General features: G+C 59.5%; 799 protein-coding genes, 2 tRNA genes, 58 pseudogenes and 2 riboswitches (2 of these 861 only partly in view). Of the genes and pseudogenes, 420 read left to right on the top strand and 439 right to left on the bottom strand.

Annotated elements, in window-relative coordinates; genetic code table 11:
- The 8 genes from ACA067_RS17630 to ACA067_RS17665 form a co-directional block, all read right to left on the bottom strand.
- Positions 1-194: the beginning of a GlxA family transcriptional regulator gene (locus ACA067_RS17630; RefSeq protein WP_497457758.1), read on the bottom strand. It extends 802 nt beyond the left edge of the window; only the first 194 of its 996 coding nucleotides appear in the window; the start codon lies at positions 192-194; its stop codon lies beyond the left edge, outside the window.
- Between the two features lie 260 nt (positions 195-454).
- Positions 455-1,429, bottom strand: a complete 975-nt coding sequence (locus ACA067_RS17635; protein ID WP_497457759.1) for an alpha/beta hydrolase family protein — start codon at positions 1,427-1,429, stop codon at positions 455-457.
- A gap of 35 nt (positions 1,430-1,464) precedes the next feature.
- Positions 1,465-2,358, bottom strand: coding sequence for an amidohydrolase family protein (locus ACA067_RS17640; protein ID WP_497457760.1), 894 nt, complete (start codon positions 2,356-2,358; stop codon positions 1,465-1,467).
- A 367-nt stretch (positions 2,359-2,725) separates the two neighbouring features.
- Entirely contained in the window at positions 2,726-3,814 is a 1,089-nt protein-coding gene (locus ACA067_RS17645) for a quaternary amine ABC transporter ATP-binding protein (RefSeq protein ID WP_497457761.1), read from the bottom strand.
- A complete protein-coding gene (locus ACA067_RS17650) occupies positions 3,804-4,667 on the bottom strand; it encodes an ABC transporter permease (protein ID WP_497462795.1) in 864 nt (287 codons plus the stop codon). Before ACA067_RS17650 ends, ACA067_RS17645 begins: the two co-directional genes overlap by 11 nt.
- Before the next feature lie 154 nt (positions 4,668-4,821).
- On the bottom strand, positions 4,822-5,823 hold the full coding sequence (locus tag ACA067_RS17655) for an ABC transporter substrate-binding protein (protein WP_497457762.1): 1,002 nt from the start codon (positions 5,821-5,823) through the stop codon (positions 4,822-4,824).
- A gap of 41 nt (positions 5,824-5,864) precedes the next feature.
- Positions 5,865-6,701, bottom strand: a complete 837-nt coding sequence (locus ACA067_RS17660) for a pyrroline-5-carboxylate reductase family protein (RefSeq protein ID WP_497457763.1) — start codon at positions 6,699-6,701, stop codon at positions 5,865-5,867.
- Between the two features lie 32 nt (positions 6,702-6,733).
- Positions 6,734-7,393 carry a TetR/AcrR family transcriptional regulator gene (locus tag ACA067_RS17665; RefSeq protein WP_497457764.1) on the bottom strand — a complete coding sequence of 220 codons (660 nt, stop codon included), beginning with the start codon at positions 7,391-7,393 and terminating at the stop codon, positions 6,734-6,736.
- 136 nt (positions 7,394-7,529) lie between these two features.
- Here ACA067_RS17665 and ACA067_RS17670 point away from each other — a divergent pair, with 136 nt between their 5' ends.
- Together ACA067_RS17670 and ACA067_RS17675 are read left to right on the top strand one after the other, a co-directional pair.
- The gene (locus ACA067_RS17670) at positions 7,530-9,566 is read left to right on the top strand and encodes an oxidoreductase (protein WP_497457765.1); all 2,037 of its coding nucleotides are present in this window, start codon (positions 7,530-7,532) and stop codon (positions 9,564-9,566) included.
- A 24-nt stretch (positions 9,567-9,590) separates the two neighbouring features.
- Entirely contained in the window at positions 9,591-9,968 is a 378-nt protein-coding gene (locus ACA067_RS17675; protein ID WP_497457766.1) for a cupin domain-containing protein, read from the top strand.
- A gap of 37 nt (positions 9,969-10,005) precedes the next feature.
- Here the strand turns inward: ACA067_RS17675 and ACA067_RS17680 are convergent, their stop codons facing one another.
- Positions 10,006-10,245: a hypothetical protein gene (locus tag ACA067_RS17680; RefSeq protein WP_497457767.1), complete on the bottom strand. Its 240-nt coding sequence runs from the start codon at positions 10,243-10,245 to the stop codon at positions 10,006-10,008.
- 144 nt (positions 10,246-10,389) lie between these two features.
- Complete coding sequence (proA, locus tag ACA067_RS17685; RefSeq protein WP_497457768.1) at positions 10,390-16,233, bottom strand: anti-phage protein ProA; 5,844 nt, start codon at positions 16,231-16,233, stop codon at positions 10,390-10,392.
- A gap of 480 nt (positions 16,234-16,713) precedes the next feature.
- Here proA and ACA067_RS17690 point away from each other — a divergent pair.
- The 3 genes and pseudogenes from ACA067_RS17690 to ACA067_RS17700 form a co-directional block, all read left to right on the top strand.
- A pseudogene (locus tag ACA067_RS17690) lies at positions 16,714-16,938 on the top strand (transposase); the annotation flags it as partial.
- Between the two features lie 581 nt (positions 16,939-17,519).
- Entirely contained in the window at positions 17,520-18,884 is a 1,365-nt protein-coding gene (gene cls / locus ACA067_RS17695; protein ID WP_497457769.1) for a cardiolipin synthase, read from the top strand.
- A 503-nt stretch (positions 18,885-19,387) separates the two neighbouring features.
- The gene (locus ACA067_RS17700; protein ID WP_415769294.1) at positions 19,388-19,549 is read left to right on the top strand and encodes a hypothetical protein; all 162 of its coding nucleotides are present in this window, start codon (positions 19,388-19,390) and stop codon (positions 19,547-19,549) included.
- 689 nt (positions 19,550-20,238) lie between these two features.
- Here the strand turns inward: ACA067_RS17700 and ACA067_RS17705 are convergent.
- From ACA067_RS17705 to ACA067_RS17725, 5 genes are all read right to left on the bottom strand, one after another.
- Positions 20,239-21,270: a sensor histidine kinase gene (locus ACA067_RS17705; protein ID WP_497457770.1), complete on the bottom strand. Its 1,032-nt coding sequence runs from the start codon at positions 21,268-21,270 to the stop codon at positions 20,239-20,241.
- Positions 21,267-22,754, bottom strand: a complete 1,488-nt coding sequence (locus ACA067_RS17710; RefSeq protein ID WP_497457771.1) for an ATPase domain-containing protein — start codon at positions 22,752-22,754, stop codon at positions 21,267-21,269. The genes ACA067_RS17705 and ACA067_RS17710 overlap by 4 nt, the downstream gene beginning before the upstream one ends.
- On the bottom strand, positions 22,751-23,185 hold the full coding sequence (locus ACA067_RS17715) for a hypothetical protein (RefSeq protein WP_497457772.1): 435 nt from the start codon (positions 23,183-23,185) through the stop codon (positions 22,751-22,753). Before ACA067_RS17715 ends, ACA067_RS17710 begins: the two co-directional genes overlap by 4 nt.
- Positions 23,186-23,441: 256 nt before the next feature.
- Positions 23,442-23,978 carry a hypothetical protein gene (locus tag ACA067_RS17720; protein WP_497462796.1) on the bottom strand — a complete coding sequence of 179 codons (537 nt, stop codon included), beginning with the start codon at positions 23,976-23,978 and terminating at the stop codon, positions 23,442-23,444.
- A gap of 132 nt (positions 23,979-24,110) precedes the next feature.
- Entirely contained in the window at positions 24,111-24,371 is a 261-nt protein-coding gene (locus ACA067_RS17725) for a hypothetical protein (protein WP_497457773.1), read from the bottom strand.
- Here ACA067_RS17725 and ACA067_RS17730 point away from each other — a divergent pair.
- The 4 genes and pseudogenes from ACA067_RS17730 to copD form a co-directional block, all read left to right on the top strand.
- A pseudogene (locus tag ACA067_RS17730) lies at positions 24,337-24,654 on the top strand (hypothetical protein); the annotation flags it as partial. The gene ACA067_RS17725 and the pseudogene ACA067_RS17730 sit on opposite strands and share 35 nt — an antisense overlap.
- A gap of 76 nt (positions 24,655-24,730) precedes the next feature.
- Positions 24,731-25,198, top strand: a pseudogene (locus ACA067_RS17735) (copper resistance protein B); the annotation flags it as partial.
- A gap of 59 nt (positions 25,199-25,257) precedes the next feature.
- Positions 25,258-25,641, top strand: a complete 384-nt coding sequence (copC, locus tag ACA067_RS17740) for a copper homeostasis periplasmic binding protein CopC (protein WP_497457774.1) — start codon at positions 25,258-25,260, stop codon at positions 25,639-25,641.
- 3 nt (positions 25,642-25,644) lie between these two features.
- Positions 25,645-26,580 (top strand): copper homeostasis membrane protein CopD, encoded by a 936-nt coding sequence (gene copD, locus ACA067_RS17745; RefSeq protein ID WP_497457775.1) that lies wholly within the window; start codon positions 25,645-25,647, stop codon positions 26,578-26,580.
- A gap of 53 nt (positions 26,581-26,633) precedes the next feature.
- Here the strand turns inward: copD and arsJ are convergent, their stop codons facing one another.
- The 9 genes from arsJ to ACA067_RS17790 form a co-directional block, all read right to left on the bottom strand.
- Positions 26,634-27,851, bottom strand: coding sequence for an organoarsenical effux MFS transporter ArsJ (gene arsJ, locus ACA067_RS17750; protein WP_497457776.1), 1,218 nt, complete (start codon positions 27,849-27,851; stop codon positions 26,634-26,636).
- Between the two features lie 9 nt (positions 27,852-27,860).
- A complete protein-coding gene (locus ACA067_RS17755; RefSeq protein WP_497457777.1) occupies positions 27,861-28,865 on the bottom strand; it encodes an ArsJ-associated glyceraldehyde-3-phosphate dehydrogenase in 1,005 nt (334 codons plus the stop codon).
- Positions 28,866-28,888: 23 nt separating this feature from the next.
- On the bottom strand, positions 28,889-29,401 hold the full coding sequence (locus ACA067_RS17760) for a cyclin-dependent kinase inhibitor 3 family protein (RefSeq protein ID WP_497457778.1): 513 nt from the start codon (positions 29,399-29,401) through the stop codon (positions 28,889-28,891).
- Positions 29,402-29,413: 12 nt separating this feature from the next.
- On the bottom strand, positions 29,414-30,130 hold the full coding sequence (arsH, locus tag ACA067_RS17765) for an arsenical resistance protein ArsH (RefSeq protein WP_497457779.1): 717 nt from the start codon (positions 30,128-30,130) through the stop codon (positions 29,414-29,416).
- On the bottom strand, positions 30,123-31,196 hold the full coding sequence (arsB, locus tag ACA067_RS17770) for an ACR3 family arsenite efflux transporter (protein WP_497457780.1): 1,074 nt from the start codon (positions 31,194-31,196) through the stop codon (positions 30,123-30,125). The genes arsH and arsB overlap by 8 nt, the downstream gene beginning before the upstream one ends.
- Before the next feature lie 17 nt (positions 31,197-31,213).
- Positions 31,214-31,684 carry an arsenate reductase ArsC gene (locus tag ACA067_RS17775; RefSeq protein WP_497457781.1) on the bottom strand — a complete coding sequence of 157 codons (471 nt, stop codon included), beginning with the start codon at positions 31,682-31,684 and terminating at the stop codon, positions 31,214-31,216.
- A 27-nt stretch (positions 31,685-31,711) separates the two neighbouring features.
- Positions 31,712-32,083 carry a metalloregulator ArsR/SmtB family transcription factor gene (locus tag ACA067_RS17780; RefSeq protein WP_497457782.1) on the bottom strand — a complete coding sequence of 124 codons (372 nt, stop codon included), beginning with the start codon at positions 32,081-32,083 and terminating at the stop codon, positions 31,712-31,714.
- A gap of 8 nt (positions 32,084-32,091) precedes the next feature.
- Entirely contained in the window at positions 32,092-32,505 is a 414-nt protein-coding gene (locus ACA067_RS17785) for an arsenate reductase ArsC (protein ID WP_497457783.1), read from the bottom strand.
- Between the two features lie 673 nt (positions 32,506-33,178).
- A complete protein-coding gene (locus ACA067_RS17790; RefSeq protein WP_497457784.1) occupies positions 33,179-33,499 on the bottom strand; it encodes a hypothetical protein in 321 nt (106 codons plus the stop codon).
- A 118-nt stretch (positions 33,500-33,617) separates the two neighbouring features.
- On the opposite strand from ACA067_RS17790, the pseudogene ACA067_RS17795 reads away from it, so the two are divergent.
- From ACA067_RS17795 to ACA067_RS17805, 3 genes and pseudogenes are all read left to right on the top strand, one after another.
- Positions 33,618-33,824, top strand: a pseudogene (locus ACA067_RS17795) (hypothetical protein); the annotation flags it as partial.
- A gap of 216 nt (positions 33,825-34,040) precedes the next feature.
- On the top strand, positions 34,041-34,331 hold the full coding sequence (locus ACA067_RS17800; RefSeq protein ID WP_497457785.1) for a type II toxin-antitoxin system ParD family antitoxin: 291 nt from the start codon (positions 34,041-34,043) through the stop codon (positions 34,329-34,331).
- Between the two features lie 2 nt (positions 34,332-34,333).
- Positions 34,334-34,690: a type II toxin-antitoxin system RelE/ParE family toxin gene (locus ACA067_RS17805; RefSeq protein ID WP_497457786.1), complete on the top strand. Its 357-nt coding sequence runs from the start codon at positions 34,334-34,336 to the stop codon at positions 34,688-34,690.
- Between the two features lie 206 nt (positions 34,691-34,896).
- Here ACA067_RS17805 and ACA067_RS17810 read toward each other — a convergent pair whose 3' ends face one another.
- The 6 genes from ACA067_RS17810 to ACA067_RS17835 form a co-directional block, all read right to left on the bottom strand.
- Positions 34,897-35,196 carry an Arm DNA-binding domain-containing protein gene (locus tag ACA067_RS17810; RefSeq protein ID WP_497457787.1) on the bottom strand — a complete coding sequence of 100 codons (300 nt, stop codon included), beginning with the start codon at positions 35,194-35,196 and terminating at the stop codon, positions 34,897-34,899.
- A 225-nt stretch (positions 35,197-35,421) separates the two neighbouring features.
- Positions 35,422-35,497, bottom strand: a tRNA-Gly gene (locus ACA067_RS17815).
- A gap of 63 nt (positions 35,498-35,560) precedes the next feature.
- Positions 35,561-36,121: a CDP-diacylglycerol--glycerol-3-phosphate 3-phosphatidyltransferase gene (gene pgsA / locus ACA067_RS17820; RefSeq protein WP_128872701.1), complete on the bottom strand. Its 561-nt coding sequence runs from the start codon at positions 36,119-36,121 to the stop codon at positions 35,561-35,563.
- Between the two features lie 32 nt (positions 36,122-36,153).
- On the bottom strand, positions 36,154-37,977 hold the full coding sequence (gene uvrC, locus ACA067_RS17825) for an excinuclease ABC subunit UvrC (RefSeq protein WP_497457788.1): 1,824 nt from the start codon (positions 37,975-37,977) through the stop codon (positions 36,154-36,156).
- A 2-nt stretch (positions 37,978-37,979) separates the two neighbouring features.
- Positions 37,980-38,621, bottom strand: coding sequence for a response regulator transcription factor GacA (gene gacA / locus ACA067_RS17830; protein ID WP_008015884.1), 642 nt, complete (start codon positions 38,619-38,621; stop codon positions 37,980-37,982).
- A gap of 127 nt (positions 38,622-38,748) precedes the next feature.
- A complete protein-coding gene (locus tag ACA067_RS17835; RefSeq protein WP_497457789.1) occupies positions 38,749-39,192 on the bottom strand; it encodes a GNAT family N-acetyltransferase in 444 nt (147 codons plus the stop codon).
- Positions 39,193-39,444: 252 nt separating this feature from the next.
- Here ACA067_RS17835 and ACA067_RS17840 point away from each other — a divergent pair, with 252 nt between their 5' ends.
- The 12 genes and pseudogenes from ACA067_RS17840 to ACA067_RS17895 all read left to right on the top strand — a co-directional run bounded on the left by ACA067_RS17840 (position 39,445) and on the right by ACA067_RS17895 (position 54,342).
- Positions 39,445-39,573, top strand: coding sequence for a hypothetical protein (locus ACA067_RS17840; protein ID WP_497457790.1), 129 nt, complete (start codon positions 39,445-39,447; stop codon positions 39,571-39,573).
- 337 nt (positions 39,574-39,910) lie between these two features.
- Positions 39,911-40,984: a 3-deoxy-7-phosphoheptulonate synthase gene (locus tag ACA067_RS17845; RefSeq protein WP_497457791.1), complete on the top strand. Its 1,074-nt coding sequence runs from the start codon at positions 39,911-39,913 to the stop codon at positions 40,982-40,984.
- 226 nt (positions 40,985-41,210) lie between these two features.
- The gene (locus tag ACA067_RS17850) at positions 41,211-42,092 is read left to right on the top strand and encodes a lipase family alpha/beta hydrolase (RefSeq protein ID WP_497457792.1); all 882 of its coding nucleotides are present in this window, start codon (positions 41,211-41,213) and stop codon (positions 42,090-42,092) included.
- Between the two features lie 103 nt (positions 42,093-42,195).
- Positions 42,196-42,480: pseudogene (locus tag ACA067_RS17855) on the top strand (peptidylprolyl isomerase); the annotation flags it as partial.
- A 136-nt stretch (positions 42,481-42,616) separates the two neighbouring features.
- The gene (locus ACA067_RS17860; RefSeq protein ID WP_497457793.1) at positions 42,617-44,485 is read left to right on the top strand and encodes an extracellular solute-binding protein; all 1,869 of its coding nucleotides are present in this window, start codon (positions 42,617-42,619) and stop codon (positions 44,483-44,485) included.
- A complete protein-coding gene (locus tag ACA067_RS17865; RefSeq protein WP_497457794.1) occupies positions 44,485-45,549 on the top strand; it encodes a microcin C ABC transporter permease YejB in 1,065 nt (354 codons plus the stop codon). The genes ACA067_RS17860 and ACA067_RS17865 overlap by 1 nt, the downstream gene beginning before the upstream one ends.
- Entirely contained in the window at positions 45,549-46,571 is a 1,023-nt protein-coding gene (locus tag ACA067_RS17870; protein WP_497457795.1) for an ABC transporter permease, read from the top strand. Before ACA067_RS17865 ends, ACA067_RS17870 begins: the two co-directional genes overlap by 1 nt.
- Before the next feature lie 26 nt (positions 46,572-46,597).
- On the top strand, positions 46,598-48,178 hold the full coding sequence (locus tag ACA067_RS17875) for an ABC transporter ATP-binding protein (protein WP_497457796.1): 1,581 nt from the start codon (positions 46,598-46,600) through the stop codon (positions 48,176-48,178).
- A gap of 174 nt (positions 48,179-48,352) precedes the next feature.
- Entirely contained in the window at positions 48,353-49,792 is a 1,440-nt protein-coding gene (locus ACA067_RS17880; protein WP_497457797.1) for a sigma-54 interaction domain-containing protein, read from the top strand.
- Between the two features lie 260 nt (positions 49,793-50,052).
- Complete coding sequence (locus tag ACA067_RS17885; RefSeq protein ID WP_497457798.1) at positions 50,053-51,444, top strand: GntP family permease; 1,392 nt, start codon at positions 50,053-50,055, stop codon at positions 51,442-51,444.
- A gap of 7 nt (positions 51,445-51,451) precedes the next feature.
- Positions 51,452-52,237 carry a 3-hydroxybutyrate dehydrogenase gene (locus tag ACA067_RS17890; RefSeq protein WP_497457799.1) on the top strand — a complete coding sequence of 262 codons (786 nt, stop codon included), beginning with the start codon at positions 51,452-51,454 and terminating at the stop codon, positions 52,235-52,237.
- A 149-nt stretch (positions 52,238-52,386) separates the two neighbouring features.
- Positions 52,387-54,342 (top strand): acetoacetate--CoA ligase, encoded by a 1,956-nt coding sequence (locus ACA067_RS17895; protein ID WP_497457800.1) that lies wholly within the window; start codon positions 52,387-52,389, stop codon positions 54,340-54,342.
- A gap of 119 nt (positions 54,343-54,461) precedes the next feature.
- Here the strand turns inward: ACA067_RS17895 and ACA067_RS17900 are convergent, their stop codons facing one another.
- Positions 54,462-55,571: a PilT/PilU family type 4a pilus ATPase gene (locus ACA067_RS17900; RefSeq protein WP_497457801.1), complete on the bottom strand. Its 1,110-nt coding sequence runs from the start codon at positions 55,569-55,571 to the stop codon at positions 54,462-54,464.
- Positions 55,572-55,690: 119 nt separating this feature from the next.
- Here ACA067_RS17900 and ACA067_RS17905 point away from each other — a divergent pair, with 119 nt between their 5' ends.
- Positions 55,691-58,228: a PAS domain-containing hybrid sensor histidine kinase/response regulator gene (locus ACA067_RS17905; protein WP_497457802.1), complete on the top strand. Its 2,538-nt coding sequence runs from the start codon at positions 55,691-55,693 to the stop codon at positions 58,226-58,228.
- Between the two features lie 94 nt (positions 58,229-58,322).
- Positions 58,323-58,598, top strand: a complete 276-nt coding sequence (locus ACA067_RS17910) for a peptidylprolyl isomerase (RefSeq protein WP_007898282.1) — start codon at positions 58,323-58,325, stop codon at positions 58,596-58,598.
- 155 nt (positions 58,599-58,753) lie between these two features.
- On the opposite strand, the gene ACA067_RS17915 is transcribed toward ACA067_RS17910, so the two are convergent.
- The 12 genes from ACA067_RS17915 to ACA067_RS17970 form a co-directional block, all read right to left on the bottom strand.
- Positions 58,754-59,686, bottom strand: a complete 933-nt coding sequence (locus ACA067_RS17915; protein WP_497457803.1) for a sugar kinase — start codon at positions 59,684-59,686, stop codon at positions 58,754-58,756.
- 155 nt (positions 59,687-59,841) lie between these two features.
- Positions 59,842-61,059, bottom strand: coding sequence for an amino acid deaminase (locus tag ACA067_RS17920; RefSeq protein ID WP_497457804.1), 1,218 nt, complete (start codon positions 61,057-61,059; stop codon positions 59,842-59,844).
- A gap of 39 nt (positions 61,060-61,098) precedes the next feature.
- Positions 61,099-61,863, bottom strand: a complete 765-nt coding sequence (locus tag ACA067_RS17925; protein ID WP_497462797.1) for an IclR family transcriptional regulator — start codon at positions 61,861-61,863, stop codon at positions 61,099-61,101.
- Positions 61,864-61,996: 133 nt separating this feature from the next.
- A complete protein-coding gene (locus ACA067_RS17930; protein ID WP_497457805.1) occupies positions 61,997-62,386 on the bottom strand; it encodes a RidA family protein in 390 nt (129 codons plus the stop codon).
- 43 nt (positions 62,387-62,429) lie between these two features.
- On the bottom strand, positions 62,430-63,221 hold the full coding sequence (locus ACA067_RS17935) for an amino acid ABC transporter ATP-binding protein (protein ID WP_497457806.1): 792 nt from the start codon (positions 63,219-63,221) through the stop codon (positions 62,430-62,432).
- The gene (locus ACA067_RS17940; protein WP_497457807.1) at positions 63,218-63,880 is read right to left on the bottom strand and encodes an amino acid ABC transporter permease; all 663 of its coding nucleotides are present in this window, start codon (positions 63,878-63,880) and stop codon (positions 63,218-63,220) included. Before ACA067_RS17940 ends, ACA067_RS17935 begins: the two co-directional genes overlap by 4 nt.
- 8 nt (positions 63,881-63,888) lie before the next feature.
- Complete coding sequence (locus ACA067_RS17945) at positions 63,889-64,551, bottom strand: amino acid ABC transporter permease (RefSeq protein ID WP_497457808.1); 663 nt, start codon at positions 64,549-64,551, stop codon at positions 63,889-63,891.
- A 52-nt stretch (positions 64,552-64,603) separates the two neighbouring features.
- On the bottom strand, positions 64,604-65,452 hold the full coding sequence (locus ACA067_RS17950) for a transporter substrate-binding protein (protein ID WP_497457809.1): 849 nt from the start codon (positions 65,450-65,452) through the stop codon (positions 64,604-64,606).
- Between the two features lie 396 nt (positions 65,453-65,848).
- Positions 65,849-66,130, bottom strand: coding sequence for a type II toxin-antitoxin system RelE family toxin (locus tag ACA067_RS17955; RefSeq protein ID WP_497457810.1), 282 nt, complete (start codon positions 66,128-66,130; stop codon positions 65,849-65,851).
- Entirely contained in the window at positions 66,120-66,368 is a 249-nt protein-coding gene (locus tag ACA067_RS17960; protein ID WP_497457811.1) for a type II toxin-antitoxin system Phd/YefM family antitoxin, read from the bottom strand. The genes ACA067_RS17955 and ACA067_RS17960 overlap by 11 nt, the downstream gene beginning before the upstream one ends.
- Before the next feature lie 264 nt (positions 66,369-66,632).
- Entirely contained in the window at positions 66,633-68,192 is a 1,560-nt protein-coding gene (locus ACA067_RS17965) for a TerC family protein (protein ID WP_497457812.1), read from the bottom strand.
- A gap of 426 nt (positions 68,193-68,618) precedes the next feature.
- The gene (locus tag ACA067_RS17970; protein ID WP_497457813.1) at positions 68,619-69,485 is read right to left on the bottom strand and encodes a LysR family transcriptional regulator; all 867 of its coding nucleotides are present in this window, start codon (positions 69,483-69,485) and stop codon (positions 68,619-68,621) included.
- A gap of 164 nt (positions 69,486-69,649) precedes the next feature.
- Between ACA067_RS17970 and ACA067_RS17975 the strand changes: the two genes are divergently transcribed.
- Positions 69,650-71,188 carry an MFS transporter gene (locus ACA067_RS17975; protein ID WP_497457814.1) on the top strand — a complete coding sequence of 513 codons (1,539 nt, stop codon included), beginning with the start codon at positions 69,650-69,652 and terminating at the stop codon, positions 71,186-71,188.
- 7 nt (positions 71,189-71,195) lie between these two features.
- On the opposite strand, the gene ACA067_RS17980 is transcribed toward ACA067_RS17975, so the two are convergent.
- The 5 genes from ACA067_RS17980 to cobW form a co-directional block, all read right to left on the bottom strand.
- Entirely contained in the window at positions 71,196-72,842 is a 1,647-nt protein-coding gene (locus tag ACA067_RS17980) for a phospholipase D-like domain-containing protein (protein ID WP_497457815.1), read from the bottom strand.
- Positions 72,843-73,088: 246 nt separating this feature from the next.
- On the bottom strand, positions 73,089-73,700 hold the full coding sequence (locus ACA067_RS17985; protein ID WP_497462798.1) for a vWA domain-containing protein: 612 nt from the start codon (positions 73,698-73,700) through the stop codon (positions 73,089-73,091).
- A gap of 53 nt (positions 73,701-73,753) precedes the next feature.
- A complete protein-coding gene (locus tag ACA067_RS17990) occupies positions 73,754-74,752 on the bottom strand; it encodes a magnesium chelatase ATPase subunit I (RefSeq protein WP_497457816.1) in 999 nt (332 codons plus the stop codon).
- Between the two features lie 88 nt (positions 74,753-74,840).
- Positions 74,841-78,749, bottom strand: a complete 3,909-nt coding sequence (gene cobN, locus ACA067_RS17995; protein ID WP_497457817.1) for a cobaltochelatase subunit CobN — start codon at positions 78,747-78,749, stop codon at positions 74,841-74,843.
- A gap of 3 nt (positions 78,750-78,752) precedes the next feature.
- A complete protein-coding gene (gene cobW / locus ACA067_RS18000) occupies positions 78,753-79,814 on the bottom strand; it encodes a cobalamin biosynthesis protein CobW (RefSeq protein WP_497457818.1) in 1,062 nt (353 codons plus the stop codon).
- Positions 79,815-79,911: 97 nt separating this feature from the next.
- Positions 79,912-80,125: riboswitch (cobalamin riboswitch) on the bottom strand.
- A gap of 181 nt (positions 80,126-80,306) precedes the next feature.
- Positions 80,307-80,534: riboswitch (cobalamin riboswitch) on the top strand.
- A 119-nt stretch (positions 80,535-80,653) separates the two neighbouring features.
- On the opposite strand from cobW, the gene ACA067_RS18005 reads away from it, so the two are divergent.
- The 4 genes from ACA067_RS18005 to cobM all read left to right on the top strand — a co-directional run bounded on the left by ACA067_RS18005 (position 80,654) and on the right by cobM (position 82,814).
- On the top strand, positions 80,654-80,857 hold the full coding sequence (locus ACA067_RS18005) for a CbtB domain-containing protein (protein ID WP_150744995.1): 204 nt from the start codon (positions 80,654-80,656) through the stop codon (positions 80,855-80,857).
- Between the two features lie 11 nt (positions 80,858-80,868).
- Positions 80,869-81,576, top strand: coding sequence for a CbtA family protein (locus tag ACA067_RS18010; protein ID WP_497457819.1), 708 nt, complete (start codon positions 80,869-80,871; stop codon positions 81,574-81,576).
- Positions 81,573-81,986 carry a cobalamin biosynthesis protein gene (locus ACA067_RS18015; RefSeq protein ID WP_497457820.1) on the top strand — a complete coding sequence of 138 codons (414 nt, stop codon included), beginning with the start codon at positions 81,573-81,575 and terminating at the stop codon, positions 81,984-81,986. The genes ACA067_RS18010 and ACA067_RS18015 overlap by 4 nt, the downstream gene beginning before the upstream one ends.
- Before the next feature lie 81 nt (positions 81,987-82,067).
- Positions 82,068-82,814 (top strand): precorrin-4 C(11)-methyltransferase, encoded by a 747-nt coding sequence (gene cobM / locus ACA067_RS18020; RefSeq protein ID WP_497457821.1) that lies wholly within the window; start codon positions 82,068-82,070, stop codon positions 82,812-82,814.
- Positions 82,815-82,955: 141 nt separating this feature from the next.
- Here the strand turns inward: cobM and nfuA are convergent, their stop codons facing one another.
- Positions 82,956-83,540, bottom strand: a complete 585-nt coding sequence (gene nfuA, locus ACA067_RS18025) for a Fe-S biogenesis protein NfuA (RefSeq protein WP_046048486.1) — start codon at positions 83,538-83,540, stop codon at positions 82,956-82,958.
- A 196-nt stretch (positions 83,541-83,736) separates the two neighbouring features.
- Between nfuA and metH the strand changes: the two genes are divergently transcribed.
- Both metH and ACA067_RS18035 read left to right on the top strand, forming a co-directional pair.
- Complete coding sequence (gene metH, locus ACA067_RS18030) at positions 83,737-87,447, top strand: methionine synthase (protein WP_497457822.1); 3,711 nt, start codon at positions 83,737-83,739, stop codon at positions 87,445-87,447.
- A gap of 305 nt (positions 87,448-87,752) precedes the next feature.
- Positions 87,753-87,974 (top strand): DUF2970 domain-containing protein, encoded by a 222-nt coding sequence (locus ACA067_RS18035; protein ID WP_138967253.1) that lies wholly within the window; start codon positions 87,753-87,755, stop codon positions 87,972-87,974.
- Between the two features lie 22 nt (positions 87,975-87,996).
- Here the strand turns inward: ACA067_RS18035 and ACA067_RS18040 are convergent, their stop codons facing one another.
- Positions 87,997-89,082, bottom strand: a complete 1,086-nt coding sequence (locus tag ACA067_RS18040; protein WP_497457823.1) for an ABC transporter substrate-binding protein — start codon at positions 89,080-89,082, stop codon at positions 87,997-87,999.
- A gap of 521 nt (positions 89,083-89,603) precedes the next feature.
- Between ACA067_RS18040 and ACA067_RS18045 the strand changes: the two genes are divergently transcribed.
- Together ACA067_RS18045 and ACA067_RS18050 are read left to right on the top strand one after the other, a co-directional pair.
- Complete coding sequence (locus ACA067_RS18045) at positions 89,604-91,262, top strand: nitrite/sulfite reductase (protein ID WP_497457824.1); 1,659 nt, start codon at positions 89,604-89,606, stop codon at positions 91,260-91,262.
- Entirely contained in the window at positions 91,246-91,740 is a 495-nt protein-coding gene (locus tag ACA067_RS18050) for a DUF934 domain-containing protein (protein ID WP_128872728.1), read from the top strand. Before ACA067_RS18045 ends, ACA067_RS18050 begins: the two co-directional genes overlap by 17 nt.
- Before the next feature lie 43 nt (positions 91,741-91,783).
- Here the strand turns inward: ACA067_RS18050 and ACA067_RS18055 are convergent, their stop codons facing one another.
- From ACA067_RS18055 to sohB, 3 genes are all read right to left on the bottom strand, one after another.
- Positions 91,784-95,641 (bottom strand): dermonecrotic toxin domain-containing protein, encoded by a 3,858-nt coding sequence (locus ACA067_RS18055; protein WP_497457825.1) that lies wholly within the window; start codon positions 95,639-95,641, stop codon positions 91,784-91,786.
- Complete coding sequence (locus ACA067_RS18060) at positions 95,634-100,325, bottom strand: NEL-type E3 ubiquitin ligase domain-containing protein (RefSeq protein WP_497457826.1); 4,692 nt, start codon at positions 100,323-100,325, stop codon at positions 95,634-95,636. The genes ACA067_RS18055 and ACA067_RS18060 overlap by 8 nt, the downstream gene beginning before the upstream one ends.
- A gap of 344 nt (positions 100,326-100,669) precedes the next feature.
- The gene (sohB, locus tag ACA067_RS18065) at positions 100,670-101,692 is read right to left on the bottom strand and encodes a protease SohB (protein WP_497457827.1); all 1,023 of its coding nucleotides are present in this window, start codon (positions 101,690-101,692) and stop codon (positions 100,670-100,672) included.
- Positions 101,693-101,895: 203 nt separating this feature from the next.
- Between sohB and ACA067_RS18070 the strand changes: the two genes are divergently transcribed.
- From ACA067_RS18070 to ACA067_RS18095, 6 genes are all read left to right on the top strand, one after another.
- The gene (locus tag ACA067_RS18070) at positions 101,896-102,606 is read left to right on the top strand and encodes a histidine phosphatase family protein (protein ID WP_497457828.1); all 711 of its coding nucleotides are present in this window, start codon (positions 101,896-101,898) and stop codon (positions 102,604-102,606) included.
- 64 nt (positions 102,607-102,670) lie between these two features.
- Positions 102,671-102,985 carry an SCP2 sterol-binding domain-containing protein gene (locus tag ACA067_RS18075; RefSeq protein WP_462023807.1) on the top strand — a complete coding sequence of 105 codons (315 nt, stop codon included), beginning with the start codon at positions 102,671-102,673 and terminating at the stop codon, positions 102,983-102,985.
- 334 nt (positions 102,986-103,319) lie between these two features.
- Positions 103,320-105,167, top strand: a complete 1,848-nt coding sequence (locus ACA067_RS18080; RefSeq protein ID WP_497462799.1) for an amidohydrolase — start codon at positions 103,320-103,322, stop codon at positions 105,165-105,167.
- A gap of 174 nt (positions 105,168-105,341) precedes the next feature.
- A complete protein-coding gene (locus tag ACA067_RS18085) occupies positions 105,342-106,205 on the top strand; it encodes a LysR family transcriptional regulator (protein WP_497457829.1) in 864 nt (287 codons plus the stop codon).
- Positions 106,206-106,315: 110 nt separating this feature from the next.
- Positions 106,316-107,461, top strand: coding sequence for a sterol desaturase/SRPBCC family protein (locus ACA067_RS18090; RefSeq protein ID WP_497457830.1), 1,146 nt, complete (start codon positions 106,316-106,318; stop codon positions 107,459-107,461).
- Positions 107,458-108,549 carry an SMP-30/gluconolactonase/LRE family protein gene (locus ACA067_RS18095; protein ID WP_497457831.1) on the top strand — a complete coding sequence of 364 codons (1,092 nt, stop codon included), beginning with the start codon at positions 107,458-107,460 and terminating at the stop codon, positions 108,547-108,549. The genes ACA067_RS18090 and ACA067_RS18095 overlap by 4 nt, the downstream gene beginning before the upstream one ends.
- Positions 108,550-108,651: 102 nt before the next feature.
- Here the strand turns inward: ACA067_RS18095 and ACA067_RS18100 are convergent, their stop codons facing one another.
- Complete coding sequence (locus ACA067_RS18100) at positions 108,652-108,912, bottom strand: hypothetical protein (protein WP_497457832.1); 261 nt, start codon at positions 108,910-108,912, stop codon at positions 108,652-108,654.
- A gap of 110 nt (positions 108,913-109,022) precedes the next feature.
- On the bottom strand, positions 109,023-109,265 hold the full coding sequence (locus ACA067_RS18105; RefSeq protein WP_307335492.1) for a hypothetical protein: 243 nt from the start codon (positions 109,263-109,265) through the stop codon (positions 109,023-109,025).
- 217 nt (positions 109,266-109,482) lie between these two features.
- On the opposite strand from ACA067_RS18105, the gene ACA067_RS18110 reads away from it, so the two are divergent.
- Positions 109,483-110,004 (top strand): DUF4142 domain-containing protein, encoded by a 522-nt coding sequence (locus ACA067_RS18110; protein WP_497457833.1) that lies wholly within the window; start codon positions 109,483-109,485, stop codon positions 110,002-110,004.
- Between the two features lie 56 nt (positions 110,005-110,060).
- Here ACA067_RS18110 and ACA067_RS18115 read toward each other — a convergent pair whose 3' ends face one another.
- Positions 110,061-110,330 (bottom strand): hypothetical protein, encoded by a 270-nt coding sequence (locus ACA067_RS18115; protein ID WP_497457834.1) that lies wholly within the window; start codon positions 110,328-110,330, stop codon positions 110,061-110,063.
- 338 nt (positions 110,331-110,668) lie between these two features.
- On the opposite strand from ACA067_RS18115, the gene ACA067_RS18120 reads away from it, so the two are divergent.
- The 6 genes from ACA067_RS18120 to ACA067_RS18145 are packed head-to-tail and all read left to right on the top strand — an operon-like array spanning position 110,669 to position 116,096.
- Positions 110,669-111,520: an STAS domain-containing protein gene (locus ACA067_RS18120; RefSeq protein WP_497457835.1), complete on the top strand. Its 852-nt coding sequence runs from the start codon at positions 110,669-110,671 to the stop codon at positions 111,518-111,520.
- A gap of 4 nt (positions 111,521-111,524) precedes the next feature.
- Complete coding sequence (locus ACA067_RS18125) at positions 111,525-111,887, top strand: STAS domain-containing protein (RefSeq protein ID WP_059405963.1); 363 nt, start codon at positions 111,525-111,527, stop codon at positions 111,885-111,887.
- Entirely contained in the window at positions 111,884-112,288 is a 405-nt protein-coding gene (locus ACA067_RS18130; RefSeq protein WP_497457836.1) for an anti-sigma regulatory factor, read from the top strand. Before ACA067_RS18125 ends, ACA067_RS18130 begins: the two co-directional genes overlap by 4 nt.
- Positions 112,279-113,295: an ATP-binding protein gene (locus ACA067_RS18135; RefSeq protein ID WP_497457837.1), complete on the top strand. Its 1,017-nt coding sequence runs from the start codon at positions 112,279-112,281 to the stop codon at positions 113,293-113,295. The genes ACA067_RS18130 and ACA067_RS18135 overlap by 10 nt, the downstream gene beginning before the upstream one ends.
- On the top strand, positions 113,288-114,163 hold the full coding sequence (locus ACA067_RS18140) for a sensor histidine kinase (RefSeq protein ID WP_497457838.1): 876 nt from the start codon (positions 113,288-113,290) through the stop codon (positions 114,161-114,163). The genes ACA067_RS18135 and ACA067_RS18140 overlap by 8 nt, the downstream gene beginning before the upstream one ends.
- Positions 114,153-116,096, top strand: a complete 1,944-nt coding sequence (locus ACA067_RS18145; protein WP_497457839.1) for a PAS domain-containing hybrid sensor histidine kinase/response regulator — start codon at positions 114,153-114,155, stop codon at positions 116,094-116,096. Before ACA067_RS18140 ends, ACA067_RS18145 begins: the two co-directional genes overlap by 11 nt.
- A gap of 123 nt (positions 116,097-116,219) precedes the next feature.
- Here ACA067_RS18145 and ACA067_RS18150 read toward each other — a convergent pair whose 3' ends face one another.
- The 3 genes from ACA067_RS18150 to ACA067_RS18160 form a co-directional block, all read right to left on the bottom strand.
- The gene (locus ACA067_RS18150; RefSeq protein ID WP_497457840.1) at positions 116,220-118,856 is read right to left on the bottom strand and encodes an excinuclease ABC subunit UvrA; all 2,637 of its coding nucleotides are present in this window, start codon (positions 118,854-118,856) and stop codon (positions 116,220-116,222) included.
- Positions 118,857-119,132: 276 nt separating this feature from the next.
- Entirely contained in the window at positions 119,133-121,244 is a 2,112-nt protein-coding gene (locus tag ACA067_RS18155) for a hybrid sensor histidine kinase/response regulator (protein WP_497457841.1), read from the bottom strand.
- Positions 121,245-121,380: 136 nt separating this feature from the next.
- A complete protein-coding gene (locus ACA067_RS18160) occupies positions 121,381-122,070 on the bottom strand; it encodes a GntR family transcriptional regulator (protein WP_497457842.1) in 690 nt (229 codons plus the stop codon).
- A gap of 140 nt (positions 122,071-122,210) precedes the next feature.
- Here ACA067_RS18160 and ACA067_RS18165 point away from each other — a divergent pair, with 140 nt between their 5' ends.
- From ACA067_RS18165 to ACA067_RS18195, 7 genes are all read left to right on the top strand, one after another.
- Positions 122,211-123,296, top strand: a complete 1,086-nt coding sequence (locus ACA067_RS18165) for an ABC transporter ATP-binding protein (RefSeq protein WP_497457843.1) — start codon at positions 122,211-122,213, stop codon at positions 123,294-123,296.
- A gap of 1 nt (position 123,297) precedes the next feature.
- A complete protein-coding gene (locus ACA067_RS18170) occupies positions 123,298-124,215 on the top strand; it encodes an ABC transporter permease (protein ID WP_497457844.1) in 918 nt (305 codons plus the stop codon).
- A complete protein-coding gene (locus ACA067_RS18175) occupies positions 124,212-125,000 on the top strand; it encodes an ABC transporter permease (protein WP_497457845.1) in 789 nt (262 codons plus the stop codon). The genes ACA067_RS18170 and ACA067_RS18175 overlap by 4 nt, the downstream gene beginning before the upstream one ends.
- Before the next feature lie 41 nt (positions 125,001-125,041).
- Positions 125,042-126,094, top strand: a complete 1,053-nt coding sequence (locus tag ACA067_RS18180) for an extracellular solute-binding protein (RefSeq protein ID WP_497462800.1) — start codon at positions 125,042-125,044, stop codon at positions 126,092-126,094.
- Between the two features lie 271 nt (positions 126,095-126,365).
- Positions 126,366-127,562, top strand: a complete 1,197-nt coding sequence (locus tag ACA067_RS18185; protein WP_497457846.1) for an amidohydrolase family protein — start codon at positions 126,366-126,368, stop codon at positions 127,560-127,562.
- Positions 127,559-129,046 (top strand): amidohydrolase family protein, encoded by a 1,488-nt coding sequence (locus tag ACA067_RS18190; RefSeq protein WP_497457847.1) that lies wholly within the window; start codon positions 127,559-127,561, stop codon positions 129,044-129,046. Before ACA067_RS18185 ends, ACA067_RS18190 begins: the two co-directional genes overlap by 4 nt.
- 12 nt (positions 129,047-129,058) lie before the next feature.
- On the top strand, positions 129,059-129,721 hold the full coding sequence (locus ACA067_RS18195) for a flavin reductase family protein (RefSeq protein WP_497457848.1): 663 nt from the start codon (positions 129,059-129,061) through the stop codon (positions 129,719-129,721).
- 176 nt (positions 129,722-129,897) lie between these two features.
- On the opposite strand, the gene ACA067_RS18200 is transcribed toward ACA067_RS18195, so the two are convergent.
- From ACA067_RS18200 to ACA067_RS18265, 14 genes are all read right to left on the bottom strand, one after another.
- On the bottom strand, positions 129,898-132,996 hold the full coding sequence (locus tag ACA067_RS18200) for an error-prone DNA polymerase (protein WP_497457849.1): 3,099 nt from the start codon (positions 132,994-132,996) through the stop codon (positions 129,898-129,900).
- Positions 132,972-134,387 (bottom strand): Y-family DNA polymerase, encoded by a 1,416-nt coding sequence (locus ACA067_RS18205; protein ID WP_497457850.1) that lies wholly within the window; start codon positions 134,385-134,387, stop codon positions 132,972-132,974. The genes ACA067_RS18200 and ACA067_RS18205 overlap by 25 nt, the downstream gene beginning before the upstream one ends.
- Positions 134,388-134,394: 7 nt before the next feature.
- Positions 134,395-135,012, bottom strand: coding sequence for a translesion DNA synthesis-associated protein ImuA (imuA, locus tag ACA067_RS18210; protein ID WP_497457851.1), 618 nt, complete (start codon positions 135,010-135,012; stop codon positions 134,395-134,397).
- Positions 135,012-135,629: a transcriptional repressor LexA gene (gene lexA, locus ACA067_RS18215; protein ID WP_497457852.1), complete on the bottom strand. Its 618-nt coding sequence runs from the start codon at positions 135,627-135,629 to the stop codon at positions 135,012-135,014. Before lexA ends, imuA begins: the two co-directional genes overlap by 1 nt.
- A 185-nt stretch (positions 135,630-135,814) precedes the next feature.
- Positions 135,815-136,102: a DUF971 domain-containing protein gene (locus ACA067_RS18220; protein WP_497457853.1), complete on the bottom strand. Its 288-nt coding sequence runs from the start codon at positions 136,100-136,102 to the stop codon at positions 135,815-135,817.
- Positions 136,099-137,061 carry a HEAT repeat domain-containing protein gene (locus ACA067_RS18225; protein WP_497457854.1) on the bottom strand — a complete coding sequence of 321 codons (963 nt, stop codon included), beginning with the start codon at positions 137,059-137,061 and terminating at the stop codon, positions 136,099-136,101. The genes ACA067_RS18220 and ACA067_RS18225 overlap by 4 nt, the downstream gene beginning before the upstream one ends.
- Positions 137,058-137,906 (bottom strand): ABC transporter ATP-binding protein, encoded by an 849-nt coding sequence (locus ACA067_RS18230; RefSeq protein ID WP_497457855.1) that lies wholly within the window; start codon positions 137,904-137,906, stop codon positions 137,058-137,060. Before ACA067_RS18230 ends, ACA067_RS18225 begins: the two co-directional genes overlap by 4 nt.
- Positions 137,906-138,688 carry an ABC transporter permease gene (locus ACA067_RS18235; RefSeq protein WP_497457856.1) on the bottom strand — a complete coding sequence of 261 codons (783 nt, stop codon included), beginning with the start codon at positions 138,686-138,688 and terminating at the stop codon, positions 137,906-137,908. Before ACA067_RS18235 ends, ACA067_RS18230 begins: the two co-directional genes overlap by 1 nt.
- 136 nt (positions 138,689-138,824) lie before the next feature.
- Complete coding sequence (locus ACA067_RS18240; RefSeq protein WP_497462801.1) at positions 138,825-140,231, bottom strand: ABC transporter substrate-binding protein; 1,407 nt, start codon at positions 140,229-140,231, stop codon at positions 138,825-138,827.
- A gap of 323 nt (positions 140,232-140,554) precedes the next feature.
- A complete protein-coding gene (locus ACA067_RS18245) occupies positions 140,555-140,800 on the bottom strand; it encodes a 4Fe-4S dicluster domain-containing protein (RefSeq protein WP_007946457.1) in 246 nt (81 codons plus the stop codon).
- Positions 140,801-140,825: 25 nt separating this feature from the next.
- Entirely contained in the window at positions 140,826-142,571 is a 1,746-nt protein-coding gene (locus ACA067_RS18250) for a fumarate reductase/succinate dehydrogenase flavoprotein subunit (RefSeq protein WP_497457857.1), read from the bottom strand.
- Positions 142,568-143,320 carry a GntR family transcriptional regulator gene (locus ACA067_RS18255; protein ID WP_497457858.1) on the bottom strand — a complete coding sequence of 251 codons (753 nt, stop codon included), beginning with the start codon at positions 143,318-143,320 and terminating at the stop codon, positions 142,568-142,570. The genes ACA067_RS18250 and ACA067_RS18255 overlap by 4 nt, the downstream gene beginning before the upstream one ends.
- Positions 143,321-143,431: 111 nt before the next feature.
- A complete protein-coding gene (locus ACA067_RS18260) occupies positions 143,432-144,400 on the bottom strand; it encodes a Gfo/Idh/MocA family protein (RefSeq protein WP_497462802.1) in 969 nt (322 codons plus the stop codon).
- A 173-nt stretch (positions 144,401-144,573) separates the two neighbouring features.
- Entirely contained in the window at positions 144,574-145,461 is an 888-nt protein-coding gene (locus ACA067_RS18265) for a Dyp-type peroxidase (protein WP_497457859.1), read from the bottom strand.
- Between the two features lie 341 nt (positions 145,462-145,802).
- On the opposite strand from ACA067_RS18265, the gene ACA067_RS18270 reads away from it, so the two are divergent.
- Positions 145,803-147,428 carry an NADP-dependent glyceraldehyde-3-phosphate dehydrogenase gene (locus ACA067_RS18270; protein WP_497457860.1) on the top strand — a complete coding sequence of 542 codons (1,626 nt, stop codon included), beginning with the start codon at positions 145,803-145,805 and terminating at the stop codon, positions 147,426-147,428.
- Between the two features lie 57 nt (positions 147,429-147,485).
- Positions 147,486-148,517 carry an FUSC family protein gene (locus tag ACA067_RS18275; protein ID WP_497457861.1) on the top strand — a complete coding sequence of 344 codons (1,032 nt, stop codon included), beginning with the start codon at positions 147,486-147,488 and terminating at the stop codon, positions 148,515-148,517.
- A 7-nt stretch (positions 148,518-148,524) separates the two neighbouring features.
- Here the strand turns inward: ACA067_RS18275 and ACA067_RS18280 are convergent, their stop codons facing one another.
- A complete protein-coding gene (locus ACA067_RS18280) occupies positions 148,525-149,418 on the bottom strand; it encodes a DMT family transporter (RefSeq protein ID WP_497457862.1) in 894 nt (297 codons plus the stop codon).
- A 135-nt stretch (positions 149,419-149,553) separates the two neighbouring features.
- On the opposite strand from ACA067_RS18280, the gene ACA067_RS18285 reads away from it, so the two are divergent.
- Positions 149,554-149,991 carry an Lrp/AsnC family transcriptional regulator gene (locus ACA067_RS18285; RefSeq protein ID WP_150785673.1) on the top strand — a complete coding sequence of 146 codons (438 nt, stop codon included), beginning with the start codon at positions 149,554-149,556 and terminating at the stop codon, positions 149,989-149,991.
- A 661-nt stretch (positions 149,992-150,652) separates the two neighbouring features.
- On the opposite strand, the gene ACA067_RS18290 is transcribed toward ACA067_RS18285, so the two are convergent.
- Positions 150,653-151,324, bottom strand: a complete 672-nt coding sequence (locus tag ACA067_RS18290; protein WP_497457863.1) for a Bax inhibitor-1/YccA family protein — start codon at positions 151,322-151,324, stop codon at positions 150,653-150,655.
- Between the two features lie 123 nt (positions 151,325-151,447).
- Here ACA067_RS18290 and ACA067_RS18295 point away from each other — a divergent pair.
- Positions 151,448-151,535 (top strand) — tRNA-Ser (locus ACA067_RS18295).
- Positions 151,536-151,678: 143 nt separating this feature from the next.
- Here ACA067_RS18295 and ACA067_RS18300 read toward each other — a convergent pair.
- Positions 151,679-152,065, bottom strand: a complete 387-nt coding sequence (locus ACA067_RS18300) for a hypothetical protein (protein ID WP_497457864.1) — start codon at positions 152,063-152,065, stop codon at positions 151,679-151,681.
- A 418-nt stretch (positions 152,066-152,483) separates the two neighbouring features.
- Between ACA067_RS18300 and ACA067_RS18305 the strand changes: the two genes are divergently transcribed.
- Entirely contained in the window at positions 152,484-152,927 is a 444-nt protein-coding gene (locus tag ACA067_RS18305) for a hypothetical protein (protein WP_497457865.1), read from the top strand.
- A gap of 69 nt (positions 152,928-152,996) precedes the next feature.
- Here the strand turns inward: ACA067_RS18305 and cysQ are convergent, their stop codons facing one another.
- Complete coding sequence (cysQ, locus tag ACA067_RS18310; protein ID WP_497457866.1) at positions 152,997-153,764, bottom strand: 3'(2'),5'-bisphosphate nucleotidase CysQ; 768 nt, start codon at positions 153,762-153,764, stop codon at positions 152,997-152,999.
- 1,049 nt (positions 153,765-154,813) lie between these two features.
- Here cysQ and cysD point away from each other — a divergent pair.
- From cysD to ACA067_RS18345, 7 genes are all read left to right on the top strand, one after another.
- A complete protein-coding gene (gene cysD, locus ACA067_RS18315; RefSeq protein WP_497462803.1) occupies positions 154,814-155,800 on the top strand; it encodes a sulfate adenylyltransferase subunit CysD in 987 nt (328 codons plus the stop codon).
- Entirely contained in the window at positions 155,800-157,713 is a 1,914-nt protein-coding gene (cysN, locus tag ACA067_RS18320; RefSeq protein ID WP_497457867.1) for a sulfate adenylyltransferase subunit CysN, read from the top strand. The genes cysD and cysN overlap by 1 nt, the downstream gene beginning before the upstream one ends.
- Before the next feature lie 165 nt (positions 157,714-157,878).
- Positions 157,879-158,991 carry a DUF1214 domain-containing protein gene (locus ACA067_RS18325; protein ID WP_497457868.1) on the top strand — a complete coding sequence of 371 codons (1,113 nt, stop codon included), beginning with the start codon at positions 157,879-157,881 and terminating at the stop codon, positions 158,989-158,991.
- The gene (locus ACA067_RS18330) at positions 158,988-160,175 is read left to right on the top strand and encodes a sulfotransferase family protein (protein WP_497457869.1); all 1,188 of its coding nucleotides are present in this window, start codon (positions 158,988-158,990) and stop codon (positions 160,173-160,175) included. Before ACA067_RS18325 ends, ACA067_RS18330 begins: the two co-directional genes overlap by 4 nt.
- Before the next feature lie 23 nt (positions 160,176-160,198).
- Positions 160,199-160,654 (top strand): nuclear transport factor 2 family protein, encoded by a 456-nt coding sequence (locus tag ACA067_RS18335; protein WP_497457870.1) that lies wholly within the window; start codon positions 160,199-160,201, stop codon positions 160,652-160,654.
- 20 nt (positions 160,655-160,674) lie between these two features.
- Positions 160,675-161,142, top strand: a complete 468-nt coding sequence (locus ACA067_RS18340; RefSeq protein WP_497457871.1) for an SRPBCC domain-containing protein — start codon at positions 160,675-160,677, stop codon at positions 161,140-161,142.
- 39 nt (positions 161,143-161,181) lie between these two features.
- Positions 161,182-161,973, top strand: coding sequence for an SDR family oxidoreductase (locus ACA067_RS18345; protein WP_497457872.1), 792 nt, complete (start codon positions 161,182-161,184; stop codon positions 161,971-161,973).
- 346 nt (positions 161,974-162,319) lie between these two features.
- On the opposite strand, the gene ACA067_RS18350 is transcribed toward ACA067_RS18345, so the two are convergent.
- The 16 genes from ACA067_RS18350 to ACA067_RS18425 form a co-directional block, all read right to left on the bottom strand.
- On the bottom strand, positions 162,320-163,360 hold the full coding sequence (locus ACA067_RS18350; RefSeq protein ID WP_497457873.1) for a 3-ketosteroid-9-alpha-monooxygenase, oxygenase component: 1,041 nt from the start codon (positions 163,358-163,360) through the stop codon (positions 162,320-162,322).
- A 182-nt stretch (positions 163,361-163,542) separates the two neighbouring features.
- The gene (locus tag ACA067_RS18355; RefSeq protein WP_497457874.1) at positions 163,543-164,955 is read right to left on the bottom strand and encodes a DUF1329 domain-containing protein; all 1,413 of its coding nucleotides are present in this window, start codon (positions 164,953-164,955) and stop codon (positions 163,543-163,545) included.
- Between the two features lie 112 nt (positions 164,956-165,067).
- Positions 165,068-166,276, bottom strand: coding sequence for a helix-turn-helix transcriptional regulator (locus ACA067_RS18360; RefSeq protein ID WP_497457875.1), 1,209 nt, complete (start codon positions 166,274-166,276; stop codon positions 165,068-165,070).
- Positions 166,277-166,367: 91 nt separating this feature from the next.
- Positions 166,368-167,576 (bottom strand): acetyl-CoA C-acyltransferase, encoded by a 1,209-nt coding sequence (locus ACA067_RS18365; RefSeq protein ID WP_497457876.1) that lies wholly within the window; start codon positions 167,574-167,576, stop codon positions 166,368-166,370.
- A gap of 7 nt (positions 167,577-167,583) precedes the next feature.
- The gene (locus ACA067_RS18370) at positions 167,584-168,054 is read right to left on the bottom strand and encodes a MaoC family dehydratase (protein WP_497457877.1); all 471 of its coding nucleotides are present in this window, start codon (positions 168,052-168,054) and stop codon (positions 167,584-167,586) included.
- 10 nt (positions 168,055-168,064) lie between these two features.
- Positions 168,065-168,850 (bottom strand): SDR family oxidoreductase, encoded by a 786-nt coding sequence (locus tag ACA067_RS18375; protein WP_497457878.1) that lies wholly within the window; start codon positions 168,848-168,850, stop codon positions 168,065-168,067.
- A 108-nt stretch (positions 168,851-168,958) separates the two neighbouring features.
- Positions 168,959-169,837: an SDR family oxidoreductase gene (locus ACA067_RS18380; protein ID WP_128872408.1), complete on the bottom strand. Its 879-nt coding sequence runs from the start codon at positions 169,835-169,837 to the stop codon at positions 168,959-168,961.
- 62 nt (positions 169,838-169,899) lie between these two features.
- Entirely contained in the window at positions 169,900-171,051 is a 1,152-nt protein-coding gene (locus ACA067_RS18385) for an acetyl-CoA C-acetyltransferase (protein WP_497457879.1), read from the bottom strand.
- A 3-nt stretch (positions 171,052-171,054) separates the two neighbouring features.
- Positions 171,055-172,113, bottom strand: coding sequence for an acyl-CoA dehydrogenase family protein (locus ACA067_RS18390; protein ID WP_497457880.1), 1,059 nt, complete (start codon positions 172,111-172,113; stop codon positions 171,055-171,057).
- Positions 172,114-172,123: 10 nt separating this feature from the next.
- Entirely contained in the window at positions 172,124-173,299 is a 1,176-nt protein-coding gene (locus ACA067_RS18395; RefSeq protein WP_497457881.1) for an acyl-CoA dehydrogenase family protein, read from the bottom strand.
- Positions 173,300-173,308: 9 nt separating this feature from the next.
- Positions 173,309-174,061 (bottom strand): enoyl-CoA hydratase family protein, encoded by a 753-nt coding sequence (locus tag ACA067_RS18400; RefSeq protein ID WP_497457882.1) that lies wholly within the window; start codon positions 174,059-174,061, stop codon positions 173,309-173,311.
- Positions 174,058-175,170, bottom strand: coding sequence for an NAD(P)H-dependent flavin oxidoreductase (locus ACA067_RS18405; RefSeq protein WP_497457883.1), 1,113 nt, complete (start codon positions 175,168-175,170; stop codon positions 174,058-174,060). The genes ACA067_RS18400 and ACA067_RS18405 overlap by 4 nt, the downstream gene beginning before the upstream one ends.
- Positions 175,167-176,075: an enoyl-CoA hydratase gene (locus ACA067_RS18410; RefSeq protein WP_497457884.1), complete on the bottom strand. Its 909-nt coding sequence runs from the start codon at positions 176,073-176,075 to the stop codon at positions 175,167-175,169. The genes ACA067_RS18405 and ACA067_RS18410 overlap by 4 nt, the downstream gene beginning before the upstream one ends.
- Before the next feature lie 16 nt (positions 176,076-176,091).
- The gene (locus ACA067_RS18415; RefSeq protein ID WP_150784245.1) at positions 176,092-176,889 is read right to left on the bottom strand and encodes a CoA-transferase subunit beta; all 798 of its coding nucleotides are present in this window, start codon (positions 176,887-176,889) and stop codon (positions 176,092-176,094) included.
- Between the two features lie 12 nt (positions 176,890-176,901).
- Positions 176,902-177,777 carry a CoA transferase subunit A gene (locus ACA067_RS18420; protein ID WP_497462804.1) on the bottom strand — a complete coding sequence of 292 codons (876 nt, stop codon included), beginning with the start codon at positions 177,775-177,777 and terminating at the stop codon, positions 176,902-176,904.
- A gap of 12 nt (positions 177,778-177,789) precedes the next feature.
- Complete coding sequence (locus ACA067_RS18425) at positions 177,790-178,680, bottom strand: VOC family protein (RefSeq protein WP_497457885.1); 891 nt, start codon at positions 178,678-178,680, stop codon at positions 177,790-177,792.
- A 200-nt stretch (positions 178,681-178,880) separates the two neighbouring features.
- Between ACA067_RS18425 and ACA067_RS18430 the strand changes: the two genes are divergently transcribed.
- Together ACA067_RS18430 and ACA067_RS18435 are read left to right on the top strand one after the other, a co-directional pair.
- Positions 178,881-180,053: an acyl-CoA dehydrogenase family protein gene (locus ACA067_RS18430; protein WP_497457886.1), complete on the top strand. Its 1,173-nt coding sequence runs from the start codon at positions 178,881-178,883 to the stop codon at positions 180,051-180,053.
- Positions 180,050-181,243, top strand: coding sequence for an acyl-CoA dehydrogenase family protein (locus ACA067_RS18435; protein ID WP_497457887.1), 1,194 nt, complete (start codon positions 180,050-180,052; stop codon positions 181,241-181,243). Before ACA067_RS18430 ends, ACA067_RS18435 begins: the two co-directional genes overlap by 4 nt.
- A gap of 242 nt (positions 181,244-181,485) precedes the next feature.
- Here ACA067_RS18435 and ACA067_RS18440 read toward each other — a convergent pair whose 3' ends face one another.
- Genes ACA067_RS18440 through ACA067_RS18450 form a run of 3 tightly spaced genes read right to left on the bottom strand, consistent with a single transcriptional unit; the run spans position 181,486 to position 183,643 of the window.
- A complete protein-coding gene (locus ACA067_RS18440; protein ID WP_497462805.1) occupies positions 181,486-182,115 on the bottom strand; it encodes a nuclear transport factor 2 family protein in 630 nt (209 codons plus the stop codon).
- A gap of 5 nt (positions 182,116-182,120) precedes the next feature.
- Entirely contained in the window at positions 182,121-182,894 is a 774-nt protein-coding gene (locus ACA067_RS18445) for an SDR family NAD(P)-dependent oxidoreductase (RefSeq protein ID WP_150804862.1), read from the bottom strand.
- 14 nt (positions 182,895-182,908) lie between these two features.
- Positions 182,909-183,643, bottom strand: coding sequence for an SDR family NAD(P)-dependent oxidoreductase (locus tag ACA067_RS18450; RefSeq protein WP_497457888.1), 735 nt, complete (start codon positions 183,641-183,643; stop codon positions 182,909-182,911).
- Positions 183,644-183,903: 260 nt separating this feature from the next.
- On the opposite strand from ACA067_RS18450, the gene ACA067_RS18455 reads away from it, so the two are divergent.
- Positions 183,904-184,740, top strand: coding sequence for an alpha/beta fold hydrolase (locus tag ACA067_RS18455; RefSeq protein ID WP_497457889.1), 837 nt, complete (start codon positions 183,904-183,906; stop codon positions 184,738-184,740).
- A 132-nt stretch (positions 184,741-184,872) separates the two neighbouring features.
- On the opposite strand, the gene ACA067_RS18460 is transcribed toward ACA067_RS18455, so the two are convergent.
- From ACA067_RS18460 to ACA067_RS18480, 5 genes are all read right to left on the bottom strand, one after another.
- Entirely contained in the window at positions 184,873-186,105 is a 1,233-nt protein-coding gene (locus ACA067_RS18460; RefSeq protein ID WP_497457890.1) for an NADH:flavin oxidoreductase, read from the bottom strand.
- Between the two features lie 76 nt (positions 186,106-186,181).
- Entirely contained in the window at positions 186,182-187,828 is a 1,647-nt protein-coding gene (locus ACA067_RS18465) for a DUF1302 domain-containing protein (RefSeq protein ID WP_497457891.1), read from the bottom strand.
- Between the two features lie 87 nt (positions 187,829-187,915).
- A complete protein-coding gene (locus ACA067_RS18470) occupies positions 187,916-189,532 on the bottom strand; it encodes a FadD3 family acyl-CoA ligase (RefSeq protein WP_497457892.1) in 1,617 nt (538 codons plus the stop codon).
- A 20-nt stretch (positions 189,533-189,552) separates the two neighbouring features.
- Positions 189,553-190,575 (bottom strand): 2Fe-2S iron-sulfur cluster-binding protein, encoded by a 1,023-nt coding sequence (locus ACA067_RS18475; RefSeq protein WP_497457893.1) that lies wholly within the window; start codon positions 190,573-190,575, stop codon positions 189,553-189,555.
- 79 nt (positions 190,576-190,654) lie between these two features.
- Complete coding sequence (locus ACA067_RS18480) at positions 190,655-191,842, bottom strand: acyl-CoA dehydrogenase family protein (RefSeq protein ID WP_497457894.1); 1,188 nt, start codon at positions 191,840-191,842, stop codon at positions 190,655-190,657.
- A 376-nt stretch (positions 191,843-192,218) separates the two neighbouring features.
- Here ACA067_RS18480 and ACA067_RS18485 point away from each other — a divergent pair, with 376 nt between their 5' ends.
- From ACA067_RS18485 to dmpG (ACA067_RS18500), 4 genes are all read left to right on the top strand, one after another.
- Complete coding sequence (locus tag ACA067_RS18485; RefSeq protein WP_497457895.1) at positions 192,219-192,992, top strand: glucose 1-dehydrogenase; 774 nt, start codon at positions 192,219-192,221, stop codon at positions 192,990-192,992.
- 74 nt (positions 192,993-193,066) lie between these two features.
- Positions 193,067-193,858: a fumarylacetoacetate hydrolase family protein gene (locus tag ACA067_RS18490; RefSeq protein WP_497457896.1), complete on the top strand. Its 792-nt coding sequence runs from the start codon at positions 193,067-193,069 to the stop codon at positions 193,856-193,858.
- Positions 193,859-193,901: 43 nt separating this feature from the next.
- The gene (locus ACA067_RS18495; RefSeq protein WP_138967409.1) at positions 193,902-194,828 is read left to right on the top strand and encodes an acetaldehyde dehydrogenase (acetylating); all 927 of its coding nucleotides are present in this window, start codon (positions 193,902-193,904) and stop codon (positions 194,826-194,828) included.
- A gap of 10 nt (positions 194,829-194,838) precedes the next feature.
- Positions 194,839-195,867: a 4-hydroxy-2-oxovalerate aldolase gene (dmpG, locus tag ACA067_RS18500; RefSeq protein WP_497457897.1), complete on the top strand. Its 1,029-nt coding sequence runs from the start codon at positions 194,839-194,841 to the stop codon at positions 195,865-195,867.
- A gap of 291 nt (positions 195,868-196,158) precedes the next feature.
- Here dmpG (ACA067_RS18500) and ACA067_RS18505 read toward each other — a convergent pair.
- The 11 genes and pseudogenes from ACA067_RS18505 to ACA067_RS18555 all read right to left on the bottom strand — a co-directional run.
- A pseudogene (locus ACA067_RS18505) lies at positions 196,159-196,887 on the bottom strand (SDR family NAD(P)-dependent oxidoreductase); the annotation flags it as partial.
- 11 nt (positions 196,888-196,898) lie between these two features.
- Positions 196,899-197,666 (bottom strand): SDR family oxidoreductase, encoded by a 768-nt coding sequence (locus ACA067_RS18510; RefSeq protein ID WP_497457898.1) that lies wholly within the window; start codon positions 197,664-197,666, stop codon positions 196,899-196,901.
- 419 nt (positions 197,667-198,085) lie between these two features.
- Entirely contained in the window at positions 198,086-199,321 is a 1,236-nt protein-coding gene (locus tag ACA067_RS18515; protein WP_497457899.1) for a helix-turn-helix transcriptional regulator, read from the bottom strand.
- A 156-nt stretch (positions 199,322-199,477) separates the two neighbouring features.
- Entirely contained in the window at positions 199,478-201,901 is a 2,424-nt protein-coding gene (locus tag ACA067_RS18520; protein WP_497457900.1) for an efflux RND transporter permease subunit, read from the bottom strand.
- A 14-nt stretch (positions 201,902-201,915) separates the two neighbouring features.
- Positions 201,916-202,902, bottom strand: a complete 987-nt coding sequence (locus tag ACA067_RS18525; RefSeq protein ID WP_497457901.1) for a WD40/YVTN/BNR-like repeat-containing protein — start codon at positions 202,900-202,902, stop codon at positions 201,916-201,918.
- 313 nt (positions 202,903-203,215) lie between these two features.
- Positions 203,216-204,166 (bottom strand): bifunctional OB-fold nucleic acid binding domain-containing protein/MaoC family dehydratase, encoded by a 951-nt coding sequence (locus ACA067_RS18530; protein WP_497457902.1) that lies wholly within the window; start codon positions 204,164-204,166, stop codon positions 203,216-203,218.
- 4 nt (positions 204,167-204,170) lie between these two features.
- Entirely contained in the window at positions 204,171-205,382 is a 1,212-nt protein-coding gene (locus tag ACA067_RS18535) for a thiolase family protein (protein WP_307343984.1), read from the bottom strand.
- 92 nt (positions 205,383-205,474) lie between these two features.
- Positions 205,475-207,142 carry a DUF1302 domain-containing protein gene (locus ACA067_RS18540; protein ID WP_497457903.1) on the bottom strand — a complete coding sequence of 556 codons (1,668 nt, stop codon included), beginning with the start codon at positions 207,140-207,142 and terminating at the stop codon, positions 205,475-205,477.
- Positions 207,143-207,209: 67 nt separating this feature from the next.
- On the bottom strand, positions 207,210-208,295 hold the full coding sequence (locus ACA067_RS18545) for an MBL fold metallo-hydrolase (RefSeq protein ID WP_497457904.1): 1,086 nt from the start codon (positions 208,293-208,295) through the stop codon (positions 207,210-207,212).
- Positions 208,288-210,141: a long-chain-acyl-CoA synthetase gene (locus tag ACA067_RS18550; protein ID WP_497457905.1), complete on the bottom strand. Its 1,854-nt coding sequence runs from the start codon at positions 210,139-210,141 to the stop codon at positions 208,288-208,290. The genes ACA067_RS18545 and ACA067_RS18550 overlap by 8 nt, the downstream gene beginning before the upstream one ends.
- Positions 210,138-211,223 (bottom strand): alkene reductase, encoded by a 1,086-nt coding sequence (locus tag ACA067_RS18555; RefSeq protein WP_497457906.1) that lies wholly within the window; start codon positions 211,221-211,223, stop codon positions 210,138-210,140. The genes ACA067_RS18550 and ACA067_RS18555 overlap by 4 nt, the downstream gene beginning before the upstream one ends.
- A gap of 386 nt (positions 211,224-211,609) precedes the next feature.
- Here ACA067_RS18555 and ACA067_RS18560 point away from each other — a divergent pair, with 386 nt between their 5' ends.
- The gene (locus tag ACA067_RS18560; RefSeq protein WP_497457907.1) at positions 211,610-212,935 is read left to right on the top strand and encodes a spinster family MFS transporter; all 1,326 of its coding nucleotides are present in this window, start codon (positions 211,610-211,612) and stop codon (positions 212,933-212,935) included.
- 68 nt (positions 212,936-213,003) lie between these two features.
- Positions 213,004-213,438, top strand: coding sequence for a nuclear transport factor 2 family protein (locus ACA067_RS18565; RefSeq protein ID WP_497457908.1), 435 nt, complete (start codon positions 213,004-213,006; stop codon positions 213,436-213,438).
- Positions 213,439-214,520: 1,082 nt separating this feature from the next.
- On the opposite strand, the gene ACA067_RS18570 is transcribed toward ACA067_RS18565, so the two are convergent.
- The 11 genes from ACA067_RS18570 to ACA067_RS18620 all read right to left on the bottom strand — a co-directional run bounded on the left by ACA067_RS18570 (position 214,521) and on the right by ACA067_RS18620 (position 227,443).
- A complete protein-coding gene (locus tag ACA067_RS18570; RefSeq protein ID WP_497457909.1) occupies positions 214,521-214,979 on the bottom strand; it encodes an REP-associated tyrosine transposase in 459 nt (152 codons plus the stop codon).
- 996 nt (positions 214,980-215,975) lie between these two features.
- Positions 215,976-217,358, bottom strand: a complete 1,383-nt coding sequence (locus tag ACA067_RS18575; RefSeq protein ID WP_497457910.1) for a DUF1329 domain-containing protein — start codon at positions 217,356-217,358, stop codon at positions 215,976-215,978.
- 92 nt (positions 217,359-217,450) lie between these two features.
- The gene (locus ACA067_RS18580) at positions 217,451-219,133 is read right to left on the bottom strand and encodes a class I adenylate-forming enzyme family protein (RefSeq protein WP_497457911.1); all 1,683 of its coding nucleotides are present in this window, start codon (positions 219,131-219,133) and stop codon (positions 217,451-217,453) included.
- Positions 219,134-219,279: 146 nt separating this feature from the next.
- Positions 219,280-220,422, bottom strand: a complete 1,143-nt coding sequence (locus ACA067_RS18585; RefSeq protein ID WP_497457912.1) for an acyl-CoA dehydrogenase family protein — start codon at positions 220,420-220,422, stop codon at positions 219,280-219,282.
- Positions 220,419-221,639: an acyl-CoA dehydrogenase family protein gene (locus tag ACA067_RS18590; protein ID WP_497457913.1), complete on the bottom strand. Its 1,221-nt coding sequence runs from the start codon at positions 221,637-221,639 to the stop codon at positions 220,419-220,421. Before ACA067_RS18590 ends, ACA067_RS18585 begins: the two co-directional genes overlap by 4 nt.
- Before the next feature lie 65 nt (positions 221,640-221,704).
- Positions 221,705-222,874 (bottom strand): acyl-CoA dehydrogenase family protein, encoded by a 1,170-nt coding sequence (locus ACA067_RS18595; protein WP_497457914.1) that lies wholly within the window; start codon positions 222,872-222,874, stop codon positions 221,705-221,707.
- A gap of 10 nt (positions 222,875-222,884) precedes the next feature.
- Positions 222,885-224,063, bottom strand: coding sequence for a lipid-transfer protein (locus tag ACA067_RS18600; RefSeq protein ID WP_497457915.1), 1,179 nt, complete (start codon positions 224,061-224,063; stop codon positions 222,885-222,887).
- 17 nt (positions 224,064-224,080) lie between these two features.
- Entirely contained in the window at positions 224,081-224,500 is a 420-nt protein-coding gene (locus tag ACA067_RS18605; protein WP_064677290.1) for a MaoC family dehydratase, read from the bottom strand.
- Positions 224,472-225,605, bottom strand: coding sequence for an acyl-CoA dehydrogenase family protein (locus ACA067_RS18610; protein WP_497457916.1), 1,134 nt, complete (start codon positions 225,603-225,605; stop codon positions 224,472-224,474). The genes ACA067_RS18605 and ACA067_RS18610 overlap by 29 nt, the downstream gene beginning before the upstream one ends.
- 12 nt (positions 225,606-225,617) lie before the next feature.
- Positions 225,618-226,601, bottom strand: a complete 984-nt coding sequence (locus ACA067_RS18615; RefSeq protein WP_497457917.1) for a bifunctional MaoC family dehydratase N-terminal/OB-fold nucleic acid binding domain-containing protein — start codon at positions 226,599-226,601, stop codon at positions 225,618-225,620.
- Positions 226,602-226,657: 56 nt separating this feature from the next.
- Entirely contained in the window at positions 226,658-227,443 is a 786-nt protein-coding gene (locus ACA067_RS18620) for an SDR family oxidoreductase (RefSeq protein ID WP_497457918.1), read from the bottom strand.
- Between the two features lie 141 nt (positions 227,444-227,584).
- Between ACA067_RS18620 and ACA067_RS18625 the strand changes: the two genes are divergently transcribed.
- Positions 227,585-228,370, top strand: a complete 786-nt coding sequence (locus ACA067_RS18625) for an enoyl-CoA hydratase (RefSeq protein WP_497457919.1) — start codon at positions 227,585-227,587, stop codon at positions 228,368-228,370.
- A 579-nt stretch (positions 228,371-228,949) separates the two neighbouring features.
- Here the strand turns inward: ACA067_RS18625 and ACA067_RS18630 are convergent.
- From ACA067_RS18630 to ACA067_RS18655, 6 genes are all read right to left on the bottom strand, one after another.
- Positions 228,950-229,297 (bottom strand): DUF6124 family protein, encoded by a 348-nt coding sequence (locus ACA067_RS18630; RefSeq protein WP_497457920.1) that lies wholly within the window; start codon positions 229,295-229,297, stop codon positions 228,950-228,952.
- A 653-nt stretch (positions 229,298-229,950) separates the two neighbouring features.
- Positions 229,951-230,733, bottom strand: coding sequence for an SDR family oxidoreductase (locus ACA067_RS18635; protein WP_497457921.1), 783 nt, complete (start codon positions 230,731-230,733; stop codon positions 229,951-229,953).
- Positions 230,730-232,427 carry an FAD-binding protein gene (locus tag ACA067_RS18640; RefSeq protein ID WP_497457922.1) on the bottom strand — a complete coding sequence of 566 codons (1,698 nt, stop codon included), beginning with the start codon at positions 232,425-232,427 and terminating at the stop codon, positions 230,730-230,732. Before ACA067_RS18640 ends, ACA067_RS18635 begins: the two co-directional genes overlap by 4 nt.
- A gap of 8 nt (positions 232,428-232,435) precedes the next feature.
- Positions 232,436-234,145 carry an FAD-binding protein gene (locus ACA067_RS18645; RefSeq protein ID WP_497457923.1) on the bottom strand — a complete coding sequence of 570 codons (1,710 nt, stop codon included), beginning with the start codon at positions 234,143-234,145 and terminating at the stop codon, positions 232,436-232,438.
- 188 nt (positions 234,146-234,333) lie between these two features.
- Positions 234,334-235,929: an amidase gene (locus ACA067_RS18650; RefSeq protein ID WP_497457924.1), complete on the bottom strand. Its 1,596-nt coding sequence runs from the start codon at positions 235,927-235,929 to the stop codon at positions 234,334-234,336.
- A gap of 28 nt (positions 235,930-235,957) precedes the next feature.
- Positions 235,958-237,391: a coniferyl aldehyde dehydrogenase gene (locus tag ACA067_RS18655; protein ID WP_497457925.1), complete on the bottom strand. Its 1,434-nt coding sequence runs from the start codon at positions 237,389-237,391 to the stop codon at positions 235,958-235,960.
- Positions 237,392-237,589: 198 nt separating this feature from the next.
- On the opposite strand from ACA067_RS18655, the gene ACA067_RS18660 reads away from it, so the two are divergent.
- The 5 genes from ACA067_RS18660 (at position 237,590) to ACA067_RS18680 (ending at position 242,987) form a co-directional block, all read left to right on the top strand.
- Positions 237,590-238,573, top strand: a complete 984-nt coding sequence (locus ACA067_RS18660) for a flavin reductase family protein (protein ID WP_150796330.1) — start codon at positions 237,590-237,592, stop codon at positions 238,571-238,573.
- On the top strand, positions 238,570-239,907 hold the full coding sequence (locus ACA067_RS18665; protein WP_497457926.1) for a spinster family MFS transporter: 1,338 nt from the start codon (positions 238,570-238,572) through the stop codon (positions 239,905-239,907). Before ACA067_RS18660 ends, ACA067_RS18665 begins: the two co-directional genes overlap by 4 nt.
- Before the next feature lie 175 nt (positions 239,908-240,082).
- A complete protein-coding gene (locus ACA067_RS18670; RefSeq protein WP_497457927.1) occupies positions 240,083-241,414 on the top strand; it encodes an MFS transporter in 1,332 nt (443 codons plus the stop codon).
- Between the two features lie 123 nt (positions 241,415-241,537).
- The gene (locus ACA067_RS18675; protein ID WP_497457928.1) at positions 241,538-242,266 is read left to right on the top strand and encodes a hypothetical protein; all 729 of its coding nucleotides are present in this window, start codon (positions 241,538-241,540) and stop codon (positions 242,264-242,266) included.
- Positions 242,267-242,288: 22 nt separating this feature from the next.
- On the top strand, positions 242,289-242,987 hold the full coding sequence (locus ACA067_RS18680) for an SOS response-associated peptidase family protein (protein WP_497457929.1): 699 nt from the start codon (positions 242,289-242,291) through the stop codon (positions 242,985-242,987).
- Between the two features lie 77 nt (positions 242,988-243,064).
- Here the strand turns inward: ACA067_RS18680 and ACA067_RS18685 are convergent, their stop codons facing one another.
- The 5 genes from ACA067_RS18685 to ACA067_RS18705 form a co-directional block, all read right to left on the bottom strand.
- Positions 243,065-243,847: an ABC transporter substrate-binding protein gene (locus tag ACA067_RS18685; RefSeq protein WP_497457930.1), complete on the bottom strand. Its 783-nt coding sequence runs from the start codon at positions 243,845-243,847 to the stop codon at positions 243,065-243,067.
- A 147-nt stretch (positions 243,848-243,994) separates the two neighbouring features.
- Entirely contained in the window at positions 243,995-244,360 is a 366-nt protein-coding gene (locus tag ACA067_RS18690) for a RidA family protein (RefSeq protein WP_497457931.1), read from the bottom strand.
- Positions 244,357-245,757: an FAD-dependent oxidoreductase gene (locus tag ACA067_RS18695; protein WP_497457932.1), complete on the bottom strand. Its 1,401-nt coding sequence runs from the start codon at positions 245,755-245,757 to the stop codon at positions 244,357-244,359. The genes ACA067_RS18690 and ACA067_RS18695 overlap by 4 nt, the downstream gene beginning before the upstream one ends.
- A complete protein-coding gene (locus ACA067_RS18700) occupies positions 245,750-246,088 on the bottom strand; it encodes a (2Fe-2S)-binding protein (protein ID WP_497457933.1) in 339 nt (112 codons plus the stop codon). The genes ACA067_RS18695 and ACA067_RS18700 overlap by 8 nt, the downstream gene beginning before the upstream one ends.
- Positions 246,078-247,202, bottom strand: coding sequence for an NAD(P)/FAD-dependent oxidoreductase (locus ACA067_RS18705; RefSeq protein ID WP_497457934.1), 1,125 nt, complete (start codon positions 247,200-247,202; stop codon positions 246,078-246,080). The genes ACA067_RS18700 and ACA067_RS18705 overlap by 11 nt, the downstream gene beginning before the upstream one ends.
- A gap of 169 nt (positions 247,203-247,371) precedes the next feature.
- Between ACA067_RS18705 and ACA067_RS18710 the strand changes: the two genes are divergently transcribed.
- The 3 genes from ACA067_RS18710 (at position 247,372) to ACA067_RS18720 (ending at position 249,647) form a co-directional block, all read left to right on the top strand.
- Positions 247,372-248,277, top strand: a complete 906-nt coding sequence (locus tag ACA067_RS18710) for a LysR substrate-binding domain-containing protein (RefSeq protein ID WP_497457935.1) — start codon at positions 247,372-247,374, stop codon at positions 248,275-248,277.
- Positions 248,278-248,562: 285 nt separating this feature from the next.
- A complete protein-coding gene (locus ACA067_RS18715; RefSeq protein WP_497457936.1) occupies positions 248,563-248,763 on the top strand; it encodes a hypothetical protein in 201 nt (66 codons plus the stop codon).
- Positions 248,764-248,906: 143 nt separating this feature from the next.
- The gene (locus ACA067_RS18720; RefSeq protein WP_497457937.1) at positions 248,907-249,647 is read left to right on the top strand and encodes a metallophosphoesterase; all 741 of its coding nucleotides are present in this window, start codon (positions 248,907-248,909) and stop codon (positions 249,645-249,647) included.
- A gap of 89 nt (positions 249,648-249,736) precedes the next feature.
- Here ACA067_RS18720 and ACA067_RS18725 read toward each other — a convergent pair whose 3' ends face one another.
- The 3 genes from ACA067_RS18725 to ACA067_RS18735 all read right to left on the bottom strand — a co-directional run bounded on the left by ACA067_RS18725 (position 249,737) and on the right by ACA067_RS18735 (position 253,030).
- Positions 249,737-250,393 carry a S1 family serine peptidase gene (locus ACA067_RS18725; RefSeq protein ID WP_497457938.1) on the bottom strand — a complete coding sequence of 219 codons (657 nt, stop codon included), beginning with the start codon at positions 250,391-250,393 and terminating at the stop codon, positions 249,737-249,739.
- Between the two features lie 367 nt (positions 250,394-250,760).
- Complete coding sequence (locus ACA067_RS18730) at positions 250,761-250,958, bottom strand: YbdD/YjiX family protein (protein WP_150787983.1); 198 nt, start codon at positions 250,956-250,958, stop codon at positions 250,761-250,763.
- 14 nt (positions 250,959-250,972) lie between these two features.
- A complete protein-coding gene (locus tag ACA067_RS18735) occupies positions 250,973-253,030 on the bottom strand; it encodes a carbon starvation CstA family protein (RefSeq protein ID WP_497457939.1) in 2,058 nt (685 codons plus the stop codon).
- Positions 253,031-253,423: 393 nt separating this feature from the next.
- On the opposite strand from ACA067_RS18735, the gene ACA067_RS18740 reads away from it, so the two are divergent.
- Both ACA067_RS18740 and ACA067_RS18745 read left to right on the top strand, forming a co-directional pair.
- Positions 253,424-254,791 (top strand): cache domain-containing protein, encoded by a 1,368-nt coding sequence (locus tag ACA067_RS18740; RefSeq protein ID WP_497457940.1) that lies wholly within the window; start codon positions 253,424-253,426, stop codon positions 254,789-254,791.
- 31 nt (positions 254,792-254,822) lie between these two features.
- Positions 254,823-255,470, top strand: coding sequence for a response regulator (locus tag ACA067_RS18745; RefSeq protein ID WP_497457941.1), 648 nt, complete (start codon positions 254,823-254,825; stop codon positions 255,468-255,470).
- Between the two features lie 96 nt (positions 255,471-255,566).
- On the opposite strand, the pseudogene ACA067_RS18750 reads toward ACA067_RS18745, so the two are convergent.
- The 11 genes and pseudogenes from ACA067_RS18750 to ACA067_RS18800 all read right to left on the bottom strand — a co-directional run.
- Positions 255,567-256,537: pseudogene (locus ACA067_RS18750) on the bottom strand (type IV secretion protein Rhs); the annotation flags it as partial.
- A gap of 213 nt (positions 256,538-256,750) precedes the next feature.
- On the bottom strand, positions 256,751-257,059 hold the full coding sequence (locus ACA067_RS18755; RefSeq protein ID WP_497457942.1) for a hypothetical protein: 309 nt from the start codon (positions 257,057-257,059) through the stop codon (positions 256,751-256,753).
- Positions 257,060-257,080: 21 nt separating this feature from the next.
- Positions 257,081-257,620: a DUF8309 domain-containing protein gene (locus ACA067_RS18760; protein WP_497457943.1), complete on the bottom strand. Its 540-nt coding sequence runs from the start codon at positions 257,618-257,620 to the stop codon at positions 257,081-257,083.
- A gap of 409 nt (positions 257,621-258,029) precedes the next feature.
- Complete coding sequence (locus ACA067_RS18765) at positions 258,030-258,344, bottom strand: DUF7716 domain-containing protein (RefSeq protein ID WP_169374135.1); 315 nt, start codon at positions 258,342-258,344, stop codon at positions 258,030-258,032.
- A gap of 7 nt (positions 258,345-258,351) precedes the next feature.
- Positions 258,352-262,560: an RHS repeat-associated core domain-containing protein gene (locus ACA067_RS18770; protein ID WP_497457944.1), complete on the bottom strand. Its 4,209-nt coding sequence runs from the start codon at positions 262,558-262,560 to the stop codon at positions 258,352-258,354.
- 5 nt (positions 262,561-262,565) lie between these two features.
- Positions 262,566-263,033: a DcrB-related protein gene (locus ACA067_RS18775; protein WP_497457945.1), complete on the bottom strand. Its 468-nt coding sequence runs from the start codon at positions 263,031-263,033 to the stop codon at positions 262,566-262,568.
- A 33-nt stretch (positions 263,034-263,066) separates the two neighbouring features.
- Positions 263,067-263,648: a hypothetical protein gene (locus ACA067_RS18780; protein ID WP_497457946.1), complete on the bottom strand. Its 582-nt coding sequence runs from the start codon at positions 263,646-263,648 to the stop codon at positions 263,067-263,069.
- A 12-nt stretch (positions 263,649-263,660) separates the two neighbouring features.
- Positions 263,661-265,514, bottom strand: coding sequence for a type VI secretion system tip protein TssI/VgrG (tssI, locus tag ACA067_RS18785; RefSeq protein WP_497457947.1), 1,854 nt, complete (start codon positions 265,512-265,514; stop codon positions 263,661-263,663).
- Between the two features lie 63 nt (positions 265,515-265,577).
- Complete coding sequence (locus tag ACA067_RS18790; RefSeq protein ID WP_497457948.1) at positions 265,578-266,300, bottom strand: hypothetical protein; 723 nt, start codon at positions 266,298-266,300, stop codon at positions 265,578-265,580.
- Positions 266,301-266,309: 9 nt separating this feature from the next.
- Positions 266,310-267,338, bottom strand: a complete 1,029-nt coding sequence (locus tag ACA067_RS18795) for a hypothetical protein (protein WP_497457949.1) — start codon at positions 267,336-267,338, stop codon at positions 266,310-266,312.
- A gap of 477 nt (positions 267,339-267,815) precedes the next feature.
- On the bottom strand, positions 267,816-269,978 hold the full coding sequence (locus ACA067_RS18800) for a M48 family metallopeptidase (RefSeq protein ID WP_497457950.1): 2,163 nt from the start codon (positions 269,976-269,978) through the stop codon (positions 267,816-267,818).
- A gap of 701 nt (positions 269,979-270,679) precedes the next feature.
- Between ACA067_RS18800 and ACA067_RS18805 the strand changes: the two genes are divergently transcribed.
- The 22 genes from ACA067_RS18805 (at position 270,680) to ACA067_RS18910 (ending at position 297,347) form a co-directional block, all read left to right on the top strand.
- Entirely contained in the window at positions 270,680-271,429 is a 750-nt protein-coding gene (locus tag ACA067_RS18805; protein ID WP_497457951.1) for a hypothetical protein, read from the top strand.
- 70 nt (positions 271,430-271,499) lie between these two features.
- On the top strand, positions 271,500-272,033 hold the full coding sequence (tssB, locus tag ACA067_RS18810; protein ID WP_497457952.1) for a type VI secretion system contractile sheath small subunit: 534 nt from the start codon (positions 271,500-271,502) through the stop codon (positions 272,031-272,033).
- A 10-nt stretch (positions 272,034-272,043) separates the two neighbouring features.
- Positions 272,044-273,546 (top strand): type VI secretion system contractile sheath large subunit, encoded by a 1,503-nt coding sequence (tssC, locus tag ACA067_RS18815; protein WP_064677236.1) that lies wholly within the window; start codon positions 272,044-272,046, stop codon positions 273,544-273,546.
- Between the two features lie 25 nt (positions 273,547-273,571).
- On the top strand, positions 273,572-274,054 hold the full coding sequence (tssE, locus tag ACA067_RS18820; protein ID WP_150796305.1) for a type VI secretion system baseplate subunit TssE: 483 nt from the start codon (positions 273,572-273,574) through the stop codon (positions 274,052-274,054).
- Positions 274,054-275,886: a type VI secretion system baseplate subunit TssF gene (gene tssF / locus ACA067_RS18825; protein WP_497457953.1), complete on the top strand. Its 1,833-nt coding sequence runs from the start codon at positions 274,054-274,056 to the stop codon at positions 275,884-275,886. The genes tssE and tssF overlap by 1 nt, the downstream gene beginning before the upstream one ends.
- On the top strand, positions 275,850-276,920 hold the full coding sequence (gene tssG / locus ACA067_RS18830; RefSeq protein WP_497457954.1) for a type VI secretion system baseplate subunit TssG: 1,071 nt from the start codon (positions 275,850-275,852) through the stop codon (positions 276,918-276,920). Before tssF ends, tssG begins: the two co-directional genes overlap by 37 nt.
- Positions 276,917-279,520, top strand: coding sequence for a type VI secretion system ATPase TssH (gene tssH, locus ACA067_RS18835; protein ID WP_497457955.1), 2,604 nt, complete (start codon positions 276,917-276,919; stop codon positions 279,518-279,520). The genes tssG and tssH overlap by 4 nt, the downstream gene beginning before the upstream one ends.
- Positions 279,521-279,544: 24 nt before the next feature.
- Positions 279,545-280,315: a type VI secretion system lipoprotein TssJ gene (gene tssJ, locus ACA067_RS18840; RefSeq protein ID WP_497457956.1), complete on the top strand. Its 771-nt coding sequence runs from the start codon at positions 279,545-279,547 to the stop codon at positions 280,313-280,315.
- On the top strand, positions 280,308-281,651 hold the full coding sequence (gene tssK / locus ACA067_RS18845; RefSeq protein ID WP_497457957.1) for a type VI secretion system baseplate subunit TssK: 1,344 nt from the start codon (positions 280,308-280,310) through the stop codon (positions 281,649-281,651). The genes tssJ and tssK overlap by 8 nt, the downstream gene beginning before the upstream one ends.
- Positions 281,648-282,361: a type IVB secretion system protein IcmH/DotU gene (icmH, locus tag ACA067_RS18850; protein WP_497457958.1), complete on the top strand. Its 714-nt coding sequence runs from the start codon at positions 281,648-281,650 to the stop codon at positions 282,359-282,361. The genes tssK and icmH overlap by 4 nt, the downstream gene beginning before the upstream one ends.
- 30 nt (positions 282,362-282,391) lie before the next feature.
- Positions 282,392-286,276: a type VI secretion protein IcmF/TssM N-terminal domain-containing protein gene (locus ACA067_RS18855; RefSeq protein ID WP_497457959.1), complete on the top strand. Its 3,885-nt coding sequence runs from the start codon at positions 282,392-282,394 to the stop codon at positions 286,274-286,276.
- A 31-nt stretch (positions 286,277-286,307) separates the two neighbouring features.
- A complete protein-coding gene (tagF, locus tag ACA067_RS18860) occupies positions 286,308-287,234 on the top strand; it encodes a type VI secretion system-associated protein TagF (protein WP_497457960.1) in 927 nt (308 codons plus the stop codon).
- Entirely contained in the window at positions 287,231-289,726 is a 2,496-nt protein-coding gene (tssM, locus tag ACA067_RS18865; protein ID WP_497457961.1) for a type VI secretion system membrane subunit TssM, read from the top strand. Before tagF ends, tssM begins: the two co-directional genes overlap by 4 nt.
- A 161-nt stretch (positions 289,727-289,887) precedes the next feature.
- A complete protein-coding gene (locus tag ACA067_RS18870; protein ID WP_064677225.1) occupies positions 289,888-290,406 on the top strand; it encodes an Hcp family type VI secretion system effector in 519 nt (172 codons plus the stop codon).
- A gap of 94 nt (positions 290,407-290,500) precedes the next feature.
- Complete coding sequence (gene tssA / locus ACA067_RS18875) at positions 290,501-291,598, top strand: type VI secretion system protein TssA (protein WP_497457962.1); 1,098 nt, start codon at positions 290,501-290,503, stop codon at positions 291,596-291,598.
- A gap of 375 nt (positions 291,599-291,973) precedes the next feature.
- Positions 291,974-292,564: an amino acid synthesis family protein gene (locus tag ACA067_RS18880; protein WP_138967511.1), complete on the top strand. Its 591-nt coding sequence runs from the start codon at positions 291,974-291,976 to the stop codon at positions 292,562-292,564.
- 45 nt (positions 292,565-292,609) lie between these two features.
- On the top strand, positions 292,610-293,443 hold the full coding sequence (locus ACA067_RS18885) for an alpha/beta fold hydrolase (protein ID WP_307333430.1): 834 nt from the start codon (positions 292,610-292,612) through the stop codon (positions 293,441-293,443).
- Positions 293,440-294,921 carry an aldehyde dehydrogenase gene (locus ACA067_RS18890; protein ID WP_497457963.1) on the top strand — a complete coding sequence of 494 codons (1,482 nt, stop codon included), beginning with the start codon at positions 293,440-293,442 and terminating at the stop codon, positions 294,919-294,921. Before ACA067_RS18885 ends, ACA067_RS18890 begins: the two co-directional genes overlap by 4 nt.
- Before the next feature lie 12 nt (positions 294,922-294,933).
- Entirely contained in the window at positions 294,934-295,419 is a 486-nt protein-coding gene (locus ACA067_RS18895) for a flavin reductase family protein (RefSeq protein WP_497457964.1), read from the top strand.
- Between the two features lie 129 nt (positions 295,420-295,548).
- Entirely contained in the window at positions 295,549-295,944 is a 396-nt protein-coding gene (locus ACA067_RS18900; protein ID WP_497457965.1) for a carboxymuconolactone decarboxylase family protein, read from the top strand.
- An 84-nt stretch (positions 295,945-296,028) separates the two neighbouring features.
- On the top strand, positions 296,029-296,781 hold the full coding sequence (locus ACA067_RS18905; protein WP_497457966.1) for a GntR family transcriptional regulator: 753 nt from the start codon (positions 296,029-296,031) through the stop codon (positions 296,779-296,781).
- A 2-nt stretch (positions 296,782-296,783) separates the two neighbouring features.
- Positions 296,784-297,347, top strand: coding sequence for an NUDIX hydrolase (locus ACA067_RS18910; protein WP_497457967.1), 564 nt, complete (start codon positions 296,784-296,786; stop codon positions 297,345-297,347).
- A 172-nt stretch (positions 297,348-297,519) separates the two neighbouring features.
- Here ACA067_RS18910 and ACA067_RS18915 read toward each other — a convergent pair whose 3' ends face one another.
- Positions 297,520-297,816: a DUF1330 domain-containing protein gene (locus ACA067_RS18915; protein WP_497457968.1), complete on the bottom strand. Its 297-nt coding sequence runs from the start codon at positions 297,814-297,816 to the stop codon at positions 297,520-297,522.
- Between the two features lie 71 nt (positions 297,817-297,887).
- Here ACA067_RS18915 and ribBA point away from each other — a divergent pair, with 71 nt between their 5' ends.
- From ribBA to srmL, 6 genes are all read left to right on the top strand, one after another.
- Entirely contained in the window at positions 297,888-298,997 is a 1,110-nt protein-coding gene (gene ribBA, locus ACA067_RS18920; protein ID WP_497457969.1) for a bifunctional 3,4-dihydroxy-2-butanone-4-phosphate synthase/GTP cyclohydrolase II, read from the top strand.
- Between the two features lie 393 nt (positions 298,998-299,390).
- Positions 299,391-300,416 carry an ABC transporter substrate-binding protein gene (locus tag ACA067_RS18925; RefSeq protein ID WP_497457970.1) on the top strand — a complete coding sequence of 342 codons (1,026 nt, stop codon included), beginning with the start codon at positions 299,391-299,393 and terminating at the stop codon, positions 300,414-300,416.
- Entirely contained in the window at positions 300,413-301,357 is a 945-nt protein-coding gene (locus tag ACA067_RS18930; RefSeq protein ID WP_497462806.1) for an ABC transporter permease, read from the top strand. Before ACA067_RS18925 ends, ACA067_RS18930 begins: the two co-directional genes overlap by 4 nt.
- A gap of 6 nt (positions 301,358-301,363) precedes the next feature.
- Entirely contained in the window at positions 301,364-302,173 is an 810-nt protein-coding gene (locus tag ACA067_RS18935) for an ABC transporter permease (protein ID WP_497457971.1), read from the top strand.
- A 16-nt stretch (positions 302,174-302,189) separates the two neighbouring features.
- The gene (locus ACA067_RS18940; RefSeq protein WP_497457972.1) at positions 302,190-303,344 is read left to right on the top strand and encodes an ABC transporter ATP-binding protein; all 1,155 of its coding nucleotides are present in this window, start codon (positions 302,190-302,192) and stop codon (positions 303,342-303,344) included.
- A gap of 341 nt (positions 303,345-303,685) precedes the next feature.
- Positions 303,686-304,834, top strand: coding sequence for a PheS-related mystery ligase SrmL (gene srmL / locus ACA067_RS18945; protein WP_497457973.1), 1,149 nt, complete (start codon positions 303,686-303,688; stop codon positions 304,832-304,834).
- A gap of 128 nt (positions 304,835-304,962) precedes the next feature.
- Here the strand turns inward: srmL and ACA067_RS18950 are convergent.
- Positions 304,963-305,109: pseudogene (locus tag ACA067_RS18950) on the bottom strand (IS110 family transposase); the annotation flags it as partial.
- Positions 305,110-305,172: 63 nt separating this feature from the next.
- Complete coding sequence (locus tag ACA067_RS18955; protein WP_497457974.1) at positions 305,173-306,579, bottom strand: purine-cytosine permease family protein; 1,407 nt, start codon at positions 306,577-306,579, stop codon at positions 305,173-305,175.
- 325 nt (positions 306,580-306,904) lie between these two features.
- On the opposite strand from ACA067_RS18955, the gene ACA067_RS18960 reads away from it, so the two are divergent.
- Positions 306,905-307,390 carry a flavin reductase family protein gene (locus ACA067_RS18960; RefSeq protein ID WP_497457975.1) on the top strand — a complete coding sequence of 162 codons (486 nt, stop codon included), beginning with the start codon at positions 306,905-306,907 and terminating at the stop codon, positions 307,388-307,390.
- Positions 307,391-307,565: 175 nt separating this feature from the next.
- Positions 307,566-308,609 carry an LLM class flavin-dependent oxidoreductase gene (locus ACA067_RS18965; protein WP_497457976.1) on the top strand — a complete coding sequence of 348 codons (1,044 nt, stop codon included), beginning with the start codon at positions 307,566-307,568 and terminating at the stop codon, positions 308,607-308,609.
- A 92-nt stretch (positions 308,610-308,701) separates the two neighbouring features.
- On the opposite strand, the gene ACA067_RS18970 is transcribed toward ACA067_RS18965, so the two are convergent.
- The 3 genes from ACA067_RS18970 to ACA067_RS18980 are packed head-to-tail and all read right to left on the bottom strand — an operon-like array spanning position 308,702 to position 311,240.
- Positions 308,702-309,454 carry a PAS domain-containing protein gene (locus ACA067_RS18970; RefSeq protein WP_497457977.1) on the bottom strand — a complete coding sequence of 251 codons (753 nt, stop codon included), beginning with the start codon at positions 309,452-309,454 and terminating at the stop codon, positions 308,702-308,704.
- Positions 309,455-310,126, bottom strand: a complete 672-nt coding sequence (locus ACA067_RS18975; protein WP_497457978.1) for a response regulator — start codon at positions 310,124-310,126, stop codon at positions 309,455-309,457. It lies immediately after the preceding gene.
- Positions 310,095-311,240, bottom strand: a complete 1,146-nt coding sequence (locus ACA067_RS18980) for an ATP-binding protein (RefSeq protein WP_497457979.1) — start codon at positions 311,238-311,240, stop codon at positions 310,095-310,097. Before ACA067_RS18980 ends, ACA067_RS18975 begins: the two co-directional genes overlap by 32 nt.
- Before the next feature lie 224 nt (positions 311,241-311,464).
- Between ACA067_RS18980 and ACA067_RS18985 the strand changes: the two genes are divergently transcribed.
- From ACA067_RS18985 to ACA067_RS19025, 9 genes are all read left to right on the top strand, one after another.
- Entirely contained in the window at positions 311,465-311,977 is a 513-nt protein-coding gene (locus ACA067_RS18985) for a dimethylamine monooxygenase subunit DmmA family protein (RefSeq protein WP_497457980.1), read from the top strand.
- Entirely contained in the window at positions 311,974-312,903 is a 930-nt protein-coding gene (locus ACA067_RS18990; protein ID WP_497457981.1) for a PDR/VanB family oxidoreductase, read from the top strand. The genes ACA067_RS18985 and ACA067_RS18990 overlap by 4 nt, the downstream gene beginning before the upstream one ends.
- A 9-nt stretch (positions 312,904-312,912) precedes the next feature.
- Positions 312,913-313,926 carry a heme-dependent oxidative N-demethylase family protein gene (locus tag ACA067_RS18995; protein ID WP_497457982.1) on the top strand — a complete coding sequence of 338 codons (1,014 nt, stop codon included), beginning with the start codon at positions 312,913-312,915 and terminating at the stop codon, positions 313,924-313,926.
- 34 nt (positions 313,927-313,960) lie between these two features.
- On the top strand, positions 313,961-315,091 hold the full coding sequence (locus ACA067_RS19000) for an aminomethyl transferase family protein (protein WP_497457983.1): 1,131 nt from the start codon (positions 313,961-313,963) through the stop codon (positions 315,089-315,091).
- 33 nt (positions 315,092-315,124) lie between these two features.
- The gene (purU, locus tag ACA067_RS19005) at positions 315,125-315,991 is read left to right on the top strand and encodes a formyltetrahydrofolate deformylase (protein WP_497457984.1); all 867 of its coding nucleotides are present in this window, start codon (positions 315,125-315,127) and stop codon (positions 315,989-315,991) included.
- Positions 315,992-316,034: 43 nt separating this feature from the next.
- Positions 316,035-317,402 (top strand): trimethylamine monooxygenase, encoded by a 1,368-nt coding sequence (locus ACA067_RS19010; RefSeq protein ID WP_497457985.1) that lies wholly within the window; start codon positions 316,035-316,037, stop codon positions 317,400-317,402.
- Between the two features lie 15 nt (positions 317,403-317,417).
- Positions 317,418-319,760: a trimethylamine N-oxide demethylase gene (locus tag ACA067_RS19015; protein WP_497457986.1), complete on the top strand. Its 2,343-nt coding sequence runs from the start codon at positions 317,418-317,420 to the stop codon at positions 319,758-319,760.
- 156 nt (positions 319,761-319,916) lie between these two features.
- On the top strand, positions 319,917-321,596 hold the full coding sequence (locus ACA067_RS19020; protein WP_497457987.1) for an APC family permease: 1,680 nt from the start codon (positions 319,917-319,919) through the stop codon (positions 321,594-321,596).
- Between the two features lie 87 nt (positions 321,597-321,683).
- Positions 321,684-322,616, top strand: a complete 933-nt coding sequence (locus ACA067_RS19025; protein WP_497457988.1) for a bifunctional 5,10-methylenetetrahydrofolate dehydrogenase/5,10-methenyltetrahydrofolate cyclohydrolase — start codon at positions 321,684-321,686, stop codon at positions 322,614-322,616.
- 87 nt (positions 322,617-322,703) lie between these two features.
- On the opposite strand, the gene ACA067_RS19030 is transcribed toward ACA067_RS19025, so the two are convergent.
- The 5 genes from ACA067_RS19030 to glnT form a co-directional block, all read right to left on the bottom strand.
- Entirely contained in the window at positions 322,704-324,029 is a 1,326-nt protein-coding gene (locus tag ACA067_RS19030) for an ammonium transporter (protein WP_497457989.1), read from the bottom strand.
- A gap of 208 nt (positions 324,030-324,237) precedes the next feature.
- Positions 324,238-325,572 (bottom strand): FMN-binding glutamate synthase family protein, encoded by a 1,335-nt coding sequence (locus ACA067_RS19035; protein WP_497457990.1) that lies wholly within the window; start codon positions 325,570-325,572, stop codon positions 324,238-324,240.
- A 20-nt stretch (positions 325,573-325,592) separates the two neighbouring features.
- On the bottom strand, positions 325,593-326,276 hold the full coding sequence (locus ACA067_RS19040; protein WP_154976719.1) for a GltB/FmdC/FwdC-like GXGXG domain-containing protein: 684 nt from the start codon (positions 326,274-326,276) through the stop codon (positions 325,593-325,595).
- Between the two features lie 11 nt (positions 326,277-326,287).
- The gene (locus ACA067_RS19045; protein ID WP_497457991.1) at positions 326,288-327,193 is read right to left on the bottom strand and encodes a class II glutamine amidotransferase; all 906 of its coding nucleotides are present in this window, start codon (positions 327,191-327,193) and stop codon (positions 326,288-326,290) included.
- Positions 327,194-327,263: 70 nt separating this feature from the next.
- Complete coding sequence (gene glnT / locus ACA067_RS19050; RefSeq protein ID WP_497457992.1) at positions 327,264-328,598, bottom strand: type III glutamate--ammonia ligase; 1,335 nt, start codon at positions 328,596-328,598, stop codon at positions 327,264-327,266.
- Between the two features lie 275 nt (positions 328,599-328,873).
- On the opposite strand from glnT, the gene ACA067_RS19055 reads away from it, so the two are divergent.
- From ACA067_RS19055 to ACA067_RS19085, 7 genes are all read left to right on the top strand, one after another.
- Complete coding sequence (locus ACA067_RS19055; protein WP_064677187.1) at positions 328,874-329,479, top strand: helix-turn-helix domain-containing protein; 606 nt, start codon at positions 328,874-328,876, stop codon at positions 329,477-329,479.
- 372 nt (positions 329,480-329,851) lie between these two features.
- Positions 329,852-330,718, top strand: coding sequence for a formyltetrahydrofolate deformylase (gene purU / locus ACA067_RS19060; protein WP_497457993.1), 867 nt, complete (start codon positions 329,852-329,854; stop codon positions 330,716-330,718).
- Positions 330,715-331,620 carry a bifunctional methylenetetrahydrofolate dehydrogenase/methenyltetrahydrofolate cyclohydrolase FolD gene (gene folD / locus ACA067_RS19065; RefSeq protein WP_497457994.1) on the top strand — a complete coding sequence of 302 codons (906 nt, stop codon included), beginning with the start codon at positions 330,715-330,717 and terminating at the stop codon, positions 331,618-331,620. The genes purU (ACA067_RS19060) and folD overlap by 4 nt, the downstream gene beginning before the upstream one ends.
- Positions 331,602-332,843, top strand: coding sequence for an FAD-dependent oxidoreductase (locus ACA067_RS19070; protein WP_064677184.1), 1,242 nt, complete (start codon positions 331,602-331,604; stop codon positions 332,841-332,843). Before folD ends, ACA067_RS19070 begins: the two co-directional genes overlap by 19 nt.
- 13 nt (positions 332,844-332,856) lie before the next feature.
- Positions 332,857-333,156: a sarcosine oxidase subunit delta gene (locus tag ACA067_RS19075; protein WP_064677183.1), complete on the top strand. Its 300-nt coding sequence runs from the start codon at positions 332,857-332,859 to the stop codon at positions 333,154-333,156.
- Positions 333,153-336,050 carry a 2Fe-2S iron-sulfur cluster-binding protein gene (locus ACA067_RS19080; protein ID WP_497457995.1) on the top strand — a complete coding sequence of 966 codons (2,898 nt, stop codon included), beginning with the start codon at positions 333,153-333,155 and terminating at the stop codon, positions 336,048-336,050. The genes ACA067_RS19075 and ACA067_RS19080 overlap by 4 nt, the downstream gene beginning before the upstream one ends.
- A gap of 3 nt (positions 336,051-336,053) precedes the next feature.
- On the top strand, positions 336,054-336,632 hold the full coding sequence (locus tag ACA067_RS19085; RefSeq protein ID WP_497457996.1) for a sarcosine oxidase subunit gamma: 579 nt from the start codon (positions 336,054-336,056) through the stop codon (positions 336,630-336,632).
- Positions 336,633-336,814: 182 nt separating this feature from the next.
- Here ACA067_RS19085 and ACA067_RS19090 read toward each other — a convergent pair whose 3' ends face one another.
- The 4 genes from ACA067_RS19090 to ACA067_RS19105 form a co-directional block, all read right to left on the bottom strand.
- Positions 336,815-338,161 carry a glutamine synthetase family protein gene (locus tag ACA067_RS19090; protein ID WP_497457997.1) on the bottom strand — a complete coding sequence of 449 codons (1,347 nt, stop codon included), beginning with the start codon at positions 338,159-338,161 and terminating at the stop codon, positions 336,815-336,817.
- A 22-nt stretch (positions 338,162-338,183) separates the two neighbouring features.
- Complete coding sequence (locus ACA067_RS19095; protein ID WP_497457998.1) at positions 338,184-338,738, bottom strand: helix-turn-helix domain-containing protein; 555 nt, start codon at positions 338,736-338,738, stop codon at positions 338,184-338,186.
- Between the two features lie 26 nt (positions 338,739-338,764).
- On the bottom strand, positions 338,765-340,054 hold the full coding sequence (locus ACA067_RS19100) for an NAD(P)/FAD-dependent oxidoreductase (protein ID WP_497457999.1): 1,290 nt from the start codon (positions 340,052-340,054) through the stop codon (positions 338,765-338,767).
- Positions 340,055-340,411: 357 nt separating this feature from the next.
- Positions 340,412-341,614: an NAD(P)/FAD-dependent oxidoreductase gene (locus ACA067_RS19105; RefSeq protein WP_497458000.1), complete on the bottom strand. Its 1,203-nt coding sequence runs from the start codon at positions 341,612-341,614 to the stop codon at positions 340,412-340,414.
- 253 nt (positions 341,615-341,867) lie between these two features.
- Between ACA067_RS19105 and ACA067_RS19110 the strand changes: the two genes are divergently transcribed.
- A complete protein-coding gene (locus tag ACA067_RS19110; protein WP_497458001.1) occupies positions 341,868-342,437 on the top strand; it encodes an RrF2 family transcriptional regulator in 570 nt (189 codons plus the stop codon).
- Positions 342,438-342,440: 3 nt separating this feature from the next.
- Here the strand turns inward: ACA067_RS19110 and ACA067_RS19115 are convergent, their stop codons facing one another.
- From ACA067_RS19115 to ACA067_RS19125, 3 genes and pseudogenes are all read right to left on the bottom strand, one after another.
- A complete protein-coding gene (locus tag ACA067_RS19115) occupies positions 342,441-342,776 on the bottom strand; it encodes a hypothetical protein (protein ID WP_497458002.1) in 336 nt (111 codons plus the stop codon).
- 71 nt (positions 342,777-342,847) lie between these two features.
- Positions 342,848-343,066, bottom strand: coding sequence for a hypothetical protein (locus tag ACA067_RS19120; RefSeq protein ID WP_497458003.1), 219 nt, complete (start codon positions 343,064-343,066; stop codon positions 342,848-342,850).
- 99 nt (positions 343,067-343,165) lie between these two features.
- Positions 343,166-343,261, bottom strand: a pseudogene (locus ACA067_RS19125) (RtcB family protein); the annotation flags it as partial.
- A 110-nt stretch (positions 343,262-343,371) separates the two neighbouring features.
- On the opposite strand from ACA067_RS19125, the gene ACA067_RS19130 reads away from it, so the two are divergent.
- The 5 genes from ACA067_RS19130 (at position 343,372) to ACA067_RS19150 (ending at position 349,954) form a co-directional block, all read left to right on the top strand.
- Positions 343,372-344,856, top strand: a complete 1,485-nt coding sequence (locus ACA067_RS19130; RefSeq protein ID WP_497458004.1) for a site-specific integrase — start codon at positions 343,372-343,374, stop codon at positions 344,854-344,856.
- Positions 344,849-346,780: a hypothetical protein gene (locus ACA067_RS19135; protein ID WP_497458005.1), complete on the top strand. Its 1,932-nt coding sequence runs from the start codon at positions 344,849-344,851 to the stop codon at positions 346,778-346,780. The genes ACA067_RS19130 and ACA067_RS19135 overlap by 8 nt, the downstream gene beginning before the upstream one ends.
- Positions 346,777-348,825 carry an integrase gene (locus ACA067_RS19140; RefSeq protein ID WP_497458006.1) on the top strand — a complete coding sequence of 683 codons (2,049 nt, stop codon included), beginning with the start codon at positions 346,777-346,779 and terminating at the stop codon, positions 348,823-348,825. Before ACA067_RS19135 ends, ACA067_RS19140 begins: the two co-directional genes overlap by 4 nt.
- Before the next feature lies 1 nt (position 348,826).
- Positions 348,827-349,246, top strand: coding sequence for a hypothetical protein (locus tag ACA067_RS19145; RefSeq protein ID WP_497458007.1), 420 nt, complete (start codon positions 348,827-348,829; stop codon positions 349,244-349,246).
- A 480-nt stretch (positions 349,247-349,726) separates the two neighbouring features.
- Positions 349,727-349,954, top strand: coding sequence for an AbrB/MazE/SpoVT family DNA-binding domain-containing protein (locus ACA067_RS19150; protein ID WP_497458008.1), 228 nt, complete (start codon positions 349,727-349,729; stop codon positions 349,952-349,954).
- Positions 349,955-350,112: 158 nt separating this feature from the next.
- On the opposite strand, the gene ACA067_RS19155 is transcribed toward ACA067_RS19150, so the two are convergent.
- From ACA067_RS19155 to ACA067_RS19165, 3 genes are all read right to left on the bottom strand, one after another.
- The gene (locus ACA067_RS19155) at positions 350,113-350,307 is read right to left on the bottom strand and encodes an antitoxin Xre/MbcA/ParS toxin-binding domain-containing protein (RefSeq protein WP_497458009.1); all 195 of its coding nucleotides are present in this window, start codon (positions 350,305-350,307) and stop codon (positions 350,113-350,115) included.
- Between the two features lie 266 nt (positions 350,308-350,573).
- A complete protein-coding gene (locus ACA067_RS19160) occupies positions 350,574-352,673 on the bottom strand; it encodes a hypothetical protein (protein WP_497458010.1) in 2,100 nt (699 codons plus the stop codon).
- On the bottom strand, positions 352,670-356,578 hold the full coding sequence (locus tag ACA067_RS19165) for a hypothetical protein (RefSeq protein ID WP_497458011.1): 3,909 nt from the start codon (positions 356,576-356,578) through the stop codon (positions 352,670-352,672). The genes ACA067_RS19160 and ACA067_RS19165 overlap by 4 nt, the downstream gene beginning before the upstream one ends.
- Positions 356,579-357,077: 499 nt before the next feature.
- Here ACA067_RS19165 and ACA067_RS19170 point away from each other — a divergent pair, with 499 nt between their 5' ends.
- Together ACA067_RS19170 and ACA067_RS19175 are read left to right on the top strand one after the other, a co-directional pair.
- Positions 357,078-357,230, top strand: coding sequence for a hypothetical protein (locus ACA067_RS19170; protein WP_497458012.1), 153 nt, complete (start codon positions 357,078-357,080; stop codon positions 357,228-357,230).
- Between the two features lie 637 nt (positions 357,231-357,867).
- Positions 357,868-358,746 (top strand): Fic family protein, encoded by an 879-nt coding sequence (locus ACA067_RS19175; protein ID WP_497458013.1) that lies wholly within the window; start codon positions 357,868-357,870, stop codon positions 358,744-358,746.
- A 144-nt stretch (positions 358,747-358,890) separates the two neighbouring features.
- On the opposite strand, the gene ACA067_RS19180 is transcribed toward ACA067_RS19175, so the two are convergent.
- A complete protein-coding gene (locus ACA067_RS19180) occupies positions 358,891-361,071 on the bottom strand; it encodes a DEAD/DEAH box helicase (RefSeq protein ID WP_497458014.1) in 2,181 nt (726 codons plus the stop codon).
- Positions 361,068-362,684: a HamA C-terminal domain-containing protein gene (locus ACA067_RS19185; protein ID WP_497458015.1), complete on the bottom strand. Its 1,617-nt coding sequence runs from the start codon at positions 362,682-362,684 to the stop codon at positions 361,068-361,070. The genes ACA067_RS19180 and ACA067_RS19185 overlap by 4 nt, the downstream gene beginning before the upstream one ends.
- 380 nt (positions 362,685-363,064) lie before the next feature.
- On the opposite strand from ACA067_RS19185, the gene ACA067_RS19190 reads away from it, so the two are divergent.
- A complete protein-coding gene (locus ACA067_RS19190; RefSeq protein ID WP_497458016.1) occupies positions 363,065-363,532 on the top strand; it encodes a 3'-5' exonuclease in 468 nt (155 codons plus the stop codon).
- A 277-nt stretch (positions 363,533-363,809) separates the two neighbouring features.
- A complete protein-coding gene (locus ACA067_RS19195) occupies positions 363,810-364,994 on the top strand; it encodes a DUF3800 domain-containing protein (protein WP_497458017.1) in 1,185 nt (394 codons plus the stop codon).
- Between the two features lie 367 nt (positions 364,995-365,361).
- Here ACA067_RS19195 and ACA067_RS19200 read toward each other — a convergent pair whose 3' ends face one another.
- From ACA067_RS19200 to ACA067_RS19230, 7 genes are all read right to left on the bottom strand, one after another.
- Positions 365,362-365,976: a LysE family translocator gene (locus ACA067_RS19200; protein WP_461984405.1), complete on the bottom strand. Its 615-nt coding sequence runs from the start codon at positions 365,974-365,976 to the stop codon at positions 365,362-365,364.
- 98 nt (positions 365,977-366,074) lie between these two features.
- The gene (gene tnpC / locus ACA067_RS19205) at positions 366,075-367,637 is read right to left on the bottom strand and encodes an IS66 family transposase (protein WP_497458018.1); all 1,563 of its coding nucleotides are present in this window, start codon (positions 367,635-367,637) and stop codon (positions 366,075-366,077) included.
- A 61-nt stretch (positions 367,638-367,698) separates the two neighbouring features.
- Positions 367,699-368,034 (bottom strand): IS66 family insertion sequence element accessory protein TnpB, encoded by a 336-nt coding sequence (gene tnpB / locus ACA067_RS19210; RefSeq protein ID WP_074758581.1) that lies wholly within the window; start codon positions 368,032-368,034, stop codon positions 367,699-367,701.
- Positions 368,031-368,363: an IS66-like element accessory protein TnpA gene (tnpA, locus tag ACA067_RS19215; protein WP_074758583.1), complete on the bottom strand. Its 333-nt coding sequence runs from the start codon at positions 368,361-368,363 to the stop codon at positions 368,031-368,033. The genes tnpB and tnpA overlap by 4 nt, the downstream gene beginning before the upstream one ends.
- A gap of 169 nt (positions 368,364-368,532) precedes the next feature.
- Positions 368,533-369,216, bottom strand: a complete 684-nt coding sequence (locus tag ACA067_RS19220; protein ID WP_497458019.1) for a hypothetical protein — start codon at positions 369,214-369,216, stop codon at positions 368,533-368,535.
- Positions 369,217-369,730: 514 nt separating this feature from the next.
- The gene (locus ACA067_RS19225; protein WP_497458020.1) at positions 369,731-370,570 is read right to left on the bottom strand and encodes an HNH endonuclease; all 840 of its coding nucleotides are present in this window, start codon (positions 370,568-370,570) and stop codon (positions 369,731-369,733) included.
- Positions 370,571-370,890: 320 nt separating this feature from the next.
- On the bottom strand, positions 370,891-371,238 hold the full coding sequence (locus tag ACA067_RS19230) for a hypothetical protein (protein WP_150787996.1): 348 nt from the start codon (positions 371,236-371,238) through the stop codon (positions 370,891-370,893).
- A 116-nt stretch (positions 371,239-371,354) separates the two neighbouring features.
- Here ACA067_RS19230 and ACA067_RS19235 point away from each other — a divergent pair, with 116 nt between their 5' ends.
- The 7 genes and pseudogenes from ACA067_RS19235 (at position 371,355) to ACA067_RS19265 (ending at position 376,733) form a co-directional block, all read left to right on the top strand.
- Positions 371,355-372,920 carry a recombinase family protein gene (locus tag ACA067_RS19235; RefSeq protein WP_497458021.1) on the top strand — a complete coding sequence of 522 codons (1,566 nt, stop codon included), beginning with the start codon at positions 371,355-371,357 and terminating at the stop codon, positions 372,918-372,920.
- Between the two features lie 29 nt (positions 372,921-372,949).
- Positions 372,950-373,828, top strand: coding sequence for a ParB/RepB/Spo0J family partition protein (locus ACA067_RS19240; RefSeq protein WP_150787884.1), 879 nt, complete (start codon positions 372,950-372,952; stop codon positions 373,826-373,828).
- Positions 373,828-374,729: pseudogene (locus tag ACA067_RS19245) on the top strand (plasmid partitioning protein RepB C-terminal domain-containing protein). The gene ACA067_RS19240 and the pseudogene ACA067_RS19245 overlap by 1 nt, the downstream one beginning before the upstream one ends.
- Positions 374,730-374,771: 42 nt before the next feature.
- The gene (locus tag ACA067_RS19250; protein WP_497458022.1) at positions 374,772-374,957 is read left to right on the top strand and encodes a hypothetical protein; all 186 of its coding nucleotides are present in this window, start codon (positions 374,772-374,774) and stop codon (positions 374,955-374,957) included.
- Positions 374,958-375,200: 243 nt separating this feature from the next.
- Positions 375,201-375,674 (top strand): hypothetical protein, encoded by a 474-nt coding sequence (locus tag ACA067_RS19255; RefSeq protein WP_497462888.1) that lies wholly within the window; start codon positions 375,201-375,203, stop codon positions 375,672-375,674.
- Positions 375,661-376,026 (top strand): hypothetical protein, encoded by a 366-nt coding sequence (locus ACA067_RS19260; RefSeq protein WP_497458023.1) that lies wholly within the window; start codon positions 375,661-375,663, stop codon positions 376,024-376,026. The genes ACA067_RS19255 and ACA067_RS19260 overlap by 14 nt, the downstream gene beginning before the upstream one ends.
- Before the next feature lie 413 nt (positions 376,027-376,439).
- Positions 376,440-376,733, top strand: coding sequence for a hypothetical protein (locus ACA067_RS19265; protein ID WP_497458024.1), 294 nt, complete (start codon positions 376,440-376,442; stop codon positions 376,731-376,733).
- A gap of 49 nt (positions 376,734-376,782) precedes the next feature.
- On the opposite strand, the gene ACA067_RS19270 is transcribed toward ACA067_RS19265, so the two are convergent.
- Entirely contained in the window at positions 376,783-377,055 is a 273-nt protein-coding gene (locus tag ACA067_RS19270) for a hypothetical protein (protein ID WP_497458025.1), read from the bottom strand.
- Positions 377,030-377,179, bottom strand: coding sequence for a hypothetical protein (locus ACA067_RS19275; protein ID WP_497458026.1), 150 nt, complete (start codon positions 377,177-377,179; stop codon positions 377,030-377,032). The genes ACA067_RS19270 and ACA067_RS19275 overlap by 26 nt, the downstream gene beginning before the upstream one ends.
- A gap of 104 nt (positions 377,180-377,283) precedes the next feature.
- On the opposite strand from ACA067_RS19275, the gene ACA067_RS19280 reads away from it, so the two are divergent.
- Positions 377,284-378,099 (top strand): DUF1206 domain-containing protein, encoded by an 816-nt coding sequence (locus tag ACA067_RS19280; protein WP_497458027.1) that lies wholly within the window; start codon positions 377,284-377,286, stop codon positions 378,097-378,099.
- A gap of 587 nt (positions 378,100-378,686) precedes the next feature.
- Here ACA067_RS19280 and ACA067_RS19285 read toward each other — a convergent pair.
- The 3 genes from ACA067_RS19285 to ACA067_RS19295 all read right to left on the bottom strand — a co-directional run bounded on the left by ACA067_RS19285 (position 378,687) and on the right by ACA067_RS19295 (position 380,685).
- On the bottom strand, positions 378,687-378,899 hold the full coding sequence (locus ACA067_RS19285) for a hypothetical protein (protein WP_497458028.1): 213 nt from the start codon (positions 378,897-378,899) through the stop codon (positions 378,687-378,689).
- 350 nt (positions 378,900-379,249) lie between these two features.
- Entirely contained in the window at positions 379,250-379,510 is a 261-nt protein-coding gene (locus tag ACA067_RS19290) for a hypothetical protein (RefSeq protein ID WP_497458029.1), read from the bottom strand.
- A gap of 578 nt (positions 379,511-380,088) precedes the next feature.
- Complete coding sequence (locus ACA067_RS19295) at positions 380,089-380,685, bottom strand: hypothetical protein (RefSeq protein WP_497458030.1); 597 nt, start codon at positions 380,683-380,685, stop codon at positions 380,089-380,091.
- Here ACA067_RS19295 and ACA067_RS19300 point away from each other — a divergent pair.
- Entirely contained in the window at positions 380,684-381,739 is a 1,056-nt protein-coding gene (locus ACA067_RS19300) for an AraC family transcriptional regulator (protein ID WP_497458031.1), read from the top strand. The genes ACA067_RS19295 and ACA067_RS19300 overlap by 2 nt on opposite strands.
- A gap of 237 nt (positions 381,740-381,976) precedes the next feature.
- On the opposite strand, the gene ACA067_RS19305 is transcribed toward ACA067_RS19300, so the two are convergent.
- Positions 381,977-382,288, bottom strand: coding sequence for a hypothetical protein (locus ACA067_RS19305; RefSeq protein WP_497458032.1), 312 nt, complete (start codon positions 382,286-382,288; stop codon positions 381,977-381,979).
- A gap of 1,225 nt (positions 382,289-383,513) precedes the next feature.
- On the opposite strand from ACA067_RS19305, the gene ACA067_RS19310 reads away from it, so the two are divergent.
- Together ACA067_RS19310 and ACA067_RS19315 are read left to right on the top strand one after the other, a co-directional pair.
- Positions 383,514-383,696 carry a DUF2934 domain-containing protein gene (locus tag ACA067_RS19310; RefSeq protein ID WP_497458033.1) on the top strand — a complete coding sequence of 61 codons (183 nt, stop codon included), beginning with the start codon at positions 383,514-383,516 and terminating at the stop codon, positions 383,694-383,696.
- Positions 383,697-384,028: 332 nt separating this feature from the next.
- Complete coding sequence (locus ACA067_RS19315; RefSeq protein ID WP_497458034.1) at positions 384,029-384,439, top strand: response regulator; 411 nt, start codon at positions 384,029-384,031, stop codon at positions 384,437-384,439.
- On the opposite strand, the gene ACA067_RS19320 is transcribed toward ACA067_RS19315, so the two are convergent.
- A complete protein-coding gene (locus ACA067_RS19320; protein ID WP_497458035.1) occupies positions 384,404-384,730 on the bottom strand; it encodes a DUF1652 domain-containing protein in 327 nt (108 codons plus the stop codon). The two genes, ACA067_RS19315 and ACA067_RS19320, sit on opposite strands and share 36 nt — an antisense overlap.
- Positions 384,731-384,905: 175 nt before the next feature.
- On the opposite strand from ACA067_RS19320, the gene ACA067_RS19325 reads away from it, so the two are divergent.
- Both ACA067_RS19325 and ACA067_RS19330 read left to right on the top strand, forming a co-directional pair.
- Positions 384,906-385,115 carry a hypothetical protein gene (locus ACA067_RS19325; protein WP_497458036.1) on the top strand — a complete coding sequence of 70 codons (210 nt, stop codon included), beginning with the start codon at positions 384,906-384,908 and terminating at the stop codon, positions 385,113-385,115.
- A gap of 187 nt (positions 385,116-385,302) precedes the next feature.
- Complete coding sequence (locus ACA067_RS19330; RefSeq protein ID WP_497458037.1) at positions 385,303-385,563, top strand: hypothetical protein; 261 nt, start codon at positions 385,303-385,305, stop codon at positions 385,561-385,563.
- Between the two features lie 200 nt (positions 385,564-385,763).
- Here the strand turns inward: ACA067_RS19330 and ACA067_RS19335 are convergent, their stop codons facing one another.
- Positions 385,764-386,387: a hypothetical protein gene (locus tag ACA067_RS19335; RefSeq protein ID WP_497458038.1), complete on the bottom strand. Its 624-nt coding sequence runs from the start codon at positions 386,385-386,387 to the stop codon at positions 385,764-385,766.
- Positions 386,388-386,951: 564 nt separating this feature from the next.
- Between ACA067_RS19335 and ACA067_RS19340 the strand changes: the two genes are divergently transcribed.
- The gene (locus ACA067_RS19340; protein ID WP_497458039.1) at positions 386,952-387,398 is read left to right on the top strand and encodes a GNAT family N-acetyltransferase; all 447 of its coding nucleotides are present in this window, start codon (positions 386,952-386,954) and stop codon (positions 387,396-387,398) included.
- A 300-nt stretch (positions 387,399-387,698) separates the two neighbouring features.
- Positions 387,699-388,115 carry a hypothetical protein gene (locus ACA067_RS19345; RefSeq protein WP_497458040.1) on the top strand — a complete coding sequence of 139 codons (417 nt, stop codon included), beginning with the start codon at positions 387,699-387,701 and terminating at the stop codon, positions 388,113-388,115.
- A gap of 433 nt (positions 388,116-388,548) precedes the next feature.
- Here the strand turns inward: ACA067_RS19345 and ACA067_RS19350 are convergent, their stop codons facing one another.
- Complete coding sequence (locus ACA067_RS19350) at positions 388,549-388,962, bottom strand: response regulator (RefSeq protein ID WP_497458041.1); 414 nt, start codon at positions 388,960-388,962, stop codon at positions 388,549-388,551.
- An 868-nt stretch (positions 388,963-389,830) separates the two neighbouring features.
- On the opposite strand from ACA067_RS19350, the gene ACA067_RS19355 reads away from it, so the two are divergent.
- From ACA067_RS19355 to ACA067_RS19370, 4 genes and pseudogenes are all read left to right on the top strand, one after another.
- Positions 389,831-390,082 carry a DUF6555 family protein gene (locus tag ACA067_RS19355; protein WP_497458042.1) on the top strand — a complete coding sequence of 84 codons (252 nt, stop codon included), beginning with the start codon at positions 389,831-389,833 and terminating at the stop codon, positions 390,080-390,082.
- Between the two features lie 8 nt (positions 390,083-390,090).
- A pseudogene (locus ACA067_RS19360) lies at positions 390,091-390,497 on the top strand (GFA family protein).
- A 134-nt stretch (positions 390,498-390,631) separates the two neighbouring features.
- Positions 390,632-391,027 carry a low affinity iron permease family protein gene (locus tag ACA067_RS19365; protein ID WP_497458043.1) on the top strand — a complete coding sequence of 132 codons (396 nt, stop codon included), beginning with the start codon at positions 390,632-390,634 and terminating at the stop codon, positions 391,025-391,027.
- A 147-nt stretch (positions 391,028-391,174) separates the two neighbouring features.
- A complete protein-coding gene (locus ACA067_RS19370) occupies positions 391,175-391,951 on the top strand; it encodes an OBAP family protein (protein WP_497458044.1) in 777 nt (258 codons plus the stop codon).
- Positions 391,952-391,968: 17 nt separating this feature from the next.
- On the opposite strand, the gene ACA067_RS19375 is transcribed toward ACA067_RS19370, so the two are convergent.
- Positions 391,969-392,193: a DUF2188 domain-containing protein gene (locus ACA067_RS19375; RefSeq protein ID WP_497458045.1), complete on the bottom strand. Its 225-nt coding sequence runs from the start codon at positions 392,191-392,193 to the stop codon at positions 391,969-391,971.
- 186 nt (positions 392,194-392,379) lie between these two features.
- Between ACA067_RS19375 and ACA067_RS19380 the strand changes: the two are divergent.
- Positions 392,380-393,706, top strand: a pseudogene (locus ACA067_RS19380) (SDR family oxidoreductase).
- A 356-nt stretch (positions 393,707-394,062) separates the two neighbouring features.
- Here ACA067_RS19380 and ACA067_RS19385 read toward each other — a convergent pair.
- The 7 genes from ACA067_RS19385 to galB all read right to left on the bottom strand — a co-directional run bounded on the left by ACA067_RS19385 (position 394,063) and on the right by galB (position 401,662).
- Positions 394,063-395,394, bottom strand: a complete 1,332-nt coding sequence (locus ACA067_RS19385; RefSeq protein WP_497458046.1) for an MFS transporter — start codon at positions 395,392-395,394, stop codon at positions 394,063-394,065.
- Between the two features lie 337 nt (positions 395,395-395,731).
- A complete protein-coding gene (locus tag ACA067_RS19390) occupies positions 395,732-396,577 on the bottom strand; it encodes an amidohydrolase family protein (RefSeq protein WP_497458047.1) in 846 nt (281 codons plus the stop codon).
- 28 nt (positions 396,578-396,605) lie between these two features.
- Positions 396,606-397,898, bottom strand: coding sequence for an MFS transporter (locus tag ACA067_RS19395; protein WP_497458048.1), 1,293 nt, complete (start codon positions 397,896-397,898; stop codon positions 396,606-396,608).
- Between the two features lie 136 nt (positions 397,899-398,034).
- Entirely contained in the window at positions 398,035-398,766 is a 732-nt protein-coding gene (locus ACA067_RS19400; RefSeq protein WP_497458049.1) for a GntR family transcriptional regulator, read from the bottom strand.
- A gap of 357 nt (positions 398,767-399,123) precedes the next feature.
- On the bottom strand, positions 399,124-400,212 hold the full coding sequence (locus ACA067_RS19405) for a 4-oxalomesaconate tautomerase (RefSeq protein WP_497458050.1): 1,089 nt from the start codon (positions 400,210-400,212) through the stop codon (positions 399,124-399,126).
- 2 nt (positions 400,213-400,214) lie between these two features.
- The gene (locus ACA067_RS19410; RefSeq protein ID WP_497458051.1) at positions 400,215-400,931 is read right to left on the bottom strand and encodes a 4-carboxy-4-hydroxy-2-oxoadipate aldolase/oxaloacetate decarboxylase; all 717 of its coding nucleotides are present in this window, start codon (positions 400,929-400,931) and stop codon (positions 400,215-400,217) included.
- Positions 400,928-401,662 carry a 4-oxalmesaconate hydratase gene (gene galB / locus ACA067_RS19415; RefSeq protein ID WP_497458052.1) on the bottom strand — a complete coding sequence of 245 codons (735 nt, stop codon included), beginning with the start codon at positions 401,660-401,662 and terminating at the stop codon, positions 400,928-400,930. Before galB ends, ACA067_RS19410 begins: the two co-directional genes overlap by 4 nt.
- Before the next feature lie 158 nt (positions 401,663-401,820).
- Between galB and ACA067_RS19420 the strand changes: the two genes are divergently transcribed.
- A complete protein-coding gene (locus tag ACA067_RS19420; protein WP_497458053.1) occupies positions 401,821-403,044 on the top strand; it encodes a LysR family transcriptional regulator in 1,224 nt (407 codons plus the stop codon).
- Here ACA067_RS19420 and ACA067_RS19425 read toward each other — a convergent pair.
- The 12 genes from ACA067_RS19425 to ACA067_RS19480 all read right to left on the bottom strand — a co-directional run bounded on the left by ACA067_RS19425 (position 403,031) and on the right by ACA067_RS19480 (position 417,150).
- On the bottom strand, positions 403,031-404,278 hold the full coding sequence (locus ACA067_RS19425) for an OprD family porin (protein ID WP_497458054.1): 1,248 nt from the start codon (positions 404,276-404,278) through the stop codon (positions 403,031-403,033). The genes ACA067_RS19420 and ACA067_RS19425 overlap by 14 nt on opposite strands.
- A 138-nt stretch (positions 404,279-404,416) precedes the next feature.
- The gene (locus tag ACA067_RS19430) at positions 404,417-405,679 is read right to left on the bottom strand and encodes a gallate dioxygenase (protein WP_497458055.1); all 1,263 of its coding nucleotides are present in this window, start codon (positions 405,677-405,679) and stop codon (positions 404,417-404,419) included.
- Positions 405,680-405,703: 24 nt separating this feature from the next.
- A complete protein-coding gene (locus ACA067_RS19435) occupies positions 405,704-407,041 on the bottom strand; it encodes an MFS transporter (RefSeq protein WP_497458056.1) in 1,338 nt (445 codons plus the stop codon).
- Positions 407,042-407,424: 383 nt separating this feature from the next.
- Complete coding sequence (locus ACA067_RS19440) at positions 407,425-407,946, bottom strand: ABC transporter ATP-binding protein (protein ID WP_497458057.1); 522 nt, start codon at positions 407,944-407,946, stop codon at positions 407,425-407,427.
- 409 nt (positions 407,947-408,355) lie between these two features.
- The gene (locus tag ACA067_RS19445) at positions 408,356-408,721 is read right to left on the bottom strand and encodes a histone-like nucleoid-structuring protein, MvaT/MvaU family (RefSeq protein ID WP_497458058.1); all 366 of its coding nucleotides are present in this window, start codon (positions 408,719-408,721) and stop codon (positions 408,356-408,358) included.
- 216 nt (positions 408,722-408,937) lie between these two features.
- Entirely contained in the window at positions 408,938-410,356 is a 1,419-nt protein-coding gene (locus ACA067_RS19450; protein WP_497458059.1) for an aldehyde dehydrogenase family protein, read from the bottom strand.
- Between the two features lie 12 nt (positions 410,357-410,368).
- Positions 410,369-411,409: a homoserine dehydrogenase gene (locus tag ACA067_RS19455; protein WP_497458060.1), complete on the bottom strand. Its 1,041-nt coding sequence runs from the start codon at positions 411,407-411,409 to the stop codon at positions 410,369-410,371.
- 115 nt (positions 411,410-411,524) lie between these two features.
- Positions 411,525-411,962 carry an Lrp/AsnC family transcriptional regulator gene (locus ACA067_RS19460; RefSeq protein ID WP_030130664.1) on the bottom strand — a complete coding sequence of 146 codons (438 nt, stop codon included), beginning with the start codon at positions 411,960-411,962 and terminating at the stop codon, positions 411,525-411,527.
- Entirely contained in the window at positions 411,959-413,347 is a 1,389-nt protein-coding gene (thrC, locus tag ACA067_RS19465; RefSeq protein WP_497458061.1) for a threonine synthase, read from the bottom strand. The genes ACA067_RS19460 and thrC overlap by 4 nt, the downstream gene beginning before the upstream one ends.
- 19 nt (positions 413,348-413,366) lie before the next feature.
- Positions 413,367-414,257 carry a LysR substrate-binding domain-containing protein gene (locus tag ACA067_RS19470; RefSeq protein ID WP_150744170.1) on the bottom strand — a complete coding sequence of 297 codons (891 nt, stop codon included), beginning with the start codon at positions 414,255-414,257 and terminating at the stop codon, positions 413,367-413,369.
- 51 nt (positions 414,258-414,308) lie between these two features.
- Complete coding sequence (locus ACA067_RS19475; RefSeq protein WP_497458062.1) at positions 414,309-415,745, bottom strand: amino acid permease; 1,437 nt, start codon at positions 415,743-415,745, stop codon at positions 414,309-414,311.
- Positions 415,746-415,881: 136 nt separating this feature from the next.
- The gene (locus ACA067_RS19480; RefSeq protein ID WP_497458063.1) at positions 415,882-417,150 is read right to left on the bottom strand and encodes a cystathionine gamma-synthase family protein; all 1,269 of its coding nucleotides are present in this window, start codon (positions 417,148-417,150) and stop codon (positions 415,882-415,884) included.
- A 251-nt stretch (positions 417,151-417,401) separates the two neighbouring features.
- On the opposite strand from ACA067_RS19480, the gene ACA067_RS19485 reads away from it, so the two are divergent.
- The gene (locus ACA067_RS19485) at positions 417,402-417,722 is read left to right on the top strand and encodes a hypothetical protein (protein ID WP_497462807.1); all 321 of its coding nucleotides are present in this window, start codon (positions 417,402-417,404) and stop codon (positions 417,720-417,722) included.
- Positions 417,723-417,928: 206 nt separating this feature from the next.
- On the opposite strand, the gene ACA067_RS19490 is transcribed toward ACA067_RS19485, so the two are convergent.
- The 6 genes from ACA067_RS19490 to ACA067_RS19515 all read right to left on the bottom strand — a co-directional run bounded on the left by ACA067_RS19490 (position 417,929) and on the right by ACA067_RS19515 (position 422,392).
- A complete protein-coding gene (locus ACA067_RS19490; protein ID WP_497458064.1) occupies positions 417,929-418,333 on the bottom strand; it encodes a DUF3597 domain-containing protein in 405 nt (134 codons plus the stop codon).
- Between the two features lie 158 nt (positions 418,334-418,491).
- Positions 418,492-418,884, bottom strand: a complete 393-nt coding sequence (locus tag ACA067_RS19495; protein ID WP_150788413.1) for a VOC family protein — start codon at positions 418,882-418,884, stop codon at positions 418,492-418,494.
- Positions 418,885-419,513: 629 nt separating this feature from the next.
- The gene (locus tag ACA067_RS19500) at positions 419,514-420,110 is read right to left on the bottom strand and encodes a hypothetical protein (protein ID WP_497458065.1); all 597 of its coding nucleotides are present in this window, start codon (positions 420,108-420,110) and stop codon (positions 419,514-419,516) included.
- Between the two features lie 287 nt (positions 420,111-420,397).
- Entirely contained in the window at positions 420,398-420,754 is a 357-nt protein-coding gene (locus ACA067_RS19505) for a hypothetical protein (protein WP_497458066.1), read from the bottom strand.
- Between the two features lie 49 nt (positions 420,755-420,803).
- A complete protein-coding gene (locus ACA067_RS19510; RefSeq protein ID WP_497458067.1) occupies positions 420,804-421,208 on the bottom strand; it encodes a DUF6957 family protein in 405 nt (134 codons plus the stop codon).
- 446 nt (positions 421,209-421,654) lie between these two features.
- A complete protein-coding gene (locus ACA067_RS19515) occupies positions 421,655-422,392 on the bottom strand; it encodes a metallophosphoesterase (protein WP_497458068.1) in 738 nt (245 codons plus the stop codon).
- A gap of 194 nt (positions 422,393-422,586) precedes the next feature.
- Here ACA067_RS19515 and ACA067_RS19520 point away from each other — a divergent pair, with 194 nt between their 5' ends.
- Positions 422,587-423,069 carry a helix-turn-helix domain-containing protein gene (locus tag ACA067_RS19520; RefSeq protein WP_497462808.1) on the top strand — a complete coding sequence of 161 codons (483 nt, stop codon included), beginning with the start codon at positions 422,587-422,589 and terminating at the stop codon, positions 423,067-423,069.
- A 218-nt stretch (positions 423,070-423,287) separates the two neighbouring features.
- Here the strand turns inward: ACA067_RS19520 and ACA067_RS19525 are convergent.
- Positions 423,288-424,424 (bottom strand): annotated as a pseudogene (locus ACA067_RS19525) (RtcB family protein); the annotation flags it as partial.
- A 91-nt stretch (positions 424,425-424,515) separates the two neighbouring features.
- On the opposite strand from ACA067_RS19525, the gene ACA067_RS19530 reads away from it, so the two are divergent.
- Entirely contained in the window at positions 424,516-424,791 is a 276-nt protein-coding gene (locus ACA067_RS19530) for a hypothetical protein (protein ID WP_497458069.1), read from the top strand.
- A gap of 5 nt (positions 424,792-424,796) precedes the next feature.
- On the opposite strand, the gene ACA067_RS19535 is transcribed toward ACA067_RS19530, so the two are convergent.
- Positions 424,797-425,000: an SPOR domain-containing protein gene (locus tag ACA067_RS19535; RefSeq protein WP_497458070.1), complete on the bottom strand. Its 204-nt coding sequence runs from the start codon at positions 424,998-425,000 to the stop codon at positions 424,797-424,799.
- Between the two features lie 219 nt (positions 425,001-425,219).
- Between ACA067_RS19535 and ACA067_RS19540 the strand changes: the two genes are divergently transcribed.
- Positions 425,220-425,582, top strand: a complete 363-nt coding sequence (locus ACA067_RS19540; RefSeq protein ID WP_497458071.1) for an NUDIX hydrolase — start codon at positions 425,220-425,222, stop codon at positions 425,580-425,582.
- A gap of 13 nt (positions 425,583-425,595) precedes the next feature.
- On the opposite strand, the gene ACA067_RS19545 is transcribed toward ACA067_RS19540, so the two are convergent.
- The 8 genes from ACA067_RS19545 to ACA067_RS19580 form a co-directional block, all read right to left on the bottom strand.
- A complete protein-coding gene (locus ACA067_RS19545) occupies positions 425,596-426,369 on the bottom strand; it encodes a 1,6-dihydroxycyclohexa-2,4-diene-1-carboxylate dehydrogenase (RefSeq protein ID WP_497458072.1) in 774 nt (257 codons plus the stop codon).
- 72 nt (positions 426,370-426,441) lie between these two features.
- Positions 426,442-427,455, bottom strand: coding sequence for a benzoate 1,2-dioxygenase electron transfer component BenC (benC, locus tag ACA067_RS19550; RefSeq protein ID WP_497458073.1), 1,014 nt, complete (start codon positions 427,453-427,455; stop codon positions 426,442-426,444).
- A gap of 10 nt (positions 427,456-427,465) precedes the next feature.
- The gene (gene benB, locus ACA067_RS19555) at positions 427,466-427,954 is read right to left on the bottom strand and encodes a benzoate 1,2-dioxygenase small subunit (RefSeq protein ID WP_497458074.1); all 489 of its coding nucleotides are present in this window, start codon (positions 427,952-427,954) and stop codon (positions 427,466-427,468) included.
- Entirely contained in the window at positions 427,951-429,315 is a 1,365-nt protein-coding gene (gene benA / locus ACA067_RS19560; RefSeq protein WP_064677166.1) for a benzoate 1,2-dioxygenase large subunit, read from the bottom strand. The genes benB and benA overlap by 4 nt, the downstream gene beginning before the upstream one ends.
- Before the next feature lie 247 nt (positions 429,316-429,562).
- On the bottom strand, positions 429,563-430,522 hold the full coding sequence (locus ACA067_RS19565; RefSeq protein ID WP_497458075.1) for an AraC family transcriptional regulator: 960 nt from the start codon (positions 430,520-430,522) through the stop codon (positions 429,563-429,565).
- Positions 430,523-430,766: 244 nt separating this feature from the next.
- Positions 430,767-431,696: a catechol 1,2-dioxygenase gene (catA, locus tag ACA067_RS19570; protein ID WP_497458076.1), complete on the bottom strand. Its 930-nt coding sequence runs from the start codon at positions 431,694-431,696 to the stop codon at positions 430,767-430,769.
- Positions 431,697-431,747: 51 nt separating this feature from the next.
- On the bottom strand, positions 431,748-432,038 hold the full coding sequence (gene catC / locus ACA067_RS19575; RefSeq protein ID WP_150744386.1) for a muconolactone Delta-isomerase: 291 nt from the start codon (positions 432,036-432,038) through the stop codon (positions 431,748-431,750).
- Between the two features lie 10 nt (positions 432,039-432,048).
- Positions 432,049-433,197 (bottom strand): muconate cycloisomerase family protein, encoded by a 1,149-nt coding sequence (locus ACA067_RS19580; protein ID WP_497462809.1) that lies wholly within the window; start codon positions 433,195-433,197, stop codon positions 432,049-432,051.
- Between the two features lie 127 nt (positions 433,198-433,324).
- On the opposite strand from ACA067_RS19580, the gene ACA067_RS19585 reads away from it, so the two are divergent.
- Entirely contained in the window at positions 433,325-434,209 is an 885-nt protein-coding gene (locus ACA067_RS19585; RefSeq protein ID WP_128872107.1) for a LysR family transcriptional regulator, read from the top strand.
- A gap of 127 nt (positions 434,210-434,336) precedes the next feature.
- Here the strand turns inward: ACA067_RS19585 and ACA067_RS19590 are convergent, their stop codons facing one another.
- The 4 genes from ACA067_RS19590 to ACA067_RS19605 form a co-directional block, all read right to left on the bottom strand.
- A complete protein-coding gene (locus tag ACA067_RS19590) occupies positions 434,337-435,242 on the bottom strand; it encodes a polysaccharide deacetylase family protein (RefSeq protein WP_497458077.1) in 906 nt (301 codons plus the stop codon).
- 98 nt (positions 435,243-435,340) lie between these two features.
- Positions 435,341-435,502 (bottom strand): hypothetical protein, encoded by a 162-nt coding sequence (locus ACA067_RS19595; RefSeq protein WP_497458078.1) that lies wholly within the window; start codon positions 435,500-435,502, stop codon positions 435,341-435,343.
- Between the two features lie 66 nt (positions 435,503-435,568).
- Positions 435,569-435,880: an AzlD domain-containing protein gene (locus ACA067_RS19600; RefSeq protein ID WP_497462810.1), complete on the bottom strand. Its 312-nt coding sequence runs from the start codon at positions 435,878-435,880 to the stop codon at positions 435,569-435,571.
- Positions 435,880-436,578, bottom strand: coding sequence for an AzlC family ABC transporter permease (locus ACA067_RS19605; protein WP_497458079.1), 699 nt, complete (start codon positions 436,576-436,578; stop codon positions 435,880-435,882). The genes ACA067_RS19600 and ACA067_RS19605 overlap by 1 nt, the downstream gene beginning before the upstream one ends.
- 159 nt (positions 436,579-436,737) lie before the next feature.
- On the opposite strand from ACA067_RS19605, the gene ACA067_RS19610 reads away from it, so the two are divergent.
- Complete coding sequence (locus tag ACA067_RS19610) at positions 436,738-437,109, top strand: DUF2784 domain-containing protein (RefSeq protein WP_497458080.1); 372 nt, start codon at positions 436,738-436,740, stop codon at positions 437,107-437,109.
- A gap of 32 nt (positions 437,110-437,141) precedes the next feature.
- On the opposite strand, the gene ACA067_RS19615 is transcribed toward ACA067_RS19610, so the two are convergent.
- A complete protein-coding gene (locus ACA067_RS19615; protein ID WP_497458081.1) occupies positions 437,142-438,719 on the bottom strand; it encodes a sensor domain-containing diguanylate cyclase in 1,578 nt (525 codons plus the stop codon).
- Between the two features lie 150 nt (positions 438,720-438,869).
- On the bottom strand, positions 438,870-439,397 hold the full coding sequence (locus ACA067_RS19620) for a DUF3087 domain-containing protein (RefSeq protein ID WP_497458082.1): 528 nt from the start codon (positions 439,395-439,397) through the stop codon (positions 438,870-438,872).
- Between the two features lie 216 nt (positions 439,398-439,613).
- On the opposite strand from ACA067_RS19620, the gene ppnN reads away from it, so the two are divergent.
- From ppnN to ACA067_RS19635, 3 genes are all read left to right on the top strand, one after another.
- Complete coding sequence (ppnN, locus tag ACA067_RS19625) at positions 439,614-440,987, top strand: nucleotide 5'-monophosphate nucleosidase PpnN (RefSeq protein ID WP_497458083.1); 1,374 nt, start codon at positions 439,614-439,616, stop codon at positions 440,985-440,987.
- Between the two features lie 385 nt (positions 440,988-441,372).
- A complete protein-coding gene (locus ACA067_RS19630; protein WP_497458084.1) occupies positions 441,373-442,113 on the top strand; it encodes a response regulator in 741 nt (246 codons plus the stop codon).
- A gap of 118 nt (positions 442,114-442,231) precedes the next feature.
- On the top strand, positions 442,232-442,456 hold the full coding sequence (locus tag ACA067_RS19635; protein WP_497458085.1) for a hypothetical protein: 225 nt from the start codon (positions 442,232-442,234) through the stop codon (positions 442,454-442,456).
- A gap of 248 nt (positions 442,457-442,704) precedes the next feature.
- Here ACA067_RS19635 and ACA067_RS19640 read toward each other — a convergent pair whose 3' ends face one another.
- A complete protein-coding gene (locus ACA067_RS19640) occupies positions 442,705-444,138 on the bottom strand; it encodes an FAD/NAD(P)-binding protein (protein WP_497458086.1) in 1,434 nt (477 codons plus the stop codon).
- On the opposite strand from ACA067_RS19640, the gene ACA067_RS19645 reads away from it, so the two are divergent.
- On the top strand, positions 444,137-444,373 hold the full coding sequence (locus tag ACA067_RS19645; RefSeq protein ID WP_497458087.1) for a hypothetical protein: 237 nt from the start codon (positions 444,137-444,139) through the stop codon (positions 444,371-444,373). The genes ACA067_RS19640 and ACA067_RS19645 overlap by 2 nt on opposite strands.
- Positions 444,374-444,461: 88 nt before the next feature.
- Here the strand turns inward: ACA067_RS19645 and ACA067_RS19650 are convergent, their stop codons facing one another.
- Positions 444,462-445,025, bottom strand: coding sequence for a helix-turn-helix domain-containing protein (locus tag ACA067_RS19650; RefSeq protein WP_497458088.1), 564 nt, complete (start codon positions 445,023-445,025; stop codon positions 444,462-444,464).
- On the opposite strand from ACA067_RS19650, the gene ACA067_RS19655 reads away from it, so the two are divergent.
- From ACA067_RS19655 to ACA067_RS19685, 7 genes are all read left to right on the top strand, one after another.
- A complete protein-coding gene (locus tag ACA067_RS19655) occupies positions 445,020-446,045 on the top strand; it encodes a DMT family transporter (protein WP_497458089.1) in 1,026 nt (341 codons plus the stop codon). The two genes, ACA067_RS19650 and ACA067_RS19655, sit on opposite strands and share 6 nt — an antisense overlap.
- A 271-nt stretch (positions 446,046-446,316) precedes the next feature.
- On the top strand, positions 446,317-449,235 hold the full coding sequence (locus ACA067_RS19660; protein ID WP_497458090.1) for a monovalent cation/H+ antiporter subunit A: 2,919 nt from the start codon (positions 446,317-446,319) through the stop codon (positions 449,233-449,235).
- On the top strand, positions 449,235-449,579 hold the full coding sequence (locus ACA067_RS19665; protein ID WP_007986256.1) for a Na+/H+ antiporter subunit C: 345 nt from the start codon (positions 449,235-449,237) through the stop codon (positions 449,577-449,579). The genes ACA067_RS19660 and ACA067_RS19665 overlap by 1 nt, the downstream gene beginning before the upstream one ends.
- A complete protein-coding gene (locus ACA067_RS19670) occupies positions 449,576-451,261 on the top strand; it encodes a monovalent cation/H+ antiporter subunit D (protein ID WP_497458091.1) in 1,686 nt (561 codons plus the stop codon). The genes ACA067_RS19665 and ACA067_RS19670 overlap by 4 nt, the downstream gene beginning before the upstream one ends.
- Entirely contained in the window at positions 451,258-451,746 is a 489-nt protein-coding gene (locus ACA067_RS19675) for a Na+/H+ antiporter subunit E (RefSeq protein WP_497458092.1), read from the top strand. Before ACA067_RS19670 ends, ACA067_RS19675 begins: the two co-directional genes overlap by 4 nt.
- Positions 451,743-452,021, top strand: coding sequence for a K+/H+ antiporter subunit F (locus ACA067_RS19680; RefSeq protein WP_497458093.1), 279 nt, complete (start codon positions 451,743-451,745; stop codon positions 452,019-452,021). The genes ACA067_RS19675 and ACA067_RS19680 overlap by 4 nt, the downstream gene beginning before the upstream one ends.
- The gene (locus tag ACA067_RS19685) at positions 452,018-452,380 is read left to right on the top strand and encodes a Na+/H+ antiporter subunit G (protein WP_497458094.1); all 363 of its coding nucleotides are present in this window, start codon (positions 452,018-452,020) and stop codon (positions 452,378-452,380) included. The genes ACA067_RS19680 and ACA067_RS19685 overlap by 4 nt, the downstream gene beginning before the upstream one ends.
- A gap of 138 nt (positions 452,381-452,518) precedes the next feature.
- On the opposite strand, the gene ACA067_RS19690 is transcribed toward ACA067_RS19685, so the two are convergent.
- The gene (locus ACA067_RS19690; protein ID WP_497458095.1) at positions 452,519-452,956 is read right to left on the bottom strand and encodes a DUF3995 domain-containing protein; all 438 of its coding nucleotides are present in this window, start codon (positions 452,954-452,956) and stop codon (positions 452,519-452,521) included.
- 93 nt (positions 452,957-453,049) lie between these two features.
- Here ACA067_RS19690 and ACA067_RS19695 point away from each other — a divergent pair, with 93 nt between their 5' ends.
- Positions 453,050-453,436: a DUF2946 domain-containing protein gene (locus tag ACA067_RS19695; RefSeq protein ID WP_497458096.1), complete on the top strand. Its 387-nt coding sequence runs from the start codon at positions 453,050-453,052 to the stop codon at positions 453,434-453,436.
- An 89-nt stretch (positions 453,437-453,525) separates the two neighbouring features.
- Positions 453,526-455,658: a TonB-dependent receptor gene (locus ACA067_RS19700; RefSeq protein ID WP_497458097.1), complete on the top strand. Its 2,133-nt coding sequence runs from the start codon at positions 453,526-453,528 to the stop codon at positions 455,656-455,658.
- A gap of 135 nt (positions 455,659-455,793) precedes the next feature.
- Here the strand turns inward: ACA067_RS19700 and ACA067_RS19705 are convergent, their stop codons facing one another.
- Both ACA067_RS19705 and ACA067_RS19710 read right to left on the bottom strand, forming a co-directional pair.
- On the bottom strand, positions 455,794-456,810 hold the full coding sequence (locus ACA067_RS19705) for an ABC transporter substrate-binding protein (protein ID WP_497458098.1): 1,017 nt from the start codon (positions 456,808-456,810) through the stop codon (positions 455,794-455,796).
- 113 nt (positions 456,811-456,923) lie between these two features.
- Entirely contained in the window at positions 456,924-457,394 is a 471-nt protein-coding gene (locus ACA067_RS19710) for a hypothetical protein (RefSeq protein WP_497452608.1), read from the bottom strand.
- A gap of 411 nt (positions 457,395-457,805) precedes the next feature.
- Here ACA067_RS19710 and ACA067_RS19715 point away from each other — a divergent pair, with 411 nt between their 5' ends.
- The 3 genes from ACA067_RS19715 (at position 457,806) to ACA067_RS19725 (ending at position 458,814) form a co-directional block, all read left to right on the top strand.
- A complete protein-coding gene (locus ACA067_RS19715) occupies positions 457,806-458,054 on the top strand; it encodes a hypothetical protein (RefSeq protein ID WP_497458099.1) in 249 nt (82 codons plus the stop codon).
- 159 nt (positions 458,055-458,213) lie between these two features.
- The gene (locus ACA067_RS19720; protein ID WP_064677143.1) at positions 458,214-458,444 is read left to right on the top strand and encodes a hypothetical protein; all 231 of its coding nucleotides are present in this window, start codon (positions 458,214-458,216) and stop codon (positions 458,442-458,444) included.
- 130 nt (positions 458,445-458,574) lie between these two features.
- Entirely contained in the window at positions 458,575-458,814 is a 240-nt protein-coding gene (locus tag ACA067_RS19725; RefSeq protein WP_497458100.1) for a DUF2789 domain-containing protein, read from the top strand.
- 8 nt (positions 458,815-458,822) lie between these two features.
- On the opposite strand, the gene ACA067_RS19730 is transcribed toward ACA067_RS19725, so the two are convergent.
- From ACA067_RS19730 to ACA067_RS19795, 14 genes are all read right to left on the bottom strand, one after another.
- Positions 458,823-459,026, bottom strand: coding sequence for a hypothetical protein (locus ACA067_RS19730; protein WP_497458101.1), 204 nt, complete (start codon positions 459,024-459,026; stop codon positions 458,823-458,825).
- 244 nt (positions 459,027-459,270) lie between these two features.
- Positions 459,271-459,675 carry a TraR/DksA family transcriptional regulator gene (locus ACA067_RS19735; protein ID WP_007907888.1) on the bottom strand — a complete coding sequence of 135 codons (405 nt, stop codon included), beginning with the start codon at positions 459,673-459,675 and terminating at the stop codon, positions 459,271-459,273.
- A 327-nt stretch (positions 459,676-460,002) separates the two neighbouring features.
- Complete coding sequence (locus ACA067_RS19740) at positions 460,003-461,025, bottom strand: ABC transporter permease (protein ID WP_497458102.1); 1,023 nt, start codon at positions 461,023-461,025, stop codon at positions 460,003-460,005.
- A gap of 56 nt (positions 461,026-461,081) precedes the next feature.
- Entirely contained in the window at positions 461,082-462,647 is a 1,566-nt protein-coding gene (locus tag ACA067_RS19745; RefSeq protein WP_497458103.1) for a sugar ABC transporter ATP-binding protein, read from the bottom strand.
- Between the two features lie 70 nt (positions 462,648-462,717).
- Positions 462,718-463,644, bottom strand: coding sequence for a sugar ABC transporter substrate-binding protein (locus tag ACA067_RS19750; protein WP_497458104.1), 927 nt, complete (start codon positions 463,642-463,644; stop codon positions 462,718-462,720).
- Positions 463,645-464,013: 369 nt separating this feature from the next.
- The gene (locus tag ACA067_RS19755) at positions 464,014-465,063 is read right to left on the bottom strand and encodes a Gfo/Idh/MocA family protein (RefSeq protein WP_497458105.1); all 1,050 of its coding nucleotides are present in this window, start codon (positions 465,061-465,063) and stop codon (positions 464,014-464,016) included.
- A 136-nt stretch (positions 465,064-465,199) separates the two neighbouring features.
- The gene (locus ACA067_RS19760; RefSeq protein WP_497458106.1) at positions 465,200-466,060 is read right to left on the bottom strand and encodes a sugar phosphate isomerase/epimerase family protein; all 861 of its coding nucleotides are present in this window, start codon (positions 466,058-466,060) and stop codon (positions 465,200-465,202) included.
- 144 nt (positions 466,061-466,204) lie between these two features.
- Positions 466,205-467,230 carry a bifunctional inositol 2-dehydrogenase/D-chiro-inositol 1-dehydrogenase gene (gene iolG / locus ACA067_RS19765; protein WP_497458107.1) on the bottom strand — a complete coding sequence of 342 codons (1,026 nt, stop codon included), beginning with the start codon at positions 467,228-467,230 and terminating at the stop codon, positions 466,205-466,207.
- A 42-nt stretch (positions 467,231-467,272) separates the two neighbouring features.
- Positions 467,273-469,204, bottom strand: coding sequence for a 3D-(3,5/4)-trihydroxycyclohexane-1,2-dione acylhydrolase (decyclizing) (gene iolD, locus ACA067_RS19770; RefSeq protein ID WP_497458108.1), 1,932 nt, complete (start codon positions 469,202-469,204; stop codon positions 467,273-467,275).
- Between the two features lie 132 nt (positions 469,205-469,336).
- Positions 469,337-470,158, bottom strand: a complete 822-nt coding sequence (locus ACA067_RS19775) for a TIM barrel protein (protein ID WP_497458109.1) — start codon at positions 470,156-470,158, stop codon at positions 469,337-469,339.
- Between the two features lie 25 nt (positions 470,159-470,183).
- Positions 470,184-471,686, bottom strand: coding sequence for a CoA-acylating methylmalonate-semialdehyde dehydrogenase (locus ACA067_RS19780; protein ID WP_497458110.1), 1,503 nt, complete (start codon positions 471,684-471,686; stop codon positions 470,184-470,186).
- Positions 471,687-471,730: 44 nt separating this feature from the next.
- Entirely contained in the window at positions 471,731-472,540 is an 810-nt protein-coding gene (gene iolB / locus ACA067_RS19785) for a 5-deoxy-glucuronate isomerase (RefSeq protein ID WP_497458111.1), read from the bottom strand.
- On the bottom strand, positions 472,537-473,430 hold the full coding sequence (gene iolE / locus ACA067_RS19790; RefSeq protein WP_497458112.1) for a myo-inosose-2 dehydratase: 894 nt from the start codon (positions 473,428-473,430) through the stop codon (positions 472,537-472,539). The genes iolB and iolE overlap by 4 nt, the downstream gene beginning before the upstream one ends.
- A gap of 181 nt (positions 473,431-473,611) precedes the next feature.
- The gene (locus ACA067_RS19795; RefSeq protein WP_497458113.1) at positions 473,612-475,549 is read right to left on the bottom strand and encodes a bifunctional 5-dehydro-2-deoxygluconokinase/5-dehydro-2-deoxyphosphogluconate aldolase; all 1,938 of its coding nucleotides are present in this window, start codon (positions 475,547-475,549) and stop codon (positions 473,612-473,614) included.
- A 309-nt stretch (positions 475,550-475,858) separates the two neighbouring features.
- Between ACA067_RS19795 and ACA067_RS19800 the strand changes: the two genes are divergently transcribed.
- Positions 475,859-476,776, top strand: a complete 918-nt coding sequence (locus tag ACA067_RS19800) for a MurR/RpiR family transcriptional regulator (RefSeq protein WP_497458114.1) — start codon at positions 475,859-475,861, stop codon at positions 476,774-476,776.
- Between the two features lie 75 nt (positions 476,777-476,851).
- A pseudogene (locus ACA067_RS19805) lies at positions 476,852-476,992 on the top strand (glutathione S-transferase N-terminal domain-containing protein); the annotation flags it as partial.
- 363 nt (positions 476,993-477,355) lie between these two features.
- Here the strand turns inward: ACA067_RS19805 and ACA067_RS19810 are convergent.
- Complete coding sequence (locus tag ACA067_RS19810) at positions 477,356-478,291, bottom strand: hypothetical protein (protein ID WP_497458115.1); 936 nt, start codon at positions 478,289-478,291, stop codon at positions 477,356-477,358.
- Between the two features lie 416 nt (positions 478,292-478,707).
- Between ACA067_RS19810 and ACA067_RS19815 the strand changes: the two genes are divergently transcribed.
- Positions 478,708-479,391 carry a response regulator transcription factor gene (locus ACA067_RS19815; protein ID WP_497458116.1) on the top strand — a complete coding sequence of 228 codons (684 nt, stop codon included), beginning with the start codon at positions 478,708-478,710 and terminating at the stop codon, positions 479,389-479,391.
- Complete coding sequence (locus tag ACA067_RS19820) at positions 479,369-480,763, top strand: sensor histidine kinase (RefSeq protein ID WP_497458117.1); 1,395 nt, start codon at positions 479,369-479,371, stop codon at positions 480,761-480,763. The genes ACA067_RS19815 and ACA067_RS19820 overlap by 23 nt, the downstream gene beginning before the upstream one ends.
- A 133-nt stretch (positions 480,764-480,896) precedes the next feature.
- Here ACA067_RS19820 and ACA067_RS19825 read toward each other — a convergent pair whose 3' ends face one another.
- Genes ACA067_RS19825 through ACA067_RS19835 form a run of 3 tightly spaced genes read right to left on the bottom strand, consistent with a single transcriptional unit; the run spans position 480,897 to position 483,152 of the window.
- The gene (locus ACA067_RS19825; protein ID WP_497458118.1) at positions 480,897-481,307 is read right to left on the bottom strand and encodes an SRPBCC family protein; all 411 of its coding nucleotides are present in this window, start codon (positions 481,305-481,307) and stop codon (positions 480,897-480,899) included.
- Positions 481,308-481,335: 28 nt separating this feature from the next.
- A complete protein-coding gene (locus tag ACA067_RS19830) occupies positions 481,336-482,133 on the bottom strand; it encodes an SDR family NAD(P)-dependent oxidoreductase (RefSeq protein ID WP_497458119.1) in 798 nt (265 codons plus the stop codon).
- Positions 482,134-482,135: 2 nt separating this feature from the next.
- The gene (locus tag ACA067_RS19835; RefSeq protein WP_497458120.1) at positions 482,136-483,152 is read right to left on the bottom strand and encodes an aldo/keto reductase; all 1,017 of its coding nucleotides are present in this window, start codon (positions 483,150-483,152) and stop codon (positions 482,136-482,138) included.
- 120 nt (positions 483,153-483,272) lie between these two features.
- Between ACA067_RS19835 and ACA067_RS19840 the strand changes: the two genes are divergently transcribed.
- The gene (locus ACA067_RS19840) at positions 483,273-484,178 is read left to right on the top strand and encodes a LysR substrate-binding domain-containing protein (RefSeq protein ID WP_497458121.1); all 906 of its coding nucleotides are present in this window, start codon (positions 483,273-483,275) and stop codon (positions 484,176-484,178) included.
- A 190-nt stretch (positions 484,179-484,368) separates the two neighbouring features.
- Complete coding sequence (locus tag ACA067_RS19845) at positions 484,369-485,289, top strand: LysR substrate-binding domain-containing protein (protein ID WP_497458122.1); 921 nt, start codon at positions 484,369-484,371, stop codon at positions 485,287-485,289.
- On the opposite strand, the gene ACA067_RS19850 is transcribed toward ACA067_RS19845, so the two are convergent.
- The 4 genes from ACA067_RS19850 to ACA067_RS19865 form a co-directional block, all read right to left on the bottom strand.
- Positions 485,210-485,806 (bottom strand): DinB family protein, encoded by a 597-nt coding sequence (locus tag ACA067_RS19850; RefSeq protein ID WP_497458123.1) that lies wholly within the window; start codon positions 485,804-485,806, stop codon positions 485,210-485,212. The genes ACA067_RS19845 and ACA067_RS19850 overlap by 80 nt on opposite strands.
- Before the next feature lie 72 nt (positions 485,807-485,878).
- On the bottom strand, positions 485,879-487,000 hold the full coding sequence (locus ACA067_RS19855) for an NAD(P)/FAD-dependent oxidoreductase (RefSeq protein ID WP_497462811.1): 1,122 nt from the start codon (positions 486,998-487,000) through the stop codon (positions 485,879-485,881).
- Positions 487,001-487,016: 16 nt separating this feature from the next.
- A complete protein-coding gene (locus ACA067_RS19860) occupies positions 487,017-488,330 on the bottom strand; it encodes an MFS transporter (protein ID WP_497458124.1) in 1,314 nt (437 codons plus the stop codon).
- Positions 488,331-488,610: 280 nt separating this feature from the next.
- Entirely contained in the window at positions 488,611-489,399 is a 789-nt protein-coding gene (locus ACA067_RS19865) for an SDR family oxidoreductase (protein ID WP_497458125.1), read from the bottom strand.
- 154 nt (positions 489,400-489,553) lie between these two features.
- Between ACA067_RS19865 and ACA067_RS19870 the strand changes: the two genes are divergently transcribed.
- Positions 489,554-490,720, top strand: coding sequence for an iron-containing alcohol dehydrogenase (locus ACA067_RS19870; protein ID WP_497458126.1), 1,167 nt, complete (start codon positions 489,554-489,556; stop codon positions 490,718-490,720).
- Positions 490,721-490,733: 13 nt separating this feature from the next.
- Positions 490,734-491,048 (top strand): NIPSNAP family protein, encoded by a 315-nt coding sequence (locus ACA067_RS19875; protein ID WP_497458127.1) that lies wholly within the window; start codon positions 490,734-490,736, stop codon positions 491,046-491,048.
- Between the two features lie 231 nt (positions 491,049-491,279).
- Here ACA067_RS19875 and ACA067_RS19880 read toward each other — a convergent pair whose 3' ends face one another.
- Together ACA067_RS19880 and ACA067_RS19885 are read right to left on the bottom strand one after the other, a co-directional pair.
- Complete coding sequence (locus ACA067_RS19880; protein WP_497458128.1) at positions 491,280-492,230, bottom strand: LysR family transcriptional regulator; 951 nt, start codon at positions 492,228-492,230, stop codon at positions 491,280-491,282.
- Between the two features lie 76 nt (positions 492,231-492,306).
- A complete protein-coding gene (locus ACA067_RS19885; protein ID WP_497458129.1) occupies positions 492,307-493,245 on the bottom strand; it encodes a cyclase family protein in 939 nt (312 codons plus the stop codon).
- 139 nt (positions 493,246-493,384) lie between these two features.
- Here ACA067_RS19885 and ACA067_RS19890 point away from each other — a divergent pair.
- Positions 493,385-493,990: pseudogene (locus ACA067_RS19890) on the top strand (GlxA family transcriptional regulator); the annotation flags it as partial.
- A gap of 243 nt (positions 493,991-494,233) precedes the next feature.
- Positions 494,234-494,551 (top strand): DUF2388 domain-containing protein, encoded by a 318-nt coding sequence (locus tag ACA067_RS19895; protein ID WP_497458130.1) that lies wholly within the window; start codon positions 494,234-494,236, stop codon positions 494,549-494,551.
- Between the two features lie 69 nt (positions 494,552-494,620).
- Here ACA067_RS19895 and ACA067_RS19900 read toward each other — a convergent pair whose 3' ends face one another.
- Together ACA067_RS19900 and ACA067_RS19905 are read right to left on the bottom strand one after the other, a co-directional pair.
- The gene (locus ACA067_RS19900) at positions 494,621-495,550 is read right to left on the bottom strand and encodes a pyridoxal-phosphate dependent enzyme (RefSeq protein ID WP_497458131.1); all 930 of its coding nucleotides are present in this window, start codon (positions 495,548-495,550) and stop codon (positions 494,621-494,623) included.
- 96 nt (positions 495,551-495,646) lie between these two features.
- Positions 495,647-496,438 (bottom strand): SDR family NAD(P)-dependent oxidoreductase, encoded by a 792-nt coding sequence (locus ACA067_RS19905; RefSeq protein ID WP_497458132.1) that lies wholly within the window; start codon positions 496,436-496,438, stop codon positions 495,647-495,649.
- Between the two features lie 125 nt (positions 496,439-496,563).
- Here ACA067_RS19905 and ACA067_RS19910 point away from each other — a divergent pair, with 125 nt between their 5' ends.
- Together ACA067_RS19910 and ACA067_RS19915 are read left to right on the top strand one after the other, a co-directional pair.
- Positions 496,564-497,511, top strand: a complete 948-nt coding sequence (locus ACA067_RS19910; protein WP_497458133.1) for a GlxA family transcriptional regulator — start codon at positions 496,564-496,566, stop codon at positions 497,509-497,511.
- A 108-nt stretch (positions 497,512-497,619) separates the two neighbouring features.
- Positions 497,620-498,279, top strand: coding sequence for a methyltransferase family protein (locus ACA067_RS19915; RefSeq protein WP_497458134.1), 660 nt, complete (start codon positions 497,620-497,622; stop codon positions 498,277-498,279).
- A 126-nt stretch (positions 498,280-498,405) separates the two neighbouring features.
- On the opposite strand, the gene ACA067_RS19920 is transcribed toward ACA067_RS19915, so the two are convergent.
- The 5 genes from ACA067_RS19920 to ACA067_RS19940 form a co-directional block, all read right to left on the bottom strand.
- Positions 498,406-499,074 carry an HAD-IA family hydrolase gene (locus ACA067_RS19920; protein WP_497458135.1) on the bottom strand — a complete coding sequence of 223 codons (669 nt, stop codon included), beginning with the start codon at positions 499,072-499,074 and terminating at the stop codon, positions 498,406-498,408.
- Between the two features lie 144 nt (positions 499,075-499,218).
- Positions 499,219-499,626 carry a response regulator gene (locus ACA067_RS19925; RefSeq protein ID WP_497458136.1) on the bottom strand — a complete coding sequence of 136 codons (408 nt, stop codon included), beginning with the start codon at positions 499,624-499,626 and terminating at the stop codon, positions 499,219-499,221.
- Positions 499,627-499,782: 156 nt separating this feature from the next.
- Complete coding sequence (locus ACA067_RS19930; RefSeq protein WP_497458137.1) at positions 499,783-500,079, bottom strand: pentapeptide MXKDX repeat protein; 297 nt, start codon at positions 500,077-500,079, stop codon at positions 499,783-499,785.
- 72 nt (positions 500,080-500,151) lie between these two features.
- The gene (locus tag ACA067_RS19935; RefSeq protein ID WP_497458138.1) at positions 500,152-500,937 is read right to left on the bottom strand and encodes a molybdopterin-dependent oxidoreductase; all 786 of its coding nucleotides are present in this window, start codon (positions 500,935-500,937) and stop codon (positions 500,152-500,154) included.
- On the bottom strand, positions 500,934-501,542 hold the full coding sequence (locus ACA067_RS19940; protein WP_497458139.1) for a cytochrome b/b6 domain-containing protein: 609 nt from the start codon (positions 501,540-501,542) through the stop codon (positions 500,934-500,936). The genes ACA067_RS19935 and ACA067_RS19940 overlap by 4 nt, the downstream gene beginning before the upstream one ends.
- 254 nt (positions 501,543-501,796) lie before the next feature.
- On the opposite strand from ACA067_RS19940, the gene ACA067_RS19945 reads away from it, so the two are divergent.
- A complete protein-coding gene (locus ACA067_RS19945; protein ID WP_497458140.1) occupies positions 501,797-502,735 on the top strand; it encodes a class I SAM-dependent methyltransferase in 939 nt (312 codons plus the stop codon).
- Positions 502,736-503,041: 306 nt separating this feature from the next.
- On the opposite strand, the gene ACA067_RS19950 is transcribed toward ACA067_RS19945, so the two are convergent.
- Positions 503,042-503,734 carry a GNAT family N-acetyltransferase gene (locus ACA067_RS19950; RefSeq protein WP_497458141.1) on the bottom strand — a complete coding sequence of 231 codons (693 nt, stop codon included), beginning with the start codon at positions 503,732-503,734 and terminating at the stop codon, positions 503,042-503,044.
- 701 nt (positions 503,735-504,435) lie between these two features.
- Here ACA067_RS19950 and ACA067_RS19955 point away from each other — a divergent pair.
- The 3 genes and pseudogenes from ACA067_RS19955 to ACA067_RS19965 form a co-directional block, all read left to right on the top strand.
- Positions 504,436-504,549: pseudogene (locus ACA067_RS19955) on the top strand (LysR substrate-binding domain-containing protein); the annotation flags it as partial.
- A 191-nt stretch (positions 504,550-504,740) separates the two neighbouring features.
- Complete coding sequence (locus tag ACA067_RS19960) at positions 504,741-505,787, top strand: transposase (protein WP_497458142.1); 1,047 nt, start codon at positions 504,741-504,743, stop codon at positions 505,785-505,787.
- Positions 505,769-506,041: a hypothetical protein gene (locus tag ACA067_RS19965; protein WP_497458143.1), complete on the top strand. Its 273-nt coding sequence runs from the start codon at positions 505,769-505,771 to the stop codon at positions 506,039-506,041. The genes ACA067_RS19960 and ACA067_RS19965 overlap by 19 nt, the downstream gene beginning before the upstream one ends.
- A gap of 94 nt (positions 506,042-506,135) precedes the next feature.
- On the opposite strand, the gene ACA067_RS19970 is transcribed toward ACA067_RS19965, so the two are convergent.
- A complete protein-coding gene (locus ACA067_RS19970; protein ID WP_497458144.1) occupies positions 506,136-507,704 on the bottom strand; it encodes an esterase/lipase family protein in 1,569 nt (522 codons plus the stop codon).
- Between the two features lie 341 nt (positions 507,705-508,045).
- Between ACA067_RS19970 and ACA067_RS19975 the strand changes: the two genes are divergently transcribed.
- Positions 508,046-508,651 (top strand): M15 family metallopeptidase, encoded by a 606-nt coding sequence (locus tag ACA067_RS19975; RefSeq protein WP_497458145.1) that lies wholly within the window; start codon positions 508,046-508,048, stop codon positions 508,649-508,651.
- A gap of 75 nt (positions 508,652-508,726) precedes the next feature.
- Here ACA067_RS19975 and ACA067_RS19980 read toward each other — a convergent pair whose 3' ends face one another.
- Positions 508,727-509,296 carry a YceI family protein gene (locus tag ACA067_RS19980; protein ID WP_497458146.1) on the bottom strand — a complete coding sequence of 190 codons (570 nt, stop codon included), beginning with the start codon at positions 509,294-509,296 and terminating at the stop codon, positions 508,727-508,729.
- 204 nt (positions 509,297-509,500) lie between these two features.
- Between ACA067_RS19980 and ACA067_RS19985 the strand changes: the two genes are divergently transcribed.
- The 3 genes from ACA067_RS19985 to leuD all read left to right on the top strand — a co-directional run bounded on the left by ACA067_RS19985 (position 509,501) and on the right by leuD (position 512,423).
- Complete coding sequence (locus ACA067_RS19985; protein WP_497458147.1) at positions 509,501-510,256, top strand: SDR family oxidoreductase; 756 nt, start codon at positions 509,501-509,503, stop codon at positions 510,254-510,256.
- Between the two features lie 133 nt (positions 510,257-510,389).
- Positions 510,390-511,811, top strand: coding sequence for a 3-isopropylmalate dehydratase large subunit (gene leuC / locus ACA067_RS19990; protein ID WP_497458148.1), 1,422 nt, complete (start codon positions 510,390-510,392; stop codon positions 511,809-511,811).
- Between the two features lie 3 nt (positions 511,812-511,814).
- Positions 511,815-512,423, top strand: coding sequence for a 3-isopropylmalate dehydratase small subunit (gene leuD, locus ACA067_RS19995; protein WP_497458149.1), 609 nt, complete (start codon positions 511,815-511,817; stop codon positions 512,421-512,423).
- A gap of 322 nt (positions 512,424-512,745) precedes the next feature.
- Here the strand turns inward: leuD and ACA067_RS20000 are convergent, their stop codons facing one another.
- Positions 512,746-513,663: a LysR substrate-binding domain-containing protein gene (locus ACA067_RS20000; RefSeq protein WP_497458150.1), complete on the bottom strand. Its 918-nt coding sequence runs from the start codon at positions 513,661-513,663 to the stop codon at positions 512,746-512,748.
- A gap of 132 nt (positions 513,664-513,795) precedes the next feature.
- On the opposite strand from ACA067_RS20000, the gene ACA067_RS20005 reads away from it, so the two are divergent.
- The 3 genes from ACA067_RS20005 to ACA067_RS20015 all read left to right on the top strand — a co-directional run bounded on the left by ACA067_RS20005 (position 513,796) and on the right by ACA067_RS20015 (position 517,571).
- Positions 513,796-515,142: a 2-hydroxycarboxylate transporter family protein gene (locus ACA067_RS20005; protein WP_497458151.1), complete on the top strand. Its 1,347-nt coding sequence runs from the start codon at positions 513,796-513,798 to the stop codon at positions 515,140-515,142.
- Positions 515,143-515,356: 214 nt separating this feature from the next.
- Positions 515,357-516,541, top strand: coding sequence for a methyl acetate hydrolase AcmB (gene acmB / locus ACA067_RS20010; protein ID WP_497458152.1), 1,185 nt, complete (start codon positions 515,357-515,359; stop codon positions 516,539-516,541).
- Positions 516,542-516,647: 106 nt separating this feature from the next.
- The gene (locus ACA067_RS20015) at positions 516,648-517,571 is read left to right on the top strand and encodes a transporter (RefSeq protein WP_497458153.1); all 924 of its coding nucleotides are present in this window, start codon (positions 516,648-516,650) and stop codon (positions 517,569-517,571) included.
- An 86-nt stretch (positions 517,572-517,657) separates the two neighbouring features.
- Here ACA067_RS20015 and ACA067_RS20020 read toward each other — a convergent pair whose 3' ends face one another.
- The 3 genes and pseudogenes from ACA067_RS20020 to ACA067_RS20030 all read right to left on the bottom strand — a co-directional run bounded on the left by ACA067_RS20020 (position 517,658) and on the right by ACA067_RS20030 (position 520,484).
- On the bottom strand, positions 517,658-518,686 hold the full coding sequence (locus tag ACA067_RS20020; RefSeq protein WP_497458154.1) for an AraC family transcriptional regulator: 1,029 nt from the start codon (positions 518,684-518,686) through the stop codon (positions 517,658-517,660).
- Positions 518,687-518,817: 131 nt separating this feature from the next.
- Positions 518,818-519,015 (bottom strand): annotated as a pseudogene (locus ACA067_RS20025) (hypothetical protein); the annotation flags it as partial.
- A 65-nt stretch (positions 519,016-519,080) separates the two neighbouring features.
- Positions 519,081-520,484, bottom strand: coding sequence for an MFS transporter (locus ACA067_RS20030; RefSeq protein ID WP_497458155.1), 1,404 nt, complete (start codon positions 520,482-520,484; stop codon positions 519,081-519,083).
- Between the two features lie 564 nt (positions 520,485-521,048).
- Here ACA067_RS20030 and ACA067_RS20035 point away from each other — a divergent pair.
- Positions 521,049-521,606 carry a YdcF family protein gene (locus ACA067_RS20035; protein ID WP_497458156.1) on the top strand — a complete coding sequence of 186 codons (558 nt, stop codon included), beginning with the start codon at positions 521,049-521,051 and terminating at the stop codon, positions 521,604-521,606.
- Here ACA067_RS20035 and ACA067_RS20040 read toward each other — a convergent pair.
- Positions 521,597-522,292, bottom strand: a complete 696-nt coding sequence (locus ACA067_RS20040) for a phosphoribosyltransferase (RefSeq protein WP_497458157.1) — start codon at positions 522,290-522,292, stop codon at positions 521,597-521,599. The genes ACA067_RS20035 and ACA067_RS20040 overlap by 10 nt on opposite strands.
- Positions 522,293-522,388: 96 nt before the next feature.
- Positions 522,389-523,747, bottom strand: a complete 1,359-nt coding sequence (locus ACA067_RS20045) for an MATE family efflux transporter (RefSeq protein WP_497458158.1) — start codon at positions 523,745-523,747, stop codon at positions 522,389-522,391.
- Between the two features lie 442 nt (positions 523,748-524,189).
- Between ACA067_RS20045 and ACA067_RS20050 the strand changes: the two genes are divergently transcribed.
- The 6 genes and pseudogenes from ACA067_RS20050 to ACA067_RS20075 all read left to right on the top strand — a co-directional run bounded on the left by ACA067_RS20050 (position 524,190) and on the right by ACA067_RS20075 (position 529,121).
- Complete coding sequence (locus tag ACA067_RS20050) at positions 524,190-524,462, top strand: hypothetical protein (protein WP_497452662.1); 273 nt, start codon at positions 524,190-524,192, stop codon at positions 524,460-524,462.
- A gap of 245 nt (positions 524,463-524,707) precedes the next feature.
- A complete protein-coding gene (locus tag ACA067_RS20055; protein WP_497458159.1) occupies positions 524,708-525,901 on the top strand; it encodes a Fic family protein in 1,194 nt (397 codons plus the stop codon).
- Between the two features lie 489 nt (positions 525,902-526,390).
- Complete coding sequence (locus ACA067_RS20060) at positions 526,391-526,828, top strand: HIT family protein (RefSeq protein WP_497458160.1); 438 nt, start codon at positions 526,391-526,393, stop codon at positions 526,826-526,828.
- 25 nt (positions 526,829-526,853) lie between these two features.
- Positions 526,854-527,300 (top strand): hypothetical protein, encoded by a 447-nt coding sequence (locus ACA067_RS20065; protein ID WP_497458161.1) that lies wholly within the window; start codon positions 526,854-526,856, stop codon positions 527,298-527,300.
- A gap of 261 nt (positions 527,301-527,561) precedes the next feature.
- Positions 527,562-527,861, top strand: a pseudogene (locus ACA067_RS20070) (methyl-accepting chemotaxis protein); the annotation flags it as partial.
- Between the two features lie 483 nt (positions 527,862-528,344).
- On the top strand, positions 528,345-529,121 hold the full coding sequence (locus ACA067_RS20075) for a nucleotidyltransferase domain-containing protein (protein WP_497458162.1): 777 nt from the start codon (positions 528,345-528,347) through the stop codon (positions 529,119-529,121).
- A gap of 172 nt (positions 529,122-529,293) precedes the next feature.
- On the opposite strand, the pseudogene ACA067_RS20080 reads toward ACA067_RS20075, so the two are convergent.
- The 6 genes and pseudogenes from ACA067_RS20080 to ACA067_RS20105 all read right to left on the bottom strand — a co-directional run.
- Positions 529,294-529,698, bottom strand: a pseudogene (locus tag ACA067_RS20080) (type 1 glutamine amidotransferase family protein); the annotation flags it as partial.
- Complete coding sequence (locus tag ACA067_RS20085) at positions 529,695-531,014, bottom strand: OmpP1/FadL family transporter (RefSeq protein ID WP_497458163.1); 1,320 nt, start codon at positions 531,012-531,014, stop codon at positions 529,695-529,697. The gene ACA067_RS20085 and the pseudogene ACA067_RS20080, both read right to left, overlap by 4 nt.
- 162 nt (positions 531,015-531,176) lie before the next feature.
- Positions 531,177-533,078 carry an acyl-CoA synthetase gene (locus ACA067_RS20090; protein WP_497458164.1) on the bottom strand — a complete coding sequence of 634 codons (1,902 nt, stop codon included), beginning with the start codon at positions 533,076-533,078 and terminating at the stop codon, positions 531,177-531,179.
- Positions 533,078-534,034, bottom strand: a complete 957-nt coding sequence (locus tag ACA067_RS20095) for a fumarylacetoacetate hydrolase family protein (protein WP_497458165.1) — start codon at positions 534,032-534,034, stop codon at positions 533,078-533,080. Before ACA067_RS20095 ends, ACA067_RS20090 begins: the two co-directional genes overlap by 1 nt.
- Positions 534,035-534,209: 175 nt before the next feature.
- Positions 534,210-535,301 carry a VOC family protein gene (locus ACA067_RS20100; RefSeq protein WP_497462812.1) on the bottom strand — a complete coding sequence of 364 codons (1,092 nt, stop codon included), beginning with the start codon at positions 535,299-535,301 and terminating at the stop codon, positions 534,210-534,212.
- Between the two features lie 84 nt (positions 535,302-535,385).
- Positions 535,386-536,000: a TetR/AcrR family transcriptional regulator gene (locus tag ACA067_RS20105; RefSeq protein WP_497458166.1), complete on the bottom strand. Its 615-nt coding sequence runs from the start codon at positions 535,998-536,000 to the stop codon at positions 535,386-535,388.
- A 310-nt stretch (positions 536,001-536,310) separates the two neighbouring features.
- On the opposite strand from ACA067_RS20105, the gene ACA067_RS20110 reads away from it, so the two are divergent.
- Complete coding sequence (locus tag ACA067_RS20110) at positions 536,311-537,579, top strand: NADH:flavin oxidoreductase/NADH oxidase family protein (RefSeq protein WP_497458167.1); 1,269 nt, start codon at positions 536,311-536,313, stop codon at positions 537,577-537,579.
- Here the strand turns inward: ACA067_RS20110 and ACA067_RS20115 are convergent.
- The 5 genes from ACA067_RS20115 to ACA067_RS20135 all read right to left on the bottom strand — a co-directional run bounded on the left by ACA067_RS20115 (position 537,568) and on the right by ACA067_RS20135 (position 541,987).
- Positions 537,568-538,215 (bottom strand): TetR/AcrR family transcriptional regulator, encoded by a 648-nt coding sequence (locus ACA067_RS20115; RefSeq protein WP_497458168.1) that lies wholly within the window; start codon positions 538,213-538,215, stop codon positions 537,568-537,570. The two genes, ACA067_RS20110 and ACA067_RS20115, sit on opposite strands and share 12 nt — an antisense overlap.
- Positions 538,216-538,217: 2 nt before the next feature.
- Positions 538,218-539,876: a bifunctional 3-(3-hydroxy-phenyl)propionate/3-hydroxycinnamic acid hydroxylase MhpA gene (mhpA, locus tag ACA067_RS20120; protein ID WP_497458169.1), complete on the bottom strand. Its 1,659-nt coding sequence runs from the start codon at positions 539,874-539,876 to the stop codon at positions 538,218-538,220.
- Between the two features lie 164 nt (positions 539,877-540,040).
- On the bottom strand, positions 540,041-540,367 hold the full coding sequence (locus tag ACA067_RS20125; protein WP_497458170.1) for an AzlD domain-containing protein: 327 nt from the start codon (positions 540,365-540,367) through the stop codon (positions 540,041-540,043).
- Entirely contained in the window at positions 540,364-541,104 is a 741-nt protein-coding gene (locus ACA067_RS20130) for an AzlC family ABC transporter permease (protein WP_497458171.1), read from the bottom strand. The genes ACA067_RS20125 and ACA067_RS20130 overlap by 4 nt, the downstream gene beginning before the upstream one ends.
- Positions 541,105-541,201: 97 nt before the next feature.
- Positions 541,202-541,987, bottom strand: a complete 786-nt coding sequence (locus ACA067_RS20135; RefSeq protein WP_497458172.1) for a FadR/GntR family transcriptional regulator — start codon at positions 541,985-541,987, stop codon at positions 541,202-541,204.
- A gap of 161 nt (positions 541,988-542,148) precedes the next feature.
- Between ACA067_RS20135 and ACA067_RS20140 the strand changes: the two genes are divergently transcribed.
- The 3 genes from ACA067_RS20140 (at position 542,149) to otnI (ending at position 545,354) form a co-directional block, all read left to right on the top strand.
- Complete coding sequence (locus ACA067_RS20140) at positions 542,149-543,459, top strand: MFS transporter (protein WP_497458173.1); 1,311 nt, start codon at positions 542,149-542,151, stop codon at positions 543,457-543,459.
- A 14-nt stretch (positions 543,460-543,473) separates the two neighbouring features.
- Positions 543,474-544,448 carry a D-erythronate dehydrogenase gene (denD, locus tag ACA067_RS20145; RefSeq protein WP_497458174.1) on the top strand — a complete coding sequence of 325 codons (975 nt, stop codon included), beginning with the start codon at positions 543,474-543,476 and terminating at the stop codon, positions 544,446-544,448.
- Positions 544,449-544,556: 108 nt separating this feature from the next.
- A complete protein-coding gene (otnI, locus tag ACA067_RS20150) occupies positions 544,557-545,354 on the top strand; it encodes a 2-oxo-tetronate isomerase (RefSeq protein ID WP_497458175.1) in 798 nt (265 codons plus the stop codon).
- Between the two features lie 110 nt (positions 545,355-545,464).
- Here otnI and ACA067_RS20155 read toward each other — a convergent pair whose 3' ends face one another.
- From ACA067_RS20155 to ACA067_RS20165, 3 genes are all read right to left on the bottom strand, one after another.
- Positions 545,465-546,061 carry an eCIS core domain-containing protein gene (locus tag ACA067_RS20155; RefSeq protein WP_497458176.1) on the bottom strand — a complete coding sequence of 199 codons (597 nt, stop codon included), beginning with the start codon at positions 546,059-546,061 and terminating at the stop codon, positions 545,465-545,467.
- A gap of 332 nt (positions 546,062-546,393) precedes the next feature.
- Positions 546,394-546,936: a DinB family protein gene (locus ACA067_RS20160; RefSeq protein WP_497458177.1), complete on the bottom strand. Its 543-nt coding sequence runs from the start codon at positions 546,934-546,936 to the stop codon at positions 546,394-546,396.
- Positions 546,937-547,232: 296 nt separating this feature from the next.
- Positions 547,233-548,669, bottom strand: coding sequence for an IS1182 family transposase (locus tag ACA067_RS20165; protein WP_497458178.1), 1,437 nt, complete (start codon positions 548,667-548,669; stop codon positions 547,233-547,235).
- A 588-nt stretch (positions 548,670-549,257) separates the two neighbouring features.
- On the opposite strand from ACA067_RS20165, the pseudogene ACA067_RS20170 reads away from it, so the two are divergent.
- Positions 549,258-549,617, top strand: a pseudogene (locus ACA067_RS20170) (DUF6124 family protein).
- Here ACA067_RS20170 and ACA067_RS20175 read toward each other — a convergent pair.
- Positions 549,574-549,900, bottom strand: coding sequence for a DUF3616 domain-containing protein (locus ACA067_RS20175; RefSeq protein WP_497462813.1), 327 nt, complete (start codon positions 549,898-549,900; stop codon positions 549,574-549,576). The pseudogene ACA067_RS20170 and the gene ACA067_RS20175 sit on opposite strands and share 44 nt — an antisense overlap.
- Before the next feature lie 374 nt (positions 549,901-550,274).
- Between ACA067_RS20175 and ACA067_RS20180 the strand changes: the two genes are divergently transcribed.
- Complete coding sequence (locus tag ACA067_RS20180) at positions 550,275-550,952, top strand: polysaccharide lyase family 7 protein (RefSeq protein WP_497436275.1); 678 nt, start codon at positions 550,275-550,277, stop codon at positions 550,950-550,952.
- A gap of 174 nt (positions 550,953-551,126) precedes the next feature.
- Positions 551,127-551,705, top strand: a complete 579-nt coding sequence (locus ACA067_RS20185) for a hypothetical protein (protein WP_497458179.1) — start codon at positions 551,127-551,129, stop codon at positions 551,703-551,705.
- Positions 551,706-551,841: 136 nt separating this feature from the next.
- Here the strand turns inward: ACA067_RS20185 and ACA067_RS20190 are convergent, their stop codons facing one another.
- From ACA067_RS20190 to ACA067_RS20200, 3 genes are all read right to left on the bottom strand, one after another.
- On the bottom strand, positions 551,842-552,801 hold the full coding sequence (locus tag ACA067_RS20190) for a HEPN domain-containing protein (protein ID WP_497458180.1): 960 nt from the start codon (positions 552,799-552,801) through the stop codon (positions 551,842-551,844).
- A 347-nt stretch (positions 552,802-553,148) separates the two neighbouring features.
- Positions 553,149-553,235, bottom strand: coding sequence for a hypothetical protein (locus ACA067_RS20195; RefSeq protein ID WP_497462814.1), 87 nt, complete (start codon positions 553,233-553,235; stop codon positions 553,149-553,151).
- A 2-nt stretch (positions 553,236-553,237) separates the two neighbouring features.
- Positions 553,238-553,987 (bottom strand): IS110 family RNA-guided transposase, encoded by a 750-nt coding sequence (locus ACA067_RS20200; RefSeq protein WP_497458181.1) that lies wholly within the window; start codon positions 553,985-553,987, stop codon positions 553,238-553,240.
- Between the two features lie 408 nt (positions 553,988-554,395).
- On the opposite strand from ACA067_RS20200, the gene ACA067_RS20205 reads away from it, so the two are divergent.
- Positions 554,396-554,878, top strand: coding sequence for a cupin domain-containing protein (locus tag ACA067_RS20205; protein ID WP_497458182.1), 483 nt, complete (start codon positions 554,396-554,398; stop codon positions 554,876-554,878).
- A 389-nt stretch (positions 554,879-555,267) separates the two neighbouring features.
- On the opposite strand, the pseudogene ACA067_RS20210 reads toward ACA067_RS20205, so the two are convergent.
- Positions 555,268-556,212: pseudogene (locus tag ACA067_RS20210) on the bottom strand (transposase); the annotation flags it as partial.
- Positions 556,213-556,667: 455 nt separating this feature from the next.
- Here ACA067_RS20210 and ACA067_RS20215 point away from each other — a divergent pair.
- The 10 genes from ACA067_RS20215 to ACA067_RS20260 all read left to right on the top strand — a co-directional run bounded on the left by ACA067_RS20215 (position 556,668) and on the right by ACA067_RS20260 (position 567,381).
- Positions 556,668-557,519, top strand: a complete 852-nt coding sequence (locus ACA067_RS20215; protein ID WP_497458183.1) for a sugar phosphate isomerase/epimerase family protein — start codon at positions 556,668-556,670, stop codon at positions 557,517-557,519.
- A gap of 14 nt (positions 557,520-557,533) precedes the next feature.
- Positions 557,534-558,604, top strand: a complete 1,071-nt coding sequence (locus tag ACA067_RS20220; RefSeq protein WP_497458184.1) for an isopenicillin N synthase family dioxygenase — start codon at positions 557,534-557,536, stop codon at positions 558,602-558,604.
- A 45-nt stretch (positions 558,605-558,649) separates the two neighbouring features.
- On the top strand, positions 558,650-559,444 hold the full coding sequence (locus tag ACA067_RS20225) for an ABC transporter substrate-binding protein (RefSeq protein ID WP_497458185.1): 795 nt from the start codon (positions 558,650-558,652) through the stop codon (positions 559,442-559,444).
- Between the two features lie 63 nt (positions 559,445-559,507).
- Positions 559,508-561,055 (top strand): amino acid ABC transporter permease/ATP-binding protein, encoded by a 1,548-nt coding sequence (locus ACA067_RS20230; protein ID WP_497458186.1) that lies wholly within the window; start codon positions 559,508-559,510, stop codon positions 561,053-561,055.
- 56 nt (positions 561,056-561,111) lie between these two features.
- Positions 561,112-561,900 (top strand): SDR family oxidoreductase, encoded by a 789-nt coding sequence (locus ACA067_RS20235; RefSeq protein WP_497458187.1) that lies wholly within the window; start codon positions 561,112-561,114, stop codon positions 561,898-561,900.
- 386 nt (positions 561,901-562,286) lie between these two features.
- A complete protein-coding gene (locus ACA067_RS20240; protein ID WP_497458188.1) occupies positions 562,287-562,976 on the top strand; it encodes a GntR family transcriptional regulator in 690 nt (229 codons plus the stop codon).
- Positions 562,977-562,998: 22 nt separating this feature from the next.
- On the top strand, positions 562,999-563,676 hold the full coding sequence (locus tag ACA067_RS20245) for a DUF2848 domain-containing protein (protein WP_497458189.1): 678 nt from the start codon (positions 562,999-563,001) through the stop codon (positions 563,674-563,676).
- A 7-nt stretch (positions 563,677-563,683) separates the two neighbouring features.
- On the top strand, positions 563,684-565,024 hold the full coding sequence (locus ACA067_RS20250) for an amidase (RefSeq protein ID WP_497458190.1): 1,341 nt from the start codon (positions 563,684-563,686) through the stop codon (positions 565,022-565,024).
- A gap of 151 nt (positions 565,025-565,175) precedes the next feature.
- Positions 565,176-566,504 (top strand): MFS transporter, encoded by a 1,329-nt coding sequence (locus tag ACA067_RS20255; RefSeq protein WP_497458191.1) that lies wholly within the window; start codon positions 565,176-565,178, stop codon positions 566,502-566,504.
- Between the two features lie 316 nt (positions 566,505-566,820).
- Positions 566,821-567,381, top strand: coding sequence for a lipid-binding SYLF domain-containing protein (locus tag ACA067_RS20260; protein WP_497452694.1), 561 nt, complete (start codon positions 566,821-566,823; stop codon positions 567,379-567,381).
- 74 nt (positions 567,382-567,455) lie between these two features.
- Here ACA067_RS20260 and ACA067_RS20265 read toward each other — a convergent pair whose 3' ends face one another.
- Complete coding sequence (locus tag ACA067_RS20265) at positions 567,456-567,827, bottom strand: type II toxin-antitoxin system VapC family toxin (RefSeq protein ID WP_497458192.1); 372 nt, start codon at positions 567,825-567,827, stop codon at positions 567,456-567,458.
- A 108-nt stretch (positions 567,828-567,935) separates the two neighbouring features.
- Here ACA067_RS20265 and ACA067_RS20270 point away from each other — a divergent pair, with 108 nt between their 5' ends.
- Together ACA067_RS20270 and ACA067_RS20275 are read left to right on the top strand one after the other, a co-directional pair.
- On the top strand, positions 567,936-568,340 hold the full coding sequence (locus ACA067_RS20270) for a hypothetical protein (protein WP_497458193.1): 405 nt from the start codon (positions 567,936-567,938) through the stop codon (positions 568,338-568,340).
- Positions 568,334-569,026, top strand: a complete 693-nt coding sequence (locus ACA067_RS20275; RefSeq protein ID WP_497458194.1) for an RES family NAD+ phosphorylase — start codon at positions 568,334-568,336, stop codon at positions 569,024-569,026. Before ACA067_RS20270 ends, ACA067_RS20275 begins: the two co-directional genes overlap by 7 nt.
- Positions 569,027-569,184: 158 nt before the next feature.
- On the opposite strand, the gene ACA067_RS20280 is transcribed toward ACA067_RS20275, so the two are convergent.
- The gene (locus ACA067_RS20280) at positions 569,185-570,858 is read right to left on the bottom strand and encodes a tetratricopeptide repeat protein (protein ID WP_497458195.1); all 1,674 of its coding nucleotides are present in this window, start codon (positions 570,856-570,858) and stop codon (positions 569,185-569,187) included.
- Positions 570,859-571,339: 481 nt separating this feature from the next.
- Here ACA067_RS20280 and ACA067_RS20285 point away from each other — a divergent pair, with 481 nt between their 5' ends.
- Complete coding sequence (locus ACA067_RS20285) at positions 571,340-571,876, top strand: cupin (protein ID WP_497458196.1); 537 nt, start codon at positions 571,340-571,342, stop codon at positions 571,874-571,876.
- Between the two features lie 9 nt (positions 571,877-571,885).
- On the opposite strand, the pseudogene ACA067_RS20290 reads toward ACA067_RS20285, so the two are convergent.
- Both ACA067_RS20290 and ACA067_RS20295 read right to left on the bottom strand, forming a co-directional pair.
- Positions 571,886-573,021, bottom strand: a pseudogene (locus ACA067_RS20290) (GABA permease).
- 292 nt (positions 573,022-573,313) lie between these two features.
- A complete protein-coding gene (locus tag ACA067_RS20295; protein WP_497458197.1) occupies positions 573,314-574,270 on the bottom strand; it encodes a GlxA family transcriptional regulator in 957 nt (318 codons plus the stop codon).
- 192 nt (positions 574,271-574,462) lie between these two features.
- Here ACA067_RS20295 and ACA067_RS20300 point away from each other — a divergent pair, with 192 nt between their 5' ends.
- From ACA067_RS20300 to ACA067_RS20320, 5 genes are read left to right on the top strand one after another with little or no spacing between them, the layout of a single operon-like run.
- On the top strand, positions 574,463-575,515 hold the full coding sequence (locus ACA067_RS20300; protein WP_497458198.1) for an ABC transporter substrate-binding protein: 1,053 nt from the start codon (positions 574,463-574,465) through the stop codon (positions 575,513-575,515).
- Between the two features lie 15 nt (positions 575,516-575,530).
- Entirely contained in the window at positions 575,531-576,598 is a 1,068-nt protein-coding gene (locus ACA067_RS20305; RefSeq protein WP_497458199.1) for an ABC transporter ATP-binding protein, read from the top strand.
- On the top strand, positions 576,595-577,437 hold the full coding sequence (locus tag ACA067_RS20310; protein ID WP_497458200.1) for an ABC transporter permease: 843 nt from the start codon (positions 576,595-576,597) through the stop codon (positions 577,435-577,437). The genes ACA067_RS20305 and ACA067_RS20310 overlap by 4 nt, the downstream gene beginning before the upstream one ends.
- Positions 577,434-578,222, top strand: a complete 789-nt coding sequence (locus ACA067_RS20315; RefSeq protein ID WP_497458201.1) for an ABC transporter permease — start codon at positions 577,434-577,436, stop codon at positions 578,220-578,222. Before ACA067_RS20310 ends, ACA067_RS20315 begins: the two co-directional genes overlap by 4 nt.
- 37 nt (positions 578,223-578,259) lie before the next feature.
- Positions 578,260-579,273 (top strand): proline racemase family protein, encoded by a 1,014-nt coding sequence (locus tag ACA067_RS20320; protein ID WP_497458202.1) that lies wholly within the window; start codon positions 578,260-578,262, stop codon positions 579,271-579,273.
- 167 nt (positions 579,274-579,440) lie between these two features.
- Here ACA067_RS20320 and ACA067_RS20325 read toward each other — a convergent pair whose 3' ends face one another.
- The 9 genes from ACA067_RS20325 to ACA067_RS20365 all read right to left on the bottom strand — a co-directional run bounded on the left by ACA067_RS20325 (position 579,441) and on the right by ACA067_RS20365 (position 587,713).
- Positions 579,441-579,791: a RidA family protein gene (locus tag ACA067_RS20325; protein ID WP_497462815.1), complete on the bottom strand. Its 351-nt coding sequence runs from the start codon at positions 579,789-579,791 to the stop codon at positions 579,441-579,443.
- 12 nt (positions 579,792-579,803) lie between these two features.
- Complete coding sequence (locus ACA067_RS20330; RefSeq protein WP_497458203.1) at positions 579,804-580,982, bottom strand: NAD(P)/FAD-dependent oxidoreductase; 1,179 nt, start codon at positions 580,980-580,982, stop codon at positions 579,804-579,806.
- A complete protein-coding gene (locus ACA067_RS20335) occupies positions 580,975-582,351 on the bottom strand; it encodes an FAD/NAD(P)-dependent oxidoreductase (RefSeq protein ID WP_497458204.1) in 1,377 nt (458 codons plus the stop codon). Before ACA067_RS20335 ends, ACA067_RS20330 begins: the two co-directional genes overlap by 8 nt.
- Positions 582,348-582,701, bottom strand: a complete 354-nt coding sequence (locus ACA067_RS20340) for a (2Fe-2S)-binding protein (RefSeq protein ID WP_497458205.1) — start codon at positions 582,699-582,701, stop codon at positions 582,348-582,350. Before ACA067_RS20340 ends, ACA067_RS20335 begins: the two co-directional genes overlap by 4 nt.
- Entirely contained in the window at positions 582,691-583,833 is a 1,143-nt protein-coding gene (locus ACA067_RS20345; RefSeq protein WP_497458206.1) for an NAD(P)/FAD-dependent oxidoreductase, read from the bottom strand. Before ACA067_RS20345 ends, ACA067_RS20340 begins: the two co-directional genes overlap by 11 nt.
- On the bottom strand, positions 583,830-584,627 hold the full coding sequence (locus ACA067_RS20350; RefSeq protein WP_307333209.1) for an ABC transporter permease: 798 nt from the start codon (positions 584,625-584,627) through the stop codon (positions 583,830-583,832). The genes ACA067_RS20345 and ACA067_RS20350 overlap by 4 nt, the downstream gene beginning before the upstream one ends.
- Before the next feature lie 6 nt (positions 584,628-584,633).
- Positions 584,634-585,506: an ABC transporter permease gene (locus ACA067_RS20355; RefSeq protein ID WP_497458207.1), complete on the bottom strand. Its 873-nt coding sequence runs from the start codon at positions 585,504-585,506 to the stop codon at positions 584,634-584,636.
- Positions 585,493-586,566 carry an ABC transporter ATP-binding protein gene (locus ACA067_RS20360; RefSeq protein WP_497458208.1) on the bottom strand — a complete coding sequence of 358 codons (1,074 nt, stop codon included), beginning with the start codon at positions 586,564-586,566 and terminating at the stop codon, positions 585,493-585,495. The genes ACA067_RS20355 and ACA067_RS20360 overlap by 14 nt, the downstream gene beginning before the upstream one ends.
- Before the next feature lie 70 nt (positions 586,567-586,636).
- Positions 586,637-587,713 (bottom strand): ABC transporter substrate-binding protein, encoded by a 1,077-nt coding sequence (locus ACA067_RS20365; protein ID WP_497458209.1) that lies wholly within the window; start codon positions 587,711-587,713, stop codon positions 586,637-586,639.
- A gap of 222 nt (positions 587,714-587,935) precedes the next feature.
- On the opposite strand from ACA067_RS20365, the gene ACA067_RS20370 reads away from it, so the two are divergent.
- The gene (locus ACA067_RS20370) at positions 587,936-588,826 is read left to right on the top strand and encodes a LysR substrate-binding domain-containing protein (protein ID WP_497458210.1); all 891 of its coding nucleotides are present in this window, start codon (positions 587,936-587,938) and stop codon (positions 588,824-588,826) included.
- 125 nt (positions 588,827-588,951) lie between these two features.
- Here the strand turns inward: ACA067_RS20370 and ACA067_RS20375 are convergent, their stop codons facing one another.
- The gene (locus tag ACA067_RS20375; protein ID WP_497458211.1) at positions 588,952-590,094 is read right to left on the bottom strand and encodes an AraC family transcriptional regulator; all 1,143 of its coding nucleotides are present in this window, start codon (positions 590,092-590,094) and stop codon (positions 588,952-588,954) included.
- Positions 590,095-590,368: 274 nt separating this feature from the next.
- Here ACA067_RS20375 and ACA067_RS20380 point away from each other — a divergent pair, with 274 nt between their 5' ends.
- Together ACA067_RS20380 and ACA067_RS20385 are read left to right on the top strand one after the other, a co-directional pair.
- Entirely contained in the window at positions 590,369-590,821 is a 453-nt protein-coding gene (locus tag ACA067_RS20380; protein WP_497458212.1) for a thiol-disulfide oxidoreductase DCC family protein, read from the top strand.
- Positions 590,818-591,186: a DoxX-like family protein gene (locus tag ACA067_RS20385; protein WP_497458213.1), complete on the top strand. Its 369-nt coding sequence runs from the start codon at positions 590,818-590,820 to the stop codon at positions 591,184-591,186. The genes ACA067_RS20380 and ACA067_RS20385 overlap by 4 nt, the downstream gene beginning before the upstream one ends.
- 97 nt (positions 591,187-591,283) lie before the next feature.
- Here ACA067_RS20385 and ACA067_RS20390 read toward each other — a convergent pair whose 3' ends face one another.
- Positions 591,284-591,967: a winged helix-turn-helix transcriptional regulator gene (locus tag ACA067_RS20390; RefSeq protein ID WP_497458214.1), complete on the bottom strand. Its 684-nt coding sequence runs from the start codon at positions 591,965-591,967 to the stop codon at positions 591,284-591,286.
- A gap of 103 nt (positions 591,968-592,070) precedes the next feature.
- On the opposite strand from ACA067_RS20390, the gene ACA067_RS20395 reads away from it, so the two are divergent.
- The 4 genes from ACA067_RS20395 (at position 592,071) to ACA067_RS20410 (ending at position 596,110) form a co-directional block, all read left to right on the top strand.
- Positions 592,071-593,012 carry a carbon-nitrogen hydrolase family protein gene (locus ACA067_RS20395; RefSeq protein WP_497458215.1) on the top strand — a complete coding sequence of 314 codons (942 nt, stop codon included), beginning with the start codon at positions 592,071-592,073 and terminating at the stop codon, positions 593,010-593,012.
- 72 nt (positions 593,013-593,084) lie between these two features.
- Positions 593,085-593,519, top strand: a complete 435-nt coding sequence (locus ACA067_RS20400; RefSeq protein ID WP_497462816.1) for a GFA family protein — start codon at positions 593,085-593,087, stop codon at positions 593,517-593,519.
- A gap of 169 nt (positions 593,520-593,688) precedes the next feature.
- Complete coding sequence (locus ACA067_RS20405; protein ID WP_497458216.1) at positions 593,689-595,206, top strand: DUF3300 domain-containing protein; 1,518 nt, start codon at positions 593,689-593,691, stop codon at positions 595,204-595,206.
- A gap of 13 nt (positions 595,207-595,219) precedes the next feature.
- Complete coding sequence (locus tag ACA067_RS20410; protein WP_497458217.1) at positions 595,220-596,110, top strand: DUF2950 domain-containing protein; 891 nt, start codon at positions 595,220-595,222, stop codon at positions 596,108-596,110.
- 5 nt (positions 596,111-596,115) lie between these two features.
- On the opposite strand, the gene ACA067_RS20415 is transcribed toward ACA067_RS20410, so the two are convergent.
- From ACA067_RS20415 to ACA067_RS20435, 5 genes and pseudogenes are all read right to left on the bottom strand, one after another.
- A complete protein-coding gene (locus tag ACA067_RS20415) occupies positions 596,116-596,421 on the bottom strand; it encodes a panthothenate synthetase (RefSeq protein WP_497462817.1) in 306 nt (101 codons plus the stop codon).
- 538 nt (positions 596,422-596,959) lie between these two features.
- Complete coding sequence (locus tag ACA067_RS20420; protein WP_497458218.1) at positions 596,960-597,175, bottom strand: hypothetical protein; 216 nt, start codon at positions 597,173-597,175, stop codon at positions 596,960-596,962.
- Between the two features lie 186 nt (positions 597,176-597,361).
- Positions 597,362-597,562: pseudogene (locus ACA067_RS20425) on the bottom strand (GFA family protein); the annotation flags it as partial.
- Complete coding sequence (locus ACA067_RS20430) at positions 597,505-598,011, bottom strand: VOC family protein (RefSeq protein ID WP_497458219.1); 507 nt, start codon at positions 598,009-598,011, stop codon at positions 597,505-597,507. The pseudogene ACA067_RS20425 and the gene ACA067_RS20430, both read right to left, overlap by 58 nt.
- Before the next feature lie 114 nt (positions 598,012-598,125).
- Positions 598,126-598,902 carry a DNA-binding transcriptional regulator gene (locus ACA067_RS20435; protein WP_497458220.1) on the bottom strand — a complete coding sequence of 259 codons (777 nt, stop codon included), beginning with the start codon at positions 598,900-598,902 and terminating at the stop codon, positions 598,126-598,128.
- A gap of 134 nt (positions 598,903-599,036) precedes the next feature.
- Here ACA067_RS20435 and ACA067_RS20440 point away from each other — a divergent pair, with 134 nt between their 5' ends.
- From ACA067_RS20440 to ACA067_RS20485, 10 genes are all read left to right on the top strand, one after another.
- On the top strand, positions 599,037-600,695 hold the full coding sequence (locus tag ACA067_RS20440; RefSeq protein WP_497458221.1) for a bifunctional 3-(3-hydroxy-phenyl)propionate/3-hydroxycinnamic acid hydroxylase: 1,659 nt from the start codon (positions 599,037-599,039) through the stop codon (positions 600,693-600,695).
- A gap of 1 nt (position 600,696) precedes the next feature.
- The gene (mhpB, locus tag ACA067_RS20445) at positions 600,697-601,650 is read left to right on the top strand and encodes a 3-carboxyethylcatechol 2,3-dioxygenase (RefSeq protein ID WP_497458222.1); all 954 of its coding nucleotides are present in this window, start codon (positions 600,697-600,699) and stop codon (positions 601,648-601,650) included.
- Between the two features lie 17 nt (positions 601,651-601,667).
- Positions 601,668-602,531, top strand: coding sequence for an alpha/beta fold hydrolase (locus ACA067_RS20450; protein WP_497458223.1), 864 nt, complete (start codon positions 601,668-601,670; stop codon positions 602,529-602,531).
- Between the two features lie 14 nt (positions 602,532-602,545).
- Positions 602,546-603,340 carry a 2-keto-4-pentenoate hydratase gene (gene mhpD, locus ACA067_RS20455; RefSeq protein ID WP_497458224.1) on the top strand — a complete coding sequence of 265 codons (795 nt, stop codon included), beginning with the start codon at positions 602,546-602,548 and terminating at the stop codon, positions 603,338-603,340.
- 33 nt (positions 603,341-603,373) lie between these two features.
- Positions 603,374-604,309 carry an acetaldehyde dehydrogenase (acetylating) gene (locus ACA067_RS20460; RefSeq protein WP_497458225.1) on the top strand — a complete coding sequence of 312 codons (936 nt, stop codon included), beginning with the start codon at positions 603,374-603,376 and terminating at the stop codon, positions 604,307-604,309.
- Between the two features lie 10 nt (positions 604,310-604,319).
- Entirely contained in the window at positions 604,320-605,342 is a 1,023-nt protein-coding gene (gene dmpG, locus ACA067_RS20465) for a 4-hydroxy-2-oxovalerate aldolase (protein ID WP_497458226.1), read from the top strand.
- 164 nt (positions 605,343-605,506) lie between these two features.
- Positions 605,507-606,712, top strand: a complete 1,206-nt coding sequence (mhpT, locus tag ACA067_RS20470) for a 3-(3-hydroxy-phenyl)propionate transporter MhpT (RefSeq protein ID WP_497458227.1) — start codon at positions 605,507-605,509, stop codon at positions 606,710-606,712.
- A 72-nt stretch (positions 606,713-606,784) separates the two neighbouring features.
- Positions 606,785-608,056: an OprD family porin gene (locus ACA067_RS20475; protein WP_497458228.1), complete on the top strand. Its 1,272-nt coding sequence runs from the start codon at positions 606,785-606,787 to the stop codon at positions 608,054-608,056.
- A 111-nt stretch (positions 608,057-608,167) separates the two neighbouring features.
- Positions 608,168-608,839: a class I SAM-dependent methyltransferase gene (locus ACA067_RS20480; protein WP_497458229.1), complete on the top strand. Its 672-nt coding sequence runs from the start codon at positions 608,168-608,170 to the stop codon at positions 608,837-608,839.
- A 163-nt stretch (positions 608,840-609,002) separates the two neighbouring features.
- Complete coding sequence (locus ACA067_RS20485; protein ID WP_497458230.1) at positions 609,003-609,467, top strand: hypothetical protein; 465 nt, start codon at positions 609,003-609,005, stop codon at positions 609,465-609,467.
- A 123-nt stretch (positions 609,468-609,590) separates the two neighbouring features.
- Here ACA067_RS20485 and ACA067_RS20490 read toward each other — a convergent pair whose 3' ends face one another.
- Positions 609,591-609,953, bottom strand: coding sequence for a histone-like nucleoid-structuring protein, MvaT/MvaU family (locus tag ACA067_RS20490; protein WP_497458231.1), 363 nt, complete (start codon positions 609,951-609,953; stop codon positions 609,591-609,593).
- Between the two features lie 550 nt (positions 609,954-610,503).
- Here ACA067_RS20490 and ACA067_RS20495 point away from each other — a divergent pair.
- Together ACA067_RS20495 and proP are read left to right on the top strand one after the other, a co-directional pair.
- Positions 610,504-611,277, top strand: a complete 774-nt coding sequence (locus ACA067_RS20495) for a ParA family protein (protein ID WP_497458232.1) — start codon at positions 610,504-610,506, stop codon at positions 611,275-611,277.
- Between the two features lie 190 nt (positions 611,278-611,467).
- Positions 611,468-612,970: a glycine betaine/L-proline transporter ProP gene (gene proP, locus ACA067_RS20500; RefSeq protein ID WP_497458233.1), complete on the top strand. Its 1,503-nt coding sequence runs from the start codon at positions 611,468-611,470 to the stop codon at positions 612,968-612,970.
- A 127-nt stretch (positions 612,971-613,097) separates the two neighbouring features.
- Here the strand turns inward: proP and ACA067_RS20505 are convergent, their stop codons facing one another.
- Complete coding sequence (locus tag ACA067_RS20505; protein ID WP_497458234.1) at positions 613,098-613,436, bottom strand: hypothetical protein; 339 nt, start codon at positions 613,434-613,436, stop codon at positions 613,098-613,100.
- Positions 613,437-613,746: 310 nt separating this feature from the next.
- On the opposite strand from ACA067_RS20505, the gene ACA067_RS20510 reads away from it, so the two are divergent.
- A complete protein-coding gene (locus tag ACA067_RS20510) occupies positions 613,747-614,418 on the top strand; it encodes an NADPH-dependent F420 reductase (RefSeq protein WP_497458235.1) in 672 nt (223 codons plus the stop codon).
- 68 nt (positions 614,419-614,486) lie between these two features.
- On the opposite strand, the gene ACA067_RS20515 is transcribed toward ACA067_RS20510, so the two are convergent.
- The gene (locus ACA067_RS20515; RefSeq protein WP_497458236.1) at positions 614,487-615,443 is read right to left on the bottom strand and encodes a threonine dehydratase; all 957 of its coding nucleotides are present in this window, start codon (positions 615,441-615,443) and stop codon (positions 614,487-614,489) included.
- Positions 615,444-615,548: 105 nt separating this feature from the next.
- Between ACA067_RS20515 and ACA067_RS20520 the strand changes: the two genes are divergently transcribed.
- Both ACA067_RS20520 and ACA067_RS20525 read left to right on the top strand, forming a co-directional pair.
- Complete coding sequence (locus ACA067_RS20520) at positions 615,549-616,466, top strand: helix-turn-helix transcriptional regulator (RefSeq protein WP_497458237.1); 918 nt, start codon at positions 615,549-615,551, stop codon at positions 616,464-616,466.
- Entirely contained in the window at positions 616,463-616,873 is a 411-nt protein-coding gene (locus ACA067_RS20525) for a hypothetical protein (RefSeq protein ID WP_497458238.1), read from the top strand. Before ACA067_RS20520 ends, ACA067_RS20525 begins: the two co-directional genes overlap by 4 nt.
- 299 nt (positions 616,874-617,172) lie before the next feature.
- Here the strand turns inward: ACA067_RS20525 and ACA067_RS20530 are convergent, their stop codons facing one another.
- Positions 617,173-617,946: an IclR family transcriptional regulator domain-containing protein gene (locus tag ACA067_RS20530; protein WP_497458239.1), complete on the bottom strand. Its 774-nt coding sequence runs from the start codon at positions 617,944-617,946 to the stop codon at positions 617,173-617,175.
- Between the two features lie 145 nt (positions 617,947-618,091).
- Between ACA067_RS20530 and ACA067_RS20535 the strand changes: the two genes are divergently transcribed.
- The 4 genes from ACA067_RS20535 (at position 618,092) to ACA067_RS20550 (ending at position 622,842) form a co-directional block, all read left to right on the top strand.
- Complete coding sequence (locus tag ACA067_RS20535; protein ID WP_497458240.1) at positions 618,092-618,910, top strand: shikimate dehydrogenase family protein; 819 nt, start codon at positions 618,092-618,094, stop codon at positions 618,908-618,910.
- A 32-nt stretch (positions 618,911-618,942) separates the two neighbouring features.
- Positions 618,943-620,721, top strand: a complete 1,779-nt coding sequence (locus ACA067_RS20540) for an FAD-dependent oxidoreductase (RefSeq protein ID WP_497458241.1) — start codon at positions 618,943-618,945, stop codon at positions 620,719-620,721.
- Entirely contained in the window at positions 620,690-621,010 is a 321-nt protein-coding gene (locus tag ACA067_RS20545; protein ID WP_497458242.1) for an NIPSNAP family protein, read from the top strand. Before ACA067_RS20540 ends, ACA067_RS20545 begins: the two co-directional genes overlap by 32 nt.
- Before the next feature lie 86 nt (positions 621,011-621,096).
- A complete protein-coding gene (locus ACA067_RS20550) occupies positions 621,097-622,842 on the top strand; it encodes an FAD-dependent oxidoreductase (RefSeq protein ID WP_497458243.1) in 1,746 nt (581 codons plus the stop codon).
- A gap of 73 nt (positions 622,843-622,915) precedes the next feature.
- Here the strand turns inward: ACA067_RS20550 and ACA067_RS20555 are convergent, their stop codons facing one another.
- The 3 genes from ACA067_RS20555 to ACA067_RS20565 all read right to left on the bottom strand — a co-directional run bounded on the left by ACA067_RS20555 (position 622,916) and on the right by ACA067_RS20565 (position 626,522).
- A complete protein-coding gene (locus tag ACA067_RS20555) occupies positions 622,916-624,232 on the bottom strand; it encodes an MFS transporter (protein WP_497458244.1) in 1,317 nt (438 codons plus the stop codon).
- 130 nt (positions 624,233-624,362) lie between these two features.
- Entirely contained in the window at positions 624,363-625,421 is a 1,059-nt protein-coding gene (locus tag ACA067_RS20560; RefSeq protein WP_497462818.1) for an Ldh family oxidoreductase, read from the bottom strand.
- Positions 625,422-625,574: 153 nt separating this feature from the next.
- Positions 625,575-626,522 (bottom strand): LysR family transcriptional regulator, encoded by a 948-nt coding sequence (locus ACA067_RS20565; protein WP_497458245.1) that lies wholly within the window; start codon positions 626,520-626,522, stop codon positions 625,575-625,577.
- A 101-nt stretch (positions 626,523-626,623) separates the two neighbouring features.
- Here ACA067_RS20565 and ACA067_RS20570 point away from each other — a divergent pair, with 101 nt between their 5' ends.
- Positions 626,624-627,940, top strand: coding sequence for an L-fuconate dehydratase (locus ACA067_RS20570; RefSeq protein ID WP_497458246.1), 1,317 nt, complete (start codon positions 626,624-626,626; stop codon positions 627,938-627,940).
- A 113-nt stretch (positions 627,941-628,053) separates the two neighbouring features.
- On the opposite strand, the gene ACA067_RS20575 is transcribed toward ACA067_RS20570, so the two are convergent.
- The gene (locus tag ACA067_RS20575) at positions 628,054-628,749 is read right to left on the bottom strand and encodes a tRNA (adenine(22)-N(1))-methyltransferase (protein WP_497458247.1); all 696 of its coding nucleotides are present in this window, start codon (positions 628,747-628,749) and stop codon (positions 628,054-628,056) included.
- A gap of 251 nt (positions 628,750-629,000) precedes the next feature.
- Here ACA067_RS20575 and ACA067_RS20580 point away from each other — a divergent pair, with 251 nt between their 5' ends.
- On the top strand, positions 629,001-629,300 hold the full coding sequence (locus ACA067_RS20580) for a hypothetical protein (RefSeq protein ID WP_497458248.1): 300 nt from the start codon (positions 629,001-629,003) through the stop codon (positions 629,298-629,300).
- A 119-nt stretch (positions 629,301-629,419) separates the two neighbouring features.
- Positions 629,420-631,546, top strand: coding sequence for a TonB-dependent receptor family protein (locus tag ACA067_RS20585; protein ID WP_497458249.1), 2,127 nt, complete (start codon positions 629,420-629,422; stop codon positions 631,544-631,546).
- A 136-nt stretch (positions 631,547-631,682) separates the two neighbouring features.
- Here the strand turns inward: ACA067_RS20585 and ACA067_RS20590 are convergent, their stop codons facing one another.
- Complete coding sequence (locus ACA067_RS20590) at positions 631,683-631,919, bottom strand: hypothetical protein (protein ID WP_497458250.1); 237 nt, start codon at positions 631,917-631,919, stop codon at positions 631,683-631,685.
- Positions 631,920-631,993: 74 nt separating this feature from the next.
- Between ACA067_RS20590 and ACA067_RS20595 the strand changes: the two genes are divergently transcribed.
- Positions 631,994-632,404 (top strand): hypothetical protein, encoded by a 411-nt coding sequence (locus ACA067_RS20595; RefSeq protein ID WP_497458251.1) that lies wholly within the window; start codon positions 631,994-631,996, stop codon positions 632,402-632,404.
- 92 nt (positions 632,405-632,496) lie between these two features.
- On the opposite strand, the pseudogene ACA067_RS20600 reads toward ACA067_RS20595, so the two are convergent.
- Positions 632,497-632,727: pseudogene (locus ACA067_RS20600) on the bottom strand (phosphotransferase); the annotation flags it as partial.
- Positions 632,728-632,823: 96 nt separating this feature from the next.
- A complete protein-coding gene (locus ACA067_RS20605) occupies positions 632,824-633,318 on the bottom strand; it encodes a DUF2938 domain-containing protein (protein ID WP_497458252.1) in 495 nt (164 codons plus the stop codon).
- Positions 633,319-633,399: 81 nt separating this feature from the next.
- On the opposite strand from ACA067_RS20605, the gene ACA067_RS20610 reads away from it, so the two are divergent.
- The 7 genes and pseudogenes from ACA067_RS20610 to ACA067_RS20640 all read left to right on the top strand — a co-directional run.
- Positions 633,400-633,834, top strand: coding sequence for a helix-turn-helix domain-containing protein (locus tag ACA067_RS20610; RefSeq protein ID WP_497458253.1), 435 nt, complete (start codon positions 633,400-633,402; stop codon positions 633,832-633,834).
- Positions 633,835-633,883: 49 nt separating this feature from the next.
- Complete coding sequence (locus ACA067_RS20615; RefSeq protein ID WP_497458254.1) at positions 633,884-634,309, top strand: GNAT family N-acetyltransferase; 426 nt, start codon at positions 633,884-633,886, stop codon at positions 634,307-634,309.
- A 334-nt stretch (positions 634,310-634,643) separates the two neighbouring features.
- Positions 634,644-635,708: an alpha/beta fold hydrolase gene (locus tag ACA067_RS20620; RefSeq protein WP_497458255.1), complete on the top strand. Its 1,065-nt coding sequence runs from the start codon at positions 634,644-634,646 to the stop codon at positions 635,706-635,708.
- A 357-nt stretch (positions 635,709-636,065) separates the two neighbouring features.
- Positions 636,066-638,237, top strand: coding sequence for an ATP-binding protein (locus ACA067_RS20625; protein ID WP_497458256.1), 2,172 nt, complete (start codon positions 636,066-636,068; stop codon positions 638,235-638,237).
- A 145-nt stretch (positions 638,238-638,382) separates the two neighbouring features.
- The gene (locus tag ACA067_RS20630) at positions 638,383-639,522 is read left to right on the top strand and encodes an ATP-binding protein (RefSeq protein WP_497458257.1); all 1,140 of its coding nucleotides are present in this window, start codon (positions 638,383-638,385) and stop codon (positions 639,520-639,522) included.
- 12 nt (positions 639,523-639,534) lie between these two features.
- The gene (locus ACA067_RS20635) at positions 639,535-641,082 is read left to right on the top strand and encodes a sensor domain-containing diguanylate cyclase (protein ID WP_497458258.1); all 1,548 of its coding nucleotides are present in this window, start codon (positions 639,535-639,537) and stop codon (positions 641,080-641,082) included.
- A pseudogene (locus tag ACA067_RS20640) lies at positions 641,083-641,229 on the top strand (alpha/beta hydrolase); the annotation flags it as partial. It lies immediately after the preceding gene.
- 24 nt (positions 641,230-641,253) lie between these two features.
- Here the strand turns inward: ACA067_RS20640 and ACA067_RS20645 are convergent.
- From ACA067_RS20645 to ACA067_RS20655, 3 genes and pseudogenes are all read right to left on the bottom strand, one after another.
- Positions 641,254-641,508 (bottom strand): annotated as a pseudogene (locus ACA067_RS20645) (DUF2628 domain-containing protein); the annotation flags it as partial.
- A 121-nt stretch (positions 641,509-641,629) separates the two neighbouring features.
- On the bottom strand, positions 641,630-642,532 hold the full coding sequence (locus ACA067_RS20650; RefSeq protein WP_497458259.1) for a universal stress protein: 903 nt from the start codon (positions 642,530-642,532) through the stop codon (positions 641,630-641,632).
- A gap of 334 nt (positions 642,533-642,866) precedes the next feature.
- Positions 642,867-643,580: a FadR/GntR family transcriptional regulator gene (locus ACA067_RS20655; protein ID WP_497458260.1), complete on the bottom strand. Its 714-nt coding sequence runs from the start codon at positions 643,578-643,580 to the stop codon at positions 642,867-642,869.
- A 97-nt stretch (positions 643,581-643,677) separates the two neighbouring features.
- Here ACA067_RS20655 and ACA067_RS20660 point away from each other — a divergent pair, with 97 nt between their 5' ends.
- Positions 643,678-644,421 (top strand): FadR/GntR family transcriptional regulator, encoded by a 744-nt coding sequence (locus ACA067_RS20660; protein WP_497458261.1) that lies wholly within the window; start codon positions 643,678-643,680, stop codon positions 644,419-644,421.
- Positions 644,422-644,431: 10 nt separating this feature from the next.
- Here the strand turns inward: ACA067_RS20660 and ACA067_RS20665 are convergent, their stop codons facing one another.
- The 9 genes from ACA067_RS20665 to ACA067_RS20705 form a co-directional block, all read right to left on the bottom strand.
- A complete protein-coding gene (locus ACA067_RS20665; protein WP_497458262.1) occupies positions 644,432-646,255 on the bottom strand; it encodes a glycosyl hydrolase family 28 protein in 1,824 nt (607 codons plus the stop codon).
- Between the two features lie 37 nt (positions 646,256-646,292).
- Positions 646,293-646,661, bottom strand: coding sequence for a 5-carboxymethyl-2-hydroxymuconate Delta-isomerase (locus tag ACA067_RS20670; protein WP_497458263.1), 369 nt, complete (start codon positions 646,659-646,661; stop codon positions 646,293-646,295).
- Positions 646,662-646,690: 29 nt separating this feature from the next.
- Positions 646,691-647,467, bottom strand: coding sequence for an ABC transporter ATP-binding protein (locus ACA067_RS20675; RefSeq protein WP_497458264.1), 777 nt, complete (start codon positions 647,465-647,467; stop codon positions 646,691-646,693).
- Between the two features lie 10 nt (positions 647,468-647,477).
- On the bottom strand, positions 647,478-648,317 hold the full coding sequence (locus ACA067_RS20680; protein ID WP_497458265.1) for an ABC transporter ATP-binding protein: 840 nt from the start codon (positions 648,315-648,317) through the stop codon (positions 647,478-647,480).
- A gap of 11 nt (positions 648,318-648,328) precedes the next feature.
- Positions 648,329-649,246: an ABC transporter permease gene (locus tag ACA067_RS20685; protein ID WP_497458266.1), complete on the bottom strand. Its 918-nt coding sequence runs from the start codon at positions 649,244-649,246 to the stop codon at positions 648,329-648,331.
- 62 nt (positions 649,247-649,308) lie between these two features.
- Complete coding sequence (locus ACA067_RS20690; protein ID WP_497458267.1) at positions 649,309-650,919, bottom strand: ABC transporter substrate-binding protein; 1,611 nt, start codon at positions 650,917-650,919, stop codon at positions 649,309-649,311.
- Positions 650,920-650,973: 54 nt separating this feature from the next.
- Entirely contained in the window at positions 650,974-652,011 is a 1,038-nt protein-coding gene (locus ACA067_RS20695) for an ABC transporter permease (protein ID WP_497458268.1), read from the bottom strand.
- A gap of 66 nt (positions 652,012-652,077) precedes the next feature.
- Complete coding sequence (locus ACA067_RS20700; RefSeq protein ID WP_497458269.1) at positions 652,078-653,688, bottom strand: ABC transporter substrate-binding protein; 1,611 nt, start codon at positions 653,686-653,688, stop codon at positions 652,078-652,080.
- Positions 653,689-653,757: 69 nt separating this feature from the next.
- The gene (locus tag ACA067_RS20705) at positions 653,758-654,912 is read right to left on the bottom strand and encodes a mandelate racemase family protein (protein ID WP_497458270.1); all 1,155 of its coding nucleotides are present in this window, start codon (positions 654,910-654,912) and stop codon (positions 653,758-653,760) included.
- 363 nt (positions 654,913-655,275) lie between these two features.
- Between ACA067_RS20705 and ACA067_RS20710 the strand changes: the two genes are divergently transcribed.
- The 5 genes and pseudogenes from ACA067_RS20710 to ACA067_RS20730 all read left to right on the top strand — a co-directional run.
- Positions 655,276-656,001 carry an oligogalacturonate-specific porin KdgM family protein gene (locus ACA067_RS20710; protein WP_497458271.1) on the top strand — a complete coding sequence of 242 codons (726 nt, stop codon included), beginning with the start codon at positions 655,276-655,278 and terminating at the stop codon, positions 655,999-656,001.
- A 73-nt stretch (positions 656,002-656,074) separates the two neighbouring features.
- Positions 656,075-656,902, top strand: a complete 828-nt coding sequence (locus ACA067_RS20715) for an NAD-dependent epimerase/dehydratase family protein (protein ID WP_497458272.1) — start codon at positions 656,075-656,077, stop codon at positions 656,900-656,902.
- A gap of 63 nt (positions 656,903-656,965) precedes the next feature.
- A complete protein-coding gene (locus ACA067_RS20720) occupies positions 656,966-657,859 on the top strand; it encodes an SMP-30/gluconolactonase/LRE family protein (RefSeq protein WP_497458273.1) in 894 nt (297 codons plus the stop codon).
- 119 nt (positions 657,860-657,978) lie between these two features.
- Positions 657,979-659,838 (top strand): ABC transporter ATP-binding protein, encoded by a 1,860-nt coding sequence (locus ACA067_RS20725; RefSeq protein ID WP_497458274.1) that lies wholly within the window; start codon positions 657,979-657,981, stop codon positions 659,836-659,838.
- Between the two features lie 39 nt (positions 659,839-659,877).
- Positions 659,878-660,181, top strand: a pseudogene (locus ACA067_RS20730) (hypothetical protein); the annotation flags it as partial.
- Positions 660,182-660,274: 93 nt separating this feature from the next.
- Here ACA067_RS20730 and ACA067_RS20735 read toward each other — a convergent pair.
- Positions 660,275-660,727: a MarR family winged helix-turn-helix transcriptional regulator gene (locus tag ACA067_RS20735; RefSeq protein ID WP_497458275.1), complete on the bottom strand. Its 453-nt coding sequence runs from the start codon at positions 660,725-660,727 to the stop codon at positions 660,275-660,277.
- Positions 660,728-660,898: 171 nt separating this feature from the next.
- Here ACA067_RS20735 and aceE point away from each other — a divergent pair, with 171 nt between their 5' ends.
- The gene (gene aceE, locus ACA067_RS20740; protein WP_497458276.1) at positions 660,899-663,568 is read left to right on the top strand and encodes a pyruvate dehydrogenase (acetyl-transferring), homodimeric type; all 2,670 of its coding nucleotides are present in this window, start codon (positions 660,899-660,901) and stop codon (positions 663,566-663,568) included.
- A gap of 67 nt (positions 663,569-663,635) precedes the next feature.
- Here the strand turns inward: aceE and ACA067_RS20745 are convergent.
- Positions 663,636-663,695: pseudogene (locus ACA067_RS20745) on the bottom strand (MerR family transcriptional regulator); the annotation flags it as partial.
- A gap of 104 nt (positions 663,696-663,799) precedes the next feature.
- Between ACA067_RS20745 and ACA067_RS20750 the strand changes: the two are divergent.
- Positions 663,800-664,385 (top strand): annotated as a pseudogene (locus tag ACA067_RS20750) (alpha/beta fold hydrolase).
- 183 nt (positions 664,386-664,568) lie between these two features.
- Here ACA067_RS20750 and ACA067_RS20755 read toward each other — a convergent pair.
- Positions 664,569-665,786 (bottom strand): MFS transporter, encoded by a 1,218-nt coding sequence (locus tag ACA067_RS20755; protein ID WP_497458277.1) that lies wholly within the window; start codon positions 665,784-665,786, stop codon positions 664,569-664,571.
- 130 nt (positions 665,787-665,916) lie between these two features.
- Here ACA067_RS20755 and ACA067_RS20760 point away from each other — a divergent pair, with 130 nt between their 5' ends.
- From ACA067_RS20760 to ACA067_RS20775, 4 genes are all read left to right on the top strand, one after another.
- The gene (locus ACA067_RS20760; RefSeq protein WP_497458278.1) at positions 665,917-666,522 is read left to right on the top strand and encodes a TetR/AcrR family transcriptional regulator; all 606 of its coding nucleotides are present in this window, start codon (positions 665,917-665,919) and stop codon (positions 666,520-666,522) included.
- 61 nt (positions 666,523-666,583) lie between these two features.
- Positions 666,584-666,850, top strand: a complete 267-nt coding sequence (locus tag ACA067_RS20765) for a hypothetical protein (RefSeq protein ID WP_497458279.1) — start codon at positions 666,584-666,586, stop codon at positions 666,848-666,850.
- A gap of 47 nt (positions 666,851-666,897) precedes the next feature.
- The gene (locus tag ACA067_RS20770) at positions 666,898-667,572 is read left to right on the top strand and encodes a DUF3313 domain-containing protein (RefSeq protein ID WP_497458280.1); all 675 of its coding nucleotides are present in this window, start codon (positions 666,898-666,900) and stop codon (positions 667,570-667,572) included.
- 384 nt (positions 667,573-667,956) lie between these two features.
- Positions 667,957-668,289, top strand: coding sequence for a hypothetical protein (locus ACA067_RS20775; RefSeq protein ID WP_497458281.1), 333 nt, complete (start codon positions 667,957-667,959; stop codon positions 668,287-668,289).
- Between the two features lie 26 nt (positions 668,290-668,315).
- On the opposite strand, the gene ampC is transcribed toward ACA067_RS20775, so the two are convergent.
- Positions 668,316-669,476, bottom strand: coding sequence for a class C beta-lactamase (gene ampC, locus ACA067_RS20780; protein ID WP_497462819.1), 1,161 nt, complete (start codon positions 669,474-669,476; stop codon positions 668,316-668,318).
- Positions 669,477-670,023: 547 nt separating this feature from the next.
- Between ampC and ACA067_RS20785 the strand changes: the two genes are divergently transcribed.
- From ACA067_RS20785 to ACA067_RS20800, 4 genes and pseudogenes are all read left to right on the top strand, one after another.
- On the top strand, positions 670,024-672,105 hold the full coding sequence (locus ACA067_RS20785; protein ID WP_497458282.1) for a TonB-dependent siderophore receptor: 2,082 nt from the start codon (positions 670,024-670,026) through the stop codon (positions 672,103-672,105).
- 357 nt (positions 672,106-672,462) lie between these two features.
- On the top strand, positions 672,463-673,635 hold the full coding sequence (locus ACA067_RS20790; RefSeq protein ID WP_497458283.1) for an acetyltransferase domain-containing protein: 1,173 nt from the start codon (positions 672,463-672,465) through the stop codon (positions 673,633-673,635).
- A gap of 229 nt (positions 673,636-673,864) precedes the next feature.
- Positions 673,865-674,884: pseudogene (locus ACA067_RS20795) on the top strand (TonB-dependent siderophore receptor); the annotation flags it as partial.
- A 26-nt stretch (positions 674,885-674,910) separates the two neighbouring features.
- Positions 674,911-675,339: pseudogene (locus ACA067_RS20800) on the top strand (P-loop NTPase family protein); the annotation flags it as partial.
- A gap of 229 nt (positions 675,340-675,568) precedes the next feature.
- Here ACA067_RS20800 and ACA067_RS20805 read toward each other — a convergent pair.
- From ACA067_RS20805 to ACA067_RS20895, 19 genes are all read right to left on the bottom strand, one after another.
- Entirely contained in the window at positions 675,569-675,769 is a 201-nt protein-coding gene (locus ACA067_RS20805; RefSeq protein ID WP_497458284.1) for an OprD family outer membrane porin, read from the bottom strand.
- Between the two features lie 203 nt (positions 675,770-675,972).
- Positions 675,973-677,109 (bottom strand): ABC transporter substrate-binding protein, encoded by a 1,137-nt coding sequence (locus ACA067_RS20810; RefSeq protein WP_497458285.1) that lies wholly within the window; start codon positions 677,107-677,109, stop codon positions 675,973-675,975.
- Positions 677,110-677,174: 65 nt separating this feature from the next.
- Positions 677,175-677,939 (bottom strand): ABC transporter ATP-binding protein, encoded by a 765-nt coding sequence (locus ACA067_RS20815; RefSeq protein WP_497458286.1) that lies wholly within the window; start codon positions 677,937-677,939, stop codon positions 677,175-677,177.
- Entirely contained in the window at positions 677,936-679,702 is a 1,767-nt protein-coding gene (locus tag ACA067_RS20820) for a branched-chain amino acid ABC transporter ATP-binding protein/permease (protein ID WP_497458287.1), read from the bottom strand. The genes ACA067_RS20815 and ACA067_RS20820 overlap by 4 nt, the downstream gene beginning before the upstream one ends.
- Positions 679,702-680,739 (bottom strand): branched-chain amino acid ABC transporter permease, encoded by a 1,038-nt coding sequence (locus ACA067_RS20825; RefSeq protein WP_497284664.1) that lies wholly within the window; start codon positions 680,737-680,739, stop codon positions 679,702-679,704. Before ACA067_RS20825 ends, ACA067_RS20820 begins: the two co-directional genes overlap by 1 nt.
- Before the next feature lie 236 nt (positions 680,740-680,975).
- Positions 680,976-682,259, bottom strand: a complete 1,284-nt coding sequence (locus ACA067_RS20830; protein WP_497458288.1) for an OprD family porin — start codon at positions 682,257-682,259, stop codon at positions 680,976-680,978.
- Positions 682,260-682,401: 142 nt separating this feature from the next.
- Positions 682,402-683,406, bottom strand: coding sequence for a CDP-6-deoxy-delta-3,4-glucoseen reductase (locus ACA067_RS20835; protein ID WP_497458289.1), 1,005 nt, complete (start codon positions 683,404-683,406; stop codon positions 682,402-682,404).
- Between the two features lie 31 nt (positions 683,407-683,437).
- Positions 683,438-684,466 carry a 4-hydroxy-2-oxovalerate aldolase gene (gene dmpG, locus ACA067_RS20840; RefSeq protein ID WP_128607777.1) on the bottom strand — a complete coding sequence of 343 codons (1,029 nt, stop codon included), beginning with the start codon at positions 684,464-684,466 and terminating at the stop codon, positions 683,438-683,440.
- Between the two features lie 10 nt (positions 684,467-684,476).
- Entirely contained in the window at positions 684,477-685,418 is a 942-nt protein-coding gene (locus tag ACA067_RS20845) for an acetaldehyde dehydrogenase (acetylating) (protein ID WP_497458290.1), read from the bottom strand.
- Positions 685,415-687,274, bottom strand: a complete 1,860-nt coding sequence (locus tag ACA067_RS20850) for a feruloyl-CoA synthase (protein WP_497458291.1) — start codon at positions 687,272-687,274, stop codon at positions 685,415-685,417. The genes ACA067_RS20845 and ACA067_RS20850 overlap by 4 nt, the downstream gene beginning before the upstream one ends.
- Positions 687,275-687,398: 124 nt before the next feature.
- Positions 687,399-688,130 (bottom strand): 2-keto-4-pentenoate hydratase, encoded by a 732-nt coding sequence (locus ACA067_RS20855; protein WP_497462820.1) that lies wholly within the window; start codon positions 688,128-688,130, stop codon positions 687,399-687,401.
- A gap of 83 nt (positions 688,131-688,213) precedes the next feature.
- Entirely contained in the window at positions 688,214-689,191 is a 978-nt protein-coding gene (locus tag ACA067_RS20860; protein WP_497458292.1) for an NAD(P)H-dependent flavin oxidoreductase, read from the bottom strand.
- A gap of 41 nt (positions 689,192-689,232) precedes the next feature.
- Positions 689,233-690,045, bottom strand: coding sequence for a 3-(cis-5,6-dihydroxycyclohexa-1,3-dien-1-yl)propanoate dehydrogenase (gene hcaB / locus ACA067_RS20865; RefSeq protein WP_497458293.1), 813 nt, complete (start codon positions 690,043-690,045; stop codon positions 689,233-689,235).
- A 10-nt stretch (positions 690,046-690,055) separates the two neighbouring features.
- Positions 690,056-690,586 carry a 3-phenylpropionate/cinnamic acid dioxygenase subunit beta gene (locus ACA067_RS20870; protein WP_497458294.1) on the bottom strand — a complete coding sequence of 177 codons (531 nt, stop codon included), beginning with the start codon at positions 690,584-690,586 and terminating at the stop codon, positions 690,056-690,058.
- 11 nt (positions 690,587-690,597) lie between these two features.
- Positions 690,598-691,947, bottom strand: a complete 1,350-nt coding sequence (locus ACA067_RS20875; RefSeq protein WP_497458295.1) for an aromatic ring-hydroxylating oxygenase subunit alpha — start codon at positions 691,945-691,947, stop codon at positions 690,598-690,600.
- A gap of 52 nt (positions 691,948-691,999) precedes the next feature.
- Entirely contained in the window at positions 692,000-692,341 is a 342-nt protein-coding gene (locus ACA067_RS20880) for a non-heme iron oxygenase ferredoxin subunit (RefSeq protein ID WP_497458296.1), read from the bottom strand.
- On the bottom strand, positions 692,338-693,192 hold the full coding sequence (locus ACA067_RS20885) for a DODA-type extradiol aromatic ring-opening family dioxygenase (protein ID WP_497458297.1): 855 nt from the start codon (positions 693,190-693,192) through the stop codon (positions 692,338-692,340). The genes ACA067_RS20880 and ACA067_RS20885 overlap by 4 nt, the downstream gene beginning before the upstream one ends.
- Before the next feature lie 4 nt (positions 693,193-693,196).
- On the bottom strand, positions 693,197-693,493 hold the full coding sequence (locus ACA067_RS20890) for an extradiol ring-cleavage dioxygenase (protein WP_497458298.1): 297 nt from the start codon (positions 693,491-693,493) through the stop codon (positions 693,197-693,199).
- A gap of 6 nt (positions 693,494-693,499) precedes the next feature.
- Positions 693,500-694,315 carry an alpha/beta fold hydrolase gene (locus tag ACA067_RS20895; RefSeq protein ID WP_497458299.1) on the bottom strand — a complete coding sequence of 272 codons (816 nt, stop codon included), beginning with the start codon at positions 694,313-694,315 and terminating at the stop codon, positions 693,500-693,502.
- Between the two features lie 332 nt (positions 694,316-694,647).
- On the opposite strand from ACA067_RS20895, the gene ACA067_RS20900 reads away from it, so the two are divergent.
- On the top strand, positions 694,648-695,223 hold the full coding sequence (locus tag ACA067_RS20900; protein WP_497458300.1) for a TetR/AcrR family transcriptional regulator: 576 nt from the start codon (positions 694,648-694,650) through the stop codon (positions 695,221-695,223).
- Positions 695,224-695,814: 591 nt separating this feature from the next.
- Here ACA067_RS20900 and ACA067_RS20905 read toward each other — a convergent pair.
- Positions 695,815-696,786, bottom strand: a complete 972-nt coding sequence (locus tag ACA067_RS20905; protein ID WP_497458301.1) for a GlxA family transcriptional regulator — start codon at positions 696,784-696,786, stop codon at positions 695,815-695,817.
- Between the two features lie 236 nt (positions 696,787-697,022).
- On the opposite strand from ACA067_RS20905, the gene ACA067_RS20910 reads away from it, so the two are divergent.
- A complete protein-coding gene (locus ACA067_RS20910) occupies positions 697,023-697,904 on the top strand; it encodes an MBL fold metallo-hydrolase (protein ID WP_497458302.1) in 882 nt (293 codons plus the stop codon).
- 161 nt (positions 697,905-698,065) lie between these two features.
- The gene (locus ACA067_RS20915) at positions 698,066-698,611 is read left to right on the top strand and encodes a cysteine hydrolase family protein (protein ID WP_497458303.1); all 546 of its coding nucleotides are present in this window, start codon (positions 698,066-698,068) and stop codon (positions 698,609-698,611) included.
- Between the two features lie 436 nt (positions 698,612-699,047).
- Here the strand turns inward: ACA067_RS20915 and ACA067_RS20920 are convergent, their stop codons facing one another.
- From ACA067_RS20920 to ACA067_RS20940, 5 genes are all read right to left on the bottom strand, one after another.
- Positions 699,048-699,809 carry a carboxymuconolactone decarboxylase family protein gene (locus tag ACA067_RS20920; protein ID WP_497458304.1) on the bottom strand — a complete coding sequence of 254 codons (762 nt, stop codon included), beginning with the start codon at positions 699,807-699,809 and terminating at the stop codon, positions 699,048-699,050.
- Positions 699,787-700,284, bottom strand: coding sequence for a (R)-mandelonitrile lyase (locus ACA067_RS20925; protein WP_497458305.1), 498 nt, complete (start codon positions 700,282-700,284; stop codon positions 699,787-699,789). The genes ACA067_RS20920 and ACA067_RS20925 overlap by 23 nt, the downstream gene beginning before the upstream one ends.
- A 79-nt stretch (positions 700,285-700,363) precedes the next feature.
- Complete coding sequence (locus ACA067_RS20930) at positions 700,364-700,852, bottom strand: cyclophilin-like fold protein (protein WP_497458306.1); 489 nt, start codon at positions 700,850-700,852, stop codon at positions 700,364-700,366.
- A gap of 24 nt (positions 700,853-700,876) precedes the next feature.
- Positions 700,877-702,097, bottom strand: a complete 1,221-nt coding sequence (locus ACA067_RS20935) for an MFS transporter (protein ID WP_497458307.1) — start codon at positions 702,095-702,097, stop codon at positions 700,877-700,879.
- Positions 702,098-702,136: 39 nt separating this feature from the next.
- Positions 702,137-703,165, bottom strand: coding sequence for an alpha/beta hydrolase (locus ACA067_RS20940; RefSeq protein WP_497458308.1), 1,029 nt, complete (start codon positions 703,163-703,165; stop codon positions 702,137-702,139).
- A gap of 182 nt (positions 703,166-703,347) precedes the next feature.
- On the opposite strand from ACA067_RS20940, the gene ACA067_RS20945 reads away from it, so the two are divergent.
- The 8 genes from ACA067_RS20945 to ACA067_RS20980 all read left to right on the top strand — a co-directional run bounded on the left by ACA067_RS20945 (position 703,348) and on the right by ACA067_RS20980 (position 713,349).
- Positions 703,348-704,277 carry a LysR family transcriptional regulator gene (locus tag ACA067_RS20945; RefSeq protein ID WP_497458309.1) on the top strand — a complete coding sequence of 310 codons (930 nt, stop codon included), beginning with the start codon at positions 703,348-703,350 and terminating at the stop codon, positions 704,275-704,277.
- Between the two features lie 543 nt (positions 704,278-704,820).
- Positions 704,821-705,951, top strand: coding sequence for a PAS domain-containing protein (locus tag ACA067_RS20950; protein WP_497458310.1), 1,131 nt, complete (start codon positions 704,821-704,823; stop codon positions 705,949-705,951).
- A complete protein-coding gene (locus ACA067_RS20955; protein WP_497458311.1) occupies positions 705,948-707,384 on the top strand; it encodes a sigma-54 interaction domain-containing protein in 1,437 nt (478 codons plus the stop codon). Before ACA067_RS20950 ends, ACA067_RS20955 begins: the two co-directional genes overlap by 4 nt.
- A 243-nt stretch (positions 707,385-707,627) precedes the next feature.
- On the top strand, positions 707,628-708,230 hold the full coding sequence (locus ACA067_RS20960; RefSeq protein WP_497458312.1) for a dimethylamine monooxygenase subunit DmmA family protein: 603 nt from the start codon (positions 707,628-707,630) through the stop codon (positions 708,228-708,230).
- Entirely contained in the window at positions 708,227-709,195 is a 969-nt protein-coding gene (locus ACA067_RS20965; protein ID WP_497458313.1) for a PDR/VanB family oxidoreductase, read from the top strand. Before ACA067_RS20960 ends, ACA067_RS20965 begins: the two co-directional genes overlap by 4 nt.
- Positions 709,196-709,212: 17 nt before the next feature.
- Positions 709,213-710,253: a heme-dependent oxidative N-demethylase family protein gene (locus tag ACA067_RS20970; protein WP_497458314.1), complete on the top strand. Its 1,041-nt coding sequence runs from the start codon at positions 709,213-709,215 to the stop codon at positions 710,251-710,253.
- Positions 710,254-710,341: 88 nt separating this feature from the next.
- The gene (locus tag ACA067_RS20975; RefSeq protein WP_497458315.1) at positions 710,342-711,871 is read left to right on the top strand and encodes an APC family permease; all 1,530 of its coding nucleotides are present in this window, start codon (positions 710,342-710,344) and stop codon (positions 711,869-711,871) included.
- A gap of 53 nt (positions 711,872-711,924) precedes the next feature.
- Positions 711,925-713,349: a gamma-aminobutyraldehyde dehydrogenase gene (locus ACA067_RS20980; RefSeq protein ID WP_497458316.1), complete on the top strand. Its 1,425-nt coding sequence runs from the start codon at positions 711,925-711,927 to the stop codon at positions 713,347-713,349.
- Between the two features lie 109 nt (positions 713,350-713,458).
- On the opposite strand, the gene umuC is transcribed toward ACA067_RS20980, so the two are convergent.
- From umuC to ACA067_RS21000, 4 genes are all read right to left on the bottom strand, one after another.
- Entirely contained in the window at positions 713,459-714,739 is a 1,281-nt protein-coding gene (gene umuC, locus ACA067_RS20985) for a translesion error-prone DNA polymerase V subunit UmuC (RefSeq protein WP_497458317.1), read from the bottom strand.
- Positions 714,732-715,157 (bottom strand): LexA family protein, encoded by a 426-nt coding sequence (locus ACA067_RS20990; protein WP_154980233.1) that lies wholly within the window; start codon positions 715,155-715,157, stop codon positions 714,732-714,734. The genes umuC and ACA067_RS20990 overlap by 8 nt, the downstream gene beginning before the upstream one ends.
- 185 nt (positions 715,158-715,342) lie before the next feature.
- Positions 715,343-716,662 (bottom strand): LLM class flavin-dependent oxidoreductase, encoded by a 1,320-nt coding sequence (locus tag ACA067_RS20995; protein ID WP_497458318.1) that lies wholly within the window; start codon positions 716,660-716,662, stop codon positions 715,343-715,345.
- 18 nt (positions 716,663-716,680) lie between these two features.
- Positions 716,681-717,604, bottom strand: coding sequence for an ABC transporter substrate-binding protein (locus ACA067_RS21000; protein ID WP_497458319.1), 924 nt, complete (start codon positions 717,602-717,604; stop codon positions 716,681-716,683).
- A gap of 307 nt (positions 717,605-717,911) precedes the next feature.
- Here ACA067_RS21000 and ACA067_RS21005 point away from each other — a divergent pair, with 307 nt between their 5' ends.
- From ACA067_RS21005 to ACA067_RS21015, 3 genes and pseudogenes are all read left to right on the top strand, one after another.
- Positions 717,912-719,150: an acyl-CoA dehydrogenase family protein gene (locus tag ACA067_RS21005; protein ID WP_497458320.1), complete on the top strand. Its 1,239-nt coding sequence runs from the start codon at positions 717,912-717,914 to the stop codon at positions 719,148-719,150.
- Positions 719,151-719,519: 369 nt separating this feature from the next.
- Positions 719,520-720,957: pseudogene (locus ACA067_RS21010) on the top strand (IS1182 family transposase).
- An 806-nt stretch (positions 720,958-721,763) separates the two neighbouring features.
- Positions 721,764-722,126: a DUF6124 family protein gene (locus ACA067_RS21015; RefSeq protein WP_497458321.1), complete on the top strand. Its 363-nt coding sequence runs from the start codon at positions 721,764-721,766 to the stop codon at positions 722,124-722,126.
- Between the two features lie 39 nt (positions 722,127-722,165).
- Here the strand turns inward: ACA067_RS21015 and ACA067_RS21020 are convergent.
- Positions 722,166-722,279, bottom strand: a pseudogene (locus tag ACA067_RS21020) (FAD-dependent monooxygenase); the annotation flags it as partial.
- A 68-nt stretch (positions 722,280-722,347) separates the two neighbouring features.
- Between ACA067_RS21020 and ACA067_RS21025 the strand changes: the two are divergent.
- The gene (locus tag ACA067_RS21025) at positions 722,348-723,091 is read left to right on the top strand and encodes a protein-L-isoaspartate(D-aspartate) O-methyltransferase (protein ID WP_497458322.1); all 744 of its coding nucleotides are present in this window, start codon (positions 722,348-722,350) and stop codon (positions 723,089-723,091) included.
- A gap of 2 nt (positions 723,092-723,093) precedes the next feature.
- Complete coding sequence (locus ACA067_RS21030) at positions 723,094-725,526, top strand: spermine/spermidine synthase domain-containing protein (protein ID WP_497458323.1); 2,433 nt, start codon at positions 723,094-723,096, stop codon at positions 725,524-725,526.
- On the opposite strand, the pseudogene ACA067_RS21035 reads toward ACA067_RS21030, so the two are convergent.
- Positions 725,525-725,632: pseudogene (locus ACA067_RS21035) on the bottom strand (hypothetical protein); the annotation flags it as partial. The gene ACA067_RS21030 and the pseudogene ACA067_RS21035 overlap by 2 nt on opposite strands.
- 191 nt (positions 725,633-725,823) lie before the next feature.
- Here ACA067_RS21035 and ACA067_RS21040 point away from each other — a divergent pair.
- On the top strand, positions 725,824-726,876 hold the full coding sequence (locus tag ACA067_RS21040; RefSeq protein WP_497458324.1) for an alpha/beta hydrolase family protein: 1,053 nt from the start codon (positions 725,824-725,826) through the stop codon (positions 726,874-726,876).
- Positions 726,877-727,066: 190 nt separating this feature from the next.
- Here ACA067_RS21040 and ACA067_RS21045 read toward each other — a convergent pair whose 3' ends face one another.
- Both ACA067_RS21045 and ACA067_RS21050 read right to left on the bottom strand, forming a co-directional pair.
- Positions 727,067-727,501 (bottom strand): GNAT family N-acetyltransferase, encoded by a 435-nt coding sequence (locus ACA067_RS21045; RefSeq protein ID WP_497458325.1) that lies wholly within the window; start codon positions 727,499-727,501, stop codon positions 727,067-727,069.
- Positions 727,502-727,632: 131 nt separating this feature from the next.
- Positions 727,633-728,583: an MFS transporter gene (locus ACA067_RS21050; protein ID WP_497458326.1), complete on the bottom strand. Its 951-nt coding sequence runs from the start codon at positions 728,581-728,583 to the stop codon at positions 727,633-727,635.
- Between the two features lie 2 nt (positions 728,584-728,585).
- Here ACA067_RS21050 and ACA067_RS21055 point away from each other — a divergent pair, with 2 nt between their 5' ends.
- The 3 genes from ACA067_RS21055 to ACA067_RS21065 all read left to right on the top strand — a co-directional run bounded on the left by ACA067_RS21055 (position 728,586) and on the right by ACA067_RS21065 (position 731,877).
- A complete protein-coding gene (locus ACA067_RS21055; protein ID WP_497458327.1) occupies positions 728,586-729,530 on the top strand; it encodes a LacI family DNA-binding transcriptional regulator in 945 nt (314 codons plus the stop codon).
- A 1,074-nt stretch (positions 729,531-730,604) separates the two neighbouring features.
- Positions 730,605-731,048, top strand: a complete 444-nt coding sequence (locus tag ACA067_RS21060) for a PRC-barrel domain-containing protein (RefSeq protein ID WP_497458328.1) — start codon at positions 730,605-730,607, stop codon at positions 731,046-731,048.
- 580 nt (positions 731,049-731,628) lie between these two features.
- On the top strand, positions 731,629-731,877 hold the full coding sequence (locus ACA067_RS21065) for a DUF1254 domain-containing protein (RefSeq protein ID WP_497458329.1): 249 nt from the start codon (positions 731,629-731,631) through the stop codon (positions 731,875-731,877).
- Between the two features lie 403 nt (positions 731,878-732,280).
- Here the strand turns inward: ACA067_RS21065 and ACA067_RS21070 are convergent, their stop codons facing one another.
- On the bottom strand, positions 732,281-732,730 hold the full coding sequence (locus ACA067_RS21070; RefSeq protein WP_497458330.1) for a HEAT repeat domain-containing protein: 450 nt from the start codon (positions 732,728-732,730) through the stop codon (positions 732,281-732,283).
- 16 nt (positions 732,731-732,746) lie between these two features.
- The gene (locus ACA067_RS21075; RefSeq protein ID WP_497458331.1) at positions 732,747-733,673 is read right to left on the bottom strand and encodes a hypothetical protein; all 927 of its coding nucleotides are present in this window, start codon (positions 733,671-733,673) and stop codon (positions 732,747-732,749) included.
- Positions 733,674-734,983: 1,310 nt separating this feature from the next.
- On the opposite strand from ACA067_RS21075, the gene ACA067_RS21080 reads away from it, so the two are divergent.
- Entirely contained in the window at positions 734,984-735,346 is a 363-nt protein-coding gene (locus ACA067_RS21080) for a DUF6124 family protein (protein ID WP_497458332.1), read from the top strand.
- 136 nt (positions 735,347-735,482) lie between these two features.
- On the opposite strand, the pseudogene ACA067_RS21085 reads toward ACA067_RS21080, so the two are convergent.
- The 5 genes and pseudogenes from ACA067_RS21085 to ACA067_RS21105 all read right to left on the bottom strand — a co-directional run.
- A pseudogene (locus ACA067_RS21085) lies at positions 735,483-735,734 on the bottom strand (4-hydroxybenzoate 3-monooxygenase); the annotation flags it as partial.
- 72 nt (positions 735,735-735,806) lie between these two features.
- Positions 735,807-737,147 (bottom strand): putative bifunctional diguanylate cyclase/phosphodiesterase, encoded by a 1,341-nt coding sequence (locus tag ACA067_RS21090; protein ID WP_497462821.1) that lies wholly within the window; start codon positions 737,145-737,147, stop codon positions 735,807-735,809.
- The gene (locus tag ACA067_RS21095) at positions 737,080-737,814 is read right to left on the bottom strand and encodes a hypothetical protein (protein ID WP_497458333.1); all 735 of its coding nucleotides are present in this window, start codon (positions 737,812-737,814) and stop codon (positions 737,080-737,082) included. Before ACA067_RS21095 ends, ACA067_RS21090 begins: the two co-directional genes overlap by 68 nt.
- Positions 737,815-738,524: 710 nt before the next feature.
- Entirely contained in the window at positions 738,525-738,764 is a 240-nt protein-coding gene (locus ACA067_RS21100) for a hypothetical protein (RefSeq protein ID WP_497458334.1), read from the bottom strand.
- A 177-nt stretch (positions 738,765-738,941) separates the two neighbouring features.
- Positions 738,942-740,327 (bottom strand): FAD-binding oxidoreductase, encoded by a 1,386-nt coding sequence (locus tag ACA067_RS21105; protein WP_497458335.1) that lies wholly within the window; start codon positions 740,325-740,327, stop codon positions 738,942-738,944.
- Between the two features lie 757 nt (positions 740,328-741,084).
- Here ACA067_RS21105 and ACA067_RS21110 point away from each other — a divergent pair.
- From ACA067_RS21110 to ACA067_RS21125, 4 genes are all read left to right on the top strand, one after another.
- On the top strand, positions 741,085-741,993 hold the full coding sequence (locus ACA067_RS21110) for a peptidyl-prolyl cis-trans isomerase (protein WP_497458336.1): 909 nt from the start codon (positions 741,085-741,087) through the stop codon (positions 741,991-741,993).
- Complete coding sequence (locus tag ACA067_RS21115) at positions 741,993-742,991, top strand: HupE/UreJ family protein (RefSeq protein WP_497458337.1); 999 nt, start codon at positions 741,993-741,995, stop codon at positions 742,989-742,991. Before ACA067_RS21110 ends, ACA067_RS21115 begins: the two co-directional genes overlap by 1 nt.
- A 42-nt stretch (positions 742,992-743,033) precedes the next feature.
- On the top strand, positions 743,034-745,256 hold the full coding sequence (locus ACA067_RS21120) for a DUF3604 domain-containing protein (RefSeq protein WP_497458338.1): 2,223 nt from the start codon (positions 743,034-743,036) through the stop codon (positions 745,254-745,256).
- A 1,164-nt stretch (positions 745,257-746,420) separates the two neighbouring features.
- The gene (locus ACA067_RS21125) at positions 746,421-747,857 is read left to right on the top strand and encodes an IS1182 family transposase (protein WP_497458339.1); all 1,437 of its coding nucleotides are present in this window, start codon (positions 746,421-746,423) and stop codon (positions 747,855-747,857) included.
- 255 nt (positions 747,858-748,112) lie between these two features.
- Here ACA067_RS21125 and ACA067_RS21130 read toward each other — a convergent pair whose 3' ends face one another.
- The gene (locus tag ACA067_RS21130; protein ID WP_497458340.1) at positions 748,113-748,361 is read right to left on the bottom strand and encodes a hypothetical protein; all 249 of its coding nucleotides are present in this window, start codon (positions 748,359-748,361) and stop codon (positions 748,113-748,115) included.
- 432 nt (positions 748,362-748,793) lie between these two features.
- Between ACA067_RS21130 and ACA067_RS21135 the strand changes: the two are divergent.
- Positions 748,794-749,901: pseudogene (locus tag ACA067_RS21135) on the top strand (ABC transporter transmembrane domain-containing protein); the annotation flags it as partial.
- A gap of 179 nt (positions 749,902-750,080) precedes the next feature.
- Here the strand turns inward: ACA067_RS21135 and ACA067_RS21140 are convergent.
- Positions 750,081-751,166: a DUF3616 domain-containing protein gene (locus tag ACA067_RS21140; RefSeq protein ID WP_497458341.1), complete on the bottom strand. Its 1,086-nt coding sequence runs from the start codon at positions 751,164-751,166 to the stop codon at positions 750,081-750,083.
- Positions 751,167-751,226: 60 nt separating this feature from the next.
- The gene (gene pobA, locus ACA067_RS21145; RefSeq protein WP_497458342.1) at positions 751,227-752,414 is read right to left on the bottom strand and encodes a 4-hydroxybenzoate 3-monooxygenase; all 1,188 of its coding nucleotides are present in this window, start codon (positions 752,412-752,414) and stop codon (positions 751,227-751,229) included.
- A 152-nt stretch (positions 752,415-752,566) separates the two neighbouring features.
- Between pobA and ACA067_RS21150 the strand changes: the two genes are divergently transcribed.
- Complete coding sequence (locus ACA067_RS21150) at positions 752,567-753,442, top strand: helix-turn-helix domain-containing protein (RefSeq protein WP_497458343.1); 876 nt, start codon at positions 752,567-752,569, stop codon at positions 753,440-753,442.
- A 43-nt stretch (positions 753,443-753,485) separates the two neighbouring features.
- Positions 753,486-753,647, top strand: coding sequence for a DUF2986 domain-containing protein (locus ACA067_RS21155; protein ID WP_497458344.1), 162 nt, complete (start codon positions 753,486-753,488; stop codon positions 753,645-753,647).
- Positions 753,648-753,769: 122 nt separating this feature from the next.
- Here ACA067_RS21155 and ACA067_RS21160 read toward each other — a convergent pair whose 3' ends face one another.
- From ACA067_RS21160 to ACA067_RS21175, 4 genes are all read right to left on the bottom strand, one after another.
- Entirely contained in the window at positions 753,770-754,783 is a 1,014-nt protein-coding gene (locus ACA067_RS21160) for an amino acid permease (RefSeq protein WP_497462822.1), read from the bottom strand.
- Positions 754,784-755,220: 437 nt separating this feature from the next.
- Positions 755,221-755,835: a LysE family translocator gene (locus ACA067_RS21165; RefSeq protein WP_497458345.1), complete on the bottom strand. Its 615-nt coding sequence runs from the start codon at positions 755,833-755,835 to the stop codon at positions 755,221-755,223.
- Positions 755,836-755,911: 76 nt separating this feature from the next.
- Positions 755,912-757,021, bottom strand: coding sequence for a formylglycine-generating enzyme family protein (locus tag ACA067_RS21170; protein ID WP_497458346.1), 1,110 nt, complete (start codon positions 757,019-757,021; stop codon positions 755,912-755,914).
- A gap of 109 nt (positions 757,022-757,130) precedes the next feature.
- Positions 757,131-759,647 carry an arylsulfatase gene (locus ACA067_RS21175; RefSeq protein WP_497458347.1) on the bottom strand — a complete coding sequence of 839 codons (2,517 nt, stop codon included), beginning with the start codon at positions 759,645-759,647 and terminating at the stop codon, positions 757,131-757,133.
- 305 nt (positions 759,648-759,952) lie between these two features.
- Here ACA067_RS21175 and ACA067_RS21180 point away from each other — a divergent pair.
- The 19 genes and pseudogenes from ACA067_RS21180 to ACA067_RS21270 form a co-directional block, all read left to right on the top strand.
- Positions 759,953-760,457: pseudogene (locus ACA067_RS21180) on the top strand (hypothetical protein); the annotation flags it as partial.
- Positions 760,451-760,882: pseudogene (locus ACA067_RS21185) on the top strand (HlyD family secretion protein); the annotation flags it as partial. The pseudogenes ACA067_RS21180 and ACA067_RS21185, both read left to right, overlap by 7 nt.
- Positions 760,883-761,305: 423 nt before the next feature.
- Positions 761,306-762,142: an ABC transporter ATP-binding protein gene (locus ACA067_RS21190; protein ID WP_497462823.1), complete on the top strand. Its 837-nt coding sequence runs from the start codon at positions 761,306-761,308 to the stop codon at positions 762,140-762,142.
- Positions 762,143-762,182: 40 nt separating this feature from the next.
- On the top strand, positions 762,183-763,184 hold the full coding sequence (locus ACA067_RS21195) for an ABC transporter substrate-binding protein (protein WP_497458348.1): 1,002 nt from the start codon (positions 762,183-762,185) through the stop codon (positions 763,182-763,184).
- 28 nt (positions 763,185-763,212) lie between these two features.
- Positions 763,213-763,989: an ABC transporter permease gene (locus tag ACA067_RS21200; RefSeq protein WP_497458349.1), complete on the top strand. Its 777-nt coding sequence runs from the start codon at positions 763,213-763,215 to the stop codon at positions 763,987-763,989.
- Complete coding sequence (locus tag ACA067_RS21205; protein ID WP_497458350.1) at positions 763,986-764,753, top strand: SDR family oxidoreductase; 768 nt, start codon at positions 763,986-763,988, stop codon at positions 764,751-764,753. Before ACA067_RS21200 ends, ACA067_RS21205 begins: the two co-directional genes overlap by 4 nt.
- 16 nt (positions 764,754-764,769) lie before the next feature.
- The gene (locus ACA067_RS21210; protein ID WP_497458351.1) at positions 764,770-765,321 is read left to right on the top strand and encodes a cupin domain-containing protein; all 552 of its coding nucleotides are present in this window, start codon (positions 764,770-764,772) and stop codon (positions 765,319-765,321) included.
- 4 nt (positions 765,322-765,325) lie between these two features.
- Positions 765,326-766,210, top strand: a complete 885-nt coding sequence (locus ACA067_RS21215; RefSeq protein WP_497458352.1) for an alpha/beta fold hydrolase — start codon at positions 765,326-765,328, stop codon at positions 766,208-766,210.
- Positions 766,207-767,043 (top strand): IclR family transcriptional regulator, encoded by an 837-nt coding sequence (locus tag ACA067_RS21220; RefSeq protein WP_082930373.1) that lies wholly within the window; start codon positions 766,207-766,209, stop codon positions 767,041-767,043. The genes ACA067_RS21215 and ACA067_RS21220 overlap by 4 nt, the downstream gene beginning before the upstream one ends.
- 1 nt (position 767,044) lies before the next feature.
- A complete protein-coding gene (locus ACA067_RS21225) occupies positions 767,045-767,842 on the top strand; it encodes an SDR family oxidoreductase (protein ID WP_497458353.1) in 798 nt (265 codons plus the stop codon).
- The gene (locus ACA067_RS21230; protein WP_497458354.1) at positions 767,835-769,517 is read left to right on the top strand and encodes a thiamine pyrophosphate-binding protein; all 1,683 of its coding nucleotides are present in this window, start codon (positions 767,835-767,837) and stop codon (positions 769,515-769,517) included. The genes ACA067_RS21225 and ACA067_RS21230 overlap by 8 nt, the downstream gene beginning before the upstream one ends.
- Before the next feature lie 10 nt (positions 769,518-769,527).
- Positions 769,528-770,331, top strand: coding sequence for an aspartate dehydrogenase (locus ACA067_RS21235; RefSeq protein ID WP_064678602.1), 804 nt, complete (start codon positions 769,528-769,530; stop codon positions 770,329-770,331).
- A gap of 10 nt (positions 770,332-770,341) precedes the next feature.
- Positions 770,342-771,838 (top strand): aldehyde dehydrogenase, encoded by a 1,497-nt coding sequence (locus ACA067_RS21240; protein WP_497458355.1) that lies wholly within the window; start codon positions 770,342-770,344, stop codon positions 771,836-771,838.
- Entirely contained in the window at positions 771,835-772,800 is a 966-nt protein-coding gene (locus ACA067_RS21245; protein ID WP_497458356.1) for a VOC family protein, read from the top strand. The genes ACA067_RS21240 and ACA067_RS21245 overlap by 4 nt, the downstream gene beginning before the upstream one ends.
- 73 nt (positions 772,801-772,873) lie before the next feature.
- Positions 772,874-773,101, top strand: a complete 228-nt coding sequence (locus ACA067_RS21250; protein ID WP_497458357.1) for a recombinase-like helix-turn-helix domain-containing protein — start codon at positions 772,874-772,876, stop codon at positions 773,099-773,101.
- Positions 773,102-773,122: 21 nt separating this feature from the next.
- On the top strand, positions 773,123-774,157 hold the full coding sequence (locus ACA067_RS21255) for a Rieske 2Fe-2S domain-containing protein (protein ID WP_497458358.1): 1,035 nt from the start codon (positions 773,123-773,125) through the stop codon (positions 774,155-774,157).
- Between the two features lie 2 nt (positions 774,158-774,159).
- Positions 774,160-774,288 (top strand): annotated as a pseudogene (locus tag ACA067_RS21260) (RidA family protein); the annotation flags it as partial.
- 3 nt (positions 774,289-774,291) lie between these two features.
- The gene (locus ACA067_RS21265; RefSeq protein ID WP_497458359.1) at positions 774,292-775,251 is read left to right on the top strand and encodes a PDR/VanB family oxidoreductase; all 960 of its coding nucleotides are present in this window, start codon (positions 774,292-774,294) and stop codon (positions 775,249-775,251) included.
- Between the two features lie 583 nt (positions 775,252-775,834).
- A complete protein-coding gene (locus ACA067_RS21270) occupies positions 775,835-777,064 on the top strand; it encodes a putative porin (protein WP_497458360.1) in 1,230 nt (409 codons plus the stop codon).
- Positions 777,065-777,107: 43 nt separating this feature from the next.
- Here the strand turns inward: ACA067_RS21270 and ACA067_RS21275 are convergent, their stop codons facing one another.
- The gene (locus ACA067_RS21275) at positions 777,108-778,784 is read right to left on the bottom strand and encodes an MFS transporter (protein WP_497458361.1); all 1,677 of its coding nucleotides are present in this window, start codon (positions 778,782-778,784) and stop codon (positions 777,108-777,110) included.
- 435 nt (positions 778,785-779,219) lie between these two features.
- Between ACA067_RS21275 and ACA067_RS21280 the strand changes: the two genes are divergently transcribed.
- Positions 779,220-780,935 (top strand): amidase, encoded by a 1,716-nt coding sequence (locus tag ACA067_RS21280; protein WP_497458362.1) that lies wholly within the window; start codon positions 779,220-779,222, stop codon positions 780,933-780,935.
- 146 nt (positions 780,936-781,081) lie between these two features.
- Here ACA067_RS21280 and ACA067_RS21285 read toward each other — a convergent pair whose 3' ends face one another.
- The 3 genes from ACA067_RS21285 to ACA067_RS21295 all read right to left on the bottom strand — a co-directional run bounded on the left by ACA067_RS21285 (position 781,082) and on the right by ACA067_RS21295 (position 785,707).
- The gene (locus ACA067_RS21285; protein WP_497458363.1) at positions 781,082-783,247 is read right to left on the bottom strand and encodes a methyl-accepting chemotaxis protein; all 2,166 of its coding nucleotides are present in this window, start codon (positions 783,245-783,247) and stop codon (positions 781,082-781,084) included.
- 282 nt (positions 783,248-783,529) lie between these two features.
- Positions 783,530-784,933: a DHA2 family efflux MFS transporter permease subunit gene (locus ACA067_RS21290; RefSeq protein ID WP_497458364.1), complete on the bottom strand. Its 1,404-nt coding sequence runs from the start codon at positions 784,931-784,933 to the stop codon at positions 783,530-783,532.
- Positions 784,934-784,981: 48 nt separating this feature from the next.
- A complete protein-coding gene (locus ACA067_RS21295) occupies positions 784,982-785,707 on the bottom strand; it encodes a GntR family transcriptional regulator (protein ID WP_497458365.1) in 726 nt (241 codons plus the stop codon).
- Between the two features lie 150 nt (positions 785,708-785,857).
- On the opposite strand from ACA067_RS21295, the gene ACA067_RS21300 reads away from it, so the two are divergent.
- The 3 genes from ACA067_RS21300 (at position 785,858) to ACA067_RS21310 (ending at position 789,286) form a co-directional block, all read left to right on the top strand.
- The gene (locus ACA067_RS21300) at positions 785,858-787,069 is read left to right on the top strand and encodes a pyridoxal-phosphate-dependent aminotransferase family protein (protein ID WP_497458366.1); all 1,212 of its coding nucleotides are present in this window, start codon (positions 785,858-785,860) and stop codon (positions 787,067-787,069) included.
- Between the two features lie 100 nt (positions 787,070-787,169).
- On the top strand, positions 787,170-788,468 hold the full coding sequence (locus tag ACA067_RS21305) for an MFS transporter (protein ID WP_497458367.1): 1,299 nt from the start codon (positions 787,170-787,172) through the stop codon (positions 788,466-788,468).
- 53 nt (positions 788,469-788,521) lie between these two features.
- Positions 788,522-789,286 (top strand): 2-keto-4-pentenoate hydratase, encoded by a 765-nt coding sequence (locus ACA067_RS21310; RefSeq protein WP_497458368.1) that lies wholly within the window; start codon positions 788,522-788,524, stop codon positions 789,284-789,286.
- Here the strand turns inward: ACA067_RS21310 and ACA067_RS21315 are convergent.
- Entirely contained in the window at positions 789,283-790,191 is a 909-nt protein-coding gene (locus ACA067_RS21315; protein ID WP_497458369.1) for a LysR family transcriptional regulator, read from the bottom strand. The genes ACA067_RS21310 and ACA067_RS21315 overlap by 4 nt on opposite strands.
- A 107-nt stretch (positions 790,192-790,298) precedes the next feature.
- On the opposite strand from ACA067_RS21315, the gene gcl reads away from it, so the two are divergent.
- The 3 genes from gcl (at position 790,299) to ACA067_RS21330 (ending at position 794,079) form a co-directional block, all read left to right on the top strand.
- The gene (gene gcl, locus ACA067_RS21320) at positions 790,299-792,080 is read left to right on the top strand and encodes a glyoxylate carboligase (RefSeq protein WP_497458370.1); all 1,782 of its coding nucleotides are present in this window, start codon (positions 790,299-790,301) and stop codon (positions 792,078-792,080) included.
- Positions 792,081-792,209: 129 nt separating this feature from the next.
- Positions 792,210-792,992 carry a hydroxypyruvate isomerase gene (gene hyi / locus ACA067_RS21325; protein WP_497458371.1) on the top strand — a complete coding sequence of 261 codons (783 nt, stop codon included), beginning with the start codon at positions 792,210-792,212 and terminating at the stop codon, positions 792,990-792,992.
- 190 nt (positions 792,993-793,182) lie between these two features.
- Complete coding sequence (locus ACA067_RS21330; protein ID WP_497458372.1) at positions 793,183-794,079, top strand: 2-hydroxy-3-oxopropionate reductase; 897 nt, start codon at positions 793,183-793,185, stop codon at positions 794,077-794,079.
- A gap of 56 nt (positions 794,080-794,135) precedes the next feature.
- Here the strand turns inward: ACA067_RS21330 and ACA067_RS21335 are convergent, their stop codons facing one another.
- Positions 794,136-795,812 (bottom strand): NAD-dependent malic enzyme, encoded by a 1,677-nt coding sequence (locus ACA067_RS21335; protein WP_497458373.1) that lies wholly within the window; start codon positions 795,810-795,812, stop codon positions 794,136-794,138.
- Between the two features lie 230 nt (positions 795,813-796,042).
- Here ACA067_RS21335 and ACA067_RS21340 point away from each other — a divergent pair.
- Positions 796,043-796,228: pseudogene (locus ACA067_RS21340) on the top strand (iron-containing alcohol dehydrogenase PsrA); the annotation flags it as partial.
- A gap of 172 nt (positions 796,229-796,400) precedes the next feature.
- Here the strand turns inward: ACA067_RS21340 and ACA067_RS21345 are convergent.
- Both ACA067_RS21345 and ACA067_RS21350 read right to left on the bottom strand, forming a co-directional pair.
- On the bottom strand, positions 796,401-796,754 hold the full coding sequence (locus ACA067_RS21345; RefSeq protein WP_497458374.1) for a hypothetical protein: 354 nt from the start codon (positions 796,752-796,754) through the stop codon (positions 796,401-796,403).
- A gap of 9 nt (positions 796,755-796,763) precedes the next feature.
- Entirely contained in the window at positions 796,764-797,675 is a 912-nt protein-coding gene (locus ACA067_RS21350) for a hypothetical protein (RefSeq protein WP_497458375.1), read from the bottom strand.
- A 270-nt stretch (positions 797,676-797,945) separates the two neighbouring features.
- Between ACA067_RS21350 and ACA067_RS21355 the strand changes: the two genes are divergently transcribed.
- A complete protein-coding gene (locus tag ACA067_RS21355; RefSeq protein ID WP_497458376.1) occupies positions 797,946-798,707 on the top strand; it encodes an alpha/beta fold hydrolase in 762 nt (253 codons plus the stop codon).
- Between the two features lie 286 nt (positions 798,708-798,993).
- On the opposite strand, the gene ACA067_RS21360 is transcribed toward ACA067_RS21355, so the two are convergent.
- Both ACA067_RS21360 and ACA067_RS21365 read right to left on the bottom strand, forming a co-directional pair.
- A complete protein-coding gene (locus ACA067_RS21360; protein ID WP_497458377.1) occupies positions 798,994-799,455 on the bottom strand; it encodes a PRC-barrel domain-containing protein in 462 nt (153 codons plus the stop codon).
- A 686-nt stretch (positions 799,456-800,141) separates the two neighbouring features.
- Positions 800,142-800,954 carry a crotonase/enoyl-CoA hydratase family protein gene (locus ACA067_RS21365; protein ID WP_497458378.1) on the bottom strand — a complete coding sequence of 271 codons (813 nt, stop codon included), beginning with the start codon at positions 800,952-800,954 and terminating at the stop codon, positions 800,142-800,144.
- Between the two features lie 605 nt (positions 800,955-801,559).
- On the opposite strand from ACA067_RS21365, the gene ACA067_RS21370 reads away from it, so the two are divergent.
- From ACA067_RS21370 to ACA067_RS21395, 6 genes are all read left to right on the top strand, one after another.
- Positions 801,560-804,445 carry an AAA family ATPase gene (locus tag ACA067_RS21370; RefSeq protein ID WP_497458379.1) on the top strand — a complete coding sequence of 962 codons (2,886 nt, stop codon included), beginning with the start codon at positions 801,560-801,562 and terminating at the stop codon, positions 804,443-804,445.
- A 140-nt stretch (positions 804,446-804,585) separates the two neighbouring features.
- On the top strand, positions 804,586-804,801 hold the full coding sequence (locus tag ACA067_RS21375; RefSeq protein ID WP_497458380.1) for a hypothetical protein: 216 nt from the start codon (positions 804,586-804,588) through the stop codon (positions 804,799-804,801).
- Between the two features lie 116 nt (positions 804,802-804,917).
- Positions 804,918-806,435 (top strand): efflux transporter outer membrane subunit, encoded by a 1,518-nt coding sequence (locus tag ACA067_RS21380; RefSeq protein WP_497458381.1) that lies wholly within the window; start codon positions 804,918-804,920, stop codon positions 806,433-806,435.
- A 30-nt stretch (positions 806,436-806,465) separates the two neighbouring features.
- On the top strand, positions 806,466-807,578 hold the full coding sequence (locus ACA067_RS21385) for an efflux RND transporter periplasmic adaptor subunit (RefSeq protein ID WP_497458382.1): 1,113 nt from the start codon (positions 806,466-806,468) through the stop codon (positions 807,576-807,578).
- Entirely contained in the window at positions 807,575-810,670 is a 3,096-nt protein-coding gene (locus ACA067_RS21390) for an efflux RND transporter permease subunit (RefSeq protein ID WP_497458383.1), read from the top strand. Before ACA067_RS21385 ends, ACA067_RS21390 begins: the two co-directional genes overlap by 4 nt.
- A 259-nt stretch (positions 810,671-810,929) precedes the next feature.
- On the top strand, positions 810,930-811,691 hold the full coding sequence (locus tag ACA067_RS21395; protein WP_497458376.1) for an alpha/beta fold hydrolase: 762 nt from the start codon (positions 810,930-810,932) through the stop codon (positions 811,689-811,691).
- A 125-nt stretch (positions 811,692-811,816) separates the two neighbouring features.
- On the opposite strand, the pseudogene ACA067_RS21400 reads toward ACA067_RS21395, so the two are convergent.
- Positions 811,817-812,099 (bottom strand): annotated as a pseudogene (locus tag ACA067_RS21400) (metallophosphoesterase family protein); the annotation flags it as partial.
- Between the two features lie 102 nt (positions 812,100-812,201).
- Here ACA067_RS21400 and ACA067_RS21405 point away from each other — a divergent pair.
- Positions 812,202-812,783: a DcrB/PsbP domain-containing protein gene (locus tag ACA067_RS21405; RefSeq protein ID WP_497458384.1), complete on the top strand. Its 582-nt coding sequence runs from the start codon at positions 812,202-812,204 to the stop codon at positions 812,781-812,783.
- Between the two features lie 271 nt (positions 812,784-813,054).
- Positions 813,055-813,549, top strand: a complete 495-nt coding sequence (locus ACA067_RS21410; RefSeq protein WP_497458385.1) for a PaaI family thioesterase — start codon at positions 813,055-813,057, stop codon at positions 813,547-813,549.
- Positions 813,550-813,712: 163 nt separating this feature from the next.
- Here the strand turns inward: ACA067_RS21410 and ACA067_RS21415 are convergent, their stop codons facing one another.
- Complete coding sequence (locus ACA067_RS21415; protein ID WP_497458386.1) at positions 813,713-814,630, bottom strand: hypothetical protein; 918 nt, start codon at positions 814,628-814,630, stop codon at positions 813,713-813,715.
- A 282-nt stretch (positions 814,631-814,912) separates the two neighbouring features.
- The gene (locus ACA067_RS21420) at positions 814,913-815,359 is read right to left on the bottom strand and encodes a MarR family winged helix-turn-helix transcriptional regulator (protein ID WP_497458387.1); all 447 of its coding nucleotides are present in this window, start codon (positions 815,357-815,359) and stop codon (positions 814,913-814,915) included.
- An 81-nt stretch (positions 815,360-815,440) separates the two neighbouring features.
- Between ACA067_RS21420 and ACA067_RS21425 the strand changes: the two genes are divergently transcribed.
- Entirely contained in the window at positions 815,441-816,607 is a 1,167-nt protein-coding gene (locus ACA067_RS21425) for an aminotransferase-like domain-containing protein (protein WP_497458388.1), read from the top strand.
- A 55-nt stretch (positions 816,608-816,662) separates the two neighbouring features.
- Here ACA067_RS21425 and ACA067_RS21430 read toward each other — a convergent pair.
- Positions 816,663-816,759 (bottom strand): annotated as a pseudogene (locus ACA067_RS21430) (integrase); the annotation flags it as partial.
- Between the two features lie 147 nt (positions 816,760-816,906).
- Here ACA067_RS21430 and ACA067_RS21435 point away from each other — a divergent pair.
- The 12 genes from ACA067_RS21435 (at position 816,907) to ACA067_RS21490 (ending at position 830,227) form a co-directional block, all read left to right on the top strand.
- The gene (locus ACA067_RS21435) at positions 816,907-817,449 is read left to right on the top strand and encodes a 3-demethoxyubiquinol 3-hydroxylase (RefSeq protein ID WP_497458389.1); all 543 of its coding nucleotides are present in this window, start codon (positions 816,907-816,909) and stop codon (positions 817,447-817,449) included.
- Positions 817,450-817,763: 314 nt separating this feature from the next.
- Positions 817,764-818,636 (top strand): GNAT family N-acetyltransferase, encoded by an 873-nt coding sequence (locus ACA067_RS21440; protein WP_497458390.1) that lies wholly within the window; start codon positions 817,764-817,766, stop codon positions 818,634-818,636.
- Positions 818,636-819,529 carry a polysaccharide deacetylase family protein gene (locus ACA067_RS21445; RefSeq protein ID WP_497458391.1) on the top strand — a complete coding sequence of 298 codons (894 nt, stop codon included), beginning with the start codon at positions 818,636-818,638 and terminating at the stop codon, positions 819,527-819,529. Before ACA067_RS21440 ends, ACA067_RS21445 begins: the two co-directional genes overlap by 1 nt.
- 463 nt (positions 819,530-819,992) lie before the next feature.
- A complete protein-coding gene (locus tag ACA067_RS21450; RefSeq protein ID WP_201181170.1) occupies positions 819,993-821,609 on the top strand; it encodes a DUF1254 domain-containing protein in 1,617 nt (538 codons plus the stop codon).
- Positions 821,610-821,645: 36 nt separating this feature from the next.
- Complete coding sequence (locus ACA067_RS21455) at positions 821,646-823,313, top strand: DUF1254 domain-containing protein (RefSeq protein WP_497458392.1); 1,668 nt, start codon at positions 821,646-821,648, stop codon at positions 823,311-823,313.
- 629 nt (positions 823,314-823,942) lie between these two features.
- Entirely contained in the window at positions 823,943-824,719 is a 777-nt protein-coding gene (locus ACA067_RS21460) for an ABC transporter substrate-binding protein (RefSeq protein ID WP_497458393.1), read from the top strand.
- Positions 824,720-824,824: 105 nt separating this feature from the next.
- Positions 824,825-825,514, top strand: coding sequence for an ABC transporter permease (locus tag ACA067_RS21465; RefSeq protein WP_497458394.1), 690 nt, complete (start codon positions 824,825-824,827; stop codon positions 825,512-825,514).
- Positions 825,515-825,527: 13 nt separating this feature from the next.
- Positions 825,528-826,226 (top strand): ABC transporter permease, encoded by a 699-nt coding sequence (locus tag ACA067_RS21470; protein ID WP_497458395.1) that lies wholly within the window; start codon positions 825,528-825,530, stop codon positions 826,224-826,226.
- 9 nt (positions 826,227-826,235) lie between these two features.
- Entirely contained in the window at positions 826,236-827,348 is a 1,113-nt protein-coding gene (locus tag ACA067_RS21475) for a succinylglutamate desuccinylase/aspartoacylase family protein (RefSeq protein ID WP_497458396.1), read from the top strand.
- 18 nt (positions 827,349-827,366) lie between these two features.
- Positions 827,367-828,131 (top strand): ABC transporter ATP-binding protein, encoded by a 765-nt coding sequence (locus ACA067_RS21480; RefSeq protein ID WP_497458397.1) that lies wholly within the window; start codon positions 827,367-827,369, stop codon positions 828,129-828,131.
- A gap of 127 nt (positions 828,132-828,258) precedes the next feature.
- Positions 828,259-829,167, top strand: coding sequence for a MurR/RpiR family transcriptional regulator (locus ACA067_RS21485; protein ID WP_497458398.1), 909 nt, complete (start codon positions 828,259-828,261; stop codon positions 829,165-829,167).
- 133 nt (positions 829,168-829,300) lie between these two features.
- Complete coding sequence (locus ACA067_RS21490; RefSeq protein WP_497458399.1) at positions 829,301-830,227, top strand: transporter; 927 nt, start codon at positions 829,301-829,303, stop codon at positions 830,225-830,227.
- Positions 830,228-830,351: 124 nt separating this feature from the next.
- On the opposite strand, the gene ACA067_RS21495 is transcribed toward ACA067_RS21490, so the two are convergent.
- The 3 genes from ACA067_RS21495 to ACA067_RS21505 form a co-directional block, all read right to left on the bottom strand.
- Entirely contained in the window at positions 830,352-831,473 is a 1,122-nt protein-coding gene (locus ACA067_RS21495; RefSeq protein WP_497462824.1) for a DmpA family aminopeptidase, read from the bottom strand.
- Between the two features lie 82 nt (positions 831,474-831,555).
- Positions 831,556-832,665: a polyamine ABC transporter substrate-binding protein gene (locus ACA067_RS21500; RefSeq protein WP_497462825.1), complete on the bottom strand. Its 1,110-nt coding sequence runs from the start codon at positions 832,663-832,665 to the stop codon at positions 831,556-831,558.
- Between the two features lie 126 nt (positions 832,666-832,791).
- Entirely contained in the window at positions 832,792-833,607 is an 816-nt protein-coding gene (locus ACA067_RS21505; protein ID WP_497458400.1) for a carbon-nitrogen hydrolase family protein, read from the bottom strand.
- Positions 833,608-833,738: 131 nt separating this feature from the next.
- On the opposite strand from ACA067_RS21505, the gene ACA067_RS21510 reads away from it, so the two are divergent.
- Both ACA067_RS21510 and ACA067_RS21515 read left to right on the top strand, forming a co-directional pair.
- Positions 833,739-834,524 carry a LuxR C-terminal-related transcriptional regulator gene (locus ACA067_RS21510; protein ID WP_497462826.1) on the top strand — a complete coding sequence of 262 codons (786 nt, stop codon included), beginning with the start codon at positions 833,739-833,741 and terminating at the stop codon, positions 834,522-834,524.
- A 202-nt stretch (positions 834,525-834,726) separates the two neighbouring features.
- Positions 834,727-835,608: a phage antirepressor N-terminal domain-containing protein gene (locus tag ACA067_RS21515; RefSeq protein WP_497458401.1), complete on the top strand. Its 882-nt coding sequence runs from the start codon at positions 834,727-834,729 to the stop codon at positions 835,606-835,608.
- A gap of 172 nt (positions 835,609-835,780) precedes the next feature.
- Here ACA067_RS21515 and ACA067_RS21520 read toward each other — a convergent pair whose 3' ends face one another.
- The 6 genes from ACA067_RS21520 to ACA067_RS21545 form a co-directional block, all read right to left on the bottom strand.
- Positions 835,781-837,103, bottom strand: coding sequence for a purine-cytosine permease family protein (locus ACA067_RS21520; protein WP_497458402.1), 1,323 nt, complete (start codon positions 837,101-837,103; stop codon positions 835,781-835,783).
- A 111-nt stretch (positions 837,104-837,214) separates the two neighbouring features.
- The gene (locus tag ACA067_RS21525; RefSeq protein ID WP_497458403.1) at positions 837,215-838,189 is read right to left on the bottom strand and encodes a 5-oxoprolinase subunit C family protein; all 975 of its coding nucleotides are present in this window, start codon (positions 838,187-838,189) and stop codon (positions 837,215-837,217) included.
- Complete coding sequence (locus tag ACA067_RS21530; protein WP_497458404.1) at positions 838,186-839,058, bottom strand: 5-oxoprolinase subunit B family protein; 873 nt, start codon at positions 839,056-839,058, stop codon at positions 838,186-838,188. Before ACA067_RS21530 ends, ACA067_RS21525 begins: the two co-directional genes overlap by 4 nt.
- Positions 839,055-840,428 (bottom strand): acetyl-CoA carboxylase biotin carboxylase subunit, encoded by a 1,374-nt coding sequence (locus ACA067_RS21535; RefSeq protein WP_497458405.1) that lies wholly within the window; start codon positions 840,426-840,428, stop codon positions 839,055-839,057. Before ACA067_RS21535 ends, ACA067_RS21530 begins: the two co-directional genes overlap by 4 nt.
- Positions 840,429-840,438: 10 nt before the next feature.
- Entirely contained in the window at positions 840,439-840,684 is a 246-nt protein-coding gene (locus ACA067_RS21540) for an acetyl-CoA carboxylase (RefSeq protein WP_497458406.1), read from the bottom strand.
- Positions 840,685-840,776: 92 nt separating this feature from the next.
- A complete protein-coding gene (locus ACA067_RS21545; protein ID WP_497458407.1) occupies positions 840,777-841,535 on the bottom strand; it encodes a 5-oxoprolinase subunit PxpA in 759 nt (252 codons plus the stop codon).
- A gap of 143 nt (positions 841,536-841,678) precedes the next feature.
- On the opposite strand from ACA067_RS21545, the gene ACA067_RS21550 reads away from it, so the two are divergent.
- From ACA067_RS21550 to sorB, 3 genes are all read left to right on the top strand, one after another.
- Positions 841,679-842,596 carry a LysR family transcriptional regulator gene (locus ACA067_RS21550; protein ID WP_497458408.1) on the top strand — a complete coding sequence of 306 codons (918 nt, stop codon included), beginning with the start codon at positions 841,679-841,681 and terminating at the stop codon, positions 842,594-842,596.
- Between the two features lie 317 nt (positions 842,597-842,913).
- A complete protein-coding gene (gene sorA, locus ACA067_RS21555) occupies positions 842,914-844,170 on the top strand; it encodes a SorA family sulfite dehydrogenase catalytic subunit (protein WP_497458409.1) in 1,257 nt (418 codons plus the stop codon).
- Between the two features lie 9 nt (positions 844,171-844,179).
- Entirely contained in the window at positions 844,180-844,818 is a 639-nt protein-coding gene (gene sorB / locus ACA067_RS21560; RefSeq protein ID WP_497458410.1) for a SorB family sulfite dehydrogenase c-type cytochrome subunit, read from the top strand.
- A 184-nt stretch (positions 844,819-845,002) separates the two neighbouring features.
- On the opposite strand, the gene ACA067_RS21565 is transcribed toward sorB, so the two are convergent.
- The 7 genes from ACA067_RS21565 to ACA067_RS21595 form a co-directional block, all read right to left on the bottom strand.
- A complete protein-coding gene (locus ACA067_RS21565) occupies positions 845,003-845,776 on the bottom strand; it encodes a TSUP family transporter (RefSeq protein WP_497458411.1) in 774 nt (257 codons plus the stop codon).
- A 107-nt stretch (positions 845,777-845,883) separates the two neighbouring features.
- Positions 845,884-846,954 carry a YeiH family protein gene (locus ACA067_RS21570; RefSeq protein WP_497458412.1) on the bottom strand — a complete coding sequence of 357 codons (1,071 nt, stop codon included), beginning with the start codon at positions 846,952-846,954 and terminating at the stop codon, positions 845,884-845,886.
- A gap of 373 nt (positions 846,955-847,327) precedes the next feature.
- Positions 847,328-847,627 (bottom strand): DUF6506 family protein, encoded by a 300-nt coding sequence (locus ACA067_RS21575; RefSeq protein ID WP_497458413.1) that lies wholly within the window; start codon positions 847,625-847,627, stop codon positions 847,328-847,330.
- A gap of 28 nt (positions 847,628-847,655) precedes the next feature.
- On the bottom strand, positions 847,656-848,609 hold the full coding sequence (locus ACA067_RS21580) for a bifunctional enoyl-CoA hydratase/phosphate acetyltransferase (RefSeq protein ID WP_497458414.1): 954 nt from the start codon (positions 848,607-848,609) through the stop codon (positions 847,656-847,658).
- A gap of 147 nt (positions 848,610-848,756) precedes the next feature.
- Entirely contained in the window at positions 848,757-850,517 is a 1,761-nt protein-coding gene (gene xsc, locus ACA067_RS21585) for a sulfoacetaldehyde acetyltransferase (protein WP_497458415.1), read from the bottom strand.
- A gap of 233 nt (positions 850,518-850,750) precedes the next feature.
- The gene (gene pdxR, locus ACA067_RS21590) at positions 850,751-852,217 is read right to left on the bottom strand and encodes a MocR-like pyridoxine biosynthesis transcription factor PdxR (RefSeq protein ID WP_497458416.1); all 1,467 of its coding nucleotides are present in this window, start codon (positions 852,215-852,217) and stop codon (positions 850,751-850,753) included.
- A 316-nt stretch (positions 852,218-852,533) separates the two neighbouring features.
- Positions 852,534-853,922 (bottom strand): aminotransferase family protein, encoded by a 1,389-nt coding sequence (locus ACA067_RS21595; protein ID WP_497458417.1) that lies wholly within the window; start codon positions 853,920-853,922, stop codon positions 852,534-852,536.
- A 295-nt stretch (positions 853,923-854,217) separates the two neighbouring features.
- Between ACA067_RS21595 and ACA067_RS21600 the strand changes: the two are divergent.
- From ACA067_RS21600 to ACA067_RS21610, 3 genes and pseudogenes are all read left to right on the top strand, one after another.
- Positions 854,218-854,343 (top strand): annotated as a pseudogene (locus tag ACA067_RS21600) (thiazole synthase); the annotation flags it as partial.
- 35 nt (positions 854,344-854,378) lie between these two features.
- Positions 854,379-856,043, top strand: coding sequence for a GMC family oxidoreductase (locus ACA067_RS21605; RefSeq protein WP_497458418.1), 1,665 nt, complete (start codon positions 854,379-854,381; stop codon positions 856,041-856,043).
- Positions 856,044-856,204: 161 nt separating this feature from the next.
- Positions 856,205-857,338 carry a pyridoxal-phosphate-dependent aminotransferase family protein gene (locus tag ACA067_RS21610; RefSeq protein WP_497458419.1) on the top strand — a complete coding sequence of 378 codons (1,134 nt, stop codon included), beginning with the start codon at positions 856,205-856,207 and terminating at the stop codon, positions 857,336-857,338.
- A gap of 130 nt (positions 857,339-857,468) precedes the next feature.
- Here the strand turns inward: ACA067_RS21610 and ACA067_RS21615 are convergent, their stop codons facing one another.
- A complete protein-coding gene (locus tag ACA067_RS21615) occupies positions 857,469-857,717 on the bottom strand; it encodes a hypothetical protein (protein WP_497458420.1) in 249 nt (82 codons plus the stop codon).
- A 220-nt stretch (positions 857,718-857,937) separates the two neighbouring features.
- Between ACA067_RS21615 and ACA067_RS21620 the strand changes: the two genes are divergently transcribed.
- Both ACA067_RS21620 and ACA067_RS21625 read left to right on the top strand, forming a co-directional pair.
- Positions 857,938-858,918, top strand: a complete 981-nt coding sequence (locus ACA067_RS21620; RefSeq protein WP_497458421.1) for an AAA family ATPase — start codon at positions 857,938-857,940, stop codon at positions 858,916-858,918.
- A gap of 20 nt (positions 858,919-858,938) precedes the next feature.
- The gene (locus ACA067_RS21625; RefSeq protein ID WP_497458422.1) at positions 858,939-860,666 is read left to right on the top strand and encodes a cobaltochelatase CobT-related protein; all 1,728 of its coding nucleotides are present in this window, start codon (positions 858,939-858,941) and stop codon (positions 860,664-860,666) included.
- A gap of 173 nt (positions 860,667-860,839) precedes the next feature.
- Here ACA067_RS21625 and ACA067_RS21630 read toward each other — a convergent pair whose 3' ends face one another.
- Positions 860,840-862,270 carry an amino acid permease gene (locus ACA067_RS21630; RefSeq protein WP_497458423.1) on the bottom strand — a complete coding sequence of 477 codons (1,431 nt, stop codon included), beginning with the start codon at positions 862,268-862,270 and terminating at the stop codon, positions 860,840-860,842.
- A 360-nt stretch (positions 862,271-862,630) separates the two neighbouring features.
- On the opposite strand from ACA067_RS21630, the gene ACA067_RS21635 reads away from it, so the two are divergent.
- From ACA067_RS21635 to ACA067_RS21645, 3 genes and pseudogenes are all read left to right on the top strand, one after another.
- Entirely contained in the window at positions 862,631-863,206 is a 576-nt protein-coding gene (locus tag ACA067_RS21635; protein WP_497462827.1) for an SMI1/KNR4 family protein, read from the top strand.
- 159 nt (positions 863,207-863,365) lie between these two features.
- Positions 863,366-863,890 (top strand): annotated as a pseudogene (locus ACA067_RS21640) (DUF4303 domain-containing protein).
- 290 nt (positions 863,891-864,180) lie between these two features.
- Entirely contained in the window at positions 864,181-864,921 is a 741-nt protein-coding gene (locus ACA067_RS21645) for a Mut7-C RNAse domain-containing protein (RefSeq protein ID WP_497458424.1), read from the top strand.
- A 137-nt stretch (positions 864,922-865,058) separates the two neighbouring features.
- Here the strand turns inward: ACA067_RS21645 and ACA067_RS21650 are convergent, their stop codons facing one another.
- Positions 865,059-866,270: an MFS transporter gene (locus ACA067_RS21650; RefSeq protein WP_497458425.1), complete on the bottom strand. Its 1,212-nt coding sequence runs from the start codon at positions 866,268-866,270 to the stop codon at positions 865,059-865,061.
- Positions 866,271-866,315: 45 nt separating this feature from the next.
- Positions 866,316-867,461, bottom strand: a complete 1,146-nt coding sequence (locus ACA067_RS21655) for an alpha/beta hydrolase (RefSeq protein ID WP_497458426.1) — start codon at positions 867,459-867,461, stop codon at positions 866,316-866,318.
- Positions 867,462-867,557: 96 nt separating this feature from the next.
- On the opposite strand from ACA067_RS21655, the gene ACA067_RS21660 reads away from it, so the two are divergent.
- The 8 genes and pseudogenes from ACA067_RS21660 to ACA067_RS21695 all read left to right on the top strand — a co-directional run.
- Positions 867,558-868,451 carry a LysR family transcriptional regulator gene (locus ACA067_RS21660; protein ID WP_497458427.1) on the top strand — a complete coding sequence of 298 codons (894 nt, stop codon included), beginning with the start codon at positions 867,558-867,560 and terminating at the stop codon, positions 868,449-868,451.
- A gap of 184 nt (positions 868,452-868,635) precedes the next feature.
- Positions 868,636-868,926 carry a hypothetical protein gene (locus tag ACA067_RS21665; RefSeq protein ID WP_489256653.1) on the top strand — a complete coding sequence of 97 codons (291 nt, stop codon included), beginning with the start codon at positions 868,636-868,638 and terminating at the stop codon, positions 868,924-868,926.
- A 267-nt stretch (positions 868,927-869,193) separates the two neighbouring features.
- Positions 869,194-869,415, top strand: a pseudogene (locus ACA067_RS21670) (metal/formaldehyde-sensitive transcriptional repressor); the annotation flags it as partial.
- Positions 869,411-870,109 (top strand): annotated as a pseudogene (gene dmeF, locus ACA067_RS21675) (CDF family Co(II)/Ni(II) efflux transporter DmeF); the annotation flags it as partial. The pseudogenes ACA067_RS21670 and dmeF, both read left to right, overlap by 5 nt.
- Complete coding sequence (locus ACA067_RS21680; RefSeq protein ID WP_497462828.1) at positions 870,049-870,225, top strand: DUF1289 domain-containing protein; 177 nt, start codon at positions 870,049-870,051, stop codon at positions 870,223-870,225. The pseudogene dmeF and the gene ACA067_RS21680, both read left to right, overlap by 61 nt.
- Before the next feature lie 638 nt (positions 870,226-870,863).
- Positions 870,864-871,697: a glycosyltransferase gene (locus ACA067_RS21685; RefSeq protein WP_497458428.1), complete on the top strand. Its 834-nt coding sequence runs from the start codon at positions 870,864-870,866 to the stop codon at positions 871,695-871,697.
- Positions 871,698-871,757: 60 nt separating this feature from the next.
- Positions 871,758-872,561, top strand: coding sequence for a 2OG-Fe(II) oxygenase (locus tag ACA067_RS21690; protein WP_497458429.1), 804 nt, complete (start codon positions 871,758-871,760; stop codon positions 872,559-872,561).
- 202 nt (positions 872,562-872,763) lie between these two features.
- Positions 872,764-872,880, top strand: a pseudogene (locus ACA067_RS21695) (IclR family transcriptional regulator domain-containing protein); the annotation flags it as partial.
- Positions 872,881-872,887: 7 nt separating this feature from the next.
- Here the strand turns inward: ACA067_RS21695 and ACA067_RS21700 are convergent.
- A complete protein-coding gene (locus ACA067_RS21700; protein ID WP_497462829.1) occupies positions 872,888-873,856 on the bottom strand; it encodes a glycine betaine ABC transporter substrate-binding protein in 969 nt (322 codons plus the stop codon).
- Between the two features lie 148 nt (positions 873,857-874,004).
- Positions 874,005-874,850, bottom strand: coding sequence for a HalD/BesD family halogenase (locus ACA067_RS21705; protein WP_497458430.1), 846 nt, complete (start codon positions 874,848-874,850; stop codon positions 874,005-874,007).
- Between the two features lie 111 nt (positions 874,851-874,961).
- On the opposite strand from ACA067_RS21705, the gene ACA067_RS21710 reads away from it, so the two are divergent.
- A complete protein-coding gene (locus ACA067_RS21710) occupies positions 874,962-875,873 on the top strand; it encodes a LysR family transcriptional regulator (protein ID WP_497458431.1) in 912 nt (303 codons plus the stop codon).
- Between the two features lie 124 nt (positions 875,874-875,997).
- On the opposite strand, the gene ACA067_RS21715 is transcribed toward ACA067_RS21710, so the two are convergent.
- The 3 genes and pseudogenes from ACA067_RS21715 to ACA067_RS21725 form a co-directional block, all read right to left on the bottom strand.
- Positions 875,998-876,174, bottom strand: a complete 177-nt coding sequence (locus ACA067_RS21715; protein WP_497458432.1) for a DUF2474 domain-containing protein — start codon at positions 876,172-876,174, stop codon at positions 875,998-876,000.
- Positions 876,161-876,289: pseudogene (locus ACA067_RS21720) on the bottom strand (ubiquinol oxidase subunit II); the annotation flags it as partial. The gene ACA067_RS21715 and the pseudogene ACA067_RS21720, both read right to left, overlap by 14 nt.
- An 80-nt stretch (positions 876,290-876,369) precedes the next feature.
- Positions 876,370-876,621, bottom strand: a pseudogene (locus tag ACA067_RS21725) (OprD family outer membrane porin); the annotation flags it as partial.
- 33 nt (positions 876,622-876,654) lie between these two features.
- On the opposite strand from ACA067_RS21725, the pseudogene ACA067_RS21730 reads away from it, so the two are divergent.
- A pseudogene (locus ACA067_RS21730) lies at positions 876,655-876,861 on the top strand (LysR substrate-binding domain-containing protein); the annotation flags it as partial.
- A 199-nt stretch (positions 876,862-877,060) separates the two neighbouring features.
- On the opposite strand, the pseudogene yiaY (ACA067_RS21735) reads toward ACA067_RS21730, so the two are convergent.
- A pseudogene (gene yiaY, locus ACA067_RS21735) lies at positions 877,061-878,116 on the bottom strand (L-threonine dehydrogenase); the annotation flags it as partial.
- A gap of 23 nt (positions 878,117-878,139) precedes the next feature.
- On the opposite strand from yiaY (ACA067_RS21735), the gene ACA067_RS21740 reads away from it, so the two are divergent.
- The 4 genes and pseudogenes from ACA067_RS21740 to ACA067_RS21755 form a co-directional block, all read left to right on the top strand.
- The gene (locus ACA067_RS21740; RefSeq protein WP_497458433.1) at positions 878,140-878,424 is read left to right on the top strand and encodes a type 2 periplasmic-binding domain-containing protein; all 285 of its coding nucleotides are present in this window, start codon (positions 878,140-878,142) and stop codon (positions 878,422-878,424) included.
- Positions 878,406-878,546: pseudogene (locus tag ACA067_RS21745) on the top strand (transposase domain-containing protein); the annotation flags it as partial. The gene ACA067_RS21740 and the pseudogene ACA067_RS21745, both read left to right, overlap by 19 nt.
- Positions 878,547-878,549: 3 nt before the next feature.
- The gene (locus ACA067_RS21750) at positions 878,550-879,128 is read left to right on the top strand and encodes a plasmid pRiA4b ORF-3 family protein (RefSeq protein WP_497458434.1); all 579 of its coding nucleotides are present in this window, start codon (positions 878,550-878,552) and stop codon (positions 879,126-879,128) included.
- A gap of 86 nt (positions 879,129-879,214) precedes the next feature.
- Positions 879,215-879,379: pseudogene (locus ACA067_RS21755) on the top strand (site-specific integrase); the annotation flags it as partial.
- Positions 879,380-879,401: 22 nt separating this feature from the next.
- On the opposite strand, the gene ACA067_RS21760 reads toward ACA067_RS21755, so the two are convergent.
- From ACA067_RS21760 to ACA067_RS21770, 3 genes are read right to left on the bottom strand one after another with little or no spacing between them, the layout of a single operon-like run.
- The gene (locus ACA067_RS21760) at positions 879,402-879,647 is read right to left on the bottom strand and encodes a hypothetical protein (RefSeq protein ID WP_497458435.1); all 246 of its coding nucleotides are present in this window, start codon (positions 879,645-879,647) and stop codon (positions 879,402-879,404) included.
- A 25-nt stretch (positions 879,648-879,672) separates the two neighbouring features.
- Positions 879,673-881,211 carry an FAD-dependent monooxygenase gene (locus ACA067_RS21765; RefSeq protein ID WP_497462830.1) on the bottom strand — a complete coding sequence of 513 codons (1,539 nt, stop codon included), beginning with the start codon at positions 881,209-881,211 and terminating at the stop codon, positions 879,673-879,675.
- On the bottom strand, positions 881,201-881,815 hold the full coding sequence (locus ACA067_RS21770; protein ID WP_497458436.1) for a class I SAM-dependent methyltransferase: 615 nt from the start codon (positions 881,813-881,815) through the stop codon (positions 881,201-881,203). The genes ACA067_RS21765 and ACA067_RS21770 overlap by 11 nt, the downstream gene beginning before the upstream one ends.
- Before the next feature lie 620 nt (positions 881,816-882,435).
- Here ACA067_RS21770 and ACA067_RS21775 point away from each other — a divergent pair.
- From ACA067_RS21775 to ACA067_RS21815, 9 genes are all read left to right on the top strand, one after another.
- Complete coding sequence (locus ACA067_RS21775; protein WP_497458437.1) at positions 882,436-885,516, top strand: amino acid adenylation domain-containing protein; 3,081 nt, start codon at positions 882,436-882,438, stop codon at positions 885,514-885,516.
- A 13-nt stretch (positions 885,517-885,529) separates the two neighbouring features.
- A complete protein-coding gene (locus ACA067_RS21780) occupies positions 885,530-888,709 on the top strand; it encodes a non-ribosomal peptide synthetase (protein WP_497458438.1) in 3,180 nt (1,059 codons plus the stop codon).
- A gap of 3 nt (positions 888,710-888,712) precedes the next feature.
- Positions 888,713-893,011 carry an amino acid adenylation domain-containing protein gene (locus ACA067_RS21785; protein WP_497458439.1) on the top strand — a complete coding sequence of 1,433 codons (4,299 nt, stop codon included), beginning with the start codon at positions 888,713-888,715 and terminating at the stop codon, positions 893,009-893,011.
- Positions 893,012-893,039: 28 nt separating this feature from the next.
- Positions 893,040-894,092 (top strand): 3-methyl-L-tyrosine peroxygenase-related protein, encoded by a 1,053-nt coding sequence (locus ACA067_RS21790; RefSeq protein WP_497458440.1) that lies wholly within the window; start codon positions 893,040-893,042, stop codon positions 894,090-894,092.
- Between the two features lie 66 nt (positions 894,093-894,158).
- Entirely contained in the window at positions 894,159-894,344 is a 186-nt protein-coding gene (locus ACA067_RS21795; protein ID WP_497458441.1) for an MbtH family protein, read from the top strand.
- A 60-nt stretch (positions 894,345-894,404) separates the two neighbouring features.
- Positions 894,405-895,472: a methyltransferase gene (locus tag ACA067_RS21800; RefSeq protein ID WP_497458442.1), complete on the top strand. Its 1,068-nt coding sequence runs from the start codon at positions 894,405-894,407 to the stop codon at positions 895,470-895,472.
- 84 nt (positions 895,473-895,556) lie between these two features.
- A complete protein-coding gene (locus ACA067_RS21805) occupies positions 895,557-896,600 on the top strand; it encodes a methyltransferase (RefSeq protein WP_497458443.1) in 1,044 nt (347 codons plus the stop codon).
- Positions 896,601-896,686: 86 nt separating this feature from the next.
- Positions 896,687-897,226, top strand: a complete 540-nt coding sequence (locus ACA067_RS21810) for a dihydrofolate reductase family protein (protein ID WP_497458444.1) — start codon at positions 896,687-896,689, stop codon at positions 897,224-897,226.
- A 57-nt stretch (positions 897,227-897,283) separates the two neighbouring features.
- Positions 897,284-898,807, top strand: coding sequence for a M28 family metallopeptidase (locus tag ACA067_RS21815; RefSeq protein ID WP_497458445.1), 1,524 nt, complete (start codon positions 897,284-897,286; stop codon positions 898,805-898,807).
- Here ACA067_RS21815 and ACA067_RS21820 read toward each other — a convergent pair.
- A pseudogene (locus ACA067_RS21820) lies at positions 898,804-899,119 on the bottom strand (Tn3 family transposase); the annotation flags it as partial. The gene ACA067_RS21815 and the pseudogene ACA067_RS21820 overlap by 4 nt on opposite strands.
- A gap of 79 nt (positions 899,120-899,198) precedes the next feature.
- Here ACA067_RS21820 and ACA067_RS21825 point away from each other — a divergent pair.
- Positions 899,199-899,411: pseudogene (locus ACA067_RS21825) on the top strand (transposase); the annotation flags it as partial.
- 836 nt (positions 899,412-900,247) lie between these two features.
- Here ACA067_RS21825 and ACA067_RS21830 read toward each other — a convergent pair.
- A pseudogene (locus ACA067_RS21830) lies at positions 900,248-900,499 on the bottom strand (IS110 family transposase); the annotation flags it as partial.
- Here ACA067_RS21830 and ACA067_RS21835 point away from each other — a divergent pair.
- Positions 900,484-900,576 (top strand): annotated as a pseudogene (locus tag ACA067_RS21835) (DUF6124 family protein); the annotation flags it as partial. The pseudogenes ACA067_RS21830 and ACA067_RS21835 sit on opposite strands and share 16 nt — an antisense overlap.
- 66 nt (positions 900,577-900,642) lie before the next feature.
- Positions 900,643-900,804 (top strand): DUF2986 domain-containing protein, encoded by a 162-nt coding sequence (locus ACA067_RS21840; RefSeq protein WP_497458446.1) that lies wholly within the window; start codon positions 900,643-900,645, stop codon positions 900,802-900,804.
- Positions 900,805-900,870: 66 nt separating this feature from the next.
- Here ACA067_RS21840 and yiaY (ACA067_RS21845) read toward each other — a convergent pair whose 3' ends face one another.
- Positions 900,871-902,019, bottom strand: coding sequence for an L-threonine dehydrogenase (gene yiaY / locus ACA067_RS21845; protein ID WP_497458447.1), 1,149 nt, complete (start codon positions 902,017-902,019; stop codon positions 900,871-900,873).
- A gap of 557 nt (positions 902,020-902,576) precedes the next feature.
- Here yiaY (ACA067_RS21845) and ACA067_RS21850 point away from each other — a divergent pair.
- From ACA067_RS21850 to ACA067_RS21890, 9 genes are all read left to right on the top strand, one after another.
- The gene (locus ACA067_RS21850) at positions 902,577-904,403 is read left to right on the top strand and encodes a caspase family protein (RefSeq protein WP_497458448.1); all 1,827 of its coding nucleotides are present in this window, start codon (positions 902,577-902,579) and stop codon (positions 904,401-904,403) included.
- Positions 904,404-904,419: 16 nt separating this feature from the next.
- Positions 904,420-905,376 (top strand): hypothetical protein, encoded by a 957-nt coding sequence (locus ACA067_RS21855; protein ID WP_497458449.1) that lies wholly within the window; start codon positions 904,420-904,422, stop codon positions 905,374-905,376.
- A gap of 423 nt (positions 905,377-905,799) precedes the next feature.
- Positions 905,800-907,803, top strand: a complete 2,004-nt coding sequence (locus ACA067_RS21860) for a PLL family lectin (protein ID WP_497458450.1) — start codon at positions 905,800-905,802, stop codon at positions 907,801-907,803.
- 351 nt (positions 907,804-908,154) lie between these two features.
- Positions 908,155-910,689 (top strand): hypothetical protein, encoded by a 2,535-nt coding sequence (locus ACA067_RS21865; protein WP_497458451.1) that lies wholly within the window; start codon positions 908,155-908,157, stop codon positions 910,687-910,689.
- A 17-nt stretch (positions 910,690-910,706) separates the two neighbouring features.
- The gene (locus ACA067_RS21870) at positions 910,707-911,600 is read left to right on the top strand and encodes a hypothetical protein (RefSeq protein ID WP_497458452.1); all 894 of its coding nucleotides are present in this window, start codon (positions 910,707-910,709) and stop codon (positions 911,598-911,600) included.
- Positions 911,601-911,609: 9 nt separating this feature from the next.
- A complete protein-coding gene (locus ACA067_RS21875; protein ID WP_497458453.1) occupies positions 911,610-913,766 on the top strand; it encodes a hypothetical protein in 2,157 nt (718 codons plus the stop codon).
- Entirely contained in the window at positions 913,763-915,286 is a 1,524-nt protein-coding gene (locus ACA067_RS21880) for a c-type cytochrome (RefSeq protein ID WP_497458454.1), read from the top strand. The genes ACA067_RS21875 and ACA067_RS21880 overlap by 4 nt, the downstream gene beginning before the upstream one ends.
- A gap of 19 nt (positions 915,287-915,305) precedes the next feature.
- On the top strand, positions 915,306-916,814 hold the full coding sequence (locus tag ACA067_RS21885) for a c-type cytochrome (RefSeq protein WP_497458455.1): 1,509 nt from the start codon (positions 915,306-915,308) through the stop codon (positions 916,812-916,814).
- Positions 916,815-916,833: 19 nt separating this feature from the next.
- Positions 916,834-916,956: a hypothetical protein gene (locus ACA067_RS21890; RefSeq protein WP_497458456.1), complete on the top strand. Its 123-nt coding sequence runs from the start codon at positions 916,834-916,836 to the stop codon at positions 916,954-916,956.
- A gap of 37 nt (positions 916,957-916,993) precedes the next feature.
- On the opposite strand, the pseudogene ACA067_RS21895 reads toward ACA067_RS21890, so the two are convergent.
- From ACA067_RS21895 to ACA067_RS21920, 6 genes and pseudogenes are all read right to left on the bottom strand, one after another.
- A pseudogene (locus ACA067_RS21895) lies at positions 916,994-917,347 on the bottom strand (helix-turn-helix domain-containing protein); the annotation flags it as partial.
- Positions 917,348-917,529: 182 nt separating this feature from the next.
- The gene (locus ACA067_RS21900; RefSeq protein ID WP_497458457.1) at positions 917,530-918,027 is read right to left on the bottom strand and encodes a hypothetical protein; all 498 of its coding nucleotides are present in this window, start codon (positions 918,025-918,027) and stop codon (positions 917,530-917,532) included.
- Positions 918,028-918,197: 170 nt separating this feature from the next.
- Positions 918,198-918,671 (bottom strand): hypothetical protein, encoded by a 474-nt coding sequence (locus ACA067_RS21905; RefSeq protein ID WP_497458458.1) that lies wholly within the window; start codon positions 918,669-918,671, stop codon positions 918,198-918,200.
- 121 nt (positions 918,672-918,792) lie between these two features.
- Positions 918,793-920,628: a patatin-like phospholipase family protein gene (locus ACA067_RS21910; RefSeq protein ID WP_497458459.1), complete on the bottom strand. Its 1,836-nt coding sequence runs from the start codon at positions 920,626-920,628 to the stop codon at positions 918,793-918,795.
- A gap of 15 nt (positions 920,629-920,643) precedes the next feature.
- Positions 920,644-921,420 carry a hypothetical protein gene (locus ACA067_RS21915; protein ID WP_497458460.1) on the bottom strand — a complete coding sequence of 259 codons (777 nt, stop codon included), beginning with the start codon at positions 921,418-921,420 and terminating at the stop codon, positions 920,644-920,646.
- A gap of 18 nt (positions 921,421-921,438) precedes the next feature.
- Positions 921,439-922,746, bottom strand: the 3' portion of a protein-coding gene (locus ACA067_RS21920; RefSeq protein ID WP_497458461.1) for a ComEC/Rec2 family competence protein. It continues 276 nt past the right edge of the window; 1,308 of the gene's 1,584 nt are visible here — the last part of the coding sequence; the start codon falls outside the window, past its right edge; the stop codon is at positions 921,439-921,441.

The following is a 922,746-nucleotide window of genomic DNA, read 5'->3' on the forward strand; positions in this document are numbered from 1 at the left end:
GAGCTGACCGGCCCACCGGATTCCGTGAGCAGGGTCCACTCATACAGTGTTTTGCCGGACAGTCGGTTCGCCGCCCGCAAAGGCTCGCTGGCTCCGGCCAGGGCCATCATGGAGAACTGAGGGAGAATGAGCAGCCCGATTCGCTTGGTTGTGTAGCTATTCACAGACGTCGCTGATTCACTGGGGGCCGTCATCGCCAGATCCTTGTCATGGGTGGTTCCAGCCGTTCAAGTGAACAGCTTAGGCCAGCCCGAGGGAGTGGCTTTGGACACGCTATGTTAGGGCCTGGGCACGCATTCAGCCAGATTGATCTTTGGGACAGCGAAGGGCAAACCCGGCGCATTGCGACGGATCGGAGTGGACCGGGAAACGTCGCTCGGGGAATGCACCGCGACGCTGAATAATCGCTGTGAAACCTCGGCGCACGAGGTCTCACAGGCTATTGCCCGGACGATCAGCCGCGCGCGCGGATGGCCTCATCGATGCTCTGGATCATCGACTTGAACACAGGGCTGTCGACCTGATTCTGCTGGCCATGTTGCATGTGCGAAATGATCAGTGCGCTCGGGCCGGCATCGCCCGGGTAGTTCTGGTGCAGGCGCACAGATTCCGAGGGCATGTGCAGGGTGTTGTCGGCGCCGTGGATGATCAGTGCAGGCGGGAAGCCTTTTGCACCTTCAATGGACTGCTCCGGGTCATACGCCACGTAGGACTTGTAGGACTTCGCCGTCACGTGGGTGCAGCCCGGCCAACGGTCCGCGCCGCCCGCTTCGGTGTAGCCGCCCAGTTGCTGATCAACATAAGCCTGGGTTTCAGGGTCCAGCGGATAGTAGCCGAGGCGGGTCGCGTCAGTCCCGGTGTCGAACGGAGGGATTGGCGCGTCATCCGCAAGTTGCTGGATGGCGGCGTCAGCAGCACCCTGATCAGCGCGCAAGGCTTGCAGCTTACGAATGTTGGTGTAGCTCATCGGCACCCAGAAGCGGATCTGTTCACCGCCAGCCGCGGCCAGCTCAGCCACTGCACCGAGACTCGCGACCGAACCCATTGCCCACGATGCGACCACCGGCATCTCACCGAAGTTCTCGCGCGCCCATTCAACGGCACCGAGGACTTCATCTTTCTGGTCTTCGAGGATGACGTTGGTGATCTCAATGTCTCCGGCCTGGATCGTATTGCGGACGTGCTTGTTGGAAAAGAAACCCGCCACGTCGTAGGTCATGACGCGATAACCGCGGGCTGCCAGAGCGCGACCGAACAGCTGGCCGTACATCGTGACCCCGCCGGTGAAGCCGGAGTTGAAGATGACGGGGGGCAGTTTTTTCGACTCAGCGTCTGGTTGTTCTGGCTGGAATACCGTGCCTTTGAGGCTCAGGGTTTCATCGCCGTACTTAACGGTAAAGTTGATTTCTTTTGTTGTAATGTTCGTCATCGCTAGAGATCTCGAAGTGGGAGCGTGGGCGTAGATCAACGTACCAATTGGCCAGATGCTCCTCGGAGAAGTTGGCCAACAGGAATTCGGGTGTCTTTGGAAACATGATGTGCAACGGCATCAACAAAGTTAAAAGCTTTGCTCAAATCAAACCGTCCGGAATACGGCGCACCCTGGTTGTCGGTGCCGACATGAGGGGCATCGGTGGCTTCCAGCAGGATCTTGTCAGCGCCGACTGCGCAAACAATCTGCATCACGAATCGAGCGGTTTCCTCGGGGTGAACAGAGGTGCGATAGCCGGGGCCTTTGAACCACACGTTGCCCCGCTCTCTCGCTTCGGTGAGTAGCGCGATGTAAGCCGGCTCAGTGATGTCCCGCTCGTGGTGACAGGTGCCCAGGTGATCGATGATGACCCGCACATCGCGTGGAATCTGGCGCAACACGCGCAGATTGGTCTCGGCTTCTTTCGCGTAAATGTGCAGGTGCTGATGCGGCAGCAGGCGGGCATAAAGCGCCGACCAATGCCCATCGCTGTACTGCGTATCAGAAACCGTTTCCGGCCTTGCATCGTGCAGGACGATTCGGGCGCCAATAACCTGGGGATGTGCGAGACGTTGCGAGGTCGCGTAAGCAGGCTCTGCTTTGATCGTGCCCACCAGTTTGACGTCCCCATAGCGCAGCGGGTCTGTTGCCTGGAGGTTCTTGAGCTCCTCGAAGGAAGCGAACACGTTTTCCGAATCCGGCAAGATACTGAGATGGACGTTATTGATGAGCGTCGGGGTAATTCCGGCATCGATCAACGTATCCAGATAAGCCGTCAGCGGGTGCGGCTCAGGTAACGTATAGGGCAGCGAACCGGCCACCCGACGAAGATCTTGTGAAGTATAAAAATGAACGTGACTGTCTATTCTTTTGGTCGACGGCAGCATGATTTTTGTTTCCTGCTTTTGTGCGAAAACAATAATCGTCGTCAGTGCTTCGTCGCTCCCGCCAACTCGACGTGTAGTATCAAAATTTCGCCATGTGCGATTTTTGGGCAGGGAGGATCAGGGATCACGGCTCGGATTTGAATGGCCGGAATAGCCCATGGGCCGCTCTGTTGAGCGGCCTGCAGGATTCTACTGTCGCAAAAATGAAACATCGGTCCGTCGGTCAAATTTGGGTAATGGCGAAATTTTGTTGTCGTCACAATGGAGAAAACTGTAGGAGCGAGCGTGCTCGCGATGGACCCGAGAACGCCGCGGGTTGTCAGGTTTGCAGCGTTATCGTTAAACACCATCGCGAGCAAGCTCGCTCCTACAGAGCCGTCGTGCTTAACCGAACCACCTGCGACTCTTCGCTCACCGTCGAAGTGACCATCGTCGCAATGATCGACTTTAGCGCCACCTGCCCCACAGGCAGCCCCTGACTGTCAGTCACCACCAATTCATCGAGTCCCGCTTCAACCAGTCGTTTGACTGCCGACTCGAGTGAAGTCCCCATGGGCACTGTCAGCGTTGCTCCGGCCTTCACCCGGACAAACGGCCGCATGATTGCCTCGACACTGATCACCCGCCCCCGGTTCACTTCCTTGACGAAGTTGGCAATGTAATCGTCAGCAGGACTCATGACGATCTCCTGTCGGGTGCCTTGTTGCACCACTTCACCGTCACGCAAGATCGCGATGCGATCACCAATGCGCAGTGCCTCATCTAGATCATGGGTAATGAACACGATGGTCTTCTTGATCTCTTTTTGCAGGTCCAGGAGCACCGATTGCATGTCCATGCGGATCAGAGGATCAAGTGCCGAGAAGGCCTCATCCATCAACAGAATCGGCGCATCACTGGCCAGCGCCCGGGCCAGGCCGACGCGCTGCTGCATGCCGCCGGAAAGCTGATTGGGGTAGTGACTCTCGTAACCTTTGAGCCCTACCCGGTCCAACCAGCCCATGGCTATCTCTACTTGCCTGTCACGGGGCAAGCCCTGGATCTCCAGGCCATAGACAGCATTGTCCAACACGGTCCGGTTCGGCAGCAGCGCGAACTTCTGAAACACCATGGAAATTCTATGGCGGCGAAACTCTCGTAGATCGCTCTGGCTCATCTTGAGCACATCCACGCCGCCCACGATGACTTCGCCGGCCGTAGGGTCGATCAATCGGTTGATATGACGGATCAAGGTCGATTTACCGGAACCGGAGAGCCCCATGATGACTTGGATGCCCCCGGACGGCATGCTGATATTGATGTCCTTCAAACCCAATACATGACTGTGATTTCTCAACAGCTCGGCCTTGCTCATGCCGCTTTTAACCCGTTCGATACTGGCGTGCGCCTGGTAACCGAAGATCTTGAAGAGATGCTTGATTTCGATGCCGAAATCGTTGGTCAGGTTAGTGGCCATGGACCCTCTCCAAATGCTTTTGCAATCTTCTGCCGTACGCCTGACTGACCCGATCGAAGATTACCGCGATACCGACAATGGCCAGGCCGTTGAACATGCCCAGGGTGAAGTACTGATTGGAAATGGCTTTGAGCACAGGTTGCCCCAATCCTTGAACCCCGATCATCGAGGCAATGACCACCATGGCCAGCGCCATCATGATGGTCTGGTTGATGCCGGCCATGATCGATGGCAACGCCAGGGGTAGCTGAACGTTTTTCAGTTTCTGCCAACTGGACGAGCCGAAGGCGTCGGCACATTCCAGCATCTCGGCGTCGACGTGGCGGATGCCGAGGTTGGTCAGGCGGATCATCGGCGGCAAGGCGTAGACCACGACCGCAATCAGCCCCGCTACCTTGCCAATCCCCAGCAACATCACCACCGGAATCAAGTAGACAAAACTCGGCAGGGTTTGCATCACGTCCAGTACTGGGCTGACCACATTCCGCAGACGATTGGAGCGCGCCATGGCAATGCCGGTCGGCAAGCCGATGACGATGGAGATCACCGTGCAGACAAAGATCATCGACAGGGTTTTCATCGTGTCGGACCACATGTCCAGATAACCGATCGCCATCAACGTGAACACGCAACCCAGGACAATTTTCCAGCTGCGACTGGCGAACCAGGCAATCAAGGCGACCAGCACAATGATGATCGGCCATGGCGTCGTGGTCATGAACCGTTCGGACTGGTTGAGGAACACCTGCAACGGCTGGAAAAAAGCCTCGAAGCTGTCGCCATAGCTGCTGGTGAAGTTGCGAAAGGCACCGTCGATGGTCTTTTTCAAGGCCCGGAGTCTTTCGTCCTCCATATGTGGAAAGCTCAGTAACCACTCCATGACATTCCCCTTTTGTAGAAGACCGTGAGAACACTGGCAGGTCATTTCAATACTTGGGTGTTTTTATTGTTGTCTGCGCGCCAGGGTCAATGCGGCCTGTCGCAACGGGCGGCATTGACCCTACGGATTAAAGCGCAGCCTTGATCTTGCTGCTCGCTTCGGGGGTGACCCACTGACTCCAGAGCGCTTCGTTGTTTTTCAGGAAGTACTTGGCGCCCTCCTCACCGGTGGCCTGATTGTCGGTCATCCAGGCAATCAGTTTGTTCACCGTCTCGTTGGACCAGGCGCGCTTGTTCAGGTAGGCCATGACCATTGGCGAGCGCGCCGCGAAGGACTTGGTGGTCAGGGTGTAGACCCGATCGATCGGCCAGCCATTGGGTTTGGGATCAGGACAGTCGGCGACGGTATTGCAACGTTTCCACTCCGCCGCATCGACAGGCAAGCCATTTTCCAGTTTGACCATCGGGTACTTGCCCAACAACGCGGTCGGCTCCCAATAGAAACCCAACCAGGGCGCCTTGCGCTCGTAAGCCTTGGCGATGGAGCCATCCAGCGCAGCTGCCGAACCCGTATCCACCAGCACAAAACCAGCCTTCTCGAAACCGTAAGCCTTATAGAACTGGCTGGTGACCACGGTGCCGCCCCAACCTTGCGGGCCGTTGTAGATCGCGCCTTTTTTCTTGTCGTCAGGGGCTGGGAACAGTTCGGGATGCTTTTTCACATCATCGAAGCTTTTGATGTCCGGATGGGCATCGGCGATGTATTTCGGAATCCACCAGCCTTGAGAGCCGCCGTCAGATAGTGAGTTTGCTGCCTGAATCAGGTTACCGCTTTGAATACCCGTCTTGGCGACCTCCGGAACCAGGTCGATCCAGCCTTCGGGGGCGATATCGGGCCGACCTTTTTCAGCCATGGAGGTGATGGTGGGAACCGTGTCGCCAGACACCAGGTCGGCATTACAACCGTAGCCTGCGTTGAGGATCAGCTTGTCGACGTTGGCCATCACTTCAGCGGATTGCCAGTTCATGTTGGCGATCGTCACATCACCACACTCAGACGCTGATACCCAACCACTGAAGGCGACGATCCCCAGTGCAAGTCCCGTCTTCGAGAAAGACTTTATATTCATAAACACTAACCTCGATTGCGGCCAGAGTTAAGAAGGGCCAACTACCGCGTCATTGGGCCTTCTTTGGTGTCAGCAGAATGGGCAAATGGACTCATGGAACTGGCGACCGCGGTCGCCGCATCCAGACCTGCTTTTATGGTTGTATCGAAGCCACCGGCGATCATGGCTTCCAGACCTGCTGCCGTGACGCCGCGATAGTTGATGAGTGTCTGCAAGAGTTCGTCGACGCTGTGCCCATTCCCTATCAACTGGCTGGCATCCACCACCACTGCATTCGCTGCGCGCAGGGCAATGGCGGGAGGCAAGCCACTGTTCACGGCATGTTCGAACAGGCTGCGAGCCAGCAACGCCGGGTAAGCAGGCCCTGTTCCGACCAGCGCCGTCAGGTAGTTCAAATGGCTTTCGCTGAAGACCTGATCGGCACTGCCGAAGGTTTCGAACAGCCGCTGGGCGAAGGCTTTCTGCTCCTCGGTGACCTCATGAGTGACCAACCATGGCGTATACGACTTGCCGATTTCTGCCGCGGCATTGGCCATGGCGCGAATCACCTGCCGACTGCCGGTACGCTGCACCACATCGTCCATGGGCACACCGGCCATCAGTGAAATCACCAGCCGGTTTTCAGCGAAAATCTTTACCTCGGCAAATTGCTCAGGGCGCACTGACACGATGACTACATCACAACGCTCCACCAGTGCCTGGTTGTCGCGCGTTACCATCACGTGCGACCACTTTGCGTCTAACGGGTTACTTGCGGAGCGGTTCGAAAGCACCAACTTATCGGGTTGAACAAAAGTCTTGTCGAGCATCGCCAGGGCAATCGAACGGCCAAGCCATCCCGATCCACCGATAATGCCTATCGTGGGTTCTTCGAACATGTGAACCTGCCTTCGTCAGTCAGAAGTCGCGGTCAGTCAGGGGTACTCGATGAAACCTCATCCATCACATACCCGTGGCGGGAGTAGAAGCGTTTCAATTCGCGCTCCAAAGGTTCCTGGCCGGTGAATATCTTCACGTACTCGGGAATCCGCCGCATTCGCTCCCCGACATCCTCTCGGGTGTTGGTGCTGATGTAACCAATCTGAGTCAGGTAAATCGTTCGAGCCCGCACATCGGCCGCATCGAATGGATAATCGAAGCGCACGAACATCCGGATCAAAGCTTCACGCCGGGCAATGTCTGCAACCCGGATATGTTCGGACACTTCAGCAGACTGCAAGGCCCAGCTACGCATGGCGAATTCGAACTGTGAATCAAATAAAGCCGGATTCAGCCAGCAGTCGAAAACATTGAGCATCGCCTCGGCAATGCTCTCGGCATAACACTCGGTCTGAGCGATCAGATTGCCGGTATTCTTCACTCGCCAACGTTCGATCAGTGCGGCGAGCAACTCTTCACGATCCTTGAAAAACCAATAAAAACTGGTTCGCGACAACCCCAGTTTCTTGGCCAGCGGCATCACCCGTACCGTGTCGACGCCGCACTCGGTCAGGCTTTCATACGCTGCATCGAGCCACCCTTCCAGGGACCCTCTCCAGCCGGTTTCTACTGCTTTGGTTGGTTCGTTCATGGCTCGATCCTAGTCGCTCATCCGACGTCGCGCAAGAAAAATGTACACCTGTGTCCAGCTTGTTGACACAGGTGTACATTTCGCCCTAACGTAAATTCAACTTAGGTCCGACGCCCTCTTCCGGAGAGTCTTGACGATGCTGAATGATCCGCTCCTCCAGCCCTATCAGTTGAAGCACCTGACGCTCAGAAATCGCATCATGACCACCGCCCACGAACCGGCCTATCCCGTGGACGGCATGCCCAAGGAGCTCTATCGCGCCTACCACGTGGAACGGGCGAAAGCGGGCGTGGCGTTGACCATGACTGCAGGTTCCGCTGCGGTTTCCAGAGACAGCCCGCCGGTGTTCAACAACATCCTCGCCTACAAGGATGAGGTGGTCGGCTGGATGCGAGACCTGACCGACGCCTGCCACGAACACGGCGCTGCGGTCATGATCCAGTTGACCCATCTTGGCCGACGGACACGGTGGGACAAGGGCGACTGGTTGCCCGTGGTGTCGCCGTCTTTCGAGCGCGAAGCCTCCCATCGCTCCTTCCCGAAGAAGATGGAAGACTGGGATGTGGAGCGCATCATCAAGGACTATGCAGATGCCGCCGAGAGGATGAAGTTTGCCGGTCTGGACGGCATCGAACTGCAAGCCTACGGACATCTGATGGATCAATTCTGGTCGCCGCTGACCAATGATCTCGATGCGCCCTATGGCGGCACCATCGACAACCGGCTGCGCTTCACTTTCGAAATTCTCAGCGCCATTCGCCAGCGCGTCGGCCATGAATTCATTGTCGGCGTGCGCTATACCGGCGACGAGCAAATGCCCGGAGGGTTGACCCAGGCCGATGGCCTGGACATCTCCAGGCGCTTGAAAGACAGCGGCATGGTGGATTTTCTCAACGTTGTCCGCGGACACATCGACACCGACGCAGGCTTGACCGACCTGATTCCGATCCAGGGCATGCGCAACTCGCCGCACCTGGACTTTGCTGGAGAGATTCGCGCCGCCACCGACTTCCCCACTTTTCACGCGGCGAAAATCCCGGACGTGGCCACCGCCCGCTATGCCATCGCCTCGGGCAAGATCGACATGGTCGGCATGACCCGCGCGCACATGACCGATCCGCATATCGTGCGCAAGATCATCGAGGGCCGTGAAGAGGATATTCGCCCCTGCGTCGGCGCCAACTATTGCCTGGACCGGATCTACCAGGGCGGTGCGGCCTATTGCATTCACAACCCGGCTACTGGCCGTGAAACCAGCATGCCCCATGACATCCCCAAGGCTGCGAGCAAACGCAAGATCGTGATTGTCGGTGCCGGTGTCGCCGGGCTGGAAGCGGCGCGAGTGGCGGCCGAACGAGGTCATGAGGTGGTGGTTTTCGAAGCCGCCAACCAGGCTGGCGGGCAGGTTCGCCTCACCGCGCAATCGGAGCGGCGGCGGGAAATGATCAGCATCGTCGAGTGGCGCATGGCCCAATGCATGGCGCGAGGCGTCACCTTTCACTTCAACACCTGGGCTGAGCCGAGCACCGTCCACGACGAAAACCCGGACGTGGTGATCATTGCCACCGGCGGCCTGCCCCACACCGAGATTCTCTCGGCTGGGAATGAGCTGGTGGTGTCGGCCTGGGACATTATTTCCGGGGATGTTAAACCGGGGCGCAATGTCCTGCTGTTCGACGACGCGGGTGATCATGCGGCCCTGCAAGCCGCCGAGTTCATCGCCAAGAGTGGTGCAAAAGTTGAAATCATGACCCCGGACCGGACCTTTGCACCGGAAGTCATGGCCATGAACCTGGTGCCCTACATGCGCTCGCTGCAAGCACTGGACACCACCTTCACCGTCACCTTCCGGCTGCTCGCCGTCGAACGCGAGGGCCAGGATCTACTGGCGACCATCGACAGTGACTACGGCAGTGCGCGCAAAGTACGACGGGTCGATCAAGTGGTGGTCAATCACGGCACCCGACCGCTGGACGACCTGTATTTCGAGTTGAAACCCGCTTCCAGCAATGGCGGTGTGGTTGAACATCAGGACCTGATCATCGGCAATTCACAAAAGGTAGTGATCAACCCTGATGGCAGATTCCAGCTGTTTCGCATTGGCGATGCGGTAGCTGCGCGTAACACCCACGCCGCGATCTACGATGCCTTGAGACTGGTCAAAGACTTGTAAACGAACCCACTCAGGCGGAAAAACATGCAAAACAATGAAACACCCTCCTGGAAGATAGCTGGAAAAAACGGCATCCAGGGACCGATCAAAGGCTCTCTCTATCACTCGTCTTCGGCTGATGACTGGTTGCCAACAACGGCTGAAGGCTTCTGGATCAAACCGCTGTTCGAGGATACCGAGCGCGGTGAAAAGACCCTATTGATGAAAGTCGATCCTGGCGCCCATGTCGACAGCCATACCCACGAAGGCGAACTTGAGCAACTGTTCGTACTGCAAGGTTCATTCTTTGATCAGGATCGAACGCTCGACGTCGGCGACTATTGTTGCCGTGCCCCGGATGCGGCACACAGTGCGGGTTCGGTGCACGGGGCTATTCTGATGGTCATCTACACACGCCGATGAAGAATTTCGCCCACTCGCAATCTATCAGATTGAGTGCCTATCGATCGAGCTGCGCCTCCCCTTCTGAATGGACGATTTGAAGCCGTTCCATGTTGCGCCGCTGGCACACATACTCCGCCTCTGCTCGGGTTTCATAGGTGGTCTGCAGCCGCAGCTTTTTCTCGTTGTCGTAGAGGTTAAAACCTACGGTCGCGGTTTTACAGTAAGAGCGCACTCCGTTGCGCATGGAGTCCGTATCCGTGGGTAATGCAGGAACAACACCGAATCTCAAGGCCATCTTCACGTCCTCTTCGAGTTCACCGTCGAGCCACTCTAACTACTAACTATTAGCGGCTACGGACAACTAGAGCAAGGAATGTTCCTGCGGATCCGATGAATAGCTCAAACTTGCGCCAATGGCCCTCGACGGCACCCCTCCCCTTTATCCAAATCGTTCCTGCAGCACTCGTTCGATCCTCTCCCGGGCAAGACCGGTCAGGCGCTTCACGCCCAACAAACGAGCAATCTCCAACGCTGGGTCCCCCGCATTGACGAGGGTGGCCGCCACTCGCAGCTCTTCGACCGCAATTTCCTCCACGGACCTTGCGTCATTAGCCGAGAACGGCACCCGGTAAGATGACCACGTCTGCACATCTCCCTGGGAGTGCCAGACAAACTGCTCATCCGGGCCAGAATTCTGCAGGTGATGATGACGCTCGGCCAGCTCCAGAACCCGATCACGAATCAACCGCCCCGAGCGCTGAAACCCGTGGGCTCTGGCAACACGCTGGACTAACAGTGAGTCGAGTATGGGGGCTTCCTGCTGTAGTACGTGGTGGATTACTTCCATCAATACCGGGGTGTATTCCGGGGAATGGAACAGGTCAGCATTGATGCGCTCGGCAACTGGTGCCAGGTCAGCAACCCGATACTCACCCCGTACAGGCTTGACCGTCGTAACCGTAGAAACCGCTTGGGCAACTCGCAGCTCCGACTCTTCGATACTGGTTGCCGGCGACTTCTCGACTGCTTCGGCCTGAAGCAACGTCAGGTCTTCTTCCCTCTCGCCCTTGGTGAAAGTCAGCATAGGCAATACCTCCGGCAACGCCGGTTCTATAGGCGGTGCCTCGGCACGCGAGTGCGCGAGCAACGCGTCGAGGGCTTCATGCAGGCGCTGGAGTGCGCCGGCTTTGTCCACCCACCACTCGGTGGACCAGAGTCGAACCAGTTTCCAACCGAGACCTTGCAAAACAGCACTGCGGACCTTGTCCCGATCGCGGGCCGTAGCCGCGCTATGGTAAGTCGCACCATCGCATTCGACGCCAGCCAGGTAATCGCCGGGCCGGTCCGGATGGACAATACCGAGGTCGATACGAAAACGGGATACGCCAATCTGTGGAACGACTTGCCAACCTTTTCGCCTCAATCCTTGCGCCACGGCCTCTTCGAACGGTGAGTCATAGCCGCCCACCGAACCTTGGATCGCTTCAGCCAGAGCCCGTGGCCCGCGTTGAGCGAACTCCAGAAAGTGCTTGAGGTCACGAACAGCCCGGGCATTGGTTCGGTTGAGATCGATCATCGACGTATCGAATGAAGAAAACACCAGCATTTCCCTGCGAGCCCGGGTGATCGCTACGTTCAATCGACGCCATCCGCCCTCTTTGTTGAGCGGCCCGAAATTCATGGACATGACCTGCGCACCGGGTTCTGTCGGGCCATACCCCACACCTAGCATGATCAGATCACGCTCGTCACCCTGGACAGTCTCAAGGTTCTTGACCACAACCGGCTCGGCCAGATTGTCCTGGAAAAATGGCTCGATCTGCGGGTATTGCTGCCGAGCACTGTCGAGCAAGTCACTGATCAGCTTTTGTTGGTCCGAGTTAAGGGTGATGATTCCGATCGAATGCCCGGTCGCAACAAAGGCCGGATCGGTCAGGCGCCTTACCGTTTCAGCCACGATCGCCTCGGCTTCAGCCTGGTTGTGCCGGCCCTTGCCTTTGGCATACATACCGTTGACTCGACGCCATTCCACAGCGCTCGATCGGGTTTGCGCCGCCGGGAACGTAATGAGTTGGCTGTCGTAATAGCGGTGGTTCGAGAATGCGATCAGACTTTCATGACGGCTCCGGTAATGCCAGCTCAGGCTGTGGCTCGCAATCCCTGCCCCCAGGCATTCGTCGAGAATGCTTTCCATGTCTTCGGCCGTGTCATCATCGTCAGCATTGGCTGCGCGATTGAAGAAGTTGGTCGGAGGCATCTGCCGTGGATCACCGGCAATGACCACCTGCTTACCGCGAGCGATGGAGCCGATGGCGTCCCAGGGAGCGATTTGCGAGGCCTCATCGAAAATCACCAGGTCAAACTGCGCCTGATCGGCCGGCAGAAATTGCGCAATGGACAATGGGCTCATTAGCATGCATGGCGCCAGCTTGGACATGGCGTCGCCCATTTCCAGTGCAAGCTGGCGCACGGGTTTGTGCCGCCGCGATTTTTGCAGTTCATGCTTGAGTATGGCGAAGCCGCTGTTTTTTGCGATCTCGTTCTTGGACGGGATCAAGCCACACAACCTGGCACGAATGTAACGTACCGTGAGGCGGGACAGTTCATCATCCAACCGGCCGAACGAAGCAATATCGCTCATATGCTCCGCCGCCACGAAATTGCGCAGCAAGGGTTCATTGTCGATAACCTTCGCTGCAAACCACCGCGCATAAGCCGTTTCAAATAGCTTGCTGGTTTCCCCTTCAGCCAAGGCATTGGCCGCCAATGCATCGGCCAGGGGCCCCAGGCCGAGCGCCAGCGCTTCGTCCCTGACACGGCACCAGTCACACCACGACTTGAGTTGCGCCTCTTGGCGAACAATGGAATGTGTGACACTGCGCAATGCCTGAATACCCATTGCAGGCACATCTGCGACTTCGGCCAATTCTGCGAAACGCCCCGATACCTGAATGTAACGAGCCAATGCCTCCTTCAACCGACGCAGTGATAGATCAATAACACGCTCCGGGCCCAGCATTTCATTCGCTTCAATCACGAGCCTGGAAACCGACCCACGCAAGGCAATCAAGTGCTCCGGTGAACGGGCAAGCGAACTCATCTTCGCGCGAAGTCTCTCTGCCAGTTCAACCCCCTCAAGGATCCGTCCTGTATCGCTCGACAAGCCACTCCACCCTGGTGTCGAGTTGACCTCAGACGATAGGCCATCAAGCTCCAGCATCAATACCTGCATGCGCTGCAACTTCGACAGGTCATTGACCGTATCGGGCATGCCTGCGGCGCCTCCCAGGCTGGCGAGGTTTTGGGCGACTTTCTTCTTCGCCAATGTGGCCAGGAACCAGAACTTTCCTTCGGCCTCACGCCAATCGGCCGCGATCTGTTCGAAAGGAACTCGCCGACAGGCCTCTGCTGCATAGGCCACTGACAACGACGGCTCAATCTCGCGATACGCCGTGATCAATTGCATTGCTCGCCGGGTGGCTTCAATCCTGGCGACGGCATCGGGGGCGAATGCAAAGGTCAGATTGAGCCCGTGAGTGCGAGTCATCAGGGTAGCCAGCTCAATGAGCGACTGGATCTGTGCAACCTGATCGCTCGGCAAGTCGATATGCGTTGCTGCAAGCAGGCGCTCACAGGCACTTTGCAATTCATCGAGCGCATCCGGAAGCTCTCGCGCGCTGCTGGTGATCGCTGCCTGCCAGCCATTGGACCAGTCGGAACGCGACAACAGGGAAAACTCGGAGGACAGTTCGCGCGCGGCCTTGCCATTAAGGTCAAGCCTGCGGGCCACGTCTTGGAGTTGCGTGTATTGGGCAAGGTCATGGTCGGTGCCGGCCGGCCAGGTCAAACGCGGAGTCGACAGGGTTTCATCACGTACCACGCGCCCAATGGCCTGGTGCACGGACAAGCCGTTTGGCCAGCGCCGATGGAGCACTTCCACCACGTTGTTCAGGCGTGAGCGCAATGCATGCATCTTGGCGGCCTCACGCTCCCACTCCTGCGCCGTCAAGGCATCGCGCACATCCCAGGCCCGCTCGAGTTGTTTGAGCACTTCGACCTTGGACGTTTTGCTGGAGTGCAGCTCGAGACAGAATTCTCCCAAGCCTTTTTCTTCCAGGCGGCGGTAAACCACGTCCAGGGCCGCCATTTTTTCTGCCACGAAAAGCACCCGGCGTCCCAGCGCCAGGTTATGCGCAATCATGTTCGCGATAGTCTGCGACTTGCCTGTTCCGGGTGGCCCGTCCAGCACAAAGCTTTTGCCTCCCGCCGAGGCCACCACAGCGGCCAATTGGGAAGAGTCCGCCGGCAATGGGGTAAAGAGGTCCGCCGGCGCGACGGTTTCATCCAGGTTCTCTGGCTTGGGGAACTCTCCGGGCGAAACGAAACCTTCGCCACCGCCGGACCGTTCCAGGAGGTGCTTGACCATCGGGCTTTGCAACAGCTGGACCGAATGCGCCGAGAGGTCTTGCCACATCAGGTATTTGGCAAATGAGAAGGTCCCCAACACCAGTTCGGTGGTGACTTCAAACCCCGGAACATCCCTGACCGCCCGGCGTACCGTGTTCCAGATACCGATCACGTCGATACCGCTTTCATCTGTCGGCAGTTCGCCTTCCAGGCCAGGTATCGCCAGCTCAAAGTCATGGCGCAGCAACTCGAGCAGCGTCAGATTGAAACGCGGCTCGTCCTCGAGCATGCTCATCGTCACACCAGACAATGCACTTTTGCGCTCCAGCTTGACGGGAAGCAGGATCAGCGGCGCAGAGTAAGACTTCGGGTCATCTGCTGTCTTCTTCCACTTAAGGAACCCGATCGCCAAAAACAGTGTATTGGCGCCACCTTCGTCAAGGTCGCTGCGCGACTTGCGAAACAGCTCGATCAGCGCGGCTTCCAGCTTGGACTTTTCCAGTGTGGCCAGTACTTCACCGCGCGCCATGGCACCGCGCGCATACTCATCACGCAGGCTCTCACGGTTCTGCTGCTCATAGAGGGCAGCATCGCGGCCACCACTTTCAAGGTCTGGCACCGACACGATGCGGATGCGCTTGCCGCTGGCAAGCAGATCTTCCAGCTCAGCGGGCTCAGGGCAAAGCAGCCGAACGCCTTTGGCGCTGTCCGGCAGATGAAGCAAGCGGTTGCGCGTCGTCAGGTCCAGCAACTTGCGCTGCCACAACGTCAGCTTACCGGCAGGCCCGTCGTTTTCCGGAACGATTTCCACATCGAAGCCCGGCAGCACTGGCGCGTCCTCAAACGCCCCAGTACTGTTCTCAACTTCGGCAGCGGGTTGAATGGTTGTCGCTGCGGACATCGCCAATGGGCGAATACGCTGCATGCGAGCCCGGTGGATATCGATGGCCATGATGAACTGTTCATCTTCGACCTGGCGTTCGGCAGAGGCTATTGCCTGGCTGAAGCTTGGCACCGGCGCCTGGGTGGACAATGTGGTCTCGAACACCACCATTTCCTTGAGGTCGAGGCGTTTGCGCACCGCCGACGCCTCGTCGGTCAATAATTGCGAGAACTCCTGCGGCTGTAACCACACCCCTGCAAATGCATGCCCTTTGGTCATGATCAACAAAGGGTTGAGCCCCGCTTGCTCGAGCGCCGCGGCGAACAGCAAAGCAGTATCGAGACAGGTCGCCACGCCATTTTCCAGGATCAAACCTGGGGTCCGGACTTTCTGTCCCTGATGTTCAAAGCTGGCGGGAGGTAATGCATAACTCAGTTTGAAGCTGCACACTGCCGACCATATAGCGGACGTCAACTCCCAGGTTCGCGACCTGGATTGACTTTCATAGCCATCGATCCCGTCTTTCTTTCCGGCCCGACGCAACACGACAGAGGCGGCCTTGAGAATGCGGTCGACAGCGGGGTCGTTCGGCATGCAAAAAGCAGCGAGCAACTCCGGCATGGCACTCATGCCACCCCACTCGGTTTTTGCCAGTAATTCGACTGGAAAACATTCCTCAGCAACTACGTTCCCGGCACAGGTCAAACGCAGCGTGACTTCTGCCCTCAGGCTCTCTGACAGGTCGGCCAGGAAACCGGCGTTGAGCTTAATATCTCGATCGGCAACACGCAGGCTTTCCCCAGGACTCAAACGCTCCAGGCGCCAGGTCTTCGCTTCCAGGAAAGGAGGATCTGCCTTGAGTTCGAGCACAAGATCCTGATAGGCAATATCACCGGGATGCCACAAGGCGAGCTCACGCACAACTGGCACAGCATTCTGGTGAGAAGCGAAGCCAATCTTGCTGGCAATCACTCCCTCGATCTTGATACTCATAAACTTTGCTCCTTGAGCTCGCTCACGCTCGCCCCGCACGCAGTGTTGCGGGTAAAAGGTGCGTATAGTCTATGAGGTGTACTGGTTTTGGAATTGATTTCTTGAATGAGCACTTGGCTGAGGCGCTGGATCTCAGCGGTTCCCGCCGGAACGAAAAAAGGACCCGAAGGTCCTGATTTCAATCACTACAGAATCCAATGGAACTCTGAAGCGCTATATTTGGAGCGGGAAACGAGACTCGCATCTGGCGTCCGACCCATTGAAATCTAAGGGGTTTCTTTTCTTGCCGAAGCAGGAAAAGACTCAATTCTGGACTTGTTATTGAGGTGTTTCAAGAGCAAAAAAAGAGCAATTCCAAGGCAAGCTATTGGCTTCTGGTCCTAGCCAGTTGAAAATTGCTATCAACCTGAACACATCAGTTACGCAGCTTCAGCCTAGGAAGCGTCCGTACCATCGAGTCCTCCCTACCGTCACACTCACCGCTTAATCATCTACGGCTATCTCAATCGTATTCAATCGAGTCGGCGGCGGGAACGAGAAGCCCAACGCAACGTCGAACTGATGGGGTTGACCGGGCGTTTGGTGCCGGACTTCAAGACCATCGCCAACTTCCGAAAAGACAACAGCAAGGTCATCCGAAGCGTCTGCCATCAGTTCGTTGTGCTGCGTCAACAGTTGGGACTGTTCGGAGAAAATCTGGTCGCGGCGCTGATCTGGCACTACTCCTACGTTGAAAAAGGCCTGAAGTTGGGTGCTCACGGTTTGATGAAGGCGTTGTCGGCATAAAAGGCTGATTTTGGCCCATCCCAGAGGCTGTAAAAACAGCGCTGACATGTTCCAGGTCGCGACCGATGCGGCCCGCAGCATTGACCGTGTGATCGCTCAGCTAACGAACGTCGATGCTCCAAGACGATGAGGTCATGAGCGTTTTTACACACTCTGGGCCAAAAGCAGCCTCTGACGACGAACCCGGCCCTTACACAGTGGTCAAAACAAGTAATGGCGTCGCGACTGCTCAAAGGCCTTGGGCTTGCTTCATGGTCGGGCATCGAGCCAGTGATGGCAGCTTGATCTATACCAACGCGGTTTTAGTTGCCCAGTTGAGTTAGCGACTACTTGGCCCAGAAGTACGGTCGTATCCACTGTCACAGTGTGTATCCCGGCTCGCCCCCCTTTAGACAGGATGCACGGCGAAACTTTTAGATTGTTGAGGGCTATCACCGTCCTCGCCAAGAGGGGGCCTAATGAATCTACTATCCACATGCAAGGGTGTATGTATTCCTCTGTTGCTGTGCGTCGCCGTGCTCCTGGCATTTGTGATTTCCTACAGTACATTGCCGAGGATCGTGCCCGACATGGCTCACGCGCCCTCTGCGCCAGTGCAACTCGACGGGATACACGGACCTCTGTCAGCCGAGCGCAGCAAAGCCATTCTCGACCGACTTAAATCCACCGGCGCAGAAACCAACATCTTCGATGTGCACCTCGCAATCGAAGAATCCATCGTCGGCAGCCCGCTAACGGAAGGAAACAAGGTCGACTTGCTGCAGGACGGCCCCACCACCTACCAGTCGATGATCAAAGCCGTGGAAGCTGCGCGCGACCACATCAACATGGAGACCTATATCCTCGACGATGATGAAGTCGGCCAGCGCTTCGCCGCCGCACTGATCGCTCGGCAACAGAAAGGCGTACAGGTCAATCTGATCCGTGACAGCGTCGGAACCCTTGGAACACCATCAGCGTTTTTCTCTCGATTGACCGAAGCGGGCATTAAGGTGCTGGAGTACAACCCAGTCAATCCGATGACGGCCAAAGCGGGCTGGGACGTGAACCAGCGCGACCACCGAAAGCTGCTGATAGTGGACGGCCGTATTGCCTTTCTCGGCGGGATCAACATCAGCAGCGTTTATTCCGGGGGCTCGTTCAGCGCTCACTCGAAGACTCGCCCAACGGGTGATCTGCCCTGGCGCGATACCGACTTGCGCATCGAGGGGCCCGTGGTTGCGGAACTGCAGAAGCTGTTCATCGGAACCTGGACGACCCAGAAAGGTGAACCACTCGCAGCTCGCCATTACTTTCCGCCACCTGAGCGCAAAGGCGCCGAGGTGGTGCGCGCCATCGGCAGCTCGCCAGATGAGCCGTTCAGCCTGATCTATGCCACGCTGATTTCGGCGCTGCGTAGCGCGCAGACCGAGATATGGCTGACTAACGCCTACTTTGTGCCCGATCCGCAGTTGCTGGCGGCACTCAAGGAGGCGGCAGCTCGTGGAGTCGACGTCAAGCTGGTGCTGCCCAGCAGCACCGATTCGTGGCTGGTGTTCCATGCTGGACGCACCTACTACAGCGAGCTGCTGGAGGCCAACGTCAAGCTTTACGAACGCCATGACGCGCTACTCCACGTCAAGACCGCTGTAATCGATGGCGTGTGGTCGAGTGTCGGCTCCACCAACCTCGACTGGCGCAGCTTCCTGCACAACGATGAAGTCAACGTCGTTGTGTTGGGCACCGAGTTCGGAAAGAAGATGCAGGCGGCATTCATGGCTGATCTGGCCAAGTCGAACGAAATCAAGCTGGAAAAGTGGCAGCACCGCTCGCTCGTGGTGAGAGCGAAGGAGCAGATGGCGCGACTCTGGGAATACTGGCTATAGCAAATTGCGAATGAGGAAAGGAGCCATATTTGTTGCCGAATGGAATTGCGAGCAAAGGTGCAGTACCTTGGGTGAGCTAAATTTCACAGCGTTCTACGAAGCCTGACCCGCCCTCACCTACTGTTCTGAGCGTCCTGCGCCTCAACAGCCTCAAGCTGATACCCCAGAAGCACCCTCATCAGGCGGAAGGAATAGAAGCTAGCCTCTGCGTCTGACCTCGTCTCAAAGACTTCGGCCTGCTCGGCGGTCCTACGGCGATACCGAAAGCATTTGAACGATCCACTGATCCCGCTGGTCAACATCACCTGTTGGCCAGGCGGATCCCTAACGCTGAATTGCACGTCATCTACGACGAGCACCTGTTCCCGCCCAGGCCGAAACCATCGCCCATCATGTCGTTTCTGTCCGGCGTCGCGCACGTCGAAGAGCCGCTTTCTGAGCTCACTGACTCGAACGACCTTTGCGCTATCTAACCATCCGGCTCCAACCCTGAGGATCCCATCATGAAATTCCAGGTTGTCGATCGCTCTATCAACGGCACCGCGAAGTTCTCGGTCGATACCGAGTGCGGAAAGAACGTGGATTCATTCTCGACCATCGAGGAGGCTCGGGACCGCGCGGCCTGGCTGGAATCCGAATATGAGCGGATCAGCGAGACTCTCTAGCCGCGTCCTACCCGAAGGAATAACTCCGCTTCAACGAATCCACAGCCCGGGCATGACCCGGCATGGGACGTCCCGTGCCTACAGAAACCGCAAGATGAAGGATCACGTAATAACCGCAATGTGAATGAAGGGGAAAATTTTGACGTATCTGGATTGGATTCAATGGCCAGCGATGGTGGTGACGGATGGTCAGAGTGTGGTTCCCCAGGAGAATCACGACTTGGGGTGTCATCCGTATATTTCAAGGCTTGGCCCGGTTGGTCGCATGACCACTCTCATTCCGCTCAGTGATCCAGATGTGAATTCTCCAAATTAAAGGATTGAGGGTGCGATAGCGATGACTCGTTGAGATGTGAACGCCAAGCTGCATACGCGTCCGAATGTCGCGTTACAGCCGTACACCACCTTTCACCGGAAAGATCGCGAGTTGCGACCAACATCATCATTTTGCTAATAGCTGCATCCAGATCTAAAAGCAGCTCATGAGATTTAAATCTAAAGTCGTCCGTTGCGTTCATGTCGGATCCTGTGCTCAGCGGGTCTGACTCGAAGTTAGAAGTCGCAGTACCCACCAAGAATCTTGATTGTGGTTTTTAATGGATCAGCCCGAGCGATGGACGGTAATCATTTTGTCTGCTGGAACAGGGGCGTGCCCCCTGGAATCAAATGAATCATTCTTCACGCGTTTCTTATCCGCTTGAATGGATCACCAACGGTAACGTGACCACGAACTCGCTACCCTTGCCATCACCCTCGCTCATGCCGGTAACCTCGCCGCCGTGCGCCTCAACCAGCTCGCGGACTACTGTTAGTCCGATGCCTAAGCCTGTCCCATTGAAGCCGACGGCATGCACGTCCTGAACATAGGGGTCGAAAATAAACGGGAGTGCTTTAGCGGAAATGCCGATTCCATTGTCGGAAATGGTTATTTTCAAAACGTCGGACGCTACCGTTACAGACAGTTTGATCCTACCGTGGGTCGGGGTGTATTTAGCCGCATTCGCCAGAAGGTTGTGGAGAATCTGCGCGAGGCGCCCGGGGTCACCATTTACCATCAAGATCCCATCGGGAAGATGGGCGTCGAAACGCTGCTCTTGTGCGCTCATTAAAGGGCGACAAGCATCAATGGCTTCACCTAGAACTTGAATCATGTCGACATCGCGGCGATTGAGTCGCAACTTACCAGTGCTGGCACGGGAGACGTCCAGCAGATCGTCGACCAACTGTGACATATGTTGGACTTGGCCTTCGATCAACTCCCGCATCCTCGGCAGCTGATCGCTTGGCAGTCGCACCATACGTTCTGCAATCATGCTGATGGGGGTCAATGGGTTACGTAGCTCATGAGCCACCGTCGCCAGTATGCTTTTTTGCTGACTCAGTGCGCGCTCGGCTACAGCCTGAAGGTCTTGAGCGCTGAGTGCGGCTATGACCAGCTGGGCATTAGCCTCACGCAGTTCCTGGTACAAACGTTGCTCTTCCAAGTGTGGGGCAACTAAAGCGTCTGACTGCACCATGAGTTTCGCCGGTACTGGCTGCTGATTGGTCTCAATCACTTGCTCGACCTGCTGGCTATCCACCAGCCGGCTGCTGGTGTCGCTCAACTCTTTTTGAAGTGCTGCCAGCACGGCGCGTGCTTCCACGGTTTTCTGGCCAAGCAGGAAGAATTCGTGAGCGGCATTAGCGATCTCACGCTCATTCGTGCCATCGACATTACTCATGAGTCGGGCTCAAGCATTTTTATCTCCTGGGTGTGACAAACCTGAACTCTGTTTGTCGGTCGACCACCGAGCAGACCTTCCTGGTCCGGCAGCATTTCGCCAATCTGCAAGCCGTTTTCGTCGATGCGGTAAAGCCGTAACTCATCGGAGTGGGCGCTAGCCCGAAGCTTGACCACGGCCATGATGCGCAGCAAGCGGCTCTGCACTTCAATGTAGCGCTGAACGATGATCGCGTCGGTGAGAAACGCCGTGCCGTAGGGGCTGAAACGCAGGTCGGTGTAGCGGTCTTCCAGCTCCGAAGTCATCAATACACTGACCCCAACACTGGTCAGCGCAGTGACCATGCGTGACAGCGATTCACGGAAGTCTTCGCGGAAAGTCGGCGCGAGCGCCAGTTCGAAGCCCGACAACGAGTCGATCACCACACGAGTGGCTTTCAGTCGACGGATCTCGCTGAGCATCAACTGCACGATTTCGGCGATAGACAGATCCGGTGCGCGGCTGTCCACCAGACCGATCTGACCGCTTTGGATCAACTGAGTGAGGGTGACATTCTGAAAATGATTGGGCCGTTGTTCGAACACCGCGATCACGCCGGTTTCGCCATTGCGTGCGCCTTCGGCGAGGAAGGTTGCCGCCAGAATGCTTTTGCCCGAACCCGAAGGCCCGGCCACCAGCAGCGAATAACCCCGAGGTAGGCCGCCGCCGAGCATCTCGTCGAGCTGCGGCACGCCCATTTTCAGGCGTTTGATCGGGAGCTCAAGAGGCGCTTCAGCCGCCTTGAGCACTGCCGGCGCAAACACCTTGATCCCCGAAGTGGCAATGCGGAAGGTATGCAGCCCCGGCAATGTCGGTTGGCCACGCATCTTCATGATCTCCATCTTGCGCACCATCGAGTTGCGCTGGACGCTCTGGCGCAGCCAGATCAGGCCATCGGCCACGGTGAAAATCGGGTTGGTGTCGGTTTCGGTGAAATATTCGCCAATCAGGAAGGTCGTCGCTTGCCAGGTGGTCATCAACATGCCCAGTTGCTGAACGAACTGCGGCAGGTTGTTGTTGGGATTGTCCTGGGTCTGGCTGGCCAGTACCACGGAGCGGAACGAGTCGACGAACACCAGCGATGGGGAGTGAGCCTCGACCTCGCTGACGATGCGCCGCAGCACCTCGTCCAGATTTCCGGCCAAGGTATCGTCGGCCAGGTTGACGTAGCGGATCGACTGGTTGATCGTTTCGCTGTCGAAAAAGTCGAACTGTTGCTGATAACGCAGCATCTTCAGCGGCGGCTCGCCGAGCACGGTAAAGAACAGTGCCGGGCGTTCAGGCGTTGCCAGGGCAAACATCATTTGATGCGCCAGGGTGGTTTTGCCGCAGCCAGGCGGGCCGGCGATCAGGTTGAACGAAAACTCCGGCAGTCCTCCGCCCAGCACCTCGTCTAGCCCTGGCACGCCGGTGGCCAGGCGGTTGATAGTCACTTTGGTGCTCATGGCGAATTTTCCTGCGAAGGGGTGTCGCTCAAAGAAGGTTCCCACACGCCACGAAACAAACGTGCGGTGAGCGAGGGCCCGATGAGCGTGATCAGTAACTCGTAGAAGGTGGTCAGCAGCACCTCGCCGAAGAACAGCGCATCGACTTCGCTTTGCTCAACGAGTACGGATTTGAGGGCATTCAGATCCATACCTGTCTGCACTTTGTCATAGGTGCCGGCCAGTCGCGGATGAGTGGAAACGCACAGATTGAGGCTGCGGCGATAAAGCGCAGCAACCCCTTGCTGGCCGATGATGGGTCTGAGGGCTGCGTCCATATCCTGCAAGGTTGAAATAATTGCGTGGGTGGTCTTTGCAAGATCAGCAATGTCACCGACCCGGCGCGCCAGAAAAGCTACGATCTGGCGGCCCTCTTCGCTTTCCCTGGACATGGCTCACTAATTTTTGATGGGCACCTGTCGATGGTACACCCTATAACCTGTGATCGAGTTTTCATTTGGACGCAGAGCTACTGATCTTCGGATACCTGCTAGATGGCTGAAGGAAATCCGAGGCGCGAGGTTGATTCCTTCGTCGACGAACTCGACTTGGGTGCGCTCGGTTTTGAGGGCATTGCCTCTGCCAAAGCTGGTCGCCCGGCCTGTCATCAGCGACCAAACAGCAAAGATTTTCCTCTCTGTTTACGTCTCAAGCACCTGGATTTGTGATTTGAATATAAACCGACCAAATGCCAAGCAATATCCAAAACGTCGCAAAAATCCAAGGTGTGCGAACCGAAAACAGCAACGCCTTTCGGTACCCCTTGTGCGTGGACTCTCGCTCACAAAATAAAGGCGAGTCGTCATACGCCAACCCTATTACAGGCTCGCTATGCAATAGCTCGCTCTGCTTGAAATGCCAGTGGTCAATAATGTCGTATGCCGCGCGAATACCTGGCCAAGCATTCAGCAAACTTAGCACGCCAAGCAACGCAAGAAACGGTGGCACTACCAGCGTGAACAACTTGCCCCACTCTGGGTTGAGATTGCCCATACAAGAGGCAAATGCGATGACCAAAAAGGACTGGGATGCCAGATAGGCGTCAGTTCGATTGGCCAAGATGCTAGTTTCGTAGTGAATCTCTCTACGATAAAAATCCAAGCGCTCCTTCGGCGACCCGAACATCTTCGCATTGCGCTCGTTGAGTGCGGTGTCACTTATCTGGGAAGTCAAAATTCTCGGCAAGGTGGGCTCATCCTGATCAAGTATGTGAAGCTCTGGCTTACCACCCATCCCAATCCGCGAATTGAACTGGATATCTCCCACGTCAGCGTTGGTCACTCACTAACGCCTGCCGAAGGGTATTTATTTCCAATTTCACCCTTGCGCTAAATGCTCCGCCATCATCCGCGCTCCGAGCTCCCGCTCAGCAACCTGCACCAGCCCATGGTTATGGTCAGCCGCTACAAGCGGAATCACCACCTCATCAACACGCTTCACCTTGACGTTGATCCGCCAGACTTCCTGGCCTTCAATGTCCTCCCTGCAGGTCACGTAATTCCAGGGCCAAAAGCCTTCGCGCTCGTCATAAGTACTCTGCTTGGTCACTCGCTGCAATGATGGCCGTATGCTCTTCACAGAAAAGGAAAAGGTGTGGTTCATCCGTTGACCGAAGGCCGCAACGATCCGTTCCCGTGTCGGCAAATTTAAACCAGCCTACGTTCTTAATGTGCGATGAGCGTGGATTGTGTTGTGGATCAGGGGACGCCACGCACCGCACCCGGGTGTTGCTGGTTGACTCGCAAGGGCGCCAACAAACAATCCTTTCGTTCTTGAAAGCTCCGCAGTCGATAGTTCGCACAGCCAAGGGTGAATGCTTATTGACGGAGGGTGGCCCAACCGAGTGCTGGAACTGGAGCCATCCACAGTCCTGGAAGTTCACGAGGAGGATGAATTGCTCGATCAGCACGACGTGCAGGGCGAGGGTTTAGAGGACGGAAGTCCAGGCACTGTGGGGCCACGCCATCTCCCCGTGGTGGGACTTGGTAACCGGCGCTCGGCAGGACTTCAAACCCGGCGACCCGCAAACCTGGGCGGCGTTCGGCGTGCAAGGCATGGTGCTGTACAACTTTGAAACCGAAGCCACGGCGTTTATCGGTGAAGGTGGCCAAACCGCCGCGCGACTGGAAGGCGACTACGACATCCTGCTGACCAACCGACTCATTTTGCAGCCAACCGCCGAACTTAATTTTCACAGCAAAAACGACCCGCAACGAGGCATCGGTTCTGGCTTGTCTAACACTGAAGCGGGCCTACGCCTGCGTTATGAAATCCGCAGGGAGTTTGCGCCTTACATCGGCGTGACCTGGAACCGCACATACGGCAAAACAGCCGATTATGCCAAGGACGACGGCGAGGATCGCAGTGAAGCACGTCTCGTCCTTGGTGTTCGGCTGTGGTTCTAGTACGACGCGTCAACTTAACAATCAAAAAAGTTACCGCTCAACGCGGCGAGAGGCCTTGTATGCGCTTGATCAAAACCATCGCTGGTGTCATCGCACTTTCCACCGGGTTGCTCATGAGCACATTCGCTCAGGCGCACCCGAAATTGCTCTCATCTACCCCGGAGGAAGGCGCAGACGTTGCGGCCCCCGGCAAGATCGAACTGCACTTCTCCGAAAACCTCATGACCCAGTTCTCTGGCGCGAAACTGGTCATGACCGAAATGCCTGGTATGGCCCACCCCCCGATGCCCATGAAGGCCAAAGTCTCCGGCGGCAGCGACCCGAAAACCATGATTATCACGCCGCTCTCTCCTTTGCCCGCTGGTAGCTATAAAGTTGAATGGCGCGCGGTGTCATCGGACACTCATCCGATCACCGGCAACGTTTCGTTCAAAGTGAAGTAACTGATGAGCGATTGGGCCAGCATTGCCCTGCGCTTCGGCTTGTACATAGATTTGATGCTGCTCTTTGGCGTGGCGCTTTTTGGCTTGTACAGCCTTAAAGGGCGAGAGCGAGTGTCGGGTGCCGTGTTGCCGTTTCAGTCTATGTTGGCGGGGACCACGGCGCTCGGTGTGTTGGTGTCTGTCGCTAGCATGGTGCTGATGGCGAGCACCATGAGCGGGGAGTTGGACTACGCTGAGCTGCGTCCGCATATTGAGATGATGGTCTTGGAGACGGACGTAGGGCTAGCCTGCGTCGTGCGAATTATCGCGTTGGTTGTTGGTGGTTTAGCGGTGATATTCAACCAACGTGCGCCTCGCGTTAGCTTGTTGGTTGCAGCTATTGCCGGCGGGATCGCCCTTGCAAGTCTTGCGTGGAACGGTCATGGAGCGATGGATGAAGGCAGTCGTCGTTTTTGGCATTTTTCAACGGACATACTGCACTTAATGGCGGCTGGAGCCTGGCTCGGCGCGTTAGTCGCATTTGCCTGGATGGCAAGGCTTGACACGCTGCAAACCGAAGAGCGTATCAGATTGCTGGCCCGGGCCGTCACCCGATTCGAATCGGTGGGCGCTTTAATCGTAGTCGTCATCACGGTCACAGGAGTCGTGAACTACCTGTTCATCGTGGGCCCAAAGTTTGATGACGTAGTCCTTAGCGCCTATAGGACTTTGTTGTTCATCAAGGTAGTGCTTTTTGCCGGAATGCTGGTGCTGGCCGCCTTGAACCGGTTTCACCTTAGCCCGCTTTTGGAGAGGTCATTACGGAATGGCCAGTATAGGGCGGCAGGTATTTCGTTAAGGCGCAGCGTGTTGGTTGAATTATCGACGGCGGTTTTGATAGTGGGGCTAGTGGCTTGGTTGGGAACCTTGAGTCCCGAAATGGAGATAGCATCCCATTAGAGTTGCCGAATTTGTAAAAGCTCGTGCCAGCCGTGATAGACCAAGAGGTTATTTCAGTGACCTGCGTGCCGAGGCAGGGCTGTAGAAATCAAAGCTGCAAACAGTACGAATGCGCTAGATATCCAAAAGCATGCCCCCAGCCCATACACCTGATAAACCCAGCCGGAGAGCACCGTGCCTATCAAGCGTCCCATGGCGTTAGACATGTAATAAAAACCCACATCCAGCGACACGCCATCTTCCTTGGCATAGGCCAGGATCAGATAGCTGTGCAGCGAGGAATTCACCGCGAACAGCACGCCAAAAACCATCAATCCGCCGAGCAGAACAACCTGCTGTGACAGGCCGGTGTTCAGCCCGAGAGCGATTGCCGCAGGCAGACCCGCCAGTGCAAGTGCCCACAGAAACGCCGCTCGACCATCCGGTACGTGCCCTCGTTTCTTTCCGGTGATGTTGGGTGCGAAGGACTGCACGATGCCGTAGCCAATCACCCAGGCCGCCAGGAAGCCGCCAACCTTCCAGAAGTCCCAACCGAACACGCTGTTCAGGTACACCGGCAAGGCCACCACAAACCAGACGTCGCGGGCGCCGAACAGAAACATCCGCGCCGCTGAGAGGATGTTGATTGCCCGGCTCTTGGACAGGATGTCGCGAAACTTTGGCTTGGCTTTGGCTTTGCCCAAGTCCTTTTTCAACAGGATCAAGCTGCTGATCCAGATCAGCGCCAGGACACCGGCCATGGCCAGCAAGGCACCTTTGAAGCCGATCAATGCCAACAAGGCTCCGCCGAGAAAGAAGCCGACACCCTTGAGTGCGTTCTTCGAGCCGGTGAGAATCGCTACCCACTGGTAGAGCTTGCCCTGCTGCCCATCAGGAACCAGAAGTTTGATGGAGCTTTTCGCGCTCATCTTGTTCAGGTCTTTGGCAATTCCCGACAATGCCTGCGCCCCCATCACCCAAGGGATGGTCAGCCAGGCCACAGGAACCGTCAGCATCAGCAGCGCCGCGACCTGGAGGCCCAGCCCGATGTTCATGGTTCGGTTCAGCCCCAGCCGGGCGCCGAGGTAGCCACCCACCAGGTTGGTGATCACGCCAAAGAGTTCGTAGAACAGAAACAACGCCGCGATTTGCAGTGGGCTGTAGCCCAACGCGTGAAAGTGCAGCACCACCAACATGCGCAAGGCGCCGTCGGTGAGGGTGAAGGCCCAGTAGTTACCCGTCACGAGCAGGTACTGCCGCACTTGCGGAGCGAGGGCTGACAACGTTTTCATGACCGCTCCTCAGACTGCCAGACCGACCATTCTGGCCAGTTCGACGGTGCGGTTGGCATAGCCCCATTCGTTGTCGTACCAGGCATAGAGTTTAACCTGGGTGCCGTTGATGACCATGGTCGACAGCGCGTCGATGATTGATGAGCGTGGATCTGTGCGGTAGTCGATGGACACCAGTGGACGTTCCTCGAAGCCGAGGATGTCTTTCAGCTCGTTCTCGGAGGCGTCCTTGAGGAACTGATTCACCTCTTCGACAGTGGTGGCTCGCTCAACCTCGAAGACACAGTCAGTCAGCGACGCGTTGGCCAGCGGCACCCGTACCGCGTGACCATTCAGGCGCCCACGCAGCTCTGGGAAGATTTCCGCGATCGCGGTGGCCGAGCCGGTACTGGTTGGAATCAGGCTCATGCCTGAAGCACGCGCACGGCGCAGATCCTTGTGCGGCTGATCGAGGATGCTTTGGGTGTTGGTCAGGTCGTGAATGGTGGTGATCGAACCGTGGCGAATGCCCAGCTTTTCGTGGATCACTTTCACCACTGGAGCGAGGCAATTGGTGGTGCATGACGCCGCCGTGACGATGCGATGTTCCGCCGCATTGAACAGCTGATGATTGACGCCCATGACGATGTTGAGCGCGCCTTTTTCCTTCACCGGGGCGCTGACCACTACGCGCTTCACGCCTTGGTCGAGGTAAGCCTGAAGCGCAGCGACGGTCTTCATCTTGCCGCTGGCTTCAATCACCAGATCGCAGCCCGACCAATCAGTGTCGGCAATCGCCTTGTTGGCGGATACCTTGATTCGTTTGCCGTCGATGACGATGCTGTCGCCCTCAGAGTCGGCCTGGTAATTCCAACGACCATGCACCGAATCGAAGTTCAGCAGGTGTGCATGAGTCGCCGCATCACCTGCCGGATCGTTGATCTGCACAAATTCAAACTCTGGCCAGCTCCAGGCTGCTCGCAGAGCGAGGCGACCGATCCGACCGAAACCATTGATGCCAACTTTGATAGTCATGTTGTTGTGCTCTGTATCTGTAGTCAGTGGGAGTTCGACTGGGTGTCGAATTGGCCGATGTATTCGATATGGGCGGGATGCTGAATGGCACGCGGACGCAACGACTGAACATCGCGGATGGCATCGCTGAATGGCACACCGCTCTCGATCAACAGCTGAGCGGCGACCAAACCGGTACGGCCCGAGCCGCCCTTGCAATGGATGGCGATGGTTTTCCCTTCGGTCAGTAACTGCTTGAGTCGTGGATGGTGCTGCTCCCATGCGGCTTTAAATGCTTCGCCAGGCGCTTGATCATCTTCTACTGGCAGGTGAAACCACTCGATGCCGAGCATTTGGCACTCTTCGGGCAGCAGGTCGATCTCGTTCTGAAACAACTCTTCTGTCGGCATCAGCGTCAGCAACGCCGATGCACCTGCATCCCTAAGTGTTTGCAACGCCTCGAAAGGTCGGGTGCCCTTCGTGCCTGGGCACGGGGTGAAGATCAATTGGCCATTGAACTGTGTCAGGGGCAGTACGGAATATGGGTGTTGTTGCACAGTGAAAAATCCTCAGATGGAGCGCTGATTGACACGTTTCATGAGTTCTTCCGCCGACTCCTTGCGCTCGGAATAACGATCGACCAGATAGTCCTGACGGTCGCGAAGCAGCAGCGTGAATTTCACCAACTCTTCCATCACATCAACGACGCGGTCGTAGAACGGAGAAGGTTTCATCCGGCCGTTATCGTCGAATTCCATATAGGCCTTCGGCACGGAGGATTGGTTGGGGATGGTGAACATGCGCATCCAACGTCCCAGCACTCGCAGCTGATTGACCACATTGAACGACTGCGAGCCGCCGCATACCTGCATCACGGCAAGGGTTTTGCCCTGGGTCGGGCGTACCGCGCCCATCGCCAGTGGCACCCAGTCGATCTGCGCTTTGAAGACCGCGCTCATGGAACCGTGACGTTCTGGAGAACACCAGACCTGCCCCTCGGACCACAGCATCAGCTCGCGCAGTTCCTTCACCCGTGGGTGATCATCGGGAGCGTCATCTGGCAGCGGCAAACCTGACGGATTGAAAATCCGCGCCTCGGCCCCTAAGTGCTCCAGCAGTCGAGCGGCCTCCTCCACCATCAGGCGACTGAAAGAGCGCTCACGGGTCGATCCATACAGCAGCAAAATGCGTGGCTTATGGATAGAGGTCTTCTCGATGCCCAGCTTGTCAGTCGATGGGAGATCAACCAGTTCGGTATCGAGTTGGGGGATGTGGTCATCAAACATAGTCTTTGTCCTGCGCAATGGCGCTCTTGGATTCATCGAACCAGCGGCGTTTCAACCAGAGGGCCACACCGACCAGGGAAATCAGTACCGGCACTTCCACCAATGGGCCAATCACCGTGGCAAAGGCGACCGGGGAAGCCAGGCCGAAGGTGGCGACGGCCACGGCAATCGCCAGTTCGAAGTTGTTGCTTGCGGCTGTGAAAACCAGTGCGGTGGTGCGCGGATAGTCAGCCTTGAGCAGCTTGCCCATCCAGAAGCTAATGAAAAACATCACCACGAAGTAGATCGTCAGCGGGATCACGATGCGCAATACGTCGAATGGCAATTGCAGCACCACATCGCCCTTGAGGCTGAACATGGCCACGATGGTCAACAGTAGTGCCACCAGTGTCAGCGGGCTGATCTTTGGAATGAAGCGCTCCTGGAACCAAGCTTCGCCTTTACGGGCGATGAGAATCTTGCGGGTCAGGAAGCCTGCCAGGAATGGCACACCCAGGTAGATCAGTACCGACTCGGCAATGCTGACAAAGCTGGTCTCAATCACACTGCTTTCCAGCCCAAACAGCGGCGGCAACAGCCCAAGGAAGACCCAGGCATAAAGGCTGAAAAACAAAATCTGGAAGATGCTGTTGAACGCCACCAATCCGGCGACGTACTGATTGTTGCCACCCGCGATCTGATTCCAGACCAGCACCATCGCGATGCAACGAGCCAAGCCGATCAGGATCAGGCCCGTCATGTACTCCGGCTGGTCCCGCAGGAAGATGATCGCCAACGCAAACATTAATACCGGTCCGATGACCCAGTTTTGCACCAAAGACAAAACAAGGATGCGCTTGTCCTTGAAGACTTCCGGCAGTTCCTCATAACGAACCTTGGCCAGAGGCGGATACATCATCACGATCAAGCCGATAGCGAGGGGGACGTTGGTTGTGCCCACAGAAAGACTGTTGAGCCACTGCGGCCAGCCTTCGAACAGGCTCCCCAAACCGATACCCAGGGCCATGGCGAGAAAAATCCACAGCGTCAGGTAACGGTCTAGAAAGGAGAGGCGGCTTTTACTCATGATCATTGCTCCTATGGTTACAGCGTGCCAATCAGGGCCAGCTCTGCCTTGAGCTGTACGGCACTCAGTCGGGCAAGCGGTAAAGCCAAGAAAGCTTCAATACGGGTTTTGATCTGCTCCAAGGTGGCTTCAAAAGCCGCCTCGATCTCTTCTTGAGTCCCGTGGTATTCCGAAGGGTCAGCCAGACCCCAGTGGGCTTTGGTGGCGGGTCCAAAAAATACCGGGCAGGCCTCACCCGCAGCCTTGTCGCACACCGTAATGACGAAATCAGTTGCCAGCTTCACATGGACATCGCTGGACTTACTGAACAATCCGGCTGTCGAAATACCAGCCTTCTTCAACGTTTTGAGACTCAGCGGATGCACTTCCCCTTTGGGTTGACTGCCAGCGCTGTAGGCTTTCATGCCTCCCTGTGCCAAGTGGTTGAAGACCGCTTCACAAAGGATGCTGCGGCAGCTATTGGCAGTGCAGAGAAACAGGATTTTCATCGAGCGGTCTCGTAGTCGAAGGCGGAATCAGGCGATTTTGCTTTCACAGCAGGCCAGCGCCCTTTCAGGACGGTCGCCCATTTCATCGAGGCGTTTGGATTCAGGGCTCAACCAATGCTTGTTGCTTTCGAGAGTAGTGGTCAGCACTTGATGGACCCAATCTGGGAGGTTTGGGTGCAGCCGGTAATACACCCATTGGCCTTGCCGACGATCCGACAACAGGCCGCAGCTGCGCAGCTGCGCGAGGTGTCTGGATACTTTTGGCTGACTCTCGTTCAACGCGCAGGTCAGCTCGCAAACACAAAGCTCTCCTTCACGGGTGATGAGCATCATCGTGCGGACCCGAGTGTCGTCAGCCAGGCATTTGAAAACAGTGGTCGGTGTCAGATGGTCAGCCATATCGTTTCTCAGTGTTTGTTTTTGACCAAGACGAACATCTTGATGCGCTCATGAATTTCGTGAAGGGTGTGGCGGAAGGCATCGGGTTTGGTGCTGGTGACCGGGTCCTCAAAACTCCAGGCCAATGCTTCACCTGATCCAGGTAAAGACAGGCATTCCGCTGCGGCTTTATCACACAAGGTGATGACGTAATCGAAACGCTCACCACGGAACTCGTCTACCGACTTACTACGTAATCCTTCAGTGCTCACACCGATGTGTGAAAGCGCCTCGAAGGTGCGCGGATCTACCTGAGTCGGAGTTGTGCCGGCGCTGAACGCCTCGAAATGCTCCGAGTCGGTATGCCTCAGCAGCGCTTGGGCCAACTGTGAGCGGGCAGCGTTGGCGGTACAAACGAACAGGACACGGGCTTTGCTGGTCATTGTGAAATCTCAGCTCATATACGGTTTAACAAATATATGTTTTCCCGCATATAAGGTAAAGAGCCAACGACATATTAATCCATCAAAACGATTGAATTCCGCCGGCCACCCTCAATGAAAGCTCTGTATTACGGCGTTAGGCAGGTAAATCGTCTTCCGGGCCTCTTCAAATATCTGCAGCGGTGCATATATGGTTTTTGTAATGAAACTGTCACTCACGCAAAGATAGGTCGATCCTTGGTTCAAGGACTACCTGGACATGTAGAAGAAAATAAGAAGGTCGCCCCTAACCCGCCCCGGTCATCGAGGGCGGGCTCGGTTGCTGCGCACTAAGCCTTGCAACAACCCGGCGAGGTACGAGGTGCGACCTCAGGAATTGTCCCTCCAGTGCCGCAACAAGACGCCTGACTTGCCGAAGCCTTCAAGCAATCATCGACTTCATCGAAATCCGAGTTGCAAATGCCAGTCTCCGGGAGGTCCAGCTCAACCCTTTTGGCCGCATCCCAGTCGCCCGCCAATGCCGCGACAACAGACCGTACCTGCTCATACCCCGTCATCAACAAGAACGTTGGCGCGCGGCCATAGCTCTTCATCCCCATAATGAGCAAGCCTTCCTCAGGCCAGCTCTACCGCACCATGGGGCCTGACCGTACCGCAGCTGTGTTCGTTGGGATCAATCATCGGAGCAAGCAACACTGCGCTTTGTTGCGGGATCAAGTGCGATACGCAACTCGGCGAGCAGGCTCAGGTCAGGGCGGAATCCAGTCGCCACAATGATCTCGTCCACAGGTGGAAGTATCTGCTCTCTCGCCGTCACGACCAACCCTTGGCGCTTGCCTATAACCTGATCGATAGCGACGTTTTTGAACAGCTCGATCACGCCGTCATTCAGCAACTGGCGAATCTTCAGGCCGAGCTTTCCGCTCTCCTCCAATAGGTCATTCGCACCACCACCTAGAATGCGCTCAAGAGAGTTTGGGTCGAATGCGGTCACTCGCGCCACAATCCCATCAAAATGCCCCAGCCAAATCGACGACCCACCGCCCGCGGGCCTTTGGTTGTCTGACCTCCCCCGCTGCTACGCTTTCGATTCCTCGATCGGAGTCGAAACGATGCCCACTGAATACTCTCTCCCCGATGTTCTTGAACGCCTGCATCACAACCAACTCGCCCTGGAGGCTGCGCTGATGGAGCTGACCTTATTGATTGAGAGCCAAGGCCATGCCGAGGCTGGCGACAATGTCCGCGGCGCGCTTCACACGATCGGTGAGAACGCCGGACACATCAAACAGGGCTTGGCCAAGCTGACGGCCCAAGGCCCACACCAATCAAGCTGCCCCCAACGTCCGCCTGCAACAGCCTTTTTGGACTTTGTGCGCATGCAGTCCGGGTCAGCACGCGCTGTTCGGCGCGAAGGATGACCCCCGTACTACACATTTCGTCAGATACAAATCCCAAACTATGTGCTCGCGGGTAAAATGGCATAATATGCCAATGATCGAAAGAAACCTGTTTGCTCAGAGCTGGAGCTAATTATGGCGACGCGAAACGTTGTGCTCACCCCTCACCAGGAACAGGTTATCCATGACCTGGTTCAGTCCGGCCGTTATCAAAATGCCAGCGAAGTGATGCGAGAAGGTTTGCGTCTATTGGAACAGCGCGTCGCCGAAGACACCGCCAAAATTGAGGCCCTGCGTCAGGCGACCTCGATCGGCATAATGGATCTTGAGCACCGGCGCTTTACTCAGTTGAACGAAGGGGATCTGGAGCACTACCTCGAGGGCTTGAGCCTGGAGGCAACCATCCCCGCGAGAGAGAAACACTGAGCATGCCGCAGTATCGGATTTCCAACGCGGCGCGCGCCGACATTGTCGACATCCTCAGGCTCTCCCAGACGCAGTTCGGCGATCAAGCACGCCAGCGGTATCAGGCGCTGATCCTCGCGGCGCTGCAAGCTATTGCCGGCCCGCCTTATCGCATCGGCAGCCACGAACGCGATGAGCTTGCACCGGGCCTTCGCAGCTATCACCTCATCTATTCACGCCAGCAGGCCAATCACCCCCATGGGACAGTCAAAAGCCCACGCCATATCGTGTTCTATCGTGTGGCAAACGACGACGTGATCGAGGTCGTCCGACTCTTTCATGACGCCATGGAAGTGCAACTGCACCTGCCCAACGACTGATCACCGACCTGGCCCAAAGGCTTAACTGGCCATGAGCAGCGAAGGTAAGGCGCCCCCCCTCTACATCTCAACCTGAGCGCCCTCGCTGTCAGCCGAACCGGCGGCCAGTTGAAGCGGGAGGTTCTGGGTCCAAGACTATCGAGTCCCACGACCAGTACCACGATGTTCAACTTTGCACACCACTTTCAATGCTGAAAGACCGTTTCTTAGACGTTTTCCGTGGCCAGGCGCCTAGCATTCCGCTCCAGCCGTCGATGGACGCGCGGATCGATGCCCCCGGCGACCAACGTCCTCGCAACATCACGCAGAGCGCGAGCATCTCGTAGGCTAACTTCAGGATCGGTGCCGAGCGAAATACGGTGTTGCTTATCCACCCAGGAAAAGCGGAAGTGCCAGCGCTTGGCGCCTTTCGTACTCACGAAAAGGGCGAGGCCGTTGTAGTCGGGGAAGGTGTAGTCCTTGGCACGGGGCTTGGCGTGCCGGACCGCGGTATCGGTGAGGGCCATCGTACAATCTCCGTCTCGTTTGGATGGGAGATTTGTACGGTTTCCAGGGGGGCGAGTCTCACGAAAAAGTGATCTACCAGGCGCCGGATTAATGTACTAAAAAATGTACTAAAAAAACGTGGCTTCTAGTGATCTCAAGGGGAACTTACTGGAACAAAAAAAAGAGGCCGAAGCCTCTTTTTTTCAGTCTCTACAGATTTCAATAGAAGCCTGTAGAACAATAATTGGAGCGGGAAACGAGACTCGAACTCGCGACCCCGACCTTGGCAAGGTCGTGCTCTACCAACTGAGCTATTCCCGCGTCTTGGTGTGGCGCATTCTATAGAATCCAGAAGCGCCGTCAAGCCTTTGATTCAAAAAAGTTTTATTTCTTTTCTGCATCGGTCTTCAGATGCGGCCAGGCAGCCCGCAGGTACTGGATCATGGACCACAACGTCAGGCCGGCGGAGACCAGCAGCAAAGCGTAACCGAACAGGACCCAGAACGTGAAGTCCGACGGGTTGGCCAGCAGGATCACCAGCGCCAGCATTTGCGCGGCGGTTTTCCATTTGCCCAGGTTCGACACTGCGACGTGGGCCCGGGCGCCGAGTTCGGCCATCCACTCGCGCAGCGCCGAGACCACGATCTCGCGACCGATGATGACGGCGGCCGGCAGCGTGAGCCACAGGTTGCCGTGTTCCTGCACCAACAGTACCAGCGCCACGGCGACCATCAGCTTGTCGGCCACCGGATCGAGGAACGCCCCGAATGGCGTGCTTTGCTCCAGACGGCGGGCCAGGTACCCGTCCAGCCAGTCTGTGGCGGCAGCAAAGGCGAACACCGAGGCGGATGCCAGGTAGCTCCAGTGGTAAGGCAGGTAGAACAGCAAAATAAAGATCGGAATGAGCAGGACGCGTAGAACGGTAATCAGATTAGGGATATTCATCGGCACAACTGGCTACGAGGTGAGGTGGCATTCTACTCGCTGTGCAGATTTGCATAAATCAACTCTGCGAGCTTTTTACTGATCCCGGGTGCTTTGGCGATCTCTTCGATGCTGGCACGAGACAGCTCCTGCAATCCACCAAAATGTTTCAACAAATCGCGCCGACGTGTCGGGCCGACGCCCGCGACGCCCTCAAGCGTAGACGTACGGCGGGTTTTGCCACGACGGGCACGGTGCCCGGTAATCGCGAAACGGTGGGCTTCGTCGCGTATCTGCTGGATCAAATGCAGCGCGGGGGAATCGCCGCGCAAGGTGAATTCGTGGGCGGCATCATTCAGGTACAAAGTTTCGAAACCGGCCTTGCGTGTGGCGCCCTTGGCCACGCCCAGCAGGATCAGGTCGGGCACCGCCAGTTCATTGAGCACGTCCCGGGCCATGGACAGCTGGCCCTTGCCGCCGTCCACCAGCAGAATGTCCGGCAGCTTGCCCTCCCCGTCCTTCAGTTTGCTGAAGCGTCGGGTCAGGGCCTGGTGCATCGCGGCGTAGTCGTCGCCGGGGGTGACGCCTTCGATGTTGTAGCGTCGGTAGTCGGACTTGATCGGGCCTTCCGGGCCGAACACCACGCAGGAGGCCACGGTCGCTTCGCCGCTGGAGTGACTGATGTCGTAACACTCCAGACGCTGTGGTGGCTCGTCGAGGTTCAGCACTTCTGCCAAGGCATCGAAACGTGCTGCAACATGTTGCCGGTTGGCCAGCCGAGCGCCCAGGGCCTGCTCGGCATTGGTGACCGCCAATTGCTGCCAGCGTGCCCGGGTGCCACGAACCCTGTGGCTGATGGTCAGTTCGCGACCGCGCAGCTTGTCGATGGCCGCGATCAGGGTCGGGAAGTCTTCGTGAACCACATTAACGATCAGCTCGCTCGGCAAGTCGCGTTCGGGGCTGCTGACGTAGTATTGGCCGAGAAACGCCGCCATGACTTCGGACACGTCTTCTTCGATACCCACCTGCGGGAAGAAGTTCTTGCTCCCCAGCACCCGCCCGCCGCGCACGCTGATCAAGTGCACGCAGGCACCGCCCGGATTGACGAACGCCGCGATCACGTCGACATCCCCCGTGCCGCCTTCCATGCTCTGCTGATCCTGGACCCGGCGCAGCAACGAGATCTGGTCGCGCAACTCGGCGGCCCGCTCGAATTCGAGGTTGATTGCCGCCTCTTCCATGGCCGCGGACAATTCGTCCGTCAGCGCATTGCTGCGTCCCTCGAGGAACATCACCGAGTGCCGTACGTCTTCGGCGTAGACCTCGGGCTCCACCAGGCCGACGCAGGGTGCCTTGCAGCGTTTGATCTGGTATTGCAGGCACGGCCGCGTGCGGTTCTTGTAATAGCTGTCCTCGCACTGGCGCACGAAAAAGGTCTTCTGCAGCAGGCTCAGGCTTTCACGAATCGCCCCGGCGCTGGGATAAGGACCAAAGTACTTACCCTTGGCCTTCTTCGCACCGCGATGGATGCTCAGGCGCGGGAACGGGCCATCCGAGAGAAAGACGTAGGGGTAGGATTTGTCGTCGCGCAGCAGAATGTTGTAGGGCGGCCGCCACTCCTTGATCAGCGTCTGCTCAAGCAACAGGGCTTCGGTTTCATTGGCCGTGATCGTCGTTTCGACCTGGGCGATACGCGCCACCAGGGCCGCGGTCTTGGGGGCGAGCCCGGACTTGCGGAAGTAGCTCGACAGACGACTCTTGAGGTTCTTGGCCTTGCCGACGTAGAGCAGGCGCGCATCGCTGTCGAACATGCGATACACACCGGGGCGCCCACTGACTGTCGACAGAAAGGCACCTGGATCAAAGGCTTCAGTCATTTTCAGAGGCTGGCATCGACCATGCCGTGACGAACCGCCAACAGCGTCAACTCGACATCACTGCTGATCGAAAGCTTTTCGAAAATGCGGTAACGGTAGGTATTCACGGTTTTTGGCGACAGGCACAGCTTGTCGGAAATGATCTGGACTTTCTGACAGCCGACAATCATCAGCGCGATCTGGATCTCCCGTTCCGACAGCGCATCGAAGGGTGAATCGTTGGTCGGCTGGAACGACTTGATCGCCAGTTGCTGGGCAATCTGCGGGCTGATGTAGCGTTGCCCGGCAAACACCAGGCGAATCGCCTGGACCATTTCCGGCAACCCGGCACCCTTGGTCAGGTAACCCGCGGCACCGGCCTGCAACAACCTTGTAGGAAACGGATCTTCTTCGCACACGGTGACCGCGACGACCTTGATGTCCGGATGACTGCGCAATAATTTGCGCGTGGCTTCAAGACCGCCGATTCCCGGCATCTTGACGTCCATCAGTACCACATCGGGTTTCAACTCACGCGCCTTGAGCAGGGATTCTTCACCTGATTCAGCCTGGCCGACCACTTGCAGGCCATCGATGTCAGCCAGCATTCGTGTAATGCCTGTACGAACGAGATCATGGTCATCGACTACTAGCACCCTAATCAAGCAGACACCTCGCGATATGGTCTTATTGGGTTGCTCGACACCTTAGCAAAAAGCGACTGGCAGACCTAGCGGCACGCGCTATATAAAAAGTATCAATAGTTCTTGAAAGGCTTGCCGTATACGTGTCTTAGCCATGCACCCCATCGATCTCGCGCTGCATTCTCAGGAAACACCCGTCCGTGCCAACGACTGCCAGTCCCTTTCTCTCATATAAAGCTCGCGCGGGATTGTTTTGAAAAACCGTCAGACGCAACGCCCGGCGTCGTTCCCGGCACGCCATGGCCAACACTCGATCGATCACCCAGGAGCCGGCGCCCTGCCCTTGAAACGCTTTGATGACGTGCAATTCGCGGATGTACAGGTCCCTGGCGTCCCGACTCAGGCTGACGTAACCGAGCAAGGTCTCGCCCTCCACGATCAACCAGTTCTCGCGCCCGGCCCAGCCGATATCGAAACCTTCGTCCAGCCACAACAGATTATGCTGAATGTAATAGCGCAGCATGTTGTCGCAGGTCAGCTTTCGAGCGAAGTCGAGGTCCCGGAGCGTCGCCGGGCGTAATTCCAATGCCATCAAGCCTCCGCGACCGCCACTGTTTTCTGCTGCTGGCCATTGCATTGCACTGGGCAATGACCACGCGGTCCGACGCCAGGATTGCACGGCATCCTGCCGACTCGATGACGTGGGGTTTGTCCAAGTGTCAAGTGTGTCACAACCTCCGGCGCACTCAAGCGATAGAAAACACCCTCGGCGTCCGATAGCATTTTCTGATTGAAACTGCCTACCGGCCTCTAGTAAGCTCGGTGCATTCATCGGAGACAGACCATGATCAACACCCTCTCACCGCTTCAGACCGCCAGCGCCCTGCGCTCGGTCGCGGCTGCCCGGGTGAATGACGTCTGTGCTTCGGTCAGCTTTTATTTTGGGTATTGGTTTAGCCACTGGCGCGCCTGATACCCACACGGCGCCCACTTTGAACGGGTCGCCACCAGAGAATTCTCAACCCCCGGTCGGCCTCCCGACCGGGGGTTTTGTTTTTTTCAGCCCTGCACATTTTTAGTGACACACCCGACAACTAGAGGATTTAGAAATGAACTACGCCACTTATTACCGTTACGACAGTTTTACCGCCTGGCGATTTAGCAGCCTCCGCTCGGGACAGCCTGCCGCCTCCGATCGGTCACCCACAGGTGGCAAGCACACACACGCAGCCAATCCGGCCAATTGTCGAACACCCCAGTAGGGCCGAGTGCGCGGGACCGAACCCGCCACCTGCCCAGGAAGCCTGAACATGAACTCGTCCGTCTCCGCTCTACCGCTGTCCACCCTGAGCCCTGCCAATGAAGCGCTGACCCTGCGCCTGCCCAGCTCATTGCAACTCAAGCAGCAACTGCCGCTCACCAACGCCCTGACCCAACAAGTCGCTGCCCACCGCCAGGCGGTTCGCGCGATCCTCAATGGCGAAGACGCCCGCCTGCTGGTCATCGTCGGCCCTTGTTCGATTCACGACCCCCGGTCTGCCCTCGAATACGCCACTAACCTTGCTCGCCTGGCCACCGAAGTCAGCGATGACATGCTCCTGGTGATGCGCGCCTATGTCGAAAAACCGCGCACCACAATCGGCTGGAAAGGCCTGGCCTACGATCCGCACCTGGATGGCAGCGACGACATGGCGGGCGGCCTGACCCTGTCTCGCGAGCTGATGCGTGACATGCTCCAGCTGGGCTTGCCGATTGCCACCGAACTGCTGCAACCGATGGCTGCCGGTTACTTCGACGACCTGCTCAGCTGGGTGGCGATCGGCGCCCGCACCACCGAATCGCAGATCCACAGGGAAATGGCCAGCGGCCTGGGCATGCCGGTCGGTTTCAAGAACGGCACCGATGGTGGCGTGACCGTTGCCAGCGACGCCATGCGCTCGGCCGCCCATCCCCATCGTCATTTCGGTGTCGACAGTCAGGGGCATCCTGCAATCATCCAGACCCCTGGCAATCAGGACACTCACCTGGTTCTGCGCGGCGGCCATCGCGGACCGAACTACGACCGCGAGAGCGTCGCCCAGGTGCACAGCGATTTGACCAGGCTGAAAATTCCGGCGCGAATCATGGTCGACTGTAGCCATGCCAACAGTGGCAAAGACCCGTTGCGGCAGCCGGCGGTGTTCAACGACGTGCTTGAGCAACGCCTGCAAGGTGATCGATCGCTGATCGGCATGATGATCGAGAGCCATTTGTTCGAAGGCTGCCAAGCGTTGAGCCCGGCGCTGCGGTACGGGGTATCGGTCACCGACGGCTGCCTCGGCTGGACCGGGACCGAAGACTTGTTGCGCCAGGCGGCGAGCCGGTTGCGGGCTCAGCGCGACTGACAGACAAATGACACTCCGGAGGCGGGCCATCGCACACCTGTGCACTGCCTCCGGCGAAAGGCTGTCCAGACCTTCCGACAAAGAACTCATACCCTTCGAGCTTTCGTACTTTTCCTATTCCGTTTTCATCAGGCTACCGCGGCCTTTTCATACATCGCACCCGCGCTGGAGTGCTTTAGAGTGAGGCTCAAGCCTCCCACAACCTCCTGTGAAAAAGGTATGAACAATGCAACGGAATGCAACGACTCGCTACCCGATTCTGCTGGTCCATGGGCTTTTCGGTTTCGATCGCATCGGCCGGTTCGAGCTCTTCCATGACATCAAGCAAGCCCTCAGAAACGCCGGCGTCCGAGTGTTTGTCCCACACCTGTCGGCCAGCCATAGCAACGAAGTACGCGGTGACCAGCTTCTGGCGCAGATCGAGCGGGTGCTGGAAGGTACCGGTGCGAACAAGGTCAACCTCATTGGTCACAGCCAGGGCGCGCTGGCCGCGCGTTATGCGGCAGCGATTGCACCCAGGGCCGTCGCGTCGGTGACCTCCGTCAGCGGACCGAATCACGGTTCGGAGCTGGCCGACGTCCTGCGCAAGGCCCTGACGCCCGGACGCCTGTCAGAGCAGGTCGCCGAGGCAGTCGCCACCTTGTTCACAGACTTTCTATCGTTACTCAGTGGCAACCGCCAGCTGCCGAAAAACGCCATTGCCGCGCTGAATGCGCTGACCACCGAGGGCGTGGGCATATTCAATCAAAAATACCCCCAAGGGCTGCCGCACACATGGGGTGGCAAGGGCCGTGAACTGGTCAACGGTGTTCGCTACTACTCCTGGAGCGGCACGCTGCAAGGGAGCCTCCTCGATAAAGGGCGCAATGCATTCGACCCGCTGCACGGATTTTGCCGGGCCTTCTCCCGTTATTTCACCACCGAGGCCAGGCAGAACGACGGCCTGGTCGGGCGCTACAGCTCTCATCTGGGCACCGTGATCCGCTCCGACTATCCGCTGGATCACTTCGACAGCATCAGTCAGATGGCCGGTCAGATCCGCAAAGGCATCGACCCGGTCGACCTTTATATAGAGCATGCCGAACGCTTGAAAAAGGTCGGCTTGTGAGGAATGCCCCGTTACCGGGCAGCCACGAAGGGAACTTTGAGAAGAAATAGAGCACTGAATCCGGTAGGCTCAGCACTTTACTGAACATTGAAAGGAGGAATTTCCCATGCCTAAAGCCACTGCACGTCACATCCTGGTTGCCAGCGAAGCCAAGTGCAATGAACTCAAAGCCCAAATCGAGGGTGGCGCTGATTTCGCCGAAGTCGCCAAGGCCAACTCCACTTGCCCTTCGAGCCGCCAGGGCGGTGACCTGGGTTCGTTCGGTCCGGGTCAAATGGTCAAGGAATTCGACACCGTGGTCTTCAGCGCACCGATCAACGTGGTGCAGGGTCCGGTCAAGACTCAGTTCGGTTACCACTTGCTGGAAGTGACCAGTCGTCAGGACTGATCGATTCGCGAAGTTACCTGTGCAGCGGCCCGCCTTTTGGCGGGCCGTTGTGTTTCGGTTATGTGATACGGCTGGCGAGGGGCGCGCCGCTAGCGTACAAATTGCGGTTATCGACCACCCGGCTCAAAGGCTGACAATGCGACTGGCTTTCCCAACTTTGTTGTTCCTTGCCGTGGCCCTGTTATCAGGTGCTGCCGGGGTGAATGCAACACCGCAACATGCGCTGACCGTGTATGGCGAACCGGCGAAGTATCCCGCCGACTTCAGTCATTTTGCCTACACCAACCTGCAAGCACCCAAGGGCGGCACCCTGCGTCGTTCGGCGATCGAAATCGGCCATTTCGACCATATACTGCCGTACATCGACAAGGGCATCGGCGTCACTCAGATCGACGGCTTGATCTATTCGCCCCTGGCCCAGCGCTCGCTGGACGAGCCTTACACCGTATACGGCCTGGTGGCGCAGACGATGGAGCGCGCCGATGACGGCCTGTCCCTGCGCTTCAATCTCAACCCCAAGGCCCGGTTTGCCGATGGCCAGCCGATCACCGCCGAAGACGTGCGCTACACCTTCGAGCTGCTGATGACCCAGGGCAGCCTGCGTTATCGCACGCAATTCGCCGACGTCAAGGGCGTCGAAGTGGAGTCGCCACGCACCGTGCGTTTCGACTTCAAGAACAACGAAAACCGCACCCTGCCCCTGGACATCGCGACCTTGCCGGTGTTTCCCGAGCACTGGTGGAAAACCCGCGACTTCGCCGGTGGCGGCGGATACGAGCCGCCGCTGGGCAGCGGTCCGTACGAGGTCGCTAAGGTCGACTCCGGGCGCAGCATTACCTTCAAGCGCAACCCCGACTGGTGGGGCAAGGACCTGCCGGTCAGCCGCGGCCTGTACAATTTCGACCATTTCAGCATCGAGTACTTTGGCGACACCGACGTGGCGCGCCAGGTGCTGCGCGGCGGTGCCTACGACTACAACCGCGAATTTTCCGCCACCGGTTACTCCATCGGCTACGACAGCCCGGCGCTGAGTGACGGACGCCTGCAAAAGGCCCATCTGGCCCAAAACGCCCCACAATCGGCGCAAGGCTTCGTGTTCAATCTGCAAAACCCGATGTTCCAGGACCGCCGTGTGCGCCAGGCCCTGGCCATGCTCTGGGATTTCGAATGGAGCAACCGGCAGATGATGCGCGACCTCTATATTCGTCAGCAGAGTTTCTTCTCCAACACCGACCTCGCCGCGCGCAACCTGCCCGATGCCGCCGAGCTGGCGATCCTCGAGCCCCTGCGCGGGCAGATCCCGGACGAGGTGTTCACCCAGGTCTTCGAAGCGCCGAAAACCGACGGCAGCGGCTTGATCCGCGACAAGCAATTGCAGGCACTGGACTTGCTTGAGCAGGCTGGCTGGAAGCCGGAAGGCGATCAACTGGTAAATGCCGAAGGCAAACCGCTGAGTTTTACCTTCCTGGTCAGCCAGAACGGCATGGACCGATTGCTCCTGCCGTACAAACGCACGCTGAAACAGATCGGCATCGACCTGAACATCCGCCGCATCGACTCGTCGCAGTACGTCAATCGCCTGATGTCCCGGGACTACGACATGATCGTGACCGGCTACCCGGTCACCACCTCGCCGGGCAATGAGCTATACAACTACTTCGGCTCGGTGGCGGCCAACGATCCGGGCTCCAACAACTACATGGTGCTGAAGAACCCGGCGGTCGATACGCTGGTCAGCGGCCTGGTTCGCGCCAACACCCAGGCCGACATGTTGCGCCATGCCCATGCCCTGGACCGGGTGCTGCAATGGAACTATTACTGGATTCCCAACTATTACCCGCCAGGCAGTTCGACCGTATGGTGGAACCGCTTCGGCATTCCCAGCGTGCAAGCCAGCAATGACGAAGCCATCGAGAGTTGGTGGGAAGTGAGCTCCACGCCCCTGACCAACCAGCAGATGACAGCCGAACTCATCAAACGCGGCAAACCCGGAGGGCCGCACTGATGTGGGCTTATATCCTGCGGCGCCTGCTGCTGATCATTCCGACGCTGGTGATCATCCTCCTGGTCAACTTCGTCATTGTCCAGGCCGCGCCGGGCGGTCCGGTGGAACAGGCGATCGCGCACCTGCAAGGCATCGGCGGCGCGAGTGTCGGTGGCGGCTCCAGCGACGCCATCAGTCATGGCGGTTCCCGGGCCAGCCGCGGGCTGGACCCGCAGCTGATCAAGGAGATCGAAAAGCAGTACGGCTTCGACAAACCGGCCCCGGAACGTCTGTGGCTTATGCTCAAGAGCTATGCGCAACTAGACTTCGGCAAGAGCTTCTTCCGCGGCGCCACGGTCACCGACCTGATCCTGGAAAAAATGCCGGTGACCATTTCCCTCGGGCTCTGGGCCACGCTGATCACCTACCTGGTGTCGATCCCGCTGGGGATTCGCAAAGCGGTGCATCACGGCAGCCATTTCGATATCTGGAGCAGCACCGCGATCGTCATCGGCTACGCCATGCCAGCGTTCCTGTTCGCGATGTTCCTGATCGTGATGTTCGCCGGGGGCACTTCGTTGAACTGGTTTCCGGTGCGCGGCCTGGTCTCGGACAACTTCGAGTCGCTGTCGACCCTGGGCAAGATCGCCGACTACTTCTGGCACCTGGTGTTGCCGGTCACGTCACTGGTGATCGGCGGCTTCGCCACCCTGACCATCCTCACCAAGAACTCCTTCCTCAATGAAATCACCCGTCAATACGTGGTCACCGCCCGCGCCAAGGGCATGAGCGAGCGACGGGTGCTGTACGGCCATGTGTTTCGCAACGCCATGTTGCTGGTGGTGTCGGGGATACCCCAGGCCTTTATCAGCGTATTTTTCGCCGGCTCCTTGCTGATCGAAGTGATCTTCTCCCTCGATGGCCTGGGCCGCATGAGTTACGAAGCCGCGGTGTCTCGGGACTATCCGGTGGTGTTCGGCTCGCTGTTCATCTTCACCCTGTTCGGCCTCCTGATAAAAATCGTTGGTGATCTGTGCTACACCCTGGTCGACCCGCGTATCGACTTCGCCGCGAGGAATGCCTGATGCTCAAGCTCTCGCCGCTGGGCCGTCGCCGCTTCGAACGGTTCAAGAAAAACCGTCGTGGCTGGTGGTCGCTGTGGCTGTTTATCGGCCTGTTCCTGCTGACCCTCGGCGGCGAACTGATCGCCAACGACAGACCGCTGGTGGTCGGTTACCAGGGTTCGCTGTACTTCCCCGCCTTCAAACGCCACACCGAGCAGGAATTCGGCGGACAACTGCCGTTCCAGGCGGATTATCGCAGCGACTACGTGCAGAACCTGATCAAGAAGGACGGCGGCTGGCTGCTGTTTCCGCCGATCCCGTTCAGTGACGATACGCCCAACTATGACCTGGACAAACCGGCACCGAGCCCGCCGTCGAAGGTCAACTGGCTGGGCACCGACGACCAGGCCCGGGACGTGATGGCACGGGTGATTTTCGGCGCACGGGTGTCGATCCTGTTCGCCTTGATGCTGACCCTGGTCAGTGCCCTGATCGGTATCGCGGCCGGCGCACTGCAAGGCTATTACGGCGGCTGGGTCGACCTCTTGGGTCAGCGGCTGCTGGAGGTCTGGTCCGGGTTGCCGGTGCTGTATCTGCTGATCATTCTCTCCGGGTTCGTCGAGCCGAATTTCTGGTGGCTGCTGGGGATCATGGCGCTGTTTTCCTGGCTGGCCCTGGTCGACGTGGTGCGCGCCGAATTCCTGCGCGGGCGCAACCTGGAATACGTCAAGGCCGCCCGAGCCCTGGGCCTGAGCGACCGCAAGGTCATCGTGCGGCACATCCTGCCGAACGCGATGAACGCGACCCTGAGTTATCTGCCATTCATTCTGACCGGGGCAATCTCGACCCTCACGGCCCTGGACTTCCTCGGTTTCGGCATGCCGGCCGGCAGTGCGTCCCTGGGCGAGTTGATCGGTCAGGGCAAGCAGAACCTGCAGGCGCCGTGGCTGGGACTGACCGCGTTTTTCACCCTGGCACTGATTCTTTCTCTACTGGTGTTTATCGGCGAGGCGTTGCGCGACGCCTTTGATCCGCGATCTTGATCCCCGGTCTTAATTAGGGCGTTGATATGAGTAATAACCTGATCGAAATCCGTGACCTCAGCGTGGCCTTCAGCGGCCAGACCGTGGTGCGCAACCTGTGCCTGGACATCCGCCCCGGCGAGTGCCTGGCCCTGGTAGGCGAGTCGGGCTGCGGCAAGTCGGTGACCGCGCACTCGATCCTGCAATTGCTGCCCGAGACCGGCACCGAAACCACCGGCAGCATTCGCTATCGCGGCAAGCAACTGCTCGGCGCTTCCTCCACGGTACTGCGAGAGTTGCGCGGCAACCGGATCGCGATGATCTTTCAGGAACCGATGTCATCCCTCAACCCGCTGCACAGCGTCGAAAAACAGATCGGTGAAACCCTGCTGTTGCACAAGGGGCTGACCGGCAAGGCGGCGCAGGCACGGATTCTCGAGTTGCTGCAACTGGTGGGCATCCAGAAACCCAAGGAGCGGCTCAAGGCTTATCCCCATCAATTGTCCGGCGGCCAGCGCCAACGGGTGATGATCGCGATGGCCCTGGCCTGCGAGCCGGAGTTGCTGATCGCCGACGAACCCACCACCGCGCTGGACGTGACGGTGCAGCGCAAGATCCTGCTGCTGCTCAAATCCCTGCAGAAGCGCCTCGGCATGTCGCTGCTGTTGATCAGTCATGACCTCAATCTGGTGCGCAGCATCGCCCAGCGCGTGTGCGTGATGAAAGCCGGGGAAATCGTCGAGCAAGCGCCCTGCGAGACGCTGTTCACCGAGCCAAAACATCCTTACAGCTGCGTCCTGCTGAACGCCGAGCCGGAAGGTGAAGCCCTGCCCCGGGACGAGCGCGAGAATGTGCTGGAGGTGGACAATCTGTGCGTGCGGTTCGCCCTCGGCGGCGGACTGTTTCAGCGCAAGACGTATTTGCACGCGGTGGACGGCATCAGCCTGAATGTCCAGCGCGGCAAGACCCTGGGCATCGTCGGTGAATCCGGCTCCGGCAAGTCGACGCTGGGTCAGGCGATCCTGCGCCTGCTCGATTCCGACGGCAGCATTCGCTTCCAGGGTGAAGCGCTGGACGGTTTGTCGCAAAAACAGCTGCGGCCATGGCGCAAGAAAATGCAGGTGGTGTTCCAGGACCCCTTCGGCAGCCTCAGTCCTCGGATGTCGGTGGCGCAGATCATCAGCGAGGGCCTTGAAGTGCATAGCCGGTTGACGGCAGACGAATGCAAGGCCGAGGTGATTCGGGCGCTGGAAGAAGTCGGCCTCGACCCGCAAAGCCGCCATCGTTACCCCCACGAATTCTCCGGTGGGCAACGCCAGCGTATCGCCATCGCTCGCGCGCTGGTGTTGAAACCGGCGCTGATCCTGCTGGACGAACCGACCTCGGCGCTGGATCGCACCGTGCAAAAACAAGTGGTCGCCCTGCTCCGTCAGCTTCAGGAAAAGCACGGGCTGACGTACCTGTTTATCAGTCACGACCTGGCGGTCGTGCGCGCCCTGGCCCACGACATGATCGTGATCAAAGACGGCAAAGTGGTGGAAAGCGGTGCCAGCCATGACGTGTTCGAGTCGCCGCAGCATCCCTACACCAAAGAGCTGTTGGCGGCGGCGCATTTGGGGTGGGCATAATCCGCGTCAAGCAGTAAGACCGAGTCGCTCCTATCGTCGGAACGCCGCCCGGAGCAAGCTCGCTCCCACAGGATATGTGATTGCCGCCGGACTCGGGGTCGACACAAAACCTGTGGGAGCGAGCTTGCTCGCGATAGGGCCGGCACAGGCAATAAATAATCAGGATCAGCACCCATGAACACCACCGAAAGCCTCAAGGATTACCAACAGGTCCGCCTGCTGGCGATCCGTTCATTGTTCGAAATCATCGAGCAGTCGAGTGAAGGCACGGTGATCGTCGATCGCGACGCCAATATCGTCTGGATGAACGAGCGCTACGCCCGGCGTTTTGGCCTGGAGTCGGCGCAAGTGGCCATCGGCAAAGCCTGCGAAAGCGTGATCCCCGGCAGCCTGCTGCGTGAGGTGGTGCGCAGCGGCCGGCCGATTCTGCTCGACATGCAGGACACCCCCAAGGAACCGCTGGTGGTGATGCGCCTGCCGATTCACGACGATACGGGCGTGGTGATCGGCGCCATCGGCTTTGCCCTGTTCGACGAATTGCGCAGCCTGTCGCCGATGCTCAAACGCTACATGAGCATGCAGGAAGAGCTTGCTTCCACGCGCTCGCTGCTGCGGGCGCGGCAGACCAAATACAACTTCGCCCACTTCATCGGCACCAGCGCCGCCAGCCTGGAAGTCAAGCGTCGCGCCCGGCGCAGCGCCAGCGCCGATTCGCCGGTGCTACTGCTTGGTGAAACCGGCACCGGCAAGGAATTACTGGCCCAGGCGATTCACGGTGCTTCGCCCCGCGCGCACAAAGCCTTCGTCAGCATTAACAGCGCGGCGATTCCCGAGTCGCTGCTGGAGGCCGAATTCTTCGGCACCGCGCCCGGCGCGTTTACCGGCGCCGACCGCAAGGGTCGCGCCGGCAAATTGCAGATCGCCCAGGGCGGTACGCTGTTTCTCGATGAAATCGGCGACATGCCGCTGCCCCTGCAAAGCAAGCTGCTGCGGGTGTTGCAGGAAAAGGAATTCGAGCCGGTGGGCTCCAACGAAGTGATCCAGAGCGATGTGCGGGTGATCGCCGCCACTTCGACTGATCTGGAAGCGGCGATCAGGCGCGGCGAGTTTCGGGCCGATTTGTATTATCGCCTCAATGTGCTGCCGATTCAGGTCCCGCCCTTGCGCGATCGCCTTGACGATCTGCCGGCGCTCAGCGAAGCGATCCTGGAAGAACTGCGCAGTCAGCATGAACTGAACCGCGAGGCGCTTGAGTTATTGGGTCAGCATGCCTGGCCGGGAAACATTCGCGAACTGCGCAATGTGCTGGAGCGGGCGGCCTTGCTCAGTGATGACCTGATGTTGAATGCCACGGATATCCGTGCGGCGATTGGTACGCTCATGCCGGTGGAACGTGTCGCGCCCTTGAATATCGCGGCGGTTGCCCATGAGACGTTCAACGAGGCTCGGGAACGGTTTGACCGGCAGTTGATTGAATCGGCCCTGGCGCAGTGCGGAGGCAAGGTCATTGAAGCGGCGGCACGGTTGGGGCTGGGGCGGTCGACGTTGTATAAGAAGATGGTGGCGTTGGGGATTGCAGAGTCTCTGCAAAGAGACATGGATCTCCATTTATAGACAAAGCTTCGCGAGCAGGCTCGCTCCCACAGTTGAGCGAATTCCTCTGGGATAATCGCTGTACCTGTGGGAGCGAGCCTGCTCGCGAAGAGGCCAGCACTGCCAATACATGTCTCATATTAGAGACTATCAAACACTCACCTCATCACAAATCTTATAAATTCCTTTATATTTCAACATGTTGCACTCATGGCACGAATCTCGCTAAAGCTCTCCCCCACAGTTTCAACCTAAAAAAATAACAATCCAGGAGACACACCATGAGTGTGATCATTGCCTTGGCAGCCCTCGCGCTGCTGATGCTCGCGGCCTACCGTGGCTACAGCGTTATCCTCTTTGCCCCGATTGCCGCCCTCGGCGCTGTCCTGTTCACCGACCCTTCCGCCGTCGCCCCTGCCTTCACCGGGGTGTTCATGGAAAAAATGGTCGGTTTCATCAAACTGTACTTCCCGGTATTCCTGCTCGGCGCGGTGTTCGGCAAGCTGATCGAACTGTCGGGTTTCTCGCGCTCTATCGTTGCGGCAGCGATTCGTCTGCTCGGCACCCGCCAGGCGATGCTGGTGATCGTGCTGGTCTGCGCGTTGCTCACGTACGGCGGCGTGTCGCTGTTTGTGGTGGTGTTTGCGGTCTATCCGTTTGCCGCCGAGATGTTCCGCCAAAGCAATATTCCCAAACGCCTGATCCCGGCAACCATTGCCCTCGGCGCGTTCTCGTTCACCATGGACGCCCTGCCCGGCACGCCGCAGATCCAGAACATCATCCCCAGTACCTTTTTCAACACCACCGCCTGGGCCGCGCCCTGGCTGGGCCTGATCGGCTCGATCTTCGTGGTCTGCGCCGGCATGCTGTTCCTCCAGCTTCAGCGCAACAAGGCGCAACATGCCGGTGAAGGCTATGGCACCGAACTGCGCAACGAGCCGGAAACCGCTGCCGATATCAAGCTGCCAAACCCATGGATCGCCCTGTCGCCATTGCTGGCCGTGGGCATCATGAACCTGTTGTTTACCCAGTGGATTCCGCAGTGGTACGGCAAGACCCACAGCCTCGCGCTGCCGGGCATGGCGGCGCCCGTGACCACCGAAATCGCCAAACTCACCGCGATCTGGGCGGTTCAGGCAGCCTTGCTGGTCGGCATCATCATGGTGTTGGTCTTCGGCTTCCAGGCGATTCGCGGCAAGTTGGCCGAAGGCAGTCGAAGTGCGGTCGGCGGTTCGTTGCTGGCGGCGATGAACACCGCGTCGGAGTACGGCTTTGGTGCGGTGATCGCCTCCTTGCCAGGCTTCCTGGTGCTGGCCGACTGGCTCAAGAGCATTCCCAACCCGCTGGTCAATGAAGCGATCACCGTGACCCTGCTGGCCGGCATCACCGGTTCTGCCTCGGGCGGCATGAGCATTGCCCTGGCGGCCATGGCCAATGACTTCATCGCGGCGGCCCATGCGGCCAACATTCCACTGGAAGTGCTGCACCGGGTCGCTGCGATGGCCAGCGGCGGCATGGACACCCTGCCGCACAATGGCGCGGTGATTACCTTGCTGGCAGTCACCGGCCTGACCCACCGCGAAGCTTACAAAGACATTTTCTGTATTACGCTGATCAAGACCCTGGCGGTCTTTGTAGTGATCGGTACTTTCTACGCCACTGGCATTGTGTGAGGTATTCATGACAACTCTTTCGGGCAAGACTGCACTGGTCACCGGTTCCACCAGCGGCATCGGCCTGGGCATCGCCCTGAGCCTGGCCAAGGCCGGCGCCAACCTGATCCTCAACGGTTTCGGCGATGCATCCAAGGTGATTGCCGAGGTGGAGCAGATCAGTAACAAAAGCGGGGGCAAGGTCGGCCATCACCCGGCCGATGTCAGCGATCCGGCACAGATTGCCGACATGATTGCCTACGCCGAGCGCGAGTTCGGCGGCGTGGACATTCTGGTCAACAACGCTGGCATCCAGCATGTGGCGCCGGTGGAGGATTTTCCGCTGGAGCGCTGGGATTCGATCATTGCGATCAACCTGTCGTCGGTGTTCCACGGCACCCGTTTGAGCCTGCCGGGCATGCGTGCCAAGGGCTGGGGGCGGATCATCAACATCGCCTCGGTGCACGGTCAGGTCGGCTCAGTGGGCAAGGCGGCGTATGTGGCGGCCAAGCATGGGGTGATCGGTTTGACCAAGGTGGTCGGCCTGGAAACGGCCCGGTCGAATGTGACTTGCAACGCCATCTGCCCCGGCTGGGTGTTGACGCCGCTGGTGCAGAAACAGATCGACGACCGCATCGCGACCGGGATCGAGCCGCAACAGGCGCAGCATGATTTGCTGGCCGAGAAGCAGCCGTCCGGAGAGTTCGTGACACCGCCGCAGCTGGGTGAACTGGTACTGTTTCTGTGCAGCGAAGCCGGTGGCCAGGTCAGGGGCGCGGCGTGGAATATTGATGGTGGGTGGTTGGCGCAGTAACCACTAACCCTTGTAATGATCGTTCCCACGCTCTGCGTGGGAATGCCTCAATGGACGCTCCGCGTCCGCTTTTGGGACGCGGAGCGTCCCGGGCTGCATTCCCACGCAGAGCGTGGGAATGATCGGTACACAACAAGAAGAGGCAAACCATGTCCGACATCCTCTGGCAACCCGGCGCCGAGCGCATCGGCAAGACCCGCATGGACGCCTTCCGGCGTTTCATCAATCAACGACATAACCTCGACGTCGCCGACTACCACGCCTTGCATCAATGGTCCATCGAGCAACGGGTCGACTTCTGGCAGGCCATCGTCGATTTCTTCGACATCCGCTTTCACGACCAACCCGACGCGGTGCTGGTCGAAGGCGCGCAAATGCCCAGCGCCCAGTGGTTTCCCGGCGCCACCCTGAACTTCGCCGAACACCTGCTACGGCGTCGTGACGATGCCGTAGCGGTGGTCGCCATTGGTGAAAACGGTCAGCGTGAACAGTTGACCTGGGCCGAACTGGCGGAGCATGTCGCCGGATTTCAGAACAGTTTGATCGCCTGCGGCGTCGGCCTCGGCGACCGCGTGGCCGCCTGCATGCCGAACACCTGGCAAACCCTGGTGGCCATGCTCGCCACCACCAGCCTCGGGGCGATCTGGTCCTGTTCATCGCCGGACTTCGGTACCCAAGGGGTGGTCGATCGCTTCGGCCAGATCGAGCCCAAAGTGCTGATCACCTGCGCCGGCTACCGCTACGCCGGCAAAGAGATCGACCAGACTGCCAAGATCAACGAAGTACTCGCTCAACTGCCGTCCCTGCAGCAGCTGGTCGTCGTGCCTTACGCACGGCCACAGGCGCGCATCGAAGCATTCCATACCCAGGCCAACGTCACGCTCTGGGATGATTTCTACGAGCCTGGCGGCGAGCCGGATTTCGTGCCAGTGCCCTTCGCTCATCCGCTGTACATCCTCTATTCCAGCGGCACCACCGGCATCCCCAAATGCATCATCCACAGCACCGGCGGCGTACTGCTGCAACACGTCAAGGAGCATGGGCTGCATTGCGATCTGGGGCCCGGCGACCGGTTGTTCTACTACACCACCTGCGGCTGGATGATGTGGAACTGGCTGGTCTCGGCCCTGGCCGTGGACAGCGCCGTGGTGCTGTATGACGGCTCACCCTTTCATCCCGGGCCCGAGCGTCTGGTCGAGCTGATCGACGACGAACGCATCAGCGTGTTCGGCACCAGCCCCAAGTACCTGGCGACCCTGGAAAGCAACGGCGTGAAGCCCCGGCAAAGCCACGATCTGGGTAGCCTGAAAACCCTGCTGTGCACCGGTTCCGCGCTGTCGCCCCAGAGCTACGACTACGTTTACCGCGACTTCAAGCGCGACCTGTGCCTGGCGTCAATGTCCGGTGGCACCGACGTAGTGTCGTGCTTTGTGAACGGCAATCCGCTGCTGCCGGTTCGTCGCGGGGAAATCCAGGGCAAGAGCCTGGGCATGGCCGTCGAGGTCTGGAACGATGCCGGTACTCCCGTCGTTGGCGAAAAAGGCGAACTGGTCTGCACCCGGCACTTCCCGGCAATGCCCATCGGTTTGTGGAATGACCCCACCGGGGAAAAGCTGCGCGCGTCGTACTTCAGTCTGTTCCCCGGGGTCTGGGCCCAGGGCGATTACGCCGAACAGCTGCCGCACGGCGGGATGCTGATCCACGGGCGTTCGGACGCGGTGCTCAACCCGGGCGGCGTGCGCATTGGCACGGCGGAAATCTACCGTCAGGTAGAGAAAGTCCCGCAGGTGCTCGACAGCGTAGCCATTGGCCAACAGTGGCAGGATGATGTGCGGGTGGTGCTGTTCGTGCGTTTGCGCGACGACGTCGAACTGGACGATGCATTGCAACAGCAGATTCGCCAGGTCATCCGCGCCAACACCACGCCACGGCATGTGCCGGCGAAGATTGTGGCGGTGACGGACATTCCACGGACGATCAGCGGCAAGGTGGTCGAGCTGGCCGTGCGCAATGTGGTGCATGGGCAACCGGTGAAAAACACCGATGCGCTGGCCAATCCCGAGGCGCTGGAGCAATTCCGCAGTCGCCCCGAACTCAAGGATTGAAACGCGATCGGCGTAGGAGCTGCCGCAGGCTGCGATCTTTTGATCTTGCTTCTCGGCAATCTCGAGCAGATCAAGATCAAAAGATCGCAGCCTGCGGCAGCTCCTACAGGGGTTATGCGTCAGTCCATGAGGCCCCATTCGCCGGGGGGTGTATGGGGACCCGGGGACGCTTCGGCGTGCAACTTCAAGCGCAAGCGCAAGTTGTTCACCGAATCCGCATGCTTGAGCGCCTCTTCCTCATCAATCGCCCCCTCGACGACCAATGCATAAAGCGCACCGTCGAACGTCTGCATCCCCGCCTCCTGCGACTTTTCCATAATCCCCTTGAGCTCGGAAAACTCGTTGCGCCGGATCAGATCGCCGATCGTTGGCGAGCCCAGCATCACCTCCACCGCAGCCCGGCGGTGACCGTCGCGGGTGGGCACCAGGCGTTGGGAAACGAAGGCCTTGAGGTTATTCCCCAGATCATTGAGCAGTTGCGCGCGACGTTCTTCGGGGAAGAAATTGATGATACGGTCCAGTGCCTGATTGGCGTTGTGCGCATGCAGCGTCGAGATCACCAGATGGCCGGTATCGGCAAACGCCAGCGCATGCTCCATGGTTTCGCGGTCGCGGATTTCGCCGATCAGCACCACGTCCGGCGCCTGGCGCAGGGTATTTTTCAGCGCGGCATGAAAACTGCGGGTATCGACGCCGACCTCACGCTGGTTGATGATCGACTTCTTGTGCCGATGGATGTACTCGACCGGGTCTTCGATGGTGATGATATGGCCGCTGCTGTGGCGGTTGCGATAGTCGATCAATGCCGCCAGCGAGGTTGACTTGCCCGAGCCGGTGGCACCGACGAAGAGCATCAGGCCTTGCTTGAGCATGACCGCCTCGAGCAACACCGAGGGCAACTTGAGGTCTTCGAAGCGCGGAATGTCGAGTTTGACGTTGCGCGCCACGATCGACACTTCGTTGCGTTGCTTGAAAATATTGACCCGAAAGCGCCCGACACCCGCCAACGAGATCGCCAGGTTCATCTCCAGTTCCCGATCGAACTCCAGGCGTTGTTCGGCGTCCATGAGGGATGCTGCAATGGCGGCAATTTCCCCGGGCTTGAATGGCCGCTCGGCCAAGGGTTTGAGCACGCCATCGAAGCGCGCGCCAGGTGGTGCGCCCGTGGACAGGTATAGATCGGAGCCATTCTGGTGGGCCAGAACTTTCAACAGCGCATCGATTTCCATGGCAAAAAGCATCCGCGAAGCATTCAATGAATAAAAATAACCCGAAACAGGTCATCCAGCGCCTACCGCCATGCAAGGATAGTAGACGCCGCCACACCGATTTAGTGCAGGACAATTTGATGAACGCATCACCGACCGGCAGCGATGCCCAGGCCTTGATCGCCAGGCTGGACTGGACATGCACTCCGCTGGGCACCGCCACTGCCTGGCCGCAGAGCTTGCGCACCGCCGTGGACATCGTGATTCATTCGCCGATGCCCATGCTGTTGCTGTGGGGGTCGCAGCTCACGCAGATCTACAACGATGGCTTCGCCCTGCTGGCCGGCAGCAAGCATCCACACGCTTTCGGACAACCCACACACCAGATCTGGCCGGAACTCAAAGACTTTACCGACCCGATTTACAGCGCTGTCCTACAAGGGCAGGTGCGAACCTACAGCGAGCAGCGCTTCACCTTACAACGCGATGGCCATGATTCCGACTTCTGGCTGGACCTGACCTACAGCCCCATCCGCGATGAAAGCGCCCAGGTGGCCGGTATCCTGGTCACCGCCATCGAAACCAACGAGCGCCGCCGCATCGCCCTCGAGCTGGAACAGCGCTCGGCAGCCAGCCTCAAGGCCCAGCATGAAACCGAGGAGCGCCTGCAACTGGCCCTGGCCGCCACTGATGCCGTCGGCACTTGGGATTGGGACATCAGCGAAGACCGTTTCATTGCCGACACCCATTTCGCCCAGCTGCATGGCGTCGACCCATTGCTCGCCAGCCAGTTGCCCATCAGTGACTACCTCCATGCCGTGCACCCGGAAGACCGCGCCATGGTCACCCGCAGCATCAAGCACTCCATTACCCACGGCAGCGAATACGCCGAGGAATATCGCCTGCTGCAGCCCGACGGCCAGTTGCGCTGGGTATTTGCCCGGGGTCGTTGCTACAAGGACCACCATGGCCGGCCCATCCGTTTCCTGGGTGCCGCCCTGGACCTGACCGAACGCAAACTCACCGAGCAGGCCTTGCGCCAGAGCCAGACCGAGCTGCAACTGATCATCAACGCCATGCCGATCCTGATCAGTTACGTGGACCGCGAGGAGCGCTTTCGTCTCAACAACGCCGCCTACCTCGACTGGTATGGTCTGACGCCCCAGGAACTCTACGGTCGGACGGTTCGCGACGTACTCGGCGAAGATGCCTACGCCTTGCGCGCCGAATACATCGCCGAAGCACTGGCGGGAAAGGCCTGCTGTTTCAGCATCAGCGCCTCGCATCGAGATGGCAGCATCCGTCAGGCATTGATGAATTATCTGCCGCGTCACGGCCCGGATGGCGCGGTGAATGGCTTCTACATCTTCGTGATCGACGAAACCGAGCGCAAACAGACCGAGGAAGCCCTGCGCAATCTCAACGAAACCCTCGAAGAGCGCGTCAGTGCCCGCACCCGCCAATTGGCCGAAGCCAATGAAAAACTGCTCAACGAGATGTTCGAACGCGAACGCGCCGAAGAAGCGTTGCGCCATGCGCAGAAAATGGAAGCGGTCGGCCAGCTCACCGGCGGCATCGCCCATGACTTCAATAATATGCTCACCGGGATCATCGGCAGCCTCGACTTGATGCAGCGTTACATCGCCGACGGTCGATCCGCGGAAATAGGCCGTTTCACCGAGGCGGCGGTATCCTCGGCCAAACGCGCCGCCGCCCTGACCCATCGCCTGTTGGCATTCTCCCGGCGCCAGTCACTGGATCGCAAACCGCTCGATGCCAATGAGTTGATCCGTTCCCTGGAAGATCTGCTCAGTCGCACCAAGGGCGACCACATCGAACTCAAACTGCAACTGGCCGAGGAAATCTGGCCGGTCAGCACCGACGTCAGTCAATTGGAAAACGCCCTGCTCAACCTCGTGATCAACGCCCGGGACGCGATGCCCGATGGCGGCCAATTGCTGATCGAAACCGCCAACGTCTATCTCGACGGCAGCGACATCACCACCCTGGAGCCGGTCAAGGCCGGGGATTACCTGATGATCGCCGTCAGCGACAACGGTACCGGCATGTCCCCATCGGTACTGGCCAAGGCTTTCGACCCGTTCTTCACCACCAAGCCCATCGGCCAGGGCACCGGTCTCGGGTTGTCGATGATCTACGGTTTTGCCCAGCAATCAGGTGGCCACGTCAGCCTGTTCAGCCTGCCGGGCCAGGGCACCAGTGTTCGTCTGTACTTGCCGCGGTTGTACGTCGCAGTGCCGAACCCGGCATTGTCGCCGGTCACCAGCGAGGCGCCAGCGGCGATTGCCGGTGAAACCGTGGTGCTGGTGGAGGACGATCCGGCGGTGCGCATGCTGGTGCTCGACCTGCTCAACGAGCTGGGTTATCACGCCCATGAAGCCGAAGACGCGAAGACCGCCCTGCCCTTGCTCGAATCCGACCTGCGGGTCGATCTGCTGGTGACCGATGTCGGGCTACCGGGCATGAATGGACGGCAACTGGCGGAAATCGCCCGTCAGCACCGGCCCGACCTCAAAGTACTGTTCATGACCGGTTATGCGGAGAAAGCCGCCGAACGCCAGGGCTTCCTCGAAGAAGGCATGGACATGGTGGCCAAGCCCTTTTCCATCGACCTGCTGGCCAACAAGATTCGCACGATGATCGGCCAACCCGAGTGAGTTGAGGCATAATCGCGCGCGCCCCCCCGCTGGCACCATCATAGCCACCAACATAGCCACCAACAGCCACCACCGTTGCAAGGTACCTGTCCCAATGAAAGCTCAAGCCCGCCATATTCTGGTGAAAACCTCGGAAGAAGCCGAGCAGCTCAAACAACGCATCGCCAAGGGTGAAGCGTTCGATGTGCTGGCCAAGAAGTACTCCACCTGCCCGTCCGGCAAGCGCGGCGGCGACCTGGGTGAAGTGCGGCCCGGGCAGATGGTTGGCGTGATCGATGCGGTGATCTTCAAAAAACCGTTGCGGGTGGTGCATGGGCCGATCAAGAGCAAGTTCGGGTATCACCTGGTGCAGGTGTTTTATCGGGATTGATCGGTTGGCTTGAGGGCCCCTTCGCTGCGGTGCGGCGACCCGACAAGCCAGCTCCTACAGGGGTTGTGTGTTGCCACAGATCGCAACCACACCAAGAAACCTGTGGGAGCTGGCTTGCCAGCGAACCGACTGCACAGCAGGCGGCCATCTTCCACTTACTTGGGAATCAACGCCCCCGCCACCTGAATCACCCGACTCGCCAACCGATGCCCGGCCTCTGCCGCATCAACCGGACTGCCGCCCTTGAGCCGACTGGCCAAATACGCCGCACTGAACGAATCCCCCGCCGCCGTGGTATCCACCACCCGCTCAACCTTCTGCGCCGGCACTTCGAACGACTCGCCATCACAGCGAATCAGACACGCCTCGGCACCGCGCTTGAGCACCACTTCCGGCGTGCCGATCTGCTCGTAAGCGGCAAACACCGCCGCGCAATCGGAAAAATGAAACAGTGCCTGCTCGTCATCCACGGTCAGCAATGCCAGGTCGACATACGGCAGAACACTGCGATAAGCCGCGCGCGCGTCCTCGATTGAGGCCCACAAGCGTGGCCGGTAGTTGTTGTCGAACACGATCCGCGCGTCTCGCTGCCGGGCCTCGATCAGGGTTTCCAGCAACTTCTCCCGCCCCTGCACACCGAGTACCGCCAGGGTGATGCCGCTCAAATACAGCACGTCGTAATCCGGTAGCGCCGCCAGGATCGGTGCGGCGGCCGGGGTAGTGAAGCAATCGCGAACGGCCGCCTCGTTGCGCCAGTAGAGAAATCGTCGCTCGCCGGCAGCATCGGTCTGGATGCAATACAGACCGGGCAAGCGCCCGGGCAAGCGCTGGACCATGCCCAGGCCGATGTGTTCGGCGGCCCAGCTCTGGCACATGGCATCGCTGAAACTGTCGTCGCCCAGGGCCGTGACGTAATCCACCGTGCCGCCCTCACCCAACTCCCGGGCCAGGTAGACCGCCGTGTTCAAGGTGTCGCCGCCGAAACTCTGTTGCAGGCTGCCGTCGGCGCGTTGCTGCAACTCGATCATGCATTCGCCGATCAGGGCGATGCGCGGGGTGTGGGGGCCCAGGGTGTTGATGGTGTTCATTGTTGTGGGGTCTCTGGTGTTGCGATGTTGTCTGGTCGGCCGCCATCGCGGGCAAGCCCGCTCCCACAGGATTTGGAAGTGCCGCCGAGTTTGGGCCCGACATAAAACCTGTGGGAGCGGGCTTGCCCGCGATGGCCGCGCCGCAGTCTCAAGCCTTAGAAACAGGTTTCCATGGTCTCGATGACATTCAGCTGCTCATCCACCAGACACCCGATACGCCATTTGTCGAACGTCAGGCACGGATGGGAAGTACCAAAGGAAATGATGTCCCCCACTCGCAACTCGACCCCCGGCGCCACGGTCATGAAGGCATGCTGATCCATCACCGCCGTCACCTTGCAGGCACTGACATCTTCACCCGTCGCCGGCAACGCACCCGCCTTGTAACGCAGCAGCGGCACCGGCAAACCGGCGTCGTAGGCCACATCGCGCTTGCCCAGGGCGATCACCGCAAACCCCGGCTCCGGCAACGACTGCACATGCGCCCAGACTTCCATCGCCGGGAGCAGACCTTCGTGCAGGTCGCTGCGACGGTCGAGCACGCAGCACTGCGCTTCTTTATAGATGCCGTGGTCGTGAGCCACATAGCTGCCGGGACGCAGCACGCTGAGGAAACGTCCGCCGGCATTCTGGGCTTCGAAGGATTCGGCGATCAGGTCGTACCAGGCCGAACCCGAGGCGGTGATGATCGGCTTGGCGATGGCGAAGGCGCCGCTGTCCTGCAGCTGCACCGCCAGACGTACCAGGGAGGCGGCAAACTCGCGGATGCCAGTCACTGCATGATCCCCGTGAATCACCCCTTCGTAACCTTCGATCCCGGTCAGCGCCAGGGCCGGTTGTGTTGCAATGGCCTTGGCCAGCGCGAGTACTTGCTCTTCGCTGCGGCAACCACAACGACCACCGACCACGCCGTACTCGATCATCACATTCAGTCGCACGCCGCGAGAGGCGAAATACGCGCCGAGATCAGCGACGTTGTCCGGGTGATCGACCATGCAATAAAAGTCGAACGTCGGGTCCGCCAGCAGATCGGCGATCAGCGCCATGTTCGGCGTGCCGACCAACTGGTTGGCCATCAACACCCGATGCACGCCATGGGCATAAGCCGCACGGGTCTGGGTGGCGCTGGCCAGGGTGATGCCCCAGGCGCCGGCGTCGAGTTGGCGGCGGAACAGCGCCGGGGTCATGCTGGTTTTACCGTGGGGCGCCAGTTCCGCGCCGCTGTTGCTGACAAACGCCTGCATCCAGCGAATGTTGTGTTCCAGCGCTTCGCGATGCAGCACCAGCGCGGGCAGGCTGACGTCGCGCACCAGGTTGGCACCCGTGTGGGCAAAGCCCTTTTCCACGGCGGCAGTATTTTTGGCAGAATACATGGTCGAACTCCTCACATTCGCGGCCGCGAGCAGCCACGGTTATTCGTTGATGCGACGGGCCAGGCTGTTGGCGCTGTCGATCAGCACCCGGCGGTAGTCGTTGTAGTTGTTCCTGGCATCGGCCCGGGGGGCGACGATGCACAGGGTCGCGATGGCCACGCCGCTGGGGTCTTTGACCGGGGCGGCGAAGCAATGGGTGAAGGTGTCGGCGACGCTGTCGAAGGAGAAGAATCCATCGATGCCGGCCTGACGGATCTCCTTGAGAAACTGTTCCAGCGGCAAACGCTCGCCGTTGGGCAGGATGAAGTCGTCATGGTCGATCAGGTCGAGGATTTCCTGGTCACTCAGGTGCGCCAGCAGCAAGCGCCCGGAAGCGGTCCAGGGGATCGGTGCGTTTTCGCCAATGTCCGAGGAAATGCGAAAATGCCGCTCGCCCTCCTTCATCAATGCCACGGTGTATTTGCGCCCGTTGAGCAGGCACATCTGCGCGGTTTCATGGGTCTGGCTGACGATCTCCTGCAAAGCGTGATCAGCCTCGCGGGTCAGGTCGAAATGACGCAAATGCGCCTGACCGAGGAAGTACAGCTGACGGCCGAGGTAGACGTGCCCGTCCTTGCCCACGGGCTCGAGAATGCGCCGTTCGAGCAGTGAGGCGACCAGTTCGTAGACCGTGGATTTCGGGCTGCCGATGCCACTGGCGATTTCATTCGGGCGCAGGGGCTGGCCGATCTCCTTGAGGAAATCGAGGATATCGAACGCCCGGTCCAGACCGCGCGCCCGGCGCTTGATGGTGTCTTCGGTCATGTCAGTGATTCCCATGCAAATTCGCCCTGTAGGAGCTGCCGCAGGCTGCGATCTTTTGATCTTGCTCTTGCGACTGGTCCAAAAGCGCCAAAAGATCGCAGCCTTCGGCAGCTCCTACAAGAGCGATCGCGGTTCAGGCCTTTTTCTTGTAGGCAACGCAGTCGATCTCAACCTTGCAATCCACCATCATGCTCGCCTGCACACAGGCCCGCGCCGGTGCGTGCTCGCTTGTGAAGTACTCGGAAAACACCTTGTTGAAACTCCAGAAATCCCGCGGGTCTTCCAACCAGACACCGGTGCGCACCACGTCTTCCAGGCCATAACCGGCCTCTTCGAGAATCGCGATCAGGTTTTTCATGGTCTGGTGGGTCTGTTCGACGATGCCGCCCGCAATGATCTCGCCATCCACCGCCGGCACCTGGCCGGACACGTGCAGCCAGCCATCGGCTTCAACGGCACGGGCAAAAGGACGGGGCTGGCCACCACCGGCGGTGCTGCCGGTGCCGTAACGAGTAATGCTCATGGGTGTTTCTCCTGATTGAAATATGAAAATTCTTTGGTAAAAGTCAGAAACGCGTGTTCTTGAGAAATTCCGCCAGTCGTGGCGATTGAGGGCGCTCGAACAGTTCCTTGGGCGGCCCCTGTTCCTCGATCCGGCCCTGATTCATGAACACGATCTTGTCCGACACCTCGAAGGCGAAGCGCATTTCGTGGGTTACCAGCAACATGGTCATGCCGTCTTCGGCCAGGCCCTTGATCACGTTCAACACTTCGCCCACCAGTTCAGGGTCGAGGGCCGAGGTCACTTCGTCGAACAGCATCAGGCTCGGGTTCATCGCAATCGCCCGGGCAATCGCCACGCGCTGTTGCTGACCGCCGGACAACTGACCGGGGTAATGGTCACGCCGTTCCAGCAGCCCTACCCGCTCCAGCCATTTTTCCGCCAGGGCCACTGCTTCATCCTTGTGCAGCTTCTTGACCTTGAGCAGACCGAGGGTGACGTTCTGCAACGCCGTGAGGTGTGGGAACAGGTTGAACTGCTGGAATGCCATGCCGGTCATGGCCCGATGGCGGGCGATGACTTTTTCCGGGTGGCGCACGCGCTTGCCGTTGACCTCGTCATAACCGATGGATTCGCCATCGAGCAGGATCTGCCCGCCCTGGAACTCTTCGAGCATGTTCACGCAGCGCAGCAGCGTGGTCTTGCCCGAGCCGCTGGAGCCGATCAGCGTGACCACGTTGCCGCGTTGCATGGTCAAGTCGACGCCCTTGAGCACTTCGAGCTGGCCGTATTGTTTGTGCAGGCCGCGGATGTCCAGCAGCGCTTGATTCTGTGTCGAAGCTTGAGCTTGTGTCATGGCAAGGCCACCCGCTTTTCAATGTGCCGGCCGAGTAATTCGATGGCGTAGTTGATGACGAAAAACAGAAATCCGGCGAACAGGTAAAACTCCAGGGTCATGAACGTCCGGGCGATGATCTGCTGGGTGCTAAGCAGCAATTCGGCAACGCCAATCACCGACAACAGCGTCGACGCCTTGACGATCTCGGTGGACGAGTTGACCCAGGTCGGCAAGATCTGCCGCAATGCCTGAGGCAACAGTACGTAACCGAGGGATTGAAAGAACGTCAGGCCGATGGCCTTGCTCGCTTCCATCTGGCCACTGGGCAACGCTTGCAAGGCACCCCGCACGATCTCGGCGACGTGTGAGCCGCAAAACAGCGTCAACCCCAACGCACCCGCCTGGAATGCACTGATCTGCCAGCCCAGCGCTGGCGCCATGTAGAAGCAGGCCAGCACCAGAACAAATACCGGCGTGCCGCGAATGACGTCGACGTAAAACCGAAACGGTGCGCGCATCCAGAACTTGCCGTAGGTCAGCACCAGACCGGCAACGATGCCGACCATCGTGCCCAGCAGAATAGCCAGGGCCGACACCTGCACACTGGTCAAAAAGCCCTGCCACAGCACTTCCCGCGCCACCCACAACTCATGCAACCAACTGGGGGATTCGTACATGGGGCCTCCTATCGGCGAATCGCCAGACGTTGCTCGAGGTAACGCAGCATCATGGCAATGAGGTAACAGGCCGCCACATAGAGCGCTGTGGTCACCAGCCAGGTCTCAATCACCCGGTAGCTCTCGACATTGATCTTGCGCGCGTAATAGGTCAGCTCCGGCACGGCAATCGCCGCCGCCAGCGAGGTGTCCTTGAACAGCGAAATGAAATTGTTCGACAGCGCCGGCAACACATTGCGCAACATCACCGGCACGGTGACGTAGGCCTTGACCTGCCACTCCCCGAGTCCGATGGCGAGGCCGGCTTCGCGCTGGCCCTTGGGGATGCTCAACAGTCCGCCGCGGAACACTTCGGTCAAGTACGCCCCGGCATACAGCGACAGGGTGATAATGAACGACGGGATCTTGTCCAGACGAATGCCCAGGCTCGGCAAAGCGAAGTAGATCAACAGAATCAACACCAGGATCGGCGTATTGCGGATCACCGTCACATACACCGACGCCAACACCCGCAACGCGCGATGCCTTGACAGCAAGGCAAACGCCATCAGCAGGCCGATCACGCAGCCGATGGCAATCGACACCAGCGCCAGCTGAAGACCCAGGCCGAGCCCCGCCAGCAACGTGTCGAAATCGCGCCACACGGCGGCAAAATTCAACTGATAGTTCATGGTCAGCAGCACCTTGAGCGGGGCGCGTCATGGGCGCCCCGCTCTCACGGGATCATTTATATTCGACGGGAAAACCAATGGCCGGGGTAGGCAGATCGACACCGAACCACTGCTTGAACGAGGCCGCATAGGTCGGGAACTCAACGCCGGTCATGGCTTCATGCAGGGCGGTGTTGACGAAGTTCAGCCAGTCCTGATCGCCGCGTTTGACCGCGCAGGCGTAGGTCTGCGGGCTCCAGGCGAAAGCCGGGCTGCGATAGCGACCCTGGTTTTGCACCATCAGGTACTTGACCGACGACTGATCGGTAGCCGCCGCGTCGGCACGGCCGGAGTTCACCGCCTGATACATCAAGTCCACGCTGTCGTACTGATCGACCTTGGCCTTGGGCAGCGCCTGGTGCACCAGTTCTTCGGCGTACACGTTCTGCAGCACCGCAACGGTCACGCCATCGCCGGCGGTCCTGAGGTCTTCGATCTCCTTGTACTTGCTGTTGGCGGGTAACAGCAGGCCGACACCTTCGCGGTAGTACGGCAGGGTAAACGCCACTTGCTGCGCCCGGCTGGCGGTCACGGTGATGAACTGGCAACTCATGTCGACCTTGTCCGTCAGCAGGTTGGGAATCCGGGCATCGGACGACTGCACCACGAACTCGACCTTGCTCGGGTCGTTGAACAAGCCCTTGGCGACCATCCGCGCGATATCGATATCGAACCCCTGCAACTTGCCGTCCGCGCCCTGGAAGTGCCATGGCGCGTTGGTACTCCCCGTACCGACAATCAACTTCCCGCGGGCCAGCACACTGTCGAGCTTGCTGTCTGCGGCCTGGGCAACCCCCACGACAGCAGCCGAAGCGGCGAAGAGAAAAACACATGCTTTGAACAAGGAAGGTCGGCGATGCATGGCAAGCACTCCAGGTGATGTGTATTCCGCTATACCGGAACATGGTATGTAACAACGGAATAGACAGCAGAAAGTGTGCCACAGGTTGTGGAGGGGATGTTGGGGAGATTGAAAAGTGTGTTGAATCAGAGGGATGCGTGGAAGCGCGAATAAAGGACTGGCGAAATACACAACTGGCGATGCGCTACCGTTGGCCACACAGCGCGGGTATTTGCACCACATATGAGGGATGGAGGTTCAAAAATGAAGCGAAGCGCCCATTGGGGCTTAGTGTTGGCGTCTGGGCAACGTATCCCGCAAGTTTCTGGTTGGCTGCCAGACTGTCTTTGGTTAGTAGTACGGTGACGGCCTGACTCTGCGAGTACTTGCGATTACAAAAATTCATCTCGAAGAAATCTAGCGTTTTCCTGCGTCCTTATAAACTTCTCCGCGCTCCCTCTTTCCTACCGCTATCACCGTCACTACCAGTACCTCATCGACGACGCGGTATACCAGCCGATACCCGGCATTACGGAGCTTAATCTTGTATGCATTCCCCAGCCCGTTTAGCCGGTCAGCCGGAACGTGCGGATTTGAGAGTCGCTCCTGCAACTTCTTCTTGAACTGCTCCCTCAATGTTGCGCCAAGCTTTTCCCACTCTTTCCAGGCTTTATCGGAAAATTCCAACTCATAGGTCATCGATAGAAACCTTGATCGTCGGATCGTTTTCTCGTTCGCGGCAGAGGGCAATCAGCTCCATGTCTTCCAGTCGATCCATCATCGCTTCATATTCTTTGGCAGGGACGCAGTAGAAAGCCGGCTCGTTGCGGTTAAGAATCGCGACGGACAAGCCACCACCGGCCGCGACTGTTCCCATCGGGTTTTTCTTGAGTTCAGAAATGCTGGCGACGACTTGCGAAAGCACGATATGCGTCATGACTCTGTTCCTAGAGTGCCTTTAATGGCATTAAAAATAGCACTTTAAGCCGCACGTTACACATTCCTTTTTCTTATAAACTCCACGGCCAAAGCCACATATCCTTGCATCCTGGTGTGCGGATTCCGGGCTGAAATACTCTTCGTTTGAACGATTGCATTCGCGAGCGGGCTCGCTCCCACACTTGACCGAGTCGAATTGGCGAACACAGTCTGATGTGGGAGCGGGCCTGCTCGCGACGGGGCCTTCAGCGGCAGCGCAAAGCTACCCGCCGACAGGTGCCAGCAACACCCGCGTCACCCGCCGCTCTTCAACCGCCATCACCGTCATCCGCCAGCCTTCCCATTCATGGCTGTCACCGATCATCGGCAGCCGATCCAGCACGCTCACCACCAGTCCCGCGAGGGTCTGGTAGTCGTCGGTCGGTTCTGCCGCAAAGCCGGTGTGCTGGCGCACCCGGGCCAGGTTCAACGCGCCGCTGACCATGAACCCGCCCTGCTCTTCAACCACGTCCGGGCCTTCGATTTCGCTGGCATCGGGCAGTTCGCCGGCAATCGATTCGAGAATGTCGGTCATGGTCAGCACGCCGACGAAGTCGCCGAATTCATTGACCACGAAGGCAATGTGGGTCGAGGCCTTGCGCATCTGTTCCAAGGCATTGAGGATCGAGTAGCTGTCCAGCAAGTTGATGGTCTTGCGCGCCAGCTCCTCAAGGCCCGGTTCGTTACCGGCCAGGTATTCCTTGAGCAATTCCTTTTTGTGCACGAAGCCCAACGGTTCATCCACCGCACCGTCGCGAATCAGCGGCAGGCGCGAGTAGGACGAATGCATCAGCCGCGTGCGAATGGTCTCGGCATCGTCGGCCAGGTCGATGTGATCGACGTCGGCGCGCACGGTCATCAAGCTGCGGATCGGCCGCTCGGCCAGTTGCAATACGCCACTGATCATCACCCGTTCACGACGGTCGAACAGTTCCCCGCTGGGCACCTCACCGTTGTCCAGCATGTCGGCGATTTCTTCGCCGACTTCCTCTACCGCCAGCTTGCGCCCACCGAGCAACCGCATCACCGCATGGGCCGTGCGTTCACGCATTGGCCGCAGGCCCTGCATGGACCGCTTGCGGCGAGCCCGGGCGATCTGGTTGAAGATCTCGATCAGGATCGAGAAACCGATGGCGGCATACAGATAGCCCTTCGGAATGTGGAAGCCCAGGCCTTCGGCGGTCAGGGCGAAGCCAATCATCATCAGGAAGCCCAGACAGAGCATGATCACCGTCGGGTGCGCGTTGACGAATCGGGTCAGCGGTTTGCTGGCGACGATCATCAGGCCGATGGAAATGATCACCGCGATCATCATCACCGCCAACTCATCGACCATGCCCACGGCGGTAATCACCGCGTCCAGGGAGAACACGGCATCGAGGACCACGATCTGCGCCACGATCGGCCAGAACATCGCATACGCCGCATTGGACGAGCGCTGGCCGACGTGACCTTCCAGTCGTTCATGCAATTCCATGGTGGCCTTGAACAACAGGAACACGCCACCGAACAGCATGATCAGGTCACGACCGGAGAAGCTTTTGTCGAACACCTCGAACAGCGGCTGAGTCAGGGTGACCAGCCAGGAAATACTCGCCAGCAGGCCCAGGCGCATCAACAAGGCCAGGGACAGACCGATGATTCGCGCACGGTCGCGCTGTTCGGGCGGCAGTTTGTCGGCGAGGATGGCGATAAACACCAGGTTATCGATGCCCAGCACCAGCTCCAGCACGATCAGGGTCAACAAGCCCAGCCAGGCGGTGGGGTCAGCTATCCATTCCATGAAAATGTCTCGATCTCTTCGGTGATTGTCAGAATGCCGGGCATGGCAAGGCGCGGCTCAGAGGCCGTGGGACTGCAATGTCGAAGCTGTTCGGAAGTCGAAAGACCGGGTGTTTCGCGTGCATCAAGAGCGCGAGGTAGCGCGAAGAGGAAGGATAACCGGGAGGCTCCAAGAGGGTGTTCATGCAAGTCCTGAAAGGAAAAAGGCCTTGGAGCATATAGGCGAATGGGACTTTTTCTACAGTCGGAAATCATTACAAAATCTGTAAATCTCTGGATTCCCGTTGTTCCGACGGCCGCCTTCGCGAGCAGGCTCGCTCCCACAATGGATCTTCGGTGTTCATGGAATTATGGCAAAAGGTAAATCCCTGTGGGAGCGAGCCTGCTCGCGAAGCTCTTGCTCTTGCTCTTGCTCTTGCTCTTGCTCTTAACTGTTTCTGACTTGCGCGATATACCTCGCCACCGCCGCCGATTTCTCGAACCGCCGATGAATCAACGACAACCACGAACTCGCCTCACACCCCTTGATCGGCCGGTACAACACCCCCGGCAAACCGACATGCCCGACCACCGACTCGGGTACCACCGCCACGCCCTGCCCCAGGGACACCAGGGCAATCACCGCCACCAACCCGCCCGGCTGCGCCCCCAGTTTCGGCGCAAAGCCACCCTCGGCAGCCACTTGCAAGGTGCCGCTGATCTGTTCCGGCAGGATGAACGTCTCGCCTTGCAAATGCTCCGGGGTAATTTCCGGCAATCGACACAACCAGGAGTCGGTCGACAGCGCCAGCACAAAGCCTTCGGCGACCAGGCGAATGGCCTCGATGCCTTCGGGGAAGGTCATGGGCGAGCGGACGTAGCCAATGTCGAAGCGGCCTTCGACCACCATCGCGGGCAATGACGCCATAGGGCTTTCCCGTACGTTCAGGCTGACGTCCGGACATTCGCGGCTGAAGGCCTGTACCTGTTTTTGCAGCAAGCCCGAGTACACCGCCGACGCCACGTAACCCAGTTCGATATGGCCAATATCCCCGCGCCCGGCACGCTGGGCATTGTGCTGGGCGTATTCGAATTGCCGCACCGTCGCCTCGGCCTCGATCACCAGCGCGGCGCCGGCCTCGGTCAGGCTGACTTCACGTGTTTGACGCACGAACAATCGCGTGCCGAGTTCGTTCTCCATGTCCTGGATCTGTCGGGTCAAGGTCGGCGGGGCGATACCGAGTTGTTCGGCGGCGCGGGTGAAGTTGCCTTGCCGGGCAACAGCCAGGAAGTAGCGGAAATGCCGTATGTCCATCGCTGTATTAGCTCAAAGGTAATGAAATTCCGTTATCCGGCTAACGAAGCCTGCAATCGCCCGCGATAAGCTCACTTCGCACTCACAGTAGGAGCCCTCGCCATGCACGTCAAACCCCTTATTGCGCTCGCGGATATTTGCCTTGCCCAAAAGGCAATCACACCATGAGCCGGGTTAGCCCTCGCCTGACGCTGCTGACGGCCTCTGGCGTCTGTTCGCTGATCGTCCTCGACACCAACATCGTCGCCGTGACATTGCCGACCATCGCCCGGGACCTGGGCGCGAATTTCGCCGACATCGAATGGGTGGTGAGTGCGTACATGCTGGCCTTCGCCGCCCTGCTGTTACCGGCCGGCAGCATCGCCGACCGCTTCGGCCGGCAGAAAATCCTGCTCTGTGGCCTGGGCATTTTCATCCTCGCGTCCATCGGTTGCGGCGCGGCGCCCAACGCGTTGTTCCTCGACATCGCCCGGGCGATCAAGGGTGTCGGTGCCGCCTTGCTGCTGACCTCGGCCCTGGCCTCCATCGGCCATACCTTCCACGATGAAGTGGAACGAGCCAAGGCCTGGGCATTCTGGGGCGCGTGCATGGGCGTGGCGATGACCGCCGCGCCGACCGTCGGCGGGCTGATCACCGAATACATGGGCTGGCGCTGGATCTTCTACCTTAATTTGCCGGTGGGCTTGTTCCTGATGGTGATGGTCTGGCGCGCCGTGCCGGAATCTCGCGACACCCAGTCCGCACGTCTGGACCCTTGGGGCAGCCTGGCCTTCAGTGCGAGTTTGCTGTGCCTGATCTGGGGCCTGATCGAAGCCAACCGGATTGGCTGGAACAACCCGCTGACCTACGCCCGACTGATCGGCGGCGCATTGTTGCTGGGGCTGTTCGTGGTAATTGAACGGCTGCAGCGCCGGCCGATGGTCGACCTGCAACTGTTGAGGCACCCGCGCTTCATCGGCGCGCTGCTGGGCATGTTTGCCTACGCCGGATGCGCCCAGGTAATGATGACCCTGTTGCCGTTCTACCTGCAAAACGGCCTGGGATTCTCCGCCATTGCCTCCGGACTGGGGATGTTGCCGTTCGCCCTGACCATGCTGATTTGCCCGCGCATCGGCGTACGCCTGGCGAGCCGATTTGCCCCAGCCACAATGATGGCGGCCGGTTTGGTCCTGGTCGGCAGCGGTAACTTGCTTAGCGCCTGGGCCGTCAGCAGCGGCGGCTACCTGCCCTTCGCCCTGGCGATTGCCGTGACCGGTGCCGGTGCGGGGTTGCTCAATGGCGACACGCAAAAGAACATCATGGCCTGCGTGCCACGGGAGCGCACCGGCATGGCTTCGGGCATGAGCACCACCATGCGCTTCAGCGCGATTGTGCTGGCCATTGGCGTGTTCGGCGCGTTGCTGTCCAGCCATACCGAACTGTTGTTGCGCACCAGCCTGGCGACACAGGGCGCGCAATGGCTCGACCAGACCCAGGGCATCGCCTCGCGGGTGGTGGCCGGCGACATGACGGCAGCAATGAGCCTGTTGCCGGAAACTGCTCGGCCGCTGGTTGAACCACTGGCTCGACAGGCTTTCGTCGGTGGTTTCAGCCTGCTGTTGTGGGTCGCAGGTTTGTTGGCGTTGCTCGGGGCGCTGGTGGTAGGCACGCTGATGCGCAATCCGATCCCGGCGCCAAAGGCTTTTTCCCTGAGCCTGGAGTAACGGCGATTTATCGTCCGGAGAAGCGCAACCGCGACAACCTGCGCAAATCTCCCGCGAGGTAGTAATCATCGGTCCAGCTGTCATCCGCCGCCAACGGCTGGACCTGCTTGAGCGCCAGTTTTTTCGCGAAGTAGCGAAAGCGATAATGCTCGTAGAACCGCAGCAACTCCAGGCCATAACGGTCTGCCAGGTCGGTATCGCCGCGAATGATCAGGTAATTCTCGTCATTGCCATTGCTGGCCGCCGCGCTGAGGTTGTGGCTGCCGCTGATGATCGTCGGCGCGTCGCTGGTGAAGTCGGTGACCACGGCTTTGGTGTGCACCAGCAGGTTACCCTTCTGGCCTTTCATGTTCTCTCTGAGCCAGCCTTCCAGCCCGGTATTGAGCAATGCGGTGGCGGCGAACTCGGCAGTGCGGTCGGCGTGGAAACCAGTGATGCGGCTGGTGGTGTTTTGCAGGCCGTACCGCAAGATGTCGTCCTCGGGCTGGCCCAGCAAGGCGTTGAGGATATCGTCGGGCAAGGCAAACGCGGTCACGAACAGCACATCCTTTTTCGCGGCGTTGATGATCTCGACAAACGCTTGCAGATCGCCCCGACCCGAGCGCGGAGAGAACCCGCTGAACAAGGGTTGCAGCGAGTCCATCGGGTTATGTTGCGTCAGCCATTTTCGGGTGGCGCCGACACTTTCCGGGTTGGCCCAGACCTGCTCGAAGGTCTCCAGATAGCTGGCGCTGACTCGCGCGTCGTCCAGCACATGCACCACGTTGGCCTGGCGGTACACGCCATTGGCGGTGAAGTTGGTGCTGCCGCAAAGCACCGCTTCGGGCTGATGCTGCCCTGCGGCGTCGAGCCGGCTCAGGACCATGAACTTGTTGTGGAATAGCTTGTGGGTGACTCGCCCGCGTTTACTCGCTTGCGGGATTTTTTCCAGACTTTCCTCGTTCCTGGCGGTGCCTTTATCAGCGGATTTTGCGTGATACAGCACCCGCACCTTCACCCCGCGTTCGAAGGCCGCGTTGATGGCGTCGACAATCACCCGCAACTCGTATTCGTAGATGGCGATGTCCAGTGCCCACTGGCTATCCATGGCACGCTCGATAAACTCCAGCAAGCGCCCGAGCAGACCGTTTTCCAGCCATTGCCGTGGGGCATCGGGCCATGCTTCGATGGGCAGGTTCTTGTTGGCGCTGATCAGCGCGTCGAGGTCGGGGAACTTGCGCTGGAATGCCTGACTGGCGGCCACTGCGCGGTTGAAAATCACACTCTGGTTTTGCGGCAGTCCATTGTCGGAGGTGACCGTCACTTCCAGGTACTCACCCAGCTGCGGCGCATCGGCGCTACCGTAGGCCAGGTGGACTCGATAGTGGATGGTCATCCCCGGATTGACCGCGTAATCGGCCCAGCGAAATTTCTGCAACGGCGCGATATTGCTGGGGGTGGCGCGAAACCGGGGAAACGTATGGACCTTGCCGGGGAAGGTCAGGCTGTTGAACAGAAACAGCCAGGGCTTGCTGCCTTGCTGCTTTTCAATGGCGAAACCCAGCAGACCTTGGCGCCGGGGCTCGGCCAGGTCCATGGCCAACAACACGCCATTGGCGCCGGCATAGGCTTTGACGCGGAAATCATCCTGATGGTTGGCGGCTAGTACACGCACGGTTCACTCCTGTGATGGGTTTGCTTATCGGGCATTGGGCTGCGATACAGGTTGACCGGGATGATCCGATACCGAGGTGATGCCTTCGCGAGCAGGCTCGCTCCCACAGAGGACTTGTGAATGCCACGGATCAACTGTTGGAGCATGCTCGCGAGGGGGCCGCTCCCACAGGGGACTTGTGAACGCCATGGATCAATTGTGGGAGCGAGCCTGCTCGCGAAGAGGCCAGCTCAGGCAACAACGAAATCAGCCAGGAACCAGCTCGTCGATATGTCGATAATCTGCACCCAACCCGCTCGCCAACACCTTCGCCCGCCCAAGACGAATCGGCCCTCGCTCAATGTCAATCAACAGTCCCGGACAATCAAGCGTCGGCAACATCGTGAAGTCTTTCAATCGGCCATCGGTCACCAGCAACAGTCGCTGTCGCTCCGCCGGAAAACGCTTCTGACGGGCGGCCAGCCAGCGTCCCGCCTCACCCAGCGCTGCCAGTAAGGGCGTGCCGCCGCCCGCTCCGAGGCCATCCAGCCAGGTACGCAAACCGGTGGACGCCTTCAACCCTTGCACTTGCCATTCCGGTACCTGACCGCTGGCGGTCAGCAAGGCCAGGCGCGCGCGCTGGCGGTAGGCGTCGTCGAGCAGTTGTGCCAGCAGGCCCTTGGCATCGCTTAACGCCTGATGACGGCGGGTCGAGGCCGAGGCGTCGACGATTACCAGCCACAGTTCATGGGGGGAACGGGTACGCAGGTGGAACAGCACATCGTCGCGCTGACGCGGGCGGCCATTGAGCAAGGTACCCGGCCAATTGATCGAGCCGTTGCGCGCGGCGTGGCGCTTGCCTTGCTTGCCGTGGTCCAGCCGTCCGGCCCGGGGTCTGGCATTCGCCCCCGCGTCAGATCGGGGGCGAATGCCTAGGGCTTTTTTGGCCAGCTCGGCACTTCACGGCGGGCGCCGACCGGCAATGCCTGGGCGGGCATTTCGCCCCATTGGCCCTGGCCTTCCCCAGGGTTGGAATGCGGGCCAGCCTGCGGTTGATTGTGTTGTGGCGCAGGCGGCGCCTGTTCGCGACGGCGGTGGCGCAGGGCGAACTCGGCGACGGCGTCGATATCTTCCTCGGCAATGGCGTTCGCACCTCGCCAGGCAGCATGGGCACGCGCCGCACGCAACCAGACCAGATCGGCGCGCAGGCCATCGACACCCGCGGCAAAACAGCGCTCGGTAATCTGCGCCAGTGCCTGATCGTCGAGGGGGATGCTCGCCAGTGTGCTGCGCGCTCTCTGGCACCGCTCACGCAGCGACTGCTGCCGGCTTTCCCACTCGGCGCAGAAATTGTGGGGATCGCTGTCGAAATCCAGTCGCCGGCGAATGATCTGACCACGTTCGGCCGGCACTGTGTGACCGCTGAGGGCGACGTTCAAACCAAAGCGGTCGAGCAATTGCGGACGCAGTTCGCCCTCCTCCGGGTTCATGGTGCCGATCAGCACGAACTTCGCCGAATGCCGATGGGAAATGCCATCGCGTTCGATCAGGTTGATGCCGCTGGCGGCCACGTCGAGCAACAGGTCCACCAGGTGATCGGGCAGCAGGTTGACCTCATCGACGTACAGCACACCGCCGTCCGCCTTGGCCAGCACGCCCGGGGAGAATTGCGCGCGACCTTCGCTCAGTGCGGCGTCGAGGTCGAGGGTGCCGACCAGGCGTTCTTCGGTAGCGCCCAGGGGCAAGGTGACGAATTGACCGCTGGCGAGCAGGTCCGCCAAGCCTCTGGCCAGGGTTGATTTGGCCATGCCGCGCGGGCCTTCGATCAGCACGCCGCCGATTTTCGGGTCGATGGCGGTGAGGTAGAGGGCGAGTTTCAAGTCGTCGGCGCCGACCACGGCGGAGAGGGGGAAATGCGGGGTGTCGGTCATCTTTAATACTCGGTCATGGTCGGTGATCCATCAGCAGCACCTTAATCCCTGTGGGAGCGAGCTCGCTCCCACAGGGTTTTGCGGCGCATTAGCTGTCTTCTTCTATATCAAGCAACAAATTCTCCAGCGCCTCGCGGTACTCCCCCGGTTCCTGCCACATGCCCCGCTGCTGCGCTTCGAGCATGCGCTCGGTCATGTCGCGCAGTGCATGGGGGTTGTGCTCGCGAACAAAATCCCGGGTCGCCGGGTCCAGCAGATAAGCGTCCGCCAGCAGTGCGTACTGGTGATCGTCAATCAACTGCGTCGTAGCGTCGAAGGCAAACAGGTTGTCGACCGTGGCCGCCAGTTCGAACGCGCCTTTATAGCCGTGGCGCTTCACGCCGTCGATCCACTTCGGGTTGGCCGCCCGGGAACGGATCACCCGGTTCAGCTCTTCCTTCAAGGTGCGGATCTTCGGCAGGTCAGGCTGGCTGTGATCGCCATGGTAACTGGCCGCCGCTTCGCCGCTGAGGCTTTCCACGGCGGCGAGCATACCGCCCTGGAATTGGTAATAGTCGTTGGAATCGAGCAAGTCGTGCTCGCGGTTGTCCTGGTTTTGCAGCACTGCTTGCACTTGGCTCAAGCGCTGGGCGAACTGTTCACGGGCGGCGGTGCCTTCGTCGGAACCGCCATAGGCGTAACCGCCCCAGTTCAGGTAAACCTCGGCCAGGTCCTGCCGGCTTTGCCACAGCCGACCGTCGATCGCGCCTTGCACGCCCGCACCGTATGCACCGGGTTTGGCACCAAAGATGCGCCAACCGGCCTGGCGGCGCGCGGTCTCTTCATCCAGCCCCGATTGCAGCAGCGTTTCACGCTCGGCGCGGACCTTGGCCGCCAACGGGTTGAGGTCGTCCGGCTCGTCGAGGGCGGCGACCGCTTGCACGGCCGCGTCAAACAGGCGGATCAGGTTGGCAAAGGCATCGCGGAAGAAGCCGGACACGCGCAAGGTCACGTCCACCCGCGGACGGTCGAGCACGCTCAGCGGCAGGATCTCGAAATCGTCGACCCGCTGACTGCCAGTGGCCCAGACCGGCCGCACGCCCATCAGCGCCATGGCCTGGGCGATGTCGTCACCGCCGGTGCGCATGGTCGCGGTGCCCCAGACTGACAGGCCGAGCTGGCGCAGGTGATCACCGTGGTCTTGCAGGTGCCGTTCAAGCATCAGGTTCGCCGACTGGAAACCGATGCGCCACGCGGTGGTGGTCGGCAGGTTGCGCACGTCCACCGAATAGAAGTTGCGTCCGGTCGGCAGCACGTCCAGGCGCCCGCGGCTGGGTGCACCACTGGGGCCGGCCATGACGAAACGACCGCTCAAGGCATCGAGCAGACCGCGCATTTCCGCCGGGCCGCAGGCATCCAGACGGGGGGCGACGACCTCGCGCAGGTTGTCGATGATGGCGCTCACGTCAGACCAACTTACCTCCTGTGGGAGCAAGCCTGCTTCCTGTGGGAGCGAGCTTGCTCGCGATAGCGGAGTGTCAGTCGACATTGATTTACCTGACACACCGCTATCGCGAGCAAGCTCGCTCCCACAGGGGCCGGGGTTGGCTTGAATAGGGTTGGGTAGCTCGAACTCGGTACCCACTGTCTGCGAAATCAGTTGAGCGGCGAACAGTTCCAGGCGTTCGCGGGTATCGCCGGCCGTGCGCCAGACTTCATTGCTGAGCACTTTTAGCTGTTCGGGTTGCGGCCCGGCCCAAGGTTCTGCCAGCGCACAATCCAGCGGATCGAACCCCAGCTCGAATGCCTTCGCCAAGGCCCGCAGCACACTCGATTGCGCCCCTCGCCCGTCGCCACGGGGAATCCGCAGCAGGGCCAGCAAGGTATCAATGCGCAAACGCCCGATCGGCGACTCGCCAAACACGTGCAGGCCATCGCGGATCTGCGACTCTTTCAAGTCACACAGGTAGGTGTCCAGACGCGGCAGCCAGATCGCCGCATCGGCATCACTGTCCAGTTGTTCATCCAGCTGCAGTTCGCGGTCGATGTGGCTGTCGCGCACCAGTTGCAGAATGTCCCGTTGCAACTCCCGGGCGCGGCGCGGATCGAGCAATTGCGCTTCGTAATATTCGTCGGCCAGCAACTCGAGGTTGCGCAGCGGCCCGTAGGTTTCGGCGCGGGTCAGCGGCGGCATCAGGTGATCGATGATCACCGCCTGGGTACGGCGCTTGGCCTGGGCGCCCTCGCCCGGGTCGTTGACGATAAACGGATAGATGTTCGGCAGCGGCCCGAGCAGCGCATCCGGCCAGCAATTTTCCGACAGGCCGACGCCCTTGCCCGGCAGCCATTCGAGGTTGCCGTGCTTGCCGACATGAATCACGCCGTGGGCGCCATAGGTGTTGCGCAGCCAGAAATAGAAGGCGAGATAGCCGTGAGGCGGCACCAGGTCCGGGTCATGGTATACCGCGCTCGGATCGACCTGATAACCCCGGGCCGGTTGAATGCCGACGAAGGTCAGGCCGAAACGCAACCCGGCAATCATCATCCGCCCGCCGCGGAACATCGGATCGCTGTCGGGGCCGCCCCAGCGGTCCAGCACGGCCTGGCGGTTGGCGGCGGGGAGCGCGTCGAACATCAGCTGATAGTCGTCCAGCGCCAGGCTTTGCTGGCATGGACGCTGGTCGAGGGTGTCGAGGTCGTTGCTGACGCCGCCGAGCAATTGCTGGATCAACGCGGTGCCGCTGTCGGGCAATTCGGCCGGTAACGGATAACCTTCGTTGTGCAGCGCACGCAGGATGTTCAGCGCGGCGGCAGGCGTGTCGAGGCCGACACCATTGCCGATGCGACCATCGCGGGTCGGGTAGTTGGCCAGGATCAGCGCAATGCGTTTCTCGCCATTGGGCACCCGGGCCAGATCAATCCAGCGCCGTGCCAATTCGGCGACGAAATCCATGCGCTCCGGTTGTGGTCGATAACACACCACGTCCGACTGACTGCGCTCACTGCGCCAGGCCAGGTCCTTGAAACTGATCGGCCGGCTGATGATCCGCCCGTCCAGCTCCGGCAGCGCGATGTGCATCGCCAGATCCCGCGGTCCGAGGCCCTGCTCGCTGGCGCGCCAACCGGGCTCGTTGTCTTGCGCGCAAATGGCTTGAATCACCGGAATGTTGCGGCGAAACGGCCGCAACTGCGGCGCTTCGGGGCTGGACTGGGCGAAACCGGTGGTGTTGAGAATCACGCTGGCAGCGACTTCATCCAGCAGATCCTCGACCACGGTCAGGCAGCCGGGCTCTTTCAAACTGGCCACGGCAATCGGCAGCGGGTTAAGCCCCGCCGCCTGCAAACGCTGGCAGAAAACATCGATGAAAGCGGTATTCGCCGCCTGCAGATGCGAGCGGTAAAACAGCACGGCCGCTACCGGTTGATCGGCCTGCCAGTCGGCTTGCCAATCCTTCAGTGCGGCGGGGCTTTTTTGTGGGTGGTAAATCGCGGTGCGCGGCAGGGTCTGCGGCTCGGCCCAGGCGTAGTCGCGATCCAGCCAACGATCGGCGAGGCAGCGAAACAGGTCGAGTGCGTTGGCCATGCCGCCCTGACGCAGGTAATGCCAGAGTCGGTCGCGGTCTTGCGCAACCACGGTGCTCAGGTCGCTGAGCTCCGGGTCCGGACGATCATCGCCCGGCACCAGAATCAGCTGCGCACCGCGCCCGGACAACTCCACCAGCCGCTCCACGCCGTAGCGCCAATAGGCGATGCCACCGTGCAGCGAAATCAGAATGACCTTGGCGTGACGCAATACTTCGTCGACATACAGGTCGACCGAGGCGTGATTCTGCACCTGCATCGGGTTGGCCAGGCGCACGCTCGGGTAATCGTCCGGTAACTGCTGCGCCGCTTCGGCGAGCAGCGCCAGGCTGGAGTCGCCGCTGCACAGGATCACCAGCTCGGCGGGGGTCTGTCCAAGGTCGGCAATATTGTCATCCGACACGAAACCGCCGGGCTGGGTCCTGAGCAGGTGCATGGCTTAAACGCTGAGTGCGGCGCGCAATTGCGCTTCGAGCAGCGCGGCATCCAGCTCCTGGCCGATCAACACCAGACGCGTGGTGCGGGCTTCTTCGGCGCCCCACTGACGGTCGAAATGCTTGTCGAAGCGTGTGCCCACGCCCTGGATCAACAGGCGCATCGGCTTGCCCGGGATCGCGGCGAAACCTTTGACGCGCAGGATGCCGTGCTGGACCACCAGTTGGGTCAGGGCATCCAGCAGCAGGCTTTCGTCAGCTGGCGGCAGTTCGATGGAGATCGAATCGAAGGCGTCGTGGTCGTGATCGTCCTCGCCTTCATGGTGATGGTCGTGATGGCTGTGACGGCTGTCGATGTGCTCTTCGGAACCGGCACCGAGGCCGATCAGTACGTCCAGTGGCAGGCGGCCGCTGCTGGCTTCGATGACTTTCACCGCTGGCGGCAGTTCTTCGGCGACTTCCAGGCGCACCCGGGCCAGGTCTTCAGGGCTGATCAGGTCGGCCTTGTTGAGGATCACCAGGTCGGCGCTGGCCAGTTGGTCGGCGAACAGTTCGTGCAGCGGCGATTCGTGGTCCAGGTTCGGGTCGAGTTTGCGCTGGGCGTCGACCTGGTCCGGAAATGCGGCGAAGGTGCCGGCGGCGACCGCCGGGCTGTCGACCACGGTGATGACCGCGTCAACGGTGCAGGCGCTGCGGATTTCCGGCCACTGGAAGGCTTGCACCAGCGGTTTTGGCAGGGCCAGGCCCGAGGTTTCGATGAGGATGTGGTCGAGGTCGCCGCGACGGGCCACCAATTCGCGCATCACCGGGAAGAATTCTTCCTGGACGGTGCAGCACAGGCAGCCGTTGGCCAGTTCGTAGACACGGCCGTTGGCTTCTTCTTCAGTGCAGCCGATGGAGCACTGTTTGAGGATTTCGCCGTCGATGCCCAACTCGCCGAACTCGTTGACGATCACCGCAATACGGCGACCCTGAGCGTTGTCGAGCATGTGCCGCAGCAAGGTGGTCTTGCCCGAGCCGAGGAAGCCGGTAACGATGGTGACGGGGAGTTTGGCCAGTGTTTTCATCGGATGCCCTTTGGCAAGGTGGCGGGCATACGGGACGACAATCGCTGCGACAGGCGCGCGCAAGAGTTCCGCCACCGGATCACCCCGCCCGGTTGTAGTGAGAATCTGTGTCGAGGCAGGTCTCCTGGCTGACGGTGTGCCAGTCGTTCGACTGGCGTTTGCTGCGCCTTCCCGCGAACCCGTTGCACAGGGTTTGCAGTGGCGTGGCAGCGAAACATCACCGTTCACAGTTGCGGGGGCAGCCGCGGCATCGACCGCGTTCCCTTCTTAGCTTCGGCAGACGCCGAAGAACCTCGAAAGCGCAAGGCTACGCATGGTATGGGGGCGGGTCAATGTCTTGTGGCGTCCGCACCGGCCCCTTCGCCGGCAAGCCGGTCTCGCTCCCACAGGTGACCGCATTCCCATGTGGGAGCGAGCTTGCTCGCGAAGGGAGCGATTCGGCATCCAAGTGAGAACCCATGCCAATTGACGCCCAACCCCCGCCCATGCTCTCCTACACGCCTTGTTACGGGTGCCCTTCACAGGGTGAAACGGGAAACCGGTGAATCATGTGCTTTACTCAAGGCCATGTCAGTCCGGTGCTGCCCCCGCAACGGTAAGCGAGCGAAGCGTCAGATCCACTGTGCCAGCAGTCCGGCATGGGAAGGTGACGCTTGCAGGTTCAGGCGACAGCCTGCGCCCCTCGTGAGCCCGGAGACCGGCCCGCAACATCAGGTGAACGTCATGTTCACTGAATAACAAACCCGCGGTGGGCGGGCGCTGTTGAGCCTCTGCGCGCCTGATGCGCAGGGATCTTCCATGCGCTCTATTCACCCGCTGACAGACCAGAGGGAAGCGCCATGTCGATCATCAGCAGCACCGGCAGCAACACAGACAAGAGCACCGCCAGCAGCACCACGACCCTGACTCAACGCCTGACCGCCGCCGCCTGTGCGTCGATCCTTGGCGCAAGCCTTGTGTATTTCGCCGGTTTCTCGCACATCGAGGCGGTGCACAATGCCGCCCACGATACCCGTCATAGCTCCGCTTTCCCGTGCCATTGAGACCTGCCGACATGATCAAGCGTATCGCGCAAACCGCGGGTTTCACCGGGCTGCTGGCCGCCCTGTTGCTGACCCTGCTGCAAAGCTTCTGGGTTTCGCCGCTGATTCTGCAGGCGGAAACCTACGAAAAATCCGAGCCGGCCGCTGTTGAAGTGCATGAGCACGCCGCGGGTGCTGTCGCCGCCCATTCCCACGATGCCGAAACCTGGGAGCCGGAAGACGGCTGGCAGCGCGTGTTGTCGACCACCGGCGGCAACCTGGTGGTAGCGGTCGGTTTCGCCTTGATGCTTGCCGGTCTCTACACCTTGCGCGCCCCGACCAAAACCTCTCAAGGCCTGCTCTGGGGCTTGGCCGGCTATGCGACCTTCGTGCTCGCGCCGACCCTCGGCCTGCCGCCTGAACTGCCGGGGACTGCCGCGGCCGATCTGGCGCAACGGCAGATCTGGTGGATCGGCACTGCCGCCTCCACCGCGGCCGGCATCGCCTTGATCGTGTTCAGCCGTCACTGGCTGATGAAGATCCTCGGCGTGGCCATTCTCGCCGTTCCACACGTGATTGGCGCGCCGCAACCAGAAGTGCATTCGATGCTCGCTCCGGAAGCGCTCGAGTCGCAGTTCAAAATCGCTTCGCAGCTGACCAACGTCGCGTTCTGGCTGGCCCTGGGCCTGATCAGCGCCTGGTTGTTCCGCCGCAAGAACGATGGCCAGTACCACGCATGACTGATACCCGCACAGCGCCGACCCTGGTGGTCGGCCTGGGCTGCCAGCGCGGCTGCCCGGCCAGCACGTTGCGGGCGCTGCTCGACCAGGCGTTACAGGCGCATCAAATCGGACTTCACCAGATCAAGGCCCTGGCCAGTATCGACCTGAAGCGCGAAGAACCTGGCCTGATCGAACTCGCCGAACAACTCGCGCTGCCGCTGATGTATTTCAGCAGCGCACAATTGGCCAGCTATCAAACGCAACTCAGCCACCATTCGGACATCGCGTTCGAACGCACCGGCTGCTACGGCGTAGCGGAAAGTGCTGCCCTGGCCCTGGCCGAACAACTGGCCCAGGCGCCAGTAAAACTGCTGATCTCGCGACAGAAATATGCCCAGGCGACCCTCGCATTGGCCGGCGCTGCATAAAATCCCCGATAATCCCCTCCTCGATCATGAGCAATCTTCATCTGAAGCCTTGCCCAGCCCATTTTTTCACAGGAACCGACGATGACTGTCTATTTCATTGGCGCCGGTCCCGGCGACCCGGAACTGATCACCGTCAAAGGCCAGCGGCTGATCCGCAGCTGCCCGGTGATCATCTATGCCGGCTCCCTGGTGCCCGCCGCCGTGCTCGAAGGTCATCAGGCCGAACAGCTGGTGAACAGCGCCGAACTGCACCTGGAACAGATCATCGAACTGATCAAGAGTGCCCATGCCAAGGGCCAGGATGTGGCGCGGGTGCATTCCGGCGACCCGAGCCTGTATGGCGCCATCGGCGAGCAGATTCGCTACCTGCGTGAACTCGGCATTGCCTTTGAAATCATTCCCGGTGTGACCGCGACAGCGGCCTGTGCGGCACTGCTGGGTGCGGAGTTGACCTTGCCGGATGTATCACAGAGCGTGATTCTGACCCGTTACGCCGACAAGACGACGATGCCGGCCGGTGAAGAGTTGGGCAGCCTGGCGCAACACGGGGCGACCATGGCGATCCATCTGGGGGTCAATCATCTGCAGAAGATCCTGGTCGAATTGCTGCCGCATTACGGTGCGGATTGCCCGATCGCGGTGATTCACCGGGCGACCTGGCCGGATCAGGATTGGGTGGTGGGGACGCTTGAGGATATTGCCGGGAAGGTTGAGGCGAAGGGGTTTCGGAGGACGGCGTTGATTCTGGTGGGCCGGGTGTTGGGTAGCGATCACTTCAGTGAGTCGTCGCTGTATCGCGCCGGGCATGCGCATTTGTATCGGCCATAGGGCCCCTTCGCGAGCAGGCTCGCTCCCACAGTTGATCGCATTTCAATGTGGGAGCGAGCCTGCTCGCGAAGGCGTCAGTGAATTTCACCCATAAAAAAACGGCACTCACGGGTGCCGTTTTTTCATGTCGCAGCGAACACCTTAGTAGTAGGCGTTTTCTTTCTGCGTGTGGTCAGTCACATCACGAACACCCTTGAGCTCGGGAATACGCTCGAGCAGCGTGCGCTCGATGCCCTCACGCAGCGTGACGTCTGCCTGGCCGCAGCCCTGGCAGCCGCCGCCGAACTTCAGCACGGCGATGCCGTCCTCGACCACATCGATCAGGCTGACCTGACCGCCGTGGCTCGCGAGCCCCGGGTTGATCTCGGTCTGCAGGTAGTAGTTGATACGCTCGTTGATCGGGCTGTCGGCGTTGACCATCGGTACTTTGGCGTTTGGCGCCTTGATGGTCAGCTGGCCGCCCATGCGGTCGGTGGCGTAGTCGACTACCGCGTCGTCCAGGAAAGCTTCGCTGAACGAATCGATGTAGGCGGTGAAGCTTTTCAGCCCCAGCGCCGTGTCTTCAGGTTTTTCTTCGCCCGGCTTGCAGTAGGCAATGCAGGTTTCGGCGTACTGGGTGCCAGGCTGGGTGATAAAGACGCGGATGCCGATACCCGGCGTGTTCTGCTTGGAGAGCAGATCGGCCAGATAGTCGTGGGCGGCGTCGGTAATGGTAATAGCGGTCATGGAAACTCCTCGCAGGCTTGGGCGCAGTTTACGCCAATCAACGCGCCGGACAAAGTCCTAGTATTTTTGTCGGGAAAGTGCGGGTCTGGCGGCGCGCCAACATGAGCGAGATTCATGCAAAACCGCGACATGCTCCAAAACCGCACAGGTTTGCTATCATCCCGGCCCTTCGTCATGGTCTTTCCGAGTAGTCCCAATGTCCGATCGCAGTGTTCGCCTTCAAGCTCTCAAGCACGCCCTCAAAGAGCGCATCCTGATACTCGATGGCGGCATGGGCACGATGATCCAGAGCTACAAGCTCGAGGAGCAGGATTACCGCGGCAAACGTTTCGCCGACTGGCCGAGCGACGTCAAGGGCAACAACGACCTGTTGATACTGACCCGCCCGGACGTGATCGGCTCGATCGAGAAGGCCTATCTGGATGCCGGCGCCGACATTCTGGAAACCAACACCTTCAACGCCACCCAGGTGTCCCAGGCCGACTACGGCATGCAGGACCTGGCGTACGAGTTAAACGTGGAAGGTGCCCGCCTGGCACGCCAGGTGGCGGACGCCAAGACCCTGGAAACACCTGACCGGCCGCGCTTCGTCGCCGGTGTTCTCGGTCCTACCAGTCGTACCTGCTCGCTGTCGCCGGATGTGAACAACCCCGGCTATCGCAATGTGACCTTCGATGAACTGGTGGAAAACTACACCGAGGCCACCAAGGGCCTGATCGAAGGTGGCGCCGACCTGATCCTGATCGAAACCATCTTCGACACCCTGAACGCCAAGGCCGCGATCTTTGCCGTACAAGGGGTTTACGAAGAACTGGGCGTCGAGTTGCCGATCATGATTTCCGGCACCATCACCGACGCTTCGGGCCGCACCTTGTCGGGTCAGACCACCGAAGCCTTCTGGAACTCCGTGGCCCACGCCAAGCCGATCTCGGTCGGGCTGAACTGCGCCCTCGGTGCCAGCGAATTGCGCCCGTACCTGGAAGAGCTGTCGAACAAGGCCGGCACCTACGTCTCCGCGCACCCGAACGCCGGCCTGCCGAACGAATTCGGCGAGTACGACGAGCTGCCGGCGGAAACCGCCAAGGTTATCGAAGAATTCGCCCAAAGCGGCTTCCTCAACATTGTCGGCGGTTGCTGCGGCACTACGCCTGGCCACATCGAAGCCATTGCCAAGGCCGTGGCCGGTTACGCACCGCGCGAGATCCCGGAGATCCCCAAGGCCTGCCGCCTGTCGGGCCTGGAACCCTTCACCATCGATCGCAGCTCGCTGTTCGTCAACGTCGGCGAACGCACGAACATCACCGGCTCCGCCAGGTTCGCCCGGCTGATTCGTGACGACAACTACACCGAAGCCCTGGAAGTCGCCCTGCAGCAGGTCGAAGCCGGCGCCCAGGTGATCGACATCAACATGGACGAAGGCATGCTCGATTCGAAGAAGGCCATGGTGACCTTCCTCAATCTGATTGCCGGCGAGCCGGACATCTCCCGCGTGCCGATCATGATCGACTCCTCCAAGTGGGAAGTGATCGAAGCCGGCCTCAAATGCATCCAGGGCAAGGGCATCGTCAACTCGATCAGCATGAAGGAAGGCGTCGAGCAGTTCATTCATCACGCCAAACTGTGCAAGCGCTACGGCGCCGCCGTCGTCGTGATGGCCTTCGACGAAGCCGGCCAGGCCGACACCGAAGCGCGCAAGAAAGAAATCTGCAAACGCTCCTACGACATCCTGGTCAACGAAGTCGGCTTCCCGCCGGAAGACATCATCTTTGACCCGAACATCTTCGCCGTGGCCACCGGCATCGAAGAACACAACAACTACGCTGTGGACTTCATCAACGCCTGCGCCTACATCCGTGACGAACTGCCGTACGCACTGACCTCGGGCGGCGTGTCCAACGTATCCTTCTCGTTCCGTGGCAACAACCCGGTGCGCGAGGCAATCCACTCGGTGTTCCTGCTGTATGCGATCCGCAACGGCCTGACCATGGGTATCGTCAACGCCGGTCAGCTGGAGATCTATGACCAGATCCCGGCCGAACTGCGTGACGCCGTTGAAGACGTAGTGCTCAACCGCACCCCGGAAGGCACCGACGCCCTCCTCGCCATTGCCGACAAGTACAAGGGCGACGGCAGCGTCAAGGAAGCCGAGACCGAAGAATGGCGCGGCTGGGACGTCAATAAACGTCTGGAGCATGCGCTGGTCAAAGGCATCACTACCCACATTGTTGAAGACACCGAAGAATCCCGTCAGTCGTTCGCCCGGCCGATCGAGGTCATTGAAGGCCCGTTGATGTCCGGCATGAACATCGTCGGCGACCTGTTCGGCGCCGGCAAAATGTTCCTGCCGCAGGTGGTGAAATCCGCCCGGGTAATGAAGCAGGCCGTGGCGCACCTGATCCCGTTCATCGAACTGGAGAAAGGCGACAAGCCGGAAGCCAAGGGCAAGATCCTGATGGCCACGGTCAAAGGCGACGTGCACGACATCGGCAAGAACATCGTCGGCGTCGTACTGGGCTGCAACGGCTACGACATCGTCGACCTCGGCGTGATGGTGCCGGCCGAGAAGATCCTGCAAGTGGCCAAGGAACAGAAGTGCGACATCATCGGCCTGTCCGGCCTGATCACCCCTTCGCTGGATGAAATGGTCCACGTGGCCCGCGAGATGCAGCGCCAGGACTTCCACCTGCCGTTGATGATCGGTGGCGCGACCACCTCCAAGGCGCACACGGCGGTGAAGATCGAACCGAAGTACAGCAACGATGCGGTGATCTACGTCACCGATGCCTCGCGCGCCGTGGGCGTGGCGACGCAGTTGCTGTCCAAGGAGTTGAAGCCGGCATTCGTCGAGAAGACCCGCCTGGAATACATCGAGGTCCGCGAGCGCACCGCCAACCGCAGCGCCCGAACCGAACGCCTGAGCTACCCGGCGGCCATCGCCAAGAAGCCGCAGTTCGACTGGAGCACTTACACGCCGGTCAAACCGACGTTTACCGGTGCCAAGGTGCTGGACAACATCGACCTGAAAGTCCTGGCCGAATACATCGACTGGACGCCGTTCTTCATCTCCTGGGACCTGGCCGGCAAGTTCCCGCGCATCCTTAACGATGAAGTGGTCGGTGAAGCTGCCACCGCGCTGTACGCCGATGCCAGGGAAATGCTCGCCAAGCTGATCGACGAAAAACTCATCAGCGCGCGTGCGGTGTTCGGCTTCTGGCCAGCCAATCAGGTGCGCGACGATGACATCGAGCTCTACGGCGACGACGGCAAGCCACTGGCCAAGCTGCATCACCTGCGCCAGCAGATCATCAAGACCGATGGCAAGCCGAACTTCTCCCTGGCCGACTTCGTGGCACCGAAGGACAGCGAAGTCACCGACTACGTAGGTGGTTTCATTACCACCGCCGGGATCGGCGCCGAAGAAGTGGCCAAGGCTTACCAGGATGCCGGCGACGATTACAACTCGATCATGGTCAAGGCCCTGGCCGACCGTCTGGCCGAGGCCTGCGCCGAATGGCTGCACCAGCAGGTCCGTAAGGATTACTGGGGTTACGCCAAGGACGAGACGCTCGACAACGAGGCGCTGATCAAGGAGCAGTACACCGGCATCCGCCCTGCTCCGGGCTACCCGGCCTGCCCGGATCACACCGAGAAAGGCACGTTGTTCGCACTGCTCGACCCGCAAGCCAGCGAAATGCAGGCAGGCCGCAGCGGGGTGTTCCTTACCGAGCACTACGCGATGTTCCCGGCGGCAGCGGTCAGCGGCTGGTACTTCGCTCATCCGCAGGCGCAATACTTCGCCGTGGGCAAGATCGACAAGGATCAGGTACAGAGTTACACGTCGCGCAAAGGCCAGGAGCTGAGTGTGACCGAGCGCTGGCTGGCGCCGAACCTGGGCTACGACAACTAAGATCAAAAGATCGCAGCCTGCGGCAGCTTTTACACGGGTGTACACATAACCCTGTAGGAGCTGCGGTGCGGCGATCCGACTTGCCAGCGAAGGCGCCCTCGAATACGACGAAAGGCTCGAAAGCCAAACCCTGTGGCCAGCAGAGATCCCCTGTGGGAGCGAGCCTGCTCGCGAAGGCGGTGTATCAGTCCACGAAAGTGTTCAATGTTACGGCCCCTTTCGCGAGCAGGCTCGCTCCCACATTTGCTTTGTGCATGCCGTGGATTGTCTATGCTTAGCTCTCACACATTGCTGACGAGGGGTTTATGGACGATCCAGTCGACAACAACAAGCCGCCCACCTTCTGGCAGATGCTGCACAGCGTCATGGCCGCGGCGTTCGGGGTGCAGAGCGGGAAGAACCGGGCCCGGGACTTCACTCACGGCAAACCCAGCCATTTCGTGATCCTGGGGATTGTGTTCACGGCGGTGTTCGCCCTGACCCTGTTCGGCATCGTCAAACTGGTGCTGCATCTGGCGGGGATTTGATGCCTGATTCAAGGCAAATGACTCAGTGCAGCAGGGTTTGCAGGCTGAACGGGTAGCGATACGACGCCGGTTGCCCCTTGGCCGAGAGCTTGTGAAAATCCACGCCGTAATCCTGCCTTGCGCCCAGCGCCAACAGTCGCCTGGCCTGTGCCCGATCGATCAGTTGCAGTAACGGAATCTGCTGGTCGCGGCCGCCGTACTGACCGAAATCCACACCCTGATCGTAGTCATGCAACTGCACGAGGGCCCAGCCGCCCAGACTGAAATGCCCACCCAGCAGCACGCTCAGCCGACCGTCCAACAGCGCTTGCAAGGCAGCGGGTGAATGGTTGATGGTACCGAACAGTGCGTCTTTTCCAGGTTCGCCACCGGCGTCGGCGTAGGCTTGCATGGCCCCCAAGGCCATTTCGTCATTGGCCGTCCAGACCAGCGAAGCTTGCGGATAGCGCTTGAACAGCAATCCGGCCTGCTGGTAGGCGCGCTCCCGGGTCCAGCCGCCATACACCAACTGGCGCAATCGCACTTCAGGGTGCTCGGCCAGGGCGCGCATCATGCCCTTCTCACGCAACTGTGCCGCCGGCGTGACCTTCAGACCGGAGAAAGCCAGTAGCTCGATGACCTGACCGGGGGCGACCGGGCGATGCTGGCGAATCAGCTCCTTGAGCATCAGGTAGCCGCCCTCCTCGTCGTTGGGCACCAGGCTGCCCAGCCAATCGGGGTATTTTTCAGGTTGCGAGCCGAGCAGGTTCATCTGGTCCGGGGTCAGCGCGTTATTGACCATGAACAGCTTCACGCCACTGCCCTGCGCCAGACGCAGGATTTCGAAGGCGACGTACTGCTCGTTGACGAACACCAGATAGTCCGGCCGGTCTGGCCCTTGCAGGGCTTCACGAGCCTGCTTGAGGGTGTTTTCAGGTATCCGCTCGGCGTACTGAATGCGCAAGTCCATCGCCAGGTCCCTCGCCGCGGCCTGCATGAACTGCGAGTAACTGACCCAAAAAGCTTCCCGGGTGGTTCCCGGATTCAGGAACAGCACCGAGGCTGCCTGGACACAAGGTGCCATGACCGTACCCAGCGCCAGTAATACGCTACAGAAAAACTTCAACATTGATCGTCCGGGCCCCGAAAATTCGCCGCACATTTTAGCCAGCGACCTCCCGCACATCGGCGTTTATTCCACTTGTCGTCCGACAACCGTCGGAGCGAGCCCGGAGGAGGCCTTTATTGATGACTGACCCAGAATACCGCGGTGCCCACGACCAGGATGATCAGGAACAGAATCGCCCAGGCATCGACCGTGCTATCGGGTTTTGTGACTTTGGTAGGGTTGCTCATTGCATCGCCTCTTGTCGGTTTTATCGGTGATTGCATAAAGACTCGACCACAGTTAAGACGATGATTGCCCTCACCACAACCAGGGGCTTTGCAACAACGATTCTCATTAGTCCTTTTGGTTCTTTGCATATACTCAAACATCACTTTTGCGCATAACTACAAACTGGTATCTTGCCCCGGCTCCGTTGGGAGTGCGCGGCCGTGCGCGCAGAATTGCCGAGGCAGTATCGGAGACTTCAGCAGGCGAACAACGCAGCTGGATCCGACCGGCCCAAGCCTGAGAACAGGACTTATATGTACGTATACGACGAGTACGATCAGCGGATCATCGAGGACCGCGTCAAGCAGTTCCGTGATCAGACCCGACGCTATCTGGCAGGCGAGCTGAGCGAAGAAGAATTCCGCCCGCTGCGCCTGCAAAACGGGCTTTATATCCAGCGTTTCGCGCCGATGTTGCGGGTGGCGGTGCCTTACGGCCAGCTGACTTCGCGCCAGACGCGAATGATGGCCAAGATTGCCCGCGACTATGACAAGGGCTATGCCCACATCAGTACCCGGCAGAACGTGCAGTTCAACTGGCCGGCCCTGGAAGACATTCCGGACATTCTTGCTGAACTGGCGACCGTGCAGATGCACGCGATCCAGACCAGCGGCAACTGCCTGCGCAATGTCACCACCGACCAGTTTGCCGGTGTCGCCGCCGATGAGCTGATCGATCCGCGCCCATGGTGCGAGATCGTCCGCCAGTGGACGACATTCCACCCGGAATTCGCTTACTTGCCGCGCAAGTTCAAGATCGCCATCAACGGTTCTACCTCCGACCGTGCCGCCATCGAAGTCCATGACATCGGCCTGGAGGCGGTGCACAACGCCGCTGGCGAAATCGGCTTCCGCGTGCTGGTCGGTGGCGGCCTGGGCCGTACTCCGGTGGTGGGTGCATTCATCAATGAATTCCTGCCGTGGCAGGACCTGTTGAGCTACCTCGACGCCATCCTGCGGGTCTACAACCGCTATGGCCGTCGTGACAACAAGTACAAGGCGCGGATCAAGATTCTGGTCAAGGCCTTGACGCCTGAAGTCTTTGCGCAAAAAGTCGAAGCGGAAATGGAGCACCTGCGCGGTGGCCAGACCACGTTGACCGAGGCCGAAGTGCATCGCGTCGCCAAACACTTCGTCGATCCCGAGTACAAGGCGCTGGACAACCAGACAGCCGAACTCGCCGAGCTCGACAAGCAGCACCCGGGCTTTGCGCGCTGGCGCACCCGCAATACCCTGGCCCACAAGAAGCCGGGCTATGTGGCGGTGACCCTGTCCCTGAAGCCGACCGGCGTTGCCCCGGGCGACATCACCGACAAACAGCTCGACGCCGTGGCCGACCTGGCCGAGCGTTACAGCTACGGTCAGCTGCGCACCTCCCACGAGCAGAACATCATTCTGGCCGACGTGGAACAGGGCCGGTTGTTCGAGATGTGGGGCGAACTGCGCGAGCAAGGCTTCGCCACGCCGAACATCGGCTTGCTGACCGACATCATCTGCTGCCCGGGCGGCGATTTCTGCTCCCTGGCCAACGCCAAGTCGATCCCGATCGCCGAATCGATCCAGCGCCGTTTCGACGACCTGGACTATCTGTTCGACATCGGCGAACTGGACCTGAACATCTCCGGTTGCATGAACGCCTGTGGTCACCACCACGTCGGCCACATCGGCATCCTCGGGGTGGACAAGAAAGGCGAAGAGTTCTACCAGGTGTCCCTGGGTGGCAGCGGCACTCGCGATGCGAGCCTGGGCAAGATCCTCGGCCCGTCCTTCGCCCAGGACGCCATGCCTGATGTGATCGAGAAGCTGATCGACGTGTACATCGAACAACGTACCGAAGACGAGCGCTTCATCGACACCTATCAGCGTATCGGTATCGACCTCTTCAAGGAGCGCGTCTATGCAGCGAATAATTAAGAACAACGAGGTCGTCGACGAAACCTGGCACTTGTTGCCCAAGGACTTCAACATCGACGAGATCAGCAACTGCGACGACTACATCGTCCCGCTGCAGCTGTGGCGCGAACACAGCCGTATGCTCAAGGCCCGCGATGGCGGCCTGGGCGTGTGGCTGGATGCCGATGAAGAAGCCGAAGAAATCGGTGACGACGTGGATCAGTTCCAGGTCATCGCCCTGAACTTCCCGGCCTTCACCGATGGCCGCAACTACTCCAACGCCCGCCTGTTGCGTGACCGTTATGGTTTCAAGGGCGAACTGCGGGCGATCGGCGATGTGCTGCGCGACCAGTTGTTCTACCTGCGTCGCTGCGGGTTCGATGCGTTTGCCTTGCGCGCCGACAAAGACCCGTACGAAGCGCTGGAAAGCCTCAAGGACTTTTCGGTGACCTATCAGGCCGCCACCGACGAACCGCTGCCGTTGTTCCGTCGCCGCTGACCGTCAAGCCTTGAACCCCTTTTCGGGGTTCAAGGCACTCGCCCTACTCATTCACCGGAAACGGTCGCCCCATCGCCACCCAATCCCGGTAAACCCTCGCCCGACCCTCCAGCGCCGTAAAGATCGCAAACGGATTATCAGCATCGATCTCGGCCACTTCGACCTCCTGGACCAGCCGCGTCCACAACGTCTCTGAAGCATCCGCTTCGCCCAGCAGTCGCCAGACGCGTGCTTGCAGCGTCAGATAATCCACCCGGAAATCCGCCGTCAGACTCAGGCCGTCCATGATTCTCAAAAAGCGCGTGCCCAGCGGTTTGGCTGCCACCCGCTGCCAGATCAATCGCCTGGCTTGCCGTTGCGTGTCGTTGCCTTCACGCAACCATTGGATGACGTCGCCGTCAGGTCCAGGCTCGCTCAACCACAGGTTGATGCCTGTGCTGCGGCGATGGTCCACAAGGCGCAACAGCGTGTCTTCATCGATCAATGGATTACCCTGCAGCAGTACGCGGTCACGACTGATGGCCTGGTTCACCACGGCCGGCGGCACCCGGGTGATCTGGTTATTGCGCAAATCCAGCCGGTCCAGGTACGGCTGATCCATGATCCCGATGGGGCATGAAGTGATCCGGGTGTTCCTCAGGTCGAGCCAGCGCAACTCGTTCATTCCCAGCACCAATGGAGGGACGACCAGCGGGTTTTCGCTCAAATCCAGATGTTGCAGCTGGGTCAGCTCACTGAGTCGCGAGGCCATCGCCTCCGTGAATGCCGTTTCGGTGGCACTGAGATTCAACCAGGTGAGATGGCGCATTCGGGAAATCTGCCGGGGCACAGCGCTTACCAGATTCGCGCCGTTATCGGAAAGTCGAAGATCGGTACCTTCCAGATTCAAGGTGCGCAGGTTGGGAAACGATTCGAGAAAATCGTTCAGGGTTTCACGCTCGAACAAATGAAAATATCGCATCGACAACCCGGTCACGTCGTCGAGACGAACATTGAGCGCGGGTAATCGGTGGAAATCCTCGAAATTCATGTTCATTGTGAAGCCGTTCAAGTAACTGCCTGAGTAATGACTGTCTTCCTGCGGGGCACGTTTTTGCCAGATGGCGATCATTTCATCGGCCAATTCGGCCCTGGTATCGCGTTCGACCTGAATCGTGTCATGCAGCAATGCCAGGTTATGCGCCTCGATTTGCGCATCATCGAGACCCTGCGCTTCAATGTCACCGGCGGCGAGAAAAGGCAAGTCCATGTCTTCGACGTCGTCAGTTGCCTGATCGATCCAACCATTCAAATCGGTGTTGAGTTGTTGAAGCTGCTGCTGCAAACCGTCGAGGTGTGCCTGGGCGCTCGCTCCCGCCCGTTGCAGCATTTCATCGGCCTCGGCATCGGAGTATTCAGGGTAAAGGTCCCTGACCTGCAGTCTCATCATTTGGTGCCTCAACGCCCCGGCCGGCGGTGGGTCCGGAAACCAGCCGCCGCTGAGACCCTGGCGCTCGAAGGGTAATCCGCTGTCCATCCTTCCTGATCCGAGCATGAATTCAGACCGTGACAACGCCCGGTCGCCGATTTTCAGCCGCAATTCACTGGCGGGATCAAGCGACGTCAGGTGCAACGCTGAACGCTCATCGTCTGATAGCACCCCAAGGACTGCGCCGTAGAAGTCCGTTTGCAGAGCCTGGTGCAGATAGTGATCGCCCGTCTTGATCAGGCGCCGGACGTGCGGTGCATCGAGTGGCCCGCTACGGTCCAGCACACGCCCGATGGCCGACTGATCGAGCACATCGATCCGCAGGTTTTCAGGCCAGCCGGGCAGGTTTTTCAGCGAGTGCAAGGCCAGTGTGTCTGACTGCGGATTGCGCACCGAGCGAAGGTACAATCCCTCATACGCTCGATTGAGCCATGCATGTTGCTGATATTGGCGGGCCTTGCTGTCCAGACGCTTGATCACTTGCAAGGCCTCGGTAGCGTCGGGCGCTCCCTGGATATCCACGCCATAGCGGTCGAGCATTTGTTCGATAGCGCTTTTGGGCAGGCCCGGGTACTCGCGTTGCAACAACCGGACCCATGCATTCCCGGAATGCTGAAGCGCTTCATAGCGGCTGTTGAACACATCAGGGTCCCCGGCGGGCCCAAGATCCCGATCGATCCTGAAGCGGCTGATCGTATCGGCCAGCAACGGCGTCGGTGGGCGTCCGGTTTGCATCAGGCGCAGCATGTCGTCATCAACCGCGCTGACCCTGCCGATCTGTGCGAGCATTTCATCGCTGAAGGTGGCGACCGACGGGCCGACGCCCCGCAGCAGGGCCAGGCGGGTCGGTACCGGAGGAATCGGTTCAGCGCTGGTATGCGGTTCAGGTGGAGCGACTGACGGTTCGCCGGCGCGGTGATCGGTTTTCGCCAGCGCTTCGATATCAACCCCATCGCCCTCGGTCAAGGCCGCGACCCCGGCGATCGGCAGCGCATTGAGCAAGCCGAACACTGTGCGCGTCACACCTTCGGAACGCTGGCTTGCGGTTTCTCCATTGATGGCCTGATCCAGGCCATAACCGGCATCGATAAGTCCCGCTAACGCCAGCAGGCCTTCGCCTCCCGGAACGAACAAGGCCAGCGGACCAAAGCGGTTGATCCATTGCACGATCGGTTCGACCACAGCGCTCAAATTGTCGCGATTGACCTGGGCATCGTCACGAATGGTTTTGACGCTGGCCAATGCCGCCTGTTTCATTGTCAGCACCAGCTGCGCAAACGGGTCGGTGTCTGCGCTAGCGTCATCAAAGCCGATGTACTGGGCGGGATCCCAGTAGCCATCATTGTTAAAGAAACCGGCCTCTTTGGTCAGCCGGTGTTCTTTCGGATACATCGCCATACCCTCCAGCGCTGTCAGGACACCGGCGTGGAAGGTACCGTCGATACGATCTTCATCGGCAAAGTGCGCCGCCAGTGCCTGTTTCGTTTCGCCGGTGCGCCCCTGCGCCACCACCCATTGGCGCAGTTGCGCGGCATCGTTGAAGTCATGCAGCGGCGACGAGTTGCCGGGGATGTACAGCATGATCCTGGCGCTGGACGGGCTATGGAAAACCCAGATATCGCTCGCGGTATAACGATAGAGTTTCAAGCGGCGTGCCGTGACCGCGCCGGGGATCGGAGTCGGTGCCCGCAGCTGGCTGATGGTCAATGTTTCCCAAGGTTGATCAGGCGATAACCCTGCCGCCTGCAATGTCAGCTCCAGACCCTTTTGAGTCAAGCGTCGTTCATGGCGCTGCAGCCAGGCGCTCATGACAAAAGCCGCCTTGACCGAGGTTCTCAGGGCATAAGGCGCGGGCGCCAGCAGCACCTCGTCCGAAGGCCATGCTCGATCAAGGTAAGCGCCGTACAGGTCCTGCAACTCCAGTTCCCAGACCCACTGCTTGAAATCGGCCGGTCTCAGGGCCAGCTGCGTGTCTGGTCCGTAGGTTTGCGGAACGGTTTGCCGATAGATGCCTTCATAGGTCTGGTGGTTGCCGCTGCCGTGATCGGCGAACTCATCGACTTTTTCCACGATGCGAACCTCCGGACCGATGTCAGGCGGGGTATACAGACCGAAGGCCGTCTCGCCGAATCGCCCGTCACCGACGGTCTGGTCGTTGAACAGCAACGCTTGCAGCAAGGATTGAGAATGGGCGACTTGCCCCTGATGGATCCCGGCCTGTGCAGGATGCCCTTTGTAATCGTAATCGAGCGTCACCAGCAGGGTGGTCTGCGGGTCGATGTCCTGCCCCCATTTTTGCTTGATCTGGTGTTCGCCAAACTGGCCGGGGGTTTGTGGCAGCGCGATGTCCACGATGCCTTTCAGATCGTTGCGCATTTGCCAGGTCGGTGTCGGATGGGGGGCGGCTACTTGATCATGAGGGCGCTCATTCATCAGACACCTCCTCGGCGGGCAGCGGCAGTCCCGGATGTCTCGCCAAGGCGGCAGCGGTCAAGCGATCGAAAAATTGTACGGTGTCGTTTTTATAGTTTTCGATGATCGCGTTCAGGCGCTGGGTAGCGGTTGCACGGGGCAAGGCGATTTGCGCTTCCAGTTGTGCAAAGGCATGAGCGCTGCGCTGGCTCATGGTGTCGAACTCTTCCTGATGAGCCGGTAGGAGGTATTCGTACCAGAACCTTCGGGCATTGATCGAGGCCAACAGCGCGTCGGAGTTTTCGGCTTTGGCGACCTCTTGATAGGCGCTCTCGATCTCCTCGGGGGATACGTCGACATTCCGGACGAAATTCATTTCTCTGGGCTGGGCAGGCAGATCCAGGCGCTCCGCCAGCCTCACGCGGTAAATCAGCTCGAGCTCCCGTGCCTGGGCGCGACTGAACGGTCCGGACAGCGTGCGACGATCGATCTCGATCATGGCCTGCCGTTCCACCTGTTGCAGTCGAAACAGGCCTCTCAACAGACGCACCAGCTCCCCCTCCAGGGTACGATTTCCAGTGCGAGCCGAAACCACGGCTCGATAACACAGGACCCGCACCACCATATCGCTGAACAACCCCGCAGCGTCCTGGGCGCTGACCCTGCCGATGCGAGCCGCTTGAAACAAGGCGCGTCGCAACGCGTCATCTTCGCCGGCCGCTTCCAGCACGTCCCATACCCGCTGAGTCAAATCGATTTGCATCAGGTCGTAATCCGCGGTGTCGTGTAGCCGGGCAAGCAAATGGAAAAAATCCCTGGACCTTGGGTACAACGACAATGAGCTCCAAAGTGCTTCTTTACGGGCCAATTCAGCACCGACCTGTCCGCTCAACCAGATCGAGCCGTGTCTGGCGACATCCGGTTGCACGGCCGCGACCTGAAGGTAATCGGCGACCAGGATCCCCAGGCTGATGCGGTTGGATTGTTGATAGGCGGCGAGCGCCGCCAGGCTCGACGCTGAAAGTGGGTTGCCATCGACGTTGGTACCGAGGTTCAAGGCGGGCCGCGCCTTGAACACCGTTTCCGGGATGTGTGCGATGAGGTTGTCGCGCAGATCCAGTGTCTGCAGTTCGGAAAGATCATTGACCCCGACCGGCCAATCGGCAATCTTCGTACCACGCAAGGCAAGGTGCCGCAGTTGCTTGAGGGCCGTGACCGTCGGGGTTTGCCCGAGCGCCGGGTTGAAGCTCAAGTTGAGTGTCTGCAGAGACTCCAGGCCATTGAGCAACCGGATCGATTCGGGCGTCAGATGAATCCGGTTATCGCTCAAGTCCAGGTGCTCAAGCTTGGGCATGGTCGCGATAGCCTGGGGGATTCGGCTCAACTCATTGCCGGTCAGGCTCAATGTGCGCAGGTTGGGGAAGTTGCGCAGAAATGCATTCAATCCGGCGCTGGCCCCTACCCTGTCCATCTCCAGGGCGCCGATGTGGCTGAAGTTACCGACCAGCACCGGTATATCCCCCAGTGGCTGCGCATCAAGACTCAGCTTGTAAAGCATTTCCGGAGTGCCAAGCATGAAACTGCCTTCTTTGCGCCAGGCGCGCAAAATCGCCTGAGCGGCTCGCCCCTTGCTGTGTTGAGGCACCCTGAGTCGCGGTCCATCGCCTTCCTGATAGTGGGTGTCGCGATTGACCCAGCGCTCCAGCGCATCGCGGATGGCCTGATGTTCCTGGCGCAGTGCCTCAAGTGCCCGGATGGCCACCACTTCGTCGGTGCCCAGTGTCGTCAGCAAATGTTCGATCTGCGCTGGCGAGTGAGCGGGATAGAGCTCCTGGGCCCGCTGCAGCAGGGCCGGCGAGCGCTCACCCGAAGGCGGTAGCCCCAATAAAATCGCTTTTGCGACCAACCGGTCAGCCAGACCCATTGGCGAGCTGTAACCGGCGCGTATCGGCTTGATACCGATGACCCCTGCGATGGCATCACGTCGCTGCAATGCCAGTGCCGTGATTTTTTTCCTTAACGCCACGCCGGCGTCTTGCGCTTCGACCCCCAGCGCTTTGCGCGTATTGACGGGCAAGCCTTGCCAAAGCGTTTGAAAAAAATGCGCGCGGGTGCGCTTCAGGTGCGTGAACAGCTTTTTTCCACTGGCATCGGACGCTTCAAAACGGTCAGGGTAAGCTTCGATAACGAGCTTTTGCGCGGCGTCTTTTGATCCAATGCTGGCCCTTGCCTCAACGGGCCCCGCCCGTTCCGCGATCTCGACAAACACATCGTTTGGCCAGCCCGGCAAATGCTTGAGGGTGTTGAGCACCAATCGGACCGTGTCCAGCCCGCTGGCCGCGTCCAGATACAGCCCTTCATAAGCCCGGTTCAGGCGCACTATCTGCGCATACCGCCGGGCTTCTTCGGCCAGCCGTAGCGGCACTTTTGCCTCTTCGAGCTGCTGCCATTCAGTGGTGTCGGCATTCTGTACCAGCTCGTCGGCGACACTGGCCGGCAGTTCGGCAAACTTCTCCAGGACAGGCGCGGCCTTCGTCTCTGCGATCACATTGGTGCGCTGATAGAAGCGGTCAAACAGCGACAACCTCTGGCCCTCTGCGAGCTCGGCGATCATGTTAGCCAACGATTGGGCCTGAAGCGTTTCGTCAGTCGTCGTCAAGCCAATCAGGGTCGTACGCTGCGCCGTGTCCAGCCCCTTCAGCAACGCTGGATAAAACTGCCCTTTGTTAAACAGATCCTCTGAGATCCTGATTTGCCGGGACGCCGAAGCCCGCCCGTATTGCTTGATTTCCCCACCGGTAATATCGGTAATGCTCACCCTTGTTTCCCGAGGCCATTTATTCCCGGATGTCAGCAGATACAACTGCTGGTCGGCGTCAGCCTGCGGCGCGGAGGTCGATAGACGCATGTGCTCCATGAAACGGTTGACGGACTTGTCCGCGCGAAAGCGTCGCACGGTGTCGACCAGCGTAGCCATCGGCTTGCTGCGGCCCGGATACAGCTGGCGCAACAGCGATTCGTCGAGGCCACTCATGGCAAGGATCTGTAATCCCTCGGTGTCCGGGATGTCCTCCTCGCGATAGCCCAGGCGTCGAAACAATGTGAGCAGATTCCATTTCTGCGGCAGCTCGGAATCGTGGAGCCACGCACCTGCGCCGTTGGTCTCCATCACCGGTGAATAGCGTCCGGATGCCCCCGGATGCTCGATTTCCCACAGGTCGGTGCCTTGAACGGGACGCAACGCATAAGTATCCGTCCCTGTTCGCAAGTACTGGCGCTCACGCCACTTCACGAGCCCTTGCTCATCGGGAGGGAGTTTGCCCGGCACGGCTGAGTGCTGGCGATAAGCTTTTAAATCGGGTTTCCATAACCGGATGGAACCGGAACCCACCGGGACTGCTCTCAATCGACTGATAAAGTCCGAAGATTTGACGGCCTTGTACCCTTTGCCCACCCACTTGCCGGCGGCAGCCGTTGCCGTCATCAGAATCAGGTTTTCGATGACATCGAATAGATAGTCGGTAGCTTCTTCCTGCTCCCCCCGGGACCAGCTGTCGATACCTTCGTAAACCTCTGCCAGCAATTGAAGCCCGGCGACGGCAAACATGACTTCGCCCACCACCGGCACGAAGGAGCTGAAGAACAGCAGCGTGTTGACGCCGATGGTCTTATACGTCTCGATCCGGGCCAGACGGGTTTTTTCATCCTCGTCATCCGTTGGCACCACCAGCAAACGCGCATCGGCGATCACATGAGCCGAGCGCTGGTGAAACAGGGTCAGGAACACATCATCCTTCAGATCAAACCCGTCGACCGATATGTAGATGCTGCTCGTAGGCAGTGGCAGCGTTGTTCGAGACAACAGCCGCGTATCCAGCGCCGTGTGAAAACCAGGTCGGTCGCTCAACAAAATGAAACGCATGAAGAACTGGCGAAAATCGGCACTTCTAAGGCGTCTACTCAGTTCCGTCTCAAAATCCTTGAACGACGCATATTCCTTCAGAGGGTGCAACGGGTCACCCGGCAGGTAAACCACGCATCGGTAATCATCGTCTGCATGTTCACTGACAGGGCCAACAAAGAACGCGCCATGCAGTTTTACACCGCGCATTTCCAAACCTTGATAACCTGGCGTATTGTCACCCAGCTTGATCGATGAAGCGGCGTTCTTGACCAACTTCAACATGCTATAAACATCGACACCGATATGCTTCTTCATGAAAGCGATATGCATATCGACTTCAAACCGGTCCTTTGCGTATGCTGTATGTTTATCGAGCAACTGCTCCGCACCCAACACGGTCTTGACATGGGTCTGGTATTGTTTACCCAAGTCCAGTGTTCGACAAAGTTGCGCAAACTCATGGGGTTTGATTGACAGGATCTTATTGGACCGCCCATTGATACGCTCGGGGACATATAGCAACGAGGTGTCGTCATAATTCCCCTGAGCCGTCTCGCTGGATTCGAAATTTTCGCAGGCCGCCATCAACAGGTCGCGGTCAATCGGCGTGACGAGCTTTTTCCTCAACCCGAGCAAGCTTGACGTCGAGCGCACATGCTGGAATACCACGCCTTCTATATCAAACGGCTCGCCCGACTTGTCTGACATGGCCTTGGCCAACAAGGGTGCACAAAAACTTTCAGGGGATTTCAATTCGCCCAAGGCATCCGCCATCGCCTGGTGGGTGCAGTAACTTGCCATCAGACTCTTGCGCAGGGCGGCGCGAACATCGGAGGGCGACTCAAGTAACCAGGAGGGGGCCTGTTGTTTAATAAGCGAGAAGAATGCGCCCTGTTGTTCTGGCGTCATGCTATCCAACGCTGTGTTATTCGTTTCTACCGTCATGTTGAACAACCTTGAATCTGATTTGGACAACCAGATTAATGCTGAACATTTTCTGATAAAAGTTCGAATAACTGATCAACAATCAGAACGAACAAACAACATTCCAATGCTTTAAAATATATATATACCGCACCGGATTCTATTCATGGGTGCAAAGCGCCTTGCTGCCGAAAACCGGCAACAAGGTGCTCATGAGATTTTTACCAGAAGCGTTGCTGAGTCAGCCGGCTCCACCAGGACAGCAAGACACGGTCCACAGAACCGCTGGCCGCCATGCCAATGCGCTCCTGCAAACTTTTACGTTCAGCGTAATGCAGGTGATACAGCTCGGATTTCTTCGCCCGCTCGGCGAGGTACTCATCGCTGGTCTTGAGTTCGTCGACCAGTTGCTTGTCCATCGCGGCGACGCCCAGCCAGATTTCACCGGTGGCGACCTTATCGATATCCAGTTGCGGGCGGTAGCGCGAGACAAAGTTCTTGAACAGCTGATGAGTGATGTCCAGGTCTTCCTGAAACTTCTCCCGGCCCTTCTCGGTATTTTCGCCAAACACGGTCAGGGTGCGTTTGTATTCGCCGGCGGTCAGGACTTCGAAGTCGATGTCGTGTTTTTTCAGCAGGCGGTTGACGTTGGGCAACTGCGCCACCACGCCGATCGAGCCGAGGATCGCGAACGGCGCACTGATGATCTTCTCGCCGATGCACGCCATCATGTAACCGCCGCTGGCCGCCACCTTGTCGATGCACACCGTCAACGGCACACCCGCGTCACGAATGCGCGCCAGTTGCGAGGATGCCAGGCCATAGCTGTGCACCATGCCGCCGCCGCTTTCCAGACGCAGCACCACTTCATCCTTGGGAGTGGCAAGCGTCAGCAGCGCAGTGATTTCGTGGCGCAGGCTTTCAGTGGCCGAGGCCCTGATATCGCCATCGAAATCGAGCACGAACACCCGGGGTCTGGCCTCGGGCTTTTTCTTTTGTTTTTTCTCGGATTTGGCTTCGACCTTGCGCAGCGCCTTGAGCTGGTCCTTGTCGAGCAGGGTTTGCTCCAGGCGCTCGCGCAGCCCTTTGTAAAAATCATTGAGTTTACTGACCTGCAACTGGCCGGCGGCTTTGCGTCGACCTTTGCTGCGCAATGCCGCAAAACTGGCCAGGACCACCAGGATGGCGATCACCAGTGTCACGGTTTTAGCCAGAAAAATGGCGAACTCGGCAAAAAACTCCACAATGACTCCTTCAAGACGATGCGCTGCATAAACGCGCGCGCGATACCACCAGCATACCCATGCCTGGTCGCGGCGACCAGCCGTGAAACCTCTGGCAACAAGCCTGTAACGAGCATTTCAAACAAGCGTATGTTTTTTCATTGACAGCTCAGCGCCATCCTCATAACCTCGCCGGACCTTCAACGTACCGGGATGACGCGGACGTGGGCAGTATCTATTTGATTCGACATGGCCAGGCCTCCTTTGGTGCAGACGACTATGACGTCCTGTCGCCGACCGGTATACGCCAGGCAGAAGTCCTCGGCCAACACCTGGCCGGGTTGGGCATCCGCTTCGATCGCTGTCTCTCGGGCGACCTGCGTCGGCAGCAACACACGGCCAACAGCGCACTGGAACAGTTCGCCGCCGTGGGCCTGCCGGTGCCGATTGTGGAAACCGATTGCGCCTTCAACGAATTCGACGCCGACGCGGTGATCCGTGCGCTGCTGCCAGCCATGCTGGAAGACGAACCCGAAGCGCTGGACATCCTGCGCAATGCCGCGCAAAACCGCGCCGAGTTCCAGCGCATCTTCGCGCTGATCATCGAGCGCTGGCTCGCGGGGACCTATGACACGCCCGGGCTGGAAAGCTGGCTGGGGTTTGTCGAACGGGTCCATGCCGGTCTGCACCGCATCCTCGAACAGGCCGACAACACCCAGAAAATCGCCGTGTTCACCTCGGGCGGCACCATCACCGCCCTGCTCCACCTCATTACGCAAATGCCGGCACGGCAGGCATTCGAACTGAACTGGCAAATCGTCAACACCTCGCTCAACCTGCTGAAGTTTCGTGGACGCGAGGTGGCACTGTCTTCTTTCAACAGTCAGGCGCACCTGCAACTGTTGAAAGCCCCGGAACTCATCACGTTTCGCTGAGTCCGGACTATTGTGACCCTGGCTGTAACCACCCAGCTCTAATTACCCAAGAAAGGATCGAACCATGACCTCCGTAGCTGATGCCGTACAAGCAATGAAAGCCAAGTTCAACCCAGCCGCTGCTGCCGGTCTGGACCTGGTATTCGGTTTCCGCATCGACGACACCAAGAACTTCTCGCTGATCGTCAAGGACAGCACCTGCGAGCTCAAGGAAGGCGAGAACCCGGACGCCCAGGTGACCCTGGTGATGGACGGCGAAACCCTGGAAGGCATCGTCAGCGGCGAAACCGACGGCATGCAAGCCTTCATGGGCGGCAAACTGCGCGCCGAAGGCGACATGATGCTGGCCATGAAATTGTCCGAGCTGTTCCCGGCCTAAGCACGTCGCCCCCGTCCTTCGGGGGCACGCCTGGCTGCAAACGAATCCCGCCCCTCGTGGCGGGATTCGTCGTTTTGCGCCATTGAAAACGGCTACCTGCGGATTTGCGGTCTATATTCCTTCTGGCCGCTTGCGTCGCCATCGGCTGTTTGCCCTCGCTTTTTCATGAAGAGTCTTTTCATGAAGAGCCTGTTCATGAAAAGCCTTTGCGCGGAGCATTGCCATGAGCCCACCTGACGACCACGACGGCTTCAATCGCCGACGTGTACTGCAAGGCCTTTCGGCAGGCGCCGTCGGTGCCTGGATCAGCCCACTGCTAGCAGGGAGTAAAACCATGCCCGATGCCCCGGCCGACCTCATTCTGTACAACGGACGCCTGCACACGGTTGACCGCAAGAAGCCCCAGGCCAGTGCCGTCGCGATCAAGGACGGCCGCTTCGTGGTGGTCGGCAGCGATGCCCAGGCCATGGCCCTGCAAGGACCCGGCACGCAAATCGTCGACCTGCACGGTCGCACGGTGATTCCCGGCCTCAACGACTCGCACCTGCACCTGATCCGCGGCGGCTTGAACTACAACCTCGAACTGCGCTGGGAAGGTGTGCCGTCGCTGGTCGATGCCTTGCGCATGCTCAAGGACCAGGCCGACCGCACGCCCACGCCCCAATGGGTGCGCGTGGTGGGTGGCTGGAACGAGTTCCAGTTCGCCGAAAAGCGCCTGCCAACCATCGATGAACTGAACAAGGCCGCGCCGGATACCCCGGTGTTCGTGCTGCACCTCTACGACCGCGCCCTGCTCAACCGCGCCGCATTGAAGGTGGTCGGCTACAGCCGCGACACGCCGAATCCGCCGGGCGGCGAAATCCAGCGCGACGCCAATGGCGATCCGACCGGCCTGTTGATCGCACGCCCCAACGCGATGATTCTCTACTCGACCCTGGCCAAGGGGCCGAAGCTGCCGCTGGAATACCAGGTCAACTCGACCCGCCAGTTCATGCGCGAGCTCAATCGCCTCGGCGTCACCAGCGCCATCGATGCCGGCGGCGGGTATCAGAATTACCCGGACGACTATCAGGTCATCCAGCAACTGGCCAAAGACCAGCAACTCACGGTGCGCATCGCCTACAACCTGTTCACCCAGAAACCCAAGGAAGAGCTGACCGACTTCAAGAACTGGACCGGCACCTCCCGCTACGGGCAGGGCGATGACTTCCTGCGCCACAACGGCGCCGGGGAGATGCTGGTGTTCTCGGCGGCGGACTTCGAAGACTTCCTCGAACCACGCCCCGACCTGCCACAGACCATGGAGCAGGAACTGGAACCGGTGGTGCGGCACCTGGTGGAACAGCGCTGGCCGTTCCGCCTGCACGCCACCTACAACGAATCCATCAGCCGCATGCTCGACGTGTTCGAGAGGGTCAATCGCGACATCCCGTTCGATGGCTTGCCGTGGTTCTTCGATCACGCTGAAACCATTACCCCGCAGAACATCGAACGCGTCAAAGCGCTGGGCGGCGGCATTGCCATCCAGGATCGCATGGCATTTCAGGGCGAATACTTCGTCGACCGTTACGGCGCCAAGGCCGCCGAGCACACGCCACCTATTGCGCGCATGCTCGCCGAAGGCATCCCGGTTGGCGCGGGGACGGACGCTACGCGGGTGTCCAGCTACAACCCCTGGACTTCACTCTACTGGCTGGTCAGCGGCCGCACCGTCGGCGGGCTCGAGCTCTACCCGCAAGGCTTGAGCCGCGACACCGCGCTGGACCTCTTCACCCACGGCAGCGCCTGGTTCTCCTCCGAGCAGGGCAAGAAAGGGCAGATCAAGGTCGGGCAACTGGCGGACCTGATTGCACTGTCGGCAGACTATTTCCACATCGAAGACGAAGCCGTGAAGTGGATCGAGTCGGTGCTGACCATTGTCGACGGCAAGATTGTCTACGGCAGCGTCGAGTTCGAAAAACTCGGGCCGCCTGCGGTGCCTGTGGTGCCCGAGTGGTCACCGGTGGTTAACGTGCCGGGCCACTGGAAACCATTGGCGCCGCTGACGGCGCAGGTTCATCAATGCGTGGGGGCTTGTGCGGTGCATGCCCATCGTCATGAACGGGCGCGGTTGTCGTCGGCACCGGTCAGCGATTTCGCCGGGTTCTGGGGGGCGTTTGGTTGTTCGTGTTTTGCGTTTTGAAATGAACCGCTAAAAGATCGCAGCCTTCGGCAGCTCCTACAGGGTGAATGCAATATCTCGTGTAGGAGCTGCCGCAGGCTGCGATCTTTTGATCTTTGCTTACCCAACTGGCAGTGAGGTATCCGTTGCCGGCATACGCTCTTACAATGGCGCACCTCCCCCACCGGCCTGCCCATGGACATCGATCTCGCCCGCACCTTTCTGGAAATCGTCCGCCACGGCAGCCTCGCCGCGGCGGCCGAAAAACTCCACGTCACCCAGACCGCAATCACCGCGCGCGTGCAGAAGCTCGAGAGCCAGTTGGGCAGCACGCTGTTCGTGCGCAACCGCGCCGGCGCTCGCCTGACCGCGAACGGCGAGGCCTTTGTGGTCTACGCCAATCAGTTGGTGGAAACCTGGGAGGCCGCACGCCGGGACCTGCCGTTGCCCGAGGGTTACCACGACGTGCTGCACATCGGTGGCGAAGTCAGTCTGTGCAACCCGCTGATGCTCAGCTGGGCCGGCGAACTGCGGGAGAAGATTCCCGGCCATGCCTTGCGCATGGAAATCCGCGACGGCGAAAACCTGCTGCGCCAACTGGAACTGGGGGTTCTGGATGCAGCGCTGGTTTACCAGCCCGAGTATTGGCCCCGCCTGCAAGTCGAGCAGGTGCTGGAAGAAAAACTGGTCCTGGTACGACTCGCCGCAAGCCCCGATCCCTATGTGTACATCGACTGGGGCCCGGACTTCCGTCGCCAGCACGATGCCGCGCTGCCGGAAAAGGCCCGGGCCGCCTTGAGCTTCAACCTCGGCCCACTGGGCTTGCAGTACATTCTGGAAAACGGCGGCAGCGGCTATTTCCGTACCCGGGTAGTCCAGAGTTACCTGGAAAGCGGCGTACTGGAAAAAGTGCCAAAAGCCCCGGAGTTCAGCTACCCGACCTATCTGGTCTACTCCCGCGACCGCGACTCGGCGACCCTGCAGCGGGCCTTCGATCTGTTGCGCGAGGTCATCCAGTCCGACGATGACTGGTCGCAACGCTGGAACCCGCTGGCCTGAGTCCCGTTTGCACCGGAGCATGGCGCTTGTGGCCTCAAGGTTCGCCCGGCCGAAACCGCGGGATCGGCTAATCTGCTGGTTATTTATAATAATAACCACAGGTGAACGCAGTGAGGCAAACCACCGCAGCATTCCGCAGCCGTTATCGTGCCGGGATTCATCCGCTCTATAACCCGTGGCTGCATGGCGCCTTTGTGCTGCTGTTCGGATTATTGGCCATCGCCGGGTTCTGGAGCACCGTGCATCAGGTACAGCCGTTGCAATGGCTGGCGGTGCCGCTGACCCTGTTGCTCTTCAGCTTTGGCGTGTACGGGGTACATCGCCACCTTGGCCACCACAAAAAAAGCTTCGCACGGATGTTTTATGCCCGACATGCCGGCGACCATCACAGTTTCTTTACCCCCGGCCATATGACCTACGACAGAGCCTGCGACTGGCGCGTGATTCTGTTTCCGGCCTGGCTGATCGTGGTGCACACCGTCGTCATCACCTTGCCCCTCTGGTGGCTGCTCACACAAGTCGATGCCAACGTCGGCGGGTTGTCCGCTGGCTGCCTGGTCCTTGGTTACCTGGCCTATGAAGTGTTCCATGCCTGCGAACACCTGCCCCCGGGCAATCCGGTCACCCGCCTGCCGTGGATCCGCCAGATGCGCCGCCTGCATGAACTGCATCACCGCCGCGAGCTGATGCAGGAATGCAATTTCAACATCGTTTTGCCACTGATGGACTACCTGTTCGGTACCCTCTATTGGGAACCGGAGCCGATACCCCTGCACTCGACGAGAATCCCCATGACCCGCATGCAGCATCAGATCGACATTGCCGCCAATCCGATTGCCGTGCTCGCCTATGCCAGCACCGTGACCCGTTGGCCGCAATGGCACCCCTCCTCCCTCAAGATCGACGGCCAGGACGGGCCGTTGCATGCCGGGTCGCGGTTCGAGGAAGACATTCGAGCGGGCGGACGCGAGGGGCATTTGCGCTGGGCCGTGGACGAGTATTTGCCGGGACGCCGCTGGAGCGCCCGGGCGCGGGGCGATAACGGTCTGTCGCTGGTCGTGACGTACGAGTGCGAGGCCGAGGGTGATGGCACGCGGTTCGTCCGCACCCTGGAATATCAATTCAGCGGCCTGGGGATGCGCATTGCCAATCGCCTGCTGCTCAAGCGACGCATCGATCGTGAGTCGGCAGCGTCGTTGCAGGCCTTGCGGGAAATGGCGCTGAAACACCTGGCCTCGACAGGAGTCGCCGCGTGAGTGGAACCTTCAAGTTTCGCCATGTCGTGTTGCTGGTGATCCTTGCCATCGGCGCTTTTCTGCTCCTGATGCCGACCCAGGTTGAACCCGTGGGCTGGACACCGCCGCCGGCGCCTTCGCTGACCAGCGGACTGTACGCCGACAATCAGCGCCTCAAAGGCGCGGAGCCGGTCGGTGTCGCCGACATCGACGGGCCGGAAGCCTTGCTGCTGGAGGATGACGTGCTCATCACCGGGCTGCATGACGGTCGCTTGATTCGCACCAGCCTCGACGGCAAAGTCACCAGGGTCCTGGCCGACACCGGCGGCCGGCCGTTGGGTCTGGCCCGCCACCCCAACGGTTTGCTGGTGATCGCCGACGGCGTCAAGGGCTTGCTGTCCCTGGACGCCCAGGGACGCTTGATTGCTTTGACCACCGCGGCCAACGGCGTGCCTTTTGGCTTCACCGACGACGTGGCCATCGACAAGTCCGGGCACTACGCCTACTTCAGTGATGCATCCAGCCGCTTCGGCTATGGCCGTGACGGCGAGGCGATCATTGAGCACGGCGGCGACGGTCGTTTGCTGCGTTATGACTTCCAGACCGGCAACACCGTTGTGTTGATGGACAAGCTGGAATTTGCCAACGGCGTGACCCTGGGACCGGACGAAAGTTATGTGCTGGTCAACGAAACCGGCGCCTATCGCATCAGCCGTTACTGGCTGAGCGGGCCGAAAGCCGGCACCCGTGACCTGTTCATCGACAACTTGCCGGGCTTTCCGGACAACCTGGCGTTCAATGGCCGGGATCGCTTCTGGGTGGCACTGTACGCGCCGCGCAATGCCCTGCTCGATGCCATGGCAGCGCATCCTTTCGCCCGCAAGATGATCGTGCGGGCGATGACCCTGTTGCCCAACCCGGTGGAGAAACGTGCGTTTGCGCTGGGCCTGGATGTGGAGGGCAAGGTGATTGCCAATCTGCAGGATGGGAGCAGCGGCAATTACTCGCCGATCACGACGGTTCGCGAGTATGGGGACTGGTTGTATTTCGGGTCGTTGAAGGCGAAGCACATGGCGCGGTTGCCGCTGAGCAAAGCCCTTCAGAAGTAACGCAAATCAAATAATGTGGGAACACTGCTGTCTATCAAAAAGCCTTCAAAAAAAGGTCATCAAGACAGTTGCTCCCACATTTGCTCCGTGGTGTTTGTAGAGCTATCGGGGATCCATCTCGTCATCACGCACTGCATTGTCGGTTTCTTCACGCACCCGCTCCGGGTCGAGGACAGTGCCATCGTCCTGGTCCATCGGGATCGCGCCTTCATTGTTCGGCAGTTCATCGATGCCCGGTTCATCTTCGGGATTGAGGGTAGTGCGCCCTGGGCTCAAGGGCTCGGGATGGGTCGGGATGGGATCGTAGCCACCCTGCTCTTCGCTGGGGTACTTTTCTTTACTGGAAACAAGGGGATCAGTCATTGGGGCACCTCGCATGAGCCGTCGATTCGGACTCTGATCATTCGAGGTGCCGGTATTTATCACCGTTCCAAATTTTCACTCACCGGTCGTCGGTGGTGGGATTCGGCGTGTCAGGACGGTGTCTGAAGTCGGTCAACGATCTGGTTCTTGACCAGCACGCGCTTCTCCTTGAGCTTCTTCAGTGCGTCATCGCTGGGTGCGTCCGATTGGGCGGACTCGGCCTTCACTACCTCGGCGTCCGCCTGCGAATACTTGTTGATCAGTGAATCCAGTAATGGATCCTTGGTGCGTTTTTGCTGGATCTCTTCCTTTGTAAGTTTCAGGTCCTGATAAAGGTCATGGGTCACCGGCATGGAACACCTCCGTTTGTTGATCGGTGGCAAACGCGATTGATTGCGTTCACCAACTATCAGAATGGCCTTGGTTGGCGGGTTCTGTCGACCGCCTATCAGACCAGCGGTGTCCGTTCGTCGTCCTGTCGAAAAAGCGATAAAACCATTGTCCGTCCGTCGCCCTCCACTGTTTAACGATCATTCGATCGCCCATGAACACCTGTGTGGAGAATAACCAATGGACGGATTTACCCTGCGCCACCTCACTCTGGCCGTTGCCTTGAGCACCAGCATGGGCATGGCCTGCGCTGCCACTTCCAATGACTTCGTCGACAGCGCGGCCGCGGGCGGCATCGCCGAGATCGAAACCAGCCGGCTGGCCCTGGAAAAAAGCTCATCGGCTGACATCAAGGAGTTTGCCAACATGATGATCACCGATCATGCCAAGGCGAACGATGAGTTGGCGGCGTTGGCCAAGGCGAATGACATCGAGGTGCCCGACAGCACCACCCTGGTGAAACAGGCCAAGGAAAAAATCCTCGACATGCGCGATGAATCCTTCGATGCAGCCTATGCCAACAATCAGGTAAAGGCGCACGAAGACACCATTGAGCTGTTCAAGAAACAAGCCAACACAGTCACGGACGACAGAGTCAAAGGGGCCACGGAACTTAAAGGTTTCGCGCAAAAAATGCTGCCGGCGCTGGAGAAGCATCTGGACATGGCGAAAAAACTGCAGGCGGCTCATCCAAGCAAGTAATGCTCACAAACAAAGAGGCCGCATCCAGGGATGCGGCCTCTTTGTTTGAACCCAACCTAACCGCCGTCGGTGTCAATGTCGGCATCGGTGTCATCACTGGGTTTTGGCCGGTCCGGATTCGGTTTGAAACCGGGGCTGAATTCATTGTCGTTATCGGTATGGCGGTTCTTCTGGTCGACCGATTGGTCGGCACTTTCCGGCTCCGCAGTCTGTCCCTGGTGTTGCCCGCCCGGTTCGGTCGGCGTCTGCGGGTCAATCGCCGGATCATTACGTTTGACCGGTGCCCCCGTCTGATCCTGCTCCTGTGTCATCGATTGGTCTTTCATAAGTACCTCGTTCATCACTGCAAGTGCGGTTTAAACAGTCGGTCCTGTAGTTTCGAGGCTTTCCAGCCAGCAACGTTCCATCGGATGGATCACCCGACCTGTAGGTGCCGGCTTGCCGGCGAAGGCGTCTTCATGGGCGCTGCAAGGCTCGGGGCCGCCTTCGCTGCGGTGCGGCGATCCGACAAGCCAGCTCCTACGAAAGCCAGCTCCTGCGCAAAGGTGCAGCGAATCGCAAAAACCTGTCAGAAACGAACAACTATTATGTACGGCAAATGTCACTGATTTGTGCCGATCAATATTTGGAGAATCGGCCACACTTTCCAAGGAGTCAAAGTCCCATGGCGGCACTGCAAACCAGCACGCTCGATGCAATGAAAATGAACCGGACGCAACTGCTTGCCGAATGGTCGAAAAACCTCGAAGCCACCGGCGCCACACGCAACCTCAAAGAGCAGGACCTGAAACAGGAAACGTCGGACTTCCTGCACCTGGTCATTGCCGGCCTCGAACGCGGCAACGACCAGAACGTCACCTCCTCCGGCTGGGACGAGATTCGCCAATTCCTCGAAAAACTCTCCCATAGCCGCGCTCTGCTCGGCCAGGATTCGCACCAGACCGCCAGTTTCATCTTCGCCCTCAAAGGACCGATGTTTGCGCTTCTGCAAAATCATTACCAGGACAGTCCCGCACTGCTGGCCGAGCAACTCTGGTCGGTTTCCGAACTGCTGGACGCCCTGGGCATGCACACCATCCGCACGTTCCAGAAGTCCCGCGAAGCGGTGATCAAGCGCCAGCAGGAAGAGCTGCTGGAATTGTCGACACCGGTGGTCAAGCTCTGGGATGGCGTGCTGGCGCTGCCGATGATCGGCACCCTCGACTCACAACGGACCCAGGTGGTGATGGAATCGCTGTTGCAGCGGATCGTCGATACCGGTTCGGAAATCGCCATCATCGACATCACCGGCGTGCCGACCGTCGACACCCTGGTGGCGCAACACCTGCTCAAGACCGTCACCGCGATTCGCCTGATGGGCGCCGATTGCATCATCAGCGGTGTGCGACCGCAGATCGCCCAGACCATCGTGCACCTGGGGCTGGACCTGCAAGGCGTAGTCACCAAGGCCAACCTGGCCGATGCGCTGAAACTGGCCCTGACCCGCTTGGGAATCTCAGTCAGCAAGGCGGTCTGAGCCGATGGAGCGCATTCCGATCTTGCAAATGGGCGACTTCCTGCTGGTGACCATTCAGGTCGACATGCATGACCAGCTGGCCCTGACCCTTCAGGACGACCTGTCCGAGCGTATCAGCCGGACCTCGGCCCGCGGCGTGCTGATCGATATCTCGGCGCTGGACATGGTTGACTCGTTCATCGGCCGAATGATCGGCACCATCTCCGGGCTGTCGAAAATCATGGATGCCCAGACCGTGCTGGTCGGCATGCAGCCGGCTGTGGCCATCACCCTGGTCGAGCTCGGCCTGACCCTGCCCGGCGTCAGTACGGCGCTGAACGTCGAGCGCGGGATGAAACTGCTGCAGGCACGAGTACGCGAGCAATGACCGTACGCCGCAGCGGCACTCATCCGATTCACATCGAGCAGGACGTGGTGCTGGCCCGGCAACTGGCGCGCAAGCTCGCCCAGGAGTGCGGCATGCGCCTGATCGACCTGACCAAGCTGGTGACCGCCGTCAGCGAGCTGGCGCGCAACACCATGGTCTATGGCGGCGGTGGCGACATGGACTGGCAGATTCTCGACGAGAATTCACGCACCGGCTTGCGCCTGGTCTTCCGCGACGAAGGCCCGGGCATCCCCGACATCAAACTGGCCATGACCGACGGCTGGACCTCCGGCAGCGGCCTGGGATTGGGCCTGACCGGCGCCAAGCGCCTGGTGGAAGAATTCGAACTGCAAACCACGCCCGGCAAAGGCACTCGCATAACGATCACGCAATGGACGTGAACATGGGCGGGACGATGACTCAGGTGCTGCCCATCGAAGACAGCAGCCAGATCGGTCATGCACGACGCACCGCGCAGCAACTGGCGGAAAAACACGGCTTCGACGCCACCGATGCCGGACGTGTGGCACTGGTAGCGACCGAGCTTGCCAGCAACATTCTCAAGCATGCCACCCGGGGCGAATTGCACCTGAGAACCCTGCCGCGGGCTTCAGGCGCCGGGATCGAGATGCTCGCCGTCGACCGCGCCCAGGGCTTCGATGTGCAAGCGTGCCTGACCGACGGGTTTTCCACCGGCGGCACCCAGGGCATCGGTCTTGGGGCGGTGTCGCGCCAGACCGAAGTGTTCGATGTCTATGCCGACTCCCGAGGCGCCGTGCTGCTGACGCGGTTGTATCCGCGCAGCGACAAGGCGCCGGACCGACGAATCGGCATCAGCCAGCATGCGCTGCACCACGACCCCGCCTGTGGCGATGTCTGGCACCTGGCGTTTGACGGCCCCCGCATCAGCGCCCTGGTGATCGACGGCCTCGGTCACGGTGAAGAAGCCGAACGCGCCGCCCGCGCCGGCGAGCGCGTTTTTGCCCTGTCGCCGTTCACCTCGCCGGTGTTGTTGCTCGAAGACATCCACCACGCCATGACCGGCACCCGCGGCGGAGCACTGGCTATTGCCCAGTTCGACGGCAACAGCCATGCACTGCGATTCGTCGGTATCGGCAACATCGGTGGCAGCCTGATCGCACCGGACAAATCCCGCGGCCTGGCCTCCCTCCCCGGCATCGTCGGTGGCCAGTATCGAAAGGCCCAACCCTTTGACTATGCTCAGGTGAGCGGTCAACTATTGATCCTGTACAGCGACGGCCTGCAGTCCCGATGGAACCTGCAGGATTACCCCGGCCTGGTGCACCGCCATCCCGCCGTGATTGCAGCGATTCTGCACCGCGACTTCTGCCGTGGACGGGACGATGTGACGGTGTTGGTCATTGCTCTGGAGGCAACCCATGGCTGAGATACCCATGAGTCAGGTTGACGAACAAGCCGCGCTGATCGCGCAATTACAGGGTGAAGCCAACGCCTTGCGCGAGGAACTGGATGAAACCAACCAGGGTGTGCTGGCGTTGTATGCCGAACTTGACACCCAGGCCGAACAGTTGCGTCAGGCCTCGGACCTCAAGAGCCGTTTCCTGTCGTACATGAGCCATGAGTTCCGCACGCCACTGGGTTCGATCCTGAGCATCACCGGTCTGCTGACCGATGAACTCGACGGTCCCCTGAGCCCCGAGCAGCATAAGCAAGTGGCCTTCGTCAGCGTCGCTGCCCGCGAGCTGAGCGACATGGTCGACGACCTGCTGGACCTGGCAAAGATCGAAGCCGGGCGCATCACCATTTCCCCGGCCTGGTTCGACATGTTCGACCTGTTCGCCGCCCTGCGCGGGATGTTCCGGCCGATTGTCGACGCCAGTGCCGTGGACCTGATTTTCGAAGAGCCGGTGGGCTTGCCAAGGCTCTACACCGATGACAAGAAGCTCGCGCAAATCCTGCGCAACTTCATTGCCAATTCATTGAAGTTCACCACCCGCGGCGAAGTCCGCGTCTCGACCCGGCTGGAGGGCAGCGACCGCGTGCGCTTTGCCGTCAGCGACACCGGAATAGGTATCGCCCCGGCGCTACATGGCGCATTGTTCGAAGACTTCTCTCAGGTCGACTCACCCTTGCAAAAACGCCTTCGCGGAACCGGGCTCGGACTGTCCTTGTGCAAACGCTTCGCGGCGTTGCTGGGTGGCGAAGTCGGGGTTCAGAGTACGCCGGGCAAGGGCTCGACCTTTTTCGTGATCATCCCGCTGGCCATCGCCATGGAGCCCGCCGATGAAACGTGACATCCGCTTGCTGATCGTCGACGACAATGTCGCGACCCGCTACGCCCTGCGTCGGCGCCTGGAACGCCACGGCTATGAAGTGCTGGAGGCCGGCACCGGCGGCGAAGGCCTGGAGCTGATCGACAGCGTCAACATCGACGCGTTGATCCTCGACGTCAATCTGCCGGACATGAGCGGTTTCGACATCGTGCGCAAACTGCGCGCCGAGGCGGTTACCGCCCTGCTGCCGGTGATTCACGTGTCGGCGGCCTCGATCCAGACCGGGGACATCATCACCGGCCTGAACGCCGGTGCCGATGCCTACCTGATTCACCCGGTGGATCCGGATGTGTTGCTGGCAACCCTGCGCACCTTGCTGCGAGTGCGGGAAACCGAAAACGCCCTGCGTGACAGCGAGGCGCGGTTCAGGGAAATCTTTGTCAACGTGTCGGCGCCTATCGCCGTGCTGGACGCCGAGCTGAAAATTCACGAATGCAACCATGCCTTCGCGCAGATGATCCAGGACAATCGCAATCCGGACGCCCTGCGCGAGTGCTTTGCCGAAGACCAGGACGCGATCATCGACGAACTGCGCCTGCGCCTGGCCTATGGCGAGCGCTGGAAAGGCACCCTGAGCATGCGGGTCCAGGGCGCGGTCCGCGACACCGAATGGCAGATATCGCCCTACCGCACACCGGAATTGAGCCTGGTGTTCGTCGAAGATGTCACCGAACACCGGCACCGCGAACGCTCGCACCTGGCCCGGCTGGACGACGCCACCACCCAATTGGCCAAGGAAGTCGCCGAACGCGCACGCACCGAAGCCCAGCTGCTGCAAGTGCAAAAGATGGATGCGTTGGGCAAGCTGACTGGCGGCATCGCCCATGACTTCAACAATTTGCTCACCGGCATCATCACCAGCCTGGAGTTGATCCAGAAACGGGTCGCCGCCTCGCGCACCGACAAGGTTCAGTTCTACGCCGAAGCGGCCTTGAATTCGGCCATGAGTGCCGCCTCCCTGACGCATCGCCTGCTTGCCTTCGCGCGCCAGCAACCCCTCGACACACGGCCCGTGGACATCAACGAGCATGTGCGTTCTCTCGAGGAACTGTTGGTGCGTACCATTGGCGAGCGCATCGCCCTGAAACTGGAATTGACCTCTAAACCCGCGATCGCCCTGGTCGATCCGATCCAGCTCGAAAGCGCTGTGCTCAACCTGGTGATCAACGCCCGCGATGCGTTGCCCCAAGGCGGCAATGTATGGGTCAGCACCTATGCGGCCTATTCTCACGGCGATCCCAACCTGGCCGATGGGGCCTACGTTGCGCTGTCGGTACGCGATGACGGCACCGGTATCGACCACAGTGTGATCGGCAAGGTGTTCGATCCGTTCTTCACCACCAAGCCGCTGGGTCAAGGCACCGGGCTGGGGTTGTCGACCATCTACGGTTTCGCCCGGCAATCGGGCGGCGATGCGCACATCCGCAGCGTGGCCCGGCGCGGCACCGAAGTCACCATCATGTTGCCCGCCAGTGCCGACCTCATGGCCAGCGAAAACCAGTCGTCCAGCGTTGATCCACAGGGTTGCGGTGAACATGTGCTGATTGTCGAGGACATGCCATCGGTGCGGATGTTTGTCGCCGAAGTGCTGGTGGATGCCGGTTACCGCTGCACGCAAGTGGGCGATATTGAAGGCGCACTCGAGCGGTTGCAGAACGACGAGTCCATCGATCTGCTGCTGACCGACGTCGGCCTGCCGCGCATGAGCGGTCGCGAACTGGCCGATGTGGCGCGGGGCTGGCGGGAAAAATTGCCGATCCTGTTCATGACCGGTTATGCCGAAACCGCGATCAACCGCCAGGTGTTTCTGGGGGATGGCATGGAGATGCTGGTCAAGCCGTTTCAGATCAATGAGCTGCTGGACAAGGTTCGGCGTACTTTAGACAGCGCCTGATAGATTGCCATCGCGAGCAAGCTCGCTCCCACAGGGAACCGGTTGTTCACATTATTTGTGCACGACACAAGTCCCTGTGGGAGCGAGCTTGCTCGCGAAGGCGTCAGCCAAAACACCACCGACTCAAGCCATACCAAGGGTTCTGGCCAGAAACGGTGCTGTTTTGCTCTTCTTGCTTTTAGCCACTTTCTGCGGCGTCCCCGCCACCACGATTTTCCCGCCCTGATCCCCCGCCCCCGGTCCGATATCGATCACCCAGTCGCTCTGCGCCACCACACGCATTTCGTGTTCGACCACGATCACCGTATGCCCCGCCGCCACCAGCGTATTCAACTGTTCGAGCAAGCGATCGACATCCCGTGGATGCAAGCCGGTAGTCGGCTCATCGAGTACATACAAGGTCGCCCCACGCTGGTTGCGTTGCAGTTCGGTGGCCAGTTTGATCCGCTGGGCCTCGCCACCCGACAATTCAGTCGCCGGCTGGCCGAGGCGCAAATAGCCCAGACCGATATCGCGCAGGACCTCCAGCGAGCGGCGGATCCCCGGTTGCCCGGCGAACACCTCGACTGCGTCATCCACCGTCAGCTGCAACACCTGGGCGATGTTCAGACCTTGCCAGAGGATCGACAGGGTCTCGGGGTTGTAGCGCGCACCGTGGCAAGTCGGGCACGGCGCATAGACACTGGGCATGAACAGCAACTCGACGCTGACAAACCCTTCGCCTTCGCACGTCGCACACCGTCCCTTGGCGACGTTGAAAGAGAACTGGCCGGCGTCATAGCCTTCGGCCTGGGCTTGGGGGGTGGCGGCGTAGAGCTTGCGCACGTTGTCGAACAGCCCGGTGTAGGTCGCCAGGTTCGAGCGGGGTGTGCGGCCGATGGGTTTCTGATCGACCTGCACCAGACGCTTGATCGACGCCAGTCCAGCGGTGACCTGGCCGCCGCTGACCTGTGGTGCGTCGTCCTCCAGGCTCAACGCTTCAGCCTCGCTGTCACTGGCCGCGCGTCCGAGATGCCCGCCCACCAGCTCCAGCAACGCCTGGCTGACCAGGCTCGATTTACCGGAACCCGACACACCGGTCACCGCCGTGAAACAGCCCAGCGGAAACTCCGCGCCGAGGTTGTTCAGGTTATTGCGGGTGATGCCTTCCAGCCGCAGCCAGTCGGTGGCCTGGCGGCTGACCCGGGGCTGGGTGACCTGTTCGGCGAACAGGTAGGCGCGCGTCTGGGAGTTTGTTACTTCGGCCAGTCCCGGCGGCGGTCCGCTGTAGAGGATTCGCCCGCCATGCTCGCCCGCCGCAGGTCCGACGTCGATCAGCCAATCGGCGCGGCGCATGGTTTCCAGGTCATGCTCGACCACGAACAAGGTATTGCCGGCGGCTTTGAGCCGTTGCAGGGCTTCGAACAGTGCCTCGCCATCCGCCGGGTGCAGACCGGCCGATGGCTCGTCCAGCACGTAGATCACGCCGAACAATTGCGAACCCAATTGCGTCGCCAGGCGCAGACGCTGCAACTCCCCAGATGACAAGGTCGGCGTGCTGCGTTCAAGGGCGAGGTAACCGAGGCCCAGGTCGGTCAAGGTGCTGACCCGCTCGAGCAGATCCTGGGCGATCCGTTGCGCGGCCAGGCGTTTTTCCACCGACAGATTGGGCGTGTGACGCACGTCCGGCGCGTTGGCGTGGCCGCTGGCGCCCTGGGCCACTCGCTGCTCACGGGCCTCGCGGGTCTGCAGATGCGTCAACACCTCACCCGCTTCATCGGCCTGTTCGAGGTAACTGTGAGCCGCCACCGGCTTCAAGACTGCGGCCACTTGCAGCAACGGCATCTGCGACAGCTCGCCGATGTCGTAACCGGCAAAGGTCACCGACAACGCTGCTTGCTTGAGCCGTTTGCCGTCACACACCGGGCAGGGGCTGCCGAGCATGTAGCGCGAAACGCGCTTCTTCATCAGCGCACTCTGGGAATGGGTAAAGGTGTGCAGGATGTAGCGCCGCGCGCCGGTAAACGTGCCCTGGTAACTGGGTTCCATGTTGCGCTTGAGCGCGACTCTGGTTTCTTCTGGAGTGAGCCCGGCGTACACCGGAACCGTCGGCGTTTCTTCGGTGAACAGAATCCAGTCGCGCTGTTTTTTCGGTAGCTCGCGCCAGGGTTTATCGACGTCGTAACCCAGGGTCACCAGGATGTCCCGCAGGTTCTGTCCCTGCCAGGCCATGGGCCAGGAGGCGACGGCGCGCTGGCGGATGGTCAGGCTCGGGTCCGGGACCATCAAGGCTTCGGTGACTTCGTACACCCGGCCCAAACCATGACATTGCGTGCACGCCCCCTGTGGTGTGTTGGGCGAGAAGTCTTCGGCATACAGCATCGGCTGTCCTGGAGGATAACTGCCGGCCCGGGAATACAGCATGCGGATCAGGCTCGACAACGTGGTCACGCTGCCCACCGAAGACCGCGTGCTCGGCGTGCCCCGCTGTTGCTGCAAGGCCACGGCGGGCGGCAAGCCTTCGATCGAGTCGACGTCCGGCACCCCGACCTGATCGATCAGACGCCGCGCATAAGGCGCCACGGATTCGAAATAGCGGCGTTGCGCTTCGGCGTAGAGGGTCGAGAACGCCAGTGAGGACTTCCCCGAACCGGACACACCGGTGAACACCACTAGGGCATCGCGGGGAATATCGACGTCGACGTTCTTGAGGTTGTGTTCCCGGGCGCCGCGCACCCTGACCATGCCGGAGGGAGGGTTGGAGGTGCGCTTGTCAGTCATGGGCAGCCTTGAAGAAATGGTATGGATGTACGCGGTCAAAATGTAGGAGCTGCCGCAGGCTGCGATCTTTTGATCTTGATCTTTTGGCGGGCCTTGAAATTACCAGGATCAAGATCAAAAGATCGCAGCCTGCGGCAGCTCCTACAGGGGTTTTGTGTTCGGCCGTTACGTTTCGTGTTCATCCGCCGGGTGTTGCGTTCAGCTGTTACGTCAGGCGACCTCTGTATCGACTGAAAGACCGCTTTCGCGAGCAGGCTCGCTCCCACAGTGATTGCGTCAGCCATTGAGCACGGCGCGGACCATTTGGCTGAGCGCCTCGGGACCATAGGGTTTGCTCAGCAGGTGAGTGTCGGGGCTGAGTTGGTGGTTGCGCGAGATGATGTCACGGGTGTGGCCGGAGGTGAACAGGATCGGCACCGGCGGCGTCTGCACCTTGCCCCAGGCAGCCAGGTCCGAACTCTTGATCAGGCCGGGCATGACCACATCGGTGAAAATCAGGTCCACCGCCACGCCTTCCAGCAACATCTGCATGGCCGTGTCGCCGTTCCCGGCGGTCAGGACTTGATAGCCTTCTTCGCGCAGCAACTCGACCGCCGCGCTGCGCACCGCCTCGTTATCCTCGACCACCAGCACGGTTTCGTTGCCGCCTGGCTGTTGTGGATCATGCAGGGTCAATTCACTGGGCAGCGGCCGCAGGCTGCGGGGGAAATACAGCTGCACCCGGGTGCCCTGCCCCGGGACACTGGACATGTCGATATGCCCGCCGCTTTGCTTGACGAACCCGAACACCATGCTCAGGCCCAGCCCCGTGCCCTGGCCATCGGCCTTGGTGGTAAAAAACGGTTCGAACGCGTGCCCGAGCACGTCGGGTGACATGCCGACACCGCTGTCCGCCACCGCAACGCAGACGAAATCGCCGGGCACAATACCCTTGCCCACACAGAACCGGGCGTCGAGTGCAATATTGTTGGCACTGAGCTCGATCATTCCTTCGCCCTGCATGGCGTCACGGGCATTGATTGCCAGGTTGAGGATGGCGTTTTCCAGTTGATTGCGATCCACATGCAGATGCCAGGCGTCTTCAGGAGCAGTCACACTGATCTGGATGGTTTCCCCCAGGGCCCGCTGCAACAGCTCAGCCAGGCCGTCGAAAATTTGTCGCGGATCGCAGACGGCCGGGGACAAGGGCTGGCGGCGGGCAAACGCCAGCAGTTGCGAGGACAGCTTGGCGCCGCGCTCGACCGCGGCAATCGAGGCGCTGACCCGGCGCTGCACGTTGGCATTGTCCGGTTCATGCCGCGCCAGCAAATGGAGGTTGCCGGCGATCACCTGCAACAGGTTGTTGAAATCATGGGCCACGCCGCCGGTAAGGCCGCCGATGGCTTCGAGTTTCTGTGATTGACGCAATTGCTCTTCAGCCGTCAGCCGCGCTTCCACTTCATCGGCGACGCGCTGCTCCAGGTTTCGGGTGAACCTGAGCAAGGATTCTTCGGCGGTCTTGCGTTCGTGGATGTCGATCAACACCCCGGGGAAGCGGAAGGGATCGCCCTGCTCGTTGAACTCGCAGCCGCCGCTTGCCTGCACCCACAGATAACTGCCATCCGCGCGCATGACCCGGTATTCGGCGTTGAAGGGGTCGCCGGTTTCCACCGCTTGACTGACCTGTTCCTGAACCCAACTGCGATCATCGGGATGGATCTGTGCCTGGGCGATGTCCGCTGGCAGGTCGGCCAGGTTTTGCTCGGCCGGGTAGGAAAAGGTGCGGGCGAAGCGTTCGTCGCCGGACAGCACATTGCCCTTGATGTCCCAGACGAACGAGCCGAGCAAGGCGCCGGCATTGAGCGCCAGGCGCACCCGCTCATTGTCGGCGCGATAGGCGTCTTCGGCGGCCCGGCGGCGACGTTCGGAAATCACATGCTCAGTGGTCTCGACCACCATCGCCATGACCCCGGCCGGTTTGCCGTCATCATCGGCCACCGGGCTGTAATACAGGTCCAGCCAGACGTCTTCGGGAATCCCGTCCCGCAGCAGCACCAGCTCTTTATTGCGATAGGACAACGTGCCGCCCGCCAGGCAGGTATCAACCACGTGTCGATTGAACTCGGCCACTTCCGGCCAGCCCAGTTCCACCGGGGAACCCAACAGGTAAGGATGGCGGCCACCGGCGAACTTCGAATACCCATCGTTATAGATCATGTAACCGGGGCGGCCCCAGAGCATCACCATCGGCAGCGGCGAAGCGAGCATCAACTGCACCGCGCTGCACAGGCTTGCGGGCCAGGCGTCCATCTTCCCCAGCTCGGTCGGGCTCCAGTCGAACGCACGAATACGCCCGGCCATTTCACCGCTCCAGCCGGCACATCCGTGGCTATCGTCTAGAAACTGCATCGGCTGGTTTTGAGTCCTGTGATTGGCGCCCGTATGTTTCGAGCATCGTGGCTGCCAATGGTTTCATAGAAGTTAGCTTATTCTTGCAGCAATCCATGGCGCCCACAGGGTGCAACTTCAGATTCAGGTTTGGTGGCTAAACCTCGATCAGGTGCTTGAGCGGGTGGTAACCGGTTTTCAAGGTGGCGGCGACGTCGAGAATCGCCTTCTCGATGCCGTTCAAATGCATGCAGGTCAATTCGATGGCTGCGCTCTGATTGCCGGCCTCGATGTACTCGATCAGGCGCAGGTGTTCGTCATCGCGGCAGGCCTGGTGGCTGTCGTCATCCAGCGCGGCGGCGTAGAGCGACGCACGGGAAATCAGTTTGCGGAACCAGTCCAGCAGCACCGGGTTGTTCAGGCTTTGCGCGAGCTTGATGTGGAACTCGCCGAGCAGATGAATCAGCCGTTCATGATCGCCGCTCTGGTGCGCTTCGTCCTCAAGCAACAAATGATCGCGCAGGTCCTGGGCCACCGCGGTGTCGCGCCGACGGCAGAGCTCGCTGACGATGCCGATCTCGATCAGGCGCCGGGTTTCGAACAACGACCGGATCTCCTCATCACTGGGCAATGACACCGACGCCCCCTTGTTGGGCTCGGTGGTGACCAGTCCATCGGCCTCCAGTTGCTTGAGCGCGGCACGAACCGACGTCCGGCTGACATTGAAAAGTTCGGCCAGCGACGCCTCGCCCAGCTTCATGCCAGGACGCAACGAACGTTTGCTGATCGCCTCGTAAACCCCTTGGTAGACGCGGTCGACCGTGGTCTCCAGTTTTTTCTCGGTCATCTGAACCCTCCTTTTGCGCTAAACAACCGGCCCCTGGCGATGAGCAGCCATTGAAAAAGGGGGTTGCACAAGCAGATTAATCCGGTTATTTGTAGATTGCATCCAGATATTGCATACAATAATTAGAGGAATGCACCATTATGGGTCATCCAGTAGCGATTGAAGTGCGTAACGTCTCCAAGCGGTATTCCGACGATCCAGGGCTGGCTCCAGCTCTCGACAACGTGTCGGTGGACATCGCCGACAACGAATTTTTCACCCTGCTCGGCCCATCCGGCTGTGGCAAGACCACCCTGCTGCGCACCATCGCCGGCTTCGAGCACGTCAGCGCAGGTGAGATCCGCCTGGCCGGCGAACCGGTCAACGACCTGCCGCCGTTCAAGCGCCGGGTCAACACGGTGTTCCAGAGCTACGCGCTGTTTCCGCACATGAGTGTCGCGCAGAATATCGCCTTCGGCCTCGAGATGCAGGGCCTTGATCGCGAGCAGATAACGCAACGTGTCGATGAGATGCTGGCGCTGGTGCAAATGCAACACCTGGCCAAGCGCAAACCGGCCGAGTTGTCCGGTGGTCAGCAACAGCGCGTGGCGCTGGCCCGGGCCCTGGCGCCGAAGCCAAAAGTATTGTTGCTGGACGAACCGCTGTCAGCCCTGGACCTCAAGCTGCGTAAAGAGATGCAGGTCGAACTCAAGCGCGTGCAGAAGGAAGCCGGGATCACCTTCATTTTCGTGACCCACGATCAGGAAGAAGCCCTGACCCTGTCCGACCGCATTGCCGTGATGTCCGCCGGCAAGATCCTGCAGATCGGCACCCCCAACGCTATCTACGAACGGCCAAAGCATCAGTTCGTTGCCCAGTTCATTGGCGATATCAACTTCCTTCCTGGTCATGTCAAGCGCGGCCAGCACAACGAAAACCTGTTCGTGCCCAGTGGCATGCCGGTGGAAATCCCCTGCCCGGCCCCAGGCTTCGACGGCGCCAGGGTGCAACTGGCGTTCCGTCCTGAACGTTCGCAACTGGTCGACCCGGCGCAACCGCACCACCTGCGCGGGGTGATCGAGGCGGTGCTGTATGTCGGCACCGCCACCCTGTATCAATGCCGCTTGAACAACGACATCAAGGTCATGCTGCGCGAAAACAACGAAGGCCTGAACCGCGGCCGGGTGGTCGGTGATCGCGTCGCGGTCAACCTGCCGCCCCACGCCTGCCTGTTGATGGAGGCCTGAGATGAGCGTCAGCAGCACTTCTCCCGCCCTCAACCGCGTGCTGTTGCTCAGCCCGGTGGTTCTGACCCTGCTGGCCCTGATTGCCATTCCGCTGGGCATCATGGGCTACATCAGCCTGCTGCCGCGCAACGTCTATGGCGGTGTCGACTGGCAGGCCGACTGGCAATTGCACAGTTACGTGCAACTGTTTTTCCAGGAAGGTTTCGACGGTGAACTGGAGCTGAACTGGGTGTATGCCCAGGCGCTGTTGCGCTCGGTGTTCCAGGCCGGCGGCACCACGTTGCTGTGCTTCCTGTTCGGCTTCCCGGTAGCCCTGTGGATGTCGAGCCTGACCCCGCGGCGACGCAACCTCATGGTGTTGCTGATCACCATTCCGTTCTGGACCAACCTGCTGATCCGCAACTACGCCTGGCTGATCATCCTGCGCGAGCATGGCTGGGTCGCCCAGAGCCTCAACGCGCTGTTCCCTCAAGCCGGTGGCATCACCCTGCTCTACAACGACTTCGCGGTCAGCGTCGGGCTGGTCTACAGCTTCCTGCCGTTCATGATCCTGCCGATCTACTCGACCCTGGAAAAACTCGACTGGCGCCTGGTGGAAGCCGCCTACGACCTCGGTGCCAATCGCTGGCACGCACTGAAGCGGATCATCCTGCCGCTGTCGATGCCGGGGGTGATTGCCGGCGCGCTGCTGGTGTTCGTGCCGAGTCTTGGTGCGTTCATTACCCCGGCGATTCTTGGCGGCGGCAAGACGCTGATGATCGGCAACCTGATCCAGCAGCAGTTCGGCACCGCACGCAACTGGCCGCTGGGCAGTTCGCTGTCGTTCCTGCTGCTGGGCATTCTGCTGCTGTCCCTGGTGCTGTACGCCCTCTATAGCCGCAGCGCCGCCAAAACACTTCGCCGGGGAGCCACCGCATGATTGCCCTGCACCTGAAAAAACTGCCCCTAACCCGGGAAGTCAGCCTGCTGATCCTGGCCTATCTGTACTTGCCGATCCTGGTGTTGATTGCTTATAGCTTCAACGCCAACCGTTCGGCGACGGTGTGGACCGAGTTCTCGTTCGCCTGGTACGGACGGATTCTGGCGAACCCGTCGATCCAGACCGCGGCGCTGAACTCGATCATCGTTGCCAGCATCGCCACGGTCTGCGCCACGGCCATTGCCTTGCTGGCGGCGTTGGCCACCTACCGGCCGTTCTACGGACAGAAAATGGTCGAGGGCGGGATCAACCTGCCGCTGATCCTGCCGGAGATCGTCACCGCCGTGGCGACCCTGCTGCTGTTCATGGCGCTGGGGATCAAGCTGGGTTTGCTGACAGTAATTGTCGCGCACATCGGCTTCTGCATTCCCTTCGCCTACCTGCCCATCCGTGCGCGGCTCAACGACCTGGACAAGAGCCTGCTGGAAGCGGCGAACGATCTGTACGCCAACCCCTGGCAGGTGTTTCGCCGGGTGACCTTGCCGCTGCTGTGGCCGGCGGTGTTGTCGGGTTCGGTGCTGGCGTTCGTGGTCAGTCTCGATGATTTCATCATGACCTTCTTCGTCGCAGGCCCGGGTTCCACGACCTTGCCGGTGTACATCTTCTCGGCGATCAAGGCCGGTGTGACCCCGGAGATCAACGCGATCTCGACCCTGATGCTGCTGATTTCCATCGTGCTGGTGGTACTGGCCTTCTGGCTGGGACAGCGCGGCAAACAACAATGAGTCTTTCCCCTTCTGGAGCGTTCTCTATGAAAAGCACAAGCATGATCTTGAACAGCATGCGTTACGGCGTCGCCGGTCTGGCCCTCAGCTGCTTCACCGCGTTCAGCGCACAGGCCGCCGAGCCCAAGGAACTGTTCTTCTACAACTGGACCGACTACTACCCGGTCGAACTGCTGGCCAAGTTCGAAAAGGAGACCGGGATCAAGGTCACCATGGATGGCTACGACAGCAACGAAACCCTGCTGGCCAAGTTGCAGGCCGGCGGCGCGGCGTATGACGTGATCGTGCCATCGCAATCGATCATGCAAACCCTGATCAAGCAGGATTTGCTGCTGGCATTCGACGCATCGAGCCTGCCCAATTTCCAGTACGTCAAACCGCCGTTCCGCAACCCGAGTTTCGACCCCGGCCGCAAGTTCTCGGCGCCGTACCTGTGGGGCACCACCGGGTTTTCCTATGACAGCGCCCGGGTGCCTGGTGGCAAGCTGGACGACTCGTGGAAAGAGTTCTTCGAACCGCGCAAGGAACTGCAAGGCCAACTCGCCGCCCTCGACACCTCGAGCAGCGTGATCAACGCCGCCAGCCATTACCTGAACGTCGATGAATGCAGCGAAAACCCGCAGGACGCCAAGCGCATCCTGGAACTGCTGCAAAAACAGAAACCCTTCCTGAAGATGTACAGCTCCGACAACACCGTCGACCGCATGGCTTCCGGTGAAGTGATCATGATGCAGAACTGGAACGGCTCCACCGCTCGGGCAACGCTGCAGAAGAGCACGATCAAGTACGTGTATCCCCGTGAAGGCCTGGCGATGTTCCAGGACAACTTCGCCGTGCCGAAAAGCGCGCCGCACCCTGGCAACGCGAAGGTCTTCATCGACTGGATGATGAAACCGGAAAACGCCGCCGCCGTGTCCAATGCCATCGCCTACGCCAATGGCATCCAGAGCGACACATTGATCGACGCCAAATGGCGGGTAATGGACGCCATCAACATGCCGGATGAATTCGCCTCGCGCCTGCGCCCGGAGAAAGAGTGCAGCAACAAGGCGCGGGAGCTGCAGGACCGGATTTGGGCGAAGCTCAAGGGTTGATTGCCTGGCTTGAGACCGAGTCGCGGCCATCGCGGGCAAGTCGGATCGCCGCACCGCCGCTCCCACAGGATATGCGTTTGGCACACTATTTTTGTTCCAACACAAAACCCTGTGGGAGCCCAGGTTTGAGACCGAGTCGCGGCCTTCGCGAGCAAGCCCGCTCCCACAGGGTTCTCGGTTGGCACACTATTTTGTTCCAACACAAAACCCTGTGGGAGCGAGCTTGCTCGCGATGAGGCCCGCACAAACACCACACCATTCGAGGTTTGCCATGACCCAACCCCGCTGGCTGCGCAATGTGCGGCCCTACGGTTCATCCGCCGAAGACCTGCTTCTGGAAAACGGCCTGTTCAAAGCTCGGCGCCCGGCCACCAGCGCACCGCTGACCGCCACCGACATCGACGGCCAACACCAGCTCCTCACCCCGGCCCTGGTGGAAAGCCACGTCCACCTCGATAAAACCCTCTGGGGCCAACCCTGGCGCCCCAACAGCGCCGGTCCGACCCTCAAGGACTACATCGCCAACGAACGCCAGGTACTGCGTGAAATCGACGCCCCGATTGCCCAACGGGCCGGCGCCCTGCTGGAAAACTGCATCGCCCGTGGCTCGCTGACCCTGCGCTGTCACGTCGATATCGACCCCGACTTCGGCCTGCGCCATGTCGACACCATGCAGCAGCTGCGCGAAAACTACCGCGACCTGATCGACCTGCAACTGGTGGTGTTCCCGCAAACAGGCCTGATCAGCCGCCCCGGCACCGCCGAGCTGATGCGCGAAGCCATGGCCCTGGGCGTGGAGAACGTCGGTGGCCTCGACCCCTGCGGCATCGACAACGACCCGATCGCCCAACTCGACTTCGTCTTCAAACTGGCCAGCGAGTTCGATCGCGGCGTCGACATACACCTGCATGACAAAGGTGAACTGGGCCTGTGGCAGATCGCGCTGATCGCCGACTACACCGAGCGTTTCGCGCGTCAGGGTCGGGTGATGATCAGTCATGCGTATTGCCTGGGGATGTTGCCGTGGCGTCAGGTCAAACCGCTGGCGGAACGGTTGGCGGTGCTGGGCATTTCGCTGATGAGTTCGGCACCCGCCGACTGCGCGGTGCCACCGTTCCTTGCCCTGCGCGAGACCGGGGTCAATGTCTGCCTGGGTTCGGATGGCATTCGCGACGCCTGGTCGCCCATGGGCAACGGCGACATGCTGGAACGGGCGATGCTGCTGGCGTTCCGTTTCGACTTGAACAAGGACGATGAGCTGGCGGCGGCATTCGAGGCGGCGACGGTCAATGGCGCTCGGGCGTTGGGCTGCAACGGTTATGGGCTGGAGATCGGCCAGCCGGCGGACTTCCTGCTGATGCCGGTGCAGACCCTGGGTGAGGCCGTGGTCTCGCGACCGGTGCGCCAGGTGTATCGGGCAGGCAGACTGATCGCCGCCAATGGGTCTTTATTGGACAGTCGCCTGTGAAGCGCATCGGCCTGAAATCGAGCTGTGTCGTTGGCTTCGATGGCCAGCAACATGTGCTGTGGCGCGACGGCGAAGTGGTGTTCGAAGGCTCGCGCATCCTGTTTGTCGGGCGTGATTATCCGGGGCCGGTGGATCAGTGGATCGATTACGGCAACGCGCTGGTCGGCCCTGGCTTCATCGATCTGGATGCGCTCGGGGATCTGGATTCCACGGTGCTGACACTCGACAACGGCGATGAGCGGGACATGGGCCGGATGTGGTCCGAGGACTATCTGGTGGCCGGCCCGCGGGAGAGTTACACCGCGCAGGAAGAGGTCTTCAAATACCGCTACGCCTTCACGCAGTTGATTCGCAACGGTATCACCACCGCCATGCCCATCACCTCGATGTACTACCGCGAGTGGGCCGAGACCTACGACGAATTTGCCGCGGTAGCCGGTATCGCCGGTGAGCTGGGGCTGCGCACTTACCTCGGCCCCTGCTACATGAGCGGCATGAGTTACTGGCGCGCCGATGCCAGTCTCGGGCATCACTGGGACGAGGCTCGGGGGATGGCCGGACTGGCGGCCGCCGCGCGGTTTTTCCATGACTTCGACGGCGCACAGGGGGGGCTGATTCGCGGCGCACTGCTGCCGGATCGCATCCAGACCTGCACCCCGGCGCTGCTGCAACGCACTGCCGCGTTGAGCCGGGAACTGAATGCGCCGATGCGTCTGCACTGCTGCCAGGGACTTGGCGAGGTGGCGATGGTCGAGCAACTGCGCGGCGTCTCGCCCCTGGCGTGGCTGGAGCAACTGGACCTGCTGACCCCGCGCAGCCTGCTGCCCCACGGTATCTATACCCACGGCGATGACGACCTGCGGCGTGTAGTCGATGGCGGCGCCAGCCTGGTGCATTGCCCGGTGGTGTTTGCCCGGGATGGCGAAGCGCTGAATTCCTTCGGCCGCTATCGGGCCAAGGGCATCAACGTCGCCCTGGGCACCGACACCTGGCCGGCGGACTTGCTGGAGAACATGCGCCAGGGCCTGAACATCGCTCGTGTGCTGGAGGGCGGCAACTCGCTGACCAGCACGCTGGACCTGTACAACGCCGCCACCCTCGGCGGCGCCAGGGCCTTGGGCCGCGACGATCTCGGTCGCCTGGCACCGGGCGCCAAGGCCGACATCACGGTGTTCAGCCTGCGCGGCCTGCACCTGGGGCCGCTGTTCGATCCACTGAAGAACCTGGTGCTGGCGGGTCGCGGTGACGACTGCATCGCTAGCTACATCGACGGCCGCTGTGTGATGCAGGATGGCCAGGTTCAAGGGGTCGACTACCCTGCCCTGCAACGCCAGGCGCAACGCCAATTCGAAAAACTGATGCGCAGCCACAGTGACCGGGCTTTTGGCCAACCGGACTGGAAAAGCCTGTTCCAACCGGCCATCCCGTTCGCTGACGCCTATAGCGCACAGGTGCCATTGAGCACCATTGATCCACTTCTCTAGAGATTTCTGCCTATGCAACGCTTCGACTTCAGCACATTGAGTGCGCGAGACAAATACAAGATCCTGATCGGCAGCGTGGTGCCACGGCCAATTGCCCTGGTCACCACCATCGACGGCGAAGGCCGGATCAACGCCGCGCCGTTCAGCTTCTTCAATGCCCTCTCCGCCGATCCGCCGATCCTCGCCCTGGGCGTGGAAAACTACGGCGACCAGAGCCCCAAGGACACCACCCGCAACATCCAGCTCAACCAGGAATTCACCGTAAACATCGTCAGCGATGCCCTGGTGGAAGCCATGAACGTCTGCGCCGTGCCCTTCGCCCCGGGCTTCGACGAACTGACGGCCGCGGGCCTCACCGCTATTCCCGGCACGACCGTCAAATGCCCCAGGATCGGCGAAGCACCCGTGGCGCTGGAGTGCCGCCGGATGATGGCGCTGTCCATCGGGCAGTCGCGGGAGATCATCTTTGGCGAAGTGCTGATGGCCCATGTGCGGGATGAATTGATCGACCCGAAAACCCTGTATATCGACCAACTGGGGCTCGATGCGATTGGCCGGATGGGTGGCCATGGGTATGCGCGCACCCGGGATTATTTCGATCTGCCGACCCGGTCGCTGCAGGCATGGACGGATGCGCCGGGGGGTGGGCAGCGGTTTTGGCCGGAAATAAAATAACCAACGTTTGCACAAAACCTGTGGGAGCGGGCTTGCCCGCGAAGAGGCCGGTACAGCTGGTATCTGCGGTGACTGGCACTCCGCCTTCGCGGGCAAGTCGGGACGCCGCACCGCCGCTCCCACAAGGATTTTGATCGTTCCCACCCGGAGCGAAACGTTCAACGATCAGATCGGGTTCAGCGGAAATCCCGGCTGCGCACGCTGATGCCGTCGAGCAACGGACTCAGGTCGCTCAAGCGTCCGGCGATCAAATGACGCACCTCGCCTTCCTTTTCCCAGCGCCCGTCGACCTTGAGCAACTGCGAGCCGACCAGCACCTGTCGCTGCCGGTCGGCCAGGTCGCGCCAGACCACCACGTTGACGTTGCCGAACTCGTCTTCAAGGGTGACGAAGGTCACCCCACTGGCGGTGCCCGGGCGTTGCCGGCCGGTCACCAACCCGGCGACGCTGACCGGTCGCCCATGTTCGACCTCTAGCAACTCCCTGGAACTGCGGCAACGCCGGGCTTTCAATTCACCCCGCAGCAGGGCCAGCGGATGCGGCCCGAGGGTGGTGCCGACACTGTTGTAATCGGCCAGCAGGTCCTCGCCCACGGTGGGTTTGGGCAATGCCACAGCAGCTTCCTCCTGGCTCGGCAGTCCGGCAAACAAACCGAGCTGTTTCTGCACCCCCGCCACCTCCCAGCGTGCCCGATGCCGATCGCCGGCCAGCCCGCGCAGGGCCCCGGCATCGGCCAGTTGTTCCTGGGCGCGGGCATCGAGTTGCGCCCGTTCACCGAGGTCGGCAATGTCGATGAGCACCCCCTTCGAACGTGCCGCTTCGATACGCCGGGCATCGTCCTCGCGAAACCCCTTGATCATCCGCAAGCCCATGCGAATCGCCGGCTGCGCACCGCTGATCGGTTCCAGGCTGCAATCCCAGTCGCTGGCCCGCACGTCCACCGGGCGAATCTGCAAGTGGTGCCGGCGCGCGTCCTGCAGAATCTGGTCCGGGCTGTAGAACCCCATGGGCCAGCTGTTGATCAGCGCACAGGCGAAGGCCGCCGGTTCGTGGCATTTCAACCAGCAACTGGCATAGGTCAGCAAGGCAAAACTGGCGGCGTGGGACTCGGGGAAACCGTAACTGCCAAAGCCTTTGATCTGTTCGAAGATCAGCGCGGCGAACTCGGGCGTATAGCCATTTTTCTTCATTCCGGCGGCCAGGCGATCCTTGTGTGGCTCCAACCCGCCGTGGCGTTTCCAGGCGGCCATGGAACGGCGCAATTGATCGGCTTCGCCGGGGCTGTAGTCGGCGGCGACGATGGCGATCTGCATCACCTGTTCCTGGAACAGTGGCACGCCCAGGGTGCGTTTGAGCACTGCCTCCAGTTCCGGGGAGGGATAGGTCTCGGGCTCTTCCTTGTTTCGCCGCCGCAGATAAGGGTGAACCATACCGCCCTGAATCGGCCCCGGCCGCACGATCGCGACCTCGATCACCAGGTCGTAAAACTTCCTGGGTTTGAGCCTGGGCAGCATCGACATCTGCGCCCGGGACTCGATCTGGAACACGCCGATGGTGTCCGCATGGCCGATCATGTCGTAGGTTTGCGGATCCTCGGCCGGGATCGTCGCCAGGCTCAGGTCAAGGTTTCGGTGACGCCGCAAAAGGTCAAAACAGCGGCGAATCGCGCTGAGCATGCCGAGGGCCAGAATATCGACCTTGAGCAGCCCGACCGCGTCCAGGTCGTCCTTGTCCCACTGGATGATGGTGCGATCGGCCATGGCGGCGTTTTCCACCGGCACCAGGCTGTCCAGAGGCTGCTCGGAAATCACGAAACCGCCGGGGTGCTGGGACAGGTGCCGGGGGAAGCCGATCAACTGCCCGGTCAAACTCAGCACCCGGCGCAACACCGGGCTGTCGGGGTCGAAACCGCCTTCGCGCAGGCGCTCCACGGGGGGTGTTTCGTCGTTCCAGTGGCCGCAGCAATCGGCCAGGGCATTGACCTGGTCCGGCGGCAACCCCAAGGCCTTGGCCACATCGCGCACCGCGCCGGCCGAGTGATAGGTGCTGACCACCGCGGTCAGCGCCGCGCGGGTTCGACCATAACGGCGGAACACGTACTGCAGGACTTCTTCACGCCGCTCGTGTTCGAAATCGACGTCGATGTCCGGCGGTTCGTTGCGCTCCTTGGAGAGAAAGCGTTCGAACAACAGCGTGGTGCGATCCGGATCGATTTCCGTGATCCCCAGGGCAAAGCACACCGCCGAGTTGGCGGCCGAACCACGACCCTGACAAAGAATCTGTTGCTCGCGGGCGTAACGCACAATGTCGTGAACCGTGAGGAAATAGCTTTCGTAGCCCAGCTCGGCGATCAGCTCCAGTTCCTTGTCGATCTGCAGCAACACCTTGGCTTGCGGGCCTTGTGGCCAGCGCCACGCAATGCCCTGCTCAGTCAGCACCCGCAGCCAGGAGGTGGCCGTGTGCCCCTCAGGCACCAGCTCCCGAGGGTACTGATAACGCAACTGGCCGAGGTCGAACGTGCAGCGCCGGGCGATGTTCAGTGTTTCGTCGAGCAGGGCTTGCGGATAGAGATCGCCCAAGGCGTCGAGGCTGCGCAAATGCCGCTCGCCATTGGGGTACAGGCGCAACCCGGCCTCGGCCACCGGCAAGTGATGACGAATCGCGGTCATGGTGTCCTGCAGGGCGCGCCGCCCGCGCGCGTGCATGTGCACATCGCCGCTGGCCACCGCCGGGATGCGCAATTCCCTTGCCAGCATCAGCAGCTCATTCAGCCGTCGGCTATCGTCCTGGCCGCGATGCAGCTGGACCGCCAGCCACAGGCGTTCGGCGAAGGTCTGCTGCAGCCAGCGACCCTGTTCAACGTCATCCACCGCGTCCGGCACCCACAACGCCAACAGCCCCGGCAACGGCTCGTCGAAATCCTCTCGCAGCACCTGATACTGACCTTTCTGCGTGCGGCGCCGGGCCTGGGTAATCAGTCGACACAGGCCCTGGTAACCCTCAAGGTTTTCTACCAGCAGCACCAGTTTCGGACCGTTCTCGATGCGCACTTCGCTGCCGATGATCAGCGGCAGCTCCACGGATCTGGCCGCTTGCCAGGCGCGGACGATGCCCGACAGGGTGCACTCGTCGGTGATTGCCAGCGCTTGATAGTCCTGCTTTTTCGCCCGCTGGAAGAGTTCGAGGGCACTGGAAGCACCGCGCTGGAAACTGAAGTTCGACAGGCAGTGCAGCTCGGCATAATCGACCTTCATGCGAACCAGCCCTGCAGCCACAACGGGCCGCCCTCACCCACCGCCCGCCAGGCCCAGCCCTGCTGGCCGGAGCGGGTTTCGATCAGGTAGTAATCGCGGCGCACGTCGGCGCCGTCCCACCAGCCGGACTCGATACGTTCCGGCCCCATCAGGATGCGCGTCGAGCTTTCGTGGACCGCCAAGGGCTCGCTCAGCAACCAGCCCGGACGCTGCACGGCCGACAGCCCTGAACAGGGCTGACTGTCGACACCGGTCTGCCACGCGCACTCCGGCCGGTGATCGGCCTGGAACCGCAAGCCCTGCACCGCGTCATCCCCCAGCCGCGCGCGCAGGCGTTCGCGCAGTTGCTCCCAAGGCAAGGACTGCTGCGCACGGTCGTCGAACAGCTCCTGGTACTGGGGCACGAAGGCCGGCAAGTCTTCGGCGCGCAGACGAAAACCGTGTACCGGGGCCTCGACCTGGACCTGTTCCAGCCGCCCCCTGGCCAGTTCGAAGAGCATCGCCGGATCGCGCTCGGCGCTGAGCAGGCCGACCTTGATCACGCTGTCCGGCAACCCGGCGTGTTCCAGGTGCAGGTCAAAGCGCTGCACGCCGCTGTCCCGGCCACAAAGGAAGGCAGAAAGATCGCCGGTCAGGCGGCGTAACGGAAACAGCAGCGCCTGGTGGGATTGCACATCGAAATTGAGTTCGATGCGCACATCGAACCGGTCCGGCGGCAAGTAGAACGCCAGCGCCAGCCGACGGGTGCCCAGCAAGGCATCCAGGTGCTTGAGCACCTGGGCCTCGAAACGCCGGGCCAGACTCTGCCGGGGCAACGCCTGCACCTGACTCAGCGTGCGCAGCCCCATGCGCGACAACGCCGTGGCGACGCTCGCCTCCAACCCGATGCGGTCAATGGGCAACTGCCCCAAGTGATACTGCAAGGCTTGATCATCGGGCACCACCAGACCGTCATAGGCATTGGCCAAGACCCGCGCCGCCACCGGGTTGGGCGCAGCAACGATGCGGTGGCGAAACCCCAGCTCGCCGAGTTCGGCGCGCAAGCGTGCTTCGAAGTGCGGCCAGGGCCCGAACAACCCCAGGCTGGATTCGATTTCAAACACCACCGCCCGCGGGTAATGCACGCTGACCTGGGAGCTGAACCGATAGGCCCAGGCGGCGAGAAACTGCTGCCAGTGTTCGATCTCGGCAGCGTCATATTCAGCCGTGACAAATCCCTTGCTCAGGGCCTGCGCAGCGGTCATCGACTGGCCCGGACGCAAGCCCAGCGCCCGTGCGGAAGCGTTGACCGCCTGCAACACCCGACGCTGCGCCGGGCCGGTCAGCAGCGCCAGCGGCTCATCGGGATCGGAACGCTGACGCAGGACCGCGTCCAGCGCCAATTGCGGGAAGAGAATGCACACCCAGCGCATGGCAACCTCAATGCCCCACCGGGAAGGCAATCGGCGCCGAACGCGCCAGCCCACCCCGACACTTGAGCACCCGCAATTGCGCAGGCCTGGCGTCGATGGCGATGCGCAGGGCGGCGGGCGAAGGGTTGATGGCTTCATGGATCGAGCGGTAGGCAAATGCCAGGGTCGAGCCGGTTTCCGCCGCCACCTGCAAGCGGCGCAAGGCGCGGTCATCGGCCTTGTGCGGCCAGCACAACACCGCGCCGCAACTGCCCGAACGCAAACATTGTTCCGCCGCCCACAGCGCATCGCGCTCGCTGGCCTGGATGATCGACAACTGGCGCAGATCGACCCCGGCGTTCTGCCACGCCTGGGGATACGGCACGTAGGGCGGCGCCACCAGCACGATGCGTTCACCCGCTGCCGACAATCGTGCAAGCGTCGGCCACACCAGTTGCAACTCGCCAACGCCCTGCCCGGCCAGGAGGATTTCCGTCAACGCCGCTTCCGGCCAGCCGCCCGTGGGCAAGGCCGCATCCAGCGCGGCATGCCCGGTGGGTTGCGGGCTGGCGGCCGGTGGCGCAGGTCGCCCCCGCCAGACCTGGCCGCCATTGAACAGCGTATCCAACGCAACGACGGCACCCATCACCCTTGCCTCACCAGGCCGCAGAACACCCCTTCGATGGCCAGGTCCTGTCCGGCGCGAACGATGATCGGCTGATACGCCGGGTTGCGCGGCAACAGGCGCACGGCATCGCCGACCCGCTCGAAACGCTTGATGGTGACCTCCCCGTCCAGTCGAGCCACCACGATCTGGCCGTTGACGGCCTCCGGATTGCGATGCACCCCCACCAGGTCACCGTCGAGAATACCGTCCTCGATCATCGAGTCGCCCCGGACCCGCAGCATGTAATCCGGCACCCGGGAGAAAATCGACGGGTCGAGCAGCAAGCGGCTGTGCACCTCGGCATCGGCCCCGATCGGCGCCCCCGCCGCCACCCGACCGAGCACCGGAATGTCCAGCAGCTCGGGCCGCGCCGGTTGCCCGAGCAAACGAATGCCCCGGGCCTGATGCGCATTGACCTCGATGAAACCGGCTTCGGTCAGCGCCAGCACATGCTTGCGCGCCACGCTGCGGGAGGCGAAACCGAACGCCTCGCTGATTTCAGCGAGGCTCGGGGATTGACCGTGCTCGGCGATTCGATCGCGGATAAAGGTCAGGATGGCGGTACGGCGGGGAGTCAGAGTCGTCATGGAGTACATTTGTACTCTTTCGGCGTTTTCCTGGCAAGCACCGTCAATCCGCTGGCGGGAGGGTTGACCACAAAACTCGCGCAAAACACCGGTCAAATGTGGGAGCGAGCTTGCTCGCGATAGCGGACTGACATTCAACATTGATGTTGACTGTTATGACCCCATCGCGAGCAAGCTCGCTCCCACAGGGGATTTCAGGTGGTTTCGGGAGTGAGGTTTGCCAGGTAGGGCCATGGGTAGATGCCGCGTTCGTGACCGTCGCTGAACACCAATTGCAAGCCGTAGCCCTGGGCGTTCAGTTCGGTCACTCGAATGCGCGGATCGACCTTCACCGTCAAGCCTTGCAGCCGAAACGCCCGACATTGCGAACACGGGCATTGACGACGCAACTCGGCGTGGTCGAGCAATTGCTCACGACCATTCGGCCAGTTCAGGCGCAATTGCTGTTTGCTCCGGCAATTGCCAATCGCAACCGGGTTCATTGCAGTTGACTCAACGCGATGCGCACGGCTTTGCGTACTTCCGGATCACCGTCGTCCTGTGCCGCCTGCAATGGCGCGATGGCGCCTTTATCGTTCAACTCCCCAAGCGCCAGCGCGGCTTCCTTGCGCAGGTTGCTGATGCGGTGGCCGAGGGTTTCAATCAGTGCGTCGAGGGCCGGTACGTATCGCAAGCGGCCGAGGCTGCGGGTGGCGCGCAGGCGCACTTGCCAGTAATCGTCGCCCAGGGCTTCGACCAGGACCGGCCCGCCGTCGGCATGCCCGACCTTGCCCAGGGTGGTGGCAGCCTCTTCGCGCACTTGCCAGGCCTGGTCCTGCAGGGCCTGGCGCAGGGCCGGCAGCACCTGTACATCGGACGCCAGGCCCAAGGCCCCGGTGGCGGCGCGGCGGACTTCGGTGTCCGGATCGTCACTGGCCAGTCGGGCAAGCGCCGGCAAGGCATCGAGCTGCTTGAGCCAGCCGAGTACGCCGACGGCTTCGCGGCGAACGCTGGCGTCTTCATCATTCAGCGCAACCGCAGCAGCTTGAGCAGCATCGGGAAACCGCAACTCGCGCAAGGCCCTGAACGCGGCGATGCGCACGCTGATGTCGGCATGCCCGGTCCACGGCAGAATCACCCGGCCCGCCGCTTCGCTCTTGAGCAGGCTGAGGCTTTGCGCGGCAGCGGCCTGCACCGCCTCAGAGGGATCGGTCAAGGCCTGGCACAGTGCCTGGACCACGGGCTCTTCCTCCCAGGCTTCCAGTAGCCGTGCCGCTTCGGCGCGGACCTCTTCGGTCGGGTCTTGCGTCAGCCGGTTGACCAGCCACAGCAAGCCATCCGGTTCCTCGAGATCGGCCAGTTCGATCAGGGCAATCCGGCGCACCCCGGGATCTTCATCGGTCAGGCGCGGTTGCAGGGCGAGAATGTCATCGTTATCGGTTACATCGAATAGAGAGGTCATAGGGCAAATCGCGGCAGTTTGTTTTCAGGGGGAAGTCCGAGGGGGTTCAGGCGCGGTAACTGCCGACCGCCTTCGTGACGCAGCAACTCGAGGCAATGACGCTTCAAGCGGGAGAACGCGTGGCTTGTCACCAGTTCGGTGGTGCGAGGCCGGGGAAAATCGAGGCGCAGGTCTTCGATGATCCGGCCCGGGCGCGAACTCATCACCAGCAGGCGATCGGCGAGGAACAGCGCTTCGTCGATGTCATGAGTGACGAACACCACGGTGGTGCGGATGCGCGTCCAGATATCCAGCAGCAGTTCCTGCATGTTCAACCGGGTCAGGGCATCGAGGGCGCCGAAAGGCTCGTCCATCAGCAACAGCCGTGGGCGATTGATCAGCACCCGGGCGATTTCCACCCGCTGCTGCATGCCGCCGGACAGCTGATCCGGCCAGCGCTCGGCAAAACCTTCGAGGCCGACCAACGCCAGGATTTCGTCGGCGGCCCGGTGCCGTTCGGCTTTGCCGATGCCACGCATTTTCAGGCCGAAGGCGACGTTGTCGCGCACCGTGCGCCAGGGGAACAGCGTGTGATGCTGAAAGACCATGCCGCGCTGGGGCGATGGGCCCGAGACTTGCGCGCCGTCGACGTTCAGGGTGCCGGTCCAGGTTTGCAGATGTCCGGCCAACGCGCCGAGCAAGGTCGATTTGCCGCAACCGGACGGCCCGAGAATACACACGAACTGCCCCGGCTCGATCTGGCAGTCCAGGCCTTGCACGGCTTCGAAGGCTTGCCGGTCTTCGCCGAGGACAATGGACAACTGGCGGATGTCGATCCGCCCGTCAGGGGTTTGCATCACGCTCATCAGGCTTTTCCTCGTGGTCGGTGCCAGGGCGTGAATAATCCGCCCAGCCGTTTGATCAGCAGGCTGCTGCCCATCCCGAGTACGCCGATCAGCAACATGCCGACCACGATGTCGGCGTAGTTCTGGATGGTGTAGGACTCCCAGGTGTAATAGCCGATGCCGTACTGGCCGGAGATCATTTCCGCGGTCACCAGGCAGAACCAGGAAGTGCCCATGCCAATGGCCAGGCCGGTGATGATGCTCGGTGCGGCGCCCGGCAGGATCACTTCCAGCAGAATCGCCCGTCGCCCTGCCCCGAGGCTTTTCGCCGAGGCGATCAGCCGTGGGTCGACGCCTTCGACGCCGTGCACGGTGTTGAGCAGGATCGGGAACAGCGCGCCGGTGAAGGTGATGAACACCATCGACAGCTCTGACGATGGGAACATCAGGATCGCCAGCGGAATCCAGGCCACCGCCGGGATCGGGCGCAGGACTTCCAGGGGTGGCAGCAACACGTCTTCAGCCCATTTCGAGCGACCGATGGCCAGACCGAGGGCGACACCGATGATCAGCGCCGCGAGATAACCGGCAAACACCCGGCCGAGACTGCTGCTCAGGTGCTGGACGAGCTTGCCGGAATCGCCGAGGCCGAGGGCGGCTTCAACGACCGCCAGCGGTGTCGGAACGTTGGCGAAAGTGACCAGGCCGAGGTTCCAGTGGCCACTGGCGGCGAATTGCCAGAACAGCAGGCAGAGCAGCAGCGAGGCGGCTCTGGGGATCCAGCGTGCATATGATCGGTACACAATTCTTCCTCTCAACCGAGATCCTGTGGGAGCGGGCTTGCCCGCGATTACGGTGTGTCAGTCGACACTGATGCCGACTGATCTGGCCCCATCGCGGGCAAGCCCGCTCCCACAGGGGATTGCGATGTTCTGGTGGTTAGCGAACGGCAATAGCCTGGGTCGTGGCATCCGTGAAGTCGAAGACTTTGCCACCCTGGGCCGTGGCGAACTGCTGGGCCTGGCCTTTGAGCAGAAACGCGCTCAAGCGCCCTTGCGCATCACTGGCAAACCACGCCTGATCCGCCAGCAACTTGATCCCGCTGTCGCTCGCCTGGGCATACACCGCGCGGATGCTCTTGCCTTCCTGCTTCAGGCTGGCCAGCGCGGTGAACGCCGACTCCGCCGAGGCGTATTGACGAACCTTGGGCTCGCCACGCACCCAGACCTCGGCCACATGGCTGAAATCGGTAATCGGCTTGCCGCTCAGCGCATCCACCGCGTTCAGCGGCGTTGGTGCGTAGTTGGCCAGTTGCGCGGTGTAGTCCAGGTTCGAGGCCTTGAACGCGGTGCGGATGTACTGATCGTCAATAAAGGTGTTCAAGTCGAGACCGCGGTCAGCCTTCTTCAGCAACTTGAGGGTGTCGATGGCGGTCCCCACGGCCTGTCGGTATTCCGGCTTCCAGCTCAGGTCGCGGGTCTGCACCCCGAGCGGACCGTAGAACAGGTAATTGACCTCGGCATCGACCCCGGTGACCTTGGCGATCAACTCGCTGTATTTCTCGGGCTCGGCCGTCAGTAACTGGTTGGCTTCGATACTGGCGCGAAGGTAGGCGACGACAATTTCCGGGTACTTTTTCGCGTACGCCTGATCGACCAATGCGCCATGGAAAGTCGGGGCATTCGCCTGGGAACCGTCATAGATCTTGCGAGCAAAACCTCGGCTCGGGAACAGTTCGGCGAAGGGTACGAAGTCGGCGTGGGCGTCGATCTTCCCGGCCTGCAATGCCGAGCCTGCGACCTCCGGCGGCTGGGCGATGATGTTCACGTCCTTGAGCGGGTCCCAGCCCTGGGCGGCCACGGCGCGCAGCAACATGCCATGGGCCGTTGAGGCAAACGGCACGGAAATGGTCTTGCCCTTGAGCTCGGCCAATGACTGCACCGCCGAAGCGCTAGGCACCACGATGCCGTTGCCGCTGCCCTTGATGCTGCCCGACAACACACTGATGAACAGGCTGTGCTTGCCTGCGGTTTCGAACGCCACACCGTTGAACGAACCGGGGAAATCGGCCATGGCGCCGAAGTCGAGTTTGCCGGCAACCATCTCGTTGGTCAGGGGCGCGCCGCTGGTGAAGTTCTTCCACTGCACTTCGTATCTGGCGTCCTTGTAGGGGCCATCGTGGGGCAGGTATTTGTCCAGCAGACCCAACTCGCGAATCAACAGACCGCCGGCAGCGCAGTTGATCGTGGTGTCCTGGGTGCCGATGGCGATGCGGATGGTTTCGGCTTGCGCCGACAAGGTGAATGTAGCCAGTACCAGACCGGCAAATGCTGCACGCAGCAATATTGGCAAAGACATGGTGAATCCCCTCGAATCATTTATAGGATGTTCGTCTCCGCCACGATCAGGGCGCGGTGGGAAACGAGGGGTGTTTTGAAGCAAGCGTCCGGTGTTGCCGGGTAGCTATTTTGTTGTCTGTGGCGGCCTCATCGCGGGCAAGCCCGGCTCCCACAGGTTTCCCTGGTGTCTGCAAAACTTGATTCAGCACACATCCCTGTAGGAGCCGGCTTGCCGGCGAAGACGTCAGCACATTCAACATCTCGGTAGCTGACACACCGCTTTCGCTGCGGTGCGGCGATCCGACAAGCCAGCTCCTACAGGTCGGTGTTTCAGCGCAACAGATACGGGATCTCGACTTTCACCGCCCCGGTCGGGCAGTCCTTTTCACACGGCATGCAATACCAGCATTCGTCGAAGGCCATGTAGGCCTTTTGCGTGGCGGGGTTGATCGCCAGCAGGTCCATCGGGCAGACGTCGACGCACACGGTGCAGCCTTTGTGAGCGATGCACAGGTCCTCATCGACCGTGACCGGCGCGTTGGAACGAAAGAAGATTTCCTGGGGTTGATAGGCCATTTCGCGGTCTCTCTTTTGGTGAGGCTCAGGCAGCAAAGGCACCGACTCGCAGCCGGTCGTAGGCCTGCATTTCCTCGGCATCCAGCGGGATGATGTAAGGCTCGACGGCTTTCTTGAAACTGCTCATCACACCGTTTTCATCCTTCTTCAGGTGGCAATGGCAGAACCAGTCGCTGTCGTTGCGTTGCGGGTGATCGACCCGATAGTGGTAAAGCCCCCAGCGACTCTCGGCGCGGAACAGCGAAGCGCGGGCGGCCATTTCGGCACAGTCGCGGATCATGCTGACTTCCATGGCGCGCATCAGCTCGTGGGCGTTGTGGGCCTTGATCTGATCGAGGTCGCGCTGGATGTCACTGAAGCGTTGCAGGCCGATCTGCATCTTCTTGGTCACTTTCGGCGGTTGCAGGTAGTCGTTCACAAAACGCCGCAGCTTGTACTCGACTTGCGCCGGCGGCAGACCGTGTTTACGATCCAGTGGCGCATAGACCCGCGCCTTTTCCGTTTCGATCTGCTGCGCATCGACCGCTGAAAATTCGCGTCCGGCGACAAAATCCGCCGCGTTGGTGCCGGCGAACCAGCCGTAGGTGAACGCGCCGAGCATGTAGTTGTGCGGCACTGCGGCCATGTCGCCCGCCGAGTACAAACCCTTGACCGACGTCTCGGCCTTCTCGTTGACCCACACCCCCGACGCCGAGTGACCGCTGCAAAAACCGATTTCCGAAATGTGCATCTCGACCATCTGCGTGCGGTAGTCCGTGCCGCGGTTGGCGTGGAACTGGCCGCGACTGGGGCGTTCGTTGCTGTGCAGGATCTCTTCGATGTTCTGGATGGTTTCCTCGGCCAGGTGATCGAGCTTGAGAAACACCGGGCCGTTGCCGCTTTCGAGCTCCTGGTGGAACTCCCACATCATCTGCCCGCTCCAGTAGTCGCACTCGATGAAGCGTTCACCCTTGTTGTTGGCGGTGTAGCCGCCCAGTGGTCCGGTGACGTAGGCGCAGGCCGGGCCGTTGTAATCCTTGATCAACGGGTTGATCTGGAAGCATTCAAGGTTGGCCAGTTCCGCGCCGGCGTGATAGGCCATGGCGTAACCGTCGCCGGCATTGGTCGGGTTTTCATAAGTGCCCATCAGGTAACCCGAGGACGGCAGCCCCAGGCGCCCGGCCGCGCCGCAGCACAGAATCACGGCTTTGGCCTTGATCACGTGGAAGTCGGCGGTGCGGCAATCGAAGCCCATCACACCATTGACCGCGCCCTCTTCGTCCTTCAGCAAGCGGGTGCAAACGAGGCGATTGGTGATGCTGATCCGTGCCCGTTTCAACTGGCGATACAGGACTTTCTTGATGTCATGCCCTTCCGGCATCGGCAGCACGTAGGCGCCCATGTGGTGGACCTTCTTCACCGCGTAGTCGCCGGTTTCATCCTTCTCGAATTTCACGCCCCAGCGGTCCAGTTGCTCGATGGTTTCAAAGCTGTGAGTCGCGTAGGCATACACTGCCGCCTGATTGACGATGCCGTCGTTGGCGATGGTGATTTCCTTGGTGTACTGCTCCGGCGTCGAGTGGCCGGGAATGATCGCGTTGTTCAGGCCGTCCATGCCCATGCTGATGGCGCCGCTGCGTTTGACGTTGGCCTTGTCGATCAGCAGCACCCGCAGATCGCGGTTGCGTTCCTTGGCCTTGATCGCAGCCATGGGCCCGGCCGTGCCGCCGCCGATCACGACGATGTCGTATTCCTGCTCAAGCGTGCTTCTGGTTATAGAGCTGCGGGTCATGCCTGATCCCCTTTGTGCCGGTCGATCCGCAGGCGGTACTGGAAGGCATCGCCGCGGTAGTAAAGGTGTTCGAAGTCCAGGGGCTGGCCGCTGGCGTCGTGGGTCAAACGCTCGATGCGCATGATCGGCGAGCCGGCTTCGACGTTCAGCGCCTGGGTCAGGTCGCTGTCGGCGAGTACGGCGTCTATGGCCAGGTCGGCGTGACCGAGGGCCAGGCCGCAGTCGTTCTCGAGGATCAGGAAAATGTCGCGGGTGACCAGATCGGCCTTCTCCAGCCGCTCGCCGATGGCCTTGGGCAGGTAGGTGATTTCCAGCGAGATTGGTTCGCGATTGATCAGCCGCACCCGTTTGATCTGCGCCACGACTTCACCTTCGGCGACCTGCAACCGCTCGGCGACAAGTTTGTCGGCCGGTATGAATTTGAAGCTGCGCAGGCGGTTGATCACCTCGTAGCCGCGACCGGTCATGGACTCGGCCAGGCCTTGCAAGGTGCTGACATTCTGAAAGGTTTTCGGTTTGGCGACGAAGGTGCCCTTGCCGTGGATCTTGAAGATCAGGCCTTCTTTCTGCAGGTCCCCCAGCGCCTGGCGCACGGTGATGCGGCTGACCTTGAACAACGCGCCGAGCTCGCTTTCAGACGGCATCTGGCTGTCTTGCGGGTATTCGCCGTCGAGGATGCGGGCGCGCAGTACATCTCGCAGTTGGGTGTGTAGCGGAACACTGCTCAGGGATAGAACGTTATCGGTCATGGCAGATCACTTGTTATAACGAGTTATGACGTGATCTTAAAGTTCTAATAGCGGGCTTGAGAAATACTGTTTGGGAATAAGGTTAGATGCGCAGCGCTAACCCCCACAGGTTCAAGTGCGTTTGAGGATTTGATCCATGATCCAATCGGTTTTCAACGCTTGCTCGGCCACCGCCGGATGCTGCGCCTCACCACGAATGTGCGCGTTCATGCCCAATACGTGATGCCACTGGATGTGCTCGTGATGGTCGATGTGCAGGCTAAGGTTTTCATCCGCTTCAAGCTGAACCGGATGTTCATCGAACACGGAAAAGCTGATCCGCCCTTTGCTGCCGATCACCTCGACCCGATCCTCGCGTCGATCCGCGACAAAGTTCCAGCAGCCCATGCCCATCGCCCCGCTGGCAAAGCGCCAACTGGCACTGACCGCATCTTCGGCGGCATACAACCCGGCCTGTCGCCCGGTGAAACCGGCAACGTCGACGATGTCGCCGAGCAGGTACTGAAACAGGTCCAAGCCATGACTGGCCAGGTCTGCGAAATAGCCGCCGCCGGCAATCGCCGGATCGGTACGCCAGTTGCCGGCACCGCTGCGATCCTCTGCCGACGGCGCCTTGGTCAGGGTCCAGGTCAGGTGCCGGACCTCGCCGATCCGCCCCGTGTCCAGCCATTGCCGCACTTGCTGGAAGCGCGGCAACGAACGTCGATAATAGGACACGAACAGGTGCAGCCCGGCATCGGCAAAGACCTGTTGCATCTCCCGGCTTTGCCCGGCATTCAGCGACATCGGTTTTTCGACACAGCAATGTTTACCGGCGGCGGCCACCCTCAAGGCGTAAGCGTGATGACTGTCGGGCGGCGTGGCGATGTACACCGCGTCCACTTCGGGATCATTGATCAACGCTTCAACGTCGGTGCAGGTCCTGGCGATGCCGTGGCGTGCGGCATAATCGGCAACCGCCTCCAGCCGTCGCCCCATCACCGCCACCAGCGCCGAGCCGGGAGCCTTGTAGAAAGCCGGTCCGCTCTTGCGCTCAGCGACGCTGCCACACCCGATCATGCCCCAGCGCACCACCTTCATCGTCATGCCTTGATCCTTAGTCGATGCGCAATGCGCGCAGGTCCAGATGACCGTCCTTGAGCGGCGGGCACCTGTAGGAGCTGGCTTGTCGGATCGCCGCACCGCAGCGAAGACGGCCTCAAGCCTTGCGCCGCCAATGAAAACGCCTTCGCCAGCAAGCCGGCTCCTACCGTTCAGCCGACGCGCAACGCACGCAGGTCCAGATGACCGTCCCTGAGCGGCGGGCACCAGTAGTAGCCGCCAGTGATCGGCCGACTCATGCGGTAGAGACCATCGGTGATGCCGTCTTCCAGACCGCTCATGCGCCGCAGCTGTGCTTCGAACGCATCGAGGGAGAAACCGAAGGCGAGGAACATCAGGCCGGCGCGGTCACCTTCGATCCACGGCATCGAACGGCGCACCACGAACGCCTCGGGGGCGAAGCTTTCCTGGGCGGTGCGTTTGACGTGGGCGGAGATCGGCGCGTCGTCGAGCTCTTCGTTGTCGCTCAGGCGCCGGCCCATGATGTTGTCCTTTTCATGGGACGGCAGCGCGTTGAAGCCTTTCAGGTCGTGCTGCCACTGCTGGATCGCGGCGAAGCTGCCACCCACCTGGCCTTCAGTGCCCTCACCCACCAGCGCGGCGGCCACGGCGGCTTCGTCGTGAGGGTTTTCAGTGCCGTCTTCGTAACCGGTCAGGTCATGCCCGGTGAGGTGGCGGAAGGTTTCGTTCATCTGCACCAGGCGCAAGGCCGGTGCCACGGCCGATTCGATGGCGCTGCTGCGATTGAGCAATTCGCCACGGTCGACTCCGTGTAACCAGCACCACAGCGCGTGTTGGGTCGACGGGTTGTCGACGCCGACCCCGGTCAGCGCCGGAAAGGGACGCAGGCCCTCGATTTGGCCATGAAGCGCCTTGACCAGGGACTCGCCGAAACCGACCACTGCCGACTTACCGTCCACCAGCTGCATCAAGTTGTCGAGCGCGGCTGGGAGTGCAGCGGCGGATTCCAGCGCGAAGAACATATGACGGGCTTGAGGTGGGACTGGGGTGGCGAGAATGCCCGGCTGGTAGTGACTCATATGAACTCCTTTGGAAAGAGCGCGAAGTTTACCCGCAGCGTTGGCCGTTGTGTGTTCTCGGGGCAAAAGATCACAGACTCGATGCGCCGGGCAGGAACTTTAAACAATCAAGACAGCTAGCATGCTGTGGGACATGACAATCCATGCAGCGATCTGCTAAAACGATTCAGCCATACCGATCAAGCGCGCAGCCTGCAAAGGGATCAAACCACTGCGCGACTGAGTTTATGGCCTAACCACCACTTTTCGACAACCGCATCGTGATCAAGCCTTGACCTGATCCCGGTGCATAGCGATAACAGACCTTATCCGCATCACCCAAATCCAGACGGGGTAGCGACATGACCACAGCACAGATCCTTGGCAACCTGTTTCCCTCTGCCGGCGACATCCCGGAAAAATACCGCCTCGACGGCCAGATCGAGCAGCGTGAATACCTGGTCGACGGTGAGCTGAAAACTTGGCCAGGCCCTCTCGCCCAGGTTCGCAGCCCGGTGTACCTGGCCGGTGCGAACGGCGACGAACAAGTCATCCTCGGCAGCACGCCATTGCTCGATGCGGACACCGCATTGACGGCCCTCGACGCCGCCGTCCGCGCCTATGACCGGGGTCAGGGGTTATGGCCGACCATGCGCGTGGCCGAGCGCATCCAGCACGTCGAAACCTTCCTCGGCCGCATGCGCGAACAGCGTGAAGCGGTGGTCAAGTTGTTGATGTGGGAGATCGGCAAGAACCTCAAGGACTCGGAAAAAGAGTTCGACCGCACCTGCGACTACATCGTCGACACCATCAATGCCCTGAAGGAACTCGACCGCCGCTCCAGCCGCTTCGAGCTGGAACAGGACACCCTCGGCCAGATCCGCCGCGTGCCCATGGGTGTGGCGTTGTGCATGGGGCCTTACAACTACCCGTTGAACGAGACCTTCACCACGCTGATTCCGGCGCTGATCATGGGCAACACCGTGGTGTTCAAACCGGCCAAACTCGGCGTGCTGCTGATCCGTCCATTGCTGGAAGCCTTCCGCGACAGCTTCCCAGCCGGAGTGATCAACGTGATCTACGGCAGCGGCCGCGAGACCGTCAGCGCGCTGATGGCCAGCGGCAAGATCGACATCTTTGCGTTTATCGGCACCAACAAGGCTGCCAGTGACCTGAAAAAACTGCACCCAAGACCGCACCGTCTGCGCGCGGCGCTGGGTCTGGATGCAAAGAACCCCGGCATCGTCCTGCCTGAAGTGGATCTGGACAACGCGGTCAGTGAAGCGCTGACCGGTTCCCTGTCCTTCAACGGCCAGCGCTGCACCGCGCTGAAAATTCTCTTCGTCCACGAAGATGTGGTCGACGCCTTCATCGAAAAATTCAACGCCAAACTCGCCACGCTCAAACCCGGCATGCCGTGGGACAGCGGTGTGGCGCTGACGCCGTTGCCGGAGGCGAGCAAGGTCGATTACCTGCACTCACTGGTCGCGGATGCAGTCAGCAAAGGCGCTGCTATGGTCAACCCCAACGGCGGTGAAGCCCGCGCTTCGTTCTTCTACCCTGCCGTGTTGTACCCGGTGACGCCGCAGATGCGCGTCTACCAGGAAGAACAGTTCGGCCCGGTGGTGCCGATCGTGCCTTACCGGCATCTGGACACGGTGATCGACTACGTCCTGGAATCGGACTTCGGCCAGCAGCTGAGTATCTTCGGCACCAACCCGGTAGCAGTCGGTCGGCTGGTGGACACCTTCGCCAACCAGGTCGGGCGGATCAACCTCAATGCCCAGTGCCAACGCGGTCCGGACACCTACCCGTTCAACGGCCGCAAGAACTCCGCCGAAGGTACGCTGTCGGTACATGATGCGCTGCGGGTGTTTTCGATTCGGACCCTGGTGGCGACCAAATTCCAGGAAACCAACAAGGAACTCATCAGCGAAATCATCAGCGGACGCAGTTCGAGTTTCCTGACCACCGATTACATCTTCTGAGGAGATCCAAGCCTGAGCACATTCAGAGCCCACCGACTGCCACCGCTGCTGCGCCGAATGCTGCGTCCATTGCTGGACCCCTATCGGCGCTATCGCCACGCCAGACTGATCCACGCGGTGCGCGTGTCGCTTGGGTTGCTGGCCACGATCCTGCTCACCACCGGCATCAACCTGCCCCACGGTGAGTGGGCGTCGGTGACGATGCTGGTGGTGATCGGCGGCTTGCAGCATCACGGCAATATCGGCAAAAAAGCCGCCGAACGCGCCATCGGCACCTTGATCGGGGCCGGTGTCGGTCTGGCGCTGGTGGCGCAAGAAGCATGGCTGGGAATGCCATGGCTGACCTATTTCGCGATGGCCGTGGTGTGTGGCTTCTTCTCGTACCACGCCATCGGCAAGGGCGGTTACACCGCGCTGCTGTCGGCGATCACCGTATTCATCGTCGCCGGGCATGGCGACAATCCGGTCACCGACGGGTTGTGGCGCGGGGTCGACATCCTGATCGGCATTGCCCTGGCCCTGGCGTTTTCCTTCGCCCTGCCGCTGTACGCGGTTTACTCCTGGCGCTACAACCTGGCCGATGCCCTGCGCGACTGCGCGGCGATCCACGGCCGCATCATCAATGGCCAGTCGGTCAGCGATGACGAATACCACACAATCATGGGCCGCCTGAACACGGTGATGCTGCAACTGCGCTCGCTGATGCCATCGGTGTCCAAGGAAGTGAAGATTTCCATGACCGAACTCGATGCCATCCAGCGCCATCTGCGCCTGTGTATCAGCACCCTGGAAATCCTCGGCAACACCCGGCCGGATGCCAACGACCCCGTTGCCATGGCCAATCTGCAATCGACGCTGAAAGCCGAGCATCGGTTGATTCGAGTGCAGTTGATCGGCATGGCCCGGGCGTTGAAATCCGGTGCCACCCAGCGCCTCAGTCGGCCCGCCGAACTGCCGACTGATGCCAGCCTGGATGCCCCGGTCTATAACGCCCTGGATGGCTACCGGTTGCTGAATCGCCAGCTGGCCGCCAACATCGGCCAGATGCGCCAGCGCCTGGCCAAGACCGCGCCGCGCTGGAACATCTGACGCCGGTTCAGGGCGTGACCGTGCGCCGAAATTTCAGGGTCCAGCCCTGCTGCATGCCGGCAGCCGCCAGCAGAATCGCGGCGACACCCAGCCATTGCAGGGGCTCCAGGCGGTGGCCGAAGGCAAACCAGTCGACGAAGATCGCCGCAATCGGGTAGATGAACGACAACGCACCGGTCAATGCCGTCGGCAGCTTTTGAATGGCGCCGTACAGCAGCACATACATCACGCCGGTGTGGACGATGCCCAGGGTCACCAGGCTGGCCCAGCCGCTCGGTGCTTGCGGCAGCGCCGAGAAGTGCGCGAACGGCGCGAGCAGCAGCACGCCGGTGCTGACCTGGACCAGCGCGATCAGGTGCGGCGGCGTACCGGTCAGGCGCTTGATGATCAGCGCCGCAATCGCGTAAAGGAACGCAGCGCCCAGCGCCAGGGCGATGCCCATCAGGTAATCGTTGCCGCTTGCGCCCTGTTCGCCATGGGCGCTGACAATCGCCAGCATCCCCAAAAACGAGATGCCCAGCCAGAACAGTTTCTGCAGGGTGATTTTTTCGTTGAGGAATAACGCCGCCAACCCCACCAGCATGAACGGCTGAACGTTGTACACCGCGGTACCGATGGCAATCGAGGCGCGAGAATAAGATGCGAACAGCAACACCCAGTTGCCGACAATCGCCACGCCGCTGAGCACGGCCAGCAAGAAGGTGGTGCGGGTCAGGATGCCGGGGCGCAGGAAGCCGAATGCCGCGCAAATCAGCAACAAGGTGCCGGCGCCGAATACGCAGCGCCAGAACACCACGTCCAGCACCGGTTGCCCGGACACCAGCACGAACCAGCCGATGGTCCCGGAAATCAGCATGGCGGCGGTCATTTCGAATGAGCCGCGACGTATAGTCTTGTCCATCATCAGACTCCTGTGTGTGAGCCCAAAGTATGCCAATCCGCCTGGGGTCTTCTCCAGCGCAAAAATCAGGCTAAACTCGGTTTCTGCCTTTATTACGAAGGCGGTTCCGATTAATTGCCTAATCGAGGTTGCGCCATGACCGACGACATCGACCAAGTGCTGATCACGGCCTTGATGGAGGACTCGCGGCGCTCGCTCAAGGCTTTGGCTAATATCAGCGGGCTGTCCTCGCCCAGCGTTGCCGAACGTCTGCGCCGCCTAGAGGAACGGGGTGTTCTCAAGGGCTATACCGTCGAGATCGATCCCCGATGCTTCGGTTACCAGCTGCAGGCCATCGTCCGCATCCGCCCGCTGCCGGGGCAGTTGCAGGAGGTGGAGCGGCAGATCCAGGCGATCCCCGAGTTCACCGAGTGCGACAAAGTCACTGGGGACGATTGCTTCATTGCCCGTCTGCATGTGCGTTCGATGGAGCAGTTGGACACCTTGCTTGACCGGCTTAATACCCATGCTGAAACCAACACTGCGATCGTCAAGAAGACGCCGGTCAAGCGGCGGTTGCCGCCGATGGCATGAGTGCGCAGCCAAATAGCCGGGGCTGCTGTCCCGGCTTTTTTGATCGTGTACATATCCGTTGCTGCGGTAACGGCGGCTAATGGTTTCGCCCTTACGGCGAGTCACTTGGAAAAGCCCCAAGTAACCAAGGGCTCTTGCCCCTGTCGTTCGGTGCCTCGCCTAGGCTCGGCATGCCCTCGCTCCGGTCCTGCTCCGTGGGCCCGCCGCGATCGGCCATCCATGGCCGTGCGCGGCTAACCCGGCATCCATGCCGGGTTGCCCACTGCGCAGAACCTCCACTCGGCCTCACGAGGGGGCGTACACCGCAACAGCAAAATCAAGAGCCAAACCGAGGCGGCCTACCGGCCGACCTGGCTCTCCGATCCGCACGCAATCCAACTGTAGGAGCTGGCTTGCCAGCGAAGGCGCCCTGACAGCCGCCCCATCCACTCCGACCGTACTCAATTCCCCCTGTAGGAGCTGCCGCAGGCTGCGATCTTTTGATCTTGCCGTTGCCGTTGCCGTTCCTCAGTAACGAGCTATCCGGACGCTTTGTTCATGAACACCAAAAAACGACAAATCGACGATAACGCTGCAAGCCCTGCCCCCTGCCCCCCCACGTCACTCTATAAAAAGCCAATAAAAAACCCGCCGAAGCGGGTTTTTTACTCAACGCCAGCGATCAATCATCGCGGCTCATGATGCCGAAGATCTGCAACAAGCTGATGAACAGGTTGTAGATCGATACATACAGGCTGATGGTCGCCATGATGTAGTTACGCTCGCCGCCGTGGATGATGGCGCTGGTCTGGAACAGAATGCAGACCGAGGAGAACAGCACAAAACCTGCGCTGATCGCCAGTTGCAGGCCGCTGATCTGGAAGAAGAAGCTGGCAACCACCGCACCCAGCAACACGAAGAAACCCGCCGTGATGAAGCCACTGAGGAAACTCATGTCCTTGCGGGAGATCAGCACATAGGCCGACAGGCCGCCGAACACCAGCGCAGTCATCGCGAAAGCCGAGCTGACGACTTCAGCCCCGCCCTGCATGCCCAGATAACGGTTGAGGATCGGGCCGAGCAGGAACCCCATGAAACCGGTCAGGGCAAACGCCGACACCAGGCCCCACGCCGAATCACGGAGTTTGTTGGTCAGGAAGAAAAGGCCGTAGAAACCGATCAGCACCACGAAAATGTTCGGGTAGCCGACACGCATCTGCTGGGCGACATACGCCATCACGCCGCTGAATGCGAGGGTGAGAGCGAGTAGGCCGTAAGTGTTGCGCAGGACGCGGCTAACCTCTAGCTGCTCAGCCTGCACGCTGGTATTAACTGCGTAATCCTGTTCGCGCATGGCGACACTCCTGTTGGTTTGAAACGTTCAGTCGCAAAGATCATAACAGACGCTCTGTAACAAGCTACGAAGAGAGTTTGACAGTGTGTTTCATTCAGGTATTATGGCGCCCGCAACGCAAACGGAGGTGTGGCCGAGTGGTTTAAGGCAACGGTCTTGAAAACCGTCGACTGTAACAGGTCCATGAGTTCGAATCCCATCGCCTCCGCCATCTTTATACGACAAAGCCCTGATTATTCGGGGCTTTGTCGTTTCTGGGTTTGGTCGAACTGGCGATTACTGGCCAGCTCACTGATGACACCCACCCTGGCTCAGCACCGGGCTTCCCATCTCCAGCTAACCGTAACTCCGGCATCACTGGGGAGTCAGGATGTACTGGGACTTCACCTCTCCACTGCCAGGATCGATGAACCAGACGTCCTTGTTGTCAGCTTTCACCCGCTGACACTCGGTAGGGTAGCCTTTTGCAGCGATGCAAAGAACGCCGTTCTTGACTGTCCAGTGTTCTGTCGCAGAGTACGCATCAGCGCCACTGAAGAACTCTGTTCCGTCCTCGTTGAAGCTCATTGAGGCTGGTTTTTTTATGTTGGTCAGTTTGTTGCCAACCAAAGTGCTTCTTATCTGAGCGTCATCCAGGGAAGCGGCTGAAGGCGGGACCGGCTTCACGGGTGTGCCACCCGAAGAAGCGCAGCCCGCCAGCGCGAGCACTATCAGCGTGTGGCTCAACGTCTTCAAGTTCATGCGACGCCTCTTCTTATGGTTACTGTGGGATATTTGAGCCTAGGCATATTGACTGAACATCACCAGGAACCTGCATCACGACTTTCGGCAACCTGTCACGCCATCGTCACACCTGCCAAGCACAATGTGATCAGCCAAAGGGATTTGGCCACGTGTACAGAGAGCCCGGCCAATGAGCCGGGCTTTTTGTTTCTCCCCCTCTACTTTCTGTACAGACCCTACCACTCGCCTCGACGGTGATGGGTGACCCAACGGTACATGACCATGCTGTCCGAATGACTGGGGGCGACCCGGATTTGAAAGGATGATTTGAAATGACCGGGTGCAACCACCCATCAGCTCGATCCCGCGCCCGCGGCAGGCAACTAGACTTCACACGGGGGATGAAATCAACGTACCTCAAATCAGGAGATCTGTGATGAACAGAACATCTTGGCTGGCGTTGGTAGTGGCAGCAGGGGCAATTTCAAGTTGCGCGAGCAGAACCGAGATTGTCGATGTCCCCCTTGATGCGACCCCGCAAAACGCAGAGCATATCGCTCGAGCCACCCTCAGCCTGGTGGGCAACCAAACCAGCATCTGGCTCACCGTCGGTGGTGTCACCCACGACATGGCCGTATCCAGCCGCCTCGACACCGCTATCTACGCAGGCTCCTGCCAGCAGCTGAGCGCACAGCCTGCGTACAGGACCCATCAGGCCAACGGCGTCGACTATCCATCGCTCGCCCCGCGAACCCGGCATTGGGCTCAGGCACCGGTGGCGCTGAGCGAACTGACCCAGGGTGACTATGCCTTGCTCGTTCGCACCAGCCCGGCAGACGGCAGCCGCCCTCTTTTCTGCGGCAACATCAGCGCTGGCTAGGGGCGAATCGAGCAAGCTGTTCGGTACCGTGGCCTGCGCAACTTCAGCCAGGGCACGGTGACGCCTCAATCACTGCAGTCCACGAGCGTAGAAATGCGGGTTGTCCAGGCCGGGCTTGCCATAACGCAACGCATCGCCGGCCAGGGTGCAGACCTGTCCGCCGGCGGCGACCAGCACTGCATGCCCCGCGGCGATATCCCACTCCATGGTGCGCCCCAGGCGCGGATATAGGTCCGCCTCGCCGGCAGCCACCAGGCAAATCTTCAGCGATGATCCGGCACTTTTCAGTGAGCGCACCTTGCGTCCGTCGAGAAATTTATCCAGCGCCTCGGCATCGCCGTGGGAGCGGCTGGCAACCACGTCCATTCCCTCCTCCGTCACCGCCCGACAATGGATGGGCTGGCGCTGTCCGGCCTGTTCGATAAAGGCTCCGCAATCACGGGCACCGGCGAACAGACGCTCCAGCGCGGGCGCCAGAACCACCCCCAGCACCGGTTCGCCGTTATCGATCAGGGCGATATTGACGGTGAACTCGCCGTTGCGATTGATGAACTCCTTGGTGCCATCCAGCGGGTCCACCAGCCAGAAACGCTGGCCCACCTCGGGCACCTGGCCAGCGGCGGCAGCCTCTTCGGAAATCACCGGAATCTGCGGTGTGCGCGCCGCCAGGGCCGGCAGAATCAGGGTCTCGGCGCGCTCGTCAGCTTCGGTCACCGGGGAGGTATCGACTTTCCCGCGCACCTCGAAATCCGAGCGGTACACCTCCAATACCAATTCGCCCGCTGCGCGGGCAATACCGATGACGTCTTCGAGCAGAACAGCCATTGACTCGTTCATGGGGTTTCTCCTGTTTTTGTTCTTCGTATGGTCCATACGGCCTATGCGCCGTTTTCCGGATCGGGGAACAGTACAGACATCCGCAACACCGCCAATCAGCAAATGGATGTTTAACAGGAGTTCCTGTGCCCCACGGCAATCAGTTATCCGTTCCTCAGATCAACAGGCTCCGCCTGCGCGCCGTGCAGTTGCGCATCGCCGGAAGCACGCTCAAAGCCATCAGCCAGGACACAGGGCTCTCTTCGCCGACCATCATCGCCGCCTACAAGGCCTGGCAAGTCGGCGGCTGGATTGCCGTGCCCGTGCGCGAGCGCGGGCGCAAGCAAGGCGAAGGCCGCAGCCTCTCTGTTCAGCAGGAACAGAACATCTACCAACTGCTGGTCAGCACACTGCCGGAACGGCACCAGTTACCGTTCCTGCTCTGGCAGCTGGAGGCCATGCAGGCACTGGTCAAGCGCCTGCATGGTATCGACTTGCCAGAACGCACCGCCGCCCATTATTTGCAACGCTGGCAGCTCAATGCCGAGCGCCCGGCCAAACATATCGCCAAGGCTTCGCTGGCCGTGCAGCGCTGGTACCGCAGCACCTACGGACACATCCTTGACCAGGCTCGCGCGCAGAACGGCGAGATCCTCTGGATCGACGACTACGGTGCACCCAACGACCAGGGCAAACTCAGTTATGGCGTACTGCGCGCTGTCAGCAATCGCGGCAAGGTCCTCTGGCTGCCTTACGAAGACGGGCTGCGCGCGCCCCATCTGGTCGAATTCTTCGACCGCCTGCATCGCTCCGCCGAACGCAAGGTGTTCGCCCTGCTCTCGGGCATGCACTGGCAACGCGCGGCCGCCTTCATCACCTGGGCCGGCGAGCGCGCCGACCGGCTGCTTCTGTTTCACCTGCCGCAAGCCAGCGAAATGCTCAGCGGTGCCCGCGAGCTGGCGACCCACATCGGCCAGGCTGCGCGCATCAGCCATGACGATGCGCTCGACAACGTGACAGGCGTCGCGTCCACCCTGCCCCACAACCCCATGCTGCAGATGTTGCGCCTGATGTTAAAACATCAAGTCGCGCATAAGTCCGAACCGCGGCAGTTGTACGTTGATAAGCGACAACAACAAAAAGCGAAAGGAAAATCTATGACGCTTACCCACCTGCAACGACTGGAAGCCGAAAGCATCCAGGCCATGCGCGAGGTTGTCGCCGAATCCGACAACCCGGTCATGCTCTACTCCATCGGCAAGGACAGCGCGGTCATGCTGCACCTGGCCATGAAGGCCTTCTACCCGGCCAAGCCGCCCTTCCCTTTGCTGCATGTCGACACCACCTGGAAGTTCCAGGAGATGTATCGCTTCCGCGATCAGATGGTGGCCAAACTGAACGTGGAGCTGTTGACCCACACCAACCCCGAAGGCATTGAAATGGGGATCAGCCCGTTCAAGCACGGATCGCAAATCCACACCGACATCATGAAGACCGAAGGTCTGAAGCAGGCGCTGGATCACTACGGCTTCGACGCGGCTTTCGGCGGCGCACGCCGCGACGAGGAAAAATCGCGGGCCAAGGAACGGATTTTTTCCTTCCGCTCCGACCAGCATCGCTGGGACCCGAAGAACCAGCGGCCGGAGCTCTGGCACCTGTACAACACCCGTAAACACAAGGGTGAGTCGATCCGCGTGTTCCCCCTGTCCAACTGGACCGAGCTGGACATCTGGCAGTACATCCACCTGGAAAACATCCCGATCGTACCGCTGTACTTCGCCGCGCCGCGCCCGGTTGTCGAGCGCGACGGGATGCTGATCATGGTCGATGACGAGCGCATGCCACTCAACCCGGGTGAAGTGCCGATGGTTCGCAACGTGCGCTTTCGCACCCTCGGTTGCTACCCGCTCACCGGTGCCGTCGAGTCCGAAGCCGACACCCTGCCCAAGATCATTCAGGAAATGCTGCTGACCCGCACATCCGAGCGCCAGGGACGAATGATCGACCACGACTCGGCCGCATCGATGGAGAAGAAAAAACAAGAGGGGTATTTCTAATGGCACACGTATCTGACCTGATTGCCGAGGATATCGAGCAATACCTCAAGGCCCACGAGCACAAAAGCCTGCTGCGCTTCCTGACCTGCGGCAGTGTGGACGATGGCAAGAGCACCCTGATCGGGCGCCTGCTCTACGATTCGAAAATGCTCTTCGAAGACCAGATGGAAGCGCTGGAGGCCGACTCGAAAAAAGACGGCACCCAGGGTGGCGAACTGGACTTCGCCCTGTTGGTGGATGGCCTGGCCGCCGAGCGCGAACAAGGCATCACCATCGACGTGGCCTACCGTTTTTTCTCCACTGACCGGCGCAAGTTCATCGTTGCCGACACCCCAGGGCATGAGCAGTACACCCGCAACATGGTGACCGGTGCCTCCACGGCCGACGTGGCCGTGGTGATGATCGATGCACGACGCGGCGTCCTGACTCAATCCAGGCGTCACAGCTATCTGGCCTCGCTGCTCGGCATTCGCAAGGTGGTATTGGCGGTCAACAAGATGGACCTGATGGACTATTCGGAGAAAGTGTATAACGCCATCGTCGATGACTACCGCGCCTTCGCCAAGCAGATCGGTCTACAGGATTTCACCGCCATCCCGATGTCCGCGCTACGGGGTGAGAACATCACCGAGCAAAGCGAACACATGCCTTGGTACCGCGGTACCACGCTGATGGGTTACCTGGAAACCGTCGAGATCGACGAGGCGCACCAGCAGAAACTGTCGTTCCGGATGCCGGTGCAGTGGGTCAACCGCCCTAACCTGGATTTCCGTGGCTTCACCGGCACCATCGCCAGCGGCGTGATTCGTCCCGGTGACCGTGTTCGCGTGTTGCCGGGCGGACAAGAGAGCCGTATCTCGCGCATCGTCACCCTCGACGGTGACTTGCAACAAGCCGTGGCCGGACAGTCCATCACCCTGACCCTGACCGAAGAAGTCGATTGCAGTCGCGGCGATGTGCTGTCCACCGCAGAAGACCCGACCAGCGTGGCCGACCAGTTCCAGGTCAGCCTGATCTGGATGCACGAGCAGGCCATGCTCGCCGGTCGCCCCTACCTGATGAAAATCGGCGGCAAAACCCTGCCGGTGACCTTGTCGGTGCCCAAGTACAAGGTCAACGTCAACACCATGGAGCACTTGGCGGCCAAAGAGCTGGCGCTGAACGAGATCGGCGTGTGCAACCTCTTTACCAGTCAGCCGATCGCCTTCGATGCCTACAAGGACAACCGTGAAACCGGCAGCTTCATCCTCATCGACCGTCTGACGAACGCCACCGTTGGCGCGGGCCTGGTCGAGTTTTCCCTGCGCCGTTCGCAGAACATTCATATGCAGCACGTGGATGTGAACAAAAAAGCGCGCGCCGAACAAATGGGCCAGCAGCCCGTGCTGCTGTGGTTCACCGGTTTGTCGGGCGCCGGCAAGTCGGCCATCGCCAACCTGCTGGAAACCCGGCTGTACGCCCGCGGCCGGCACACCTACTTGCTCGACGGCGACAACGTGCGCCACGGCCTGAACCGCGACCTGGGCTTCACCGATGCCGACCGGGTGGAAAACATCCGCCGGGTGGCCGAGGTGTCCAAGTTGTTCGTGGATGCCGGGATGATTGTGTTGACGGCCTTCATCTCGCCGTTCCGTTCCGAGCGTGAGATGGCGCGCGAGCTGCTGCAAGAAGGCGAGTTCATCGAGATATTCGTCGACACGTCGCTGGCCGTCGCTGAAGAGCGCGATCCGAAGGGCCTGTACAAGAAAGTTCGCCGCGGCGAGTTGAAGAACTTCACAGGCATCGACTCGCCTTACGAGGTGCCGACCAAGCCGGATATCCATATCGAGACCAGCAAGCTGACACCGGAGGGCGCAGTGGATCGCATCATCGCGGTGCTGACCGAGCGCGGCATCATCGGTAAAGAGTTCTAGCCCCATCGCCCGGTTCGCCGGGCGTTTAACGATCGCCTCGAGTAGTGCGAAAGGACGACACGAGGCGAATAAAACAGTGGCCCTGTTGTGGGCCGATGAATCCGGTTCGGGCGCCTCTGCGCAGACGTTCACGATCCGGGTTCGACTAATCAAGAGAGTCTAACAATGACAATCAGCTCGATTGACGAACAACAGCTATTAAGTGGCCAGACCTGGGCCACGTTTTGCGATCACCTCAAGCGCTGCGGCGAGCAGATTCTGCGCCCCGAAGCACCGGCCGATGCGGCCACCCGCGCCGAAGGTTTCCGCTACCTCACGCGCCTGCTGCGCATTGGCCTGGAAATGCACATCGAGTTTGCCGATCCGGCCTTTCCCAGCTTCTTCAAAACCTCCCACGAGACCGCGAAGATCGGTGCCGACAACCCGGACAACCTCTACGAGTACTCGCGCCTGGACGGCACGCTGGAATATCGCATCAAGGGTCAGCGCGGCAGCGTCGCCTACCTGAGTTTCGGCACCCAGAAAGGCGGTTATGAAACCGACGGTACGCTGATCCAGACCGGCTTCATCGATGCCAGCCAGTTAGAAGTCGATGCCCAGGGCAACTTCGAAATCATCCTCAGCCGCGAGCCGAAACCGGGCAACTGGTTGAAAATGGAAGATGCCACCAACGCCCTGATCGTGCGCCAGACGTTTCTCGACCGTCGGATTGAAGTGCCGGCCAAACTGAGCATTGAGCGCATTGGTTCCGATTCCAAGCCACAGGCCCTTGATCCGGCAACCTTCCAGCAAGGCCTGGCGCGGGTCTCCAGTTTCGTGGAGAACACCGCCAGGCTGTTCGCCGACTGGAGCCAAAGCTACCTGCCTCACAGCAATCAACTGCCACCGGCCAACCAGGCCCTGTGCCAGTCAGTGGGCGGCGACCCGAACATTTTCTACTACCACTCGCACTGGGCGCTGGCTGAAGACGAAGCCTTGGTCATCCACATCGACAAAGTGCCGGCGTGCGACTTCTGGAACTTGCAGATCAACAACTACTGGATGGAGTCGCTGGACTACCGCTACCACCAGATCTGCTTCAACAAACACCAGGCCCAATACGACGACAACGGCGGCGTGACCCTGGTCCTCAGCGAGCGGGATCCCGGGCTGAGTAACTGGCTGCAAACCGCCGGCGTACGCCAAGGCACGATGTGCCTGCGCTGGGTCGGTGCCCAGGAGCAATGCCACCCCACCACCCAAGTCGTAAAAATGTCTGCCATCGCGGAGGCCCTATGAACGCGCATACCCTGATTGAAGAGTTGACCGTCGACAGCCTGTTGGCCAGCGCCATCGCGCGCACCGACGGCCTGAGCAATTTTGGCGATGACAACTATCGCGAGTCTCTGGAGGCACTGCTGGTTGCCCTGGCCGCCGAGGCCGGGTTGTCGCAGACCGGCCAGTACTTGCTGCAGGAAAGGCTGGTGGGCCAACTGGTCAATCGCCTGGTGATCGAGGACTACCTTGTCCGCTATCCGCAAATCACCCAGATACAGATCGACGATCCGCTGGTCATCGTCGGCCTGCCACGCACCGGCACCACCATGCTGCAACGCACGCTGGCGGTTGACCCGCGCTTCCACTCGGCGGCCTGGTGGGAGACCCGCTTCCCGGCACCGCTGGCAGACGAAACCCTGGCCGTGCCGGCCAAACGCATCGCCCAGGCCAAGGCCGAGGTCGAGCTGATGGCCCAGGTCATCCCGCAGATCCTCGCCATCCACCCGCTCGATGCCATGCTCTGCGACGAAGAGTTCATGCTCATGGAACACTCGTTCATGTGCGCCATGGACGCCTACGTCAACGTGCCCAGCTATACCCGCTGGCTGGATCAGCAAGATCAGCGGCCGGTCTACACCCAGCTGAAAAAAATGCTGCAGTTCCTGCAATGGCAGAAAGGCCAACGGGGTGAACCCGCAGGCCAACGCTGGCTGCTCAAAGCCCCCCAACACCTGCACACCCTGCATCTACTGCTGGATGTTTTCCCGAAGGCGCAGGTGATTTTGACCCACCGCGAACCGGCCCAGACCATCCCGTCAATGGCGAGCATGGCCCACACCCTGTGGCAGATGTACAGCGACAACCCTGATCCGAAAGCCGCCGGCGAACAGTGGAACCACCGCATGGCGCGTGGCATCCGTCACACCATGCAGGTCCGCGACCAGCACGCTGCCGAGCGCTTTCTCGACATCCACTTCGCCGACACCGTGACCCAGCCGATGGACGTGCTGGAAAGGGTCTACGCCTTTGCCAATCTGCCGTTCACCGAAAATGCCCGCGCCGACGCGCAGGGATGGCTGTCGCAAAACAGCCGGGAAAAACGTGCCAGCCACGACTACAGCCTGGAGCGCTTCGGTTTGAACGAGGCGCAGATGACTGAGGACTACAAGGAATATCGCGCCCGTCATTTGAGCGTCAACCACTAAACCCAGGCTGGAGGAAACTTCATATGTTGGATCTAGAAGCAATCGAGCTGATCAAACAGCTCAAGGCGCGCTATTTCCGCGCCATCGACACCTGCAACATCGAGATGCTGCAGGGCATGCTCACCGAAGACGTCGCCCTGTCGTTCAAGAGCCCTGCCTACGAGTTCCACGTCAACGGCCTGGGCGATGCGCTGGACTTCTACCGCACCTCGTTCACCAAGACCCGCCTGGCCACCCACAACGGTCACACCCCGGAAATCGAAGTCGATGGCGACAAGGCTTCGGCCCTCTGGTACCTGAGCTACGTGTTCATCAACCTCGAGGACAACACCCACATGCACGGCAGCGCGATCTACCAGGATCGCTACATCAAGCGCGGCGAGCGCTGGATGATCGCCGAGACGGGCTACGAAACCTTGCTCGAGACTATCCAACCCTTGAGCGAACAGCTGCAGATCACCTCCAGACCCATCAACTGAATGCACAACAGGAGACAGTCATGGCCAGAGCCGAAAACATAGTGACCTCCCACACGGTGGAAATTAACGCCCCCGCGCGGGTGGTCTGGGAAGTGCTCATTGATCTGGACAATTACCACCAGTGGAACAGCTTCTGTCCGAGCATTCAGTGCGGCCTGCAGATCGGCGACGAGGTGCATATGCAGGTACTTGCCCCCGATACCGGCGAAACCGTTCCGGTCTTCGAATACCTCGTGGCCTGCGACCCGGAGCAGCTGTTGTCCTGGGAGCAGCGCCCCGTCCCGGAAAACATGGACGCCGCCCGCCGCGATCAATACATCAAGGCCATCGATGCCAACCGCTGCAGCTATTTCACCACTGATATTTTCCTGGGCCTGAACCAGGACACGATCATGCGTGAACACGGTTCCTGGGTAAAAATCGGTTTCGACCAGATGGCCCTGGATCTGAAACGACGTGCCGAAGAACTGCACGCCAACCGCACCTGAAGCCCCATTCCCGACCAAAACAATAAGAAGGTAATTGCCATGTTGCTGAAAGATAAAGTCGTCATCATTTCCGGTATCGGCCCTGGCCTGGGCATCAAGCTGGCCGTGCGAGCCGCGGAGTATCAGGCGAAGGCAGTGGTGTTGGCCACCCGCACCCCCGCCAAACTGGACCAGGCTGAAAAGGCCATCCGCGACGCCGGCTACAGCACACAGGTCCTGAAAGTCCCCACCGACATCGCCCATGCCGAACAGTGCCAGACGCTCGCCGACCTGACGATCGAGCACTTCGGCCAGATCGACGTATTGATCAACTCTGCCTACGCCCATGGCGCCTGGGGCAGTTCCTCCGAGTCGTCAATGGACGACTGGCGCAAGGCGATGGACGTCAACCTGTTTGGCACCATGCACATGACCCAGGCTGTGCTGCCGCGGATGAAGAAACAGAAGTCGGGCAGCATCGTCATGATCAACACCATGGCCACCCGCACCCCCAACCAACTGGAATCCGGCTATGCCGTCTCCAAGGGCGCATTGAAAACCGCCGTGCAGTACCTGGCCCAGGATCTCGGCCCGTTCGGCATCCGCGTCAACTCCGCCTTCATGGGCTGGATGTGGGGCGCACCGGTGATCGGCTACTTCGAGAGCGAAGCCAAGCGCCTGGGCGTCCCGATGGAGTCGCTGGTCGACCAGGTCGCCCAGCAGATTGCGTTGCGCAAAATCCCCGAAGACAACGACTGCGCCATGGCCGCCCTGTACCTGGCCAGCGATTACGCCAAGGTCATTACCGGCGCGCAACTGGATGTCAACGGCGGCCACTTTCTGCCCTGTTAAACACTTCAAGGCGACAGGGATGTCGCCTTTTTTTGTGGGTGTTGATTGAACGTCACCCAGCCAGCTCTTCAGCCTGGGCGGGTGACGTGCCCGGCACGCGCCGCCCCTAGCGGAAATTCAGCCAGTTCGGAACGCTCTGGCTGATGGCGACACAGCCTGCGTATTGCTTGCAGGCTTTAAAACTGGGCGATTGCGCTGGCGGGGAGACCAGCACGGTCCCCCCCAGGAGGAACAGGAGCAACAAGCAAACGTGATAGGCAAGAAGACTTTTTGTTTTCATTGTCAGTGCTCTCGTGACCGTTAAGTCGGACCTATGTCATTGCAATAACTCAGGGGGCGTTACCGTTCAACGCTCGTCGACCGTGATGAATTCACGGCGTTCAGCCATGCTCGCGGGCACTTTGTCTTCATCGGTAAAGAACTGTTGGTACCACTCGCGCAGCTGGTAGACCGGGCCGTCGTTTTCCGCCAGCACCGGGTTGTCGATACGGATTTTATGCTTCCAGATATCCACGTCCTGATAGAACGAGGTGCGATTACCCATGATGTACGCTTTGGCCACTTCAATGTTCTGCTCTTCGCTCCAGCCGGGCACACGCTTGACCATGCAGCCGAAACGCAGGTCGAAGCTGTTGGCCGTCACAGGCACATGGCTGTTGAGCAAAATGGCATGTATCCGCACATCGCCGAACATCGAGCTGATGTGAGTGAAGTGGGTCGCCGGGCCGTAGTAGGCCGACGGTGCGATCAGATCGCCACCCAGGCGCTCGGAATCACCGTGGAAGATCTGGTGGCCGATGTGCCCTTCGAAGACATTGGCGAAGTACTTGGTCGGCGTGCCGTGCACGGGGCCGAAATGCATGGCGTCCACCAGGTTATCGACCAACTCCCGTGGGTTGGTTTCGATCAGCATGGTGTCGATGTTCCAGTCGTGAATCCAGTCCGCGTCGTCCATCTCGGCCAGGTGCGGGATGATCACGCCCTCTTTCGGCGGACGGCCTTCAGGGTTGTTCCAGACGAACAGCAGGTTGTTTTCCACACAGGTCAACCAGCTGCGGGTCTTGGCCTTCGGTGGAATGCGCTTGCAGTAGGGAATCTCGACGCATTTACCGCTGGTATCATATTTCCAGTGGTGGAACGGGCATACCACCGTGTCGTTTTCGATGGTGCCCTTGGACAGGTCGGCCCCCATGTGCGGGCAATGGGCATCGAGGATGCTGATAGCACCCTTGCTGTCGGCAAACGCCACCAGGCGCGTGCCAAAGATATTCAATGTGTGCAACTGGCCATCGCGGTAATCCTCCGCCACGCCCAGACAGTGCCAGCCACGGGCGTAACGGTGAGTACGCTGGGCGTTTTCGATGCTGATTTCAGCGAGTTTCGTCATTGTTATTGTTCCTCGATTGGAAACTTTGGGGAGCAATACCCCCAAAAAAAACAGGGTTGAACCCATAGCGGATATCATTGAGCGTCCCGGCAAGGGATTCATCCCTCACTTGGACTAGATCAAACGAGATCCGCTCTCAAAGGGTTCACCTGTCAGCCTCTGCCATCGCGAATCTGCGTTGGCTATTGGCCAAACCGACGGGCAGCTTCCGGACCGAAATCCCGCGGGCTGAAGCCCGGCTTGTTCAACTGGTAGCCGTCGCGCTGTTCGTTGATCAGGTTGAACGCCAGGTAACTGCCGGCATTGAGGTCGTAGTACAGCCCCACGCCCGCTTGTGGCCGCTGGCTTTCATAGGCGTAGAAAAAGTTCAGCATCGAGGTCCGCCACAGCTCGCCACGGTTGTCGTAGTTATCGGCGAGCATCGGGAACCAGGTGTCTTCGTCGATGTACAACTTGCGTTTGCCGTACAGGTGGCGGTAACCCGGTTTGAGGGTGCCTTCCAGTTCCCAGACCCGATGGCGCTCGTAGCGCATGGCATCCGGGTTGATATGGCCAGGGGTCAGCAGGTTGGCGTACTTGAGGTTGGCCGCATGCAGGCGATAGGTGTTGTAGGGAATGAACATCTCGCGCTTGCCGACAATCTTCCAGTCATAGCGCTGGCCCGAGCCGTTGAACAGACGCACCTCGTCCACGGTGATCGAACCGCCGCTGCCGGGGAACGACATGTCGAAGCCATAACCCGGCGATTGCCGCACACGGCGAGTGCCCGGATCGTAACGCCAGGCCTGGCGAGGCTCGGTCTTGTCGTTCCAGAACTCGGTGCCGGTATTGATCTCGCCCTTGTCCCGTTGTGGCAGCAGGGTTTCGTTGAGGTAGAAGGCCGAGTTACCAACGGTCTCGCCTTTCTTGCCCGGCTCCAGCGACGGCGCCAGGTTGCGCGAATGCACGCGGCCCCAGTTGATGTTGCCGTCCTTGAGCACGTAGGCGTTGTCAGAGGTGTATTCCTCGGTCCAGGCGCGCAAGGTAAAGGAAGAGGCGTTCTTCAACAGTTCCAGACCGCTACGTGGTACCGGAAAGGCTGTGCCGCCGGTTTTGCCCACCACCCCTTCACCGTCATCCACCAGTCGCGCGGTGCTGGCGTTCTCGCGGGTGGCCTGGCAAACCGCGTCGTCGAAACGGAAATCCCGGTGCGAGGGGTAGATCGGCATCTTGTACGTAGCCGGGTACAGCTTGAACAAGGCTTTCTGCCCGTCGGACAGGTAGTCACTGTATTGCGCCAGGTTGGTCGCGGTAATCACGAACAGCGGTTTTTCTTGCGGGTAAGGATCAACCGGATGGTTGCCAGTCCCTTTGAAATCCACGTGCGGTGGCACGCCCAGCCACTTGCCGCTGAACGCCGGGATGCTGCCATCGGCATTGGCGCTCTTGTCGGCACCGATGCAAGTCAAATCCTTGCCCAGGCGCTCCACATCTTCCGGTGCGGCGTTCGCCGTACCGATTGCATTGCATCCCAATAACAACCCCAGCACCCAGGTGGGAGTGGCGTTGGCAGCCCGCGAGACAAGACAATTGGAGGCCAGGTTACTGCCGGTCATTTTTATTCTCCTTGGTTACCGATAGCGGTCACCCAGTATCGGCAGCCCAAGGAACCGGCAGCATCGTCCGCACGGACTAACGCGTTTTGCCACGGCGCCTGTGAACGACAGACTAAAGCGCATCCTTCGCTGATCCTGACAGCTGCGGCCCGGCCAATGCCACGACACTGTTGAGCATGATCCGCACAAGCTCGGTCTGGCGCCGCACACCCGTCTTGGAAAAGATCGAACGCAGGTGCGCACGGGCGGTATTACGGCGGATGTTCAGCGCCTCCGACGCCTCCTCCAGCGACAGGCCGTTAGCCAGTTCCAGCGCCAGCAAGGTTTCCGCGGGTGTCAGGTTGTACAGCTGCGACGTCACCACATTGCTCACCAGCGACTTGCTGACAGCGTCGCGGACATAGACCACCACGGTCGGTTTTCCCTTGCCCTCGACCAGCTCCTGCGTCGGAATCAACTCCACCACCACCCCCAGGCTGACTTTTCCGGAAGGGCGGGAAATCGACGTGGCCTCGGCTATCTGTAATCCGACGCGGCCCTGCTTCACCCGTTGAAAGGCGTTGCGCACCAGCCGCGACAGTTCACGATTGTCACTCGGGTAAGTCGCCTCCAACCGCCCGCCGACGACTTTAAGGCCGTCCTGACTGGCGAGAATCTCCCGGGCCACCGGGTTCAGTTGCACCACAGTGCCGTTTTCATCGAGCACGATAGTCGCCACCGCCATACGGCTGATCGTTTGCGAGTACAAACTGCCCAACGACTCACTGCGATCCAGTAGCGAATGCATGTGCAGGGCGCGGCGCAAATGCGGCAAGAGCATGGCGCACATGGCCCGCTCGACCTGGGAAAAACGGGCCTGGCCCCGTGGCCGGTTGATCCGCAAGCGCACCGTGCTGCCGTCCGGCATGCGGATGTCGGCGCCGAGCATCTGGTAGCAGTCATGGGGCTGGCAAAACAACAGGTAAAAAGAAGAACTGACCCATTCATCATCAGTCATCAACTCATCGATGGTGAACACCGTGTCGGTGGGCAGACCGTCGAACAGCGTGGACTTGGCGTAGTAGGCGTAATGGTTGATGCCGCCCTCCCCCAGTTCGATGTCCCCGGCGACCATCATCGGCGACAGCAGCGGCTCATCCTGCACACGCAGAATCAAGGTCACGAAATTGGCCTTGAACAGCTTCCGGAGCTGGCGCAACGAATCACCCATGCAGCGAATATCCATGGCCGAGTCGTACATGTTGCCGATGAGGCCTTCGTACTCGGCCAACTCCAGCCCCATGTGCGCGAGGACCTGCGCATTCGGCACGCGACTTTGCATAACCACTCCCCAGCAGCGGGCCAGGACTGCATGGCCCGCATCAATTTAATCGTAATGGGTGTTATCGGCGCTCAACGCACCTTGGTCAACCCTACGGCAATTCGAACAAACCGGCCGCACCCATGCCGCCGCCAATGCACATGGCGACCACCACATAACGGACGCCGCGACGGCGACCCTCCAGCAGTGCGTGACCGACCATGCGTGCGCCGGACATGCCGAACGGGTGGCCGATGGCAATCGCGCCGCCGTTGACGTTCAGACGTTCCGCCGGGATTTGCAGTGCATCGCGGCAATGCAGGACCTGGCAGGCAAAGGCTTCGTTGATTTCCCACAGGCCGATATCCGACACGCTCAGGCCAAAGCGCTTGAGCAATTTCGGCACTGCCACCACCGGGCCAATGCCCATTTCCTCCGGCGCGCAGCCACCCACGGCAATGCCTCGGTAGATGCCCAACGGTGTCAGCCCCCGACGCTTGGCTTCAGCGCGGCTCATCAGCAGGCTGGCCGAGGCGCCATCGGAGAACTGCGAAGCATTGCCGGCGGTAATGAATTCACCCTGCTCGATCCATTTACCGTCCTTCCACACCGGTTTCAGCGAAGCCAGGTCTTCCAGGCGCGTGTTCGGTCGATTGCATTCGTCACGCTCGACCAGCACACGCTGATGGCCGCTGGGCTGGCCACCTGCATCGAAGCACAACTTATCAACGCTCAAGCCGACGATTTCATCGTCGAACAAGCCATCACGTTGGGCGGCGGCGGTGCGCAGTTGGCTCTGCAGGGAATACTCGTCCTGGGCCGCGCGGCTGATGCCATAACGGCGCGAGACCATTTCGGCGGTTTCCAGCATCGGGATATAGGCGCTGGGCATGATTTCCAGCACGGCTTCGGACTGGGCGCGATAGCTGTTTTTGTGCTTGGTCTGGGTCAGTGACAGCGACTCCACGCCACCGCCAATGGCGATGTTCATCTCGCCGGTCATGATGCCTTTGGCGGCTACGCCGATGCTCATCAGGCCCGAGGCGCACATGCGGTCCAGGGCCATGCCCGGCACGGTGTCCGGCAAGCCGCCGGTATAAGCGCAGAGGCGGCCGATGTTGTAGGCCTGGGTGCCCTGCTGCACCGCCGCGCCCATGATCACATCGTCTACTTCACCCGGCTCGATGCCGGCGCGCTCGACCACCGCACGCACCACATGTCCGCCCAGTACCGGGGCTTCGGTATCGTTGAACGAACCGCGAAACGATTTGGCGAGCGCGGTCCGCGCAGTGGCAACGATGACAACTTCATTCAGGTCCATGACAGGCTCACTCGGTAATAGGGTTGAAGGTGTAACGGCTAATGGTGTCGATCACACAGCCGGGCCGCGCCTGGCCCTCGACTTCCACGGTCACGCGTACCACCAGTTGCACGGCGTCCGCCAGTTGTTCGGCACGCACGATGCTGGCGCTGCCGCGCACCCGCGACTCCACCTTGACCGGCGCCGGGAAGCGCACGCGGTCGCTGCCGTAATTGACGCCCATGGCCATGTTGTCAATGGTGAGCAATTGCGGCAGGAACAGGTTGACGAGTGACTGGGTCAGGTAGCCGTGGGCGATACAGACGCCAAACGGCCCGCTGGCGGCGCGCACCGGGTCGACATGAATCCACTGGTGATCACCGGTGGCTTCGGCAAACAGATCAATGCGCTGCTGGCTGATGGTCAGCCACTCGGTGCAACCCAGGTCCAGGCCCTCGGCCTCGAGCAACGCCTGGGCACTGCTGAAAACATGACTCATGGCCCACTCCTCAGGCTTGTTGGGAACTGACGGACAATACTTCGCCAACCATGTAGGAGGCGTAGTCGCTGGCCAGGAACATCATCACGTTGGCGACTTCCCAGACTTCGGCGGCACGGCCGAATGCCTCGCGCCCGGCGAGGCTGGCGAGCAGCTCTTCACTGGAGGCCTTCTTGAGAAAATCATGCAGGGCAATCGACGGTGAAACCGCGTTGATGCGCACGCCGAACTCGGCAGCTTCCAGCGCACTGCAACGGGTCAGGGCCATCACCCCGGCCTTGGCCGCGGCGTAATGGGCCTGTTCCTTCTGTGCGCGCCAACCCAGGACGGAGGCATTGTTGACGATGGCGCCGGCGCCACGGCGCTGCATGTGTGGCAGCATCGCGCGGGTCATGCGAAATGTGCCGGTCAGAGTCACATCCAGCACTCGCAGCCATTCTTCGTCACTCATCTCGACCACGAGTTTCTGGCCACCGAGGCCGGCGTTGTTGATCAACACATCGACACCGCCCAGCAACTCTTCCGCACTCGCCACCAGGGCCTGGACTTCGTCTTCGATTGTGACATTGCACAGCTGGCCGTAAATGGCATGCAGGCCGGTTTCGGCCTTGAGGCGCTCCACGGCTTCTTCGAGGCGGCGCGGGTGCACGTCGGAAATCATCAGTGCCCGGCAGCCCTCCTCGGCGCTGCGCCGGGCGGCCGAGTAACCGATACCGGCCCCTGCGGCAGCGGTAATCAGCACGGATTTTCCAGCCAGTAATTGATGGCCCGGGACATAAGGGGGAGCTTGTTTCACAGCGTTTACCTCCGAAGGTATCAGTTCGCTGTCAGGTATAAAGCCACGCCCGAGCCGGCACATCGTCAAAACGGGGTATGACCGCATCCGGCGGCCGGCTTTGCGCGGTCAGCTGCCCCAGACACGCTGCGCCGCAGGCGCTTCGGCGAGAATCTCAGCCACGGCGGCGCCGATTTCCTCGACACGCCACAACGCGCCTTTATCGCGGGTGACCCCGGTGCGCCAGCCGTCCCCAAGGGAAATGCGGCCACCCTGGCTCTCGAAAATCTGGCCGCTGACGTGGGCCGATTCGGCGCTGCCCAACCACACCACCAGCGGTGCGACGTTGTCCGGCGCCCAGGCGTCGAAACTGCCGTCCTCAGGTTTCTTGACCACGTCGGGCATGGCGCTTTCGGTCATCGAGGTCCGTGCCGCCGGGGCCAACGCGTTGGCGGTGATGCCGTAGCGCGCCAGCTCAGCGGCCTGCACCAGGGTCAGCGCGGCAATCCCGCCCTTGGCCGCCGAATAGTTGGACTGCCCCACCGAACCTTGCAGGCCCGCGCCGGAACTGGTGTTGATGATACGTGCGTCGACCGGAGTGCCGGCCTTGGCCAGATCGCGCCAACGCCGCCCCAACAGGTTCGCCAGGCAATAATGGCCCTTGAGGTGCACGCGCATGACCATGTCCCAATCCTCTTCGCTGAGGCTGATGAACATGCGGTCGCGCAGGACGCCAGCATTGTTGACCAGCACGTGCACCTCACCGAACGCCGCCACTGCGGCTTCGACGATGCGCTCGGCGGTGGCCAGGGTGGTGATGTCGTCACTGTTGGCGATGGCCTGGCCACCGTTGGCGCGGATCTCGCCCGCTACATCCTGCGCCGCGTCGGCGCGAATATCGTTGATCACCACGTTGGCGCCCGCCGCCGCGAACGCCAGCGCGTAGGCGCGACCGAGTCCGCCGCCGGCCCCGGTGATGATCACGGTGCGGCCTGAACAAATAGCCATGCTTGACTCCTTATGACTGCGTGACCGCACGCCCAGCGGACGGCGGCACGGATGGGAAAAACCTAGAGGCGTTCGATGATCGTGACGTTGGCCTGGCCGCCGCCTTCGCACATCGTTTGCAGGCCATAACGGCCACCGCTGCATTCCAGCTCGTTCAACAGCGTGGTCATCAGCCGGGCTCCCGTGGCGCCGAGCGGGTGACCCAGGGCAATGGCGCCACCGTTGACGTTGGTGCGCGCCGGGTCGTAGTCCAGCTCCCTGGTCCAGGCCATGACCACGGAGGCAAAGGCTTCGTTGATCTCTACCCGGTCGATATCGCTCATGCGCAGGCCGGTTTTTGCCAGGGCCCGGCGTGTCGCGGCGATGGGCGCGGTCAGGTGCCAGATCGGATCATCGCCCAGCACCGTCAGGTGATGGATGCGCGCCCGTGGCGTCAAGTCGTAACGCTTGAGCGCCGCCTCGGACACCACCAGCAACGCCGCCGAGGCGTCGCAGGTCTGGCTCGAAACGGCCGCGGTGATCGAGGGGAATTGCGGGTCCACCGGCTGCAGCTCGGCCATTTTTGCCAGGCTGGTCAGGCGCGGGGTTTCATCCGCAAACAGGCCGTTGCACGCGACGATTTCCCGCGCGAAACGCCCGCTCTCGATGGCGGCCAAGGCGCGGCTATGGCTTTGCAGGGCAAACGCTTCCATCTGCTCACGAGTGATGCCCCAATGATCGGCGATGCGCTGGGCGGCGTAGAACTGGTTGACCGGCTGATTACCGAAACGTGCGCGCCAACCTTCGCTACCGGAAAACGGATCGGCAAAACCCAAGGGTTGCCCGGCGAGCATGGCCGAGGAAATCGGAATCCGGGTCATGGTTTGCACCCCGCCCACGGCGATCACATCCTGGGTGCCGCTCATCACCGCCTGCGCCGCAAAATGCAGCGCCTGTTGCGACGACCCGCACTGGCGATCGATCGTGGTGCCGGGCACATTCAGCGGCAACCCGGCGGCGAGCCAACTGGTACGGGCAATATCACCGGCCTGGGAGCCGATGGTGTCGACGCAACCGAATATCACGTCGTCATAGTCTTCGCCTGGAATGGCGTTGCGTTCCACCAATGCCCTGAGCACATGAGCCCCCAGGTCTATGGCGTGGACCTCGCTCAAGGCACCCTTGCGCTTGCCGGTCGGGCTGCGCAGTGCATCAACAATATAGGCCTCTGGCATGACTCACTCCTCGAAGGTATGGCCCGGGCCCAGGCGGGCACCGTCGGCGAACAGGTAGTCGCTGACTCGGGTTTTGTGGAAGCCGCGATCACCCCAGGACGCATCGAGCGCCCAGGCACGTTTCATGAACATCTGCAGATCGACTTCCCAGGTGTAACCCATTGCGCCGTGCACCTGAATGCCCTTGCGCGCGGCGATCCCGCTTGCCTCGCAGCAGGCCAGGCGGGCCTGGGAAACCCAGACGCTGGCGTTGCTGTCGCCTTGGGCCAGACCGTGGGCGGCGCGGTACAGCACGGGTTTGGCCTGTTCGATCTGCCGGGCGACATCGGCCAAATGATGCTTGACCGCCTGGAAACTGCCGATGGGCTTGCCGAACTGCTTGCGCTGAGCGACGTAGTCCACCGACAAATCGAGCATGCGTTGCGCCAGCCCGAGCAATTGCCCGGCCACCGACAAGGCGCCACGGTCGAGCAGTCGCGCTTGCAAGGCACGGCCCGCAGCGCCGCTGGCCACACAGGTGGCCGGTGTCGGGTTCCAGGTCACCCGACCCAGGCGCCGCGACGCATCGATGCTCGTCCGGGGCTGCACATCCACCTGCGAACGCGGCACCACGTGAATGTCATCGCCATCGATGAGGATCAACACTTCTGCCAGTTGCGCATCGCTGACCAGCAAGTTGACGGGGTGGCTGATGGCAAGGCGCAATGTGCCTTCGGCGATCCGTGGCAACAAGCTGCTGCGTGCCGGGTGATCGGTCGCCAGGCTGGCGAGCAAGCCGGTGGCGACATACGCGGTGTCGGCCAGGGAATCGGGAATCGCGTAATACCCCAGCTCCTGGGTCATCAGCGCCCAGGCCACATCGTCCATGCCCAGGCCACCCTCGGCTTCGGGGACCGACAAGGCGGTCAGGCCCTGAGCGGCGATCTTGTGACGCAGGTCCGGTGAGCGACCGACATCGGTTTCCCAGATTTCCCGGAGCATCTCCGGGGCGGCTTCAGTCATCAGGAAACGACTGATGGCTTCGCGAAACGTCAGCTGGTCATCGGTAAAAGTGAAGTCCATGGCCCGTTCCTTATTTCGGCAAGCCGAGCATCCGCTCGGCAATGATATTGCGCTGGATTTCGTTGGTCCCGGCGTAGATCGGCCCGGCCTGGGCGAACAGGAAACCCTCCAGCCAGCCTGCAGCATCGGCATCGGCATCGGCATCGGCATCGGCAGCCGGCAGCAGCTCGGCGCGGGCTCCCAGAATGCGCATGGCGGTTTCGTGCATTTTCAGGTCGAGCTCCGACCAGATGATCTTGTTGATGCTCGACTCGGCACCGATCTGTTCACCCCGGCTGAGGCGCCCGACCGTGTGGTAGGCCGACAGGGCGTAGGCCTCGGCACCCATCCAGGTGTCCAGCACCGCGTCACGCAGGCCCGGATCGCGGTCGGCGCTGGCGCGGTTGGCCTTGTACAGTTCCACCAACTTGCGTGCGGTGTACTGGAAACGCGCCGGTGAACGCAGCAGCAACCCGCGTTCAAAACCGGCGGTGGCCATTGCCACATGCCAGCCCTGCCCTTCGGCACCGATGCGGTTGGCCACCGGCACGCGCACGTCGTCGAAAAACACTTCGGCAAAGGCGTCCTTGCCATTGAGTGCCTTGATCGGACGAATGCTCACGCCCGGCGCATTCAGTGGCACCATCACGAACGACAGGCCGTGGTGGCGCGAGGAGCCCGGTTCGCTGCGGAACAGGCCGAATAGCCAGTCGGCGAAGGTCGCTCGGGTCGACCAGGTTTTCTGGCCGTTGATCACGTAATGATCGCCGTCGAGCGTGGCCTTGCTGGTGATCGCTGCCATGTCCGAACCGGCATTCGGTTCCGACCAGCCTTGTGCCCACATGTCGAGGCTGGCGGCCATGCGCGGGAGAAAACGCTGTTTCTGTTCAGGGGTGCCAAACTCCATCAGGGTCGGCCCCAGCAACAACTGGCCGTTCTGGTTGACGCGCATCGGCGCCCCGGCACCGTAATACTCCTCTTCGAAGATCAGCCACTCGATCAAATCGCAACCGCGACCGCCCAGTTCGGCGGGCCACATCACCATCGACCAGCGGCTGTCGAACAGCTTCGCTTCCCAGGCGCGGTGCTGCTCAAAGCCTTCCCGGGTGTCGTAGCTGGCCAGCGGTTCGCGCGGAAGGTTGGCCGCCAACCAGGCGCGTACTTCGGCGCGGAAGGCGGTTTGCTTGGGGGTATAAGTCAGTTCCATGGCGTTCTCTCAGAACTTGGCGTCGCGTTTTTCGACGAAGGCCCGGCGCGTTTCCGCGGAGTCCGGGCTGCTGTAGGCCTGCATGGTGAAGCCCTGCTCCCAGCGGTATTTGTCTTCCAGGTTGCCGTCTTCGATGCCGTTCAAGGCTTCCTTGGCGATGCGGATCATGCCCGGGCTCTTTTCGGCGATTTTCGCCGCGATGCCCAGAGCGGTTTCGCGCAGTTGGTCCTTGCTGACGATCCGCTCGATAAAGCCGTATTGCAGGGCTTCGGGGGCGCCGATACTGTCGCCGGTAAAGAACAGGTAACGGACTTTTTGCACCGGGAACAGCCGTTGCAAATGCGCACCGCCGCCCATGGCGCCACGGTCGACTTCCGGCAAGGCGAAGGTCGCGCAGTCAGAAGCCACGACAATGTCTGCCGCCCCGGTGATGCCGATGCCGCCGCCCAGGACAAAACCGTGCACTGCGACAATCACCGGCACCGGGTTGCGGTGCACGGCCTTGAATGTGGCGTAGTTACCGGCGTTGACCTCGACGATCCGCTCTGGATACTTGTCCAGCTCCTTGATGTCGACACCGGCGCAAAAGCCGCGGCCTTCGGCGCGGATCACGATCACCCGCACATCGGGATTGGCCCCGAGGGCTTCGATCTGTCGCGCCAGAGCGTGCCATTCCTGGCTGTCGAGGGCGTTGACCGGAGGTTTGGCGATCACCAGTTCAGCGATCCCCTGATTGAGTTGTGTCGTAAATGCCTGGTTCACAGGGGTTCTCCAATACTGGCGGGATGGTTCGAAAGGTGGGTCTGGCTGCGGGTCAGGAGTGCGTCCAGACATTGCTGGGCCTCGCTGGCGATGCCTTCAATGACTTCACGACAACTGAGCAATTCACCGATGGCCGCCGCCACCTGGCCGCTGGGCAAGATGCCCTCGTCCGGGGCGCCATCGACCATCGAGCGCTGCAACAGCACCGGCTGGTTGGCGGCCATCACCACTTGCGACAGCTGCGACGGGTCTTCACGCAACGCACGGATAAACACCGAGGCCATGTGCCCCAGGCTCATGCCGGTCTGCTGCTTCCACTGCCAGGCACTGCCCAGGGCAATGCGCAGGCGACCGAACGGACCGGCCTTTTCCAGATGATTGATAAAACGGTTTTCGATCATGCGGTGGCGCATGCCATCCACCGCGGTGGTCACGCGCACCTGTTGCGGGTCGCTGACTTTCAGGTAGCGCTCCAGGGTCGCGACCGGTGTCGGCGATTCGCGGGTCATCAGGAACCGCGTGCCCATGGCGATGCCGGCGCCCCCGGCAGCCAGCACCGAAGCCAGGCCACGACCGGTGGCATAACCGCCGGCGGCGATCACCGGCACCTTGACCGCGGCCAGTACCTGAGGCAACAGAATGGAACTGGGTACGCCGCCGGTATGACCGCCGCCCTCGCCGCCCTGAATGGTGATCAGGTCGGCGCCCAGTTCCACAGCCTTCAATGCATGTTTGAGTGCGCCCACGGTGGGAATGCACAACACCTTGGCCGCCTTGAACCGCGCGATGGTCTTTTTGTCCGGGCCGCGTCCGTAGCTCACGGCGCGCAGGCGGTACTGGATCGCCAGGTCGACGCACTGCGCGGCGTTGTCCTGGAACATATGAAAATTGAGCCCGAAGTTGCTGCCACCGGTGGCGTCGATCACCTTGCGGATTTCGCCTTCCAGCTCATCGGCCGCGATGGTCGCCCCGGCCAGGAAACCGAAGCCCCCGGCCTGGGTGGTGGCGATCACCAAGTTGGCATCGGCAACCCAACCCATGGCGGTTTGCACAATCGGGTAGCGGCAACCGAGGGCCTCGGTCAGTGGCGTATCCAGCCAGCGATTCATTGGCTGTTGTCCTCTGCCTGCTTGTTGGCCCGGGCCATGCCCTTGGCGTCGAAGCCGCCCAGTTTGTCGCCAGACAACAGCTCGTTATGGGCATGCGCGAACTGGTGCCAGGCGAACACCGCATCCATCGCCGTGCGCTTGCCTTGCAGGTCCTCGACGTGGTTGATCGCCTGTTTGGTCAGGGCCAGGCCCATGCGCGGCTGACGGGCGATGCCGGCGGCCAGGGCATAGGTGGCCTGCTCCAGCTCTTCGCGGGGCACCATGCGGTTGACCATGCCCACTTGCCAGGCCCGGGTGGCGCTCATGCGGTCACCGGTGAAGAGGAATTCCTTGGCGATACGCGGGTTCATTTCATAGGGATGGGCAAAATACTCCACCCCCGGAATGCCCATGCGCACCACCGGATCCTGGAAGAACGCGTCATCGCTGGCGACGATCAAATCGCAGACCCAGGCCAGCATCAGCCCGCCCGCCACGCACGCGCCCTGGACCATGGCGATGGTCGGCTTGGGCAGTTCACGCCAGCGCCGGCACATGCCCAGGTACACCTCCTGCTCGCGGGCATACAGCTGCTCGCCACCGGGCTTGTTGGTGTGGTCCCACCACAGGTGTGCACGCTCGAACGGCTTGTCGATATCGCGTCCCGGCGTGCCGATATCGTGGCCTGCCGAGAAATGTTTGCCATTGCCGCGCAGGACGATGACCTTGACGTTGTCGTCGTTCACCGCCTCGCGAAAGGCGGCGTCCAGCGCGTAGGTCATTTGCGAGTTTTGCGCGTTGTTGAAGGTCGGCCGGTTCAGCGTCAGCGTGGCGATCCCCTCGGCCACGCCGTACAGCACCGGTGTGTCTGTTTCGTAGACGGCTTTGTCCTCGCGGACGACGAATTCACTCTCGCTGCTGTGCATGTTCACTGTCCTCGCCTCAGGCCGTACGGATGCCGGGCGGGTTGCCCTTGATCGCCGTGGCGCGGTAATCGTGGGGGTCGAGTCGGCGGATCAGGGCCAACTGCTCTTGGGTCGGGTGTACCGTCTCGTGCAACTGCGCCGACTTGAGCAACGGGAAGCCGGTGTTGTCCTGGACCTGCTCGAAACTCACGCCGGGGTGCAACGAGCGCACCTGCACCGCACGCTCCGGGCCATTGAAATCGAGGACGCACAGGTCGCTGACCACGCAATGGATGTCCATCAAGTCGCGACGCGCACCTTCGGGCCAGCGCTCGGCCTTGAAGCCGACACCGGAGACCATGTCCACTTCGCCGCTGACGAACACCCGGTTGTTATGGCTGGGTACGAAGAACGAGTTGAGGTGGTTGATGCTGTTGCCTGGCAAGCCGCGCACGCCAAGAATCGCGGTCCTGGGCTTTTGATAGTCGCCGACGCAAGACAGGTTGGTCTGGCCCCAGCGGTCGATCTGGGTCGGTCCGATCATCGCGTGGCGGCGTCCGCCCCACACGCATTCGAACACCCGCTCAAATGACATGTAACCCGAGTACCGCGGCACGTAGTCGCCACGCGGGCCCAACGGAATCGGCTCTTCGACCAGGAACGCTTCGCTGTCGGTCATCAACAGTTCAGGGCTGTGGGTCAGTTTGGCCAGGCTGGCACCCAGGCGCGGGATCACGCCCAGGCCCGAGGCAATCACTTCTCCATTGCCGCGCCAGGCTTCGGATGCGGCGACGATCATCAGTTCCGCGAGGGTAAAATCACAGGTTGCAGACATAGTGGCTAATCCTCAGAACACGGGAAGGGGCAAGGCGCCCATGGAGTCGGCACCGCCGTTCTGTGCCTGATAGGCCTGCTCGCCACCGGCGATGTAGGTCTGCACATAGTCCTGCCAGCCGTTTTCCGCCTGGCTGCTGGCGACATAACCCTTGAGGTGCTTCATGTCCCAGCCGTAGTCGGGGGCGCAGAGCGTCGGGTGCGCACCGAGGGGCGCATGCACCACGCCTTTCACCAGGTAACGCTCGAAGGTGTTGAAACGGGCCATCTCGGCGCTCAGTTCCAGTCGTTCTTCCAGGCGCTCGCACGAGACAAAGCACTGCTCGGCGGCACGGGCGAACAGGTGATCGAAATACGGGTCCGGCCCGGTCACCAGGCAGTTGCCCAGGCGGTCGGCGACGTTGACATGCACAAACGCAACGTCGAGGTTCAGCGCCGGCATGGCCAGCAGCACCTCGCCATCGGCATACGGCGACGCGATGGTCTTGAGCTCCGGGTTCAGGCGCGTCACATCGGTGGCCAGGCCGCAACGGGTCGGCAGGAACGGCAAGCGCATGCCAGCGGCGCGCAGGCCCCACTGGAACATGCCTTCGTCCAGTTCCATCAACTCCAGTTCGCCCGCTTCGCGAGCCTTGCGGTAGTAGGGTTCCAGCGGAATGGCGTCGAGGGTGGCGAAACCGAACACCAGCTTCTTGACCTTGCCGGCGGCGCACAGCATGCCCACTTCCGGACCGCCGTAGGCGACCACGGTCAGGTCCTTGACCTTTGATCGCAGGATCTCGCGCACAATCGCCATCGGCTTGCGCCGTGGTCCCCAGCCGCCGAAACCGATGGTCATGCCATCGCGCAATTGAGCGACCGCATCGGCCGCTGTCAGTTGTTTATTCATCATGACAATTCCTTACTGTTGGCCGACCGAAAAGTCGTGCCCCCAAATGCTCACGCGGGTGAACTCGAATGCCGAATGTTCGGCCCAGTCGACTTGCAATCCGCCAAAGCCGTATTCCAGATCGAAACCGGATGGCGTCTTCATGTAGAAGCTGGTCATGCGATCGTTGAGGTGCTGGCCGAGGGTTGCCGACAGGCTCACGTCATGCGCCAGCAAACGGTCATGGGCGCGCCCCACCTCGGTCATCGAATCCACCTCGACCATCACGTGCACGCAACCTGACGGCACCGGGTATTCGGCCAATGCCAGGCTGTGATGGCGGGCGTTGTGGCAATGCAGGAAGTGAATGCGGATCGCCGGGGCCGACGGGTCGGGCCGGAAGTTGTAAATGTCCGAGAGCTCGAAACCCAGCACATCCTTGGCGAACGCCAGCGTGGCATCGAAGTTCGGCGCCGGCAGCACGGTGTGGCCCAGGCCCATGTCACCGGTGATAAACCGCGGCACGCCCTGAGGCGAAACAAATGGCAGGCAATCGGAGCGATGGCCCCAGCTCAATTCATGGTTGTTGCCCGACGGGTCGCTGAGTTTGACCAGCGCCTGTACGCCACGCTGCTCGATCTCGGCGCCAGAGCCCGGCTGCCATTCGATACCGGCGGCGGTCAGATGCTCAAGTGCGGCCTGGAACGCCGATTCGCCGGCCAGCTCCCAGCCGGAAGCCAGGTACCGCGCCTCGCTGCCTTCGACGACCAGCATGCGGAACGGACGTTCGTCCATTTTTACGTACAGGCCACCGCCCGGCGCCGGACGTACCTGCATGCCCAGCACGTCCTCGGCGTAACGTTGCCAATGACTGAGGTTTTCGATCTGGGAGACGAAATAGCTCAAACCGCGAATGTCGATCATGCCTGGGTTCCTCGTTGGCTGATTCGGTGCATGGCGAGCATTGTGCAAAGCGCCGAGGCCTGCTTCATCGTCCATTGAGACTAAGCAAGACAACGGTTTCAGGGGCGGCGGCAGTAGGGTTCTAGTCCGTTTCGATGATTCGGGGCAAACCGGCGCCGCCCTAGACTCGCTCATCTATTCGCCTAGCAGAGACAACCCCCATGGAGTTCGCCTTTACCCAGGAACATTTGATGATTCGCGACAGCGCCGAGCGCTTTCTCGCCACGGCCAGTGATTCCCAGGCCGTGCGCGCAACCATGATTCGCGCCGACGGCTACGATCCCGACGTCTGGCAACGCATCGGCCTGGAGCTGTGCTGGCCGGCCCTGATGGTCCCCGAGCGTTTCGGTGGCATGGGCCTGGGGTTTGTCGAGCTGGCGATCCTGCTGGAACAGAGCGGTCGTTTTCTGCTGGGCTCGCCGCTCTTCGCCACCACCTGCCTGGCCACCCCGGCCCTACTGTCGGGACACAACCCGGCGCTGCAAGAGCGCTGGCTCAGCGCGATTGCCGGTGGCGAAACACGCGCGACCCTAGCGTTCGCCAGTGGCCCCGGATGGGATGCGCACAGCGTGCAAACCGTCGCCCGGGCCTGTACGGGAGGGTTTAACCTCAGCGGTTGTTACACCCAGGTCATCGACGGGGCGCAAGCGGACCTGGTGATCGTCGCCGCGCGTACGCCTGGCAGCGAGGGGGAATCGGGTATCAGCCTGTTCGCCCTTGACGCCAATACACCGGGCTTGGAGCGCACTGCCCTGCCCACCCTGGATCAGACCCGGCGCCTGGCACGGATCGAACTGCAGAATGTATTCGTCAGCGATGCACAATTGCTCTGCGCGCCCGACCAGGGCTGGCCGGTACTGCGCGAGAGCTTGCAGATCGCCGCTGTAGGCCTGGCTGCCGAACAGGCCGGGGGCGCACAACAAGTCCTCGACCTGACCCTGGCGTACATCGCCGAACGCCGGCAGTTCAGCCGCACCATCGCCAGCTTCCAGGCGATCAAGCACCGCTGCGCCGACATGATGTTGCAGGTCGAGTGCGCCCGCTCCGCGGTCTATTACGCCGCCTGCGTGGCTCAGGAGCACCTCGACCCCGCCGGTGACAAAGCAGTGGCCAGCGAATTGCTGATGGCCACCGCCACGGCGAAGATCCACGCCAGTGAAGCGTTTTTCAACTGCGCCGCCGAATCGATCCAGATGCATGGCGGCGTGGGTTTTACCTGGGAATACGACCCGCACCTGTACTTCAAGCGCGCCCGCGCCAGCGAGCAAATGCTGGGCAGCCCCGCACTGCATCGCGAACGCCTGGCGGCACACCTGTTCGGAGAAGACGCATGAAAATCGGTTTCAGCAATGCCGACGAGGCTTTCCGTCGCGAGGTCGCCCACTGGTTGACAGAACACCTGAGTGGCGAGTTTGCGCCGTTGCGCTTTCGCGGCGGTCCCGGGGACGAGCACAGCTTTCCCGAAGAACGCAAAGCCTGGGAGCGTGAACTCGCCGCGGGTGCCTGGATTGGCCTGGGTTGGTCGAAGGCGCATGGCGGACGCGGCCTGAGCCTCGGCCAGCAGGTGATATTCCATGAGGAATATGCTCGCGCCGGCGGGCCAGGACGCATGGGCCACATCGGCGAAGGGCTGGTCGGCCCGACCCTCGCCACCTTCGGCACGGCGGCCCAGCAACAGCGCCTGTTGCCTGGCATCCTCGGTGGCCGCGAGTTCTGGTGCCAGGGCTACTCTGAACCCGGCGCCGGATCCGACCTGGCGAATGTACAAACCCGGGCCAGGCTCGACGCCACGGGCGAACACTGGCTGATCAGCGGCCAGAAGGTCTGGACCTCGCTGGCCCACGAAGCCGACTGGTGTTTTGCTTTGGCGCGCACCGAACCTGGCAGTCAAGGGCATCACGGTTTGTCGTTCCTGCTGGTGCCGATGGCCCAGACGCAGATCCGTGTGCATCCCATCCAGCAACTGACCGGCACCAGCGAGTTCAACGAAGTGTTTTTCGATCAGGCGGTGACCCACGCCGATAACCTGATCGGCCAACCGGGCGACGGCTGGAAAATCGCCATGGCCCTGCTCGGCTTCGAGCGCGGCGCCTCGACGCTGGGCCAGCAAATGCAGTTTCACAATGAACTCGACGAGATCATTCGCATTGCCCGTGCCAATGGCGCTTCACGCGACCCACTGCTGCGCCAGCGCATCGCCCAGGCATGGGCCGGGCTCAAGGTTTTGCGCTACAACTCCTTGCGCATGCTCTCGGGTCCACAAGATGGCAGCCTCCGCCGCGAAGCCATGATCTACAAACTGGCCTGGTCAACCTGGCACTCAGACCTCGGGAAGCTGGCGATGGATGTGTTGGGCGACGATGCCGAAGTCCTCGATGGCCAGTCTTATCAGCTGAGTCGTCTTCAATCGCTGTTTCTGTTTACCCGCTCCGATACGATTTATGGCGGCAGTAATGAGATCCAGCGCAATATCATTGCCGAGCGTGCCTTGGGGATGCCACGTGAGGCGCGGGTGCGGGAATGAAGCGGCAACGGTATTTCTAGTGAACCCGGTACCTCGCAGTCACACCGATCAACTGTAGGAGCTGGCTTGCCAGCGAAGGCGGCGTGTCAGTAAATACATGTGTCGACTGACACACCGCCTTCGCCGGCAAGCCGGCTCCTACAGGTGATTGGGCCGTACACAAATACTGTGGCCGGCAACGAATCCAATGTGGGAGCGAGACCGGCTTGCCGGCGAAGGCGGTCTGATAAAAGAATCGCCCTTCAGCGAACGCGAATCTTGGGATCCCCCGCCCCGCGCCGCAAGGTTGCAAGAAAGCCCTCCAGCGGTGCCGGTTCGGCAATTTCCGGTAACGCGTCCTTGTCCGGCCGTTGCGCCCAGAACGCATCCCAGGAAGGGAACAGCTCGTGGAACGTACCGGCATAGGGTTCGCGCCCCGGCCAGCGAATTTTCAGGCCGCCAATCGGTGGTTTGTTAAGGTCGGTGGCGTACCAATAGCACGGCAAGCGACGACGGAAGCACCAACGTCCGTCAATCCGCTCGTAGTCGTCCCAATACAGCATCTGCATGATCACCCACTCCGGACCGGTCTCATGCTCGTTCTTGGAGTAGACCACGCCCGTGGCGTGATCCGGATCGCTGAACTCGATGATGTGCTGCCCCAAGTGATGGGAAGTGCCGTGAAACTGCTTGCGCATGGTTTCGTCCAGCCATGCCTTGAGGTGTGCACGGCCCGTCTTGTCGCGCCCCACACGCACATCCGGGGCGAAACAGTTAGCCATGGCATCCATGTCACGCATGTCCAGGGCCAACGCGTACTTGCCGGCCAGTTGACGGATCGCGTCCAGCGATTCAAGGCGGTCGATGCGCTCAAGCAGCGCGGCGGATTCCAGGCCCATCAGTCGAACACCGTGTACAGGTCGGAACCGCGTCCGCCGTCTACCGCCAGGCTGGCACCGGTCACGTAGGAGGCTTCGTCGCTGGCCAGGAACAGAATGGCGTTGGCCAGTTCCACCGGCAGGCCGACCCGTTTCATCGGGATGACTTTCTCGGTGTTGGTGCGGGCCTTGGCGTCGCCGAGCATGCCGGCGGTGGCCGGGGTATCGACCACGCCAGGGATGATCACGTTGCAACGAATGTTGTTTGGCGCGCCTTCACTGGCCGCCGCCCGACTGAAGTTGATCACCGCGGCCTTGGCCGCCGAGTAACCGGCCATCCACGCGGTGCCGAACAGACCGCAGATCGAGGCAATGTTGACGATCGAACCGCCGCCCTGCTCTTTCATCAGACGCATCGCGGTGCGAGTGCCAAAGAAGGTGCCGTCGACGGTAGTGGCGAAGTTGGCGTGCCAGTCGGCGGTGGACATTGTGTCGATGCTGCCCCAGGTGTAGGCCATCGCATTGTTGACCAGAATGTCCAGGCGACCGTGACGTTGCGCGGTGGCTTCCAATGCGCTGACGTAGGCCTGCTCATCGCTGACGTCGGCCACGGCAATTTCAGCGTGCCCTCCGAATCCAATGATTTTTTCCTGCACACCTTGCAACGGCTCCACGCGTCGCCCGCAGAGCACGACGGTGGCGCCCTCCTCGGCGAACCGCAGCGCGGTGGCTTCACCGATGCCCGAACCGGCGCCGGTCACAAAGGCAATTTTTCCCTGTAAACGCTTGCTCATCAGTGACTCTCCAATCAGATAAAGGCCATGCCGCCGTTAACCGCGATGTTCTGGCCAGTCATGAAGCTGGCGTCTTCGCTGGCAAGGAAGACCGCAACACGCGCGATCTCGTCGGTCTCGCACAGGCGGCCCAACGGTACGTTTTTCAGCAGCGCTTGCATGTAGTCGTCAGGGATGCCAGCCATCATCGGCGTGTTGGTCGGTCCCGGCACCAGGGTGTTGACGCGTATGCCGCTGGCCGCCAGTTCACGGGCGATCGAGCGGGTCAGGCCCATCACCCCGGCTTTCGAAGCGCAGTAATGGCTAGGACCGTCGCCGGTCAGTGCGGCAGTGCTGGACAGGTTGATGATCGCCCCTTTGCGCCCGCCCTTGACCATCAGCTTGGCGCCTTCGCGGCAGCACAGGAAGGTGCCACCCAGGTTCACACCGATCACCCGCGCCCAACTCTCGTCCGGGGTTTCGAGGAAGCTGTCCAGCGCGCCCACGCCAGCGTTGTTGACCAGGATGTCGAGGCCGCCGAAGTGTTGCTCGGCCTGGCCCATGGCATCGGCCACGGAGGCGCCGTCACCGACGTTGCAGGCCAGGGCCAGTACCTTGTCGCCCAAGTCCGCCAGGCTCTCGGCGAGTGCGGCCTGATTCAGGTCGACAGCCACCACCTTGGCGCCTTCGGCGATAAAACCACGGACGATGGCCTGGCCCATGCCTTGCCCTGCGCCGGTCACAAAGGCCACTTTATTGAGTAACTTCATCAGTAATCTCCGATTGTGCAAATACGCTGCAGCCCGCTGCCCTTGCAGTGGAGCTGTCACCGGCATGATTAGCGGCAAGTGCCTTGGCCCACATCGTCCGATGGGACTATCGCCGCGTGGTCTGAACGGACGATGCCGGCAATCCCCCACGGCCCCAGCATTCATGGGTGCACACCACGTCAGGTGCAGCGTTCCCCTTCAATTCGCTGTCGCGCCTGACGCGGCTGTGCTTTATGAATCCGCAGAAAATGGAGAACCCCATGAACCAACCCGTAGACCTGCCTCTGCCCGTCGGCCATTACGCAACGCTGTCCAACAACGGTTTGCGCCTGCACTATCTGGATGAAGGCGCGGGCCCCGTGGTGCTGTGGCTGCACGGCAGCGGACCGGGCGCCAGCGGTTTCAGCAACTTCAAGGGCAACTACCCGCAATTCGTCGCCGCCGGCTACCGCAACATTGTGCTCGACCTGCCGGGTTTCGGCCGTTCGGACAAACCCGAGGACGCCCAGTACAACCTGGATTTCTTCGTCGACTGCGTAGCGGCGTTTCTGCAAGCCGTCGGCGTACAGCGCTGCACCCTGCTGGGTAACTCGCTGGGTGGCGCGATTGCCCTGGGCCTGGCCCTGCGTCTGCCGCAAATGCCTCAGGGCCTGATCCTGCTGGCACCGGGCGGTGTCGAGGAGCGGGAGACCTACTTCAAGATGGAAGGCATCGTGCGCATGGTCAGCCTTTTCAACGCCGGCCCCATCGGCATGGATGAGATGCGCAGCATGATGCGCCTGCAGTTGTTCGATGATTCGATCCTGCCGGAAAGCCTGTTGCAAGAACGCGTGGCGGTGGCGGTGACACAGCCCAAGAACCTGTTCAGCACGATGATGGTGCCGAACATGGAAGCGCGTCTGGGTGAGATCCAGTGTCCGATCCTCGGATTCTGGGGCACCAATGATCGCTTCAACCCGATCAGCGGCGCGCAGCGCATCATCGACGGCGCGCCCAACGCCCGGTTCATCGTGCTCAACCGTTGCGGACATTGGGTCCAGGTGGAACACCGCGAACTGTTCAACCGCAGCTGCATCGACTTCCTGCAGAACGGTTGATCCCCCAGCACCGCTCCTCCTCTGCAGGAGCGAGCTTGCTCGCGAAGGACCCAAAGACAACGCGTTCATCCAGCAGACACGCGTTATCGTTAACGACCATCGCGAGCAAGCTCGCTCCTACAGGGGGGTGGTTTAGCGATCTGCCGCCTTCTGGCTGTTCAACACGGCGTCGCCGGGCTGGCCCAGTACGCAGGAGGTGCCGCCAGGGGTGTACATCATCGCCACGCAGCGGTTGCAGGCGGTGCAGATCGAGTCGCGGCTGGCACCGCTTTCGAGCTTGTTGACGTAGTCATTCTCGGCCAGCAACACCCGGCCCATGGCGACCAGGTCGAAACCCTCGGTCATGATCTTTTCGATGCTCGCCAGGCTCTTGGCACCGCCCAGATAAGCCAGTGGCATTTTCACCGCGGCACGCACCTTGCGCGCATGTTCCAGCAAATACAGCTCACGGAATTCCACGGTTGGCTCTTTACGGCGCTGAATGGCCATCGCCAAGGCAATCACCTTGTTCTTCTGCTGCACCCGGTTTTCCTTGGGGAAGGAAGAGCCGAACATGGTGGTGATCGACTCGGCGTTCATCCCGGCGCTGAGCACCAGCAGGTGCGCACCCTCCTCTTCCAGCATGCGGGCGATCTGCGCCCCGTCTTCGGCACTGTTACCGGCGCGCACGCCTTCAGTGACGCTGTATTTGCAGATCACCGCCATGTCCTTGCCGACCGCATCCAGTACCGCACGCAGCACCCGGCGCGGAAAGCGCAGGCGGTTTTCCAGGCTGCCGCCGTACTGGTCGCGGCGCTTGTTGTACATTGGCGAAATGAACTGGCTGAGCAGGTAACCGTGACCCATGTGGATTTCCACGGCATCGAAACCCGCCTGGCGTGCCAGGCGTGCTCCTTGCGCGAAGTCGCGCACCACTTGCTGCATGTCGTCTTCGTTCATCGCCTGTTTGAGGAACATGCCACTCATCAAGCCGATCTTGTTGAAGCCGCCGCTGGCAGACAGCGGACGTTTGGTCGAGCGTTCGCGGATGAAGGTAAAGCAGCCGCCGTGGGTGATCTGCGCGCTGGCCAGGCCACCGGACTGGTGCACACCGTCAGTCAGGGCCTTGAAGTGCGGCACGCTGGATGGGGTGAGGGTCAACTGGTTGGGCAAGGTGCGGCCATCATCGCTTACCGCGCAATAGGCCACGGTGGTCATGGCGGTGCCCCCGGCGACCAGGGCCGAGTGCAACTTAACCAATTGTTTGGAAGGCACGCCCTGGGCACTCATGCCCTCGTTGGTGGCGGACTTGATAAACCGGTTTTTCAGGGTCAGTGGGCCAATCGCAATAGGGCTGAACGGTGATGGGGTCGGACGAGGGTTCATGACAGGCCTCTCTTTGTTGTTATCAGGCTACAAAAAACGAAGGCTGCGTCGCCATCTCGCGACGCAGCCATGATCATCAGAAGGTGTACTTGGCGTTGAGCGACAGGTAATCGCGGTCAGCCAGCAGTCGGCCTTGGGCGACATCCGGCGAGCTCAGGTAAGCGACATAGGTCATGCCGATCTGGAAGTTACCCAGGTACTTGAAATCGCCACCCACGGTCAGGCGCTTCTCGTCACGGCCCAGGCCCTGATAGGCACTGCCGTCGACGTTCTGCGTCCAGACCACTTTGGTGCTCAGGTCCAGGCCCGTGGCGATGGACGGGTAATCCATGTAGGCACCAATGCCCAGCAGGGTCGAACCGCGGGTCTGGGTCTTCGACTCGAACGTGTCGAACGTGCCGTCCACGCCAGCCCCGCCGCCAGTGATCGTCAGGCTGTCTACCCCGTCGATGCGTTGATGCACCACTTCGCCCATGAAGGTAGTCTGATGGGCGAGCAGGCTTGGGCCCAGGATGTACATGGCGTTGAGGTTGCCTTGCCAGATCTGTCCGGTGGTGGGCGCGCCGTTGTTCAGGTAGACCGACGCGCCATCGCGGTAGCTCAGGTCACCGGCGTACTGCACCGAGTCGCCAACCTTGGAGGTGAAACTGATGCCCGTCAGCTTGACGTCTTCGAAGTAGCCCAGGCGATAGGACGGCGCGGTGCCGTCATGGCCGATGCTCTTGAGCGAGGAGTATTGGGTGGTGCCGGTGAAGTCGAAGAACATCGAGCCGATGCGTTCGTTATAGCGGTAATGGAACAGCCCCACTTCGGTGTTTTCGGTGATCCGGTAGCGCACGCCCAGGCCCCATTGGCCGCTGTCGCTGGCGTCTTTTTCACCGGCATAACCGACCGCCAGACCGTTGGGCAGACGGTCGACCGCACCGCTGCCCAGGCGATAGAACTCGGCGCCGGGACCAAACGTATCGCTGCCGAAGTAGTCGCCCACGGGGTTGAGCTGGGTCTTTTCCCACTCGTACTGGTAGTACCCCACTAGCGCCAGGTTTTCATTCAGCGACCACGATCCGGACACCTGCCCTACCGGCAGGTACGAGTCCTTGGCCTCGGTACCCGGCACGTTGAACTTGGTGGCGTCCACCGGGGCCTGGCCCTGGCTGATGTTAGGCCAGAACAGGCTCTCGCCCCAGGCCACCAGGTGCCGCCCGGCCTTGAGCGACAGGTACTGAGTCTCGCCGACATCGAAGTTGCCGTACACATAAGCATCGAGCAGTCGCGCCATGCTGCCACTGAGCCTGCGGGTTTCGTCGCTGAAGCCATCGTTGTGGCCGGTCTTATTCACCGTCAGCGGCGAGTCATTGGCATTTTTCTGGTTGTAGACATCGTCGTAGAACTGACTGCCGCGCAACACCGCTCCGAGGTTGTCGTGCTTGAGCTGCAATTCGCCGAACAGGCTCAGGCGGTTGTTGATCAACGAGCCACGCTTGAAGTTGCGCGTGCCATCGTCGTTGTTCGGGTCGTTGAGGTACTGGCTGGCCTGCTTGGCGGTACGCATGGAAGCGGTGTAGTTGACCGTCAGCGACGAATCCAGGGTGGTGTTTTCCCCCAGTTCGATCGTGGGTGCGGCGCCGGCTGTGGCACTGGCGATGGTGATGGCCGTTGCCAACAGGCAGCGGCTACCGGTCAGGTTCCCCGACTGGCGCGCAACAGTGATTCGCGTAAACATGCTCCTCTCCTTTTGTTGTTGTTTTTTCTTGTGTCGCCACAGCATGAAAAAAGCCCGTGCCGCGCGGTTTGGTGAGACGGGTGCGCCTTATGCCTGAGCGTTGCTGGCCACCACCGCCCGCAATTCGTTTTTCGCCACCTTGCTCGACGGATTGAGTGGCAACGCACTGAAGAAGCGCACCTGGCGCGGCACCTTGTAATTGGCCATCTGCTCACGGCTCCAGGCGATCAATTGCGCCTCGTCAAGTGCTTCACCTTCGCGCAGCACCACGCAGGCACATCCGACCTCGCCCATGCGTTCATCGGCGATGCCGATCACCGCCACCTGGGCAATTGCCGGATGCCTGATCAGCGCCGCTTCGATTTCCGCCGGGTAACAGTTGAAACCGCCGACGATGAACATGTCTTTCAGGCGGTCGGTGATGATCAGGTTGCCCGCCTCGTCCAGGCGCCCGACATCGCCGGTGTGCAGCCAGCCTTCGGCGTCGATCGCTTCGCGGGTCGCTTCGGGGTTCTGGAAATAGCCCTGCATGATGTGGAAGCCACGCAGGCAGATTTCACCGGTAAGCCCGGCGTTCAGTGCCTGGTTGTCCGGATCGCGAATGCTCACTTCGGTCCCGGCAATCGGCCGTCCGCTGGTGCCGGCGATCACCTGCGCCGAGTCCTGGGGATCGCAGATCGTCGCCAGCCCGCCGCACTCGGTCAGGCCGTAAGCAGTGGTGACCACGGCAAATCCCAACTCGTTGCGCATGCGCTCGATCAGGCTCGGTGGAATGCTGGCTGAACCTGTGACCGCAATGCGCAGGCTCGACAGGTCGGTCTGCTTGAGTCGCGGGTGGGCCAGCAGCGACAGGTACAGGGTCGGCGCGCCGGGCAAGACGCTGATGCGCTCCCGGGCAATGCGCTGGAAGACTTGTTCTGCGTCAAACACCGCGTGGGGCAGGATGGTCGCCCCACCGATCAGGCACGTCAGCCAACCGGCCTTGTAGCCAAAGGCGTGGAAGAATGGATTGACGATCAGGTAGCGGTCGCCCGGCACCAGGCCGATGACCTTGACGTATTCGCTGAAGGCCCGCAGGTTCTGCCCATGGCCGCTCATCACGCCCTTGGGTTTGCCGGTGGTGCCGGAGGTGAACAACAGGTCGCACATGGCCTCGGGGCCGACTGCCAATGCGCGGCGTCTGGCACCCTCGGCATCGACGGTGGCGGCACCGCGCAGGAACTGTTCAAGGGTCAGGTCCGAAGACCGCTCGGGAGTATCGCCATCGATAATCACCAGGTGTTCCAGGTTGACCGGCCGATGGGGCGCGAGCAGCGCCGGGTAGTCGACGTCGAGAAAGCGCTGCTGGACAAACAACAGCCGGCAGCCGCTGCGTTCCAGCACATCGGCGGCCTCAAGGCCCTTCATGCGCGTGTTGATCGGCACCAGCACTGCGCCGGCGCATTGAATGCCCAGTGCCGCGAGGATCCAGTCACCGCTGTTCGGCGCCCAGACACCGATCCGGTCGCCGGCCTGAATGCCCAGCGCCATCAAGCCCCGGGCAAAGCCCATGACCCGTTCCGGCAGCTCGGCGTAGTCGATGCACTGCCCGTTGTCTTCGATGGCCGTGCGACCGGCAAAACGTTCGGCACTCTGGAACACCAACCGGGCAATGGTGGTGGGCACTTCGCTCAGCGGCAGGGATAGCTTCAGGCTCTGGTTCATCGTAGGCTCGGTGATCTGCATCATTCGGGAAAACGGATACGCAAGTGGGCGCTGGTCGGCACGGCCTGGCAGGCCAGGATCCAGCCTTCGGCCAGTTCATCGCTGTCCAGCGCATCGTTGTGCAGCAGCTCGATCTCGCCACTGTCCAGCGTGCACATGCACGAGGCGCAGCCTCCCACCCGGCAGGCGCTGGGAGGTTTAAGGCCGGCACGCTCCATCGCGGCCAGCACGGTTTCGCCGCTGTCGCATGCCAGGCTGTGGTCCTCGCCATCCAGGCGCACCGACAACTGCGCCGCCATCGCCGCGTCACTGCTGACCACCAGGGGCAGTTCGCCTTCGCCGGGCAGCGAGACAAAGCGTTCGACATGGACCCGGCCGCCGGGCAGGCCCAGGCTTTTCAGTGCACTGACCGCGGCATCCATGAACGGCCCCGGGCCACAGATAAAGGCCTGGGCGTCTGTGAACGGACGCGCCAGCTCCGCCAATTGCTCGACGGTCGGAATGCCCTGCACCGAATCGAGCCAATGGACAATCTGCAGGCGTTGCGGATGCGCGCTGGCCAGGGCCTTGAGTTCGTCGCGAAAGATCACCGAGGCTTCATCGCGGTTGGCGTAGATCAACAGAATCCTGCCGTGGCCGGCCAATAACGCCGAGCGCAGGATTGAAAGCACCGGCGTCACGCCACTGCCCCCGCCGAACAGCAGCAGGTCGTCGTCCAGGCTACGGGGCACAAAAACCCCGGCGGGCGGCAGCACCTCCAGGGTTTGACCGGCCTGAAGCTCGCCGCAGAGCCAGTTCGAGGCCCGGCCGTCACGCACGCGCTTGACCGTCACTCGCAGCGGTTCTCCGAGCAACGGCGTGCTCGACAACGAATAGCAGCGCGGCAACCAGCCGTCCTCGAAAGGCACTCGCAAGGTCAGGAACTGGCCGGGTTGATAACGAAAGTGTTCGCTCAAATGCTCCGGCACGTCGAATACCAGGGAACGCGCATCGGCGGTTTCCTCGATCACTCGCGCCACGCGCAGGGCAAGATAATTGTTCATAGGTCAGGTACTCATGACCACCTGCCCGAGCATCACGAGCAGGTGTAAACCCAGGGGTATCGAAACGGGCACCATGGCCTCAGACGTACGGGTCCGGATTGGGCAGGCCCAGCATCACCGCGCCGAAACTGCGCCCGTAGGCCATGTAGTTGTTGGCGATGTGCCCACGCGCCTGATGCAGGTCGCGGAACAATCGCGCCACCGGGTTGGTGGTGTACAAACCCGAGGCGGCCATGCTGCGCAGCAAGTCGTTCACCCGATCGGCGCAGATGTTGGTCACATAGGCCGATTGGTAGCGATACAGCAGGCGGGTCTCGGTGTCCGGGTATTCGCCGGCACGTGCCAGGCTCATCAGGTGCTCGTAGTTGCGCTCCAGCACCAGGCGCAGGCTGTCGACAGTGATCATCGCTTCGGCAACCGCGGTTTGCGCCACTGGATCGTCGGCGGTGCGGGCGCCGTGCTTGCCGATGTGTCTGGCGGCGTTGTCGCGAAACTCGTTGATCGCGCCTTGCAATGCGCCGATGGCCGAGGTCGAGACAGCGCGCGAAAACACCTGGGCGAAGGGGATGGCGTAGATCGGGTTGGTGTTGACCAGACGGCCGGGCGTCGCTTCCAGGGTCCAGTTATTGGTGCGTTGCACGCGATGGGCCGGGACGAACACATCCTCGACCACGATGTCATGGCTGCCGGTGCCGCGCAGGCCCATCACGTCCCAATTGCGCTCGATCAGATAGTCGCGTTGTGGCAGCAGGAAGGTGCCGTGCTCGGCAGCCAGTTCGCCATCGGGCGGCAGGATGCCGCCCAACAACACCCATTGGCAGTGCTCGCTGCCGCTGGAGAAACCCCAGCGCCCGCTGATCCGGTAACCGCCCTCCACGACCGTGACCCTGGCCGCCGGCATATAAGTCGAGCAGACCAACGTGCTGTGGTCATCGGCCCAGACTTCACGCTGTGCTTCGATCGGATAACGTGCCAGCTGCCAGGGGTGAACCCCCATCACGCCATAGATCCAGGCCGTGGACATGCAACCCTCGGCGAGGATGGTCTGGATTTCGAAGAAGGTCCGCGGATCCACTTCATAGCCACCAAACGCCCGCGGCTGCAAGGCCCGCAGCAAGCCGGCGGACTGCAACTCGGCGATGGTCTCCTGCGGCACCTTCAAGTCTTTCTCGGCCTGCGCCGTGCGCGCCTTGAGTGCCGGCACCAGGCGTCGCGCACGTTCCAGCAGATCACGTTCGTCCTGGGTCTTTTCTCGCTTGCTGTGCATCACTCGATTCTCCCGATCTCACTGCGCCACTGCGCGAGTTGTGATGGATCATCGGATCGGGCGAGAAATCATTCATCGTCAAAGCGGACTAGGGGGGTGCCCGGCTCCTGTAGGAGCCAGGCTTGCCGGCGAAGAACGATAACGCGGTGCGACAGATACACCGCGGCGTCCGTTTCGCCCGTAGGAGCGAGGCTTGCCCGCGAAGAACGATAACGCGGTGCAACAGATAAACCGCGGTGCCCGGTTCGCCGGCAAGCCTGGCTCCTACAGGCGAAGAACGCGGCACCCGCGGCGCTAGTCCGTTGAGACGATGCTGTCACCGGCCGTTGCAGCGATATTCAATCCATCAACCATCGACCCCACGGAGCAAGGGCCCATGAGTATTTTGCAGCGTTTCCAAATGGACGGCAGCGTCGCCATTGTCACCGGCAGCGGCCGGGGTATCGGTCGGGCGATTGCCCTGGCGTATGCCGAAGCCGGCGCCGATGTAGTGTGCTCGGCGCGCTCGCTGGACGAGGTACAGGCCGTGGCCGAAGAAGTGCGTGGCCTGGGCCGACGCGCCCTGGCGTTCGCTTGCGACGTCAACGATGCCGAGCAACGTCAGGCGCTGGTGCGCCATGGCGTTGAGAACATGGGTCGCATCACTCACCTGGTGAACAACGTCGGCGGGGGCGGGCCCAACGATCCGCTGGCCCTGACCCCTGAGCAATTCGCCGAGGTGCTGAACTTCAACGTCGCCACCAGCTACGCCTTCTGCCAGCTGTGCGTGCCGCTGATGCGCGAGGCCGGTGGCGGCAACATCATCAATATCAGCTCGGTGGCGGCGCGTTATGCCCAGCGCCATTTCAGCGCCTACGGTACGGCCAAGGCCGCGCTCAGCCATCTGACCCGCTTGCTGGCCCAGGACTTCGCGCCGCAGATCCGGGTCAACGCCGTCGCCCCCGGCCCCACCCTGACCGAGGCGCTGAACGGCGTGATGCCGGCCGCCATGCGCCAGGTCATGGAAACCAACACCCCGCTCAAATGCCTGGGCACCCCGCAAGACATCGCCGCCGCCGCGCTGTACCTGGCCAGCCCCGCTTCGGCCTGGGTGACCGGCAAGATCATTGATGTCGATGGCGGTGCCGACTCGTCGGTCTGGCCCGGCTGAACCCACTCCTTTGGGTCCGTCTCTGTTGATGTCGGGGCGGGCTTTTTTTCTTCCCACCCATCTGGAGCCCTCCCATGGACGCCCATTTGATCAAAGCGCTCGGTGATGAGCTGTTCAACGCCCTGCGCAGCCGCCAGACACTGGCGCCCCTGACCCGACGCTATCCCCAAATCACCCTGGAGGAGGCGTACCGGATTTCCCTGCACTTCCTGCAACGCCGCGAAGCCCTCGGCGAGCGGGTGATCGGAAAGAAAATCGGGGTCACCAGCCGCGTTGTGCAGGAAATGCTCGATGTCCACCAACCGGACTTCGGGTTCCTCACCAATGCCATGCAGGTCGAGGATGACAGCGATGTCAGCCTGGCCCGCTACAACTTGATCCAGCCCCGGGCCGAAGGCGAAATCGCTTTTATCCTCGGCGAAGACTTGCAAGGCCCGGGCATCAGCGCCGAGGACGTGCTGGCCGCCACTCAATCGGTGGCGCCATGCTTCGAGATCGTCGATTCGCGGATCGACGACTGGCAGATCCGCATCCAGGACACCGTGGCCGATAACGCGTCCTGCGGGGTGTTCGCCCTCGGTACTCAGCGCATCGACCCGCGCTCGCTGGACCTCGCCGCGGTGCACATGCAACTGCTGAAAAACGGCCAGCCGGCAGGCTCGGGCCTGGGCTCGGCGGTGCAAGGTCACCCTTGCGCGGCCGTGGCCTGGCTGGCCAATACCCTGGGCGAGCTGGGCATTCCTTTCCGCCGGGGCGAAATCATTCTCTCCGGTGCCCTGGCGCCGCTGGTCCCGGTGGTGGCCGGTGACCGTATCAGCCTGTCAATGACCGGTCTCGGTGAAGCCAGCCTGCGCTTCGCCCCTTGATCACCCCTTGATGACCCCTTTCCCTCCCCTGGAGCCAAAGACCATGAGCAAAAAGATCAAATGCGCGCTGATCGGGCCGGGCAACATCGGCACCGACCTGCTGTACAAACTGATGCGCAGCGAGGTGCTGGAACCGGTGTGGATGGTGGGCATCGACGCCACCTCCGAAGGGCTGGCACGGGCTCGCGAGCTGGGCCTGAAAACCACCGCCGATGGCGTTGACGGCCTGCTGCCCCATGTCCTCGAAGACCAGATCCAGATCGCCTTCGACGCCACCTCGGCCTACGTGCACGCGCAGAACTCGCGCAAGCTCAATGCCCTGGGCGTGTTGATGATCGACCTGACCCCGGCGGCCATCGGCCCGTACTGCGTGCCGCCCGTCAACCTCAAGGCCCAACTGGGACTGGGCGTGATGAACGTCAACATGGTCACCTGCGGTGGCCAGGCCACCATTCCGCTGGTGGCGGCGGTGTCCAGCGTGCAACCGGTGGAGTACGCCGAAATCATTGCCACCGCCGCCTCCAAATCGGTCGGTCCCGGCACCCGGAAAAACATCGACGAGTTCACCCGCACCACCGCCAGCGCAGTGGAAAAGGTCGGCGGCGCGAAGAAAGGCAAGGCGATCATCATCATCAACCCTGCCGAGCCACCGCTGATGATGCGCGACACCGTGCACTGCCTGACCGCCAGCGAACCCGACCAGCCGGCGATCACCGCCGCCATCGAGGCCATGATCAAGCAAGTGCAACGCTATGTGCCCGGCTACAGGCTGGTCAACGGCCCGGTATTCGACGGCAATCGGGTGTCGATCTTCATGGAAGTCGAAGGCCTGGGCGACTACTTGCCGAAGTACGCCGGCAACCTCGACATCATGACCGCCGCCGCAGCGCGCACCGCCGAAATGTTCGCCGAGGAAATCCTCAAGGGCGAACTCGTGCTGACCGCCACCGCCCAAACCGCCCACGCATAAGGAGCCGACCATGGATCTTCGCGGCAAGAGCATTACCGTTCACGACATGTGCCTGCGCGATGGCATGCACCCCAAACGCCACCAGATCAGCCTGCAGCAGATGAAAGACATCGCCTGCGGCCTCGACGCGGCCGGCGTGCCGCTGATCGAAGTCACCCATGGCGACGGCCTGGGTGGCAGCTCGGTGAACTACGGCTTCCCGGCCCACACCGACGAGGAGTATCTGTCGGCAGTGATCCCGTTGATGAAAAAGGCCAAGGTGTCGGCGCTGCTGTTGCCGGGCATCGGCACTGTCGATCACCTGAAAATGGCCCATGAACTGGGGGTCAACACCATTCGCGTGGCCACCCATTGCACCGAGGCCGATGTCAGCGAACAGCACATTTCCCACGCCCGCGGCCTGGGCATGGACACCGTCGGTTTCCTGATGATGGCCCACATGAACAGCCCCGAAGGCCTGGTCAAGCAAGGCTTGCTGATGGAAAGCTACGGCGCCAACTGCATCTACCTGACCGACTCGGCGGGCTACCTGCTGCCGCACGACGTGAGCGCCCGTGTGGCGGCGATGCGCGCAGCCCTCAAGCCGGAAACCGAGATCGGCTTTCATGGCCACCACAATCTGTCGATGGGCGTGTCCAACTCAATCGCCGCGATTGCCGCCGGGGCTAACCGTATAGACGCCGCCTGCGCGGGCCTCGGTGCCGGTGCCGGCAACACGCCGATGGAGGTACTGGTGGCGGTCTGCGAACGCATGGGCATCGACACCGGCGTCAGCGTGTTCGGTATCCAGGACGTCGCCGAAGATTTAGTTGTGCCGATCATGGACTTCCCGATCCGCAGCGACCGCGATGCCCTGACCATGGGCTACGCCGGGGTCTACGGTTCGTTCCTGCTGTTCGCCAAGCGCGCCGAGAAGAAATACGGCGTGTCGGCCCGGGAAATCCTCGTTGAAATGGGCCGTCGCGGTATGGTCGGTGGCCAGGAAGACATGATCGAAGACACCGCCATGACCCTCGCCCGCCAGCGGCGGCAGACGTAAAGATCCCGCCGCTGGTTCCGACGCATTCGCGGGCAAGCCCGCTCCCACAGGTTCCGTGTCGTACACAGATTTTGTTTACGATACGGAACCTGTGGGAGCGGGCTTGCCCGCGAAGAGGACATGTCAGTCACTATATATGGAGACTGGCTCACCCGCTTTCGCGAGCAAGCCCCGCCCCACAAAATGTCAACGCCAATCGGCGACGATGCCGTGTTCCAACGCAAACGGCTGCGCGGCGATGGTCCGGCGTTGAAACCCTGGCGCCTGTTCGGCGGTGGCCAGCCACAGCATCACGGCCGCCGGAACGTGAGGTGGGGCACTGCCGGCGCGCAGGGCGATCAGGCCTTTGTCGCCGATGGTGGCCTTGAGGGCTTCGGTGGTGACTACGCCCGGATTGAGGGTATAGGCGCGAACGCCGGCCTCACCCAGTTCCGTAGTCAGCACCCCGGACAGTCGCGACACCGCGGCCTTGCCCGCGCCGTAGGCATAACCCCAACCGCCCTTGCCCGCCGCCACCGGTGGGTCGCTTTCGCCGGCGCCGGAGGTGACGTTGATCACCACCCCGCCGCCGCGCGCCACCATGTGTTCGGCCACCGCCCGAGTCAATAGAAAGGGGGTAAGGATGTAGCCCTGGAACATCCGCTCCAAGGTCTGGGCTTGCAGGTCCATGAACCCGGCGTTGAGGTCACTGCCTTGGTAGATCGCGTTGTTGATCAGCACGTCGATGCGCCCGTACTCGACCAGCACCGCCTCGCAGGCGGCCAGGGCCGAAGCGCTGTCGAGCAGGTCCATCGGCACCACGAGTACCCGGCAACCGAGTTCGCGTAACGCTTGGGCGGTTCCGTTGAGGCTGCCGGCCAGCGGCGCTCCGTGGGCGTCGCGCAGGGCATGTTCATGTTGTTCGCCCTCGTTGAGAGTGCGGGCGCTGATCGCCAGGTCGAAACCGGCACGGGCGAACGCCAGCGCCGCCTCGCGGCCAATTCCACGGCTGGCGCCAGTGATGAATGCCACCTTGTTCATGAGGATTCCTTTTAGAAGCGCGAGGCGCGGACCATGGCGTCCATACCGCCATCGACGAACACCACGCTGCCATGGACAAACGACGCTTGTGGCGATTGCAGGAAGGCCACCACTGCGGCGAGCTCATCCGGGCGCCCTGAGCGGCCCAGGGGCGCGACGAAATCGCGGGTTGCCTGGCCAAACCGTGCATCTTCCAGCGAAGCCCGGTGCAACGGGGTTTCTACCGCGCCCGGCGCCACCACATTCAAGCGCATGCCCTGCTTGCCCCAGCTCACAGCCAGGTTACGGGCATGATGACTGATGGCGTACTTGGAGGCGGCATAGGCAACGTGAGGCTGGCCGAGGGTGTTGGCCAATGCCATCGCCTGGTCTTCATCGCCTGCGAGCATCGCGTCAATCATCGGCTGGCCGTCGGCCCCCGAATGCGTCGCCGCCACTGAGCCGATCACCAGCGCAGCCGGTTGCTGGCTCCGGGCCAACGCCCCTTGCAGGCCGTCGAGTAATTGGCTGACGCCAAAGTAGTTGACCGCCGGGATCAGGCTGCAGGTCGGCGCCGTGACACCGACCCCGGCGCAGCAGATCAGCCCGTCGAGCACCCCGCCGCTGAGTTCAAGCACTTGCGCGATGGCCGCGTCACGCCCCTGTGGGGTGGACAGGTCCGCGACCACTTCGGCGTTGCTGCGATCGATACCGATGACCTGGTGCCCGGCGGCGCGAATGGCGGCGGATACGGCGGCCCCAATTCCCGACGCACTCCCGGTAATGGCTGTAATAGGCATAGTTGTTCTCCGTGATAGGTCCCCCAGTATCGACAGAGCAATCAAACGACGGCATCGTCTGTGCGGACTAAGTGTGCCTGTAACACCGCGTCACCGCTCTTCGCCTGTAGGAGCGAGGCTTGCCCGCGAACCAGGCACTGCGGTGTGCCTGTAACACCGCGTCACCGTTCTTCGCCTGTAGGAGCGAGGCTTGCCCGCGAACCAGGCACTGCGGTGTGCCTGTAACACCGCGTCACCGTTCTTCGCCTGTAGGAGCGAGGCTTGCCCGCGAACCAGGCACTGCGGTGTGCCTGTAACACCGCGTCACCGTTCTTCGCCTGTAGGAGCGAGGCTTGCCCGCGAACCAGGCACTGCGGTGTGCCTGTAACACCGCGTCACCGTTCTTCGCCGGCAAGCCTGGCTCCTACAGCAAAACGGGTTCAGGCCTGGCGATAGATGGGCACGGCCAGTTTCAGTGGCGGGATCTTGATTTTCTCACCCACTTTCAACACCAGCTTGGGCTTACCCAAGGCCACCACGCTGTTGAGCATGATGCGCACCAGCTCGGTCTGGCGTCGCACCCCGGTCTTGGAGAAGATCGAGCGCAAGTGCGCCCGCGCGGTGTTACGCCGGATATTCAGGGCCTCGGCCGCTTCTTCCAGGGACAGGCCGTTGGCCAGTTCCATGGCCAGGGCGGTTTCGGCCTTGGTCAGGTTGAACAGCTGCTTGGTCACCACTTCGCTGGCCAGGGATTTGCTCGACGCATCGCGGATGTACACCAACGCCGTCGGTTGGCCCTTCTCCTCGGCCCAGTCCAGGGACGGAATGGATTCGACCACCACACCGAGGTTGACCAGACCTGAAGGCCGCGTCACCGACATGGCCTCGGCACTTTTCGGGGCATCCGGGGAGAACGCGCCGCGAATCAGGCGTTGCAGTTCACGGTTGTCACTTGGATAAGTCGCCTCCAGGCGCCCGCCCACCAGTTTCAGGCCATCGGAACGGGCGAGGATTTCCTGGGCCACCGGATTGATCTGCAACACGCTGCCGCTCTCGTCGAGCACCAGGGTCGCCACCGATAACCGGCTGATGGCCTGGGAGTACAGATCGCTCAGCGATTCGCTGCGGTCCAGCAAGTTATGCAATTGCGAGGCGCGACGCAGGTGTGGCAGGAAACTGGCGCACAGCACCCGCTCGTTGGCGCAGAAGTTGGGGGCGTGTTTCGGGCGGGTGGCGCGAAAGCGCAGTTTGCCGCCGTCCGGGGTGGAGATGTCCGCACACATCACGTGATACACATCGTTGGGACCGCAGAACGCCTTGAAGTAGGCGCTGTGTTCCCATTCCGTGGAGCTCATGATGTCATCGACGGTGAACACCTTGTCCAGTGGCTGGTTGGCGAACGGCGTATTGGTCTGCGGGTAGGTCATGTAGCAGACGTCACCAGCACCTTCGATGTCGCCGACAATGATCATCACACCCGTATCGGGTTGGTCCGGCACCCGCAGGATCAGCGTGACGTAGTTGGCTTCGTAGAGCTTGAGAAAGCTTCTGAGGGCGTGGGCCATCAGTTTCGGATCGAGGGCGCCGTCGTAGATTTCGCCCACCAACTCGTTGTAGCGCGTGAGATCCAGGCCAAGGCTCGCCAGGACTTCCGGGGTCAGGACACCATCTTGCATAGTCTTTTCCTCGCTCGGGTAAGGACGGTGCCCTTCCCTTGTTATTTTTATAGTTTCGGCTAGTGGCCTGCGGGGGGCCCTGAAAACAGGGCCCCGCGCATCAGTTTCCCTGTCGCCTGCCTACTCCACAATAGGCCCGACAGGTTTATTTTTTCGCTATTGAGAATCACGCGCAGCCGGGCTTTTTTTCAGCTCGAACCTGCCTTGTGGTGCCGGGTGCTGGCGTGCCCGTTCGCTGACCAACGGTCGCCCGCGATTGAACCAGGCCGCCAGCGCCGGCAAGAGGAAAATCGCCCCCAGCACGTTGACCAGGAACATGAACGACAGCAACACACCCATGTCAGCCTGGAACTTCAGCGGCGCGAAGGCCCAGGTGCAGACGCCAATGGACATGGTCACGGCCGTGAATACCGCCGCCGTGCCGCGTTGGCACATGGCCTCGTAGAACGCCTCGCGCAGGTTGGCTCCGCGCAGCATTTCATGCTGGATGCGCTCGTACAGATAAATGCCGTAGTCGACGCCCACGCCCACCCCCAACGCCATCACCGGCAAGGTGGCGACCTTCAGGCCGATCCCGAGCATGGTCATCAGGGCGTTGCACAGGATCGCGACAATTGCCAGCGGCACCAGAATGCACAGCACCGCGCGGATCGACAGGAAGGTCATCCAGCAAAACAGCGCGACTGAACCGAACAGCGCCCCCAGCATGATGATTTCGGCGCGCTTGACCGCCTCGTTGGAGGCCGCCATCACCCCGACGTTGCCACCGGCCAGAAGGAACTCGACTTGCGGCGAGCTGATCTCGGCAATGATCCGCTTGGCTTCATTGATCGTATGACTGACCGTGCTGCCTTCGTGGTCGGCAAGGAACACCAGGATCTGCATCTGTTGGCAGCCGTCGGTGACCAGCCCGTCATCGGGCACATAGGCCCGCGCGCCCTGACTCAGGCCACGGGGCGATCCTGGAATCGCCGCCCAGCGCGGATTGCCTTCGTTATTGCCGGCAATCACCCGCTTGCCCATGTCCGCCACACTCTGGATCGACTGCACGCCTGAGACAGTGCGCATGCGGAAATCGAAGGCTTCCACCGCACGCATCACGGTGGGCGACAGGCAGCCTTCTTCGACGCCCTTGACCTGGACGAACACCGACATCACATCGAGTCCGATGGAATAGCTGCTGATGATCTTGCCGTTGTCCAGGTTATAGCGCGAATCGGCCCGCAGCTCCGGCGCGCCCGCACCGATATCGCCCACCGCCAGGTCGCGAGCCTTGTAGGCCCCGCCCGCCAGCAGCAACAGACTGATGGCGAACACCCCAAGGGCCGGCCCCGGTTCGGCCAGCGCCGACAGGCGCCACCACAGGCGGTGCCTGCCCGCAGGACGTGATTGCGCCCGGCGCAATAGCGCAGGCTCCAGGCGCAGGTAGGAAATGATGATGGGCAGCATCAGTTTGTTGGTGATGATCATCAACATCACGCCGATGCAGGCCGTCACCCCCAGTTCGTGGACGATGGGAATGTCGATCAACATGATCACCGCAAATCCCAGGGCGTTCATCAACAAGGCCAGGGAACCGGGAATGAAAATCTTGCAGAACGCCGAACGCGCCGCGTCCCTGGAAGTGCTACCGGCCAGCACATCCTGCTTCCAGGCGTTGGTCATCTGCACCGCATGGGACACGCCGATGGAGAAGATCAGGAACGGCACCAGGATCGACATCGGATCAATGCCCAACCCCAGCAACGGCAACAGGCCCAGCAGCCAGACCACCGGCAGCAACGCCACCACCAGCGCCACCACGGTCAGGCGCAGGGAACGGGAATACAGCCACAGCAGCAACCCGGTGATCACGAAGGCCACGACAAAAAAGCCGATCACCGTGTTCAGCCCTTCGACCACATCGCCCACCAGTTTGGCGAAGCCGACGATGTTGATCTCGATATCGGGACTGTTGTACTTGGCGCGGATTTCTTCCAGGCGCTTGGCGATGTCGACATAGGACACCGGCTGGCCGGTCTTGGGGTCGGTGTCCTGCAGATCGGCGCGGACCATGGCTGACTTCAGGTCATTGGCCACCAGCCGGCCTACCTGTCCGGAGGCCGCCGTGTTGCTGCGTACCTGCGCCAGGTCCGCGAGGGTGCCGCTAAAGCGCGGAGGCACCACCACGTCGCCAAAAAAACCTTCCTCGGTAATTTCGATGTAGCGCACATTGGCGGTAAACAGCGACGTCACGCTGGGGCGACTGACCCCTGAAATGAAAAACACGTCGTCGGTGACTTTGCGCAGGGTCTCGAGGTACTCGGCGTTGTAGATGTCGCCCTCGCCCTTCCAGCGTACGCTGACCAGGAGGCGGTTGGCGCCGGTGAAGTAGCGGCTGAATTTGAGAAAGTTGACCATGTAGGGATGCGTCACCGGGATCTGTTTGTTGAACCCCGGATCCAGCTGCGTGTGGGTGGCGCTGTAGCCCAGGCCTAGCGTCACCAGCACGAACAGCAACAGCAGCCCCTTGCGCCAGGCCATCAGATGGTCGGCGCACGTTTCAACGCCACGCGTCACCCAGTGTTTACCTTGATTCATTGCCTGCCTCTCATTTACCGGGTGGCCTGTTTGGCCACTAGGGCAGCAACGCTGCCACCTGAACCCTGCAATACTCCGCGCTCGCCACCCACCAGCAGCCGCGAGCCGACCATCGTCGCCGAGGTCAACGTACCGAGCCCTGCCAGGCGTTCGACACCCACCAGCGCGCCCTGTGCATCCAGGCGCACCACCGAGCTGCCAGCGCCTACGATCACCAGCCCCGAGTGATCGGGCAGCAGTACATGGCCGTACAACGGCAGTTGGTTGCCCACGTTGATCTGGGTCCAGCTGTCGCCGAAGTCGTGGCTGACGAACACATGCCCGCGCATACCGTAGGTCACCCAGTTATCCGCGCTCAGGCGCACGATGCCGAACAGCGAGCCGCTGTAGAACGCCGGCAAGGTCTGCCAGTGCTGACCGGCATCGGCCGTGCGCAGCATCAGGCCCTGCTCCCCCACCAGCATGCGCCGGCCATCGTCGCCACCGGCCATGCTGTTGAGGTGCGCGCTGTCGATGTCCAGGGACTGCGGCGTCCAAGTCCGCCCGGCATCAACGGATTGATAGAACTTGCCGAAGCTGCCGAACGCCATGACGTTGTCGCCACCGCCGGTCCAGATGCCGAGCAGCGGTTCGCCCAGATCGGCGTCGTAGCGTATTTCCTGCCAACTGCTGCCGGCGTCCATCGAACGCAGGATCCAGCTGTCATGCCCGACGGCGAGCAAACGCTTGGCGTCCAGTGCCACGACGGCAGTCAGGGTGGCATTGCGCTGCGTGGCGACGCTGGCTGGTTGCCAGCTGACGCCCTGATCGTCGCTGAGCAGAATGCTGCCGCGCTCACCCACGGCTACCACGCGCGTGCCCAGATTGAGCAGGCCGTTGATCTGCACCCGGTCCGGGCGTGTGGCCAACAGTTCCGCTTGCGGTGGGGATTTCGGGGAAAAGGTGTAGCCGATGGTCAAGGCGACCACCAGGCAGACCGCGTAGCCGATCACAGAGCGCATGAGTAATGCTCCTGTCTAAGGCACGTGTGCATGGGGCAAGTCATAGGGCCGATCCTCTTGTTCTTGTCAGGCGCCAGGGCATGCGAGGCAATCGAGATGGCTTGCCTCTGAGGGGATAGTCGGCGCAAGGCGTGGGGTGACACATCGTCCAAATGGCTTATGCATTGGCGCAAATGGCGTAGGGCGGGGATGTGTGTGCGACGCAGAGATTTGTAGGAGCGAGGCTTGCCCGCGAACCAGACGCCGCGGTTTAAATATAAAACCGCGTCATCGTTCTTCGCCGGCAAGCCTGGCTCCTACAGGGGCGGGGCGATCAGGCGATGTAGAGGATCACCAGTTCGTTGATCACCGACGGCCGGTCCTGGCCCACGACATGGATATTGAGTTCCAGGGTCAGTTGGGTGCCGCGCACCGATACCTCGACTTTTTTCACCCGGGCCCGCGAATAGATCCGCGAGCCGGCCGGCACTGGCGCCGGGAAGCGCAAGCGATCGGAGCCGTAGTTGATCTGGGTGGTGTAGCCGCTGATCTCGAAGCCCAGCGCCAGTTTCATCCGCGACTGCAGCACCTGGACCAGCGCGCCATGGGCAATGGTGCCGCCGAACGGGCTTTGCAGGCGCGCCCGCTCCGGATCGGTATGGATCCAGTAATCATCGCCCGACAACTGGGCAAAGGCGTCGATCAGGGCCTGATCGACCAGCACCACGTTGCTCCAGTCGCTGAACTGCTCGCTGACCAGGGCCTGCAAGGCCGGCCCATCGTTGAGGTCGATCTGCCGGACGGGCGATTGCTGCGACGCGACAGGCGCCGGCTCGCTGTCCAGCGCGGGCAGCGATTCAAGGCTCGCCGCATTCTTGTCCACCCCGGTAAAACGCAGCAGGCGGTTACCCTTGGCGTCGACTTCGGCGAACACCGGCTGCAATGGCATGCCGATGCGGATTTCGGCTTCATCAAGGCCCACCAGGTTGGTATTGATGCGCACCCCTTGGGCCAACTCGACCACCGCCAGTTTCTGCGGCATTTCATCGATAAAATCGGGCAAGGTGGCAATGCGCGTCACGGTGTAGCTGTACAGCGTCGCGGTGCCGTCGACTTCGCGCCAGGCCAGGTCATGTTCCAGGCACACCGTGCAATGTCGGCGCGGGTAGAAGTTCCAGTGCGCACAGGCGTTGCATTGCTGGATCAACAGGCGGCGAGCCTTCAGGCCCTCCCAGAACGGTGCGGAAATCTGCGTCGCGACCGGCATCGGTTTGTTGTTGGACATGTGCTTATGCTCCCTGAAGTATCAATGCGCCCTGCTCGCTCATCACGCCGCCGGTGCCGGAGACGTAGACGCTGTCACAGCGCCCCAGTTGACGCTCACCGGCAGTGCCGGCGATCTGCGTCACCGCCTCGATCACCTGGCTCATGCCACCGGCCGAGGCCGACTGACCGAAACTGAGTTGCCCGCCATGGGTGTTCATCGGGAAATCGCCACGCCAGGTCAGGTCGTGTTCGCGCACGAACGCCATGCCCTCGCCCTTGCCACAGAAACCGGCATCTTCCAGGGTCAGCAAGGTGGTGATGGTGTAGCAGTCGTAGATCTGCGCGGCATCGACGTCCTTGGGCTTGAGCCCCGCCATGGCAAAGGCCCGCTGGGAAGCCGGACCAATCGGCGTGTTCAGCATGTCTTCGGCATAGGACGGCGACTTGAACGCCAGGTGTTCGCCAAACCCGGTAATGAAGGCCGGACGCTTGCGGGACCGTGCCGCCACTTCCTTGTTGGTGATGATCATCGCGGCGCCACCGGCCACCGGCATGACGATTTCCAGGACGTGCAACGGGTCGGCGACCATTTTGCTGGCCAGGACCTGTTCGATGGTCAACGGCTGGCCGTAGAACATCGCTTGCGGATTGGCCAGGGCGTTGGTGCGCTGATCGACGGCGATCTTGGCCATCGCCCGTTGGTCGTAGTCGTATTGTGCGGCGTAACGCTGGGCGATCATCGCGTAGCCGGTGTTCTGGCCCATGTGCCCGTAAGGCAGGTCAAACTCGGCTTCGGGCGCGCCGAACGCGGTGCTGTGTCCACCGAAACGCATGGACCGGGCCATCCAGCCGGGGTCCTCGTCAGGGCCCAACGGCGCCATGCGTGCCGGGATGACGCACAGCACAGCCTGGCACAGCCCCAGTTCGATGGCCGCGGCCGCGCGCCAGACCATGCCCACCGACGTGCAGCCGCCCAGGTCGACCACTTCGGCGAAGTTCAGGCGCAGGCCCAGGTACTCGGCGGCCATCGCCGGTACGAACACCGAGGCTTCATGAAAATGCGGGCCGTTGATCACCAGCCCATCGAGGTCCGAGGCCTTGAGCCCGGCATCGCGCAGGGCCTGGGCCGCCAGGTCGGCGACTTGCTCAAGGTGGAACATCTTGGGCGCGGTCGCGTATTTTTCCGGTTTGTATTGTGCGGTGCCAACAATGGCCGCATGCCCTTTGAGCCCCATAGTGCCTCCATGCCGAAGCGTTACGCTGCGGCGATTTCCAGGTTGTGTTGAAGGTCCGGGCACGTCAGACGCCCCGGAGCTTGCGAAGTCGATCAGAAGGTGTATTTCATCGAGAACGTGGCGTAGTCGCGGTCGGCGAACGGACGGTTGACCGGGTCCGCGTCACCCAGGTAGCTGATGTACTTCAAGCCGAGTTCCAGGTTGCCCAGGTACTTGAAGGTCGTGCCCGCGCTCAGGCGTCGATCGCCGGCGACGCCGGAGATGCTGCCGGCCATGGGCGTGGAGCCGCTGAAGACGTTGGAGAAACTGAAGGGGACTTCCAGATCCCAGCCCTGGAAAACTCCCGGATAACTGAACGATGCGCCCACGGTGTAGGCGCTGGAAGACTTGGTGCGAAAGCCCGCGGCTGTGCTGTAGGTATAGTCATCGGAAGACGCCACTAGAGGTGCCAGGGAAGGCAACAGGTTCACGCCTTGCAGGTTGGGCGCCGCCGAAGCGGAGTCGACGCTGTCGACCTGCACGCGAATGATTTCGGCAGTCAGGCTCGTCTGGCTGGCCCAGGGACGGTTGCCCAGGATACGGATCGCCGACAACTGCATTTGCTGGCCCTTGCCTTTGGCCGGCACCGCGCCAAGGCCGGTATTGACCATCACCGGCGCACCGTCGCGGTACGACCATTCGGCGCCGACCTGGGTGTCGCCGATCTTGGTCGAGGCGCTGATGCCGGTCAGCTTGATGTCTTCGAAGTACTTGATCCGGTAACCATTGCTGACGAAGGCGTTGAGGCCACCGCCCACTGGCAGCGGGTTGTAGCCGACCAGGGCGGTGGCCGGGTTCTTGTCGTGGTAGTTGACGTGGAACAGCGACAGCTCGATGGCCGGTACCGGGCGGTAGCGCATCTGCACGCCCCACTGGCCGCTATCGCGCGGTTCGTCGGTACCACGGTAAGCGATCTTCTGGCCGTTGGCGTAGATGAACTCGCGACCGGGTCCAACCACGTCGCTGCTCGACAGGTAGCTACCCACCGGCGGCAGTTCGGTGCCCTTCCATTCGTATTGCACGTATGCACCGAAGGTCAGCTGGGGGTTCAGTCGGAACGAGCCGGAGAACTGGCCCACCGGCAAGAGTATTTCCTTGACCTCGACACCCGGCTGGGACGCTTTTACCGCGTCAGACGGGTTTTGTACGCCGTTCACACCCGGGTAGAACAGACTCTCGCCCCAGGATTCGATGTGCCGCCCGGCCTTGACGTCCAGCATGGTGTCGTTGTCAAAGCGCCAGCCGCTGAACACATAGGCATCGAGCAGTTTGCTGCGACCGCCGCTGTAGTAGCGGGTGTCACTGGTGAACTCGTCGTTGCTGCCGCTTTTGTTCACGGTGGCGGGCGAATCGTTATCGTTTCCGCTGTGGTAGACGTCGTCGTAGAAGGTACTGCCGCGCACCACGGCGCCGTAGTTGTCCTTACGCAGGATCATTTCCGCCAGCGCGCCCACGCGGTTGGTGGTGAGGCTGCCACTATCGAAGTTGCGGTTGGCATCGTCGGCGTTGACCGTCAGCAAGCGATCGCTCTGACTGCCAGTGCGCACACCAATGCCGTAACTGGTAGTCACCGACCAGTCGATGGTCGCGCCGTTGTCGAACTCGAAGGTTTCACCGGCCCATACCGGCGTGGACACCAGCGCAATCGCCGCCGCCAGGCCGCTGACCTGAAATGCGCTCGAAACCATGACCTTAGAGTTATTGTTGTTTTTGTTGATCACACTGATTCTCCTCAAGGGCAACCGGTTGGCTGCCTGGAATGTTCAACACTGCTGCCGTGCCATCCGCTCAAAACACGTTGAGCGGTGTAACCGCGCACGCTCCCCTTACAGCACGCCGGTAGCGATACAGCCCCCGGTCCTCTTCCCGCTCCAGCGACCCTTCGGCCACCAGGTAGTTGGCATGGGCCAACGTTTCGCCCAGCGCCATCAGTTCGTCGAAACGACCCGACAACTTGGGAAACAACACGGCCATCAGCTCGAGCACGGTGCGCGGCTCGTCACAGTTGGCCAGCATCTGCGCCAGATGCCCCCGGTGATGGGCGTCCAGCTGATCCAGGCGCTGATGCAAATTGAAGAACGGCCGCTCGTGCGCCGGCAGCACCAGCACGCTGTCGGGCAAGCTGCGCAAATGCTCGATGGAATCGAGCCAGTCGCGCAGCGGGTTGGCCAACGGCTCCGTGGCATGCACGCCGACGGTGGAGGTGATGCGCGGCAGCACCTGGTCGCCGGAGATCAGCAAGCCGTCATCGGCGGCGTACAGACAGGCATGTTCCGGCGAGTGGCCGCGGCCGATGACCACCTGCCAGGTGCGGCCACCGATACTCAGGAGGCTGCCCTCGCGCAAACGGCGGTAATGGTTCAGCGGCGCGGGCAGAAAATGGGCATTGCTCATCACCGCGAACATCTCGGTGCTTTGCTCGTCAACCACGCCTGCCTTGCGGTAGAAGTCGAGGAAGTCCCAGCCCGGTGGTTGACCGGCGGGAAACTTGAGGTGCAGCGACTGGAACTCGCTGGCGGTCATGTGCACCGGGCATTGAAAGCGCTCCGAAAGCCATGCGGCCACCCCGGCATGATCGGAGTGAAAGTGGGTGCAGACCACTGCCAGCAGCGGCAGGCCGGCACACACTTCATTCAGTACCCGGTCCCAGACTTCGCGGGTCTGCTCGGTGTTCATGCCGGTGTCCACCACCACCCAACCGTCGGTGTGGCGCAGCAGATAGAGGTTGATGTGGTCCAGGCGAAACGGCAGCGGCATACGCAACCACCAGACACCTGGCGCCACTTCGCGCACCTGCCCGGAATCAGGCGCCTGGGGCCATGGATACCGCAGGCCGCCGCGCAGTTCGTGACCGTTGTCGTCGAGATCAGTCATGGTGGGGCACCGCGAAAGGCGTCAGTCCGGCCCGCGTCAGCGCCTCTACCGAATAGGGCACATAAGTGCGGGCGTGGTCATCGCGGATAAACAGCGGATCGCTGCAACGCATCGGGCCGTAGCCTTGGCGTTGCAGATCGAACTTGCGCAGCTTGAAGCTGGCTGTCAGGTCTGCCGATTGCGTAACCCGCACAAACACCGGGGCTGCATAGCGCGGCAGACGTGCTTCAGTCAGAGCGAACAGCGCGCGTGGATCGAACGCCTGGCCCTCCTGCATCAGCACCGCGGCCATGCCGGCGCGTCCTTCATGGCCCGGTACCTGGACGCCATAGATGTTGATCAGCTCCAGGCCCGACAGATCGCTCAGCGCGTCCGCCACTTCCTGGGTCGACACGTTCTCGCTCTTCCAGCGGTAGGTATCGCCGATGCGGTCGACGAAGTAGCAGTAACCGTCGGCGTCCTCGCGCAGCAAGTCGCCGGAGCTCCAGTAGGCATCACCCTCGCGAAACACATTGCGGCGGATTTTGCTCTCGGTGGCCTCGCTTGAGGTGTAGCCCTCGAAACGGCCGCCACCGATCTCAGGGTGATCGACGATAAAGCCCATGGCCTCACCGATCTCGCCCACTTTGCAGACTTGGTAGTAACCGTTTTCGTCCCGTGGGTGACAGTCGTTTTCGATGTCGTACCGCACCAGCCGCAGGTTGGTTTTGTTCCAGTCCGGCACGCGGCCGCAAGAGCCGAAATAGTTGTCGACGTTGATCACCGTGGTATTGGCCTCGGTGGCGCCCCAACCCTCGAACACCTGGATCGGACCGAAGCGCTCCAGCCAGCGCTGCCAGGAGTCCGGTGACAACCCGGCGCCGAGCATGCAGCGCAGACTGTGCTCGCGCTCACCCGCGTGCAGCGGCTGATTGAGCAGGTAGCGGCAGATCTCACCGATATACTGGAAGATGCTGATCTGATGACGCGCGACGTCCTTCCAGAACTCTCGCACGCTGAACTTGCGGCGCACCACGATGGCAGCACCCACCCGCAGCGCGGTGGAGGTCACCGACGTGGCAGCGGCGCCGTGGTACAGCGGCAGGCAGCAATAGAACACATCCTCGCAAGTGGCTTGCAGGGTGGTTTCCATCACATCGCCCGAGGACATCCAGCGCATGTGGCTGTAGCGCGCCGCCTTGGGCAAGCCGGTGGTGCCCGAGGTAAAAATCAGCAGGGTTGGGGTCTGGGCATCGATGTGTGCGCGGATATCGCGGGGAAACGGCGTGCGCGGAGCTTTCTCCAGGCGCGCATCGAAATGCCCGTCGATGCCCTTGGGCAGCGGTCCGGTCCAGGGATTTTCCGCGTCGCGTATCAGCCAGCATGGCAGGTCCGGAAAGCCTTCGGTGGCCTGCACATTGGCCAGGCATTCTTCGCCGATCACCAACGCCTTGGCATCGGTGGTTTGCAACGCATGCAGCAGCGGGCGGCCGCTGACCTGAGTGTTGATGAACGCCACCACGACCCCGAGCTTGACCAGGCCGAACCAGGTGCAGAAAAACGCCGGGCGGTTTTCCATGGACAGGGCACAGACATCGCCGGCGCGCAGGCCGTTGGCATAAAACGTGTGAGCCATCTGATTGGCCCGCGCATCGACCTCAAAGTAGCTCAGGGTCTGTTCGCCGTAGATCAGGAACGGGCGCTCACCCTGTTCATGTGCCTGATGTTCCAGGCGGTCGGCCAGGGTGTAGAGATCGCCCGGCTTGATCTTCCCGGCAGCGGCAGCGCGCTGGTCAAGCAGCGCCTGTGTCTGCTCCCGCGGAACCGGGTGGGTCGGCGGGACGTTGGGCAAGTCGTTCAGGTTCATTGCGCCACCTCCTGGGCATTGGCTTGATAGGCGGGGTAATCCGAGTAGCCAGCCGAGCCCGGCGTGTAGAGGGTCTTGCGGTCGAAGCGGCTCAGTGGGAGGCCACGCTTCAAGCGATCCACCAGATCGGGGTTGGCAATAAAGTGACGAGCAAACGACACGGCAGCCCCCTCGCCCGACGCGAGAGCGGCACTGGCCGAAGGACCGTCGAAACCATCGTTGAGAATCAACGCATGAGGACTGTATTGACGCGCCAGGGCGAAGGCATTGAGGTCTGCCAATGGCGAGCGCATGATGTGCAGGTAAGCCAGGTCCAACGGCGCTACGGCTTCACACAAGGCGGCCGCCGTGGCAGCCGGATCCTGGTCGTCGATGTCGTTGTAGGGATTGCCGGGGCACAGGCGAAAGCCGACGCGTCCGGCGCCGATCGCGCTGGCCATGGCCTCGATCACTTCCTTGGCAAAACGCACCCGCCCCGCCACATCACCGCCGTAGGCATCGTTGCGCTGATTGCTGCCAGAGGCCATGAATTGCATCGGCAGATAACCGCTGGTGCAGTGCAGCTCGACACCGTCGAAGCCTGCCAGGCGCGCATTCAATGCGGCCTGGCGATAGTCTTCGATGGCCTCGTCAATACCCTGAAGGCTCAGCGCCTGTGGCTCGTCGGTATCGACCAGGCCCGCGGCGTCACTGAACACCTGGGTTCGCGCACGCAGCGCCGAAGGTGCCACCGTCGCAGCGCCTGCCGGTTTGTTGTGTTGGCTGGCGGCGCGGCCGACGTGCATCAGTTGCAGGACGATGCACCCGCCCTCGGCATGCACGGCGTCGGTGACCCGCTGCCAGCCGGCGATCTGCTCGCTGCTGTAGATCGCCGGAGTGCGGCAATAGCCCAGGCCGCTGGCGGACGGCGCGGTGCCCTCGGCCACGATCAACCCGGCACTGGCACGCTGACGGTAGTACTCGACCATCTCGCTACCGGGTACTGCATCGGCAAGGGCGCGGCTGCGGGTCATGGGCGCCATGACAATGCGGTTGGCCAGTTGCAGCTCGCCCAGGGTGACCGGCTCGAACAAGACGCTCATTTCAATTCCTCAGCTTTTTTGTTTTCAGGCTGTCGGATCGCTTGCCGCAGCTTGGGCAGGCACTGACACGCCAGCGAATATGGGCTGAATGATTGACGTTGAACGCGAGCGAAACATCGTCCGACAAGACTAGGTTCGCTATCGACAAGGCGATCCCGATACCGCATCGTTTGTACGCACGTAGGAGCCAGGCTTGCCGGCGAACGGGACGACGCGGTGCATCTGAAACACCGCTTGTGGGAGCCAGGCTTGCCGGCGAACAGGACGACGCGGTGCATCTGAAACACCGCTTGCGGGAACGGCAAAGATGGTCTGAACGGACGATGAAAAAAAACCGCGACAAGCCGAACATCGCGGCAACTAGAACAAAACCGGGAGCACCCGCAGTGAACCAATCCCCCGTGACATGGCGAACGCACTACGCGCTGTTCGTGCTCGCCAGCATCTATGTGTTCAACTACATCGACCGCCAGTTGATGGCGATCCTGATCGAGCCGGTGAAGCTCGAATTCGGCATTTCCGATACCGGCATCGGCCTGCTGTCGGGGGTGACCTTCGCCGTGTTCTACACCGTGTTCGGCTTCCCGTTGGGGCGCCTGTCGGACCGCATCGGGCGCAAGCCGGTGATCGCCTTCAGCTGCATTGCCTGGAGCCTGATGACCATGCTCTGCGGCATGGCCGGCAGCTTTTTGACCCTGGTTCTGGCGCGGATCGGCGTGGCCGTTGGCGAGGCCGGCGGTACGGCGCCGTCGGTGGCCATGGTCTCGGATTTGTACCCGGCGAACCGCCGTTCCACTGCCCTGTCGGTGCTGATGCTCGGTTCCAGCCTGGGGGCGATCGTTGGCCTGGGCCTGGGCGGCTGGATCGCCCAGCACCACGGTTGGCGCTACGCCTTCTTGCTGATCGGCGCGCCCGGCATCTTCCTTGGCCTGCTTCTGCTGCTGACCGTGCGGGCGCCCAAGCGCGCAGTGCCGCTGAGCAACGTCGCGGCGCAACAGGATGGCTGGCTCAAGACCCTCGTCGAGCTGTTTCGCATGCCCTCGTTCCTGTGGCTGGTACTCACCGGCGGTGCGGCGGCGATTGCCGGCTACGCCATCGGCACCTGGAGCCCGAGCTTCCTGATCCGTTCCCACGGCCTCAACCTGCAAGAAGCCGGATTCCTGGTGGGCGTGGTGGGCGGTACCGGTGCGACCGTCGGCACCCTGATGTGCGGCATGCTCACCGACCGCATGGCGCGGCGCGATGTCGGCTGGCAAATCGGCGTGCCACTACTGGGCACGTTGATCAGCATCCCCTTCGCCCTGGCGTACTTCCTCTGGCCCCAGGGCTTGGCGTTCCATATCGGCAGCATCGCGGTGCCACAGGCGTTCCTGTTCTACAGCGCCTTCGCCTTCTTCGGTGTGTGGTGGGCAACACCGTGCCTGAGCGCCATTACCCACCTGTTCCCGGCCACGCGACTGGCCCAGGCCACGGCGATTTTCGTCATGTCCATGACCCTGCTGGGCGTCGGTGTCGGGCCGCTGTTTGTAGGCATGCTCAGCGACTTCTTCGTGCCGACCCTGGGCAGTGAATCCCTGCGCTATGCCCTGGCTTCGTCGGTGTCAATGCTGGTGCTGGCCAGCGTGTTCCTGACCCTGGCGCTGCCGCGTTACCGCCACCACATGAAGAGCCCCGCCCCGCTGCTCGCACCGAACCAGGCCGTGACTGCCTGACCCTCTCCCCCACACCACTGCGCCGCTGGAACCTTGTCAGGTTCCAGCGGTTTTTTTTGAGGATCACCATGACTACCAGCGCCGTACAGATCAGCAACCTGCTCTACCGTTACGCCGAATGCCTGGACAGCGGCCAACTGGTCGAGGCCGCCGAGCTGTTTCGTCATGCCCGCATCAAGGTGCAAAGCCAGGGCGACTTCCTTGATCACACAGCCCTGCTGGGCATCTGGCAACAGCGAATCAAGCTCTACCCCTGCGGCACGCCCCGCACCAGACACGTCATCAGCAACCCCATCATCGACATCGACGAAGCCGCGGGAACCGCGACGGTTCGCTCCTGCTACACCGTGCTTCAGGCCACCGACACCCTGCCCCTGCAACCCATCGCCGCCGGGCGCTACTTTGATAAATTCGAGCGTGTCGGCGGGATTTGGCGGTTCAGCTTTCGTGATTATTCGCACCTGGAGATGATCGGGGACTTGACGGGGCATTTGTTGATGTAGGAGGGAGTGGGCGGCGTTCCGACTTGCCCGCGAAGAATGATAACGCGGTGCAACAGATACACCGCAGCGCCCGGTTCGCCTGTAGGAGCGAGGCTTGCCCGCGAAGAACGATAACGCGGTGCGACAGATACACCCCAGTGCCCGGTTCGCCTGTAGGAGCGAGGCTTGCCCGCGAAGAACGATAACGCGGAGCAACAGATACACCGAAGTGCCCGGTTCGCTGTAGGAGCGAGGCTTGCCCGCGAAGAACGATAACGCGGAGCAACAGATACACCGCAGCGCTCGGTTCGCCTGTAGGAGCGAGGCTTGCCCGCGAAGAACGATAACGCGGAGCGACAGATACACCGCAGTGCCCGGTTCGCCTGTAGGAGCGAGGCTTGCCCGCGAAGAACGATAACGCGGTGCGACAGATACACCGAAGTGCCCGGTTCGCCGGCAAGCCTGGCTCCTACAGCGAAGAACGATAACGCGGAGCGACAGATACACCGCAGTGCCCGGTTCGCCTGTAGGAGCGAGGCTTGCCCGCGAAGAACGATAACGCGGAGCAACAGATACACCGAAGTGCCCGGTTCGCCGGCAAGCCTGGCTCCTACAGCGAAGAACGATAACGCGGAGCGACAGATACACCGCAGTGCCCGGTTCGCCTGTAGGAGCGAGGCTTGCCCGCGAAGAACGATAACGCGGTGCGACAGATACACCGCAGTGCCCGGTTCGCCTGTAGGAGCGAGGCTTGCCCGCGAAGAACGATAACGCGGAGCAACAGATACACCGCAGTGCCCGGTTCGCCGGCAAGCCTGGCTCCTACAGCGAAGAACGATAACGCGGAGCAACAGATACACCGCAGTGCCCGGTTCGCCTGTAGGAGCGAGGCTTGCCCGCGAAGAACGATAACGCGGAGCAACAGATACACCGCAGTGCCCGGTTCGCCGGCAAGCCTGGCTCCTACAGCGAAGAACGATAACGCGGTGCGACAGATACACCGCAGTGCCCGGTTCGCCGGCAAGCCTGGCTCCTACAGCGAAGAACGATAACGCGGTGTGACAGATACACCGCAGCGCCCGGTTCGCCGGCAAGCCTGGCTCCTACAGCCACACGGCATCCCACAACGGATAATCTCCGATTCTCTCGACCAACCCTGCCCTCAACGGATTGGCGACGATATAGCGCGCCACGGCCTGCAGGTCTTCCTCCCTGCGGATGGCCCGGTCATGAAAGCCATGCTGCCAGAGTGGTCCATCACGCCCGATCGAGCGATTCAACGCGAACGTAATGCGAGATTTTGTCCTCGCCATCACGAAAGTGAGCGTGCTGTCCTTGAGCTCGATCAGCCAATGAAGATGATCCGGCATGACAACCCAGGCCAGCGAAAGGGCTAGCTCTTCTTGCTGAGCTTTTCTCAACGCATCAACCACGAGGCGACCCAGTTCAAAGTCTGTGAATACGGGGTCCCGGTTCTGAACAATGGATGTAACCAGGTAGACCTGACCCGGCACTGAATAGCGACCGGTGCGCAGTCGGTGTGCATGGCGAATGGTTGGCATGGGTAATCCTCCTTGATCATGAGCCTGTCAGTTCAGGCTAGATCCTAGGAGGAAGAAAGTGGGTGAATTGTGGTTCCCGATGTGTCTGCCGAGACCACTGGAGCGAGCGGTGCGGCGACCCGACTTGCCCGCGAAGAACGATAACGCGGTGCGACAGATACACCGCAGTGCCCGGTTCGCCTGTAGGAGCGAGGCTTGCCCGCGAAGAACGATGACACGGTGCAACAGATGCACCGCAGCGCTCGGTTCGCCTGTAGGAGCGAGGCTTGCCCGCGAAGAACGATAACGCGGTGCGACAGATGCACCGCAGTGCCCGGTTCGCCTGTAGGAGCGAGGCTTGCCCGCGAAGAACGATGACACGGTGCAACAGATGCACCGCAGCGCTCGGTTCGCCGGCAAGCCTGGCTCCTACAGCGAAGAACGATGACACGGTGCAACAGATGCACCGCAGTGCCCGGTTCGCCTGTAGGAGCGAGGCTTGCCCGCGAAGAACGATGACGCGGTGCAACAGATGCACCGCAGTGCCCGGTTCGCCTGTAGGAGCGAGGCTTGCCCGCGAAGAACGATGACGCGGTGCAACAGATACACCGCAGCGCCCGGTTCGCCGGCAAGCCTGGCTCCTACAGCGAAGAACGATAACGCGGTGCAACAGATACACCGCAGCGCCCGGTTCGCCGGCAAGCCTGGCTCCTACAGCGAAGAACGATAACGCGGTGCGACAGATGCACCGCAGTGCCCGGTTCGCCGGCAAGCCTGGCTCCTACAGCGAAGAACGATAACGCGGTGCGACAGATACACCGCAGTGCCCGGTTCGCCGGCAAGCCTGGCTCCTACAGCGAAGAACGATAACGCGGTGTGACAGATACACCGCAGCGCCCGGTTCGCCGGCAAGCCTGGCTCCTGCAGGTCCATGGCGGGTACAAATGTCAGCCCCTTCACGATAAAAAGCCCCACCGGATACCGATGGGGCTTTTTGTTATTGCAATTACCCTGGTCTTAGCGTCCGATAGCCCGCGCCGCATCGGCGGTGTACTGGTCGGGGGTGAATTTTCCTTCGTTGAGGATCGGCCCTTTCTTCGCTTCGTTGGTCATGCCGTAGCCGGTGTACTGGCCAGAGTTCAGGTCCATGAAGAACTGCGAACCGGCCTGCCAGCTGCTCATGTCGGGGTGGTAGTAGTAGTTGATCATGGCGTGTTTCCACAGCTGCCCACGGGCATCGTAGTTGTCGGCCATGACCGAGTGCCAGGTGTCCTCGTCGATGAACAGCACGCGTTTGCCATAGACATGGCGATAGCCTTCCTTCAAGTCGGCCTCCAGGACCCACACCCGACGCAACTCATAACGCATGAAGTCCGGGTTGGGATGGTTGGGCGTCAGGATGTCGGCGTACTTGACGGTCCCGGTGTTGGGCTTGAACGCGTTGGCCGGGCTGTAGATTTCGCGCTTGCCGATCAGTTTCCAGGTGAAGCGCTCCGGTGAGCCGTTGTACAAGCGGTCTTCGTCGACGGTCATGGTGCCGTTGGTACCGATCATCGGCTGATCGAAACCGTAGCCTGGCAGCTGCCTGACGCGGCGCGTCGACGGGCTGTAGGACCAGGCCTGACGCGTACCGGTGCCGAAGTTGTAGGGTTCATGGGCAATGCTGAGGGTACCGTTGTCGCGAGCCGGTTTCAGGGTCATGTTGTTGCTGAAGGACGAAATCAGATCGCCGTCCGTCGAGTCAACGGTCGGTGAGTTGGTCGGCGACAGGTTACGCGCGTAGGCACGCCCCCAGCCAATGCTGCCGTTGGGCAGGACCGACGCCAGGTCGGAGGTTTTTTCCTCGGTGAAGGCACGTGCCGGCAATTGGTGATTCCACAGCAATTCCATGCCGTTTTTGGGGATCGGGAACGGTATCTGGCCGATCCCGTTGAAACCCGCGCCGTCGTTGACCAGCTTGGCATGCAGCGCATTGTCCATCGCGCGGCGGCAAACGTAATCGGGGTAGCGGAAATCCCGGTGGCCGGGGTAGATGTTCATCTTGTAGGTGGTCGGGTACTTCTTCAGCAGGGTCTTCTGCCCTTCGGTCAGGTGCGACTCGTACTGGCTCATGTTCTGCGCAGTGATCACCAGGATCGGCTTCTCCGCCGCATAGGGATCAACCGGTTGGTCGCCAGAGAACTTCACATGATTCCAGCCTGGCACTTCACCCAGGTATTTGCCGGTGTACGGCGGAATGGTGCCCTCGGCGTTGCCTGCTTGCTCGGCGCCGACACAGGTCAGCTCCTTGCCCAGTTTGGCGGCTTCCTGAGGTGTCACTGCGGCGTGCGCAGCACCCATCAGCCCGCTATTGGCTGTGACTGCGACCGCGAGCATGAGACCTGTTCTTGTTATTTTCATGTAATGCCTCCTACGCTGATAAGGCTTTGTGGTATGGGCCTATTGTTCGTGTTCTGCCGGCCCCGACATCGTCCGGAAAGACTAAGGCGGCGTTATGCGCCCAACTTTTCTTGCAGTTGTGCCTTGAGCACCTTGCCGGTGGCATTGCGTGGCAAGGGCTCGAGTGCCCGATAGACCTGCGTTGGCACCTTGTAGGCGGCCAGGCGCTCGGCGATGAATGCGCAGACTTGCGCCGCCTGGGGCAGCGTCGATGCCTGGCCATGCACGGCCAGCCCCACCGTCTCACCCAGCAACGGGTCGGCGATGGCGAATGCCGCTGCCTCCAGAACGCCGGGCATATCGAGGATGCAGGTTTCGATTTCAGCCGCGGAAATCTTCTCGCCACCGCGGTTGATCAACTCCTTGACCCGCCCGGTGATGCTGAGGAAGCCCTCGTCGTCCAGGTAGCCGATATCGCCAGTGTCGAGCCAACCGTCGCGCAGGCTTTGCGCAGTGGCCTCGGGCAGATTCCAATAGGCGCTCATCAGGGTCGGCGAACGCAGCCAGATCACCCCGCGGGTGTTCGCCAACTGTGGCTGGTCAGGGCTGTCACCGATGCGAATATCGACGATCGGCAGCGCCCAGCCCGCCGTTGCCGGCTTGTACACAAACTGATCGCCACCAATCGCCGCGCCGATGCCGTTGCTTTCGGTCAGGCCGTAGCCGGCGCCACCAATGGCGTCAGGCTTGAGCTTGAGCATGTTGTCGAGCACCCCGGCGGACGAAGCTCCACCGCCCAACCCCAAGCCAAACAGGCTGGCGGTATGCTCACTGCCAAAGCGCGGCGAAGCGAGCAGTTGCTGCATCATTACCGGTGCCCCGTTGAACTGCGTGCAGCGCTCATCGCGAATCAGGTCGATGGCCCGTTCGACATCCCACTTGTACATCAGCATCAAGCGCCGACCGCCGCGCAATGCCGACAGGAACTGCGCATGCAAGCCGCTGACATGGAACAGCGGAACAGCCGCCAGCGTGGTTGGCGCGAAGCCACTGTTGATCACCACGCCGATGCGTTCCGGTGAACTCATGGCGCAAAACGCGCCCTGGAAATCCAGTGCGAACAGCGCCTGGCAGATGGCCCGGTGAGTGGACACTGCGCCCTTGGCGCGACTGGTGGTGCCGGAGGTGTAGAGGATCATTGCCGGCGCGCCGGGATCGATGTCCAGCACAGGCAACGGTAATGCCGGGGCGCTGATCAAGTCTTCGAAACGCAGGCAGTACTCGGGCAACGTTCCTTCCTGGCTCCCGACGACAATCGTGGCGTGCTGCTCACGGGCCAGATCTGCGCGCAGGGTATCGAGGCGCGCTTCGTCGCACAGCAGCAGGCGCGAACCGCTGTCCTGCAGCGCGTACTGCAACTCGTCGCGCAGGCCCCAACTGTTGAGCGGTACACACACCGCGCCACAGCGCAAGATCGCGGCGAAGGCCACCAGCCACGCCGGTTGGTTGCGCATGGCAATCGCCACCCGCTCGCCCGGTTGCAGGCCAAAACGAGCGACCATCTGCTCGGCGAGGCGGTCAACCTGGTCATAGTACTGATTGAAGGTGAGGCGCTGCGACTGCCAGACCAGGAACTCACGGTCGCCGTGGACACGACCGGCGTCGAGCACCTGCAGCAGGTCGTGCGCAGCGTGACGGAAATAGCGTGGCGCGCCGTCATCGGGCGTCACCACTTCAAACGGCGCACCCGGGGCGATCAATTGTCGCCACGCGGTTTGCCAGCGTTCAATGCTCATCTGTGTTTTCTCCAGAACAGCGAAAAACCTGTGGGAGCGGGCTCGCCCGCCTGTAGGAGCGAGGCTTGCCCGCGAACGAACGATGACGCGGTTCAACAGTTACACTGCGGCGTCCCGTTCGCCGGCAAGCCTGGCTCCTACACGTTCTACGCGTGGGCCAAATAGCGTTCGCAATGGAAATCCCGGTCGCCCAGGCAGCCCTGTGCAACGCGAACACGCTTGAGGTACAGGCCGACATCCAGCTCGTCGGTGACGCCAATGCCGCCGTGCATCTGCACCGCTTCGTTGGCGACCTTGATCGCCGTGTCGCCGGTCTTCCATTTCGCCAGGCTGACCAAGCGAGCGCGTGCTTTGGCATCAAAGCTGGCGTCATCCAGAGTCGCCAGCGCGGCCATCAGGGCGCTGCGGCTCAGCGCCAGGTCGATGTACATCTGCGCGGCGCGATGTTGCAGGACCTGGAAGGTGCCAATCGGCGTGTCGAACTGCACACGGGTCTTGAGGTACTCCAGGGTGGTCTCGAACAGTTGCTCGGCCATCCCCAACAGCTCCGCGGCCAGGCAGGTGCGACCCCGGTCCAGCGCGGTTTCCAGCGCCGTCCAGCCCTCGCCCAGGGTGCCCAGCAGCGCGTCGCTGCCCAATAGCACCTGATCCAGTTGCAGGCGTGCGCTGTTGCGCGAATCGATCAGCGACAAGGCGCTGACGGTCAAACCCCGGGTATCGGCCGGCACCAGGAACAGGCTGATGCCTTGCGTGTCGCCCGGCTGCCCGGAGGTGCGCGCCGCCACCACATAGGCATCGGCACCGAGGCCGTCGACCACCCAGAATTTGTCACCGTGCAAGCGATAGCCCTGCCCCTCAGCCTTCGCCTCAAGGGCAATGCGACTCGGATCGTGGCGCGAGCGTTCGTCCACGGCCAGGGCCAGGCGCTGTTCACCCCCGATCACCGCTTGCAACCAGTGCGTCTGTTGCGCCGGATTGCCTGCCAGGTGCAGCAGCGAACCGCCGAGCACTACACTCGATAGCAGCGGCGAGGCCGACAGGTTGCGGCCCATGGATTCAAAGATCGGCCCCAGGCCCTTGCAGCCGAAATCCAGGCCGCCGAAGTCTTCGGGAAACGGAATTGCGCTCCAGCCCAGCTCGACCGCGTCGTGCCACAGCGGCGCATCGAAGCCCAGGTCCACCGCGTCATCGCGTAGTCGACGCTGGGCGCTGACCGGGCTGCGGGCGGCGAGAAAGTCCCGCGCGCTGTCGGCCAGCAAACGCTGTTCATCGCTATAACGCAGGCTCATGGCTGTACTCCTGTTTTCACGGCAACCTTCTTCACTTCAGGCAAACCAAGCACGCGCTTGGCGATGACATTGAGCTGGATCTCCGAAGCCCCACCCGAGATGGTCAGCGCATAGCTGTTGAGCCAGGCACGGGTCACCGCCAGTTGCTGCTCGCTGAATGCCGTGCTCTCCCAGCCGAAGGCATGCCCGGCCATGGCGTCGAGCAGTACTTCGAACTTGTCGCGCTCCTGTTCGGTGTGCACCAGCTTCATGATCGACATCAGGCCGCCGATGTCATCACCGGCCCGCGCCTCTTCCCCCATGCGCTGCACGGTCAGGTTGTAGGCATGCTCGTTCATCGCACAGGCCGTGGCCCGCGCCTGCAATGCGTGTTCACTCATGGTCTGTGGCGCCGGCACGTATTCACGCATCAAGGCCAGAAGATCGAAGTGCGACGGCAGGCTGAACTCGCCGAATTTCGACATCGCCTTGCGTTCGTGCTGCAACAAGTATTTGGCCAGGTTCCAGCCACCGTTCAACGGTCCGATCAACTGGCTCTTGGGCACCTTCACACCATCGAAGAACACCTGGCAGAACGCCGATTTGCCGCTGATCAAATCGATCGGCTGTGGCGTGACGCCAGGGCTGCGCATGTCCAGCACGATCAGGCTGATGCCTTCGTGTTTAGGCGCGCTGAAGTCGGTGCGCACCAAGGCATACATCCAGTCGGATTTGTCGCCGTAGGAGGTCCAGATCTTGCTGCCATCGACCACGAAGTGATCGCCGGCATCACGCGCGGCCATCTTCAGGCTGGCCAGGTCCGAACCGGCGTTCGGCTCGGAAAAGCCCTGGCACCAGCGCACTTCACCGCGGGCGATCGGCGGCAACAGATCGCGTTTCTGCTCATCGCTGCCGAACGCCAGCAACACCGGCCCGAGCATCCAGATGCCCAGGTTGATTTGCGGTGGGCGGCACTTGATGCGACGCATCTCGCTTTCCAGCACCGACAGTTGTTCGTCACTCAGGCCCGCGCCGCCATATTCCTCAGGCCACTCGGGACAGAACCAGCGCTTGTCGCGCATGCGTTCGAACCACAGGCGTGCGTCTTCACAGGGAAATTGCGGGTTCTGACTGCCCCACACCACATCGCCTTCAGCCATGCCGGTGCGCATCGACAGCGGGCAATTGGCCTCCAGCCAGGCACGAGTGTCCTGCCGAAATTGCTCGATAGTGCTCATGAAAGTCCCCTTCGACTCGCCCCGGATTCGGGGCGAGTACGGTTTTTGTTTTTGATGGACGAGCTTCAGCGTTGGGTACGCGGCATGCCGAGGCCAAATTGGGCGATCAGCTCGCGCTGGATTTCATTGGTGCCGCCGCCAAAGGTCAGGGTCACCGAACTGCGCAACTCGTATTCCAGATCACCTTGCAACAGGGCGGCCGCCGAGCCGCTGCGCATCGAGCCATTGGCCCCGACGATCGCCGCCAGCTTGCGCAGGATCTCGATCGCCGACTCCGAGCCGAACACTTTGGTGGTCGAACTCAGCGCGACGTTCATGCGCTCGTGCTCCAGGTCGGCGGCGATACGCATGTTGATCAGGCGCATCGCTTCCAGACGTGCATAACACTCGGCCAGCGAACTGCGCACCCAGGCCTTGTCCATCGCCCGACGGCCCTGCTCATCGCGGGCCCGCGCCCACAGGTAAACCCGGCGAAACAGCGCCACCACCTTGTCCGACCAGGTGCCCAGGCCGAGGCGTTCGTGGTTCAGTTGCGAGGTAATCAGCCTCCAGCCACCGTGCAACTCACCCACCAGCATCTCGCTGGGCACCCGCACGTTGTCGTAGTAGGTGGCCGTGGTGGGAATGCTGGTGGTAGGAATCAGGGTGTGGGAGAAACCCGGCGTCGTGGTATCGACGATCAACAGCGAAATGCCTTTATGCCGCGCCTGGGTCGGATCCGTGCGGGCCGCCAGCCAGACGAAGTCGGCCGATTCGGCACCCGACGTCCACAACTTGTTGCCATTGACCACGAAGCCTTCATCGTCCTGGCGGGCACTGGTTTTCAGCACGGCCAGATCGCTACCGGCGTCGGGTTCGGAATAACCGATGGCGAACATGATTTCGCCCGCGGCGATCCCTGGCAGAAAACGCTCTTTCTGCAGCTCGCTGCCATGGGCCATCAAGGCCGGGCCGACAGTGCTGATGGTCACGAACGGCAGCGGCGCCCCGGCGATGTTGGCTTCTTCGAAGAAGATCAACTGTTCGGTGGCGGCGTAGCCTTGACCGCCATGGGCCTTCGGCCAGCCGACCGCCAGCCAGCCGTCGCGCCCCATCTGGCGGATGGTCTGGCGAAACAGCTCGCCGCCTTCCTTGCCGCGCAACTGCTCGCGCATGTCCGGGGTCATCAGGGCCTGGAAATAGTCCCGCACCTTGTGGCGCAGGGCATGTTGTTCGGGAGTGAGGTCGACGAACATGTGCTGCTCCTTAGGCTGCGCCGAGAATCAGGCCGCTGGTGGGTACGCCGGTGCCGGCGGTGACCAGCACGTTCTGCACATCCGCCACCTGGTTGACCGCCGTGCCACGCACCTGACGAACCGCTTCGGCTATGCCGTTCATGCCGTGGATGTAGGCTTCGCCCAATTGCCCGCCATGGGTGTTGATCGGCAGTTTGCCGCCACGGGCGTGGTGCCCGGCGCGGATGAATTCCTTGGCTTCGCCGCGCTTGGCAAAACCGAACTCTTCAAGCTGCGGCAATACGAAGGGGGTGAAGTGGTCGTAGATCACGGCGGTCTGGAAAGACTCCGGGCCCAGGCCTGACTGGCGATACAGCTCGCGCGCGACCACGCCCATTTCCGGCAGCCCGGTGATGTCATCACGGTAGAACGAGGTCATGCTCTGCTGGCCGTGGCTGATGCCTTGGGAACCGGCCTTGATGATCACCGGTTTCTGCCGCAGGTCACGGGCGCGCTCGGCCGAGGTGATGACCATCGCCACGGCGCCATCGGATTCCTGGCAGCAATCGAGCAGGTGCAGCGGTTCGCAGATCCAGCGCGAGGCCTGGTGTTCTTCCAGGGTGATCGGCTTGCCGTGGAAAAACGCCTGGGGGTTGGTGGCGGCAAAATCCCGCGCCGCCACTGCGATCCGGCCGAAGTCTTCGCTGGTGGCGCCATAGGTGTGCATGTAGCGCTGGGCAAACATGCCGACCCAGGCTGCCGGCGTATGGAAGCCGTGGGGCATGTACCAGCCGTAGTTGACGTTGTCGAAGGTCGGCGCCGAAGCGAAGCCGTAGTTACCGGTACCGAAGCGATACCAGGAGCGTTCGTTCATGGCGCGATACACCACCACCACTTTCGCCATCCCGGTCGCCACTGCCATGGCCGCGTGCATCACCGGCCCGCAAGCCGCGCCGCCACCGTGGGGTACTTGCGAGAAAAACTTCACGTCCTTGCAACCGAGCAAACGGGCAATTTCGTATTCCGGGACCTTGTCCACGGAATAGGAACTGAAACCCTCGACCTCGCTCGGGTCGATGCCGGCGTCCTTGAGGGCACTCAAGGTGGCCTCCAGGGCCAGGCGCAATTCGGTGCGTCCGGAGTTCTTGGAAAATTCGGTTGCGCCTAGACCAACGATCGCGGCACGCCCGGAAATCGATGAATCAGTCATCTGTGTCTCTCCGGCTGTCAGGGCAGGACCAGCGCGACCGTGCCGGTCACGTGGTTGCCCATGGAATTTTTGCCGCTCAAGGTGATTTCCACCGAGCGGGTGTGCGCATCGACACCGGTGACGCTGCCGCTGAAGGTCATGCAGTCGCCGGGGTAGTTCGGTGCGCCGAGCTTGATTTTCAGCGCGGTGAATTGCGCCAGCGGCCCGGCCCACTGCTCGATGAACCGCTGCACCAACCCATTGGTGGTGAGGATGTTCATGAACACGTGGGGCGAACCCAAGGCACGGGCCGCCTCTGCGTCGTGGTGGCCGGGGAAGTAATCACGGGTGGCAATCGCCCCGCCGTTGATCAGGGTCACCGTGATTGGCACGGCAAGCTCCGGCAGTACTTCGCCGGGGCGCACGTCTTCAAAGCGCTTGGTGTTCTTCGAGGTCATATTTCCATCCCAGCTTGTCGTTATCGTTGAGCCAGTCGCCCAGGCGTTCCAGGCTTGCTGCCGAACCCCCCAGGGCAAGACACAGGCCGCGGCTCCAGTAGAGAAAACGGTGGATCGGGTACGTCAGGTCGACGCCGATCCCGCCATGCACGTGTTGTGCGACATGGCCGATGCGGTGCCCCGCTTCACAGGCCATCCACGCGGTGGCCAGGGCTTCGGAGGGCGCCAGCAAGCCGGCATCGATGCGGTAGGCCAGTTGCCACAGCACCGTGCGCAAGGCTTCGACGGCGATATGGGTGTCGGCCATGCTCATCTGCACGGCCTGAAAGCTGCCGATGCTGCGCTCGAACTGCCGGCGCTCGCTGACATAGGCCACGGTGCGGCGGATTTGTTCTTCGCTGACCCCCAGTTGCAGGGCAGCCAGCGCCGCCACGCTGCGCAGTTCCAGCCAGGCAACGGCCTCGGCGGGCAACAGCGCTGCGCCGCTCACGGTCAAGCCCTCGATGTGCAGGTCGGCCACCGCTTCGCCGTGGGTCAACACCGCCGACACCCGTTGGATTTCAGGCGCTGACAGGTCCAACAGCAGCAGGCGCGGTTGGCCGTCGACCTGCACCAGTACCAGTGCAGCCTGGGCTTGATCACCCAGGGACAGGGCCGCGACCCGGCCGTTGATCAACCAGCCCCCATCAGTCGCCTGTGCCTGCAGCTCAATGCCCAGCGCACTGCTCAACGCATCGACTGACAGGCTCAACAGCACCTCGCCGGACGCCGCCTTGGCGACCCAACCCGCACTGTCGCTGGCGTCAAAACGGGCCAGGGTCGCGGCCGCCAGTTGATGGCGCCACAACGGCACCTGGGCCAGGGCCTTGCCTTGAGCCTGCAACACCAGCATCAGCTCGGTCATGCCCAGGCCGCTGCCGCCATATGCTTCGGGAATGGCCAGGGCCTGCAGCCCGGTCTCGATGCAGAGCTTCCACAGCGGCGCCATCATCGGTTCGGCGCTGGTGTCCCATTGGCGCATGTAGTCGTCATGGCAATGGTCGACAAACAGGCCGTCGGCCATTTGCGCAATGGCGCGCTGGTCTTCACTTAATTCGAAATCCATGGTGAATGGCTCCTACGCGTCTACCGGCCGGAACAAAGGCAGCGTCAACTGGTCATCGAAGGTCTGGAACTCGACCTGCAAGCGCTGGCCGATCTGTAGTTGCTCGCGCTCGATACCGACCAGGCCGGCAATCAGGCGCACGCCCTCCTCCAGCTCGATCAGGCCGATCGGGTTGGGGTAATCGAACGGCGCGACTTCGGGGTAGTGCATCACCACAAACGAGTACAGGCTGGCGCGGCCGCTGGCCTGCAAGGTGTCCCAGTCGAAGCTGTGGCACTGGATGCACACCGGAGCCGGTGGATGGCGCAGGGTTTGGCACGCGGTGCAGCGCTGGATCAGCAACTGGCCCTTCTCGCAGCCTTCCCAGAAAAATCGCGTGTCGTCGCTGATGCCCGGCAGCGGACGCTTGGGCTTGGCCGGTGCCGCCTCAACCTTGGCAGGTGCCTGGGCATTGGCCGCGCGGAACTTGAACACGCGGAACAACAACTGGCCCACCGGCTCATCGCCGCCGGGCTCTTTTCCTCCAGGCTTTTCAACGAAGTGGCTCATGACCAGGGTGACGAAGAAACCGGTGCCCAGGGCAGTGGTTTTTTCATCGCCAACCGAATCCAGGCGCGTGGTGTAGTAGAGCTTTTCGCCCAGGCGCACCGGGCGGGTGAAGCTCAGCTCGGAGTTCACCGCCACGGTGGAGGCATAGCCGTAGGCTTCCATTTCCTTGAGTACCTCGTAAGGGTTCTCGTCGGTGGAGCCAGGTGGATAGTTGTTGGCGTGCAGGCCTTCCATGGTCCACACCTGCAACATCGCAGGCGGAGCGATCAGGCCCTCATGGACGGTGCCCAAGGCAAAACCCGCGTCGGTGTATAGCGGGTTGTCCACGCCCATGACTTCGCACCACTGGCGAATCATCGGGGCATTGACCTCGTCCCAGGCATACACGCGGCCGTACTGGCGCCCCACCAGGGCGCGCACATTGGATAGCAATTGTGGATCAGCCAAAGTCGTCTCCTTCACATTGAAGGCGGCCACCGAACCCGGTCGCCGCAATAGGTCGATCAGGTGGGCAGAACCTGCGCGGCACCGAGAAATGCCGGGCGTTCACCACCGCCATGCAGCAACAGGTTGCAACCGCTGGCGTAACTGGCCAGCGGCGATGCGATGTAGAGACAGGCGTTGGCGATGTCTTCGGCCACCGCCATGCGTGCGGCCGGAATGCCGGCCGCGACGGCGGCGATACCGGCCTCGGAGCCGTAGTGCAGATGCGACTGCTCGGTCTGTACCAGCCCCGGGCTGACCGTGACCACCCGCACCTTGGGCCCCCACTCCACCGCCAGCGATTGCACCAGCGCCAGCACCCCGGCCTTGGCCGCGCCGTAGGCGGCGGTGCCTGGCGAGGAACGCAGCGCACTGATGCTGCCGATAAACACGATGCAACCGCCCTGCGCCTGTGCCTGCATCAGCCGGTTGGCGTGCTGGGCGACGTTGAGCGGCGCGATCAGGTTCAGACCGATGATGCTTTCATGAAACCTGGGCGAAGCCGTGGCTGCGTCGGCGGAAGGGCTGCCGCCGGCGTTGTTGACCACCACGTCGAGGCGCCCGAAGTCGCGCTCGATGGTGGCGAACAGGCGTTGCAGGGAATCGTGGTCACGCACATCGGCGGCGATGAAGGTCGCGCGCTTGCCACCCTGCGTCGGCACCTGTTCAGGTTCGCGCCGGGCACAGACGATCACCCGTGCGTTCGCGACCAGGAACCCCTGCGCGATACCGGCGCCGATGCCCTTGGTGCCACCGGTGACCAGCACCACCTTGCCGCTGTAATCAAGACCCGAATGCAGCTCCATCATGTGCTCCTTTTCTACTGACAAGGGTCACTCTAGGGACGAACCCAGGGCCAAACTACGTCTGAACGGACGATGAAAATTTAACCTTGCGAACAGGACACTGGCGGTCACTCACACATTGTCTGGTCTTTGAGAATGCCCATGTCCGAACCCTACGCTGCACCGGTTCTGCTCGAACGCCCATTGCCCGGCGTGGCCCTGCTGCGGCTCAACCGCCCCCAGGCGACCAACGCCCTGAGCCTGGAATTGCAGGCGCTGCTGTCGCGCTATTTCAGTGAGTTGGCGATTGATCCCGAGGTGCGTTGCATCGTGCTGACGGGCGGTGACAAGGTGTTCGCTGCCGGTGGCGACATCAACAGCATGGCCGGGGTCGGCGCCATCGATATCTACAAGCGTCACACCGAGCGGGTCTGGGGGCCGATCCAGCACTGCCCGAAACCGGTGATTGCGGCAATCTGCGGTTATGCCTACGGCGGTGGTTGCGAACTGGCGATGCATGCCGACCTGATTGTCGCCGGCCGCAGCGCGCGCTTCTGCCAACCGGAAATCCGCATCGGCATCATGCCCGGTATCGGCGGCACCCAACGGCTGGTGCGGGCGGTGGGCAAGGTCAAGGCGATGCGCATGGCGCTCACCGGCCAACCGATCAGCGCCGAGGAAGCCTGGGTCGCCGGACTGATCAGTGACCTGGTCGACGATGACCAGGTGCAGGCCCACGCCCTGGAGCTGGCGCGCGTCATCGCCGCCATGCCAGCCCTGGCCGCCGAGCAGATCAAGGAAGTGATTCTGGCGGGCATGGACGCGCCACTGGAAGCCGGCCTGGCGCTGGAGCGCAAGGCCAATGCATTGTTGTTCGCCTCACGGGATCAGAAGGAAGGCATGCAGGCGTTTATCGACAAGCGTCCGGCGCAGTTTGAAGGTTATTAACAATAGAGATCCCGTAGGAGCCAGGCTTGCCGGCGAAGAACGATTACGCGGTGCGGCAGATGCACCGCAGCGCCCGGTTCGCCTGTAGGAGCGAGGCTTGCCCGCGAAGAACGATAACGCGGTGCGACAGATGCACCGCAGCGCCCGGTTCGCCTGTAGGAGCGAGGCTTGCCCGCGAAGAACGATAACGCGGTGCGACAGATGCACCGCAGCGCCCGGTTCGCCTGTAGGAGCGAGGCTTGCCCGCGAAGAACGATAACGCGGTGCGACAGATGCACCGCAGCGCCCGGTTCGCCTGTAGGAGCGAGGCTTGCCCGCGAAGAACGATAACGCGGTGCGACAGATGCACCGCAGCGCCCGGTTCGCCTGTAGGAGCGAGGCTTGCCCGCGAAGAACGATAACGCGGTGCGACAGATGCACCGCAGCGCCCGGTTCGCCTGTAGGAGCGAGGCTTGCCCGCGAAGAACGATAACGCGGTGCGACAGATGCACCGCAGCGCCCGGTTCGCCGGCAAGCCTGGCTCCTACAGGTTTGGCACTCCCCTGCAGGAGCTGCCGCAGGCTGCGATCTTTGGATCTTTTATTCAGCCCGATCAATCCGATCCAGCGCCCGGTTCACCGCCAGTTCGCCCAGCATGATGACCTGGGCAATCCCCAACAGGGCGTTGCGACTGGTCCCTTCCATATGATCCGCCAGATCCAGCGCCATGACATTGGCCGAAGCCAGCGACTCACAGGCGTGGGCCAGCAGGGTTTCGGTATCGAGTTCCGGGTTGACGATGAACATGGTGCAAAGCTTGCGCGGGGTGGCCTGGATGTCGGCGGCAGAGGGAATGCGTTCGGATGGTGGGTGGGAATTGTTTGAATCGATGGTTTCTGAGGGCGTTGCCGGATCGGAGTCCGGCGGGTTTGGTGTTGGCTTGAACATAGTTGCTTTTCTCATAGTTGAGCGGCAACCATCTCGCTACTAAACGAAAGGGTGGCGGCTGTGCGCAAGTTAGTAGACCGGGAAAGCAACAAACCGGCGCGTCCGAAGACGCCAAGCGCACAGCCACCATCAAGTGCAGGTGAACACCTGACAAATGACGCTTGTGCAACCGATATTACTTTCCAGGCTACTAAACCCGATCACTGACCATCAGTGACGCGAATCAAGTTACCGAACAGCCCCAAGGCGCACAAGCCGGCGGATTCTGGCGTAACCGTAGGCAATGACGCAAGGTGCTGTGGCCTTCGGGAAGTGACGTGAGGGCTTTCTTACAAACACTCGGAAGCGTCCTACACATCCATCAGAAACGCCCTATTCCCACCTCGACCGACTTCGTAAAAGCTTGCGAGCCTGCACGCTGCGGTCTGTCTGTGTGACCGCGTTATCGTTCTTCGCGGGCAAGCCTCGCTCCTACAGAAGCGTCCTACACATCCATCAGAAACGCCCTATTTCCACCTCGACCGACTTCGTAAAAGCTTGCGAGCCTTCACGCTGCGGTCTGTCTGTGTGACCGCGTTATCGTTCTTCGCGGGCAAGCCTCGCTCCTACGGGCGTGTGTGGGTGTACGTGAAAGAGAGGGGTGGCAACGGCCGCTAGATACTCATCACCATCTGCCCGCTATCAATGCGCAACTCGACTCCATTGATCGCCCGGGACTCATCACTGGCCAGGAACAGCACGCTGGCCGCCACGTCCTCGGGCCGGCACATGCGGTTCATCGGGTCGCTGTCGATGGTCATGCGGTCCGGGTCGACGCCTTCGGGGAGGCTGCCACGGGTCATGTCGGTGAGCACGCCATCCGGATGCAGAGTGTTGCAGCGGATGCGGTATTTGCGCCGCCGGCACAGCGCCGCCACCGAACGCGACAATGCCGCCACCGCGCCCTTGGAGGCGCTGTAGGCGAGGTAATCGTCACGCCCGGCCAGGGCCGCGACGGACGACAGGTTGATGATCGAACCACCGCTGTCCTTCATCAACGCGATGCCTTCGCGACAACCCAGAAACACGCTGTCGGCATTCACCCGCATCACCTTTTGCCACGCCTGCAGACTGGTTTCTTCAATCGAGCCGGCGATCAGGATGCCGGCATTGTTGACCAGGATATCCAGACGACCGTAGCGCTCGCGCACATGGCCGATGACCTGGCGCCACGCGTCTTCACTGCTGACGTCGTGGCGAATGAAGGCTGCAGCCGGCCCGATTTCAGCCGCCAGGGCCTGGCCTGCCTCGACGTCCAGGTCGCTGATCAGCACCTGGGCACCTTCGGCCGCCAGCAGGCGCACGCTGGCAGCGCCGATCCCCTTGGCGCCGCCGGTGACCAGCGCGACCTTGCCGTGAACCCGGCCGTTCTTGTTGTTTTGATTGAGCGTCATCATGTCATCTCATGTGCGTGGGTCGTTTGGAATTGCTGGCCGTGCGGGCGGGCAACGGCGGCACCGGCACGACGACCGGAGAACACGCAGTCGGCCAGGGACAGGCCACTGATGTACAAATGCGAAGGTATGCCCAGGGCGCTGCGTCCGGCCGCGTACAAACCAGCTATGGCTTGCCCCTGCTGGTCCAGCACTGCGCCGCTGCGCTCATCCACGCGCAAGCCGCCCAGGGTCAGGGCGCCCAGGGGGAATACCGGATTGGTCACCGAGATATCGCAGGCATAGAAAGGCCCCTGTTCCAGCACCTGGCGTCCGCCCTCGGACTTGCCGAACGGCTCCGGCGCCTCGCCACGGGCGGCAGCGTTGGCAGCCAGCACCGAGGCACGCAGTACGGCGGGGTCCATGGCCGTCGCATTGGCCAATTCGCTCAGGCTCTTGCCCTTGCGCACCTTGAACAGCATCAGCACCAGGGCCGGCAAGCTTTGAAACCACCAATAGCCGCCAAACAATGCCTCACGGATGGCTTTCTTGCGCAGCGGTGCATCCAGCACCAGCCACGCTTTGCCGCCCTGCTCCTCCATCAAGGGTTGACCCAGGGTCGCGCCATAGACTTCTTCGTTGCAGAAACGTCGGCCTTCGCGATTGACCACGATGCCCTTGTGCCAACTGTACGGCGGGTTGATAAACCGCCAGGCCGAAACCCGCTCCAGTCCGGCGCCCTGACCACCGACGCTGGTTCCCAGGCGCAGGCCGCTGCCGTCACAGCCTGTGGCACCGACTTTGAAGTTACGCTCGAATTTCGGCGCATGCCGTTTGATCAGTTCGCGATTGAAAATGAAACCACCGGTACTGAGGATGACGCCGTTGCGGGCGTGAACCAGCCGTGGTCGGGCGAAGTCCCGTTCGAGCTGGCCGATCCGCTGACGCAGCTTCTTGCAGTAACCCGCGGCGAAATTCTGTAGACGCTCGGCACGAGCGGCCAGGCGTGCATGCAACTGCGCTTGCGGGGTGCCGGGCGTGATGCACCACATCTCGGCACCCAACACCCGCCCCTGCGCATCAACCACCAGGCGCTTGGCTGCCGCTTGCAGCAATGGCCGAACCCCGGCGCGCAGGCACGCGTCCTTGAGATGCCCATATAGCACCGCGCCGCACTGGCCTTTGCCCACGGTGCGATGACCCCGTGGTGCCGGTGGCAGTGGTCCGCCATGCTGCGGGACCAGCTCGTTGCCGGAGTAATAGAGAAAGTAACCGTCAGGCGGGTACGAAGTCTTGCCGCCCGGCGGCATCTGGTGGCCATAGGGCGCACCGTGGCTTTCCAGCCAGTCGAGGTTGCTGACGCTGTCGGCGCAGAAGCGCCGCAGGGTGTCGTCGCTGACCACGTTTCGGGTTTCATGCTTGAGGTAGTCAAACATGGCTTCGGGCGTGTCGCTGAACCCTGCCGCCTGCTGATGGCGGGTACCGCCACCGGCGTAGACCACCCCGCCACTCTTGACACTGGCACCGCCACCGGTGAATCGGTCGGCAATCAAGACATCGGCACCCAGGGCGCGGGCCTCCAGCGCCGAGCAGGCCCCGGCTGCGCCCCACCCGATAACCAATACATCGCAGTGCTCGTCCCACAGCAACGCGCTGCTGTCGGCGACTTGCAAAGGTGTCTGGATCGGCGTGCAGAAACTGTCATCGAACGTCGCCATACACCCTCCTATCGCTGGCTGGCCAAGTGGTTGGCGGCGACATAAGCGAAGGTCATCGCCGGCCCCAGTGTGCCGCCCGCGCCTGGATAGCTGGTGCCCATCACCGACGCCGAGCAGTTGCCGATCGCGTACAGGCCAGCGATGGCGGCGCCGTCCTCGCGGACCACTTGCGCATGTTCGTTGGTCAGCAGGCCACCCTTGGTGCCGATGTCCCCGGCATCCAGACGCATGGCGTAGTACGGCCCTTTGCGCAATGGCGCCAGGCACGGGTTGGGCTTGATATTGCTGTCGCCGTAATAACGGTCGAATACATTGCCGCCGCGCCCGAAGTCCGGATCCTTACCCGTGCGCGCATAGTCGTTGACCTTGACCACGGTGGCTTCGAGACCGGCGGCATCAACGCCGATCTGCTTGGCCAGCCCGGCCAGGGAGTCGTCCTTCCAGTACAGGGTGTTGAGCCATTCCTTGCGCAAGCGGCTGTCGGGCATGATCTGGCCCGGCATCAACGGCCCCATCGCGTAGTTGAAACGGAAATGGCCATCGAAAATCACCCAGGCCGGCACCGACTTGCCACCCGTGAGCCCGTTGTCGCGGTACATGGCATCGACAAACTCCAGATACGGCGCGGCCTCGTTGACGAAGCGCCGGCCCAGGCTGTTGACCACGATGGCGCCAGGGAACGCGCGCTCGGCGAAGATCCCCCGGGGTTTTTCCTCGCCCGGTACGGCGATGGTCGGCGCCCACCAGGCCCAATCCATCAATGCGGTGGCCGCGCCCTGAGCCAGCCCGGCTTCCAGCGCGGCACCGGTGTTGTTGCCCGGAGGTGTCGCACTCCAGGCCATGCGGGTCGGTTGCGGCAAGTATTTTTCACGCAGTGCCTGGTTCTGTTCAAAACCACCGGACGCCAGGATCACCCCGTGACGCGCGTGCAGTTGCACCTCGGCACCGTTGCGCCGCACGCTGACGCCGCTGACCCGGCCGTCCTTGGTGAGCAAGCCTGCAAAATCGGTGTTGAGCCAGAGCGGCACGTTGCGGTCCATCAGCGAGCGCCGCAGCGATGCCACCAGCGAGCTGCCCAGGGACGCTCGGCGGTCGATCTTGCTTTTGCGGCGCCATTTGAAATCGAGTTTGTAACGCAGCATCAGGCCCATGATCAGCAGGCGCCAGCCAAAACCACGCGCCATGACCTTGTGCGCATCGCGGGCGGTCCAGGCGATGCAGCCCATGAGCAAGGTCGACGGCGAAGGTTTACGCAGGTTGTCCAGTTCGTCGCCCAACAGGCTGGTATCGAAGAACTCCGGATCCAGGGTTCTTCCGCCGGCCAGCGCGCCCGGCAGGTGCGGGTAATAGTCGGGGTATTTGGCGGCCACCGCGTAGCGTACCCGACTGGTCTGGGCAAGCTCCTCGATCATTTTCGGCGCATTGTCCAGATAGCTGCGCAGCCGGGTTTCATCGACATGTTCGCCCGCTGCGGCTTGCAGGTAACGCAAGGCCGTTGCGTAAGTGTCGTTGCCGTTCAGCTTCGCGAAATAGTGGTTGTTGGGGATCCAGATACCGCCGCCGGAGATCGCCGAGGTGCCGCCGTACTTGTCGCTTTTTTCCACGATCAGCACACTGAAACCGTGATCGGCGAGGAACACCGCCGACGTCATTGCACCTGCGCCCGAACCAACGACAATTACATCGTAGTGGGTCTGAGACTGAACTTGAGCCGTCATTGTTGTTATGCCATTAGCTGAGGTCAGAGATAACCGCCGACGACGCTGTGGGAACGCTGGCGGAGTGCATCCCATGATCGGGGCTGCACTGGCCGGGCTCATCGTCAAAGCGGACTAGGAAGCCGGCCCGACAACCGGTTGCTCATGAAAGCTGCGAACAACCGGCCGAAAGGGCCAGGCAAGTGCTGTCAGAGGACGGCGCGTCTGGCGGCCCAGGGACGATCCTGCTCCAGTTGACTGGCCAGGCGCAGCAGACCGTCTTCACCTCCCAGGCGCGCGGTGAACATCATGCCCACCGGCAGACCGCTATCGCTTTGGCCCAACGGCAGCGAGATGGCCGGTTGGCCGCTGACGTTGGCCAGCACGGTGAAGCCGGCGCTGCCCATGGCGTGATGGGCATAGCTGTCCCAGGATTGATCCAGGGTCAGCAAGCCCAGTTGCGGCGTCAGGTTGGCGGTGACCGGCGACAGGATCACGTCGAAGCGTTCGAACGGCTGCTCCATGGTTGCGCCAATACTTTCGAACGACTGACGGGCGCGATACAGGCCTTCACCCGTGGTGGCCTGGGCGCGTTCCAGGTTGACCAGGGTGATTTTCTCCAGCTCCTGCGCCGTGGCGGCCCGCCCCAGCACTTGTTCGCGGTCGTGAATCGCGGTGCGCAATGCGGTGCCGATCACTGTGCCATGCGCACCGAACAGCTGACGTGGATCGATGTTCAGCGTCAGCTCTTCGACTTCATGTCCCAGTCCCAGCAATTGCTTGATGGTCTGCTCCAGCGTGGCAGCAATCGCCGGCTCCAACGCCGCGCCGGTCAATGACTGGCGAACCACGGCGACACGCAACTTGCCTGGCTCGCGCTGCAATTCTTCAACATACGGCCGTATCAGCGGCGGGATCCAGTACGCACTGCCCGCTTCATGGCCCTGACCGGCATCGAGAAACAGCGCGGTATCGCGCACCGTGCGCGAGACCACATTGCCGACGCTGGCGCCAAACCAACCCTCGAAATGCGCCGGCCCACTCGGGGTGCGATAACGGCTGGGCTTGAGCCCCACCAGCCCGCAATACGAGGCAGGAATGCGGATCGAGCCGCCACCGTCGGTGGCGTGGGCCACAGGCACGATCCCGGCGGCCACGGCCGCCGCTGCGCCGCCAGAGGAACCACCCGCGCTCATGGCCAGGTTCCACGGGTTGCACGTCTGCCCCCACAGCATGGATTCAGTGGTGGTGGTCAAGCCGAACTCGGGACAGGTCGTCTTGCCGAAGGGCACGGCGCCAGCTCGCTCGTAGCGGCTGATCAGGGTGCTGGTCCGGGCCGCTGGCGGGGCGTCCTTGAACAGCCGGCAACCATTGCTGGTCGAGGTGCCTTCCAGGTAGGTATTGAGGTCTTTGATCAACACCGGCACGCCGGCCAGTGCCCCTTGGGTTTGAGTACCGGCGGAACGGCGTTGGGCTAACAGCGTGCGGGCGTAGGCCTCGTGCAGCATGTTCACGGCCTTGACCCTGGGATTCACCGCCTGGCAGCGAGCTAGCGCCGCCGCCAGCAGGTCTTCGGCCAGCAGCTCGCCGCTGCGAATGGCCTGGCTCATGGCCCAGGCGTCCAGCCCTTGGTAGTCACTGGCCGACAGACCCGCCGCACGGGCATCGGCAAAACGTCCCAGCAATCCGATACCCGCGACCACGGCGCCCGCCTTGAGCACGCTGCGCCGCGGCCAGCCGGTCTGCGGCGCGTTGGACAAGGTGGTTGTCGAGGCAGTAATCGGTTGGTGTTCGTTGGTTTTCATAGCGATTGTCGCGCCCTGTCGATTATTGTTATGAGGTCACGCTGGCCAGCATGGCCGCCAAAAAGTGTTCGCCATACGGCGGCAAGAGCCCCCATTGACGGCGCGGGTCATGCTCCGGCGCCTTGAACACCGTGCGCTGGTGGCTGAACTCGAGAAACCCTTCGTGACCATGGTAATGGCCCATGCCCGAGGCGCCGACACCGCCAAACGGCGCATCGTGCATCGCCGCGTGCATCATCACATCGTTGACGGTCACGCCGCCGGACACGGTGCGCTCCAGCACGTAGCGCTGCTGTTCGGGGTCTTTGCCGAAGTAATACAGCGCCAGCGGGCGGGGACGACCATTGATATCGTCAATGACCTGGTCGAGGTGTTCATAGGTGAGCACGACCATGGCGGGGCCGAAGATTTCTTCACCCATGATCACACTGTCCGGCGCCGGGTCGACCACCACGCGCAGGGGCCGGCGCCGGTCCTCGGCATTCGGCGCCAGGGGTTCGGGCAGGCACTCGACGCGTGCGCCGCGGGCCTGGGCGTCCAGTACGTAATCTTCGACCCGGTCCAGGTGCCGCTGGTTGACCACCGCCACCACGTCCGGGTTGCCGGCCACCGCAGGATTGAGTTCGCTGTAGGTGGCGCGCAGGGCTTCAAGGAAGGGTTCCAGCAGCGCCTTGGGCACGTACACCAGATCCGGACTGATGCAGATTTGCCCGCCATTGCAGGCTTTCCCCACGGCGATGCTGAAAGCGGCTTTTTTCAGGTCGGCGCTGGCGGAGACGATGACCGGCGACTTGCCGCCCAGCTCCAGCGTCACCGGCACCAGGTTCAGTGCGGCGTTGCGCATGACCAGCCGCCCCGTCGCGGTACTGCCGGTGTACACCAGGTGGTCAAACGGTTGGGCACTGAAGACTTCGGCCAGCTCCACGTCGCCAGTGACGACGCCGACCTCCAGCGGGTCGAGGTGTTCAGCGAACAGCTGCGCCACCAACTCGGCCGTCCGTGGTACCACGTCCGACGGCTTGAGGATGGCCCGGTTGCCTGCGGCCAGCACCGAGGCCAAGGGGCTGAACAGGGTAAACAAAGGCGCGTTCCAGGTACCGAGAATGCCCACCGTGCCCTTGGGTTGGTGCATCACCCACGCCTTGGCGCCGAGCTGATCGTAGGGCGCAAAAGGCGCACGTGGATCATCCTGCATCCAGTCCTGCAGATGGTCACGCGCATATTTGAGCGAGGCCAGGGCGCCGAGCACGTCATTCATCAACGAGAAACCGGCAGGCCGACCGCCGAAATCCAGGTCGATCGCCTCGGTCAACACGCCATGGTGGCGCACCAACAGATCGATGACTTGCTGGAGTCGGCGTCGGCGGGTGTCGGCGCTCACTGCACCGGCGCTGGCGAATGCGCTTTTTTGCCGGGATAACAGACTGGTGAGCCCTTGGACGGATGATATGACTGAACTCATTCGTGTCCCCTTGCTGGTACTGGCCCAATGGCCGGGAAGCGCCCGATGCGCTTGCCGCCACCCTAGCCGTACACCCCGCGCGACGCCTCGTCCGATCGGACGAGTATCGAGCAAATCTGTTAGTCCGTTGAGACGATGTTGAACCCTGGGATGCGACCAATACTGGCCCTACGAAAATCCCACCCCATGAGGCCAGTCATGGCAATGCAAAACGTCAGTTTCGATCCCCAGGCTTTTCGTGCCGCACTCGGCACCTTTACCACCGGGGTCACCATCATCACCACCCAGACCGAAGACGGCTCACCCGTGGGAATCACGGCCAACAGTTTCAACTCGGTGTCGCTCAATCCGCCGATGGTGCTCTGGAGCCTGTCCAAGCAGGCCCGCAGCTTGCCAGTCTTCACCAGCGGCAAACACTGGAACGTCCACGTGTTGTCCACCGAACAGGAAGCACTGTCGGGACGTTTCGCCACCCAGGGCGAGGACAAGTTTTCTGAAATCAAGCTGGACAATGGCGTCAGCGGGGCGCCGCTGCTGCAAGACTGCACGGCACGTTTTCAATGCCGCACCGCATTCCAGTATGAAGGCGGCGACCATGTGATTTTTGTCGGTGAAGTCCTCGCCTTCGATCACAGCGACCGCGCGCCACTGGCGTTCCAGAGTGGCCAATATGCATTGGCGACCCGCAAGCCACGCAGCGAACTGCGCCTGGCCACCACGCCGCCGCCCCCCGAGTGCAGTTACACCGAGGACCTGCTCGGTTACCTTTTGGGGCGCGGACACTACCAGGTCCTCAATGCCCTGCGGCAGATGCTGAGTAACCAGCATCTGGACGAACAGGCGTTTTTTATCCTGTCGATCTTGTGTATCCGCGACAACCTGAACCTTGAGGAAATCAATACCTTCGTGACCTACACCGGTCGTGAAGTCACGCTGGCCAGCATGCGCTTTCTCGAAAACCAGCGCCTGGTGGCGTTCGAGGGCTCGGCAGAGTCACTGCGTTTTGTCCTCACCGCCCAGGGCCGCGAGGTTTCGTTGCATCAGCTGGCGCTGGCCAAGGCGGTGGAAGAGGACCTCTCGGCCAAGCTCGGCACCGCCGATGCACAAGCCTTGAAGGTATTGCTCAAGCGCCTGATCGTCGTGAGTGACCCCGGCTTGCCGGATCTCTGGGCACCGCGATGAACGTGGTCTCGGGCATGCTGCCCCCAGCCAGGGTTGGTTGGGGGAGCCACGGTTTTCTGATGCTGCTGGCCATGGTGTTTGCCGACAACTTCGTCGGACGACAGATACTCGCGGTGATGATCGAACCGATCAAATCCGAATTCGGGGTCAGCGATACCGCCATCGGGTTGATCTCCGGCCTGGCGTTCGCGGCGGTGTACGCACTCTTGGGCCTGCCGGCGGGAAGGCTGGTGGACCGCATGCCGCGCACCCGTCTGCTGGCCATGTCGTGCCTGCTCTGGGCCGTGGCGACAATGGCCTGCGGACTGGCCGGCAGCTTCCTTGCGCTGGCCGTCGCGCGAATGCTGGTGGCGGTCAGTGAATCGCCGACGACCTCGGCCTCGCTGTCGTTGATCGCTGACCTGTATCCACCACAACGACGCTCATTCGCAATCAGTTGTTTTACCGCGGCACCGACGTTTTCCTCGATCATCGGTTTGAGTCTCGGGGCCTGGGTGGTGGAGCACTATGGCTGGCGCAGCGGGTTTATCGCCATTGGCATGCCGGCCGTGGTGTTTTGCGCTGTCCTGACCTTTTTCGTGCGCGACCCGCAGCGTGGCCGTTGGGACCTCGCGCCCCACGCCCACTCGCCCTCTCCACTGCTGGGTATGGGTGCCGAAGCCCGCAAGCTGTGGGCGTTGCCGGCCTACCGGTACCTGATCCTCGCGGGCGGCCTGGCCACGCTCAGTTCCTACGCAATCGGCATGTGGAACACCAGCTTCCTGGTGCGTTCCCACGGCCTGTCACTGCAACACGCCGGGCTGCTGGTCGGGGTGATCTGCGGTATTTCGGCCGGGATCGGTGGCCTGTTGAGTGGTTGGTTAAGTGACCGCCTGTGCCGCCGCCACCCCCACTGGCAGATTTCCATTCCCGTGTTGGGCCATCTGGCGGCCCTCGCCGCGCTTACCCCTTATCTGCTCTGGTCCGATGCCCTGCTGGTGCGCTTGGGCGATGTACCTATTCCGACCGCAATGCTCTGGTGCGCCCTCTATTCCTTCTTTGCCGTTTGGTGGCTCGCCCCGTCCTACAACCTCGTCACCCAACTGGTGCCGGCAAATCGGCGCGGCACCGCCATGGCCCTGCAGACCATCGTCAGTACCCTGCTCGGGGTCGGCATCGGGCCACTGATAACCGGGTTGTTCAGCGACATGCTGTTGCCGCTGTTTGGCCAGGAGTCGTTGCGTTATGCACTGATGCTGGTGAGCCTGCCGGTGATTGGCGCTGTGCTGTTGCTGGTGCGCACCGCGCACCATGCGTCCAGAACGGCCTATCGTCACGCCGTGACCGTCTCGTAACCCCTGCGAGGACACGAAGTCGACCGCGCAATCGGAACTCCCCTCGATACGAATCATGCGTACCCCAATCGCAATGAGTCGGTCATGACTATGCGGATGACACTTTTGAAGTAAGCCGTTTCAATCGCTGCCCCGATAATCGAAAGCCTACTAATGGAATGTCGAGGGGTCCATCATGACAAGCACAGCTCAGGTCAGTCCGCAAACGCTGAGAAAAGTCATTGTCGCCGCCGGCATCGGCAATTTCGTCGAGTGGTTCGACTTCGCCGTCTACGGTTTTCTGGCGACCACCATCGCGCAGCAATTTTTTCCCAGCGGCGACGCCAGCGTGGCCTTGCTGAAAACCTTCGCGGTATTCGCCGTGGCCTTTGCCTTCCGGCCGCTGGGCGGGATTTTCTTCGGCATGCTCGGCGACAGGATCGGGCGCAAGAGAACCCTGGCCATGACCATCCTGCTGATGGCGGGTGCGACGACCTTGATCGGGGTGTTGCCCACGTATGCCGCCATCGGGGTCATGGCGCCGATCCTGCTGACCGTCATCCGCTGCGCCCAGGGCTTTTCCGCCGGGGGCGAATACGCAGGTGCCTGTGCCTACCTGATGGAGCATGCGCCCCATGATAAAAGGGCCTGGTATGGCAGCTTCATCCCGGTCTCGACCTTTTCCGCCTTTGCCGCGGCCGCCGTGGTGGCTTACGCACTCGAGGCCTCATTATCGGCCGACGCCATGGGTAGCTGGGGCTGGCGCCTGCCGTTCCTGATTGCCGCGCCGCTGGGACTGGTGGGTCTTTACCTGCGCTGGAAGCTGGATGAAACCCCCGCTTTCCAGGCGGTGACCGAGGAACATGCGGTGGCACACTCCCCGCTCAAGGAGACCTTACGCAACCATGGCGCGGCGATCTGCTGCCTGGGGGCCTTCGTGTCGCTGACGGCGCTATCGTTCTATATGTTCACCACCTACTTTGCCACCTACCTGCAAGTCGCGGGCGGCCTGAGTCGCGCCACGGCATTGCTGGTGTCGCTGATTGCCTTGATCTTCGCCGCGGCGATCTGCCCGCTGGCCGGGCTGTATTCGGACCGGGTCGGGCGTCGGGCCACGGTGATGACCGCCTGCGCCCTGTTGATCGTGGCGGTGTACCCCTCGTTCCTGATGGCCAGTTCCGGATCGTTCGCCGCCTCCATCGTCGGCGTCATGCTGTTGGCGATCGGCGCGGTGTTGTGTGGCGTGGTCACCGCGGCCCTGCTTTCGGAAACCTTCCCCACCCGTACGCGCTATACCGCGTCGGCAATCACCTACAACATGGCCTACACCCTGTTCGGGGGCACCGCGCCGCTGGTGGCGACGTGGCTGATCAGCAGCACCGGCAGCAACCTGTCGCCCGCGTTCTATCTGATGGCGGTTGCGTTGCTCGCCTTGGCCGGTGGTTTGGCATTGCCGGAAACTTCAAGGATTTCCCTGCATGATGTGCCGACGAGGAAGAATGGCGTAGCGGTGGACGCTGCGGCCTGACCGTTCCAACGCGGCGGGCGAAGCTTCATTTTCAGAATCTGCAGCCCGTCGCCCCACCCTCGCCTGATCGCCACGCTTCGATTACTGTACATGCAACCAGTACTTGTACAGCAAACCCTCCCCATGAATTTCGACCAGGCTAAAGCGCTGAGACTTCAGCAGTGGCGCTCGACCCTCGACGACCACGATTTCCGCATGCAGAACCCCGAAGCCCACCGCCAGACCCTGCACGCCATAAGCGCGACCCTTGCCGGCGAGGGGTTGGTCGATGAACTCCAGCACTTCGACATGAACGAACTGGCGAACGCCGCCTACTGGCATGCTGTAGAAGAGCTGCACAGTGCGCCGGCCCGCTACTGCGGTGCGTCTTCCTATGATGTTGTTCGTCGCGCCGGCACTGAGCTGTTCGGTCGGGTTTCGCGATCCATTTTTTATGCCGCAAGCTCCCTTGCCGAAAGCGCCCGATTCTCCTACGACGGCAAAATTTACCAGGATGCCACCGGGGCGAATCTGGTATTCACCCCCTCCGGGGTGGTGGCGAGAATCACCGGACTGACCCTGACCCTGCCCGATGAGCAGCAATACGACCTCATAGAGACCGGGCGCACAGTCGAGGGGGTCACCCATGAACCGCTCGAAGATCCGGACCTCTACCGCGCACTGGTAGACGCCGCCCAGGTCGCCCGGGAATGCCGCGACCTGCGCCTGTTCGAAAGACTGCGACCGCTTCTCGACCCGGCCCGGTTCCACACCTGTCCCGCGTGCCTCGATCGATTTGATCGACGGGAAGACTGCGCTACGTGTTTTGGTCGAGGATTCGTCACGAAATCTCCGGCCGCTGAACTACGCTGAAGACACAGCCGGAGAACACACCATGTGCGGACGCCTTTCCCAGTATCGGGGCATTCACGATTTCGTCGCGGCGCTCGCCATTCCCAACGCCCTGATCAACTATGCCGGCGACCAGCCGCTGGCGCGTTATAACGCCGCGCCGACCACTCAACTCGCCCTCTTTCACCAGGAAGGCCAGTTTTTGCGCGCCGATATGGTGCGCTGGGGCTGGCGTCCGCACTGGGCCAAGGACCGCGCCGCGCCAATCAACGCTCGGGTCGAGAAGGTCGCCCATGGTCCGTTCTTCAAAGCGATCTGGCCACGCCGGGCGATCATCGCCATCGACAACTGGTTTGAATGGGTCGACGAACGCGGACCGAAGAAGCAGCCTTACCTGATCCGTCACCGAGACCGAACGCCGATCCTCTGCGCCGCGATCGGCCAGTACCCCAGCGCCGAGCACGGGCCGGGCGAACACGACGGCTTCGTCATCATCACTGCCGACAGCGCCGGTGGCATGGTGGACATCCATGACAGGCGGCCAGTGACCTTATCGCCGGAACTGGCCCGGGAATGGCTGGAGCCCACCACGCCCATGCAACGCGCCGAGCACCTGGCGCTGTTCCAGGGTGAGCCGACCGAGGCCTTCGAGTGGTTCAAGGTCGACCGCGCGATCGGCAACGTTCGCAACCAGGGCGCCCAGGTGATCGAACCTGCGGCCGGGATCGAGGGTGATGACTGACCATAAGCAGCCTCGACTCCGTCCCCAAAAAGAACAGCCGCCTGCTCAAGCCTGCGTGCCGAAAGCCCCCCCGCTGCTTACTCGCCGTAGATATCGAAATCGAAATACTTCTGGCGAATGGTGTCGTAGGTGCCATTGGCACGAATGGTCGCCAGTGCCTGATTGAAGCGACCCGCCAGCGGATCGTTCTTGCGCACGGCAATGCCGATGCCACTACCGAAGAACTGCTCTTCGGTGAAATTCGGGCCGACGAACTCGAAGCCCTGCCCTTCCGGCCGCTTCAACAGGCTTTCATCGATTACCACCGAACTGGCCATGGTGGCATCGAGGCGTCCGCCGAGCAGGTCGAGGAAAATTTCATTCTGCGAGCCGTAGCGCACCACTTCGGCACCGGCCGGGGCAAATTTTTCGGTGACGTAGCGATCGAAGTTGGTCGCGCGCTGCACCCCGATGCGCTTGCCTTTGAGCTGGGCCGGAATCTCGCTGATGCCACTGCCCTTTTTGAACACCAGGCGCGCCGGAATGCGGTAATAACGATTGCTGAAATCGACCGATTTCATCCGCTCCGGGGTCATGGACATCGACGAAATCACCGCGTCGACTTTCTTCACCTTGAGCGCGGGAATCAGCCCGTCGAACTCCTGTTCCTGCCACACGCACTGGACTTTCATCTCGGCGCAGAGTGCCTGGCCGATGTCGTAGTCGAAGCCGACGATGGCGTTATCCGGCGTTTTCGACGCGAACGGCGGGTAAGCCGCTTCGATGCCCAGGCGCAGAGGTTGCTCCGCCGCGTGCAGGTTGGCGCCGAACGCCAGCAGCGAGATGAGGCCAACCTTCAATACCGTATTTTTTACGTTCATTCATGGCTCCAGATGCGATGTTGTTTATGTCGGGCGCTCCGTGAAAGAAGGCGACCGTTATGGCAGCGGCAATGTGAACAAGGAGATGACGGCTCTGTCGGCCGCCTGCTCCGTCGTTGCGCCAGGCTGCACCCGGCGCTACGGGTACTACGTAGAAGCCCGGACGGCGGCGGTGACGATCAACTCCAACAGGATCTGCGGATCATCGAACATCACTTGCGCGGTAGCCCGTGCCGGCGTCTGCCCGGCATCGACCCAGGCGCTCCAGGTTTCATTCATGCCAGCGAAATCGGCACCCATGTCTTTCATCCAGATCTGCACGCTGAGCAGTCGGCTTTTGTCGCTGCCGGAGATTTCCAGCAGTTCGTCGAGCCGTTGCAGCACCTGGCGCGTCTGGCCACGGATGTCCTGGCTGCAGTCGGCGGCGACGATGCCGCTGAGCCAGGCCACGCCGTTATGCACGACGCTGCGGCTCAGACGTGGATTGCTTTCGATGCGTTGAATAAGGCTCATACAGGCTCCTGGGTGAGAGGTGTCTCAGTGGATAATTGGGCAAGGGTGATGGGTTTCAGTGGCGATCGAATGCGGTAATACCCGACCTCTGCGGCCGGGACCTTGCGCTGTTCGGCAATGATTTCAGTGACGCTCAAGCCACACAGGCGCCCCTGGCAAGGCCCCATGCCGCAGCGACCGAACGCCTTGGTCTGATTGGGCCCCAGGCAACCGAGGGCGACGTGATGGCGAATCGCGCCGGCGCTGACTTCTTCGCAGCGACAGACAATTACATCGTCGGCCGGAATGCGGTTTTGCTGTTGTGGGCGGTATAACGCATCGATCAGTGGCCGCGCAGCACGCTGGCGAATCAAGGCCTTTCGGTAAGGCGCGGCGAGTTGCTGCAGCTGTTGCGCGTCAATCTTTCCCGAGCTGGCAGCAATCGCCAGCCCGGCCAGGCGGCCCTCGAGCAGCGCCACGTGCGCACCGCCGATAGCGCCACCGTCACCGGCGATAAAAATGCCCGGCAGACTGGTTTCACCCTGGCTGTCGCGACGCGCGATCCAGCACAGTTGCTGTTCGCTCCAGTCATGTTCGAGGCGCAGCGACCAACTGATCTGGGTGTTGGGTACCACGCCTTGATGCAGCAGAATCAGCGAGGCCGAAAGCGTCCGGCGCCGACCGCCACTGTCGAAACTCAGGGCACTGGCCTGCGCCGTGCCTTCGATCTGCAAATCCCGGGCATCACGGAAATGCCTGACCCCGGCGCGTTTCAATTCGACCAGCAATTGCAGGCCCTTGAGCAGGTCACGCCAGCCGCGCAAGGCGCCCGGGACTTTGCGCCAGGCGCGCGGTAGATCGCCCCGGCCACTGGTGTCCACCAACGCTTCGATGACGATGCCGGTTCGCAGGTATTGCACCGCCAGCAGATACAACAAGGGTCCGCAGCCGGCCAGCACCACCGGCCCTTGCGGCACCAGCGCAGCGCTTTTGAGCAGGATCTGTCCGGCGCCGGCGGTCATGACGCCGGGCAAGGTCCAGCCAGGAATGGGCATGGGCCGTTCGAACGCACCGGTGGCGATCAATACATGATGACCTTGCAGGACTTCAGCGCGACCATCGATCAAGTAATGCACCTGACGCTGTGGCGTCACTTGCCAGATGGCAGCGTTGGCCAGGTAACGGGCCCCGCACCGGAGGAATTTTGCGACAAGCTCCGCTCCCGCTCCATAGTCATCGCCCAATACGCTGCGGCTGCGCGCATCGGCCTGCTGGATATTGCGATAGATTTGCCCACCGGGGCTGCCCTGTTCATCCAGCACCGCCACCGACAGTCCGTGGCGCGTGGCCTCAAGCGCCGCGCTCAGGCCAGCGGGGCCGGCGCCGATCACGATCAGATCGACTGTTGGCTTATTCATCAGCGCCCTCCTCGTCGTGGCCACGATCCAGAAAATCCCGAGCCCCGCGCTGGCGCAGAACACGCATACCCGCGCGAACCGGCAGCAGGCACGCCTGACAATTGGCCTGCCCGTCCACCTCGACCAGGCACTCGAAGCACACGCCCATCATGCAGAACGGTGCGCCGGGCCTGCCGCTGACTGCACTGTCGCGGGTGTGAGTGACGCCGCCGAGCAGCAAGGCGGCGGCCAGGGAAATGCCTGCGGGCACCGATAACAACGCGCCTTCGAATTCGATCTGCACGGTCTTTTCCGCGGGGATTAATGCCCGAAACAAGCTGTCAGCCAACATGGCGCACCTCGGGTTTGCGACTGAAGCGCTGCAGACTGAAAGGCGCCACGGCCGGCTCGTCATAGTCACCGGCAATCCACGGCGCCAGGCGCAAGGCATGGATTGCCGCCAGGGTCACGCCGCTGTGGCAACTGACTACCACCGCCCCCGGGCAGGCCTGCGAAGCTTCGTAGATGGGAAAGCCATCGGCGCTCAGCACCCGCAGCGCACCCCAGGCCCGAACCAGACGGACCTGCCCCAACCGGGGAAAGCACTGCACCGCGCGCCGGGCGATGCTGGCCATCACATCGCTGCTGGTACTGTCGTCGAAACCCACCGATTCATGGGAGTCGCCCAGCTGCACCGTGCCTTCGTCGGTCTGGCGCACGTAGGTGGTGGGGAAATGCAGAAAGGGTTTGAGACGCTCGGTCACCAGAATCTGCCCACGATTGGGGCTCACGGGCACGTCCATGCCCAACTGCGCGCCCAGTTCGCGATTGCCAAGCCCGGCGGCCAGCACCATCTGCCCGGCGTACCAGCGCTGTTCACCGGTATCCAGTTCGAAGCCCGAGCCGCGCAGGTCAATGGCGCTGACCCGCTGGCCATTGAGGATCCTGACCCCGCGCGCCTGGCAGGCGGCGTACAGCGCACGCAACAATTTCAACGGATTGACCTGACCGTCCATGGGCGAGTAACAGCCACCCACTACCGACGGTCCCACGCCCGGCAAGCGAGCGCGCAGTTGGGCCGAATCCAGCAGTTCGAACGGATAATCACCGTGCATGGCGTCGCGCAACCAGCGCAATCGACGGCTTTCCTCGGCCATCTCTTGCTCACTCAAACACAGCTGGAATCCGCCGGGCTGACGCAGATGGAGATCGATGCCGCTGTCGGCCTGCAACGAGGCGGCGAACCGTGGCCACAGCGCCACCGAATCCCGAGTCCATTGCGCATAGGGACTCATCCCGTAGCCCTTGCCCTGAACCCACAGCAGGCCGAAGTTGCCACGCGCCGCCCGATAGGCATCATCGCCCTCATCCAGGACGCTGACCTGGCGACCGAGCAGGGCCAGGCCATAAGCAATGGACAGCCCGACCAAACCACCCCCTACGATCATCACATCAGTTTTTTGCATGAGTTGGCACTGCCGCTCTTTCAACGCCGCGAAATCACCTGCGACGCAGGCATTACGCCTGAATGATCTTGATGCAGAGGATCCTAGAGAGCTGTCAGCGGCTTGAAAAATGCTTTATTTTGCCAAGGTCATGTCTTTTTGTTATGGATATTACCCAAGGATACCCGCCATGAATCTTCGTCAGCTGGAGGCCTTTCGCGCGGTCATCCTGGGCCAGACCGTCACCCGTGCCGCCGAGATGCTGCACATCTCGCAACCTGCGGCGACGCGACTGATTGCCAGCCTTGAGGAGGACATCGGCTTCAGTTTGTTCAACCGGCTCAAGGGCCGGCTGCAACCGACCGCCGAAGCCATGACGCTGTACCAGGAAGTACAACGGTCGTTGCTCGGGGTCGAACGCATTGCCCGGACGGCGCAGGACATCCGCAGCCTGAAACGCGGTTCACTGCACATTGCCAGCGCCCCGGCCATGGGGCTTTCATTCCTGCCGCGCGCCATCGCCGCGTTCATGGCCGAGCATGAGCACGTGCAGATCTCGCTGGTGGTGCATTCATCGCGCGAGGTCGTGGACCTGGTGGTCGGCCAGCGCTGCGACCTGGGCATCATCGTCCTGCCCAATACCTACCCCAGCCCGCGCGCAGAAAAACTCCTGGCCACCCGCATGCTCTGCGCACTGCCGGCGAACCATCGCTTGCAGGAAAAGACCACGATCCATCCCGAGGATCTGCAAGGCGAGGCGTTCATTTCCTATCCGCAATCCATCGGCTCGCGCCAGCACATTGACTCGATATTTGCCGCGTATGGGGTCGAGCGCGAACTGCGCCTGGAAACCCAACTGTCGCTGCCCATGTGCACCTTCGTCGAACAAGGGCTTGGGGTCGCGCTGGTCGACGCCATCAGCGCGGTCGAGTACCGCGGCAACGGCGTCGTGTTCAGGGCGTTCGAGCCGGCGATTGAAATGGATTTCAGCATGCTGTTGCCGGTGCAGGGGCCGACGTCGAAACTGCAGACCCGCTTTTTCGAACACATGCAGCACTTCATCGCCCACCAGGTTCCGGCCGAGTATCGGTTCTAAAAAGCACCGGCCAAACACAGGATCCGTGTACGCCAATGACCTTGTAGGAGCTTGCCAGCGAAGGCGCCCGGGCAAGTCACCCCCAAAACCACCCGCCTTGTAACGCAAAACCACCATTCGTCGCCTATGCTGTGGGTAGCGTCAATTACCCAACCCTCTCTGGCTCAAGGATTGCAAAGGCCGGTCGTAGCAGCTCCAGATCGACGTAATTCTGACGCGGCAGCACTCAAATCAATGTTCAAGGACGCCAGCGATACGCTTGGTCAGTCACCCGGGGGATGTAACATGTCAACTCTCAATGAAATCGCCGCGAATCACGCAAGAATGGCTAAAATACTGGCTGGAGAGTCGACCGAAGTGTGCGAGCGACAGCCCCAGGTGGTGGGAGGTTTTGAAGTCTCATCCATTGATGAACAGCCACACATTCCCCTGCACCTCATCGCTGGCGCGCAAGACAACAATCTCGGACAAGCTACCGGCTTCTGACTTTGCTTGATCGGTGTCGGGTAACTTGATGGCTTGCTGTCCGCCAGCCAGACCGGCACCGACACCTACCTGTCGATCCCCACTTCCTGGCCTAAACTAAACGGACTACCAGCCCGCCGGTGTGTGGTGGGCAAGGCATTGCCATGTTCGAAACCAGAGAAGTGCAGCGCTTCGCCGCCAATCCTGTCGGCCGCGACCTTGCCGTGGGCGACATTCACGGCCACTTCGCCCGGCTGCAGACTGCATTGGACGCTGCCGGATTCAACCCTTCCATCGACCGCCTGTTCAGCGTGGGCGATCTGGTCGACCGCGGGCCGCAAACACTGGACGTCGATCAATGGCTGCTGCGCAAGCCCTGGTTTCATGCAGTGCGGGGCAACCACGAGCAGATGACCGTCGATTCCCACGCCGCCGGCCGCACCAGTGCTGAACGCAGCCTGCACTTTGTCAATGGTGGCGCCTGGTTCTACGGCCTGTCGGGCGTCGAGCAAGCCTATTACGCCGGCATCCTCGCTGACTTGCCTTTGGTGATTGAGGTCGAGACGACGCAAGGCCTGATCGGCATCGTGCACGCGGATGTCCCACGGGGCAGCTGGCAAGCTATGACTGAAGCGTTATCCGGCTCAGCGCTGGAGGCCGAACAGATAGCCACGACCCTGCAGTGGTCCCGCCAGCGCATCACCGACAGCGACCCCGGCGGCGTGTCGGGGGTGCGCGCTGTGGTGGTAGGTCATACACCCCTGCCCCAGCCGGTCATCCTGGGCAATGTCTACCACATCGACACCGGCGGCTGGCTGCCGGAACGCGGTCACTTCACCCTGCTGAACCTGCAAACGCTCGAATTCATCCCCGCGACACGGCCAGGCCTTAGGCGGCACTGGTAACAGGCCCCGACGGGCAAGTAGCGGCAAATGCCTGCGGCACCCATCCGTTGGGCACCGCCCTGCACCATTCCAACCCCGCAAAGAAGCCCCTACTTCGTGACATATTTCGTGCCGTTCGGATCATCGAGCTTCGCCTGCAACAACCCCCACTCGCGTAGAACGATCGAGTAAGGCACAAAGATACTCATCCTCTCGGCGGTATTGACCCCGGGGTGGGCGCTCACATCGTTCAATGTTGTGGAATAGAAACCGATATTGATGCCGACCACACTGCCGTCACTGGCGACGACCGGCCCACCCGACATGCCCTTGACCAACGGGGCGTCATGGATACCGTACAGATCGCCACTGTGTTCATCGGTATTGATGAAAGGCGTTGGATACACCTTGCCCTTGCCGGTGGTAGTGATCAGATAAGGGCTGCCCCCCACGGCCGTGATGCGCTCGCCCACACGCGGCGCGCGCCAGGACGGGAAGCGGCCATTAGCCTTGTGCTGGAAGAACACCAGGTCGCAACCTGTGCTGCAGCTGTACTTCACGTTGGGGATCAACGGCGTATGGCGAGTGGTGACGGCGTAGTCCTCGTTCCATTGCACCGCCGAAGCCATATAGACATACGCCAATGGAAAGCCCGAGAAGACTAGAAAGTATGAATCGTTAATGGTGCCCGAAAAATCGGGTTTAACGATGCCGTTGCATCCTGCAGTAAGAGCTCCCATTAGCAAGCACGCCATGATCTTGATCATGATGTATCACCGACTTATAGGGGGAGGATATGACTGTTTTTTTTGTTTGTCAGTTTTCTGCCGCTTTCTTGCTCACTGGCCCACAGCGCCGCTTAGCGATTGATTTGCCTGATCTAGTTGTTATTTATGGCTGACGCTTCAATAACCCGCTCAACTGTTTTGCACTAAGGCCAATCGCTTTTAGATGCAACCGGGGCAGCACAATTTCTGGCGTCAACAAGCTGTCGATAATAAGGAGGAAAATAGAGCGGCTATATGTTTATTTCCGAACTTGCTTTATCCCGCGCAAACGAAAAACGCCGCTCGAATGAGCGGCGTTTTCGTTTTTGGTACTTGATACAAGTTCAATAAAGAACGCTGGCAACCATCAACAACACTTCGGACCGCTCTTGCTGCCGTAACGGGCTTCCTGACGTTCGCGAAAAAATATTTCGTAGCTCATCACCGGTTTGTCCGGGTGTTTGTTCTGCATATGCTCCACGTAGTTGTCGTAGTCGGGCATGCCGACCATCAGGCGCGCGGCCTGACCGAGGTATTTACCCAGGCGACTCAGGTCATTGAACATGCTGCACTCCTCGATCAAGCATCCGGCAGGGCCTGGAACGGTGCTTCTTTATCCGTACGTTCCTTGGTGCCCCAGGCGGCAATACCGACCTTGAGTGCAAAGAACAGGATGCTGAACACCACCAACAGGAACAGCGCCGTCAGCGTGGCGTTGGTGTAGGCGTTGTAGATCACGTGCTGCATCTGGTCGATGTTCTTGGCCGGTGCCAGCACCTGACCGTTGGCCAGGGCATCGCTGTATTTCTTCGCCAGCGCGAGGAAACCGATCGCCGGGTTGGCGTCGAACAGCTTGATAAAACCGGCAGTGGTGGTGCAGATCAGCAGCCAGACTGCTGGCAGCATGGTGACCCACACGTAGCGTTGACGCTTCATCTTGATCAGCACCACCGTCGCCAGCATCAGCGCGATCCCGGCCAGCATCTGGTTGGAGATACCGAACAGCGGCCACAAGGTGTTGATGCCGCCCAGCGGATCGATCACCCCTTGGTACAGCAGGTAACCCCACATGGCCACGCAACCGGCGGTGGCGATCAGGTTGGCGGTCCAGGACTCGGTGCGTTTCAGTGCCGGCACGAAGGAGCCGAGCAAATCCTGGAGCATGAAGCGTCCGGCACGGGTACCGGCGTCTACCGCGGTGAGGATGAACAGCGCTTCGAACAGGATCGCGAAGTGGTACCAGAACGCCATGGTGTTTTCACCCGGCAGGACACTGTGCAGGATCTGCGCGATACCGACCGCCAGGGTCGGCGCACCGCCGGCACGGGCCAGGATGGTGGTCTCACCGATGTCCTTGGCCACCGCTTGCAAGGCTTCCGGGGTAATTGCAAAACCCCAGCTGCTGACGGTCTGCGCCACCGTAACAGCATCGGAGCCAACAATCGCTGCCGGGCTGTTCATGGCGAAGTACACGCCTGGCTCGATCACCGAAGCGGCAACCATCGCCATGATCGCCACGAAGGATTCCATCAGCATGCCACCGTACCCGATGTAACGGGCATGGCCTTCGCTGGCCAGCAGCTTGGGCGTGGTGCCCGAAGCAATCAGCGCGTGGAAACCCGAGACCGCACCACAGGCGATGGTGATGAACAGGAACGGGAACAGACCGCCCTTCCACACAGGTCCCGTACCGTCGATGAACTGGGTCAATGCCGGCATTTTCAGCTCGGGCATGGTGACCAGGATGCCGATCGCCAGGGCGACGATAGTGCCGATCTTGAGGAAGGTCGACAGGTAGTCACGGGGTGCCAGGATCAGCCAGACCGGTAACGAGGCGGCCACGAAACCGTAACCGACCAGCATCCACGTAATCTGCACGCCAGTGAAGCTGAACGCCTTGGCCCAGACCGGATCGGCGGCAATCTGCCCACCGAGCCAGATCGAACCGAGCAGCAGCGCCACACCGACCACGGAGATTTCACCGATGCGACCCGGACGGATGTAGCGCATATAAATGCCCATGAACATCGCGATCGGGATGGTCGCCATCACCGTGAACATGCCCCATGGGCTTTCAGCCAGGGCCTTGACCACGATCAGCGCGAGCACCGCGAGGATGATGATCATGATCAGGAAGCAGCCGAACAGCGCGATGGTACCGGGGATGCGGCCCATTTCTTCACGGACCATGTCGCCCAGGGAGCGGCCGTTACGGCGGGTGGACAGGAACAGGACCATGAAGTCCTGCACCGCGCCAGCCAGCACCACCCCGGCAATCAGCCACAGCGTACCGGGCAGATAACCCATCTGCGCGGCCAGGACCGGACCCACCAGCGGCCCCGCGCCGGCAATCGCCGCGAAGTGGTGACCGAAGAGTACGTGTTTGTTGGTCGGCACAAAGTCCAGACCATCATTGTTGAGCACGGCGGGGGTCGCTCGATTGGGATCGAGCTGCATCACTTTATTGGCGATGAACAGGCTGTAGTAGCGGTATGCGACGAGGTAGATAGCGACTGCTGCGACTACGATCCACAGGGCGTTGATGGCTTCGCCGCGGCGCAGGGCCACGACACTCAGCGCGAACGCTCCCAGGACAGCCACGGCAAACCAGGCGAGGTGTTTAGCCAGACGGGGCATAGCGTGTCTCCTGCCGACAGCCAGTGGACTGCGGCGGTAATTTTTATAATTGTGTCCGCTGAGCGGAGCTGGCCCAATATCCGCGCATGCCGTCCACAAATAAATCCGCGTTACTACGTACGCGGCCTCTACGTAGTTCTACGTAGATAACGCTGGTCTATCGGTTGAAACGCAAAACCTGTGGGAGCGAGCCTGCTCGCGAATGCGGTATATCAGGCGACATGGATGTTGAATGACAGACCGCATTCGCGAGCAGGCTCGCTCCCACAGGGGTTTTGCATTTCAACGAACAGATCCTGACAGCGGTCATTCCGTCACCACCGCTACTGGCCGCGCACCTCTTTGGCATATCATGCCCAGCCATCGCCGCCTTCGGCCCGGTCAGGAGCCCAGATGCAGCTCAAACACAAAATCGTCGCGCTCGGCATCCTGCCGCTGGTACTGGCGATCGCCGTCATCTGCGCCCTGGTGATTTCCCTGAACCGCCAACTGGGCGATCAACAGGCGCAACTGATCGAAGACAGCATTTTGGCCAGCAAGCGCGCCGAGCTGAAAAACTACGTCGAAATGGCGCAAAGCCTGATCGCCCCGCTCTACGACGACGGCCATGGTGACGCCCAGGCCCAGCAACAAGTGCTGGAAGAACTGCGCAAGCTCAGCTTCGGCGTCAATGGCTATTTCTTCGTCTACGACCGCGAGGGTCGCAGCCTGATGCACGCGCGCCAGTCGGATCTGGTCGGCAAAGACTTGTGGGACATGAAAGACCCCCACGGCCTGCCGGTGATCCAGGCGCTGCTCAACACTGCGCAGTCGGGCGAAGGCTTCCAACGCTACGCCTGGAACAAACCCTCCTCCGGCCAGGTCACCGACAAGCTCGCCTACGTGGTAATGCTGGATCGTTGGGGCTGGATGCTCGGCACCGGCATCTACCTGGAAGACGTCGAACGCGCCACCCAGCAGGCCCGTGACGAAGTGGCCATGGGTATCCGCAAGACCATGCTGGCGATTGCCGCCGTGGCCCTGGTGGCGGTGCTATTGGTGTTCGCCAGCGGCATGACCCTCAACGTCAGCGAACACCGACTGGCCGACAAAAAACTGCAGCGCCTGACCCAGCGCATCGTCAGCCTGCAGGAAGAAGAGCGATCCCGGGTGTCCCGTGAGCTGCACGACGGCATCAGCCAGGTCCTGGTCTCCATCAAGTTCCAGTTCGAACTGGCCAGCCATGTGCTCGAGAATGGCCAAGGACAAGACAAGGGCCTGGGCATCCTGAGGGAAGCCACCCGACGCCTGGGAGACGCGATTGGCGAAGTTCGCAGCCTGTCCCACGACCTGCGCTCATCCTTGCTCGACACCCTGGGCCTGCCCGCGGCGATCGGCCAGCTCGCCGCCGAATTCGAGCAGCGCAGCGGCCTGGTGGTGACCTACGACGACAATGAATTCGCCTGCGACCTGGTCGACGGTGCCGCGGTCTCGCTGTTTCGCATCGTCCAGGAAGGCCTGACCAACATCGAACGCCACGCCCGGGCCCGCAACGTTTCCATTACCCTGCACGGCGCTGAAGACTGCGTACGCCTGACGGTGGTCGATGACGGTATCGGCTTCAACGTCGCCCAGGTTGAACGTCGTCATGCCGGCATCGGCCTGCGTAATATCCGCGAACGTGTCGAGCATTTCGGTGGCCAGTTCGCCCTGACCTCGATGCCGGGAAGAAGTGAACTGGACGTCCTGCTGCCGATGAAAATGCCCGGCACAAAACGCTGAGTCGTCCCCACAACAAGAGTGAATGCCTGCAATGAACCTGCCCTACCCGATCCGCGTCGCCCTGGTCGACGATCACTCCCTGGTCCGCGACGGGATCAAAGCGCTGCTGGCGGTGATGGCGCCCCTGGAAGTGGTGGGCGAAGCCGAGAACGGCGCCGATGCGATCGAGATGGTCGGCCGCTGCCAGCCGGACCTGTTGCTGGTCGACATCAGCCTCAAGGACATGAACGGGCTGGAGTTGACCCGGGTGCTGCGCAGCCAGTACCCGTCGCTCAAGGTGCTGGTGCTGAGCATGTACGACAACAACGAGTACGTGAGCGAGTCCGTGCGCGCGGGGGCCAGCGGCTATGTGCTGAAGAACTCGCCATCCCGGGAAATCATCGCGGCAATCGAAGCCATCGCCAGCGGCGGCACCTTCTACAGCGCCGAAATCGCCCAGCGGCTGATTGCCGACAAAAGCACCGACAACGAACTGACCCCCCGCGAGAGCCAGGTGCTGTACAAAATGGCCCAAGGCCTGAACAACAAGGAAATGGCCCGGGAACTCGACATCAGCGTGCGCACCGTGGAAACCCATCGCCTGAGCATCCGGCGCAAACTCAACATCGATAAACCGGCGGCGCTGGTGAAGTATGCGATTGATCATGGGATTATTTCGGTTAAGCCTTGCGGTGGATAGGGTTGTAGGCGTGCTTCACCAGCAGTAGGGGCTGAACTGGCGGGTCAGGTTGTCGATGCGTTTCTCTTCAACCAACCGGTCGGACGCGTCATAGGCGGTGACGGCGACGAGGTGGTGGCGCTCGTCGAAGCGATACCGGGTGTTTTTGCCCGAGCAGTCCTGGAAGCGTTCGACCTGGGCCAGGGTGTTCCACCACAGGTATTTGGATTTTTGCGTGGCGTCGATGATGGTGTGTGGCAAGCCGTCATCGCTGTTGAGGTATTCGATCTTGTGGCCCAACGCGTCGACTTCGGCGATCAGGTTGCCCTTGGCGTCGTAGCGGGCTTTCCAGGTGCTGCCGTCGGGGTAGTCGACCTGGGTGACCAGGGTCGTCAGGTGGTGATACTGGTACTTGATCTTGCGCCCGAGCGGGTCGGTTTCTTCCAGCAGTCGCGCGTATTCGTCGTACTTGAGCGTGACGACATTGCCGTCGGGCAACGTGAGGCCGGTCATGTTGCCGGTGTCGTCGATGTCGATGACGTAGTGCTCGCCACCGAAGTCGCGGCTGGTGGTGACGCGGTGATCGCTGTTGTAGTGGATCTCGGCTTCGCGCCCGAGCACGTCGGTGATCCAGGTGGTGCGGGCGTTCAAATCGTAGCGAAAATGGAAGTGCTCGCCATCGCTGGTCCAGTGCTCCACCATGCGGGGCTGGTCGCCGAGGGTCTGCCAGCGGTAATTGCAGGTCAGGCCCAATGCGTTACTGTGACTGGCCATGACGCCATCGATGTAGCTGAAGCGGCGGACCGAATCGTGGTTGCGATTGATCACCTCGATGAGCTGGCCGTTATCGTCATAGCGATACTGCACCAGGGTTTCAACAGCCTGGTTGTCAACGATGCGTTTAACGTCGGTCAGGCGGCCCAACGGGTTGTCGTAATGCAGGTGCACCCGCACACCGCCAGTTGCGCTGATGTCGGTGAGCTTGCCTTCAACGGTGTGGGTGAAATGCAGGAAGTGACCGAGGGCGTTTTCGATGCGCTGCAGCGGGACGTTGATGTTGTCGTCAGTACTTCGGCGAAGTTGAACAAAATATTGTTGTATGTTGCGGAAGGTGATTGCTAAAAAGCTATGCCAATTAACCCTGCCAACGCATGCAAAGGCCATAATGAAAGTAGGGGTAACAGGTGGCTGAGACAAGGTTGGCAACCACCTGCTTTACATATTTTAAAAGAGCTTAGAAAAATTCGGAAAACTATAAACATGAAGCTAGCTATCTAATCGAAAATGCACAACCCACCCTACTACCAATCACCGCGCCATGCCTCAGCAAACTCACTATCTCTAGTTAAACCTACCAATTCGCCCAATCGATAAATAACATCCAGCAATGACTCCCGCTCCACTGTTTCAATGTCTTCCTCGAAAGAATTTAGCCTGACTATGCAGCGTTTAAACATGGGAAGCGCGCCTTTACCGAAGCTTGAGCATGGCAAAGCTTCTAGATTTCGCACCAACTCAAACATTACCGGTCTGACTTTATCCAAAAACTCCTCATCCCCATCCAGAAGATCGAGCTGCTGATATAAAACCGCTGTATCTATAGCATCCATGGGAAAACTCCTTGAGAATGGTCAACGTGACGGTTGCGGAGGTTTTATATCAGGAAACAGAAACACCTTAGTCTCATCCCAGTTCACGCCAGTTTCATGATACACCTTTAATCTGTTTAAAATTCTTTCAGGGTTTCCAGCCATCCCACATGACTCATAGTCATAAATCAGCTGTAAATCTTTCTCAGTTGTTAGCGAGGCTTTTACCGTCTCAGCACCAATATTAGTATATTCATCAGTAAGGTCAATCAAGTTAGCTCCATTATTGCCTGACGAACCAAAAACAGGAGACAACATCCGCCTTCTTATTGGACGACTATTAACTACAACACCACTAGACACCTGACCCGAAAATATACCTTTGAGATTTTTTGTAGATACAAAAATACAGAAAATTATTTTCTCCTTGTTTAAATCTACCCCTCCCCAACCCTCATCACTTCTGAAAACATCGAAAAATTCCATCAGATAATTCATTCTCATCTGCGCAAGCGTGAACAAATTATCGCCAACCTTAACACTTAGAACTTGGTTCGCCTCCCACTTTAAACTTTTCAACATGCTACTCCTTTGGCACCACTAGATTTTGCTGCAAGCCTAGAGCTTACCAAATCCGGTCCATCGCTAAATAAATAGTCGTACCGGCGAATAGCCGCGACAGAAACCTTATTCTTCAACGTCATTTTTGGAGCAGGCTTAGAGGCAGAAATCTTTTTACACTCATAAAACTTCAAGTGATCAAGGCTATGCTCGCGATCATAAGAAAACCAGTAGTTATCTGGTTAATTATTTGAAGGTGTCAGCAGTTTCATTAACACACTCCTGCCCTGATAGAGTTTTTATTTAGCCCTAGCGGGACGCCCAACTCACGCAACCCAATCACGTCAAGATGTGTCTTAATGAGCTTCAAAGAGCTGCGCTTGCCGCTAACGAGCAAGCGCATTGCTCTTGCTTCTAAAAACTGAAAAACTTATAAAACAATGAACGCATCATTTTCAAAGTAAAACTTAAACGCTTCAAAATACTCATCAATTGTTGGGCTAGGTAACTGCTGATCAAGATTTGAAATCACATCTTCAATTGATGCTTTATCAAGTGATGCCTTCCATCCCTCGCTAGCTACCTGTGGAGGAAGGTAATCCGTTGAGTCGGGCGGAAAATCCCAACTATCTAAAGAAAATGCTCCTTTCGTATCCAACGTCCATGTCGTAGCTGGCAAATAAAACCATGTCTCTGGCATCTGCCCGATATTCTCTAAAACTTCTCTAATACTATAGGTTTTCATACTCACCTCAACACGCAGAGTTTTGCAATTTTTTGAAGCCACCCTGCTGATTAGGATGGAGGCTTTGCTGTACCGGTCCGGCCGCCTGATGCTGAGCCCTAGGTATCAACTCGATATCCTTAGGAGTCTGAGCATTATGGTGCCAAGAATGATTTGGCGGACTGGTTTGCTTAAATCCTCCTCTAGGCCCAGGCTGAATATGCGTCACCACTTCAGGTGGAAGAGAGGATTTCAGCTCTGGATATTTTAACGTCCGATTGTATAACTCTTCGTTTGCATACCGGAAGTGTACCGGCCGGTCAGACGCATGAATTTCTGATGGCATTTCCACACTGGTCCACACACTATACTGACTGCTCGATAGCGGCCTGCCGCTTCCATCTATTCCAGTCCATCCAAGAGGATCGATCCAACCAGTAGGACTCGTAACGTATCGATAAAGGTTGAGTCCACCATCCAGCCCAATCGGATCCTGCGTTATAAACCGCCCAACCTGCGGATCGTAATACCTAAACGTATTGTAGTGCAGCCCCGTTTCGTCGTCGAAGTACTGCCCCTGAAACCTCAGATTCTGCTCAACCTCGTTCACCGCCAGCGCTTCGGTGGAACCCCACGCCTTGTACGTCGCTTGCCAGACAATGCTTCCGTCAGCGTCAGTCATTTCCAGCGGCGTGCCGATCTGGTCGGTGTGGAAGTAGTAAAGCTTCTGCTCTTCCCCTTCGCTTTGATCAACGCGGGCCAGCGGCGCATAGCTGCCGGGCTCGTAGATGTACAGGCTGCTCTGCCCCGGCTGTTCTTCGCGCAGCATCCTCAGGCCTTGCCAGAGGAAGTTTTTTTGTTCGGTTTTGCCGTCTTTTATTGAGGTTTTACCTACCCGTCGGCCCAGGCTGTCGTAGCGGTAGGTGCCGACACTTTCAAGCTTGCTGTTAACCAGCGTCTCAGCTTTGACGAGGCGGTTTTCACAGTCGTAGCTAAACGTCTGCAACGTGGTCAGACCAATGCGCTTTTCGATCAGATTGCCCCACGGGTCGTAGCTGTATTCCTGATCGCGCCACTGCTTGATCCGGTTGTCCTTCACGTGATCAAACTGGCTGGTGTTGAAGTTCAGCCGGTTCGCCGCCGCGTCGTACCTGAACTCCTCACTGTCCACCAACTTGCCAGTGTCACGGCTATGTAGCTGACCGTTGGCCTCATACTCGTACTTGATCTCGCCACGCAGTTTGTCGAGGGTGCGGGTCAGCTCGCCGGCAGGATCGTATTGGTGACGGCGATGGATCGGGTTATAGGCGTGCTCTACCAGCAGTTGCGGCTGGATGCCGGGGTTGTGGAGTTGCGAGAGTTTTTCCGCCGGTAAAGTCGAGGCGAATTGCCAGGCCTTGCGACCCATCGCGTCATAACCGAAGCAACTGGTGAGCGTGCCCTGGGTGCGCAGCACTTCGCGGTGCAGATCATCGCGTTCCATGTCGCTGATGAGCTGGCCGTCGAGGTTGAGTTGATGCAGGTGGCCGCTGCCGTAGTACAGGTGGTTCAGGTGTTGGCCCGTCGGCAGGGTCAGCGTGGTCAGGTTGCTGAGTGGATCGTAGTCGTAGAACAAGGTGCCCTGTGGCGTGGTCTCTTTGATCAGACGGCCCAGCAGGTCGTAGGTGAAATCGAGTTTCTCCGCGCTGACGCCGAGTTTCTTGCCGTTGGCGGTGGGCAGGCGCTCGATGGTCAGCAAGCGGTCTGCATCGTCGTAGGTGTAGTCCTGGCGGGCGTCGGCGTTGAGTTTGGCCAGTAGTCGGCCAATCGCGTCGCGTTCAAATTCGGTACTGCGCTGTGGCCGTTCAGCGCGTTCGCCGTAGCCGATTTCGTCCACCCGGGTCAGGTGCCCGCCCAGGTTGTAGCTGAACTGGCGGGTCAGGTTGTCGATGCGTTTTTCTTCGACCAGGCGGTCGGAGGCGTCGTAGGCAAACTGGTAAGCGGCATTGTTTTCATTGACCAGCGCGGTCAGGCGGATGGCTTTGTCGTATTCGTAGCGGATGCGTTGGCCCTTGGCGTCCTGGCGACTGCTCGGCAGGCCGCGGGCGGTGCGCAGCAGGCGCGTGGTCTGGCCTTTGCCATCGGTGTGCGTCAGCACCTGGCCGAGGGCGTTGTAGGTGAAGGATTCGGCGCTGCCGTTGGGGTGCTGGATGCGCAGCACTTCGCCGTCGGGTTTGCGTTCCAGGGTGGTGGTCTGGTTCAGGGCGTCGGTGACGGCGATCAGGTGATGGCGCTCGTCGAAGCGGTAGCGGGTGCTTTTGCCCGAGCAGTCCTGGAAGCGCTCGACCTGGGCCAGGGAGTTCCACCACAGGTATTTGGATTTTTGCGTGGCGTCGATGATGGTGTGTGGCAATCCGTCATCGCTGTTGAGGTATTCGGTTTTGTGGCCCAGCGCGTCGACTTCGGCGATGAGGTTGCCCTTGGCGTCGTAGCGGGCTTTCCAGGTGCTGCCGTCGGGGTAGTCGACCTGGGTGACCAAGGTCGTCAGGTGGTGATAGTGGTACTTGATCTTGCGCCCGAGTGGATCGGTTTCTTCGACCAGTCGGGCGTAGTCGTCGTACTTGAGCTTGACGGTATTGCCGTCGGGCAGCGCGAGGCCTGTCATGTTGCCGGTGTCGTCGATGTCGATGACGTAGTGCTCGCCACCGAAATCGCGACTGGCAGTGACGCGATGATCGCCGTTGTAGTGAATCTCGGCTTCACGCCCGAGCACATCGGTGATCCAGGTGGTGCGGGCGTTCAAGTCGTAGCGAAAATGGAAGTGCTCGCCATCGCTGGTCCAGTGTTCCACCACGCGAGGCTGGTCACCGAGGGTTTCCCAGCGGTAATGGCAGGTCAGACCCAGGGCGTTACTGTGACTGGCCATGACGCCATCGATGTAGCTGAAACGGCGGACCGAATCGTTGTTGCGATTGATCACTTCGATGAGCTGGCCGTTATCGTCGTAGCAATACTGCACCAGGGTTTCGACGGCCTGATTGTCGACGACGCGTTTGACATCGGTCAGGCGACCCAGTGGATTGTCGTAATGCAGGTGAACCCGAATACCGCCGGTGGCGCTGATGTCGGTCAGGGTGCCTTCGACCGTGCGGGTGAAATGCAGGAAATGGCCCAGGCTGTTTTCGATGCGCTGCAGCGGCACAGGAGCGTTGTCGTCCGGCACCTCGCCGAAGTAGAAGAAGATGTTGTCGAGGGTTTGCAGCAGGTAATGTCCGCCTTCGGTGCAAACCAGATAGACCTGCTCGTGAGGGTTGTAGAAGCGCTCGCCCGGCTGCACGTCCACGAAGGGCACGGTACGCCCCTGGTTGTCGGTCAGGTAAACGAAGCGGCCGCTGCGCCGCAGGCTTTGTTCCCATGGCAGCACCCAACCCTTGCCGAGCACACTGTCGACGGCCAGGTCGCTGGCGTAGAAGCGCGACCATTCGATGGGCATCAGGCCCGGGAGGCTGAAATCGGTTTCGTCAGGGATGACCTTGCGCCCGGTGGTGGCGTCGACAGGGTTGCCGACCAGGCCGCCCACTGCCCGTTCGATGGCCGGCCCTACGACGTAGCGACTGGCGACTTCACCGGCGACGAAACCGGCAGTGAATTTCAGCACGCAGGGCATGACCGCTTTCATACCGGCCTGGGTCCCGGCCTTGATCAGTTGGGCAATACCGCCCGCTGCTCCGGCGACCGCCATCAGGATATCGACCGTGGTGCGCAACCAGCCCGGAATCTCGTCGTCTACCGGCAGGTAACGGTGGGTGCCACCGCCAATGAATACGTTGCCAGAGCCACTGGAAATCGTAGCTCCACAGGTGAGCTTGTCACCCTTGCGAGCCGCCGCAGTGCCGTTGATGAAGACGTTGGTCGAGCCTTCAGCGACTTGCACCGGACCGGGATGTTTGTCGCAGGCAGCAATGCTCTTTTCGACATGGGCGGCCTTGCGACTATTGATGAAGACATTCGCCGATGCGAGGACGATGGTCCCGGAGGGCGATGAAAAACTACTGCCTATCGACTCCCCCAAGGAAGTCAGCAGGCTACCTCCGACGCCTGCGGCCAAACCCGCCAACAGAGCCACACCAAACCCACAGGTGAAGGTCGCGATTGCGACCGCGGCAACCAAGGCAATCCCGAGCGCGGCCCCGATCAGAAACCCGCCCAGGGCACTGGTGTGGGCGATTTCATCGCCAAACCTTGCGGCTTCAAACATGACCGTTACTCCTGCTCGCTGGAGTCGGTCTTGTTTACGCCGGGCTGGCGAGGCTGAAAGCTAGTCAGCAGGTTTACCCAGTTCTGGTTCTGCTCGCTGCTGAAGTCAGCCTGGGCGGTGGTGGAGAAAATGATTGCACGACCCGGCTCAATCAGGAATGCCGCCTGACGCTGATAGAACGGGCGACCATCAGTCATGTAGTACGCATCGATCTGGATACCTTCGATCGGTGCAGTGCTGGAAAGCTCGACCGCCTTCTTACCCAGCAAGGTGTAGCCACGCAGCTTGGAGGCGAGCATTTTCACCTGGCGGTCAACGTAGGCCTTGAGCGCCTCGCCGGGCAGGAGCATGTCCCTGGAAATGGTGATACTCAACGGTGCAGGAATGCTCGCCCCCAGCACAAACATGTTGACCGTGCGGTCCTGGAAACCCTGCGGCAACGCGATGCTGCCTTCCTGCAATTCATAATCCATGTGAGTAAATTCCTTAAACCAAAAAAGTAGGTATCAGCGGGCCGCGAGGCCTTCCAGCATGCTGTCGAAATCAACCAGCCAAAGACTCAGCGAAGGCTTGGTCGGATCTATCACGCAGGAAATATTCAGCCATTGCACTTCATCACTCCCGGCCACCGGAACGATGGCGCCGACGAGGCGTCCGTGGCGTTCGGCGTGACCGATCCTGAAGTGAAAATCCACGCACTTCGCGGCGCTGCCCGCCACGCTGTAGTCGCGTTGACGAATGATGCGCAGCTCCGGGTAAATCGTGCGCAGCGTTTGCACGGCGGCGTCGAAGAGGTGTTGCAGGTTCTGGCCTCGCACCACATCACGACGCTTGATCGTCAAGGTGATCGGCTCGCCTTCGTGTTCGAGCGTGGTCTGGATATCGCGGAAGTGGAAACCGGCGGGAAATGCCAGATTAAAACCGCCGAAGTTGAAACTGCTGGGCGTATCTTGCAGCGCAACGACAGCAACGGGTTCCGGCTCGGGCGCTGGCACAACGACCGGCGCATTTAGCTGCTCGAGACGCGCCGCTTCCTCCAGCGCAATGCGCTTGGCGGAAATACGATCGTAGATACTGGTTCTGGTCATTAGCAGGCGCTCCTAGTCATTGACCCGAACTTCGGAGCCGGTGATTTGGGTGGTGCCAGTGCTGGTCGTGGTGATCGCCTTGCCCTTGATCTCGATGCCGTCCGGCGTGAGCGTGATGCTGCTCTCTCCCACCTGCAAAATAATGTGCTGCTTGGCATTGACCTGAATGAACTGGTTATCGACCTGAATCGTCAACGAGCCTTCCTGGACATTCATCACCGTGTCTTTCTTGATCGTTTCAGTGTGCGTGCCACCCACTGTGATCGTGCGATTGCTGCCAACGCTATGGATCTCGTCGACCTCGATCTCGGTGTCCATGTTGCGTTCGGCATGCACGATAACCTGCTCGGCGCCGGCCTTGTCTTCAAAGCGGAAAAAATTCGCCGTACCGCCATCGCCCTTCATCGACCGCGTCAAAAACCCGCTCTGGGTCTTGTTCGCCGGCAACGACCACGGCGGCATGTTCTGGCTGTTGTAGAGGCTGCCCATGATCAGCGGGCGGTCGGGGTTGCCGTCGAGGAACACCACCACCACTTCATCGCCGACCCGCGGAATGAGGATGCTGCCAAAGCCGCCGCTGGCACCGGACTGGGCGACGCGGACCCAGCAGGAGCTTTTGTCGTTGTGCTCGCCGTAACGGTCCCAGTGGAACTGTACTTTTACGCGCCCGAGTTCATCGGTGTAGATCTCCTCGCCCGGAGGACCGACGACGATGGCGGTTTGGGGGCCTGAGATCGATGGCGTCAGCGTTTCGAGTTGAGGCCGGAATCTGATTTTCTTGCGTACGCATTCAATGCTGTTGGCGTAACCGGCCTGGCCGCCAGACAGGTAATTATTGCTGCCTCGGTGCTTGATAAGCATCAGCAAAAACTGTCGATCTTCAACCGAGCCATTATCGTGCTCATAGTGTTGTGTGAGTTCGAACGTGTAGCCAGGACGCATCGCACGGCAGTTGCTCGCACCTGAAAAAATCTTGCCGTTGAGTTCCAGCGCCTCGATGCGATTGCGCACCAGCACTTCGCCGTCTTCGTAGGTTCCATGGGTGTACTGGCCCATGAAATCGTAGATCTCGTACGCAGGCACATCGCCCTGCTGATTGAGGCTGTTCATACTGACTGGAATGCGATTTCCAGGTTGGCGGTAGTCGAAGGTCTGGACGGATATCTTGCTGGACTGCAACTCCCTTGTTGCGCTCCAGTGGGTGATCGAATCAGCCGTTTCAGTGATCGAAGCCGTATGAAAACGCACTTGCGGCTGTTCGGGCAGAGCAGGCAACACGGATGAGTCATCCATGATGATCAGCGTGTGACTATCAGCGGTGTGCTCGAAGTAGAAGAAAAGCCCTTCGTGCTCCAGCAGGCGCATCACAAAATGGCGATCACTTTCCCGATACTGAGTGATATAGCTGTGTGGTTTGAGCGTACGTTGGACACGAAACTCATACTTGGCAAGCCCGTCATAGCGGCTGAAAACCTCTGAAATAACTTGCTCGACCGTTTGATCCTGGTAGATCCGGGAGTCGAACCGCTGCTCAAGCAAGCTAAGCCAGGAACCAATGACCGCCGAATAGCGGCACATGCCACCGTCGCTACCATTACTACCAAAACTCAATACATGCCCGTTGATGAATCGACTTGAACCTGTAGCGAGCTCGATCTCGATCGTCGCCAACTGTCCCATGGCGGTCTTGAGTTTTACGGCAGAGTCGTCCGAAAGCAGCTCCAGCTGGAAGCCGAAGCCTGCCGACAACCCCTCATACCCCGAAAAGGACTCAAGCAGCAGTTCTTGCCCGCCCTTGAGCGCCAATGTCAGTTTGAACAGGCGCCGGTTCTGCGCCGTAAACAGGGATGAAAGGTCCATTGTCATGTACAACTCCTGGAATCAATATTCGGGTAACCGGCCTGTCCAAATACCGCTAACGGTTGGTCATCAGGCGCTTGGGGAGTGACGCAGGGATGCCAGCCGCTTAAACAATCTGCCGAGCCACCAGCGACTGCGAGCCTCGCGTATTTCGTCGATTTGTATGAAGGTGTACGGAGTAGACATGCTTCGCTCTTGGGCATGGAGGGTGCGCAGACCTCGAATACTGTGGCGCAACAAGATCAATATGGCTATTGAACATGCTGTACAGCCTACGATCGCAACGACATTGCTGGTCAGTGCGTCAACTGACTTTAGAAACATTCCACCAGTGAGGGTCGACGCCCCCGCAATTAATCCAAAGCGGTAGTTTTTCTTGCCCTGCTCTTTGCGCCGGACAGTAACTCGATTGCCTTTGCACTCGAAGGGAAAATACGATGACTTAGTAAATAATATTATGGAAAGTACCGCACCGACCGCCAAAATCGGGGCCAATCCACCAACAATGGAAATTATGTTCGCGCCACCTGTATAGTTTGAAACGGACACATACGCCAGACTACTTGCCAGGAACGAGAATATGGCAACACCGACCAAAATCATAGTCGCCAAAAACACTACATATCGCTCACACACGTATATCAGATACAGAGTCCAAGAAAAAAACAACACAAAGAATACTGAGTAAAACCACCAGTAATAATTCAAATTAGATGGTCCAAAAAGACCAAAAAAAGCCGCCACCAGAAATAATACCCAAGCGTTCTTTTTCATATTTTCGACATCAATCATAATATACTTTCACTTTGTAAGGTAATTCCCGACCATCTTATCCGCGCCTGTACCGACCATCAGTGCCTGTACGCCTAACCCTGCCAGCCAACCGACTGCCACAATCAGAACCAAAGGGGCGGCTCCGGCTCCAACGCCAACAGAAATGATTCCGACAGCTACACTTCCGGCAAACCCGCCGGCAAATGCCGCAACGTTAGTAGGCTGACTATATGCAGACTTGCGATAAAACTCGTCCATCGTCGTTGAACTTGTGTAGTCAATATAAGCCTGTGGCCCGATAGCCAACGCAACGCCCACTACATTACCCGTCATCATCTTGAGCCCACGAGGCGCGCCTTCGGCATGCAGCATTGCACGCTCGTTAAGTGCAGCCCGGGTCCCGTAAGCAGGGATATGAGCAACCTGCCGCCCAACCTGGCCGAGCACTTTGTAACTTTGTGCCTGGGCGGTAATCGGCACTTCGAAATGAAGCTGGCCGCCTACACGGATCAGCTTGATTTTACCCTTGAACGTCTTCTTGGCCGACCTCGATGTCGACGTGCCTCGGCTATTCGCCCATTTGATCAATTTTTTCTTGTCGGCAGCTGTCATGTCCAATAAATCGACAACCGACTTGGACTTGGACATTGCTGCCACGGTGGTACCGGCGCTGACCAAAGTGCCAGGCAGGTTGGCTGGCGAAAACATCAGGTCCCCTATTTCTGGAATGCTTTCCGCCATTTTCTGCAAGTTCTTCAGCGCTTCTACGGAAACATCCTTAGCCGTTCTCAACCGCCTTAACAAAGAGCGCAGCAACTGCACATACTCTTGCGCTTCGCCTGATGTCATGTCGGTGTCAGGCGAAGCTAATTCATGGGCCAGAAACATCGCAGCGTTGTAATCACTGGTCGCGTAGTAACCGGCAAAATTCTGAGAGGGAAAGGCTCGGGAAGCGATCTCACCGGGAAACGTCAAATTGCCGCTACCCATCAGCCCTGCTTGCCTGCGTGCGCCACGTGGATTCGCCACGGTGCAGGGTAAAAACATCTCGTCCATGCATCCTTCTCCTTTTTTCCGCACGACTCGAATCGAACATGCGGCAACTACATTACGGACAAAGGGCGTCCGAGCCGTTCACATCGGGTCGCTGGCTGGCTTTTGATTGTTCATCTGGGGTTCAGAAACTGCCTTAGTCCCCCAGCACGCAGTCATGACAAAATTTCGATACTTACGCCCGGAAGGTGCGACCACGGCTTTTTTGAAAAGTGCCTGACACATTCTAAAAATTCGAACTACGTCACGCTTTTTTGGATCCAACAGACGATGCCGAGCAAAGGAGACACCCGTGGATCGCCAATGTCAAGCGTGAAAATCCAGCTGCCAAACGGGCTCCCGCCGGAGAGTCTGCCTCGCCCGTAGTGCTGCCAGCAGCCTCAGCTACTCGGTCGATTTACACAGTGGCGCCGTCAGCGTTGCTGCTGTTGAGAAATAGGACACCACTTGCTCAATGCACTGCCAGCGCTATCCCCTCCCCTACGCCTGCTCAAACCGCTGCTGCAACAAATGCCGCGCGGTCCCTGCATTCAGGTACGTACCAATCAGCTGCGCCAGCTCCTTCTCCTTGAGTTTCCTGTCGTCGCGACAGAACTGCATCAACTGCAACTGCACCCAGCGATTTTTCGTGTTGAGCCTCGCATCAGGGGCAAAGAACGAGCGCGAGCTCAACTCAGGCATGGGTGCGTCGTCTTCGAGCAGCAGATTCAAATGCACGCCCTGCCCCACTCGCAGGCCGAAATCCGCGACGTGTTGAATCGGCAGTGGCGCCTTGAGGTTGGCGAACACGAAGTGCTCGGGGGTGAGCAGCAGTGCGGTCTTGTCCGCCCGCATGAGCAGGCGCAACGACATCGGCAGCATGCAGGCCATCATGAAGGTGAGCACGCCGCCCGCTGCCAGCAACACGCCCTTCTTGCTGCCTGCCACTTCGGGGAACAGAAGCGACCACACCAGCAAGCCGAGGCCCACCACCATCAGCGTGCCGAAGAACACCAGGCTGATCCAGCCGCGAACGCGCGCACCTTCGTGCAGCCGCACCTCCTCGGTGGCCTGGCTGGCATGGGTGCGCAACTCCTCGACCAGCGCCACATCCTGCGTCACGTAGTGATTGAGGAAGTCCTCGGTGACGCGGCGGCGCAAGGCCTGGGGATCGGCAAAATACTGATCCACTGCGGCGCAGGCCTGTGCTGCGACTATGGGGCGGGTGCCGCGGCTCACGGCTTCATCGAGTGATACCTGCAACGAGGCCACGCGCTCACCGTTGGACGGGTGAGTGTCCGTCGGGTGCGGCAAGCGGGTGGCCAGCTCTTCCTCGGGCAAGGTCAGCGGCTGGGCCGCCAGCTCGTGCAACACGCTGGTCGGCAGGTCGCGGGTCAGCGCGTGTTCCGTGGGGTTGGTCGCATGACCGACATGGGTGCCCACGCACTCTTGCAGCAGCGGGTCGATGGCGGAGATGCGCAGCAAGGCCGACGCCGCGGCGATATTTCCCGCCAACCGGGCGCCCGCGGCGTCGGCGGCCAGTTCCCGCACGCGGCTCCAGTGGTTCACCGCATGATCGAAACGCTCCATGAAGTAGATGCCGAGCATGAAGGCCGGGCGCAAGATCGAGCGTTGCAGCAGGTCGCTTTGCTGCATGGTTTCGCCGATCACCCCCAGGCTGCGGCCAATGCCATCGTAGATCGGCAGGAAGCGCTGGCTGTACTCGGTATCGGCGCCCGCGAAGTGCGCCAGCTCGTGACCGATCACCGCGCTGGTTTCCGCACGGTCGAGCAACCCCAGGTACAGCATCGGCACGTGCAGGGTTCGACCTTGGAGCGCGGTGTCCGACGGCAGCAGGTTGATGTCGCTGGAGGTGACGTAAAAGCCTTCGGTCATGCCCAGCACGATGTGTTCAGGCGCCAGGGCGCCGAGTTGATCGGCCAGATCGCGGACATAGGCCCACAGCGCCGGCGCTTGTTCGGGGGTGACGACCTGGCCGAGAACCGGCATTGGCGTCGATTCAAACATGTGCAGCATCACGCGCAGCTGCTTGCCCATCTGCCAGATCGAATACAGGCAGCCCAGCATCACCACCAACGCGATGCCCATCAGCTTGAATTCGCCGGAGGACATTCTCCCCGCGTGCCACAGCCCCAGCGCTTCGAAACCGAGGATGGCCGCGACCGCCGCGCCCATAGTCACGATGTGTCCCACCAGCAGGTAAGGCAGGATCCGACTGACCCGGGTGAACGTGCGCAACAGCTGTTCGCGGGAACGACTGGCACGGACACCGGCCCAGCCCAGCCCGAACAGGCCCAGCGCACCGACCAGCGCGGCCAGCAGGCCGAGGACGATAACGCCGATGGCCAGGTCAGTCATCAGCGCACTCAAGGGTTGCAGGCTGCGCAACTCTTTTTCGGCTTCGGTGAGGCGGGACAGGGCCAGCTCGACACCCACCCTTTGCCCATCGATATCGACCTGGATCGAACGCGAGCCAGGCCGGGCGGTCATCGCTTCGAGCTGGGGTCGTATGTCACTGAGCTGAGCACTGGCTTCGGCGAATTGGCTATGGCGCTCAGTGCTGCGTTGCAGCTCCCAGACGCCAAACAGGTTAAGGCACAGCGGCAGGAAAATGAGTACGGCAATGAGTCTGATATTTTTCATCGGATGGGCTCGATAGCTGCGTCGCTCTTACTGTCCCTGGCGAGCACAAATTCCATTTAACAAACGCCCGAAGGCCCTTGTGCACTTGTACAACTCACCCTGAAACGGTCTTGGGGCGCCGTTGTACAAAGCGCGTTATACCGTGATGCCAACGATATGTAACCTCAAAAGACACTGGAGTTTTATTCAGCGCCGCAACACATCCAGCGTTTCGTGCACCCTCTGCGTTGTCATTGCTCCCGACATACAAATCGATCCTTACCTGGCTCTTTCTATTTTTCTTTTCCATTCGTTGCCCCGTTTGGTGAACCGGTTCACCTTTTTCAATTTATTTTAAAGTAGCAATTGGATCCATTCCCGCTTGAAACCACTGTATTCACTGGGCTTCGGACCATTCCTACAGTCATTTACTGCAAGTAGTGGCCTGCAGACATCATTGCGACATGTATCAAAAACGAGAAAAAATCCGCTTCTGTGTGAACTTTTCCATACAAAACGTTGCCCTATACGACGCTGGTGGCTATTCGATACCCATATGCCATCACACTACTTCCAATTAATCCTGGGCAGTGCGAATTAGCGATGGAGAAACATCGGCAAAATGCACTGCGCATACAGGTGTTATGCCGAGAAATTCGTTCTTCACGTTCTCCCGTATCTGTTCGGGAGAGCTGGCGTGAAGATTCAAGGACGATGTACCGATGACTCAAACGTTTGATGTTGAAGCACTGATCAGATTGCGCAGCCAGACCCGGGCCATTTCCGATGCGCTCAAGGCGCAGGCTTCGGACTATCTGGCGACCCTGGCAGTGCTGATTCGGCCGCAGACGTTTTTCGGTGAGTACCTGCAAGGCGCGCAACGCAGCAGCGGCCGCGAGACCCAACACCATTTCAAAGAGCTCAAGGAACTCTACGACCGCATCGGTTCGGCCTCCCCGTTCCAGCTGGTCAATGAGCTTGAAGTCCCCCTCAACCTGATCGGTACGACGCCGGAACTGTTCCCGCTGGAGTACGACAAGGTGCTGTCCCAAAGCGGTCAATCCATTCGCATCACCAGCCCTGTGCGCTGGGTGGTGGGCTTCAGTTCGTTCGACCTGGCCCGCTTTCGCACGGTCATCAAGGACCCTAATCGCAGCAGCGCCGAGCTGCACCGCTTTGTCGTGCACTACCTGGTCTTGTTCTACTGCCTGAGCCAATCGCCGGGCGTGGGCCGGGTGCTTGAAGGCCTGCGTTTTCCCCTGAGTTTCGAGCGGCTCAAGGATTTTGGCGACCTGCCCTTTTGTGTCATCGGCTCCCCGGTACGCGCCCAATTGCCTGATGAGGCGGTGATCCGCAGCAGCACCCAGATCGCCGGCAACACCAGCTTCGAAGAGCTGGTAGGCCACGAGAATATTTTGGAAATGAACGATGAGATCCGTCAGCGCCTTCTGCTGACGATCGAAGGAATGTAACGCGCCAGGCCACCAGTTGAGCCGACACGCAAACGACTTGCAGCGAATGTGTTCGCACCAGGAGATCACGATGGCGAAGAAGGAAAGTACCCAGCACAAACTCGACCGCGTTCGCGCGCCTCGGGTCCATATCACCTATGACGTGGATATCGGTGACGCTCAGGAAAAGAAAGAGCTGCCCTTTGTCGTCGGTGTGCTGGGCGATTTCTCCGGCAACCCGCTGGAGCCGCTGCCGAAGCTCAAGGACCGCAAGTTCATCTTCATCGACCGCGACAACTTCAACGGCGTGCTCAAGGGCATCAGGCCGCGCCTGGCTTATCGCGTCGACAACACGCTGGCCAGGAACGGCACGCAGCTGGGTGTGGAGCTCAACTTCAACGCCCTCGAAGACTTCGAACCGCAGAACGTGGTGAAGCAGGTCGAGCCGCTGCGCAAGCTGCTGGAAGTGCGCAACAAGCTGGCGGACCTGCGCAACAAGATGGGCGGCAACGACAAGCTCGAAGAGCTGCTCATGGATGTGTTGCAGAACACTGAAAAGTTGAAAACGCTGGGCAGGGAATTCGGCCGTGAAGCCGCCGTTCCTGCCACCGATGGCAAAGAGTAGGAGCCTGAAGATGAACGACAAGCAAACCGTGACTCAACAGGACAGCGATCTGGTTGAAGTGGAAAACTTCGCCCCGCCCTCCTCGCTGCTCGACAGCATCATTTCCCAAAGCCGCGTGGCCCGCTCCGAGACCGAGCGCACCCGCACCCGCGACCTGATCGGCGAGCTGGTCAGCCAGGTGCTGGAAGGCGAGATGACGCCGAGCAAGGACCTGATTGCCGTGCTCGATGCGCGCATCGCCGAAATCGACGCGATGCTCTCCGAGCAGATGAACGAAATCATGCACGCCCGGGAGTTCCAGCAGCTCGAAGCGTCCTGGCGTGGCCTGAAGTATCAGGTCGACCAGACCGAGACCAGCACCACACTGAAGATTCAGCTGCTCAATGCGTCGAAGAAAGACCTGGTGCGCGACCTCAAGTCGGCCTCCGAATTCGATCAGAGCGCACTGTTCAAGAAGATCTACGAAGAAGAATACGGCACCTTCGGTGGTGCACCGTTCGGCATGTTGCTGGGTGACTACGAGTTCAACCGCAGCCCGGAAGACATGTACCTGCTTGAAGAAATCTCCCATGTCGCTGCCGCGGCCCACGCGCCGTTCATCTCGGCGGCCTCGCCTGAGCTGTTCGGCTGGGATTCGTTTACCGACATGTCCGGCCCGCGAGACCTGGCAAAGATTTTCGACACCGTCGAATACGCCAAGTGGAAGTCGTTCCGTGCCTCTGAAGACTCGCGTTATGTCGGCCTGACGCTGCCCCACGTGCTGGGTCGCCTGCCTTACGGCCCGGATACCACGCCGGTCGAGGAATTCAACTTCGTTGAAAGCGTCGATGGCCGCGATCACAACAAATACCTGTGGATGAACGCCGCCTACGCCTTGGGCACCCGGGTCACCGACGCGTTTTCCCGTTACGGCTGGTGCGTGGCGATTCGCGGAGTCGAAGGTGGCGGTCTGGTCGAAGGCCTGCCGACCCATACCTTCAAGACCGATGACGGCGAAATTGCCCTCAAGTGCCCGACCGAGATCGCCATCACCGACCGCCGTGAAAAAGAGCTGTCGGACCTGGGCTTCATTCCGCTGGTGCACTGCAAGGGCACCGACTACGCCGCCTTCTTCGGCACCCAGTCGACGCAGAAGCAGAAGCACTACAACACCGACATCGCCAATGCCAACGCCCGGTTGTCCGCGCAGCTGCAATACATCTTCGCCACCTCGCGCATCGCGCACTACATGAAAGCGATCATGCGCGACAAGATCGGCAGCTTTGCCTCGCGCAAGGATGTCGAACTGTTCCTCAACAAGTGGTTGTCGAGCTATGTGCTGCTGGACGACACCGCCAGCCAGGAAGCCAAGGCCAAGTTCCCGTTGCGTGAGGCGCGGGCCGAAGTGTTCGAAGTCCCGGGCAAGCCAGGGGTGTACAAGGCCGTGACCTATCTGCGTCCGCACTATCAACTGGACGAACTGACCGCTTCGTTGCGCCTGGTCGCCGAATTGCCGCAATCGACTCGCGGCTGATCAACACCACTGCCAGGGAGGCAACATGAGTAGTCAACACAGGCTGTTGCCATCACTGCTGGATCGATTGCTGGACGATCTTCCCCATCAATCCATGGAAGCGTCATCGCAGCGCTTATGTTCGCTGGCCGATTACAAGGCCAGCATCGTTCGCGACCTCGAGGTACTGGTCAACACGCGCCAGTCGCTGGTCGCCAACGAACTGGAGGGTTTCGTCAATCTGGGCGGAACCATCCTCGACTACGGCATGCCGGACTTCACCAGCCGCAGCGTGCTGGATCCCCAGGACCGCCTGTTGATTCAACGCCAACTGGAAAAGGCGATCACCGTCGGCGACCGGCGGTTTCGCAGCGTCAAAGTCCAACTGCTCGCCCAACAGACCGGCCAACGCATGCTGACCTTCCGCGTGGACGCCGTACTGCGCCTGCAGGACATCACCCGTCAGGTGTCCTTCGACGCGGTGCTGCAGGTCAATACCCAGGAATATAAAGTGCAGAACCTCAACTGATGCTCGACGATCTGCTGCCCTATTACGAAAAGGAACTGTCGCACCTGCGCTTTTTAGGCCAGGAGTTCGCCAGCCAGTACCCGAAGATCGCTTCGCGGTTGCTCATCGAGGGCGATAACTGCGAAGACCCGCATACCGAGCGCTTGATCGAAGCCTTCTCGTTCCTGTCGGCCCGCGTGCACAAAAAACTCGACGATGAATTGCCGGAAATCGTTGAGTCGTTTCTCGAAGTGCTGTACCCGCATTACCTGCGCCCTACCCCGTCGATGTCGATTGTCGAGTTCAACCTGGGCAAGCAGGAAAAAGTCACCGAAGCCTTCCGTGTCGCCCGACACACCGAACTCAGTGCCAACCCGATCGATGGCGTGGTGTGCAAATTCCGCACCTGCTACCCGGTTGAGCTCTGGCCGGTGGCGGTGCATCAAGCGTCGTTCATCGAAATGGAGCGTTCGGCGTTCAACGGTCATAGCGCCGACCTGGTCGCGCGGCTGCGCATCGGCCTGAGGGCAACGTCCGATACGCTGTTCGGCAAGATGGAACTGGACCGCCTGCGCTTTTTCCTCGACGGCGAAAGCACCCTGATGCTGCAGCTCTACGAGTTGCTGTTCAACAACCTGGCCAAGGCGACGGTGAGCTTCGACGATCAGGGCCGCACTCGCGAGGTCGCATTGCCGGCGAACGCGCTGAAAGCCGTCGGTTATGGCCTGGACGAAGGCCTGGTGGATTACTCGGAGCGCTCGTTCCTGGGTTATCGCCTGCTCCACGAATACTTCACCTTTCCGGACAAGTTCATGTTCTTCGACCTGTCGGGGTTTGCGCGGCTGTTGGCGGGCCAGAACCTCGAGAACATCGAGATCAACTTCTACTTTTCGGATTACGACCTGAGTGATCGCCTGGCACGCCTGACGCAGAACATCGGGCGCAATAACTTCAAGCTCAACTGTACGCCGATCATCAACCTGTTCCGCCAGCAGGCCGAACCGATCAAGTTGACCCATGCCCAGCATGAGTACGCGGTGACGCCGGATGTGCGCCTGCAAAGCTCGGCCGAAGTGGTGTCGATCGATCGCGTACGTCGTGTGCGCAAGGTCGGTGGCATCGACCAGGTCGGCACTTGCCACCCGTTTTTCGAACCACGCGGCGATCAAGGCCCCGGCCAAAGCTTCTGGCTTGCCCGGCGTCGCCCCGTGCAGACCCAACAACGCGATGGCTCGAACATGTTCATCCGGGTCGTGGATCGCGAGCTGGAGCTGCTCGATTCCAGCAACGATACGTTGAGCATCCGCCTGACCTGCAGCAACCGCGACCTGCCGTTGATGCTGCCGTTTGGTGGCGAGCGCGGCGATTTCAATATTCCCGGCAACTCGGTGATCAACGACATCCGCTGCTTGCGCAAACCCACCGCAACGGCCCGCGTGCCCTTGGGCAACGGGGTGATCTGGCGCCTGATCTCGCACCTCTCGCTCAACCATATGTCGCTGGTGTCCCAGGGGCGAGAAGTGCTGCTGGAGCTGCTGTCGCTCTACAACTACCGCAATGTGTCGGCGATCCGCAAGCAGATCAACGGCATCGTTTCGGTGAGCAGCGAACCGGTGGTGGCGCGTATCGGTCACCCGCGTCCGAACTTTGTGCGCGGGGTCGGCATCACCCTGAATTTCGATGAAAGCCAGTACACCGGCAGCGGTGTGTTTTTGTTCGGCATGGTGCTGGACCACTTCTTTGGCCAGTACTGCAGCATGAACAGTTTTACCCAATTAACCCTTCGCACCTTGCAGCGCGAAAAGAGAGTCGTCCAATGGCCACCACGAACCGGCGATCAACCCCTGGTCTGATCGACCAGGCACGGGCTGAGCCGCACCGATTCGAGTTTTTCCAATTGGTACGCTTGCTCCGCCTGCATTACAGCAGAACCGGGCGCATGGACCTGGACACTCGACCGCACGAAGACCCTTTGCGTTTTCGTTCGCAGCTGTCGCTCAACTTCCCTGCCAGTGAAGTCAGCGATCTGCAGTTCGAGCGTGAGGGCAAGGTGTCCGCGGCCGGCCGGCCGCTGTCCGAAGTGCAGGTCACGTTCATGGGCCTGGTCGGACCCTCGGGTGTGTTGCCGCGCCCGTACACCGAGTTGTTGATCGAGCGGCACATCCAGTACCGGGATGACGCGGCCCATGCGTTCCTCGATATTTTCTCGCACCGCATGACCACGCTGTTTTACGAGGCCTGGCAGAAATACAAGTTCTACATCGAGTACGAACGCAACGGCACCTCGGATTTCGACCGCTACCTGCTCAACCTGGTGGGCTTCGGGCCCGAGGCGCAGAAGCAGAAGTTCGACAGACAAGGCTCACCGCTGCGGCGCGAATTGTTCAGCTATTTTTCCGGCCTGTTCGCCCAGAAGCCACGCAACGCGATGAACCTCGAAGCGATGCTGAGTTTCTATTTTTCGCTGCCGTTCAAGGTCAAGCCGTTTGCCGGCCGCTGGCTGAAACTCGATGCCGGCCAATGCACGCAATTGGGCCGCAAGAACGCCGTACTCGGGCAAAGCGCCGTGGCCGGCAACCGGGTCTGGGACTATCAATCCTGCGTGCGTATCGAGATGGGCCCGCTGGACCTGGTCGACTATCAACGCTTCCAGCCCGGCACCGCGGACTACCAGAAACTGGTGGAACTGGTGCGCTTCTACGTCGGCGCCGAACTCGACTTCCAGTTGGCGCCCAGGCTCAAACCCGAAGCCGTACCCGTGGCCCGTCTCGGGCGCCAGGGCAACGTGTCACTGGGCTGGCTCGGTTGGCTCAAACGCCCTGGCGTCGACGTGGAACCGTCCCGTTGCGCCCTCTTCCACATTCCATTCGATGGGGTCTCCCTGTGAACCTGAAGTCCCTGTTTGCCAAGTTGAACGACACCAGCCGCAGCGCCACCGAAAGTGCCGCGGCGCTGTGCCTGTCGGAGCAGCACTACGATGTCGAGATCGAACACCTGCTGCTGCAATTGCTGGACAGCCACGACAACGACCTGCCGGCCATCCTGCGTCACTACGACGTAGTGCCCGAGCGCCTGCAGGCGCAGTTGCTGACGGCGCTGGGCACGTTCAAGAAAGGCAATACCCGAACCCCGGCGCTGTCGCCGCACATCACGCGCATGATCGAGCAGGCTTGGGTGCTGGCCTCCATTGAGTTCGGTCAAGGGCAGATTCGCACGGGTTATCTGTTGCAGGCGTTGCTGGATGACAACGAGCTGCGCCGGGTGGTGATCGCCTGCGCCCCCGAGCTGGAAAAAATCAACGCCGATGACCTGCGGGTCAACCTCGGCGCGCTGGTCGAAGGCAGCGCTGAGTCGCAACAGGTCAAACCCCTGGCCGGTGCGGACGTTACCCCCCGCGGCACGGTAAAAGGCAACGGCAAGACCCCGGCCCTGGATCAATACACCATCAACCTGACGCAAAGCGCTCGCGAAGGCCGGATCGATCCAGTGCTCGGCCGAGAGTTCGAGGTACGGCAGATGGTCGACATCCTGACCCGCCGCCGCCAGAACAACCCGATCCTGACCGGTGAAGCCGGCGTGGGTAAAACCGCCGTGGTCGAAGGCCTGGCCCTGCGCATCATTCAAGGTGACGTGCCGTCGGTGCTTAAAGACGTGGCCATCCACACCCTGGACCTGGGCTTGCTCCAGGCCGGTGCAGGGGTCAAGGGCGAGTTCGAAAACCGCCTCAAGTCGGTCATCGAGGAAACCAAACGCAGCCTGCATCCGATCATTCTGTTCATCGACGAAGCGCACACTTTGATCGGTTCGGGTGGCCAGGCCGGGCAGAACGATGCCGCCAACCTGCTCAAACCGGCCCTGGCCCGGGGTGAACTGCGCACCATCGCCGCGACCACCTGGGCCGAGTACAAGAAGTACTTCGAGAAAGACGCCGCACTGGCGCGGCGCTTCCAGGTGGTGAAGGTCGAGGAGCCGGACGAAGACAAGGCGATCCACATGCTGCGCGGCCTGCTGGGCAAAATGCAGGATCACCACAAAGTCACGGTGATGGACGAAGCGCTGGTGCAGGCCGTGCGTCTGTCCAGTCGCTACATCACCGGGCGCCAGCTGCCGGACAAGGCCGTCAGCGTGCTGGACACCGCCTGCGCGCGGGTCGCCCTGGGTCAATCGGCGCAGCCGGGGCCGTTGGAAGACTGCAAGCGGCAGATCGACAACCTTCAGGCCGAAATCGCGGTACTCCAGCAGGAAGCCGCTAAAGGCAGCGACCATAGCCGTCGCCTGGCGACCCTCGACACCGAACTGCAGGCCGGGCAGCAAACCCGCGACACCCTGCAGCAGCAGTGGCAGCGTGAGCTGGAACTGGTGGCAAAACTCGGCGCGCTCAGCCACCCGGACAACCAGGCGCCCGATGTTCGCGAGATCGCCGCCGTACGCGCCGAACTGGCCAGCGTCCAGGGCGAACAACCGCTGGTGCACGCCCTGGTGGATGGCGGCACCATCGGCGAAGTGATCTCCGGCTGGACTGGCATCCCGCTGGGCAAGATGCTGCGCGACGAGATCGACACCGTCCAGCGCCTGCCCGCGCTGCTGGGCGAACGGGTGCTGGGACAGGACCACGCACTGCAGGAAATCGGCAAGCGCATCAAGGTGTCCCGCGCGCGCATGGAAGACCCGAACAAACCGATCGGGGTGTTCCTGTTGCTCGGCCCCAGCGGCGTCGGCAAGACCGAAACTGCCCTGGCCCTGGCCGACACCCTGTATGGCGGCGAGCGTAACCTGATCACCATCAATATGTCCGAGTACCAGGAAGCCCACACGGTATCGAGCCTCAAGGGTTCGCCACCGGGCTACGTCGGCTACGGCGAAGGCGGTGTGCTGACCGAAGCCGTGCGGCGCAAACCCTACAGCGTGGTGCTGCTGGATGAAGTGGAAAAAGCCCACCCGGACGTGCTCGAACTGTTCTTCCAGGTCTTTGACAAAGGCGTGCTGGATGACGGTGAAGGCCGGGAGATCAACTTCCGCAATACCGTGATCATCCTCACGTCCAACACCGGTACCGAGCACATCATGCAGGCGTGCCTGAATGCCGGGCAGCAGCCAACGCCCGATGAGATCGTCGAAGGCTTGCGCGATGAGTTGAACCAGGTGTTCAAGCCGGCCTTCCTCGGCCGCCTGACCGTCGTCCCCTACTACCCGGTCAAGGACGCCATTCTGGAGCGCATCGTCGCGCTCAAACTCGAACGCATCCGCCAGCGCTTCGAGCGCAACCATCAAGCCGTTCTCAGCTACGACGACGCGCTGGTCAAGGCCATTGCCGCGCGCTGCACCGAAGTCGACAGCGGCGCGCGCAACATCGACAACATTTTGTCCAAGACCCTGATGCCGGAACTTGCCCAGCAGGTCCTGGAGCGAATGGCGCAGGACAAACCGATCCAGAGTTTGAACATCGAGATGGACAGCGACGGCGATTTCGCCTGTCGCCTGAGCTGATCGAGCACTTACAGGTAAACCGTCATGGATAACAGACAGACAGGGACGCGTGCAGCGCAGCCAGCATTGGCAAAGTGCCTGATCGCGGTGGCAATGATGATGGCGCTGACCGCCTGTGGCGTCACCGACCGGATCGGCAAGCGGGTCGATGACACCTGGGCCGGCGACATGCTGTTCGACGATAACGAGAAGGTCATCCTGACCTCCGACGGCGGCAATCAGCTCAATCCCGACGAGTCCGGCAAACCGCTGTCCGTGGTGATTCGCGTGTACCAGTTGACGTCGCTGGAGCGCTTTTCATCGATCGATGCCGACTCGCTGTGGGACGACCCGCAGAAAGCCCTGGGCAATACGCTGATTGAAAACCGCGAAATCACCTTGCTGCCGGGCATGGGCCAAGTCGACACCTGGCCTTTGAATAAAGCCGCGGGTTATGTCGGCGTCGCCGCTTTTTTCCGCTCGGACGAAAACAGCCGCTGGAAGGTCGCGTTTGACGCCAACTCGTTGCGCAAGGATGGCATCTGGTTTTCCTCCGACGGCCTGCGGGTGCTGGTGGACAACAACACGGTCGCGGCCATGGGTGGCGTCGATGTATTGAACAAACCCAGGACCGAAGCGCAGCTTGCCCAAGTGTCTGCCCTGCCCGACCAGCCGGCCGGCTCGCCACCCCAAAGCAGTCTGACCCAGCGCGTCCAGGACGCGGTCGTGCAGCAGGCCGAAGACACGGCCACCAGCTCCGCGCAAAAGGCGACGGAGTCGAAATTAAACTCTTTATTGGAAGGCGTTCATGAGTAAGCAAAGCCGGGTGATGTGGTCGGAAGGCATGTTCCTTTTGCCACAACATTTCCAATACCAGGATGAGTTCCACCAGCATCAGCTGGCGGAATCGACGCTGCGCAGCACGCCCTTCCATTGGGGCGTGCAGATGCTGCAGGTCGATGAAGAAGCCCTCGCCACCGGCTCCTTGCAGCTCAAACGGCTCAAACTGGTGTTTCCCGACGGCAGCCTGTTCGACGCACCGCAGCACGATCCGCTGCCAGCGGCCCGTGATTTGAAAGACTTGCTCAAGGGTAACGACCTGAAGGTCTACGCCGCACTGAAACTGCCTGAGCCCTTCGGCATGAATTACGTCGAAGACGGCCAGGAACAAACAAGCGCACGACGTTTTCGCAAGCAGTTCGATACCTTGCCGGACCTGAACGAAGGCGACCTCGAGAACGAAATCACCAGCCTGCGCCTGAACGTGGTGATGCTGATCGACGGCGACAACCTGGATGGCTACAGCTGGTGCCCGATCGCCCGGCTGTCGCGCAATAACATCGGCGGTTTCAACCTCGACGCGCACTTCGTGCACCCGACCCTGCATGTCGGCACCCACGAAACCCTGACCGGGCTTGGCAAACGCTTGCTCGGTGCCTTGCAATCCAAGAGCAAGGCACTGTCGGGCCGTCGTCGCGAACGCGCGGACCAGATTGCCGAGTTCGGCTCCAGCGACGTGACCCTGTTCTGGCTGCTGAACACGGTGAACCGGGCGCACCCGGGCCTGGCGCACCTGCTCGCCCACCCGCGCCTGCACCCCGAGCGCCTGTATGTGTTTCTCGCGGAGCTCGCGGGTGGCTTGCTGACGTTTTCGCTGGACACCCAGCTCAACGACATTCCCGAGTATGACCATCACGACCCGGCGGCCTCGCTGGTCAAGCTTGATGAAATGATCCGGGTGCTGCTCGACAACGTGGTGCCGAACCAGTGCGTCGTGATCAACCTGACCCAGACCAAGCCGTCGTACTGGCAGGGACAGTTGCTCGACCCGCGCCTGGCCGAGGCGGATTTCTATATTTCGGTGCACGCCGACATGCCGGGTTCCAGCCTGCTGGAACTGGTGCCGCGCGCGTTCAAGGTCGGTTCGCCCGAAGACATTGAAGTGGTGGTCAACAGCGCCATGCCCGGGGTCACGCTCAATCACGCGAGCCGCTTGCCCAACGCGATTCCGGTGCGCCTGGACAATCACTACTTCTCCATCGAGCCCCATGGCCGGGTGTACGAACGAATGATGAGTGCCCAGGCCATCTCGTTCTACGCGCCCAGCGCCTTTACCAATCTCAAGCTTGAACTGATGGCGGTACTCAAATGACTGAAGCCGTAATGCAAGGCGCCGTGGCGACCGCCAGCGAAAAACCGCTGTTGAAAGACCTGGTGCAAGACTTCATCAGCATGGCGCTGATCGTGCGCAAGGGCCGGCAAGTGACCTCGGTCACCGCCTTCGAGGCGAGCATCGATGCCTTCTTTTCGACCCTGGAACGCGAAGCCCGCAGCGCCAACTACAGCGTCGAACAAGTGAAAGACACGCAATACGCCCTGTGTGCGTTCCTCGACGAAAGCGTGTTGCGCTCCGGGGAAAACGATCTGCGTCGCCACTTCGAACTGCAGCCGTTGCAGTTCCGCTATTTCGGCGTGCACCTGGCCGGCGAAGGCTTCTTCGAGAAAATCGATTCGTTGCGCAGCGACGTCAAGCAGAACCTGGATGTGCTCGAGGTGTACCACCTGTGCCTGGCGCTGGGTTTCGAAGGCAAGTTCAGCCTGGGCCAGAAAGACCAGTTGCGCTACCTGGCCAACACCCTGGGCCAGGACATCGCGCGTTACCGCAGGACGCCCAAGGCGCTCTCGCCTGACTGGGCCTTGCCCGACCAGGTGTCGCAGATGCTGCGCCATGAAGTGCCCGTCTGGCTTTACCTGGCGCTGATTGCGCTGGTCTGCGTGGGTGTTTACCTGACGCTGGACTGGCTGTTGGCCAAGGACGTCGCCGCGTTGTCCGAACAAATCAGCCAGCTGTTCAGTGCCTGAGCACAGGTCAGGTAATCGAGTCAGGAAGACATGAAGACATTATTGCGTTTGTTGAAAAGTTTTTGGTTCGTCATCCCCGTGTTGTGGCTGGCGAGTCTGCTGCTGTGCTGGTTCGTGGTACCGCACGTCAGCTGGTTGCAGGGCTATCGACTTGAGGCGATGGCGATCATCAGCGCCTTCTACCTGTTGATCGTCGTGCTGCGTCAGTACAAGCGCATCCGCGCGGAACACAACCTTGAGAACCTGGTGCAGATCGAGGTCGATCGATCGCTCAAGTCCACCGGTGAGTTCCGTGACCAGCAAGTGCTGCGCGAACGCCTCAAGCACGCCATCGCCATGCTGCGTACCGATCGCTCGGCCGGTGGCGGCGGCTCGTCGGCGCTGTATGACCTGCCGTGGTACCTGGTCATCGGCATGTCCGGCGCCGGCAAGACCTCGTTGCTGACCCGTTCCGGCCTGTCCGCGAGTATCGCCAACAGTGCCAATGACACCCAGAGCGGCACGCAGCATTGCGACTGGTACTTCAGCCCCGAGGCCGTGATGATCGACACGGCCGGTCGTTACCTGCGCGACGATCAGTCCGCCAGCGAATTCGCCGCGTTCCTGCGGATGCTGAAAAAGCAACGCAACAAGGCGGCAGTCAACGGCCTGGTGCTGGTGGTCAGCCTGCCCGAGTTGCTGGCGGCCAGCGCTGCCGAGCGCAACGAACTCGCGGCGCAACTGGTGTCGCGCATCGAGGAGTACACCGACTGCCTGGACGCCAACCCGCCGATCTACCTGATGTTGAGCAAGACCGACCAATTGCCGGGCTTCAGCCAGGCATTCGAAGGCCTGGACCTGAACGAACGCCAGCAACCGCTGGGCATGACCTTCGGTCTCTCTGAAATCCGCAACCTGGGTCTGCGCCCGGTGCTGGATGCCAAGCTGGCCAACCTGCACAGTCATATTCGCCGGCATGTCGACGCGCAGATGATTGCGTTGGGGGCGGATGCCAACAGCGCGCTGCTGAATTTCCCTAACTATTTTTCCGAACTGTCGGTGGTGCTGGAGCAGTTTCTCCAGCACTTCGCCCACACCGGGCAGGCGGGCACGCAACTGTTGTTGCGCGGCCTGTATTTCACCAGCGCCCTGCAGACCGATCAGCAACTGAGCCAGGTCTATGAAGATGACCTCGCCGAGTCGTTTGCCCTGCAGCCGCAACCCGAGCACGACCAGCACACACAAAGCAGCGGCCAGACAATCAGCGATCGCAGCTATTTCATTACCGACACCTTCCGCCGGGTGATTTTCCCAGACCGCGACCTGACGCTCTATCAGTCGCGTTTCGGCCAGAACAAATCCTTCAGCCCTGCCCTGCTGGGTGTGGCGGTGCTGGCCGGGCTGGTGTTCATTGGCTGGGAAACCCTGTCATTCCAGAATAACCGTCAGTGGCTGGCCTCGTTGCGCGAGCAACTGACCGCGCTGCAGCAATCACCGGACCGCGCCCAGTTGCTCGCCTCGGGCCAGGGCCTGGAATTGCTGCGCGATCAACTCGCCGCCATCGAGAAGTACCGTGCCAAAGGCGTGCCGCTGCAACTCGGCGCTGGCCTTTATCGCGGTGACGACATCTACCTTGTCGCCCAGAATGCCTATTTGCAGCAACTGCGCACCCAGGCGCTGGAACCGGTGACCCTGCAACTGCAATTGCAGATGCGCGCGTTCAACGAGTTCGCCAAAACCATGGACCCGCAGAACAACTTTGCGCCTGCGTCCGCCAAGGCCGGTAACCCCTCCGCAAAGGCCCGTGCGCAAGGGCTGAAATTGCCGACCCGCTTGAGCAGCGTTCCCCGCAGCACGGGTGATGTCACAAACCGTTTGAGCGGTGCCGCCAAGGGTGCCGCCAGCAATGTTCGCGCAGAGGCCATGACCGCGCTGCGCAATCCGGCCACCGCGAGCGACGCCGCCGATCTGTCGGCGACCACCGGTGGGCTTTCGTTGTCCGAGGAAATGCTGGGCCGGCTGGATGAGCGCCAGGTCGAGTCCATCATCGAGTCCTATAACGCGCTGAAGCTCTACCTGATGCTGACCCAACCCGATGCGCATCCCGAGCCGGAATTCGTGGCGGCTGCGTTGCCGGTGGCCTGGGCCAATACCGCCAGTGCGGACAATCCGGTCAGCGCTGCGGTTATCCAGGACAACGCGCCGGTCTACGTGCAACTGCTCAAGAATGGCCAGGCGCCGTCCTTGCCACGCAACGAGCAATTGATCAGCGAAACCCGCAACAGCTTGAAGTCGTTCATGATTTCCAGCTCCCTGGTGGATCGCGAATATCTGCGCCTGCAACTGGAATCCAGCCGTCAGTTCCCGGCCCTGGGCCTGAGCGACCTGGTGCCTTTGCCGGGGCGTCAGCTGTTGTACGGCACGGAAGCGGTGCCGGCAATTTTCACCCGTCAGGGCTGGGAACAGTTCGTCAAGCCGGAGCTGATCAAGCTGGTGTCGGGCAACCTGCACAACGAATCGGACTGGGTGCTCGATGGTGAAGGCGGCGACAGCCTGGTGCAGAAAGCCAACTTCATCCGTGAGTTCATGACCCGTTACAAGCGCGACTACAGCCAGGCCTGGTATGGCTTCATCGACAGTGTGGGCGTGCGCCATTTCACCGACATGGCCAACGCGACAAAACAACTGTCGCTGCTCAGCGACGTGCAGAACTCACCGGTAAAAAACCTGCTGGCGGCGGTCAACGACAACACCCAATGGGATGTGCCCGCACCCCGGGAAACACAGCAAGCGGGCATCAAGCGCGATGACGGTTTCTGGGGCAAGGTCACCGGCCTCTTCGATGGCCAGGACACCTCGCCGAACGCGCTGATTTCGCCGTTGCCCGCCGTGGATGACGGCAGCCTGGCCAAGCGCTTCGAACCGGTGTCGCGGGTGTTCGCGGTGCAGAACGCCGAAGGCGCCGACAGCACCATCATGGATCGCTACCTGGCGGCCTTGCGCAAACTCAAGGTGCGGATGAACAACATCCAGCGCTCGCAAGACGTCGGCAAAAGCAGCAAGCAACTGATCAGCGAGACCCTGGAAGGCCAACCGAGCGAAGTCACCAGCGTGCGCAATTACGTCGAGACCACCGTCGACACCAGCCAGGGCGGCCTGTCGACCTCGCTGCAAGGCCTGTTCAGTCTGCCGATCCAGTTTGCCTGGGAAACCCTGCGCGATCCGGCCGGCGAGCAGATCGCCAAGGCCTGGGCGCAACAGATCGCCAAGCCTTGGGAACAAGTCATGGCGCACCGTTACCCGATCGCGGCGGGCAGTCGCAACGAAGCTTCGGTCAAGGATCTGCAGCGTTTCGTCGACCCGGAGTCCGGTCTGCTGCCGAACTTCAAGCGCAACGAAATCGGCAACCTGTCCGGTGGCGAAGGCCTCGGCATGAGCAGCGCCAGCAAGGCAACGCCACTGGTCAACCCGAACATGGTCAACAGCATCGACAAGGCCAGCTCCCTGGGCCAGGTGATCGCCAGCCTGTCGGACCGGGAAAACGGCTTCGAGATCATGCTCGAGCCTTCGGCTTACTTCACCGACATCATCTTCACCCTCGATGGCCAGGTGCAGCATTACCGTAACGGCAAGACCAGCTGGAGCCGTTTCTCCTGGCCGGGCACCACCACCGCACCCGGTGCCCGCATGGACGTGGTCACCCTGACCGGCGAGCGCATCACGGTGTTCGATTACCCCGGCCGCTGGGGCCTGCTGCGCATGAATGACAGCGCGCGGGTCAGCGACCTGGACGGTATCCAGCAACGCTTCAGCTGGAACACCGCCAGTGGCCCGGTCAGCCTCGCCGTGCGCAACTATGGCGGCGTCAAGCTGACCGACCTGGCCAACGTCAAGGCCCTGAGTGCACTCAACGCGACAGGCGGACGGCCACAGTGAACATGCTCGTGCTGAATCAGGGACCCGGCCGATGATCGGCTGTTTCGGCAAAGTCCCCGCGAGCCCGGACTTCGTCAGCCTGCACGGTGCAGCCGACGACGTCTGTGAGTTCGATGCCTGGCTGCAAGGCGCATTGGCCGCCCTGCAGCCTCTTGAGCACTGGCGGGAACTGTTCGACGCCTTGCCGCTGTGCTTCTTCTGCTATCGCGCACGCAGCGGCAACTGGCTGCTGGGCGGGCTGATCAGTTCGAGGGATTCAAGCCAGCGACGCTATCCGTTTTTCATTTTCCAGACGGTAAAAGCCAGCGAAGCCGGGCCCCTGGTCAACCCTTTCACCCTGGGCGAACTGTTCAGCGGGCAGATCAGGCCCTTGCTGCATAGGGCCGCCCAAGGCGAAAGCACTTCGGTGCTGTTCGATCGCATCAAGGCCTTGCGCCCCTTGCAAGGTCAGGACTTCGAGTTGTTCCGGCGCGTGCACGACAAATTCCTGGTGAACTTCAACCTGCGTGACATCGCGACCGCGCTCGAAGGCTCCTACCCGGAGTTCGTCACCAACGCGGTGCTCACCCGTTTGCAGGCTTTGAACAGGCATCTGCACCACGGGACGCCGATCGGGATCGCCCTGCCTTTGCCGGCAGAACGGGGTCTGAAAAACCCGACGGCGGATTTGTGGATCACTTGGTTGACGCGCATGACACCTGGCAGCGCCGTGCCACAGATCAGCCTGCTGGCGGACGACTTCATGCGTCCCCGGCTGATCTGCTTTGCCTCGCGCACCACCAGCGACGCCTATCGCGTGCTGACCGGTACCGGCGAGCGTTCGCAAAGCTATGACGTGCTGGGGTCATTCGATGCGTTTGACGAGCACCACCCTGCCTGTGTTTTTCCCGAAATCGATCGCCCTCTTGATGACGTCATCGACCGTTTTGTCGCTGCCCTGGATTCGAAGTCCGTATGAACAAGATCAAGTACTACTGCTTGCGCTACCAACCCTACCTTCTGGGGGTGATGTTTTTCCTCTCGATCTTCCTGGTGTGGGGCATCGGCCGTGCGTTTGACTTCAGTTCACTGAACAGCCTGCTGACGGGCATCGGCGTGTTCCTGCTGCTCTCCTGCGGCTATGTGCTGCTGCTTTATCGTGGGGTGTCGCGACACCACAACCTGGAAGGGCTGCTGCGCGACGATGCCGACCAGGCGGTACTGAACGCCAGCCCGGCGGACCGCGAGGAAGTCAGCCTGTTGCGCGAGCGCCTGTTGCAGAGCATCGAGCGCCTGCACAGCAACAAGCCCCGGGGCGGCAATCCCAAGGATGCCCTGTATGCCCTGCCCTGGTACCTGGTAATCGGCCAGCCGGCCGCCGGCAAAAGCACGATGCTCTATCAATCGGGCCTCAACTTCCCTTACGCCGAGCGCGAAGGTGCGCGCGTCGCCGGCCTGGGCGGCACACGCAATTGCGATTGGTTTTTCAGTTCCGAGGCCGTCCTGCTGGATACGGCCGGTCGCTACATGAACAACCAAGAGGAAGCCGGCAAATGGCGGGCCTTCCTCCAGCTGCTGCGCCAGCACCGTCAGCGCCGGCCGCTCAATGGCTTGATCGTCACCGTCAGCATCCACGACATCCTGCAAGCCTCGCTCGAGGACCAGGAGCGGATTGCCAAGCGCCTGCGCGAGCGCATCCAGGAAACCCATGCGCTGTTGGAAGTGCGGCTGCCGGTCTACCTGGTGTTCACCAAGTGCGACCTGGTGCCGGGATTTGCCCCCTTCTACCGCCAACTGGATGACGTTGCCCGGGGCGAAGTGATGGGCAAGACCTTCGCCCATAAAGGCTATGAGCAGGCCGACTGGGGCCGGCAATTCGGCGTGGCGATGGACGAGTTGGTCAGCTATTGGCAGCAGGTGGCGAGCCAGCAACTGGTCCTGCAGGACATTCAGATCACCCGCCAGGATTCGGCGGTGTATCGCTTCCCGCTGGAACTGGCAGCGCTCAAACCGCGGCTCCAGCTGTTCGTCGATGCCCTGTTGCGCGCCAACCCGTATCAAAAGGCTGAACTGCTGCGCGGCTTCTATTTCACCAGCGCCCTGGATGCCGACCAGCCGGAACTGGGCGGACACACGCGCCAGGTCACGGAGCGCTTCTCCCTGGACAGTGATCAAGCGCTCCCCAGCGGCACTGCACAAGCGCGCCCGTTGTTCATCAACAGTCTGTTCAGAAAGGTCATCATCCCTGACCAGCACCTGGTAGCGCTGTACACGACCAACCATCGCGAACGTCGGCGCAAGGCGGCCTGGATTGGCGGTACCGGCCTGGTGGCGCTGCTGCTGTGCGCACTGTTGGGCTGGTCCTATGTGAACAACAAAAACACCGTGCAGGCGATTTCGACGGAACTGGCCGAGGCGGCCGCCACTGACGCGTCGGCGACGGGTCAATACACCGCTTGGCAAACCCTGGATCGCATGCGCTTCTGGACCGCCCATTACTATGCGCAGCACCACGATCAAGGTGTGCCGCTGCGCATGCGCCTGGGGCTGTACCAGGGCTACAAAGTCGAGCCCCTGCTGCGCAGCCAGTATTTCGATCGGCTGGAAAGCGTGATGCTCAAGCCGACGGCCGACAACCTGACCCGCTCGCTGTACCTGCTGACTACCCTCAAGGTGTATCAGCGCAACAGCAAGGAACTGTTGCCCGTGACCGGCATCGACAGCGTCGAACCCAAGGCGCTGCCGAGCGACAATCGGGCCCAGTCGATCGCGGCCTTCGGCAAGACGACGCTGGACACCTACGTCATGCTTTCCCGTGCCCAGCGGGAAAAGGCTGACCCCGCCTTCCTCAAAGCCAGGATCCCCGACTACTGGTACCCGGCGATCGCCCGCCAGACTGGCAAGACCATCGGTGCTTCCAATGGTGGTGCAGGCTCGAACCAGGATTACGAGTTTGCCAGCCGGCAGATCAATTTCTACAGCGACCAGATCCACGAGGAAGACGTGCCGCGGATTCTCGACAACGCGTTCCTGACGTCCAGCTCGCGCAACTACATCAACAGCCTGCTGACCCAGTCGCTGCGCTCGATCGAGACCATCACCCTGGAGTCGGACACCTTGTTCGCCTTTGGCCGCGCCGATTTCCAGAGCCTGAAAACCGAAGGCCAGGGCCAGCTCAGTGCCATCGCCGGCAAGCTCTTGAGCACCCCTGACATCGGCAAAATCATCATCGCCGGGCATGCCGATCAACTGGGCGACCCCCAGGGCAATATGCAGGTGTCCAGACAGCGCGCGCAGACCATCAAGACTTACCTGGTGGGCAAAGGTGTGCCCGGCGAGTTGGTCGAGGCCATCGGCGAGGGCAGCACCCGGCCCCTGGTCAAATGCGACATGCAGCAGCCCAGGGCCCGACTCATCCAGTGCCTGGAGCCCAATCGGCGGGTAGAAATCGAAGTGCGGGCGCTCAACTGAGAGCGTCCCGCCATTGGCAGGAACACCGGCGCCCGGGTCGTCTCGACGTAGAGGCCCAGGCCGGTAACACACCTCTCTTGATCGTTTCAAAGAGGTTAAAACGAAGGGTTCGTGACCTGTGCGCAGGTCAGTCCTTAAATGAAGGTAAGGAGAAATTAAAAATGGCATTTGACGCATACATCCAGATCGAAGGCATTCCAGGTGAAGTGCTGGACGACAAGCACAAGGACTGGATCGAAGTGCTGGGCTACGAGTTCAGCGCAACCCAGGCGACCTCCGCGACGGCCAGTTCTTCGGGCGGCGCTTCGTCGGAGCGTGTGGCGTTGAGCGACTTCAGCATCCGCAAGGCCGTGGACAAGGCTTCTGCCAAACTGTTCGAAGCCTGCTGCAAAGGCACGCACATCGCCAAGATCCAACTGAACGTGAACCGCGCCGGCGGTGACAAGGTCACCTACCTGACCATCAACCTGGAAGAAGTCGTGGTCTCTTCGGTCAAGGCCGTTGCCGGTGGCAGTCAAGGCGGTGAAGACAAATCGGTCAGCGATCTGCCGATTGAAGAAATCAGCTTCAACTTCGCCCGCATCAAGACCACCTACACCCAGCAGAGCCGGGCCGATGGCCAGGGCGGCGGCAACGTGACCGGCGGTTGGGATCGCACGGCCAACAAGGTTTTCGCTTAAGTCTGTAGCGATGGCGGGCCGCGCAAGCGGTCCGTGTTCGGCACCGTGCCTGGCAATCAGGCACGGTGTTCTTTTATCTTGACCAGAGTTGCCTATGTCTGAATTTCTCAACGACCTTTCGCTGGCCGAACTGACAGCGCCCATCAATGAGGGAAGCGGCGAAGACTTGAGCTTTTCCACCTTGTTCGATCAGGTGAAGGAAGCACGTCGAGCAGACCCCGATTACCTCACCCAGGGTGACTGGCAGACCGATCTGAAATCCTCGGATTGGGACCTGACCATCACCCTGGCTGCACAAGGCCTGGCGCGACAGAGCAAGGACCTGATGCTGGTCGCCTGGCTCAGCGAGGGCCTGGCGCACCGCTACCACTTCGTCGGTATCACCTTCGGCCTGACCCTGGCCGAGCGCATTCTGGAAGCCTTCTGGGCTGACCTGTTCCCCTCGCTCGAGGATGGCGTCGATGAACGTGCCGCACGGCTGGCGTGGATGAAAGCCTCGCTGGCGGACATCGTCGGTGCACTGCCGATCACCCAGGGACAACAGTACGGCCTGTTGCGCTATGACGAGTCCAGGCATGTGGAAAACCTGGCGCTGCAGAACCCCCAGGCCATGCGGGCCGCCCTCGACGAAGGCAAGATCAACGCCGAGATCTTCCAGCGTTCGGTGGTATTGACCGACTCGGACTATCTGCGTCTCAAGGCCGGCGAAATCGCCGCCAGCCTGCAAGCCTGTCAACAGCTGCAGAGCACCGCTGACCGCCACTTCGGCGCCGAAGCACCCAGTTTCGCCGGGCTCAATGACATCTTGTTCCGCGCCGGGCAACTGGCCGAGAAACTGCTCAAGGATCGGGGTATCGAACTGCACCCGGCCCCTGTCGCACCCCCTCTGGCCGCCTCTGAAAATGCTGCCGACCAACCCGCAGGTCCTGCCATGACCCAGACCCGACACGACCTTGCCGCCACGCCGCTGCGCACCACGCCGCTGACCCGCGACGAGGCCTTCACCCAGCTGGCGGGCATCGCCCAGTTCTTCAAACAGACCGAGCCCCAGAGCCCCGTCCCCTACCTGATCGAACGCGCGATCAAATGGGGCAACATGCCGCTCGAGGGCTGGCTGAACGATGTGATCAAGGACAGTAATGTGGTGGACAGCATCCGTGATGTGCTGGGGACCAAGGAAGCGAAGTCCTGATATACCGCCTTCGACTTGCTCGCGATAGCGGTCCGCCAGCCAACACCTCTGCTGAATGTGCCACCGCCATCGCGGGCAAGCCCGCTCCCACAGTATCCCCCGCCGTACGTCCATTTGGTGTTCGCCTGAGAACCCTGTGGGAGCGAGCTTGCTCGCGATAGCGGTCCGCCAGCCAACACCTCTATTGAATCTGCCGCCGCCTTCGCCAGCAAGCCGGCTCCTACACGGGATCCCTGTAGTTCACCTATCTGGCGTTCGCTGAAAATCCCCCTTTTTTAAACCGTCCGACCAGAAACTCATCCGAGGGACTTGTGCTTCCGGTATTATGGTATACCATCAGACGCACAGACACCCAAACCTCCTACGGAGCAGCTCATGAGTTTCGAAATCCGCAAGATCGTCAGCTACGTCGAAGAAACCTTTATCGAAGGCGGCAAGGCCACCGACAAACCCGTGACCATGGTCGGCCTGGCTGTCGTCATGAAGAACCCTTGGGTGGGCAACGGTTTTGTCGAAGACCTCAAACCACAGATCCGCGAGAACTGCTCCGACCTCGGTGCAATGATGGTTGAACGCCTGGTGGGCATCATCGGCGGCGCCGAGAAGATCGAGGCTTATGGCAAGGCGGCCGTGGTCGGCGCCGACGGTGAAATCGAGCACGCCTCCGCCGTCATCCACACCCTGCGCTTCGGCAACCATTACCGCGAAGCGGTGAAAGCCAAGAGCTACCTGAGCTTCACCAACAAGCGCGGCGGCCCGGGCACCTCGATCCAGATTCCGATGATGCACAAGGACGACGAAGGCCTGCGTTCGCACTACATCACCCTGGAAATGAAGATCGAAGATGCACCGCGCGCCGACGAAATCGTCGTGGTCCTGGGTTGCGCCGACGGCGGCCGCCTGCACCCACGCATCGGCAACCGTTACATCGACCTGGAAGAACTGGCGGCCGAAAAAGCCCAGTAATCCCGGTCAGCCTAACTACAACAAAAAGGCATGCAGGAGCGCTCCATGATTCGGCTCACCGCTGAACGCACCCCGGCTGGCACCAGTTACCTGGCGACCGGCCAAGGCCAGCCCGTGGTCTTGATCCACGGCGTGGGCCTGAACAAAGAAATGTGGGGCGGCCAGGTCGTTGGCCTGGCCACCCAATACCGCGTGATCGCCTACGACATGCTCGGCCATGGCGCCAGCCCGCGTCCGGCAAGCGGCACGCCCCTGCTCGGCTATGCCGACCAGTTGCTGGAGCTGCTCGACCACCTGCAGTTACCCCAGGCGACGGTGATTGGCTTTTCCATGGGCGGGCTGGTAGCGCGGGCGTTTGCCTTGCACTACCCGCAGCGCTTGCAAGGCCTGGTGGTGCTCAACAGCGTGTTCAATCGCAGCGCCGAGCAGCGTGCCGGCGTCATCGCCCGCACCGCCCAGGCGGCCGAGCATGGCCCGGATGCCAACGCCGAAGCCGCGCTGTCGCGCTGGTTCAGCCGCGAATACCAGGCGGCCAACCCGGCGCAGATCGCCGCCTTGCGCCAGACCCTGGCAGACAATGACCCGCAGGGTTACCTGACCACTTATGAGCTGTTCGCGACCCAGGACATGTACCGCGCCGAGGATCTGGCGAGCATCCAGGTGCCCACCCTGGTCGCCACCGGCGAACTCGATCCGGGCTCGACACCGGAAATGGCCCGGCAACTGGCCGAACGAATTCCCGGCGCCACTGTTGCCGTGCTCGCCGAGCAGCGGCATATGATGCCCGTAGAATCGCCGCGCCTGGTCAACCAGCTGTTGCTGGAATTTCTCGACAACGCGCACGCCCGACAAAACCAGATAAAGGGGATCGTTGCATGACACTCGCCTCCTTCCAGATGTGCATCGGCGGTGAATGGGTCGATGCCCTGTCCGGCAAGACCTTTGACAGCCTGAACCCGGCCCTGGCCGAACCCTGGGCGCAACTGCCCGATGCCGACGAAGCCGATGTCGAGCGCGCCGTGCAGGCGGCGCAGACCGCCTTCGACAGCCCGGCCTGGCGCGGCCTGACCGCCACCGCCAGAGGCAAACTGTTGCGACGCCTGGGCGACCTGATCGCCGAAAACAAGGAACATCTGGCGCAGCTGGAAAGCCGCGACAATGGCAAACTGATCCGCGAAACCCGCGGTCAGGTCGGTTACCTGCCGGAGTTCTTCCACTACACCGCGGGCCTGGCGGACAAGCTTGAAGGCGGCACCCTGCCGCTCGACAAGCCGGACCTGTTTGCCTACACCGTGCACGAAGCCATGGGCGTGGTCGCCGCGATCATTCCCTGGAACAGCCCGCTGTACCTGACCGCGATCAAACTGGCCCCGGCCCTGGCCGCGGGCAATACCATCGTGATCAAACCGTCGGAGCACGCCTCGGCGACTATCCTCGAACTGGCGCGCCTGGCACTGGAAGCCGGCATTCCACCGGGCGTGGTCAACGTGGTCACCGGTTACGGCCCAAGCACCGGTGCGGCCCTGACCCGTCATCCGCTGGTACGCAAGATCGCCTTCACCGGCGGCGCGGCCACGGCACGGCACGTGGTGCGCAGCAGCGCCGAGAACTTCGCCAAGCTGTCCCTGGAACTGGGCGGCAAATCGCCGAACATCATCTTCGCCGACGCCGACCTCGACAGCGCGATCAACGGCGCCATCGCCGGGATCTATGCGGCCTCCGGCCAGAGCTGCGTGTCCGGCTCGCGGCTGCTGGTGCAGGACGAGATCTACGATGAGTTCGTCGAGCGCCTGGTCGAACGCGCCAAACGCATCCGCATCGGCAACCCCCAGGAAGACAGCAGCGAAATGGGGCCGATGGCCACCGCGCAGCAACTGGCGGTGGTCGAAGGCCTGGTCGCCGATGCCATCGCCGAAGGTGCGCGCCTGCGCCTGGGCGGCAAGCGTCCTGAGAATCTGGGCGATGGCTGGTTCTACGAGCCGACCCTGTTCGAATGCGATCGCAACTCGATGAAGATCATGCAGGAAGAAGTCTTCGGTCCGGTGGCCTCGGTGATTCGATTCAAGGACGAAGCCGAAGCGCTGGCGATTGCCAACGACTCGCAGTTCGGCCTCGCCGCCGGCATCTGGACCCGCGACCTGGGTCGCGCCCACCGCCTGGCGCGGGACGTGCGCTCGGGAATCATCTGGGTCAACACCTACCGCGCGGTCTCGGCCATGGCGCCGATCGGCGGTTTCAAGAACAGCGGCTATGGACGCGAAAGCGGCATCGATTCGGTGCTGGCCTACACCGAGCTCAAGACGGTGTGGATCAACCTTTCCCAGGCACCCATGCCTGATCCGTTTGTGATGCGCTAGGAGATTTGCGAAATGATCGAACCCGGCATCTACAAAGACGTCATGAGCTCGTTCCCTTCCGGGGTCACGGTAGTCACCACCCTGGACCCGGACGGCGGCATCGTCGGCATTACCGCCAGTGCGTTCAGTGCGCTGTCGATCGATCCGGCACTGGTGCTGTTCTGCCCCAACTACGCCTCTGACACTTACCCGGTCCTGCGCGACAGCAAGCAGTTCGCGATTCACCTGCTGTCCGCCGACCAGACCGCCGAAGCCTATGCCTTTGCCAGTAAAGGCAAGGACAAGGCCAAGGCTATCGAGTGGCACCTCAGCGCCCTGGGCAACCCGCTGCTGGGCAAGGCGACGGCGATCATCGAGTGCGAACTGTGGCGCGAATACGACGGCGGTGATCACGCGATCATCGTCGGCGCGGTGAAGAACCTGATACTGCCCGAGCAGCCGGTGACGCCGATGATCTACCACAAAGGCAAGCTGGGCCCCCTGCCCACCCTGGCCTGAGTGGTTAACGAGACACCCGTGGGAGCGAGCTTGCTCGCGATAGCGGCGGGTCAGCCAACATTGATGTTGAATGTGATGCCGCCATCGCGAGCAAGCTCGCTCCCACAGGGATTGCGCTGGAGGAAGATGATGAGTAATGACAAGTATGAACAGGGCCTGAAAATCCGCACCCAGGTGCTGGGCGAGGCCTACGTGAAACGCTCCATCGAGAACGCCGACGACTTCACCCGACCGCTCCAGGAAATGGTCACCGAGTACTGCTGGGGCCACGTCTGGGGCCGTGAGGGTTTGTCGCTTAAAGAACGCAGCATGATAAACTTGGCGATGATTTCGGCCCTCAACCGGCCGCACGAACTCAAGCTGCATGTACGCGGCGCCTTGCGTAACGGGCTGAGTCGTGAACAAATACGCGAAATTCTGCTTCAGGTCGGTATTTATTGCGGTGTCCCCGCAGCCGTGGACAGTTTCCGGCTCGCCCGTGAAGCCTTCGCCGAAGCCGATGCCGATGCCGAGGCCTTAAGTTAACCCTTGGCTGTTGTGATCGAGCACCGATGATCCCCGGATCGCAGTGCTCTTTTTGCATGGACAGCCACATTCAGAGCGGACCCCATGAAACGCCTGCCACTCGACGACAGCTTCAAGGTCAATCGCAACCCCGTTACCCTGCGCGAAATCGTGCTGGATAAACTGCGAAGCGCCATCATGAACTTCCAGCTTCTGCCGGGAGACCGTCTGGTCGAGCGCGATCTGTGCGATCGCCTGGGCGTCAGCCGCACGTCCGTACGCGAAGCCTTGCGCCACCTGGAATCCGAAGGCCTGGTGGAATTCGCCGACGCCAAGGGCCCGCGGGTTGCGATCATCACCCTGGCCGACGCCGTCGATATCTATGAGCTGCGTTGCGTGCTCGAAGGCCTGATCGTCCAGCTGTTCACCCTGCGCGCCAAGGCCAAGGACATCAAGGCCCTGGAAAAAGCCCTGGAGGAAAACCGCCAGGCCCTCAAGGAAGGCGAACTGCAACAGGTCATCGATTCGGTGCAAGGCTTTTATGACGTGCTGCTCGAAGGTTCCGGCAACCATGTCGCGGCGCTGCAATTGCGCCAGTTGCAGGCGCGCATCAGCTATTTGCGCGCGACCTCGGTGTCTCAGGAAAACCGTCGCGGATCGAGCAATCAGGAGATGGAGCGCATGGTCGAGGCGATCAAGAGCGGCGATCCGCTGGTCGCCCACCAGGCTTGCGTCGACCACGTACGCGCCGCCGCTGCCGTGGCCCTGGAATACCTCAAGCGCAAGCAGGAAGAGACCGGGGCGATCCCCGAGATCACCCTGCCGATCGCGCTGAAAGAACCACGCATAGGTCGCTGATCATGTTCAGCCCGAGCTTTTGTCCAAAGTGCGGCGGCAATGACCTCAAGTCTCAGCTGCCGCCGGGCGATACGCACGAGCGCCTGATGTGCCGCGGTTGCGGCTACATCCATTACATCAATCCGAAAATCATTGCCGGCTGCATCATCGAGCAGGACGGCAAGTATTTGCTGTGCCAGCGCGCCATCCCGCCGCGCCCCGGCACCTGGACCCTGCCGGCGGGCTTCATGGAAGGCGGCGAGACCACCGAGCAGGCGGCGCTGCGCGAAGTCTGGGAAGAGAGCGGCGTGCGCGCGGAAATCCTCTCGCCCTACTCGATCTTCAGCGTGCCGAAGATCAGCGAGGTGTACATCATCTTCCGCGCCATCGCCCTGGAGATTACCGGCCAGTACGGGCCGGAAACCCTCGACTACAAATTCTTCGCGCCCGAGGATGTTCCCTGGGACAGCATTTACTACCCGGCGATCCGGCAGATCCTCGAGCGTTATATCGAGGAGCGGCAGGCCGGGGTGTATGGCATCTACATTGGCAACGACGATACCGGCAAGATTCACTTCATCCGGTAGCGCTTCCCGGAAAGCTCCGGGGTGCAGCACAGCCCCCTGTGGGAGCGAGCTTGCTCCGGGCGGCGTTCCGACGATGGCGTTGCATCAACCAACATATATGCCGACTGACACTCCCTCATCGTCGGAACGCCGCCCGGAGCAAGCTCGCTCCCACAGGGTCAAGTAGCGTTTGTTAGAGCGGCGCTACCCCCTCGACAATGATCACCTCGGCCCGCGCCACGCCCTCGCGGTGCCCTTTTGCCTCCTGGTAAAGATCGGACCGATAGCACGCAACCGCCTGTTCGTACGAGTCGAACTCGATCACCACGCTGCGTTGCGGCGTCGGCCGACCTTCCATCGCTTCGCTGCGCCCGCCACGAGCCAATATCCGACCACCGTATTCGGCAAACGCCGCCGGCGCGCGCTGGGTGTATTGGCTGTATTGGTCGGGATCGGTGACATCTACATGTGCAATCCAGTACGCCTTCATAGTGACCTCTCGGTTATTTTTGTATTATGGTATACCACAAAGTATTTCCATCAAACACTGAGAATCCGCACATGGCCTTCAACAGCATCGAAGAAATCATCGAAGACTATCGCCAAGGCAAGATGGTGCTCCTGGTCGACGACGAAGATCGGGAAAACGAAGGCGACCTGCTGCTGGCCGCCGACTGCTGCACGGCCGAGGCCATCAGCTTCATGGCCCGGGAAGCCCGCGGGCTGATCTGCCTGACCTTGACCGATGACCACTGCCAGCGCCTCGGTCTTGAGCAGATGGTGCCGAGCAACGGCAGCGTGTTCAGCACCGCGTTCACCGTGTCCATCGAGGCCGCCGTCGGCGTCACCACCGGCATCTCCGCCGCCGACCGGACGCGCACCGTCGCCGCCGCTGTCGCCCAAGGCGCGGGTCCCGCCGATATCGTGCAACCCGGCCACATCTTCCCCTTGCGCGCCAAGGAAGGTGGCGTGCTGACCCGTGCCGGACATACCGAAGCCGGCTGCGACCTGGCACGCCTGGCCGGTTTCACCCCGGCCTCGGTGATCGTCGAAGTGATGAACGATGACGGCACCATGGCCCGCCGCCCGGACCTGGAAGTGTTCGCGCGCAAGCACGGGATCAAGATCGGCACCATCGCCGACCTCATCCACTACCGCCTCAGCACCGAACACACCGTGGTGCGCATTGGTGAACGTGAATTGCCCACTGTGCATGGCACCTTTCGTCTGATCACCTTTGAGGATCGCATCGAAGGCGGTGTCCACATGGCAATGGTAATGGGTGAATTGCGCCGGGACGAACCGACGCTGGTGCGCGTGCATGTGATCGACCCGTTGCGCGACCTGGTGGGTGCCGAATACAGCGGCCCGTTGAACTGGACGCTGTGGGCCGCACTCCAGCGCGTGGCCGAGGAAGGTCGCGGCGTGGTGGTGGTGCTGGCCAATCATGAGTCGTCGCAGGCGCTGCTGGAGCGGGTACCTCAGCTCACCCAGTCGCCGCGGCAATTCAGCCGTTCGCAGTCGCGCATCTATTCTGAAGTGGGCACCGGCGCGCAGATTCTGCAGGACCTTGGCGTCGGCAAGCTGCGTCACCTCGGCCCGCCGCTGAAATATGCAGGCTTGACCGGGTATGACCTGGAGGTGGTGGAGAGCATTCCGTTCACCCAGTGATACGCAAGCATCTGGGTATGGCGCAATCCCCTGTGGGAGCGGGCTTGCCCGCGAAGACGGCGGCACATCCAGCATTAATGTGCCAGTAGGATCGCTATCGCGGGCAAGCCCACTCCCACAGGAATCGCGTTGGCCGGCTTGTTTGCGCAAGGCTTCAGAGCTGCAAAAAACGTGTTTTGGCTGATAGCCGGTAAGGCAAAGTGCTTGCACAAAGTTTGGAATACCATAATATGATATTCCATAGACCGGTCGCTTCAGCCAAGTGCCCCCGACAGGGAAAGCACCAATAACAGTCCTTGGCACGGTCGCCTTTAGAGGCCAGATGGACCTACTGCTCCCGATAGGCGGGCATTACCAAGCCCGCTCAAAAACACAACAAATGAGGGCGTGAAAATGGTGTTGAACAAAGGTGCAACCGCTGTACTGTTCGCGGGGTTGCTGGCCACGGTCAGTCACGTGGCAATGGCGGCTCAAAGCGTCAACTTCGTCAGCTGGGGCGGCAGCACCCAGGATGCGCAGAAGCAGGCCTGGGCCGACCCGTTCAGCAAGGCCAGCGGCATCACCGTGGTCCAGGATGGTCCTACCGACTATGGCAAACTCAAGGCCATGGTCGAGAGCGGCAACGTGCAATGGGACGTGGTCGATGTCGAAGCTGACTTCGCATTGCGCGCCGCTGCTGAAGGCCTGCTCGAACCCCTCGATTTCTCTGTCATCCAGCGCGACAAGATCGACCCGCGTTTTGTCACCGATCACGGCGTCGGTTCGTTCTTCTTCTCCTTCGTCCTCGGCTACAACGAGGGCAAGCTCGGTGCCAAAAAACCTCAGGACTGGTCCGCGCTGTTCGACACCAAGACCTACCCCGGCAAACGCGCCCTCTACAAATGGCCAAGCCCCGGCGTGCTGGAACTGGCGCTGCTGGCCGATGGCGTCAGCGCGGACAAGCTCTATCCGCTGGACCTGGATCGCGCCTTCAAGAAACTCGACACCATCAAGAAAGACATCGTCTGGTGGGGCGGCGGTGCCCAGTCGCAACAGCTGCTGGCCTCGGGTGAAGTGAGCATGGGTCAGTTCTGGAACGGCCGCATCCACGCCCTGCAAGAAGACGGCGCCCCGGTCGGCGTGAGCTGGAAGCAGAACCTGGTCATGGCCGACATCCTGGTCATCCCCAAGGGCACCAAGAACAAGGACGCGGCGATGAAGTTCCTGGCCAACGCCAGCAGCGCCAAGGGACAGGCCGACTTCTCCAACCTGACCGCCTATGCGCCGGTCAACGTCGACAGCGTGGCGCGCCTGGATTCGGAGCTGGCGCCCAACCTGCCGACTGCCTACGCCAAGGATCAGATCACTCTTGACTTCGCGTACTGGGCCAAAAACGGTCCGGCCATCGCGACACGGTGGAACGAATGGCTGGTCAAATGAAAATGGCGGCAACCACGTCCCGTCAACCCACGCCGACCGGGAGCGCCATGGGCGCTACCGGCCCGGCGTCCGGCAAGGCGGCTGTGATGAACCAATCCCCATCCCTGGCACAGCGCTGGCGCGGTTCGAGCAACCTGATCCCGGCCCTGCTGTTCCTCGGCCTGTTCTTTCTCGCGCCGCTGATCGGCCTGCTGCTGCGAGGCGTGCTGGAACCGGTGCCGGGGTTGGGCAACTACGAGCAATTGTTCGCCAACTCGGCGTATGCCCGAGTGTTGATCAACACCTTTTCGGTGGCCGGACTGGTGACCTTGTTCAGCCTGCTGCTCGGCTTTCCACTGGCCTGGGCCATCACCCTGGTGCCCAATGGCTGGGGGCGCTGGATCCTCAACATCGTGCTGCTGTCGATGTGGACCAGCCTCCTCGCCCGCACCTATTCCTGGCTGGTGCTGTTGCAGGCGTCCGGGGTCATCAACAAGGCGTTGATGGCGATGGGCATCATCGATCAGCCGCTGGAGATGGTGCATAACCTCACCGGCGTGGTGATCGGCATGAGCTACATCATGATCCCGTTCATCGTGCTGCCGCTGCAGGCGACCATGCAAGCCATCGACCCGATGATCCTGCAGGCCGGTTCGATCTGCGGCGCCAGTCCCTGGACCAACTTCTTCCGGGTGTTCCTGCCACTGTGCCGGCCGGGGCTGTTTTCCGGTGGCCTGATGGTGTTCGTGATGTCCCTCGGTTACTACGTCACCCCGGCACTGCTGGGCGGTGCGCAGAACATGATGCTGCCCGAATTCATCATTCAGCAGGTGCAGTCGTTCCTCAACTGGGGCCTGGCCAGCGCCGGTGCAGCGTTGTTGATCGTGATCACGCTGGTGTTGTTCTACTTCTACCTGAAGCTCCAGCCGGAATCCCCGGTCGGCGCCAGTAACGCGAGGTAAGCCGTCATGCTCCTGACTCCCAATGCCATGAGCCGGCGCATGCGCTTCGGCCTGTACTTCACCACCGGGCTGATCGCGCTGTTCCTGCTGCTGCCGATCGTGTTCATCGTGCTGCTGTCCTTCGGCTCCTCCCAGTGGCTGGTGTTCCCGCCACCGGGCTGGACCCTGAAGTGGTATGGCCAGTTCTTCTCCAACCCCGACTGGATGAACGCGGCCGTGGCCAGCCTCAAGGTCGCGGTACTGACCACGATCTGCGCCGTCGCCCTGGGCCTGCCTACTGCTTTTGCCCTGGTGCGAGGACGCTTCCCGGGCCGGGAAATGCTCTACGGCCTGTTCACCCTGCCGATGATCGTGCCGCTGGTGATCATCGCCGTGGCGGTGTACGCGCTGTTTCTCAAGCTTGGCTACACCGGGACCCTGTTCGCCTTCGTCGTCAGCCATGTGATCGTCGCGCTGCCGTTCACCATCATCTCGATCATCAACTCGCTGAAGCTGTTCGACCAGTCGATCGAGGATGCCGCGGTGATCTGCGGTGCCTCGCGCCTGCAAGCGGTGTTCAAGGTGACCTTCCCGGCGATTCGTCCGGGCATGGTCGCCGGCGCCCTGTTCGCCTTCCTCGTGTCCTGGGATGAAGTGGTGCTGAGCGTGATGATGGCCAGCCCGACCCTGCAAACCCTTCCCGTGAAAATGTGGACCACCCTGCGCCAGGATCTGACGCCTGTGATCGCCGTCGCTTCGACGCTGCTGATCGGCCTCTCGGTATTGGTCATGGTCATCGCCGCCGCCGTTCGCCGGCGCAACCCAATCCGCGCCTGAGCGCCAGGAGTACGACATGAGTGCCGTGATCAAAGATTCCGCCCAGCAGAGTGACAAGCCCCTGGTCAGCCTGCGTAACCTGAACAAGTACTACGGCGACTTTGCCGCCGTGGATGACATCTCGCTGGACATCAAGGACGGTGAATTCCTCACCTTCCTCGGCTCCAGCGGCTCCGGCAAAAGCACCACCCTGTCGATGCTCGCCGGCTTCGAAACCCCGAGCAGCGGCGAGATCCTGGTCAACGGCCAGTCGCTGGTCAACGTGCCCCCGCACAAGCGCGACATCGGCATGGTGTTCCAGCGTTACTCGCTGTTCCCGCACCTGTCGGTACGCGACAACATTGCGTTCCCGTTGGCGATTCGCAAACTGGCCAGCGCCGAACGCGAGCGCCGGGTCGATGCCATGCTCAAGCTGGTGCAGCTGGAACAATTTGCCCATCGCCGCCCTTCGCAACTGTCTGGCGGCCAGCAACAGCGCGTCGCCATCGCCCGGGCGCTGGTCTATGAGCCGCGCATTCTGCTGATGGACGAACCCCTTGGCGCGCTGGACAAAAAACTGCGTGAAGACTTGCAGGATGAACTGCGCCAGCTGCATCGGCGCCTGGGGATCACCATTGTCTACGTGACCCACGACCAGGAAGAAGCCATGCGCCTGTCCCAGCGCATTGCGATTTTCAGCCATGGCAAGATCGTCGGTTTGGGCAGTGGCTTCGACCTGTACCAGAATCCGCCGAATGCGTTTGTGGCTTCGTTCCTGGGTAACTCGAACTTTCTCAAGCTCAAGGCCCAGGGGAATGCGGTGGCTACGTTTGAAGGTCAGTCGTTGTCGATTCGCCTGACCGCCGGGTTGCAAACCGATCAGGATGTGTTGCTGATGGTGCGTCCGGAAAAAGCCGTGGCGTTGAGTGTCGAGCAAGCCGCTCAGGAACCGTTGGCAGCGGGCTGGAATGAAGTCTCGGCCAAGGTTGTGGAGGTGTTGTTCCTGGGTGAGAGCCAGACGTGCAGCGTGGTGACTTCGGGCGGGACTTCGATGACGGTCAAGGCGTTGTCTGCGGCGGGCATGCCGCTGAAGACTGGTGATCCGGTGCGTGTGCGTTGGGCTACTGCGGATGCTTGTGTTTATACCGAATGGGCTGAGAGTGATCTGAACAAGGCTGCCGGGGCTCATTGATTTAGTGTTGGCCCATGTCTGTGGGCCGCTGGTTTTCTGTCACCCTCGGGTCGCCGCAACGTCGGGTTGTGGCGGCCTTTTTTTTGTTTTTTGATTGGTGGCATATCCGTGTTTTCGGTTACTGCTTCCAACGGTTCAGCCCTCGCGGCGAGTCACTTGGAACGACTGTAGGAGCTGTCGAGCGAAGCGAGGCTGCGATCTTTTGATCTTGCGTAAGTAATATCTGTAGTACCTTTCTGAAAATACAGAACTTCTCAACTTTGAGTTGTAGCTATTGGCCAGTTATCGCTACGTTTATTCAATATTTAAACGAAAGCAAACTTCCAATAGAGGATTAGTGAGTGCAAGCATCAAAGAAATATCTGTCAGAGACAGCCGTCCATCAAGCCTTGTCACTGCAAGACCTCACCCAGCAAAGCGCTCCCGATCACGCCATCCGCCTATTGCTGAATGAAATCCTCCTGGGACTTTTTGAACAAGGCTGGCCCCAGGCAAAAATCCTGACAGGACCACGGATTGTTTCCGCTGAGGAAAACTATGGTCTGCTCGGTTATGACCCGAAAGAAATCACCCTCGGCAGTGAACACACCCGTTGGGTCGACGAGCACTGTCTGTTGCGAACGCAAACCACCAGTCAAATTCCGGCGGCGCTGCAGCGTGCGGCTGGTGTACGGCAGCCGGGTGAGATGATTTTGCTGGCTGCGCCTGGCATCACTTTTCGCCGGGATAGCCGGGATCGTTGGCATTGTGCGGAACCGCATCAAATGGACGTCTGGGTGCTCGGTGATCCTGAGCTGTCGACGCATGAACACTTGCTACGTCTGGTCAGCGATATTCTCAAATCAGCCGTGCCGGACAAATCCTGGGTCTATAGCAATAGTCCGCATCACTACACCGAAGGCGGAATTGAAGTGAATGTGTTGAATGACGGCGCACCGGTGGAAGTCCTGGAATGCGGTCGTATTGCGAGGTCTTTGCTGGAGCGACTTGAGATAGATCCGTTACAGCATGGAGGGCTGGCGCTTGGAATGGGACTGGATCGCCTGACCATGCTGCGCAAAGGCATCCCGGATATTCGCTTGCTGCGCGATCAGAACGTACGGGTTCAGGCGCAGATGCATGATTTGACCCCATGGAACGCCGTATCACGCTTGCCTTCGATTGCTCGTGACATTTCATTGGCGGTCACGCCTGGGCTGAGCGAGGAAGTGTTGACCGAAAGAATGTTACAAGCGGCTGGCGACTGTTCTGACTGGATCGAGGAGATGCAAGTCAAGGGACGTTGGGAGTTCTCGGAAGTACCCGAGCAGGCCATCGAACGTCTCGGACTGCTGCCTGGCCAGGAAAATGCACTTCTGCGCGTGGTACTGCGTGATTGTTCGCGATCAATCACAACGGCCGAGGCGAATGCCTTGTATGCAAAAATTCAGTCGGCATTGCATGAAGGGGCGCCCGGGGCCGGTTACAGGATGGAACTCACCAAGGTTTAAAAACCTTCAAAGCAAACGCAAAACCTGTAGGAGCTGCATGCGGACCAGAGAGCCAGGTCGGCCGGTAGGCCGCCTCGCTTTTGCTTTGCTTTTGCGGTGTGCGCCCCCTCACGCCCTGAGCCTCTCCGTCAGCCTGTGGCTACCTCCATCGGCGCCTCTATCAACGTTGATCCGCGCCGCGTTAAAGCCTGCAAGTAAGCCTTTTCGTCATAGACGGTGCTGGTTTTCCAGCACCGATAGACGACTCTGATCCACTTAAAAGCGAGTGCCCTCAGGGCCGCTTGGTATGAGCAGGCTCGCTCCCACAATGGTTCCGGAGCATTTCAGACACGCTTCGATCAGTCGGTATAACCGAGTCTGGCGGCCTTGAGATCTTGAGTCCGCCCACGCGTCGCCAGGCAGTAGTAAAGCGGACAAGTCACCACCAACCCCACCAGCCACGACAAGTCAGCCCCTTCGATCAAATTGGCATAGGGCCCGACATACAACGAGGTATTGGCAAACGGCAACTGCACGATAATCCCGATGAAATACGCCACAATCGCATGCAGATTAAATCGCCCGTAAATCCCGCCATCCGCCTGGAAGATCGAGGCGATGTCATAGCTGCCACGCTTGATCAGGTAGAAATCGATCAGATTGATCGAAGCCCACGGCACCAACACCAGCAGCAGTGCCAGAATCAAGCCGATGAACTGCGAAATGAAGTCCGCCGAAGCACCCAAGGCCACCACGCAGCAGCCCGCCAATACAATACTCGACAACACCACCCGCACCTTGATGCTCGGCGTCCACTGGCTGGCAAAGGTCTGGATCGAAGTGATGATCGACAGCACCGCGCCATACAGATTCAAGGCGTTGTGGCTGATGATGTTGAGCAAGAACAACACCATCAGAATCGGCCCCAACCAGCCGGTGGACTGCTTCACCGCCGCCATCGCCTCGGTGCCTTCCGGAGTCGCCAACACCGCCACAGCACCGAAGGTAAACGACAGAATAGTGCCCAGGGTCGCGCCCAGGTAAGTGGCCCAGAACGGTTTGGCAATGCCGATATCCGCCGGCAGGTAACGCGAGTAGTCCGACACATACGGCGAGAAACTGATCTGCCAGATGATGCCCAGGGACACCGTCGCCAGCCAGCCGGACAGGTTGAAACCGCCGCGACTGAAGAAGTCCGCCGGCAGCTCATGGGCAAAAATGTAGAGGAACCCGGCGAGCAAGGCGCTGCCCATGACCCAGGTACCGATGCGGTTAAGGGTGTGGATGAAGCGGTAGCCGATCACCCCGATCGCCGTGGCGCTCAAGGCGCCGATGAGGATGCTCGCCGGCACCGGGACCGACGGCGCGATGCCGACGATCGACTTGCCGGCCAGGACGATGTTGGAGATGAAAAAACCGATATAGATCAGCGCCGCAAAGAACACGATCAGCAGCGCGCCATAACGGCCGAACTGGCCGCGGCTCTGCACCATCTGCGGAATCCCCATGCGCGGGCCCTGGGCCGACGCCAGGGCGATCACCAGGCCGCCGATCATGTGCCCGAGCGCAATCGCCAGCAGCCCCCAGAACAGATCAAGGTGGAACACCTGGACCACCATGGCGCCGGTGACAATGGGCAGCGGTGCGATGTTGGTGCTGAACCATAGGGTGAACAGATCGCGGGCCTTCCCATGGCGTTCCGCGAGTGGGACGTAATCGACCGTGTGATTCTCGATCAGGGGGTCTTGCCGGGACATCTGGGACATATGCATGAACTCGAGTTTGTCTGATCTTATAGTTGTACGAAGCCAAACCGGGGGAGCTCTGTGGCGACCCCTCAGATGCCGACCATATTATGGTATTCCAAACTTTGCACAAGGCTGATCCGCTCTTTTCTCGAGCACCTGATGCGCAATTTTGACGGGTGACCGTAAGCGCAATCTGGCTTTAAGGCCCGTAATCATTAGCTTTTCGACCCAATACTCACGTTTATCGGTTCGTGGAAAAAGCCCTTGCAAACTATGTATTACGGTATACCATCAGACCTAGAAACACATAAAAACCCGCACCACACCGCCAGAGGACCGTCCCATGATCGATGCCGCCATCTACAAACAAGTGATGGGTTCGTTTCCGTCCGGTGTGACCGTGATCACCACGCTCGATGACGACGGCCAGATCGTCGGCCTGACCGCCAGCGCATTCAGTTCGCTGTCCATGGACCCGGCCCTGGTGCTGTTCTGCCCCAACTACAGTTCCGATTCCTATCCCGTCTTGATCAAGAACAAACGCTTTGCCATTCACGTCCTGTCCGGCGGCCAGCAGAGCGAAGCCTATGCCTTCGCGCGCAAAGGCAAGGACAAGGCGAAGGGCATCGAATGGACCTTGAGCGAGCTGGGCAACCCGATTCTGGCTAACGCCACGGCGGTGATCGAATGCGAACTGTGGCGCGAATATGAAGGTGGCGATCACGCGATCATGGTTGGCGCGGTGAAGAACCTCATCGTGCCCCAGCACAACGCCGGCCCGCTGGTGTACTGCCACGGCAAGATGGGCGCCCTGCCCGTTCTCGCCTGATCTGCGATATCCGCGAAATATGCGCATACCTTATGGGACCGCCGCACCGCCGCTCCCACAGGTTTAGCGCCAGCCGACAACAGAAACATTTTGCCGCCACATCGTATTATGGTATACCAATAACCAACAGGCCCGCAGTCGACAGGCCGACAACAAAAGATCCGAGGTAAGCGTCATGAAGTTTTCCCTGTTCGTGCACATGGAACGTTGGGACGAAAGCGTCAGCCACCGTCAGCTGTTCGAAGACTTGACCGAACTGACCCTGATGGCCGAGGCCGGTGGTTTCAGCACCGTCTGGATCGGCGAACACCACGCCATGGAATACACCATCTCGCCGAGCCCGATGCCGCTGTTGGCCTACCTGGCCGCCAAGACCACCACCATTCACCTTGGCGCCGGCACCATCATCGCGCCGTTCTGGCATCCGTTGCGAGTCGCCGGCGAATGCGCCCTGCTCGATGTGATCAGTAACGGCCGCATGGAAGTCGGGCTGGCCCGCGGCGCCTACCAGGTAGAGTTCGACCGCATGGCCGGCGGCATGCCTGCGTCCTCCGGTGGCCAGGCCCTGCGGGAAATGGTTCCGGTGGTGCGCGCCCTGTGGCAAGGCGATTACGCCCACGACGGCGATATCTGGAAATTCCCGACGTCCACCAGCGTGCCCAAGCCAATCCAGAAGCCCAACCCGCCGATGTGGATCGCCGCCCGCGACCCGGATTCGCACAACTTCGCGGTGGCCAACGGCTGCAACGTCATGGTCACGCCGCTGATGAAAGGCGACGAAGAAGTCCTCGACCTGAAGAACAAGTTCCAGACGGCCCTGGACAACAACCCGGACGTGCCGCGCCCACAATTGATGGTGCTGCGTCACACCCACGTCCACGCGGTCGACGATCCCGAGGGCTGGAAAGTCGGGGCCAAGGCCATCTCGCGCTTCTACCGCACCTTCGACGCCTGGTTCGGTAACAAGACAACGCCGGTCAACGGCTTCCTGGAACCGAGCCCGGAAGAGAAGTTCGCCGAGCGCCCGGAGTTCCAGCTGGAGAGCCTGCACAAGACCGCGATGATCGGCACCCCGGAAGACATCATCCCGCGCATCAAGTACTACCAGGAACTGGGGGTCGACGAGTTCAGCTTCTGGTGCGATAACAGCCTGCCCCACGCGGAAAAGAAAAAATCCCTGGAGCTGTTTATCAAACACGTGGTCCCGGCATTCCGCTGACACCAAGGTTCAAGGCTTCAAAGATTTAATGTGGGAGCGACGGTGCCGCGCTCCCACGCTTTATCTGCCGTGCTTTCCAGACCCACCTCCCTTCAGGGCCGCCCTGCCCCGCGCTCGAATATCGCCCCCTCGATACCCAGCACCTCACGGGTGTCGGCATAGATCCCCACGCCCTTTTCCCAGACGTGCTTGATCGACTGATCGGCGCAGCGAATCCGATAATTGAGTTCGAACGGTTCCTGCCGCGACAAGGCATATTGCACCTCGCGCCAGACGTAATCGGCATCCTGCGCCAGGATCAGGTTGTTGTAGGTGAACTCATGGTTGTCCACCAGTCGTTCCGGGGGATACCCGGTCAGTTGCAGGCAACCGGCACTGACGAATTCCATGGTCCAGTCGCGGTTGTTGCGGCCGCGATAGATCAGCCCCGGCATGCTGTCGAGCAGGCTCATGCTGCTGCGCTGGCTGGCCTGCAAGGCGATCTCGCGTCGTTTGTGCGCGGTAATGTCCCCGACCACCAGATAGAACCCCTCAGACCCGCGCTTGAGGCTGACGTCGAACCAGCGCAATTCCCCCGAAGGGTGAACGAAGCGCAGCCGCTGATTGAAGCAAGTCTCGGGGCGCCGGCGCAGTTCATGCAGGGCCTGGCGCCACAATGAACGGTCTTCGTGGTGCACGTAATCGACGAGATTACGCTCCGGCCCCGGCCGATCCATCAGCTCGACCCAGGCCAGGTTGAAGTGGGCGATCTGCCCGTTATCCCGCAGTTCGAGCAGCGCCGCAGGAAAGCGATCCATCAGCTGCAAGGGCGGTGTCTGCACGAATACCTCTGGCCGATCCATCATCTAATGCCGCTCCTCGTGTCGCACCGACGCACCGTTGTGCACCCACGCCGCCAGCTCCAGGCGCGAGTGCTGGCCGAGCTTTTGCAGCAGATTGCGCACATAGATCTTGACCGTGCCATCGCTGATTCCCAGTTCCCGGCCGATCTGTTTATTACTCATGCCGGCAGCGATCAGGGCCAGGGTCTGCCCTTCGCGTTCGGTCAGGTTGCCGGTGTCCAGCGGCTCCGGATCATGCGCCGGCCGGTGCGCCGAATCGCCCTGATCGGCCAGCAGGGCAATCAGGGTCGAATCCAGAACGATCGCGCCCTTGTGGCAATTGCGCATGTAGGCCAACAACGCATCGGGCTCGGTTTCCTTAAGCACATAACCGCAGGCCCCCAGGCGCAGGGCCGTCAACAGCTCGGCGCGATCCATCGAGGCGGTGAGCACCACCACCTGGCAGTCGAGGCGCAGCTGGCGCAGTTCATCGAGTACCTGCAAACCGCTCAAGCCAGGCATGTGCAGATCCAGCAGGACTTGCTGCGGTGCCAGGCTGACGGCCAGGTTGATGCCTTCGCGGCCACTGGCGGCCTGCCCCACCACTTCGAAGTCGTCACTGGCGCCGAACAGCTGCGCCAGGCCCTTGCGAAACAGCGGGTGATCATCGATCAGTAATAAGGTCGTGCAGTCCATCGAAACTCCCCTCTGGCAGATCCTGGTGGAGGCAAAGGCCCAGGTGTACGCGTACCCCGTGTGGGCGAATCGCTTCAATGGTCAGGCGGGCACCAATGCTCGCGGCGCGCTCGCGGATAATCGCCAGGCCGAAATGGTTTTCCTCCCCTGACGCCGGACTCAGGCCAATGCCGTCATCCTCCACCGACACCGAGGCATCACCGTCCTGGTTTTGCCGCAACTCGATGCGCACATGCCGTGCATGGGAATGGCGTACCGCGTTGGCCAGTGCCTCGCGAATGATCTGCAGAATCTGCAATTCGGTTTCCGGGCCCAAGGCATCGTCGGCAAGGCGATTGTCCAGTTCGAAAACGATGATGCAGCGCCGCGAGAACTCGGCAACGGAGTCGGCCAGGGCCTGACGCAGCGAGCGCCCGTCCATGGTCAGGCGCGCGCTGGTGATCAGTTCGCGCACCTGGCGTTGCAGCTGGCTCAGGCCGCCGCACAATTCCTGCAACACGGCAGTGGCGTGCGCAGGCGTGCCCGGTTGCGTGCGCAGCAAATGCGCCTGGAACGCCAGGTAACCCAACTGCTGCGCCACCGAATCGTGCAGTTCACGGGCCAGGGCACCGTGTTGGAACGTGGCTTGTTTGCGCTGTTGCTCACGGCTGTGGCAGCGCAAGCGTACGGTGACGCCGACCGCCTGCGCCGCCTCCTCCAGCAATGGGTGCCAGCTGGCGTGGACCGGTCGTGGGGTATCGAGCAACAACAGCGCTTTGCTCGAATCGTCACTTTGCGCCAAGGCACACAGCAGGCGATGCACGCCCCGTTGCCGGCAAGGGCCACAGACTTGAGCCGTATCCGTCAGTGCCCCGTCACGCCAGGGACAGCGTTCCACGCCCTTACAGCCCTCAAGCGATGCACGCCGTGCCGGCCCCAGGTCTTCGCCGCCCAGGATCAGATTCAGTCTGCCGCTGGGCAGCAGTGCGTCGAAACGGTCCAGAAAAGTCGCCAAGGCACCGTCAGCGTGCATTTGGCTCAGGGGCAACCCGGCCAACAACCTGCGCACGCTGCGTGCCTGATCGGGGCGGATACGCCCCCACCAGAGCGGCCACCACTGCGGTCGTGTTCGCACTCTCGATAACTCCCCGTCCGGCTGCTCAGCCCTGAACCGGGAGACCAGCAACTTCCATGCCCCTAAGCGGTGTCGTGCACGGCTTATCTCCAAAGACATAGCCCTTTTTCCGGATTGAGAAGATTTTCCCCATAGGAAAGTATCTTCCCCAACAGGAAACAAATTCTCTGTCCAACGCCACCTTCTCGCCTTTCGACAGGCGCGGATCAGCCAGGAAAGCCCACATGACGGATAGACACAGCGCCGCCCCGGACCGACTTCACAGCCTCCCGCGCTATCGCCAACCGCTACCTCAAGAGACCGCCACCCGGCACATTGTGGTCATGCAATCGGCTGCGGCCTGCGCGCCCTTTGTCGGCGAACTTGAACAGCCCCTGGTGCTCAATGACGAGAACGCCGACTTTGCCCGGCGCCTGCATCAGGTGCTAAGCAGTGCCACCGTCGGCAGCCATCTCTACATCATGGGTGACGAGGCCTTTATCTGGCGCATCCACGGCGAGGCCCGCGGCGCCGGGCTGGAAGATGACGAGATCGACATCACCCGCACGCTTGCCGGCCCGCGCCTGGTGTATTGCGTGCACTGTGGCCTGACTCAGGCTGCCGGGCCGGAGCCGCTGCTGGCCTGCATCGGTTGCGCCGTCGGGCTGCAAGTGCGCGAGCATTTCTCCAGACGCCTGGGGGCGTACCTCGGCGTCTGCAGCGACCCCGACCAACCTTACCCGGGAGCCCGGTCATGAGCGCCGTTCTCGAAGTGCGGGTCAGCGCGGCGAGAATGCTCACCCCGGTGGTGCGCGAATTCACCCTGCAGTCATGCGCCGGGCCCTTGCCAGGTTTTTCCCCCGGCAGTCATGTGCAGGTTCACCTGCCGCTGGCCGAGAGCAAGCTGCGCAATGCCTATTCACTGACCAGCGACCCGGCGCACAGCCAGCACTACCGCATCGCCGTACGGCTGCAGGAAGCTTCTCGCGGCGGCTCGCACTACCTGCATCGCCAGGTCCGGGTCGGCGACACCCTGCGGATCTCGCCGCCGGCCAATCTGTTCGCCCTGCACTCGACCGCCAGCCTGCACATCCTGATCGCCGGTGGCATCGGCATCACGCCGTTCATGGCCTACATCGCGGCCCTGGAACAACGCCAGGCGCACTTCGAATTGCACTATCTCTGTCGCCCCGGCCTGAGCGATGCCTATGTCGAGGACTTGCAACAGCGCCTGGGATCGCGACTGCACACCTACGCCAGCCGCCCGGACCTGAGCCGGATCCTGCGCGAGCGACCGCTGGGCAGCCACGTTTACACCTGCGGCCCGCAACCCTTGCTCGACGCGGTACGGCAACAGGCCAGGGCCCTCGGCTGGCCGCTCGGCCGGGTGCACTGGGAGGCCTTCAATGCCGCGCAACCGGGTCAGGCCTTCGACCTGCAATTGTTGCGCAGCGGGCGCCGCTTGCGGGTCGAGGCCGGACAAAGCCTGCTCGAAACACTGGAGTCCGCCGGCCTGCAAATCCCCAACCTGTGCCGTGGCGGCGTCTGCGGCCAATGCATGACCCGCCACCTGGGCGGCGACATCGAACACCGCGACAGCTTTCTGAGCCCCGCCGAGCAGGCGGACTTTCTCATGCCCTGTGTCTCTCGCGGCCGCGGCACTTGCGTTTCGCTGGATCTTTAGGAGTCGACCATGTCCATTCAAGCAAGCCCCGTGCAGAGTTACCGCGACGACTTCAGTTTTCGCAACAGCCCCGCTGCCATTCGCCGCTTTCCTTTCCCCTTCACCGAGGACAGCTACCTGTATTCGGTGAACATCGAACCGGCGACCTCCCGCGATCCCGGCTCGATTTACCAGCACCGGTTCGACATCGACGAACACTACCGTTCGGAAATGGCCGAGCGTGCCCTGGTGCTGGACAAGGATCCGCGCCGCTACCTGGTGCAGCCGCACATGCAAGTGGCGGCCTGGGATGCGCTGCAGATGCTCATGGAACACCTGGCCGCCGACTATCCGCAGTGGTTCACCCTCGAACGTGACGCCGACCACTGGCATTGGCGTAACAGCCTGCTGGATATCGACCAGCGCTTTGTGTTCGGTGATGCAACGAGCCTGCCCTGCGAGCCGCTGGAATTCATCGGCCGCCAGGTGCAGGGGGATTTCGCCCTGCTCGATCAGCGCGACGGCGATCTGTACATGGACGCCGGCCTGGTCACCAGCCCGGCCGACTGGTCCCTGGCCTTCGACGCCGGCATGAGTTTCAAGCAGTGGCATTCGCCGGTGCCCATGGCGCACCAGATGGGCGTGTTCGACCGCGCGCTGAAGTACCTGCTCAACCTGCAGGTGGGGCAGCCGGTGCGGCGCCTGAACTGGACGCTGACCATCAACCCGCGCCTGGATTCGTCCCCCGAGACCTTCCATGAATGGGGCGCCGACCGTGGCCGCATCACCGCCGAAAACGTCGGGCAGCAGGTGCATCTGCGGGTCGAGCTGCAAGTGATGGTCCGCCTGCCGCGTAGCCACGCAGTGATGTTCAGCATTCGTACCTACCTGATCAGCATGAACGAACTGGTCACTCAACCCGGCTGGGGCTGCCGCCTGCACCGAGTGCTGCGCGACCTGCCCGAGCCGATCGCCGACTACAAGGGCATGAGCCGCTACCGAGCGACCCTGGTCGAGTGGCTGAGCCGCTTCGACCAGGCCTGACCCCTTACCCATTTTTCCCGACAAGGATCCTCACATGGCTCACTCATGGCGTATTTCCGCATTGGCCGAACGGCACCGCGCACTCGGCTCGAACCTCGAAGACTGGAACGGCATGGGCACCGCCTGGACCTACAGCAGCGACCTGGCCGATCACCATCAGGCGATCCGCACCCGCGCCGGGCTGATGGATGTGTCCGGGCTGAAGAAAGTCCACTACGTCGGCCCCCATGCCGAGAGCCTGCTGCAATGGGCCACCACCCGCGACATCGCCAAGCTTTACCCCGGCAAGTCGGTGTACGCCTCGATGCTCGACGAGGACGGCAAGTTCGTCGATGACTGCATCGTCTACCGTACCGGGCCCAACGCGTTCATGGTGGTGCACGGTGCCGGCAGCGGTCATGAAATGCTGGTGCGTTCATCTCAGGGTCGGCAGGTGGCAGTGCTGTTCGATGACGACCTCCACGACCTGTCGCTGCAAGGGCCGCTGGCGGTGGACTTTCTCGCCGAGCACGTCCCCGGGATCCGTCAGCTGCCCTACTTCCATCACCTGCAAACCCGCCTGTTCGACCGCCCGGTGATGATCTCGCGCACCGGCTACACCGGCGAACGCGGCTACGAGATTTTCTGCAAGGCCGCCGATGCCCCGGCGCTGTGGGACAGCATCCTCGAACAGGGCGCGAGCCTGGGCATCATCCCGTGCGCCTTCACCGCCCTGGACTGGTTGCGGGTGGAAAGCTCGCTGATGTTCTTCCCCTACGACAATTCGCAGATGTACCCCTTCGCCGACCAGAAGGCCGGCGACACCCTGTGGGAAATGGGCCTGGATTTCACCGTCTCCCCGGACAAGCGCGAATTCCGCGGCGCCGAAGAGCACTTTCGCCTGCGCGACCAGGAGCGTTTCAGGATCACCGGCGTGTTGCTCGACGGCGTACGCGCCGCCGAGGCCGGCGACACCCTCTGGCAGGGCGACCGGCAAGTCGGGGTGATCACCTGCGGCATGTATTCGCGCCTGAGCAAACGCTCCATGGCCATCGCCCGGATGAGCGTTGCCTGCTCGCTTCCCGGCATTGCCCTGCAGGTGCGCGGCAGCCTGGAAAGCGCCGCCGTGACCCACGCCCTGCCCTTCGACGACCCGGAAAAAACCAAGCGCACGGCCAAGGGCTGAGCCTCCCCTTCACTTGCAATCAGGGAACCTTCAATGGACACCTCCAACGAACATTACATCCTCAAGATCGACTGCCCGGCAGCGTCCGGCATCGTCGCCGCGATCACCGCATGCCTGGCCCGGCAGCAGTGCTACATCAGCGAACTGGCGCAATTCGACGACGAGTTCACCGGGCAGTTTTTCATGCGCGCGGTGTTCCGCTTCAACACTGGCGTGGCCGGCAATATCGGTGCCCTGCGCGAGGATCTGGGCGACATGGCCGGCGGCTTCGACATGCAGTGGCAACTGTTCTGCAGCAGCCAGCCGACCCGGGTGCTGCTGATGGTCAGCAAGTTCGACCATTGCCTGACCGACCTGCTGTACCGCCATCGCAAGGGCGAGATGGACATGCACATCACCGCCGTGGTCTCCAACCACCTGGACCTGCGGGCCATGGCCGAACGCGAAGGCATCCGCTTCATCTACCTGCCGATCACCAAGGACAGCAAGGCCAGCCAGGAAGCCGAATTGATGCGCATCGTCGAAGACACCCGGACCGACCTGGTGGTGCTCGCCCGCTACATGCAGATTCTCTCCGACGGTCTGTGCCAGCAGCTGTCCGGTCGGGCGATCAACATCCATCACTCGTTCCTGCCCGGCTTCAAGGGCGCCAAGCCCTATCACCAGGCCTACGACCGTGGCGTGAAGCTGATCGGCGCCACCGCCCACTACGTCACCAGCGACCTCGACGAGGGCCCGATCATCGAGCAGGAGATCCAGCGCGTCGACCATACCCACCTGCCCGACTCCCTGGTTGCCATCGGCCGCGACACCGAGACCGTCGCCCTCTCCAAGGCCCTGAAATATCACCTGGAACACCGGGTGTTCATCAATCAGGACAAGACAGTGATCTTTCGCTGAGCGCCCCTGCTTTTTATCTCAAGAGCCATTACGAGGCACGATCATGACTTTACGCGTGGCAATCATCGGTGCCGGCCCCTGCGGCCTGGCGCAACTTCGAGCCTTCCAGTCGGCCCGCGACCAGGGTGCCGACATCCCGCAGCTCGTGTGCTTCGAGAAGCAGCGCGATTGGGGCGGCATGTGGAATTACACCTGGCGCACCGGCCTGGACGAGAACGGCGAACCGGTGCACGGCAGCATGTACCGCTACCTGTGGTCGAACGGACCGAAAGAATGCCTGGAGTTCGCCGACTACAGCTTCGAAGAACATTTCGGTCGCCCCATCGGCTCCTACCCGCCTCGGGAGGTGCTGTGGGACTACATCAAGGGGCGGGTCGAAAAAGCCGGCGTTCGCGACTATATCCGCTTCAACAACGTGGTACGCCAGGTCACCTTCGATGAACACACCCAGCGCTTCACCCTGTATGCCCACGATTACGACAGCGACACCCTGAGCTGCGAAGAATTCGACTACGTGATCAACGCCTGCGGCCATTTTTCCACGCCCAAGGTGCCGTACTTCGCAGGCTTCGAACAGTTCGCCGGGCGCATCCTGCATGCCCATGATTTCCGCGAGGCCCTGGAGTTCAAGGGCAAGGATCTGCTGATCGTCGGCAGCAGCTATTCCGCCGAGGACATCGGCTCGCAGTGCTACAAATACGGCGCCCGCAGCATCACCAGCTGCTACCGCTCCGCCCCCATGGGCTACGCCTGGCCGGACAACTGGGAAGAAAAACCGCTGCTGCAACGCCTGGAAAACAACCGTGCATACTTCATCGACGGCAGCAGCAAGCACATCGACGCGGTGATTCTGTGCACCGGCTACAAGCATCACTTCCCCTTCCTGCCGGACGAATTGAGCCTCAAGACCGACAACCGCCTGTGGCCGATGAACCTCTACAAAGGTGTTTTCTGGGAACCCAACCCGCGGCTGATCTACCTCGGCATGCAAGACCAGTGGTACTCCTTCAACATGTTCGACGCCCAGGCCTGGTACGCCCGCGATGTGATCCTCGGACGAATCCAGCTGCCGAGCCGGGCCGAAATGGTCGCCGACAGCCAGCAATGGCACGAACGGGAACAGACACTGGACACCAACCAGCAAATGTTCGAATACCAGGGCGCCTACATCCAGCACCTGGTGGACGCCACCGACTACCCGAATTTCGACATCGCCGCGGTCAACCAGACCTTCCTGCACTGGAAGCATGACAAGGCGCAAAACATCATGGGCTACCGCGACAAGTCCTATCGCTCGCTGATGACCGGCACCCAGTCGCCGCCCCACCACACCCCTTGGTTGCAGGCCCTGGACGACTCCATGGCGGCGTACCTCGGGGAACCGTCGACGTCCATCAAGTCGGTCGGCTGACCCGGGAGCCTGCTCATGAATGCACCTCGTGTTTCCCGCCCCCGGGAGCCTGGACTGCTTGCCCGGGCCGCGGATCTGGAGCGCTACCGGGTGGCCGCCGGTGGCCTGACCCTGGTTGCCTTGCAGCCCGGTGACAGCCTGCAAGTGATCGACCTTGAGGGCCGGCAACCCTGCGAGCTGTTGGCCCTGGATGCCAGCGGTCGCAGTGCCCTGGCGGACTGGGGGTTGAGCGCTTCGCCAACCTGCGGTTTCATCGCCGCACGGCTGGCCGAACCGACGGTCCAGGCGCGTCGCATTGGCCAGGCGTTGACCCGGCGCGGAATCGATCCGCAACACCTGCCCGCCGCCGCGTCACTCTGGGACGATGACAGCCCGGCCGGGTACAGCCGTCGCTTCGTCGCCAGCGATGAGTGGCTGATAATCATCGCCGCGCCCGCCGGACCGACCGCCGTCGACCGGCAATACCGACCCAGCGAACTCAGGGTCTGGGTGACACGGGCCGATCCCTCACCCCTGTTGATTCCACATTTGCCCGAGCCCCTGGGTGAACTGCTCGACGAGTTCACCCTGCGTCCCGGCACTGCCCACAGTTACACCGTCGGCAAGGGCCAGTACGTGCAAGTGCTGGATGTCGCCGGCCGCCAGTGCTCGGACTTCGTTGCCCTGGATCGGCGGGCGCTGGATCGCGGCCTGGAGCTGGACCTGGACCAGACCGTCACCCGCACCCTGAACGGCAGCGCCTACCCGGCACCGGGGCTGTTCTCGAAATTTTTCGACCGGCAGATGCAACCGATGCTCGAGGTGGTGCGCGACACCGTCGGCCGCCACGACTCCTTCGCCCTGGCCTGCGCCGCGCGCTATTACGAGAGTCATGGCTACTTCGGGCACGACAACTGCAGCGACAACCTCAGCCAGGTACTCGCGCCCCATGGGGTCAAGCCCCGCAATGGCTGGCCGGCAATCAATTTCTTCTTCAACACCGGCATCGACGGGCACCAGCAGATGACCCTGGATGAACCCTGGTCGCGCCCCGGCGATTACGTGTTGCTGCGGGCCATGACCGACCTGCTTTGCGCCAGTACCTCGTGCCCGGATGACATCGACCCGGCCAATGGCTGGAACCCGAGCGATATCCATGTCCGCATCTACAGCGAAAAGGAGCGTTTTTCCATCGCCATGAGCACTCGAACCACGGCCGATGCCGACCCGATTCTTACCCGTGAGTCCGCGTTCCACTCACGCACCCGCGCCTTGACCGGCAGCTTCGTCGACTACCGCAACTGGTGGCTGCCACTGCGTTATGACGGCTATGGCGCGATCGAGGAATACCTGGGTTGCCGCGAACGGGTGGCGGTGATGGACCTGACCGCCCTGCGCAAATTCGAAATCATCGGCCCCGATGCCGAAGCCTTGTTGCAGTACTGCCTGACCCGGGATGTGCGGCGCCTGGCGGTGGGGCAAGTGGTGTACTCGGCGATGTGCCACGATCACGGCGGCATGCTCGACGACGGCACGCTGCTGCGCCTGGGACCGGACAATTTTCGCTGGATTTGCGGCGAGGACTACGCCGGGACCTGGCTGCGCGAGCAGGCGCAGAAGCTCGGCATGAAGGTGTGGATCAAGTCCGCCAGCGAGCAGATCCACAACCTGGCGGTGCAAGGCCCGATGAGTCGTGAGCTGCTCAAGCAGATGGTCTGGACCGCGCCCACCCAGCCGAGCCTGGAAACCCTCGGCTGGTTCCGCTTTCTGGTGGGTCGCCTGGACGGTTACGACGGCTGTCCGCTGATGATCTCGCGCACCGGCTACACCGGCGAGCTGGGCTACGAAGTCTGGTGCCAGCCCGAGGATGCCGAGCGAGTGTGGGACCGGATCTGGGCGCTGGGCCAGCCCTTGGGCCTGGTGCCCCTGGGCCTGGAAGCCCTGGACATGCTGCGCATCGAAGCCGGGCTGATCTTTGCCGGCTACGAGTTCAGCGACCAGACCGATCCGTTCGAGGCCGGTATCGGTTTTTCGGTGCCGCTGAAAAGCAAAACCGATGACTTCATCGGCCGCGACGCCCTGTTGCGGCGCAGCGCCCATCCTGCCCACAAGCTGGTGGGCCTGCAATTGAGTGGCAATGAAGGTGCCCACCATGGCGACCCAGTGTACCGCGGCCGAGCCCGGGTCGGGGTCATCACCAGCGCCTGCCGCTCGCCGCTGCTGGCCAGCAACATCGCGCTGTGCCGGGTCGACGTGGCCTGCGCCGACGCCGGCACAGTGTTGGAGATCGGCAAAGTCGATGGCCTGCAGAAGCGCATCAGCGCCACGGTCACCGCGGCGATTTTCTACGACCCGGACAAGAGCCGGGTGCGCAGTTGATCGAGCTCTCACTCACTTTTGACTGCCCATACCCACACCTGTAGGAGCTGGCTTGCCAGCGAAGGCGTCCTCACGGCTCGTGCAAGGCTCAAGAATGCCATCGCCAGCAAGCCGGCTCCTACAGGTCCCGCTCTACTCAGACATGGGAATACGAAGATGGAAGCGACTACGTTCGAGGCCGTACCGCAGGCCGCCGGTTCAGTGGGCAGCCTGCAGCGCAAGATCGATTGGCGCGGGGCGTTCTGGGTCGCCAGCGGCGTGCCCGCCCTGGTGCTGTTCTCTATCGGCGCGATTGCCGCCACGGTCGGCAAACCGGCCTGGATCGTCTGGATCGTGTCGATCCTGTTCGGCTTTATCCAGGCCTTCACCTACGCCGAAATCGCCGGGCTGTTCCCACACAAGTCCGGCGGTGCCTCGGTCTATGGCGCGGTGGCCTGGGTGCGCTACAGCAAGCTGATCGCACCGGTTTCAGTGTGGTGCAACTGGCTGGCCTGGTCGCCGGTGCTGTCGATCGGTTCAGGGCTGGCGGCCGGTTACATCCTCACCGCGCTATTTCCCGCCGATGCACTGATCAACACCTGGCAACTGACCTTGCTCGACCTGGGCTGGATCAAGAGCGGTCTGTCGCTGCGGATCAACGCGACCTTCGCCATCGGCCTGCTGATCCTGCTGACCGTGTTCGCCGTGCAGCATGGCGGTATCCTGCGCTCGGCACGCCTGACCCTGGTGCTCGGCGTGACCTCGCTGATTCCCTTGCTGTTGGTGGGCATGGTGCCGTTGTTCACCGGGGATGCGACCCAGGCCAACTTCCTGCCGCTGTACCCACTGGCCCATGATGCGGCTGGGCAAGTGATCGACGGCACCTGGGACATTTCCGGCTGGTCGCTGATGGCCGGCGGGCTGTTCATGGCGGCGTGGTCGACCTACGGTTTCGAAACGGCGGTGTGCTACACCCGGGAATTCAAGGACCCCAAGCGTGACACCTTCAAGGCGATTTTCTATGCCGGCCTGTTGTGCATCCTGGTGTTCACCCTGGTGCCCCTGGCCTTTCAGGGCAGCCTCGGCCTCGGCCAACTGGTGACCCCGGCGGTGCTCGATGCCAGTGGCGCGGTGGTCACACCGGCGGTCTACAGCGGCCTGTTGTCGCCGGCGATCTACAGCGGCATGGGCGTCGGCCAGGTCATGGCGGACAGCATCGGCGGCGGCAAGGTGGTGGCCAACATCGTGTTGATCATGCTGGTCCTGGCGACCTTGCTGGCAATCATGACCTCGATGTCCGGTTCCTCGCGCACCCTGTACCAGGCTTCGGTGGACGGCTGGTTGCCGAAGTACCTGGGCCGCACCAACGAACACGGCGCGCCCACTGCCGCCATGTGGACCGACCTGTCGTTCAACCTGCTGCTGTTGCTGATGTCCGACTATGTGTTCGTGCTCGCGGCGTCCAATGTCAGCTACATCATCTTCAACTTCCTCAACCTCAACGCCGGCTGGATCCATCGCCTGGATCGTCCGGACTGGGTACGCCCGTACAAGGCCCCCACCGTGCTGCTGGTGGCCGGCGGTGTACTGAGTTTCGTCAACCTGGCCTGCATGGGCCTGGGCGCCGATATCTGGGGCGCCGGAACCCTGATGACCGGCCTGCTGCTGGCGTTGTTGATCCTGCCGGTATTCTGCTACCGCCACTATGTGCAGGACCGCGGACGCTTCCCCGAAGCGATGCTCAGCGACCTGTATATTCAGGCCGATGCCGGTCAGAAACGCGCCGGTTGGTTGCCTTATGCCACACTGATCGCGGGTGTTCTGGTGGTGTACGGCTGCCATCAACTGGTAGCCTGAACGCACTTGCCTGCAGGTCTCTGATGGATCATCGGGGCGCAACGACGCCTCGATGATCATTTCGCCCACCTATCAATCCAGACAACGGTGACTCTTTTGATCAGCACCACCCCTGCACTTGCCCGCGATATCGACGGCAAAGCCATCTCCGCGCGGGTTCTCGACGAGGTTCGGGAAGAAGTCCTGGCCCTGGCCGGGCAACAGATTTATCCGGCCCTGGCCGTACTGCTCGTCGGTGAAGACCCGGCCAGCGAAGTCTATGTGCGCAACAAACTGCTACGGGCCAAGGAGGTCGGTATCCGTTCCCTGGAGCATCGCCTGGCGGAAAATGCCAGCCAGAACGATGTGCTGGAACTGATTGCACAGTTGAACGCCGACGCCTCGGTGAACGGCATCCTGGTGCAGTTGCCCTTGCCGGCGCATATCGACGAGCAGGCGGTGATTCATGCCATTCACCCGATCAAGGACGTGGACGGTTTTCATCGCGAAAACGTCGGCGGCCTGGTGCAAGGCATCGAAGTCCTGACACCCTGCACGCCCAGCGGTTGCATGCGTCTGCTGCAGGAAACCTGCGGTGAGTTGAGCGGCTTGCACGCGGTGGTCATCGGCCGTTCGAACATTGTCGGCAAGCCCATGGCGACCTTGTTGCTGCAGGCCAACTGCTCGGTCAGCGTGGTGCACTCGCGCAGTGTCGATGCGCCGACGCTGTGTCGTATGGCGGACATCGTTGTTGCTGCGGTGGGTCGGCCGCATTTGATCGATGCCAGTTGGCTCAAGCCCGGGGCCGTGGTGATCGATGTCGGGATCAATCGGATTGCCGGCGAATCCGGCCCTCGTCTGGTCGGCGATGTCGATTACGCCAGTGCGCGCACCGTTGCCAGTGCAATCACGCCGGTGCCTGGCGGTGTCGGGCCGATGACTATTGCGTATCTGCTGAAGAACACCTTGATCGCCAGCCAGTTGCAGCGTGCCGTGCAGCTTGGCGGACCGCAGGTGGTGAGTGTGCCGGTGTTGGGGTGAGTTGGACGGTGTACATAGAAAAAAACCCTGCCGGCAACGACAGGGTTTTTTCGCAAGCTCAAGAGAGATTTCGATCAACCATCAAGCTCAATGGTTGTAAGCACGCTCGTTGTGCTCAGCCAGATCCAGCCCCATGTCCTCCACCGACTCATGGGCCCGCAAGCCGACCAGCGCATTGACCACTTTGAGAATGATCCAGCTGATGACAAAGCAATACACCGTTGTCATCAGCACACCCTTGATCTGCGCCACGACCTGGGCGCCCATGGTCACCCCTTCCACCAGGCCGCCCAGGGACGGCACGCAGAATACCCCGGTCAGCACCGCGCCGATCATCCCGCCGATGCCATGCAAGCCGAATACATCCAGGCTGTCGTCATAACCGAAGCGGCGCTTGAGCACGGTGACGCTCAGGTAGCAGAACACCCCGCACAACAGACCGATGGCCAGTGCACCACCGACGCCCACATAGGCGCATGCCGGGGTAATCCCTACCAGGCCAGCCAGGGCACCGCTGGCCAGACCGAGCGCACTCGGCTTGCCGACCTTGAACCATTCGGTGAACATCCAGCCGAGAATCCCGGCGCAAGCACCCAGCTGGGTATTGAGCATGACGACGCCAGAGGTACCGCTGAGGCCGCCACCGGAACCGATATTGAAGCCGAACCAACCGACCCAGAGCATCGCCGCGCCGGCCATGGTCAGGCTCAGGTTGTGGGCCGGCATCGGCGTGTTCTGGTAGCCCTTGCGCTTGCCGAGCATCAGGCACGCGGCCAGCGCGGCGACACCGGCGTTGATATGCACCGCGGTGCCCCCGGCAAAATCGAGCACACCCCAGTTATGCATCAAGGCCCCCGCTCCCCCCCAGACCATGTGCGCCACCGGGGCATACACCAGGGTGAACCACAGCGCCATGAACAGCAGCGCTGCCGAGAACTTCATGCGCTCGGCGAACGCCCCCGCAATCAGTGCCGGGGTGATGATGGCAAAGGTCATCTGGAAGGTCACGAACACCCCTTCCGGTATTTCGCCGACCAGGCTGTCCGGGGTCATGCCAGCCAGGAAGGCCCGACTCAAGCCACCGACGAAACTGTTGAAGGTCACCTGCCCCTCGACCATGCCGGAGCTGTCGACCACCATACTGTAGCCATACATCACCCACAGCACCCCCACCAGGCCGGCGATGCCGAAGCATTGGGTAAACAGCGAGAGCATGTTTTTCGCCCGCACCAGGCCGCCGTAGAACAATGCGAGGCCAGGCAGGCACATGAACAACACCAGCACGGTGGCGGTGACCATCCATGCGGTGCTGCCGGTGTTCAATGTTGGTGCATCGGCCGCCTGCGCCAGCGGCACCAGTGCACCGACCGCCAACAAGCCAAGAAGGGATTTGCCGAGAGGACGATTGACCATGTTCAAAGCTCCTGCAAAGGAAATGGGAAGTGCCGGGCAGTGAGCAACTGTTGTTTCATGGGCCTCTTTGCGGGCCCCCTCAATCTGATCGTTCCCACGCTCTGCGTGGGAATGCAGCCGGTGACGCTCCGCGTCACGAAAGCGGGACGCAGAGCGTCCCAAGAGGCGTTCCCACGCGGAGCGTGGGAACGAGCGTCACCGGCCCGGTTCAATAACCGGAACCAGGAATCCAGCTAGTCCCCGCCAGCGGAACTCGCGCCATGGCCGCCGACTCCACCGTCAGCGCCACCAGATCCTCAGGATCGAGGTTATGCAGGTGCGATTTACCGCAAGCCCGGGCCATGGTCTGGGCTTCCAGCACCATGACCCGCAAGTAATTGGCCAGCCGACGCCCCCCCTCCACCGGGTCCAGGCGCTTCGACAGCTCCGGATCCTGGGTGGTGATCCCGGCCGGGTCGCGACCGTTCTGCCAGTCATCGTAGAAACCCGCCGCCGAGCCGATTTTTGTCAGTTCCTCGTCCAGACGTGGATGGTTATCGCCCAAGGCAATCAGCGCCGCCGTGCCGATGGCCACCGCATCCGCCCCCAGTGCCATGGCCTTGGCCACGTCGGCACCGTTGCGGATACCCCCGGAGACGATCAGCTGAACCTTGCGATGCATGCCCATCTCTTGCAAAGCCTGTACCGCTTGCGGGATGGCCGACAAAATCGGGATGCCGACGTGTTCGATGAACACTTCCTGAGTTGCCGCCGTCCCGCCTTGCATGCCGTCGAGCACAATCACGTCGGCCCCGGCCTTCACCGCCAGCTTGACGTCGTAGTACGGCCGGCTCGCGCCGATCTTCACGTAGATCGGTTTTTCCCAATCAGTGATTTCCCGCAACTCGGCAATCTTGATCGCCAGATCATCCGGCCCGGTCCAGTCCGGATGACGGCAAGCGCTGCGCTGGTCGACACCGATCGGAAGCGTACGCATGCCCGCCACACGCTCGGTCACTTTCATCCCCAACAGCATGCCGCCGCCACCGGGTTTGGCGCCCTGGCCGAGGACGATCTCGATGGCGTCTGCCTTGCGCAGGTCGTCCGGGTTCATGCCGTAGCGCGACGGCAAATACTGATAGACCAGGTGTTGGGACTGGCCGCGCTCTTCCGGGGTCATGCCGCCGTCACCGGTGGTGGTGCTGGTGCCAGCGATGGTCGCGCCACGGCCCAGGGCTTCCTTGGCATTGGCTGACAATGCACCGAAACTCATGCCGGCGATGGTCACCGGAATCTTCAGGTGGATCGGTTTCTTGGCGAAACGGTTGCCAAGGATCACATCGGTGCCGCACTTCTCCCGATAGCCTTCCAGCGGGTAGCGCGAAACGCTGGCGCCGAGCAGCAGCAAGTCATCGAAATGCGGCAGCTTGCGCTTGGTGCCGCCGCCACGAATATCGTAGATGCCGGTTTCCGCGGCACGCTGGATTTCCTGAATGGTCAGGCGGTCGAAGGTGGCGGACTCGCGCAGCACCGGAGCTGCTTTTTGGCTGATAGGGTCGCTCATATCTGTTCTCCTCGCGCGGATCAGTACGCGGACGCGTTATCGACTTTGAAGTTGTACAACTGACGGGCCGAGCCATAGCGCTTGAAGTCAGCCGCCTTGTGCTCGAAACCGGCTCGGTTGAGCAGCACTTGCAGTTCCTCCAGGTGCTCGGCGCGCATCTCTTTCTCGACGCAATCGGAGCCCAGGGACTCGACCGTGCCTTTCACATAGATGTGGGTCTCGTACAACGAATCGCCCAGGGCATCGCCGGCATCGCCACAGACCACCAGGCGCCCGGCCTGGCCCATGAAGCAGCTCATGTGGCCGATGCTGCCGCCGACCACGATGTCGATGCCCTTCATGGAAATCCCGCAACGGGCGCCGGCATCGCCCTCGATCACCAGCAGTCCGCCATGGGCCGTGGCACCGGCCGCCTGGGAGGCGCTGCCTTTGACGCGGACGTAGCCGGACATCATGTTCTCGGCGCAACCGACGCCGACATTGCCGTGAACGGTGATCGAAGCCTTCTGGTTCATGCCCGCGCAGTAGTAGCCGGCGTGGCCCTGGATATCGATGGACACGGCCTGATTCACCCCGACCGCAAGGTTGTGCTTGCCGTTCGAATGAGTCACTACCCACTCGCGGTCTTCAACGGTGGTGGCCTGGTCGTGCAGCGCCTGGTTGAGATCACGCACGGTGGCAGTGGAAAGATCGATGGTTTTCATGTGTGCGCTCCTTAAGCTGACTCGCGTTCCCAGATGTACAAGGTGGCCGGTGCCGGCTCCCAGATCCTGGCGTGTTCGATGCCCGGCAGGCTCGACAGCGCCTGATATTCCGAGGCCATGGCGACGTAGTCGTCGGTCTCGGCGAGGATCGCCGGCTTGCAGGCGATCGGGTCGCGGATCACCGCAAAACCGTTACGGGTGCCGATGGCGAAGGTGAAGAAACCGTCGAGGTCCTCCAGGGAATGATCCAGCGCTTCCTTCAGCGAATCGCCCTGCTGCAGGCGCCAGGTCAGGTAGCCGGCGGCCACTTCGGTGTCGTTGTCGGTCTCGAAATGAATGCCTTCGCGCTTGAGTTCCTGGCGCAGGCGGAAGTGGTTGGACAGCGAACCGTTGTGCACCAGGCACAAGTCGGCGCCGGTGGAAAACGGATGGCTGCCTTCCATGGTCACCGCGCTTTCGGTGGCCATGCGGGTGTGGCCGATGATGTGGCTGCCCTTCATCCCGGCCAGGCCGAAGCGCTGGGAAATCTCCTGGGGCAAGCCCATGCCCTTGAGGATTTCGATGCTCTGACCGGCGCTCATGATGCGCACGCTCGGCGCCAGTTCGGCGAGGGCCAGGCGCACCGGCGCCTCTTCGGCGTGAATCTTGAGCACGGCGGCGCTGGCGTTCTGGAACCAGTCCAGGGAACAGCCGAGGCGGCCTTCCAGTTCGCTCATCAGCGGTTTCCAGTCAAAGCCTTCAGTGGTCGCCTGCAAGGTCAATTTGACCCAGCCATCGGCCACTTCATCGCCGTAGATGGCGAAGCCGGCACTGTCCGGGCCACGATCGGTCATGGCCTGCAACATGGGTTCGAACAGCTTGCCGAGCTGGGATTCCAGCTGCGGATTTTTCAGGTACAGACCTACAATTCCACACATATCAACGCTCCTTCGGAGGCAGTGAACGCCCGACGCCGTGCCGGGTGCCCGAATGGTTGTCAAAACAGAGTCAGAAAAATTCGGTGTAGCGCTGGATCTCCCAGTCGGAGACGTGGCGGCTATATTCCACCCACTCCATGCGCTTGAGCTTGATGAACTCGCCGACGATCTGCGGGCCCAGCACCTCGGCGAACAGAGGGTCGGCTTCCAGCGCGTCGCAGGCTTCCTTTAGCGATTGCGGCAGGGTCTTGATGCCGCGCGCGGCGATCTGCTCCAGGCTCAGGCTGTAGAGGTTTTCGTTGCAGACATGGTCGATTTCCAGCTGGCGGTCGATACCGTCCAGGCCGGCGGCGATGATCGCGGCGCTGACCAGATAGGGATTACAACCGGCGTCCGGCAGGCGGAACTCCAGGCGGCCATAAGGCACCCGCACCATCGCCGAACGGTTGTTGGCGCCGAAGGCAATGAAGGCTGGGGCCCAGGTCGCGCCGGACAACGAGTTGCCCACCACCAGCCGCTTGTAGGAGTTGACCGTCGGCGCGGCAAAGGCACAGAGCGCCGGGCCGTGGGCGAGCAAACCGGCGGCGAAGTGATAGGCCAGTTTCGACAGGCCCATGCCGCTCGGATCGCTGGCGTCATGGAACAGGTTCTTGTTGTCGGCACTGCTGATCGACAGGTGAAAGTGCATGCCGTTGCCGGCGCGCTTCGGGTCGGGCTTGGGCATGAACGAGCAGATCATCCCCAGGTCATTGGCGATCTCGCCGGCGGCCATGCGAAAGAAGGTGAAGCGATCCGCCGAGGTCATGGCGTCGCTGTAGGTGTAGTTGATCTCGAACTGGCCGTTGGCGTCCTCGTGGTCGATTTGATAGACCTCGAAATCCACCGCCTGCAGGGCTTCGGTCAGCCGCTCGAGGAACACCCGGGAGCGCGACAGGCCTTTGTAGTCGTAGCAAGGCTTGTCCAGGTTGTCGCTGAGGTCGACCAGTTGCAGCTTGCCCTGTTCGTCGCGGCGCATCAGGTTGAATTCGGGCTCAAGACCGGTGTTGAGGGTCCAGCCTTTTTCTTCCAGGCGCTGCACTTGTTGCTGCAGCACATAACGGCTGTCATAGGGATGGGGTTGGCCGCCGACATGACCGACGCACACCACCCGCCCGTAACCCGGCTGCCAGGGCACCGGGGTCAAGGTGGACAAGTCGCCGCGGGCCATGAAGTCCGGACCGTGAGGCTCCATGCCCATGCCGCTGATCGCGAACCCGGCAAAACCGGCACCTTCTTCGGCGACGGTCTTGAGCCCGCAAATCGGTACCGATTTGGTCTTGGCCGCACCATGAATATCCACAAACTGCGCAAGCACGTACTTGATCCCGTGCTTGTCGATGATGCGCTGGGTTTCTGCTGGCAACATTGCTCGTCACTCCTCGCGAAAGGCAAAACATTGTGGATTGGCCTTTACTGTCTTTTTATTCCTAAAAAGAAAGTTAGTTTCCCGATAGGAATGCAAGGGCCTTGCCAGATTCGCGAGTGCGCCGTTGAAACGTCGTGAAAGGCGCTTTTGTGCTGTATATATGGGAAAATTCTTTTCCCCGTGGGAATACGCCCGGCGGGATGGACGCCGAACGCCGTGATTTGCACTTTCTCAGTGCGAAACTAATATTACTGAACAGAAAGTGTGCAGGACTGATGACTATGCCGACCGAAACCGCACCGCGTCTCAAGCTTGAGCAATACCTGGGGTTGCAGATCAAGCGCCAGCGCCAGGCGCAGGACCTGAAATTGTCCGATGTCGCGAAGATTGCCGATATCAGCCAGGGCATGTTGAGCAAGATCGAAAACGCCCAGGTGTCTACCAGCCTCGAAACCCTGAGCCGGCTGTGCGACGTGCTGGGACTGCCGTTGTCGAAGTTGTTCAGCGAGTATGACCAGCAGGATGGCAGCGCGTTGTTGGTCAAGGCTGATCAGGGGATGGAGGTGGTCCGGCGCGGGACCGAGAAAGGGCATACCTATCATCTGCTCAATCACACCCGTGGGCCGAAGAAGAGTTTCGAGGCGTATATGGTGAGCATGGATGATGCGAGTGAGGAGTTTCCGACCTTCTCGCATCCTGGCACTGAATTTTTGCACCTGCTCGAAGGTGAGCTGATTTATCGGCACGGCAATCAGCTGTATCGGATGGAGGCTGGGGACAGCCTGACGTTCGAGGGGGAAATTCCCCATGGGCCCGAGGAGTTGGTGCAGGTGCCGATCCGGATGTTGTCGATCATGAATTATGGGAGTGACAAGGAATAACGCAGTACCTCGCCCAGCACGGCTTGCCCACATCTGCGCATCACACCGACCCTGTAGGAGCTGGCTTGCCAGCGAAAGCGGTGGGTCAGTCGATACATCTATCGCCTGAACGGACGCCTTCGCTGCGGTGCGGCGATCCGACAAGCCAGCTCCTACAGGGGAAAGCGTACGCCATGAAAACGACCAATAAAATTCCTCCCAGTTAAAAAACTTTCCCAAACCTCTAGACGTCGCCTCCCCTTCCCCCGTATAAAGCCATCAACAGGAATAATTTATTCCCAACAAGAAAACGCGCTCAAGGATGAGCCCTGCTGTCCGCTGACATTTTTTTCGCTATGCGATGAGCTGCCGCCATCATCCCGAGGACGTGTCATGCAACACGAAAAAAACCATTTCATCATCAAGATCACCTGTCCTGCGGTGTCCGGCATCGTCGCCGCCGTCACCACCTACCTGGCGGACAACGGTTGCTACATCGGGGAGATGGCGCAATTCGACGACGATTTCAGCGGCCGCTTCTTCATGCGCGCAGTCTTCCGCTTCAACGACGGCCACCTGGGCGACATCCAGCACATCAAGGACGGCTTCACCGACGTCGCCCAGGCCTTCGACATGACCTGGGAACTGCACGACACCCGCGAACCGATGCGCGTGCTGCTGATGGTCAGCAAGTTCGACCACTGCCTCACCGACCTGCTCTACCGCTACCACAAGGGCGAGATGGACATGACCATCACCGCCATCGTCTCCAACCACCTCGACCTGCGGCCCATGGCCGAACGCGAAGGCATCCGCTTCATCTACCTGCCCGTGACCAAGGACACCAAGGCCCGGCAGGAAGCCGAGCTGATGAAGATCGTCGACGACACCGGCACCGAACTGGTGGTGTTGGCGCGTTACATGCAAATCCTCTCCGACGACCTGTGCAAGCAACTCTCGGGCCGGGCGATCAACATTCATCACTCGTTCCTGCCCGGCTTCAAGGGCGCCAAGCCCTATCACCAGGCCTACCAGCGCGGGGTGAAATTGATCGGCGCCACTGCCCATTACGTCACCAGCGACCTCGACGAGGGCCCGATCATCGAGCAGGAAGTGCAGCGCGTCGATCATGTCTACCTGCCCGACGACCTGGTCGCCACCGGCCGAGACACCGAAACAGTGGCCCTGTCCAAGGCGGTCAAGTACCACCTTGAACACCGGGTCTTCCTCAACCAGGACAGAACGGTGATCTTCCGGTGAACGCCTACACATTGATCGATGGCAAGGCCGCGGCCGCCCGGGTGCTGGTTCAAGTCCGCAAGGACGTGGACAGCCTGCGCGAGCAAGACATTCAACCGGCGCTGGCGGTGATTCTGGTGGGCAGCGACCCGGCCAGCCAGGTCTACGTGCGCAACAAAATCCTGCGTGCCGAAGAGGTGGGCATTCGCTCCGTGGAGCACCGGCTGTCCACCGACACCAGCACCGAACAACTGCTGAACCTGATCACGACATTGAATGCCGACCGCTCGATCAACGGCATCCTACTGCAGTTGCCGTTGCCGGCGCACATGGATGAGTTGCGCGCCCTGGAGGCCATCGCCCCGGACAAGGATGTCGACGGTTTCCACAGTCAGAACGTCGGCGGTCTCAGCCAGGGTCGCACGGTACTCGCCCCTTGCACCCCCAGCGGATGCCTGTATTTGCTGGAACAAACCTGCGGTGATCTAAGGGGCAAGCACGCGGTGGTGATCGGCCGCTCGAACATTGTCGGCAAGCCCATGGCCGCCCTGCTGCTCAAGGCTGATTGCTCGGTAACCGTGCTGCATTCGCGCAGCCGCGATGCGCAGGCCCTGTGCCGTCAGGCAGATATCGTCATCGCCGCCGTGGGTCGGCCGCAACTGATCGACGCCAGCTGGCTCAAGCCCGGCGCGGTGGTGATCGACGTCGGTATCAACCGCATCGACGACGCTGGCCGCAGCCGTCTGGTGGGGGACGTCGACTTCGACAGCGCCCTGCCCCATGTCGCGGCCATCACTCCGGTACCCGGGGGAGTCGGCCCGATGACCATCGCCTTCCTGATGAAAAACACCGTGACCGCGGCCCTTGCGCAACACCAGGCTCAACGCAGCCAATCGGAGGCCCTATGCCATTCAATCTATTGAAATACGGGCTGAGTTCGGAGTACCCGGTGGACGTCGATCTGCCGCCACCGAAGGAACTCAAGGCGAGCTATGACGTGGTGATCATCGGTGCCGGCGGCCACGGCCTGGCCACCGCTTACTACCTGGCCAGGTACCACGGCATCACTAACATCGCGGTACTGGAGAAGTCCTACCTGGGCGGCGGCAATACCGCGCGCAACACCGCGGTGATCCGCTCCAATTACCTGACCAGCGAAGGCGTGCGTTTTTATGCCGAGTCGGTGCGGATGTTCCAGTCGCTGTCCAACGAATTCGATTTCAACATCATGTACTCCGAGCGCGGCCAACTGACCCTGGCCCACACCGACGCCACGGTGCGTTCGTTCCGTCAGCGGGCCGAGGTCAACAAGCACTTCGGCGGGCGCACCGAGATGATCGACCGCCAGCAGATCCGCGAGCTGGTACCCAGCCTCAACCTCGATCCCGGCCACTTGCCGGTGATCGCCGGGCTCTGGCACATCGACGGCGCCACCGCGCGCCACGACGCGGTGGCCTGGGGGTACGCCAAGCAGGCGGCCAAGCGCGGCGTGGAAATCCACCAACTCACCGAAGTCCAGGACCTGATCATCGAGAACGGTGCCATCACCGCGGTGAAAACCAACCGCGGCACCATCAAGTGCGGTTGCGCGGTCCAGGCGATTGCCGGTCATAGCTCGTTGCTGATGGCCAAGGCCGGGATCCGTTCGCCGATCCAGACCTTCCCCCTGCAAGCCATGGTCACCCAGCCGTTCAAGCCGTTTCTCGATCCGCTGGTGAGCTCTTCTGCCCTGCACTGCTACGTGCAACAGACCAGTCGTGGCGAAGTGGTGTTTGGCGGCGGCTCCGATCCCTATCCGCTGTTCAATACCCGCTCCACCCTCGACTTGAAGGAAAGCCTGCTGGCCCATGCCATCGAGATGTTTCCGTTTCTGGCCAACGCCAAGCTGATGCGCCAATGGGCCGGGATCACCGACATGACCCCGGACTACAGCCCGATCATGGGCCTGTCACCGGTGAAGAATTACTACCTCGACGCCGGTTGGGGCACCTGGGGCTTCAAGGCCACGCCTATCTGCGGCAAGACCATGGCCGAGCTGGTGGCCAGCGGCGGCAAGGTGCCGGAGCTGATCAAACCCTTCGGCCTGGAACGTTTCTCGACCTTCCAGCAAGTCAACGAAATGGGCGCCACGGCGGCCAGTCACTGACGGAGAGCGGATTATGAAAATCATGACGTGCCCGCTCAACGGGCCCCGCAACATCAGTGAGTTCACCTATGGCGGTGAATTCAAACCCATGCCCGATCCGCTGACCTGCAGCGACGCCGAATGGGCCGACTACGTGTTCAACACCGACAACCTCGCCGGCGTGGTTCGCGAGTGGTGGATGCATACGCCATCGAGCTATTGGTTCCTGGCGGAGCGTCACACCGTCAGCGACGAAATCCTGCGCACCTTCGACCCTAAAGAACTGTTCACCACCCGCGTCGACTTCAGCGCCGCCAAGGAGATCGCCGGATGAATCGCCTACCCGCCCCCATGGGCTTGCTGATCGACCGCGATCAGCCATTGGATTTCAGCTTCGATGGTAATCACTACCAGGGTTTGCAAGGCGACAGCATCGCCAGCGCCTTGCTGGCCAACGGGCGGTTCCTGATCTCCCGTTCGTTCAAATACCATCGCCCCCGCGGCCCGCTGACCATGGCCGGCCAGGACGCCAACAGCCTGGTGCAGCTGCCCCAGGAGCCGAACGTGCTGGCCGATGCGTACGCCTTGTCCGACGGTTTGCAGGTCACGGCGCAGAACGTCAACGGCTCGCTGGACAACGACAAGGACGCCTACCTCGGCAAATTCTCGAAATTCATGCCGGTGGGCTTCTACTATCGCTCGTTCTACAAGCCCAAGGGCATGTGGAAAATCTGGGAACCGATCATTCGCAAAAAAGCCGGCCTCGGTGTGCTCGACCTGAAGTTCCAGCCCGAGTACTACGACAAGGCCTACCTGTTCACCGATGTCGCGGTGATCGGCGCCGGGCCTGCCGGGCTGCACGCGGCGCTGACGGCGGCCAACGCAGGGGCCAAGGTCTTGCTCATCGAGCAACAACCGGTGCTCGGTGGCTCACTGACCTATGCCCGTTTCGATATCGAAGGCAAGCGAGCCGAAACCCTTCGCCTCGAACTGCTGGCCGCGGTGGAGCAGCACGCCAATATCCGCATCCTCACCGAAGCCACCTGCAACGCCTGGTTCACCGACAACTACCTGCCGGTGATCCAGGGCAAACGCCTGTACAAAGTGCGTGCCCAGCAGTGCCTGGTGTGCAGTGGCGCTTTCGATCAGCCGGTGATCTTTCGCAACAACGACCTGCCGGGGGTGATGCTGACCAGTGCCGCGCAACGGCTGATGAAACTGTATGCGGTCAAGCCGGGCAAACGCGCCATAGTGCTGACGGGCAACGATGACGGTTACCTCGCCGCGCTGGACTTGCACGATCAAGGGGTGGTAGTGGTCGCCGTGGTGGACCTGCGCCAGGGGCCTTCGGACGAATCCCTGCTGCGCGCCCTGGCGCAACGCAAGATCTACCGCCAGGGCAACAGCACCGTCTATGAAGCCCTGCACGAGAAAGGCATGCGCCATATCAACGGGGTCGACGTGCGCAAGATCACCGCACAAGGCCAGGTCGCCGAGAGCGGGCAGCACCTGGCGTGCGATTTGTTGTGCATGTCCGCCGGTTACATGCCGGTCTATCAACTGCTGTGCCAGGCCGGCGGCAAACTGGCCTACGACGACCAGCGTGCGGAGTTCACCATCAGCGGCCTGCCACAGCACCTGAATGTCGCCGGCTCGGTCAATGCTCGTCACCGCCTGGACAACGTCATCGCCGATGGCGTGAATGCGGGTACCGAGGCCGCGCTCGCCCTGGGTCTGGTGGTGGGTGCCCAGCGGGTGCCCTTCAGCGGCGAAGCCCGGGTCAACTTCAACTGGCCGATCTTCCCCCATCCCAAGGGCAAGGACTTCGTCGACTTCGACGAGGATCTGCAGGTGGCCGATATCGTCAACGCCACCCGCATCGGCTATCGCGACGTACAACTGGTCAAGCGCTACTCCACCGTCGGCATGGGCCCGTCCCAGGGCCGCCACTCGGCGTTGCCGACCGCGCGGCTGGTGGCCTGGGCGACCCAGCGCAACATCAGCGAAACCGGCGTCACCACCGCGCGACCGCCGTTCGTGGCAGAGAAGCTGGCGCATGTCGCCGGTCGCGCGTTCGACCCGTACCGGCAAACGCCGATGCATGCCCGCCACCTGCAAGCCGGGGCGAAGATGATGCCCGCCGGCATTTGGCAGCGCCCGGCCTACTATGGCAACACGAAGGATCGCGAGGCCTGCATGCAGGCCGAAGCCCTGCACGTGCGCAACAAGGTCGGCCTGATCGACGTCTCGACCCTCGGCGGTCTGGATGTGCGCGGCCCGGACGCCGCCGAGCTGCTCAACCGGATGTACACCTTTGCCTTTCTCAAGCAGCCGATCGGTCGCTCGCGCTATGCGCTGATGACCAACGAGCACGGGGTGGTGATCGACGACGGTGTCTGCGCGCGGTTGGCCGAGAACCATTTCTACGTCACCGCCACCACCAGCGGCGTCGACCGGATCTACCAGCAAATGCTCAAGTGGAACGCCCAATGGCGCCTGGATGTGGACGTCGCCAACGTCACCGCGGCCATTTGCGCGGTCAACGTCGCCGGGCCCGATTCGCGCAAGGTGCTGGAACAGGTCTGCACCGACCTCGACCTGAGCGCCGAAGGCTTCCCTTACCTGGGCGTGCGTCAGGGCACGGTCGCCGGCATCAAGGCACGACTGCTGCGGGTCGGCTTCGTCGGCGAGCTGGGCTATGAAATCCACGTCCCGGCACGCCACGGGCTCAAACTGTGGGACGCATTGATGGACGCCGGCAAGGCGTTTGACATTCGCCCGTTCGGCGTCGAAACCCAGCGCCTGCTGCGCCTGGAAAAAGGCCATGTGATCATCAGCCAGGACACCGATGGCATGACCCACCCGGCAGAAATCGACATGGGCTGGGCAGTCAGCCGCAGCAAGCCATTCTTCGTCGGCCGGCGCTCGGTGGACATCCTCGAAGCCCAGCCGCTGAAACGCAAACTGGTGGGGTTCGCGTTGCCCAAGGGCAGTCTGCAACCCCTCGAGGGCCACCTGGTGCTCAAGGGGCCGGACATCAGCGGCAATGTCACCTCCTGTGAGTATTCCGCCAGCCTGGGCAAGATCATCGGCCTGGCTTATGCCGGCATCGACCAGAGCACCCCGGGGCAACGGATCCCGATCCGCGTCGAAGGCGGCATCGTGGTCCAGGCCGAGGTGGTCAAGTTGCCGTTCTTCGATCCCGACAACCAACGCCAGGAGCTTTGAGCCATGACCAGTCTGAGAGAACAACCCCGTGTTGGCCGGCAAACCCTGGCGCCGTTGCCAGGCTGTCGCCTGACGGACCTGACCGACCTGTCTCGGGTCGGTTTCCGCGGCGCACACAGCGCCGAGTACCTGCGCAACCGTGGTTTCGCCCTGCCCGATGCGCCCAACCGCGCCGTGATTCAAGCCGATGGCAGCCAGGTGGCGCGGCTGTCGCAGACCGAATACCTGCTGCTGGGCAGCCCCGAGGATCAGGGCCAGCGCATGGCGGATGAAGAGGCCCGCTGGGAGCTCGATCATCAGGCCAACTACCTGCTGCCGCGCCAGGATAGCCATGCCTGGTTTGAGCTGACGGGGGACAACCCGAGCGAGGTGATGGCCAAGCTCTGCGGCGTTGATTTGAGCCCTCAGGTGTTCGGCCCCGGGGCTGTGGCGCAGACGTCGGCGGCACGCATCAACGTGATCGTGATCAACGCCGGTAGCGCGCGGCACGCGAGCCTGCACATTCTTTGCGACCGGACGTCGCAGGCGTATTTCCAGGAGGCCCTGCTGGACGCGATGGAGGAATTCAAAGCGCGCCATTAAATGCAGGCAAAAAAAATCCCGGGCAGCTGATGGACGCCCGGGACTTAAAAATGCATAAACCGTGGTGGTGAACGCGGGGCGAATATTACGTAATATTTCGCCCTGTAACAAGATATTTTGACTCACCAACCAGTTACTAATATTTCTAACCCCTTAAATATCCACATTATTTTTAAGGGGACCTACAAAAACCAACGGTACTCCCGCGCACTGATCTCCTGCATGAACGCCAGGTGATCCTGACGCTTGTTCTCGCAGTAGACATCCACGAACTCCGCGCCCAACCCCTCGCGCAACGGCGCATGGTTTTGCATCGATTGCACCGCTTCGAGCATCTCCAGCGGGAAATCGATACCGCTGTTGCGGTCTTCGTTGAGTGATGCGATCGGCTCGCGACCGGCTTGCAACCCCTGTTCCAGCCCCACCAGAATCGCCGCAAGGACCAGGTAAGGGTTGGCATCGGCACCTGACAGACGATGTTCGATCCGCAGGTTTCGGTCATCCGATTCGGGCACCCGCAGGCACGCGTCGCGGTCTTCGAAACCCCAGCTGGCGCGGGTCGCGACATTCACCGTGCCGCTCAGGCGTCGCATGGCATTGTGGTTCGGGGCGAAGATCGGCATGCAATGAGGCAGTACTTCCAGGCAGCCGGCCACTGCATGGCGCAGCGCCCGCTGCCCGTCGGTGGCCAACAGGTTATTCCCGGCTTCGTCATAGAGGCTGACATGGACATGCATGCCGCTACCCGGATGGTGCAAGTAGGGTTTGGCCATGAAACTGGCGCGATAGTCATGCTTGAGCGCCACGCCCCGGGTGCTGCGGCAGAACAAGGCGGCCCAGTCAGCGGCGCGCAGACCGTCATCGAGGTGACCGAAGTTGATTTCGAACTGGCCAGGGCCCAGCTCGGCAGTGATCACCGTGGCATCGATGCCTTGCGCCCGCGCGGTCTCGACCATGTCATCGAGCACCGCTGAAAATCGCGACAGCCGCTCGATGTGCATGTTCGGCTGATCGTCCGCATCGTCGGTCAGCGGATCGCGCGGGAACTGTGGCAAGCCACCCTGTAATTGCCGATCGAACAGATAGAACTCCAGCTCGAACGCGACCACCGGGAAAATCCCCTTGCGGCCGAGCCGCTCAAGCACCTGCTCCAATACTTCCCGCGGTTCGAAGACAATCGGTTGTTCCGTGCCACTCGAGGTGATCAGCATCTGCCCCAGCGGCTTCTGTTCCCAGCCCACGAGTTTCAATGTGCCAGGCACCAGGCGCCGGGGCGCATCCGGATCGCCGTCGTTGAAACAGTAGTCGCCAATCTTGAACAGCCCTCCTTGAGTCCCCAGCAACACACAGTTCTGCGGCAGTTTGAGGGCGCTGCCGGCAGCGACCTTTTCCAGCATTTCGATCGGGTAGCGCTTGCCGTAGAAATGCCCGGGAATGTCCAGGGAGATCAGGTCCACATAACGCACATCCGGGTAACGCTGACGGAAGGTACAAACCTCGGCGAGCAGATCAGAGCAGACGGCATCCATCGTTGTTATTCCTTGTTGTTTGTCAGGTGTAGACCCAAAGCACTCGGGTCAGTCGGTCCGAGAGGTTGCCGTAGCGGCAATGGGCATGACTGGCCAGCTGAAAGCTGTCACCGGCCTGCAAGGTGACCGGCTCGTCGTCAGCCAGCCACAGCGTCAGTTCGCCCTCCAGGACATAACCGCCCTGCTCCGAGCTGTCATTGATATGCCGGTCGCCGCTGCTGGCGCCGGGCTCCAGCTGGCTTTCAAGCATCGAGAACGACGCGCGCATTTTGGGCGAAACCAGGATGTCGGTGATGCCGTCGGCGTAATACAGGGTGCGGCGCTCGTCCGGACGGGTCACCCACGGCAGGGCCATGGGTTTGGGCAAACTGTAGAAATACGTGGTCGGCACGCCGAGGGTTTCGCTGATGGCAGTCAAGTCTGCCACCGTCGGCCGTGACAGTCCGCGTTCGACTTGCGAGAGGAAGCCCACGGAGCGACCGATCTTGTCCGCCAATTCCTTGAGCGTGTATTTTTTGTGTTTGCGCAGGTCCTGGATCAGGATCGCCAGCGCCGAGATTTCTTCTTGCATGTCCATCTAGAGGCTTCCGCAAAGGGTGCAATTCAAAGGCTATCGCGCAGTCGGTACCAGGCCTTGCCAATGGCTTCCAAGGGCGCCGCCATATATTTTCCGCCGGGAAAACTGCCGTTGATCAAACCCTGGTATAACGCCAGCTCATCCGGCTGGCCGAGTATCGCGTCGGTCACCGCACGGGCCGCGGCCAACGTCGGCAGTACGCCGTGCCCGGAATACCCCTGCAGCCAATAAAGTTCACCCCGTCGACCGATGTCCGGTGTGCGCTTGAGGGTGAGGTCGATGTGTCCGCCCCAGGCAAACTCCAGCTTGACGCCCTTGAGCTGGGGGAACACACGCTCCAGGCAGGGCCGGGTCGCAGCGGCGATGTCCTGGGGCATTCCCCCCAGGTAGGTGCAGCCACCGCCGAACAGCAGGCGGTTGTCCGGGGTGCGGCGGAAATAATCGAGCACAAACTGATTGTCGGTGACGCACACATTGCTCGGTAACAGCGCGGTCGCCTGCTGTTCCGTGAGCCGCGCCGTCGCCACCTGATAGGTGCCGACCGGCAATACACAACTCGACAGCTTCGGATCAAGCCGATCAAGATAAGCGTTGCATGCCAGCACCAACACATCGGCCCGAACGCGACCGCGCCCGGTGGTGACCACGTACCGATTGCCCTCTTCGCGATAACTCAGTGCCTGGCTTTGTTCATGAATGCGTCCACCGGCACGCTCGATCGCGGCGGCCAGGCCGAGTGCCAGCTTCAACGGGTTCAGGTGCCCGCCTTCAGGATCAAACAGGCCCGCCTGGTAACGCTCACTGGCGACCCATTGCGGCAACTGCGCACGCGGTATGAACTGCAACCCATCGTGGCCCCACTTATGGCTGGCCTCATGCTGCCACTCGGTGAGCAGATTGACCCGTCGCGGCATCACCGACGTCCAGAGATGGCCGGCCCGATAATCACAATCGAAAGCATGCCGTTCAGGTAATGCGCGCAACTCCCGCGCAGCCCAGCGCATGCCATCCCACAGTCGCCGCGCCCGTTCATGACCCAGCGCCGCCTCCAGTGGCGGCATGTCGCACGACCAACCGAGAATGGCCTGGCCGCCATTACGCCCCGACGCTGCCCACGCCACCCGACTGGCTTCCAGCACGGTCACGCGCTTGCCGGCCAGGGCCAGACGCAAAGCGGTATGCAAGCCACTGAAGCCGGCGCCGATGATCAACACATCGGTGTCCTGATCCCCTTCCAGGGCAGCTCGATCGACTAACCGATCCGCGCAGCTGTGGGCGTAGTAACTGTCGACGTGCCGGGTAGACTGTTGGAACATGCGGGCCTCATGAAATTTTATACTTATAATTTCATGAAAAAATACAGGTTAAATTTCACAACCGCAACCTTTCAACCGGCAAAAAAGATTCTTCACGCAATCCCGGGAATACCGATAACGCAATACCTGTAGGAGCCGGCTTGCTGGCGATGGATTCAAGTGCGCCGCGTTTAACCAGATCTCACGCGTTAACGTTAACGATCATCGCCAGCAAGCCGGCTCCTACAAGGGGTCGTGCCCACGCTGGAAATGAAGTGACCTCCAATCCAGTGATAGCTCCAAAAAAAATCCCGCCTCGGAAACCGGACGGGATTTTCAACAGCGGGCAGCGCTTTCAAGACAACGCTAAATAACCTGTCAAGCAATCGGGATCAGCGGATCCGCCGCAGCCCATGCCGCTTCACGATTGGCCACCGGTGGGTAGATCCACTGGGTGTTGATCTGCGTCTTCAGCGACTTGCCTTCCTGCTTGACCAGCTTGACCTGGCGATCCCAGCCTTCGGTGTACACCGCACCCCAGGCCCCCAGGTCCAGACAGGTGACGTATTTGGGCTGGCGGTACGGCGTCGGGTCCACCCCCAGGATCTGCGCGGCAACGTTGTTACCGGCATGGCGCCCCAACACGATGGCGTGCTGGCAGGTCATCAAGGCGTAGTTGCCGATATCGTCAGTGGCGGCATAGGCGACATCGCCTGTGGCGAAGATGTCGTCCTGCCCGATGACTTTCAGGTGGCTGTCCACGTGCAGCCGGCCCAGATGATCGCGTTCGCCGGGGATCTGCTCGGTCAGTGAGCTGGCGCGTACGCCGGTGGTCCAGATCACGGTGCTGGCGTCGATGCGCTGGCCGTCGCTCAGGCTGACACCGTTGGCGTCGATGGAGACCACCGAGGCTCGCAAGTGCCATTTCACCCCCGTCTCGAGACTGGCTTCCTCGATCGACCTGGCGATTTCGGCCCCCATGGACCCGCCAATTTTCTCGCCGCGATCGACGATGATCACTTCTATATTGGCCTCATCACCGAGGATGGCCCGCAGACGCGCCGGCATTTCAGTGGCCGTTTCGATCCCGGTGAAGCCACCACCGGCAACCACTACAGTGTTGCGGGCTTTGTTTTGCGGCAGGTGGGCCAGGGATTTGAGGTGGTTTTCCAGGCGTACGGCCTGTTCGATCTGGTCGACATCAAACGCATGGTCGGCCACACCCGGAATGTTGGATTGTGCCAGGCGGCTGCCGGTGGCCAGAACGAGTTTGTCGTAGCTGCACGCTTGTCGGGTGCCCGAAGCATCGATGTAGCCCACACGCTTTTGCTGCACATCGATGGTGTCTGCAGCGCCCTTGATGAACTTGACGCCGACCGCCTCGAACAGCTCGCCGATCGGTGCCGCCAGTTGGTGCGCATTCGGTTCATAGAAGCGCGGACGAACACGCAGCTCGGCCTGCGGGGCCAACACGGTGACTTCAACGTCGTTGTGAGCATGAATATCGAACAGGCGGGTCGCGCTCAAAGCCGTCCACATACCACCGAAACCTGCGCCGATTACCAGAATGTGCTGTTTCATTTTCAACTCCGGGGAAGACCAAATGATGAGTTCGCAAGCGGTCGCGCGCTTGCCAGTGCCGACCGAACAACTACGACTGTATTGATCCGAGTTAATTTACGCAATGGTTTTTTTGTGATGGTTGCTATCGACTGCTTCGATTTCTCTACACCAGCAACGCCATGGCGCTATCTGCCAACGAGGACGAATGCGCTTCGTTGCCGGACTCCCATCCAGCTGGTAACATTTACGACAATATTAGTCGGAGATACCAATGTCTCTTTACAGCGCTGGCGTCGAGTACGGCATTCATTGCCTGATTTTTCTGGTGGGTCACCACGGGGATACCCGGGAGGCGAGCGTGCGCGACCTCGCCGAGCTGCAAGGCGTGCCTCTGGACTATCTGGCAAAAATCTTCACCAAACTGGCCAAGGCAAAACTGGTGGTGGCCACCGAGGGGGTGCGCGGCGGGTTCAAGCTGGCCCGGCCTTCTGACGAAATCAGCGTGCTTGATATCGTCAATGCCATCGACGGGCAGAAGTCAATTTTTGATTGCCGCGAGATTCGCGGGCGTTGCGCGTTGTTCGAAGGCGCCACGCCCGACTGGGCGGTGGCCGGTCCCTGCGCGGTCCATGCCGTGATGATGACGGCGCAGAAACGCATGGAAGAAGCCCTGGCCCAGCAGACCATTCTGGATCTGGCGCGCAAGGTCGGGCGCAAAGCCCCACCGGAATTCGGCGTGCAAGTGGACCACTGGATGAATGATCGTCGGGAAAAGAAAAGCGGTGCAAACGCTCAGGCAAGCGACGACACACTCATCCAGGTGAGCGAGATCCGCGACTGAACGCTACAAACAGTCTCGCACGGCCTGGCGCAGCGACCCTGATTTGGCCCAGGGCGGTCCCTGATACAGCGATACGCGGCTGCCGTCTTTCGATTTCACGATATCGAGGATCTCGTCGGCCGTGATGATGCTCGGCGCCGTGATCCGGTAGCCATTGGAAATCCCCGCCTGAGTCGAGTGGGGAACCACCTGCTGCCATGCCGGCAGGACGCACGCGGCGTAGTCTTTTGGCGCTTTTTCGCTGTACTTGCTGACATTCGGTTCACCTGGCACCACTGACGCGGGCAATGAACAGCCCGCCAGCAATGCCACCCCCAAGCCCCCGATCAACATTCGCATAACGCTTCCCTTTCCTGAAAAGGACGCAATGTAGCGCGTCGCTGACCAGACATCCATCCATTGAGCAGAACTCAGTGAGGGGCATTTGTATCGCCCGATTCCGGATACGACCTGGCGTTCAGATAGGTCATCCACCGTTCGTAGGCATCATGCTGCCATTGACTGACCCGTTCCCATTCCGGGCCGCTCAGCTGATGAGCAGAAATGAGCTTCATCATTTCCGTTGTGGCCGCGTCGAGATCGACCATCAGCTCGTGAGCGTGAAATCTGAAATCATCGGTAGTCGTCATTTGAAAGGGCCTCGTCGCAGCGAAAAGTGGCTACTTCAATACGACACCAACCTGGCAAATTCGCGTTATTTTCCCGACAGAAGGAAGCACCTTTCATCCCTACCCTTTTACGCACACCACCTGGCGCAGGGTGTGCACCACTTCCACCAGCTCGCGCTGCGCCTGCATGACCTTGTCGATATCCTTGTAGGCCATCGCAGCACATAACACAATGATTGACACCCTATCGCATAACAAGACACGATTGACTATGAGATTGACATATTAAACACATAACATTATGATTGACCTATTTGGAGGCGATCATGGCTTATGTGAATCCGCGTCATCAGGGCCGCCTCATACTGATCGCTCATGTGCCGAATGCGTTCGCAAAACTCTACGTATCCAATAAGCCACTGGGTGCTATAGATGCATCGCTCGTGGGGGCTGATCCGGAAAAAATCATCTACCAACTCAATCAGTTCGCCGCCCACAGTAACGACGACCTATTTAACGTCCCATTCCTCATTCATAAAGATTGCACAACGCCTTGGCATGAAGCGAACTCATACTTATTAAACCTCGCTACCAACAAACATGCGGCCACAAGACCAAGCGACGACATGCGTCGCAGAGCCGCGAAGTTGCTTGACTATCTTATGTTCTGTGAAGACAACAATTTGGACTGGTTAAATTTCACGGGTAGATCTGTACATCGTCCAACCTATAAATATTTCTTCTATTTGAGCAACGAAACTGAATCCAAACGAAGCCCAGATGTAATCAATCAGTACACTGGTGTAATTTATGATTTTTACAAGTTCATATCAGCACACTGGCATCCGATCAATATGGATCTTGTCGATTCCACAAAAAAAATCCAGTTTACTATTGACACGGCTAACGGTAAAAGGGAAATCAAGGCGGAAAAGCGAAGCCAGACACACAAAAAAACTACAACGAGTCAAGTACCAATCGGGTTCGTAAGAGAAGAAAGTGAAGATCTTAGACCACTTAGAAACTTTGAACTGCGTGAACTGCGCCAAGTCATTTCCAGAAACGAGTGGTCAGCTCAAGAACGACTGATTGTCATGACGGCCCTCATGACAGGTGCGCGAAAGCAAACCGTATTGACGCTGCGCATGAAGCATTTACAAGCATTTACTGAAGACCGATTGCGAGCTGACGGGACATACCAGCTCTGGGCAGGCCCAGGCACTGGTATCGACACAAAGAAAAATAAGCGACAAGACCTCTATTTTCCGAAGCAACTTGCAGATGAACTGATTGTTCTGGCAACAAGCCCGATGGCGATGGCAAGACGTGCGAAGTTGCAACGTCATTTTACTGAAGCATATTCTCAACTAGAACCTCTAGCGGAAGAGAATATGTACGTATTTTTGTCAGATCAGGGCAACTGCTACTATCTTGCTAAAGACGACTCTCGTTATCCAGTTGTCAAATCAAAGCCTACTGGCCAAGTTACAGATACGATAAAACGAAAGTTGATCGCAAAAGCATCGAGCATGCTCCCTAAAGATTTTACGTACCACTGGCTTCGCGCGACGTATGCGTTCCAACTTTACCAACGCTTACAACCCCTTGTTGAATCTGGAGTTTACAATTCCAGCGACGCGATTTCTTTTATCCAAAGTCGTATGCATCATGAACGCAGGGAAGTCACAGAGAATTACCTTAAGCTATTTAAAATGCATTCTAACAAGCTGAATGCACAAGAGGCGTACGAAGATCATCTACTAGGCTTCAGTAGCTATGATGATTTGATTCTGAGGGACAGTGATGAATGATCTTGGCGCAGTTTTTATATATAGGGAAACCGATGTCATTCATGCCTCACAATGCCAGCATGAGCATTTGAGGCCTGAACGCCTTCGAATTCAACTTGATAAAAAAATTAGCGCTTTTCCTCTCGACATTGGAAGTTTTGCTTACAAAGTTCGCTCCAAGAAAGACAAGGCGGAATATGGAAAAGGTAAATGCACCCAAGTTGTCATCAATTCATTTATGGAGCAACGCAGAGAGCTTTTGAGATGTATACTTGAGTGTTTTTCTGCACAAAAAAGTCATTCGACAATTCTGAGTTACTTTCGATACTACAGGGCGATGTTCGATTGGTGCGATGAAAATGGTCACACTGATGCCTTCGTTCATGCCCACGCTATCGTACCGGCATATCAAATGTTTACCCAGCACCTCAATCATCGCATTAGTATGAACGAGTTGAAACCAGCCTCGGCAAGCAAACAACAAGAGATATTCAGCCAATTTGCACAAATTCGCTTTCCGGCGTCGACCCAAAATATTAAGAGGACTGCAATTCCAATTGTGCGTAAAAATCCGCCTAGCGCAGCGCCACCTGCAGAACGTGATTTCCTCGCATACTTTAACACTTGCCTTGCTATAGCGCGCCAACTGAGTGAATTCATTTTAAATAATGATCAGTTCCCGCTTGTCTTTCGGCATAGTGGAATTGAGGTGGTTCAATTCCCGTCAACACGTGGTACCATTTCAAGTCTCTCAGATAGGGTTGTACCTCTTTATAATCACGCCGAGCGACGAATTTCAACAATCGAAGAATACTTGAACGCGTCACCCCAGAGTTCTCGCATATCTGTGGCGAAAAACGTACAAAGAGCCCAACTGAATCTTGACGCAGTCAACTCAAATATGCGCCACTCATACAGACTGAATGTTGCGTCTCTCGCAGCGCGTGCATATAGTTGCGCCTTATTGTGTATTATCGGAGCCTCGCCAAAGGAGTTCGTTCAGTTCGAGTTCGAAGAAGCGATAGGCATCGAGAAGTCCCCGGTAAAAAAAGAGTTGTCGGCTGTAAAATTTAGAGCTGGCGGCAAAAAAACCCGTTATGCCATCGGCAGAAAAAGTGGTCTGGCTATTCTGCGAGAGTACATTAAGCTGAGAACATGGATTCTTGATGGCAAGGAATTCGACAAACTGTTTTTTACTATTGGAGGATCGGGATCATCCAAAGTCTTCGATAACTACGATGATCTGATGGTGACGTTTACCTGGTTCTTCTACCGCAGCGTACACGATGTATATTTAGATCCAAGGATTCCTAACATCACCGCAACGACGATACGCAAATATAAAAGCTCAATTCTTCATCTCATAGGGACGTCATCAACTGATATTGCGGACGTTTTGAATCATAATGTTTCGACAAATCTAAATCATTACTCGGAAGCCAGAATTGAGCAGCAAGAAAGTGAGTTCGGAGATTTCTGGCAATCAGTACGTAAAGCCGCAGAGTTAGCGATTGAACGCGCACACGGAGAAGAAAAACACTTAACGTCGACAGCGGCAGGGCATTGTGATTCTTTCAATAATCCTCGCCCCGCAAGCGGCAGTACAGCGCCAGCTATAGAACCAAACTGCAGAACGCAATATGGCTGTTTATATTGCGAACACTATGCTTGCCACTCTGATGAAATCGACATTCACAAGCTCATGAGCTTGCAGTATGTTATTAATGCTGTTCGCAATACAGCCCATGATATCGGCCACGCTGAAATACTCTATAAAGACCTGTCAATTCGCATCGAATTTATTCTGGAGGCGCTTAAAAAGCGCTCTAAAGCTGCAGCCGAATTGATTGAGCGAGTAACGTATAAGGTTCACGAACTCGGTGAGCTGACGGCATTTTGGGAAGTTCGATTGCAGCGCTATGAAAAGCTGGGAGTGGTATTTTGAATAACCTAAGCGCACCGTACCTTACCTCCAATAAGAACGGCACTGTTGCACCGGACATTGCCGGGGCGCGTCCCCCGAGTTCCGATTTTGTGTTATGTCGAAGCGAAGACGGCACGCCAACAGCTGTCTACGGTTCTGACGCGTGGGACTTTAATCCGTATCGTCTGAGCGCCCACCCAATAGCAGTATTTAGATTTGATAGAATTTTTGACGAGAACGTTAGCGAACAAAAGGACTTGATTGGACAGGTTAAGTATCTGATGTTTTGTTATATCTACCACGCAGCTGGCCATGGCCGAGTTGGCCAGCTGTCAGCCTCTACACTTAAGTTGTATTATTATGTTTTAGTGGACATGGCGCGCTTTTGCTATTCCCTAAAAACAAACTCACTTGTCGGAGTGTTATCATTTGAGCAATTGCTAACCACGCCGAGTTACCTTGCTGCATTTGTTATACATCAAGGAAAAAGAAATAACTTTAAAGTACTATTTCCTGCAATGATGAAAAATTTGGCGGCAGTTGGAGAAGAGTTGCTCGGCTACAAAGTTTTGAACGCCTCTGATGTAAATTTTACTCACACCAGAGACGACAATCAACATCCGGTTATCCCTCTGCGAATCTATCTCGAAATCATTAACCGCTCCTCCGAAATTTTGGATTTACTACATAAGAACATTCAGCGCCTTGAATCATTTGTCCTCGAATTTAAAGATGTAGCGTATGGACTACCTGAAATAACAAGAATAAACCGCAAAATACCTGCTTCGCAGCGGCGCCCTAATTTTCAACATGCAATGGATGACCATAAAATGCATCAGGTGCTGCGTGATGATTTTGGATGTCACAATAGAAAGACGATGTCTGGGGCGTTGTCGAGTATTCAATATGTGCTGAAAATCATAATCCACCTGTATACAGGTATGCGCGATCAAGAAGTAATGCGCTTGAAATATGACTGTACCACTGACGTTATTGCGACGCCTGAGGTCAGAGATAATGATGGCGTACTGCGTGATCGCGCTAAAATGATTAGCATTCTTTCAACCACTACTAAGTTCGAAGGGTATAAAAAAGAGGAATCATGGCTTGCTACAGGCGAAGTTATTAGAGCGTTAGAGGTCGCGCAGGCGCTTTGTCGTAGTCTTGCACAGCTTCATGGCGTCAAAAACCTTCAAGAATGCCCCCTATTTCTGAACCCGTCCGCCGTGTACCTACAACCGGATGGTGGAAAAAAAATCAACCAAGTTACAACGCTCAGCAAAGCCAAAGTTAATTCACAATGGCTCGACTCTCTAACACTACAATCCTCTGATTTGATTGAGCTCGGCCAAACAGATCCCTCTCGGGATTTTTACAGTGAAGAAAAATTCGGCGTCGGCAAACCTTGGCCATTGACCTCTCATCAGTTCCGAAGATCACTTGCTTTCTATGCAACCAACTCCGGCTTCGTTTCACTTCCGAGTCTTAAGTCACAGTTCAAGCACCTAACGCTTGAGATGACCCGCTACTACGCAAATAACTTTGACAAGTTCAAAACAATTTTTGGTTATTTCGATACTGAAAAAAATGATTTTGTATTGCCATCAACACATATCGCTTTGGAATATCAAATGGGCATACCCATTGGGGTGGCTAATCAGTTGATCTCTGACTTACTTCTTCACGAGAAACCGCTGTTCGGCGGAACAGGCTCTTATATGGAGAAACAGAAGGCGCGCTTAGATAGCGGAGAAATCATTATAGAGGAGGTACGGCGTGACACGCTTCATCGTGTCAAAAACGGCGAAATTAGTTATCGTGCAACTATTTTGGGTGGTTGCACAAAAGCGGGTCGATGTAACTCGTTCATGATGGGGGATTTCACAGAATGTCTATCATGTGAGGGTGCAATCATTAAAAGCGAAAAGGTTGAAGAAGCTATTCTTGACACGTCTAAGCAAATGGACAATTACGAAGCGAACTCAGGCGAGTATCAAATTACCAAAAATGATCTTGATAGGCTCATTAGCTTTAAAGCCCGCATGATTGACACTACGGAGATCTAATATGATGGGTAGGGGTAGAGAAGGTCAGGGCGTTACCGCGTGCGAGGGCGCGTTTCAACGACTTCTGGAGGGAAGAGCTTTAGTCCCTGCGCATGTTGGAATTGAACCCCACAAGATCACGGCTGGCATTGTAAGTGTTGAAGCAGGATTTGACCGTGGCTATTTAAAAATAAGTCGCAAGTCTCACAAAGCCTTAATTGCGCGAATTAATGCGCTGCGCGAGCAAGCTAAACCCACAGAAAAGGTCAAAGCAGGAAAGCAGCTTAACGAGAAGATCTGCTCCATAGAAGAGAAACTACGGATCGCCTGCGAGCAGCGTGATGCCGCGCTAGTGCAAAATTTGCAACTCTGGGAGCGTATTTCTGACCTTGAACTGGAGCTTTCACGGAAGGCCACTTCAAATGTGACGCGACTTCGTTAATTTTGAGCACTCTACAGAAACAGTCGCTGTCCAGCTTTTACAGGTCGCCCCCCCCCCGACAATATAGGTGAGTGCGCAATCCAAGGAACATGCTGGAACCTATAAACAGGCTGACCAAGACTTCGGAACGTTTATTGCGCGTTCTCCTGGGCGTCATGGGTGACTATGATGCGTGGCAGCTAGAGTGAGGGATTCGCTACGCACCCTTCCCTGCTCGTGGGTCTGCCACATTTCAATGAGAGGAAATGGCATAAAGGCCTATACGACATCAGCCGAGACGGCTTAGGCAAACGGTAGAGTCGATGGGCTTGGTCTGGCAGGGTACCTATCACCGTGGGATAGACGACGCTAGAAATGTCGCTTCACTCGTGAAAGAGATGTTCAGCTGAGCGTTTGCTCACTGCGCTCTTAGCCTGTACGCAAAGCACGTTATCATTGCCGACTCAAAGCAATGGAGACCCACACGTGAGAAAGCAACCTATGAAAATCATCATCGAAGAATGGGACGGCGATTGTGCAACTCGAATTCCTGATGAGGCATTGCAGGAGCTGGAGCTTGATGTCGGCGACTCACTGTATTTGATAGAGGAGTTTGTCGGCAACACGCGCTGCTTAGTCCTATCGAAAAAGCCTCAACTCGCGGATCGAATAGACGAATTCACTGAAGCCTGGGACTTCGGACACCCTGGTAATGCCGAGGACAAATGAGGTAGCCTCAATGCGCTTCTTGAATCAATCATCGCGGGCCAACTGTGGAGTGACTCGCCCGGGCATGTGAATACTTGGGGTCGAGCCGGGCTCAAGCCCGAAGGAGCGATAGCCAAAGTAGCTTTAGCTCCGCAGCCCAACAAGTCGCCTATCGAATCTCACACAAAAACTCCCCTCTCCAGTCGGCCGATAAGATCGAAGATGGCCTTCGTTTCCACCCTCGTCCCCATCATATCCAGAGGACGCTTCGAACCAAGCCCGCAAACCGGCGAGCTCATCCATTCTGTCGCAGCAGCGACATCGTCTTCGAATAGGGAAAGGGCCTGCTCAAAGACAGCTACCAATGCAACCAAGCGGTCGCTTTCTACGACGTTGAACCGCGCTCTCGCGAATTAGGTCGTGAAGCCTGGTACCGCGTGACGGCAGCCCGAGGGTCATCCAAATGCTCTGTGGTATCTGGGGCCCTGGTGAGTATTCCTTTATAGATGACAGCACTTTCACCTCCATTTAAAAGACATAAGGATACGCCGGGCATGGCCCTAATCAGCGACATCTCCATTACTCTCTACGTAGGTTTATCAGAGATGGAAAGATGTGATATCGAAGGTAGCTGCGCCCATCAGTTCTCCAAATAAAGGTCGATTACCTTTTCCAGTATCGAGGTCTTCGCCGACTCACGCAGAAGCAGTAGATCAAAGGTGAAGGATGCAAAAAATGCCTCGACCAGCGGGTGACCGAAGGCCATCTGCCGCTCACCATCCGGGCCATATACCAACACGTTATAGATCCGGTTCTGCTTGTCGATGGCGCTATTCGCCGGCAGGGCCTTGGAGACAAAGAAGCGAATCCCCTCCACCCCGGTGTCTTGCAAGAAGACGAAGTGTTGCTGCTTTTTGCTCACCGGGGTCAGGTAGTACGGCAGAGGGTTCCTCTCGGCCTTGGTGAAGCGCCGGACGTTTTGACTAGCAAAATGCACCTCGATATTGTCAAAGGCCGCATTGCCAATGATTTGCGGGACACGGTTGCTGGAGTAGACGTTCAGCCAACAGCCGGTCACCAAGTCACACATCATGAACGAGTTGTTGTAGAGAGCCTCGAAGCTCGACATGGAACTGCGCGACAAGGACTTCGCCAGGAGCGGATAGCGATAGTCGAATTCGCCACTGGTAGTGTTGTCGTATCGCGCCACCTTCTGCAGGTGAATCACACTGCCTTCCAGTTGAGCGTCGGCCACTACGATCCACTTGCGTTTATCGTTGTCACGCCGGCAGCTCAACAGCTCCAGCTGACGGGGCGCGTAGTTGGCCCCTGGCACAATGACCTGCTTGCGGTCGAAGACGCTTTCCTTGATCCACAGTTCATAGGCGATCCTCTCCAGGCGCAGGTCATCGAGCACTAGCGCACCGGGCTGATCCGGGGGCGTGCTCTTCTCTCTGGCCAGGTCATAGCCCTGACAGACAAAGGCCTTCTGATTGCGGAAGCGCTCATACTTCATGCGTGTGTACAGATCAAAATCCGCCAACGCCGGCCCAGCTTTCGAATCAATAGACTGGCAGGCGCTCCAGAACGTGCTGTAGGTCTCGCCGGTGGCGCGATTGATGATGCTGGTAGCGCCGTCGCGCTCCTGGTTGATGACCAGGTAATTCACTCCCTCCGCCGGCAGTTGAGCAGGATCGGTAATTTCCTTGCCAATTAGTATCCGCTGAGGCTTCAGTTTGGACTCAATGGCCGCATGCAGTACCAGCTGTTCCTGTGGACTGGCGTAATCCTGGTAGTCATCGATCACCACCAGCGGACGTTGGCAGGCGGTCGCCGGCGAGAGGAATTCCCGCACCTGATGGGTAGCCGAAAATCGAATGGGTTCGAACTCCACCCCAGCTTGTCCGAGCATCTGCTCCAGTCGATTCAGGCAGTCGTTCAGGTGGAAGTTGGTGCTGTGGCGATAGTCATTGCGCATTTCCTTCGAGACATCTTGATTGGAAAACAGCATGAATTTGCGCCCCTGGAACTTGCGCGCATCCCGCCGATTCTTGGCCACATACTGCTTTCCTCCATAGAAAAACATGAAGGTCGTCCCACGCACCACCGAAGTGGTGGAGACCTCGGCCGTACAGGCGAAAACTTGGCGCTCCAAAGTCAGTACCAGCTCCTGCTGTTCGGAGAGATAGATCTGAATGGCCAGCGCATCAAATAATTGGATCTCGGTCGATCGGGAGATCGGCATGACGCCGATGAACAGTTCCGCGCTGTATTCCACCGGCTGAATTTCATAGTGCTGGTTGGCATCCAACAGGAAGTCCATTTTCAGACGCAGGCCGATCATGATCGCAATGATTCGCGTGAGGCTTACCTTTTCAGCCTGCAACTGGTTGCGGATCTGCTCGGGCATTTGAGGTTTCGTGCCAAGGTAGGCGAATACAGTCTTCCCCTTATCCACCAGCAGTCGGTTGTAGTGGATGCCGACAGTGGCCTTGACCCCAAGAGCCTTACCAACTACTTCACGAATCCGGGCGTCCACGCGAGTGAAGTAATCTGCGGTGGATTCCCCCTTGTTCCGCTGCAGTTGGAAAATTCCACAGTTGATGTGCAGGTTGGAGCCAGGTACGGGCTGCAGAATCTTGCGCAGGAGCTCGTCCAGACTGGCCGATATCAACTGCAGCATGTTTGTGCGTGCAATCGGGAACTGACCGACTTCGATGGGCTTGATAGGACTTTTCATGCGCGCCCCCGGAGAATGTCCAGCAACTGTGGATTGATGACGTACTGCTCGCTCAAAGAGTAGCTTGGCATAGCCCCCTCCCCAACCGAGCTGTATGCGCTGATCTTCTTGAACAAGTTCATGTATCGGATCAGCGTACCGTTGGAATACTCGGGAAAATCGTTCAGGGCGTTGTGGTCATGGCGCGCATTGACATAGACGAACTCCGGCTCCAAGTTGCGGGTACTGCAGATTGCCGTCAGTTTGTCGCGTTTCTCTGCCGCCCGACTGAGCAGATCCCTAGACATATCTTCCTTGTCGAGGCTAGCCGACCAGTTTTTCACATCAATGCAAACCAGCCGCGAGTTGACGACTAGGTAGACGTCATACAGTTCATACGCCTCGGGGGTCAGCAACTCGAACTGCTCGGCGATGCTCAGTGGCGTGATGCCGAGCTTTTTCAGGCAGGACGAGAATAGGAACTCACCCACGTTGCCCTTGAGCAATGGCAGCAAAGCGGGACTGGGCGGATTCTGCTCCAGTTCGCGGGTATCCAGGTTGGCCGCCTGGCGAATCAGGCCAGGCGCCGCATTCTGCTGACCCTTCTCCATGCGCAGGTATTCCGGCACCAGCCAGAGATAGGGCTGGTAGAGTCCCTGACCGTCACTCATGTCCGTGATGCCGAACTGGTCATCCCCCATGGTGCAGAGGGTGACCCCGGTATGGGATTCCTGCCAGAAGTAGAATTTGCCAATCACGTCCTGATAGTACGGCTTGGCCTTGATGATCGGATGCTTCAACAGATCTTGCACATATTGGCGCGGCGCGGTGATCGACGTAACGTTGCGCAGTGCCTCGTTCAACTGAGCCGCCTCAAGGTCACCGGCGCGGGCCTTCTGCAGAATCGACTTGCGGAAGTCATTCTCGAAGAACCCATTGATCATTTTCCCACTCTGCACAGCGCTCCGCTGGAAATCCTCTCGAGCTTCGTCCGAGGCGAAGGAGCGACCCTTTGCCTGCTCCAGGCAAAACTCCATGACCTTGCAGTTCAACAAGGACAAGCTGTCGAGCATTAGGTCGTTGCCATTGCGAAGCAGATGTGAATACCCGACCACCAGCGAATCCATGACGTCGTCCGGCATGATGATCTCCGAAGTGGTGTAGGTGTCTCGGCGCTCAATCCGCCCGATGGCCTGGATGATTACCTTCATTCGCGACAACAGATTTTCGTCGCTAAGCACTCTGCGATTCTTGCTCTGCAGCAGGTTCGTATCGAAGTCACTGAGCTTGGTGTTGGTGTTCGCCGCGTGATACTTCAACATAAGGATATGGTTCTGCACCGTGTTCAGCCCCTCCTCGGTGAAGACCTCGGTGTAATAGGGGGTATTGATCAGCACAAGGCGCTCGAAATCCTCCTCGATCCCCTGCTTGGTGTCCTCAATCACCAGGTTCAAGCCCGTACCGGCGCTGTTGTATGACGAGATGAACGCAATCTTGGTGTTCTCATCGACCTTCAGGCACTCCTCGAATTTCGGATGTTTGGCCAAATTGGCGTCGAACAGGATGACCCGCACCCTCGGCCGATCGTTGAAGGGGCTGATATCGATGACCATATCCTCAATCAGAGGCTTGCAGGCCCGGAAGCGCCCATTCCTGTTTTCCTGCAGCAGCTTCTTGAAACTCGCCTGGAACCGGTTATTAAGAGATAGGATCATCGAGTGGCGGCCGTCCCAGGCAGTCAACAGCATGGCCTCGATCTGCCGCTGAAAGGCGGCAGTGTGATGGCGATTGTTGCTATAGAAGTACGGCGTCAGCATCTCCCGCCAGTCCAGGCAAGCGTTCTTGAATTCAGCTTTTTTGGTGTAGTCGGTGATCATGTTCCTTGCGCTGTCATGGAAGGTACGGATCTGCACATCACGAGCTTTTTGCCGGGCATCGCGCAGTGCGGCCATCACCTTCCGATCCTTATCGCTCCGCTCTAGCACCTTGAAATCCAGGCTCGTACCGTACTGCTGGAGCATGTCGCGGGTGAACGACCCAGAGTAGGATTGCTTGAACCCGGTGGTGGCGGACAAGCACATCACCGAGTTCCTCGTGCCATGCAGCAACCGAAGGAGGATTACCTCCGGCAATTCAAGGAACAGGTCGAGTAGCAAGGAGACATAGATGCGTTTGTGCTTGGTACCGGGTTCGAATTCGAGCGTGTGCACCTTGACCAGCGAAAACACCATCTTTGGCATCAGGTATGCGTAGTGCTGATCAATGAAGATGTCGCTTTCGGTCGAGCGATCAAACACCGCATTGATGTACTGGCGGTGCTCGCCAGCGTTCACAATGAAGTCGTACAGCAGACTGTTCTGGCTGGCGCTATCACCGGTCTTGATCAGGCCCAGCAGGTGCTTGTTGCTGATGTGCGAGCAGGTCACCAATACACACATGAGGGCCTGCAACAGATCGTACAGGGAGGGGTTGGTATCCTCCGGAGCGCGTTGTTTGTAGATCAGCAACTCAGATCCGCTGACATGTTCGCGGATACGAATTTGCTTCAACTGCTCCTCTGCGTAGAAGCGCCGGGGGCTCATGGCAAAGATGTTCTTGGTGATGGTGAGAATCTGCTCAACCTCACTTGTGTCGATGGCAATATGACCGAGGTTGCGCTCGCACATGGCCAGGATGGTGTCCAGCGGAACTGACGTCTGACAGCGATTGTTGTACAGGTCGAACAACTCGTCGCTGAGCTTCTTGATCGGCTCATAAAGCACGATGTCATCAATATCCTCCCCTTCAGCGTGCTTGATCGAATTCACGAGACGGGACAGCGTGGCAAAGACGTGGTGCACCTGGTGCTTGTCAGTAATGAGTTTCTTGTACGTGCTTTCGAAGAAGAGGCTGTAGGCGACATGCTCCTCGTCCACAACCACGGTAAAATCGATCATGCGCTGGCGGAATACATTGTCAGGATCGACGCGGAACCACTGCTCACGGAGAAACGTGATCTGCTCCTCGAAGGACTTGCCGTTGACCGAGCCGATACGCGTGTTAAGGTCGACCGAGTTGGTGGGTGCCAGTTTTTGCCCGAGGATATCGTCGAACTGGCACGTGCTGATGCTAGGCTTACCCCCTTTGGTGTAATTCACCACCATGGTGGCAAACAGGAAACGCTTACTGGTAGCCAACAGGATGGTAGGCATGCGCTTGGCACGCTCCAGTGGGAGCAGATGATCGATGATCTCAAGGATCACCTGGTCTTTTACCGTGCTAGTCCTTTCAAAACGCTTATCCAGCGTGATGTACTCGCCAAAGCGATCTTCTTCCACGATGGCGGTGACCAGCCCCTGCAGGGCCGACAGCAGATCCCAACGGGCACCGTTGACGTCCTGCTGAAGGCGTTGGAGCATTAGATCATGAGGCGAAAGAGTGCTCAGGCGCTCTTCCTGATTGAGCAAGTTGCGCAAGTGCTGCACTAGTGTGTCGAGGCGCACAGCCTGTTCCGGAAAGGACTTGCGGAGAACCTTCGCCCACCGGGTGTATAGTTCTTCGTTCCTAGTCTTGGTGACCCAGCCGACATAGTCCAAGTCGTTCCGGTCGGTACGGGCCAGGAAGCTGAGGAATTTCACCCCTTTCTCTTTCGCCATCTCAACGATGTCCTGCCCAAAGCGGATTTGCGCCTTCTGCGGGGTCATGAACAGCAAGTTGCGATGGCCCCTGCCGCTAGGCTGTATTGGCGTGTTGACCAGGTATTCGCGGATGACGTTGTAGGACTTACCAAAGCCCGTACCTTCGTTGGCAAAACTGCAGGATGGGAACATCCTGGCGGCGCCATTGAAGAAGGACGACAAGGCCAGACGCTGGGTGTTGATCTCGTTTTTCAGCGCTTCAGGGATGGCTTTGAGTTTCTGATCTGGAGCGAATAGACTCATTTGCACAAACAACCTCCTCGTCTGCCCCGCAGGCAACCGGCAATCGAAGGCGCGAGCGCATCCGAAAGCCTGCCGTCTCAGGCAACTTCATATTTTTTATTGTCGTATTGGCGAGCAGAGTTCGTGCAGCCCGAAATGGCTATAGCTCACAACTCAAGTCGCGCGGATACCTATTAGACATCCGTCAAGTGCGGAACATACCGTCGTTGCCCGTGAACGGGTCAAAGATTGGGTGGTTGCCTGCGCGTGCTAGATTTTTTCTATTCAATTAGACGCTTGCTCCTACAGGGATGAGTAAGCTTCTCGATGAAGCTCTACAGGAACTGTAGCTTGTTAGCGACGCTCTACTTCTGATAGAAGAATTTGTCGGCAACACGCGCTGCCTCGTCCTTTCAAAAAAGCCTCAAATTGCGGATTGAATAGACGAGCTCACTGAAGCCCGGTGAAAGGCCCCGGGTTTCATTGACATCTCTAGGCCTTACAATGAGGCCTTGTAGGAGGTGCCATGAGTGACCTGAATCGCTTCGGTACCCTCCAGCCGGCAAATTGCTCGCCCGTTCTTTGTTATGACGAAACTGTGACCTTGGGCGACCAGCGCAAAAAGGCGGCGGAGTCGCCGGCGAGCTTGGCTACAGCTGAAGGTTGTACGCATAACTGAGGCACCTCTTAAATGGTGTTCTAGATAGTAGCGTCATACAGCCCTCACGTTTGGTTCAGCGCCGACCTAGCTCACTTTGCTGGTGTGACGTCATTCCGGTTTCCGGAGGTCGCCCCATCAAGCCGAAGGATGAGTCACTTGGAAAGCTTGATACACAGCCGTCTTCGCCCACGACCTCTTTAGCGCAGACAAAAAAAGCCCCATTTAAGGGGCTCTGGCTTCACTGCACTACGATCATCGCTGACGCCCATAACATCTGGAAGCTAATCAGGAGCGGAAACGTCAATGCAGCAAAATACTGTATATTTATACACATGTTTACGTCAAGCATTTATTTCCAGACACCCGGCCTCACAAGTCGAGCCGGGCTCAAGCCCGAAGGAGCGATAGCAAATATATCTACAGCTCCTCAGCCCAACAGACCGTCTGATGAATTTCACACAAGCACTGCCCTCTCCAGTCGGCCGATATGATCGAAGACAGCCTTGGTTTCCAAACGTGATATCGAGAGGTTATGAGTTCATCCTAGCCTGTGAGCTTTCGTGACTTCCACGAAATGGGTGTGCACCGCTTCGCTCGTTTCGAAACCTACACTTGTTGCATGACAAGCGCTTCAAGCACGGATAGTGTCAGCGCCATGAATGTCTCAAACCCGGCCCTCCCCGACTCGATTCCTCCGTCAATACTGGCGCGCGCAGACTTACTTGTAACGAAGACTGCTTTCCTGGCTGGCATGGTCGCGCATGAAACCGCTGCGTGCTTGAGTAGACTGCTGATGGCCTCTGACACTGGGTTCTCGAGGATCATCGACGGGCACCACACTGTGTCCGAGGTGCCGAAAGATGCAACCAACTTGGCATGCACGCAGCCCTTGCTAGGGGAAATCACAGACCTTCGTCGACGTACTCTTGCGGCGCTGGCCCACCACTATCACCTCGTACAAACTCAACCGCTTTGGGACGGTAACGGGGCTATGGCGAGGATGATCATTCATATGCACTTCGTTCAGATTGGGTTGCATCCGCACCTGTGGTCGATGTCTCGCGGCATAGCTCGCAGACGAGAGGAGTATCACGCTGCCTTGGGCATAACTGATCGCACGCAAAAGAATCAATTCGCCGGTGATGTCCAGCGATCAGACAACGCCTCTCTCACCTTCATCGAGCTTATGCTCGATGTCTGTCATGAAGAAGTCGATTACATGACTGCTGCCCTGAGTCGTCACAAGCTTCGTGAATCTGTTATGGATGCGTTCAGAACGAACTCGCGCTTACAGGGAATAGGGATCAGATTAGAAATTGCGCCAGCATTCCTTGCACTGCTGATCCAGGGTGCGCTTCCTCACGCTGAGTTCGAAACTTTCACCGGGCTCCAACATGAAGCAGCAAGCGATCAGTTAACCAGGTTGGTCAACATCGGCCTTGTGGTGAGCCCCCCATCTGAATTCAGTACGCTGCAGGTAGGCCTACCGGTTTGGTTTGCAGAAGACATCTTCCCGGATTTGCACAAGTTCTGATAGCACTGATGGCCAACTTACAGCCTGTTCGATACGACGAGAACTTAAGCCGGTACATTGCTCAGAGAGCCAACGGTGATACGAAACTGAACCGTTCGAGTGTATGCTCACTGCACACTGAGCCTATGTCCATCAAGCGAACTCTTAGGCTATTCCCAAAGCTCTTTTGACAAACGTCTGATCAACGTAGCCAATCTCCTTCCAGGCCTCTACATTAGCCCTGAGATAATCAGCCAAACCATCAACGCCAAGCTCCTCCGGGAAATCCATCACCGACGCCATCCGATGCAAGGTCTGAATCGGGATACCCATTTCCTCTAGGGCGTTTACCCCAGGCGGAAGATGTAGATTCTCGAAGATCATCCTCAAATGGCCATAATCGATTTTGCTCCGAATGTTGCGCTTTGCCGCGTGCAGACGGACGACATCCTCCAGCAGTCCCAGCAGTTTCGGAATGGTGTATCCGAAGGTGTTGGTCACCAACTTCAGGTCGTTGTTGAGCATGTTCGAGAGCGTGTGCTCGTCACCCTGCTCGATCCGCTGCTTCGCATACGCAATCTGGCTCTTCAAATAGTCTGAATAACTCGAAGCGTTCAGATAGCCGGCCAGCTTTGCAACAATCACGTCGGTGGTTTTGGTTTGTACCCCGTTCGTGGAAAACGTCTTGGGCACTACCCGAGAGATCACCTTGGCGAAGGTCTTCAGAAACTCTGCCGGTGGTAGCCAGTGGAATACGAGCGATGCAAATTGCTCATCCTTCAGCATCTCAACCAAGCTGTACAACTGCTCGAACTGCTCCATCCTGAAATGGGAATGCTTTTTCACCAGATCAATGGTGAAACGGTTTTGATCGAATGCATCTTCAAACCTGTCTTGGGAATAGTCGGACAGATGATCAGGCTGCGCACTCGCCAGCAGGTTGAGTGGGGTATCTTCATCTTGTATGCCTAGGGGGACAGCCACCTCCTGGTTGAGGTTGTCTTCTGGTACTTCCTCCAGGCAGAACACCTTGCCAACGAAGTGGACACCCATACGACCTGCGCGCCCTTTGATATTGCCATGGGTAAATTTGTCGATACCACGGCTGCCGTCGCGGTTGTCGTAGATGACAACATTCTTTGCAATTGTGTTCACGCCTTCGATGATGGTCGAGGTGCAAAGCAGGAAGCGAATGTCGCCGGCATTGAAGCGATCCGCCGTGTACTGCTGAAGCGCCCTAGGCAGACCACCGAAGTGCAACCCGATCCCATTCTTAAGCGCATAAGTGTAGTCCCATTCAGGGTCGAACTCTTCCGAGACCCAGTCGACGTGTGAACTCGTTAACTGCCGGCCATACCCTAGTCGGATAAGCTCTCGTGCCACTTTACCGGCAACCCCGGAAGACTTGCAGTAAACAATCGTGGCCCCTTCACATTGCCTAGCAATCGTAGCCAACGCCTTGAGCTTGCCCTTACCGTCGTTTGCCTCCACGCCAAACGTCTGCACATCCACGGCGACTGTGTTGAAATCGGCGGAGATGAATGTGTGCTTGTATCCGAGCTCTGTCAGGCCACGAATACTGTTCACGAAGGGGCCAGTGAGATAGAACTGCTTGGACACTTTCAGGAGCTTGCTCAAGGCGATATTTAGCTCGATAACCCGCTCATCCTTGAAGTCAGTTCCGCCGCTTTTCAGTTGCCGGAAGGCCAGCTTATAAAACTCGTCGATGACGAACAGATCGATGTCCTGGATATCGTCACGCTCATTGACCCTCTCTTGGGTCAGGACGTATACAGCCCAGTCGGAGCGGCACTCTTGTGAGCTGTGATGGATGATTTGATATTTGTCACCAAACCGATCATGTAGACGTCGGCGGGTCTCGTCGGCCAGGGCGACTGTAGGCACGACCAGCACCACACGTTTCAGTTTCCCAAGCCCTAGGAGGGAGTCAACGATGGCGCTCTTTCCCATGCTCGTAGGAGCACTGAGCACTAGGTTGCGGCCCGCTTTCAGCAGGTCGAAGATGTGGAACTGCATCGAGTGGAACACGTATTTGTCGGAAAACGGCGTCCGATACAGGTCGAGCGCGACGCGGTCGCCGGGGGTGAGGTCGGTGAACTCTTTCTTGAGGTAAGGAAACAGCCCCGATTTCCTTACCATGTTTCGCAGGATGGCAGTGTGGTCTGAAAACTTTTCGCGGACATCCAGTGCCCTGACGATCAAGTCTCGCCCGAGATTGTTCGACACCGGGTTGGACAGGAGGGTATTGATCGCTGCCAGGTATTGGAACGCCGAAAAACCCTCACGCCCTAAGCTAAGCTTCGCCACATCATAAACATCAGTCATACGGCCTCCCTTACCTTAGCCTCAATCATCCTGGTCAACTTTTCCAAGCTCGGTGCTGGGTAGATGAAAACATCAATGGCGAGCTCTGCGAAAGGCGAGTCGTGTTGCAGATCATCCGCAAACGCTTCGAAGAGCGCTGTCGTTTCCTGCTCCAGATGGTCTTCGTGCCCGGACGTCATAGGCTCAGTCAGCAGCGACGAGTCGTAGCCAACAAACAGCACGAACCGGAACCGTTCCAGGTGTTTCTCGAATGCGTGGCTTCCATCCAGAATCTCATCGATGTCATGGCGCAACAGGTAGTCATCATCCTTTATGTCGAGGATCTTGCCCCTGGCGGTGTCGAACCACTCGGATATTTCTTCGTACAGCAGCTCTCGAATCTTCGGCAACCGCGTGGAGATGTTGGCTGCCGTTACCAACTCGCTGAAGCCGACCCATAGCTGATCGCCCTCTGGGTCACGGCGGACGATATGCACGTTCTCCAGAATCTTTTCTTCACCGTCCCCGTCCAGGTAGAGCAGGCACGGGATGGGCTGGCTTTCGTGCATTTGGCGTATCGTGGCGTGGAGTAGCACCCGCCCTAGAAAAGAACTGACGTCCGACAATGACGCGAACACAGTCGTCTTCAACCGCTGTCGCTGTTCAACGAAAGACAGCTTGTGTATGTCGGCCATCTCTTTGGGGCGAAGAAACACTTCATCCAGCCAGTTGCACACATTTTCGGCGATGTGCTTGTAGCGATAGCGTTTCAAGCTGTAGTGCTGGTGGAGCACCCTTCCATTTCGCTTTTTGCACGGTGAGGCGAGCGGGCTCCGAAAGGGGACGAGAATGTGTGGCAAGTCGCGTTTGACGTAAACCTTGCGCCCGGACTGCCTCTGATCCTCATCAACTAGTGCCTTGAACCAAGTGTTCAGATCAGCGCGAAGGTAGGACTTGTCATCTACGGTATGGATCCTGCGGGAAAGTGCGCCTTTGCGGGTGACTGTGTCCAAGATCCTGCGCCAGATGTCCTCCGCGCAAGCCTCTGAGCTCAGCAACACTCCGTGAAGATCCTGAACAGCCAGGCGGATGTTCCTCACGCCGAGCAGTTCAATCTCTCGCAAGGATCGGAAGACCTCCCACCAGGTTGCATCAATCCAATCAGCAACATCCACGCCGCTAGGAGCTACGTAGTCCTCGGTTTTCATGTTCAGGTACTCGATCAATTCGTCGCGACCCTGCTTTTCCTCTCGGCCATCGCGGCTGACCCGCAAGTACTCAAGCGTCGCCTTGACCGGATCTTCCGTGACGATACGAAATTTTCTCGGCACTGTGAGGCCAGGCTCACTCTGCATGGATTTGTGCAGAATGGAGCTGCAGGGGATCTTGGTCTTCCCAGTACCGGTGGAGAGGATGACAAGATGGGATCTGTCCCAGCGTGCTTTCGTGGTGGTTTTCACCTGCACGAACTCGACGAAGTCATCGCAGACAATGTCGATGTCGTCCGTGACCTCGCAGCGAATACTTTGGATGGACTTGTCCCGCAGCATGCGGGTTACATGATAGGCGGCAACACAATCCTGAAAGATGAAGCCGTGCTTGGCGGCAACTCCGCCAGCGTCATTAGGTTCCATCTCGACTTCCATGGCATGTATGGAGTGGAATCTATGGGAATAACTGCCCCCAGTCCACACCATTAGTGGCGTTTTGCCAACTATTCGGATGTGGCATTTCGATATTGACCTACTCAGTTCAGCGCTCTGTCTCACCGCACAAGGCTAGGTACGCGCACAGCCTAAGCGGGCCGTTGATTGGCACGACTGAGAACGACTACCCTGAAACGATCCAAGCCAAGTCATTCTTGCCATGAGCATTGAAGCAAAACTCCTTAATCTCGAAGCAATCCCAAACCTTCTCGCGCCATACAGTATCTGTTTTGCGTAGACCTGAGGGAACCTGCGGAGAGGTGGGAGGATCCGAATCACCAAGACCGCTTGTAGTCGTTCCCGATCAGATGGAAACGATTGAGATTGGCCTAGTGGTAATCGATTTAGAATCACTTGAGATCGTCGATGAATTCCAGCGCTTCGTTAGGCCTCAGATCCACCCAATCCTTACTGATTTCTATAAGAAGCTGACGTCCATTCAACAAGCAGACGTTGACGGCGCCCGAACGTATCAAGAGGTTGGCGAAGATCTACGAACGTTCGCTGCACATTATACAAATGCAGCCTGGGCGTCATGGGGTGACTACGATGCAAGACAGCTAGAACGCGATGCTGGATTTGCTGCGTGCCCTTCCCTGCTTGCGGGTGTCCCACATTTCTATGCGAAGAAATGGCATGCTGGGTTGTATGACAATCAACCAAAAGGACTTCGGCCCACTGTAGAGTCGATGGGTCTAGTTTGGCAGGGTACCTATCACCGAGGGATAGACGATGCTAGAAATGTGGCCTCCATCGTTCAGGAGATGCTTCGCTGATAGATGAGCCGGGCCATAGGCCCGAAGGATCGATACCTAACAATCAGTCTCAGCAGCCACCGCGCAATGAAGCGCGTGACCAACTTAGGCGAGCTTTTACCCTCGCTCCCAACATTTCCAGCGGACGCTCCGACGTCCTCCGAAATCATGCCGCTGCCCCCTCTACTCACCGCTCATGGTAATGGCCACTGGCCTCTAAAAATCCCCGATGCGCGCTAATGCTGCGTTAAGATGAGACACCGGCCAAAACTGGTCTGCGCTAAGGAGGGGTCGCAAAGTGGAAAGAGTATTCGCTTTCGTTGATGAGTCAGGAAATCACGACCTAAATACATCGAAGCAGGGGAGCTCAAAATTCTTCGTGGTTTGCTCAATTCTCGTCGCAGACGCAGATCTTCCGCGTTGTTATGAAATGGCAGAGTCGGTTCGGTCGCGCCATTTTCAGAAAGGTGAAATCAAGTCCAGTAATCTTAGGCCCAAGGATAGTGACCGCCGCAAGCGCATCCTGGACGACCTCGCGGAGCTTCCCCTCAAGCTATTTGTCGCAGTAGTTGAGAAGGAGCGAGTCATTCGCGATGGTGGGTTGCAATACAAGACGTCCTTCATAAAATTCGTCAACGACCTTCTTTATGCACGGCTCTTCCAGCATTGCCCCGATGCCCATGTGACTGTCGATGAGCATGGCGGGGTGGAATTTCAGGCCAGCCTGAAAGCTTATGTAGAAGCGCGTTATGCTGGCAACGATCTCTTTGGATATGCCAAATTTGAGACCAAGAGCAGCAAAAGTGATGTACTTATTCAGGTCGCCGATTTCTTCGCGGGGACAATTGCCCAGATCTATGAAGGTAAGGCCGCACCGGCCGTCGAGACTGCCTACAAACGTATTCTAGGACACTTAACGTTGGGCGTGCAGGAGTGGCCGCCAAAGTTCGGATCTCTTCTTCCGCCACCTTCCGGCGAGGTTGCATACGCCGACCATCTGGTTCATAAGGAGGCACTTAAAAAGGCTGACCAATTCCTTGCCAAAGTCGGACGGTATCCGGACGAAGATGAGCGGCTGCAGAGCTGCATCCTAGACTACCTCCGCTTCAAGAGCGAATTTGTAGGCGAACGTGGTTATATTTCCACCGGTGAGCTGAGGAAGCATCTTATTGCTTGCGGTTTTAGTGGGCTTAAGAATCAGAAACTAAGGTCAAACGGAATCGCCAAGCTGCGGGATGCTGATGTAATTATCGCTAGCGGCGGTAAGGGGTACAAAATCCCGCAAACACGAGCAGACGTAAACGACTACGTCCATATGGTTTCGAGTCAGGTAATACCGCTTCTCGATCGAGTCAAGAAGGCACACCAAGCCTACTTGCTTAGCAGCCTGGGGGATTACGATATTCTGACTACTGCTAATGTGCCAGAGCTAAAGAAGTTGGTAGCGGCGCTTGATCCGTTTGCTGTGGGGCCAGAGCCGTGATCAGTAGTCGCGGTAGGGACGGCAGTTACCTGCGCCCCCCGAACAGATCCGTACGTGCGGGACTACCGCATACGGCTCCTGTCTCGGGTATGTGACCTGCTCGACCTTTCGAGATGTTGAGAGCGTGAGCAGCTTGAGCACCTTTTGAATGCGCTCTGACTTACGTAATTGCCTGATTCCTAAATCTCGCCTGAAACTCAAGCAGTAAAAAATGTCCGAAATTTCGTATCGAGAGGCCTATAGAAAAGGCAGTGCTTTCTGTTCCGAGAGAACGCATTTAAGCCGCCCAATGTTAAACCGTTAGCACTCATGTTCGTATGCGTCCAGCGAAGTCACCTACCCAGCCCAGTTTTCAGTCACAGGATTGCTAAACCAGCTGGCGGATTCCCAACGACAAAATCAACCCACCGCACAGGCGGTCAATTGCTTTTTTCCTCCCTTGATAAGCGGAAGCAATCTTAGGCTGCGAAAGAGCGATTGCGACCATTCCATACCAAGCCATTGAAACCACCACTACAACTGCCAGCATCGACAAAAACGTGCCTAGCGAAACGTGGGCGGGAGCTGCGGCTGAAAAAACAGCGGCATAGAAGGCCATGGACTTGGGGTTACCAATGTTGGTGATCACCCCTTGAGTAAAGGACTGTCGGCAACTGCCGGCGACGGCATCATTTAGCGGGCCGAGAGCGTTCCTCCCTGCGTTGATTAGCAATCGGAGCCCGAACCACATCAGATAGGCTGCCCCCAGCACCTTTACAACAAGCGCAGCCCAGGGGAGCGCAGCAAATACAATCCCAAGCCCTGCAATCGCACAGGTTGACCAGAACAGGTTGACCACCACGATTCCCGCTACCAAGGCCAGGGCTTCAGACCGTGTCGCAGCCACCGCCTTATGGACGACTGCAACGAAATTCGGCCCAGGAATAACGACACCAGCCAAGTAGACCAAAAACACTGTCAAAACAGCGGAACCGTCGATCATATGATTTCTCGCGAGGTCTGTAGGCGGTGATCGTCACCAAAGTAAGAGTTTTACACAGCACCTTCAGATTAGGGGCTTTTTACGTATGCGTCCGGGCATCAAGCCTTGCGTAACAAGATAGGTTGCCACCTATGCGGCAACAACTGATCGATTTCACTCGCCCGCTGCGTCGGCAGCCGCGTGAGCACGTCCTTCAAATATGCATACGGATCATGACCATTCAGCCGCGCAGACTGGATCAAACTCATGATCGCCGCAGCCCGCTTGCCGCTGCGTAGCGACCCTGCGAAGAGCCAGTTCTTACGTCCAAGAGCCCAGGGCCGGATCTGGTTCTCGCACCAGTTATTATCAATGGGTACAGTCCCGTCATCGAGGTAGCGCGACAGCGCTGCCCAGCGTTTCAGGCTGTAATCCAGTGCTCTGCTGATTGCTGAGCCTTCAGGCACGAGATCGCGCTGGGCGATCATCCAGGCGTGCAGCATATCCATCACCAGCACGGCTTTTTCTTGGCGTATTCGGCGCCGTAAATCCGGCTCCAGGTCGCGGACTTCGCTCTCGATTTCGTACAGCAACTGGATGTAGCGCAAGGCTTGCTCTGCGAGCGTGCTTTTGTTGGTGGCGTGCAGTTCGAAGAACTTGCGCCGTGCATGGGCCATGCAGCCGATCTCGGTCACGCCGAGTTCAAAACTGGCCTTGTAGCCACCAAAATCATCACACACCAGCTTGCCCTTCCAGTCTTGCAGGAAGTTGCGAGCATGCTCCCCAGCGCGGCTCGGGCTGAAGTCGTAGACAACAGCCGCTGTTTCGCAGAACTGGCTGGTGGCGTAGGCCCACACATAAGAGCGATGGGTTTTCTTTGAGCCCGGAGCAAGCATCTGCACCGGCGTTTCATCGGCATGGATAACCTGCTGCCCGAGCACTAGGTCGCGCAGCGCATCGACCAAAGGCTGCAACTGCACGCCCGTCATGCCAACCCATTGAGCCAACGTTGAACGTGGAATCGCCAAGCCGGCACGACCGAAAATCGATTCCTGACGGTAAAGCGGCAAATGGTCAGCAAACTTCGCGATCATGACGTGGGCAAGTAGCCCGGCGGTCGGGATGCCCTTGTCGATGACTTGCGCCGGAACCGGCGCCTGGATCAGTGTTTCGCAGTCATCACAGACCCATTTGCCACGGACATGGCGCTCAACGGTAAACACGCCGGGCGTGTAGTCCAGCTTCTCGCTGACGTCTTCACCGATGCGTTTCAGTGCGCAGCCACATGGACAGTGAGTGTTGTCCGGTTCGTGATGGATCAACGTGCGTGGAAACTCTGCTGGCAATGCAGTGCGCTTGGGCTTTTGCTTTTTCTCGGTCGGCGTCGGAGCTGTTTGCAACGCCTGAAGCTCTGCTTCAATTGCCGCGATATCGGTATCGATCAGGTCATCGAGCAAGCTGGCCTGCTGCGGATTCATCTGCTCGCTACGCTTGGCAAACTTCAATCGCTTGAGTTGGGCGATCTCGTGGGTCAGCTTCTCGATCACCGTTTGATCGCGGTTGATCTTCTTGCCCATGGTCTCGATTTGCTGGTCGAGCGTCTCGACACGCTGTATCAACTGCGCCGCCAAAGCGCGCAGTTGTTCAGGGGTAAGGTGGTCGGGATTGGGGAGCGAAGTCATGGTGCCGATTTTGCCAGACCAGACAATTCACGGCGATAGATCGATAGGCTAATGGCAGCTGTTAAAGCAGTGTGATTGCGCCGCCGGAGCCCGCGCGCTGCCATGGCAGGCCCAACACCAACGCCTGGAGTTGCTCGGTACCCAACTGCATTTCAGAACCCTGGCGAATGCCTGGCCAGTGGAACTTGCCTTGATTCAAACGGCGAGCCGCCAGCCAGATCCCGAAGCCGTCATGCACCAGAACTTTCATCCGAGTGGCCCGGCGGTTGGCGAACAGATAAGCACAGTGCGGCTTCGCCGCACCGAACACCGCGATCACCCTGGCTAACGCGGTTTCGGTGCCCGCTCGCATGTCCATCGGCTCAGTAGCGAGCCAGATGAAGTCGATGCGGATCATCGCAGCAGGTCTCGAAGAAAGGTCGCGCAGGCAGCAGCATTTTCGCTTGGCCAGTTCACTTTGACGGTGCCGCTCGGGTGCTGGATCTCAACGCAGATGTTCGAGGATGCCGCTTGCGAATTTGCTCCGGCCAACTGGATGGGTAACGGAATGAATGCAGGTTGCAGCGCCGTGCTTTTCTGCGCATGAACCCGAATCCATTTGTGGACGAGGTTTGCGTTGAGGCTATGGCTGAGGGCGACGCTGGCAATCGAGGCACGAGGCTGGGCGCACTCTTGGATGACCTGGACTTTGAAGGAGTTGGAGTAGGAACGGCGTTGTGGCTGCATGAAATACCCGCTTAAAAGGCTAGAACTGGTGTCCACTTAAATTAAGTGCACACCATGTCTTGGCTTTGCAGCGCTGGGTAGATGACTTGGCCGGACGGATACTCATGTTCGGCTTCAGCTCGGGTCTAATAGGTTGGAGCTTTGGACGCATTGGATGACCGCTCGGCACTTATTTAAAGACTCCTGGCTCGAGTTCGAAGCGATCTCCAGACGCCTCAATGTCGGCACTCCCACCATCGGCGTAACCGTATATTTGCCATCTTCCAGCACCGGTATCGCTGACAAAAAGGGCGTGTAAACTGTCAATTACGCGCTTGCCAGTATTATCGAGGTAATTTTTATCCTGAAACAAAGCCACGAGTTTCATTCCGTCGGCCTTCCGAGACCGGATGATCCCCGTCAAGCTATCGCATCGGGCATCGCCACCCTTTAGGGTTCGCTGGCGGTTTATGCGATCTTTTTCTTCCTCTTCAGCCTCAGACACGCCAGCAACCTGACGCATGGCCCTCAACGCTGCGTCGCTGGTAACCCATCTATCGCCGAGTTTTTCGAGCCGATTTCCGCGCGCCGCTTGCATCACTTCTATCCTCTTGGGGCACATTGACCTAGCGACCTTCTCATCGACAGGAGGAAGGATGTTTTCAGCTGGTGGTTTGCCAGCCGCAGGATTCTTAAACAATGCCTTACCCGTAATCGGAAGAAGCCAGACACACAGCTTGGTCGGGGACATCGACTGGGGTAAATCGCGTTGAAACAGGGCGATCTTGAATTGGTCACCCACGGTGTAGTGGATAAATGTCCATCGATAATCAGCATTGTATTGGGTGTCGTTGGCGTCGCCATACATGTTCATGATGACGCGCCCGGCGTGGGTTCGGACTATTTCACTGGCTTCTGCGACGGTGAAACAACCGCCCCTCGAGATTGGATCATCATCTGCTCGAACGATTCCCACCCAAATGGACGAGGTGATTACCCATATAGCTAACGTTAGCCTGATCATGACTCTTCTCGCAGAGAAGAGGAGCAATCCTTGGCCGGAAACCCAATCAACCACGCACTCGGCTTAGGCTTGCCGGAATATCCTGATCGGGAGTTATCACAAATGTAGGACACTGGAAGGGAATGTCAAAAGACGCCGCTGAGTGAGGATGTATGCCGCAGGTGCTGCGGGTCGGATTCGGAATTGAGTCCTTCTCACTTGTGGGGTCAATCAGGGTTAGATATTTCAGACAGAAATCGGTCATGAACGGACGATTAGGGAAGCGGTGGCTTCGTCATTGACCATCCACGTGAAAGCGACTGCGCGCAGAATCCGAAGATCGAAATTGCAACCACGTTCCCGCCCTCCCCCAACCCTGCCAACATCAGCCCATGGATAGTTCTGAGAATCGGGTGGCTAGGGCTCTTTTGAATGACTCCAGCCCCGCCTTATCCAAAGCTGGCATCTGAATGCTCTGACCATCCAAATTCTGGTAGCTCGGGTCAGACTTCACTGACGGCTGGACATAAACAATGCCGTCTCCGTTGATCCTTAGTAGCCCAGCATCAAAAAGTTGGTGAAGGTCGGAACGCATCAGTAACCCATTGCTTGATGCGTAGTTGATTCCCGCGCTGTGGGGAGCGATGTGGCACGCCTGTAGCACAGGCTCAACCGCGCAGCCTGTGAGTGCGCACGTTCGATCATAAATGTTCATAAGCCTTTCGCGAAATTCAGCCTGCCCTCGCCGGCGCTTGACCCGCGCCAATACGTCCTCAAGCCAAACTTTCTTCTCCAGAGGTAAACCGTCATCTCTAAGCACAACCGCACTGCTGCCCCTCATGCGATTTGAAATCCCCTCAATCTCAGCCCACAGGTCTAACTGGGCAGTGAGTACAGAGAGACCCACGGATATTTTACCCAATGGAAAACGAATCCAATAAGCATCTGGGCCTAGTTTCTCTGTGACTTCTGCTCTAACCGCTTTGTTGTCAACGCGGAGCCCAAAAACGGGAGCGCTAATACCGGATTTCTTGCAAATCGCGAAGGACGGCCTGTTCTGCTTTCCGCTGCTTTCACTGTGAGTGCCGAATATGATCGCCTGCATTCCGCCGGCCAGTACACCCTCCCAGGCATCGTGATGGGGATACCTGTCTGCCAAATGGCCCATCACGCAAACGAAGCCATTGCGTTCGTCATTACTGAAGCCGTTGATCAATTCATTCACACTCGTTACCCGTTCCGTTTCGTCAAGATTGCAAATCTAGTTTGGATAGATAGCTGGCAACCACCAGAATTCGGCGCCTAAATCATGGTATTTAGACATCAAGGGAATATAACAAAACTCCCTGACCCGGTGAGAGTTAGGCAGTTGAAAAGGTTAATAGCCCACGTTGGACGCGCTGCGAGAAATACGCGTGCCGATCGGTTTGTCGATGCAGGGCCCTACGAGCATTGCCAACCATGTCCTTGAGGTTGTAGCGGGCAATCCAGTATTGCGTCCCCCCTCCGCGACTGCGTCCGAGCATGGCTGCGGATCACTCCAGCTTACGTATCTCCAATACAAAGATACGAGTCGATTCCCTCTATCACCGACTGAAGCTTCTGCCTGAGCAATGGAAGCTCTGACGCGGTTAAGGCATGAGGTCGCTCAGCCATGCCAAGGAACGCAGCCAGGGCCAGGTCAGAATGTTTGACCAACGCCACCAAATGCTCACCCCTCGGCCCGCTGCTTCCTGCCAGCCAGTTCTTCACCGTCCTTTCATTCGCGTTAGTCCAACGCATCAACGTTTTGGTCGCCTGGTGCGTGGCTCCAAGCTCCATATGCAGAGCTTTGGCGATTCCGACCGCGTACTGCTTCTGAGCCAGAAAAGAATTGCCCGTTTTCGTGAACATTTTTCCCTCCCCGGTCTTCTACCTTCTTTAGAGCCACTTTTAAAAAAAACGAAGTAACTGATCACGGCGTCCGGCATCGCCTTCAGCGGCTGCCCGATCAGGTTGAGGACTTGCCGATGCAAACTCTCATTGGCTCGAGCACCTATAACAATGGTTCAAGCGCGGCCATGGCGGCGGCTTATGTGCGGATGTCCACCGAGCATCAGCAATATTCGACAGAAAACCAGCTCGATACGATCCGCCTTTATGCAGCGACCCACGCCCTAGACATCACCAAGGTTTACACCGACGCAGGTAAAAGTGGCCTGCGCTTGGAAGGTCGAGACGCTCTCAAACAGCTCTTCTTCGATGTAGAGAAAGGGCTAGCCGATTACTCGACAGTCCTGGTCTATGACGTCAGCCGTTGGGGCCGCTTTCAAGATCCTGATGTGAGTGCCAGCTATGAGGTTCGCTGCCGGCAAGCGGGTGTGTCCGTTCAATACTGTGCGGAGCAATTCATTAACGACGGCTCACCGGTCTCCAACATCGTCAAAAGCGTGAAGCGCATGATGGCCGGTGAGTACAGCCGCGAACTGTCGGTGAAAGTGTTTGCCGGGCAGTCTCGACTGATCGAACTGGGGTATCGCCAAGGAGGCCCTGCTTGCTATGGTCTGAGACGTCAGTTAGTCGATGGCAACGGTACGCCCAAAAATGAATTGAGCCTTGGTGAGCACAAAAGCATACAAACAGACCGAGTGATTTTGGTGCCAGGCCCGAAACATGAGATCGAGATGGTTCGGCACATCTATCGGCTTTTCGTCGAGGAAGGGAGGAGCGAGCGCGAAATTGCTGATTGGTTGAATACTCAAGGCGTACTGAATGACCGTTCCGGGACGTGGTCTCGGGGTACCGTGCACCAGGTGCTGATCAACGAAAAATACATTGGCAACAACGTCTGGAACCATACCTCCTTCAAGTTGAAGCAAACCTATACGCAGAACCCTCCTGAAGAATGGATTCGAGCGGATGGAGCCTTCCTGCCCATTGTCAGCGTCATCCTATTCAAAGCTGCTCAGTCAATCATAGAAACGCGTTCCTACCGCATGCCTGACGAGGAAATGCTCCAGGTACTGAAGACGATCTATAAGCGCAGAGGATATTTATCGGGACTTGTGATTGACGAGTCTGAGGGCTGCCCTTCAAGTAGCGCTTATCAGCACCGGTTCGGGAGCTTGCTTCGCTGTTACTCGCTGATCGGGTATTCCCCCGCACGGGACTACCAGTACATCGAAGCCAATAAACGTCTTCGGCAAATGCATCCGTTGCTCCTTCAGCAAACGACTCAGAAGATTGAGGAGGTAGGTGGAAAGGTCTCGGTAGACCCGCGCACTGATCTCATGCTGGTAAACCAGGAAGTGACCATCTCTCTTGTACTCAGCCGTTGTCAGGTATCACCCACGGGTAACAAGCGATGGAACATCCGTTTCGATTATGGCTTGAGCCCGGATCTAACCGTTGCGGTTCGCATGAAGGAGCAAGAAGAAGCTGCACTGGACTACTACATCCTGCCCACCATCGAGATTGAAAAACCAACGCTGCGACTGGCGGAAAGCAACCAGGCCAACCTCGAGATTTACCGGTTCGACGACTTGGAGATTCTTTCTGATCTGTCACGCCGCAGTGATTTAAGGAGGGTCGCATGACGGCTATCGAGACTCATCGCAGAGCTCTGATGCACGTTGCGGAAGAGACGACCATTAGGCTCATTCCCATCGAAGATATTCGGGTGCTCAATCCTCGAGCGCGTAACAAGCAGGTCTTTGCCAGGCTGGTGGAGAACATATCGGCGTTAGGTCTCAAACGCCCCATTACCGTCGCTCCCACGACAGGCGGCACCGAGTCCTATGAAATTGTTTGTGGCCAAGGTCGCTTCGAAGCGTTGCAAGCGTTGGGGGAGAAAAAAATTCCCTGCATCGTGGTAAGCGCAAGCGAAGCGGATCGATATCTGATCGGTTTGGTTGAAAACCTAGCACGCCGAAAACATTCGAATCGTGAGCTTTTGATGTCAATCCAAATCCTTTCAGATCGTGGATATACCTGCCAGCAGATCGCCGAAAAAACCTGTCTGGATGCAGGCTATATACACGGAATCCTTGTGCTTTTGCGCCAGGGAGAAGAGCGCCTGATCGCTGCGGTGGAGAAAGGTTGGTTATCGATAAAATTGGCCATGGAAATTGCTCGCTCTAAGGATGTTGATCTCCAGCAGGCGATGATGGAAGCCTACGAAAGCGGAGTGCTGAAAGGCGAACAACTCATGAGGGTGCGACGACTCGTTGATAAACGGAAAACCTTCGGCAAGCGCTATGGCCAGCAAGCGCCTCGTACCGAGAAGCCGACACCTCAGAAGCTGCTACACGCCTATCAAGTCGAGGTTCGACGCCAAAAGGTCATGATCAAAAAGTCGGACATCAACGAACAACGGCTGCTGATCATCGTCACGGCGATGCGCAAACTGCTAACCGATGACTACTTCAGGACGCTGCTTCGTAACGAAGAAATTCCGGATATGCCCAAACCACTAGCCGACCGAATATTGGGAGAGACGCCGTGATTACAGAGGTCAAGCAGGCATTCGAACAGCGTGTCATTGCGATTCCCCTCGAGCGAATCCTACCCTCGCGTAAGGTCGACCAACTGACACCTGGAAGTAAAAAGTACGCCAGCATTTTGAGCTCAATAAAAGAGCTCGGAGTCGTTGAACCGTTGGTGGTTCACCCCAAACCTGTGGTCGCCGATGGCGTGACTTTGTTCATGCTTTTGGATGGGCATTTTCGCTTAGAGGCACTCAAGGCATTGGGGGCAACTGAGGCGCTATGTCTGATTTCGACCGACGATGAGGGCTTTACCTACAACCGGCAAATTAACCGACTGACACCGATCCAAGAACATAAAATGATCATTTCCGCTCTGAAAAAAGGCATTGAAGCCTCTCGCATTGCGGCGGTGCTTGGGATCAATGTGGATAGAGTTCACGAAAGAGAGAATTTGCTGAAAGGCATAGCGCCTGAGGTCGCGGAGATGCTGAAGGTTCGCATGGTATCGCAGGACGTGTTTCGTGCCCTTCGACTGATGAAGCCCATCCGCCAGATTGAAACGGTTGAAATGATGATCTCTGCCAACTGTTTTACGAGAAATTACGCTCGAATGGTCTTGGCGGCGTCGCGACCGGAGATGTTGGTGGAGATTAAGAAAAAACCAAGTGACGTCAGTGCTGTCGACTAGCCCGCATGGAGCGGGAGATGGAGAACCTGCAGCATGATTACAAACAGGTAGAGGACACACTGGGTGAGACGATGCTGGTCTTGGTTGTGGCCAAGGGTTATCTCGTACGTATCCTTCGCAACGAAGCCATTGCCGGCTATCTCACTCGCTACTATGCAGAACTGCTGGAGGAGCTGGTTTCTATTATGGAAGCAGTGACCTCAGACGCCAGGCAGCTTGAACGGGAATAGCACTCACCTGCTACGCTTTTCCTCTTTCACGGAGGAATCGCGATGCCAAATTCAGACCTGCTCCCTTCCCTACTTTTCAAGATCAATCAGAATCAATTGTCTCTCGAAGCCGCGATCATGGAGCTCACGCTTTGGGTCGAGCAGCGCGGCTCGGGCGAGGTTGGAGGCAATGTGCGCGGTGCGCTGGCAACGATCGGCAAGAACGAAGAGTTCATCAACATGACGTAAGCGGTGCTGATGACGCCTGAGTGAGTAGGTCTCGAGTTTGGTAGGCTAGCTGAGCCTCACTGGCTCGAACGAGCAACCTCTCCATTGACACCACTTCATACCGAAGCTTAGCTACGGCGATGACTCGAGCGCAGAATGATTTGAACACAACCTCTCCTCTCACCGCTCACGAGGTCTGCCAGGTGCTGACGGACGTCGCGCTTGGCAAACGCATCATGATGACAAGCTCCATCCAACCATGGAATGAGATCTATCACGGCCTCATGCCCGTGGAAGCTCGCACCCAAGCCAGGCGACGAACTAGCCAGGCAGCGTGCCGCCAAGCGCAAGGCGCAACACGAAGTCGAGATGCTGGCCCTCGAGTGGAGCAAGATCATACTCCAGCGACAGATTGACGACGCGATCAACCCTGCGACGGATCCCCGGCTGCGACGTGACCTATACAACGATGTGCTCAATCGTGGCGTTGGCCGGCCGAAGCCGCAGGAAGACGAAGACGCGGGTGGCAAGAAGAAAGGCGGTAACCCCGCCGAGTTCCTGGAAATGCTGGCAGCGATTTCGACGGCAGTTTCGGCGGCGTCGGCTCTGAGCCACAACGTAGCGTCGGCCCCCCGGATCGAGCGCGACACTGGTGGCAGTGGCACCGACGAGGGCAGCCTACAATCGTTCCTAGACGACTTGAGCGATGACGTGGAGGCAGATGATGAACAGCAATGACTACGACAACCTCGACGAATACGACCTTGAACACGCAGCCTACAGGACAGTTGACTTGCTGCTGCCAGAAAAGGAACCGCTGACACTTAAAGTCCTACCCGTGGTGATAACGGTGGCCGCTATATCGTCCGCGTTTTTTGGGGCGATGGCCCTCATCATTGGCGCCCGTGACCAATGGCTGCTGTTCTGGGTTGCGCTTGGTGCGGTCTTCACGCTCGGTGTGTTCCTGAACGCCGCGTACCGGCCATTTCACATTCTCGATAGAGCCTGGCGGTATCTGTGCCTGCGCTTTTCGACTCAAGTCGGCTGGCTGATCCTTGGCCTGCCGGCGTGGGTGATCATCGGGCGATGAACATCAGAAAAGCCTTCGCGGGCATCGACTGGATGAAGTGGGCGAACCGTGGGGCGCAGCTCGGGTTCGTATTGGCGGCTATCGCCGGATACTACGGCTGCCAACACTGACGCTGAAACAGAAGCGGCCCGAATCGGCCGCGCCGTTGATCGGATGCAGGATTACCTTGAAGGCTCGGTGCGGGATAACATCGAGGCCGTTTTGATCGCCTGGGCGATCCTCGACCAGCAGGAGGTCGGCTCGTGAGCACATCTGTAACCGAAATTGGCTGGCTGATTATCGGCCTGATGGTCTGCATTCTCGGCCACCATCTTCTGTACTGACCATAAATCATGCGTGGAGCTCTGCATTCGATTGGAGAGAACGAGGGGCCACAATGACTTGGTAACCCGGCACAATTGATCGCGCAGTTGATGAACGAGCAAGACGTACATAGCTTCAACGAAGCGGTGATGAGACGCCTCAAGGCCCAATTCAGGGATGGCACCAAGCTTATGCTTAGGGTTGGCGGGGAGATGTGCGCCGTGGATGTCGACTGGGTAGTGGACACCTACCTGTCTTTACCGAAAGAGGCTCAATTCGTTGCTGCGGAAGTAGCTCAAGCTTTTGCGACAAAGCTCCCAGGCGGATGTAGCGACCTCAATTACCTCTGTGAAATGTCCCTGCTACTCAAAAGGACTGAGGCTGACGGCATGCTCCCCCAGTAAAAACAAGGGCGCTCTCCGTGGCGCCCTTTGTCGTCTGTGCTGCACACCGTCAATCATCGAACGGAGCCTTCGGTGCCTTCTTCTGGGAAGGTTGTACGTCCTTCCCCGGCAGCTCCGACTTCGTCCGTCGGAAATACGTTTCCTGGCTCGGGATTGGTTTTTTCGTTTCGCCGTCGCGTTTGTCGATCATTTCAGTCACCTCATCATCAGTGCCGGAATGGCACAGTTCATCATCTTCTTCGGACACCATCAGTAGCGCATGGCCGAACAGCTCAGCACGCAGCACCCGGGCAAGCTCACCGAGCTTCGGCTTGTCGGCCATCGTCCACAGGCCAGAGCGAAAGCAGCACCCGGCGTGGCTGCTTGATGCGCTCGTCGCCGAACTGCTCGATGTCGTTCTGCAAATCACGCAGCAGCTTTTCGACATTCGCATCTGTGGCCGGCAAAATCGCCTGCTGACGCGGCCTGTCCGCCCGGCACCCCACCTGCAATCGAACCCCTCCCGCATAGATAGGTCTACTCCTGTATAACTTCTATGGAATCAGATCTCATGTCCGCGCAACAGAGCCTTGTCGTAGCCGCACGGGGTGGATATGCCGCTCGAGGCGTTCTTTATCTGATCATCGGTATTTTCGCTCTGCTGGCGGCTCTCGACTCGACCAAACCGAAGGATAGTCACAGGAGCTTGGAAGCTTTGTTAAGCCAGCCCTTCGGTTATGTTTTAGTTGGGCTGGTGGTAGCTGGCCTACTTGCCTTTGCCGCTTGGCGAGTGTTGCAGGCAATACGCGACGTTGATCATCACGGTAAAGAAATGAAGGGGTTGGTAATCCGTGCAGGTTTGCTGGCGGGTGGTGTAGTCAACGGCGCGCTGGCGTTTTTTGCCTTTGGCCTACTCGTCAGCGGCATCAGGAGCTCGGGCAATTCCGGAGGTGGGCAAACCAAGGATTTACTGGCTCTTCTGTTGTCCTGGGAACACTCAAATTTACTGGTGTACCTCGTCGCACTCGTACCACTCGGCGTGGGCATCGCTCACATCATCAAGGGATGGAAGGCGACATTTGAGAAATACTTTGAAGCTGACGAAGACGTTATGCGATACGTCCGTCCGGTGTCTCAATTCGGCCTGATAGCCCGTGGTGTCGTCTTTATCGAGATCGCCCTGCTGCTGATGATCAGCGGCTCGAAGTACCAAGCCATGGATCCGCCGGGCATGAAGGAGGCCCTCGATGCTCTCCAGAATCTACCGGCGGGAGGTTTGATTTTGATGGTGATGGCCTTGGGGATGATCGCCTTTTCGGTTTACAGCTTTTCCGAAGCTGCCTGGCGCAAGATCAACATGGATGTGCCTGGAGTACCGAGCGCATAGGCAAATGACTACGGCGAGGACTGCAGGTCGCCTGAGGGTTGTGTCGGGTCTCTTGAAAGCTGGTAGCGCTATGGCGCTTCCTTGGGAGCGTGAGCAGCTAGAGCCTTTTTAACGACCTCTGATAGACATTCCTTGCAATGAAGAAATGCGCAGCCCTAACTCACAGATGCGCCGTCCTTCTCACGGGGAAAGCACGATGCGCTGTCATAAATTGTTTCAGCTCAGCCCTGCTCAGCTGTTGAAATCATGAAGTCATACCGGTACTTGTAGAGCACCATTCTTTAGCAGGGAACGCACCATGCAGTCGAGATTCAAGGTGATTGGAACCACCAAATTGGACGATGGCAGTAAGCGATATAGGGTTGTAGATCTCGTGGAGGGTGGCTCAGCTAGCAAGCATGGCGTATATGAAGTCAGGGCTGATGCAGAGGCTGTTTGCTCCCTATTAAACGCCGAGCATCCACGGGAGATGAGAGTACGTTACCGCACCGCTTAATCCCCCGCTGATCTGCTGGTCGCCAGAACCTAACGTCGAGTAACTGTTTGGCGATGGTGAACCTCTAGAGGATCGGAATGGATCCTCACTCTCACAGGACGCTTTGTAACCGCTCCAGGTTAACCCGCTGGCACTCACGCTCAGCTTCTTCTCGGGTCTGATAGGTTGGTTTCAGCCGCAGCGTTCCCTCATTGTCATAGAGGTTGAAGCCTATAGGTGCGATCTGGCAGTAAAAGCGCGATCCGTTACGCATCGATCCTGTTTCCGTTGGGATTGCAGGCACCACAACAAATCTCGAAATCATCTTCACATCCTCTCCAAGCTCCCCTCACTATTAGCGGCTATTGGCCACCACAGCAAGAAGCCTTACGCAGTTTCCGATGAGAAGCACGAGCGGCCTTCAGAGGTAGGCAGCATCTTAAAAAGGGATGCGTCGTTTTTTATCAAGTGTCTGCGCATCACCTCACCCCTACGTTCAGTAAAGTTTCCAATAATTGACTACGATTGTGCGCTGAGCCCCTAAAGAGGCAGACAGAAACAAGCCATTCGCCGTAGCAAATCCCGTTCGGATAGGTGCCTCTTCACCGGTGAAATCTGGCTGGAACTTTCAAGCGCCGCTGACCCCATACAAGCAGCCCTAAAAAAATTGGGTGATCAACTCTGCGCATCGCGGCACAGCTCCGCAGTGGCAATTAACAGGAGATCCAAATGCTTGTGCTCACGGACATGCAGCGCGCGTACCTCAGGAAAATACGAGCCCTCAGTGAAGACCACCAGGGCAACGAAGTCTTTGCTGGCCTCACGCTCGAGGAATCTATGCGATTCAATTTTTTGAGCGAGTCGCTCTTGGGGCAGGAGCATCGGACGCAGGAAGACGTCGACGAGTATCTCTCCCTTGTCCAGAAGCACGAACATACCCGGACTCAAATGCTAAGCGCAGAGGTGGAGGCCCAGCAGAACAGATCGGGGCGTCATTAAACTCATCTAATTTCGTATGATCTGGGCGGCCACCCTGGTGGGCGCACGTGTCCAAAACTTCGATGGCCTGTGATCATGCATTCAGGTAAGGGTCGGCCTTATTCGAGTTGACCGCTCACAAGAAATAATCTCGGACTAAGGAACTGTATTTCACATTCCGTCCCTCCTTCGGCCTGGCTATCCCATCCGTAAAGTCGACCCCATCGATCGGTGCGCCTGAAGCATCTGCTCTTTGAGCCCGTTCCGCATGTTGCTCGACGAGTTAAATCGTTGTCGATTTCGTCGGCGTCTCGCAGTGGCGCATGGTAATGGACTGCTCAAGCGTGTTTGGCCCCCTGCCCCATACGTAATTCATATCCCTATCATGGCGTGATTTGCTGAGCAGCATCGCTTGCCCACTTCGTCGTTACACAAAAAATTTACATAGGTAGGCCATCATCGTCAGGACGATCACCACACGGCGCGTTTTTGACATTCGATGACTCCTTGGAGGCCTGCCAGCTGCGCAATTTCAGCTACGATTGCTGATGGAAGAACATGAGGCTATGACCCTTTTGACTTCCATATGAGCAAACAGTCCAAGGCCTGAGCTCGTGAATCTCACCCATTAGTTCCTCGTTGGAGCCGATTGGCCTAGCGACGTCGCCATGGAGAGGTTTACTGGTGGGCATCGCCTTGAAATTGTAGCTGTGCGGAGACGTTTCTGACCCGAGCCGGCCTGCCAATGACACAGAGCAGGTTGAGCAAAAAAATAAAAACAGATCAAGCAAAATGGTACTGCAATGAATGTCACGCGAAAGTCCCCTCAATCCACATCCTGTCTCAACCTGGCCCTTCAGCGAAACAACCTGCTTTTCAGCGAAGCCCAAAGCTTGAGCTGCGCGGCCCTGGATATCCTGGATCGGCCCTACCTGGATACGGCAGCCTTCAGCCAGTACCAGGAAAAGCGCCGACATGCCGATCTTAAATATGATCACGCCATCGAGCACCTGCGATCGCTCATGACGCAATACCACCTTCCCCGGCATACCCAACATTTTCGATAACACAAGGCCGCCGATTTGGCTTAAATGGCCATGGATGTCTGATTCAACAGGGAGATGAATCGTCATGTATAAAATGAGTGCAGGTTATGCCTGCGTGCTGGTGAAAATGCTTTCGGCGCGAGGATTGGATGTCGACCGTCTGTGCCAGGAGTCTGGGCTTGATATGGAGCTCGCAGCTATATCGGGATCATTCTGCGAACGAAGCACTATCTACCGCCTATTGGATCTGGCGGCTCAGGCTTCCGGCGATCCAAACATCGGTTTGAAATCGGCCGAGCACTTCCATCCAGGCATGTTTCAGATCGTCGGCTATACCATGATGTCCAGTTCGAACCTCAAAAATGCATTCGAACGACTGGCTCATTTCAGCCCGTTGATCGGCACAGGTTTCACCATGTTTGTTGTCCAGGAACAACAGCATTACCGCCTGGCCACGTTCGATCACCATCAACGCGGCTCGATCAAACCCCGCCAGTACACCGATGCCAGTCTCGGAGCGCTGCTAGGTGTTTACCGCTGGCTGAGTGGTGACAAGTCGTTGAGACCGCTGAGTGTGGAATTCAGCTATCCCCAACCGAAAGACATCCATGAGCATCAACAGCTGTTTGGCTGCGAGCTGCGTTTCGGGGCAGCCTATGACAGCATCCTGTTCGACGGCGAGGAGCTACTGCGTCCGTTGCGCATGGCCAACGAAGCATTGGCCAAGCTCCATGACAGCTATGCCAACGGTCAGCTTGACCTGCTGAATGACTCCACCGTGGTGTGCAGGATTCGTGCGCTGATCGCCGAACGCCTGAGCCAGGCGCAAACGCAGCGCCAATGTAATATGGAATCGATTGCGGCCGCGCTGAGCATCAGCAAGCGAACATTGCAACGCGCACTGGAGAAGGCAGGCACGCAGTTCACGAATATCCTGAACCATATGCGTCAGCAGCTGGCCGACTTCTATCTACGCCATTCCCATTTCAATATACAGCACGTAACTTACCTGCTTGGCTTCCACGACCACAGCAGTTTTCACAAGGCTTGCCTGCGCTGGTTCGGCATGACGCCCGGTCAGTATCGAGCCTGTCAAGAATCGCTCGAGGCCAAGGAAAACAAGATTCTTCTAGCCCATTAAGGGAGGTGTTATGCAGATGGGTGAGCACCTTGGTGCTCATCTTGGTTTACGCAAGGCGAATCATCCGGCCGGAAAATCCCAGGCCAGTCTTTGCAGTATTCAAGTCGGGTTTTCGTACACATGCACATAGGCGCCGGGTAAAGGCTTCGACGAGGGGGACGACCATTTCGTCAGAGCACATACCTAAAAAGAAACCTCAGACCGTGTCCCTACATCTCGAGCTAAAAGCGACAGAACTCACCATTGATTAGAGGGGGTACCTGCTTCTTTTAAGCCAGGATAATCATCGAGCCCAATCCCTGCTTCAACATCGTTCGTCAGCTCGTGGAGGGGTCTATGAACCACCCCGGCCTCAGCATCAGCGCGCATCTTTTCGAGTTCTTTGATGAACGCTTTGTCTTGAACCGTGGGCTTACTGGTGTATCGCTTGCGTTCAGGTTCGGGTTTGGCGGCATACGTCGTTACCGCATCAGGATCACTCTGCAGCTTTTCTTTAACTTGAGCTTCAAGCATCGCACGAAGTGCGTCTTTATCTGGGGGAATTAGCAATTTATTACTCCATTGACAGAAAATTAGAGGCAAAAAGAGCTATGTCATTTGCCCGCTGATGAAATCAAAATTGTAGTTTGCTTCAGTGAACACGCCAGAGATCGACGGCTCCCACCGACGGGCTCGAAGTTTCAGACAGAATTTCGCCGGCTCGCAGAATTTATACGATTGGGCGCCAATCGACAAAGCTGCGCCTCCCGTTCTGAATGGACGATTTGAAGCCGTTCCATGTTGTGCCGCTGGCACTCATACTCGGCCTCCGCTCGGGTCGGATAGATGGTCTGCAGCCGCAGCTTTTTCTCGTTGTCGTAGAGGTTAAAACCTACGGTCGCGGTTTTACAGTAAGAGCGCGTTCCGTTGCGCATGGACTCCGTATCCGTGGGTAATGCAGGAACAACACCGAATCTCCAGGCCATCTTCACTTCCTCTTCGAGTTCACCGTGGAGCCACACTCTAACTATTAACTATTAGCTGCTACGGACAACTACAGCAAGAAACGCTCCTGCGGATCCGATGAATAGCTCGAGCTGGCGCCAATGGCCCTCGACTACCATATGCGCGCTGTAACTTTGGCGAAACACCTTTCTGAATTCGACTCAAGGCACCAGGAGGGCTTGATGAATCTCGATAGAAGGAATTGCAACTTCGATACGCCGGGTTTCAAGCCAACCTCTCGTTTTGCTGACATCCAAAATTTGGCCCTGATCCATCAAGGCCAAGAGGAGGTCATCAGAAATACGGTAGCGACCACAATCCGGACAATCCCTCTCTTCCCATGGGCCATGACACTGAATGCGCTCTGCGACACCGACACAAATAAGACAATTCATCACGACCACCAATTTATAGTTGTACCCGATCCGTCGTGGGGCCGCTTGCGACGGGGTGCTCACAGGCACTAGCGCGCGTGCTGATGAGCCTGTTGTTTGGTCGACTGGAAAGATCGAAAGAAAGTTCGGAGCGATGACGCTTTCGGTACAAATGGGTCGTATCTACCGATCCTGCCTTAGCACTGGCGGAACGCGGCAGCACTCCTAGCTCTTTGCCCTTGATCTTCAGCCAGTGCGGCATTGGCCCGGAGGCGGTGGTAAAAGCCATCCGATCAAAAGCGATGGCGGAGCTTGTTATGACGACTACCCTTACGCTGCTAGACGGATCGGGAGGCGATACTGCTTGTCCCGTTACGCCCCGAAATCACTCAGTGAAAAATGGGAGGAATTCGAAGATGGATGAGCAAAAAATTCGAGAAGCTGCATATCGGCTTTGGGAAAAAGCTGGGAAGCCGCAAGGACAAGACCTAGAGCACTGGTTTACTGCTGAAAAAACCGCCGGCGAAGAGGACTTTGACCGTTCAACCGCTGGCTCAACGCAAGGTAGCGAAGTTGACCCATCCCAAGCTGGCTCTTAGATGAAGGTCAATGACGGGCATATACCCAGCGATAGCGCGCACCGTCGAATGCGCGCTACCGCTGTGGCAAAACACTTACCTCTATAGCCCTGAGCGCTTTCAACCGACCAGGTGGCTCCCGGAACATCGCGTGATCTTTGCGTATTGGGCAGCCTGGTGCCCAATGGAGACGGCCACGTGATAATCCCTTTGCCTTACCAGTACACAGCCGATCCTTTGAACTGAGACATCAAACGAATTGTTTTCCGGGTCGCGCATCTCGACATTGGGCATAGACTCAGAGTCTTACCATAGAGATGCCGGCACGTTCTGCCCGGTTAGGGAATCGATGAGTGAATGTCAATTGGGAAGGGCTATTGCCGATTCAAGGTGAGATTATCGTCATCGAGGACGACCCGACGTTGCGTTCGCTGATGGTGGATATCGTGGATGAGATAGGCGCAAAAGCAGTGGCGTTCGACACTGCTGATGACGCGTTAACCTATCTGTTGGAAGCGCATTATCAGTGCTGGTTGGTGATCGCAGACCAAAGTGTTCCAGGTCAAATCCAAGGTATCGAATTCATCGAGATGGTCAAGGGTAGATGGCCGTACATTGGTGCAATTCTGACGTCAGGGTATCTAATAGATCCCACAACAATACCGCCATCAACCATCTATCTGCACAAGCCCTGGTCACTGGACGACCTGGTCATCGCGGTTGCTTCCCTACTGCAACCTGATCACCCCATCCGTAAGACTTGAGTCTACGTGACTTGGTGGCTCTGATGCTGCGAGTCCAGCATTTACCGCCGCGCTCACGCAGATCTTTTTGCGCGCCGCCATTTCAATTCTGAGTTCGCCGATCAAATTCGAGATCGCCCGACTGGACGTGAGAGCCGATGCCAATACGCCGGGGACAAACAGTTCGACATGGCCCGAGGAAGGTTCAATCATCTTGATCAAAAGCGCCCCTTTTGGGTTCACCGTGCAGGTGCAGGAGCGTGGTAATAAACCGCTCTCAATGATATGTCGGAGCTCAAGAGCGGAGATCATGACGTTCCTTCGAATGGGGAATTTGCACTCAGTCTTGTCTAGGAAACCCAGTAGTCAAGGAAGGCGCGGAAGCAAATTCACGACCAATTGTTTCGCCTGCCCTGGCGTTGAGGTGACGTAGCCGATCCTTCAATTTTTTTACTGCTACGCTTGGCTTTTTCATGGAGGAAAATCGATGCCAAATTCAGACCTGCTTCCATCACTGCTTTTTAAGATCAATCAAAACCAGATCGCGCTTGAAGCCGCCGTCATGGAGCTGGCCAATTGGGTCGAGCAGCGCGGATCTTCGGATGTCGCCGGCAACATTCGTGGAGCTTTAGACACGTTTAACAAGAACAAACAGTTCATCAACTTGAGCCTTGCTGTGCTCATGTCACCCGAGTGACCTGCCAATAGGTCACGGGCCTGGCTCACGGCCAGCGCAGTCGATCTTCCTAAGAAAATGCACGGCAAGCTATGGGCCTTGAGATACCTGTCGAGCCTTTGCGTTGAACTCAAACGTCACACGTTTCGTCTAGCGCATAAGAGCCGAAACCTAGGCCCACATTCCGGTACGTTGCAAGGACATCGCCATGACTACTACCACCGCACGCTTGAATTACATGCGTGACACCCTACTGGGCCCTATCGCGAAAAGCGTTGAATGCAATGTTGTCATAACGCCTATCACGCCGGGCGCTTTTCAGGTGCAGGTGTTATCTCCAGTGCCAGATGACTTGCACAAGGCACATTCGATGACCATTTTCATTTCTCCAGGCAAACACTTAACCGGCACGGTCGCTCACACGCGCCACTTGGAAAACGGTGATTTGGAATTGCAGATCGACGTATGACAATCCATTTCTAGGCTGATGGCTATTTACGAGCGAAATGCCGACATCACCGCAACACTTCACCCCGCTTACGCTTTCGTTCAGTCTCTACGATGTGAAAGCTACGGATCGAGTCCCCACATTCATGGCTGGCCGCAATCGGTTGCAGCCCGTTGTCACAGATAGCAATCGATCCAACGCGGCCGATATCGATTCAGTTTTTAAAATCGAGGCGCGCGCATAGAGCCACGAGGCTCTGAGTCACGCAGCATTGACTGCGCCGGATCGGGTGTATTTGAGGTAATGCTTGGATGGGTGGACTTTGCCTCCAGTCTGGAAGCCATTTTTCTAACCTCGTTGATATCGACAGGACTCAGCGTTGTGTAGGCGCCACCGACGCGAAAGGTTGCGGGGATGCCCTCCTTATAAAACTCAAGGCGTTTTTCGTTGCCTACTGCGAACCATCCATCAGCGCGCAAGGCCTTTTCCAGTGCCTCGCGCTCTTTCGGTTGAAATTCCAAGCGAATGGATCGGTAGGTCAGTTTCTCCAGTGCCACACCCGCGATCTTGGCGCCTCCCATAGGATCTGCTTCGCTGGAAAAGTTATCTGTGACATCCAGTGTTATTTCCGCGCTGCTGGCCGTTGCGCCAAAAATGTCCATTGGCTTGCTGCGCGTGCAGGACAGGTAGTTAAAGAAATCAACACACTCTGTGAATCCTAGCGCTTTCCCCAGCGTTTGGGTGCCGGGGACAAAGAGCCCCGAAACCTGGACGGTGGTCAGGCGTTCAGCAGATTGGGCAGTACCTGCTACCAGTAGAAGAAAGATCGCTGCCAGCTTGTTCATAACACGGCTCCCGCACATTTATTGAGTTTGAAATGAGTCATGGATCGCCTGCCCCGATCTCTAGTGCTCTACTCGCTTTACCGTGCTGGCAATTTCCTCACGAGGGGATGTTAGCTGTTGAAGTTACCTACCGTGGTTACGTGACACATTAGTTCAGAATCTGCGCTGTCCTTCCCATGCCAGTGATGCTGAAGCAAGAAAGGGAACCAGTGAGCTACCCGTAAGGCTTCACCCCCCACTTATGCTGTCGTTCGCTCACTCTGATACTGATAGCTACGGATCGAGTGCCGTCATTCATGGCTGGCCGCAATCGGCCGAGGCTGTGTAAAAACGTTTTTGAGCGAGTCAGCTACTCAAAACCGGACTGAAAATCGCGCTTCTACGCGAAATCCACATCTGCCGACGTGCCGATAAACTTCAGATTTAACGTAGGCGCGCACACTTTAATTTTGGTGAAGCGTTTTTACACACTCTGGGCCAAAAGCGGTCAATCGCAGACGCTTTGGAGTAATGTGTCGAATTGAACTATCGAAGCTTCACCCCCCCCTTCACTGAGGATCTCCAATGACAAACCAATTCGCTATTGTCGAGGTGGTTCAAGAAACCGATCCTATGCTGCTCAGGTCTTTGAATGACCTTCTCCCACAGCTTTCCAAAAGCGCTCAAGCGATGACAATGGAAGATTTGAAGGAGATAGTGGATTCAGAGTGCTCCGACTTATTGGTAGTGAGAGCAGCAGGTGGAGGAAGCATTTTAGGGGCATTAACCCTAATTCATTTTCGCATTCCGACAGGTATTCGAGCCTGGATCGAAGACGTCGTAGTAGATGCCAGTGCTCGAGGTCAAGGCGTCGGCAAAGCACTCATACAAGCAGCAATAGAAAAAAGCCAAGACCTCGGTGCGAAAACACTGGATTTAACATCCAACCCAGACCGTGAATCTGCCCACCGTTTATACGAGGGGGCAGGATTCTCGGTGCGCACAACGAAGGTCTACCGACATATCAAATGACGAATGGATAGTCCTTCAACGCATGGCGATTATGTATGGGGACAGGAGTGTCTTGAATGGCTCCTTTGGGTCGAAAGCGACCTCCCCTGCAGGCTCCACTCGCTTGGCTGCTGTGAAACAAGCTAGGCTTGAGCAATCCTAACGATGGCCAATATAAATCCACGTAACAGGCGGCTTGCGGCCAAATATGGACGTTCATGACCAGCCCCTATTCACTCTAAGCAGACGCGTAAGTGAACCGCTTCAGCAAAATTTGTGGTTCGACCTATAGCCTGAGTTATCAACTAATTGGAGAGCTTTATGACTTTTGTGAATGAAACAATATCGCAAGAAGATGTTAAAAGATTTGGCCTTGAAACTATTGATAAGAACTTTATTGTTGGCGGAACAAGTGAAAGAATGTGGACTATCGACCGTGAGCGGAATATTTATCTGCGTAATGTTACAAGAGGTCGGGAGGAGTACAAAAGCCAGTCTGGATGGATATTTTTTTGGAATGGCCAACTGATTTACTTGGAAATCGAAGTGCTTGCCGCCGGGGGCAAACCGGGGGGGGCTGGATGGGTGCACAAGAAGTTACTCGCCATCGAACTGCCTGAGCAACTGAAGGGCCAGCGAGCCGAAATCCTCGACGACTTGAAGGAGGCGCTTATCGTCTATAAGGACTTTGGAATTTCCTCCGTATGCACGGATTACGCCGTCACCCTAGATACCTGAGGCGATATCCGTCATGACAATTTTAGCTTCCGACGCAATTACGCTACTGCAAACTAATCCAAGCGACTCGCCACTCCCGAAGCATTGAAGCGCTGGTTGCGTAGCTCGACATTACAGCTACAGGTAATGTAACAGTGCTCTACAGTGGCGACGCCGATACAGGAGTCCTGCCGTTGCTGACCGGCAGCTTTGGGTCGATAACTGTCCTTCGCGGCAGTCTGCAATCGGCCATCACGCTTCGTCGACAAGCGACCAACTGCAAGATCTGCTGGCCTAGGGGGCATCACCGCATTTCACGACTCGTCTGGTTAGATACCTTGCTGCGAATCTACAGATGCCAACACACCGTCCCTACAGTGGCCGCGTCCACAAAATGCTCAACATTAAAAATAAAGCGGTTAAGACTTTTTCGCCCATGGGCAACGCCTGCGAATCATCGTCCTGAGAGAGGTCTACCAGGTTTAAATAGGGTTGTTACGGCCAGTTCCAGATCATGTATAGACCAGGGCTTGTGAAGGTAAATCGTCCCAGCGGGTACCATCGAGAGATTCAGGTCGTAACCGGACGTTAGAATTGACGCGGTCGAGGGCCATTTACGCCTCATCATCTCAATAAATTCTGCGCCTTGTATCTGACCGGGCAGGCCGTGATCCACGATAACCAAGGGACAACCGCCATGCGATCCCGACATGTACCTCATAGCCTCATCGGTAGTTGAAAATTCCAGCGAACGCAGACCCAGTTCGGTCAAAACCTCCCCGATTAACATGCGCAACGTTGGGTCGTCTTCCACGACGATTACCCATCCTGTCAGGGGTGAGAGTTTTTCCCATTGGGTTTTTTTCATGCGCCGGTTCCTTCATCTCGGCTCATTTCCATGCCAAGCAGATAGATTTTTCAGTGTAGGCGTTATTTTTTTGATTGAGGCTACGAACCCGAGTCATCTTGATGCTCTGATTCGTTACGTGCGGAGTAAGGACTAATGGCAGCTTGCGGAGGATGGGTTGGAAATACTCTTAGGCGACTGACTCCAATCGCTATTGCCCGGTGGCGCAGTGTTGAGCGTTTTATCGGCTGCACATGCGGTTTATACACGGCACCTATCGACTCGGTGGTGGCTTGAGTGCATAACCGGTGAAGTTTTCCGCATCGCGAAATCCCGGTGTGTCCATAACAGCCGGATAGATGCGCAAACACCCCAACCAAGAAACGCTCTACCCATGGATGCCAAAAACCATCCGCCCCATCACGACAACAGCTACTCACGTTGCCATGAGTCCAACCAAGAACCAAATAAACTCGCTGCTGTTCATGGTGCCTGTTCTCGTTGCACTCGCTTCTCTCGCTCTGTGTGAACTGGCTTGTAGGCGCTGGATTGCAACAAGGTGGGTGACGATCACCTCTACCTTCATACGTCCCGCTACGCCTACATCCATAGGCCCCTCGCGCGCCATCCAAAATGCCGGCAGAAACGGTAGCAATGGATTTTACTTTTTTCACAAAGGGTCTTCGCATTTGACCCGAGCAGAACGTGTTCATTCACATTTCTGCGCGCCGCTATCCCATAGCAATCATCTTCGTGAGCTAAATTTCTCAGCCTTCGTATTTATCTGACCCCCTTGGCGAAAATCAGTGTTTACCCCAGCAGAAAATCCCTTTGAATTTTTTCCTGACCCAGCCACTCCTTTGTTTATGAGCAAAATGGAGGGAGCCTCATGAATACCGATCTTTACATTATCGAGTACAAGCTTCATGGGGAGGCCAAGTCCTTCATCATCAGGACGAAGATAAGAAGCAACGCCGATGCTTGGCATTGGGCAAGTTGTGATGCTGGAGTGGCGCCTATACCGAAACCGGGACGACCGCCGCTCAAAGTCGTTACCAAGCCTCAAGCTGAAAAGTACGCGCTCAGTGACGTGAGATGGCGTGAATCGGCCATCTTGGATTGGACAGAGGTGGCAACGTGATCGCACAAATGATCAAAGCTATTGGTAAAACCCTCATTCAGCCTCGTCACCTGGCCAGCTGTCACTGCGGTGCCGTTGTTCTCGAGATCCATTTACCTGCAGGTCTGCCTGAACCACATCGATGCGATTGCTCGTTCTGCAAACGCAAGGGAGCAATAGTCGCTGCGGTGCCAGCAGCAGATTTGAAAGTGATTCGCGGCCAAGCTGCATTACGTAAATATCAGTTCGGAAAGCAGGTCGCTGAACATTTCTTTTGCGGCATCTGCGGCATTTATACCCATCACCGACGCGGTACCGATCCGAACGAATTTGGCTTCATATCGGCTGCATGGAAGGCGTGAATCCCTATGATTTGGGGAGCGTTCCGGTAGCGGATGGTGGCGAGTGGGAGGAACCTGTGAGCCAGTCTCGTTAGCGAAAATTTTCTTCTCTAATTCACCTCTCACTAATGTGAAAACCAAAAGCTTCCCAACGACGAGGACATTTTGTCAGAAAGAATTCCAAAGGCTCACCGTGGTCTACCTGGCACCACACCCAGAGCTCGCAATCATGAAATTCTCAAAATTCTGCCAAGCACTCTCCAACCGGGCTGGCAGTTCGAAGACGTTCCTCACCGCTATTTGTCTCATCGTTGCGTGGGCAGTGACGGGCCCGTATTTTCATTTCAACGATACGTGGCAACTGATCATTAATACGTCGACGACGATCATCACGTTCCTAATGGTTTTCCTGATCCAGAACACCCAGAACCGGGACAACGACATTTTACATCTGAAAATCGATGAGCTGATTCGAGCGACCAAGGAAGCGCAAAACGCTACGTTGTCCTTGGACAAGATGGGCACCAGGGAGCTTAGAAAACTGCGGAAGCAGTACAGCGTTATGGGTGAAGCCGGTGAGATCAGTTTTGACGATTCCGGGGACAATGCCCCGATGCCCAAGTAGGTTGCCTGGATCATCCGGGAGGCCGTTGCCCGCATCAATTTGAACGCAAGCTCTCAAGCGCTTTCTATCAACGTATGTGGGTACCGGAACTCGCCCGGTCGTCGCTCGCCATCAACGCCTGAAACCTGTTTGTAAGAAGGATCTGCAATGAAAAAAAATAATCCTCAGCGCACGTTTTTCATCGCATCCAGACCATCGTTGCTGCTGACGATCCTCGGCCTGTTGACTGCATGTGCCGGTAACACTACGTCGTCCAATGTCGTTGCACCGGGCGAAGAAAAAACACCCACGACCCGCACTCTGGATGCGGGTGCCGCCCTACTCCAATCACGCCCGCCCATCGATGCACTCAATGCCTACCTCGATGGATTCCATTTTTACAATGGCCACCCCGACGTTCAAATGGAGGCTCACCACTATTGCTCCATCCTGAATGAAGAAGTGATCCAGTGCGTGATCTACGATGGAAATCGCAAGGACGCGAAGCTCATGGGGGTGGAATACATCATCAGTGAACAGCTTTTTGCCAATTTGCCCCACACTGAAAAGGCGCTCTGGCACAGCCATGTTCATGAAGTGAAGTCTGGTCAATTGGTCGCCCCCGGCATTCCGGACATTGCAGAACATGCGCTTATGGAAAAGCTCATCCATACCTATGGCAAGACGTGGCATACATGGCACACCGACCTCAATAAAGATCTACCGTTGGGTGTTCCGCAACTGATGATGGGATTCACCGCTGATGGCCAGATCGACCAGCGACTGGTGACAGATCGGGACAGAAGACTTGGCGTCGATAGCACCCAGAAAAAGAAAGCGCGGGCCGACATCCCTGCACCTGCTATTGACCCAGGTGCTGACGCCTGGCGCAAAGGAAAGGTCATTCAAATCGAAGATCCGACTGGAAGTCCGCATCAGCACTGAATCATCAGGATGACTGGCTAGCCTTTGGATTTTCGTGGGTCAGCACTACGAGGAAAAGTTCTTTCTTCCTGAATAGTCCCGTCCTCTTTGTGGATCTTCAGCGAAGCAGTTTTGCCCTGAAGGAACTCACCCGCCAGCGCGGTGATTTCAGCCTTGGTCGAGGCAGTCTTCGACGCTCTTTGCGCACCTTCCTTTATCAGTGCCCAGAGCTTGGCGGTCTTGGTGATGTGATAATTGTCCATCCGATCTCCTAGCGCGCTGCGCGCATTTACAATGTGGTGATCGGTTGACCTCTACTCTCTCAGCGAGTTTGAAAAAACCACACTCAAATACCTGAAGGGACGCCTATCTGCCTTTCAGTCATCTCGATGGAACAATGAAGACAGCCCATCCTCTATCGCAACACCAGCGAACCTGAGGATGTCACCATGATCGACTCATTGACCGGTATGAAGCCTGGCGAGCGTTACGCCGTCGAAAGCCTAGAGCGCACACGAAATTTTCCCGGCTTCTTTCTCGACGGAAAATATTACCTGGGCCCCGAATTAATGACCGCCGTCGGGTGGCTGGAAGGTCAGCGATTTTTGTACGACGAACTTGATCCTGTAGGCGAGCCGGTGTTTCCAGATCGAGTCGCCGGCACCATTGAAGATCTGACGTTGACCTTGATCGATGGTGCACGTTTGAAACTGAACAAAGTGCGTTACAACGCCGCAGTAGATTTATCCTCATCAGAGGTTAGAGACCGTTCTGAGGTGTACGCAGAGACTCGACCAGCGCCCTCTACAACAAACTGGTGGTCATCACCGGGGCATCCAGCGGCATAGGCCGCGCAGCAGCTCATGCATTCGCCAGTGAGGGCGCACGCCTGGTGTTAGGGGCACGAGATGAAGCCGCGCTCGCTGAAGTCGTCGAAGAATGTGCTGCACGCGGTGCCACGGCTCTCGCAGTCCAAACTGATGTGACTGACAGCGAACAGATGCGCGCATTGGCGGATCAAGCTGCCGCGTTTGGTAACGGACAGATAGACATTTGGATCAATAATGCAGGTGTCGGAGCGGTTGGCAGGTTCGAGGAAACACCTCTTGAAGCCCATGAGCAAGTGCTGCAAACGGATTTGATCGGTTACCTGCGCGGCGCCTATGTGGCATGGCCCTACTTCAAGGCGCAAAAACGCGGCACGTTGATCAACACTTTGTCACTGGGCAGTTGGGTCGCACAGCCCTATGCCGCTGCTTACTCTGCCAGCAAATACGGTTTGCGCGGTTTGAGTGAAGCGTTGCGCGGAGAACTGATCGGATACCCCGATATCCATGTGTGCGACATCTATCCGGCTGTCATGGACACACCGGGATTTCGTGATGCAGGCAACTTCACCGGTCATACGCTCAAGCCACCGCCACCCATCTATGATCCGCATCTCGTCGCCCAGGCTATTTCGCCTGTGCGTTACGTCCGAGACCCAGCATCACGGTGGGAGGTGCCGCGACGATGGCCCGCCTGGCGCATTTTCTGGTACCGGGGTTCCCGCTCTTGTCGGGATGGTTGACTCGCTTGGGTGTACAACATGGCCCACAGTCTGAATCGTCATCAGGGAATCTGTTTGCGCCGCCAAGTGGTGATCGCCGCATTGAAGGTGGCTGGCGTGCAGCCAAGCACAGACCGTCGATCCTGGTTGCTGCAGGCGTGGCATTGGTATTTGGCGGATGCTTATATGCGCTTAATCGTCATGGACGGCGAGAGCGTTCTCGTTAGGAACTTCTAGTTACTCGACTATTAGCGAAGTTTGCCGTTGCACCGCTGAACATAAAAAGGGCCCTCTCGGGCCCTTTTGTACTCAAACGAAGATCACTTGGCCAGCCAGGACTCGACGGTCGCGGAGCCGTGTTCAGTTTTCCATTCCTGCATCACCTTCCAATGCATTGAGAACTTGTAGGCAAGATCGCCATGCCAGATTCGGTTACAGTTAGAAGACGCTCAATCCCATTGTTCAATACCTTTTGGCTCTCGCATTCATATGAGGTGATCGACTCGGCCTGCAGCACTGCATCTCGACGAGGATCAAAACGAAACGAAGAGACTTGCCGATTGAGCCTCTTCGCAGAGACTGGTCAACTACTAATGGTTACGGCTTGCGCCGCACGACGGGCCTGTTTGCCGATCAAAAACACCAATAGCGATCCGGTAGCGGTGAGTGCGCAGAGCGGCATCAGCGCCATCGGAAAGCTGCCGGTCTGATCACGCAGTACACCGATGACGGAACTCATCGCGCCTGTGCCCAAATGGGCGAAGGTATTGATCGCAGCAATACCGGTAGCCAGGGTCGCAGGTGGCAGGGTTTCGGAGCAAAGTGCCCAGAACGGCCCCTTGATCGCATAGTTGCCCATCAATACCAGCGTCAGAAGAACCAGCGTAATGGTCAGGGAGTCTGTGAACAGCGTGGCGGCAAAACTAACCGCAGTAATAGCCAGCGGAATAGCGGTGGCTTTAATCCGTTCCCCGCTTTTGTCCGCGTGCATCCCCCAGTAAATCATGAAGACTGCGGCGATGCCGAAGGGGATCATGTTCAACAGGCCGGTTTGCATGTTGGACAGGTGGAAGGATTTCAGAATCTGCGGCATCCACAACGAGAGGGTATTGCTGGTTGCCGAACTGCCCATGTAGATCACCGAGAGCACCCAAATATACTTATTGGTGAACACCGCCTTGAGCATGCCGCTCACGCTGTGAGGATGTTTCTGCATAGTGCTTTCGCGTGCAGCCCGTTCTTTGGTTAACTGTCCGCTCAGCCAATCCTGTTCCTGTTGAGTCAGCCATTTGGCTTCGCTCGGCCGATTAGGCAACACCTTCAAAGCCAGCAATCCCAGAATGATCGCAGGCAGTGCTTCAAGCATCAGCAGCCACTGCCAACCGGCGAAGTCTGCCACACCATCCATTTTCAACAGCAGTGCCGACAACGGCGAGCCGATGAAGTTAGACAGTGGAATAGCCACCATGAATATCGCAATGATTCGAGCCATGTACGCTTTGGGGATGCATTGCGAGAGGTAGAGGATGACACCTGGAAAGAAGCCAGCTTCTGCCGCTCCGAGGAGGAAGCGGGAAACAGAATAGGAGATCGGCCCGACCGCAAATGACGAGCAGAAACCGACGATGCCCCACGTGATCATGATGCGTGCTATCCAGCGCCGGGCACCGAAGCGCTCCATGGCCATGTTGCTGGGCATTTCGCAAAGGACATAAGCGACGAAAAACAGTGTAGCCCCGAATCCGAAGGCACTGGCCGTCAGGCCGATGTCCTGGTTCATGGTCAGGGCTGCGAAACCAATATTGACCCGATCAATGTAGGCGATGAAATAACAGAGCACGAGAAAGGGAATCAAGCGAAACCCCAGCTTGCGCATTGTCGACTTTTCAATTTCAACATTCGATTGCTTATTCATGAAACCCGCTCTCTCTTGTAATTGGAATTGGCTGCTCTTCGGCAGAACTTCTCGATGCGGCACGAGAGGTTTGACTGCAAAATCGCATCTCAAACTTTCAGCAAGCTTTCGTTACAGATATAAAGGATGAGTGGCCACCCGCAGTATTATTGTGAACCGCAGGCGGGGAAAATTTGTCGTGACGGGACACTAATGCTCGCTCGCCAATTAAGAATAATCACTCGATAAGGAAGCATTAGAATCAAGCCAACGGGTTGGAGCTATCAGCTGCACAGATGAGAATCTTTTAAGCGCATGACGCTTCAAATCGGGAACACCCTGACCTATCGTTGCATCTTCAGCCTTCGCTTTTTTCAAACCCGAATAACATCCGAGGCGCTTGCACTAGCAGTGAATGGATAAGTGGCGACGAACATTCCAGCGCTTGCAGCTGCTCGATTACCGTAGCGAAACCGATGCTTGCTTCATGCTGCGTATGCGGCCAATCACTGCCCCATACCATCCGTCGAAGACCGAAACTATGCTCCAGCAATGGCAACGCCATTCGGGCAAATTCCATGTTCTGTTGCGGCGTACCTGCCAAACGATAGATACCTGAAACTTTCATCCAGATCGGCCCTTTGGATCCCAGTTCCAGCAGCTCGGAAAACCCTGGCTGATCGACTCCCGATCTGGCATCCGGACGGCCGAAATGGTCAATAACCAGTTTGATGCCGAACGGCATTAGTTGATTAATCAGTGCCGGCAAATCCTTTACGTCACGGTGCAATTCGACATGCCATTCCAGCTCTCCGATGTGGCTGAAAAAGTCTCGCCAGACGCGTTCACGGAGGTCGGGTAATGCTTTGTCCATCAAGTTCAATCGGACGCCAACTACACCCAGTCGAGCCATGTCGTTCAATGTTTCGCGGCTAACGTCCGGTTCTACTACCACCACACCGCGTAACTGTGCTGGCGCCTGTTGCAATGCCGCCAACAGGAAGCTGTTGTCCGTACCGAGAAAGCTCGGCTGCACCAGTACGCCATGACTCAGGCCATGGGCTTGCAGGTGATTCAGATACTGCTCAAGCGTGGCGTCGTAACCGGGGGTGTAGCGCCTAGCAGCGGCCAGGTTCAGCTCACGGCTAAACACGTGAGCATGAGAATCGATGCCGGTGATCGGCGTAGAACAGATATCAGACATGGGTTTCAACTATCAAAGGTAATGGTCGTCAGGCCCGCGCGCGCTCGTTGTCGTTCACCGTGGCTTGTACCGATGCAGTGTTAGACGCTTCGAGGGTGCGACCACGGGTTTCCGGTAGGCACAGCGCTGCGATCACTGCCACGCCATAGGCAATCCCGGCGTCGATGCCGATCGCCGAACCCAAAGACATGGTGTCGCTCATGTGGCCCACTAGGAATGGGAACACCGCAGAAAGCACTCGGCCAAAGTTGTAGCAAAAACCCACACCAGCCCCGCGTACGTCCGCCGGGTACAGCTCGTTGAACAGCGCCCCGAGGCTGGCCGGAATGCCGGCCGCAAAGAAACCGAGCGGGAACCCCAGGAACAACATCTGGGTATTGGTCAGTGGGAGGAATACATAACACTGCACAGTGACTACACAGCACAGCGCGAACAGTACGATGTTTTTACGACGGCCAATACGGTCGATCAAAAATCCACTGGCTATACACCCACACCAGAAGGCGAAGATGATCACCGCCAGGTAGCCGCCAGAGTTCAACACAGATAGGTTGCGCTCGGTCTTGAGGAACGTCGGCAGCCAGGTCATCACCGCGTGGTAACCACCGTGCGCACCCAAGCCCAACAGACCACCGAATAGCGTCACGCGAATCAGTTCGGGGCGGAAAATGCCGGCCAAAGACTTGAAGAAACTTTGCGGGATGGCGTTTTCTTTTTGCAGCCGCTGGAAGCTGTCAGGCTCCTCGACATTGCGCCGTACCCAGATGATCAGGAACGACGGCAACAGGCCAACGATAAACATCACACGCCAGGCCATGTCCTGCGGTACAAAGGAATAGATCAGCGCAAACACGCCGACCGCCAGGCCCCAACCCACTGCCCAGGCGCTTTGCACCGTGCCCATCACTTTGCCGCGAAATTTAGGATTGATCGTCTCGGCCATTAGCACCGCGCCGGCAGCCCACTCCCCACCAATACCAAACCCCTGCAATGCCTTGACGATCAACAACTGGTGAAAGCCAGTGACGAATGCGGACAGAAAGGTGAAGAACGAGAACCACAAAATCATCCACTGCAGTGTGCGCACCCGTCCGTAGCGGTCGGACAATGTCCCCCCTACCCAACCGCCGATGGCCGAGGTAACTAGCGTGACACCGCTAATCAGCCCCGCATCACCCTTGGTCAAGGCAAATGCGGCGATCAATGCCGGAATTGCCAAGCCGAACATTTGTACTTCCAGCGCATCGAGCGACCATCCGCCGAAGCAGGCCCAAAACGTTTTGCGCTCCCGAGGAGTGACTTGGCGATACCAGCTAAACATGATTCTTATCCTTATAAGTGAAACGTGAGGCAGCCGAGAGCGAACCGCGCCGCTGCGGGGCCAGTCAGGACAAACAAAACAATGAAACCAGCGGCGATCTAGTCGCCGCTGAGCGATCCGCTACTCAGGCAAGGCGTTAGCGAATATCCACGCTGTAACGGAAATGCTCGGCATGCCCGCGAGATCGACGCCATTCCATTGGCGTACCAGCGTAGTCACGCGCCAGACGCTCGATCACTACCACCGGGCTATTGACCGGGACTTGCAGTAATCGCGCATGCACGTCACTCACCGACTCGGCGGTGAGCGTTTCTTCGGCATAGGCGACAACTTGGCCGCACACTTCTTCGTAGATCGGATAAAGCAATGGCCCCTTTCGGCTAAGGTCAATCTCCAGCAGCGGCTGAAAACGGCTGGACGGGAGCCAGATTTCTTCGGCAAGCACCGGCTGAACATCGAGCAGACGCACACGGACAATGCGAATAACCGGCGCGTCGAGGGGAAGCCCTAAGGCCTGGGCTACTGCGGAGGGTGCGGCCATCGGCTCGATCGACAGGATACGACTCTCCGGTACCTGGCGTTCGCCGGCAGCGGTTTGAAAACGGAAGAATCGGAATAGCGAAGATTGAAACTGAGGCCGGCGAATGAAAGTGCCTCGACCTTGCTGACGTTCCAGAATGCCCTCACCGACCAGCGCGTCGACCGCTTTACGCACGGTGCCTGTGGACAATTGGTACTCCGCTGAAAGCGCGGCTTCGGTGGGAATTGCCTCCCCGGGGCGCCAGCGGTTGTTGGCAATCTGTTCAGCCAACTGATCACGCAAGCGTTGGTAGAGTGGCAGGCGAACATCACTGGATAGAGAATTCATCGACTTTATTCACCTTGTTGTATAGTCATCTATATGAATTTTGAGATGAGTATTTCCTCAGATGACTGAGCTGTCAAGGAGGGTTAAGGCACCTTGCTGACGAATGGTGAGCCCCGCCACAGTGAAACCTACGTCAAGTCAGCTCTGTGGGTCTCAGGCCGACTTTCCACCGCTCCCAGAAAATGCGAAGCCGTTCCTCCGGCCCTTAGTTGCCTTTTCTGTAGGCAACAAAAAAGGCCCCAGCGGGCCTTTTTTGTACTCAAACCAAAATCACTTGGTCAGCCAGGACTCTTGAAGCTCATGGTGCCGCGCTCTATGAGTTAGTCAGATTCATAAATTTTACAACTGGATTTCCGATCAGCCGACGCGTTCTTCAGACCCAATACGGCGAGGCACGCACACATAACCATCAAACAAAAGCCGGGCGGTTCGAATGAGCCCGCAACTCATTATTTGCCCTTGGCGCAGATGCAATTCAACGGTGAATTCGCCCGTCGGATGCTCAATTGACAAGCGCATTACGTCGCTCCTTTCCAGACATGCCACTTTGGCCGGAACAGTGCCTTCGATCAGGCAGGCGGTGGCTACGCTGACGGCGCCAAAAACGCCGATGCTGCTATGGCAACGATGAGGAATGAATGTGCGGGTATTCAGCGCTCCACCCGCCTGCGCCGGCGAGACCAAGCACATCTTGGGCACATTGCGTTCGCTCACATCCCCTAGATTTATACGTGGGCCGGCCTGCAAGCGGATGGATTCGATTCGCGCCTTGAGCGCACTATCGGCATTCAGCTGTTCAGGGCTTTCATAACCGCTGCAACCCAAATCTTCAGCACGGATCAGCACCACCGGCATGCCGTTATCAATGCAGGTGACCCCTACTCCGTCGATCACGTCAAGCGCATTCCCAGTGGGCAAAAGCGCACCGCAGCTCGAGCCGGCGATGTCAGCAAACTGCAAAGGCAATGTCGCGGCAGTACCTGGTACACCATCAATTCGTTGGTCGCCGGTGTAGCTGACATGGCCGTCGGGGGTTGGCACATGCGCAATCGCTACCTGACCGGTATTCTCCATGAAAATGCGCACTGGGGTTATGGCGCCAGTTACCTTCACAAGCCCACGCTCTATGGCGAATGGCCCGACACCAGCAAGTATGTTGCCGCAGTTCTGGCCGTAATCGACTCGCGCCTCATCGACCAGCACTTGCGCAAACAGGTAATCGACATCGGCATCGCCACGCTCGGAGGGTTTGATGATTGCAACCTTGCTGGTCAACGAATCGCCGCCGCCGATCCCATCGATTTGCCGCTTGTCCGGCGAACCCATGACCGCCAGCAACACCTGATCTCTCGATGCCTCCTGGCCAGGCAAATCTTTGGCCAGAAAGTACGCACCTTTCGATGTTCCACCGCGCATCAAAAGGCAAGGTATGCGAGTCTGAGTCATGTTCAATCCCCGAGTTCGTCGAGGCTGTCGACGTACCTCAAGCCTTTCTCCGCCAGACGGCCACGCATGTTGTAGATGTCCAGCCCCAACTCACCCTTGGCCAGTCGCAGCGCCTTCTGCTCTTCCAGATCGGCACGCCGACGGCTGGCCTCGACCACTTGCGCAACCTCGGCACGCCGCACAATCACCACGCCATCGTCATCCGCCACCACCACATCACCCGGATTGACCAGTTGCCCGCTACACACCAGCGGCAGGTTGACCGAGCCCAGGGTCTCCTTGATCGTGCCTTGCGCGCTGATCGCCCGAGACCAGACCGGGAAGCCCATCTCGCGCAATGTATGGGTGTCGCGCACGCCGGCGTCGATGACCAGTGCGCGCACACCATGGGCCTTGAGCGAGGTCGCCAGCAGGTCGCCGAAATAGCCATCGGTGCAGGGGGAGCTCGGGGCGACCACCAGAATGTCGCCTGGACGGCACTGCTCCACCGCCACATGGAACATCCAGTTGTCACCCGGTGCGACCAGTACCGTCACGGCCGAACCGCTGATCACGGTGCCCCGCTGAATGGGGCGGATCGAAGGCGACAGCAGACCTTTGCGTCCCTGCGCTTCATGAATCGTCGCGACACCGTAGCGTTGCAGCTCATCGACCATCGCCCGCTCGGCACGGGCAATGTTGCGCACGACGATGCCGGTTTTTCCGATCAGCTCGCTCATGCCAGGTTCTCCGTCACGCGCGGAAAGATGCTCTGGTAACCCTCGCCATATACGATGTCGCGGCTGGAAGTGATGCCGACATTGCGTTTGGCTTGAACGCCGCGCTGCAAGGCGACGCGGGTGTAGTACTCCCAGAGGTGTTCCTGACCGGCCATGCACTGGATCGCGGCATATTTTTTGTCCCAGACCGGGGTGATGTCCAGCAACACATCCGGACGCCATTCGCATTGCTCGGGCTGATGCGGTTCGAAGCTGTACACCGGCGGTGCGCCGACAATTTTCTCACCCGGTTTGTAGCCTTCAGCCTGGGCAATGATGCGCGCCTCCTGGGTCAGGTTCATGGCCAGCGGATGATCGTAGTTGTACGGGTCTTTCAAAGAGTGACTGAGGACAAACTCAGGCTGGACTCGACGGAACACATCGGCCAGGCGAAACAGGGTTTCCTTGTCGGCGCGCATCGGATAATCGCCGATATCGAAGAACTCGACGCTTGCGCCCAGGATGTCCGCAGCGGCTTGTGCTTCTTCACGGCGGGCAGTTTTGACTTTTTCTTCGCTCATCTCGCCCTTGCGCCACAGTTTGGCGGATTCGCCGCGCTCACCGAAAGACAGGCAGACGATGTGCACGTTGTAGCCCTGTTGCGCATGCAACGCGATGGCACCGCCGGCACGCCAGACAAAATCGGCAGAGTGGGCACTGACAACCAGCGCATTTTTTGGTGATTCGATCATTGCGGATTCTCCTCCTGCGTTTTGAAAGAGCATCGCACCGCGATCCACTGAGGGAGTAATGCGTTACAGTGTTTTAGGTATGCTTTTTTTTTATTGCCTGTAGGCAAACAGGCGATGCATAGTCAGGCTCGAACATTGATCCCTAGAGTACGCTTCCGATGGAATCCGATGAACTTTCCAGCCTGATGCACGTGCGAGCCTTCGTCCGGGTCGCCGACCATGGCAGCGTTTCCAAAGCTTCGGTAGCCTTGTATCGGGCTCAATCGGTGGTGACCCGATCGATTTCCGAGCTGGAAGCCCGGCTGGGTGTGCCGTTGTTCGAACGCCACGCCAACGGTATGCGTTTGACCGATTACGGTACACGGCTATTGCCTCGGGCGCGTCGGGTGCTGGTCGAGCTGGAAAGCGTGCCTCGATTCTTGGGCAGCGGGGAAAAACGTGCTATCGAACCGCTTTACCTGTTTCAGAACAGGCGTCTGCAGGTGTTCGTCAAACTCTGTGAAACCCACCATATGCAGACGGTAGCCAGCTTGCTTGGTCTGAGCCAGCCGGCGATCAGCTCGACCATCAAGGTCATGGAAAATGGCTGTGGCCAATCATTGTTCGAGCGCACGCCTCGCGGCCTGCAACCGACCCGTGCCTGCAATGAAATCCTGTTCCCAATCCGTCGGGCGCTCAACGAGTTACGCCATATCGAGACCGATATCACCGCCATGCGCGGTGCCCTGCAAGGCGTGGTACATGTCGGCGCCCTGCCCCTGGGACGTACGCGTATTTTGCCCGAAGCCATCGTGCGCTTGATGGCCGAACACCCGGCGACCCAAGTGATCACCAACGAAAGCCCATTCGATCTGCTGGCGACCGAGTTGCGTGCCGGCGATGTCGACTTCATTTTTGGTGCACTGCGATCACAGTCCTACGCCAGCGACCTGACCGGTGAAGTATTACTCACGGAAGAAATGGTCGTGGTGGCTCGGCGTGGTCACCCGTTCTATAAAAAAACAGCCTTGCACAAAGAGCTCGGCGCCGCCCAATGGGTATTGCCCAGGGCGGGATCGCCGGCCCGGCAAATGCTCGATGAGTGCTTCGCCCGGTTCGGTATTGCACCTCCCCGGCCGAGGGTGGAAAGCGGTGACATGGCGATCATTCGAGGCCTGTTGCTACGCTCGGACATGCTCGCGGCGGTGTCCGCCCACCAGTTGGAACAGGAAATCGCCTCCGGCGAGTTGTGCATCCTGCCGCTGACGCTGCAACAGACCACCCGGGCCATCGGCCTGACTTATCGCAACGGCTGCCTGCACTCTCCGGTGGCGCAAACCCTGATGGACATGATTCGCCGGGTGATCCGCGAGCAGGACGCCCTGCAGTTCAAAGCAGACTGAAGGGATAGCTGACGATCAGGCGGTTTTCGTCAAACTCGTTGCTGCTGTAGTCTCGGCGAATACTGGAGTTGCGCAGGCGCAAATTGAGGTTCTTGAAAGTGCCGCTCTGCACGGTGTAGGCCAGTTCCGACTCCCGGCCCCATTCCTTGCCGTCGCTGACAGTAGCGGTGTGTACGTTATCGCCGCTGATATAGCGGTTCATCAAGGTCAGTCCGGGAATACCCAAGGCGACGAAATTGTAGTCGTGGCGCAGTTGCCAGGACTTCTCCCGGGCGTTGTCGTAGCTGTTGTTGTAGCTATCGTTGGCCAGGATACCGCCGCTCGTGCCGTTGACCCGCATCCATGCGTTGTCACCGGTAAGCTTTTGCAGGCCGACGTAGAAAGTGCTGCCTCCGTACTTGGCCGAGAGCAGCGCTGAAGCAGTGCGGTTGTCCAGGTCGCCGGCGCGGGCACTGCCGTCCTCGTGGCCCCAGAAGTAACCCAGATTTGCCCCCAGCGTCCAGGCGCCGAGCGGCTGACTGTGTACCAGTTGCAGATACTGTTGCTGATAGATGTCCTTGAGCTCGGCATTCCAGAGGCCGATCATGGTGCGCTTGTCGTTGAAGCTGTGTTCACCGCCGACGAAGTTGAAGCGATCGGACGTGAAGGCGGTTTTGCCCTGCATGAACATGTCGTCCATGCTCGAGTCGTTGCGCGGGCTGTTCTGCCGGAACTGGCCGCCGTACAGGGTCAGGCCGTCGATATCCTGCGAGGTGACCTGACCGCCTTGGAAAGTTTGCGGCAGCGAGCGGCCATCGTCGGAACGCAGAATAGGTAATACGGGCATCCACTCACCGACCTTCAGTTCGGTTCTGCCCACTTTCATTTTCCCGGCAACCGCCAGACGGCCGAAATCATCGGCAGGACGCCCATCGCTATTGATCGGCAACAGCTGCGTACCACCTGTGCCCTGCCCGCCATCGAGCTTGACCGAATAGAGTCCCAACACATCCACGCCAAATCCCACCGAGCCTTGGGTGAAACCGGAACGAGCATCGAGAATAAAGTTCTGCGTCCACTCTTCGGCCTTGCCTTGCGGGTAAGTCGGATTGATAAAGTTGCGGTTGATGTAGAAGTTACGAAGGTTCAGGTTCGCGCTGGCGTCATCGATGAAACCTGCGGCCTGAATTTCCAGAGGCGCCGCACAAGCAACGGCCAGCGAGTAAGCGATTCGACGATTAACGGTGATTTTCATTGTTATTGTTTTTCCGATTTTTGGGTAAAGGAATGCCCTGCGCCCTTATTTGCAGAGCACACTGGGATCAAGAGAAAAATGGGTAATGGCGACCCGGAAAAGGTCGCCGAGAACTAACGGAGCGATCGCCCCTGTAGATCAGCGGGAGGTTTTGCCCGCCACCGAGTAGAGAACCTGCTGGTTGCGGGTCTTCATAAACTCCTCAAGACTCTGCCCTCGCATCGCCGCGTAGACCTGCAAGTTGGGAATCCCGAGTACCGCCGCGAGTTTTTCTAATACGAAGAAGATCGCCCCGTACTGGATCAACCCTCGCCAATCACGGCGTCGCAGCATTTCACGCTCCTCTTCGCTCAGCCCCCCTTCTTCGAACAGCGCTTCCGGGGCATCGAGAAAACGTTGACGCCATTGCGGCTCGATCATGCGATGCAGGAATTTGTTCAGGCGATAACCCTTGGCACTGCGTTCGAGCGTGAATGGATACGTTCCCTCCAGTTTCTCAATCCCGGCCAATTGGTGCTGCATATGCTGCAAGTGACGCGTCGTGACATCGACGGGCACCTCCCTGTCCTGGTTCTCCAGCAACAGGGTCGCGATACCGGTCATGGACGGCAGGTAGTAGTCCTGATGCAGATTTTTTACCGTGGCCGACATGGCGCCGCGCATGATCAACCAGGTAATCACTTCCGAACCCTCCATCCCGCCCAGGCTGGCGTACTCGGCATGGGTCATTTCGGTCAGGCGCACCGGGTCGTTGACCAGCAGATCAACGAATTGCTCATCCCACTGCGGGTTATTGAAGCCGCAACGCTCGCCATGCACCTGATGGGACACGCCGCCGGTCGCGACAATGGCGACCTTCAGGTCTTCGGGATAGCTTTCAATGGCCCGGCGCAAAGCCTGGCCCAGCTTGTAGCAGCGCAAGGCGCTGGGGATCGGGAACTGCAATACGCCGACCTGCAGCGGCACGATCTCTACCGGCCAGTCGGGTTCACAAGGCAACAGTGCCGACATTGGTGAGAAGAAGCCATGATCCAGTGGTTTGTCACGGAAGAAGCTCATGTCGAATTCATCGGCCATCAGACTTTGGCCAATGTGCCGCGACAGTGCCGCGTGTCCGCCAACCGCAGGCAGCAAGCGCGGATTGCCGCCCTCGTCCGCCACCTCGTAACGATCATCGACTCCGAGGGAGAAACCGCCATAGTGGTCGAAGAAAAACGACGTTACATGGTCGTTGAAGATGTAGAACAACACATCCGGTTGTTGCTCCTTCAGCCAAACCTTGATCGGTTCGAAGCCCTCGAAAATCGGCGCCCAGGCCGCCTCATTCTGTTTATCGTGATCTACGGCGAAGCCAATAGTGGGGGTGTGGGATACAGCGAGGCCACCGATGATGCGCGCCATGATGAGTACCTTTATTCGAAAAAATTATTGCGTCAGCAGGGACTGATTGACCCGGCGTCGAGCATGACCATTGGCCATGATCGCCAGTGCTGCGATGAAGGCCGGCACGCTCAACAGGGTGAACAGCAATGGCAGGCCTAACCCGAGGCTAAGCACGGCACCACCGATAAGAGAACCAAAGATAGCCCCGAAACGACCGATGCCCAGCATCCAGCTCACACCCGTGGCGCGGAAATCGGTCGGGTAATAGCCGGGGGCAAAAGCGTTGAGTCCGGTCTGCGCACCGCTCATGCAGAAACCTGCCGCCACCACGCCAAATGCCAACAGACTCGACTCCAGACTGAATGCGCCCAACAGCAGAATGAACGCACCGCCCATCGCGTACGCTGTGGCAATCACACGGTTGGGATTGCGCCTGTCCATCGCCCAACCTACCACTATGGCACCGACCGTGCCGCCGATCTGGAACAGGCCGGTGATAGTCGCCGCCCGCTCAATGGACAGACCACCCTCGCGCAACAGCGTCGGCATCCAACCCATTGTCAGGTAGATCACCAGCAGCCCCATGAAGTAGGTCGTCCACAGTGAAAGAGTGCCAAACCGGTAGCCCTCGCTGAACAGCATGCGCACAGGCGCCTTGAGCTGGGCCTTGGGTTCGGTCATGGTGAATTTCGTGGCGTCCGAAAAGGTGCCACCCAATTTGTTCAGCACTTTAGCGATCTGGCTGGCGGGGGCATTTCTACTGGCCAGAAAACGTGCGGACTCGGGCAACAGCAACCAAAGGAATGGCAGCAACGCCAGCGGCAGGATGCCACCCGCCAGCAGCACTGACTGCCAGCCATGATGCGGAATCAACCAGGCCGCCAAAAAACCGCCCAGCCCCGACCCCATGTTGAAACCGGTAAACATGATAGTTATGAACAGCGACCGGTTGCGCTCTGGCAGGTACTCGGACAACAGCGTGGTGGTATTGGGCAGCGCGGCACCTAAGGCCACTCCAGTCAACAAACGCAAGGCCGCCAGTTCATATGGATTACGGGCGAACGCACAGGCCAGGCTCAAAACGCTGAAGCCGGTCACGGCGAAGAGCAGCACCTTTTTGCGCCCCAAGCGGTCGGCGTAAGGGCCAGCAGTCAGGGCGCCAATGGCCAAACCGACCATACCGGCACTCATCACCGGGCCAAATGCCGCTTTGGACAGACCCCACTCCTGAATCAGCGAAGGCGCGATAAAACCCATTACAGCGACGTCAAAGCCATCGAACAGCACAATGAAGAAACACAGGCTCATGATGAGCCACTGATAGCCGGCAACCGGACGGTTGTCGATCCACGCTTTGATATCGACCGTTTCGTGACTCATGCTTTTCACCTTCTTATTTTTGTAGACAATCCAACGGGCTCGGGAATGGACAGTCCTTTTCCCTTAGTCGAATACTGGGCACGACTCTAAAGCCGCACATGTCCGCTGCGCCTCTGGGAATTCCTTAACCAGGTATCTGTTTTTCTTATCGGGCATGCCGAGGGATCGTAATCAACGCTTTGGTTCGCGAGGAACTAACCATTGAGAAATTACAAACGTCTGCATTTCGGTGATCCAGACGCTATCGCCTTGCACAAGGGAGGTGTAGTCCAGGTCGACGAGCTGACTGGCAGTCCAGATCAGCACAAAACAACATCAGCAACAATTTCCTTGCGATGTGGAAGCCTGTGCTGTGCACGCTTTTAGCGGTTGAATTGCAGTGATCACCGGCGCGCCAGTCTGGGGCACTTCAACAGTACACAACTAACGCCGTACAGCTCCTCAACGAGAGCAGAAGTCACGACTGTATCGGGAGCGCCGTCGATCACAATGCGACCCGCCTTCATGGCCACCAGATGGTCTGCATATCGGCATGCGCTGGACAGATCATGCAGAACCATAATTACCGTCTTGCCGGCATTGCTCAGTTGGCGAACGAGTTCAAAGACTTCCAGCTGATGCCCCAGATCCAGCGCTGAAGTTGGCTCGTCCAACAACAGCAAAGGCGTGTCCTGGGCGATTGCCATGGCGATCCAGGCGCGTTGTCGCTGCCCTCCGGACATAGATTCGAGCGGCCTGTCTGCCAACTCCACAAGGCTGGCGGCCTGCAAGGCATTCTCGACGATCAATTGATCCTTGGCGCTCCACTGGCGCATAAAGCCCTGATGCGGTTGACGCCCGAATCGGATGAGCTCGCTGATAGTAATGCCCTCTGGTGCACTCGCATATTGGGGCAACAAAGCCAATAAGCGAGCCACATCGCGGGTGGGTATCGTACTCACACGCCCACTGGATAAACGCACGCCTTCGCATGAGTGCGCAACCGTCCGAATAGGCAATGATTCCGCTCGCGCGTCGCTGGACTCTACGGCCTGTCGTCGATGCCGGCTTCATGCCGACGTCTGCTGCAGTGAATCCCTCACAACGATTGCAGTTCAGGCTCTTCGCGTGGCTGAGGACATATCACTTTGTAGACTGACAGGTTGCTACTGACCTTAAACCTCAAGCAATTTTGTCCTGAGTAGTGCCAGATAGCCTTTGAACCTCAACGGCTATCTGCATGTCCTACCAGGGCTCCCTGCACCCAATCTCTTACATCCGTTTCGCAACCCAAAAAAAGCCCTGTAGAGGGCTTCTTTTGTACTCAAACCGAACTCACTTGGTGAGCCAGGACTCCACGGTGTCGGAACCGTATTTCGCTTTCCATTCCTTCAGCGTCTTGTGGTTGCCGCCTTTGGTTTCGACAACTTCACCGGACTCCGGGTTTTTGTAGACCTTCACTTGGCGTGGCTTGCGGGTGCTGCTCTTCGACTCCGCAGCGGGTGCGCGACTACCAGCCTTAGGATCAAGTAGGTTGACGATGTCTCTCAAGCTGAAGCCGTACTTCGCCAACAAGGCACGGAGCTTTGTTTCGAACTCGATTTCTTGCTTCAGACCGGCGTCACCTTTCAAGGCTTCAAGCGCTTGGAGCTGCTCGGCCAAGTGTTTTTCAAGCTGCCGAAATTCTGCGAGTTTGGACATGGTTAACCTCGTAAACGATTGCTCATGTGAGATAGGGTGAACCAAAGAATCAGTCCGTTCACCCCTTAAGAGTTGGGGTAAGAATATCTCACAAAGCATCGGACGTGCACCTCAGTGTAAGTTCGCGCGACCCGCTACTATTTTTATCAACGAGGACATCGGGCGTTGGGAGAAAGCGTCCACCCGATGTACGTCGACGACAATTACTTCGTAGGCTTAACCCACCTCGCTGATACAGACCACTTTGGGCTGCGTCATATCCTCATACGCAAACCGAACACCTTCGCGCCCAAGACTTCCGTACTTAAAACCACCGAAAGGCATGGCATCGAAACGATAATCGGAAGAATCATTGATCATCACACCACCCGCTTCGATTTGACGCGCTAGTTTCAAAGCCTTGGAAATATCACGTGTGAAGAGACCAGCATGCAAGCTGTACTCCGTTGCGTTGGCCAGAGCAACAGCGTCATCCAGATGGTCAAAAGGCTCCAGAATAACCACCGGAGCGAAGACTTCCTGCTGCCAAATCGTACTGCTATGCCTCACACGCTCAAGCACGGTCGGCGCATAGCTTCCCACTTGGCGATGGTGCCCACATAGAAGGACGGCACCTTCGGCCAGTGCTTCATTTACCAATTGTTCGGTACGACGGGCCGATTGTTCCGTAATCATCGGGCCTACATCCGTTGCTCGCTGGTCAGGATCGCCCACCACCAATGCGCGCGTTTGGCTGACAAAACGCTCACGGAAATCCTCATAAATTGAGCTATGTATGAGGATGCGCTGCGTGCCGATGCAATTCTGCCCTGCCGCCCAGAAGGCACCAGACACACAGGACTCCACGGTCGGTTCGATATCACAATCTTCAAGCACAAGAACCGGGGCATTTCCTCCCAGATCCATTGCTAACTTCTTCAACCCAGCACTACGAGCAATGGCCTCACCCGTGGCAAAACCACCCGTAAAGGAAATCATCCGAACTTCGCGAACCTCCACCAATGCTTTACCCAAGTCGACGCCTCCAGTAGCCAGGGTAATCACAGAGGGTGGAAGACCCGATGTCACCAGGCACTCAACGAGTTTGAGAGCAGACAACGGCGCGAGTTCCGAGGGTTTCAAAATCACGGCATTGCCACCGGCGATTGCCGGGCCGAGTTTATGGGCGACCAAATTCAGCGGATCGTTGTAGGGAGTGATCGCGACGATAAGCCCCAACGGTTCCCGCGTGAACCAACCTTGACGCGACTCCGATCCTTCATAAGCCCCAAATGGAATAACTTCCCCGGCGTTACGACGCGCCTCTTCTGCCGATAGCTTCAACGTGTTCACACAACGCTTCACTTCCTTCTCTGCCTGGCGCAGCGTTTTTCCCGCCTCTGCAACGATCAGTCTGGCAAATGCTTCGGACTCAAGCTCCACACACCGGGCGGCGTTCTCAAGAATGCGCGCACGCAAGTGACGAGGCATTGCCGCACTCTCGCGCACGCCGATTCGCGCGCGTTCCAGCAAGCCAGGAACTGCGGCAGCATCGAGGCAAGGGACGCTCCCTACCAAGTGACCATCGAATGGACTGAACACATCAATCTGTTTGGCTTCAACAAGCTGGATACTGGCTCTGCTGGATACGCTCATGACTAGCTCCTGTTATTTGCCGTGGGCGGTGTGGATGGCAACGATGTCCGACAGCAATGCGAAGGCCGTCTCGATACGCCCTGCCCCAGGCCCGGACACCGTGACAGCTCCCAGAAGTTCGGTATTGAATGACACTGCATTCGTAGCACCGCAAATACCTGCCAGAGGATGAGAGCTCGGCAGCAGCCGGGCCTCCACAGTCGCTCGAACCGAGCCATCTGCCTCACGATCGGCTGAGCCAATCAGTTTCCAGCTGGCGCCATTGGCACTTGCCTGGGCAATATCTTGCGCGCTGATATTGCTGATCCCCGAACACATCACATCGCTGACATTCAATCGTGCATTGAGCAGTTCGTTGGCCAGGATGACCACCTTGAGGCGGACATCAAACCCTTCCACATCGGCGGTCGGATCTGCCTCGGCATAGCCGAGCTGTTGCGCTTGTACCACGGCATCGTTGAACGTCATGCCGTCTTTCATGCGGGTCAGCACGTAGTTGGAAGTCCCGTTCAGGATGCCTTCGAAGCCTTTTACGTTGGCACCCGCCAAGGCCTGCCTGGCTAGACGAATCACCGGGGTGCCACTCATCACCGCTCCCTCGTATTCGAAAGCCACCTGGTTGCGACGGGCCAACGCCTTGAGCTCGGCACCGTGCAGTGCAATGGGCCCCTTATTGGTGGTCACTACATGAATGCCACTTTCCAATGCCCAACGGCAAAAGGTAGTGGCGGGCTCGCCATCCACCGGATTGGTGAAAGTGGCCTCCGCGATGATGTCCGCACCGGAATGCTTGATCACGGTTTCGTTGAAGGCCTCAGCATTGCCACCGGGCAACTGAGCGAAAGCGCCTTTCTCAACGGGCAGTGCGACCAACTGCTTTGCATCCAGACCGTCTTTGGCAACGATCGAGCCGAGGAACAGATCGGTGACACCGACAATTTTGACCGTGAAGCCCAGGGACTCTTTCCACTCGGCATTACGATCGGCGACCAATTGGGCGAAGCCACGGTTTACGCCACCAAACCCTACCAAGGCAATTTTGTACTCAGTCATAAAAGCGGTTCCTGTATTGATGTTGTTTGATAGGAACATCCTAAGAGCCGGGCTTTGGCAGTTGAATATGGCAAAGTGCTGTATTAGTTGGGCGTTTTGCCCAAGCACGATGTATTCAAAACACCGCAGAAAGAACGAACGAGGTCACGGTGTTTTCCACCCCTGGCATGGCCGCGATTTCCTTCCACACGAGATGGACACGTTCAGGTGTGGCGGCATTCACGCGCAGCATCAAATCGAACTCACCACTGAGTACTTCACATTGCACGACTTCGGGAATGGAGCGCAGCGCAGCCAGTACTTCTTCGCCACGCATGCGGTCGTAGCGGTAGACAAAGATCACCGCGCTGATAAGCGACGTAGGCCGCCGCGACTCACCGAGAAGTACCGTATAGCCCTGGATCGCACCGTCGCGCTCAAGACGCTCGATGCGCTGGCGCACAGCATTGCGCGACAAGTTGATCTTGGCACCCAGTTCAATATGGGCTATTCGCGCATTGGCGGTAAGTTCGGCCAGTATGCGTTCGTCCAACGGATCCAGAATGCGCTTCATGCAAGCCTCTGCTGCGCCAGACGAAGAGCCTGGCACAGACCGTCCAGGTCGCCCTTGCCCAGGTACGGTGGTTGCGCGCGCACCTCGACAGTGCCCGGAACGCTTGCTTGCCAGACGCCAAGTTCGGCCAACAGCGCCGCCGACCTGGCCGGCGCAATTTGCCCGAAAGTGACCATCGGTGCCCCCAGACTGCGTCGATGAAGCCGGCCGGCCAGTACTCCGACAGCGGTGTGAGGATCGATGGCCGAGCCTGTCTCTCGGAATAGTTCGACCACCTCATCGCGCACCTGGGATTCGTCTACCGCATAGGAATCGAAGAGTACTCGGGCACGCAGCCATTGCTGATTGCCGATGCTCATTTCTCCGCAACTTTCAAAATGCTCCATCAGCGCTTTTGTTGAGCAGCCATCGTGCTCGTAAATCTCCCAAATAAACCGCTCCAGGTTGGAATACAACGAGAAGTCCATCGCCGGCGATACTGTTCGATTCGTCATCCGGGTGGAGTAGCGATTGCAATGGAAAAACTGATGCAGGGCATCATTGCTGTTGGTGGAAATGATCACCTGATTGATGGGTAATCCCATCTTCTGCGCGATGTAGCCGGCGTAGATCTCGGCCGAGCTGGCAGCTGGAACGCTAAAGCCAACGGGACGCGAGCCACCGCCCAGTTGCAACGCCGCATGGAAGTAAAAAACTATCTGGGCAAGGACGCCGATCCAATTGGACGAGTTGAAACAGACCGGCATCACTCCGTCCAACGGCCACTCACGCAAGAGTCGGGAGACCAGTGTCTGACAATCATCGAAATTTCCGTCAACCGCAAACAGCTGAACCCGCTGCGGGTCGGCTGCCTGCAAGGCACTGAGTTGCTCAGGCGCAAGCCCGTCGCGCGGATACAGTATCGCCATGCGGGCGGCCGGGCAGTCAGCAAAGGCGTCAAGCGCCGCGAGGCCGGTATCACCGTTAGTTGCACCGACCACCCATGCTTCTTTCCCGACCTCCTGCAGAAAATGCTTGACCAGGCGCGCCTGCAATTGCGCGGCGAAATCTTTGGAAGAACGGGTCGGGCCATGAAACAGCTGGAGTATCCACTCGTTATGCCCGATCTGCTCAAGCGGCGTAATAGCGCGGTGCTTGAATTTTTGATAGCTGTCACTGAGCAAGCCACGCAGGGTGCTTTCGTCCATTGACGAGCCAACAAAGGGCGAGATTATCCGCCATACCAACTCATCAAACGGCAGCCATGACCAGCTGGTAATTTGTTTCTCAGTGAATACTGGCAAACTGGTCGGGACATACAGGCCTCCATTTTCGGCGAGCCCCGACAGAACCACACTGCGAAAATCCGCCCGCATGTCACCGCCACGTGTGCTTACATAATCCATGACCACTCCCCAATCGGTATTACAAAAGGCGATGGGCTTGAGCCACCAGCCAGGTAGAAAAATTTGCAGCATCTGGCGATAGCGCTTCGGCCTGTTCGTGTACCAGATAAAAAGATTCGCTAGCCTCGATTCGGTGACTGAATGGCGCAACCAATTGCCCACTGTTAAGCAAATCCTCGACCACGGAAGAGCGTGCCAGCGCAACGCCCTGCCCCAATTCGGCCATGCGGATCGTGGAGATCAGCGTGTCAAACTGAAGGCCACGGGAATAGTCGACGTCGTCTGCTCCCACTCGCTTCAACCAGTAACCCCAACCTTCTTCGTAACCCAACACGTGAAGCAGGGAATGGTTCATCAAGTCGCGAGGCTCATGTATGGGTGAGCTGGCCATGAGCGTCGGGGAGCAAACAGGCTGAAGGATGTCCCAGGTCAATCGCTGAGCGTGCAAGCCCGACCACTCACCGCATCCCCAGCGAATCTCTAGGTCGTCCTCGCCGTCCGGTTCTTTCACCCAGATATTGCTGATATATCGAATATCGATCTGCGGATACTCTCGACAAAAATCCGCGAGCCGGGGAGCCAACCAGTAGTGAAGAAAGGAAAGGCTGCCACGCACCTTCAAATGTCTTCGATTGTGCTGGCCGAAAATCTCGTTTGTGCCGACTGCAAGGCGACTGATCGCGTCTTGTACGACAGGCAGGTACGACTGTCCTTCCTCGGTCAAGCCAAGCCCTCGAGGCAAGCGCTTGAACAGCGCCACCCCGAGGTGACTTTCCAACTGACGGATCTGCTGACTCACAGCCCCTTGAGTCAAATGGAGTTCTTCTGCCGCGTGGGTAAAGTTCAAATAACGCGCCGATACTTCGAATGCCCTCAACCAATTCAAGGGTGGTAGTGATTTTTGACTCATCGGCGCAACCTCATCAGGGCTTTATCTATGCTCAATCATTGCCTGAGAACTTCACGCGGTGCCAGAGGAATGAACAGCGGCGGCTAAAGCCAACCGCTCTGCTCTCTTGTTGCGAGTGATCCAGTAAACGAAATAACACCACGCGATAAAGGGAAGGCCGAAGTAAAGCGCCACTCTCTGCTCAGGATCAAAAGCGATACCCACACACGCCAGCAGACAACACAACATCGCACCGATAGGCACCCACGGATAGCCACGTACACGGAAATGCAGGTCTTCAACTCGTCCGCCATTGGCGACGTATTGACGACGGAACGCGATCTGGCTAGCAGCAATGCTCATCCACACAACTACGACCGCCAGCCCGGAAATGGACACCAAGGCTAAGTAAACCGTATCAGGGGCAAGCACACTGCTGAGCAGAGAAGCCACTGCACCCGCCATACTAAGAACGATGGCGTTCACCGGTGTGCCCCGACTGGAGAGCCTGGCGTAGCGCTTAGGCATATGTCCTTGATCGCTCAATGTCCACAGCATGCGCGATGCTGCATACAGCCCCGAGTTAGCGGCGGAAATCAGTGCCGTGAGAATTACGAAGTTCATGATGTCGGCAGAGTATGGGATGCCAATCAGCTCAAATACCATGACGAACGGGCTTTCCACGAGACCCGCTTGCTCTCGTGGCAGTAACGTCGCAAGGACGAAAATTGTCCCCACAAAGAACAGTGCCAAACGTACCACTGTCGTACGGATTGCCTTGGGCACGCTAGTTTGTGGATCTTGCGCTTCACCTGCCGCAATCCCGATCAGCTCAGTTCCGGAAAATGCAAAGGACACAGCCAGGAGAGTCATTGCAATGGGTAAGAACCCGGTGGGGAAAAGCCCCTCACGTGTGAAGTTGGATAATCCCGCACCCTGCAAATTCTGTATCTGAAAAAGACCGAGAATTGCCGCTCCGCCAATCACGATGAACGTGATAACGGTCAGAACCTTAATCAGCGAAAGCCAAAATTCAGTCTCCGCAAACAACCGAACAGACACAACATTGCTTGAGAAAACGGCAATGGCAAACAGCGCACTCCAAATCCACACCGGGGTGTCAGGAAACCACCGAACCATCAGTATGCCCGCAGCAGTAAATTCAGAACCGATGGCGACCGCCCAAGTGAGCCAGTAAAGCCAAGCCACTGTATAGCCTGTGCCCGGGCCCAGGTATCGCGTCGCGTAACTACTGAACGATCCGGTTTCTGGCATCTGTACAGCCAACTCACCGAGACAGACCATGACCAAATACACCATCACTGCACCGATGATGTAAGCGATCACTGCACCGAGCGGCCCTGCCTGATTAACCGTGTAACCGGAGGTCAGGAATAAGCCCGTGCCGATCACACCGCCCAACGCCAACATAACGATGTGGCGGGTTTGCATTTCCTTTTTGAAATGCGAATTTGGATCGGGCTGCTTTTCTTCTATCTGAGTGGACATAGTTATATTCTCATGAAATGGGCGGACAAACGCCTTGTAACTGACTTTTTGGCAGTACAATTTTGTTGTCGCTAGATTTTATTATTTTCATTCTTCATGAAGGGCTTTAGATGGATATCGAAAGTCCTGCCCGTCGTCAGGCTCCTACCTCAATGAAACGTTGGGCACTGTCAGCGTGAAGGCTTGCATCACCTTGTTTACTTCGCACTAAAGCGAAGGCTTGTTTTAGGTCAGCCAATAAATCTGCTGATTCTTCAATACCTACGGACACTCGAACCAAGCCTTCGGAAATCCCAAGTGCCTGGCGCTCTTCCAAGGTGTTTTCCACGTGACTGGTCGTCCGTGCCGGCCCGTAGATGGTTTCCACAGCGCCCAGGTTACCCGCCCGATGCGCATACATGAGCAGCGGGAGCAGACGAGTCACTGTGTCCATGCCTCCTTTCAGCACGAAGCTGACGATGGCTCCGAATCCATTCATTTGCGAGCGAGCGATGTCATGACCTGGATGTTGAGGCAGCCCCGGATAGTTAACAGACTCTACCAGCGGCTCGGTAGCGAGGTACTCGGCCAACAGTTGCGCGCTCGCCTGTTGCTGACGAAGACGCAGAGCCAGCGTCTTGATGCCTCGGATGATTAGATACGCCGAAAAAGGGTCGAGCGAGGCCCCATTGATTTCGCGGTAATGGCGAACTTGAGACATCAAATGCTCGGCGCCGCAAACCATACCACCGAGTACATCACCATGACCGGACAGGAATTTGGTCGCGCTGTGCACAACCACATCAACGCCTAAAGCGAGCGGATTCTGATTCAGAGGCGTCGCGAAGGTATTGTCCGCAATGACCAAAGCGCCCACTCGCTTCGCCGCTGCCACAAGGCGTCGAATATCAACGATTTTCAGAGTCGGGTTGGTAGGCGTTTCCAGGTACAGAACGTTGCAGCCTTTAGCGATCTCCTGCTCGAGAGTCACAGTGGCGAGCGTATCGCAAAGGGTTACCTCTACACCCATGCGTGGAAGAAACTCCTCAAAAATCTTATTCGTACCACCGTAGCTGTCAAGTGTAGATACCACACGCTGCCCATAGGACAGGAAGGTGTGTAGTACACCGCTGATTGCGGCCATTCCGGTACTGAAAGCTACAGCCGACTCTGCGTTTTCGAGCTCACAGAGTTTATCTTCTAAGACAGAGACAGTTGGATTGCTCATCCGGCTGTAAATGAAGCCGGGTTCCTTTCCCAATGCCACGTCATACCACTTATCGATATCGTCATAGCCATAGGCGGCACTGACCACGATGGGTGTCTGGGTCGCATTATAGGGATGTTGAACTTGCTCTCCTCCCCATACCACTCGAGTTCCCATCCCAACCTCGGAAGGCTGGACGGCGTCTTTTTTATTTTCCATAAGATTGTCTCGTATCAAGGGAAACACAACCGTGTTCCAAGTGGTCTTCAGAGGACTATAAAGGAAGACTCGTGCTGGTGAAAAATCATGATATCTGGGAGTAAGGGCTGCTTTTTTTAATGGCTGGATGGGGGTAAGCGGCCGTCTAGCCAGTACCACCTAAGAGAATCCCTCACCAAAATACAGCTGTGCGATGCCACGAGCTTGGGTGTGCCGTACTTAGGCCCCATGGAGATGCAGAGATGAATCCAATGACTCCAATGACTCCTGACGGTCGCTACTTTGTAGTCAAAGGGCAGCTGTGGCGTTGCACCAATCCATTGTTGAATGAAGATGCGCGGCAGCGCTTGGTCAATGACTTGATGACGGCGCGTCGTGAGGTAAAGGCAGCGAAAGCGTCTGGTGATCCTGGGCAGTTATTGGCGGCACGGGCAAGGGTTCAGGAGGCCAAGGTAGACCTCGGTGAGCGCGGGCCTGTTTGGTGGAACGACGGCAGCCCTGACTTCAACAGGAATCAGATTGACAATACACCTTATGCAGAGTGGTACCGCTCCCTCAGTGCCGAAATCTGAAGAGATTACCACCGGCAGGAGCCGAGGAAAGGGAGAGGCACTAGCCTTAGGCATTCCAAGTCTTAGTCCTACTGGGATTGGGAAACTCAAACGATAACGGACAGGGTTTTCCCATGCCTATGATAAGTGCGTACCGCTGTTCCCAGATTTTCAGCCCGTGAACACGGTACGCACCAGCGCAGGATTTGTACCTGAGCAACGTAATTCTAATTCAGCAAATCCGCAGGCACCTTCCCGCCATTTTCCGCCAGCTTTTTCATAACCGCCGAATGGAGCCAGATGTTCATCGCTGCCGAATCGTCAGTAGAGCCTGTGTAATGCAACTCCGCAGCAAGTTGTTTACGTGCAGCCAGGCTACTGTCGATGTTCAACAGTTTGAGCAAATCTACAATCGAGGTGCGCCAATTGAGTTGCGCGCTTTGCTGGCTGGCCAAGGCTTCCAGTTTCGAGGCGACGTCGACTTCGCTGATCGCAGCCGTCGGGGTCGGGGTCGAGGTCTGTGGTGTAACGGGGGAAGCACCGGCGGTAGGATCAGCAGGAGCGGCCTCGGCTGGCGACGCTGCGTGTTTACCTATCCCGAGTTTTTCCAATATCGTGCTGAATAAGCTCATGTGAATTCTCCAGGGATTGAATGGCCAACACTCCGTTGAGCAATGGCTACCTATGGATGACTCTCATCATTCCGCTAAAGTTTTATCTAGTTTTCTGCGTGCCGCGACTTCGAAAAATACCAATTTTCCCCGGCTGATTGACGCAACACTGATACCGATCAGCCTTTGAAGAAGACGGCGATCTTGTTTCCTACCGGATCACGAAGGTAGGCAACATAGAAGTCATCGGTGTAAGCCTCTCGGATACCCGGCTTGCCTTCATCCATTCCACCATTTGCCAGACCAGCAGCGTATACCTTCTCTACTGTTGACCTGGAGTCGGCCTGCAGCGCCGGCATCATCCCATTCCCCGCCGTCGCCGGTTGGCCGTCAAAAGGTCGAGCGATATGAATGCTGCCTGGCCCATTGGACTTATCCGCACTCTCGGGAAGTGAGAAGCAGTATTGCCCTTCAGATTGCTCTTTCTCATAGCGAAGCGGCGACAGAATGGCGTCGTAGAACCGTGCTGAAACCTCGACATCGTTGGCGCCAATGAACAGATAGCTGAGCATGGATTCCTCCTCGAAGGGCATCAATGAATCAACGGAAATTGCTATCCCCTGCTACCCGTTCGACATACGAGCGAAGGCCGAAATCCATTTTTTGAAGCCGCCCGCTGGGGCAGAAAAATTATGGATCAGCAATAATTATGACTGAGCCATAATTTTGAATAATCCCAAAAGTGCCCTGCGCGCGGACATGAGGGCTTAATCCTGACCGCTGCCTCTAGGACAATAATTCAGTCGCTTTTTCGCGTAAGCGGCTAGCCGTGGTCAGATGAATATGCGTGGTTTTATCTCTCACCCAGTGGCGCGGGCCGGATCGGCTGGCTGAAGCGAATATCGGCGGTTTCATCTGCCGGCCCTACTGGCCGTTCCAACCAGCAAATACGGGCCTTTAACGAATATCGGGGTTTTATCTCCCACCCAATGGCGAGGGTCGGATCCGTTCGCGGCAGCGAATATAAGCGGTTTCATCTCCCGGCCACGCTGGCCGTTCCGCCCAGCAAATATGGGACTTTGACGAATATCGGGGGTTTTATCTCCCACCCCATGGTGAGGGTCGGATCCGTTCGCGGCAGCGAATATAAGCGGTTTCATCTCCCGGCCCCGCTGTAGCCCTGCCCTAAACAAACATCAGGTCACCTATACGCGTTATGCGGACTCCTGATTAAATGCGCTTTAGGCTTCGTCGCTAAAAACACCGCAGTCCATAGCTGTTCCGCTAACCACTGTGCTTCCCCTCGGCTGAGACTCCAGCCAACCCAACCAAAAAGCAATAAGACGTATTGGCCATCTAGTCTGATCTGAAAATCATAGATAGCCTCTTCCCCATCTTTAAATTCCCGCACCGGTTCGGGATCAAGCAGGGCTCCTGTCATTAGGAAACTTCTACCAGTCATCACGACCTGGAGCAAATCAAGTGTTTTCTGTGATCCAAACGGCTCATGGCGCTCAATGAGAACAGCCCAATTGTCGTGATTTGTTTGGATATTAGACTTATCCGACTTTGGGTGATTGGGATCAAACGAGTTGAGTACTGCTTTGATTAAACCAGACGCGATCTCATAAGCTTGCTGTGTGGTGAAGCATGCTTTGAAGTCGTCTAGGACTACACGAATAATACGGGACGGGGTGAGTTTGACAGTCGCACGGTAATGCTCGTCTGTTCCTGGAAAACTGAAAAACTCAGAAGACCTGAAGGTGAGGCGGGATTTCAAACGCTGGTTGTCGCTCATGGCATTCTCGAAAAATTGGCTTACTAAATCAAATTCGGCTCAACCCCCGACGATCTTTAACAGATTAAAAAGTTTATTTAGCGTCCAGCGTGAGGGGTAAGCCGAGCTTCGCCAAGTGCTCTTGAGAGATTAACCAAGAACTACGTCGCCTGCCGCCCAGGCAGGTATTCCTTTGTGCTGCCACCAGGTGCGAGCCAGTCGCCCCTTCGCATAGCGGCTAATCAAAAAATCGAGCCGACCAAATGAAGGGCTCCAAATCGCGGCTTTGGAGCACTTTGACTGAGCGCTCAGATGCGCTCGCCGGTGCTAAGGAACTTCAGAAAACCAGGCCGTCCACAATCTCGCATGAAGCTGCCGACTACGTAATTTCCATCGAGCGTTTCAAGCACCCAGAACCGTCCTTCCTTTCTCGCCGAGTGAATTTTTCCAGTGCGGAGGATAGCGCCATCTACTTTGCGGAACGCCTCGTTTTTCTCAGAGTGGTCAAAAGAAACACCTACGCACGTATCCTCAGCAATGAAAGCATCACTGATGAAAGCAGTAATCGGCACGCTGTATTTTCGATGGCTCGCTCGAACCAAGCGAACCAGTTGAAACTCACTGACATCTTTACCGTGCAGCTCTACTTCGATTGCATCAGGCATCCGGCCAAATCTCCAAAATTACTCAACATGTGTTTGCGGTGTTCACCGCTCACGCGGGCGACATCGAAAACGCGGCTCCCACAGTGGCAGATTTTCGTTGGCCTGGGCCCCATAAAAGGTAGACGGTGCTCTTGGTTTCAAACATGCAGCCGTAAATGAAAGACACCACAAAATTACTGCGCACCCACATGCCTGGCTGAAAGCGCCCTCCGCTGTCCAGGACTACCTCGTGAGCGAATAGCGTCATGGGAAGCAGACCGAGGTTCGTAAGCTTTTCCATTTCCTCAGGTGTCACAGTGAGGTCAATCAAGATCCACTGCCGCACCACACAAAACGCTTTGCCGGGGAACAGCTTTCCCGCTAGGGAAATTAAATCCTCTTGGGAACCAGTCCAACCCGAAGTTCCCCCGTCATTACCGTAGAGGAGCTGAGCGATTTCATCCAACGTCACCATAGTTAAATCTCAAATTGATTTAGGTTAAGGAACGCTTGTATAGGTTTGCCCCGCCATGGTCACGAACTCGTAGACTGGTGGCTCTTTGTCAGAGCTTTGCAATCTTATTTCGGAAAGCGGTTCCATTAGGCGCTCACTTTGCCGATTCATCCACGGTGGCGAAATGAGGTATACCTTGGTGACAGCAATAAATTCAGAATCACCTGAACTGCATATGGTTTGAACCGATGCTGCGTCACAGACGAGGCGCGTGCTTGGCCCCAATGTTCCGTCGAAGAACCCTACCCCCTCTATTAAGAACGAATATTGGTTGTGACTAAGGTCGACTGACTTCCACAGCAGGAGACTCTCATCAGGCATTTTAAATCTGCCTTGCAGCTGACTTTCGCTTGTTCTAAACACTACACACTCCTGGATAACAGACTTTGTTGGCGCGCCGTTGACCTTTAAATCGTCAGCACTAGATCCGATACAAATCCCGTGTCTTCAAACGGGTAGCCACGCGGATTGGATGCATGTGGAATGCCGTTAATGGATTTGTGATAGCCGACATGCGTGTGACCGTGAACCCATAGATCTATATCGAATTCTGCAAATTCTTTCCAATCATTGACGTAAGCTGCAGCTAGATGCCCCATTTCATATTTAATCCCGGGGGCACACTCAGGTGATGGTGCATGATGCGTTACGACTACTGTCTTCCCTTGATACTTTGTGGACAATTGCGAGAGCAGCCATTGTTTCGCAAATTCCGACTTTTGCTGCATTTCGATTGGTTTTACACGTCGATACTGAGCTCCAGTTCTGATCTGCCTATAGTCATTCATAGATCCTTGAGCACTAAGAAGCGCAGAAGATACATCTCCAGTTGAGCGAAAATCAGTCCAGCTGGTTGTACCAAGAAACCTCACTCCATCGATGACTACTTGATCGTTCTCTAGAACGTGAACATGCGGGAACGCCTTAGTCCGCATTTTTTCCAACGTTCGATCGAGATGGCCTTTGTAATACTCATGGTTTCCGGCGACGTAGATCACCGGGCAGCGAAAGTTTTTGTTTGCCCATTCCACTCCCCTGGCTAATAGATCGATGTCCCCTGCCAACACAACAACATCCACGTCATGCGTAGCAGGCGAGAAATCCTGGAACTCAAGGTGGAGGTCTGACAGCAAGTGAATTCTCATACCCTCACCTCCTTGGTCACAGTGTCAATTTATGGCTAATGTTTAAGGGAGTCGAAAAAAAAGACGAGCGTGAGCCGTGCAAAATCGAAAATTCGCCTCCCTAATCGCCATAAATTTCAACTGCCTAATATATACGGTCGATGAAATCGAAGCAACATGGCTTTATCCCTTCCTTTTGGGGATACAAGATGTCAATGAGGCGCGCCTTCGCTGTCACGCTGCGAGCTCTGCGTAAAGCAAAGGGCATGAGCCAGGATGAATTTTCAGAAGCTATGGGTCGTCATTACACGAGCTGGCTTGAGAACGGAAATTCGAGCGTTACGCTAGATAAGGTCGTTGCCATCGCTGCTGTTCTGAAAGTTGAACCGCTCCTGATGGTCGCTTTGTGCGAATCCGTGCGGAGTGGACAGTCCGTTCAAGAGACGATAAAGGGGGTTCTAGCCGCGACTACCCTTCTCAGCCATAACGGGTTGCTCGAAGCATTCCAGAAGGAAGTTGACCGAGCTCAGGCTACAGAAGGCCTTTCGAATGAATCGCGCCTAAAGCTCACAGAAGAAAAGATCGAAGCCCTTCTACAGACGGGTTTGGATCAGAAGACTATTGCAAAAAATCTTGAGCTCAGTTCGGCTACTGTCTCTCGATACTGCAAAAGAATCAGGGAGAAAAATCACATCTAGACTCAGCGGAATCCGTTCTAAGCGAGCGGAAAATCCGCTTTTTTGTGTCAATCGATAGAAAAATCGACGTGTCAATCACAGCTTGCTCAGCTTGTCCGTTTGCAGACCTAGTCAATCAATCAATGTTTTTATAAAACCAACATTGACATGCTATTTACCTCTACAGGGCCCGCATTTGGGCACCCTCAGCCATTGTCAATGTCCATAACACAATATGATGCCATCGGTATTTCATCAATCACTGATGCATCCTTGCGGCACTCCACATGGGCCGTGGCGCGGATCTGATCGTCGACGGTGAAGGTGTTTTTCGCTTTGGTGCGGCTCATGGTGCGCCCGGCGCCGTGGCTGCAGGAGCAGAACGATTGTTCATTGCCCAAGCCGCGAACGATGAAGCTTTTCGCCCCCATGGAGCCGGGAATGATCCCCAGCTCGCCTTTGTTCGCCGACACCGCGCCCTTGCGGGTGACCCACACGTCCTCGCCGAAATGCCGCTCTTTCTGCACATAGTTGTGATGACAGTTGACAGCCTCCAGCGCGACCTCGAATGGCTTGCGGATCACGTGCCGAGCGGCCCCGATCACCGCCTGCATCATCAATGCACGGTTTTGCCGGGCGAAATCCTGGGCCCAGCCCACCGCTTCGACATAGTCCGCGAAATGTCGACTGCCTTCTTTGAAATAAGCCAGGTCGCGGTCCGGCAGATTGGCCAGGTGCTGACGCATGTCCGCCTGGGCCAATTGAATGAACAGATTGCCAATGGCGTTACCGACGCCGCGCGAGCCGCTGTGCAGCATGAACCAGACCCTGTCGGCTTCGTCCAGGCAGACCTCGATGAAATGATTGCCGCTGCCCAGCGTGCCCAAATGGTGGCGGTTGTTGGTGCTGGCCAGTTTCGGGTACTTGGCGGTAATCGACTTGAACCGTTGATCCAGCGCCGCCCAAGCCCGGTCCGCCTGCTTTGGCACGCTGTGCCACGCGCCTTCGTCGCGGCGACCTCGGCTCAATGTACGTCCGTGGGGTACGGCCTTTTCGATGGCGCTGCGCAGCGCATGCAGGTTGTCGGGCAAGTCGGTGGCTGTCAGGGTGGTACAGGCGGCGATCATGCCGCAACCGATGTCGACCCCGACCGCGGCCGGAATGATCGCGCCCACGGTGGGGATCACGCTGCCAATGGTCGACCCTTTGCCCAGGTGCACATCGGGCATGACCGCCAGGTGTTTGAAGATGAACGGCATCTTCGCGGTGTTGATCAATTGCTGCCGGGCTTCGCTTTCGACCGGGACGCCCTCGGTCCACAGCTTGATCGGCTTGCCGTCGCGCACTTCCAACAGTTGCCAGGTAGAGGCTTGCATGATTGCGGCTCTATTCAGGATCGGACAAACATAACGCTCCCCCGCCGAAATGGGACTAAAATTTCGTAGCGGAGCTTATCAGGAGGTCATTATGTGGCTTAACGAATCGGAAAACGAACTTCGACGTGACCTGCAAAGCGTTGCCTCGGACTTGCGATGGTCGGCGGTCGAGCTGTTGCGCATCGCGGATCAGTTGCGCCTGGCGGGCAATGATGTGGATGCACAGGCAGCCCTGCGCTTGTGCGACCTGTTCCAGGGCGATGAGCAGCGATTGGCGGGCTATGCCGAAGAGGTGAAGGCCAAGGCCATCAGTCGAAAACCGCACGATCCGCCTGAAAACGACAAGCCCCGGCGAACCGGGGCTTAAGTGCACTATTTATCCGTCTTCTGGCTGTTGCCGGGCTTTTTTGCCCGAGGCTTGTAACCGGGGAGAGAGGCCGCGAAGGCCAGTGCCTCTTCCCTGCTGGCAAACGCGCCGAGCCGGTCACCCTCGGTGCAGACCCGCCACGGGCCGTTGTTTACGCTGAGTACGTCATAACCGTTCATGTGCATCTTGTTGAGCATGGGAACACTCATGGTTACCTCCTGTTCGGCAGTGATCAGCCACCCTTGACTTGATTACCTTACACCTGCCCCTTACTTAAATGCAGACCAGACGTCGCGCCGGTGGTTGCAGAGGGATTGCACTTTCCCTGCGTCCCGTCACTCCAACCTTTCAAGCAGCGATCTGGCCGGTTCCGGCCGGAATATTGCATTTATAGGTCTGGTTCATGACAACAGGCGGTCAAGTGGCACATGAAAGTACGCGCGACAATCATTTGCGAGCAGGACCGGCATATTCTCCTGGTGCGCAAGCCAAAGAGTCGCTGGACGCTGCCGGGCGGCAAAGTCGAGCGCGGTGAAACCATCGCGGGTGCGGCCATGCGCGAACTTCAGGAAGAAACCGGGCTTGGGGTCGACGGCCTGCTGTATCTGATGGAACTGCAAACCGGCAATACGCGACACCACGTCTACGAGGCCTCGGTGCTGAACCCGGGAGAGGCTCGGCCGCAAAACGAAATCTTCGATTGCATCTGGTACCCGCTGGAGGCGATACACAATCTGGACACAAGCGACGCCACGCTTAAAATCGTCACAGCGTTTCAGCGTCGCTTTTAGTTGTCCAGCCCCGTCAGCCCTGGTCGCCACCGCCGACCGGCAGGGTCATGCCGGTGATATAGGACGCTTCGTCGCTGGCCAGGAACAGGATAGCGCCGGCCTGTTCATCCAGTGTGCCGTAGCGTTTCATCAAGCTGCTGTCGAGGGTCTGGTCGACGATCTGCTGATACCACACCTTTTCCTGGGCACTTTGTTCCGCGGCGTTGCGCGGGATGGCCCGCGGCGGCGCTTCGGTACCGCCGGGGGCGGTGGCGTTGACTCGAATGCCACGACCCGCGGTTTCGAACGCCAGGCACGCGGTCAGCGCATTCACCCCACCTTTCGCCGCACCGTATGGCACGCGATTGACACTGCGGGTGGCGATGGACGACACGTTGACGATGGCGCCACTGCCCTGTTCAAGCATGAACGGCAGCGCGGCATGGCAGCACCACAGCGTCGGGAACAGCGAACGACGGACTTCGGCTTCGATCTGCTGGGCTTCGTAGTGTTCGAAAGGCTTGGTCCAGATCGTGCCGCCGACGTTGTTGACCAGTACATCCAGGCGACCAAAGCGCTCGACGGCGGCGTGCATCACCCGGCTGCATTCTTCGTATTGCTCAAGATCGGCCGTCAGGGCGAGCACCTGGCTGTGCTGCCCCAACTCTTTTTGCACCTCGAACACCAGCTCGGAGCGATCCACCAGGATCAACTGCGCGCCCTCGGCCGCCATGCGCTCGGCAACCCGGCGACCGATGCCCTGGGCGGCACCGGTAATCAACGCGACTTTTTCGTGAAATCTGTTCATACCCACCTCGTGTTCGCGCCACCTCCTCTGTAGGAGCCGTCAGCTCCTACGGGGGCAATCCGCGGAGAATGCTTATGCCGCGCTGGCGGCAAATTTTTCGTAGTAGAAGTTCGCCGGGGCGATGCCTTGTTCGCGAATGAACTGACTGACTGCCTCGACCATCGGCGGCGGGCCGCACAGGTAGACATCGACGTCGCCATCGTTCAAATGCTTGGGCTCGATGTGCTGGGTCACGTAGCCCTTGAGCGGGTGCTGGCTGTCGGGGCTGGCCACGCAGGCGCTGAAGCTGAAGTTCGGGATGCGGGCGGCGAAGGCTTCGAGTCGATCCATTTCCACCAGGTCGAAATCGTTGGTCACGCCGTAGATCAGATGCAGCGGATGCTCACTGCCCTGCTCGGCGATTTTCTCCAGCATCGCGGTAAACGGCGCCAGGCCGGTGCCGCCAGCCAGCAGCAACAACGGACGGCGGATCTCGCGCAGGTAAAAACTGCCCAACGGCCCGGCCAGACTCATGCTGTCGCCCGCCTTCGCCATGCCGGTGAGGAAGCTGCTCATCAGGCCGCCAGGCACGTTGCGAATCAGGAAGCTGACCTCGCCATCACGCTGCAACGAGCTGAACGAGTAGGCGCGGGTCTGCTCACTGCCGGGAATCCCGAGGTTCACGTACTGCCCCGGCAGGAACGCCAGTTTGCTCAGGGCTTCACCCTTGATCGACAGCGCGATGGTGCTGTCGGACAACTGGCGCACGGCGCTGATGGTCGCGTCATAACTGGCCTGGCGGGTGCGGCAGACATCCGAGGAGGTCGGCACGCGGACCACGCAATCGCTCAGGGCGCGCATCTGGCAGGTCAGGACAAAACCTTGCTCGGCCTCATCACTGCTGAGGGCGTCGTCTATGTATTCCTCGCCCAGGTCGTAGCGACCGGCTTCGGCGAAACATTTGCAGGTGCCGCAGGCGCCGTCACGGCAGTCCAGCGGAATGTTGATGCCCTGGCGGTACGCGGCATCGGCCACGGTTTCGCCGGCATTGGCGTCGATGAACCGGGTGACGCCGTCTTCGAAATTGAACGCGATGGAATGAGTCATGACGGCTGCCTCACAAATGGTAAACATCGATGACCTGGCGAACGTAGTCGTTCTTCAGGATCACTTTCTTGGCCTTGATCAACGGGTTCTCGCCGCGCACATCGAGGGTGTAGAAACTGCTGCCGAAATAGCTGTCGACGGTCTTGTAGCGAAAGCTCAGGGTGTGCCAGTTGAAGCGCACCTTGCACAATCCGTCGGCCTGTTCGAGCAGCTCGATGTTGCTGATGTTGTGGGAGGTGCGGGTGTCCGGCATGGTGGCGCTGGAGCGCTCGGTCTTGATCCGGAACACGCGGTCTTCCAGACCGGTGCGGTTGCCGTACCAGATCAGCGAGATTTCCCGCTGCGGATCGATGGTCAACTCGTCGTTGTCGTCCCAGGACGGCATCCAGTACGTGGCGTCCGGTGCATACAACTCCAGCCATTCATCCCATTGCCGGTCATCGAGGTAACGGGCTTCGCGATAGAGAAAGTCGCGCACGGTTTCATAGGTGATAGTCATTGCACGGCCTCCACTGCAATCAGGTCGGACTGTTCTGCGGCCAAGGCCTTGAGCATGGTCTGCTGCCAATACTTGTGCTGCAGCACGAACAGGCCTTCGTCTTCGGTGCGTACGCCGCTGAGCAACGGATGCAGATCGATTTCCTTCGCGGCCTCATCGGCGCCTTCGACCCAATGCTCGGCACCACGGGACATGTCGTTCCAGGCCGTCGCGCTGCCCTCATAACTGGTCTGGCAGGAACGGAACTCTTCCAGGTCGTCCGGGGTGGCCATGCCGCTGACGTTGAAGAAATCCTCATACTGGCGAATCCGGCTCGAACGGGCGTGATCGCTTTCGCCTTTGGGGGCGATGCAGTAAATGGTGATTTCCGTGCGGTTGACCGAAATCGGCCGGGCGATGCGAATCTGCGAGCTGAACTGGTCCATCAGGTACACGTTCGGGTACAGGCACAGGTTGCGCGAGTTCTCGATCATCCAGTCAGCCCGGGCCTTGCCGAAGTCCTGGGCCAGTTCGTCACGGCGCTCGTACAGCGGGCGGTCCTCAGGGTTGGCCCAGCGGGTCCAGAGCAGCATGTGGCCCTTGTCGAAGGAGTAAAACCCGCCGCCCTGCTTGGCCCAGCTGCCGGCGCTCATGGTCGGGTTGTCATCGCCGGCCTCGCGCTGCTTGCGCTGGTTCTGGGTCGCGGCGTAGTTCCAGTGCACGGAGCTGACGTGATAGCCGTCGGCGCCATTTTCGGCGGTGAGTTTCCAGTTGCCTTCGTAGATGTAGCTGGAGGAACCGCGCAGCACTTCCAGGCCATCGGCGGACTGGTCGACGATCATGTCGATGATCTTCGCCGACTCGCCCAGGTGCTCGACCAGCGGCAACACATCAGCGTTGAGGCTGCCGAACAGGAAGCCGCGATAGGATTCGAAACGCGCCACTTTGGTCAGGTCGTGGGAGCCTTCGCAGTTGAAGCTGGCCGGGTAGCCCGCTTCGGCCGGATCCTTGACCTTGAGCAGCTTGCCGGAGTTGTTGAAAGTCCAGCCGTGGAACGGGCAGGTGTAGGAGCTCTTGTTGCCGGACTTGTGCCGGCACAGCGTCGCGCCGCGATGACTGCAGGCGTTGAGGAACGCATTGAGCACACCGTCCTTGTTGCGCGCGATAAAGATCGACTGGCGCCCCATGGTGGTGGTGTAGAAATCGTTTTTGTTGGGGATCTGGCTTTCGTGGGCGAGGTACAGCCAGTTGCCTTCGAAGATGTGTTTCATCTCGAGGTCGAACAGCCGCGGGTCGGTGAACATCTCGCGTTTGCAGCGATAGATGCCCTGCTCTGGATCGTCTTCAAGCAGGGAATGCAGGTATTCGGGTCGCAGGGTCATGGCCACCGCCTCCATTGTTATTGTCAGGCAGGGCCATGCTAGGACGGGGGGATGGGGCGGACTATCCGCTGGGTGCAGACCTGTATCCGTTTTATGCAAAGGTCAACGCGGCATTGATCGTTCCCACGCTCTGCGTGGGAATGCAGCGCGGGACGCTCTGCGTCCCAAAAGCGGACGCGGAGCGTCCGTTGAGGCGTTCCCACGCGGGAGCGTGGGAACGATCAACAGGGAGGTGGCGTTTGCGAGGTCAGTGCCGGCGCTTGAGGGTATCGGACGGCAATTCGCCAAACTGCTTGCGGTAGTTGTCCGAGAACCGCCCCAAATGCAGGAAGCCGTAATCCATGGCCACCTCCGTGACGTTGCGCACGTTACAGGTCGGGTCGCTCAGGCAGGCATTGATACGCTCGAGGCGTTTGTGCCGGATGTAGTTTTTCGGCGTAGTGCCGGCGTTGCGTTCGAACAAGCCATACAGCGAGCGCAGGCTCATTCGCGCCTGGCGGGCCAACTCTTCGCTGTCGATGTCCTGCTTGAGGTTACGATCGATGTAATCGGCGATCACCTCGAACGTGGCTGTCTGTGAGCCGAGACTGATCCGGCTGACATTGGTCTTCATCAGGCTGAGCATCTTGCTGACGATGATCTGCGCGTAGTGCTCCTGCACCTTGGGAATCTGCTCGGTGGCCTCGGCTTCCTGGCAAATCATAGCCAGCAGACCGACGAAACCTTCAAGTTCGTCGAGCTGATAGCGGTTCTCCAGGAACCGCACACCCTGCCCCGGGTACCGCCAGCGCTGTTCATCGCACACGGACTCGAGCAACGGCGTGGGGACCTTGAGGATGAATTTTTCGCAATCATCGGAATAGGTCAGATCCACCGGATCGTCGGGATTGATCAACAGCAATTCGCCGGGAGCAAAGTAGTGTTCCTGACCGTGGCCGCGCCACAGGCAGTTGCCACGCAGCAACACTTGCAGGTGATAGATGCTTTCCAGGGCACCGGAGGTGACCCGTACGCTGCCGCCATAGCTGATGCGGCACAGGTCGAGGCTGGCAAATTTACGGTGATTGAGGCTGGCCAGCGGTCGCCCGGCCCGTGGCATCAGGATGCAATGGTTACCGACATGCTGATTGACGTAGCCCGACACCGCGTAAGGATCGGCGTGGTCGAATACGGTGCTGCGCTGACTCAACAATTGCGCTTGCATCATCGGGTCACTCTCGTTGTTGTTATAGGGTGCTGCGGGTCTTGCGGGGCAGCGCATGCAAGGGTGTTTCAGTGGAGCGACTTATGGAAGAAACCTGTGGGAGCGAGCCTGCTCGCGAAAGCGGCGTGTCAGTCAACGTTGATGTTGAAGCTGATGGCCCTTTCGCGAGCAGGCTCGCTCCCACAGGTCGGGCCCACAGGTCACTCCCACGGGTTACCCCACTGCCCGGGGCCATTGCTTGAGGATATCAGTCCTCGAGTGCGCGAACCCGCTCGTGACGCTGCTGTTCATCGGGTTGTGCGGAAGTCTGCAAGGTGAAATCGAAGTCGATTTCGGCAAAACGACCGCTCACGCCATGGGCCGCTGCCCGCTCTTGATCGTCGCTGAAGGTGATTTTGGCGATCAGCTCATCCCGGGTGGCATAGGCAAAATCGTCGTGCAGGTATTGATCGCCATCCAGGTTGATCTGGGTGGTCAGGTGGCGATGATCCGGCGCGGAAATGAAGAAGTGCACATGCGCCGGCCGCTGGCCATGACGACCCAGTTGATCGAGCAGTTGCTGGGTCGGACCGTCCGGCGGGCAGCCATAGCCCGACGGCACGATGCTGCGGAAGCGATAGCGACCTTCGGCATCGGTGACGATGCGCCGACGCAGGTTGAATTCCGACTGCGTGGTATCGAAGTAAGAGTAGGTGCCGCCGGTGTTGGCGTGCCAGACATCCACCACCGCACCGGCCAAGGGTTCGCCGGCGGTGTTCTTGACCTGGCCCTGCATGAACAGCACCACACCCGGATCGACACCGTCGTCGAGACGTGCTTCGCCTTCCGACAGCGGCGCCCCCGCCACGTACAGCGGCCCTTCGATGGTCCGCGGTGTGCCGCCAGCCTTGCCGGCCTGCTCGTCTTCGGCGTCCATCAGCAGGTCGAGATAATGCTCGAGACCGATCCCGGCCACCAGCAATCCTGCCTCCTGGCGCGCACCCAGCACGTTGAGGTAGTTGACCGCTTTCCAGAACTCTTCCGGAGTCACGGCCAGGTCTTCGATGATATTCACCGAATCACGCAGGATGCGGTAGATCAGGGCTTTGACCCGCGGGTTACCGGCTTCATTGAGCAGACCGCTGGCCTCTTCGAGAAACTTCTGGGCATTGGCAGTGTGGGAAATCTTGACGTTCATGGTGGTTCCTCATCTTGTAATTATAAGCGTAGCGAACTGAACAGGCTGGGTTCAGCGGTCATCCTCGCGAATCGACGAAGGATGCCGGCACATCGCGGTGACTTCGATCGCCATGTACGGATACAGCGGCAGTTGCATCAGCAGGTCGTGCAGTTCCTGGACGCTATCGACATCGAACACGCTGTAATTGGCATACAGCCCGGCGATGCGCCACAGGTGCCGCCACTTGCCCTGCTCTTGCAGGCGCTGGGCCAGGGCTTTTTCGTCAGCCTTGAGCCTGGCGGCGGTTTCGGGATTCATGTCGACCGGCAGGTTCACGGTCATTTTTACGTGGAACAGCATGATGCACTCCTCAGGCGTGATGAAGGACAGTGGATGATTTGTCGCGACGGAAAAACGCCAGGCGCTCCTCATCCAGGCTCAGGCCCAGGCCCGGTGTTTTCGGCACGTGCAGTTCAAAGTCGCGATAGACCAGCGGCTCGCCGAGAATGTCCTCGGTCAGCAGCAATGGGCCGAACAGCTCGGTGTCCCAGGCCAATTTGTTCAGGGTGACAAAGGCATGGGCCGAGGCCAGGGTACCGACGCCACCTTCGAGCATGGTGCCGCCATACAGGCCGATACCGGCCGCTTCGGCGATGGCCGCGGTGCGCAACACGGCACGTGGGCCGCCATTCTTGGCAATCTTCAGGGCGAACACCGACGCAGCGCCTTCGCGCGCCAGGTTGAAGGCATCCTCCACGCACTCGATGGACTCGTCGGCCATGATCGGCGCCGGGCTCATGGCATTCAGGCGCGCCATGCCGGCGCGGTTGTTGCGCGAGATCGGTTGTTCGATCAAGTCGATGCCGTTGGTGCCCAGGATCCGGCAGGCACGCAATGCGACCGCTTCATCCCAGGCCTGATTGACATCGACCCGCACGCTGGCGCGATCACCCAGGGCTTTCTTGATCGCAATGACGTGGGCCAGGTCGCGGTTGACTTCACCGGCGCCGATTTTCAGCTTGAAGATCCGGTGGCGGCGCAGGTCGAGCATTTGTTCCGCTTCGGCGATGTCCTTGGCGGTGTCGCCACTGGCCAGGGTCCATGCTACTGGCAGGGCATCACGCACGCGGCCGCCGAGCAATTCGCTGACTGGCAGGCCAAGGCGCTTGCCCTGGGCGTCGAGCAACGCGGTTTCGATACCGGACTTGGCGAACGTGTTGCCGCGGATGCTGCGCTCCAGACGCAACATCGCGGCGTTCACGTTGCTGGCGTCTTGCCCCAGCAATAGCGGCGCGAAGTGTTTATCGATATTGGTCTTGATGCTTTCCGGGCTTTCGTTGCCGTAGGCCAGGCCGCCGATGGTGGTGGATTCGCCGATACCTTCCATGCCGTCGGCGCAACGCACACGAATGATCACCAGGGTCTGGTTCTGCATGGTGTGCATCGCCAGCTTGTGCGGGCGGATGGTCGGCAGATCGACGATGATCGTCTCGATCGATTCAATGGCTGTTGCAAGCATGTCGATACCCGTCAGGTTCTTGAAGTTCTGATCTGGATTCTCGTACGGCTTTTTCCGGGCGGCCAATATAGAATTGGTCTGGCTTGATACCTTAAAGGTATTCAACCACTGCCCATCGGGAGGCTCCATGGAACTGCGTCACCTGCGTTACTTTCAGGTATTGGCCAAAACCCTCAACTTCACCCGTGCCGCCGAGCTGCTGCACATCGCCCAACCGCCGCTGAGTCGACAGATCCAGCAACTGGAAGACGAACTGGGGGTCATGTTGCTGGAGCGCGGGCGGCCGCTGAAGCTGACCGATGCCGGGCGGTTTTTCCATGAGCACTCCAGCGCCCTGCTCGAACAGCTGGCCAAGGTATGCGACAACACGCGGCGGATCGGTCTGGGCGAAAAGACCTGGCTGGGCATCGGCTTTGCGCCATCGACCCTCTACGGCGTCCTGCCCGAGCTGATTCGCCGCTTGCGCAGCGGCGAGCCCCTGGAACTTGAGCTCGGGCTCTCGGAAATGACCACGCTGCAACAGGTGCAGGCGCTCAAGGCCGGGCGCATCGATATCGGCTTCGGGCGGATCCGTATCGACGACCCGGCCATCATCCAGACCGTGTTGACCGAAGACCGGCTGGTCGCTGCCCTGCCCGCCGGCCACCCGTTGCTGGCCGGGCCGATCAGCCTGCGCGAACTGGCGAAGGAGCCCTTTGTGCTGTACCCCGGCAACCCGCGGCCGAGCTATGCCGACCATGTGATCGCCTTGTTCGAATCCTATGGCGTGAGCATCCATGTGGCGCAATGGACCAATGAACTGCAAACCGCCATCGGGTTGGTGGGCGCAGGCATCGGGGTCACGCTGGTGCCGGCCTCGGTGCAATTGCTGCACCGCGACGACATTGGCTTCACCCCCCTGCTGGAAGACAACGCCACCTCGCCGATTATCCTCAGCCGGCGCGTGGGCGACGTGTCGCCGGGGTTGAATCATTGCTTGCGGATGATTGACGAGCTGTTGCCATCGGCATAAAGCCGCGATGCGACAGGCGCATGCGCCCTGTCATGCACCCTATGTAGGAGCTGCCGCAGGCTGCGATCTTTTGACTTTGCTTTTCAAAAACAAGATCAAAAGATCGCAGCCTGCGGCAGCTTCTACATTAGAAAGCGGGGGAATTGCTATTCCAGAGCCAGTTCCAGATCCCCGGCAATTTGACCGCCTCTGAACTATCGCGAACGGTGCGCGCCATGGCGGCCCGTTGCAGCGCTGCCGTATCGTCGTAAAACGGCTTCTGCGCCAACGTCACACCGGTTGCAGCGGCGCTGTCGAGGAGGATTTGCAGGTACTCCCGGGCATGCCGGGCGGTGTAGCGATTGAGATCGTGGAACGTCACCACCACCGGAATCACGCCGTCCACCGTCGGCAGCTCGCCTCGCGCGATGCGCTCACGGACTTCGGACAGTTGCCGCAGCATGTTGGCCCGTCGCCGGGGGCTGGCGTTGAAACCCCAGATCTTGCCGTCATTGGCGCTCAGGTCGGTGAGCAGCAGATGCAGGCCCTGTTGCCGATAAGCCGCGAAGGTGCGCTTGTCGTAGCTCCAGAACGGCGGACGCAGCAGGGTTGGTGGCGCTCCGGTGATCGCGGCAATGTCGGCGCTGCCGTTGCTGAGTGACTGCTGCAGTGCTTGCGCGTCCAGCGAGCGATGATTGCTGTGCCCGGGCGTGGCGGTGTGCAAGCCCAGAATATGGCCTTCGGCCTGTTCGCGACGCATGATTTCGCGCCCCAACTCGCTGCCGCCGGCCCGTGAGGCGCGGGTTTGCACGAAGAACACCGCCTTGATGTCCGCTTGCAGCGGATTGCGCGACAGGCTGTCGAGCACGGTCACGGTTGGATTCCACCAACTCGAAGCGCTGGGACCGTCGTCGAAGGTCAGCAGAAAACGGATCGGTGGTTGCGCTCGCAGACGTTGCTCGGTCTGCGGCGTCATCTCGATGGGAGAAGCGATGCACCCCAGCAGACCGACTGCGATGGCGAACGCCGATAAAACCTTGACCAGCTGTTTCATGTTTTGCCTTGGGCCAGACTGTTGCGCCCACACGTCTGTGCGGGCGCAGGTTGGATCAAGGTACACAGCGTTTGGTTCCGGCGATATGTGTAGATCGATCAGGGCTTCAGCGGACGTTCCTGGTCACGTTCCGACAGCTCTTTGCCGTCGTCGGGATGCTTCCAGTCGGGCGTCGAACGCCGCTGCTGTTCGAGCTCTTCTTCCGTCAGTTCATCCATGTCTACATCATCCGGATCCGGACGCTTTGGGTCAGTTGCCATGCTCACCTCTCTTCCTGAAGGGATCGTTCATCAACGTTAAGCGTAGAACAGTTTCACGCACCCGGCTCAGAGCCACCAGCGTAGCAAAAAGAAGAAGCCCATGCTCAACAGCATGCTGAGCAAGGTGTTGCGGGTGTAGAGCACCAGGCCGATCGCCACCAGCGAACTGATCAGATAGGGATTGTCCCACTGCAGGTTCAGCTGTTTGTCCGGCATGAACACGATCGGCCCGCAGATCGCGGTCAGCATGCCCGGTACCGCAAAACCGAGGAACTGCCGGGCATTGCTGCTCAGGCGCAACGGCAACCGGGGTTCGAGAAACACGTAGCGGTTGAGGAACACCAGGATCCCCATGCCGACAATAACTGCCCAGACCATCATGTGCGTCCACCGTAGAATTTGTTGCAGACAAAGCCGGCCGTCATGCCCGCCAACCCCGACAGCACCAGCGCCGAACCCCACTGCCAATAGCTGAACAGCACCGAACAGAACAGCGAAACCGCCACGCACACCACGGTCGGCACATTGCGCACCACCGGCGTGATCAGGGCGATAAAGGTCGCCGCGATGGAGAAGTCCAGCCCCAGATGCTCCAGGCCCGGAATGCTGCTGCCCAGCACAATGCCGGCCAGGGTGAAGAGGTTCCAGGCGATGTAAAACGTCAGGCCGACGCCCAGGGCGTACCAGCGGTTGAACTGCTGTTTGTCATGCGCACTGGTCAGGGCGAACAGTTCGTCAGTGAGCAAAAAGCCCAGCCCCGCCCGCCAGCGCCCCGGCAGCGGCGAAATCACCGAACGCAGACTCATGCCGTAAAGCAGATGCTGGGAAGTCAGTAGCAAGGTGGTCAGCAGAATCGAAAAAATCCCGGCACCGCCCTTGAGCATGCCGATTGCCACCAGTTGCGCCGCACCGGCAAACACGATGCTCGACAAGCCCTGGCCTTGCAGGGGCGTGAGATTGGCTTCGATGGCCATGGAGCCGGCCAGCAGTCCCCAGGGCGCGGTCGCCAGAGACAACGGCATGATCGCCACGGCGCCGCGAAGAAAAGCGCTGCGCGGCATGAGTGAGTTGGACATAACGCTCTACAACCAGGGAAAGACTCCAGACTGTGCCAGCACCCGCGCCTGATGGCTTGAACAATCTTGCGCACTTGCACGCCACCGTCGCTGATTGTTCGCCTCCGTCACTCGCCCGAGTACCATGGAGCCATTGGCATAACACTCCAGGGTGTCGACATGCTTTACCGAATCGCCGCCGACGGGCTGGTGCTGTTTCACCTGCTGTTCATTCTGTTCGTGCTGTTCGGCGGCCTGCTGGTGCTCAAATGGCGCCAGTTGATCTGGTGGCATCTGCCCGCGGCCGTGTGGGGCGTTTTGGTGGAGGTCTTCCACTTGCCCTGCCCGCTGACTGACTGGGAAAACCTCATGCGCCACGGGGCCGGGCAAACCGGTTATGGTGGCGGCTTCATCGAACATTACCTGTTGCCGGTCATTTACCCGGCCGGCCTGACGCCGGCGATTCAGCTGGGGCTGGGCAGTGTGGTGCTGGTGATCAATGTGCTGGTCTATGTTTGGCTGATCAGGTTACGTCGGGCATCCTGCCGCTAAGAGCGAAAATCCACGCCCTGTTTGACGGACATTCAGTTGGCAATCACGCTCATGTTCCGGCCGCTGGCCTTGGCGACATAGAGCGCCTTGTCCGCAGCGCTGACCAGATCATTGGGCTGATCCTGAGAGGCCGGGTTGAAGGCGCACACCCCAAGGCTCACGGTGACCGTGCCCTCTACGCCCTCGCTGTGGGGAATGCCGGCCTGCTGCACCGCGCGACGGATTTTTTCCGCCACCAGAAACGCGCCCACATAGTCGGTGCCAGGCAACACCACCGTGAACTCTTCGCCGCCATACCGCGCGGCCAGGTCATCAGGGCGCTTGATGTGGTCACTGATGATCGTGCTGATGCTGCGCAAACTCTCATCGCCGGCCACGTGGCCGTAAAGGTCATTGAAGCGCTTGAAGTGATCGACATCGATTATCAGCAGTGCGAGGTGGGTCTGGCTGCGCCTGGCTCGGCCCATTTCGGCAAGAATGAACAGATCGAATTGACGTCGGTTGGACAATCCGGTCAGTGCATCCTCCAGCGCCAGCAACTCAAGGCTGCGGTTGACCTCGATCAGCTTTTCCTGGGCATCGAGCAAGACGTTCTGGACGTGATTCTGCTGCTTCATCAGGCGAATGAGGCGAAAACCGAACACCAGCAGAAACCCTAAGAATAACGAAACGATGCCCGCGCTCAGCAGCACCTGCTCACGCCAGCCGGCCAACACGTGCTCTTTATCCAGCGCAGCAAAGATGATCAGCGGATAACCTTCGACCCTGCGAAATCCGACCACCCGCTCGACGCCATCCACATAGGAGGTGACCGTAGCGGTGCCTGAATCGCCCTTGGGCAGCAATTGCGTGAACAGCGGCCCCTTGGCGACGCTGGTGCCGACTTCAACCTCCTTGAACGGCCGGCGAACGACGATGCTGGCGTCGTCGGCGATCAGGTTGATCACGCCGTTATTGCCCATGTCGATACTGTCGTAGAGCGCAAGGAAATGACTGAGGTAGAGGGTTGCCAGCGCCACGCCGGCGAAGCTGCCATCTGGATGATTGACGCGACGCGACACCGTCATGATCCATTCACGGGTGGACCGACTCTTGATCGACGGGCCAATGTGCGGTCCACGATCGGGATGATCACGATGGAAGATGAAATACTCGCGGTCGGCATTGTTCGCGCCGGGCATGACGGCGCCGTTGGAGTTGGCAATCCAGCGCCCTTGCTCGTCATAAACGAACAAGCCATGAAGCTGGCTCAGCTCACTGCGCTGGGCCGTGAGCAAACGTTCAAGCCTTGGCACCTGCCCCTGGGTGATGCCGTCGTTTTCAAGGCGGTCGACCAGCGTAAACAACAGGGTATCGGCCTGCTTGATCGACGCCTCTGCTTGGGAGGCCAGGGTCTGCGCAAGGTTGGACACCGCCACTTCCTTGTCATGCAGATGGTACTGGCGCGAGTTCCAGGCTTCCCAGATCACGATGGCGGTCATGGACAGGCATACCGCGAGCAGCAGAAACACTACAGAGCGAACCTTGAGGCGGGCCATTGACTGCTCGGCGACCAGAGCCACGCCATGGCGCGATTGTTCGATTCGATCTTTAACGGACGGATGACCCATGACGCTCCCTGAATCCTGATGAACCGGCGACCCATCCCGGTCGCCGTGGTTTTCTACCCATTGTTGCGTTCACTATGCCTGATCAGTTCAGCCTAGTCCCCACCTGCCCGCAACCCTGGATCCCAGGGTGCTCCGCCCATGCCATGGATTCTACCGCGACGGCTGCTTCACCGCCTCGATCCAGTCCGGATTCAACCGGGTCTGTTCGGTGTCGATGCACAGCGATTCCATCCGCGCCTTGTGTTGATCCATCTCACGCGTCAACTGGCTGTGATCACTGGAATTACCGTCCAGCTCATGCATCTGGCTCAGCCCAAGATGGTAGAAGCGCAACAGCTTCATCGCACTCGGGTCCCCCTGCTCCACGGCTGCCGTGACCTGGTGCATGACGTTGGTGATGCTCATCAGGCTGCGCTTGAGCTGCCAGCCATAGACGGCCGGCGCCATCCATTCCTGGGTCCAGAAGGTGCTGCGCATCAACGCGACCATCAGCAGCACCGCCACAAACACGCCACCGACATTGAAACGCAAATTGTCCCCGCCAGGCTCGCCGAACAGCGCCACCGCCGCGGTGGACAACACCATCGCCAGCGCCAGGAAAACCAGGGCGATGATCACCGTGCTGCGGCGCGTCTGCTGTCGATAGGTGGCGGCATTCTTCGGCTGGATTTCGAACATTGCGTCGGGTTTCCTTCGGGCATGGGCAAAAAGTCTGCGGGGCATTATCGCCTCTGCGAGGGATTTAGCTATGCTGGGGTTTCTTTTCACCTTTTTATCGTCAAACGGGAAAATGGCGATCCAGCGCAGTTCGTGCCATCTTCTTTTATGGATGCATACTATTCGGATGCCATTTGCCCCTCCTTGGGCGGATGACATCGTTTTAAGGATCACTGAATGACCCAACGACATGTAATCAACGCCTCGGTCAGCCCCAAAGGCAGCCTGGAAACCCTCTCTCAACGTGAAGTACAGCAACTGAGCGAAGCCGGATCCGGCAGCACCTACACCCTCTTCCGCCAGTGCGCCCTGGCCATCCTCAATACCGGCGCCCATGTTGATAACGCCAAGACCATCCTCGAAGCCTACAAGGACTTCGAAATCCGTATTCACCAGCAGGACCGTGGCGTTCGCCTCGAACTGCTGAACGCACCTGCCAACGCCTTCGTCGATGGCGAAATGATCGCCAGCACCCGGGAAATGCTCTTCAGCGCCCTGCGCGACATCGTCTACACCGAAAATGAACTCGACGCCCAGCGCATCGACCTGAGCACCTCCCAGGGCATCAGCGACTACGTATTCCACCTGCTGCGCAACGCCCGCACCCTGCGCCCCGGCATCGAGCCGAAGATCGTGGTGTGCTGGGGCGGCCACTCGATCAACACCGAAGAATACAAATACACCAAGGAAGTCGGCCACGAACTGGGCCTGCGCAGCCTGGACATCTGCACCGGTTGCGGCCCCGGCGTGATGAAAGGCCCGATGAAAGGCGCGACCATCGCCCACGCCAAGCAACGCATCCATGGCGGACGCTACCTCGGCCTGACCGAACCCGGCATCATCGCCGCGGAAGCGCCGAACCCGATCGTCAACGAACTGGTGATCCTGCCGGACATCGAAAAGCGCCTGGAAGCCTTCGTCCGCGTCGGCCACGGCATCATCATCTTCCCCGGCGGCGCCGGCACCGCCGAAGAGTTCCTGTACCTGCTTGGCATCCTGATGCACCCGGACAACGCGGGCCTGCCCTTCCCGGTCATCCTCACCGGGCCGAAACACGCGGCGCCGTACCTGGAACAGCTTGATGCGTTTGTTGGTGCCACGCTGGGTGAAGGCGCCAAGCAACATTACGAGATCATCATCGACGACCCGGCCGAAGTGGCGCGCCAGATGACCCAGGGCCTCAAGGCGGTGAAACAGTTCCGCCGCGAACGCAACGACGCCTTCCATTTCAACTGGCTGCTGAAGATCGACGAAGGCTTCCAGCGTCCGTTCGATCCGACCCACGAAAACATGGCCAACCTGCAACTGAGCCGCAACCTGCCAGCCCACGAACTGGCCGCCAACCTGCGCCGCGCGTTCTCCGGCATCGTCGCCGGCAACGTCAAGGACAAGGGCATCCGCCTGATCGAAGAACACGGGCCGTACCAGATTCGTGGCGATGCGGCGGTCATGCAGCCGCTCGATCAACTGCTCAAGGCCTTCGTCGCCCAGCACCGGATGAAATTGCCGGGTGGCGCGGCATATGTTCCGTGTTATCAGGTGGTTGCGTAGCATTGCTCAAGTAAACACTGTGGGAGCGGGCTTGCGCGCGATGAGGCCATAACATTCAACATCGATGTTAGCTGTCAGGCCGTCTTTGCGAGCAGGCTCGCTCCCACAATGGTTTCGGGTACATCCGAAAAATCAGGTCGGCTGGCAGGCCGCCTTCGCTGCGGTGCGGCGATCCGACAAGCCAGCTCCTACATGATCACCTGTGTACGGATGAATTGTGGTCAACGCCACCCCCTGTAGGAGCCGGCTTGCCGGCGAAGGCGTCTTCATTGACGCTATAAGGCTTGAAGCAGCGCCAGATACAGTGGGATATATAAAGGCCGGCATGCAACCGCGACGTGGCTCCCTGGAATGCGCAACGTGCGAATGAAAAGAGGGTTGAGCAATGGAACATGTGAACCACATCCTGATCGTCGACGACGATCGCGAGATCCGGGAGCTGGTTGGCAATTACCTGAAGAAAAACGGCCTGCGCACCACCGTGGTCGCCGATGGCCGGCAGATGCGCAGCTTTCTCGAAGCCAACACCGTGGACCTGATTGTGCTCGACATCATGATGCCCGGCGATGACGGCCTGCTGCTGTGCCGCGAGTTGCGCTCGGGCAAGCACAAGGCCACGCCGATCCTCATGCTTACCGCCCGCAATGATGAAACCGATCGCATCCTCGGCCTGGAAATGGGCGCCGACGATTACCTGACCAAACCTTTCGCCGCACGCGAACTGCTGGCGCGGATCAATGCCGTGCTGCGGCGCACGCGAATGCTGCCGCCCAATCTGCTGATCACCGAAAGCGGCCGACTGCTGGGCTTCGGCCGCTGGCGCCTGGACACCACCGCCCGCCACCTGCTGGACGAAGACGGCACCATGGTCGCCCTCAGCGGTGCCGAATATCGCCTGCTGCGGGTGTTCCTCGACCACCCCCAACGGGTCCTCAGCCGCGACCAGTTGCTCAACCTGACCCAGGGTCGCGACGCCGACCTGTTCGACCGTTCCATCGATTTGCTGGTGAGCCGTTTGCGTCAGCGGCTGAAGGATGATTCCCGGGAATCGACCTACATCAAGACCGTGCGCAGCGAAGGCTATGTGTTCTCTTACCCGGTGGAATTGCTCGGCGCAGAGTCATGATGCCTGGCTGACGGCGGATCAATGTTCTCGATAAAGACTATGCGTCAGGGTGTTTTTTCATCGCAGTGCTCCAGCTCTACAGTGGCGACATCTTCTCCCCACTCTTCTGGAGCACATCATGAAAAGCATCATCGGTCTTGGTTTTGCCCTGTCGGTACTTGGCGCTACGTCGGTCATTGCGGCTCCGCACGCCACTTCGACAGTCGTTGCGGCGGCTAAAGTCAGCCAGCCCGCATTGTTGAATGTGAACACCGTTGGCATCGATCACAAGGATGGCCAGCAAGGCAAACTCTACGTCGCGGAAAACCGTCCTGAGTTTGGTTCGAAGTATCAGCGTTATTGATCAACGGCGCTGTAATGCCTGAAACAGGGAACCCCCTGTAGGAGCTGTCGAGCGAAGCGAGGCTGCGATCTTTTGATCTTGCTTCTTCCGATCTCGAGCAGATCAGGATCAAAAGATCGCAGCCTGCGGCAGCTCCTACAGTGTTGATCGGTGTCAGGCCCGAAAACGTTGATCGGTGTCATGTCCAAAACGTTGATCGGTGTCATGCCCAAAACGTTGATCGGTGTCATGCCCAAAAACCGGTCCCGCTACCCGCCCGTAGCCAGTCGAGCGGCGAGAGCCTGGGCCTGACTCGCTACATCGGTCACCGCCGTACTCTCCCACCACATCCCACGCAACGGCGGCCCCATGGCAAACAGTCGACTGGCAACCTGCCCATCGACATCCAGCACCGCGCCATCAATCGCCGCCGCAATCCCCAACGCCAACGGCCCCGGCCGCACCAGACCGCGAGCCAGCAGCTGCTGTGGCAATGGCCGCGACACCCGCCGCCAGTCATATTCAATGCCACTGGAGTTGATCAACGCCGCACCACTGACAACAACAGTTTCAGCTGCACCACGACGACGAATGCGAATACTCACTTCACCGCCCGAAGACGGCTCCAGCCCCTTGAACGACGCCGCCTGAATCCGCAACCGCCCTTCCCCATGCAGCCGCGCCACCCGTTCGGCACTCAACGGCGGTGAACGGTGATGATGACTTTCCCACCACGGCCGCACATGCCGCACAAACTGCCGACGCTGCACGTCCGTCGCCTGGCTCCACAAGCGACCGATGTGCGCCCGCACCGTATCCAGCGGCGCCTGCCAATCGATGCCCTGGGCGATGGCGTCCCGGCAATGCCGCCGCAATTCGCGCATCAGCTGCCGAGGTGTGCGAATGCTCGGGTCCTCGGCAAGAAAATCCACCCAGGCCGGCGGTTGCCGACGCACATGCGGCAGCAGCCCATGGCGCGAAAACACTTCGATCGACCCACGATGCCCGGCCTGTTCCAGCGACACCACGGCATCGACCATGGTTAAACCCGAGCCGATGATCAGCACCGTCGACTGCGGATCAAGCTGGCGCATGGCAGCGACATCCCACGGGTCGAGTGCCGCGGCGTTCAAGCCGCTGGATTCGGTCTGCGGTGTACGTGCGGCGGGAAACATGCCGGTCGCCAGCACCGCATAAGTACCCTGCAAGCGTTGCCCGTCACTCAAGGCCAGGCGCACCGAATCATCCAGGCTTTGCAGGTCGACCACTTCAGCCTGCACATGCTCGACCGTTGAACCATTCAACGCGCCAACGGCTTGCGCCTCGGCCAGTCGCTGCTGCACGTACAACCCGAAAATGCCCCGTGGCGGGAACAATTCGCTGACCGGCACATGCTGCTCATCGGCCTGCGGCCAGCCACCGGCCGCGATGTACCCGGCCAGCCATTGGGTCAGGTCGTCGGCGTTGTCCGGGTCGACGCTCATGCGCGCCGCGTTGCCGTTGAGGGTATGGCCCAATTCGACCGCGCTGTAGGCCTCGCCCCGGCCAAGTTCGGCGCGGGGTTCGATCACCAGCAACGATCGTTTGCCGGGGAGGCGCAACAGCTGCGCCGCCAGCATCGTGCCGCTGAGGCCGCCGCCGACGATCAGGATGTCTGCATTGCGGAGGGCGTCGGTCACCGGTCCGCTTGGAGTTTCGCTCATGCCGTTCTCGCTGGTTAGTGTTCGCTTGAATACAATCGTGCAATTCGCCCCGAGCCAACAACGCATCGCTGCTGACGAGCTGCATGACTATCTCGAAATCTCCTGGACGATAATAGGCGCCAAACCAATGGAAGGTTCATCAAGCAGTTCCAAAGTAGGACGTACGACGCCGATTACCTGTGGGAGCGAGCTTGCTCGCGATGGCGGTGCATCAGTAGACATAGATGTTGAATGACACACCGTCATCGCGAGCAAGCTCGCTCCCACAAGGGATGTGTGTGTGTGTGCTATCGGCTGTGTATCAGGTGTTGATCTACATACGGTCAGATCACCACGTTTCTCACGAATCGCGCGGCCACCGCCCCATCGTTGCGATAGGCATGGGGCTGGTTACTGGCAAACATATAGAACTCACCGGCGCCAATCGCGTGAGGCGTGTCGCCGAGCATCAACGTCAGGCAACCTTCGAACACGTAGATCTGTTCGCTCCAGCCATCGGCATCCGGTTGCGACGGGTAAATTTCGCCCGGTTGCAGGCACCATTCCCATTGCTCCACCTCGCGAGTGGCGGTGGCTTTGGACAGTAAAACGGCTTTGCTGCCGGGAATCGTCCCGGCCCAGGCCACTTCGTTGATGCGACTGGGGTCGCGGGCGTCCGGGGCCTGGATCAGGTCGCTGAAGGCAACGTCCAGGGCTTCGGCCACGCGGTCAAGGGTGGTCAGGCTGACATTCTTTTCGCCCGCTTCAATCGCCACCAGCATCCGTCGACTGACGCCGGACTTTTCGGCCAGCGCGGTCTGGCTCATGTCGGCGGCGTGGCGCAAGCGCCGAACATTCTGGCTGACATGCTGAAGGACCGAAGCCCGCTGCGTTGAATCTTTGTGCACTATATTGCTCACTTGGTAGGGTTGGGCAGTATACTGCGCAACATTCGACGCATTGTGCGTCGCCCTCAGGTAGCGCGCAAGGTCATGACGTCGGTGAACTCCTCCCAGGTTTCTTCCCGTTTCTCACGGTTCAGCAAAGCCGAGTGCGTGCTGGTGTTGATCACCATGGTCTGGGGCGGCACCTTCTTGCTGGTGCAGCAAGCGATGACCGTCAGCGGGCCGATGTTTTTCGTCGGCCTGCGCTTTGCCGCGGCGGCGATCATTGTCGCGTTGTTCTCCTGGCGGCACCTGCGGGAGCTGACCCTGTTCGAACTCAAGGCCGGGGCCTTTATCGGCGTGGCGATCATGCTCGGTTACGGCTTGCAGACCGTGGGCTTGCAGAGTATTCCCAGCAGTCAGTCGGCCTTCATTACCGCGTTGTACGTGCCCTTCGTGCCGTTGCTGCAATGGCTGGTGTTGGGGCGGCGTCCGGGGTTGATGCCGAGCATCGGGATCATGCTGGCGTTTACCGGGTTGATGCTGTTGTCGGGGCCTTCCGGGGCTTCTTTCAACTTCAGCCCCGGTGAAATCGCCACGCTGATCAGCGCCGTGGCGATTGCAGCGGAGATTATTCTGATCAGTACCTATGCCGGTCAGGTCGATGTACGCCGGGTGACCGTGGTCCAACTGGCGGTCACTTCGGTCCTGGCGTTCCTGATGGTGGTGCCGACCCAGGAAGTGATTCCGGACTTTTCCTGGCTGCTGCTGTGCAGTGCGCTGGGGCTGGGTGCGGCCAGTGCGGCGATCCAGGTGGCAATGAACTGGGCGCAGAAGAGCGTTTCGCCGACCCGGGCGACCTTGATTTATGCCGGTGAGCCGGTGTGGGCCGGGATTGTCGGGCGGATTGCCGGTGAGCGGTTGCCGGCGATTGCGTTGCTGGGGGCGGGGTTGATTGTGGCGGCGGTGATTGTCAGTGAGTTGAAGACCAAGGGGAAGGTGGTGGCGGCCGAGGAAGAGTTGGAGCAGGAAACACAAGGTTAAGCTTCAAGAGTTGAAGCGCCTCCAAGATCGTCTTCGCGAGCAAGCTCGCTCCCACAGGTTCCGGTGGTGAACACAGGATTCGTGTACAACCAGAAACACTGTGGGAGCGAGCTTGCTCGCGAAGGGGCCAGACCTGCTCAATACAGACCTCTGAAACAATGTGAATCACGTTTTTTCCATCTACCTTGTAGGATTCTGCGACAGCTTGGCGTTTGGCGATCCGGGGACTGGCACGTATGATGCTTCATAAACTTCCGCAGATTAGAAGCCTATGTCCCTGATAGTTCTACTGCTTCTGCCCTTTGTCGGCAGCTGTCTGGCTGCCTTGCTGCCACACAACGCGCGTAACACCGAATCCTTGCTGGCTGGCCTGGTTGCCCTGATCGGCACGGTTCAGGTAGCCCTGTTGTTTCCACAAATCGCCGATGGCGGTGTGATTCGCGAAGAATTCGTCTGGCTGCCCAGCCTGGGCCTGAACTTCGTGCTGCGCATGGACGGTTTCGCCTGGCTGTTCTCGATGCTGGTCCTGGGCATCGGCACCCTGGTTTCGCTGTACGCCCGCTATTACATGTCGCCGGACGATCCGGTGCCACGCTTCTTCGCGTTTTTCCTGGCGTTCATGGGCGCCATGCTCGGCCTGGTGATCTCCGGCAACCTGATCCAGATCGTGTTTTTCTGGGAGCTGACCAGCCTTTTCTCGTTCCTGTTGATCGGTTACTGGCACCACCGCGCCGATGCACGGCGCGGCGCCTACATGGCGCTGATGGTCACCGGTGCCGGCGGGTTGTGCCTGCTGGCGGGGGTCATGCTGCTTGGCCATGTGGTCGGCAGCTATGACCTGGACAAGGTCCTGGCCGCCGGCGAGCTGATTCGCGCACATGCCCTCTACCCTATCCTGCTACCCCTGATCCTGATCGGCGCCTTGAGCAAAAGCGCGCAATTCCCCTTTCACTTCTGGCTGCCCCACGCCATGGCGGCGCCGACACCGGTCTCGGCCTATCTGCACTCGGCGACCATGGTCAAGGCCGGGGTGTTTCTGCTCGCACGGCTGTGGCCGTCACTGTCCGGCAGCGAAGAATGGTTCTACATCGTCAGCGGCGCCGGGGCCTGCACCCTGCTGCTCGGCGCGTACTGCGCGATGTTCCAGAACGACCTCAAGGGCCTGCTGGCCTATTCGACCATCAGCCACCTGGGCCTGATCACCCTGCTGCTGGGGTTGAACAGTCCGCTGGCCGCCGTGGCCGCGGTGTTCCACATTTTCAACCACGCCACGTTCAAGGCCTCGCTGTTCATGGCCGCGGGAATCATCGACCACGAAAGCGGCACCCGCGACATTCGCAAGCTCAGCGGCCTGATCAAACTGATTCCGTACACCGCCACCCTGGCCATGGTCGCCAGTGCCTCGATGGCCGGGGTACCGTTGCTCAACGGCTTCCTCTCCAAAGAAATGTTCTTCGCCGAAACCGTGTTCATCAACGCGACGGCCTGGATCGAGATGACCCTGCCGATCGTCGCGACCATCGCCGGGACCTTCAGCGTCGCCTACTCCCTGCGCTTCACGGTCGATGTGTTCTTCGGTCCGACCGCCACCGACCTGCCGCACACCCCGCATGAACCGCCACGCTGGATGCGCGCGCCGGTGGAGTTGCTGGTGTTCGCCTGCCTGATCGTGGGGATTTTCCCGGCGCAGGTGGTCGGCCCGTTGCTGGCCGCCGCGGCACAGCCCGTCGTGGGCGGCGTCTTGCCGGAATATAGCCTGGCGATCTGGCACGGCTGGAACGCGCCGATGATCATGAGCCTGGTCGCCATGTCCGGCGGCATCCTGCTCTACCTGCTGCTGCGCAATCAGCTCAAGCGCGGGCGCTTCAAATATCCGCCGCTGATCGGCCGGTTCAACGGCAAGCGCCTGTTCGAGCGCAGCCTGGTGGTCATGATGCGCCTGGCACGGCGTCTGGAGCGGCAGATCAGCACCAAGCGCCTGCAAACCCAACTGTTCCTGGTGGTGCTCGCCGCCGTGCTGGCCGGGTTGATCCCGATGCTCCACAGCAGCCTGAGCTGGGGCGACCGCCCGAAGATTGCGGGTTCGATCGTGTTCGTGACCTTGTGGCTGCTGGCGATTGCCTGCGCCCTCGGCGCGGCGTGGCAGGCCAAGTATCACCGGCTCGCGGCCCTGACCATGGTCAGCGTCTGCGGCCTGATGACGTGCATCACGTTCGTCTGGTTCTCGGCACCGGACCTGGCGCTGACGCAACTGGCGGTCGAAGTGGTGACCACGGTGCTGATCCTGTTGGGCCTGCGCTGGTTGCCGCGGCGGATCGAAGAGGTTTCACCGCTGCCGAGCACGCTGCGCAAGGCACGCATTCGCCGTCTGCGCGACTTGCTGCTGTCGATCGCCGTCGGTGGCGGCATGGCGCTGCTGTCCTACGCCATGCTGACGCGCCAGACCCCGAACGACATTTCTTCGTTCTACCTCAGTCGCGCCCTGCCCGAAGGCGGCGGCAGCAACGTGGTCAACGTGATGCTGGTGGACTTCCGTGGCTTCGACACCCTCGGCGAGATTACCGTGCTGGCGGCCGTGGCGCTGACGGTGTTCGCCCTGTTGCGACGCTTCCGCCCACCGAAAGAAAGCCTGCAGTTGCCGGCCCAGCAGCGCCTGCTGGCACCCGACGTGGTCACCGATCTGGTCAACCCGCGTCACGCCAGCGACACCGCGCTCGGCTTCATGATGGTGCCGGCGGTACTCGTGCGCCTGCTGCTGCCAATTGCCTTTGTGGTGTCGGTCTACCTGTTCATGCGCGGGCACAATCAACCGGGCGGCGGGTTTGTCGCGGGGCTGGTGATGTCGGTGGCGTTCATCCTGCAATACATGGTTGCCGGCACCCAGTGGGTCGAGGCGCAAATGAGCCTGCGTCCACTGCGCTGGATGGGCACCGGGCTGCTGTTTGCCACCGTGACCGGGCTGGGGGCGATGGCGGTCGGCTATCCGTTCCTGACCACCCACACCTGGCATTTCGCTTTGCCGGTGTTCGGCGACATTCACGTCGCCAGCGCGCTGTTCTTCGATATCGGCGTGTACGCCGTGGTGGTCGGTTCGACCCTGTTGATCCTCACCGCCCTCGCCCACCAATCGGTACGGGGTCACAAGACCGCTGCCCTGCCCAGAGCCGTCGCCACCGAAGGAGCCGTCTGATGGAAGAAGTCATCGCAATCGCCATCGGCGTACTGGCCGCGTCCGGCGTCTGGCTGATCCTGCGCCCGCGCACGTTCCAGGTGGTCATGGGCCTGTGCCTGCTGTCCTACGGCGTCAACCTGTTCATCTTCAGCATGGGCAGCCTGTTCATCGGCAAGGAGCCGATCATCAAGGACGGCGTGCCGCAGGATTTGCTGCACTACACCGACCCGCTGCCGCAAGCGCTGGTGCTGACAGCGATCGTCATCAGTTTCGCCATGACTGCGCTGTTCCTGGTGGTGTTGCTCGCGTCCCGAGGCCTGACCGGTACCGACCATGTGGATGGCCGGGAGCCTAAAGAATGAATCTGATGCCGCACCTGATCGCCGCACCGATTCTGCTGCCGCTGCTGACCGCCGCCGTGATGCTGATGCTGGGCGAGAAACACCGGCCGCTGAAGGCCAGGATCAACCTGTTCTCCAGCCTGGTGGGCCTGGGCATCGCCGTGCTGTTGCTGCAATGGACCCAGGACACCGGCGTGCCCGGCTCCATCGGCGTGTACCTGCCGGGCAACTGGCAAGCGCCGTTCGGCATCGTGCTGGTGGTCGACCGCCTGTCGGCGCTGATGCTGGTGCTGACCGGGATCATCGGCGTCAGCGCCCTGCTGTTTGCGATGGCCCGCTGGGATGGCGCCGGTTCGAGTTTCCACGCGCTGTTCCAGATCCAGATGATGGGCCTGTATGGCGCGTTCCTGACGGCGGACCTGTTCAACCTGTTCGTGTTCTTCGAAGTGCTGCTGGCTGCCTCCTACGGCCTGATGCTCCACGGTTCGGGCCGGTCGCGGGTGTCGGCGGGGCTGCATTACATCTCGATCAACCTGCTGGCCTCGTCGCTGTTCCTGATTGGCGCGGCGCTGATCTACGGCGTCACCGGCACCCTGAACATGGCCGACCTGGCGCTGAAAATCCCCCTGGTGCCTGAAGCCGATCGCGGCCTGCTGCACGCCGGTGCGGCGATTCTCGCCGTGGCGTTCCTGGCCAAGGCCGGGATGTGGCCGCTGAACTTCTGGCTGGTCCCGGCCTATTCCGCCGCCAGCGCGCCGGTGGCGGCGATGTTCGCGATCATGACCAAGGTCGGCGTCTATACCCTGCTGCGCCTGTGGACCCTGCTGTTCTCCGGCCAGGCCGGCGCGTCGGCGTACTTCGGCGGCGACTGGCTGATCTACGGCGGCATGGCGACCATCGTCTGTGCCGCGGTGGCGATCCTCGCCGCCCAACGCCTGGAGCGCCTGGCCAGCCTGAGCATCCTGGTGTCGGCGGGGATTCTGCTGTCGGCCATCGGTTTCGCCCAACCCAACCTGATCGGCGCGGCCTTGTTCTATCTGGTCAGCTCGACCCTGGCCTTGAGCGCGCTGTTCCTGTTGGCCGAGTTGATCGAGCGTTCGCGTTCAGCCAATGAAATACCGCTGTTCGATGACGGCGACCTGCTGCCGCGGCCGCTGGAATCCCTGCAGCCGCCCAAAGGCATCAACCTCGACGACGAACAGAAAGCCGTGGTCGGCCAGGTGATTCCCTGGACCATGGCCTTCCTCGGCTTGAGTTTCATCGCCTGTTCGCTGCTGATCATCGGCATGCCGCCGCTCTCCGGTTTCATCGGCAAACTCGGCCTGCTCAGTGCCCTGCTCAACCCGCTGGGCCTGGGGCATTCCGGCGATGTACCGGTGTCGAACGCGGCGTGGGGATTGCTGGCGCTGCTGATTATCTCCGGGCTGGCCTCCTTGATTGCCTTCTCGCGCCTGGGTATCCAGCGTTTCTGGACCCCTGAAGAGCGGCCATCGCCCTTGCTGCGTCGTTTCGAATGCGTGCCGATCATCGCGCTGCTGGGTTTGAGCATCGCGCTCACGTTCAAGGCCGAGCCGCTCCTGCGCTATACCCAGGCTGCCGCTGACGCCCTGAACAACCCGCAGCAATACGTGATGGCAGTGCTCGGGACTCGAGCGATTCCAGGTCCCGAAGCCAAGGCCGCGATCGCTGAGGTGCAACCATGAAGCGTCTGTTTCCCGCGCCGTGGCTGTCGCTGGCACTGTGGGTGTTGTGGCTGGTGCTGAACCTGTCGATGAGTCCCGGCAATCTGCTGTTGGGTGCGGTGTTGGGGTTCTGTGCGCCGTTGATGATGCGCAAACTGCGTCCGCTGCCGATCCGCATCCGGCGTCCGGGCGTGATCCTGCGCTTGTTCCTGCTGGTCGGACGCGATGTGCTGGTGTCTAACCTCGCCGTGGCCTGGGGCGTGCTCAACGCCGGGCGTCGTCCACCACGCTCGCAGTTCATCAAGGTGCCCCTGGACCTGCGCGATGCCAACGGCCTGGCGGCCCTGTCGATGATCTGCACCGTGGTCCCCGGCACCGTCTGGTCGGAACTGGCGCTGGATCGCAGCATCCTGTTGCTGCACGTGTTCGATCTGGATGACGAAGCGCTGTTCATCCAGCACTTCAAGGCGACCTATGAGCGCCCCTTGATGGAGATCTTCGAATGAGCCCGTTGCTGTCGAACGCAATCCTGCTGAGCCTGTTCATCTTTTCCCTGGCGATGGTGCTGACCCTGATCCGGCTGTTCAAGGGCCCATCGGCCCAGGACCGGGTCCTGGCACTGGATTACCTGTACATCGTCGCCATGCTGATGATGCTGACCCTGGGCATTCGTTATGCCAGTGACACCTACTTCGAGGCGGCGTTGCTGATCGCAGTGTTCGGCTTCGTCGGCTCGTTTGCCCTGGCCAAATTCCTGCTGCGTGGCGAGGTGATCGAATGAATATGCAACTGTCGCTGTGGGTCGAGATTCCGGTGGCGATCCTGCTGGTGCTCAGCAGTCTGTTTGCGCTGATCGGTGCCGTCGGGCTGCTGCGGATGAAGGATTACTTCCAGCGCATGCACCCGCCAGCCCTCGCCTCCACACTCGGCGCGTGGTGCGCGGCATTGGCGTCGATCATTTACTTTTCCGCGCTCAAGTCCGGGCCGGTGCTGCATGCCTGGCTGATTCCGATCCTGCTGGCGATCACAGTGCCGGTGACCACCTTGCTGCTGGCGCGAGCGGCGTTGTTCCGCAAGCGCATGGCCGGGGATGATGTGCCGGAGGAGGTGAGCAGTCGGCGTACCGAGAGCGGGAGTTAAGTTTGGAGATTTGTGTCGATTGGCAGGGCCTCATCGCGGGCAAGTCGGATCGCCGCACCGCCGCTCCCACAGGATCTTCAGAGTTCACACGATCCCTGTGGGAGCGGGCTTGCCCGCGATGACGATGGATCGGTCAACTCAAATCCAGGCGACTGCCAACAAACCCGCCCCCAACACCACACACAACGGCGAATAAGCCCAGGTATCGAGCCGGGCAAACCGCGAATCCTTGACCTGCTTGAAGAACCCCACCAGATTCGAGTCGCCGATCGCCCGGGCGAACATCAGCATCGCGATGGCGCTGATCACCCATTGCAGCGACCCGTGATGCACCCTGGGCAGATACAGCCCGACCCGCAGGCACACCAGCATCGCGATCAGCAGCAACCCGACCGCCACCAGCAGCGTGGCAAAGCCCGAAGGCTTGAACGCCGGCCTGGACGGTGCGCCGCTCTCCCCGGGCACGCGCGGCACTGCGACCTCGCCACCGATCTTGCCACCCGCCGCCCAGTACAGGTGGATCAGGCTGATCAACAGGAAGATGGCAGCCATCCATTGCGCAATAATCAGGCTCATGTTCAGACGTCCAGCGTAAAATGTCGCAGCAGGATGAACTTCCTTGAACGATTTTGTAAGGGTTGGTGATCGACGGTGGTAAAGTGCCGCTCCATGAAAATCGCCCGCACCGATCGCTCACTCATTGCCTGGATGCTCTATTGCTGCGTTCTGTTCAATGTGTTCGCCTGCAGCATCGGTCACGGGCAAATGGTCGGGGAGCAGCTAAACGGTATCGGTGGCCAGTTCTGTACGGTCGACCCGGCTACCCAGGCACCGCCCTCGTCGAACACCTCCGAAGACAAACTGCCGACCCTGTCCCAAGCCTTCGGCTGTCCGCTGTGCTCCACGGGCGGCATAGGCCCGGCGCTCAATTCCAGCCTGACCCTGGCGATTCTCCCCGAGCAACACAGCCCGCCGCTGGCCGTCATCGTCAGTGCCGACCTCCCTGCCCGCTTCACCTGGCCTTCGGCCAACCCCCGCGCCCCGCCTTTCGCCTGAGTTTCCTTGCCTTTTCCGGTCAGCCCACTTCGCTAACGCGTGGCGTTTGCCTGTGCGCTGTTTTCTAGTCAAGCATTCAGGATTCATCGATGAAAACCATTTCTTTGCTGGCGAGCCTGTTCGGCTGCCTGTCCGTTAACGCCTGGGCGCAATCCACGGTCGACCTCGCCCCCATCACTATTGATGGAGAGGCTGCGGCCGAACCGGGCCTGAGCCTCGATCAATCCAGCGGCATGGCTTCACGCCTGGGCCTGAGTGTGCGTGACACCCCGGCTTCGGTGGCGATCGCCAACCGCAACGACATCGAGCGCCACGGTGCGCAGAATTTTCAGGACGCCGCCAACACCTTGCCCGGCGTCAATGCCAGTGCACCGCCGGGCTTCGGTGGATTCGTCTCGTATCGAGGGTTCACCAGCAGCCAGATCACCCAGATGTTCAACGGCATCAACGTCTCCGGCGGTCTCGCCCGGCCGGTGGATGCCTGGATCTATGACCGGGTGGAACTGGTCGGTGGCCCATCGTCATTGATCAATGGTGCCGGCTCCGTGGGCGGTTCGCTGAATTACGTGACCAAACTGGCCACCCGTGAAGAACAAGCCGTCGAAGGCCGGGTCAGCTACGGCACTTATGACACCACCGAGACCGCGTTCGGCCTCAATCATGCCCTGAGCGATGCCCGTTCGGACGTGCAGCACTATGCCCGCGTCGACGTCAGCCACAACACCGGCAACGGCTACATCGACCGGCAGGAACGCGATGCGTGGAGCGTGGCGTTCTCCCTGCTCAGCGACCTGACACCGGACCTGTCCCACACCCTGGCCCTGGAATATCAGGACGAGCACGAAGACAGCCCTTACTGGGGCACACCGGTGCTCAACCCCAAGGCCGGCAAGCTTTCGATCGACAGGCACAACCGCTTCAACAACTACAACGTCGAGGATGGCCGATACGAACAACGGACGATCTGGGTCCGCTCGATCATCGACTACCGGATCAACGACAGCACCAGCCTGCGCAATACCCTCTATCACCTCGACAGCCAGCGCGACTACCGCAACCTGGAAACCTACCAGTACAACGCCGACAACAGCGCGGTGAACCGCTCCACCGCGTATCAGGTGCGGCACCAGGGCGAGCAGAACGGCAACCAGTTCGAATTGCGCCACGACAACCGCCTGTTCAGCCTGGACACCACCTGGTCCGGCGGTTTCGAGTACAAGGTCAACCAGACCACCAACTCACCGCTGAACGTCAAAGGCGCAAGCACTGTCGATCCGGACAACTTGCAGCCGGGGCATTTCTACGACATTCCGGGCACCCGGCCCGGGTTTGTCAGCGACAAGACCAGTGAAGTCACGACCAAAGCCCTGTTCGTCGAAAACCGCCTGGCGCTGACCGACAAGCTGGCGTTGCTGACCGGACTGCGTTACGACGACATCGACCTGGACGTGACCAATCACCGGGAAGTGACCGCCAGCAATCCCCGGCATGTGAAACGCAGCTGGGAGCCGGTGACCGGTCGGGTCGGCCTGACCTATCAGTTCATTCCCGCCGCCAATGTCTACGTGCAATACAGCACCGCCGCCGAACAGCCCAATGGTACCCAGGACTTCGACGTGTCCACCGGCAAGCAATGGGAAGTCGGCAGCAAGTTCGAGTATCTGGACGGGCGTGGTTCGGCGACGGTGGCGGCGTACACGATCGAGCGCAAGGACTTCGCGGTGACCGATCCGCAGGACCCGACCCTCAGCATTCCAGTAGGGCAGCAGACCTCCAGGGGCATCGAGTTGGCCAGTTCGTTGCGGATCACCGACAGGTTGCTGGCCGAGGGCAACTTCGCCTGGGTCGATGCCCAATACGACGAATTCACCGAGAAGAACGCCGCGGGCGTGGTGGTTTCCCGCAAAGGCAATACACCGACCAACGTGCCGGACCGGGTCGGCAATCTGTGGTTGACCTATGACTTCGCGCCGCAATGGCAAGGCGGCGTCGATGCGCGGTACGTGGCCTCGGTGTTTGCCGACAGCGCCAATACCCTGACTGTGCCGTCGTACACGCTTTATGGCACCTTCCTCAGCTATAAGGTCGATCAGCACACCACCGTCACCGGCCGGGTACGCAACCTGACCAATGAGGTGTATGCCGAGTTTGCCCATGTGTCGCCGGCGTATTACCTCGGGACACCGCGGACCTTTGAATTGGCGGTGCAGACCCGGTTTTAAGAGCAAAAGCATCGTCGGAACGCCGCCCGGAGCAAGCTCGCTCCCACATTGACCGATGTGCACGCAGATTTCGTGTACGACAGATATCAATGTGGGAGCGAGCTTGCTCGCGAAGGCGGCATAAGCCTCACTAAATCACTTCAGCTCTGCAGCCACTTTATCCGCCACATCCTCCGGCACCCACGCCCGCCACACCTGCGGGTGCGCCTTCATGAACGCCTCCGCCGCCTGCCGTGGCGGGGTGTGTTTTTCGCTCATCTCGGCCAGGGCCTTGTTCAACGGGTCGATCGGAAAATCGACCTTGCTGAAGAATTCGGCAATGTGCGGATACTGTTTCTGGAAGGGCGTGGACACGCCGATGGACAGCTTCGAGGCCAGCGAGCGCGTCGGTTTCGGATTCGGATGATCGGCGTCGGTCAGGGTTTTCCAGGCTTCGGCATCGAACGGCGGCTCTTGCAGCTGAATCAGCTTGAAGCGGCCAAGCAATGGCGTCGGCGACCAGTAATAGAACAGGACCGGCTTGCCGCGGCGAATCGACGAACTGATCTCCGCATCCAGAGCCGCCCCCGAGCCGCTGCGAAAATTCACATAGCTGTCGTCCAGGCCGTACGCCTTGAGCTTCTGCTTGTTGACCACTTCCGAGGTCCAGCCGATCGGGCTGTTGAGGAAGCGCCCCTTGCCCGGGGTTTCCGGGTCGCTGAACACGCCCTTGTATCTGGGCAGGTCGCTGACACTGCGCAGGTCCGGCGCCAGCGGCTTGATGCCCTTGGCCGGGTCGCCCTTGATCACATACTCCGGCACCCACCAGCCTTCGGTGGCGCCCTTGACCGTGTCGCCCAGACTCACCACTTTGCCTTCGGCCTCGGCCTTGACCCACACCGGACTGCGACCGGCCCATTCCTCGCCAATGACCTGAATATCATTGTTGGCCAGAGCGGTTTCCAGGGTGATGGTCGTGCCCGGCAAGGTATCGGTCGGCAAGCCGTAGCCCTTCTCGACGATGATCCGCAGGATGTCGGTGATCAGACTGCCACTTTCCCAGTTCAGGTCGGCAAAGTGGATCGGCGCCTGGGCAGCGAACACTGGAACGGGTGAAGCCAACAACCCGAACGTGGCCAGAGTAGCGGCCAGCAGCCGTCGAAATCCGTTCATGGTTTTGCACCTCGTGCTGTTCACAGCAATGGCAGGATGGCCTGGCAGAAGACCGCAAAGCCTCTGAATACTCAGTCAACTGACTGTAGTAGAGGTTCCTGCTTTCGAGGGCATTACTCGCTGGCCTTGAAGGTCACCAGTTCACCCTTGCGCCATTTGGCAGCCTTGGCGGTAACGGCCTTGAGGGTTTTGGTCAGGCCCTCCTGCAACTGCTGGTGGGCAGCAAACACCATCACCACGCTATGACCTTCCTTGAACAGGATCCCGTGACCGTCGGCGCTCGTCACGAACGCGTAATCGCCCAGCCCGTAGACCGTCAATTTGATTTCGCGGAACTTGATGTCCAGCTTGCCGCCTTCGCGACTGGGCAGTACGGAGGCACTGAAATGATCGCCGACCTTGAGCTTGAGTCCTGGCTTGTCGTCTACCACCAGCGCTGACTCGGTATCGATTTCGGCAATGTAAATGCCTTCAGCGTTCTGTTCGGTGATGTAAACGAAACGTGACTGAAACTGTTTGACCAGCTTTGCGCGCAAATCACCCAACACGAACAAGGCATGCATATCGAGATTACTTACTGCCAAGGAAACATCCCCACATCTGAAAATGATGCCGCACACAGAAAAAGCGCACAGCAGAAAAAAGCGGCAATGCCGAGGGTTTAGCCAAATGACCCGGTTGAAATCCTGTGGACGGGCAGAGCGCTCATCCACCGCGAGGCGTGAAAAGACTACTGGAATGTCACTCGCGTCGTCTTGCCTGGTGTTCGTCAGAGGTTGAAGGAAAACGCCCTGCTAACGGCCAGAAAAAACGGATTACTAACTTTAGGGAAAAAACGCTAAAAAAAAAATTACTTTTCTGACATATCGCCAGCAAAAAATTGCTTTAGATAAACATCAATCGCAACCAGTGGTGGTGATTCTAGAGCAGCGATGCTCACCGAGACTAGCCAAAACGAAGTACACGCGTCGGCAAAACAACGAAAAGGACTTCCCATGTGCACACTGACCCACTTCGCTCAACCTCAGCCATCCTGCTCAAGCGGTCTGGCGCCCCGGCATACTACGGTGTTCCAGCCCCATGATTTTCCCGCGCCACCCCTTGTCGCACCGCGGTTCCAGGTGGTTCTGGCGGGCAATGCCTTCTTCCATATCAAGGAAATCTCCACGGGCCATGTAAGAGGTTTCCGCGGCGACCATAACGAAGCCTGCGCCCTCGCCCGCTCCCTCGAGTCGCGTATTTGACACGCCCCCGACCTTCATCCCTATAGACGTTTCGTCATGCCGGCGACTTAACTCAGCCGCCGGCAGGCAACTACTGCCATACTGGCCGACCAAACGAACCGCATCCCCAGGGCGGGCGGCGTTCGACACACCATAATATTTCCAAGGGAAGGCGGCTACGTGACGGAATTTGATATCGGTGAATTTTTTATCCGGGGCGAAGCCAGAGAGGTCGAAGGCGAATTCCAGGCAGTCATTATCATGCGCGCCAAACCACCGCTGACCACCGTGACCTATCACCAGGTCGAGAAGGACCGCTGGTTCAAGACCTCCGACGTCGCTGCCATCGCCGCCCAGGATGCCGCCAAGGCCCTGAAGCTTGCCGTCGATGAGGGTGCATTGAAAGCCTGATCACCGGTTTGCAGTCTATGCTCATTCCTGCTTTCGCATATCGCTATCGAACTCCTGAAGCGCGGCTCCCTCAGATGCAATGAAGCCGCACCTCAGATCTCGCATCCGCGTGACCAGCAAGGAGATGAAGATGGATTCACCTACACACGACTTGAAAGGCTTGTTCGACCAACTCGGCCTGGATTCCAGCGAGAAGGCCATCGACGATTTCATCGCCAGCCATTCCCCGCTGCCCGATGATAAGAAACTCATCGATGCCGAGTTCTGGACACCGCAGCAAGCCGGCTTTCTGAAAGAGCAATTGCGCGAAGACGCGGATTGGGCGCGGGTGGTCGACGACCTCAACCTGCGCATGCACCAGATTCACTAACCGCTGATTCAATGCAGGCTGTCGGGTGTCCTGGCGCTCAATTGCGCCACCCAGGCAGCCCTGCACGCCTGCGCCTCTTCGCGACTGGAGAATGCCGTCCCCCGGCGTTCACCATCGAGCAGTACCACCCAGCAAACACTCTGCCCCATCGCACGCAAACTGGCGGGCACACCGCTGCCAATCATGACCGCCACATCGACTCTGCACTGCATTGCTGACCTCTCGAACTTCATTAGCACCCTAATTATGTAGGCAGAATAATGGGTCCATTCGCGAAGAAACAGTCACGGGCCTGCACATCTTTTTTGCGTAACGAGTAACAATCGTGCGCTCAGCGAGGATTTTTTCACAGACAGCAAAAAGCATCGCGGGCAAGCCCGCTCCCAGAGGTTCAACACGAAACCTGTGGGAGCGGGCTTGCCCGCGATGGGGGCGCTACTGAATCGCGCTACTGAATCAGGCCTGACGCTGGTGCTTGTCGATCTGCTCGTGACGCTCTTGAGCTTCGATGCAGTACTTGGTGGTCGGGCTGATCAGCAGGCGCTTGAGGCCAATGGCCTCGCCGCTGTCGTCGCACCAGCCGAAGCTGTCTTCCTTGATGCGTTCCAGCGCCTGTTCCAACTGAGGCAGCATGCGCTGGTCGCGATCGATCGCGTTCACTAGCCAGGTGCGCTCTTCTTCGACAGAAGCAGCGTCAGCCGGGTCGGCCGGGGTATCCAGGCTCTCGATGGCGATACGGTTCTGTTCGATGCGCTCATGGGTTTCGACTTTCATGTTCTGCAACAGCTCGGAGAAAAAAGCATGTTGCTCGGCATTCATGTAGTCATCCGCCGGCATGGCCAGCAACTTGTCCTTTGTCATTGATATCTCTATAAAAAAACGTGCATTAAGGCGAATTAGGGAGCGTTCCGGCGGACCTGGGTCGGTCATCGGAAAGGCGCCAATTATTCCAAGCGCCACCCGGCACTCAATTTACGAGGGGCGGCAGTCTAAGGCCGACTTGAGGCCTCAGCAACTGAAAAGACAGCGAATTCGTCCGACAAAGCCCCGAAAGTGATTTATGGCAGGCTATTCGGTGGTTATCGGAGTGCGTTTATAGCAAGAAATTCCCTCGAGCAGCTGTATAGAGAAGACAAACGGCTGCGCCACGCGGGTCAGGCGTGGCGCAGTTTGCGGTTTGCTTCGGTTTCAGCGCTTGAGTTTACGCTTGTTGCGGTATTGGTCGATCACCACCGCTACCACAATGATCAATCCCTTGATGATGTCCTGAATATACGCATCAACCCCGACAAAGGTAAAGCCGCTGGCCATCACCCCGAGTATCAATGCGCCGATCACGGTGCCGGTGATGCGTCCCACGCCTCCGGCCAGGCTGGTGCCGCCGATCACTGCCGCGGCAATCGCGTCCAGCTCATAGGACATGCCCATCCCGGCCTGCCCGGTCGCGGCGCGTGCCGAAGCCACCACCCCGGCCAGGCCTGCGAGCAACCCGGCGATGCTGTAGACGATCACCAGATGGCGCTTGACGTTGATCCCCGAGGTGCGCGCCGCCTGCATGTTGCCGCCGATGGCGTAGGTGTACTTGCCGTACTTGGTGTAACGCAGGGCGATGTGAAAGATCACCGCGACCACCAGGAAAATCACCACCGGCATCGCGCCGTGGCCGATGGCGGTGTAGGAGTCCGAGAGCATGCTCACCGGCTGGCCTTCGGTGTAGTAACGCGCCAGGCCGCGAGCCGAGACCATCATGCCGAGGGTGGCAATGAACGGTGGAATGCCGGTGATGGCAATGATGCTGCCGTTGATCGCGCCCGCCAGCAACCCCACTCCAAGCCCCGCTATCACCGGAATCCACACTGGCAAGTCGGTCAGCGAGGGGAACACCGCTCGGGCAAAGTCGGAGGTCTGGGCCAGGCTGGCGGCGATCATCGCCGACAGCGCCAGCACCGAGCCGGAGGACAGGTCAATACCCGTGGTAATGATGACCTGAGTCACGCCGATGGCCAGCAGGCCGATGATCGACACTTGCAGGATCATCAGCACCAGGCGCTGGGAGTTCATCAGAAAGCTCTGGTCGCGCACGATCCAGCCGAACACTTCGAACACCAGGCCGATGCCGATCAGCACCAGGAAGATACTCAGTTCCGTGGGAAAGCGCCGGCGACTCTTGACCGGTACCGTTGCTGGCTTGTTTTCCAATATCGCGTTCATAACCCATCACCCTTCTATCGCGTCGTCGACGCTGGCCGAGCCAGCGCCGGCATCCATTAGTGAACCGCGGACATGCCCGAGGCCAGTTGCATCACCCGTTCCTGGGTCGCTTCGCTGCGGTCGAGGGTGCCCATCAGGTCGCCCTCGTGCATGACCATTACCCGGTCGCTCATGCCCAGCACTTCCGGCAGCTCCGAGGAAATCATGATCACCGCCATGCCTTCGCTGGCCAGGTAAGAGATCAGCCGGTAGATCTCGGCCTTGGCGCCGACATCGATGCCGCGGGTCGGCTCGTCGAGAATCAGGATGCGTGGATTGGTCATCAACCAGCGCGCCAGCAAGGCCTTCTGCTGATTACCGCCGGACAGCGTGTCAATGCACTGCTCGAGCGACGGGGTTTTCACCCGCAGCTTCTTGCACATGTCTTCGCACAAGGCGCGCAGGGCTTTTTGCTGGATGAAACCGTGGCCGGCGTAGTGCGGCAGCACCGCCATTTCCATGTTCTCCAGCACTGACAGGCACGGGAACAGGCCGCTGAGCTTGCGATCCTCGGTCAACAACGCGAAGCCCTTCTCGATGGCCATGTGCGGATCGGTAATGCGCACCACCTCGCCATCCAGGCGAATCTCGCCACCGTCGCTCGGGGTGATGCCGAAGAGCGCTTCGGCCACATTGGTCCGCCCCGAGCCCATCAACCCGGCGATGCCGAGAATCTCGCCGGCATGCAGGTCGAAGGACACGTCCTTGAAAATGCCGTCGAGTTTCAGGTCGCGCACCGACAGCAACAGATCGCCGATCGGCGTCTCGCGCACCGGGAACAACTGACTCAGTTCGCGCCCGACCATCATCGAAATCAGGCTGTCGCCGTCCATGCTGTCGGCCCGCTGCAGGCCGATGTAGGCGCCGTCACGGAACACCGCCACTTCATCGGCGATGGTGAACACTTCGTTCATCTTGTGGGTGATGTAGATGATGCCTTTGCCCTGGCGCTTGAGGTCGGCAATGATCGAAAACAGATGGGCGACTTCCTTGTCGGTAATGGCCGAGGTCGGTTCGTCCATGATCAGGATGTCCGAGTCGTAGGACACCGCCTTGGCAATCTCGACCATCTGCCGTTCGGCGATGCTCAGGTTGCCGACCTGTTCTTCCGGATCGAGGTCGATCCGCAGGCGTTCCAGCAGCTTCGCCGTGCAGCGGTGCATCTCGCGGTGGTCGATCATGTGCAGGCCATTGAGCTGCTCACGACCGATCCAGATGTTCTCGGCGATGCTCATGTGCGGCATCAGGTTGAGTTCCTGGTGGATCATGGCGATCCCGGCCTGTAGCGCCGCCAGTGGCGTCTCGAACACCACCGGTTTGCCCCGCAGGCGCAGTTCGCCAGCATCCGGCTGGTAGATGCCGGCGATGATTTTCATCAGGGTGGATTTGCCGGCGCCATTTTCGCCCATCAGCGCCAGCACGGAACCGGGGCGGACCCGAAGCTGCACATCGGACAGGGCCACCACACCGGGAAAACCCTTGCTGACGTTGATGATCTCCAGCAGGTACGGCTCATCGACAGGTATTGCAGTTGGCTGGACACCCCCCATCCGGGGGCTCGAAGCGGTCGCTGAAGCGAACATGATCAGGTACTCCATCAGCAAGGTCGCAGTTGCCACCTTGCGGGCTTGTTGTTGTTATTGAACGGACGGACTATTTGAACTGGTCAACGTTTTGCGGCGTGATCAGGCGATAGGGAACCCACACGGCTTGTTCAACCGGTTCGTTCCTGGCCATTTTTACCGCGGTGTCGATCGAACCGTCTGCCTGGCCCTTGGCGTCCTGGAACACCGAGACGGCCAGGGAGCCCTTCTTCACTGCATTCAAACCGTCGGGCGTCCCGTCGACACCGGCGATCAGCACGCTGCCCTTGTCCACACCGGCCTGTTGCAGGGCCATCGCGGCACCAATGGCCATCTCGTCGTTGTTGGAGACAATCGCGTCGAACTTGCGGCCCTGGGTGAGCCAGTCGTTGACCAGGGTCATGCCCTTATCCCGCAGCCAGATGCCGGTCTGCTCTTGCTCGATCTTGATGTCCGGGTATTTGGCCAACACCTCTTTGACGCCCTGGGTGCGGTTGGTGGTGGAATTGTTCGCGAGGTCGCCCAGCAGAATCACGATATCGCCCTTGCCACCCATCTTGTCGGCCAGGTACTGCATCTGCATTTCGCCGGCCTCCTTATCATTGGAGGCGACGGTCACTACGCCTTTGGGCAGTTTCAGGTCATCGGGACGACGGTTGACGTAGACCAGCGGGATGCCGGCCTTGACCGCAGCTTCGGTGATTTTGCGGGTGGCGGCGGTATCCACCGGGTTGACCACGATGGCGTCAACCTTCTGGCTGATGAAGCTTTCCACCTGGCTCAGTTGCTTGACCACGTCGCTGCGAGCATCTTCGAACTGCAGCTGGACGCCGTCGGGATAGGACTTGGCTTTCTGGTCCATGGATTCGCGCAGGTAGGTCAGCCAGGTGTCATCGAACTGCGACATGCTGACGCCGATCTTCATATCGGCGAGGGCAGCACCGCTGGCGAACATCAGGGACAGGGCAAGTGAGGCGAAACGGATCCTGGTCTTCATGAAAAGTCTTTCTCCACATTCTTGTTGGTTTTATGGATAAGGCGTGACGAACTCAGTGAACGGGCAAGCGGACAATCGGTGCCCCCGGAATGCAGCAGACCAGGGCGCCGTCGCGTTCGACGCAAAGCAAGCGAAAGAAGGAATGAAACGAGACGCGAGGCAGGTCGCGAGAGAGGTGTCGTGCGGAACGTAAAACATGCAGCGCAGCATTGAAGGTTTTCATCGACGGTACCTGGCTTTTGTTTCTTGTTTTTGGTGCGTCCTTCACCGTTCAAGGCCTGCTTGAGCGAGTTCGGACGTTGATAGTCGGCAACCTGGAAATGACTTTATTGGAAATTAATTTCTATATCAACTAATTTTAGAATTTTTCTATGATTTTATTCCATGACTCCCGAACGGGCTCAATACCACCACTTGCTGGCGTTCGACACTCAGCCGCGCGGCGTCTAGCACGCGGGTCGTCGCCAGTGCATCACGGGCGTCCACGGGCAGTGGGCCACCGCTCTGTAACGCGGTTTGCAGCTGTAAATAGAACTGATTCCAGCAGCCTCGCTCGGAGGGCACCCGCTCGCGCACCTCGCCCTGCTCGAACCAGCCCCAGCGACGATGCTCTTCCACGCCCCAGCGTTCGCCTTCGGACCTGGGCGTGAGCCCGGCGAGCGTCGATGCCTCCTGCCCGTCCAGACCGTCGACGCTGTAGCAACCCTGGGTACCGGTCACCCGAAAGCGCGGCCCGGGCGTGTTTTGCCGGCAACTGCCGCCCAGGTGCGAGGTCACGCCACTGGCGTGGGTCAGGGCCATAAAGAAGCCATCGTCGAAGGCCTGGCCTGGTTCCTGGTAATCCAGTTCGGCGTATACGCGTGCGACCGGGCCGAACAGCAACAACGCCTGATCTACCAGATGACTGCCGAGGTCACGCAGGAAACCGCCGCCGCTGCCGTTGTTCACCGATTGCGGCGAGTAGCGTTCGATCCGCGATTCAAAACGGCTGACCTGGCCCAGCGCGCCAGACTCGACGAGTTTGCGCACGGTGAGGAAGTCCGAGTCCCAGCGACGGTTTTGGTAGACGCTGAGCTGCACACCCTGGCGCTCGGCCATGGTGATCAGGGTTTGCGCCTGTTGTGCATCGGCGGCGAACGGCTTGTCGCTGACCACCGCCACGCCGTGTTCGATGCCATCGAGCACCAGCGCCGGGCGGCCCTTGAGCGGCGTCGACACCACCAGCACATCGATCCCGGCTTCCACCAGTTGGCCGATGCTGTCGAAGGCCGACACGCCCGGATGCTCGGCCGCCAGCAACTGTCGGCGCTCCGGTGAGCGGGTAACCACGCCGACGAACTTCGCCGCCGGCAAACTGCTGATCAGCGGAGCATGGAAAAACCGGCCGCCATGGCCATAACCGACAAGTCCGATACGCATGAAAAAATTCTCCTTATAGAATGCGGACCCTGTGGGAGCGAGCTTGCTCGCGATGGCGGCCTGACAGTCACATAGATGTTGAATGTGCCGCCGTCATCGCGAGCAAGCTCGCTCCCACAGGTTTTGTGTACGCCGGTCAACCGCAGAGTTCGCGGGTCACTCTCTCGAGCATCATCCGATTCGACTCATCCGGCCGGTCTTCCCAGGCGAACACCGAAACCGTGGCGATGCCATCGAACTGGATCTCGCGCAAGGTGCCGAAGAACGCCTCCCAATTCACCTCACCCTGACCGATGTCCAGGTGCTGGTGGACAGTGGCAACGACACCCGGTGGATTGACGATGTAGCGCAACCCCGAAGAAGCCTTGTGGTTGTAGGTGTCGGCGATGATCAGGTGGCTCAGCCTGGAGCCTGCGTACTTGAGCATCGAGGCGATATCACCGACGCCGTCATCGTAGAAAAACGTGTGCGGCGCGGCGTAGAGGTAGTTGATCCACTCACGATCCAGGCCGCGAATGATGTCCACCGACTCGTTGTTGCGCTCGCAAAAATCATAAGGATGAGCCTGGATGTCGAGCTTGACGCCTTCGCGTTCGAACTCCGGGATCAGTTCGTCCATGGAACGCATGAACTGGTTTTCGCAGACCAGCGGGTTGTCCGACTGCCCGGTGAACTCGGTGTTGACCAGTTCGCAATCCATCTCCACGGCAATCTGGATCGCGCGCTTCCAGTTGCGCACCGCCGCCACGCGCAGGCCTTCGTCGGCAGCGGCCCAGTGGTACATCGGTAATAAGGAAGAGAGCTTGACGCCGGTGTCGCTCAGGGCCTTGCGAAATTCCTTGATCCGCGCCTTGTCGACCCGCGGGGCTTTGTAAAACGGCAGGAAATCTTCACGGGGCGAGAGTTCGATGTGTTCGTAACCAAGCTCGGCCACCTTGTCGACCATCTTGCCCAGGGACAGGGTGCGGTACATGTAGGGGTCTAGTGCGATGCGCATTTTTGTTGTTCTCCTTCATCTGACGCTGATCGTTCCCACGCTCTGCGTGGGAATGCCGCCATGGACGCTCTGCGTCCGCTTTGTGACGCGGAGCGTCACGGGATGCATTCCCACGCGGAGCGTGGGAACGATCATGCCGCGAGGTTAGCGGTAGAAGTGTGGGCGGTCTGGCAGGCCGACTTTGACGATCTGGCCGCTGTTTTGTGCTTCGATGCAGGCATCCGCTGCCACTGCTGCCGCAAAGCCGTCCCACGCCGAAGGCCCGCCGACCTGCCCGGCCCGCACGCCGTCGATAAACGCCTGCAGCTCGACGTCATACGCGGCGATGAAGCGATCCTTCCAGTCCATCAGGATCGCATTGGACAGCTTCGCGCCACTGCGCAATTGCACCTGCGACGGCTCCGGCAGTTTGGCGATGCCGGTCTCCCCCACCACTTCGCACTGGATGTCATAGCCGTACTGGCAGTTGACGAACACTTCGACATCGATGCGCGTGCCCTTGGCGGTTTCCAGCAGCACGATCTGCGGATCTTTCAAATGTGCGTGGGCCTTGCTGGTTTTGCGTGGGAACACCACTTGCACCGACACATAATCGTCGTCGAGCAACCAGCGCAGCACATCCAGTTCATGGATCAAGGTATCGGTGATGGCCATGTCGGTCTTGTAGTTCTCACCCACGGTCGGATTGCGGTGCGCGCAGTGCAGCATCAGCGGCTCGCCGATCTGCCCGCTGTCGATCACCGACTTCAGCGCGCGATAACCCTCGTCGTACGGACGCATGAAACCGACCTGCACCAGACGCTTGCCGTGGGCCACTTCGGCTTCGACTATCTTGCGGCAGCCTTCGGCGGTGACGGCCAGGGGCTTCTCGCAGAACACCGGTTTACCCGCCGCAATCGCCGCCAGCACGAATTCTTCGTGACTCGGGCCCCAGGAGGTGACGAGGATTGCCTCGACTTCCGGGGCCTTGATCAGTGAGTGACCGTCGGGATAGACCTCGGCGGTCAGCTTCAGGTCGGAAACGACTTTCGCGGCCTGTTGCAGGTTGATGTCGGTCACGGCAACGACCTGGCTATTAAGCAAGGTCTGGCTGCAACGACGAATGTGGTCCTGGCCGATGGCCCCGGTGCCGATGACGCCGACCCGCAGTGAATTAGAAAGCAAAGACATGAAGACTCTCCTGTGAAGACGTGTTGTTGGTTTCAGGGGCAATCAGTACTGACGGGCCTTGGCCAGTCGTTCGTTGAGGGTCTTGGCCACCGCATCGGTGCGCGCACTCGTGGAAACTTGCGCCACACCGACCCGCCACCAGGACAGGTATTTGTGAATCATCGTCTTGGGCAGAACCTTGATATCGATCAGCGTCGAAACCGTCTGCAACCGCGCATCCGCCAACGCCGCTTTCAGTTCTTCAACGGTGTTCACCTTGTAGGTCTTGCAACCATAAGCCGCCGCGCTCATGGCGAAATCCACCGGTACGAACCCACCGTCGAGCCTGCCGGTTTCCGGGTTGCGAAATCGGAACTCGGTGCCGAAGCTGTCCATGCCGTGTTCCATCTGCAGGTTGTTGATGCAGCCGAAGGTCATGTTGTCCAGCAGCACCACGTTGATCTTGCGCCGTTCCTGGATCGAGGTTGCCAACTCCGAGTGCAGCATCATGTAGGAGCCATCGCCCACCAGTGCATAGACCTCGCGCTCAGGCTCGGCGAGTTTCACGCCCAACGCGGCGTTGACCTCGTAGCCCATGCAGGAGTAGCCGTACTCGACGTGGTAAGTGTTCACGCCCTTGCTGCGCCAGCTGCGCTGCAAGTCACCGGGCAGGCTGCCGGCGGCGGCGACGATCACTGCGTCATCGGCCAGGGTTTCATTGAGTACGCCGAGTACGCGGCTCTGGGTCAGGCAGGAGCCGGTCAGCTCGATGAATTCGCGCAGGACGGCCGGGTCCAGGTGGTCATTGATTTCCGGAATGAAATCCTTGGCCTGGTATTCGACCTGATAGAGGCGATCGACTTCCTCATCCAGTTGCGCCTTGGCCTGACGGGGTTGATCGCCCCAGCTCGAGCGGTAATCGCCCAGTGCTTCAGCCAGTGCCTGCAAACCGGTTTTGGCATCTGCCAGCAGCTGCACGCCGTCGAGTTTCAAGGCATCGCAGGGGCTGATATTGAGGTTGAGAAATTGCACCTCCGGATGCTGGAACAAGGACTTCGACGCCGTAGTGAAGTCGCTGTAGCGGGTGCCGATCCCGATGATCAGATCAGCGTCCCTGGCCAGCAGGTTCGCGGCCAGGCAACCGGTTTCGCCGATGCCGCCGACGTTCAGCGGATGGCTGGACACCACCGCGCTCTTGCCGGCCTGGGTTTCGGCAAAGGGAATAGCGAAGCGCTCGGCAAACGCCTGCAATGCCGCGTTGGCCCCGGAGTACTTGACCCCGCCGCCGCAGATGATCAGCGGTTTGCGCTTGCCTTTGAACAACGCCAGCGCATCACCGAGCATCGCTACAGTGGCCGGACGACGCTCAATGCGGTGCACGCGTTTTTGCAGAAAGTAATCCGGGTAGTCGTAGGCCTCTGCTTGAACGTCCTGCGGCAACGCCAGGGTCACCGCGCCGGTTTCGGCGGGGTCGGTGAGCACGCGCATGGCGTGGATCGCTGCGGTCATCAACTGCTCGGGACGGTTGATGCGGTCCCAGTATTTGCTCACGGCCTTGAACGCGTCGTTGGTGCTGATGCTCAGGTCGTGGAACTGCTCGATCTGTTGCAGCACCGGGTCCGGCTGGCGGCAGGCGTAGACATCACCGGGCAACAGCAGCAAGGGAATGCGGTTGGCGGTCGCGGTGGCGGCAGCGGTCAGCATGTTCGCTGCGCCCGGCCCTACCGATGAAGTGCAGGCGTAGATCTTGCGCCGCAGATGCTGCTTGGCGAAACCGATGGCGGCATGGGCCATGCCTTGCTCGTTGCGGCCCTGATGGACGATCAGGTCACCGCTGTCCTGTTCCAGGGCTTGCCCCAGGCCGAGCACATTGCCGTGGCCGAAAATGGTAAAGATCCCGGCGACGAACTTGCTCTGGACCCCGTCGACCTCGATGTACTGGTTATCGAGGAATTTCACCAGGGCCTGGGCCATGGTCAGTCTTGTTGTGGTCATGCTTGCACCTTTTTGTGAATGCAATCCGATCCCTGTGGGAGCGGGCTTGCCCGCGATAGCGATCTTCCTGACACATCAATGTTGAATGTGCTGCCGTCATCGCGGGCAAGCCCGCTCCCACAGGGTTTTGCGTCAACCTTGAGTTTTTTGCAGGTGATCCATGCTCGCGCCGATCGCCTGCTCGATATCCGCCAACCCATGCACGCTCTCGGCAAACGGCTCGAACGACAGGTAGCCGCTGTACCCGCTGCTTAGCAAGGTGTCGATCTGCGCCGCGTTACCGAGAATGTCGCCCTCGCCCACCAGCACCCGGTGACCGTCGCGAATGCTCGCCAGCGGCGCCTCGGCATCCTCGACTCCGGAGATATGCACCAGCCCGGTCAACTCCGGGAAAAACTCATGTTCGCTGGCCAGGTGATGGTGAAAGGTGTCATGCACCAGGCGGAACACATCCAGCCCGCCGATGGCCTTGATCGCATCCACTGCCGTGCGTTTGCGGCGCAACGAGCACTCTTCGAAGCCCAGTGGCTCGATGAAACCGAGAATCCCGTGATCGCGCAGGATCGGCGCCAGCTGACTCAATGCCGTGCGCAGGCCTGAAGCGCGCTCGGCCTCGTTACGCGAGTCGGCACGATCGTTCAACGGGCACATGACCAAGCCCTGTGCGCCGCAATCACGGGCATAAGCGGCCAGCTTCAAGGCCTGCGCCCGGCGCTCGTCGTTCCACACATCAAACGGATACAGCGCGTTGATCGACAGTACGGCGATGCCTTTGGCCGCGCACAACTCGCGCACGCGCTCGGGTGTTGTGCCATCTTCGATCTCGACGCCTTTAAGGTCGTTGCGGATCTCGATGGCGTCGGCCTTGAGGGTTACCGCCAGCTCGATGAACGCCGGCAAGGACAATCGTGGGGCAACCATACGGTTCAGGGCGAAACGCAGGGGTTTGCTCATTGTTGTTATTCTCCGCACAAGTGAATTATTTGGCTGTCGGCATGCTGAATTCAGGGCCCTTGGCGATGCTGTCGGGCCAGCGCTGCATCACGCTTTTGTAGCGACTGTAGAAACGGATACCTTCTTCGCCGTAGGCATGGTGGTCGCCAAACAGCGAGCGCTTCCAGCCACCGAAGGAGTGCCAGGCCATCGGCACCGGAATCGGCACATTGATGCCGACCATGCCGACCTTGATGGTGCGGGCAAACGCGCGCGCAATACCGCCGTCGCTGGTAAAACACGACACACCATTGCCGAACTCATGGGCGTTGATCAGGGCCACGGCGCTGTCGAAATCCGCTACCCGCACGATGCCCAGCACCGGACCGAAGATTTCCTGTTGGTAGATGCTCATGTCCGTCGTGACCTTATCGAACAGGGTCGCGCCAACGAAGAAGCCGTTTTCAGCCCCCGGCACCTTGAACCCACGACCGTCGACAATCAGCTGCGCGCCCTGGGCCACGCCTTCGCCGATAAAGCCTTCGACCTTGGCCTTGTGTTCGGCGGTCACCAGCGGCCCCATGTCGGTGTCGCCCTGCAGGCCGTTACCGACCTTGAGCTGATCGATGCGCGGCAGCAACTTGGCGATCAGTTGGTCGCCGACGTCGCCCACCGCCACGGCAATCGAAATCGCCATGCAGCGTTCGCCGGCCGAGCCGTACGCCGCGCCGATCAAGGCATCCGCCGCTTGATCCAGATCCGCATCGGGCATGACGATCATGTGATTCTTCGCCCCGCCCAACGCCTGCACGCGCTTGCCGCGGGAGGTGGCCTGCTGGTGGATGTACTCGGCAATCGGCGTCGAACCGACAAAGGAAATCGCCTCGATGTCCGGGTGTTGCAGCAAGGCGTCGACCGCCGCCTTGTCGCCCTGGACCACGTTGAACACACCGTCCGGCAAACCGGCTTCGGTCAGCAAACGCGCCATTAGCAAACTGGCGGACGGATCGCGCTCGGACGGCTTGAGGATGAAGCAGTTACCGGTGACCAGCGCGAGCGGGATCATCCACAGCGGCACCATCACCGGAAAATTGAACGGGGTGACGCCGGCGCAAACACCCAAGGGCTGACGAAGGTTCCAGTTGTCGATGCCGCCGCCGATGTTGTCGCTGAACTCGGTCTTCAGCAGGTTCGGCGCACCGCAGGCGTATTCGACGATCTCGATGCCGCGGGTGACTTCGCCCTTGGCGTCGGAAAACACCTTGCCGTGTTCGCGGCTGATGATTTCTGCCAGTTCGTCATGATGGCGGTCGAGCAGTTCCTTGAACTTGAACATCACACGCGAACGGCGCAGGGACGATTGCTCGGACCAGGCAGGGAACGCCTTGAGTGCCGATACGACAGCCTCGTCCACGGTTTTCTGGCTGGCCAGCCCGACTCGCGCCTGCACCGCACCGGTGGCCGGATTGAACACCTTGCTGAATCGCTCACTGGCGCTGTCTTGCACCTGACCGTGGATGTAATGGCCGATTATCGGGGCGTCGCTCATCGTTATTGTTCTCCGTGCAGAAGTAGGCATTCAGGCTTTTGGGTTCAGAGATCAAGCAGCCAGCTGTGCTGCGGGTCGTTATGGAACTGCCAGACGCGCTTGGGTCCGGCCATCACGTTCAGGTAATACGACTCGTAGCCGTAGGGCACGCTGACCGGGTGATAGCCCTTGGGCACCACCACCAGGTCGCTGTTTTCCACGGCCATGGCCTGATCGATGCTTCGGTCGTCGGTGTACACCCGCTGGAACACAAAGCCCTGGGGCGGGTTGATCTGGTGGTAATAGGTTTCTTCGAGAAAGCTCTGATGCGGCAGGTCATCGGTGTCGTGCTTGTGCGGCGGGTAGCTCGACGAATGCCCCGACGGCGTACGCACTTCCACCACCAGCAGCGAATGGGCGGGCTCGGTGTCCGGCAGGATGTCGCAGACGTAGCGGGTGTTGGCGCCCTTGCCGCGCACACTGCGCTTCATGGTGTCGGGTTTGATCAGGCGTGGGCCGTGGGTCTCGGTGGTCGAACCGGGAGCCGCGCACACGGCGATTTGCACATCACTCAGGGCGACCACCTGGGCCTGGCTGCCGGGCGGCAAGTACGCGGCGAACGGAGCCTTGTCTTCGAACACCGACTGGCGATCGCCGATGTTGTCCCAGTCGAACGCGCCCTGCCCCGGCGCTTCGCCCTTGATGCTGACGCGGCCGCTGAGCAGTACCACGCACAGCTCTTTATCACCCGCCGAGACCGGCAGTGTTTCGCCGAGACTCAAGCGGTAAGCCGCAAAGCCGACGTATTCCAGCTCACCTTGACCCAACTCGACCATGGTCCGGCCTTGGGCGTTGCTTTTGACCAGCAGACTCATGCCGCAATCCTCCCGTCGAGCAGTGCACGCAAGGTGTCGTAACCTTTTTTGGCGTAGGCATAACTCGGTGCCACCGCCGGATCCTGCTCGGCTTCGACCACCAGCCAGCCGTGGTAATCGGCGGCCAGCAGCACGTCGAGCAATGCGCCGAAGTCGATATCACCATCGCCGGGCACGGTGAAGGTGCCGTTGATGATGCAGTCGGGAAAGCTCCACAGGTCGTTGCGCGCCAGTTGCACCACCGGTTTGCGCACGTCCTTGAAGTGCACGTGACAGATGCGTTCGATGTGTTTGCGCAGCACGTGCAAGGGTTCGCCGTCACCCATGTAGCAATGGCCCGAGTCGAACAGCAGGCCGACTTCGCTGCCGGTCAATGCCATCAGCTTGTCGATGTCCGCCGGGGATTCGACGTAGGCGCCCATGTGGTGGTGATAGGCCAGGCGCACGCCTTGGGACAGGGTGAAACGGGCCAGTTCGGTAAGTTTGTCGGCGTATTCCTGCCACGCCTGCTCGGTGTGGAACTGCGGACGTTCCACCAGTGGAATGCGTTGGCCTTGAATGGAGTCGGCGACTTCACCGTAAACCAGCACTGTGGCGCCGTTCTTCGCCAGCAGCTCGACATGGCTGGCGATGGCGTCGATTTCCTCGGCCACCGAACGCCGGGCCAGGCGACTGGAGTACCAGCCGGACACCAGTGCCAGCTCATACGGGCGCAGCACATCGCCAACGCCTTTGGCGTCCTTGGGGAACTTGCCGTTGAGTTCAAAACCTTCGTAGCCGATGTCCTTGCCTTCGCTCAAAGCGGTGCTCAGCGGCGTTTCGCCACCGAGGGACGGCAGGTCGTCGTTGCTCCAGGAGATCGGGTTGATGCCAATTCGGATAGCGGGCATGGCTGCACCTTTTATTGTTGTACCTAACCGTTGAATACGGCACTGAACCCTGTGGGAGCGAGCTTGCTCCGGGCGGCGATCCGACGATGGCGGTGTCTCAGGCGACATTGATGTTGAATGTGCCGCCGTCATCGCGAGCAAGCTCGCTCCCACAGGTTCAGTGTTCACATATTGAAAATGTTCAGCTGCGGGCGCTGCGCCAGGCATCGATCAACTCGACAAACGTCCCCTGCACCTGGCGAATCAGCGCCTCATCGTCGATTTCCCCGGCCAGCCACGCACGGCTCGGCTCCTGGAAAATCGTCCGGCCCACGGCAAACCCGCGGCAGGTCTGGCTCTGACTGGCCTGTTGAAACCCTTCGGCCAACTCCGCTGCCGGTGCATTCAAGCCCAGCAGCACCACGCCACGGCAGTACGGATCCCGCTCCTGAATCAGTTCGTCGAGTTGCTTCCACTCATCGGCGCTCTGCGCTTCGATCTTCCACCACGCCGGGTAGATGCCCAGGTTGTAGAGGCGTTTCAGTGCGCGATACAGCACGTCCGGGTGTGGCGACGGATGATCCTTGGGCGGGATGATTTCCAGCAGCAGTTCATGACCGCTGACCTGGGACGCCTGATACAAACCCTTGAGCTGCGCTTCCTGTTCCAGACGCAGCATCGGCTCGTCGTCAGGATGGAATTGCACCAGGCACTTGATGATCTGCTCCTGCGGCCAGGCAATCAGGTTGCTGCCGATCGAGCGCCCGTGTTCGAACGCCAACGGCCGCGAACCTTGCACCTCCACCGGACGCGCCACCCACCAGCCGCGACCGGTGGCGGCGTTCAGCGAATCCTGGCCGAAGCGTTGATCGGCCAGCAGCCCGACATCGGCGTCGATGCCTTGCCCGCGCAGATCGGCTTCGACCCGCTCCACAGCCTGGATAAACAGTTGCTTGAGCTCGCTGATGGCGTTCAGGTCGCGGCCGCCCTTGTGGGCCAGTTCCACCAGTTGCCAGCGATGGTCGAAGGCAAAGATGAACAATTGCTTCCACTGTTTGCGCGGCACACTGACCTGATGCAGGCGTTGCAGGGTGACGTCCTGATCCGGCCGGGTAATCGGCACCGGGCTGTTGAACAGGTAATCGAGTTCGGCCCGGGTCGGCATCGCCGGGGCGCAGGCATGGCGCGACACCACCAGGCCGCCGCAGGCATTGGCCAACTGGCAGCAACGCTCATCGCTGGCATCCTCCAGCCAACCGCTGAGGAAGCCCGATATGAAGGCATCGCCGGCACCCAGCACGTTGAGCACTTCCACGCGCACTCCGGGATAAATCGCGCCGTCTTCCAGACGCGCCGGGATCTCGCCGTGAATCACCGTGCAGCCCTGCGGGCCCAGCTTGACCACCAGGGTCGCCGTGCTCAGCCGCCGGACGTTGCGCAGCGCGGTGAGTAAATCCTCGGCGCCGCCGGCAATCAGGAACTCTTCTTCCGTGCCGACGATCAGGTCGAAACGCGGGAGGATTTTCTGCACATGCTGGCTGACGTTCTGGTCGGCGACGAAACGGGTCTCACCGTCCGCCTTGCCGGCCAGGCCCCAGAGCACCGGACGATAATCGATGTCCAACACGCGTTTGACGTGGTGTTTTTCGGCGTAGTCCAGGGCCTGGATGCTCGCCTTGTACACGCCGTCGGTGGAGAAATGGGTGCCGGTGATCAGCAAGGCCTTGCTCGAGGCGATGAAGGCTTCGCGGATGTCTTCGGCCCGTAGCGCCATGTCGGCGCAGTTCTCGCGATAGAACACCAAAGGAAAGGTCTCGCGGTCCTTGAGGCCCAGCAGCACCATGGCGGTCAGGCGTTCCGGATCGACCTTGATGCCGCTGACCTCACAGCCTTCACGGGCCAGGGATTCAACGAGGAAGCGACCCATGTGGTCGTCCCCCACCCGGCTCAGCATCGCCGACCTGAGCCCCAACCGGGCGGTGCCGAACGCGATGTTGGCGGACGAGCCGCCGAGGTACTTGGCGAAGCTTGAAACATCTTCCAACCGCGCCCCGACTTGCTGCGCGTAGAGGTCGACGCCAAGGCGCCCCAGGCAAATCAGATCCAATTGACGCCCACTGGCAAAACGAGTCTGGCCCATGCTGGCTCCTGTTATTTTTATCAGCCTGCGTCCGGGGCGAAGACCGCGCCGAACACTCTTGGTGGATGCAGACTAAAACGTCCGGGGCCAAACAATCAATAATTATTCCAAATATTTTTACGTGGAATATTTTTTCCATTAAACTCTGGTACAAGCGTTCCAGGCACAGTGCATCGTTTCAGCAGCCCCATACCGACGGCAAGCTCAAGATTTTACTCGGGCCGACCCTGTAGACTGCGCACAGCCAACCTATTGTCAGGGGATGACCTGATAAGTCATCTCTATAAGAACAAGCCAGAAGGATTCCCTATGTCCCGCACCGATCAGCCGGCCACGACCGAGAGCACGCCCGTGAGCGATCCTGGCCCCCCGATCAATGCCGAGCGCCTGCTGGCGCTGATCACCGAGGAATACGAGAGCCTGCCGCGCCAGCTCAAGCGCATCGCCAGCTACATGAGCCAGCAGAGCGACCGGATCATGGTCGACCGCATCAGCGACATCGCCCGGGAATGCGAAGTGCATCCATCGGCGATCGTGCGGTTCTCCCAGCGCTTCGGCTTCAGCGGCTTCAGCGAAATGCAGGCGTTGTTCCGCGAGGCCTACACGCACAAGACCACGCCGGTGCAGAACTACCAGCAGCGCATCCGCAGCATGATCGCCAACAAGTCGCAGAAGGCCAGCGGCGGTGACCTCGCGCGCGAGTGCATCAACGCGACGCTGTCGGGTATCGAACGCCTGGGGCTGGAACTCGATGACCAGGCCTTCGACAAGGCCGTGGACCTGGTGGTGAACGCCGACAACATCTACGTGGTCGGGGTGCGCCGCTCCTTCGCGGTGGCCGATTACCTGGTCTACAACCTGCAGCACACCAACAAGCGCATCCACCTGGTCTCCGGGCTTGGCGGCAGCTACCGCGAGCAGATGCGCAGCGTGCGCGCCAATGACCTGGTGATCGCCATCAGCTTCACGCCCTATGGCAAGGAAACCCAGCACTGCCTGCGCATCGCCCAGCATCATCAAGCGAAAACCCTGATCATCACCGACAGCAATCTCTCGCCCCTGGCCAAGCGCGCCAACACCGTGCTGCTGGTCAATGAAGGCAGCTCGTTTGCCTTCCGCTCATTAAGTGCGACGTTGTGCCTGTGCCAGGCGCTGTTCATCGCCGTGGCCTATCGTCTGGAATTGAAGGTCGACGAGATTCATGAGCAGGTGGGCTTCGAGGATTAGCCCGACGCCGGTTGCAGCGCGCGGAACCTCAGCTAAGGTTGTCCATCCCGAAATGGCCATCGAAGGAGAGGTTCAATGAAATTGATCGGCATGCTGGATTCGCCCTACGTGCGACGCGTCGCCATTTCTGCCAAATGCCTGGGTATTGCGCTGGAACACCAATCGGTTTCGGTGTTCCGGCACTTCGAGCAATTCCGCCAGATCAACCCGGTGGTGCTGGATCAGGTGGAGGCTGCGCGGTTTCCGCTGATCAGTGCATTTACTGACTATGCCGAGGGGCTTGAGGTGTTTGTCGATACGCCGATCGAGTGATGGTTTGAAGATCAAAAGATCGCAGCCTTCGGCAGCTCCTACACCGACCGCATACGACCGTGTACCTGATCCCTGTAGGAGCTGCCGAAGGCTGCGATCTTTTGACTTTGCCCCTCCCCTGAATGCAAAACGCCGCTTCCACCAGAGGCGGAAGCGGCAGAGGCACAAGCCTCAGTAATATCAGGTAAACAGAGCGATCAGGATGATGATCGGGATCGGTATGCCGAGAAAGAACAGCAGTAATGAGCGCATGGAAGTTCTCCTGGGTTAACGAACAGGGACTGAAGTGGTGGTTACATAAGCGTCAGTTTCGAGATACTCGACCGCATCCCGACGACGACCACCGAAAGTTGCAGCAAGGCTGGCGAAAAACGCGCCAATCAGCAGCGCAACGAACATCCACAGCGCGGTCATTGCAGCCACCTTCGCCGCAGTATCAGCAGCTTGCTGGACAGCCACCTTGGCGTCGGCCAGGGCTTTCTGGGTACGGGCATAGACCTCATCGACACGACGTTCGGCATCCGCTTGAGTGAGGTTGGTCCGCTGGGCAACCAGCTGTGCCAGGTAAGTACGGTCTTCGGCAGACAATTGGCCGTCGCTCAGGCTGCGCACGAAGATGCGGGTCACGGTGCCACGGGCGGCATCGTCGCTGACGGCGGCCGGGCGATCATCCCGGAACAGGCTGTCGATGTAGTAACCGTACTGGTCACTGTCGGTGTTGCCCGCCGCTGTACCCGCCGCTTGAGTCACGGCACTGGCGGCACCACCGGCCACACTGGCGCCGGCCTGCACACCGCCACTGACAATGCTGCTGATCGAGCCGACAATCAGCGTTGCAGTCACCAGGGTCGCCACGCACCAGGCCAGGAAGCCATGGGCGGTATCACGGAAATACACCTCGTCGCCATGCATGTTCGCCCACTTCACCCGCAGGCGACCGGCGATGTAACCGCCAAGCCCGGAGGCAACGATCTGGGTGAAGGCCAGCCAGACAATCGTGGAAATGCCCAGGCCCTTGGCGCTCACCCCTTCGTTGGCCCACGGCGACACCGCCGAAAAACCCAGGCCAAAGCCGAGCAGCACCAGAATCAGCGACAACGCGGCCGCTGCCGCGGCACCGGCGAAAATGGCACCCCAGGACACACCAGAGCGCGAGCTCGATTCGTATTCGGCAGGATAGAAACCATCAGGGGATCTATTCATTGTTGTATCACTCCAGGCAGAAAGATGGTGTTACAACTCTTCGAATGAAGAAGTGCAGTCAGCGTGCCAGTCGCGAGTTTTAGATAAATCGTTTAATTTCAATATGTTATAAATATTGAACTTCCGATATCCATGCAAATTGCAACAATGCGGGAATATCAGCGGGTTTTATGCATTGCCTACGAGGCAGGGTCATTAAGGCAAGATCAAAAGATCGCAGCCTCGCTTCGCTCGACAGCTCCTACGTGGGGGTGGGTTTACCTGTGAGATTACGGTCGTATGCGGTCGGTGTAGGAGCTGCCGCAGGCTGCGATCTTTTGATCTTTTCGCCTCACATGAAGTTTTATTTAGAAAGCCTGCGATCATTTCTTGGCAAAATGCCACGCAACGTTGTGAACTCCAGACAGGCCCATCCCATGACCCGCATCCTGACCATCGAAGACGACGCCGTGACCGCCCGGGAAATCGTCGCCGAATTGAGCAGCCACGGCCTCGACGTGGATTGGGTCGACAATGGCCGCGAAGGGCTTGCGCGTGCGGTCAGCGGCGACTACGACCTGATCACCCTCGACCGCATGCTGCCCGAGCTCGATGGCCTGGCGATTGTCACCACCCTGCGGACCATGGGCGTGGCCACGCCTATCCTGATGATCAGCGCCCTCTCCGATGTCGATGAGCGGGTGCGCGGCTTGCGCGCCGGGGGTGACGATTACCTGACCAAACCCTTCGCCACCGATGAAATGGCCGCCCGGGTCGAAGTGCTGCTGCGCCGACAGAACACCATGACCGCCCAGGCCACCACGCTGCGGGTGGCGGACCTGGAGCTGAACCTGATCAGCCACGAAGCCAGTCGCAACGGGCAGCTACTGACCTTGCTGCCCACCGAGTACAAGCTGCTGGAATTCCTGATGCGCAACACCGGGCAGATCCTGTCGCGGATGATGATTTTCGAAGAGGTCTGGGGCTACCACTTCGACCCCGGTACCAATTTGATCGACGTCCACATCGGCCGTCTGCGCAAGAAGATCGACCCGCCCGGCAATGTCCCACTGATACGGACCGTGCGAGGCTCGGGTTATGTCATTGCCGAACCCGTCTAAAGGCTGGCGCTCTTCCAGCAGCCGCCTGCTGGCGCTCTACAGTTCGCTGTTCGTGCTCTGGAGCGGGATTCTCATGGGGGTCATGTACTACGAGGTGTCCGCTTACCTGGACAACCTGGCCAAACACTCGCTGATGCAACGTCAGCACCTGTTCTCGCGTTTTTCCGGCGAACAACTGGTGGACGCCCTCGCCGTCAGCATGACCTTCGACATTCGCGGCCTCGACGCCTACGGCCTGTTCGATGCACAGCAGCGCTACCTCAGCGGCGCGCTGCGCCATATCCCCAAAGGCCTGCCGCTGGACGGCAAGATTCACATGCTCAGCGACTGCGCCGACTCCGACGACCCGACCCTGCCCACCGACAGTTGCGACGCGGTGGCGACCCAGGCCAGGGACGGTCGCTGGCTGGTGCTGCTGCGGGATAACGGCTCGCTGTTTGCCGTGACCCGGATCATTCTGCACGCCTTGTTCTGGGGCGTGACCCTGACCATTGTCCCGGGCATCGTCGGTTGGCACCTGTTGCGCCGCCGGCCCCTGCGGCGCATTCGCGGGATTCAGGCCAGCGCCGAAGCGATCGTCGCCGGCGACCTGACCCGGCGCTTGCCGCTGTCCAGTCGCCGCGATGAACTGGACATGCTGGCGGCCATCGTCAACGCCATGCTCGAACGCATCGAACGCTTGATGAACGAGGTCAAGGGCGTGTGCGACAACATCGCCCATGACCTGCGCACGCCGTTGACCCGCTTGCGCGCGCAGTTGTACCGCATGCAGCAACAGGCAGGCGAAGGCTCGGCAGAAGCGGCGCAACTCGATTCAGTGCTCGCCGAAGCAGACACCCTGATGGCGCGATTTCGTGGATTGCTGCGCATTTCCGAGCTGGAAGACCGGCAGCGGCGTTCCGGTTTTGTGCAGCTGGATCCGCTGCCGTTGTTGCAGGAACTGCACGAGTTCTATCTGCCGTTGGCCGAAGAAGGTGAGCTTGGTTTTCAGTTGCAATTGCCTGATTCATTGCCGCCACTTTATGGCGACCGGGCGCTGTTGTTCGAGGCGGTGGCGAACCTGCTGAGCAACTCGATCAAATTCACACCGCCCGGTGGCGAGGTGATTTTGCGTGGGGTTGATGAAGGTGGGCATACGCGGATTGAAGTGCTCGACTCGGGCCCCGGAATACCCGAGAGCGAACGGGAGGCGGTGTTCCAGCGCTTCTATCGTGCCGAGGGTGGCAACCCGCAAAGCGGATTCGGGCTGGGGTTGTCGATCGTCGCGGCGATTGTCAGCCTGCATGGGTTTACGCTGGAGGTGGGAAGCAGTGAACTGGGTGGCGCGCGGTTGGTGCTCGATTGCAGGCAGAACCTGATTCCCCAGACCTAGCGCTAGCTCAAGAACAAGTAGATCCTTGTGGGAGCGAGCTTGCTCGCGATGGCGGAGTGTCAGGCGACATATTTGCTGCCTGGTAGACCGCTATCGCGAGCAAGCTCGCTCCCACAGGGGATTTGTGGTGTTGTCAGGCTGGGTAGTTGGCCCGTAGGGCCTCCAGCCCGCCCTGATAAATCCCGGTAAACAGCGCCACCACTTCCTCATCACTCACACCGACCGGCGCAAACCGCCCCGACCAGGTCACCCGCGCGCCCTCGCCTTGCGCTTCAACACGGATAGTCGCCAGATAGTCGGTCGCCGGAAACGGCGCCTGCAAAATCGAATAGCTGTAAGTCTTCGCCGCGTCATCAAACGTTTGAAGACGCTCAACTACCACGGCCCCATCCGCCGTTTGCAGACTGCGCACCCGCCCGCCTTCACTCAGTTCGCTCTGGGAAATAAACGGCAGCCAGTCCGGCAGCGAGTTGAAGCCGCCAATCAATTGCCAGACCTGATCGGCCGAAGCCGGGATATCGATAAACGCTGATGCAGTTGCCATGTACGGTTCTCTCTTAATCAAATAGGGTTCAAATCGCCATGCTGTCGACGACACCGCCGTCGACCCGCAGGGCCGCACCGGTAGTAGCCGAGGACAGCGGCGAGGCAATATAAGCCACCAGATTCGCGACTTCCTCGACATCCGCCACGCGCTGGATGATCGAGCTCGGGCGGGCCTTGCGCACGAAGGCGTCGGCTTCTTCCCGGGCGCTGCGACCGGACGCGGCGGTGGCGTCCTTGAGCATCTGCTCCAGGCCGTCGGTAAAGGTCGGGCCCGGCAGGATCGCATTGACCGTCACGCCCGTGCCCGCCAGCCGTTTGGCCAGGCCATGGGACACCGCGAGGTTAGCGCTCTTGGTCACGCCGTAGTTGATCATGTCGGCCGGGGTCGCCACCCCGGATTCCGAGGACAGGAAAATCACCCGGCCCCAACCCTGCTTGACCATGTCCGGCACGTAATGCCGGGCCAGGCGCACGCCGGAAATCACGTTGACCTCATAAAAGCGCGTCCACTCGCTGTCCGGGGCGTCGAAGAAATCCACCTCGTTGAAGATCCCGAGGTTGTTCACCAGGATGTCCGCCCGCGGTTCGGCGGCGAACAGCTGTTCAGCGCCCTCAGCGGTGCCCAGGTCCGCGGTCAGGCCACGCAGTTGCGCACCTGGCACGCTCTGGCGAATGCTCGCCAGCGCCTGCTCGACCTTGGCCGTGTCGCGGCCGATCACCACCACCGTGGCACCGGACTCGGCCAGTGCCTTGCTGATGCCCAGGCCAATGCCGGCGGTGCTGCCGCTGACAATCGCGAGTTTTCCAGTCAGATCGATCTTCATGCTCAAGCTCCTGTGATGGGCAATGGTGCGCGCTCGGACACCAGCTTCGCCTCGCGCATCGCCTGCCAAAACGCCGCGGGAATGACCGCCGACAATGCCGCCACATCTTCAGCAATCCGCCCCGGACGGCTGGAACCTGGAATCACCGCCGCCACCGCCGGGTTCGCCAGGGAGAACTGCAACGCCGCCGCCTTGATGTCGACACCGTGGGCGGCCGCAATGCGTTTGATCTGCTCGACCTTGTTGACGATCGCCGGACTGGCCTTCTGATATTCGAAATGCGTGCCACCGGCCAGAATGCCCGAGCTGTACGGACCACCCACCACGATCTCGACGTTCTGCGCCAGCGCCGCGTCCATCAAACGCTGCAAGGCACGGTCGTGATCGAGCAACGTGTAGCGCCCCGCCAGCAGAAAACCGTCCGGCTGCGCTTCAGTCAGATCAAGCGTCAGTTCGCACGGCTCGACCTTGTTCACACCCAGCCCCCAGCCCTTGATCACGCCTTCTTCGCGCAAACGGGTCAGCACTTTGAAAGCGCCGGTGCGGGCCTGGTTGAAATATTCGAGCCATTGATCGCCGTAGAAGTCCTGGGCGATGTCATGCACCCAGACGATGTCCAGACGATCGGTTTGCAGACGCTTGAGGCTGTCTTCAATCGAACGCATCGTGGCGTCGGCGCTGTAGTCGTTGACGATCTTGTTCGGGCGACCGTGTTCGAACACCCCGCTCTTCTCGCCCAGATCCCGGGCCGAGGCGTCTTCAACTTCATCGAGAATCACCCGGCCGACCTTGCTGCTGAGCACGTAATCGTCGCGGTTATATTGGGCCAGCGCGGCACCCAGGCGGATTTCCGACAGGCCCGAACCGTAGAACGGGGCGGTGTCGAAATAACGCACACCGGCATCCCAGGCCGCGTGCACGGTGGCCATCGCCTCTTCTTCAGGGATGGCGCGGAACATGTTGCCCAGCGGGGCGGTGCCGAAACCCAGCGCGCCGGGCAGTTTGTCTTTCAAGCTCATGGGTGAATCCTCTTGAGTGTCAGGGGTCAGCTCATGGGTGACCGTTGAGCAGATCCTAGATTGCGATGATCGGACCGTCCAAGACATAATGCGCAGCACTTGAGTCCCCAGAGGTCTGACATGATCGACATCCGCCAGCTGCGCTACTTCGTCGCCGTCGCCGAAGAAGAACACGTCGGTCGCGCCGCCGAACGCCTGCACATTTCCCAGTCGCCCCTGAGCCGGCAGATCGCCCAGCTCGAAGAACGCCTGGGGCTGACCCTGTTCGAACGCAGCCAGCAGCGCATCCGCCTGACCCGCGACGGCCAGACTTTTCTCGCCGAAACCCGCGCCCTGCTGACCCACGCCAACCGCCTGGAATCCCTCGGCAAGCGCCTGGGTCGTGGCGAAGAAGGCGGCCTGTGCATCGGCTACATCGAAAACGCCATGCATGCCGGGGTACTGCCAAACGCTTTGCGGGTGCTGCGGGTCGACCGGCCGAACGTACACGTGGCGCTGTACAACCTGAGCTCCGCCGAACAGCTCGAAGGCCTGCGACAGCGTAGTCTGGATATCGCCCTGGTCAGTGAGCCGCCCGTCGCTGACGATCCGGACCTGCTGGGTTTCCAGGTGCTGGACGATCCGATGCTGCTGGCGTTGCCCGAGCATCATCCATTGGCGCAGCAAAAAGCACTGACCCCGGCCGACCTCGCCGATCAGGAATGGATCGGCGTGCAACACCGCCAGAACTGCGCCAGCCGCGACGACTTCGTCAGCGCCTGCATCCGCGCTGGTTTTACTCCGGACATCCGCATGGAAGCCACCGAACCTTTTACCGCGCTGGGACTGGTGGCGTCGGGGCTGGGGATTGCGATGATCCAGAAAGGACTGAGTCGAAACGCGCCACCGGGCGTGGTGCTGCGGGAAGTGCCATGGATTTCCTTCACCACACCGCTGTGGGCGGCCTGGCACCGGATCAATCTGCGGCCGCTGGTGGAGACGTTCAGGAAGGTGCTGACGGAACCGGGGGCGGTTCACAGCGGCTGAAATCTGCGCTCGGGCGGGCGGCCTCTTCGCCGGCAAGCCGGTCTCGCTCCCACAAGGTATATGGGTTGTTCCCACAGTCCCTGATCGACACAAAACCACTGTGGGAGCGAGCCGGCTTGCACGCGAAGCCAGCTCTCACAGGGGATTGGTGCTTTACTAAAAGACCCCGAGCCCCAGCGAGAACCCAACCATGAACCGCAACGACCTGCGCCGCGTGGACATGAACCTGCTGGTGATTTTCGAAACCCTGATGTTCGAAAAAAACCTCACCCGCGCCGGGGAAAAGCTGTTCCTCGGCCAGCCTGCCGTCAGTGCTTCGCTGGCCAAGCTGCGCGATCTGTTCGACGATCCGCTACTGGTGCGCAACGGTCGGGTGCTGGAGCCGACCCAGCGCGCGTTGCAGATTCTCAAGGAGTTGCAGCCGGCGATGGACACCATTTCCGGCGCGGTCAGCCGGGCCAAGGATTTCGATCCATCCACCAGCCGCGATGTGTTTCGCATCGGCCTGTCCGACGACGCCGAGTTCGGGCTGTTTCCGCCGCTGCTCAAGCAGATGCGCGAAGAGGCGCAGAACGTGGTGGTGGTGGTGCGTCGGGTGAATTTCCTGCTGATGTCGTCGATGCTCGCCTCCGGGGAAATTTCCGTCGGCATCAGCTACACCACGGAACTGCCAGCCAATGCCAAGCGCAAGAAGTTGCGGGACCTGAGCGTCAAGATCCTGCGCGGCGACAGCCGTCCCGGCGCGCTGACCCTGGATGACTATTGCGAACGACCGCATGCGCTGGTGTCGTTTTCCGGGGACTTGACCGGTGCCATCGACAACGACCTGGCCCGTATCGGCCGTTCGCGCCGGGTGGTGCTGGCGGTGCCGCAGTTCGCCGGCCTGCGTGCGTTGCTCGCAGGCACCGATATGCTGGCCACGGTGCCGGACTACGCCGCGTGCGCGCTGATCGAAGGCAGCAGCCAGTTGCGGGCCGACGACCCGCCGTTTGAGATCAACCTGTCCGAACTGTCCATGGTCTGGAACGGGGTCAACGATAACGATCCGGCAGAACGCTGGTTGCGCTCGAAAATTGTACGCCACATGTCCGCGCCACCGCCGGCGCATTGAGCGGGCGGAAATACACCTGATCGGATTCGCGCAGGTACACCGGCATGTCCGTGACCGGTGGCATGGCCGGAATCTCGAAATACATCTGCACCACCCAGCCGCGGTGATAGCTGGCGTGATTGACCACGTGCAGCAGCATCGCGCCGGCGCTCATGGTGCCGCTTTCGCCCGAGACGAAGCTGAACTCGACGGGTTGATCCAGCGATTCATCGGTCTGCCGTTCGCTCCAGTCGCAGTACCAGTGATCGATGCTCTTCTGCGCCACGCGCAGCTCGGCCAGATCGGGATGCAGCAGATCGTGTGAGGTCTTGAAGCCGTGCCCTCGGCCTTCGAGGTGGGCCTGCCAGATGCAGTCCACGACGTAGATGTGGTTCAGGGTGCCGATCATGTTCTTGAATACCGAGACCCGATCTTTATTGACCTCACCCGGCGGCAGGGAGGCCAGGCTGTCGAAGAGGCGTTGATCGGCCCAGCGTTTGTAATCGGCAAGCATGCGGGCAGTGCGTGCGTTGATCATCAGAGGTCTCCCACTTCAATGGGCGCACTGCCAAGCATAGCCCGCATCGACGAACGGCATCGCCGGCGCTGATCATCGGTACGCCCGTTCCCGGCCCAGCGTCGCCAGCACCCGCTCGGCCAATGCCAGGCAACTGGTCAGGCCCGGGGACTCGATACCAAACAGGTTCACCAGGCCCGGCACGCCATGCTCGAGCGGGCCACTGATGATGAAGTCGGCGGTCGGTTCCGACGGACCGCTGATTTTCGGGCGGATGCCGCTGTAGGCCGGTTGCAGGCTGGCATCGGGCAAGGCCGGCCAGTAACGCCGGATCGCCTCGTAGAAGCCATCGGCGCGCTGCGGATCGACGCGGTAATCGACCTGATCGACCCATTGGACGTCCGGCCCGAAGCGTGCCTGCCCACCCAGATCCAGCGTCATGTGCACGCCCAGCCCGGCACTTTCCGGGGCCGGATACACCAGATGCCGGAAGGGTGCCCGGCCGCTGAAACTGAAATAGCTGCCCTTGCACAAGCGGGCGGTGGGAACATGCTGCGATGGCAAGCCTTCAATCCGGCTCGCCAGCTCAGGCGCGGACAATCCGGCGCTATTGATCAACTCGCGACAGCTCAGGGTCATGGGGTGTGCGCCCCCCATCTGCAATTTGAACCCGTGCCCGGTGTAACGGGCTGAGACCAGTGGCGTGTGAAAGGCAATCGAGCTGCCACTGGCTTCGGCGTCTGCCTGCAGCGCCAGCATCAGGGCGTGAGAATCGACAATCCCTGTGGAAGGCGACCAGAGCGCGGCGACACAGGACAACGCCGGCTCAAACTCCCGCGCCTGTCCAGCGTCCAGCCATTGCAAGTCATCGACACCATTGCGCCGCCCCTGCTCCAGCAACTTCTGCAAGGCCGCGCACTGGCTATCATCGGTGGCGACGATCAGCTTGCCGAGGCGCTGATAATCAACCCCGCGTTCGTCGCAAAAGGCGTAGAGGCGTTGCTTGCCCTCCACGCACAACTGCGCCTTGAGGCTGCCGCTCGGGTAATAGATCCCGGCATGGATCACCTCGGAATTGCGCGAACTGATGCCCACGCCAATGCCCTCGCCCGCCTCGACCAGGATCACTTCCCGCCCGCTGCGGGCCAGGGCCCTGGCCACCGCCAGCCCGACCACCCCGGCCCCGACCACCACGCATTCGATATCGACGCTCACCTGCCCTGCGCTCATGTCACGTCAGCCCCCGCTCCCGGTAATCGATCAGGCTGGAGAATATCGCCAGCAACAGGGCCATGACCACGAAGAAAATCAGCACCAGGAAGTACGAACCGGTGAACTGCACGATCAACCCGATCATGATCGGCACGATCACCCCCGCCATGTTGCCGCAGAAGTTCATGGTGCCGGCCAGCACGCCGGTTTTCGAGGTGCCGCCGAGGATCGACGGAATGCACCAGTACATGCCGCACCAGCGAATGAAAAACATCGCCACGCAGAGCAGGCCGATCGCTTTGTCGGCTTCGCTGGCATAGGCCACCGCCAGCATGCACACCGCCGCCACCAGCGCCGAGCCGCTGAACATGCTGCGCATCACCAGGTTGGGCGAGGCGCCGCTGGATTTCCATTTGTCCCCCAGATAACCGCCGACCAGTTCGCCGACGAAGCCGCACATGAAAATCAGGAAGGTCGCACCGCCCATGCTCGAAATGTTCAGGCCGTGGGTCTGGTGCAGGTAGCTCGGCATCCAGGTCAGCAAACCGTAGAACACGCTGAGGATGCAGCAGTAGCCGGCGAACATCGCCAGCACCGAGCGATCTTTCAGCAGTTCCTTGAGCGGGATGCTGGTCACTGCGCCGGGTTGGCTGATGGTGCTATTGCCCTCGGTGATGTGCGCCAGTTCCGCGGCATTAACGCCGGGGTGTTCGCTGGGGTGGTTGCGAATGTATTTCCAGGCCAGCACGCCGGCGAGCATGGTGCCGACTCCGGCGATCACAAAGGCGATACGCCAGGAATCGAACCAGCCGATCAGGCCGGCGATGATGATCGCGCCGAAGGCACTGCCCAGGGGTGCCCCGCCGTCCACCAGCACCGCGCCGCGCCCGCGTTCGTTGGGGGTCAGCCAGGCGCCGTTGAGTTTGGCCCCGGCCGGCATGATCGGCGACTCGGCGATGCCCAGGCCCATGCGGGTGATCAGCAACGTAATCCAGTTGTGCGCACCGGCGGCCAGGGCCTGGAACGCGCCCCAGGCTACCGTCGCGATGACAATCACCCGCCGCGTCTGGAAGCGATCGAGCAGCATGCCGCCGGGAATCTGCATCAAGGCGTAGGACCAGAAAAACGCGCTGAGCATCAACCCTTCCAGCGCCGGCGGGATCTGGAACTCGGCGGAGATCAGCGGCAAGGCCACCGACAGCGAGGCGCGGTCGATGTAGTTGATGGCGGTCAGCAGCAACATGATGAGGAAGATTCGCCAGCGCACGCTGGTGGGACGCTCGGTTGCGGACGCGGCTGCCAACGGCAGGCTTTCGGCACTCGGATTGTTCATGAGGGGCGCTCTTTATTGTTGTGGAGATAAGCGGCCTGATGCCTGTCAGTTAAAACGCAGAACCCGTGGGAGCGAGCTTGCTCGCAATAGTGGTGGGTCATTCAACATGGATGTTGGCTGACAGTCTGCTATCGCGAGCAAGCTCGCTCCCACAAGGATTGCGGTGTTCAGAACCTTGACTGACTGGCGTTAGGCAAGCGGCTCCACTCTAATCACGCGCCCGCTGAGTGAATAATGATGGGATCTGATTGGGGGATGACCAATCTTCATCCCCAAGCGATCAGAACGTACCGGGGTAACTGCCGCCGTCGAGCAACAGGTTTTGCCCGGTGAGGAAGCCTGCGTGGGCGCTGCAGATGAACGCGCAATAGGCGCCGAACTCATCGGGCTGGCCGAAGCGCTGGGCCGGAACATGTTTGCGCCGCTGTTCGCTGATGTTTTCAACGCTGGTGCTATTGGCATCAGCGGCGGCGCTCAGGGTCTTGTGCAAGCGCTCGGTGTCGAACGGCCCCGGCAGCAAGTTGTTGATGGTCACGTTGTTGCCCGCCAGCCGCGACTGCCGCGCGAGCCCGGCGATGAAACCGGTCAGCCCGCTGCGGGCGCCGTTGGACAAACCGAGCACATCGATCGGCGCCTTCACCGCGCCGGAAGTGATATTGACGATGCGCCCGAAACCGCGCTCGGCCATGCCATCGACACAGGCCTTGATCAGCTCGATGGGCGTCAGCATGTTGGCATCCAGCGCCTTCAGCCAGTCCTCGCGCTGCCAGTCGCGGAAGTCGCCCGGCGGCGGGCCGCCGGCGTTATTGACCAGGATGTCGACCTGCGGGCAGGCCGCCAGCACCTGCTCACGCACCGCCGGCTCGCTGATGTCCCCGGCCACCGTGCGCACTTCGATGCCCGGTGCCAGCTGGCGCAATTCGTCTGCCGCCGCCTGCAAGGTGTCGTTGCCCCGGGCGTTGATCACCAGATTGACGCCCTCCTTCGCCAAGGCCCGCGCACAGGCCAGCCCCAGCCCCTTGCTGGCGGCACAGACGATCGCCCAGCGCCCCGTTATTCCCAATTCCATGACCATGCTCCCGACCGTTGTAAAACCTTAAGTTACCACTGCAACCCGGCTCGGCGGGGGATGACAAAGGGTGATCACCGGATCAGACCTTTTCATTATCGGCCGTCTGCGGCGCTTATTAGTGTTTGCGCACCAATAAGAACCGGAGAATCCCATGAACCCGTTCCAGTTTTATTTCCCCACGACCTTGAAGAGCGGCAATGGCCTGGTGCGTCAGGCCGGTGCATTGCTCAAGCCCCATGTGCGCAGAAAACTGCTGGTGGTCACCGATGAAGGGTTGATAGCGTCGGGCGTGTTGGAGGGCTTTTTTGCCTCGCTGGCCGAGAGCGAGATCAGCTACGAAGTGTTTTCCGGCGTCGAGCCCAACCCCACCACCGACGTGCTGGAGCGCGCCGTGGCGTTCCTGAAAAACCATGATTGCGATTCGGTGATCGGCGTCGGAGGCGGCAGCAGCATCGACACCGCCAAGGGTGTCGCGGCGATGGCCACCAACCCCGGCAGCATCCTCGACTACGAAGGCTACGACAAACTGCTGCAGCCGCCGCTGCCGATCTTTGCCATCCCGACCACCTCCGGTACCGGCAGCGAATGTACCGCGTCCACGGTGTTCACCAACACCAGGACCCTGTTCAAGACGGTGATCGTCAGCCCGAGGCTGTTCCCCAAGCTGGCGATTCTCGATGCCGAACTGACCCTGAAGTTGCCGCCATCGATCACCGCCGCCACGGGCATGGACGCCCTGACCCATGCCGTTGAATCCTACGTCTCGAAACAGGCCAACCCGGTCAGCCAGGCCCTGGCCCTGCAAGCGATCAAGATGATCTGCACGCACCTGCCGAAAGCGTTTTTCAGCGGCAGCGATTTGCACGCCCGGGAACAGATGCTGCTCGGATCCTTCCTGGCCGGGGTGGCGTTCGCCCAATCGAAACTGGGCAACGTGCATGCCATCTCCCACACCTTCGGCGGCGTGTTCAACATTCCCCATGGCATCGCCAACGCCACGCTGTTGCCCTACGTCATCGAATACAACCTGGCGGCCTGCCCCGAGCTGTTTCGCGAGATCGCCATCGCCATGGGCGAAGACGTCAACGGCCTGAGCCCGGCCCGCGCCGGGCACAAAGTGGTCGAGCACGTGGTGGCGCTGAACAAGGCGATCGGCATCCCCGACAACATCAAGGACCTGGGCGTGGACCTCGACTATATGCCGCAAATGGTCAGCGACTCCATGCGCAGTGGCAACGTGCTGGTCAACCCGCGACTGACCACCGCCGCCGACATCGAACGGATCATCGGCAACGCCTTCCACGGCATTCATTCCTGAGAGAAAAAATCCCATGTTTTACGAAATGCGCACCTACACGATTCAGATCGGCAAGATGCAGACCTACCTCAAACACTTCGACGAAAACGGCCTGCCGGTCATCTCCCGCTACGCCACCCTGGTGGGCTGGTGGTACACGGAAATCGGCGAGCTGAACCAGGTGATTCATATCTGGGCCTACGAGAGCCTGGATGAACGGATCAAGAAACGCGCCGCGCTGTATCAGGATCCGGACTGGCTGGAGGGCTTCGTGCCGATCGCATTCCCGATGCTGGAGAAGATGGAATCGAAGCTGCTGATTCCAGCCGAGTTCTCGCCGATCAAATAACCCCCCCTGCCGTCGGATCCACACAAAGCCCCTGTAGGAGCTGCCGCAGGCTGCGATCTTTTGATCTTGGCTGCCTTCAAGAACAGCAAAAATCAAGATCAAAAGATCGCAGCCTGCGGCAGCTCCTACAAAGGCAGATTCCAGGCGTCTGTTAAATCCCAAGGACAACCCCATGTGCGACCCCGTTGAAGATCGTTGGCGGCACGGGGGCACCGGTGAACCCGATCGTGATCAAGTAATCAGGTCCTGCTGCAGTTCGTTGATCAGCAGGGCCGCCGCCGGAGACAGGTCGGCGCCGGCCCGGCTGATCACGCCATAGGGTTCGATCAAGGCGCGCATCGACACCGGCAGTTTTACCAGCAGCTCGAATTGCTCGCAGAATTCGGCGACTTCCACCGGGATCACCGCCAGCAAGGTCGGGTCCTGCTGCACCAACAGAATGGTGGCGAAGGTCGACGAAGTTTCCAGCGGATACCGCGGCACTTCCAGCCCCGCCTCGTTCAGTTCACACTCCAGGGCCTGGCGCATCGGCATGTCCTTGGGGTAGACCACCCAGCGGTAATCGCTCAACTGCGACAGCTGCAACGACTCGGCACTGGCCAGCGGGTGCTGCTGGCTGGCGACCACCGCCAAGGGTTCTTCGGTCAGTTCGATGCAGTCGTAAGTGTCCGAGCGCTGGCCGACGCTGGCGCGACAAATGGCCAGGTCCAGCCGTCCCTGGTCCAGCAAGCCGAGCAAGGTGGCGCTGGTGTTTTCTACCAGCTCTATGGACAGCTGCGGCTGCTTGAGCCGCAACTCGGTCAAGGCCCGCGTCAGCAGCGGCACCGCGCCCATGATCACCCCCACCGACAGCCGCCCGCCCTGGCCTTGCATGATGCTCAGCATTTCTTCGCGCAGGTGCGCCACATCGCTGTAGATCAACCGCGCGTAACGAATCATGCAGCGGCCCATTTCATTGGCGACCAGACCTTTGGGCTGGCGTTCGAACAGCGGCGTGCCGATCATCGACTCGACCTCGTGCAAGGCCTTGGTGGCGCCGGACTGGGAAATCGAGATGTGCTCGGCGGCCTTGTGCAGGGAGCCGCGATCATCCAGCGCGATCAGCAGGCGCAGTTGTTTGAGGCGCAGGCGTGCAGCGATGCTGCAAAGGGAAGGAACCCTATCCGTGTGTTCTCGTTTCATAGGACAAACCAACGACAAAAACGGGCCCGGCGATGAGTGTTCATCCCCGGGCCCGTTGCGGGTGAAAGGTGGGTCTTTAGCGAATCGCCACCGGGTTGATATTGACCTGGGTCGAGCCCTTGTACAGCGGCTGCCCCAGCACGAACATGAACTCCCAGGCCTTGTCCCGCACCAGCGCGCGGCTATCGATCAACTCAAGGTTGTAGATGCCGTTTTTAGCCAGCATGAACTGATTGACCGGAAACTCCTGGCCGTCTGTGCCCGGGTAGATTTCCGAGGCCCAGGTATCACCGCCGAACGCGACGATTTGCTTGTCCGCCAGCCACTTGGCCGCCGCCATGCCGATGCCCGGTTCCACGGCGAGGAATTTCTCGTTGTCCTTGCCCAGCAGCTCCAGCCAACCGGTGTTGAACAGCACCACATCGCCCTTCTGGATGGTGATGCCTTGCAGGTCCAGGGCCTTCTGGATGTCGGCGACGCTGAACTCGGTTTTCTCCGGCACGATGGCGCTGCCGTACACCGCGGTCATGTCCAGCACGACGCCACGGGTGACGATCGGCGGGACTTTCTCGATGCCGAGTTTCTGCACCCCTTCCACGGTCACGAAGTCGGCGGCGCGGTTGCCGTTGTAATAGACGTTGTCGATGCCGATGTGGCCGATGCCGTTGAGTTGGGTGCCGACCCCGGTCCAGCCCACCACCAGTTCATCGTTGAAGGTGAACTTGTTCGGCCCCATGGTGGTGCCGCCGGCTTCACCAGGCTGGATGTTGGTCAGGTGAAAACTGCGATGTCGGAAGGCCGGCAGGTTTTTATCGATGGGCACGGCCAACGGGTAGGTCTTGCCGGTCTTGATCAGTTTCGCGGCGTTGAGCACCGACTCGGCGTTCAACAGATTCAGCGCGCCGATTTCATCCTGGGCGCCGTATTTCGATGGATACCATTTTTCCGTGTCCGCGGCGTGGGCGGCGTTGAGGGTGAACAACAGGGCGAACGGCAGTACCAATCGGTTGAGCATGGGAAGGTCCTTGTCTGGTTGCAATGAACCCAAGGTACGCAGCCCTGCTGTGGGGAAACAGACAGGTAAGGGCAATACAATTGTTCTGGATTGTCACGAGTGGCCCCTGTGGGGTGGCACTTGTGGGAGCGAGCCTGCTCGCGCCATGGCCGAACGCGGCTTGCCGGGATACCAACGACACACGGCGAGCCTCGCCGGCGGCTTGATCCAGACGGCGGAAGGCCTTGCTCTCGACACGTTGGCCTTGAGCGATTTCGCCGATCAGCCGATCGACACGCTGATCGTGCCCGGCGCACCGAACATTCGCCAGGCCATGAATGAATCTGTGGAACTGGTCGCCTGGCTGCAAGCCGCTTCGGCCAAAGCCCGGCGCACCGCCTCGGTGTGCAGCGGCGCCTTCCTGCTGGCTCAGGCGGGCCTGCTCGACGGTCGACGCGCCGCCACCCACTGGCTGCTGTGCGACATGCTCAAGCAGGGTTTTCCGTTGGTTGAAGTCGACAGCGATGCCATCTTCATCCAGCAAGGTTCGGTGTGGACGTCGGCGGGCGTCAGTGCCGGCATCGATCTGGCGTTGGCCCTGGTGGAAGCCGACTGCGGGCGTGAAGTAGCGCTGGAAGTGGCCCGGGAGTTGGTGGTGTGCCTCAAGCGCCCCGGCGGCCAGGCCCAGTACAGCCAACTGCTGCAAGCGCAAACCGGGGACGGGGCCGCCTTCGACGACCTGCACCTGTGGATCGCGCAGAATCTGAGCGTCTCGCTGCGGGATTATCGAAAGCGGTTTTCGCGGTGAGTTGATGTGAAGATCAAAAGATCGCAGCCTGCGGCAGCGGAAAACACAATGCAAACCCGGGCCTGCGGCGAGGCGAAACTGGCAGATCCGCGGTTATTGGTCGAAGTGATTGTGTGTGCGGCAAGGAACTCCTGAGCACCGTCAGGCATCCTAAGTTATGTAGCACTTCCTTTACACTTCATGCTTTCGGAGGACTCCGTCATGCGCCGTCTGTTTCTCATCTCTTCGCTAGTGCTTTGCTTGCCCGTCGGTTCGGCCCTGGCCGATGTGGATGCAGGCGATGTCGCCACTTCGGCGGGTCTTTCCGCGTCCCTGTATTCGACCTTCAAGGATGACAAAATGATGATTCCCGCCCGGGATGACGCCTCCAGCTTCGTCGCCAGTGGCGGTACGATTCGTGGGGTTTACCTGGAGTCGGTATTGCAGCAGGTGCGTCAGAATAATCCTGGCCTGAAGGCAAGCGATGAAGACCTGGCCCGAGCCATCCTGGTTCAGGAAGGCAGGACTGCCGGTCAATGAACGCTGAAAAAGTAGCGGTGGGGCTTGTGACACCTGGATAGCGTTTCCGGCCCTGCCCTCGCTGTCTCGCTACTTTTCGCTCGCGGTGGACAAGCGCGCCCAGCCGGCCACCATCTGTGCACTGATACTCACCCCGCCACACACCACGATCACTACGTCCCGGGCGCCGGCAATTGCCAGATGGTCCAGGTAGCCGATCGCCAACGAAACCCCGCACGCCGGTTCGACCAACTGTCGCAAGTCATTGGCATAACGCACTACGCCCATGATCGCCTCGTCATCGCTGAGCACCACGCATTCATGAGCAAAATCGAGGATATGCTGCACCGGCCAGGCGGCTACCTGAGCCGCGCCGAGCGATGTCGCGACCGTATCGATTCGCGGCAATCTGACGGGGTGCCCGGCAGCCAGCGCCGCTGAGAATGAAGCAGCGCCCCGGGTCTCGCAGGCGACGATCCGGCAGTCCATGCGGCCATGGCGAATCAAGCCGGTGAGGATCCCCGCCAGCAAGCCACCGCCTCCGACCGACGTCACCAGGGTATCGACCTGAGGACAGTCCTCGAGGATTTCATCGATCATGGTGCTGTGCCCCTCCCACAACACCGGATGATCAAAGGCCGGCACGTACTCGGTGTGCGCGCCCTGGGACAGTTCCATGGCCTTTTGATTGGCATCGTCCCAGACCTTGCCATGCACGATCACCTCGGCACCGGTCTTGCGGATTCTGGCGCGGGTGGCTTCCGGGGTGGTATGCGGCACCACGATGCAGGCTTTCAGGCCCAGGCTGGCAGCGGCAACGGCGGTGGCGAAACCGGCATTGCCACCGGAAGGGCAAACGACTTTGCGCTTGCCCTGCGCCTTTGCCTGGGTACACAACAGACCCATGCCGCGCAGTTTGAACGAACCGCTGGGTTGCAGGTTTTCCAGCTTGAGCCAGATGCGCCGGGTCGGGGTCGACAGGCCTGGGTGCAGAATCAAGGGCGTTCTGATGTGAAGCATGGTGGCTCCCTTTGGCAGGACAGCGGCTCGTCGAACGGCTCAACGAACCGTGGGTGAACGGTCCTTACCCAAGCGTAGTCCACCCTGCCCCCCGTCTCAGCGATAACGCGGCGCTGCCGTGGAATTGCCGAACAACCCGGACAGGGTTTGGCGCTGTGTTTCGTAACGATCCCACTGCTCGCCGTCATGCAGACCGGGGATGGTCACCACCTCGCCTTGTGCCAGGCCAACCAGCGCGGCGTCGACCATGTCCTCGGCGGACATCACGATCTCTTGCGGCAGGTTTTCCACCGGATTGCCGGCCTCGCTCCAGAAGTCGGTGGCCGTGGCGCCGGGCAATACCGCCTGGATGCGCAGGCCTTTGTCGGCCAGTTCGTGGTGCATCGATTGGCTCAGACTCAGGACGAACGCCTTGGTCCCGCCGTACACGCCATTGAGGATCTGCGGGGCGATGGCGACGATCGAGGCGATGTTGATCACGGTCCCGGTGCCGCGGGCGACGAAGCCTGGCACCACCGCATAAGCCAGACGCATCAACGCGGTGACATTGAGGGCAATCATGTCTTCCATGTCGTCCACGGGACTTCCCAGCAAGGGCATGACGCCGCCGACCCCGGCATTGTTGACCAGCATAGTGATGCTCGCGTCGCGGCGCAGAATCTCTTCGACCCGCAGCAGGTCGGCTTTGTCTTTCAAATCGGCGGCGACCACTTCCACGGCGCGCCCGGTTTCGTTGCTCAGGTGGTTGGCCAGGGCGTTCAATCTGCTACGGCTGCGGGCGACCAGAATCAGGTCGTAACCTTGCCGGGCGAGACGTTCGGCGTAGACCGCGCCTATGCCCGAAGAGGCGCCAGTGATCAGTGCGGTGCCTTTGGATGAGAGGGCCATGTCGATTTTCCTTCACAGTGAGACGATACGTTCGCCGGGTGAGATCAGTTATAAATTGACTGCCGTGCGTCGCAAATGACGTTTAACATACGTTTTTGGGACATGACCTTTTTGAGGACCTCTCGATGACTTCCGTGGCGTTTGTAGTGTTTGACGGCTTCCAGTCCATGGCGCTGGCGGCCATGCCGGTGTTCGAGTACGCCAACTTCAGCGCCGGCGAAGCGCTCTATGACGTCAGCGTGCTGTCCGAGGATGGCCGCACTTTGCGCGCTTCCGGTGGCCTGAGTGTCGGCACCGAGGCGTTCGGCGAGCGAGTGTTTGATACGGTAATCGTGGTAGGCGGCGATGCCATCCTCCAGCAGGCGCCCGAGGGAGTGCTGAACTACCTGCGCGCCAGCGTCAAGACCGCACGCCGCACCGCATCGATCTGCTCCGGCGCCTTTGTCCTGGCCCAGGCCGGCTTGCTGGACGGTCGGCGGGCGACCACGCATTGGGCGTATGCGCGAGAGCTGCAAGCGCGGTTCCCGTCGATCAAGGTGGAAGAAGACCGCATCTACGTCATCGACGGCTCGATCTGGACGTCCGCCGGAATGACCGCTGGCATCGACCTGGCGCTGGCCATGGTCGAAAAGGACCACGGTGCCGAACTGGCCCGTTCCGTGGCACAGAAACTGGTGATGTACCACCGCCGCGCGGGAGGCCAGTCGCAGCACTCGGCGCTGCTGGAGCTGGAACCGAAATCGGACCGCATCCAGAGCGTTCTCGGCTATGCCCGGGAACACCTTGCCGAGGCTTTATCGGTGGAACAACTGGCGGACGTGGCGCGCCTCAGTCCGCGACAATTCAGCCGGGCCTTTCGCGCCGAGACCGGCCAGTCGCCGGCCAAGGCCATCGAGAACCTGCGCCTGGAAGCGGCTCGACAGTTGCTGGAGCGTGGACGGCTGAATCTCGATCAGATCGCCGTCGAGACCGGCTTCAGTGACCGTCGGCGCATGCGCGAAGCCTTCCTCAGGGCGTTCGGCCAGCCGCCACAGGTGATTCGGCGCAACGCCCGGACTGACAACGCTGCGTAGGAGCTGCCGCAGGCTGCGATCTTTTGACTTTGCTTTTCAAAAACAAGATCAAAAGATCGCAGCCTGCGGCAGCTCCTACACTGTCGTATGTCCCTTGGGAGGTCAGTCATGAAAATCTCGGCCAGGCTGGCGTTTTTCGCCATCGTCGTCACCCTCGCCTATCTCGGGCTCGCGGTGTGGGGGATGGGCGGATTTGCGGCGTTTTTTTCCCATGCGCCGCTGGTGGTCATTGTGCTTGCAACGCTGGTGATGGCGATCGCCTCGCTGTTTACCGAGGTCAACCTGAGCTCCGGCGAACGTGAGGACCGGGCCAATCGCTGGGTGCTTCCGGCCTTCGGGGTGATCGGAGTATTGAGCGGTTTTTTGCCGGCCTACACGGACCGGATCGATTTCTGGACCTTCGGTGGCGAGGGCGTTCGCTGGCTCGGCGTCCTGCTATTCATCATCGGCGGCGCACTGCGGCTGTGGCCGGTGTTTGTGCTGGGCAAACGCTTCAGTGGGCTGGTAGCGATCCAGCCGGGGCATAGCCTGGTCACCGACGGGATCTATCGCCACCTGCGTAACCCCAGTTACCTCGGGATGATGATCACTGCCGTGGGCTGGGCGCTGGCGTTTCGTTCCGGTGTCGGCCTGTTGCTGGCCGCGCTGACAATGATCCCGCTGATTGCGCGGATCCGTGCTGAAGAAGCGCTGTTGAGGGCGCAGTTTGGCCGTGAATACGAGGCTTATTGCAGCCGTAGCTGGCGGTTGATTCCCGGGATTTACTAATGTCGATCACGAAGTTGTGAACAACATCAATCAAATGTGGGAGCGGGCTTGCTCGCGAAGAGGCCGTCAAATCCAACATTGATGTCGACTGATCGTCCGCCTTCGCGAGCAAGCCCGCTCCCACAGTTAGATTGTGTGAAGGCGGAGCTGGCCGTCGGAATCCACGACTGTGGTCACCCTGTCATAGCTGACCAGCGTCGCATGCACAGTCTCGATCGGATGAACATGGGTCGACGTCATGACGACAAGATCCGCCCCCGCTGCCTCGGCCGCGAGAATCCCCACCGCGGCATCCTCGAAAATCAGGCAATCGGTCACCTCGACACCCAGCCGCCTGGCAGCCAGTCGATAACCCGCAGGATCGGGTTTGCCCGCACTGACGTCTTCGGCAGTAACCATCACCTCGGGTTCCGCAATCCCCGCCGCCGCCATCCGCCGCAGCGCCAGTGCCTTGGGTGCAGAGGTAACGATGGCCCATTGGTTGGCCGGCAAGGACTTCAGGAAGTTCGCCGCGCTGGCTACCTCGACAATGCCCTCGACATCCTCGATTTCCGCCTCAGTGATAAACGCCGCTTCAGCCTCGGCATCCACCCCGGACAGCGCCAGACGATTGATGGTGTCGATGGCGCGGGCGCCATGGATGGTCGGCAGGAAGGACTCGACATCGACCCCATGGCGCAAGGCCCAGGCGGTCCAGATCCGCTCGGCGGCGGCGATGGAGTTGAGGACGGTGCCATCCATGTCGAATAGAAAGGCGCGGTACGGGGTGTTGAAGACGGAGTTGTGAGCGGGCAAAGGGCGACTTCCTTTCGCAAGGGTCAGACGGGAATTTCAGGCAATGTACACCACCCCGTGTAGGAGCTGCCGCAGGCTGCGATCTTTTGATCTTCGCTTTTAAAAACACAAGCAAGATCAAAAGATCGCAGCCTGCGGCAGCTCCTACAGGGTCCTGCGTGAATCCAAGGCACTTTGCACACAATCGAGCAATTGCCCGAGCGCCCAGGGTTTCTTGATGAACGAAACCGAGTGCCTCACTCCGGAGGATTCCGGGGTTTCAAAGCCGGACATGATCATGATCGGCTTGTCCGGCCAGCGGTCACCGAACTGGTTGGCCAGATCCGCGCCATTGAGCTTGCCTGGCATGGTGATGTCCGTCAGCAATAGCCGGACTTCATTAAAATGTCCTTCCAGATAGGCTGATGCGGCATCGGCACTGGCCTGTGGCTGGACCACAAACCCTTCCTCCTGAAGAATTTCGCAGAGAAACTCCAGGATCAACGGGTCGTCCTCAACCACAAGAATCAATCCGCCAGGAAGCGATTCGCCCGCCTTCGATACTGGACTCATGACTATGCCACTCCCTGATTACGTAAATGATTTCGCGGCCTGAAATCCGCTGCTTACAGGTATGAGCAGCGGACACCGAGGAAATTCATTTTTGATACAGGCAACGACAAAATCGAGGGCCCTACAAGCGGTAGCCCGTGAGTAACAGGGTTCGAATTACTGTGCCATCTCGTCCTTCTTCATGGCGTCCTTGGACATGGCATCTTTTTTCATGGCGTCTTTGCTCATGGAATCCTTGGACATAGCGTCTTTCTTCATCGCGTCCTTACTCATGGCGTCCTTTTTCATCGTGTCTTTGTGCATCGTGTCTTTGTGCATGGCGTCCTTGGACATCGAGTCCTTGCTCATGTTGTCGTTGCTCATGCCGTTATTGGTTGTCGCGTCGGCAGCAAACACGCTGGCAGCGCCCATGGCCAGGCACATCGACAGTACTGCTGTGGTTAACACTTTCATGATGAAACTCCTTTGAATCACAGGTTGCGAATGAACGCAGCGTGAGCTGCGCAATAAAACTGCCGGGCGCCGTCAGCTGCCACCGAACCAGTTGTAGCCCTGATCTTCCCAGTAGCCGCCGCTGTAGGTGTTGCTGACGAAAATCGCCTGAATGTGTTTGGGGTTTTTGTAGCCCAGCTTGGTGGGCATGCGCAGCTTCATCGGGAAGCCGTACTCGCGAGGCAATACCGCGCCGTCGTAGGTCAGCGCCAACAGGGTTTGCGCATGCAGCGCGGTGGCCATGTCGATGCTGGTGTAATAATCGTCTGCGCATTTGAAGCCGACATATCTGGCATCGGTGTCGGCACCGACCCGTTTCAGGAAATCGCTGAACCGCACGCCGCCCCAGCGCCCGATCGCGCTCCAGCCTTCGACGCAAATGTGTCGGGTGATCTGCTCGGTCTGCGCCATGGCGCGCAGCTCTTCAAGGCGCCAGCTGCGCTTGTCGGCGACCAGCCCGGTCACTTCCAGGCGATAACCCTCTTCCTCCACCGTCGGTGCCTCATCGATGCCGTAGAAGGCATTGAAGGGAAACGGCCGGGTGATCATCGACTCGGGATAGGTGGGCGCCATTGCGTTGGGGTTGAACAGCCAGCCCTGCACCCGATCGTTGAACCGGGACATGGACGACAGGGCGGTCTCGACGCTGTCGTTGTCGGTCAGGTTGCAGCCGGACAACATGGCCACGCTGCCGAGGGTCAGGCCGCGCAGCAGGAAGGTGCGACGGGAACGATCCTCGATTTGCGGTGCAATGATTTTTCGGGCGTCGGTCAGGATGGACGACTCGTCCAGCCCCGAGCCTTCAATGCGCTTTGTCATACGGGCTCCTTGCGACCGACAATCATGGCCCACAACGTTTTTGGAACCAGCGCGACCATCAGCAGATGCACCGCGACGAATGCCACCAACAACGCCATCGCAATGAAATGCACATGCCGCGCGCCTTCGTAACCGCCCAGCAACTCACGCAGGAGCGGGAATTGCACGGACTTCCACAGCACCAGCCCGGAGATCACCAGCAGCACGATGTCGGCCATCACGAACAGGTACGCCACCCGTTGCACCTGGTTGTAATGACTCGGGTCGGCATGCCCCAACCGCCCGCGCAATGCGGCCCACAGGTCATGCAGGACACCTTGGGGCGAGACGGGGAAAAAGCGCCGTTTCAGACGACCACTGAAGAGGTTGATGATCAGGTAGACAAGACCGTTGATGGCGAGAAACCACATCGCCGCGAAGTGCCATTGCAACGCACCGCCGAGCCAGCCGCCCAGGGTGATCGAAGCGGGAAAACTGAAATCGTAAAGCGGCGACGCGTTATAGATCCGCCAGCCGCTGGTGACCATGACCAGCACCGCCAGCGCATTGAGCCAATGGGTCAGGCGTAGCCAACGAGGATGGGATGAAGCAGGTAGCGACGACATGATGCGTTCCCGGCGGTTGATCGTTGACGCCGAGTATGTGAGCCTACAGATCGCCAAATCCTCACGTAAAGTTAAATTAATCGTGATAACTCCCGGGGCTGACCTCGCCTGATTTCCCCTGGCATCGCCATCATCAGACTTGGACGTCGCTTGGCGGTCAGCTATTCGGCGGACGGGTAAAACCGTCCGTTGTTGATTCGTTGGGGAGCATTTGTGTTTAAAATGCCGCCCCAACCTGTTGCCGACCCTGCCCGATGAACTCTGACGCGCTCTCCATCCTCCACGATCATTTGCTCAAAGCCCTGGCAGCCGCCCCGGAAGAAACCCGCCGGCTGTTCCACGGCCGTGGTCGTTGCTGGCCGGGGCTGGAGCAATTGACGGTGGACTGGTTGCAGGGTGTGGTGCTGGTGTCGCTGTTCAAAGAGCCTGAAGCGGCGCAACTGGAGGCGTTGAAACAGCGGCTGCTGCAAATCACTCGGTCGCCTGAGTGGGCGACCTCCGGTGCGCACACCTTGGCGCTGCAACATCGTTACCTGCTGCAAAGCACCACCGAGTGGCTGCTCGGGGAGGCGATCGAGGACATGACCATCACCGAGGGCGGCCTGCGTTATCGCGTCGACCTTGGGCGCAAACAGAACACCGGCCTGTTCCTCGACATGCGCTACGGCCGCGACTGGGTGCGGGCCAATGCCCAGGGCAAGCGCGTGTTGAATCTGTTCGCCTACACCTGCGGCTTCTCGGTGGCAGCCATCGAAGGCGGCGCGACCCATGTGGTCAACCTGGACATGTCCAGCCCGGCGCTGAGCCGTGGCCGTGACAATCACCGACTGAACGGACATGACCTGGGCAAGGTGACGTTTCTGGGCCACGACCTGTTCAAGTCCTGGGGCAAGGTGATCGGCAAGGGGCCGTACGACCTGGTGATCATCGATCCGCCTTCCTTTCAGAAAGGCAGTTTTTTGCTGACCAAGGACTACCAGCGGGTGTTGCGCCGGCTGCCGGAACTGCTCGGTCCGCAGGGTACGGTGCTGGCCTGCATGAACGACCCGGCGTTCGGCGCGGATTTCCTGATCGAGGGCGTGATGCGTGAAGCGCCGAGCCTGCGGTTCGAGCAACGGCTGGAGAATCCGCCGGAGTTTCCGGATGCGGATGTCGAGTGCGGGTTGAAGGCGTTGGTGTTCAGGCTAGCCTAGCTGAAGATCATGCGACTAGTGGTACTTGAGTGGAAAACTCCACCTTTCTACGATAATTATGCGCAGCCGCTTGTTTGCTCAAGCCGTTGCGTAAGTGGTGAGTGCACTGAACCCCTATCAAGCTCACCACTTGCTTCATGCGCATCTTGAGCCTCAAGGGCTCTTCTTCCTCCCCATCAAGAGCGTTGAGGCTCTTTTTTAACGGTACGAAACCCAGACAAGAAAATGCCCGGCAATTGACCGGGCTTTGTACGTCTAATCGAATTCTATCCAATTGCCAACACAGATTTGCCTGGAAGGATGGTGTTAACGCCCCTCTTCCCCCAAACGCTCGCGCACACACTCATGCGCCTTGCGCGCCATCTGGTCCAAGTGCCGATCCCGCTGCTTTTCCGCATCGAGCATCGCCCGCTTGCCGTGTTTTTGCAGCAGATAGGTATGAATCTGCCGCACCTCCAGCGAGCTGTAGATCGAGGCCACATCCAACAGCCCCATCAAGCCTTCACTGCCATGGTCGCGGGTGTTCATCAGCACCTGAGTTCCGCGCACGCCCACAACCTGAAAGCCCATCGACTCGAAATAAGGCACCTTGGCCACAGCGCAGGTCAGTTCGGCATGGGGATAACGGCCGACCATTTCCCGCACCATCCGCCGGGCAATGCCTTGGCGCCGATAACCGGCCTGCACCGCCATGTATGCCACGCCGCACGCCTCGGGATCGTCCTTGACCGGCAGGTACAGCAAAAAGCCGACAACTTTTTCCGGGTCGTCATCGTCGGTCGCGACCAGCAACTCCACGGCAATCCCTTTCGCCCCGTTCAAAGCCTCCAGATAGAGATGAACCTCATAGCCGATCGCGTACTGATAGAGGTTGTACAACAGGTTGCTCGGCGGAATCGCGACCATGCTGATGTCGGTCAGGTAGTCGACGACCATCTGCAGGATCTGGCTGTTGACCGGTTCTGGGCATGGGGCTTGGTAATGGGTGATCTGGGGCATTGCAGGGGCTGACTCCGGGGGCGGATGTGAAGCGTTGATCGCGGGGCTGCCTATCATAACGTGCCAAGGCGGGTTACTCGCTAAAGTACTCAGCGCGACGCAATGATCGTTCCCACGCTCTGCATTACCAGTGTCCCGTCATGTTTCACAGTTCAAGGCTGCGGTTATGAATGGACACTAGTGACGAAGAGCGTGAGAACGATCAGAAAGGCCGACGGTTCTGAGGGCCGCGCATGGGTGCTGTCGGTGCTCTAATTGCGCTAGACGTCGCGGGAATCACTCTCACATTTTGCCTCATTAACGAAAGTATTTGCCCTTGAGATAAGCCGTTGCTCGCTAAGGTGGTTATGGTTTGAACTATATGGGATCCAGATGCGAGGTCCAAGTTTTGCGCCGTGGGCGCCGTGGGAATAGAGCTACCGGAATTAGCTTGCAATGGGCCTGCAGCATTCACTGGCTCCATCGGTTGGTTGACAATGGAATTCTGGTTGATTCGTGGGCGTGTGGGTGGCGGAGCCAAGGTAGGTGCCCGTGGGGTTGGAGCGACTTTTTGTACGGGTACCTCTTTTATTACGTCTTGGAAGGCATCCGCAGCTGTACGCTTTACTGCACTGTTTGCGGTGCTTTGTTTAAGGAACTTTGTCGATTGACGAACAAGACGAGTTTTTTGCTCACCCTGACCGATCAGGAATTTCAGGTTTGTGCTCGGGGACTGGTGCGCACCGTTTGCCGGGTTTCATCTGTACTATCCGAGCCGGCGTCAGGCATCGCCGGCGTTTGCCTTGTTGCTGGAGGCGTTGCGATATCGGGGATGAGGTCGGTGGGTCAGCTGATTGACGTGTTGCCTGTGCCGGCCCCATCGCGAGCAAGCTCGCTCCCACAGGGTTTTGTGCTGTTCACTCTATTTGTGCAACAGCCTTGATCACTGTGTGGGCTTGCCCGCGATGGGCATAGGTATCTACACATCTCCCAATCCTGGTCTATAAAGGGACGGCATGGATATCAAATGACCGGGCTAGATGCCCGACTGACAAAACGATACGACGAGTTAGTCATGGGACACAGTAATGGACTACCGGCTCTGGCCGCCGGGATGAAGGCCTTGCCGCGCAGCGACAAGGCTTTTGCACAGACGCAAGCCCTTTGGCGTTTTTTGAGCAATGACCGAGTCAAGCCCGTTGATTTGGTCAAACCGCTGCTGGCGCTGGCCCACGAGGGCTGCCGAGATGACCGCGATGATTACGCGCTGGTCATGCACGATTGGTCCCGGCTCAATTACATGCACCACCACAGCAAGGCTGATCGGCTGCAAATGACTCACCGAGGCGACATCGGTTACGAGCTGCAAAGCAGCCTGCTGGTCACGGATCGTGACGGTGCACCGATCTGTACTCCCGCTCAAAATCTCGCGACCAAGGACGGCGTGCTCAGCACGCGAACCGAAGAAGTGCTGTCCCCTGAAAAGCATCTGAACGAACTGACACACCGTATCACCTGGCTGGAGCAGCAGAACTTTGCCAAGCCGCTTGTCCATATCGTTGATCGAGAGGCTGATTCAGTCGCGCACCTGAGGCAGTGGCAGGCCGAGGGGCGCCAATGGCTGGTGCGAGTAAAAGCGGGCTCCACGGCCAGCTATGAAGGCCAATCTCAGCCGCTAAGCAAGATCGGCGATGGGCTCATCTACAAAGAAACCCGCAAGGTTGAATACAAAGGAAAGCCAGCGATTCAATGGGTGGGAGAAACAGCCGTCGTGCTGACTCGCCAAGCCCAGCCCTTCACCAAAGACAGGGCCGACCGCAAAACGCTGCGAAAATCCGGAGAGCCTTTGCCTGCTCGGCTCATTGTTAGCCGAATCATGGGGGCGGACGGTAATTTGCTGGCCGAATGGTATTTGCTGAGCAACCTTGAGCAAAAGGTCGCGGGTGAACGCCTGGCGCTCTGGTATTACTGGCGCTGGCGTATCGAGTCCTACTTCAACTGCTTAAAGGGGGTGGGCATCAGCTGGATAACTGGCAGCAAGAGAGCAGTGAAGCCGTGTTCAAGCGGCTGCTGATTGCCAGTCAGGCCTGTGCGGTCAGTTGGCGTCTAATGCGGGCAGAGGGTGAGTTTGCCGAGCAAACACGGGACTTTTTGGTCCGTTTGTCTGGTCGGCAAATGAAGCGCTCGCAGCCGGTAACGGCTTCTGCGGTGCTGGCCGGTCTGTACATGCTTTTGGCCATGTGCGAGACGTTGGAGCAATACACTCCCCAGCAACTGGCGGGTTTTGCTAAAGAAGCCATCGGCTGGGTGGGCAGTCGAAGACTTTAGAGATGTGTAGATACCTATGCCGCGATGGGGCGCTTGGCAACACCGCTAAACCAAAGCCTTGACGCCCTCGCCCATCCTGGCGAATTCAGGCTTATCACTCAGGCACCTGCTCAACCTCGATCCTGAAACGCCCCTTGAATCCCGTCCCCGTCACATCGAATTCCCAGCCCTTGGCCACTTTTGTCATCAGCGTCTTGGGGTCGTCGACGTAACCGGGCGCCGCGAACTGCTCGCCGTCATGGATGAACATGGTGTAAGGCGGCAGCAGCAATCCGCGAATGTAGTACTGCTTTCTGAAAATCACATTATCGGAAAAACCCACGCCGAACAGATCGCGCTCGCCGACATAAAAGTCCACGCGCATGACCAAGTCCTTTTTGCTGATGCTGGCATCTTCCAGTATCGGCGTGGTGTTGAGATACCCCTCCCAGATCAGCCGCTCGGGGCCGGCCCAACCGAACTCCACAGCCGGGTCGGTCAGGCTGGTTTTGGTGAAGGGGCCATAACAGTTTTCCGAATCGGCGCCCTGATGGAACAGTTCGAAATCGACCCCGCGCGGTTTGATCGAGACGCCGAAAAAGAACTCGCTCTTGCCGAACATATCCATGCCGCGCAGCACTTCACCTTCTACCAGCCGCAACCGCACTTTGACATTGCCGAAAAAGAATCGCGTGGCGATCTCGAACGACTCCCTGGCCGTCACCAGCGAGTCGAAACCACCATGGCACTTATGCACGAACGTTCGTGGCGCCCCTGGAATCTGCGCGTAGCTCTGTTTGACCAGGCCATCGCTGCGGTTGTAGTTCATGCCGAACTCATCGCCCAGCGAGAACAGCCGATTGCCCAGGGAGGCCGAGCCGACATCGTAGGATTTGTAGTTGGTACCCACCACTGTCAGCAGGCGATCCAACGGGAAATGCTTGCCAAATTGGGTAAATGAAGTGGGGATATTCGGGTCTTTTTGAGTGTCTGGATTGAAATGTTCGATCTCCTTTCCCGCGTCCATCCCGACCCATTTTTTCAGGATCTGAAAGGCAATGCCCTGGTGGGGAGTGCCGAGGGTCACCACTTTATTGATCAGATCGGCAGGCTTGCGTTTAGCGTCCGGAATCGTCTGTTGGATCGCCTGCCGGACCAACAACCCACCCATGGAGTGAGCGATGATATTGACCATCGGCTCAGGCTGGGTGGGGTTCTTGAGCTTGGCCAGCGCCCGGATAAAGTCAATCAGGCGCAGCAGTGCAGCGCCGTAGGCGACCATGTTGCGGTCATTGAGATCATAGTAGCGAAATACCCACAGTGTCCGGTTCGGGTCAGTCGCCGTGCGTACCAGGTGCAACGCCATGGCCGGATCGATGATCAACTTGCCTTTGCTGAAAAAGCCTGAATCCAATGCCTTCAGTTCAGCAGGAATGGGCGGCGCGGTATCGCCGACATTTTCGCCGTAATAGCCGACGACATTGGTTGCATCCTGGTACTGCCAGGAAGACTTCAAGAACCTGAGGATGAACCCTTCATAGATATAGTTTTCGCCGCGTTTCTGAGGGTAGACCGTGCCGTCATTGAAACCTTGATAGGTGGCCTTTTTTTCGTCTTCGACGTTGAGCCCGCCGAACCCGCGAATCAATATCATGGGTTGCGGCTTGCGAGTGGGTTTAGCCATCGCGACCTTCCTTTCCGACAGCCTGCCGGGCATAGAAAGTGAACGTACCGCCTATCAAAGTCATGCACTTGTAAACGGCTCCCAAGACAACTTAGATGAGCCGCTTGGTATCAGCAACACACATCAACGACAAACGCTGAACTCACTGAAAACTGATAGGCCGGCGTTACAGATGTGTAATAGCGATGATACAACTTATATCAACTCAGGCAAGTTGATCAATCCCACCCCAGCATCTACCGTTTAATTACCCATTCACACAAAACGCATTGCAGAATTGTAAATCCACATTAACAACTACTGTAACGCTCAATTAACATCAAGAGTGCAGGAACAGAGCAATGGATATCCAGCAGCTGATCTGTGCCGTTCAAGCCGCTGTCGGCGTAGAAGTCGACGGCAAACCCGGGCCACAAACCTGGCTCGCCATTGCCCAACGCCTGGTTCCTGATCAATCCGTCTCACTGACAGATGATTCCACCTCTGATCTGGACCCCAGAAGCCAAAAAAACATCGACACCTTGCTGCCGCAAGTTCGTCCCTATGCCATTGCACTCATACAGAAAGCCAAACTTAATGGCATCAACATCAAGATCATCAGTGGACGGAGAACCTACGAGGAACAGGATGCTCTCTTCGCAAAAGGTCGTCCTGACAATGGCCCGACGGTCACCAACGCCAAAGGTGGGCAATCAAATCATAACTTCGGCATAGCGTTCGATATCGGTATTTTTGAAGGTGGCAAGTATCTTGGCAGCTCGCCCAAGTACAAAGCCGTCGGCGTATTGGCGACGGACCTGGGTTTGGAGTGGGGCGGAAACTGGAAAAGCATCAAGGATGAACCCCATTTCCAACTACGCCCATCCTGGGCCAGGGAAATGACCGAAAGAGATATGCTGGCTGCGCTCAGAAAACGCAAATCAGACCAACAGGAATTTTTTGTCTAGTGGAATGATGATTGCTATAGAACTCGATAAATGTCCGCTGACGATGGGCGAGGTCAGCATCTGGGCGCACTGAGACTACTGCTGTGGCGCAACCATGCGAAATCTGATGTTGATATCGTTGGACACCACACCATCGGCCCATTCGCCTTCGCCGATGTTGAAGTCGCTACGCTTGACCGTCAGTTGGCCATCGAAAATGCCGATGGCTTTGTCGGCCTTGAGCTGCACCGGCACCTCCACCACACGTGTCATCCCCCTGAGCGTGAGCTGGCCGGTGATCAGATAGCGGTCGTCACCCAGTGCTTTCACGCCGCTTGATTCAAACGTCGCCACTGGATAACTCGCCGTATCGAACCATGCGGGTTTCTGCAGTTCTTCGTTGGCATCGCTGCTGCCGGCGTCGATGCTGTGGAGGTCGATGCTGAGTGCAGCGTGGGCGGCGGCGGGGTTTTCCGTGTCGAATTCGAGCGTGGCTTCGAACTTGCCGAACGTGCCGTAGGCCCGTGAGGTGAACTGTTTATAGGTGAAGGAAATGGTGCTGGCAGTCGTATTCACCTGGGTGTATTCGGCGGCCTCGACGCAGGGCAAGGCAGCGAATGCGAGCGCGACAACCCAGGCTGCAGAAGGTGAAAATCGAGGGCTCATGGGATTCTCCCGTCAGGGCTCCCTGCTGCGTTGGGGCGCTGCGCACACGGGCCAGCCACAGGTGGACTAAAGCAAAGAACCGCGATTTATTCCACCTGGCGCGCGGACTTCCGACCACCTGTCGGTCCGCGCTTGGGTGCGCCCGACGTTCCCGTCGAGCGGGTGTTTAATGAATGCAGCACCCACCGCAACGGAAAACCGACCATGAAAATCGTCGTCATCGGCGGCACCGGCCTGATCGGCAGCCAACTGTGCAAAAACCTGCAGGCGCTGGGGCACGAGACCCTGGCGGCGTCACCCAGTACCGGCGTCAATATCATCAGTGGTGCAGGACTGCTCGATGCGCTGAACAATGCCGACGTGGTGGTCGACGTGGCCAACTCGCCCTCATTCGAAGACCACGCGGCGTTGCACTTTTTCGAAACCGCGGGGAACAACCTGTTGGCGGCGGAGAAAGTCAACGGTATCAAACACCATGTTGCGCTGGGTGTTATCGGTACCGAACGGATGCTCGACAGCGGCTACTTCCGGGCGAAGATGGCCCAGGAAAAACTGATCAAGGCCTCGGGCATTCCCTACACCATCCTGCGGGCCACGCAGTTCTTCGAGTTCATCAGTGCCATTGCCTTCTCGGGTCGCGAGGACGGCGACACCATCCACCTGACCTGCGCCGCGTTGCAACCGGTTGCCTCGATCGATGTGGCGGCCGCACTCACCGATATCGCCTTGAAAATGCCGAGCAATCAGACTGTGGAAGTGGCCGGCCCAGAGCGCCGACCGCTGGTGGAATTCGTCAGTGAGTACCTGCAACACATCAAGGATCCGCGCCAGGCCGTATCAGACGATACCGTTCTGTACTTCGGTGCGCCGGTCAACGACCAGTCGCTGACGCCGGGAGATAGTCCTATCCTGGGGGCGACGCGGTTTGAAAGCTGGCTCAAGAACACCGCGCATGCCTGATTGGGTGCAACTCATTATTCACAATTCGTGCGCAACGCCTTCACTAAACGGCTCTTGATGCAGATTCCGCGATGAATATGCTGTCGTTAAGTCGCATCCCGTGATCTCGCACAACACGATAATGAGCCCACCCATGAACAGCCCCCGAACGCTCTATCAGAAGCACATCGATAGCCACACCGTTTGTTCTCTCGACGACCAGGGCCATGTGCTGCTGTACATCGATCGCCAGGTCGCCAACGAGTACACCAGCCCGCAAGCGTTCAGCGGCATGCGCGAAGCCGGGCGCAAGGTCTGGCGCCCGGCCGCCACGCTCGCGGTGGTCGATCATGTGAACCCGACCTCCCCGACGCGCATTGCCACGATGCCGGACGCGGGTGGTGCGCGGCAGGTCTCGTACTTCGAAGAAAACTGCCGTGACTTTGGCATCGAGCTGTTCGATGTGCTCGACAAACGCCAAGGCATCGAGCACGTGGTGGCCCCGGAGCAAGGCTTTATACTGCCGGGCATGGTGGTCGCTGCGGGCGACAGCCACACCACGACTTACGGTGCCCTGGGCGCGTTCGGCTTTGGGATCGGCACCTCTGAAATCGAGCATTTGCTGGCCTCGCAAACCCTGGTCTACAAGCGCCTGAAAACCCTGCGCGTCACGGTGAACGGGGTGCTCGGCAGCGGTGTGACCTCCAAGGACATCATCATGGCGCTGATCGAAAAGATCGGTGCGTCAGGTGCTACGGGTTATGCGATCGAATTCGCCGGGCCGGCAATCGATGCCCTCAGTGTCGAAGCGAGGATGACCATCTGCAACATGGCCGTGGAGGCCGGTGCCCGGGGCGCGTTCATGGCGCCGGACGAGAAGGTCTTTGCCTACCTGCAATCGAAACCCCGTGCACCGCAAGGCGAGATGTGGGAACAGGCCGTCGGCAAATGGCGCGAACTGCGCAGCGATGAAGGCGCCCTTTTCGATCGTGAAGTCACCCTCGATATCGCCGCCCTGGAGCCCATGGTGACTTGGGGCACCAGCCCCGATCAGGCGGCGCCGGTCGGCGGGCATGTGCCGGATCCGGCCACCGAACCCGACCTCATTCTGCGCCAGGGCATGCAGCGCGCCCTGCACTACATGGGGCTGGAACCCGGCATGCCGCTCAGCGATGTGGTGATCAGCCATGCGTTCATCGGCTCTTGCACCAATGCCCGGATCGAAGACCTGCGTGACGTGGCGCGGGTGGTGCGCGGCAAGCGCGTGGCGGCCCATGTGCGGGCGATGATCGTTCCCGGCTCGACCCTGGTGCGTGACCAGGCCGAAGACGAGGGCCTGGCACAGATTTTCCTCGATGCCGGTTTCGAGTGGCGGCAATCGGGCTGCTCGATGTGCCTGGCCATGAATGACGACGTGCTTGCCCCGGGTGATCGCTGTGCGTCGAGTACCAATCGCAACTTTGAAGGCCGTCAGGGCGCCGGAGCGCGCACCCACCTGATGAGCCCGGCGATGGTCGCCGCGGCGGCGATTACCGGTCACCTGACTGACGTTCGATCATTCGCCCTGGAGGCTTGAAGCATGCAACCTTTCACTACGGTCACCGGCAGTGCAGCGCCGTTTCTGGCGTCCAACATCGACACCGACGTCATCATGCCCAAGCAGTTTCTCAAGGGGATCGACCGCAAGGGGCTGGACCGGGGCCTGTTCTTCGATCTGCGGTTCCTTGAATCCGGCGAACCCAACCCTGAATTCATCCTCAATCAGCCCGCCTGGAGCGACGCCGCGTTCCTGGTGGTCGGGCCCAACTTTGGTTGTGGCTCAAGCCGCGAGCATGCGGTCTGGGGCTTGAAGCAAGTGGGGATCAGGGCACTGATCGGCACCAGTTTTGCCGGGATTTTCTATGACAACTGCCAGCGTAACGGGGTGTTGGCGATTCAGCTGTCCGAGGCCAGGTTGCAGCAAATCGCGGGGGTGATCAGCGATGCGCGGACCGCAGCGATCAGCGTCGACCTGCCCGAGCAAAACATCCGCTTGGCCAACGGTGCGGTGATCCCGTTCGAGATCGATGAACTGCGCAAGCAATCGCTGCTGCTCGGCCTGGATGCCATCGGCACCACGCTGCAGCGCGCCGAGCAGATCCGCGGTTTTGAATCCCGGCACCTGGCCGAAAATCCCTGGTTGCGATAACGATTTTGTGGGAGCGGGCTTGCCCGCGATGGCGGTGTGTCATTTGACAGAGAGGCTGAATGTGCCGACCTCTTCGCGGGCAAGTCGGATCGCCGCACCGCCGCTCCCACAAGGATCTCTGGTGGTCACACCATCCAAGTTCACACCAGCCCCTGTAGGAGCAAGCTTGCTCGCGAAAGCGGTGTGTCAGATACATCATTGTTATCTGACACACCCTCTTCGCGAGCAAGCCCGCTCCCACAGGGACCTCTGGTGGTCACAAAATCTAAGTTCACACCAGCCCATTGTGGGAGGAGCGGGCTCGGCAATTTATCGCCCGGCCTCACTCAACCGACAGCTCGCGAAAGTACTCCTCCAGAAACTCGACGCACACCCGCAACTTGGCGGACTGGCTGAGCCGGGTCGGGTACACCGCCCAGACATTGGCGCTCTGGGTGTATGGGTGAAGCACTTGCACCAGGCGCCCCTGCTCCAGCATCGGTTTGACGTCCCACATCGAGCGCAATAACACCCCGCCGCCACTCAACGCCCACTCCAGCACGATCTCGCCATTGTTGGAGGACAAGGGCCCGCTGACGCGCACCGATTCCTGCTGCCCGTCTTTCGTCAGCTCCCAGACCCCGAAGGCGTTATTGCGCTCCTTGAGCACCAGGCAATCATGGTCTTTCAAATCCTCCAGCGACTGCGGCACGCCGCGCCGCGCCAGGTATTCGGGCGTGGCACAGAGCACCCGCCGATTGCTCACCAGTTTGCGGCCCAGGTGCTGGCCCGGCAGGTCATCGCCGACGCGGATTTCCAGATCGAATCCTTCGCTGACGATATCGACCACGCGATCAAACACGTCCAGGCGCATTTCCAGTTTCGGGTAGGTTTGCGACAGCTTGCAGATCGCCGGCGCGACATGGTTGCGACCGAAACCGAAGCTGCTGCAGATGTGCAGCGAGCCGCTTGGCTGGTGCCGCGCCTCGGCGATTTCGCCAAGGAAATCGTCAAGATCGCCCAGCAGCTTCTCGGCCCACACCCGCACCCGTTCACCATCGTCGGTCAACGCGATGCGCCGGGTGGTGCGGTGCAGCAAGCGCGTCGCGAGCGTGGTTTCCAGCACCGAGATGCGTTTACTGATGTAGGCCGGTGAATAACCCAGCTCTTCCGCGGCGCTGGCAAAACCGTTTTTGCGGACCACCGTCAGGAACACCTTCAGGTCTTCGGGCAGGGGGAATTGATCACGATTCGTGTTCATATGCCTCATACTTACGCGGTTTATCTCATGATTTGCGAAGGATACCATCGTTCTACCGACGAGTGATCCGTGACTGGTCAGCCGTGCGTTTCCTTGAATCCTCGATAAAAACAACCATGAGGAATGAGCCCCATGAACAAGTCCTATGAGCAGCCCCTGAACCTCGATGAAGTCCGTGATGGCGGGTTTCGTCAACGCTTGCGCAGCCTGTGTGCCTATGAAATAGGCGTGATCCCCTTACCGATTTTTCTCGGCATCGCCCTGATTGTTTTCCTCTCGGCCCACCTGGGCTTCCTGCCGAAAAACATGATCGGCGGCCTCGCCGTGATCATGACCATGGGCGTGTTTTTCGGCCAGATGGGGCAGCGTCTGCCCATCCTCAAGGAAATCGGCGGCGGCGCCATCCTGTGCCTGATGCTGCCTTCGGTGCTGGTGTTCTTCGGCTTCTTCGGCCCCGCCACGATCGACGCGACCAAGATGCTGATGAAGGAGGCGAACTTTCTATACTTTGTGATTGCGAGCCTGGTGGTGGGCAGCATTCTCGGCATGAGCCGCTTCATTCTGGTCCAGGGCATGATCCGGATGTTCATCCCCTTGCTCGTCGGCACCCTGGCCGCCGTGGGCAGCGGGCTGATCGTGGGCAAACTGGTGGGCTACAGCTTCTACCACACCTTCTTTTTCATCATTGTGCCGATCATTGGCGGCGGCATTGGCGAAGGGATCCTGCCCCTGTCGCTGGCCTACTCGGCCATCCTCGGCGGGACGCCGGATATCTACGTCGCGCAACTGGCGCCGGCCGCGGTGGTCGGCAACATCGCCGCCATCATCTGCGCCGGTTACCTGGCCCGCCTGGCGCTCAAGCGTCCACACCTCAATGGCGAAGGTTCGCTGATTCGGGTCAAGGCCGAGAACGATAAATTCCAGGTCAAGGAAGACACCGGCTCGGTGGTCGACTTCCGGATCATGGGTGCCGGGGTGCTGGTCATCTGCGCCTTCTTCATCCTCGGCGGTCTGCTGGAGAAAGTCGTGGGCATTCCAGGCCCGGTGATGATGATCCTGGCAGCCGTGCTGTTCAAGTACATGCGCGTCCTGCCGGAAAAACTGGAGAAAGGCACCAACACCTTCTACAAGCTGGTTTCCGCGGCCTTTATCTGGCCGGTCATGATCGGCCTGGGCATGCTCTACGTCCCGCTCGACAGCGTGGTCAAAGTGTTCTCGGTCGGCTATGTGCTGGTCTGCGTATCCGTCGTGGTTTCGATGACGATTGCCGGCTTCTTTATCGGCAACCTGATGAAAATGTACCCCATCGAATCGGCCATCGTGACCTGCTGCCACAGCGGCCTGGGCGGCACCGGGGATGTGGCGATCCTGTCGGCGTCCAACCGCATGTCGCTGATGCCGTTCGCGCAGATCTCCACGCGTATCGGTGGTGCTTCGACGGTGATTCTGGCGACGATTTTGCTCGGGATCTTTGCCTGAGCCGTTTTTTGCATCGCCTCACCTGCCCGGCATATAAATTAACTGCCTGATCCCGACACCCTCTGCCGGCAACCGACAGACGCCCTGATTGCATGTTCTTACTCTCCACTGGCCCCGACGTTCAGCGCTTCATGTCGGGCCAGCCAGTCCTACCACTGCACACCTCGCCATGAGCGCCGCCGGTCCATGGAGGGGTGTAGGGAGAATAAGAATAATGAATACAGGTCTTACTTCGTCACTCAACCACTTGTTCGATACCGTCACCGCTGGACCGCTGCGCGTGCCTGGCGTGGTCGCCGCCATCACCGGGCGTGACGGCCTGGTCTATGAAGGCGCTTCGGGCCAACGCACACTCGGTCAAGTCGGGGAAATGACCACCGACAGCGTCTTCGCCCTGTTTTCCGCGACGAAAGCGATCACCGCCACGGCGGTGCTGCAGTTGGTCGAGGAAGGTCGACTGGATCTCGATGCGCCCGCCAGGGACTACCTGCCGATGATCGGCGAATTGCAAGTGCTCGAGGGGTTTGACAGCGACGGCAACCCGCGGCTTCGCCCGCCGAAAAAATCCGTCACCACCCGCATGCTGCTGCTTCATACCGCAGGCTTTGGTTATGAGTTCTTCAACGAACACTACAACCGACTGGCCCGGGAACAGGGACTGCCCGGCATCATCAGCGGGTCTTTGGCGGCGCTGCAAACACCCTTGCTGTTCGAGCCCGGAGAACAGTGGGAATACGGCTCCAACCTGGATTGGGCCGGCCTGGTGGTGGAGGCCATTACCGGACAGCGCCTGGGCGAAGTCATGCAGCAGCGTATCTTCGAGCCGCTGGGCATGACCGATACCGCCTTTACCATGACCCCGTCGATGCTCCAGCGGCGAGCTTGCCTGCACCAGCGTGAAGTGGATGGATCGCTGAGCGTACTCGAGGATTTCATCCTGCCGCAGGATCCCGAAGTGCATATGGGAGGCCATGGCCTGTATTCGACCGTGCAGGATTATTGTCGGTTTATCCGTGCCTGGCTGAACGATGGACAAGGCGATCATGGGCGGATCCTGCGGCCGGAGACGATTCGCCTGGCGGAAAAAAACGGCCTCGACAACCTGAAGATCAAAGCCCTGCCCGGCGTTATCCCGAGCCTCACCAACACCGCGGAATTCTTCCCGGGCATGCCCAAGTCCTGGGGGCTGAGTTTCATGATCAATGACGAGGATGCGCACACCGGTCGCCCGGCGGGCTCTCTGGCCTGGGCTGGCCTGGCCAATCTGTTCTATTGGATCGATCGCAAGAACGGCATCGGTGGTTTTTGGGCCACCCAGATACTGCCGTTCGCCGACCCCATCTCGGTCTCCGGCTATCTGGGTTTCGAAACGGCGGCCTACCGCTATCTGACCCGCTGAGCCATTCACTGACGCCGTTCAGTTCCCATATGAGCCCCGGGCCTCCAGGCGATGGCGCACGAACACTCTCCCTCCGCAAAAACAACAAAAACAAAACAGGTGACTCATGGAGATCTCCACAGGTACCCCTGCGCGCGTTCGGCCCTTGGCTCGCGCGCCTGGCACTTCAACCCTCGGCGCCGGCCTGGTGCTGGCCACTCTGGCGGGCAACGCCCACGCCATCGATGTGGACGCCGGCGAATACACCGCGGCGCTGCCAGCCGGGAGCACTATCGGCCTGCTGTACCTGCAGGATACGCAGCGGCGCTCGCTGTACAGTGACGGGCACAAGGTGCCGATCAAGGCCGGGCTCGACTCCGAGATCGGCATCTTGCGCGTCGCGCATTACCAGACCTTGGGTGACTATACGATCAACACCCAGTTCCTGTTGCCCTTCGGCCGCATGGAAGGCAAACGCGACAACGATGCCCTGGGACAAGCCAATGGCGTCGGCGATCTGGTCCTGGCGAGCACCCTGTGGCTGGTGAATGACCCGGTGAAAAACCGTTACTGGGGCATTGCCCCCTACCTGTACGTGCCGACCGGCCACTATGACCGCAACGATGCGCTGAACCTGGGGGAAAACCGCTGGAAGCTGACGTTGCAGACGGGCTATGTCACCGGCCTCACTGAAAGGTTGTCCCTGGACCTCACCGCGGACGTGACGCTGTTCGACAAGAATGACGACCTCACCAGCCAGGGCCTGACGTTGCGCCAGAAGCCACTATGGCAAGTCCAGACCTACCTCAGATACGCGGTAACACCAAAGCTGTCGGTGCACGTGGGAGCCTCACGACTCTGGGGTGGAGAGACCCGCATCGACGGCCAGGACCAGAACGATGAACCCGACACCGCCAAGTACCGTGTCGGCTCGTCCTACTGGATAACCCCCACCTTCCAGGCCCTGCTCAATTACGGCCAGGACGTATCGGTCGACAACGGCTTCAAGGAACAGCAGCGGGTCAACCTGCGGTTGCTGTGGTTGTTCTGACCCGAGACGAATAACCGGCTTTTTTTTGGGGCACCGAGAGGGTGGGATGGACGCCACTTCCGGTGCCCTTTTTTTTGCGTCACACGCTAGCGCAGACGGCGATGCAAGGTGTGCGAAGGCAGTTCACCGAACCGCCTGCGATAAATCCCGGCAAATTCCCCCAGGTTCAGATACCCCCATCGAGAGGCGATAACCGCCACCGTCGTACCCGATTGTGGATCAGTCGCCAACAAATCCCGGTGCGCCCCCTGCAATCGCTGCTCGCGCAAGAAGGCACCGGGGGTCATGCCGCGAAAACGCGAAAAGGCACCACTCAATGACCGCACACTGGTCCCGACCGCGCCGGCCACCTCTGCCAGCGTCGGCAGGTTCGCGGCATTGGCACTCATGAACTCTTCGGCAGCCCTGACATAACGCGGAGCGATCCGGTTCATCGGACTGCTCAGATCAAGGCCCGCTCGCCCGGCGCGGCTGGCCCATTCCTGCAGCATGTGGACGCAAAGATTGTGCTCCAGGTGCGCGCCCATGCGTCCTTCGGCCATGTGCCCGGGAGCCTCGGCCACACAGCGAACGGTGTACTCGAGCAGACTCAACCAGCTCGAACCGACCCCGCCGAGGACGCACTTGTGTCGCCAGAACCGGTCATCGGGGACGAAGCCGAACCACTGTTGCGCCATCCGCTCCAGCACGGCATGGGGAATGGTCAGATTCAGCTGCAGGTGATCCGGGTCCAGGTCGATCCGGTAATCGACCCGGCTGCAATCGGCAATGAAGGACTCGCCCACCGCGGTATCTTCAGTGACCGAACGCTGCGCCCAGTGCCGGGCATTGCCGCGAACGGTCGTGAGCAGCAGCGCGTTCCCGGCAGCGGGGGAAAAATCGTCGATGCTCACCGCCACGCCATAGGCAAAACGCGTCAGCGTCAGCTCGCCGATCCTCGACGAGTGCATGCTGGCGCACGGCTTGATGGCCTGCCCTACGGGACACACCCGATAGGGCATGTAGACGCGATCCGACCAGTCGCTGATTTCATCCCATTCGGTAGAAAAATTCTTGTGATGCTGCTGTATCGGCTTGCCGTTGACATCGGTTAACAACGCCTGCTCGAGAAGCATAGAGGCACCTGATCTTGTTTTTATCGTCGGGCTGATGCGGCCGCGGGTTCAAGATCATCCGGTGCCTGTATTGGCTCGTAAAGGCTTTTTTGGTTATTCATCCTGGCTCGGTGGCGAGCCCCATCGAGCGATCACGCGTTCACCTTCGGCTTGAGTAGAAAATGCGCCAGTGCCGGAACCAGGATCAGCGCGCCGACCATGTTCCAGATGAACATGAAGCCCAGCAGAATGCCCATGTCCGCCTGGAACTTGATTGGCGAAAGCACCCAGGTGAGTACGGCAATGCCCAGGGTAATCCCGGTCATCACCACCACCTTGCCCGTGGAAAGTCGACAGGCAGTAAAATGGGGCGTCGTTTTCACTGCGCCCCATCAGTGCGAAGCCAACCGACCCTCTACAGATCGGTGATTTCCTTATGGCGCGGCACCAGCACCTTCATCACGCTCCACGCCACCAGGTAGGCCAGCGCACAGATGGCAAACATGATCATGTAGCCGGTATGGATATCGTTGATCGTTTTGTAATAGTCGAACACCCAACCGCCTAACTTAGTCATCGCGACACCGCCCAAGCCGCCCGCCATACCACCAATGCCGACCACGGAAGCGATGGATTTTTGCGGGAACATATCGGACACGGTCGTGAAGATATTGCACGACCACGCCTGGTGCGCCGAGGCGCCCACACCGATCAGCAGCACCGGCACCCAGAAACTGATGTAACCCAATGGCTGCGCCAGCAACACCAGCAGCGGGAAGAGTGCGATCACCAGCATGGCTTTCATGCGACCGTCATAGGGCGCGTCGCCGCGTGCCATGAAATAGCTGGGGAACCAGCCACCACCGATGCTGCCCACCATGGTCATGGTGTACAACACGGCCAGCGGCAGCACGATGGCCTGGCCCTTCATGCCGTATTGCGCCGACAGGTAGGTCGGCAGCCAGAACAGGAAAAACCACCACACGCCGTCAGTCATGAATTTGCCGAAGGCAAAGGCCCAGGTCTGGCGGTAGGTCAGCAGCTTGAACCACGACACTTTTTTCGCGGCGGCACCCGAGTCGGTGTCGGTGATCGCTTGCGCCCCCTGATCGCTGCGGATGTAGGCCAGTTCCTGCGCCGACAGGCGTTTTTGCTGATCCGGTTTTTCGTACAGCGCAATCCAGACCGCCACCCAGACGAAGCCCAACGCACCGATCACGATGAACGCCGCTTCCCAGCCCCACAGGGCGGCAATCAGCGGCACGCAGATCGGCGCCAGGATCGCGCCCACATTGGCCCCGGAATTGAAGATACCGGTGGCGAAGGAACGCTCCTTCTTCGGGAAGTATTCGGCGGTGGCCTTGATCGCGATCGGGAAGTTGCCCGCCTCACCGATCGCCAGCACGGCGCGCGACAGCATGAAGCCGGCAATCGACACCGGAATGACGGCAAGGCCCAACGCGCTGCTCAGAGCGCCGATACCCTCACCCATCGGTACCGCAAAGGCGTGCATGATCGCGCCGGTCGACCAGATGCAGATCGCCAGCACATAGGCGGTCTTGGTGCCGATCTTGTCGACCACGCGACCGGCGAACAGCATGGAAATCGCGTACACAAACTGAAAAACGGAGGCGATGTTAGCGTAATCGGTATTGCTCCAGCCAAATTGCGTCGACAGATCCGGCGCCAACAGACTCAGTACCTGGCGGTCCAGGTAATTGACGGTGGTGGCAAAGAACAACAGCGCGCAAATGGTCCAGCGATATTTGCCGACAGCCTGGCCGACTCGTTGCGGGATGAGGGGCTCGTTCAGATTCATAGCATCACTTTATTGTTGGATTATGCTGATGATTTCTCGGTTTCAAGCGAGATCAATTGGCTCGTGGAGCATCGACAAAACGATGCAACGGTCCGGCTGTATGGAGCGGGAAGCAGCCAGGATTCGAACCATTGGATGGGGCATTCCGGGAGGCGAGCAAGCGGGCTGAATTCATGAGGGGTCGACACTTTTTATTTTTAGAAGATGAACAGTCGATTAATCGTCTGTCGTCGTACAACTGTGCTTTTTATATCGAGTTCAATACCCGGCTGTCAATTTGAAAGAACAGCCGTTCGTCTCAAGGGCCCTGGTCATATGGCAATTTTAAGCTCACTGTGGGCTTACAATCCTTTGATTTCCAGGTTTGAGGGCAAGGGATATTAAGCAACGTTGTACGACGACGCGCCAGTATGCCCAATTATCGTTTCCATGCCCTGGATGCAGGCTAGGCTGTAGAAGCGATCCAGGCATGTGCCCCTTGGGCAGCTGCGAATCTCATGGCTGCAACTGAATCCCCTAACCCTGCGTCAACCGCCGCTGCCACATGCTGATTTGTGGACCGAAATGAAAAAACCCGTATTTATTCTTGCATCCCCCAATAGCGCCGATGGCGAGCTTTCACCCATGTCCATTGGACGAATTGAGCGAGCGGTCCAATTGCAGCAAATGCACCCCCATGTCGTTCTCCTGGCTACGGGCGGGTTTGGCGATCATTTCAACACGTCCAACACGCCACACCGCGAGCTGGTGCACCAGTGCTTGCTCAATCGAGGCGCAGCGATTGATAGAGCGACACCTGCTGATCTGCTTAGCTCCAATACGGTGGAAGACATTTGGATGATCATCGCCTTTGCGCAGCAACGCGGTTGTCCGGACTACGGGGTAGTCACCTCGAGTTCTCACCTGACACGTTGCCGCTACATTTTTGAATGTCTTGATCCAACTGCCCGTGTTGAATTTTTTGGCGCCGATGACTCGACGAACCTGGACGACGCGGTCGGCAAGCACGAGGTGGTTGCACTGGAGCGCCTCGTGGCGCAAGGAGGCGTCATGATCGGTGACGTTCTGTACCCCCATCCGATGCCCGGTTCCAGCAAGGGCCCTGCCCCTGGTCACTCATGACCGGGAGGCTGGTGAGCGAAAGGGGACTCCCTCTGCCAGGCCCGCTGCAACAGCGTGACGACCTCTGCATCCGAGGTCTGGGAAAAATCCATGTACCAATGGCCGATCGACATGAACCAATCAGGTACGACGGGACAGATCAGTTCATCCACCTCACGGCGCAACGCCTCCGCCGTCTCGATCGGCCCCACCGGCACGGCCACGACGATGCGCGACGGCACCTGCAAACGCACCGCCTGGATCGCCGCCATCATCGAGGCGCCTGTCGCCAGACCGTCATCGATCAGGATCACCACCTGATCCTTGAGCTGCACCGGCGCGCGCGTTCCCCGATAAGCCTGCTCACGCCGCAACAGCTCCCGGGTTTCCCGTGCGACCACGCCATCGAACGTGGCCTGATCAATCGGGTGCGCCCGCAGCGCATAGTCGTTGAGGATCTGAATGCCGCCGCTGGCAATGGCGCCCATGGCGAACTCCTGGTTGGAGGGAGCCCCCAGCTTGCGCACCAGCATCAGGTCCAGGCGCACCTCCAGGGCAGTGGCCACTTCAAAAGCCACCGGCACCCCGCCACGGGGCAAGGCGAGGACGATGACATCGGGTCTGTGCGCGTATTGGAGCAGCGGCTCCACCAGAAGACGGCCGGCTGCGGCGCGGTCTTGCAAGATGAGTGGCGATGAGGGACTCATTTGAATGCCTCCTCAGGCGATCACGCCTGTTGGTTCACATCACGGGTCGTCTCATGGATTGTCGGTCTGACGGTGGCCGACATCAAGTCCGCCCTCCTACACCAACCGCTCAATCTTCTGATGCTGCCAGACCCGCTTGTAATACGCCGTCTGCAACACCAGCATCCCCAGGTACGCCACCGGAAACGCCATCCACACGCCCTGCAATCCAAAGTGCCCGTCCAGCACATACGCCACCGGCAACTGCACCCCGACCACGCAGAAAATCGAAATCGCCATCGGCACCAACACCGAGCCGCTGGCCCGCATAATGCCGCCGATGATCGCCTGGAAGCCGAACACCAACAGGCTCCAGAGCATGATGTGCAACAGATGCTCGGCCTTCGCACGAGTGACGTCATCCGTGAGGAACAACCCCAGCAACCAGTGCGACAGCAGATAACCCAGCACCACCAACCCGCCGGTCAGGCACACGTTGATCAACAACCCCGTGCGCAGAATCGGCCCGATGCGCTCGATGCGCCCTGCCCCGATCGCCTGCGCACCCAGGATCGACGCCGTGATCGCAATCGACAGCGCCGGGAACTGCACGTAATTGACGATCTGCGTCACCGCCCCATAGGCCGCCGTCGCCTGGGAACCGTGCTGATTCACCAGCGCCAGAATCACCAGCTCCGACATCGACAACACCACCATCTGCAACCCGGTCGGCAACCCGATGCGCAACACCTTGCCGAGAATCACCAGGTCCAGGCGCATCGCCGCAAACATCTCCCGATCCGGCGCCAACGGATGCCCCTTGCTGATCAAGCGCCACGCCAGCCACCCCATCGCCGACAAATTCCCCACTAACCCCGCATACGCCGCACTCTGAATCCCCATCATCGGCAACCCCAGCCAACCGCGAATCAACGCCGGCGTCAGCGCCAGGCCGATACAGGTCGACACCAGCAACGCGATCAGCGGCGACACCGTATCGCTCACCCCGCGCAGCAGTTGGGTGAACAACACGTAGACCAGCAGTGACGGCATGATCCACATCATCACCTGGGCGTAGGACACGGCATCGTCCAGCACATCGGCCGGGGTGCCCAAACCCTGCAGGGCTGGCCTCGCGAACACACTGCCCAATACGGCGGCGACCAAACCGATCATTGCGCCCAACAGCAAGGTGGTCGCGGCGATGGTTTTCACCAGGTGCGGTTCACGCGCGCCCCAGGCTTGGCCAATGAGCACGCCGGCACCCGCGCCGAGGCCGATGACCAGGGCGATGAAAAAGAACACGATGGGGAACATGCCCGATACGGCAGCGAGGGCTTGGGTGCCGAGCATCTGGCCGATGTAGATGCTGTTGATGGTGCCCGACATGGATTGGAGGAAATTGGAGAGGACCATGGGGGCCAGGAAAAGCAGGTAGGTTTTCCAGAGGGGGGGTTGGGTGGTGGGGGTTTGCATTGGGTGGAAGTCCAGCTCGACTGCGGGGTTGGGATTCTAGAGGATAGCGTCAGCGGTGATGAACAAAGGTAAATGAATGTATCGGAGTTGATTTCCATTAATTGAGCAACGTGGCGTAAAGGTCCTAGGACGCCATAAAAGTTCCTACACAAACCTCGGAACCCCTAACCTTGCCCGCCGTTCCGATGAAGCTTATAGTCCGCTCCGTCGCCCACAATGGCGATTCAGGTTTGGCGACCTGACCACAGAGAATGCGAGGGCTCCAGGCTTTATTGCAGGGGTCGTCGCACCCGCAAAGCCGCTGTTATGGCGGCTGTGCGCGGGAGACCTTCGGGTCTGCCGGTGTTCTCTGTGCCGGTTCGCCAACCTGCGCACAGCTGCCACCCAATCGTTTGGCGACGACTGAGTGACGGCCTTGAGCCAATCAAACAGAGATCTTCAAATGAATCGATACATCCCCCTCACCGGCATCGACCTGATTCCGGCTTCCCTGCTCATCGATACCCAAGCTCCACTCGACGTTCTACAAGCCGCCGCTGATTACCGCATTCGGACGGTCACGCAAGTGCTGGAAAACATCGCCTACCGCGCAGAACTCGGTTGCGACACGGTGGTATTGAAGGACTTTTCTCAGCTGTTAGCCATTCCGTTACGCGACGGCTGTGACTTGATGGACGTGATCGGTCGACGCTTGCGAGCGCAGGCGAAGGAGTAAGTAAAAACGGGCGCCTCAATGGACGCCTGTTTCTGCAATTGCGATCTGTGTGCAAACGCGTTTGAAGGATCCTTTCGTGAACCCATTGACCGAAGTCACCGCATCAAAAAAAATGTGAAATAAAATGTGCAGAAAATTTCGCTGAGAAAGTCTTAAAAACCTCTACAGGCCAGTAAATTAGCGCTTGTTCATCAAGTCAGAATGTGAAATAAAATGTGCAGAATTTTCGTACGGTACAGACCGGTATGTCCCTGATCACATCAAAATCCTGGCTCGACCCGATTCTTCCTGACGCATTGCCTCCATCAATCATTGCGCTCGCGGACGCGCTGCCCAGAAAGACACAATTTCTAGCCGGACGCCTGCCGCCTGAAACGGCTGCACGTCTCGGCCGTCTCCTGCAAATCACCAATACGTACTATTCGAACCTGATCGAAGGGCAATACACCGAGCCCGCCGATATGCAAAGAGCGCAAGCGGCGCCGGTCAAAGACCGCAAACAGCTTAAAAACCTGGCGGTTGAACAGATGGCGGTGCAAGCATTGTTCGAACGGGCGTTGCGTCAGCGTGCGCCGTTTGCCTGGGGTGACATGTTTGCACCTGAGCTTGTGAGCACAGCACACAACCGGCTTTTTCGGGGAGCCAGTGACACGGAACGGACGCTGTCAGATGGCTCAATCATGCAGCCCGGTATTCTGCGGTCCGGCACCGGCCAGAACTTCGTCGTGGGTAATCATGACGCACCGGACGCTTCAGCTGTAGACGGTATGCTTCAGCACCTTCAGGCAGGCTTCGGCCGGCAGACAGACCCGCGCCGCCAGCTCATTTCTGCGCTTGCCTACCATCATCGCCTCGCCTGGGTTCACCCCTTTGCCGACGGGAATGGTCGGGTTGCCCGGTTGGTCACTCACCTGCAATTAGTGAGTCTGGGGCTTAAGCCAACGCTCTGGTCACTGTCACGTGGCCTTGCAAGGCAGCATCAGAGTTACTACAGCGTTCTGACAATGGCGGACCGCCGAAGAGAAGGTGATCTGGATGGACGAGGCCAGCTGTCTCAGCGACGCTACTTCGAATTCATCGAGTTCATGCTGCAGGTTTGTCACGATCAGGTCGATTACATGACCGCAGCCGTGAACCCGTCCCAGCTTCGAGAGCGTGTGATACGCGCGTTTCGCTACAACGAGAAACTTCAACAACAAGGCATTCGCCCGGAAAGTGCGCCAGCAATCGTTGCGCTAATCACCCAAGGAAGCCTACCGCGCAACGAAATAAAGACCTTCACCGGCCTCTCCTCACGCTTGGCAATCGATGAGCTTTCGCGACTGCTTAAAGTCGGCTTGGTGGAAAGTCGAACGCCTAAATCCCGGATCGTCACGCCCGGCCTGCCCGCCTGGTTTGCCCAGGATATTTTTCCGGATTTACATAGACGGTTTCAATAGTCCACCCGGGTACACGCGCCCTCGAAGCCGGCCGCTGTGACCGTGGGGAGGAATGCGCGCCTGTTTCGATATTTGGCTAAGCATGAGCAATGCCTGCTTTCGAAGCGGACTCACGAAGCGGTGTTTTCTGCGGCACATTCCAGCGTCCTGCCTGCATTCCATATCGGTCCTACAGCAACCTCGGAAATCGCTCATATCTCCCATGAAGCGATAACTCTTATAGTCCACCCGCCGCCCACCCGGCGATCAGGTTTGGAGACCCGCAGATCGAATCAGTCCCCATCATTTGATTCGGCGTATCACCTATCGCACAACGGGGACGAACAACGGATTATCACTTTGAAACTGGCGGAGTGCTCTCAATGTTCACCCGCCTGACCGAGCATCATCCGTATTTCAAAAGGTTGTTTTTTCACCTACTTCATCCGCCAGTCTGCCTCAGACTCAGCTCAGATGTCGTCAGCACCACCACAAAACCAAGGACTGCGCATGCCACTGATTTCGCAACGTGTAGAGCTAGCACGCAACGGAGCTAACGATAAGGTAATTTGCCGAATGGCGTCGGGTTGGGCGGTCATGGGCGACGTGCAATTTCTACCTGGTTACTGCCTATTGTTGCCCGACCCTGTCGTTCCAAGCCTGAACGATCTCGATGAAGAGGCCAGAGCGACATACCTACTGGACATGGCCCGAATCGGAGATGCGGTTTTACAGGCAACCGGGGCACTTCGTATGAACTACGAAATTTTAGGGAATTCAGAACCGGAACTGCATTGCCACATTTTCCCTCGCTACTCTTCAGAGCCGAAAGAAAATCGCAAGATGCCCGTATGGTTCTACGACTGGAAGACAGCTACCCCCTACGCTGAGCAAGCACATGGCGATTTGCGTAACAGGATTGCTCAGTTATTGGCTGCATCGAGCTAAGACGACGATATAAGGGCAACTCCACATGACTTTCCCAATTTCAATCAGAAAAATTTCAATTCGCGCATTGGGCATTTTCGTTATCTTTCCCTGCACGGTTGCACACACCTTTTTCAGTCTGATAGCGCTTGCGAAGCTGCATTCGTTTATTTTTATAGAACATGACACGTCCACGTACAGCGTCATGATTCACTTGAGAATGGCTGTCTACTTGGCATTAGGATGGGCCGGGGTCATAACCGGATTGAAGCTGTACTATCACTTTCTGCTGTCAAACGCGTCTCCAGTCTGGTCAGGCTTTGCGTGGTCAGGGCTGCTCTGCGGGACAGTGGCCTGTGTAGGCTTCATATATTTATCAGGGGGATCAATTTCATCACGCATCTTTCCCATGGGATGGCCGCTGGTGGGTGCCGCGGTGCTTGGTTGGCTTTTGCTGAATGCCGACAAAGCAAACAAGGCAGACAGTCACTAGAGGATTCATGTAACTCGGTGAGAAGGGACAGAGCACGATTATCGATTTGTCCTTTCGGTTTAGATGAGTGAATACGAATCGTCCAGTCTCTGCGCCTTAGTTCAACCGTCTACTTTGAGTCGATACCAGCCTGACGCGGAAGGGTGCAGCGCGTTATACCGCCCTGACCCCGTCACTTCAGCATTACTTGCCTCTATATCTGACATTGTTTTGCGTGTTGTCTATCGTATCTGCCGAGGATGATGGCAAACAGCTACTCTCGCGGCCGTCGAGGCCATGCATGCCAGCCATGAAGGCGTGGATCGTTGTGTCGAAGACAGCCAAACGGCGGCGACGATGTTGCAGGCGATAGGCCGTGACATCTCGCGCATCGATGAACTCAATGGACGCATTGTCGCCACCACTCGAGAACAGTCCACGGCGAGCTTCGACATGGTCGGGCGTTTGCAGTCAGTGCAAAGCATTGCGCAGAGTACGGCGGATGATGTGGAGACGCTGGCGTTGAGTAGCCAACGTCTGCCGCCGATTGCTGTTCGGCTGGATGCGTTGGGCGGACGTTTCATCAGCAGTGATCTACATCACGGAACAACAGGGACTGACAAAGGGGGATCACTCCGTCCCCGGTATCGAGGTTCACGTGCTAAAGACGGGCACCTGGTACATAAAATTCTATTTTATCGATCCAAGCGCTTGGCTTATCAGCGTACATCGGTGAGTGCCCATGAAGCTTTTTTTCGAAGGTGATCGCGGCAAGGCTCTCTGTGAGCAATGCCAGCAGGTTGTCACTACCACTTATGTCCGCCGGAACGTCCCCTTCAGTGACGGTCAAGGCGAGGCTAAGCAAATTTTAGATGGGGTTTGTAAGGTATGTGACGCTGTCGTTGCAATCCCTCCGCAATCCACTCCGGCTATCAAGGAAGCGAGGAAGCGAGGAAGCAGCAGCTAACCTCGATTGAGGCTCGGCTGCCTGCGCATTTTCGGCCAGAAGCGGCCACTATCGGCTCTGTTAAGGTACCGCTCTGAACACAACTCACGGACGGCTTCATGGAACAATTCCATCCTCGTGGCATTGATGCAGACGGTTATATCCTCACCGTGTCCAACGTCGAAGTGCAGCCACCGTTTCAGGATGTGCTGGCGGACGTTTGCATGACGCTCGCTCAGTCAGAACCTCTGCTGGACGGAATTTATCTGTATGGCAGCGTCGCAAGAGGCGACGCCGTGCCGGGGTTTTCCGACCTGGACCTGACGCTTGTTCTGCGCGGCCCTCCTGGGTCGCAGGATCTTGAATTGCTGGAGTCGAAAAAGCGCACTCTGGAAAGTCGGCATATCGAAGTCACCAAGATCGATTTCGACATCGGCAGTCGTTCTGAAGTATTGGCGGCTGACAATCGATTGAGCTGGGGGTATTGGCTCAAGCATCACTGTCGTTGCGTATGGGGGAATGATCTGACCAAGCGTTTCGACCGGTTAAAGCCGTCGCGTGCGATCGCCATTGCCGTCAATGGTGACTTTGAATCCCTATTGACCCGGTACGCCGACCTCATCGATCAGGCGACCACACCGATACAATCGCTACGCCTGCAACGCGAAGCCTCGCGCAAACTCATCCGGTCAACTCAAGTACTTCGCTCCGACCAGGACCTGATGTGGCCGCAAACACTGGAAGAGCATGTCGAGCTGTTTGTTCAGCATTACCCGTGCATGAGAATGCAGATCTCTTTTTTCTTGTCCCAGGCAAGGAACCCATATGCCAAGCCAAAAGAGTTTACGACTCAGCTCCATAATTTTTTGACCTGGATGGCTTCAGAAACCGGTTAGGTCCGCCTTCAACAAAAGGGACCAACAATGGGAACGGATCTTTTCAAGCATTTGTAGTCGTGTTGGGTGCCAAAGCTCAGGTGTGTCTGACCGACACGGTCGTTCTAAAAGGCTTTTCTCAGCTGTTATCCATCAAGATCAGTTTTGAGCCCCAAAGCGCTCATAGCGAGTCTTAGAGAAACGGCGAAATGTTCGCCATTGCACGCGTCACGTAGCCCTCCTTCTCTCCAACCGGTGCCACATAATGAATCGCACTGCGTGCAGCCTCGAGGCCTTCCAGACGGGCGATGAACCAGGCGGCCAGATACTGTTAGGACAAACACCCGCCGGCCGTCGCGACGTTGCCCTTGGCCACGAAGGGCTGATTGAGCACTGCCACGCCGGCCTCTTCGACCCATGGCTTGGAAATCAGGTCCGTGCAGGCCGGAACGGCGTCCAGCAGGCCCAGCTTGGCAAGTATGAGCGTGCCCGAGCACTGAGCACCCAGCAGCTGGCGCGTCGGGTCGAATTTCAGGCGAGACATCAGCGCGGCGTCAGCGACGACGTCCCGGATCTTTCTCCCACTGCAAACCATCAGTACCGATAGGTTGCCTGCACTGAAAGTCCATTCGCGCTATTTTGGTAGTTGGCACTGTATTCCGGTTGAAGACCGGAGTTGTTCGCCTGCTTTACCGAGACTTTGGAATCCCAGAGATAACCATAAGCAAAGTCTATCGTCAGATCGGAATTCGGCGAATAAGCACCGCCCACAGTCACGGCTTGGCGATTCCCAACTGGAATGCGCACGCTGCGATCGGCATTTCTGATTGGCGAAGGATCATAGGCGTAGCCTGCGCGCAGCAGCCATTGTTGGTTCAATTGATAGGATGCGCCAACTGCGGTGCTCCAAGTGTCGCGCCAGTTCATTTCTTCGATCACATGTCCCAGGCCAGCCGCCTGGCCCACGGGGGAAAGACCGCTGTTGACTGCCTCGACCTTCTGGATCCGACTCCAACGTTTCCAGGTGGCCCCCAGGTATCCCGTCCAGCGACTATTGAAATGATGGGTGATAGACGTGTCCACGGATTCGGGCATAGTCAGGTCTATCTTGTTGTCATACTTTCCGTCCAGCGGGATAACGCTCGGGGAGCCGGAAACCTCAGTATGCCCTTCGAGTTCATAGGCCACCTTCGAGTGATAGTTAACCCCCCAACTGGTTGCCTCGGTAAAGTCAACCAAGATGCCTACGTTGTAGCCAAGTGCCGTGTCATCGCCTTTGATGGTGACCAGTGTGTCCTCGCCGTTGTTCAGGGCGCCGGTGGCCAGGTAATTCTGAAGCTTTGCATTGAAACGGTTTATGGTCGGTCCGCCACCAATGGACACGTAATCATTGATCCGCCAGGCAATGGTGGGCTGCAGGGTTATTTCCTTGGTCGTGCTATAGGAACCATGGTAGCGGCCCTGAAAAGAGCCCTCGTAATCATTGATCAGACCACTCGGCGCATAGAGGCCCAGACCAATCGAAAGACGATCATCAAGCGGCGTCGACATATAGGCGAAGGGCACAACCCCCAAAGGGACCGAGTCCCCTTCATTCGTTCCTGGGGCACTGCTCTGCGCATCACTGATGTCATCGCTCACCGAGACGAGCGCGGCGCCGCCGGAAATCTCAGTACGCTTCAACTTGGTCAAGCCCGCAGGGTTTCCAAAGATGGTGCTGGCGTCCAGCGCGGAAGATGACCTTCCCGCATATGCAGTTCCCGCACTGCTTGCACTTTGTTCGTTAAGGGCAATGCCATTGGCGCTTGCCATTGTAGAAGCGCTGAGGAGTGCCATGGCACTGGTGAGCTTAATCCAGACAGCACACTTTTGCTGAACAGAGAGACACGGGATCACACGGCCATTCAGTTTCATTTTCCACCTCTTGTTTATTGTTTTTGTTGGTTGCACGCAGGCAAGGCTTCGCCGTCCTGTGCACTTCTCAGTGCCGGCTGGAGTAGAACGAAGTTGTGTAAAAGGCCCTGGCTGAACACCGCCAGGGCACGACTGCTGGACATACAGATGCGAATCAGGGACTCAATTAAGCCACTCGATTTGAAAGCTATAGCGCCCCAAGAGCGGAGCCAGTATTTCCTGGTCAGTTCCGGCCCTGATGCAGGCGACATGCCCACGGCGATTGTCCTGCACGACCTCAACGGCAATATCCGAAAGCCCCAGTCGCCCCACTTCCTGCTGGACTACTTTGGCAATCTCCCGCTGCTGTAAAGCGGGCTTGAATATCTTGCCCACGGCAGTCAGTGGCAGCGCTTCGAGGATTTCAATGCGCTTGGGAACGGCTGCCCGCTCGCTGATGTTGAGATGAGCGAACGCCTCAAGTTCTTCGGCGTTGCAAACGTGCCCGGGGCGCAGTTGAACGTAGGCGACCGGCACCTCGCCCGAGTAAGCGTCGGGGCTGCCGATGGCAGCGGCCAAGGCGACGGCGGGATGCGCCTGCAGAGCCTCCTCGATTTGCTTGGGATCGATGTTGTGGCCGCCGCGGATGATCAACTCCTTCTTGCGCCCGGTCAGCCAGAAGTAACCCTGCGCATCCTGGCGACCCAAATCGCCCGTATTCAACCAGCGCTGACCGTCGATATCGATCCAGAGGCCCTGGTTATGACGCGCCTCCAGATAGCCATTGAAGAGATTCGGACCACTGATCGTGATGAGGCCGATCTCATCCACGTTGGCGTCGCGCAGGTACGCTCCAGAATCATCGAGCATTACCGCGCGCATATTCTGGTAGGCGATCCGTATCCCGATGGCACCGATACGGCGCTCGCCATGGGGAGGATTGATCGAGGAGACGCAGGTGCCCTCGGTAAGACCGTAACCTTCAAGGATCTTTACCCCCGTCCGGCGCTCGAACTCGCGCAAAAGCTCAGCCGGCATGGGTGCGGCGCCACACATCGCAAAGCGAAGACTGGACAGGTCGCGGCCCTGCCATTCATTTTGCAGAAGTGCAGCATAGACAGTTGGCACGCCGGAAAAGAGGTTGATACCGAAGTGCTCGACCATTTCCCAGAATCGTGGGATCACCCCCTCGCCACGATACCCATGAGGCGTCCCGACGATCACATGGTCGCCTTGAGTCCAAGGCATCAGTCCAGTCACCAGCTGGCCATTGACATGAAATAGCGGCAGGCCACAAAAGATAACCTGGCCACCACTGCGTGGCTGCAAGTGAGCAGCCACGGCCCATGCGTTGAAGACTTCCGAGCCATGGGTACGCGCGGCGATCTTGGGGAGCCCGGTAGTGCCGCCCGTACAGATGTAGGAGGAACACTCATCCTGGCGGATTTGCCGACCGCTCTTGAGGTGTGTGTGCGGCTGAGCATTCATCAGCGATCGCCAATCGTGGATCGCAATATCGCTGTGTAAATCTCGTTCCTTCAGTGCCCCGGCTTTCAGTGCCCTACGTACTGATTCGTCAACATAAGGTGCCATGCTGACCCAAACGACAGACCTGATCCCGGGTAACTGTTCCAGCTGCGAAGCCAGTTTCGGCCATAGGTCGCTGCCTGGAGTTGGCGCGAGCGTCACCACCACGGATGCCTTCGCGGCATTCAGCAAGCCAGCCATCTGCGTGGCCTCGAGCAGAGGATTGATCGCCATGACGATGCCCGCCGCTTCCCCGCCCCATATCGTGAAATGGGTTTCCGGCAGATTGGGCAAAACAAATGCAATCACCTCGCCCGGTTTTATGCCCAGGTCATCGAAGGCATTTGCCGCGCGGGTGATATCCCCAAAGAGCTGGGAGTAGTTCCACTCGTGGGTGCGCTTGAAATCGGCGGCATCGGCGAAGAAGCTTAGCGCCGGTGCCTGGGGGGTGCGCTCGGCCGCCAGACGCAGCGCGTCATAAGTACTGCAAGCCAGCCCACGCTCCAACAAGGGGACTCGTTCAAGACTTTCGATGTCGTTCAGGGTTTGCACAACCATCAGGCTTCCCCCACGACTCGGTTGCGTTGCACGCCAAGGTCGACCACACCATCGGCGCTGCGAATGCGTGCCTCGACCACGTCACCTGCCTTGAGATACTGCGTCCGACCTTCCTGCGCCTTGAGGAAAAGCTTCCACTTGGTGGCTTCTGGCAAAAGGGCTGCAATGCGCATTTTGGCAGGCGAAGGGATCGTCAGAGCGCAGCCGGCAGGCGTACCGGTGGCGATCAGGTCTCCAACCGCGAGATCTTGCAAGGCGGAGAGTTCGGTCAGGGTTTCAGCGGGGCCGTAAACCAGGTTGGCCGTGCTGTCGTTCTGTCGCACCTGGTCGTTGACTGTCAGGCGCAGCTGCAGTGCTTTGAGGTAATGCATGCTCTTGGCATCCAGCAGGCACAGGTAGGGGCCGACCGGGCCGAATGTGCGGTAGCTCTTGCCCTTGTAGAACTGCATCTGGGGAATCTGAATGTCACGCGCCGAGTAGTCATTGACAATGACGACGCCTGCAATGAACTCATGCAGATTGGCGTCGGTGACAGCAATAGCGCCGGTGATCGAGCGCTTCATCACAAGGCCCAGTTCGATCTCGTAGTCAAGGAAGCGCACGTGGCGCGGCTTGATCAGGTCGCTGTCAGCCGCCACCAGGCAACTCATCGCCTTGGTGAAGATCATGTTGAATTTCTTCGCATCCGGGTCCATGCCCGACTCGATCATATGCTGACGGTAATTGGCGCCCTGGCAGACGAACTGCTGGTTACGGGTCACCGGCGACAGCAGTTTCACTTCGCCCTCCGCCAACTCCGTACCTTTCAATTGAGCGAGGTCGTCGATACTGTTCTGGCGAATGAAGTCACCGGTGGTTTCAAAAGCACCGGGGACAACCGTGATACGGCCCTGGCGTAGCACGCCCCAGTGGATACCGTTCTCAAATTCAAAGCGGACTACGTGTACAGCAGACATTGAAGGTACTCCTGGAGCGGCGTTTGTCCCGCGCTCGGTGGCGCGAGAACTGTGGTGTTGTTCTGAGAGGGGGCTGGCAACGCTGCAGATCAACGAGCCGCCGGCGATCAAGGCGCCGGCTTTAAGCACATCCCGCCGGCCGTACTGGGTTGAGTTGTCCGACATGGCGGCAGTCCTACCCGAACATCCGCATGAGTGTGATCAACTTGCGAATGGTCAAGTCCGGGCTGCGTCGCAGGTTGCGGATCAGCGCACGCAGACTGGTCAAGCTCATCTTGGGTTTTGTAAAACTCTTGGGCATGAGCTGTCCCCACTGGGCCATTGCCTCGGGGCTCACCGGATGAATGCCCGTAGGCCGAGTGGCCGTGAAAATATCCCCGTCGCAGTAATGCTCGTGCTTATCGCCCCAAGGGTCTTGCCAGTAATCGAAGATCTGACTGCCCAGAATGTGTCGGCCGATGCCCCATGAGTGTTCCCAACCGCGCTCGCGCAGGACGCGCTGTCCCATTCCCACCGCGTCTGCATCGACGACCTCATAGGCGCTATGGCTATAGGTAGCCATGAACCCTTGCGCAATCGCCAGCGTATGGTGAGCCGCCGGCATGTCACCCAGGTCAAGGCGCATGAAGGAGACGATGGGTGTGCCATCGGGGAGTACTTGCACATCACTGGGAATAAGCCCGAAATGCTCTGTATACCAGGCACAGGTCGACTGATAGTCGGCCACTTCGATGACGATGTGGCCCAGTCTGATGACTTCAGGCGGAGCAATTGGCGGACGCTGTGTGGCATTGATTCGCGGCTGCTCCTGCGCCAGATTCCAAGGAAGAGGAGCCCTGTGTTCCAGAGTTTTACCGGGAGTCTGGTCGCAAACAGCTTCCACAATGAAGCCGGAAGGATCGGTCAGTCTGACGTAATACCCGCCACCAGGATGATCCGATTTCTCTACCGGTGACGCGCCTGGGATTCGAGTCAGCTTTTCCAGATCCTTAAGCGATTGGACTTCCAGGCCGAAACCTACAAAGCCTGCCTTTTCTGAACGATGCACGCGATAACAATAGGCAGTTGGCTCAGTGCCGCGCAGATACAGCGTATCGGCGTTCTGCCGACTTACCGTCAGGCCGAAATCAGTCAGGAAACGCGCTGCCTCGTTCAAGTCCGGCCGTTGAAAGATCAGGTGAGTCAGCGCCTGGGCCTTCACCGTCGGCTGCGGATGCCGGGCGGGTTGTGGTGTCGCCAACCGGTGCAATTCGTTTCTATTGTTCATTGTTCTTGTTTTCCGGGTTTTTAGGGCAAAGCTGTCCCGCACCCCTGAAAACCAGGGGTGTTGTCTAGTGAGTCAGTCAGGTGCTCAGTCGAGAGACGGAAGTGCCGGCAACTCTAGGGTCGCCAACGCACGCGCCTCCTCTGGCGGCACACCCAATGCCCGCAACACCAGCTCGGCGGTGTCAGAGCCCGATTCGCGCCACGTTTTGTGACCTTCCAGCACCAGGAAAATCGAGCCCAGGGTGCCGCTCGATATCAACGTCAGTACTGAGAGCAATTGCTCCTGCGCAAACGTGTAGCGCCCACTGGTAAGCCCGCTCAGAAGATCCGTCGTCGCTTGGCTGCTGAACATTTCGCGCAACGAAGCATTGCTCATGGCGAATTTATGGATGAATGCCCCCCACCGGGAGTCCTCGTGCGCTCGACGAATGAAAAATCGAATGCCATTGGCCAGGCGCTGAGCCGGATCGGACAGGGAATTGAAGCTCTTGTTGACGCGTTCATGCATCTCCCTCGCAAGCTGGCCAGCGACTGCCTCGAACAGGCTTTCCATACTGTCGATGTTGCTATAGACCGTTCCGCGCGCCACCCCTGCCTCCTGTGCGAGGTCGAGAATGTTCACTTGTGAGGTGCCTCTTTCAGCGAACAGGCGAAAGGCGGCTTGATGAATGCGGCGCTGTGTTGGATTCAGGGATTCCACGGTTCTCTCTCCAGGATTACCTTATGGACTGATTGAACACTTGTGTTCATCTGGCGTCAACTAAGTTTTTTCAATCAAGTACGTCACTCTTCAATGAAAACCGTTATCTGCCCAAAGAAAATGGATGGCCGGTTGATGTACAAGATCTGTTGAGGGCTCTACACATTGACACGAATGAACACGCGTGTTCAGCTACGTATCGTATTTGTGGCTCGCCTTCTCGGCAGGTCATCAAGCCGGCCCATCGATACTCAAACGGTATGACCCTTAGCGATGGCTGGCCGAATTTTCATTAGCTGAAGGACAGAACATGACCGGCTCAACGCTCTTCGAACCGCTTCGATTGCCTAACGGCACGGTAATTCCAAACCGAATCGCCAAGGCTGCCATGGAGGAGAACCTTGCCAATGAGGATCACGCTCCAGGGGAAGCGCTGGTTAAGCTCTATCGGCGTTGGGCAGAGGGTGGGGCTGGTCTGATCATCACTGGCAACGTGATGGTTGACCGCCACGCCTTGACCGGACCCGCTGGCGTAGTGCTTGAGGACGATCGCAACCTGGGCAAATTCAAGCTATGGGCCGATGCCTGCCGCAGTCGCGGGGCCCAGGCCTGGATGCAAATCAATCATCCCGGACGGCAGCTATTGGCTTCAATGGGGCAACCGGCAAGGGGCCCCTCCGCAGTTGCGGTCGATATCCCCGGACTTTCAAAAGCTTTTGTGCCGCCCAGGGCCTTGAATGAGCAGGAGATCGAAGAGCTGATTGAGCGCTATACCCAAGCGGCGGTGTTGGCAGAGCGCGCCGGATTCACTGGCGTGGAGATTCATGCAGCGCATGGCTATCTATTCAGCCAATTCCTTTCGCCCTTGACCAATCGGCGTGACGACCGCTGGGGCGGCAGCCTGGAAAACCGCACGCAAATTCTCCTGCAAACCATCGACGCAATACGTCAGCGAGTGGCACCGATCTTTTGCGTCGCCGTGAAGCTTAATTCCGCCGACTTTCAGCGTGGCGGGTTCGATGCCGCGGATGCTGCTCGCGTAGTGGAGATGCTAAACGCCAAGGCGGTCGACCTGGTCGAGTTGTCGGGTGGCAGCTACGAAAGCCCGGCTATGCAGGGACAGACCCGCGATGGCAGCCGCTTGGCCCGGGAAGCCTACTTTCTCGAGTTCGCAGAGAAAATAGGCGATATAGCGCGCATGCCGCTGATGGTCACTGGCGGAGTGCGTAGAAAGGAGGTCGCGGAGCGAGTGGTGAGCGGTTCGGTGTCGATGGTCGGACTTGCCACTGCATTAGCGATCGAGCCAGCCCTGCCGAGGCAGTGGATGGCAGGTCGGGACATCAAAGTGGAGCCCATCGTCGTCCGCTGGAAGAACAAGACGCTGGCATCGCTGGCAGTGGCATCGGTGATCAAGAAGCAGCTTGGCTTGCTGAGCCAAGGGAAACAGACAAAACCCGGGACGTCGCCACTCATGGCATTGATCGGCAATCAACTGAAGTCTCGTCGCCAGGCGAAGAGCTATCGGCGATGGATTGATCAAGCCTGGCCGATCAAGGATGACAGCAGATCAGGCGGGTAACGGCTTGCCCGCGATTCTCCTGGCTCTGGCAGGTGTGACGCCCAGAGCCTGGAGAACCATTTCGGCGACCCGCAGGTCGTGCTCCGCCACTGCACGCCCTTCGACAACTGAGCGCATTGCTCCGGTTGTGCATGATAAGACGATGTCCAGGGCGACCCCTTCGTCCACGTAAGCAAAAATGCCCGCACGCAGCCCCTCACGCAGATCGCCAAGTACATGGGCCGCCAAACGCGAGCGCATTGCCTGGTCGAAATGGATGATGCGCAGTAGCGCATTCGCCCATTGGTGGTCGGCTGCGGCCTGGCACACAAACATGCGCACGCCGATCGAAAGCCGCTGTGCGCCGCAGTGCACGTCCCTACTCATGGCGGAAATGGCGTCAGAAAACTCGGCGGCCATGGCGATGCCCACCGCCTCGAGTACTTCATCGCGAGTCCGAAAATAGTTGTAGATGGTGCCGTTGGAGACCGCTGCTTCCGCGGCCACCTCGAGCAACGCGATCTCCCCCACCTCCTTGCGTGCGACAAGACGCAATGCCGCGTCCACCAGGCCGCGACGGGTGCGCTCACGCTTCTTGTGGCCTCGCGTGAGAGGTTGTGGCGCAGTCGCTTCTAAAGGAGGAATGGGGGAATGCATGATCAAGCTCGTAACCTGGTGGGTTCGCTGATGGTAATGGAAACGCTATCAGAAGTGGCGTCTTCGCTGGCCAGCAGGTCCCGGCAGGCTCGAAGAAGACTGCCTGCCTCTGCGCCAGGGACGTGGTGCATGATGATTCGGTCGGGACGAACCGCGACGAGCGTTCCTTTAGGGGCCAGCGGCAGGATGTCATGGTTCATGTCTTCGATGAAGTCACAGCTGCCGCCGGAGCGTTGGCCGCGTGTTCTGACCTCCAGGAAGTGGCCTCCCATTTTTTCCCAGGAAACGATCTGATCAGTGGTTAGCAGTGACAACGGGTCAACACCGAATCCAACCAGGGTCAGGTTGTCTCCTAGAGCATCGTCGCTCAGTTTGATCTGCTTTTGCATGGTGCGAATCCAGGTTTGGGGAAACAGGCTGCCACGTACCAGCTTGTCGCCCCGACGATGCTGCACGAACAGGCCTTGTTTGAAGGTATTCTTCGGCTTGATGTCCAACTGTTCGAAGTACTTCCTGGTAGCGGGAGTCAACGCCAGCATGCGCATCAGACCATGGATAAAGAACGCTGCGATCTTGTGCTTGGGCATCACCATCCGGCCCATGAGTTTCGCTAGATCGATCATCGCCTTGGCATGGGGGCGGCGCTCCAGGTCATAGGTATCGAGTATTGCAGGCGCGGCATGGCCGCGAAGGACCCAGGCCAGTTTCCACGAAAGGTTGGCGCCATCTCGAAGTCCCGCTACGAGGCCTTGCCCGACAAAAGGAGGGGTGATGTGCGCTGCGTCGCCGGCGAGGAAGATGCGTCCTTTGCTGAATCTGTTGCAGCAACGCGCGTGGAATCGATACACCGCCTTGCGCTCGATTTGCAACTCTTGCGGGTCGATCCATGGCGCGATCAGCCGGGCTATGCTTTCCGGGCTTTGCAGCTCTTCCCGGGATTCACCGGGTTGCAGCATGAACTCCCAACGCTCCCTGCCGCCAGGTGCGGGCATGTGCGGCGTTGGGCGCTGCGGATTACAGAGGAACTCAATGTGATCAATCGCTGACTTATGCCGGTTCATGACATCGACAATCAGCCAATCCTCCGCATAGGTCTGCCCTTCGAACTCCTGGCCAATCAGTGCCCTGACCCTGGAGCTTGCGCCATCCGCACCGACCAGGTACTGGGCGCGAACGGAATGCGATTGCCCATTCTGATCCCGTACGGAGGCGACGACGCCATCCGACTCCTCGACCAGACTCTCAAGCTCGAAGCCACCAAGACTGGTCACTGACTTCAGTCGGGAGACCTGGCTGCGCATCGCGTGTTCGAGGTCGGGTTGATAGAACGTCACCAGTTTCGGATGGCCGTCGATGCACCCCTCGGTATTGGCTCGACCGAATTGCCCGAGCACCGGGGAGTGCATCCTCACTTCCGGGATAACGATCTTCTCGAAAGCGTCTTCCGACAAACCGGCGAGTTGCAGGATGCGCAGCGCCTCGTTGTCCAGAGCAATGGCACGAGGCATCAGTACGACCTCATGGGTCTTGTCCAGTACCAGGGTCGTTACTCCATAGCGGCCGAGCAGCGCCGCGATTGTTGCACCTACCGGACCGTTTCCGACGACCAGCACGTCGACGGCGGAGGGAGGCAATTGGGAAACTTTCTTGTTGTTGTTCATCTCGAGCCCTTGTTGTGATTGAAGTCGTGAGGCGCGCAGGTCTCATCGTCAGGCAGGGTCAAGGTATGCAATATTGAGGATAATTTCAATATTGATATTTTTGTCATTTATTTTTCAGGATCATTACCAAGCCGCGCAGCTGCTGACCAACCCGTTGCGCCGCACTACAGCCCCATAAACTTGAATAACCACAACCCTCCCATCCCAACCGCCAGCGTCAGCATCGTATTTCGAGTCTGCCAGGCAACCCAAGCCGCAATAATGGCCGCGGGTATCTGGGGGTTACTCAACACGAATTCACCCTGCCCATTGGGGTACACCACGGCGGGCAGCACCAGGGCTGCCAGCACACTTGCCGGTACGTACAGCAAGGCCCGTCTCAGCACCGACGGGATGCGCAACCGGCCATACAGTTCGACAAAGGAAAGACGCATGGCGAAGGTTCCCAGGCCGACCGCCAGAAACAGTCCCCACAAGGCTAAATCACTCATGGTGTCTCCCTCTCGACGTCAGGGGTCGACGCCCCGCTCAATGGGCGTTTGCGAACACTCTCGATCAGCAGACCCGCCATGACACCGCCGATGGAAGCGGTGACCAGACCAAGGTTGTACGGCATATCGACCGCGATCGCGGCGAGCAGCCCACCGACCGTGGCGGCGCCCAGGGTTGCCGCGCTACGTAGGCCGGGAACCAGAAGCGCCAGGAAGGAAAGCGGTATGGCAAAGCTCAATGACCAGGTCTCGGGGATGCTTGCGCCCAGGTAGATGCCCGCCAATACCGACAATTGCCAGGACAGCCACATGGCAACGGCGGTGCCGGCATAGTAGTAGTGAGCAAATGGTCCCAGTTCGCCTGAGGAAAGCTTGAGACTGCACAGCGCGTAGGACTGGTCAGAAAGCATGTAGGACAACGGCCACGTCCAGCGCCGGGGCAAGTGATGCAGAGAGGGGGCCAGTGACGCGCTGTACATGATGAAGCGCAGGTTGATGACCAGCGCGGTGACCACGATCGCCAACGGCACGATGCCCGTATGGAGCAGTTGCAGTGCCACCATCTGCGCGGATCCGGAGTAGAACAGCAGCGTCATGCCCATGGTCGTGCCCGGCGACAGGCCCATGTCGATCGCCATGACCCCGGTCAACAGGCCGAAAGGAACGACGCCGGGACTCAATGGAATCAGCGCCCGGACACCTTGCATAAACGCTTCCCTTCCTGTTCGGTACGGCATTTCGTCTCCTTGTTATTTTGTTCGCGCCGCCGGTTCGATTGACCGTACGCCCGGCTGCTCTGAAGCTGGATACAGGCGCCCGTAAACCCGCACCACGCTATGACGTCCTCGCCCCCGGGTTCTGCCAGAACGAGGGATCGGCACTCTTGAGCCGCTCAACCGCATTATTGATGTGGTTGAGCGCCGCATGGCGCGCGCCTTCAGGGTCGCGTGCGGCGATGGCCGCGTACACCGCGGAGTGCTCGCCCCGCACCGTCTTGGCCAGGTCCCGGCGGCGTTCCTCGTTGGAGCGCGTGATGCGGATCGCCTCTTTGATGAATTGAGCGATGAATTCGTGCAGCGACGGGTACAGCGGATTGCCCGTGGCTTTGGAAATGGAGTGATGGAACGCCAGGTCTTCCTCGACGCCATCGCGACCTGCCTGCTCGGCGGCATCGATGGCCTTCAGCGCCTGGTGGATGGCCTCCAGCTGCTCGGGCGTGCGTCGCTGCGCCGCCAGTGCAGCGGCCTCCCCTTCGATACCGCGCCGTAATTCGGTGACGCGCAATACCGCCTCGATCGACCCGCAGACATCCAGATCGATGGTGAACGCCTTGATGTGCGCGCCTTCGCTGACCACGGTACCGCTGCCTTGGCGGACCTCCACCAGACCGGCTGACTTCAGGCGCGAAATCGCCTCGCGGATGACCGTCCTGCTGACCCCGAAACGCTCCGCAAGCACCGGCTCCGTGGGCAGGCGCGCACCCGGCAGCGCTTCGCCATTGGCGATATATGCCTTGAGGGCCGCAGTGACCTGATCGGACAGCGTGCCCTTGGCGGAATCCTTCAGCACAGCCAGTGCATCGGCGGAACAGGAAGATTTATCAGGCGTGGGCATAGGCATCTCTGGGCTCAAATCGGTGAACGGTACTGCATTTTAGACCCGCCGTCCTCCCTGGCATTCCTCTCTTGAATTCGTATGACGTATTATGATAAAAAACCGCCGTTCATGTAATCCGATAAAAACAAAGTCACCCACTACAAAAATAAGGATGGGGGAAACACATGACTGAATCAGTGATTCAAACCGGTGCCAGCGTGCCCGCTGATCGCTTCGAGGACCTGGCATATCGCAAGGTCGCGTGGCGTATCCTGCCGCTGTTGTTGCTGTGCTACCTCGTCGCCTACCTGGATCGGGTGAACGTGGGTTTCGCCAAATTGCAGATGTCCGACGATCTGCAATTTTCCGAAGCTGTCTATGGGCTTGGCGCAGGGATTTTCTTCATTGCGTACTTCCTGGTGGAAATTCCCAGCAACCTGATCCTGCATCGCGTCGGTGCGCGGTTGTGGATCGCGCGCATCATGATCAGTTGGGGAATCATTTCCTCCGCTATGGCACTGGTGAATACGCCAATGTCCTTCTACATCATGCGCTTCCTGCTGGGGCTGGCCGAAGCCGGGTTCTACCCGGGTGTCATCCTCTATCTGTCCTACTGGTTCCCGACCCATCGCCGCGGCAAGATGTATGCCCTGTTCGCCACCGCAGTGCCGCTGTCCGGGCTGATTGGCGCGCCCTTGTCCGGCTGGATCATGAGCGCCTTTAACGGTGACCATGGGTTTGCCGGCTGGCAATGGCTGTTTTTCCTTGAAGGGCTGCCCTCGATCGCCGTCGGGATCCTGGTGATTTTTTGCCTCAGCGACCGGATCTCCAAGGCCGGCTGGCTCACCAGCGAAGAGAAAACCCTGCTGCAGACCCGCATCGACGCCGAATCCGCTGGCCATCAAAAACACAGCCTCAAAGAGGTGTTCCTGCAGCCGCGCATCTGGCTGCTGACGGCCATCTATTTCTGCATGATCGCCGGCTTCTACACCGTGGGCTTCTGGTTGCCGACGCTGATCCGCCAGGCTGGGGTCAGCGATGTCTTGCAGGTCGGCATGCTCACCGCCATCCCTTATGCCGCAGCGGCACTGACCATGATCCTGGTGTCGCGCAGCGCCGATCGGCTGCGCGAGCGGCGCTGGCACCTGGCGTTGACCGCCGTGCTCGGCGGTATCGGCTTGTTCATCTCCGCCACCTGGAGCGACAACTTCACGGTGTCCATGATCGGCCTGACCCTTGGGTCCATGGGGGCCATGAGCACCCTGCCGCTGTTCTGGAGCCTGCCCACCGCCTTCCTCGGAGGCACGGCAGCGGCAGCCGGCATTGCCCTGATCAATTCCTGGGGCAACCTGGCGGGCTTCGTCTCTCCGTACTTGATGGGTTTCCTCAAAGACGCGACCCACAGCACCACGATCGGCATGTATGTGATGGCAAGCGCGCTGTTCCTGGGCGCCCTGCTGGTCTTCAGAATCCCCGGAAAACTCGTCAACCACTGACGTTGGAGTAACTCATGAATATTCTCGTGACCGGCGCAGCCGGCTTCCTCGGCCGCCGCCTGATCGAAGCCCTGCTGCTGCGTGGCTCGCTCACCGACCGTGCCGGCCAGACTCGACCCATTACTCAAATCGTCGCCTTCGACATGTTCGCGCTCGAGGGGATCGATGATCCTCGGGTCAAGGTGGTGTGTGGCGATATCGCTGACCCTGAAGTGCTGGACAGCCTGATCGATGCGTCCACTGACAGCATCTTCCATCTGGCGGCGGTGGTGTCCAGCCAGGCCGAAGGCGACTTCGAACTGGGCATGCGCATCAACTTCACCGCGACCCAGAACCTGCTCGAACGCATTCGCCTGCTCGGCACGTGCCCGAAATGGGTGATGACCAGCTCCGTCGCGGTGTTCGGTGGGCAACTGCCGGAACGGGTCGGGGATGATCATGTCTGGGCGCCGCAGAGTTCCTATGGCACGCAAAAAGCCATGAACGACCTGCTGCTCGCCGACTACAGCCGGCGCGCATTCGTCGATGGCCGCAGCCTGCGCATGCCGACCATTGTGGTGCGTCCGGGCAAACCAAACCTGGCTGCTTCCAGCTTTGCCAGCGGCATCATCCGCGAACCGCTCAACGGCCAGCACAGCGTGTGTCCGGTGCCCCTCGATACCCGGCTCTGGCTGATGTCGCCAGCGCTGGCGATTCGCAACCTGATCCATGGTCATGAGCTCTCCAGCGAGCAATTGACTCAGGGTCGTGTGATCAATATGCCGGGCCTGTCCATTACCGTCGAACAGATGATCGATGCACTGCGTCAGACCACGGGCGCAGAAGTGGCCGGACGGATTCGCCTGGAGCGCAATCGCGCAATCGAGCGCATCGTCGGTTCGTGGCCAGGGGCCTTTTGCGCCACCTACTCCCGGGATCTGGGGTTCACCGCGGATGAGGATTTCATCGAGGTGATCAAGCAGTTCATGAATGAGTATCTGCCGGGATAAACCGGTGCCGCCGCTCGACCGAGCGGCACTGGATGAATTGCACGGTTTTTTGCTGTTCAGTGGTAACCCCTCGGCCGTACGATTGATTTTTTGATTTCAGGAGTCTCCATGCCTCGTTTCGCTGCCAACCTCAGCATGCTCTACCCGGAACACGACTTTCTCGACCGTTTCGCCGCGGCCGCCGCCGATGGGTTTCAAGCGGTGGAATACATGTTCCCCTACGACTACAGCGCGCAACAATTGAAACAACGGCTCGATGACAATGGCCTGGTCCAGGCCCTGTTCAACGCACCTCCCGGCAATAGGGCGGCAGGCGAAAAAGGCACAGTGTCCCTGCCTGGCCGCGAATCCGAGTTTCGTGCCGGTTTCGACCAGGCCCTGGAATATGCCGCAGTACTGGGCAATGACCGCATTCACGTGATGGCCGGACTGCTGGCGTGCGAAGCAGACCGTGCCAGACACCATGAGACCTACCTGGAAAACCTCAGCCACGCGGCGACAGAAGCGGCCAAGGTGGGCATCACTGTATTGCTGGAGCCGATCAACACCCGCGACATTCCGGGGTTTTTTCTCAACCACCAACATCAGGCACAAGCCATCTGCAAAGCCGTCGGCAAGGCCAATCTCAAGGTCCAGTTCGACGTCTACCATTGCCAGATCGTTGAGGGTGACGTGGCGACGAAGCTGCGGCGGGATTTCGCCGGCATCGGGCATATCCAGATCGCCGGAGTGCCGGATCGCCACGAACCGGACATGCACAATGAGTTGAATTACCCCTACCTGTTCAATCTGATTGATAAGCTGGGTTACAGCGGCTGGGTGGGTTGCGAGTACCGGCCACGCGGCAACACCCGCGAGGGTTTGAAATGGTTGCGCGATTGGCAGGACCGGTCGATCCAGGGCTAGTCACAGGTTCCAGGACAGCGACTGGATGTGACAAGCACTGTCCTGGATACTGCTTCCACTGGTGTCCGCTTTGGGAAGTGGCCTTTGCTGACAGGCAGCTTCGCTACCCGTCAGTGAGTCCCTTCCCGCACCCACCGTCGGACCTCAACCTGTACGGCATAAGCCGGCGCCTCCACAGCATTGAAATCCTGGGTATACCGCTGGGCAAATCCTTCTACCCCCCATTCCTGATACTGCTGCACATGCTTGAGTTCGTGAGCCCAGAGCGCGATGTCCTGTTCTGCGGCTTGAGCGTCCCGGAAGAGGATGATGTCGATCAGCGTCACGGCACCGACATCGGGGTTTTGCAGCATGGCCGTGGCGGCGCTGAATTGACCGTTGTCGCTGACTTTGTAGCGCGCGGTATCGAGGACGCCGGGGTCGTACCAGCGCAGCAGTTGCTCGCGGATGTGCGGTGGGATGGGTTGGATGCCGGCGTTGGCGGCTTCGGCGCGGGCTTGGGTCAGCCACAGCGCCAGGGCAGGTGCTGCGACCTGGAAGATGCCATCAGGCAGGGGGCCGAGCAGCGGTCCCAGGTCTGGCAGGCAGATGCAGCCGTCCAGGCACACTGGTTTCTCGCCAGCTGGGCAGAGGTTGGTCTGGGCTGGCACTTCAAGCGTCAGGCAAAGAACAAACACCGACATCAGGCGCGGGGTGACAGGCGGCATCGGGCGCTCCAGGGACAGCGCGAACAGTGGGTCACAATTGATCGACGATCCTCATGGCATTAGCGTAGTCCCGAACCACGCGCCCCCAAGATAATCGCAGGAAACGACAGACCATCTTTCCTGCGAATCCCCACTTTAGCAGGCATGCGTCCGCGACAGCTCTTGGCTGGTAGCAGCCGTCGTGACAGTCAGCAATCGGCTGAAGCGGTCACTGACGAATGAACCGATCACCCCTAGCGTCCGTTCAGGGCACAGTAGTCATTTAAGATGGCCACGCTGGTTTACCGACCCGGCATGATGTGAAAAGCCCGGTCTAGTGCTGGTTTTTAAGATTATATGCGGGACTCGGAAGGAATGAGGACGACCAGATCAGTATCGCCTACGTCGACACCACCTTGTGAAAGCAAAGTAGTAACTTGTCCTCGGTGATGAGTCTGGTGGTTGAAGAAATGCATGACCAAGCCATAAAAGCTCTTGTCAGCGGGGGCTCCTTTCATGCTTGTGTAATTGAGGGTGTAATCTAAGTCCGACTCTGTAATGGAGCGAGACCACTCGACAATTACCTGATCGAGCCAAACGCGATGTGCCGAAAGTTCTCGGATATTTGAGAGCAGTAACTGGTCGAGGCTTTGGGGGGCAGGGAACTGTCGAATCGGCTCCAGAGCCAAGTGATTCGCTGGGTGCTTGGCAAATCGCTTTAGCCAGATAGTGTCCCCGGCTACCAGGTGGTTCAACGTCCCGAGAATAGAACCAAAGAATGCTTTCCTATCCACTGACAGCTCTTCATCTGTCAGACTTCTGGCCGCCTCATAAACCTTTGCGTTCATCCAATCGTTATAGATCGCCATCAGGCAGATATGGTTGGTGCGGCCCATCGTGTTCATCCTTTGAGTGAATACTTGACAAGCGATCCACGCTCACCTGGGGGGCCATTCTAAAGCAGGGCTTTTTGAATCGCCCCTGATTTCGTAGACACGTGACCGGCCGCTATGGGTCCAGGCTGTGTGAAAACGCACTGAATACGTCGAAAGTTGAGAACGACGGGCGTTGTCTGCGAAACCAGCAGACGGAAGCGCGAATTGCCCTAGTCAGCTACATAGATGCTCGTAATGCCGTTTGGGCCGCGTCAGCGGCCCAAACGGCTACTAACTGGCGAGCCAAGTGGCTGGATTCACGCCCTGATCGCCTCAATCAGTCCTGCGATGCCCAAGATGCTCATCATTCGTTTGAGGTTGTAGGCGAGCACATGAAGGCTCATTTCGGTACTTACCCGCGGAAGTGTTTTGGTCAGGAAGTGGGTGGCTCCCATCCAATATTTGAGCATTCCAAAAGGATGCTCAACAGTCTGGCGGCGAACCTTCATCTTCCCCGGGTCATGCTCCAGCCGAACCTGCATCGCGTCGATTACCGCCTCATATTCCCAGCGCTTCACACGGCGCTCCTTACCCGTCGTACATTGCTTGTGCAATGCGCAGGACTGGCAGCCCGAGAAGTAGTAACAATGCAATAACATGCCATCTTCCATCGACGAATGCCGCCGGGTCAGTAACTGTCCCGCAGGGCATCGATACTCGTCCGACGCCGCAAGATAGATGAAGTCCTGCTTACCAAATCGGCCTTCGGCTTTGCTGCCCGATGTCAGGGGTTTCGGTACGAAGGTAGTGATGCCGGCTTGCTCGCAAGCAAGGATTTCCAGACCTTTGTAATAGCCTCGGTCGGCCACCACCGTCAGCGACTCAGCGCCGATCTCTTCACGCGCCTGGTTCGCCATATTGCTCAGTTGCCCACGGTCATTACCAACGTTGGTCAGCTCATGGGCAATGATCAGATGGTGCTTGTCGTCGACTGCCGTTTGTACGTTGTAGCCAACCGTTCCGGTGCCTCGGCCGCTCGTGGCCATTGAGCGTGCATCTGGATCGGTGAGGGAGATTTGCTGGTCTGGACTTTCGTGAAGCTGCGCCTCGATTTCCTTGAGTTTTTGCATCTGCTTTTTCAGTGTTTCTATCTTTTCTTTCAGCCGCTCTGCTTTGGCCTCGGCCACTTCCGGCGTTGCCCGATCCGCCGAATCCATCGCTGCCAGATATCGATCAATGCTCTGCTCGATCTGCTGCATGCGTGCCTTCACTTTGCCCTGGGTGAAGTTACGGTCGCGGTTGTTCACGGCTTTGAATTTGCTGCCGTCGATGGCGATGATCGACTGGGAGAAGAGATTGAGGTTGCGGCAAAGCACTACGAATTGCCGGCAGACGCTGCGAATGGCTTTGCCGTTGTCTTTGCGAAAGTCGGCAATGGTTTTGAAGTCAGGAGCCAAACGCCCCGTGAGCCACATCAACTCGACGTTGCGCTCGGCCTCACGCTCAAGCCGGCGGCTGGACTGAATCCGATTGAGGTAGCCGTAGATATAGATCTTCAGCAACACCGCTGGGTGATAGGCCGGACGACCAGTTGCGGCAGGATCGACGCCCTCAAAACCAAGTGCGCCCAAGTCGAGTTCATCGACGAAAACATCGACCACGCGCACTGGATTTTCTTCGGCTACGTAATCGTCCAGGCACTCTGGCAGCAGCGTCACTTGCGTCCGAGCCTCACCTTCAATGAATCGCTTCATGATCGCCCCCGATACGATCTAGACGATCAGAAGGTTAGACAATCACTGGCGTTTTCACACAGCCTGGGTCGCAAGCGGCCTCTCACGAAGGCCAGCTATCGGCCCAACAGCTTTCAGTCAGACGTGTCCAGGAATTTAAGACGTTCCGGCAGCACGTCGGACACCTGCCAAATGACGCCGGTTGAATGCAGAAATCAGGTGTGCGGAAATGTTCCGTTCATTCAAATTAAACATCCGCGAAAGGCGCGTGTTTAAGCGTCCTGCTGATTGCTTCCTGAAAGCTACAAGACCTTGCGCCGTTGCCTACGGTTACGCCAGAATCCGCCGGCTTGTGCGCCTTGGGGCCGCTCGGTAACTTGATTCGCGTCACTGCCCATCAGTGATCGGGTTTAGCAGCCCGTAGTTTCCTAGTGAAGTGCACAAGCTCTTTCAGCCAGGCATCACCATGCCTGCACTTGATGGTAGCTGTGCGCAGGGCGCCTTCGGGCGCGCCGGTTTGCTAGGTTCCCGGTCTGCTAACCTGCATACAGCTGCCTCCACTTTCGTTTAGCAGCAAGAGTGGTGGCGCTCCATGTAAGGACCTAGTGAATGATAAAGCCTTCACCAAACCCGCCGGACACCGATCCGGTATCCCCATACGAACCCGATTCAAACAGACTCAACAAAGCCGCCTAACGCGCACTCGACTTCCACTTCCCCTCGACTGCCGACATCAAAGCTACTGCGCGCACTCCCAGCACCCTGTTTACCGTCGACACGCAGGCCACGACTGAAACCCTGGCGGTTTATCTGGTCGAGACGCTGGCCTCGGTCGATGTGATGGTTCATCACCTGGTGGATCATCTGGACGGCGGATCGCGCAGTGCCCTGCTGGGTATTTCCAACAGCATCATGCTGGCGGAAATCACGGCAAACCGGATGCTGGATCAGATCGATCCACCCGCTTGAAGCGAACGCGTCGACGATGCAGGCTGTACAGCGGTCCCTTCAGTTGGGACCGCATTTCAGCGAGTGCATAGCCGTCGTTCTGCCGTACCACAGGGATGCGCGCCAGCAGGAAGCGATTGCCCTTCGCCTCGACTGTCGACAGGCGCTTGATATTCTTCCGTGCAGGAGTGCCAGCCTCGGCCTTCTTTCGCTTCAGGCTATGGGAGCCCACCACCCAGAGGTAACCACTGTCAGGGACATAGGCCAAGCCCTCGATATCGATCTCGGCGTCTTGTTTCCGTATGGAAAATTGCTTCGGTGGCTCTTGAGCGGTCTCCTGTCTTTATGGCGCGGCGCGCCGGTTATTCAGAACCGGCTTTTGAGCGTGTTCTTCGTCCAGTGCATGCACTCATCCTAGCCGACCCGTCCACCGCTGATGGCTTAGGTCCCTTCGCTGCAGTTGCCAGGCAACGCGAATTAGTTCCATCAACCTCCAAAATAGCCGACCAACGGTAACCCCCACAGGCACAAAGCCTGCAATAACCACCTCGACGATCATTTGACGTCAATCTACCGCCATACCGATTTCCTGATCAGCAGACCCAATTGACACAGCTCAATAGCGTCGGTTCGAGCGCAACTGTGGCCGCAACATTCCCCGCATACAGGATTATTGACATGATCGACCTCGCCACCTGGAATTTAAGCATCCCTGAAGGCAGCCCACCGGCTACCATAGAAACGCCTCGACTGGCGCAAGGCTTCAAGGGCCAGTATTTCAGTTCTGAAGCCGCTACCCTTTCCTTCTGGGCACCTGTAACCGGCTCCAGGACGGCCAACGCTATTTACCCGCGCAGCGAGTTGCGGGAAACCTATAGCGATGGAAGGCTGCGCAACTGGCAGTATTCAGCGGCGGATAACATTCTGCGGGCGAGTCTGACCGTCAATCAGGTGCCCAGCACCGGCAAGATCGTGATTGGTCAGATTCACAACAAGGACAGCAACAGCCCCATGGTGAAGCTGGAATACCAATACAAAAAGTCGGCTTCGACGGGAAACATTGTCGCCAAGGTGCGCATGCGCCCCGACGATGAAGAGGGCCAGGTCATTACAATTGCGACGGGGGTGCCGCTCGACCGCAACTTTTCCTACCAGCTCCACCTCAGCCCGAAGGGCGCGCTGGGCATCAGCGCAGCAGGATACAACTGGAGAACCACCATCGACCCGAGCTGGAAGACCAAACCACTGTATTTCAAAGCGGGTGCGTATGTGCAGGACAACACCGGCTATCCCACCGAGGGCGGAAAAGTGACGTTCAGGATGCTGGAGATCCAACACAACATTAAGTCGCTTTAGGTCACTACCGTTGGCACGCCGATCCGAAGGGTGAAGACTTTTGCTACCAAGTGGCTAGCGGTCAGTGAACTCAAAACCGCGCGGGCGGCAGATGCCCTCGAAGCCGACTATGCTTTCGCGGGAGCAACGCGCTCACTGCGTTGCTCCTTCGGCCATCACATGGAAAGCAGGTCTATGAAACCGATCCGGTCTTTTGCTCCCGCTGTTGCCCTCGCCTCACTCATGTCCACCGCCAGCTTTGCGGCCCATGCAGCCGATGTGCCGCTGGGCAGTACTGCTCTGGAGAGTCATATCATTACGCACGTACTGGCTGTCGATGCTGCGAACTATCAGGTCACTGTGGAAGGTCCCGACCAAAGCCAGGTACCCATCCAGCTCACCGACCAGGCCAAGGCCCTGCACAACCTGAAGGTCGGCGATAAGGTCGATATATATGTTACCCGCTCGGTTGCCTACACGCTCGACACTGATGTTAATAGCGATAGAGGTGTCAGCACCAAATCAGCGATTACCCGCGCCGACAAGGCCAACCCTAATCCGGGCGGTGAGGCGTTTCGTCAGGTCAAGGTCACGTCGAAGATCACCCACATTGACTTGAAAAAGCATGAAGTGACCTTGCTTCCTCCAGAAGGAAAAGTGAAAGTTGTCAAGGTCGAGGACCCCGAGCTCCAGGCCCGCATGAAGAACCTCAAGGTCGGTCAGACGGTCGACGCCACCTACACCGAAGTGCTGGAAATCAAAACCTCACGCTAGCAACGTGCGCCGACCAGAGAAGGCCTCGCCGAAGACAATCTGCACAGTACTGTGATTGCACACTCTGGTTGGGGACGAAAAGGGGACGGATTTATATCTTCACTCCAACCGTACGCTTCTGTTATTGGACGGAAATTTAACAAATTGGATTTTTTGTATAGTGATTTTCCAGCAATCTAACGATTTCTGGGCTTTTCCTCAGTGTGTCGAATATATGAAGTGCGGCCACGTTGGCTTGGAAAGCCTGATCTTCCGTGGATGGCTCATCTTGGTATCTCGCACCGGTGGAGCAGTGAGCCATATCGATCAGGTGTGAATTTATCGAAATGCCTTGTTCATCATGAAGAAATTGCGCCAGCTTGCTGAGGTTGTGACCATCTTTCCCTCTCTTGGAATAAGCTATGCCGGCTAGGTCCAAAAAACCTTTCAGTGTTTTTTCGACACATTGCTGTGCTGCCCATCGAGATTGAGGATAACGGTGTGCGAGTAGTTCCTGAGTGGAGCCTGCATAATCACCTTTCGCAACGCTCAGCATATTTGTGCGGGGAAGATTATCCAGCCACTGGATATTTTCTACAGCGAACATGTGGTACATGAAATGAGCTTTTAGTTCATCGTCAGTAAGTCGATCCACCAGTCCTTGGGGTAAATCTTCGACGAGTGTAAGTATGTTCATGCTTGGTTGGCTTGATTGGCTCCCTTTGCTTGATCCTTTATTTAGCAAATTTCTATGTAGAAAAAATTCCACGGAACCATACCAGCCAGCTATCCGAACTCGCCAAATGGTCTGGGCAAGCCGAGCCGGTACGTATCCTAGCTCGGAATAGGATTTCAACCGATTACCAAGAGTTTGTGTGTACCAACGATGAGCCTTGGCCATCAGGATATCGCTTTGGTAACCTGGCTGGTCCGCCAGCTCGTCAGGCGGGGTCATACGACCGCCCCAACCAAAGGCCTCCCAGAATAAGCGACCAACGTGAAGTGGCCTTTGAACAGGAGTCAAGCCTTGAGTTGCTAACGCTTTATCAATAGCGACCATGAGCTTTTCGAATTCAGGCTCTGACGAGGGATAGGCTGGCCATGAAAATTTAGCCATTGGACAGATCCTTTGCGGATAAAAACATGTATGAAGGCTCGGAGCATAGCGTCAGGAATCAGTGTCGAGAAAAATCTCCTTGTTTTCGGCACATTCTTCGGTCTGTTCCTGTAAACGGCCAAGTCCGCATGGAAGGTGTGGTATGTCCAGATAGTCGGTGGCCGAGTGGCTGGTTCTGGAGAGGGACGCGGTTCTTCATACCGTGCTACCGCCCCCCTTGACACCCTGCACGGACTCAATCTCTCAGAGCTAGCGTTATGCATAACCCAGAACTTTATTTCATGATCCTCGTCGGGTGAAGCCAAAAGTTATGGTGGGGGCACTTAGTTCGGGACTACGCTAAAGAGTCACGGCCATAACGGACATCGGAAGTGCTTTCCAGGCCGCCGACATGAACGATCCTTGCCGCCAGAGCTGTGTTGCTTTGGCGTCAACCCTAGCGAGGCGGCCAGTTGTCGCCATTGGCAAACTGACTGGCGTCACCGATGGCCGCAACAAGTGCGGTGGCAATCATCGGGCCGACGCCACGCAGCTGTTGCAGACGGGCGGCCGCTGGGTCACTTGCCGCGATCGCTGATATCTCGCTATCTTGTTCACTCACGCGCACATCAAGTGCGCGCAGGTCTTCCCACAAGCCGTTCAGCAGACGACGAAAGCGTGCCGTCAAACCGTTATCGGCATCTTCTAGCCAGCACGGTATTGCGCGACGCAGCATCAGTAATTCCTTCGGCGCAACGAGGCCGTACTCGGCGATCAGCCCACGAATCTGATTGGCTTTGGCCGTCCGCTGTTCGATTAAGCCGGCCCGGATGCGATGCGTCGCTTGGATATCCTGTTGTTCGATGGTCTTGACGGCGACGAAGCGCATGCTGGGGCGGCTCATCGCCTCACAGATTGCCTCGGCATCGTTGGCGTCGTTCTTGTTGCTCTTGACGTACGGTTTGACGAACTGAGGCGCGATCAGCCTCACCTGAAATCCGCGTGCCTGTAGCTGCCGCGCCCAATGGTGCGCACCGCTACAACTTTCCATGCCGATCTCACAGCCGGGCTCGATCTTCTCCAGCACCGTTTGAAGCCAGCGATCGCGAGGTAAACGCTGCCGCCAGGTGGGCTGCTCATGACGATCCACGCCGTGAATCTGAAACACGTTCTTCGCCAGGTCGACCCCAATGCGCATAAGCTTCATGAGTGGACTCCTTCTCACTATTGACTGTGGTTCGCACCTTCAGTCTGGCACTCAAGATGCCGAAGTGAGGAGGAGTCCATCCCATTGCTTCTGGCCCAGGCTGTGTGAAAACGCTTTAGAAAATATTCTATGGTCAGAAGCGCAACGAAAATCGCGTTCCTACGTAAATCTTAGGTCTGCTGAGTATCCAAACGCCGAGAGATTTTACGTAGCAACGCAGACTTCAAAACGATGCATGCGTTTTCACACAGCCTGGACCCATAGCTGCCGTAGATGGCCGGATGCGTACGCCGACGTCCCTAACGGCCGCGGCTTTAACAATAGGCCACCTTGCTTATGGGCCCAGGGTAGCTTTAATAAATGGTGATGGCCCTGAGCAACATTTGTTACGTTCGAAAGGAGCAGAAAATGTACAGATTAAGAGTCTTTGTGGCGTCAAGCGCGTTCACACTCGCCGCATTCATGACGTTACCCGTGTCGAGCGCTGAGCAACCGATGGCGGGCCACATATCAGTTCTACCTTCCGATCTCAAATGGTCTGATGCGCCATCGGTCGCGCCTGGCGCCCAAATCGTAGTCATTGAAGGCGACCTGAAATCTGCAGATCCCTTTACCTTTCGGCTCAAGCTACCTGCCAACTCTAAAATAGGTGTCCATACTCACCCGGTAGTGGAACGTGTCACCGTAATTTCCGGCACTTTTCACCTAGGAGTCGGCGATAAATTTGACCCCGCCAAAGCCAGGGCCTACACGCCGGGCGGTATCACGATCATGCCTGTTGGTATGCCGATGTATGTATTCACCCAAGAAGAAACTGTCGTGCAGATCCATGGGACCGGCCCGTGGGGTATCAATTTTCTCAATCCCGCGGATGACCCCAGGAAGAAGTGACCTTATCTGCCTGACATTCCGACCATCACGCAGGCGTATGGCCGAGCACACGCGCTTGCCCCTGCGACCAATCTGATTTGTTCCCTGACTGCGCGCATTGAATGAAATCAATGCTGGTCCTCTTGAGTTCGGTTGCAACACGAAACGACCGGAGCTCTTCGACCCAAACTGACTGTCGCTCCCGGAGCTTGGGGCGGTGAGCAGACGTTCCCGGGTGTCCGCTAATGGCCGATTCTGTTGAAAAAGTCGGATTTTCAGTTCGCCTGAACTCAGGCACGGCTACCACCGGAGAACCTACTCACCACATTGAGTGGTTTCTCGGCCCTTCGTTGACCTTTGCTGCTCTGTTATTGGGTTAATTTGAGGTTTTTTGCTTCGTGCAGGCGCACCTATCCCGTGGCAGGTGGCCCTTGAGATGTAAGTTTGGCCAGTCGACGCAGGTTCTGTACCGCAGCCGCCAGCGTGAACTCATCGGTCGCGCCACTCATGCCACGTAGTCGCAAGCGATCCAGTTTCAGGATGCGCTTGAGGTGGGCGAACAACATTTCGACCTTCTTCCGTTCGTTGCGTGAGCGCACGTACTCCGGCGTTGCCGCGATGCGTCGAGCCACATCACGAGCGGTTTCATGGACGCTGCGGACGATCTTGCGAATCGAAGTGTTCGGGCAGCACTTGGCTTTCATCGGACATATCGCGCAGTCGGTCTGTCTGGATCGGAAGATGATGGTGTTGGCTTTTGTGACGTGCGAACGCTCGTTCTTGAAGGCTCGCCATTCGCTGCGCAATACGTTGCCGGCAGGGCAGCGGTATTCCTCGGCCTCTTCATTCCAGTGGAAATCGTTACTCGAAAAGCTGTCGTTCTTGCGCTCAGTTTTGTCCCACACCGGCACGTGCGGTTCGATGTCTTTTTCCTCCACCATCCAGGCCAGCATCGGCGCTGTACCGTAAGCGGTGTCGCCAATGAGGCGTTCCGGCTTGATGTCGAACTGCGCTTCGACCCGATCGATCATCGTCTTGGTGCTCTCGACTTCTGCGGTTCGATGAGCCGGTGTGGGTTCCACATCCATGATCACGCCGTGCTCGGTATCGATCAGATAATTCGTGGAGTAAGCGTAGAAAGCTGGGCCGCCTGGAGCAGCGGTCCAGCGGGCCTGAGGATCCGTCAGCGACAGGCGCTTCGGTAGCGTTTCGGCCAAAGCCTCTTCATCGAGGGCTTCAAGGTACTCACGTACGGCGCGGGTGCTCAGGGACGGATCGCTCCAGTTGACCGGTTCATCTCCCGGTACGCCGCGCTGCCGACTCGCATCCGCTTTGATAATGCTGGCACCCACGCTCGTACGCGATGAGGGACGAGCAGAATCGAACTCATCAAGAACGTCGGGTTCAGGTCGATTGCAACACTTCGCGACAGGCAACAACCGGCCAGAAGCCAACCATCAGCGCCCCGGTGTCGCTTAGGACTCTTCAAAATGATGCCGTAACAATGGCCCCCCTCGCTAATAGCCAGCGTAGCCAATTACTCGCCGATAAAATCCCTCTTGGAAATCGCGATAAATAGCTAGCTATTTGTTGACAAAAGTCTGAAGTATTCATTTGAACTTTCAGATTCTTTCACCCCGCCGCCTATGCCTAACATCGGTTCCACAGCGAACTGGCCACGGCAGCGCTTAGTGGGACCAAGCAGACAGAGACCCGGCTCAAAAATCCTCTGCCATTGCTGGCCCTTGATCGCCGACTGGCGCTGTCGAAGTGCTTTTGCAGTAGGCCTGAGGGGTTTTGAGGATCGCCGATGAAGCTTGAAATTTTCCGCACGTTGTGGGGTTACACCGCCAGCAAGGCCCAGGCGCTTGAAGAGCTGCTGCAGGCGGGTTTTGATGGAATGGAAGCACGTCTGCCACTGGACGTGCGTGAACGGGCTGAGTTCGCCGCCTTTCTCCAGGCCAATCGCCTGGGTTATATCAGCACCGTCTTCACCGCATACGATGTGCTGCCGGACCAGTCGGCGGCACCTGCCGTTCACCTTAATGACCTCGATCGGAAACTCGCCTGGGCCGCCGAGCTCGACCCACGCTTCGTCAACGTATTGGCGGGCAATGATCGCTGGTCCTTGCCTCAACAAGTGGAGTTCTTCGGTCAGGCACTGGAACTGGCGCGCAAGCACGGTCAGGTCTGCAGTTTCGAAACCCACCGCTCGCGGTCGCTGTTCAACCCTTGGGTGACCCTGGAGTTGATCCGGCAACTGCCCGATCTGTTATTCACCAGTGACATCAGCCATTGGATAGTGACCTGCGAGCGCCTGTTGAATGACCCGGCCGATGATCTGAGCGCCTTCATCGAGCGGGTTCACCATATCCAGGCCCGGGTCGGTTATGACCAGGGTCCGCAGGTTCCGCACCCGGCGGCTCCCGAATATGCAAAAGAACTGGCCTTCCATCAGCAGCACTGGGAAAGCATCTGGCGCTCGCAGCAAGCCCGCGGTTACCAAGTCACTACCCTGACCCCGGAATTCGGCGCCGACGGCTACCTCCATCATTTGCCTTTCACCAATGTACCGGTCGCCGATCTGTGGTCGTTGAACGTGTGGATGGGCAAGACCGAGCGTGAACACTTCTACCGTTTCAGCCACTCAAGCCACTCTTAGGGAGCCGATGCGTCATGCCTGACAATAAAAATAACAGCGTTAGCACTGACACACAGACAGCCAACTTCCAGAACATCCCAGTGGTCAATATCGCCGGTCTTTTCAGCTTTGAACTGGAACACCGCTTGGTCGTAGCCGAACAATTGGGTCGCGCCGCCAGCGAAGTCGGGTTCCTCTATATCACCGATCACGGTGTCGACCCGCAACTGATCACCAACCTGCGCAAGGCTGCCAAGGACTTTTTCGACCAGCCCGTCGACACCAAGATGCAGCACTACATCGGCACCTCGAAAACCCACAAGGGTTTTGTACCTGAAGGTGAAGAGGTCTACTCCAAGGGCAAGCCGGACCACAAGGAAGCCTTCGACGTCGGCTTCGAAGTCCCGGCCGATGACCCTCTGGTGCTGGCCAAAACCCCATTGTTGGGACCCAACGACTGGCCACATCTGCCGAATTTCAAGGAGTCGGTCCAGGCCTACTATGAAGCGATCTTCGCCTTGGGCCGACGTTTGTTTGGCGGTTTCGCCCTGGCCCTGGGCCTGGAAGAAAACTATTTCGACAGCCTGGTCACCCGTCCACCGTCCAAGCTGCGCCTGATCCACTACCCCTTCGACGGTGCCGCCCATGACGCACCGGGTCTTGGCGCCCATACTGATTACGAGTGCTTCACCATCCTCTTGGCCGACAAACCAGGCCTTGAGGTGATGAACAACCTTGGACAATGGATCGATGCACCACCGATTGCCGATGCCTTCGTGGTCAACATCGGCGACATGCTGGAAGTGATGACGGCAGGCGCATTCGTTGCCACTGCGCACCGGGTGCGGAGCGTGAAGGAGGAGCGTTATTCCTTTCCACTGTTTTATGCCTGCGACTATCACACCCAAATCAAACCGCTGCCCGGGTTCGCCCAGGCAGGCAACGACTACGAGGAAATCACGATCGGCGAACACATGTATGGCCAGGCACTGCAGACCTATCAGTATCTGCGCCAGAGGGTGGCCAATGGGGACGTTCAACTGCCAGGCAAGGCACGCAAGCCCGCCAGTTTCGGACATTTGAAAAATCAGGTTCAACCGTCCTGATTGAAGTTTTCAGTTACCCCTTACCTACGCCGGAGTCAGTAAAAAATGAAAAACAATAAAAAAAACCTGTTGAGCTTGGCTGTATTGGCAGCCGGTATGCTCGGTGCCTCGTCGGGCATGGCCGCACCAGACACGTTCAAGGTCGGCATGGAAGTCACCTACCCGCCCTTCGAGTCCTATGACAAGGACAAAAACGTGGTCGGCTCGGACCCGGAACTGGCAACAGCCCTGGCCAGGCACATGAACGCCAAGGTGGAGTTCGTCGACACCAAGTTCCCGAGCCTGATCCTGGGCCTGAACTCCGGCAAGTACGATGCGGTCATTTCCGGCATGTACATCACACCGGAGCGCCAGACTCAGGCCCAGACCATCGCCTATGCCAACACCGGTGCCGCGGTCATGGTACCCAAGGGCAGCGAGATCAATGCGAAAAAACCTGAAGACCTGTGCGGCTTGAAACTGGGTCTGGAACAGGGCACTACCTGGGTCAAGGAATTCAGGAAGCTCTCCGATAACTACTGCGTGCCGAACAACAAAGGCGCCATCACCGTCAGCGAGTACCCCTCGGCGCCTGAAGTGACCCAGGCCCTGTTGTCCAAAAACATTCAGGCCCAGGTTGAAATCGCTGGCGCCGCAAAAATGATCGCGGAAAAGACCAATGGCCGCGTAGTGATCACCACCGAACACCCGATCTATCAGCAAACGCTGGGCATCTTCGTCAAGAAAGGTAACGACGAAACCTTCCAGGCCGTGCAAAAGGCCTTCGAGGAGACGAAAAAGAGCGGTGAATACGCCGCTATCCTTAAGAAGTATGGCCTGGAAGAACCGACGGCTAACTAAGCACGTGTCCTTGTAGTCTGGTAGCTGCCTCCCCTGCACCGGGGCGGCAGATCGAGGTGCCCCATGCAATTCGATTGGTCATATTTTATTTCCCTGTTCTCCCTGCCGGACTTCTGGAAAGCCTGCGTCACGGTGGTCCAGCTCAGTGCCCTGGCCTGGTTCATCGGTATGCTGCTGGGTTTTGTCCTGGCCACGGCCAAGCTGTCCCAGTCGCCCTTGCTGCGCATTCCCGCGGCGGTCTACATCTGGTTCTTCCGCAGCATCCCGTTGCTGGTGCTGGTGGTCTTCGTCTACAACTTGCCGCAATTGCTTCCCGGTAGCGGACCGATTCTGTCCAACCCCTTCTACTCCGGCTTGCTGGCCCTGGTGGTCACGGAAGCGGCGTACATGGCGGAAATCCATCGGGGTGGACTGATTTCCGTGGCCAAGGGTCAGAAGGAAGCCGGGCGCGCGCTGGGCGTCGGCCTGTTCGGCATGCAGCGCCTGATCGTGATCCCCCAGGCGTTCCGGATCTCGCTGCCGACGTTGATCAATGAATACATCACGGTGGTCAAGCTGACGTCGCTGGTCTCGGTCATCTCCCTGACGGAAATCCTCACGGTCGGCCAACGCCTCTATGCCACCAACTTCCTGGTCATGGAAACCCTGGCTGCGGTGGGCGTGTACTACGTGCTGATCGTCACCGTGTTCGGCTATTTCCTGCAGCGTCTGGAGCGCTACCTGGACCTGAACTTCCGCAAGCCCCACACACTCGACGCCGCCGCCGTGGCCAAGCTCAAGGCCTGCGCCGAAGCCTTGCCCGACAGTGCGCGCAAAGCAGCGGGCAACAACGCGACGCCTATCCTGCAATTGAAGAACATCCAGAAGAGCTATGGCACGCACCAAGTGCTGATGGGGATCGACCTGAATGTCGAGTACGGCCAGGTGATCTCGATCATTGGCCCTTCCGGTTCCGGCAAGACTTCGCTGATCCGCACGGTCAACGGTCTGGAAAGCATCGATACAGGCAACATTCTGTTGTTCGGTGAGAAGTTCATCGAAGCATCGGACAAACCCGACAGTTCCCGCCTGCGCAAAGGCGTGCGGCACATCGGCATGGTGTTCCAGAACTTCAACCTGTTCCCGCACCGCACCCTTCTCGACAACGTCACGCTGGCGCCGCGCTACCACGGCCGTCCGGGCGAGCTGAGCGAACACCGTGCTTATGCGCTGCTGGACAAGGTCGGCCTGCTGGCCCATGCCCACAAGTACCCGCACCAGCTCTCCGGCGGGCAGCAACAGCGCGTGGCGATCGCGCGTGCCTTGGCCATGGAGCCGGACATCATGCTGTTCGATGAGCCTACGTCAGCGCTCGACCCAGAGTTGGTGGGCGATGTGCTGAACGTCATACGCGACCTTGCCAATGAAGGCATGACCATGATTATTGTCACCCACGAAATGGACTTTGCCATGTCGATTTCCGACCGGGTCGTCTTCATGGAGAACGGCAATATCCAACTGGATGCTGCACCTGAAACCATACGATGCGATGCCGAAGGAGAGAGAGTGCGGCGCTTCATGGGCATCAGTACGCTGTCGCCAAACCTGTCTGCCACCGTGGATCATGCGTAAGCAGGGTGCTGTAGTAGACAACCACTTTCTTTGAGCTTCTTTGTAGGAAAACACGCATGAATCTTGGAATAGCAGGACGCTGGGCGCTGGTGTGCGCCGCCAGCAAAGGCCTGGGTAAAGCCTGCGCACAGGCACTCGTCAGCGAAGGCGTGAACGTGGTGATCACCGCCCGAGGCGAACAGACGCTGAATGAAACAGCCCGTCAGCTCAGAGCGATAAATCCTGAAGTGACTGTCATCGCCGTCGCCGGAGACATTTCAACGCCCGAAGGTCGGGCGGCCGCCCTCGTGGCCCATGAGCATTTCGATATTTTGATCAACAACGCTGGCGGCCCTCCGCCCGGGGATTTCCGCGAATGGAACCGCGACGCCTGGCTCAAGGCGCTTGATACCAACATGCTCACCCCTATCGAGTTGATCAAGGCAACGGTAGACGGTATGGCGATGCGCGGATTTGGCCGAATCATCAACATCACGTCGAGTGCCGTGAAGTCCCCTATCGAAAGCCTGGGTCTGTCCAATGGCGCGCGCAGTGGTCTGACGGGATTTATCGCAGGACTTGCCCGGCAAGAAAACATTGCCAGTCGGAATGTGACGATCAACAACCTGCAACCGGGCTCATTCGATACCGATCGACTGCGTGACAACCTGGTCGCCGCTGCCGAAAAGTCGGGGCAAGACAGTGAGGCATTCCTCGGCGAATGCCGTCGCGAAATTCCTGCCAAACGCTTCGGCTCACCCGAGGAGTTCGGTGCTCTGTGCGCCTTCGTTTGCAGCAGTCATGCAGGCTACCTGACGGGGCAGAACCTGTTGATTGATGGAGGGGCCATTCGCTCCAGCCAATAAAGACGACAGGCACAATTGGAACGGATGGCATAGACGCATTCGCCATTCGCCTCCTGTGTACGACGTGGTGGATCGGGAAACAGCCGCGGCTTTTTACTGAGGAACTTCGCAGTTTCGTTCATCCCGATACGCAACGGCCACCGCTTATGGCCATGCAGCTAAGGTGCTCCCGATGAGCCCCTTACCTGCACGAAAATCGGACACGCGGGTACAAAATCGGGCACAAAAGTAACAAGTAACACTCCCCCAACGTACGCCCGGCGCCTCGCCGGTTCCGCACAGCCCTTATGAACCGCAGCGCTCAGCCAATTCTTGAGAAGTGGCATGACCTTTGCTCCCTCATCTGATAATCATCTGATATATCAGATGATTATCAGGAGTGAGACATGTCCGAACCTATCGATTTTTCCAGCCATCGCCAGCCCGCGATTGCCCCCGTTAAAAGCGCAGCCCAACTGCGCGAACTCGCCTATGCGCAAATCAAGCAGCGGATTATCAGCTGCGAGTTTCGCCCCGGTGATGCGATCAATGAAGCGCAATTGACAGCGACACTGGGGCTTGGCCGCACGCCGATCCATCAAGCGCTGCACCGCCTGGAAGTTGAAGGCATGGTCACGATCATGCCGCGCAAGGGCGTGATGGTGACGGCCCTGTCACTCAACGATGTGCTGGACATGATCGAAGTGCGCGTGAGCAACGAACAGCTGTGCATCAAGCTGGCGGTTGAGCGCGCTCACGACTCCGAGATCCAGGCCATGCGGGACATTCTCGAGCGCACGCCCGCCCTGCTGGCCAAACACGACGTGGCGGGGCTCATGTCGCTGGACCTGCAGTTCCACATGTCGATTTCCGCCGCCGCACACAATCGCGTGCTGGCCGAACTGCTGCGCAACCTTCACGAAAAACAGGCGCGCTTCTGGTACCTGACCCTGTCGGAAAACCACCATAGCGAACGCATCTACCACGAGCATCTGCAAATCCTCGAGGCGTTGGAACAGCGTGACGGCGACGCCGCCGTCGCGGCTGTCCATCACCACATCGACGATTTCCGTCGCGCCATCATGCGCACCCTTTAATCACTGATCACGAGAGCTCTTCATGACCCAAATGACATTCCAAGTAGTCGGCCAGGGTGAACACCAGGCCAGCATCAAGCACCTGATTATCGCCGGCTGGGCAGGACGTAACAGCGAAGCGGTGGAGCACCACATTGCCGAACTGGAAGCGCTGGGCGTGCGCCGTCCGACGCAGGTGCCGTGTTTCTACCGGGTATCGGCCAGCCTGCTGAACAACGCCGAAAGCATCCAGGTTCCTGGCAAGGATTCATCCGGGGAGACCGAATTCGTGCTGCTCCCCAGCGAGCAAGGGCTATTGATCGGCCTGGGTTCGGATCACACCGATCGCAAGGTCGAAAGCTATGACGTCACGGTGTCCAAGCAGATGTGCGACAAACCCATCGCCCGGCAGGTTTGGCGTTATACCGAGGTTCAGGGGCATTGGGATCAATTGGTGATGCGCACCTGGCGTGTGCGTGACGGCGAGCGTGCGCTGTACCAACAGGGCCCGGTGACCAACCTGCTGGCGCCGGAAACGCTGCTGGCGAAACTCAACAGCGACGCTGCGCTGCCAGCGGACACTGCCATGTTCTGCGGTACGCAATCGGTGATCGGCGAACTGGGCTATGGCGAAGCCTTTGAAATGGAGCTGTTCGATCCCGTACTCAACCGCAGCCTGCGCCACCAGTACGGTGTCGAGCCGCTGCCAGTCGCGGAGTGAACCCAAAATGAAGGATATTGCACAGTTCGCCCAAGCGCTGGCTGACGGCCGTACCACCAGCGTCGGCTTGGTCAAGGAAGCGTTGATCCGTATCGAGGCGCATCGTGCGGCGGGTGGGGTGGCCTATATCAGCGTCGATGCCGAAGGCGCCTTGCAGGCCGCGCAGGCCAGCGATCTGGCACGGGCTTCAGGTTACGTGCCCTCGCCATTGGCCGGGCTCCCGGTCTCTATCAAAGACCTGTTTGATGTGGCCGGACAAGTCACTGCGGCCGGCTCCAGGCTACTGGCCGACGCGCCGCCCGCCAGCAGCGATGCGCTGGTGGTCGAACGGCTGAGATCGGCGGGCGCCATTTTGCTGGGCCGAACCAACATGAGTGAGTTCGCCTTTTCCGGACTGGGGCTGAACCCACACTATGGCACTCCACTCACGCCCTCTGCGGCTGAGCGCATTGCCGGCGGCTCCAGCTCCGGCGCCGCAGTGAGCGTGGCATTGGGCATGGCGGTTGCCGGATTGGGCACCGACACTGGCGGATCCATCCGGATTCCAGCCGCGTTCTGCAGCCTGACCGGGTTCAAGCCCAGTGCCAGCCGAGTTCCCATGGCCGGCACGTTCCCCTTGGCCGTTAGCCTGGACTCTGTCGGTGCCCTGTCACGCAGCGTCGCCGACTGCATCCTGCTCGACCGGATACTCACCGGCGATCAGCTGGATACCCGCGCCGCGTCCCTGACCGGGCTGCGCCTTGCGGTCACCAAGGATTTGGTCCTCGATCAGCTCGATGCCGGCGTCGCCGCAGCCTTCGAACGCGCCCTGGACCTGCTCGCCAAGGCAGGCGCCTGCATTCGCTGGTTCGATTTTCCAGAACTGCATGAACTGCCCCGTATCAACGCGGCTGGCGGGCTGACGGCTGCCGAAGCCTGGCACGGCCATCGCCAGTGGCTCGAGGGCGACAACGCCCAGTGCTATGACGCGCGCGTCGCTCAACGCATCCGCCGCGGCGCGGCCATCAGTGCCGCCGATTACCTGGACATTCGAAGCGAACGCCAACGCCTGATCAGCGTGGCGGGTGAGCGTCTGGGCGACGCCGACGCCTGGTTGATGCCCACTGTCGCCGTGGTCCCGCCGAAGTTGGCAGACCTCACTGAAGACGATGCATTTTTCGCAACCAATGGCCTCGTATTGCGCAACACCAGCGTGATCAACTTCCTAGACGGTTGCGCCCTGAGTTTGCCGTGCCAGCGCGGCGACGAGCTGCCGGTCGGGCTGTCGATCGCCGGCCTGCATGGGCAGGACGCTCGTGTCCTGCAAGTGTCTCGCGCTATCGAGGCACTGTTACAAGAGCACACTTGATGCACTGCCGCTGAACCAGGGGCAGGCCCGGCCTGCCCTGTTTTACCTGACTGACTCACCGAAAAAATGACACGGCGGACCCTCGTGCGTCCTCACTCGCCTGCCAATCGGCTTGCGTGCCCAACTGCGCAACGAATTGACGAGATAACTTATGAACCGAAGTCACGCAAGTTCAACCATGGCGATCGACCTCGACCCGACGACGGTCGAAGTGGCTGCCGTCTATCGCAAGATCGCCTGGCGCCTTCTGCCGTTTCTGGTGTTTCTCTTCGTCCTGGCCTGGATCGACCGGGTCAACGTCGGTTTCGCCAAGCTGGCCATGCTGCAGGACCTGGGTTTCAGCGAAGCCGTTTATGGCCTGGGCGCCGGGATATTCTTCATCGGTTACTTCATCTTCGAAGTGCCCAGCAATCTGCTGCTGGAAAAAATCGGCGCCCGCCGTACCCTGGCGCGCATCACCATCATGTGGGGCCTGACGTCCATCGCCATGGCGTACGTCGAAAGCGCCTGGTCGTTCTATGTGCTGCGGTTTCTGCTCGGGGCCTTTGAAGCAGGCTTCTTTCCCGGCGTCGTGCTGTATCTCACCTACTGGTTTCCAGCGGCGCAGCGGGCAAAGATCAACGGCATGTTCATGACCTCCTTCGCCATTGCCGGCGTGGTCGGTGGCCCACTGGCCGGGTTCATCATGAGTCGCATGGTCGGGGTCGGCAGCCTGGCCAACTGGCAATGGCTGTTCATCCTCGAAGGCATTCCTTCGGTGATCGCCGGTTTCCTGGTCCTGCGTTATCTCCCGGAGAAACCGGCCAATGCCAAGTGGCTGAGCTCGGCACAACGCAAAATGGTCAGCGACACCATTGCCCGCGAAGACAAGGCGCCCGGCAAACACAGCGACCTTCGTTCCTTGCTGCGTTATCCCAAGCTGTGGTTATGCGCGCTGGTGTATTTCTGCCTGGTCAGTGGCAACGCGACCATTGCGTTCTGGACGCCATCCGTCATCAAGTCGTTGGGCGTCGATGACAACATGAACATCGGACTGCTCTCCTCGATCCCCTTTATATTGGGCACCGTGGCGATGCTGTGGAACGGCTTTCACTCCGACAAGACCGCTGAACGCCGTGTGCACTGCGCCATGGCAGCCCTGCTCGCCGGCCTCGGATTAATCTGCACCGGCCTGTTCATCGGCAATGCCGCGCTGGCGTTGATCTCCCTGACCGTGGCCGCCATGGGCATTCTTGCCGCTTTTCCGGTGTTCTGGTCGATTCCAGGTGCATTCCTGGCAGGCACCGCCGCCGCGGGGGGCATTGCGCTGATCAACTGCATCGGCAATCTCGCCGGCTTCGTCGCGCCCTACATGATCGGATGGCTGAAAACCCAGACCGGTAGCCTGTCCGCTGGCCTGTATCTGGTCGCAAGCTTTGAAATACTGGCGGGTGTGTTACTCCTGTTGTTATTCAAAGGGATCAAGGTGAGTAAGCCGTAGATTTGAGCCGCGATCCATATCTGAGCATCGGAGCACAACGTCGTCCATCGAATCGGCGTTGTGTTTCCCTGATGAACCATGGCCCTCTACTCCTTTGCTGAATGTAGCTTTGAATGACGAACCCCGCCCCCGCGCAGAGGTCAAAGCCAGTGATGGCATCGCCAATGATCAAAGGCCTCTGGCCTGCTTCATTAAAGGGCGAAGCCAGAAGCTCACACACTTTAGGGTGCGCCGGATAACTTCAGCAGGCTCGGATTCTGCCCGGGCAGGTGTTGACTGCTGCTCACATCCAATGCTCCCGTTTCGGAGTACGAACATGACTCAGTCAATGCGGTTCTTCCTATCGATCGTCCTCGCGACAGCCTCACTGGCATCGGCGAGCTTCCTGAACACTGCAGGTGCGGCAACCGCCGAGGATCTGAATGCCGACTCTCGGCAAGCGTTACAAACGCTCTACAAGGCCACGCCCTTTGCCGAAACCATTTCGCACAAAGCCAAAGCGATTCTTGTCTTCCCGAAAATCATCAAGGCGGGCCTGGTGTTTGGTGGCAGCTATGGCGAAGGCACATTGATGAAGGGCAAGCAGGTAGAGGGCTATTACAACTCCGTCACCGGGTCATGGGGGCTGCAGGCAGGCGCCCAGTCGTATGGCTATGTGGTGTTCCTGATGACCGATAAAGCCGTGAACTACGTACGCGAATCCAAGGGCTGGGAAATCGGCGTAGGTCCGACTGTGGTGGTGGTGGATGCAGGGGTGGCGAAGAATCTGTCCAGCTCGACGTTGAAGGACGATGCCTACGCGTTCATTTTCGACCAGCAGGGGTTAATGGCCGGGGTGAGCATCGAAGGCACCAAGATTTCCCTGATCAAGCGTTGAAGGCGTCGTTTGGCGCAGGGATGCGCCAGACCCAAAATCGCCGGGCGGTTCGAGTGCTGTTCATGGATTGAACCTCAGTGAACCCAGTCTTCGAAAGCCAGTCCTTCAATGCGGCTGAATTCGCGCACATTGTCCGTGACCAGTGTGCTGCCTGAGGCCATTGCATGGCCCGCGATAGCGGTGTCGTTCTCGCCAATGAGCAAACCTGCCAGCGTGAACTGGAGCTTCGCCTCCACCGTTGCGTCTACGGCACTCTGATCCCAGGGCAGCACCGCATCCAGGCGTTTCACAAACTCATCGACCAACGTTTTGTGCTTGGACGACGCCTTCTTGCCGATCTGCCCGTAACGCATTTCGGCGTAGGTAATCGCAGAAATCACGATCCGGTTGTTTCGCTCAACCGCTGCGGCCAATCGCTGCAACACAGACTCGGGGCGATCGCGCATGATGAACTATCGAGAACGAATCCCTTCTGTCCACTGGTCGAGATGGCTTGCTCTATAGATTCAATAAAACTATATTTGAGTCTATAGATTCTATGTGAGGTATTAAACATGGCCGTCGCCCTCCAGGAACAGGCATTCACCAAGAGCCAGTGCGTGACAGGTCTGCGTGCGGCGGTTGGCATTCTCGAAAAATGGGCCGCGTCCAGCGACCAGGCCTGTCGCATCCTGCGCATTTCCCGCAGTACTTACACCCGCGCCAGGCAGCGCGATCCCGCCTGGGCCGTGGCGCTGGATTCGGACCAGATGCAGCGCATCAGTTTTGTGCTCAACATCCACGCCGCGCTGCGCCTGGTCTTCGATAACCCGGAAAACGTCTATGGTTTTCCTTCGATGGCCAACGACAACGAGTTTTTCAATGGGCGTAGCCCGCTCGAGATCATGTCCCAGGGCGATATGATTTCCCTGTATGAAACCTTTCGGCGCATTGACGTGCTGCGGGGCGCGCAATGGTGAGGCTCGGCGAACTGGCAGTGCTTGCCGGCGCGCAGTTACAGGCCTACCGTCTGGTCAATTCGAAGTTTCCGCCCATCGCGTTGTTTGATGATGTCGCGGACGAGGACGAGTTTGAGCTGCTGTATCAGCTACAGGCGCTGACCAATCCCAGGCTGAAAAACGAAGTGGGTCACCTTGAGTTGATTCCGCGGGCAGAGATCCCGTTCGGTATTCCTGGCTGCTCTTACGCAACGGCGCCTTTTACCCACGTCAACCCGGCGGGTTCGCGGTTCAGCGACGGCAGTTTTGGCGTGCTGTACCTGGCGGACTCCGTGGAAACGGCGCTGGCCGAGGTTCGGCATCACCAGAGTCTGTACTGGTCGAATGTGCCGAGTCTCAACTATGAGCGGTTTGTTTTCCGCGGACTGTCCTGTTCCTTTGTCGACGTGGCGATGAAAGATGCCGCGTCCATCCCGACGACCGATCCGGTCTATGATCCTGTCGATTACACCGATTCCCGTCGCCTGGGGAGGTCTGTCAAGGAAGCCGGATGTCCCGGCATTCGCTACAACTCCGTGCGCATGCAGGGCAGTCATTGCTGGGCACTGATGACGCCACGAGCGGTTTTATCGGTTGTTCAAACTGCGCATTACGAGATGGTCTGGAATGGGCAGGTCACCAGTGTCAGCAAGATCAGCGAGGCCTGATTGCGCCCTCCGCCCTCACGCCAACCCCTGTAGGAGCCGGCTTGCTGGCGAAGGCGTCTTCATGGGCGCTGCAAGGCTTGAGGCCGTCTTCGCTGCGGTGCGGCGATCCGACAAGCCAGCTCCTACAGGGATTAGCGTAGACGTGCTGATTCCGGGCATCAGTTGCAACAACGCTCCCCAACCCGACAAAAACACGATGCCGTAATTTCCACATCAGCCCGGGCCATCGCCAGGTCCAGTCGAGTCTGTGCAGCGGCCGCATCAGCGTCCCGGCCCAGCCGTTTCAGGCATTCCACATACCCGTGCAGGCTCCACACATTGTCCAGATGCCAGGCCGCACGGCTGAGGGTGTTATCCAGCCCCAGATCGGCGCGATAAGCCTGCAAGGCTTCTTCCACCCTGCCCTGCTCCAGCAGCAGCGCGCCCAGCGCATGCCGGACCGGCTGCATCCAGCCCCACGGTTCGTCATAGGGCAGGTTGTCATCCAGTGACCGCGCCTGGCGCAACTGAGCAAACGCGCTGTCGTAGTTGCCTTTGCGGTACTCGATTTCCCCGCTCAGCATCGCGCCGGCCACCGCCAGGATGTCGATGCAGGTGTTGTTGAAGACGTAGCGGGTTGCCGGCACCCGGGTCAGGGCATCGAGGAAGAATTGCTGTTCGGTTTCTGCCGCCGCGACATGCCCACAGGCAGCGTGCGCCACGCCCCTGGCGTAATGCAGCATGGCCGTGGTCACGCAGTACAGCGCCTGGTCGTTCGGCAGCGGGGTGGCGAGGATGTCCTGCCATTTGCCGAAGCGTATCTGCACATGAACCTTCATCGACACGAAACCTTCGAGCCAGTCGGCCATGGGCGGCTGTTCCACGCGCAGCAGTTCTTCGCGGAGGGTCGCCTGCAGTTGATTGGCGGCGTCCAGGGCCGGTTGGTACTGGCCGAGGAACATCGCCGAATAGAGTTTGAAGTGGTAGTTGTGGCAGCGGTACAAGGTATAGAAGTTGAGCGGACCTTCCTGTTCCAGGTATTTACTGTCGGCCTGGATCGCCCGGCTATTGGTGATCATGGCGCCACGGTAATCGCCACAGAGCACGTCGATGTGCGACGGCATATGACGCAAGTGTCCGGCGTCCGGCACCAGGTCACGCAGGACATCGCCGGCGCGCAACGCCCGCTCCGGGTGCGGCGACATTTCCATGGTGTGGACGTACATGTGCAGCACACCCGGGTGCGGTGCATCGCCGTGTTGTTCCATGCGCTGCAGCGCCTGTTCCAGCACGGCCACCGCCTCAAGGGTGTCGGCGCCCGCTGTCGGTTGACCGGTGCGCAGGTCCCACAACAGCCACGGTGTGCGGTCGATCATGGCCTCGGCAAACAACGCAACGACGTCGGGATCATCGGGGAAGGCTTTATAGACATCGCGCATGGACGCCGCATAGGCATCGTTCCAGCTGAAGAGTTGCTCAAGGCTCGTCGCCTGGTTGGCCTGATAGCGTTGCTCCAGTGCCCGGATCAGCCCCTGCTCCACCGGCAATGCACTGTCGATATGCGCCAGCGCGGCTTGTGTCGCCAGTCGGGCCTGGGCCACGGCCTCTTTCAACTCCTGCTCGATGAAGGCATCCCAGCGCTTGTTGTAGTTGGGGCCCGAGGCGTAGGCGATGCCCCAGTAAGCCATTGCGCAATCGCGGTCGTGTTCGATCGCCTTGCGAAAACAACGGATGGCTTCATCGTGGTTGTAGCCGTAGCACCATACCAATCCACGATCGAACCAGAGCTGGGCCTGGGGCGAACGGGTCGTTACCGGGCGGCTGTAGGTACCCAGATCGTAATAGTCGTCCATCGATTCATCCTCCCGACCAACGCCTGAAACCTCACAGGAAATCCTTGCAGACCCGAGAGGTAAAGAGGCCTGGTTTCCTGGAGACCATCGATAGTTCAAGAGGTCCAGCATACCCCGGCGGTGTTGGCTGAGCAGTGTAGCCGACGACAGGCCAGGTGCTCTCGAAGACGAGGAAACTTGCTCAAATCACAGGGGCAGCGGGCGATACGGTGACATGCCATTGGGTGATCCAGGCCCTGGATGACACAGGCCGTGCACTGGCCGTTGTGACGATGACCAACCAGGACGGCGACACCTGGATGGGGAGACCCGCGGCGTCATGCCAGGCCCGAAAGAGCGAGAAATAATGCTGCGGATGCTCGCCGAAGGTGATCCCACTAACGGTGCAACGCACCTTTGCGAGTACCGGGAGTCATAGTAGACATGCCTCATCCGTCACGACTTCACCACGCTGGCGTTGCCAGGTTCTGGAGGTCTTCCCATGACCAATTCGCAAGTTGTAGCGACTCCCGCACAAACCCTACTGCTCGAACGTAACGGTTGGGTACCCAACAACCCGCGCCTGCCGGTGCTCATTTACCCCAAGGCCATTGCCGTACAGGGCAGCGACCCGGCGGCGCTGTTCGAGAAAACCTTCAACGCCAATGGCTGGCCAGCGCAATGGCGCTACGGCGTCTACAACTACCACCACTATCACACCGAAGGTCACGAAGTGCTTGGCGTCGCCAGCGGCCACGCGCGCCTAATGCTTGGCGGCCCCGAGGGCCATGTGCTGGAAGTCGGCCCGGGCGATGTGTTGCTGCTGCCAGCGGGCACCGGCCATTGCAACCTGGATTCCAGTGACGACTTTCTGGTGGTCGGCGCGTACCCGCCGGGGCAGCACGCCGATATCTGCCGCGAGGCGCCGAGCGCTGCGCAACTGGCGAGCATCGATGAGCTGCCGTTTCCCGACCGGGACCCGGTGCAGGGTGTGGAGGGTGCGGTACGCCAGTATTGGGTCGGTCAGCGCCGGCAATAAAACCCTGACCTATCCCAGGGAAGCGGCCTCTTCGGGCTGCGGCTGCTCACGCGAAGTCACCAGGCCGATAAAGGAAATCAGCAACGCCAGGCCGATGGTCGTACTCACCTCGGTACGGTGCTCGGGTGTCACCATCATCACCGCCAGTGCCGCAGAGATAAATCCGATGACCAGCCAGGTGAGCCAGGGAAACAGCCACATGCGAAAGGTCAGTTCGATGTTCTGGCGGCGCAGCATCCGGCGCATGCGCAACTGGGAGACTGCAATCACCAGGTACACCAGCAAGGCGATGGCGCCAGAACTGGCGAGCAGGAACTGGAACAGTCCGGCGGGCATGAAGTAACTGAACAAGGTCACGCCCGCACCCAGTACGGTACTGGCGATCACCGCAGCGCGTGGCACGCCGGCTGACGACGTTACCTTCAGCGCTTTGGGCGCATCGCCACGCCGGCCCAGCGAGTACAACATGCGCGAGGAAATGTAGATCGAGGAATTCATGCAGCTGGCGACGGCAATCAGCACCACCACATCCACCAGCAGTTTGGCGTGGGGAATGTTCATCAATTCCAGCGCCCGCTGGTAGGAACCCACCGACGCCAGGAGCGGATCGTTCCAGGGCACCACGGAAATGACCACGAAGATCGACAGCAGGTAGAACACGCCGATGCGCCAGATCACCGAGCGCGTGGCCTTGGCAATGTTCTGTGCAGGATTACTCGATTCAGCTGCCGCGATGGTCACCGCTTCCGTACCGATGAAGCTGAACATGATGGTGATGAAGGCACCCACCACCGCCGACAGGCCGTTGGGCGCAAATCCGCCATGCTCATCCATCAATCGACTCAAGCCGCTGACTTCCCGATCGGGGCCCAGCGGCCGATGGCCTGGTCGGCATAGGTGGAGAACGACCCGGTATCCGGGTTGGCAACCGCCATTTCACCCAGCATGCGCATGACCAGCACGACCAGCAGGCCGGAGAACAGATACGCCAGCATGACGGCCGGGCCAGCCGCGGCAATGGCGTGCCCGGAACCGACGAACAATCCTGCGCCGATGATTCCCGCGATAGACAGCATTGTGACGTGGCGCGGCTTGAAGCCCTGCGCCAATTGGCCATTCGAATCCTTGGAGGTCGGGCTGATCATTGGTTGTTATTCTCTGGTGATCGACATTTAAGCGTACTGACTGAGGTCAGGCGATCATCATTCCTTCCTGTAGCCCCTCCTGGAAGCGGCACTCCTCAAACGCTACTGCACTTTTCAGATCGGTCATCACGATGTGTGCACCGCGCCTGAAAAGATGCGCCACCTTACCCGCCTTGCCCGCCAAATCAGTTACATGATCGCGCCGCCTCCGTATCTGATCTCGCCACGCGCGAACAGGGCCGGTTGAATAAAGGGGGGACACCGAGCCAGACGACTCAGCCGTGCAACGCCATCAGCCTGACCGCTCCTGGCGCTGGTACTGCCGCGGGCACACGCCAAACCGGGCGCGAAATTCCCGGGAGAAATGCGCGCCGTCGGAGAAGCCGCAGTCCATGGCAATCTGGGTGATGCTGCTGTGGCTGTTCAACAGCAGCCAGCCGCCGTACTCGACCCGCAGCGAGCGCTGGAATTCCATGGGTGAAAGCCCCAGCGACTGCTGGAATGCCCGTGTCAGCTGGCGCCGCCCGAGCCCTACATAGCGCGCGATGGCATCCAGGGTCGGCAGGCTGTCCATGCGCTGCTCGATATAGTGCGCGGCCTGACGCACGCGCTCATCCTTGATGTCCGCCAGGTTGGCATAGAAGTGTGCCTGCGGCTGCCGCCCCGGGCGAATGCCCTGCAGCATCATGTGCCGCACCGCCTGCTGGGCTTTTTCCCGGCCGCAATGCCGGGCCACCAGGTACAACCCGAGGTCGATGGCCGCGGTCGAGCCGGCACAGGTGATCAGGTCGCCTTCGTCGATGAACAGATGATCCACCGCCGCCGGGGTCTTGGGGAAACGTGCCCGGAACGCATCCAGCACGTTCCAGTGCACGCACACCGAACGGTTGCCAACCACGCCTGCCTGCGCCAGGGTGAAAGTCCCCGTGCAAATGCCCAGCAAGCGCGTACGACTCGCGGCGGCGCGCTGCAACCAGTCACGCAAGGGGTTGGGCAGATGGGTATTGAGGTAATCGTTGCCGCCGCAAATGGCCACGTAATCGAAGGCTTCAAGATCCTGCGCCAGCCCCCCGGACACCTCCAGCGTGATCCCGGCGCTGGAGGTTCGCGGCAATCCGTCCACACTCATCACACGCCAGGCCGTATGGATCTGCCGGCTGCCGCCGCCGAGGTCGGCGGACAGGCGCAATACATCGACCAGGCCGGAAAACGCCGCCAGGGTGAATTGATCCAGAAGGACCAGTCCCACTGACAGCTGCGGTCGACTGCCTGCCCCAGGATCGGGGGAGTCAGGTTGAAGGCAATCTCGATGCAGCGGAGTCGTTTTTGGCATGACCTAACTATTCAACTTTAAGACCCCGAAGTGCAAGCGCTCGCAGCAACGATACGAGCAAGATTCAGACAAGGGGAACAGTCCAACAACGCCCCAAGGGGACACACGATGAAACTGAAGACAGGTAAGAAAATCACCGCTGCTCTTTTAGTTACCGGCTGCATCTCCTCATCGGCCGCCATGGCCGAACAGCAAAAGCTGACCGTGGCGTTGTACGGCGGTAACTGGGGTGAGGCGTTCCTCAAATGTGTTGCAGAACCTTTCACGAAAGCGACCGGGATTGCCGTTGCAGCGGAGGTCGGCACCTCGACCACCACCCTGGCCAAACTCCAGCAACAGAAGTCCGACCCGACGATCGATGTGGCCTGGATGGACGGTGGCATCAGTGAATTGGCCTATGCCGCCGGGGTCGTCGCCGATCTCGATCCGGCGGCCATTCCCAACCTGAAGAACGTGCAGGAAAAAGCGCTCTACTCCGATGCCGGTCATACCTTCGCCGTCAGCAGCGGTTTCTATTCCCTTGGCCTGACCTACAACACCAAGGAAATCAAGGAGGCGCCCACCAGCTGGAAAGACCTGTGGAAGCCGGAGTATGCCGGCGCCATCGCCCTGCCCTCGCCCGCCAACTCTTCCGGGGTGCCCTTTGTGTTCTTCATGGCCGATGTCTGGGGCATCGACCGGGCCAACCTGGAACCGCTCTATTCCAAGCTGGGCGCGCTGGACACCGCATTGTTCTTCGACAGCTCGGGTGCCGCCACCAATGCCTTTCAGAGTGGCGAAGCGATCATCGGCGCGCATTTCAACGTCGGTGCCTGGGACTTGATCGACAAGGGCGCGCCCATCGGCTTCACCATTCCCAAGGAAGGTGCCTGGGCCACCGATGCGCGCCTGCACCTGATCAAGGGGGCGAAGAACAGCAAGGCCGGTGAGCAGTTCATCAATACCGCACTGACCAAGGAAGCGGCGTCCTGCCTGGCCGGCAAGCTGTACCTGGGGCCGGCGGTGAAAGGTGTCGAGGTGGCTGATGACGTGGCCCGCAAGCTGCCATGGGGCGTGGGCGGTTCGATCGACAACCTGCGTTTGTTCGACTGGAGCCAGATCAACGCGCAGCGCGCCAGTGTCACCAACGACTGGAACCGCAAAGTCACCGCCAAAAACTAGCTCAAGAGGTCTGCAATGTCAGTTTTGTTGAGCATCGACAGTGTCTGTAAAAGCTTCGGGCCGTTCCAGGCGCTGGACAACATCCACCTGGACATCGAGCAGGGCGAATTCATCGTGCTGCTCGGCCCCAGCGGTTGTGGCAAGACCACCTTGCTGCGCTCGATCGCCGGCTTCATGCAGCCCGATTCCGGCCGCATCGCGATCGAGGGCCAGGATGTGAGTCGGCTGCCTCCCTACCGTCGGCCTCTGAATACCGTGTTCCAGAACTACGCCCTGTTCCCACACATGACCGTCCTGGAAAACGTCGCCTACGGACCGCGGCGCCAGGGAGTCAATCGCGCCGAGGCACGGCTCAAGGCTCGAGAAGCCCTGGCGATGGTCGGCCTGGAAGCCCTGGAGGAGCGTTTTCCCCGCGGTTTGTCCGGTGGGCAGCAGCAGCGCGTGGCCCTGGCTCGCGCCATCGTCAATCAACCGAAACTGCTGTTGCTCGACGAGCCGCTCTCGGCCCTGGACATGAAGCTGCGCAAGCGCATGCAGCTGGAACTCAAGCACCTGCAGGCCAAGCTCGGCATCGCCTTCATCTTCGTCACCCACGACCAGGAAGAGGCGATGACCATCGCCGACCGTATCGTGGTGATGAATGCCGGACGGATCGAACAGGTCGGCGCCAGCAGCGAGATTTACAGCGCCCCCGCTTCGCGCTTCGTCGCCGACTTCATCGGCGAGGCCAACCTGATCGGCTATCAGGCCAGCGATAGCGGGGAGATTCGCCTGGGGATCGCTCATACACCGATTTCGAGCGCGGCAAAAGATCTCCTGCCCCACGGCGTGGCGGTGCTGCGTCCCGAACATCTGCAGGTGCTGGATGCATCGAGTCCGGCGAGCGCCAGTTGCTGTGAACTCAAGGGCACGGTGACCGATATTGTCACCGTGGGCAGTCATACCCTGGTGCACTCCCTGATCGACGGGCAATCGATCGTGGCGCGCACCATGGGTTTCCCCCGCGCCGACCTGATCACCGGAAGTGCCGTGCGCCTGGGCTTCAATCCCGCGCACCTGCATCTGATCGGGGAGCCGGTATGAAACGCCCGGTGCTCGCCCCCTCGTTGATGCTGTTCGGTGCCCTGGCCTTTTTCACGGCGTTCTTTCTCGCGCCTTTCGCCGTGGTGATCTTCGCCAGCCTGACCAAGGGCGCCGATCAGGCGTTCACCCTGGAGCACTACGTCAGGGTGCTGGGCGACCAGTACCACTGGGATGTGATTCTGGTGACCTTCCGCATCGCCGCGCTGACCACCCTGATCTCGTTGCTGCTGGGGTATCCGCTGGCCTGGTACCTGGTGCGTGTCGTCAAATGGCGTGCCTGGCGCCGTGCCTGCGTGATCCTGCTGGTGGTGCCGATGTTCACCAGCAACATCGTGCGCTCGTTCGGCTGGATGGTGCTGCTGGGGCGCAAGGGCCTGGTCAACCAGAGTCTTATGGAAACCGGCCTGATCGATACCCCGGTGCGCTTCCTGGGCACCGAACTCGGGATCCTGATCGGCATGGTGTACATCCTGCTGCCGTTCATCGTGCTCGCGGCCGGCAACGCCCTGGCGCAGGTCGACCCGGCCTTCGAACAGGCCTCCGAGGACCTTGGCGCCAGCCCCCGCGCGACCTTTTTCCATGTGGTGCTGCCGCTGACCATGCCCGGCATCATCTCCGGCTCGATCATGGTCTTCACCCTGGCGGCGAGCGCCTACGTCACGCCGGCCCTGCTGTCCGGGGGACGGATCTCGGTGCTGTCGATGCTGATTTTCCAGCAATACAGTTCGGTCTTCGACTTCAACTACGGCGGCGCGCTGAGCGTCGTGCTGCTGATCTTTACCCTGGTCATGGTCGGGTTGGCCGGGCGAGTCGGCAGTATCCGGGGGAGCAACTCATGATCACTAAAATACTGGTCAGGCTGGTGGCCTGGGCCGTGCTGGGCTACATGCTGCTGCCACTGGTGGTCATCCTCGGCGTCTCCGTCACCGCCTCGTCATTCCTGGCCTTCCCGCCACAGGGCTGGACGCTGGACTGGTACGCCAAGATGCTCAGTGATCCAAGCTATGTGGCGTCCTTTGCCACCAGCACCGTCCTGGCCCTGGTCGCCACCTTTGTCGCGGTGCTGCTCAGCGTGCCGGCCGCCCTGGCGATGGCACGCTACGACTTCCCCGGCAAAGCCACGATCCTCGCCGCCCTGACTTCACCGCTGGTATTTCCGCACATCGTGCTGGGGGCGGCGCTCTTGCAGTTTGGCGGCTACTTCGGCTTGACCCGCAGCTTCCTGGCGTTGTTGATCGGTCACACCATCATCATCTCGCCCTTCGTCCTGCGTTCGGTGCTGTCGATGCTGACGCCTGAGCAGCGCGCCCTGGAAGAAGCCTCGAGCGATCTGGGCGGTACCCCCTGGGCCACCTTCTTTCTGGTGGTGCTGCCGCAGATCCGGCCGGGGATTGTCACCGGGTCGATCTTTGCCTTCATCTCGTCATGGATCAACGTGGAGCTGTCGATCTTCAACACCACGCCGGACCTGAACACCATCCCGGTGAAGCTCTTCAACTACGTGCAGTACACCGTCGACCCGACCATCGCCGCCGCTTCCGGCGCCACCATCATAGTCGTGGTGGTCGCCGTGATCATTCTAGATCTTTGCATCGGTCTCGACCTGTTATCAGAACGCAAATAACCACCCCACCTACATCCCGTAAGCCAGGAGTTCAGTCATGCGCATGCAAGACACGTTCGATGTCATCTATACCCATACCGAAGGTGAACCACTGTGCATCGTCCACAGCGGCATTCCCTACCCCGCCGGCTCCAGCATCCTGGCCAAGCGCGCCTTTCTCGAGCAGAACTATGACTGGCTGCGCAAGGCACTGATGCAGGAACCGCGCGGCCACAAGGACATGTTCGGGGTGTTTCTCACCCCGCCTTCCAGCAGCGAGTTCGACGCCGGGCTGATCTACATGGACGGCAGCGTGTATTCGCACATGTGCGGCCACGGCACCATTGCCGTGAGCATGGCGATGGTCGCCCTGGGCCTGGTGCCACGTGGCGCCGATGGCATCACCAAGATCCGTTTTGAAACCACCGCCGGCCTGGTGGTGGCCGAGGTGGCTTCGGAAGGTGACAACGTGCTCTGGACGCGTTTCGAAAACGTGCCGGCCTACGTGGCCGCCCAGGACATCCCGATCCATCTTCCCGGCTATGGCGACCTGAAGGCCGACCTGGTGTGGGGCGGCAACTACTTCGGCATCATCGACCTGACCGATTGCGACTTGCGCATCAGCCCGGACAACGGCAGCGAACTGTCGCGCCTGGGCCTGCTGGCACGCGAGCAGATCAACCGGCAGATGAAGATCCAGCACCCCACCGAAGCCCATATCAACGACCTCAACTTCATCACGTTCTGGCATCCGGCGACCATCGAAGGCGCGTTCTACAAGAACGTCCACGTCTTCAGCGCCGGCCAGCTCGACCGCTCTCCCGGCGGCACGGGCACCAGCGCGATGATGGCCATGTTCGAGGCCCGGGGCAAACTGGGCCTGAACCAACCCATCCTGTCCGAAGGACTGCTGGGCAGCGGCACCTTTGAAGGCTGCCTGCTCGGCGAAGTCGACCTCAACGGCACCCGCGCAGTGCGTCCGACCGTCAAGGGCACGGCCAGCATCCTCGGGACATCGCGCTGGGTAATCGAGCGTAATGACCCGGTGGGGGCGGGTTTCGTCATCAACTGACCGGGTGCAGTCAACAATTCTGTATGAACCAAACGCCTGGTCGCTGCATCAGGCGCTTGGTTCACTGTGAGTCGCTTGAGCCTCTCGCTTCAAGAATGGCGATAAATCATCATTTTCCAACCTGGAGTCGACCGGTGCTCCCGGTCCACTCCATCGACCACTGGCGATCAGCCCGCCGCGACCACGGTGATTTCCACCAGCAGGTCCGGCGCGGCCAGGCGCGATTCAACGGTGGCACGGGCAGGCGCGTGGCCTTCGGGCGCCCAGGCGTCCCACACCTCGTTCATGCCGGCGAAGTCGGCCTGGATGTCCGACAGCCAGACCTGTGCGCTGAGGATACGGGTTTTGTCGAGGCCGGCCTGGGCCAGGAAATTGTCGATCTTGGCCAGCACCTGGGCGGTCTGGCCCTTGATGTCCTGGGTGCGATCGGTGGCCGTCTGGCCGCCGAGAAAGGTGAAGCCGTTGCATTGAACGACACGGCTCATGCGTTGATTGGTTTCGATGCGTTTGATTTCCAGCATGTGAACTCCTCAGTGTTGCGCGATGGTTGAAGCGGATTGAAAGGATGCAGACGGCTCGCTGGCCGCCAGTTTGAAACGGTCGATGGCGAACGGTTCCAGTGAAATGTCCGAATGTTCGCCAAGAATGTGTTGGGCCAGCCGTTTACCGGTGCCGGGACCCATCTGAAAGCCGCTGCCGCAAAACCCGAATGAATAACTCAGGTTACTGGCTTTGCGACTGGCGCCTATCACCGGCAGGTCATCGGCCGTGAAGGCTTCGACCCCGGCCCAGACGCGGTTGACGCCCAGGTGTCGCAAATGCGGAAACAAGTCGGTGACCGTGCGCGCGCTGCTGCCCAGACGCTCCATCTCGACCTCGCCATGGCGCGCCAGAAAATCCAGCGACCCGACCAGCTTGCCGCCGATCACCACCGTACCATTGGCGAACTGCTTGAACGACAGTGCTCGTGTTGTGGCACCCAACACCGGGACACAGAAAGGCGCGACGCGATGGGTGACCATCAGCATCAGGCCCTCCGGATGCACGGGCACCGGCTCGCCGATCTGCGCAGCCAGTCCTCCGGCCCAGGCGCCCGCCGTTACCACCAGGTGCTCGGCGCTGAAATGGCCTGCAGGTGTGCTCACCCGCCACTGGGTACCTGTCTGCTCGATTTGTTGCGCCGGGGTGTTTTCGTGAATCCGTACCCCGCGTTTTTGCGCGGCCAGGCGAAACGCGGTGACGGTTTTAAAAGGCACCGCAAAGCCATCGTCCTTGACCCAGATGCCGCCCGTTACATGCCGTGACAGGGCCGGCACTGTGTCGAATACCTGTTGCCGGTCGACCAACACTTCATGGCTGAAACCCAACGCCTGAAGCTGCTCGACCCGCAACCGGCATTCCTCCAGATCGGCCTGACTCTCCGCCAGCTTGAGCTGACCGCTGGGGACAAAACCGCCGTCATCGCCCAGGGTATTTTTCAGGTCATGCCACAGATCACGCGAGGCCAGGGCCAAGGGAATTTCCGCCAGGTGGCGACCCAGGGTGCGCACGCCACCGGCATTGACGCCGGAGGCATGGCGCCCGCAATACTCCGCTTCCAGTACGGTCACCTTGACCCCGGCTTGCGCCAGGTACAACGCCGTGCTCAGGCCATGGATGCCACCGCCGATCACCAGCACATCTGCCTGGCGTTTGTTCGACTCACTCACCGGCCAGCTCTCCCAAAGTGATGGGTTTGATCGGTGGACGAATGCGGTAGTAACCCACTTCCGCCGCGGACACGCCGCGGGCCTTGGCGATGACTTCGGTCACGGTCAGGCCGCACATGCGCCCCTGACACGGCCCCATGCCACAACGACCGAATGACTTGGCCTGATTCGGGCCCGCGCACCCCAGGGCGACAAAGCTGCGCAGTTCACCCGCTGTCACTTCTTCGCAGCGGCAAACCATCACTTCATCGGCCGGAATGCGGTTTTGTTCTTTTGGTTGATAAAGCGCGTCGAGAAACGGCCGAATCCGCAGGTTGGCCTCCAGTTGTACGCGCAACGGTCGGGCCTGGTTATCACGTTCCGTGCTGCCGATGGTTTTGAGTCGGGCGGCAATCCCCAGCGCTGCCAATTGACCCTGCACCGCCGCTGCCTGGGCGCCACCGATGCCCGCACCGTCGCCGGCAACATAGACACCAGGCACATCGAGTTCGCCCCAGGGATCGGTGACCGGGCGGAAACACAGCTGATCCACGTCCCATTCATGGCGCGCGCGCAAGGCTTGGCTGAACTGGATATTCGGCACCACGCCTTGATGCAGCAGCACGCAACGGGTATCGATGCGCTGCACCTTGCCGGAGGCGCTGAAGGTCAGCGCCTGGGCCGCCTCTTCGCCCTCGACCGCCAATTGTTCGGCACCCGTGTAATGAGCGATCCCGGCACTGCGCAGGCTGCGCATCAGTTCCAATCCCTTGCGCAAATACGGCCAGGCGCGCAGCGCGGCAAACAGGTGACGGCGGGCACGCCAGTAATCTTCGGGTCGCGTGGTGTCGACCAGCGCCTTGATCGTCACACCGGCCCGCAGATACTGCCAGCCGAGCAGATACAGCAGAGGGCCACAACCGGCCAGGACCACCGGTTCGCTCGGCGCCAGGCCTGAGCTTTTCAGCAGAATCTGCGCAGCGCCGGCGCTCATCACCCCGGGCAAGGTCCAGCCGGCAATCGGAAACGGCCGTTCCATGGCACCGGTCGCCAGCAGCACGGCCTTGGCGTCCAGGGTATACAGACGACCTTCGCGCAGGTAACTGACCTGATGATCCCGGGTCACCTGCCACACCGATGCGCCTTTTTCATAGCGCACGCTCGAAGAGGTCAGGGCCTGGGCCAGTTGATTGCCGTGAGCATAATCGGGCCCCAGCAGGTCCCGGCGGGACAGCGGCGCCAGGGTGATGCCCCGATAAATCTGGCCACCCGGACTGCCCTGCTCATCCAGCAACACCACCTGCAAGCCCAGCCTGGCCATCTGCGTCGCGGCCGCCATGCCGGCCGCGCCGGCGCCAATCACCACCACATCCACGCTTTCACGGTTCATGACTGCACCTCCACGGCCTGGACATTCAGCGGTTGATAGATCAAATCCCGAGCCCCTTCCTGGGAACGGATGCGCATGCCGTCAACCACTTCGATCAGGCAGCTTTGGCGGTTGGGAACGCCGTCGATGTCCACCAGGCACTCGAAGCACACGCCCATCATGCAGTAGGGTGCCCGGGGCGACTCGCTGACCGGCGTGGCGCGAAAGCGGTTGATGCCGGACATCAGCAATGCCGCCGCGACGCTGATGCCGGCGGGCACGCTCAGCGGTTGATCGTTGAAGGTCAGGCTCACCGTCCGCGTCGCCCTGACCTCACTGATGACCGGTTGAAACAGCGGATCAGTGCGCATGTGAAAACACCTTGTCAGTTAGAAAACGATCACCGGAAAACACCTCTAGCTCATCAGGTCGCGCCCCGCCCATGATCCACGGCGCGATACGCAGGGCATGGGCGGCCGCCAGGGTCACGCCGCTGTGGCAGGTGACCACGAAGGCACCGGGTTGCGCGCTGGATTGCTGATAGATGGGAAAGCCGTCCGGGCTCAGCACCCGCAAAGCGCCCCAGGCCCGGACCAGCCGCACCTCGCGCAGCAAGGGAAAAGTCGCCACACCGCGCCTGGCAATCGCGGTCAAAACTTCGGTGGAGGTGCCGTCATCGAAGCCCACTTCCTCCATCGAATCGCCCAGCTGCACGGTGCCTTCGTCGGTCTGGCGGACGTTGAGGGTCGGGTACTCGAGAAAGGGCCGGACCCGCTCGCTGATCAACACCTGCCCGCGATTGGGCGCCACCGGTGCATACAGCCCCACCTGACGCGCCAGCGCCGCGTTGCCCAGGCCGGCGGCCAATACGATGCGTGGCGCCACGAAGCAACGCTCGCCGGCCCGGACCCGAAACTCACCGTGGGCGCAATCGATGCGATCGACCTGCACGCTGCCATGCAGTTGCGCGCCCTTGGCCTGCGCCGAGGTATGCAGGGCCCGCAGCAGCTTCAATGGATTGACGTGGCCATCCTGGGAGGTGTAGCTGGCGCCGATCACTTTAGGTCCGATCAGCGGCAACCGCGCTTTCACTTCGGCGGCGTCCAGCATCTCGTACGGGTAATCGCCCAGGGCATCCTGCAAAGTCTGCAATCGCGACTGGCGCTCCAGCAGTTCTTCGTCGCTGAAGCACGGGTGAAAACCACCCGGTTGCTTGAGCTGCACGTCGACCCCGCTGTCGGCCATCAGCGCTTGCGCGAACGCCGGCCAGCGACTCGCCGAGGAGCGGGTCCAGCGCGCGTAATCCGGCAGGTCATGACCCTTGCCCTGGACCCAGACCAGCCCGAAATTGCCCCGCGAGGCACGAAACGCGTCGTCGCCCTGATCAAGGACTACGGTGTCGACACCGCTGCGGGCCAAGCCATAGGCCACCGCCGTCCCCACCAGCCCGCCGCCGACCACAATCACGTCCGACTGCACGACGTTGAGTCTGTCCTGGCTCATTTGCCTTCTCCGATCAATACCCGATCCAGCCCGACCATGCGATCCAGCACCAGCATCAACACCAGGGTGCCGACGATCAGCACCGTGGAGACGGCGGTGATCAACGGATCGATGGTCTGGGAAATCTGGTTGTACATGGCCACCGGCAAGGTCGTGGTGCCGGGCGTGGCGACGAACACGGTCATGGTCAGTTCGTCGAAGCTCTGGATGAAGGCCAGCATCCAGCCGCCGATGACGCCGGTGCGGATGCGCGGCAGGACCACCCGGTGAAAGGCTGTCCAGCGCCGTGCCCCGAGCGACAGGGCGGCCTGTTCGATGTCGCGCTCCAGGCCGATGGTCGAGGCCAGCGTCAGCCGCAAGGCATAGGGCAGCACCACGATCACATGGGTAATGCTCAGTGCCCAGAAGGATCCGCCAATCTGCGCCATGGAGAAAAACCGCAGGAACGCAATGCCCAGCACCACGGAGGGAATCATCAGCGGCGACAGCAGGAAACCGGTCAGTGTGCCGCGCCCCGGAAACTCGTAACGGCTGATCGCCAGGGCCGCCGGGACTGCCAGCAACGTAGCGACGGTGGCCGAGACCAGGCCAAGTTTGAGCGACAGGAAAAACGCGTCGAGCATTTCCTGGTTCTCCAGCAACGCCCGGAACCAGCGTAACGACAAGCCGTCGGTGGGCAGCGACAGGTAACCCTTGTCGGTAAACGCCATCGCCATCACCACCAGCAGCGGCGCGACGATGAACGTGATGAACAGCAAATGAAACAGCAGCGAGAAAAATCCGTTCTTGTGCATGGCGGGTTACTCGAAGACTTGCTTGAATCGGCGCTCGGCCAGCTTGCTGCAACCCAGGATGATGATCAGGTTGGCAACCAGCAGGAGCATCGCGATGGCGGCACCGAGGGGCCAGTTGAGGGTGCCGAGGAATTCGTCGTAGGCCGCCGTCGCCACCACTTTCAGACGTCGACCACCGATGATCGCCGGGGTCGCGAAGGCTGAGGCCGCCAGGGCGAAGACGATGATCGAACCGGAGAGAATGCCGGGCATGATCTGCGGCAGGATGATTCGGCGGAACACCGTCAGACGCGACGCGCCGAGGGACAGCCCGGCCCATTCCACCTGCAGATCCAGGCGCTGCAAGGTGGCCCACACGGCAATCACCATAAATGGCACCAGCACATGGGTCAGGGCGATGATCACACCGAGCTGGGTGAACAGCATCTTCACCGGCTGCTCGGTAATCCCCAACGCCTGCAAGGCATCGTTGATCAGGCCGTTATTGCCCAGCAGGATCGCCCAGCCGAGGGTGCGCACCACCACCGAGATCAGCAGCGGCCCCAGCACCACCAGCAGAAACAGCGAACGCCAGCGCGGCGCCATGCGCGCAATGATGATGGTTTCCGGGACCCCGAGCAGCACACAGAGGATGGTGACCGCCAGCGCCATGCCGCCGGTGCGCTGGAAGATTTCATGGAAATAGCCGTCCTTGAACACCTCCAGGTAATTGCCGAGGCTGTAGACCGGCAACACGCCTTCGGTGTCGCTGAACAGGTTGAGCGACAACACCGCGGTCAACAGCAGCGGCACCAGCAACAGCGCGACGAACACCAGCAACGCCGGACCGCTGAGCAACCACGGCGCGGCACCGACGTGTTCGGCATCATACATGGCCATGGGCGACCTCCCGATCCAGCAGGCGCAGGTCGTCGTCGGACCAGTCCAGGCCAATTTCGCTGTCTTCATCGGGCGGTGGCGTGCCCAGGTTGGGCTGGGTCATGTGCACCACACCGAAACTGGTTTCCACCGCGATCAACCACAGGTTGCCGAGGAACACCCGCAAGCGCACGCGTCCGTTCAAACGCCCCGTGCCCGCCTGCGTCAGACGGATTTTTTCCGGGCGGATGTAGACATTGACGTCGTTGCCCAGGGAGCGATCTTCGTGGGGCACGTGCAACATCGTGTCCTTGACCTGCACATGACAGCACCGATCGTTGCGCGTCTGCACGGCGCCGGCGAAGGCGTTGGTCTTGCCCAGGAACGCCGAGGCGAACGGTGAGTGCGGGCGTTCGTACGCTTCGTAGGGGGTGTCGATCTGCACGATCCGGCCTTTTTGCATCACCGCAATGCGGTCGCTCATGGTCATGGCCTCGACCTGGTCGTGGGTCACCAGAATCGTGGTGATGCCCAGGTCGCGCTGAATCGCCCGCAACTCGATGTGCATCTCTTCGCGCAGCTTGGCGTCGAGGTTGGACATGGGCTCGTCGAGCAGCAACAGGTTCGGTCGAATCGCCAGGGCCCGGGCGATGGCGACCCGTTGCCGCTGCCCACCGGACAGCGCTTTGGGATAACGCTCGCCGAGGCCGCCGAGGCGCACCAGGTCCAGCGCTTCATCGATGCGCTTGCTGCGTTCAGCCTTGGGCACGCCGCGCATTTCCAGGCCGAAACTGATGTTCTGCGCCACGGTCATGTGCGGGAACAGCGCGTAGCTTTGAAAGACGATGCCCAGGCCGCGCTGCTCGGGACGCACGTGGGTGATGTCGCGGCCATCGAGGACGATGCGGCCTTCGGTGGGCTGGACGAAACCGGCAATGGATTGCAGGGTGGTGGTCTTGCCGCATCCGGAAGGTCCGAGCAAGGCGATGAATTCGCCGTGCCGGACTTCCAGGTTCAAACCGTCGATGGCCCTGAAACTGCCATAGGTCTTGACGATGCCTTCAAGGGTGAGAAATGCCATTGGCTTGCCACGCAGGCGCGGGCCTGCGTCTCCAGAATGAGGTCGGGAAGGATCGGAGCCATTTGCGCGGTTAGCGTTCGACCGTGCGGTTCCAGCGCGTCGTCCACTCGCTGCGCTGCTGGTTGATCGTGTCCCAATCGACCTTGATCAACGCGTTGACCTTCTCCGGGCCATAGGGCATGCGCGCGGCGATGTCCGGCGCGAGGGTGACGGTCTGGTTGACTGGCGCGAAGCCGTTTTCCCGGGCCTGGATGGTCTGCACTTCAGGCGACAGCACGTACTGGATGAATTGCTGCGACAGCTCGGGCTGTGCGTTGGGCGTGATGCCGCAGGCGGCGATTTGCAAGGCGATGCCGCCCTCTTTCGGGTAGATGAATTTGAGTGGAAAACCGGTGCCCTGCAATGCCACGGCACGACCACTGCCATACACCGCCATGACCACGTCGCCGTTCTGCATCATGCCGTCCATCTCACCCGGCGCCGAGACCCAGGCCAGGACGTTGGGGCCGATTTCGTCTTTCAGCGCCTTGAAACCCGGGTCGATATTCTTTTCGCCACCGCCGCGCAAACGGGCCATTTCCACCAAGGTGTGCAAGCCGTAGGTGTTGGTCACTGGCGGCATGCCCAGCAGCTGTTTGTAACGCGGGTCGGTGAGGTTTTCCCAGGAATCCGGCGCGGCCCAGCCGCGCTTCTTGAACGCCTCTTCGTTGTAGCCGATGCCCGTGGCGACCACTCCGACCCCGGTCGCTTCAGGGCTGAGCCGCGCCAGCGGATAGAGGTCTTTGTAGACCGGTGCGTCGCTGAGTTTTTCGCACAGGCCCAGTTGCAGCGCCTGGTACATCGGCCCGTCATCCATCATCGCTACGTTGATCTGCTGACGCCCCTTCTGCGCCTGCAGTTTGGCCAGGGTTTCGGTGGAATTGCCGGCGACGTACACCACTTTGACGTTGTGCTGTTTCTCGAACGCGGGGATGACTTTGGTCTTGTACATCTGCTCGGTGGAACCGCCGACACCGGCGATATACAGCGTCGGCTCGGCGAAGGCGGCGCCACTGCCCAGCCCGACAAGGGCGACAGCGACAGCAGTGGCAATGCGGGTCAGGGGGCGAAACGACGGCGTGATCAAGGTCGATTTATAGTTATTCACAGACTATCTCCGAAGTGCGTGGGGCAGATCGAACAATGCGTCAGTTGCTTCGGCGTCAATCGAAGCCATGCAGCGCGCTGCATGTTCCCGGCGAATACATCACGGGATGGCGCATCTTCATGTGCGCTATGGGTTGCTGGTCTGGAGTATTGCGATGCACTATCCATGTGGTCAAATCACAATATCCGGGTTAGCTATTCATATTTGATATGGAAGGTCGGCATGAACCTCAGGCAGATCGAAGCATTCCGCAGCGTCATGCGCTTGGGCTCCATGACCGCGGCGGCGCAAGTGCTGTACACCTCCCAGCCCAATGTCAGCCGGCTGATTGCACAGCTGGAACTGAGCACCGGGCTGACCCTGTTCAAGCGTGCGGGCGTGCGGTTGATTCCGACCCAGGAGGGCCAGGCGTTTTTCCACGAAGTGGAACGCGCCTATGTCGGCCTCGACAGCCTCAAGCACTCGGCGAAGAACATCCGCAACCTGGGCACCGGACGCTTGCGGGTGGCAGCCGTGCCCTCGACCGGCATGAGCGTGCTTCCCAGCGTGATCAAGCACTTCACCGATACGCGCCCGGAGCTCACGGTGTCGTTGCACGTGAACTCCTCGCCTACCGTGGAGCAATGGGTCAAATCGCAGTTCTGCGACATCGGCATCGTGGTGCATCCCGGCGACGTCAACAGTCAACAAGTCGAGTTGCTCGCCGAGATAGCGGCCGTGTGCGTGTTGCCTCGCTCACACGCGCTGGCTGGACGCTCGCAGATCACTTTCGCCGACCTCGAAGGGCAAGCGTTCATTTCGCTCTGTCATGGCGACGGCACACGCTCGTTGGTGGATGGTTTGTTCGAGCAGGCAGGCGTCGAACGGGTGATGGCCGTCGAAGCGCAGTACAGCGCGATCAACTGCGAAATGGTCGCGCTAGGCATGGGCATCACCCTCGCCCATCCGCTGGTGGCCAAGGACTATCGGCATCGGGACATCGTGATCAGACCGTTCAGGCCGGACATCCTGTTTCCGACGTACGTGATCTGGCCCAGCGCACAAACGCGCACGCGATTGGTCGAGGAGTTCGTCGATACGCTGAAGGTGTATTACCGGGACGTGGCCGTTTAAAAGCACGCCGAACCGAAGCATTCGACAAAGAAAATCCGAACATGATTGTTGTGTGACGTGGCGGGGCAAATGGCTGGCATGGGGCGCAGGCAAGAGCAATCGAACCTGCGCCCCCGTCGTTCATTTCATATTGCGACCTGGGCCACGCCTCGACCCGAACCTGCCGCTCGCCTGATGTCCCTAAAAGGTGCCTGCCTTTGACCACCTTCTATCGCTAACGACTGGCCAACCAGACGGGGCTTGGTGTCCTTGACCTTCAGCACGGATTCATCGACTCGATACTGACCGGGCGTCATGCCGAACCAGCGGATGCTCGCTTTATGGAAACTGCTATGGTCGTGGAACCCGAGCAGGTGAGTCACGTGCTTCATATTTAAATGGGAATAACGCAGGTAGAAGTCGGCCAACTGCCGACGCACATCGTTCAGCACGTCCTTGAACTGGGTCCCATCCTTCTCGAGTGCCCGTTGCAACGTTCGCTTGCTGATGTTCAGCGCGGTGGCTACCGATTCCATATCACACTGCCCTTGCCCCTGACTCAGGCGCTCGGTGATCAGTGCACGAATCCTGCACACCATGGTGAAGCCGTACAACAGGTCCAGCTGAGCCTCGGCAAAACTGTCATGGAGTACAGCCAGCGACTCGTTGGCCATGCTCAATGGACGCAGAAGCGCCTGGCCATCGAACAGGATGCTGTCATAGGCCGCCCCGAAACGCAGCTCACTGCCAAACAGCCGCTGATGCTCCGAGATGTCTTCAGGTTCGGGATAGGTAAACTCCACGCGTAACGGTTGCGGTAATTTGCCACCGGTCAGCCAACTGCAGAACCCCAGCACCGACGCAAGTCCGGCATCGGTGTACTGCCGTGGCTTGACCGAGTCGCCTTGGTGATCCAGCCCGGCCAGTCGATAATTGTGCCCTTCCTGCCCCAAAAACAGGCTAAGGCCGGAGCTGATCAATGGGCTGAAACGCACAAGGCGTTCGAGCGCCCGCTTCAGATTCATGCTGGACATCATCGAGTACCCCACAACCTGGAAGTTACCCGGATGTACATGCCCGTAGGCTTTCAGACCAATATTCGCATCACCAGACGCCTGCGCTGCCAACTCCCAAAGACGGTAGATAACACTTCGTTGATAGAAGGCCTGCTGCTGACCCAGAATCGTCAGGTCCAGCCCGGCTTCCCGGGATAAATCGATCACATCCAAGCCTTGTGCCGAGAGCGTATTCACCAACACATTGGTATAGCCTGTACCCACTCTATACATGAAGACCTCAAAAACCTGTTAAACCACGCATCCTTTTGTGAGCCATTGAATTTGCTCTGAAATTCATACTGACGGCCATTCATTACAGGGTCGTTATGCATGCTGGAAAAAACAACCCAAGGCCAGCGTAGCCCCGAAATCCTGTTGGCGCCAAAATAAGCCCAATCCGAATTGGCGTGCTTGAAAGCAAGAGGCAGCAATCGGCCAAAAAGAGACTTTTACGCTGGCAGGCGGGTATGATCCGGGATCACCAGGCTTCGATGGATCCACGTCTATGCCAGCGTCGCAAAAGCGGCCCTCCCCCGCGCCATTACTCAAGCAAGGCGAGACCGTGGTCTTGTTCGACGGCGTGTGCAAGCTATGCAATGGCTGGGCAAGGTTCTTGATCCGCCACGACCGCCATCGGCGCGTCCGGCTGGCGTCAGTACAATCACCCGAGGGGCAGGCGCTGCTGGCTTGGGCGGATTTACCCTTGCATCAATTCGATACCATGGCCGTGATCCGCGACCGACACTACTGGGTACGTTCGGATGCAGTATTCGAAGTCATCGCCCAGCTGCCCGGCGGTTGGCGTCCACTGGGACTGTTGCGCGGCTGCCCACGCAGGCTGCGAGATTGGGCCTACGATCGCATTGCCCTGAATCGATATTGGCTTTTTGGAAAATACGACACGTGCCTGTTGCCCACTCCCGACCATGAGCAGCGATTTTTGAAAGCGCCAGGGTGAGCGCCTTGATACGCACCCATTGGATCGCCCGAGCGAGCCTGGCTTTCATGTTTGGCTACCATGGTCTGGTACCCAAGCTGCTGTGGCTGAGTCCGGGCGAGCGCACCATGATCCAGGCGCATGGTATCCATCAGGTGGAGTTGTTTGCCTATATGGCCGGCGCCGCGGAAATTGTCCTGGCCTTATGGATATTGCTTGCACCGCGCAGTGCCTGGCCGCTTATCGTCGCTTCGACGGCTCTGGTCGGCCTGCTGCTGGATGTCGCGATCTTCAACCCGTCAATGCTCAGGGATGCGTTCAATCCTGTCACCCTTAATGTGGCCGGACTGGCCCTGTGCGCGGTGGCCTGGAATACCAGGGCTTGAGCCTGATGCCCGTAGGAGCTGTCGAGCGAAGCGATACTGCGATCTTTTGATCTTGCCTCCCAGCGATCTAGAGAAGATCAAGATCAAAAGATCAGGGCTAGCGTGCAGCGCTCCGGGTACCGGCGAACGCGCTCGTGCCCAGCCAGCGCCACAGGTTTTGCGCATCCTGCGCTGCGCCGTCTACCCGCAGCTCTCGCGACTGAAGTACCTCGCGCGGTGTACGGTCGCCGGTCCACACCTCGGTCAACGCGCGCACGCTGGAGTCCACGACGAGCGTCAGCTCGCGGCCGGGGTCGTCGCGGCACAGGTCTGCCACACCCTCTTCGACCACGAGCCACCACGCTTGCTCGCCGGGCCGGGCGTCGCGGAACCTGAAATGGATCACCACCGGTCGGGACGGGAACGTCTCGATGCGCACGAACCGGCGCACGTCCCACATCAGCAGGCCTGCGTCGAGTTCGTCATCGCGAAGGCGACTGCCGATCCAGCGCGCGCCCCAATGGCCCAGCGCCATGATGATGGGGCGCAATTCCTCGCCCGCCTCGGTCAGGCTGTACTCCCAGACTTTGCCGGCTGCCGTGCGACGCACGACACCGATCTCTTCCAGATGGCGCAGCCGCTGTACCAGCAGGCCGGTGGACATCCGGGGTACGCCGCGGTGCAGTTCATTGAAGCGCTTGCTGCCGCATAGCAGCTCGCGCACGACCAAAGGGGTCCAGCGCTCGCACAGGGCTTCGGCACCGCGCGCGACCGTGCAGAACTGACCGTAGCTTTCTTCCATCGCCTGGACTCCGCAACTGCAACGCTTCAGATTCTGAACTAGCCCCGGGACTTCCCCACGCGCACGCTGAAGCCTTCGAAGCCAATCGCCAAAGGAGAACGCCATGACCAAGGTAGCCATCATTCAGCGCCCGCCCGTGCTGCTCGATCGCAGCGCGACGATCGCCCGGGCCGTGCAATCGGTCGCAGAGGCCGCCGCGGCGGGAGCCTCGCTGATCGTTTTGCCCGAATCCTTCATTCCAGGTTACCCGTCATGGATCTGGCGGCTGGCGGCGGGAAAGGACGGGGCTGTCATGGGCCAGTTGCACACGAGGCTGCTGGCCAACGCCGTCGATATCGCCAACGGTGACCTCAGCCCATTGTGCGAGGCCGCCAGCGTTCACGCCGTGACGATCGTGTGCGGCATCAATGAATGCGACCGGCGCAATGGCGGCGGTACGCTCTACAACAGCGTAGTCGTAATCGGCCCCAACGGCGAAGTGCTCAACCGCCACCGCAAGCTGATGCCAACCAATCCCGAACGCATGGTGCATGGCTTCGGCGATGCAACCGGGTTGCGCACAGTCGATACACCGGTCGGCCGCGTGGGTACGCTCATCTGCTGGGAAAACTACATGCCGCTGGCACGCTATTCACTGTATGCCCAAGGGGTGGAGATCTACGTCGCCCCCACCTACGACACGGGCGACGGCTGGATCAGCACAATGCGTCACATCGCACTCGAAGGCCGCTGCTGGGTGCTTGGCAGCGGCACAGTGCTGCGGGGCAGCGACATCCCCAACGACTTCCCGGCCCGTACGCACCTGTTTCCCGATCCGGACGAGTGGATCAACGACGGTGACTCGGTGGTGGTCAGTCCGCAAGGCCGGGTCGTGGCCGGTCCGTTACACCGCGAGGCAGGCATTCTGTATGCGGACATCGACGTCGCACTCGTGGCACCCGCGCGACGGGCGCTCGACGTCACCGGGCACTACGCGCGCCCGGACATTTTCGAACTGCAGGTGCGGCGCACGCCGGCGACAGCGGTGCGCTACGTCGACGAGTGAAGTCAGGCAAGGTTCAGGCGATCCCTGCCATCTGCGGCGGTATCGCCTGACCATTGATCGAGGAGTCATGCCATAAACAATGAACGGTCTTACAAGGGCAGTTGTTTTTGCGGCGCAGTCGAGTTCTCCGTCAGCGGCGAGCCGGCCGCGATGGGCTATTGCCATTGCGCATCATGTCGGCACTGGTCAGCAGGGCCGGTGAATGCGTTCACCCTGTGGAAACCCGAGGCGCTGCAAGTGACTCAAGGTGCCGACAACATCGGCACCTACAACAAGACAGCGCAGAGTTACCGCAAGTGGTGCAAGACGTGCGGCGGGCACCTCTTCACCGAACACCCGGGGATGGGGCTGATCGATGTGTATGCCGCACTCATCCCGGAACTCGCGTATGCGCCAGGCGTTCACGTGCACTATCAGGAGACCGTGCTGCACATCAAGGATGGATTGCCCAAGTTCAAGGATGTCCCCAAGGAGTTGGGGGGATCGGGCATCAGCCTGGACGAATAGCGCTGGCCAGGCAGGCGTCCGGCGACGCCTGCCTGGCATTTCCAGGGCCAGCTTCCAGCCGAATAAATCGCTACGTCCCCTCTTCGCCCGGCTATGATTTATAAGATTCAGCCCCGCGACGGCAGTCGCTGCGACCCGTCCCGCTTTTTCTTCCTCCGGGAGAAGCGTCATGCGTGTTTGCCATTGCTTCAGCGCAATCCTGCTCGCCGCGCTGTCCTTGTCCGGCGGTTCGGACGAGGACGCGTTCTTCACCACGAAGGCGTTTGCCGCCGCCCCCGAAGCGGGTGTCGCAGTTGCGGCGCCCGCACCCGAACCGACTGCACCGGCCGAGACGGTCTTTGCGCCGGAGGAACTCGACCAGATGCTGGCGCCGCTGGCCTTGTATCCGGATTCGTTACTGGCCCAGGTCCTGATGGCGGCGACCTATCCGGGCGATGTCGCCGACGCGGTGGCCTGGTCCAAGGCGCATCCGGACAGCAGCGGTGACGCCGCGGTGCGTCAAGTGGCAAATGAACCCTGGGATCCGAGCGTGCAATCGCTGGTCGCCTTCCCGACAGTGATGGTGATGTTGGGTCAGGATCCGGCCTGGGTGCAGCGCGTGGGCGACGCCTTCCTCGCGCAGCCCAACGCCGTGATGGATTCGGTGCAGCGCCTGCGCCGCCAGGCGCAAGCCGCCGGCCACCTCGAATCCAACGAACAACAGCGCGTCACCGTGCAGCCGGCCGCGCCGGCACCGGCCGCTTCGACCGTGGTGGTGCAGCAGCCTGCCGCCACCCAGACCATCATCATCGAGCCGGCCCAGCCACAGACTGTCTACGTACCGAGCTACAACCCGAGCGTGGTCTATGGCACCTGGGCCTATCCGTCCTACCCGCCGGCGTACTACCCACCGCCGCCGGGCTCCTACATCGGCTCCGCGCTCGCCACCGGCCTGGCCTTCGGCGCGGGCGTGGCCATCGTCAATTCGCTCTGGGGCGACTGCAACTGGGGCCGCGGCGATATCGACATCGACGTCAACCGCTACAACAACATCAATACCAACCGCCAGATCAACGCCAACCAGAACAATTGGCGCCACAACTCGATCAACCGCGACGGCGTGCCGTACCGCGATCGCGTCAATCGCGAACAGAATAGCCGGCGTTTGGCCGGCAGCGAACAGCGCGACGCTTTCCGCGGCCGCGATCCGGTGCGGGCCCCTGAGCGCGAGCGCGCCAGCCAGGCGCTGGCGCAACGCGGCATGGAACCCCCGGCCGCCAGCAATCGCCAGGCGCGCGAGCGGGCCCAGGTCGCGAGCCGCGATCTGGACAAACAACCGCAGGTGCGCGAGCGCGCGCAAGCCAGTGCGCAGACGCGCCAGGCTACGCAGGCCAGTGCGCAGAAGCGCGAGCAGGCGCAAGCCAGTGTACAGTCGCGCCAAAAAACTCAGGCCGGTGCGCAGCAGCGCCAGAGTGCACCAGACAATCCAAAGGTCCGCCAGCAGGCGCGTCAGCAGCAGGCCAGCACACAGGGGCCGCGCAACAATGCCTTTGCCGGCGCCAGCAACCCCTCGCAGTCGCGAATGCAAGCCAGCCGCGGCCAGGCCAGTCACGTTTCCGCCAGTCGGCCGAGCGCGGAGCGCGGCAGCGGTCATACTGTACAACGCCCGTCCCGGGCACCGTCCCGGGGAGGCGGCAATCGACGCTGACAGGAGACTCGCCATGAAGGCTGCATTGCGTATTTTCCCGGTTACGCTGTTGGCGATTCTTACCCTGAACGTGCATGCGCAGCAGGCCTTTCCCAGTCCGGATGCCGCCGCCGAGGCCCTGGTCGCCGCGCTCGGCACCCGGCAGGCCGATCACGCGCGCCTCGCGGCCTTGCTCGGTGCTGACTGGCGCTCCTATATACCGCTCGAGGGCATCGACCGCGAGGACGTCGATGCCTTCCTCGCCCGTTATCGGGAAAAGCACAGCACCCAGCCCGACGGAAAAGGCCAGGTGCACCTGGTGGTCGGCACCGACCCCTGGACGTTGCCGCTGCCGATCATTCAGGGCAAGGACGGTTGGGCCTTCAACGCCAAGGCCGGCGGCGAGGAGATCCGTGAGCGGCGCATCGGTCGCAACGAACTCGCCACCGTGCAATCGGCGTTGGCCTACTACGACGCCCAGATGGACTACGCCGCGGCCGACCGCGACGGCGACGGCGTGCTGGAGTACGCGCAGAAGTTCATCAGCAGCAATGGCAAGCACGATGGTCTGTACTGGGCCGAAGAGCCCGATGGAGAAGAGAGTCCGCTCGGCCCGTTGTTCGGCGACGCCAAGCCCGGCGGCGACTGGCACGGCTATCAGTACCGTATCCTCGACGCGCAGGGACCCTCAGCGCCAGGTGGCGCCTACAGCTATAAGCTCGGCGACAACATGAGCCGCGGCTTCGCCCTGATCGCCTGGCCGGCGAAGTACGGCGACAGCGGCGTGATGAGCTTCATGATCAGCCATGAGGGCGAGCTGTTCGAGAAAGACCAGGGCCCGGACAGCGCGAAACTGGCGACGTCCATGCGCCGCTTCGATCCGGACAGCAGTTGGAGCGATGTCGATGAGCAGCCGGGGCTTTGAGCGCCTCACCCCCACGTTTGCCCGAGCCGCTCCAGTCCGGCCTTTTGCAAATCCTGCGGACTCATCACAATACGGAACTTGCAGCTGGCGTTGAAGTTGAGAAAAAAAGGTTCCGCTAAAGCCGGGATGTCGGAAGGGTCTTGCACGTCGACCAGAAAGATCCCGCCGCGCATTCCATCCTGCTCGGTAAAGTACACCGCCTCCGGCTTGATGCTTTGCAGAATACGCTCGATAACCTTGCCCACCTCCCCGGCTTTGACAAGGGTGTTGAAGGGTTCATTAGGGCACTCGACCATAAGTAACATCTTCATCATTCGATCCTCTGTTCAACTTGCAACCCTATCGCCAGATCGCTGCTTCTGGCGCTCATGCCGCCGGCGTCGCGGTACCTGTCGTCAAGAATAGCCAAGCACGAGCCAACCCTCGTGCAGGGTTACGGGCGGTCATCGGGCATGGCCATTTCGGGGAAGACTGCGCGAGGGAAAACGGGATCAGCGCCTGGGGAGAACCGGGTTATTCGGATTGCCAAATGGAATTGCGCGCAAAGGTGCAGTACCTTGTAGTTGCAACACCCTCGTACACAATCCTGTTCAGGTTGAGAGGTGGGTTTCATGAACAACATCATCTACATCGTCGGATTAGTTGTGATTGTCGTGGTTATCCTGTCTTTCCTCGGGTTTGCATAGATTCGACGTCCCATGCTGTTTAATCGTCCTTGACGTGGACGTCGCCCGCCACACGACGTTGCCGGCATCGTCCGCAACCTGCTGCCGGTCAATCACTGCTGACGCAAGCCCCATGGAACCCACTTGCCCAGCGTATGCCTGATCGTTGAATCCCCGCGGCCGATCACGCGAATTTGATGGTGCCGCCCTGGATGTCGTGTCGAGCTGACCGCAAGTCACAGGCGTCCTGATTGAGCTGGTGAATCAGGTTGAGCAACCGCTGGCGCAACAGCTCATCTTTCAGTTGCTCAGCTGCGCGCATGACATCCAGCGCCGCGTTTTCATTGTTGCTGGCGACGGAGTCGAGCAGTTTGCGCATGCTCCTTGATGGCCGATTCATCTGTTGCCTCCCTGGTTTCAGTTGACGCGAATCATACGGCCCGCATGTTTCGGCAATGTTTCAGTTCCAGGTGTCAAATGTGACCACCGGCAGCGGCTTGAGTTGCCGCTCAAAGACGCTTCAAGATATCGATCACGGCATACCTGTCGGTCACTGATGACGGCGCCTTCGCACCGTTCGTGCGCCCTACTCCTCAGAGCGCCCCGCGTTGTCACGATCCCGCTCGTAGTGTTTCGTGAGCGCAAACGGCGGCAACCAGGACTCGCGACGCACGATCCAGCTTTCGTAGGTCGGCGTCAGTTGGTCAGGGGCATCCAGGGATCCCAGGTTCACTTCGATTTCGTCGCCGGTGCGGGCGAAAACGGATGAGCCGCTTCGATCGCAGCGATGTCGATCTTGCGCATCTGCATCATGGCGTCGAAGGCGCGCTTGGCCACCGCTTGATCAGGATTGGTCACCGCGCTCGTCAGCACCCGTGGTGAGATCTGCCACGACAGTCCCCACTTGTCCTTGCACCAGCCGCATGCACTTTCCTGGCCGCCGTTGCCGACAATCGCGTTCCACAAGCGGTCCGTTTCGGCCTGGTCATCGGTCGCCACCTGGAACGAAAAAGCCTCGTTGTGCTTGAACGCCGAGCCGCCGTTGAGCCCGACACAAGGGATGCCCATCACCGTGAAATCGACCGTCAACACATCGCCCTGCTTGCCCGCCGGGTAGTCGCCGGGGGCGCGATGGACGGCGCCCACCGCGCTGTCCGGAAACGTCTCGGCGTAGAACGTCGCAGCGTCCAGTGCGGTGCCGTCGTACCAGAGACAAATCGTATTCTTGCTGACCATCTTGGTTCTCCAGAATCGGGAGTGAGGTATGCATTCTAGCAGCGCAGGTCGCGCGGACCCCTTCGGGCAGCTTGCGAACCTGATTGCTGCGGTGAAGGGCATGGCTGGCAACAACTACCCCAATTGAGCCTGAATCTTTTGCACGACGCCCTGCATCGCCGGTAAATACCGGCGAGCGGCTTCCTCGATGGGCATCGCCTTGGCGATGTAGACCAGATTCAGGCAGCCCATCACCTGCTCCTCATGCATCACCGGGATCGCAATGGCGGCGATCTTGCGTTCCTCTCCCCAATGCGCATTATTTTCGCCGTAACCCTTGCTGAGCGTGTGCTCCACCAGCCGGTCGACAAATCGGCGATCCGCGGCAAATGCCGATTGTTCGTCTTCGCGACTGACCATCAACTCAATCAACTCTTCTCGCTCCGCCGGTCGGCAGTACGCAAAATACGCGCGCCCGGTCGCAGTCATCAGCAAGGGTAAGCGGCGGCCAACCATGGATCGGTGGAACGACAGGCGACTGAACCGATGGGTGGTCTCGCGAATGACCATGGCATCGCCATCCAGGGTGCACAGGTCGGTGGGCCAGACGACTTCCTGCAGCAACTCGCCGAGCAAGGGCGCGGCGATCGAGGAGATCCATTGCTCATCGCGAAACCCTTCACTGAGTTCGCGAACTTTCAACGTCAGTCGATAGCTGTCATCCGACTCGCTACGCCGTACATAACCTTCAGCCTGCAAGGTTTCCAGCAGCCTGCGCACGGTGGTGCGGTGCAGCCCGCTTTGCTCGGCCAGTTGCGCGGTGCTGGCGCCGCCGTCGAAGCGGTTCAAGCCATTGATCAGCGCCAGACCTCGCATCAGGCCACGCACGGCTTTGTATTCGGTCTCGCTCATGGCTCGATCCTTTATTGTTGTAAATCAATCATGTGCACTCAGTGCACACTAACAAGGGTTGTCGTTGTCGACCAGCCCTGTGATTTCCATACTGCGCCCAACAAGAAATCCAAAAGCGCTGTACGGAGATACCCATGAGTCCTGCTCCCACTCCTTCCACATTGGACCTGACCACCGACGTCGCCATCGTCGGCGCCGGACCGGTCGGCTTGATGATCGCCAATTACCTGGGCCAGTGCGGTGTGAACGTCACCCTGGTGGAAAAACTCGACAGCCTGATCGACTACCCTCGCGCCATCGGACTGGACGACGAAAGCCTGCGTACTTTCCAGGCCGTCGGTCTGGCCGACAACGTGCTGCCGCACACCACCCCTTGGCACGCCATGCGCTTCCTGACCCCCAAGGGTCGCTGCTTTGCCGATATCCAGCCCAAGACCGATGAGTTCGGCTGGTCGCGGCGCAACGCCTTCATCCAGCCGTTGGCCGACCGTGTCCTGTTCGAAGGCTTGCAGCGTTTTGCCAACGTCAAGGTGTTGTTCAGCCGTGAGCTCGACAGTTTTGAACAAAGCGACAGCGCCGTGGTGCTCAACCTCAAGGATCAGAACGGCCGCGGCGAACGCCTGCAGGCCCGTTATCTGATCGGCTGCGACGGTGGCAACAGCCTGGTGCGGCGTAGCCTGGACATCAGTTTCGAAGGCAAGACCGCGCCTAATCAGTGGATCGTCGTCGACATCGCCAACGACCCGCTGAGCACGCCCCATGTGTACCTGTGCTGCGACCCGGTGCGCCCGTACGTGTCCGCCGCCCTGCCCCATGCCGTGCGTCGTTTCGAGTTCATGGTGATGCCCGGCGAGACGGAAGCCGAACTGAGCAAGCCCGAGAACATGCGCAAGCTGCTGGCCAAGGTGCTGCCGAATCCGGATCGCATCGAACTGATCCGCAGCCGCGTCTATACCCACAACGCCCGTCTGGCCGGCAAGTTCCGTGAGGGCCGGGTGCTGCTGGCCGGCGATGCCGCGCACATCATGCCGGTCTGGCAGGGCCAGGGTTACAACAGCGGCATGCGCGATGCCTCCAACCTGGCCTGGAAACTCTCGCTGGTGGTCAAGGGCCTGGCCGCCGACAGTCTGCTCGACAGCTATGAACAGGAACGCCGGGACCACGCCAAGGCGATGATCGATCTGTCGGTGCTGGCCGGCCACGTACTGGCGCCGCCGAAACGCTGGCAAGGCACCCTGCGTGATGGCGTGTCGTGGCTGCTCAACTACTTGCCACCGGTGAAGCGCTACTTCGTGGAAATGCGCTTCAAGCCCATGCCGCGATATGCCCGGGGCGCCTTGATCGTACCGAACGAAAAAAACTCCCCCGTGGGCAAGATGTTCATCCAGCCACGGGTATTGACCGAAGCCGGCACTACGCTGCTGCTGGACGAAGTGATCGGCGAACACTTCGCGATCATCGCCTGGGGCTGCGACCCGACCTGGGGCCTGACCGTCGCACAGATCGAACAATGGCAGGCCCTCGGTACGCGCTTTATCCAGGTGCTACCGGACGTTCAGCTCAAGGCTGCCAGTGACGTCAGCCAGGGTGTGATCCGCATCGGCGACAGCACCGGTCGCCTCAAGGAATGGTTCGCTCGCGGGTCTGCCTCGATTGCGCTGGTGCGCCCCGATCGCTTTCTCGCTGGCCTGGCCATCCCACAAACCCTCGGCCAGGCCTGTGATGAACTGGCCCAGGCGCTGAACGCGTTGCCGCAACCAGTAGTGGCGATACCTGCCAGTAAGGTGGCCTGACATGAGCGCTTATCTGCACTGCTTGTCGCACACACCCTTGGTGGGCTACGTCGACCCCACGCCCGACGTGCTGGCCGAGGTCGACGGCATGATCGCCGAAGCCCGGGAGCGCATCGCCCGCTTCAACCCGGAGCTGATCGTGCTGTTCGGCCCTGACCACTACAACGGCTTTTTCTACGACGTGATGCCGGCTTTCTGCATTGGCATGGCGGCCGAGGCCATCGGCGATTTCGACACCGCGGCCGGTCCGCTGGACGTGCCCAAGGCACTGGCCGAAGCCTGCGCGCAGGCCGTCCTGGATGCCGGAGTCGATGCCGCCGTGTCCTATCGCATGCAGGTCGACCACGCCTTCGCTCAACCGCTGGAACTGCTGTTGGGCGGCTTGCAAGGTTGCCCGGTGATTCCGGTGTTCATCAACTCGGTGGCCGTTCCCCTCCCCGGCTTCAAGCGCGCCCGCCTGCTCGGTGAAGCGATTGGCCAATGGGCGCAGTCGCTGGACAAGCGCGTGCTGTTCCTGGCCTCCGGCGGCCTGTCCCATCAGCCACCCGTACCGGAACTGGCCAAGGTCGATGCGCGCATGGCCGATCGGCTGATGGGCAGTGGTCGTCAATTGCCAGCCAATGAGCGACAGGCGCGCCAGGAACGAGTCATCCAGGCCGCTCGGGATTTCGTTGAAGACCAACGCAGTCTGCACCCGCTCAATCCGGTTTGGGACCAGCAGTTTCTCGACACCCTTGAACAGGGCCGCCTGAGCGACCTCGATGCGCTGGGCAATGACGAGCTGTCGGCATTGGCCGGCAAGTCGACCCACGAAGTGAAAACCTGGGTCGCGGCCTTCGCTGCGCTGTCGGCCTTCGGCCCGTACCAGACCGAAGGCCGCTACTACCGTCCGATTCCCGAATGGATCGCAGGCTTCGGCGCCCTTGGCGCCCGGCCGCTGAACAACAACCATTGAATTCAAGGAATACTGCCATGACAGCCACTGCATTCACCGAAGCCTCCACCAGCCGCTTTGCGCGCATCAAGGAAGGCGACCTGGACCTGCAACTGCATTACAACGACGTCGGCCAAGGTGCAGAAACCGTGGTCATGCTGCACGGCTCCGGCCCCGGTGCCAGCGGCTGGGCCAACTTCCATCGCAATATCGAGCCGCTGTTGAATGCCGGCTACCGCGTGATCCTGATGGATTGCCCAGGCTGGAGCAAAAGCGACACGATCGTCAGCGAAGGCTCGCGCTCGAACCTCAACGCACAAGCGCTCAAGGGCCTGCTCGATGTGCTGGACCTGGACCGCGTACACATCATCGGCAACTCGATGGGTGCCCACAGCACCGTCGCCTTCGCCCTGGAAAACCCTGGGCGGATCGGCAAACTGATCCTGATGGGTGGCGGTACCGGCGGCCCAAGTGCGTTTGTTCCCCAGCCCACTGAAGGCATCAAGCTGATCGGCGCGCTGTACCGCGAGCCGACCATCGAGAACTTGAAGAAGATGATGAACGTCTTCGTTTTCGATGCCAGCGGCCTGACCGAAGAATTGTTCCAGACCCGCCTGGACAACATTCTGGCGCGCCGCGATCACCTGGAAAACTTCGTCAAGAGCAGCACGCTCAATCCCAAGCAATTTCCGGATTTCAGCCACCGCCTGCACGAAATCACCGCCGACACCTTGCTCGTCTGGGGCCGCGAGGACCGCTTCGTGCCCATGGACACTGGCCTGCGCCTGCTGGCCGGCCTGCCCAAGGCGCAGTTGCACGTGTTCAACCGTTGCGGCCACTGGGCGCAGTGGGAACACGCCGAGAAGTTCAACCGCCTGGTCCTGGACTTCCTGACCCACTGATCACCGAGGCTGACATGACCCTTTCTCAACAAACCCTGGAACAACTGGCCGCCGACCTGCGCCAGGCCGAGGCCGACGGTGAGGCCATCGCACCGCTGCGCGAGCAGATCGGCGAAAGCAATGCCGAAGCCGCTTACACCATTCAGCGCATTAACGTCGCCCATGGCGTGGCCAACGGCCGTCGCGTGGTCGGCCGCAAGATCGGTTTGACCAACCCGAAGGTGCAGGCGCAGCTGGGCGTCGACCAGCCGGACTTCGGCACGCTGTTCGCCGACATGTGCTACGGCGATAACCAGAGCGTGCCGGTGGGCAGTGTTTTGCAACCGAAGATCGAAGCGGAAATTGCGCTGATTCTGGAGCGGGATCTGCCTCATGCCGACTCCACATTTGCCGACGTGATGGCGGCTACCGGCTGGGTGGTCCCGGCACTGGAAATCGTCGGCAGCCGGGTCCAGGGCTGGAACATCCGCTTCGTCGATACCGTGGCCGACAACGCCTCCAGCGGTTGCTTCGTACTCGGTGGCCCGGCTCGCCGTCTCGATGGCCTGGACCTGCGCCAGGCCTGCATGCGCATGACCCGCAATGGCGAAGAAGTGTCCAGCGGCAGCGGCGCCGAATGCCTCGGCCATCCACTCAATGCCGCCGTGTGGCTGGCGCAAACCATGGCGCACCTGGGCGATCCGCTGCGGGCCGGCGACATCATTCTGACCGGTGCGCTGGGGCCGATGGTGGCGGTGGCGGCGGGTGATCGATTCGAGGCCGAGATCGAAGGCATCGGTCGTGTCGGTGTTCAGTTCAGCGCCGAGTGATCGGTGACTTGCGTGCAAAATGAGGCAACAACAATGAACAAACTCAAAGTCGCCATCGTCGGTTCCGGCAACATCGGCACCGACCTGATGATCAAGATCCTGCGTAACGCCAGGCACCTGGAAATGGCGGTCATGGTCGGCATCGACCCGGCCTCCGACGGCTTGGCCCGCGCCGAACGCATGGGGGTAGCCGTGACCCATGAAGGCGTTGAAGGCCTGACCCGCATGGACGTATTCAAGGACATCGACTTCGTCTTCGATGCCACCTCGGCCGGCGCCCATGTGAAGAACGACGCCTTCCTGCGCTCGATCAAACCCGGCATCCGCCTGATCGACCTGACGCCCGCGGCCATCGGCCCGTACTGCGTGCCGGTGGTCAATCTGGAGCAGAATCTCGGCCAACTCAACGTCAACATGGTGACCTGCGGTGGCCAGGCGACCATCCCGATGGTCGCGGCCGTGTCGCGCGTGGCCAAGGTGCATTACGCGGAAATCGTCGCCTCGATCGCCAGCAAATCCGCCGGTCCCGGTACCCGCGCCAACATCGACGAATTCACCGAAACCACCGCCAAGGCCATCGAAGTGATTGGCGGCGCCGCCAAGGGCAAGGCGATCATCGTGATGAACCCGGCCGAACCGCCGTTGATGATGCGCGACACGGTGTTTGTGTTGTCCGAGGCTGCTGATCAGGCGCTGGTCGAAGCGTCCATCGTGGAGATGGCGGCCGCCGTGCAGGCCTATGTGCCGGGCTATCGCCTGAAGCAGAAAGTGCAGTTCGACGTGATCCCGGAAGACGCGCCGCTGCACATCCCCGGCCTCGGCACATTCTCCGGGCTCAAGACCTCGGTGTTCCTCGAAGTCGAAGGCGCCGCCCATTACTTGCCAGCCTACGCCGGCAACCTCGACATCATGACCTCCGCTGCCTTGGCCACCGCCGAGCGCATGGCGCAGTCGATGCTGAACGCCTGAGGAATTCGACATGACTTTCAATCCCGACAAGAAACTCTACATCTCCGACGTGACCCTGCGAGACGGCAGCCACGCGGTGCGTCATCAGTATTCGCTGCAAAACGTGCAGAACATTGCCCGCGCCCTGGACCAGGCCAAGGTCGACTCGATCGAAGTCGCCCACGGCGACGGCCTGCAAGGGTCGAGCTTCAACTATGGCTTCGCGGCGCACACTGATCTGGAGTGGATCGAAGCCGCCGCTGACGTGATCAGTCACGCCAAGATCACCACGTTGCTGTTGCCCGGCATCGGCACGGTGCATGACCTGAAAGCGGCCTACAACGCCGGAGCCCGGGTGGTGCGCATCGCCACCCATTGCACCGAAGCGGACGTGTCGAAACAGCACATCGAGTACGCCCGCGAGCTGGGCATGGACACCGTCGGTTTCCTGATGATGAGCCACATGATCCCGGCCGAGCAGTTGGCCGCGCAGGCCAAGTTGATGGAGAGCTACGGCGCGACCTGCGTGTACATGGCCGACTCCGGTGGGGCGATGAACATGCAGGACATTCGTGATCGTTTCCGCGCATTCAAGGCCGTGCTCAAGCCGGAGACCGAAACCGGCATGCACGCGCACCACAACCTGAGCCTGGGGGTGGCCAACTCCATCGTCGCGGTCGAGGAAGGCTGCGACCGCATCGACGCCAGCCTCGCCGGCATGGGCGCGGGGGCCGGTAACGCGCCGCTGGAAGTGTTCATCGCCGCCGCCGAACGCCTGGGCTGGAACCATGGTACCGACCTTTACACGCTGATGGATGCCGCCGATGACATCGTGCGTCCGTTGCAGGACCGACCGGTGCGGGTTGATCGCGAGACCCTGGCCCTGGGTTACGCCGGCGTCTACTCCAGCTTCCTGCGGCACGCTGAAATCGCCGCGGCCAAGTACGGCCTGAAGACCCTCGACATCCTCGTCGAACTGGGCAAGCGGCGGATGGTGGGCGGCCAGGAAGACATGATCGTCGACGTCGCGCTGGACCTGCTCAAAAATCGATAACACCGCACCCCCTGTAGGAGCTGGCTTGTCGGATCGCCGCACCGCAGCGAAAGAGGTCTGTCAGTCGACACATCTACTGAATGTGCCACCGTCTTCGCCGGCAAGCCGGCTCCTACACGGGTTCGTCCCTGACCGACATCACAACAATAAAACGGGTACTGCCCATGACTTCGCTAAACCTGACAACACCGCTGCACCTGACGCGGACCATCGGTCTGTGCTTTCTCGTCGCGCTAATGGAGGGCCTGGACCTGCAGGCCTCGGGGATCGCTGCCCAAGGCATGGCGGCCGCGTTCGAACTGGATAAATTGCACATGAGCTGGGTCTTCAGTGCCGGGATTTTCGGTCTGCTGCCCGGTGCGTTCGCAGGCGGCTGGCTGGCCGACCGAATAGGTCGCAAGCGCGTGCTGATGGCGTCGGTGACGCTGTTCGGACTGTTTTCCCTCGTCACCGCCCTGGCCTGGGATTTCAACAGCCTGCTCGCTGCCCGTTGCCTCACCGGCGTAGGGCTGGGCGCCGCCCTGCCCAACCTGATTGCCTTGACCAGTGAAGTGGCCGGCCCGCGCTTGCGTGGCAGCGCGGTGAGCCTGATGTACTGCGGTGTGCCGTTGGGCGCTGCGCTGGCGGCGATTATTGGTATTAACGGGTCTGCCGGCGATTGGCAGACAGTGTTCTACATCGGCGGCCTGGTCCCCCTGTTGATCGTGCCGCTGCTGGGGCGTTACCTGCCGGAGTCGCTGCAGCTTCGCACAGGCGCGGACGCGGCACCGGTGGGCGTGGTCCAGGGTCTGTTCCGCGAGGGAGCGGCCCTGCCGACCGGCCTGATCTGGGTCAGCTATTTCTTTACCCTCATGGTGGTCTACATCCTGATCAACTGGCTGCCCAGCTTACTGATCGGCCAGGGCTTCAGTGGCCGCCAGGCCAGCTGGGTCATGCTTGCCCTGCAGATTGGCGCAGCGGTCGGTACGTTGATGTTGGGCTGGGTGATGGACCGCCTGCCCGCTTGGGCACTGTCCGCACTGATCTATCTGGGCATCCTGGCCTCGTTGACTGCCTTGGGGCTGGCCAGCCGTCTGGAGAGCATGCTGGTAGCAGGCTTCGTCGCCGGCTTTTTCGCCACTGGTGGGCAGTGTGTGCTGTATGCCCTGGCACCGCATTTTTATCGTCCGTCGATACGCGCCACCGGCGTGGGCAGTGCAGTGGCCATCGGCAGGCTTGGTGCAATGAGCGGTCCGCTGGTGGCCGGCAAGATGCTCGCCCTGGGCACCGGCACAGCCGGGGTGATGCTGGCTTCGGCACCGGGGATCGTCATCGCTGCGGTGGCCATGTTTTACCTGACGGTTCGGCGCAACGGCTCTCGGTCCGACTGACAGCCCACTCGAAATACCCCGCGTCGAAACGATGCGGGTTTCACTCCAACAACAATAAAAGTGAACACTGGCATGCTCAAGACTTCTCTTCGGGCGCTCAGCGCCTGCACCTGCGTTTTATCCCTTGGCCAGGCATGCGCCAGCGGTTTTGTCGATGACAGCCACGCCGATCTGACGCTGCGCAACTTTTACTTCGACCGTAACTACGTGAACGCAACGCCCCAGGCCGCCGCCCGCGAGTGGGCCCAGGGGTTCATTCTCAATGTGCGTTCCGGTTTTACGCAAGGCCCGGTGGGGTTCGGCCTTGATGCTCAAGGTTTGCTGGGAGTGCGCCTGGATTCCTCACGCGCTCGCACCGGTACCGGCCTGCTACCGTATAGCGCCAGCACCCGTGAGCCAGCCGATGACTATTCGGAGCTGGGTCTGACGGCCAAAGCCAGGGCCTCGAAAAGCGAGCTGCAATTGGGCACCATCAGCACGTTCCTGCCGATCGCTTTCGCCAGCCCTACCCGCCTGCTGCCACAGACGTTTCGCGGCGCGTACCTCAAGTCCCGGGAAATCGACAAGCTGACCCTGCACCTCGGCTGGCTGGATCGCATCAACCTGCGCGACTCCACCGACTACCAGAAAATGACAGTGGGTTCCCCCAATGGACGCTTCAATGGCGCCGCCGAGTCGGACCGTTTTTCTTTCCTCGGCGGCGACTATGCCTGGTCGCCGCACCTGACGCTGAAGTACTACCACGCAGAACTCGCTGACCTGTACCGCAAGGATTTCTACGGCTTTGTCGACAATCGCCCGCTTGGCCCCGGCAGCCTGAAAAGCGATTTCCGCCTGTTCATCTCCAGCGAGGATGGCGCGGCCAAAGCCGGCCCGGTGGATAACCGTAACGCGGCACTGATGCTGACCTATGCCTGGGGCGCCCATAAATTCGGCGCTGGCTACATGCAACTGACTGGCAAGACGGCCATGCCCTACCTCTTCGGCACCGAGCCTTTGGTGATCACCGAAGGCACCCTGAGCTCCGAGTTTCTCAACCCCAGGGAGCGCAGCTGGCAGGTACGGTATGACTACAATTTTGCCGGCCTTGGCGTGCCAGGACTCAATGGCATGTTGCGCTACGTGAGGGGCGACAATATCGAGCTGGCCAAACTGGGGGGCTCCAACCTGACAGAGAGCGAAAAGGACATCGAACTGTCCTACGTGCTGCAGGGCACTGCGCTCAAAGGCCTGGCCTTGCGTGTGCGCAACGCCTGGTACCGCAACGACTTCAGCGCCCAGGCCAGCCATAGGGACGACAATGAGCTACGGGTGAATGTCGATTACACATGGAAGCTATGGTGAGTGTCACCCGCCATACCGTGCCGAGAAGCCATTTCATTCCTCAAATGGCTTCGCCACGGCAGCACTTGTCCTATCCTTCCATCCAAGCACCCAACAATGCCGGACAGCACAATGCCCGCCCCCGAATCCACCCTCCTCCAAAGCTGGCACCACAACGCCCGGCTCTGGATCGAAGCCGTCCGCACCGGCACCATCGCAAGCCGCCTCCAGGTCACCGACCAGGCTATCCTGTTGGCGGTGCTGGGCCGCCAGCCGGAGCGCGTGCTCGACCTGGGCTGCGGCGAGGGCTGGCTGCTGCGGACGCTGGCTGAACGGGGCATCACGGCAGTCGGTGTCGATGGCGATGCGACGCTGGTGGAGGCGGCGCGGGCGGCGGGCTCTTCGCCGGTGCATTGCGCGAGCTATGAAGCGTTGGCGGAGGCGACGGTGGACATCGGCAGCGACTACGACCTGATCTGCGCCAACTTCGCCCTGCTGCACCAGGACATCATCCCTCTGCTTGCCGCCATGAACGCCCTGCTCGCCCCTGGCGGCGCGCTGGTGATCCAGACGTTGCATCCATGGACTGCGGCGGCGGGCGACTATCAGGACGGTTGGCGGGAAGAAACCTTCGCCGGATTCAAGGGGCAGTGGCAACCCATGCCGTGGTACCTGCGCACCTTGTCCAGTTGGTTCAATGCGCTGGACATGGCCGGTTTTCGCCTGGTCGGCCTGCAGGAACCGCAGCACCCGCAAAGTCCGGTGCCGCAGTCATTGCTGTTGGTGGCCGAGCCACGGGGGTGAGTGCAATCGATGGCTGGAGCAAAAGCGATCAAAAAATCGATGCTGCGATGTCCGTAATGGATCGGTGGAACCATCACCAGCGTGAGCCAAGGGTATTAATGTCAAAATAGAGTGTTGAACATCACTGGCCAGGTACAAGCCATAATGATCGAAAGAGTGGTACATGACTGAACCGAAACTATCTCAGACCAGAAGGAAAAAGTACCTTGCCTGGGCGTTACTACTCGGCTTTGTAGCGGTGGTGTTCTACGCCTACCTGAATGTCCCGGAGCACCCGAAGGAAATAGTCATGAAGCAGAACTTCGTACCGGGGCAATGGATTTACATCGTTCAGAATCCCAGAAACACGTCAGAACCCAAGACGCTGAGCTTTTATGTCGATGATTACGATTCAAGTAACGAGGTGATGAAAGTACGCCTGGGCAAGAAGCGTCCGTTTCTGATTTCGGACACCGACCTGAACGATGTTGTCATACGGCGTGTTGCCAACGGCTTGAAAGTGCAGATCAAAGGTGCGGTCGAGGCCTACCGCAGCGACCTCTATCTGGCCGACGGAGATACTTACACGACGTTTCGTGTAAGCCTTGAACAGGTGGAGACCCGAGCGCCCCTGCCCAGCGGGCGTTAAGGTCTTTTTCCGTGTAGGAGCGAGCTCGCTCGCGATGGACCGTTAACGATAACGCGTTTATTCAGAAAAAACGCGTGATCGTTAACGTCCATCGTCGGAACGCCGCCCGGAGCAAGCTTGCTCCTACGCCAACCAGGACTCAACCGTGTCGGAACCGTATTTCGCTTTCCACTCTTTCAATATCTTGTGGTTGCCACCCTTGGTTTCCACGACTTCGCCAGACTCCGGGTTTTTATAGATTTTCACTTGGCGAGGCTTGCGATTGCCCGTTTTAGACTGGGCAGCGGGAGCACGGCGACCGGCTTGTGGGTCAAGCAGATTGACGATGTCTTTCAAGCTGTAGCCATACTTGGCGAGCAGTGCACGCAGCTTCGTTTCGAATTCAATTTCCTGCTTCAGGCCAGCGTCACCTTTCAAGGCTTCAAGCGCTTGGAGCTGCTCGGCCAAGTGTTTTTCAAGCTGGCGGAATTCTGCGAGTTTGGACATGGGAATCTCTCCGTGACTGTTATCCTAACGTTACACTAAAAACACCGATTTGCATGAAGTTAGCGTGTTTACTTGCTCAACAAGTCGCATCCATTGCCAGATTCGCACTTGAGCAAACGCCCTCTATCGACAGTTGGCGATGAGAGAAGGTTCGTAAAATCGCAAACGGAACATGGGTTTGATGGCGCCGCCTCTAAAATCGGTATGCGGAACGGAACGGGCTGGCAAGGTGTCATTTGTATTAGACACCCCTGGTGTCGTACATCCAGTCGAAATAGAGAGGTCGTCATGAACAACATCATCTACATCGTTGGGGCCGTTGTGATCGTCCTGGTTATTCTGTCGTTTGTCGGTCTTGTATAGCCTGCCAGTTTAGACCCTTTTCCGGTGGCTGTAGCGGGGTAGCGCCTGGGGAGCGAGGACGCCTGCGCCAGCCATTTTCCACGCTGATTCAAGAACTTGTCTTAAAACTGAAACCTAATGGTCATATATTGCACTCATCCGCTTACATAATCCTGGCTTCAGGCCCCTTCATGGATGAATTGCCCTCATGCGTCGTGTTGTCTTCAATCAAAAAGGTGGTGTTGGAAAATCCAGCATCGCCTGCAATCTTGCCGCTGTGAGTGCAGCGCAAGGCTACCGGACACTGCTGGTTGATCTCGATCCCCAGGCGAATTCGACTCACTACCTCACAGGCCTGCTCAACGATGACATTCCCGCGGGTATTGCCGATTTCTTCAGACAGACACTGTCTGGAGGCTTTGCCAGCAAAAAATGTCGAGTAGCCATAACCGAGACTTCCTACGAGAACCTCCATCTCGTGACCGCCAGTCCGGATCTTTCAGATCTCCAGTCAAAGCTTGAGCGCAAGTTCAAGATCAACAAGCTGCGTAAATTGCTGGTAGAGCTTTCCGAGGACTACGAGCGTATCTATATCGACACCCCTCCCTCGCTGAATTTTTTTACATTCAGCGCTTTGGTCGCCGCCGATCGATTGTTGATTCCCTATGATTGCGACAGCTTTTCCCGGCAGGCCTTGAATAACGTCATCGCTCAAGTAGAAGATCTGCGCATGGATCACAATGAATCGCTGCAGATAGAGGGGGTGGTGGTCAATCAATTTGTCGCCCGCACCGGGTTACACCAGACGCTCATCGACGAAATGCTCGCAAAGGGTCTTCCTGTGCTACCGGTTTATTTGAGTAGCTCAGTTAAAATGCGCGAGTCCCACAAAGCCTCTGTACCCCTTATTCATCTGGCACCGCGTCATAAGCTCTCGAGGGAATTTGTAGCTTTGCTGGATGCACTGGAGCGAGCAGCTTGAGTTGGTTTTCGGTTCAACTGTTGCTGCCAGCAAAAAATACCGGCGAGATGTGAATTTTTTCGTGTCCTCTTGTATCTGAACTTAAACAAGCCATGCCATTAAACAGATGGAATCGGCAAAGGCAGATCCGCCTGGCCTGCGCCACACAGGGCTCAGCGGTTTGCGGCAAGACAGTGACAGAGTGGCTCGCATGAGATCACGTGAGAAGAACGTCAAACCGATTCGATTGAAAGACATCACCATTGTCGACGACGTCAAGATGCGCAAGGCGATCACTGCCGCTGCACTCGGCAACGCAATGGAATGGTTCGACTTCGGCGTCTATGGTTTTGTCGCCTATGTTCTCGGCAAAGTATTTTTTCCCGGCGCTGATCCCGACGTGCAGATGATCGCCGCGTTGGCGACCTTCTCGGTCCCCTTCCTGATCCGCCCCCTGGGCGGTTTGTTCTTCGGTACGCTGGGGGACAAGTACGGTCGACAGAAAGTCCTGGCGGCCACCATCGTGATCATGTCGCTCAGCACCTTCGCTATCGGGCTCATACCGTCTTATGCCTCGATCGGCATCTGGGCGCCTATCCTCCTGCTGCTGGCCAAGATGGCCCAAGGTTTTTCGGTGGGCGGTGAATACACCGGTGCCTCGATCTTCGTCGCCGAATACGCGCCGGATCGCAAGCGCGGTTTCCTCGGCAGCTGGCTGGACTTCGGCTCGATCGCCGGCTTCGTCTTCGGCGCAGGCGTGGTGGTGCTGATTTCCACCATTCTGGGCGAAGAGCAGTTTCAGGAATGGGGCTGGCGACTGCCGTTCTTCCTCGCCCTGCCCTTGGGCATGATCGGGCTCTACCTGCGTCACGCCCTCGAGGAGACGCCGGCATTCCAGCAACATGTCGAAAAACTGGAACAGGGTGATCGTGAAGGCCTGGCCAGGGGCCCGAAAGTATCTTTCAAGGAAGTGGCCACCCAGCACTGGCGCAGCCTGATGACCTGCGTTGGCGTAGTGGTGGCCACCAACGTCACCTACTACATGCTGCTCACCTATATGCCGAGCTACCTGGTTCACAACTTGCATTACAGCGAAAGTCACGGCGTGCTGATCATCATCGCGATCATGGTCGGCATGTTATTCGTCCAGCCGATGATCGGTTTGATCAGTGACAGGATTGGCCGCCGTCCCTTCATCATTTGCGGTAGCGTCGGCCTGTTCTTCCTGGCCATCCCGGCCTTCATGCTGATCAACAGCGGCAAGCTCGGCCTGATCTTCTCCGGGTTGCTGATGCTGGCCGTGCTGCTCAACTTTTTCATCGGAGTGATGGCGTCCACCCTGCCGGCGATGTTTCCCACCCACATCCGTTACAGCGCACTGGCCAGCGCCTTCAACATCTCGGTATTGATCGCGGGCCTGACCCCTACCATCGTGGCCTGGCTGGTGGAAAGCACCCACAACCTGTACATGCCGGCCTACTACCTGATGGTGATTGCCGTGGTCGGGCTGATGACCGGCGTGACGATGAAAGAAACGGCGAACAAACCCTTGCGTGGTGCAACTCCGGCGGCTTCCGACCTCGAGGAAGCGCACGAACTGCTGCAGGAACATCACGACAACATCGAGCAGAAGATCGAGGACATCGACGCACAAATCGCCGAGCTGGAAGCTAAACGCGAGCATCTCGTGCAGCAGCATCCGCGAATCGAATAAGGTGGGCTCCTGTCACGAAGCGCAGAGCTTTTTCTCGAGATCCTTGAAGAGTTGCCTGTAAGCGACTCATCCAATCGCGGGCATTGGTGAATCGGTCATCGCATGGAAAAGCGTTTACGGGCCGGGGTCAGATGCATTCCTCTGCGGCGCGTTGAAAACTCGAAGGCAGGAAGTTCGCGGACAGAAAATGCCGCTCGTAGATGAACACCTTGCCGCCGTTTCCGGCCTTGTAGGCTTCCAGCACGTTGTCCGCCGAGACTTTGCTCGGCACCACGATCCGGTAGCTGCGCTGTGTCTGCAAGACCGTTGGGTTCAACGCACTGCCCTGCAGTTTCGGCACGACGCAGTCGGCGTATTGGGCTGGGGTCTTGCTGGTCTGCAAGGTCAAGGTCGGATCATTCGGCGCGGAGGCACAACCGGCGATCACCAAGACAAACGCCATGGCGGGCACAAATAAAGGGCGCATCGGTCTCATCCTGAAAATAAAAGGTTCGGTTCATCAAGCAACGGTCATCGCGCAAATTTGTTGAGCCGCGCGTTCGGTGGGGCGATTTTCCAACGATTGCCGACAAAGCAGAACTTGCGTTTCTTGATGGTCACTATTACTTCCAGCAATAGTTGCGCGCCGTACAGACGGATGCACACTCAACAGCAACCAAACGACTGGCCAGCCCTTTCGTTACCAAGATCCACTGCCCCGCAAGCGCCTTTCGTTTATACGCAGTCTCTACTACCGTAATTGCTAACCCCCTTTGTCCAAACCGGAAGCGGAGCGCATGTCCAGAATCCTCTTGCTAACCTTCGCCACCCTGCTCCTGTGCAGCCAGGCGGTGGCGGACACCCTGAAGATCAGCGTGATCGGTGCCGGCAACGTAGGCGGTACGCTTGGCACCTTATGGGTGAAGGCCGGGCACTCGGTGATGTTTTCGTCCCGCCACCCCGAGGCGCTCCAGGACCTGGTCAAGGCCGCCGGCCCCAACGCTCGGGCGGGTTCGGTCAGCGAGGCCGCGTCATGGGGCGATGTGATCGTGCTAAGCGTTCCCTACGGCGCAATGCCGGCGCTGTCCGAACAGCTGAAGGGCAAGCTGGAGGGCAAGGTGGTGTTCAGCACCAGCAACCCGTTCAGCGGCCGTGACGGAGACATCGGGCGCAAGGCGCTGGATCTGGGAGTCGCCCTGGCGGACCAGCAGTACCTGCCCGGTGTGCACCTGGTGCGGGCGTTCAACGCCATCGGCTATGCCTCAATGAAAAGCCAGTCCGGCAAAGGCAAGGCGATTCCAACCTTCGCCGACGATGCCCAGGCCCGCGACCTGGGCGCCCGGCTGGTGCGTGACGCCGGATTTGTACCGGTGCTTCTACCACTCGCGCGGGCTGATGAAGGATTGCCGGGCGGCCCGGCCAGCGGCGTTTTGAGCGAGGCCGAGCTCAAGCAAAGACTAGGCTTATAGCGGAGCGGATTGACGCGCAAACGCTTGCAGCGCTCGAGCCGGAACACCAGCGCTGCCCCCGCCATCGGTCACCCGATCACGTTCGCATACACCGCCCTGTCGACATTCCCGCCGGACAGTATGACCCCCACCCGTCTTCCCTCCATGGCTTCACGCTCCTGAATGAGCGCCGCCAGGGCCGCCGCGCCTGCCCCTTCCGCCAGGTTGTGGGTGTCGGTGTAATACACACGCATGGCCTCGACAATCTCGCCCTCATCGACGGATACGATCCGCGCCGCCGCCACACCGTAGATGGCGAAGGCTTCAGGAATCGGTTTACGTACGGCCAGGCCATCGGCAAAGGTAGTCGCCGTCGCGGTTTCGCAAATCTCTCCCGCTTCAAAGGACAGTTTTGCCGCTGCAGCCTCGGTGGATACCACGCCCACCACCTGGGTTTGCAGGCCCAGCGCGTCGCGCGCGGCGATCACCCCACAAATCCCGGAGCCACAGCCGATCGGCACGTAGACGGTATGCAGGTCCGGCGCCGCCTTGAACAGCTCCAGCGCATACGTGGCCACGCCTTTGACCAACTCGGTGTGGAACGGCGGCACCAGGTAGAGGCCCTGCGTTTGCGCCAGGCGTGCGGCCTCTTCCCGGGCCTCATCGAAATCGCGACCCCATTCGACCACCTCGCCGCCGAAGCCGCGCATGGCATTGTTTTTTTCTACCGAGTTGCCCTCCGGCACTACGATCAATGCGCGCAAACCCAACGCGCGTGCCGCCAGCGCCAGGCTCTGGCCATGGTTGCCGCGGGTAGCGGTAACGATGCCCCTGGCGGTGGGGTGCACGCGTTTGAGCCAGTGCATGAAGGTAATGCCGCCACGCACCTTGAAAGCGCCCGTGGGCGTATGGTTTTCATGCTTGACCCACACCGTGCATCCCAACCGTTCAGCCAGCAATGGCCAAGGGTACTGGGCAGTAGCAGGCATGACCTGGTACACCTGGTGGGCAGCTTGTTCGATGTCGTCGCGAGTCAGTCTGTGCATGAGCACTCTCCCTGAGGTTTTGCCCAGTCTAGATCCGGTGCCCATACGCCGGCTTTCAAAAAACCGACCTGACTTTTGTGCCCTGTCTTGACTACTATGGTGCTCATGAACCCTCGAGACCGCCCACCGCCATCGCTCCTGACCGAACCGGTCCGCCGTGTCGAGGCAGGGCCTTGGTCGATCGAATTATTGCCCGGCTCCGCCTATGCCGCCCGCTACGTAGCGACCCATGCGGCGATCGGCTTTGCCTTCGACAGCCAGCAAGGCCTGCACGCCATCGGCAGTGACCGGGTGATGCCTTTCATTGCCACGCCGAACGGCCTGGCCTTTGTCCCGGCCGGGTGTGACGTGTTGTCCGAGTCAGCCGCCGGCGGTGAATATCTGCGGGTCATGCGCGCTGACGGTCTGGCGTTGATGGGGGATCGGGCATTCAACAATCGCATCGATCCGCAGGCCATTGCCCTTGCACTGCGAATGCGCAACGCGCTGCTGCACGCCTCGATGGATGACGATTGGGAGGCCTGGGCGCTCGCCTTGGCTGATCGGGCCATGGCGCAGGAAGCGTTGCCGACGCCGACCCAAGGCTCCATCACCGCCAGCCGCATGCGCCTGCTCGATGAATTCATTGACGCGGGTCTTGACGGTGCGCTGAGCGTGCAGGCGATGGCCAGACTGCTTGAATTGTCCGAAGGATTTTTCATGCGGGCCTTCAAGCGCGCAACGGGCAAAAGCCCGCACAGCTACCTGATCGACCGACGACTCGCCAAGGCCCGTGCCCGGCTGCGCGATTCGACAGCCAGCCTGTCCGAGATCGCCCTCACCTGCGGGTTCAACTCCCAAGCGCACATGACGACAGCTTTCAAGCAACGGCTAGGTGTCAGCCCGGCGCAATTACGAACAAATTCGAGGTCCGTACCGACCGGGGTATCAGATAGCAGGATAATTATCAGCTGGCAGGCCAGGCAGATAACATGCTGTCCACCACGTATCCTGAAGAACAACATTGAAAAGGAGTTCGAATGAAAACTGATTGGCAACAAATTCGAGAAATGATGAACACTGTTATCGATAGCTGTGAGCAGATCGAAACGGCAGGATTCAATGAGGAACATCGCTGCGCGACCGTGGAGATCAAAGGTGTTGATTACTCCGTTCAGGAGTTTTTAATCAGCGCCTGGACACTCCCGGAGAACATTCGCTACCAGATCATCCGTGAACGTCATGAAGCTGGGAATGACCTTCCCTATGTTCCCGAAGCCGCCCGCATTCTTGTCTCAATGGCGCAGGCTTGCGCGGAATTGGTCGGGGCAGCCGACACAGCACCCGCTCAGAAAGCTATTGCGGGAATGAATCATTGGTACAAGGCCTACGCGGTACCGCATATGACTGCCGCCATCGGGCTGGCAAAAAAACAGTCTGACGCTGAGTAACGGCTAGATCAAAAGATCGCAGCCTCGCTTCGCTCGACAGCTCCTACAAGGGGCCGTTGAACCAACGCGGCAGTCGGCACCGCCTGCGAAAAAATGGGGACGGACTTGTTTTTCCTCGGGAAGCTAAATCAGTCCCCCCTTTTCCTCAACGGGCATGCCTCAGGCAAACAGTTTCAGCGCTTCGTCATTCCACTCATGGCCATTCTCAGACCAGCCTTTATCCGCAGAAGGTGGGAACGTCCACTATAATCGGGAGCAAATCCTGATAGACATTCATGTCTTCAAATCGGCACCGGCGCCTAGAGGGTCATGATTGGCCTTAGCAATGCTTGCCCTTCATACAATGCGGACAGATAACGTTCGCGCATTTGCTCGAGGCTCATTCGCGATGCGTGGGTGGTAAGGGTCAAGGTTGCCTGCAACTGCCCTTCCCGATCCATCAACGGCACGCTCAAAACCCGCATCCCCACTTCATATTCCTGATCCACCAGGACATAGCCACGCTCGCTCGCCAAGGCGATTTCGGCGCGAATGTGCGCCTCATCGGTCACCGTGTAAGGGGAAATGGCCCGTGGCGGATTGCGGGCGAAATAGGTGTCGAGCGCCTCCGCTGACAGGCTGGCCAGCCAGAGCCGGCCACTGCCCGTGCAATACATCGGCACCCGTGAGCCGGGGCGGATCGACATTGAGGTGATATGGCTGTAGCGGCTGCGCACGATATGCACGATGTTATCACCGTCGCGAACGCCCACCGACACGTGCTCCTGGGTGGTTCGCGCCACCTGTTCGACGATGGGCCGCAACATGCGCGGCAACACCGCCGAATCGACATAGGCCTGGCCGATACGCAATGCCTTGGCGGTCAGCCAATAATAACGGCCATCTGTTTGCGCAAAGTCGTCATGCACCAGCGTCAGCAAGAAGCGCCGGGCGGCACTCTGGGTCATGTCGGCCAGTCGGGCAGCCTCAGGCACACTCAGACGCGGATACTCCTGGGAAAACAATTGCAACAGCGCCAGTCCCTTTTGCAGGCCGACGATCAAATCCCGTTGATGGATGGTGGGCTGCTTCATCGCTACGACTCTTATTCAAACAAACAATGCGATTATCGCACTCCTGATGCGATTATCAACGTAAACACCTCGCAGCTTGATTGTTCCCCGCCCTCCTCGCTTGCAGTATCGGCCCCACAACACAGCCAATAAGCGGGAACATCAAATGATTCAGGCTTCGACTGAACTGGTCGCCATCGTCGGCTCACCTGTTACACAGGTGAAATCGCCGGAAAACTTCAACCGCTGGTTCGCTGATCACCAGCAAAACGTTGCCATGTTGGCCATCGACCTTGCGCCGACCGCCCTGCAGAACTTCATTGAGACCTTGCGGGGCTGGCAAAACCTGCGCGGTTGCGTGGTCACCGTCCCCTACAAACAACTACTGGCCGGCCGTCTGGACAGCGTCAGTGAGCGCTCGGCGGCGCTGGGCTCGGTCAACGTAATCCGGCGCGAGGCCGACGGCCGGCTGGTGGGCGATATCGTCGACGGCGAAGGTTTTCTCAGTGCTGCGCGCCAGCAGGGGTTCAATCCGCAAGACAAACAGGCGTTGGTGATCGGCACCGGCGGTGTCGGCAGTGCGATTGCTTATTCACTGTGTCAGGCCGGGATCAGTCATCTGGTCATCAGCGACTTGAGCGCGGAGCGCGTCGAGATGCTCGGCGAACTGTTGCGCGATGCTTTTCCCGAGATCGTGATCAGCGCCAACCCCGCCTCGCTCGAGCACTTCGATCTGGTGGTCAACGCCTCGCCGGTCGGCATGGGCGCCACCAGCGATGAAGGCCCGCTGCCGTTGCCGCACGTTCTGATGCAAACCCTGCAAAAGTCGACGCTGGTTGCCGATGTCGTGACTTCGCCAGCCGTGACGCCGTTTCTCGCCTTCGCCCGACTGCGTGGTTGCCCGATCCAGACCGGTCCGGAAATGGCCCTGGCGCAACTGGGTAACCTCGGCCACTTCATGGGCGTAACACCGCTGCAGATCTGATCTGCGGCCGTGTCCTCGACAGGCGATAGACAATGAATATGACGACTACCCACCTCGCTGCCGGTGCCGACCTGGTCTACGACGTGATTGTCCTGGGCAGCGGTGCCGCCGGTTTCGCTGCGGCGGTGACCGCCAGTTGCCGAGGCCTAAAGGTCTTGCTGGTGGAAAAGACCGAAGCCTTCGGCGGCACCTCGGCGATCTCGGGTGGCGCGGTCTGGCTGCACGACTCCGACCAGGCCCGGGCCGCCGGGCATCACCTGAGCGCCGAACAGATGCGCCGCTATCTCAAGGAAGTGATCGGCGCCGGCTACAACCCGGCGCTGATCGATTCCTTCATCGACAATGGCCGCGAAGCCTTGGGTTTTCTGGAGACCCACAGCGAGCTCAAATACAGTCTGCGGCCACTGTCGCCCGACTATTACCCGGACTTGCCCGGTGGCACGCAAACCGGTCGCGCCCTGGAAATCGACGAGTACGACGGGCGCAAGCTTGGTGAGCACTTCAAAGACCTGAAGCGGCCACCGGATGGCATGCTGCTGTTCGGCGGTATGATGGTCAATCGTGTCGACATCCAGCACTTCCTCAGCTTCAAGCGCTCGCCGAAATCCCTCTGGCACTGCCTGAAACTGATGGGCCGCTATGCCATCGATCGCCTCAACCATCCACGCGGCACGCGCCTGACCGTGGGCAATGCCTTGATCGCCCGGCTGGCAACCACCGCCTTCGCCAATGGCGTCGACTTGTGGCTTCAGGCGGCACCCGAAGCGTTGCTTGTCGAGCAGGGAACCGTAAAGGGTGTGCAGATCACCTGGAGCGGACAAACCCGCAAGGTATTTGCCAAGGGCGGCGTGGTATTGGCCATGGGAGGATTTGCGGCCGGTGCTCAAGCCGCCCAACAGCGGCCAGCGACGGACTCGGAACACTGGAGCATGTCACCACCCGCCAACGTTGGTGACGGACAACGACTGGCCGCTTCGGTCAACGCAGCCATTGGCGACAACCTTTCGGCGAATTTCTTCTGGGCGCCGGTCTCGGTGCTGCACAAGGCCGACGGCAGCGTCGAGCGCTTTGCGCATCTGGTGACCGATCGGGCCAAACCCGGAGTGATCGCGGTCAACCGCGCCGGGCGACGTTTCGTCAATGAGTCGGACTCCTACCACTGCTTCGTCGAAAGCATGTTCGCCAACGGCGGCGCCAATGCGCCCTGCTGGCTAATCTGTGACAGCGAAGCCTTGAACCGATACGGCATGGGCCTTGCCCGTCCGCGACCGGTCGATAACAGCGCGTTGATCGACGCCGGTTATCTGCTGCGCGCAGACAGCCTCGCCGAACTGGCCCTCATCGCTGGCATCGATGCCACGGCTCTGGAGCAGACCCTGACGCAGTTCAACGCCGATGCAGCCCTTGGCGTCGACCGTCAGTTCGGTAAAGGCAGCAGCGCCTACAACCGCTACATGGGCGACCCGCTTCACGGACCCAACCCGTGCCTGAAACCGCTGCACAAGGCGCCGTTTTACGCCATTCGCCTGTTTACCGGTGACCTCGGCTCCGCCCGCGGACTGGTCACCAATAGCCAGGCCAACGTGCTCGACCGCAGCGGCGCACCGATCCCCGGCCTGTACGCCGCCGGCAACGAAATGAATTCGATCATGGACGGCACCTACCCCGGTCCCGGCATAACCCTCGGCCCCGGCATCACCTTCGGTTACCTCGCCGCCAGTGATATCGCAGCCCGTCTTGACCGCAGCACAACCCAAGAACCCCGCACTGGAGAACAGCATGTACTACGAACTGCGCACCTACACGATTAAACCGACCCGCCTTGGCGACTGGCTCGCCTTGTACAAAAACGCGGCACTGGCCGTGCAGCAGGAGCACCTGGGCAACCTGGTCGGTTTCTTCACCACCGAAATCGGTGAGGTCAACCAAGTGGTGCACATCTGGGCCTATACCAGCCTCGACGATCGCATGGCCCGTCGCAACGCCATGGCAGCCGATCCGCGCTGGCAGGACTTTACCCGGCAGAACAAGGAGCTCGACGCCGTGGTGACTCTAGAGTCGCGCCTGTTGCGCCCGACCGACTTTTCACCGTTGAAGTAACCGTCGTCCTGTTGAGCCGCTTCCACCGGGGAGCGGCCAGCCCCGCCCCCCGCCCCACCCGAAAAAAAACAATAATGGAGGTCGCCATGAGCGTCTTGCCGTCGATTAACGTCGACGACCTTATCTGTGATGTCCTGGTCATCGGCTCCGGCGCCTCTGGCCTGGCGAGTGCCGTCACCTGCGCCGAGCTAGGCCTCGACGTCATCGTGGTGGAAAAAGAACCCGTGTTCGGCGGCACCAGCGCCTGGTCGGGCGGTTGGCTGTGGATCCCCCGCAACCCGTTGGCCGTCGCCGAAGGGATAGTTGAAGAACTCGAACAGGCGCGGATCTACCTGCGCAACGAATTGCAGACCGATGTGCTCGACCCACGCATGGAGATGTTCCTCGAACAAGGCCCGAAGATGGTCGAGTTCTTTCAGCACCAAACCGAAGTCCGGTTTTTCTCCGGCAGCAAGATGCCTGACTTTCATGCCAGCGAAGGCTTCGCCAGAGGCGGTCGCTCGGTCTGCGCCCAGCCGTACGATGGTCGTCGACTAGGTCCCTGGATCAAAAAGCTTCGGCGTCCGTTGGATATCATCAGCCTTGCCGGAATGGGCATTGCCGGTGGCGCCGATCTCAATCATTTTCTCAATGCCAGCCACTCTGCGCCATCCATGCTGTACGCCGGCAAACGCCTGTTGCGCCATGCCCGTGACCTGATGTGCCACGGCCGGAGCATGCACCTGCTGAACGGCAATGCATTGGTAGCCCGGTTGCTGAAAAGCGCGGTGGATCGCAACGTCCGGCTGTTCACCGATACGCCGGTACATGAGCTGCTGCATGAGGATCAGCGTGTGGTCGGCGCACGTACCGAGCGCACTGGACGCCTGTTCGACATCCGCGCACGACGTGGTGTGGTGCTGGCCTGCGGCGGTTTCCCCCACGACCGGCAGCGTATTGCCCACCAGTTCGCCCATGCCCCTGATGGCACAGGACACTTGAGCGCTGCTCCCAAGGGCAATACCGGCGACGGTTTGCGACTGGGTGAACGCGTCGGAGCTCGCGTTCCATCCGACTTGCCGCATGCCGCTGCGTGGGCACCTGTCTCTCGCGTGCCGCGGGAGGACGGAGGCTTCAGTGGCTTTCCACATTTGATGGAGCGGGCGAAACCGGGTTTTCTCGCGGTGCGTCAGGATGGCCGACGCTTCGTCAACGAGGCAGACTCTTATCACGACTATATGTGCGCACTGTTCGAGGCCACCGGACCGGGAGAAACCCCGGTGTCCTGGCTGATCTGTGACCACCGCGCCCAGCGGCGCTATGGCCTGGGTTGGTCCAAACCATTTCCGTTCCCGACGGCGTCATATGTGCGCAATGGCTATCTGTTCAAGGACGCGACCCTGGCCGGACTGGCACGCCAATGCGCGATTGATGCGAAGCAGCTGGAAGCCACGGTCAGCACCTTCAATCAGCACGCCGAGAAAGGCTGCGACCCGCTCTTCCGGCGCGGTGAGTCGTTGTACAACAAAGCTCAAGGGGAAGCCCTCCATGGTCCCAATCCGTCCCTCGGCAGCCTGCGCCAGGGACCGTTCTACGCCGTCAAGCTGGTTCCCGGCAGCCTCGGTACCTTCGCCGGGTTGAACACTGATGCCTGTGCTCGGGTACTGGACAAACAACAAACGCCGATTGTCGGGTTATTCGCCGTGGGCAATGACATGAACAGCATCATGAACGGTTACTACCCCAGCGGTGGCATCACCCTCGGGCCAGGCATGACATTTGGTTACATCGCAGCAAGAACACTTGCCGGCCTGATGGATGAGGAAGAAGGAGGCGATTGCCCGCCCGAGTAACCTGTTGTGAACGCCGCCGCGACCGTCAGGCACCGCTTGGGCAGTGCCGACGTCCGCCGATGACTCAGGGCCCTTACTCGGTCACACCAACGATGTGCTCAGGTGCAGGCTCGGCATCGCTGATCGGTGCGTTGAGCAGCAGGTAGTACGCCAGGGCCGAACACAGCGCCACTACCGCGCTGATCATGAACGCGGTGTTGAACGAGCCCGAGTACTGGATGCTGAAGCCGGTGACGATCGGCGCGACGGAACCGGCGATGTAGCCGCCGAAGTTCTGGATCGAACCGAACGAGGCCACCCGGCGGCTGTCGACGATAGTGTTGACGATCATCCACGCTGTGGCGCTGGCCATGTTGATGCTGAACAGCGCCAGGCACAGCAGGATGATGCAACCGGTAAGGCCGGTGACAAACGACAGCGGCACGGTGAAGAGCGCAGCCAGTACCAGGCCCGTGATCACGCCGAACTTGCGGCTGGCCAGGATACTCATGCCACGGCGTACCAGCCTGTCGCAGAAGCGCCCGGCGACGATGGTGCCCACTGCGCCGAAGCCATAGGCCAGCGACACCAGCCACGCGGTCTTGTACAGGTTCATGCCATGCTCGCGCTCGAAGTAACCGGGCAGCCAGGTCAGGTGCAGCCACAGCATGTAGATCACGCCCATGAAGCCCAGGACCGCACCCCAGGTGCTGCGGTGCTTGAACAGGTCGAGCCAGCCGGCAAAGTAGGAGACCTTCGGTGCCTGCGAGTCGGCCGCTTGCACCTGGGGACTTTTCTCTGTCGGCAACGGTTTGCCTTCAGCCGCAAGCTCGGCCAGGTACTGCGCCTTGCTCTTGTAGAAGGTCAACCAGCACACGGCCAGGACGATACCGATCGCGCCGGTGATGATGAACATCCCGCGCCAGCCGAAGTTGACCATGAACAGCGTCAGCAAGGGTGGCGCCAGGCATGGGCCCAGGCAGGTCGACGACCAGACGATACCGGTCGGCGTACCGCGCTCGTTGGCATCGAACCACTCGGACAGGGCCTTGGCCGCCGAGGGGAACATCGGAGCCTCGCCAATCCCCAGCAGCACGCGCAGGCCCATGAAGCCGGCGAAGCTGTTGACCATGCCGAACGTCGACTGAGCCACCGACCACGCCAGCAATGAAGCGCCCAGGGCGATCTTGCTGCCCAGGCGGTCGATGATCATGCCCATCGGCAACTGCGCAAAGGCGTAGGCAATGGAGAAGGCCGACAACAGAATGCCCATCTGGGAGGGGCTGATCATCATGTCCTTCTGGATCGAGGTATTGGCGATCGACAACGCGCTACGGTCCAGGTAGTTGACGATGCCGATCAACAACAGGAAGACAACGGTGATGCTTTGATACTTCTTCAGTGGTTTCATCTGATGGCCTTTATTATTGTTATTGCAGCGGTTTCAATACCGGGCCGATCCATCATCCGGTGCCACACTCATCCTTGGGCTCTACGAAAAAATCCTGGCTGACAAGCCAGCTCCTACAGATCGTTGTCAGTCATTGAGCCAGTGCTGGCTGCTGCAACTGCGCGGCGCACTGGTTGAGGTCATCGATCACCTTCTGCGACAGGCTCACGCCTTCGAGCAAAGCTTGCTCGCGCAGCTTCAGGCCGGCCTGGCCCGGCAAGCGCACCGGGTGCTCGGGGTCTACCGGACGGCTGGCCAGGATCAGCTTGCTCAGGAACGAACTTTCGTCGGTGAAGGCTTCCAGCCCGCCGAAGAAGCGCGGGTCGATCACCACGGCCGTGGCCGAGGCGCCCCACTGGTCCGGAGTGTCCTTGCGCCCATGACCGGCCAACCCCGAAGTCAGGGCCTCGACCAGAATCGCCAGGGCAAAGCCCTTGTGGCCAAAGGCCTGGCCGCCCAGGGGCAGGATGCTGCCCTGTGGGGTGGCGAAAAAGTCGGCCGGGTCGTCGCTCAGGTGGCCCTCGTTGCTCATCAGCACCGGGTGCGGCAGTGGGCTGCCGGCCTCGCGGCACTGACCGACCAGGCCCAGGGTCACGGTGGACATGCTCACATCCAGCAGGATCGGTTCGCCCCGGGTCGGGATGCCGGCGGCAATCGGGTTGGGCGTGTAGATCGGGTCGATCCCGCCATGGGCGCACACCAGTCCTACCGAGGGGTCCGAGGAATAGACCATGGCCACCAGGCCACGGTCAGTGAAAGGCTTCAAGTAAGCGGCCAGGCAACCGATGTGCGAGGCACGGCGCACCACGGCGATACCGATGCCCTGCTCCGTGGCGCCCTTGGCCGCACAGTCCAGGGCGCGGCTGACACAATAAGGGCCGAGCACATAGTGGCCATCGAACAAGGTGGAAATGCCGCTGTCCGAGACCTGCTCGAGCAACCGGGCACTGGCCTTGACCTGCCCGGTCAGCATGCCGCCAATATAGCGGCTTACCAGGTTGAGGCCGTGGGTGCGATGGCCCAGCAGTTCACCTTCGAGCAGCACCCGGGTCACCACCTGGGCGACCTCGGCATCGGCCCCGGCTGTTTCGAACAGTTGCTCGACGAAGGTGGTGAGTGTTTGAGCGTCGTAACGGGTTCTGGCAATCAGTGACATGGGACCTCTCGGGGCAGTACGGCGGACTTCTTGTTATGGCTCGCCCGTTCTGTAACGGGCGAATTTGCGATAACTGTAGGGAGCCAGCCTCAACATTCCCAATGAGATGATCCGATCAATCGATAACCGGGCGTTATCGAGTTGTCGCTATGGTCCCCGCAAATACTGCAGCAGTGTATTCAACGCCACCGACCTTGGCCGGGAACGCAAGGTCAGCAGGCCAATGTTGACCATGGAGATCGGCAGCTCGACCGGCAAGACAGCGACCATCCCATAGCGCGCATAATGCTCGGCCACGTCATTGGGCACCACCGCGATCATGTCCGAAGCCTCGAGCATCGCGGTGGTCGCCAGGATCGAAGCGGTTTCGACAATGTCCAGCGACTGCACCATACCGCCGGCCTGCAGGGCCGTTTCCACCCGGCGGCGCATGGGGCTGCCGATGGGGTGCAGAACCCAGGTCAGTGTGATCAAGTCGGCCAACTGCAATGGCGGGGCACCCGCCAACGGGTGCCCCGCCCGGGCGATCACGCGCATCTGCTCGCCGTTGTCGAACAGCTCGATGTCCAGGTCCTGGCTGTCGCTCTGGTCCGGCAAGCGCCCCAGCACCACATCGAAATCGCCGCGCAGCAAGGCCGGCAGCAAGGTATCGCTGGTACCCACCTCAATGGAAATCCGCACCTTGGGGTGATCGCGTTTGTACGCCAGCACCGCTTTGGTCAGCAACCGGGGCACCGGCCCCATCACGCTACCGACGCGCACCCGTCCCAGGGCCCCGCGCTGCAGTTCCTCGATCTGCGCCTGGGCCTGCTCGAACTCATGCAGCGCGCCCTGGGCGTAGCGGATCATCACCTCGCCGTAAAGCGTGGGCTGCATGCCGCGCGGCAAGCGTTCGAACAGGCGCACGCCGAGGCGCTCTTCCAGTTGCTGCAACAGCAGGCTGGCGGCCGGTTGCGTGGTGTGCATCGCCGCGGCCGCCCGGCGCAGGTTGCCGAACTCACCCAGGGCCGTGAGCAAGGTGATTTGCCGGCTGGAAATTTTCAGCGCGCCGAAACTACGGGGTGTGATCGTGGTGGCTTCTGGACCTGGAGACATATCAAATCCGGTATCGCTACTTAGGAATCCGTGATTATGCCTGTATCGCTCGGCGACCTACAGTCGAGCCTCCAACTGGTCATCGAGCACAAGAGCCCACCATGAGCATTCGAATCACCCAGCTGAGCGTTCGCGACATCCGTTTCCCCACTTCCCTGTCGCTGGACGGCTCCGATGCGATGAACAGCGCGCCGGATTATTCCGCGTCCTACGTCGTGCTGCACACCGACGCCCCTGGCGGCCTTGAAGGCCACGGCCTGACATTCACCATCGGCCGTGGCAACGAGATCTGTGTGGCGGCCGTGCAATCCCTGGCCCCCATGGTGGTCGGCCTGACCCTGGAAGAGATCATTGCCGACATGGGCGCCTTCTGGCACACCATCACCGTGGGCGACAGCCAACTGCGCTGGCTGGGCCCGGAAAAAGGCGTGATCCACCTGGCGACCGCGGCCATCGTCAACGCCATCTGGGACCTGTGGGCCAAAAACGAAGGCAAGCCCGTATGGAAGCTGTTGGCCGACATGACCCCGGAACAATTGGTGCGCTGCCTGGACTTCAGCTACGTCACCGACGTGCTCACCCCCGAAGAAGCCATTGCCCTGCTGCGCCGCCAGGTGCCGGGCAAGGCCCAGCGTGAGGCGCAGATGCTGCGCGAAGGCTACCCCGGCTACACCACCGCACCGGGCTGGCTCGGCTACAGCGAAGACAAAATGCGCCAACTGGCCCGGGTCGCGGTCGCAGACGGCTGGACCCACATCAAGCAGAAAATCGGCGCCAACCTGGAAGACGACATCCGCCGCGCGACGATTTTGCGCGAAGAAATCGGCTGGGAACGCAGCCTGATGATGGACGCCAACCAGGTCTGGGACGTCGATGAATCGGTCGCCAACATGCGCCGCCTGGCCGCGTTCGAACCGCTGTGGATCGAAGAGCCGACCAGCCCCGACGACATCCTCGGCCATGCCAGCATCCGCCAGCGCATTGCACCGATCGGCGTCGCCAGCGGTGAGCATTGCCACAACCGGGTGATGTTCAAGCAGATGTTCCAGGCCGGCGCACTGGACTTCTGCCAGTTGGACGCGGCGCGCCTGGGTGGCCTCAACGAGGTGTTGATCGTGCTGTTGATGGCCGCCAAGTTCAACGTGCCGGTCTGCCCCCATGGCGGGGGGGTCGGTCTGTGCGAGTACGTGCAGAACATCGCCTTGTTCGACTACATCGCCGTCTCGGCCTCGCTGCACAACCGGGTGCTCGAATACGTCGACCACCTGCACGAGCACTTCCTCGACCCGGTGGTGATCCGCCGCGGCCGCTACATGCCACCGCAGCGTGCGGGCTACAGCATCGAAATGACCGCTGAAACCCTGGAGCGTTACCAGTATCCCGACGGACAGGTGTGGCTCGATATCGCCGGCGCCTGATCGTCACACCGCCGTGACCGTCCAAACAAGACCTCTAGCGCCCATTGTTCAAGTGAGCTCGCAGGACCTTCTTTTCATCGCTCATGGCGTTTCGTACAAACCCTGGGCCGGGCTCAAGCCAGCAGCTCGGTGATCCACCGGGCCTGCCGGGCGACGTCCTGCACCTTCTCCTCGGGCACGGCCTGCCGCGCCCGGGCGAAGTTGCTCAGGGTCTTCTGCTTCTGGCGCAGCAGGCGTTGCCACTTGGCCAGGAACGCCGGGCTGCGTGTTTGCATCTGCAGCGGGCCGAAGTACAGCTCCTCGGGGCTGTACATCACCGGCCCGGTGCGCTCGGCGACGATGATTTCGTAGTCGAAGCGGTTTTCCCGCAGCAATTCCTCGCAGAGGATGCGGTAACCATTGTCCATCAACCATTGGCGCAGTGGCTGCTCGCCGCCGTTGGGTTGCAGGATCAGACGCTCCCGGCCGCCCAGGCGTGCCTTGCCGCTGTCGAGGATGTCGCGGATCGTCTCGCCGCCCATGTCGCAAATGCTGATCGCCGTGATCCCGTCTTCCGGCTCGATCGCCGCCAGGCCATGGGCCAGGCGCACGCTGATCCGCTGCTCCAGGCCGTTCTCGCGCACGGTGCGTTCGGCCGCGTGGAACGGCGTCAATGCCACCTCGCCGGCCACCGCCGCCGCGATGGCGCCACGGCGCATCAACGCCACCGGCAGGTAGCCGTGATCCGAGCCGATATCGGCCAGGCGCGCACCGGCGGGCACCTGCGCCGCCACGCGCTCCAGGCGCATGGACAATGTCTGTTCGTTCAACTGCCGTTCCTTTTCACCACAACGCCCGCACCTTTGGCCGGATCGGGGTGCGATTCTGTCGAGCAACGCCGTGCATTTCAAATTTATTGCTTAAGGAGCCCGAAACCTGTCACGTGCATGAGACTGTTTTCAACCAGCAACAAACAGAGAACCAAAAGCGCTGGAATGCAGCGCTCAACGTCAACCTACCGTCTAATCTGAGAGTACCCGACTGCACACCCGCTGCCAGCCGCCTCCTTTAGGAAAAGGCCATGACCGCAAAAACAGCACGCCACTGCGCGTCATGGGTCCTGCCCTCGCTGCTCGCCATCAACCTGGCGTTGATGGCGGGCTGTTCAGGCAAGGCGGCCACGGCTCGCTATGCGACGGCGAGCCTGGGCTCGAACTGCTATGCCAAGGCGCTCCCCACGTCCGGCGAGGGCGGCCTCGCCTGGGGCGACACCTTGAGCATGGCGCGCAAGAAATCCCTGGATAACTGCATTCGCTACGCCGGCCGATCCGGTGGCACGCCGGATACCTGCCAAGTGGTGCTGGCTGAGTGTAGAAAATAGGAGCGCAGAAAATAGGCGTGTAGAAAAGCTCGCTCACTTAAATTAAACATGTGTTTCCTTCGTTCTTCTCTACGTCGCAGTTCTTCACTGCCCGTTCCTGTCCGTCTGGAGTTCTCTCAATGCCCTCGCCCAAATCCTTGCCCGCTGCGTTGCTGGGGCTGGCCCTTGCCTGTCCTGCCATGGCCGAGACTCAAGGCCTGGAGTTGGGACAAGTGCTGATTCAGGCTGAGGACCAGAGCGGCGAAGACGCGTCGGTCGAGGACGCCAAGGCCCGACTGGCCCAAGTGCCCGGCGGCACCAACGTGGTCGACCTGCGCCGCCCCCTGCAAGGTCGTGTGGCCAGCAACCAGGATGTGCTGGCTTATCAACCGGGGGTCTATGCCCAGTCCGCCGGTAACGAAGGGGTCAAGATCTCGATCCGCGGCTCGGGGATCAACCGCGCGCCGGGCGCCCATGCCTCAGGGTTGTACGCCATGCTCGACGGCCTGCCGCTGACCGGCCCAGGCGGCACGCCCTATGAATTGCTGGAGCCGCTGTGGCTCGACCACGTGGAAGTGCTGCGCGGCGCCAACGGCTTCGACCGAGGCGCGCTGGCCTTGGGCGGAGCCATCGATTACATCAGCCACACCGGCTACGACGCGCCGCTGTTGCAGGTGCGCTACGCCATGGGCAGCCACGGTTATCAGCAGCGCCAGGTCAGCTCGGGGCAGGTGCTGGGCGACTTCGACTACTACGTGGCCACGACCGACGCGCGTGCCGACGGTTACCAGGACCATACCGCCAGTGACAGTCAGGGCATCATTGCCAACTTCGGCTATCGCTTCAACCCGAACCTGGAAACCCGCTTCTACCTGCGCTATCGCCAGACCGACAACGACCTCGCCGGGCGCGTGACCAAGCACTCAATCGAGCACGACTCACGGGCAGCCAACCCCGCTTACGTGGCGCGGGACGACAGCCGTGACCAGCCGGGAAGCACCTTTATCGGCAACAAGACCACCTATTACATCGACGACGATTCGAGCATCCAGACCGGCCTTGTCTACCATGACTACCCCATGGACTTGCGCGAGGGACCCAACCGCTTGAAGGTGGCGTACACGGACGTCAGCGGCACGTTCGACTACAAGCGACGCGACACCCTCTGGGGCCTGGAAAGCCAGAGCACTGTGGGCCTGCGTTTGACCAAGCACCTGCCCAATGCCGGTGCCAGCGAACTGGTGCGCATCCCCACCGGAAACACTGCCGGCTACGCGCCGGGCACGCACATTCGCAACTTCACCTACCAGGGCTCGGACACCGTCCTGCATGTGGGCAATGATCTGGAGATCGCCGACGATCTGTGGCTGACCACTGGCCTCGCCGCCATTTACACCCGCCGCGAAAGCGCCGTGACCTACCCGCAAGGGGGCGGCAAGACCAGCCTGAACGACTGGGACTACGCCCCGCGCCTGGGCTTGCGCTACCAACTGACACCTGACCTGCAGCTGTTCGGCAATCTCAGCCGCTCGGTCGAAGCACCACACCCCTGGTCGCTGATCTACAGCGCCAACCAGCGCTTCCCGGCCGGTAGCGGCGTCGCCACGGGCGCCCAGCGCGACCCGATCACGCTGCAAAACCAGACCGCGACCACCCTGGAAATCGGCGGTCGCGGCGACAGCACGGTGGGCCAATGGAGCCTGGCCTGGTACTACGCCCAGGTGCGCCACGAATTGCTCTCGGTGTTGCCGGATGCCAACGCCACCACGCCCTACGAACTCAACGCCAGCCCCACCGTGCACCAAGGCGTAGAAGCCAGCCTGCAGAGCACGTTGTGGTCGCGAGACGATGGCGGCCAACTGAGCCTGCGCCAGAGCTATACCTTCAGTGACTTCCATTACCGCGACGACGACCGCTTCGGCGACAACCGCCTGCCAGGCCTGCCGATGCACTATTACCAGGGCGAACTGCGCTATGACTGGCCCCAAGGTTTCTTCGCTGCGCTCAATACCCAGTGGGTGTCCAAGGTCGCGGTTGATTACGCCAACAGCTACTACGCCGATCCCTACGCGCTGTTCGGCGCGACCCTGGGCTACAACGCGCCCAAGGGCGACTGGCAGACCTGGCTGGATATGCGCAACCTGACTGACAAGCACTACGCTGGCACCGTCACTCCGGGCTACGACGACAAGGGCCTGGATGCGGCACGGTCCACGCCGGGCGAGGGTCTGGCGATGTATGTCGGCGTGTCGTGGAGCCTGCGCTGAGACTGGGCGTACAGTCTGTAACACACGGTACTTCTACCGCCGGTGCGGGCGGGTGAAGGAGTGCCGGGCGACCCGGCCAGCGACATTTTGAACGAGACCGAACTCAAGCACAGGCTGGGCCTCTGACGGATCCCGCCTAAGTGTTGCGCTTTCGTCGCGCCTGTTCAGCCTCCGCCAGCGCCTGACGCACCAGCGCCCGAGCCGCCCAGGCGGCGGTGTCGAGTGACTCTTCGATGCTCGCGCGACTGATATCACGCACGGCGATCAACGCCTCGGTACCCATGACGATCGACAGCGCCTGCTTCAGTCGCTTGCGCGCCCGGGGTGACAGCACGTCTTTGAGCGAGTCGACTATCGGCTCGATGTAGCTCATGCGTCGGCCCGGTCGCAGGGGCTCTCGTGGGACTCGCTTTCGAGCCACACCGTCATGAACGAACGTTCCATCACGTGCAAGCCGATCTCGTCGTCGATCAACAGTGTGTTCAATGCGTTCGCCGCCAGACCAATGCCCTTGACCGGATCGTCTCACGGCCGCCAGAGGCGCTCCAGCGGCGGCATCTCACGATCGGCCGCCGTGTGTCGATGGCACTGTTCGGACTGATCGCCACACTGTACCCGTCAATCACTGAAGGGCGCACGGCTGCCGCACAGTTCTGGACCTACAACGTTGGCGTCCCGGTGATGCTCGGCGCACTGACGCTGCGCCTCAAGGGCTTTCCGTCCATCGAGCCATTGATTGGCGTCGCATCGATCCTCATTGGCTGCAATGTGCTGCTTTTTGTGTGGCTGGTGTTCTCGCGCATCGGTGTCACGGCCAACGGCTTGAGCAGCGCGACAGGCGAATCGCGCCTGTCATGACACGCAAGATACGTAGCAGGTTCTGGCCAACGTAACGGCCTCCGTCCGGTCGATGATCCAGTGGTCAGACCCGAGCTCCAACGCAGCAGTCATCAGTAGAACTCGTCTAGCAAACAGTAAAACGCTATACGTTGCTGATCTGGCTCCACACCATAGGCGCGAAAAAATGGGGCTACCCATGCCGGTCCCAAATTGCGCTCAATGCTTCGGGCAGCCAGCGCAAGATCTTGATAGATGTCACTGATGCCTAGTCGGCCGCAGTCGATGTATCCGGTAAAGCTGCTTCCTTCGACCATGAAATTCGGTAGGCAGGCATCACCGTTGAGACCATTGGGCAGGAATATACATACTGTCACTTACTCAAGTATTGGCGGATTGACTGCCAGTCGGTTGCATGACACGCAAGCCTCAAACCCTGCTCACTTCGACGCCAAGGCAATCACCACTGCGGACAGGTAGAGGCCAATTCCGAAGACGGCATGATTTATTAAACTGCGCATGCGGTTCCTGGCTGGCGTCGGCGTCTTCGAGGATGCAAATCCTGCCCCCATGGCGGGCTGTATAACAAAAAGCGGGACTGCCACTGTCGCGATGCCCAAAGCGATTGCTGGCAGGAAGGTTGGTTCCCGCAGCCAGGCAACACCTTGTATGCACGCCAGTAACACCGCGAAAGCAATGCCCGTGGCGTAGTGCGCCATCCAGCCCAGGGCCACTTCGCCTGGGACAGGTGTCGCTTGTCCAATGCTGGCATGAGCGAACTTACCATGGCACACATGACCTACCCAGCGCCCGACAAAGGCGAAATTCAGCGTTGGGACGCCAAAGGCCTTCAGAAGGAGCATCCACAAATCCATGACGACGGTAGCGCCGATTCCCAACAGAAAAACTTGTGCAACCTCTTCCGGCGATGCCATACCTACCTCTTATTCATGGACCAATTTATCTTCCGGATGCATGATAGAAGTTGAAGTCAACTTCAAGTCAATGGTCTGTAAATGGATATCACCGAGGTCGTCAAACGCACGGGACTTCCTGCCCACACATTGCGTTTCTACGAGAAGAAAGGGTTGATCGCGTCAGTCGGCCCGCGCGGGGCTCGCCGCCAGTTTGCGTCTGCCGTGCTGGAGCAGTTGGCAATCATCGCGCTCGGTCAAGCTGGAGGCCTCTCGCTGGACGAGATACAGGTCATGCTTTCCCCAAGTGGTAAGGCAGTTGTGGATAGAGACGTGCTTTTGGCCAAGGCGGATGAGATTGATGCGACCATCAAGCAACTACAGGCGATGAGTCGGGGATTGCGGCATGCGGCCGCCTGTCCAGCCCCTAGCCACGCGCAATGCCCGAAATTTCGGCGGTTACTCAAGGCCGCAGCGGCTGGCGCCTTTAAACGGGGCAGGCATTCAACGCCACGTCCTGCGGCCGTTCGGTCTTGAGCACGGACATGGCACAATGTTTCGTTCCTGACTCAATCGTTGAGACCTCATGATCCGCGACTTTCGAAACGATGACCTGGAGCCCGTATTGGACATTTGGCTACGAGCGTCAATCCAGGCGCATCACTTCATAGCCCCCGAATTCTGGCGTAACCAGCTTGACGCGATGCGTGAGGTCTACCTACCCGGCGCCATGTCCCGAGTGTTTGAGGCAGATGGGGCAGCAGCAGGATTCTGCTCTGTATATGGAGACACGCTTGCGGCGCTATTCGTATCGCCTGAGCGTCAAGGAGACGGTATAGGTACGCAGCTTCTCGCGGACGCCATGGCATCTAAGTCAACTCTACAGCTGACTGTGTATTCGGCGAATGTTCCTGGTATCCATTTCTATGAGAACAAGGGCTTTGTAGTTCTCAAGGAACAACTGGACGAGCACACTGGCCACCTTGAGAAAGTGATGCGTTGGGTCGCCTGAACCCAAAGAGCGCGAGGCACTGGAAAAGGCATTGCACGCTGATGGATGGTTCGCAGTCGGTCAGCTCGGATTTACCCGATCCGGCGCGGGCAATGCTGCGTGACTCGGAGCCGCGTGGCGCCGGCTCGAACCGCCCGCCTCGTTTTTAACCATCCGTAGCCATTCTGCTGCTGCACCGTGTATCAAAGCATGTCTAACTGGCATCTTGATACACAGGTTTTCACCCGACCTGCAATTCGACACAGGCCGGATACGTCGCCGCGTTCAAATGCAACCCAGGTTTCAAAGGGATCATTCAGCCCCCCTGGCCAACGGCTTGTAACGGAGACTCAGCATGAAAATGGCACTGCAGGATACAACCGGCAAAACCCGCCGCCGTCTGCTCGGCCCGTCGCTACTCGCGTTCACCCTGTTCGGCGTTCTCGGTGCGACCCAGGCACAAACCACCGCCGCCGCACAGCCCGCCGTGATCAATGCCGGCGCCACTCATGCAACCCCCTCTCCGTTCGGCCCGTTGAAGCATGTCAACGCCGGACTGCTGAACGTGGCGTATGCCGAAACAGGCCCGGCCGACGGGCCGGTGGTGATTCTTCTGCACGGCTGGCCGTACGATATTCACAGCTATGACGAGGTCGCCCCCTTGCTGGCAGCCAAGGGCTATCGAGTGCTGATGCCCTATGCGCGGGGCTATGGCGACACGCATTTTCTCTCGGAGAAAACCCTGCGCAACGGCCAACCCGCTGCGCTGGCCAGTGACGTCATCGACTTCATGGACGCGCTGAAGATCAAACAAGCCGTACTCGGTGGCTATGATTGGGGCGCGCGTTCGGCCGACATCGTCTCGGCGCTGTGGCCGGAACGGGTCAAGGCGCTGGTCTCGGTCAGCGGCTATCTGATCGGTAACCAGGCGGCCGGCAAGAACCCGCTGCCACCCAAGGCTGAGTTGCAGTGGTGGTATCAGTTCTACTTCGCCACCGACCGCGGCCGCGCCGGGTACGAGAAAAACACCCACGACTTTGCCAAGCTGATCTGGCAACTGGCGTCGCCGCAATGGGCCTTCGATGACGCCACCTTCGACCGCAGCGCCAAGGCGCTGGACAACCCCGACCATGTCGACATCACCGTCTTCAACTACCGCTGGCGCCTGGGCCTGGTCCAGGGCGAAAGCCGCTACGAAGCACTCGAGCAGAAACTGGCCACGGCGCCTTCCATCAGTGTGCCGACCATCACCCTGGAAGGCGATGCCAACGGCGCCCCGCACCCTGCCCCCGAGGATTACGCCAAGCGCTTCACCGGCAAATACGAGTTCCGGCTGATCAGCGGCGGCATCGGCCACAACCTGCCCCAGGAAGCTCCGCAGGCGTTCGCCAAGGCGGTGATTGATGCGGATAACCTTTGAGGTCGGGCTGACATTCGTGCACTGACCCAGACCGGAACCTTCACAACAGCGGCTCATCATTAGACATAATGCTGTTCATTGTAGGAGCGAGCTTGCTCGCGATGGATTCCAGGACACCGCGTGTTATCCAGCAAACACGCGTTATCGTTGGCGACCATCGCGAGCAAGCTCGCTCCTACAATGAACAGCGTTACGCCAATAGACGAGCCGTTTTTGTTCGCACGGTTTGTATTCGATGGCGAGCTGGGGGCACGGGCCGCAAAAAAGGCGCCAAGACGTGTCTGAGCAGTTGATCACACCAGTGGAACCTCGGCGGGGCAAGACCCTCGGATATAGAAACCTCTGCGGGGTGCCCCCATGGCAATCGAGGATACGTTACTACGCCAGCGCAAGGTGCTTGCCGAGTTTGGCGAGCTAGCCTTGGTGTCCGACGACCTGGAGCACATCCTCAACGAGGCATGTCGTTTGGTCGGTGACGCGCTTGAAACTCATCTGGCCAAGTTCATGCTGTTGAAAGAGGACGGCATCACGTTCATCGTGCGAAACGGCGTGGGCTGGACGCCCGATGTGGTTGGAAAGGTTCAGGTACAAGCGATCGACGGAACCCCGGAAAGGTACTCACTTGACACAAACGCCCCTGCGATTTCGGTGGATATTTCAACGGAAACACGCTTCCGTTATCACGACTTCCAAAAAGAAAATGGCGTGGCGGCTTTTGTTAACGTTCTGGTGTATGGGGCCACGGAAAAACGCCCCTTCGGGATTTTTGAGGTCGATAGTCGAACTCCCCGTCAGTTCATGGACAGCGATATCGATTTTCTCAGGAGCTACGGCAACCTGCTTGGCGCAGTTCTAAAGCGTGCCAACACCCTACAGGCCATGCGCTCAACGGAAAAGAAATTACGTGAAAGCGAAAGGCACTACCGCATAGCGGCGGAGCTCAATCCGCTTTGGCCCTGGACTGCTGACACGCTCGGCGTACTGACTTCATTTGATCAGCGCTGGTATGAATATACCGGCCTGTCTTCTGCACAGACATTGGGGCGTCAATGGGCCAACGCTGCACATCCTGAGGATCGGGTGTCCCTGGCCAAGCTTTGGGATAAATCACTGGCGACATTGCAGCCATTGGACTCGCAAATCCGGTTGCGACGACACACAGGTGATTACCGTTGGTTCCGAGTCCGTGCCTTGTGTAGCTTTGGCATCTCCGGAGAATGCGAACAGTGGTACGGCACCATCGAGGATATAGATGATCGGGTGCAGTTAGAGGTCGCGCTACGGGACTGGAACGACTTGCTCGAGGATCGCATCACAAAACGCACTGAACAGCTTGAGGCTGAACAGCGTGAACGCGCGGTGGCGGAAACCAAGCTTCGGCAGAGTCAAAAAATGGAAGCGGTCGGTCAGCTCACCGGCGGAATAGCCCATGACTTCAACAATCTGTTGGCAGGCATCATCGGTAGCCTGGAGCTGATGCAACGGCATATCGACGCCGGGCGTTATAGCGAATTGACTCGGTATAACACCGTTGCCATGACCTCTGCGTCTCGCGCGGCTGCATTGACGCAACGTCTACTGGCATTCTCAAGGCAGCAATCCCTCGAGCCGGAACTTCTCGAGCCCCGGACGGTGGTCGCCGGTCTCGAAGAAATGATCCGGCGTTCAGTCGGCCCAAGCATCATCGTCGAGTGTTCATTTCGAGCAAACGATCGTATCCGGTGCGACCTCAACCAGCTGGAAAATGCACTGCTCAACCTCGCTATCAACGCTCGGGATGCAATGCCCAATGGCGGCACCCTAAGCCTGGAGGTCGATCGATGCATCATCGATCAAGCATCGTCCTTCGAGAAAATGATGCCCTCAGCCTCCTATGTGACGATCTCTGTGACGGACTCAGGCACGGGAATCAGTCCTGAACATTTATCGCGCATATTCGACCCGTTCTTCACGACCAAGAAAATTGGTGAAGGCACCGGCCTGGGCCTCTCGATGATTTACGGCTTCACACAGCAATCCGGTGGGCAGGTAAGAGTTCACAGCAGCCTGGGTGTGGGCACTACCGTGACGCTGTATTTTCCCGTCGATCATTCGCAACCTGTCCCGGACAAGGAAAAGCCGGAGGTCATTCAACAACCGGAACCTTCAGGTCACTACGAAACCATCTTGCTGGTGGACGATGAAACCGCCGTCCGGAAAATGGCCTCGGAATTCTTGTCCGACATTGGCTATCGCGTCATTGAAGCGGTGGATAGCGTTTCTGCCTTGAAACAGGCGGAAAAGCTGGAGCACCTGGATTTGCTGCTGACTGATATCGGCTTGCCCGGATTGATGAACGGGGTCAGCCTGGCGGCCGAATTCAAGGCGAAATATCCGCAGCTCAAGGTGCTGTTCATTACCGGTTTTGCCGGTGGTTCGAGCCTGGTCTCCACTGATGCGACGACCCGGGTACTGACCAAGCCCTTCAGCCTGAACGATCTCAGCCACCGGGTTCGCTCGTTGATCAACGCACATCCGGACAGCAAATAGCCCCTTCTGGTGGAAAGTGACACTGGATCGGGCTTGATGTTCTCTTTGGGCGTTCATGCAACACCAACAATCCATGTTTTACTGCACCTTTGCGGTTTACCTTCCGTTCCTGCCTCGACTTCACCTCTTAACCTGGACTACCGGCATGCGACTGTCTGACTTTATCACCGAGAACCTCGAACCTATTCTGCAGGCTTGGGAAGATTTCGCGCGAACGATTGACACACCCGGTGCGCCGCTGGATACCAAAGCCCTGCGAGATCATGCCGAGCAAATGCTGCATGCCATCGTGCTCGATTTACGCACCAAACAATCGGCGCAAGAACAGGCTGCCAAGGCCCAGGGCAATGCGCCGACGTCCGATACGCAAACGCCTGCGGAAACCCACGCCGTTACGCGACTGATGGCAGGTTTTACGATAGATCAAATGGTCTCGGAGTATCGCGCGCTCAGGACAAGCGTACTCAGTCAGTGGGTGAAGCACATCAAGGCGGGCACTCCACTGAATGTGGATGACATGACCCGTTTTCATGAAGCGATCGACCAGGCGTTGGCAGAATCCATCGCGAGTTACTCGCGCGCAGTCGAGGCATCGCGCAACGTTTTTCTCGGCATCCTGGGCCATGACCTGCGAACACCGTTGGGGGCTATCCTTCTGGGCGCTGACGTCTTGAGACGCTCGGAGGGATTAGGGGTCAGGGCGACAAAAGTCGCCTCGCAAATTTACACCAGCGTCAATCGCGCCAGTCAGATTGTCGGCGACTTGCTGGATCTCACCCGGTGTCAGATGGGCCCGGGCATTCCCGTCAAAAAAGAGCGCCTGGACCTGCTGCCCCTTTGCGAGCGTATCGTGGATGAGATTCGGGCGTTTCATCCTGGTACCGATTTTATCTTCGAGAAAAAAGCCTTGGCGGACGGGGAATTTGATGGCGCGCGAATGGAACAAGTGTTCTCCAATATTCTTAGCAATGCCGTGCAGCACGGTGATCATCAGCACCCTGTCGAGGTGACGCTAGACGTTTCGGATCAGAGCATTGTTTTCTCTGTTCATAACAGCGGTGAGCCGATCCCGGTCGACGTCTTGCCCTTCATTTTTAATCCCATGGGCCGATTTTCCCAGCACTCGATCATCGACCATGGCCCGAGTGAAGGATTAGGCTTGGGCCTGTTCGTCGCCTCAGAGATCGTTGCATCCCACGAAGGTGTCATTGAGGTGATTTCGGATGTAGAGCATGGCACCACCTTCCTTGTCAGGGTACCCAGGCGCCGTGTCAATCAGTCGTAGAAGGACATGTAAATGCTCGGACGCAAACCAACAGAGTCAAAGGCAGACAGCACCATTGAAACGTCCTCTACAAACGCGGTGCGAGCGGGAGCGACCTTCCGGCTCATCGTGAGCTTCATGCTGGTGGTGATCGTGGCCTTCCTGGCCGTTGAAGGTTGGCGGACCTGGCGTGACTACCGTTCTGCCTTTGCCTCTGCCCGCGACTCCGTGACCAATCTGGCGCGTGCAACGGCCCAGCATGCGGATGATGCCATTCGGCAAGTCGATGTGCTGACCGCCGCGCTCGGTGAACGGGTGGAAGGCGACGGCTTGCAGAACATCGACGTCCCTCGCATCCACAAGCTTCTGGTTCAGCAATCGAACATCATGCCGCAGTTGCATGGGCTGTTCATTTACGGTTCTGACGGGCAGTGGATCGTGACGGACAAGGCCGTGACCCCAGAGACCGCGAGCAACGCCGACCGCGATTACTTCCACTACCACCGCACTCACGATGATCGAAACGTGCGTATCGGTGAGGTCGTCAGAAGCCGGTCCACCGACGATCTGATCATTCCCATCTCTCGCCGATTGAACCATCCAGATGGCTCCTTCGCAGGCGTGCTGCTGGGTACGATCAAGGTCAGTTACTTCGTGGACTACTACGGCGATTTCAAAATTGATGATAAAGGCGCCTTGGTCCTGGCCATGCGCAGCGGAACCATCCTGGTGCGGCGTCCCTTCATCGCATCCGTCGTCGGCAAAAGCCTGGCGGACAGCGAGATTTTCCGGCGCTATTTGCCGAACTCCCACGAAGGCGTCGCAGAAGTCAAAGCGGTCACAGACGACACCGAGCGCCTGTACGCTTACAGAGCATTGACCACCTATCCCCTGGTCGTGGAAGCCGGCCTCTCTCGTGAATCCATCATTGCACCCTGGCGCCGTGATCTACTGAAAACCGGGTTGGTGCTGGTGTTCCTGATCGCGGTACTGGCGGTGTTCGGACTGATCGTCTTGAGTCAGCTGCGCCAGAGAATGGTGATGGAAAGAGAGCTGCGTCACGCGCACCAGGCCATGCGCGACATGGCATTGACTGACAGCCTGACCGGACTGGGCAATCGTCGACGCCTGGACAGTGCGCTGCTGGATCAGATTCGCTGGGCGCGGCGTCATGGTTCACCGCTCTCGTTGATCATGCTCGATGTCGATTATTTCAAGCGCTACAACGACAGGTACGGGCACGCCGCAGGCGATGACTGCCTGAGCGCGGTGGGCGGCGCGATCCAGCAAGTGGTCAAAAGACCCGGGGATCTGGCCGCCCGGTACGGCGGCGAAGAATTTACCGTGCTGCTTCCCGACACGGACAGCGCGGGCGCACTGAAGGTTGCCCACGATATCCTGCAGGCCATTCGATCACTGAACATCGAGCATTCCGAGCATCCCTTGGGTCTGGTCACTGCCAGTGCAGGCATCACTACACGTCAGCCGAGCATCGAAAACGTGACGCCGGCCACCTTGCTGAAGTTGGCTGACGCGCAACTGTATTTAGCAAAACACAGTGGGCGAAATTGCGTCATGTAGTGGCATGGCGCGGGCCAGTTCTCCAAGACCTGGGAAGCCACCGTCGATGGCCGCGAAGGCTTCCAGAACATCTTCCTGCGCCGCCAATCCGGTGTGTACCTGATAGACCAGCCGCGTCGTGGCGATGCCGGGCGCAGCATGGTCGAGGCGCCGCGAGCACTTGTCAGCGTATTACCAGCGCATGCCTTTGAATGGATTCCATCCCTGTTCGCCCTTCTGTTCCTTGAGGTAGTACGCGTAGTTGGTAGAAAGTGCGTACAACAGGTTGATAGCGAAACCCACGCCAAAGTTGACCTGCTTGGCAAATCTGAAATCGACCAGTGCATAGACGACCTCCAGCGCGACAGTCAGCGCAACGATGATCGCAATCAGCGTCAGGTTCTTCTTCCACAATCCCAGCACAAACAGGTAAATCGGTCCAAAGAAGAACGACGTCGCGCTGGCGAATACCGTCAAAAAATTTCGCCTGGACCACGGCGACCTCCGCCAAGGCCGCATCGAGCGCGGGCTCCATTTCCCGGGCTTTTTCCCGTCATAGCGAATCCATTCACTGATCCGCAGACCCTGTAACGGCGAAAATGTTGCAGGGCACTTTGTACAGAACATGCTCCGTCGTACTGCCCACCCATTTGCCCAGTCCCTTGCGATGCGCATTTCCCATGACGATCACATCGGCCCGGTGATGCGCTGCAAAGTCGGCCAGCGCTTTGCCAGGTGGCCCTTCAACGAAGTGTTGTCGCTCAGTGGGCACACCGTAGTGGTCGGCCAATGCGATAAATGTCTTTTGCAGTGATTTGCGCACTTCGCTGCTGAAACCTGGCATCGTCACTGCACCAGCGCCTGCGTCGGAAATATGGGTCAGCGATAGATCGTAGGCATGCAGCAGATGCAGTTCCGCGCTGCATTGCATTGCCAATCCGTTCGCCGCCTGGATGATGCGGTCGTTGATGCCAGTGATCTGAGTCTCAGGTTGTGACGGATCGACTGCCGCCACTACCACCCGCGGAAGTGGACACCTGACTTCGCTGACCAGATGCACAGCCACCGGACATTCGCGCAACAGGTGCCAATCCAGAGGCGTAATGAAAACGCGTTTGAGCGCTGACTCGTGTTGCACGTCCTTGATAACCAGATCCGGCTGCATTTCTGCCACATGAAGAAGTATTTCTTGCAGCGCGGTTCGCGTAACAAGCACTTCGGTACTCACCATGACCCCGCGCCCGCGGAGCAGATCGGCCTCATCCTTCAACCATTTTTCGTTCTCTTGCTGACAGGCCTCACGATAACGTGCACCAGCGCTCTTCAAACCCAAAAGGTTGGAGTCTTCAATAAACACCGTGATGTGCAGCGCTGCGCCAGTGGCTTCGGCAATGGCGACAGCTCGCTCCAACGCCGGGGTATGACGCATGGCGGGTCCGGCTATCAGAAATAGTCGTTGATACTGGCTCATGTAACACCTCCAAACGTTCCGGGATATCTAGCTCCCCCCAGTACTCTCGCGTGTCACACCATCGACGATTTACTATCGCCTCGACCATCTGGATCGACATCACCAATATACGCCTGAATTCCCCACTTGGCCGGATCGACTTTTTCAACAGAATCGGTCGATTGCGGCTCTTCATTAACGGCAGCCGAGAAAGGCTGCGATCCGGAGTGTCGGCGCGGTGAGTCGCTGTACAACAAAAATCAAGGGGAAATCCTCCATGGTCCAAACCCAGAGCGACTGAGCCGTCGCCCAGGTTTTCGTCTGCATGGCAAAAACGGCACATCCCGGGGAGCGGTCATTGAGCCGCTGACTGAACAACGCTGCGCGCGCGGTTTAGGCAATTGGTCAGGTGCAGTCGCATCGCCGCGCGCGCGGCCTCGACGTCCTCGCGCGCCACCGCGGCGTAGATCTGTTCACGCTCACGTACTTGCAAGCTGCGCAATTGCTCCGTAGCCGTAGGGCTTGTCTGTTGCGCGGCAGACACCAGCATACTGCCCAGGTAGGTCATGGCATCGATGAAGAAACTGTTCGCCGTGCACTGAGCGATCTGCAGGTGGAACTCGAAGTCCAGACGCGTACTTTGCTCACCGACCGGGTCCAGCGCGTGGGCCTCATCCAGTGCTGCGCGCATGGCCAACAACTGGCTGGGGGTGGCGCATTGCGCAGCAATGGCGGCGGCCTCCACCTCCAGGCTCAAACGCAGCTCGATGATCGCCACCGCGTCGTAAGCGCTGCCCTTTTCATGTTGGCTGCCCTGGAAGTCGCCGGGCCGGATGGTGTCGACCACGAAGGTGCCGATGCCACGGCGAGTCTCTACCAGACCTTCTGCCTGCAGTCGCGACAAGGCTTCGCGAACCACGGTTCGGCTGACTCCACGCTCCTGGGTGATGACTTGTTCGGTAGGGAGCTTGGTCCCCGCTGGCAGCTCGCCGGCGAGAATTTTTTGCGACAGGTCGAGCACCAATTTCTGGGCCAGGCTCAGGCGTCGATCAGGGGCAGCGCTCACCATGTAACAAATCCTTTCAAGCCAGACGATGGCGTCATTATACCCGCAGCCTTGGGTTGAAACGCACTATAATGCCCGCCGATCAGCCAAGAGCACGACGATGTCGGATTCATCCTCTCCCGCCAAAAACAAACCTCGCCGAATGGCCGAATCACTGGTCGAGCGCTTTGCCCAGCGCATGCGCGAAGGCGACCTCAAGCGTGGCGAAAAGCTGCCTACCGAAGCGCACATCATGGAGGCCGAAGGGGTCAGTCGCTCGGTGGTTCGCGAAGCGCTGTCGCGCATGCAGGCGGCGGGCCTGGTCGAAACACGTCACGGGGTCGGTACCTTCGTGCGAGACATGCCGGCACCCGAAGGGTTTACCCTGGGGCCGTCGACGATTGTAGTGCTGTCCGACGTGCTCGACCTGTTGCAGTTTCGCCTGAGCCTGGAAGTGCAGGCCGCCGGCATGGCGGCCGAACGTGCCACGCCGCAGGCACTCGAGGAGCTGGAGCAGGCCTTGCACGCGTTGCTGCAAGGTCCGGAAAAATCCGGCAGCACCATCAACGCCGATTTCCAGTTCCATCTGAAAATCGCCAAGGCCACCGGCAATCCCTACCTGATAGACATCATGAAGCACCTGGGTACCAAGCTGATCCCGCGCACCCGGATGAACTCCGCCTATACCGGCCAAAGCAATCGCAGCACCTACCTGCTGGGCATCAACAGCGAACACCAGCAGATCTTCGACGCCATCGCCAGCCGCCAGGTCGATGCGGCGCGTGCGGCCATGTACCTGCACTTGAGCAATAGCCGCATGCGCCTGCGTGAAGCGCAACAACGTCAAGCGTTCTACAACCAATGATCGCTGCCGGCTATTGAGCTTGCGGCGCTGGCTCCACGTCATGGAAGGCCAGCCCCTGGCTACCGCTAACCTGCCATGGATTGGCATCCCCGGCTTCACTGAAGCGAACAGTGTCAAATCGCGAATCCTTCAAGCCATCGATCTTCACCCCGGCCGGACCACTGAAGCGTACCCGTTCAAAAGCCAGGCCTTGATGCCAGGCATCGTGCCGGTTATCACCCTTGACTTCGATCGCCGCCATCCCGGCGTTCTCCACACTCACATCACTGACCCGGATATCGCGGAACTGCCCTGCTATGGTCGATTTCCTGTAGTCGAGCTTGGCATTCGGGTCGTTGTAATCAAGGGTGAAGATGAAGGCCTGCTTGACCGTGTTGCGAATCGCCGAATCACGGAAGGTCACGTTGCGTGCCCCGCCGCCCATGAAGTTGGTGCTCTTCATGCGCAGACCGGCATCGGTGCCATCGGAAACGTTGTCCTCGGCCAGGATGTTCTGAATCCACGCCCCGGTATGGCTGCCGGCGACGACCATGCCGTGGCCTTTGCGGAAGAAGTTGTTGAAGATCCAGGCATCTTCCTGGGGCTTCTGCTGCTCCGCTTCGCCGCCAGTGCCGGCCGCGAAGTTGACGCAGTCATCACCGGTGTCGAAGAAGTTGTTGAACACCATCGCGCCGCGGCTGTTGGCGAATTCGACACCGTCACCGTTATTGGCGTCGTAGGTCTTGTGTGTGGTATTGGCCAGCACCACGTTCTCGGTTTCCAGGTTCATGATGCCGTGGTAAGCGGGGTTGAGTACCGTGAAGCCGCCGTAGAAGACGTTCGTCACATCGCGCAGGGTGATCAGTGACGAGCGCATCTGACCATAGGCATCCTTGACGTTCATGCCTTCAGCCACCGCGCGTTCGACCTGGGCCTTGGCCAGCACGCCATCGTGCATGTAGCGGGTGTTGTCACTGGGCAGGTAGACCGGCAGCGGCTGGCCACGCTCGTCGACAACGTCGGCCTGGCGTTTCCAGCCATTGCCGTCGAGGGTGCCCTTGCCGACGATGCGGATGTTCTCGAAGGCCTGATGCTTGCGCGGGTCACGCGGCAAGGCGTTGATCAGCGAGGCCGGACGTATGGTGGTGCTGTACGGGTACTGGATATAACCCTCGCGCGGGTAGTCCTCGGCGCGCTCGGAGCCGAGCAGTGTCGCCCCCTCGGCGATCTCGAGGGTCATGTTGCTCTTGAGGTAAAGCGCGCCGCTCTTGTACGTACCGGCCGGCAACAGCACCTTGCAGCCCGGGGTGCAGGCATCGATGGCGCGCTGGATCGCGGCGGTGTCCAGCGTGCTGCCGTCACCCTTGGCACCCTGCTGTTTCACGTCGAACAGCGCTGGCACGGCGGTGGTGCGCTGGACCACCGCCGGGCTGTCGGCCGACTCCTTGCCGTCGCCGCCCACCGAGCGCACCGTGAAGCGGTATGCAGTGTCGGGCTTGAGGCCAAGCGCCGTGAAGCTGTGGATGGCGATACGGTGATGGAAGTGCCGGGTATCCTGCTCGTAGAACCGATCGATGTAAGGCCTGGCCGGCGACACCCGAGCATTGTTGGCGTTGGCCCCACCCAGCAGCTTGCCATTGGCGTACACATGATAATCGACGATGTCGGCGTGCCCTGCCGGCTTCTCCCACACCAGGATGATCTGCTGGTCATCATACGCAAGCGTCGGCACCTGGACCTTGGCCGGCGCCTCCAGCGCCCACAGCGGCAGACTGCAGCCCAAGGCCAGGGCAGCCAGCACTGACTGCGCCAAAGGGTGTCGGGTTGAAGCGACGGCAGGTCTCGCATACGGCATGTTTGTTTTCCTTGTTTGTGCACCTGAACCAAAAGGCTCAGATCATCAGCGCCGCCTGTTCGAGGTATTGGCTGCGATTGACGAAGGTTTCCCGCGGCATTTCCCGCACGTCCATGGACAACGCCTCGACCTCTGGCAGCAAGGCGACCAGCGCCGCCAAGGTCGCTGACGCGAGGCTGCGCCGTTGTTCAGCGCTGCGCCCGGCGAACAGGTACAGCGCCACGTGGACGAAATCATCCTGGGTGTCACCACAGCGGTAATGCTCGAAGCAGTTCAGGCGCGCCTTGATATCGCCGGGCTTGAACAAGCCGCTGGCGTCGATGGCGTCGTGCACGGCGGCCAGCAACCTCTGTTCGCCGACCCGATGAGCGAGGGCTGCCGGGCAATCGATAATGCAATGGGGCATGTTGAACTCCTTGGTTGAAAACGAAGTGCTCAGACCGTCGCAACCCGTGGCGACTCGGCACTGAAGTCGCGGCTGGCCTGTACCAGCATGCGGGTGTACTCGTGGCGGGCCAGGTCCTGGCTCAACGCCTGGCTGTCCAGACGCTCGACAATCCGCCCCTGCTGCATCACGGCGACCTTGTCGCACAGGTGGCTGACCACGCCGAGGTCGTGGGTCACCATCAGGTAGGTGAGCTTCTCGCGCTGACGCAGATCCGACAGCAGGTTGAGAATCTCGGCCTGCACCGAAACGTCGAGTGCCGAGGTCGGCTCATCCAGCAGCAACACCCGCGGCTGGAGAATCAGCGCACGGGCAATCGCCACGCGCTGGCGCTGGCCGCCGGACAACTGGTGCGGGTAGCGATAGCGAAAGCTGTCGTTGAGGCCGACCTTGAGCAGGATGTCGTTGATGCGGTCATCACGCTCGTCCATCCCGTGGATGGTCAGCGGCTCGCGCAACGCGGTGTCGATGGTGTGGCGCGGATGCAGCGAGCCGTACGGGTCCTGGAAGACCATCTGCACCTTGCGAAAGTGTTCCTTGGGGATCTTGTGCTGCAGCGGTACGCCGGCGATGCTCAGCGCCCCGCTCCAGTGCCGGTACTGGCCGGCCAGGCAGCGCAGCACGGTGGTCTTGCCAGAGCCCGACTCCCCCACCAGGCCGAACGACTCGCCGTCCTCGACACTCAGGTTGACGTCGTGCAGCACCTGGTTGAGCGCGGGGCCGACGCCGAAGCTCAGGTTCAGCGATTGTGCTTGGATCATGGACATGTCAATTACCTCAGCAGGTGAGCCAGAGCGGATCGCGTTGCAGCACCGGCAAGCGCGGGCGGCGGTTGTCCATGCTCGGCAGGGCCGCCAGCAGGCCACGGGTATAAGGGTGTTCGGCGTACTGCAGGTCGCAGGCGGCAAGCGACTCGACCACTCGCCCGGCGTACATCACCAGCACGCGGTCGCAGTAGTTGCGCACCAGGTTGAGGTCGTGGCTGACGAAGATCAGCCCCATCTGCTGCTCGACCACCAGCTCTTCGAGCACGTTGAGCACCTGCTGGCGCACCGACACATCGAGCGCCGAAGTCGGCTCATCGGCAATGATCACTTCCGGGTTGGTGATCACCATCATGGCGATCATGATGCGCTGGCCCATGCCGCCGCTGACCTCATGCGGGTAAAGGTTGTAGACACGCTTGGGGTCGCGGATGTGGACCTTTTCGAGCATCAGCAGCACCCGATCGCGGGCTTCGCTGCGGCTGGCCTTGTGGTGTGCCAGGTAGGCCTCGGCGATCTGGTCGCCGACCTTGACCACCGGGTTGAGCGAGTACTTGGGGTCTTGCATGATCATCGAGATGCGCTGGCCACGGATCTTCTGCATGGCCTTTTCGCTGGCGCCAAGCAGGTCGACCTCGCCGAACTGCATGGCCTTGGCGCTGATCTGCGTGCTCGCCGGGTGCAGCTTGAGCAAACTGCGCCCGACGGTGGACTTGCCCGAGCCGGACTCGCCGACGATGGCGAGCTTTTCGCGGCCCAGGGTGAACGACACATCGCGCACCGCGTGCATTTCTTTCTTGCCGTTGACGAAGCGCACATTGAGCGAATCGACATTGAGTTTGAGCGTCGACATAAAGCCTCCAGTTACTCGCTACGCGGATCGAGAATGTCCCGCAGGCCATCGCCCAACAGGTTGAACGCCAGGCTGACCAGCATGATCGCCGCACCCGGTACCGCGACCAGCCACCAGCACTCGAGCATGTAGCGCCGGCCGGTGGAGATCATCGCGCCCCACTCCGGCAGCGGCGCCTGTGCGCCCAGGCCGAGGAAGCCCAGGGCTGCGGCGGTGAGGATGATGCCGGCCATGTTCATGGTCAGGCGGATGATCACCGACGACAGGCACATGGGCACGATGTGGCGCAGGATGATGCGGCTCGAAGAGGCACCCTGCAGCTCCACCGCCACGACGAAGTCGGCCTTGCGCAGCGACAGGGTCTCGGCCCGGGCCAGACGTGCGATCGGTGGCCACGAGGTCAGCGCGATGGCGACCACGGCATGCTCGAGGCCAGGGCCAAGCGCGGCGATGAATGCCAGGGCCAGCACCAGGCTCGGGAACGAGATGAAGATGTCGGTGATGCGCATGAACACCGTGTCGACGATGCCGCCGAAATAGCCCGAGACGGTCCCGATGAACAGCCCGATCGGGCCGACGATGAGGGTGACCAGGGCAATGATGTACAGGGTGATGCGTGAGCCGTAGACCAGCCGGCTGAAGATGTCGCGGCCATATTCGTCGGTGCCGAACCAGTGCGCGGCGCCGGGTGCCTGCAGGGCATTGCCGAGGTTCTGCACCACCGGGTCGTGGGTGGCGATCCAGGGCGCGAAGGCGGCGACCACCATCAGCAGCAGGGCCACCAGCACCCCGGCCAGGGTCATCGGGTTGCGCAACAGGTGACGCAGCACCCGCAGGCTGCTTTTGTACAGCGCGTCGAGACTGGAGGCTGGCGTCTTGTCGGCCTGGCGCCCGGCGGTTGATTCGGTAGAAGACATGTTGGCAATCATCGGCATGCTCTCGATGTGAAATCATGGCCACCCGGGGCGTCCGTAGACGCCCCCGGCGGTGTTCAGCGTTGCTTGTAGACACCCAGGTAACGGGTCGCCTCGGCGTCATCGCCGACGAAGCCCTTGACGTCCACCGCGCTCACGGCGGTGTCGGTCATCTGCGAGATCATCATGATCGGGCCGACCTGCTCGTCGTACAGCTTCTGCGCCTGGTGGTACAGGCTCAGGCGCTTGTCCGCGTCGCGCTCGACACCGACCCGGTCGATCAGCTCATTGAGCTGGCGATTGAAGAACGACGCCCGCCAGCCCTGGAAGTTGGGCAAGCCGGCGGCGTCGCCGTTGTCCGGGTTGTAGATGAAGGTGCGCAGGCTGAAATACGGGTGCGGGTAGCGCTCGGCACCGCGAGCGACGATCATCTCGAAGTTGCGCGCGCGCATGGCGCCATACACCTGGTTGCCGGTGCCGGTGACGATGCTGGCCTTGATCCCGCCTTCGGCCAGGGTCGACTGCATGCGCGCGGCAATGTCGATGAACGGCGGCTCGGACAGGGTGCGAATGGTGGTGTTGAAGCCTTGGGGGTAGCCGGCTTCCGCCAGCAGCGCCTTGGCCTTGGCCACGTCCATCTTGTAGCCAGGGTCCGGCAGGCGCGCCTCCAGGCCCAGCTGCATCGGCTGCTGGTTGAGCTTGCCGTAATGCGGCATTACCTGTTCGTCGAGGCCCTGGTAGTCGATCAGGTTGCGCACCGCTTCGCGGACTTTCTGGTTGGCGAATTCGGGCTGCTTCATGCTCATCGCCACGTAATACATGGTGCCGCGTTGCAGCGGTTGCACCTGCAGCTTGTCAGAGTGCTCGATGGCTTTGATGTCGGGCGCGGCCATGCCGTAGACCAGGTCCAGGTCACCGCGCTCGAGCATCAGGCGCAACGATTGCGACTCGGTCATGTGGCGCACCAGCACCCGCTTCATTTTGGCCGGGCCAGCCCAGTACCCCTCGAAACGGCTCATCACCAGCGCATCGTTGGCGCTCCATTTGCTCAGGGTGAACGGGCCGCTGCCGGCTTCGTGGGTGACCAGCCAGGCGGCGCCCAGGTCGCCATTCTTCTCGTGCTTCAAGGCTTCCTGTCGGTCGACCACCACGGCGCTGGGCGAAATCGCCAGTGAGTCGATCACCAGCAGCGGGTCGGTCGGCTGTGGCAGGTCGACCACCAGGGTCTGTGCATCGGTGGCGCGGATCAGCCCCTGGATGTTGTCGACGCTGTAGCCGTAGGCCTTCCATGTGGTGGCCAGGCCGAAGTTGAGTTTCATCACCCGGTACAGCGACCACGCCACGTCTTCGGCGGTGAGGGCGTTGCCGGAGTGGAACTTGACGTCGCTGCGCAGGTGGAAGGTGATCTGCTTGCCGTCTTCGCTCACCTCCCAGCGTTCGGCCAACTGCGGCAGGTGTTTGTCCGGGTTGCCGTGGTCGCGCTTGACCAGCGTGTCGTAGAGGTTGGCGTTGACCCCGGAGGCATCCAGGCCCGGCGCGTTGGCCGGGTCGATGGAGAACAGGTTGACCATGCTCATGCCGACGATCAACTGGTCGGCAGGGGTCTTGGCCTGAACCGCGGCCATCGGGCTCAGCGCCATGACCGCGCCCAGCAAGCTCATGCGCAGGGTCGGGAATACAGTGTTCATGTGGGCATCCTTCTTTTTATAGTTTTTAACTGTGCTCACGCAGGCCATCGTGGCTCAGCGGGTCCGTGGGTCGAACACTTTGTACAGGGCATCGCTGATCAGGTTCAGGGCGACGAAGATCAGGCCGATCACCAGCACGCACCCCATCACCGCATTCATGTCACCGAGCATCAGACTGCTGGTCAGGTACTGGCCAAAACCGGGCCAGGCGAACACCGTCTCGATCAGCACCGCGCCTTCGAGCAGCGAGCCGTAGGCCAGGGCGACCACCGTGAGCAACTGCACGAGGATGTTGCGAAACGCGTGGTTCCAGACCACCTGGCGCCGCGACAGGCCCTTGACCCGCGCGGTGATGATGTATTCCTGGGACAGCTGTTCGAGCATGAAGCTGCGGGTCATGCGGCTGATGTAGGCGACCGAGTTGAGGCCGAGGATCAGCGAGGGCAGGACGATGTGGCGCAGCGCGCTGGTAAAGGCCTCCCAGTCACGCGCCAGCGCCGTGTCGATCAGCAGCAGGCCCGTGACGTCCGGCACCATGCCGTCGTAGGCCAGGTCGATCCGCCCTGCCCCACCCGCCCAGCCCAGCCAGGCGTAGAACACCAGCAGGCCCATCATGCCGACCCAGAAAATCGGCGTGGAGTAACCGAACAGGGTGATCACCCGTGCCACATGGTCGCCCAGGCGACCCTGGTTGCTGGCGGCGACCACACCCAGCGGCAAGCCGATAAGGATGCCGAACAGGATCGCCAGGGTGGCCAGTTCGATGGTCGCCGGGAACACTCGCTTGATGTCTTCGAGCACCGGGTGGCCGGTCAGCAGCGCGTTGCCGAAGTCACCGTGCAGCAGGTCGTTGAGGTACATCCCGAACTGGGTCCAGATCGGTTTGTCCAGGCCCATGGCCCGGTACACCTGGTCGTAGGTGGTGCTGTCGGCATCCGGACCGACCACGGCCAGCACCGGGTCCAGCGGCATCACCCGACCAATGAAGAAGGTCAGCGCCAGCAGACCCAGCAGGGTCACCAGGACGGTGCTGGCCCGGCGGGCAGTGCCGGACACGCGGGCGCCCAGCACAGAGGCAGTCGAAAGAAACATATCAGGCTCCTGAAAAAGCGTTCACCAATCACCGAGGCGCGAGGGGCGCGCACGCCCCTCGCCCGCTCAACGCGACTTGTAGACGTCCTTGTAACGGGTGGTGGCCGCGGTGTGGCCCTGGTAATCCTGAACATCGTGGTACAGCACCACGGTGTCGGTCATTTGCGAGACTGGCAGGATCGCCCCCACCTGCGCGTCCAGGGTGGTCTGGATCTGCTGGTACTGCGCCAGTTGCCGCGCCTTGTCCGGCTCGACTTCGGCCTGTTCGATCAGGCTGTTCAACTCGGGGCTGTAGAACGACGTGCGCCAGCCCTGGAAGTTGCTCAGCTTGGCTTCGTCGCGGTTGTCCGGGTTATACACCAGGGTGCGCAGGCTCGAATGCGGATGCCGTTCGGCTCCGCCGCCGCCGCGCCCAACCAGCATGTCGAAGCTGCGATCGCGCATGGCCCCGTAGATCTGATTGCCGGTGCCGGTCACGATGGTGGCCTGGATGCCGGCCTGGGCCAGTGTCGATTGCAGGCTGGAGGCAATATTGATGAACGGCGGCTCGGTGAGCACGCGGATGGTGGTCTTGAAGCCATCGGGGTAGCCGGCTTCGGCCAGCAGCTTTTTCGCCTCGGCCACGTTCAGGGTGTAGCCCGGATCGTCCAGGCGCGCTGGCAAGCCCAGCGGCAGCGGACGCTGGTTGAGCTGGCCGTAGTGCGGCATCACGGTCTGGTTGATGCCCTGATAGTCGATCAGCGACCGCACCGCGCGGCGCACGCGGGCGTCATCGTAGGGCTTTTGTTTGACGTTCAGGGCCACGTAATAGAGGGTGCCGCGCTGCACGGTCTGGGTACGCACCTTGTCGGACTTCTCCAGCGCTTCGATATCCGGCGCAGACATGCCCTTGGCCAGGTCCAGGTCGCCGCGCTCGACCATCAGGCGCAGCGACTGCGATTCGGTCATGTTGCGCATGACGATGCGCTTGAGCCTGGCCGGGCCACCCCAGTAACCGTCGAAGCGGGTCATCAGGATCACGTCGTTGGCGCGCCAGTCATTGAGGATGAACGGACCGCTGCCGGCAGCGTGAGTGGTCAGCCAGGCGCCGCCCATGTCATTGCCCTTCTGATGCTGCTGCACCACTTTGCGGTCAAGAATGAAGGCGCTGGGCGAGGTCGCCAGGGTATTGAGGACCAGCATCGGATCGGTCGGGCGCGGCAGTTCGACGACGAAGGTATGCTCGTCGGTGGCGCGCAGGTACTGGTCGACGTTGCCGGCCGTAAAACCGTAGGCCTTCCAGGTTGAGGCCAGGGCCAGGTTGAGCTTGAGTATTCGCTGCAGCGACCAGGCGACGTCTTCGGCGCTCAGCGGATTGCCGGACTGGAACGTGACGCCCTTGCGCAAGGTGAAGGTCAGGGTCCTGCGGTCATCACTGACCTGCCAGCTTTCGGCCAGGGCCGGTACCAACTGGTCCGGTTGGCGCACATCCTGCACCAGCAGCATGTCGTACAGGTTGGCGTTGATCTCCGAGACATCCAGCCCGGTGGCAGCAGCCGGGTCCAGGGACAGCAGGTTGATCATGCTCATGCCGACGATCAACTGGTCGGCCGGGGTCTTGGCGAATGCAGCAGAGACCGGGGTCAGCGCCAACGATGCTGCAAAGACCCCCGCCCAGAGTTTGGGGAGAACGCTCATGTGAGATAGCCTTTTTATAGTTATTGGACTCTCGGGCGGCACGCCATGACGCGTGCCGCCATGCACGAATCAGTAGTTGTGCAGCGTATTGGTCTCGACGTAGTCGAAGTCGATCTCCTCACCCAGGCCTGGCAGGTCCGACAAGTGCACGAAGCCGTCTTCGTCCATGGGGTCGACCAGGCGCTTGAGGTACGCCGGCACCTCGTCGTAATTGAGGAACGGGTGCAGCAGGCCGCGCTCGTACCAGGTGCAGTTCTTGATCGCGCCGACCACTGCCAGGTTGGCCGCGCCGTTGCCGTGGATCTCGCAATTCATGCCGAACGCCTCGGCCATGTGCGCGACTTTCAGGCACGGTGCGATACCGCCGACACCTGCAACACCGGCGCGCAAGATGTCACAGACATCGTTCTTCACCCAGCTGGCCCGGCTCAGGTGCTTGCCACCCAGGCTTTCCGGGCCCAGCACCGGGATGTCCAGCTGACCGGACAACCAGGCATAGGATTCGGCAGAGTCTTCCATCATCGGCTCTTCGAACCAGGCGAAGTCCAGCTTCTCCAGGGCGCGGCCGATGGTCAGTGCTTCGGTGCGGCTGTACCAGTGATAGCCATCGATCATCAGCGCGATGTCCGGGCCGACCGCCTCGCGCACCGCCGCGCACGCCTTGATGTCCATGCTCACGCTTGGCGCGAACGACACCGGCGGCATCCAGGTGTGCAGCTTGATTGCCTTGTAGCCACGCTTGACCAGGGTCTCGGCGAAACGGCCGTACTCCTCCGGGGTCGACAAGCCGCCCGGCAGCTCGTCACCGCACATGGTGGAGCCATACGCAGGCACCTTGTCGCGGTAGCCGCCGATCAGCTTGTGCACCGGCACGTTCAGCTTGCGCCCGGCCCAGTCCCACAGGGCCTGCTCAACCAGCGCCAGGGCACGATCGGTCAACTGGCTGGCGCTGCCGCGCTGCCAGTGCGCCAGGTCGTGCCAGATCTTTTCACGATCGAACGCATTGGCGCCCACCAGCACCTTGCGCACGAAACCATCCAGCACATAAGGACGAATCAGTTCAGGCGCACCCAGTGCGAAGCCTTCGTTACCGCATTCGGTCCTGATGCGCAGCAAGGCCATCTGGGCCTGGGCAACGTCGCCCGGGTGGGCATGGCCGGCACTGTCGACAGCGCGGCGAGTGGGGTAGGAAAAAACCTGGACGTTTACAGCAGTGATGATCATGGACGTCTGAGCCTTCTTGTTTGATTTATGGCGGGTGAGTCACGCTCTGGAGGCGATCCTACGTCATCGTACAACTTTTGAAAAGACCCTCTCGAAAACTTTCAAAAACACGCTTTATCAGTGTTTTTTCAGGGTGCCGCGCGCTAATAAAACATCAGTAAATTGCCGCTACCATCTCTGAAAACCCCGAATTAGAGCGATCAAACCTAGTCATCAGACAACATTTGAAGAAATCGTAGACGACTTTGGTCGTTGTACGATAACTTATGTCTAAATTCACCACAGAGCCCTACCCCGCTGCACTGAATCTCACAGAACGACCGCCTCATAACGACCTCAACAAAAACAAAAAAAGAAGATCGCATGAACAAATCACTCCGCAATCTCATTGCTGTCAGCACCCTCGGCTGGTCTTTTTATGCCTGCGCAGACTCGGCCAGCATCGATTACCGCCATGGTTACACCGAAGACGACAGCATCCACTCCGACCGGGTGAAACTTAATTACCGGATGGACAGCGGCCTGGGTTTTGCCGCCGAGATCAAATACAAGACGGCCGGCGATCGCGAAGACGTCGCCTACGACAACATGATCAACAATGGCCATGAGCTCACCGTGGACTACAACTTCAAGTTGAGCCCCAAGTCTACGCTGACGCCGTCATTCCAGATGGACAGCTCCAAGGACGCCACCACCTACAAGTTCGGCCTGAAGTACAACTACAAGATCTCCGACACCTGGTACGTCGCCACCCGCCTGCGTCTCGATGCGAAGAGCCTGGATCGCGACCAGGTCGATCACAGCTACGATGACCGCGCCAAGGACAATCAGAACACTACCCGCTTCGAAGGCTGGCTCGGCTACACACCCCAAGGCCCGTGGGCGTTCGAGTACCAGTACATCCACTTCGACACCGATTACATCCGCTACGACAACAAGAAGAGCGACTACGAGCAGAACCTGATCATCAGGTACAAGATCAACAAGCAGTGGGCCCCGTTCATGGAAGTGGGCGACATCAAGGTCAACTCCTACACCGACGACCGCCAGGGCCGCTGGCGCCTGGGGATCAAGTACACGTTCATGTAATGCCCCACCGCCGGGAAGCCCTCAGGGTTGCCCGATTTGGTCTATGACGAACATCCAACCCGAGGCACCCGCCATGACGACATCTCCCTCCTCCACCGCCAGCAAACCCTTCAACCGCCTGCTACTGACCGGCGCCGCCGGCGGGCTCGGGCAGATCCTGCGTGAAGCGTTGCAGGCGCACGCCAATGTCGTACGCGCTTCCGATATCAGCGCAATGGCGCCACCCGCTGGCGAGCATGAAGAAGTGATCAGCTGCAACCTGGCGGACAAGGCCGGGGTCCTGGCGCTCGCCAACGAGGTGGATGCCATCGTGCACCTGGGCGGGATCTCCACCGAGCGCGCATTCGAAGAGATTCTCGAGGCCAACATCAGCGGTACTTTTCATATCTATGAGGCCGCGCGCATACACGGGATCAAGCGGGTGGTTTTCGCCAGCTCCAACCACGTCACCGGCTTCTACCCGCAGGACCAACAGCTGGACGCGCACTCCCCGCGCCGCCCGGACTGCTACTACGGGCTGTCCAAGTCCTATGGCGAAGACCTTGCGACCTTTTATTTCCATCGCTACGGCATCGAGACCGTGAGCTTGCGCATCGGCTCCTCGTTCCCCGAGCCACGCAACCTGCGCATGTTGTCCACCTGGCTGAGCTACGCCGACCTGGCGCACCTGGTGGAGCGTGCGTTGCTCGCCGAAAATGTGGGCCATACCGTGGTGTATGGCGTTTCGGCCAACCGCGACCTGTGGTGGAACAACCGTTATGCGGCGCACCTGGGCTTCAACCCGCAGGACAGCTCCGAGCGCTTTCGCGCGCAGATGGAGCAACTGCCCAAGCCTGCGGCCGACCCCAACACCAGGCTGCAAGGTGGCGCGTTCACGGCGGCCGGCCCTTTCGGCGATTGACCCCTTTCCCCACAGCGCACGCCCCGTCGCCGGCAACGCCGGCCCCTGATCCGGAACCTTCGCATGACCGCAGAACTCATCATCGACGCACGCAACACCACCGGCGAAAGCCCGGTATGGCAGCCACAGGAAAACGCACTCTACTGGGTGGACATCCCCGCTGGCCGCCTGCACCGCTGGCAGCCCGATGGCCAGACTCGCACCTGGCAGGCCGACGAAATGCTCGCGTGCATCGCCCGCAGCCCGCAAGGCCATTGGCTGGGCGCGCAAGAAAGCGGGATCTTCCAGCTAACCCCCCAGGCGGATGGGCGCCTGCGCGCCACAAAATGCGCCAACGTCGAACATGCCCGCGACAACATGCGCTTCAATGACGGGCGCTGCGACCGCCAGGGCCGTTTCTGGGCCGGCACCCTGCAGACCAGCATGGGCGCCGATCCGGTTGGCGCACTGTACCGCTACGACCCGCAAGCCGGTGGCGCGGTACAAGCATTGCACGCTCGACTGGAAGGCCTGACCGTCCCTAACGGCATGGCCTTCAGCCCGGACGGCAAGACAATGTACCTCTCGGATTCGCACCCCGGCGTACAACTGATCTGGGCCTTCGACTACGACATCGACAGCGGCACACCCCACAACCGCAGGGTGTTCGTCGACATGAACCGGCACCCGGGCCGACCGGACGGTGCCACCGTGGACGCCGAGGGCTGCTACTGGATCTGTGCGATCGATGCCGGACAAGTATTGCGCTTCACCCCCGAAGGCAAACTGGATCGCACACTGGACCTGCCGGTAAAAAAACCGACCATGTGCGCCTTTGGCGGCCCACAGCTGGATACGTTGTTCGTCACCTCGATCCGTCCCCAGGGCATCGACCTGAGCGAACAGCCGCTGGCCGGCGGCGTATTCGCCTTGAATCCAGGGGTAATGGGCCTGCCAGAACCGATGGCACGGGCCTGATCCGCGTATAACTCGGGCCAGGTAACTCCCGTCTCGTGCGCCAACCTGGTGCAATTGAAACCCTCAAAGCAACCGTTCAATGGCAGAATCTCCTGAACTTGATCGTTTTGGAGACCACCATGCTTGGCGCGTTTGAACGAAGGCTCGACCCCTTTCCTCCTGACGAGGTACCACCGCCACCCGCGGGCCTGGCTCGGTTCCTGTGGGCGTGCACACGGGGCGCCCGCGGCTATATTCTTGCCTTTGCGCTGCTGAGTGCCGGTGTGTCGATATACGAAGCCTGGCTGTTTTCTTTCCTCGGTCAGGTCGTGGATCTACTCTCGACCTGGAAGGCAGGCGGTGATGCGGCTGCGCAGGAAAGTCGCGTGTTGTGGGGCATGGCCATCGTCATGGCGACCAGTGTCGCACTGGTGGCGTTGCGCACCATGGTGCAGCACCAGATATTGGCGATCAACCTGCCGTTGCGGCTGCGTTGGGACTTCCACCGTTTGATGCTACGGCAAAGCCTTTCGTTCTTTTCCGATGAGTTTTCCGGCCGGGTCACCACCAAGGTGATGCAGACTGCGCTGGCCGTGCGCGACGTGCTGTTCACCCTGATTGAGATCGCACCCGGAATCGGGGTGTATTTCATCGCGATCATTGCGCTGGCCGGCGGCTTCGCACTGAAACTGATGCTGCCTTTCATTGCCTGGATCCTGTTGTTCGGGCTAGCCATGCTCTACTTCGTACCCCGCTTGGGGAAAGTGGGGCAGGAACAGGCGCATGCGCGCTCCTCGATGACCGGACGTATCTCAGACGCCTATACCAACATCACGACAGTGAAGCTGTTCTCCCATTCCAATCGTGAAGCGCACTTCGCGCGTGCGGCCATGGAGGATTTCAAGCAGACCGGCTTTCGCCAGATGCGCCTCGTAAGCCAGTTCGAGATCGTCAACCAGGCATTGGTGGTGGCCTTGATCATGGCAGCAGGTGGTTATGCCCTGTGGCTATGGCACCAAGGTGAGGTCGGCGCAGGTGCCGTGGCGGCAATCACCGCCATGGCGTTGCGTATCAATGGCATGTCGCACTGGATCATGTGGCAAATGACCTCGCTGTTCGAGAGCATCGGCACCGTGCAGGATGGCATGGCAACACTGACCCGCGGCCCCAAGGTGCAGGATGCGCCGGACGCGAGTGTGCTGGTGACCTCCGGCGGGGCGGTCACATTCGACAATGTCAGCTTCAACTACAATGGCGAACGCCAGGTGCTCGATGGCCTGAGCCTGAACATTCGCCCGGGCGAAAAAATCGGTCTGGTTGGCCGCTCTGGTGCTGGCAAATCCACGCTGATCAACCTGCTGCTGCGCTTTTACGACGTCGACAGCGGGGAGATTCGCATTGACGGGCAAGACATCGCGCACGTAACGCAAGACAGCTTGCGCAGCGCCATCGGCATGGTCACCCAGGATACTTCCCTGTTGCACCGTTCCATTCGCGACAATATCGCCTACGGCCGCCCCGACGCGAGCGACGCGCAAATCCGCAGTGCCGCGGCCAATGCCCAGGCCGATGAGTTCATCAGCCAACTGAGTGACCGACAAGGCCACACTGGCTACGACACCCTGGTAGGCGAGCGCGGCATCAAGCTGTCGGGCGGCCAGCGCCAGCGCGTCGCGATTGCCCGAGTGATGCTCAAGAACGCCCCGATCCTGCTACTTGACGAGGCTACCAGCGCGCTGGATTCGGAAGTCGAAGTGGCCATTCAGGAAAGCCTCGATGAAATGATGCAGGGCAAGACCGTGATCGCTATCGCCCATCGGCTGTCCACGATTGCGGCAATGGATCGACTTATTGTCATGGATGACGGACGCATCATCGAACAGGGCACCCACACCGAATTGCTCGCAAAGAACGGCATCTATGCGCGGCTGTGGCACCACCAGAGTGGCGGGTTTCTGGGTGAGGATCGGGGGGTGGCCGAGGTTATGGATCAGGTATGAGCGTGAACGGCCCAGGGGGCTGCGAGCGGCTGCTTTGGGTCCCCGGATAAACAGGTCTCTCTGACCGATCCAGACGCCCGTTCCATGATGACGCGTGGCATCACCGTCTATGTGCCCAAGCCGATGACCTCTGGAGCCAGGGCTGACGGGCGCTTCAATAACGATGCCTTCATCTATGAAGCGGCAAAAAACGAATACATTTGCCCGGCTGGAGGCGCTGATCTGGCACTACTCCTATGTTGAAAAAGGCCTGAAGTTGCATCATGCCGGGCAACCCCGGGTCCGCTTGTTGGGCGCGGGGCTGGCCTTGCAGTCGGTGGCCTCGGCGGCGCAGATGTTGCGTGATGACTGGGGTGTCGAATGCGAACTCTGTTATTGCGCAGGCGTGCGTCGAGCAGGCGATGAGCCGTTATCGGCTGCAATGACCAGACTGCGCTCAACCCGCTCGCCCACTGGCTCGCGCCGCCCTTGCAGCCCGCTCAAGCGCGTCACTGAAGAACCGCTGTTGCTCGTCATCGAATTGCGACAAAAACAACTCGTCCACCGCCCCTTCATAGATTTGCCACATTTTTTTACGCAGCACTTTCCCGCTCTCGGTAATGGCGGCATACGCACCACGGCCGTCATCGCTGGCACGGCTGCGTGTGACCAGGCCTTCGGCCTCCAGACGGTCCACCAACCGGGTGAGGTTGTAGCGCTCGATCGCCATCACGTCAGCCAATTCGCTCATGCGCCGGGTGCCTTCAGGGCCGCTTTCCAGGCCCCATAACGCGTCGTACCACGCATACGCCGGCAGGCCGGCGGCCGCCAGTCGACGCTCGATTTCCCGGATCAGGCAGCGGTGGGCCCTGACGAATCTGAACCAGGTATCCGGATCGCTTGAAGACATGCATCACCCTTTTCATGAAATCGATTTAGTTGCAATTGTAGCGTGCGGCAGGCTAAGTTCTCGCATGTAGTTGCAATTGCAATTACATATTTGTTCAAGGTTGGCGTCGACCCACGCCCCTTCGCCAGGCACCAAACGACTCGGTGCTGCTGCACTGCCCAGGAGATGACGATGGCACAACACCCCCTGTTTCTCGACGAGGATCCACAAGAAACTCGCGAATGGCTCGACTCCATTGAATCGGTGGCGAGCGTCGAAGGGCGCTCTCGCGCCCACTATCTGATCGATCAGATGCTGGATTTCGACGCCGACCGCCACGGTAATTTCTACGGGCGCGTCACCACGCCCTACGTCAACACCATCGCGCTCGACCGTCAGCAGCCCTACCCCGGCGACCTGACGATAGAACGCCGGATCAATGCTTATATACGCTGGAACGCCTTGGCCATGGTGCTGCGCGCCGGCAAACATTCGAACGTGGGCGGGCACATCGCATCCTATGCCTCGGCGGCCATTCTGTACGACGTCGGCTTCGAGCATTTCTTCCGTGGGCGCACCGATCAGTTTGGTGGCGACATGGTGTATATCCAGGGCCACTCTTCACCGGGCATCTACGGGCGCGCCTATCTGGAAGGTCGCCTGAGCGAAGAACAGCTGGACAACTTCCGCCGCGAGACTGACCGCGACGGTGTCTCGTCCTATCCGCATCCAAGGCTCATGCCGGACTTCTGGCAGTTTCCGACGGTGTCCATGGGACTCGGACCGATCACCGCCGCGTATCAGGCCAGATTCATGCGCTACCTCGAAGACCGTGGCCTGAAAGAACATCAAGGGCGCAAAGTATGGGCGTTTCTCGGTGACGGCGAAATGGACCAGCCGGAATCCCTGGCGGCGATTTCCCTGGCGGGTCGGGAGAAGCTCGACAATATTATTTTTGTCGTCAACTGCAACCTCCAGCGCCTGGACGGACCGGTGCGCGGCAACAGCAAGGTCATTCAGGAATTTGAAAGCCTGTACCGGGCGACCGGCTGGAACGTTATCAAGGTGATCTGGGGTAGCGGTTGGGATGCCTTGCTGGAAAAGGACAAAAGCGGCCTGCTACGCCAGCGGATGATGGAATGCGTGGACGGCGACTATCAAAACTACAAGTCGCAAAACGGCGCTTACGTACGTGAGCATTTTTTTGGCAAATACCCCGAGTTGCTGGAACTGGTCAGCGACCTGAGCGACGAAGAAATCTGGAAGCTCTCTCGCGGCGGCCATGACCCGGAAAAGGTCTACAACGCGTACGCCGCCGCGATGCGCCACACCGGCGGGCCGACAGTCATTCTGGCCAAGACCGTGAAAGGTTTCGGCATGGGTGAAGCAGGCGAAGGCCAGAACATCAACCATCAGCTCAAGAAGATGGGTGAGGATGCGGTCAAAGCGTTCCGTGATCGTTTTGCGTTGGACCTCACCGACGATCAACTGGGCGACATGCCCTACCTCAAACCGGCAGCGGACAGTATCGAGGCCCTTTATCTGCAAGCCAGGCGCACCGAACTGGGCGGCTACGTGCCTGCGCGCTTCAGCGCAGTCGAGCCGTTGCAGATCCCGCCATTGTCGGCCCTGGACACCCAGCTCAAAGGCACTGGCGAGCGTGGGATTTCCACCACCATGGCGTTTGTGCGCATCCTCGGCACTTTGCTCAAAGACCCGAACATCGGCAAGCTGATTGTGCCCATTGTCCCGGACGAATCACGCACCTTCGGCATGGAAAGCCTGTTCCGCCAGATCGGCATCCATTCCCACGTCGGCCAATTGTATACACCTCAGGACGCCGGCCAACTGAGTTATTACAAGGAGGCACGGGATGGCCAGATCATGCAGGAGGGTCTGAACGAGTCCGGCGGGATTTCTTCGTGGATCGCGGCAAGTACTTCGTACAGTACGCACGGCGTGACGACGGTGCCCTTCTACATCTTTTATTCGATGTTTGGCTTCCAGCGTGTCGGCGATCTGGCTTGGGCGGCTGGCGATGCCCGCGCCCGAGGTTTCCTGCTGGGTGCCACGTCTGGCAGGACCACGCTGATGGGCGAAGGCCTGCAACATGACGATGGTCACAGCCATGTAGTGTCCGCAACCGTACCGTGCTGCGTGTCCTACGACCCGACGTTCGCCTATGAACTGGCCGTGATCATCCAGGATGGCATGCGGCGTATGTATGTCGAAAACGAAGACATCTATTACTACATCACGTTGCTGAACGAAAACTACGCCCATCCGCCCATGCCCGAAGGTATCGAGCAGGACATTCTCAAAGGAATGTATCGGCTCTCAGCCCCGGCGCAGCCAATCGAAGGCAAGCACGTACAACTGATGGGTTGCGGTTCAATCCTGCAAGAAGTCATCGCCGCCGCGCAGTTGCTGGAGCAGGACTTCGACGTCAGCAGCGAAGTGTGGAGCGTCACCAGCCTGACCGAACTGCGTCGGGACGGCCAGGACGCCGAACGCTGGAATTTGCTGCATCCTCATAAGGCACCACGTATCGGTCACGTTGAACGTTGCCTGCAAGATAAACAGGGTCCGGTGGTGGTCGCGACTGATTACATGAAGATATTCGCCGACCAGATCCGCCCGTTCGTGCCAAAGCGGCGCTTTGTGACATTAGGCACCGACGGTTTCGGCCAATCGGATACCCGGGAATCGTTGCGCAGGTTTTTCGAAGTGGATCGCCACTTCATTGCATTGGCGGCCTTGAAAGCGCTGGCCGATGACGGAGTGGTACCCAGGGAAAAAGTAGCCGAGGCGCTTGCGCTTTATGGGATTGACCCGGAGAAACAGAACCCGGCGAAAGTTTGAGTCTTATCTCCATCACGGGCATCTTGGCGACGGTCTGGATGTCACGGGCAAATTCAACGAAATAGGCGTAGAAGCGGATGCGTGAAGGCGCCAATCCGCTGATTTTCGCCAGTTCGCCTATTCTCATATTCCACCCAAAAAAACCATTGACCTTAAAGCTGACATTAAACCTAAAGTCATTTGGCGGCCATGTTCCGATCATGGCCTCCATTTCATTCAGTAGATGCGAACATGGGGTACGTCACTACGCAGGACGGTGTCGAGATCTTTTACAAAGACTGGGGTCCACGCGACGCCCAAGTGATCTTCTTTCATCACGGATAGCCACTCAGTGCGGACGACTGGGATGCGCAGATGCTGTTTTTCCTGGCGAACGGCTACCGGGTCCATTGCACACGACCGGCGCGGCCACGGGCGATCCAGTCAGGTCTGGGACGGGCACGACATGGATCACTATGCCGATGACGTCGCGGCTGGGCCTTTCTACGGTTATAACCGCCCGGGTGCAAAACCGTCCGAAGGCATCATCCGGAACTGGTGGCGGCAAGGCATGATGGGCTGTGCAAAGGCACATTACGATGGGATCGTGGCCTTTTCTCAGACCGACTTTACCGAAGATCTGAAAAGCCTCACGATCCCGGTGCTGGTGATGCATGGGGATGACGATCAGATCGTGCCTTATGAAAACTCCGGGCTCTTGTCAGCCAAACTAATGCAAAACAGCACGCTGAAAACCTACTCGGGCTACCCACACGGAATGCCTACAACGAACGCCGATACAATCAACGCCGATTTGCTCGCTTTCGTACGAGATTAGGCAACGGGAGGGGTGGGTAAAAATCCTGCCGGGCACATTGGGCCGCTGGTTCAGTCGCGCGGCCTCATGCCTTGCATCGCCCGTGAAGACGCCTTCGCCGGCAAGCCGGCTCCTACAGGGGGGAATCAATTGGTGGCGGGCAAACGGGCAATGCCAACCCGACCTTATCGAACGGAGGGTGATTCAGTGCCCCGCAACCGCAGGCCTGCCAGCCGCACGCGGGCCTGATTTAAAGCCGTGACCCCGAGCCCACCAGACAATCGAAAACCCTACCCCCGCCAATACCACCATTGCCCACGGAAAAGAGGCGACGCCCCACCTGTCCAGCAATACCCCACCCACCACTCCACTCCCGGCAATCGCACTATTCCAGGCCACCACATTCAACGACAACGCGACATCCGCCCCATCACCCGCCGCATCCGCCAGCGCCGTTTGCAGCAACGTCGCCGCCCCGCCGAAGCTCAGCCCCCAAACCGCCACGCCGATGCAGATCACCTCAGGCACGCCACCCAAAAAGCCAAAGACCACAGAAACTGCCGCAAACGCCGCCAGGCTCACCAGCACAGTCTTGCGCAACAACGGCTCAACCAGTTTGGCAGTCACCCAAATCCCCACCAACGCGGCCAGACCAAACACCAACAACACCAGATCCACCCGATCCCCCAACCCCGCCGGCACCACGAACGGTGCGATGTAGGTGTAGAGAATGTTGTGGGCCAGCATCCAGCTGATCACCACCGCCAGCACCGGTCGCACGCCCGGCGTGGTCAGCACCGTGCGCAGCGACATCCGCTGGTGCGCGGCCTGGGGTGGGTAGTCAGGGACTTTCACCAGGACCCAGGCGATCAGCACCAGGGTCAGGGCCGACATGATGCCGAAGGTGGTGCGCCAACCCACCAGGCCGCCCAGCCACGTGCCGAGGGGCACGCCCAGGGACAAGGCAATCGGAGTGCCGACCATGGCCAGCGCCAGCGCCCTGCCCTGTTGATGGGGCGCGACCATGCGTCGGGCGTAGCCGGCCAGCAGGCTCCAGGCCAGCCCCGCCGCGACGCCGGCGAAGAAGCGCGCCACCAGGGTCACGCCATAGTGGGATGACAGCGCGGTGATGGAGTTGAACAGCAAGAAGCCAACGATGGTCAGCAGCAGCACGTTACGGCGGCGCCAGCCACGGGTGGCGATGGTCATGGGGATGACTGCCAGCACCGAGCCCAGGGCGTAGGCGGTGACCATCTGACCAGCCATGGAGGGGGAAATCGCCAGGCCTTCGCTGATCAGCGGCAACAGGCCGGCGGGCAGGGTTTCGGTGACGATGCAGATGAAGCCGGTCATGGCCAGGGCGAGCAAGGCGCCGATGGGCAGGCGGTCGGGCGTTGCCGATAAGGTGATTGAGGGTGTCACGGGAAGACTCCTTGAGTGAGGACTTCAGACTTAGATACTGATCGATACAAATGTTGAGGGCAGCCATCGCTCGTTGTCAACGACTTATGTATCGATTAGTATTTATCTCGTCATCCAGAGGAATCTTGCAATGGCGCAAATGGGCCGCCCCCGCACCTTCGACCGCGACCAGGCCGTGGAACAGGCCTTGCACCTGTTCTGGCTACACGGCTACGACGCAACCTCCCTCGCTCAGTTGAAAGCCGGACTGGGTGGCGGGATTTCCGCGCCGAGTTTTTACGCCGCGTTCGGTTCCAAGGAAGCCTTGTTCGATGAGTGCGTGCAGCGTTACCTGACGACCTTCGCCCAGGTCACCGAATGCCTGTGGGACGAGAGCCTGCCGCCACGTCAGGCCATTGAGACCGCGCTGCGCCAGTCCGCGCGCATGCAGTGCGAAGACGGCCATCCCAAAGGTTGCATGGTGGCCCTTGGCGTGATGAGTGCGCCCAGCCCGGAGAATGCGCGGGTGGTCGATGCCCTGACCCAATCCCGCGCCCGCACTCGCGCGGGGATTCTGGCGTGTGTCGAGCGGGGTATCAGTACCGGTGAGTTACCGGCCACTGTTCACGCGCCCGCGATGGCTACGGTGTTCGACAGTTTCCTGCAGGGGATTTCCATTCTCGCTCGGGATAACACGCAGCATGAGGTCATCGATGCGGCCATCACCCAGGTAATGCTGACGTGGGATAGAGGTTAATCAAATGTGTTGCACCCTCCCACATGAGTCAGTGCGGGTTGCTCAGACTTCTGGCGACCTCATGGGTGACTCGTGGTGGTACGACCGCAGCACCGTTTCGGACGATAACCGGACTTTTACCGTGCCCATGGGCGAATTCTGGCGCATTGCGGCGGGAGCCACCTATGCTCAGAACAAGGTCACTGACATCAACGTCTGCCGGGCCATGGCCTGGCTCGGCGACATGCCGGTGGACGAGACCCCATCCATGTCAGGCACGCGAACTTCCGGTCAGTTCGACAACGCCTGGACTCAAGCCGTGACCGGAAACATGACCGGGCGCTTCTAATGCCCTCCTACCAAAAAAACGACTCAATCCCTGGAGCACACACCACAATGAACCTGTCCCGAAAACTGTTTATTGGCGCTGCGCTGGCCAGCCTGCTGCTCGGCGGTTGCACCTCGAAGGTCACCGAGCGTGAGCAGTATTCCGGCTTCCTGTCCAACTACAACAACTTGCAGCAAGTCACCACCACCAGTGGCGAGACCGCCATGCGTTGGGTGAGCCCGTCCTGGAAACCCGGCGCCTACGACACCGTGGTATTCAACCAGTTGGAACTCTACCCGGCGCCACAGCCCAACGAGCGGGTCAACCGGCAAACCCTGGACGAATTGCAGAGCTACATGACCAGCAAAGTCAAAGGCGTGCTGGGGCAGAAGTACCAGGTTGTGACCAACGCAAAATCAGCGCCCGCCGGCTCGAAACCCTTGATCATGCGCGCGGCGATCACCGGGGTGAATGCCGAAAACGAAGGCATGAAGTGGTACGAAGTGGTGCCGGTTGCCGCTGTCGTGGGGGGTGTTTCCGCTGTCAGTGGCCATCGCGACCAGGACACCACACTCTTCATCGAGGCCGAGTTCATCGACGCCAACACCAACCAGACCGTGGCCAAAGTCGTGCGCAAAGTCTTTGGCAGCACCCTGGAAAATGCCAGCCAGAAGATCACCACCAAGGATTTCAAACAGGCGATCGACAAGCTGACCAGTGATCTGCAAGCTTTCATCAGATAACTGAAAACAACATCACACCGAGACTCGTTGTCGTGCCCACCCCTCATGTAGAAGAATCGCTTCTGCATGAGGGGTGCAACGTCTGGCTCAAAGCCTTGTCCGCCAGGTGGGCCAGGCCAGCCACGAACGTAATGATTTGGCTGAATTCAGTTGCCACTACTGTGCTGTTGGTACGCTCCATCGCACCACCAATGCCCGAGCGCAACGATTGGCAAATTAACGTTAGCGGCGAATGTTGAAATAAGCTAAATCACTTCTGGCTCTCTACCGCCAAGTGCCGGCTTACGGGGGACTCCCGACAAGTGGAGGGAACTCGCTACTGGAGAAACTCGTCATGCTGATAGAATCGTACTGGCTACTCATAACACCCCTCTGAGAATTGGCATGAACCCAGAATTAACTGAAGAAGAGATGCGCCGGGCCCTTTTCGGTGCTGTCGAGCAGGTTGCGCAGGACAATGCGCCTCCAGTGCAAAAGCCTCTCCCGGATATCGTGATCACGCAGTCGGCGAAGGTGGCAGAGAAAAAGAAGGTCGCGAAAGCCTATACACCCAGGCTGAGAGTCACGCTTCGGGTGGGCAATGAATTTGAAGGCAAGACGCACGAGATGGTCTATGAGGCCGATACGTTGAGTACTCTCCTGGCTGAGCAAGAAGCGACCAGGGCGGCCAGGAAAAAATTCCGGTTTGTGGAAGTGGTTTCGACCAAGTCGATGTAGATGGATGTTCAATGACGTGCACTCGATCAATTCCGAGTATCCAGGGCCGTCAATACTTCGTGGGCGGCTTTCACCCTGGCAGGGATGGGATAGTTCTTGTTCGCCAGCATCACGATGCCCATACCCTTGGCTGGAACAAAGGCCACGTAAGCGCCGAAACCTTCCGACTCGCCCGTCTTGTTAATGAGCACGTTGCCCTGCGGTGGCAGCGGAGGGTTGAGTCGGGTAATTTCATGGCCCTCAAAGACCATTGTGTATGCGTTGCCCGCGAGCAAGCGGTCGAGCTCTATTGGATAAGGGTAAAACTCCCATCCCAGGCCCTGCGTCATATCTGCGACCTTGTAGTAGCCTGTATGCGTTGCAGTGATCGCACGTTGCAGAGGCTCATCCAGATCCGTCTCTTGCATGTTTGCCTCGACGAAATGAATCATGTCCGCCGAGCTGGATTTCACGCCATAAGCCTCGGCATACAGAAGACCTGGGCCCATCCTGGCCGGTTTGCCCTCTTTGCTATAGCCGTACGCGTAATGACTCATCTGCGCTTGAGGGACCCTGATGTAACTTTGCTTCAGGCCGAGCTTCGCAAACAGCCACTTTTCCAGTAGATCTTCGAAAGGCTCCCCCATGCTTTCGGCGGTCAGAAAGCCGAGCAGACCAATGCTCGGGTTCGAGTAGAGCCTGTATGTTCCGGCGGCATAAGTCGGTTGCCAGTTTTTGTAATAACCGATCATCTTTTCGTGACTGTCCACATCGCCCGGAAACTGCAGCGGCAGACCGCCGGCCACGTAGGTTCCAAGATCGAGCAGGCTGATGTTGTCGAGACTGCTGCCACGCAATGAAGGCAGGTATTGGCTTGCGGGATCAGACAGTGAGAGCTTTCCGCTTTCCTGCGCGTAGGATGCGAGTGTCGCCGTAAAGGTTTTACTGAGCGAGCCGATCTCGAAAATCGTCTCCTCGGTCACCTTCTGCCCTCTTTCCTCCATGGAGATGACGCCGTAGTTAAAGTAATACTGCTTCCCATGGAGTGTTACCGCCACCGCCATGCCAGGAATGGCATGCTCTTGCATAACCGGCCGAATAGCCGCGTCCACGACAGCCCTGACCCTGTTTTCTACATCATCCCCAGCGACGCAACTGCCTGCGCCGAGGAAAAATGCGGTAACGGCAAAGCCGCCCAGCCTGGCCATCGTCTTTTCGTGGGCTATATAAATCACACGACTGACTGCGCAAATGATCCGACACCCGCCATGTCGGCCATTGACAAAGTCCGCCCCCTCCAGGGTCGCGCGCAGCATCCTTTCACCGTCGCCAAACTGGTGACGCACTCGCAACTCCTGCTCCTCTACCCCGCCTTTGGCATTCTTCAGCAACCACGCGATGCGCAGTCCCTTGCGCCAGGCAATGATGCAATCACCCTGTCCGATGCAGTCACAGCGGAGCGGGCTCTGCGCTGGATACCCTTGATGTCCTCACAAAGGACATTACAAGTATCATTTGATAACCAATCACATTTGCGTATGATACAGATTCTCATTAACAACAAGCCAAATGTGAGTGCACATGTACACCCCAATCTCCCTGTGTTCACAAAACACCGTTCCGCCCCGCGCACAGCTGGCTGTGCGCCCCCTGGCCCTGGCCGTGCACATGCTTGCAGCCGGTATCGCGTTCGCTGCGCCATCCGCGCAGGCGGCGGAACAGACTGAGCAAACAGAGACAGGGAGTTCTCTGACCTTGGCCCCTATCGCTGTCACGGAGACGGCCGTTCGCGAGCGCAGTGCGGTCACCGAAGACACCCACTCGTACACGACCGAGGCGGCACGCACGGCCACGCCGTTGAGCATGTCCCTGCGGGAGACGCCGCAGTCGGTCAGCGTCATCACCCAGCAGCGCATCCAGGACCAGGACCTGCATACGATCCTGGACGTGGTCAACAATGCCACCGGTGTCTCGGTCAACCGCTACGAAACCAGCCGGGCGCAGTTCAACGCCCGCGGCTTTGAACTCAACTCGCTGATGATCGATGGCGTACCCACCCTCTACGAACAGCCATGGAGCTCGGGGGAGATTTTCAGCAGCCTGGCCATGTATGACCGCGTTGAAGTGGTCCGTGGCGCCAACGGTTTGATGACGGGCGCCGGCGACCCTTCCGCGTCCATCAACATGGTGCGCAAGCGCGCCAGCAGTACCGACCTGAAGGGTTCGCTGGAACTGAGTGCCGGCAGCTGGGACACCTATGGCGTCGAGGCTGATGTGTCCAGCGCGCTGAACGAGGAAGGCACCATTCGCGGGCGATTGGTCGCGGAGAGCAACGAGGGCGACACCTGGATCGACATGAACTCGAACAAGCGCCAGACCGTCTACGGCACCATGGACATCGACCTGACGCCCGACACCACGCTCTGGTTCGGCTTGAGCCGGCAAGAAAGCAACGCCGATTCGCCGATGTGGGGCGGCCTGCCCGTCTGGTACGCAGACGGCGGCCGCACCAACTGGAGCCGCTCGAAGTCGACCTCCGCCAAATGGAGCAAGTGGGACACCACCTACGAGACCTACTTCGTCAATCTCGATCACACCTTTGCCAACGACTGGCAAGTCAACCTCAGCTACAACCGTGGCGAACGCACCGGCGACTCGTCCCTGCTGTACCTGTCCGGCAACCCAGGCAGGAACGGCAGCTCCGGCATGTTTTCGTTCCCGGCGACCTACAAGACCGAGACCACCCAGGACGACTACGCCATCCGCTTCAATGGCCCGTTCAAATTGTTGGGCCGTGAGCACGAGTTGGCCTTCGGTTATGTGGACAGCAAGCAGAAATTCGACGCCGACTCACTCGACGCGCAAACCGGCTTTGACGGGATTACCGATTTCGATGCCTATAGCGGCAATTTCGCAGAGCCGGTATGGGGCCCGCGGACCGACTACGGCTACAGCGAGACCCGGCAGAAGGGCCTCTATGCAGCCACCCGCCTGAACGTGACCGACGATTTGAAAGTGATTCTTGGCGCACGTGAAAGCTGGTACGAGAAGACCAGTGATGACGTCTTCTCGGAAGTGAGCAAGGTCGATGTCGACCATGAGCTGACCCCCTATGCAGGCATCGTCTACGACCTCACCGACAACCTCTCGGCCTATGCCAGCTACACGGAAATCTTCCTGCCGCAGTCGGTACGCGACAGCAGTGGCCAGACATTGGAGCCGATCGTTGGCGAGAGCACGGAAATCGGCCTGAAGGGTGAATACTTCGACGGCCGCTTGAACGCCTCCGCTGCCATCTTCCAGATCAAGCAGGATAACCTGGGCCAGAACACCGGCCAGCTGATCGATCCTTCGAACCCTGTCGGCGGCTTCGCCTACGAGGCCAGTGAAGGCGCAACCAGCAAGGGCTTCGAGCTGGAAGTGTCCGGCGAGCTCGCTACCAACTGGAACGCATCGGTGGGTTACACCCAGTTCACGGCCGAAGATGCCAATGGCGACGACGTCAACACGCTGTACCCGACCAAGTTGCTGCGTACCTTTACCACCTACCGCCTGCCTGGCGCTTTCAACAAGCTGACCATTGGCGGCGGCGTCAACTGGCAGGACTCGATCTACACCTACGCCACCAACCCGGCAGGCAACTCCGAGAAGATCCAGCAGGATGCCTATGCCCTGGTCAACCTGATGGCCCGCTACGAGATCACCGAAAACCTCTCGGCGCAGGTGAATGCCGACAACATCACCGACCAGAAGTACTTCGACATCTTCGATGCCTACGGTGCCCTGACGTACGGCGCACCGCGCAGCATTACCGCTTCCGCGAAGTACCGCTTCTAAAGCACCCGGTTAGGTGGCGCTGCGCTCGGCTACCCGAGGTAAACGCAACGAAGAAAAGCACAACACCGGCCTGGCGCCGGTGTTGTGCTTTCGGTGAGGTTCAAGACGGTATCTACAGGAATTTTAAACTGAACACGAAATCGGCAAACGACACCGACCCCATGTAGGAGCCGGCTTGCCGGCGAAGGCGTCGTCGTGGTCGGTGCAAGACTCAAGGCCACCTTCTGCTTTTGCAGCACAACGACAACTGGAATCCGCACGGGCAGGACAGAACTCAACGACATGTTATAGAATATCATTACATTAGCTTTCGGTTGTCTACCGACAACGCTATCCACTCCCTGCCTGCGACTTTCGATGACCCACTTCACTCAAATCCCCCCCACCACAAGCCTCAGTCAACGCCTGATGTCCATCGATGCCCTGCGGGGATTGGTGATCATCTTCATGCTGCTGGATCACGTGCGTGAAACGTTCTTCCTGCACCGTCAAGTCGCCGACCCGATGGCCATCGACACCACTGACCCGACGCTATTCTTCAGCCGAACGCTCGCCCATTTATGTGCGCCGGTGTTCGTTCTGCTCACGGGACTGTCCGCTTACCTGTATGGCGAAAAGCACCAGGGCAAGCACGATGTGTCGATGTTCCTGTTCAAGCGTGGCCTGTTCCTGGTTTTGCTGGAATTCACCCTGGTGAATTTCGCCTGGACATTCCAGTTGCCGCCCACTGTGATCTACCTGCAAGTGATCTGGGCGATCGGCGTCAGCATGATTGCCCTCGCTGCACTGGTCTGGCTACCTCGGCCAGTCCTGTGTGTCCTGGGCCTGGTCATCGTCGCCGGACACAACCTGCTCGATCCCCTGCACTTCCCGGTCGGATCAGCGATGCATCTGCCCTGGGCGATCTTGCATGATCGCGGCTGGCTCGAATTCTCCGACAGTTTGCGCCTGCGCAGTTCTTACCCGGTACTGCCGTGGATCGGTGTGATCGCCTTGGGTTACTGCATGGGCCCCTGGTTCTCTCGCTCAGCCTCCACCACCGTGCGTCAGCGCTATCTGTTACTAACCGGGGCCGGCGCGTTGATCGGCTTCGTTGCACTGCGCCTTATCAACGGCTATGGCGAGGCGCATTGGCTGGCCTATGAAAGTCCCCTGCAAACCGTCATGAGCTTCTTCAACATCACCAAATACCCCCCTTCCCTGCTCTTCCTGTCCCTGACGCTGGGAGTGGGCCTGTTGCTGCTGCTTGGCTTCGAGCGGGCTCAGCAACGCAGGTGGATCAGCACCTTGGCGGTATTTGGTGCGGCGCCGATGTTCTTCTACTTGCTCCACCTGTACGTACTGAAAGTGATGTACCTGATCTGCCTGGCAGTGTTCGGCCTGAATCATGGCAACTACTTCGGCTTCGACAGCATCTGGGCGGTGTGGCTGACGGCGGTGCTGCTGGCTGCAACGCTGTATCTGCCTGTGCGGTGGTTCGCCGCATTGAAGGCGCGCCGTCGCGATATCGGCTGGCTTAAGTACTTTTGAATGGGATGCAGGTTCGGCTCGGGCGGCGTGGTCGCCCGACTCCCGACAAAAACAAAGGGTGTATCGACTCATTTGGACGAGCGTGCAGCCTCTTTGCCTTGCGAACCGGTCCCTTGTAGGAGCCGGCTTGCTGGCGATGATCGTTAACGATAACGCGTGCGTTCTGGTTAAACGCGGCGCACTCGAGTCCATCGCCGGCAAGCCGGCTCCTACAGGTAATGCGTTATCAGTGCTCCCCGCAACTGCCTCCCGCTCGCACTGGAAAGGCAAGGACTATTACAACGCAACCTACGGCAACAACACCTTCGATCTCTATTCATGGGACGGCGACAGCGACGAGCCCGATTGGGGCAACGTCAGCGCCAGGAAAGACGACGTGACACGCCAGACCGCCGGCTACTTTTCGACGCGCCTGAGCCTCACCGATGACCTCTCCCTGCTGTTGGGTTCGCGCCTGACGGATTACCGCCTGACCGGTAGCAACGACTCCAGGGAGACCGGAAAACTCATCCCTTACGCCGGCCTGGTGTATGACATCGACGAACACTTCTCGGCGTACGCCAGCTACACAGAAATTTTCATGCCGCAGATGCTGCGCCCCGACCGAAACAACAAAATGGTCGAGCCCGACGAAGGCAAAAACTACGAAGTGGGCATCAAAGGCGAGTTCTTCGACGGACGCCTGAACACCAGCCTCGCCTACTTTGAAATTCATGAAGAAAATCGGGCTGAAGAAGACACCGAGTACAACAACAACCTCCCGCCCAACGCGCTCGTGGATTGGGCCTACGTCGGCATCAAGGCAAAAACCAAAGGCTATGAAGCCGAGATCTCCGGCGAACTGGCACCGGGCTGGCAAGTCCAAGCGGGCTACACCCACAAGGTGATCCGTGATGACAGCGGGAAAAAGTTTTCGACCTGGGAGCCTGAAGACCAGCTCAACTTCTACACCAGCTACAAACTCACCGGCAGCCTCGACCGGCTCACGCTCGGCGGGGGCGCGCGCTGGCAAGGCAAAGGCTGGCAAGAGGTCTACAACAGCGGAAAAGGTGTGACTCAAGAGTTCTCCCAGGACCCGTACTGGCTGGTCGACCTGATGGCGCGTTACCAGTTGAGCAAAAACCTGTCCGCCTCAGTGAACGTCAACAACGTGCTCGACAAGAAGTACTTCACCAATATCGGCTTTTACAGATCGTCGTACTACGGCGACCCTCGGAACGTGATGGTGTCGACACGCTGGGATTTCTGACCTCTTGCTCTCATCTGCAAATAGCGCAGCCCGACTGGGTCGAACCCGACGCTGAGAAGTTCCGCGCACGGGTCAGCGAAGCGATCGCACCGCCAGCCTGGATTTGTGAAGGCAACTATGCCCGGCGTACATTCGATCTTCGCCTGCCCCGTGCCGACTTGATCATCTGGCTCGATACGCCGCGGCTCACCTGTTTCACCCGGGTGATCCTGCGCAGCAGCGTGATGAACCGCCCTCGCCCTGATCTTGCAGCAGGTTGTACAGAGAAGCTCGACCGGGCGTTTTTGACCTTTCTGAATTTCGTGTGGAATTTCGATCGTGGTTATCGTCCAGGTATCGAGGCGGTGCGCTTGGCCGTAGGGCCGCAAATTCCTACGGTGCACTTGTGTGGTGCCCGGCAGATTGCTGCATTTCTCGATGGCTTGCCTGCAACGCCTGAAGGCTGCCTTGAATAGATGGAGAGCGGCATTAGCCATATTCTGAGACACCCACGCTCGTACGAGATGAGGGAAAAGCAGAATCAGCCTCCATCAAGAAGGTCCGGTACGGGTCGGTTGCAACCCTTTGCGACAGGCAGCAACCGGCCACCAGCGGACATTCAAAACGGGCCATTTCAGAGAAATCGAACATGAGCGCTATGACGTTCATACGGCCAGTTGATGAACTCGGAACCATTACGTCCAGCTACGCGTGGTAGTACTTCAGTGTCAAGCTATCGGACCATTTGTAATCACCACCCAGAAAGACAGACTGGTCTGATTCGGCCTTGGGGTTGCAACGGCCATTGGGCGATGCAACGGGCTTTTTGATAGTTGGTGGAACCGCGCTGATGCGGTCCAACCGGCCGACACTCAACATCAAGTTGTCCAGATCCTGCGAGCGCAAATTTCACATAGGGGGCGATCGCTATGCCCTACCTTATTGTCTTCGACACGATCACCGCCTTGCCGGTCGTCCGTGGTCTGGTAGCGCATTACCCATGTGGCCACCACCACCATGCCTGGCGCCCGGAAAAAAATGCCCGATGCAGTGCATCGGGCATTGTGGTGAAACAGGTGCATACCTATTTCAGGACTAGACAATTATCTTTATTGAGGACCGTTAAGCAGAACCCATTGCTGGTTTTGCACGCTGACAAGCGCTCGGGCGCGTTGGTCGTGCCCGAAGTGGTCAGTTGGGCTTAAGTTGTAAACCCCATGGGTACCGACGACGTTGTCGGTTTTTTCCAGCTGATCACGCAAGCTTTGGCGGAACTCGGGGCTTCCGGGCTGGGCGGCTTGCAGTGCGCCAGGTACTGCGGCTTCCACCAGGCGCATGGCGTCATATAGATAAGCGCCAAAAGGCGAGAGACTGTGGGGGCCGAACTGCGCTTCATAGCTTTGGGCGTATTGGCTCGCGATTGCCTTGGAGGGATGGTTGTCGGGTAGCTTGTCCCAGACCACTACCGGACCGACGGGCAGGATGGCCCCGTCGAGGGCTTTGCCGCCGATCCGCAGAAAGGCGCTATTGGCAGCGCCATGAGTGTGGTAAATCGCGCCCTTGTAGCCGAGCCTGCGCAGTTCGGTATGGGGGAGCGCAGCGGGAGCTCCGGCAGCGCCGATCAGCACTGCGTCAGGTCGTGCGCCGATTACTTTCAATGCCTGGCCACTGACAGAGGAATCGGTGCGGTTGAAGCGCTCATCGCGCACCAGTGTGATGCCGGCTGCGGGAGCCAGTTCGCCGAGGGCCTTGAACCAATCCTCACCCCAGACGTCGTTGAAGCCGATGTAACTCAGTGTTTTTACGCCGTTGTGCTGCATGTGCTCGATGAGCGACTTGGCCATGAGATTATTGGTTTGAGCGATAGTGAAAATCCAATGATTCTCGTTGTTTGGCGGGACGTAAGGAGCAAGGGCGATCTGCGCCGTACTGCTTTCCTTGGCGACTTGGGCGACCGCCGAAGAGGTTGGTACCGTGGTGGAGCCGATCAGCAGGTCAACAGCATGTTCGCTCACCAGTTTGCGAGCGTTCTTGGTGGCCGCGGTACTGTCGCTAGCATCGTCTAGGACAATGTAATTAACGGTTTGCCCAGCGATCTGTTTGGGCAGTAGTTGCACGGTATTGCGTTCTGGAATGCCCAGAGAGGCTCCAGGCCCGGTTGTCGAAAGGATGATGCCGATAGAGATGTCGGCATGAGCTGCTGTTGTCATCAATGCAGTAAAAAACAAGGCGATGTGGCGTTTCATGGAAGCTCCAGGTGGTTTTGTTGTTCTATGTGCGAGGGAACTCTGATCAGCAGGTTTTTGCTTACTCAGGCATCTACTGCCTCAGTTTTTGGGGGGCCGAATGTAGTGGGTTTACGGCCGAGGTAGGTCTCAATGACTTTTGGATTCTGCGCCAGGTCTTCAGCTCGACCTTCCAGAACCAATTCGCCTAGTTCCATGACATACCCGTAGTCCGAAATCTTGAGCGCAGCTCTTGCGTTTTGCTCCACCAAGAGAATTGAGACGCCGCTGCGTCGCAGGTTCTGGATAATCGAGAACGTCTCGTTGATCACCCTGGGAGCAAGGCCCAGGCTGGGTTCGTCGAGCATCAGCAATCGGGGTTTGCCCATCAATGCGCGCCCAATGGCAAGCATCTGCCGCTCGCCGCCGGAGAGCGTGCAGGCGGCCTGGTGCCGACGTTCATGCAGTCGCGCAAACAAACCGAACACTTCATCGAGGCTTTGGTCGTGATCCCGCAGACCGCGACGATGCCGACTGAATGCGCCCAGTCGCAGGTTGTCTTCCACGCTCATCGGGCCGAACAGTTCGCGGCTTTCCGGCACCAGCGCCATGCCCATGCCAACGCGTTGCGCAACGCCCTTATGGGCCAACAGGGGTTGGCCCAAGTAGCGCACTTCGCCGCTAGCGGGCAGCAAGCCCATGAGGGCTGCCATCAAGGTGGTTTTACCCGCTCCATTCGGGCCGATCAGGCTGACGATCTGGCCTTCCTCGACATGCAGGTCGAGCTTGCGCACGGCTTCGACCTTGCCATGACTGACCGACAGATTACGAACTTGCAGTAGATGGCTCATTCCACCCCTCCCAGATAAGCGGCCAGCACCGCCGGGTTGTCCTGTATTTCATCGGGGGTCCCGGCAGCAAGGCGCTGGCCGAACTCCATCACTACGACGTGGTCAGCCAGACGCATGACGAAGTCCATGTCGTGCTCCACCAACAGCACGCCCAGGCCTTCGCGGCGCAGTTGTTCGAGCAGACCGGCCAACGCTTGTTTTTCGCCATATCGCAGACCCGCCGCGGGTTCGTCGAGGAGCAACAGCAAGGGATCGCTGCACAGGGCACGAGCGATCTCGACAATGCGCTGCTGTCCCAGAGCGAGGCTGCCAGCAGGGGCATGAATGAATTGACCCAATCCGACGCGTTCGATTTGGCGCGCAGCTTCGGCCAGGATCCGTTTTTCCTCCTCGCGCTCTGTGTGCAGCAGTGAACGCAGCAGCCCTGCGCTTGCCCGGCTATGGGCGCCCAGCGCGACATTTTCCAGAACACTCATTTCCGGTAGCAGGCGCACGTGTTGGAAGGTGCGGCTCACACCTAGCCTGGCGATTTTGCGTGGCGGGAGGCCGTCGATGCGTTGACCCAGAAACAGGATCTCTCCGGCAGTGGGAGGCAGTACCCCGGACAACAGATTGAACAATGTGGACTTGCCTGCGCCGTTCGGGCCGATCAGCGCTGTGATTTCGCCGGATTTGACCGATAGGCTCATATCCTTATTTGCGACAAGCCCGCCGAAACGTTTCACCAGGCCTTTGGCTATCAGCAGCGGGGAGCCAGCCGTGGGTGGCTGGCGCCGGGGCAATGCGGGTGCCTCGGCGAGGGGCAGGATGGAAGGTCGAAGTGTCGGCAGGCTATTGCGCAAAAGTGGCATCAGACCGCCTCGGGCATACTGCAGTACAAGAATCACCAACAGGCCGAAGAAAATCATTTCGAAGTTGTCGGCGTGCCCGAACAACAGTGGCAAAACGTCCTGCAGCGCCTGCTTGATCAAAGTCAGAAGCGCTGCGCCAACCAGCGCGCCCCATAGGCTTGCAGTGCCGCCCAGGACAATCATGAACAGGTATTCGATACCCATGTTCACCGAAAACGGTGTCGGGTTGACCACTCGTTGCATGTGCGCATAGAGCCAGCCGGATAGCGACGCGAGCAGCGCTGCCAGCACGAATGCGATCAATTTGCTGCGTGCCGTGTCCACACCCATGGCCTCGGCCATGCCGCCCGCTTCCTTGAGGCTCCGGATGGCGCGCCCCTGACGACTGTGAAGGAGATTGTCGAGCAGCCAGATGCTGGCGATCAGCAAGACTCCGATCAGAAGGCTGAAATCCGCTGCGCTGTCGATCCGCCAGCCAAATAAAGCGATGGTTGGCAGATCTTGAATGCCACCAAAACCTCCCAGCCCGGGCAAATTGCCAAACAGGTAATAGATTGCCAATCCCCAAGCTAGGGTGCCGATGGGCAAGTAGTGACCCGCCAGGCGCAGGGTCAACAGGCCGAGTACCAAGGCGACGACAAAGGTCGTACTCAAACCGACCAGAAGCCCTAGCCAGGGTGATAACCCCAGCGTAGTACTGAGCACAGCGGTGGCATAAGCCCCGATGCCGACGAATGCTGCCTGGCCGAACGACGTCAGGCCGCAGACCCCCGTCAACAACACCAAGCCCAATGCAACCAGACTGTACAAGCCGATGTAGTTAAACAGGCTGACATAAAAAGCCGGCAATACCTGAGGCGCGATACAGGCAACCAAGAGCAGAAGAAACAGCGGTATGAGACGACGGGCCATTAGTGTTGCTCCTCAATGTTGGGGTGTTTCAGCGAGAGCCAGAGCAACACGGGTATGACCAGCGTAAAAACGATGACCTCCTTGTAAGCCGATGCCCCGAAGGTCGCGAAACTCTCCAGCAGGCCTACCAGGAACGCACCTGCGGCGGCCAATGGATAGCTGATCAGACCGCCAATAATTGCGGCAACGAAGCCCTTGAGGCTGATGAGAAAACCGGAGTCGTAATACAACGTTGTCAGTGGGCCGATGAGGATTCCGGAAATTGCCCCGATGAATGCTGCCAGCGCAAAAGCGCTTTTGCCGGCGAGTTGAGTGGGAATGCCCACCAGTTGCGCGCCAGTGCGATTGAATGCAGTGGCTCGCAGGGCTTTGCCATACAAACTGTGGCCAAAGAAAACGTAAAGCAGGCCGATCAACAGCAACGCACAACCAACCACCAGCAGACTTTGCAGGCTGATCGAGAGTTCACCGAGCATAAGACCGGCATCACTGTAGGCCTCAGTTCGTACACCTTCAGCACCGAACATCCACAGGGCGGCCCCGATTAGCACGATGTGCACAGCGACCGAAATGATCAGCAGCACTAATACCGAACTTTGGGCAACGCGCTGATAGACCAGCCGGTATAGCAGTGGTCCCAATGGTGTAACGATCGCCAGTGCAACAATGATTTTTATCAGTCCTGGAAGGCTTTGCAGGTCAAAAGTGCTGAGTATTACAAGCAATGCAAGTGGCAGTGCCAGGTAGCTGAGCGCGATTCGTGGCAATTGCCATGGCTGTCGATGTTTCAATGCGATTGCACTGTCGAGCAGGCATGCCGCGATTGAGCAACCGATCAACAACCACAACGTGCCGGGCAAAAGTCCGGACTGGAGCGTGGCTAGTGTCAGGGCGCTGAAGGTCACGAACTCGCCCTGGAAAACCAGGATCGTGCGAGTAACCGAAAACACCAGAACCAGTGCCAGAGCCACCAATGCATAAATGGCGCCTGTGGTCAGCCCGTCCTGGGTAAGAAATGCCAGAATTGAAAAGTCCATGAGTGATCCTCAGTGGAATGCGAGCAGGACGGACGTGGCTTCGGAGTGCGGAGCGCTGTGGGTGCAATAACCGCAAGGACAGCCCGGGAGAGGCGCCGCTACCCTTCGATTTCGATGTGTCGGAACGTCGTATACACGCTGCTGCATGATCAGTAATCCAATGTTGTTGTTCTTGTTGTGGTGGTTGGGAGCGGCCAGGCGCTTGATGGCGCCCGTTCGGCCAGTCGCTGCCTGGACTACCAGAGCGCCAAGGTGTAATCGATGTTCACCCGTGTCTCGTTGTCATCGCGGAAGGAAGCCGCCGGGGCGAAATCATTGCGATACCAGGCATGGCGAAGACGTAAGCCGACCCCTTTGAATGTGCCCGACTGCACGACGTAGGACAGTTCGACATCTTTTTCGCTTTCACTGAGGCCATCGCCACCCAAAGCCGTCGGCAGTTGGATATTGCTGCCTTCCAGGTAGCGCACCATGCCTTTGAGGCCTGGCACTGCGACGCCCGCAAAATCGTAGTCGTAGCGCACTTGCCAACTGCGCTCCTTGGGGTTGAGGAACTCGGAACTGAGCGACCCTTCGGACACTACCAGGGGTTCGGTCCCGGTCAGATAAGGCATGGCGGTAGCGCCGTTGAGCTGCATATAACCGGCCCCCAGGCTGTGGGCGCCCACCGAATAAGTGAACATCATCCCCAGATTGCGATTGTCGACGTGTCCAGCCTTGGCCGCACCGTCTTCCCCTGTGATGAAATAGCGCACATCCGTCTTCAGCTTCCCAGGACCGATAGGCTGTATCTGCTCGAAGCCGAAGTAGTCCTTGCGATACATTTCGTCCAGCACAGCGTGGTAGTACTTCAGTGTCAGGCTATCGGACCATTTGTAATCACCGCCCAAAAAGACGAACCGGTCCGATTCGGCGGCGGGGTTGAAACGACCGTTGGGCGATGCGACGGTCATTTTTTGGTAACTGGTGGAATCGCGCAGATTAATGCGGTCCAACCAGCCTGCATTCAACGTCAGGTTGTCCAGATCCTGCGAGCGCAAATAGGCACCACGAAAGGTCTGCGGCAACAAACGCGTGGGGCTGGCGAAGGCGATTGGCAGGAACGTACTGATGGTCCCGGCTTGCAGTTCCGTCTTCGAGATTTTCATTTTGCCAGTCAGGCCAAGCTCCGAGTAATCGTCGCGCGGTTCTCGGCTGGGCACGTCGTACGGCAGCAAACCTGTGCCCGTACGATCCGGCGATGAATCGAGCTTGACGCCCAATAGCCCCACGGCATCCATACCGAAACCCACAGGTCCCTGGGTGAACCCCGAACTGTATTTGAGAATGAAGCCTTGGGCCCACTCGCGGGCTGCCGATTGCGCGGACGTGCCTTTGTAGTCGCGGTCGAAGTAGTAATTGCGCATCGTCAGACTGGCTTTACTGTCTTCGACGAAACCGGCTGCCCTTACTTGCCCAGCAAGAACGGAGAGAACAAAACAAACAGCGATACTCGAGGGAACGCGAACTTGAGCTTTCATGATTTTCTCTATTTTTATTAGTATTGAACGGGTCCTTACTGCTGGCGTGTACCTGCCCCCGAACCTGTTGAGCGACCACGCAGGCGTGCCCAATAAAGTTCGGGTGTTGCTCGTTCTAATCCGTTAGTTAACGTTGTTGCGGTTATACGAATGCATCAGCGTAGAAATTGTTTTCCAGCAACTCTCGCTGCCCGATAAAGTCTCGACGGGCGGAATCCACGACGATCGGTGCCCCACAGGCATACACTTCAAAACGCTTCAACGAAGCAAAGTCGGACAGGACCTGCTGGTGTACAAATCCGCAAGCGCCTTGCCACTGACAGGCATCATTCGGTTCCGAGAGCACCGGAATGTAGTTCAACCAGGGTAATTCGGCCTGCCACTCGAGCAACTGCTCGTGATGGTAGAGATCCTTGCGCTGCCGGCCACCCCAATAGAGATAAACCGGACGTGTGTTATTACCCTGTTCACGCAGTTGCTCCAGCAACGCCTTGATCGGCGCAAAACCGGTACCACTGGCGAGAAAGATCATCGGTTGATCGTTCTCACGCAGATAGAAAGAACCATAAGGGCCTTCCAGACGAAGCAGTTCGCGCGGTTTCAATGCATTGAATACATGCCCGCTAAAACTGCCCCCTGGCATATGACGGATATGCCATTCAAGTTGATTGTCCACTGTCGAACGTGTCGCCATCGAATAACTACGACGGGTGCCGTCCTTGAGCAATACTTGCGCATATTGGCCGGGGTAATAATTGAACGTGACCGTCGGCGGCAACATTAGTCGCACGACGATGACATCGTCGGCGACCTTTTCGATGCTGGCCACGCGGGCGGCCGTCTGCTGAATCGAAATGCCGCGCAGTTCGGTTACTTCCGGAGCATCGATGACCAGGTCCGAGGTCGCCTTGGCACAGCAGAACAAGGCGAGTCCGGCAGCACGCTCCTCTTCGCTCAGAACCTCCAGCGGACTGTTGGCATGATCGACGCTGCCGCTCACCACCCTGCCCTTGCAACTGCCACACGTCCCTTCACGGCAACTGTGCTTTAGCATCAGCCCGTCCGCCAACGCACCATCCAGGATGGTCTTGCTCGCATCCAGATCGAATTGTTGCCCAGCTGGTTGAATATCTACGTGATAGGTCATGGCATTTGCTCATTCACTGTGTGATGAAAGATTAACGGCGCTGGGCCGTCAGCAGGTCGAGCGCGACGTCGACGATCATGTCTTCCTGGCCGCCGACCATCCGGCGTTTGCCCAGTTCGACGAGGATGTCGAGGGTCTTGAGGCCGTACTTGGCCGCAGCGATTTCGGCGTGGCGCAGGAAGCTCGAATAAACGCCGGCATAACCCAGCGCCAGGGTCTCGCGATCCACCCGCACCGGCCGGTCCTGCAACGGACGCACAATGTCGTCGGCCGCGTCCATCAACGTGTAAAGGTCGGTGCCGTGGTTCCAGCCCAGACGTTCGGCGGCGGCAATGAACACTTCCAGCGGCGCATTACCGGCACCGGCGCCCATGCCGGCGAGGCTCGCGTCGATGCGGTCGCAGCCTTCCTCGACGGCGGTGATCGAGTTCGCCACCCCGAGCGACAGGTTGTGGTGGGCGTGCATGCCGGTTTCGGTTTCAGGCTTGAGCACGGCCTTGAAGGCGCGGAAGCGGTCGCGGATGTCCTGCATGTTCATCGCGCCGCCGGAATCGGCCATGTACACGCAGGTCGCGCCGTAGCTTTCCATCAGCTTGGCTTGCGCCGCCAGCTGCTCGGCCGGAATCATGTGGCTCATCATCAGGAACCCGACGGTGTCCATGCCCAGCTCGCGGGCGTATTCGATGTGCTGCTTCGACACGTCGGCTTCGGTGCAATGAGTGGCGATGCGCACCACCCGGGCTCCGGCGTTGTAGGCCGCCTTGAGGTCATGCACCGTGCCGATGCCGGGCAGCAGCAAGGTGGTGATTTTGGCGTGGCTGATGACGTCGGCGGCGGCTTCGATCCACTCCAGGTCGGTGTGCGCGGCGAAGCCATAGTTGAAGCTCGAACCCTGCAGGCCGTCACCGTGGGCGACTTCGATCGAGTCGACCTTGGCCTTGTCCAGGGCGCGGGCAATGTCCTGCACGTTTTGCAGCGAATACTGATGACGCACCGCGTGGCTGCCGTCGCGCAGGGTCACGTCGGAGATGTAGAGTTTTTTGCCGGGGTTAAAAGTCATGTCGGTTTCCTCAGGCGTTCAGCATCGACTGCGCCATGCGCTCGGCGGTGGCCAAGGCAGCGGAGGTCATGATGTCGAGATTACCGGCGTAGGCCGGCAGGTAATGGGCGGCGCCTTCGACTTCGAGGAACACCGAAGTTTTCAGCCCGGAGAACGTGCCCAGGCCCGGAATGTGCAGCGGAGCGTCTTCAGGAATGACGTCGAACTGCACCTGTTGTTTAAGGCGATAACCCGGCACATAAGCCTGTACGGCTACGGCCATCTCGACAATGGACGCCTCGACCTCAGCCTGATCGGCTGCCTCGGACAACACAAACACCGTGTCGCGCATCATCAGCGGTGGCTCGGCCGGGTTCATCACGATGATCGCCTTGCCCTTGGCCGCGCCGCCAATCACTTCGATGGCTTTGGAGGTGGTTTCGGTGAACTCGTCGATGTTGGCGCGGGTGCCGGGGCCGGCAGATTTGCTGGCGATCGAGGCGACGATTTCGGCGTAGTGCACCTTCGCCACACGTGACACGGCAGCGACCATCGGGATCGTCGCTTGCCCGCCGCAAGTCACCATGTTGACGTTGAGCTGAGCGAGGTTCTGTTCCAGGTTGACCACCGGCACGCAGTACGGGCCGATGGCGGCAGGCGTCAGGTCAATCAGACGGATGCCGGGTTTGATCGAGCGCAGAAACGCGTCGTTCTTCACATGGGCGCCGGCCGAAGTGGCATCGAAGACGAAGTCGATGTCCTTGAACACGTCCAGGCGGGTCAGGCCTTCAACGCCTTCGTGGGTGGTGGCCACTCCCATGCGCTGGGCGCGGGCCAGGCCGTCAGAGGCCGGGTCGATGCCGACCATGACCGCCATTTCCAGATGCTTGGCGTTACGCAGGATCTTGATCATCAGGTCGGTGCCGATGTTGCCGGAGCCGATGATGGCGACTTTCAGTTTTCTGGAACTCATCTACTTTCTCCATAAGCTTCGTCGAGTAGGATCACGGCCCGGTCTAACGTCTCGGCATACAGACGCTTCACCGCATCAGCACGCAGGCCCAGTGCAGCGCGTTGGTTGATGTAACCCTTGTCAGTAATTTCCCCATCATCGAGGCTCGGCGGCGAGTCGAGGATGACCATGCGCACCGCATGCTGCGAGGACGCAGGAAACTGCTGGGCCAGTGTTTGCAAGCCTGCACTCAGGGCCAGGCGAACGGCAGGTTCCAGAGCCAGTTGTTCAGCGGTCATGCGCTTGCCGGCGGCTCCGGCCAAGGCGCGCAACGCCGGCGTCGGATAGATCAATGCGCCAATCACGTCTCGATCGTGACCGCAAATCACACAGTCAGAAGCGAAAGGCGCCAAGGCACTCACCAGCCGTGGGCGCAACGTACCGACGGAAACCCACGTGCCAGTGGTCAACTTGAAGTCTTCGGTGACCCGCCCGTCAAACACGATGCCCTTCTCCGGGCGCTCGGGATCGAGCAGTCGACCGGCATCGCCAATCTGATAGAAGCCCTGTTCATCGAACGCCTCAAGGCTGCCTTTCGGGTCATTGAGATACTGCTGAAACACTGAGGGTCCGCGCACACGCATTTCCAGCTTGTCGCCGCTGGGCACGAACTTGATCTCAACGCCAGGTACTGGCAGGCCGATATTGCCTGGCTTGTCCAGATGGTAATGAACATTGGTGAGCACTGGAGAGGTCTCGGTCGCGCCCCATTCGCTGGTAAAGAACAGGGGCTTGTCCCGCACCTTTTCCGCACAGGCCATCAACCGGTCCCACGTGTTCTGTGGCAAAGCCGCAGCGGCATAGAACAGCATGTCCAGGCGACCGAAAAGTGCTTGCGCCAACTCCTCGTCGCGCTCCAGATAAGGCAGTAGCGCTTCATAGCCACGAGGGACGTTGAAGAACACCGTCGGCTGGACGGATTTGATATTTTCCACCGTCCGCTCGATGCGCCCGGTCACCGGCAAACCATCATCGATATAGAGCGTGCCGCCATTGCGCAGCACCATATTAAAGTTATGGTTCGCGGCGAAGGTATGACTCCATGGCAGCCAATCCACCACGACCATTTCACTGCCTTCGAGGAAGCGCCAGCATTGGGCGATCGATTGCTGATTGGCGCACAGCATGCGATGGGTATTGATCACCACCTTGGGCGTGCCAGTGGAGCCGGAGGTCAGCATATATCGGGCTGGGACATCGCCATCGAGGCGCAGATAGGTCTCCATGACCTGCGCACTTTCGACCCGGTAAAGCAGGGGCAGCGGCAGCGCGCCAGAAACGGCCTGGGCGTTGCGCGCAACCACCACGGGACAGTCCGGCTGGATCAATTCGATGGTGCGGCGATAAGTGTCGCCATCATTGATGAAGATCAACGCCGGTTGCAGTTGCGCAACGATAGACTTGAGCTTGCTGCAGCCGCTCTGTGTATTGCGCGAATAAGCGACCGAAACGGTGGCCACCGCAATCCCGACATGCATGGCCGCCAGTGTAATCAATGCCTGGTCGATGTCGTTTTCCGACAACACCAGCACCGGTCGACCGGGTACCGTATCGAGTTCCAGTAAACCCTGAGCCAGGGCGCCGACGCGTTGGCGAACCTCGCTGTAGTTCAAGGTGAACCAGACGCCATTGCGACGTTCAGCCAGGTAAGGCCGCAGCGGAGCCTCGTGCGCCCATCGCTCCAGCCACTCGCCGATGCAACGGGCATAGGGTTGCAGAGGTTCCGGGGATCGCAGTATGAAACTGCCCGCCTCTCCTGGCTCGAGAATCACGTGAGCAGGGGCCAACTTGGCAGGATCGTCAAAAAAGTCGTACACGGCACGCCCTCACGAGATCAACAGACAGGGCTGCAGTCTCATCATCATTATTTTTGTTGTTACGAGTACCGGTTCAACAACCCGGCCCCCTGTCGCATGACACCAAACGGTCAGCGCATCACGCTCATACGAATCGGCAGCTCACTTCACCCAGTCGGGTCAGTTTCAAGCGCAGGCTGTCACCGGCAGTCACCGGCACCATGGGGCCCAGGGCTCCGGATAACAGCACGTCGCCTGCGCGCAATGGCCGGCCAAATTCGGCCATGGTCCGCGCCAGCCACAGGCAGGCGTCCAGCGGGTTGCCGAGGCAGGCTGCGCCCACACCGATCGACGCCTGAGCACCATTTTTTTCCAGCAGCATGCCTTCCAGCGCAAGGTCCAGATTGGCCAGGCGCACGGGACTCTTGCCCAGGACGTAGAGGCCCGATGAAGCATTGTCGGCCACCGTATCGACCAGGGTGATTTTCCAGTTCTCAATCGCCGAATCGACAATTTCCAGCGCCGGTACCAGGTACTCCACTGCGCTCATTAGCTCGCCCAGAGTTGTGTCTGGGTTGGGCAAGTCACACCCCAACACGAAAGCGATCTCGCCCTCGGCCTTGGGTTGAATCAGGCGAGAGCTGTCAATGGCCTCGCCATCGCCGTATTCCATATCGGCAAACAACATGCCGAAGTCTGGCTGATCGACGCCCAACTGCTCTTGCACGGCCAGCGAGGTCAAACCGATTTTACGCCCGCTGAGGCGGCGCCCGGCGGCCAGCGCGGCTTGGGTATTGAGTTCCTGTACGGCATAAGCGTCAGCCAGAGTGGAAATCTGGAAGCGCTCGGAGATACGACCGCACGGGGTTCGCGTCATGCGCGCTTGCGCCAGAACCGAGGCGGCAGCCTGGATGGAATCGTGGCTCACGGAATAACTCCTCAATAGATGGTGATGGACGCTCAATGCGAGCGGTGCTGACTTGCCAGGTAACCCTGATGCAGCTCATCGACCAACTCGGCGACGCTGTAGCTGCGCTTTATCTGCCCTACTCCCTGACCGGCCGACCACACGTGTTTCCAAGCCTTGTTGGCAGAGGCGATGTCACCGGAAAAATCGATACGCGTGTTGTTCTCGGCGCCAGGATCAATGCCAGCCTTTTCCAGGGAAGGTTTCATCCAGGTGGCGAGTACGCCGCTGACGGCCTTGGTGGTCGTCACATCATCCATGGAGCAGTCCACCAGCATGTCCCGGTAGGCATCTTCGACCAGGCTCTCGTGGGCCGCTACCAACCGGGTGCCCACCAAGGCGAAATCGCAGCCCAGGACTTGCGCCGCATGGATGTCGCGCCCATTCGAAACAGCGCCGGCCAGACCTAACGGCCCGTCCCAGAACTCGCGGACTTCAGCGACGAAGGCAAAAGGGTTGTAGCTGCCGGTATGGCCGCCGGCACCGTTACAGACCAACACCAGTCCATCGACACCGGCTTCGACGGCCTTGCGTGCCAATGCCGGAGTGATGACGTCAGCGATCACTACACCGCCATAACCATGGACCGCTTCCATCACGCGCTTGGGGCTGCCCAAGGCCGTGGAAACGATTTGCGGCTGGTAGCGCTTGACCAGTTCCAACTCGGCCTCGAACCGATCATAGGTACTGTGCACGATCATGTTCAGCATCCAGGGAGCCCAGACCTGGCCCCGGATTTGCGCGGTTTCACGCTCGGCAACGATCTGCGCCAGCCACTGCTGCAGTTGCTCGACGGTGCGCGCATTGGGCGCCGGCATGCTGCCGACAATGCCCGCCTGACAGCAGGCATTGAGCAGCTGCGGCCCGGAAACCAGGAACATCGGAGCGGCCAGGATCGGCATCGGTAAACCAGCGAACAGATCCAGCAACTTCTGTTGGGGGGCACTCAAGGAACGGCTGTAGACGCTCATCGGTCATTTCTCTTGTTATGGGTACAACTACACGTCTGTCTTCAGACCTTTCTGTGACTGGCCGCGCCCGGGCTGCGAACTTCCCAGCCACCATCGCTATGGATGATGTTGGCGGTGGTCAACCCGGAGTTTTCACTTGAGGCCAACAGCACATAGTGGCCCGTGTGATCCTCGGGTTCAGCGATGCGCTGAAGCGGAACCGCCTGCGCAGCGCCTTGCTCGAAACCCGGGATCTGGTTGAGCGGAACACTTCGCGAATTGAGCCCATCGAGACTCTTCATCGGCGTATTGGTCGCACCTGGCGCCACACCATTGACGCGGATGTCCGGTGCCAGTTCGTAGGCCAGCTGACGGATCATGCCGACCAGAGCATGTTTGGCGGTGACGTAGAGAATGCCTCCACCGCCAGCATAGAAAGCACTGTTGGAGAGGGTGAAGATCATGCTGCCGCGACTGGCGCGCAAGGCATCAGTACTGCATCGTGCGCCCAGCATGTAGCCCTGAACATTGATGGCGAACAAACGTTGAAATGCACTTTCAAAATCTTCAGGGGCAATGCGGTCCAGGCGTGTGAAGTAGTCAAATACCGCCGCGTTGCCGACAAACGTGTCGAGCTTGCCGAACGCATTCAGTGTGGCTGCCACCGCGCGTTGATTGTCTTCATATTTCGAGACATCGCCCTGCACCGTTATGATGGCGTCGCCCAGTTCGCTGCGCAGTGCGCTCAGCTGTTCGCCATCACGCGCCATGACGCACACCCGTGCGCCTTCGTTCACATAACGCCGGACGATGGCGCTACCGATGCCGCCCGTGCCGCCAGTGACCAATGCTGCTTGTCCGTCGAGCCAACCCATGTGCGTGTCCTCAGAGGAAAGTGTTGATGTTCTTGCACAACAACATCGCGTTTGGAATCAGGATTTTGCGCTTGAACAACTTCAGCCCGTCGGCTTCGCGGCGCAGCACATCTTCACGGCGTCCGACCAGTTGATGGGACTCGTCCAGACCACGGCTGCGGATGTTCATGAAGCACGAGAACGCAATGAGCTCGCCTTCCTGTTCCCCGGCAAACACCTCGATATTGCTGATCAGGTGAACGTTGCGCGTCGGTGGGTTTTCAGCCCAGGCCGACGGCTGCTTGAACCGCGCCACCCGGCGCTGCAGATCGCGCATGCCGTCGTCGAAGAAGGCCATGTGTTCCAGTCTGTAGGGGCCCGACTTGTCTTCGCGTCGGCGGTTCTCGATACCGGGCATCCAATAGTGGATGGTCTCGCTGAGCGACTGCAGCCACTCATCCCAGCACTCGTTGTCGAGCAGGCGCGCCTCACGCAACAAGAAGGCCTCGACGGCGCGCGTGTCTTCGACTGCAACGGGTTGTTCCATAGGCAAAGCATTCATCTTCGGTCCCCTCAACGCATCGTGCCGTTACGATCTGGTACGTCCGCCCAGGTGGGCGATTGCAACAGGTCTTTCCAGCGCTGGTAGAACGCACGGGAGTTGCATTCGTTGAGTTGTCCCTTGAACACATTGCCAGGCAGTTCGCTGTTTTCGATGCGTGTGTTCATGCCAAGGCCGACGTACAGATCCTGATAGCGCGTGACCATGCCGCGGCTGGTCTTGGTGCAGTATTCCCAGTTCTCACCATCGTCCATTTCGAACACGCCAGTCGGGGAGAAAGTCATCATCGCGCCACGGCGCCATTTGTCCTTGATGTCCTGCGGTGCATTTTTGTTGACGATGACCCAGGTAAACAGCTCGATCTTGTGTGGCCCGCGCGGTTGCCAGATGCGAACCGTGTTCTGCCCTGGCAAAAAGGAGAAGTTGGGGAACACGGTGAACGACGAAATCGAACCGATCAGCTTGGAGCGGAACTCGCCCAGACGCTCCGCCACTTTCGGGCGCAATACGTGCAGGTATTTGTTGATGTCTTTCTCGCCCAGGGTAGCGGCGTTGCCCACCACATCGGTGGCGAATTCGTAGCCGTGGCCATTCCAGTTCACCGAGTAGGACTCGGGAAGGTCGCCGACATTGGCCACCGGCCCACCCAGCATCGCCTTGGCCGCGGAATCGTGAGTCCAGCCACCGTGGAGAATATCGCCGACGAAATTTTCCGCCGCGACTTTCCAGTTGCATTCGATGGTGGAACGAATACAGCCACCGAGGAACTCACTGCCGCCCTCGTCCATGTCGAGCATGACATCCAGGTACCAGGTCATCGGCCCCAGGTACTCTTCAAGTGTCGGTGCATCGTCGGCAAAAGTGGCAAACACCAGGCCCTTGTAAGTTGCAACACGCGCTTCGCGCAGTCCATGTTTGGACTTGTCGAAATTACTTTCCTCATAGCACTTGGATTCATGCATACCCAGCAACCGGCCACCATCGGCGCCAAACGACCAGCCGTGGTAGTTGCAGATAAAGCCCCGTGCATTGCCCGCCTCGGCGAAACAGATCTTGTTGCCACGGTGCGGGCAGGCATTGAGGAACACCTTCAGCGATGCGTCCTTCTGACGTACCACCAGGACCTCGTCCTCGCCCATGCTGGTGGCGAGATAGTCACCAGACTTCGGCAATTGCGATTCATGGGCCACGAACAGCCAGCAACGCGCGAAAATCTTCTCGAGTTCCTGTTCGTAGATGGCCTGGTCCCAGAACACCTTGCCGGACAAGCGTCCTTCATCCATGTCGCACACCCGATCAAGGTTCGGCAGGCTGGGTGTGGCTTCAATGGTTCTGAGTGGTATGTGTTTGCAGTTATCCATGCTCTAGACTCACAAGGAATACGGGTGGTACGACAGACCTTCGTGTCGAGCGTCAGGCTTCGGCAAGAGCGGCATCACTGGCGTGCTCGAGGTCGGCAAAGACCTCTTTGTCGGTAACGATGATCCGATACGTTCGAAGGTGCTTTTCGCAAGGAAAAGTCATCGCCTTGCCGGTCGGAATATGAAATTGCCCCCAATGCACCGGACAGGTGATCAGATCGTCTTCCAGGTCACCTTCCGCCAGAGAGGCCGTGGCATGCGTGCACATGTCCGATGTGGCGTAGAACGTGCCGCCCAGGTTGTACACGCAGATAGCTTCGGCAGCGCCATGGCTGACTTTTTTCAACTCGCCCGGCGACAGTTCATCGCGCTGGCACAGCAATACACGACTCATGACCATTCCTCCGCGGAAAACAACTGCAAGAAACCCAACCCGGTGACCCAGGCAGGTACGGCTTCATAGGCGATGACTTCACCGGCCGGATTGGCGACGGCAGCCATGGCACAGGCGAAATTGCGGATTTCCATGGCGCCATTGCCGGCGCGACGCAAAATCTCTTCATCGGAATAGGCGCACAGCGCTTGCAGATCGCCGTTGACGCCATGGGCGAGAATCTCCCGGTCGAAGTCCTCGGCAACCCGGCCCATTTCCGCTGTCCCTACCCAGTGACTGATGCCGCCACTGCCGATAATGACGACGCGCTCGCCAGCATCGAATGACTCCACCGCAGCACGGATCTGGCGACCCAGGTCGGCAGCTCGCTTAAGTGAAATGTAAGGATCCACGCCACAGGCCAGGTACACAGGAATGGTCGGCAACTCGCGGCCGAGAATGTGCTCAGCCGGCTTGACCGTCAGCTGATGCGGAATCGAAAACGAGTGATCCACGGTGAAGCTGCGCGCCACCGTCCAATCGATGCCCTTCCCCTCGCCGTGCGAGACGATATGCCCGGCCAGTTTTTCCTGGTTGCGCACCACGCCTCGCTCCAGCCCCGGCAAGCGATCCAGTGGGCCATCGACATCACCGGTACCGATGACGTAGCGCGGCAGGCACTGAGTGCCGAACAGGATGTAATGATCGCAGCCCACGATGATCACCGAGGTCGGCGCCAACTGCGCCAGGCGCTGAGCACATTGCTCGTATGCACCCCAGACCGCATCACCCTGGGCCTGCGGCGGTGCGTTGGGGGCGACGAACATGACCGGATCATGGGGCATCCAGAAACCGCCTACTATCTTGCCCATCGGATCACCCCTTGAGTGCGGCGGAGAACGCCGCGCGTTGTTCGTCGGTTGCACCCAGGCGCTGCTTGTACAGCGACATGCTTCGCTGAGGTGCCAACTCCTGCCAGAAGCCCATGGTCAGCATCGGATTGACCCCAACCGCTTGCAGCGCAGCGACGTCAAAACCCACGACCATTTCGACTTCTTCTTCACTCAATGCGAAACGCCCGAGGAAGCCTTTGGGGTCTTCGCGAAAACGCTCTTTGGCGGCGCGATCAACTGAGAGTTGCCACAGCGCTCGCTCCAGTAGATTTCGGCTCATATCGGATCACTCGCTCAGGAAGTCGCGAACCAGCGCCACGAAACGCCGCGGTTGCTCGCTCTGCACCCAGTGGCCGCAACGGCCGAACAGATGCAAATCCGCATTCGGGACACTGTTGGCGATCAGCATCCCGCAGGATGGCGGCACCACTCGGTCTTCACGACCATGCACGACCAGGGTCGGCGCGACGATCTTGGCCAGGGCCGCGGCAGGGAAACCCTTGACCAGCGTTTCACCCTCGGCGGCAGGCTTGGGAATGAGCTTGCGCAAGGCTTCCTGGGAACCGGTGCGGGCGCTGGCTTCGTAACGCGCCTTGACCAGCTCGGGCGTGATCAAGGTCTTGTCGTAAGGGAACAACTCCATCAGCTGCTGCATGTTTTCCAGCGATGGCTCGTACTCCCAGGCACCGCGTAGCCCCGGTGTCTGCACGAATTCACCAGCAGGCGTGCCCAGCAGCACCAGCTTGTCGACCCGCTCCGGGGCGAACACCGCCAGGCCAATGGCGACCGCGCCACCAAAGGAATTGCCGACGAAAGAGGCCTTGGCAATATCCAGCGCATCCATGATGCCGACCAGGTGGCTGACCCACAGCTTGATATCGTATTTGGCCTCTTCCTGGAACTCGGTGAAACCGAAACCGGCAATGTCCGGAACGATGACCCGCCACTTATCAGAGAAGGCCGACATGCTTCGCGACCAGTTGGTCCATCCAGAAACGCCAGGACCGGAGCCATGGAGCAGAAACAGGGCATCGCCCTGACCTGCTTCGTGATAGTTGGTCTTGTGTCCTGCTGCCAGCAGGGTTTTTCCAATACCGTCCATAAGGCCTCCGGTTGTTTTTATTCATGAAGATACAGATGTGTATCTGTATGCTAAAGAGGAAACCAGGATGCGTCAACACTCAACATACATACGTGTATCTCAGTATTTGACGCAGAATCAGGTCCTAGAGCGGAAAAACAAGTTTTCCAATAGGATACAGAGCTGTATCTTTGTGATGAACGGTCAGCCAGGTATAAAAAGGATCTGCCCAAAGACACCTGTGAATTGCGGCTGCCTGGGCAGCCGCCAAGCGTTAGAATGTTTTTCCTTGCCCGAGGCGCCCTGACCCGCCCCCGGCACTCATCCACTTGGTTGGACAAGGCCCTAGCACAATGTCAACACGCACCAGTCTCACTCGAGAAGATTGGATTCATGCCGCACAGCATGTCCTGGTTACCAGCGGCGTAGACGCCGTTCGGGTCGACACTTTGGCCAAGGAGTTGAAGATCACCCGTGGCAGCTTCTACTACCACTTCAAAAGCCGTGGTGAATTACTCGAAGGCATTCTTGGCAACTGGCGGTCCCGAGCAACCGAGGATGTCATCCTTCAACTGCGTACCGCACACACTTCACCGCTCCAGCAATTGCAACGCCTGCTTGAGCTGCCCTCCCATGGCCAGACCGCTCGCGAAGCCGCCGCCATTGAATTGGGGATACGCGCCTGGGCACGCCGGGACGATAAAGCCAGACAAGCCATCGACGAAGTCGACCGGTATCGCCTGAACTATATCGAGGGTCTGTTGATACAAGCTGACGTGACGCAGAGCGAAGCCTGCGATCGCGCTTATCTGATCTATGCCTATCAAATCAGCTTGTCATTGCTGCACAGCGAAGACACTGCGCAGGATCGCAAGGATCGCAGCGCTCGCATGGCGAACATTCTGATACCTGAAGCACTACCTGCGTGACACGCACAGAAGACGCCCGCCGACCATAGAGCGGTGAAACGACAGGCGGCTGAAGCGGTGAATGGTCTCGCTAATAGCCGTGGCGTTACCGCCCAGCGTGCACAGGTCGGTGGGCCAGACGACTTCCTGCAGCATCTCACTGAGTAAGGGTGCGGCGATGGAGGAGATCCATTGCTCGTTGCGAAAACCTTTACTGAGTTCGCGTACTTTCAAAGTTTGGCATTGGGTCGTTTGCGGCCCGTCGCGACAGGCAGCAATCGGCCGAGGTTGTGTAAAAACGTTTTTCAGCGCGATTGGAGCCCAGTGTTGGACTGAAAATCGCGTTTCTACGCAAAATCCAGATCGGCTGAGCAGCCGATAATTTTCAGATTTCGCATAGACGCGCAGACTTCAATTTCGACGAAGCGTTTTTACACACTCTGGGCCAGAAGCGGACGTTCGGCCTGGTAGTCTGGAACCGAATTGCAGGAACAGCAGCTGAAAATATGATCTTGCCGGAAGGTCAACATGTCAGGTTCGGCATCCTTTCATCTCGGCGCCTTTGGACTAAGATCTAGTCTGCGATTTGACAAGACGCTGTCACTCTTTCGCTCAGTTCTTTGGATTCATTCTGAGACAAAACATCTTCCGATAGTCAGATGGCGATGTACCTAGATGAGCGCCAAATTGTTGTCTTAAAGATAGGGGCGTTCCAAAACCTACTTCACCCGCGATGCATTCAATCGGTAATTCAGTCGTTTCTAGTAGCTCCTGCGCTCTAACAACTCGTTCAGCGTTTAACCATTTGGATACCGTAGTGCCGGTGGCCTCCTTAAACCGACGAGTAAAGGTGCGCCTACTCATTTTCGCCATGTCTGCCAGGACGTCGAGCGACAGATTACCGGCCAGGTTTATGCGGGCCCACGCTAGTACATCAGACAAATGAGTCTCGCTAGATAACTGCGGCACAGGATGCTCTACGTATTGAGCTTGGCCTCCCTGCCTATGCGGCGGTGTCACCAGCATCTTCGCGGTACGATTCGCCACATCAGCACCGAGCCGCTGGCGTACCAGATGCAGGCAACAATCGATTGCCGCCACGGTTCCCGCAGAGGTCATTATATTGCCGGCACTGACATAGAGCACCTCAGGCCGAAAACGAACCTCAGGGAAACGTCGCGCAAATTCGTCACGGGCCACCCAGTGAGTCGTAGCCTCTTTCCCATCAAGTAGCCCGGCATCGCCCAGCACAAATGCGCCTAGGCATAACCCTACTATCAGCTTGCCTTTGGAATTGGCGAGCTGTAGGGCCTTCACAAGCTGTGCAGATGCAGCGACCGATTGATCGCCCCACGCTGGAATGACAATTACGTCAGATGCCTCCATCAGTTCTAGGCCGTGGGTGACCGCCAGTCCGATGCCTTGGTCACTGCTCACCACTCCCGGCACCTCAGCACAGTAATTGATCTCGTAACGAGGTTCATCAGGCGCGGATTGAGCTGCACCTAGCACGACTCCCGGCACAGAGAGATGGAACAGGCTTACGCCGTTGAACGCTAGAACAGCAACACGTATGGATTGCATCTGTCAGCCTCAGATTCACCCTGTATGGCTCAAACCTATCGCACACAGGAATTGTGGACGACCGCTCACGCGGACGCATTTTCACGGATGAAAGGGACACGTCGACCACCATCAGCATCCACAGAGAGCGCTCATCACTTGGCCCGATTATATCGAAATATGTCATTCAGGCCACTGTCAGGCTCGTAAACGTTCGGCAAGAATGGTGTCCTTGATGAATCAACAGGACTAATCCGATGAAACTCAGAACTCTTACTCTTGCCATTAGCATTGCAGCCACTACACCGGCTTTCGCGGCTACAAGCGCCGACGTAGCACCTGACGCATCTCATAAAGTGGATTTGCAGCAAGTACGTAACGCGACAGTGAAAATCACTTACGGTGGCACTACGTTCTTAATCGATCCAATGCTGGCTAAAAAGGGAGCCTACCCAGGGTTTGAAAATACCTATCGAAGCAACCTTCGCAATCCACTGGTTGACTTAACCGAATCCCCCACTGAAGTTATCTCTGGTGTCGACGCAGTCATCGTCACTCATACGCATCTTGACCACTGGGACGATGCCGCACAAAAAGCGCTGCCTAAAGACATACCTTTGTTCACACAGCATGAAGAGGATGCGCAGCTGATTCGTTCCCAAGGTTTCAAGAATGTGCGCGTACTGACAGATGAAGCTGAATTCGGCGGCGTCAAAATCACCAAGACCGGTGGTCAGCATGGCACCGACGAAATGTATGCCGTGCCAGCCCTCGCAAAACCGCTGGGCGAAGCCATGGGCGTGGTCTTTCAAGCGCCAGGCTACAAGACCCTTTACCTCGCTGGCGACACTATCTGGCGTAAAGAGGTAGACCAGACCATTGAGAAATATCACCCAGAAGTCATCGTACTCAATGCAGGGAAAGCAAAAATGACGGGGTACGAGGGTGCGATCATCATGGGTGAGGAAGACGTTCTGCGTGCTTCACAGGCCGCGAAAAACGCGAAAATTGTCGCCGTGCACATGGACGCAATCAATCACATGTCCTTGAGCCGCGACGAATTGCGCACCTATGTCAAGAAGCAAGGTATCGAGAGTCGTGTAGACATACCGGAAGACGGCGCTTCGCTGGAGTTTTGATTTAAATCACATTGCACCGTGGTCAAAGGCAGCTACTCGCTAGCTATTCGGTACTCAATTAGAGAGTGGGTTAATAAAAAGCCCACTCCTACAGAGTCTACGTGATGAACAATGAGTATCTCACGACATCATCAGGTTAAGAACTTTACCGGAGGTCGTTAATGAAAAGAGGTCTTGTAGTAGTTGATTTGCAAAACGAGTACCTGCCAACTGGCAAATTGTCTTTGACAGGCATAGAGGCAGCTGTGGCAAATGCTAGCCGGGTGATTACTCATGCGCGAAATTCAGGTATTCCGGTTTTTCACATACGGCATGAATCCGATAATGACGGTGCCACGATATTTATGACGGGATCCATTGGCGCGGAAATTCAGCCGGCAGTAGCCCCAGATGGACAAGAGCCCGTGATTGTTAAAAAACACATCAATGCCTTCAGAGAAACTGATCTCAAGAAGCAGCTGGATGCTTTCGATGTCCAAGATATTGTGGTTGTAGGAGCGATGAGCCACATGTGCATCGACGCTGTAGTACGTGCTGCGGCGGACATGGGGTATCCGGTTACTGTGCTGCACGATGCCTGCGCCGCCCTAGATCTCACATTTCGCGGTGTGAGCGTGCCTGCCGCTCAAGCGCATGCGGCAATAATGGCAGCTTTTGAGTTCGGCTACGGCACCGTTAAATCTGTGGACGATTACCTCTCGGCGTAAGCTCGTAACAACTCAGTTTACTTCAGATCAGTTAAATGCCGATTAGACATAATCTCCCTTCCCCTACAGAAAAAAGGCCCTGCGGGGCCCTGTTGTTGATAATAATTATCGGGCGACACCAACGCTCGATGGTGTCAGCACCATTTTTTTGCCTTTTCATTTCTCAGACTTGGGTGACGTCCTGGCTTCGCCAGCCTGAAGTTGTCTATACACTCACTCGACAAGTTTCAACCGTGCTGGCTTCCATGATGCGATCTCCTGATTCGGTAGTCGCTGTGACTAGCGGTTATGGATCTTAACCATCTGCTAGCGAGTGTCCTCTTTTGACCGATGACTGCTCTCCACGAAGGGCAGCTGACGGCCACAAGCGGCCATCACCTGACCGGACTGGCAATAGCCGCACGGCCCATCAATCGCTCCCTGCCCGATACCGCGTTCAGCCGCTGATTTTTTCCAAGGCCATTAAAATACGCTCAGCTCCATCCGGCTCCCCGCCTGTCTTCAGTTCGCTAGCCACCTGACGCAGCTGCTGCACTGTCAGGCCAACATTCATACTGATCTTCAGATGCGACTCCAGCTGCGGCTCTAACCCTGGCATCGCGGCGATGGCCCCTACGGTGGCCAGTTCACGGTCAGCCCATTCAAGGTTATCGCGGGCGAAGATGTCGCCAAACAGGTGGCCCTTCAAAAACTGATCAATGGCGGGGGCGAATTCAAACAGCGGGCCTGACACCGGCGCGCCCAACAGCCGGGTTTGATTGTCGGTGCCCAGGTCGAGCAAAGCGCGCCCCGAGGGAACAGGGCCTGGATCGCGCCCCGGCGCATCATAAACGCCCCGTGCGGCACGTTCTTGCAGGACTTTCATCAGCAGCGAGAGGGCATTGAGGCTGCGCGGGAACCCGGCATAGGCATAGAGCTGAATCAGGATTTCCTTGCTCTCGCTAATCGTCAGCCCGGCATCGAGACCGCGATTGAGCGCGTCGTGCAAACGGGGCATATCGCCGACCGCCATGCTGGCGCCGATTGGGGCAATGGCCTGTTGCTTGGCGGTTAAAGTCTGCTCACTCACTATTTGTTTCTCCGGCTCATGGTAGGTACTGGCGCTGGATATCTGGGTCCAGGCGAAACTGGCCAGGATTACGAAGCCCAGCGCCCCCAACCGAACATGGCAGCGCTTACTTGGTTGGGTACTGTTCATCGCTTACTTTCTCCATCCAACTGACGTTGTTGCCGTTTTTCGTGCCGGTAATAGCCATGTGCGTCATGGCAGTCGATGGCGCGGCGCCATGCCAGTGCTTAACCTCCGGCGGGCACCACACCACATCACCAGGACGTAATTCTTGCACGGGCTTTCCCCATTCCTGAGTACGTCCTACCCCCGCTGTCATCACCAGATATTGCCCGGCAGGGTGCGTGTGCCAAGCCGAACGAGCGCCAGGCTCAAAGGTGACGTAGACCGTTGAGGTGTTGAGGGTGGCGTTTGCCGCGGTCAATGGGTCGACCCGTACGCGGCCAGTGAAATAATCGGCAGGCCCCGTCACCGAGGCCTGCTCTCCCGCACGAGTGATTTGCTGGCTGTTCGGGTTCTGCTCTGCCGCGACGACTGGCGCGAAGTACGTGGCAGTGAGCAGCGCCAGTGCGGCTAGGGGTGAGGTAGAGCGTGTGGGCGTCATGGAAAACTCCTGTGTCACGTTTAAGTGGGCGCAGACGTGCAGCACTTGAGCAGTGCTGGTCGCGCTAACCATGGCAACCCTAGTCAACGGAAAATGTCACCCGAACATCGTCGCGACCCAGGGCCTTGGCAAGGCCTGCCGGGTTGTCGATGCGGCCGAGACGGGAATAGGAGTAGGACGAGGTAAAGGTTTTATAAAAGACCACCAAGGTGTCGGCGCCGTACAAGAGCAAATCGCCGCTGTGTATGGTTCCTGGCCGGTAGGCTTGGGTGGGTAACGGATGCTGCAAGGTGGCGTACTTTTCGTTGTTGTGCAGCTCGGTCATGTCCAGGCTGAGCGGCAATCGGGCGACAAGCTCCCGAGTGGTCGGGTTGTCTTCAAGGGATATGGCGAAGCGCTGTTGGCCGACGGTCATCCACATCGTAGTTTTCTCCATACCTATTGGCGGGCTTGCGATATCCGTCGCAGCGGCGAGGGGTAAAGCCGATAGGGCCAATGGCATCAATGCCGCCAACCAGAAGCCCTTCCAGCCTTGGGAGTAATCGGTGCCGAGACTAAGCGTATGCATGGCCTTGCTCCGTCGAGTGGATGGTCACCGGGTGTGCGGCACCGGCGAACGGGAGGTTAGAAACGTCAACAAGGCGGCTAGCATCAGCAGCGCTGCGCTGGCGATGAAAGTGCTCTGGTAGCCGAGAGTGTCAAACAGTACGCCACCCACGGTGGAACCCACTGCGATGGCCAACTGCACGATTGCCACCATCAGTCCACCGCCCGCCTCGGCGTGATGTGGCAAGGCGTGGGCGATCCAACTCCACCAGCCCACGGGCGCTGCCGTCGCAATAAATCCCCAGAGCCCCAGCAGCACCGCCACGGCGATAACCCAAGTGCCAGCAGGAATCAGCGCCAAAGCAATCACGGCCATCAGCAGTGAGACAGTACTCAGGGTGCCGTAGAGGCTGCGTTTCAGTACCCCGCCGATCATGGTCGTGCCACAAAAGCCAGCCATGCCGATCACCAATAGCAGCAGAGAAAGGGTCGGTACGTTGACCAGGGTGACTGTTTCCAGAAACGGCCGCAGGTAAGTGAACAGCGCAAACTGGCCCATAAAAAACAGGCCGCTGGCAGCCATGCCCAGCGCCACCGTACGATTTTTCAGCAGTTTGAAAACATTGCCGGCACCTGGCGAACGCTCCTGTGTTGCCATACTTGGCAGGCTGATCCATTGCCAGACCAGAGCGATTAGTGCTACCGGAACCAAGCAGAAAAATGCGCCACGCCACCCTATTACGGAGCCCAGATAACTGCCCAGTGGCGCTGCCACCACCGTCGCCAAAGCGTTGCCACTGTTGAAAACAGCCAGCGCCCTGGGCACCTGTGCGGCCGGAACCAGGCGCATCGCGGTGGCTGCCGACATCGACCAGAAGCCGCCAATCACCACACCAATCAGGGCACGCCCAACCATATAGATCAGGTAGTTCGGGGCAAGTGCCACAACGGCGCCCGACACCGCCATCAAGCCAGTGAGCGCCAAGAGCAGCGTCTTTCTATTGATGGTGCCGGCGATCCAGCTGATGGACAGGCTGGCCAACACTGCAAACGCGCCAGAGATGGCAAGCCCCTGCCCTGCCAAACCTTGACTGACGTGCAGGTCGTCTGCCAATGGCGTCAGCAGGCTGACTGGCATGAACTCCGATGCGATCAGCGCGAACACGCACAATGTCATCGCATAAACGCCGCCCCAGTGAGCAGTACGCGTGCCTGTTTCGCTGGCGGAGGTGGCGCCCAAATGGGTGTCAGCGCAAGTGTTGTTCATGGTTGGATTGATAAGCCTCGGTGGGGTGGTGGCAGCCGGTTACTTCAGGTTGTCCTGGAAGAACTGGGTCAGCTTGGCGAAAGGAATCAGATCTACCCGGTCATACAGATCGACATGGCCGGCGTTGGGCACAATGACCAACTCTTTAGGTTCACCCGCCAGGCGGAACGCCTCTTCGCTGAACTCGCGGGAGTGGGCGTTTTCACCTGCGACAAACAGCATCGGGCGGGGCGAAATACTCTCGATATCTACGAATGGGTAGAAATTCATGAACTTGGTGTTGCTGCTCAGCGTCGGGCGCGTGGTCTGTTGCGGCGTGGAGCTTGTCGGGGTGAATTCGCCACGCGGGGTGCGGTAGAAGTCAAAGAACTCGCGCTGAATGGGGTGGGTGTCGGCATCGAGTTCCTGCACAGTGCCACCGGTGTATTCGATCTTGCCGCCCGTGAATTCCACATAACGTTGCTCGGCCGCAGCTGCGATGACCTGCTTGCGCTGCTCAAGGGTTTGCGAATGCTTGAGACCGTTGCGGTTGGCGGCGCCCATGTCGTACATGCTGACAGTGGCAATGGCTTTCATGCGCGGGTCGATCTTGGCCGCGCTGATCACAAAGCTACCGCTGCCACAGATACCCAGCACGCCGATGCGCTGACGGTCGATAAAAGGCCGCGTGCCGAGGTAATCCACGGCGGCACTGAAGTCCTCGGCGTACATGTCCGGCAGCACTGCATTGCGTGGCATGCCTTCACTTTCGCCCCAGAACGACAAATCCAGCGCCAGGGTAACGAAGCCCTGTTCCGCGAGTTTTTGCGCATACAGGTTGGAGCTTTGCTCCTTTACCGCGCCCATGGGGTGGCCAACGATAATGGCCGGGCTGCGGGCGGCGTTGGCCAGACCTTTAGGGATGAACAGATTGCCCACCACATTGAGCTGGTACTGATTTTTGAAGCTGACCTTCTGCACGGTCACCTTGTCACTTTTGAAGAAATTATCTGCACCGTTGGACATATCGGCTCCTAATGCGGTGAATGAACTGAACAGAAACCCGAGCATTACGAGAAGTCTTTTCATTGGGGCGTCCTTTTCAGAGGAAAGCTAACGGCGACGCAGGCAGTTAGCGCGGGGCTCGGCCCTCTTCACGCAAGAGGGGCTGGGATGCCAGCTATTGTTGCTGAATAACGAGATTTTGATTAGCTAATGAGTACTTAATGCGGATATAAGGAGGCCTAATCAATCGCCTGAGTGCTATCGCTATGGCTAAACACAATTTCAACGATCTGCTGGCCTTTGTGACCGTGGCGCGCGTGGGCAGCTTTACCCGCGCTGCGGTGCAACTTGGAGTGACCCAATCGGCAGTGAGTCAGGTGGTTTCGGCCCTGGAAGCACGTCTAAAAATTCGCTTGCTTACCCGCACCACGCGCAGCGTTTCTCTGACTACGGCGGGTGAGCGGCTGCTGGAAGCGGTGGGACATCGCTTTGATGAAATCGAAGCCGAAGTGGAAGCCTTGACCGAGTTGCGGGACAAGCCGGCCGGCACGGTGCGGATTACCTGCGGTGACAACATCATCAAGACCACGCTGTTACCCAAACTGACGCCACTCCTGCAGATGTACCCGGATATCAAGCTGGAATTCGATATCAACTATGGCTTTCGCGATATCGTCGCCGACCGCTTCGATGCCGGCGTGCGCTTCAGTGACACGGTGGCCCAAGACATGATTGCCGTGCCCATTGGCCCGGCGATACGAATGGCCGTAGTGGCAGCGCCAAGCTACTTCGCTAAAAATCCCGTCCCTGAACACCCTCGCGATCTGGCGGCACATCGCTGCATCGACATACGTTTCCCCACCTATGACGGCATGGACGCGTGGGAATTCGAGCGCCAGGGCAAGAAGCTGAAAGTGCGGGTAAACGGCCAATTGCTATTTAACTCCACCACCCATATCGCCGATGCAGCGGTGAGCGGGCTGGGCATCGCTTACCTGCCCGAGGACGAGTTCGCCTCACAACTGGCTCAAGGGCGCCTGGTTCGGGTACTGGAAGACTGGTGTGAGCCTTTCGGCGGTTTTCACTTGTACTACCCCAGCCGCCGGCAACCCTCCCAGGCATTTTCGCTGGTCGTTGATGCATTACGGGTGGACCGCTTGCCACCAGATGACAGCCTGACCGCCACGGATGCGTGACCACGACGATTGGAGCGAGAACGCGGAGAAACGCCTTGAGTTTGCAAGGGCACATGCAGATCGCCGATCTTGCCGAACTCGGCGAGTAGTCATCCACTTAAGGTGCTGACGGCACGGTGCTTATCTTCGGGATCAGCAAAGCTTTGAGGGCAATGCGCAAGGCTCTGACGCGATGGGGTTCAAGATGAGGTTTTGACTCTGCCGGTCGCCGCCTCCCCGCTCTTGATCATCGCCTTTTGGCGGTCGCGGACACTGTCCAGCCCGGACTTGTATTTTTCGTCACCTCGTCATACCGATGGCGCAGATTTGCGCCATCGGGTACCGGTGGGCTGCTGACGTAGAGTACGGCCATAAATAGAACTAAGCTGACTCTCCAAGCGCTGCAAAAATGCACAGTTCGCTGCAACATCACAGCGCTCACTCACTCACAGGCCCTTAAACTTCAATGTTTACAAGCCTTTTAGTTGGCATGCGATATGCCCAGCTTTACTTGCCTGAGTGTTTCAACCAGGTACCCATAAGCCAAATCGAGCCTACAAATCGATGGATACCCTGAATTTACTGGCCAACAAAGTCCAACCCCTTTCAAGCACCGTAAGTGCAGACGGGCAACTCGTCAGTCTGTCCGCCAGCCTGAGCGATCAATTAGGTTATGCGCCAGAGGAGCTGCTGAATCAGCCGATCGAACGTATCTACAGTGTCGAGTCAGTACGTGCCTTGCAATTGCTGTTCGCCAATCCTCCTGCCGACGAGCAAGTCCATAGCCTGGAGTTGACCCTGATTCGCCACAACGGCGGTCTGCTGCAAGTGGTCGCCTGCGGTCTTTTGGAGTGGCGCTCGGTTCAACCGGCGCGCCTGCACCTGCTGAAGATTCCGCTTGGGTCGCTGGGCCATCGGCTGCGGGAAATGCACAACGCCAATGAAGTAATGAGCCAGATGCTGCAGAGCGCAAAGGTCGCCTACTGGTGCATCGAGTTCGCCGAGGCGGTGGACATCAATACTTCGCCGGATGAAATCGTCCGCCAGGTATTCGAAAACGACTCCCACTGGCGCCTGTGCAACCGGGCCATGGCCGACGTGTATGAGATGCCATCGAATATCGATTTCAACCAACAACCGGTTCGCCTTTACTGGCCTCGCAGCCCGGCCAACGAGGAATTCGTGCGGCGCCTGATCGAAGCCGGTTTCAGCGTCGACTGCGCACTCTCGGTGGATCGGCGTCACGATGGTTCACCGGCCTACGTAGAGAACGATGTACGCGCAACCATCGTCAACGGGCATCTACTGCGCATGTGGGGCAGCATTCGCGACGTCAGCCAGGAATTGCGCATGCAGCACGACGCCGAGCAGCGCATCGATGCCTTGCGCCGGGTCTTCGATGCGGTGCCGGATGCGGTGCTAGTGATCGACGAACATCTGCAACCACAATGGCGCAACGCAGCGTTCGAAGAGACCTTTGGCATTACCCATGGCGCTGGCATCGCTCGACTTCTGCTGGATAACGCCCTGCCCGAGCGCACCTGGCACAGCCTGCCGCTGCCTGATTTGAGCGGGCGAAACTTAAACTTCAATGTGCATTGTTCGCGCATCCTGATTCGTGAAGGCGTGGCCTGGCGGGTCGCGGTGTTTCGCGAAAGTCAGGGCGTGCGCCGTGCGCAAGAGTTGCACCCATGAAAGACAAGAACCTGCCACCCACGCTACAGATGGGCATGCGCTCTTCAGTAAATGTCAGCAGCGAAGTTCTCGGCGCATTGCTGGAAACACCCGCGCTGCACGCCTTACTTGACAGCTTCAGTGAAGCGCTGATCGTGACGGACGGTGAAGGCCGGGTGCGTTTTCTCAATCTGGCCGCCGAGCGCATTAATCGACTGTCCAAACAGCAAGCCGTCGGGCTGTCCGACAGTGAGTTTTACCAACGCTCGGCATTGAATTACGACGACTTGCAGGCAGCACTAAATCGCGGCGGTAACAGCGCCTTGACCCGCTCACGGGAAGGCCGGGCACTGCTCAGCAGCACCCACGCCATCCCCACTGGCGCCTACGAAAAACCGTTCAGAATGTTGACTCAGAAAGACTTCGACGGTAGTCAGCCGCAGCGTCGAGCATCGCTGGGCAACCGGCCAGCGGAGCCGCAAGGTCTGCGCGATCCTCAGGACAGCGCCCTGCATCTGTCACCTCAGCTATCAAGCATCGCCGACACCGGCGTGCGCGCCTTCCGACGTCGCGCGCGGTTGTTACTGCTTGGCGAGCCTGGCGTCGGCAAGACCGCCATTGCCCAGCATATCCACCGTGCGGCCGGCTGGGGTGATCGCCCATTTATCCACGTTAACTGCGGGAGCATTCCGGAGAGCCTGTTCGAGTCGGAGATGTTCGGCTATGAGCGTGGCGCCTTTACCGGCGCACTGCAGGGCGGCAAGCAAGGCTATATCGAGGCGGCTTCGGGCGGGACCTTGTTTCTCGATGAAATCGGAGAAATCCCTCTGCATGTCCAGGCCAAGCTGCTGAAATTCCTTGAAGACAGTACTATCCAGTCTGTCGGATCGCCCCTGAGCAAAACGGTACAGGTGCAAGTCATTGCGGCCACCAACAAGGACCTGCGTCACCTGGTGAGCATTGGTGAGTTTCGCGCCGATCTCTACTATCGCCTCGCCGTCCTGCCGGTAGAAATTCCGCCGTTGCGCCAGCACCGGGATGACTTGCCGTTTCTCATCGACATCCTGTTGAGCCGCATCAATGGCGATCGCGAGCCCTCTCTGAGCCTGTCTGCGGGCTGCCGGAAGCGGCTGATGGACTATGATTTTCCGGGCAATATCCGCGAGCTGGTGAACATCTTTGAACGGCTGGCCGTCCTCGCCGACGATGAAGCGCAGGAGCATCATTTGCCGGCTGAATTGCTCGAGCCGGTGCGCCCTCAGGAACGTTTGAAACCCTCGGTTACGGACGATGAACCGGAGGACAATCCGGAACGGAATCTCAAGCTTCAAGTCCAGCATTTCGAACACCAGGTCATCCTCAGGGCCGTACATCTATGTGGCAGCAAGCGCAAAGCCGCGCAGCACCTGGGCATCGACATCGGTACGCTGATCCGCAAGCTCCAACGCGACTGAATCGCCCCGGCACAGGGATGTGTCCAACTCCCCTTCTTTTCGCATAAAGCGCTGCAAAAACGCCTACAACCGTGGCTATTTTTGCCTGCACCTTACACCGACAATTATATAAAAACCTTTAAATTCAACTAGTTGAATATTTGGCACGACCTATGCTCCTGCTATCTGCATCCCATCATCGTTGGGTTATGCATCAGAGCCGGCTTCCATCAGCCGAGCCGGTAGTCAGGAGGAATAATAAAAATGTTGATCACCGGGATCAAAAGTCGACCGATCTACGACCGGTTACAACCGCTGCCGGGAGGTATCCGGCACATCATTGCTGGGCAAGGCAGCGGCGGTCGCGCCATGTTGCGCTTGCTGGGTGATATGGCCGGCCTGAATCGACCGATCACCTTGCTGTACTCCCAGGAGTCGTTTTCCGGCCAGGACTTCCTGGACCAACTGCATCAGCACACCGAACACCCATTGCACGTGCATGTCTCTAACCAGGCGCTGATCGACGAGCTGAAGACCCTACTCGGCGACGCGCGCATGGGCACTCGTCTTTACCTCGCAGGTTCTGAAAGTTTCCTCGGTAGTGCCATGCAAGTGGCCACGCATTTCGACCTGAATCGCGACGAGGTGCTTCGCGAGCACTCTGGAACGCTGGTCCGTCGCGTCTGGTGCGTGCACTGCGACAGCTACACCGAAAACGTCACCCAACGCGTCTACGACTGCCCCGGTTGCGGCCTGACGCTGGTGGTTCGCGATCACTACTCCCGGCGACTGGCAGCCTTCCAGGCGGTCAAAGCCGATGCCGAAGTCCCGGGTGAATTGCCTGAAGCCGAGGAGCTCGACACATGAGCCAGAACAATGGGACGTTGAATCTGCGCGTGGCCCGAATCGAATCGGTAACCCCGGAAATCAAACGCTTCACCCTGGTCTCGCCGACCGGCGCGCATCTACCGGCGTTCTCCGGCGGCAGCCACGTCGTGGTGCTGATCGCCAATCAGAACAACACTTTGCGCAATCCCTATTCGCTGTTGAGTTCGCCCTACGACACCAGCAGCTATCAGATTGCCGTGCGCCGAGTAAAAAGCGGTCGCGGCGGTTCGGTCTTGCTGCACGACAACGTCAGTGAGGGCGATCTGATCGAGGTCACGCCACCGGCCAACCTCTTCCCGCTGATCAAACAGGCGCGCCTGCACCTGTTCATCGCCGGTGGGGTCGGCATCACGCCGGTCATTTCCCAACTGGAAGAATTGCGCCTGAGCAAGGTGCCCTTCGAGCTGCATTACGCGGTGCGCGGCGAAGAACACGCCCAGCTCGGCAAAGAGTTGCAGGCCACCTACGGCGAGCAGGTTCACCTGTACCGAAAAGGCATTGAGTCGCGCATGGAGATTCGCCGAATCCTCACCGGCCGCCCGCTGGGCAGCCACGTTTATGCGTGCGGTCCAGACAGCATGATCGACGCCACCCTGACCTGTGCCCGCGACCTTGGCTGGACCGACAGCCATGTGCACTTCGAACGCTTCCTTGAACAAAGCAGCGGCGGCGAAGCCTTCAGTTTCACCCTCGGCCGCAGCGGCGCGACGATCGAAGTTTCGCCGGACCAGACCATGCTCGAAGCGGTGGAAGCCGCTGGCTACACCATGCCCTACCTGTGTCGTGGCGGTGCCTGTGGTCACTGTGAAACCGAGGTATTGGAACTCGACGGCGAACTGCTGCACACCGATGACTGGCTGTCCGACGAAGACAAAACCAGCCGCAAGAAAATCATGCCCTGCGTATCCCGCGCCAAGTGCAATCGCCTGGTCATCGACCTCTGATCGACGGAGACATAACAATGAATATCAAATTCAATCCCGACGAAACCTACCGCGACGACTACACCTTCACTAACAGCCCGGAGACTATCGCCCGCGCACCCTTCCCATTCCCTGATGACGACTACATGTACTCGATGAACCTCGAGCCGCACGTCTCGGTCGGCGACGGTGCGTTTCGCGCCGCCTTCGATATCGATGAACACTACATCAGCGAGTGCCGAGACCGCGCGATCACCCTGGAGAAAGATCCGGGTATGCACTACGTCTCGGCGCCGCACATGATGGAGGCACAATGGGACCTGCTTGAGTTAATCATGGAGTCCTACGCCCGGGACTATCCGCAGTACTTCAGCCTGGCGCGTGAAGGTCGGCAGTGGCATTGGACCAACCGTCTGCTGGACATCGACGATCACTTTACTTTCGGCGATCCGACTACCCTGCCCTACGAGCCGATGGAATACGTGACCCGTCAGGCCCAAGGCGATTGGGTGCTGCAAGAAGAACGCGACGGCACGTTGTACTGGGGGGCCGGGATCGCTACCCAGCGCGCCGATTATTCCCTGCGCTTCAACCTCGGCATGAGCTGGGAAGAGTTCCATGGGCCGGTGCCGTTGGTGAAGGAAATCGGCATGCTCGACCGCGCGCTGAAGTTTTTGCTGCGTCTGCGCACCGGCCACCCGGTGCGTCGTTTGAACTGGTCGCTGACCGTTAATCCGCGCCTCGAAGTCTCGGCCGAAAGTCTGCCGGAATGGGCACCGGACCGCACCATCGTAACTGCGGAAAACGCCGGCAAGCTGGTCTACTTGCGTATCGAGTTGCAGCCGCTGCATCGCCTGCCGCGCAGTAACGCCATCGTCTTTCCGATTCGCACTTACCTGCTCAGCCTCGAAGACATCGCCACCAATCCGGCGTGGGCCCGACGCATGCACCGGGTCCTGCGAGATTTGAACCAGCAACTGGTCGATTACAAAGGTTTCAGCCGCTACCGCGATGCCGCCGTCGAATGGCTCTCCAAGTACGACGACAGCCGCGACAGTGAGACCAAAAAACAGGCTTGAGTCTGACATTCACTACAACAAGAAACTCAAATAAGCGGGACAACCCGCCAGTACTGAAATCAACTGCCATTGATAATGAGGAAATAAAATGAGTGGCTTATCCAACGCGCGTGCAAGCGTCGCCGATCAGGATGCGGAACAACTCCGCGCCCTCGGCTACAGTTCGGATTTCAATAGAAGCATGAGTCTGTGGGAGAACTTTTCCCTGGGCTTCACCTACCTGTCGCCGGTCGTCGGTGTCTACACCTTGTTCGGTTTGTGTCTGGCCGCGGGCGGCCCGCCGATGTTCTGGTCCTACCTGCTGATCGGTGCCGGCCAACTGTTGGTGTGCCTGATTTTTGGTGAAATAGTTTCCCAGTTCCCGATCTCCGGCGGTGTCTATCCTTGGGCTCGTCGTTTGGTAGGCAAGCGCTGGGCATGGATGGTCGGCTGGGTCTATGCGTGGGCCTTGTGCGCAACCATCGCCGGAGTAGCGGTCGGTGCGGGGCCCTATCTGGCGATTATGCTGGGCTTCAATCCCGGTCCCGAGGCCAATATCTATATTGCCCTGACGATCATCCTGCTCTCGACCTGCCTTAATCTGGTGGGCACCAAACTGCTGGCACGAGTCGCAATGTTCGGCTTCCTCTGCGAGCTGGTCGGGGCAGTTCTCGTTGGTGGTTACCTGCTGATCTTCGAGCGTCATCAGCCATTTAGCGTGCTGTTCGACACCTTCAACCTCGAAGTCAACGGCTCGTATTTGCCGGCGTTCCTCGCGGCATCCCTGGCGGGTCTGTTCCAGTACTACGGCTTCGAGGCCTGCGGCGATGTCGCCGAAGAAACCCCGAACCCGGGCAAGCGCATTCCCAAAGCCATGCGCATGACCATCTATATCGGCGGCGCAGCAGCGATGTTCGCCTGCCTCGCGCTCATTCTTTCGGTGCCGGACATGGCCAAGGTGCTGGCCGGTGAAGATACCGACCCGGTCGCTACCATCCTGGCTAACGCCTTTGGCCCGGTTGGTTCGCGACTGGTCATGGCGGTGGTGATGGTGTCCTTTATCTCTTGCGTGCTGAGCCTGCAGGCAGCGGCCAGCCGTCTGTTGTTCGCTTATGCCCGTGACGAAATGATCGTTGGTAGCTCGCTGCTCAAACGACTCTCGGGCAACCACGTGCCGTCGTTCGCGTTGCTCATCAGTGGACTGGTGCCCGCAGCGATTGTCTGCCTGGGAATGTTCATGGCCGATGCGGTGGCGACCATCGTCGGCTTCGCGGCGATTGGTATCTACGTCGCGTTCCAGTTGATCATCGTCGCGGCATTAATCGCTCGCGCCAAGGGTTGGCGCCCGAATGGCCAATTCACGCTCGGCGCCTGGGGGCTTTGGGTGAACCTGGCCGCACTGGTCTATGGCGTTTGCGCCATCATCAACATGGTCTGGCCGCGATCACCGGATGCGCCTTGGTACATCAACTATTCGATGATCCTGACGACTCTGGTGGTGATGGGGGCCGGCCTGGTTTACATGCTGCTCGGCAAGCCTTACGACAAAGGTACGGCCCCTGCGGGCGATGCCTGGAAGCTCTCCAAGCCGCTTGCCAAACCCGATGATAATTCGGGCTTGCCGGTACAACAGCGCTGACAAAGTGCCAGGGGAGTTTCACTTCCCTGGCCTATAAAAACAGAGGAACAGTCATGCAAACCAAACTGCTGATCAATGGCCAACTGGTCGACGGCGAAGGCCCCGCCCAACCGGTGTTCAACCCGGCCCTCGGCCGTGTGCTGGTAGAAATCAACGAAGCCAGCGAAGCGCAGGTCAATGCCGCCGTGCGTGCCGCCGACAGCGCCTTCGAAGGCTGGTCGCAAACCACCCCGAAAGAGCGCTCGCTGCTGCTGCTCAAACTCGCCGACGCCATCGAAGCCCACGGCGAAGAGCTGGCCAAACTGGAATCGGACAACTGCGGCAAGCCTTACAGCGCTGCGCTGAATGACGAGATCCCGGCGATTGCCGACGTGTTCCGTTTCTTCGCCGGCGCCAGCCGCTGCATGAGCGGCTCGGCCGGCGGCGAATACTTGCCCGGCCACACGTCGATGATCCGCCGCGATCCGGTCGGTGTTATCGCCTCCATCGCGCCGTGGAACTACCCGCTGATGATGGTCGCCTGGAAAATCGCCCCAGCCCTCGCGGCGGGTAATACCGTGGTGCTCAAGCCGTCGGAACAAACCCCGCTGACCGCCCTGCGTCTGGCCGAACTGGCGTCGGATATTTTCCCGGCCGGCGTGCTTAACCTGGTGTTCGGCCGTGGTCCTACGGTCGGCAGCCCATTGGTCACACACCCGAAAGTGCGCATGGTCTCGTTGACCGGCTCAATCGCCACCGGCTCGAATATCATTTCCAGCACCGCTGACAGCGTCAAACGCATGCACATGGAACTGGGCGGCAAGGCCCCGGTGATCATCTTCGACGACGCCGACATCGAGGCTGCCGTGGAAGGCATTCGCACTTTCGGTTTTTACAACGCCGGCCAGGACTGCACCGCTGCCTGCCGCATCTACGCGCAGGAAGGCATCTACGACACGTTCGTCGAGAAGCTCGGCGCGGCGGTCAGCAGCATCAAGTACGGCGTGCAGGATGATCCGTCGACCGAGCTCGGTCCGTTGATCACCGCGCAACATCGCGACCGCGTGGCCGGGTTTGTCGAGCGTGCCGTCGCGCAACCGCACATCCGGCTGGTCACGGGCGGCAAGGCTGTTGAGGGCAATGGCTTCTTCTTCGAACCAACTGTGTTGGCCGACGCTCAGCAGGACGACGAGATTGTTCGTCGCGAAGTATTCGGGCCGGTGGTGTCGGTGACCAAATTCATCGATGAAGCGCAGGTGCTGGGCTGGGCCAACGAATCCGACTACGGCCTGGCGTCGTCGGTCTGGACCTCGGACGTCGGTCGCGCACATCGCTTGTCTGCACGCTTGCAGTACGGCTGCACCTGGGTAAATACGCACTTCATGCTGGTCAGCGAAATGCCGCATGGCGGTCAGAAACTCTCCGGTTATGGCAAGGACATGTCCATGTACGGGCTGGAGGACTACACCGTCGTTCGGCATGTGATGTTCAAACACTGATTGCTACTCAGTGAGCCGTGTCGCCTTCGGCGCGGCTCTTAACCGAACCACCTACGACTTTTTGCTCACCGTCCAGTTAGCCATCGTCACACATATTCGACTAGGGTCCTTATCTACATTGAACCGTCCATAGCTGATCAAGTCTTGTAGTGAAGCTTTGACTCATCATCTCCCGCCTCATCCCCCAATCCGGATTACCAGGCACACTCGCCGAACGCAGCGTCCCCATTCCCCACCGCCCATTGATCTTGTCCAGCACCGCCATAACCTTGGTTGCTTCTGTAGGCTGCGAGACCGTGAACAAATCATCCGTGTACTCACCAGGCTGGCAAAGATTCAAGAGCATCACCTCGGCCTTGCTGTACTTGAACCCTGGCCGATACACGCGCGCAAGCGCATCGACTGCGGCCTTGGTGAGTAGCCTCACATCATTGGTAGGATATGGCAGGTCTACCACGACCCCATTCGCAAACTTTGCTTCCTCGGGATTGAACATGCCCGTGCGGATGCTGACGCGAATCTTCTTGCACACCGAACCCTGGGCACGAAGCTTCTCCGAGGCACGCATCATGTAGGTCGCCACCGCCTCTTTGATTGGAGCCAATTCTGTGAGGCGTTTACCAAACATTCGGCTGCAGCAAATCTCCTGCTTCGGTGGATCAGGCTCATCCAACTCCAGACAAGGCGTACCCGCCAACTCCCTCGCCGTCTTCTCAATCACCACACTGAATTTCTTGCGCAGCATCCAAGGATCAGCCTTGGCCAGATCCATCGCGGTTTTGATACCCAAAGCATCCAAATGCATTTTCATGCGTCGACCCACCCCCCACACCTCAGACACATCCGTGTTGCGCAGCACCCAGTCGCGCTTGAAGGGATCACAGATGTCGACCACCCCACCCGTTTCAGCTTGCAGACGTTTTGCGGTGTGGTTCGCTAACTTAGCCAGCGTCTTGGTGCGAGCAATCCCCACACCGACAGGAATCCCCGTGCAACGCAGCACCTGACTACGAATCCGCCGCCCCAGCGCATCCAGCCCCGCGATGCCCGTCAAATCAGCAAACGCTTCATCAATGCTGTAGACCTCAACCGTCGGCACCATCGACTCGATCAGCATCATCACCCGCTCACTCATGTCGCCATAAAGGGCGTAGTTCGAGGAGAACGGAACAATGCCGTGCTGCTTGAGCTTGTGCTTGATCTGAAAGTACGGCTCTCCCATTTTCACGAAAGGCTTGGCGTCATAGCTGCGCGCAATCACACACCCATCGTTGTTACTCAACACAACGATCGGCACACGCGCCAAGTCGGGTCGAAACACTCGTTCGCAGCTGGCATAGAAGCTGTTGCAGTCGATCAGCGCAAACACCGGCTCCAATCTTTCAGACATGGCTGCGCACGCTGCTGGTGATCACGCCCCAGATCGAAAGCTCATCGCCCTCAAGTACGTACCGCGGTGGGTATTTCGGATGCTCCGACAGCAGGATCATCTGACTTCCCCGCTTGCACAGTCGCTTGCACACGGGTTCGTTGTTCAGCAACGCCACCACAATATCGTTATGACCGGCTTCCAGCGCACGGTCGACGATCGCCAGGTCACCGTCAAAGATGCCGGCACCCTGCATGCTGTCACCGGCGATAGAGATCAGGTACACGTGCGGCGCACGGATGTTCAGGATTTCGTCCAGGGAAATGTGTTGTTCGATGTGGTCAGCAGCGGGTGAAGGGAAGCCTGCGGGTACGCGAAAGGAACAGCGAGGAAGCTTGATGCCTCCCTCTGTGAGTGGACCTAAGACGGTAAAGCTCATGGCAACGCCTTCTACAAATACTGTATTTATGCACAGTTAACGTCGAAGCTACGTTTCGGTCAATTTTTCACGCATGTTTATGCGACAAGCGGTTGAATCCACAGCCAACTGCGGACATTCGAATAGGGGGTCGTAAGCGATCCGCCACCTACACATTCAATGGCGCGACGTTCAGGCCTTAGTCATCAAGCAAAGTCCTTCAAACCCAGATGACCGCGCAAAGTTGAATGTTCATACGCCGTGCGCAGATAACCGCGCCGTTGCAGAATCGGCACTACCGATTCGGTGAACTCTGTGAAGGTGCCAGGCAGGTACGCTGGCGATACCACATAACCGTCGCAAGCGCCCTGCTCCAACCAGTCGATCAACTGCTGCGCCACGCTTTCTGCGGTGCCTGCCAATTGCGGCACACGGATGCTGGAGGCCATGATCGCACCGTATTCACGCAGGGTCATGTCGGGCTCCACGCGCAGCTTTTGCGCGACCACATCCGGCGTGGCTGAGTGCTTGGCGATATCGAGCAGGCGAATGTCCAACGGGAACTGGGTGAAGTCGAAATTCGATTGGGTCGACAAGGTAATGATCCCCAACTCAGGGTTAGCCAGCGCATTGTGCTCATCACGCTTTTTGATCGCTTCAGCCTCAGTGCCGCCAATGAATGGCATGACAGCAGTGAGGATCTTGCATTCATCCGGATTACGGCCACAGGTGCGCATTTGCTGGTGGATATCCTGGCGGAATTCGAGCATGCGCTCTACCCGGCTGTTGATGCTGAAAATCACCTCTGCCCAACGCGAACCAAACTGCCGGCCACGGCCCGACGCCCCGGCTTGAATCAGCACAGGCTGGCCCTGCGGCACACGCGGGATATTCAGCGGCCCCTCACATTCAAAGTAAGTACCACGGTGCTTGAACGCATTGATCTTGCTCGGATCCGCGAGGATGCCCTTGACCTTGTCCAACACCAACGCATCAGGCTGCCAGCTGTTCCACAGTTTGAGCACCAGTTCGACAAACTCATCTGCACGCGCATAGCGCTGGTCATGGGGCAAGTGGTGCGCATGGCCAAACAGACGCGCCTCGCTGTCGTTCATGGAGGTGACAATATTCCACGCGCTGCGGCCCTTGGACATATGGTCCAGGGAGGCAATCGCCCGCGCCACATGGGGCGGCTGGTAATAGGTGGTGGAGCGTGTCAGCCCCAGACCAATTCGCTTGGTCTGCCCGGCCAACAGGCTAAGGATCGGCAGCGGATCCAGCCGCGCGGCATCTTGAGCGCCCAGCTCAAACGAGCGTGCTCGCGATTCTCCGGCCTGGTCGCCGACGGCTAAACGATCGGCGAAAAACAGCAGATCAAAGCAGCCGTCTTCGAGCGTCCTGGCAATTTCGATGTAGTAATCGGGGTCGAGAAAGTGGCTCTGGGTCAGCGGGTGACGCCATACCGCGTGGCTGTGTACCACGGGGCCTGAAAGCATGAATCCCGCCAATGCCATTTGCTTGGGCATGATGCTTTTCCTTAGCAGTCAGAGTGTGCGATCAAACAACGGGGCGACGTCGTAACGCTGCTTGAGCAACTGGGCGTCGTACAGGAAATCAGCCGTGGCCTGGGCATCGCTGACAATCGTGGGCGAGATGGGCAACACCTTTATTGCGTCGCGCTTGAACCACACTTTGGCGATTTCCGGCGCGGACTGGTTAGCCTTGGCCCACGCCACGGCATACTCGTCGATATGATTGTTGCTCCATGCCCGAGCGCGGGTAAGGCGCTCGACAAAGTCTTTGATGGCCGCGCCTTTTTGCGCCAAGGCAGGCTCATAAGCGACCACATAAGTCGGTGCACTCATCAGTCCCTTGGCGTTACGGATCAATGTACTGCCCTCTTTCTCCTGCAAGGACACATAGGGTTCCCAGGTACCGAAGGCATCGATGTCGCCCTGGCTCAACGCCATGCTCGCCTCGGCCGGCAGCAGGTATTTGAAATTCACGCTGTCGCGCGCGATCCCTGCCTCATCCAAGGCCTTGTACATCAGCTGTTGGCTCCACGAGCCGTTCCAGATCGCAACCCTTTTACCTTTGAGGTCAGCCACCGAATGAATACCCGAGCGGGCGACAATGCCTACGCCGTTCAGACTGGTTTGCGTACTGGCCACCACCTTCACCGGAGCGCCATTGGCTGCCAGGCTGATAACCGGGGTGTCACCCACTACACCAATATCCAATGCACCGCTGGCAACAGCCGAGGCCACCGGCGAGCCCGTGTTGAAGCGCTTGAAGTCGATGCGGTACGGCAAGTCCTTCAGCTCACCCGAAAGCTCCAGGACAATGCGATTGGAAAAGAACTGGTCACCCACGGTCAAGGTCAGTGGCTGCGTAGCCAGTGCCGGTGCGCCATGCAGCGCCAATGAGGCCAAGCCCAGCAGGGTTAACAGATTTCGACGAATTTTCATTAAGCATACCCACAGAATTGACGGTTAACTCGACCATCTGTGGGCATGCAGTCTGGTATTGAGAGAGGAGATTTTATCGGTCGCCAAGCCGTGGCGTTTTTAAAAGCTAACGCAATAAAAGCGTAGCCAGTAATACTTTTACGGAATAGCGATAGAACCATGCGGAAGTTCGATAGCTATTTTTCGTATTAAAAATTTTGCCGACCCTGGGTTAGGGTGGCATCACCAGACCACTGGGCCAAAGTCTCTACGTCAACCATTACAGCGCCAGCGCGTCTCCGTGCGCAGGCCCGGCAAGGTCTATTGCATGCCTAATCCTGATTTGAATATTTGGGGCGCAGCCCCGACCGCCCGTTACGAACAGCTGGCCGCCCCATTTCGCCCGCTTTTTCAGAAAATCTCCACGCAGGCCGCCGAGGCTGACAGCTCACGCAGCAGCCTTGCCCATGTCATCCATCAATTGAACGCACTGGGTCTGCCGCGTTGGCGCTTGCCTGCCAACTATGGTGGGCACGACGCCACACTGGTTGAACTGCTTACCCTGCTGACGGAATTGTCCGCGGCAGACTCGAACATCACCCAGGCACTGCGCGGGCATTTTGGTTTCTGCGAAGACGTGCTCACCTCGAAGAATCTTGTCTGGCAGGCAAAGTGGCTGGATAGGCTCAGCCAAGGCACGCTGCTCTCCCCAGGCATTACCGAAGTTGGTAATCAGAACCGAGGCGAATTTGAAACACGCATCCATCGGGACGATGACGGCTCGTTGCGTGTCAGCGGGAAAAAGTTCTATACCACAGGCGCACTTTACAGCGATCTGATCAACATCACCGGCACCGGTGAAGACGGCACGCTGTACACCGTGGTGGTCGACCTTAAAACCCCCGGCGTGCAGATCCTTGATGACTGGAATGGATTTGGCCAGCGCCTGACCGCAAGCGGCACCTGCATCTTTGATAACGCTCTGGTGGAGGATGACCTGCGCCCCACTGACCAGCGTTTTGCCTATGGTCAATCATTCTTCCAGCTGTATCACCTGAGCACGCTTGCGGGTATCGCCCGCCGCGCGGCGTTGAGCGGTGCCGATGAACTCGGTAAACGGGCCAGGACGTTTTCGACTGGCAATGCCGATGTCGCAGCTCAGGACGTGCAACTGCTGCAAGTGATTGGCGAAGTGGCCAGCCAGGCCTACGCCGCGCAGGCCATTGCCCAGCAAGCCGCGCAGCGTTTGGAGCGCACGGCACAGTACGTGATAACCCATGAGCAGCCCCTGCTCGATGACGATTCACAGGTCGCACAAGCTGAGCTGGAAGTTTGCCTGGCGGTCAACCCGGTAGTCGATGCGACACTCGCAGCAACCACCGCTCTATTTGACGCCTTGGGTGCCAGCGCCACCGCAAGCAACAAGGCGCTGGATCGTCTATGGCGCAACGCACGCACCTTGGCCAATCACAATCCCCGCGTGTACAAGTCGCGCATTGTCGGGAACTACCTGGTCAACGGGATACTGCCGCCTTCGCAGTGGCGAGTGGGCGTGGTTAAAGGCTGAACATCGCCGGACGACGGCGCACTTAGCTGCCGCTGCGCGCGCACCTAATGCCTTCCTCAGCGAAGCAGATGCACTGCGATAGGGTCTGCAGCCGGTTCATAGCAAGTCGTTGTTTTAAAGAGCAAGCTCGTATCGTTAAAGTTGTCACTTCATAGCGAGACGAGCTTGCAATACCCCGATTACTGCTCAGCTATGAGCGCTGGATGTTGCCGCCAAAAAACGATCACGTTGCAGCTCAATCTGTTCTTTCAGGGTCAATGATGTGGCCTTTGACAGGAGCGTAGACGACAGACCGCTATGGGTCCAGGCTGTGTGAAAACGCCAGTGATTGTCTAACCTTCTGATCGTCGAGATCGTACGGGGGCGATCATGAAGCGATTCATTGAAGGTGAGGCTCGGACGCAAGTCACGTTGCTGCCGGAGTGTCTGGACGATTACGTAGCCGAAGAAAATCCAGTGCGCGTGGTCGACGTTTTCGTCGATGAACTTGACCTAGGTGCACTTGGGTTTGAGGGTGTCGATCCTGCTGCAACTGGTCGTCCGGCCTACCACCCAGCGATCTTGCTGAAGATCTATATCTACGGCTATCTCAATCGGATTCAGTCCAGCCGCCGGCTTGAGCGTGAGGCCGAGCGCAACGTCGAGTTGATGTGGCTAACGGGGCGTTTGGCTCCGGACTTCAAAACCATTGCCGACTTTCGCAAAGACAACGGCAAAGCCATTCGCAACGTATGCCGGCAATTTGTGGTGCTTTGCCGCAACCTCAATCTCTTCTCTCAGTCGATCATCGCCATCGACGGCAGCAAATTCAAAGCCGTCAATAATCGCGACCGCAACTTCACCCAGGGCAAGGTGAAGGCACGCATGCATTAGATCGAGCAGAGCATTGATCGATATCTGGCGGCGTTGGATTCGGCAGATCGGGCAATGCCCGAAGTGGCCGAGGCCAAAGCAGAGCGGCTGAAAGAAAAGATAGAAACACTGAAAAAGCAGATGCAAAAACTCAAGGAAATCGAGGCGCAGCTTCACGAAAGTCCAGACCAGCAAATCTCCCTCACCGATCCAGATGCACGCTCAATGGCCACGAGCGGCCGAGGCACCGGAACGGTTGGCTACAACGTACAAACAGCTGTCGACGACAAACACCATCTGATCATTGCCCATGAGGTGACCAACGTTGGTAATGATCGTGGGCAACTGAGCAATATGGCGAACCAGGCGCGTGAAGAAATCGAGGCTGAATCGCTAACGGTGGTGGCCGACCGAGGCTATTACAAAGGTCTGGAAATCCTTGCTTGCGAGCAAGCCGGCATCACTACCTTCGTACCGAAACCCCTGACATCTGGCAGCAAAGCCGAAGGCCGATTTGGTAAGCAGGACTTCATCTACGTTGCTGCATCGGATGAGTATCGATGCCCTGCGGGGCAGTTACTGACCCGGCGGCACTCGTCTATGGAAGACGGCATGTTATTGCATTTGTTATTACTTCTCGGGCTGCCAGTCCTGCTCAATGCACAAGCAATGTACGACGGGTAAGGAGCGTCTGGTAAAGCGCTGGGAACATGAAGCCGTAGTCGATGCGATGCAGGCTCGGCTGGATCATGATCCAACGATGATGAGGCGTCGCCGACAGACCGTTGAGCATCCTTTTGGAACGCTCAAATACTGGATGGGAAGTACCCACTTCCTGACCAAAACACTTCCGCGGGTAAGTACCGAAATGAGCCTTCATGTGCTCGCCTACAACCTCAAACGAATGATGAGCATCTTCGGCATCGCAGGACTGCTTGAGGCGATCAGGGCTTGAATCCAGTCGCTTGGCTCGCCAGTTAGTAGCCGTTTGGGCCGCTGACGCGGCCCAAACGGCATCACGAACTTCTATGTCACTGACTGAGCTAATTCGCGCTTCCGCCCGCGTGATTCCATAGGCAACCCTCGCGACTCTCAGTTTTCGAGGTATTTAGCGCGTTTTCACACAGCCTGGGTCGATAGTTGACACCGACAAAACGCGAGGCGAAAGCTCTGGAATGCGCTATTCGGCGTCGTGCAAAGTCTCATATCGCTATGCCAAAGCGTCCCACGTCCGCCGAGGGCGGCTCGCTTCGGGAGACACCTTGAGCATGGCGTGCAAGAAACCCCTGAATAACTGCATTCGTTATGCCAGCCAATCCGGTGGCACGCCGGATACTCGTCACCTAGCGCTGGCCGAGTGCAGAAATCAGGCGTGCAGTAATGTTCGATCAAGCAAATTAAACATCCGCGAAAGGCGCATGTTTAAGCGTCCTACTGCTTACTTCCTGAAAGCTACAAGACCTTGCGCCGTTGCCTACGGTTACGCCAGAATCCGCCGGCTTGTGCGCCTGTGGCCCGCTCGGTAACTTGATTCCCGTCACTGCCCATCAGTGATCGGGTTTAGCAGCCCGTAGTGTACTGAAGCGCATTTGCATCCAGACAGAGTCAGGTCATTTCAGGCCTGCACTTCATGGTAGCTGTGCGTAGGGCGCCTTCGGGCGCGCCGGTTTGGTACTCCCCGGTCTGCTAACCTGCGCACAGCTGCCACCCTACGTTTAGCAGCGATAGGTGACGGCTCCAACTGTTTGGAGTACCAAAATAATGATCAAACCTTCACCCAATCCGCCAGACACCGATCCGGCATCCCCCTACGAAAGCCCCGATTCAAACAAACTCAACGATACCGCCGAACGCGCCCTCGACTTCCACTTCCCCTCGACCGCCGACATCAAAGCCACCCCGCGCACACCCAGTACCCTGTTCACCGTGGACCCAGGGGCCACGACCGAAACCCTCGCGGTATATCTGGTCGAGACGCTGGCCTCGGTCGACGTGATGGTTCATCACCTGGTGGATCATCTGGACGGCGGATCGCGCCACGCCTTGTTGGGCATTTCCAACAGCATCATGCTGGCGGAAATCACGGCGAACCGGATGCTGGATCAGATCGATCCGCCCGCTTGAGGCAAACACGTCCGCGATGCGGGCTACAGCGGTCCCTTTTGGCACGATGCGCGCGGCGTCGCCGACCAGGAACAGCTTGCCGTACTGCATCGGCTCGACCACCGAGCTGCGCAGCGGCGCGATGCTCTTTTCCAGCAAAGGACCGGTCGCCAGCACCCCCGGCTTGCCTAGCCAGCCCGCCGGCCATACGATTCGACTATTCCTCAGGCGGAGGAGTCATTGTGAAGCCGGTGATGTTTCTGACGCGCATCCTGGCGCCTGCCATCGCTCTGGCGCTGGCATCCGCCGGCCTGCATGCCGACGACCCGTTCGCGCCGTTGCGCGACGCCATGGTGCGGGAGATCGCCGCCATGTCGTCCGACACCCGCGACGAAACCCGCAGGGCCGAATTTGCCGCGCCGGTGATGGCCGCGATGGCCAGGGTGCCACGCCATAAGTTCGTCCCGCCCGACGAGGTGCCCTACGCCTACGAGAACCGCCCGCTGCCGATCGGCTACGGCCAGACCATCTCCCAGCCCTACATCGTCGCCCTGATGACCGACCTGACGCAGGTCGGGCCCGGCGACGTGGTACTCGAGATCGGCACTGGCTCAGGCTACCAGGCGGCGATCCTCGCCGAGCTGGCGCAGGCGGTCTACACGATGGAGATCATCGAGCCGCTGGTAGTGCAGGCCGGCGAGCGCCTGGGCCGGCTGGGATATGCGAAGGTGCAGGCCCGGCTGGGCGATGGCTACCACGGCTGGCCCGAGCACGGGCCTTACGACGCCATCCTCGTCACCGCCGCCGCCAGCCATGTGCCGCCGCCACTGATCGCCCAGCTCAAGGCAGGCGGACGGATGGTAATCCCGGTCGGCGCGCCATTCATGATCCAGTACCTGCTGCTGATCGAGAAGGCCGGCGATGGCAGTGTGTCCACCCGGCAGGTGCTGCCTGTGCGCTTCGTGCCGCTGGTCGGAGGCGGCTAAGCATGCATTCGCCGCCGTTGCTCGCCCTCGCGCTGCTGTCTGCCTCCGCAATCGGCTATGAGGTGCTGCTGCTGCGACTGCTTTCGATCATCCAGTGGCACCATTTCGCCTACATGATGATCAGCGTCGCGCTGCTCGGCTACGGCGCTGCCGGCACCGCCGTGGCGCTGGCGCGGCCTGTGCTGGCGCCGCGCTTCCACGGCGTGTTCATCGGCGGCGCGGTGCTGTTCGGGCTGAGCGCCATCGCCTGCTTCAGCCTGGCCCAGCAGGTTCCGTTCAATCCCCTCGAGATCCTCTGGGACGCGCGGCAGTCGGCGCGCCTGCTGATGATCTACCTGCTGCTGTTCGTGCCGTTCTTCTGCGCGGCGGTGTGCATCTGCCTGACCTTCACCTGCTTTCAGGAACAGATTCACCGGATCTACGCCTTCGACATTCTCGGCGCCGGCGTGGGCAGCCTGGCGATCGTCGCCGCGCTGTTCGCCCTGACGCCCGTCGATGCGCTGCGGCTGCTGGGCGCCACCGGCATCGCCGCCGGGGCGCTGGCCGGCATGGCTTGCACGGGGCATAGGCACTGGCTCGTGCCGTTGCTGCTGGCGGCGGCGGTCGCGGTGCCGGCCGGCGTGCCCGGGCGCTGGATCGCCCTGTCGCCCTCCGAGTATAAGGAACTGAGCCAGATGCTGCGTATCAAGGATGCGCGCGCAATCGCCCAGACCTGGAGTCCGCTGGGCCTGCTCACGGTCGTCGACAGCCCGACCATTCCCCTGCGCCACGCGCCGGGCCTGAGCCTCAACGCGACGCAGGAACCGCCCGCACAACTGGCCATCTTCACCGACGGCGACGGCCTTTCCGTGCTGAACCGCTATGACGGGCGCCGCGAGCCGCTCGCCTACCTGGACTACCTGACCTCGGCTCTGCCCTATCACCTGCTGCGCCAACCCCGCGTGCTGGTGCTGGGCAGCGGCGCCGGCGCCGATGTGCTGCAGGCGATGTACCACGGCGCCAGCGCCGTGGATGCCATCGAACTGAACCCGCAGGTGATCGATCTGGTCCAGCGCCGCTTCGCCGACTTCTCCGGCAAGCCGTACAGCGCGCCCAACGTCCGTGTGCTGATCGGCGAGGCGCGCGGCCTGGTGGCTTCGCGCAGCGAGCCTTACGACCTGATCCAGATTGCCCTGCTGGACTCCTTCGGCACCGCCTCGGGCGGCCTGCATGCGCTGTCCGAGAACTACCTGTACACGGTGGATGCCTTCGCCGAATACCTGCGCCATCTCGCGCCCGGCGGCCTGTTGGCCATCACCCGCTGGGTCACCCTGCCGCCGCGCGATGTTCCCAGGCTGCTGGCCACCGCGGCCGCGGCCATCGAGCGCGACGGGCAGGCCAGCGCGGCGCGCCGCATCGTCATGATCCGCGGCTGGAAGACCGCGACGCTGCTGGTCAGCAACAGGGATTTCGACGACGCCGGCATCGCCGTGCTGCGGGAGTTCTGCCGGGCGCGCTCCTTCGACCTGGCCTACTACCCCGGGATGACCGTGGCCGAGGCGAACCGCTACAACCTGCTCGACCGGCCCTGGTTCTTCGAAGCGGCGCAGGCCCTGCTGTCCGGCGAGCGCGCGGAGTTCCTGGCACGCTACAAGTTCGACGTGCGTCCGACCATGGATGACCGGCCGTATTTCTTCCACTTCTTCAAGTGGCGCTCGCTGCCGGAACTGCTGGCGCTGAAGGCGCAGGGCGGCCTGTCAATGCTGGAGTGGGGCTATCCGGTGCTGATCGCCACGCTGCTGCAGTCCAGCGTGGCCGCCGTGCTGCTGATCCTGGCGCCGCTATGGGTGGCGCGCAGGCGCCAGCGGCGCTCTCGGAATGCGGCTTTGGCCAGGTTCGAACTTCGGGTCGTGTCCTACTTCGCCGCCATCGGCTTCGCCTTCATGTTCGTGGAAATCGCCTTCATCCAGAAGTTCACCCTTTTCCTCAGCCATCCGTTGTATTCGGTGGCGGTAACGCTCAGCGCGTTCCTGATCTTCGCTGGCCTCGGCAGCCGTTACTCCGGCCGGCGGCGGGGGGACATTGGAACTGGCGTGGGGCCCCGTCATCCGCTCGCGCGGCCAGTCCTGGCGATCTGCGCGATCGCCCTGCTCTACCTGATCGCCCTGCCCCCGTTGTTCCAGTTGCTGGCGCCGGTGCGGACCCTCGCCAGGTTCGGCATCTGCGCCGCGCTGGTAGCGCCGCTGGCGTTCGCCATGGGCATGCCGTTTCCGCTCGGACTCGGGCGCGTCTCCGCGCGCGCCGAGGCACTGGTGCCGATCGCCTGGGCCGTCAACGCCAGCGTATCGGTGGTGGCGGCCGTGCTGGCGACCCTGCTGGCGATCCACCTGGGCTTCACCGTGGTGTTGCTACTGGCGTTGCTGCTGTATCTCGCGGCGGCGGTCGCGTTTCCCTGATCGCGGTGCCGCGTGTCATCATGGAGCGAGCGCCTGGATCGGTCAGTGAGACCTGTTTATCCGGCGATTCATTGAGCTGAATTTCGATCGCTTGAAGCGCCTTCAGCAGCCGTTCAGCCTTCTCACTAAAGACCGCGAACAGCGTTAACGATGAAAGTTATGCGCGGCGGTTCGAATGTGGGCTTTAATGTCCGTGCTTATATGCCGCCACATTAGCTTCGACTCCCTACGAAGGTGGATGCGCCTAACGGCGGGTTCAGGTTGCTATGCACTTGTCTAATCAAGGAAGAAACGACATTGAAAATAGCTTTCGGCGCCCTATTGTTGACCTGGCTGACTACCATCGCACTCGCTGACGAGAACCCTGTCGGCTTCCACTCTTCCACACTGGCGGACTCGTACAATGACCGCGCACTGGAGATGGTCGTCTGGTACCCCAGTGCAACGACCGCAGCCACGCAAATGATTGGCGATGATGCAGTGTTCGTCGGGGCTTCTGCCGTTCGTGACGCGCCGCCCGCTGCTGGCAAGCATCCATTGTTGGTGCTCTCCCACGGGTACAGAGGTAACTGGAGCAACCAGATCTGGCTTGCCAGTGCTCTGGCTCAAAGGGGTTACATCGTCGCCGCAATCAATCATCCTGGCAGCACCACTCATGACCGTAGCCCTCAAGCAGCGGCGCAGTTATGGCAGCGGCCCGTTGATTTGAGCCGGGCCATTGATAGGGTCACGACTCAACCTGAAAAATTCGGCTTGGTCGCCAATGACCGAATTGCAGTAGTGGGCCATTCACTCGGCGGCTGGACCGCCCTGGAGATCGCCGGTGCTCGTTTCGATCCGAACCGCTTCGCCCATGACTGCAAAGCCCACCCACAGTTAACAAGTTGCACCGTCTATGGAAAGATGAACCCTGCAAGCACCTCAGAATCACAGGCCGCGTTGGCCGCCGATTGGCGCGATAAACGCGTCACTGCCGTGGTTACATTGGACCTGGGGCTTTCACGGGGCATGACCGATGAAAGCCTGGCCGCGCTGCCGGTACCAACGCTGGTGATCGCTGCCGGCGTACCGTCGCGCGAGCTTCCCGCTGAGTTGGAGTCTGCCAACCTGGCCAAACGCCTGCCTCCGGCGTCAAGCCGTTACGTCGAAATCAGCGACGCAAGCCATTTCACTTTCCTGTCGGTGTGCAAACCTGGCGCGCAGGTAATGCTCGAAGAAGAAGTACCCGGCGATGGCATCATTTGCCGGGATGGCGACAGCGCACGCCCACGTGGGGTGATTCAACAGCAGATTACATCGCTGATAGCAGAGTTTCTTCAGTCCGATATCTACAAAGAAAACAGTTTGTAAAATCGTTGTAAGAGAACCGCCGCAACTCAACAAAAAAACGCTGGAGCAGTTTCAGCGCCCGCGCAATCTGTCAGAACGGTTGGCCAGGGATGAGCGCCCTGGGTCGGAAGCGGTCGGTCGTGAACAGCGGCTTTCGGCCCAGAGTGTGTAAAAACACGATCGCAGCCCGCCCTCACGGGCTAGGTGCCGGTCATACGTTCTCATTATCCGATCGGGTAAACGAATACCGATCGATATCAGACCTAAGCTGCCAACCTTGGCTGTGCCAATAGTTGGCAGCTGTTAAATTGGTCTTGAAAACGTCGAGATGACATTTAAGTATTCCGTGTTTCTCAAGACTCGAAAGACAGCGCTCTACCAACGCATTTGCTATGCCTTGCCGCCGATACTGAGGAAGGACAACCAAATGCTGCAAATATCCTCTGCGGCCGTCGTGTCCACACATGATGCAACCGCAGAGAACGGCTCCGACTTCAGCAACGAAGCTCATCCCGGGATTTCGTTCTAAATATTTCGAGGTCGATTCACGAGAGTCAGCATCACGCAAAGAGATGCCTGGAGTACGCCTCATGAGGTCGATGACCGCATCGTAATCGTCCATGTTCATGACACGGATACTGAACATTGATTGAGCCTTGCTTTGTTAACTGGCTGGCCCAGCAGACTAGCAGAAGCGGCTTAGAAGTTGCTGCGCCGAGCGCTGAGTGGGACGTGCAGCGGCGGGGACAAGGCTGTGCCCCGCCCTGCCGCCACGCATTACTTAACGGTTGCCGGGGCGCCGGTTTCAGCACTCGACCAATCCAACGGCGATGATGGTCGCGCCTGCAATGGCTCGATCTTGCCGACGATGAACAGGAACGACATTGCACCGATCAGGCAAACGACTCCCGCGACTGCTAACGGGATGACGAATGAACCCGAATTGAACGCCAGCATCAGCCCGGTGAAGCTGGCAGTGACAATACCCGCCAGATTTGACGCGAAGTTCTGGATGCCACCAATGGTAGCGACATGGTCGGGTGTGGGCGCGATGTCGGCCGGGATGGTCCAGATATTGGCGGCGGTGAAAGCCAGGCTGGCGTAGGTGATGGAAAACAGCGTCAGGATCACCACGATGTTGCTGGTGAATACCGCCAGCGCAATGACTGAAGAGCACAACATACCGCCCACCAGGCAACTCTTGCGCGCGGTAGTCAGACTGAAACCTTTGCGATACAGCCAGTCGGAAACCACGCCGCCAAGCACGCTTCCGGGAATGCCCATCAACGCCGGGATCGCGCCGAGGGTGCCCAGCTCCTTGAGGGAAAACCCTTGAGTGGTGGTCAGGTAGGTCGGGAACCAGGTAATGAAGAAGTAATTGACGAAGTTCAGGCAGAAAAAGCCCAGCATCATTCCCCAGATGGTCCGATAGCGGAAGAGAGACAGCCATGGCACTTTGGCTTGAGGACCGCTCGGAAGATGACCCCGAGCGTCGACAAGATTCTTCACTTCCTGAGGATCAAGGCCTTTGTAATCCTCAGGTTCGCGGTAAAACACCAACCACAGGACAACCCAGACGATACCCAGCAGCCCGGTGACGATGAAGGAAGCCTCCCAGTTCCAAGTGCTGATAAGCCATGCCACCAGCGGCAAGGCCAAAGCAGTGCCAGCGCGTGGACCGGCATCGAACAGACCACTGGCAGGGGGTTTCCACTGCGACTGTGTCACGGGTGCTCAATGGCTTGGCGGGCGTCAAGGACAGTAAGCGCGAAGCCGTCGAACGCGCCTGTGACGAACTGGGTTATGTCGTCAACGGCGCGGCTCGCACCCTGTCTTCACGGCGCAGCATGACCATCGGCGCCGTGGTGCCGACGCTGGCTACCGAAACTTTCGCCCGCCCCATTGCAGCTTTCCAACGCACAGTTCATCGCGCCGGCTACACCTTGCTGGTCGCCAGTTCCGGCTTCGATCCGCAAGTAGAACTTAAAGAGGTGACAACTTTACTCGCCCATGGCGTCGATGCGCTGATGGTGGTCGGCCAGCGCCACGATCCAAAGATGTGGGAGCGAATTGAACGGCAGAAAATTCCATGCGTTCAAGCTTGGTCCCAGGATGAGACGAGGCCCAGCGTCGGCTTCGATAACATTACAGTCGCGGCTGAAATCACCGATCACTTGCTGGCTCTCGGCCACCGCCGGATCGCCATGATTGTGGGTACACCGCCTTCCAACGATCGTGCGTCCGACCGGATCCTGGGAACCCGGCAAAGGATGCAAACCGCTGGCCTGGAATTGAAGCCGGAGTGGCTGATCGACAGCGCTTTCAATCTGAACGAAGCTCGGGAAGCCACCGCACGCTTGCTGTCGCTTTCGCCGCGCCCCACAGCAATCGTCTGCGGCAATGACCTGCTTGCGTTTGGTGCGCTGCTGTCCGCACAGGCGATGGGACTTCGCGTCCCTGAAGATGTATCGGTCGCTGGGTTCAACGACTTTGATTACGCCGAGCATCTGTCACCGAAGCTGACCACCATGCGTGTGGCGCTTGAGGAAATGGCGGAACAGGCCGGAGCCTATTTGCTGAATACGCTGGCCGGTAAGGCTTACCCGTCCCTGATAAGGATCGAAACGCAAATCCGCCTGAGAGACAGCACTGGGCCTGTGCCCAATACTGATTGAAACACAGCACTCGCGCCCTATTGTCCAAGTTCGGATAGTGGCTGGAGCACACCGGCTACAATGCCTACACGCGGTGAAGGTGGGACGGACTATCTATATTGGGTCGATTGCAGCCCTTCGTGACAGGCAGCAATCGGCCAGAAGCGGGCGTTCGGCTTGCAACGAGTCGACGATTTAAAATATATAAAAAATGGTTTGTTTATGAGGAAACTAACTAAGCTTTCTTTGACAGTCACACGCCACAAACTATTCTAGAGATTTAAACTAACATACAGGGGATATGCAATGTCAACAATGACAGATGGTAACGGAAACTATGCGGACATTGATTATGACCACAAACATGATATGACCCAATGGGAAACTCGCGACCGCGATGGGACGATAACGGGGGGCGGACAAAGAGGCGGGAACGCAGTTGACGAAATAGTTGACGAATTTAAAGACAAGGGTTTCAGGCTTTCCCACCCTGGCTAAGCGCTGATCGTGCGAACAACTTCATTGTGTGCATGGGATGCATGGAGAGGATCAATACAGAGGATCGAGTAGTATTCACAGCATGCAAGACATACAATACAGTAAGCCAGTACCACTCAATAACGGTAAATCAATACAGCAAACGAGAGGAAGTTTTTTCTGCACATCCCAAGACTTTCCGCCAGATTTCTATTCATTTAGCGGGCGAGTCGGCAGCGCCATTGCGAAAACTCTCACAAACTCACCATCCGACCCAATAAAAACAATTAGAATATTCAAATAAGTTTGGTCGCAGTAGCGACCCAAACTTAATCGTCATATTTATGAAGTCATATGCAAACCAGTTGCCATAATGAGAAATCGCTTCATCCACGCATCTATGATATCGACCTGGTTAATGCCCAAAATAAAAACAAGCATCACACATGGATAGCACAGTAATTAAAAGTTAATTGACTTTTTACTCCAGCCCACCATTCGTCGTCATGCAGAAAAAAAATTCAACTTTTTCGAAAGCGGGTGACTCACACTAATACAGCCATCAAGGTGGTGGGTACATTTTTCTGATTGATTGACGATTGCTGATAGGAGATAGTAATGAACTACGAAGATCGCGATACCTATGGCATGTACAAAACCAACCTCCTACGAGATGCCGGCTCTGAGGAACAGGGGCCTGGCCCCGACCTGATGGGGGCAGACACACTCATTGGAAATGATGTTTATAACCATAAAGAAGAAGACTTGGGAGATATTAAGGAAATCATGCTGGACGTTCGCAGCGGTAGAGTGAGTTATGCTGTTCTATCTTTTGGTGGCTTTCTTAGCATGGGAGAAAAACTGTTTGCGGTACCTTGGAATGCATTGACACTCGATACAGTAAATAAGCGCTTCGTACTAAACGTAGAGAAAGAACGCTTGGAAAATGCACCAGGTTTTGACAAGGACAATTGGCCTAATATGGCCGACGAGTCTTGGGCAACAGAAATCCATTCTTTCTATGGAACTAAACCCTACGATTACGATACTGTTCGGAGATAAAGTATCAACAAAGCTAATGTCCATATCCGAAACGAAGAGTGATGCGCGCCGAGTAAACAATGATATGTTTCGTTGGGGATGCCAAACCCTAAGGCGCGCATTGCGGCGAAAATAGGTTTGTCGAAGCAACAAGGGTTTAGGGTGGATTCTGCTGACCGCCATCGAATCCAAGGCTAGGTCCCAACCGCATCGTACCCGCAATGCGGCGTCTGAATTCGCCCACATCAGAACAGCCAAACTGGGTAGCTATAACTGCTAGGTATGAGGCAGAGAACGGCCAAAAGCTGACTTTCGCGAAGGGAAACTGGCGGCTAAGCACTGTCAGTCAAAAAGAGTCATAAGTAACTCGATAATCCCATTGGAACAGACAATTTATTGGTATTGACTATCATCCAGTCGTCACGTGCGGCTCTATGGAGGGATAAGGATGAAATTTCAGCTTGTGAATGCCATGTTGCTGACAATCGCAGCGATTATTGCGTCCCCAGCCCCTGCGATTGCGGAGAATTACGGTGCTGAATAATTGGCTCGCCGCACAGTCGAGCGGCGCGCTGTCGAGGCAGCGATTTGGAGCATGCCGATGGTCCGTGTCGACGCGATGCGCGAGGCGCTATTCCGAGACGCTAAAGCGGACTACAACGACATCCTGTACTGGTCAAAACCCTTTGACTGGAAGTTTCAGTTCACCACACCGAATGCCTCCACCCGCTATGTCTACTTCAATTTCAACCTCAAGGACGGTCCCGTGGTGCTGGACGTGCCGCCTACGGTTGGCGCGGGACTATTCGGTTCACTGGTTGATGCTGGGAAGTTTCAGTCTCGGACATAGGCCCCGCGGGTGATGACCAAGGAAAAGGCGGAAAGTACCTGCTCGTTCCGTCGGTTCCTGCCGGATATTTCCCGATCCGGTTTGAAACAGTGAATGGCTATGCGTTGCTGCGTGCCATTCCTGCCAGTGTGTTGGTGCTGACGCCGAATTGACCCAGTGGCCGAGATGTCACTGACCCACTCTGATTCCTCGCAAGTTATTGCCTATGCTGGATTTGTGCTGATTTGAAGGTGGGTCAATTCGGCGTCAACACAAAGCCCCTGTATAGGCTGACCCCACCAACTAAAGATCGAAAGGTCTCCAGTTCTGGAATCTGTAAGACCTTTGGTCAAAAAGTTAGTCGGGTCTAAGACCCTCAACGAGCTAGTCCTTTTCTCCTGAAATTGCAATTGCAATTGCACTTCTATTGTAATCGACTCGCAATCTGGCTTGCAAGGTTTCGTATGAAACCGTCAGAATCTTTTTTGGCTATTTCTTCGATCTTAACCTTCAAGCCTTTCATGGGCTGAGCTTCAAGCGAACGCAAGGTAACTTTGCGCACTCCGACATACGGGTCTTTCAACAAAGTATCAACCAGAGAAATTGGTGCCTGCTTGAGGTTCCGAACACCTGCAGCTGCGGCGATTCTGACTTCGTTGTGAGAGCTATTTGCTGCTTGCTCCAAAACGGCAATCGACCGATCACTTTGTATAAGGCTTGCAAGATAGGCAGCTTTGGAAGCCAACATAGGATCGGGACCTTGTACTAGTTCCGCCAAGTGTGGAAGAGCGTTTGCGCCGAGTTGAGCGGCGGCGGGATAATCCGGCTCGTCACGATCAAGATGAGCGCGGACTTGTTCCATTATTACTGGCATGATAGAACCTCCCTTTTTAAGTTAGATTACTTGCCAGCATTGTTTGTACCTCGCTTGCTATCAAGTTTGGCGGTGGATTAGTAATATTGGCGGTTCCATTGCCAGTCATGAGGCGGTTGTTATCATTAACATGACTCAAGCCTAACACATGACCTATTTCGTGCCCAAGCGTGAATCTGGTGGCACCCCGTGCTACCACGGCACCGGGCCTCCCTGCAGGGTGAGCGGCGCAACCATTGAGGGGTGGTATGGTTGAATTTACAAAGTAGGCGACAACGTCATTGGCTCCAACAGAATTGCGATTCGCGAAGAGTTGATTTTGCTCTGCTGTTGTTATACCTCCTATGCAACCGCCAACATCGAGATCGGTGAGGGCAGGGAGATTCAGGTTTTCTGTGCTGATAACCTGCACGTCAATACCAGCACTAGCATATACTTGCGCCATCGAATCCACACTGGTAGCTATATCGACAGTCGGATTCGTAAGAATTTTGATGTGAAGCCGAACGGATTCTGTACGTCTAAACGTTCTTGTTGCAACAACGCTGCTGGCCGAACCGAGACCAGTGTCGGGCAGGAACTGCTTCAATCGGATACGAACCTCATTGAAATTACCGACGGCCGAAACCTTCTCAACCACGCGACTTGCAAGCCCACCCTGACTTTTGATGCTTCGCGTCGTTAAATTTGTGACCTGTCCGTTTGCGCGTCGAAAGCGGATCTCTACAGTAGCAGTTTGAGGGTCTCGAAGATTGTCGGAGTACAACCTGCCTTTAACTGCAACTCGGCCATCGATAGACCAACAAACGATGGCGGTTCCTTGGGGATCGCCCAAGAGGTGAAGCTCATCACCGAAATCTACCTCCCCTGCACGAATCCTGAAGGTCTCTACCTTTTCGACGTTGGCGGAGCCGAACATCTGATTAGCATCGTTTCTGTCCATTTCTCTACTCGCTTTCTTTCATTTGTATTTTGGCTTTGTTGACTCGTAGTCTCTGCAAGATTCCTCGTGTTTTCTGGGTTGCCGCCAACTACTATTTATTAGGCGACATGCCCTGTCGTACAACATGCCAGTTAATGTCGCATAAAATTCTGGTTGTTTTCGTAACGCCCCGATTTTCTTGATATCCGCCGAAGCAAACGCGACAGGTGTCCGGATAAAGCACGACATCAGGGAACAAGCCGCAATCTTTCGCACAGTGCGATTAATGCTAGTAACGCTGCTGGCTAGCTGCTGACTATTCAGTAAACAATTTCGCGATATTGATCCGGCAACATAAGTTCGAATGGGTCTTTACCCTCGTCCTACCGAAACTCTGCATCTGATGTGATTGGACGCGGAGCGTCCAAGGCTGCGCTCCCACGCTGGAGCATGGGAGCGATCAATCGATGGGGATGCGGGCCTAGTGATTAAAAATCTTCGGTGGCCAGCGCTTGCTCTACCGCCGGGCGTGCGCGATAGGCCTCACGGAAACGCGCCAGGGCTTTCAGCAGATTGAACGGATCGGCCCGGCAACCTGGCAGCCATGTAGGGTGAAACCCAGCGCTGCCGGCCGCTCTGGAATTGCCGCGCGGGGTTACACCCTACTGAAACTTTCATCTGCGACTTCTGCGAATGACCGGTAAGGGTCGACAGTTGACACCAACAAACCGCGAGGCGAAAGCTCTGAAATGCGCTATTAGGCGTCGAGCAAAGTCTCATACCGCTATGCCAAAGCGTTCCCCACGCCCGCCGAGGGCGGCCTCGCTTGGGGAGACACGTTGAACATGGCGTGCAAGCCCCCCGATAACTGCATTCGTTATGCCGGCCAATCCGGTGGCACGCCGGATACTCGTCACATGCCACTGGCCGAGTGCAGAAATCAGGCATACAGCAATGTTCAATCAAGCAAATTAAACATCCGCGAAACGCGCATGTTTAAGCGTCCTACTGCTCACGTCCTGAAAACTACAAGACCTTGCGCCGTTGCCTACGGGTACGCCAGAATCCGCCGGCTTGTGCGCCTGTGGCCCGCTCGGTAACTTGATTCCCGTCACTGCCCATCAGTGATCGGGTTTAGCAGCCCGTCGTGACGAAGCGCATTTGCATCCGGACAGTCAGGTCATTTCAGGTCTGCACTTTATGGTAGCTGTGCGCAGGGCGCCCTCGGGCGCGCCGGATTCGTCTCCGCCGGTCTGCTAACCTGCACACAGCTGCCACCATTCGTTTAGCAGCGGCTCGGTGACGGCTCCATGTTTTTGGAGCGTACAAATATGATTAAGCCTTCACCCAATCCGCCGGAGACCGATCCGGCATCCCCCTACGAAACCCCCGATTCAAACAAACTCAACGAAGCCACCGAACGCGCCCTCGCCTCCCACTTCCCCTCGACTGCCGACATCAAAGCCACCCCTCGCACTCCCAGCTCCCTGTTTACCGTCGACCCGCAGACCACGACCGAAACCCTGGCGGTTTATCTGGTCGAGACGCTGGCCTCGGTCGACGTGATGGTTCATCACCTGGTGGATCATCTGGACGGCGGATCGCGCCACGCCTTGTTGGGCATTTCCAACAGCATCATGCTGGCGGAAATCACGGCGAACCGGATGCTGGATCAGATCGATCCGCCCGCTTGAGGCAAACGCGTCCGCGATGCGGGCTATGCAGCGGTCCCTTTTTTATTGGGGACCGCATTTCAGCGGAGGCTCATTCCACTAACAAAACCAGCCGCGGCTCTATCGAACTATCAAGCACCCCTAGCCTATCGGCTGCTTACTCGACATCCTCGTAAGGCAACCCCACATAGTTCTCCGCAATGTTGACCAACCCAGCGTGGGAGTTGAAAAAGTACTCACGATCGGCCTGTTGCATCTTCTGGTCCCACGCATCTTTATGGTCGCCGAAGTCGTGCAGCAGGTTGGTCATGAACCAGCTGAAACGCTCGCCTTTCCAGACACGGCGCAGTGCCAGTTCGGAGTATTTCTCCAGCAAGTCGGGGCGGCCTTCCTTGTAGACCTTGCATAAATCAGCCAGCGCATTCAACAGGCGATACGATCAGCTGTCTCTGGAAGCGCCCTATCGGTAAACATTACTCAGCTATTTGCGCTCTCGCTCTTCATACCACTGTATGAACGCTTTGGCGCTTACCGGTCGGCAGACGTGAAAACCCTGGACCATATCGCAGTGGTAGTCGCCCAGCGCATCGAGCACGTCGGCAGTTTCCACACCTTCGGCGATGACGGCCATGCCAAGGTTATGACCCAGATCGACGACGCTTCGTACGATAAGTTCGTTCGCCTGATCGCTCTGCATGGCAAGTACGAAGGATTTGTCGATCTTGAGTTCGCTGATGGGCAAATCCTTTAATTGAGCCAGGCTCGTGTAGCCGACGCCGAAATCATCGATGGCGATATGGATGCCCATCGTATGTAACTGCCTGAGGATGGTACGAGCCGCATAGGAATCGAGCATGATCGCGGACTCGGTCACTTCGAGCACGAGCATGTTCGGCGTCAAATTGTAGTGTTCAAGCAGATCGATGATCTGGGCCACCAACCTGTCGTCCAGCAGGTTGCGTGCAGAAATGTTCACGGCAACCGGTATGCAGAGCCCGGCGTCAGTCCAGGCCCGCACCTGAGACAGCGCGAGGTTCAGCACATAGCGAGTCAGGCTGCCGATGATCCCGGTCAATTCGGCAAACGGTATGAACTCATCCGGACTCACCAGGCCTCGAACTGGATGCTGCCAGCGCACCAAGGCTTCGACGCCGGTAACTTTCCCTGTGCTCAGGCTGACCTTGGGCTGGTACTCCAGGAACAATTCGCCGCGCTCCAGACCTCGCCGTAGTTCGCCGAGCATTGCCAGGCGTTCCGGAGAACGCCGATCCGCTCCCGGGTCGTAGGCGAGTACGCCCTTGCCCTGCTTTTTGGCGGCATACATGGCGATGTCGGCGCGCTGCATGAGCGTTGATGGATCGTCACCGTGCAACCCGGAAACCACGACCCCGAAGCTGGCCTCGACATCCAGTTCGACCCCATCGATTTCGAACGCTGCGGTAATAGCCGTGTGCAGCCGTTTCGCCGCTTTCAATGCTCCCTCCAGGCCTTCGACGGAGGGAAGCAAAATTGCAAACTCATCACCACCCAGCCGGGCGACCGTGTCGACTTCCCGCGCTTCGATGATCAGCCGCTTGCCGATCTGGTCGAGCAGGCGGTCCCCGTAGTGGTGCCCCAGGGTGTCGTTGACTTCCTTGAACCGGTCCAGGTCAATCAGCAACAGGCCCGTGCTTGACCCCTGACGGCGACCCAGGCGCAGTGCCTGCTCGAAACGGTCCGCCAGCAATGTTCGGTTGGCCAGCCCTGTGAGCTTGTCATGCAGCGAAGCGTGCAAGGCGTCCTTGCGTTGACTGTCGAGCTCGACACGTGTGCGCCGCAGCACTTCGGCGAACAAGCCAGCGAGCAGCAGCCCTGCGATAAAAACGACGGGCGTGGTATTGGCGTTGAATGACTCCCGTGAACGCAGCTTCTCCAGTGCCACGATCGACTCGGTGGCGAGCGGCCGCTGCTTGCAGGACGACGTTTTCAATCTTTTCGAACAGTGGGTCGGCCTCCTCGTTGTCAATCCGGCGCGCCCGCAAGACATCGCCATGATCTACGGCATCGACCATCTTGTAGATGCTTTCCAGATAGGGAGTCAGTGAGGTGCGAACATCCTCGACAAGCAGATGATCGGCATGCGTTCCGGAGCGGTGAATACGCTCTAGCGCAGTACCAAGTTGCGCTACGACATCGTTGAAATTACGCAATATGTTCGGCCCGGGATCCAGCCGATACTTATGCTCCAAAGACTCGGCGGCCAGCACGGCAGTCGCGGCCGCTGTGTAGTGGTCAGACAGAACGCTCGAGGCGATCGCCTCCTGCCCCAGTCGTCCGGTGGCAATCGCAGACCATACCGCAAAGCCGCTGATTGCCAGCAGCACGGCGACCAGACCATGGCGAGCCCACCGGCTGGGTATTATGCTGCTCCAGCGCATAAGCTTGGGTACAACGATCTGAGGTGCGAAGACTTCAGGATGCTCTGGAATTGCTGGCGGTAAATTGCTCATGCGCTACCTCATGTAGACGTGGCTGCTTCCATTCTTATTTGGCAATATCCACCAAACCTCAAGCTTAGTCGAGAAACGAAATAAAACTTGGATATCCGATAAATGCTGCGCAGCATTAATCGCACTTGACAATAACTAATTGAGAATAATCAGGACCGTAAACGATTAAAATCCAAAATATATTTTCAACTTGTTCGCCCTATGCCGTGGATTCTATTGGACCTAAGCCGCAGCTATTGGTGGCGTCAGCGCTGAGAACGAACGCTATTTTATTAAGTTGTCTGCGGCCAAAGAAGTTTTCTGTCGATGTTTCTTATAATAGCTCACGATTTGCAATTAATTATTTAATGCTATGGCTGTAAATAGCCGATTGCTGCCTGTCGCGAAGGGCAACAATCGACCGAGGCTGTGTGAAAACGTTTTAGAGCAGGTTTGACATTCAAGACTGGAACGAAAATCGCGTTCCTACGCAAATTTCCGGTCCGCTGATTAACCAAACGCTGGCAGATTTTACGTAGCAACGCAGATTTCAAAACGGCGCATGCGTTTTCACACAGCCTGGGCCAGAAGCGGTCGTTGGCTAACCCTCCGGCTCAGCGGCGGCGGAGCGCCGTCCGCTGCACCGGTTGTTAGGCTCTGACAAGTGTCGATAGTCGCTATGTGGTCTTTTTCCTGTCGGATCGGTGATGCTGGTTGGAGCCGATGCTTGTTCAGGGCGTGTAGTCGAGCTTGAAGTTAAAGCCCTGTGCGTCATGACCACCGCCCGCCGTACAGGTTCCTTTATTTGCCTCGCCGTTCCGGAACATCACCCGGCACTTGTCACAAAAGCGCCACTGGTCCTGGCCGGGTCCGCTGTGGTCGTGCGGCAGGAAGAAGTTGAAGTCCTGGGAATTGTGGCTGCCGCCAGCCGGACACCGGCCCCGGTTGTTGGGGTCGCCGTTCCAGAACATGGAGAAGCACTTGTCGCAGAAGCGCCATTGCTCTTGACCGCCCAGCGGCCCAGCGTGGTCGTGCGGCTACACGGGCCTAACGCTCCGCAGCAGCCGCCTCGGGTCAGCGGCCCGAGGGAACCGCAAGCTCGCTTATGGCGGTCAGGTGCAGGCGGTTGTTAGGCGTATGACCTCGTCTCAGACCGGCTTGATGTTCTGGTTCATCCGGAAGAGGTTCGTCGGGTCGTACTTTTTCTTGAGCTCCACCAGCCGGTTGTACGTCGCACCGTAGGCGAACGCGATGCGGTCCGTCTCGTCTTGGGTGAGGAAGTTGATGTACGCGCCCGCGCTGGCGAACGGCTGCGACTTGGCGAAGAACTCGCGCGCCCAGGCAATGCAGCGCTCGTCCTCGGCGGCCGACTCCCAGCGGCCGTGTACGTTCATCACGTAGTTTGCGTCTCGGCTTGAGTAGGCCATGGCCTCGGGCGCTACGCGGGCCGTCTGGCCGCCGATCGTGCCGACGAAGATCTCGCACTGGGGAGACGGGAGCTTACCGGCATATTCGATGATGGCGTCGATCGCGCTGTCGCTGAGCCGCGAGAAGTTGTGCGACTTCCAGTAGTTGCGCGCACCCTTCGTCAAGAGGGGATCGAAGGCCTGCTGCCAGGCGGTGTACGGCTGCACGCCGATGTGCTCGCCAAGCGCCGTGCCGAACCCGCGGAGCGGCTCGATGAGCTTTTGGCCCTGCGTAGGGTCGCCCGCATAGAACAGGGCAAGTGCGACCATCTCTTTACCGTGGACGTCCGCGGGCAAGAAGGGTAGCGGGGGCGCCTTCCGAGTGACTGCCCAGACGTTGAGGTCATCCGGCATTGTCTCGGTGAAACGGGCGAACTGCGTGAGCACCGATTTCGCCTGGTCGAACGGAAAGACGATGAGCCCGCTCAGCACATCCGGCCCGACGGGATGAAGCCGAAACTCGAAGCGGGTGACGATACCGAAGTTCCCACCGCCACCACGCAGTCCCCAGAAGAGGTCAGCGTTTTCCGTTTCGCTAGCGTGCACCTGACTGCCATCTGCCGTAACGACATCCGCGGAGAGCAGGTTGTCGATGGTCATGCCGTACTTCCGGCTCAGCCAGCCGAAGCCGCCACCGAGGGTTAGGCCGGCCACGCCCGTGGTCGAGTTGATGCCCAGCGGCGTGGCGAGGCCGTGCGCTTGTAGGGCCGCGTCGAACTCACCGAGGGTGCAACCGGGCTCGACGGATGCCCGGCGGGCGTTCGGGTCCACCTGGACGCCCTTCATCAGCGCGAGGTCGATCATGAGGCCGTCGTCGCAAACGGCATTGCCCGCGATGTTGTGCCCGCCTCCTCGGATTGAGACGAGCAGGTTTTGCTTGCGTGCGAGCTTGACGGCCTGGACGACATCTTCTGGCGACGTGCAGCGGGCGATCAGCGCTGGCCTACGGTCGATCGTCGCATTCCAGATTTGCCGCACCTCATTGTAGTCCCCGTCGCCAGGGAGAAGTACATCCCCTCGGAAGTCCGCTTTGAACTCGTCGATCGTCGTCTTTTGTAGCTGCTTCATGCTTGCGTCCTTTATTACAGCCTAACTACTATTAAACGACATTCCTGTCGCATAACATCCGTGCCTATGTCGGACAACATTCCTCGCCGAGATCTAGGTGACTGTTTCTTTAGACACTCTTTTGGAAATACGACATCGAATAAGACTAGACCGGAAAGTACGGTTTGCCAAATGACGAGGCAGAAGTAACCAATACCGCAGGTCCGCTTGGGTCGATTGCAGCCCTTCGTGACAGGCAGCAATCGGCCCAGGCTGTGTGAAAACGTTTTAGAGCAGGTTTTACGGTCAGAACCGTAACGAAAATCGCGTTCCTGCGCAAATTTCAGGTCTGCTGACCAACCAAACGCTGGCAGATTTTATGTAGCAACGCAGACTTCAAAACGGTGCATGCGTTTTCACACAGCCTGGGCCAATAGCTGCCCGTCAGGTTAGGCAGAAATTCGTACAAAGTTGTCTATCACCCAGACTGAAATGGCGGGGATCAATAGCTGTCGGCCTCATCTACGAAGGGTAGAAAATCGCCAACGGGTAACGCCGTTTACTCCGTCATTTACGCACCGCGAGCGAAAAGCCGATGTGGCCGTGGATCTAGGCTCTTGAGCTACCTTGGGCTATTTCGAGCGTGTTCCCTTTGCCTTAAGCTGATTGCGACTAACACTTAGTGCTTATCGTGATTAGCGCCGATGGAAACTTCCGGTAAAGCAGCAATACTCCATTCGCATCGAAGACTTCCGATTCAAGCGTGGGGCAATAAGTCATGAACTTAACCGTCTCCGAAACAACAGGATCCCGATTTTCTTTTATCATGCGATGCCTTCGCGAGCCGTTACTGCACTTTCTAATCGCCGGTTTTGCACTTTTTGCACTTTATGGTGGCTTGCACAGTTCAACCGTTAATCATGACCCTCAACGAATAGAAATAACCCCGGTCGATATTCAGCGGATTCAGATCTCCTGGCTGGCGCGATGGCAACGCCCGCCTACCGATCAGCAGCTTCAAGGGATCCTCGATGAATATGTGAAAGAGGAAATCCTCTATCGCGAAGCACTAAAACTTGGCCTGGATAAAGACGACACAATCATTCGCCGCCGACTGGCGCAAAAGATGGACTTTCTGGCAGAAGATGTCGCCTCACTTCGCGAACCTGCCCCCGGTGTACTTGAAGCCTGGTACAGCCAGCATCAGGAACAATACGCTCCACCGCCGCTGGCGACTTTTCATCACGTGTTCTTCGCCTCGGACAAACGCGGGCCGGATGCACACGCTCAGGCTCAAACAGCGCTGGCCACCCTGACCGACAAAAACAGCGGCGATGGCGATGCCTTCATGTTTAAAAACGCCTATGCGGAGCAATCGCAAGATCAAGTGGCGAGGGACTTCGGTTCAAAGTTCGCCATTGCATTGTTCAAGCAGACACAGGGAAGTTGGGTCGGTCCTGTGGAGTCGGGCTTTGGCTGGCATTTGGTGTGGATTGATGCCCTGACCACACCAGCGGCACCGCCTTTTGAAACGATGGCCCAGCAGGTCAAATCCGATTGGCTTTCCGAACAACGTACCGAGTCGAAACGCTCGAATTACGAGGCGCTGAAGGCGCGTTATGAAGTGGTGGTGATGATGCCGTCTTCCGCGAGCGGGATCGCAGCTACCCAAACGGAGCAGCCTTGATGGGACGCACGGTCTGGCTCCTGTTGTGTCTGTTGTTCTTGGGACAAGCCGCCTATGCCCATGAATCCCGTCCGGCTTACATGGAAATCAACGAAACCGCCGTCGGTCGCTACGACGTACTGTGGCGTACGCCGGTGCTTTCCGGGATGCGTTTGCCGATCGCACTGAGGTTTCCTGAAGGCGTGCGAACGATCGTCGAACCCGTGGAAAGCGAACTGAACGATTCACTGATCGAACGCCGAGTGATAAATGCCGGCCCCGCAGGACTGGCCGGGCAACGCATCGAATTTATCGGCCTGCAAGCGAGCATCACCGATGTGCTGGTCCGCGTCTCGCGCTTGGACGGCACCCTGTCGACCACCTTGGTGCAACCCGCCCAACCCTGGATAGAAATCGCCGCCACGCCGGGCGCGTTTTTAGTGGCTAGTGCGTTTCTGGTCCATGGTATCGAACACATTCTCGGCGGTTTCGACCACCTGATGTTTGTTTTTGGACTCCTGCTGCTGGTGCGCAACGGCTGGATGCTGGTGAAGACTATCACCGCGTTCACCCTCGCCCACTCCATCACCCTGGCGCTCGCCGCGCTGGGCGCCGTGCGGCTTCCCGGCCCACCCGTAGAGACGACGATTGCGTTGAGCATTCTGTTGCTGGCGGTGGAAATCGCCCGCAAGAATCGCGGCGAACCCAGCTTCACCGCCCAATGGCCGTGGATCGTGGCCTTCTGCTTTGGCTTGTTGCACGGCTTTGGTTTTGCCGGTGCGCTGGCGGAAATTGGCCTGCCACAGCGCGACCTGCCCTTGGCGTTGTTCACCTTCAATATCGGCGTCGAGATCGGCCAGCTGATGTTCGTCGCCATGGTGCTGAGCATCCGAGCAGTGCTGCTGCGTTGTCGACTGCCACGGCCTGCGCTCCTGTATGCCCAACCCATTGCCTCCTATGGGCTGGGAACGCTGGCCGCCTTCTGGTTTTTCGAGCGAGTCTCGAGTTTTTGGTCCTGAGCTGCACCGGCCTATCACTGCCGTGTTCCGGAGACGTGGAAAATGAAAAACAATCATCACTTCACCGCACAATCACTGTTCGGGTACGCCATGCTCACATTCGCCGTCAGCACGCAGGCATTGGCGGACGGCAACCCGGATCGCGAGGTCTACTTTGGCCAGACACATTCGCACACCTCCTGGTCGATTGATGCCTACCTGATCGGCAACCACCTGGTCGACCCCGAGGAAGCTTACAAATACTCATTGGGCATGCCGGTCATGCACCCAATGGGGTTTGAAGTGCAACTAAAAGGACGCCCTCTGGATTTCCATGGCGTGACCGATCACTCGGAATACGTCGGCGTCATTGCGCTGGCGAACGATCCGAAGTCGGATTTCAGCAAACTGCCCATTGCGCAAAAGCTGATTGCCAAAACCCCAGCTGACTTCAATCGGGTCTTCAAGTGGATTGCCGGCAGCATGAACCACCCGATCAAGGAGCTGATTGATCCGAAGATTGCCGGCAACATCTGGCAGCAGAACATCGCCATCGCTGACAAGTACTACAAGCCCGGCAAGTTCACCACCTTCGTCGCGTATGAATGGACGTCGGCACCGAACAGTCAAAACATGCACCGTAATGTGTTCTTCCGCGATTCGACGAAGGTGCCCGCCCTGCCCTTTACGGCACTCGACTCGGGCAAGCCGGAGGACTTATGGAGCTGGATGGACGATCAGCGCAAAAAGGGCAATGAGGTGCTGGCGATATCTCACAATGCCAACCTCAGCAACGGCCTGATGTTCCCGGTCGACGTTGATGATCGTGGCCGCCCGATCGATGCCGCCTGGGCCGAAACGCGGATGCGCAACGAGTCGCTGACCGAAATCCACCAGGTGAAGGGCACCTCGGAAACCCACCCCGAGCTGTCACCGACGGACGAATTTGCCAACTACGAGATCATGAGTTTCCTGATTGGCGTGGACAACAGCACGTCCAAACTCAATGGCAGTTACATCAGGCAAGCCTGGCAAAACGGCATGGCCTTGCAGGAAGCCCGTGGCTACAACCCCTACAAAATGGGCGTGGTGGGCGCCAGTGACTCGCACAATGGCGTGATTCCCTACTCACAGAGCAATAACTTCGGCTCCCACGGTTTTACCGACAACACGCCTGAGGCGCGCCTTTCCGGCAAAAAGAACTCGGGCATGATGGCCTTGCAAACCAGCACATCCGGTTTGGCCGGCGTCTGGGCTGAAGAAAATACCCGTGAGTCGATCTTCGATGCGATGAAGCGCAAAGAAGTGTATGGCACCAGCGGCGTACGGATTCCCGTGCGTTTGTTTGGCGGCTGGGGGTTCGACAGCAGCTTGTGGAACGAAAAAGACTGGGTGCATGCCGCCTACGCCAAGGGCGTTCCCATGGGCGGCGACTTGCCGACAAAACCGGGCAAAGAGGCGCCGTCCTTCGTGGTATGGGCGGTCAAGGATTCCGATGATGGCAACCTCGACCGGATTCAGATCATCAAAGGCTGGACCAAAAACGGCCAGACCTTCGAGAAAGTCTACGACGTCGCCTGGTCCGGTGATCGCACGCCAGATCCAGCCACAGGAAAAGTCCCACCAGTGGGCTCCACGGTTGATATTTCCAAGGCCACGTACACCAACACCATTGGTGCCACCGAGCTGAAAAAAGTCTGGGTTGACCCGGATTTCGATCCTGCCCAGCACGCGTTCTACTACGCCCGAGTGCTACAGATTCCGACGCCGCGCTGGAGCACCTATGATGCGGCCAAGCTGCAAGTGCCGCCGCCGGCCGATGTCTCGGCCACCGTTCAGGAACGCGCGTGGACCTCACCGATCTGGTACTCGCCGAACGCTGAGGACGGCAAGTTGATGGCGCGGGGTAAAACCATTGATCAGCTGAAAACCGCAGGTGCCAAGGCGCTGACCAACGCACAGTTGCAAGCCTATGTGGAGGGTAAAACGATCAAAGTCCGTAATACGGTCACCGGCCAGACCTTTGAAATTGTCTATGGCACTGACGGCCAGCGCTCGGTCACCAGCGTCGACGGCCAACCGCCTTCTGAAGGCGAATACCTGAATATGCTGCACGGCGGACAGTTCGGGGTTCCGGCCAAATACGAGATCAAGGACGGGCATCTGGTGACGACCCTCGGCGGCTCGCCCTTCGAGGCCACAGTGTTTGAGCAAAACGGCAAATACGTGGCGGCTCGCAGCAGCGAGTTCGGCTACGTGAACTACGAGGTCGAAGAGGTCAAGTAGCGCTGGGGCCAGCACCGATGATCTGCATAGGTGGTGGCCCTTTTTGGGCTGTATCCGTCCGTTGCCACAGGCAGCTTCACGCCGTTGCGGCAGGCAACAAACGGCCAGGAGCTGCCGGTGGACATGGTGATGGCAAATCGGTAGCTTCGACCCTCTACGCTGAATCTTTACCGCAGTTGAGCTTGCCGTCATCCATGTCGCGTTTCTCCCTGGGGTATGTCGCGTTTGCTGCGACTCCCTCCAAGCTAGACAAGGGCTTACAGGACGACAAGGAACGTTATAAGACATTGCTGTCGCGTTTAAACGCGACAGCAATGTCGCCTAATAGTAGTTATGTAAATCGGAGGTGGTCAGAATGCAAAATCATCATATGATGGCTCGTGCCATCGCCGCGCAAATAATCTCAATTCCAATTGCAACACTTTTCATCATACTCATCGGATGTAACGTTGTGTGGGCTGAATCTACCGACCCTCTACCCCCAGGCGAGGAGCCAATGCTCGCTGAACCCGGAGACTGGGCCGCAGACTTCAATGAAGCTGCAATCGCCTGTTACGGGGGGTCAATGGCAGCGTGTGACGCAATCTGGCTAAACGAACGGCTCTTGATGGATACCTTACTTTTCAGATATGGGCGGACCTGTGGCGGACGCGTGGACTATCGCGCGATAAGACGCTCAGGGGCCAGCTGTGTTGACGTATTCCCCGGACATGAATAGGAGAGTTATCGAAATCTGTAGGTAAAGAACTATTGCCTAAGATTTACATAACTAGTCATTCAAGTTCGCTTCACTTTGTTCCGCCGGACGCTGCGCCAAGTCGCAGCGCCGCTTAATTCGTCGTTAGCTGGACGAGGCATTGCACATGCGAAAAGGATGCCAAACCGGCACGCGCCTGCCGGCATCTTCAAGCTCTTCTACCTGAAAGCCTGCACGCGTATGCTTCAAGCCACAAATCCAGCAACGCTGAACACTTACTTTCTACAGCCGGCTCAAGTCCGTGGCGCGGCCTAACAATGCGTAAAATCGTTCGCTTCGCTCACTGGGACCGGCTAAAGCCAACCCCTTAGCTCAACGTTAGGCAGTGTCCGCAATGGGTCCAGGCTGTGTGAAAACGCCAGTGATTGTCTAACCTTCTGATCGTCGAGATCGTATCGGGGGCGATCATGAAGCGATTCATTGAAGGTGAGGCTCGGACGCAAGTCACGTTGCTGCCGGAGTGCTTGGACGATTACGTAGCTGAAGAAAATCCAGTGCGCGTGGTCGACGTTTTCGTCGATGAACTTGACCTAGGTGCACTTGGGTTTGAGGGTGTCGATCCTGCTGCAACTGGTCGTCCGGCCTACCACCCAGCGATCTTGCTGAAGATCTATATCTACGGCTATCTCAATCGGATTCAGTCCAGCCGCCGGCTTGAGCGTGAGGCCCAGCGTAACGTCGAGTTGATGTGGCTGACGGGCCGTTTGGCTCCAGATTTCAAAACCATCGCCGACTTTCGCAAGGACAATGGCAAGGCTATTCGCAGTGTCTGCCGGCAGTTTGTGGTGCTTTGTCGCAACCTTAACCTCTTCTCCCAATCGATCATCGCCATCGACGGCAGCAAATTCAAAGCCGTCAATAATCGCGACCGCAACTTCACTCAGGGCAAGGTGAAGGCACGCATGCAGCAGATCGAGCAGAGCATTGATCGATATCTGGCGGCGATGGATTCGGCGGATCGGGCAACGCCCGAAGTGGCCGAGGCCAAAGCCGAGCGGCTTAAAGAAAAGATAGAAACACTGAAAAAGCAGATGCAGACACTCAAGGAAATCGAGGCGCAGCTTCACGACAGTCCAGACCAACAAATCTCTCTTACCGATCCAGATGCACGCTCAATGGCCACGAGCGGCCGAGGCACCGGAACGGTTGGCTATAACGTACAAACAGCAGTCGACGACAAGCACCATCTGATCATTGCCCATGAGGTGACCAACGTTGGCAATGACCGGGCGCAACTGAGCAATATGGCGAACCAAGCGCGTGAAGAGATCGGCGCTGAATCGCTGACGGTGGTGGCCGACCGAGGCTATTACAAGGGGCTGGAAATCCTTGCCTGCGAGCAGGCTGACATCACCACCTTCGTACCGAAACCCCTGACATCAGGCAGCAAAGCCGAAGGCAGATTCGGCAAGCAGGATTTCATCTATCTTATTGCGTCGGACGAGTATCGATGCCCTGCGGGGCAGTTACTAACCAGGCGGCATTCGTCGATAGAAGACGGCATGTTATTGCATTGTTACTACTTCTCGGGCTGCCAGTCCTGCTCCATGCAAAAGCAATGTACTACGGGTAAGGAGCGCCGTGTGAAGCGCTGGGAACATGAGGCTGTAGTCGACGCGATGCAGGTTCGGCTAGAACGTGATCCAGCGATGATGAGGGTTCGTCGACAGACCGTTGAACATCCTTTTGGAACGCTCAAGTACTGGATGGGAAGTACCCACTTCCTGACCAAAACCCTGCCGAGGGTGAGCACTGAGATGAGCCTTCATGTGCTCGCCTACAACCTCAAACGAATGATGAGCATCTTCGGCATCGCAGGACTGCTTGAGGCGATCAGAGCGTGAATCCAGCCGCTTGCTCAGCCGTTAGTAGCCGTTTGGGCCGCTGACGCGGCCCAAACGGCATTACGAACGTCTATGTCGCTGGCTAAGGTAATTCGCGCTTCCGCCCGCTGATTCCACAGGCAACCCTCGCGACTCTTAGTTTTCGACGTATTCAGTGCGTTTTCACACAGCCTGGACCCATTGCTGCCGGTGGCGACATCGAAGGCAACACAGCGTGAGGAAGCTAGGGCGTAAAGCCCTAGCAGATAGCAGATGTCACTTTTTCTTTTTCGCCGGCTTTTCTGCCTTCTCTGATTTCTTAGCCTTTTCTGGCTTGCTATCAGCTTTTTTTGCAGATTTCTTTGGTTCGGCATCTTTTTTCTTGTCTTTCTTTTCGGAATATTTCGAAAGAGCCGACGCCGCAGCTGATTTCTTTGCCGGTGATGACTTTTTGTCTTTCAATTCCTTGCTGGTTTTTGAAGACTCACCTTTGCTTTTCTTCTCGTCTTTAGCCACGTTGACCACCTCTCGGAGTATGCCGGTATTGGCACATTGCCTGTGGGATTATCCACAAGCTGATCATTAGGCGAGCGCGTCCAAAAGCGGTTCAAATTTTTTGATGCGTCGAGATGGGCTTTGGGTGATGCACCGATAGGTACTGAGGGCTGGACATTCTAAATAGGTCATCAGCTACGCCTCGGAGTCCAAGGCTGATCGATTGGAATTGTGAACGGCAGCTTCTGTCCGAAAGCGCTTCGTCCCCTCTTGGCCAACAGCCCCCGATAACAGCCGTTTTAGCCCTGCCGACTGTGTTTCTGGCAACGTATGAGTGCCCCGCGTCCGGCAACCCTACACACAAAGCAAGCCGCCAACAGCGACATGCCTCAACCCCGCAAAACCCTCAAAGCAACCGTTCAATGGCAGAATCTCCTGAACTTGATCGTTTTGGAGACCACCATGCTTCGTGCATTTGAACAAAGGCTCGACCCCTTTCCTCCTGACGAAGTACCACCGCCGCCCGAGGGCCTGGCTCGGTTCCTGTGGGCGTGCACACGGGGCGCCCGCGGCTATATTCTTGCGTTTGCGCTGCTGAGTGCCGGTGTGTCGATCTACGAAGCCTGGCTGTTTTCTTTCCTCGGTCAGGTCGTGGATCTACTCTCGACCTGGAAGGCAGGCCGGTGATGCGGCTGCGCAGGAAAGTCGCGTGTTGTGGGGCATGGGCATCGTCATGGCGACCAGTGTCGGGCTGGTGGCGTTGCGCACCATGGTGCAGCACCAGATATTGGCGATCAACCTGCCGTTGCGGCTGCGTTGGGACTTCCACCGTTTGATGCTACGGCAAAGCCTTTCGTTCTTTTCCGATGAGTTTTCCGGCCGGGTCACCACCAAGGTGATGCAGACTGCGCTGGCCGTGCGCGACGTGCTGTTCACCCTGATTGAGATCGCACCCGGAATCGGGGTGTATTTCATCGCGATCATTGCGCTGGCCGGCGGCTTCGCACTGAAACTGATGCTGCCTTTCATTGCCTGGATCCTGTTGTTCGGGCTAGCCATGCTCTACTTCGTACCCCGCTTGGGGAAAGTGGGGCAGGAACAGGCGCATGCGCGCTCCTCGATGACCGGACGTATCTCAGACGCCTATACCAACATCACGACAGTGAAGCTGTTCTCCCATTCCAATCGTGAAGCACACTTCGCGCGTGCGGCCATGGAGGATTTCAAGCAGACCGGCTTTCGCCAGATGCGCCTCGTAAGCCAGTTCGAGATCGTCAACCAGGCATTGGTGGTGGCCTTGATCATGGCAGCAGGTGGTTATGCCCTGTGGCTATGGCACCAAGGTGAGGTCGGCGCAGGTGCCGTGGCGGCAATCACCGCCATGGCGTTGCGTATCAATGGCATGTCGCACTGGATCATGTGGCAGATGACCTCGCTGTTCGAGAGCATCGGCACCGTGCAGGATGGCATGGCAACACTGACCCGCGGCCCCAAGGTGCAGGATGCGCCGGGCGGCTGCTTTGGGTCGGATAGCAACGCTCTAGCATCGACCGGGGACGTATTTATTTTCAGCGAAAAAAAAGGGAGACGGATTTATTTTCCGAAAAATAAATCCGTCCCCTCGTCCCTCCCCTCGTCCCCAGAACCGGGGACTGGTTGGCAAAGGTTGAGCTGCATCGAGCTCGTGAGCTCTGACGCAGGTCAACTGTTGTGCTTGCCTACAGGCCGCGATAACGTCGAGGTGCGTGGCTAATTCAGGATGAACAGGTCCCCTTCCACATCCGTATCGCCGTGTTTACGACTTTCCGCCGCGGAGTCGTAGAGGATCAGCAAAACCTCCCCAAGCTGCTCGCCCGATTCGAACAGACACATGGCCTCAGCGTGATCGTTGCCTTGCCCGAAAGGCACCTCCAGCACCTTCTCCAATTGATCCGTAAAGACCACGCTTTCCTTGTCGGACGCGAAACCGCCGCGCCAGCGGAAGACCGTTACCGGACCGTCCAGGTCCATGGTGGGACCCGCCAGGATCAGCAGATCGTCACCGCTAGTGCACAGGTCACGCAAGCCCAGGCCATTTAGCGCGAAGAAGTGCTTGCGGTAGCGGCGTCCATCTGGACCAATCTTCTTGAGCACCAGCGTGTCAGTCGAGTCGCCGTTCGGCTCGGGTTCGATCTCCAGCAGCACAGCCCAACCGCGAAGGACCGGTCCACGCAGCCCCAGCAGAAGGCGCGAGCCGATCACCGCCAACCCTTCGATATCGAAGCCGTTGTCTTTACCCGGGAGACTCAGGAAGTCGCGTAGCTGAGGATCTTCAGCGATTGCCGTGGTCAGGTCGTTACCGACCTCGCTGCCACGTAGCTGCGCCGCCGTACGTCCATCGGCGTCCACCTTCCTGGCGAGTGCATAGCCGTCGTTCTGCTGTACCACAGGGATGCGGGCCAGCAGAAAGCGATTGCTGTCCGCCTCTACCGTCGATAGGCGCTTGATATTTTTCTGTGCAGAAGTGCCGGCCTCGGCGTTCTTTCGCTTCAGACTATGGGAGCCCACCACCCAGAGGTAACCACTGTCATAGGCCAACCCCTCGATATCGATCTCGGCGTCTTGCTTCGGTAGGGGCAGATCCAGATACTCCAGGAGCTGAAACGATTGGTGCTCATCGCACCTTACGACGTCGCCGGGCGCAGCATCCTGGATTTTCAGACGTTCCAGGCTCGTGGTTTCGTCATTGGCCACCCAAAGTGTGTCGTCAATCTGCTGAGCGACCGAAAGGCCATCGCGCAACGACGCAAACGCCGGACCAAATCTCAACATCGCTGCATTGCTTCGGTCGCTCATGGGCGGTCTCCTGTCTTTATGGCGTGGCGCGCCGGTCTTTAACTATCAAGCATAGGCTGCTTACTCGACCTCTTCGTAAGGCAACCCCACATAGTTCTCCGCAATGTTGACCAACCCAGCGTGGGAGTTGAAAAAATACTCACGATCAGCCTGCTGCATCTTCTGATCCCACGCATCTTTATGGTCACCGAAGTCGTGCAGCAGGTTGGTCATGAACCAGCTGAAACGCTCGCCTTTCCAGACACGCCGCAGTGCCAGTTCGGAGTATTTCTCCAGCAAGTCGGTGCGGCCTTCCTTGTAGACCTTGACCAGGATGCGATACAGGTAGTGCACGTCGGAGGCGGCCAGGTTCAAGCCTTTGGCGCCGGTCGGTGGCACGATGTGCGCGGCGTCGCCGACGAGGAACAGTTTGCCGTACTGCATCGGCTCGACCACAGAGCTGCGCAGCGGCGCGATGCTCTTTTCCAGTGACGGACCAGTCACCAGTCTGTCGGCCACGTCTTGCGGCAGGCGTGCCTTGAGCTCATCCCAGAAGCGCTCATCGGACCACTGTTCGACCTTGTCGGTCAGCGGCACTTGCAGGTAGTAACGGCTACGGGTCAGCGAGCGTTGGCTGCACAGGACGAAACCGCGGTCGTGGTGGGCATAAATCAGTTCATGGTTGACCGGTGGGGTATCGGACAACAGGCCCAGCCAGCCGAATGGATAGTCTCGCTCGTAGTGCGTGAGCACGTCTGCGGGGATGCTCTTTCGTGCGACGCCGTGGAAGCCGTCGCAACCGGCGATGTAGTCGCAATCGATCCGGTGGGTTTCGCCATTTTTTTCGTAGGTGACGTAGGGGCTTTCACCCTTCATGTCGTGCGGCTGCACGTTCTCGGCCGAGTAGATGGCCGGGGCGCCGTTAGCGGTGCGGGCCTCCATCAAGTCGCGGGTGAGTTCGGTCTGGCCATACACCATGACTGTCTTGCCGCCGGTCAGCGTCTTCAGGTCGACATGGATGCGCTTGCCGGCCACCTGCAACTCGACACCCTCGTGGACCAGGCCTTCGGCATCCATGCGTTCGTGGACGCCGGCTTCGCGCAGCAGGTCGATGGTGCCTTGCTCGAGTACACCGGCACGAATACGGCTGAGGATGTAGTCCGGCGTCTGGCGTTCGACGATGACGTTGTCGATGCCGGCGCGATGCAGCAGTTGACCGAGCAAGAGGCCGGACGGGCCGGAGCCGATGATGGCGACTTGGGTTTTCATGGCGGTAATCCTGTCTTGTGCGACTGCTGGCGTGGCGCCTCACAGTCTGTTTGTTTTTGTTACCTGTATTTTTAGTGGATGAAGCGGGGATAAGAAGGCACTATTTGATACATTCCATGGACTTTTCGTGGATCGTAGCAAGGGAGGGGTAAATGTCGAAATCACTCGCTACGCCGGTTCCGGTGTTCAAGCTTTACGGTGAGACCGGCGCTTGGCCGACACCCGATCTGATTCATTGCGAGTCGATTCCCGAGCGCAGCAAACTGCATGGCTGGGAAATAAAACCCCATCGGCACAGCGATCTGGTGCAGCTGTTATATGTGCAGTCGGGGCAGGCGACGCTGAAAGTCGAAGACGTGATCAACCACATTGATTCACCCTCGTTGCAGGTCGTGCCCGCGCTGAGCGTGCACACCTTCAAGTTCTCCGAGGATATTCAAGGTCACGTGCTCAGCCTGGCGCAGCCGCTGGCCGAGCAGCTCGGCGCCTCGCTCAACAGTCCCGTGTTGACCACCGCTGCCTGTTACCCGATCGGTTCCGCGCACCTGTATCTGGACACGCTGTTTTCCGCCATCACCCAGGAATACAGCCAGCCCCAACCCGGCCGTGATCCGATGCTGCAATCGTTGATCACAGTGCTGTCGATCTGGCTCAGTCGCCGTAACCTGGAACAGTCGTTACCGGACGCGGTGCAGCTTGACCGGGGTCGCGAGTATTTGAAGGACTTCAGCCGGACGCTGGAACTGCGCTTTCGCGAGCATCTGCCCATCGAGCACTATGCGGCAGCGCTGGGGATCAGCGGCGCGCACCTCAACGCCCTGTGCCGACGCCTCTCGGGGCAATCGGCCTTGCAAATGATCAACCAGCGCTTGTTGCTGGAGGCCAAGCGCGATCTGGTTTACACCACCATGACCATCAATCAGGTGTCCGACAGCCTGGGCTTTTCCGAGCCGGCTTACTTCTCGCGCTTTTTCAAGCGCGGCACGGGGCTGTCACCGAAACAGTTCCGCATTCAGCGTGAGGGGTGATGTAGCTGATATCATTGAACAATTACAAGCTGAGCAGAAAGATATGAATCGTCGTAAAAAAATAAAGCAGCTATTAAAGGCTCACGCCAAAAAGGCCAGCGCCAAATTGGCACCGCCAAGCAAGTCTAAATACATTAGTAAAGCGGATCGATTGAAACTGGCTGCTGAATCCAGTCCTGACCCAATCAGTTCCCCTGAGAGCTGAGCGATAAAGCCATGCAGCACCGACGAGTTCTACGTTAGCCGATGTCTGCGATGGGTCGACTGCTGGCACCTTGCCAGAGGCTGCTTTCGGGCCAGGAGCGGTCACTCGGACCCTCAGAACGGCTACTTATGCGCTTTAACCGGTCCCTGATAATAAGGCAGCCTATCAATCCGTGGTCTATAGGCGCCCGTGGATACACTGCGCTGGACGTGCGCGGCGATCTCATCCATCCGTGCAAACCAGACATCACCTTTGGCCATCATGTATTCGATCAACTTCGACACTTCATGCCATCGTGACAAACGACCGGAAAGGAAAGGATGCCAGACGGGTATGAAGAGAGCGCCATACTCCCAGGCAGCATCGAACTCGGCCTTGAAAACCTCGACGGCGCGTTGCGGCGACTGAATCGGCATCTGAAAATCAAGGTCGATGCTGTGCATGTACTGAGGCCAGTCATCCAGCGCCCAGCTGGATGGAAGCTCCACCAGCTCTTTCGCGACAGCTGCAATGGGCCCACCGTTGCCGTCCTCGATAATTGCCGCCAGTTTCTCTACCGGCACGGCGTATTGCCAACCGATAGCCGCGAGGGTGTAAATGACAAAGGCGGAAGTCAGGACGAGCAACATGGAGCGTTGTACGGTACGAACCGGAACACGCGACTCCTCGATGTAGTTGATCGCAGAATCGAAGTTGGCGAGCATCCATACACCGAACAGCACCCCCGGTCCGATCGCGGACCAACCATCCCACCCTTCCAGTGTGTACATGGAAATGACCGACAAATCCGGAACCTGAGGGTTGATGATGCCCATCAGCCCGAGCCCGGCAACAACACTGATCTCGAAAATCAGAAAGACGCTGGCGACTTTGGCTGTGGCATTGACGCCTTTGCAGGAAATGGCCAGAAAGATCAGGACCATACCCGTCCCGATCAGTTTGGCGTTAAGCGGACCCGCCAGGGCCGGAATCAGCGCCTGGATGTATTCGCTTCCGATGATCGCGCACATGGCCATCACCGCCATGCAGGCAACGGAGTACGCCCAGCCGAGAACGGTCCCGACGCGGGTATGCAGAAATCGCGACGTGAATGTAAACACGCCGCCCGCAGACGGCGCTTGTCGAGGGGCTCTGATTAATAGCTATAGAAGATGTTATAGCGTCAAACCGTCTGAATGGATTTGAACGCCGCTCTTATTATTCAACTAAGCAAAATGCAGATACTCAAAACCCGAACAAACCAAACACCAATGGCTTGTTCAGAATTGATTGACAGCTTTCTTGTTTTTTATTGCCCTCCGGGAAAACCCTCCAGCCGCGAATGATTTTTCAGCCGCCAGCAGTCACTTCAACCGCATGGCCATGTGCGTGACCAGTCGTGGCGCTTAAACCTCTGATTGGGGGGCCAGTATAGAAACAGCCAAAAAAAACCTACCATCAGAAATTTCCGATGTTTGAATCTGGATTGGCGAAGTAAGTCCCGGTCTCAGCGTGCGCGAGGGCCATGCCGGGGAAAAAAGCCTTAGATGAGGTTCGAAAGCAACATGGGGTGAGCGACCAGGCAATGAGACTGCTAAACCAACTGGCGAATCCCCAGAGACAAAATCAAGCCACCGCACAGTCGATCAATTGCTTTTTTCCTCCCTTGATACGCGGAAGATATCCTGGGTTGCGAAAGAGCGATGGCGACCATCCCATACCAGCTCATTGAAACCACCACGACAACAGCCAGCATCGACACAAACGTGCCTGGCGAAACGTGGGCAGGGGCTGCGGCTGAAAAAACGGCGGCATAGAAAGCCATGGACTTGGGGTTGCCAATGTTGGTCACCACCCCCTGAATAAAGGACTGCCTGCAACTACCGGCGACGGCATCATTTAGCGGGCCAGGCGCATTCTTCCCTGGGTTGATCAGTAGTCGGAATCCGAACCACATCAGGTAGGCGGCCCCCAGAATCTTCACAACAAGCGCAGCCCAAGGGAACGCAGCAAATACAACCCCAAGACCTGCAATTGCACAGGTGGACCAGAACAAGTTGACCAGTACGATACCCGCGACCAAGGCCAAGGCTTCTGACCGTGTAGCAGCCACTGCTTTATGGACCACGGCGACGAAATTTGGCCCAGGGATAACGACACCGGCCAGGTAGACCATAAAAACTGTCAAAACGGCGGAACCATCGATCATGTGCTTCCTCACGAGTCCTGTGGGGCCAGCCGATAGGTGGATTGCACCAGAGAATGGCACTCACCTACGTATTTATTCAGCGGTTCTTTTCCCATTCATCATTGCTCATAGCTAAGCGAAACCCGAGATGGGACATGGAATTCATAGGATCCGCACCCTGCCTGGCACTGGTTCGAAAGCTCGTACAGTAGCTGTCGCTACAAAGAAAAGAACCACCTCGGATCACACGCTGCGGTGCGTTGGCGGTAACCCCGAGTTCAGGATCATAGCTATCGGATGGCCCCTTCGGGTTCACAGCCACCGCACTTGCCGGCTGATGCCCGACTCTAAACGCATCGGCACGATACCAATCGGCGACCCACTGCCAAACGTTCCCGGACATGTCGTATAGCCCGTAGGCGTTAGGTCTGTAACTGCCTACCGGTTTGGTGCCGATCTTGAATTTATTGCTGGCCCCGGTCACGGGAAACGGTTGTACCTCATCCCAAGTGTTCGCCATTTTTTCCCCATTGGGTGCGAAATCATTCCCCCATGCATAGGTCGCTTGTTCCAGTCCGCCTCTGGCGGCGTACTCCCATTCAGCTTCAGTCAGCAGGCGCTTATTTGCCCACTTTGCATACGCCTGCGCATCTTCAAGTGAGACCTGCACCACGGGATGGGTTTCCTTGCCCTCAATTGAACTGTCCGGGCCCAATGGGTGGCGCCAGTCAGCTCCGGGGACAAATGCCCACCACTGACTGAAATCATTCAGGGCGACTGGCCGGTCGGTGCCCGCGAAAACCAATGCCCCGGGCACCATGACACTGTCGTCGGGCTCAGGTGTCCCTGGCGGTAGCTGGACTTTCAGATCGTCCCATTCGGGTTTGCGTTCGGCGGTGGTGACGTAATGCGTTTCAGCAATGAAGCGGGCGAAATCGGCATTGGTGACGTCGTAGCGGTCGATCCAATAGCCGTCGAGTTGAACCTTGTGGGCCGGCCCCTCGTTAGGTCGCGCCTGCTTATGGTCGCTGCCCATCAAAAATTCACCCGCAGGCAGCCAGACCATACCCACGGGGCCATTTTCCCCATCACCGAGGGTCAAAGGCGACGGACCGCGAATGTGCTGGTACGCCGCAAAAGCCAGGCCGGCAGACACCATCCCTACTGCGACTAAAGCGATGCCCAATCGCCGATTCCTGATAAGCATTTGCGCCCCCCTTGGGTTCTGTAGGTTGTGACCATTTCTAACCCTTTGGCCACGGGTGAAATCCGCGCCCAGGCAGGCACGGCCTGGGCTCCTCACACCCGAAGCGGGCTCAATCCTGCTTTGCCTTCTCCTCCATTGCCGCCTGCAACTTCTTGATGTCCTCGGGTGACAAGTGGGGGCGATCGACCTTGATCGTCAGCTTGTTCAGTTTGGCCGTCAGTGGGAACGGCGGCAGGTAGTCCGCATCGTTCACGCCGGTCAGTGTGTCGGAACCGATGTCGAACGCCTCGTCCCACTGCAGGATCATCGGCAGCGTGCGCTCCATACGTTGTGTGGCGACCACCTTGTCATCCACCTTGAGCGTGCCAGTGCCGGGCTGGGCGAGGCCACTGAAGTCGTTGAACTCGAGCGTGCCCACACCCACCCCGTCGTACTTGAAGTCAAACTCAATCGTGTGCCGGCCCGGCGGTAGCGCCTCAGTGTCTTCCCACTTCAGGCGTTGCAGATCAATCAGATTCCACAAGAACACTGGTTTACCCTTCAGCAGGTAGAAACCATACCCCGAGAACCGTCCTCCAGACGTTAGGATCATGCCCTCGGCACCACCCTGCGGCACTTCAATGTCGGCGCTGATCGTGTAGGAGGTGTTTAGCAACAGCGGCGAGTCACCCTGCGGCAATCCTGTCATCGGCTTCGTATAGACGAACTCCGTGCGTCCGGCGGTGATGTTTGGGCGCGGCGCAATGATGCGCGCAGCCACGGAGGCGTCCAGCGGCAAAACCTGGTACTTCTTGGCCTCGGCGATGAACATCTGCTTCATCTCGTTGACCTTCTCCTGGTTCTCGGCCGCGAGGTTATCGGTCTGGTTGAAGTCGGTGTTCAGGTTAAAGAGCTCAAGCTCCTGGTTGTTCAACGGATCCGCGTTGGCCGGGCCAAAGGCTTCCCACGGCGCACGATTGACCTTCGTGCTCAGAAACCAGCCGTCCTTGTACAGGGCCCACTGGCCAAACATTTCGAAGTATTGCGTCGTGTGCTGCGACGGCACCTTGGCATTCTTCGCGTCGAAGGTGTAGGCAAAGCTCGTCCCTTCGATCGGTATCTGCTGGATGCCATCCACCGTGTCGGGCGCTCGGATCGCGGCCGCCTCAAGGATCGTTGGCACCACATCGATCACATGCACGAACTGCTCGCGCAGGCCGCCCTTGTCCTTGATCCGCGCCGGCCATGACACCACCATGTTCTGATTGATGCCGCCGAGCTGCGAGGCATTTTGCTTGAACCAGGAAAACGGTGTGTCGAAGGTCCAGGACCAACCGGCCGACATGTGGTTATAGGTTTTATCGGTGCCCCATACGTCGTAGTACTTCATTTGTTCCGCAACCGGCACACTGATGCCGTTGAAAAAGGCGACTTCGTTGGGGGTGCCAAGTGGTCCCCCCTCGGCACTGGTGCCGTTGTCGCCATTGATATAGATGACCAACGTATTGTCGAGCTTGCCCAGATCCTCGACCGCCTGGACGACGCGGCCGATCTCACTGTCGCTGTAGGCGACATAGGCGGCGAAGACCTCAACCTGACGGATATAGAGCTTCTGCTCCTCGGCCGTCAGTTGGTCCCACTCCTTCAGCACCTCTTTCGGCCACGGTGGCAACTGGGCATCTTTTGGAACCACCCCCAGGCGCTTCTGGTTTTCGAAGATGCGCTCGCGCACTTTGTTCCACCCCTCGTCGAAGAGCTTCATCTGGCTGATTTTGTCTACCCACTCCTTGGTTGGGTGGTGCGGCGCGTGCGTGGCGCCGGGCGCGTACTTGATGAAAAACGGTTTGTTGGGGTCGATCTGATGGATACGCGTCATCCAGTCGATCGCATCATCGGCCATGGCCGTGACCAGGTTCCAGGTGCCGGGCGACTTGCCAAGGAACGGATAGATCTGGGTCGTATTGCGAAACAGGTTTGGCTCCCATTGATTGGCATCACCGCCGACGAAGCCGTAGAAGTACTCAAAGCCCATGCCGGTTGGCCATTGATCGAATGGCCCGGCCTGGCTGGCAGCGAAGACTGGCGTGTTGTGGTCCTTGCCGAACCAGGAAGTCGAGTAGCCATTATCTAGCAGGATGCGCCCGATCGTTGCCTTGTCCCGGTCGATGATGCTGTTGTAGCCTGGGAAGCCGGTCGACTGCTCAGAGATCACACCGAAGCCTGCCGAGTGGTGATTGCGCCCGGTGATCAGCGCGGCCCGAGTCGGCGAGCACAGCGCCGTAGAGAAGACCCGGTTGAAGCGCAGCCCCTGCTGCGCGATGCGATCCATCGTGGGTGTCGGAATGACGCCACCGAAGGTGCTGGGCACGCCAAAGCCGGCGTCGTCGGTGATGATCAACAGCACATTGGGCGCCCCTTTCGGCGGAACAACGCGCGGCGCCCACCACGGTTTGGAATGTAGGGCGCCTTCCTGAATGACGCCGCCAAATTTCGGATCGGGAGGTGGCAGCTGCGAGCCGCTGATACTGATGGTGGCGCTGGGTGAACCCAGCGTGCCGGTAACTTGCTCGGCAAACAAGGGTGCCGATGCCAGGAAGGCGCCGGCAATCGCAACAGGAAAGTAAGCGATCAACTTGAAGGGGCGCATAGCTCTTTGCTCCATTCGGAACTGATTGAGTTCGATGGGCACGCTCAGAACTGCGGGGCGTAGGTAGGTGTAGCATTGGCTAGTGAAGCGTAGCCGCGGAATCTGCGCCGGTAGCGCGGGCTGGCCCGCATTCGACGGACGGTAGCGCGCTCAGCTGCCCTTTGCGAAGGGCAGTTATTCGAGGTGATCTCGTCGCCACCACCTTCAAAGCGGTATATGCCTGATGCTGGAACAGTGCTTCCGATCTGATGCAGGTTGTTTCATTCCAGATTTCCGAGAACTTTCGTATTGGTTTTTGAAAGACCATCGCAGTGCGCGCCACTCACGGAATGGTGGGTGCGGCGTTGGGTACGCTGGGTTTGTATTACATGATTCAGGCTTTCCCGGCGAAGTGGCGCATGAAGGGGCTAGTGCTGGGCCTGGGTACCTCGCAACTGGCGTTGCCGATGGCGCGGCTGTTTTCCGAAGACCTATTGCAGATCGCTGAGTGGCGCGGACTTTATCTGTTTGAGCTGGGCATGGCATTGGCCTCGCTGGGCTGCGTGTTCTGCTTAAGCCCTGATTCGCATGGTGCTCTCTGAGCAGTCGACTGGGGCCGTGGGCTTGCTGCAAAACCTGAATCTAGGCAGTCAGCAGATACACAGTCTCTATATGGTCATGCTATTGGGCAGTGTTGCCGGCCTGGCCTCCAGCACGTTGACCATCCATCCCTCGCACCTGTTCATGCCGTTGGTCATTTCCCTGGCGTTGATGGCCACCGGTTCGGTGATGGACAGTTTCTCGAGCAACCTGACACGCCCCGGGTCAATCATGCGCGCTATCGCAACCTGGCCACCGACGGCTCGGGCACCGCGCAAGCGCGGCAACAGGCCGAAGCGCAATTGAGCATTCAATTAGCCGGTAGGGAAAAGACCCAGGCAGGTCTGCAGCCGCTCGACGAGGTCTACATCACCGCCAACTTTCGCGAGACACAACTGGCCCGGGTACAGACCGGCCAAGCGGTGGACATCGAGGTGGATGCCTTGCCGGGCGAGACGCTCAAAGGAACGGTGCAAAGCCTGGGGCCGGCCAGCGGAGTCAGCTACTCCCCCGTTGCGCCGCACAATGCCACGGGTAACTTCACCAAGATCGTCCAGCGTTTGCCTGTGCGCATTCGCATCGATCCCGATCAGCCCGGGGCGGCGAAGTTGCGGGTCGGCATGTCCGTTACACCGCAGATCCGTATCGGTGGATGACTTCCTGAAGTTGCCAGGAACTTGCCATTAACCGGATCTAAATATGGCCGGCCCTGCCAGGGGCCTGGCCAGCCGCTGCTCAAGTCAGACGAACTCCGCCTGCGTAACCCGCTTCACACGCCCCACCGACGTTTCATACGTGAAACAAATCCGCTATTTCCCCTCATAAGGCGTTACCTGAAAAGGCACTGCGCGCTCGCGATTTTCCGAGCCACGCACAATCGATGGGCAATTTCGTGCCAAATAGGAAACCACGTTTCATATATGAAACGCGCGAAATAAGCTGAAATCTTCTTAAATATCTAATAACAAAGGAGTTTTTGACAAAAAATAAATCTCTCACATCTCTGGCATTGTTCATGCACTAAACGGCGTATCACCTATAAAACAGACCAGAGACCCTTCCCAATGGCTGTGAAAGAGATGTACGCCGTCGCCCCTCAATGGAATAAGCCCGCTTCCAAGGACAATCCGGAGCCCACCGAAATTGAATTCCGCAATGTCGGCAAATGCTTCCCGGCCAAGGGAAAGTCCGAAGCGCCGTTTGCCATTCGCGAGGTGAACTTCAAGATTCGCCGCGGTGAAGTGGTGTCGATCATCGGCCCTTCCGGTTGTGGCAAGAGCACCATCCTCAATATGGGTTCCGGGCTGTATCGCCCTACCGAAGGCGAAGTCTTCGTCGGGGGTGAAGCCGTTACCGGTCCGGTCCGTCAGGTCGCGTTCATGCTGCAAAAAGACCTGCTGATGCCGTGGCGCAGCATTCGCCGCAATGTCGAGCTGGGCCTGGAAATCCAGGGTGTGCCGGCGGCCACGCGCCAGGCGGTGGCCAAAGATCTGCTCGATCGCTGCCACCTGCAAGGTTTTGCCGACCACTACCCCTTCCAGTTGTCGGGTGGCATGCGCCAGCGTGCTGCCCTGGCTCGCACCCTGGCCATCGACCCGCAGGTGTTGTTCCTCGACGAACCGTTTTCGGCCCTGGATGCGCAGACCAAGATGATCCTGCAGCAGGACATGGCGCGGATGCTGTTCGATGAAAAGAAAACCGCCCTGTTCATCACCCATGACCTGATCGAAGGCATCGCCATGTCTGATCGCTTGCTGGTCATGAGCGCCCGCCCCGGCACCATCATCGAAGAAATCGAGATTGATCTGCCGTTTCGCGACAACCCGCTGGAGCGCCGCAAGCTGCCGGAAATCGGCCCGCTGGTCGGTCGCCTGATGGAGTTGCTGCAAGTCAGCGAAAACACCGAACTGCATTGATCAATCGCCCTTGTGGCCATCAACCGATTCAGGAGTACGCATGTTCAAGTCTCTGTTTCAACGTTTCAGCCAAGCCACCGGCATTGCGCTCGGCCTGGGCATGGCACTCGCTGCCCAGGCGCAGTCGACCGACGTGACTTACTTGATGCCGGCGCCGCCGAACCTGCCGGCGTTCGCGCCGTGGATCATTGCGCAGCAAAAGGGTTACTACGCCGCCCAGAACCTGAACATGACCTTCATCGCGGCCAAGGGCGGTGTGGACGTGGCAAAACAGATCGGTGCGGGTAACGCCATGCTCGGTGGCGCCCTCGGTGATACGCCAATTGTGGTACGGGCCAACGGAATTCCGGTGCGCAACGTCGCGGTGCTGGGCGCCGGCGGCGTCACCATGATTGCTACCAATGCGGCGCAAAACATCAATTCGATCACCGACCTCAAAGGCAAGACGATGACCGTGATGTCCTACTCCGACACCACCTACTACGCCTTGCTCGCCTCCCTGCGTAAAGCCGGCCTGAGCAAAAACGAGGTGAACATTCAGGCCGCCGGGCCCGCCGGTGTCTGGCAATTGTTCTCGGCGGACAAAGCCGTGGCAATGGCCGGCGTGCCGGACTGGGTGGTCAACGCCGAAGAAGCCGGGGTGAAGATCAAGCTGATCCCGCAAGCGCAGATCTTCGAAAGCATGGCTCAGTCGATCCTCGCCTCCGACGATGCCATCAAGAATCACCCGGACATTGTTCGCGGCACGGTCCAGGCAACCCTGCACGGAATGCGCGACATCATTGAAGACCCCCGCGCGGCCGCCGTGACCTTTGCCAAGGCTGTTCCCGCCTATGCCGGCAAGGAAGATTCGCTGGAGAAAATCTTCAAGCTCTACGTCGAGCACGTCTATGCCAACCAGACCGTGCTGGGCCGAATCGATCCGGTGCGCCTGGAAGCGGTTCGTCAGTTCTATGTCAGCGAAGGCATCGTCACCCAGGAACCGAAGCTCGACGACCTGTACACCAACCAGTTCATCGACACCCAAACCGCCGCGCAATAACGGTCAGTGACAACAAGGTACCGACACGATGAAAAACCTCAATAACTCCATGCTCGGCAGCGTTGCCCTGCTGATCCTGTTCCTGGTGCTCTGGCAATGGGGCCCGGGACTGCTCGGCATGCCCGAGTTCGTCATGCCGCAACTGAGCCGGGTGGCCCAGGAAGGCGTGGTGATGTGGCAGACCGGCGGCCTGTTGCAGCACACCTTGATCACCGCCTTCGAAATCATCGTCGGCTTCGGCCTGGGCGCCCTGCTCGGTGTGGCGATCGGCGTCTCGCTCGGTCTCTCGCCCGCCGCTGAAGCCATGCTGTCGCCGTACATCCTGGCGCTGCAGATCGCGCCGAAAGTCGCCTTCGCCCCGCTGTTCGTCATGTGGCTGGGCTACACCATCTACCCAAAGATTCTGATCGCCATCCTGATTGTGTTCTTCCCGGTGATGATCAACGTGCTGTCGGCCATCCGCACCGTTGACCCGGACATGATCAACCTCGTCCGGACCATGAACGCCAGCCGCTGGCAGATCTTCCGCCTGGTGGAGTTCCCATCGGCCATGGCCGCGCTGTTCTCGGGCTTGCGCATTGCCTCGACCCTGGCCGTGATCGGCGTCACCGTCGGTGAACTGGTCGGCGGCAACCAGGGCTTGGGCTTCCTGCTGGTCGATGCCGAAGGCCAGGGCAATACCGCGGGCGTGTTCGTCGCCATCGTCATGCTGACGCTGATCGGTGTGCTCGCTTACGGCGCGGTGGTCTGGGCCGAGAAACGCATTCTGCATTACATGCCCAAAGCCATGCTGAGTACTCAATGATGACGGCCCTCAATCGTTTGCTCGAAGGCCGTCGCGTGCTGGTCACCGGTGGCGCCCGCGGCCTGGGTTACGCCTTCGCCCAGGCCATCGGCCGGGCCGGTGCCCAGGTGGTGATCGCCGACATTCTCGCCGAGCGCGTCCAGCAATCGGCCGCCGAGCTGGTCGCTGAAGGCCTGGTCGTGCATGGCGTGACCGTGGACCTGGCGCAACCGGATTCGATCGACGCCTGCGTCGCTGAGACCACCCGTTTACTCGGCGGAATCGACGGCCTGGTCAACAACGCGTCGATCACCAATTCCGGCGGCAAGACCTGCGAAGAGCTGAGCCTCGATACCTGGGATCAGGTGATGCAGGTCAATGTGCGCGGCACCTGGTTGATGACCAAGGCCTGTTTGCCGGCCCTGCGTGCCAGTGGCCATGGCGCCATCGTCAACCTCGCGTCCGACACCCCGCTATGGGGCGCGCCGAACCTGTTGGCCTATGTCGCCAGCAAGGGCGCGATCATCGCCATGACCCGCAGCCTGGCCCGCGAACTGGGCGGCGACAACATCACGGTCAATGCCATCGCGCCTGGCCTGGTGCTGGTCGAAGCCACCGCCTACGTGCCCGAAGCGCGTCACCGTTTGTACAACGACCAGCGCGCGATTCAGCGCCCACAACTTCCCGAAGACGTCAGCGGCGCCGTGCTGTTCGCGCTGTCCGACCTCGCCCGTTTCATCACTGGACAAACCCTGCCGGTCAACGGCGGGTTCGTCATGCCTTGACTTTCTGGAGACAGCCATGACCGATTTATCAGCACACTCTTCTTCACAGCAAGCCACCCCGAAAAGCTGGGAACAACCCGCCGGCAGCGACCTTGAAAGCTGGATGCAGACCCGCATCGCCCGCTACGAAACGCGCAAGTACGACTGGAACGCGCTGAAGTTCCAGGCCGACTACGACCCGAAATTCCGCCGCGCGCAAATGCGCTACATCGGCACTGGCGGCACTGGCGTGAGCACTGACATGAACACCATCCCGTCGGAGAACTTCACCTTTTCCACCATGGTGATTCCGGCCGGTCACGAAGGCCCGCCGCACCTGCACACCGACGTTGAAGAAGTGTTCTTCGTGCTGCGCGGCAAACTCAAGGTGGTGATCGAAAAGGACGGCGAGCGTTTCGAAACCATCCTCACCGACCGCGACGTGATTTCCGTGCCGCCCGGCGTGTACCGCGAAGAGATCAACATCGGCGATGAAGACGCGCTGATGTGCGTGATGCTCGGCGCGAAAAAACCCGTCACCCCAACCTACCCGCCAGAACACCCCCTGGCCTCGATCAAGCGCGGATAAGCCCATGTTGCACGCCATCGACAATCACGTCCCGAAGCTCACGGCTGACCTCCAGGCCCAGCTGGCCCTGCACTTTCCCCAGCGCACGCTGGAGCTCGCAGGCGCCCGCCAGGCCTTGCGCGAATGCGGGGCCGGGCCGGCCATCGTGTTGCTGCACGGGATCGGCTCGGGCTCGGCGTCGTGGCTGCAGGTGGCGCTGGAGCTTGGCCAGAGCGCCCGGGTGATCGCCTGGGACGCTCCCGGCTACGGTGATTCCACGCCGCTCAGGGCCTTGGCCCCGGACGCTTCGGACTACGCCGAACGGCTGCTGCAGATGCTCGATGCCCTGGACATCCAGCGGTGTGTGCTGGTGGGTCACTCCCTGGGTGCGATGACCGCCACCGCCTTCGCCAGCGGCGTGCACCAGCAGCGCATCAGCCGGCTGGTCTTGATCAGCCCCGCCCAAGGCTACGGCCATCCATCGCGCGCCTTGCAGCGCCAGGAAGTGCGCAACAAACGCTTGCGCGCCCTGGAACAACTGGGCGTCCAAGGCATGGCCGAGCAACGCAGTGCCTACATGCTGTCGCCCGGCGCCAGCCCGAAGGCACAGGCCTGGGTGCACTGGAACATGGCCCGGCTCAATCCCGAGGGCTATCGCCAGGCCATCGAATTGCTGTGCGGCGATGACCTGCTGCGCCACGCCCCGCTGTCGATGCCGTGCGAAGTGCATTGCGGCGAAGCCGACGGCATCACCGCGCCCGAAAGCTGCCTGTCCCTGGCCAAGGCCCTGGGCGGCACGTTCAACCTTATCGCCGATGCCGGGCACGCCAGCCCCATCGAACAACCTTGTGTGGTGGCGGGCCGTCTGGCCTGCGCCATCAAACAATCCCTGACAGGTGCATCGCTATGAACGATTCAGATCTGCTGAAGGACGCTCAGGACAAATACATCGTGCCAGGACTGGAGCGCGGCCTGCTGTTGCTCTGCGAGTTCAGCCGGCGCAACCGCACGCTGACCGCGCCGGAACTGGCCCGGCGTCTGGCGCTGCCGCGCTCGACGATTTTCCGCTTGCTGACGACCCTGGAAACCATGGGGTTCGTCACCCGCAGCGGCAATGAATATCGCCTCGGCATGTCGGTGCTGCGCCTGGGCTTCGAATACCTGGCCTCGCTGGAACTGACCGAGCTCGGCCAGCCGCTGCTGGCCCGCCTGTGCGACCGCCTCAACTACCCGAGCAACCTGGTGGTGCGCGACGGGCGCTCGATCGTCTACGTGGCCAAGGTCTCGCCGCCGTCGGTGTTCTCCAGCGCGGTGAACGTGGGCACCCGCCTGCCCGCCCACGCCACGGTCCTGGGGCGCATTCTGCTCGAAGACCTGTCGCTGGCCGAGCTGCGCGAGCTGTACCCGGAAGATCACCTGGAACAGTTCTCGCCCTGCACGCCGAAAACCGTGATGGAGCTGTTCGACATGGTCCAGGCCGACCGTCAGCGCGGTTTTGTCAGCGGTGAAGGCTTCTTCGAGTCAGCAATCTCGACCGTCGCCGCACCGGTACGCGATCAATCCGGACAGATCGTCGCCGCCTTGGGCGTGACCATTCCGACCACCCAGATCGCCCACGTCAATTTCAACGAATTGCTCCTGCAGGTGCGTCGCAGCGCCGACGAGCTGTCGCGGTTGCTCGACTACAACAGCGCTGCCGGCCACGACGGCCAGCACCGCGTGACCGCCTTGATGAGGGATTGAGATGAGTCTCTATCAACTGCAAGACAGCACCGCAATCGTGACCGGCGGCTCTTCCGGGATTGGCCTGGCCTGTGTCGAGTTGCTGCTCGAAGCCGGCGCCGCCGTGGCCTTTTGCGGTCGCGACGCAGATCGCCTGCGCAGCGCCGAAGCCGAGTTGCGCCAACGCTTCCCCGCGGCGAAATTGCTGGCCCAGGTGTGCAACGTGCTTGATGCGGACTCGGTCAACGCCTTTGCCGCCGCCAGCCTGGCCGCACTGGGACCGGCCAGCGTGTTGATCAACAACGCCGGACAAGGTCGGGTCTCGACCTTCGCCGACACCACCGACAACGCCTGGACCGAAGAGTTGAACCTGAAATTCTTCTCGGTGATCAATCCGGTTCGCGCCTTCAAGGCGCAGCTGCAAGGCCGGTCGAACGCCGCCATCGTCTGCGTCAATTCGCTGCTGGCCAGCCAGCCGGAGCCGCACATGGTCGCCACCTCCGCCGCGCGTGCCGGGGTGATGAACCTGGTGCGTTCAATGGCCACCGAATTTGCCGCCGAAGGCATTCGGGTCAACGGCATCCTCATCGGCCTGGTCGAGTCCGGGCAATGGCGCCGACGTTTCGAAGCCCGCGAAGAACGGGAGCTGGACTGGAGCCGATGGACCGCCCGATTGGCTCAACAAAAACACATTCCCTTGGGGCGCCTGGGCCTGCCGATTGAAGCGGCCCGCGCGATCCTGTTTCTGGCCTCGCCTCTGTCGGCTTACACCACAGGCAGCCATATCGATGTTTCCGGAGGCCTGTCCCGCCATGCGTAATGAAAATACTGTCACCGTTGGCGCTGCCATCACCGCATTTCTCGAGCAGTGCGACGTCAAGGCCGCCTTCGGCGTGATCTCGATCCACAACATGCCGATCCTCGATGCGTTCGCCGTGCGCGGCAACATCCGTTTTGTCATGGCCCGGGGTGAAGCCGGTGCCACCAACATGGCCGATGCCTATGCCCGCACCACCGGTGGCTTGGGCGTGTGCCTGACGTCCACCGGCACCGCCGCCGGTAACGCCGCCGGGGCACTGGTCGAAGCACTGACCGCCGGCACGCCGCTGCTGCACATCACCGGGCAGATCGAAACGCCGTACCTGGATCAGGAGTTCGCCTACATCCACGAAGCCCGCGATCAACTGACCATGCTCAAGGCCGTGTCGAAAGCCGCGTTCCGGGTGCGCAGCGTCGAAACCGCCCTCAGCACCATGAAGCTGGCCGTACAAACCGCACTGACCGCGCCGACCGGGCCGGTCAGCGTGGAAATCCCGATCGACATCCAGTCGACCTTCATTCCGATGCCGACCGACCTGTCGCCCCTGCCAATCCCGGTGGCCGTGCCCGCGCCCGAAGCGCTGGACCTGGTCGCCGAGCGCCTGGCCAGTGCCACCCGTCCCCTGCTGTGGCTGGGCGGTGGCGCGCGGCATGCCGGCCCGCAAGTCAAACGCCTGCTGGACATGGGCGTCGGCGTGATCACCTCGACTCAAGGTCGCGGCGTGGTCAACGAAGATGACGAGCGCTGCCTCGGGGCGTTTTCGCAAAACAAACTGGTCGAGAAGTTCCTGCAAAGCTGCGACGCCCTGCTGATCGCCGGTTCCCGCCTGCGCAGCAACGAGACGTTCAAGTACGCGCTGAAGTTGCCGCGCAACACCTTGCGCATCGACGCCAACCCGGCCATCGAAGGTCGCAGCTACAACAGCGAGCTGTTCATCTGCGGTGACGCGGCGCTGGCCCTCGAAGGCCTGGCGGATCGCCTCGAAGGTCGCTTGCAGATCGACCCGACGTTCCTCGCCGAGCTCAAGGCCGTTCGCGAAAAATCCCGCACGCAACTGATCGCCGACCTCGGCCCGTACTCGGCGATGGTCGAACAGCTGCAAGCCAGCACCGGGCGCAATTTCAGCTGGGTGCGCGATGTCACGCTGTCCAACAGCATCTGGGGCAACCGTCTGTTGACGTTGTACCACCCACGCGCCGGCGTGCATGCCCTCGGCGGCGGCATTGGCCAAGGCCTGTCGATGGGCATCGGCGCCGCCGTGGCCGCGGCGGAGACGGCTCCTGAGCGCAAGGTCTTCGCCCTGGCCGGTGACGGCGGTTTCATCCTCAACCTTGGTGAGCTGGCGACCCTGGTGCAAGAGAACGCCAACGTGGTGATCCTGCTGATGAACGATCAACGCTATGGCGTGATCCGCAACATTCAGGACGCGGTCTACGGCAGCCGTCACTGCTACGTCGACCTGCACACCCCGGATTATTCCAAGCTGGCCGAATCGCTGAACCTGCGCCACGGCCTGGTCACCGACCTGAAGGATTTCGGCCGCGTGGTCGACGGCGCGCTGGCGCAACCCGGTCCGTTCCTGTTGGAAGTCGACATGCTCGCCGTCGGCAGCTTCGCCACCCAGTTCGCCGGCCCGCCCAACAGCGAAACCAAAGCGCAGAAAGCCACGGCTTGAGGACTTCGTCATGTTGCACATCACCATGATCGGCTGCGGCGCCATTGGCGTCGGCGTACTCGAACTGCTGGAGAAAGACCCGCAGCTGTGCGTCGACTACGTGATCGCCTCGGCCGGCTCGGAAGAGCTTGTACGTCAAAGGCTGGCCAGTTTCAAACAACCGCCGCAAGTGCTGACGGCATTGCCGGCGGATGCGCGCCCGGACCTGTTGGTCGAGTGCGCCGGCCATCGCGCCATCGAAGAACATGTGTTGCCGGCGCTGGAGCGTGGCATCGCCTGCCTGATCGTCTCGGTCGGCGCGCTGTCCGAAGTCGGCCTGGTCGAACGCCTGGAAGCGGCGGCCGAACGCGGCCAGACCCGCATCGAATTGCTGCCCGGCGCCATCGGCGGCATCGATGCCTTGTCGGCGGCCAAGGTCGGCGGCCTCGATTCGGTCAACTACACCGGGCGCAAGCCGGCCCGCGCCTGGAAAAACACCCCGGCCGAACAGGCCTGCGATCTGGACAGCATCAGCGAAGCCACGGTGATTTTTCAGGGCAGCGCCCGGGAAGCGGCCCGCCTCTACCCGAAAAATGCCAACGTCGCCGCGACCCTGTCGCTGGCCGGGCTCGGCCTGGATCGCACCCACGTAACGCTGATCGCCGACCCGCTGAGCGAGGAGAACGTGCATCACTTCGAAGCCCGCGGAGCCTTTGGCGGTTTCGAACTGAGCTTGCGTGGCAAGCCGCTGGTGGCCAACCCGAAGACCTCGGCGCTGACCGTTTACAGCGTCGTCCGCGCCTTGGGCAACCATGCCCACGCGATTTCGATTTAGGGGACAGTCGATGACTCTCGAACAGACTTTACCGATCTGCATTGCCGGCGACTGGCGCCTGGGGCGCGGCGAGCGCTACGCCACGTGCTACCCGGCCACCGGCGAGGCCGTTGCCTGGCTCAACGCCGCCAGTGTCGAAGACGTGGAAGACGCCGTGCAAGGGGCGCATCAGGCGTTTTTGCACAGCGGCTGGGCGCAGCGCAAACCCCACGAGCGGGCCAGCGTGCTGTACCGCATCGCCGAACTGATCCGCTCGCGCAGTGAAGAACTGGCGCAATTGCAGCGCCAGGACAACGGCAAACCGATCAACGAAACCCGTGCCCTGGTGGCCAGCGCGGCCGGCACCTTCCAGTTTTTCGCCGCGGCCTGTGAAACCCTCGAGGAAACCATCACGCCATCCCGTGGTGACTTCGTCAGCATGAGCGTCTACGAGCCGATGGGCGTGATCGCCGCGATCACCCCGTGGAACTCGCCGATTGCCAGCGAAGCGCAGAAGGTCGCTCCGGCCCTGGCGGCGGGCAACGCGGTGGTGATCAAACCGGCGGAAATCACTCCGCTGATGGCCTTGCAACTGGCGCGCATCTGCGAAGAGGCCGGGTTGCCCAAAGGTCTGCTCAGCGTGTTGCCGGGCAAGGGTTCGCTGCTCGGTGATGCCTTGACCCGCAACCCGCTGGTCAAGCGCGTGTCGTTCACCGGCGGCACCAGGACCGGCAAACACATTGCCCACATCGCCGCCGACAAGATGATGCCGGTGTCGCTGGAACTCGGTGGTAAATCGCCGACCATCGTCCTCGATGATGCCGATCTCGATCACGCGGTGGCCGGCGTGCTATATGGCATCTTCAGCTCTTCGGGCGAAGCCTGCATCGCCGGCTCGCGACTGTTTGTCGCCCGCGCGCTGTACGAACCGTTCATGGCGCGCCTGGTGGCGGCGGCGGCCGAGTTGCGGGTTGGTGATCCGGCGGACGAGCGCACGCAGATGGGCCCGTTGATCAGCGCCGGTCACCGCGAGTCGGTGGAGCGTTATGTTGCACTGGGGCTCGCTGAAGGTGGACGTCTGCTGCTGGGTGGCCAACGCCCGAGCGGCGGTATTTACGACCAGGGTTACTACTACCCGCCGACCATCCTCGAAGGCTTGAACAACCGTCAACAGGTGTGCCAGGAAGAGATCTTCGGCCCGGTGCTGGTGGCCATGCCGTTCGATGACGAAGCGGCATTGCTTGAGCAAGCCAACGACAGCCTGTACGCCCTCGCCGCCGGGATCTGGACCCGCGATTACAAACGCGCCTGGGCCCTGGGTCGAAAAATCCAGGCCGGCACGGTGTGGATCAACACCTACAAGCAGTTCTCGATTTCCACCCCGTTCGGTGGCTGGCGCGACAGCGGCCTGGGCCGTGAAAAAGGCCGCCTGGGCATCCTGCAGTACATGGAACAGAAAAGCCTTTATTGGGGCATGAATCAACAGCCACTGGCCTGGGCCGGTGTGCAAACGGAGGTTGGGTTATGAGCGTCTTGGGCATTGATGAAGTCACCTATGGCGTCGAGGACCTCGAGACCAGCGTGCGGTTCTTCAGCGACTGGGGCCTGAGCAAGGTCAGCGAGCAGCCTGACGAGGTGATCTTCGAAACCCTCAACGGCTGCCGCGTGGTGCTGGCCGATATCAACAAGGCCGGCCTGCCACCGGCCATCGAAGCCGGCTCGACCGTGCGCGAAGTGGTCTGGGGCGTCGAAAGCGACGCCGACCTGAAGCTGTACAGCGAGCGAATCGCCAACGATCCGGGCTTCATCGAAGCCAACGGGCGTATTGGTTGCACCGACCCCAATGGCCTGGCGATCCGTCTGCAAGTGACCCGCAAGCGAGAACTGCAGATCGAATGCAGCGGCCACAACACCTGGCAAACCAAAGGCCGGATCAACAAGGCCGCGCCGATCTACGACCGTGCCACGCCGATCGAAGTCGGGCACGTGGTGTTTTTCGTCAAGGACGTCAACGTCTGCGAAGCCTTCTACCACGAGCGCTTCGGCTTCCAGGCCTCGGACCGCTATCCCGACCGCGGCGCGTTCCTGCGCACCGCCGAAGAAGGCGGCCACCACGACCTGTTCATGCTGCAACTGCCCGCCCCTCGCGCCGGCCTGAACCACGTTGCCTTCACCGTGCGCGATGTGCACGAAGTGTTCGGCGGCGGCATGCACATTTCCCGCCGCGGCTGGGCCACGGAAATCGGCCCCGGCCGGCACCCGGTGTCGTCCGCGTTCTTCTGGTACTTCAAGAACCCGGCCGGCGCGCTGGTCGAATACTACGCCGACGAAGACCAACTGACCGGCGAATGGCAGCCACGCACCTTCGAACCCGGCCCGACGATATTCGCCGAGTGGGCGATCGCCGGCGGCATCGATGGCAATACCCGACGCCAGCAACATGTCGAAGCGCCGCAGGGCAAGTTCCTCACCGACAAGCCGAAACCCTGAGCGAACACGACGTACGACTTTATTCCCGTGCGCGAAATGATCCGCGAACGGGTACGCAATGGAGGTCAATGAGATGAGCAATACCGAACCGTACCTGGAGCCCCATCAGGCCCGTAAACGGCCCAATACCCCGTTCGAAGAGTTGCTGGGCGACTCCATCGAACGCGCCTTCGGCAATGGCGTGACCGAGCTGCCCGACCTGCTCGCGCACCTGAACCGGGCCGGGCCGCCCTGCCCGCTGACCAGCGGCGAGTGGACAACGGATGCCTATAAAACCCTGATGGCTCGGCTGGGCGAATGACCCGCCGGAGGACAATAAGAAATGAACATGAATACAACCGTCGATCCTGTTGAAAACCTCTTGGCCAATGGCTTGAAGAACCTGTGGTTCCCGGTGCTGCCTTCCGATCAGCTGGGCGAAAAACCCGTGTCGATCCGTCGCCTGGGCTACAAGATTGCCCTGTGGCGCGACAATGACGGCAGCGTGCATGCCCTGGAAGATCACTGCCCGCATCGCGGCGCGCCGTTGTCCCAGGGCCCGGTGCTGGGTGACCGCCTGCAATGCCCTTATCACGGCGTCGAAGTGCGCTGTGACGGCACCGTCACCAAAGTGCCCGGCAGCCCCGGTTGCAAACTGGAAGGCAGCCGCCCAACGCGGATGTTCCACACCCGTGAAGCCGCTGGCGCGATCTTTCTCTACAACGCCGTCGACCCGCACGTGGACACCCCGCCGGAACTGGTGCTGCCCGAGCAACTGACCTCCCCCGAATGGAGCAGCTTCCTGTGCTATGCGGAGTGGAAAGGCGACTACCGCTACGTCATCGACAACGTCATGGACCCGATGCACGGCACCTACCTGCACAAGATGTCGCACTCCATGAGCGAAGGCGAAGCCACGGCCAAGTTCGTCACCCGCGACACCAACCACGGTTTCTTCTTCGAGAAGGAAGGCCAGCGCGGGGTGAATTTCGACTGGACCGAATTCATGGACAACAGCTGTCACTGGCTGCGTCTGGAAATCCCCTACCCGAAAACCGGCGGCCCGGGCGGCAACTTCACCATCATCGGCAGCTACACGCCGAGCAGCCGTGCCTTGTCGGCGGTGTTTCACTGGCGTTGCCGTCCACTGACCGGCTGGCAGCGGGACACCTGGCGCTTCCTCTACAAGAACCGTCTGGAAGCCCGGCACTGGGCGGTGCTGGAACAGGATCGGGTGCTGCTCGAATTCATGGAGCCGGACGCCAACCAGCGGGAAAACCTGTACCAGCATGACCTCGGCGTGGTGCGCCTGCGCCGCTACCTGAAAAATGCGGCCAAGGCCCAGCTGGAGCTGATCGACGCGAAGCAGTTGCCATGAACGCAGGGCAAGGGGTGTTCCCGACCTCCACGCTGGTTGAAGTGAGCGCGCTGGTGTTTCCTGAACTGCGGGTGGAGATCGAGGCCGGCGCGCGTCTCGATCTCGATTTGCGAACTGTCGAAAAGAGGTGACCGATGTCCCATTCCTCCCCCCTCACCGCGCTCGTGCATACCCTGCGCTACGAAGCCGAAGGCATCATCAGCGTCGAATTGCAGCCGTATGGCGACACCGTCTTCCCCCCGTTCGAAGCCGGCTCGCACATTGACCTGCACCTGCCCAACGGGCTGGTGCGCAGCTATTCGTTGCTCAACTCGCCGAGCGATCGCGGCCGTTACGTGGTCGGTATCCTGCGCGACCGCAACAGCCGTGGCGGTTCGGAATATGTGCATGGGCAATTGCGGGTCGGCATGCAATTGTCGATCTCGTCGCCGCGCAATAACTTCCAGCTCGACCTGAGCGCCAGACACAGCGTGTTGGTGGCCGGTGGCATCGGCATCACGCCGATCTACTGCATGTTTCGCCAACTGCTGGCGCTGGGAAAATCCGCCGAGCTGATCTATTGCGCCCGTTCACGGCAGGAAGCCGCGTTGGTCGAAGAACTCAGCGGCCTGAGCGCCACCGTGCTTTATCACTTCAACGATGAAAAAGGCATGCCGCCGGACTTGAGTGCCTACCTGGCCGGTCAGCCGGGTGACACACACTTCTATTGCTGCGGGCCGACGCCGATGCTCGATGCCTTCGAAAGCACCTGCGAAGGCCTCGGTTATCCCCATGCCCATATCGAGCGTTTCGCGGCGGCGGAGCTGCCGCCGTCCGCAGATGCGCAGAGCAGTTACAGCGTCGAGCTGAAAAAAACCGGCAAGACCCTGTCGATCGAGCCGGGTTTGAGTTTGCTCGACGTGTTGCTCGAGGCGGGTTGCGACATTGAATACAGCTGTCGCGAAGGGGTGTGTGGGTCGTGCGAAACACGGGTCCTGGAAGGTGATGTCGATCATCGCGACGGGGTGCTGACCAAGGCCGAGCGTGCGGCGAATAAATCAATGATGGTTTGTGTATCGGGTTGCAAGAGTCGCCGTTTGGTACTCGACTTATAACCGCCGTTGTATTTCATCTGTTAAACGGGCCGACAGTTTTGTCGGCTTTTTTTTGCGCGTCCACTGGTTTGGACGCCACTTCATTTTCCAGCTTGGGCACGGTCCCCCTGTAGGAGCTGGCTTGCCAGCGATGATCGTCAACGATAACGCGTGTGATCTGGTTAAACGCGGCGTACTTGAGTCCATCGCCAGCAAGCTGGCTCCTACAAGTATTGCGTTATCTGTGTTTCCACGTGCGAGACCTTTTTATGCGAGTCGAGTGAGGGCGCACACATAACGTGCACTTTCGTTACTCTTTAAAGCTTACGTTTCACGGGCAATACAAGGAAATGCGTTCCCCATATAAACCATTGTTTTTACTGATTTTATTTTATGAATAAACACCTCGACACAGTTGGCATAGATTCTGCTCTATTCCCCTCAAGTTCATAGATCAAACGCCGTATCACCTACGAAACAGCAAAAACAAAAACGCACTCCAATACCGCAACACCCGAAGTCACTCGCCCATTGCCACTTTCAAGGCAAGCGGAAAAGTGTTGCCGGTCACTTTGTAGCGCTCAATATTGCAGGGGAAGTGAGCATGAAGAATTACGTGATATGCCTGGGGCTGATGATGAGCAGCTGCGTCAGTTTCGCCGGCGAACCCGGCCCTGCCGCGCCCGTGACATCGACTCCCGGTAAAAAGCCCTTCCCGCACATCGCCTGGCGCAGCGATGATGGCCAAAGCAGCCTGGATATCGGCGGCGCCTTGCGCACCAACTATCGCGACGAACATTGGGACACCACCGAAAACAATGGCCGGTTTCTTTTCGATACTTTCCGCATCGACATCCAGGCGAGCTACAAGAACCTGTTCAGTGATGTCGGCTACTGGTTCCAGGACGACGGCAAACGCTCCATTGATCGCGGCTTCGTCGGCTACCGCTTCAACACCAATTCAAACCTGCAACTGGGCGCGCCGTTCAAGCCATTCGGCCTCGAACCCTACCCGCAATTCGGCTGGAGCTATCACCTGCCCTTCTTCATGGGGTATGGCGTCAGCGCCGGTTCGGGTTTGAAGTACAGCTACAAGGACAAGGACTGGGACCTGCAACTGGGGTATTTCCCGCGCATGATGCCCTCGGACATTCGCTACTCGCCGGAAGTCGGACGCTACGCCGACCTCAAGGACAATGCGATCCCCTTCACCCAGTCGCGCCAGGACAACGAAAAGCACAACCAGATCAACGCCCGCGTCGCGCGGACTTTTGTCAACGACGGCTGGAAAGCCGAGGTCGGGGCCTCGGTGGCCGCTGCCCAGCTGTACAACGCCACCACCCGGGATGACGGTGATTACTGGGCCGGCGGCATCCACGCCGTGATCAATGCTGGCCAATGGACCGTCAGCACCCAGGGCATCCGCTACGAGTACGACCCGAAAAATCCGGCCGGCGTCAGCAACGACTCGGTGCTGATGGGCGGCAACGGCCTGACGCCCGCGTACCTGATCGCCTCCAAGGCAACCATTGCTTCGCTGAACATCGGTTATGACATTCCGACGCCGAAGTTGGGGCAGTTGAAGAAGATCAAACTGTACAACGACTACAGTCGCATGATGAAAGACCAGAGCGGTTGGGACGACTCGCAGATGTACACCGTCGGCGCACAGTTCCTGGCGATGCCGATCATGGCGTGGGTCGACCTGACCTGGGCGAAAAACGCCAACCCCTACGGCGGTGCGGAAAATGGCACTGGCTTTACCAACACCAGTTCGATCGGCAGCAACGAGTGGTACTACCGGACCAACATCAACATCGGCTATTACTTCTGATGGGTGTTGCCCTCTCCCCCGCGGGAGAGGGCAAACGCCAGGCTCAGGTGTGATGAATGTCCCGATCCTTGGTTTCCGGCAGGAAGAAAATACCCAGGATGGCCGTCATCACCGCGATGATGATCGGGTACCACAGCCCGTAGTAGATATCACCCGTGGCCGCGACCATGGCGAACGCCACCGTGGGCAGGAAGCCGCCGAACCAGCCGTTGCCGATGTGGTACGGCAGCGACATCGAGGTGTAGCGGATGCGCGCCGGGAACAGTTCCACCAGCCAGGCGGCGATCGGGCCGTAGACCATGGTCACGTAGATCACCAGGACGGTCAGGAGCAACAGCACCATCGGGTAGTTGGTCTTGGCCGGGTCGGCCTTCTCGGGGTAGCCGGCTTCCTTGAGCGAAGAACCGAGGGTCGCGACGAAGGCGTCGTTCTTGGCCTTGAAGTCGGCGGCCGGCATGCCGGTGCCCTCGAAGCTCTGGATGACTTTCTCGCCGATGCGCACCTGCGCAACGGTGCCCGGCTCGGCCTTCACGTTCTCATAGGGTATGGCCCGCTTGGCCAACACAGTCTTGGCCAGGTCGCAGGAGCTGGTGAATTTGGCCTTGCCCACCGGGTCGAACTGGAACGAGCACTGGTCGGGATCGGCAATCACCGTGACCGGATTCTTCTCCTGCGCGATGAACACGTCGGGGTTACCGTACTGGGTCAACGCATGGAAGATCGGGAAGTAGGTCAGCGCCGCGATGATGCAGCCGGCCATGATGATGCCCTTGCGCCCGATGCGGTCGGACAGGCTGCCGAAGATGACGAAGAACGGCGTACCGATCAGCAGCGAGCCGGCGATCAACAGGTTGGCGGTCTGCGGGTCGATCTTCAGCGTTTGCAGGAGGAAGAACAGCGCGTAGAACTGCCCGGTGTACCAGACCACAGCCTGGCCGGCAGTACCGCCGAGCAAGGCCATGATGACGATCTTGAGGTTGTCCCAGCGGGCGAAGGATTCGGTCAGCGGCGCCTTGGAGGACTTGCCTTCGGCCTTCATTTTCAGGAACACCGGCGACTCGCTGAGTTGCAGGCGGATGTACACCGAGACGATCAGCAGCAAGATCGACAGCAGGAACGGAATCCGCCAGCCCCAGGCCTCGAAGGCTTCGGTGCCGAGGATGGTGCGGCAGGCGAGGATCACCAGCAGCGAAAGGAACAGGCCGAGGGTCGCGGTGGTCTGGATCCACGAAGTGAAGTAGCCGCGCTTGCCCTTGGGCGCATGTTCGGCGACGTAGGTCGCCGCACCGCCGTACTCACCGCCCAGGGCCAGGCCTTGCAACAGGCGCAGGGTGATCAGGATGATCGGCGCTGCGACCCCGATGGTCGCGTAGCCGGGCAGGAAGCCGACGATGGCCGTGGAGATACCCATGATCACAATGGTGATGAGGAAGGTGTGCTTGCGTCCGATCATGTCACCCAGTCGGCCGAACACGATGGCGCCGAAGGGGCGTACGGCGAAGCCCGCGGCGAACGCGAGCAGCGCGAAGATGAAGGACGTTGTCTCGTTGACCCCGGCGAAGAAGTGCTTGGCGATGATCGCGGCAAGCGAGCCGTAAAGGTAAAAGTCGTACCACTCGAACACGGTGCCCAGGGACGAGGCAAAAATGACCTTGCGCTCCTCCTTGGTGAGCCCGTGGTGGGACGCGCTGCCCGTGGTTGTACTGTCGATTGCGGCCATGAGTCTTCTCCGTCTTTGTTGTTATTTATAGGCCGGAGTACCCCACTACCTCTCTGCCGCACCCTGGCCCTGGGGCTGATGTCATCGGATTACGGATTGCGCAAAGCATGCACACAGGTTGACGACCTCGCATTGCTGCAAGGTTTCCTGAAGCATAATCGGCTTCGCGCAGATATCCACTCGACGGCGACAGTTACTTGCCCGGCATCGACCCTTTTCGGCCAGAAATCCACACGGGCGGTCGAAGCGTTTCACCGATACCCGTGCTTGGTGTTAAATAGAACGCTCAGAGTGTCAGCCCGGCCCTGTCGCGTAATGCACTGCCACGAGAACCGTTATGAACCCCCATTTTAAGAACAGTGATGTCCTTGCCTCGCAGATCCAGCGTGACGAAAACACTCACCGCATCCCCCATCAGCAGCCAGTGGTAACCGCATGATCGAGGTCACCGAAGTCTCCATTGCCGAACTGCGTGCGGCGCTCGAATCCGGCCGGACCACCGCGGTCGAGCTGGTCCAGGCCTATCTCGCCAGGATCGATGCCTATGACGGAACCGACACCCCCACCGCCCTCAACGCGGTGGTGGTGCGCAATCCCGATGCCCTCGTGGAAGCGCAGGCATCCGATGCCCGTCGGGCCAAAGGCGAGACCCTGGGTCCGCTCGATGGCATCCCCTATACGGCCAAGGACAGTTATCTGGTCAAGGGGCTGACCGCAGCCTCGGGCAGTCCGGCATTCGCCAACCTGATCGCCTATCGCGATGCGTTCACCATCGAGCGGCTGCGCGCCGCGGGGGCGATCTGCCTGGGCAAGACCAATATGCCGCCCATGGCCAACGGCGGCATGCAGCGCGGGGTCTATGGCCGCGCGGAGAGCCCGTACAACGCCGACTACCTCACCGCCCCCTTTGCCTCTGGCTCGTCGAACGGCGCCGGGACTGCCACCGCCGCCAGTTTCGCCGCCTTCGGCCTGGCTGAAGAAACCTGGTCGAGCGGACGCGGACCTGCGTCGAACAATGGCCTGTGTGCCTATACGCCGTCGCGCGGAGTGATCTCGGTGCGCGGCAACTGGCCGTTGACCCCGACCATGGACGTTGTGGTGCCGTTTGCCCGAACCATGGCCGACCTGCTCGAGGTGCTCGACGTGGTGGTCGCGGAGGATCCCGATACCCGCGGCGATCTGTGGCGGATGCAACCCTGGGTGCCGATTCCGAGCGTCGCCTCGGTGCGCCCGGCCTCCTATGCATCGCTGGCGGCGGATAGCGCCGCGCTCGCTGGAAAACGCTTTGGCGTTCCGCGCATGTACATCAACGCCGATCCCGAAGCGGGCACGGCGGATGCGCCGGGTATCGGGGGCCCGACCGGGCAGCGGATCAACACCCGGCCCTCGGTGATCGGACTCTGGGAAGAGGCGCGCCAGGCACTGGAAGCTGCGGGGGCCGAAGTGCTCGAGGTCGATTTCCCGATGGTCTCCAATTGCGAGGGTGATCGTCCGGGTGCACCGACGGTGTTTACCCGGGGCCTGGTGTCCAAGGAGTTCCTGCATCATGAGTTATGGGATCTGACGGCCTGGGCGTTCGATGATTTTCTGCAAGCCAACGGCGATCCGCAATTGAATCGCCTGGTCGATGTCGACGGGCCGCTGATTTTCCCCCACGACCCGGGGACCCTGCCCAACCGCGAGGGCGACCTGGTCGCGGGCATGGACGAGTATGTGCGGATGGCCGAGCGCGGCATCACACCCTGGGACCAGATCGCCACGGTGCCGGATGGTCTGCGCGGGCTGGAACAGACCCGTCGAATCGACCTGGAGGACTGGATGGATCGACTGGGCCTCGATGCGGTGATCTTCCCGACGGTAGCCGATGTCGCGCCAGCGAATGCCGACGTCGACCCGCAGTCCGCGGATATCGCCTGGAGTAACGGCATCTGGGTCGCCAACGGCAACCTCGCCATCCGCCACCTGGGTGTGCCCACGGTCACCGTGCCGATGGGCATCATGCCCGACATCGGCATGCCGGTCGGGCTGACGTTTGCCGGTCGGGCTTATGATGATTCGTCGTTGTTGCGCCTGGCGGCGGCATTTGAGTCGACGGGAACGAAGCGCCTGATTCCGCCTCGGACTCCGCCGTTGGCAAGTGGCAAAAAATAACAGCGGTGTGTTGGCTTGCCCCTGTTTAGGGCATTACACCGATCACCTGTAGGAGCGAGGTACATCCGCAAGGACTGGTCGGCTGTCGAGGCGCCTTCGCTGGCAAGCCAGCTCCCACAGTGTGATCTGTCCGCTCCCTCCCGTCTTCAAGCCGCCGCCACCCGTTCGTTGTTGTTAGTCACTTCAAACTGCCCCACCAGTTTTTGCAGTTTGTTGGCATTGAGCCTCACGGTTTCGGCACTGCTCTGCAGCACTACCACCGTCTGGCGCATCTCGGTGGAAGACTGGTCGACCTGCCGGATCGTCCTGCCATAATCGAGGCTGTGCTTGTTGAGCTGCTGAATGATCGCAAACATGCTTTCCACGGCCTGATGCAACTGCACGTTTTCCGAGGAGGCATCTTCGGCCAGGCGCAGGCTGTTATCGACGTCCTTGACCCCCTCCTCCATGAACCTCACGGCTTTTTGCGTTTCGCCCTGCAGGCCTTCGACCATCTGCCGAATATCGTCGGCCGCCCGTGACGTGCGTGAGGCGAGACTGCGTACCTCATCGGCCACCACCGCAAAGCCTCGCCCATGCTCACCCGCGCGCGCCGCCTCGATGGCGGCATTGAGTGCCAGCAGATTGGTCTGGTTGGTGATGTCGCTGATCAGGCTGGTGATGTTGCCGATTTGCGTCATCCGGCTGTCGAGCAGCTGCACGCTTGAAGAAGAGCGCTCGACCACATCCCGAATCGACTGGGTGCCTGCCTGCACCGCGAGAAACTGTTCACGGGCACGGGTGACGACTTCGTCCATCACCTGCTTCATCTGCTCGGCACTGGCCGAGGCTTGCTGGATCTCGCCCAACTGGTCTTCAACGATAATCATCATGTGATGCACCGCTTCGGCCACCTCGGCGGAGGTGATGCCGGCTTCCTGGCTGCGGCCCAGCATCATCTGATTGGTGGTGCCGACGTTGCGACTGGCCTTCACCACTTGCCCGACCACCGAGTCCAGATGGTCGATGAAACTGTTGATCCAGCGCCCCATGTCACCGGTCTCGTCGTTGGCCATGGTCGTGGGGTCCAGGCGCTGACGCAGGTTGCCCTCGCCCTCGGCAATGGTCCTGATCACACTGGTCATCCCGTCCAGCCGGGCCGCCAGTCGCTTGGGCCCCAGCAGACTGAACAGGAGTGTGGCGCCGACCATGCTCACGACTTCGACGGCATCGATCAGGCCCTGGGTCAGGCCACTGTAATGCTGGACCATGAAATTGCAGGCAAACAGTCCGGTCATGGTCGCCAGATAGGGCTTCATCAGGCCATGGCTGAGTGAGCGTCGGCGGTAGACCTCCTCCAGGTCGGCCTCACACATCATGCCCCAGCGATCGGGCGATCCTGGCAACTGGAAGGTGACGCCCTTGCCGACCACGGGAACGTGCCGGTAATCCGAGTAACCGGGATAGGTCACGAACAGGTTGGAGCCCTTGCGGATGGTCTCGCGTACACCCGGGTGCAGTTGCTGGGTCGCCGGGTCGGTAAAGCGCAGTTCCAGTTCGGTGTGGCGCTGGATCTGTACGGTCTTCCACGGTGTGTGCACGCCGCTTTTGAGGTTTTCACCGTGGGTAAAGGTGCCGTCCTCGAAACGTGAGCGCGACAAGGCGGTCCCCGGCTCGATGGCGGGATCAAATCGTGATTGCGCCATGAACAGATAATTGTCGCCGGACTCGGCAAAAATGTGCCCGGCCTCGCGCTGGATAAGATCGCCCAGCACATCGTTGGGCACGCGACCACAGAGGCAGCCAAGGACTTTTCCATCGGCCTTCAGGGGCTGATAGAACATCAAGGTGACTTCATCGTGGAAGCGTGAAGAGGATGGACCGATGGGCAAGGTCAGTGGATCGCGGTAAGGACCGTGGAGAAACGGCGCCTTCAATCCTTCGGCCAATGCACGGGTGTGCTCGAGCCGGGTGTTGCCCCGCCGGTTCCAGGTCGAGACGATGACGCTGCCGGCAGTATCAACCACAAACAACTCGGAAAAATCTTCCGCCTGGCGCAGCTTGTCCATCAGCGTTGTACTGTCGAGACGGGCGAAATCACGGCCGAGATGGTCTGCCAGTTCAGCCAGGTGTTCCCACTGTTCGCGGGTCCAGTTGTGCAGCAACTGTACGCGGGTTTCAGCGATGGCTTCGAAGGTTTGCTCGATCACCGGGTACGCCGACCGATTGAGCCGGCACGACCAGCCCATGGCTATTTTTCCGGTTTTGCCGAACCAGGGTAACCAGCTTTTCTCGCCAGGGGATAACTGCATGGCATTACTTGATAGCGACATTTACTTCCCCGACCACGACGTTCAGTTGGGAAAATCAGTAGCAAATACCAGGCCAGTTCGTAAGCAGGCTAACCATTGCTCCGGGGGCTGCGCAGGGCTCCAGAATGCGCAATCCCATGCTTCAACTCAGTGCGCCAATCGTGACATGCCCTGGAAAAGCGCTGACAAGCTGAGCATCGCGTCCTCCAGCAAACGGCAGGAGCTATGGCAAGATCAAAAGATCGCAGCCTCGCTTCGCTCGACAGCTCCTACAGTAATCGGGGCGTACACAGATCCCTTGTGCTAATCCTTGGCTCCGTCGCGCTGCAACACCGACTCGCCCGCCTGTGGCGGCAGCCGCAGGTTGTCCAGCAAGGCGATGGCCGCCAGCACCGCCACACAGAGGAATGTCAGCTGAAAGTCGCCGGTCTCGGCCTGCCCGGTCGTGCCATGGATGTTCATCGCCAGACGCAGCAGCAACGCGCCGATGGCAACCCCCATCGCCATGCTCAACTGGAAGAACATGCTGAACAGGGTTGAAGCGTCGCTCATCTGCGCCTTGGGGATTTCGGCAAAGGCCAGGGTGTTGAACACAGTGAATTGCATGGAGCGTGACAGGCCACCGACGAACAGGATGAACAGTATCAGCGCCGGACTCATGTGCTCGTCCAGCAACGCACACGCCGCGATCGCCAGTACGCCGAGGATGCCGTTGACCATCAACACCGGACGAAATCCCCACCGTTGCATCACCCGGGTGGTGAAGGGTTTCATGGCCAGGTTGCCGGCGAATACCGCCAGTACCAGCAACCCCGCGTCGAATGCGGAAAGACCGAAAGCCAGTTGAAACATAAGCGGCAGGAGAAACGGCAAGGTGCTGATGGCGATGCGGAAAATCGAGCCCCCGCCCAGGCAGACGCTGAAGGTACGAATACCTGTCACACCCAGCACCAGCAAGGGTTGCGCATGTCGACGCATATGCCGCCAGGCAAAAACCCCGAGCACCCCACCGGCAGCACTCAGTGACAGCCCCTGCAACCAATCGGCACCGCTTTGCCCGAGCATCTCTACGCCATACAGCAATGCCGCACTGGCAATGCCGACCAGCACAAAGCCACTGAAATCGAACGTCCTTGAACTGACCTCATCCCGTTTCGGAATCAACACCAGCGCGGCAATCAAGGCCAGCACACCCAACGGCACATTGAGGTAGAAAATCCACGGCCAGGAGGCATGGGTGACGATGAAACCGCCCACGGGAGGCCCGAGTATCGGGGCCACCAGGCCAGGCCAGGTGATGAAGGAGATCGCCCGCACCAGATCTTTCTTCTCGGTCGTGCGCAACACCGCCAGGCGCCCCACCGGCACCATCATCGCGCCGCTGATTCCTTGCAGCACACGGGCGGCGACAAAGGTTTCCAGGCTGTCGCTCAACCCGCACATCAACGACGACAGGCTGAACAGCACGATCGCCGAACTGAAGACCAGGCGCGAACCGAAGCGATCGGCCAGCCAGCCGCTGATGGGAATGAACACTGCGACAGCGAGCATGTAGGCGCTCATGCCAATGTTCACGTCCACCGCCGCGACGCCGAAGGTCCGGGCCATGTCCGGCAAGGCGGTGGCGATCACGGTGGCGTCGAGGTTCTCCATGAAGAACGTGACGGCGACCAGCAGGGCAATCAGGGTTGAGCGGCGTTGAGACATCGGGCATTCCTGTTCGACACTGTATGCGACACCCCCGGATTCAGCTCCCTAGCGGCGAATGGAGTCCGGGTGCTCGGCATCATCGCGGACCATCAGCATGATGGCGTCGCGCTTTTCCAGCAGGTGGTGGCGAAGAATGCTGCTCAAGCGTTTGCTGTCTCGCGCTTGTAAGGCCTCGATCATTTCTTCGTGATCGTGCAACGCCCTGTCCCACTTCGGCGCCTGCTGGTTGGACAGAAAACGCAACGCCTGGATGCGGCGGTTCAAGGACAGGTAGACCTGGCGCAGCGCCGAGTTGCGTGCGGCCAGGTTGATAATGTCGTGGATGGCCCGGTTACGTTGAAAGTAGCCCGGAAGGTCGTTCTGGTTCTTGCTGACCACCATGGCGTAGTGCAGCGCCTTGATCTCCTCCAGCTCCTGGGCCGTGATGCGCTCACAGGCCAATTCGCCGGCGAAGGCTTCGATCCCGCTCATCAGCTCGAAGGTCTCGCGAATTTCCAGTTCCGACATGCGCGCGACACTCGCGCCGCGGTTGGGGTTGATCTCGATCAGGCCCTCGACCGCCAACACTTTCAGCGCCTCGCGCAACGGAGTCCGGGAGATGCCCAGGGTTTCGCAAAGCTCGCGTTCGTTGAGCTTCTTTCCCGGCGCCAACACACCTTCGGTTATGAAGCTGCGCAGGTGCTCGACCACCGTGTCGTGCAATCGCTGGCGCTCGACCTTGGGCATGAGCCGGGGGCTACCGAGCTCAGCAAGCTGGTCATTATTTTGCATTCAAAATCCTCTTTTGCATCGCTTTAAGGCCAGGCCTTGTTCGAAATCAGTCCAGCTATTGCCCAATATTAGCGCAATTATAGCGTTTGACACAGCAAGATGACCTGCTAACGTATTTTGAATTCAAAATACAAAAAACAGGAGTCACCCATGCTGAAGCTCGATTTCCACCCCGCCGGCCGCCACTTTCTGCAAATTCCAGGGCCCAGCCCGGTGCCGGATCGCATCCTGCGCGCCATGAGCTATCCCACCATCGATCACCGTGGCCCGGAGTTCGGGGAGCTGGGGCTCAAGGTGCTGGAAGGTATCAAAAAGATTTTCAAGACCCGTCACCCTGTCGTCATCTACCCCGCTTCGGGCACCGGTGCCTGGGAAGCGGCACTGTGCAACACCTTGAGTGCGGGCGACGAAGTCCTGATGTTCGAAACCGGTCATTTCGCCACCCTCTGGCAGAAAATGGCCCTGAGCCTGGGGCTCAAGCCGCAATTCATCGGCCGGCCCGGGATCGAGGGCTGGCGCGGCGGGGTCGATGCCTCAATGATCGAAACGCACCTGCGCGCCGATGGCGGTCACCGCATCAAGGCGGTGTGCGTCGTGCATAACGAAACCAGTACCGGCGTGACGTCGGATATCGCCGCGGTGCGCCAGGCTATCGACGCCGCCGGCCATCCGGCGCTGCTGTTGGTCGATACCATTTCCGGCCTCGCCAGCGCCGACTATCGTCATGACGAATGGGGTGTGGACGTCACGGTGTCCGGCTCGCAAAAAGGCCTCATGCTCCCGCCGGGCATCAGCTTCAACGCCCTGTCGCCCAAAGCCATCGAGGCCAGCAAGACCGCCGGCCTGCCCCGCAGTTTCTGGTCCTGGGACGAAATCGTCGACATGAACCAGACCGGCTACTGGCCGTACACCCCCAACACCAACCTGTTGTATGGACTGTCCGAGGCCCTGGACATGATCCTCGGCGAAGGGCTGGACAACGTCTTCATCCGCCACAACCGCCTGGCCCATGCCTGCCGCACGGCCGTGAACGCCTGGGGCCTGGACATCCAGTGCGCCGATCCGGCCGTCTACAGCCCCGTACTGACCGGTGTCATGACCCCCGACGGCATCGACGCCGATGTCGTGCGCAAGACCATCTACGAGCGCTTCGACATGTCCCTTGGGACGGGGCTGGGCAAGATGAAAGGCCGGATGTTCCGTATTGGCCACTTGGGTGACTGCAACGATCTGATGTTGATGGCGACACTGACCGGCTGCGAAATGGGCTTGCAAATGGCAGGGGTAAAACTCCAATCCAGTGGCGTGCTGGCAGCCATGGATTACCTGGGAGGGCAAGCCGTGCCGCTGCGGCGCGAATGATCTGAAAGCGCTGCGGCCTCTGCCGCAGCGCGTTGCTCCGACTAACTATCCCGAATCCTCGTGTTGGTCAGCGAGAACAATAAGAAACTGGAGATAGCACATGAAGTTTTTACGTCTGCGCCCCACCACGGTGGTGCTGTTCATGCTGTGCACCATGTATTTCATCACCTACCTGGATCGGGTCAACGTCAGTACCGCAGCGGTCGGCTTCGGTAAGGAATTCAATCTGACCAAGACCGAGATCGGCATCGTCTTCTCAGCTTTTGCGTACCCCTACCTGGTCTTCCAGATCATCGGCGGCTGGGTCAGCGACCGGTTCGGCGCCAAGCGAACGCTGGTGGTGTGCGGGCTGATCTGGGCCGGCGCTACCGTGTTGACCGGCCTGGCTGGCGGCTTCGTCTCTCTGATCATCGCCCGTGTGCTGCTCGGCCTCGGCGAAGGCGCCACCTTTCCTGCGGCGACGGCGGCCATGTCACGTTGGGTACCCAAGGAAAAACGCGGGTTTGCCCAAGGCATCACCCATGCTTTCGCACGTCTTGGCAATGCCTTGGCCCCGGCAGCGATGATCGCGGTCATGGCGACCTATGGCTGGCGAGAGTCGTTCTACGTCTGTGCGGGCATCAGCTTTGTCTGGGTGGTGCTCTGGGCATTGGTTTTCACGGAACTGCCGAAAGATCATCCGCGCATCTCGCAACAAGAGCTGGATGTGTTGCCTGCGCCCAAAGTGAAAAGCAAGGAGCCGCTGGCCTGGGGACGCCTGTTCAAGCGCATGGCGCCGGTGACCATCGTCTACTTCTGCTATGGCTGGACACTCTGGTTGCTGCTGAGCTGGGTGCCGATGTATTTCATGAACATGGGCCTTGATCTGAAGGGCACCGCCATCTTCGCCTCCACGGTATTCTTCGGTGGTGTCGTCGGCGATACCCTGGGCGGCATCGTCAGTGACCGCATCTATGCTCGCACCAAGGATCTGAACAAGGCACGCAGCCTGATGGTCGCGGTCTGCCTGGGGCTGACGCTGTTATCGCTGGTTCCGCTGATGTTCACCAAGGACATGCACGTTTCCCTGGCGTGCCTCGCCATCGGCTTCTTTTTCTCCGAGATGACGATCGGCCCGATGTGGGCCATCCCGATGGACATCGCCCCTGACCATTGCGGCACCGCCAGCGGCATGATGAACACGGGGTCGGCCATGGCGGCTATCGTCAGTCCCGTGGCGGCCGGATTCTTGATCGACAAATTCGGCAACTGGCAGCTGCCGTTCCTGGTCAGCATCATCCTGCTGGCGATTGGCGTGATTCTGTCCTTCCGCATGAAACCGCAGAACAAGTTTGAGTATGTTAAAGCGCCCCTGCCGCCAACAACTGATGCGCAAGCCGCACCCGTCATCAGTAAATAACTTGCAGCTAACCCCCCGTCTGCGGGCGGGGTCTTGAACAATGGAGCGATACCTTGAATACAGCATCCACCCCTGCACGCCTGGCGCAATTGATCGTCGACGCGCAACGCGAGCGTAGCCCGTTGGGCGAGCTCGACAACGACCTGTACCCTGCGGATTTCGCCAGCGCCTACCTGACCCAGCAAGAGATTCTTCGCCTGCGCGGCGTCGAGGCCGGCGGCTGGAAGATCGGCTCTAAATCCCCAACCGGTCCGATCCAGGGTTCCCCGCTGCCACGGGACTGTCTGTTTGCACCCGCCAGCCAGTTCGACCGTGGCGCTTACGCGCCGGTCGGCCTGGAACTGGAGATCGCCTTTCGCTTCAACCGTGCCTTCAGTCCGCGTGACCACGACTATGGCGACGAAGAGGTCATGGCCGGCATTGGCGAAATGGCCGCCACCATCGAAATCGTCGCCAGTCGCTTTGCCGCCTGGCCGAAGATCGAACCCTTGACCCAGTTGGCCGACCTGCTCAACCACGGTGCCCTGGTGGTGGGCGAATTCGTGCCTTACGAAGCAGGTTTCGATTTCGTGCATCCCGCACTCGCACTGACGCTCAACGGCGACAGCATCGTGCCCGCGGCGGTCGCCAACCCGGCGGGTGATCCGCGCCGACTGCTGCCGTGGCTGGTCAATCACCACACCCGCCAGGGGCTGACCTTGCCCCAGGACCTGGTCATCACCACCGGCTCCTTCACCGGCATGTTCTTAGCCGAAGGGCCTGGGGAAGTGAGCGGCCAGATTCATGGCTTGCCGCCCGTGTCGCTGTCGCTGATCTAGCTGCGAACCCAATAACCCGGGCGGCTGTAGACCTCCTTGAGGAAGGCCATGAAGAAACGCACCTTGGCCGGCAGGTAATGTTGCTGGGGATATACACCCTGGATGTCGTAGCTGGGCAAGGCGAACTCATCGAGCACCGTGGTGAGTTCGCCGCTGAGCAGCTCGCTCTGGATTTCCCAGACCGAACGCCAGCAAATGCCCAGGCCGCGCTTGGCCCAGTCAAACAGCAGTTCGCCGTCGTTGCAGTAAAGATTGCCGGCCACTTTGACCGCCACCTGCCGGCCGTCTTTCTGGAAGGTCCAGCCCCGGTGTTGCCCGCCCTGCAGGCTAAAAGCCAGACAGTTGTGGCGAGCGAGATCATCGAGACTCTTGGGGGTGCCGTGGGTGGCAAAGTAACCCGGTGCACCGCAGACCACCCGGCGGTTGGCGGCCAGGGTGATCGCCACATAATTGGGGTCCAGCACTTCACCGATGCGAATGCTCATGTCGTAGCCCTCGCGCACCAGGTCAATGACGTTGTCGGTCAGGTCGAGGGACAGCTTGAGCTCCGGAAACCGCGCCTGGAACTCCGGCGCATGCGGGGCCACATGGCGTCGGCCGAAGCCGGCCGGGGCGGTGATCATCAGGTGGCCGCGCACCGCGCCGCGGTTCTCGCTGATGCTCGCATCAATCTCGTCGAACGACTGCAGCAAGACCTTGGCCTGCTCCAGGTAGGCCTCACCCAATTCGGTGAGCGTCAGCCCGCGGGTTGAACGATGGATCAGCTTCACCCCGAGCCGCTGCTCCAGTGCGGTCAGGCGCCGCCCCATGATCACCGGTGTCACGCCGTCGGCCAAGGCAGCGGCCGCAAAGCTGCCACGGGACGCTACGAGCACGTAGCTGCGTAATTCCGTGTAACGATCCATTCGATACTCCTGATACCGACAGAAACGATTAAAGTGACAATACCCAAAGCAGGCTAGCAAATGGATGCTATCGATGTACAAAAAATATCGAATCCAGGAGAGCCCCAATGCCCCTCATGAAAGCTATCGAAGCCGCCGTTCTGGTGATGCGCCGCGAAGGCATCGACACCGCATTCGGCATTCCCGGCGCCGCGATCAATCCGCTGTATGCCGCGCTCAAAGCGCTGGGCGGCATCGATCACGTGCTGGCCCGCCACGTCGAAGGCGCGTCGCACATGGCCGAGGGCTACACCCGCGCCGTGGCCGGCAACATCGGCGTGTGCATCGGTACTTCGGGCCCGGCCGGCACCGACATGATCACCGGCCTGTATTCCGCATCCGCCGATTCGATACCGATCCTCTGCATCACCGGCCAGGCGCCGCGTGCCCGTCTGCACAAGGAAGACTTTCAGGCCGTGGATATTTCCCGCATCGCCGCGCCGGTGTGCAAATGGGCGACGACCGTGCTGGAACCTGGCCAGGTTCCCTACGTTTTTCAGAAGGCCTTCCAGATCATGCGCAGTGACCGTCCGGGTCCGGTCCTGATCGACTTGCCCTTCGACGTGCAGATGGCCGAGATCGAGTTCGACATCGACATCGACGCCTATGAACCCCTGCCCGTGGTCAAGCCCAAAGCCAGTCGCCAACAGGCGGAAAAAGCCATGGCCCTGCTCAATCAGGCCGAGCGCCCGCTGATCGTCGCGGGGGGTGGCATCATCAATGCCGACGCGTCGGCACTGCTGGTGGAGTTCGCCGAACTGACCGGCATTCCGGTGATTCCCACCCTGATGGGCTGGGGCTGCATTCCCGATGACCACCCGCAAATGGCGGGCATGGTCGGCCTGCAGACGTCCCACCGCTACGGCAACGCAACGATGCTTGAATCGGACGTGGTGATCGGCATCGGCAATCGCTGGGCCAATCGGCATACCGGTTCGATCCCGGTATACACCGAGGGGCGCCGGTTCATTCACATCGACATCGAGCCGACTCAGATAGGCCGAGTGCTGATGCCCGAGCTGGGCATCGTCTCGGACGCCGGCAGCGCCCTGCTCATGCTGCTGGAGGTCGCCCGTGAATGGCATACGGCCGGTCGCCTGAAAAACTTCGCAGCCTGGCTGAGCAGTTGCCAGGAACGCAAAGCCCGTCTGCAACGCAAGACCCATTTCGACGACATGCCGATCAAGCCGCAACGGGTGTACGAGGAGATGAATCGCTTTTTCGGCCAGGACACCTGCTACATCAGCACCATCGGCCTGTCGCAGATCGCCGGCGCGCAGTTCCTTCACGTCTACAAGCCCCGCCACTGGATCAATTGCGGCCAGGCCGGGCCATTGGGCTGGACGATTCCGGCGGCACTGGGCGTGGTCAAGGCCGATCCGCAGCGCCAGGTCGTTGCGCTGTCCGGCGACTATGATTTCCAGTTCATGATTGAAGAACTTGCGGTGGGCGCGCAGTTCAAGTTGCCCTACATTCACGTGGTGGTGAACAACTCCTACCTCGGCTTGATCCGCCAGTCCCAGCGGAGTTTCGACATGGACTATTGCGTGCAGCTGGCGTTCGACAACATCAATGCCCCGGAACTCGAAGGCTACGGGGTCGACCATGTCGCAGTCGCCGAAGGACTGGGCTGCAAGGCGTTGCGCGTGACCGATCCGGCGCATCTGCAGGCCGCCTTCGCCGAGGCCCGCGAGCTCATGGCCCGGCATCGCGTGCCCGTGGTGGTCGAAGTCATTCTGGAGCGCGTCACCAACATCGCCATGGGCACCGAGATCAATGCGATCAACGAATTCGAAGAGCTGGCGGTGGTCGGCAACGATGCGCCAACGGCGATTTTGTTGCTCGATTGATGATCGTTCCCACGCTCCGCGTGGGAATGCAGCCTGGGACGCTCCGCGTCCCAAGCGGACGCAGAGCGTCCATAGAGGCATTCCCACGCAGAGCGTGGGAACGAGAACTCACATACACGGGAGACCACCATGCCGCGTTTCGCAGCCAACCTGTCCATGCTGTTCACCGAACAGGATTTTCTTGCCCGTTTCGAAGCTGCCGCCAAGGCCGGCTTCAGTGGCGTCGAATACCTGTTTCCTTACGAGTTCGGATCAGCCGACATCAAGGCCCGGCTGGATGAGCATGGCCTCACCCAGGTGCTGTTCAACCTGCCTGCCGGCGACTGGGGCCAGGGCGAACGCGGCATCGCCTGCCACCCCGACCGGGTCGAAGAGTTCCGTGCGGGCGTCGATCTGGCGATCGATTATGCCAAGGTCCTGGGCAATACCCAGGTCAACTGCCTGGCCGGCATCCCCCCCGCCGATGTGGACCCGGCAACCGTGCGCCAGACTTTCGTCGACAACCTCAAATACGCCAGCGCCAGGCTTGAAGCCGCGGGCATTCGCCTGGTCATGGAGATGATCAACACCCGCGACATCCCCGGTTTCTTCCTGAACACCACGGCGCAGGCGCTGGAGATTCGCGAGCAGGTCGGCAGCGCCAATCTGTTCCTGCAATACGACATCTACCACATGCAAATCATGGAGGGCGATCTGGCCCGCACCCTGGAGGAAAACCTGGCGCTGATCAACCACGTACAGCTGGCGGATAACCCCGGCCGCCATGAACCGGGAACGGGTGAGATCAACTACCGCTTTCTTTTCGAGCATCTCAAGCGCATTGGCTACGACGGCTGGATCGGCTGCGAATACAAACCGCTGACCACCACCGAAGCCGGCCTGGGCTGGCTGAAAACCCATAACGCACTCTGAACGAACAACACAAAACCCTGTGGGAGCGGGCTTGTCGGATCGCCGCACCGCCGCGATGACGTCGGCACAGCACACATCAATGTTGCCTGACCCACCGCCATCGCAGGCAAGCCAGCTCCCACATGAATCTACTGCGTCCCCAAGACTGCATTGCCGCATCGGAATATGCGTCAAATAAAGAGGATTCCCCATGGCTAAAATCGGATTTATCGGCACCGGCACCATGGGCCTGCCCATGGCGCAAAACCTGGTCAAGGCCGGCCACCAATTGTTTCTTTCCAGCCACCACAGCACGCCGCCCACAGCACTCACGGACGCCGGCGCCAAGGTATTGGCGAACCCGCGGGAAGTGGCCCGACAAGCAGAGTTCATCATTGTCATGGTGCCGGACACGCCCTATGTCGAGTCGGTGCTGTTCGGCGAAGACGGCGTCGCTGAAGGCACAGGCCCGGACAAGGTGGTGATCGACATGAGCTCGATTTCCCCGTCTGCGACCAAGGCGTTCGCGGAAAAAATCGTCGCCACCGGCGCCCGTTACCTGGATGCACCGGTCTCCGGCGGCGAGGTCGGTGCCAAGGCCGGGACCTTGAGCATCATGGTGGGCGGCGATCAGGCCGTATTCGACCGCGCCCTGCCCCTGCTGCAAAGCATGGGCAAGAACATCACCCTGGTCGGTGGCAACGGCGACGGTCAGACCGCGAAAGTGGCGAACCAGATCATCGTGGCGTTGAACATCCAGGCCGTGGCCGAAGCCCTGTTGTTCGCTTCGAAAAACGGTGCCGATCCAGCCAAGGTGCGTGAGGCGCTGATGGGCGGTTTCGCTTCGTCGAAGATCCTCGAGGTCCACGGCGAGCGCATGATCAAGGGCACCTTCGATCCGGGCTTCCGCATCGCCCTGCACCAGAAGGACCTGAGCCTGGCGCTGGAAGGCGCCCGCGAGTTGCACCTCAACCTGCCCAATACCGCTAACGCACAGCAAGTGTTCAGCACTTGCGCGGCGCTGGGCGGCAGCCAATGGGACCACTCGGCATTGATCAAGGGGCTGGAACACATGGCGGATTTTTCCATCCGCGAATCCAAGGGCTGAAGCTTTCGACAGTAAAAAAATCCCGCCGTACTGGCGGGATTTTCTTGTCTGCTCCTTTATTCCGGACGGCGCGTGTATTGGCGATAGACCGGCTGCCAGAAATGCTGCTCGATGGCCGCGGACAAGGCTTCCTCGGACAAAGGCGGGGCAACGCTGTCACGCTGGGCCGCCATGCCGACCGCGAAGGCGATGCGCTTGCTCACCGCCTGGACCTCACGTAACGGTGGCAGCATCTGCCCTGCCCCGGCGCTCTCGGCCAACGCCTGGGCAGAGGCCATGAGCATGCCGTCAGTGATACGGGTGGCCTTGCTGGCAATCGCCCCCAGGCCGATGCCGGGGAAAATGTAGGAGTTGTTGCACTGGGCAATGGGATAGGTCTTGCCGGCCAGTTCAATCGGCAGGAACGGACTGCCGGTGGCCACCAGCGCCTGCCCGTCGGTCCATTGCAGGATGTCCTTGGGATGCGCCTCGATCTGCGAGGTCGGGTTGGACAGCGGCATGATGATCGGTTGCGCGCAATGGGCATGCATCGTCTCGACGATCTGTTGGGTAAACAGACCGGCCTTGCCCGACACACCGATCAACACCGTGGGTTTGGCGTTGCTCACGACTTCCTGCAGCGACGGCCAGTCAGCGCTGAAGTCCCACTGCGCCAGCGACTCGCTGGCGTGTGCCAGGCGTTGCTGGAAGTCGTAGAGATCGGGCTGGCGATCGGTCAGCAGCCCCTTGCTGTTAAGCAAGTAAACCCGACGGCGAGCCTGGGCCTCGCTCAAGCCTTCCAACTGCATGGCGGCGATGATCTGTTCGGCAATCCCGCAGCCGGCCGACCCGGCGCCGACAAACGCCACGGTCTGTTCGGACAGGCGCTGCCCCTTGACCTTGCACGCCGCGAGCAAGGTGCCCACGGTCACGGCGGCAGTGCCCTGGATGTCATCGTTGAAGCAGCACAGCTGATCGCGATAACGCGCCAGCAACGGCATGGCATTGGTCAGGGCAAAGTCTTCGAATTGCAGGATCGCTTCCGGCCAGCGGCGCTGGATACCGTCCACAAAAGCTTGCAGGAACTGATCGTAGGCAGCGCCGCGGGTGCGTTCTTCCCGACGGCCGAAGTACAGGGGATCGACCAGCAGCGCCGGATTGTTGGTGCCCACATCCAGCACCACCGGCAAGGTGTAGGCCGGGCTGATGCCGCCACAGGCCGTGTACAACGACAGCTTGCCGATGGGAATGCCCATGCCGCCGACACCCTGGTCGCCGAGCCCGAGGATGCGTTCGCAATCACTGACGACGATGACCTTCACATGGTCCTTGGTCACATTGTTGAGGATCTCGTCGATGCGATCCTGATCAGCAATGCTGATGAACAATCCGCGATGGCTGCGGTAGATGCGGGAGAATTCCTGGCAGACCTTGCCGACGGTGGGCGTGTAGATAATCGGCAGCATTTCGTCGATATGGTCATCGACCACGCGATAAAAAAGGGTTTCGTTGGAATCCTGGATCGAGCGCAACAGGATGTGCTTGTCCAGGTCGGTGCTGCAGGCCTGGTACTGCTGGTAGGCACGCGCGGCCTGCTGGTCGATGGTTTCGACCTGCTGCGGCAACAACCCTCGCAGATGCAAGGTGTCACGTTCTTGCTCGCTGAAAGCGGTGCCCTTGTTCAGGAGTGGCGTGCCCAACAAGGCAGGGCCCACGAAAGGGACTTGTACGGCTCGATCGATAGGGTTACTCATCTTAACCTCCTGTGCTTTTGTATTTTGAATTCAATATACACACATGAATTCGGATGCCAAGTACCGGGAGGAACTGCTTCTGCATTTCGGTGCAGTCCCTGATTCTGCCCCCTTCCTACACCTTCCGGTATCGGCTCAGCCGATTCAAACCTGCGATTTATCGATTTGTGCTGTGGTCGATGGACCGCGAGCATGGGGCCACTTCCAACAACAAAAACAAAGGACCCGCCATGACTGCCCGATTCCATAATCCTGTTGATACCCGTTTCGGCTGGGGCAGCCTTCAAGAACTCGCCTCCCTCACCGAACACCAGACCGTTGCCCTCGTGACCTTTCCCGAAGCGCGCGCACTGGGGTTGGTGGATCGCATTCAAGACCTGCTCGGCGACCGCCTGGTTTACGTGATAGAGGATGTCCCCTGTGATCGGTGTTGGACATAACTTTATGTCCAACACCGATCCCTGTGGGAGCGAGCTTGCTCCGGGCGGCGTTCCGACGATGGACGTCAACGATAACGGGCACTACCTGAATGCACTCAATGCCCGCACGTTCTGCGCAAGCAGGCTCGCTCCTACAAGACCACAAGATTCAGTAGCCGCGCACCAACATCTCCTCCAACACCAGCTCCAACACCGACAACCCAATCTCCGGCCCATCACCGCAAAGCGCAGTCCGGCGAGCACAATCGATAACCACCCTAACCCCTGTCCCCATCCGATCCCCTGGATACTTGCGCAACATGACCTCAAGCAATGTCTCGCTCAGCCAGGTATCACGATGCAATGACCAGCGATGATCTACAAATTTCAACAGGCAGAAGTCGAACTCGGTATCAATGATGTGCGGCGAATACACCCAGTGGCTATTTCCCGCCTCCCAAACCGCTGCCTCAACACGATAACGCCCCCCGGGAGACAGCGACAGAGTCTCAATTTCGTCCATAAACAATCCTCAGACCAGAACCTGAGCCCCCTCCCCACGCGCCGCCTCTTCAACCTCAAGAACCGAGTCCAGCGTATTGAGAAACAAATCATGACTCAAAATCCCGGTACCGACAGTCGTCAGCACCGCATTCCCGGTCTCGTCCTTGATCACCACCTTCTCAGACCACGCACTCAAATCCACTGTGCGCAAGGTCGACATCGGCACCTTACGCCCATCCACCTCCAGAAAACTGCGCGTCACCAGGATCGGCTGAGTCGTCACATCAAGGAACTTGCCACTCATCCGCTTGCCCCAGACCGCACCGCTGCCCAAGTACTTGAAGGTCACCGAACCGCCCGCTGCAAGCGTATCCAACACCACCGGAAGGCGTGCACGCACATGCAACTCCCGCACTTTCTGCTGAAAGTCCTGAAAGCCCTTGAGCGATTCAATGACCCGATGAAAAGGCTCATTGGCATTCCGTCGATAGGCCAGGTTGGTGATCAGGCCAGAGATCGCCGTCTGCCCGGAACTGAACAGGTAAAGATCCTCGATCTCGGCAAAAGGAACGTACTCCTTGGTCGCACCGTTGATATGAGTGATGCCCTGTTCATAGACTTCATAACTGGCCTGGCGCTGTCGCTTGTGCCACAGGTGGATGCCAAACAGAACCAACGCGATCACGGCCAGAAGCGCACTGACGGCGTAGATCAGCACCTGCGGACTGGAGAAATCCAGCGTCATGCCACGACTCGTCGTCAGGCTGGCAGACCCGACATTGCCCGCGGGCAGAACCGTGCCCAGGTACAACACGAAACCTGCCAGACCCAACATGACTAAACCGAAAATCAGAGTGAATACCAGAAAGCCCTTACCGTGACGGTAGGTTGCAATCAATTCGCCGGTGGCCGGCGTAGACGCAGATGGGGACTGTTGCATAAGGTTCTTGCTTCCTTGTAAGAGTGACAGAAGGCGCGCCGAATCCAGGCTGGCCTCGCCGATGAATCCGGCGCCGGTTGAGGTTGTTGCTGACTGGGGTCCAGTCATCCCGTGGGGTGGGAATTGGTTTGAGTGTGGTTGGGGGGCAATCGTTCAGAAAGTGCTGCTGTGGGGGTCGATTGCTGCCCCTCGTAACGGGCAGCAATCGGCCAAAAGCAGTCGTTTGGCGCCAGATGCTGTCTTAACAGCGGGTAGGCCAAGGGGGAAACCATGACAACGCGCAAATTAACCATTAAAGACTTGCAGTTGAACGTTTCAATCCGCGGCCAAGGCTCACCGCTGCTCTTGCTCAACGGCCTGGGTGGTTTGATCCGTACCTTCGATCCCCTGCGCGATGAATTGGTGGACTACAGGACCATTACGTTGGACGTGCCCGGGGTCGGCAAATCGCAAATGCCCCACTGGCCGATGCGTCTGCCGCGCCATGCCGACCTGATCGCCGAGATGCTCAAGCAATTGGGAATCGACCAGGTCGATGTGTTCGGCCTCAGTTGGGGCGGTGCGTTGGCGCAAGAATTCGCCCTGCGTTACCCGAGCATGGTGCGCCGGCTGATCCTCGCGGCGACCTCGGCCGGCCCGGCGATGCTGGTGAAGCCCGCCGACATCCTGGGTTTTTTTGGCAGGAGTAAAAGCGCCAAGCTGCGCAAGCAAGAAGGCTCGCGCGATTCGATACAGACGCTACTGCGCTTCGGTATGGTGAACGGCATGCTCACGGTCAACCCGCGAACCTATTACCACCAGCTCACCGCCTTGGTCGGCTGGACCAGCCTGCTGCGGCTGTTCCGTCTGCACCAGCGCACGCTGATCCTCACCGGCGAACGCGACACCCTGGTGCGGCTTTACAACGCGCACATCCTGCGCCGCGCCATTCGCCGTGCCGAACTGCACGTCCTGCAGGGCGAGGGGCATTTTTTCGTGGTGACCAGCGCCAGGCGAACCGCCGAAGCGATACGCGAATTCCTCTGCCAATAGCAAGGCAATGAAGAGCCCGCGCCGATGATCACCAACGGCATGTTCAAGCCACACGCCTGCGGCAGTCCGAGCGGAATTGATCGCTGATACCTGCTAATGGGCTTGCCCAAGGTCGTGACAATCCGTGAATCGCCCCGAATTTCCTGGACACTCGATGACCGCTTCTGGCCGACAGAACCCTTTCTCACCGCAATGCGCGCCTTAGGGTTTGGCACCCCCAATGACCAGCTTTAACATGTCGTTGTTTTGCTCGGCGCGCCTCTCTCTTCGTTTCGGATATGGACAGTTAGCTCTTGTCGATACTTTGTCTTTGAATAGTGTCGTAATCGTAGGGTTTAGTTCCATAGAAAGAATGGATTTCTGTTGCCCAAGACTCGTCGGCCATATTAGGCCAACTGTCCTTGTCAAAACCTGGTGCATTTTCCAAGCGCTCTTTCTCTACGTTTAGTACAAAGCGCTTATTTACTGTATCGAGTGTCAATGCATTCCAGGGTACCGCAAACAGTTTTTCTCCCATGCCAAGAAAGCCACCAAAGGATAGAACGGCATAACTCACTCTACCGCTGCGAACATCTAGCATGATTTCCTTAATATCCCCCAAGTCCTCTTCGTTATGGTTATAAACATCATTTCCAATGAGTGTGTCTGCCCCCATTAGGTCGGGGCCAGGCCCCTGTTCCTCGGAGCCGGTATCTCGAAGGAGGTTGGTTTTGTACATGCCATAGGTATCGCGATCTTCGTAGTTCATTGCTATCTCCTATCAGTAATTGCCAATCAATCAGAAAATGTACACACCGCCTTGATGGCTGTATTGGTGAGAGTCACCCGCTTTAGAAAAAGTCGAATTTTTTTTCTGCATGGCGACGAGTGGTTGCTGGAAAGAAAATAGTTAATCAGCTTTTAATTAGGTTGCTATCAATGTGTAATGTTTTGTGTTGTTTTTTATAGGGTCATTAAACTACATCGATATCATAGACACTTGAATGAAGCGATTTTCTATTGTGTCAACTACGTCTCCGGCTTGCATAAGACTTCATAAATATGAAGATTAAGTTTGGACCACTCCTGTAATCGACTTCGGTTAACGAAGCGAACTAACTGAATGATATTCCATATACGGAAATCCAGTAAAATCTAAAGCAGGACAAAATTGGCAGGCGAATGCCTGCTTCTGGCCGTTTACAGCCCATCGCGACAGACAGCAATCGGCCAGAAGCAGACATTCATGGATAGCCGCACTCCTCTTATGCAGCCTGTGGACGCAAGGTCAGGATGGCTGCTCCGAATCAGATGAACGTCGCCCCCCACCACCCGGGGTCACTGCTGCTAAGCTTTTCCACAATTGCTGATGCAAAAATCAGCAATCCGTCCTAGGTCAAATTTCAATCGGCAGGGTGGGTCAGTTTTTCAATCAGCTCCAATAGTCATGGTGAATCAATCCAGAAATTCGGGTTTCTGTTTGCTCATATGGGCGGCCAAGGCCACGCGCAAATCTGTGGATTGCAGCATGGCGGCGTTCCAGGTGGCCACGTATTCAAGGCCGTCGTCGATGCGATGATCGCGCATGTAGCTGATCATCTCCTTGGTACCGGTGATGGCGATCGGCGACTTGCCGGCGATCTCGCGGGCAATGCCCATCACGCCGTCAAGCAAGCTGGCACTGTCGCTGTAGACGCGATTGACCAGGCCGATGCAGCGTGCTTCCTCGGCGCCGAACAAGCGACCAGTGTAAGCCAGTTCACGCAGCATGCCGTCACCGATGATCCGCGGCAAGCGTTGCAGGGTGCCCACGTCGGCGGCCATGCCGATGTCGATTTCCTTGATCGAGAATTGCGCATCTTCGGCGGCGTAACGCATGTCGCAGGCGGCAATCAGGTCGATGGCGCCACCCAGGCAGTGACCTTGAATCGCCGCCAGCACCGGCTTGCGGCAATGGTCGACGGCATTGAAAGAGGCTTGCAGCGCCAGAATCTTGCGGCGCAGCAGTCGCGCGTTGCGGCCAACGTCCTTGCCCAGCTCATTGGCCACACCGGCCAGCATCATCAGGTCGATGCCGGACGAGAAATGTTTGCCGGCGCCACTAAGCACCACCACCCGCACTTCGTCGGTGTCGTCGATCCACTGGAAGATCTCGATGATCTCGTTCCAGAACGCGGCGTTCATCGAATTGATCTTTTCCGGGCGGTTGATTTGCACATGGGCGATGTTGTTGACCAGCTCAACGCTGAAGGCGGTGTATTGAGTCATGGCAGTGATCCTTTTGAGGTAGCGACCCCAGGTGTTTTGACCTAGGCCACCGGAGCGTTTCTAAGAGGGCTTGGTATGTGAGCACTTCTGAATCGGAACTTAGGTTGGGATGAATTTACCGGTTTGTAAATCCATGAATGCTTGGATGATTTCCTCCTCGGTGTTCATCACATTCGTGAGGCGCACAGGTCTCATCGTCAGGCAGAATCAAGGTATGCAATATTGAGAGATATTTCAATATTGATGTTTTTGTCATTAATTTTTTGAGATCATTGAAAAAGCCGTGATGAGGCCGAACGGAAGAGTTGAAATGCCAGGCCGTAACTGGCCACGTTAAGGGGAAGAAGGCTCGTGGCATGAAGTTGCGTATGTGCCAGTTTCCGACCGACGACGCTTGGCTTCAGAGCAGATCGGCGTTGTCATGGGAGCAACGACCCGGGACTGAAGTGCGTAACTGCTAGGGAGCCGAGCCAAGGTTGGAGAACAATCGGTGCAGGAAGTCAGGTCCACAGGACCAGGAAGTCGGGCGCATCGTTTTCTAGCATCGAACCCCGTGCGAATCTTTCTTCAGCGCACCACCATGTTTTAGCATTTAGGAATCAATCGTGGCGCGTCCGCAACCCCATCCGACCCCCGTACTGCTTGACTTTGGCGAGTTCGAACTCGACGAGGCCAACGCTTGGTTGTTGCGTGATGGGCAAGCGTTGGCGTTGGCGCCTACCCCTTTTCTGTTGTTGTGTGTGCTCGCACGCCAGCCGGGCTCGTTGGTATCCAAAGATGCCTTGCTGGATGCCGTGTGGGGGCATCGATACGTCAGCGAATCGGTCCTGAAAACGGCCATCAGCGATCTACGCAAGGTGTTGGGCGATGATCCCAAGCATCCTCGTTTTATCGAGACGGTGTCGCGGCGTGGCTATCGATTCATCGCCGTGTCGGTCTCTGCTTCTTCGATGCCGCCTGCATCCCCGGTGGCGGCGGCGGGTGACACGCATCCGTTGCCGTCATTCATCGGTCGCATCGACGAGATCACCAGGCTGCAACGGGCGTGGGAGCGAGCCGGTGACGGCCAGCGTGCCGTGGTTTGGCTTGCTGGAGAACCGGGGATAGGCAAGACTACGTTGATCGAACATTTTCTCGCCGGCCTTGGCGGCATCGCTTGCGCACGCGGCCATTGCATGGAGCACTTCGGCACCGGCGAACCTTACCTGCCGGTGCTGGAGGCGTTGGCCGATCTGTGCCGCAGCGACCCGACCCTGCCGCTGTTGTTGCGCGATGTGGCACCAACCTGGCTTCTGCAACTGCCGTGGTTGAGTAGCATGGAGGATCGTGACGCATTGCGGCGCGAACTGGCCGGCGTCGGCCCGGAACGCATGCTGAGGGAATTCGGTGAGTTGTTGGACCGCTACACAGAGGTGCGCCCGATGTTGCTGGTGACCGAAGACCTGCACTGGAGTGATCGGGCGACGGTCCAGCTCATCAACTACATGGCCCGCCGACGTGGCCCCGCGCGGCTCATGTGGCTGTCGAGCTTCCGCCTTGCCGAAGTGGTGGCGCTCGACCATCCGCTCAGCTCATTGCGCCACGAACTGCGTCTGCAACGCTTGTGCGAGGAAGTGGTGCTCGACCCTTTTTCGGAAACTGAAGTCGCCGACTTTGTGGCGCTGCGTTCAGCCTCACTGGCACGCGATGAAGACTTCGTGCGCGCCCTGCACGAACGGACCGACGGCGTGCCGTTGTTCGTTTCCTCAATCATCAGCGAAGTGATGGATGCAAAAGAAGACGAAACCACCATCGAAGCTCGACTGGCGGATCTGGCGGTTCCCGACAACCTAGCCGCCATCATTGATCACTACATCGCCAAGCTTGACCCGGAGCAACGTACACTCCTCTCGGCGGCTGCGGTGTGCGGGTCCGACTTCCGGATTGAGACGGTTTCGCTGGCCCTCGAGCGCAATCTCTCTTTGGTGATCGGCGCCTGTGAGGAACTGATGCGTGAGCAGGTATGGCTCACACAATCGCGGACTCCCGATGTTGACGAGGCGGTAGAGCCTCCTTACTCGTTCCGACACGCCCTTTTTCGCCAGGTGCTGTATGAGCGCACGCCGCGTTCGTTGCGCATCGATCTCCATGGCCAGGTTGGCACTGCCCTCGAACGCGAGCGCTCGGCCGGTGTGCCGGTTGCTGCCTCGGAACTGGCGATGCACTTCGACCGTGCTCGGCTGCCGATGATCGCGCTGCGCTACTACGCCGAGGCCGCAGAAGCCGCGCTACTGCACTTCAGCCCGGACTTGTGCATCGGCCTCACTGAGCGCGCCCTACTCCTTCTTATGCAGGCACCCGAAGGGACGGAGCGCGATACGCTCGAAATTACCTTGGCCACGTTGCAGGGAGTTTCGGCCTTCCACATGTTCGGTGTCGGCAACGAAACCAAGGGCGCTTTCGAACGTGCGTACACGCTGCTCGCGGATGTACCCGAACACCCCATGCGCGGTCGCCTCCTGCACGGGTTCGGCTATCTGCTCGGTCTGCGCGGCGACTATTTGCAGGCTTTGGAAGTGGCAGAGCGTGCTGAAGCTCTCTCCCTAAACGCAAACGATCAAGAGCTCATGCTGGCGGCGTGCATCGTTCAGGGCGAGGTGCATCACCTCCAGGGCCGCACAAAAACAACTCGCACTTGGCTAGAGCGCGCCCTCGCAATCGCCGAGTCGCTGGGCATAGGGTCAAACGAGATCTTTGCGGCAGATCCCCAGGTCATGCTGCACGGTATGCTGGCTATCGAGCTGGTGCGGTCTGGCCTTATCGAGCAGGGCCGGACCCATATGCAGCGGGCACGAACCCGCGCGCATACGCTTCGACAACCTATGACATGGCTGGTCGCTACCTGGCAGGAGGTGTTGATCGAAGTACGGCTGGGGAACCCTATGCGGGTGGCAGTATTGGCGGACGACATGCAGAAACTAGTCGATAGATATTCGCTCGCTCTCGGGCGCACGGCTTGCTGCTGGTGGCGCGGCTGGGCCGACGCGCGCAACGGTTCGCCGCGCGATGGCTACCGACACATCCGTGAAGCCTACGAGGAACACACCGGACTCGGTATGCGCTCCGGTGCCAGCGAGGTACTCGGCTACGCCGCCGAGGCGCTGCTACTGGCGGGCGATTACGACGCAGCGCACGTTGAATTGCAGGAAGCCCTCCGAGTGGGAGAAGAATTGGGCGAACGCGTATACCTGCCGCAGTTGTTGCTGCTGGAGGCTGCGATCGCTCGAGCTCAGGATCGGTCGGATGCCAGTAACGCGGCGGTACGGGCTGCGATTGAGGAGGCACGCGCCCAGGAAGCATCGTGGCTGGAGCTGCTAGTGCTGGTCGAGTTGTGTGAGCACCACGAGGCTACGGCCGAGGACCATCAGGCATTGGGGATGCTGATAGACCAATTGCCCGAAACGCATGGGACTGAATTGGTAAAACGGGCGCGCTCGTTGATTGAGGCCTAGGGCAGGGCCGCTGCGACGTCGACAGGTGATGACTGTTGTGCGGGCGGACGTTATCCGACCGAAATCTGACCTTTCGCTTACGACTCGGTCCCGGGGGCGGCTTACGCTGGCATCGAACCTTCTTGATCCCCAGGTCTGCAATGAGCCTTAACCCTGAATCCAAATACCCGAGCCGCCGCACATACGTCGTCAAGCTGCGCAGTGATGCCGGACCGGGTGCCCTAATGGGCCGCCTTGAAAACCTGGTCACCGGGCGTCAGCGCGAATTCTCGTCCGCCGAAGAGTTGCTGGAGTCGATTGGCCTAGATCTAGTGTCGGCAGTCAGTGAGCAGGCGACAGACAACGACCGCGAGTGACCCCTTCAACCACAGCAAACGCGCTCATGGCGACCGAACGGCGACGTTTCGCTGACGACTTCGCGCACACAGCCCCATACGCTGACGCAACCTCGAATCTACACGAGTCAACTCTAATGCCGCGACTTTCCACCACCCATCCGCTGCCCTGTCATACCGGTCGGACAACTTTGTCGCGCACCGAACGCGCGACCGGGTTCGCCATTGCGGCAGCCCTTGTCACTTCGATCTTCCTCGCCCTTTCCGGTTGCTCCACACCGGTCGTCAAGCCATCGGTCGAACTGCCGAGCAACTTCGCCGCAAGCACTGCCTCCGAGATGGAACCCGAAGCGGCCTGGTGGGAGGTCTACCACGACCCGTTGCTGACGGACCTGGTGCGCCGAGCCGCGCGTGAGAACCGCGACGTCAAGATTGCCGCCGAGCGCTTGCGTGCCGCGCGTGCCGGAGAAACGGTCAGCCAGTCCTGGCTGCTCCCGAGCGTCGGAGCATCCGTCTCCGGCAGTGACCGCAGCAGCGGCTACAACTCGGCCACGAAACAGGGTTATCCGGATACCAAGACCACCAGTGTGGGTCTGGACGTGTCGTGGGAGCTCGACCTGAGCGGCCGTCTGCGAGCCGGCGCAGCGGCGGCTGACGCCGATGCGCTAGCCGCTGAACACAGCATGCGTGGAGTGCGCCTGCTGGTGATGAGCGACGTCGTTAGCAACTACTTCACACTGGTCGGTGCGCAGCGCCAGGTCGCGACGCTTCGCGCAATCTCGGCGATGCAGGACGAGACGCTGCGCTTGGTCACCGCGCGTCAACAGGTGGGGCTGGCATCCGCCTTCGACGTCGAACGCGCGCAGACCGACGCATTGTCGGCGCGGGCGCAGGTTCCGCCGCTGGAAACCCAAGTTGCGGTGTCACGTCACCGTATCGCGGTACTGATCGCAGACCAGTCTTTCAACACCAAGGACATCCAGCCTTCAACCGGTGATTTGACCGACGTGCCCGAGGCCAAGCCCGGCCAGCCCGCCGAGCTGCTGCAACGCCGCCCTGACGTACTGGCGCTGATGGCCCAGCTCGACGCCGCCAATGCGCGACGCCAGCAAGCGAAAGCTGAGTGGTTCCCGCAACTCTTCCTCGGTGCGTCCTTTGGTCGCCAGGGCCTGAGCCTGAACGGTGCCGATCTCGGCGCTGCGCGCTTCACCAATGTCGCGGGCCTGCTGGCGATGCCGCTCTTCAACGCCGGGCGCACGCAAGCAATCAACGAAGCGGCTGAAAGTGCTCAACAAGAGGCGCTGCTGCGCGCCGAGGACGGCATCGTGCGGGCGCTTGAAGATGTGGAAAACGCCCTCGTCACGCTTGCGCAGGAACGCCGCCGCTCCGGGTCGCTTCAATTGGCCGCCGCTTCCGCAGAGACGGCACAAAGTCGCGCCCAGTCACTCTATAACCGCGGGCAAATTGACCTGTTGCCTCTGCTGGATTCGCAACGGGCGCGCCTGGCGGCACGCCTGAATGCCAACGAAAGCAACACCCGTCTGCTGCTCGATAGCGTGCAGCTCTACAAGGCACTGGGCGGGGGCTGGCAGGTGTTCGAACAACCTTCCAACCCAACCGCATCCGCCAAAGCCGACCGGCCACCACTTTCCTAAGAATCTGTCGTTTTCCAAAGAGGAACTGTCTTGAAGAATTCCCTTACTGCGGCCGGCGCCTTGGCCGTAGCGGTCATGCTGTCCGCGTGTAGCCCCGACCAGCCCACCGTGCAGGCACCACGCCCGGTGCGCACCGTTGCAATCAGCTACGACAATGCCCGCGACAGCAGTCGCTATGTGGGCACCGTACAGTCGCGACATGAAGTCGACCAGGCCTTCCGCGTGGGTGGCAAGGTAGCCCAGCGCAAGGTCGATGTAGGCCAGTTTGTGCGTGAAGGCGACATCCTGGCTCTGCTGGATGACAGCGACTACCGCCTCGCTGAAGAATCGTCGCGACAACAGTGGTCAGTTGCTGTCGAGCAGGCACGCCAAGCCGACTCGGACCGCCAGCGCCTGACCGCGTTGAAGACTGATGGCTCGGTCAGTGCCGCCGACGCCGAGCGCGCGCAGACCAATGCCCAAACCGCGCATGCGACCGCCGAGGCCGAGGCTCGAAAGCTCGAACTCGCGCGCAACCGCCTCAAGTACACCGTGCTGCGCGCCTCGCGCAGCGGCGTCGTCACGGCTGTGCGCTTTGAGGCCGGGCAGGTCGTGCCGGAGGGTCAACCGGTTGTCTCGATCGCGAACCCGGATGAATCCGAGATCGTCATCGACGTGCCCGAGGATCAGCTAGCCGTCTTCAAGGACGCGGGTTTCAAGGCCTCGCTGGCCAGTGCGCCGAACGAAACCTTCGATGTCACGCTGCGCGAGCTGTCGCCGCAGGCGGCAGTGCAGACGCGCACCTATCGCGCGCGGCTCAAGCCGTTACAGGCGCTACCGCTGGGCGCCACCGCCACGGTTATGGCCGAGCGTGAGATGACCAGTGTCTCTGTGGCGGCAGTGCCAGCCACGGCATTGACGCAAAGTGACGGTCAGCCGGCGCTGTGGGTGGTCACGCCCACGGGCAATGATCCGGCAGGCATCGTCGATCTGGAGCCTGTGACAGTTTTGGGCTACCGCAATGACGAGGTGCTCGTCTCCGGGCCGCAGGCTGGCGTATTGGTCGTTACCGCCGGCGTCCAGAAGATGACGTCCGGACTGAAGGTCGCGCTCCCCGATGCGGCGATCGTTGACGCGAATACCATGCAGCAGGCCGCCCGATGAACAACCTCAACCTCACCGACTGGGCGCTGCGCCATCGCGCCATCGTCCTGTTCATGCTCCTCATTGTCGCGGTGGCCGGCGCCTTCAGCTTCACCAGGCTCGGTCAGCTCGAGGATCCGAACTTTTCCGTGCCCTCCATGACCGCCATGGTCATCTGGCCGGGCGCCACTGCCCAGCAGTTGCAGGACCAGGTCCTCAATCGCATGGAGAAGAAATTCGAGCAGATCGACAACTTCGAAACGGTGGTCACCTACGCGCGGCAAGGCTACGCGGGCATGACACTCACCGTGCGCGGCGGCATCTCCAAGGCTGACCAGCGCGAGGCCTGGTATCAGGCGCGCAAGAAGCTCAATGACCTGAGCCTGGAGATGCCTGACGGCGTGATCGGCCCGATCCTGAACGACGAGTACGGCGATGTGTATGGCCTGATGTACGCGGTCAAGGGTGACGGCGTCGGCCACGCCGACCTGTCGGACGCAGCCGAGGACATCAAGCGCCGCATGCTGAAGGTGCCGATGGTCAAGAAAATCGACGTCGTTGGCAAGCAGGCCAAGCGTGTCTACGTCGAGTTCTCGCACGAACGTCTGGCAGCGCTGGGCATTACCCCGCTGACCATCGCCGAAAGCCTCAAGAGCCAGAACGCAATGCTGCCCGCAGGCCAGATCGACACCCGCGGCGACCGCGTCATGGTGCGTGTGAGTGGCCAATTCGCCAGCGAAGAGGCTATTCGCAACGTGCCCATCTCTGCGGGCGGCCGGCTGATAAAGCTCGGCGACATCGCGACCGTTGCCCGTGGCTTCGAGGATCCGCCGACCTACACGGTACGCCACAACGGCCAGCCAGTGCTGATGCTCGGCATCACAATGACCAGCGACGGCAACATCGTGGACCTTGGCAAGGCGATGGACACGGCCGTCGCCAAGATCCAGTCGGAACTTCCGCACGGCGTGGAGCTGGAGCTGGTGGCCGACCAACCGACCACGGTAAAGGATGCAATCCTGGACTTCGGGCGTGCGCTGGCCGAGGCGCTGATCATTGTGATCGCGGTGAGCCTGGCCAGCCTGGGCTGGCGCGCAGGCCTCGTGGTCGCGGCCACGGTGCCGCTGGTGCTGGGCGGCGTGGCGCTGGTGATGCTGGCGATGGGCTGGAACCTCGAACGCATCTCGCTCGGCTCACTGATTATCGCGTTGGGACTGCTGGTGGATGACGCCATCATCGCCATCGAGATGATGGTGGCGAAGATGGAAACCGGCATGGACCGTGTGAAGGCGGCCGCTTTTTCCTATCAGTCCACCGCCATGCCGCGCCTGACCGGCGCACTTATCACCGTCGTAGGCTTCCTGCCGATCGGCCTCTCGAAGTCCACCACCGGCGAGTACGCGGGTGGCATTTTCTGGATCGTTGGCGCCGCGGTGCTGTTCTCGTGGATCTGTTCCGGCATCTTCACACCGTACCTGGCGGTCAAGATGCTGCCCAACGACTTGGGCACGCACCAGCACGCTGATCCGCACGACACCAAGTTCTACCGCAGCCTGCGCCGCCTGATCGACGCCGCCATCGAGCGCCGTTGGATGGTCATCGGTGCGACGGTTGGCGCTTTGGTGCTCGCTCTGGCTTGTATCAAGCTGGTGCCGCAGCAATTCTTTCCCAACAGTTCGCGTCCTGAACTGGTCATTGACCTGCGTGTCAAGGAAGGCTCCTCGTTCGCCGCGACGACCGAGCAGGTCAAGCACATGGAGGAGATCCTGGCGAAAGACGAGGACGTGCGTTTCTATACCGCCTACACCGGCGCTGGCGCACCGCGCTTCTATCTCTCGCTCAACCCCGAGCTGCCCAATCCGGGTTTTGCCCAGTTCGTTGTGATGACCAAAGATCTGGATGCACGCGAGCGAGTACGTGCGCGGCTGGTGGCCTCGGTTGACCAACAATTCCCACAGGCATGGGTACGCGTGACCCGGCTCGAGTTGGGGCCACCTGTCGGCTACCCGGTGCAGTTCCGCGTCGTAGGCCCCGATACCCAGGTGGTGCGCAAGATCGCCCGTGACGTGGAGAAGGTGGTGGCGTCCAACCAAAAGGTGCGCGACCTCCAGCTCGACTGGAACGACCCGGTGCGTGCGCTGAAAGTGGAGCTTGATCAGGACAAGGCGAGCGCGCTTGGCCTCACGCCAGCCGACGTGTCATTGGCGACCCAGACCGTGATGAACGGCGCAACCCTGTCGCAGCTGCGTGAGCGCGAGGACCTGATCGACATCGTGGCCCGTGCCGTGCCAGAGGAACGCCTGAACCTCGACACACTGAAAAACATCAACCTTTACACACGCCAGGGCACAGTGGTGCCGCTGTCGCAAGTCGCACAGGTGCGCTCAGAACTGGAAGAGCCGGTACTGTGGCGCCGCAACCGCGACATGGCGATCACCGTGCGTGCCGATGTGAAGGATGGTGAGCAGGGAGTATCGGTGACACAGGAAATCCAGCCGTTGCTTAAGGACATCGAAGCCAAGCTGCCGACCGGTTACCGCATCGATGTGGGGGGAGCCGTTGAGGAAAGCGACAAGGCCAACAAGGCGCTGCTCGCGGTGGCCCCACTGATGCTGATCACCATCCTGCTGTTGCTGATGCTGCAATTGCAGAACTTCTCCCGCATGTGGATGGTAGTGCTGACCGCTCCGCTGGGCCTGATCGGTGTGGTGCCGGCGCTGCTGGTGTTCCAGTCGCCGCTGGGCTTCGTCGCCATCCTGGGCATCATCGCACTGGGTGGCATGATAATGCGGAACGCGGTGATCCTGATCGATCAAGTACAAATCGAGATCGCCGAAGGGCGCGACCCGTGGAACGCTGTGCTGGATGCCGCCATTCACCGGGCCCGACCGGTGATGCTGACGGCGCTGGCCACCGTGCTTGCGATGATCCCGCTAACGCGCAGTGTGTTCTGGGGACCAATGGCAATTGCGATCATGGGCGGCCTTACCGTGGCGACGCTGCTGACGATTTTCTTCGTCCCGGCGTTGTACGCTGCATGGTTCAAGGTGGGTCGCCAGACGGCCGCTGACACCCAACAAGTGAGGAGTGACGCCGTGGTCGCGTCTGAGTGATGAGTGATGAGTGATGAGTGATGAGTGCCGGGGGCACTATGCCCCTGACCTCACCGCAATTAGAAAGGTTTGTTCAACGCCGTTTTTGAAAACAACCGAGGTCAGCCGCGGTCCTGCGAATGTTACTTTCTTTCGCCCCTCGCGGCTCACAGGAAAGCTGATGGCGATCAATAGCTCCTGACGACAGACTGTTATCGGCAAAAAGCAGTCGTTTGGCGCCAGACGCTGTCTTAACAGCGGGTAGGCCAAGGGGGAAACCATGACAACGCGCAAATTAACCATTAAAGACTTGCAGTTGAACGTTTCAATCCGCGGCCAAGGCTCACCGCTGCTCTTGCTCAACGGCCTGGGTGGTTTGATCCGTACCTTCGATCCCCTGCGCGATGAATTGGTGGACTACAGGACCATTACGTTGGACGTGCCCGGGGTCGGCAAATCGCAAATGCCCCACTGGCCGATGCGTCTGCCGCGCCATGCCGACCTGATCGCCGAGATGCTCAAGCAATTGGGAATCGACCAGGTCGATGTGTTCGGCCTCAGTTGGGGCGGTGCGTTGGCGCAAGAATTCGCCCTGCGTTACCCGAGCATGGTGCGCCGGCTGATCCTCGCGGCGACCTCGGCCGGCCCGGCGATGCTGGTGAAGCCCGCCGACATCCTGGGTTTTTTTGGCAGGAGTAAAAGCGCCAAGCTGCGCAAGCAAGAAGGCTCGCGCGATTCGATACAGACGCTACTGCGCTTCGGTATGGTGAACGGCATGCTCACGGTCAACCCGCGAACCTATTACCACCAGCTCACCGCCTTGGTCGGCTGGACCAGCCTGCTGCGGCTGTTCCGTCTGCACCAGCGCACGCTGATCCTCACCGGCGAACGCGACACCCTGGTGCGGCTTTACAACGCGCACATCCTGCGCCGCGCCATTCGCCGTGCCGAACTGCACGTCCTGCAGGGCGAGGGGCATTTTTTCGTGGTGACCAGCGCCAGGCGAACCGCCGAAGCGATACGCGAATTCCTCTGCCAATAGCACGGCAATGAAGAGCCCGCGCCGATGATCGCCAACGGCATGTTCAAGCCACGCCTGCTGCAATCCGAGCGAAATTGATCGCTGATGCCTGCTAATGGGCTTGCCCAAGGTCGTGACAATCCGTGAATCGAAACCAGCCGCGGCTCAATCGAACCATCAAGCACCTCAAGCAACGCCAGCGTCACCGGTAGCTTGAATCTGCGTCGCCCCGCGCTGCCTGGATTGAGGTACAGCCGTTCACCGCGCCATTCAATGCGTGGCTTATGCGAATGGCCGGTGATCACCAGCTTTATCCCGGCATCCAGCTCGGCCGTCGCCGGCGTGGATGATCCGCGCGCAACCTTCGAGGGCCGCCAGGGCTTCGGCGCGGAGCAAGCCATGGGTATCGGAGATTACGCCAACTTTCATTCAGGGCTCCAAAGCAGGCTCAAGCCAATCGGATCTCCTGCATGATCCTCGGTTTCGGGCACACTTGCAGGATCATTCAGGGATTCACTAAAAGGAATTACGATGCGATCGTTCAGCCGCAAGCTAGTCATGTTGTGTTTGGTCTTCTCGGTTCAAGGCGTTGCAGCGGTTCATGCTGCAACGGAACAGCCAGCGAATGAGGCAAGTACTCCCCAGAGGATTTCCGTGCTCGCGGGCAAACTGAGTTACACATTGCCGCAAGGTTATGTCGAGCGCGAGTTGCCTGAGCTTGATGCGAAGGCCAGAGCCAGAGGCATGACGGGCACGTTGTATGTCAACGCCGCACAAAAACGCATGGTGGTGGTGACTGAAACCCCGGTGCCGGAAGGATCGATTGTGGGGGATAACGATGAGGAGTTTCTGCTGGGATTGGCAAACGGCACCATCAGCAAGCATGAAAGCGGATATAAGGACTTCAGGATTCTGCGTGAGAAAGAGGTGGTCAAAAAGAACGGACTTGGCATTCTCGAGATTGATGCCTACGGAACACTGGGCAACGATCAGCTCCTCAACACCACGCTATTGGCGGCCTCTGGAAGGACAGCGGCCTATATCCACTTGATTTCCCCCCGCGACACCCGCAAGGCCCATATCGAATTGATCAAGGCGATCATTGGTGAATGACTGTTCACAGGCGCGTGACGCAGTGGGGCTTCGGCTATTTCCGGAGCGCGTCTTTACTTCACCAGTCGCTTTTCCTTGGATGTACGCGGTGCCTTCACGTCCTTCGCGGGCAGCCTCGCTCCCACATAAAAGCTCTACCCGGTTCCATGCTTGGGAGCGCGGCGTCGCAGACGGCCGGCAGCTGCTTGTCTCTGGAAAATCGATACCAAGCCCCAATCCCCCAGACTGAGGTTAAAATACGCAAAGTTTACTTCCCTGAGGATGACAAGACATGTCCCCGCTCGAAACCTCCCTGCAAGACAGCGCCGCGCCGGAAGGCGTCTGTTACGGCTGCGGCGGCAGCAACCCGCACGGGCTGCACATCAAGAGCTTCTGGCATGAGGACGGTGTGCATGTCATGGCCGAGCACAGGCCCGAAGCTAAGTACTGCGGCTGGCCGGACCTGGTCTACGGCGGCCTCATCGCAATGCTGGTCGATTGCCATTCCAACTGGACCGCGATGGCCTATCACTACCGGCTGGAACAACGCGAGGCCGACAGCCTTCCGCGCATCAACTGCGTCACCGGCAACCTTGGCATCAAGTTCATCAAGCCGACCCCCATGGGCGTTCCGCTGACGCTGCGGGCGAAGGTCGAGGGGGATGTCGGACGCAAGACCCGGGTCATCTGCGAAGTGTATGCGGGGGACGTGCTGACAGCGGTTGGCGATTCGGTTTTCGTTAGAGTCGATACCGGGCAATTGGCCGATGCGGCTCACGGGCGCTAGCGGGCTTTAGCGACTCCGAACACGGCCCACTGTAGGAGCAAGCTTGCTCCGGGCGGCGTTCCGACGATGGTCGTTAACGATAACGCAGGCTTACTGGCTAAACGCGGCGTTCCTGAGAAACAGAGCACTGGCCGACGCTCGCATCGACCAGTGCCCTGTCCCCTCAAACCAGAACCTTCGCACCCTCCCCGCGCTCTACCTCTTCAACTTCCAGCACCGCATCCAGCGTATTGAGAAACAGGTCATGGCTCAAAATCCCGGTAGCAACAGTCGACAGTACTGCGCTCCCGGTCTCATCCTTGATCACCACCTTCTCGGACCACGCGCTCAGATCCAACGTGCGCAAGGTCGACATCGGCACCTTACGCCCATCCACCTCCAGAAAACTGCGCGTAACCACAATCGACTGAGTCTTCACATCGAGGAACTTGCCACTCATCCGCTTGCCCCAGACCGCGCCGCTGCCCAAATACCTGAAAGTCACCGAACCTCCCGCTGCCAGCGCATCCAGCACCACCGGCAGGCGGGCACGGACATGCAGCTCGCGCACTTTCTGCTGGAACGCCTGAAAGCCCTTGAGGGATTCGATAACCCGGTGAAAAGGCTCATTGGCATTGCGCCGGTAGGCCAGGTTGGTGATCAACCCGGAGATTGCCGACTGCCCGGAGCTGAACAGGTACAGGTCCTCGATCTCGGCGAAAGGAACGAAGTCCTTCGTCGCCCCGCTGATATGAGTGATGCCCTGCTCGTAGACTTCATAACTGGCCTGGCGCTGTCGCTTGTGCCACAGGTGGATGCCAAACAGGACCACGGCGATAACAGCGAGGAAGGCACTGACGGCATAGATCAGCATCTGCGGGCTGGAAAAATCCAGCGTCATGCCACGGCTCGTCGTCAGGCTGGCAGACCCGGCATTGCCCGCGGGCAGAATCGTGCCCAGGTACAACACGAAACACGCCAGACCCAACATGACGAAACCGAAAATCAGCGTGAATACCACAAAGCCCTTGCCGTGACGGTAGGTTGCAATCAATTCGCCGGTGGCCGCCGTAGATGGAGATGGGGATGGGGACTGTTGCATGAGGTTCTTGCTTCCTTGTAAGAGTGACAGAAGGCGCGCCGAATCCAGGCTGGCCTCGCCGATGAATCCGGCGCCGATTGAGGTAGTGCTGACTGGAGTCCAGTCATCCCATGGGGTGGGAACTGGTTTGAGTATGGTTGGGGTCAATCGTTCAGAAAGTGGTGCCGTGGGGTCGATTGCAGCCCCCCGTAACGGGCAGCAATCGGCCCAAAAGCAGCCGTTGAGCCAGTCAAGTTATGGATATTGCGCAGTCGCAAGTGACGCTCAGCGTGGGAACGAGCGTTACTCTGCCGGCACTTGGGTTTTCCCCAGCGCCAGATTTACTGCCAACCACCCATTCACCGCCGCCTCCCCAGCCTCGGCAAACACCCGCTCCAGCAACTTAACCTGCTCGCGCCGCAATGACTGTTCGAAGCGCGCGCCATCATCCGTCAGTTCCAGCAGCCGTTTACGCTTGTCGGTCTCCGACGCGACGCTATTCACCAGATGCATTTCCAGCAACTGACGAAGGGGAATGTTCAGCGCCTGCTTGCTGACGCCGAGCAGCGCCAGTAATTCCTTAACGCTCAGGTTTGGGTAACGGGCGACGAAAAACACGATCCGTTGATGTACCCGGTTCAAGCCTCGACGTTCGAGCATTTCGTCGGCCTTGGCGGTAAAGGCCTGGTAGCCAAAGAAGAACGCTTCCATGGCCTGTTGCTGGGTGCCGGGGTTTTTAAGGTCAAGCATATTGACGTTTCCGCGAAGATTGTCGTAAGTTCGGTCAACTAGTTTGACTCATTCTCCCCAAGCCTCGCTACTGGTGACCCCATGGCATTCTCCGAACGTGTCTCGCGCCTTAAAAGTTCTTTGATCCGTGAAATTCTCGCCGCGGCCCAACGCCCGGAAGTGATGTCGTTCGCTGGCGGGTTGCCGGCCGAAGCCATGCTGCCCAAAGTAGAGTGGACGGACATGCCAGTGTCCATGGGCCAATACGGCATGAGCGAAGGTGAGCCGGCGCTCCGGGAGGCGCTGGCCGCAGAGGCCCGTGCGTTAAGTGTGCCCTGCGAGGCGAGTCAGGTGCTGGTGGTGAGCGGTTCTCAGCAAACCCTCGACCTGGCGGCCAAGCTGTACATCGACAAAGGCACCGAGATTCTGCTGGAAGCGCCAACCTACCTGGCGGCGTTGCAGATCTTTCAATTGTTCGGCGCTGACTGCATAACAGTTCCGCAGGAGGCAGACGGCCCTGACCTGGCGCAACTGCGCGCGCGCCTGGAAAAACACAAACCGGCGTTCATCTATTTGATCCCGACGTTCCAGAACCCTTCGGCCGTGCGTTACAGCGAAGCCAAACGCGATGCCGTGGCAGCGTTGCTTGATGAGTTCGGGGTGACGTTGATCGAGGATGAGCCGTATCGCGAGCTGACATTCGACGGCGACAACGCAACGCCAATCGTCAGCCGCTTGAAGAAGGCCAGCTGGATCTACACCGGTACCGTGTCAAAAACACTTCTGCCGGGACTGCGAGTCGGCTACCTGATTGCCAGTACGGACTTGTTCCCGCACTTGCTGAAACTCAAACAATCGGCCGACCTCCACACCAATCGGGCCGGTCAGTGGCAGGCGCTGCAATGGATAGGCACCGACAAATTCCAGCGTCACCTGAGCGAGTTGCGGGACTTCTACCGGGTTCGTCGAGATGCATTTCAAACTGCATTGGAAGCGCACTTTTCCAATCTGGCGGATTGGAACGTGCCGCAGGGCGGGCTGTTTTTCTGGCTGAGGCTCAAGCAGCCGTTGGATACCCGCACACTGCTGAATGCTGCACTGGCGGCGGATGTGGCATTCATGCCAGGTGAACCGTTCTTCCCCGAACCGGACAACAATCCGGGGTATATGCGCCTGAACTTCAGCCACATCGATCCTGCACGGCTGGACGAAGGGCTCAAGCGGCTGGCAGCAGTGGTGAGTCATGCCCAGGCGGCACAAGCAGCCTGAGGTTGCTTGAGAGAGATGTAATCGCCATAGGAGACGGCCTTTAACAATCCGTTCTCCTGCCACGCTTTGACTATTCGAGCGTATTGTCTGGTGTAGAGATGGTCTGAGTCGTGCAACCGGGTCGGAAACAAGAAGTCCTTGGAAGCGGTCTGTCAGCTGCTTAAAGATCGGCCAAATCGACGATGGTGAGGGGCCGCCCTGTGAACTCACTTGCTTATCTGCCTGGCGTTACAGCACGATGCCGGCTCAAGAGCAAGGACAGGCCCGATGACCAAGCCCCTCGAACAAGAAATCTCAATGTGAATTCACCAGACTACACGGCTAAGGGCGAAGACCTCGGCAACCGCATGATGAAAGTTGACCATGCGGGCGAGCATGGTGCGATCTGTATCTACAGCGGACAGTTGTTTATGGCCCGGCTTTTCGTCCCGGGCATGGTGAATGAACTCAAGGAGTTTCTCTCCCACGAGCGCCGCCATCGGACGGTTTTTCAGGAGGAGCTGCAACGTCGCAGTTATCCCCGCTGCCGTAGTTATTGGTTGTGTGGCATCGGCGGCCTGGCGTTGGGTCTGGTTACTGGCATCTGTGGCCGCAAAGCCATTGTCGCTACTACCGTCGCGGTTGAAAGTGTGGTGCTCAAGCACCTGGCTCATCAACTTGATGTGCTGGGCGATATCGATCTCCACGCGGTGGCGGCCATTACTTCGATTGTGGAGGAGGAGCAGCACCATCATGACCACTCGGCAGCGCAGATTGATGTGCGCGATCCCTGGTTCCGGGTACTGACACCGATGGTGACTGCATGGACTGAAGCCGTAATCTGGATGGGTATGCGTTCTTAGAAAGCAGGTGTAATTATCCCGTCGATGTAGATGCCAGTGCGCAGAGGCTTTAGCTCAGGCGATCCCTGCATTTCTCGTACTTCAGAAACGAAAAAACCGGCTAGCGGCCGTACTGGATGTCCCCGGCATGGCAAGCGCTGGCATTGGGAGATTTGCCCGTCGACAAACTGCTCGGCCAATAGCTGCCCTTCACGATGGGTAGCATCTGCAGGTGACGTGACGAGCTGGATCAATACTTGGGTTGAAGCTATACCGAAAGGGTTCAGAGTGGGGATGGACCACACGCTCGATTAGCGACTGAGGAGAACTTCGCGGTGTCGAATCAGCTGATCATTCGCAACATGACCCGTCCCGAGCTGGACGAGCTCGTCGATTGGGCTGCCCGTGAGGGTTGGAATCCCGGCTTTCACGATGCCGAGCTGTTCTGGGCTACGGACCCTGCCGCCTTCATCGCGGCGTCCCAGGGCGGCGAATTGATCGGTGGCGGTGCCATCACCTCCTACAATGGCGAATTCGGTTTCATGGGTTTTTTCATCGTCCGGCCTGAATATCGCGGTCAAGGTCTGGGCAATACCCTCTGGCACGCACGCCGCGAGCGACTCCTCGCCCGCCTGCGCCCAGGCGCGAGCATCGGCATGGACGGCGTCTTCGCGATGCAGGACTACTACGCAAAGGGTGGTTTCGCCTTCTCCCATCGCAACATGCGTTTTCGTGCCGAGATCACCGAACGCCCGACGACCTCGCAGGTAGACGGCCAGGACATTGTCCCGTTGGCCACCTTCTCGTTCGATCAGATTGTCGATTACGACCGCACCTGCTTCCCCGCCGCGCGCACAAGCTTCCTGAGCGGGTGGATAGCCCAAGCCGATGCACTCGCCGTGGGTTGCCAGCGCGAGGGCAGGCTAAGCGGCTATGGCGTAGTAAGGCGCTGCCGGGAAGGCTACAAGATCGGCCCCTTGTTCGCCGATGACGCCCTGGCAGCCAATGCCCTCTACACGCGCCTGGCGGAATTTGCGGAGGGTGGTCCGCTGTTTCTCGATGCCCCGGAGAATAACCCCGCCGCGATGGCGCTCGTGCACCAACAGGGCATGATCGAGGTTTTCGGCTGCGCACGCATGTACCTCGGCCCTCCTCCGGCGATCGCACATGAACGTGTGTTCGGCGTCACGACCTTCGAGCTGGGCTGATGTCCGCTCGCGACCTCAACGGTTATGGCGGCTGCCCACCCCACCCGCGATGGCCCGGTGAGGCGCGCGTCGCGGTCCAGTTCGTACTCAACATCGAAGAGGGCGCGGAGTCATGCATCCTCAATGGCGATGCACAGTCGGAGGCCTGGCTTCACGAGCTACCGGGCCGCCCGCCGCGTGTGGGGGAACCGGACTTGAGCGTCGAGGGCATGTACGAATACGGATCGCGCGCAGGTGTGTGGCGCATTCTGGAGCTGTTCAACGCCCGAGGCCTGCCGCTGACCGCCTTCGCCGTCGGCCGAGCACTGGAACTCACCCCGGCGATCGGCCATGCGCTCTGCGCTGCCGGGCATGAGATTGCCGGGCATGGCTACCGTTGGCTGGACTATCGCGACATGCCTGAAGACCAGGAGCGGCGCCATATCCGCCTCACCCTCGACGTGATCGAGCAAATCTGCGGTAAACGCCCCGTAGGTTGGTACACCGGAAGGGTCAGCCAGAACACCCGCCGCCTGTTGCATGAGGAAGGTGGGTTTCTCTATAGCTCGGACGCCTACAACGATGATCTGCCCTATTGGCTCCCAGGCTTGCCCGCCCACCTGGTGATCCCTTACACACTGGTCAACAACGACGCCCGCTATCTGCTGCCGAATGGTTTCGCCTGTGGTGAAGACTTCTTCCGGCTGCTCAAGGATGCTTTCGACCTGCTGTGGCAGGAGGGCGCGCAACACCCGAAGATGATGAGCGTCGGCCTGCATGGGCGGATCAGTGGCCATCCTGGTCGTGCGATGGCGCTGGCGCGCTTTTTGGATTACGTGCAAGGCCACGACGCGGTGTGGATCTGCCGGCGCGAAGAGATTGCCAGGCACTGGATAGCCCAATTCCCCGCCTGAGTGGTCAGTGGTTCGGAACGGCCTGAGCCACGCCGGCGTATCAACATCACCCTCCAACAGGGTTTTAAGCGCGGCACGGGTATTGAGCCTGCGCTGTTCACGCAATCGGCACGCTGCCAGGGCTAGATATCGCCACCATGCTCTACACCTTGCGTCAGGCCGGTTGGCCGGGGCGGAAACCGCCATTCACGACGGGCAGCAACCGGCCAATAGCAGTCGTTGGAACGAGCAATGACAAATGATTGGCTATGCTTCATCTGCTGCCGCGAACTGGTCGAGCAGACTGCACTTTTTGTCCTCAACGTATAACTCCCTTCAGCGTCCACTAAAATTTAAGGCGTCATCTCCCATTTAGGGGCTATCAAGAGTTGTATGGCTGGTTGTTGTAGCGATCGAGGAGCTGGCGTGAAATCGCCGCGAGTGTGGCGAGGACGATTTTATCCATAACGATGGAGATGAAACTGTGAAACAACTCATCCAGCTCCTGACAGTCCCTGCAGCCTGCATTGTGCTGACACTACCCAGCTTGACTGCTGCGCAGGAGAGCCCCGTTATTCCCGCGTCGATCAGCACACCGGACAAAGTCGAGACGCGCATCGGCGCGCTCGACTTCAAGGACGGCATGCCGAGCAAGCAGACCATTGACAAGGTCTATGACAATCTGGACTTCACGCGCGCGTTCGAGGCGTTTGTGAACACCTACCAGGGCGTGAACATGGCCGCCATCCGCAAGGGCTTTCTGAGCATCGCGGTAAAAGACAACGAAGTAATCATCTGGTCCGAACTGATGGATGCCAAGTTGCTGTTTCTGACGACCAACGCCGATACCGTCTATTTCGGGAGTTTCATAGACATCTCAAAGGGCCCGATGGTGGTCGAGACACCGCCCAAGGCGCTGGGCACCTTCGACGATATTTGGTGGCGTTGGATCATTGATTTCGGCTTGCCCGGACCCGACCGCGGCGAAGGCGGGAAATACCTCATCCTGCCGCCGGGGTATGACGGTCCGCTGCCCGAGGGCGGATTCTATATCGCTCGCTCCCGCACCAACCGCGTGCTGCTCTTGGGCCGCTCGTTCATGGAGAAAAACGATCCGAAACCCGCGGTCGAATTGATCAAGAAGACGACCAGAATCTATCCCTATGAAGCGGGTGGCGAGGGCACGAGCATCGCCGAGTTCCTGAGCGGCAAAGCTAAACTTGGCAAAATCACCCCCCCGCCGCCGCCTGTGTTCCACGAAGGCAGCGGCAAGGTAATGAACACCATTCCACCCAGCGATTTCAGCTACTACGAGATGCTTAACGAGGTGGTGCAACAGGAGCCTGCAACTGCGCTCGACCCGGAATTGATGGGACCGGTGGCCGCCATCGGCATCATCAAAGGCAAGCCGTTCAATCCCGATGCGCGGATGAAGAAGATTCTCACCGAGGCGGTGGCGCTCGCCAATGCCACCTCGCGCACCCTGTTTACGGCGCCTCGCGACCCAGCTTGGTACTACTATCCCGGATCGGGTTGGCAGAACATGCTGTTCTCCTCCGGCTACGAGTTCGAGACGCCAGTCCCGGAAATTACGCCCGAGGGCGTCAAGCCCTACCCGCCCACCGGCTACCGCCAGTTGGACGCGCGAACGTCTTTCTTCTACGGCGTCACCGGCATCACGCCCGCGATGGCCATGCGCGTGGCGGGCATCGGCTCGACCTACCTGTGGACGATGGTCGATGCCGACAAGCAGTACTTCGACGGCGCCAAGACCTACAAGGTGACGCTGCCGAAGGACATTCCGCAGGCGAATTTCTGGTCGTGGACGCTCTACGACACCATGACGCGCTCGATGCTCGACACGCCGCAGCGCTACCCGCGTGCGGGCAGCCAGAGCTATCCGTCCCCCGCCGCCGAAGCGGATACCGACGGCTCCACGACAGTTTACTTCAGTCCCACCCAGCCTACGGGTGTCAAACGGGGCAACTGGATTCAGACCATGCCGGGTAAGGGCTATTTCCCGATGCTGCGGCTCTACAGCCCGCTTCCACCGTTCTTCGCCAAGACCTGGCGGCCGAGCGAGGTCGAGGTGGTGAAATAGGCAGCTCAACAAAGACGCACTGAAAGGAATCAACCAATGAAAATAACCAATCGCACTTTCATTAACGGGGTGTTGGCTGCCGTGCTCGTCGCCACCGTCATCATCGTCGCGGATGAAGCTACAGCCCAGACATCCTCCGCAATCCCTCCGGCAATCACCACGCCCGACCAGATCCAGACGAGTCTCGGCACGCTCGAGTTCAAAGACGGCGCGCCGAGCAAAGAGACCGTCGCCAAGATCTACGACAACCTCGACCTGATGCACGGCGTCGAGGCGTTCGTGAACGCTTACCAAGGCGCGTCGGTGGCGGCCATCTTCAAAGGCTTCAACGAGGCCGGAGTTCCGAACAACACTGCCCTGATCTGGTCGGAGCTGATGGACTCAAAGTCCCTGTTCCTAACTGCCAATGCAGACACCATCTATTTCTGGGTCAATCTGGATGTCACCAATGGACCACTGGTGGTCGAGACGCCTCCGATGTCACTCGGCGTCATCGACGACATCTGGTTCCGCTGGGTGACCGACATCGGACTGCCAGGGCCGGACCGAGGCGAGGGCGGGAGATATCTACTGGTGCCGCCTGACTACAAAGGCATACTTCCGGAGAACGGTTACTTCGTGAACAGGCTGCGCACGAACCGAGCGACGATGTTAGGCCGGTCATTCCTCGAGAACGATGACCCCAAGCCTGCGGTTGCACTCATCAAGAGGACGCTCAAGGTCTACCCTTATGTACCGGGCGGCTACGGCACGAGCATTGGCTCGGCACTTGAAGGTAAAGCCACGCTGCTGCGCACCCCGGAGCACAAACTGGAATGGTCCTTCCTCAAGCCCCCGCCGCCGGTGAAGTTCACCGAAGGCAGCGGCAAGGTCATGACCACCATTCCGCCGAGCGACTTCAGCTACTTCGAAATGATCAATGATCTGGTCCAGAAGGAGCCGGAGGGTTCCTTCGATCCGGAGATCATGGGTTCGCTGGCCGCAATCGGCATCGTCAAGGGCAAGCCTTTCAATCCGGATACGCGGATGAAGAAAATCCTGACCGATGCGGCGGCCATCGGATCGGCCACGGGTCGAACCCTGGGCTGGAATGCGCGCCCATCCGAGGGATGGTTTTACTATCCCGGCTCCGCCTGGACGAACATGCTCTTTGCCGGCGGTTACAACTTCGAAACGCCGCCGCCACAGGTCAGCGCGGACGGCACCATCACACCCTACCCGCCCACCGGTTATCGCATGCTCAACGCGCGCACGGGGTTCTTCTTCTACGCCACCGGCATCACCCCAGCGATGGTTATGCGGCTGACGGGCATCGGCTCGCAATACCTCGCCGCGTTTGTGGATTCCAAGGGCGAATACTTCGATGGGAGCAAGACCTACAAGATGACGCTCCCGCCGAAGATCCCGGCGGAGAAGTTCTGGTCCCTGACACTCTACGACAATCAGAGCCGCTCGATGCTCGACACGCCGCAGCGCTACCCGCGTGCGGGCAGCCAGAGTTATCCGACGCCCGCCGCCGTGGCGAACTCCGATGGCTCCACGACCGTGTACTTCGCCCCGAGTAAGCCAGCAGAGGTCAGCGACGGCAACTGGATACAGACCGTTCCGGGTAAAGGCTGGAGCACGATCCTGCGCTTCTACAGCCCGCTTGAATCGTTCTTTACGAAAGAGTGGCGGCCGAGCGAGGTCGAACTGGTGCGGTGAGACAAAGTCACGGTCAGCACCACCGCTCGGGCGGTGCTGACCGTGATGTTGTTCCTACTGAAAGGAGGGGAAATGTTGCGAGGCTGGGGCTTTCGCGTGGCGGTGACGTTACTGTTTCCACGCTGATGGGTAGATCAACACGACTGCGATTTGTAGGCGAAATCGATAGGTTGAAATCGACGCTTACTGATTGATACGAATGACCGCTTGGGGTCGATTGCAGCCCTTGGCGCCGCTGTCGTCGCGCAAGTCGATGGAACGAAAAAAGGATTGTGGGTCGGAACCAGATGAAGCTATTGCTCCGCTTTGACCGCATTTGTTTTCTGTCGCTGCTGACAAAATGCATAGGGTCGATAGCCGTCTCGACCGAATGACAGAGCTGCCAAAAACCGATCATTCGCTCCCCCGGAACAAGCTTTTACACCCCGCAGAACCACTCACCAGTGCCTGCACCGCCCGGTCACCGGCGCGCTTTGCCACGCCTAAAACTGATATGATTTTTTTCACCAATGTTGCATATAGATTTTTATTGTGTCATTTATAGCCTCGCCGATCACAGGACCGATCCACCACGCCAACCCGGATGGCGGGCGCCCGTTTCTCCCAAATGCCCTCAAGGAGTCAACAATATGAACAAGACAGAACTTCTAGGTGCGCTGGCGCTATGCGCTTTCAGCTTGCTGGCACAGGCCGACGAAGACAGCCTGCGTATCGGTATCGAAGCCGCCTACCCGCCCTTCTCCTTCAAGACACCGGAGGGCAATGTCAGCGGGTTCGATTACGACATCGGCAACGCCTTGTGCGAAGAAATGAAGGTCAAATGCGAGTGGGTCATTCAGGAGTTCGACGGCATGATCCCGTCGCTCAAAGTGCGCAAGATCGATGCCGTGCTGTCGTCGATGTCCATCACCGAAGACCGGATGAAGTCCGTGGACTTCAGCAAAAAGTACTACCACACACCGGGCAAGTTCGCGATGAAGGCCGGCAACGTGATCAATGACCCGTTGGTGGACCTCAAGGGCAAGAAAGTCGGCGTGCAACGCTCCTCGACTTACGATCGTTTTGCCACCGAGCAACTGGAAAAAGCCGGCGTCGTCGTGGTGCGCTATTCCTCACAAAATGAAGCCTTCCTCGATCTCGCCTCGGGTCGTCTGGACGCCACCCTTGCCGACATCGTCAACACCGATGAGAGCTTCATTAAGACACCCGCTGGCCAGGGCTTCGCACTGACAGGGCCCGACATCAACGACCCGAAGTATTTTGGCCGGGGCGCCGGGATCGCTGTGCGCAAAGGCGACAGTGCCAACGTTGCGCGCCTGAGTGCCGCGATTGACGCCATTCGCACCAATGGCAAGTACCAGCAAGTGATGGCCAAGTACTTCGCGTTCGATATCTACGGCGAGTAAGCCTTTCCCCTGCCCCCCTGACCCAAGACCCGGCGACGGCCCGTTGCAGGCGTCTGTCGGGGCTTGTCTTGCGCGCCTCGCGGCGCTCGCTTGAGGAACTTCATCATGCTCCACGGCTACGGATCGAGCATTCTCGATGGCGCCTGGCTGACCATTAACCTGGCCTTGACGTCCATGTCCCTGGCGATTGCCCTGGGTCTGATCGGCGCGACCTTGCGATTGTCACCGCTCAAATGGCTGGCCATGCTCGGGGAAAGTTACACCACCCTGATTCGCGGCATTCCAGACCTGGTGCTGATCCTGCTGATCTTCTACGGCGGCCAGGATCTGGTGAACCGCATGGCCCTGGCGCTCGGTTACACCCGCTACATCGACATCAACCCCTTTATCGCCGGCGTCTGCACCATGGGCTTCATTTTTGGCGCCTACCTCTCGGAAACCTTTCGTGGCGCCTTCATGGCGATCCCCAAAGGTCAGGCCGAGGCCGGCGTGGCCTATGGCATGGGCGGTGCACAGGTGTTCTGGCGAATTCTGGTACCGCAGATGATTCGTTTCGCCATTCCCGGGTTCACCAACAATTGGTTGGTACTGACCAAATCCACCGCGCTGATCTCGGTGATTGGCTTGCAGGACATGATGTTCAAGGCCAAGAACGCAGCGGATGCCACACACGAGCCATTCACGTTTTACCTCGCGGTGGCGGCGCTGTATCTGATGCTCACCAGCCTGTCCTTGCTGGTGCTGCGCCATCTGGAAAAACACTACTCGGTCGGCATCAAAGCCGCCGAATTGTGAGGGGAGCCGCCTGATGATTCTCGACTACAACCTAATCTGGGAAAACCTGCCGCTGTACTTCAATGGCGCCTTGTTGACCCTCAAAGTCCTGCTCATTTCCCTGGCCCTGGGTTTGGTATTGGCGATTCCACTGGCGCTGATGCGGGTGTCGCGATCGCCGCTGATCAACTTCCCGGCCTGGCTCTATACCTACGTGATTCGCGGCACGCCGATGCTGGTGCAATTGTTCCTGATCTATTACGGCCTGGCGCAGTTCGAAGCCGTGCGCCAAAGCGTGCTCTGGCCTTACCTTTCCAGCGCCACTTTTTGCGCCTGCCTGGCCTTCGCGATCAACACCAGTGCCTATAGCGCCGAGCTGCTGGCCGGCAGTTTGAAATCCACCCCCCATGGCGAGATCGAAGCCGCCAAGGCCATGGGGATGTCACGCCTGACCCTGTATCGCCGCATTCTCATGCCGTCGGCCTTGCGCCGGGCATTGCCGCAGTACAGCAACGAAGTGCTGATGATGCTGCAAACCACCAGCCTGGCCTCCATCGTCACCCTCGTCGACATCACCGGGGCCGCGCGTACTATCAGCTCACGGTTCTATCTACCGTTCGAGGCGTTTATCACCGCCGGCCTCATCTACCTCGCCCTGACCTTCATCCTGGTACGTCTGTTCAAGCTGGCCGAGCGCCGTTGGCTGGCGTATCTGGCACCGCGCAAGTACTAAGGAGCTGCTATGGAGCACATTCAATACCGCTTGCCGTGGAGTGCATCGGGCACTGAACGAACGCTGACCCTGTTTCGTTTTGGCAGTGGAGCACGCAAGGCCTACATCCAGGCGTCATTGCATGCCGACGAGTTGCCGGGGATGCGCGTCGCCGTCGAGCTCAAGCGCCGTCTTCTGGAACTGGAAACACAAGGCCGCCTGACCGGGGTGATCGAGTTGGTGCCAATGGCCAATCCGATCGGTATCGCCCAGATGTTCCAGGCCACCCATCAGGGGCGCTTTGAATTCTCCAGCGGCAAGAACTTCAATCGCGACTTCCCGGCGTTGGTCGATGCCGTTGCACTGCTGCTGGAAGGCCGACTGGGAGACGATGCCGACGCCAACATCGCCCTCATCCGCCGTGCCATGGTCGATGCCCTCGCCGCCATGCCAGCACCGACCTCGGAGCTCGACGGCCTGCGCCGCCTGTTGCTGCAGCATGCCTGTGACGCCGATGTGGTGCTGGACCTGCACTGCGATTTCGAATCGATCATGTTGTTGTATGCGATGCCGCAACACTGGCCACGCTTGCAGTCACTGGCCGCTCGCCTCGGCGCCGGGGTCACGTTATTGGCCGAAGATGCGGGCGGCAGTGCCTTCGACGAAGCCTGCGCCATTGCATGGTTACGCCTGGCCAAACGGTTTCCTGAAGCCAATATTCCCCTGGCGTGCGTGGCCACCACCATCGAATTGCGTGGCATGGCCGACACCGGGCGCGAGCAATGCGTCGGCAGTGCACACGCCATTCTCGGGTATCTCGCCGAACAAGGCCTGATCAGCGGTGACTGGCCTGCTGCACCGCCGAGCCATTGCCAGGCCATGCCATTCGCCGGCGCGCAGTACGCCTGTGCGCCCCATCCGGGTGTGGTGAGTTTTCTGCAACCGCTGGGCGCGCAGGTCAAGGTCGGCGATCCGTTATTCGAGGTTATCGACCCGCTGACCGACCGCCATAGCGTGGTGAGCGCTAGCACCGACGGCATTCTCTATGCCCGCGAACGCCTGCGTTTTGCCCAGCCTGGATTGTGGCTGGCCAAAGTTGCAGGCGTCACCCCCATTCGCCAGGGTCGCTTGCTCAGCGACTGATTCCAGAGAGTTCAAACCATGTACAAACTTGAAGTTCAGGACCTGCACAAAAGTTACGGCGCGCACCAGGTGCTCAAGGGCGTGTCCCTGCAAGCACAGGCCGGTGACGTGATCAGCATCATCGGCTCCAGCGGCTCTGGCAAAAGTACGTTCCTGCGCTGCATCAACCTGCTGGAGCAACCCAATGCGGGCACTATCGTGCTCAATGGCGAACCGCTCAAGCTGGCGGCCAACAAGCTTGGCGGGCTGAAGGCAGCCGAACCCAGGCAGTTACAACGCATGCGTTCGCAGCTATCGATGGTGTTTCAACACTTCAACCTCTGGTCACACATGAGCGCCCTGGAAAACGTCATGGAAGCCCCGGTGCATGTGCAGGGGCTGGGCAAGAAAGAGGCACGGGAAAAGGCCGAGCATTACCTGGAAAAAGTCGGTGTGGCGCACCGCATGAACGCCTGGCCGGCGCATATGTCCGGTGGCGAGCAGCAGCGCGTGGCCATTGCCCGCGCACTGGCGATGGAACCGCAAGTGATGCTGTTTGATGAGCCGACGTCGGCGCTCGATCCCGAACTGGTCGGCGAAGTGCTTAAAGTCATGCAGGATCTGGCGCAGGAAGGCCGCACCATGGTGGTGGTGACTCACGAAATGGGCTTTGCCCGCGAGGTGTCGAACCAACTGGTGTTCCTGCACAAGGGCGTTGTCGAAGAGCGCGGCGCCCCGCGTGAGGTGCTGGTCAACCCGCAGTCCGAACGCCTCCAGCAGTTTCTGGCCGGGAGCTTGAAGTAAGGCCGCCGCCCACCCATCCACTGCTCGGCGCTGCCCTGACACGGTTGGCTTCGGATACACTCCAGCCAACCTTGTCAGGGCATCAGGCACAGCCCTTCTCTCACCTTCAGGAATTGTTGAGCTGGATATGCCAACCCCATCGAAAGACACCACTGTCTATGCCGCGCCGGTCATGCGCAAACTGACGGAAATCGTTTCCGAACTGCCACCGTCGTTGCGCAAGGTGGCGGACTTCATCCTGCGTCACCCGCTCAAAGCCGCGACGCTGACCATCGAGGAGATGGCTCACGAAACATTGACCTCACCCGCCGCCGTCAACCGTCTGGCCAAAGCGCTGGACCTCGGTGGTTACAGCGGCATGAAGGCCGAGCTGGTCGCAACATTGCAGCAGATGGTGTCGCCGGTCGACAAACTGCGCAACGAACTTGCCCATCGCCCGGGCGGCGCGTTTGGCTTGCATGAGCAACTCCAGAGCGCCAGCAGCAACCTGGCCACGGCGGCGACCAACAACCACGCCGACACCTTTGAAGCGTTCGTCACTCGCCTGACCACGGCCCGTAAAATCTACATTCTGGGGTTCGGCAACAGTGTTTACTTCGCCGGCCTCGCCGCCTCGACCCTGATGCCCTTCTGTGCCGACGCCACGGCCATCAGCATGGAGGGTGGCAACGAAAATGCCGCGTACCGACTGGCCGCGATCACTGATCAGGACGTGTTGCTGGCGATCTCCCTGCCGCGTTACTCCCTGGACACCCTGCAACTGGCACGCTTCGCCAATGAACGTGGCGCATCGGTGCTGGCAATTACCGACTCACCCGCCTCGCCGCTCACCGGCATTGCCGAGCACACGCTGTTTGCGCCTTGCGATCACCCGGTGCTGACCAGTTCCAACATCGCCGTGCTGGCCTTGATCGAAGGCTTGGTCGCCGGCGTGATGGCGCGCAATAAAGAAGCAGTCAAGCTGGCAACCGAACTGACTGAAAGCGTGATGTCGTACCTGCACATCCCTGCCAGCGGTAAACCACCGAAAAAGTGATTGCGTTCTGGTTTTTACCTGACAGACCCGCGGCCACACAGTGCTGGTGGCAGCTGTAAGTGCCAAACGAATGCAGATGCGCTACAACAATACGTAGAACTCTGGGGTCCTCACAGGAAGCGAGCGAACGTGAATGAAACACAAACTCTGCGTCGTCAGGTTGGTTCGGTTCGCATCCGCTTCGCTCATCATGGTAGCCCCGGGTGCAGTCGCAGAGGATCTCGAACCCAGGTCCTACGCCAATACGCCGGTCGGTATCAATTTCCTGCTCCTGGGCTACAGCGATCTCGACGGCAACGTGACGGCCAACCCGTCAATCCCGCTCGAGGATGCCAAGCTCAACATAAAGACTGTCGTGTTTGCCTTTGCTAGATCCCTGGACGTCTGGGGCCGCTCCGGGAAGTTCGATATCGTCGTGCCTGAGGCAAGATTGACCGGCACTGCGCTGCTCGCCGGTGAACCCATAGAGCGTAATGTTACCGGGTTGATCGATCCAAGATTGCGCTTCTCGGTCAACTTATATGGCGCCCCGGCGATGTCCCTGGCTGAGTTCCCCAGCTATCAACAGGATGTGATTATCGGCGCCAGCCTGGCGATCACGGCGCCGCTCGGCCAATACGACGCTGGCAGGCTGGTCAATCTGGGCAACAATCGCTGGTCGTTCAAGCCTGAACTAGGGGTTTCCAAACGCCTGGGGCAAGTGACCCTGGAATTATCCGGCGCGGGAACCTTTTACACCGACAATGACGAGTTACTCGGCGACCACGTACTGTCCCAGGACCCGATTTACCAGGTACAGGGGCATCTTATCTATGCCTTTGGCAATGGAGTTTGGGCGTCGCTGGATGCGACCTACTTCGCTGGCGGGAGCACCTCGGTCGATGGGGTCGGTAACCACGATTCTCAGGAAAACACACGCTACGGATGCACCCTCACGCTACCGTTGAACCGGAACCATTCGCTGAAGCTGAATGCGAGTAATGGCGGGCATACCCGCACGGGCAGCGAATACGATGCCATTGGCATCGTCTGGCAGTATCGCTTCGGCGGAGGGCTTTGAAACATCGAAAAGGGGACGGATTCATTTTATAAAAAAATGAATTCGTCCCCTTAACCCTGCAATCAATGTGCTCGAGGTGGCATGAACGCGAAACAGGCACACCACCTCAACACCGCTGGATCAGTCAGTCGGTCGCCGCTCCCGGCCAGCCGGCCTGATGCAAGGCTTTGAGCAGCGTCTCGGCATCCAGGCCCGGCACGGCATGGCCGTTGCCTTCGGCGGTGTCGGCGGCCAGCAAGGCATTGATGATCGCTTCCTCCACGGCTTCAGTGGCGGCCAGGAACAACTCGCTGATGTGGTCGTTGTTGACCATGCGCAGGTTGTCGGTCGTCGGCGCGCGCTTGCTTTCATAAGCGGCCGGCGGCATGTGATTACCGGTGGCGAAGGCGATGAAGATGTCACCGCTGTGGTCTTCATTGCCGCCGCCGGTGCGGGCCAGGCCGAGGCTGGCGCGTTGCGCCAGGCGCGTACATTGGTGCGGCAGCAACGGCGCGTCGGTGGCCAGGCAAACGACGATCGAACCCATGCCCGGGTGCGGCAGGGACGCCTTGAGGAACGGCGAGTCAGCCTGTTCCATGTAGCGTCCGACCGGGTAGCCGTCGACGCGCAGTTCGTTACGGATGCCGTGGTTGGCCTGGACGATGGCGCCAACGGTCCAGCCGCCCTGGGCACTGCTCAGACGCCGTGATGCGGTGCCGATGCCGCCCTTGAATTCATGACAGATCATGCCGCTGCCGCCCCCGACGGAGCCTTCCGTTACCGACCCGCTCTTGGCCGAACGCAGGGCCTCGGCCACATGTTCAATCTTCACATGAAAGCCGTTGATGTCGTTTAGCAGGCCGTCGAAGGTCTCCAGCACCACCGGCATGTTCCAGTAGAGGCGCCCGTCATCCGGCTGCTGCTCCCGATCCAGCACGATCAGCGCATCGCGCACCACGCCCAGACTATGGGTATTGGTGAAGGCGATGGGACTGGTCAACAGACCCGCCTCGCGAATCCACTCCAGACCTGTGGCGTCGCCGTTGCCGTTCAGCACATGGACGCCGGCAAAGCACGGTTGCTGGCTGATGGAACCCGCTCGCGGTTCGATCACCGTGACACCGGTCAGGATGTCGCGACCGTTGGCGGTGCGTCCTCGCACATTGCTGTGGCCGACGCGTACGCCAGGCACATCGGTGATGGCATTGAGGGGGCCGGGGTGCAGTTGGCCGAACCGAATGTTCAGGTCACGGGCACGTGGTTTTATCGTCACTGTCATGATCTCTCTGTTTTGTTTGATGTGTTTCATGAAGGGGCTTGGCCAGTCGGCAGCAGGGCCGAGTCTGCCATCAGGCGCCGGTCTTGACCGTGTTCCAGGCACGGGTGCGCACGCGCTCCATCTTCAGCGGGAGGGGTTCAAGCGGAAATAGCGTGTCCAACACTTGTCTGGACGGATACACACCAGGGTTGTCGCGGATTTTCTGCTCGACAAGCGCGGTGGCATCCTTGTTGGCGTTCGGATAGCTCAGGTAGTTGGAGGACTCTGCGATGACTTCGGGCCGCAGCATATAGTTGATGAAGGCCAACCCTTGCTCCGGGTTCGGCGCATCGTTGAGCTGCACCAGACTCTCCACCCACACCGGGGCACCTTCGCGAGGAATGCTGTACACGAGGTTGCGATGGTTGCCAGCCAGCTCAGAGGCCTTTTGCGCATCGGCGACACCACCCGCCCAGCCCAGCACGACGCAGATGTTGCCATTGGCCAGATCGGAGATGAACTTGGACGAATCGAAGTAGACGATATGGGGACGCAGTTTCAGCAGCAGTGCCTGGGCTTTTTTGTAATCCTCCGGGTTCTGGCTGTTGTAAGGCAGTCCCAGGTAGTGCAACGCGATGGGAATGACTTCGCTGGGGGCGTCCAGCATGGCCACACCGCACTGACTCAGTTTGGCCAGGTTTTCTTCCTTGAAAATCAGGTCCCAGGAATTGACTGGCGCATCCGGGCCGAGTATCGATTTAACCTTGTCCGCGTCATAGCCGATGCCCGTGGTCCCCCACAGATAAGGGGCCGCATAGCTGTTTCCGGGATCGTTGCTCTGCAACTTGGCGAGGATGTCGGGGTCGAGGTGGGACCAGTTGGGCAACTTCGAGCGATCCAGTTTTTTCAGCACACCCGCTTTGATCAGGTTCGGCAGCAGGTCGCCGCTGGCAACCACCACGTCATAGCCGCTGCGCCCGGCCATCAGTTTGCTTTGCATGACGTCGCTGTTGTCGAACACGTCGTACACCGCGCTGATGCCCGCTTCTTTCTCGAAGTCTTTCATCGTGTTCGGGGCAATGTAGTCATACCAGTTGTAGATGTGCACGCTGGATTTGGCAGGCTCGTCGGCCTGGGCGCAGGCCAGGCCGACACTGAACAGCGTGACCAGGACGAATGGCATGTAGCGAGTCGCTTTCATCGGGATGCTCCAGAGCATTGGCGCCGGGTCCAGGGACACGCGCACGGCTCCTGCTAGTGTGTGAATTATTGTTGTGGCAGGGTCAACATCGAATCAAGACGGTGGGGTATACCCCTCGCGCCTGGTTCAGGGGATCAGTAGTTCGCGTCGACCATCACCGTGCTCAATCTGCTCGCCGATCAGGAGCAGGCGGCGGTCACTGAGGTAGTCGTAGTCGCGGCGGGCGGTGCGCAGCAGGTCGAGATCCAGCTCTACCACCTGACGACACTCGGCGCGCCCTGCTTCGAATAACATTCGCCCGAAGGGATCGATCGCTGCACTCCCACCGGCAAAAACCAGGCCTTCATCGCCGTCGCCAACTCGATTCACCATCACCGCGAACGCCTGGTTTTCCTGGGCGCGAGCCATGATCGCGGTACGGTGGACAGGGCCGTAGGGATCCATATTGCCGTTAGTGACCAGGATCAGCTCGGCGCCGAGTTGGCCGAGGGCTCGAGCACTTTCCGGCAACTCGATGTCGTAGCAAATCAGGAGGCCGACACGGAGGCCCTTCCAGAGCGCAGTGGCATAGCGGTCGCCCGGTTGGAACAGGCCGCGTTCCGACGGCCAAAGGTGAGTCTTGCGATAGTGCAAGGCGATCCCTTGTGGTGTTATCAGCAGGGAGGTGTTGTAGAAGAGGCCGCCGTCGTTCTCAGCCATGCCAACCACCACCGCGACGTTCCGTTCCCGTGCGGCGCGCTGCACGGCCTGCACACTCGGCCCGTTCAGGGGCTCGGCGACTTCGGCGAGCTGTTGCGCGCTGGCGAACCCCATCAATTGGGTCTCTGGAAATATCAGCAGATCGGTATCCACTGCGCAGGTAGCGATGGCCTGCACGGTACGCTTCAGGTTATAAGCGGTATCGCCATCGCGACCGGTAAGTTGTACAAGTTCAATCTTCATCGGTGATCCTTTCACGTGTTGTGGGCTCGCAATCGCCAACTGAACAGCACCCGCCAGGGCTGGATGGAGTATGGAGAGCCATAAAACGGAAAGTAATCACATCGATGGGGTAACCCCGTATGGGTAGGAACGTGAGCATTACCTTGCAGGACATGGCTTGGCACCAGGCGATTGGCAAACTGATCGAGGCACTTGACCGGCCTGGTTTCTGGCTAGCCCTGGTGCGTCTGCTGGACAGATACATTCCGGTGGACAGTTGGGTCGTGCTGATTTTCAGCAATGGCCGTCCGCAGGTGCTCGCCGAATGCCCAGGCAAGGATGGTGGGCCAGACCCGCTCTTTCAGGATTACCTCAAAGGCCTGTATCTGCTCGATCCCTTTTACCTGGCCAACCGGGAAGCACCGCAGAACGGTTTGTTCTGGCTAGCCGACGTGGCGCCGGAGTGCTTCGAGCAGACTGACTATTACCAACGCTACTTCCGCCTCAATATCGTTGCCGACGAAGTCCATATCAACGTCCAGCTCGACGCGGAACGCACCCTCAGCCTGTCACTGGGCAGCGAGGCCCACTTCAGCCCAGAGCAGATCGCCCTCCTCACCCTCATCCAGCCTTGGGTCGCCGCCCTGATGCGTCAGCGCATGGCATTCGAGCGGGAGGTGCTGGAGCAGGCCACGTCGCCGACGCCACGCTGGCAGAGTTGGCTCGACTCCACTGACCAGCAGTTGGACACACCGCTCTCCGCCCGCGAACTTGAAGTCGGCCGGCTAATGCTCAGCGGCTGCTCGAACAAGGAGATCGCGCGCAAGCTGGCGATTTCCGCCGAGACGGTGAAGGTCCACCGCAAGCACATGTACAGCAAACTCGGGATTAAATCCCAGTCCGAGCTGTTCTCTCTGTTTCTGAACGCGCAGAGCTGAAGTCGTCGTTCATGAGGGTGTCAGCGCCCAAGACAATTGGCTTCGTCTGGCCCTCGCGAGCAGCTGCAATCGGCCAGTTGCGGACCTTTACAAATCTTCAGCTACAATCTGAAGCCATGAAGGTGGCATTGTTTAATTCGGTTTCCATCGGCTTTAGCTCGACGAATATTTGGGCATGGAGCCTCAAAAAAGGAGCACCGCCATGCAGGAGCACCTGATGCCTGTCCCGTTCTACGAGGACACGGTAGTTCTGGTGGGTCAGGGTACTGATCCGTTTGTAGCTATGGAGCCGATCGTCACAAATATGGGACTGGACTGGCAAACGCAGTTCCGAGAATTGGGCGAAAGATTTAACTCAGCCATGGTTGAAATGACCACGACTGGAGGTGATGGCAAGCAATACAGAATGACCTGTCTCCCCCTTCGTAAGCTTCCGGCCTGGCTCTACGCAATCAGCCCGAACAACGTAAAACCCGAATTTCGCGCCAAGATCGTTCGTTACCAGGAAGAATGCGACGACGTGTTGTGGGACTACTGGACCAAGGGCAGCTCTTCTCGTTCTGAATCGCCAAATGTTGCTCACTTTATAGCCCTCTCACGCCATCGGGTTGCACTGCTCAAAGTATTGAGTCGTACCTGCGACAACGCCATCCGCACTGCTATCCATGAGCAACTTGCGCTCGCTTCCCACCAGTTAGGATTGTCAGTCCCCGACCTGACCAGCATCGGGACCAGGACACCGCCACCCGCCGACATATTGATCGAGTTCTGGAGTGCACTAGAGACCCTGGACCGCAAGGGTGTGCGCTACAACCACTGCACCCCATCGAAGGGTTATCTCTACTTGCAGCTTCCCCACCTCGCACAACTGTTCAAAAAGCACAACATTTCGGTCAAGTTCACACGCGAACTACGCCAAGCGATGAAAGAATCCAAGCAGCCACGTTATGTGAGTAACACTACTCAACACAGCGCAATGGAGCGTATATCATTGAAATGCTGGGTATTTGAGTGGCCCATTCGCCGTGAGCGGGAGGTTTTTGAGCCCCCTCGGAAAGATCCAGTCAGGCGTAACACAGCCTGACTAAATGTTCAGCAGCCGAACGACCGCGAGCTCCGCAAGAGTTTTGTCGTGCGAAGTGCACCGGACAGTGGCAGCATCGATATTTTTTGCGCAGATCTCAGGCAAGGCGGCTCGGTGAAATAGCCGCGCCCTCCTTGGCGCGGGCAAGTCCGCCTGGTTTTTCGCAAAGACCTTACTGGGCCAGCTGCAACCGGCTTCGGCTGAGACGGGACAAGCCGCCCTGCAAGACAAACGCAAACACCACCGTCGCCGGTGCGGAAAAGCTGCTCAGGCTGCCACCGCAGAACATCAGTAAAAGTCCCAGCGCGGTGGCGCCGAACCAGGCCGTCAGGCCCACCGGATTGAACGCTGCCACCCGTTCGAGCGCCGCCACATCACAGCGTCCGTAGAGGATCTGCGCCAACGCCACACCGACCCAGGCCACCACGAAAATGCCCTGATACGCCAAGGCTTTGAGCAGGTAGGCAAACACATCGGCGAGCATCAGGCCGTACACGATCAACCCGACCGCCAAGGCCCACATCAGGTACGAACCGCGCAGGCCAAAACGTGCGAAGAATGCCTGCATGTTCAGCGTGGCCAGATAGTAATTGGCGGTGTTGATCCGGGTTTGCGTGGCCCAGACAAACAACAATCCCCACAAGCCCATCAGTTGCAAAATCGCCATCACCACCGACACTTCGTTCAGCGCCCCGTCATGGGGAATGCTGCTGACCAGATAGATGCCTGCCGCGCCGTTGAGCAGGAACGTCACCGCGTAGAACGGCATGCCGAAGTTCCAGCGCCCGTGATACCCGGCGTCTTCAGGTTTGCCAAAACGTGCATAGTCGAAGGTGAACAGCATCAGCACCCAGACGCCCATGTAGGCCACAAAGCAATCCCACCAGCCAAACGCGCTGGGTGTTGCCGGGCCGAAATCCAGCCATTGCGGCTGGTAGCCATAACGGCTGATCGACAGCCCCACCGCCACCAACAGGCCCCCCAGGTACACCGGCAGCAACACGCCGTTCAGCTTGTCCAGCCAGTGCTGCACGCTGCCCAGGATCATGGGCACGCTGTACAGCACCACCAGTAACGCGGCCAACGGATAGACCAGTTCCGGGTAGAGGTGGTTGAGCGCCACGGCGATCACTGAACCCTCGAATACTGCGTAATAGATCGCCGTGGAAAAGAAGATCAAGGTTGCCAGGCAGGCGCCGGTGCTGCCGAACAACAGCCTTGAAAACAACGCCACCGACAACCCGCTGCGGATCGCGAAACGGCTGAGTACACTGTTGACCAGCCCGTAGCTGATCACCGACAACAGCATCCCGATCAGCGCATTGCGGGCACCGTAAGACAGGGCCAGTGACGCGCCGACCACGATGTAAAACATCGCGCTGCACACCGCCCACCAGGCCATGGTCAGCGACAAGCGGCCCATGCGTGCTGCGGGGGGAACGGGATGATGGGCCGGGTCTTGCCCGGTTTGACTCGATTGCGATAAAGCAGCCATATGCGTGAACTCCAGAACCAGTCAAAGGTTGAAGCGCGGGCAGCCGCCACCGCACCGAAGTGCGGCGTTGGCTTACCGTTTGGCATGACCCGCGCGATGCGGCGGGCAGAATCAGGAAGGGAACAGCTTGCTCAGGCAGCTGAGTTTTTTCTTATAGGAACGTCGCGCTTGCAGCGCCTCATCCAGGGTGACCGCTTTGAAGCGGGCCTTCTGGTTGGGTTGCATCTGGCCGATCAAGTCGAGGTCGGCGCTGATCACCGTGCCAATCATGGCGTAGCCGCCACCGGACACCGCGTCGCGGTGCAGCACGATAGGTTCGAGCCCCGCCGGGACCTGGATCGAGCCGATCGGGTAGCAACTGTCGACGATATTTGACGGATCGGAACCAGCACCGAATGGCTGCTCACGAGGTTGAAAAGTCAGCGCACTGCCACCCTTGAAACGATAGCCGATGCGGTCGGCTTCCGAACCGACTGTCCAGGGCTCGGCAAAAAAACTATCCGCCGCCGCTGGAGTCAGGCGCTCGTAATACAGACCCGGCACCACACGCAGGGTGATCTCGCCACCCAACGATTGCCGCAACGCCATGGGCAAACTGGCCCCGGCGCGGCTTTTACCGCTGGCGATACCGACGGGCAGTTCATCACCGGTCACCAGCCTGCGCCCCTGAAAACCACCGAGTGCGCCCAACGCATAGGTGGAGCGACTGCCCAGCACCACCGGCACATCGATGCCACCGGCAACCGCCAGATAGGCGCGCGCGCCGGCCTTGGGGAAGTCAAAGCGCAGCACTTGCCCGGCCTTCACCGAGAACGCCGTGTCGTGGTGCATTTCCACACCATCGACACGCGGCGTCATGTGCGCACCGCACACCGCCACCAATGCATCCTCCTGAAATTCCAGCTCCGGCCCCAACAGCGTGCATTCCAGCGCTGCCGCCCCTGCCGGGTTGCCGACCAGTTGATTGGCCGCGCTCAGGGCGTATTGGTCGAGCGCACCGGAGGGTGGAATGCCGAGGTGGTAGTAACCTTCGCGGCCCAGATCCTGTACCGAAGTGGCGAGACCGGGTTTGAGTACCTTGATCATGCCAGCACCTCCTGCAACGACTTGGGATAGCCAACGGGGTCGGCCAGGAACGCGTCCAGCGAGAACTCCACCGGACGAATCCGCAGATCAAAGCGCCCCGCTTCCACTTCGGCGACGGCGTGGTCATACGCTTGGCGGTCCATCGGTTTGAACTGCACGATGTCGCCCGGACGGAAAAACACCATGTGCTCTTTCAGGTACGCCAGGGTCTGCTGTGGGTCGTAGATCGGTGCCGGCGTGACACCAAACATCTGATAACCACCGGCGCCGCGCACCGAGTAGATGCAACCGAAGCAACCGCCGTGACCGAGGGTCAGTTTCGGGGTATCGGTACGGGGTCGCAGGTACTTGGGCACCTGCAATTGACGTTCACGCTCGACCATCTGGAACATGAACGGCAGGCCCGCGACGAAGCCGACCATCGAGACAAACCACGGCGCGCCACTGTGGGCGGCGATGAACGCCTCGACGTCCGCCAGGCCGTTGATGCGCGCGGCGTACTCCAGGTCGGTGGCGCTCGGGTCCTGATGACGGTCGCGAAAACGCATCAGGGTTTCATGGGTCCAGGGATCGTTATAGAGCACCGGAATCTCGATGATCCGCGTCTGCAACGTGCGCTCGGCGACCGCCTCGGCCTCAGCGATTTTCACCGCTTCAAGCAGGTCGAAAGGCGCAACGCGATCCGGGTCAAAACGAATCTGGAACGAGGCATTGGCCAGGCACACATCAAGCACGCCATCCAGTGCCAGACGCTCCACCGCGCGGGTGACCGCCAGGCCCTTGAAAAACGCTTCAAGGGACATGCTGTCGCTGACTTCGGCGAACAAATGTTCGTCGGCACCAAAACTGTAACGGATAGGATGACTCACGCTTCACCTCCGCTACGGCGCTCGGCCAGCCAGGTTTCCAGGGTGCCAGTGTGGAAGTCGGCGCTGTGCAGCCACGGTTGTTCCAGCAATTGGCCGTGCAGCGCCAAGGTGCTGGCCATGCCGGTGAGTGTGGTCTGTTCCACCGCCGTGCGCGCGCGGGCCAAGGCTTCGGCACGGTCGCGACCGTGGACGATCAGCTTGGCCAACAGCGAGTCATAGTACGGCGGCACGCGGTAGCCTTGATAGAGATGGGTGTCGACACGCACCCCCTGCCCTTGCGGCCACACCAACGCCTCGACCAGGCCCGGGCTCGGGAAGAAGTCCCGCGCCGGATCTTCAGCGTTCAGGCGCATTTGCAGCGCGGCACCGTTGAGCTGGATGTCACTTTGCTTGAAGCCCAGCGGCTCGCCACCGGCGATGCGCAACATCGCCTGGACCAGATCGATCCCGGTGATCAGCTCGCTGACCGGGTGTTCCACCTGAATCCGCGTATTCATCTCGATAAAGAAAAACTCGCCCGTCGCATCGTCATACAGGTACTCCAGCGTCCCGGCACCCTTGTAGCCCAGGGACTCGGTGAGGCGCACGGCGCTGGCGCAGAGCGTCTCGCGTTGTTGCTGGCTGAGTGCCGGCGACGGCGCTTCTTCAAAAATCTTCTGGCGCCGACGTTGCAGCGAACACTCGCGCTCGAACAAGTGCACGGCGTGCTGACCATCGCCCAACACTTGCACTTCGATGTGCCGGGCCTTGCTGATAAACCGCTCCAGGTACACCGCGCCATTACCAAATGCCGCCTGGGCTTCGCGCTGGGAACGGGGAAACTCTTCGCTCAGTTGCCGGGCGTTTTCAGCCAGGCGAATCCCACGCCCGCCACCACCGGCCGAGGCTTTGATCAGCAGTGGGAAGCCGACGGATTCGGCCGCCTTGAGCGCCGACTCGACGTCAAACAGTTCACCGGGCGACCCCGGCACCACCGGTACGCCCGCTGCTTGAGCCGTGCGCCGCGCCTCGGCTTTATCGCCCATGCGCCGGATCGTCTGCGGGCTCGGCCCGACGAAAATGGCGCCCGTCGCGAGGACGGCTTCGGCGAAATCGGCGTTCTCCGAGAGAAAGCCATAGCCGGGGTGTACCGCATTGGCCCCCGTGGCTTTCAAGGCGCCGAGCAATGCTTCGACGTTCAGGTAACTTTTGTCGGCGCGGGCCGGACCGAGAAGGTGCACCTCGTCGGCCATGCGCGCAGCCTGGGAGTCGATGTCCGCTTCGCTGCACGCGGCGACAGTGGGGATGCCCAGAGCTTTGGCGGCGCGGATAATCCGCACGGCAATCTCGCCACGGTTGGCGATCAGTAATTTACGAATGCCTTGAGTCATGATCGCGTCCTCACTCGTCGTCGAGTGTTGCGACGACCTGACCCGGTTCCACCGGATCGCCGTCTTCCACCAGGAATGCGCCAAGGCGACCGGCCGTCCCGGCGGTCAGTTCGGAAAACTGCTTCATGACCTCGATCAGGCCAATCACTGTGTCGGCGCTGACCTGCGCGCCCTCCTCGACGAAGTTCGCCGATTCGGGGGTGGCTTTGCGGTAGAAGGTCCCGGGCAATGGGGTGATGACAGTGTGTTCGGCCATGTCTGTTCCTCTTGGAATAGTTGTAGAAAGGCAGGCAAAAATGAATCGGTGTTTAAACCCTGGCGTCTGTGTGCCGGGTGTTTCGTGCTGATTCAGCGCGGTGCGCGAACCTTGATTCCGGCGCTATCGAGCGCCTGGCGCGTGGCTTCGACCAACGCCAAAGCACCCGGCGTATCGCTGTGCAAACAGATGGAATCGAATTCGATTGCCAGGTCCTGGCCCTCCACCGTGCGCACCACGCCTTCCTGACAGGCACGCAGCACCCGCGCGGCCACCTGGGCCGGATCGTAAGCGCGCACGTTGCGGGTGAAGACGATGGAGCCGCTGAGGTCGTACTCGCGGTCGGCGTAGAACTCGCGGATGACCGGTTGACCGAGTTCTTTGGCGACGTGCCAGATCACTGAATCGGGCATGCAATACAGCAGTAACTCAGGCTCCAGGCGCCGCAGGTTTTCCACCAGCAAACGGGCGGCCTCCTCATCCCGAGCCAGGTGCATGTAGAGCGCGCCGTGGGGTTTGATGTGTTGCAACGCCACGCCTTGAACCCGGGCGAGTTCACGCAGGGCGCCCAACTGGTAGAGCATGTCGTCCACCAGTTCCTGAGCCGGTGCATTGATGTGCCGACGGCCAAATCCCACCAGGTCGCGAAACCCTGGATGCGCGCCGATGGCTACGCCCAGGCGCTTGGCCTGTTCCACAGTGCGGCGCATGGTGCTGGGGTCCCCGGCATGAAAGCCGGTGGCGATGTTGGCCGAACTGATGAAGCCCATCAGCTCATTGTCGACGCCATCGCCGATGGTCCATGGACCGAAGCCTTCGCCCATGTCCGAGTTGAAATCTACTGCCTGCATGACACTTGCTCCTGACACTTGTGACTTCATGCAAGCCACGTTAGATTCCTGCCAACCCCTTGGGAAGATCTATTATCAGATGGGCCATCTTCTGAAAAACAGATAGCCTCTGAAAAACAGATACCCCCAAGTCCGGAGTGCTCATGTCACTGACCCTGCGCCAGGTCCGCTATTTCGTCGCCACCGCCGAGATCGGGCAAATTTCTCAAGCGGCCATTCATTTGAATATTTCCCAGTCGGCGGTGACCACGGCGATCAAAGAGCTGGAAGGCATGCTCGGCACGTTGCTGTTCCAGCGTTCAGCCCAGGGCATGAGCCTGACCGATGCCGGGCGGCATTTTCTCAATCGGGCCTATGTGATCTTGCGCAGCGTCGACGACGCTCTGAACAGCCCGCTGCCCGACGTTCGCGCCAGTGGGCTGCTGCGCCTGGCCGCCAGCTATACGGTGATCGGCTACTTCCTGCCGCACCATCTGCAGCGGCTTGAACACTGGCACCCGGACGTGGCCATCGAAGTCCACGAACAAGAACGCCAGGCCATCGAACAAGGCTTGCTGGAAGGCCGATTCGACATGGCGGTGGTGCTCACCGCGAACCTCACTCACCCGGACATCGTCTCGGAAATTCTGTTCAACTCCGAACGCCGGCTCTGGCTGCCCAGCCACCATCCACTGTGCGAACGCTCCGCCGTCAGCCTCGCCGACGTGGCGAAGGAACCCTACATCCTGTTGACCGTCGACGAAGCCGAACAAAGCGCCATGCGTTACTGGGAACACGCGCACCAACAACCCAACGTGCGCGTGCGAACCAGCTCCGTGGAAGCAGTGCGCAGCATGGTTGCCAATGGCAGCGGCGTGGCGATCCTCTCGGACCTGGTGCATCGCCCCTGGTCGCTGGAAGGTAAACGCATCGAAACCCTGACGGTCACCGACGAGGTCACCCCGATGAGTGTCGGCCTGGCCTGGCATCGTGAGCGCAATTTCAGCCCGGCAATGCAAGCGTTTCGTAACTACTTCCACGATGCTTTTCTGGCGCCGCAACAGTTATCTGCGCGACGTTGAAAGAAGCGGATACCAAGGTGTTCCGGACACGGGTACGGCAAGCCGTCGCAGTATTTAACATGCCTCATTCAGCATGGGTCACGACCTTTCAGCGAGCTAGCTGAGGTCCAACACTTGGGCATGAACTGGACCTATGCATACCGACACAAGCGTCCGAATATAGCCCTCTGATGCATCATCCTAAACAGAAGTTGGCCCTGGTGGGCCTGATGTCAAGTTCTACTGACTATCCAAAAAGGGGGAATTACCCGAGGCCTCGCGGCCCTGACGGGAAGCGGTCAATTGCATCTCATTAATACAATCATAGAGAGTGCAGAATGAAGTTCAGTTTTGTAAAAAACAGCAATCCGAGCCGCCGGCGCATTCTACGCGATGCCTTCACCCTGGCTTTGGCGGCCTCGCCGTTGGCAAGCCTGGCCAAGGCGGCCACCGAAACCAAGGCTACCGACACAAACGCCGAAGACGTGACCTTTGCGGCTGGCCCGCGGCCGGTGCAATATCCGCAAAAACGACCGTTGACCCTGGTGACCACTCGCCCGCCCCATCTGGAGACGCCATTCCCTGTCTTCAACCAAGGGCCGATCACGCCGAATGACGCCTTTTTCGTGCGTTACCACCTGGCCAATTTCCCGACCAGCATCGATCCGCACAGCTACCGTTTGACGGTCAAGGGTTCGGTCGACACGCCGCTGTCCCTGTCCCTTGTTGAACTCAAGACCCTCGCCGAACCGGTAGAAGTGGTGGCCGTCAATCAGTGTTCGGGTAACAGCCGTGGCTTCTCGATGCCGCGGGTGTTCGGCGCTCAGCTGGGCCATGGTTCCATGGGTAATGCCCGCTGGGTGGGGGTACCGCTCAAGGCGGTACTGGAAAAGGCGGGTGTGACTGCCGACGCCAGGCAAGTGACATTCCGTGGGCTCGATAAGCCCGTGTTGCCCAGCACGCCGGAGTTCCTCAAGGCCCTGGACATCAGCCATGCCATGGACGGCGAGCCCATGATCGCCTGGTCAATGAACGGAACTGATCTGCCATTCCTCAACGGTTACCCGATACGTCTGGTGGTGCCCGGCTATTTCGGCACGTACTGGGTCAAGCACCTGAGTGAGATCGAAGTCGTCGACCACATCGATGACGGTTTCTTCATGGCTAAAGGTTACCGCGTGCCGGACAACGACTGTTTCTGCATCGCCCCCGGCACCACGGCGGCGAAGACTCAGCCGATTTCCAAGTTGCCGGTACGCAGCTTCATCACCAGCATCAAGCACGGTGATGTCTTGCCGCTGAAAAAAAACGTGGTGCTCAAGGGCATAGCGTTCGACGGTGGCGCCGGGATCAACAAGGTGGACATTTCGATCGACGGCGGCAAGAGCTGGCGCGAAGCCCGGCTTGGGCAGGATCTGGGCCGTTTCTCCTTCCGTGAGTGGACACTGGCGATCACCTTCACCCGCAAGGGCGCTACTCAGTTGATGGTGCGTGCCAGTAACAGTGCAGGTGAGACCCAACCGCTGCGAGCCGACTGGAACCCCGGAGGCTACCGCCGCCACGTCGTAGAAACCAGCCACGTCACTGTCGCCTGAGGGGTTCACATGAAACGTTTGACCACCTTGCTGTGCGCGGCTCAGCTTTGTCTGGCTACCATGGCTGGCGCAGCGCCGCTGTCGATCACCTTGCCGCCCGAAACGGCTGCGTTCAAGCCCAGTGCGCTGCCTGGCTATCCGTTGGCCCAGCAGAAATGTTCCACCTGTCATTCTGCCGACTACATCAACTTCCAGCCGCCTGGCATGACCCTCGCGCAGTGGACTGCAGAGGCGAGCAAGATGCAACACGTGTATGGCGCTCCGATCAGCGATCAGGATGTGAACATTATCGGTGCCTATCTGGCGGTGACCTATGGGAGCGCCCAGGCAAGCGATGCCGAGGTGCAGACTGCCTCGAACCCGTCGGTGGGCCAGCTCTCGGCGGCGCCTGCAGCAAAAGTCGACGCCATGGCTTTGCTCCAGAACCACGCGTGCCTGTCCTGCCACGCGATTGATCACAAGGTTGTAGGCCCGGCTTATCACGATGTCGCTGCCAAGTATGGGAGTGATCCGCAGGCACTGGCCAAGATAGCGTCCAGCATTGCGCGCGGCGGTGCCGGACAATGGGGGGCTATCCCCATGCCGCCTTACGCGCAGTTAAGCCCGGAGGATCTGCAAACCCTGGCGACGTTCATACTGCACCAGTAAGCCCAGCCCAGCCCAGGCTAACCTTGGTAGCCTGGGCCAGCTAAGAAACCGCAAACAAATCATCCATGTACTCACCGGGATGACAAAGGTTCAGCAGCATCACTTCGGCGTTGTTGTACTTGAACCCAGGCCGGTACACACACGCAACCGCCGCCTGGGTCTGCGTCACTGACGCGGTCAGCATTCATGTCGAGGTTGCTGCCAAAAGTCCCGGCAATGAATCCCCGATCAAGCTGACGCCAGCGAGCGCCATCAGTACGAAGACCAGCCAACGTATCGTACGCGACGACAACTTCGGCGGATAACGGCGGACCAGCCAACTGACCAGCACCACCAACGGCAATGCTTCGGCACTCAACAACAACGTGGACAGTTGCATCTGTCCTTGCGCTGCGACCAGGCCAAGGCGCGCCGCCGCGTTGGCAGAAAACACCGTGATCAGGGTATTGCGGATGATTTCGTAGCCCAAAGGCTGGCGATACAGGTGATAGACAATCGGCGGCCCGCCGCTGGAGAACAAGCCATTGAGCAGTCCGCACAGGCCACCGGCCAGCCAGAACGACGGCTGCCGGGACAGCTTCGTTTTCGCTTTGTTTTGCACCACAAGCATGAGGCTGGCCGCGACGATCAGTATGCCGAGCAGCAGGCGAAGCCAGGTCAGCTGGCTACCATTCAACGCGCCGAGCCCCCACACGCCCAGGCTGACGCCAAGCAGACTGCTGAGCAACACGGGCATCAGCACTGCGCGGTCCAACTGCGGTTTCGGCCCGCCCAGGGTACCCATGGCGTTACCCAGGGTGAGGATACTGATCACCACCGCTACCTCGGACAGCGGCACCATGTGCAGGGAAGCGACCAGGCCCATCAGGATCAGGCCGAAGGCAAATCCGGTAAGGCTCTGGGCTACGGTTGCCAGGGCTACACAACACAGAAAAATCAGATGCACTTGCAGGCTCATGGCGCCTCTATTGCTGCTGGTTAAGCCAGCCTGCCGCCGCACAGTTATCGTGTCGGCGGCAGTCTGGTGATCGGGCGGGGACGATGCATGTCATCCATGACGCGGGCTCATCCCAGCCACTTCACCGCAAACAAAATAATCGTCGCGAGAAACACGGTTTCGCTGACTAACAGGGTCGCCGGACGCCAGCCCACTTCCAGCAGCGCCTTCAGTGAAGTTTTCATTCCCAGCGCGGCGATAGCGGTCACCAGGCACCAGCGCGACACATCGCCGGCTAACTCCTGCACCTGCGTCGACGCTATGCCACTGCTGTTAATGGCGACAAACAGCACAAAGAAGATGATGAACAAGGGCAATGGGAGTGCCGGGCGCGGACCACCATCACCGCGCTTGCGCAGCAGCAACGACAGACTGAAGACGATCGGCACCAGCATGGCCACGCGCAACAGCTTGACCACGGTCGCGGTATCGCCGGTTTCCTCCGACATGCTGTAGCCGGCACCGACGACCTGGGCCACATCGTGAATGGTTGCGCCGAGGAATATCCCGGCCTGATGGGCGTCCAGGCCGAGCCATTGGGCAATGGGCGGATAGGCAATCATTGCGATGGTGCTCAGCGCAGTCACGCTGATCACGGTGAAGATGATGTTGCGCTCGCTGTCCTTGTCTTGCGGCAGTACCGCGGAAATTGCCAGCGCCGCCGAGGCACCGCAAATGCCCACGCTGCCGCCGCTGAGAATACCGAAATCCCGTGACTGGCCGAGTAGCCGGGAAAGGATGATGCCGAAGCTGATGGTCAGGAAAACTGCACCGATCACCACCGCCATCAGCGTCCCCCCCAGCGAGAGAATCTGCTCAACGGTGATGCGCATGCCCAGCAGCGCCACGCCACCACGCAGGATGGTGCTGGAGGTGAAACGAATACCCGCGACCGCACGCCCCTCCTGGGAGAGAAAGCCTAGCGCCATGCCCAGCAACAGGGCCATTAACATCACCGGTGCACCGTAATGCTCGGAAAGGAAAGCGGCACTGGCGGCGACTATCAACGCGGCGATGATACCCGGCAGTAACAGGTTGAATTTCTGCTGATGGCGTATCAACCAGGACGACGATGGCTGAGCCGTGTCCGGCAACTGGCTGTGGACGGGGGGGATTGTGTGGTGCTGTTTTATTGTCATTTGCTCACCTACACCCTGTGGTTATGAAATCACTGGGTTTCGATGCTAGAGAAAACTCCGCCCCCTCATTAGGACCACCTCAAGGCGGTCTTAGGGGCCAGCCGACACCTGCGCGACAGGCCCGGAGCGCAGCTGGCAGCGGGTGCTGATACGCCGCAGCAGTCACCCCTTAAGACATGCGCGCACGCCTTCGCAACGCGCATTCTGAAGGACTGCTTCGGGCTGGATTCTCATGGCGTAAACGAGGATGAATTGGCCGCGCGCCTGAAAGGCTTCATTCGCCGGGAGCAGCAGGCGCCACGCTGGAGCAGACAGTTTCCGGGATGCATCCAGGCTACGCCGCGATGGAGCCCCTCACATCAGCTGGCCTGACTCAGCCGGACAACTGCTGCAGGCGCTGCTGCGTTTCGGGACTGTAGTGCACGGCGGCCACTGGAATCCGATCGTCAATGGCGTTGCGGATCCGCTCGGCTTCGGCCTCGGTGAAGGCGCCGCACAGTTCGATCAATTGCACATGCCGGGTCAACAACTCCTGCGCCACCAGCACCGCTTCCTCGACGCTCGCAACGCCGCACAGGGTCGCGGCGAAGGTGTCGGACTCGAGGCGCCCGTTGTGGGTGAGGAACTGCATGCCTGGCGCCTTGAAGATAAAGCCATAACGTTGCACCGCCATCGTGGTTCTCCTTGGGTCTTGGGGTTGCTTAGCCAGCAGCCAGCAAGCGGCTGCGCGACTGCCGACGATAATCGATAAAAATGGAAGCCAGGGCGCAGGACGCCAGGCGCGCCTCCAACGGGTCGGCACGCGAGGTGAGAATGATCGGCACCCGCGCGCCCAGCACCAGGCCGGCGGCCGTGGCACTCATGAAATACACCATCTGCTTGAACAGAAAATTACCGGCTTCCAGGTTCGGCACCAACAGGATATCGGCATGGCCCGCTACCTCGCCGCCAATGCCTTTGATCCGCGCCGCTTCCAGCGACACCGCGTTGTCGAAGGCCAGCGGACCGTCGACGCAGGCGTCGCCCAGGGCACCGATCGCCGCCAGTTTGGCCAGCTCGGCGGCATCCTGGCTGGACGGCATGCTGCGCGTCACTTCCTCGGTACCGGACAGCACCGCCATGCGCGGCTTCTCATAGCCCAAGGCGTGCATCAGCTCGATGGCGTTGCGCGCGATATGGATCTTGTCGATGATCGTAGGCTGCACGTTGATCACCGCATCGGTGATCGACAATGCTTTGTCGCTGCCCGGCAGCGTCATATGAAACACATGACTGAGACGGCTGGCAGCACGCAGTCCGACTTCACGCTTGAGTACTGCTCGCAGCAGGATATCCGTGTGCAGATGCCCCTTCATGACAGCCTCCGCGTTACCGGCCCCAGCCAGGATGCAGGCGACTTCGGCGCACTGTGCATCCTCACTGACGTGCAGCAAGCGCAGGTCATGCAGGTCCCAGTCGAGTTCTTCGGCCAGGGCACGGATCTGCGCCTGATCACCGACCAGCACCGGCTCGATAAGCCCTTCATCGCAAGCCCGCCTGGCACTGCTCAGGCTCAGCAGATTGACCGGATTGACCACCGCCGTGACCACGCGCGGCAGAGCCTTGGCCCGATCAAGCAGGAACGCCGGGCATTCCGGTGGAATAGTGCTCAACATGCTTGGATTCCTGTTTGTTCACGGTCGAAGCTGCAACAACGCCCGAAGGCGCCGTTGCAGTGTTCCCGGTGGTCTGTGCGGCTAGTCAGTCCCGCCACACAGGCCACTGGCTGTAGGTGTCCGGCGCAAACCGGTCACCTCGGCGACTCAGACATAGTCTTTGTACTTCTCGAGGAAGCGCACTGGCTTGGACAGCGCATCGCGGCGGAACGGATCGCCCAGTTCGCGGGTACACATGATCTCGATCACCGTGGTCTTGCCGGCCTTTTGTGCCTCGCAAGCCGCCTTGAGCGCCGGGCCGACGTCTTCCAGACGGTCGACGGTGACGCCTTCGGCACCCATCGAGCGGGCAATGCCGGCGAAGCTCTGGTTTTCCAGCTCGCCTGCGACAAAGCGACGGTTGTAGAAGTCCACTTGGTTCTTCTTCTCCGCGCCCCACTGACGGTTGTGGAACACAATCGAGGTGACCGGGATGTTCTCGCGCACACAGGTCATGATTTCCATCATCGACATGCCCCAGGCGCCGTCACCGGCATAGGAGATGGCGGTGCGGTGCGGTGCGGCGACCTTGGCGCCGATGATGGTCGGCAGCGCGTAGCCGCAGTTGCCAAAGCTCATGGCGGCGAAGAACGAACGCGGCTTCTCGAAGCGCAGGTAGCTGTTGGAGACCGAGTTGATATTGCCAATGTCCGTGGAGACCATGGCATCGGCCGGCATGGCTTTCTCCAGTTCACGCAGGACCTGGCGCGGGTGCAGGTAATTGCCGTCCTCACCACTCTGTTCCTTGATCATGTCCAGCGAGTATTCGTCCTTCTCGTGGATCCAGGCGCTCAACTCGGTTTCCCAGTCGAATTTTTCCTTGGCGATTTCCTCGGCACGCGCGCCCTTGTTTTCCAGGCACTGCACGTCGAGGTTCTCCAGACGACCGAGCAGGTTGACCGCCGCGGCCTTGGCGTCGCCGCAGATACCCACGGTGATTTTTTTCACCAGGCCGAGCATTTTCGAGTCGCAGTCGATCTGGATCACCTTCGCCTGCTTCGGCCAGTAATCAAGGCCGTGCTGCGGCAGGGTGCCGAATGGGCCCAGGCGAGTCCCCAGGGCCAGGACCACGTCGGCGCGCGACAGCAGCTTCATGGCGGCCTTGGAGCCTTGGTAGCCAAGCGGGCCGCACCACAACTGGTGGCTGGCCGGGAAAGAGTCGTTGTGCAGGTAGCTGTTGACCACCGGGGCGCCGAGGTATTCGGCCAGCGCCTGACAGGCTTCGACTGCGTCGCCCATGACCACGCCACCACCGGAGATGATCACCGGGTTCTTCGCCGCCGCCAGTATCCGGGCTGCCTCGGCCAGGCTCTGCTCGCCACCGGCGCTGCGCTCGATACGGATCGGCGTGGGGATCTCGACGTTGATATCGCCGTAGAAGAAGTCACGCGGAATGTTCAGCTGGGTCGGACCGTTTTCTTGCATCGCCCGATCGAAGCAGCGTCCGGTCAGTTCAGCCATTCGCGCAGGGTTGGGAACATGGGCCTGGTACTTGGTGATGGTTTCGAAGAACGGCAGTTGCTGGGCTTCCTGGAAGCCACCGAGGCCCTGACTCAGCGAGCCGGTTTCGGGAGTGATCACCACCACCGGGCTGTGCGCCCAGTAAGCAGCGGCGATGGCGGTAACGAAGTTGGTGATGCCGGGGCCGTTCTGCGCGATGCACACGCCGTGACGACCACTGACCCGCGAGAAGCCGTCGGCCATGTGACCGGCGCCCTGCTCGTGCACCACAGGGATAAAACGGATGCCGGCCGGAGCGAAGATATCCATCGCATCCATAAAGGCCGAACCCATGATGCCAAAGACATCGGTGACGCCGTTGGCAACCAGTGTTTCAACCATTGCTTCGCTGGGGGTCATGCGTGGCATATCGATATTCCTCTCGTTACTTAAGGTACGGCGGCTGCGCCGCCAATGACTTGGAGCAAGAGTAGGAGTCGGGGGAAGTGCCAGATAGAACCAGTTGGAGGCCACCTGTTGAGCCAGCTGGGTCCAGATTCGCCAGCAGGCACAGACGAACCGAGCGAATGCACGACAGGCGTCGCACACGCCGAAAACCCACGCCGTTACTGGCGCGGGGGCAGCGTCTGAAAAATGGTCAGTCAGCTTATTTGCTGGATGAGCTCAGCAAGCAGTTTGATCCCCGGACGGATGCGATCAGCGGGAATCGACGAGTAGCCCAGACGGAAGTAGTTGAGCGGCGGTTGCTCACCGAAGAAGTGAATATCGCCGGGCTCGATCAGGATGCCGTGCTCGGCGGCTGCCTTCTGCAGGCGTCGCGCATCCAGGCTGTCGGGGCCTTTGACCCAGTAGCAGGAGCCGCCGAAGCTCGGTTCCTTGGAGGATTCCGGCAGGTACTCACGCAGGGCAGCGCCCATTTGCTGATGCCGCTCCTCGTAAGCCCGCATCAGGCTCATGATCAACGCATCGTGGTAACCGCGCTCGAGGAACAGCGCCACCGAGCGCTGATTGTTCGCCGCCGGATGACGCACCATCAGTCGACGCAACGCACGCGCCTCGCGGATCAGGGCTTCGGGCCCCACCAGATAGCCAACCCGCAGGCCGGGCGCCAGGGTTTTTGACAGGCTGCCGACGTAAAGCACCCGATCATGCTTGTCCAGACTCTTGAGCGCCGGGATCGGGCTGCCCTTGAAGTTGGTCTCGCTTTCGTAGTCGTCCTCAATGATCAGGAAATCGTGCTCATTGGCCCGCTGCAACAATTCGTAGCGGCGCTCTAGGGGCATGGTCACGGTGCTCGGGCACTGATGGCTGGGAGTGGTGTAGATAAGATCGCAGCCATTGAGCTCCTCGCTCAGCATCAGGCCCTGGTTGTCCACCGCCAACGGCTGAATTCGCGAGGGGTTGAGCATGGCGATATTGCGGATGTCCATGTAGCCCGGCTCTTCAATGCCCATTAGACTGTCGGGGCGCAACAACAGACGCGCCAGCATATACAGAGCGTGCTGCGCGCCAACCGTGACCAGGATCTGCTCAGGCGAAGCCCAGACACCACGACGTGGCAACAGGCGTGTCCTGATCTGCTCCATCAGCAGGGGATCGTCGTTATCGAAGCGGTCCGAGGCCCAGTCACGGATCGCCGGGATGCTGACCGCGTCACGGCAGCATTCACGCCAGTTGGCGGTGGGAAACAGGGCCGGGTCGAACTGCCCGTAGATAAACGGGTATTTATAATTCTGCCAATCCCGTGGCTTGCTCATGTTGCGTTGCTGCGAGGGTTGCATGACGAGCCGTTGCGACCAGTCCAGCTTGGTGGTGGCGGCCTCATCCTGGTTCGCTCGCGGCGCTTCGACCTTGCGAGCCAAAATAGCCGGATTGACGTAGTAGCCGCTGCGCTCACGGGCCAACAGGTAGCCATCGTCGAGCAGGTGTTCGTAGGCCAGAACCACAGTGTTGCGCGCAATGTTCAGCTGTTTGGCCAGCTTGCGACTCGAGGGTAACGGGCTATCGAGCGGAATATTGCCGTTGAGAATCACCTGGGCGATCTGCTCGCGCAGTTGCTGTTGCAGGTGGGTGGATTTTTCGGCGGACAAATGGAACAACTGGAACATAGCGGCCTCGACTGAACGAACGACAAGCGCTGGCACCGCACACCACTCTGCCAGTCACTTCAAAATGCTCTTGCCAGCACAGCGCTAACGCGGCGATTGCCAGGCAGACTAGCAATAACACCTCGGCAAGACTATCCAGCGCTCGATGTATAACGCTGCTGACACACAAACCGGCCCCCTCAACGAAGCTAAGGGGCCGGTCTGCTGTAGGAGCTGCCGCAGGCTGCGATCTTTTGATCTTGGCCTCAAAAGCAGGATCAAAAAATCGCAGCCTGCGGCAGCTCCTACGCGGATCGCATTTCAGCAGCGGCAAGCGTTATAGATGAGGTGCAAGGCGGCCAAAGGCGTTGTCCAGGGCGGCGATGATCACATCCAGATCCTTTTGTGTGGCGATCAACGCCGGGGCGAAGCACAGCGTATTGTTGAGCTGCTCGAAGCTGCGGTTGGTACGCCCGATCATCACCCCCTGGCGCATGCAGTCGGCGGCGATGGCAATCGGCACGCTCTCCTCCACCGGCTCCTTCGTCTTGCGGTCCTTGACCAGTTCCAGACCACAGAACAGGCCCTTGCCACGCACATCGCCAATGATTGGATACTTGTCCTGCAGCTCACGCAGGCGACCCATGAAGTACTCGCCCATATGGGTGACGTTCTCCAACAAGTTCTCGTCCTCGATAATCCGCATATTCTCCAGCGCTGCCGCCGGGCCTGCGGTGCAGCCGCCGAAGGTGCTGATGTCACGGAAGTAGCCCATTCGGTCATCGGCCTCCCCCTTGAACGCTTCGAACACTTCCTCGGTGGTCACTGTGCAGGAGATCGCCGCGTAACCGCTGGCCACACCCTTGGCCATGGTGACGATGTCCGGCTTGATGCCGTAGTGCTGATAGCCAAACCACTTGCCGGTACGGCCCAGACCGCAGACCACTTCGTCAATGTGCAGGAGGATGTCGTACTTCTTGCAGATCGCCTGAATGGTCTCCCAGTAACCCTCCGGCGGGGTGATAACGCCTCCCCCGGCGGTGATCGGTTCGAGGACCACGGCACCCACGGTATCCGGCCCTTCCGCGAGGATGACGCGCTCCATCTGCATGGCGGCGCGCACGCCATAATCGGCGATTTCACCGAACTGCGAGCGGTATTCGCAGCAGTGTGGAAACTCGACGAAACCCGGGGTGAAGGGACCGTACTGGTTCTTGCGCTCGAACTGACCGGTCGAGCTCAGCGCAGTAATGGTCGTGCCGTGGTAGTCACGCTCGCGGAACAGAATCTTGTGCTTCTTACCACCGTATTTTTTGTGCGCAATCTGCCGCACGATCTTGTAGGCCTTCTCATTGGCCTCGGAACCGGAATTGGAGTAGTACACCCGGCTCAGGCCAGGCATCTTCTCAATCAGTTTTTTGGCGAACAAGGCGCCAGGAATGTTGCCCGCGGAGTTGGCGAAAAAATTCATCTTCACCAGCTGATCGCGCACCGCGTCGGCAATACTCTCGCGGCCGTAACCGACGTTGACGGTCCACACACCGCCAGAGACCGCATCCAGGTATTCGTTGCCCTTGATGTCCCAGACGCGCATGCCCTTGCCTTCGACGATCATCAGCGGATCGTTCTGCTCCAGCGGTTTGTGCTGGGACAGGTGATGCCAGACGTGAGCGCGGTCACTGGCCAACGTCTCGACTGCATCGTACTCGTGAGCTGTTGTTTTCATGCTTACCTCTCGGCTGGTGCATTTTTATTGTTGGTCACCGGGCAGGAGACAAGCTCCAGGCACCGACATACGAAGGAGCAGTACTCGGCATCGCAACGCAGCACTGCCCGATCCACCCCTGGAGACGAAACTAAGAACAAGCAGCGCGCGCAGTTAGAACCAGTTATTGCCCACGCATGATGCCAGCCGTCAATCACCGCACTGGACCAGCGCCGCAGCCGCGACTGGCTCTTTCAAGCGCTGCGCCAATCCCCCCACCCTGCGAGCACGATAGCCGTCACCTGCAGGAGAACCGCCGATCCGCATGGCCTCGGCGATGCGCAAAGCGGTCGAGGCTGGCCGCGAAGCCTACCTGGCAGGACGCATGCCGCGCCGACTCAGCGGGGACGCCTCCTCGCCGTTGAGCGGCCTGTTCCTGTAAAGGGTTCACAACTATAAGAAAAAAGAGGATTTCGGATGTCACGTGCCTATGACTTCGTCATTGTCGGCGCCGGCTCAGCCGGTTGTGTACTGGCCAATAGACTCAGCGAAAACGGACGATACAGCGTTTGCTTGCTCGAGGCGGGGCCTGCGGATCGGTATCCGTGGATCCACATCCCGATTGGCTACGCCAAGACCATGTTCCACCCGGTATACAACTGGGGCTTCTACACCGATCCAGATCCCGGCATGAACGACCGGCGCATCTACTGGCCGCGCGGCAAGGTGTTCGGTGGTTGCAGTTCAATCAACGGTCTGATTTTCATTCGTGGCCAGCGCGCCGATTACGATGCCTGGGCCAACGCCGGTAACGCTGGCTGGGGCTGGGACGATGTATTGCCCTACTTCCGCCGCGCCGAGTGCAACGACCTGGGTCCCGGGCCCACTCGCGGCACCGACGGGCCGTTATCGGCGTCCAGCATCAAGGCGCGGCATCCCCTCACCGAAGGCTTTATCGGGGCGGCCAAAGAACTTGGCGTACCTCACATCCAGGACTTCAACACCGGTGACCAGGAAGGCGTCGGCTACTACCAACTGACCACTCGCAAGGGTTTGCGCTGCAGCACCGCGGTGGCCTACCTGCACCCCGCCAAGCGTCGTCCAAACCTGACCATCGAGGCGCTCGCCCAAGCCGAAAAAGTCCTCTTCGAAGGAACCCGTGCAGTCGGCGTCCAGTACCGCCAGAACGGTCAGTCGCTGACCGTAAAGGCCCGGCGCGAAGTGATTCTCAGCGCCGGTGCGCTGCAATCACCGCAGTTACTGCAACTCTCCGGCATCGGCCCTTCGCAGTTGCTGCAAAAATTCAATATTGCGCCGGTACATACGCTGCCGGGCGTGGGTGAAAACCTGCAGGACCATTTGCAGATTCGCTTGATCTACGAATGCACCCAACCGATCACCACCAACGATGACCTGCGTTCGCCGCTGCGTAAGTTGCGCATGGGCCTGCAATGGCTGCTGACCCGCAGTGGACCCCTGGCCATCGGCATCAATCAGGGCGGGTTGTTCACCCGAGTGCTGGAACAAAACGGCACACCCGACATTCAGTATCACTTCGGTACCCTTAGTGCCGACTCTGCGGGCGGCAGCGTGCATCCCTTCTCGGGCTTCACGATGTCGGTTTGCCAATTGCGCCCCGAAAGCCGCGGGCATGTGCGCATCACCTCTACCGACCCCTTGCAACCGCCGTCGATGCAGCCCAATTACCTGTCGACCGAACTGGACCGCACAACGGTGATTGCAGCGGTGCGCTACACCCGCAAGCTGGCAGAGACCGGGCCACTCAAGCGTTTGATTCGCCGCGAGTACCGGCCTGGAATCGAGCACCAGAGCGACGAACAGATTCTCGAGTTCTGCCGTCAGTATGGGGCGACCATCTTTCACCCATCCGGCACCTGCAAGATGGGTAACGATCCGCTCGCCGTGGTGGATTCGCGCCTGCGCGTACACGGCGTGCAGGGATTGCGGGTGGTCGACTGCTCGATCATGCCGACACTGGTCTCGGGCAACACCAACGTCCCCGTGGTGATGATTGCCGAAAAGGCCTCGACGATGATTCTCGAAGACTGCCTCCAACCCAGCGCCCGCACCCATCACGCCATGGCGGCACCGGCGCCGGCACTGAGCACGGTCGCCTCCTGATGGAACATTAAAAGTAGCGTGCCGCGCGCCCTCCCCCCATGGACGCCAAGCAGATCTGCCCCGTCCAGCGGGCACTGCAAATTGATCCCGGACAACCTTGTCATTTGCCAAGGCTTAAGGCAGGGTCGATAACATTGACACTTCTGCCAAAGGAGTCACCCATGTCAAAGCTATATCCCAGCATCGATCCCGAGGGACTGGTCGAGTACTCGGTGGTCTACACCGACCGCTCGCTCAACCACATGTCGCAGGCGTTCCAAGGGGTGATGAACAACATTTCCAGCACCCTGAAACAGGTCTACAACGCCCAGGCCGTTGCGGTGGTCCCCGGCAGCGGCACATTCGGCATGGAAGCGGTGGCGCGGCAGTTTGCCGGCGGCCAGCAATGCCTGGTGATACGCAACGGCTGGTTCAGTTATCGCTGGAGCCAGATCCTTGAGATGGGCAACATCCCGGCGGCGACCACGGTACTCAAAGCCCGACCGGTTGAGGCTGGTCGCCAAGCCGCCTTCGCCCCACCACCCCTCGACGAAGTGCTGGCAACCATTCAGGCGCAGAAGCCGCAGATTGTCTTCGCACCCCACGTCGAAACCTCATCGGGGATCATCCTGCCCGATGACTACCTGCGCGCCGTCGGCGACGCCGTGCATGCGGTGGGGGGCCTGTTCGTGCTGGACTGCATCGCCTCGGGCGCGCTATGGGTCGATATGCACAAGTGCGCTATCGACCTGCTGATCAGTGCGCCGCAGAAAGGCTGGAGCGCGTCCCCTTGCTGCGCCTTGGTGATGTTCAGCCCCTTGGCCCTCGAGCGCATCGAGCAGACGCAGAGCAGCAGCTTCGCCTGCGACCTGAAAAAATGGCTGCAGATCATGCAGGCCTACGAACAGGGCGGGCATGCCTACCACGCGACCATGCCCAGCGATGCCCTGGCGCGTTTTAGCGATGTGATGAAAGAGACTCAAGACTACGGCTTCGACAAGGTCCGCGGCGAACAGCAGGCGCTGGGCGACCGGGTGCGCGCTTTGTTGACCGCCAAGGGTATCAAGAGCGTGGCCGCAGCCGGGTTTGAGGCGCCTGGCGTCGTGGTCAGCTATACCGACGATGCCGAGATGAAGAGCGGCAAGAAATTTGCCGAACACGGCCTGCAGATCGCCGCCGGAGTGCCGTTGCAATGCGACGAGCCGGCCGACTTCCAGACCTTTCGCATCGGTCTGTTCGGACTCGACAAGCTGCACAATATCGAGCGCACGGTCAGTACACTCGAACATGCGCTGAACGAGGTCATGGGTAACTAAGCCCTCATCTTCGCTGAGGCTCGCCGAGGAGGACAACCTCCGGCGAGCCCACGCATCGCTATCCCCTCAAACGGGCTTCTGCTGTACGCCTCTCGTGCGACATGGGGCAGGACCCGGCACTGAGTGGACCTCAGGCACTGACCTTATCGCTCTGCTGCTGCATCAGGCTGGCCATCCTGCGGCCAAACAGCTGAGCCAGCGCCTCAGGGTCGCCAGCGGCTTCGTCCAACGCCTCGACCACAGCCTGCAGGGTCGGCCGGGTCTTGGCCAACAGTTCGTCGATGTAATATTGCGCAGTGATCTGCATATGCGCCTCGTAGCGGCGAAAGAGTGCAAGGAGCTCCGGGTCCAGCTTGATTGTCAGGGTATCGGCGGACATCTGATTGACCTCTTAGGGTGGTTCGGCGGCAGCCGCCAGGGGTTTTACTCTCCGGGATCATCCTTAGCCGCCACCGTCCTGGACCCTAGAGCCAGTTTTCGCCCGAACGTGGCGCCAGCCACCCCGACTGGCCGCATCGGGTGCCGGTAACTGGTCCCTCCCCTACACAGGCCACATCCCTAGAATCAAGACCTCCTTTCCGGCCCCCAAGGCGATATTCATGACCGACCTGAACTTCGAACCCGCCAGCCGCCTGGTCCCTGTCCGGGAGTTGTTCGGTATCGACTCCAACATGCGCGTCCCGGTGTTCCTCACCCCAAACGAGCACGTGCCGGAGGTCGACTCGGCTTATCGCTTCAACCCGGAAGTCACCCTGGCGATTCTCGCGGGCTTCACCCGCAATCGCCGGGTGATGCTGCAAGGCCTGCACGGCAGCGGCAAGTCGACCCATATCGAACAGGTCGCTGCGAGGCTCAACTGGCCTTGCACGCGCGTCAACCTGGACGGTCATATCAGCCGCCTGGACCTGATCGGCAAGGACGGCATCGTCCTGCGTGAGGGTAAACAGGTCACCGAATTCAAGGAAGGCATCCTGCCCTGGGCACTGCGCCGCCCCATGGCGTTGATCTTCGACGAATACGACGCTGGCCGCCCGGACGTCATGTTCGTGATTCAGCGCATCCTCGAACGCGACGGCAAGCTCAACCTGCTCGACCAGAATCAGGTGATCCATCCACACCCCTCGTTCCGACTGTTCGCCACCGCCAACACCGTTGGCCTGGGCAACCTGAACGGGCTTTACAACGGCACCCAGGTGCTCAATCAGGCGCAGCTGGATCGCTGGAACATCGTCGCCACCCTGAACTACCTGCCCCAGGCCGAAGAAGTCGCGATCGTCGCAGCGCGGGTGCCACACCTGCTCGCCCGACACGGCGAACAGTTGCTGACGCAGATGGTGGCGGTGGCCGACCTGACTCGCCAAGGTTTCGCCGCGGGTGACCTGTCGACCCTGATGTCGCCGCGCTGCGTGATCTCCTGGGCGGAAAACATGGAGATCTTCAGCGATCCGGCGCTGGCCTTCCGCCTGTCGTTCCTCAATAAATGCGACGAAGCAGAGCGGCCAATCGTCGCCGAATACTACCAACGCTGTTTCGACCAGGAGCTGGCCGAATCGGCGTTCCCCCTGCTGGCACTGGCCTGAACCCGTAAAGGAAGCCCCCCATGACCCCGCCGCCACGCCGCGAGAAACGCCAGCAACAACTCGAGGAACTCTGCGCGGCGACACTGCGTGCACTCGCCGGTGAGCGGCGCGTACGCTATCGCGGCGGCCGCCTGGAAGTGCAGGAACGGCACTTCCCGGTGCGCGCCCCGCACCTGCACCCAGACCCCGAGCACGATGAGAGGCGCGCCTGGCGCGGGGTGGCTGATAGCCTGGCGCTGCGTTTGAAACACAGTGATCAGGCGCTGGTCCGCCAGGTTCTCCCCGCGCAGCCCATCGCGCGCCTGGTGTTCGAGCTGCTCGAGCAACTGCGCGTCGAGTCGTTGGTGGCCGACTGTCATCCCGGCGTGCGGCGCAATCTGTTGCAGCGCTTCGAGCAGTGGAGCCAGCAGTTTCTCGACGCTGGACAGACCGAGGGACACGTCGGCCTGCTGCTCTTCACCCTGGCGCAGATGAGCTGGATTCTGCTGTGTGGCAGCCGCGCCGGGGAACAGACGGAGAGGCTCATTGAAGCGCCACGCCTGAGCCTGCTCGGCCATTTCGGCGCGGCCTTCGGGCTGATGCGCCGCTGTCGCCATAACCAGGTGGCGTTTACCGAGCATGCCCTGTTGATTGCCGCCAAGGCACAGGAGCTGATCGAGCAACTGGATGCCGAACTGCTCGGCAACGACGAGCGCAAGGTCTCGGACATCGCCGAAAAGACTCATCTGGCCTTTGCCCTGCTACTGGACGTGGATCAGGATGGCGAGGGTGACGTCAGCAGCAGCGGTGCTGCCCAGGGTAATCCACGAGGCAGCAACAACGCCTTTACTTATCAGGTATTCAGCCGCGACTACGATTGCGAGCGTAACGCCACCAGCCTGGTACGGCCCGAATTGTTGCGCGAACTGCGCCAGCGCCTGGACCGTCGCCTGGCCGGCCAGGGCCTTAATCTGCCCCGCCTGGCCAAGCGATTGGGTGCCCTGTTGGCAGCGCCTCGTCGAGATGGCTGGGCCTTCGCCCAGACCGACGGACAGATCGATGCCGGCCGCCTCAGTCGCCTGATCATCAGCCCCGAGCAACGCGAGATTTTTCGCCACGAGCACGAGCGTCCGCACAGTGATTGCGTGGTCAGTCTGCTGATCGACAACTCCGGCTCCATGCGCAACCACATCGAGAGCGTCGCCTTGCTGGCTGACGCCTTCAGTCGTGCCCTGGAACTGGCTGGCGCTCGCAGTGAAATCCTCGGTTTCACCACCGGCCAATGGAATGGCGGGCGCCCTTTGAAGCGCTGGCGCGCCATGGGCCAGCCTGCCAATCCGGGAAGACTCAACGAGCTTAGCCATCTGGTCTACAAGGATGCCGAAACGTCCTGGCGCCGCGCCCGGCCGAACATTGCCGCGCTGCTCAAGTCCGATCTTTTTCGCGAGGGCATCGACGGCGAGGCGCTCCTCTGGGCACGTCAGCGGCTGCTGCAGCGCGACGCACGACGGCGCATCCTGATCATCATCTCCGACGGCTGCCCGATGGACAGCGCCACCCACCAGACCAACCAGCAGGACATCCTCGACCTGCACCTCAAGCAAGTGACACGACAGATCGAACAGGAGGGCAGCATCGAATTGTACGCCCTCGGCGTCGGTCTGGACCTGAGCCCCTACTATCGCCATAGCCTGGAGCTTGATTTGTCGCGCAGCCTGGACAATGCCGTATTCGACGAAATCCTGCGTCTGCTCAACGGCCGCCACTGACCCCCGATGATGCCTCCCCAGCGGGAGGTAGTCGGTGCGGTCCTGCTAATCCTCAACGTTGGTGCACTGCTATCGCGTCTGCGCGACCTGCTCGCGGTTGGCTGGCGCCCGGCGACAATAAGAAAAGTCGCCGAGCGGCGACTTTTCTTTAAAACCCTAACGAGTCGCAGCGGCTAACTGTTCGCCGGTACGACTTCCGGCAGGCCCTTGATCCGCCGCCAGATGCTGCGACTGATGAACGCCAACAGCAGAATCGCCAGGCTGGCTACGCCCAATGCCAGCGGCATGCGTTGCTCTGGTATGAAGGCCATGCCGGTCACTATGCCGAGCATGCCAAAGATGGCGACGTAGGTGAGGTAGGGATAGCACCACATCCGAACCTTGAGTTTCTCCGGCGCCTCGCGTTCCAGCTTCGCGCGCAAGCGCAGCTGAGACAGGGCGATCAGCACATAGACGAAGATCGCCACGGTGCCATAAGAGTTGACCAGAAAGGCGAAGATGGTGTCCGGCGACAGGTACGACATGATCACCGACAGATAGCCGAACAGCGTGCCGAAAAAGATCGCGCGGCGCGGTACGCCGCGCGAAGACAGCTTGGCCAGGCTGCGCGGTGCGTCGCCGCGCTTGGTCAGTGCGAACAGCATGCGCGAGGACGCATAGATGCCCGAATTGAGACAGGACAGCACGGCCGTTAGCACGATGGCGTTCATCACGTGCGCAGCCCAGTCAAAGCCCATGGCTGCCAGAGCGCTGGAATAAGGCGTGAGCATGGCGGGCGAGTCCCAGGGGACCAGGGTGACCACCAGCAGGATCGAGCCGACATAGAAGAATAGAACGCGGGTAATCACCGAGTTGGTGGCCCGCGCGACCGAGCGTACCGGATCGGCAGATTCGGCGGCGGCCACGGTGACGATCTCCGCACCGAAATAGAACCCGGTCGCGGCCACCGCGCCGGTCAGCACCGGGCCGATGCCGTTGGGCATGAAGCCGCCGTGACTGAGCATCGAACTCAGCCCATGGTGGGTTTCGGTCGGCCACATGCCTAACAGATACAGCCCGCCCAGCAGCAGAAAAACCAGGATCGCCGCGACCTTGATCGAGGAGAACCAGAACTCGAACTCGCCGAAGGAGGCAACCGAGGCCAGGTTCGTGAAGGTCAGAATGATCATCAGCGTCAGGCTGATGGTCCAGGCCGGTACGTCCGGCAACCAGAACTGAATGAGCGAGGCGCCGGCCACGGCTTCAACGGCGACGACGATGACCCAGAAATACCAGTACATCCAGCCGGTGAGGAAACCGGCCAGTTGGCTCGACTGTGGATGATCGGCCCAGGCCATGCGTGCATATTCATAGAAGGACCCGACGGTCGGTATGGCGCAGGCCATTTCGCCGAGCATGCGCATGATCAGTATGACCAGTACGCCGGTGACCAGAAAGGAAATCAGGGCGGCGGGCCCCGCAGACTGGATGACCACACCGCTGCCGACGAACAGGCCGGCGCCGATAACACCACCGAGGGCGATCATGGCCATGTGACGTTGCTTGAGTCCCGATTGCAGGCCTCCGTTGGAGCTCTCCGATCGGGTTTGTTGAGGTACGGACATGCTGCTCACCCCATTCGTTATTATTTTAGGTTGAAAGGCAGTACAGAAGCAGTCGGTCATCGATCCTTCATGGTATGGGGAGCGAATCTGGCTGCCTGCGCAGTGTCTTCCGGGAGTGCAGAACTTTTTAGGACCAATTGCGGCGCGCTGCTGGAGCCACGTCAGGACATTGGGCGGCGGCGCAAATGTGGGCAAAGCAAACAGTCTGCAATCTATTTTGTCGTCGAGGAGGAGCCGGTCCGGTTCGCTCATCAAACGTGCGAGCATTGAACCTTCATTGGAAACCGTGATCGCAGAATGACTACGACCTGTCTCTGCGGTTCAAGGAAGAACAGGTTCATGAAGTCAAGCCAGGGACTGATGATTGTCGGAATCGACCTGGGTACTACCAACAGCCTGGTGGCTGTCTGGCATAACGACGCCAGTGTACTGGTACCTAACGCGCTGGGTCAGTTGCTGAGGGGCGAACCAAGGGTGCTGTCGACAGACGCCGAAGTCGATCAAGCGCAAGTTGCGCTGGGTAGCCAATTCCCAAGCGGTTACCGTGAATACATGACGCAGTTTGGCGAAGGCATTCTCGGTGGCGTGTACATCCGGATATACCCGCCGCATCAGATATTGCACGGTGAAAACAGCCAGGCTAACTGGCTGGAACGCATTAACCAATACTGGTTCTGGAATGACGACAAAGAACTGATGCCCAAGGAAAAGGCTCTGCAGTGCATCATCATTGGTGACACCTACGACGGTGACGAACTGATCATTCACCCTGGCGATCCTGAGCGCATTTATGTGTTGCTGCGTCACAGCGAAGCCGCGCTGGTTGCCGGCCACGGGCTGGTGGAAGCCATTGAATGGCTGTGCAGTTCAAACATCCTGACAGAAGCCTTTATCGAGCGGGATTTCGAACCGTTTGACAGTCGTGTGCAACAGTAAGAGGCCAAAACGTCGGGTATTTTCTTCGTTGGCACGGCGTGATGCCCTGCCCCATGGGCGCCTTGATCAAGGACGTTGTTGGTTAATCTCATACATGAACGATGCGTTCATCGCGCTCAAACCTGGCAACGACTCATGACCCTTACAGCGAGAAGCCCGATGTTGACCTTGAGCAGCAAACGTCTTCAACGAGAGATTCAGGCAGCGTCCCTCAAGGCAATCGAACAATTTCGCAAGGACTTTCCGAACGCCGAGGTCTGCGGATTCGCCCTGTATTCAGACGCCGATGCGCGAAGCCTGGTGCCGGCCTTTAATACCAAAGACCACCTGACACGTGTGCAGGCTGAAAACCCCGATGACCGCCAGTATTTCAAATAGTCTCCCGCCGAATGGAGCCACGAAGCCTTTGGCGGACACTTCTTCGCGGACCTGTCGAAAACGCTGTGGAGCATGGCCGACGCAACTTCCCTGGAAAATTTCGAACAGCATCGCAGGCAGGTTTTTGAGTTATGTGTGGCGGCCATGCAAAGGCTCACAGTCTCGACTTTCGAGCACGCCATTCATGTATTTTCAGTGTCTGACTTTGAAAGCGTACATGAGGAAATCGCCTGGATTTGTGCATTGAACACCCCTGAGCAGGCCGGCGAATTCAGGTCCTGGCTGGAGCAACACCCGGACGGGTGATGTATCGATGTAGATAAATGGCATTTTGGAACCATAACCGCTATCGCAAGGATCCTTCTGGGCTGCCGGCGGCTCCTTTTTGGCCCGGAAATGGTAGTGCCTGGTCCATAAGCTGGCTTCGACGTTGCCCTTCCAACAAAGCTCATAAATAATCGAATGCTCGTAGAATCCCTAGCGTTTCAGCGACCAGAATTCCTGATCGCTTTGTCTATGCTGGCTTTATCCATTTTACACTGCATGCCACCTTAACCGCGCGATGTTCATCCTGAAGCCCTGCCATACTGTTCAGTATGACCAGTGCAACTTTCCGCTTCTACGAGGAGCTCAACGATTTCCTGCCGGCCGAACGGCGGCGGCAGTCATTCACCTGCGAGTGCGCGCGAGGGGCGACGGTCAAGCACATGATCGAGGCGCTCGGGATACCGCACACGGAGGTCGAGCTGGTGCTGCTCAACGGCGAGTCGGTGGGCTTCGAGCGGGTGATCTTCGACGGTGACCGGCTGGCGGTGTATCCCAAGTTCGAAGCGCTGGACATCAGCCCGCAGTTAAAGGTTCGGGCGCAACCTTTACGGGTGCTGCGCTTCGTCGCTGATGCGCACCTGGGCGGGCTGGCCAGCCTGCTGCGCATGAGCGGCTTCGACACCCTCTACGACAATGGCTTCGAGGATGGCGAGATCGCCGAGATCGCTGCGCAGCAAGGACGTATCGTGCTAACCCGCGACCGCGAACTGCTCAAGCGGCGGATCATCAGCCACGGCTGTTACGTGCATGCCCTGAAACCGTCGCTGCAGCTGCGCGAATTGTACGAGCGCCTCGACCTGGCGCGTAGCGCGCGGCCATTCAGCCTGTGCCTTCATTGCAACCTGCCGCTGCACGAGATCAGCCCGGAACTGGCTCGGTCGCAGGTGCCGCCACGCATTGGCGCCCTCTATTCGCACTTCCTGCGCTGCGACGCCTGCCAACGGGTTTACTGGGAGGGCTCGCACTGGCGCGGCATGTGTGCATTGCTGGCACCTCTGCTGAACCGATAGTCGCGCGCATCGGTCGGCTGCGTTGCCAAGGATAATTGGCTTTTGCATCAGGTAGATAACGGCCAATAGCAGACGTTGGATCAAATCCGATCTGACAAATTGTGGACAGTTGCCTGCCTTACTCAATCTGCCTTCTATTAAACCTCGTTTCGCGATGTGAAAAAGGCCGTCACTGCCGCGAGTACCAGCAAGATAGAGCTTGCGAGAAATGTCATGCGATAGCCGCTCCCGTCGAACAGCAGCCCGCCGAGGGTAGAGCCCAACGCAATGGATAGCTGAATGACTGCCACCATCAGGCCGCCACCGGCTTCAGCATCCTTGGGCAACGCCTTGGCCAACCACGACCACCACCCCACAGGCGCCGCCGTCGCGATCAGGCCCCACAGCCCAAGCAGTACAAAAGCTGCCACGACTCCGCCGCCAAGGACAATCAAGGAAAGTGCAATGGCGGCCATCAAGAGTGGAATGCAGACCAGGACGCGGTACATTCCGGTTCTCAGGAAAGTGCCGATCAGAATGGTCCCGACAAAACCCGCCACGCCGATGACCAGCAGGATCATCGACAACATGGATACATCTACACCAGTGACGGTTTCCAGGAACGGGCGCAGATAGGTGAACAATACAAACTGCCCCATGAAGAAAATGCCCACACTCAACATGCCGAAACTGACCAATGGGCTCTTAAACAATCGGAAGACATTGCCAGCGCCCGGTTTGCGCGGCGCCGGCGTCATGGCTGGCAGGCTGATCCACTGCCAGATCAACGCGATGATCGCTACCGGAATAAGGCAGAAAAAAGCACCCCGCCAACCGATGACACTCCCCAGATAGCTTCCCAGTGGTGCGGCCACTACGGTTGCCAAAGCATTGCCGCCGTTGAAGATTGCCAGAGCCTTGGGCACGCTATGGGCAGGTACCAGGCGCATGGCCATTGCCGCCGACATCGACCAGAATCCGCCGATCACCACGCCAATCAGCGCACGACCAATCATGTACACCGTATAGTTCGGCGCCAGACCGACCACCAGCCCTGACACACACATAATCCCGGTCAGTAGAAGCAACAGCGTCTTGCGGTCCATTGAACCCGCTAGCCTGGAAATCGAAAGGCTTGTCAGCACCGCGAAGGCGCCGGAGATGGCGATCCCATACCCGGCCAGTCCTTCACTGATTTGCAGATCCGATGCAATTGGCGTGAGCAAACTGACAGGCATGAACTCCGAGGCGATCAGCGCGAATACGCACAGTGTCATCGCAAAGATGCCACTCCAGTAAGCCGGCAGTTCCCCAGTCCCCGGCGTGCCGAGGGCCTCACCTGCCGGGGTGTCGAATACTTGAGCCGTCATTCAAAAACCTCTCATCAAATAGTTGTTGGCTGAAGCACTGGCCTTTTAGCCAACCACCGTCAGGTGCCGGGTAAAAAAGGCGGTGAGCTTGGTCCAGGGAATCAAGTTCACGCGGTCGTACAGATCCACGTGACCCGCGCCGGGAACCCAGGCCAGTTCCTTAGGTTCGGCGGCGCGTTGGTAGGCGTCCTCGCTGAACTCTCTGGAGTGCGCCTGATCGCCAGATATGAACAGCAGCGGACGCGGGGAAATCGTTTCGATATCGTTGAATGGATAGAAATTCACGAACCTGACTTCACTGGTCAAGGCGCGATTTTGCGTCAGTTCCAACGTACTGCCATGAGGGATATGGATGCCGCGTGGCGTGCGATAGAAGTCCCAAAACTCGCGAGTTACCGGGTCGGTTTCCTTGCCAGGCTGCGCAGGCAGATAGTTCAGAAATTGCAATGTTTCGGTAGAGAACTCGTCATAGCGCCGCTCGGCGGCTTTGGCGAGCATGGCCTGGCGTTGCTCGACAGTCACTGAGTGCCTCAGACCATGACGGGTGACGGCGCCCATGTCGTACATGCTGACGGTGGCCACGGCTTTCAAACGCAGATCCATCTTGGCCGCACTGATGGCAAAGCCACCGCTGCCACAGATACCCAGTACGCCGATACGGTTGCGATCGATAAAGTCCCGCGTGCCAAGGTAGTCAACGGCGGCACTGAATGCGTCGGCATACATTTCGGGGGCAACCTGGTTACGAGGCAGGCCCTCACTCTCTCCCCAGAAAGGCAAGTCAATCGCCAGCGTGATGAAGCCTTGTTCCGCCAGCTTTTGTGCATAGAGCATGGAGCTTTGCTCTTTGACTGCTCCCATGGGATGACCGACGATAATTGCTGGCGCTTTAACGTTTCTAGCCAGATTTTTGGGCGTTACAAGATTGCCCACAATTTGAAGATTGTATGAGTTCTTGAAGGTCACCTTTTGCACGGTGACCTTGTCGCTTTTGTAAAAATTGTCGGCGCCTTCCGGCGGGCTGACAGCGCTTTTCGAGTCAGCTGCCAAGGCAGAAACGCCTGCGACTGAAAGGACGCCCAGAGCCGCAATGCTGACGCCGGTGGCCTTTACGAATGCGCGCCGATCAAGCCCTGGAGAGTCCAAGGCTTCTGTAGCTTCAAGGAGGGTTACAGGTGTCTCGCTCATCATCAGTACTCCGTTCCAGATAGGTGACAGAGCTTGACGGATTAGAGATATCTTGATTAGTAGGCGTAATCTTCATGTGGTTTTGAGAAAAACTCAGCAATGGCCAATACCAAAGTCAACGATCTTCAAGCTTTTCTGGCGGTGGCGCGAGATCAAAGCTTTACGAAAGCCGCCGCCAAACTGGGCATTACTCCTTCTGCGCTGAGTCATACGATCCGGGCACTTGAACAAAGACTGGGGATACGACTGCTGGCCCGTACGACACGCAATGTGTCGCCCACAGAGGCGGGAGAAAGATTGATGCGCTCGATCGCTCCGCTTTTTGATCAGATCACCGCCGAGCTTGAAGCGCTGGGCGAGCTGCGGGACAAGCCCAGTGGCACGATTCGTATTTCCTGTACTGATGATCAGATTGAGTTGTGCATTCGGCCGATGCTTGCAAGCTTCCTGAAGAGCTACCCGGATATCACCCTGGAGTTCTACGTCGACTATGGATTCACCAACGTGGTCGAGGAGCGATTTGATGCTGGCATTCGCATGGGCGAATCGATCAGCAAAGACATGATCGCCGTTCGCATAGGGCCGGATTGGCGGTTGGCTGTGGTGGGCTCTCCAGAATATTTCGAACGCAACCCGGCACCAACAACCCCCCATGAGTTGACCGGGCATGACTGCGTGAATATCCGACACAGACCATCAGGGGTGATCTACGCATGGGAATTTGAAAGGAATGGCCAGGCTTTTACCGTCAAGGCAGATGGACAACTTGTTTTCAACAGCATCATGCATGTACTCAATGCCGCCGTTGATGGCGTTGGCTTGGCCTACGTACCAAAGGAATTGGTAGCACCCTATCTGGCCGACGGCCGACTCAAAGAAGTCTTGGCCGACTGGTGCCCTGAGTTTCAGGGTTACCATTTGTATTACCCCAACAGACGCCAGGCGTCTCCCGCCTTTTCTGCATTGGTGGAGGCGCTGAAATATAGAAGCTGAGCCTTCTACATTCGACGCGCGGCAACGTCTGCTATGGGACCAAAAGCTGCCGGTGGTCGTTGCATTTCGCTTCTCGCCGGCAAGTGGCTAAGCTTAATAAATCGGGGTGAATTGAAACCTGGGTGATAGCGGCCATCAGCGGATCTGGATAGGCATCAAGACGCTGCTCCCAAAGGAGACGACTATGTATGCGGTTATAAGAACCTACTTGGGTACTGGAGCAAAGCAGCTTTTCGAGCTTTTGGAAGAGCGCAAAACCGACGTCGAAGCTACCCTGCGGACAGTGCCTGGCCTCGTAAGCTACACACTGCTGAATACTGGTGATGGTGGTACGTCGGTGACTGTTTGCACGGACAAGGCCGGCAGCGATGCGAGCTTGAAAGTCGCACGTGAGTGGATTCAGAAAAATGCATCAAATATCCACGCGGACCCGCCGATCGTAACGGAAGGTCCGGTCATTGTGCAGATCAATTGACGCGCCCTTCCGATTGATCTCACGACACTATCACTGACGCAGGTTTTGTAGGTTTGCTTCGCGCTGATGTGATCGTCCGCAAACCATCAGATTGGGTTTGCGGTGGAAGCGAACGACGGCTCTGGGTCGATTGTTGCCCTTCGCGACAGGCAGCAATCGGCCAAAAGCGGCCCTTCGCTCCCCAGCAGTTCGTGACATCGCACCATTGCATAGGGGGTGGGGTATGCCATTATTTTATATAGGTAAGGGGGGTATAGTACGGGTCATATAGCTTCAAACAAAAACGATCTACTCAAGCGTGTAAAGCGTATTGCCGGTCAAATCCAGGCCGTTGAAAGGGCTTCGGAGTCGGATCATGACTGTGCCAAAACCCTGCATTTGGTCGCCGCTACACGCGGAGCCATAAATGGATTGATGGACGAAATCATCGAAGAGCACGCTAGGGAACACGTTGCTAACCCAGCGCTCAGCGATGAGGAACGTGGTCGGAGACTTGGGTGGCTTCGCATCAGCTTTAATCCTGGGGCTGGTTTCCTTGGGAATCGCCGTAGAGTCTGTCATACGTCTACTTCAGCCTACCGAAGTTCAATTCGGTACCGCGACCCTCATCGCCATAGTCGGACTGGTAGTCAATATCGTGAGCGCGCTGTTACTCGGCCACGGTCATAGCCATGGGCACGATCATGATCACGATCATGGCCATACCCACAGCACTCACGGCAACGATAACAACCTGAGATCGGCTTACGTTCATGTGATCGCCGATGCCCTGACGTCGATCCTCGCCATCGCGGCGCTGCTTGCAGGACGGTATCTCGGATGGGTCTGACTGGACCCGGTAATGGGCATCGTAGGCGCCATCGTTATTGCTCGGTGGGCCTGGACTTTGATGAGGGCGACCGCCAGCGTTCTCTTGGACCAGACGGATGATCATGTTGCCGAGGAAATTCGAGAACTGGTTGAGCAACCTGGTGATGCGACCATTACGGACTTACACGTCTGGCGGGTAGGTCCTGAGGCCCATGCGGCAATTGTGAGCGTAGTCGGCAAATCGACGCTGGACGCAGATAGCATTCGTGCGCGCCTCAAACCTGTTCACGAAGTGAGCAACCTCACCGTTGAATTTCAGAAATTGAGAACCCGTGCATCTCGACTTGCCAGCTCAATGGTGACCTGTGCGTGAGCTGTGGACGAAGCAAGGATGATATTCGCAAGTGGAAACGGATGAAGCGCCCGGAGAAAATGGCCGCTGTTCAGAGGGCGAGCGTGCGGTTGAAGGCGTTGAAAAAGGCCAAGTGACGGCCCGGAGGACGATCATCAGAGCACGCAGTCGTATTCGTCTCGACCGCTAACGATTGCAGGCAGTAATGCTGACAGCCAACCGTTACCAGTATCGGTGAAGGCGGGACGGACTATCTATATTGGGTCGAAACCTGCCCTTCATGACCGGCAGATATCGGCCAGAAGCAGCGATCAATTGAGTCTATTAACCTAGGATCCATGTGATGTGGTCATACCCTAAAAATTAATCGCGTGCTCCCTCGAGCGCTGGACTGGCACGACTACGCGGCGCGTGACCTTCCTGATTGGGAACGCTCTGTAGGTGCCAGGACGCCGTATGACGAAACGAGGTTCCTGAATGCCTTACCGAGACCCAGCTCACCACTACTCAAGAACCTTTGACTAATGAGACTTTTGATGTAACGAATTATTTCAGGGAGGTTTACCTATAGACTAGCCCCTTATACGATGAAAGCCGCATTTACTACTCTCCATTAGGTCTGAGTCGACGATGATTAGACACTGACTGTCAACGGTGTAACAAAGCTATGATTTCTGGCCGCGCAAAGTTAGCGCGTGAAATAATAAACAGCAGCTGGATACAGGCGCGATTATTTCTTGCACCTATCTCCAAGCTATTATTGAGTGTCTGAACGATGGGCGGCACTGATTTTCTGGCTGAAAAAACTAAAGTTTTCAGTGTTGTTGTAGTTAACTACAAAACACCCGAAATAACCAAAATATGCTTAGACCTATTGCATCAGCATGTGGGCAACAGCGGCGTCCCAGTATGGGTAGTTGACAACTATTCCGCCGATGAAAGCACAGAGTATTTGCGGACACTTGATTGGATCAACCTGATCGAGCGAACCACTCCCGAACCAGAACAGGGCCATATCGCGCATGGCAAAGCACTCGACATAGCGTTGGAACGTATTGATACCGACTACGTATTTCTGCTGCACACCGATACGTTTATTTTCGATAAAAATGTGTTTTCGATGATGCTGAACAAATGCATGAAGAACCCGAAGGTCGTAGCCGTCGGTTGCGTAGAACAATTAAACCGCGGCACCACTAGAACTCTTTGGCGCTTTAGCTCACGACTATTCAAACACCACTTCAGACGTATGAAACTTTCCATTGGACTACGCTCCAGAGAGCCAAAACCGTACAGGGAAGTTCACCTAAAGAGCTTCTGTACGTTATGGAACTGCAAACTGATGAAACAGCACGACATGCATTTTTTGATGGATGATCGTGTACCTGGCTATACCCTCCAAGACCGCATGACCGAGCTTGGTTATGTCGTTGAACTTTTGTCGCCGCGTAAGATATTCAGTTATCTCGATCACATTCAGTCCGGCACTGTAGCTGCAGCTGGAGGCTATGAAACGACTCATAGACGAACCAAGATGTACAACAACCTCCTGGACCGCCTGAACAAGGACGACAGCAAAGGTCAAACGTCGCAGACACGCAACAAGTAGTTTTGGCAACACTACTAAAAGTCATCCATAGGTCTTTATGTTCAGGTTATTGGAGCGGTAATGACACCCATCACTCAAACACTACCCATCACCCTCTCCCCGGAGCTTGATTTCGACCAGAACGCCGCCAGCACTTTTGGTCACTCGCTAGCCAGTTGCTATGTCCAGGCCACGCCATTTCCACACATCGTCATCGATAATTTTTTACCGAAAGACTTGATTGCGAGTATCTGCGCGCACTTCCCAGTCGAGCCAACCAACAACGAAATGCTCTACGAGCGTGGCTATAAAGGTCAGCACAAACGGCAAATCAGCCCCAACGAATGCGATCCCTATCTGAAGACGGTTTTCAACGCCTTTAACTCGGCACCCATGTTGCAGTTTCTTGAAAAGCTGACGGGCATCGAAGGTTTGATACCCGACCCATACTTTGCCGGTGGCGGGCTGCATGAAACAAAAAAGGGTGGTTTCCTGGGTGTGCACTCGGACTTCAGACTCAACAAAAAGCTTAATATTGAACGCAGACTGAATGCCATTATTTATCTTAACGAAGACTGGCAAGAGGAATACGGCGGCAACCTGGAGCTTTGGGATGTCGACATGAAGACTTGTCTTAAAAAAGTCCTGCCGGTTTATAACCGCTGCGTCATTTTCAACACAGACAAAGACAGCAATCATGGGCACCCAGAGCCTTTAACGACTCCGCAGCACATCACGCGCAGGTCTATAGCGCTTTATTACTACACCGCAGCAACCGTGGCGGCCGATCCCGCACAAAGAAACAAAACCCATTACAAGCCAAGGCCCAAAGATCGTTTAAGCCTCAAGTACTATATGAGCAAGCTGATCAAGAAGAAAAACTAAACAATATCGCCAGACGATTGTTTTATTTTTTGATTTTTCACCTTCTCCAGAGTCTAGAATTCCGACTGTCGGCTTTGGGTCGATTGCTGCCATTCGCGCGTCGAAAGCATCTCGCGCCTGGCATGCGGTATAGGTCATTTGCGCGGCGACCAGACCGGCCAGACCAAAAGTACGGGTCAACCCGCACTTGCGGAAACGGTCGCGCTGCCTGGCCGCACCGATCCGCGACCGTTTTGGCCATGTGATCGGTGGCATGAGCGTGTCATTCCCCTGCTTTCGCTTTCGCGAAGAACTCAAGCAGGACTACGTCAAGCCCTGATTGCCGATTAAAGCGCTGCCTGGATTTTGTTGGCGACGGCTTCATCCACCCAGTTATGCCACACCTCAGGGTGTTCCTTGAGGAAGATTCTGGCCAGCTTGGGCGATTCGATGCGTTCCCTGGTCATCCTCGCCAGGTTCTGATTCAACAGATCGATGGGAATATTGACCTTCTCCAGCACTGCAACCAGCTCGGGGGCCTGCTCATGGAAGGCTTTGGAAATACCGACTTTGGTCACCACTGTTTTGTCGACACCCGGTTTTTCTTCCAGCCGTATCGCATCGATCTGTCCCATCAGCGGCGTCGGTGACCAGTAGTAGAACAGCACCGGTTCACCGCGCTTGTAGCTGGACAGTATCGCGGCATCCAATGCAGCACCGGTTCCCGGACGGAAGTTGGTGAAGGTGTTTTCAAGACCGTAGTCTTTCAACATCTCAGTGTTCTCCTGTTCACAAATCCAACCTGCAGGACAGTTGTAGAAGCGGCCCTTGGACGGCTCTTCCGCGTCTCGAAAAATCTCAGGGTACTTGCTCAGGTCGGCGACCGTTTTAAGGTCTGGCGCTCGAGCCGGCTTGTTACGTTTTGCGTCCCCCTCAACAACGTAACGCGGCACGTACCAACCCTGAACGGCACCCATGATCGGTGAGCCAATCGCAACGACCTTTCCGGCTGCCGCAGCCTTTTTCCAGACTTCGCTGCGCTCCATCCACTCTTCGCCGAATACCTGGATGTCGTTGCTGGCCAGGGCGGTCTCAAGAATGATGGTATTGCCGACCAACTGGTCGGTTGCACAGCCGTATCCTTCCTTGAACACAATCATCATGATGTCGGTGAGCAGCATCCCGCTCTCCCAATTCAGACCGGCAAACTTTACCGGCTTGCCCGAGTCACACCACCCTGAGGCCTGGCTTGAAGCACTGGCAACGAGGACGCCCAGGGTGAGTAACGAGGCCAGCAAGTTCTTCCTGTATTTCATGATCAGACGCTCCGAAATCATTGTTGGAGGCAGCGAGCTGTTGCGAGCTGTACAGGCGACAAACGAGACCCACGGATCGAACGTGGACAAGTGCCTGTGCACACACGTGAAGCGAAGAAGTGATCAAGTGCTTTTATTGGGAGTGGCGCTAAACCTGAACCAACGGCTCTACCGACGTGCGTCCGTAAAACAATTTACGCGCATAGTCGCTGAATTCGACATTGGGCTGATCCACGTAGGCAAACACCGCGTTGAGCCTGAGCCTGTCCCCTACCACCGGCGTCACACGGTGCAATGAATAGCGGCCACGAAATAAAGTCAGGGTGCCGGGCACCTGAGGCAGAACCTCTATCTTCTGAGTGGCAGGGTTATCGAGGAATTGCCTGACCGCGTCATGGCAATCGTCGTTCTCGTTACGCAGCATGCGTACATACTCAAAATCCCCACCAGCACTCGCGGCCTGAAGTGACAGCGTCACGCTGAAGTCGGAGCGATCAAAGTGCCAGCCCAACTGTTGCCCTGCCGTAAAGCCCTGCAGGTTAAGTGCCGCTAACGGATCTGCATGGCGATAGAGCACGTCCAGATTCAATACATCTCGAATGAAACAAAGCACTTCGTCCGATTGGTAAATTTGCCTGATCAGATTGTCCGCCGGAATATCGGCGTAGGCGACCGTATCTTTCTCAGTGTTCATCAACCGCCGCAGTGGGTGCTCTGGATCAACGCTTTCGTCCTGAGGCTTGAAATACACCGTGTGGTTTTCGCGGAAATGGAACATGCGTGGGTGCAGTGCAAGGGTTTGATCCGCCATCGTGCCGACCACCTCATCGCGGACAAACCCCGGGAAGATCGCAACGCCCTCCTCGCCGAGCAACGATTGACTTCGAGTAACCAGATCCTGATACGCAGGGTGGGTTCGATCGGTGATGGGATAACGCTCAAGGTCGACGATATCGCCCAGCGTGACTGCAGGTGTGAAGGCAAGCTTTGTCATGTTTATTGTTCTCCGATAGCGGTTGCTGAAACCAGATTGCACCGGAGCAAAAAACAAGTCACGCTCATATTTTTACGCAATTTTGTGAATTATTTTCAGGTCGCTCCCCCTATGAGACTCACTCTGGATCACCTTGTGATGCTGAAAACCCTGTCGGAAGTCGATTCAGTGACAGCCGTTGCCGAGCGCTTATGGCTGACCCCCTCTGCCGTCAGTCATCGCATTCGCGAGGCGGAGCGGCGGCTAGGCGTGAGCCTGACAGAAAGATCAGGAGGAAAATTAAGACTCAGCCCTGCTGGCGTGCGCCTGGAACGAGCCGCCAAGGACATCATCGCGATACTCAATGAAGCCGAGTCTGAAGCGAGATCCATGGCCGGAGGTGTTACGGCTTTTGTTCGTATGGGGGTCACCTCCTATGGCCCGTTTCGCTGGATTCCAAAATTCATCAAGCATTACTCAAGCCTTCGGCCAGATATTGAGATCACCCTGGTGACCGTGCCTCGCGATGACGTTTACGCAAGCCTGATGCAAGGACGGCTTGATGTGTCCATCATTGATGACGGCATGGTGCCGAGTGGTGTAGCAAAACTGCCACTTTTCCGGGACGACTTGATTGCGATCATGGCAACCGACCATCCCCTTGCGGGAAGAAAAAATATTTACGCCGAAGACTTCAAGACCTACAACCTGGTGACGTACTCGACCGATCGCGCGAGTGGCTGGGAATATGATCGGTTCTTCGCCCCCGCCAGCATCTTGCCGCGCCGCATGATCACGGTGGAATTGATCGAAGCCATCGTCGAACTCGTGCGCTCAGGCTACGGAATCAGCATATTGCAACGCGATTTGGTGACCCCCAGCCTTGAGCGCGGGGAGCTTGCGTGGGCCGCCTTGAATGACGGCCTCGACATCGCCTGGAACGCCATTGTTCGCCCCTCGGAACGGGAAGACAGTGAGGTCAATAAAATGGTTACGGAGCTGAATACCTGGATTAAAAATGCAGGAAATCCTGAACACCGCTAGTCCTGGCTAACGCGTGAAAATGGTTTCTTTGGGTCAATTCGAAGAACTGGCTGATCGCAAGCCTTTGGATCGAACAAAAAAGGGCCCGGCGCGAACGATCGCGCCGGGCCCTTACAGTCTGAAATCAGTGACTGGTCATTCCGGCCATGTGCATCATGAACCGGAACACACTGGCCACGATCCCCAGTGCAATCACACTGCCGAACCAGATGGCGATCAACCAGAGCACCCGCCGATACCAAGGAGTGGTTTCATTTTGTGCAGCCCAAACTTCAGTGTTTTCGCTATCAATGGTAGCCATCGCCAATCCTCACTTTTCCGCGGAACACGTAGTAACTCCAGCAGGTGTACATCAGGATGATGGGCAGAATGAACAGCGTGCCTATCAAGATGAACAACTGGCTTGAAGGGGGTGATGTTCATCGACTCCGCGGAATCAACCCAAGGCCCTTCGCGTTATTGGCGCACCACGGCCAACTGAAACCAAAGTCCCCGCTGATGCGTCGGACTTGCCATCGTTGCCCTTCAGGTAACGGGTCATGAACGTCAGGCCTGGTACACCCAAGGGCGCAAAGTCATAACCGTAGCTGAGCATCCAGGTTTTCTCGTCCTCTTCGATGAACTTGCCGATTCCGACGTTGCTGAATGAGTACACCGTTGCGCCACTGATGTAGGGCAGCCTTGCGTCACCGCTGAGCTTTTGATATCCGCCACTAAAATTGTGCCCGGCCATCGCGTAGGACAGCTGGTGTCGCCACCGGCGTAGGTGAAATCCCCACCGTCGCTAGGATTGGTCGAAGCGGGTCTTGGGGTGTCAGCGATGCCTAGCCTGGCAATGCCCGCGGACGATCATCCAACGTTGGTGAGCGTTCCGCTGATCGACCCTGTGGTCAATCGGTCGTTAGGGCTTGTTTATCGACGAGGCGCTTCACTTTCCCCGGCTGCTGAAAAATTCGTCTCGATACTGCTTGAACAGTGGCCGCAGTAACGTCCCCTTTCGTAGCATGATTTTTCAGCAGACGATGCACACGATACAGCCGAAGGCATCACCCGCACACGCAAGGCATGGCGAGCTACTCAGGGCTTGCCGGGGTTCTAAGTCGAGTAGCCCGTGAAGAACCAAAAAAAAGCCCCGCACTTCAACCGAAGGCGGGGCTGTTGATCTGGCTGGCATCACTTCACATCGGTTACATCGCGGTATGGAAAATCTGCTCGATCTCGTCCTGATTGGCAGGACGCGGATTGGTAAAGCCGCAGGCATCCTTCATGGCATTGGTTGCCAGGATCGGGATATCGTCGGCCTTGGCGCCCAGTTCGGCGAGGCCGCTCGGGATACCGACATCCGAAGACAGTTTACGGATGGCGGCGATGGCCGCGGCGGCGCCTTTTTCCGCATCCAGATGCTGGGTGTCGACCCCCATTGCGTTGGCGATGTCTTTAAACCGGGCCGGGCATACGCTGGCGTTGAAGCTGGCGACATGGGGCAGCAGGATTGCATTACACACGCCGTGGGGCAGGTCGTAGAACCCACCCAGTTGGTGCGCCATGGCGTGGACATAGCCCAGCGAAGCATTGTTGAAGGCCATGCCGGCAAGAAATTGCGCGTAGGCCATATTTTCCCGGGCGGTCATGTCGTCACCCTGGGCAACGGCAGTGCGCAGGTTGGCCGAGATCAATTCCACGGCCTTGAGTGCACAGGCATCGGTGATCGGCGTTGCCGCAGTCGACACGTACGCTTCGATAGCGTGGGTCAGCGCGTCCATGCCGGTGGCGGCAGTCAGGCCTTTGGGCATGCCTGCCATCAGCGAAGGATCGTTGACCGACAACAGTGGGGTGACGTTACGGTCGACGATGGCCATTTTCACGTGCCGGACTTCGTCGGTAATAATGCAGAAGCGGGTCATTTCACTCGCCGTTCCGGCGGTGGTATTGATCGCGATCAATGGCATCTGTGGCTTGGCGGATTGGTCCACGCCTTCGTAATCACTGATGTGCCCGCCGTTGGCGGCGCACAGGGCAATGCCCTTGGCGCAGTCATGGGGTGAACCGCCGCCCAGGGAAATAATGAAATCACAGTCGCTGCGACCCAGCAGCTCAAGGCCTTTCTCGACATTGCTGACCGTCGGATTCGGTTTGGCCCCATCAAACAGGGTGGAGTTGATGTCCTGCTGGGCCAGAAGGCTGGCTACCTTGGCGGCCACGCCGGCTTTGGCCAGGCCTGCATCAGTGACGATCAAGGCTTTCCCCGGGCATAGATCTGTCGATCATGCCGTCGACCCGGCTGGACCTTTCGGAGCAGATCGACCTGGGCCGTATCGATGTGGCGATAGGCTCTTTTCCCAGGGCTCCGGAGCGCTTTCGCATCAAGGCCGTGATGTTTCAGGACGAAGTGTTCATGTGTTGCGGCTCACATCCGCTCGGTGCCAAAGCACTGCAGATGGAGGACCTGGTCAGGTACCCGCTGGCGGTTGTATCGGTGGGGGGTGAAGGTGAAGGGACGTTGAGCGGTTACATACTTGAAAGGGGTTTGGCGCCAAGCTCAACGACCTGAACCCGCAAGCCTATTTGACACACGTGCTGGAGCGCATCGCCGACTACCCGATCAACCGGGTCGACGAACTGCTGCCCTGGAACGTTTCTCTCACACTTACTGAATTCTGCGAGGCTGCCTGATCCATGGCCAAAAATGTTCGCTTGCTAAAACCCGAGCCTGATTTGTTGCTACTGCACATTGAATTGAAATGGATCGAACCTGCCATCTGGCGCCGCGTGGCGGTACCCGAGAACATTACTTTGAGCACATTGCACACAGTGATCCAGTTCGCGATGGGCTGGGAAGGTGGGCATCTGCATGAATTTGAAATTGCCGGAGAGAACTACGGCACTCCCGACCCCGATGGATGGGGCCCACCCGTGAACTCTGATGCTCGCAAAACCCTGATCAAAGCGTTGAACGGGAAAAAGACGTTTCGCTACCTCTATGACTTCGCCGATGGCTGGGATCACCGAATCAAAGTCGAAAAGAAATTACCCGCTGTGGCATGTCCTCAGGTGCCGTATTGCATCGACGGCGCCTATGCTTGCCCGCCCGAAGACATCGGCGGTGGGCCAGGTTATGCCGACTTCCTTGAAGTGATGGCTGACCCCAGCCACCCAGAGCATGAAGATATGATGGAGTGGCATGACGGTACCTTCGATCCGACGGTTTTTGAATGGGAGCGCGTCAATCAATGGTTGAAGGAGATTAAGGTCTGAGTTTCAAGGCGGTGTAGCTCAGACGGTTACGATTCACTGCCGTTTCGCAGGACTGGCTGGTGGCGTGGGCCCAGATATAGGAGCGACCACGCCAATGTCGGCACGCATAATCCAGTCTGTTGCTGACGACGGGCATTCCCTCAATTGATTGGATCGCTGAACAAATGGTCCATACCAACGGGAATATAATCCGTCAACATTATGGGGCGTGGATCAATGAGGACGGGCCAGACGTGGTGGGGATGCTGTAGCTGGCATTGAAGCTGTCGCCGGTTACAGCTCTACAATGAACCCCGTGAGACCAACGGCCTCGGCAAAGCGCCCGACGGCCGTCAAGCTCGACCAGGTGCGCAATGGCTTGCGCCGCGAGCGCACCGGCACCAGGCGCGACGTTGGACCGCCTAGGCGAATGGAGAGCGTCCATTTGCTGCTATCGCCGGCCATGCGGCCCACCACGGCCTCGAGGATTGCGTGCCGGCAGGCCAGGGCCTTGAGGGTAGCTAAGTCTGCAAGGTGCAAGCGCCAGCATCTTCGTGTCCCCTTATCAGCTGTTCCAGATCAGGTTCTGACGCGCGTAACTAGAATCGTCCAGCAGCCAATCACCCAAACACTCCTTGGCCAAGGTCGATTTTTTACCGACCCATATCACCACACCATCCGGCCTGACGATGACTCCCTCGCCAGCGGACAAGCTGTTATTGCGCGAATCCTCGCTGATAGACGCCGTTTGCAATCCCGGAAAATCACGTCGAAGATCGGTGGCCAGCCCATCGGCACGATGATGCACCAGGACAAACCGCCCCCCTCGCAGTAACTGGGTCAAGCTCTGTCGTGGTAATCGCTCACCCTCAGGAAGCAGGCTCAACAGGGGTAGACGTCGGCCCACCAAGCGATGATCGCCTCGGCGCCGCACACTGCCATAGCGGACGCCCTCTCCCGCCAGTGCACTGACCACCTTCTGCGCCACATACGGGGTCCGCGTCGCCTGCAACCCGATCCAGTGAATCAGACGGCCTACCGGGCCGGAAGCCGTATTGAAGCGGAAAAGCAGATCCGTGTTGCGCAATGCCGCCGCCGCGATAGGCTTACGCTCGGCCTCGTAACTGTCTAGGATATCCATCGGCAATGTGCCCTGGATCACACCCGCGAGCTTCCAGGCCAGGTTCGCCGCGTCACCGATCCCCATCTGCAGACCTTGCCCCCCCGCGGGGACATGGGTGTGGGCGGCATCTCCCAGCAGAAATACCCGCCCCTGGCGGTAATGAGCAGCCAGGCGCTGCTGGCTGCGGTAACGAGCGCTCCACAGCACATGCGCCAATCCGAAATCGCTTCCCAGGATGTCCCTCATCCCACAGGCAATTTCCTCGTGGGTGACCGGCTGTTTGACCGGAGTATCCATGCGCTCGTTGTCTTCGATACTGACGCGATAACTGCCATCGGGTAATGGAAACAGGGAGACCAGCCCCCTGGAGACCGACCTTGCATGGACCGCAGGTGAAGGAGGATTTCTCAAGACAACGTCCGCAACCACCAACGAATGCTTGTAGTCCTGTCCGACAAACGAAATATCGAGAAGCTGACGGACAGAGCTGTTGACCCCGTCAGCCCCCAGCACCCAGTCGTAGCAGCTGTGCTGCACACTGCCGGACTCATTGTGTTCCAGGGTTACCTCAACCCGTGCATCGCCGGCAACCAGAGCCTTTAGCGCATACCCACGCCTCAGATTCACCCCCACGCGATTGACCCAATCGGTCAACACCGACTCGGTCTGAGACTGCGGGATAATCACCATGTGGGGATACTCACAAGGGAGTTTGGAAAACGAGAGCGTCCTGCCTGCCTTGTCACCCAGCGGCGCGCTTGCCCAGACGATCCCCCGGCGTATCATCTCATCTGCCACGCCCCAGGCATTGAGCAGCTCCAGGGTGACGGGCTCCAAGCCAAAGGCCCTGGAATGGGGGGAAGCAACCGGTCTTTTATCGATGAGATCAACCGCTATTCCCAACTCGGCCAGGGCTGCTGCCACAGCCAACCCGACGGGGCCCGCCCCCACGACAAGGACCTGTTCGTTTTTAAAGACCATGATCACCCACCTCTCCACAGCAGGGGCGGAAAGTGGCGACAATGACGTGCTGGTCGGTGACTCTCGTTTCCATGCTTTGCAGCCCGGCCGTTTGCGCGAGCTGGATCACTTCATGCTCTGATCGATAATCTGCCAGTGAACCCAGCAGCCAGTTGATCAACGAGGTCAATCCCCAACCCGCGGGCTGGTTCTCCACCAAGCAGAAAAGGCCCTGAGGCTTGAGCACGCGACGGACCTCATTCAGGCCGGCAGGCTTGTCAGCCCAATGGCCGAACGACATCGAGCACACCACCAGATCCATGCTTTGCGAGGGGAATGGCAAGGCTTCGGCAACGCCATTGACGAACGAGGCGAAGGGACGTCGTTTAGCGCCCTCGTCCACCATGCCTTGAGCCGGGTCGACGCCCTCGAAACGCGCATCTGGCCACTTAGCGAACATGCGTTCGATCAGTGCGCCGGTACCACAACCGATGTCCAGAACACTCTCCGGGCTCGAGGTGCACATCCATCGGCTCAACATTCGCAGACATTCGTCATGGGCCTGGCTCAGTTTGGTACCGTACTTCTCTTCATACGTCGGCGCAATACGGCTGAACGTATGCACAAAACCTGGATTTCCATTCCCTTTTCCGCCAGAAAACACGCTAGGCATTATTGAGCATCCATATATCAATAGTTATCCATTACGGACCTTAGTAGCGAAACCCATCCAATACAAATAAAATAAAATAAAATAAACAATAAAATAAGCAGCCGCCACCAGGCAAACAACATCCGCCCCCTGACTAGTGTCCTGGCTCAAAAATGAATCTCCTATTTGAGCTACTCCTATATAGTCGGCCGCAACCTAGGGAAACTCTGAAAAAACCCACTCTTTGGCAAAATGTCTGTCTGGAGCTCCCGTATTTCCAGAACTTATTTTTTGGATATTGGGCTTTTTCAGATCATTCCTACAGACCATTCCTAAAAGTTGGATTCCTGCCCCCATTTCTGGACCCTCGCAATATTTTGTTACTTACTTATCATTTGATTTTCAATCTAGATGGTCAATCATAAATCCAACTGCAATAGCCGCACGGCGCCTAAAATTCAAAGTTAAAAATTCAACTGCATCTTGTAATCAAGGACACTTTGCAAGTTGCATGAGACATAAAGCTCCGCTGCTTCGCCGTATCAGCACGACAAGTAAAAACGCTTATCCCATTGCCAAGGAGATGGTATACGGTGCAAGCTTCATTACGCCAAAAAGTTCTCTGCTTACAGCAGGCTATCGACCCCAGCCTGCCTGGCCTGTTACTTGAAGTCGCTTTTCACGTGGTCACCGATCTTTCCACTTCGCAGTTGGTATCGCGTATCGAAAGAGTGGCCGATCGGCATGCCTCTTTGCGGCAGCGCTTTGTCATGCGCGGTGGCACTTACTGTATTGAACAGGTCCAACCGCAACAGCGACGCTACTGCCTGGTGCGCACCTGTAATGAGGCATCAACCAATGCACTGCTGGCGCCGAGCCGCGAGCATATCGGGGTTGAGTCTGAGCGACTGTTCCACGCCGAAGTCGTGGAGCGCAGCGACGGACAACGCTACCTGGTCTTCCGAATCCACCACACCATCGCCGACCTGTGGTCTGTCGGCCTGCTGATTCGTGATTTTGCCAAAGACTGTAAAGACCGCTCCAGCATCACCCTGGTGCCAAGGCCGATTGCCCCGGTGATCGACCGTGAGTTCTGGCGGCACCAAATGTCGCAGGACACGCCGTTTTCCTTGCCCATGACCTCCCAGGACCAGCGCACGAACCGCCGCATGGTGCTGTCCTCCTTCGTCATCGACCAGGAAAGTACCGCCACCTTGGCCCAATTGGCCATGGCATGCGCGGTGACCCCCTATGCCGTTCTGCTCGCCGCACAGGTACTGGCGCTGTCCAGAATCGGCCAGAGTCGCCGTCTGTCGCTCGCGGTGACGTTCCATGGCCGCAATCGGGGCAACAAGGACGCGGTGGGTTACTTCGCCAATACGCTTGCCGTGCCTTTCGATGTCAGCGAAAGCAGCGTGGGCGAGTTCGTCAAACGCACCGCTCAGCGCCTGGATGAGACGTCAAAAGCCAGCGTCGGTGCCGGTTATCCCGAATTGGCAGAGTTCATGGCACCACAGGGATGGGCACCGACCGTCCCGTCTAGTGCGGTGATTTTCCAGCAGGATATGCCAGGCATGCCAAGAGGATTGGCGGCAGCCCTGCTGGGACTGGGCACGGTGCAATTGGGCGAGATGGCGCTGACCGCGGTACAGGCACCGCCCAGCATCGGCCCCTTTGCCACTGCGCTGCTGCTGACGCGCCATGACGGCCAGTTGCATGGCCGGGTCGAGGTCGATCCTGCGCAGCATCCCGGTTGGCTGGCAGATGCGATAGCCGGTCAGTTCGCCGTGATCCTGAGGGAAATGGTGCGTGATCCACACGCCAGGCTGTCAGCCGTGCCAGCGTGCCTGTTGCACCCGCCAAAAGCCCAGGGCCAAGCGAGGCCGGGGCCCGCGTCAGAGACATTGGTTGCCGCCCTTCTCCGGCAAGTCGCCATCGCGCCGGACAAACCCGCGCTGCTTACGCCGCAGGCCACCATCAGCTATGGCGAATTGGCCAGTCAAGTAGCCAGGCTCTCGGCAGCCATGCGCCTGCGCGGATTCGAGCCTGAACAAACCCTGGCGATACTCCTGCCTCGCGATATCCATCTCGTCCCGGCCCTGCTGGCGGTCATGGCCTGCGGAGGCAGTTATGTGCCCATTAGTGAAGCAAACCCCGTCGAACTCAACCGTTCGATTCTGGCCAAGGCCCGCTGCCGTGCGATCCTCACGGACCAGGAGGGCTTGACCCGTTTCGCCCACCTTGCGCCCTGCTGGTCCTTGAGCGACCTGCTGTCGATGCCCGACGCCCCGCTGCAGGACCAGTCCAGGCTTCAAGACAAGGCCTACATCCTGTTCACCAGCGGCTCCACCGGGGAACCAAAAGGCGTAGCGATCACCCATGCCAATGCCGCCAACCTGCTGCGTTGGGCGGCTCAGGACTGTGGCCCTGAGTACCTGGCGCAAACACTGGCGGCAACCCCGACCACGTTCGATCTTTCGATTTTCGAGATGTTTGCCCCCCTTGTGGTCGGTGGCTGCGTACGGCCCGTTTCCTCAGTCATGGCGCTGATCGACAATCCGGCCCTGCTGACCGGCACCACACTGATCAATACGGTGCCGTCGGTGGCCGACGCCTTGTTGCAGCATGACGTGCTGGATCCTTCCTTGCGCATGCTCAACCTCGCGGGAGAACCGCTGAGCCGGGATCTTTACCTGAGGCTTCAGGAAAAGCTGCCCGCCACACGCATCGTCAACCTCTACGGCCCGACGGAAACGACAACCTATTCCACCGCCTTGGTGATCGAGCCCGCTCAACAAGAGATCACCATCGGTTTTCCACTGTATGGAACCTGGGTCGATGTCGTGGATGAAAACATGCAGAGCGTCGGTATCGGTGTGCCTGGCGAGCTGATCATTCATGGACACGGCGTCGCGCAAGGCTATGTCAGCGACCCCGTGCGTAGCGCCGCTTCCTTTTTGCCAGCTCCCGATGGCTTGCGTTGCTACCGCACGGGAGACCGTGTCCGCTGGTTGCCCGATGGCCGCCTGGACTTTATCGGTCGACAGGATGACCAGGTCAAAGTCCGCGGTTTCCGGGTCGAGCTGGGGCCCGTTCAGGCCGCACTGCATGCCATTGAGGCCATTCGTGAATCCGCAGTGGTCGTTGTCGCGAAAGGGCAGCAGCGCAGCATCGTGGCGTTCGTCTCCCTGAAAGCGCCGAGCGAAGATGAATCGGTGCAGCGCAATGGCATAAAACAACACTTACTTGGCGTTCTCCCCTATTACGCAGTACCGGACAAGTTTATTTTTCTTGAAGCACTGCCAAGAAATAAACACGGCAAAATCGATAGAGCCCGGCTCTTAAAACATGAACCCCAGACTGCGCAAGAGCGCCAGATGCGAGAAGCGACCGACCTCGAACAACGCGTCGCCCACTGCTGGCAAACAATCATCGGCCATCATATCCAACTCCACGAGAACTTCCTGGACATTGGAGGCCACTCGCTTTCCCTTACGCATTTAACCGGACTATTGAGAAAAGAATTCAATATTCATATTTCTCTACACGACCTCTGGATCAGGCCAACCATAGAACAGCAGGCCGACTTCATTCACACGTTGCAAAGTTCGGCGCTGGCAAAGCCTGCCGCTGCGCCAATTCCACGACTTTCCCGAAATATCTCTCATCATTAATCAGGAGTACCGCATGAGCGTTGATACATGCCGGACTGCAACTTTCCCTGCGTCATACGGCCAGGAACAGATCTGGTTTCTGAACGAACTGAACCAGCACTCCCAACTGGCCTACACCATGGCGGTGAACGTATCTATTGTCGGGAAACTAAACACACTGCAGTTGCAGCGCGCGGTCAACCAAGTGGTCGCCTCCCAGGAAGTGTTGAGAACATCATTCGCCTATCATAACGAGAAGTTGAGCCAGGTCATTTCACCCTCCGCCACACTGCCCATTCGCTGCGTGGAATGCATTGATGATGTACCTGCGCTGCAACGCCTGATCAACATGGAAGTCCAGCATGGCTGGTCGCTGAGCAGCGCGCCGCTGTACCGCCTGCTGCTGATAAAAACCGGCGACCGGCAGCATGAGCTGGTCATCTGCACCCACCATATCGTCTGCGATGGCATATCGCTGCAACTGCTGCTGCAAAAAATAGTCATCGCCTATCAAGGACGGGCGCCCACTAACCCGGATGAAGAGACCCTGCAATTCGTCGACTACGCGGCCTGGTCAAGACAACACGAATATGCCGGACTCGAGTACTGGCGCAAGCAGTTGGCCAATGCCCCGACGATCCTGGACATTTCGACAAAACCCGGCCGAAGCGAACAACAGACATTTGTCGGCGCGCGAATTCCCGTCGAGTTCAGCCACCACCAATGGCAGGCGCTGCGCCAGGTATTCAGACCCCAGGGCATCTCCTGCGCGGCGGTGTTCCTGGCAGCCTACTGCGTCGTGCTGCACCGCCTGGCCGAGCAGGACGACATTCTGATCGGGCTGCCAACTTCAAATCGCCTGCGCCCGGAGTTGGCACAGGTGATCGGCTACCTGTCCAATATGTGCGTGTTTCGCAGCCAGTGTGCTCAGGACCAGAGCGTTGCCGACTTTCTTCAACAAGTTCAGCTGAACCTTACCCATCTGATCGAGCACGGGGAAACCCCTTTCCAGCAAGTACTGCAAAGCGTTGAACATACACGACAAGCCGGAATGACGCCGTTGTTCCAGGTGCTGTTTGGCTATGAGCAGGACGTTCAACGCACGCTGGATACCGGCGACCTGCAATTGACGGTCTCGGATGTGGATACCGGGGCCGCGCGCCTCGATCTGTCGCTGTTCCTGTTCGAGGACCACGAACTCAACGTCAGCGGCTTTCTGGAATATGCCACAGACCGTATCGACGCCGCGGCTGCCGAAAACATGGTCCGCATGCTCACCAGAGTACTGCGCGAGTTCGTCACGGCGCCGCGGGCCCCGCTGAGCGCTGTACAGCTGGGGGCGGCGGACTCCGAAGCGCAGACACCTGCGATCACACCGCCATTCCCGAGCGTGCCGGCCCGCCTGTTCGCCTTGGCAGACAGCCACCCCAGTGCGACCGCGCTGCGTGACGAGCAAGGCGAACTGACCTATGCGCAGTTGCGCCAGCAGATCATGCAGGCGGCGGCCGCTTTGCGCACCCACGGCGCGAAACCCGGTACCCTGATCGCGGTCATCGGCGAGCGCGGCATCCCCTGGGTGGTCACCATGCTGGCGATCTGGCAAGTCGGCGGTATCTACGTTCCGTTGTCCAAGGACCTGCCAGAACAGCGTCTGCAAGGCATCCTGGCGGAACTCGACGGGGCCATGCTGATTACCGACGACAGCGCGCCGGAACGTTTCGGGCAACCTGTGACACTGGCCATGCACGCGTTATGGGCCGATGCCGCAACGCATCATGAGCAGCACGCGACGGATGCCAGCCTCCAGTCCGGTTACATGATGTTCACCTCCGGATCGACCGGCAAACCGAAAGGCGTGCACGTCAGCCAAGCCAACCTGGTCGCTACCCTGAGCGCATTCGGCCAGCTGCTGCAGGTGAAGCCAAGCGACCGGATGCTCGCGCTGACGACCTTCTCCTTCGACATTTCACTGCTGGAACTGCTGCTTCCCCTGGTGCAGGGCGCCAGCGTGCAGATCGCCGCCCCACAGGCTCAACGGGATGCGGAAAAGCTCGCGGGTTATCTCGCCGATCCTCAGATCACTCTTGTCCAAGCCACGCCAGTGACCTGGAGGCTGTTACTGTCGACAGGCTGGCAGCCACGGGAAAGCCTGACCCTGCTATGCGGTGGCGAAGCGCTGCCACAGGATCTGGCGGACAGGTTGTGCCTGCCCGGCATGACCCTGTGGAACCTCTACGGCCCGACCGAAACGACGATCTGGTCCACGGCCTGTCACCTGCGACCCGGTGCCCCGGTGCAGCTGGGCCATCCTATTCCAGGTACACAAGTGGCCCTGGTGGATCAGAACCTGCGCAGCGTGCCCAGAGGGGTAATCGGCGAATTGCTGATTTGCGGTCCAGGCGTCAGCCAGGGCTACTATCGCAACCCGGTTGAAACGGCGAAGCAGTTCGTACCGGACCCGGTTGCTGCAGGTAGGCGCGCTTATCTGACCGGCGACAGGGCGCGCATGCAGCAGGACGGTTCACTGGTCTACATCGGTCGACGTGACGACCAGATCAAGCTACGCGGCCATCGTATCGAGCTGGGAGAAATCGAGGCAGCGCTGCGAAAACTGCCCGGGGTGCGGGATGCCGCCGCCCAACTCCACGGCCAGGACCCAAGCCGGGGCATACAGGCCTTCGTCCAGCTTTGCGCAACGGTCGATGATAGCCGGATCGATATCGGGCACTGGCTAGAGACACTGCGCCAAACGCTGCCGGAGGCGTGGCTGCCGACGGAGTATTACAGGATCGACGGCATTCCCCTCACCTACAACGGCAAGCGAGACAGGAAGCGCCTCCTGCCCCAGGCCGTCAGGCTGCAAACACCCAGCCAGAGGGTGGCCCCCGGCAGTGACACCGAAACCCAGGTTCAGCAGATCTGGTGCGAGCTGCTCAACCTCGCGGATATCGGCGTTACGGATGATTTTTTCCAGTTAGGCGGCCACTCCATTCTGGTGGCGCGCATGGTCGAGCGCATCGAAACCACGTTCGGACGGCGCGTACCTATCGCAGATATCTATTTTTCTCCGACGATCGCCCGTGTGGCCGCGACGCTGGATTCCATGACATTCGAACGAGGACTGGCTGCACACAGCATGAAAGGCGATTGGGAATTCACCGCCATCAGCCTTCAACACAACGCCGATAGCACAGCCGCCGTTCAGGAGAGATAAATCATGCAAAGCCCCAACATCGATACTTTCGAGGCCGCACTGCGCTCGCTGCCCGCTGCCCGCGACGCACTCGGTGCCTATCCGTTGTCCAGCGAACAAAAGCGCCTCTGGTTACTGGCCCAACTGGCGGGAACGGCAACGTTGCCGGTAACAGTGCGTTATGAATTCACCGGCACGGTGGACCTTGCTGTCGTGCAACAGAACCTGAGCTCGTGGATCTCACACAGCGAGGCCCTGCGCAGCCTTTTCGTCGAAGTGCTGGGCCGCCCCGTCAGGCTTCTGATGCATACGGGCCTGGTGAAACTGGAGTTCTTCGATCACCCGCAGTCCGATGCCGACATGGCTGAGCACCTGGGTACCGCCTTCGAACTCGACAAGGGGCCGTTGCTGCGTGCGTTCATCACTCGAACCGCCGCGCAACACCATGAATTGCAATTGGTCGGCCATCCTATCGTAGTGGACGAACATGCCTTGCAACGCATTGCCCAAACCCTCTTCCAGGCCGAACCCGATCATCAGCCCCCCGCCGTCGGTGCGCTGGCCGAGGTGTTCCAACGCGAACAGACGCTGGCACGGGATGCGCAGACCACCGAGCAGTGGAAGCAATGGGGGATAGGCCTTCAGGCGCCTGCCGCCACGGAAATTCCGACCGAAAATCCCCGTCCCGCCATCAAGGGTTCAGATCGTCAGGTACATGAAGTCCTTACCGCATGGGGCAACCGATCAGTAGCAGAAGCCGATATCGTCGCCAGTTGGCTGACGGTTCTGATGCGCTGGCAGGGATCGCAATCGGCGCTTTGCGCAATCAAGGTGCGTGACAAGGCGCATGCCAACCTGATCGGCCCGCTGCAGACCTACCTGCCGGTCCGCGTCGATATGCCGGATGACAGCACCCTGGCACAACTGCGACATCAGGTGGAGGAACAGCTCAACGGCAACGACCATCCCTCCTTTTCCACGTTGCTGGAAGTTTGCCCGCCGAAGCGGGACCTGAGTCGCACCCCCTACTTCCAGACCGGCGTGAACCTCATCGCGGACGATGTTCAACAGCGCTCCACCCGCACGGGCAACCTGACGCGCCTGCCAACGAAGCAGCCCTGCAGCGACCTTGACCTGTTCATCTCCTGCTGGATGAACGACGGCACCCTCCGCCTGACGCTGGATTATGATTGCGCCGTGCTGAATACGAGCCAGGTTGGGGTTCTGGCCCAGGCGCTCATCAGCGTATTGTCAGCGCCCGGCAAGCAGCCAATCGCAACGGTTGCGCTGATGGGCCAGCAGATGCAGCAAACCGTTCTAGCTCAGGCCCATGGCCCTCGTACGACGCCGCCACAGCTGACGCTGACAGAACTGGTCGCCGCCAGCACGGAGAAATCCCCGCAGGGCATTGCGGTTATCGACCACAGCCAACAACTCAGCTATGGCGAGCTATGGGCAAGGGCAGCACTGGTGGCGGCGAATATCAGCCAGCACGTGCCAAAGCCCGGGAGCATCATCGCCGTGGCACTGCCCAGGTCTGCCGAGTTCATTGGCGCGCTGCTGGGGGTATTGCGAGCAGGTCATGCGTTCCTACCCATCGATCCCCGCCTGCCCACCGACCGCATCCAGTTCCTGATTGAAAACAGTGGCTGCGAGCTGGTCATTACCTCTGACCAGCAATCCGTGGAGGGGTGGCCAGAGGTCGCCAGGATACGAATGGAGGCGCTTGATCCAGGCATTCGCTGGGCGGCGCCCCAGGGGCTCAGCCACAGCGATGCCGCCTACCTGATCTATACCTCCGGCAGCACCGGCATTCCCAAAGGGGTCATTGTCGAGCACCGGCAAGTCGTGAACAACATCCTGTGGCGGCAACGAACCTGGCCGCTGACGTCACAAGACAACGTGCTGCATAACCATTCGTTCAGCTTCGACCCCAGCATCTGGGCGTTGTTCTGGCCGCTGCTGAACGGTGGCGCCATCGTGCTGGCGGATGTCAGGACCATGGAGGACAGCACCGCCCTGCTCGATCTGATGATCCGTCATCACGTCAGCGTTCTGGGTGGCGTACCGAGCCTGCTCGGCACTCTGATCGACCACCCGTTCGCCAACGACTGCCGGGCGGTCAAGCTGGTGCTCAGTGGCGGCGAAGTCCTCAGCCCCGAACTGGCACGCAAGATTCAAAAGGTCTGGCAGGCAGACGTCGCCAACCTCTATGGCCCCACCGAAGCGACCATCGATGCGCTGTATTTTGCGGTCAAGGAAAACGGCGCCGGCGCCATTCCGATTGGCTATCCAGTCGACAATACCGAAGCCTACATCGTCGACCCCGATCTCGATCCGGTCCCTCCAGGCGTTCCGGGAGAAATCATGCTCGCCGGCCAGAACCTGGCGCGTGGCTATCTGGGTAAACCTGCGGAGACCGCGCAGCGCTTCCTGCCCAACCCATTTGGCAACGGACGCTTGTATGCAACGGGCGATCTGGGACGACGCTGGTCATCGGGGGCCATCAGCTACCTGGGCCGACGCGACCAACAGGTAAAGATTCGCGGGCATCGCATTGAGCTCAATGAAGTGGCTCATCTGTTGTGCCAGGTGCTTGAGCTGAAGGAGGCCATCGTCTTCGCCCAGCACGCGGGAACCGAACAGGCACGACTAGTGGCGGCCATCGAGCAACAGCCCGGCCTGAACAGTGACGGCATCAAACAGCAATTGCTGCGCCACTTGCCGGCCTATCTGATCCCCAGCCAGCTCCTGCTATTGGATGAACTGCCAAGAACCGCCACCGGCAAGGTCGATATGCTCAAGCTGAATCAGTTGGCGGCCCCCCAACTGAACGAATCCACGGCCACGGAATGCCGTGCGCCACGCACCGACCTTGAACAATCGGTCATGGAGGATTTCGCGCATGTACTCAGCCTCGCGGCGGTAACGCCGGACACGGATTTCTTCGAGCAAGGCGGTAACTCGATTCTGCTCACGCGCCTGGCAGGCACCCTGGCGGCCAAATACCAGGTGCAGATCCCACTGCATGAGTTTTTCCTGACACCGACCCCGGCAGCGGTGGCGCAGGCAATTGAAATCTACCGTCGCGAAGGCCTCACGGCACTCCTGTCACGCCAGCATGCACAAACGCTGGAGCAGGACATCTACCTGGAAGAACACATCCGGCCGGACGGCTTACCGCATGCCAACTGGTACCAGCCGTCTGTCGTGTTCCTGACCGGAGCCACCGGCTACCTGGGGCTGTACCTGATCGAACAGTTGCTCAAGCGCACCACGAGCCGTGTCATCTGCCTGTGCCGCGCGAAGAGTGCCGAGCATGCCAAGGCCAGGATTCTGGAAGGCCTGAAAACCTACCGCATCGACGTGGGCAGCGAACTGCATCGGGTGGAGTGCCTCGCGGGCGATCTGGCGTTGCCGCACCTGGGCCTGAGCGAGCATCAATGGCGAACGCTGGCCGAAGAAGTCGATGTGATTTATCACAACGGTGCCCTGGTCAACTTTGTCTATCCCTACAGCGCACTCAAGGCGACCAACGTGGGAGGCACGCAGACCATCCTGGAATTGGCCTGTACCACTCGACTCAAGAGTGTTCAGTATGTCTCCACCGTGGATACGCTCCTGGCGACGCATATCCCCCGCCCCTTCATCGAGGACGATGCCCCCCTGCGTTCCGCCGTCGGCGTGCCAGTGGGCTACACCGGCAGCAAGTGGGTGGCTGAAGGGGTGGCCAATCTTGGCCTCTGCCGCGGTATTCCGGTCAGCATCTTCCGCCCGGGGTTGATCCTGGGCCATACCGAAACGGGTGCCTCACAGAGCATCGACTACCTGCTGGTGGCGCTACGGGGTTTCCTGCCCATGGGCATCGTGCCGGATTACCCGCGCATCTTCGACATCGTGCCTGTGGACTATGTCGCCGCGGCGATCGTGCACATATCGCTGCAACCGCAGGGCAGGGACAAGTTCTTCCACTTGTTCAACCCGGAGCCGGTCACCATCCGTCAGTTCTGCGACTGGATCCACGAGTTCGGCTATGAGTTCAGGCTGGTCGACTTCGAACACGGTCGGCAGCAGGCATTGAGCGTACCGCCCGGACACCTGCTGTACCCGCTGGTGCCCCTGATCAGGGATGCCGATCCGCAACCTCACCGTGCGCTGGATCCTGACTACATCCATGAAGTGAACCCCGCGCTGGAATGCAAGCAGACCTTAGAGCTGCTGGCCTCCTCGGACATCGCCTTGTCGAAAACGACAAAGGCCTACGCGCACACAATTTTGCGTTACCTGATAGACACCGGCTTCATGGCCAAGCCTGGCGCGTAGCGGATTGATCAGAGACAGGACGAATATCATGGAATCGATAGCCTTTCCCATTGCACATGCACCCTTCATCCTGGGCTGCCCGGAAAACCTGCCGGCCACCGAGCGGGTGCTTGCCCCCTCTGCGGCGATGGCACGGCAGGTTTTGGAGTATCTCGAAGCGTGCCCCCGGCCGAAAAACCTCGAGCAGTACCTCTGCACGCTGCGTGAAGTCATGGCGCAACTTCCCTGCGCTTCCACGGGCCCGATAACCGATGATCCACGGGAAAACCAGGAAAACCGAGACAACGATTTCGCCTTCGGTATCGAACGGCACCAGGGCGACACTGTTGCCCTGATGGTCAACGCCGCCCTCGATGCGGCAATTCAAACGGGCGAACTGGTCCAGCGCAGTGGCACCAGCCTGGATCACTCGGAGTGGAGCGACATGATGTCAGTCGCGCAGGTGATCCTGCAAACGATTGCCAGCCCCCGGCTCATGCCCGAGTCCCACGTGATGTTCCAGGCACCGAAAAGCAAGGTCGAGGAAGACGACCAGGATCCCCTGAGACGCTGGGTGCGCGGTCACCTGCTGTTCATGGTCCTGTGCCAAGGCATGAGCCTGTGCACCAACCTCCTGATCAGCGCTGCCCACGATAAGGACCTCGAACTGGCCTGCGCACAGGCCAATCGGCTGATTCAACTAATGAATATCTCGCGCATCACGCTTGAGTTTGCCACCGATCTGAATTCGCAACAGTACGTCAGCCAGATTCGACCGACGCTCATGCCGCCGATCGCTCCTCCCAAGATGAGTGGCATCAACTGGCGTGACCATGTGGTGATGATTCGCTCGATGCGCCAGTCCACCGAGGCCTGGAACTTCATTGAGCAGACCTACCCTCAACTGGCTGAACGTATGCGAACCATATTGGCGCAGGTCTACAGCGCCCATCGTGGGGTCTGCGAAAAATTCGTAGGCGAAGAAAACACCAGTTTGTTGGCCAAGGAAAACACCACTAACACAGCCGGCCAGGTGCTGGAGAACCTGAAGAAATCAAGATTGAAATACCTCAAGACGAAAGGCTGTGCCGGAGCGGGGTAACGCTCTGACTGCATCTCGCACCCCATCAAAACCGGTCCGATATACGGGAAAGCAAAGGAGAGAACCATGCCGACATTTCTGGGGGACGACGACGCAGTGCCATGCGTGGTCGTCGTTAACGCCAACAAACAATATTCGATATGGCCAAGCGCAAGAGACATTCCATCGGGTTGGTCCGAAGCAGGATTCAAGGGGTCACGCGCAGACTGCTTGAAACATATCGCGCAGATCTGGCCAGAGCCGACGGCATAGATACAACGTGATGCAAAAAGATTGCGTGAAACATGAATTAACCAAAGCAAGGAAGAAAAAATGACTTTTACTCATCGCACCACCGATCAAGTCAAGCCTGCGGTACTGGATATGCCGGGCCTGTCGGGCATTCTTTTCGGCCACGCCGCTTTCCAATACCTGCGGGCCAGCTGCGAACTGGATCTGTTCGAGCATGTCAGCGACCTGCGCGAAGCCACCAAGGACAGCATCAGCAGCCGACTGAAGTTGCAGGAACGCGCCGCCGATATACTGCTGCTGGGCGCCACCTCCCTGGGCATGCTGGTCAAGGAAAACGGCATCTACCGCAATGCCGATGTGGTCGAGGACCTGATGGCCACGGACGACTGGCAACGTTTCAAGGATACCGTGGCTTTTGAGAACTACATCGTCTATGAAGGGCAGCTGGACTTTACCGAGTCCCTGCAGAAAAACACCAACGTCGGCCTGCAGCGCTTCCCAGGCGAAGGGCGAGACCTCTATCACCGCCTGCACCAGAATCCTAAACTGGAAAACGTGTTCTATCGCTATATGCGCTCGTGGTCCGAACTGGCCAACCAGGATCTGGTCAAGCACCTCGACCTGTCGCGCGTGAACAAATTGCTCGACGCGGGCGGCGGTGACGCGGTCAACGCCATCGCCCTGGCCAGGCACAACGAGCACCTGAATGTAACGGTACTGGATATCGACAACTCCATTCCGGTCACTCAAGGCAAAATTAATGAATCCGGACTCAGCAACCGGGTAAAAGCCCAGGCACTGGATATCCTGCACCAGCCCTTCCCCGAGGGTTACGACTGCATTCTCTTCGCCCACCAGTTGGTGATATGGACCCTGGAAGAAAACACCCACATGCTGCGCAAGGCCTACGATGCGCTGCCAGAAGGCGGGCGTGTGGTCATCTTCAACTCCATGTCCAACGATGAAGGCGACGGCCCGGTCATGGCCGCGCTGGACAGCGTCTACTTTGCCTGTCTACCTGCCGAGGGGGGCATGATCTATTCCTGGAAACAGTATGAGGGCTGCCTGGCGGAAGCCGGCTTCAAAAACCCCGTACGCACCGCGATTCCAGGCTGGACCCCACACGGCATCATCGTGGCCTACAAGTAATTCTGCCTCCTCCGACCCCACTGGGGCCGGAGGAGTCGTTTCAACATTTCTGTATGGACGCCGCCCGGCGATAGGGATACCAACATGGCACGGCCACCCGAGACAAATGTTGCGATGCCGCAACAGATAAGACAGCTTTTATACAGCCAACTTATTTCACAATCGATTCAAACCTTCTGTGAACTGCGCCTGCCTGATGTTTTGCAATCAGCCGGCCAACCCACCTCCATCGAACGGCTGGCTGAACAGACACACACCCATGTCACCGCCCTGTCACGCTTGTTGAAAGCCTTGAAACCATTCGGGCTGGTGAATGAAACCGACGAAGGTTTTTCCTTGACCGATCTCGGCGCCAGTCTGACCCATGACGCCTTTGCTTCCGCTCAACCCAGTGCTTTGTTGATCAATGGTGAAATGGGCCAAGCCTGGCGTGGCATGGCGCAGACAATCCGAACCGGCGAATCCAGCTTCAAGATGCACTACGGCATCAGCCTGTTCGAGTATTTTGAACAGCACCCGGAACGCCGGGCCATTTTTGACCGCTCCCAAGACATGGGACTGGACCTGGAGATCCCGGAAATCCTGGAGAACATCAACCTGAATGACGGTGAGATCATTGTCGATGTTGGGGGTGGTTCAGGGCATTTGCTGATGCACATGCTGGACAAATGGCCAGAAAGCAAAGGCATACTTTTCGACTTACCCGTCGCGGCCAAAATCGCGCAGGAACATCTGCACAAAAGTGGAAAAGCTGGCTGCTTTGAAATCCTCGCCGGGGACTTCTTCAAGAGCCTGCCGGACAGTGGCAGCGTTTACCTGCTGTCCCATGTCTTGCACGACTGGGGCGATGAAGACTGCAAGGCCATATTGGCCACCTGCCGGCGGAGCATGCCGGACAATGCGCTGCTGGTTGTAGTGGACCTGGTGATTGACCAGAGCGAAAGTGCCCAGCCCAACTCCACGGGCGCAATGATGGATCTTTACATGCTGTCCTTGTTCGGTATCGCCGGAGGCAAGGAGCGCAACGAGGATGAATTCAGAACCCTCATTGAAAACAGCGGCTTCAACGTCAAACAGGCGAAGCGCCTGCCAAGTGGAAATGGCATTATCTTCGCCTCCCCTAAATAAATGATCTCCATTGCCCCTCGCCACTTTCCAGAGGGGCTCTTTTATTCACGGGTCATTTCCCGCCCGCATGATTACAAGGAAGACACATGTCGACGCTGGTCTATTACGTAGCAGCCACCCTGGATGGCTATATTGCCACTCAACAACACAAACTGGATTGGCTGGAGAACTTTGCGCTGGGGGATGACGCAACAGCCTACGATGATTTTTATCAGACGGTCGGAGCGGTGGTCATGGGGTCACAGACCTATGAGTGGATCATGTCGAACGCTCCCGATGACTGGCCCTACCAGGATATCCCCGCCTTTGTCATGAGCAACCGGAGTCTGTCAGCCCCCGCCAATTTGGATATCACCTTCGTACGCGGTGATGCCGGGGCCGTCGCGGCCAGGGCCAGGCAGGCGGCGAAGGGCAAGAATGTCTGGCTGGTCGGTGGCGGCAAAACGGCAGCCTGTTTTGCCGACGCCGGGGAATTGCAGCAGCTGTTCATCACCACCATTCCAATCTTTATCGGCATCGGCGTTCCCGTACTGCCCGTTGACCGCGCGCTTGAAGTCGTTCTCAGAAAACAGCGTACGCTGCAGAGCGGTGCCATGGAATGCGTCCTGGACGTGAAAGCGGACTAACGTCCGCAAGACGATCGTTTACCGAAACTCGCAGCGTCGGAACCCAAGGAAAAACCAGTGAAGCGTTTGGTATTGAGTTTATGTTTGCTGGCCGTTGTCGCTCTGGCGAGTGTTCATGGAATAGGGATGGTGAAACCCGCCGCCCTGACAGCCGCCGATGCTCGCGATATCGGCTATCTGAATGTACGCAATAACCTGAGCGTCATCGCCGCCGCCCCCCACCCCACCGCGTCACCACGCCAGGCCGCTGTCAGGCATTACTTGCAGGAAACGATTGCGGGCATGGGTTACCAGGTGGTTGAGCAACCCTTTCGATTTACCATCGAAAGCATGGTGAACCAGCAGAAAATGCTCTACGCCGAGCTGAACGAGCACCAACGCCAAGCATTTGATGCCGAGCTGGCCCGGGTGGGCGCGGACAGTTTTGAAAAGGAAGTGCGAATTCGCTCCGGCTTGCTGGAAGGCGACAGCGGCCAGGGAATCAATCTGATAGCCTCACGTCGCGTACCGGGAGCGACCGCGACGGTCCTGTTCATGGCGCATTACGATAGCGTCGGTACCGCCCCCGGGGCCAGTGACGACGGCATGGCTGTTGCCTCGATACTCCAGCTGATGCGGGAAACCATTACCCGCAGCGATGCCAAAAACAACGTTATCTTTCTACTCACCGATGGCGAAGAACTGGGCCTACTGGGAGCGGAGCACTACGTCTCACAGCTCAGCGCGCCGGAACGTGAAGCCATCCGCCTGGTGGCGAACTTCGAAGCCAGGGGTAACCAGGGCATCCCTTTATTGTTCGAGACCTCGCAGAAGGACTACACCCTGATCAGGAACCTGAACGCAGGGGTTCGGGACATCATATCCTTCTCATTCACTCCCCTGATTTACAAGATGCTGCAAAACGACACGGACTTTACGGTGTTCAGGAAAAAGAACATCGCGGGATTGAATTTTGCGGTCGTGGAGGGTTTTCAACACTACCACCACATGAGCGACACTGTGGAGAACCTTGCGCCAGAGACCTTGTTTCGCTACCAAAAGACAGTGCGTGAAGTAGGCAACCACTTTATCCAGGGTATCGACCTCTCCTCCCTGAGCGCTGACGAGGACGCAACCTATTTCCCACTGCCAGGCGGCACGCTGCTGGTACTCCCCTTGCCCACCATGTATGCGCTGGGTATCGCCTCGTTCGTGCTCTGCGGTCTTTGGGCGCAACGCTGCCGCGCTCGCCGCCAGCATCAGGGCAAGAATTCCGTGCTGCGCCCCATGGCCATTGTCCTGTTCGGCATTGCCTGCGCAGCACTTGCATTCTACGTCCCCAGCGTTGCCTATCTGTTCGTCATCCCCGGTCTGCTTCTGGCTTGCGCCATGTGGTTGCGAAGCCTCTCCATCTCCTATTCGCTCATGCTGCTGGGCGCTTATGCCTGCGGGATACTCTACGCGCCTATCGTCTACCTGATTTCATCAGGCCTTAAAATGCCGGTCATTGCCGGGGTCATTGCACTCCTCCCCCTCTGCCTGCTGGCCGTGGGACTGGCCGGCGTCATCGCACGATCGAGAGACTATCGAACCCGCGACTAGCAAGAACAGCACGCTCTGGCGGGTTTTCCGAGCTGTCGTAACGGCCTGAACTTACCGTCTTCCAGCTTGCGGCTCTGCCGCCAAACGTAATCGCCGGTCAGGTTGATGTATTCCCAGCCCGCGATCCCTGATTTCACCCAGACAGTTAAAGATGACCGCCCTGGCCAAGGCGTTACGCGCCTCACCTTTATTCAGGCCAGCATGCACACGACGACGCAGTTCGACACTTTGCAGCCAGTCGAGGATAAGCTGCGTGCGTTCGATCCGGCCCAGTTACCGTAGGGCCACGGCCAAGCCGTTCTGGCGCGGATATCATCAAAGCGAGTAGATTTCACTATCTTCAAAGTTGCATCCGGCATTCGGGTTCCGCAGGAAGATCACCTCGTGAAGCGCTTTACTTCCCGAGAGCCTCGACGACTACGTCAGCGATACCAATCCTATGCGATTAGCCGAAGTCTTCGTCGACGAACTCGACCTGGTCAATCTGGGTTTTGAAGGTGGCATCCCAGCCGATACTGGCTGGCCTCACCACCCCACGACCTTGCTGAAGATCTACATCTACGGCAATCTCAACCACATCCAGTCGAGCCGACGTTTGGAGCGATAAGCTCATCGGCTAGTGGCGCACTGCTCGTTGAGAGCTTGCCCTCCCGTTGACAAGATTTCTGTGTTCTTTGTTGCAAAAAGCAAAATCTGAGGAGTGAACTGCACAGGTGCGCAGTTCTGTTGAGGGAAAGAAGGCGTCCCTTGGCAACCCCAAAATGCTGGCCTGGTTTAGGTGCTTGGTATGAGGTCCGGATACTCAGCTTCCAAAGCGGATTGTTCCCGATGCCAGTTAGCCCACATTTCAGTTTCCTGACGGCACATGTCCTGGGAAACCGTCCGCGGCCTGACTTTGTCGATATCGGTTGTATCTGTGGCGAAGATATATCGCTGAGCATTTTTCAATGATTACCCTGCGGATGAAACGAGCTTCCTCATGGCTGAGAATTGTCCCCCTAACCGGTGGACGCACGCCGACCCGGGTATACAGCAGATGCTTGGGGTTTAGGGGGATGAACAACTGAATCCCACCCATGCCCCATCCTCCGTCAAGTGTGTAGTGACCACGTGAGTCGATCGAGAGCCTGACAAAAGGGTTATCGGTTGTTGGCCAAATGATGCCTGAGGGGGCATGCAGAATTGTCCAGCGGTGCCTGGGCAAACGGGGGATGGTGCAGGTAAGGACGTGCCGTAGCTGCCAGATCCACAATTTTCTTCCGTTCAGAATTTCAACCCGGTATGTCGCCTCAGCACTTCACTCAGGTGGACAGACCGCGGCGCTCGCCTTTCTCGTCTCGGACGGCAAGGATCTGATGCTGATCGACGCGATATGGCCATATCCCGGAATGCCGATAGCTGCCCTCTGCGAAGGGCAGCTTCACGCCCTGAGGAAGTCAGTCAACCTAAATCGAGGTTCTTCAGGAGCGGTGAACCGCGCTTCCTCAAGGCATTCAAATAGGTGGTTTCATCGTAGAGCGTCCTGGTCTGCCAGCATCGATACAGAATCCGAATCCACTTAAACGCGAGTGCGCGTACAGCAGCTTGGTAGGTGCTCCCTTTGGCGCGTTGCTGCCGGTAGAAAGCTCCAGCCCAAAAGGATTTATTGATGGTCTGCCCCGCCCATTCCACGAAGGTCTGACGAAGAAATGTTGGGCATTTCCAACAGCATCATGTTGGCGGAAATCACGGCGAATCGGATGCTGGATCAGATCGATCCGCCCGCTTGAGTTGAACGAGTCAGCCACTATTTCAAGCTGATATCACTCAAGAATTCACAAGCTGAGCAGAAAAACATGAATCGTCGTAAAAAAATAAAGCAGCTATTAAAGGCTCACGCCAAAAAGGCTAGTGCCAAATTGGCACCGCCAAGCAAGGATAAATACATCAGTAAAGCTGACCGATTGAAACTGGCTGCTGAAACCAGTCCTGACTCAATCGGTTCCTCTGAGAGCTGAGCGATAAAGCCCCGCACTTCAACCGAAGGCGGGGCTGTTGATCTGGCTGGCATCACTTCACATCGATTACATCGCGGTATGGAAAATCTGCTCGATCTCGTCCTGATTGGCAGGACGCGGATTGGTAAAGCCGCAGGCATCCTTCATGGCATTGGTTGCCAGGATCGGGATATCGTCGGCCTTGGCGCCCAGTTCGGCGAGGCCGCTCGGGATACCGACATCCGAAGACAGTTTACGGATGGCGGCGATGGCCGCGGCGGCGCCTTTTTCCGCATCCAGATGCTGGGTGTCGACCCCCATTGCGTTGGCGATGTCTTTAAACCGGGCAGGGCATACGCTGGCGTTGAAGCTGGCGACATGGGGCAGCAGGATCGCATTACACACGCCGTGGGGCAGGTCGTAGAACCCACCCAGTTGGTGCGCCATGGCGTGGACATAGCCCAGCGAAGCATTGTTGAAGGCCATGCCGGCAAGAAATTGCGCGTAGGCCATATTTTCCCGGGCGGTCATGTCGTCACCCTGGGCAACGGCAGTGCGCAGGTTGGCCGAGATCAATTCCACGGCCTTGAGTGCACAGGCATCGGTGATCGGCGTTGCCGCAGTCGACACGTACGCTTCGATAGCGTGGGTCAGCGCGTCCATGCCGGTGGCGGCGGTCAGGCCTTTGGGCATGCCTGCCATCAGCGAAGGATCGTTGACCGACAACAGTGGGGTGACGTTACGGTCGACGATGGCCATTTTCACGTGCCGGACTTCGTCGGTAATAATGCAGAAGCGGGTCATTTCACTCGCCGTTCCGGCGGTGGTATTGATCGCGATCAATGGCATCTGTGGCTTGGCGGATTGGTCCACGCCTTCGTAATCACTGATGTGCCCGCCGTTGGCGGCGCACAGGGCAATGCCCTTGGCGCAGTCATGGGGTGAACCGCCGCCCAGGGAAATAATGAAATCACAGTCGCTGCGACCAAGCAGCTCAAGGCCTTTCTCGACATTGCTGACCGTCGGATTCGGTTTGGCCCCATCAAACAGGGTGGAGTTGATGTCCTGCTGGGCCAGAAGGCTGGCTACCTTGGCGGCCACGCCGGCTTTGGCCAGGCCTGCATCAGTGACGATCAAGGCTTTACGGAAACCATATTTGCGGATGGCGAGCATTGCTTCGTCGAGACTGCCAATGCCCATCATGTTCACGGAGGGAATGAAGAAGGTGCTGCTCATGATAAATCCTCTTTTATTCTGGAAACCCGGACATCAGGTGAGGTCTTCTACTCATATCGCAGGCTGTGAGGCTCGTCTGATTTCATCATTGACGAAGTTCAGCGGGAGAGGTGCTGCATCAAGGGTTCAGGCGAACAGTGTTTTAAGATGCAGAGGTGGATGGGCCATCGCAGCCGGTATCCTTTGATCATGGGATTGAGCCTAAACCTATGACGCCAGACTGGAATGGTCCTTTAGCGTTCACTGGCACCTCCTTTAGTACTGGGAGATAATGCGTGTCCTGGCTTTGCGAGACTCTGCAGGCCCGAGGGTATATGTTCTGCGCAGGTTGCAAACGCTATCCTCTAGGCTAGAGTCAAACGTAGAATTTTCGGGAAGATCGGGAGTCGACGAAGCCTAAGGTTGAAACAAGTCCTGCGAGACAGTGACTCTGCATCCCATTGACAGCAGCATCTCTCAGGCCTCTAGCGCATGCTCTGCGGCGGTTGTGCCGTTACGCCACTTGCTTGCTCTCCTCCCCCCACTGGGCACTGAATCTTGAATCAGCAGGTGTGCACATGGAGCGCCGCAGATTTCTATGCTATGGGGTAACGGTGACGGGTGCCCTTGCGCTCGGCGTATTCCGCGTTGATGCGGCAGAACCGCGCAGCGCCATTGTCATCGGCGTTGACAAGGCAGGCGACCTGCCGCCGCTGCGCGCAGCAAAATCCGGGGCACGCGAGGTCGCACAATGGCTACAGAGTGAAGGTTTTACCGTCAAGCTATTCGTCGACGACACCAAGCCGGTTCGAGTCGCCGAACTGTTCGACGCCGTTAATGCGATCGTCTCCCAAGGCAACCAGCGCCAGTTGATCATCTACTTTGCTGGCCATGGATTCATCAACAACTATTCGGAATATTGGCTGCTTTCACAGGCTCCCGAAAACCCGAACGAAGCAATAAGCCTTATCGAGAGCGTCGCTCTTGCGCGTCAGTCGGGCATCCCCAATGTGGTATTCATCTCGGATGCATGCCGCTCACGCTCGGACAGCCTGCGCACCGAGCGGGTTCGGGGCAGCCTGATTTTCCCCACCAGTCGAGGCATTCCGGCCACCCCTTCGGACGTCGACCTGTTTCTCGCCACGCTGGTCGGCGACCCATCGTGGGAGGCGTCGGTGAGCGAAAGCAGCGGTGTTTATCAAGGAGTTTATACCAGCACCTTCCTCGACGCCTTCCGGCACCCCGATACCAAGATGATCCGCAAGGTTGACGGTAAGGATGTGGTGCCCAATTATCAGTTAAAGGATTTCCTGGCGCGGGAAGTGCCGAAACGGGCACAGGCAGTTTCGATACGTATTAATCAACGGCCGGACTCGCAAGTGATGTCCGGTGAAGGTGCTTATATCGGACTGGCCGCGTCCTCCACTCCGGCAAATGCTAATACCTCAATACCAGCCACCATCTTCGACGTGGCCAGCTCCGAGCTGGACAATGCCGGAGTAGCTGGCCTGTGGGCGGATAACCCACGGGCAAGTGCGGAGTCGATCAGCATCGCGGCGACGGATTCTGGCTTCAACGCAGCGCGGGACATCATTGTCCAGGCCCGAGGCGTGCCATCTGAATTTGTCGTTAACTGCGGTTTCTCAGTATCGGGCCAGCGCTTAGTGGATGTGACGGCCAGCCGGGGCGCATTGGTCAAGTTCGTAAATGACCGCGATTCGGCACTTGTCGAGGTGATCCTGAAAAATATGCACGCCGCTAGCGTTGCCCTGCGTTTCGCCAACGGTTCAGGTACCGTTTTGGCGGCGATCAATGGCTATGTCGGCAACGTGGTAGTAGATCGTACCAGTGTCAGCAACGTCAGTTACGTACCCGCCCCCAGTAGTCCGATGCGATCCTTCTACCTCAGTGAAGAAAAGCGTCTTATCGAACTGCGTGCAGCGGTCGCCACCGCCGCGCGCTTCGGCGTGTTCCGTATCGAAGGTAGCCGCGACCAGCGAAATGACGCGGCACGCCGCTTGGCAGATCGCATCCGCGTGCTCAAGGGGGTCGACCCGACCTTGGGCATCTACTGTGCCTACGCCTACGACGATGCCGGCTTGCCCAAAAAGGTAGAGTCGGTCGCTTCTTACATGTATGGCGACCTCGGTGTGGACCTATTCGACGTCGCGATGTTGGCCGGTAATATTGGCATAGCATCGCGCGCCCCAGTGCCATTCATGCCAATGCTGTCCCAAGGCTGGAGTCTGTTGCGGGTGAAGGGTGTGCGATTGCCAGAACGGATCCTTAACGTGCACGACTTCCTGATCCCGGGCTTGTGGACCACTCTGGACAGAACCGGCATGGACATCGTCGGGGAAGTGCTGCGCCAAGGCGCTGGTCCGGACTTCAGGCGTGTCTCCTGAGCTCAAGGAATCGTAAATGAAGCGCCGCGATCTACTGCGCATGACTGCCACCGGTACGGCGATCGGCCTAGCAGGGTTAGTGTTCCCAGTGGGTGCGTCTCCGGTCAGACACATAGTGTTCATCCACGGCCGCGACCAACAGGGACGCGATCCTGAAACGTTGAAGAGCAGCTGGCTGGAAGCCCTGCGACGTGGGGCTAACTCGCTCGGGCGTACACTGCCTGACGACCTTGAGGTTACCTTTCCCTTCTATGGTGATGTTCTGGACCGTTTTGCCAATGATTTCGACATTCCCCTGACATCGGAGATCCAGGCGCGCGGACAGGTCGACGAAGAGTTCTTGGTGTTTCAGGCGGAGTTTGCCGAATCCATCCGGCAGCAGGCGGGAATTACAGACGCCGAAGTTGACGCTGAGTATGGTAATAATCCCAATCCGCGGGGACCGCTGAACTGGCAGTGGGTCCAGGCCACTTTACGGGCGATAGACAATAACAGCAGCGGCATGAGCCAGGGGGCGCTGGAAAGATTCACCCGCGACGTTTTTTTATATGTCACCCGCGCTGGCGTGCGCGATGCCATAGACCAGATCGTCATCGACAAACTGAGCGACCAGCCGACGCTCATCGTCAGCCACTCCCTCGGCACCGTGGTTGCTTATAGCGTGCTGCGGCGAGACCAGCGCACGCGACATGTTCCGCTGCTGGTCACCCTCGGTTCACCGTTGGCGGTTCGCTCCGTCCGTGACCAGTTCAGGCCGTTGAGGTATCCGGTGTCGGTTAGCGACTGGTACAACGCCTTCGATACCCGCGACGTGGTTTCACTCTACCCTCTCGACGGCACAAATTTTCCGGTGAGTGGCACGATCGAGAACAACTCGACGGTGCGTAACCATACCGACAACCGCCACGGTATTGACGGATACCTCGACGACACCAATGTCGCCCGACGCATTCTGGATGGGTTAGGTAGCTGAAATGCGATTTCCCCTCGAAAAAAAGTACAACGGGTATTGGCAATACACCAGGCACTGAACCGCCAGCCAAAACGGGCAGGGGAAATCCGTCATGGAAAGCCTGAACCCTGAACCTGATTTTGGTTAGCGCCCCCCGCAGAGGAAGTTTTCGATTTCGGTTTCAAATTAAAAACCACTTTCTAATTTCTTCATAATCTGACCCCTCCTGCGGCAGAAACTATCGTTGGTAAGTTCAGGAGGGATGGTAAATACAATCGCATATACGAACTGTATGCCGTGTCATTCCAACGATTGTGCTGCCAACACCCGCCACAGTGACCCAAGTTGCTTATCTACGTTTTGCGCCAGGCACAGCAATTAATGCCTTGCTGGTAAGCTTTGAAGGTGGGTCTTCAAGCACATGCGCTGAATGGAGGCAACTGAATGAAGCTTGCAGTTCTGCTCCTATCCTGTACAGGCTCAGCTCGGGTAACCGATTTCAGTCGAGAGCGGGCCCACTCTATCGTCGGTAACGTAGCTGGCTATTTTCTCGATCAGTCCGGTGGTCGCGTAAACATGGAGTTTCGCGTTTTCGACTGGTTCCAGCTGCCTCACACCAGCCAGCAGTGGAACGACTTAGGATTCGGCGCGGGTCCAGTTGTCAGCCCGCTTGTCGCGCAAGGGCTCAACGTCGATCTCGCGCCCTACGACCATTTTGCCTTAGTGATCGACAAGTTCGACGCTTCGAGCGCAGCGGTTTCACCGCTATATCCCAACTATGTCCATGTCGGTGCGCAAAGCCTCGATCCTGCCCTTCTCGAACACGAGCTCGGGCATTTTTTGGGTGCGGGCCATGCGAATCTCGACTCACCCGCAGGACCCATCGAGTATGGCGACCGATTCTGCATCATGGGGCGCGAGGGTGCTAAATACAGTTTCGTCCACACTCCGCTGAACCGCCTGCGGCCTGACGGTAGAATCGACACGAGTCAGTCCGATACCGGGCCCGGCATGGCCACGCCGTCTCTCGTCGCTTGCGGCTGGCTGGATCTGGCAGTGCACGCTGTCGACATTAGCGCACCTCTGAACTCTGGCGTTCGCCGCGCGCAAGTCAAACTTGCCGCGTTGCCCGTCACGGCGGGAAATCGCCTCTGCGCGTTTGCCGACGGTATCGTACCTGACCAGCGACTTCTCCTCGAATACCGTAGTTGCACCGAGTGGGATCAGGGCCTGCCGCATCAGGGCCCCGGATGGGTCATCGCACACCTGACTGGCCTGGAAAACCGCTCGGGGATGTCTCTACAGATTGGCGCGCTCGCGGCGTCCCCCGGAGCTTCGATGGTAACCAGCAAGGGGGCCGTTCAGCTCACTATCGATACCGCGACGGCTTCAGAAGTCACCCTGACAGCCGAGGTCATGGCGCCTGTGGCGATCGACCGCGCCGCGCCGGCTGTCGCCAGTTGGGGCACGGACCGGATAGATATCTTTAGCCGCGGTCTCGACAAGGCAGCCTTCCACAAAGCCTGGGCACAAGCGTGGTATCCATCCCAGGAGGCCTGGGAAGGTCTCGGAGGAGGCTTCACCGGCCCTCTAGCTGTCGCGTCCTGGGGGACAGACCGTCTGGATATTTTCGGAGTCGGCCTCGACAAGGCGATGTGGCATAAAGCCTGGGCACAACGCTGGCATCCCTCGCAAGCCGGATGGGAGTCGATCGGTGGGGGCTTCATCAGCCCGCCAACCGTCGCATCCTGGGGGGCTGACCGTCTGGACATTTTCGCTCTTGGCCTCGACCAAGCCGTATGGCACAAAGCCTGGGCGCAGCGCTGGCATCCTTCGCAATCCGACTGGGAGCCTCTTGGAGGCAAGTTCATCAGTCAGCCATCGGTCGCGTCCTGGGGGCCAGAACGACTGGACATCTTCGGCGTCGGCCTTGACAAGGCTATGTACCACAAGGCTTGGGCCAATGGCTGGCACCCATCACCTGGCTGGGAGTTCCTCGGTGGAGGCTTTACCAGCCCTCCGGCAGTCTGCTCCTGGGGCCCCGATCGACTTGATATCTTCGCGCTCGGGCTCGACGGTAGCATGTGGCACAAGGCTTGGGCGCAGCGCTGGTTCCCATCGCAAGAAGGCTGGGAGCCGCTCGGAGGCAAGTTCCTGAGTCCACCCGCTGTGGTTGCGTGGGGCCCAGGTCGAATCGATATCTTTGCTGTTGGTCTCGATGGTGCCATGTACCACAAGGCGTGGAGCAACGGCTGGTATCCGTCGCCTTCCGGATGGGAAAACCTTGGCGGAATCTTCGCAAGCGCTCCAACCGTCGTTTCTTGGGAATCAGATCGACTGGACATCTTCGCTGTGGGTAAAGATTTCGCTATTTGGCACAAAGCATGGGCAAACGCCTGGCATCCCTCAGCCACCGGTTGGGAGCCCCTTGGTGGGGGGTTTCTGTAAGGTTGATTGCAGAATAGGTGTCTACACCGAGACGACCGCTCGACCCCTCGTACCGGCCGGGCGCCTCCCCCACTGCCTACGAGGTCGCTGGCGCAATACAGGCGTGCCTGCATGCCCGACAAATAGCAATGTAAAATTTCTTGCAAATGGGCTGCGGCCTGCTAAGCCTTAATTGGACATACCGAACGGCGGATCGTACTTGGGTGCGATGCGCTTTGCAGATCGACAGTACGCCTTCGTGCATCTCTCCTCTCGCTGGGTGCAGTCGATGACCCAAACGTTGTCACCAGCAGTGCTTCGGGGGCTCCCCGTCGTGTCTTAATGTCGGTCCGACCGCAAGGAGGTCGCCCCATGAAGCGTGCGCTGCTCGTTGTCATTCCCTTCGTGGTGTCTCTCCTCATTGCCATCCCGCTGACCGCGGTCGCGCAGGCGACGGCCGAAACACGCAGTGTGCACGCGCAGGATGCGCCCTATTTTGCGGCGTGTGCACGCGAAGGGCTGAACGAATCGGAATGCGCCGGCCGCCTGATCTGGTTCAAGGCCACGGCAGGCAACGACCGTTTCCATACCTCCGTCTTCCAGCAGCGCGTCGGCGTACTGATCGACTGGTACCGCGTATTGCGCAGCGACCAGCGCGGCGACCGCTTCCGCGCCTGGGGCATTATCAATGATCCGGCCTGCTGCACACCGGGCTCGCCGGACTGCCCGGCGAAGAGCCTGGATGAGACCTACGGCATGGACTGGTGCCCGGGCGACGAGGAGATGCTCGGCTACGTCGGACGCAGCGGCTATACCGATCCGGCATGCGACTTGCGCGACGCGCTCCTGAAGGAAGGCGACGTGCATGGGCCAGCCGACCAGCGCCAATCGGCCTGCGATCTGAAATTCGGCACTTCCACCGGCGCGCTTGGCATTCGCAAGTTTCCCAACCCGCGCTTCGACAAGGCGGCCTGGCAGCGGCTCAATGGCAACCCCGGCAGCTGGGAAGGCTACAACCGGCCGATTGCGGCCGCCGGCGCAGGCGAGGCGGCGCGCTCGCACCTGCAGGATGGTGCCATCGAGCCGCCCTTCCTGATAGGCACCGCCTGCGGCTCCTGCCACATCGCCTTCGATCCGCTCAACCCACCCGCTGACCCTGCGAACCCCAAGTGGGAAAACATCAAGGGCCTGGTCGGTAACCAGTACTCGCGCATCTCCGAAATCATGGTCTCGGGCATGCCCGCAAACACACTGGAATGGCAGATGTTCGCCCATGCGCGACCCGGCTCCAGCGACACCTCGGCGATTCCGACCGACCAGCTGAACAATCCGGGCACGATCAACGCTCTGATCAACGTCGCCAAACGGCCGACCTTCGCCGACGAGCAGGTGCTGAAATGGCGCAAGGTTGACTCCTGCGTCGACGACCGCGACGAAACCCGTTGCTGGTGCGAACCGGGACGCGACGGCAAGTGCTGGAAGAAGTCCCTCGCGCCGGAAACCGTGCACCACATCCTGAAGGGTGGCGAAGACTCGATCGGCGCGCTCGAGGCGATCCAGCGCGTGTATTTCAACATCGGTTCATGCTCGGAACAGTGCTGGATGAACCACCTCTCCGACCTGCGCCAGATCGATCCTCAGCAGCGCGGCTTCGGCCAGACGCCGTTCAACATCGGCCAGTGCCGGCGCGACTGTCCCAACTTCCGCGCCATCGAGGACCGGCTGCCGAACATCCTCGATTTTTTCATGTCGGCCGAAGCACAGGTCACCGATCTGCGTGCCGCGCGCGAAAACCAGCTGCGCGCCACGACACCGGACGCCCGCTATACCGAGCAGGACCTGACCAACGCCCTTGAACGCGAATTCGGCGACAATGCGGTGGCGCGTGGCAGCGAGATCTTCGCCAACACCTGCGCGCGCTGCCATTCCAGCCAGCCGGAAGCGGCGGCTGGGCAGTTCGCCAGCCTCGACTTCCACAAAATCGACCTCGGCAGCGGCATGCGCGAGGAATGGCTGGGCAACGACCGCAGCACCCCGGTCTCCGAAGTCGGCACCTTCCGCTGCCGCGCCCTGCACTCCAACCACATGGCCGGCCACATCTGGCAGGAATACGGCTCCGAGACCCTGCGTGCGCAGCCGCCCGACCCCAACGTCAGAGAGCCCGGAGACGGCGGGCGCGGCCACTATCGCAACCTCTCACTGCTCAACCTGTGGGCACACGCCCCCTTCCTGCACAACAACGCGCTCGGCCCCGAGCTATGCGGCAAGCCGCAGCACGCCGCGAACGACTTCTATGCGATGCGCCCGCGCTACGTGGACGGCAGCAGCGTGAAGCTGCTGCCCGCCGAGCAGCAACCGGCCTGCTTCGAATACGACCCCAGCGTCGAGGGCCGCTACCGTCTGTACAAGATGTCGATGCAGGAGTTGCTGAACCCGGCGCAGCGCATCCCGAAAGTTACCTTGCTGAGCGAGGATGTCACCCAGCGCATCGGCCCACGCCTGTGGGACGGCACCGCGAAGGAAACGCTGCTTGGCTTCGAACTCACCATCCCGAGCGAAATCGACGGCCGCGGCGTCACCGCGGGCACCATTGGTAACTTCCAGCACAAACGCTTCATCGTCGATCTGGTGCGCGCCAAGACCGCGCCACAGGAGCTCGAAGCGAGTCTGACCCAACGTTTCGGCAAGGACACCGGCGACAAGGTGCTCGCCGACCTGAAGGTAATCACCGGCGAACTGGTCGGCAAACCGAATGCGTTGGTGGCGGCACTGAAGGCACGCCCCTATCTGATCAAGCAGATCTACAGCAGCTGCACCGCCGAGATCGAAAACGACGGTCACCGCTTCGGCGAGGATCTGTCCGAAGCAGACAAGAAGGCGCTGATCGCCTTCCTTGCCACCTTCTAAGTGCAAGGGGAGCCGCCATGAGGATCGCCACCTTCGCCATCTGTGCCGTCATCGCCCTCGGCGGATCCGGTTGCGGGTTCTTCGATCCCGACAAAAAGCCCCCGGACATCAGCTTCGCCCCCTATGGCGTAGGCTATTCCGAGAAACCGGATTTCGCCCAGCTGGAATACCAGTACCCGCTGTCGCCGAAGGATCTCTACACGATCACACCGAAGAACCTGTCTTTGCTCGATCAGGAGCAGGTCGACCAGGTCTATGCCCGGCTGTCAGCCGGGCCCATTCCGGACGGGCCTTTCGAAGGCGACCTGTTCTTTGCGCGCGGTAGTAGCGGCAATCTGCGCCTGTCGGAAATCGCCGGCGGCGGGCTGCGGGCGCTATTGGTGAATGTGGCCGGGCACAAGCTCGACCTGGTCGGTGAAACCCTGTGGAAGGGCAAGGTGTTCTATCGCGACGAGCGCCTGCTGCGCAATCGCATCGAGGATCTCGGTACGCTGAAGAAGCTGGGACTGGTCGAGGAAAGCGCCGACCAACCGCTGCAGTCCATCAAGGTTAACGGCAAGGATCAATGGCTGCTGTTCCCGGCCAAGCTGCACTGCGGGCAAAGCCTGCTCGACAGCCGGCGCGAGTCGATCATCATCGACTACGCCTTCACCGACGAGCTGCCAGGTTACCGTCGTCTGCCAGACATGATGGCCGGGCGCGACGGCTTCGCGATCCGCGACGAGATCCGCATGGTGTATCCAGGTTTCTATCTCGGCCGCGCCTACATGGACCGCAGCTTCCTGGTGAATTTTGTGCTGTACAACAAGGAGATCGCCGAGCGCGCCCGCGATGCGTTCATGGAAAGTGGCCAGGTACAGGAAGATTGCTGGACTGGCACGCAGGTCGCTCGCGCTCCCGGCGGCCAGTAACCCGAGCGGATGATGGTCCAAACGGCATGGCAGACGACGACGCTGGTGCTGCTCGGCTGGCTGGCGACGCTGTTTGTCATGGCCGGTGAAACGCCGGCCTCTGCGCCGCTGGAGGCGGCCGAAGCGCCGGGCGAGCCCCTGCCGTCGGCCGGACGCTCGTTGTTCGATATCCTGCTCGGTCCGCCTGGGCCGACGGGGGAGGCAGTGGTGCCCTTTCCGTTCGCGGCCCTGCTCGGGCGCATCCGTGCCGAGCTGGATGCGAACCAGGCTTCGGGAGGATTGACCGTGGTGCTGATTCCGCTTGGCCGATCGTTGCAGCGCCCCGCCGTGGCGGACATACAGGCGTTTCGCCAGCCGCGCGTAGTCGCCGCCGTCACGGGCGAACCACCCGCCGCTGCCCCGGCCGGCCACCTCTACCTGAAGGACCGCCTGTATATCGGCTACCACGAAGGCGCCGCTGCGCTAGAGGTGATCAGCTACAATGAAACCGCTGGCCGCTTCGAGTTCCAGGTCGTGCACAACTACCGCGCTGACAGTCGTCCCACGCTGGGCTACGCCAACCGTGCGCTGTGCCTGGCCTGTCATCAGAATGCCGCGCCGATCTTCTCGCGCCCCTCCTGGGACGAAACCGCCGCCAGCCCGGCCGTGGCTGCGCGCCTCGCAGCCACCGGCCAACCCTATTACGGCATCGCCTGGCGCCACGGTGTGGATTTGCCGGATGCGATCGACGCCGCGACTGCCCGCTCCAACCAGTTCACCCTCGCCCAGCGTCTGTGGCGCGAGGGCTGTGCCGCGACGACGCGCGCGCAGGCCATCGCCTGCCGCGCCGAGGCTCTACGCGTGGCGCTGCGCTACCGACTCGGCGGCGGCCGCACGATGACGCTCGACACGCCGACCGCCCGGCGCGATCTGCTCGAACCCCTACTGACCCATTGGCGTGCACGCTGGCCGTCCGGCCTGCCCTTACCCGACCCTCAACTGCCCAACCGTCAGCCGTTCTCCGCCATCGACCTTTCCGGCACCGTCACTGCTGCTCTACCGAGCGGCCTGGCCGCCCGCCGCATCGCCGACATCGGCGCCGCGTTCGACCCGTTGGCGCTGCGCCCGCCATTGGCGATCTGGCGCGGGCAAGATAGCGCCGACGTTGCCCGCTTCGTCCACGCTCTGTCACTGTTCTTCTCGCAAACCGATATCGGCCTGCTGGGCCGGCAACTCGCCGCCGCACCCGATGCGCCGCTACACAGTGTCACCTTGATCTGTCGCGAGCGCGTGGGCACTGCCCGGCTCGATCTCGATTGCGACGGTGCCGAGGGCAGCCGCCTGCTGGCACGGCTCAGCCTGCACGGTGGACTCATTGCCGCGGGCAACATCGACCGCCTGAGCCTGCCAGGTGCTGACCATAGTGGCCCTATCACACTCGGCCATGGCACGCCGCGCGCAGACGCCGCGGATATCGGCTTCACCCTCGCAGAGCACGCCGACGGTGTGCGCAGTGCCCGTGGCGAAGGCATCCGCAGGCTGTGGCTGACGCGCGCACGCGGCGATACGCCGGCGACCGCCAGGCTCGAGCTCGTGGCGGATCTCGCCCCGCTGGACGCCGCTATCGACGCGCTGGCGCAGACCACCCTGGCGGGTGACAGCGATGCCTTCGATGCGCAAGCGCTACGCCGAGACGCGCTGCTGACACCCCTGTTTGCCCGGCTCGGCGTTCCTTTACCGGTAGGCCAACGGCCCCCGCTGCCGCCGGCGCGGCTGGCCGATGTCGCGTCCGGTCGCGACAAGACGATGGCAACGGACCTGCTGCCTTTCGTTCGGCAGTGCGGTTTATGCCACAGCGCAGCGAGCAGATTTCCGCCAGGATTCCTGCACGGCGACGACAGCCGCGTGCGCGCCAACCTGGCCGACTGCGCTGAACGCATCCTGTACCGCCTGCAGATGAACCACCTGACGGCCGCCGCGCAGCTGAAAACGCCGATGCCGCCACCGGCCGCCGCCCATGCTCCCGGCTTCGCCCAGTCCGCCGATCTGTCGGCGATGCTGAGCGCACTGGAAACCCTGACGCGCGCGCGCGGGGGCCTGGGCGGCGACGCTGTACTCGAGCGCCCCTACCCAAGCTTGGCACCTTGCGTCCCACCCATTGACCCGGATCAAGGAGAACGCAGGTGACCGACCGATCCCGCCACCCAGCCCTGCTGCGCTGGTCAGGCCGAGCGTTCCTGCTGTTGCCCTGGATTCTACTGGTGCTCGGCGGCCTCTACGCCGCAGTGCGCTTCCTGCCTGATGTTGCGGTGCAGTACAGCGACCCGGTAGAGCACTTCAAATACGGCTCCACGGGCGGCGAGCGCGAATCCGGCTTTCCCTATTGGATCTGGCAGGCCCTGCCTCAGGTCTGCGCTGACGATCTGCCTGGCGGCTACGCCTCGCTCGGTCTGATCTACGAACCCGGCCGCGACCTGCCGGTCGGCGTGTCAAAGCGACGCAATCTCGGGCTGGACCGCGTATTCCTGAACTGCGCGGCGTGCCACACCAGCACGGTGCGCGATGCAGTCGACGGCGAACCGCGACTGATCGTCGGCATGCCGGCTCACCGCTTCGACATCCGCGCCTTCGAAATCTTCTTCTTCAACTGCGCCGCCGGGCCGAAGTTCACCAGGGAACTCATCGTGCCGGAGATCGACCGCCTCGCCGGCGGCCTCAATCCTCTCGACCGCTACGTGGTCTATCCGGTGGCAATCGCGCTGATGCGCGAGCGCCTGCTGATGCTGCGCGGGCGCTTCGAGTTCGTCTTCGACCAACCCGAATGGGGCCCGGGCCGGGTCGATACCTTCAACTCAGCGAAGGTGCTGTTCAACTTCCCAATGATGCAGTTGCCACCGCAGGAACGGCTCGGCGCGTCCGACTTTCCGTCAATCTGGAACCAGCGCAAGCGCATCACGCGCGACGACGGCGGGCGTATGGAGCTGCACTGGGACGGCAACAACACCCATACTGAGGAACGCAACAAGAGCGCTGCCTTCGGCACAGGCACCACGCCGCCGACGATCGACCTCGCCGCCATCGGGCGGGTGGAAGACTGGCTGTTGGATCTGGCGCCACCGCCCTACCCCTACCCCATCGACCACGCGCTGGCGGCACGCGGTGCGCCGCTCTATGCGCAGTACTGCGCCGGCTGCCACGGAGCTAGCGGGCAGGACTTCAAGGGCGCGAAGGTCGGCCACGTGACTGCGCTCGCACAGATCGGCACCGACCGCGCGCGGCTCGATTCCTACACCCGCGATCTTGCCGTCAACCAGGCCACGCTGTACGCCGGCTATCCGCACCGCTTCCGTCATTTCCGCAAGACCTGGGGCTACGCCAACATGCCTCTGGACGGCATCTGGCTGCGCGCGCCCTACCTGCACAATGGTTCCGTGCCGACCCTGCGCGACCTGCTCGAGCCGTCTGCCGCGCGGCCGATCACCTTCATTCGCGGCAACGATGTGTACGCGCCGCAGCGAGTGGGCTTCGTCGCCGACCTTCCGGCGTCCGCGCCGTCGGCACCCGCATTGGCCGATGGCCCGCGCCTGCTCCTGTTCGACACCCGTCAACCGGGTAACAGCAATGCCGGTCATGAGGGACACGATTACGGCACCGAACTGCCGGCGGCCGACAAGGACGCCCTGATCGAGCATCTGAAGACCTTCTGAGCGCAATAGGAGACTGATCATGCAACCTACCTTCCGTACGCGTGACCCGGGCCGACATGGCGGTCCCGACTTCGCGCGCAACCTCGGCCGCAGCCTGCTCGCGGTGCTCGTCGTGCTGCTGGTACTGGGTGCTGGCGGCGCGGTCTTCACCTGGTACAAGTTCTTCCGCGAGGAGCCACAACCCGAATGGATTACCAAAGATCCGGACATGCGCTTCAAGTACGGCTCGATCGGCGCGGAGCGCGACGCCGGCATCCCCTACTGGATCTTCTACGTGCTGCCGCGCATCTTCCCCGACAAGCTGCCTGGCCCCGGCGGCTATGCTTCGTTGGGCGTGGTGTGGGAGGAAGGCCAGGAGTTGCCGGTGGGCTTCTCGAAGAAGGTGGTCGGTTTTGCGCGTGTCGCCAACAACTGCGCCGCCTGCCATACCGCCAGCTATCGCACTGATGCCGATTCCGCGCCGGTCTTCGTGCCAACCGGGCCGAACCATACGCTCAACCTGTGGGCTTTCTTCCGTTTCCTGGTCGACTGCGCGAAGGACCCGCGCTTCAACGCCGACAACCTGATGGCCGAGATCCGACTCGTCACCGATCTGTCCTTCATCGACAGCGTGATCTACCGTTTCCTGCTCATCCCGATCACGAAAAAGACCCTGCTTGAACGTGAAGAGCAGTTCGCCTGGCTCTACCGCGAAGACTTTCCGCCCTGGGGGCGCGGGCGCGACGACGCCATGAACCTGACCAAATACTTCATGATCCGCTGGCCAATGGACAACAGTTTCGGTCCCACCGACATGCCCTCGCTGTGGAACCTGAAGAAGTATCGGCCGGAACAGGGCATGCGCATGAACTTCGCCGGAGACAGCCACGATCCGTATTCGGTGATCATCGACTCGGCGATGGGGCTGCTCGGCGCCCCACCGAAGGACAACGACGAGTTTCTTGCCCAAGTGCGCTGGCTGCAGGACTACGTCTCGAACAAGCCGGCACCGAAATATCCTTTCCCGGTGGATGCAGCGAAGGCCGGGCGCGGCAAGGCGGTGTTCGACAGCACCTGCGCCGCCTGCCACGCCTCGGCCCGCACCGGCACCATAGTGCCGCTGGCAGAGGTCGGCACCAACCGCGACCGCCTCGATACCTGGAGCGAGAAGGCTGCCATCGAAGCCAACAGGGTGGTGAGGGAGATGGGTATCGAACGCCCCGGTCTGGTCGAGGAGCCGCTGCGCGGTTACATCGCCGCCTTCCTGGACGGCATCTGGCTGCGCGCGCCCTACCTGCACAACGGCTCCGTGCCGACGCTGCGCGACCTGCTCGAGCCGCCGGCGCAACGCCCCGCCGTGTTCTGGCGCGGCTATGACGTCTACGATCCGATCCGCGCAGGCTTCGAAACCCAGAGCCCGGAGGCCAAGCGCATCGGCACCCGCCACGAGGTCAGTGCGAAGGGCGGCGGCAACCAGGGCCACACGTTCGGCACCGGGCTGCCGGCGCAAGACAAGGACGCCTTGGTGGAATACCTGAAAACATTGTAAGGCAGACGGGAGCAGCAGCATGACGAACACCTTGCGCAATATCATCGACGGCCTGCTGATCGACCTGCATGCCATCAGCGTTTCGCTCGCCGAGGCTTCGGACGGCCCCTGTCCCGCCGATTGGCGGAATACGGTGACCTGAGCCAGCTGGCTCAGGTCGCCACACTAAAATCTGGCCATCACTTGACCAGGCGCTTTTCCTTGGAAGGCCTGTAGCCAAAATACGAGCTGTAGCATTTGCTGAAGTGACTGGGCGAAACAAACCCGCAGGCCACCAGCACGTCGACCTGGGACAGCTCCGTGTGCTGCAGCAGTCGACGGGCTTCGGTGATCCGCAGTTCCATGTAATAGCGCTGCGGCGTGGTGCCCAGTTGCTCATTGAACAGGCGCTCCAGTTGGCGACGTGAGCGGCCGGCGTAGACGGCCAGTTGCTCCAGCTCCAGCGGCTCTTCGAGGTTGGCGTCCATCAGCTTCACCACTTCGCGCAAGGGCGCGCTGACGCAGATGTTTTCGGTGGGTTTGATGCGCCCAAAAAAAAGGGACAAAAAAGGGGACAGATTTATTTTGAGAAAATAAATCTGTCCCCTTTGTCGTCGCCGACAAACCGGACAACGAAGACTATGAACGCGCGGCGGTGACGATTACCCAAATGGTGCTTGGCGGTGTGGTGCCTAAAATGTAAGGTTTCCCGCCTGACGCGGCGCACTCCCCGCGGCTAACGTTCGACATGAGGGGCCGGGGATGCCGCCTCGTCCGGGGAGGACCAGGCCCTGATGCCCCAAGACCGGTCCAGTGAGTTTCTACACGCATGAGCCACGGCGAGAGAGGCTTGCTCAAGCTCCTGAGTCGAAGCGTTGGAACGAAGCGCATCCCCCATTCGTTTCATAGCGGCTTCGACCGAACGGTTTTCCACAAGCGCAAGCTCTCCCCAATAAAGCTCCCAGAAGCGAACCAATGCCTTCTTCCCGGATTCAGTGTCACCTTGGGTTGCTACCTGTGCTGCAACCCTCGTGATCTCCGCGTATAGAGCGAGTTGACGCTCGAGAAATGGCTTCGTGGCTTCGATTCTTCGAGTCTCGATTTGGCGCGTATACTCTTGCTTGCGCGCTTCGAGTTCTTGCGACGTTTTTTCCCGCCATTGATATACGGCCCAGAGAAAGCTGCATATCGCACCAAGCACGGTCAGGATCTTGAGCCAGTTATCAAAGTGCATCGCATTTCCTCCTAATTGGTGAGCAAACGACCCGCATTCTGTGTGTCCTGATACCTGAGCCAAACCGATCTTCGAAGCGGCTTTCACTTGAATTAATTATTATGCCTTAACATCGACACTTTTCAACGCATGTGAGATTTAATTCAGGCATAGGCGCTAAATAAACAATATCAAGACGGATTCTTTTCCAAAGTAATATCTCCACCAACCACTGCCTTTGAGACAGAGCCATAGCCTGAAAATTTACCCTTCATTTTTCTTGAGCATGGAGATATTTCGAAAGTCATCGAGCCAAATTGAATATGTGCGCTGTCAGCATTTTTGTAATCTAACTTCAAAAAGTTTTCGTATAAAAATCCGCCCTCCATTTCTAATGAAATTATCAGATTTTTTGCGCTATGCCGAAGCCATCCCTTTCCTACAACCTTGTGCCCTTTAGATTCCAGTGACATTTCTATCTCGTAGTTTCCGATGGACCGCTGAACGACTTGCCCCTTCCAGTTGCCACAAAGTGCCTTCTTCCTCGCGCTTCCAACTGGCAGCAGCTGTCTTTGCTCGTAGTACTTCATCAGGAAAAAAGTAATTAAACCACCTATAAAAGTGAACAATCCGCTCACTACTGCTGCTTTTTCTTGGGGACTCATAGCATCTCCCTAACTCTTCCTTCAAATCCCGCAAAGATAATTGCACGACAGCCCTTACTACGGCGCGATTCAAGCTCTAATCGCATGCAGGTAGTGAACCAGCGCCCCTCTACCGCTCGTATCAGACACCGCTATCGGGATAAGGAAACGCTTTGGGTTTATTTAGATTTGGAGCGACGTATGTGCGTAAAGCCGCATCCGTAACCGCGTATCCCCAATTGATCAATCGTTCCTGTAACTCGTCATCCAGCCGCTTCAGACGCGTAGCGACGCCGGCCAGTTCCTGAATGCGCGCAGGCTTGCAATCGAGAGTGAGTGCGCGGTCCGAATATTGATCGTACTGGGTGCCTATTCCCCAATAGGTTCCCAGGCGCTTGCCGGAATCGCCTGGTTTGGCTTCGTAGCTCGCGATGAGTGCGCGTTTGCGAAGACTACGCACCTGATTGTCGATTAGATCGAGGACGCGATAGGCGTGGCGTGGCCAATCGTGTTTAGGCTCTTCCTCTGGTTTGATTTTGGCGCCAGCGTCGCTGACAAGAACTGTTTCGTAGCGTTTCCATACTGTTTCAAGGCCCAAGTTGTCATAAACGCCGCCGTCGGCCAGCACGACATCAGAGGTAAAAGGTGGCCGTTGCAGGTCGTCGCCCGAGCCAGGTCTAAATGCGGCCGGATGAAGTTCGATGGTCAGCGGTGATAGCACCGGTGGAAAGGCTGAAGAGGCTGCTACCGCCCGGGCGATCGAAAAATCAGGCTTCTCGATGCGGCCGACGCGATAGTCGCCCATATAAGGTTTGGAGAAACGCCACAGCACGCCGGATTGCACATTGGTGGCATTGATTACAAAGCGAGGGGTATCAGGCAGGTCCTGCAATGTTGCCCCGTCGAAGAGGTACTTGTCATAGGCCGCAGCGACTTTCTCACCAATACTTCCGGGAAGCAGAAAGCCACCGATAATCGCATCGGCGTCAAGCGTGCGTCGTGCAAGCGCACGAATGGGGTCGACAACACGGGCCTCGAAGGGGCCCCGTGCGCCATCAAAAGGTAGATGCTTCCAAGCCAGGGCGAGAACCGCGCTAGTGATCGAGCCTCCTGATACGCTCGAGATACGCTGCAGCGAAAAGAGCTGGCCGGTTTCATAGAGGCGCCAAAGGCTTCCCACGTGAAACAGCATCGCTCTGTAACCACCACCGGATAGACACAGCCCTACGCCTGACTCCGGGCGACGTGCTGCAGATTCTGGTTGTTCGGTGACTGCCACATTCACAGGCTCTACATTACTCGCTGACGCCTCCCCAACATCGGCATGATCCCCCATGATCTCGAACGTCGTATCGCCGTCTATTGCCATCGGCTGATTTTCCAGTGCGACAATGGCAGGGTCCTGGGCATTGGTTAACTTGCCCGAGGCATCAAATTTTGCCGCCATCAGGTACTCGACCTCGGTCTTTGTATAGGCGGGATCCCAGTGTGTGTTTTCGGGCACATGGCAGTGCCCGAAATGTCCGCCTTTGGCCCAGGTCTCCGTGCTGCGCAAATGGCCGCGCGGATCTTTGCCGTTTTTGGCGGGCTTGGGCAGCCCCGCCGGCCAAACCAATGGGACGTCATGAATCTGCTCGAGCCAACGGCAGAGGCGGGCCAGGTTTTTCAGCGTCGCTTTGTTTTTGGGTTTACCGGCGAAACCGACAACTTCTATCTGCAGGGCTCGATCTCGGTTGGTTTGTACACCGTCTTTTGCATTGCGCAGTGAGCGCGCCGCTGTGTCGGTGTCGATATGCTGGTAAATTTTGCTGGCATCCACCGTGAAGTGCGGGTCCGACCGGTTGGACTTGAACACGGTAAAGGCGCCCTCTGCGCTACCACCCTCCGTCGTGTGATGGACAATTTTGAAGACGCCGCCCGTGTAACTCCCGCTGGTACCGGTAATGGGGCGCTGTTCGGCAAAGGGACATTTGGCCATGATTTATCTCTCCTGTCAGAGGACGCCGAGTTCAACGCTCGCGATATAGATTTTGCGATAAGCGTTCATCCTCGCGGACAGCTGCGGTTGCAGGGTCTTCATCGCACCAGCATCGATTGAAAGGCCGCCCGTGCTACGCCGCAACGATGTCTGGCCTTTTTGCAGTTTAAAGAACAGGACTTGTGTCAAAGTATTGTCGGCCTGGAGGGAGAACGCCATGGCCTCCGCCATGAGACCGTGATCGGGATCCGGGTAGACATAGGTGAACTGGAAGCGACCAATCTCTCCATGCCGGCTCTGCTTGTTAAAGAGCGTGATAAACGGGGCATCCTTGTCCATGTTGTGCAAGCCATTCAGCACGGCGAGGACTGCCGCAGCGGCGCCGGCAATCGGGCTCAGAAACGCCGTGATAACGCCGATGATCGCTTCATGCACGTCGAAAGCATCACCCTTGTAGGTGAACTCTGCAGTCTCCTTTTTCTGGATCACCCAACCGATTACAACCAGGTTGCTGAAATAGGCATCGAAAAACACCAGCGGATCGGTATTGGTGCCAACCGCCTTGGCTGCAGCAAGCTGCGCGAAGAGCGAAGAATCAGTGATGGCTTGTCGCACGTCGGCTTCAACGCCTGTAGTGAACGACACGACATTCGCGCCGACTACCAGTGACTGCTGCCTGGACGTTTCCAGCTCTGGCATTCCCATACCATCGGCGACAGCTAAGACCTCCGGTTGCGGCGGCAAGCTGGCGGTGGCAAGAAATTGTTTGGCGTGCTCCAGATCGAAAACCATGGTGCTTGCTCCGTCGGATTAAAACACGGTGTACTCAAGATAGAGATCCGTGGAATTCAGAGAGTGTTTGAACGGCGTGTAGTCCGCATTGAGGGAGTCATCGTTGCGAAACGTTCGCCCTTTGGTGGCGGCCAGGATGGCCTCCTTCAGATGAGGATTAGGCATCTGCCAACCTTTGGCGCCTTGCTGGTTGCCGAAGGCCTCGTCCGTGGAAATCGCTGCCACCAGCTCGCGGTGAGTCATCAGGTCGAGGCCTTTCTCCTTCAGCGTTGCGTTGTGACTGCCGTGGTGCCCAACTTTGTAAAAGCGCACACGCCCGAGAATCTGAGTTGCCGAGAGCTCACGGGTCTCGTCCTTGTAGGTCTGCTCGTGCCAGGACAACCAATTGCCAACTTGTGCATCGCCAGGAAAAAGCATGAAGGTTTCGTCGGGAAGCTCAAACGCAAGCACCAGGCTCGTATTGTTGGTGTCAGAGTCGAGTTTGAGGGCAAGCGGGCCGGCAGCACCGAGCCAATCGGAATCGATTGCCCGACGCGATTGATCGCGTCCGTCTCTATCGGACCCAGAGCAGTAGTGCTGATTGAGCCACCGGAGAATACCGGTGTCGGTGTTTACATCGATGGCGGTCGACGCATCGTCCGCTGCGCGAACATGGTCCGTATGGATGCGATGAGATCGGCTTGCGAAGGGCAAGTCGTTATCGGGGTCGTGAGACTCATCGTCGACCAAGCGAAACAGAAGATCCTCAAAGGCCCTGTTATCCAGATACGTCTCTTTCGCCGAACCCGACGAAGGTTTGTCCTGTTTCAGCTTGTCCCAATCGCGCGGAGGGCCGAGAACAAAGGCCTTCAGAGCTCCTGGAGCGGCGATAACCTGACCGGGTGACAGGAATTCCTTGGAGAGCGCCTCAGCTTTCACCTTTTCCATGATGTCGCGGCCTTTAAGCCGCTTGGCTTTGACCGGCGCGGCACCGAGCGCGGCACCGAGCGCGGCATCGACAGCCCCGGCCCCACTGTTCGCAACAAGCGGCCCTAAAAAAGCGTCGAGTCCGGAAAGTGCAACCTGCCGATCAGCGGCAAACGGCGATGGCGTTGGGCTCGCGGCAGCCCGCTGAATGATTTCGGAAAGTGCCGCCAATGCAACGCCGCGCTTGTCGCGATCCTCGCGTAGCTGATTAGCAAAGGCATCGTTGTCATCCTCGGTCCAGGCCATCCAGAGTTTATTAATGGCAAGGCCGCCGAAGATGATGTCTTGCGCCTGCGAAAAACCAGAGATGTGGTCCCAGTGTTCGTGGGTGATGACCAGCAAATCGAGCGAGCCTTTTGT

It is taken from the genome of Pseudomonas sp. LBUM1674, from assembly GCF_059695635.1.

Coding starts and splice junctions, on each gene's coding strand:
- ACA067_RS17635 (WP_497457759.1), bottom strand. CDS start 1,429: ATGACGAACATTACAACAAAAGAAATCAACTTTACCGTTAAGTACGGC.
- ACA067_RS17640 (WP_497457760.1), bottom strand. CDS start 2,358: ATGCTGCCGTCGACCAAAAGAATAGACAGTCACGTTCATTTTTATACT.
- ACA067_RS17645 (WP_497457761.1), bottom strand. CDS start 3,814: ATGGCCACTAACCTGACCAACGATTTCGGCATCGAAATCAAGCATCTC.
- ACA067_RS17650 (WP_497462795.1), bottom strand. CDS start 4,667: ATGGAGGACGAAAGACTCCGGGCCTTGAAAAAGACCATCGACGGTGCC.
- ACA067_RS17655 (WP_497457762.1), bottom strand. CDS start 5,823: ATGAATATAAAGTCTTTCTCGAAGACGGGACTTGCACTGGGGATCGTC.
- ACA067_RS17660 (WP_497457763.1), bottom strand. CDS start 6,701: ATGTTCGAAGAACCCACGATAGGCATTATCGGTGGATCGGGATGGCTT.
- ACA067_RS17665 (WP_497457764.1), bottom strand. CDS start 7,393: ATGAACGAACCAACCAAAGCAGTAGAAACCGGCTGGAGAGGGTCCCTG.
- ACA067_RS17670 (WP_497457765.1), top strand. CDS start 7,530: ATGCTGAATGATCCGCTCCTCCAGCCCTATCAGTTGAAGCACCTGACG.
- ACA067_RS17675 (WP_497457766.1), top strand. CDS start 9,591: ATGCAAAACAATGAAACACCCTCCTGGAAGATAGCTGGAAAAAACGGC.
- ACA067_RS17680 (WP_497457767.1), bottom strand. CDS start 10,245: ATGGCCTTGAGATTCGGTGTTGTTCCTGCATTACCCACGGATACGGAC.
- proA (WP_497457768.1), bottom strand. CDS start 16,233: ATGAGTATCAAGATCGAGGGAGTGATTGCCAGCAAGATTGGCTTCGCT.
- ACA067_RS17700 (WP_415769294.1), top strand. CDS start 19,388: ATGAAATTCCAGGTTGTCGATCGCTCTATCAACGGCACCGCGAAGTTC.
- ACA067_RS17705 (WP_497457770.1), bottom strand. CDS start 21,270: ATGAGTAATGTCGATGGCACGAATGAGCGTGAGATCGCTAATGCCGCT.
- ACA067_RS17710 (WP_497457771.1), bottom strand. CDS start 22,754: ATGAGCACCAAAGTGACTATCAACCGCCTGGCCACCGGCGTGCCAGGG.
- ACA067_RS17715 (WP_497457772.1), bottom strand. CDS start 23,185: ATGTCCAGGGAAAGCGAAGAGGGCCGCCAGATCGTAGCTTTTCTGGCG.
- copC (WP_497457774.1), top strand. CDS start 25,258: ATGCGCTTGATCAAAACCATCGCTGGTGTCATCGCACTTTCCACCGGG.
- copD (WP_497457775.1), top strand. CDS start 25,645: ATGAGCGATTGGGCCAGCATTGCCCTGCGCTTCGGCTTGTACATAGAT.
- arsJ (WP_497457776.1), bottom strand. CDS start 27,851: ATGAAAACGTTGTCAGCCCTCGCTCCGCAAGTGCGGCAGTACCTGCTC.
- ACA067_RS17755 (WP_497457777.1), bottom strand. CDS start 28,865: ATGACTATCAAAGTTGGCATCAATGGTTTCGGTCGGATCGGTCGCCTC.
- arsH (WP_497457779.1), bottom strand. CDS start 30,130: ATGTTTGATGACCACATCCCCCAACTCGATACCGAACTGGTTGATCTC.
- arsB (WP_497457780.1), bottom strand. CDS start 31,196: ATGAGTAAAAGCCGCCTCTCCTTTCTAGACCGTTACCTGACGCTGTGG.
- ACA067_RS17775 (WP_497457781.1), bottom strand. CDS start 31,684: ATGAAAATCCTGTTTCTCTGCACTGCCAATAGCTGCCGCAGCATCCTT.
- ACA067_RS17780 (WP_497457782.1), bottom strand. CDS start 32,083: ATGGCTGACCATCTGACACCGACCACTGTTTTCAAATGCCTGGCTGAC.
- ACA067_RS17785 (WP_497457783.1), bottom strand. CDS start 32,505: ATGACCAGCAAAGCCCGTGTCCTGTTCGTTTGTACCGCCAACGCTGCC.
- ACA067_RS17800 (WP_497457785.1), top strand. CDS start 34,041: ATGGCGACGCGAAACGTTGTGCTCACCCCTCACCAGGAACAGGTTATC.
- ACA067_RS17805 (WP_497457786.1), top strand. CDS start 34,334: ATGCCGCAGTATCGGATTTCCAACGCGGCGCGCGCCGACATTGTCGAC.
- ACA067_RS17810 (WP_497457787.1), bottom strand. CDS start 35,196: ATGGCCCTCACCGATACCGCGGTCCGGCACGCCAAGCCCCGTGCCAAG.
- pgsA (WP_128872701.1), bottom strand. CDS start 36,121: ATGAATATCCCTAATCTGATTACCGTTCTACGCGTCCTGCTCATTCCG.
- uvrC (WP_497457788.1), bottom strand. CDS start 37,977: ATGACTGAAGCCTTTGATCCAGGTGCCTTTCTGTCGACAGTCAGTGGG.
- ACA067_RS17835 (WP_497457789.1), bottom strand. CDS start 39,192: ATGGCATTGGAATTACGCCCGGCGACGCTCCGGGACCTCGACTTCGCT.
- ACA067_RS17840 (WP_497457790.1), top strand. CDS start 39,445: ATGATCAACACCCTCTCACCGCTTCAGACCGCCAGCGCCCTGCGCTCG.
- ACA067_RS17845 (WP_497457791.1), top strand. CDS start 39,911: ATGAACTCGTCCGTCTCCGCTCTACCGCTGTCCACCCTGAGCCCTGCC.
- ACA067_RS17850 (WP_497457792.1), top strand. CDS start 41,211: ATGCAACGGAATGCAACGACTCGCTACCCGATTCTGCTGGTCCATGGG.
- ACA067_RS17860 (WP_497457793.1), top strand. CDS start 42,617: ATGCGACTGGCTTTCCCAACTTTGTTGTTCCTTGCCGTGGCCCTGTTA.
- ACA067_RS17865 (WP_497457794.1), top strand. CDS start 44,485: ATGTGGGCTTATATCCTGCGGCGCCTGCTGCTGATCATTCCGACGCTG.
- ACA067_RS17870 (WP_497457795.1), top strand. CDS start 45,549: ATGCTCAAGCTCTCGCCGCTGGGCCGTCGCCGCTTCGAACGGTTCAAG.
- ACA067_RS17875 (WP_497457796.1), top strand. CDS start 46,598: ATGAGTAATAACCTGATCGAAATCCGTGACCTCAGCGTGGCCTTCAGC.
- ACA067_RS17880 (WP_497457797.1), top strand. CDS start 48,353: ATGAACACCACCGAAAGCCTCAAGGATTACCAACAGGTCCGCCTGCTG.
- ACA067_RS17885 (WP_497457798.1), top strand. CDS start 50,053: ATGAGTGTGATCATTGCCTTGGCAGCCCTCGCGCTGCTGATGCTCGCG.
- ACA067_RS17890 (WP_497457799.1), top strand. CDS start 51,452: ATGACAACTCTTTCGGGCAAGACTGCACTGGTCACCGGTTCCACCAGC.
- ACA067_RS17895 (WP_497457800.1), top strand. CDS start 52,387: ATGTCCGACATCCTCTGGCAACCCGGCGCCGAGCGCATCGGCAAGACC.
- ACA067_RS17900 (WP_497457801.1), bottom strand. CDS start 55,571: ATGGAAATCGATGCGCTGTTGAAAGTTCTGGCCCACCAGAATGGCTCC.
- ACA067_RS17905 (WP_497457802.1), top strand. CDS start 55,691: ATGAACGCATCACCGACCGGCAGCGATGCCCAGGCCTTGATCGCCAGG.
- ACA067_RS17910 (WP_007898282.1), top strand. CDS start 58,323: ATGAAAGCTCAAGCCCGCCATATTCTGGTGAAAACCTCGGAAGAAGCC.
- ACA067_RS17915 (WP_497457803.1), bottom strand. CDS start 59,686: ATGAACACCATCAACACCCTGGGCCCCCACACCCCGCGCATCGCCCTG.
- ACA067_RS17920 (WP_497457804.1), bottom strand. CDS start 61,059: ATGTATTCTGCCAAAAATACTGCCGCCGTGGAAAAGGGCTTTGCCCAC.
- ACA067_RS17925 (WP_497462797.1), bottom strand. CDS start 61,863: ATGACCGAAGACACCATCAAGCGCCGGGCGCGCGGTCTGGACCGGGCG.
- ACA067_RS17930 (WP_497457805.1), bottom strand. CDS start 62,386: ATGAGCATTACTCGTTACGGCACCGGCAGCACCGCCGGTGGTGGCCAG.
- ACA067_RS17935 (WP_497457806.1), bottom strand. CDS start 63,221: ATGACACAAGCTCAAGCTTCGACACAGAATCAAGCGCTGCTGGACATC.
- ACA067_RS17940 (WP_497457807.1), bottom strand. CDS start 63,880: ATGTACGAATCCCCCAGTTGGTTGCATGAGTTGTGGGTGGCGCGGGAA.
- ACA067_RS17945 (WP_497457808.1), bottom strand. CDS start 64,551: ATGAACTATCAGTTGAATTTTGCCGCCGTGTGGCGCGATTTCGACACG.
- ACA067_RS17950 (WP_497457809.1), bottom strand. CDS start 65,452: ATGCATCGCCGACCTTCCTTGTTCAAAGCATGTGTTTTTCTCTTCGCC.
- ACA067_RS17955 (WP_497457810.1), bottom strand. CDS start 66,130: ATGACCTATGAGTTGGAATTTTCCGATAAAGCCTGGAAAGAGTGGGAA.
- ACA067_RS17960 (WP_497457811.1), bottom strand. CDS start 66,368: ATGACGCATATCGTGCTTTCGCAAGTCGTCGCCAGCATTTCTGAACTC.
- ACA067_RS17965 (WP_497457812.1), bottom strand. CDS start 68,192: ATGGAATGGATAGCTGACCCCACCGCCTGGCTGGGCTTGTTGACCCTG.
- ACA067_RS17970 (WP_497457813.1), bottom strand. CDS start 69,485: ATGGACATACGGCATTTCCGCTACTTCCTGGCTGTTGCCCGGCAAGGC.
- ACA067_RS17975 (WP_497457814.1), top strand. CDS start 69,650: ATGAGCCGGGTTAGCCCTCGCCTGACGCTGCTGACGGCCTCTGGCGTC.
- ACA067_RS17990 (WP_497457816.1), bottom strand. CDS start 74,752: ATGACCGACACCCCGCATTTCCCCCTCTCCGCCGTGGTCGGCGCCGAC.
- cobN (WP_497457817.1), bottom strand. CDS start 78,749: ATGCACCTGCTCAGGACCCAGCCCGGCGGTTTCGTGTCGGATGACAAT.
- cobW (WP_497457818.1), bottom strand. CDS start 79,814: ATGAAAACACTGGCCAAACTCCCCGTCACCATCGTTACCGGCTTCCTC.
- ACA067_RS18005 (WP_150744995.1), top strand. CDS start 80,654: ATGTCGATCATCAGCAGCACCGGCAGCAACACAGACAAGAGCACCGCC.
- ACA067_RS18010 (WP_497457819.1), top strand. CDS start 80,869: ATGATCAAGCGTATCGCGCAAACCGCGGGTTTCACCGGGCTGCTGGCC.
- ACA067_RS18015 (WP_497457820.1), top strand. CDS start 81,573: ATGACTGATACCCGCACAGCGCCGACCCTGGTGGTCGGCCTGGGCTGC.
- cobM (WP_497457821.1), top strand. CDS start 82,068: ATGACTGTCTATTTCATTGGCGCCGGTCCCGGCGACCCGGAACTGATC.
- nfuA (WP_046048486.1), bottom strand. CDS start 83,540: ATGACCGCTATTACCATTACCGACGCCGCCCACGACTATCTGGCCGAT.
- metH (WP_497457822.1), top strand. CDS start 83,737: ATGTCCGATCGCAGTGTTCGCCTTCAAGCTCTCAAGCACGCCCTCAAA.
- ACA067_RS18035 (WP_138967253.1), top strand. CDS start 87,753: ATGGACGATCCAGTCGACAACAACAAGCCGCCCACCTTCTGGCAGATG.
- ACA067_RS18040 (WP_497457823.1), bottom strand. CDS start 89,082: ATGTTGAAGTTTTTCTGTAGCGTATTACTGGCGCTGGGTACGGTCATG.
- ACA067_RS18045 (WP_497457824.1), top strand. CDS start 89,604: ATGTACGTATACGACGAGTACGATCAGCGGATCATCGAGGACCGCGTC.
- ACA067_RS18050 (WP_128872728.1), top strand. CDS start 91,246: ATGCAGCGAATAATTAAGAACAACGAGGTCGTCGACGAAACCTGGCAC.
- ACA067_RS18055 (WP_497457825.1), bottom strand. CDS start 95,641: ATGAATGAGCGCCCTCATGATCAAGTAGCCGCCCCCCATCCGACACCG.
- ACA067_RS18060 (WP_497457826.1), bottom strand. CDS start 100,325: ATGGCAAGTTACTGCACCCACCAGGCGATGGCGGATGCCTTGGGCGAA.
- ACA067_RS18075 (WP_462023807.1), top strand. CDS start 102,671: ATGACCTCCGTAGCTGATGCCGTACAAGCAATGAAAGCCAAGTTCAAC.
- ACA067_RS18080 (WP_497462799.1), top strand. CDS start 103,320: ATGCCCGATGCCCCGGCCGACCTCATTCTGTACAACGGACGCCTGCAC.
- ACA067_RS18085 (WP_497457829.1), top strand. CDS start 105,342: ATGGACATCGATCTCGCCCGCACCTTTCTGGAAATCGTCCGCCACGGC.
- ACA067_RS18100 (WP_497457832.1), bottom strand. CDS start 108,912: ATGACTGATCCCCTTGTTTCCAGTAAAGAAAAGTACCCCAGCGAAGAG.
- ACA067_RS18105 (WP_307335492.1), bottom strand. CDS start 109,265: ATGCCGGTGACCCATGACCTTTATCAGGACCTGAAACTTACAAAGGAA.
- ACA067_RS18110 (WP_497457833.1), top strand. CDS start 109,483: ATGGACGGATTTACCCTGCGCCACCTCACTCTGGCCGTTGCCTTGAGC.
- ACA067_RS18115 (WP_497457834.1), bottom strand. CDS start 110,330: ATGAAAGACCAATCGATGACACAGGAGCAGGATCAGACGGGGGCACCG.
- ACA067_RS18120 (WP_497457835.1), top strand. CDS start 110,669: ATGGCGGCACTGCAAACCAGCACGCTCGATGCAATGAAAATGAACCGG.
- ACA067_RS18125 (WP_059405963.1), top strand. CDS start 111,525: ATGGAGCGCATTCCGATCTTGCAAATGGGCGACTTCCTGCTGGTGACC.
- ACA067_RS18130 (WP_497457836.1), top strand. CDS start 111,884: ATGACCGTACGCCGCAGCGGCACTCATCCGATTCACATCGAGCAGGAC.
- ACA067_RS18135 (WP_497457837.1), top strand. CDS start 112,279: ATGGACGTGAACATGGGCGGGACGATGACTCAGGTGCTGCCCATCGAA.
- ACA067_RS18140 (WP_497457838.1), top strand. CDS start 113,288: ATGGCTGAGATACCCATGAGTCAGGTTGACGAACAAGCCGCGCTGATC.
- ACA067_RS18145 (WP_497457839.1), top strand. CDS start 114,153: ATGAAACGTGACATCCGCTTGCTGATCGTCGACGACAATGTCGCGACC.
- ACA067_RS18150 (WP_497457840.1), bottom strand. CDS start 118,856: ATGACTGACAAGCGCACCTCCAACCCTCCCTCCGGCATGGTCAGGGTG.
- ACA067_RS18155 (WP_497457841.1), bottom strand. CDS start 121,244: ATGCAGTTTCTAGACGATAGCCACGGATGTGCCGGCTGGAGCGGTGAA.
- ACA067_RS18160 (WP_497457842.1), bottom strand. CDS start 122,070: ATGACCGAGAAAAAACTGGAGACCACGGTCGACCGCGTCTACCAAGGG.
- ACA067_RS18165 (WP_497457843.1), top strand. CDS start 122,211: ATGGGTCATCCAGTAGCGATTGAAGTGCGTAACGTCTCCAAGCGGTAT.
- ACA067_RS18170 (WP_497457844.1), top strand. CDS start 123,298: ATGAGCGTCAGCAGCACTTCTCCCGCCCTCAACCGCGTGCTGTTGCTC.
- ACA067_RS18175 (WP_497457845.1), top strand. CDS start 124,212: ATGATTGCCCTGCACCTGAAAAAACTGCCCCTAACCCGGGAAGTCAGC.
- ACA067_RS18180 (WP_497462800.1), top strand. CDS start 125,042: ATGATCTTGAACAGCATGCGTTACGGCGTCGCCGGTCTGGCCCTCAGC.
- ACA067_RS18185 (WP_497457846.1), top strand. CDS start 126,366: ATGACCCAACCCCGCTGGCTGCGCAATGTGCGGCCCTACGGTTCATCC.
- ACA067_RS18195 (WP_497457848.1), top strand. CDS start 129,059: ATGCAACGCTTCGACTTCAGCACATTGAGTGCGCGAGACAAATACAAG.
- ACA067_RS18205 (WP_497457850.1), bottom strand. CDS start 134,387: ATGCGCTGGGTGTGCATTCTCTTCCCGCAATTGGCGCTGGACGCGGTC.
- imuA (WP_497457851.1), bottom strand. CDS start 135,012: ATGGGTGCCGTCGTTGCGTTGGATACGCTGTTCAATGGCGGCCAGGTC.
- lexA (WP_497457852.1), bottom strand. CDS start 135,629: ATGTACTCCATGACGACTCTGACTCCCCGCCGTACCGCCATCCTGACC.
- ACA067_RS18220 (WP_497457853.1), bottom strand. CDS start 136,102: ATGAACCCGGTTGCGATTGGCAATTGCCGGAGCAAACAGCAATTGCGC.
- ACA067_RS18225 (WP_497457854.1), bottom strand. CDS start 137,061: ATGACCTCTCTATTCGATGTAACCGATAACGATGACATTCTCGCCCTG.
- ACA067_RS18230 (WP_497457855.1), bottom strand. CDS start 137,906: ATGAGCGTGATGCAAACCCCTGACGGGCGGATCGACATCCGCCAGTTG.
- ACA067_RS18245 (WP_007946457.1), bottom strand. CDS start 140,800: ATGGCCTATCAACCCCAGGAAATCTTCTTTCGTTCCAACGCGCCGGTC.
- ACA067_RS18250 (WP_497457857.1), bottom strand. CDS start 142,571: ATGACCCGCAGCTCTATAACCAGAAGCACGCTTGAGCAGGAATACGAC.
- ACA067_RS18255 (WP_497457858.1), bottom strand. CDS start 143,320: ATGACCGATAACGTTCTATCCCTGAGCAGTGTTCCGCTACACACCCAA.
- ACA067_RS18260 (WP_497462802.1), bottom strand. CDS start 144,400: ATGAAGGTGGTGCGCTGGGGCATGATCGGGTGTGGCAGCGTCGCTGAG.
- ACA067_RS18265 (WP_497457859.1), bottom strand. CDS start 145,461: ATGAGTCACTACCAGCCGGGCATTCTCGCCACCCCAGTCCCACCTCAA.
- ACA067_RS18270 (WP_497457860.1), top strand. CDS start 145,803: ATGACCACAGCACAGATCCTTGGCAACCTGTTTCCCTCTGCCGGCGAC.
- ACA067_RS18275 (WP_497457861.1), top strand. CDS start 147,486: ATGCTGCGTCCATTGCTGGACCCCTATCGGCGCTATCGCCACGCCAGA.
- ACA067_RS18280 (WP_497457862.1), bottom strand. CDS start 149,418: ATGGACAAGACTATACGTCGCGGCTCATTCGAAATGACCGCCGCCATG.
- ACA067_RS18285 (WP_150785673.1), top strand. CDS start 149,554: ATGACCGACGACATCGACCAAGTGCTGATCACGGCCTTGATGGAGGAC.
- ACA067_RS18290 (WP_497457863.1), bottom strand. CDS start 151,324: ATGCGCGAACAGGATTACGCAGTTAATACCAGCGTGCAGGCTGAGCAG.
- ACA067_RS18300 (WP_497457864.1), bottom strand. CDS start 152,065: ATGAACTTGAAGACGTTGAGCCACACGCTGATAGTGCTCGCGCTGGCG.
- ACA067_RS18305 (WP_497457865.1), top strand. CDS start 152,484: ATGAACAGAACATCTTGGCTGGCGTTGGTAGTGGCAGCAGGGGCAATT.
- cysQ (WP_497457866.1), bottom strand. CDS start 153,764: ATGAACGAGTCAATGGCTGTTCTGCTCGAAGACGTCATCGGTATTGCC.
- cysD (WP_497462803.1), top strand. CDS start 154,814: ATGTTAAAACATCAAGTCGCGCATAAGTCCGAACCGCGGCAGTTGTAC.
- cysN (WP_497457867.1), top strand. CDS start 155,800: ATGGCACACGTATCTGACCTGATTGCCGAGGATATCGAGCAATACCTC.
- ACA067_RS18325 (WP_497457868.1), top strand. CDS start 157,879: ATGACAATCAGCTCGATTGACGAACAACAGCTATTAAGTGGCCAGACC.
- ACA067_RS18330 (WP_497457869.1), top strand. CDS start 158,988: ATGAACGCGCATACCCTGATTGAAGAGTTGACCGTCGACAGCCTGTTG.
- ACA067_RS18335 (WP_497457870.1), top strand. CDS start 160,199: ATGTTGGATCTAGAAGCAATCGAGCTGATCAAACAGCTCAAGGCGCGC.
- ACA067_RS18340 (WP_497457871.1), top strand. CDS start 160,675: ATGGCCAGAGCCGAAAACATAGTGACCTCCCACACGGTGGAAATTAAC.
- ACA067_RS18345 (WP_497457872.1), top strand. CDS start 161,182: ATGTTGCTGAAAGATAAAGTCGTCATCATTTCCGGTATCGGCCCTGGC.
- ACA067_RS18350 (WP_497457873.1), bottom strand. CDS start 163,360: ATGACGAAACTCGCTGAAATCAGCATCGAAAACGCCCAGCGTACTCAC.
- ACA067_RS18355 (WP_497457874.1), bottom strand. CDS start 164,955: ATGACCGGCAGTAACCTGGCCTCCAATTGTCTTGTCTCGCGGGCTGCC.
- ACA067_RS18360 (WP_497457875.1), bottom strand. CDS start 166,276: ATGCAAAGTCGCGTGCCGAATGCGCAGGTCCTCGCGCACATGGGGCTG.
- ACA067_RS18365 (WP_497457876.1), bottom strand. CDS start 167,576: ATGGACCTGAATGAAGTTGTCATCGTTGCCACTGCGCGGACCGCGCTC.
- ACA067_RS18370 (WP_497457877.1), bottom strand. CDS start 168,054: ATGAGTCATGTTTTCAGCAGTGCCCAGGCGTTGCTCGAGGCCGAGGGC.
- ACA067_RS18380 (WP_128872408.1), bottom strand. CDS start 169,837: ATGGCTATTTGTTCAGGCCGCACCGTGATCATCACCGGGGCCGGCGGC.
- ACA067_RS18385 (WP_497457879.1), bottom strand. CDS start 171,051: ATGCCAGAGGCCTATATTGTTGATGCACTGCGCAGCCCGACCGGCAAG.
- ACA067_RS18390 (WP_497457880.1), bottom strand. CDS start 172,113: ATGGACTTCACTTTTACCGATGACCAGCTGACGTTTCGCGAAGCCATC.
- ACA067_RS18395 (WP_497457881.1), bottom strand. CDS start 173,299: ATGGAACTGACTTATACCCCCAAGCAAACCGCCTTCCGCGCCGAAGTA.
- ACA067_RS18405 (WP_497457883.1), bottom strand. CDS start 175,170: ATGAATCGCTGGCTGGATACGCCACTGACCGAGGCCCTCGGTTGCCGC.
- ACA067_RS18410 (WP_497457884.1), bottom strand. CDS start 176,075: ATGCACAGCAGCGAGAGTGAATTCGTCGTCCGCGAGGACAAAGCCGTC.
- ACA067_RS18415 (WP_150784245.1), bottom strand. CDS start 176,889: ATGTCTGCAACCTGTGATTTTACCCTCGCGGAACTGATGATCGTCGCC.
- ACA067_RS18420 (WP_497462804.1), bottom strand. CDS start 177,777: ATGAATAAACAACTGACAGCGGCCGATGCGGTCGCTCAATTGCGCGAT.
- ACA067_RS18425 (WP_497457885.1), bottom strand. CDS start 178,680: ATGATCGACATTCGCGGTTTGAGCTATTTCGTCTCCCAGATCGAAAAC.
- ACA067_RS18430 (WP_497457886.1), top strand. CDS start 178,881: ATGGAGTTCGCCTTTACCCAGGAACATTTGATGATTCGCGACAGCGCC.
- ACA067_RS18435 (WP_497457887.1), top strand. CDS start 180,050: ATGAAAATCGGTTTCAGCAATGCCGACGAGGCTTTCCGTCGCGAGGTC.
- ACA067_RS18445 (WP_150804862.1), bottom strand. CDS start 182,894: ATGAGCAAGCGTTTACAGGGAAAAATTGCCTTTGTGACCGGCGCCGGT.
- ACA067_RS18450 (WP_497457888.1), bottom strand. CDS start 183,643: ATGAAGTTACTCAATAAAGTGGCCTTTGTGACCGGCGCAGGGCAAGGC.
- ACA067_RS18455 (WP_497457889.1), top strand. CDS start 183,904: ATGAACCAACCCGTAGACCTGCCTCTGCCCGTCGGCCATTACGCAACG.
- ACA067_RS18460 (WP_497457890.1), bottom strand. CDS start 186,105: ATGAACCCTCGTCCGACCCCATCACCGTTCAGCCCTATTGCGATTGGC.
- ACA067_RS18465 (WP_497457891.1), bottom strand. CDS start 187,828: ATGTTTACGCGAATCACTGTTGCGCGCCAGTCGGGGAACCTGACCGGT.
- ACA067_RS18470 (WP_497457892.1), bottom strand. CDS start 189,532: ATGAACCAGAGCCTGAAGCTATCCCTGCCGCTGAGCGAAGTGCCCACC.
- ACA067_RS18475 (WP_497457893.1), bottom strand. CDS start 190,575: ATGAACAATTATCTTGCCCTGCGCGTGGCGCGAGTGATCGAGGAAACC.
- ACA067_RS18480 (WP_497457894.1), bottom strand. CDS start 191,842: ATGCACAGCAAGCGAGAAAAGACCCAGGACGAACGTGATCTGCTGGAA.
- ACA067_RS18485 (WP_497457895.1), top strand. CDS start 192,219: ATGAGTATTTTGCAGCGTTTCCAAATGGACGGCAGCGTCGCCATTGTC.
- ACA067_RS18490 (WP_497457896.1), top strand. CDS start 193,067: ATGGACGCCCATTTGATCAAAGCGCTCGGTGATGAGCTGTTCAACGCC.
- ACA067_RS18495 (WP_138967409.1), top strand. CDS start 193,902: ATGAGCAAAAAGATCAAATGCGCGCTGATCGGGCCGGGCAACATCGGC.
- dmpG (WP_497457897.1), top strand. CDS start 194,839: ATGGATCTTCGCGGCAAGAGCATTACCGTTCACGACATGTGCCTGCGC.
- ACA067_RS18510 (WP_497457898.1), bottom strand. CDS start 197,666: ATGCCTATTACAGCCATTACCGGGAGTGCGTCGGGAATTGGGGCCGCC.
- ACA067_RS18515 (WP_497457899.1), bottom strand. CDS start 199,321: ATGCAAGATGGTGTCCTGACCCCGGAAGTCCTGGCGAGCCTTGGCCTG.
- ACA067_RS18520 (WP_497457900.1), bottom strand. CDS start 201,901: ATGAATCAAGGTAAACACTGGGTGACGCGTGGCGTTGAAACGTGCGCC.
- ACA067_RS18525 (WP_497457901.1), bottom strand. CDS start 202,902: ATGCGCTCTGTGATCGGCTACGCGGTCTGCCTGGTGGTCGCCTTGACC.
- ACA067_RS18530 (WP_497457902.1), bottom strand. CDS start 204,166: ATGTCCAACAACAAACCGATGCCGGTCGCGACGCAGATTTCCGCACCG.
- ACA067_RS18535 (WP_307343984.1), bottom strand. CDS start 205,382: ATGGGGCTCAAAGGGCATGCGGCCATTGTTGGCACCGCACAATACAAA.
- ACA067_RS18545 (WP_497457904.1), bottom strand. CDS start 208,295: ATGACTGATCTCGACGACAACGGTCACGAACTGCGCGGCGGCCTGCGG.
- ACA067_RS18550 (WP_497457905.1), bottom strand. CDS start 210,141: ATGAACCTGAACGACTTGCCCAACGTCCCGCCGACCCACCCGGTTCCG.
- ACA067_RS18555 (WP_497457906.1), bottom strand. CDS start 211,223: ATGAGCGTCTTGTTCGAGCCGGTCACCCTGGGCGAGCTGCAACTGGCC.
- ACA067_RS18565 (WP_497457908.1), top strand. CDS start 213,004: ATGACTACCAGCGCCGTACAGATCAGCAACCTGCTCTACCGTTACGCC.
- ACA067_RS18570 (WP_497457909.1), bottom strand. CDS start 214,979: ATGCCAACCATTCGCCATGCACACCGACTGCGCACCGGTCGCTATTCA.
- ACA067_RS18575 (WP_497457910.1), bottom strand. CDS start 217,358: ATGAAAATAACAAGAACAGGTCTCATGCTCGCGGTCGCAGTCACAGCC.
- ACA067_RS18580 (WP_497457911.1), bottom strand. CDS start 219,133: ATGAGCATTGAACGCTGGCAAACCGCGTGGCGACAATTGATCGCCCCG.
- ACA067_RS18585 (WP_497457912.1), bottom strand. CDS start 220,422: ATGAGCCTGCGTTATAGCGATGAACAGCGTTTGCTGGCCGACAGCGCG.
- ACA067_RS18590 (WP_497457913.1), bottom strand. CDS start 221,639: ATGAGCACTATCGAGCAATTTCGGCAGGACACTCGTGCCTGGCTGGAG.
- ACA067_RS18595 (WP_497457914.1), bottom strand. CDS start 222,874: ATGTTCGTCGACCTCACTCCCGAACAACATGCCCTGCGCCACAAGGTG.
- ACA067_RS18600 (WP_497457915.1), bottom strand. CDS start 224,063: ATGACTGATTCATCGATTTCCGGGCGTGCCGCGATCGTTGGTCTAGGC.
- ACA067_RS18605 (WP_064677290.1), bottom strand. CDS start 224,500: ATGACCTCGAAGAACACCAAGCGCTTTGAAGACGTGCGCCCCGGCGAA.
- ACA067_RS18610 (WP_497457916.1), bottom strand. CDS start 225,605: ATGGATTTCGAATTAAGTGAAGACCAGCGCGCCATTGCGCAAATGGCC.
- ACA067_RS18620 (WP_497457918.1), bottom strand. CDS start 227,443: ATGGAGCTGCATTCGGGTCTTGATTACAGCGGCAAGGTGGTGCTGGTC.
- ACA067_RS18625 (WP_497457919.1), top strand. CDS start 227,585: ATGTCCGAACCCTACGCTGCACCGGTTCTGCTCGAACGCCCATTGCCC.
- ACA067_RS18630 (WP_497457920.1), bottom strand. CDS start 229,297: ATGTTCAAGCCAACACCAAACCCGCCGGACTCCGATCCGGCAACGCCC.
- ACA067_RS18635 (WP_497457921.1), bottom strand. CDS start 230,733: ATGATGACGCTCAATCAAAACAACAAGAACGGCCGGGTTCACGGCAAG.
- ACA067_RS18640 (WP_497457922.1), bottom strand. CDS start 232,427: ATGGCGACGTTCGATGACAGTTTCTGCACGCCGATCCAGACACCTTTG.
- ACA067_RS18645 (WP_497457923.1), bottom strand. CDS start 234,145: ATGACGGCTCAAGTTCAGTCTCAGACCCACTACGATGTAATTGTCGTT.
- ACA067_RS18650 (WP_497457924.1), bottom strand. CDS start 235,929: ATGAAAACCAACGAACACCAACCGATTACTGCCTCGACAACCACCTTG.
- ACA067_RS18655 (WP_497457925.1), bottom strand. CDS start 237,391: ATGAGTTCAGTCATATCATCCGTCCAAGGGCTCACCAGTCTGTTATCC.
- ACA067_RS18660 (WP_150796330.1), top strand. CDS start 237,590: ATGGCAATGCAAAACGTCAGTTTCGATCCCCAGGCTTTTCGTGCCGCA.
- ACA067_RS18665 (WP_497457926.1), top strand. CDS start 238,570: ATGAACGTGGTCTCGGGCATGCTGCCCCCAGCCAGGGTTGGTTGGGGG.
- ACA067_RS18670 (WP_497457927.1), top strand. CDS start 240,083: ATGACAAGCACAGCTCAGGTCAGTCCGCAAACGCTGAGAAAAGTCATT.
- ACA067_RS18675 (WP_497457928.1), top strand. CDS start 241,538: ATGAATTTCGACCAGGCTAAAGCGCTGAGACTTCAGCAGTGGCGCTCG.
- ACA067_RS18680 (WP_497457929.1), top strand. CDS start 242,289: ATGTGCGGACGCCTTTCCCAGTATCGGGGCATTCACGATTTCGTCGCG.
- ACA067_RS18685 (WP_497457930.1), bottom strand. CDS start 243,847: ATGAACGTAAAAAATACGGTATTGAAGGTTGGCCTCATCTCGCTGCTG.
- ACA067_RS18690 (WP_497457931.1), bottom strand. CDS start 244,360: ATGAGCCTTATTCAACGCATCGAAAGCAATCCACGTCTGAGCCGCAGC.
- ACA067_RS18695 (WP_497457932.1), bottom strand. CDS start 245,757: ATGAATAAGCCAACAGTCGATCTGATCGTGATCGGCGCCGGCCCCGCT.
- ACA067_RS18700 (WP_497457933.1), bottom strand. CDS start 246,088: ATGTTGGCTGACAGCTTGTTTCGGGCATTAATCCCCGCGGAAAAGACC.
- ACA067_RS18705 (WP_497457934.1), bottom strand. CDS start 247,202: ATGCAAAAAACTGATGTGATGATCGTAGGGGGTGGTTTGGTCGGGCTG.
- ACA067_RS18710 (WP_497457935.1), top strand. CDS start 247,372: ATGAATCTTCGTCAGCTGGAGGCCTTTCGCGCGGTCATCCTGGGCCAG.
- ACA067_RS18715 (WP_497457936.1), top strand. CDS start 248,563: ATGTCAACTCTCAATGAAATCGCCGCGAATCACGCAAGAATGGCTAAA.
- ACA067_RS18720 (WP_497457937.1), top strand. CDS start 248,907: ATGTTCGAAACCAGAGAAGTGCAGCGCTTCGCCGCCAATCCTGTCGGC.
- ACA067_RS18725 (WP_497457938.1), bottom strand. CDS start 250,393: ATGATCAAGATCATGGCGTGCTTGCTAATGGGAGCTCTTACTGCAGGA.
- ACA067_RS18730 (WP_150787983.1), bottom strand. CDS start 250,958: ATGTTCAATGACCTGAGTCGCCTGGGTAAATACCTCGGTCAGGCCGCG.
- ACA067_RS18735 (WP_497457939.1), bottom strand. CDS start 253,030: ATGCCCCGTCTGGCTAAACACCTCGCCTGGTTTGCCGTGGCTGTCCTG.
- ACA067_RS18740 (WP_497457940.1), top strand. CDS start 253,424: ATGCAGCTCAAACACAAAATCGTCGCGCTCGGCATCCTGCCGCTGGTA.
- ACA067_RS18745 (WP_497457941.1), top strand. CDS start 254,823: ATGAACCTGCCCTACCCGATCCGCGTCGCCCTGGTCGACGATCACTCC.
- ACA067_RS18755 (WP_497457942.1), bottom strand. CDS start 257,059: ATGGATGCTATAGATACAGCGGTTTTATATCAGCAGCTCGATCTTCTG.
- ACA067_RS18760 (WP_497457943.1), bottom strand. CDS start 257,620: ATGTTGAAAAGTTTAAAGTGGGAGGCGAACCAAGTTCTAAGTGTTAAG.
- ACA067_RS18765 (WP_169374135.1), bottom strand. CDS start 258,344: ATGAAAACCTATAGTATTAGAGAAGTTTTAGAGAATATCGGGCAGATG.
- ACA067_RS18770 (WP_497457944.1), bottom strand. CDS start 262,560: ATGTTTGAAGCCGCAAGGTTTGGCGATGAAATCGCCCACACCAGTGCC.
- ACA067_RS18775 (WP_497457945.1), bottom strand. CDS start 263,033: ATGGATTATGAATTGCAGGAAGGCAGCATCGCGTTGCCGCAGGGTTTC.
- ACA067_RS18780 (WP_497457946.1), bottom strand. CDS start 263,648: ATGACCAGAACCAGTATCTACGATCGTATTTCCGCCAAGCGCATTGCG.
- tssI (WP_497457947.1), bottom strand. CDS start 265,514: ATGACAATGGACCTTTCATCCCTGTTTACGGCGCAGAACCGGCGCCTG.
- ACA067_RS18790 (WP_497457948.1), bottom strand. CDS start 266,300: ATGATTGATGTCGAAAATATGAAAAAGAACGCTTGGGTATTATTTCTG.
- ACA067_RS18795 (WP_497457949.1), bottom strand. CDS start 267,338: ATGGACGAGATGTTTTTACCCTGCACCGTGGCGAATCCACGTGGCGCA.
- ACA067_RS18800 (WP_497457950.1), bottom strand. CDS start 269,978: ATGAAAAATATCAGACTCATTGCCGTACTCATTTTCCTGCCGCTGTGC.
- ACA067_RS18805 (WP_497457951.1), top strand. CDS start 270,680: ATGACTCAAACGTTTGATGTTGAAGCACTGATCAGATTGCGCAGCCAG.
- tssB (WP_497457952.1), top strand. CDS start 271,500: ATGGCGAAGAAGGAAAGTACCCAGCACAAACTCGACCGCGTTCGCGCG.
- tssC (WP_064677236.1), top strand. CDS start 272,044: ATGAACGACAAGCAAACCGTGACTCAACAGGACAGCGATCTGGTTGAA.
- tssE (WP_150796305.1), top strand. CDS start 273,572: ATGAGTAGTCAACACAGGCTGTTGCCATCACTGCTGGATCGATTGCTG.
- tssF (WP_497457953.1), top strand. CDS start 274,054: ATGCTCGACGATCTGCTGCCCTATTACGAAAAGGAACTGTCGCACCTG.
- tssG (WP_497457954.1), top strand. CDS start 275,850: ATGGCCACCACGAACCGGCGATCAACCCCTGGTCTGATCGACCAGGCA.
- tssJ (WP_497457956.1), top strand. CDS start 279,545: ATGGATAACAGACAGACAGGGACGCGTGCAGCGCAGCCAGCATTGGCA.
- tssK (WP_497457957.1), top strand. CDS start 280,308: ATGAGTAAGCAAAGCCGGGTGATGTGGTCGGAAGGCATGTTCCTTTTG.
- icmH (WP_497457958.1), top strand. CDS start 281,648: ATGACTGAAGCCGTAATGCAAGGCGCCGTGGCGACCGCCAGCGAAAAA.
- ACA067_RS18855 (WP_497457959.1), top strand. CDS start 282,392: ATGAAGACATTATTGCGTTTGTTGAAAAGTTTTTGGTTCGTCATCCCC.
- tagF (WP_497457960.1), top strand. CDS start 286,308: ATGATCGGCTGTTTCGGCAAAGTCCCCGCGAGCCCGGACTTCGTCAGC.
- tssM (WP_497457961.1), top strand. CDS start 287,231: ATGAACAAGATCAAGTACTACTGCTTGCGCTACCAACCCTACCTTCTG.
- ACA067_RS18870 (WP_064677225.1), top strand. CDS start 289,888: ATGGCATTTGACGCATACATCCAGATCGAAGGCATTCCAGGTGAAGTG.
- tssA (WP_497457962.1), top strand. CDS start 290,501: ATGTCTGAATTTCTCAACGACCTTTCGCTGGCCGAACTGACAGCGCCC.
- ACA067_RS18880 (WP_138967511.1), top strand. CDS start 291,974: ATGAGTTTCGAAATCCGCAAGATCGTCAGCTACGTCGAAGAAACCTTT.
- ACA067_RS18885 (WP_307333430.1), top strand. CDS start 292,610: ATGATTCGGCTCACCGCTGAACGCACCCCGGCTGGCACCAGTTACCTG.
- ACA067_RS18890 (WP_497457963.1), top strand. CDS start 293,440: ATGACACTCGCCTCCTTCCAGATGTGCATCGGCGGTGAATGGGTCGAT.
- ACA067_RS18895 (WP_497457964.1), top strand. CDS start 294,934: ATGATCGAACCCGGCATCTACAAAGACGTCATGAGCTCGTTCCCTTCC.
- ACA067_RS18900 (WP_497457965.1), top strand. CDS start 295,549: ATGAGTAATGACAAGTATGAACAGGGCCTGAAAATCCGCACCCAGGTG.
- ACA067_RS18905 (WP_497457966.1), top strand. CDS start 296,029: ATGAAACGCCTGCCACTCGACGACAGCTTCAAGGTCAATCGCAACCCC.
- ACA067_RS18910 (WP_497457967.1), top strand. CDS start 296,784: ATGTTCAGCCCGAGCTTTTGTCCAAAGTGCGGCGGCAATGACCTCAAG.
- ACA067_RS18915 (WP_497457968.1), bottom strand. CDS start 297,816: ATGAAGGCGTACTGGATTGCACATGTAGATGTCACCGATCCCGACCAA.
- ribBA (WP_497457969.1), top strand. CDS start 297,888: ATGGCCTTCAACAGCATCGAAGAAATCATCGAAGACTATCGCCAAGGC.
- ACA067_RS18925 (WP_497457970.1), top strand. CDS start 299,391: ATGGTGTTGAACAAAGGTGCAACCGCTGTACTGTTCGCGGGGTTGCTG.
- ACA067_RS18930 (WP_497462806.1), top strand. CDS start 300,413: ATGAAAATGGCGGCAACCACGTCCCGTCAACCCACGCCGACCGGGAGC.
- ACA067_RS18935 (WP_497457971.1), top strand. CDS start 301,364: ATGCTCCTGACTCCCAATGCCATGAGCCGGCGCATGCGCTTCGGCCTG.
- ACA067_RS18940 (WP_497457972.1), top strand. CDS start 302,190: ATGAGTGCCGTGATCAAAGATTCCGCCCAGCAGAGTGACAAGCCCCTG.
- ACA067_RS18955 (WP_497457974.1), bottom strand. CDS start 306,579: ATGTCCCAGATGTCCCGGCAAGACCCCCTGATCGAGAATCACACGGTC.
- ACA067_RS18960 (WP_497457975.1), top strand. CDS start 306,905: ATGATCGATGCCGCCATCTACAAACAAGTGATGGGTTCGTTTCCGTCC.
- ACA067_RS18965 (WP_497457976.1), top strand. CDS start 307,566: ATGAAGTTTTCCCTGTTCGTGCACATGGAACGTTGGGACGAAAGCGTC.
- ACA067_RS18970 (WP_497457977.1), bottom strand. CDS start 309,454: ATGATGGATCGGCCAGAGGTATTCGTGCAGACACCGCCCTTGCAGCTG.
- ACA067_RS18975 (WP_497457978.1), bottom strand. CDS start 310,126: ATGGACTGCACGACCTTATTACTGATCGATGATCACCCGCTGTTTCGC.
- ACA067_RS18985 (WP_497457980.1), top strand. CDS start 311,465: ATGACGGATAGACACAGCGCCGCCCCGGACCGACTTCACAGCCTCCCG.
- ACA067_RS18990 (WP_497457981.1), top strand. CDS start 311,974: ATGAGCGCCGTTCTCGAAGTGCGGGTCAGCGCGGCGAGAATGCTCACC.
- ACA067_RS18995 (WP_497457982.1), top strand. CDS start 312,913: ATGTCCATTCAAGCAAGCCCCGTGCAGAGTTACCGCGACGACTTCAGT.
- ACA067_RS19000 (WP_497457983.1), top strand. CDS start 313,961: ATGGCTCACTCATGGCGTATTTCCGCATTGGCCGAACGGCACCGCGCA.
- purU (WP_497457984.1), top strand. CDS start 315,125: ATGGACACCTCCAACGAACATTACATCCTCAAGATCGACTGCCCGGCA.
- ACA067_RS19010 (WP_497457985.1), top strand. CDS start 316,035: ATGACTTTACGCGTGGCAATCATCGGTGCCGGCCCCTGCGGCCTGGCG.
- ACA067_RS19015 (WP_497457986.1), top strand. CDS start 317,418: ATGAATGCACCTCGTGTTTCCCGCCCCCGGGAGCCTGGACTGCTTGCC.
- ACA067_RS19020 (WP_497457987.1), top strand. CDS start 319,917: ATGGAAGCGACTACGTTCGAGGCCGTACCGCAGGCCGCCGGTTCAGTG.
- ACA067_RS19030 (WP_497457989.1), bottom strand. CDS start 324,029: ATGGTCAATCGTCCTCTCGGCAAATCCCTTCTTGGCTTGTTGGCGGTC.
- ACA067_RS19035 (WP_497457990.1), bottom strand. CDS start 325,572: ATGAGCGACCCTATCAGCCAAAAAGCAGCTCCGGTGCTGCGCGAGTCC.
- ACA067_RS19040 (WP_154976719.1), bottom strand. CDS start 326,276: ATGAAAACCATCGATCTTTCCACTGCCACCGTGCGTGATCTCAACCAG.
- ACA067_RS19045 (WP_497457991.1), bottom strand. CDS start 327,193: ATGTGTGGAATTGTAGGTCTGTACCTGAAAAATCCGCAGCTGGAATCC.
- glnT (WP_497457992.1), bottom strand. CDS start 328,598: ATGTTGCCAGCAGAAACCCAGCGCATCATCGACAAGCACGGGATCAAG.
- ACA067_RS19055 (WP_064677187.1), top strand. CDS start 328,874: ATGACTATGCCGACCGAAACCGCACCGCGTCTCAAGCTTGAGCAATAC.
- purU (WP_497457993.1), top strand. CDS start 329,852: ATGCAACACGAAAAAAACCATTTCATCATCAAGATCACCTGTCCTGCG.
- ACA067_RS19070 (WP_064677184.1), top strand. CDS start 331,602: ATGCCATTCAATCTATTGAAATACGGGCTGAGTTCGGAGTACCCGGTG.
- ACA067_RS19075 (WP_064677183.1), top strand. CDS start 332,857: ATGAAAATCATGACGTGCCCGCTCAACGGGCCCCGCAACATCAGTGAG.
- ACA067_RS19080 (WP_497457995.1), top strand. CDS start 333,153: ATGAATCGCCTACCCGCCCCCATGGGCTTGCTGATCGACCGCGATCAG.
- ACA067_RS19085 (WP_497457996.1), top strand. CDS start 336,054: ATGACCAGTCTGAGAGAACAACCCCGTGTTGGCCGGCAAACCCTGGCG.
- ACA067_RS19090 (WP_497457997.1), bottom strand. CDS start 338,161: ATGGATGCCGTCTGCTCTGATCTGCTCGCCGAGGTTTGTACCTTCCGT.
- ACA067_RS19095 (WP_497457998.1), bottom strand. CDS start 338,738: ATGGACATGCAAGAAGAAATCTCGGCGCTGGCGATCCTGATCCAGGAC.
- ACA067_RS19100 (WP_497457999.1), bottom strand. CDS start 340,054: ATGTTCCAACAGTCTACCCGGCACGTCGACAGTTACTACGCCCACAGC.
- ACA067_RS19105 (WP_497458000.1), bottom strand. CDS start 341,614: ATGAAACAGCACATTCTGGTAATCGGCGCAGGTTTCGGTGGTATGTGG.
- ACA067_RS19110 (WP_497458001.1), top strand. CDS start 341,868: ATGTCTCTTTACAGCGCTGGCGTCGAGTACGGCATTCATTGCCTGATT.
- ACA067_RS19115 (WP_497458002.1), bottom strand. CDS start 342,776: ATGCGAATGTTGATCGGGGGCTTGGGGGTGGCATTGCTGGCGGGCTGT.
- ACA067_RS19120 (WP_497458003.1), bottom strand. CDS start 343,066: ATGACGACTACCGATGATTTCAGATTTCACGCTCACGAGCTGATGGTC.
- ACA067_RS19130 (WP_497458004.1), top strand. CDS start 343,372: ATGGCTTATGTGAATCCGCGTCATCAGGGCCGCCTCATACTGATCGCT.
- ACA067_RS19135 (WP_497458005.1), top strand. CDS start 344,849: ATGAATGATCTTGGCGCAGTTTTTATATATAGGGAAACCGATGTCATT.
- ACA067_RS19145 (WP_497458007.1), top strand. CDS start 348,827: ATGATGGGTAGGGGTAGAGAAGGTCAGGGCGTTACCGCGTGCGAGGGC.
- ACA067_RS19150 (WP_497458008.1), top strand. CDS start 349,727: ATGAAAATCATCATCGAAGAATGGGACGGCGATTGTGCAACTCGAATT.
- ACA067_RS19160 (WP_497458010.1), bottom strand. CDS start 352,673: ATGAAAAGTCCTATCAAGCCCATCGAAGTCGGTCAGTTCCCGATTGCA.
- ACA067_RS19170 (WP_497458012.1), top strand. CDS start 357,078: ATGAGTGACCTGAATCGCTTCGGTACCCTCCAGCCGGCAAATTGCTCG.
- ACA067_RS19175 (WP_497458013.1), top strand. CDS start 357,868: ATGAATGTCTCAAACCCGGCCCTCCCCGACTCGATTCCTCCGTCAATA.
- ACA067_RS19180 (WP_497458014.1), bottom strand. CDS start 361,071: ATGACTGATGTTTATGATGTGGCGAAGCTTAGCTTAGGGCGTGAGGGT.
- ACA067_RS19185 (WP_497458015.1), bottom strand. CDS start 362,684: ATGGAACCTAATGACGCTGGCGGAGTTGCCGCCAAGCACGGCTTCATC.
- ACA067_RS19190 (WP_497458016.1), top strand. CDS start 363,065: ATGGAAACGATTGAGATTGGCCTAGTGGTAATCGATTTAGAATCACTT.
- ACA067_RS19200 (WP_461984405.1), bottom strand. CDS start 365,976: ATGATCGACGGTTCCGCTGTTTTGACAGTGTTTTTGGTCTACTTGGCT.
- tnpC (WP_497458018.1), bottom strand. CDS start 367,637: ATGACTTCGCTCCCCAATCCCGACCACCTTACCCCTGAACAACTGCGC.
- tnpB (WP_074758581.1), bottom strand. CDS start 368,034: ATGATCCGCATCGACTTCATCTGGCTCGCTACTGAGCCGATGGACATG.
- tnpA (WP_074758583.1), bottom strand. CDS start 368,363: ATGCAGCCACAACGCCGTTCCTACTCCAACTCCTTCAAAGTCCAGGTC.
- ACA067_RS19220 (WP_497458019.1), bottom strand. CDS start 369,216: ATGAACATGTATGGCGACGCCAACGACACCCAATACAATGCTGATTAT.
- ACA067_RS19230 (WP_150787996.1), bottom strand. CDS start 371,238: ATGTTCACGAAAACGGGCAATTCTTTTCTGGCTCAGAAGCAGTACGCG.
- ACA067_RS19235 (WP_497458021.1), top strand. CDS start 371,355: ATGCAAACTCTCATTGGCTCGAGCACCTATAACAATGGTTCAAGCGCG.
- ACA067_RS19240 (WP_150787884.1), top strand. CDS start 372,950: ATGCACGTTGCGGAAGAGACGACCATTAGGCTCATTCCCATCGAAGAT.
- ACA067_RS19250 (WP_497458022.1), top strand. CDS start 374,772: ATGCCAAATTCAGACCTGCTCCCTTCCCTACTTTTCAAGATCAATCAG.
- ACA067_RS19255 (WP_497462888.1), top strand. CDS start 375,201: ATGAGATCTATCACGGCCTCATGCCCGTGGAAGCTCGCACCCAAGCCA.
- ACA067_RS19260 (WP_497458023.1), top strand. CDS start 375,661: ATGAACAGCAATGACTACGACAACCTCGACGAATACGACCTTGAACAC.
- ACA067_RS19265 (WP_497458024.1), top strand. CDS start 376,440: ATGAACGAGCAAGACGTACATAGCTTCAACGAAGCGGTGATGAGACGC.
- ACA067_RS19270 (WP_497458025.1), bottom strand. CDS start 377,055: ATGGCCGACAAGCCGAAGCTCGGTGAGCTTGCCCGGGTGCTGCGTGCT.
- ACA067_RS19280 (WP_497458027.1), top strand. CDS start 377,284: ATGTCCGCGCAACAGAGCCTTGTCGTAGCCGCACGGGGTGGATATGCC.
- ACA067_RS19285 (WP_497458028.1), bottom strand. CDS start 378,899: ATGATTTCGAGATTTGTTGTGGTGCCTGCAATCCCAACGGAAACAGGA.
- ACA067_RS19290 (WP_497458029.1), bottom strand. CDS start 379,510: ATGTTCGTGCTTCTGGACAAGGGAGAGATACTCGTCGACGTCTTCCTG.
- ACA067_RS19300 (WP_497458031.1), top strand. CDS start 380,684: ATGTATAAAATGAGTGCAGGTTATGCCTGCGTGCTGGTGAAAATGCTT.
- ACA067_RS19295 (WP_497458030.1), bottom strand. CDS start 380,685: ATGACGATTCATCTCCCTGTTGAATCAGACATCCATGGCCATTTAAGC.
- ACA067_RS19310 (WP_497458033.1), top strand. CDS start 383,514: ATGGATGAGCAAAAAATTCGAGAAGCTGCATATCGGCTTTGGGAAAAA.
- ACA067_RS19320 (WP_497458035.1), bottom strand. CDS start 384,730: ATGATCTCCGCTCTTGAGCTCCGACATATCATTGAGAGCGGTTTATTA.
- ACA067_RS19325 (WP_497458036.1), top strand. CDS start 384,906: ATGCCAAATTCAGACCTGCTTCCATCACTGCTTTTTAAGATCAATCAA.
- ACA067_RS19330 (WP_497458037.1), top strand. CDS start 385,303: ATGACTACTACCACCGCACGCTTGAATTACATGCGTGACACCCTACTG.
- ACA067_RS19335 (WP_497458038.1), bottom strand. CDS start 386,387: ATGAACAAGCTGGCAGCGATCTTTCTTCTACTGGTAGCAGGTACTGCC.
- ACA067_RS19340 (WP_497458039.1), top strand. CDS start 386,952: ATGACAAACCAATTCGCTATTGTCGAGGTGGTTCAAGAAACCGATCCT.
- ACA067_RS19345 (WP_497458040.1), top strand. CDS start 387,699: ATGACTTTTGTGAATGAAACAATATCGCAAGAAGATGTTAAAAGATTT.
- ACA067_RS19350 (WP_497458041.1), bottom strand. CDS start 388,962: ATGAAAAAAACCCAATGGGAAAAACTCTCACCCCTGACAGGATGGGTA.
- ACA067_RS19355 (WP_497458042.1), top strand. CDS start 389,831: ATGAATACCGATCTTTACATTATCGAGTACAAGCTTCATGGGGAGGCC.
- ACA067_RS19365 (WP_497458043.1), top strand. CDS start 390,632: ATGAAATTCTCAAAATTCTGCCAAGCACTCTCCAACCGGGCTGGCAGT.
- ACA067_RS19370 (WP_497458044.1), top strand. CDS start 391,175: ATGAAAAAAAATAATCCTCAGCGCACGTTTTTCATCGCATCCAGACCA.
- ACA067_RS19375 (WP_497458045.1), bottom strand. CDS start 392,193: ATGGACAATTATCACATCACCAAGACCGCCAAGCTCTGGGCACTGATA.
- ACA067_RS19385 (WP_497458046.1), bottom strand. CDS start 395,394: ATGAATAAGCAATCGAATGTTGAAATTGAAAAGTCGACAATGCGCAAG.
- ACA067_RS19390 (WP_497458047.1), bottom strand. CDS start 396,577: ATGTCTGATATCTGTTCTACGCCGATCACCGGCATCGATTCTCATGCT.
- ACA067_RS19395 (WP_497458048.1), bottom strand. CDS start 397,898: ATGTTTAGCTGGTATCGCCAAGTCACTCCTCGGGAGCGCAAAACGTTT.
- ACA067_RS19400 (WP_497458049.1), bottom strand. CDS start 398,766: ATGAATTCTCTATCCAGTGATGTTCGCCTGCCACTCTACCAACGCTTG.
- ACA067_RS19405 (WP_497458050.1), bottom strand. CDS start 400,212: ATGACTCAGACTCGCATACCTTGCCTTTTGATGCGCGGTGGAACATCG.
- ACA067_RS19410 (WP_497458051.1), bottom strand. CDS start 400,931: ATGAGCGAGCTGATCGGAAAAACCGGCATCGTCGTGCGCAACATTGCC.
- galB (WP_497458052.1), bottom strand. CDS start 401,662: ATGATCGAATCACCAAAAAATGCGCTGGTTGTCAGTGCCCACTCTGCC.
- ACA067_RS19420 (WP_497458053.1), top strand. CDS start 401,821: ATGGAATCCGATGAACTTTCCAGCCTGATGCACGTGCGAGCCTTCGTC.
- ACA067_RS19425 (WP_497458054.1), bottom strand. CDS start 404,278: ATGAAAATCACCGTTAATCGTCGAATCGCTTACTCGCTGGCCGTTGCT.
- ACA067_RS19430 (WP_497458055.1), bottom strand. CDS start 405,679: ATGGCGCGCATCATCGGTGGCCTCGCTGTATCCCACACCCCCACTATT.
- ACA067_RS19435 (WP_497458056.1), bottom strand. CDS start 407,041: ATGAGTCACGAAACGGTCGATATCAAAGCGTGGATCGACAACCGTCCG.
- ACA067_RS19445 (WP_497458058.1), bottom strand. CDS start 408,721: ATGTCCAAACTCGCAGAATTTCGGCAGCTTGAAAAACACTTGGCCGAG.
- ACA067_RS19450 (WP_497458059.1), bottom strand. CDS start 410,356: ATGAGCGTATCCAGCAGAGCCAGTATCCAGCTTGTTGAAGCCAAACAG.
- ACA067_RS19455 (WP_497458060.1), bottom strand. CDS start 411,409: ATGACTGAGTACAAAATTGCCTTGGTAGGGTTTGGTGGCGTAAACCGT.
- ACA067_RS19460 (WP_030130664.1), bottom strand. CDS start 411,962: ATGAAGCGCATTCTGGATCCGTTGGACGAACGCATACTGGCCGAACTT.
- thrC (WP_497458061.1), bottom strand. CDS start 413,347: ATGGATTATGTAAGCACACGTGGCGGTGACATGCGGGCGGATTTTCGC.
- ACA067_RS19470 (WP_150744170.1), bottom strand. CDS start 414,257: ATGAGTCAAAAATCACTACCACCCTTGAATTGGTTGAGGGCATTCGAA.
- ACA067_RS19475 (WP_497458062.1), bottom strand. CDS start 415,745: ATGTCCACTCAGATAGAAGAAAAGCAGCCCGATCCAAATTCGCATTTC.
- ACA067_RS19480 (WP_497458063.1), bottom strand. CDS start 417,150: ATGGAAAATAAAAAAGACGCCGTCCAGCCTTCCGAGGTTGGGATGGGA.
- ACA067_RS19485 (WP_497462807.1), top strand. CDS start 417,402: ATGACTCCAATGACTCCTGACGGTCGCTACTTTGTAGTCAAAGGGCAG.
- ACA067_RS19490 (WP_497458064.1), bottom strand. CDS start 418,333: ATGAGCTTATTCAGCACGATATTGGAAAAACTCGGGATAGGTAAACAC.
- ACA067_RS19495 (WP_150788413.1), bottom strand. CDS start 418,884: ATGCTCAGCTATCTGTTCATTGGCGCCAACGATGTCGAGGTTTCAGCA.
- ACA067_RS19500 (WP_497458065.1), bottom strand. CDS start 420,110: ATGAGCGACAACCAGCGTTTGAAATCCCGCCTCACCTTCAGGTCTTCT.
- ACA067_RS19505 (WP_497458066.1), bottom strand. CDS start 420,754: ATGCCTGATGCAATCGAAGTAGAGCTGCACGGTAAAGATGTCAGTGAG.
- ACA067_RS19510 (WP_497458067.1), bottom strand. CDS start 421,208: ATGGTGACGTTGGATGAAATCGCTCAGCTCCTCTACGGTAATGACGGG.
- ACA067_RS19515 (WP_497458068.1), bottom strand. CDS start 422,392: ATGAGAATTCACTTGCTGTCAGACCTCCACCTTGAGTTCCAGGATTTC.
- ACA067_RS19520 (WP_497462808.1), top strand. CDS start 422,587: ATGAGGCGCGCCTTCGCTGTCACGCTGCGAGCTCTGCGTAAAGCAAAG.
- ACA067_RS19530 (WP_497458069.1), top strand. CDS start 424,516: ATGTGGCTTAACGAATCGGAAAACGAACTTCGACGTGACCTGCAAAGC.
- ACA067_RS19535 (WP_497458070.1), bottom strand. CDS start 425,000: ATGAGTGTTCCCATGCTCAACAAGATGCACATGAACGGTTATGACGTA.
- ACA067_RS19540 (WP_497458071.1), top strand. CDS start 425,220: ATGAAAGTACGCGCGACAATCATTTGCGAGCAGGACCGGCATATTCTC.
- ACA067_RS19545 (WP_497458072.1), bottom strand. CDS start 426,369: ATGAACAGATTTCACGAAAAAGTCGCGTTGATTACCGGTGCCGCCCAG.
- benC (WP_497458073.1), bottom strand. CDS start 427,455: ATGACTCATTCCATCGCGTTCAATTTCGAAGACGGCGTCACCCGGTTC.
- benB (WP_497458074.1), bottom strand. CDS start 427,954: ATGACTATCACCTATGAAACCGTGCGCGACTTTCTCTATCGCGAAGCC.
- benA (WP_064677166.1), bottom strand. CDS start 429,315: ATGACCCTGCGACCCGAATACCTGCATTCCCTGCTTGAAGACGATCCA.
- ACA067_RS19565 (WP_497458075.1), bottom strand. CDS start 430,522: ATGATGCAAGCGCAATTGTTGAGTCAGCGCAGCACCGTATTCGACCAC.
- catA (WP_497458076.1), bottom strand. CDS start 431,696: ATGAACGTCAAGATTTCCCACACTGCCAATGCCCAGAAGTTTCTCGAA.
- catC (WP_150744386.1), bottom strand. CDS start 432,038: ATGCTGTTCCACGTAAAAATGACCGTGAACCTGCCGGTCGACATGAAT.
- ACA067_RS19580 (WP_497462809.1), bottom strand. CDS start 433,197: ATGCTTGCAACAGCCATTGAATCGATCGAGACGATCATCGTCGATCTG.
- ACA067_RS19585 (WP_128872107.1), top strand. CDS start 433,325: ATGGAACTGCGTCACCTGCGTTACTTTCAGGTATTGGCCAAAACCCTC.
- ACA067_RS19590 (WP_497458077.1), bottom strand. CDS start 435,242: ATGAAACAGCTGGTCAAGGTTTTATCGGCGTTCGCCATCGCAGTCGGT.
- ACA067_RS19595 (WP_497458078.1), bottom strand. CDS start 435,502: ATGGCAACTGACCCAAAGCGTCCGGATCCGGATGATGTAGACATGGAT.
- ACA067_RS19600 (WP_497462810.1), bottom strand. CDS start 435,880: ATGGTCTGGGCAGTTATTGTCGGCATGGGGATCCTGGTGTTCCTCAAC.
- ACA067_RS19605 (WP_497458079.1), bottom strand. CDS start 436,578: ATGTCCAACTCACTCATGCCGCGCAGCGCTTTTCTTCGCGGCGCCGTG.
- ACA067_RS19610 (WP_497458080.1), top strand. CDS start 436,738: ATGCTTTACCGAATCGCCGCCGACGGGCTGGTGCTGTTTCACCTGCTG.
- ACA067_RS19615 (WP_497458081.1), bottom strand. CDS start 438,719: ATGGGTCATCCGTCCGTTAAAGATCGAATCGAACAATCGCGCCATGGC.
- ACA067_RS19620 (WP_497458082.1), bottom strand. CDS start 439,397: ATGTTCGAAATCCAGCCGAAGAATGCCGCCACCTATCGACAGCAGACG.
- ppnN (WP_497458083.1), top strand. CDS start 439,614: ATGACCCAACGACATGTAATCAACGCCTCGGTCAGCCCCAAAGGCAGC.
- ACA067_RS19630 (WP_497458084.1), top strand. CDS start 441,373: ATGGAACATGTGAACCACATCCTGATCGTCGACGACGATCGCGAGATC.
- ACA067_RS19635 (WP_497458085.1), top strand. CDS start 442,232: ATGAAAAGCATCATCGGTCTTGGTTTTGCCCTGTCGGTACTTGGCGCT.
- ACA067_RS19645 (WP_497458087.1), top strand. CDS start 444,137: ATGCCGTTCTCGCTGGTTAGTGTTCGCTTGAATACAATCGTGCAATTC.
- ACA067_RS19640 (WP_497458086.1), bottom strand. CDS start 444,138: ATGAGCGAAACTCCAAGCGGACCGGTGACCGACGCCCTCCGCAATGCA.
- ACA067_RS19660 (WP_497458090.1), top strand. CDS start 446,317: ATGTCCCTGATAGTTCTACTGCTTCTGCCCTTTGTCGGCAGCTGTCTG.
- ACA067_RS19665 (WP_007986256.1), top strand. CDS start 449,235: ATGGAAGAAGTCATCGCAATCGCCATCGGCGTACTGGCCGCGTCCGGC.
- ACA067_RS19670 (WP_497458091.1), top strand. CDS start 449,576: ATGAATCTGATGCCGCACCTGATCGCCGCACCGATTCTGCTGCCGCTG.
- ACA067_RS19675 (WP_497458092.1), top strand. CDS start 451,258: ATGAAGCGTCTGTTTCCCGCGCCGTGGCTGTCGCTGGCACTGTGGGTG.
- ACA067_RS19680 (WP_497458093.1), top strand. CDS start 451,743: ATGAGCCCGTTGCTGTCGAACGCAATCCTGCTGAGCCTGTTCATCTTT.
- ACA067_RS19685 (WP_497458094.1), top strand. CDS start 452,018: ATGAATATGCAACTGTCGCTGTGGGTCGAGATTCCGGTGGCGATCCTG.
- ACA067_RS19690 (WP_497458095.1), bottom strand. CDS start 452,956: ATGAGCCTGATTATTGCGCAATGGATGGCTGCCATCTTCCTGTTGATC.
- ACA067_RS19695 (WP_497458096.1), top strand. CDS start 453,050: ATGAAAATCGCCCGCACCGATCGCTCACTCATTGCCTGGATGCTCTAT.
- ACA067_RS19700 (WP_497458097.1), top strand. CDS start 453,526: ATGAAAACCATTTCTTTGCTGGCGAGCCTGTTCGGCTGCCTGTCCGTT.
- ACA067_RS19705 (WP_497458098.1), bottom strand. CDS start 456,810: ATGAACGGATTTCGACGGCTGCTGGCCGCTACTCTGGCCACGTTCGGG.
- ACA067_RS19715 (WP_497458099.1), top strand. CDS start 457,806: ATGTGCACACTGACCCACTTCGCTCAACCTCAGCCATCCTGCTCAAGC.
- ACA067_RS19725 (WP_497458100.1), top strand. CDS start 458,575: ATGGATTCACCTACACACGACTTGAAAGGCTTGTTCGACCAACTCGGC.
- ACA067_RS19730 (WP_497458101.1), bottom strand. CDS start 459,026: ATGCAGTGCAGAGTCGATGTGGCGGTCATGATTGGCAGCGGTGTGCCC.
- ACA067_RS19735 (WP_007907888.1), bottom strand. CDS start 459,675: ATGACAAAGGACAAGTTGCTGGCCATGCCGGCGGATGACTACATGAAT.
- ACA067_RS19740 (WP_497458102.1), bottom strand. CDS start 461,025: ATGAACGCGATATTGGAAAACAAGCCAGCAACGGTACCGGTCAAGAGT.
- ACA067_RS19745 (WP_497458103.1), bottom strand. CDS start 462,647: ATGTTCGCTTCAGCGACCGCTTCGAGCCCCCGGATGGGGGGTGTCCAG.
- ACA067_RS19750 (WP_497458104.1), bottom strand. CDS start 463,644: ATGAAGACCAGGATCCGTTTCGCCTCACTTGCCCTGTCCCTGATGTTC.
- ACA067_RS19755 (WP_497458105.1), bottom strand. CDS start 465,063: ATGCGTATCGGACTTGTCGGTTATGGCCATGGCGGCCGGTTTTTCCAT.
- ACA067_RS19760 (WP_497458106.1), bottom strand. CDS start 466,060: ATGCGCATCGCACTAGACCCCTACATGTACCGCACCCTGTCCCTGGGC.
- iolG (WP_497458107.1), bottom strand. CDS start 467,230: ATGTCTTTGCTTTCTAATTCACTGCGGGTCGGCGTCATCGGCACCGGG.
- iolD (WP_497458108.1), bottom strand. CDS start 469,204: ATGACCACAACAAGACTGACCATGGCCCAGGCCCTGGTGAAATTCCTC.
- ACA067_RS19775 (WP_497458109.1), bottom strand. CDS start 470,158: ATGAGCAAACCCCTGCGTTTCGCCCTGAACCGTATGGTTGCCCCACGA.
- ACA067_RS19780 (WP_497458110.1), bottom strand. CDS start 471,686: ATGAGCGACGCCCCGATAATCGGCCATTACATCCACGGTCAGGTGCAA.
- iolB (WP_497458111.1), bottom strand. CDS start 472,540: ATGAGTCTGCTGGTCAAAAGCAACGCCCAAGGCCGGACCATGGTCGAG.
- iolE (WP_497458112.1), bottom strand. CDS start 473,430: ATGCCCGCTATCCGAATTGGCATCAACCCGATCTCCTGGAGCAACGAC.
- ACA067_RS19795 (WP_497458113.1), bottom strand. CDS start 475,549: ATGGGCCAGACTCGTTTTGCCAGTGGGCGTCAATTGGATCTGATTTGC.
- ACA067_RS19800 (WP_497458114.1), top strand. CDS start 475,859: ATGTCCCGCACCGATCAGCCGGCCACGACCGAGAGCACGCCCGTGAGC.
- ACA067_RS19810 (WP_497458115.1), bottom strand. CDS start 478,291: ATGAATAGATCCCCTGATGGTTTCTATCCTGCCGAATACGAATCGAGC.
- ACA067_RS19815 (WP_497458116.1), top strand. CDS start 478,708: ATGACCCGCATCCTGACCATCGAAGACGACGCCGTGACCGCCCGGGAA.
- ACA067_RS19820 (WP_497458117.1), top strand. CDS start 479,369: ATGTCATTGCCGAACCCGTCTAAAGGCTGGCGCTCTTCCAGCAGCCGC.
- ACA067_RS19825 (WP_497458118.1), bottom strand. CDS start 481,307: ATGGCAACTGCATCAGCGTTTATCGATATCCCGGCTTCGGCCGATCAG.
- ACA067_RS19830 (WP_497458119.1), bottom strand. CDS start 482,133: ATGAAGATCGATCTGACTGGAAAACTCGCGATTGTCAGCGGCAGCACC.
- ACA067_RS19835 (WP_497458120.1), bottom strand. CDS start 483,152: ATGAGCTTGAAAGACAAACTGCCCGGCGCGCTGGGTTTCGGCACCGCC.
- ACA067_RS19840 (WP_497458121.1), top strand. CDS start 483,273: ATGATCGACATCCGCCAGCTGCGCTACTTCGTCGCCGTCGCCGAAGAA.
- ACA067_RS19845 (WP_497458122.1), top strand. CDS start 484,369: ATGAACCGCAACGACCTGCGCCGCGTGGACATGAACCTGCTGGTGATT.
- ACA067_RS19850 (WP_497458123.1), bottom strand. CDS start 485,806: ATGATCAACGCACGCACTGCCCGCATGCTTGCCGATTACAAACGCTGG.
- ACA067_RS19860 (WP_497458124.1), bottom strand. CDS start 488,330: ATGAACAATCCGAGTGCCGAAAGCCTGCCGTTGGCAGCCGCGTCCGCA.
- ACA067_RS19865 (WP_497458125.1), bottom strand. CDS start 489,399: ATGGAATTGGGAATAACGGGGCGCTGGGCGATCGTCTGTGCCGCCAGC.
- ACA067_RS19870 (WP_497458126.1), top strand. CDS start 489,554: ATGAACCCGTTCCAGTTTTATTTCCCCACGACCTTGAAGAGCGGCAAT.
- ACA067_RS19875 (WP_497458127.1), top strand. CDS start 490,734: ATGTTTTACGAAATGCGCACCTACACGATTCAGATCGGCAAGATGCAG.
- ACA067_RS19880 (WP_497458128.1), bottom strand. CDS start 492,230: ATGAAACGAGAACACACGGATAGGGTTCCTTCCCTTTGCAGCATCGCT.
- ACA067_RS19885 (WP_497458129.1), bottom strand. CDS start 493,245: ATGCTCAACCGATTGGTACTGCCGTTCGCCCTGTTGTTCACCCTCAAC.
- ACA067_RS19895 (WP_497458130.1), top strand. CDS start 494,234: ATGCGCCGTCTGTTTCTCATCTCTTCGCTAGTGCTTTGCTTGCCCGTC.
- ACA067_RS19900 (WP_497458131.1), bottom strand. CDS start 495,550: ATGCTTCACATCAGAACGCCCTTGATTCTGCACCCAGGCCTGTCGACC.
- ACA067_RS19905 (WP_497458132.1), bottom strand. CDS start 496,438: ATGGCCCTCTCATCCAAAGGCACCGCACTGATCACTGGCGCCTCTTCG.
- ACA067_RS19910 (WP_497458133.1), top strand. CDS start 496,564: ATGACTTCCGTGGCGTTTGTAGTGTTTGACGGCTTCCAGTCCATGGCG.
- ACA067_RS19915 (WP_497458134.1), top strand. CDS start 497,620: ATGAAAATCTCGGCCAGGCTGGCGTTTTTCGCCATCGTCGTCACCCTC.
- ACA067_RS19925 (WP_497458136.1), bottom strand. CDS start 499,626: ATGAGTCCAGTATCGAAGGCGGGCGAATCGCTTCCTGGCGGATTGATT.
- ACA067_RS19930 (WP_497458137.1), bottom strand. CDS start 500,079: ATGAAAGTGTTAACCACAGCAGTACTGTCGATGTGCCTGGCCATGGGC.
- ACA067_RS19935 (WP_497458138.1), bottom strand. CDS start 500,937: ATGACAAAGCGCATTGAAGGCTCGGGGCTGGACGAGTCGTCCATCCTG.
- ACA067_RS19940 (WP_497458139.1), bottom strand. CDS start 501,542: ATGTCGTCGCTACCTGCTTCATCCCATCCTCGTTGGCTACGCCTGACC.
- ACA067_RS19945 (WP_497458140.1), top strand. CDS start 501,797: ATGAACTCTGACGCGCTCTCCATCCTCCACGATCATTTGCTCAAAGCC.
- ACA067_RS19950 (WP_497458141.1), bottom strand. CDS start 503,734: ATGCCCCAGATCACCCATTACCAAGCCCCATGCCCAGAACCGGTCAAC.
- ACA067_RS19960 (WP_497458142.1), top strand. CDS start 504,741: ATGACCGGGCTAGATGCCCGACTGACAAAACGATACGACGAGTTAGTC.
- ACA067_RS19970 (WP_497458144.1), bottom strand. CDS start 507,704: ATGGCTAAACCCACTCGCAAGCCGCAACCCATGATATTGATTCGCGGG.
- ACA067_RS19975 (WP_497458145.1), top strand. CDS start 508,046: ATGGATATCCAGCAGCTGATCTGTGCCGTTCAAGCCGCTGTCGGCGTA.
- ACA067_RS19980 (WP_497458146.1), bottom strand. CDS start 509,296: ATGAGCCCTCGATTTTCACCTTCTGCAGCCTGGGTTGTCGCGCTCGCA.
- ACA067_RS19985 (WP_497458147.1), top strand. CDS start 509,501: ATGAAAATCGTCGTCATCGGCGGCACCGGCCTGATCGGCAGCCAACTG.
- leuC (WP_497458148.1), top strand. CDS start 510,390: ATGAACAGCCCCCGAACGCTCTATCAGAAGCACATCGATAGCCACACC.
- leuD (WP_497458149.1), top strand. CDS start 511,815: ATGCAACCTTTCACTACGGTCACCGGCAGTGCAGCGCCGTTTCTGGCG.
- ACA067_RS20000 (WP_497458150.1), bottom strand. CDS start 513,663: ATGAACACGAATCGTGATCAATTCCCCCTGCCCGAAGACCTGAAGGTG.
- ACA067_RS20005 (WP_497458151.1), top strand. CDS start 513,796: ATGAACAAGTCCTATGAGCAGCCCCTGAACCTCGATGAAGTCCGTGAT.
- acmB (WP_497458152.1), top strand. CDS start 515,357: ATGAATACAGGTCTTACTTCGTCACTCAACCACTTGTTCGATACCGTC.
- ACA067_RS20015 (WP_497458153.1), top strand. CDS start 516,648: ATGGAGATCTCCACAGGTACCCCTGCGCGCGTTCGGCCCTTGGCTCGC.
- ACA067_RS20020 (WP_497458154.1), bottom strand. CDS start 518,686: ATGCTTCTCGAGCAGGCGTTGTTAACCGATGTCAACGGCAAGCCGATA.
- ACA067_RS20030 (WP_497458155.1), bottom strand. CDS start 520,484: ATGAATCTGAACGAGCCCCTCATCCCGCAACGAGTCGGCCAGGCTGTC.
- ACA067_RS20035 (WP_497458156.1), top strand. CDS start 521,049: ATGAAAAAACCCGTATTTATTCTTGCATCCCCCAATAGCGCCGATGGC.
- ACA067_RS20040 (WP_497458157.1), bottom strand. CDS start 522,292: ATGAGTCCCTCATCGCCACTCATCTTGCAAGACCGCGCCGCAGCCGGC.
- ACA067_RS20045 (WP_497458158.1), bottom strand. CDS start 523,747: ATGCAAACCCCCACCACCCAACCCCCCCTCTGGAAAACCTACCTGCTT.
- ACA067_RS20050 (WP_497452662.1), top strand. CDS start 524,190: ATGAATCGATACATCCCCCTCACCGGCATCGACCTGATTCCGGCTTCC.
- ACA067_RS20055 (WP_497458159.1), top strand. CDS start 524,708: ATGTCCCTGATCACATCAAAATCCTGGCTCGACCCGATTCTTCCTGAC.
- ACA067_RS20060 (WP_497458160.1), top strand. CDS start 526,391: ATGCCACTGATTTCGCAACGTGTAGAGCTAGCACGCAACGGAGCTAAC.
- ACA067_RS20065 (WP_497458161.1), top strand. CDS start 526,854: ATGACTTTCCCAATTTCAATCAGAAAAATTTCAATTCGCGCATTGGGC.
- ACA067_RS20075 (WP_497458162.1), top strand. CDS start 528,345: ATGGAACAATTCCATCCTCGTGGCATTGATGCAGACGGTTATATCCTC.
- ACA067_RS20085 (WP_497458163.1), bottom strand. CDS start 531,014: ATGAAACTGAATGGCCGTGTGATCCCGTGTCTCTCTGTTCAGCAAAAG.
- ACA067_RS20090 (WP_497458164.1), bottom strand. CDS start 533,078: ATGGTTGTGCAAACCCTGAACGACATCGAAAGTCTTGAACGAGTCCCC.
- ACA067_RS20095 (WP_497458165.1), bottom strand. CDS start 534,034: ATGTCTGCTGTACACGTAGTCCGCTTTGAATTTGAGAACGGTATCCAC.
- ACA067_RS20100 (WP_497462812.1), bottom strand. CDS start 535,301: ATGAACAATAGAAACGAATTGCACCGGTTGGCGACACCACAACCCGCC.
- ACA067_RS20110 (WP_497458167.1), top strand. CDS start 536,311: ATGACCGGCTCAACGCTCTTCGAACCGCTTCGATTGCCTAACGGCACG.
- ACA067_RS20115 (WP_497458168.1), bottom strand. CDS start 538,215: ATGCATTCCCCCATTCCTCCTTTAGAAGCGACTGCGCCACAACCTCTC.
- mhpA (WP_497458169.1), bottom strand. CDS start 539,876: ATGAACAACAACAAGAAAGTTTCCCAATTGCCTCCCTCCGCCGTCGAC.
- ACA067_RS20125 (WP_497458170.1), bottom strand. CDS start 540,367: ATGAGTGATTTAGCCTTGTGGGGACTGTTTCTGGCGGTCGGCCTGGGA.
- ACA067_RS20130 (WP_497458171.1), bottom strand. CDS start 541,104: ATGCCGTACCGAACAGGAAGGGAAGCGTTTATGCAAGGTGTCCGGGCG.
- ACA067_RS20135 (WP_497458172.1), bottom strand. CDS start 541,987: ATGCCTATGCCCACGCCTGATAAATCTTCCTGTTCCGCCGATGCACTG.
- ACA067_RS20140 (WP_497458173.1), top strand. CDS start 542,149: ATGACTGAATCAGTGATTCAAACCGGTGCCAGCGTGCCCGCTGATCGC.
- denD (WP_497458174.1), top strand. CDS start 543,474: ATGAATATTCTCGTGACCGGCGCAGCCGGCTTCCTCGGCCGCCGCCTG.
- otnI (WP_497458175.1), top strand. CDS start 544,557: ATGCCTCGTTTCGCTGCCAACCTCAGCATGCTCTACCCGGAACACGAC.
- ACA067_RS20155 (WP_497458176.1), bottom strand. CDS start 546,061: ATGCCGCCTGTCACCCCGCGCCTGATGTCGGTGTTTGTTCTTTGCCTG.
- ACA067_RS20160 (WP_497458177.1), bottom strand. CDS start 546,936: ATGGGCCGCACCAACCATATCTGCCTGATGGCGATCTATAACGATTGG.
- ACA067_RS20165 (WP_497458178.1), bottom strand. CDS start 548,669: ATGAAGCGATTCATTGAAGGTGAGGCTCGGACGCAAGTGACGCTGCTG.
- ACA067_RS20180 (WP_497436275.1), top strand. CDS start 550,275: ATGATCGACCTCGCCACCTGGAATTTAAGCATCCCTGAAGGCAGCCCA.
- ACA067_RS20185 (WP_497458179.1), top strand. CDS start 551,127: ATGAAACCGATCCGGTCTTTTGCTCCCGCTGTTGCCCTCGCCTCACTC.
- ACA067_RS20190 (WP_497458180.1), bottom strand. CDS start 552,801: ATGGCTAAATTTTCATGGCCAGCCTATCCCTCGTCAGAGCCTGAATTC.
- ACA067_RS20200 (WP_497458181.1), bottom strand. CDS start 553,987: ATGAAGCTTATGCGCATTGGGGTCGACCTGGCGAAGAACGTGTTTCAG.
- ACA067_RS20205 (WP_497458182.1), top strand. CDS start 554,396: ATGTACAGATTAAGAGTCTTTGTGGCGTCAAGCGCGTTCACACTCGCC.
- ACA067_RS20215 (WP_497458183.1), top strand. CDS start 556,668: ATGAAGCTTGAAATTTTCCGCACGTTGTGGGGTTACACCGCCAGCAAG.
- ACA067_RS20220 (WP_497458184.1), top strand. CDS start 557,534: ATGCCTGACAATAAAAATAACAGCGTTAGCACTGACACACAGACAGCC.
- ACA067_RS20225 (WP_497458185.1), top strand. CDS start 558,650: ATGAAAAACAATAAAAAAAACCTGTTGAGCTTGGCTGTATTGGCAGCC.
- ACA067_RS20230 (WP_497458186.1), top strand. CDS start 559,508: ATGCAATTCGATTGGTCATATTTTATTTCCCTGTTCTCCCTGCCGGAC.
- ACA067_RS20235 (WP_497458187.1), top strand. CDS start 561,112: ATGAATCTTGGAATAGCAGGACGCTGGGCGCTGGTGTGCGCCGCCAGC.
- ACA067_RS20240 (WP_497458188.1), top strand. CDS start 562,287: ATGTCCGAACCTATCGATTTTTCCAGCCATCGCCAGCCCGCGATTGCC.
- ACA067_RS20245 (WP_497458189.1), top strand. CDS start 562,999: ATGACCCAAATGACATTCCAAGTAGTCGGCCAGGGTGAACACCAGGCC.
- ACA067_RS20250 (WP_497458190.1), top strand. CDS start 563,684: ATGAAGGATATTGCACAGTTCGCCCAAGCGCTGGCTGACGGCCGTACC.
- ACA067_RS20255 (WP_497458191.1), top strand. CDS start 565,176: ATGAACCGAAGTCACGCAAGTTCAACCATGGCGATCGACCTCGACCCG.
- ACA067_RS20260 (WP_497452694.1), top strand. CDS start 566,821: ATGACTCAGTCAATGCGGTTCTTCCTATCGATCGTCCTCGCGACAGCC.
- ACA067_RS20265 (WP_497458192.1), bottom strand. CDS start 567,827: ATGCGCGATCGCCCCGAGTCTGTGTTGCAGCGATTGGCCGCAGCGGTT.
- ACA067_RS20270 (WP_497458193.1), top strand. CDS start 567,936: ATGGCCGTCGCCCTCCAGGAACAGGCATTCACCAAGAGCCAGTGCGTG.
- ACA067_RS20275 (WP_497458194.1), top strand. CDS start 568,334: ATGGTGAGGCTCGGCGAACTGGCAGTGCTTGCCGGCGCGCAGTTACAG.
- ACA067_RS20280 (WP_497458195.1), bottom strand. CDS start 570,858: ATGGACGACTATTACGATCTGGGTACCTACAGCCGCCCGGTAACGACC.
- ACA067_RS20285 (WP_497458196.1), top strand. CDS start 571,340: ATGACCAATTCGCAAGTTGTAGCGACTCCCGCACAAACCCTACTGCTC.
- ACA067_RS20300 (WP_497458198.1), top strand. CDS start 574,463: ATGAAACTGAAGACAGGTAAGAAAATCACCGCTGCTCTTTTAGTTACC.
- ACA067_RS20305 (WP_497458199.1), top strand. CDS start 575,531: ATGTCAGTTTTGTTGAGCATCGACAGTGTCTGTAAAAGCTTCGGGCCG.
- ACA067_RS20310 (WP_497458200.1), top strand. CDS start 576,595: ATGAAACGCCCGGTGCTCGCCCCCTCGTTGATGCTGTTCGGTGCCCTG.
- ACA067_RS20315 (WP_497458201.1), top strand. CDS start 577,434: ATGATCACTAAAATACTGGTCAGGCTGGTGGCCTGGGCCGTGCTGGGC.
- ACA067_RS20320 (WP_497458202.1), top strand. CDS start 578,260: ATGCGCATGCAAGACACGTTCGATGTCATCTATACCCATACCGAAGGT.
- ACA067_RS20335 (WP_497458204.1), bottom strand. CDS start 582,351: ATGAACCGTGAAAGCGTGGATGTGGTGGTGATTGGCGCCGGCGCGGCC.
- ACA067_RS20340 (WP_497458205.1), bottom strand. CDS start 582,701: ATGCGCACTGATCCGCTGTTTCAACCGGTCATCAGTGAGGTCAGGGCG.
- ACA067_RS20345 (WP_497458206.1), bottom strand. CDS start 583,833: ATGAGCCAGGACAGACTCAACGTCGTGCAGTCGGACGTGATTGTGGTC.
- ACA067_RS20350 (WP_307333209.1), bottom strand. CDS start 584,627: ATGCACAAGAACGGATTTTTCTCGCTGCTGTTTCATTTGCTGTTCATC.
- ACA067_RS20355 (WP_497458207.1), bottom strand. CDS start 585,506: ATGGCCATGTATGATGCCGAACACGTCGGTGCCGCGCCGTGGTTGCTC.
- ACA067_RS20360 (WP_497458208.1), bottom strand. CDS start 586,566: ATGGCATTTCTCACCCTTGAAGGCATCGTCAAGACCTATGGCAGTTTC.
- ACA067_RS20370 (WP_497458210.1), top strand. CDS start 587,936: ATGAACCTCAGGCAGATCGAAGCATTCCGCAGCGTCATGCGCTTGGGC.
- ACA067_RS20375 (WP_497458211.1), bottom strand. CDS start 590,094: ATGTATAGAGTGGGTACAGGCTATACCAATGTGTTGGTGAATACGCTC.
- ACA067_RS20380 (WP_497458212.1), top strand. CDS start 590,369: ATGCCAGCGTCGCAAAAGCGGCCCTCCCCCGCGCCATTACTCAAGCAA.
- ACA067_RS20390 (WP_497458214.1), bottom strand. CDS start 591,967: ATGGAAGAAAGCTACGGTCAGTTCTGCACGGTCGCGCGCGGTGCCGAA.
- ACA067_RS20395 (WP_497458215.1), top strand. CDS start 592,071: ATGACCAAGGTAGCCATCATTCAGCGCCCGCCCGTGCTGCTCGATCGC.
- ACA067_RS20405 (WP_497458216.1), top strand. CDS start 593,689: ATGCGTGTTTGCCATTGCTTCAGCGCAATCCTGCTCGCCGCGCTGTCC.
- ACA067_RS20410 (WP_497458217.1), top strand. CDS start 595,220: ATGAAGGCTGCATTGCGTATTTTCCCGGTTACGCTGTTGGCGATTCTT.
- ACA067_RS20415 (WP_497462817.1), bottom strand. CDS start 596,421: ATGAAGATGTTACTTATGGTCGAGTGCCCTAATGAACCCTTCAACACC.
- ACA067_RS20420 (WP_497458218.1), bottom strand. CDS start 597,175: ATGAATCGGCCATCAAGGAGCATGCGCAAACTGCTCGACTCCGTCGCC.
- ACA067_RS20430 (WP_497458219.1), bottom strand. CDS start 598,011: ATGGTCAGCAAGAATACGATTTGTCTCTGGTACGACGGCACCGCACTG.
- ACA067_RS20435 (WP_497458220.1), bottom strand. CDS start 598,902: ATGAGCGAGACCGAATACAAAGCCGTGCGTGGCCTGATGCGAGGTCTG.
- ACA067_RS20440 (WP_497458221.1), top strand. CDS start 599,037: ATGAGTCCTGCTCCCACTCCTTCCACATTGGACCTGACCACCGACGTC.
- mhpB (WP_497458222.1), top strand. CDS start 600,697: ATGAGCGCTTATCTGCACTGCTTGTCGCACACACCCTTGGTGGGCTAC.
- ACA067_RS20450 (WP_497458223.1), top strand. CDS start 601,668: ATGACAGCCACTGCATTCACCGAAGCCTCCACCAGCCGCTTTGCGCGC.
- mhpD (WP_497458224.1), top strand. CDS start 602,546: ATGACCCTTTCTCAACAAACCCTGGAACAACTGGCCGCCGACCTGCGC.
- ACA067_RS20460 (WP_497458225.1), top strand. CDS start 603,374: ATGAACAAACTCAAAGTCGCCATCGTCGGTTCCGGCAACATCGGCACC.
- dmpG (WP_497458226.1), top strand. CDS start 604,320: ATGACTTTCAATCCCGACAAGAAACTCTACATCTCCGACGTGACCCTG.
- mhpT (WP_497458227.1), top strand. CDS start 605,507: ATGACTTCGCTAAACCTGACAACACCGCTGCACCTGACGCGGACCATC.
- ACA067_RS20475 (WP_497458228.1), top strand. CDS start 606,785: ATGCTCAAGACTTCTCTTCGGGCGCTCAGCGCCTGCACCTGCGTTTTA.
- ACA067_RS20480 (WP_497458229.1), top strand. CDS start 608,168: ATGCCCGCCCCCGAATCCACCCTCCTCCAAAGCTGGCACCACAACGCC.
- ACA067_RS20485 (WP_497458230.1), top strand. CDS start 609,003: ATGACTGAACCGAAACTATCTCAGACCAGAAGGAAAAAGTACCTTGCC.
- ACA067_RS20490 (WP_497458231.1), bottom strand. CDS start 609,953: ATGTCCAAACTCGCAGAATTCCGCCAGCTTGAAAAACACTTGGCCGAG.
- ACA067_RS20495 (WP_497458232.1), top strand. CDS start 610,504: ATGCGTCGTGTTGTCTTCAATCAAAAAGGTGGTGTTGGAAAATCCAGC.
- proP (WP_497458233.1), top strand. CDS start 611,468: ATGAGATCACGTGAGAAGAACGTCAAACCGATTCGATTGAAAGACATC.
- ACA067_RS20505 (WP_497458234.1), bottom strand. CDS start 613,436: ATGCGCCCTTTATTTGTGCCCGCCATGGCGTTTGTCTTGGTGATCGCC.
- ACA067_RS20510 (WP_497458235.1), top strand. CDS start 613,747: ATGTCCAGAATCCTCTTGCTAACCTTCGCCACCCTGCTCCTGTGCAGC.
- ACA067_RS20515 (WP_497458236.1), bottom strand. CDS start 615,443: ATGCACAGACTGACTCGCGACGACATCGAACAAGCTGCCCACCAGGTG.
- ACA067_RS20520 (WP_497458237.1), top strand. CDS start 615,549: ATGAACCCTCGAGACCGCCCACCGCCATCGCTCCTGACCGAACCGGTC.
- ACA067_RS20525 (WP_497458238.1), top strand. CDS start 616,463: ATGAAAACTGATTGGCAACAAATTCGAGAAATGATGAACACTGTTATC.
- ACA067_RS20530 (WP_497458239.1), bottom strand. CDS start 617,946: ATGAAGCAGCCCACCATCCATCAACGGGATTTGATCGTCGGCCTGCAA.
- ACA067_RS20535 (WP_497458240.1), top strand. CDS start 618,092: ATGATTCAGGCTTCGACTGAACTGGTCGCCATCGTCGGCTCACCTGTT.
- ACA067_RS20540 (WP_497458241.1), top strand. CDS start 618,943: ATGAATATGACGACTACCCACCTCGCTGCCGGTGCCGACCTGGTCTAC.
- ACA067_RS20545 (WP_497458242.1), top strand. CDS start 620,690: ATGTACTACGAACTGCGCACCTACACGATTAAACCGACCCGCCTTGGC.
- ACA067_RS20550 (WP_497458243.1), top strand. CDS start 621,097: ATGAGCGTCTTGCCGTCGATTAACGTCGACGACCTTATCTGTGATGTC.
- ACA067_RS20555 (WP_497458244.1), bottom strand. CDS start 624,232: ATGAAACCACTGAAGAAGTATCAAAGCATCACCGTTGTCTTCCTGTTG.
- ACA067_RS20565 (WP_497458245.1), bottom strand. CDS start 626,522: ATGTCTCCAGGTCCAGAAGCCACCACGATCACACCCCGTAGTTTCGGC.
- ACA067_RS20570 (WP_497458246.1), top strand. CDS start 626,624: ATGAGCATTCGAATCACCCAGCTGAGCGTTCGCGACATCCGTTTCCCC.
- ACA067_RS20580 (WP_497458248.1), top strand. CDS start 629,001: ATGACCGCAAAAACAGCACGCCACTGCGCGTCATGGGTCCTGCCCTCG.
- ACA067_RS20585 (WP_497458249.1), top strand. CDS start 629,420: ATGCCCTCGCCCAAATCCTTGCCCGCTGCGTTGCTGGGGCTGGCCCTT.
- ACA067_RS20590 (WP_497458250.1), bottom strand. CDS start 631,919: ATGAGCTACATCGAGCCGATAGTCGACTCGCTCAAAGACGTGCTGTCA.
- ACA067_RS20605 (WP_497458252.1), bottom strand. CDS start 633,318: ATGGCATCGCCGGAAGAGGTTGCACAAGTTTTTCTGTTGGGAATCGGC.
- ACA067_RS20610 (WP_497458253.1), top strand. CDS start 633,400: ATGGATATCACCGAGGTCGTCAAACGCACGGGACTTCCTGCCCACACA.
- ACA067_RS20615 (WP_497458254.1), top strand. CDS start 633,884: ATGATCCGCGACTTTCGAAACGATGACCTGGAGCCCGTATTGGACATT.
- ACA067_RS20620 (WP_497458255.1), top strand. CDS start 634,644: ATGAAAATGGCACTGCAGGATACAACCGGCAAAACCCGCCGCCGTCTG.
- ACA067_RS20625 (WP_497458256.1), top strand. CDS start 636,066: ATGGCAATCGAGGATACGTTACTACGCCAGCGCAAGGTGCTTGCCGAG.
- ACA067_RS20630 (WP_497458257.1), top strand. CDS start 638,383: ATGCGACTGTCTGACTTTATCACCGAGAACCTCGAACCTATTCTGCAG.
- ACA067_RS20635 (WP_497458258.1), top strand. CDS start 639,535: ATGCTCGGACGCAAACCAACAGAGTCAAAGGCAGACAGCACCATTGAA.
- ACA067_RS20650 (WP_497458259.1), bottom strand. CDS start 642,532: ATGAGCCAGTATCAACGACTATTTCTGATAGCCGGACCCGCCATGCGT.
- ACA067_RS20655 (WP_497458260.1), bottom strand. CDS start 643,580: ATGGTGAGCGCTGCCCCTGATCGACGCCTGAGCCTGGCCCAGAAATTG.
- ACA067_RS20660 (WP_497458261.1), top strand. CDS start 643,678: ATGTCGGATTCATCCTCTCCCGCCAAAAACAAACCTCGCCGAATGGCC.
- ACA067_RS20665 (WP_497458262.1), bottom strand. CDS start 646,255: ATGCCGTATGCGAGACCTGCCGTCGCTTCAACCCGACACCCTTTGGCG.
- ACA067_RS20670 (WP_497458263.1), bottom strand. CDS start 646,661: ATGCCCCATTGCATTATCGATTGCCCGGCAGCCCTCGCTCATCGGGTC.
- ACA067_RS20675 (WP_497458264.1), bottom strand. CDS start 647,467: ATGTCCATGATCCAAGCACAATCGCTGAACCTGAGCTTCGGCGTCGGC.
- ACA067_RS20680 (WP_497458265.1), bottom strand. CDS start 648,317: ATGTCGACGCTCAAACTCAATGTCGATTCGCTCAATGTGCGCTTCGTC.
- ACA067_RS20685 (WP_497458266.1), bottom strand. CDS start 649,246: ATGATTGCCAACATGTCTTCTACCGAATCAACCGCCGGGCGCCAGGCC.
- ACA067_RS20690 (WP_497458267.1), bottom strand. CDS start 650,919: ATGAACACTGTATTCCCGACCCTGCGCATGAGCTTGCTGGGCGCGGTC.
- ACA067_RS20695 (WP_497458268.1), bottom strand. CDS start 652,011: ATGTTTCTTTCGACTGCCTCTGTGCTGGGCGCCCGCGTGTCCGGCACT.
- ACA067_RS20700 (WP_497458269.1), bottom strand. CDS start 653,688: ATGAGCGTTCTCCCCAAACTCTGGGCGGGGGTCTTTGCAGCATCGTTG.
- ACA067_RS20705 (WP_497458270.1), bottom strand. CDS start 654,912: ATGATCATCACTGCTGTAAACGTCCAGGTTTTTTCCTACCCCACTCGC.
- ACA067_RS20710 (WP_497458271.1), top strand. CDS start 655,276: ATGAACAAATCACTCCGCAATCTCATTGCTGTCAGCACCCTCGGCTGG.
- ACA067_RS20715 (WP_497458272.1), top strand. CDS start 656,075: ATGACGACATCTCCCTCCTCCACCGCCAGCAAACCCTTCAACCGCCTG.
- ACA067_RS20720 (WP_497458273.1), top strand. CDS start 656,966: ATGACCGCAGAACTCATCATCGACGCACGCAACACCACCGGCGAAAGC.
- ACA067_RS20725 (WP_497458274.1), top strand. CDS start 657,979: ATGCTTGGCGCGTTTGAACGAAGGCTCGACCCCTTTCCTCCTGACGAG.
- ACA067_RS20735 (WP_497458275.1), bottom strand. CDS start 660,727: ATGTCTTCAAGCGATCCGGATACCTGGTTCAGATTCGTCAGGGCCCAC.
- aceE (WP_497458276.1), top strand. CDS start 660,899: ATGGCACAACACCCCCTGTTTCTCGACGAGGATCCACAAGAAACTCGC.
- ACA067_RS20760 (WP_497458278.1), top strand. CDS start 665,917: ATGGCGCAAATGGGCCGCCCCCGCACCTTCGACCGCGACCAGGCCGTG.
- ACA067_RS20765 (WP_497458279.1), top strand. CDS start 666,584: ATGGGTGACTCGTGGTGGTACGACCGCAGCACCGTTTCGGACGATAAC.
- ACA067_RS20770 (WP_497458280.1), top strand. CDS start 666,898: ATGAACCTGTCCCGAAAACTGTTTATTGGCGCTGCGCTGGCCAGCCTG.
- ACA067_RS20775 (WP_497458281.1), top strand. CDS start 667,957: ATGAACCCAGAATTAACTGAAGAAGAGATGCGCCGGGCCCTTTTCGGT.
- ampC (WP_497462819.1), bottom strand. CDS start 669,476: ATGGCCAGGCTGGGCGGCTTTGCCGTTACCGCATTTTTCCTCGGCGCA.
- ACA067_RS20790 (WP_497458283.1), top strand. CDS start 672,463: ATGACCCACTTCACTCAAATCCCCCCCACCACAAGCCTCAGTCAACGC.
- ACA067_RS20810 (WP_497458285.1), bottom strand. CDS start 677,109: ATGAAACGCCACATCGCCTTGTTTTTTACTGCATTGATGACAACAGCA.
- ACA067_RS20815 (WP_497458286.1), bottom strand. CDS start 677,939: ATGAGCCATCTACTGCAAGTTCGTAATCTGTCGGTCAGTCATGGCAAG.
- ACA067_RS20820 (WP_497458287.1), bottom strand. CDS start 679,702: ATGGCCCGTCGTCTCATACCGCTGTTTCTTCTGCTCTTGGTTGCCTGT.
- ACA067_RS20825 (WP_497284664.1), bottom strand. CDS start 680,739: ATGGACTTTTCAATTCTGGCATTTCTTACCCAGGACGGGCTGACCACA.
- ACA067_RS20830 (WP_497458288.1), bottom strand. CDS start 682,259: ATGAAAGCTCAAGTTCGCGTTCCCTCGAGTATCGCTGTTTGTTTTGTT.
- ACA067_RS20835 (WP_497458289.1), bottom strand. CDS start 683,406: ATGACCTATCACGTAGATATTCAACCAGCTGGGCAACAATTCGATCTG.
- dmpG (WP_128607777.1), bottom strand. CDS start 684,466: ATGACTTTTAACCCCGGCAAAAAACTCTACATCTCCGACGTGACCCTG.
- ACA067_RS20845 (WP_497458290.1), bottom strand. CDS start 685,418: ATGAGTTCCAGAAAACTGAAAGTCGCCATCATCGGCTCCGGCAACATC.
- ACA067_RS20855 (WP_497462820.1), bottom strand. CDS start 688,130: ATGACGCGAACCCCGTGCGGTCGTATCTCCGAGCGCTTCCAGATTTCC.
- ACA067_RS20860 (WP_497458292.1), bottom strand. CDS start 689,191: ATGAGCGTCTACAGCCGTTCCTTGAGTGCCCCCCAACAGAAGTTGCTG.
- hcaB (WP_497458293.1), bottom strand. CDS start 690,045: ATGGGTTGGCTCGACGGACAAGCAGCATTGGTCACTGGCGGCACGGGC.
- ACA067_RS20870 (WP_497458294.1), bottom strand. CDS start 690,586: ATGAATGCTTTGCCTATGGAACAACCCGTTGCAGTCGAAGACACGCGC.
- ACA067_RS20875 (WP_497458295.1), bottom strand. CDS start 691,947: ATGGATAACTGCAAACACATACCACTCAGAACCATTGAAGCCACACCC.
- ACA067_RS20880 (WP_497458296.1), bottom strand. CDS start 692,341: ATGAGTCGTGTATTGCTGTGCCAGCGCGATGAACTGTCGCCGGGCGAG.
- ACA067_RS20885 (WP_497458297.1), bottom strand. CDS start 693,192: ATGGGCAAGATAGTAGGCGGTTTCTGGATGCCCCATGATCCGGTCATG.
- ACA067_RS20890 (WP_497458298.1), bottom strand. CDS start 693,493: ATGAGCCGAAATCTACTGGAGCGAGCGCTGTGGCAACTCTCAGTTGAT.
- ACA067_RS20895 (WP_497458299.1), bottom strand. CDS start 694,315: ATGGACGGTATTGGAAAAACCCTGCTGGCAGCAGGACACAAGACCAAC.
- ACA067_RS20900 (WP_497458300.1), top strand. CDS start 694,648: ATGTCAACACGCACCAGTCTCACTCGAGAAGATTGGATTCATGCCGCA.
- ACA067_RS20905 (WP_497458301.1), bottom strand. CDS start 696,786: ATGCAATCCATACGTGTTGCTGTTCTAGCGTTCAACGGCGTAAGCCTG.
- ACA067_RS20910 (WP_497458302.1), top strand. CDS start 697,023: ATGAAACTCAGAACTCTTACTCTTGCCATTAGCATTGCAGCCACTACA.
- ACA067_RS20915 (WP_497458303.1), top strand. CDS start 698,066: ATGAAAAGAGGTCTTGTAGTAGTTGATTTGCAAAACGAGTACCTGCCA.
- ACA067_RS20920 (WP_497458304.1), bottom strand. CDS start 699,809: ATGAACAGTACCCAACCAAGTAAGCGCTGCCATGTTCGGTTGGGGGCG.
- ACA067_RS20925 (WP_497458305.1), bottom strand. CDS start 700,284: ATGACGCCCACACGCTCTACCTCACCCCTAGCCGCACTGGCGCTGCTC.
- ACA067_RS20930 (WP_497458306.1), bottom strand. CDS start 700,852: ATGCATACGCTTAGTCTCGGCACCGATTACTCCCAAGGCTGGAAGGGC.
- ACA067_RS20935 (WP_497458307.1), bottom strand. CDS start 702,097: ATGAACAACACTTGCGCTGACACCCATTTGGGCGCCACCTCCGCCAGC.
- ACA067_RS20940 (WP_497458308.1), bottom strand. CDS start 703,165: ATGAAAAGACTTCTCGTAATGCTCGGGTTTCTGTTCAGTTCATTCACC.
- ACA067_RS20945 (WP_497458309.1), top strand. CDS start 703,348: ATGGCTAAACACAATTTCAACGATCTGCTGGCCTTTGTGACCGTGGCG.
- ACA067_RS20950 (WP_497458310.1), top strand. CDS start 704,821: ATGGATACCCTGAATTTACTGGCCAACAAAGTCCAACCCCTTTCAAGC.
- ACA067_RS20955 (WP_497458311.1), top strand. CDS start 705,948: ATGAAAGACAAGAACCTGCCACCCACGCTACAGATGGGCATGCGCTCT.
- ACA067_RS20960 (WP_497458312.1), top strand. CDS start 707,628: ATGTTGATCACCGGGATCAAAAGTCGACCGATCTACGACCGGTTACAA.
- ACA067_RS20965 (WP_497458313.1), top strand. CDS start 708,227: ATGAGCCAGAACAATGGGACGTTGAATCTGCGCGTGGCCCGAATCGAA.
- ACA067_RS20970 (WP_497458314.1), top strand. CDS start 709,213: ATGAATATCAAATTCAATCCCGACGAAACCTACCGCGACGACTACACC.
- ACA067_RS20975 (WP_497458315.1), top strand. CDS start 710,342: ATGAGTGGCTTATCCAACGCGCGTGCAAGCGTCGCCGATCAGGATGCG.
- ACA067_RS20980 (WP_497458316.1), top strand. CDS start 711,925: ATGCAAACCAAACTGCTGATCAATGGCCAACTGGTCGACGGCGAAGGC.
- umuC (WP_497458317.1), bottom strand. CDS start 714,739: ATGTCTGAAAGATTGGAGCCGGTGTTTGCGCTGATCGACTGCAACAGC.
- ACA067_RS20990 (WP_154980233.1), bottom strand. CDS start 715,157: ATGAGCTTTACCGTCTTAGGTCCACTCACAGAGGGAGGCATCAAGCTT.
- ACA067_RS20995 (WP_497458318.1), bottom strand. CDS start 716,662: ATGCCCAAGCAAATGGCATTGGCGGGATTCATGCTTTCAGGCCCCGTG.
- ACA067_RS21000 (WP_497458319.1), bottom strand. CDS start 717,604: ATGAAAATTCGTCGAAATCTGTTAACCCTGCTGGGCTTGGCCTCATTG.
- ACA067_RS21005 (WP_497458320.1), top strand. CDS start 717,912: ATGCCTAATCCTGATTTGAATATTTGGGGCGCAGCCCCGACCGCCCGT.
- ACA067_RS21015 (WP_497458321.1), top strand. CDS start 721,764: ATGATCAAACCTTCACCCAATCCGCCAGACACCGATCCGGCATCCCCC.
- ACA067_RS21030 (WP_497458323.1), top strand. CDS start 723,094: ATGCATTCGCCGCCGTTGCTCGCCCTCGCGCTGCTGTCTGCCTCCGCA.
- ACA067_RS21045 (WP_497458325.1), bottom strand. CDS start 727,501: ATGTTCAGTATCCGTGTCATGAACATGGACGATTACGATGCGGTCATC.
- ACA067_RS21060 (WP_497458328.1), top strand. CDS start 730,605: ATGAACTACGAAGATCGCGATACCTATGGCATGTACAAAACCAACCTC.
- ACA067_RS21065 (WP_497458329.1), top strand. CDS start 731,629: ATGGTCCGTGTCGACGCGATGCGCGAGGCGCTATTCCGAGACGCTAAA.
- ACA067_RS21070 (WP_497458330.1), bottom strand. CDS start 732,730: ATGCCAGTAATAATGGAACAAGTCCGCGCTCATCTTGATCGTGACGAG.
- ACA067_RS21075 (WP_497458331.1), bottom strand. CDS start 733,673: ATGGACAGAAACGATGCTAATCAGATGTTCGGCTCCGCCAACGTCGAA.
- ACA067_RS21080 (WP_497458332.1), top strand. CDS start 734,984: ATGATTAAGCCTTCACCCAATCCGCCGGAGACCGATCCGGCATCCCCC.
- ACA067_RS21095 (WP_497458333.1), bottom strand. CDS start 737,814: ATGAGCAATTTACCGCCAGCAATTCCAGAGCATCCTGAAGTCTTCGCA.
- ACA067_RS21100 (WP_497458334.1), bottom strand. CDS start 738,764: ATGTTCTGGAACGGCGACCCCAACAACCGGGGCCGGTGTCCGGCTGGC.
- ACA067_RS21105 (WP_497458335.1), bottom strand. CDS start 740,327: ATGAAGCAGCTACAAAAGACGACGATCGACGAGTTCAAAGCGGACTTC.
- ACA067_RS21110 (WP_497458336.1), top strand. CDS start 741,085: ATGAACTTAACCGTCTCCGAAACAACAGGATCCCGATTTTCTTTTATC.
- ACA067_RS21115 (WP_497458337.1), top strand. CDS start 741,993: ATGGGACGCACGGTCTGGCTCCTGTTGTGTCTGTTGTTCTTGGGACAA.
- ACA067_RS21120 (WP_497458338.1), top strand. CDS start 743,034: ATGAAAAACAATCATCACTTCACCGCACAATCACTGTTCGGGTACGCC.
- ACA067_RS21125 (WP_497458339.1), top strand. CDS start 746,421: ATGAAGCGATTCATTGAAGGTGAGGCTCGGACGCAAGTCACGTTGCTG.
- ACA067_RS21140 (WP_497458341.1), bottom strand. CDS start 751,166: ATGAGCGACCGAAGCAATGCAGCGATGTTGAGATTTGGTCCGGCGTTT.
- pobA (WP_497458342.1), bottom strand. CDS start 752,414: ATGAAAACCCAAGTCGCCATCATCGGCTCCGGCCCGTCCGGCCTCTTG.
- ACA067_RS21150 (WP_497458343.1), top strand. CDS start 752,567: ATGTCGAAATCACTCGCTACGCCGGTTCCGGTGTTCAAGCTTTACGGT.
- ACA067_RS21155 (WP_497458344.1), top strand. CDS start 753,486: ATGAATCGTCGTAAAAAAATAAAGCAGCTATTAAAGGCTCACGCCAAA.
- ACA067_RS21165 (WP_497458345.1), bottom strand. CDS start 755,835: ATGATCGATGGTTCCGCCGTTTTGACAGTTTTTATGGTCTACCTGGCC.
- ACA067_RS21170 (WP_497458346.1), bottom strand. CDS start 757,021: ATGCTTATCAGGAATCGGCGATTGGGCATCGCTTTAGTCGCAGTAGGG.
- ACA067_RS21175 (WP_497458347.1), bottom strand. CDS start 759,647: ATGCGCCCCTTCAAGTTGATCGCTTACTTTCCTGTTGCGATTGCCGGC.
- ACA067_RS21190 (WP_497462823.1), top strand. CDS start 761,306: ATGTACGCCGTCGCCCCTCAATGGAATAAGCCCGCTTCCAAGGACAAT.
- ACA067_RS21195 (WP_497458348.1), top strand. CDS start 762,183: ATGTTCAAGTCTCTGTTTCAACGTTTCAGCCAAGCCACCGGCATTGCG.
- ACA067_RS21200 (WP_497458349.1), top strand. CDS start 763,213: ATGAAAAACCTCAATAACTCCATGCTCGGCAGCGTTGCCCTGCTGATC.
- ACA067_RS21205 (WP_497458350.1), top strand. CDS start 763,986: ATGATGACGGCCCTCAATCGTTTGCTCGAAGGCCGTCGCGTGCTGGTC.
- ACA067_RS21210 (WP_497458351.1), top strand. CDS start 764,770: ATGACCGATTTATCAGCACACTCTTCTTCACAGCAAGCCACCCCGAAA.
- ACA067_RS21215 (WP_497458352.1), top strand. CDS start 765,326: ATGTTGCACGCCATCGACAATCACGTCCCGAAGCTCACGGCTGACCTC.
- ACA067_RS21220 (WP_082930373.1), top strand. CDS start 766,207: ATGAACGATTCAGATCTGCTGAAGGACGCTCAGGACAAATACATCGTG.
- ACA067_RS21225 (WP_497458353.1), top strand. CDS start 767,045: ATGAGTCTCTATCAACTGCAAGACAGCACCGCAATCGTGACCGGCGGC.
- ACA067_RS21230 (WP_497458354.1), top strand. CDS start 767,835: ATGCGTAATGAAAATACTGTCACCGTTGGCGCTGCCATCACCGCATTT.
- ACA067_RS21235 (WP_064678602.1), top strand. CDS start 769,528: ATGTTGCACATCACCATGATCGGCTGCGGCGCCATTGGCGTCGGCGTA.
- ACA067_RS21240 (WP_497458355.1), top strand. CDS start 770,342: ATGACTCTCGAACAGACTTTACCGATCTGCATTGCCGGCGACTGGCGC.
- ACA067_RS21245 (WP_497458356.1), top strand. CDS start 771,835: ATGAGCGTCTTGGGCATTGATGAAGTCACCTATGGCGTCGAGGACCTC.
- ACA067_RS21250 (WP_497458357.1), top strand. CDS start 772,874: ATGAGCAATACCGAACCGTACCTGGAGCCCCATCAGGCCCGTAAACGG.
- ACA067_RS21255 (WP_497458358.1), top strand. CDS start 773,123: ATGAACATGAATACAACCGTCGATCCTGTTGAAAACCTCTTGGCCAAT.
- ACA067_RS21265 (WP_497458359.1), top strand. CDS start 774,292: ATGTCCCATTCCTCCCCCCTCACCGCGCTCGTGCATACCCTGCGCTAC.
- ACA067_RS21270 (WP_497458360.1), top strand. CDS start 775,835: ATGAAGAATTACGTGATATGCCTGGGGCTGATGATGAGCAGCTGCGTC.
- ACA067_RS21275 (WP_497458361.1), bottom strand. CDS start 778,784: ATGGCCGCAATCGACAGTACAACCACGGGCAGCGCGTCCCACCACGGG.
- ACA067_RS21280 (WP_497458362.1), top strand. CDS start 779,220: ATGATCGAGGTCACCGAAGTCTCCATTGCCGAACTGCGTGCGGCGCTC.
- ACA067_RS21285 (WP_497458363.1), bottom strand. CDS start 783,247: ATGTCGCTATCAAGTAATGCCATGCAGTTATCCCCTGGCGAGAAAAGC.
- ACA067_RS21290 (WP_497458364.1), bottom strand. CDS start 784,933: ATGTCTCAACGCCGCTCAACCCTGATTGCCCTGCTGGTCGCCGTCACG.
- ACA067_RS21295 (WP_497458365.1), bottom strand. CDS start 785,707: ATGCAAAATAATGACCAGCTTGCTGAGCTCGGTAGCCCCCGGCTCATG.
- ACA067_RS21300 (WP_497458366.1), top strand. CDS start 785,858: ATGCTGAAGCTCGATTTCCACCCCGCCGGCCGCCACTTTCTGCAAATT.
- ACA067_RS21305 (WP_497458367.1), top strand. CDS start 787,170: ATGAAGTTTTTACGTCTGCGCCCCACCACGGTGGTGCTGTTCATGCTG.
- ACA067_RS21315 (WP_497458369.1), bottom strand. CDS start 790,191: ATGGATCGTTACACGGAATTACGCAGCTACGTGCTCGTAGCGTCCCGT.
- gcl (WP_497458370.1), top strand. CDS start 790,299: ATGCCCCTCATGAAAGCTATCGAAGCCGCCGTTCTGGTGATGCGCCGC.
- hyi (WP_497458371.1), top strand. CDS start 792,210: ATGCCGCGTTTCGCAGCCAACCTGTCCATGCTGTTCACCGAACAGGAT.
- ACA067_RS21330 (WP_497458372.1), top strand. CDS start 793,183: ATGGCTAAAATCGGATTTATCGGCACCGGCACCATGGGCCTGCCCATG.
- ACA067_RS21335 (WP_497458373.1), bottom strand. CDS start 795,812: ATGAGTAACCCTATCGATCGAGCCGTACAAGTCCCTTTCGTGGGCCCT.
- ACA067_RS21345 (WP_497458374.1), bottom strand. CDS start 796,754: ATGGACGAAATTGAGACTCTGTCGCTGTCTCCCGGGGGGCGTTATCGT.
- ACA067_RS21350 (WP_497458375.1), bottom strand. CDS start 797,675: ATGCAACAGTCCCCATCTGCGTCTACGCCGGCCACCGGCGAATTGATT.
- ACA067_RS21355 (WP_497458376.1), top strand. CDS start 797,946: ATGACAACGCGCAAATTAACCATTAAAGACTTGCAGTTGAACGTTTCA.
- ACA067_RS21360 (WP_497458377.1), bottom strand. CDS start 799,455: ATGAACTACGAAGATCGCGATACCTATGGCATGTACAAAACCAACCTC.
- ACA067_RS21365 (WP_497458378.1), bottom strand. CDS start 800,954: ATGACTCAATACACCGCCTTCAGCGTTGAGCTGGTCAACAACATCGCC.
- ACA067_RS21375 (WP_497458380.1), top strand. CDS start 804,586: ATGAGCCTTAACCCTGAATCCAAATACCCGAGCCGCCGCACATACGTC.
- ACA067_RS21380 (WP_497458381.1), top strand. CDS start 804,918: ATGCCGCGACTTTCCACCACCCATCCGCTGCCCTGTCATACCGGTCGG.
- ACA067_RS21390 (WP_497458383.1), top strand. CDS start 807,575: ATGAACAACCTCAACCTCACCGACTGGGCGCTGCGCCATCGCGCCATC.
- ACA067_RS21395 (WP_497458376.1), top strand. CDS start 810,930: ATGACAACGCGCAAATTAACCATTAAAGACTTGCAGTTGAACGTTTCA.
- ACA067_RS21405 (WP_497458384.1), top strand. CDS start 812,202: ATGCGATCGTTCAGCCGCAAGCTAGTCATGTTGTGTTTGGTCTTCTCG.
- ACA067_RS21410 (WP_497458385.1), top strand. CDS start 813,055: ATGTCCCCGCTCGAAACCTCCCTGCAAGACAGCGCCGCGCCGGAAGGC.
- ACA067_RS21415 (WP_497458386.1), bottom strand. CDS start 814,630: ATGCAACAGTCCCCATCCCCATCTCCATCTACGGCGGCCACCGGCGAA.
- ACA067_RS21420 (WP_497458387.1), bottom strand. CDS start 815,359: ATGCTTGACCTTAAAAACCCCGGCACCCAGCAACAGGCCATGGAAGCG.
- ACA067_RS21425 (WP_497458388.1), top strand. CDS start 815,441: ATGGCATTCTCCGAACGTGTCTCGCGCCTTAAAAGTTCTTTGATCCGT.
- ACA067_RS21445 (WP_497458391.1), top strand. CDS start 818,636: ATGTCCGCTCGCGACCTCAACGGTTATGGCGGCTGCCCACCCCACCCG.
- ACA067_RS21455 (WP_497458392.1), top strand. CDS start 821,646: ATGAAAATAACCAATCGCACTTTCATTAACGGGGTGTTGGCTGCCGTG.
- ACA067_RS21460 (WP_497458393.1), top strand. CDS start 823,943: ATGAACAAGACAGAACTTCTAGGTGCGCTGGCGCTATGCGCTTTCAGC.
- ACA067_RS21465 (WP_497458394.1), top strand. CDS start 824,825: ATGCTCCACGGCTACGGATCGAGCATTCTCGATGGCGCCTGGCTGACC.
- ACA067_RS21470 (WP_497458395.1), top strand. CDS start 825,528: ATGATTCTCGACTACAACCTAATCTGGGAAAACCTGCCGCTGTACTTC.
- ACA067_RS21475 (WP_497458396.1), top strand. CDS start 826,236: ATGGAGCACATTCAATACCGCTTGCCGTGGAGTGCATCGGGCACTGAA.
- ACA067_RS21480 (WP_497458397.1), top strand. CDS start 827,367: ATGTACAAACTTGAAGTTCAGGACCTGCACAAAAGTTACGGCGCGCAC.
- ACA067_RS21485 (WP_497458398.1), top strand. CDS start 828,259: ATGCCAACCCCATCGAAAGACACCACTGTCTATGCCGCGCCGGTCATG.
- ACA067_RS21490 (WP_497458399.1), top strand. CDS start 829,301: ATGAAACACAAACTCTGCGTCGTCAGGTTGGTTCGGTTCGCATCCGCT.
- ACA067_RS21500 (WP_497462825.1), bottom strand. CDS start 832,665: ATGAAAGCGACTCGCTACATGCCATTCGTCCTGGTCACGCTGTTCAGT.
- ACA067_RS21505 (WP_497458400.1), bottom strand. CDS start 833,607: ATGAAGATTGAACTTGTACAACTTACCGGTCGCGATGGCGATACCGCT.
- ACA067_RS21515 (WP_497458401.1), top strand. CDS start 834,727: ATGCAGGAGCACCTGATGCCTGTCCCGTTCTACGAGGACACGGTAGTT.
- ACA067_RS21520 (WP_497458402.1), bottom strand. CDS start 837,103: ATGGCTGCTTTATCGCAATCGAGTCAAACCGGGCAAGACCCGGCCCAT.
- ACA067_RS21525 (WP_497458403.1), bottom strand. CDS start 838,189: ATGATCAAGGTACTCAAACCCGGTCTCGCCACTTCGGTACAGGATCTG.
- ACA067_RS21535 (WP_497458405.1), bottom strand. CDS start 840,428: ATGACTCAAGGCATTCGTAAATTACTGATCGCCAACCGTGGCGAGATT.
- ACA067_RS21540 (WP_497458406.1), bottom strand. CDS start 840,684: ATGGCCGAACACACTGTCATCACCCCATTGCCCGGGACCTTCTACCGC.
- ACA067_RS21545 (WP_497458407.1), bottom strand. CDS start 841,535: ATGCAGGCAGTAGATTTCAACTCGGACATGGGCGAAGGCTTCGGTCCA.
- ACA067_RS21550 (WP_497458408.1), top strand. CDS start 841,679: ATGTCACTGACCCTGCGCCAGGTCCGCTATTTCGTCGCCACCGCCGAG.
- sorA (WP_497458409.1), top strand. CDS start 842,914: ATGAAGTTCAGTTTTGTAAAAAACAGCAATCCGAGCCGCCGGCGCATT.
- sorB (WP_497458410.1), top strand. CDS start 844,180: ATGAAACGTTTGACCACCTTGCTGTGCGCGGCTCAGCTTTGTCTGGCT.
- ACA067_RS21565 (WP_497458411.1), bottom strand. CDS start 845,776: ATGAGCCTGCAAGTGCATCTGATTTTTCTGTGTTGTGTAGCCCTGGCA.
- ACA067_RS21570 (WP_497458412.1), bottom strand. CDS start 846,954: ATGACAATAAAACAGCACCACACAATCCCCCCCGTCCACAGCCAGTTG.
- ACA067_RS21575 (WP_497458413.1), bottom strand. CDS start 847,627: ATGGCGGTGCAACGTTATGGCTTTATCTTCAAGGCGCCAGGCATGCAG.
- ACA067_RS21580 (WP_497458414.1), bottom strand. CDS start 848,609: ATGTTGAGCACTATTCCACCGGAATGCCCGGCGTTCCTGCTTGATCGG.
- xsc (WP_497458415.1), bottom strand. CDS start 850,517: ATGCCACGCATGACCCCCAGCGAAGCAATGGTTGAAACACTGGTTGCC.
- pdxR (WP_497458416.1), bottom strand. CDS start 852,217: ATGTTCCAGTTGTTCCATTTGTCCGCCGAAAAATCCACCCACCTGCAA.
- ACA067_RS21595 (WP_497458417.1), bottom strand. CDS start 853,922: ATGAAAACAACAGCTCACGAGTACGATGCAGTCGAGACGTTGGCCAGT.
- ACA067_RS21605 (WP_497458418.1), top strand. CDS start 854,379: ATGTCACGTGCCTATGACTTCGTCATTGTCGGCGCCGGCTCAGCCGGT.
- ACA067_RS21610 (WP_497458419.1), top strand. CDS start 856,205: ATGTCAAAGCTATATCCCAGCATCGATCCCGAGGGACTGGTCGAGTAC.
- ACA067_RS21615 (WP_497458420.1), bottom strand. CDS start 857,717: ATGTCCGCCGATACCCTGACAATCAAGCTGGACCCGGAGCTCCTTGCA.
- ACA067_RS21620 (WP_497458421.1), top strand. CDS start 857,938: ATGACCGACCTGAACTTCGAACCCGCCAGCCGCCTGGTCCCTGTCCGG.
- ACA067_RS21625 (WP_497458422.1), top strand. CDS start 858,939: ATGACCCCGCCGCCACGCCGCGAGAAACGCCAGCAACAACTCGAGGAA.
- ACA067_RS21630 (WP_497458423.1), bottom strand. CDS start 862,270: ATGTCCGTACCTCAACAAACCCGATCGGAGAGCTCCAACGGAGGCCTG.
- ACA067_RS21635 (WP_497462827.1), top strand. CDS start 862,631: ATGATTGTCGGAATCGACCTGGGTACTACCAACAGCCTGGTGGCTGTC.
- ACA067_RS21645 (WP_497458424.1), top strand. CDS start 864,181: ATGACCAGTGCAACTTTCCGCTTCTACGAGGAGCTCAACGATTTCCTG.
- ACA067_RS21650 (WP_497458425.1), bottom strand. CDS start 866,270: ATGACGGCTCAAGTATTCGACACCCCGGCAGGTGAGGCCCTCGGCACG.
- ACA067_RS21655 (WP_497458426.1), bottom strand. CDS start 867,461: ATGATGAGCGAGACACCTGTAACCCTCCTTGAAGCTACAGAAGCCTTG.
- ACA067_RS21660 (WP_497458427.1), top strand. CDS start 867,558: ATGGCCAATACCAAAGTCAACGATCTTCAAGCTTTTCTGGCGGTGGCG.
- ACA067_RS21665 (WP_489256653.1), top strand. CDS start 868,636: ATGTATGCGGTTATAAGAACCTACTTGGGTACTGGAGCAAAGCAGCTT.
- ACA067_RS21685 (WP_497458428.1), top strand. CDS start 870,864: ATGGGCGGCACTGATTTTCTGGCTGAAAAAACTAAAGTTTTCAGTGTT.
- ACA067_RS21690 (WP_497458429.1), top strand. CDS start 871,758: ATGACACCCATCACTCAAACACTACCCATCACCCTCTCCCCGGAGCTT.
- ACA067_RS21700 (WP_497462829.1), bottom strand. CDS start 873,856: ATGAAATACAGGAAGAACTTGCTGGCCTCGTTACTCACCCTGGGCGTC.
- ACA067_RS21705 (WP_497458430.1), bottom strand. CDS start 874,850: ATGACAAAGCTTGCCTTCACACCTGCAGTCACGCTGGGCGATATCGTC.
- ACA067_RS21710 (WP_497458431.1), top strand. CDS start 874,962: ATGAGACTCACTCTGGATCACCTTGTGATGCTGAAAACCCTGTCGGAA.
- ACA067_RS21715 (WP_497458432.1), bottom strand. CDS start 876,174: ATGGCTACCATTGATAGCGAAAACACTGAAGTTTGGGCTGCACAAAAT.
- ACA067_RS21740 (WP_497458433.1), top strand. CDS start 878,140: ATGCCGTCGACCCGGCTGGACCTTTCGGAGCAGATCGACCTGGGCCGT.
- ACA067_RS21750 (WP_497458434.1), top strand. CDS start 878,550: ATGGCCAAAAATGTTCGCTTGCTAAAACCCGAGCCTGATTTGTTGCTA.
- ACA067_RS21765 (WP_497462830.1), bottom strand. CDS start 881,211: ATGGTCTTTAAAAACGAACAGGTCCTTGTCGTGGGGGCGGGCCCCGTC.
- ACA067_RS21780 (WP_497458438.1), top strand. CDS start 885,530: ATGAGCGTTGATACATGCCGGACTGCAACTTTCCCTGCGTCATACGGC.
- ACA067_RS21785 (WP_497458439.1), top strand. CDS start 888,713: ATGCAAAGCCCCAACATCGATACTTTCGAGGCCGCACTGCGCTCGCTG.
- ACA067_RS21790 (WP_497458440.1), top strand. CDS start 893,040: ATGGAATCGATAGCCTTTCCCATTGCACATGCACCCTTCATCCTGGGC.
- ACA067_RS21795 (WP_497458441.1), top strand. CDS start 894,159: ATGCCGACATTTCTGGGGGACGACGACGCAGTGCCATGCGTGGTCGTC.
- ACA067_RS21800 (WP_497458442.1), top strand. CDS start 894,405: ATGACTTTTACTCATCGCACCACCGATCAAGTCAAGCCTGCGGTACTG.
- ACA067_RS21805 (WP_497458443.1), top strand. CDS start 895,557: ATGGCACGGCCACCCGAGACAAATGTTGCGATGCCGCAACAGATAAGA.
- ACA067_RS21810 (WP_497458444.1), top strand. CDS start 896,687: ATGTCGACGCTGGTCTATTACGTAGCAGCCACCCTGGATGGCTATATT.
- ACA067_RS21840 (WP_497458446.1), top strand. CDS start 900,643: ATGAATCGTCGTAAAAAAATAAAGCAGCTATTAAAGGCTCACGCCAAA.
- yiaY (WP_497458447.1), bottom strand. CDS start 902,019: ATGAGCAGCACCTTCTTCATTCCCTCCGTGAACATGATGGGCATTGGC.
- ACA067_RS21850 (WP_497458448.1), top strand. CDS start 902,577: ATGGAGCGCCGCAGATTTCTATGCTATGGGGTAACGGTGACGGGTGCC.
- ACA067_RS21855 (WP_497458449.1), top strand. CDS start 904,420: ATGAAGCGCCGCGATCTACTGCGCATGACTGCCACCGGTACGGCGATC.
- ACA067_RS21860 (WP_497458450.1), top strand. CDS start 905,800: ATGAAGCTTGCAGTTCTGCTCCTATCCTGTACAGGCTCAGCTCGGGTA.
- ACA067_RS21865 (WP_497458451.1), top strand. CDS start 908,155: ATGAAGCGTGCGCTGCTCGTTGTCATTCCCTTCGTGGTGTCTCTCCTC.
- ACA067_RS21870 (WP_497458452.1), top strand. CDS start 910,707: ATGAGGATCGCCACCTTCGCCATCTGTGCCGTCATCGCCCTCGGCGGA.
- ACA067_RS21875 (WP_497458453.1), top strand. CDS start 911,610: ATGATGGTCCAAACGGCATGGCAGACGACGACGCTGGTGCTGCTCGGC.
- ACA067_RS21885 (WP_497458455.1), top strand. CDS start 915,306: ATGCAACCTACCTTCCGTACGCGTGACCCGGGCCGACATGGCGGTCCC.
- ACA067_RS21890 (WP_497458456.1), top strand. CDS start 916,834: ATGACGAACACCTTGCGCAATATCATCGACGGCCTGCTGATCGACCTG.
- ACA067_RS21900 (WP_497458457.1), bottom strand. CDS start 918,027: ATGCACTTTGATAACTGGCTCAAGATCCTGACCGTGCTTGGTGCGATA.
- ACA067_RS21905 (WP_497458458.1), bottom strand. CDS start 918,671: ATGAGTCCCCAAGAAAAAGCAGCAGTAGTGAGCGGATTGTTCACTTTT.
- ACA067_RS21910 (WP_497458459.1), bottom strand. CDS start 920,628: ATGGCCAAATGTCCCTTTGCCGAACAGCGCCCCATTACCGGTACCAGC.
- ACA067_RS21915 (WP_497458460.1), bottom strand. CDS start 921,420: ATGGTTTTCGATCTGGAGCACGCCAAACAATTTCTTGCCACCGCCAGC.